At 63.1% G+C, this 922746-nt stretch carries 689 protein-coding genes, 3 tRNA genes, 5 pseudogenes and 2 riboswitches (2 of these 699 running past the window's edge); of the genes and pseudogenes, 256 read left to right on the forward strand and 441 right to left on the reverse strand.

Annotation, left to right across the window (positions count from 1 at the left end):
• From EKO19_RS17010 to EKO19_RS17030, 5 genes are all read left to right on the forward strand, one after another.
• Positions 1 to 2563: the 3' portion of a TonB-dependent receptor gene (locus EKO19_RS17010; protein WP_129777656.1), read on the forward strand. The gene continues 605 nt to the left of window position 1, outside the view; 2563 of the gene's 3168 nt are visible here — the last part of the coding sequence; the start codon falls outside the window, past its left edge; its stop codon occupies positions 2561 to 2563.
• Between the two features lie 192 nt (positions 2564 to 2755).
• A complete protein-coding gene (locus EKO19_RS17015) occupies positions 2756 to 3508 on the forward strand; it encodes a SapC family protein (RefSeq protein ID WP_129777657.1) in 753 nt (250 codons plus the stop codon).
• Complete coding sequence (locus tag EKO19_RS17020) at positions 3505 to 4527, forward strand: cupin-like domain-containing protein (RefSeq protein ID WP_129777658.1); 1023 nt, start codon at positions 3505 to 3507, stop codon at positions 4525 to 4527. Before EKO19_RS17015 ends, EKO19_RS17020 begins: the two co-directional genes overlap by 4 nt.
• A gap of 10 nt (positions 4528 to 4537) precedes the next feature.
• Complete coding sequence (locus EKO19_RS17025; protein ID WP_129777659.1) at positions 4538 to 6019, forward strand: tryptophan halogenase family protein; 1482 nt, start codon at positions 4538 to 4540, stop codon at positions 6017 to 6019.
• Between the two features lie 60 nt (positions 6020 to 6079).
• Positions 6080 to 6712, forward strand: coding sequence for a hypothetical protein (locus EKO19_RS17030; RefSeq protein ID WP_129777660.1), 633 nt, complete (start codon positions 6080 to 6082; stop codon positions 6710 to 6712).
• A 50-nt stretch (positions 6713 to 6762) separates the two neighbouring features.
• Here the strand turns inward: EKO19_RS17030 and EKO19_RS17035 are convergent, their stop codons facing one another.
• Positions 6763 to 7488 (reverse strand): 2OG-Fe(II) oxygenase, encoded by a 726-nt coding sequence (locus EKO19_RS17035; RefSeq protein WP_129777661.1) that lies wholly within the window; start codon positions 7486 to 7488, stop codon positions 6763 to 6765.
• Positions 7489 to 7642: 154 nt separating this feature from the next.
• Here EKO19_RS17035 and EKO19_RS17040 point away from each other — a divergent pair, with 154 nt between their 5' ends.
• Both EKO19_RS17040 and EKO19_RS17045 read left to right on the forward strand, forming a co-directional pair.
• A complete protein-coding gene (locus EKO19_RS17040; RefSeq protein WP_129777662.1) occupies positions 7643 to 8755 on the forward strand; it encodes a polysaccharide deacetylase family protein in 1113 nt (370 codons plus the stop codon).
• 32 nt (positions 8756 to 8787) lie between these two features.
• Positions 8788 to 9942, forward strand: a complete 1155-nt coding sequence (locus EKO19_RS17045; RefSeq protein WP_157995298.1) for a glycosyltransferase family 4 protein — start codon at positions 8788 to 8790, stop codon at positions 9940 to 9942.
• Here the strand turns inward: EKO19_RS17045 and EKO19_RS17050 are convergent.
• Together EKO19_RS17050 and EKO19_RS17055 are read right to left on the reverse strand one after the other, a co-directional pair.
• The gene (locus EKO19_RS17050; RefSeq protein WP_129777664.1) at positions 9939 to 10682 is read right to left on the reverse strand and encodes a BUD32 family EKC/KEOPS complex subunit; all 744 of its coding nucleotides are present in this window, start codon (positions 10680 to 10682) and stop codon (positions 9939 to 9941) included. The two genes, EKO19_RS17045 and EKO19_RS17050, sit on opposite strands and share 4 nt — an antisense overlap.
• Before the next feature lie 16 nt (positions 10683 to 10698).
• The gene (locus tag EKO19_RS17055) at positions 10699 to 11682 is read right to left on the reverse strand and encodes a lysylphosphatidylglycerol synthase transmembrane domain-containing protein (protein WP_129777665.1); all 984 of its coding nucleotides are present in this window, start codon (positions 11680 to 11682) and stop codon (positions 10699 to 10701) included.
• A 70-nt stretch (positions 11683 to 11752) separates the two neighbouring features.
• Between EKO19_RS17055 and EKO19_RS17060 the strand changes: the two genes are divergently transcribed.
• On the forward strand, positions 11753 to 13087 hold the full coding sequence (locus EKO19_RS17060) for a phenylacetate--CoA ligase family protein (protein WP_129777666.1): 1335 nt from the start codon (positions 11753 to 11755) through the stop codon (positions 13085 to 13087).
• Between the two features lie 7 nt (positions 13088 to 13094).
• Here the strand turns inward: EKO19_RS17060 and EKO19_RS17065 are convergent, their stop codons facing one another.
• Together EKO19_RS17065 and typA are read right to left on the reverse strand one after the other, a co-directional pair.
• A complete protein-coding gene (locus EKO19_RS17065; protein ID WP_129777667.1) occupies positions 13095 to 16655 on the reverse strand; it encodes a PAS domain S-box protein in 3561 nt (1186 codons plus the stop codon).
• 227 nt (positions 16656 to 16882) lie between these two features.
• Positions 16883 to 18721 carry a translational GTPase TypA gene (gene typA / locus EKO19_RS17070; protein WP_246038909.1) on the reverse strand — a complete coding sequence of 613 codons (1839 nt, stop codon included), beginning with the start codon at positions 18719 to 18721 and terminating at the stop codon, positions 16883 to 16885.
• A 472-nt stretch (positions 18722 to 19193) separates the two neighbouring features.
• On the opposite strand from typA, the gene EKO19_RS17080 reads away from it, so the two are divergent.
• Positions 19194 to 19829, forward strand: coding sequence for an alpha-ketoglutarate-dependent dioxygenase AlkB (locus EKO19_RS17080; protein ID WP_129777670.1), 636 nt, complete (start codon positions 19194 to 19196; stop codon positions 19827 to 19829).
• On the opposite strand, the gene EKO19_RS17085 is transcribed toward EKO19_RS17080, so the two are convergent.
• The 6 genes from EKO19_RS17085 to EKO19_RS17110 form a co-directional block, all read right to left on the reverse strand.
• Positions 19805 to 20635, reverse strand: a complete 831-nt coding sequence (locus EKO19_RS17085; protein ID WP_129777671.1) for a helix-turn-helix domain-containing protein — start codon at positions 20633 to 20635, stop codon at positions 19805 to 19807. The two genes, EKO19_RS17080 and EKO19_RS17085, sit on opposite strands and share 25 nt — an antisense overlap.
• Positions 20632 to 21441, reverse strand: a complete 810-nt coding sequence (locus EKO19_RS17090) for a DUF4198 domain-containing protein (RefSeq protein WP_157995299.1) — start codon at positions 21439 to 21441, stop codon at positions 20632 to 20634. The genes EKO19_RS17085 and EKO19_RS17090 overlap by 4 nt, the downstream gene beginning before the upstream one ends.
• A 41-nt stretch (positions 21442 to 21482) precedes the next feature.
• Positions 21483 to 22667 carry a DUF4331 family protein gene (locus EKO19_RS17095; protein ID WP_129777673.1) on the reverse strand — a complete coding sequence of 395 codons (1185 nt, stop codon included), beginning with the start codon at positions 22665 to 22667 and terminating at the stop codon, positions 21483 to 21485.
• 133 nt (positions 22668 to 22800) lie between these two features.
• Positions 22801 to 23400, reverse strand: a complete 600-nt coding sequence (locus EKO19_RS17100) for a hypothetical protein (RefSeq protein WP_129777674.1) — start codon at positions 23398 to 23400, stop codon at positions 22801 to 22803.
• A 51-nt stretch (positions 23401 to 23451) separates the two neighbouring features.
• The gene (locus EKO19_RS17105; RefSeq protein ID WP_129777675.1) at positions 23452 to 25212 is read right to left on the reverse strand and encodes a gluzincin family metallopeptidase; all 1761 of its coding nucleotides are present in this window, start codon (positions 25210 to 25212) and stop codon (positions 23452 to 23454) included.
• A gap of 180 nt (positions 25213 to 25392) precedes the next feature.
• The gene (locus EKO19_RS17110) at positions 25393 to 26382 is read right to left on the reverse strand and encodes a serine/threonine protein kinase (RefSeq protein ID WP_129777676.1); all 990 of its coding nucleotides are present in this window, start codon (positions 26380 to 26382) and stop codon (positions 25393 to 25395) included.
• Positions 26383 to 26535: 153 nt separating this feature from the next.
• Here EKO19_RS17110 and galE point away from each other — a divergent pair, with 153 nt between their 5' ends.
• The 4 genes from galE to EKO19_RS17130 all read left to right on the forward strand — a co-directional run bounded on the left by galE (position 26536) and on the right by EKO19_RS17130 (position 31135).
• On the forward strand, positions 26536 to 27531 hold the full coding sequence (gene galE, locus EKO19_RS17115) for a UDP-glucose 4-epimerase GalE (protein ID WP_129777677.1): 996 nt from the start codon (positions 26536 to 26538) through the stop codon (positions 27529 to 27531).
• A 156-nt stretch (positions 27532 to 27687) separates the two neighbouring features.
• Positions 27688 to 29142 (forward strand): sensor histidine kinase, encoded by a 1455-nt coding sequence (locus EKO19_RS17120; protein ID WP_175597092.1) that lies wholly within the window; start codon positions 27688 to 27690, stop codon positions 29140 to 29142.
• A gap of 51 nt (positions 29143 to 29193) precedes the next feature.
• Positions 29194 to 29829, forward strand: coding sequence for a hypothetical protein (locus EKO19_RS17125; protein ID WP_129777679.1), 636 nt, complete (start codon positions 29194 to 29196; stop codon positions 29827 to 29829).
• Positions 29798 to 31135 (forward strand): sigma 54-interacting transcriptional regulator, encoded by a 1338-nt coding sequence (locus tag EKO19_RS17130; protein ID WP_246038910.1) that lies wholly within the window; start codon positions 29798 to 29800, stop codon positions 31133 to 31135. Before EKO19_RS17125 ends, EKO19_RS17130 begins: the two co-directional genes overlap by 32 nt.
• Before the next feature lie 30 nt (positions 31136 to 31165).
• On the opposite strand, the gene EKO19_RS17135 is transcribed toward EKO19_RS17130, so the two are convergent.
• Positions 31166 to 32191 (reverse strand): PQQ-dependent sugar dehydrogenase, encoded by a 1026-nt coding sequence (locus EKO19_RS17135; protein WP_217705415.1) that lies wholly within the window; start codon positions 32189 to 32191, stop codon positions 31166 to 31168.
• A 170-nt stretch (positions 32192 to 32361) separates the two neighbouring features.
• Here EKO19_RS17135 and EKO19_RS17140 point away from each other — a divergent pair, with 170 nt between their 5' ends.
• From EKO19_RS17140 to EKO19_RS17150, 3 genes are all read left to right on the forward strand, one after another.
• On the forward strand, positions 32362 to 33096 hold the full coding sequence (locus EKO19_RS17140) for a YdcF family protein (protein ID WP_129777682.1): 735 nt from the start codon (positions 32362 to 32364) through the stop codon (positions 33094 to 33096).
• A 42-nt stretch (positions 33097 to 33138) separates the two neighbouring features.
• Positions 33139 to 33837 carry a GDSL-type esterase/lipase family protein gene (locus EKO19_RS17145; protein ID WP_129777683.1) on the forward strand — a complete coding sequence of 233 codons (699 nt, stop codon included), beginning with the start codon at positions 33139 to 33141 and terminating at the stop codon, positions 33835 to 33837.
• 145 nt (positions 33838 to 33982) lie between these two features.
• A complete protein-coding gene (locus EKO19_RS17150) occupies positions 33983 to 34690 on the forward strand; it encodes a GDSL-type esterase/lipase family protein (RefSeq protein WP_129777684.1) in 708 nt (235 codons plus the stop codon).
• Here the strand turns inward: EKO19_RS17150 and EKO19_RS17155 are convergent.
• The 4 genes from EKO19_RS17155 to EKO19_RS17170 all read right to left on the reverse strand — a co-directional run bounded on the left by EKO19_RS17155 (position 34678) and on the right by EKO19_RS17170 (position 39325).
• The gene (locus EKO19_RS17155) at positions 34678 to 35229 is read right to left on the reverse strand and encodes an arsenate-mycothiol transferase ArsC (RefSeq protein ID WP_157995300.1); all 552 of its coding nucleotides are present in this window, start codon (positions 35227 to 35229) and stop codon (positions 34678 to 34680) included. The genes EKO19_RS17150 and EKO19_RS17155 overlap by 13 nt on opposite strands.
• Positions 35229 to 36782, reverse strand: coding sequence for an acyl-CoA ligase (AMP-forming), exosortase A system-associated (locus EKO19_RS17160; protein WP_129777686.1), 1554 nt, complete (start codon positions 36780 to 36782; stop codon positions 35229 to 35231). Before EKO19_RS17160 ends, EKO19_RS17155 begins: the two co-directional genes overlap by 1 nt.
• A gap of 177 nt (positions 36783 to 36959) precedes the next feature.
• The gene (locus EKO19_RS17165; RefSeq protein ID WP_129777687.1) at positions 36960 to 38375 is read right to left on the reverse strand and encodes an MBOAT family O-acyltransferase; all 1416 of its coding nucleotides are present in this window, start codon (positions 38373 to 38375) and stop codon (positions 36960 to 36962) included.
• Positions 38372 to 39325 (reverse strand): SGNH/GDSL hydrolase family protein, encoded by a 954-nt coding sequence (locus EKO19_RS17170; protein ID WP_129777688.1) that lies wholly within the window; start codon positions 39323 to 39325, stop codon positions 38372 to 38374. The genes EKO19_RS17165 and EKO19_RS17170 overlap by 4 nt, the downstream gene beginning before the upstream one ends.
• Positions 39326 to 39499: 174 nt before the next feature.
• On the opposite strand from EKO19_RS17170, the gene EKO19_RS17175 reads away from it, so the two are divergent.
• Both EKO19_RS17175 and EKO19_RS17180 read left to right on the forward strand, forming a co-directional pair.
• Positions 39500 to 40705, forward strand: a complete 1206-nt coding sequence (locus EKO19_RS17175; protein ID WP_129777689.1) for a glycosyltransferase family 4 protein — start codon at positions 39500 to 39502, stop codon at positions 40703 to 40705.
• Positions 40702 to 41754: a glycosyltransferase family protein gene (locus EKO19_RS17180; RefSeq protein WP_157995301.1), complete on the forward strand. Its 1053-nt coding sequence runs from the start codon at positions 40702 to 40704 to the stop codon at positions 41752 to 41754. The genes EKO19_RS17175 and EKO19_RS17180 overlap by 4 nt, the downstream gene beginning before the upstream one ends.
• 8 nt (positions 41755 to 41762) lie before the next feature.
• Here EKO19_RS17180 and EKO19_RS17185 read toward each other — a convergent pair whose 3' ends face one another.
• From EKO19_RS17185 to EKO19_RS17200, 4 genes are all read right to left on the reverse strand, one after another.
• Entirely contained in the window at positions 41763 to 42719 is a 957-nt protein-coding gene (locus EKO19_RS17185; protein WP_129777691.1) for a hypothetical protein, read from the reverse strand.
• Positions 42694 to 44124, reverse strand: a complete 1431-nt coding sequence (locus tag EKO19_RS17190; RefSeq protein ID WP_129777692.1) for an MBOAT family O-acyltransferase — start codon at positions 44122 to 44124, stop codon at positions 42694 to 42696. The genes EKO19_RS17185 and EKO19_RS17190 overlap by 26 nt, the downstream gene beginning before the upstream one ends.
• 288 nt (positions 44125 to 44412) lie before the next feature.
• Entirely contained in the window at positions 44413 to 45378 is a 966-nt protein-coding gene (locus EKO19_RS17195; protein ID WP_129777693.1) for a UDP-glucuronic acid decarboxylase family protein, read from the reverse strand.
• Entirely contained in the window at positions 45378 to 46613 is a 1236-nt protein-coding gene (locus tag EKO19_RS17200) for a glycosyltransferase family 4 protein (RefSeq protein ID WP_129777694.1), read from the reverse strand. The genes EKO19_RS17195 and EKO19_RS17200 overlap by 1 nt, the downstream gene beginning before the upstream one ends.
• Positions 46614 to 46943: 330 nt before the next feature.
• Between EKO19_RS17200 and EKO19_RS17205 the strand changes: the two genes are divergently transcribed.
• The 4 genes from EKO19_RS17205 to EKO19_RS17220 are packed head-to-tail and all read left to right on the forward strand — an operon-like array spanning position 46944 to position 50076.
• Positions 46944 to 47825 carry a serine aminopeptidase domain-containing protein gene (locus tag EKO19_RS17205; protein ID WP_157995302.1) on the forward strand — a complete coding sequence of 294 codons (882 nt, stop codon included), beginning with the start codon at positions 46944 to 46946 and terminating at the stop codon, positions 47823 to 47825.
• A 34-nt stretch (positions 47826 to 47859) separates the two neighbouring features.
• Complete coding sequence (locus tag EKO19_RS17210; protein WP_157995303.1) at positions 47860 to 48813, forward strand: alpha/beta fold hydrolase; 954 nt, start codon at positions 47860 to 47862, stop codon at positions 48811 to 48813.
• 1 nt (position 48814) lies between these two features.
• Positions 48815 to 49270 (forward strand): VOC family protein, encoded by a 456-nt coding sequence (locus EKO19_RS17215; RefSeq protein WP_129777697.1) that lies wholly within the window; start codon positions 48815 to 48817, stop codon positions 49268 to 49270.
• An 8-nt stretch (positions 49271 to 49278) separates the two neighbouring features.
• A complete protein-coding gene (locus EKO19_RS17220) occupies positions 49279 to 50076 on the forward strand; it encodes a glycosyltransferase family 25 protein (RefSeq protein ID WP_129777698.1) in 798 nt (265 codons plus the stop codon).
• Positions 50077 to 50080: 4 nt separating this feature from the next.
• Here the strand turns inward: EKO19_RS17220 and EKO19_RS17225 are convergent, their stop codons facing one another.
• The 3 genes from EKO19_RS17225 to EKO19_RS17235 all read right to left on the reverse strand — a co-directional run bounded on the left by EKO19_RS17225 (position 50081) and on the right by EKO19_RS17235 (position 53323).
• Entirely contained in the window at positions 50081 to 51553 is a 1473-nt protein-coding gene (locus EKO19_RS17225; protein WP_129777699.1) for a lipopolysaccharide biosynthesis protein, read from the reverse strand.
• 121 nt (positions 51554 to 51674) lie between these two features.
• The gene (locus EKO19_RS17230) at positions 51675 to 52511 is read right to left on the reverse strand and encodes a heparin lyase I family protein (RefSeq protein WP_129777700.1); all 837 of its coding nucleotides are present in this window, start codon (positions 52509 to 52511) and stop codon (positions 51675 to 51677) included.
• 2 nt (positions 52512 to 52513) lie between these two features.
• Positions 52514 to 53323: a hypothetical protein gene (locus EKO19_RS17235; protein ID WP_129777701.1), complete on the reverse strand. Its 810-nt coding sequence runs from the start codon at positions 53321 to 53323 to the stop codon at positions 52514 to 52516.
• A gap of 463 nt (positions 53324 to 53786) precedes the next feature.
• Here EKO19_RS17235 and EKO19_RS17240 point away from each other — a divergent pair, with 463 nt between their 5' ends.
• Genes EKO19_RS17240 through EKO19_RS17250 form a run of 3 tightly spaced genes read left to right on the forward strand, consistent with a single transcriptional unit; the run spans position 53787 to position 56791 of the window.
• Positions 53787 to 54494 carry an SGNH/GDSL hydrolase family protein gene (locus EKO19_RS17240; protein ID WP_129777702.1) on the forward strand — a complete coding sequence of 236 codons (708 nt, stop codon included), beginning with the start codon at positions 53787 to 53789 and terminating at the stop codon, positions 54492 to 54494.
• Positions 54494 to 55573, forward strand: coding sequence for a FemAB family XrtA/PEP-CTERM system-associated protein (locus EKO19_RS17245; protein ID WP_129777703.1), 1080 nt, complete (start codon positions 54494 to 54496; stop codon positions 55571 to 55573). The genes EKO19_RS17240 and EKO19_RS17245 overlap by 1 nt, the downstream gene beginning before the upstream one ends.
• 12 nt (positions 55574 to 55585) lie before the next feature.
• On the forward strand, positions 55586 to 56791 hold the full coding sequence (locus tag EKO19_RS17250) for a DegT/DnrJ/EryC1/StrS family aminotransferase (RefSeq protein WP_129777704.1): 1206 nt from the start codon (positions 55586 to 55588) through the stop codon (positions 56789 to 56791).
• On the opposite strand, the gene EKO19_RS17255 is transcribed toward EKO19_RS17250, so the two are convergent.
• Positions 56788 to 58050 carry a glycosyltransferase family 4 protein gene (locus EKO19_RS17255; protein WP_129777705.1) on the reverse strand — a complete coding sequence of 421 codons (1263 nt, stop codon included), beginning with the start codon at positions 58048 to 58050 and terminating at the stop codon, positions 56788 to 56790. The two genes, EKO19_RS17250 and EKO19_RS17255, sit on opposite strands and share 4 nt — an antisense overlap.
• A gap of 215 nt (positions 58051 to 58265) precedes the next feature.
• On the opposite strand from EKO19_RS17255, the gene EKO19_RS17260 reads away from it, so the two are divergent.
• On the forward strand, positions 58266 to 59294 hold the full coding sequence (locus EKO19_RS17260; protein WP_129777706.1) for a polysaccharide deacetylase family protein: 1029 nt from the start codon (positions 58266 to 58268) through the stop codon (positions 59292 to 59294).
• Positions 59294 to 60484 carry a carboxylate--amine ligase gene (locus EKO19_RS17265; RefSeq protein ID WP_129777707.1) on the forward strand — a complete coding sequence of 397 codons (1191 nt, stop codon included), beginning with the start codon at positions 59294 to 59296 and terminating at the stop codon, positions 60482 to 60484. The genes EKO19_RS17260 and EKO19_RS17265 overlap by 1 nt, the downstream gene beginning before the upstream one ends.
• 3 nt (positions 60485 to 60487) lie before the next feature.
• On the opposite strand, the gene EKO19_RS17270 is transcribed toward EKO19_RS17265, so the two are convergent.
• From EKO19_RS17270 to EKO19_RS17365, 20 genes are all read right to left on the reverse strand, one after another.
• On the reverse strand, positions 60488 to 61825 hold the full coding sequence (locus tag EKO19_RS17270; RefSeq protein WP_129777708.1) for an O-antigen ligase family protein: 1338 nt from the start codon (positions 61823 to 61825) through the stop codon (positions 60488 to 60490).
• Positions 61822 to 63006, reverse strand: coding sequence for a glycosyltransferase family 4 protein (locus EKO19_RS17275; RefSeq protein WP_129777709.1), 1185 nt, complete (start codon positions 63004 to 63006; stop codon positions 61822 to 61824). The genes EKO19_RS17270 and EKO19_RS17275 overlap by 4 nt, the downstream gene beginning before the upstream one ends.
• 1 nt (position 63007) lies before the next feature.
• The gene (locus tag EKO19_RS17280; protein WP_129777710.1) at positions 63008 to 64138 is read right to left on the reverse strand and encodes a glycosyltransferase family 2 protein; all 1131 of its coding nucleotides are present in this window, start codon (positions 64136 to 64138) and stop codon (positions 63008 to 63010) included.
• A gap of 60 nt (positions 64139 to 64198) precedes the next feature.
• Positions 64199 to 65188 carry an NAD(+) synthase gene (nadE, locus tag EKO19_RS17285; protein WP_129777711.1) on the reverse strand — a complete coding sequence of 330 codons (990 nt, stop codon included), beginning with the start codon at positions 65186 to 65188 and terminating at the stop codon, positions 64199 to 64201.
• 23 nt (positions 65189 to 65211) lie between these two features.
• Positions 65212 to 66726, reverse strand: a complete 1515-nt coding sequence (locus tag EKO19_RS17290) for a class I adenylate-forming enzyme family protein (RefSeq protein WP_129777712.1) — start codon at positions 66724 to 66726, stop codon at positions 65212 to 65214.
• Positions 66727 to 66737: 11 nt separating this feature from the next.
• Positions 66738 to 66992: an acyl carrier protein gene (locus EKO19_RS17295; RefSeq protein WP_116813656.1), complete on the reverse strand. Its 255-nt coding sequence runs from the start codon at positions 66990 to 66992 to the stop codon at positions 66738 to 66740.
• A 23-nt stretch (positions 66993 to 67015) separates the two neighbouring features.
• Complete coding sequence (gene asnB, locus EKO19_RS17300; protein WP_129777713.1) at positions 67016 to 68941, reverse strand: asparagine synthase (glutamine-hydrolyzing); 1926 nt, start codon at positions 68939 to 68941, stop codon at positions 67016 to 67018.
• Between the two features lie 122 nt (positions 68942 to 69063).
• The gene (locus EKO19_RS17305; RefSeq protein ID WP_129777714.1) at positions 69064 to 70179 is read right to left on the reverse strand and encodes a GNAT family N-acetyltransferase; all 1116 of its coding nucleotides are present in this window, start codon (positions 70177 to 70179) and stop codon (positions 69064 to 69066) included.
• On the reverse strand, positions 70176 to 71261 hold the full coding sequence (locus EKO19_RS17310) for a glycosyltransferase family 2 protein (RefSeq protein WP_129777715.1): 1086 nt from the start codon (positions 71259 to 71261) through the stop codon (positions 70176 to 70178). Before EKO19_RS17310 ends, EKO19_RS17305 begins: the two co-directional genes overlap by 4 nt.
• Positions 71258 to 72505: a GNAT family N-acetyltransferase gene (locus EKO19_RS17315; RefSeq protein ID WP_157995304.1), complete on the reverse strand. Its 1248-nt coding sequence runs from the start codon at positions 72503 to 72505 to the stop codon at positions 71258 to 71260. Before EKO19_RS17315 ends, EKO19_RS17310 begins: the two co-directional genes overlap by 4 nt.
• Positions 72506 to 72622: 117 nt before the next feature.
• A complete protein-coding gene (locus EKO19_RS17320) occupies positions 72623 to 73525 on the reverse strand; it encodes an XrtA system polysaccharide deacetylase (RefSeq protein ID WP_217705416.1) in 903 nt (300 codons plus the stop codon).
• The gene (locus tag EKO19_RS17325; RefSeq protein WP_157995305.1) at positions 73522 to 74799 is read right to left on the reverse strand and encodes an outer membrane beta-barrel protein; all 1278 of its coding nucleotides are present in this window, start codon (positions 74797 to 74799) and stop codon (positions 73522 to 73524) included. The genes EKO19_RS17320 and EKO19_RS17325 overlap by 4 nt, the downstream gene beginning before the upstream one ends.
• Before the next feature lie 115 nt (positions 74800 to 74914).
• Positions 74915 to 75904 (reverse strand): XrtA-associated tyrosine autokinase, encoded by a 990-nt coding sequence (locus tag EKO19_RS17330; protein WP_129777718.1) that lies wholly within the window; start codon positions 75902 to 75904, stop codon positions 74915 to 74917.
• 15 nt (positions 75905 to 75919) lie between these two features.
• Entirely contained in the window at positions 75920 to 77533 is a 1614-nt protein-coding gene (locus EKO19_RS17335; RefSeq protein WP_129777719.1) for an XrtA system polysaccharide chain length determinant, read from the reverse strand.
• 7 nt (positions 77534 to 77540) lie between these two features.
• A complete protein-coding gene (locus EKO19_RS17340) occupies positions 77541 to 78248 on the reverse strand; it encodes an XrtA/PEP-CTERM system exopolysaccharide export protein (RefSeq protein WP_217705417.1) in 708 nt (235 codons plus the stop codon).
• A gap of 170 nt (positions 78249 to 78418) precedes the next feature.
• Positions 78419 to 81214 carry an XrtA/PEP-CTERM system TPR-repeat protein PrsT gene (prsT, locus tag EKO19_RS17345; protein ID WP_129777720.1) on the reverse strand — a complete coding sequence of 932 codons (2796 nt, stop codon included), beginning with the start codon at positions 81212 to 81214 and terminating at the stop codon, positions 78419 to 78421.
• A 12-nt stretch (positions 81215 to 81226) separates the two neighbouring features.
• Positions 81227 to 82735, reverse strand: coding sequence for an exosortase A (gene xrtA / locus EKO19_RS17350; RefSeq protein WP_175597093.1), 1509 nt, complete (start codon positions 82733 to 82735; stop codon positions 81227 to 81229).
• 60 nt (positions 82736 to 82795) lie between these two features.
• Positions 82796 to 84154 (reverse strand): PEP-CTERM-box response regulator transcription factor, encoded by a 1359-nt coding sequence (prsR, locus tag EKO19_RS17355; protein ID WP_129777722.1) that lies wholly within the window; start codon positions 84152 to 84154, stop codon positions 82796 to 82798.
• Between the two features lie 19 nt (positions 84155 to 84173).
• Positions 84174 to 86264, reverse strand: a complete 2091-nt coding sequence (prsK, locus tag EKO19_RS17360; RefSeq protein ID WP_129777723.1) for an XrtA/PEP-CTERM system histidine kinase PrsK — start codon at positions 86262 to 86264, stop codon at positions 84174 to 84176.
• A 10-nt stretch (positions 86265 to 86274) separates the two neighbouring features.
• Positions 86275 to 87672: a TIGR03013 family XrtA/PEP-CTERM system glycosyltransferase gene (locus tag EKO19_RS17365; protein WP_129777724.1), complete on the reverse strand. Its 1398-nt coding sequence runs from the start codon at positions 87670 to 87672 to the stop codon at positions 86275 to 86277.
• Positions 87673 to 87986: 314 nt separating this feature from the next.
• On the opposite strand from EKO19_RS17365, the gene EKO19_RS39885 reads away from it, so the two are divergent.
• Both EKO19_RS39885 and bfr read left to right on the forward strand, forming a co-directional pair.
• Positions 87987 to 88175: a (2Fe-2S)-binding protein gene (locus tag EKO19_RS39885; RefSeq protein ID WP_129777725.1), complete on the forward strand. Its 189-nt coding sequence runs from the start codon at positions 87987 to 87989 to the stop codon at positions 88173 to 88175.
• 142 nt (positions 88176 to 88317) lie between these two features.
• On the forward strand, positions 88318 to 88797 hold the full coding sequence (gene bfr / locus EKO19_RS17375) for a bacterioferritin (protein WP_129777726.1): 480 nt from the start codon (positions 88318 to 88320) through the stop codon (positions 88795 to 88797).
• Positions 88798 to 88873: 76 nt separating this feature from the next.
• Here bfr and EKO19_RS17380 read toward each other — a convergent pair whose 3' ends face one another.
• Complete coding sequence (locus EKO19_RS17380) at positions 88874 to 89551, reverse strand: putative Ig domain-containing protein (RefSeq protein WP_129777727.1); 678 nt, start codon at positions 89549 to 89551, stop codon at positions 88874 to 88876.
• A 591-nt stretch (positions 89552 to 90142) separates the two neighbouring features.
• Between EKO19_RS17380 and EKO19_RS17385 the strand changes: the two genes are divergently transcribed.
• Together EKO19_RS17385 and EKO19_RS17390 are read left to right on the forward strand one after the other, a co-directional pair.
• On the forward strand, positions 90143 to 91438 hold the full coding sequence (locus EKO19_RS17385) for a class I SAM-dependent methyltransferase (RefSeq protein WP_129777728.1): 1296 nt from the start codon (positions 90143 to 90145) through the stop codon (positions 91436 to 91438).
• 13 nt (positions 91439 to 91451) lie between these two features.
• A complete protein-coding gene (locus EKO19_RS17390) occupies positions 91452 to 92186 on the forward strand; it encodes a hypothetical protein (protein ID WP_129777729.1) in 735 nt (244 codons plus the stop codon).
• On the opposite strand, the gene EKO19_RS17395 is transcribed toward EKO19_RS17390, so the two are convergent.
• The 4 genes from EKO19_RS17395 to EKO19_RS17410 form a co-directional block, all read right to left on the reverse strand.
• The gene (locus EKO19_RS17395) at positions 92171 to 93133 is read right to left on the reverse strand and encodes a GDP-mannose 4,6-dehydratase (protein WP_129777730.1); all 963 of its coding nucleotides are present in this window, start codon (positions 93131 to 93133) and stop codon (positions 92171 to 92173) included. The genes EKO19_RS17390 and EKO19_RS17395 overlap by 16 nt on opposite strands.
• 10 nt (positions 93134 to 93143) lie before the next feature.
• Positions 93144 to 94241, reverse strand: coding sequence for a GDP-mannose 4,6-dehydratase (gene gmd, locus EKO19_RS17400; protein ID WP_129777731.1), 1098 nt, complete (start codon positions 94239 to 94241; stop codon positions 93144 to 93146).
• Positions 94242 to 94345: 104 nt separating this feature from the next.
• Entirely contained in the window at positions 94346 to 94711 is a 366-nt protein-coding gene (locus EKO19_RS17405) for a FecR/PupR family sigma factor regulator (RefSeq protein WP_129777732.1), read from the reverse strand.
• Between the two features lie 134 nt (positions 94712 to 94845).
• A complete protein-coding gene (locus EKO19_RS17410) occupies positions 94846 to 95466 on the reverse strand; it encodes an RNA polymerase sigma factor (RefSeq protein ID WP_129777733.1) in 621 nt (206 codons plus the stop codon).
• 319 nt (positions 95467 to 95785) lie between these two features.
• On the opposite strand from EKO19_RS17410, the gene EKO19_RS17415 reads away from it, so the two are divergent.
• On the forward strand, positions 95786 to 96307 hold the full coding sequence (locus tag EKO19_RS17415; protein ID WP_129777734.1) for an RNA polymerase sigma factor: 522 nt from the start codon (positions 95786 to 95788) through the stop codon (positions 96305 to 96307).
• Positions 96308 to 96310: 3 nt separating this feature from the next.
• On the opposite strand, the gene EKO19_RS17420 is transcribed toward EKO19_RS17415, so the two are convergent.
• Positions 96311 to 97324, reverse strand: a complete 1014-nt coding sequence (locus EKO19_RS17420; RefSeq protein WP_129777735.1) for a transposase — start codon at positions 97322 to 97324, stop codon at positions 96311 to 96313.
• 408 nt (positions 97325 to 97732) lie between these two features.
• On the opposite strand from EKO19_RS17420, the gene EKO19_RS40165 reads away from it, so the two are divergent.
• From EKO19_RS40165 to EKO19_RS17435, 3 genes are all read left to right on the forward strand, one after another.
• Positions 97733 to 98077 carry a serine hydrolase gene (locus EKO19_RS40165; protein WP_217705419.1) on the forward strand — a complete coding sequence of 115 codons (345 nt, stop codon included), beginning with the start codon at positions 97733 to 97735 and terminating at the stop codon, positions 98075 to 98077.
• Positions 98078 to 98232: 155 nt separating this feature from the next.
• Entirely contained in the window at positions 98233 to 99084 is an 852-nt protein-coding gene (locus EKO19_RS17430; protein ID WP_407676655.1) for a glycosyltransferase family 2 protein, read from the forward strand.
• A 101-nt stretch (positions 99085 to 99185) separates the two neighbouring features.
• Complete coding sequence (locus EKO19_RS17435; RefSeq protein WP_129777737.1) at positions 99186 to 100088, forward strand: glycosyltransferase; 903 nt, start codon at positions 99186 to 99188, stop codon at positions 100086 to 100088.
• A 73-nt stretch (positions 100089 to 100161) separates the two neighbouring features.
• Here the strand turns inward: EKO19_RS17435 and EKO19_RS17440 are convergent, their stop codons facing one another.
• The 48 genes from EKO19_RS17440 to EKO19_RS17670 form a co-directional block, all read right to left on the reverse strand.
• A complete protein-coding gene (locus tag EKO19_RS17440; protein ID WP_175597094.1) occupies positions 100162 to 101139 on the reverse strand; it encodes an alpha/beta hydrolase in 978 nt (325 codons plus the stop codon).
• A 37-nt stretch (positions 101140 to 101176) separates the two neighbouring features.
• The gene (locus EKO19_RS17445; protein ID WP_129777739.1) at positions 101177 to 104635 is read right to left on the reverse strand and encodes a DUF885 family protein; all 3459 of its coding nucleotides are present in this window, start codon (positions 104633 to 104635) and stop codon (positions 101177 to 101179) included.
• The gene (locus EKO19_RS17450) at positions 104635 to 106257 is read right to left on the reverse strand and encodes a gamma-glutamyltransferase (protein WP_157995307.1); all 1623 of its coding nucleotides are present in this window, start codon (positions 106255 to 106257) and stop codon (positions 104635 to 104637) included. Before EKO19_RS17450 ends, EKO19_RS17445 begins: the two co-directional genes overlap by 1 nt.
• Before the next feature lie 103 nt (positions 106258 to 106360).
• Positions 106361 to 108772 carry a TonB-dependent receptor gene (locus EKO19_RS17455; protein ID WP_129777741.1) on the reverse strand — a complete coding sequence of 804 codons (2412 nt, stop codon included), beginning with the start codon at positions 108770 to 108772 and terminating at the stop codon, positions 106361 to 106363.
• Positions 108773 to 108835: 63 nt separating this feature from the next.
• Entirely contained in the window at positions 108836 to 109903 is a 1068-nt protein-coding gene (locus tag EKO19_RS17460) for a FecR family protein (protein WP_129777742.1), read from the reverse strand.
• On the reverse strand, positions 109900 to 110409 hold the full coding sequence (locus EKO19_RS17465) for an RNA polymerase sigma factor (protein ID WP_217705421.1): 510 nt from the start codon (positions 110407 to 110409) through the stop codon (positions 109900 to 109902). The genes EKO19_RS17460 and EKO19_RS17465 overlap by 4 nt, the downstream gene beginning before the upstream one ends.
• A 289-nt stretch (positions 110410 to 110698) precedes the next feature.
• Positions 110699 to 110774 (reverse strand) — tRNA-Glu (locus tag EKO19_RS17470).
• 18 nt (positions 110775 to 110792) lie between these two features.
• Positions 110793 to 110868 (reverse strand) — tRNA-Ala (locus EKO19_RS17475).
• Between the two features lie 91 nt (positions 110869 to 110959).
• Positions 110960 to 112363 carry a glutamate--tRNA ligase gene (gltX, locus tag EKO19_RS17480; protein ID WP_129777743.1) on the reverse strand — a complete coding sequence of 468 codons (1404 nt, stop codon included), beginning with the start codon at positions 112361 to 112363 and terminating at the stop codon, positions 110960 to 110962.
• Positions 112364 to 112408: 45 nt separating this feature from the next.
• Positions 112409 to 112483 (reverse strand) — tRNA-Val (locus tag EKO19_RS17485).
• An 85-nt stretch (positions 112484 to 112568) separates the two neighbouring features.
• The gene (locus tag EKO19_RS17490; RefSeq protein ID WP_129777744.1) at positions 112569 to 113015 is read right to left on the reverse strand and encodes a response regulator; all 447 of its coding nucleotides are present in this window, start codon (positions 113013 to 113015) and stop codon (positions 112569 to 112571) included.
• On the reverse strand, positions 113012 to 115561 hold the full coding sequence (locus EKO19_RS17495; RefSeq protein ID WP_129777745.1) for a PAS domain S-box protein: 2550 nt from the start codon (positions 115559 to 115561) through the stop codon (positions 113012 to 113014). The genes EKO19_RS17490 and EKO19_RS17495 overlap by 4 nt, the downstream gene beginning before the upstream one ends.
• Positions 115562 to 115741: 180 nt before the next feature.
• On the reverse strand, positions 115742 to 117118 hold the full coding sequence (locus EKO19_RS17500) for a phosphohexomutase domain-containing protein (protein ID WP_129777746.1): 1377 nt from the start codon (positions 117116 to 117118) through the stop codon (positions 115742 to 115744).
• A 106-nt stretch (positions 117119 to 117224) separates the two neighbouring features.
• On the reverse strand, positions 117225 to 118667 hold the full coding sequence (locus EKO19_RS17505) for a mannose-1-phosphate guanylyltransferase/mannose-6-phosphate isomerase (RefSeq protein ID WP_129777747.1): 1443 nt from the start codon (positions 118665 to 118667) through the stop codon (positions 117225 to 117227).
• The gene (locus EKO19_RS17510; RefSeq protein WP_129777748.1) at positions 118661 to 119995 is read right to left on the reverse strand and encodes a UDP-glucose dehydrogenase family protein; all 1335 of its coding nucleotides are present in this window, start codon (positions 119993 to 119995) and stop codon (positions 118661 to 118663) included. The genes EKO19_RS17505 and EKO19_RS17510 overlap by 7 nt, the downstream gene beginning before the upstream one ends.
• A 377-nt stretch (positions 119996 to 120372) precedes the next feature.
• Positions 120373 to 120573, reverse strand: coding sequence for a hypothetical protein (locus EKO19_RS38615; RefSeq protein ID WP_175597095.1), 201 nt, complete (start codon positions 120571 to 120573; stop codon positions 120373 to 120375).
• Between the two features lie 154 nt (positions 120574 to 120727).
• A complete protein-coding gene (gene rfbB, locus EKO19_RS17515; RefSeq protein WP_129777749.1) occupies positions 120728 to 121807 on the reverse strand; it encodes a dTDP-glucose 4,6-dehydratase in 1080 nt (359 codons plus the stop codon).
• Positions 121804 to 122670, reverse strand: coding sequence for a dTDP-4-dehydrorhamnose reductase (rfbD, locus tag EKO19_RS17520; protein WP_129777750.1), 867 nt, complete (start codon positions 122668 to 122670; stop codon positions 121804 to 121806). The genes rfbB and rfbD overlap by 4 nt, the downstream gene beginning before the upstream one ends.
• Complete coding sequence (gene rfbC, locus EKO19_RS17525; protein WP_129777751.1) at positions 122667 to 123215, reverse strand: dTDP-4-dehydrorhamnose 3,5-epimerase; 549 nt, start codon at positions 123213 to 123215, stop codon at positions 122667 to 122669. The genes rfbD and rfbC overlap by 4 nt, the downstream gene beginning before the upstream one ends.
• Positions 123212 to 124096 (reverse strand): glucose-1-phosphate thymidylyltransferase RfbA, encoded by an 885-nt coding sequence (rfbA, locus tag EKO19_RS17530; RefSeq protein WP_129777752.1) that lies wholly within the window; start codon positions 124094 to 124096, stop codon positions 123212 to 123214. The genes rfbC and rfbA overlap by 4 nt, the downstream gene beginning before the upstream one ends.
• 9 nt (positions 124097 to 124105) lie before the next feature.
• A complete protein-coding gene (locus tag EKO19_RS17535; RefSeq protein WP_217705422.1) occupies positions 124106 to 126109 on the reverse strand; it encodes a polysaccharide biosynthesis protein in 2004 nt (667 codons plus the stop codon).
• Positions 126110 to 126371: 262 nt separating this feature from the next.
• On the reverse strand, positions 126372 to 127538 hold the full coding sequence (locus EKO19_RS17540) for a tail fiber domain-containing protein (RefSeq protein ID WP_157995308.1): 1167 nt from the start codon (positions 127536 to 127538) through the stop codon (positions 126372 to 126374).
• A 124-nt stretch (positions 127539 to 127662) separates the two neighbouring features.
• Positions 127663 to 128223, reverse strand: coding sequence for a sugar transferase (locus tag EKO19_RS17545; protein ID WP_129777754.1), 561 nt, complete (start codon positions 128221 to 128223; stop codon positions 127663 to 127665).
• Entirely contained in the window at positions 128207 to 129166 is a 960-nt protein-coding gene (locus EKO19_RS17550) for a UDP-glucose 4-epimerase family protein (RefSeq protein WP_129777755.1), read from the reverse strand. Before EKO19_RS17550 ends, EKO19_RS17545 begins: the two co-directional genes overlap by 17 nt.
• Positions 129163 to 130416 carry a glycosyltransferase family 4 protein gene (locus tag EKO19_RS17555; protein ID WP_129777756.1) on the reverse strand — a complete coding sequence of 418 codons (1254 nt, stop codon included), beginning with the start codon at positions 130414 to 130416 and terminating at the stop codon, positions 129163 to 129165. Before EKO19_RS17555 ends, EKO19_RS17550 begins: the two co-directional genes overlap by 4 nt.
• Before the next feature lie 31 nt (positions 130417 to 130447).
• Positions 130448 to 131530 carry a non-hydrolyzing UDP-N-acetylglucosamine 2-epimerase gene (gene wecB / locus EKO19_RS17560; protein ID WP_129777757.1) on the reverse strand — a complete coding sequence of 361 codons (1083 nt, stop codon included), beginning with the start codon at positions 131528 to 131530 and terminating at the stop codon, positions 130448 to 130450.
• A gap of 40 nt (positions 131531 to 131570) precedes the next feature.
• Positions 131571 to 132893 (reverse strand): class I SAM-dependent methyltransferase, encoded by a 1323-nt coding sequence (locus tag EKO19_RS17565; RefSeq protein WP_129777758.1) that lies wholly within the window; start codon positions 132891 to 132893, stop codon positions 131571 to 131573.
• Complete coding sequence (locus EKO19_RS17570; protein WP_129777759.1) at positions 132890 to 133912, reverse strand: polysaccharide biosynthesis protein; 1023 nt, start codon at positions 133910 to 133912, stop codon at positions 132890 to 132892. The genes EKO19_RS17565 and EKO19_RS17570 overlap by 4 nt, the downstream gene beginning before the upstream one ends.
• Complete coding sequence (locus EKO19_RS17575; protein ID WP_129777760.1) at positions 133912 to 134778, reverse strand: dTDP-4-dehydrorhamnose reductase family protein; 867 nt, start codon at positions 134776 to 134778, stop codon at positions 133912 to 133914. Before EKO19_RS17575 ends, EKO19_RS17570 begins: the two co-directional genes overlap by 1 nt.
• 13 nt (positions 134779 to 134791) lie before the next feature.
• The gene (locus EKO19_RS17580; RefSeq protein ID WP_129777761.1) at positions 134792 to 135574 is read right to left on the reverse strand and encodes an AglZ/HisF2 family acetamidino modification protein; all 783 of its coding nucleotides are present in this window, start codon (positions 135572 to 135574) and stop codon (positions 134792 to 134794) included.
• Positions 135575 to 135576: 2 nt separating this feature from the next.
• The gene (hisH, locus tag EKO19_RS17585; protein WP_129777762.1) at positions 135577 to 136191 is read right to left on the reverse strand and encodes an imidazole glycerol phosphate synthase subunit HisH; all 615 of its coding nucleotides are present in this window, start codon (positions 136189 to 136191) and stop codon (positions 135577 to 135579) included.
• A complete protein-coding gene (locus EKO19_RS17590) occupies positions 136188 to 137327 on the reverse strand; it encodes an N-acetyl sugar amidotransferase (protein WP_129777763.1) in 1140 nt (379 codons plus the stop codon). The genes hisH and EKO19_RS17590 overlap by 4 nt, the downstream gene beginning before the upstream one ends.
• Before the next feature lie 354 nt (positions 137328 to 137681).
• The gene (locus EKO19_RS17595; protein WP_157995309.1) at positions 137682 to 138554 is read right to left on the reverse strand and encodes a glycosyltransferase family 2 protein; all 873 of its coding nucleotides are present in this window, start codon (positions 138552 to 138554) and stop codon (positions 137682 to 137684) included.
• A gap of 16 nt (positions 138555 to 138570) precedes the next feature.
• On the reverse strand, positions 138571 to 139584 hold the full coding sequence (locus tag EKO19_RS17600) for a glycosyltransferase family 2 protein (RefSeq protein ID WP_157995310.1): 1014 nt from the start codon (positions 139582 to 139584) through the stop codon (positions 138571 to 138573).
• On the reverse strand, positions 139581 to 140855 hold the full coding sequence (locus EKO19_RS17605; protein WP_129777766.1) for a hypothetical protein: 1275 nt from the start codon (positions 140853 to 140855) through the stop codon (positions 139581 to 139583). Before EKO19_RS17605 ends, EKO19_RS17600 begins: the two co-directional genes overlap by 4 nt.
• Positions 140852 to 141664, reverse strand: coding sequence for an NAD-dependent epimerase/dehydratase family protein (locus tag EKO19_RS17610; RefSeq protein WP_129777767.1), 813 nt, complete (start codon positions 141662 to 141664; stop codon positions 140852 to 140854). Before EKO19_RS17610 ends, EKO19_RS17605 begins: the two co-directional genes overlap by 4 nt.
• A 12-nt stretch (positions 141665 to 141676) precedes the next feature.
• On the reverse strand, positions 141677 to 142903 hold the full coding sequence (locus EKO19_RS17615; protein ID WP_129777768.1) for a class I SAM-dependent methyltransferase: 1227 nt from the start codon (positions 142901 to 142903) through the stop codon (positions 141677 to 141679).
• The gene (locus EKO19_RS17620) at positions 142900 to 143460 is read right to left on the reverse strand and encodes a dTDP-4-dehydrorhamnose 3,5-epimerase family protein (protein ID WP_129777769.1); all 561 of its coding nucleotides are present in this window, start codon (positions 143458 to 143460) and stop codon (positions 142900 to 142902) included. The genes EKO19_RS17615 and EKO19_RS17620 overlap by 4 nt, the downstream gene beginning before the upstream one ends.
• The gene (gene rfbG / locus EKO19_RS17625) at positions 143457 to 144533 is read right to left on the reverse strand and encodes a CDP-glucose 4,6-dehydratase (protein ID WP_129777770.1); all 1077 of its coding nucleotides are present in this window, start codon (positions 144531 to 144533) and stop codon (positions 143457 to 143459) included. Before rfbG ends, EKO19_RS17620 begins: the two co-directional genes overlap by 4 nt.
• Positions 144530 to 145303, reverse strand: coding sequence for a glucose-1-phosphate cytidylyltransferase (gene rfbF / locus EKO19_RS17630; RefSeq protein ID WP_129777771.1), 774 nt, complete (start codon positions 145301 to 145303; stop codon positions 144530 to 144532). The genes rfbG and rfbF overlap by 4 nt, the downstream gene beginning before the upstream one ends.
• Positions 145304 to 145316: 13 nt before the next feature.
• Positions 145317 to 147047, reverse strand: a complete 1731-nt coding sequence (locus tag EKO19_RS17635; RefSeq protein ID WP_129777772.1) for a class I SAM-dependent methyltransferase — start codon at positions 147045 to 147047, stop codon at positions 145317 to 145319.
• A gap of 9 nt (positions 147048 to 147056) precedes the next feature.
• Positions 147057 to 148409 (reverse strand): flippase, encoded by a 1353-nt coding sequence (locus tag EKO19_RS17640; protein WP_246038931.1) that lies wholly within the window; start codon positions 148407 to 148409, stop codon positions 147057 to 147059.
• Between the two features lie 81 nt (positions 148410 to 148490).
• On the reverse strand, positions 148491 to 149369 hold the full coding sequence (locus tag EKO19_RS17645; protein WP_129777774.1) for a Wzz/FepE/Etk N-terminal domain-containing protein: 879 nt from the start codon (positions 149367 to 149369) through the stop codon (positions 148491 to 148493).
• 11 nt (positions 149370 to 149380) lie between these two features.
• Positions 149381 to 152329 (reverse strand): SLBB domain-containing protein, encoded by a 2949-nt coding sequence (locus EKO19_RS17650; RefSeq protein WP_129777775.1) that lies wholly within the window; start codon positions 152327 to 152329, stop codon positions 149381 to 149383.
• Between the two features lie 141 nt (positions 152330 to 152470).
• The gene (fcl, locus tag EKO19_RS17655; protein WP_157995311.1) at positions 152471 to 153403 is read right to left on the reverse strand and encodes a GDP-L-fucose synthase; all 933 of its coding nucleotides are present in this window, start codon (positions 153401 to 153403) and stop codon (positions 152471 to 152473) included.
• A 2-nt stretch (positions 153404 to 153405) separates the two neighbouring features.
• Positions 153406 to 154491: a GDP-mannose 4,6-dehydratase gene (gene gmd, locus EKO19_RS17660; RefSeq protein WP_129777777.1), complete on the reverse strand. Its 1086-nt coding sequence runs from the start codon at positions 154489 to 154491 to the stop codon at positions 153406 to 153408.
• Positions 154492 to 154518: 27 nt separating this feature from the next.
• Positions 154519 to 156165, reverse strand: a complete 1647-nt coding sequence (pgi, locus tag EKO19_RS17665; RefSeq protein WP_129777778.1) for a glucose-6-phosphate isomerase — start codon at positions 156163 to 156165, stop codon at positions 154519 to 154521.
• Positions 156166 to 156273: 108 nt separating this feature from the next.
• Positions 156274 to 157281, reverse strand: a complete 1008-nt coding sequence (locus tag EKO19_RS17670; protein ID WP_129777779.1) for an NAD-dependent epimerase — start codon at positions 157279 to 157281, stop codon at positions 156274 to 156276.
• 109 nt (positions 157282 to 157390) lie between these two features.
• Here EKO19_RS17670 and EKO19_RS17675 point away from each other — a divergent pair, with 109 nt between their 5' ends.
• On the forward strand, positions 157391 to 157804 hold the full coding sequence (locus EKO19_RS17675; protein ID WP_129777780.1) for a four helix bundle protein: 414 nt from the start codon (positions 157391 to 157393) through the stop codon (positions 157802 to 157804).
• A gap of 5 nt (positions 157805 to 157809) precedes the next feature.
• On the opposite strand, the gene tviB is transcribed toward EKO19_RS17675, so the two are convergent.
• From tviB to EKO19_RS17705, 6 genes are all read right to left on the reverse strand, one after another.
• Positions 157810 to 159093, reverse strand: a complete 1284-nt coding sequence (gene tviB, locus EKO19_RS17680) for a Vi polysaccharide biosynthesis UDP-N-acetylglucosamine C-6 dehydrogenase TviB (RefSeq protein WP_129777781.1) — start codon at positions 159091 to 159093, stop codon at positions 157810 to 157812.
• Between the two features lie 132 nt (positions 159094 to 159225).
• Entirely contained in the window at positions 159226 to 160725 is a 1500-nt protein-coding gene (nhaB, locus tag EKO19_RS17685) for a sodium/proton antiporter NhaB (RefSeq protein WP_129777782.1), read from the reverse strand.
• A gap of 13 nt (positions 160726 to 160738) precedes the next feature.
• Complete coding sequence (gene dnaQ, locus EKO19_RS17690) at positions 160739 to 161512, reverse strand: DNA polymerase III subunit epsilon (protein ID WP_129777783.1); 774 nt, start codon at positions 161510 to 161512, stop codon at positions 160739 to 160741.
• Positions 161513 to 161518: 6 nt separating this feature from the next.
• The gene (locus tag EKO19_RS17695; RefSeq protein WP_129777784.1) at positions 161519 to 162643 is read right to left on the reverse strand and encodes a DegT/DnrJ/EryC1/StrS family aminotransferase; all 1125 of its coding nucleotides are present in this window, start codon (positions 162641 to 162643) and stop codon (positions 161519 to 161521) included.
• A 79-nt stretch (positions 162644 to 162722) separates the two neighbouring features.
• Entirely contained in the window at positions 162723 to 163175 is a 453-nt protein-coding gene (rnhA, locus tag EKO19_RS17700; protein ID WP_129777785.1) for a ribonuclease HI, read from the reverse strand.
• A gap of 20 nt (positions 163176 to 163195) precedes the next feature.
• Positions 163196 to 163945, reverse strand: coding sequence for a class I SAM-dependent methyltransferase (locus tag EKO19_RS17705; protein WP_129777786.1), 750 nt, complete (start codon positions 163943 to 163945; stop codon positions 163196 to 163198).
• Positions 163946 to 164066: 121 nt separating this feature from the next.
• Here EKO19_RS17705 and gloB point away from each other — a divergent pair, with 121 nt between their 5' ends.
• From gloB to EKO19_RS17720, 3 genes are all read left to right on the forward strand, one after another.
• Positions 164067 to 164846, forward strand: a complete 780-nt coding sequence (gene gloB / locus EKO19_RS17710; protein WP_129777787.1) for a hydroxyacylglutathione hydrolase — start codon at positions 164067 to 164069, stop codon at positions 164844 to 164846.
• A gap of 238 nt (positions 164847 to 165084) precedes the next feature.
• A complete protein-coding gene (locus tag EKO19_RS17715) occupies positions 165085 to 166722 on the forward strand; it encodes a LysM peptidoglycan-binding domain-containing protein (RefSeq protein WP_175597096.1) in 1638 nt (545 codons plus the stop codon).
• 42 nt (positions 166723 to 166764) lie between these two features.
• Entirely contained in the window at positions 166765 to 167553 is a 789-nt protein-coding gene (locus tag EKO19_RS17720) for an enoyl-ACP reductase FabI (RefSeq protein WP_129777789.1), read from the forward strand.
• A 199-nt stretch (positions 167554 to 167752) separates the two neighbouring features.
• Here the strand turns inward: EKO19_RS17720 and EKO19_RS17725 are convergent, their stop codons facing one another.
• The 5 genes from EKO19_RS17725 to EKO19_RS17745 form a co-directional block, all read right to left on the reverse strand.
• Complete coding sequence (locus EKO19_RS17725; protein ID WP_129777790.1) at positions 167753 to 169648, reverse strand: SurA N-terminal domain-containing protein; 1896 nt, start codon at positions 169646 to 169648, stop codon at positions 167753 to 167755.
• A gap of 90 nt (positions 169649 to 169738) precedes the next feature.
• Positions 169739 to 170551: a DNA-formamidopyrimidine glycosylase family protein gene (locus tag EKO19_RS17730; RefSeq protein WP_217705423.1), complete on the reverse strand. Its 813-nt coding sequence runs from the start codon at positions 170549 to 170551 to the stop codon at positions 169739 to 169741.
• Positions 170552 to 170622: 71 nt separating this feature from the next.
• On the reverse strand, positions 170623 to 172296 hold the full coding sequence (locus EKO19_RS17735) for a glycoside hydrolase family 43 protein (RefSeq protein WP_129777791.1): 1674 nt from the start codon (positions 172294 to 172296) through the stop codon (positions 170623 to 170625).
• Between the two features lie 108 nt (positions 172297 to 172404).
• Positions 172405 to 172680, reverse strand: a complete 276-nt coding sequence (locus EKO19_RS17740; protein WP_129777792.1) for a DUF2277 domain-containing protein — start codon at positions 172678 to 172680, stop codon at positions 172405 to 172407.
• Positions 172681 to 172691: 11 nt separating this feature from the next.
• Complete coding sequence (locus EKO19_RS17745; RefSeq protein WP_129777793.1) at positions 172692 to 173045, reverse strand: DUF1428 domain-containing protein; 354 nt, start codon at positions 173043 to 173045, stop codon at positions 172692 to 172694.
• A gap of 185 nt (positions 173046 to 173230) precedes the next feature.
• Here EKO19_RS17745 and EKO19_RS38325 point away from each other — a divergent pair, with 185 nt between their 5' ends.
• The 6 genes from EKO19_RS38325 to EKO19_RS17770 all read left to right on the forward strand — a co-directional run bounded on the left by EKO19_RS38325 (position 173231) and on the right by EKO19_RS17770 (position 181500).
• Entirely contained in the window at positions 173231 to 174265 is a 1035-nt protein-coding gene (locus tag EKO19_RS38325) for a DUF3617 domain-containing protein (protein WP_157995312.1), read from the forward strand.
• 46 nt (positions 174266 to 174311) lie between these two features.
• Positions 174312 to 175100 carry a D-alanyl-D-alanine carboxypeptidase family protein gene (locus EKO19_RS17750; protein WP_157995313.1) on the forward strand — a complete coding sequence of 263 codons (789 nt, stop codon included), beginning with the start codon at positions 174312 to 174314 and terminating at the stop codon, positions 175098 to 175100.
• A complete protein-coding gene (locus tag EKO19_RS17755; RefSeq protein ID WP_129777795.1) occupies positions 175072 to 176472 on the forward strand; it encodes a glycosyltransferase family 39 protein in 1401 nt (466 codons plus the stop codon). Before EKO19_RS17750 ends, EKO19_RS17755 begins: the two co-directional genes overlap by 29 nt.
• Before the next feature lie 71 nt (positions 176473 to 176543).
• The gene (locus EKO19_RS17760; RefSeq protein WP_129777796.1) at positions 176544 to 177551 is read left to right on the forward strand and encodes a YihY/virulence factor BrkB family protein; all 1008 of its coding nucleotides are present in this window, start codon (positions 176544 to 176546) and stop codon (positions 177549 to 177551) included.
• Positions 177552 to 177650: 99 nt separating this feature from the next.
• Positions 177651 to 180467, forward strand: coding sequence for a CARDB domain-containing protein (locus EKO19_RS17765; protein WP_129777797.1), 2817 nt, complete (start codon positions 177651 to 177653; stop codon positions 180465 to 180467).
• A 40-nt stretch (positions 180468 to 180507) separates the two neighbouring features.
• Entirely contained in the window at positions 180508 to 181500 is a 993-nt protein-coding gene (locus tag EKO19_RS17770; protein WP_129777798.1) for an aldo/keto reductase, read from the forward strand.
• 2 nt (positions 181501 to 181502) lie between these two features.
• Here EKO19_RS17770 and gfa read toward each other — a convergent pair whose 3' ends face one another.
• Genes gfa through EKO19_RS17795 form a run of 5 tightly spaced genes read right to left on the reverse strand, consistent with a single transcriptional unit; the run spans position 181503 to position 186356 of the window.
• On the reverse strand, positions 181503 to 182078 hold the full coding sequence (gfa, locus tag EKO19_RS17775; protein ID WP_129777799.1) for an S-(hydroxymethyl)glutathione synthase: 576 nt from the start codon (positions 182076 to 182078) through the stop codon (positions 181503 to 181505).
• A 32-nt stretch (positions 182079 to 182110) separates the two neighbouring features.
• Positions 182111 to 183220: an S-(hydroxymethyl)glutathione dehydrogenase/class III alcohol dehydrogenase gene (locus tag EKO19_RS17780; protein ID WP_129777800.1), complete on the reverse strand. Its 1110-nt coding sequence runs from the start codon at positions 183218 to 183220 to the stop codon at positions 182111 to 182113.
• A gap of 19 nt (positions 183221 to 183239) precedes the next feature.
• Entirely contained in the window at positions 183240 to 184139 is a 900-nt protein-coding gene (locus EKO19_RS17785) for a substrate-binding domain-containing protein (protein WP_129777801.1), read from the reverse strand.
• Positions 184099 to 184518: a c-type cytochrome gene (locus tag EKO19_RS17790; protein ID WP_129777802.1), complete on the reverse strand. Its 420-nt coding sequence runs from the start codon at positions 184516 to 184518 to the stop codon at positions 184099 to 184101. Before EKO19_RS17790 ends, EKO19_RS17785 begins: the two co-directional genes overlap by 41 nt.
• An 11-nt stretch (positions 184519 to 184529) precedes the next feature.
• Entirely contained in the window at positions 184530 to 186356 is a 1827-nt protein-coding gene (locus EKO19_RS17795; protein ID WP_129777803.1) for a methanol/ethanol family PQQ-dependent dehydrogenase, read from the reverse strand.
• Between the two features lie 105 nt (positions 186357 to 186461).
• On the opposite strand from EKO19_RS17795, the gene EKO19_RS17800 reads away from it, so the two are divergent.
• The gene (locus EKO19_RS17800) at positions 186462 to 186854 is read left to right on the forward strand and encodes a hypothetical protein (RefSeq protein ID WP_217705424.1); all 393 of its coding nucleotides are present in this window, start codon (positions 186462 to 186464) and stop codon (positions 186852 to 186854) included.
• Between the two features lie 5 nt (positions 186855 to 186859).
• On the opposite strand, the gene EKO19_RS17805 is transcribed toward EKO19_RS17800, so the two are convergent.
• Positions 186860 to 187921: a beta-propeller fold lactonase family protein gene (locus EKO19_RS17805; RefSeq protein WP_175597097.1), complete on the reverse strand. Its 1062-nt coding sequence runs from the start codon at positions 187919 to 187921 to the stop codon at positions 186860 to 186862.
• 217 nt (positions 187922 to 188138) lie between these two features.
• On the opposite strand from EKO19_RS17805, the gene EKO19_RS17810 reads away from it, so the two are divergent.
• The 5 genes from EKO19_RS17810 (at position 188139) to EKO19_RS17830 (ending at position 198511) form a co-directional block, all read left to right on the forward strand.
• Complete coding sequence (locus EKO19_RS17810; protein ID WP_129777805.1) at positions 188139 to 190124, forward strand: sigma-54-dependent Fis family transcriptional regulator; 1986 nt, start codon at positions 188139 to 188141, stop codon at positions 190122 to 190124.
• Between the two features lie 34 nt (positions 190125 to 190158).
• On the forward strand, positions 190159 to 192651 hold the full coding sequence (locus tag EKO19_RS17815; RefSeq protein ID WP_129777806.1) for a TonB-dependent receptor: 2493 nt from the start codon (positions 190159 to 190161) through the stop codon (positions 192649 to 192651).
• A 225-nt stretch (positions 192652 to 192876) separates the two neighbouring features.
• A complete protein-coding gene (locus tag EKO19_RS17820) occupies positions 192877 to 193929 on the forward strand; it encodes an efflux RND transporter periplasmic adaptor subunit (protein ID WP_217705425.1) in 1053 nt (350 codons plus the stop codon).
• Between the two features lie 3 nt (positions 193930 to 193932).
• Positions 193933 to 197085, forward strand: coding sequence for a multidrug efflux RND transporter permease subunit (locus EKO19_RS17825; RefSeq protein WP_129777808.1), 3153 nt, complete (start codon positions 193933 to 193935; stop codon positions 197083 to 197085).
• Positions 197078 to 198511: an efflux transporter outer membrane subunit gene (locus tag EKO19_RS17830; protein WP_217705426.1), complete on the forward strand. Its 1434-nt coding sequence runs from the start codon at positions 197078 to 197080 to the stop codon at positions 198509 to 198511. The genes EKO19_RS17825 and EKO19_RS17830 overlap by 8 nt, the downstream gene beginning before the upstream one ends.
• Here EKO19_RS17830 and pqqE read toward each other — a convergent pair.
• From pqqE to pqqA, 5 genes are read right to left on the reverse strand one after another with little or no spacing between them, the layout of a single operon-like run.
• On the reverse strand, positions 198508 to 199635 hold the full coding sequence (pqqE, locus tag EKO19_RS17835) for a pyrroloquinoline quinone biosynthesis protein PqqE (protein WP_129777809.1): 1128 nt from the start codon (positions 199633 to 199635) through the stop codon (positions 198508 to 198510). The two genes, EKO19_RS17830 and pqqE, sit on opposite strands and share 4 nt — an antisense overlap.
• On the reverse strand, positions 199632 to 199904 hold the full coding sequence (gene pqqD, locus EKO19_RS17840) for a pyrroloquinoline quinone biosynthesis peptide chaperone PqqD (protein WP_129777810.1): 273 nt from the start codon (positions 199902 to 199904) through the stop codon (positions 199632 to 199634). The genes pqqE and pqqD overlap by 4 nt, the downstream gene beginning before the upstream one ends.
• Complete coding sequence (gene pqqC, locus EKO19_RS17845; protein WP_129777811.1) at positions 199901 to 200602, reverse strand: pyrroloquinoline-quinone synthase PqqC; 702 nt, start codon at positions 200600 to 200602, stop codon at positions 199901 to 199903. Before pqqC ends, pqqD begins: the two co-directional genes overlap by 4 nt.
• Positions 200599 to 201504, reverse strand: a complete 906-nt coding sequence (pqqB, locus tag EKO19_RS17850; RefSeq protein WP_129777812.1) for a pyrroloquinoline quinone biosynthesis protein PqqB — start codon at positions 201502 to 201504, stop codon at positions 200599 to 200601. The genes pqqC and pqqB overlap by 4 nt, the downstream gene beginning before the upstream one ends.
• A gap of 52 nt (positions 201505 to 201556) precedes the next feature.
• Positions 201557 to 201631 carry a pyrroloquinoline quinone precursor peptide PqqA gene (pqqA, locus tag EKO19_RS39895; RefSeq protein WP_129778511.1) on the reverse strand — a complete coding sequence of 25 codons (75 nt, stop codon included), beginning with the start codon at positions 201629 to 201631 and terminating at the stop codon, positions 201557 to 201559.
• Between the two features lie 154 nt (positions 201632 to 201785).
• On the opposite strand from pqqA, the gene EKO19_RS17860 reads away from it, so the two are divergent.
• The 7 genes and pseudogenes from EKO19_RS17860 to EKO19_RS17890 all read left to right on the forward strand — a co-directional run bounded on the left by EKO19_RS17860 (position 201786) and on the right by EKO19_RS17890 (position 208231).
• Entirely contained in the window at positions 201786 to 203132 is a 1347-nt protein-coding gene (locus EKO19_RS17860) for a sensor histidine kinase (protein ID WP_129777813.1), read from the forward strand.
• Positions 203129 to 203758, forward strand: a complete 630-nt coding sequence (locus tag EKO19_RS17865; protein WP_129777814.1) for a response regulator — start codon at positions 203129 to 203131, stop codon at positions 203756 to 203758. Before EKO19_RS17860 ends, EKO19_RS17865 begins: the two co-directional genes overlap by 4 nt.
• Positions 203759 to 203968: 210 nt before the next feature.
• A pseudogene (locus EKO19_RS39530) lies at positions 203969 to 204604 on the forward strand (TonB-dependent receptor plug domain-containing protein); the annotation flags it as partial.
• A 227-nt stretch (positions 204605 to 204831) separates the two neighbouring features.
• Positions 204832 to 205431 (forward strand): TonB-dependent receptor domain-containing protein, encoded by a 600-nt coding sequence (locus EKO19_RS39200; RefSeq protein WP_246038932.1) that lies wholly within the window; start codon positions 204832 to 204834, stop codon positions 205429 to 205431.
• A gap of 97 nt (positions 205432 to 205528) precedes the next feature.
• Positions 205529 to 206824, forward strand: a complete 1296-nt coding sequence (locus EKO19_RS17880; protein WP_129777817.1) for a DUF3300 domain-containing protein — start codon at positions 205529 to 205531, stop codon at positions 206822 to 206824.
• Positions 206821 to 207846: a DUF2950 domain-containing protein gene (locus EKO19_RS17885; protein ID WP_129777818.1), complete on the forward strand. Its 1026-nt coding sequence runs from the start codon at positions 206821 to 206823 to the stop codon at positions 207844 to 207846. Before EKO19_RS17880 ends, EKO19_RS17885 begins: the two co-directional genes overlap by 4 nt.
• 58 nt (positions 207847 to 207904) lie before the next feature.
• Positions 207905 to 208231, forward strand: a complete 327-nt coding sequence (locus tag EKO19_RS17890) for a hypothetical protein (RefSeq protein ID WP_129777819.1) — start codon at positions 207905 to 207907, stop codon at positions 208229 to 208231.
• 85 nt (positions 208232 to 208316) lie between these two features.
• On the opposite strand, the gene EKO19_RS17895 is transcribed toward EKO19_RS17890, so the two are convergent.
• Entirely contained in the window at positions 208317 to 208895 is a 579-nt protein-coding gene (locus tag EKO19_RS17895) for a peroxiredoxin (protein ID WP_129777820.1), read from the reverse strand.
• A 124-nt stretch (positions 208896 to 209019) separates the two neighbouring features.
• Entirely contained in the window at positions 209020 to 210135 is a 1116-nt protein-coding gene (locus tag EKO19_RS17900; protein ID WP_217705428.1) for an ABC transporter substrate-binding protein, read from the reverse strand.
• 76 nt (positions 210136 to 210211) lie between these two features.
• On the opposite strand from EKO19_RS17900, the gene EKO19_RS17905 reads away from it, so the two are divergent.
• From EKO19_RS17905 to acnA, 5 genes are read left to right on the forward strand one after another with little or no spacing between them, the layout of a single operon-like run.
• On the forward strand, positions 210212 to 210880 hold the full coding sequence (locus EKO19_RS17905; RefSeq protein ID WP_129777821.1) for a response regulator transcription factor: 669 nt from the start codon (positions 210212 to 210214) through the stop codon (positions 210878 to 210880).
• Complete coding sequence (locus tag EKO19_RS17910) at positions 210880 to 212295, forward strand: sensor histidine kinase (protein WP_129777822.1); 1416 nt, start codon at positions 210880 to 210882, stop codon at positions 212293 to 212295. Before EKO19_RS17905 ends, EKO19_RS17910 begins: the two co-directional genes overlap by 1 nt.
• A 56-nt stretch (positions 212296 to 212351) precedes the next feature.
• Complete coding sequence (rraA, locus tag EKO19_RS17915; protein ID WP_129777823.1) at positions 212352 to 212876, forward strand: ribonuclease E activity regulator RraA; 525 nt, start codon at positions 212352 to 212354, stop codon at positions 212874 to 212876.
• Positions 212866 to 213666 carry a hypothetical protein gene (locus tag EKO19_RS17920; protein WP_129777824.1) on the forward strand — a complete coding sequence of 267 codons (801 nt, stop codon included), beginning with the start codon at positions 212866 to 212868 and terminating at the stop codon, positions 213664 to 213666. The genes rraA and EKO19_RS17920 overlap by 11 nt, the downstream gene beginning before the upstream one ends.
• Before the next feature lie 8 nt (positions 213667 to 213674).
• A complete protein-coding gene (acnA, locus tag EKO19_RS17925) occupies positions 213675 to 216251 on the forward strand; it encodes an aconitate hydratase AcnA (protein WP_129777825.1) in 2577 nt (858 codons plus the stop codon).
• Between the two features lie 34 nt (positions 216252 to 216285).
• Here the strand turns inward: acnA and EKO19_RS17930 are convergent, their stop codons facing one another.
• A complete protein-coding gene (locus EKO19_RS17930; protein WP_129777826.1) occupies positions 216286 to 216552 on the reverse strand; it encodes a hypothetical protein in 267 nt (88 codons plus the stop codon).
• 10 nt (positions 216553 to 216562) lie between these two features.
• Positions 216563 to 217627 (reverse strand): isocitrate/isopropylmalate dehydrogenase family protein, encoded by a 1065-nt coding sequence (locus EKO19_RS17935; RefSeq protein WP_129777827.1) that lies wholly within the window; start codon positions 217625 to 217627, stop codon positions 216563 to 216565.
• A 139-nt stretch (positions 217628 to 217766) separates the two neighbouring features.
• Between EKO19_RS17935 and EKO19_RS17940 the strand changes: the two genes are divergently transcribed.
• Positions 217767 to 219035: a GDSL-type esterase/lipase family protein gene (locus tag EKO19_RS17940; RefSeq protein ID WP_157995314.1), complete on the forward strand. Its 1269-nt coding sequence runs from the start codon at positions 217767 to 217769 to the stop codon at positions 219033 to 219035.
• 69 nt (positions 219036 to 219104) lie between these two features.
• Here the strand turns inward: EKO19_RS17940 and EKO19_RS17945 are convergent, their stop codons facing one another.
• Together EKO19_RS17945 and EKO19_RS17950 are read right to left on the reverse strand one after the other, a co-directional pair.
• Entirely contained in the window at positions 219105 to 220748 is a 1644-nt protein-coding gene (locus EKO19_RS17945) for a lipase family protein (protein WP_217705429.1), read from the reverse strand.
• A gap of 8 nt (positions 220749 to 220756) precedes the next feature.
• Entirely contained in the window at positions 220757 to 222328 is a 1572-nt protein-coding gene (locus tag EKO19_RS17950; protein ID WP_129777829.1) for a serine hydrolase domain-containing protein, read from the reverse strand.
• A gap of 180 nt (positions 222329 to 222508) precedes the next feature.
• On the opposite strand from EKO19_RS17950, the gene EKO19_RS17955 reads away from it, so the two are divergent.
• The 16 genes from EKO19_RS17955 to EKO19_RS18025 all read left to right on the forward strand — a co-directional run bounded on the left by EKO19_RS17955 (position 222509) and on the right by EKO19_RS18025 (position 242892).
• A complete protein-coding gene (locus tag EKO19_RS17955; protein ID WP_129777830.1) occupies positions 222509 to 223819 on the forward strand; it encodes a CitMHS family transporter in 1311 nt (436 codons plus the stop codon).
• A gap of 28 nt (positions 223820 to 223847) precedes the next feature.
• Positions 223848 to 225302, forward strand: a complete 1455-nt coding sequence (locus tag EKO19_RS17960; protein ID WP_217705430.1) for a M20/M25/M40 family metallo-hydrolase — start codon at positions 223848 to 223850, stop codon at positions 225300 to 225302.
• A 25-nt stretch (positions 225303 to 225327) separates the two neighbouring features.
• The gene (locus EKO19_RS17965) at positions 225328 to 225930 is read left to right on the forward strand and encodes a type 1 glutamine amidotransferase domain-containing protein (RefSeq protein ID WP_129777832.1); all 603 of its coding nucleotides are present in this window, start codon (positions 225328 to 225330) and stop codon (positions 225928 to 225930) included.
• 206 nt (positions 225931 to 226136) lie between these two features.
• On the forward strand, positions 226137 to 226721 hold the full coding sequence (locus EKO19_RS17970; protein ID WP_157995315.1) for an RNA polymerase sigma factor: 585 nt from the start codon (positions 226137 to 226139) through the stop codon (positions 226719 to 226721).
• 12 nt (positions 226722 to 226733) lie between these two features.
• Positions 226734 to 227300: a hypothetical protein gene (locus EKO19_RS17975; protein WP_129777834.1), complete on the forward strand. Its 567-nt coding sequence runs from the start codon at positions 226734 to 226736 to the stop codon at positions 227298 to 227300.
• Positions 227297 to 227791, forward strand: a complete 495-nt coding sequence (locus EKO19_RS38335; RefSeq protein ID WP_175597098.1) for a hypothetical protein — start codon at positions 227297 to 227299, stop codon at positions 227789 to 227791. Before EKO19_RS17975 ends, EKO19_RS38335 begins: the two co-directional genes overlap by 4 nt.
• Positions 227792 to 227822: 31 nt before the next feature.
• Positions 227823 to 229034 carry a tetratricopeptide repeat protein gene (locus EKO19_RS17980; RefSeq protein ID WP_157995317.1) on the forward strand — a complete coding sequence of 404 codons (1212 nt, stop codon included), beginning with the start codon at positions 227823 to 227825 and terminating at the stop codon, positions 229032 to 229034.
• Positions 229035 to 229174: 140 nt separating this feature from the next.
• Complete coding sequence (locus EKO19_RS17985; protein ID WP_129777836.1) at positions 229175 to 230776, forward strand: B12-binding domain-containing radical SAM protein; 1602 nt, start codon at positions 229175 to 229177, stop codon at positions 230774 to 230776.
• A complete protein-coding gene (locus EKO19_RS17990; RefSeq protein WP_129777837.1) occupies positions 230773 to 232215 on the forward strand; it encodes a glycosyltransferase family 2 protein in 1443 nt (480 codons plus the stop codon). Before EKO19_RS17985 ends, EKO19_RS17990 begins: the two co-directional genes overlap by 4 nt.
• Positions 232212 to 233033, forward strand: coding sequence for an SAM-dependent methyltransferase (locus tag EKO19_RS17995; protein ID WP_129777838.1), 822 nt, complete (start codon positions 232212 to 232214; stop codon positions 233031 to 233033). The genes EKO19_RS17990 and EKO19_RS17995 overlap by 4 nt, the downstream gene beginning before the upstream one ends.
• Positions 233023 to 234276, forward strand: coding sequence for a right-handed parallel beta-helix repeat-containing protein (locus EKO19_RS18000; RefSeq protein WP_175597099.1), 1254 nt, complete (start codon positions 233023 to 233025; stop codon positions 234274 to 234276). Before EKO19_RS17995 ends, EKO19_RS18000 begins: the two co-directional genes overlap by 11 nt.
• On the forward strand, positions 234273 to 235688 hold the full coding sequence (locus tag EKO19_RS18005) for a nitrogen regulation protein NR(II) (protein ID WP_129777840.1): 1416 nt from the start codon (positions 234273 to 234275) through the stop codon (positions 235686 to 235688). The genes EKO19_RS18000 and EKO19_RS18005 overlap by 4 nt, the downstream gene beginning before the upstream one ends.
• Positions 235685 to 236491: a hypothetical protein gene (locus tag EKO19_RS18010; protein ID WP_129777841.1), complete on the forward strand. Its 807-nt coding sequence runs from the start codon at positions 235685 to 235687 to the stop codon at positions 236489 to 236491. Before EKO19_RS18005 ends, EKO19_RS18010 begins: the two co-directional genes overlap by 4 nt.
• A complete protein-coding gene (locus tag EKO19_RS18015; protein WP_129777842.1) occupies positions 236488 to 238587 on the forward strand; it encodes a putative bifunctional diguanylate cyclase/phosphodiesterase in 2100 nt (699 codons plus the stop codon). Before EKO19_RS18010 ends, EKO19_RS18015 begins: the two co-directional genes overlap by 4 nt.
• A gap of 166 nt (positions 238588 to 238753) precedes the next feature.
• Positions 238754 to 240586, forward strand: a complete 1833-nt coding sequence (locus EKO19_RS18020; protein ID WP_129777843.1) for a monovalent cation:proton antiporter-2 (CPA2) family protein — start codon at positions 238754 to 238756, stop codon at positions 240584 to 240586.
• 80 nt (positions 240587 to 240666) lie between these two features.
• Positions 240667 to 242892: a TonB-dependent siderophore receptor gene (locus EKO19_RS18025; RefSeq protein ID WP_129777844.1), complete on the forward strand. Its 2226-nt coding sequence runs from the start codon at positions 240667 to 240669 to the stop codon at positions 242890 to 242892.
• A gap of 74 nt (positions 242893 to 242966) precedes the next feature.
• Here EKO19_RS18025 and cls read toward each other — a convergent pair whose 3' ends face one another.
• Positions 242967 to 244334: a cardiolipin synthase gene (gene cls / locus EKO19_RS18030; protein ID WP_129777845.1), complete on the reverse strand. Its 1368-nt coding sequence runs from the start codon at positions 244332 to 244334 to the stop codon at positions 242967 to 242969.
• A gap of 182 nt (positions 244335 to 244516) precedes the next feature.
• Between cls and EKO19_RS18035 the strand changes: the two genes are divergently transcribed.
• Entirely contained in the window at positions 244517 to 247000 is a 2484-nt protein-coding gene (locus EKO19_RS18035; RefSeq protein ID WP_129777846.1) for a PQQ-dependent sugar dehydrogenase, read from the forward strand.
• Positions 247001 to 247003: 3 nt separating this feature from the next.
• Here the strand turns inward: EKO19_RS18035 and EKO19_RS18040 are convergent, their stop codons facing one another.
• Positions 247004 to 247612: a putative quinol monooxygenase gene (locus EKO19_RS18040; protein ID WP_129777847.1), complete on the reverse strand. Its 609-nt coding sequence runs from the start codon at positions 247610 to 247612 to the stop codon at positions 247004 to 247006.
• Between the two features lie 186 nt (positions 247613 to 247798).
• Positions 247799 to 250282, reverse strand: coding sequence for a DUF6351 family protein (locus EKO19_RS18045; RefSeq protein WP_129777848.1), 2484 nt, complete (start codon positions 250280 to 250282; stop codon positions 247799 to 247801).
• A gap of 147 nt (positions 250283 to 250429) precedes the next feature.
• On the opposite strand from EKO19_RS18045, the gene EKO19_RS18050 reads away from it, so the two are divergent.
• Together EKO19_RS18050 and EKO19_RS18055 are read left to right on the forward strand one after the other, a co-directional pair.
• The gene (locus tag EKO19_RS18050) at positions 250430 to 250636 is read left to right on the forward strand and encodes a hypothetical protein (protein ID WP_129777849.1); all 207 of its coding nucleotides are present in this window, start codon (positions 250430 to 250432) and stop codon (positions 250634 to 250636) included.
• Positions 250633 to 251205, forward strand: a complete 573-nt coding sequence (locus EKO19_RS18055; protein WP_129777850.1) for a hypothetical protein — start codon at positions 250633 to 250635, stop codon at positions 251203 to 251205. The genes EKO19_RS18050 and EKO19_RS18055 overlap by 4 nt, the downstream gene beginning before the upstream one ends.
• An 84-nt stretch (positions 251206 to 251289) precedes the next feature.
• Here the strand turns inward: EKO19_RS18055 and EKO19_RS18060 are convergent, their stop codons facing one another.
• Positions 251290 to 252087, reverse strand: a complete 798-nt coding sequence (locus EKO19_RS18060; protein WP_129777851.1) for a helix-turn-helix transcriptional regulator — start codon at positions 252085 to 252087, stop codon at positions 251290 to 251292.
• 345 nt (positions 252088 to 252432) lie between these two features.
• Here EKO19_RS18060 and EKO19_RS18065 point away from each other — a divergent pair, with 345 nt between their 5' ends.
• The 13 genes from EKO19_RS18065 (at position 252433) to EKO19_RS18125 (ending at position 263987) form a co-directional block, all read left to right on the forward strand.
• Complete coding sequence (locus EKO19_RS18065) at positions 252433 to 252615, forward strand: Flp family type IVb pilin (RefSeq protein WP_129777852.1); 183 nt, start codon at positions 252433 to 252435, stop codon at positions 252613 to 252615.
• A 64-nt stretch (positions 252616 to 252679) separates the two neighbouring features.
• Complete coding sequence (locus tag EKO19_RS18070) at positions 252680 to 253114, forward strand: A24 family peptidase (protein WP_129777853.1); 435 nt, start codon at positions 252680 to 252682, stop codon at positions 253112 to 253114.
• Positions 253115 to 253140: 26 nt separating this feature from the next.
• Positions 253141 to 254487, forward strand: a complete 1347-nt coding sequence (locus tag EKO19_RS18075; RefSeq protein WP_129777854.1) for a P-loop NTPase family protein — start codon at positions 253141 to 253143, stop codon at positions 254485 to 254487.
• Complete coding sequence (gene cpaB / locus EKO19_RS18080) at positions 254484 to 255275, forward strand: Flp pilus assembly protein CpaB (RefSeq protein WP_217705431.1); 792 nt, start codon at positions 254484 to 254486, stop codon at positions 255273 to 255275. Before EKO19_RS18075 ends, cpaB begins: the two co-directional genes overlap by 4 nt.
• Positions 255276 to 255359: 84 nt before the next feature.
• The gene (locus EKO19_RS18085) at positions 255360 to 256871 is read left to right on the forward strand and encodes a type II and III secretion system protein family protein (RefSeq protein ID WP_175597100.1); all 1512 of its coding nucleotides are present in this window, start codon (positions 255360 to 255362) and stop codon (positions 256869 to 256871) included.
• Between the two features lie 31 nt (positions 256872 to 256902).
• Complete coding sequence (locus tag EKO19_RS18090; protein ID WP_129777856.1) at positions 256903 to 257181, forward strand: hypothetical protein; 279 nt, start codon at positions 256903 to 256905, stop codon at positions 257179 to 257181.
• A gap of 34 nt (positions 257182 to 257215) precedes the next feature.
• Complete coding sequence (locus tag EKO19_RS18095; protein WP_157995318.1) at positions 257216 to 258490, forward strand: TadE/TadG family type IV pilus assembly protein; 1275 nt, start codon at positions 257216 to 257218, stop codon at positions 258488 to 258490.
• A gap of 14 nt (positions 258491 to 258504) precedes the next feature.
• Positions 258505 to 258969: a TadE family protein gene (locus EKO19_RS18100; protein WP_157995319.1), complete on the forward strand. Its 465-nt coding sequence runs from the start codon at positions 258505 to 258507 to the stop codon at positions 258967 to 258969.
• Entirely contained in the window at positions 258969 to 259448 is a 480-nt protein-coding gene (locus tag EKO19_RS18105) for a TadE/TadG family type IV pilus assembly protein (RefSeq protein WP_129777859.1), read from the forward strand. Before EKO19_RS18100 ends, EKO19_RS18105 begins: the two co-directional genes overlap by 1 nt.
• A 3-nt stretch (positions 259449 to 259451) precedes the next feature.
• On the forward strand, positions 259452 to 260645 hold the full coding sequence (locus EKO19_RS18110; protein ID WP_129777860.1) for an AAA family ATPase: 1194 nt from the start codon (positions 259452 to 259454) through the stop codon (positions 260643 to 260645).
• Between the two features lie 74 nt (positions 260646 to 260719).
• A complete protein-coding gene (locus EKO19_RS18115) occupies positions 260720 to 262021 on the forward strand; it encodes a CpaF family protein (RefSeq protein WP_407676656.1) in 1302 nt (433 codons plus the stop codon).
• A gap of 17 nt (positions 262022 to 262038) precedes the next feature.
• On the forward strand, positions 262039 to 263013 hold the full coding sequence (locus EKO19_RS18120) for a type II secretion system F family protein (RefSeq protein ID WP_129777862.1): 975 nt from the start codon (positions 262039 to 262041) through the stop codon (positions 263011 to 263013).
• Between the two features lie 8 nt (positions 263014 to 263021).
• Entirely contained in the window at positions 263022 to 263987 is a 966-nt protein-coding gene (locus tag EKO19_RS18125; protein WP_217705432.1) for a type II secretion system F family protein, read from the forward strand.
• A 5-nt stretch (positions 263988 to 263992) separates the two neighbouring features.
• Here the strand turns inward: EKO19_RS18125 and EKO19_RS18130 are convergent, their stop codons facing one another.
• From EKO19_RS18130 to EKO19_RS18140, 3 genes are all read right to left on the reverse strand, one after another.
• Positions 263993 to 264802, reverse strand: coding sequence for a 4'-phosphopantetheinyl transferase family protein (locus EKO19_RS18130; protein ID WP_129777863.1), 810 nt, complete (start codon positions 264800 to 264802; stop codon positions 263993 to 263995).
• On the reverse strand, positions 264799 to 265584 hold the full coding sequence (locus tag EKO19_RS18135; protein WP_217705433.1) for a metallophosphoesterase: 786 nt from the start codon (positions 265582 to 265584) through the stop codon (positions 264799 to 264801). Before EKO19_RS18135 ends, EKO19_RS18130 begins: the two co-directional genes overlap by 4 nt.
• 70 nt (positions 265585 to 265654) lie before the next feature.
• Complete coding sequence (locus tag EKO19_RS18140) at positions 265655 to 266194, reverse strand: SRPBCC family protein (protein WP_217705434.1); 540 nt, start codon at positions 266192 to 266194, stop codon at positions 265655 to 265657.
• 128 nt (positions 266195 to 266322) lie between these two features.
• On the opposite strand from EKO19_RS18140, the pseudogene EKO19_RS18145 reads away from it, so the two are divergent.
• Positions 266323 to 267392 (forward strand): annotated as a pseudogene (locus tag EKO19_RS18145) (catalase); the annotation flags it as partial.
• Between the two features lie 231 nt (positions 267393 to 267623).
• Positions 267624 to 268370, forward strand: coding sequence for a FadR/GntR family transcriptional regulator (locus tag EKO19_RS18150; protein WP_129778517.1), 747 nt, complete (start codon positions 267624 to 267626; stop codon positions 268368 to 268370).
• A gap of 45 nt (positions 268371 to 268415) precedes the next feature.
• On the opposite strand, the gene EKO19_RS18155 is transcribed toward EKO19_RS18150, so the two are convergent.
• From EKO19_RS18155 to EKO19_RS18165, 3 genes are all read right to left on the reverse strand, one after another.
• Complete coding sequence (locus EKO19_RS18155; protein WP_129777865.1) at positions 268416 to 269564, reverse strand: endo-1,4-beta-xylanase; 1149 nt, start codon at positions 269562 to 269564, stop codon at positions 268416 to 268418.
• A 33-nt stretch (positions 269565 to 269597) separates the two neighbouring features.
• On the reverse strand, positions 269598 to 270719 hold the full coding sequence (locus EKO19_RS18160; protein WP_407676657.1) for an aldose epimerase family protein: 1122 nt from the start codon (positions 270717 to 270719) through the stop codon (positions 269598 to 269600).
• 80 nt (positions 270720 to 270799) lie between these two features.
• Positions 270800 to 272608: an IlvD/Edd family dehydratase gene (locus tag EKO19_RS18165; protein ID WP_129777867.1), complete on the reverse strand. Its 1809-nt coding sequence runs from the start codon at positions 272606 to 272608 to the stop codon at positions 270800 to 270802.
• A 150-nt stretch (positions 272609 to 272758) separates the two neighbouring features.
• Here EKO19_RS18165 and EKO19_RS18170 point away from each other — a divergent pair, with 150 nt between their 5' ends.
• From EKO19_RS18170 to EKO19_RS18180, 3 genes are all read left to right on the forward strand, one after another.
• Positions 272759 to 273700, forward strand: a complete 942-nt coding sequence (locus EKO19_RS18170) for a Gfo/Idh/MocA family protein (protein ID WP_129777868.1) — start codon at positions 272759 to 272761, stop codon at positions 273698 to 273700.
• A gap of 61 nt (positions 273701 to 273761) precedes the next feature.
• Positions 273762 to 275324, forward strand: coding sequence for a sodium/sugar symporter (locus tag EKO19_RS18175; protein WP_129777869.1), 1563 nt, complete (start codon positions 273762 to 273764; stop codon positions 275322 to 275324).
• Between the two features lie 188 nt (positions 275325 to 275512).
• Positions 275513 to 276703 (forward strand): amino acid aminotransferase, encoded by a 1191-nt coding sequence (locus EKO19_RS18180; RefSeq protein WP_129777870.1) that lies wholly within the window; start codon positions 275513 to 275515, stop codon positions 276701 to 276703.
• Here EKO19_RS18180 and EKO19_RS18185 read toward each other — a convergent pair.
• Entirely contained in the window at positions 276700 to 278079 is a 1380-nt protein-coding gene (locus EKO19_RS18185; RefSeq protein WP_157995320.1) for an MFS transporter, read from the reverse strand. The genes EKO19_RS18180 and EKO19_RS18185 overlap by 4 nt on opposite strands.
• Complete coding sequence (locus tag EKO19_RS18190; RefSeq protein ID WP_129777872.1) at positions 278072 to 279202, reverse strand: pyridoxal phosphate-dependent aminotransferase; 1131 nt, start codon at positions 279200 to 279202, stop codon at positions 278072 to 278074. The genes EKO19_RS18185 and EKO19_RS18190 overlap by 8 nt, the downstream gene beginning before the upstream one ends.
• Positions 279203 to 279357: 155 nt before the next feature.
• Here EKO19_RS18190 and EKO19_RS18195 point away from each other — a divergent pair, with 155 nt between their 5' ends.
• A complete protein-coding gene (locus tag EKO19_RS18195; RefSeq protein ID WP_129777873.1) occupies positions 279358 to 279834 on the forward strand; it encodes an Lrp/AsnC family transcriptional regulator in 477 nt (158 codons plus the stop codon).
• Positions 279835 to 279886: 52 nt separating this feature from the next.
• On the opposite strand, the gene EKO19_RS18200 is transcribed toward EKO19_RS18195, so the two are convergent.
• Positions 279887 to 282100: a TonB-dependent receptor gene (locus EKO19_RS18200; protein ID WP_129777874.1), complete on the reverse strand. Its 2214-nt coding sequence runs from the start codon at positions 282098 to 282100 to the stop codon at positions 279887 to 279889.
• Between the two features lie 280 nt (positions 282101 to 282380).
• On the opposite strand from EKO19_RS18200, the gene EKO19_RS18205 reads away from it, so the two are divergent.
• Positions 282381 to 282761, forward strand: a complete 381-nt coding sequence (locus EKO19_RS18205) for a VOC family protein (RefSeq protein WP_129777875.1) — start codon at positions 282381 to 282383, stop codon at positions 282759 to 282761.
• Positions 282762 to 282764: 3 nt separating this feature from the next.
• Here EKO19_RS18205 and EKO19_RS18210 read toward each other — a convergent pair whose 3' ends face one another.
• Entirely contained in the window at positions 282765 to 283184 is a 420-nt protein-coding gene (locus tag EKO19_RS18210) for an ExbD/TolR family protein (RefSeq protein WP_129777876.1), read from the reverse strand.
• Between the two features lie 150 nt (positions 283185 to 283334).
• A complete protein-coding gene (locus EKO19_RS18215) occupies positions 283335 to 284189 on the reverse strand; it encodes a class I SAM-dependent methyltransferase (RefSeq protein WP_129777877.1) in 855 nt (284 codons plus the stop codon).
• A 70-nt stretch (positions 284190 to 284259) separates the two neighbouring features.
• Here EKO19_RS18215 and EKO19_RS18220 point away from each other — a divergent pair, with 70 nt between their 5' ends.
• Positions 284260 to 284706 (forward strand): helix-turn-helix domain-containing protein, encoded by a 447-nt coding sequence (locus EKO19_RS18220; protein ID WP_175597101.1) that lies wholly within the window; start codon positions 284260 to 284262, stop codon positions 284704 to 284706.
• 13 nt (positions 284707 to 284719) lie between these two features.
• On the opposite strand, the gene bla is transcribed toward EKO19_RS18220, so the two are convergent.
• Entirely contained in the window at positions 284720 to 285607 is an 888-nt protein-coding gene (gene bla, locus EKO19_RS18225) for a subclass B3 metallo-beta-lactamase (protein WP_129777879.1), read from the reverse strand.
• Positions 285608 to 285745: 138 nt separating this feature from the next.
• Here bla and EKO19_RS18230 point away from each other — a divergent pair, with 138 nt between their 5' ends.
• Entirely contained in the window at positions 285746 to 286924 is a 1179-nt protein-coding gene (locus EKO19_RS18230) for an acyltransferase family protein (protein ID WP_129777880.1), read from the forward strand.
• Positions 286925 to 287085: 161 nt separating this feature from the next.
• Entirely contained in the window at positions 287086 to 289173 is a 2088-nt protein-coding gene (locus EKO19_RS18235; RefSeq protein WP_129777881.1) for a TonB-dependent receptor plug domain-containing protein, read from the forward strand.
• A gap of 94 nt (positions 289174 to 289267) precedes the next feature.
• Here the strand turns inward: EKO19_RS18235 and EKO19_RS18240 are convergent, their stop codons facing one another.
• Positions 289268 to 289894 (reverse strand): glutathione S-transferase family protein, encoded by a 627-nt coding sequence (locus tag EKO19_RS18240; RefSeq protein WP_129777882.1) that lies wholly within the window; start codon positions 289892 to 289894, stop codon positions 289268 to 289270.
• A 240-nt stretch (positions 289895 to 290134) separates the two neighbouring features.
• On the opposite strand from EKO19_RS18240, the gene EKO19_RS18245 reads away from it, so the two are divergent.
• The 3 genes from EKO19_RS18245 (at position 290135) to EKO19_RS18255 (ending at position 292854) form a co-directional block, all read left to right on the forward strand.
• Positions 290135 to 291355: a helix-turn-helix domain-containing protein gene (locus tag EKO19_RS18245; RefSeq protein WP_129777883.1), complete on the forward strand. Its 1221-nt coding sequence runs from the start codon at positions 290135 to 290137 to the stop codon at positions 291353 to 291355.
• A gap of 9 nt (positions 291356 to 291364) precedes the next feature.
• Positions 291365 to 291997 (forward strand): Vgb family protein, encoded by a 633-nt coding sequence (locus tag EKO19_RS18250; RefSeq protein WP_129777884.1) that lies wholly within the window; start codon positions 291365 to 291367, stop codon positions 291995 to 291997.
• A gap of 107 nt (positions 291998 to 292104) precedes the next feature.
• Entirely contained in the window at positions 292105 to 292854 is a 750-nt protein-coding gene (locus EKO19_RS18255; protein WP_129777885.1) for a response regulator, read from the forward strand.
• A gap of 41 nt (positions 292855 to 292895) precedes the next feature.
• On the opposite strand, the gene EKO19_RS18260 is transcribed toward EKO19_RS18255, so the two are convergent.
• Positions 292896 to 293288 carry an Hpt domain-containing protein gene (locus tag EKO19_RS18260; protein ID WP_129777886.1) on the reverse strand — a complete coding sequence of 131 codons (393 nt, stop codon included), beginning with the start codon at positions 293286 to 293288 and terminating at the stop codon, positions 292896 to 292898.
• Positions 293289 to 293372: 84 nt separating this feature from the next.
• Between EKO19_RS18260 and EKO19_RS18265 the strand changes: the two genes are divergently transcribed.
• The 3 genes from EKO19_RS18265 (at position 293373) to EKO19_RS18275 (ending at position 300395) form a co-directional block, all read left to right on the forward strand.
• Complete coding sequence (locus EKO19_RS18265; RefSeq protein WP_129777887.1) at positions 293373 to 294281, forward strand: response regulator; 909 nt, start codon at positions 293373 to 293375, stop codon at positions 294279 to 294281.
• A gap of 115 nt (positions 294282 to 294396) precedes the next feature.
• Positions 294397 to 296247 carry a S8 family peptidase gene (locus EKO19_RS18270; protein WP_129777888.1) on the forward strand — a complete coding sequence of 617 codons (1851 nt, stop codon included), beginning with the start codon at positions 294397 to 294399 and terminating at the stop codon, positions 296245 to 296247.
• Positions 296248 to 296261: 14 nt separating this feature from the next.
• On the forward strand, positions 296262 to 300395 hold the full coding sequence (locus EKO19_RS18275) for a hybrid sensor histidine kinase/response regulator (protein WP_129777889.1): 4134 nt from the start codon (positions 296262 to 296264) through the stop codon (positions 300393 to 300395).
• 4 nt (positions 300396 to 300399) lie between these two features.
• On the opposite strand, the gene EKO19_RS18280 is transcribed toward EKO19_RS18275, so the two are convergent.
• Positions 300400 to 301263 carry a DMT family transporter gene (locus EKO19_RS18280; protein ID WP_129777890.1) on the reverse strand — a complete coding sequence of 288 codons (864 nt, stop codon included), beginning with the start codon at positions 301261 to 301263 and terminating at the stop codon, positions 300400 to 300402.
• A gap of 68 nt (positions 301264 to 301331) precedes the next feature.
• Here EKO19_RS18280 and EKO19_RS18285 point away from each other — a divergent pair, with 68 nt between their 5' ends.
• Together EKO19_RS18285 and EKO19_RS18290 are read left to right on the forward strand one after the other, a co-directional pair.
• Positions 301332 to 302729 (forward strand): aminotransferase-like domain-containing protein, encoded by a 1398-nt coding sequence (locus EKO19_RS18285; protein WP_129777891.1) that lies wholly within the window; start codon positions 301332 to 301334, stop codon positions 302727 to 302729.
• A gap of 81 nt (positions 302730 to 302810) precedes the next feature.
• Positions 302811 to 305273, forward strand: coding sequence for a glycoside hydrolase family 95 protein (locus EKO19_RS18290; RefSeq protein ID WP_129777892.1), 2463 nt, complete (start codon positions 302811 to 302813; stop codon positions 305271 to 305273).
• Here the strand turns inward: EKO19_RS18290 and EKO19_RS18295 are convergent.
• Genes EKO19_RS18295 through EKO19_RS18310 form a run of 4 tightly spaced genes read right to left on the reverse strand, consistent with a single transcriptional unit; the run spans position 305260 to position 308897 of the window.
• A complete protein-coding gene (locus EKO19_RS18295; RefSeq protein WP_129777893.1) occupies positions 305260 to 306024 on the reverse strand; it encodes an IclR family transcriptional regulator in 765 nt (254 codons plus the stop codon). The genes EKO19_RS18290 and EKO19_RS18295 overlap by 14 nt on opposite strands.
• A gap of 44 nt (positions 306025 to 306068) precedes the next feature.
• Positions 306069 to 307364: an L-fucose:H+ symporter permease gene (gene fucP, locus EKO19_RS18300; RefSeq protein ID WP_129777894.1), complete on the reverse strand. Its 1296-nt coding sequence runs from the start codon at positions 307362 to 307364 to the stop codon at positions 306069 to 306071.
• A 19-nt stretch (positions 307365 to 307383) separates the two neighbouring features.
• Positions 307384 to 308586, reverse strand: a complete 1203-nt coding sequence (locus EKO19_RS18305) for a UxaA family hydrolase (protein ID WP_129777895.1) — start codon at positions 308584 to 308586, stop codon at positions 307384 to 307386.
• Positions 308583 to 308897 carry a UxaA family hydrolase gene (locus EKO19_RS18310; RefSeq protein ID WP_129777896.1) on the reverse strand — a complete coding sequence of 105 codons (315 nt, stop codon included), beginning with the start codon at positions 308895 to 308897 and terminating at the stop codon, positions 308583 to 308585. Before EKO19_RS18310 ends, EKO19_RS18305 begins: the two co-directional genes overlap by 4 nt.
• 352 nt (positions 308898 to 309249) lie before the next feature.
• On the opposite strand from EKO19_RS18310, the gene ku (EKO19_RS18315) reads away from it, so the two are divergent.
• From ku (EKO19_RS18315) to EKO19_RS18325, 3 genes are all read left to right on the forward strand, one after another.
• Positions 309250 to 310032 (forward strand): non-homologous end joining protein Ku, encoded by a 783-nt coding sequence (gene ku, locus EKO19_RS18315; RefSeq protein WP_129777897.1) that lies wholly within the window; start codon positions 309250 to 309252, stop codon positions 310030 to 310032.
• On the forward strand, positions 310025 to 311029 hold the full coding sequence (gene ku, locus EKO19_RS18320; RefSeq protein WP_129777898.1) for a non-homologous end joining protein Ku: 1005 nt from the start codon (positions 310025 to 310027) through the stop codon (positions 311027 to 311029). Before ku (EKO19_RS18315) ends, ku (EKO19_RS18320) begins: the two co-directional genes overlap by 8 nt.
• 163 nt (positions 311030 to 311192) lie before the next feature.
• Complete coding sequence (locus EKO19_RS18325) at positions 311193 to 311837, forward strand: DsbA family oxidoreductase (protein WP_129777899.1); 645 nt, start codon at positions 311193 to 311195, stop codon at positions 311835 to 311837.
• Between the two features lie 7 nt (positions 311838 to 311844).
• Here the strand turns inward: EKO19_RS18325 and EKO19_RS18330 are convergent, their stop codons facing one another.
• The 3 genes from EKO19_RS18330 to EKO19_RS18340 all read right to left on the reverse strand — a co-directional run bounded on the left by EKO19_RS18330 (position 311845) and on the right by EKO19_RS18340 (position 318098).
• Positions 311845 to 312321 carry a chemotaxis protein CheW gene (locus EKO19_RS18330; protein WP_129777900.1) on the reverse strand — a complete coding sequence of 159 codons (477 nt, stop codon included), beginning with the start codon at positions 312319 to 312321 and terminating at the stop codon, positions 311845 to 311847.
• A gap of 114 nt (positions 312322 to 312435) precedes the next feature.
• Positions 312436 to 316350 (reverse strand): M48 family metallopeptidase, encoded by a 3915-nt coding sequence (locus EKO19_RS18335; RefSeq protein WP_217705437.1) that lies wholly within the window; start codon positions 316348 to 316350, stop codon positions 312436 to 312438.
• A gap of 128 nt (positions 316351 to 316478) precedes the next feature.
• A complete protein-coding gene (locus tag EKO19_RS18340; protein WP_129777901.1) occupies positions 316479 to 318098 on the reverse strand; it encodes an ATP-binding protein in 1620 nt (539 codons plus the stop codon).
• Positions 318099 to 318478: 380 nt separating this feature from the next.
• On the opposite strand from EKO19_RS18340, the gene EKO19_RS18345 reads away from it, so the two are divergent.
• From EKO19_RS18345 to EKO19_RS18355, 3 genes are all read left to right on the forward strand, one after another.
• The gene (locus EKO19_RS18345) at positions 318479 to 319546 is read left to right on the forward strand and encodes a sensor histidine kinase (protein ID WP_175597103.1); all 1068 of its coding nucleotides are present in this window, start codon (positions 318479 to 318481) and stop codon (positions 319544 to 319546) included.
• Positions 319547 to 319593: 47 nt separating this feature from the next.
• A complete protein-coding gene (locus EKO19_RS18350; RefSeq protein ID WP_175597104.1) occupies positions 319594 to 322059 on the forward strand; it encodes an ATP-binding protein in 2466 nt (821 codons plus the stop codon).
• Positions 322060 to 322317: 258 nt separating this feature from the next.
• Positions 322318 to 322683 (forward strand): response regulator, encoded by a 366-nt coding sequence (locus EKO19_RS18355; protein ID WP_129777904.1) that lies wholly within the window; start codon positions 322318 to 322320, stop codon positions 322681 to 322683.
• Between the two features lie 6 nt (positions 322684 to 322689).
• Here EKO19_RS18355 and EKO19_RS18360 read toward each other — a convergent pair whose 3' ends face one another.
• On the reverse strand, positions 322690 to 323469 hold the full coding sequence (locus tag EKO19_RS18360) for an EAL domain-containing protein (protein ID WP_129777905.1): 780 nt from the start codon (positions 323467 to 323469) through the stop codon (positions 322690 to 322692).
• Positions 323470 to 323568: 99 nt separating this feature from the next.
• Between EKO19_RS18360 and EKO19_RS18365 the strand changes: the two genes are divergently transcribed.
• Both EKO19_RS18365 and EKO19_RS18370 read left to right on the forward strand, forming a co-directional pair.
• Positions 323569 to 324441: a sensor histidine kinase gene (locus EKO19_RS18365; RefSeq protein WP_157995321.1), complete on the forward strand. Its 873-nt coding sequence runs from the start codon at positions 323569 to 323571 to the stop codon at positions 324439 to 324441.
• A gap of 6 nt (positions 324442 to 324447) precedes the next feature.
• Positions 324448 to 325710 (forward strand): mechanosensitive ion channel family protein, encoded by a 1263-nt coding sequence (locus EKO19_RS18370; RefSeq protein WP_129777907.1) that lies wholly within the window; start codon positions 324448 to 324450, stop codon positions 325708 to 325710.
• Here EKO19_RS18370 and EKO19_RS18375 read toward each other — a convergent pair.
• The 6 genes from EKO19_RS18375 to EKO19_RS18400 form a co-directional block, all read right to left on the reverse strand.
• Positions 325652 to 326458 (reverse strand): hypothetical protein, encoded by an 807-nt coding sequence (locus tag EKO19_RS18375; RefSeq protein ID WP_129777908.1) that lies wholly within the window; start codon positions 326456 to 326458, stop codon positions 325652 to 325654. The two genes, EKO19_RS18370 and EKO19_RS18375, sit on opposite strands and share 59 nt — an antisense overlap.
• A 101-nt stretch (positions 326459 to 326559) precedes the next feature.
• Complete coding sequence (locus tag EKO19_RS18380; protein ID WP_129777909.1) at positions 326560 to 328704, reverse strand: hypothetical protein; 2145 nt, start codon at positions 328702 to 328704, stop codon at positions 326560 to 326562.
• Positions 328705 to 328790: 86 nt separating this feature from the next.
• A complete protein-coding gene (locus EKO19_RS18385; protein ID WP_217705438.1) occupies positions 328791 to 329777 on the reverse strand; it encodes an Lnb N-terminal periplasmic domain-containing protein in 987 nt (328 codons plus the stop codon).
• A gap of 21 nt (positions 329778 to 329798) precedes the next feature.
• Positions 329799 to 331382 (reverse strand): leucyl aminopeptidase, encoded by a 1584-nt coding sequence (locus tag EKO19_RS18390; protein WP_129777911.1) that lies wholly within the window; start codon positions 331380 to 331382, stop codon positions 329799 to 329801.
• Between the two features lie 17 nt (positions 331383 to 331399).
• Positions 331400 to 332989 (reverse strand): AbgT family transporter, encoded by a 1590-nt coding sequence (locus EKO19_RS18395; RefSeq protein WP_129777912.1) that lies wholly within the window; start codon positions 332987 to 332989, stop codon positions 331400 to 331402.
• A gap of 12 nt (positions 332990 to 333001) precedes the next feature.
• Complete coding sequence (locus tag EKO19_RS18400) at positions 333002 to 333493, reverse strand: DUF1269 domain-containing protein (RefSeq protein ID WP_129777913.1); 492 nt, start codon at positions 333491 to 333493, stop codon at positions 333002 to 333004.
• Positions 333494 to 333604: 111 nt separating this feature from the next.
• Here EKO19_RS18400 and EKO19_RS18405 point away from each other — a divergent pair, with 111 nt between their 5' ends.
• Positions 333605 to 335290 (forward strand): MFS transporter, encoded by a 1686-nt coding sequence (locus tag EKO19_RS18405; RefSeq protein WP_129777914.1) that lies wholly within the window; start codon positions 333605 to 333607, stop codon positions 335288 to 335290.
• An 8-nt stretch (positions 335291 to 335298) separates the two neighbouring features.
• A complete protein-coding gene (locus tag EKO19_RS18410; RefSeq protein ID WP_175597105.1) occupies positions 335299 to 336855 on the forward strand; it encodes an MFS transporter in 1557 nt (518 codons plus the stop codon).
• A 1-nt stretch (position 336856) separates the two neighbouring features.
• On the opposite strand, the gene EKO19_RS18415 is transcribed toward EKO19_RS18410, so the two are convergent.
• Both EKO19_RS18415 and EKO19_RS18420 read right to left on the reverse strand, forming a co-directional pair.
• Entirely contained in the window at positions 336857 to 337993 is a 1137-nt protein-coding gene (locus tag EKO19_RS18415) for a baeRF3 domain-containing protein (RefSeq protein WP_129777916.1), read from the reverse strand.
• Positions 337994 to 338010: 17 nt separating this feature from the next.
• A complete protein-coding gene (locus tag EKO19_RS18420; RefSeq protein WP_129777917.1) occupies positions 338011 to 339474 on the reverse strand; it encodes an aspartate ammonia-lyase in 1464 nt (487 codons plus the stop codon).
• A 117-nt stretch (positions 339475 to 339591) separates the two neighbouring features.
• Here EKO19_RS18420 and EKO19_RS18425 point away from each other — a divergent pair, with 117 nt between their 5' ends.
• A complete protein-coding gene (locus EKO19_RS18425; RefSeq protein WP_129777918.1) occupies positions 339592 to 340545 on the forward strand; it encodes a YihY/virulence factor BrkB family protein in 954 nt (317 codons plus the stop codon).
• Here the strand turns inward: EKO19_RS18425 and EKO19_RS18430 are convergent.
• From EKO19_RS18430 to EKO19_RS18455, 6 genes are all read right to left on the reverse strand, one after another.
• Positions 340454 to 341440, reverse strand: coding sequence for an asparaginase (locus EKO19_RS18430; protein WP_129777919.1), 987 nt, complete (start codon positions 341438 to 341440; stop codon positions 340454 to 340456). The two genes, EKO19_RS18425 and EKO19_RS18430, sit on opposite strands and share 92 nt — an antisense overlap.
• Before the next feature lie 6 nt (positions 341441 to 341446).
• Complete coding sequence (locus EKO19_RS18435) at positions 341447 to 342904, reverse strand: DcaP family trimeric outer membrane transporter (protein WP_157995323.1); 1458 nt, start codon at positions 342902 to 342904, stop codon at positions 341447 to 341449.
• 103 nt (positions 342905 to 343007) lie between these two features.
• Complete coding sequence (locus tag EKO19_RS18440; RefSeq protein ID WP_129777921.1) at positions 343008 to 343733, reverse strand: response regulator transcription factor; 726 nt, start codon at positions 343731 to 343733, stop codon at positions 343008 to 343010.
• A 264-nt stretch (positions 343734 to 343997) separates the two neighbouring features.
• Positions 343998 to 344564 (reverse strand): hypothetical protein, encoded by a 567-nt coding sequence (locus EKO19_RS18445; protein WP_129777922.1) that lies wholly within the window; start codon positions 344562 to 344564, stop codon positions 343998 to 344000.
• A gap of 32 nt (positions 344565 to 344596) precedes the next feature.
• Complete coding sequence (locus EKO19_RS18450) at positions 344597 to 345181, reverse strand: hypothetical protein (protein WP_129777923.1); 585 nt, start codon at positions 345179 to 345181, stop codon at positions 344597 to 344599.
• A gap of 27 nt (positions 345182 to 345208) precedes the next feature.
• A complete protein-coding gene (locus EKO19_RS18455; protein WP_129777924.1) occupies positions 345209 to 345871 on the reverse strand; it encodes a class D sortase in 663 nt (220 codons plus the stop codon).
• Between the two features lie 138 nt (positions 345872 to 346009).
• Between EKO19_RS18455 and EKO19_RS18460 the strand changes: the two genes are divergently transcribed.
• Positions 346010 to 346861 carry a hypothetical protein gene (locus tag EKO19_RS18460; RefSeq protein ID WP_129777925.1) on the forward strand — a complete coding sequence of 284 codons (852 nt, stop codon included), beginning with the start codon at positions 346010 to 346012 and terminating at the stop codon, positions 346859 to 346861.
• Positions 346862 to 347065: 204 nt separating this feature from the next.
• Positions 347066 to 348031 (forward strand): MBL fold metallo-hydrolase, encoded by a 966-nt coding sequence (locus EKO19_RS18465; protein ID WP_217705439.1) that lies wholly within the window; start codon positions 347066 to 347068, stop codon positions 348029 to 348031.
• A gap of 61 nt (positions 348032 to 348092) precedes the next feature.
• On the opposite strand, the gene EKO19_RS18470 is transcribed toward EKO19_RS18465, so the two are convergent.
• Positions 348093 to 349280: a type IV pilus twitching motility protein PilT gene (locus EKO19_RS18470; RefSeq protein WP_129777927.1), complete on the reverse strand. Its 1188-nt coding sequence runs from the start codon at positions 349278 to 349280 to the stop codon at positions 348093 to 348095.
• Positions 349281 to 349294: 14 nt separating this feature from the next.
• Positions 349295 to 350479, reverse strand: coding sequence for a serine hydrolase domain-containing protein (locus tag EKO19_RS18475; RefSeq protein ID WP_129777928.1), 1185 nt, complete (start codon positions 350477 to 350479; stop codon positions 349295 to 349297).
• An 87-nt stretch (positions 350480 to 350566) separates the two neighbouring features.
• Here EKO19_RS18475 and EKO19_RS18480 point away from each other — a divergent pair, with 87 nt between their 5' ends.
• The 3 genes from EKO19_RS18480 (at position 350567) to EKO19_RS18490 (ending at position 353984) form a co-directional block, all read left to right on the forward strand.
• The gene (locus EKO19_RS18480; protein ID WP_129777929.1) at positions 350567 to 351103 is read left to right on the forward strand and encodes a TFIIB-type zinc ribbon-containing protein; all 537 of its coding nucleotides are present in this window, start codon (positions 350567 to 350569) and stop codon (positions 351101 to 351103) included.
• 126 nt (positions 351104 to 351229) lie between these two features.
• Positions 351230 to 352378, forward strand: a complete 1149-nt coding sequence (locus tag EKO19_RS18485; RefSeq protein WP_129777930.1) for an aromatic ring-hydroxylating oxygenase subunit alpha — start codon at positions 351230 to 351232, stop codon at positions 352376 to 352378.
• Positions 352362 to 353984 (forward strand): phytoene desaturase family protein, encoded by a 1623-nt coding sequence (locus EKO19_RS18490; RefSeq protein ID WP_129777931.1) that lies wholly within the window; start codon positions 352362 to 352364, stop codon positions 353982 to 353984. Before EKO19_RS18485 ends, EKO19_RS18490 begins: the two co-directional genes overlap by 17 nt.
• On the opposite strand, the gene EKO19_RS18495 is transcribed toward EKO19_RS18490, so the two are convergent.
• The 5 genes from EKO19_RS18495 to EKO19_RS18515 form a co-directional block, all read right to left on the reverse strand.
• Positions 353985 to 354272, reverse strand: coding sequence for a 4a-hydroxytetrahydrobiopterin dehydratase (locus tag EKO19_RS18495; RefSeq protein ID WP_129777932.1), 288 nt, complete (start codon positions 354270 to 354272; stop codon positions 353985 to 353987).
• A 6-nt stretch (positions 354273 to 354278) separates the two neighbouring features.
• A complete protein-coding gene (gene phhA / locus EKO19_RS18500; RefSeq protein ID WP_129777933.1) occupies positions 354279 to 355145 on the reverse strand; it encodes a phenylalanine 4-monooxygenase in 867 nt (288 codons plus the stop codon).
• 16 nt (positions 355146 to 355161) lie between these two features.
• The gene (gene sugE / locus EKO19_RS18505; protein WP_129777934.1) at positions 355162 to 355476 is read right to left on the reverse strand and encodes a quaternary ammonium compound efflux SMR transporter SugE; all 315 of its coding nucleotides are present in this window, start codon (positions 355474 to 355476) and stop codon (positions 355162 to 355164) included.
• Between the two features lie 110 nt (positions 355477 to 355586).
• Positions 355587 to 356696 carry an alanine racemase gene (alr, locus tag EKO19_RS18510; RefSeq protein WP_129777935.1) on the reverse strand — a complete coding sequence of 370 codons (1110 nt, stop codon included), beginning with the start codon at positions 356694 to 356696 and terminating at the stop codon, positions 355587 to 355589.
• Positions 356693 to 358159, reverse strand: a complete 1467-nt coding sequence (locus EKO19_RS18515; RefSeq protein ID WP_407676653.1) for a D-amino acid dehydrogenase — start codon at positions 358157 to 358159, stop codon at positions 356693 to 356695. The genes alr and EKO19_RS18515 overlap by 4 nt, the downstream gene beginning before the upstream one ends.
• A gap of 124 nt (positions 358160 to 358283) precedes the next feature.
• On the opposite strand from EKO19_RS18515, the gene EKO19_RS18520 reads away from it, so the two are divergent.
• Positions 358284 to 358745, forward strand: a complete 462-nt coding sequence (locus tag EKO19_RS18520; RefSeq protein WP_129777937.1) for a winged helix-turn-helix transcriptional regulator — start codon at positions 358284 to 358286, stop codon at positions 358743 to 358745.
• Here EKO19_RS18520 and EKO19_RS18525 read toward each other — a convergent pair.
• Both EKO19_RS18525 and EKO19_RS18530 read right to left on the reverse strand, forming a co-directional pair.
• Positions 358717 to 360090 carry a metal-dependent hydrolase family protein gene (locus EKO19_RS18525; protein WP_129778519.1) on the reverse strand — a complete coding sequence of 458 codons (1374 nt, stop codon included), beginning with the start codon at positions 360088 to 360090 and terminating at the stop codon, positions 358717 to 358719. The two genes, EKO19_RS18520 and EKO19_RS18525, sit on opposite strands and share 29 nt — an antisense overlap.
• The gene (locus EKO19_RS18530) at positions 360090 to 361061 is read right to left on the reverse strand and encodes an esterase/lipase family protein (protein ID WP_157995324.1); all 972 of its coding nucleotides are present in this window, start codon (positions 361059 to 361061) and stop codon (positions 360090 to 360092) included. Before EKO19_RS18530 ends, EKO19_RS18525 begins: the two co-directional genes overlap by 1 nt.
• Before the next feature lies 1 nt (position 361062).
• Here EKO19_RS18530 and EKO19_RS18535 point away from each other — a divergent pair, with 1 nt between their 5' ends.
• The 8 genes from EKO19_RS18535 (at position 361063) to EKO19_RS18570 (ending at position 367353) form a co-directional block, all read left to right on the forward strand.
• Complete coding sequence (locus EKO19_RS18535; protein ID WP_129777939.1) at positions 361063 to 361839, forward strand: TonB-dependent receptor; 777 nt, start codon at positions 361063 to 361065, stop codon at positions 361837 to 361839.
• A complete protein-coding gene (locus EKO19_RS18540) occupies positions 361836 to 362426 on the forward strand; it encodes a class D sortase (protein WP_129777940.1) in 591 nt (196 codons plus the stop codon). Before EKO19_RS18535 ends, EKO19_RS18540 begins: the two co-directional genes overlap by 4 nt.
• An 80-nt stretch (positions 362427 to 362506) precedes the next feature.
• Positions 362507 to 362935 (forward strand): hypothetical protein, encoded by a 429-nt coding sequence (locus EKO19_RS18545; protein ID WP_129777941.1) that lies wholly within the window; start codon positions 362507 to 362509, stop codon positions 362933 to 362935.
• Positions 362932 to 363393, forward strand: a complete 462-nt coding sequence (locus EKO19_RS18550; RefSeq protein ID WP_217705441.1) for a YidH family protein — start codon at positions 362932 to 362934, stop codon at positions 363391 to 363393. The genes EKO19_RS18545 and EKO19_RS18550 overlap by 4 nt, the downstream gene beginning before the upstream one ends.
• Positions 363394 to 363415: 22 nt before the next feature.
• Positions 363416 to 364972 (forward strand): arylsulfatase, encoded by a 1557-nt coding sequence (locus EKO19_RS18555; protein ID WP_129777942.1) that lies wholly within the window; start codon positions 363416 to 363418, stop codon positions 364970 to 364972.
• Between the two features lie 23 nt (positions 364973 to 364995).
• Complete coding sequence (locus EKO19_RS18560) at positions 364996 to 365364, forward strand: DUF1622 domain-containing protein (protein WP_129777943.1); 369 nt, start codon at positions 364996 to 364998, stop codon at positions 365362 to 365364.
• A gap of 9 nt (positions 365365 to 365373) precedes the next feature.
• Positions 365374 to 366363, forward strand: coding sequence for an HAD family hydrolase (locus EKO19_RS18565; protein WP_129777944.1), 990 nt, complete (start codon positions 365374 to 365376; stop codon positions 366361 to 366363).
• Between the two features lie 3 nt (positions 366364 to 366366).
• Positions 366367 to 367353: a formylglycine-generating enzyme family protein gene (locus tag EKO19_RS18570; RefSeq protein WP_217705442.1), complete on the forward strand. Its 987-nt coding sequence runs from the start codon at positions 366367 to 366369 to the stop codon at positions 367351 to 367353.
• Here the strand turns inward: EKO19_RS18570 and EKO19_RS18575 are convergent, their stop codons facing one another.
• The gene (locus tag EKO19_RS18575) at positions 367354 to 367752 is read right to left on the reverse strand and encodes an RT0821/Lpp0805 family surface protein (RefSeq protein WP_129777945.1); all 399 of its coding nucleotides are present in this window, start codon (positions 367750 to 367752) and stop codon (positions 367354 to 367356) included. It lies immediately after the preceding gene.
• A 311-nt stretch (positions 367753 to 368063) separates the two neighbouring features.
• Between EKO19_RS18575 and EKO19_RS18580 the strand changes: the two genes are divergently transcribed.
• The 9 genes from EKO19_RS18580 to EKO19_RS18620 all read left to right on the forward strand — a co-directional run bounded on the left by EKO19_RS18580 (position 368064) and on the right by EKO19_RS18620 (position 374741).
• Positions 368064 to 368765: a hypothetical protein gene (locus EKO19_RS18580; RefSeq protein WP_217705443.1), complete on the forward strand. Its 702-nt coding sequence runs from the start codon at positions 368064 to 368066 to the stop codon at positions 368763 to 368765.
• A gap of 118 nt (positions 368766 to 368883) precedes the next feature.
• Positions 368884 to 369774, forward strand: coding sequence for a sensor histidine kinase (locus tag EKO19_RS18585; RefSeq protein WP_129777947.1), 891 nt, complete (start codon positions 368884 to 368886; stop codon positions 369772 to 369774).
• Between the two features lies 1 nt (position 369775).
• Positions 369776 to 370438 (forward strand): response regulator transcription factor, encoded by a 663-nt coding sequence (locus tag EKO19_RS18590; RefSeq protein WP_129777948.1) that lies wholly within the window; start codon positions 369776 to 369778, stop codon positions 370436 to 370438.
• A 33-nt stretch (positions 370439 to 370471) separates the two neighbouring features.
• Positions 370472 to 370843: a response regulator transcription factor gene (locus tag EKO19_RS18595; protein ID WP_129777949.1), complete on the forward strand. Its 372-nt coding sequence runs from the start codon at positions 370472 to 370474 to the stop codon at positions 370841 to 370843.
• A gap of 63 nt (positions 370844 to 370906) precedes the next feature.
• The gene (locus tag EKO19_RS18600; protein WP_129777950.1) at positions 370907 to 371329 is read left to right on the forward strand and encodes a DUF3597 domain-containing protein; all 423 of its coding nucleotides are present in this window, start codon (positions 370907 to 370909) and stop codon (positions 371327 to 371329) included.
• A 144-nt stretch (positions 371330 to 371473) separates the two neighbouring features.
• A complete protein-coding gene (locus EKO19_RS18605) occupies positions 371474 to 371872 on the forward strand; it encodes a hypothetical protein (protein WP_129777951.1) in 399 nt (132 codons plus the stop codon).
• A 104-nt stretch (positions 371873 to 371976) separates the two neighbouring features.
• Positions 371977 to 373509, forward strand: coding sequence for a M20/M25/M40 family metallo-hydrolase (locus EKO19_RS18610; protein ID WP_129777952.1), 1533 nt, complete (start codon positions 371977 to 371979; stop codon positions 373507 to 373509).
• The gene (locus tag EKO19_RS18615) at positions 373506 to 373745 is read left to right on the forward strand and encodes a putative signal transducing protein (protein ID WP_129777953.1); all 240 of its coding nucleotides are present in this window, start codon (positions 373506 to 373508) and stop codon (positions 373743 to 373745) included. The genes EKO19_RS18610 and EKO19_RS18615 overlap by 4 nt, the downstream gene beginning before the upstream one ends.
• Positions 373746 to 373817: 72 nt before the next feature.
• The gene (locus EKO19_RS18620; RefSeq protein ID WP_129777954.1) at positions 373818 to 374741 is read left to right on the forward strand and encodes a DMT family transporter; all 924 of its coding nucleotides are present in this window, start codon (positions 373818 to 373820) and stop codon (positions 374739 to 374741) included.
• Between the two features lie 7 nt (positions 374742 to 374748).
• On the opposite strand, the gene gorA is transcribed toward EKO19_RS18620, so the two are convergent.
• Genes gorA through EKO19_RS18640 form a run of 4 tightly spaced genes read right to left on the reverse strand, consistent with a single transcriptional unit; the run spans position 374749 to position 377790 of the window.
• The gene (gene gorA, locus EKO19_RS18625; protein ID WP_129777955.1) at positions 374749 to 376092 is read right to left on the reverse strand and encodes a glutathione-disulfide reductase; all 1344 of its coding nucleotides are present in this window, start codon (positions 376090 to 376092) and stop codon (positions 374749 to 374751) included.
• A gap of 10 nt (positions 376093 to 376102) precedes the next feature.
• Positions 376103 to 376351, reverse strand: coding sequence for a YheU family protein (locus tag EKO19_RS18630; protein WP_129777956.1), 249 nt, complete (start codon positions 376349 to 376351; stop codon positions 376103 to 376105).
• 45 nt (positions 376352 to 376396) lie between these two features.
• Positions 376397 to 377524: a DUF1615 domain-containing protein gene (locus tag EKO19_RS18635; protein ID WP_281281072.1), complete on the reverse strand. Its 1128-nt coding sequence runs from the start codon at positions 377522 to 377524 to the stop codon at positions 376397 to 376399.
• A complete protein-coding gene (locus tag EKO19_RS18640) occupies positions 377521 to 377790 on the reverse strand; it encodes a GIY-YIG nuclease family protein (RefSeq protein ID WP_129777957.1) in 270 nt (89 codons plus the stop codon). The genes EKO19_RS18635 and EKO19_RS18640 overlap by 4 nt, the downstream gene beginning before the upstream one ends.
• A 77-nt stretch (positions 377791 to 377867) precedes the next feature.
• Here EKO19_RS18640 and EKO19_RS18645 point away from each other — a divergent pair, with 77 nt between their 5' ends.
• Together EKO19_RS18645 and EKO19_RS38340 are read left to right on the forward strand one after the other, a co-directional pair.
• Positions 377868 to 378506, forward strand: a complete 639-nt coding sequence (locus tag EKO19_RS18645; RefSeq protein WP_129777958.1) for a glutathione S-transferase family protein — start codon at positions 377868 to 377870, stop codon at positions 378504 to 378506.
• Positions 378507 to 378666: 160 nt separating this feature from the next.
• On the forward strand, positions 378667 to 378825 hold the full coding sequence (locus EKO19_RS38340; RefSeq protein ID WP_157995325.1) for a hypothetical protein: 159 nt from the start codon (positions 378667 to 378669) through the stop codon (positions 378823 to 378825).
• Here the strand turns inward: EKO19_RS38340 and EKO19_RS18650 are convergent.
• The 4 genes from EKO19_RS18650 to EKO19_RS39900 all read right to left on the reverse strand — a co-directional run bounded on the left by EKO19_RS18650 (position 378803) and on the right by EKO19_RS39900 (position 385011).
• Positions 378803 to 380098, reverse strand: coding sequence for an alpha/beta hydrolase family protein (locus EKO19_RS18650; RefSeq protein ID WP_217705444.1), 1296 nt, complete (start codon positions 380096 to 380098; stop codon positions 378803 to 378805). The two genes, EKO19_RS38340 and EKO19_RS18650, sit on opposite strands and share 23 nt — an antisense overlap.
• 110 nt (positions 380099 to 380208) lie before the next feature.
• Positions 380209 to 381789, reverse strand: a complete 1581-nt coding sequence (locus EKO19_RS18655) for a PepSY-associated TM helix domain-containing protein (protein ID WP_129777959.1) — start codon at positions 381787 to 381789, stop codon at positions 380209 to 380211.
• 4 nt (positions 381790 to 381793) lie between these two features.
• Positions 381794 to 383983 (reverse strand): TonB-dependent receptor, encoded by a 2190-nt coding sequence (locus EKO19_RS18660; RefSeq protein ID WP_157995326.1) that lies wholly within the window; start codon positions 383981 to 383983, stop codon positions 381794 to 381796.
• A gap of 245 nt (positions 383984 to 384228) precedes the next feature.
• Positions 384229 to 384448: riboswitch (cobalamin riboswitch) on the reverse strand.
• Between the two features lie 377 nt (positions 384449 to 384825).
• Entirely contained in the window at positions 384826 to 385011 is a 186-nt protein-coding gene (locus EKO19_RS39900; RefSeq protein WP_217705445.1) for a type 2 periplasmic-binding domain-containing protein, read from the reverse strand.
• Between the two features lie 462 nt (positions 385012 to 385473).
• On the opposite strand from EKO19_RS39900, the gene EKO19_RS18670 reads away from it, so the two are divergent.
• Positions 385474 to 386472 (forward strand): diguanylate cyclase, encoded by a 999-nt coding sequence (locus tag EKO19_RS18670; protein WP_175597106.1) that lies wholly within the window; start codon positions 385474 to 385476, stop codon positions 386470 to 386472.
• Here the strand turns inward: EKO19_RS18670 and EKO19_RS18675 are convergent.
• The 3 genes from EKO19_RS18675 to EKO19_RS18690 form a co-directional block, all read right to left on the reverse strand.
• Positions 386469 to 387077, reverse strand: coding sequence for a YfaZ family outer membrane protein (locus tag EKO19_RS18675; RefSeq protein WP_157995327.1), 609 nt, complete (start codon positions 387075 to 387077; stop codon positions 386469 to 386471). The genes EKO19_RS18670 and EKO19_RS18675 overlap by 4 nt on opposite strands.
• A 400-nt stretch (positions 387078 to 387477) precedes the next feature.
• Complete coding sequence (locus EKO19_RS18685) at positions 387478 to 388275, reverse strand: alpha/beta fold hydrolase (protein ID WP_129777963.1); 798 nt, start codon at positions 388273 to 388275, stop codon at positions 387478 to 387480.
• Positions 388276 to 388393: 118 nt separating this feature from the next.
• Positions 388394 to 389812 (reverse strand): pectate lyase family protein, encoded by a 1419-nt coding sequence (locus EKO19_RS18690; protein ID WP_129777964.1) that lies wholly within the window; start codon positions 389810 to 389812, stop codon positions 388394 to 388396.
• A gap of 249 nt (positions 389813 to 390061) precedes the next feature.
• Here EKO19_RS18690 and EKO19_RS18695 point away from each other — a divergent pair, with 249 nt between their 5' ends.
• Both EKO19_RS18695 and EKO19_RS18700 read left to right on the forward strand, forming a co-directional pair.
• Positions 390062 to 391006 carry a DUF808 domain-containing protein gene (locus tag EKO19_RS18695; protein ID WP_129777965.1) on the forward strand — a complete coding sequence of 315 codons (945 nt, stop codon included), beginning with the start codon at positions 390062 to 390064 and terminating at the stop codon, positions 391004 to 391006.
• Between the two features lie 239 nt (positions 391007 to 391245).
• Positions 391246 to 392118, forward strand: a complete 873-nt coding sequence (locus EKO19_RS18700) for a hypothetical protein (RefSeq protein WP_129777966.1) — start codon at positions 391246 to 391248, stop codon at positions 392116 to 392118.
• A gap of 15 nt (positions 392119 to 392133) precedes the next feature.
• Here EKO19_RS18700 and EKO19_RS18705 read toward each other — a convergent pair whose 3' ends face one another.
• Positions 392134 to 392805, reverse strand: a complete 672-nt coding sequence (locus EKO19_RS18705) for an HD domain-containing protein (RefSeq protein WP_129777967.1) — start codon at positions 392803 to 392805, stop codon at positions 392134 to 392136.
• Between the two features lie 98 nt (positions 392806 to 392903).
• Between EKO19_RS18705 and EKO19_RS18710 the strand changes: the two genes are divergently transcribed.
• Positions 392904 to 393329 (forward strand): hypothetical protein, encoded by a 426-nt coding sequence (locus EKO19_RS18710; RefSeq protein WP_129777968.1) that lies wholly within the window; start codon positions 392904 to 392906, stop codon positions 393327 to 393329.
• Positions 393330 to 393355: 26 nt separating this feature from the next.
• Positions 393356 to 393760: a cupin domain-containing protein gene (locus EKO19_RS18715; RefSeq protein WP_129777969.1), complete on the forward strand. Its 405-nt coding sequence runs from the start codon at positions 393356 to 393358 to the stop codon at positions 393758 to 393760.
• Positions 393761 to 393802: 42 nt separating this feature from the next.
• Here EKO19_RS18715 and EKO19_RS39535 read toward each other — a convergent pair whose 3' ends face one another.
• From EKO19_RS39535 to EKO19_RS18725, 3 genes are read right to left on the reverse strand one after another with little or no spacing between them, the layout of a single operon-like run.
• Positions 393803 to 393925, reverse strand: coding sequence for a hypothetical protein (locus tag EKO19_RS39535; protein ID WP_281281073.1), 123 nt, complete (start codon positions 393923 to 393925; stop codon positions 393803 to 393805).
• Complete coding sequence (locus tag EKO19_RS18720) at positions 393922 to 394506, reverse strand: helix-turn-helix domain-containing protein (RefSeq protein WP_129777970.1); 585 nt, start codon at positions 394504 to 394506, stop codon at positions 393922 to 393924. The genes EKO19_RS39535 and EKO19_RS18720 overlap by 4 nt, the downstream gene beginning before the upstream one ends.
• A 14-nt stretch (positions 394507 to 394520) precedes the next feature.
• A complete protein-coding gene (locus EKO19_RS18725; protein WP_129777971.1) occupies positions 394521 to 395465 on the reverse strand; it encodes an alpha/beta fold hydrolase in 945 nt (314 codons plus the stop codon).
• A gap of 260 nt (positions 395466 to 395725) precedes the next feature.
• Between EKO19_RS18725 and EKO19_RS18730 the strand changes: the two genes are divergently transcribed.
• Positions 395726 to 396481 (forward strand): SDR family oxidoreductase, encoded by a 756-nt coding sequence (locus EKO19_RS18730; RefSeq protein WP_129777972.1) that lies wholly within the window; start codon positions 395726 to 395728, stop codon positions 396479 to 396481.
• Between the two features lie 70 nt (positions 396482 to 396551).
• Here the strand turns inward: EKO19_RS18730 and EKO19_RS18735 are convergent, their stop codons facing one another.
• From EKO19_RS18735 to EKO19_RS18745, 3 genes are all read right to left on the reverse strand, one after another.
• Positions 396552 to 398225: a dipeptidyl-peptidase 3 family protein gene (locus EKO19_RS18735; RefSeq protein WP_129777973.1), complete on the reverse strand. Its 1674-nt coding sequence runs from the start codon at positions 398223 to 398225 to the stop codon at positions 396552 to 396554.
• A 142-nt stretch (positions 398226 to 398367) separates the two neighbouring features.
• Positions 398368 to 399240: an SDR family oxidoreductase gene (locus EKO19_RS18740; RefSeq protein WP_129777974.1), complete on the reverse strand. Its 873-nt coding sequence runs from the start codon at positions 399238 to 399240 to the stop codon at positions 398368 to 398370.
• An 11-nt stretch (positions 399241 to 399251) separates the two neighbouring features.
• Positions 399252 to 399917 carry an O-methyltransferase gene (locus EKO19_RS18745; RefSeq protein ID WP_129777975.1) on the reverse strand — a complete coding sequence of 222 codons (666 nt, stop codon included), beginning with the start codon at positions 399915 to 399917 and terminating at the stop codon, positions 399252 to 399254.
• Between the two features lie 91 nt (positions 399918 to 400008).
• Between EKO19_RS18745 and EKO19_RS18750 the strand changes: the two genes are divergently transcribed.
• Entirely contained in the window at positions 400009 to 400644 is a 636-nt protein-coding gene (locus EKO19_RS18750) for a TetR family transcriptional regulator (RefSeq protein WP_129777976.1), read from the forward strand.
• Here EKO19_RS18750 and EKO19_RS18755 read toward each other — a convergent pair.
• From EKO19_RS18755 to cyoA, 7 genes are read right to left on the reverse strand one after another with little or no spacing between them, the layout of a single operon-like run.
• On the reverse strand, positions 400637 to 401185 hold the full coding sequence (locus EKO19_RS18755) for a response regulator transcription factor (RefSeq protein WP_246038912.1): 549 nt from the start codon (positions 401183 to 401185) through the stop codon (positions 400637 to 400639). The genes EKO19_RS18750 and EKO19_RS18755 overlap by 8 nt on opposite strands.
• Positions 401178 to 402494 carry an ATP-binding protein gene (locus tag EKO19_RS18760; RefSeq protein WP_217705447.1) on the reverse strand — a complete coding sequence of 439 codons (1317 nt, stop codon included), beginning with the start codon at positions 402492 to 402494 and terminating at the stop codon, positions 401178 to 401180. Before EKO19_RS18760 ends, EKO19_RS18755 begins: the two co-directional genes overlap by 8 nt.
• The gene (locus EKO19_RS18765; RefSeq protein ID WP_246038913.1) at positions 402491 to 403240 is read right to left on the reverse strand and encodes an SURF1 family protein; all 750 of its coding nucleotides are present in this window, start codon (positions 403238 to 403240) and stop codon (positions 402491 to 402493) included. Before EKO19_RS18765 ends, EKO19_RS18760 begins: the two co-directional genes overlap by 4 nt.
• Positions 403237 to 403617, reverse strand: coding sequence for a cytochrome o ubiquinol oxidase subunit IV (gene cyoD / locus EKO19_RS18770; protein ID WP_129777978.1), 381 nt, complete (start codon positions 403615 to 403617; stop codon positions 403237 to 403239). The genes EKO19_RS18765 and cyoD overlap by 4 nt, the downstream gene beginning before the upstream one ends.
• Positions 403614 to 404246 carry a cytochrome o ubiquinol oxidase subunit III gene (gene cyoC, locus EKO19_RS18775; RefSeq protein WP_129777979.1) on the reverse strand — a complete coding sequence of 211 codons (633 nt, stop codon included), beginning with the start codon at positions 404244 to 404246 and terminating at the stop codon, positions 403614 to 403616. The genes cyoD and cyoC overlap by 4 nt, the downstream gene beginning before the upstream one ends.
• 4 nt (positions 404247 to 404250) lie before the next feature.
• Positions 404251 to 406260 (reverse strand): cytochrome o ubiquinol oxidase subunit I, encoded by a 2010-nt coding sequence (gene cyoB / locus EKO19_RS18780; RefSeq protein ID WP_129777980.1) that lies wholly within the window; start codon positions 406258 to 406260, stop codon positions 404251 to 404253.
• 6 nt (positions 406261 to 406266) lie between these two features.
• Positions 406267 to 407418, reverse strand: a complete 1152-nt coding sequence (gene cyoA / locus EKO19_RS18785; RefSeq protein ID WP_129777981.1) for a ubiquinol oxidase subunit II — start codon at positions 407416 to 407418, stop codon at positions 406267 to 406269.
• Between the two features lie 111 nt (positions 407419 to 407529).
• Here cyoA and EKO19_RS18790 point away from each other — a divergent pair, with 111 nt between their 5' ends.
• The 5 genes from EKO19_RS18790 to EKO19_RS18810 all read left to right on the forward strand — a co-directional run bounded on the left by EKO19_RS18790 (position 407530) and on the right by EKO19_RS18810 (position 411069).
• Positions 407530 to 408861: an MFS transporter gene (locus EKO19_RS18790; RefSeq protein ID WP_129777982.1), complete on the forward strand. Its 1332-nt coding sequence runs from the start codon at positions 407530 to 407532 to the stop codon at positions 408859 to 408861.
• A 167-nt stretch (positions 408862 to 409028) separates the two neighbouring features.
• Complete coding sequence (locus EKO19_RS18795) at positions 409029 to 409403, forward strand: hypothetical protein (protein WP_129777983.1); 375 nt, start codon at positions 409029 to 409031, stop codon at positions 409401 to 409403.
• A 33-nt stretch (positions 409404 to 409436) separates the two neighbouring features.
• Complete coding sequence (locus EKO19_RS18800) at positions 409437 to 410387, forward strand: hypothetical protein (RefSeq protein ID WP_129777984.1); 951 nt, start codon at positions 409437 to 409439, stop codon at positions 410385 to 410387.
• Between the two features lie 14 nt (positions 410388 to 410401).
• Positions 410402 to 410587 carry a hypothetical protein gene (locus EKO19_RS18805; RefSeq protein ID WP_129777985.1) on the forward strand — a complete coding sequence of 62 codons (186 nt, stop codon included), beginning with the start codon at positions 410402 to 410404 and terminating at the stop codon, positions 410585 to 410587.
• Between the two features lie 50 nt (positions 410588 to 410637).
• Positions 410638 to 411069 (forward strand): cupin domain-containing protein, encoded by a 432-nt coding sequence (locus EKO19_RS18810; protein ID WP_217705448.1) that lies wholly within the window; start codon positions 410638 to 410640, stop codon positions 411067 to 411069.
• Here EKO19_RS18810 and EKO19_RS18815 read toward each other — a convergent pair.
• Positions 411066 to 411722: a sterol desaturase family protein gene (locus tag EKO19_RS18815; protein WP_217705449.1), complete on the reverse strand. Its 657-nt coding sequence runs from the start codon at positions 411720 to 411722 to the stop codon at positions 411066 to 411068. The genes EKO19_RS18810 and EKO19_RS18815 overlap by 4 nt on opposite strands.
• Positions 411723 to 411978: 256 nt before the next feature.
• On the opposite strand from EKO19_RS18815, the gene EKO19_RS18820 reads away from it, so the two are divergent.
• Together EKO19_RS18820 and EKO19_RS18825 are read left to right on the forward strand one after the other, a co-directional pair.
• Positions 411979 to 412638, forward strand: coding sequence for an outer membrane beta-barrel protein (locus EKO19_RS18820; protein WP_129777986.1), 660 nt, complete (start codon positions 411979 to 411981; stop codon positions 412636 to 412638).
• 177 nt (positions 412639 to 412815) lie between these two features.
• On the forward strand, positions 412816 to 413166 hold the full coding sequence (locus EKO19_RS18825; RefSeq protein ID WP_246038933.1) for a response regulator: 351 nt from the start codon (positions 412816 to 412818) through the stop codon (positions 413164 to 413166).
• A 9-nt stretch (positions 413167 to 413175) separates the two neighbouring features.
• Here EKO19_RS18825 and EKO19_RS18830 read toward each other — a convergent pair whose 3' ends face one another.
• The 13 genes from EKO19_RS18830 to EKO19_RS18890 all read right to left on the reverse strand — a co-directional run bounded on the left by EKO19_RS18830 (position 413176) and on the right by EKO19_RS18890 (position 427415).
• The gene (locus tag EKO19_RS18830) at positions 413176 to 413751 is read right to left on the reverse strand and encodes a DUF4136 domain-containing protein (protein ID WP_129777988.1); all 576 of its coding nucleotides are present in this window, start codon (positions 413749 to 413751) and stop codon (positions 413176 to 413178) included.
• A 53-nt stretch (positions 413752 to 413804) separates the two neighbouring features.
• Positions 413805 to 414638 (reverse strand): hypothetical protein, encoded by an 834-nt coding sequence (locus EKO19_RS18835; RefSeq protein ID WP_175597107.1) that lies wholly within the window; start codon positions 414636 to 414638, stop codon positions 413805 to 413807.
• Entirely contained in the window at positions 414635 to 415579 is a 945-nt protein-coding gene (locus EKO19_RS18840; RefSeq protein WP_157995329.1) for a helix-turn-helix domain-containing protein, read from the reverse strand. Before EKO19_RS18840 ends, EKO19_RS18835 begins: the two co-directional genes overlap by 4 nt.
• Before the next feature lie 108 nt (positions 415580 to 415687).
• Positions 415688 to 416959, reverse strand: a complete 1272-nt coding sequence (locus tag EKO19_RS18845; RefSeq protein ID WP_129777991.1) for a sensor histidine kinase — start codon at positions 416957 to 416959, stop codon at positions 415688 to 415690.
• Between the two features lie 107 nt (positions 416960 to 417066).
• Positions 417067 to 417681, reverse strand: coding sequence for a porin family protein (locus EKO19_RS18850; RefSeq protein ID WP_129777992.1), 615 nt, complete (start codon positions 417679 to 417681; stop codon positions 417067 to 417069).
• 160 nt (positions 417682 to 417841) lie between these two features.
• The gene (locus EKO19_RS18855; RefSeq protein ID WP_217705450.1) at positions 417842 to 418672 is read right to left on the reverse strand and encodes an amidohydrolase; all 831 of its coding nucleotides are present in this window, start codon (positions 418670 to 418672) and stop codon (positions 417842 to 417844) included.
• Positions 418673 to 418682: 10 nt separating this feature from the next.
• Positions 418683 to 420047 carry a porin family protein gene (locus EKO19_RS18860; RefSeq protein WP_129777993.1) on the reverse strand — a complete coding sequence of 455 codons (1365 nt, stop codon included), beginning with the start codon at positions 420045 to 420047 and terminating at the stop codon, positions 418683 to 418685.
• Positions 420048 to 420080: 33 nt separating this feature from the next.
• A complete protein-coding gene (glsA, locus tag EKO19_RS18865) occupies positions 420081 to 421118 on the reverse strand; it encodes a glutaminase A (protein WP_129777994.1) in 1038 nt (345 codons plus the stop codon).
• Between the two features lies 1 nt (position 421119).
• Complete coding sequence (locus EKO19_RS18870; protein WP_129777995.1) at positions 421120 to 422310, reverse strand: DcaP family trimeric outer membrane transporter; 1191 nt, start codon at positions 422308 to 422310, stop codon at positions 421120 to 421122.
• 205 nt (positions 422311 to 422515) lie between these two features.
• On the reverse strand, positions 422516 to 423538 hold the full coding sequence (locus EKO19_RS18875) for an NUDIX domain-containing protein (protein WP_129777996.1): 1023 nt from the start codon (positions 423536 to 423538) through the stop codon (positions 422516 to 422518).
• Positions 423539 to 423603: 65 nt separating this feature from the next.
• Positions 423604 to 425310, reverse strand: coding sequence for an NAD+ synthase (locus tag EKO19_RS18880; RefSeq protein ID WP_129777997.1), 1707 nt, complete (start codon positions 425308 to 425310; stop codon positions 423604 to 423606).
• 5 nt (positions 425311 to 425315) lie between these two features.
• Complete coding sequence (pncB, locus tag EKO19_RS18885; protein ID WP_129777998.1) at positions 425316 to 426587, reverse strand: nicotinate phosphoribosyltransferase; 1272 nt, start codon at positions 426585 to 426587, stop codon at positions 425316 to 425318.
• A gap of 18 nt (positions 426588 to 426605) precedes the next feature.
• Positions 426606 to 427415: a cysteine hydrolase family protein gene (locus EKO19_RS18890; protein WP_129777999.1), complete on the reverse strand. Its 810-nt coding sequence runs from the start codon at positions 427413 to 427415 to the stop codon at positions 426606 to 426608.
• Between the two features lie 118 nt (positions 427416 to 427533).
• Between EKO19_RS18890 and EKO19_RS18895 the strand changes: the two genes are divergently transcribed.
• Positions 427534 to 428205 (forward strand): NUDIX hydrolase, encoded by a 672-nt coding sequence (locus tag EKO19_RS18895; protein ID WP_217705451.1) that lies wholly within the window; start codon positions 427534 to 427536, stop codon positions 428203 to 428205.
• Between the two features lie 74 nt (positions 428206 to 428279).
• The gene (locus EKO19_RS18900; protein ID WP_129778000.1) at positions 428280 to 430103 is read left to right on the forward strand and encodes a glycoside hydrolase family 15 protein; all 1824 of its coding nucleotides are present in this window, start codon (positions 428280 to 428282) and stop codon (positions 430101 to 430103) included.
• Positions 430104 to 430246: 143 nt separating this feature from the next.
• Here EKO19_RS18900 and EKO19_RS18905 read toward each other — a convergent pair whose 3' ends face one another.
• The 6 genes from EKO19_RS18905 to EKO19_RS18930 form a co-directional block, all read right to left on the reverse strand.
• Positions 430247 to 430705 carry an SRPBCC family protein gene (locus EKO19_RS18905; RefSeq protein ID WP_129778001.1) on the reverse strand — a complete coding sequence of 153 codons (459 nt, stop codon included), beginning with the start codon at positions 430703 to 430705 and terminating at the stop codon, positions 430247 to 430249.
• Positions 430706 to 430802: 97 nt separating this feature from the next.
• Positions 430803 to 431909 carry a CehA/McbA family metallohydrolase gene (locus tag EKO19_RS18910; protein WP_129778002.1) on the reverse strand — a complete coding sequence of 369 codons (1107 nt, stop codon included), beginning with the start codon at positions 431907 to 431909 and terminating at the stop codon, positions 430803 to 430805.
• Positions 431910 to 431926: 17 nt separating this feature from the next.
• A complete protein-coding gene (locus EKO19_RS18915; protein WP_129778003.1) occupies positions 431927 to 434470 on the reverse strand; it encodes a TonB-dependent receptor in 2544 nt (847 codons plus the stop codon).
• Positions 434471 to 434548: 78 nt separating this feature from the next.
• Positions 434549 to 435529 carry a FecR family protein gene (locus EKO19_RS18920; protein WP_129778004.1) on the reverse strand — a complete coding sequence of 327 codons (981 nt, stop codon included), beginning with the start codon at positions 435527 to 435529 and terminating at the stop codon, positions 434549 to 434551.
• 17 nt (positions 435530 to 435546) lie between these two features.
• A complete protein-coding gene (locus EKO19_RS18925; protein WP_129778005.1) occupies positions 435547 to 436119 on the reverse strand; it encodes an RNA polymerase sigma factor in 573 nt (190 codons plus the stop codon).
• Between the two features lie 1814 nt (positions 436120 to 437933).
• A complete protein-coding gene (locus EKO19_RS18930) occupies positions 437934 to 440759 on the reverse strand; it encodes a TonB-dependent receptor (RefSeq protein WP_175597108.1) in 2826 nt (941 codons plus the stop codon).
• A 255-nt stretch (positions 440760 to 441014) separates the two neighbouring features.
• Here EKO19_RS18930 and EKO19_RS18935 point away from each other — a divergent pair, with 255 nt between their 5' ends.
• Both EKO19_RS18935 and EKO19_RS18940 read left to right on the forward strand, forming a co-directional pair.
• On the forward strand, positions 441015 to 441515 hold the full coding sequence (locus EKO19_RS18935; RefSeq protein ID WP_129778007.1) for a sigma-70 family RNA polymerase sigma factor: 501 nt from the start codon (positions 441015 to 441017) through the stop codon (positions 441513 to 441515).
• Positions 441512 to 442483, forward strand: a complete 972-nt coding sequence (locus EKO19_RS18940; RefSeq protein ID WP_129778008.1) for a FecR family protein — start codon at positions 441512 to 441514, stop codon at positions 442481 to 442483. The genes EKO19_RS18935 and EKO19_RS18940 overlap by 4 nt, the downstream gene beginning before the upstream one ends.
• 80 nt (positions 442484 to 442563) lie before the next feature.
• Here EKO19_RS18940 and EKO19_RS39905 read toward each other — a convergent pair.
• Positions 442564 to 443104: pseudogene (locus EKO19_RS39905) on the reverse strand (rhamnogalacturonan lyase family protein); the annotation flags it as partial.
• A gap of 258 nt (positions 443105 to 443362) precedes the next feature.
• On the opposite strand from EKO19_RS39905, the gene EKO19_RS18950 reads away from it, so the two are divergent.
• Together EKO19_RS18950 and EKO19_RS18955 are read left to right on the forward strand one after the other, a co-directional pair.
• Entirely contained in the window at positions 443363 to 444289 is a 927-nt protein-coding gene (locus tag EKO19_RS18950; RefSeq protein ID WP_129778010.1) for a M14 family metallopeptidase, read from the forward strand.
• Between the two features lie 7 nt (positions 444290 to 444296).
• The gene (locus EKO19_RS18955) at positions 444297 to 445607 is read left to right on the forward strand and encodes a cytochrome P450 (protein WP_129778011.1); all 1311 of its coding nucleotides are present in this window, start codon (positions 444297 to 444299) and stop codon (positions 445605 to 445607) included.
• Here EKO19_RS18955 and EKO19_RS39910 read toward each other — a convergent pair.
• The 26 genes from EKO19_RS39910 to EKO19_RS19085 all read right to left on the reverse strand — a co-directional run bounded on the left by EKO19_RS39910 (position 445585) and on the right by EKO19_RS19085 (position 475900).
• Positions 445585 to 445830 carry a FecR/PupR family sigma factor regulator gene (locus EKO19_RS39910; protein WP_129778531.1) on the reverse strand — a complete coding sequence of 82 codons (246 nt, stop codon included), beginning with the start codon at positions 445828 to 445830 and terminating at the stop codon, positions 445585 to 445587. The two genes, EKO19_RS18955 and EKO19_RS39910, sit on opposite strands and share 23 nt — an antisense overlap.
• A 91-nt stretch (positions 445831 to 445921) precedes the next feature.
• A complete protein-coding gene (locus tag EKO19_RS18965; RefSeq protein ID WP_129778012.1) occupies positions 445922 to 447241 on the reverse strand; it encodes an AAA family ATPase in 1320 nt (439 codons plus the stop codon).
• Between the two features lie 121 nt (positions 447242 to 447362).
• Positions 447363 to 447749: an STN domain-containing protein gene (locus EKO19_RS18970; protein WP_129778013.1), complete on the reverse strand. Its 387-nt coding sequence runs from the start codon at positions 447747 to 447749 to the stop codon at positions 447363 to 447365.
• Between the two features lie 66 nt (positions 447750 to 447815).
• Positions 447816 to 448778 (reverse strand): FecR family protein, encoded by a 963-nt coding sequence (locus tag EKO19_RS18975; RefSeq protein WP_175597109.1) that lies wholly within the window; start codon positions 448776 to 448778, stop codon positions 447816 to 447818.
• Positions 448771 to 449277 carry an RNA polymerase sigma factor gene (locus EKO19_RS18980; RefSeq protein ID WP_129778015.1) on the reverse strand — a complete coding sequence of 169 codons (507 nt, stop codon included), beginning with the start codon at positions 449275 to 449277 and terminating at the stop codon, positions 448771 to 448773. Before EKO19_RS18980 ends, EKO19_RS18975 begins: the two co-directional genes overlap by 8 nt.
• Positions 449278 to 449320: 43 nt before the next feature.
• Positions 449321 to 450490: a helix-turn-helix transcriptional regulator gene (locus EKO19_RS18985; RefSeq protein WP_129778016.1), complete on the reverse strand. Its 1170-nt coding sequence runs from the start codon at positions 450488 to 450490 to the stop codon at positions 449321 to 449323.
• Positions 450491 to 450508: 18 nt separating this feature from the next.
• Positions 450509 to 451624, reverse strand: coding sequence for a metallophosphoesterase (locus EKO19_RS18990; protein ID WP_129778017.1), 1116 nt, complete (start codon positions 451622 to 451624; stop codon positions 450509 to 450511).
• Positions 451625 to 451711: 87 nt separating this feature from the next.
• Complete coding sequence (locus EKO19_RS18995; RefSeq protein WP_129778018.1) at positions 451712 to 452911, reverse strand: MFS transporter; 1200 nt, start codon at positions 452909 to 452911, stop codon at positions 451712 to 451714.
• 64 nt (positions 452912 to 452975) lie between these two features.
• A complete protein-coding gene (locus tag EKO19_RS19000) occupies positions 452976 to 453098 on the reverse strand; it encodes a hypothetical protein (protein WP_129778019.1) in 123 nt (40 codons plus the stop codon).
• A 60-nt stretch (positions 453099 to 453158) separates the two neighbouring features.
• The gene (locus EKO19_RS19005) at positions 453159 to 454985 is read right to left on the reverse strand and encodes an ABC transporter ATP-binding protein/permease (RefSeq protein WP_129778020.1); all 1827 of its coding nucleotides are present in this window, start codon (positions 454983 to 454985) and stop codon (positions 453159 to 453161) included.
• Entirely contained in the window at positions 454982 to 455620 is a 639-nt protein-coding gene (locus tag EKO19_RS19010; protein ID WP_129778021.1) for a hypothetical protein, read from the reverse strand. Before EKO19_RS19010 ends, EKO19_RS19005 begins: the two co-directional genes overlap by 4 nt.
• 64 nt (positions 455621 to 455684) lie before the next feature.
• Positions 455685 to 458432 carry a M16 family metallopeptidase gene (locus tag EKO19_RS19015; protein WP_129778022.1) on the reverse strand — a complete coding sequence of 916 codons (2748 nt, stop codon included), beginning with the start codon at positions 458430 to 458432 and terminating at the stop codon, positions 455685 to 455687.
• Positions 458433 to 458502: 70 nt separating this feature from the next.
• Positions 458503 to 459462 carry a hypothetical protein gene (locus tag EKO19_RS19020; RefSeq protein ID WP_129778023.1) on the reverse strand — a complete coding sequence of 320 codons (960 nt, stop codon included), beginning with the start codon at positions 459460 to 459462 and terminating at the stop codon, positions 458503 to 458505.
• Positions 459463 to 459656: 194 nt separating this feature from the next.
• Positions 459657 to 461279, reverse strand: a complete 1623-nt coding sequence (locus EKO19_RS19025) for a Na/Pi cotransporter family protein (protein WP_129778024.1) — start codon at positions 461277 to 461279, stop codon at positions 459657 to 459659.
• A 95-nt stretch (positions 461280 to 461374) separates the two neighbouring features.
• A complete protein-coding gene (locus EKO19_RS19030) occupies positions 461375 to 462364 on the reverse strand; it encodes a FecR family protein (protein ID WP_129778025.1) in 990 nt (329 codons plus the stop codon).
• Positions 462365 to 462423: 59 nt separating this feature from the next.
• The gene (locus EKO19_RS19035) at positions 462424 to 462936 is read right to left on the reverse strand and encodes an RNA polymerase sigma factor (RefSeq protein ID WP_157995331.1); all 513 of its coding nucleotides are present in this window, start codon (positions 462934 to 462936) and stop codon (positions 462424 to 462426) included.
• Between the two features lie 296 nt (positions 462937 to 463232).
• On the reverse strand, positions 463233 to 463997 hold the full coding sequence (locus EKO19_RS19040; RefSeq protein ID WP_129778027.1) for a TonB family protein: 765 nt from the start codon (positions 463995 to 463997) through the stop codon (positions 463233 to 463235).
• Positions 463994 to 464425 carry a TonB system transport protein ExbD gene (exbD, locus tag EKO19_RS19045; RefSeq protein ID WP_129778028.1) on the reverse strand — a complete coding sequence of 144 codons (432 nt, stop codon included), beginning with the start codon at positions 464423 to 464425 and terminating at the stop codon, positions 463994 to 463996. The genes EKO19_RS19040 and exbD overlap by 4 nt, the downstream gene beginning before the upstream one ends.
• Positions 464426 to 464429: 4 nt before the next feature.
• Positions 464430 to 465260 carry a tonB-system energizer ExbB gene (gene exbB, locus EKO19_RS19050; protein WP_246038914.1) on the reverse strand — a complete coding sequence of 277 codons (831 nt, stop codon included), beginning with the start codon at positions 465258 to 465260 and terminating at the stop codon, positions 464430 to 464432.
• 161 nt (positions 465261 to 465421) lie between these two features.
• Complete coding sequence (locus tag EKO19_RS19055) at positions 465422 to 468955, reverse strand: TonB-dependent receptor domain-containing protein (RefSeq protein WP_129778029.1); 3534 nt, start codon at positions 468953 to 468955, stop codon at positions 465422 to 465424.
• Between the two features lie 128 nt (positions 468956 to 469083).
• On the reverse strand, positions 469084 to 470004 hold the full coding sequence (locus EKO19_RS19060) for a FecR family protein (RefSeq protein WP_129778030.1): 921 nt from the start codon (positions 470002 to 470004) through the stop codon (positions 469084 to 469086).
• A gap of 39 nt (positions 470005 to 470043) precedes the next feature.
• Entirely contained in the window at positions 470044 to 470556 is a 513-nt protein-coding gene (locus EKO19_RS19065; RefSeq protein ID WP_129778031.1) for an RNA polymerase sigma factor, read from the reverse strand.
• Positions 470557 to 470615: 59 nt separating this feature from the next.
• Positions 470616 to 473942 carry a TonB-dependent receptor plug domain-containing protein gene (locus tag EKO19_RS19070; RefSeq protein ID WP_129778032.1) on the reverse strand — a complete coding sequence of 1109 codons (3327 nt, stop codon included), beginning with the start codon at positions 473940 to 473942 and terminating at the stop codon, positions 470616 to 470618.
• 104 nt (positions 473943 to 474046) lie between these two features.
• Positions 474047 to 474967 (reverse strand): FecR family protein, encoded by a 921-nt coding sequence (locus tag EKO19_RS19075; protein ID WP_129778033.1) that lies wholly within the window; start codon positions 474965 to 474967, stop codon positions 474047 to 474049.
• Complete coding sequence (locus EKO19_RS19080; RefSeq protein ID WP_129778034.1) at positions 474964 to 475479, reverse strand: RNA polymerase sigma factor; 516 nt, start codon at positions 475477 to 475479, stop codon at positions 474964 to 474966. The genes EKO19_RS19075 and EKO19_RS19080 overlap by 4 nt, the downstream gene beginning before the upstream one ends.
• Positions 475480 to 475483: 4 nt before the next feature.
• Complete coding sequence (locus EKO19_RS19085; protein ID WP_157995332.1) at positions 475484 to 475900, reverse strand: NUDIX domain-containing protein; 417 nt, start codon at positions 475898 to 475900, stop codon at positions 475484 to 475486.
• Positions 475901 to 476026: 126 nt separating this feature from the next.
• On the opposite strand from EKO19_RS19085, the gene EKO19_RS19090 reads away from it, so the two are divergent.
• On the forward strand, positions 476027 to 476527 hold the full coding sequence (locus tag EKO19_RS19090; RefSeq protein WP_157995333.1) for a nuclear transport factor 2 family protein: 501 nt from the start codon (positions 476027 to 476029) through the stop codon (positions 476525 to 476527).
• A gap of 3 nt (positions 476528 to 476530) precedes the next feature.
• Here EKO19_RS19090 and EKO19_RS19095 read toward each other — a convergent pair whose 3' ends face one another.
• The 9 genes from EKO19_RS19095 to EKO19_RS19135 all read right to left on the reverse strand — a co-directional run bounded on the left by EKO19_RS19095 (position 476531) and on the right by EKO19_RS19135 (position 485031).
• The gene (locus EKO19_RS19095) at positions 476531 to 477145 is read right to left on the reverse strand and encodes an OmpH/Skp family outer membrane protein (RefSeq protein WP_129778037.1); all 615 of its coding nucleotides are present in this window, start codon (positions 477143 to 477145) and stop codon (positions 476531 to 476533) included.
• Positions 477146 to 477242: 97 nt separating this feature from the next.
• On the reverse strand, positions 477243 to 477632 hold the full coding sequence (locus EKO19_RS19100) for a DUF1987 domain-containing protein (protein WP_157995334.1): 390 nt from the start codon (positions 477630 to 477632) through the stop codon (positions 477243 to 477245).
• A 13-nt stretch (positions 477633 to 477645) separates the two neighbouring features.
• Positions 477646 to 478206: a SiaB family protein kinase gene (locus EKO19_RS19105; protein WP_129778039.1), complete on the reverse strand. Its 561-nt coding sequence runs from the start codon at positions 478204 to 478206 to the stop codon at positions 477646 to 477648.
• Positions 478207 to 479403 (reverse strand): SpoIIE family protein phosphatase, encoded by a 1197-nt coding sequence (locus tag EKO19_RS19110; RefSeq protein WP_175597110.1) that lies wholly within the window; start codon positions 479401 to 479403, stop codon positions 478207 to 478209. It lies immediately after the preceding gene.
• Positions 479404 to 479537: 134 nt separating this feature from the next.
• A complete protein-coding gene (pstA, locus tag EKO19_RS19115; protein WP_407676658.1) occupies positions 479538 to 480386 on the reverse strand; it encodes a phosphate ABC transporter permease PstA in 849 nt (282 codons plus the stop codon).
• A 2-nt stretch (positions 480387 to 480388) separates the two neighbouring features.
• A complete protein-coding gene (gene pstC / locus EKO19_RS19120; RefSeq protein ID WP_246038915.1) occupies positions 480389 to 481324 on the reverse strand; it encodes a phosphate ABC transporter permease subunit PstC in 936 nt (311 codons plus the stop codon).
• A gap of 74 nt (positions 481325 to 481398) precedes the next feature.
• Positions 481399 to 482445, reverse strand: a complete 1047-nt coding sequence (gene pstS, locus EKO19_RS19125; RefSeq protein WP_129778042.1) for a phosphate ABC transporter substrate-binding protein PstS — start codon at positions 482443 to 482445, stop codon at positions 481399 to 481401.
• 276 nt (positions 482446 to 482721) lie between these two features.
• On the reverse strand, positions 482722 to 483336 hold the full coding sequence (locus EKO19_RS19130) for a response regulator transcription factor (protein ID WP_129778043.1): 615 nt from the start codon (positions 483334 to 483336) through the stop codon (positions 482722 to 482724).
• A 3-nt stretch (positions 483337 to 483339) separates the two neighbouring features.
• Positions 483340 to 485031 (reverse strand): ATP-binding protein, encoded by a 1692-nt coding sequence (locus EKO19_RS19135; protein WP_175597111.1) that lies wholly within the window; start codon positions 485029 to 485031, stop codon positions 483340 to 483342.
• A gap of 102 nt (positions 485032 to 485133) precedes the next feature.
• On the opposite strand from EKO19_RS19135, the gene EKO19_RS19140 reads away from it, so the two are divergent.
• Positions 485134 to 486777 (forward strand): Na+/H+ antiporter, encoded by a 1644-nt coding sequence (locus EKO19_RS19140; RefSeq protein WP_129778045.1) that lies wholly within the window; start codon positions 485134 to 485136, stop codon positions 486775 to 486777.
• On the opposite strand, the gene EKO19_RS19145 is transcribed toward EKO19_RS19140, so the two are convergent.
• The 5 genes from EKO19_RS19145 to EKO19_RS19165 form a co-directional block, all read right to left on the reverse strand.
• On the reverse strand, positions 486774 to 488189 hold the full coding sequence (locus EKO19_RS19145) for an efflux transporter outer membrane subunit (protein ID WP_157995335.1): 1416 nt from the start codon (positions 488187 to 488189) through the stop codon (positions 486774 to 486776). The two genes, EKO19_RS19140 and EKO19_RS19145, sit on opposite strands and share 4 nt — an antisense overlap.
• 17 nt (positions 488190 to 488206) lie before the next feature.
• Positions 488207 to 489736, reverse strand: a complete 1530-nt coding sequence (locus EKO19_RS19150; protein WP_129778047.1) for a DHA2 family efflux MFS transporter permease subunit — start codon at positions 489734 to 489736, stop codon at positions 488207 to 488209.
• A complete protein-coding gene (locus EKO19_RS19155) occupies positions 489733 to 490833 on the reverse strand; it encodes an HlyD family secretion protein (protein ID WP_217705454.1) in 1101 nt (366 codons plus the stop codon). Before EKO19_RS19155 ends, EKO19_RS19150 begins: the two co-directional genes overlap by 4 nt.
• Positions 490834 to 490866: 33 nt before the next feature.
• Positions 490867 to 491358, reverse strand: coding sequence for a MarR family winged helix-turn-helix transcriptional regulator (locus tag EKO19_RS19160; protein ID WP_129778048.1), 492 nt, complete (start codon positions 491356 to 491358; stop codon positions 490867 to 490869).
• A gap of 161 nt (positions 491359 to 491519) precedes the next feature.
• A complete protein-coding gene (locus EKO19_RS19165; RefSeq protein ID WP_129778049.1) occupies positions 491520 to 492632 on the reverse strand; it encodes a TIGR03118 family protein in 1113 nt (370 codons plus the stop codon).
• Between the two features lie 163 nt (positions 492633 to 492795).
• Between EKO19_RS19165 and EKO19_RS19170 the strand changes: the two genes are divergently transcribed.
• Positions 492796 to 492993 (forward strand): hypothetical protein, encoded by a 198-nt coding sequence (locus tag EKO19_RS19170; RefSeq protein ID WP_129778050.1) that lies wholly within the window; start codon positions 492796 to 492798, stop codon positions 492991 to 492993.
• A 20-nt stretch (positions 492994 to 493013) separates the two neighbouring features.
• Here the strand turns inward: EKO19_RS19170 and EKO19_RS19175 are convergent, their stop codons facing one another.
• The 3 genes from EKO19_RS19175 to EKO19_RS19185 form a co-directional block, all read right to left on the reverse strand.
• A complete protein-coding gene (locus EKO19_RS19175; protein WP_129778051.1) occupies positions 493014 to 493667 on the reverse strand; it encodes an SH3 domain-containing protein in 654 nt (217 codons plus the stop codon).
• A gap of 62 nt (positions 493668 to 493729) precedes the next feature.
• The gene (locus EKO19_RS19180) at positions 493730 to 494293 is read right to left on the reverse strand and encodes an HdeD family acid-resistance protein (protein ID WP_129778052.1); all 564 of its coding nucleotides are present in this window, start codon (positions 494291 to 494293) and stop codon (positions 493730 to 493732) included.
• 29 nt (positions 494294 to 494322) lie between these two features.
• Entirely contained in the window at positions 494323 to 495264 is a 942-nt protein-coding gene (locus EKO19_RS19185) for a DUF5996 family protein (protein ID WP_129778053.1), read from the reverse strand.
• A gap of 149 nt (positions 495265 to 495413) precedes the next feature.
• On the opposite strand from EKO19_RS19185, the gene EKO19_RS38350 reads away from it, so the two are divergent.
• The gene (locus tag EKO19_RS38350) at positions 495414 to 495554 is read left to right on the forward strand and encodes a hypothetical protein (RefSeq protein ID WP_157995336.1); all 141 of its coding nucleotides are present in this window, start codon (positions 495414 to 495416) and stop codon (positions 495552 to 495554) included.
• Between the two features lie 4 nt (positions 495555 to 495558).
• Here the strand turns inward: EKO19_RS38350 and EKO19_RS19190 are convergent, their stop codons facing one another.
• Positions 495559 to 496614 (reverse strand): 3-deoxy-7-phosphoheptulonate synthase, encoded by a 1056-nt coding sequence (locus EKO19_RS19190; RefSeq protein WP_129778054.1) that lies wholly within the window; start codon positions 496612 to 496614, stop codon positions 495559 to 495561.
• Between the two features lie 468 nt (positions 496615 to 497082).
• On the opposite strand from EKO19_RS19190, the gene EKO19_RS19195 reads away from it, so the two are divergent.
• On the forward strand, positions 497083 to 497772 hold the full coding sequence (locus EKO19_RS19195) for a response regulator transcription factor (protein WP_129778055.1): 690 nt from the start codon (positions 497083 to 497085) through the stop codon (positions 497770 to 497772).
• A complete protein-coding gene (locus EKO19_RS19200; protein ID WP_129778056.1) occupies positions 497759 to 499144 on the forward strand; it encodes a sensor histidine kinase in 1386 nt (461 codons plus the stop codon). Before EKO19_RS19195 ends, EKO19_RS19200 begins: the two co-directional genes overlap by 14 nt.
• Here EKO19_RS19200 and EKO19_RS19205 read toward each other — a convergent pair.
• The 8 genes from EKO19_RS19205 to EKO19_RS19240 form a co-directional block, all read right to left on the reverse strand.
• Positions 499127 to 499876 (reverse strand): SapC family protein, encoded by a 750-nt coding sequence (locus tag EKO19_RS19205; protein WP_129778057.1) that lies wholly within the window; start codon positions 499874 to 499876, stop codon positions 499127 to 499129. The two genes, EKO19_RS19200 and EKO19_RS19205, sit on opposite strands and share 18 nt — an antisense overlap.
• A 301-nt stretch (positions 499877 to 500177) precedes the next feature.
• On the reverse strand, positions 500178 to 512513 hold the full coding sequence (locus EKO19_RS19210) for a filamentous haemagglutinin family protein (protein ID WP_129778058.1): 12336 nt from the start codon (positions 512511 to 512513) through the stop codon (positions 500178 to 500180).
• Positions 512514 to 512577: 64 nt separating this feature from the next.
• A complete protein-coding gene (locus EKO19_RS19215; protein ID WP_129778059.1) occupies positions 512578 to 513321 on the reverse strand; it encodes a hypothetical protein in 744 nt (247 codons plus the stop codon).
• Positions 513322 to 513334: 13 nt separating this feature from the next.
• Complete coding sequence (locus EKO19_RS19220; RefSeq protein WP_157995337.1) at positions 513335 to 514948, reverse strand: putative porin; 1614 nt, start codon at positions 514946 to 514948, stop codon at positions 513335 to 513337.
• A 51-nt stretch (positions 514949 to 514999) separates the two neighbouring features.
• Positions 515000 to 515692: an energy transducer TonB gene (locus EKO19_RS19225; RefSeq protein ID WP_129778061.1), complete on the reverse strand. Its 693-nt coding sequence runs from the start codon at positions 515690 to 515692 to the stop codon at positions 515000 to 515002.
• A 24-nt stretch (positions 515693 to 515716) separates the two neighbouring features.
• Entirely contained in the window at positions 515717 to 516124 is a 408-nt protein-coding gene (locus EKO19_RS19230) for an ExbD/TolR family protein (RefSeq protein WP_129778062.1), read from the reverse strand.
• A gap of 3 nt (positions 516125 to 516127) precedes the next feature.
• Positions 516128 to 517975: a DUF2341 domain-containing protein gene (locus tag EKO19_RS19235; protein WP_129778063.1), complete on the reverse strand. Its 1848-nt coding sequence runs from the start codon at positions 517973 to 517975 to the stop codon at positions 516128 to 516130.
• 35 nt (positions 517976 to 518010) lie between these two features.
• The gene (locus EKO19_RS19240) at positions 518011 to 519648 is read right to left on the reverse strand and encodes a ShlB/FhaC/HecB family hemolysin secretion/activation protein (RefSeq protein ID WP_157995338.1); all 1638 of its coding nucleotides are present in this window, start codon (positions 519646 to 519648) and stop codon (positions 518011 to 518013) included.
• A 400-nt stretch (positions 519649 to 520048) separates the two neighbouring features.
• Here EKO19_RS19240 and EKO19_RS19245 point away from each other — a divergent pair, with 400 nt between their 5' ends.
• Positions 520049 to 522433, forward strand: coding sequence for a TonB-dependent receptor (locus EKO19_RS19245; RefSeq protein ID WP_129778065.1), 2385 nt, complete (start codon positions 520049 to 520051; stop codon positions 522431 to 522433).
• Between the two features lie 39 nt (positions 522434 to 522472).
• On the opposite strand, the gene EKO19_RS19250 is transcribed toward EKO19_RS19245, so the two are convergent.
• The 5 genes from EKO19_RS19250 to EKO19_RS38625 all read right to left on the reverse strand — a co-directional run bounded on the left by EKO19_RS19250 (position 522473) and on the right by EKO19_RS38625 (position 529700).
• Positions 522473 to 522862: a hypothetical protein gene (locus tag EKO19_RS19250; protein ID WP_129778066.1), complete on the reverse strand. Its 390-nt coding sequence runs from the start codon at positions 522860 to 522862 to the stop codon at positions 522473 to 522475.
• A 14-nt stretch (positions 522863 to 522876) separates the two neighbouring features.
• Positions 522877 to 524313 (reverse strand): DUF1501 domain-containing protein, encoded by a 1437-nt coding sequence (locus EKO19_RS19255; protein ID WP_129778535.1) that lies wholly within the window; start codon positions 524311 to 524313, stop codon positions 522877 to 522879.
• A 35-nt stretch (positions 524314 to 524348) separates the two neighbouring features.
• Positions 524349 to 526643, reverse strand: a complete 2295-nt coding sequence (locus tag EKO19_RS19260; protein ID WP_129778067.1) for a DUF1549 and DUF1553 domain-containing protein — start codon at positions 526641 to 526643, stop codon at positions 524349 to 524351.
• 12 nt (positions 526644 to 526655) lie between these two features.
• On the reverse strand, positions 526656 to 529253 hold the full coding sequence (locus tag EKO19_RS19265) for a TonB-dependent receptor (protein WP_175597112.1): 2598 nt from the start codon (positions 529251 to 529253) through the stop codon (positions 526656 to 526658).
• Between the two features lie 225 nt (positions 529254 to 529478).
• Positions 529479 to 529700: a hypothetical protein gene (locus EKO19_RS38625; RefSeq protein ID WP_175597075.1), complete on the reverse strand. Its 222-nt coding sequence runs from the start codon at positions 529698 to 529700 to the stop codon at positions 529479 to 529481.
• Between the two features lie 48 nt (positions 529701 to 529748).
• On the opposite strand from EKO19_RS38625, the gene EKO19_RS19270 reads away from it, so the two are divergent.
• The 3 genes from EKO19_RS19270 (at position 529749) to EKO19_RS19280 (ending at position 533208) form a co-directional block, all read left to right on the forward strand.
• Positions 529749 to 530822 carry a sigma-54 interaction domain-containing protein gene (locus EKO19_RS19270; protein ID WP_217705456.1) on the forward strand — a complete coding sequence of 358 codons (1074 nt, stop codon included), beginning with the start codon at positions 529749 to 529751 and terminating at the stop codon, positions 530820 to 530822.
• Positions 530807 to 531394 (forward strand): DUF4126 domain-containing protein, encoded by a 588-nt coding sequence (locus tag EKO19_RS19275; RefSeq protein ID WP_129778070.1) that lies wholly within the window; start codon positions 530807 to 530809, stop codon positions 531392 to 531394. The genes EKO19_RS19270 and EKO19_RS19275 overlap by 16 nt, the downstream gene beginning before the upstream one ends.
• Before the next feature lie 65 nt (positions 531395 to 531459).
• Entirely contained in the window at positions 531460 to 533208 is a 1749-nt protein-coding gene (locus tag EKO19_RS19280) for a DUF885 domain-containing protein (RefSeq protein WP_129778071.1), read from the forward strand.
• On the opposite strand, the gene EKO19_RS19285 is transcribed toward EKO19_RS19280, so the two are convergent.
• Together EKO19_RS19285 and EKO19_RS19290 are read right to left on the reverse strand one after the other, a co-directional pair.
• Positions 533180 to 534157 (reverse strand): DMT family transporter, encoded by a 978-nt coding sequence (locus EKO19_RS19285; RefSeq protein ID WP_129778072.1) that lies wholly within the window; start codon positions 534155 to 534157, stop codon positions 533180 to 533182. The genes EKO19_RS19280 and EKO19_RS19285 overlap by 29 nt on opposite strands.
• 54 nt (positions 534158 to 534211) lie before the next feature.
• The gene (locus EKO19_RS19290) at positions 534212 to 534958 is read right to left on the reverse strand and encodes an AraC family transcriptional regulator (RefSeq protein WP_129778073.1); all 747 of its coding nucleotides are present in this window, start codon (positions 534956 to 534958) and stop codon (positions 534212 to 534214) included.
• Positions 534959 to 535106: 148 nt separating this feature from the next.
• Here EKO19_RS19290 and EKO19_RS19295 point away from each other — a divergent pair, with 148 nt between their 5' ends.
• Positions 535107 to 535484 carry a YciI family protein gene (locus EKO19_RS19295; protein WP_129778074.1) on the forward strand — a complete coding sequence of 126 codons (378 nt, stop codon included), beginning with the start codon at positions 535107 to 535109 and terminating at the stop codon, positions 535482 to 535484.
• Here the strand turns inward: EKO19_RS19295 and EKO19_RS19300 are convergent.
• The 9 genes from EKO19_RS19300 to EKO19_RS19340 all read right to left on the reverse strand — a co-directional run bounded on the left by EKO19_RS19300 (position 535474) and on the right by EKO19_RS19340 (position 546115).
• Positions 535474 to 536829, reverse strand: coding sequence for an alpha/beta hydrolase (locus tag EKO19_RS19300; RefSeq protein WP_129778075.1), 1356 nt, complete (start codon positions 536827 to 536829; stop codon positions 535474 to 535476). The two genes, EKO19_RS19295 and EKO19_RS19300, sit on opposite strands and share 11 nt — an antisense overlap.
• Before the next feature lie 11 nt (positions 536830 to 536840).
• On the reverse strand, positions 536841 to 538472 hold the full coding sequence (locus EKO19_RS19305) for a serine hydrolase domain-containing protein (RefSeq protein ID WP_129778076.1): 1632 nt from the start codon (positions 538470 to 538472) through the stop codon (positions 536841 to 536843).
• Positions 538473 to 538479: 7 nt separating this feature from the next.
• Positions 538480 to 539523, reverse strand: a complete 1044-nt coding sequence (locus EKO19_RS19310; RefSeq protein ID WP_129778077.1) for a DUF1611 domain-containing protein — start codon at positions 539521 to 539523, stop codon at positions 538480 to 538482.
• Between the two features lie 10 nt (positions 539524 to 539533).
• Positions 539534 to 541030, reverse strand: a complete 1497-nt coding sequence (locus EKO19_RS19315; protein WP_129778078.1) for an amidohydrolase family protein — start codon at positions 541028 to 541030, stop codon at positions 539534 to 539536.
• Positions 541030 to 541923 carry a TonB-dependent siderophore receptor gene (locus tag EKO19_RS39205; protein ID WP_407676659.1) on the reverse strand — a complete coding sequence of 298 codons (894 nt, stop codon included), beginning with the start codon at positions 541921 to 541923 and terminating at the stop codon, positions 541030 to 541032. Before EKO19_RS39205 ends, EKO19_RS19315 begins: the two co-directional genes overlap by 1 nt.
• Positions 541899 to 543134 carry a TonB-dependent siderophore receptor gene (locus tag EKO19_RS19325; protein ID WP_129778080.1) on the reverse strand — a complete coding sequence of 412 codons (1236 nt, stop codon included), beginning with the start codon at positions 543132 to 543134 and terminating at the stop codon, positions 541899 to 541901. The genes EKO19_RS39205 and EKO19_RS19325 overlap by 25 nt, the downstream gene beginning before the upstream one ends.
• A gap of 119 nt (positions 543135 to 543253) precedes the next feature.
• Positions 543254 to 543946: a helix-turn-helix domain-containing protein gene (locus EKO19_RS19330; protein WP_129778081.1), complete on the reverse strand. Its 693-nt coding sequence runs from the start codon at positions 543944 to 543946 to the stop codon at positions 543254 to 543256.
• An 85-nt stretch (positions 543947 to 544031) separates the two neighbouring features.
• Positions 544032 to 544778 (reverse strand): histidine utilization repressor, encoded by a 747-nt coding sequence (gene hutC, locus EKO19_RS19335; protein ID WP_129778082.1) that lies wholly within the window; start codon positions 544776 to 544778, stop codon positions 544032 to 544034.
• The gene (locus EKO19_RS19340) at positions 544775 to 546115 is read right to left on the reverse strand and encodes a formimidoylglutamate deiminase (protein ID WP_129778083.1); all 1341 of its coding nucleotides are present in this window, start codon (positions 546113 to 546115) and stop codon (positions 544775 to 544777) included. Before EKO19_RS19340 ends, hutC begins: the two co-directional genes overlap by 4 nt.
• Positions 546116 to 546210: 95 nt before the next feature.
• Here EKO19_RS19340 and hutI point away from each other — a divergent pair, with 95 nt between their 5' ends.
• From hutI to EKO19_RS19360, 4 genes are read left to right on the forward strand one after another with little or no spacing between them, the layout of a single operon-like run.
• Positions 546211 to 547437, forward strand: a complete 1227-nt coding sequence (gene hutI, locus EKO19_RS19345) for an imidazolonepropionase (RefSeq protein WP_129778084.1) — start codon at positions 546211 to 546213, stop codon at positions 547435 to 547437.
• A complete protein-coding gene (gene hutH, locus EKO19_RS19350; RefSeq protein ID WP_129778085.1) occupies positions 547434 to 548972 on the forward strand; it encodes a histidine ammonia-lyase in 1539 nt (512 codons plus the stop codon). Before hutI ends, hutH begins: the two co-directional genes overlap by 4 nt.
• A gap of 14 nt (positions 548973 to 548986) precedes the next feature.
• On the forward strand, positions 548987 to 550651 hold the full coding sequence (hutU, locus tag EKO19_RS19355) for a urocanate hydratase (protein ID WP_129778086.1): 1665 nt from the start codon (positions 548987 to 548989) through the stop codon (positions 550649 to 550651).
• 2 nt (positions 550652 to 550653) lie between these two features.
• Positions 550654 to 551226 (forward strand): HutD/Ves family protein, encoded by a 573-nt coding sequence (locus EKO19_RS19360; protein ID WP_129778087.1) that lies wholly within the window; start codon positions 550654 to 550656, stop codon positions 551224 to 551226.
• 78 nt (positions 551227 to 551304) lie between these two features.
• Here the strand turns inward: EKO19_RS19360 and EKO19_RS19365 are convergent, their stop codons facing one another.
• Positions 551305 to 551760 (reverse strand): CopD family copper resistance protein, encoded by a 456-nt coding sequence (locus EKO19_RS19365; protein ID WP_129778088.1) that lies wholly within the window; start codon positions 551758 to 551760, stop codon positions 551305 to 551307.
• Positions 551761 to 551844: 84 nt separating this feature from the next.
• On the opposite strand from EKO19_RS19365, the gene EKO19_RS19370 reads away from it, so the two are divergent.
• On the forward strand, positions 551845 to 553008 hold the full coding sequence (locus EKO19_RS19370) for a cytochrome P450 (protein WP_217705457.1): 1164 nt from the start codon (positions 551845 to 551847) through the stop codon (positions 553006 to 553008).
• A 3-nt stretch (positions 553009 to 553011) separates the two neighbouring features.
• On the opposite strand, the gene EKO19_RS19375 is transcribed toward EKO19_RS19370, so the two are convergent.
• From EKO19_RS19375 to nadA, 3 genes are read right to left on the reverse strand one after another with little or no spacing between them, the layout of a single operon-like run.
• Complete coding sequence (locus EKO19_RS19375; RefSeq protein WP_129778089.1) at positions 553012 to 554223, reverse strand: NnrS family protein; 1212 nt, start codon at positions 554221 to 554223, stop codon at positions 553012 to 553014.
• A 42-nt stretch (positions 554224 to 554265) separates the two neighbouring features.
• Entirely contained in the window at positions 554266 to 555756 is a 1491-nt protein-coding gene (locus EKO19_RS19380; RefSeq protein ID WP_129778090.1) for an L-aspartate oxidase, read from the reverse strand.
• Positions 555753 to 556760 (reverse strand): quinolinate synthase NadA, encoded by a 1008-nt coding sequence (gene nadA / locus EKO19_RS19385; RefSeq protein WP_129778091.1) that lies wholly within the window; start codon positions 556758 to 556760, stop codon positions 555753 to 555755. The genes EKO19_RS19380 and nadA overlap by 4 nt, the downstream gene beginning before the upstream one ends.
• A gap of 115 nt (positions 556761 to 556875) precedes the next feature.
• Between nadA and EKO19_RS19390 the strand changes: the two genes are divergently transcribed.
• The 3 genes from EKO19_RS19390 to EKO19_RS39210 are packed head-to-tail and all read left to right on the forward strand — an operon-like array spanning position 556876 to position 559543.
• On the forward strand, positions 556876 to 557598 hold the full coding sequence (locus EKO19_RS19390; RefSeq protein WP_129778092.1) for a Crp/Fnr family transcriptional regulator: 723 nt from the start codon (positions 556876 to 556878) through the stop codon (positions 557596 to 557598).
• 44 nt (positions 557599 to 557642) lie between these two features.
• Positions 557643 to 558644: a ubiquinone anaerobic biosynthesis protein UbiU gene (ubiU, locus tag EKO19_RS19395; RefSeq protein WP_129778093.1), complete on the forward strand. Its 1002-nt coding sequence runs from the start codon at positions 557643 to 557645 to the stop codon at positions 558642 to 558644.
• Entirely contained in the window at positions 558641 to 559543 is a 903-nt protein-coding gene (locus EKO19_RS39210) for a U32 family peptidase (RefSeq protein ID WP_246038916.1), read from the forward strand. Before ubiU ends, EKO19_RS39210 begins: the two co-directional genes overlap by 4 nt.
• 106 nt (positions 559544 to 559649) lie before the next feature.
• Here EKO19_RS39210 and ubiT read toward each other — a convergent pair.
• Positions 559650 to 560003, reverse strand: a pseudogene (gene ubiT, locus EKO19_RS39915) (ubiquinone anaerobic biosynthesis accessory factor UbiT); the annotation flags it as partial.
• 53 nt (positions 560004 to 560056) lie between these two features.
• Here ubiT and EKO19_RS19410 point away from each other — a divergent pair.
• From EKO19_RS19410 to fabB, 3 genes are read left to right on the forward strand one after another with little or no spacing between them, the layout of a single operon-like run.
• Positions 560057 to 561574, forward strand: coding sequence for a UbiD family decarboxylase (locus EKO19_RS19410; protein WP_129778095.1), 1518 nt, complete (start codon positions 560057 to 560059; stop codon positions 561572 to 561574).
• A gap of 8 nt (positions 561575 to 561582) precedes the next feature.
• Positions 561583 to 562167 carry a bifunctional 3-hydroxydecanoyl-ACP dehydratase/trans-2-decenoyl-ACP isomerase gene (fabA, locus tag EKO19_RS19415; RefSeq protein WP_129778096.1) on the forward strand — a complete coding sequence of 195 codons (585 nt, stop codon included), beginning with the start codon at positions 561583 to 561585 and terminating at the stop codon, positions 562165 to 562167.
• On the forward strand, positions 562167 to 563378 hold the full coding sequence (fabB, locus tag EKO19_RS19420; RefSeq protein ID WP_129778538.1) for a beta-ketoacyl-ACP synthase I: 1212 nt from the start codon (positions 562167 to 562169) through the stop codon (positions 563376 to 563378). The genes fabA and fabB overlap by 1 nt, the downstream gene beginning before the upstream one ends.
• Here the strand turns inward: fabB and EKO19_RS19425 are convergent.
• The 12 genes from EKO19_RS19425 to EKO19_RS19480 form a co-directional block, all read right to left on the reverse strand.
• Positions 563363 to 564376, reverse strand: coding sequence for a TerC family protein (locus tag EKO19_RS19425; RefSeq protein ID WP_129778097.1), 1014 nt, complete (start codon positions 564374 to 564376; stop codon positions 563363 to 563365). The genes fabB and EKO19_RS19425 overlap by 16 nt on opposite strands.
• Before the next feature lie 244 nt (positions 564377 to 564620).
• A complete protein-coding gene (locus tag EKO19_RS19430; RefSeq protein WP_129778098.1) occupies positions 564621 to 565787 on the reverse strand; it encodes an NAD(P)/FAD-dependent oxidoreductase in 1167 nt (388 codons plus the stop codon).
• A 12-nt stretch (positions 565788 to 565799) separates the two neighbouring features.
• Positions 565800 to 567077, reverse strand: a complete 1278-nt coding sequence (locus EKO19_RS19435) for a dipeptidase (RefSeq protein ID WP_129778099.1) — start codon at positions 567075 to 567077, stop codon at positions 565800 to 565802.
• Between the two features lie 23 nt (positions 567078 to 567100).
• Positions 567101 to 567580, reverse strand: a complete 480-nt coding sequence (locus tag EKO19_RS19440; RefSeq protein WP_217705459.1) for a nuclear transport factor 2 family protein — start codon at positions 567578 to 567580, stop codon at positions 567101 to 567103.
• A gap of 9 nt (positions 567581 to 567589) precedes the next feature.
• Positions 567590 to 569974: a TonB-dependent receptor plug domain-containing protein gene (locus EKO19_RS19445; RefSeq protein ID WP_217705460.1), complete on the reverse strand. Its 2385-nt coding sequence runs from the start codon at positions 569972 to 569974 to the stop codon at positions 567590 to 567592.
• A gap of 455 nt (positions 569975 to 570429) precedes the next feature.
• The gene (locus EKO19_RS19450) at positions 570430 to 571980 is read right to left on the reverse strand and encodes a serine hydrolase (protein ID WP_129778101.1); all 1551 of its coding nucleotides are present in this window, start codon (positions 571978 to 571980) and stop codon (positions 570430 to 570432) included.
• Positions 571981 to 572052: 72 nt separating this feature from the next.
• Complete coding sequence (gene gltS / locus EKO19_RS19455; RefSeq protein ID WP_129778102.1) at positions 572053 to 573252, reverse strand: sodium/glutamate symporter; 1200 nt, start codon at positions 573250 to 573252, stop codon at positions 572053 to 572055.
• A complete protein-coding gene (locus EKO19_RS19460) occupies positions 573249 to 574151 on the reverse strand; it encodes a LysR family transcriptional regulator (protein WP_129778103.1) in 903 nt (300 codons plus the stop codon). The genes gltS and EKO19_RS19460 overlap by 4 nt, the downstream gene beginning before the upstream one ends.
• Positions 574148 to 575392, reverse strand: a complete 1245-nt coding sequence (locus tag EKO19_RS19465; RefSeq protein ID WP_129778540.1) for a D-amino acid dehydrogenase — start codon at positions 575390 to 575392, stop codon at positions 574148 to 574150. The genes EKO19_RS19460 and EKO19_RS19465 overlap by 4 nt, the downstream gene beginning before the upstream one ends.
• Before the next feature lie 102 nt (positions 575393 to 575494).
• Complete coding sequence (locus EKO19_RS19470; protein ID WP_129778104.1) at positions 575495 to 578350, reverse strand: TonB-dependent receptor; 2856 nt, start codon at positions 578348 to 578350, stop codon at positions 575495 to 575497.
• Positions 578351 to 578458: 108 nt separating this feature from the next.
• Positions 578459 to 579439, reverse strand: coding sequence for a FecR family protein (locus tag EKO19_RS19475; RefSeq protein WP_129778105.1), 981 nt, complete (start codon positions 579437 to 579439; stop codon positions 578459 to 578461).
• Positions 579429 to 580034, reverse strand: coding sequence for an RNA polymerase sigma factor (locus EKO19_RS19480; RefSeq protein ID WP_129778106.1), 606 nt, complete (start codon positions 580032 to 580034; stop codon positions 579429 to 579431). The genes EKO19_RS19475 and EKO19_RS19480 overlap by 11 nt, the downstream gene beginning before the upstream one ends.
• Positions 580035 to 580214: 180 nt before the next feature.
• On the opposite strand from EKO19_RS19480, the gene EKO19_RS19485 reads away from it, so the two are divergent.
• Both EKO19_RS19485 and EKO19_RS19490 read left to right on the forward strand, forming a co-directional pair.
• Positions 580215 to 581672, forward strand: a complete 1458-nt coding sequence (locus tag EKO19_RS19485) for a serine hydrolase domain-containing protein (protein ID WP_157995341.1) — start codon at positions 580215 to 580217, stop codon at positions 581670 to 581672.
• Positions 581672 to 583276, forward strand: coding sequence for an N-acyl-D-amino-acid deacylase family protein (locus tag EKO19_RS19490; protein WP_129778541.1), 1605 nt, complete (start codon positions 581672 to 581674; stop codon positions 583274 to 583276). Before EKO19_RS19485 ends, EKO19_RS19490 begins: the two co-directional genes overlap by 1 nt.
• Positions 583277 to 583570: 294 nt before the next feature.
• Here the strand turns inward: EKO19_RS19490 and EKO19_RS19495 are convergent, their stop codons facing one another.
• Positions 583571 to 584518 carry a LysR family transcriptional regulator gene (locus tag EKO19_RS19495; RefSeq protein ID WP_129778108.1) on the reverse strand — a complete coding sequence of 316 codons (948 nt, stop codon included), beginning with the start codon at positions 584516 to 584518 and terminating at the stop codon, positions 583571 to 583573.
• Between the two features lie 66 nt (positions 584519 to 584584).
• Here EKO19_RS19495 and EKO19_RS19500 point away from each other — a divergent pair, with 66 nt between their 5' ends.
• Entirely contained in the window at positions 584585 to 585886 is a 1302-nt protein-coding gene (locus EKO19_RS19500; protein ID WP_129778109.1) for an omega-aminotransferase AptA, read from the forward strand.
• Position 585887: 1 nt separating this feature from the next.
• Positions 585888 to 587402, forward strand: a complete 1515-nt coding sequence (locus EKO19_RS19505; RefSeq protein ID WP_129778110.1) for a CoA-acylating methylmalonate-semialdehyde dehydrogenase — start codon at positions 585888 to 585890, stop codon at positions 587400 to 587402.
• Positions 587403 to 587408: 6 nt separating this feature from the next.
• Here EKO19_RS19505 and EKO19_RS19510 read toward each other — a convergent pair whose 3' ends face one another.
• The 3 genes from EKO19_RS19510 to EKO19_RS19520 all read right to left on the reverse strand — a co-directional run bounded on the left by EKO19_RS19510 (position 587409) and on the right by EKO19_RS19520 (position 593554).
• Complete coding sequence (locus EKO19_RS19510; RefSeq protein WP_175597113.1) at positions 587409 to 590180, reverse strand: TonB-dependent receptor plug domain-containing protein; 2772 nt, start codon at positions 590178 to 590180, stop codon at positions 587409 to 587411.
• A 148-nt stretch (positions 590181 to 590328) separates the two neighbouring features.
• Complete coding sequence (locus EKO19_RS19515) at positions 590329 to 590697, reverse strand: hypothetical protein (RefSeq protein WP_129778112.1); 369 nt, start codon at positions 590695 to 590697, stop codon at positions 590329 to 590331.
• Between the two features lie 256 nt (positions 590698 to 590953).
• Positions 590954 to 593554: a serine/threonine-protein kinase gene (locus EKO19_RS19520; protein ID WP_129778113.1), complete on the reverse strand. Its 2601-nt coding sequence runs from the start codon at positions 593552 to 593554 to the stop codon at positions 590954 to 590956.
• A gap of 149 nt (positions 593555 to 593703) precedes the next feature.
• Here EKO19_RS19520 and EKO19_RS19525 point away from each other — a divergent pair, with 149 nt between their 5' ends.
• Both EKO19_RS19525 and EKO19_RS19530 read left to right on the forward strand, forming a co-directional pair.
• Positions 593704 to 594270 carry an ECF-type sigma factor gene (locus EKO19_RS19525; RefSeq protein WP_129778114.1) on the forward strand — a complete coding sequence of 189 codons (567 nt, stop codon included), beginning with the start codon at positions 593704 to 593706 and terminating at the stop codon, positions 594268 to 594270.
• A 90-nt stretch (positions 594271 to 594360) separates the two neighbouring features.
• Positions 594361 to 596985 carry an ATP-binding protein gene (locus EKO19_RS19530; protein ID WP_129778115.1) on the forward strand — a complete coding sequence of 875 codons (2625 nt, stop codon included), beginning with the start codon at positions 594361 to 594363 and terminating at the stop codon, positions 596983 to 596985.
• Positions 596986 to 596988: 3 nt separating this feature from the next.
• Here EKO19_RS19530 and EKO19_RS19535 read toward each other — a convergent pair whose 3' ends face one another.
• The 16 genes from EKO19_RS19535 to EKO19_RS19610 all read right to left on the reverse strand — a co-directional run bounded on the left by EKO19_RS19535 (position 596989) and on the right by EKO19_RS19610 (position 626151).
• Positions 596989 to 600210 carry an amidohydrolase family protein gene (locus tag EKO19_RS19535; RefSeq protein ID WP_129778116.1) on the reverse strand — a complete coding sequence of 1074 codons (3222 nt, stop codon included), beginning with the start codon at positions 600208 to 600210 and terminating at the stop codon, positions 596989 to 596991.
• 83 nt (positions 600211 to 600293) lie between these two features.
• Entirely contained in the window at positions 600294 to 602852 is a 2559-nt protein-coding gene (locus EKO19_RS19540; protein ID WP_175597114.1) for a TonB-dependent receptor, read from the reverse strand.
• 100 nt (positions 602853 to 602952) lie between these two features.
• Positions 602953 to 604005, reverse strand: coding sequence for a FecR family protein (locus EKO19_RS19545; RefSeq protein WP_129778118.1), 1053 nt, complete (start codon positions 604003 to 604005; stop codon positions 602953 to 602955).
• A gap of 8 nt (positions 604006 to 604013) precedes the next feature.
• Complete coding sequence (locus tag EKO19_RS19550) at positions 604014 to 604532, reverse strand: RNA polymerase sigma factor (RefSeq protein ID WP_157995342.1); 519 nt, start codon at positions 604530 to 604532, stop codon at positions 604014 to 604016.
• A gap of 107 nt (positions 604533 to 604639) precedes the next feature.
• Complete coding sequence (locus EKO19_RS19555; protein WP_129778120.1) at positions 604640 to 607903, reverse strand: S8 family serine peptidase; 3264 nt, start codon at positions 607901 to 607903, stop codon at positions 604640 to 604642.
• Between the two features lie 68 nt (positions 607904 to 607971).
• Positions 607972 to 610653: a TonB-dependent receptor gene (locus EKO19_RS19560; protein ID WP_129778121.1), complete on the reverse strand. Its 2682-nt coding sequence runs from the start codon at positions 610651 to 610653 to the stop codon at positions 607972 to 607974.
• A 46-nt stretch (positions 610654 to 610699) separates the two neighbouring features.
• Positions 610700 to 611746, reverse strand: a complete 1047-nt coding sequence (locus tag EKO19_RS19565; RefSeq protein ID WP_175597115.1) for a FecR family protein — start codon at positions 611744 to 611746, stop codon at positions 610700 to 610702.
• Positions 611727 to 612314 (reverse strand): RNA polymerase sigma factor, encoded by a 588-nt coding sequence (locus EKO19_RS19570; protein WP_129778542.1) that lies wholly within the window; start codon positions 612312 to 612314, stop codon positions 611727 to 611729. The genes EKO19_RS19565 and EKO19_RS19570 overlap by 20 nt, the downstream gene beginning before the upstream one ends.
• A 142-nt stretch (positions 612315 to 612456) precedes the next feature.
• Positions 612457 to 614769 carry a S9 family peptidase gene (locus tag EKO19_RS19575; RefSeq protein ID WP_129778123.1) on the reverse strand — a complete coding sequence of 771 codons (2313 nt, stop codon included), beginning with the start codon at positions 614767 to 614769 and terminating at the stop codon, positions 612457 to 612459.
• A 68-nt stretch (positions 614770 to 614837) separates the two neighbouring features.
• Positions 614838 to 617450 carry a TonB-dependent receptor gene (locus tag EKO19_RS19580; RefSeq protein ID WP_129778124.1) on the reverse strand — a complete coding sequence of 871 codons (2613 nt, stop codon included), beginning with the start codon at positions 617448 to 617450 and terminating at the stop codon, positions 614838 to 614840.
• Between the two features lie 87 nt (positions 617451 to 617537).
• A complete protein-coding gene (locus EKO19_RS19585; protein WP_129778125.1) occupies positions 617538 to 618611 on the reverse strand; it encodes a FecR family protein in 1074 nt (357 codons plus the stop codon).
• Complete coding sequence (locus EKO19_RS19590; RefSeq protein WP_129778126.1) at positions 618598 to 619182, reverse strand: RNA polymerase sigma factor; 585 nt, start codon at positions 619180 to 619182, stop codon at positions 618598 to 618600. Before EKO19_RS19590 ends, EKO19_RS19585 begins: the two co-directional genes overlap by 14 nt.
• Positions 619183 to 619268: 86 nt before the next feature.
• A complete protein-coding gene (locus tag EKO19_RS19595; protein ID WP_129778127.1) occupies positions 619269 to 621317 on the reverse strand; it encodes a M13 family metallopeptidase in 2049 nt (682 codons plus the stop codon).
• A gap of 235 nt (positions 621318 to 621552) precedes the next feature.
• The gene (locus EKO19_RS19600) at positions 621553 to 624579 is read right to left on the reverse strand and encodes a TonB-dependent receptor (RefSeq protein ID WP_129778128.1); all 3027 of its coding nucleotides are present in this window, start codon (positions 624577 to 624579) and stop codon (positions 621553 to 621555) included.
• A 70-nt stretch (positions 624580 to 624649) separates the two neighbouring features.
• Positions 624650 to 625636, reverse strand: coding sequence for a FecR family protein (locus tag EKO19_RS19605; protein WP_129778129.1), 987 nt, complete (start codon positions 625634 to 625636; stop codon positions 624650 to 624652).
• Entirely contained in the window at positions 625633 to 626151 is a 519-nt protein-coding gene (locus tag EKO19_RS19610) for an RNA polymerase sigma factor (RefSeq protein ID WP_129778130.1), read from the reverse strand. The genes EKO19_RS19605 and EKO19_RS19610 overlap by 4 nt, the downstream gene beginning before the upstream one ends.
• Before the next feature lie 147 nt (positions 626152 to 626298).
• Between EKO19_RS19610 and EKO19_RS19615 the strand changes: the two genes are divergently transcribed.
• Positions 626299 to 626580, forward strand: a complete 282-nt coding sequence (locus EKO19_RS19615) for a hypothetical protein (protein WP_129778131.1) — start codon at positions 626299 to 626301, stop codon at positions 626578 to 626580.
• Positions 626581 to 626589: 9 nt separating this feature from the next.
• Here EKO19_RS19615 and EKO19_RS19620 read toward each other — a convergent pair whose 3' ends face one another.
• On the reverse strand, positions 626590 to 627402 hold the full coding sequence (locus tag EKO19_RS19620; RefSeq protein WP_157995343.1) for a LuxR C-terminal-related transcriptional regulator: 813 nt from the start codon (positions 627400 to 627402) through the stop codon (positions 626590 to 626592).
• A gap of 223 nt (positions 627403 to 627625) precedes the next feature.
• On the reverse strand, positions 627626 to 628408 hold the full coding sequence (locus EKO19_RS19625) for a response regulator transcription factor (protein ID WP_175597116.1): 783 nt from the start codon (positions 628406 to 628408) through the stop codon (positions 627626 to 627628).
• Between the two features lie 207 nt (positions 628409 to 628615).
• On the opposite strand from EKO19_RS19625, the gene EKO19_RS19630 reads away from it, so the two are divergent.
• From EKO19_RS19630 to EKO19_RS19645, 4 genes are all read left to right on the forward strand, one after another.
• Positions 628616 to 629242, forward strand: coding sequence for an OmpH/Skp family outer membrane protein (locus EKO19_RS19630; protein WP_157995344.1), 627 nt, complete (start codon positions 628616 to 628618; stop codon positions 629240 to 629242).
• Positions 629243 to 629359: 117 nt separating this feature from the next.
• Positions 629360 to 639910, forward strand: a complete 10551-nt coding sequence (locus tag EKO19_RS19635) for an autotransporter-associated beta strand repeat-containing protein (RefSeq protein WP_129778135.1) — start codon at positions 629360 to 629362, stop codon at positions 639908 to 639910.
• A 38-nt stretch (positions 639911 to 639948) separates the two neighbouring features.
• On the forward strand, positions 639949 to 656913 hold the full coding sequence (locus EKO19_RS19640) for an MBG domain-containing protein (protein ID WP_129778136.1): 16965 nt from the start codon (positions 639949 to 639951) through the stop codon (positions 656911 to 656913).
• A gap of 146 nt (positions 656914 to 657059) precedes the next feature.
• On the forward strand, positions 657060 to 663731 hold the full coding sequence (locus tag EKO19_RS19645; RefSeq protein WP_129778137.1) for an InlB B-repeat-containing protein: 6672 nt from the start codon (positions 657060 to 657062) through the stop codon (positions 663729 to 663731).
• Between the two features lie 8 nt (positions 663732 to 663739).
• Here EKO19_RS19645 and EKO19_RS19650 read toward each other — a convergent pair whose 3' ends face one another.
• Together EKO19_RS19650 and EKO19_RS19655 are read right to left on the reverse strand one after the other, a co-directional pair.
• Positions 663740 to 665473, reverse strand: coding sequence for a ShlB/FhaC/HecB family hemolysin secretion/activation protein (locus EKO19_RS19650; protein ID WP_129778138.1), 1734 nt, complete (start codon positions 665471 to 665473; stop codon positions 663740 to 663742).
• A gap of 133 nt (positions 665474 to 665606) precedes the next feature.
• Complete coding sequence (locus tag EKO19_RS19655; RefSeq protein ID WP_175597117.1) at positions 665607 to 666596, reverse strand: LacI family DNA-binding transcriptional regulator; 990 nt, start codon at positions 666594 to 666596, stop codon at positions 665607 to 665609.
• A gap of 176 nt (positions 666597 to 666772) precedes the next feature.
• Here EKO19_RS19655 and EKO19_RS19660 point away from each other — a divergent pair, with 176 nt between their 5' ends.
• Positions 666773 to 667930, forward strand: a complete 1158-nt coding sequence (locus tag EKO19_RS19660) for an MFS transporter (RefSeq protein ID WP_407676660.1) — start codon at positions 666773 to 666775, stop codon at positions 667928 to 667930.
• On the opposite strand, the gene EKO19_RS19665 is transcribed toward EKO19_RS19660, so the two are convergent.
• Positions 667911 to 668795 carry a LysR family transcriptional regulator gene (locus tag EKO19_RS19665; RefSeq protein ID WP_129778141.1) on the reverse strand — a complete coding sequence of 295 codons (885 nt, stop codon included), beginning with the start codon at positions 668793 to 668795 and terminating at the stop codon, positions 667911 to 667913. The genes EKO19_RS19660 and EKO19_RS19665 overlap by 20 nt on opposite strands.
• Before the next feature lie 100 nt (positions 668796 to 668895).
• Between EKO19_RS19665 and EKO19_RS19670 the strand changes: the two genes are divergently transcribed.
• The 10 genes from EKO19_RS19670 to EKO19_RS19715 all read left to right on the forward strand — a co-directional run bounded on the left by EKO19_RS19670 (position 668896) and on the right by EKO19_RS19715 (position 681440).
• The gene (locus EKO19_RS19670) at positions 668896 to 669597 is read left to right on the forward strand and encodes a CoA transferase subunit A (protein WP_129778142.1); all 702 of its coding nucleotides are present in this window, start codon (positions 668896 to 668898) and stop codon (positions 669595 to 669597) included.
• Between the two features lie 7 nt (positions 669598 to 669604).
• Positions 669605 to 670261, forward strand: a complete 657-nt coding sequence (locus EKO19_RS19675; RefSeq protein ID WP_129778143.1) for a CoA transferase subunit B — start codon at positions 669605 to 669607, stop codon at positions 670259 to 670261.
• A 20-nt stretch (positions 670262 to 670281) separates the two neighbouring features.
• A complete protein-coding gene (locus tag EKO19_RS19680) occupies positions 670282 to 671460 on the forward strand; it encodes an acetyl-CoA C-acetyltransferase (RefSeq protein ID WP_129778144.1) in 1179 nt (392 codons plus the stop codon).
• 168 nt (positions 671461 to 671628) lie between these two features.
• Positions 671629 to 673740, forward strand: a complete 2112-nt coding sequence (locus tag EKO19_RS19685; RefSeq protein WP_175597118.1) for a TonB-dependent receptor — start codon at positions 671629 to 671631, stop codon at positions 673738 to 673740.
• A gap of 150 nt (positions 673741 to 673890) precedes the next feature.
• Positions 673891 to 674556: a GntR family transcriptional regulator gene (locus EKO19_RS19690; protein WP_129778146.1), complete on the forward strand. Its 666-nt coding sequence runs from the start codon at positions 673891 to 673893 to the stop codon at positions 674554 to 674556.
• A 69-nt stretch (positions 674557 to 674625) separates the two neighbouring features.
• Positions 674626 to 675936: an aspartate aminotransferase family protein gene (locus tag EKO19_RS19695; protein ID WP_129778147.1), complete on the forward strand. Its 1311-nt coding sequence runs from the start codon at positions 674626 to 674628 to the stop codon at positions 675934 to 675936.
• Between the two features lie 13 nt (positions 675937 to 675949).
• Positions 675950 to 677677 (forward strand): acetolactate synthase catalytic subunit, encoded by a 1728-nt coding sequence (locus tag EKO19_RS19700; protein WP_129778148.1) that lies wholly within the window; start codon positions 675950 to 675952, stop codon positions 677675 to 677677.
• Positions 677674 to 679146 (forward strand): AbgT family transporter, encoded by a 1473-nt coding sequence (locus tag EKO19_RS19705; protein ID WP_129778149.1) that lies wholly within the window; start codon positions 677674 to 677676, stop codon positions 679144 to 679146. Before EKO19_RS19700 ends, EKO19_RS19705 begins: the two co-directional genes overlap by 4 nt.
• Complete coding sequence (locus EKO19_RS19710) at positions 679143 to 679901, forward strand: SDR family NAD(P)-dependent oxidoreductase (protein ID WP_129778150.1); 759 nt, start codon at positions 679143 to 679145, stop codon at positions 679899 to 679901. Before EKO19_RS19705 ends, EKO19_RS19710 begins: the two co-directional genes overlap by 4 nt.
• A 24-nt stretch (positions 679902 to 679925) precedes the next feature.
• Entirely contained in the window at positions 679926 to 681440 is a 1515-nt protein-coding gene (locus EKO19_RS19715; protein ID WP_129778151.1) for a M81 family metallopeptidase, read from the forward strand.
• A 25-nt stretch (positions 681441 to 681465) separates the two neighbouring features.
• Here the strand turns inward: EKO19_RS19715 and EKO19_RS19720 are convergent, their stop codons facing one another.
• A complete protein-coding gene (locus EKO19_RS19720; protein ID WP_129778152.1) occupies positions 681466 to 682563 on the reverse strand; it encodes a glycoside hydrolase family 43 protein in 1098 nt (365 codons plus the stop codon).
• A gap of 57 nt (positions 682564 to 682620) precedes the next feature.
• On the opposite strand from EKO19_RS19720, the gene EKO19_RS19725 reads away from it, so the two are divergent.
• On the forward strand, positions 682621 to 685347 hold the full coding sequence (locus EKO19_RS19725; protein ID WP_217705464.1) for a TonB-dependent receptor: 2727 nt from the start codon (positions 682621 to 682623) through the stop codon (positions 685345 to 685347).
• Complete coding sequence (locus EKO19_RS19730) at positions 685347 to 686762, forward strand: sulfatase family protein (RefSeq protein WP_129778154.1); 1416 nt, start codon at positions 685347 to 685349, stop codon at positions 686760 to 686762. Before EKO19_RS19725 ends, EKO19_RS19730 begins: the two co-directional genes overlap by 1 nt.
• Positions 686763 to 686808: 46 nt before the next feature.
• On the opposite strand, the gene EKO19_RS19735 is transcribed toward EKO19_RS19730, so the two are convergent.
• Entirely contained in the window at positions 686809 to 688248 is a 1440-nt protein-coding gene (locus EKO19_RS19735; protein WP_129778155.1) for a sulfatase family protein, read from the reverse strand.
• A gap of 200 nt (positions 688249 to 688448) precedes the next feature.
• On the opposite strand from EKO19_RS19735, the gene EKO19_RS19740 reads away from it, so the two are divergent.
• Positions 688449 to 689480, forward strand: a complete 1032-nt coding sequence (locus tag EKO19_RS19740) for a glycoside hydrolase family 43 protein (protein ID WP_129778156.1) — start codon at positions 688449 to 688451, stop codon at positions 689478 to 689480.
• Here EKO19_RS19740 and bluB read toward each other — a convergent pair.
• Positions 689477 to 690145 (reverse strand): 5,6-dimethylbenzimidazole synthase, encoded by a 669-nt coding sequence (bluB, locus tag EKO19_RS19745; RefSeq protein WP_129778157.1) that lies wholly within the window; start codon positions 690143 to 690145, stop codon positions 689477 to 689479. The genes EKO19_RS19740 and bluB overlap by 4 nt on opposite strands.
• A gap of 124 nt (positions 690146 to 690269) precedes the next feature.
• On the opposite strand from bluB, the gene EKO19_RS19750 reads away from it, so the two are divergent.
• The 3 genes from EKO19_RS19750 to EKO19_RS19760 all read left to right on the forward strand — a co-directional run bounded on the left by EKO19_RS19750 (position 690270) and on the right by EKO19_RS19760 (position 693387).
• Complete coding sequence (locus EKO19_RS19750; protein ID WP_129778543.1) at positions 690270 to 691127, forward strand: LysR substrate-binding domain-containing protein; 858 nt, start codon at positions 690270 to 690272, stop codon at positions 691125 to 691127.
• 8 nt (positions 691128 to 691135) lie between these two features.
• Positions 691136 to 691327, forward strand: coding sequence for a DUF1289 domain-containing protein (locus EKO19_RS39920; protein ID WP_129778158.1), 192 nt, complete (start codon positions 691136 to 691138; stop codon positions 691325 to 691327).
• A gap of 143 nt (positions 691328 to 691470) precedes the next feature.
• The gene (locus EKO19_RS19760; protein ID WP_129778159.1) at positions 691471 to 693387 is read left to right on the forward strand and encodes a CocE/NonD family hydrolase; all 1917 of its coding nucleotides are present in this window, start codon (positions 691471 to 691473) and stop codon (positions 693385 to 693387) included.
• A gap of 3 nt (positions 693388 to 693390) precedes the next feature.
• On the opposite strand, the gene EKO19_RS19765 is transcribed toward EKO19_RS19760, so the two are convergent.
• The 13 genes from EKO19_RS19765 to EKO19_RS19825 all read right to left on the reverse strand — a co-directional run bounded on the left by EKO19_RS19765 (position 693391) and on the right by EKO19_RS19825 (position 713478).
• Entirely contained in the window at positions 693391 to 694800 is a 1410-nt protein-coding gene (locus EKO19_RS19765; protein ID WP_129778160.1) for an amino acid permease, read from the reverse strand.
• A gap of 70 nt (positions 694801 to 694870) precedes the next feature.
• Positions 694871 to 695449 (reverse strand): cob(I)yrinic acid a,c-diamide adenosyltransferase, encoded by a 579-nt coding sequence (locus tag EKO19_RS19770; RefSeq protein WP_129778161.1) that lies wholly within the window; start codon positions 695447 to 695449, stop codon positions 694871 to 694873.
• Positions 695450 to 695459: 10 nt separating this feature from the next.
• The gene (meaB, locus tag EKO19_RS19775) at positions 695460 to 696410 is read right to left on the reverse strand and encodes a methylmalonyl Co-A mutase-associated GTPase MeaB (RefSeq protein ID WP_129778162.1); all 951 of its coding nucleotides are present in this window, start codon (positions 696408 to 696410) and stop codon (positions 695460 to 695462) included.
• Positions 696407 to 696790 (reverse strand): hotdog domain-containing protein, encoded by a 384-nt coding sequence (locus tag EKO19_RS19780; protein ID WP_129778163.1) that lies wholly within the window; start codon positions 696788 to 696790, stop codon positions 696407 to 696409. Before EKO19_RS19780 ends, meaB (EKO19_RS19775) begins: the two co-directional genes overlap by 4 nt.
• 14 nt (positions 696791 to 696804) lie before the next feature.
• On the reverse strand, positions 696805 to 698328 hold the full coding sequence (locus tag EKO19_RS19785; protein WP_129778164.1) for a class I adenylate-forming enzyme family protein: 1524 nt from the start codon (positions 698326 to 698328) through the stop codon (positions 696805 to 696807).
• The gene (locus EKO19_RS19790) at positions 698325 to 698723 is read right to left on the reverse strand and encodes a cobalamin B12-binding domain-containing protein (protein WP_129778165.1); all 399 of its coding nucleotides are present in this window, start codon (positions 698721 to 698723) and stop codon (positions 698325 to 698327) included. Before EKO19_RS19790 ends, EKO19_RS19785 begins: the two co-directional genes overlap by 4 nt.
• A gap of 23 nt (positions 698724 to 698746) precedes the next feature.
• Positions 698747 to 700435, reverse strand: a complete 1689-nt coding sequence (locus EKO19_RS19795) for an acyl-CoA mutase large subunit family protein (RefSeq protein ID WP_217705466.1) — start codon at positions 700433 to 700435, stop codon at positions 698747 to 698749.
• A gap of 147 nt (positions 700436 to 700582) precedes the next feature.
• Positions 700583 to 702547, reverse strand: coding sequence for a CocE/NonD family hydrolase (locus tag EKO19_RS19800; RefSeq protein WP_129778167.1), 1965 nt, complete (start codon positions 702545 to 702547; stop codon positions 700583 to 700585).
• A 13-nt stretch (positions 702548 to 702560) separates the two neighbouring features.
• Positions 702561 to 705545 (reverse strand): TonB-dependent receptor plug domain-containing protein, encoded by a 2985-nt coding sequence (locus tag EKO19_RS19805; RefSeq protein ID WP_129778168.1) that lies wholly within the window; start codon positions 705543 to 705545, stop codon positions 702561 to 702563.
• 206 nt (positions 705546 to 705751) lie between these two features.
• Entirely contained in the window at positions 705752 to 709363 is a 3612-nt protein-coding gene (locus EKO19_RS19810; protein WP_129778169.1) for an ABC transporter permease/M1 family aminopeptidase, read from the reverse strand.
• Positions 709364 to 709374: 11 nt separating this feature from the next.
• Positions 709375 to 710268 (reverse strand): ABC transporter ATP-binding protein, encoded by an 894-nt coding sequence (locus EKO19_RS19815; RefSeq protein WP_129778170.1) that lies wholly within the window; start codon positions 710266 to 710268, stop codon positions 709375 to 709377.
• 38 nt (positions 710269 to 710306) lie between these two features.
• Complete coding sequence (locus tag EKO19_RS19820) at positions 710307 to 711815, reverse strand: M20/M25/M40 family metallo-hydrolase (RefSeq protein ID WP_129778171.1); 1509 nt, start codon at positions 711813 to 711815, stop codon at positions 710307 to 710309.
• A 109-nt stretch (positions 711816 to 711924) separates the two neighbouring features.
• Positions 711925 to 713478, reverse strand: coding sequence for a class I adenylate-forming enzyme family protein (locus EKO19_RS19825; RefSeq protein WP_129778172.1), 1554 nt, complete (start codon positions 713476 to 713478; stop codon positions 711925 to 711927).
• 183 nt (positions 713479 to 713661) lie between these two features.
• On the opposite strand from EKO19_RS19825, the gene EKO19_RS19830 reads away from it, so the two are divergent.
• Complete coding sequence (locus tag EKO19_RS19830) at positions 713662 to 715374, forward strand: thiamine pyrophosphate-binding protein (RefSeq protein WP_129778173.1); 1713 nt, start codon at positions 713662 to 713664, stop codon at positions 715372 to 715374.
• Here the strand turns inward: EKO19_RS19830 and EKO19_RS39550 are convergent, their stop codons facing one another.
• The 6 genes from EKO19_RS39550 to EKO19_RS19855 all read right to left on the reverse strand — a co-directional run bounded on the left by EKO19_RS39550 (position 715375) and on the right by EKO19_RS19855 (position 719913).
• On the reverse strand, positions 715375 to 715500 hold the full coding sequence (locus EKO19_RS39550; RefSeq protein ID WP_281281077.1) for a hypothetical protein: 126 nt from the start codon (positions 715498 to 715500) through the stop codon (positions 715375 to 715377).
• A 16-nt stretch (positions 715501 to 715516) separates the two neighbouring features.
• The gene (locus EKO19_RS19835) at positions 715517 to 716368 is read right to left on the reverse strand and encodes a 3-hydroxyacyl-CoA dehydrogenase family protein (protein WP_129778174.1); all 852 of its coding nucleotides are present in this window, start codon (positions 716366 to 716368) and stop codon (positions 715517 to 715519) included.
• A gap of 62 nt (positions 716369 to 716430) precedes the next feature.
• The gene (locus EKO19_RS19840; protein ID WP_129778175.1) at positions 716431 to 718122 is read right to left on the reverse strand and encodes a methylmalonyl-CoA mutase family protein; all 1692 of its coding nucleotides are present in this window, start codon (positions 718120 to 718122) and stop codon (positions 716431 to 716433) included.
• Positions 718123 to 718124: 2 nt separating this feature from the next.
• Positions 718125 to 719117, reverse strand: a complete 993-nt coding sequence (gene meaB, locus EKO19_RS19845) for a methylmalonyl Co-A mutase-associated GTPase MeaB (RefSeq protein WP_129778176.1) — start codon at positions 719115 to 719117, stop codon at positions 718125 to 718127.
• On the reverse strand, positions 719114 to 719524 hold the full coding sequence (locus tag EKO19_RS19850; protein WP_129778177.1) for a cobalamin B12-binding domain-containing protein: 411 nt from the start codon (positions 719522 to 719524) through the stop codon (positions 719114 to 719116). The genes meaB (EKO19_RS19845) and EKO19_RS19850 overlap by 4 nt, the downstream gene beginning before the upstream one ends.
• Positions 719521 to 719913: a hotdog domain-containing protein gene (locus EKO19_RS19855; RefSeq protein WP_129778178.1), complete on the reverse strand. Its 393-nt coding sequence runs from the start codon at positions 719911 to 719913 to the stop codon at positions 719521 to 719523. Before EKO19_RS19855 ends, EKO19_RS19850 begins: the two co-directional genes overlap by 4 nt.
• A 204-nt stretch (positions 719914 to 720117) precedes the next feature.
• Here EKO19_RS19855 and EKO19_RS19860 point away from each other — a divergent pair, with 204 nt between their 5' ends.
• A complete protein-coding gene (locus EKO19_RS19860) occupies positions 720118 to 721266 on the forward strand; it encodes a dipeptidase (protein ID WP_157995346.1) in 1149 nt (382 codons plus the stop codon).
• On the opposite strand, the gene EKO19_RS19865 is transcribed toward EKO19_RS19860, so the two are convergent.
• From EKO19_RS19865 to EKO19_RS19875, 3 genes are read right to left on the reverse strand one after another with little or no spacing between them, the layout of a single operon-like run.
• Entirely contained in the window at positions 721256 to 724555 is a 3300-nt protein-coding gene (locus EKO19_RS19865) for a S8 family serine peptidase (RefSeq protein WP_129778180.1), read from the reverse strand. The two genes, EKO19_RS19860 and EKO19_RS19865, sit on opposite strands and share 11 nt — an antisense overlap.
• 26 nt (positions 724556 to 724581) lie before the next feature.
• Positions 724582 to 727233: a S9 family peptidase gene (locus tag EKO19_RS19870; RefSeq protein WP_246038935.1), complete on the reverse strand. Its 2652-nt coding sequence runs from the start codon at positions 727231 to 727233 to the stop codon at positions 724582 to 724584.
• Between the two features lie 5 nt (positions 727234 to 727238).
• The gene (locus EKO19_RS19875; RefSeq protein ID WP_129778182.1) at positions 727239 to 729875 is read right to left on the reverse strand and encodes a TonB-dependent receptor; all 2637 of its coding nucleotides are present in this window, start codon (positions 729873 to 729875) and stop codon (positions 727239 to 727241) included.
• A 131-nt stretch (positions 729876 to 730006) separates the two neighbouring features.
• Here EKO19_RS19875 and EKO19_RS19880 point away from each other — a divergent pair, with 131 nt between their 5' ends.
• Both EKO19_RS19880 and EKO19_RS19885 read left to right on the forward strand, forming a co-directional pair.
• On the forward strand, positions 730007 to 730516 hold the full coding sequence (locus tag EKO19_RS19880) for an RNA polymerase sigma factor (RefSeq protein WP_157995347.1): 510 nt from the start codon (positions 730007 to 730009) through the stop codon (positions 730514 to 730516).
• Entirely contained in the window at positions 730513 to 731526 is a 1014-nt protein-coding gene (locus tag EKO19_RS19885; protein ID WP_129778184.1) for a FecR family protein, read from the forward strand. The genes EKO19_RS19880 and EKO19_RS19885 overlap by 4 nt, the downstream gene beginning before the upstream one ends.
• 6 nt (positions 731527 to 731532) lie before the next feature.
• Here the strand turns inward: EKO19_RS19885 and EKO19_RS19890 are convergent, their stop codons facing one another.
• The 3 genes from EKO19_RS19890 to EKO19_RS19900 form a co-directional block, all read right to left on the reverse strand.
• Positions 731533 to 735156, reverse strand: a complete 3624-nt coding sequence (locus EKO19_RS19890) for an ABC transporter permease/M1 family aminopeptidase (RefSeq protein ID WP_129778185.1) — start codon at positions 735154 to 735156, stop codon at positions 731533 to 731535.
• A 12-nt stretch (positions 735157 to 735168) separates the two neighbouring features.
• Positions 735169 to 736047, reverse strand: a complete 879-nt coding sequence (locus tag EKO19_RS19895; RefSeq protein WP_129778186.1) for an ABC transporter ATP-binding protein — start codon at positions 736045 to 736047, stop codon at positions 735169 to 735171.
• Between the two features lie 262 nt (positions 736048 to 736309).
• On the reverse strand, positions 736310 to 738229 hold the full coding sequence (locus EKO19_RS19900; protein WP_129778187.1) for a CocE/NonD family hydrolase: 1920 nt from the start codon (positions 738227 to 738229) through the stop codon (positions 736310 to 736312).
• Positions 738230 to 738484: 255 nt separating this feature from the next.
• Between EKO19_RS19900 and EKO19_RS19905 the strand changes: the two genes are divergently transcribed.
• A complete protein-coding gene (locus EKO19_RS19905; RefSeq protein WP_175597120.1) occupies positions 738485 to 740875 on the forward strand; it encodes a TonB-dependent receptor in 2391 nt (796 codons plus the stop codon).
• 76 nt (positions 740876 to 740951) lie between these two features.
• On the opposite strand, the gene EKO19_RS19910 is transcribed toward EKO19_RS19905, so the two are convergent.
• The 3 genes from EKO19_RS19910 to EKO19_RS19920 are packed head-to-tail and all read right to left on the reverse strand — an operon-like array spanning position 740952 to position 745468.
• A complete protein-coding gene (locus EKO19_RS19910) occupies positions 740952 to 742790 on the reverse strand; it encodes a tetratricopeptide repeat-containing sulfotransferase family protein (RefSeq protein ID WP_129778189.1) in 1839 nt (612 codons plus the stop codon).
• Between the two features lie 57 nt (positions 742791 to 742847).
• Complete coding sequence (locus EKO19_RS19915) at positions 742848 to 744269, reverse strand: amino acid permease (RefSeq protein WP_217705467.1); 1422 nt, start codon at positions 744267 to 744269, stop codon at positions 742848 to 742850.
• Entirely contained in the window at positions 744266 to 745468 is a 1203-nt protein-coding gene (locus EKO19_RS19920) for a DmpA family aminopeptidase (RefSeq protein WP_129778190.1), read from the reverse strand. Before EKO19_RS19920 ends, EKO19_RS19915 begins: the two co-directional genes overlap by 4 nt.
• A gap of 118 nt (positions 745469 to 745586) precedes the next feature.
• Positions 745587 to 745772, forward strand: a riboswitch (cobalamin riboswitch).
• Positions 745773 to 745884: 112 nt separating this feature from the next.
• Here EKO19_RS19920 and EKO19_RS19925 point away from each other — a divergent pair.
• Positions 745885 to 746916 carry a threonine-phosphate decarboxylase gene (locus EKO19_RS19925; RefSeq protein WP_129778191.1) on the forward strand — a complete coding sequence of 344 codons (1032 nt, stop codon included), beginning with the start codon at positions 745885 to 745887 and terminating at the stop codon, positions 746914 to 746916.
• 61 nt (positions 746917 to 746977) lie between these two features.
• Positions 746978 to 747613: a LysE family translocator gene (locus EKO19_RS19930; protein ID WP_129778192.1), complete on the forward strand. Its 636-nt coding sequence runs from the start codon at positions 746978 to 746980 to the stop codon at positions 747611 to 747613.
• Positions 747614 to 747617: 4 nt separating this feature from the next.
• Here the strand turns inward: EKO19_RS19930 and EKO19_RS19935 are convergent, their stop codons facing one another.
• The 10 genes from EKO19_RS19935 to EKO19_RS19980 all read right to left on the reverse strand — a co-directional run bounded on the left by EKO19_RS19935 (position 747618) and on the right by EKO19_RS19980 (position 761510).
• Positions 747618 to 749111, reverse strand: a complete 1494-nt coding sequence (locus EKO19_RS19935; protein ID WP_217705468.1) for an alkaline phosphatase D family protein — start codon at positions 749109 to 749111, stop codon at positions 747618 to 747620.
• A 3-nt stretch (positions 749112 to 749114) separates the two neighbouring features.
• Positions 749115 to 752369, reverse strand: coding sequence for a TonB-dependent receptor (locus tag EKO19_RS19940; protein WP_129778193.1), 3255 nt, complete (start codon positions 752367 to 752369; stop codon positions 749115 to 749117).
• Positions 752370 to 752471: 102 nt separating this feature from the next.
• A complete protein-coding gene (locus EKO19_RS19945; RefSeq protein ID WP_129778194.1) occupies positions 752472 to 753452 on the reverse strand; it encodes a FecR family protein in 981 nt (326 codons plus the stop codon).
• Positions 753421 to 754017 carry an RNA polymerase sigma factor gene (locus EKO19_RS19950; protein WP_129778195.1) on the reverse strand — a complete coding sequence of 199 codons (597 nt, stop codon included), beginning with the start codon at positions 754015 to 754017 and terminating at the stop codon, positions 753421 to 753423. The genes EKO19_RS19945 and EKO19_RS19950 overlap by 32 nt, the downstream gene beginning before the upstream one ends.
• An 88-nt stretch (positions 754018 to 754105) precedes the next feature.
• A complete protein-coding gene (locus EKO19_RS19955) occupies positions 754106 to 755785 on the reverse strand; it encodes an AMP-binding protein (protein ID WP_129778196.1) in 1680 nt (559 codons plus the stop codon).
• Between the two features lie 6 nt (positions 755786 to 755791).
• Positions 755792 to 757999, reverse strand: coding sequence for a TonB-dependent receptor (locus tag EKO19_RS19960; RefSeq protein ID WP_129778197.1), 2208 nt, complete (start codon positions 757997 to 757999; stop codon positions 755792 to 755794).
• Positions 758000 to 758212: 213 nt separating this feature from the next.
• Positions 758213 to 759310, reverse strand: coding sequence for a helix-turn-helix transcriptional regulator (locus EKO19_RS38875; RefSeq protein WP_217705469.1), 1098 nt, complete (start codon positions 759308 to 759310; stop codon positions 758213 to 758215).
• An 87-nt stretch (positions 759311 to 759397) separates the two neighbouring features.
• Complete coding sequence (locus tag EKO19_RS19970) at positions 759398 to 759913, reverse strand: VOC family protein (RefSeq protein WP_129778199.1); 516 nt, start codon at positions 759911 to 759913, stop codon at positions 759398 to 759400.
• A 9-nt stretch (positions 759914 to 759922) separates the two neighbouring features.
• Complete coding sequence (locus EKO19_RS19975) at positions 759923 to 760708, reverse strand: SDR family oxidoreductase (protein ID WP_157995348.1); 786 nt, start codon at positions 760706 to 760708, stop codon at positions 759923 to 759925.
• A gap of 16 nt (positions 760709 to 760724) precedes the next feature.
• The gene (locus EKO19_RS19980) at positions 760725 to 761510 is read right to left on the reverse strand and encodes an SDR family NAD(P)-dependent oxidoreductase (RefSeq protein WP_129778201.1); all 786 of its coding nucleotides are present in this window, start codon (positions 761508 to 761510) and stop codon (positions 760725 to 760727) included.
• Between the two features lie 219 nt (positions 761511 to 761729).
• On the opposite strand from EKO19_RS19980, the gene EKO19_RS19985 reads away from it, so the two are divergent.
• Both EKO19_RS19985 and paaK read left to right on the forward strand, forming a co-directional pair.
• Complete coding sequence (locus EKO19_RS19985; RefSeq protein WP_129778202.1) at positions 761730 to 762215, forward strand: 2,4'-dihydroxyacetophenone dioxygenase family protein; 486 nt, start codon at positions 761730 to 761732, stop codon at positions 762213 to 762215.
• An 8-nt stretch (positions 762216 to 762223) separates the two neighbouring features.
• Complete coding sequence (gene paaK / locus EKO19_RS19990; RefSeq protein ID WP_246038917.1) at positions 762224 to 763498, forward strand: phenylacetate--CoA ligase PaaK; 1275 nt, start codon at positions 762224 to 762226, stop codon at positions 763496 to 763498.
• 3 nt (positions 763499 to 763501) lie between these two features.
• On the opposite strand, the gene EKO19_RS19995 is transcribed toward paaK, so the two are convergent.
• Both EKO19_RS19995 and EKO19_RS20000 read right to left on the reverse strand, forming a co-directional pair.
• Positions 763502 to 763882 carry a hypothetical protein gene (locus tag EKO19_RS19995; RefSeq protein ID WP_129778204.1) on the reverse strand — a complete coding sequence of 127 codons (381 nt, stop codon included), beginning with the start codon at positions 763880 to 763882 and terminating at the stop codon, positions 763502 to 763504.
• 10 nt (positions 763883 to 763892) lie between these two features.
• Positions 763893 to 764300, reverse strand: a complete 408-nt coding sequence (locus EKO19_RS20000) for a DUF6491 family protein (protein ID WP_129778205.1) — start codon at positions 764298 to 764300, stop codon at positions 763893 to 763895.
• Positions 764301 to 764394: 94 nt separating this feature from the next.
• Between EKO19_RS20000 and EKO19_RS20005 the strand changes: the two genes are divergently transcribed.
• From EKO19_RS20005 to EKO19_RS20015, 3 genes are all read left to right on the forward strand, one after another.
• The gene (locus EKO19_RS20005; RefSeq protein ID WP_129778206.1) at positions 764395 to 765063 is read left to right on the forward strand and encodes a response regulator; all 669 of its coding nucleotides are present in this window, start codon (positions 764395 to 764397) and stop codon (positions 765061 to 765063) included.
• Positions 765047 to 766432, forward strand: a complete 1386-nt coding sequence (locus tag EKO19_RS20010) for a sensor histidine kinase (protein WP_175597121.1) — start codon at positions 765047 to 765049, stop codon at positions 766430 to 766432. Before EKO19_RS20005 ends, EKO19_RS20010 begins: the two co-directional genes overlap by 17 nt.
• Positions 766433 to 766497: 65 nt before the next feature.
• A complete protein-coding gene (locus tag EKO19_RS20015) occupies positions 766498 to 767316 on the forward strand; it encodes a DUF6515 family protein (RefSeq protein ID WP_129778208.1) in 819 nt (272 codons plus the stop codon).
• A gap of 17 nt (positions 767317 to 767333) precedes the next feature.
• Here the strand turns inward: EKO19_RS20015 and EKO19_RS20020 are convergent, their stop codons facing one another.
• The 6 genes from EKO19_RS20020 to EKO19_RS20045 all read right to left on the reverse strand — a co-directional run bounded on the left by EKO19_RS20020 (position 767334) and on the right by EKO19_RS20045 (position 779405).
• On the reverse strand, positions 767334 to 767741 hold the full coding sequence (locus EKO19_RS20020; RefSeq protein ID WP_129778209.1) for a hypothetical protein: 408 nt from the start codon (positions 767739 to 767741) through the stop codon (positions 767334 to 767336).
• A 72-nt stretch (positions 767742 to 767813) separates the two neighbouring features.
• On the reverse strand, positions 767814 to 770351 hold the full coding sequence (locus tag EKO19_RS20025) for a M36 family metallopeptidase (protein ID WP_129778210.1): 2538 nt from the start codon (positions 770349 to 770351) through the stop codon (positions 767814 to 767816).
• Positions 770352 to 770549: 198 nt separating this feature from the next.
• Positions 770550 to 771956 (reverse strand): efflux transporter outer membrane subunit, encoded by a 1407-nt coding sequence (locus EKO19_RS20030; RefSeq protein ID WP_129778211.1) that lies wholly within the window; start codon positions 771954 to 771956, stop codon positions 770550 to 770552.
• Positions 771953 to 775129, reverse strand: a complete 3177-nt coding sequence (locus EKO19_RS20035) for an efflux RND transporter permease subunit (protein ID WP_129778212.1) — start codon at positions 775127 to 775129, stop codon at positions 771953 to 771955. Before EKO19_RS20035 ends, EKO19_RS20030 begins: the two co-directional genes overlap by 4 nt.
• Complete coding sequence (locus EKO19_RS20040; protein ID WP_129778213.1) at positions 775126 to 778260, reverse strand: efflux RND transporter permease subunit; 3135 nt, start codon at positions 778258 to 778260, stop codon at positions 775126 to 775128. The genes EKO19_RS20035 and EKO19_RS20040 overlap by 4 nt, the downstream gene beginning before the upstream one ends.
• A complete protein-coding gene (locus EKO19_RS20045; RefSeq protein WP_129778214.1) occupies positions 778233 to 779405 on the reverse strand; it encodes an efflux RND transporter periplasmic adaptor subunit in 1173 nt (390 codons plus the stop codon). Before EKO19_RS20045 ends, EKO19_RS20040 begins: the two co-directional genes overlap by 28 nt.
• 98 nt (positions 779406 to 779503) lie before the next feature.
• Here EKO19_RS20045 and EKO19_RS20050 point away from each other — a divergent pair, with 98 nt between their 5' ends.
• Entirely contained in the window at positions 779504 to 780322 is an 819-nt protein-coding gene (locus EKO19_RS20050) for a DUF1003 domain-containing protein (RefSeq protein ID WP_217705470.1), read from the forward strand.
• Positions 780323 to 780329: 7 nt separating this feature from the next.
• Here the strand turns inward: EKO19_RS20050 and EKO19_RS20055 are convergent, their stop codons facing one another.
• The 4 genes from EKO19_RS20055 to EKO19_RS39220 all read right to left on the reverse strand — a co-directional run bounded on the left by EKO19_RS20055 (position 780330) and on the right by EKO19_RS39220 (position 787229).
• Positions 780330 to 781877, reverse strand: coding sequence for a tetratricopeptide repeat-containing sulfotransferase family protein (locus EKO19_RS20055; protein ID WP_129778215.1), 1548 nt, complete (start codon positions 781875 to 781877; stop codon positions 780330 to 780332).
• Positions 781877 to 783427 (reverse strand): tetratricopeptide repeat-containing sulfotransferase family protein, encoded by a 1551-nt coding sequence (locus EKO19_RS20060; RefSeq protein ID WP_129778216.1) that lies wholly within the window; start codon positions 783425 to 783427, stop codon positions 781877 to 781879. The genes EKO19_RS20055 and EKO19_RS20060 overlap by 1 nt, the downstream gene beginning before the upstream one ends.
• A 44-nt stretch (positions 783428 to 783471) precedes the next feature.
• Positions 783472 to 786576, reverse strand: coding sequence for a TonB-dependent receptor (locus tag EKO19_RS20065; protein ID WP_175597122.1), 3105 nt, complete (start codon positions 786574 to 786576; stop codon positions 783472 to 783474).
• A gap of 107 nt (positions 786577 to 786683) precedes the next feature.
• A complete protein-coding gene (locus tag EKO19_RS39220) occupies positions 786684 to 787229 on the reverse strand; it encodes a hypothetical protein (RefSeq protein ID WP_246038918.1) in 546 nt (181 codons plus the stop codon).
• Between EKO19_RS39220 and EKO19_RS39925 the strand changes: the two are divergent.
• Both EKO19_RS39925 and EKO19_RS39225 read left to right on the forward strand, forming a co-directional pair.
• Positions 787110 to 787445, forward strand: a pseudogene (locus EKO19_RS39925) (protein kinase); the annotation flags it as partial. The gene EKO19_RS39220 and the pseudogene EKO19_RS39925 overlap by 120 nt on opposite strands.
• Positions 787446 to 789572: 2127 nt before the next feature.
• Positions 789573 to 790067: a hypothetical protein gene (locus EKO19_RS39225; protein ID WP_246038919.1), complete on the forward strand. Its 495-nt coding sequence runs from the start codon at positions 789573 to 789575 to the stop codon at positions 790065 to 790067.
• A gap of 2 nt (positions 790068 to 790069) precedes the next feature.
• Here the strand turns inward: EKO19_RS39225 and EKO19_RS20075 are convergent, their stop codons facing one another.
• The 10 genes from EKO19_RS20075 to EKO19_RS20120 all read right to left on the reverse strand — a co-directional run bounded on the left by EKO19_RS20075 (position 790070) and on the right by EKO19_RS20120 (position 802356).
• On the reverse strand, positions 790070 to 792058 hold the full coding sequence (locus tag EKO19_RS20075) for an Ig-like domain-containing protein (protein ID WP_129778219.1): 1989 nt from the start codon (positions 792056 to 792058) through the stop codon (positions 790070 to 790072).
• Between the two features lie 143 nt (positions 792059 to 792201).
• Positions 792202 to 792729 carry a peptidase associated/transthyretin-like domain-containing protein gene (locus EKO19_RS20080; RefSeq protein WP_129778220.1) on the reverse strand — a complete coding sequence of 176 codons (528 nt, stop codon included), beginning with the start codon at positions 792727 to 792729 and terminating at the stop codon, positions 792202 to 792204.
• A 126-nt stretch (positions 792730 to 792855) separates the two neighbouring features.
• Positions 792856 to 793809 carry an AMP-binding protein gene (locus EKO19_RS20085; protein WP_157995349.1) on the reverse strand — a complete coding sequence of 318 codons (954 nt, stop codon included), beginning with the start codon at positions 793807 to 793809 and terminating at the stop codon, positions 792856 to 792858.
• Between the two features lie 106 nt (positions 793810 to 793915).
• Complete coding sequence (locus tag EKO19_RS20090) at positions 793916 to 795850, reverse strand: CocE/NonD family hydrolase (RefSeq protein WP_129778222.1); 1935 nt, start codon at positions 795848 to 795850, stop codon at positions 793916 to 793918.
• Positions 795851 to 795936: 86 nt separating this feature from the next.
• Positions 795937 to 797109: an HD domain-containing phosphohydrolase gene (locus EKO19_RS20095; RefSeq protein ID WP_157995350.1), complete on the reverse strand. Its 1173-nt coding sequence runs from the start codon at positions 797107 to 797109 to the stop codon at positions 795937 to 795939.
• Positions 797106 to 798317, reverse strand: coding sequence for an HDOD domain-containing protein (locus tag EKO19_RS20100; protein ID WP_129778224.1), 1212 nt, complete (start codon positions 798315 to 798317; stop codon positions 797106 to 797108). Before EKO19_RS20100 ends, EKO19_RS20095 begins: the two co-directional genes overlap by 4 nt.
• Positions 798314 to 799687 (reverse strand): sensor histidine kinase, encoded by a 1374-nt coding sequence (locus EKO19_RS20105; protein WP_175597123.1) that lies wholly within the window; start codon positions 799685 to 799687, stop codon positions 798314 to 798316. Before EKO19_RS20105 ends, EKO19_RS20100 begins: the two co-directional genes overlap by 4 nt.
• Before the next feature lie 281 nt (positions 799688 to 799968).
• Positions 799969 to 801165, reverse strand: coding sequence for a M24 family metallopeptidase (locus tag EKO19_RS20110; RefSeq protein ID WP_129778226.1), 1197 nt, complete (start codon positions 801163 to 801165; stop codon positions 799969 to 799971).
• A 25-nt stretch (positions 801166 to 801190) separates the two neighbouring features.
• Positions 801191 to 801361, reverse strand: a complete 171-nt coding sequence (locus tag EKO19_RS39555; protein ID WP_129778227.1) for an FAD-dependent oxidoreductase — start codon at positions 801359 to 801361, stop codon at positions 801191 to 801193.
• A gap of 59 nt (positions 801362 to 801420) precedes the next feature.
• The gene (locus EKO19_RS20120; RefSeq protein WP_129778228.1) at positions 801421 to 802356 is read right to left on the reverse strand and encodes a proline racemase family protein; all 936 of its coding nucleotides are present in this window, start codon (positions 802354 to 802356) and stop codon (positions 801421 to 801423) included.
• A 103-nt stretch (positions 802357 to 802459) separates the two neighbouring features.
• On the opposite strand from EKO19_RS20120, the gene EKO19_RS20125 reads away from it, so the two are divergent.
• Positions 802460 to 803218 carry an AraC family transcriptional regulator gene (locus EKO19_RS20125; protein ID WP_217705471.1) on the forward strand — a complete coding sequence of 253 codons (759 nt, stop codon included), beginning with the start codon at positions 802460 to 802462 and terminating at the stop codon, positions 803216 to 803218.
• Here the strand turns inward: EKO19_RS20125 and EKO19_RS20130 are convergent.
• From EKO19_RS20130 to ggt, 3 genes are all read right to left on the reverse strand, one after another.
• Entirely contained in the window at positions 803203 to 805464 is a 2262-nt protein-coding gene (locus tag EKO19_RS20130) for a S9 family peptidase (protein ID WP_129778230.1), read from the reverse strand. The genes EKO19_RS20125 and EKO19_RS20130 overlap by 16 nt on opposite strands.
• Before the next feature lie 36 nt (positions 805465 to 805500).
• A complete protein-coding gene (locus EKO19_RS20135; protein ID WP_129778231.1) occupies positions 805501 to 808188 on the reverse strand; it encodes a TonB-dependent receptor domain-containing protein in 2688 nt (895 codons plus the stop codon).
• 378 nt (positions 808189 to 808566) lie between these two features.
• Complete coding sequence (gene ggt / locus EKO19_RS20140) at positions 808567 to 810300, reverse strand: gamma-glutamyltransferase (protein ID WP_129778232.1); 1734 nt, start codon at positions 810298 to 810300, stop codon at positions 808567 to 808569.
• Positions 810301 to 810445: 145 nt separating this feature from the next.
• Here ggt and EKO19_RS20145 point away from each other — a divergent pair, with 145 nt between their 5' ends.
• Positions 810446 to 811543 (forward strand): hypothetical protein, encoded by a 1098-nt coding sequence (locus EKO19_RS20145; RefSeq protein ID WP_129778233.1) that lies wholly within the window; start codon positions 810446 to 810448, stop codon positions 811541 to 811543.
• On the opposite strand, the gene EKO19_RS20150 is transcribed toward EKO19_RS20145, so the two are convergent.
• Both EKO19_RS20150 and EKO19_RS20155 read right to left on the reverse strand, forming a co-directional pair.
• On the reverse strand, positions 811544 to 812257 hold the full coding sequence (locus EKO19_RS20150) for an anti-sigma factor (protein ID WP_129778234.1): 714 nt from the start codon (positions 812255 to 812257) through the stop codon (positions 811544 to 811546).
• Entirely contained in the window at positions 812254 to 812799 is a 546-nt protein-coding gene (locus EKO19_RS20155; protein ID WP_129778235.1) for a sigma-70 family RNA polymerase sigma factor, read from the reverse strand. The genes EKO19_RS20150 and EKO19_RS20155 overlap by 4 nt, the downstream gene beginning before the upstream one ends.
• Before the next feature lie 200 nt (positions 812800 to 812999).
• Here EKO19_RS20155 and EKO19_RS20160 point away from each other — a divergent pair, with 200 nt between their 5' ends.
• Genes EKO19_RS20160 through EKO19_RS20175 form a run of 4 tightly spaced genes read left to right on the forward strand, consistent with a single transcriptional unit; the run spans position 813000 to position 817039 of the window.
• Positions 813000 to 814454, forward strand: a complete 1455-nt coding sequence (locus EKO19_RS20160; RefSeq protein ID WP_129778236.1) for a DUF4331 domain-containing protein — start codon at positions 813000 to 813002, stop codon at positions 814452 to 814454.
• Positions 814455 to 814465: 11 nt separating this feature from the next.
• Positions 814466 to 814714: a hypothetical protein gene (locus EKO19_RS20165; protein WP_129778237.1), complete on the forward strand. Its 249-nt coding sequence runs from the start codon at positions 814466 to 814468 to the stop codon at positions 814712 to 814714.
• On the forward strand, positions 814698 to 815954 hold the full coding sequence (locus EKO19_RS20170) for a tetratricopeptide repeat protein (RefSeq protein WP_157995351.1): 1257 nt from the start codon (positions 814698 to 814700) through the stop codon (positions 815952 to 815954). Before EKO19_RS20165 ends, EKO19_RS20170 begins: the two co-directional genes overlap by 17 nt.
• A complete protein-coding gene (locus EKO19_RS20175) occupies positions 815951 to 817039 on the forward strand; it encodes a HupE/UreJ family protein (protein WP_129778239.1) in 1089 nt (362 codons plus the stop codon). Before EKO19_RS20170 ends, EKO19_RS20175 begins: the two co-directional genes overlap by 4 nt.
• A gap of 5 nt (positions 817040 to 817044) precedes the next feature.
• Here the strand turns inward: EKO19_RS20175 and EKO19_RS20180 are convergent, their stop codons facing one another.
• Positions 817045 to 817323, reverse strand: a complete 279-nt coding sequence (locus EKO19_RS20180; RefSeq protein WP_129778240.1) for a methyltransferase family protein — start codon at positions 817321 to 817323, stop codon at positions 817045 to 817047.
• Between the two features lie 245 nt (positions 817324 to 817568).
• Here EKO19_RS20180 and EKO19_RS20185 point away from each other — a divergent pair, with 245 nt between their 5' ends.
• The 5 genes from EKO19_RS20185 to EKO19_RS39230 all read left to right on the forward strand — a co-directional run bounded on the left by EKO19_RS20185 (position 817569) and on the right by EKO19_RS39230 (position 842251).
• Positions 817569 to 818639 carry a class I SAM-dependent methyltransferase gene (locus EKO19_RS20185; RefSeq protein WP_217705472.1) on the forward strand — a complete coding sequence of 357 codons (1071 nt, stop codon included), beginning with the start codon at positions 817569 to 817571 and terminating at the stop codon, positions 818637 to 818639.
• 159 nt (positions 818640 to 818798) lie between these two features.
• Positions 818799 to 820508, forward strand: a complete 1710-nt coding sequence (locus EKO19_RS20190) for a ShlB/FhaC/HecB family hemolysin secretion/activation protein (RefSeq protein WP_129778241.1) — start codon at positions 818799 to 818801, stop codon at positions 820506 to 820508.
• A 19-nt stretch (positions 820509 to 820527) separates the two neighbouring features.
• Positions 820528 to 821289, forward strand: coding sequence for a SapC family protein (locus EKO19_RS20195; protein ID WP_129778242.1), 762 nt, complete (start codon positions 820528 to 820530; stop codon positions 821287 to 821289).
• 303 nt (positions 821290 to 821592) lie between these two features.
• Positions 821593 to 837762, forward strand: a complete 16170-nt coding sequence (locus EKO19_RS20200) for an MBG domain-containing protein (RefSeq protein WP_175597124.1) — start codon at positions 821593 to 821595, stop codon at positions 837760 to 837762.
• Positions 837763 to 837781: 19 nt separating this feature from the next.
• Positions 837782 to 842251 (forward strand): beta strand repeat-containing protein, encoded by a 4470-nt coding sequence (locus tag EKO19_RS39230; protein ID WP_246038936.1) that lies wholly within the window; start codon positions 837782 to 837784, stop codon positions 842249 to 842251.
• A 3-nt stretch (positions 842252 to 842254) separates the two neighbouring features.
• On the opposite strand, the gene EKO19_RS20205 is transcribed toward EKO19_RS39230, so the two are convergent.
• The 11 genes from EKO19_RS20205 to EKO19_RS20250 all read right to left on the reverse strand — a co-directional run bounded on the left by EKO19_RS20205 (position 842255) and on the right by EKO19_RS20250 (position 861440).
• A complete protein-coding gene (locus EKO19_RS20205) occupies positions 842255 to 844507 on the reverse strand; it encodes an EAL domain-containing response regulator (RefSeq protein ID WP_175597125.1) in 2253 nt (750 codons plus the stop codon).
• Between the two features lie 209 nt (positions 844508 to 844716).
• Positions 844717 to 844893, reverse strand: coding sequence for a hypothetical protein (locus EKO19_RS38360; protein WP_157995353.1), 177 nt, complete (start codon positions 844891 to 844893; stop codon positions 844717 to 844719).
• 38 nt (positions 844894 to 844931) lie between these two features.
• Positions 844932 to 845936, reverse strand: a complete 1005-nt coding sequence (locus tag EKO19_RS20210) for a right-handed parallel beta-helix repeat-containing protein (protein ID WP_217705473.1) — start codon at positions 845934 to 845936, stop codon at positions 844932 to 844934.
• A 75-nt stretch (positions 845937 to 846011) separates the two neighbouring features.
• Positions 846012 to 847460, reverse strand: a complete 1449-nt coding sequence (locus tag EKO19_RS20215; RefSeq protein ID WP_217705474.1) for a peptide MFS transporter — start codon at positions 847458 to 847460, stop codon at positions 846012 to 846014.
• Positions 847457 to 850753, reverse strand: a complete 3297-nt coding sequence (locus tag EKO19_RS20220) for an amidohydrolase family protein (RefSeq protein WP_175597126.1) — start codon at positions 850751 to 850753, stop codon at positions 847457 to 847459. The genes EKO19_RS20215 and EKO19_RS20220 overlap by 4 nt, the downstream gene beginning before the upstream one ends.
• Before the next feature lie 98 nt (positions 850754 to 850851).
• The gene (locus tag EKO19_RS20225; protein ID WP_129778247.1) at positions 850852 to 851847 is read right to left on the reverse strand and encodes a LysR substrate-binding domain-containing protein; all 996 of its coding nucleotides are present in this window, start codon (positions 851845 to 851847) and stop codon (positions 850852 to 850854) included.
• A 176-nt stretch (positions 851848 to 852023) separates the two neighbouring features.
• A complete protein-coding gene (locus EKO19_RS20230; RefSeq protein WP_129778248.1) occupies positions 852024 to 854108 on the reverse strand; it encodes a TonB-dependent receptor in 2085 nt (694 codons plus the stop codon).
• A 118-nt stretch (positions 854109 to 854226) separates the two neighbouring features.
• Positions 854227 to 856653: a penicillin acylase family protein gene (locus EKO19_RS20235; RefSeq protein ID WP_129778249.1), complete on the reverse strand. Its 2427-nt coding sequence runs from the start codon at positions 856651 to 856653 to the stop codon at positions 854227 to 854229.
• Positions 856654 to 856692: 39 nt separating this feature from the next.
• The gene (locus EKO19_RS20240; protein WP_129778250.1) at positions 856693 to 858213 is read right to left on the reverse strand and encodes a CRTAC1 family protein; all 1521 of its coding nucleotides are present in this window, start codon (positions 858211 to 858213) and stop codon (positions 856693 to 856695) included.
• A 24-nt stretch (positions 858214 to 858237) separates the two neighbouring features.
• A complete protein-coding gene (locus tag EKO19_RS20245) occupies positions 858238 to 859428 on the reverse strand; it encodes a serine hydrolase domain-containing protein (RefSeq protein WP_217705475.1) in 1191 nt (396 codons plus the stop codon).
• A gap of 119 nt (positions 859429 to 859547) precedes the next feature.
• Positions 859548 to 861440 (reverse strand): winged helix-turn-helix domain-containing protein, encoded by a 1893-nt coding sequence (locus EKO19_RS20250; protein WP_217705476.1) that lies wholly within the window; start codon positions 861438 to 861440, stop codon positions 859548 to 859550.
• A gap of 105 nt (positions 861441 to 861545) precedes the next feature.
• Here EKO19_RS20250 and EKO19_RS20255 point away from each other — a divergent pair, with 105 nt between their 5' ends.
• Positions 861546 to 862325 carry a sterol desaturase family protein gene (locus EKO19_RS20255; RefSeq protein ID WP_129778251.1) on the forward strand — a complete coding sequence of 260 codons (780 nt, stop codon included), beginning with the start codon at positions 861546 to 861548 and terminating at the stop codon, positions 862323 to 862325.
• A gap of 232 nt (positions 862326 to 862557) precedes the next feature.
• On the opposite strand, the gene EKO19_RS20260 is transcribed toward EKO19_RS20255, so the two are convergent.
• The 10 genes from EKO19_RS20260 to EKO19_RS20305 all read right to left on the reverse strand — a co-directional run bounded on the left by EKO19_RS20260 (position 862558) and on the right by EKO19_RS20305 (position 878584).
• Positions 862558 to 863967 carry a hypothetical protein gene (locus tag EKO19_RS20260; RefSeq protein ID WP_129778252.1) on the reverse strand — a complete coding sequence of 470 codons (1410 nt, stop codon included), beginning with the start codon at positions 863965 to 863967 and terminating at the stop codon, positions 862558 to 862560.
• Between the two features lie 7 nt (positions 863968 to 863974).
• Positions 863975 to 865300, reverse strand: coding sequence for a DUF1552 domain-containing protein (locus EKO19_RS20265; protein ID WP_157995354.1), 1326 nt, complete (start codon positions 865298 to 865300; stop codon positions 863975 to 863977).
• Complete coding sequence (locus EKO19_RS20270) at positions 865293 to 867017, reverse strand: DUF1592 domain-containing protein (RefSeq protein ID WP_129778254.1); 1725 nt, start codon at positions 867015 to 867017, stop codon at positions 865293 to 865295. Before EKO19_RS20270 ends, EKO19_RS20265 begins: the two co-directional genes overlap by 8 nt.
• The gene (locus tag EKO19_RS20275; RefSeq protein ID WP_129778255.1) at positions 867014 to 868117 is read right to left on the reverse strand and encodes a hypothetical protein; all 1104 of its coding nucleotides are present in this window, start codon (positions 868115 to 868117) and stop codon (positions 867014 to 867016) included. The genes EKO19_RS20270 and EKO19_RS20275 overlap by 4 nt, the downstream gene beginning before the upstream one ends.
• A complete protein-coding gene (locus EKO19_RS20280; protein WP_129778256.1) occupies positions 868114 to 869256 on the reverse strand; it encodes an NHL repeat-containing protein in 1143 nt (380 codons plus the stop codon). Before EKO19_RS20280 ends, EKO19_RS20275 begins: the two co-directional genes overlap by 4 nt.
• Positions 869256 to 872072: a TonB-dependent receptor plug domain-containing protein gene (locus tag EKO19_RS20285; RefSeq protein ID WP_175597127.1), complete on the reverse strand. Its 2817-nt coding sequence runs from the start codon at positions 872070 to 872072 to the stop codon at positions 869256 to 869258. The genes EKO19_RS20280 and EKO19_RS20285 overlap by 1 nt, the downstream gene beginning before the upstream one ends.
• 262 nt (positions 872073 to 872334) lie before the next feature.
• Positions 872335 to 875439, reverse strand: coding sequence for a TonB-dependent receptor (locus tag EKO19_RS20290; protein WP_175597128.1), 3105 nt, complete (start codon positions 875437 to 875439; stop codon positions 872335 to 872337).
• Positions 875440 to 875590: 151 nt separating this feature from the next.
• A complete protein-coding gene (locus EKO19_RS20295; RefSeq protein ID WP_129778259.1) occupies positions 875591 to 876595 on the reverse strand; it encodes a FecR family protein in 1005 nt (334 codons plus the stop codon).
• Positions 876592 to 877164: an RNA polymerase sigma factor gene (locus EKO19_RS20300; RefSeq protein WP_157995355.1), complete on the reverse strand. Its 573-nt coding sequence runs from the start codon at positions 877162 to 877164 to the stop codon at positions 876592 to 876594. The genes EKO19_RS20295 and EKO19_RS20300 overlap by 4 nt, the downstream gene beginning before the upstream one ends.
• Positions 877165 to 877282: 118 nt before the next feature.
• The gene (locus tag EKO19_RS20305; RefSeq protein WP_129778261.1) at positions 877283 to 878584 is read right to left on the reverse strand and encodes a c-type cytochrome; all 1302 of its coding nucleotides are present in this window, start codon (positions 878582 to 878584) and stop codon (positions 877283 to 877285) included.
• A 292-nt stretch (positions 878585 to 878876) separates the two neighbouring features.
• Here EKO19_RS20305 and EKO19_RS20310 point away from each other — a divergent pair, with 292 nt between their 5' ends.
• The 6 genes from EKO19_RS20310 to EKO19_RS20335 all read left to right on the forward strand — a co-directional run bounded on the left by EKO19_RS20310 (position 878877) and on the right by EKO19_RS20335 (position 888612).
• Positions 878877 to 881351, forward strand: a complete 2475-nt coding sequence (locus EKO19_RS20310; protein ID WP_157995356.1) for a helix-turn-helix transcriptional regulator — start codon at positions 878877 to 878879, stop codon at positions 881349 to 881351.
• Positions 881352 to 881449: 98 nt separating this feature from the next.
• Entirely contained in the window at positions 881450 to 883738 is a 2289-nt protein-coding gene (locus EKO19_RS20315) for a TonB-dependent receptor (RefSeq protein ID WP_129778263.1), read from the forward strand.
• Complete coding sequence (locus EKO19_RS20320; protein ID WP_129778264.1) at positions 883735 to 884820, forward strand: DUF917 domain-containing protein; 1086 nt, start codon at positions 883735 to 883737, stop codon at positions 884818 to 884820. Before EKO19_RS20315 ends, EKO19_RS20320 begins: the two co-directional genes overlap by 4 nt.
• Positions 884817 to 886349 carry a hydantoinase/oxoprolinase N-terminal domain-containing protein gene (locus EKO19_RS20325; protein WP_129778265.1) on the forward strand — a complete coding sequence of 511 codons (1533 nt, stop codon included), beginning with the start codon at positions 884817 to 884819 and terminating at the stop codon, positions 886347 to 886349. The genes EKO19_RS20320 and EKO19_RS20325 overlap by 4 nt, the downstream gene beginning before the upstream one ends.
• A gap of 11 nt (positions 886350 to 886360) precedes the next feature.
• Entirely contained in the window at positions 886361 to 887455 is a 1095-nt protein-coding gene (locus EKO19_RS20330) for a DUF917 domain-containing protein (RefSeq protein WP_129778266.1), read from the forward strand.
• Positions 887452 to 888612 (forward strand): MFS transporter, encoded by a 1161-nt coding sequence (locus EKO19_RS20335; RefSeq protein WP_157995357.1) that lies wholly within the window; start codon positions 887452 to 887454, stop codon positions 888610 to 888612. Before EKO19_RS20330 ends, EKO19_RS20335 begins: the two co-directional genes overlap by 4 nt.
• Here EKO19_RS20335 and EKO19_RS20340 read toward each other — a convergent pair.
• The 13 genes from EKO19_RS20340 to EKO19_RS20400 all read right to left on the reverse strand — a co-directional run bounded on the left by EKO19_RS20340 (position 888609) and on the right by EKO19_RS20400 (position 912048).
• Entirely contained in the window at positions 888609 to 890222 is a 1614-nt protein-coding gene (locus EKO19_RS20340; RefSeq protein ID WP_129778268.1) for an N-acyl-D-amino-acid deacylase family protein, read from the reverse strand. The genes EKO19_RS20335 and EKO19_RS20340 overlap by 4 nt on opposite strands.
• Positions 890201 to 890533 carry a LysR family transcriptional regulator gene (locus tag EKO19_RS39560; RefSeq protein WP_129778269.1) on the reverse strand — a complete coding sequence of 111 codons (333 nt, stop codon included), beginning with the start codon at positions 890531 to 890533 and terminating at the stop codon, positions 890201 to 890203. The genes EKO19_RS20340 and EKO19_RS39560 overlap by 22 nt, the downstream gene beginning before the upstream one ends.
• The gene (locus tag EKO19_RS20350; protein ID WP_129778270.1) at positions 890530 to 891708 is read right to left on the reverse strand and encodes a serine hydrolase domain-containing protein; all 1179 of its coding nucleotides are present in this window, start codon (positions 891706 to 891708) and stop codon (positions 890530 to 890532) included. Before EKO19_RS20350 ends, EKO19_RS39560 begins: the two co-directional genes overlap by 4 nt.
• Positions 891705 to 895322 (reverse strand): DUF885 family protein, encoded by a 3618-nt coding sequence (locus tag EKO19_RS20355; protein WP_129778271.1) that lies wholly within the window; start codon positions 895320 to 895322, stop codon positions 891705 to 891707. The genes EKO19_RS20350 and EKO19_RS20355 overlap by 4 nt, the downstream gene beginning before the upstream one ends.
• Entirely contained in the window at positions 895319 to 898492 is a 3174-nt protein-coding gene (locus EKO19_RS20360; RefSeq protein ID WP_217705477.1) for a S41 family peptidase, read from the reverse strand. Before EKO19_RS20360 ends, EKO19_RS20355 begins: the two co-directional genes overlap by 4 nt.
• Before the next feature lie 97 nt (positions 898493 to 898589).
• The gene (locus tag EKO19_RS20365; RefSeq protein WP_129778273.1) at positions 898590 to 900992 is read right to left on the reverse strand and encodes a TonB-dependent receptor domain-containing protein; all 2403 of its coding nucleotides are present in this window, start codon (positions 900990 to 900992) and stop codon (positions 898590 to 898592) included.
• 66 nt (positions 900993 to 901058) lie between these two features.
• Positions 901059 to 904259 (reverse strand): amidohydrolase family protein, encoded by a 3201-nt coding sequence (locus EKO19_RS20370; protein ID WP_129778274.1) that lies wholly within the window; start codon positions 904257 to 904259, stop codon positions 901059 to 901061.
• Positions 904252 to 905226: a FecR family protein gene (locus EKO19_RS20375; protein ID WP_129778275.1), complete on the reverse strand. Its 975-nt coding sequence runs from the start codon at positions 905224 to 905226 to the stop codon at positions 904252 to 904254. The genes EKO19_RS20370 and EKO19_RS20375 overlap by 8 nt, the downstream gene beginning before the upstream one ends.
• Positions 905223 to 905777: an RNA polymerase sigma factor gene (locus tag EKO19_RS20380; protein ID WP_129778276.1), complete on the reverse strand. Its 555-nt coding sequence runs from the start codon at positions 905775 to 905777 to the stop codon at positions 905223 to 905225. Before EKO19_RS20380 ends, EKO19_RS20375 begins: the two co-directional genes overlap by 4 nt.
• 228 nt (positions 905778 to 906005) lie before the next feature.
• Complete coding sequence (locus EKO19_RS20385; protein WP_129778277.1) at positions 906006 to 907424, reverse strand: sulfatase family protein; 1419 nt, start codon at positions 907422 to 907424, stop codon at positions 906006 to 906008.
• Between the two features lie 51 nt (positions 907425 to 907475).
• Positions 907476 to 910295 carry a TonB-dependent receptor gene (locus tag EKO19_RS20390; RefSeq protein WP_175597129.1) on the reverse strand — a complete coding sequence of 940 codons (2820 nt, stop codon included), beginning with the start codon at positions 910293 to 910295 and terminating at the stop codon, positions 907476 to 907478.
• Between the two features lie 155 nt (positions 910296 to 910450).
• The gene (locus tag EKO19_RS20395) at positions 910451 to 911533 is read right to left on the reverse strand and encodes a FecR family protein (RefSeq protein ID WP_129778279.1); all 1083 of its coding nucleotides are present in this window, start codon (positions 911531 to 911533) and stop codon (positions 910451 to 910453) included.
• Positions 911533 to 912048, reverse strand: a complete 516-nt coding sequence (locus EKO19_RS20400; protein WP_129778280.1) for an RNA polymerase sigma factor — start codon at positions 912046 to 912048, stop codon at positions 911533 to 911535. The genes EKO19_RS20395 and EKO19_RS20400 overlap by 1 nt, the downstream gene beginning before the upstream one ends.
• 244 nt (positions 912049 to 912292) lie before the next feature.
• Between EKO19_RS20400 and EKO19_RS20405 the strand changes: the two genes are divergently transcribed.
• Positions 912293 to 913243, forward strand: coding sequence for an alpha/beta hydrolase (locus EKO19_RS20405; protein ID WP_217705478.1), 951 nt, complete (start codon positions 912293 to 912295; stop codon positions 913241 to 913243).
• Here EKO19_RS20405 and EKO19_RS20410 read toward each other — a convergent pair.
• Together EKO19_RS20410 and EKO19_RS38675 are read right to left on the reverse strand one after the other, a co-directional pair.
• Complete coding sequence (locus EKO19_RS20410; protein ID WP_217705479.1) at positions 913240 to 914712, reverse strand: COG4315 family predicted lipoprotein; 1473 nt, start codon at positions 914710 to 914712, stop codon at positions 913240 to 913242. The two genes, EKO19_RS20405 and EKO19_RS20410, sit on opposite strands and share 4 nt — an antisense overlap.
• Positions 914696 to 915139: a hypothetical protein gene (locus EKO19_RS38675; RefSeq protein WP_175597130.1), complete on the reverse strand. Its 444-nt coding sequence runs from the start codon at positions 915137 to 915139 to the stop codon at positions 914696 to 914698. The genes EKO19_RS20410 and EKO19_RS38675 overlap by 17 nt, the downstream gene beginning before the upstream one ends.
• Positions 915140 to 915207: 68 nt before the next feature.
• On the opposite strand from EKO19_RS38675, the gene EKO19_RS20415 reads away from it, so the two are divergent.
• Positions 915208 to 915588, forward strand: a complete 381-nt coding sequence (locus tag EKO19_RS20415; protein ID WP_129778282.1) for a hypothetical protein — start codon at positions 915208 to 915210, stop codon at positions 915586 to 915588.
• Positions 915589 to 915647: 59 nt separating this feature from the next.
• Here the strand turns inward: EKO19_RS20415 and EKO19_RS20420 are convergent, their stop codons facing one another.
• Positions 915648 to 918626 (reverse strand): TonB-dependent receptor domain-containing protein, encoded by a 2979-nt coding sequence (locus EKO19_RS20420; protein WP_175597131.1) that lies wholly within the window; start codon positions 918624 to 918626, stop codon positions 915648 to 915650.
• 184 nt (positions 918627 to 918810) lie between these two features.
• Here EKO19_RS20420 and EKO19_RS20425 point away from each other — a divergent pair, with 184 nt between their 5' ends.
• Positions 918811 to 920004 carry a GGDEF domain-containing protein gene (locus EKO19_RS20425; RefSeq protein WP_157995358.1) on the forward strand — a complete coding sequence of 398 codons (1194 nt, stop codon included), beginning with the start codon at positions 918811 to 918813 and terminating at the stop codon, positions 920002 to 920004.
• Here the strand turns inward: EKO19_RS20425 and EKO19_RS20430 are convergent.
• Both EKO19_RS20430 and EKO19_RS20435 read right to left on the reverse strand, forming a co-directional pair.
• On the reverse strand, positions 920001 to 922511 hold the full coding sequence (locus EKO19_RS20430; RefSeq protein WP_129778285.1) for a S9 family peptidase: 2511 nt from the start codon (positions 922509 to 922511) through the stop codon (positions 920001 to 920003). The genes EKO19_RS20425 and EKO19_RS20430 overlap by 4 nt on opposite strands.
• 24 nt (positions 922512 to 922535) lie before the next feature.
• Positions 922536 to 922746 carry the final stretch of a TonB-dependent receptor gene (locus tag EKO19_RS20435; protein ID WP_129778286.1) on the reverse strand. Its footprint extends 2711 nt past the window's final position, so only the last 211 of its 2922 coding nucleotides appear in the window; the start codon falls outside the window, past its right edge; its stop codon occupies positions 922536 to 922538.

Consider the following 922746-nt stretch of genomic DNA (forward strand, 5'->3'; position numbering starts at 1 on the left):
GGCGGTTGCCGACACCACCAATCGCACCGGCGATGACATCACGCCGGAAGTTTCGGGCATCTTCAGCTTCGCCAATGATGACAAGACCTGGGGCGTCGGCCTGTCCGCGAGCTATCAGAAGCGCGACAGCGGCTCCTCCAGCTCCACCATCAACGACTGGAACATCCGCAACTGGACCCCGGGCAACCAGACGACGCGCTTCTCACCCGACGTCGTCATCGTCAATGCACCGGCCGACGGGTCGTTGTATGCCATTCCCAACGATATCCGCTATCACTTCTCCGATCGCGAGCGTGAACGCACCAATGCACAGCTGACCGTGCAGTTCGCGCCGACCGACACACTCACCCTCACCGCCGATTACACCTACGCGGAGACCGATCTGACCGAGGACCGCGGCGACCAGACGTTGTGGATGAACGCGAACCGCTACAACTATCTCGAGTTCGACACCGGCCACGCGGTCGCAACGCCGCTGGTGCTGCAGGAGGACGAAGGCACCGCCAAGGACTTCGGCTTCGAACAACAGCATCGCGAACAGAAGAACGAGCTGAAGTCCATCGGCTTCAACGCCGAGTGGCACGTCACCGACAACTTCTCGCTGGCGCTGGACGTGCACGATTCCAAGGCCGAGAGCTTGCCGGACGATCCGCTCACCGGCGGCGGCGAAACGCTATTCAGCTTCGCGGCTCGGGTCCCGAGCACCTGCGACCCCGGCAACCCGAATCTTTGCACCAACCGATTCGTGCAAACATTCCGGTTCAACAACGGCCTGCCGCTCGCGGAGCGAACGCTGTACGCAGCCCCCTCCACGGGCGTTCCGGCCAGTGGCGGCGATCCGAACTACGCGTTCACGCTCAACGACCTCGGCAGCCAGTACCTGCGCATCAACTATCAGGAACAGACCAGCGACATCACGCAAGCGCGCATCGACGGCAACCTGAAGTTCGAAAACGACAGCCGCGTGCAATTCGGCGTCGAGACTCGCGCCATGGAATCGCGTCAGCGCGCTTCCAATGCGCAAATGACGCTGGGCGACTGGGGCGTGGCACGTCCCGGCGAATTGCCGGCCGATCTGTTGCAGCCTTTCAGCCTCATCGGTCAGTTCAACGACTTCTCGACCGCGGGCGTGCCGCGCTCCGGCTGGAAAGGCAATGCCAATGCGCTCGCGCAATGGGCCGTGCAGGCCCAGAACTACGGCACCTGGCGTGACGCATCCAACACCTTCCGCGTGCTCGGCTACAACCCCGCCTTCGAACAGGATCACACCGTCTCCGAAGACACGGTGGCGGCGTACGCTCAGTACGGCATGCGCTTCGATCTTTTCAACCGGCGCTCCAATCTGTTGGTGGGCGTGCGCTATGAGAAGACCGATCTGGAGGCGGTGTCCAACCAGATCGTGCCGCTCGGCCTGATCTGGCAAGACAACAACGACTTCTCCGAGCAGCAAGGCACGGGCGTCTCGTCGGTCAAGGAAAAGAACGACTACGACTATTTCCTGCCGAATCTGGACTTCGACATCGAGGTCGTCGACAACGTCAAGGCGCGCTTCTCCTACAGCAAGACCATCGCTCGCGCGCAGTACAACCAGTTGCGCGCCGCCGTGGATGTGGGCGGCTCGCAAGGCTCGTCGCTCAACGGCTTCAATCCGACCGCGACCGCGTCGAACCCGCATCTGGAGCCGCTGGAATCCGACAACATCGATCTGTCGGTGGAATGGTACTTCGCCGATGCGAGCTATCTGTCCGCCGGCTTCTTCCACAAGAAGGTGGCGAACTTCATCGGCCAGGAAGTGAGCACGGAAGGGCTGTTCGGTATCACGGATCAAACCTCCGGCCCGCGTGCGCAGGCGGCGGTTGCAGCGTTGCAAGCCGGCGGCTACAGCACGGACGACACCAATCTGTTCGTGATGATGGCCATGATGTCGCGTCCCGGCGGGTTCACCGATGCCAACGGCACGAGATGGGACGGCGGCGCCGCGGCCTTCAACGGCACCGAAGCGCAGCACCTGGCGTGGGCCACCGAGGTCGACCTGCTGTCGACCCCGGCGGATGGCGATCCGGAGTACCAGTTCGACGTGACCCGCCCGGTCAACAACAAGGACGCCAACATCTATGGTTGGGAACTGGGTGGCCAGCACTTCTTCGGCCAGACCGGCTTCGGCATCCAGGCGAACTACACCATCGTCAAAGGTGACGTGGCCTTCAACAATGCCGGCGCTCAGAACCTCAACCAGTTCGCCCTGCTCGGCCTGAGCGACTCGGCCAACCTGATCCTGATGTACGAGAACTATGGTTTCCAGGTGCGCCTGGCCTACAACTGGCGCGACGAGTTCCTGCAAAACACCAACCGTGGCAACGACCACAATCCGGAGTACGTGGAGGCGTACTACCAGATCGACTTGAGCGTCGGTTACGAGGTGAACGAGCACCTCACGCTGTCGCTCGAAGGCCTGAACCTCACCGAACAGGACATCCGGTGGCATGGCCGGTCGGTCAATCAACCCTGGTACGTGGAAGATCAGGGCGCGCGCTACGCACTGGGTGCGCGGTACAAGTTCTAACGTCGATTCGGTGGCCGGATACCTGCAGAGGTATCCGGCCACCGCTCGCTCGTGGCGGGGCTCGGCGGTGCCTTTTAGCGAAGCACGGCTTCGCTCCGCCGAGCGGGTGTGCAGGGAGGGACACCCGGGGCTTATGCGGAGCAGGATCGCGCAGCATAATGCGCGGGCCTGAAGTTGATTGCGGGGGAAGTCTTGGCCAGGCATGTGATGCTCAATAACGTCGCCCACAAGGATTTGCGGGTGATCGCCCGGCACGGCGCCGAATTCGGCGACAATCTCGGCACGGTACTGACCTTCCCCACCGAGTACGGGGACGTGCAGCGCGAGTATCCGATTTTCTTTCGCAAGGAGGCGCAGAGCGGTGAATTCCAATCCATCGCCCTGCTCGGTTTTCAGCAGGACGAGAATCTGTTCCTCGATCAAGGCGGCTGGAATGCCTCTTACATACCGGGCGTGGTCGCGCGTGGCCCGTTTCTGATCGGCTTTCAAAACCAGGACGTGGACGGCGAGTTGCGCAGGGAACCGGTGATCCACGTCGACCTCGACAGTCCGCGCATCAGCACGACCGAAGGCGAGCCGGTGTTCCTGCCGCAGGGAGGCAATACGCGCTACCTCGATCGCATCGGCGCCATCCTGCAAGGCATTCATCAGGGACTCGCCCTCAGCAAGGCGATGTTCGAGGCCTTCACCGCGCACCAGCTCATCGAGCCGGTGAACGTCGAAGTGAAGTTCAACGCCGAGGAACAATTCAATCTGCGCGGGCTGTACACCATCAGCGAAGAGAAGCTGCGCGGCCTGAGCGGGGAAGCCTTGTTTCAACTGAACAGCGCCGGCTTCCTGCAGGGCGCGTTCCTGGTGATCGCCTCGCTCAACAACATGAAGAAGCTCATCGATATGAAACATCGGCGCCGGCGCCAGCAGGCGGGGGTGGCCACGGCATCATGACCGGTATCACTCAACGCACCCGCGAGCTGCACGGCTTCACCGTCGACACCCTGCCCTTACAGGAACTGCTGGCGGGCGACGAGCCGGTCGTGTTGAAAGGCCTCGTCGCGCAATGGCCGCTGGTGCAGGCGGGCCTGCGCTCGCATCGCGAGGCGATGAGTTACCTGCGCTCCTTCTACAACGGCAAAACCGTCGGGACCTCGCGCGGCGACCCGCAGATCCAGGGCCGCCTGTTCTATAACGACGACTACACGCAGCTGAATTTCGTGAGTCAGCGCGCGCCGCTCGATCACGTGTTGATGGACATCGAGAAACATCTCGAAGACGAGCGCCCGCCCACCAACTACATCGCATCGACGACCATCGACGCGTGCCTGCCCGGCTTCCGGCGCGACAACGACGTTCCCTTCGCCGCGCACGGCTACGAGCCGCTGGCGAGCATCTGGATCGGCAACCGGACCATCGCGTCCTGTCATTACGACGCGCCCAACAATCTCGCCTGCTGCGCGGTCGGCAGCCGGCGCTTCACGATGTTTCCGCCCGAGCAGATCGCCAATCTGTATCCCGGTCCGCTCGAGCCGACGCCGGGCGGCCAGGTCGTGAGCCTGGTGGATTTCGCGAAGCCGGACTTCGAGCGTTTCCCGCGCTTCCGGCAGGCCCTGGCGGCCGGCCAGTCGGTGGTCGTCGAGCCGGGCGATGCCGTGTTCATTCCGAGCCTGTGGTGGCATCACGTCGAGGCGCTGAGCCCGTTCAACACGCTGATCAACTATTGGTGGAGCACGTCGCCGAAGTTCATTCCCTCGCCGATGAATGCGCTGTATCACGCGCTCTGGGCGCTGCGCGATCGACCCGAGCGCGAGAAGCGCGCGTGGCAGAGTGTTTTCGATTACTACGTGTTCGGCCCCTCGGAGCAGGCTGGCGAACACTTGCCCGAGCAGGCGCGCGGCGCGCTCGGGCCGATGGATGACAGCAATGCACGGCGCATCCGGGCGATGCTGCTGAACAACTTGAATCGTTGATGGAGCGACCATGACGCCGATCAAACGAGTGGTCATCGCGGGCGGCGGCACCGCCGGCTGGATCACGGCCGCCGCCCTGTCGCAGCAGCTCGGTCCGTTGCTCGACATCACGCTGGTGGAGTCCGAGGAGATCGGCACCATCGGCGTCGGGGAATCGACCGTGCCGCCGATCCGCATCTTCAATCAATTGCTCGGCATCGACGAGCAGGAATTCATGCGCAGCGTCTCGGCGACCTTCAAGCTCGGCATCTGGTTCGAGAACTGGGGTCAGATCGGCGATCGTTACATCCATCCCTTCGGCCGTCACGGCAAGCCCACCTGGCTGTGCGAGTTTCATCATTTCTGGCTGCACGGCCTGCGCTCGGGCCTGAACTCCGAGCTCGGCGAATATTGTCTGGAATGGCTGGCCGCGAAGCAGGGCCGCTTCGGCACCTCGCCGCAATCCGACATCAACTACGCCTACCACCTCGACGCGAGCGCCTACGCGCGCTTCCTCCGACGCTTCGCCGAGAACCACGGCGTCAAACGCGTCGAGGGCAAGATCAAATCCATCCAGCAGCATCCGACCACCGGCTTCGTCGAGTCGCTCACGCTGGTCTCGGAGCGCGTGGTGCCGGGCGACCTGTTCATCGACTGCACGGGCTTTCGCGGGCTGCTGATCGAACAGACGCTGCACACGGGCTTCGAGGACTGGTCGCACTGGCTGCCTTGTGACAGCGCGGCGGCCGTGCAAACGGAGATCACCGCGCCACCCAATCCCTATACCTGCGCATTCGCTCACGAAGCCGGCTGGCGCTGGATGATTCCGTTACAACATCGCATGGGCAACGGCTTCGTGTATTGCAGCCGCTACATCTCCGACGACGACGCCAAGCAAAAGCTGATGCAGGCGGTGAGCGGCGCGCCGGTACGACCGCCGTTCACGCTGAAGTTCCAGCCGGGCCGGCGTCGCAAGACCTGGAACAAGAACGTCGTCGCCATCGGACTCGCGAGCGGCTTCGTCGAGCCGCTGGAGTCCACCAGCATCCACGTGATCATCACCGCGGCGACGCGCCTGATGCAGATGTTTCCTTTCGACGGCATCCATCAGCCGCTGGTCGATCAGTTCAATCAGGAGTCGCGCCTGGAGATGGAGAGGATCCGCGACTTCATCATCCTGCACTATCACACCACCGACCGCGACGACTCACCCTTCTGGCGCTACTGCAAGCACATGGAGATCCCCGACTCGCTGGCGCATCGGGTCGCGATGTTCGAGGAAAGCGCGCACGCCTATCAGGACGCCGGCGAACTGTTCCGCGTCGACTCCTGGATCCAGGTGCTGCTGGGCCAGGGCATCGTGCCCAGGCACTACCATCCCTCCCCGCGTGGCATGCAGGAGCAGGAGCTCGTACGGGTCTTGAATGGCCTCAAGGCGAGCGTCGCCCAGGCAGTGGCCAGGCTGCCGAAGCACCAGGACTTCATCAACAGCTACTGCCGGACTACGGCATAAGGCACGGCGGACGGGCTTCGGGCAGAATAGCGGCTTCCCTACGAAGCCGAACGCTGTCCCATGCCCGCCAAGTCCAAGTCAGCCGCCAAGCGCCCCGTGCCCGCCCCCGCCAAGGTCGTCAAAATCGGCAAGCGCCTGGAGACGCTCGCTCGCGAGATCAAGGACGCCGATGACTTCGTCGAGCACGTCGCGGGCCTCGCCAAACGCTACCGGCGCGAGCATGCCCTGCGGGTCGGCGATGCCCAGGCGGAGTTGCGGCAGTCGCTGCGCACGTTCCACAAGTACGCTACCGCCCTGGCCGAGTGGCTGGATCAAGCAAACAACGGCAAGGCCACCGCGATCGAGCGCAAGGCCTTCGATGCCTTCGGTACCAGGCTCTACGGCTCCCCCGTGCTCGCCCGGCCGCCGAGCGCTCAAGCGCTGGATTGGCTGACCCGCGCGGGTGAGGCTGCCGATGCGACGGTCACCGAGATGAAGCAAGGAGGCGTCGATGACGCTCTGCGGATCGCGGCCGAAGGATTGCGCGCCACGTTCGAACACCACAAGCTCAAGCTCGCCGCCGGCACGGACAAGAAGCCCGGCGACGCCGTTCGTCTGCTGTGCGCGATCGCGCGCGAGGGTGGCGAGACGGTCGAGCCGGCGGTCGCGAAGGCGGCTCTGCGAGACACCAATCGTCCGGCCGCGGCGGCGTAATCACGCGCGCGGCCATTGATCGAACGCCGCACGCATCGATCGGACAGCGACTAAGTCGCGTCGTGAAAGATCACGCCGAGCGTGTGCCTGTGACCCGATCGCAGACGGCTCACGCCGTGCCGCATGTTGACTCGATAGATCCCCCGCGTCCCCTGCACCGGCCGCTGATGAACGGCGAACACCACGGCATCGCCCTGAGCTAGCGGCACCACCTCCGCTCGCGACTGCATTCGCGGCCGCTGCTCGGTGAGTACGAACTCACCGCCCGTGAAATCCCGTCCGGGCTGCGACAACAGCACCGCGACCTGCAGCGGAAACACGTGCTCTCCATACAGATCCTGATGCAGACAGTTGTAGTCGTCCGCCTGGTACTGAAGCAGCAACGGCGTCGGCCGCAACTGACCCGCCGCGTGACATCGCGCGATGAACTCGTCGTGCTCGTCGGGAAAGCGCACGTCACTCGATAACAAGTCGTTCCATCGGTTCGCGATGGGCGCGAGATGCGGGTACAGCGCACGCCGCAACGAGCCGACGAGAGCCGGCAAGGGGTACTTGAAATACTGATACTCGCCGCGACCGAAGCCATGACGACTCATGACGACCCGGCTCCTGAACAACTCCGACGCCGCATAGAGATCGACGAGCGCCGAGCACTGCGTCGCTGGCACCAGATTGGGAATGATTGCGTGGCCCTGCGCACCCAACTCGTCGGAGATGCGCTGCCAATCGAGTGTCTGGAGCCGGGAAACATCGTTCTCTACCGAATCGGCCATCATCGAGCCTCACCCACTTGAGCTGCGCGCAGCGTAAGCCGAAGCACGCAGCTGCAACACTCCGAGTCTTGCGGCGATGGGCGCGCGCCGCGCCCGGTGTACGCGGAACTTGCCCATTCGCGAGGCGTTTTCTACGGCCTGAATACGGGAGGCGTCCATGGGTGGGATCGGACGGTTCATGCGGACGGCGGCGCGGATCTCGCGCACCCGGTATCCCGGATTCGTGTTCGGCCTGCCACTCTCGGCCCGCGAGATTCCGGTTTTCATCTATCACGACGTCGAAACGGCCGCCTTCGCGCGCGACCTGGACTTCCTGCAGCGGAATCACTACCGAACGCTCGGACTGGATGAATACCTCGCCGCCCGTGACGGCCAGGCTCGACCCGGGCGTTCCGTGCTCCTGACATTCGACGACGCACGCAAGAGTTTCGGCGAAGTCGCACTGCCGTTGCTCCGTCAATACGAGGCCCGTGCCGTACTGTTCGCACCGTCCTATTGGATGCAGCCGCCGCAGCGATCCGAGGACGATCTGTTCATGTCCTGGAAACAACTGCGCGCCTGTGTCGAGTCGGGCCTCGTGGACGTGCAATCACACGCCCATCGTCATGCGCTCGTGGCCACGGCACCTCAGGTGGTCGACTTCGCCAATCCTGCCGCGCTGGCCCGCTTCGATATCTACGACTGGCCGATACGCTTCATCGACCGCAAGGACGAGCTCGGCAAACCCTCCTTCGGCACCCCGGTGTATCGAGCTGCGCCGCTGCTGTCGGCGCCACGACGCTATCTCGAAAATGGCGACGTGACCCGCGCGTGTCGCGAGTTCGTCGACGGCCACGGCGGCCCGCAATTCTTCGTCCAACCGGACTGGCGCGTGCAACTGCAAAGCCATTTTGACGAGCGTGCCCAACGCGCACCCGGCCGCTTCATGGACGCGACCGCTTTCGAAGCCCTGGTCGCGTCCGAGTTCGAGCAGTGTCGTGACGAATTCAAACGTCACCTCGGCTATGCGCCCCACACCATCGCCTACCCCTGGCATCTCGGATCGACACTCTCATTGCAGCTGGCTCGCCGCAGTGGCTTCCAGGCAGCCTTTGGCGTCGCGATGGACTATGGCGCCGAGCGGCAGCGGTCGCGTCTGCCGTTGCCCGCCTACGGCCGGCTGAAATGCGATTGGCTGCAGTTTTTGCCTGGAGAACAACGCGCCAGCATTCTCGGCGCAGTCCGTCGGAAAGTCGCGGGGTTCAGCGCCGTTCAACATCTCGCTCACTGAGGCCAGCGATGCTAAAGCGAACGATCGCCGTCATGGCTCGATTGGTGGACCAGAAGGATGGTCTGGGCATCTACGGACAGTACCTGCTGCGCGAATTGATGAAAGCCGATCCCGAGACCCGCTATCTCATCCTGCTGGAGACCCCGGCCTGCGAGGAACTGTTCAGTGACTTTCATAACGCGCAGGTCGTCGTGATACCCGCACGCAGCAAGCTCTATTGGGATCAGGTGAGCGTGCCGAGAGCGGCCCGCCAGTTCGGCGCCGATCTGATCTTCAACCCGAAGTTCTCCCTGCCGTTCTTCACGCGCCGGCCGTGCGTATTCGTGCAGCAAGGGTCGGACTGGTACGTCAACCCGCAGAATTATCCGTGGTGGGACAACTTATATATCCGCCTGATGCTGCCTCTGTACAGCTGGAAGGCGACGCGCACGCTGGCGATCTCGCAGACCACGCTCGACGATCTGGCCCATTGCACTCGCATCGATGTGAGCCATTCCGTCGTGAGCTATGCGGGCGTCGGCTCGAACTTCACGCCGGAACGCGATGCGCGCGCCCTCGCGGAGTTTCGCGACGAGTACCACTTGCCCGAGCGCTTCATTCTGACCGTCGCCCGCGTCCTGCACGGCGCCCAGAAGCAGATCCGGATCTATCCAGGCGGCAACAATGAAACATTGATTCGGGCCTACCGGCGCTACCGCGCTGCCGGCGGCGATCTGCCGCTGGCGGTGGTCGGCGCTCACGTGGAGGAATATCTCCGAGGCCGCGCCTTCACCGATGCAGATCTGAAGGACGTGCGATTCCTGGGCTTCGTGCCGAATCAGCGGCTGCATCTGGCCTATCAGCTGGCGGAATGTTTCGTGCTGGCGACGCTGTGCGAGAGTTTTGGCATTCCGATCGTGGAGGCGTTCGCGTGCGGCTGCCCCGCCATCGTGCCGAACACGTGCTCGGCGCCCGAGATCGCCGGTGGCGCGGCCTTCCTGATCGATCCGCGCGACGAGGCCGACATCGCACGTGCGTTCACTGAGGTCACCGGCTCGGAGCAGCTGCGCCGGCGCCTGCGCGAACAGGGAATCCAGCGAGCACGGACACTGACGTGGAAAGAGACCGCTCGGCGGACGCTCGCTGTGTTGAACGAGGTCGTCCCGCTGCGCCGGAGCCCGCGTGCAACGTCGGCCATCATGCATTAGAGGCCTGGCGCCAGATCGTCGGTTCGGAACAGCCGGCTGTGTCGCATGTATCGAGCGCTGAACGTCTTGCCGAGATAGGTGTCCCGCAGCAGCCCGTCCATGTGACGCTCGAGCATGGATCGATCGTACTCGGCGGGCGCGTCCCGGAAATAGCCTTCCATGAAACTGCGGGCGAGCTCTCGCAGCTGCGGCCTGAACGCCAGATAGATCAATTGCGGCGGATACTTCGCGCGCACGAACAGCACGAACGTCGCGATGTCTCGATAGGGACTCTGCTGGTTGTAGCGACGAAACGCGCTGTATTCGGGCGGCGTGAAATCCACGAACACCACTTTGTCGGCGCCTCGCTTCACCAGCACGTTGTCGAAATCGAAGTCGCCGTGGATCCGATGCGTGCGCCGATGAAACTCCTCCAGCGCGGCACCACACGTCCAGAACATGCCCACGAGCTCCGCCTCCGACATTCCCTCGAACGCGCGATTCCGAAGCACCGTATGCAAAGGATTCCAGCCCTCGATGAATTCATAGTCGATGCGCATCTTGCGCTCATCGGCATTCAGCACTTCCGGAACTCGCAGCCAGGAGGATTGCTGCGCGGCCGACCAGGCACGCAGCGAATTCCGCAGCGTGGCGCGGAACAGCCATTCCTCGGCGAAATGTTTGCTGAAGCAGGACGGTGCCACTTGCGATGAGCTCGCGTGAGCGTGGAGATTCTCGGTATGTAAATGATCCGGCGACACGCTTGTTCCTCCGCGCTCAAGCCGATGCACGCTTCGCCAGGGGCCGCCCGCTCATCGCCAGCACGATTGCGCCGGGCAACAGAGAGATCAAGAACATCACCAGCTGTGTCATCAGCAGCACCAGCGCCGTGGAATAGTCATAGCCGAGAGCGACGAGCAGCGCGGCCGCGCTCCCCTCGCGCAGCCCCAACCCGCCATAGGTCAGCGGCAGACGCTGGATGATCACCGCGACCGGCGTGACGGCGAGACAGACCGTCCACGACAAGGGTGCCCCCAATGCGTACGACGCGATCCACATCGTGAACACGGGCGCGGTCTGTTCGATCATCGACAGGCCGAGATTGATGGCCAGGGTGAGACGCCGGCTGGAATAGACACGGGCCGCCGCCACATATTTCGCAAAGCGTCCGTCCTCGATGGCGTGCGGTATTCTCGAAAGCCGGAGCAGCGCGCGACCGAACGGTGGATGAAAAATCAATGTCGCACCGATGAAGCCCATCACGCCGGCAATGAGCGCCGCTGCGATAGCGAAATGTCGCAAAGCCGGCTGAGGCGCCAGCCTCGCAAGCACGACACCCCCGGCGACGATGAACGCCAGCGTCGCGATCACGCCGTTCAAGCGCTCCATCACCATCGATGACAGCGTCACGTGGGGATCGATCCCTCGGCCCTTGAGTCGCAGGAACCGCACGATGTCCGGACCGATACCGCCGAGCGGCAGCGCGAAACCGACAAACGTGCTTTCGTAATAGACGGCAATGGCGCTGCGGCGCCCGAGACGATCGTCGAGCACCCGTAACAGTTGATGCCATTTCAAGGCCATCAAGACCCGGTCCAGGATGTGGACCAGCACGATGGCCGCCAGCCACAGCGGATTGGCGCCGCCGATCAATGCCCGGCTGTGTTGCCAGTCGAGTCGAGAGAGCAGATACGCAAGCAGTCCGACGCTTGCGCCTAGCTGCAAAGCCACCCGAATCCTCGGCCCGATTCGCAGCTTCATTGCATTCCTCGATGCGCGGATCGATGCTACTCCGCCGGAACAGATTCGGATACGCCTGCATTCATCACACGTGAGTCACCGTACCGAGCAACGTTTCCACAAGAATCTGTACTACACGCTGCAATCGATGCGTGGCCGACACGTTGCTCCCTTCGTGCGACGCCTGCAGACGTGGGAACGACTGGATCGTGCATCGTTCGATCACCTTACACGGATGCTGCTGCGGGACGCTTTGAGTTATGCACGCACGCAGGTTCCGCTCTACTCATCGGGTGACTGGCACACAGCACTGTCTCGCGCCGACGCCCAGGATCTCGGCAACTGGCCGGTGCTGGAACGCAAGATGTTGATTACTCATCGCGCGCAGTTGCAGGCACGCCGATTCACTCCGGGCGTGTTCGCACGACACAGCTCAGGATCGACGGGCGCGGTCGTCAGTGTTTCTTATAACCCGCACGCGGGCGGATGGAGCTGGGCACAGGAGTATCGCTCCATGCACTGGTTCGGCATTCCCACGGGCAGTCGCACCTTGCTGCTGTGGGGCGGCGGTCACCCGCTGCTCGACTGGGTGCGCAACTGCCGGGTGTTCTCGACCAGGAATCTGACCTTCGATCAACTGGAGCGCGCGAAACACTATCTGCTCGAGCAACGTCCGGTGTTGTGCATGGGCCTGCCCTCGGCGATCGCGCAGCTAGCCCGCCACGTTCGCGCGCACACCCCGCACGCGCCCGAGCGACTCGTGCCGTTCGTCAAACTGGGCGGCGAACAGGTGTATCCCTTCCAGCGCGAGGAGATCGCGCAGCACCTCGGCGCGCGCGTCTTCGAATCGTACGGCTCGACCGAGATGGGGCCGATCGCGCACGAATGTCCCGCCGGCTCGCGGCACATCATGTCGGATCACGTGTATCTGGAAATATTCAACGGCGATGAGCCAGCCGGGCCGGGCGAGCTCGGCGATCTGGTGCTCACGTCACTGTTCAATCGCGCCATGCCGCTCGTGCGCTGTCGCATCGGCGATCGCGGACGACTCTCGCCCGATCCCTGCCCTTGCGGACTGCCGCATCCAGTGCTGTCCGAGCTGGTCGGGCGAGCCGCCGATATGTTCGTGACGACGGAGGGCACGCTGGTGCACGGCTCGGAGATCGGAAGGCGCCTGCAGTTGTTTCTTTCAAAGGCGCCGCTCGGCTCCGTCGGACAGGTGCTGTTTCAACAGAAAGACCCGACGCACTGGAACGTACTCGTCGAGAGCGCCGCCGGCTTCAACGATGAATTGGCCGCGCAGTTGCGACAGATCGTCCACTCGACGTTCGGCGAGAACTGCCGCGTCGATATCGAACGCGTGGCGCTGGTGCCTCGGGAAAAATCGGGCAAGTACCGTTACTACCGGCGCGCCGAATCGACGTGAGCGGTGCCTACGCCGAGTGCACCAGTCTCAGCTGAGGATGCGTGCGCGTGATGCGGCTGAGCGACTCCACCGACTCCGGCATGGCGATATAGATGCCCTGCGCATACTCGACGCCGATGTCAGCCAGACACTTGAGCACTTCGGCGCTTTCCACGCGCTCGGCGACGGTCTTCAGGCCCATGGCCCGGCCGATCTGGGTGATGGCCTCGACCATGCTGCGATCGACGTGATCGGTGGTCACGTTTTGAATGAACGAGCCGTCGATCTTCAGGAAGTCCACCGGCAGGTTCTTCAGATACATGAACGATGACAGGCCGCTGCCGAAATCATCCAGCGAGAACAAGCAGCCGCGCGCGCGGAACTCGCGCATGAAATGCACGACGTTGGCGAGATTGGAGATCGCCGCCGTCTCCGTGATTTCGAAGCACACGGCCCCCGGACTCAGGTCGTAGGTCTGCAGCTCGTTGATCAGGAACTCCAGGAACCGATCGTCGTTCAGCGACGTGCCCGACAGGTTGATCGATAGCGTATAGCCATGACGCGGATCGCCGTCCGCGCGATAGTGCGCGAGCGCGCCGAGCGCCTGGCTCACCACCCACCGGTCGATCATCGGCATCACGTTGTAGCGCTCCGCCGCCGGAATGAACTCCGCCGGCTGCACCAGTTCACCGTGCTCACCGCGCATGCGCAGTAGCAGCTCGTAGTGACCGCGCGTGTCGCGGGTCGCACCGATCGGCACGATGGGCTGGTAGTACAGCTCGAGCCGGTTCTCTTCGCAGGCGCGCGTCAGACGCGACACCCACTGCATCTCGCGATGGCGTTCCGGCGCCGAGCCGGATTGATACATGTGAACGCGATTGCGGCCCGAGTCCTTCGCCGCATAACAGGCCACGTCGGCCGCCGCCATGACGCTGCCAATATTCTCGCTCGCGCTATTGATCTCGACGATGCCGACGCTGACGCCGACGTTCATCGCGCCGTCCTGCCATTCGAAGCGGTATTCGCGAATCGCCTGTCGCAGGTTGTCGGCAATCTTGGCCGCGCGATCGGCGGTGCAATCCTGGAGCAGCACGCCGAACTCATCGCCACCGAGGCGCGCGATCGTGTCGCTGGTCCGGATGCGAGTCTGCAACAGCCCGGTGATCTGCTTGAGCAGACGATCGCCCGCCTGGTGGCCGCAGGTGTCGTTCACGAGCTTGAATTGATCGAGGTCGAGGTACATCAACGCATGCGTCGTGCCCTCATCCGAGCGCGCCGTCAGCAGCGCTTCGTTGAGACGATTCTCGAACTCACGACGATTGATCAGACCGGTCAGCGCATCGTGGCTCGCCTGATACGCGAGCGCCCGACGCAGCCGTCGCTCCTTGCTCACGTCATGGAACACCATGACCGCGCCGATGATCTTGCCGCTTCGATCGCGAATCGGCGCCGCCGAGTCCTGAATCGCGATTTCCTGGCCGCGACGATTCACGAGCACGGTGTGATCGGCGACCGCGATGACCTGCCCTTCACGCAGGGCGCGCGTGACCGGATCTTCCAGCGGCTCGCGCGTCGCCTCGTTCAGGATGTTGAAGACTTCCCGCAGCTTCCGGCCCTTCGCCTCGGCGCCGTCCCAGCCTGTGAGGTTCTCGGCCACGGGATTCAATGTCTCGATGCAACCGTTGGCGTCGGTCGTGATGACGCCGTCGCCGATCGACTGCAGCGTCACCTGCGCCTTCTCCTTCTCCTCGAACACCGCCGTTTCGGCGCGCTTGCGTTCGCTGATGTCGGAGATCGTGCCTTCGTAGCCGATGAGCTGTCCGCTCCTGTCGCGCACGGCACGCGCGCTTTCGATGACGGCGAGGATGGTTCCATCCACCCGGCGCATCTGAAACTCGGCATTGCGAACTTCGCCATCGCGCGCAATGGTCGCAATGATGGCCAGACGTTCGGCGGGATCGTGATACATGCTGGCGGGCGGCAGCGCCATCAACTCCGTCGGCGAGGCATAACCGATCATGCGAGCCAGCGCGGGATTCACGGATAGGAAGCGGCCGTCGCTGGTCGAGCTGTACACCCCTTCCATGACGTTGTCGAACAGGCTTCGGTAGCGGGCCTCGCTGTCACGCAACGCGTTCTCGGCCAGACGTCGTTCGATCGCGATGCCCGCGAGCTGCGTCATGCGCGACATCAACTCGAAGTCCCGCCGCAGCGGGCTCTTCGGCGTGCGGAAGTACAACGCCAGCGTGCCGAGAATGCGGCCATCGGACGAATGAATCAGCGTGGACCAGCAGCTGCGCAATCCGGCGCCGAGCACCGCATCGCGCGTGTTCTCCCACAATGCATCGCGCGCGATGTCAGCGACGATGACCTGCCGCTGCAAATAGACGGCTGCCGCGCACGAGCCGTTGCGAGCAGCGATCGCGACGCCTTCCATCGCCTGTGAGTACACGGCCGGCAGTCGCGGCCCGGAGCACAGATTCAGATGTTTGCCTTCGTCATCGAGCATGCGGATCGCGCTCACGCAATCCGGCGCGACTCGCTCGACGACGTCCGTGATCGCCTGCAACGTGATACGCAGATCCACGTTCGCCGCGAGACGCTCGAACACGCGCCGCTCACCGGCTGCCAGGAGCTCGGCGCGCTTGCGCTCCGTGATATCGGTGATGCTGCCGCGAATCAGGCGCTGACCATGCGACTGCAGCCGAACCCAGCGCACTTCACAAGGAATGTCGTTGCCGAAGCTGTCGCGGAACATCCATTCGAGCACCGGCGCTTCTCCCGCCAGCGTGCGATCCAGCTGCGCCCGGTTCGCATGCGATGACAGCGCGCCGTCCGGCTGATGCGGCGGACACAGCGTATCGGGGCTGCTCTTCAGCAGTGCCTCGCGATCCATCTTGAAAAAGCGCACGGCGTTTTCGTTCACGTCGACCAGACGATTCTGATCGAGATCGACCACCACGATGATCTCCGGCGCGTGCTCGACGAGCGTGCGATAGCGCGCCTCGCTGTCACGCAATGCCGCCTCCGCCATCTTGCGATCGGTGGTATCGCGCAGACACACGACGAACACTTCGCGGCGATTCATCTTGGTCTTGCTGACGGCGATCTCGGCGGAGAACTGCGTGCCGTCGCTGCGCTGGCCCGTCGTTTCATGAGGCGCGAGATCGACCTGCGTGTCATCGAGACGCGCGGCGAGCTGTTCCAGCGCGGCGGAGATGGTCTGTTTCGCCGTCATCTGCGGCAGCAGGAAGCTCAGCGGGCGGCCGATGGCATCGGATTCCGTCTGACCGAATACGCGTTGACCGGTGGCATTGATGGAGGCGATGTGACCGGCATCGTCGACGGTCATGATCACGTCCTTGACGTGATCGAGCACGGCCTGCAACTGGCTCGCGGTGCTCTCGCGCAGCTCGCGCGTCAGCGCCGTGGCCTCATCGGACATCAGCTGCATGGAACGCACGATGCCCCGGCGCTCCTCATCGGTCTTGCTATAGGCAGCCGTGATCGCGGCAAGCAACTTGCCGAGATCCAGCTCACCGTCCGAGCGCGTCGCTTCCCTGACTTGCTGTTCGAGCAGTCGATGCATGTCGTGCTTCTGACGACGCGGTCCTGCGCCGTCATCGTCCCCGCGTTTTTAGTGTGAACCACTACCGATGCGAGGCATCGTAAGGCGTTGACGCTCAAGGAGGTGTGAAATGCCTCCAGGTTTTATGTGAAAGCACGGCAAAGCACCGAGGACCCGGCGCGGGTTATGTCTGATGGCGCAGACAGGGCGGCGCCGGCGGCAATAATGCCGGCGCCCCTCAGGTGGGATTACTCGTCGGCGTCCTCGGAGGACGACTTGTAGCCGGCGCGCTTGCGGTCGTTTTCCTTCAGCAGGCGCTTGCGGACGCGAATGTTGTTCGGCGTCACCTCGACCAGCTCGTCGTCGGCGATGAATTCCATCGCCTGCTCCAGCGAGTAGCGGATCGGCGGCACGAGGATGAGGTTCTCGTCGCGGCCCGCGGCCCGCATGTTGGTGAGCTTCTTGGCCTTGAGCGGGTTGACCACCAGATCGTTGTCGCGGCTGTGAATGCCGATGATCTGGCCTTCGTACACCTCATCGCCGTGCGAGGCCATGAGCTTGCCGCGCTCCTGCAGGCTGAACAGCGCATAGGCCAGCGCCTTGCCCTGCCCGTTCGAGATCAGCACGCCGTTCTGGCGCTGACCCACTTCCTTGTCCAGCACCGGACCGAAGTGATCGAAGATGTGATGCATCAGGCCCAGGCCCGAGGTCATGGTACGGAACTCGGTCTGGAAGCCGATCAGGCCTCGCGACGGAATCTTGTAGTCCAGACGCACGCGGCCCTTGCCGTCCGGCATCATGTTGGTGAGCTGACCGCCGCGCTCGCCGAGCGCCTGCATGACATAGCCTTGCGAACCCTCATCGAGGTCGACCGCAAGCGTTTCCCACGGCTCGCACATCACACCGTCGACTTCCTTCTGCACGACGCGTGGCCGCGAGACCGCGAGCTCATAGCCTTCGCGACGCATGTTTTCGAGCAGCACGCCCAGATGCAATTCGCCACGTCCGTAGACCTGGAATTTGTCCGGATCGCCGGTGTCTTCCACGCGCAGCGCCACGTTGTGGCGTACTTCGCGCTGCAGACGCTCGCGAATCTGACGGCTGGTGACGAACTTGCCTTCCTTGCCGCAGAACGGTGACGTATTCACCTCGAAGGTCATGCTGATGGTCGGCTCATCGACCACCAGTGCCGGCAGCGCCTCGGGCTTGGCCGGGTCGCAGATCGTATCGGAGATCTGCGGATGTTCGATGCCGGAGAACGCGACGATATCGCCCGCGCCCGCCTCGTCGACTTCGACGCGATCCAGGCCGAGGAAGCCCAGCACCTGCATGATGCGCTCGTTACGCACCTTGCCGTCCTTGTCGACGACCGCGACCGGGCTGTTCTTGCGAATCTTGCCGCGCTTGATACGACCGATGCCGATGGCGCCGACGTAGCTCGAATAGTCGAGCTGGCTGACCTGCAACTGCAGCGGGCCGTCCTCGTTCACGTCCGGCGGCGGACAGTGCTTCACGATGGCTTCGTACAGCGCGGTCATGTCGGTGCCCATCTGGTCCGGCGCATTGCCCGCGATGCCCTTCAGGGCCGAGGCGTACACGACCGGGAAGTCGAGCTGCGACTCGGACGCGCCGAGCTTGTCGAACAGATCGAACGTCTGATCCAGCACCCAGCTCGGACGCGCCTCGGGGCGGTCGATCTTGTTGATCACGACGATCGGGTGCAGGCCGTGCGAGAAGGCTTTCTGGGTCACGAAGCGGGTCTGCGGCATCGGACCGTCGACGGCGTCGACCAGCAGCAGCACCGAGTCGACCATCGACAGCACGCGCTCGACCTCGCCGCCGAAGTCGGCGTGGCCCGGGGTGTCGACGATGTTGATCCGGAAGTCGCGCCAGCGGATGGCGGTGTTCTTGGCCAGGATGGTGATGCCGCGTTCCTTCTCGAGCGCGTTCGAGTCCATGACTCGTTCGGGCACGGCCTTGCGGGCATCGAGCGTGCCCGACTGGGTCAGAAGCTTATCGACCAGGGTGGTCTTGCCATGATCGACGTGAGCGATGATGGCGATGTTACGAAGCTGAGAGGTTGACACGCGGGAATTGGGAACCGGTGGGAGGGCAAAAAGGCGCGCATTGTAGAGGCACGGCGGGGGTTCCGGATACCTCCGCCGCATGATTTACGCAAAACCTTAACACTGACCCCGGGCTACGCCCGTCCCGGAGGGGCTTTCCTACGCCCCCTACCCGTCTAACGCCCTCATTCCGTCGGCCCGTTGCATGCCCGGTCCCGGTGCATGGGCCTCGTTCAGGGCCCGGGCACAGTCATCGCAACAGACTTCCACCGCTTTGCCGCCCACCGTCACCTCGATGCCGGGCCCTTCGATCCGGCAATCGCACGCCGCACAGGTCCGCTCCGTCATGGTCTCGCCCTCGTTTGCCCACCATGAGTGCAGTGTTGGCCTGGCGCCCGGGCGGCGCTGTCACAATCTTTAGCTAAAGATTTCGACAGCCCCTGTCATGGATGAGTGTTGAGCTATCGGTGGGTTGTTCGCCGGGATTGAGCCATTGCGCCAGCAGGAAGATTTGTTTTCGACGCGCGGATCGCTGGCCATCGATCCGACTTTCGCCAGCGCGCGGCGGACTGCGCTGGATGCCACGTCGTGGGTCGAGCTCGTGCCGGGGTGGATGTCGGGCCCGGAATGTTTGTTCGACGCGCTGGCAACGGCGGTGCCCTGGAGTCAGCACTACCGCACCTTGTTCGAGCAAAGATTCCTGGAACCGCGGCTCACCGCTGAATATCGCCGCCTGGACCGCGTGCCTCACGACATGCTGATTGCCGCCGCCACTGCCTTGTCGAGCCACTACGGCGTCGAGTACGACAGCCTGTGGCTGAATCTGTACCGCAACGGCGAGGACAGCACCGGCTGGCATCGCGACCGGTTCTCGTGCCGGCGGGCCGAATGTATCGTGCCGGTGCTCACACTCGGTGCGACCCGTCGCTTCCAGCTCAAGCCGCGCGCCGGCGGCCCGTCGATCTCGTTCGCACCGAACTCGGGCGATCTGATCGTGATGGGCGGCCGCTGCCAGCAGGATTGGGTGCATGGCGTGCCCAAGCTGCCCGAAATACGCGAGCCGCGGATCAGCCTGAACTTCCAAAGCTCGATGCAGGCCGGGCGTCAGCGCAAATTGGCGGAGCGTTGAAACTGCGCCGGCGTGCGACCGTAGGCCTGTCGAAACGCCGCCGTGAAATGACTGTGACTGGAGAAGCCGAGATCCACGCCGAGCGTCGACAGATCATCGTAGCTGCCAAGCAGATCCAGCGCGCGAGCCAGCCGCAGCCGCAGCTGATATCGATACAGCGGCACACCCTCCACCTGCGCGAACGCCTGCGTCAGATACACCGGCGACACACCGACCTCCGCCGCGATCTCGGTCAGCGTCCAGCGACGCGAGAGCTCGGAAGAAAGAGTCAGCTTGGCCCGGTCGACCAGCTTTTGCCGACCGTAGGTTGCGCGGGTCGTCGGTGACGTGCGTTCGCCCAGCGCGCGACGGATCAGCGTCAACGTCAAGGTTTCCGCCTCCAGCAGCTCGATCGATTTGTTGAGCAGGGTATGGCGCAGCAGCGCCACCAGGACCTGGGCTCTGGGTTCGATCCGCCAGCGCTGTTTGCTGAACGTCACGGCCGCGCCGTCATGCAGATGCTCGGTCGGCGCCAGCTCGCGCAACAGGTCTTCGCGGACCGAGATCGACAGACAGGCGTCGCCGCCCTGTACCGGATGACTGATCCGATAGCTCTCCATTTGATTGAAGCACAGGACCTGATTGGCTTCGGCGACCGCCTCGTTGCTGCCGAGGTGCCGCATGTAGACACCTCGATAAGGAAACACCAGATAGGTCGAGCTCGGACACTCCTCCGCGCTCTTGTGACGGCACTTGCCATCGCAGAGGACGTCGCGAATCGCGACGGTCTGCGTGTCCAGCAAGTCCTGAATGGCGAGCTCCGTCATGGAAAGCCGAAAGTCAGACTGGAGAAGGTCGTGTCGAAGTCTACCTCGGCCGGCGCCGGGACGGGCTTGCTCCAGACCACGTTCAACAACCAGGTCCCGTACGGTGTCAGCGGAAAACTCGCCCGGCCCGACGCGTCCGTCCGACGCGCCTCGACCGGTGCATCGTCATGCTCCAGTTGCGTGAGCTTCACGAGCGCGCCTGCGAGCGGCTGCCCCTCGAAATACACGCGCACCGGCAAGTCCCCTGCGCTCGCTGAGTAAGGACTGCGTTCCGGCACGATCTCCAGCGTCAGTCCCAGCGGCGTCGTGACATGTGCCTGAGATCGACGATCAACCGCTCCGTGCTGCACGATGGCCTTCGAGACGCGGCGATAACTCTCCGCCGTATCCGCCGACATCTTTCCAGCGCGCTCACGATAGTCGAGCGCCGGCGTGAGCCCTTCATCGCGAGCATAATCATTGAACCGCTGTGCCGGTAACGCGCTGCGGCCGCCATTGTCCGTTTCCAGCACGACGACATACGTACCCGGCGCATCGAACTGCAGACGACCGTCGTCGTTCGCACCGCGCAGATGCAGATCGGCACGCACGTCGTGCGATGTTCCATCCGGCGCGACAGTAACGAAGCGCGAGATCCGGTTGGAGCGGATCTGCGATCGCTGTCGCTGCGCGCCGTGCCCGACCTGTAACGTGATCGGAATCGACGCGTCCGGTGGCGACCAGTACTGCAGTGGCTGGATCCAGAAGTCATGCGCGCTCGCACCGGACGTGACGAAGATCCCAGCCAGCAGGATTGCGCCCCACATGCAGCGACGCGCGTCATTCCCGCTCAATGGATGACGGCACTTCATGGTGCCGCCAGGAATGGAAATTCCGTGATCGAATGTTCGTGGTCGTCGCGGTCGACACCGTCATCGATGCCGGTCGCCTGCCCCATCGACAACACCGAGCGATAGACATCGATGGCATCGTCATTCGGCGTCCTGCCGCCGCAATACATCATCATCGCGTCCTGACCGGCCAGGGCCGCGAACTCGACCGAGAAGAATTCGCCGCAGATCGTCGATTCGCTGTTGACCCAGAGCCGGTCGTCGGCAAGCACGGTGGCGAGCGCTCGATAGCGTGCCGGCGAGGCCGTCTTCATATCGGCCAGCAGCTGATTGCCGCACTTGCCATCGAAGCCATCGTAGATCCCCAATGTTCGCTCCATCTCGGCGATGAACTCAGCGCCAGTCGCCGGCGTCGCGCCGTTGTAACGCTCTTTCAGCCGATCGCTCGTTGCTTCGTCCGAGAACGATCCCAGGAGCGCATTGCCGGTGAGCGGGCGGCCCATGCGATCTATTTGTTTGTTTGCATTCGCCGTCGTTGCCCACACCGCGAGCATCGTGCCGCCGCGATCGACGACATCCAGATCCACCGAAACCACCAGCGACGCCGGCGTCCAGCCCACGAGGAAGTTCTTCGCCGGACCACCGCCCGTGTGACGCCACGTGTCGAGAATCGACCGGGCGGTTGCTTCGCTGAACATCGGACAGCCCGCGACATCGTTCTTTGCGCTGCCCATCATCGCGTCCGCGGCCACGGCATATGCCTCTCGCGTGCCCTTCACGTTGTTGTAGAACGGATCGTCACGCAGCCCCGCGAACACGCGCAGGTGCTTGTTCCGACCCTCCAGACCCTTGGAGTCGCTCGCATCGCCGCTCGCGACGTCGGCATTACCCACCTTACAAAAGACGTTGTGAGCCGTCGCAATCCGACAGACGATGTCCGTCGTTGCATTGGTTTGTCCGAACCGTCTGCCGCTATCGATGTGGAACACGTACTCGAGCTGTTCCGAGAACGTGTGCCCCACGATCGTCATGACCAGGTTGAGCCGGCGCGCGTCGTGCGAAGTCCAGGCAAATACATCGCCGATATCGGCGCGCGGGTCGGCGATCACGCTGGGTGTGTCGAGATGATCGGCTGCAAACAAGGGACTGGCGGCCAGCATCGCGGCCCCAACCAATGCGCGATTCCTGATTTGCTGTGTCATGCGTTCCCTCCATCGCCAAAGATGGACCAGACGATAGACACGGAGCGCCGACGGGGCTGTCGAAATCTTTAGCTAAGTGATTTCGACGGGAGGGTAACGGACGCGGCTGGACCGCGTCCGTCGAGGAGCGGACTTACTTCTTCTTCGGCGCGGTGGTTTCTTCGGCCGGCAGCGACTTGATGGACTCGCCGGTCGCATCCTTCGGCGGCGCCGCCTTCTGCTGAGTCACCGGCTGGCCGACCACGAACGGAATCGAGAAGGTCCGGTTCAGGCCCGAGCCTGCGATCTGCGTGTTCACCGAGGCGGTGATATAGAACACGCCGGTGCGATCCGGCAGGACGGAGATCTTGTGACGGTACGGCTTGTCCGCTTCCACCGACGTGAACGAGGCGGTCAAGGGCCCGGCGAGCGTGATGCCGTCCATGCCGGCCAGCGTCGCTTCCATCGAATCGACGCCGGCGCTCGGAATGAACGCGATATCGAGCTCGGTCGGCACGCCGAGCGTCGGCTTGCCGCTGAACTCATAACGGATGTTCACGGCCGCGCCCGGCTTGCCGTCGCCCACCGCTCTGGCGAACGTGGCGGTCTCATCCTTCGGAGCCGCTGCCACCGGCTTGGTCGGTGCCTTGGCGGGCGCCGCCGCTTCGGGCTCGGGCTCGGAGCTGCAGGCCCCCAACAGGGCCAGCGTGGCCACCGGAATACACACCAGCAAACGCCGCGGTGAAAGCTTCATCCTGATCATGCCTCTATTATGACGCGCTTCGGTCTCAACGCACGCGGTGGCTCAGAGTTCTTGAATGGTGATGTTCATGCAGCGCGGAGTCGTCACCAACGGATTGGTCGTGTCCGGATCGATCGTCTCGTAGGCGACCACCTCGATCACGTAAGTCCCCGCGGCGAGCAGTTGTTGCGAGATCGTCTCCTGACCTGAGACCTCGCTTCTGCCACTCGCCACAATCGTGCCGCGTAGATACACCTCGATGTCGGGATCGACAGCGGCGCCGGAACCGGCAACGGCTCCCGACGCCGCGCCGGTCGCCTGAATGTTCACCAGTCCACTGCTCGCCTTGACGTACCGCAGGAAGCGGCGGTTGCCGAGCTTGTTGCCGGCGCGCGAGCCGTTGGTGCTGCAAATGCCGGAGACGATCACGCCCGGAGTGATATCCGTGTACACGCTGGTGAAGCCGATGTCGTTGCCGCTATTTGTCTCATTCGCGCCGAACTCGCCGGTGCCGTTGATATTCTCCAGCAGCAACAGGTTCCGAATATCGCCCGACGCGCTGGCATTGTTGGTGCGCAGTGCATTGGCAAACGAATAAATGCTGGTCAGCGCCGGCGTGCTCACTTCCTGGTTCGTCATGGCATTGAAAATGGGCGTGAATCCGAGCGCCACGTTGTCGCCCGATTCATTCGTGCCATCGAACACGTCCCAAAGGAACTTGCCGACCGAGCCTTCCGAGTACCATCCCGTCGCGCCGCCGGTATCTTCGCCGGTTTCCAGATTGAAACCGTGGTCCCGAGTGATGCCGGCGTAAGAATCGCGATACACCGGATCGTTCAGCGCCATCGCGCCGAACGCGTTGCCCCAGCCCTCGCCGAACGCGACACGCAGGTCGAGAAGATCGCCTGCGTTGTGCTCGCCGCCGATGGAATCGGAGCGGCTGAAACGGTCCTCGAAATAATGTCCGAATTCGTGCGCGATCACGTGCTGATCGAACTCGTCGGTATCGGCCAGGCCGCTGTCGAAGGCGCCGAGAATGTAAATGCCGTCGGGCAGCACCGCCGACGGGCTGCACTGATCGGTCGTGGAGCGAGTCTCGTCTCTGAAATAGAACGAGGTACTGATGGCGCCGTCATCGGGGCAGATGATCGGGTCGCCATTCCCATCGACCACGTTGCGGTTGGTGGGATTCCAGTACAGGTTCAGATCTGGAAACTGCTGATTCGGCGCAGCGCCGCGGATGAGTTCCTTGGTTCGATACACCGTATCGAGAATCGCGAACGGCGCCGCTGCGCGCGTGCCGGTGTAGCTGGTGGTGCCCCAACCCGATGTCGCACGCAGATTCCGGGTCACCGCAGCGGTCCCGCTGTTGAAGGTGCTGCCATCCAGCGCATAGAGCGCAGCGGAGTCGCGGTTGTCGCGAACGGCGAAGTTCCAGATCGGCGCAGCACCGGTCTTTTGCATCTGGGCGCGCGCGCGAATGAACATGTTTGTATTCGCGTTGACGGTCAGCGTGTAGTCGCCATTGGCGTCGGTCGTCGTCGACGCGAGCACCGTCGAGCCGGACATCGCTTGCACCACCACTTCGCGAGCCGGCGATTCGACCGGCGTCGTATTCAATCCCTGACCGAGCGTAGGCTGGAACGCCAGCCGGTCGAAGGTGATCCTGCCGCTGACCGTGACGGTCGCACCCGTGGGCGGAGGATTGGGATTGCCGCCGTTACCGCCGCCCACCGACCCGCCACCGCCGCCGCAGGCGGCCAGCACGGTGAACCCGGCCAGGGTGGTGAACAACCGGGCGAGACGGGAGAATTCCTGCGGCATTTGTTCGGTACTCGAGCGCCCCTTGAGGGGGCGGATATTTGCACTGCTGTGAACGATTCGGCGCCGACCTGTCAGCGCGGGGACGCTATCACAGCGTCCGAACAGCAAAAAGTCGATGCGTTCGCATTCCCGATTGACGCAACGATGCATCTGTGACGGGCAGCGACATTCAGCAGGCGTTCAGCGCAAATCGAGCGGCCCCTCGGCAATCGCGCCCAGCTGCTCGCGCAACGACAGCACCTGGTTCTCCCAATAACGCGGCTCGATGAACCAGGGGAAGGCAGCCGGAAACGCCGGATCGGACCAGCGCCGCGCGAGCCAGGCGGAATAATGAATCATGCGCAGCGTGCGCAGGCTCTCGACCAGCACCAGCTCGCGATAGTCGAAATCGGAGAACTGCGAATAGCCCTCGAGCAACTGTGACAATTGCTCGCCCATGTCAGCGCGGTTCCCGGACAGCAGCATCCACAGATCCTGGATGGCCGGCCCGGTCATGCAATCGTCCAGATCCACGAAGTGCGGACCATCGTCGGTCCACAGCACGTTGCCGCGATGACAATCGCCATGCAGCCGCAGTTCCGCCACGCCGTGCGCGCTCTGAAATGTTTCATTCACCGCATCGAGCAGATCGTTGGTCAGCGAGTCGTAGGCCGTTTCCAGATGCGAGGGGATCCAGCCGTTGTTCAGCAGGAATTCACAGGACTGTTCGCCCATGCGCTCGATGTCGATGCGCTCGCGATGACGAAAGCGCTGCCGGCGACCGACCATGTGGATGCGTCCGAGGAACCGCCCCATCCATTCGCGCTCGGTCGCCGAACCGAGCTCCGGCCAGCGGCCGCCGCGACGTTCGAACAATGCGAAGCGAAAGCCTTCGTACTCGAACAGCGTGCGTCCGTCTCGCACCAGCGGCGGCACCACCGGCACTTCGGCCGCGGCCAGCTCCAGCGCGAAGCCATGCTCTTCATGAATCGCGGCATCGGACCAGCGCCCCGGCCGATAGAACTTCGCGATCAGCGGCGCGCCCTGCTCGATGCCCACCTGATAGACACGATTCTCGTAACTGTTCAGTGCCAGAATGCGGCGGTCGGAATCGCGACCGAGCGATTCCACGGCGGCAATGATCACGTCGGGCGTCAATCGGTCGTACGGGTGCGGATCGGGTCTGGGCATGTCACACGGGGCGTGGGCTCGAGGCCGCCAATGGTGACTGGCCGGAGGGATCCGCGTCCATCGCAGAATGTCTGGTACAAGCGACGCCTACGACGCGGATGGCAGCTGCTAGAATCGGCATCAACGTTCTCATCAACGGATCGACATTCACCTATGACCATCCTCGTCACCGGCGGCGCCGGCTACATCGGCAGTCACGTGGTTCGGCAGCTCGGCGAACGTCAGGAGAAGGTGGTCGTGCTCGACAACCTCTCGACCGGATTCCGCTCGGCGGTGTTGCACGGTGAGCTGGTGGTCGGCGACACGGGCGATCGCGAGCTGGTCAGCCGCATCCTGCGCGAGCATCGCATCGAAACCGTGATGCACTTCGCAGCCAACACCATCGTGCCGGAGTCGGTGTCCAATCCGCTCAAGTACTACAGCAACAACACCTGCTCGACGCGCAACCTGCTGCAAGGCTGTCAGGAAACCGGCGTCAAACATTTCGTGTTCTCCTCGACCGCCGCGGTGTACGGCATTCCGGTCGGCGGCCTCGCCGCCGAGGACAGCCCGACTCAGCCGATCAATCCCTACGGCACCTCGAAGCTGATGAGCGAATGGATGCTGCGTGACCTCGCCGCCGCCACTGCGCTGCGCTACGTGGCCCTGCGTTACTTCAATGTCGCCGGCTGCGACCCGGGGCAGCGGATCGGTCAATCGACCCTCAAGGCCACGCTGCTCACCAAGGTGGCGGCCGAAACGGCGGTCGGCAAACGTCCGCACATTTCGATTTTCGGCACCGACTATCCGACGCCCGACGGCACCGGCGTACGTGATTACATCCACGTCGAGGACCTGGCGAGCGCGCATCTGAAGGCGCTCGACTACCTGCGCGCGAACGGCGCGTCGGTGACGCTCAATTGTGGCTACGGGCATGGATACAGCGTCCGCGAGGTGATCTCGACCATGGATCGCATCACGGGCCAGCCGCTGAAGACCGTCGAGGAACCGCGCCGGGCCGGCGACCCGCCCTCGTTGATCGCCAAGGCGCAACGCGTCCGCGACTTGCTGGGCTGGGTGCCACAGCACGACGACCTCGACGCCATCGTCCGCTCGCAGCTGGCCTGGGAGCGCCGCCTGCAACAGGAACCGGGCTTGCAGAAGAACTGACCTCGCCAGGCTCGCGATCTGAGGCGGTGGCTGAAGCCGGCATGAGACCGGCCCTGCCCCCGCCCCTGAGATCGGCCCGGCAATGACCCGGATACGTCGCCCTTTGGCTGCACTTCCCGCGCAATGCGGTACTTCCGAGCGCTAGAATCCGCCCCCATGCGTCTGCCACGCCCGAGCTCCCTGAACAGCCTGATGCTGACCGGTTTCGCACTGGTTTCCATCCCGCTGCTGCTCGGGGTGGTCATTGCCGCGACCAAGGTCCGGAAGCTGTCGGAGGAAAGCGCGACCCTGGTCCGCAGCGGCGTGCAGACCACGCATTACACCCAGCAGCTGTTCCAGCAGATCGCGCCCATCGAGCGCAGCGCCAAGCTGTATCAGGTGCTGAACGATCCGGGCCTGCTCGAGGTTTACGGCGACAGCCGCGAACGGCTGCTAGCGACGCTCAAGAGCATCGAAACGACCGCGGCCGACCAGGAGCATGCGGTGCAGCTGCGAGCCATCCGCAATTCGCTCCGGCGCATCGACGCAGCCCTGCTTTCGCCGATCCCGCCGGCGCCGGAGGTGATCCGGGACGCGGTGGAGGCCATCCAGCCCATGTGGCAGGCGGCATTCGCGTTGTCGGCGGCCACCGGCGAGCAGGTCGAGACCGGTCTGTCACGGCTGCAGCAGTCGACCTCCGACACCCAGAAATATCTGTTCTGGCAGTCGGCGGTGCTGATCCTGCTGACCGCGATGCTGGTGGGCGTGTTTACGTTCCTGCTGATGCGTCCGATCCGCCAGATCGACATCGCGATCAGCCAGCTCGGCAAGGGCACGTTCTCCAAGTCGATCGCCGTGCGCGGCCCGGTGGACCTGGTGAACCTGGGCCGGCAGCTGGAGTGGCTGCGCGTGCGTTTGCTCGAGCTGGCGCAGGAACGCAATCGATTCCTGCGACATATGTCGCATGAGTTGAAGACGCCGCTTGCCAGTATTCGCGAAGGCACGGAACTGCTGATGGATGGCGCGGTCGGTGAACTGGACAGCGCGCAGCGGGAGGTCACCACCATCCTGCGCGACAACGGCATCAAGCTGCAGCAGCTGATCGAGAACCTGCTGGAGTTCAGTGCCTGGCAGGCGCGGCACGCGGGCCTGGAGATTTCCGAGTTCCGGCTGCGGCCGCTGATCAAATCGGCGCTGGAGACGCATCAGCTGACGCTGCTCGCGCAGCGGGTGCATCTGGATCTGAAAGTACAAGACATCGAGCTGCACGCGGACCGCGCCAAGCTCAAGCTGATTCTGGATAACTTGCTGTCGAACGCGCTCAAATACAGCCCCCGGGGCGGGACCATCTTCATTCATGCCAAAGCGGACAAGGATCAACTGGTGCTCGACGTGGCCGATACCGGCCCCGGCATCTCCAAGGAAGAGCGCTCCGCGATTTTCGATGCCTTCTATTCCGGCAGCGCGCCGGTCTCCGGCCATCTCAAGGGCACCGGCATCGGCCTGTCGGTGGTCTCCGAATTCGTGCAGGCGCACGGCGGCTCGATCGAGATTCTCGACGGCCTGTTTCCCGGCGCCCATTTCCGCGTCCGGCTGCCTCTGGCACCCGCGCTCGAAGGCGAGCCGGCATAGCGGCGCATGATGAAACTCACTCCGAGCATTGGATTGCTGTCCGTGTGTGCCGTGGCGCTGCTGTTGCAGGGCTGCGAGCTCGCCGAACAGTTCCGCCGGCAGGAAACGAACAACGCGGCGTCGACCGCGCCGGCCACGCCCGCTCCCGCGAGCGGCAATACGCCCGCCTATCTGGACATCATGAATGGCCTGAGCACGCCGGATCCGGCGCGCCAGGCGGATTTGTTTTATGAAGTCGAGCGCGAATACACCCGCGCGCCGACGACGGCCAGCACCCTGAGATATGCCGTTGCCCTGGTCACGCCCGGCCATCCCGCAAGTAGTCCCTCGGAGGGCAAACGTTTGCTGGAAACGCTGCTGGCCACCCCGGAGCGGCTCACTCAGGATGAGCGGACGCTGGCCTCGGTATTGCTGCATGAAACAGATGTTAGATTGAAACTCGAGGCTGAAAATCGTCGGTTGCTTGCGACACTCGACGACCGTAGCCGGTCGCAGGCAAACTCGGACAAGCGCATTCAGGCGCAGATCGAAGAGAACGCACGTTTGCGCCGTGCCCTCGCCGAAGCCCAGCAGAAGCTGGACGCGATCAAAGAAATCGAGAGGTCTATCATTGAACGCAGTCCCACGCCCCCTGGCAATCGCGATGCCGCCCCAAGTGAAACGCAAAGCCCGCCTGCTAGTCGTTGACGACGATCCGGGGCTGCTCCGGCTGCTCACGATTCGTCTGCGCGCCGAGAACTACGAAGTCGACGCGGTTGAAAGCGCCGCCGCGGCGCTCGCCGCCCTGGCTCGGGTCCGGCCGGATCTGGTGATCACCGATCTGCGCATGGATCAAATGGACGGCATCGGCCTGCTGAAGGAAATCCAGAGCCGGGCCCCCGGGCTGCGCGTCATCATCCTCACCGCCCACGGCACGATTCCCGATGCGGTGCAGGCGACCCAGAGCGGCGCATTCGCCTTCCTCACCAAGCCGGTCGACAAACAGGAACTGCTCGATCAGGTGCAGAAGGCCCTCAAGGTCTCCGGCTTCGCCGACACCACCGAAGACTGGCGCAGCGAGCTCATCACGCGCAGCGCGGTGATGGAAGAGCGCATGGCGCAGGCTCACATGGTGGCCGGCACCGACGCGCGCGTCATGATCACGGGCGAGAGCGGCACCGGCAAGGAACTGCTCGCTCGCGCCATTCACAAGGCCAGCCCGCGTCGCAATCGTCCGTTCGTGGCGATCAATTGCAGCGCCATGGCCGAGAATCTGCTCGAGAGCGAACTGTTCGGTCACGTGAAGGGGGCCTTCACCGGCGCGATTCGCGAGCACCGCGGTTTGTTTCAAGCGGCCGACGGTGGCACGCTGCTGCTCGATGAGATCGGCGACATGCCGATGCGCCTGCAGGTGAAGCTGCTGCGCGTCCTGCAGGAAAACCAGGTGCGCCCGGTGGGCAGCACCGAAGCGACCACGGTCAACGTTCGTATCATCTCGGCGACCCACCGCGATCTGAAACAACTGATCATGGGCGGTCATTTCCGCGAGGATCTGTACTATCGCCTGAACGTCGTGCACATCGAAATGCCGTCGCTCGCGAAGCGTCGCGAAGACGTGCCGCTGCTGGTGTCGCATTTCCTCGAGAAGGTCGCGCAGGAGACCGGCGAGCAACGTCACATCTATGCGCCGGAAGCGGTCGAGTTGCTGGTCAGCGCCGATTGGCCGGGCAACGTGCGTCAGCTCGAGAACGTCGTGCGCCAGAACGTCGCGCTCGCCACGAGCCCGATCATCAGCGCGGAGCTGGTGCAGGCGGCGCTCGGCGGCGGCCCGACCCGCCTGCCCTCGTTCGATGAGGCGCGCGATGAGTTCACGCGCAACTATCTGTCACAGATCCTGCAGATCACCGGCGGCAACGTGAGTCAGGCCGCGCGCCTGGCGAAACGCAATCGCACGGACTTCTACAAACTGCTCGCGCGTCATCAGCTGACGCCGGAAGATTTCAAGCAGCGTTGATGCTCACAGGGGCTGCCTTCGGGTGGCCCCTCATTCCGCCGGCGCCACGCAGATCAGTTGCCCTTTCGGGCTGTCCGTGAGCACATATAACAATCCATCCGGCCCGGTTCTCACATCCCGAATGCGCTGATTCAGCTGCTCCAGCAGGCGCTCTTTGTGGACCACCTTGTCGCCGTCCAGTTGCAGCCGCTCGACCATCCCATACAAACCGCCGGCAAACGCCTGCCCGCGCCATTTCGGGAACCGCTCGCCCGTATAGAACGTGAGCCCGCTGGTGCCGATCGAAGGCACCCAGTAGTACACCGGCGGCTCGATCCCCACGCGCTCCTGGCCGACGCCGACCTTGTCGCCGTTATAAGCAATGCCATACGTCACGAGCGGCCAGCCGTAGTTCGCCCCGGCCTTCACGTGATTCAACTCATCGCCGCCCTTCGGGCCATGCTCCGTGATCCACAGCTCACCTGTGTCCGGATGCAGCGCCGCGCCCTGCACGTTGCGATGCCCGTATGACCAGATCTCCGGCTGCGCGCCCGGCACCAGCAGAAATGGATTGTCCGGCGCCGCGCCGCCCTCGGGCTTCAGGTGCACGATCTTGCCAAAGTGAGTTTCCAGATCCTGCGCGCGAACCGCGAAATGCTTCAGCTGCCGTTCGCCCAATGTCACGAACAATGAGCCGTCGCGTGCAAACACCAGTCGCGAGCCGAAGTGGCCCGAGCTGTCGACCGCCGGCGTCTGACGAAAAATCACATTGAGATCGGTCAGGCCCTGCGGCCCCAGCTTCGCTCGCGCCACCGAGGTGCCGTTGCCGCCGTCGCGCGGTTCCGAATAGGAAAAATAGATCCAGCGCGAGGTCTGGAAGTCCGGCGCGAGCGCCACGTCGAGCAGTCCGCCCTGCCCGGCCGCCGCCACCTTGGGCACGCCCGGTAATGGCGCTGAAATATTTCCTTTCGCATCGATGATGCGCAGGCGCCCCGGCCGCTCCGTGACCAGAAACTTCCCCTCCGGGAGAAACGCCATGCCCCACGGATGCTCGAGCCCGCCGGCGACCGTGGTCACACGCAGCTTATGTAACTCCGAGTCGAATATTCGTTCGTCGTCGGCACTGGCGACAGCGGCCGAGCATACGAACGTCAGGACGATTCCCGTCCGGCTAACGAAGCTTTTAAGCTGTGTCAGGATCGCTGGCATAGAATTCCCGTACGCCCCACCAACCAAAGAACACAATTATGGCGGCAATCATCGGTGCAATGCTGGTTCCTTCGGGACTCGCGTACCTCCTGTTCGCACTGGGCCTGGTCACCGCGTTCAAGGAACAGTGGCGCAAGCTCTCCTGGGCGCTGCTGGCCGTCTCGGGCGCCATCACCACCGTCTTCTCGACCGGCAGCGTCGCAACCTTGCTGCTGAGCCCGCTCGAATACGAGTACCCGGCGGTGCACGACACCCGCACTCATCGGGACATCAAGCACATCGTCGTGCTGACCGGCTACGCCGCCGATGATCCGGCGATGCCACTCACCGGACGGATGCACTGGGCCTCGGCCTACCGGGTGATGATGGCCTTGCAATTGCAACGGGGCGGCTGCGGTAACTGCGACGTGATCGTATCGGGCTCACCCATCACGGCCAGGATCATGGGCGAGTCTCTGGTCGCGCTCGGTCTGCCGAAGGAGCGCCTGATCCTGGAAGCCGACTCGGCCACGACCGCGGACAGCGCCGAGCATCTGGCGCCCATGCTGAAGGAGCCCTTCTTCCTGGTCACCTCCGCCGGACATCTGCGCCGCTCGCTCGCGGTCCTGCATAAGCAAGGCTTGCAACCCATCCCCGTGCCCACCGACTACCAGGGGCCGAGGGACTGGCGCAACGCCGAGGAGCGACCCTCGCCACAATCGCTCGTGACCTCGGACCTGGCCATGCACGAGTACATCGGCCTCATGTGGTATCGGTTGAAAGGCGCAATCTAGCTTCGGGATAATCGACGGCTCACGCAGCCTCTTGGGAATCCCATGTTCTGCACCGTGCCGCCCCCGCGCGTCGTATTCAGCGCGCTGCTCTGTCTGTTCTTCTCACTGGTCTGCACCGCTCAAGCGCCTATGAATGCGACTGCCTCCGTCGACAAGCACCTGGTCATCATTGGCGCCTCCTACGCCGCCGAATGGGAGAACCCGAAGCTGCCGGGCTACACCGTGACCAACAAAGGCATCGGCGGTCAGGAAAGCTCGGACCTGCGCGCCCGCTTCGAGCGCGACGTGATCGAGCTGAAGCCCGACACGGTCATGATCTGGGGTCATTACAACGACGTGGTGCGCGCCCAGCCGCAGACCATGGCCGCCGCCAGGAAAAAGGCACAGGATAACTATCGAGCGATGGTCGAGCAGGCACGCGCCGCCGGCATCGTGCCCATCCTGGTCACGGAGCTCACGATTCCGGTGCCGGACACGATCAAGGAAAAACTGCTGGGCCTGGTCGCGGGCGTGCTCGGCAAGAACGACTATCGCGCGCAGAAGAACACCGAGATCAAAGCGCTGAATGTCTGGTTGCGCGACTACGCGAAGGCGCAAAAGATTCAGCTGGTGGATCTGGAAACCGCGCTCGACTCTGGCAACGGCACGCGCAAGGTCGAATACACGCGCTCGGACAACAGCCACGTCAGTCCCGCGGGCTACGACGCCATCACCAAATACGTAGTGTCTCAACTCGGCTGAACCGCTGGCCCGCTCGCGCTTTCGCGATGCGCGAGTACATCGGGCCATGAGTACATCGGGCTGCCCCGGACGCGGCTGAAAAGGCGCACTCTATCTTCGCGATCTTCGCGATCGTCGCCCGCTCCGCCGCTTCGAGGAAGTTCCGATGTACTACGCACCGGCCAGATTTTGTCGACTCGACAATCTGTGTGGCGCGCTGATCTGTCTGCTGCTGTCACTCGCCTGCCCGGCCCGGGCGTCGGTCAACGCCAGTGCCTTCTTCCACAAGAATCTGGTCATCGTCGGCGCCTCCTATGCCGAGGAATGGCATACGCCGCTGCTGCCGGGCTACACCGTGATCAACAATGCCGTCTGCGGCCAGATCACCTCGGACATACGCGCCCACTTCGAACGCGACGTGATCGAGCTCAAGCCCGACATGGTGCTGATCTGGGGTCACAACAACGACGTGATCCGCTCCACGCCGGAGAACATGGTGCTCACCCAACAGCGAGCGGAAGAAAACTTTCGGGCGATGGTCGAGCAGGCCCGCGCCGCGGGCATCACTCCGATACTGGTCACCGAGGTCACGCTGCCCATTCCAGAGACGTTCAAGGAAAAGGTGATGGCCATCGTCGGCCCCTGGCTCGGCAAGACCGATTATCGGGTGCAGAAAAACATCGCGATCAAGGCGCTGAACGCCTGGCTGCGCGACTACGCCCATGCGCAGCACATCAAGCTGCTGGATCTGGAAAAAGCGCTGGCTTCAGGCAACGGCACGCGCAAAGCCGAATACGCGCGCAAGGATCACAGCCACATCACCCCGGCGGGTTACGAAGCGATCACCCAGTACGTCGTCGCTCAGATGACCTGAGCGCCCGTCTTGAGGCGAGTCGCGAGCTCCCTGCTCGCCTGCTCCAGCTGATCGAGCACGCGCTGCGCATGCGCATCGTCCAGCTCATAGGGATCGGCAATCTCAATGTCGCCGGGGCCGAACGCGCCCAGCCACACCAGCTTGGAATGATCCGCGCCGAGCTCGTCCAGCAAGCCCCAGTTGTGCCGGTCCATCAGCACCACGATGTCGGCCCACTGCAAATCCTCGGGCGTGATCCTGGTGGAGCGATGGCTCGACAGGTCGATGTTTCTGGCGCGGCTCATGATCACGTGACGCTCGGGCGATTGCCGGCCGGCGACCCGATGAAAGCCGGAGCTGCGCACTTCGATCTCGGGCGACAGCGCCTGCCGCAGACTGACACCCGCGAACGGCGAGCGATAAATGTTTCCGTAGCACACCACCAGGACGCGCTTGATGCCGCCTTGCCTGATACGAGCAACAGAAACATCGCGCGCGGCCGCCATCGCGCGTTTGGCGCGCACGCGACGACGCAGAGCGTTGTAGAGACGAGCGATCATCAATGGGCACCCAGCATTGCGGCCAACGCGCCCCGATCGCATTTGCCATTGGCATTGCGCGGCAGCTGCGACATCACATGGACCTCCGCGGGCACCATATACGCTGGCAGCTGCATGCGACAATGCTGACGAATCCGTTCCGTCATGTCGGCCGGCGCGGCCGGGGCCACCACCACCGCCACGACCACGCGTTGTCCCAGGTTGTCATCCGGCAGGCCCACGACCGCGGACTCCACGATCTTCGGCAGCTCCGCGATCACCTCTTCGATCTCGCTGGGGCTGATGCGATAGCCCGAGCTCTTGATCAGATTGTCGCGGCGGCCGATGAAATAGATGTAACCGTCCGTATCGGTTTTCACCAGATCGCCCGACCACACCGCGGTCTCATCGCGCATCAGTTGTGACAAACGTTTCGGCAACGGCTTGAAGCGCAGCTGGGTCAGCTGAGCATCGTTCCAATAGCCGAGTGTCACGAGCGAGCCCCGATGCACCAGCTCGCCCACTTCGCCCGGCGCGCATTCGTTGCCCTCGGCATCGAGCACCAGAATCTCCTGGCCCGGAATCGCCTTGCCGATCGAGCCCAGATGCCCCTCGAGCTGCGAGGGCTCGAGATACGTCGAGCGGAACGCCTCGGTGAGACCATACATGCAGAAGATCTGCGTATTCGGCAATCGAGCCTGCAGATTCTTGATCACGCTCACCGGCAAGGCTCCGCCGGAGTTGGTGATATAGCGCAGCGACTTCACCACCGCTTCGGGCCATTCGGTCGCGGCCAGATGCATCCACATCGTCGGCACGCCGGCGAGCGCGGTGATGCGTTCGGAAACCATGTCCTGCAGGAGTGCCGCGGGCAGCGAGAAGTTCGTGAGCACGGCGCACGCACCGACGGCGAAAGCGGTCGTGACCTGGCTCAAGCCATAGTCGAAGCTCAGCGGCAGCGCGACCAGGACGCGATCCGAAGCGGTGTTCTTGAGATAGCCGGACACGGTGAGCGCACCGGCGACCAGGTTGCGATGGGAAACGACCACGCCCTTGGGCCGACCGGTGCTGCCGGAGGTGTATAGCAAGGCGGCCGGATCGCTATCGATCGCCGGGCTCTTCACCCGCACCTCGTCGGTGATCAATCGGTCGTACCTGAGACCGGCGGAGGCCTCCTGAGCGGCGTCACACCACACCACGGTGGAGATCGACGGACAGCGCGGAATCGAGTCCTCGACCAGCACGGCGGCGGTCCGAGAGGCGATCAACGCGGTGGCGCCGGCATCGTTCAATACGTATTCGAGCTGCCGCGCCTTGAGCAAGGGATTGACCGGAACGAAGATGGCACCCAGCCGGCTGCACGCCAGCGCCGTTTCGATCACGACCGCGCGGTTCTGGAGATAGACGGCGACCCGATCGCCCCGCCCGACGCCGTGCGCGCGCAGGGCTGCGGCCAGCGAATGCGAACGGCGCTGCAAGTCGGCATAGGTGATGGTATTGCCACGGCTGCGCAGAGCTTCGTTGTTGGGGAAGCGCTCGGCGGAGACGTCGAACAGGTCGTGCAGCAGATTCATCGGATCGGCGACGGTGCCCTCTCTAGGTGGCCAGTCACACGATCCGGCCAGGTCGATTCTACTTCGCCCCACCCCCGGACCGCTCGGTATGTTTTGCCAGGTTTCCGCAGTCTTGGCCCGGCCTTCCCGCGGGATGACCGCACCCGCGCTCCTTGAGGTCGCACAGCCTTTCCGGCCTTAGAACTGGAAGTAGATGAACACCTGCTGAGTCAACGGCGGGAACACGACCACCATGGCGATGAAGTAGCCGTACAGCGCCACTCGCTGCCAGACCGGCCGGGACAGCGCCAGGAGCATCTCGTTGCGCCGGTACGCGAACCATTCGTACACCAGCAACGGCGCCGCGAAGAACAACAGCAGGGAACCCGCGTAGCTTGCAAAATCCGTCAGCGCAAATCCGTGACCCAGCGCTCCAATCAAGCCAAAGGCCTGCGACAGGGTCTCGGCCCGGAAGAAAATCCAGCCGACACACACGAAATGGAACATCGCCACCGCCTGCAGGACCGACATCGCGGGGTGACGGGCCGGTTTCTCGACACTCTCGGCGCCCGCCATCCGGTAGGCGATGAGCAGCAACCCGTGCCACGCGCCCCAGGCGATGAAGGTCCAGTTCGCCCCGTGCCACAGGCCCCCGAGCAGCATGGTCAGCAGCAGGTTGATGTGAGTACGGGTGGGCCCGCGACGGTTGCCACCCAACGGGATGTAGAGATAGTCGCGCAGCCACTGCGACAGACTGATGTGCCAGCGCTGCCAGAACTCGCTCGGACTGCGCGAGAAATACGGCATGCGGAAGTTATAGGACAGATCGATGCCGAGCCATTTCGAGACGCCCTGCGCGATCGAGGAGTAGCCCGAGAAGTCGCCGTAGATCTGGAACGCGAACGCGTACACGCCGATCAGCATTTCGGTCGCGGTGAGATCCGCGGCCGGCATGTCGAAGATTCGATTGGCGATGGGCGCGAGGTTGTCGGCGATGAACACCTTCTTCGCCAGGCCGATCAGGATGTGATACAGCCCTTCCGCGAAATCGCCCTGACTGAGCCGCCGCCGCGGATTCTGGATCTGCGGCAACAGATGGGTGGCGCGCTCGATCGGTCCGGCCACCAGCGGCGGAAAGTACGCGACGTACGTGGCGAACTCCGGCAGGTTGCGCGCCGGCTGGGCCTTGCCCCGATAGATATCGAGGGTATAGGCCATGCTCTGGAACGTGTAGAACGAGATGCCCACCGGCAGCACGATGTGCAGGACCGGCAGATGCGGCTCGAAGCCCAGGCTGGTCAGCAACGCGGCCATTTCATGGACGAAGAAGCCGAAATATTTGAAGAAGCCGAGGAACGTGAGATTCACCGCCACCGAGGTGGTGATCAGCAGCTTGCGCCTGCGGGCATCGTCCACCCGCACCAGCAGATAGCCGACGTAGTAGTCGACCACGGTCGAGAACGCGAGCAGCCCCAGATAGCGCCAGTCCCAGAAACCGTAAAAGATATAACCGGCGATCAGCAGCAGATAATTCTGACCGCGATGGGGCAAGCGCCAATACAGCGCCAGCACCCCGGCGAAGAACGCCCAGAACGTAAAACTGTTGAAGATCATGTCGCGCTCGCCAGCTCCGCGCGCAGATCGGCTGCGAGCGCTTTGCTCAGGATCTGCTGGCCGGCGCGATTGAGGTGCATCTCATCCACATAGTGCGAGCCATTCAGGCCCTCGACCTTGCGCAGATCGATCACGGTCAGTGAGTGAGTGGTCGCGAGCTCGCGCAGTTCCGGATCGATCTCGTACGCCGCCTGCACCGGCATCGCGACCACGATCACCTGCGTGCCCTTGCTCCTCAGCCGATCGACCAGCCCGGCGAACGTTCGATAGCTGTGCACCACCGGCTCGCCCGGATCGTGAGCGGCATCGCCCGGTTGCTCGCCGGCCCCCGCGCGTGCGGAGTTGCCGGCCTGAGTGAACGTCTCGTAGCCCGGCACGAGGCGCTGGAAAAAGCGATTACGCAGCGTGTCACGTAGCGCATACGTTCTCAGTACCGCCGCGGTCACGAATTCGCCGATGTCGCCACCGGTCTCGAGTCCGATGGTGCGCGGATTCGCCAGATCGCTCATCCGGCAGTACAGGCCGCCGAGCCGGGACGGATCGTTGCGCGCCTGATCGCTCAACAGGTGCCAGGCGAACCCGATCACGACGGTGTCGAACTGCACTTCGCGCCGCTCGATCACCTGATGATCCAGCAAGCACTGCCAGTCCCACAGCCCGGTCCCATCCGGCGTCACCTTGGCGACCGACACGCCCGGCAGCACGCCACCGATGACGGACGCCGAGACCCCGTTGTGAGTCAGCGAATTCCCGAGCAGCAGCAAGGAGTGGCTCTCCGGCCGACCCGCCGCCTCGATCAGCCCGGGGATCTCGGCGATGTGGGCGAGGTTGCCGGACAGGCGCGATTCCACCAGCCTCAGACCGATGTCCACTAGCGCAATCGCGGCGAGCAGGGCAAAAACCACCCGCGTTTCAGTGGCGCGCAGGAGCGCACCCAATCTGCTGATCATGAGAAAACTCTACGGTCCTCTAGTGCCGGCTAAAGAATCCGGACGCAGCCGCGCACCGCCGCGGCTCGACTCCAGGAAAGGAGCATTGGTTCACACGGCAGCCCGCCCAACCCGTTATGATTGCCGGCCATTCCGTAACAGCCGTTTTGCCGTGGCGCTCACAGACTCTACGTCATGAATTCTGCTCGACCGAGCCTTTCCGCCACAAGTGATCCGAAGTCGCAAAGCACCGACGCCGCTCGGCGCTTGCGCGTGTTGATGGTCAATTCCACGCTGCATATCGGCGGCGCCGAGCAGGTGGCGGCGAATTTGACCAAACACATGGACCGACGTCAGTTTGACGTCACCGCCTGCTTCCTCAAGGAAAACGGCATCGTCGGCAAACAGATGCTGGACGCGGGCGTCGATCTGATTCCGATCCCCGGCTATCGCGGCAAGAAAGACTATTTCACCGCACTGAAACTGCGCAGGTTGGTCAAGCAACGAGGCATTCAACTGCTCCACAGCCACGACATTCACGGCTTGATGGACGCGGCCTTCTGCCGGCTCACCGTGCCGGGCCTGCGTCACGTCCATACCTTTCATTTCGGCAACTACCCACACATCTCGCCGCGTTATGCGCGCATCGAGCGGCTGCTGTGGCGAGTGCCGGATGCCCTGATCGCGGTCGGTCACGAGCAGGCCGCGACCATTCGCAAGCTGCACGACATTCCCGCCGGGCGCATGCAGGTCATCTGGAACGGCACCGATGTGCCCTCCCCCGATCTGGCACCGGAGGTCGTCGCTCAATTGCCTCGCGACGGCACGCCCGTCATCGGCAGCATCAGCACGCTGATTCCGCAGAAGGGCCTGCCGGACCTGCTGCAGGCGGCGGCGTTGCTTCGACAACAGAACAAGCGCTTTCTGATGATCCTCGCCGGCGAAGGCAAGCTGCGCCGGGAGCTCGAAGCCCAGGCGCTGAGTCTCGGCTTGCAGGATCACGTGCGCTTCCTGGGCTGGGTCAGCGCGGCCTCGCGACGGGCGCTGCCCGCATGCGACATTTTCGTGCAGTCCTCGCACTGGGAAGCGATGTCGGTCGTGGTGCTCGAAGCGATGGCGGGCGCCAAGCCCATGGTCATCACCTCGGTCGGCGAGAACGCGCGGGTCGTCATCAACGAACAAAGCGGTCTGGTCGTGCCCGCTCGCGCCCCCCAGGCCCTGGCCGACGGCCTGGGTCGCCTGCTCGATGACGTGGAGCTGCGGCATCGACTCGGCGCGGCGGCTCAGCAACGATTTATCGAATTGTTCACAGTGCAGCAGATGGTTCACAACTACGAGCACTTGTACGCGCAGTTGATTCGAGGCGCAGACACGGTGACCACGGCGGAGAGAGCGGCGTGACCGGAAGGCTGGGCGATGAAAGAAGCACGGCCGCGGAAATCCCGCGGGAGACCGGTGAGCCGCAACAGAGGTTGCCGCGAACGCTCGCGATCAGCTGGGAACAGCATCGCCGCACGCGTGAGCTGTGCGCATGGCTCGGCCTGCCCTTGCACGAAGTGACCTTCACCGCGCCCCGGCTGAAGCGTTACGCCAAGCTCGCAAAACAAACATTGAGCCTGCTGTCACAACACCGCCCCAAGGTGCTGTACGTGCAGAATCCGTCGTTGATGCTCTCGCTGCTGGTGCTGGCCGCGCGGCCCTTCCTCGGCCGTTACAAAGTCATCATGGACGCGCACAACGAAGCTGTCGCGCCGTTCACGCATGCCTACTGGCCCGTCACCTCGCTGACCCGGCATGCGCTTCGTTCGGCGGATGTCACCATCGTCACCAACGCGGCCCTCGCCGATCAGGTACGCGATGTCGGCGGCACGCCTCACGTGCTCCCCGACCGATTGCCCACCCCGCCCTTCGCGCCCACCGAGCCGCTGAAGCTCGACGGGCCGCTGCGGGTCATGGTCGTTGCGACCTACGCCGCCGATGAGCCCATCGCGGAAATCATCGAGGCGGCGCGCATGCTCGGCGATCAATATCAGCTCAGCATCACCGGTCGCGAAACCAAGCTGCCCGCCGAGCAGCGCGCGCGACTGCCGGCCAACGTCCGGCAGACCGGCTTTCTGTCCGAAGAGGCGTACTGGGAGCTGATGCGCGACAGTCACATCGTGCTGGATCTCACGCTCAAGCCCAACTGCCTGGTGTGTGGCGCATACGAATCGCTGGCGCTGCTGCGACCGATGGTATTGACCGGCAATCCCGCGACCGTGGATCTGTTCGGCAAGGTCGCGCTGTTTCCCAATGAGCACGATGCCGCCAGCATCGCCGAATGTTTGCAACGCTCGCGTGCCCAGCTGGGCCAGCTCAACGACAGCGTGCTCACCGAGCAGCCGCGCTTCGAACAGCGCTGGCTCGAGCACGGTCGACGGCTGCGCGACAAGATCTCGAGCTGGATCTAAAACAACCGCTACTGCTGCAAGGCCAGCTGCAGCTGATCGGCCAGCGCGGCGGTGAAACGCCACCGGCCGTTCGAATTCAAGTGATATTGGTCCGGCTCGTAATCCGCGGGCGCGAGATCCTGATCGGTCAGCGGCGTCAGAATCGGCACGCCCAATTCCTTGCCCAGCTGCTGCAGCGCCGGTGTGTCTCCGGCGGTCAATGGCGGCATCAACACCACGATCAGCTTGGCGTCGGCCGCATCCGCAATCGCGCGCATCGCCTTCAGCCGGCGTTTGCCGATGGTGAGAATGTCATCCAGCGACGGCGACGGCGCGCCGAGACCGTGAGTGATCAGTTTCATCAGGTCCGGCAACGAGGGCAACAGATGCCCGAGCACGTTCTTGCGGATCTCCTTGCGCAGAGCCCACAACGCACTGGTATTCGCCACGAACAAATCGGCGGTCTTGCTCGGCGTCAGATCGAGCGCGCGCGCCACCTCGAGAGTGTCGCGGGTCCGCATCAAATAATAAGCAAACAATTCCGTGCGCACCGCCGAGGTGATGAGATGGCGAGGCTCGAAGCACACGACGAAGGCACTCGGCCGCGCCCCATCGGCCGTCAGGCGCTTCATGCCGAAATACCAGTCGTAATACGTGGTCTGCTCCATGCCGAAGCGCACGCCCCGCCAGGTCGGCTCGAGCGGCTGGTTGAGCTGCGCCACATCCACGCCGGCGATCAACAGGGAATTGCCGACGATCAGCATCTCCTTGGGCGCGTGGTTGGTGACCGCCATGGCCCGGGCGGCAGTCGCTTCGAGCCGGATTCTGCTCAGCGTGTTGCTCATCTTCGGCACGAACAGGCGCGCGCCGAACTCGGCGGTCACGCACAGCCCGAGCACGGCCACCAGCAATACTCTGGTCGCCCGGACCAGATCCGTTCGCGTGTTGCCCGTGGCGGCGTCAGAACTGGAAGTAGATAAAGGCATTGGCAGAGCTTCCTGCGAAGATCAACGTCGCCACCATCAGCGACATGGCCACCGCCGCGCGCTTCATCGCGGGCAGCCCCTCGAATACGTACTCTTCCCCGCGTCGCTCGTTCAGCAGATCGAGCAGGAACATCGGCAGCGTGAAGGCGATCAGGAAAATGAAGGCCGTGCCGTACTCCGGTATCCACACCAGAGTGCCGATGCCGGACAACATGTGAAACGCCTCACCCACCGACGGGGCGCGGAAGAACACCCAGCTGAAACACACCAGATGGAAAATGAAAATCCGGCTCAGCCAGACCGACAGGAAGCCGGCCGGGCGCTGCTGGGTGCCCTCCGTCGTCTCCACACCGAACAGGCGCCGCACGAAGCGCTCGACCGCCAGACCCGCGCCATGGATGCCGCCCCAGATCACAAAGGTCCAGTTCGCGCCGTGCCACAGGCCACCGAGCAGCATGGTGGTCATCAGGTTGCGATAGGTCTTCAACTCACCGTGCCGGTTACCGCCCAGCCCGATGTAGAGATAATCTCGCAGCCACGTGCTCAGACTGATGTGCCAGCGGCGCCAGAAGTCCTGCAGGCTGGTGGCGAGGTACGGCTGCCTGAAGTTGACCATGAAATGGAAGCCCATCAGCTGCGCCGAGCCGCGGGCAATATCGCTATAGCCGCTGAAGTCCCCGTAGATCTGCCACGCGAACGCATAGGTGCCGATCGCGAGCACCGCCAGGTTCGGCTCACCCAGCTTGCCGTTGAACGCCGCGTCCGCGAGCAGCGCGCAGTTGTCGGCGATCACGACCTTTCTGAACAGGCCCATCGCGATCAGCTGCAGGCCGCCGTAGAAACGATCGATGTCGAACACGCGCGCCGCCTGCACTTGCGGCAGCAGATGCGACGGACGCTGGATGGGTCCCGCGATCAGATGTGGGAACAGGCTGATGAACAACGCATAGTCGACCAGCGAGTCCGCCGGTTTGAGGCGGCGCTGATAAACGTCGACGATATAGGCCACTGCCTGGAACGTATAAAACGATATGCCCGGCGGCAGCAGAATCTGCAACGTCGTGTCCGACACCGGGATATTGAGCGTCGCCAGCAACGACCCAAACGAATCGATGAAGAAGTTGCAGTATTTGAAGAAGCCGAGGAAGCCGAGATTCAAACCCACCGAGACGATCAACGCGGTACGCCGTTTGATGGGATCGTCGGAGCGGTCGATGAGGTGCGCGCAACAATAGTCGACCAGCGTGGAGATCAGGATGAGCCCGAGGAAACGCCAGTCCCACCAGCCGTAGAAGACATAGCTCGCGCACAGCAACAGAACATTCTGGCCACTACGCCGCAGTCGCCAGTAGCAAAGGACGACGATCGTCAGGAATACGAAATAGACCGGCGTGTCGAAGAGCATGTGTGGCCGCCTGCTTGAGCTGCTCGCGTCGCAGGGGAGATTCAAGCACCGGGACTTGAATCGCGAGATCGAGCGGCCGCTAGGCTGCGCCTAAAGAGCGACTCCCCCAATACCCAATTCCCACAAGTCCCGGGTGCGGGTGTCGCACAACCCGGCTCGTGTTGGATATTGGACCTGCGGGCGCGACAGCGCTCGCGCCGGCACGGTCATTTATTATTATTCGTTGTGACTTTGTTGTGAGAATTCACCGGGAGGTGAATCGGGTCACAGGCCTCCCGGTGCTCGTCGTCAGATCGCCTTCTTCGCGGCGATCAGCTTGTCAAAGTATTCGACGGTCTTGACCAGGCCCTCACGCAGCGGCACTTTCGGGCTCCAGCCCAGATGCTGTTGCGCCTTCTCGATATTCGGACGACGTTGCTTCGGATCATCCTGCGGCAGCGGCCGCCGCTCGATCTTGGACTTCGAGCCGGTGATGTCGATGATGTTCTGCGCCAGTTCCAGCATGGTGAACTCGCCGGGATTGCCGACGTTGATCGGGCCGGTGACATCGTCGCCGCTCGCCATCAGCGCGATGAACGCATCGATCATGTCGTCGACATAGCAGAACGAGCGCGTCTGACTGCCATCGCCATAAATGGTGATGGGCTGATTCTGCAGTGCCTGCATCACGAAGTTCGACACCACGCGGCCGTCGTTGGGGTGCATGCGCGGGCCGTAGGTATTGAAGATGCGGATGACCTTGATGCGCAGCTTGTGCTGCCGGTGATAGTCGAAGAACAGCGTTTCGGCGCAGCGCTTGCCTTCGTCGTAGCAGGAACGCGGACCGATCGGATTCACGTTGCCCCAGTACTCCTCGACCTGCGGATGCACCGCCGGATCGCCGTACACCTCGGAGGTGGAGGCCTGGAAGATCTTGGCGCGCACGCGCTTGGCGAGGCCGAGCATGTTGATCGCGCCGTGCACGCTGGTCTTGGTGGTCTGCACCGGGTCGTGCTGGTAATGAATCGGCGAGGCCGGGCACGCGAGGTTGTAGATTTCATCGACCTCCACGTACAGCGGGAACGTCACGTCGTGACGCATCAGCTCGAAGTTCGGGTTGTCGATCAACTGCGCGATGTTGTCCTTGGCGCCGGTGAAGAAATTGTCGACGCACAACACGTCGTTGCCGGCGGCCATCAGGCGATCGCACAGGTGTGAGCCCAGGAAGCCGGCGCCGCCGGTGACCAGGATGCGCTTTCTGCTGAACTGACCCATTAAACGTTACTCGCTGTGACTGCGTGATTCGACGAGGTGGACGGCTGCGGCGCGGGCAGTCGCAGGACTTCCGCGTAGACGGCCATGGTTTTATCGATGCTCTGCTTCATGCTGAAGCTCGAGGCCATTCTTTCATAGCCGCGTTTGCCGGTGAGGCGCGCATAGTCCGGATCGCTCAGGAAACGATCGACCGCGGCAGCCAGGTCCTCGGGCTTGCCCGGGTCGACCAGCAGGCCGCTCTCGCCGTTCACCACCACTTCGGCCGGACCGCCGATGGTGGTCGACACCAGCGGCTTGGAGCGCGACATCGCCTCCAGGGTCACGATGCCGAACGGCTCGGGATGAATCGAGGTATGCGTGACCACGTCCATCAACTCCATGTAGTCGATGGCGTTGCGCTGGAAGCCGGCATGCACGATGTTGCCCGTCAGGCCCAGCTCCTTCTCGATGCGATCCAGACGATCGCCATATTCGCTGGGCCCCTTGCCGCGGTCGCCCACCAGCACGCAGCGGATGTCGGGATATTTCTTTTTCAGGATCGCGGTGGCGCGCACCAGCGTCTCCTGCCCTTTCCACTCACGAACGTTGCCGACCACGCCGATCACCGGCACGCCGTCGGGAATGCCGTGCTTCTGGCGCAGCTGCGCCGGCGTTTCCTTGATCTGATACCGGGTCAGGTCGATGCCGCAGTGGATGACCTGGATGTTCGGGTAATCGATGCCGCCATTCTCCAGCATCGCTTTGCAGATCGCATGCGACAGGCTGATGATGCGGTCCAGGCGCTTGCCAAAATACTTGGACAGCAACGAATAGCTCTGGTTGATGCCCATCTCGTGCGTGATGCACGGAATACCGACCTGCCGCGCCGCCAGCATCCAGGCGTGATTGCGCGTCATCGAGTTGTTGAGATTGACCAGATCGATGCGTTGCTCGCGCAAGTACTTCGCATGCACGCGCGCCTGGGCGTACAGACCGCGATACAGATTGCCGAGCCGCTTGATGGGGTTGAGCACGCCATTGAGCGCACCGAAGTCCACCGGTTTCAGGTTGTCGAACAGCACCACTTCGGCACCGGCGGCCCGGAACTGGTCCATCAGATAGTTCTCGCGGTGGAAGCCGACGATGGGCTCGTAGCGCGAACGGTCCAGGCCCCGGATCAGGTCGAGCAGCAGGAAATACGAGCCGCCGACCGTGCCATCGCGGTTGCTTTCGACGAACAAGATGCGCTTCGGCATTCGATTCCTTCTTGGGATCCAGGACTCACAAGTCGATTACTGTAGCCGTCCGGGCGGCGGGCGGGCTGTGATGCAAGCCCCAGACACCGGCGGCGGATTGTCAGCCCTGTCGACATCGCCTGCAGAGTCGGAATTTCGACTAGGGACCGGCCCTTTCGGCCGCTGTCTGGAGCATCGAGCGGCGGGCTAGCGTACTCAACCCGCCGCAAGGCGGCCATGGCCCCTCCGGACGATGCCCGGTCGGTGGTGACTGCGAACCAGACGACATCCCGCCCCGGGCAGTCAGGGTATCATTCGCCGTTCCAACCCGTCGCCAACTCCCTAAATCGCGTGACCGAGACACCTTTCTTTTTCGCTCGCGAGGATGCCCGGCTGTTCGGCATTCTGCATCTCCCGGCGGGCACGGCCAAGCCGCTCGCCTTCGTCATGAGCCATCCGTTCGGCGAGGAAAAACTGTGGAGCCACCGGGTCTTCGTCAGTTGCGCCCGCGCCCTGGCCGCGCACGGCCATGCGGTTCTGCGCTTCGATTACTTCGGTGCCGGTGACAGCAGCGGCCTGAGCGCCGATGCCAGCCTCGAATCGCATCGCGAGGACCTGCGGGCCGCGATTGGCGCGCTCGAGCAGCGCGCCCCTGCGATCGAGCAGATCGGACTGATCGGGCTGCGCATGGGGGCAACCTTCGCGGCCCTGCTCGCCGAATCGAACGTCTCCCCTCGCCTGGCAGGCGCGCCGCTGGTGTTGTGGGATCCGATCCTCGACGGCGATGCGTATTTCCAGGAGCTGCTGCGTTCCAATCTGAGCACGCAGCTGGCGGTCTACGGCAAGGTCGTCGACAACCGCGAAGTCCTCACCGCCCGCATTCGCGCCGGCGGCAGTGTCAATGTCGACGGCTATGAGATCGGCAAGGGCCTGCTCGACAGCTGCGGCGTGAGCACCCTGCTCACCACCGACGCCAAACGACATGCCGGTCCGGCATTGATCGTCCAGATCGCGGCGACCGAGGCGCAGAAAGAGCGCGCCGAGCTGAAGGCACTCGCCGCAAGCTATGGCCAAGGCACGCTGGCGCGAGCGGCCGAGCAACCCTTCTGGCGTGAGATCAAGCCCTTCTACCCGCGTGCGAGCCAGCTGCAGGAGCTGACGCTGCGCTGGCTGGATGAAGTCACGGGCGCCCCCGCGGTGGCGCCCCTCGAGACTGCCGCGTCCGGCGGTTGATGCGATCGCAATGAATTCGGCAGGAACCTTGAGCATGCAACAACCCGGCGACGTGAGCGCGGTCACATTCACCAGCAGCGAAGGCAATACTCTGTTCGGCACGCTGCATCTGCCCGCGCAGGTCCGTGAGGATCTGCCGGTCATCGTGCTGCTCTCCCCCGGCGTGAAAATGCGCGTCGGCCCGGGCCGCCTGTACGTGCCGCTCACGGACTCGCTGGTGGAAATGGGCTACCGCGTGTTTCGTTTCGATTTCTACGGTCTCGGCGATTCCTCGGGCGAGTTGCAGGAGACCATGCTCGCCGATGTTTATAACAACATCGAAGTGGGTCGCTATGTCGCCGACTCGCGCAGTGCCATTCAGTGGCTGCGTCAGAACACTGGGGCGAAGAAATTCATTCTCGGCGGGCTGTGCGGAGGCGCGATCACGGCGCTGCTGACCGCGGAGCGCGAGCCCGATGTCGAGGGCTTGCTGTCGCTCGGCATGACGGTCACGCTCGCCAGCAACGCGGCGACGCCTGCAAAGTATCTGACTCGCCAGCAGCTGGATTCGCGTCGGCAAGGCTACTACCGCCGGCTGCTGCAGCCGATGTCGTGGTGGCGTCTGCTCACGTTCCAGAGCGAATACGGCGTGATCTGGCGCTCGATGAAGCGGCTCATCATCAAGGAAAAGCCCATCGCGCAGGCCGCGCCGGTCGCGGCCACCGCCGAACAGCGTGGCAACGCGAATCCCCTGTTCCCCCCGGCGTTCTTCGCCTTCCTGAAACGCGGCGGCCGCGCGCTGATGCTGTTCAGCGAAAAGGATCGGCTGCAGTCGGAGTACGAAGAGAAATTCGCCGCGCCGTTCGCCGAACAATTGCAGCCCTACCTGCCTCAGCTGCAGCAACACATCGTGGCCGAGGCCAATCACGTGCTGTCCTTCACGCCATGGCAGAAAGAAATGGTCGCGGTGAGCCGTGGCTGGTTGCAGAGCCTGCACGGAGCGAAGTGAGATGAGCGACGCTCAGTCGACGGGCGGCGCGCCCGACTATCAGCTCGATCACGTCTGTCTCGCCGTGCGCAAGATCGCCCCGGCGCGCGCCGTGCTCGAGAAGATGCTGGGCTATACCGCGCGCACCGAGGTCGTCACCAATACGCGCCAGCAGGTGAACGTGCAGTTCATGCGCAAGGCCGGCTCCATCGATATCAAGCTGATCGAGCCGTCGTCGCTGACCTCGCCGCTGGTGGACTTCATCAAGGAGCGCGGCGGCGGATTGCATCATCTGGCGTTCAAGACCCAGACCGTCGCCGGTGGTGTGCAGGATCTGGAATCCAAGGGCGCTCGCGTGCTGGCCGCGCCGCAGCCCGGTGAAGCATTCGATGAAGCTGAGATCGCCTTTGCGTTCCTCGGCGCCGGCCTGAACGTCGAGCTCATCGACACCGATCGGCGCCGCAACGAAAAACCCTAAGCGACATCATGGCCGACCTACAGTCCTCGATCCTGTTCCGGGCTGCGAAGAACTATCGCGAGTACCGGCGCCTGCGTCGCTTGCGCAATCAGCCGCTGTCGGTGGCCCCGCAGACCTATCCTGCGTACGTGATCAATCTGGAGCGCAGTCCGGAGCGCCGGCTGTATATCACCAGCCACCTGCGCAGCCTGGGCATCGAGCCCACCGTGATACCGGCATTCGACGGCAAGAAGATGTCGCTCGACGAAGAGATTCGCGAAGGCCGTTACAACGACGAGGTTTCGCGCCAGAGTTTCGATCGTTCGTTATCGATGGCCGAGATCGGCTGCGGACGCAGCCACCTGTCGATCTATCAGCGCATGGTTCGCGACGGCACGCCGTACGCGCTCGTGAGCGAGGACGACGCGCAGTTCGGCGCCGACGCCCGTGAACGGATCGAGGCGGCGATCAAAGCCGCGCCGGCGGACTGGGGCGTCATTCAACTGCGCTTCGACTGCCGGCATTTCGAGCCGGCCGTCGACGGCCTGGTGCGCTTCAAGTTCGGCGAGTCCCTGCCCGTTGCCGCCACGGCTTATCTCATCAGCCAGCGCGCGGCCCGCGTGCTCGCGGAGAACACCTTGCCGATCCGCTATCCCGCCGACTCCCTGCTCGGGCGGGTCGATCAATGGGGCTTGCAGGCGCACGGCGTGTGGCCGGAGCTGGTCGGCGTGAACAACGTGTTCCCCTCGAACATTCAGGGCACCCGAAATTCGCGCTTCCGCGCCTCCAACTTCGTCAAGAACCTGTTGCTGAGAGTGTTCGGCTGACGAGTCATTTCTTCAGCTTGAGCACGGTCTTGATCATGCCGATGTTCATCGGAACATAGACCACGGCCCCGACCAGGATCAGCCACACGATCTCCAGCTTGCTGTCCGGCAGGAGCTGATCGGCGATCCAGATCGCCCCGCCCGCCGCGATGGATTTGACGGTCGCGGGCCACAGCGGACGCAACACCTCGCCCCAGCTCGCGCCCATCACCTTGGTGACCTGATACAGGCCATACAGCAGGTTCGTCACCATCACGAAGCTCATCGCCGCCGCCGCGCCCACCGTGCCCCACAGTTTGATCGCGGGCACGATCAGCACCAGGATGCTCACCACGCGGATGACGGCGATACGAAAGCCGATGTCCGGCCGGCCGATGCCGTTGAACATGTAACCGTTGACGGTGACGATCGCGTGGATCGCGCCGTAGATGCACAGAATGCGGAACGGCCCGACCGCATCTTCCCAGCCCGCGCCGTAGAACGCGCCGATCATCGTGCCGGAGGCGGCGGCCATGCCCGCCATGACCGGCATGACCAGCGATGCGATGACGTCGGTCACCTGAGCGAACGTCTTGCGCAACACCGGCAAGTCGTTCTGGATCTTGGCGTAGGCCGGAAACATGATGTTCGAGAGCACGAAGGCCACGTGCGTCGGCGGGAAGTTCGCCAGCAGGAACGCGACTGAATAGTGGCCGAGCTGCGCCACGTCGAGCATCTTGCCGATCACCGCGCCGCCCGCCTCCGAGGCGATGAACATCAGGATGGTCGAGGCCGTGATGAACTTGCCGTAGTGGAGCAACTCGATCGCGATCTTGCGATCGATGTGAAACACCGGCTTGCCGGGAATCAGCAGGTAGGACAGCGCGGTCTTGATGACGGCGGCGGCCACGAAGCTTGCGACCAGCGCCCACACCGAGCGCGTCCACCAGGCGATGGCGATGGCGACGACGAAGGACGCGAATCCGACCACGTTCTCGATGATCGCGACCTTCTTGAAGTCCAGCTCCCGGATGGTGCGCGACAGGTTGATGTTGGCCGTGCCGGAAAACAGAAAGCTCGCGCCGAGCACGGTGATCAACGCCACCAGCTCGGGCTTGCCGTAGAAGGCAGCCATGCCGTACGCAACCGGCACCATCAGCACGGCGAGCAGCAAGCCTCGCAACGCGAGCAGCGTGAAAGCGGTGTCCTTGGCGGAATCCCAATCGCCCTGGCGTTGAACCATGGCGCTGCCGAAGCCGGTCTCCGTGATCAGCTGCGCGCCACGAATGGCCATCAGGGACAGGGACATCAAGCCGAACGCCTCGGGGGCCAGCAGGCGCGCGAGGACCGCGGACTTGGCGAAGGTCAGACCATTGACACCGAAGGTCGCCAGCGCCTGCCAGAAGCCGGAGCGCAGGATCTTGCTTCTCAAGGAACCATCGGTTCGATTGAGAAAGCCGAACAGCTCACCGGCGCGGGAGGAGAGTTTGGTCAACATCCGCGCGAGGGTACATGCCCGGGAGGGCCAGCGTCACGAGCCACCGCACACTGCCGAGCGACGGAGTGTCAATGAACTCGACGGCGGGCCTTGCGCCCGCCGTCTGAGGATTACGACTTTGTTACTGGACGCTGTTCAGGACCGGCGGATTGGGCCGCACGGCATTGGCATCCGGATCGGTCTCCGACAGGCGCCAGTTGTCCCAACGCTGCGTGCCGTAGGCCGTCGTCTCCGTGACGTAGTTCGACATGATCAGCTTGTTGGGAAACACGTTGACGTTCTCGCGCAGCTGCACGTCGGTATGCTCGCCCTTGAGCACGCCGTTGACCCAGAAGCGCACCACGCCGTTCGCCTGACCGAGCGTATTCTGCTTGATGTACAGCTTCAGCTTGTCCCACTGGCCGAACCGCACCGTCGCCGGCGTGCCGATGTTCTGCGAGACGTTCGGCATGGTGCGACCGAAGCTGCCATCGGCGTTCCACTTCAGATGATCGACGAAATACTCGCCGTTACGCGGGATGACGTTGATGATGATCTGATAGCGGCGGCGACCGTCGTTCACGTCTTCCAGATTGATGATGGCGATCTTGTGCACGCCCGCACCATCGGCGAAATGAAAGCCCGTGTCGAAACGGCTGTCGAAGGTGAGCCACACGCCATCGTCGGCGACTTCGCCGCCGACGCGCCGGTTGTCACCAAACACGTATTCCTTGTAGTTGTCGGTCGAGCGGCCCGCGGTCATCACGGACTGCGTCGAATACCGGCCGTCCGTCGCCATCGAGGAGGTGACCGTCATCGAGGAATCCAGGCCACCGTTCCATTCGCCGAACGTGCCGGCTTCGAAACTGCTGGTGAAGGGCAGGCGGGCCGCGGCGCTGAGCGCCGGCTGAGTCGTCAGGCTCGCGCCGATCAGGCACAGCGCGGCCGCCAGGGAAGATGTTTTCGTGATCCGTACCATTATTACTGCACCGAAAGCGAGGACGGGGGATTCGGACGCGGGGTCGTGCCCGTGCGGAAGCCGGCCGGAGGACCGATGTAGGAATCGTCGATCACGATGTCATCGAGCATGAAATAGTTTTCGGGATCGGCGCGGACATTGCCCCAGTTCATGTAGCCGCCGATCAGGTCGACGTAGCTCCAGGTGCCGCCCGGGCCGGTGTCGTCCATATAGCGCTGCACGTACAGGCCCTGGAACTGGCCGTCCTGCGTGTCGATGTACAGCTTGATCATGCCGGTGCGGGTGTTGGCTTCCAGCTCGACGCTGATCCACTCGTTGGAGCGCTTGCCGTCGCCCTGAGTGTTGTTACCGAGGCGCAGACGCTCGGTGCCGTTCGGCCAACCCTCGCCGCCCTCGAAGCGGCACACGGTGCCGTCGCACGGCGCCCAGCTTTCCCAGTTGCCGGCCTGATAGTCGGTGGCGATCACCATCGGACGGCCGCGATTGCCGTCGCGATTCAGGATGATCAGCTTGCCGCCGGCGCCCAGCTCGTGCCACATGCGGCCCTGGTAGACCAGCACGCGAATGTTGATCTGCTCGGGGATCGTCGACAGGCCGCGAAAGTCGAACTGACCGACGGCCGCGTAGCCTTCGGAGTTCGGGCCGGTGAACTTGGCGGCACCGCGCCCGTTCCAACCGGAGGTCGGCATCCAGGTCTGGGTCGCGCCCTGGGTGATCCAGGTGAGGTCGCTGTAGTTGTTCGTGTCGAACGTTTCAGTGAACGGCAGCGAGCGAACCGTGCGAGCAGCCGAAGCCGAGGTCGCTATACTCATGCCGCCAGCAAACATGCATGCGAGCGCAAGTGCCCGCCCCCATCGTCGTGCGCCCGCGTATGCGCGGTGCGTGACTTCATTCAACTGAGCCATTAGCTGCTACTCCTAAATCACTGCCCGGACGAAGCGAGGGCTGGGCCCTCGATGCTCCTGAAACCAGGAATACTTACTTATACTCAATCAACCTACACAATCAATGCAGGCGGTGCCCTGCGCAACCGTCAACTCGATGCCGCCGTACACGAGGCGCCGGCAAGATATCCGCACCTCGGCAAACCGCAAAACTGTCGCCATTCCGCATCGAACTTCAGAACGCGAGATCACGAGGCGGCACTTTATGTAGGACACTTTCCAAGGTCACGCAGCAGCTCCCTGAATACCGTCCGAGTCCGTTGCCCACGTTGCCAGCCGGCGACAACGCAATTCGAGCGCCAGATTCCCGACGTTTCCTGATGACAAAGATATGAATACATTTTTTGCGCACCAATCCGTAGGCGCAAACATCCTTACAGGCATAGCAGATCTCGTACGTCAGCAGCGCGCGGCCGTAGATGTATTGGACTTAACTCAGGCCCGCGGCGTTCGCTCTGCGCAGCCGCTCCTCATCATCCACCAACAGATCGGCGCAAACCGAGAACCACTCGGCAAGATCGCGGCCTTCCGTCAGGTGTTAAATGCCACCGACCGGCCCGACTTCGACGTGGCGTTACTCAAGTTCTGCTATGTCGACATCGCCACGCAGGCCGATGCCGAAACTCTGTGGCAGCACTACCAGACGGCGATTGAGCAACTGTCGGCAGATCAGCCCGGCGTGCAGTTGGTACATTGCACGGTACCGCTGCGATCGTTGCCGGAAGGTCCGTATGCCTGGCTGCGACGTGCCCTGGGGCATCGGCATCCGTCCCTGATCGGCAATCGCGCCCGGGACTGGTTCAATCGACAATTGCGGGCGAGCTTCGGTGCCGGTCACAAACTGTTCGATCTGGCAGCGGTACAATCGCGCCGCGCCGACGGTCGCTCGTGCGAGGTCAACGATGAGGGCACCCGGGTGCCCTCATTGGCGCGGGAGTGGACTTATGACGGTGGTCATCTCAACGAGCGTGGCCGTACCATTGCCGCCGCCGCGTTTCTAGAATTTTTACAAACACTGCAGGACTCGAGAAAGCGCTGATGACTGTTGCCGTGGTTCCCCAAGCCGCACTCGCCGGTGCCAGCGCGCCGCTCTCCGTCGAGACCGCCAGCGCCGCGCACGCCACCGAGTGGAATGCGTTCCTGAGCCAGCAACCGCAGGGCTCCTTCTATCACCTGTTCGAGTGGAGCGGGATCAACCGCCAGGCGCTGCGCAACCCCGGCTTCAATCTCATCGCGCGCTCGGGCGGCGAGATCCGCGGCGTGCTGCCGTTGACGTTCGTCGCCAGCCCCCTGTTCGGTCGGGTGCTGTGCTCCATGCCGTTCGTCAACTACGGCGGCCCGGTGACGGTCGATGCGAGCGCGACCGACGCGCTGGTCCAGGCCGCGCGCGAGAAAGCGAACGAGCTGAAGGCCGACTACCTCGAGCTGCGCTGTGCCTCCGCCATCCAGACCGACATGGCCGTCTCGACGCGCAAGATCAGCATGCACATCGAGCTGGCGCCCGATCCGGACACGTTGTGGAACAAGTTCGCGTCCAAACATCGCACCAACATCCGGCGCGCGCAGAAGAACAATCTCGAAGTGCGCTCCGGCGGCGTCGAGCTGCTGGATGTTTTCTATTCGGTGATGGAGCAATCGTGGCGCTCGCTGGGCACGCCCTTCTACGCGCGCTCCTACTTCGAAACCATCCTGAAAGCGCTGCCCGGATACACCAGCATCTTCGTCTGTTCGCAGGGCACGACGCCGGTGGCGGTCGCCTTCAACGGCTACTTCAACGGCATGGTCGAAGGCCTGTGGGCCGGCGGCACCGAACTGTCGCGGCCGCTGCAGGCCAATTACGTGCTGTATTGGGAAATGATGCGCGATGCCTGCGTGCGCGGCTGCGCTCGCTATCACCTGGGTCGCTCGACCGCCGATTCCGGTGCCGAGGATTTCAAGAAAAAATGGAATGCGACGTCCAGCCAGCTGTATTGGTATTTCCATCGCCCGCGCGGCGGCGAGATGCCGCAGCTCAACGTCGACAATCCCAAGTACAAGCTCGCCATCCAGATGTGGCAGAAGCTGCCGCTGTGGGCGACGCGTCTGATCGGGCCGCCGCTGGCTCGATCGATTCCGTAAGGCGCCGCGCCCATGGCATTCGTCGCACCGGCGGGTACGCCGATCTCTCCAGTCACTTTCGTCGTGAGCCTGGCTCGCGGCTTGGGATCGTCCGCCGCGATTCCACTCGGTGAAGGCCTCGCGGCACATGCCGGACATCGTCGCTATTGGCTCGTGTCCACGGGTCGCGCGGCGATGGTGCTCGCGTTGCAGGCGATGCGCGATGTGAGCAAGGACCCGCAGCGAGTCGAAGTCATCGTCCCCGCTTACACGTGCTATTCGGTGCCTGCCTCAGTCATCAAGGCCGGGCTGAAGCCGCGCCTGTGCGACGTGGATCCGGCGTCGCTGAGCCTCGATCCCGAGGCGCTACGCAAGTTCGATTTGTCGCGCGTGCTGGCGATCGTCACCGCGAACTTGTATGGGATTCCCAATCATCTGCAGAGCATCGAAGCGATCGCGCGTGAGCACGGGGCTTTCATGCTGGATGACAGCGCGCAGGCGCTCGGCGCCACGCATGAGGGTCGTCCCGTCGGCGGCTTCGGCGATGTCGGCCTGTACAGCTTCGATAAGGGCAAGAACATCACGAGCCTGGAAGGCGGCGCGCTGGTCGCGAGTCATCCGGAGCTGTCAGCCGCGCTGGATCGCAGGCACGCGACGCTTGCGCCCGCCTCGGCGACGCGAACCGCCGCCACGATCGTCAAGCTCGCCGCATATGCGACACTGCTCCATCCCACGCTATACGGCGTCGTACGCAAGTTGCCCGGGCTGGGCCTGGGCCGCACCGTGTATGATGAGACGTATCCGGTCGAGCGTTACAGCGGAACGCTGGCTGGCTTTGCCGGGACCTTGCTGAAACGGCTGCCGACGTTGACTCGAGGCCGGCAGGACAACGCCCTGGCGCTACAGGCGGCATTGAGCCAAGTCCCCGGGGTGCGGTTGATCGACGTGCCAGCGAACTCACAGCCCGCCTACGCGCGCTATCCGTTCCTCATGACGGATGCGAGCCGACGAGCGGCGCTGCTGGAGAGGCTGGAGGCGGCGGGGATCGGCGCCACGGCGTCCTATCCGAGCGCGCTGAACGATGTTCCGGAAGTGGCCAGACACTTGCCGGCCATCGATCTGGAGATGCCCGGTGCCCGTCAGGTCGCGAACACCATCGTCACCCTGCCGACGCACGCCTACTCACCCGCAGACCTGCCGGCGCGCGTAGCCGCGTCGATGCGCGGCGTGGTCGATTAAGCCGCTTCGATCGCCTCTTCGGAATCGTCGTCGTCGACGACCGCGTCACGGGCATAGGTCAGCGCCGTGCTCAGGAGCTCGGCATTGAGCACGCGAATGTCGTAGCGGGATTGCGCGAACGCGCGCCCCTCCGCACCCAACGCACGCAGCTGCTCTTCGGACAAGCCCACTAACTTTCGCAGACCGGCGACCATGCCTTCCACGTCGCCCGGCTCGAAGCTGAACGGCAACATGGTCGGCGCCGTAGACTCGCCCACACCACCGGTGCGGCTCACGGCAGCCACGGCTCTGAACAGCATCGCTTCCTGTACGACGCAGGCCTGGTTCTCTTCCCAGGTGCCTGCCGGGATGCTCGGCAACAGGAATACATCCGCCTCGGTATAGCAGCGATACAACTGGTCCTGCTCGACCCGGCCGAGCATTTCGATGTGCCGGTCCAGGCCGTTGTCGGCGATGAAACTCGCGAGCTGTTTGCGCAACGGCCCGTCACCGGCGAGGCGCACCTTGATGTCGTGCCCTTCCTGGATCAGCACCTTCAACGCCTGCAGGCCGAGCATGAAGCCCTTCTCCTCGCTCAGCCGGCCGACCATGAAAATATTCAGCTTGCCGTCGCGCCGATAGGCACGCGGCTGCGGGTCGGGGAAGCCGCGCAGATCGAAACCGACCGGCGAAATCACGATCCGCTCCGCCGCCTGACCGCGACCGATGGCGTGCTTGCGGGAGCTTTCGGTGTTGGTGAACACCACATCGAAGCTGTCGAACGTCGCCTTCACCGTCGCCACTGACGGCGTCGGCACGCCGGGCACTTCGCCACCGTGGTAGTACATGGCGATGACCGCCTCGGGATAGATCGCCCGCAGGAACTGCAGGTTGGCGGCGGCTCGCAGATTGTGAACCAGCACCATGTCGGGGCTGTCGGCGGGCAGCAGCAGCGCGCGAGCCATGTTCAGGCAGCGATGCTTCAAAGACGCGGGATGCGCGAAGGCACGCAACGAGCGTTGGAGGGCCCGCCCGGGCCGGCGAACGAAGTCACGCAGGGCCTGCCCGAAGAAGCTCGGCAGCTCCCGCGCCGTCGGCGGCAAATACCGCGTCTGACGCACGAACGCGCCTTCCTGGCCGCCATTGCCCATACCGCCATCGTGCAGCCCGAAGGCATACACCGTCAGTTCGTGGCCATCCTGAAGGAAGCGCTCGAACTGGACGTAGTGATAGGCTTTGTAGGGACTGGGGAAATGCTCAGCAATCGCCAGCAGCTTCAAGACCGCATCCTTTGAGCGTTATCCAGCCCCGCTTGGCCGGTCGCTCGGTGTGTTCCGTGCGGCCAGAATGCGCTAAACACGTATGGCAGTGCAACTAAATACGCGGACAGGTTCGCGGGTTTGTGACCCACCGCAGGTACAATGCGCCGGGCGATAAATAACCGCAGAATTCCGTCAACGGCGCCGACAGCGCGTTTCCCCGAGATGCTCGATCTGTGATTGCGAAGCGACTTCTGAAGAGCGCGCTGGTCGCCGGCGCGTACCACACCGGACTGCTGAGCCTGTATCTCGGGCGCAAGCTGCGGGGCCGTGCCGTGGCGCTCACCTACCACCGCGTCCTGCCCGAACAGGAGCTGGCCCGCTCCTTCTCGACCGACGCCATCGTGGTCACTCCGGCGACCTTTCGTCGCCACATGCAGACCTTACGGAAATCTTTCAATCCGCTCACCGCCGAACAGTTCTCGGCTGCGCTCGCAAGCGGCCAATGGCCGGCGCGGGCCTGTATCGTGACGTTCGACGACGGCTGGCTGGACAACCTCGAGCACGCGCTGCCGATCCTCAAGGAATGTAACGTGCCCGCCGTGCTGTTCGTCGCGACCGATTATGTCGGCACCGAGCGTTGTTTCTGGCAGGAGACGCTGGCGCGCTATCTCGCCGCCGCGGCGAGCGTCCCGGAGCGCAGCGCCCCGCTGTTCACCGAGCTGGGGATTGCCCACGTTCTGAAGCTGCCGCCGGCCGATGCCCGCACCGCCACCCGGAGCATGATCGACTCGTTGAAGTCCCAACCGCAGGCGCAGCTCGATGCACTGCTCGCCCGCGTGCACGGTCTGTTACAACAATGGCAGGTCGAGCTGCCGCAGAATCACCCGGACCGGTTTCTATCCTGGGCGCAGGTCAAACAACTCAGCGAAAGCGGCGTGGTCACCATCGCCTCACATTGCTGCTCGCACACGCCGCTGACCAAGCTGGCAGCGGATGCCGTGCGCGAGGAATTGCAGCGCTCGCGCCGGGTCATCCAGGAGCGCATCGGCGTCGATACCCACGACATGGCTTATCCGAACGGCGATCACGATCCCGCCATCGCTGCCGCCGTGCGCGACAGCGGCTATCGCACCGGCTACACCACGATCCGTGGTCACGTGGCGCCCGCGGCCAACGCCTTTACCTTGAAAAGAATCAACATCCACGAGCGTGGCACGGCCACGCCGGGCGCGTTCCTGGCGCGCCTCGCCGGAATTTTCTAGTGGCTCGAATACTCGTTACGGACGGAGACAATCGCTCCGCGCTCGCAGCCACTCGCGCCCTGGGCGAGCTCGGGCACACCGTGTTCACGGCATCGGAGGCGCATCCATCGCTCGCCTCGGTGTCGAAACATTCGGCCGGCTTCGATGCCTACAGCAGCCCGTATCGCGCGCCGGATCAGTTCGTCAGAAACGTCGCAGCGATCGCCGAGCGCCGGCAGATCGACGTGCTGTTGCCGATGACGGAGATCACGACGATCCTGCTGACCCGTGCGCGGGATCTGCTGCCGCCGAAGGTTCGCATTCCCTTTCCGGACGCCGACATCGTCGCGACCGCCGCGGATAAGTCGAAAGTGCTGCAGCTCGCCTCCGAGATCGGCGTGCCGATTCCGAAGACACTGGTGGTCGACGCGCCCGATGAGATCGATCTGGTGTTACAGCGCGTGGAATATCCGGCCGTGTTCAAACCTGCGCGCTCCCGTGCCTGGAATGGCGAGCGCTGGATTTCGGGCGGCACCGGCTACTCGCACACCGCCGAAGATCTGCGCGCGCGGCTCACCAAACTGGATCCCGCCATTTTCCCGGTGCTGATCCAGGAGCGCATTCAAGGCCCCGGCGTCGGTGTGTTCGTCTGTTGCGGCCAGGATTCGCAAGTGCTCGCGACCTTCGCGCATCGGCGCCTGCGAGAGAAGCCGCCGTCGGGCGGTGTGAGCGTGCTGTGTGAGAGCGCGCCGGTCGATCCGGTCGCGAAGGAACATGCCATTCATCTGCTTCGAAGCATCGGCTGGCTCGGCGTCGCCATGGTGGAGTTCAAGCAGGACTCGCGCACCGGCGCTTTGAAGCTGATGGAAATCAACGGCCGCTTCTGGGGGTCGTTGCAGCTCGCGATCGATGCCGGCGTGAATTTCCCGCGCCTCGCGGTGGATATCGCATTGGAACAGGCAAAGCCCATCGACAGCTACCGCGTCGGCGTGCGCTCGCGCTGGTTCTGGGGCGATGTGGACGCGATGGTCGCGCTGTTGTTGCGCAGTCGCTCGCAGCTCAACCTGCCCGAGGTCCATCCAGGCCGCTGGCGCACGCTGCTGAGCTTTCTGAAGCTGTGGCAACCGCGCACCCGTTACGAGCTCGAGCGTGCCGGCGATCCGCGTCCCGCGCTGCTCGCCGCGCGACGCTGGTTGCTCAATCGGGACTGATCTTCAGGTCGCGGGAATCTGCTCGGCGCCCGGACGCAGGCGTCGCATCCCCGAACGTTTCTTCGCGGTGGCGGGTGCGTCGACCAATCCCGCCTCCTCCGCCATCACGCGACGCAGGGCCACGCATACGCCGACCATCACAAAGATATGCGGGTAATACGTCACCGACAGGAACCCACCGGCAATGGCGAGACCGATGACGCTGCCGTTGTAGGCGTTGAGCGCGCGAATATCGGCGGCGAATCGGGTCGGCTCCTTGAGTCGCACCTGCTCCTCTTCGAGCCGCTTGCGCAACCGTGCGTTGCTCCTGAAGTTGCCGAACACGAGCTTGAACAACATCAGCAAGCCCAGGATGCCCAGCTCACCCAGGATCAGGAAGTACATGGAATGCGCCGTCATCCAGCGCACCGGCGCATCGGGGCCGCGATACTTCGGGAAGTTGTTGGGGAAGTTGCCGGCGCCCACACCGAGCGGATTGTGTAACGCCATCTTGGTGCCGGCGCGCCACGCATGGATACGACCCTCGGCGGAGCTGTCCTCTTGAGGCGCGGAGAGCGTGCCCATGCGCTCGAAGTACACGGCCGGTGCATACAACAGCACGCCGAGCACGGCGACGATGATCGCGACGACACCCACGGCCTTGCGCGGGCTGCGCCACCACATGTAACCGAACACGCCCATCATGCCGAGCGTCGCGCCTCGCGACTGGGTACCGATGATGGTCAGCACCAGCAGGCCCAGCAGACTCCAGCTGAAGATCTTCTTGAATCTGGAGGTCTGATTGAGCGCGATGTTGAGCTGGAAGCCGAGCAGGATGCACATCGACATCGAATAGTCGTTGCCGTCGCCCAGGAACGTCGCGCCAATGACGTAGTGCCGCGTGGTCGGCGAGAGCACGACCTCGGGGTTCATGACCAGCAGGAACAGATGCGAGACGATCAGCGTCAACGCCACGCCATTCACCCGCTCGCGACTCGTACAGATGCGTACGATCATGATGTAGATGAACAGATAGCCGAGCATCTTCTGGAACACGATGAAGGAGTACCCTCCCACCGTCGCCCAGAGCATCGATGCCAGCACCGCACCCAGAAAGATGAACGGCCACTTGGCGAGCCCGTCGGCAAAGATCCGGTTCCACGGTCGCAGGCCTTTCGCGAAACACGTGATCACGAACAGCAGCAGCGGGATGGCGCTGTTCAGCGGCACGAGCGCCAGCGGCTTGAAGTAAGCGGCCGGACGGCCGTACTCGAAGAACAGGGCGAGCAGCAGCCACCAGTAGAGATACCGAGTACTCTTCTCGGCCTCCTCGGGGCTCATCTCCTTGGCTCTGGTTCTCACGAAGGTCTGCCGACGAGCGTCTGGTAGATTCGAGTCAGTTTCTCGGTGCGAACGTCGAACGAGTAGTTGCGCAGGATACCCTGGTGCGCGCGCTCCGCCATCCGCACGAAGTCCTGCGGTCGCTCCAGGAATTGCGCGATTCCGTCGGTGAGTTGCTGCAGCGTGGGCTGGATCAGCCAGCCGGATTCCTGGTGAGCAATGACTTCCGCGGTCCCGCCCACCGCCGTTGCGACGATCGGCACGCGCAGATACGCCGCCTCGAGGATCACGTTGGGCAACCCTTCGGTGAACGAGCTCTGCACGACCAGATCGATGTCAGCATACAGACGGGGCATGTCCTTCACGTAGCCGACGAATTCGACGCGCTCCTCCAGCCCCAAGTTCCTCGCCACCGAGCGCAGCTGTTCCTCGAGCGGCCCGATGCCCGCGAACTTCAGCCGCAGTTTCGGCCATCGCGGCGTCAGCGCGTGCATCGCGTTGAGCAGCATCTCCTGTCCCTTCTCCGGCGACAGGCGACCGACGTTCACCATCGTGACTTCGCCAGTTGGATCGATCGGACGACGCGGCTTGTTGACGGTCTCGCTGCCGTACGACTTGAGCACCAGGGCGTTACGCAACACCGTCGCCTGCGATTCCGGCAACCACCAGCGCGGCACCAGCGAGCGAGTCGCCTCCGACACGATGATCACGTGATCGAAGCGCCGGAACATCATCTTGTCGAGCAGACGCACGACGCGCCGACGCCAGGTATTCGCGATCCAGCCATGCGCGGTCGCGACCAGGCGCAGCTTCGGCCGGCGGCGTTTGATGATCTGAGCGATCAGACTGGAGCGAAACTCGCTGGTGTGCAACAGGTCGATCTGCCGGTCATCGATGATCTGCAGAATGGGATCGATCAGCTCGTTGCCGAGCCGGCCATGATCGGCCAGTGCCGTCACGCTGATACCGCGCTGCCTCGCCGCGTCCACCAGCGGATGCTCGCCTTCGCGCTTCGCCACCAGCACGCCGATGTGAAATTCCACGCGCGCCGGATCGAGGTGCGAGCCGGTTTCGAGAATCGTGCGGCCCGGCCCGTCGACCCAGGGCGAATCGCGTAAGTGCAGGACGCGGATCGGCGGCTGGCCGACGTTGCGAGCAGCGTCCTGGTCGCGATCGGTCTGGAACTTCGGCTGCGTGCTCATGCTATTTCGGCCGCTGCGTCGGCTGCCACACTTCGACGCGATTGCCGACCAGCCACAAGGCCAAGGCCTTGAGCGCGGCCGCGTTCACGAGAACGAAGAAGGCGCTCAGGCGCACCAGGGTGAGACGCGCGGCGAGCGCGGGCCAGACCATGCCGGCGACCGCGGCCACGTACAACACGATCTGCACGACGAACAATCCCAGATACAACGGCTGTCCGCGCAAGAGATAGGCCGCGACCAGGCACCCCACCATCGGCAGTGGCGCGAGCCAGCGCATCAGCTTGTGCGACCAGAGAATGAATGAGAACGCCGGATGGCGGAACGGATTCAACAGGCCCACGTTGCCGAACAACGCGGTGATGCCTCGCAGGAACGTTCGTACCTTGCGAGTGAATTCGGCGCGCTGACTGGACGTGGCGGTCATCGAGCCGCGAGCCAGCGGCTCGGCGAGTGCACGCTTGCCCTGACGGACGGTGTTGAGCACGGACAGAAAGTCCGGGGCCATGCCCGAGCGGAACGGCTCGCACAGCTCGCGCCGCTGACCGTAGAAACATCCGCTCGCACCGGCGATGGAATGCAGTCGTGCCTCTTCCCGGCGCAACAACAACTCCAGCTTGCCGTACAGGCCTTCGGTCTCCGAGCCCTCGATGTAATCCTCACCGGAGACGCAGCCGATCTCAGGATCGGTGAAATGCCCGACCAGATTTCGCAGCGAAGGACGATCGAGCAGGATGCCCGCGTCGGTGAACACGACGATCTCGCCGGTGGCGCGCTCCAGGCCCGCGTTCAGGCCCGAGGCTTTACCGCCGCGCCCCTCCAGCGGCACGACGGTGACGAGGCCCTGCCCCGCCGCCATCGCTCGCTCCAGGCTGTCGTCGGTGCAGCCATCGCCAATCACCAGGATCTGCATCTTGTCGCGCGGATAGTCCAGCGACAGCAGATTCTCGACCTTCGCGCCGATGCGCCGGGCTTCGTTGTGCACCGGCATGATGATGGTAACGGTCGGCTCGTGACGCACGTCGGCGACGTGCGCGCGTCGCCCGCCGAGCCGGTTGCAAGCAACCAGCACGAGGGGATAGATGGCGTACGGATACGCCACCAGCAACGCACAGATCCAGAACAACGCTTCCACGCAGATCGTCTCGCATCAGCAAACAAGCGGCGCGGCCCGTGCGCCCGATTGAAAATCAGCTCAGAGATTCAGTTCCGTGACGGGCTCGACCAGCACCGGCTTCAGGTGCATGTAGCGAGTCGCGCGACGCTTCGCCTCGATGTCGCGGAACACGTTCTGCGCCTGCTGAACCGTGACACCGATGACCGGCGCCAGCTCTTCGGCGCTATGACCATTGTTGAGCGCGTACAGCGCCAGATCCATCTGCGCGTACGGCAACGCGAAGTAGAACTCGTCCTGGCCCTGCGACAGGCTGTAAGTGTCCGTCGTCGGAATCGCGTCGCAGATCTCCTTCGGCAGCTGCATGTGACGCGCCAGCGCGTACACCTGCGACTTGTAGAGATGCGCGATCGGCTTCACGTCGGCGCTGCCGTCGCCGTTCTTCACGAAGAAGCCCTGGTCGTACTCCAGGCGGTTCGGCGTGCCGATGACGGCGTAGTTCAGGCGGTCGGCATGGAAATACTCGACCGTCTTGCGGATGCGCTGCTTGTGATTGGTCGCCGCGACGATCTGCAGATACTCCTTCAGGCCCAGGCGCTCCTGCTTCATCTCGCCGCTCGGGGTCTGCACCACCAGCTGGAAATGATTGATCTGGCCTTCCAGACCGCCGCTGATGACGATCTTGTTCTTCCAGCCTTCGCCGTACTCAGGAAACACTTTGCGGATCGCATCGTCGCGCCACTTGTAACAGCCGATGCCTTCGAGCGCCGGCGCGATGTCGAACACTTCGTACTTGATGCCCAGGTGCTCGGCGAGCTGACGGCCGCGCGAGGTGCTGAAGCCCGAGGAGTCTTTCTCAGGCAGCATCAGGCCATAGACCTTGTCCTTGCCCAGCGCCTTCACGCACAGCGCCGAGCTCACGGAGCTGTCGATGCCGCCGGACATGGCGCAGACGAAGCCGCGACGGCCCACGTCCTTGGATAGAATGGAGCGCAAGCGCGTAACGATGTGCTCGATGACGCGATCGTTGTCCATCTCCAGGACTTTCGGGTCGAGTTTGCGTGCGGCCATGAACAATCCTCTTGAACCTGTTTTTAAGCCAGTTTGAAACGTTGAACCTTGCCCGAGGCCGTGCGCGGCAGCACCGCGGCGAACTCGACGATTTTAGGCACTTTGTAGCTGGCCAGCTGCTGGCGACAATGCGCCTTGATGCCACGCAAATCCGCCGGCGCGCCTTCGCGCAGCACGATCACGGCTTTGATGGACTGGCCCAGCACTTCATCGGCGATCCCGGTGACCGCCACTTCCTGGACGCCGGGGAACGTCGCGAGCACTTCCTCGACTTCCTGCGGGCTCACTCGGAACGCGCCGACCTTGATCATCTCGACAGCGCGGCCGTCGATATACAGAAACCCTTCGCTGTCGAGGTGACCGAGATCGCCGGTGTGCAACCAGCCGTCACGCAACACCTGCGAGGTGAGCTCCGGCTCGCGCCAGTAACCCAACATGATGTTCGGGCCGCGCGCGCAGATCTCACCGATCTCACCCGTCGGCACGACCTGGCCGTCGCTGCGCACTTCGATCTCGACCCCGGGCAGCGGCATGCCAACCGAACCGAGCTTGGCTTCGAGATGTTCCGGGGCGAGATAGCTCAGACGAGCGGTCGCCTCGGTCTGGCCGTACATGATGAACACCTGAGTGTGCGGCAACTGTTGCCGCAGCTTCTCAATCTGCGCCCGCGGCATCGAGCCGCCGGCCTGCGTGAGATAACGCAGTTTGCCCAGATCGAAATCGCTCAACTGACAGCGTCCCAGCAACAATGCGAACGTCGATGGCACGCCGGGGAAGCCGGTCACGCCCTCCTCCTGCATCTTCTTCAGCGTCTGCTGAGGGAATGCAAAGTTGTCTTCCAGCAGCAGCTGCGCGCCCGAGATCAGGTTGCTGTTGAGCACCGAGCTGCCGTAGGAAAAATGAAACGGCAGACCGCACAGCACTTTGTCGTTCGGCGTGATCTGCAGATAGGCGGCGATGGCGCGAGCATTGGCCACCAGATTGCCGTTGCTCAACAACACACCCTTCGGGCGCGACGTGGTGCCCGAGGTATAGATCATCATCGCCGGCGCTTCGATCTGCCCCTCGGGCAGATTCAACTCAGACTCAACCGCGCCCTCGCCCGTCAGCGCCGCACAGAGCGCATCGCATCCGGCGGGACCCGGCTGCAGATCGAGCGTCACCACCAGCGGCACGTTCGCACCGATCGCCGCACTCAGCGTGCTCCACTCCTGATGTTGCGGATCGGCGATGACCGCGCCACAGCCGGCATGCTCGATCTGTCGCGACAACACGCTGGCGCGCTCCTGCACGTTCAACGGCACGGCAACGCAGCCAGCGGCGATGACACCGAAGTAACTCGCCACGTAGTGCGGCGAGTTACGCACCAGCAAGGCCACGCGCGCGCCCGGCTCGAGCTCGCGCAGCCTGCCCTGCATGCAACCGACCGCACGACGCAGCTGCGCATACGTCCACACCCCGCCGTGCCACGACAACGCCGGTGCGTCCGGCATCTGCCGGGCGATCCAGTCGAAGTCGTGTACCAGGGAGGCGCTCATGCGTGGCTCGATCAGGCAGCCTGGCGCTTGGCAACGAAGGCGGCGATCTTGTTCACGCCGTCCAGGTTGTCCGGCACCATCTCCTCATCCTTCACCTTCACGCCCAGCTGCTCTTCGATGAAGAAGATGATTTCCAGCATGCCGGTGGAGTCGACGATGCCGCGCTCGAGCAGCGAGTCGTCGAGGCCGAGCGCCGACTTGTCATCGGTGAACAAATAATTTTCCAGGATGAAACCGCGGATCTGTTCGCGCAGCGCATCGGTCATGAGTCATTCCTCGATTTACGAACTTAAAATTTTTGGCCCGCGACGAACTGCGCGTGCCACAACTGAGTGGACAGGATGCCGACGAAGGCCATGTTGTCGCGAGCCGCCGGGACTTTGGCCCGTTGCAGTTTCGCGACGAGGCGCGTGACCTTGTCGGGGTCGAAGTAGCCAGTACGCGCCAGGGCCTGTGGGCTCATCAATTCTGTCACATATTCGGGCGTCCGATCGCCCACGAACGCCGCGGCGTCCGGGGCACGATACGGTTGCTTGTGTCGCTGCAGGATGGCGGCCGGCAAGCGGTCGCGCATCGCCTGCTTGAGCAGGTGCTTCTCCTTCAGCACGCGCATCTTGTAACGCGGGTGCAGACGGTTCGCGAATTCGATCAGGCGATGATCGAGGAACGGGAAGCGCCCCTCCACCGAGCTCGCCATCAGCATGCGATCGCCCTGCGCGGAGAGCAGATAGCTCGGCAGCAGCGTCTTCGCTTCCAGATACTCACCCCGGTTGAACCGGTGCCAGCCGCGCACTTGCCCCGGCAACGAGTCGCGGAAGCGCTCCACCGCCGAGCCGTCGACCCGGCCGCGGAAATCATCCGACCAGAACAGCTTGCATTGCGCGGTGGTCGCCCAGCGCGGCAGATGCGAAAAGCACGGATCGGCCGGATTCTGCAGGCCGACCCCGAAGAATTCCTTGAGATACGCCGCACTCTGCGCCGAGGTCAGGTTCAAGTACGGATACAGGCGCTTGAGCAACGCCGGGCGCCAGCTGGACTCGGGCTGCTGTGCCCAGAAATGGCGCACCTTGGCCTCTTTGAAGATGTCATAGCCCCCCAGCACTTCATCGGCGCCTTCGCCCGTCAACACCACTTTCACGTTCGACCGGCGCACCAGCCCCGACAGCATCTGCATGGGCGCCGGCGCAGTGCGCAGGACGGGCATTTCGCTGTGATGGATGGTTCGCGGGAACGCGTTGGCGATATCCGCGGTCGAGCACTGGATGTGATTGTGAGAGGTTCGCAGGTAATCGACGACTGTACGTTGGTGCACGGATTCATCGAGACCGGCATCGTCGAAGCCGATGGAGAACGTGCGCAGGGTCTGCGGCACGCGCTCCTGTAATAACGCGACCAGCGTCGAGGAGTCCAGACCGCCGGACAGATAGGCACCGACCGGCACGTCCGCACGCAGGCGCAGACGCGTGGCATCGGACAGCACCTCACGCAGCTCCTGCTCCAGATCGGCCTGCGCCCCATGACGATGCGCGCCGGCTTCCGGAAAGCTCCACTCCCAATACTGACGGCGCTTCACGCTGCCGTTCTCGACGATGAGCATTTCACCCGGCGCGAGCTGATTCACGCCCTTGAACATGGTGCGCGGGGCGAGCGGCGCCCAGAACGTCATCAGCTCATCGAGTCCGTTCGGATCGAGCTCGGCCTTGACGGCGCCGCTGGCGAGAATGGACTTCACCTCGGAGGCGAACACCAGCTCGTCGCGAGTTTGTGCGTAATACAGAGGCAATATTCCAGCGCGATCGCGCGCCAGCACCAGGCGACGCTTGGGCCGATCCCAGATCGCGAACGCGAACTGACCGTTCAACTGATCGACGAACCGGTCACCGAACTCCTCGTACATGTGCACGATCACTTCGGTGTCGGAGTGGGTATAGAACTGGTGACCGCGCGCCTCGAGGTCCTGGCGCAGCTCGATGTAATTGAAGATCTCGCCGTTGTAGGTGATCCACACGGTGCGCTTGCCGTTGTGGATGGGCTGCGCGCCGCCGCCCAGATCGATGATGCTGAGACGCGCGTGGCCCAGGCCGACGCCGGGCTCGACGTGATAGCCGTCGCCATCCGGGCCCCGGTGCGCAATGGCCTTGACCATCCGCTCCAGACGGCTCTGCTCAGGCGCCCGCTGCGCGTCGAAATATAGGGTGCCTGCTATGCCACACATGCTGTTGAGTCGACTGAAAAGCTCGTCCGGCGCGAGCGGCAATTGTCCGGGATTTCGCTTTTTGCGGCGTGACCGGGGTCACGAGCACAGGCCGTGAACTGTCAGGCCCGGCGACACTCGCGCTATTCGCGTCCCGCCGCTGCCTGTCTGGCCTGGTTCCTTGCCCGCAAACGCTGCGCGAAGGCTCTCATTATGTCAGCGCCCAAGGCAACCATCCCTCGGCCGTTGTACGGATAGAATGCCAAGGTGCGATAGGCCCGCTCCTGCCGGGTCCAGATCGACAGCCACGGCTCGGCGCTGCCCAGCATCTCGAACGAGCTCAAGCGCTCCTCGAAGGCCGCATGCAGCGCGTCCCACATCAGCTGGATGCCGGGTGAATGCTCGGCCCAGCGCTCGTCATAGCCGATCTTGAGCACCCACCAGCGCCCGGCATGCACGACGCCAATCTGCATGGCGATGGGCACGCCCTCCAGTCGCAGGAAGCACACTCGCAACTGCCCCTGTCGCGCCAGCCGTTGGGCGAGCTGCAGGAAAAATCCGCTCAGCCGGGAATTGGTCAGCAGGGCGCTGCCACCCCGGCCCTTCCAGCTCGCCGCCTCGACCCTCATGGCCTCGGCCATCGTGGACTCGACGGTATCCGGCCCGGGTTTGAGAATCTGGACATTGACCGAGCCTGCCTTCTCGAGATTGCGACGCGCCCGGCGATAGTCCTGGCGCCGGCGCGACGACAGGCTCTGTAAATACTCCTCCCAGTTGGAAGTGATGGGCACGAACGGCGAGCCGGAGGCTTTGAACTCGAGCAACTGGCCCCGGCCGCGCGCGGCGCGCTTGAATGTTTTCAGCAGCGCCCCGTCGGCTTCGATCCGCTGCAGGACCAGCGGTCGGCCCAGGCCGATGACGGATCGACACAGCGCCGCCAGCGCGTCGTCGTCGCGATAGCCGAAGCCACAGGGCTCGAACAAGGTGGTCGCGCCGAGAATTTCCAGCCGCTCGACACCGCCCCCGTTCGTGACCCCCAGCGGCGCCAGCGCGACGATGTCATCGCCGCTTCGTGCCTGGACCACGCGCAACGCATCGGCGCCGTACAAACGTTCGGCGGCGACCAGCGTCCAATCGACGGATTGAGTGAATTCCTGCGCGATCTGCGGCAGCTGACGCCAGCGCGTCGCGAGCTCATCGGGGGAGTCGATCCGGCGCAGCGTCTCGACGGTGTAACTCGCCGCTGCGCCCCGGCTCATTGCTGAGAAACGCGAGCCGCCAGCTCACGCGCGCCATTCAACGTCGCGCGCATGCCCCGCAGCCCCCAGCCACTGCCAGGAATGCTGGCCAACAATCGCAGCACCGACTCCTGGATGGATTTGCGCTCGGTATCGATCGAGGCGGCACGTTTGAGATAGGCACGCGCCTGGCCGCGACGGGCCGACAACAAATCCCGCCTCGCCGCCTGTAACAACAACCCGCGCTGCACTTCATCGACCTTGTCGCCGAGCTTCGAATAGAACTCCCTATCGGCGCGCCACACCCGATCGATCATCGCGATCCGTCGGCCCAGTCGCACGCCCGGGTCGCCCCGAGTCAAACGCACGGCGTCCTCGTGACTGCGGTTGTAGGTGGTGGAGAGGTTCGTGTACACGCAGCCGCTCTGCTTCGAGAAGCGCGCGAAGAATTCCCAATCGCCGCAGGTTGCGATGATTTCGGGCAGGCGCAGCTGGCCCAGCGCCGATTTGCGAATCAACGAGGCACTCGGCAGGACGTACGGACAGACCAGCGACGAGGCATAGATATCGCCACCGCAGACCATGAATTCCTCGCTCGGCACCTGCAACTGCGGCATTCCTTTGATGGACGCGAACGAGCGCTCCCAGCGATAGGGTTCGATGCGACCCGGCACGTGATCGAGCCAGGTGCTCAGACCATCCGTGATCGGCAGGACATCCGACTCCGGCGTCGGGCCTTTGAAGATCAGGAAATTCGAGAACGTGAAGCCCACGTCGTTGAAATAGCGCAGCAGCGCGACCTGCAATTCGAGCTTGTAGGGCGCCCACAGATCGTCGCTGTCGAGCAGCGCGAGATACTCGCCTCTCGCTTGTTTGATGCCGAGATTGCGCGCGGCATTCACACCTGCGTTGGGGCGGCGCGTGTAGCGGATGCGATCGCCGTACTTCTGCACGGCGGCGGTGGTGTCGTCGGTCGAACCATCGTCGATGACGATGATCTCGGTGTTTTGATACGTCTGCGCCAATACCGTGTCGATCGCTTCGCAAACCAAAGCGGCACGGTTGTACGTCGGAATGACGACACTGACCAGCGGTGCACTCATGAGGACGGATCCGTCGTCTTCGATGTTTCAGCCGCCGCTTCCTTGTTCGCATATGGCGAGGGCCGCGGGCGATTCAACTTGCGACGCAGGCGACCCAGATTCCGCCGCACCCAGCGCCAGCCAGTGGCGCGCAGCGCGTTCGGCAGGCTGTGATAGATGCTCACCGTCACGTTGCTGCGAGACACGTTGGCGAAGCGATCCTTGAAGGCCTCCTCGCCGATGGTGAAGTCGAGCTCGACTCGCGAGCGCTGCAGGCCGTCCTCGATGATCTTGCGGGTCAGCAGCAACCCCGGTGAATGTTCGGCGTACTGCACTTCGAAGGACGGCTTGTACCAGATGATGCTGCCGAAATAATCGAAGCCGAAATGAAACGCGATCGGCTGGCCGTTGAACTCGACCACCGAGAACAGCAGCCAGCCCGCCGAATGCAGCGCTGCTGCGAGGGCCAGATAGAACGTGCGCTGGCTGCCCGCATCGAACAGGCTCGGCCGTCCGGCGGCGTGCCAGCGACGCGCATGCTGATCGAAGAACGCCGGCAGCAGCGCCTGAATCTCGCTCAGCGCCGACACGTTGCGAAAGCGCACTTCGCCGCGCGAGGAAAACCAGTTGAGCGGCCGCTTGAGGCTGTATTTCTTGAGCAGCTTCTCGGCACCGGGACGATCGGCTTCCAGCCGCAACGCCGGGCAGCGCAGTTGCGCTTCCTGGACGAAATACAGACCGCGCCCCTCGCCCGCCTTGTGCAGCTCATCGAGCGTGCTCGACTGGCTCGGCACATTGCTCAGCCAGCAACTGCGCCAGCGCGAGGCATGCGCACGCAGAAATTTACATATGCTGACGATGGCTGCCGGCTTGTCGTAAGGGAGCACGAAGTCCTGGTAGTCGGCATTGCCGGTACCGACGAACTCCAGCCGCCGGCCGTGCCAGGCGAGACGGTGGATCATCATGGCGCCGAAGCCGATGACGCGGCCTTCCCGCCGCAGCAGCAGGAAGAACAATTCGTGGGCCGAGCCGAAGGTCTGCCACCAGGCGTCGAACCATTCGTAGGTCTGGAAGATCGAATTGGTCTCGTTATGGGAGACCAGGTCGTTCCATTCCTGGGCGGTCAGCGGGATTTGCTCGCGTCGCTCGATCAGCTCGACGGCGATGGGGGCATTGCTGGAGACATCCGTCGCCAACGGCCGCACGACGGCCGGGGCATCCACGCCACCCGTCAAAGCCGCCGCGCTTACCGACAATGAAGCCATTGCGGTCCCTGCAGGAACAGAACGCATCGACATGCACCCGAGGTGGCGTTGCTGAGAGATTTTGTCGCCACACCCCGACACGATACGCCATGCCCGCGGGCGTGGCTGTTCACCACGTCACACGGACGCTGCGGCGAGTCGACCGACCTGGGCGGCCTCGAGCTGAGAACGCAGCACTTCCTTGACGGTGGTGAACCTGAATTCACCGATCAGCTTCGCCAGCCGCGCCTCACACACATCCAGGTTCGTGTAATGGCGGAATCTGGATAGCCAGCTCGCGTTGAAGCGCGGCTGCTCCGCGTCGATCTCCCACGGATGCAGGTAGAAGATGAACGGCTGCTGCTGTCGTTCGTTAATGGAACGCAGGCCCCAGCGCGTGAACCAGTACGGCAGCAAGCGGAAATAGCCGCCGCCCGCGACCGGCACGCGCCGGCCGAACAACTCGGCCGTCGACAACGGAAACTCGACGATGCTCTGACCATTCTTTGCATGCATCAGTCCGGGGCGCGTCGAGGCGCCCGGAATTCCATAACGATCGTGCGCGATCGGAAAAATACTGGAGTCGTAACGGAAGCCCAACTCACAAAGGATGTCGATGGCCCACAACGAACGTGCGGTGATCGAATAACTCGCCGCGCGATAGCCGAGCACCGGCGCGCCGATCAGATCCTCCAGCATCGCTTTGGACTCGCGCGTCTCCTGACGAAACACTTCCGGCGTCTGCCGATACACCAGTTCGTGCGTCAGACCGTGACAGGCGACCTCGTGACCTGCCGCGTGAATGCGCTTGATCAGTTCCGGGGAGCGCTTCGCGACCCAGCCGAGCACGAAGAACGTCGCGCGCACGCCGTTCCTGCCGAATAGTTCCAGCAAACGATGGGTGCTCTGCTCGGCGCGATATTCCATCGCGTCCCATTGATCGCGCCGGATGACTTCCGCCAGCGCGGAGACATGGAAGTAATCTTCCACATCCACGGTCATGGCATTCGCGGTCATCGTGGTGTCGTGCCTCTGACTCATCGGAAACCGCCACCTGCGGCGGACGCGTCCTGAGCGCCCCAGTAATAAGCGAGCGTGACGAAGGCCCGGTTTTCAGTGAACTCGTTGTTGCCGTCGCGAGTGTTGCGGTCGTAGCGCTCGAGCATGAAGCGCATGCCCAATCGGCTCCACGCACGCCAGTTCAGCGTCGCGGCGAAGCGCAGCTCATCGTTCTCCTGGTCCGCATTCACGAACTTCTCATTGTCCAGGGTCGCTCGCAGATCGAGCGTCAAGGTGCTCGCCATGCGTCGTGAGACCCCGGCCGTGAAGCTGCTGCGCTTGCTGTCGAATTGGGTGGCGGACTCGTAGCTGTCTTTGGTGTGCGAACCACCGAGCAGGAAGCTGGTACGGCCGCGCAGATAGGTCCATTCCAAAGATACCAGCTGGCTCTTGAACGGATCGGACGTGGCGGTGATTTGACCCGCGCCGCCACCGACCACGTTGCCCGTCAGCTGCGCACGCAGCGAGTCGCCCGCGTCGCCCAACTGTTGGCCGAGCGTCAGGCGCAAGGTCGACGCCGCCGTCAGTTCGCGCGTCACGAATATATTGATCAGCGCGCTGCCCTGCTTGTCGCTGCCATCGCGCTGCAGCCAGGTGTAGCCCACGTTGGCGTCGATGGTGGTGCGCGAGCCATCCAGACCCCAGCCGACGAACACGCTGTCACGATCGTAGTCGGTATTGAATGCATCGGCGAAATCGACGCTCTCGGTCACCGCATTCAACGACAGCTCGGTGCGCGGATTGGGGCGACGGCCGATCGCGAGGCCCGCGGTGGTGCGCTCGGCATCGAGCGGACTGTCCTGATAGTTCGTCGACGACCAGCGCCCGAACAACCGACCGAAGCCGGTCGAGCCGAAGCGCATCGTGAGATCGGGACCGGTCGAGAAATAATTCAGGTCTTCACGCGTCGCCGGCGTGCTCGCGGCGAACGGATCGGACTGCGCCTGACCGAAGGAATCCTGCACCACCCAGTTCAGGGTCTCGGGCACGATGCCGAACGCCAATGTGCCATTGGCCGTGCCGACCACCTCGCTGTCGTAGGTGTTGTCCATGTATTCGAAATAGGAAAGATCGACGACGGCATCGCCGCGCAGACGACGCGTGCGCTCCTGCCACAGCAGGTCGAGCCCCACCGTGCCGATGGTCTCGCTGGTCTCGTCGGTGGCGACGCGGGTGATGTTGTCGGAGTAGCCGACGCCCGCTTCGGCGGAGGCGCTGATATCGGCTCGTGCCGGCGCGCCTGCGATCAACGCCATGACACCGGCCGCAGCCGGCGCTGCAACCCAATTACGCCGCGTGTGCCCCATGTACCTTGCCCTTCCCGATCGGCCATGACCCGAGTCGCGGCCATGACGTTTCTTTGAGATCGACTCAGCCGTCGGCGACGCTACGCCGCAAGGCGCCGTCGTCGCCCTCGGCGGTGTCGCCGGAACGGTCGTTATCCTTGTGGCCATAGTACTGGTAGTAATAGCCGGGACGGACCTGCTCATCGGTTTGATTCAACACCAATCCCACCGACTTGCCTTCGCCCAGAAGTTCAATGGCATCGAGCACCGCGCTTTGCGGCGTCACGCCGGCGCGTACCACCATCACGATCTGACCCACGACCGCGGACAGCGCCATCGCCTCCTGCGTGATCAGCAGCGGCGGCGAATCGAACAGCACGATGCGGTTCGGATAGCGCACGGTGATCTGATTGGCGATCTGTTCCATGCGTGAGCTCGCGAGCAGCTCGTTGGCCGTGTCGATCGCCTTGCCGGCCGGCAGGATGCTCAGGCCCGGCACATCGGTCGGCAGGATCAGCGATTCCACATCCAGCTGCTCATCGCGCAACAGATCCATCAGACCCAGCTCGTTGTGCACGCCGAAAGTGCGGCTCAGATGCGCCTTGGCGACGTCGGCGTCGACCAGCACCACGGACAAATCCTTTTCCATCGCAAACGACAACGCCAGATTGATGCTGGTGAACGTCTTGCCGTCGCCGGGCATGGCGCTCGCGATCATGATGCGATGACCGTTCGGAATCTTCGCGACGCCCCGGCCGAGGGCATTGGCGATCAACGGACGCTTGATCTGTCGATACTCACCGGAGAGCTGACGCTCCTGACTCAGCGGCGGCAACAGCTCCGACTGACGGAGCGCTTCGCGATCGATGTGAATCACGCGCGTCGGACGCGCCGGCTCGGGCGTCGGCACGGCGGTAACGATCGGAGCGGCATGCGTCACCGTCGGCTGCGGTGCCGGTGCGGGACGCTGCGCTTGCAGCGGCACCGTATTCAACGATGCCTGCGACGCATGTGCCGGCGGCACCTGCGAGCGCGACTCCTGAATCTTCTTCAATGCTCGTTCGACCAGACTCATCGTCCACTCCGGGCGTTAGCCCAACATCTGACGCAGCAGGCGCGACGCAGGCTGCTGTACGACCACAACCACGATGAATACGACGAACAGCGCCGCCGCGGCGACGGCGTAACGCACCAGACCCTGACGCAACTGAGCCTGATACTTCTCGACCCAGCTGCGAGTCACCGAGCCGAGCACCGGCAGCCCCGTCATGTCGGCCAGCCCGCGACTGGTCGAGAACACCGGCCGCATCATGTGCATGACATAGGCGACGGCGCAGCCGGCGCCGATACCCACCACGAACACGGCGAGCAGGAACAAGGGACGATTCGGGAACGTCGGCTTGAAGCTCGCGCTCGGCGGATCGACGATGTTGAACTTCACCACGCCGGTCTGCTCGGCATCGCCGGACAGACGCGCCTTCTCCAGGCGCTCGAGCAGGCTGTTGTACTGCGTGCGCGTGACCGTGTAATCACGGGTGAGGCGAGCGTATTCAGCTTCGACTTCCGGCGCGGTATCGACCAGACGGCGCAGCTCGCTCTCGTTGCGCTGATGATCGGCCAGCTGGCTGCGCAGGGCGGCGATTTCCACGTCGGCCTGATTCAGCGTCGTTTGAATGCTCTGATACACCGGATTGCTCGAGGCATTCGCAACCGCCGCGGCGCCCGGATCACCCCGGCGCAGCGCGGCCAGCTCTTCCCGCTGACGTGCCTTCAGCGCCTCCAATGTTTCCTTGGTCGCGATGACTTCAGGATGTTTCTCGGTGTAACGAAGCAGCAGGTCATCCAGACGGGACTGGGTCTCCTGGATGCGGGTCGCGGTGTCCTGCGGACCGGTGCTCGCGCCCGTCGCCGAGCGACCGCCCGAACCGGTTTCGGTCGGCGGCACGAACGGCGTTTCACCCCGCAGCTGACGCTGCAGCTCGGCGCGACGGCTGTTGGCCACACCCAGCTGGCTCTGCAGCCGCTTCACTTCCTGGGTCTCGGTGGTCAGACGCGCGAAGTAACCGCCCTCATCGCCCGGCACCAGACCGAGGTTCTTTTTCTTGAACTCGGCCAGCTGATTTTCGGCATCGGCCAGACGACGGCCGTAGTCGGTCAGCTGCTCCTTCAAGAAGCGCTGCGCGGACGCGGTGCCGTTACGGTCCGAGCCGATGGTGTCCTCGACGAACGAGTTGAGCAGCATGTCGACCACTTTCAAAGCCGTCTGGCGATCGTGGTCGGTGAATGAAATACGAAACAATGTATTCGGGATGCGCGGATCGCGGGTCATCGGCGGCTCGAGCGCGACTTCGACGCGAGCCATGATGCTGTTGAGCATCGCTTCGCGCTCCGGACCGGTGCGCGCCGTGACATCGAGGCCGGCCTGCTGCGCGACCTTCTCGAGGTTGGCCCGACCCAGCAATGCCTGACGCACCAGGTTCAGCTGCGACTCCACGTCCATGTTGACGACCAGGCCGTCGACCGCCTTGCTCAATGCCGTGCGCGTATCGACGTTGACGCGGGCGCTGGACATGTAGCTGTCCGGGATCGTGAACACCACGAACCAGCCGAACAGACACACGCCCCATGCCACCGCCAGCGCATAGCGCCGGAAGCGCCAGGCGCCGCGCAGCTCGTTCAAAACCTGATCGATCAGTGCCTGCATGGTGTGCTCAGAAGAAGGATTGCGGTACCACGATCACGTCCCCGGGCTTGAGCTCGAGGTTCTGATTCATCGCACCTTTGTTCACGAGGTCGTCGACCTTGACACGCAGCTCAGTGTCCTTGCCATCGACTTTTCGGACAATCTTGCCGCGGTTGCCAGCCGCAAATTCCGTGAGTCCGCCGGCCGCGAGAATCGCATCGAGGACGCGCATGCCTTCGCGATAGGGCAATGACTGCGGCGTGGTCACCTGCCCGATGACTTTCACCTGGCTGAACGCGCTGACCGGGTTGGTGACGATCACGTTCACCTGCGGCGAGCGAATGTATTCAGCCAGCACCACTTCGATATCGCGCGCCAGCTGAGAAGGCGTTTTGCCGACGGCGATCATGTCCTCGACCAGCGGCGTGGAAATCTTGCCGTCCGGACGCACCGGCACGGTCTGTGTGAGCTCGGGATTGCGCCACACGAATATCTGCAAGGTATCGCCGGGGCCGATGCGGTAGTCCGGTGCGACCGAGCTGGCCGCCATCTGCGGCATCGGTTGGGTGGCCGCCGGGCGGGTGTCGGCAGGATTGACACTTTCGGCGGGTTTGCTCGGCTGAGTGGCCGGCGCGGGGCTGGCTGTGGAAGGCTTGGGAGTCTGGCTCCAAACACTCGTGGCCCAAAAAAACATCAACATGGCCACGAAGTTGAGCGCCGAAATTTGCTTCTGCATTCGATTCGTCACAAGTGAAAGGTGGCTTCAGGGGCGCCACGCCCGCGACTGCAGTACGGCTCACGTCATGCATGCATCAACAGCTGCGGTAGCCTAACAGAAAAGCTGCCAAACCCGCGGAATAGCCCTTGAAACCGTGACGTAGCGCGCGCTTGTCGATACTGCCGTGCTTACTCCTGTCCGCCCAGTTCCGTTAACAGACGCTGGGCCGCCGCGCGGTTGTCGAAGGTCGTCTGACCGGCCAGCAACTGCGTCAGCTGTTCCTTGGCCTGGGCCTTCGCTCCCGTGCGAGCCAGAGCGGCGGCGTAGTGATACTTGATGTCGGCCGATGCGTTCGCCGCAGCCGCCGCCTGCTCGAGCAACGGCAACCCCTCGGCGCTCTGGCCCGAGTCGACCAGGATCCAACCGAGCGTGTCCATGATAGCGGGGACCTTGGGGGCAAGTAGATGAGCCTGACGGGCAGTCGCGAGTGCCCGTGGGTCCCGTTGCTCGTGATACAGCCACGCAAGGTTGTTCAACGACGGCACGTGCTTCGGCTGACGTTGCACGATTTGCTCGTACTGTGCGATCGCCTGTCTGGCCTCGCCGCTCTTGATATAAGCGTCGGCGAGCAAGGTACGGAACGACAGATCATCCGGATGCGCGCGCGACCAACGCTCCAGCGGCTCGAGCGCATTCGGCAATTTACCGGCGCTGCGCACCTGGTAAATCTTGGTGGCGAGCTCCGGCGCCGGCCGGATCGCCAGGGCCGCTTCATAGGCTCGCGACGCTTCCGGATACTTCTGCAGAACGGTGTAGACCTCGCCTTCCAGGGCCAGCAGCTGCGGGTTGTTCGGGCGTGTCTGTTTCAATGCGTCGATGCGGTTCAAGGCCGCACTGCCATTGCCCTCCTGCACCTCCAGGAACGCGAGCGCTCCGATCGCCGGCAACCACTCCGGCTGCAGGCTCAGCGCTTTTTCCAGCGACTCGCGCGCCGGACCGCGTTGATTCAAGCCCAGCTGCGCGCGTCCCAGGTTCAACCACAGCAACGGGTTGCCCGCATCGCTCGCGGTGCCGTCCTTGAACATCGCCTGCGCCTGATCGAAGCGGCCGCTCTCCAGATAGAGCAAGCCCGCGGCGTTCACCACGTCGCCACGCTTCGATGAAGCCTCGACCGCCGCATTGATGAACCCATCGGCCCGCTTCGCATCGTCCTTCGCGAGCGCCATCCGCGCCAGCATCAGCGGTGGCTCGATGGCTTTCGGATTGGCTTTGTGGAGCGCTTCGAGACGGCTCGTCGCCGCAGCCTGCTTACCTTGAGCAAGCTCCACTTCGACCATCGCGAGCTGCGCGCCGGTATTGGTCGGATCGAGATCGATCAATCGCTGCAACGCTGCTCGCGCCGCATCCTGACGGCGCGCGGTCCATTCGACGCGGGCGAGCGCAAACAACAGCTCGGGTTGTTTGGGGTTCTTCGCGAGCGCGTCATTGAGCAGCGCCCGGCCCTTGTCGAGATCGCCGCTCCGCGCATAGAACCCCGCCGCGATGCCCACCGCGGCCGGCTCGCTGCCGTACTTGTTCAACAGCGTTTGAACTTGGGCGCGCGCGGCCGCAGGGCCCTCCGCGACAGAGATGGCCTGAACCAACAGCGCCTCGCGACGCGGATCGATCTTCGGATCGCTCTCTCCCCGACGCAGCAGCGCGACGGCCTTGTCCGCTGAACCCGCCTGCACGTAGGCACCCGCCAGCTGAATCTGCAGCCCGCGGCTGTTAGGCGCATCGCGCAGTGCCTTTTCCAAAGTATCGATGGTTTGTTGGTCGGCGCCGGCGGCGGCACGCGCGCCCTCGAACAAAGTGGTCAGACGGGAGTCATCGGCGTTGGTCTCGATCGCCGGCACCAGCACTCGCAACGCGCCGTCCGGATCCTGCAGACGCATGCGCACCTGCGCGAGCAATTGCCGCGCCTCGAGATTCTGAGGCGCCTGCTGCACGACCTGACTCAACTCCTGACTCGCCTGCTCCAGATTGCCTTGCGCAACCAGCGTGACGCCGAGCAGATAACGCGCTTGAGTGAATTGCGGAGCGGCGTTCACCAGCCGACGCAGACCGCTCGCGGCCGCCAGATAGTCATTGGTCGCCATGGAGATGCGAGCCGACATCAGGGCGGCCAACGGCGAGCCGGCGGCGATGCGATTCATCGCATCGAGATTGGCGCGGGCCGCGTCGATGTTACGGGCGACCAGCTGCATCTCGATCAACGTCGACAGCAGCGAGACCTGCCGGGTCGCTTCGAGCTGTTTCTCCGCCAGTGCCTTCGCTTTGAGCAGCGCCTTCTCGGCCTCCTCCGTTCTGCTCGCGCGAGCGAGGATCGCGCCCTGCGAATACCACGAGAGCGCGGACTGTGGATGTTGCTCGGTCAGTTGCGTCGCGAGCGCCAGCGCTCCCTGCGCATCGCCCTGCGCCGCCAGCGTATCGATGATGCCGACCTGCGCATCGATCAACGCCGGATCGGCCGCGGCCGACGCACGAAATGCCTGCTGAGCCTCGGCGGTCCTACCCAGCCCCTGCAACGCGAAGCCGCGATACAAGGCGGCGCGGGCCGGCTCGATCTGCTCCACCGACGCAGCCGAGACCTTTTCCAGCGCCGGCGCAAAGCGACCCAGCGCCAGGTCGATGCGGACCCGAAGCTCCAGATGCGGATCCGCGCCGCTCGGCTTGGGCAGTTTGTTGAGCTCGGCCTCGGCGTTGGTGGGATCGCCCAGCCACAACGCGACCTCGGCCAGCAACGCACGCGCCGGAAGCAGCTCGGGGTCCTTCTGCAAGGCGTTCTTGAGTTCGACCAGCGCGCGCCGATAGTCGCCCTCCGCCACGGCGGACTGCGCACGCTCGTAGCGCTGTTCGGGGCTGACGAGAAAGTCACAACCGGCCGTCGTCAGCAGCATCGCGCCGAGCACGCAGCTCACCATCAACGTGCGGATCTTCAACATCACCTCTCCCGATTAGCGCCCGTCGCTGGACGCGAGGCTCGTCGTCATCTCGCGCAACAGATCGCGCGCGGCCGCGCAGTCTTCATCCTGACAGCGCGTTCTGAAGGCGACGACCGCCGACAGCGGCGCCGACAGCAGCGATTTGACGCCATATTGAACCTGCAGGGACACGCTCTGACGATACCAGCGATCGTCGAGACGATAGGCATACCAGAGCAGCCAGCGATCGCCGCGCGAGTCGGTCGCCTCCACTGCCATCCATTCGCCCGGCCCCGCGCCTCGCTGACGCGCAGTCAGCGTCTCGCCGGTCACCGAGTTGGTGAAGGACACCAGCTCCTTGCCCTGATGCTGATCGGCGTAGAGCGCGGCAAACCCTTCGACCGCATGCGCCTGCCTCGAATAGCGCACTCGCTGCGTCACATCGTTGCCGGCAAACACCGGCTGCCAGTCATCGGCAGCGCTCTGCTCCACCGACCAGCCCTGCAGCGACGCCGGCAGCAGGCGAGGCAATTGATCCGTCGGGATCGTATTGTTGTCCGCGAGCAGCCACAGCGGCGCCACCAGCAGGCTGACCGCAGCGAGCGACGCGCCCCGCCACGACACCGGACCGCTCTTGGGAACCGACTCCGCTTCGATCGACGGCTCCGGCGCCGCCGGCCAGCGACGCACGATCAGGAAATAGATGACCATCGTGCCGGCGAACATCACCCAGCCGAAGCTGTAATGCTCCTTGGTCACGAAGTAGTGCTGCATGTTGGTCACGTGCCCGGCGACGGCGATGATGAAAATGCGCACCCAGTTGGTCAGCAGCGCGAGCAGCGCCGCCAGCGCCACCAGTTTCACGCGCGTCCACAGCGAGTCGCGATTGATCTCGCCGTACAGCACGGCGATCGCGATACCGACGATCAGAAAGTGCAGACCGCTGCAGCCGCCGGCGATCTCGAGCGATCCTTCCGGCAGCGTGAACGTATTGCCTGAGAAGAACACTGGAATGCCGACGGTTCGCAACAGCATGCGAACCGCCCAGCTCGACAAGGACTGCAGCAGCGGATTGATCGCATCCCACAACGGGATCGCGAAATACAGAAACGCGAACGGCAGCCAGTTGCGGCGCGCCGCCTGGAACCCGTAGGCCGCGATGAACGCGCCGAAGATCATCGCGGGCAACAGCGCCTGATGCGCGATGCGAATGCCGGCACGGTAGGCGATCAGCCACACGACGCTCGCCGCCAGCACGCCGACGCAGGCGAGCACGCTGGGCCGGATCTCGACCTGCGACCAATCGCTACGATTGCGCCACACCAGCCACAGGCTCATCACGACGATCAGATAACCGTGCGTATACGAGCGGCGGATCGTGTCCTCCCACTGCTCGATCAGCGAGAGCGTGGTCGGCCAGAACAGCAGGAAGCCGAGTACGAGCAGTGCCATCGCACCGACCGCACGAAGATTGCGATTTCGGGCGACGGCGCGAGGATCGAGAGCAAGCGTCGCCGGATCCGTCGACGACCAGCCGGACATGCCCATTCTAGCGGGCCATCTCAGTGGACGATGCCGTACTTGATCATTTAGTGGACCATCTCAGTGCGCGATGCCGTACTTATCCATCAAGTCATAGAGCGTCGGCCGGCTGACGCCCAGCAGCTCCGAGGTGCGCGAGATGTTGCCTTCAGTGATCGAGAGAGCCTGACGAATCGCCTGGCGCTCGGCACGCGTGCGCACTTCCTTCAGGTTGAACAGCAGCTCGCCATCGACGCTTTCTTTCAGATGCAGATCCTCGGCGGTGAGCAGCGAGCCCTCGCCCATGATCATCGCGGTCTTGACCCGGTTCTCCAGCTCACGCACGTTGCCTGGCCACGAATAGGCTTCGAGCGCCGCCGTCGCCTCCTCGGTGAAGCCACGCTTCGGACGGCCGTGCATGCCGCCGAACTTACGCAGCATCGCATGAGCGAGCACGGTCGGTGCGCCCCGACGCTCGCGCAGCGGCGGCACGTCGATCGTCACTTCACCGATCCGGAAATACAGATCCTCCCGGAAGCGCTGCTCGGTGATCAGTTGCTTCACGTTCTTGTTGGTCGCGCACACGACGCGCACGTCGACCGGAATCTCCTGCCGGCCGCCGACGCGCTCGATGACGTGGTTCTGCAGGAAGCGCAACAGCTTCGCCTGCAGCGGCAGCGGCATGTCGCCGATCTCATCGAGGAACAGCGTGCCGCCGCTCGACAGCTCCACCTTGCCGATGGTCTGTTTCACCGCGCCGGTGAACGCGCCCTTCTCGTAGCCGAACAATTCGCTTTCCAGCAGCTGCTCCGGAATGGCAGCGCAGTTGATGGCGACGAACTTGCCCTCGCGACGGCCGCTCTGCTTGTGGATCGCGCGCGCGATCAGTTCCTTGCCCGTGCCGCTCTCACCCAGGATCAGCACCGATACCGCGGCCGGGGCGACCTTCTCGATCATGCGACGGACTTTGAGCATCGCATCGTCGGTGGCGATCATGCCTTCGAACGGCTCGGTGAACTGCGCTTCCTGCAGCTGACGGTTCTGGTTCTCCAGCGCGTGGATGTGGAAGGCGCGGCTGACGATCAGTCGCAGCACGTCGGTGTCGACGGGCTTTTGATAAAAATCATAGGCACCGAGCGACACGGCGCGCACGGCGTTGTCACGATCGTTGTTGCCGGTGACCACGATGACCTTCGTGGCCGGCGCGAGGCTCAGCGTCTCGCGCAGCGTCTGCATGCCTTCGTTGACGCCTTCCGGATCGGGTGGCAGGCCGAGATCCTGCAGCACCACCGGCGGCTCGAACCGGCGCAGTTGCGCCAGCGCTTCGGCGCGGGTGCCTGCAATCAGCACCTCGTGCTCGTCGAAGCACCACTTCAGCTGCTTTTGCAGCCCGAGGTCGTCTTCGACGATCAACAGTTTGGGCTTGTCTTCGCTCACGATTCTTCTCTCCTGTGAGAGCTCAGCTGTTCACGGCGTTGCTGTTCGGCGCAGCCGCGGTCGCGTCCTGGCCCTGAGAAAGCGGAAGGCTAACCGCAAAACGGGTTCCCTGTCCGGGACTGCTCTGCACTTCCACGTCTCCCCCCAGCAAACGTATGTATTCACGCACCTGATAGGCGCCGATGCCCATGCCCTTGGCGCCCTTGGTGCTGTCGAACGGACGGAACAAACGGTTGCGGATGAAGTCCGCATCCATGCCCGCGCCGGTATCTTCCACCAGAAGCAGGGCTTCGCGCCCGTTTTGTCCGATGCTCACCGACACCGAGCCGCTCTCGCTGGTGGCGTCCTGCGCATTGCGGATGATGTGCTCGATGACCACCGACAGTCGCTCGGCGTTGGCCATGACCATCGTCGGCGGCCCCGCCTGCAGTTGCGGCTTGGGCGCCCGATAGCTGCAGCGGGACACGGCCCGCTCGGCAAGCTCACGCAGATCGGCGGCGACGTGACGGTCGGCCGAGGTCGAGCCCCGCAGCTGCTCGATCAGCTTGGTCATCCGGTCGGCCGCGTTGGCAATCGTTTCCATCGCGTCGTCGATGAATTCCGGCTTGTGCTTGTGACGCGGAGCATTGGCGACGATGAGCTTCAGCTGGGCCACCGAGTTCTTCAGATCGTGCATCATGAACGCAGTCAGCCGGTTGTAGGCTTCGAACTGACGGCTCTCGGCCAGACGGCGGTCCGCATCCTGTTGCGCGATGTGGGTGGCCACGTGGCGGCCCAGGGTCTTCAGCAAGTCGCGGTCTTCGTAGGTCAATTCGAACGGCGGTGGCGGATCGTACAACACCACGAAGCCCACCAGCCGATCCAATTGCAGCATCGGCGAGACGATGCGCAGCTGCTCCTTGTCGAGCAGCCAGGGCGGCATGGCGATGTTGCCGTAGAAGTCCGGCGCGCGGCGGAATTCCTCGGTATCGATGATCCATTGCTTGCCGGCCAGAAACTGCGGCAGGTCGTCGTCCGCCGAGAGGCTCGCCGGCAGTCCCAGCGAGTCGATACTCATCGGCCAGGCTGCATACGGCAGGAATTTCTTGCCGGTCTCATCGCGCAGGAACAGAAATCCGCCGGGACTGGTGAAGATCTGCGCCATGGAGCGCAGCGCGGTCCGTCCCACGTCTTCCTCATCGGTCGAGGACAAGGTGCGAATGAAACGCAGCCACTCGATGCGATAGTCGTACTTGTTCCGGTAGAAGTGCTTGCTGATGAAGACGCGCGCGTGCCGCCGAAGCGCCGCCGACGTGACCAGGCTCGCGAGCACCACGACGGCACCGGCGAAGAACACGATCTGGCCGACATTGCCCCACGCGCCGCCGATCTCGCGGACATACAGCCCGCCGAGCGCCATCACCGTCAGATACGAGCCGATGACCAGCACCGTCGTCGTATAGAAAACAATCTGGCGCGACACGAACACGTCCAGCGACCACTCCGGATTGCGCCGGGCGGCAACGGCGATCAAAGGCATCGCAAAGGCGTTCAGGATGCCGCGCGAGGTCCAGGCATCGATGGACACGGCATGCAGCAGCTCGGTCTGCGAATACAGGAACAGATCGTAGGCGAACAGCGTGCCTACGCCGATGATGAAGTACTTCAGCGACCGGCGTGCCACCTGCGATGAATTGCGAAAGATCTGCTCGAGCAGGATCAACGCCAGCAATGCGACCGCGAGCCCCGCGCGAGACAGCAGCAGCGTCGGATTGACCATCGCGACGCCGTAGTGTTCGAGCGCCGGCAGCACGACGGCCGCCGCCAGCAAGATCACGCACAGCCCGCGCGCCGCCATGGCGAGCCAGGCAGGCGCCGCGATGCCGGCGACCGCGACCAGCGCGAGCAGCCAGGCGCCGCCCCGAATCGCCTCAGCGAGATAGATGACGAGCACCGGTACGTGGCCGGTATAGCTCTGCACAGCGAGGATCCCGGCCCAGATGGCCGTGACCGCGCTGGCAACGATGAGGTGCCCACCCTGCTGCCGACCACGCCAGGCCGTGATCAGCAGGAGGGTCAGCACCAGAAAGCTCAGCGCCGCTATGCCATAGCTGGCAATACCGAACGCATTCATTCAGGGAATCTCAACGCGCGCCTTTTCTCCACACGATCACTTCCACCGTCTGCACCAGGATGGCCAGATAGAACAGCAGACTGTGGTTTTTGACGTAGAACAGATCGTATTGCAGTTTCTCGATCGCGTCCTGCTCGGAGGATCCATACGGATAGCAAAGTTGCGCCCACCCGGTGATGCCCGGCTTGATGGTGTGACGCTCGCGATAATACGGGATACGCTCCTCGAGTTGTCCGACGAACTCGGGACGCTCCGGGCGCGGGCCGACGAAGCTCATCTCCCCCCGCAGCACGTTCAAGATCTGCGGCAGCTCATCGATGCGCGTGAGCCGGGTAAACGCGCCGATCGGCGTGACGCGGGAGTCGTTCTTCACCGCCCACTGCGCGCCGTTCTTCTCCGCATCCTCGCGCATGCTGCGGAACTTCAAGAGCCGGAACGGCCGGCCGTACTGCCCGACACGCACCTGGCGATAGAAGATGGACGCCTTCGGGCCTTCGACGATTTTGATGGCGAGCGCCGTCAGCACCATGATCGGCGCGGCGACCACCAGCAGCGCAAAGCTCGCCAGGATGTCGAACGCCCGCTCCAGCGTGTCGTGGAGCCGGCCGCGTCCGAAGCCTTCGGAGAAAATCATCCAGCTCGGATTGAGCAGATCCAGGCGCACCTTGCCGGTCTCGCGCTCCAGGAACGACACCAGCTCCAGGATGTCCACGCCCTCCAGCCGGCACTCGAGCAGCTGATCCATCGGGAAGCGGCGCCGGCGATCGTCCATCGCCACCACGATCTCATCGACCCGATGCCTCTCGCACAAGGTGAGCAGATCGACCGTGGTCGGCAGCTTCTCGTTCTCAGGCACCTCGGAGCCCTCGTCTCCTTCGGCCGGCACATAGCCGATGACCACGAAGCCGCGACGATCCGAGCGACGGCGCAACCGGGCGATGCTGGCGCCCCGCCGCCCCGAGCCGTAAACCAGCACGCGACGCTTGAACAGGTCCTCATCGACCAGCGTGTCGAACACGATGCGCGCGATCACCGAGCCGCTGAAGGCGATCACCAGGCTGATCAGTAGCGCGCCCCGGCCGATGTGCAGGTCCGGGAACAGGTAAAAGAGAATGGTGATGAACATGGCGCCGCCGAACACGCTGGCGGCGACCCGGGCGATCAACCCGGCCAGGCGCGAGCGCTGACGGGAGTTGTACAGGCCCATCGCGGCCATGCTGATGAACAGCACCCCGGCGAAGACCAGCCCCCGGGGCAGCATGGGCCCCAGCATCTCCTCGGCCAGCGGCTGCGAGTTGAAGCGCAGGTAGGCCGCCGCATAGGGCGCAAAAAAGAAGATCACACCCTCGATGACCGCGAGAACGGCCAGGTGCAGGTGCCAATAGTGTTGAAAAATTCGAATCGCCACGCGTTATTCGAGCCTTGTTCGCTGCTGATCGGTCCTACGGTTCCGGCCGGCTATTGAGCGCGAGTTGCCTGCGGTGCACCAGCGGCCGTAAGTCTAGTCATCTCACCCTCACCAACCGCGTGAAGGCAGTCACAGGGGCTACTGTCAAATCCACGATCTCGTCCCAGCCTGACCAAAAGCCCCGGAGATAGACCGTGGGCGGCGGCCGGCGTGCTGTAAGAGGAGTCGTCAATTGACAATCATTCGCATTTATATTTACATGATGGCCAATCGGCGCGACTCATGCCAGTCGCCAGGATCGAGAGCCTGCAATCATGTACATCTGTGTGTGCCATGCCATCAGCGATCGTCAGATCCGCGAAGCCGTCGACAAAGGCGCGGCATCGTTGCTGGATGTCCAAATGCGCCTGCCGGTCGCCAGCTGCTGCGGCCGATGCGAAGATTCTGCGCGAGAAGTGATTGAGTCTCATATCGAATCTGCGAATCGTCCCGTTGCCGCCTGAGCCGACCTGCGTATTCTCGCGGTAATTCGTCGATTCGTCTCCCCTCTCCTCATGCTGCGCCGACGCGCAGTTGCCTCGTTCCGCATCGCTCCTCCACCATTCACGGCTGATTTGTCATTCATTCGAGTCGGAAGGAGCACCCATGCAGGGTAACGCAACGGTTTTGCGTCATCTCAACGTCGTTCTGAAGAACGAACTGACCGCCATCAACCAGTATTTCTTGCATGCTCGCATGTTCGAGCACTGGGGCCTGAAGAAGCTCGGCGAGTACACCTATAAAGAATCCATCGACGAGATGAAGCATGCCGACAAGCTCATCAAGCGCATCCTGTTCCTGGACGGTCTGCCGAATCTGCAGGACCTCGGCAAGCTGCTGATCGGCGAGAACGTCGAGGAAGCGCTGAGCTGCGATTTGAAGCTCGAGATGCAGGCGCATCCGGACCTGCGCGCGGCGATCGCCGATTGCGAACAGGCGTCCGACTACGTGTCGCGCGAGCTGTTCGAGGACATCCTCGAATCCGAGGAAGAGCACATCGACTGGCTGGAGACGCAGCTCGATCTGATCAAGCGCGTCGGCATTCAGAACTACTGCCAGTCGCAGATGGACACGGACCAGGATTGATCAAAAGAAACGGGCGGTCCCGAGCCCCGACATCCAGGGATCGCGACCGCCCGTTCGGTTCGCTCGAGTCGTTCGATCAGCTGATGGTCTTGCTGGCCGTGTTGGACAACTGGCTGGCGACGCCGGAAGCGTTCACCGCCACCACCGCGAAGTACCAAGTGCCGGAGCTCAGATTCTCCACCACGTAGCGGTTGATCGACGGATTGTCGATGTTCGCCGTCTGATCCAGGTTGGCCGCCGTCCGGCCATACATCACTCGAAAGCTCGCGAGATTGGCCAGCGTGCTGCCGTCGGAGTTCTGGGTCGGCGGCGTCCACGACAGCGTCGCGCTGCCATTCGCATTGGCCACGTCGCTCACCGTGATCGTGAACGGTCCGACCGCCGCACTGGCCTTGCCGTCCGAAACCGTGACGGTGATGTTGGCGTACGAGCCCACCTGCGCCGCCGTCGGCGTGCCGGAGATCCGGCCAGTCTGTGCATTGAAGGTTGCCCAGCCCGGCAGGTTGGCCACCGTGTACGTCAAGGCATCGCCGTTCGCGTCGGTCGCCGCCGGTTGGAAGCTATAAGCCTGGCCGACCACGGCGGTCGAGCCCGGCGTTCCTGTCACCGTCGGAGCAGCATTGGTGGAGCTGGTCGGCGGATTCACATTGCTGGAAGAGTCACCACCGCCCCCGCCGCCGCCGCAACCGGTCAGCAATACAGAGCTCAGGAGCAGGCAGCCGGCTAAAAATCCCGGAAAATAAGTACGTCGCATGATTCTCCACTGTGGCGGTCCGGCGCGCGCTGCTTGGCATCGGCGACGCGTTTCCGCTGTAAGTCTTTGATATCTGTTCGATATCTGGAGCTGAGACTCGCTCGGCCCAAGGGCTTGGCGAGGGCATGCGGGAGTAATAACAAGACCTGTGCCAGCCGCCGGGGGGCACTGTTGAATCAGCGAGTTACCTAGTAACTATAATTTTTCGGCAGGGGTGGAACCGGGGCCTTTCGTCGCCAAACGGGGACGGTTTTCGGTCAGGGCACTTCAAGCCGGTCTTATAAACTGCTGATTCCCAAGGAATCAATCCTTTGTAGGCAAACAGAGACAGTGTGACGTCGTGCGCGCTGAGACCAGCCCTTAGGACCGAGGCTGACGGGCGCAAGACCTCCCTGCGTGCGGCTATTCGCTCCCCGAGCCGCGGCCGATTCACGCCAAGAGTCTCGCGACCGACACGGGTCCGCCGGCTCGACAAAAGCGCGGCCATTCAATCGCTTCTTCCCTCCCCTGCGCACTGGTGCGCGAGCGCGGTTGAGCGCACGACGCATCCAGTCCAATTAGGCAGGGGCATCAGAACCAAGGAGCGGATTCATGTACCGACAGATCTCCGAGTGCCGCATTTGCAAGAACACGCAGTTGGTCGAAGTCCTCGACCTGGGCATTCAAACGCTCACCGGCGTGTTTCCAAGAACGCGGGCACAGGAGATCACCGCCGGTCCCTTGAAGCTCGTGAAGTGCACTGGCGAGGACACTGTCTGCGGATTGTTACAACTTCAGCATAGCTACGATCTGGGCGAGCTGTATGGCGACAACTATGGGTACCGCTCCGGGCTCAACTCGAGCATGGTGGCGCACCTGCATGGCAAGGTCCGACGGATTCTCGAGCGTGTGACGCTATCCGACGACGCTCTGATCATCGATATCGGCGCGAATGACAGCACGACCCTGCAGGCCTACCCCGCGCGAGGCTGCACGCTGGTCGGCGTCGACCCTACCGGTGCGAAATTCCGGAAGTTCTATCCGTCGCACATCCAGCTCATCCCGGACTTTTTCTCCGCGGCCACCGTCCGCCAGCACTTCGGCGAGCGCAAGGCGGCCGTCGTCACCTCGTTCTCCATGTTCTACGATCTGGAAGCACCGATGACGTTCATGAAAGAGATCGCCGAGGTGCTCGACGACGACGGCGTCTGGGTGCTCGAGCAGAGCTACATGCCGACGATGCTGGCGCGCAACTCGTACGACACCGTCTGCCACGAGCATCTGGAGTACTACGCGCTCAAGCAGATCCAATGGATGACCGATCGGCTCGGCCTGAAGATTATCGACGTCGAGTTCAACGACATCAACGGCGGCAGCTTCTCATTGATGGTGGCCAAGCAAGGCTCCCGGCACACCGAATCGCCACAGGTCGCCGCGATCCTCGAAGAGGAAGCGCGCACCGGGTTGAATACGCTGCAGCCCTTCCACGACTTCGCGAAGAACGTCGCCGCGAGCCGAGCCACCCTGCGCGCGTTCCTGGATGAAGCGAAGCGCTTCGGCAAGACCGTCTGCGCGCTCGGCGCATCGACCAAGGGCAACGTGCTGCTGCAGTACTGCAAGATCACCGAAACGGACATCGCCCGGGTCGGCGAAGTGAATCCGGACAAGTATGAGGCGTTCACGCCCGGCAGCCTGCTGCCCATCGTCTCCGAACAGGAGGTCCTGGCCATGCAGCCGGACTATCTGCTGGTTCTGCCGTGGCACTTCCGGGGCTTCTTCGTCGAGCATCCGCGCTACTTCGGTCACAGCCTGGTCTTCCCGCTGCCGCAACTCGAGCTGGTCCGCACCACCGCGCCGGCCGACGTATCGCAGCCGACGCGCACGACGAGCGAAGCAGCGCGGGCCTAGGCCAGGCTCGTTCGTGGTCGCCGTTTTCGTCTGCGGCAGCGACAACCGCATCGATATCCTCGAGCGCACGCTGCCGGCGCTACAGAAGTTCTGGCCGGCGTGTCCCTATCCGATCCATGTCGGCCTCAACACGTGTGCTCGCCCGCTGGCGGTCGGCCGGCCGATCCTCGCCCCGCCCTCCGATTGGCGTCGCGAGTTCGGACAGCAACTGACGCAGCTCGATCATGAGCACGTGATCGTCCTGCTGGATGACTTTCTGATTCAGGCGCCCGTGGCTCAGCAGCGCCTCGCGACGCTCGTCGAGGATGCCGTGCGGATGAATCTCGACTATCTGCGACTCATCCCGATGGGACGCTCGCTGCTCGCGCGAGCCATGGGCAGCCAGCCCGCTGAAATCGCCCGCGGCATCCAGCGAATCCGCGAACGTCATCCGTTCTATTCGGCGCTGCAGATTGCGATCTGGCGCAAACGCCACCTGCTCTCGATGCTGGAGCAGCCGCTGAGCATCTGGGAGTTCGAGCGTCAGTCGCTCGGTGAAGCACACCACTGCGCGATCACGACCGACCCGCCGATCGCCTATCGGCATCTGGTCGAGAAGGGACGCTGGCTGCCCTATGCCCGCTCGCTGCTGCGCCAGGCGGGATTTCCGCCAGAGCTCGGCGATCGCCCGGCCTGGCCGGCCACGCGCTATGGCCAATTGTTGGTCGATCAGCTGCGCTGGGTCGTGCTCGGCTATGCCACTTGCTGAGCGGCGATGTCGGCGTCGACCATCATGGTCACGAGCTGCTCGAACGACATGGACGGTTGCCATCCCAGCACGCGCCTTGCCTTGGCCGCATCTCCCAGCAGCGGTACCGATTCCGGCGCCCGTCGCACGAGCGGGTCGGTTTGAACGTACGCCCGGTAGTCGAGGCCCACGTGATCGAACGCAAGATCACAAAACTCGCGCACTGAATGACTCACGCCTGTCGCGAGCACGTAGTCGTCGGCAGTCTCCACCTGCAACATCCGCCACATGGCGCGCACGTAGTCGCCCGCGAAGCCCCAGTCGCGCGTCACGTCGAGCGTCCCGAGAGACAGCGAGCGAGTCAGCCCCGCCCGAATGCGCGCCACGCTCATCGAAATCTTGCGAGTCACAAACTCCGGTCCGCGGCGCGGGCTCTCGTGATTGAACAGGATGGCCGAGCAGCCAAACACACCGAAGTTCTCGCGATAGGTCCCGACCATCCCGTGCGCGAACAACTTGGCGACACCATAGGGATTGCGAGGTCGAAATGGCGTGAGCTCGTTCTGCGGCGAGCCGGCGACCGTACCGAACATCTCGCTGCTGGAGGCCTGGCAGAAACGTATCCTGGGATTGACGGCACGGATCGCTTCCAGCATCCGCACGACCGCGAGCCCGTTGTATTCCGCCGTCAGCGTCGGATCGGTCAGCAGCTGACTGCTCGATGCCCTGGCCGCGAAGTTGTAGATCTCCTCGGGCTCGTGCCGCTCGAGCAGTCGCCGCAGCGATGCATCGTCCAGCAGACTGCCTGGAACGATCTCGAGCTGACTGCGGATGTGCTGGATACGATCCAGGCGCTGACCCGCATCCTCACGCACCAGCCCGACGACCCGATAGCCGCGATCGAGCAGCAGCTCCGCAAGATAGGAACCATCCTGCCCGTTGATGCCGGTGATCAGTGCGCTCCGCATGCGGAGCGCATCAGGAGGCGATGCGCGATCCGAACACCGCCGGGAATCCGTGAGGCTTGAGCAACTCCTCGCACTGCGCTTCCTTCAGATCTTCCTTGACCATCTCCGCCACCAGATCGGCGAAGCTGGTCTTGGGAATCCATCCCAGCCTGGCACGCGCCCTGGCGGAGTCGCCCAGCAAGGTTTCCACTTCGGTCGGGCGGAAATAGCGAGGATCGACCGCGACCACGCAGTTGCCGGCGCGATCGTAGCCCTTCTCCTCGACGCCCTCGCCGGTCCAGCGAATCTTCATTCCCAGATTGTCCGCCGCTACATCGACAAACTCCCGAACGCTTCGCTGCTCGCCGGTGGCAACGACGAAGTCTTCAGGCGCCGCCTGCTGCAGCATCAACCACGCCGCCTCCATGTAGTCGCGCGCATGCCCCCAGTCTCTCAACGCATTCAGATTGCCGAGGTACAGACATTCCTGCAGACCGCATTTGATACGCGCGAGCGCGCGCGTGATCTTTCGCGTCACAAAGGTCTCGCCCCGGTTCGGCGACTCGTGATTGAACAACACGCCGTTGCAGGCGTACATGCCGTAAGCCTCGCGATAGTTGATCGTGATCCAGTACGCATACAGCTTGGCCGCGGCATAAGGAGAGCGTGGATAGAACGGCGTCGTCTCCTTCTGCGGAATCTCCTGAACCAGACCGAACAGCTCGGAGGTCGAGGCCTGATAGAAACGAACGCGCTTCTCCATGCCCAGAATGCGCACCGCCTCGAGGATGCGCAGCGTTCCGAGCGCATCCGAATTCGCGGTGTACTCGGGCTCTTCGAACGAGACCGCGACGTGACTTTGCGCGGCGAGGTTATAAATCTCATCGGGCCGGGTCTTCTGGATGACTCGCATCAGGCTGCTGCTGTCCGTCATGTCTCCATAGTGCAGATACAACCGCGCATTCGGTTCGTGCGCGTCCATATACAGATGATCGATGCGATGAGTATTGAACAGGGACGTCCGGCGGCGGATGCCGTGAACGACATAACCCTTCTTCAATAGAAATTCGGCGAGATACGCGCCGTCCTGACCGGTAATCCCTGTGATCAAGGCCGTCTTCTGTTTCATGAGCAGGTATCCAGTTGCGCCGTCCGTAGGGCCATGGCTGGATTCTGCCCCGATCGTCGCGAGCGCAGCCGGCCCGCTCGCAGGCTGCGTTGGCCCGCAGTGCTTTAGCGTTTCGTATCGACCATTGGAGTCTTGCAGACCTCCGCTGCGTCGTCCTCGTCCGCTTCGCGCGGCGGGACCGGTGGCAACGCGACCACATTGGTGGCATCGGCGGGAATGTCCGGTCCGGCTGGCAACTCGAGGCCGCCCACCCGGGTATCTTTCAACAATTGTTCGAGCTGCACCAGCTCGAGCACTTCGCGGATGTGCTTCGGGGAGCGTTTCAGCCAGCGCACGTAACCGAGCTTCTGTTCTTCGGTCACCTCCTCGGACCGAAGCACGACCAGCCAGTCGGCCGCCTGCTCACTGATCGACCTGGACCGACTGCTCGACTTGGACTTGGGCTTTCGTTTCTGGGGACGGTTAGGCATCCGTCATCCTCGCCAACGCGCAACGGCTCAGGTGCGACGGATTTTTATCGATCCCGCTCGCTCCTCCTCCCCAGCAAGCTAGACCGGACCATGATTGTGCATGGCCCTTGACATGGATGGGACGCGGATCTGCCTTATCCGACCTTTCTGCGCACGGGCTGCTGCGCGTCCAGATCCGGCGAGCCCAGATCCGAGCGCAATTCGGCATAAGCGCGAGCGATGTCTCTTCGCACGACACGCGGGGTCAACTTCAGTTTGGCGGCAATCTGCTTATACGTCAGATCCTCCCGGATGTGGAGTAGCAGCACCTGGCGTTGCCTCGGCGGCAACCGGTTGACCGCTTTACGGACGTGCAGGTTCACCAGGTCGTGCTCGACGGTGCTCTCCGGCTCGGCGTCCGGTTCGATCTGCAGGTCAGACAGCCAGACATCGTCGTGAGGCAGGCTGTTGCGTGCCCGCTCGCGCCATTCGTTGACGACGTTGGTCGCGATCCGGAACAGATAACTCTGGGGATATTCGACGACCGCGTCGTCGCTGTACCGAAGCAACCGGAGGAAGACCTCCTGCGCCACGTCGTCCAGGTCCGCCGACTGCATCGAGGAGCGGCTGGACAACCAGCGTTTCATCGCGCCCCGCCAGCTCTCGAACCATTGGGTCAGACGCTCGTTGCGGCTTTGTGTATCGACGACGACTTCCCTGACTTCACCCTCTGTCGTGCTCTGGTCCATCGGGCAACGTTCGGGAATGGCGCTCACGTGAGTCGTACCCCGCTGCTTGCATCGTCACTGGTTCGCCGGTCTGTCGCGCGAGGTGGTGTGAGCATGGCCTTTTCCCCCTAGGACATTCACTTAGTTATTGGCAGGGCTGCATTTACCTGGACAGGTGATCCCAATAGATACGGGGTCTGTCCATTCAACTAGTCGGGTCTGGCGGCAAAAAGTCGGTAGTAGTTCTGTCACATTTTCGCCAAGTCAGTTTCATGACGCGGCCTCGATGCACAGCTGCTGCAGTGCTTTGTTGTTGTCTGCTCAACGAAAGTGTCGTTGTGCCCGATGCGTACAACAGTGATGCAGAATGACCACCGCAGCCCCTGATACCCGGCTCCCCTTCACTCTCGATGCCACGTCGTTCCGGACCTATGACAAGCAACTGCACCGTTTTCTGGCGCGCCGTTTGACGCAGCGCCAGGACGCGGAGGATCTGGCCCAGGAGGTTTATTTACGCTTGCTGCGGATCGACGCCGCCAAGAGCGTCCAGAAACCGGTCGCGTATGTTTTTGGAATTGCGTCCCATGTGGTCGCGGACTTCAAGAGAGGCGCGCGGCCGGGGTACGAGCGCCTCGAGGACCGCGAGGACGATTCGGACGAGCGCGCCAGCTCACCGGACGATCTGGCCGACCGGTTGAATCTGCAACAGCAGCTCGAGCGCGCCTTCGCACGCCTGCCTCGCACGCACGCGATGGTCCTGATCGCGCACAAGCACTGCGGCCTGTCGTATGAAGAGGTGGCCGCCGAGCTCGGGCTGAGCGTTCACACCGTCGAGAAGTACCTCACCCAGGCCAAGGCCGTCATCCGGACCATGACCTGGGAACGTTGAGGATCAATACATCGCGTCCTGATCGGTGCCGCTGGCGTGTGCCGCGGACTGTCCCATTTCCAGGAAGTCCTCGCTCGAGACGGGGTGGCCGCCCAGCCCGATCGGCATCATGTGCGACAGCGCGTCCAGCTTGAACAGATCCGGCTGCCGCTTCCGATACGAAGTGATGGTCTTGGACAGCGTCGAAGACACCCGGCCGAGATAGCGAGAGATCTCCGCCAGCGTCGCGATACCCCGCACCGTCGTGTGCCAGGCGATCACCGCGCGAGCGAGCGCCAGTCTGCGCAAACGCGACTTCGACAATACGTCCTCCCGCGTCACATCCAGCATCCGGCAGACATCGTGGATGATTTGATCCGGCGTCATGCGCGTCGATCGCTTCGGCCGATGACCCGCCGCCTCGGCCAGCTCCGGGCCGCCGAGAATGCCCGGCGTCTTGGGCATGCCCCGCTCCACCAGTTTCACCGACTCCGGCGTCGGCGCCTCGGCCATCAACCGCTGATAGGCCGCCAGCTGCTCGTCACGCTTGCCCAGCAGTCGTCGAGCGGTGCCGCAATGGAGCCAGGGCACCTCACGCGCATTCGTGTATGCATGATGACTGGAGTACGCGAACTCCTCCGGCCGATCCGCCAGCCCCTTCAGCACCGGTACAAAATGGATGTAGTGGAGCAATGCCGTGAGATAGGTTTTCGGATCGATGATCACCGAGTCATAACGAACCTGAAACAGATGCCCCCGCTCACCGAGCTTGCGTTGAATGCCGCGCGCATAGCGGCTCTTCACCCATTGCATGAAATGACCCAGCGAGATCTCATCGATCTGCACGGCCAGATATATGGCTTCGGTGGTCCAGCAGTAAGCGTGCAGCCGCGCGCCGGTACTACGCAGCGCCGCCTGCAACACCGATTCGAACAGTTCATAGTCCTCCGGCTGAGAGAAGATCGGACGCTGCCTGGTGCCGCGTTGGACGACATGATAAGTGCCGCCAGGAATGTGGATCCGTCGGCGATATGACATTGTTTACTCTCCGTTCAGAAGCAAAGACTCTTCCTAAGCACTTGCGACTGCTTTCTCACGCGCAGCGGAGGCGGAGCTTCCATCGCTGCTGTTGCCATTGATATGACATCGAGTGAAAGCCACCAGCGGCGCGCGATGTCTCGAAGTCTCACAGCAAGGTTATTTGCTTTTTCCTGAAACGCTGCGTGAGCGCTCGATGCTGAGCCTCGACGAACGAAGCGATGCGCCGTCGTAGCAGCGTGAACCAGCGAGCGGCACGCGAGCAAACAAGCGAACGTCTGCGCATATCGATGTCGGCCGGCGACACGACGCGAGCGCAATCAGCATCGCCAGTAACCCGGCCCACATTACGAACCGTTCACGATGCGCGGCGTCTGACACGGACTGTCAGAACTTCGGCTCCAACAAGTGCTGCACGTGCTCGTGCGCCGACACCAGCAACGTGGCATCGGCATGCGCGCGCAACGGATCGGAGGTATGGCAGGTGACAGAGACGATCTTGTCTTGCCGATCGCGAAACTGACGGCAGCGCCGATTGAGCGCGGCGTGTTGTCCGTGTTCGGAGAACGCATGGGCTGGCGCATCACGCAGGAGCCGATCGGCGGACGGATCGTGTGGCACTCCGGCGAGACCGTCGGCTTTCGCAACGTGATCATCCGCTATCCGCAGCGGCGACTCACCCTCGTGCTCTTGAGCAATCGCAACGACCCGGAGCCGTATCAGACGGCCGGGCCATCGCGAATCTGCTGTTGAGGTAACGCCGAAGCTCAACGCCGCGTCTTGCGCGGGGGATTTTCACGGGCGCGACTTTGCCAAAGGAATGTCGTCGAGCTTCTCGACGGCCAGTGCTTGCTCGCCCACACGAATGTCTCCTGTGCTGGAAGGTTGTGACAGGAGGATGACGGCGGATTTCACGGAGCTGTCATGCAAGCCACTTAGCTTGCACGCCTGTGCTGCCCGTTACTCTCATTGTCATCGCCAAGAACGAAGCGCCCGTGATCGGACGGTGCCTGGACAGCGTACCGTTCGCCGCCGACAAAGTAGTCGTTGATTCCGGCAGCATGGATGGCACGGCGGACATTGCCGCCGCGCATGGCGCGCGCGTCGTGCATCAGCAATGGCTGGGCTTCGGTCCACAACGGAATTTCGCAACCGGCGTCGCGAAACACGACTGGATCCTCGTGCTCGACGCCGACGAGCAGCTCTCGCCTGCGCTCGCCGCCGAGCTCGAGCGGCGTCTGCCCTCGATCATGGAATCGTCACTGGCCGGCGCTCATTTCCGACGGGCGACCCGTTTCATGGGCAAGGCCATGCGCTGGTACCGGCCGATGAGCGGCGAGCGGATCGCACGGCTCTATCATCGCGAACGCGCCCGCTGGAGCGACAAGAGAGTGCACGAGTCGCTGCAGTTCAAAGGCGCTGTCACGTCGTTCCGCGAACGATTGTTACATGATCACAATCCGACCCTGGTTCACCGTCACATCAAGATGCTCCGCTACACGGAACTGCGCGCGCAGGACTGGCACGAGCGGGGCCGCAAGGTGCGCATGTGGCTGTGTCCGCTGGTCTTCATCACTACATTTCTGAAAGATTACTGGTTGCGCCTCGCCTTCCTGGATGGCTGGCGCGGCTACATCGTGGCGCAGACCGCGGCGTCATATGCCGTTTACAAACGGCTGCGTTATTACGAACTGGATGTCGACCCCAGCTCCGCCGCGCTCGCCTCTGAATTGCTCAGAAAGCACGGCCTCGAGCCGTAGCACGGAACTGTAACTCAGCGTCCATCCAGCCTTCGCACAAACGTCCGTCGGACGTCACTTCGCTTCGGCACCTTGAACTCACGATGCGAGGGAGTCCGACCGTGCGAATTGCAGTCATTCTGAGCACCTACAACGCGCCGCATAGATTGGCTCCGACACTCACCGGCTACGCCGCCCAGCGTGGCGCCGAGTTTGAGATCATCGTCGCCGACGACGGCTCGACCGATGCCACTCGCGAAGTCATCGAACAGGCCGCGCACACCTACGGCATCGTGATCCGTCGCGTGTGGCAACCCGATGCCGGTTTCCGTAAGTGTCGCATTCTGAATCAGGCCGCGATCGCGACCGATGCGGACTATGTGATTTTCTCGGACGGCGACTGCGTGCCACGCGCCGACTTCGTCGCAACTCACGCGGCACACGCACGGCCGGGCCGCTTTCTCTCCGGCGGCTATTTCAAGCTGACCGATGAGACCAGCAAGCGGCTCACCCCGGAAGTCATCTTCAGCGGTCACGCCACCGATCCTGAGTGGCTGCTCGCGAACGGCACGCCGCGCTCCGCCAGACTCGGCAAACTGCGCGCACGTGGCTGGCACGCCAAGCTCATGAATGCCATGACACCGACGCGCCCGAGCTGGAACGGTCACAACTCATCGTGCTGGCGCAACGATCTGCTCGAGGTCAACGGACACGATGAGCGCATGGCTTACTGGGCGCAGGATCGTGAGTTCGGCGAACGCCTGGCCAACGCCGGCGTCACGGGCCTGCAGATCCGCTACTCGGCGATCTGCGTACACATCAATCACGACCGGCCCTACAAGACCGAACGCAGCCGCGAGCTCAACAAGCAGATCCGTGCCGAAACCAAAGCACGCCGTGCCACCTGGACCGAGCACGGCATTCTGAAAACGACGCAGCGACCCGATAGCTTCGCGACCCGCCTGGAGAGCGACGTGATCGTGGCCACGTTTGGGGGATCGCTCTACCGCCGAAGCGCGGCTTGAGCAAAGAGCCTGTGGCTCCATGGCCCAGAAGGCTTGGATGCTGAGCAAAGACGCATGCTTGCTGTCGGCTCGTTCACAGCGTCAGCGCGAAACGCAGGCCGCGGCTGATCGTTGCGGGAAGGACGCTCAAATGGGTTTCGCGCTCGAAGACGATGACCTCGACCTCGCGACCGGCGGGGGCTTTGGCACTCTTGAGTCGGTCGCCCAGCGCGCGGACCTGGGTGACCATGCCGAAGGCGGTCAGCATCGCCTGCATCTGTTCGCGTGTCACGCCTGGGTACGTCTTCACATGGTCGGCCAGCTTCTCCTCATATTCCCCGGCGGTGAGCAGCACGCGAGGCGCGACTTTGCCGGCCGCCAGTAACTTCACGAGATTGGCTTCGTGCTTCAGGATCGCGCCTTCGTTCCAGTTGATCGACGGGCTGTTGACCAGATAGGTCTGGTAGGCCTCTGGATGATTGAACAGAACATGCAGCGCGAACAGCCCGCCGAAGGAATGCCCCCATAAAATGGTGTTGCGGCGGTCGATCGGGTAGGCGGCCTCGATCACTGGTCGCAACTCCTCGGTCAGAAAGCGGTGAAAGCCCTCGGCCTCCCCGTAAGTGGCGCCCTTCGTCAATGGCGAGGCCTCCAGGGCAGCACGAGTGGCGGCATCGGGCCCGGTCGGAGTCAAGTCGGCGCAGCGCGTGCGCGACGCCGTCTGCCAATCCTTGCCGTAACCGATGCCGACAACATAGGCGGGCTGAACTTCCAGGCCGATCCCCTGCATCATCACTGCATCGGCGGCGGTTTGGAAATTGAAATCGCCATCGGTGAGATAGATGACTGGATAGCTTTTGGCGGGCGCCCCCAACACCACCGGCTTGGCCACATAGATGCGATAGGTCCGGCCAGTGATCCTGGAGGTCATATCCCACTGTTCGGCGCTCGCGCGTACCACAGGGGAACGACTCGGCGCCTCAGCGCGCGCCGTCGCTGCGTTGAAGCCAGCCGTACTCAACGCAGCCGTCAGCCCCACACCTGACATCAAAAACTCTCGTCGTGCAACCATTCCGCGTTCCTTCCTGCTGCTCATTGCAAACTTCATCTCAAATATCACCAGGTGCCGCGGGCCGGCACGGCTGCATCGGCAGCGAGCCACACTCTGGCGCCGGCGCTTGAGCGCTCTCGCCGGGCACCACGGGCAGACTCAACATCGAGCGATGGCGACTGGAGTGATAGACCTTGTTAATCGATGGTCCGCCCGAGGGCACACTGCCCATGACGGGGGAGGGAATTGGATTGGGTGCGAGAATCGACAGCTGGAGTCGATGGCCCTTGCGCACCACGTGGCCAATGGCGCCCAATGACAATTTGATCTCGTAGATCTTCCCGGGAACCAGCTTTTCGTGCCGTCGGAATGAGTGAGCGATGTAGTCCGGCGTGGTGCGGCTCGGATCGATCCTGCGCAGCGACGCTCGCAGGTACGCCCGTTGTAGAAACAAGGTGTCGCCACGGGCATCGATGTCCTTCAAAGTGAACAGGAAGTCCGTGTCCCGCTGATCCGAACTGAAGTAGAACGTCAGGATGGGGGTTCCCAACAGCGCCAGATCTTCGCTCATGACCTCCGTCTCATAGTTGAGCGAGCCAATCGGCAGCGGAGCCAGCGCAAAGTGTTCGTTACTCCCAACCAGCTCCGTGCCCATGGGATACACGTAGCTACGAATGCCTTGCTCGTCGCTCGACGGCGGCGGCTCTCGGGTCAGCTCACCACTGCCCGTCAAATAGAGCGCCTGCCGCTGCAGTCCAGGAACCGGCCAGCTCGGGTAGCTCGTGCTCCAACCCGAGGATCCGCTGCCGCCGTGCTCCCAATTGATGAGCACGGGCGGTTCGTTTTCGACGCCGTTCTTCTCTCCTTTCACCCAACGGTCGAACCAACGGATCAGGCGCGGTGTCGACGATGCATCTCCATGGCCCCCGTTCTGTACGACGAGCCGCTTGTTCTCGCCGCTCAATCGCTCGAACAGCCGCAGAGCGCCATCGGGCATGTCCCATGGGTCCTGCCAGGTCTGTTGTATCAGCGTGGGGACTCGAACTTGATGCACGGTATTTTCGAGGGCTCGGCTCTCCCACCACCGATCTTGCAAAGGGTGCGCGAGAACATCTCGATAGAAGCTGGTCTCGGCGGGGCGTGTGGCGCGGATCGCGGTGCATTCCGTATCGCCTCCCTGGATGCGAGCCTCCGCGCCGGCCCGCGCCACCTTCGGTTGCAGGTCGAAGGTCCAGCTCGCCGCCTCGCCCAGATGAATCATTCCACCGGCCGTCGCGCCCTCTTCTCGATACAAACTGCCGGCGATGGCGGTCGGTGCGATGGCTTTCAAGTGCGGAGGCCGTCGAGCCGCCACTGCAAGCTGACTCATGCCTGCGTTGGAACCGCCAAACATTCCGATATTTCCATTGCTCCACGGTTGTGCCGCGGCCCACTCCACTACCTCCGCGCCGTCCGGCGCTGCCTGAGGATCGAGGAAACTGTAGCCGTCCCCCTCCGAGCATCCCGTGCCTCGCGCGTTGACGCCGAGGACGGCATACCCCGCTTCGAGAAACTCTTTGGCGCGATTGAATGGCAGACCGCCGGCGTTGTATTCGCTGTAGGTGAGCAGCGTTGGATAACGCCTTTCTTTGCCGGGTCGCCAGAGGACGTGCGCGAGCCGGGTGCCATCCTTCAATGAGATGTACCCATATTCACGGTACGCATCCGCTTCCGAGAACGTTTGTTCCGCGATCCACTGGTCGACGCGCCGTTCGAGCAAGTCGAGCGGCATCTGGCCGCGACCGAGAATCGTGTCGTGGAAGCCGCGAATGTCGAACTTGCTACCGAGCCGCTCCTCGGCCCGCCTGCGCAGTTCCAGAATCTTGATCATGCCGATCTTGTAGCCAGTCGCCTGCCCCGGCGCGATGATGTACCGCTGCACCTCGGCTCGGATCTGTCGTTCGGCGGCCGGCGAATTCTCGCTGAAATATTTCACCGACTGCGCCTCGGTCCAGCCCTTCGAATGCAGCCCGGTGTCGATCACCAGTCGGATCGCGCGCCAGATCTCGGCACTCAGCCGACCGAAGTCGGAATAAGGATCGCGGTATGCGCCCATCTCCTTCGCGAGCTGCTCCGTGTACAGTCCCCAGCCTTCCTGATAGGCATTGATGGATAGATATTTGCGAAATTTCGGAATGTCCGTCAGCTCGCTGGCGATCGCGAAGTTCAGGTGATGACCGGGCAGCGCTTCGTGATACGCGATCACCTCCAGCTGGGGGATGGGCATTGCATGCATGTCCGAGAGATGCGCGTAGTACACGCCCGGCCGTGAGCCGTCCGCTGCCCCTATGAAATATTCCTGAGGCGCGCCCGGGATCTCGCGATACGCCTCGACGCGCTTCACGATCACATCGGCCTTGGGCAGGATGCCGAAGTACCTGGGCAACTGCTGCTTCATGAAGGCGATGTGCGCCGTGGCGGCGTCGATATACGCTTGCCGTCCGACATCCGTGTTTGGATAGTAGAAGCGCGGATCGTCACGCACGAATTTGAAGAATTCCTGCAGCGTGCCCGCGAAGCCGACCTGTTGCTTGATCCGCTCCATCTCGCCTTTGATGCGTGCGACTTCGTCGAGACCGAGCTGATGCACCTGGGCCGGCGTCAGCCTGGTCGTGGTCGAGCTGGCGAGCATCGCCTCATAGAAGGCCTGGCCGTTCGGATGCTTGCCGACGCCGGTCGCGATCGTATCGGCTTTGGTCAGTTCGGACTCGAACCAGGCGATCACTCGATCGTAGGCCGGCTGCCACTGCGCCAGCAGCGCCTTGCGCGCGCTGAGCTTGTAGGCTGCGGCTCTGGCGGAATCGATCTTGCCGGTCCTGACCAACCCGTCCACCTTGGCCTGAATGTCGGTCCACACGGCGCTGTCGCCTTCGCCACCGAACGGTGCGCCCGTGATCAGCGCGCGGGCCTGCAGGATCATCGCCTCATAGGAAAAGCGTGGCACTCGCGATCCAGCCGCCGCATTTTTCCTGGCGATGTCGAGAAGCTGGAGCTGTGCACGCGCGACACCACCGATGCGCGCGATATAGGCATCCATGTCCGCCGGCTCGTCGACGCGATGAACCTGCATCAGGAACTGCGGAATCCGAGTGTGCGGTCCGAGCAGTTGGTTGAAGACGTAGACGTTGCGCTTGAACCGGGCGAGCGACGCGGCATCCTGGTACTGGTAAACCCAGAGATCGTACGAAAGCTGCGCATCCGGCGGCAGCTTCGCCCGATCGAATTTCGCCCGCAGCTCTTCGACCGACTTGCGCTGCCATTCCAAGGCCCGATCCGCCGCCGCTTCGGACAGGTCGTCGATCTTGTCATAGTCCTTCTTCTCGCCCGCATAGGCGCGAGCCATCGGACTCAGATCGAGCTGTTCCTCATACTTCGCATCGAACCACGCGTTGATGCGTGCGGTCTCCTCTTGCGCCGCCGACGCGCTGGCAAATGCCAGCAGCGACGCGCCAATGAACCACGCCTTGGAAATATCCATCAGTAGCCGACCACCCGTCCGCCCATCGCCAGTTCGCGGATCGCGCCTCCCTGCAGCTCGCCGCTCTTCGAGTCGATTTGCACGCCGATCCAATAACCGCGCATCTGATCGTTCTCGACCAATGGCTGTCCGAGCCGGCCCACCTCGGCGATGAACTCAGGCTTGAATTCGTTCTTGCCAACGGTGAGCACCGCGCCACCGTCCGCGTCGAAGCTGAAGCCACCGAGGCTCGGCTCGTCGATCGCCCGTTGTGGTGTCATGCCGAAATCCAGAACGTTGATGAGCGCCGTCACCGTGCGTGAATGCAAGCCGGCACCGATGGCACTGAACCCCATGAACGGTTTGCCCTTCGCGACCACGAGGCCCGGGCTGGTCTGGTCCGGCAGTCGCTCGCCCGGAGTGAGTTTCGCGATCTCGGCGCGCTGAAACGACGCGGAGTCCGGGATGGAAACGCCCGCCACGTTGATGCCCGTCGCTCCCCAGCTCACGGCATTGATCGAGTGGCAGATCGCCGCGATGTTGCCCCACTGATCGATCGAGACGATGGCGTCCGAATGCGCGGGTACCGACGGAATCGCCGGCACCCTCGGCATCCGTCCAGAGCGCATGACGTCCCACAGCTTCACCGCGGATTCCTTTTTTGCTCGTGCTGCCAACGACCGATCCAAGCCGAGCGATTCGAAGATCTTCGGATCCATGGACACAAAGTCGAACAGCTCCGCGGGCTTGAGGATCTGTGCGAGCGTGAACGTCGCCTGGGGTGATTGCGCGTACCGGCCCAGCTTTGCGACATTCGATACATCCGCCAGATTCATCGCCTCGACCAGACCGACGCCGCCGGTGGCGGGCGCGCCGGGCACGTAGATGTCGTAACCGTGGTAGCTCGCATGCATCGGCTCGGTCCACATGACCTGGTAGCTCGCCAGATCGTCGAGCGTCATGCGACCGCCGTCGCGTTGCAGGGCCGCGATGAATTGCTTCGCCCATTCACCGCGGTACATATAGTCCGCACCATGCAGGGAGACCTGGCGCAACGTTTTTGCGAGCGCCGGTTGTTTGAATGTTTCTCCCGGTTGATAGGCCGTGCCATCGGCCTTGGTGAAGACTGCTCTGGTCTCGGGCAGACGACTCAGCACATCTTTGCGAAACGCATATTGCGCGGCGAGCCCGGGATTCCATTCGACTCCCTGCTCCGCGCAGCGAATGGCCGGCTCGAACACCTTTGCGAAAGGCAGCTTGCCGAACCGCCTCTGAGCGGCGTCCACGCCCGCCATGAAGCCCGGCACCAATGCGGTCCGTCCACTCGGTGGATAGCTGCCATTGCGCAGATCCTTGAGCAGTTCGGTCAGATCGACGCCAGGCATCGCCATGGCATCGGTCTCCGCCTTGACCGTGTTATATGCTGCGTTGAGGTTATAGATCTTCCCCGTGGCAGCGTCGAAATACATCATCGTCATGATGCCGGCATAGCTCACCCACGAGCCCGCGGCCATGCAGACCTGCGTAAGCGCAGTCGCCACGGCCGCGTCCGCAGCGCTGCCGCCAGCCTTCAATATCTCGATGCCTCCCTCGATGGCGGCCGAACCGGTGGTGGCCGTGATCATGCCGTGGTGAGCAGGCACCGGATTCGCCGTATCCGCAGCCTGCACTATTGACGAGGCAACACTCATTCCGAGCAAAAGCAGTGAGCACCTGCGCATCGATAACCCCTACGGAACGAAAGACTCAGCGGAAGCGGTAGCTCATGTTCAGGCCGACCGTGCGCGGGCGCGGTCTCGCGGTCGGCAGAGCCAGGCCATTGACCACGCCGGCGACGGACATGGCTGCGTTCTCGTCAGTGAGATTGTCGCCAAACAGGTAGATCCCCCACGATTGCCCTTCCGCGCCGAGCCGTGTACCGAGCAGCGTCACGTCATCCGACGGTGCGAGATTGTTGATGAGATCGACCTGGTCGGAGGTGTATTGGGCCTGCCCGAACACGAACGCATCGAGCGTGGCTGTCAGTGGCCAGCGATAAGTTGCCGACGCGGCCAGCGTGTTTTCCGGGACTCTGGTAACACGGTCGCCCTTGCGAACATTTACGCCCGCGTCCGCTTCGGTGTATTCCGCCTCCACGTGGCTGGCCGAGAGCTGCAGATTCAAGCCTTCGATCGGTTGCGCCGAGAGACTGAGCTCCGCGCCGATGGTCCGGGCCGCCGCGCCATTCTGCAGGGCACTCAACTGCGTCACCGGTTCGACGACGACGTTGAGCATCAGGTTCCGCCAGTCGTTGTAATAGACCGCAGCCTCGACGGACGCGCGACCAGCAGCGAACGTACCTTTGGCGCCGAGCTCATAGCTCCACACGATCTCCTCTTCGATGCCCACCGGTATGTCCATCCCGATCAGCGCCGCGGATATGAGCGATACCGTGGGCTGAACCTGACCGGCGCGAAAGCCCTTGGCAACGTTGGTGTACAGCAGCCAATCGTCGCTCACATGCCATGCCAGGTTCAGACGCGGATTGAGGGTGTCGATGGAGCTCTCGACGCGTCCGGTGAAACTCGGATCGATGGTCTGAATGAGCGCGAGCGTCGCCGGATCGATCGGATCCGCGCGCAGGCGATCGTCCTTGAAGTAGCGCAGTCCCAAGGTGAGGTCGAGCTTGCGATCGAGCAGCGGCCAGGTGCCTTCGCCGAAGACCGCATAGGACTCGCTCTGCGCATACTCCCCGAAATTCAGGCCGAGGACCTGGGCAGTGACCGGGCGTTCGATCTTTCGGTAGAAGAGTCCGCCGGTCCAGCGAAACCCGCCATCGTTGGATGAAGTCAGTCGCAACTCCTCCGAGCGCACCTCTTGCGTCTGATCGCTGAGCACGGGCAGGCCCAGCAACGTGCCGGCGTTGAACAGACTGAAATCCATGTACGAGGTGGCACTCACCAGATCGGCGAAACCCAGGTCGTAGCGCACCGTCAGGCTGTACAGGTCGTACGCCATGTCGTTGCTGACCGGCGTGAGATCCGTCGTCTGATTTTCGTAGGCGCCGTTGGAACCGGCCGCTTCCGAGTCGGTGCGCCAGAACGACAGGATCACATCCAGCCTGTCATTCGGCGCCAGCCGCAGCTTGCCGCGATAGGTGTCGATGCTGCGCTCGTTCTCATCCGCAACGCCCGTCGCAATGTTGTCGGTCCAGCCGCCGATATCTTCTTGTGAAGCCACCAGGCGCAGCGCCGCTTTGCCTGCCACGATCGGCAGATTGAGCATGCCTTTGGCCGCCCAGCTGTCCTCGCCGTGCTCGGTCGATGCGATCGTGAGATCGACGTCGCTCTGCAGATTGCTCAAGTTGGGCTCGGCCGTGAGCACGCGAATCGTGCCACCGAGGGAACCGTCGCCGTACAGCGTGCCCTGCGGGCCTCGCAGCACCTCGACCCGCTCCAGATCGAACGTGCGTACATCCGGCACCACGGGCTGGGAGATGAAACTGAATGGCAGCTCGTCGAGGTAGTAGCCGATCGGCGCGTCGCCGAACGTCGAATTGATGCCGCGGATCTGGATGCTCTGTGTTCCGGCCTGCGTATCGACGATGCTGACGCCGGGCGCCGCCTGCAAAAAATCGGCGAGCTGCACCGAGCCTTGCTCGCGCATTCTGTCGCTGGTGAAAGCGGTGATCGACTGCGGCACATCGAGGATGCGCTCGGCGCGCTTGGTCGCGGTGACGATGATCTCCTCGACGGCAAAGTGCTTCTCGGATTCCGAGGCAGCCGCACCCGCCTCATTTGTCGATCTACCGCCAGGCGCGCCGGACTGGGTCACCCACGTCGCCGATGTCCGCACAGCGGCGCTGACGATCAGCAAACCGGACTCACCGGTACGCACCCTCAACCCGGACCCGCCCAACAATCGATCCAGCGCGTCGCGAGTCGTGAATTCCCCCTTCACGGCGACGCTGCGCTTTCCCTTGACGGCCTCGTCCTCGAACACCACCTGCTGCAACGATGCCCGCGCGAAGGCTCGCAGAGCCGAGTCCAATTCCTGGGCGGGAATGTCGAACGCTTGCAGCTGCTCTCGTGCAACAGCCTGCGACGGATGAGTAGTGATCGATACGGCGAGCGTCGCGCAACTCAGCAAGATCGAGCGGCAACATTCTTTGAGCATCATCGTCGGTTCTCCCCGGTCCTGCCGTTGCTCGGCAGTGTTATCGGGTAGAACGCACCAGGGTCGCTAGCGGACAGTGGCGCTCGAATCTATTTTTGTAGCGACCGCGTGCAGCACCCGTCGGTCCGGGCGACGCTCGACCTGGACCGGAAAGAACGTCGTCACACCCTCGATGAAGGCATCGATATCGCCGGCGGCGAACACTCCGCTGATGCTGAAGGCAGCGACCTGAGCATCACCCAGTTCCAGCTGCTCCTTGGAATAGCGGTTCATCCGTTCCACCGCCGAGAGCAACGGCTCGTTGACGAAATTGAGCTGTCCGGCCTCCCAGGACAGCGACCGGGGCGCATCCGTCGGTAGAATTTTTGCCGTCGATCCGGCAGCTGCAACCAGCTCTCGGCCTGGTACGAGCGTGCGCTCTGGAGCCGCGAGACTCTCATCGAAGCGTAGCGGCCGCGGCTCGGCCACAGCGTCGACGTGCTCCAGCACCTCGATGCGACCTTCATATAGAACGACGCGGACCTCTTCGCGCAGACGTTCGACGCTGAAGCTGGTGCCGACCGCGACGACCACCTTGCCTTCCGCCTCCACACTGAATGGACGCAACGGATTCTTGGCGACGTCGAACTTTGCCCGCCCGGAGAGCAGCTCCAGCTTGCGACGCTCGTCAGTGAAACGCACCTCGACGCGAGTCGCCGCGTCCAGTGACAACTTCGATCCGTCATCGAGCACCGCGACGCGCCGCTCGCCGATGCCGGTCTCGTAAACCTGAACCCTATCGCCCATCCAATAGACCGCACCGCAGATTGCCAGCACCAGCGCTGCCGCCAGACCCGCCGGCCAACGCCACCCATCGGAGAATCGCTTCGCCCAGCGGCGGCTGTTCGCCTGTCGGAAGCTCTCCAGCGCCTGGCCACGAGCGCGAATCAATTCCGGTTGATCGTCGAGCCCCTCCAGCCCTTGCCAGACCGCGACCGCATCTGCAAAGGCTTCGCGGTGGCCGGCATGCGACAACCATGCGTCGAAGTCCCGCTGTTCCGCGGACGTGAGTCGCCCCTCCGCCATGCGCATGCACCAGGCTACGGCCTCTTCGTCCCTGCCCTCCGGGAGCTCCTGGTCAAAGCCGTTGCTCATCGGAAGTCCCTCACCTGAGCCATCAACATCGCCATCGCCTTCATCACATGTTTCTTGACCGCGCTCTTGGAGATGCCGAAGCTGCGAGCAATCGTATCCAGCTCCAGATTCTCGATACGATAAAGAATGAAAATGGAACGAGTGCGTTCCGGGAGCGCGTCCAGCCCGGTGATGAAAGCCCCGAGCGCATCGCGAGCGGCAACGACACGCGACGGATCCAGCCGTTCCGCATCCTGCTCATCGAGCAGCACTGCGTCCCGCAGATACTCCATCCGAACCTTGCTCCGGCGCGCACCGTCCCGAAGCAGGTTCATGGCGACCTGAAAAATGTAGCTATCCGGGGATTGGCTCGGCCGCCCGCCATCCGTCAGCAGCCGGGCGAACACCTCCTGAGTCAGATCCTCCGCCTCAGCGTGGTTGCGCACCCGGCGCAAAAAGAACGACATCAGCGCCGGGCGCCAGCGGCGGTTGAGGTGGTTCGAGTCACTTGCTGCCTGCTGAGACACGATTGCGACGCCGTCGGAAACCCGCCCATTTTGAACGAACGCTCGTTGAGCAGTGTAAGACGCACCAGCGCAGCGCGCGGACAGCACTCGTGAGCGAATGTTTCTAATTCATTGGAGCCAACGACCGCTGACCCTCGAAGAGGGCAGCGGCGCTGTCGAGCGGGAGAAAACGAGGAGTTTCGACGACGCGGGACGCGTGGCCAATCGCGTTCCGAGGGGCTCAGAGCCCCTGATTTCTCGCTACCATTCAGGTGGTTGGAGGCAACCACCACCGACGCCGTTGCAAAGTTGGCGTCCCCACGGGGATTCGAACCCCGGTTACTACCGTGAAAGGGTAATGTCCTAGGCCTCTAGACGATGGGGACACATCGAACGTCGGGACTTGGTGGAGCTAGCCGGGATCGAACCGGCGACCTCTTGCATGCCATGCAAGCGCTCTCCCAGCTGAGCTATAGCCCCACGCGAGAGGCGCGCAATGTAGGGAAGCGGCGCCGGACTGTCAAGGAGCGTTCGCCAAATAATTGTATTTGGCCGGATTTCGTGCAGAACCTCAGCCCTGCCCGCGCGCGTAGGCCAACGCCCGCTCCAGCCGCGCGATCGTGACGTCGCGTCCGAGCACCTCGAGCGTGACATCGATCGGCGGCGACACGGTGCCGCCCGAGACCGCCACACGAATCGGCTGAGCGATCTTGCCCATGCCCAGGCTCAGCTCGGTTGCGGTCTGATTGACCACGTCGTGCAGCGCCGGTGCGACCCACTCGGTCAGCGCCGACAGCTTGCTCAGCACCGCGGTGAGCGGCCCGACGGCTTCGGCGGTGAGATTCTTCTTCGCCGCCTTCTCGTCATAGCCAGTCACGTCCTGGAAGAAGAACAGGCTGTTCTGCGCCATCTCCTTCAGCGTCTTGGCCCGCTCCTGCTGCGACTTCGCGACGGCGGCGAGCTTGCGATCGTCGGTGACGATCACGCCGAGCGCCGCGAGCTGCGGCTTCAGGTACTTCGCCACGTGCTCGGGCGTCGAGCGCATGATGTGTTGCTGGTTCAACCATAGCAGCTTGTCGGGATTGAACGCGGAGGCGGACTTGTTCACATCCTTGATATCGAACAGCTGCGTCATTTCTTCCATCGAGAAGACTTCCTGATCGCCATGCGACCAGCCCAGACGCACCAGATAGTTGAGCAGCGCCTCCGGCAGGAAGCCCTCCTCGCGATACTGCAGGACACTGACGGCGCCATGACGCTTCGAGAGCTTCGCGCCGTCCTGACCGAGAATCATCGGCACGTGCCCATACACCGGGATCTCGGCACCCAGCGCCTTGAGCATGTTGATCTGGCGCGGCGTGTTGTTGAGATGATCGTCGCCGCGAATCACGTGCGTGCACTTCATGTCGCTGTCGTCGACCACGACGCAGAAGTTGTAAGTCGGCGTGCCATCGGAGCGCGCGATGATCAGATCGTCGAGCTCCATGTTGTCGAACACCACGTTGCCGTGAATCACATCTTCGACCACGACGCTGCCTTCGATGGGATTCTTGAAGCGCACCACCGGCGACACGCCGGGCCGCGGCTCGGTGCGATTCCGGCAGGTGCCGTCGTAGCGCGGCTTCTGTTTGGCCGCGAGTTGACGGTTGCGCATCTCTTCCAGCTCTTCCTTCGAGCAGTAGCAGTGATACGCATGGCCGGCTTTCAGGAACTCGCCGATGACCTCGCGATAGCGATCCATGCGGCGGGTCTGATAGAACGGGCCTTCATCGGCGCTCAATCCCAGCCACTCCATGCCATCCAGGATGACCTGCGTCGCCTCGTCGGTGGAACGCTCGCGGTCGGTGTCCTCGATACGAAGGATGAACGTGCCGTTGTGACGGCGCGCATACAGCCAGGAGAACAGCGCGGTACGCACGCCGCCGATGTGCAGCAGGCCGGTGGGGCTGGGAGCGAAACGAGTGCGGATTGCCATGGCGCCTTGTCCATGGCGCCGGGATTCCACCCGAATCGTAAGGAGTGGTGGGCGGTACAGGGATTGAACCTGTGACCCCTGCCGTGTGAAAGCAGTGCTCTACCGCTGAGCTAACCGCCCGATGCCGGCCCCACGAACCGTCTGAGGTTTGAAGGGGCGCGTAGTTTAGGGATGACGATGGGCGCGGTCAATCGAGTCACGTGCATCATGTCACATGGACTGGCGGCGGCCGGTTCAGCATCACCCAGTACAGGCCCAGGCTGCTGACCGCCTCGACGAACGCCCCGAATTCGACCGGCTTGCGGACATAGCTGTTGGCGCCCAGGTTGTAGCTGGCGATCACGTCGGCGTCCTGGCTGGAGGATGTGAGCACGACCACCGGCAGATTGCGGGTCCGCTCATCGGCACGCAGCCGTTTCAGTACGCCCAGCCCGTCGAGCTTGGGCAGCTTCAGATCGAGCAGGATCACCGTGGGTGCATTCATCACGTCCCGGCTCGCGTACTGGCCGGTGGCGAACAGGTATTCGATGGCTTCCACGCCGTCGCGGACCACCACGATCTCGTGCGCCAGGTTGTTCTTGCGCAGGCTGAGCAGCGTCAGCTCCTCGTCGTCCGGGTTGTCCTCGACCAGCAGGATGTAGCGCTCGGTCATTGCGGCCCCTTGGCAATGCTGAAGTAAATCGTCGCCCCTTTATCGACGGCGGCATCGGCCCAGATGCGCCCGCCATGCCGTTGCACGATGCGCTGGACCGTGGCGAGGCCCACCCCCGTGCCGGGAAACTCCCCGGCCGCATGTAAACGCTGGAACACACCGAACAGGTTCGCCGCGTATCGCGGATCGAACCCGACGCCATTGTCCTGCACGAAGAACGTCCTCTGGTTTTCGTCTACGTCCGAATTCGTCACTGCGCCGAAGCGTATCTGGGTCACCGGCCGGCCGGCAGTGAACTTCCAGGCATTGTCCAGCAGATTCTCCAGCGCACTCTCCAGCAGCCCGGGATCCCCGTCCACGATCAGCTGCGGCTCGATGACGATCGCGGCGGCCCGCTCCGGATTCGCTTCGCGCAGCCGTGCCACGGTGGCACGCGCGTACTCGGACAGATCCACCTGCCGCCGCCTGAATTCCACCCGCGTGACCCGGCCCAGCTCCAGCAAGTCATCGATCAAGTTCGACATTCTTTGCGTACCGGCCAGTACGCGATCGATGTAGCGCCGACCGTCCGCATCGATCGTCTCGTAATGCCGGTCGCGCAGCAAGCCGGTAAACCCCGCTATGGCGCGTAACGGTCCCCGGAGGTCATGCGACACCGAATAGCTGAAAGCTTCCAGTTCTTTATTGGACTCCTGTAGCTCCGTGGTCCGTTTTCTCACTCGTTCCTCGAGCTCGGTGTACAAACGTGCGTTTTCCAGGCCGACCGCCGCCAGATCGGCGAGCTGGATGAGCACGCGCTCGTCATTGGCGGCGAAATCACCGCCCTGCTTATCGGCCACGCACAGCACGCCGATGTGGCGCCCGGAGGCCGCGGCCAACGACACGGTGATACCGCCGCACGCCTGCCATTCCGTACCCCACGCCGCGCCCTGCTTCATCGTGGACCGCTCGATGCGCACGACTTGTGGCGCCTGTGCCCCGCCCCGGTGGCCATCATCGTCGAGCAGCAGCGAGCCCGGCGCCACCAACGCATATTTTTGGGAATGCGAGGTCTTGCAGTTCTCGACCGTGCGCCCATCGGCACTCTTCAGGACACCGACCGAGACATGCGCGCCAACCAGGTTGCGGGCGATGTCTGTAATCACCTGCAACAGCTCATCCACCGTGAGCACCGAATTCACTTTGCGGGCCGCCGCTGCAAGCGACGATAGTTGCGTGAGATGCCGCTGCCGCTCGAGGTCGGCCTCGTTGCGCTCGGTCACGTCCTGCATCGTGCCGATGATGTGAGTGGTGCGTCCGGTCTCATCTCGAATCGCGCGACGCTCGGCGTGCACGTGGCGCACCGACCCATCGGGATGTCGTACGCGGAACTGCATTGCGCCGCCGGCATCGCCGCGATTCGCTTCACCGTAGGCGGCAATGAGCGTCGGCCGGTCTTCTTCGAGCACGACCGCGAGGAACGCCTGCAGACTGATCGAGCGCTCCGAGGGAATGCCCAGGATCGCGCTGGTCTCGCCATAGATATTGAGCCGGTCGCTCGACAAATCGCGCTCCCAATATCCCAACCGGGCAATGCTCTGCGCCAGCTCCACGCGAGTGAGGCTCTCCCGCAACTGCGTCTGCGCATTCGAATGCGCGATCGCCAGCGCCACCAGACTCACCGCCGCCTGCACGAGCACCAGCTCGCGATCGGTCGGTGCGTACGGATGCGGGTAGTAAACAGCTATGACAGCGATCAAGCGTCCGCGCGCCCCGAACACTGGCGTGAACCAGCAAGCTCGCAAGCCATGCTCAGTGCCGAGCGCGAGCAGCTCGGCCCATTCCGGATCGCTCGACATATCGGCGCACGTTGCCGTTTGCCCGCTGCGTAACGCGCTGGCGCATGCACCGTGCGGCATGCCGAGCAATGTATCCTGGACCACGGAGAGGAAACGCGATGGCAGACTCGGACTCAACGCGGCGCGCACGCGCTCACCCATCGCATCGAGCACGGTCACCGCGCATTTAGCATCGGCGTCGAAGGCTTCCATGATGGTGCAGATCCGGCGCAGGACGTCCGAGAGCGGCGCGCCGCTGACGATCAACTGCAGAACTTCACGCTGCGACTCACGCAGTCGCTCGGCGCGCTTGCGATTGGTGATGTCGCGCGCGACCGAATAAGTCGCGCCCGCGCCGTCGGCGCCCGCGATCCACGAGGACGTCCAGCTCAGCTCGACCGTCGAGCCATCCTTGCGAACATAACGATTCTCGAATTCGACGACTTGCGCGCCCCGAAGTATCGACTCGTGCGCAAGCAAGGTCGCCTGCAGATCGTCTGGATGCACCAGATCGAGAAACTTGCGCCCGTGCAGCTCCCCGGGCCGATAGCCGAGGATGCGGGCGGATGAGGCGCTCAGACGCAGGAAACGCGTCTGAGCGTCAGTCACGCACATCAAATCTTGAGAGAGATCGAAGACCCGCTGCAGATCGAGCAGCGCGTCTCCCGCCTCGACCGAGGCCGTGCCGGCGTCCGTTACCGATGCATCGCGCGAACCATGCTCTGCCACCGCCGATACTCCCTGGCGCGTCCATTGACGTTGTCGATGCGGTCACGCTCCTGTGACCGGAACGAGCCTACAGCTGCCGTGCGCGCCTGCAGATTGCTCGAAGTCGCACGTCCCTCACCGAATCCAGAGGCGGTGCGACTTCGCGGATTATCGGTGATGGCGCCCGATGTGGGCGCGCGATTAGTGCGCTTCCTCGCCGCCGATCATCTGCAGCAGCTCTGCAGTGCGCGACTTCATCAGCGCCTCGTTGCCGCGGCTCTCCACGTTCAAGCGAATCAAGGGCTCGGTATTGGAGGAGCGCAAGTTGAAGCGCCAGTCGTCGAATTCGATGGAAAGACCGTCGGTGAAATCGATGGCCTTGGACCCCGGCTGATAATGCTGCTGCACGCGGGCGATGGTGGCCTTGGCGTCGGCCACTTTGCGATTGATCTCGCCGCTGGCGGGAAACGCCGCGATACGCTCACCGACCAGCTGCGACAGGGATTTGCCCGTTTCGCACAGAATCTGGGCCACCAGCAGCCAGGGAATCTGGCCGGTGTCGCAATAACCGAAGCGACGGAAGTAATGATGCGCGCTCATCTCGCCGCCATAGATGGCATCCGCCTGGCGCATCACGTCCTTCATGAACGCATGGCCCGACTTGGACATCACGGCCTTGCCACCGAGCGAGGCCACCATGTCGGTGGTCGCCCAGGTCAGCCGCGGATCGTGCACGATGCGCGCGCCCTGCTCCTGCTTCAGGAACACCGAAGCCAGCAGGCCGACGATGTAATAGCCCTCGATGAAGTTGCCGTTCTCATCGAACAGGAAGCAACGGTCGTAGTCGCCGTCCCAGGCCACGCCGCAATCGGCCTTGTGTCGTTTGATGGCTTCGATGGTGGCGATGCGGTTCTGCTCCAGCATCGGATTCGGCACGCCGTTCGGGAAGCTGCCGTCGGGCTGATGATTGATCTTGATGAACTCGAACGGCAGGTGCGGCTCGAGCTGATCGACGATCAGACCGGCACCGCCGTTGCCGGCGTTGACCACGATCTTCAGCGGCTTGAGCCTGGAGCGGTCCAGGTACGACAGCAGGTGATCGATATATTTCTTGCTGACGTCCAGCGTGTGATGCGTGCCGGGCTTCGACGGCGTCGCGTACTGGTTCGACTCGGCGATGCGCTGGATATCTTTCAACCCGGTGTCGCCGCTGATCGGCCGAGACTGCTCGCGCACGAACTTCATGCCGTTGTAGTCGGGCGGGTTGTGGCTCGCGGTCACCATGATGCCGCCGTCCATGCCTTCGCTGAAGGTCGCGAAATACACGACCTCCGTGCCGCACAGGCCGATGTCATAGACATCCACGCCCGAGTCGAGCAGACCTTTGGTCAGCGCCGCGCACAGCTCTTCGCTGGACTTGCGGATGTCGCGCCCCACGATCACCCGCTTGGGCTTCAGGAACTCCGCATACGCCCGCCCGATGCGATAAGCCACCTCGGGATTGAGCTCGTTCGGAATCCGGCCACGATAGTCATAGGCCTTGAAGCCGACGATGGCGGAAGACGAAGGGTTGGACATGCGCACTCGTTCCTCGAATCAACCAAACAAACCGTTGTTATGGAGCTTGGGCACGGATGCCCTGATGCAGCGGGCACATGGACGTGCAGGAGCTGCCCGGCAGAGACTACTTCTCGCCTTCCCGTCCGTAGCGATCCTCGAAGCGCACGATGTCGTCCTCGCCCAGATAGCCGCCCGACTGCACCTCGATGATGTGCAGCGGAATCTTGCCCGGGTTCTCGATACGGTGTTTGACGCCCAGCGGGATATAGGTCGATTGATTTTCCTCCAGCAGGAAAATCTCCTCGCCGCGTGTGATCCTCGCCGTGCCCGATACCACGATCCAGTGCTCGGCGCGGTGATGATGCAGCTGCAGTGACAGCGTCGCACCCGGCTTGACCATCAGACGCTTCACCTGGAAGCGCTGGCCGTTATCGATGCTGTCGTAGCTGCCCCACGGCCGAAACACTTCACGATGCAGCGAAGTTTCGTAGCGGCCCTGTTTCTTCAACTGATTGACCAGTTCCTTCACGTCCTGAACGCGATTCTTCGGTGCCACCAGCACCGCGTCCTTGGTCTCGACCACGACGTGATCCTGCAGACCGACGGCCGCGACCAGACGGCTGGTCGAATGCAGATAGTTGCCATGCGAATCGGCGGTGAGCACATCGCCGAGCGCGACGTTGCCGTCGCCATCGGCCGGAATGGCTTCATGCAGCGCCGACCAGGAGCCGACGTCGCTCCAACCCGCATCGAGCGGCACGACCACGCCGTGCTTGGTCTTCTCCATCACCGCGTAGTCGAACGAATCGCTCGGACAGGCGCTGAACTCCTTGGTGGGAAGACGCGTGAAATCCAGATCGCGTTTCGCGGCGGTGACCGCCTGCGCGCACGCTTCATAGATCTTCGGGGCCAGCTCGCGCAGCTCGCCGAGCACGGTCGAGGCACGGAACAGGAACATGCCGCTGTTCCAGAAATATTCCTTCGACTCGACGTAGGCCTTGGCCGTGGCGAGGTCCGGCTTCTCCACGAAGCGATCGATGGCGTAGGCCGGGCCGGCGCCGCTCACTCGCTTGATATAGCCATAGCCGGTTTCCGGCTTGTTCGGCACCACGCCGAACGTGACGAGCTTGCCTTCAGAGGCAGCCTTGCGACCGATTTCCAGCGCCGCACGGAAAGCGGCCACGTCGCGGATCACGTGATCGGCGGGCAGGATCAGCAGCAACGGATCGTTGTCGTTGCCCGCGCCTTTGGTCTGCGGCAGATCGGCCACGGCCGCCATCGCGGCGACTGCCACCGCCGGCGCGGTGTTACGACCCACCGGCTCGAGCACGATGGCTCGCGACTTGATGCCCGCTTCGAGAATCTGCTCGGCCACCAGGAAGCGATGGTTCTCGTTGCACACCACGACCGGTGCGCCGAGCCCCTCGACTCCAGTGACTCGCGCCAGCGTCTCCTGCAGCATGGTCCCCTTGCCGACCAGGGGCAGCAGTTGCTTCGGATACAGCTCGCGCGACAACGGCCACAGGCGCGTGCCCGAGCCGCCGGAAAGAATCACAGGAATCAACATACGCTGTCACCCCGCCCGATGGCGTAGTACTTCAATCCAAACCGTTTCACAAAGGCCGGGTCATACAGGTTGCGGCCGTCGAAAATCACTTTCTTGCCGAGCTGCGCGGCGATCAGGTCGAAATCGGGGCTGCGGAACTCCTGCCATTCGGTGGCGATCGCCAGCGCATCGGCGCCTTGCAAGGCCTCGTTGGCGGTTTTCACCAGCTGCAGGTCGGGGCGGTCGCCGTAAATGCGATGGACTTCTTCGTGCGCCACCGGGTCGTAGGCCCGCACCTTGGCGCCGGCGCCCCACAACGATTCCAACAGCGCGCGGCTGGGCGCCTCACGCATGTCGTCCGTATTAGGTTTGAACGCCAGGCCCCACAAGGCAATCGTCTTTCCGGTCAGGTCACCGTCGAACACCGCGCGCATCTTCTCGAACAGCACCGCCTTCTGGCGCTTGTTCACCGCTTCGACGGCATTCAGCAGCTCCGCATTGAACTTATGATCGGCGGCGCTGCGCGAGAGAGCCTGAACGTCCTTCGGAAAACAGGAGCCACCATAGCCCATGCCGGGATAGATGAAGTGATAACCAATGCGCGGATCCGAACCGATGCCCTGTCGCACCCGTTCGATATCCGCGCCCATGCGCTCGGCGAGATTCGCGAGCTCGTTCATGAAGCTGATCTTGGTCGCAAGCATGGCGTTGGCAGCGTACTTCGTCAGCTCCGAGGAACGCACGTCCATCACGATCATGCGCTCGCGGTTGCGAGTGAAGGGATCGTAGAGCGCCTTGAGCAGCTCGGCGGTGCGCGGGTTGTCGGTGCCCACCACGATGCGATCGGGCTTCATGAAGTCGTTGATCGCCGCGCCTTCTTTCAGGAATTCGGGGTTGGAGACCACATCGTATTCGGCCTGCGCGCCGCGGGCCTGCAGCGTCGTGGCAATCTTGGCCTTTACCTTGTCCGCCGTGCCCACAGGCACCGTGGACTTGGTAACCACCACCCGATACTCGCTGATGTTCTTGCCGATCGTTTCGGCGACCGCCAGCACGTACTTCAGATCGGCCGAGCCGTCCTCATCGGGCGGCGTGCCGACCGCGATGAACTGAAACAGGCCATGCTTCACGCCCTCGACGGCGTCCATGGTGAATTTCAGTCGGCCGGCTTCGAGGTTCTTTCTCAACAGCTCGTCCAGACCGGGCTCGTAAATCGGCGACTCGCCGCGCTTGAGCATCTCCACCTTGCGCTCGTCGACATCGACGCACAGCACGTTGTTACCAACCTCGGCCAGGCAGGCGCCGGTCACCAGGCCCACATAGCCGGAGCCGAAAATAGTCAAACGCATGAGGGGGATAACTCGCTGGACTTAAAAGGAAAAATGATCCGCGAGCTTAACGGACCCGGACAGTGCGGTAAAGGCGTCGGCCGGCGGGGACGCGCGAGTTCATCTGCCGTAACCTGAAAAATTTTCAGCTGCTTGCGAGGGAGAAAGCGAGGCGTTGTCGCTTTATCTATTAGGAACAGCAGCTTTGCCACGGACGGCAATAGCTGTCCAAAGGAAGCGCGGGTCGTGCACGGAGGCACGCAGCGGTCGGATACCGACAGGATGTCGGCAGCCGGCTCGCGACTGCTACGGACCCAGTGGACTCGCAACTCTTCCTGAAAGTCGCCATCGCGCTGCTCCCACGGCTCGAGAACGACAGCTCACAGGGAAAGTGGTTGTCAAAAGAACAGGATGAAGAACGCGTGCGCCCGCGGTCCTGGCCAGGGAGGCTGGATCGCATGGCAGGCACTCTCGACTCGGTCGCCGCGAGTCGCCGCCCACAGCGGCTCGCGGCACCATTCGACCCGACTGAACACGCCCGGACCTTCGGTGAGAAGGCCGGGGAGCACGTCCTGTGCTCCCCGGGTTAGCTCAGGCATGCAGTTCCTGAGGATCGTCCAGCGGGTGGGAGGCACCGGACTGCGGGCGTTCCCTCGCCCTGGTTCGCATCATGCGACGCTCAGGGTGGCCAGAATGGCCTCAATAACGGGCGTTTCGCCCGGAAATTCGTTGTTTGTGGACGTCGAAAACGTGCTAACGGCGGTAGGCGCCGCTCAGTACGTCTCGCCACCAGGACTCGTGGGTCAGATACCAGTCGACAGTTCTTTCGATGCCGGTCTCGAACGTTTCCCGCGGCTTGAAACCGAGCTCCCGCTCGATCCTGGTGGCGTCGATGGCGTAGCGCCAGTCGTGCCCGGGACGATCGGTGACAAACGTGATCAGGCTGTCGATGCGTCGGCCGGATGCCGCCGGGCAGTTGGGGAAGCGGCCCGCAAGGGTCGGATCCGCCGCGAAACGTCGCTCCAGCAGAGCGCACAAATGCCGAACGATATCGAGGTTGCGCCACTCATTGCGGCCACCAACGTTGTAGGTCTCTCCGAGCGTGCCACGTTCCAGAATGGCTTCGATCGCGCGACAGTGGTCCTCCACATACAACCAGTCGCGCACGTTCTCCCCTCGCCCATATACCGGCAATGGCTTGCCCTCCAGCGCGCTGACGAGCATCAGCGGGATGAGCTTTTCCGGGAAATGAAACGGTCCGTAGTTGTTCGAACAGTTGCTGGTCGTGACCGGCAGACCGTAGGTGTGATGATAGGCCCGCACCAGATGATCGGAGGCCGCCTTGCTCGCCGAGTAGGGTGAGTTCGGCGAATAAGGCGTCACTTCGGTGAACGCGGCGGCGTCCGTGCTCAGCGAGCCGTAGACCTCATCGGTGGAAACGTGATGAAAGCGCACGTCGCTACGCCATTTCCCATCGCGACACCAGGCTGCCCGCGCGGCTTTCAACAGCTCGTGCGTCCCCATCACGTTGGTTCGAATGAATTCGTCCGGCCCCGTGATCGAGCGGTCGACATGAGATTCCGCGGCAAAGTGCACGACGCAGTCGATCTGCTCCTGCTCGAATAACCGGGTCAGCAGCGCAGCGTCGGTGATGTCTCCCTGCACGAAACGAAATGCAGGATGGCCGGCGACCTCCGCCAGATTGGCGCGATTGCCTGCATACGTCAGCGCGTCGAGCACGACCAGTCGCCCATCGCGCTGGCCGCGCAGCCAGTGATGAACGAAGTTCGCGCCGATAAAACCCGCGCCGCCGGTCACCAGCAGATGTTTCACGCCCGCAGTTCTCTCAATACTTGCCGAAGATTGGTACGCCAGTGCACCGGCGTCAGACCGAGTGCGGCCGTGGTCGCCGTCACGTCGAGCACACTGTAGCTGGGTCGCCGGGCTGGCGTCGGATAGTCCTTGGTCTGGATGGGCTGGAGGTCCACGGGTTTCGTCACCAGGCCAAGCTGAGTCGCCTCTTCGTAGATGGCGACCGCGAAGTCATACCAGCTGGCAACGCCCGCGTCGGTGAAGTGCGCGATGCCCGGCAGTTTGCCAGTGGTCGCGGCGCGCCACACACATTCACTCAGTGAGCGCGCGCTCGTCGGCGTGCCGATTTGATCTGCTACCACTCGGATCACGGACCGCTCGTTGAACAATCGCAACATCGTCAATACAAAGTTGCGGCCGCTGCTCGCATAGACCCAAGCCGTGCGCACGATCGTCCAGTCGAGCCCCGCATGGCCTGCGATCTTCTGCTCGCCGGCCAATTTGCTCGCGCCGTAGACACCGAGCGGATGAGTTGCATCGTCGGGGCGATAGGGTCGCCCCGACGTGCCGTCGAACACGAAATCGGTGGAGATGTGGATGAAACGAATGCCCTGCGCCGTGCACAGGCCGGCAAGACCGCCGACAGCCTCTGCATTGATGGCGTAAGCCCGCTGTGGCTCAGACTCCGCGAGATCCACCGCCGTGTGAGCCGAGGCATTGATCACGACTTGGGGTCGGTGCGAACGCATCGCCTGCTCGACCGCATCTCGCCGCGTGATATCCAACTGCGTGCGATCGAGAGTCACCGCATCGACACTGGCGGGAATGTTTCTGAGTAGCGCGCGGCCGAGCTGACCCGCCGCGCCGACGATCAGAGTTTTCATGGCAGGGTTTCGAGCCGACTCCAAGGGGCGCCGTTGCGATCCTTCTCGGAAACGACGGGCTCGACGCCCGCCGGTATCGGCCATTCGACCCCGATCGCCGGATCGTTCCAAAGCAAGGTGCATTCGCTGGAGGGATCGTAGTAGTCAGTGCACTTGTAGAGGAAGTCCACGCGCTCGCTGAGCACCAGGAAGCCATGCGCGAACCCGGGCGGCACCCACATCATGCGCTGGTTTTCGGCGCTCAGGCACTCACCGACCCATTGTCCGAACGTCGGCGAGGATTTGCGCACGTCGACGGCAACGTCGAAAACTGCGCCTTCGGTGACGCGCACCAGTTTGCCCTGGGTATGACGCAACTGATAATGCAGGCCGCGCAGCACCCATCGGCTGGAACGACTGTGATTGTCCTGCACAAAGTGCGCGTCGATGCCACCCTCGGCGAACTTCCGCGCGGCCCAGGTTTCCACGAAGAAGCCGCGCGTATCGCCAAATACCTTCGGTTCGATCAGCACGACCTCCGACAGGCGGGTCGGTTTGAAAATCATTCGATGACTCGTTCTTCCAGCATGCGCAGCAGGTACTTGCCGTACTGCGTATTCTTGAGCGGGCGCGCCAGCTCACGCACCTGAGTGGCGGTGATGAAGCCCCGCCGGTAGGCAATCTCTTCGGGACAGGCGACTTTCAATGCCTGCCGCGTCTCGATCGCTTCGATGAAGGTCGCGGCGGCAATCAGCGATTCGTGCGTGCCCGTATCGAGCCAGGCATAGCCGCGCCCCATGACCTCGACCTGCAATTCGCCCCGGCGCAAATATTCCTTATTGAGATCGGTGATCTCCAGTTCGCCACGCGCCGACGGCGCCAGCTGTTGGGCGAATCGATAGGCGCGCTCATCGTAAAAATACAAGCCGGTGACCGCGTAATTGGAACGGGGTTTGGCGGGCTTCTCTTCGATGCCGAGCGCACGGCCCGCCGCATCGAACTCGACCACGCCGTAGCGTTCGGGATCCTGCACGTGATACGCGAACACGCTTGCGCCGGCGGTCTTGGCCGCCGCCGAGCGCAGCAGCTCGGTCATGCCATGGCCGTAGAAAATGTTATCGCCGAGGACCAGTGCGAACGCTTGATCGCCATAGCGCTGACCGGCGATCAGGACGGCTTCCGCGATGCCGCCGGGCCGAGGCTGTTCGGCGTAGTCGAACTTCATGCCCCACTGCTCGCCGGTACCGAGCAGCTGACGAAAGCGCTGCAGGTCCTGCGGCGTGGAAATGATCAGATGCTCCCGGATCCCCGCCAGCATCAATACGCTGAGCGGATAGTAGATCATCGGCTTGTCGTAGACCGGTAGCAGCTGCTTGCTGGTGACGAGCGTCAGCGGGTACAGCCGCGTTCCGGAGCCGCCGGCAAGAATGATTCCTCGGTAAGCCACGGGCTACCTCTAGTGCGAGCCGGGCGCGGATGGCGGGCTCAACCTGGCACGACGCGTCTGCAATGCCGTGACGTTGGTCAGCTCGGTCTGCGCAACCTCGGTCTTGCGATTCCACACCAAGTCCTGGATGCCTTCGGTCGGCCGATATTCGGCAACCGTCTGCATCAGCAGCTGGCGCGCGCGATCGCAGTCGAAGCGGCTCAACGCCAGCGACATGTCATCCAGGATCTGTTGCACCTGATGCCAGGGCAACGAATGCTCCATGGCACGCATGATCATCGAATGCTCGGTGCCGGTGACGTTGGTACCGATCAGCAGCTCTTCGAATAATTTCTCCGCCGGACGCAGTCCGGTATAGACGATCTCGATATCGCCGTCCGGATTCTCGTCATCGCGGACCGTCAGACCCATCAGGCTGATCATGCGCTTGGCGAGATCGGCAATGCGCACCGGCTTGCCCATGTCGAGCACGAAGACGTCGCCGCCCTTGCCCATCGAGCCGGCCTGCAACACCAGCTGCGCGGCTTCGGGAATGGTCATGAAGTAACGAATGACGTCCTTGTGCGTGACCGTCACCGGGCCGCCCTTGCGGATCTGTTCGCGGAACAACGGCACCACCGAGCCGGACGACTCGAGCACATTGCCGAAGCGAACCATGCAGAAACGGGTATGCACGCTCCGTGCCTGCAGCCCTTGCAATACGATCTCGGCGAAGCGCTTGGTCGCGCCCATGACATTCGTGGGGTTCACCGCCTTGTCGGTGGAGATCAGAACGAAGGTCTCGACGCGGCACTCGAGCGCGGCCTCCGCGGCGTTCCAGGTGCTGAAGACATTGTTGTAGATGCCTTCGACCACGTTCTGTTCGACGATCGGGACGTGTTTGTAAGCGGCCGCGTGGTAGATGGTCTGCACGCCGTAGATCTGCAGAATCTCCCGCATGCGATGTTTGTGATGCGCATCGCCGAGCAGGCCGACGACATTGCTGTGCAGACCTTCGCTCGCGCTCAATACCCTCAGCTCGCGCTCGATGTTGTACAGGGCGAGCTCGGACATTTCGAACAGCACCAGTTGCGCCGGCTGCAGACGGAGGATCTGGCGACACAGTTCGGAGCCGATCGAGCCGCCGGCACCCGTCACCATGACGATCTTGCCCCGGATACAGGCATCCAGCAGACGCAAGTTCGGCGGGACCGGATCGCGTCCCAGCAGATCGCCTGCATCGACGTCCCGCACATCGTCGACACGCGCATGACCGGCGAGAATCGCCCCATAGTCCGGCACCGTTTGCACCAGCAATGCCAGGGGCTCGATGGCCTTCAAAATCTCCTGGCGACGCCGGCGCGACTGCGACGGCAATGCGAGCAGCACGGCCGCGACGCCTTCATCGCGCACCAACCCCGGCAAGGCCTGCAGCGAGAACACCTCGAGACCATTGATGATGCTGCCCTGGAGCGTGGTGTTGTCGTCGATGAATGCGACCGGGCAATAACGACCGCTGCGCCGCAAGCCGGTGGACAGCTGGACGCCAGCCGCTCCGGCGCCGTAAATCACCACCCGCAGCGTGTCGTTCGACCAGCGGTAGTTCAGCAAGGCACGCACGCCAAAGCGGCTGCCGCCGACGTAGATGAGCGCGAACGCCCAATAGATCGGCAGTGCCGTGACGGGAATGAATCGCTGGGGCCACAGCGCGGCCAGCACCGACAGCAGCACCACGGAGACCGTCACACCGACGAAGACCGCCAGCACCGCCTTGGAGCCGATGTAACGGATCACTGCCCGATACAGCCCCATGCGAATGAAGATCGGCAAGCTGGTGAGCAACGCCGCCAGATAGATCCATTCGGTTCCGACCACGGACTGCAGGCTGCCCAGGCGCAGCGAGATCGCCGACCACAGCACGAACGGAATACCCACCGTATCCGCAATCAGCATCAGCAGTCGTTTCTGCGAGCGAGGCAAGCGGCCAAGCTTACCCGCAAAGTCTTCGATCCAATTCTGCACAGAATCGGTCACAACCTTCGGCTCCTTGATGGGCGATTCCTGTTACGGCGCGGCCGTCCGCGATTGCCACAATACAGCGTTTGTTATTCGCATCACGACGGCTTTCAGAAACTGCGAAGTTCCTGAGTTGAAAACGATTTTGGCAAAAATACGAGTGTAATGCACTGACGCTGGATAGCGACAGCCGGCGACTCACGGCCGGCTGTCGGTGGCGACGAGCCCGGCACTGCCGCTTGCCTGGTCCGCGGGGCACGGCAGTGTCAGGCACTGATAATTAATGCTCGCTTAATCGAGCAGCGCCGCCGGCGGCATCCAGCCGGCGCTCGATGTCCGCGAGCCTCGACTCCAATTCCTGAACGGCGTTGATCAACATGTACTGCAGCGCCTGGGGCGACATGACCCGCACGTCCTTGATCTCCTCGCCTGCCCGGATCGACACCATCTGCGGAGCGACCCGCTCCACTTCTTGAGCGATCAGTCCCACCTGCGGGCGCTCGCTGGAGAGTCCTTCCAGGCCGTTGTAGTGGAAACTCACGGGATGCAGCTGGCGCACGACCTCCAGCCCCGCCTTGAACGCGGTGATATCCTTTTTCAGGCGTTCATCGGAATAAACGTCCCACACGCCGGTCTGGTTCACGGCATTGCCATTTACCACCAGGGTCGCCGCCGGATTCGTGGCATTGATACCCACGTTACCGTAGAGCAGCGTTTCGACGATGGCCGGGCTGCCCAGCACGGCCTGGTAATCCTTGGACGTCTTGGCGCGATAGCCGATACCGATCACACCGTCGTGCTGGGCCGGCGAGCTGGGCCCGGATTGATAGCCGACCCAGGTGTTATAGCTGCCGGTGACGTTCTGATTGGCGAGGTTTTCGGTGTAACCGGACTCGCCGCCCACCCCGGTGTTGCCCATGCCGGTTTCGACCCCTGGAATGGCATCCACGCCCACCCCGGTGTTCCAGCTGCCCGTGGTGTTGGAAAAATTGGCGTCGCGGCCGATCGCAACGTTGTTGTTGCCGGTGGTGTTGGAGTAGAGCGACTGTAGTCCGACGGCGGTATTCCATTGCCCGGACTGATTCAGGTACATCGAGCTGTGGCCGATCGCGGTGTTGTCGGCACCGGCGCCGTTGGTAGCGAGGGCGACGTAGCCGATCGCCGTGTTGTGATAACCGTTGAGGTTCCCATACAGGGCATTGGTGCCGATGGCGGTGTTCTCCCAACCGGTCTGATTCAAGGACAACGTGTTCGCGCCCAAAGCGGTGTTCGCCGACGCCCAGTAGGACGGTCCGCCCGAGGGAGACATGAAATCATTGCCGGCATTCACGCCGACGAATATGTTCTGGCCGTCGGAGAGCGGATCGGCGAAGGTGCTCAGCAAGCTTTCTTGCGCCGAAACCATCGGCGGCGTCGCAAGCAGGAAAATCAGCGCCCACTTCTTCATTACGAACTCCTCCTCGAAATGTCTTCTGCCCGAACACGCCATGTCGGTCTATAGGGCCTGTGGCCGACGGCGATTGTATGCGAGGGGGTCCGTGTAATTCCTAGCTTTGTGTCACTTTCGGGTCTCAATGTGAGACGCCGTCGCTCCGTATAACCCGCAACAGGGTCAGGCAAAGAATATAAACATCGAACTTGAGCGAGCGCCGCCGCAGATATTCCTCGTCGAAGCGGACCTTGACCGGAATCGGCAGGTCGTCCCGACCGTTGACTTGAGCCCACCCGGTGAGACCCGGCACCAGCTTGTGCACACCGCAGCGGGTACGCAGCTCGATCAAGTCATGCTGGTTGAACAGCGCCGGCCGAGGCCCGACGAAGGACATGTCGCCGCGGAGAATATTCCAGAGCTGCGGCAGCTCATCGAGGCTGGTGCGGCGAATGAACGAGCCGATCGGCGTCAGAAATTGCTCCGGGTCGGTCAACAGATGAGTCGCCACGGCCGGCGTGCCGATGCGCATGCTGCGAAACTTAGGCATGCGGAAGATTTGATTGTCCCGACCGATGCGCTGCGACCAGTACAACACCGGTCCCTTGGACGTGAGCTTGACCATCAGCGCCACCAGCAGCGTGGGCACGAGCAGCACCACGCCGGCAACCACCGCCAGAAGAAGATCAGCCAGACGCTTCACGCAGAAATCCCGTCGCCGCAATGGATAGAGCATCGTCGACCGCGACTGGCGGCACCCAGTCGAGCACTTCCTTATTCTTGGCGATGCTGACCTGTAGAGATCCGCATAAACGCTGCGCCACCCCCGCGCGTCCGAGCAGCGTGGCGGCCCCGATGAGCAGCTTCGCGGGCACTGGCACGAGCCGCGCCGGGCTGCCTAGGGCATTGCCGAGACGCCGCAACAGCTCGGTGGTCGAGAGGTCCGCGCCATCCGAGGCGAGGAATGCCTGATTCGCCGCGCCGGGATGATCGATACAAACCCGGATCAAATCCAACAGATTGTCCAACGCGACCAGACTGCGACGATTGTGGATGGCGCCGAGCGGCAGGGGCACCCCCGCTTTGAGCCATTTCATCATGGCGGCAAAGTTCGCCTTGACGCCGGGACCATAGACCAGCGGCGGACGGATGATGGTGACCTCCATGCCGGTCGCGGTCGCGATCTGTCGCAACGCCTGCTCCGCTTCGAGCTTCGTGGCGCCGTATGGATCCTTCGGCGCCGGGACATCGTCGGCATGGAACGGTCGATCCAGCGGCGTTTGCTCGCCATGGACTTTGATGGAGCTGATGAAAACGAAGCGTCGGACGCCGGCCGCCGCCGCCTGCTCCGCCAGTCGGGTGGTGCCGAGCACGTTGGCTTTGCGAAATTCGAGCAGCGGATCCCGGGCCGTCTCGTTCATCACATGGACACGGGCGGCCGTATGCACGACAGCGCGCGCGCCTCGCAGCGCCTTCGACCAGTCGGTCTCGGCGCTCAAATCACCGACGGGAATGAGATTGGCGTCGCCGGATCCGCCGGCAGTGGCGTTGCGAACAGCGCCACTGACGCTCACACCGGGCTCCCTTGCGAGTCGGCGCAGCAGCGCCGAGCCGACGAACCCGTTCGCGCCGGTGATCAGGATCACGACTGCACCTGCTTTCGTGCCACCGACCTCGCCTCGGTCGACGGCACGGATTCGGTATCGCGGCCCGCCAGTCCCGCAATGATTTGATTGACCGCGGTCCGCGGCGAAAACATGAGCTCGCTCAATTCGCGTCCCCGCCGGCTCATCGCCGGGCCCCGTTCCTGGTCATCGACCATCGACTCGGCAATCGCGCTCAGCTCGCCGGCGAGCTCGCCGACGTACACGCGGCCGACCGCCTCGCGTTCGATGAGATCGACGATGTCGGTACCGGCACTCACCCGCGCGAGCACCGGCAAGCCGCATTGCACGTAAGTGAGAAACTTTCCCGGGACGTTGTGAGTCTTGTGCCGTGGGTCCAGCGCCAGCAATCCAATGTGAGCCTGCGCCAGCAACCCGGGCATCTCCCGCGAATCGATCTCGCTATGGAACAGGATGTTGTCCAGCTTGCGTGCCTGGGCCAGGGCGCTCAAGCGTTCCGCATCGGTGCCGCGCCCGACGAACAGGAACCCGATGTCCTTGCGACGCTGCAGCTGTTCGGCCACGTCGATGAAGATATCCAGGCCCTGCGCCACGCCCATGTTGCCGATGTACAGCAGGATCTTGCGGCCGGCGAGCGCGGTACGCTGGACATCGATACTGCAGCCGATGTCCGGCGCCGGGGCGAGCCAGTTCTGCAGGACTTCGAGCCGCCTGCGCGGCGGCTGTGCCCAGTACCGCAGATACGCCAGATTCGACGGCGACTGCACGCCGATCACGTCGGCCATCCGATACTGATAACGAGCGACGCACTTGAAGAAGTAATACGCCGGCCCCTTGCGCAACAGCTGCAGATCGAGCGCCCACTCCGGAAAGATGTCGCGCAGGATCAGATACGAGCGGCATTTCGAGGCCGCCTTCAAGGCATGAATCAGCGGTCCGAAAAAGATGGTCGGCGAATACCAGACCACGCCGTCCCAGCGGGTCCGGTGCCAGGGGCTGCGGCGCAGGCTTTTGAGCATCGCGAACGGCAACCAGGCTTCGCCGAGCGCGCGCCGGAAATAGCCGGTCCCACGAGTGCGCGGCGCCGCCAGCCGGATCACCTCGATTCCGTCCAGGGATTCCCGCGCCCAGGCCGTCGGCAATGCTTCCGACGGTACCAGGACGATGGGCTCGTGCCCCTGCGACTTCAGCTCCTGGGCCAGGTCTCGCAACTGCACCGCCGCTGACGAACGCAGCGGCGGGTAGTCCGTGGAGATCAATGCGATGCGCACTATCGACTCGAGTGCGGCCGGCGCGCCGCGCTTAAAAGAAGTTGGTGATCTGACTACGGATCGCGTTAACGACGACTGAAGACGGCGAGAAATTTTCCTCCAGCTCATAGCGCGCCATCCAGGGCTGACTGACGGCGGTGATCACCGACTCGACGATGTTGTCGACCTCCATGCCGGACACGATGGTCGCGCCGCTCTCCACGGTCTCGATGCGCTCGGTCGCCATGCGCAGGCTGACGTTCGGTACCTTATAGAACAGCCCTTCCTCGGCTGCGGTGCCCGAGTCGGACAGCACGCAATAGGCTTCTTTCAACAAATGATTGAAGTCATAAAAGCCCAGCGGCGCCATGATACGTACCTGTTCGGACACCTGGATGGCGCTCAGCTTGCTCTTGGTGCGCGGATGCATCGGGTAGATCACGGGACGCTTGAAGTGCGCGGCGAGCCGGTCCATGGCCTGGAAGATGCGGCCGAGATACTCCGGATTGTCGACGTTCTCGCTACGATGCGCGGTCACCAGGATGTAGCCCTTGGACTCGAGCCCGAGGGTCTTGAGGATGTTGCTGGCCTCGATCTGCGGCGCGAACGCGCGCATGGCTTCGAACGTGGTGTTGCCCGTGACGATGATCTTCGAGGGATGAATGTTCTCCCGGATCAGGTTCTCGCGGTGATACTGGTTGTACGGCAACAGCACGTTGCTGATGTGATCGATCAGAATGCGGTTACGCTGCTCCGGCATGCGACGGTCGTAGGCGCGCAACCCCGCCTCCATGTGGAAGATCTTGATGCCGCGATGCGCGGCGGGCAGCACCGACAGGCCGCTGTACGTGTCGCCCAGAATCAACAGCGCATCGGGCTTGACAGCCGCCATCAGATCGTCCGACTTGCGGATGACATCGGCCACTTCCTTGCCATAGCTCGTGGTGTCGATGCCCATCTCGTAGTCGGGCTTGCGCAGTTGCAGGTCCTTGAAAAAGAACTCGCGCAGCTCGGGCGTGAAGTTCTGCCCGGTGTGCACCATGATGTGCTCGAAATTCAGCGCGTCGAGTTTCTTCAACGTCGCCCACATCTTGATCATCTCGGGCCGGGTCCCGAAAATCGACATCACCTTCATCGTTGACTCCGCAAGTTGAATTGGCTGCCCGCGGCGTCCATCAGGCCGGCCGCGCGGAATGGATGCTGACGCGCGGCAACGGCAGAATCATGCTGCCGCCGGCGTTCAGATAATCGGCGTTGCGCCGACGAATCTCTTCGAAGAAGCTCCACGCGAACACCAGCAGATGATCGGGAGCATCGGGCTGCTCGAGCACCTTGCTCGAGTGGATCTGGAAGTGCGAGCCCGGCGTGTAGAAGCCCGTCTTGGCGGGCGCGTCGTCGATCATGTAATCCAGCTGTTGGTGATTGATGCCGCAGTACTGAATCATCGTGTTCGCGCGTCCCGAGGCGCCGTAGCCGGCGATCCGGTGTCCCTCGCTCCGCAACCGGTCGAGCAGCGCGCACAGCTCGTCCTTGTGAGCGGCCACGCTCCTGGAAAACAAACGGAATGTTTCGTATCGATCGAATCCCTGGGCCAGCTCGCGCCGCTTGAGCTCGCGCACCGCCTCGCTCTCCTGCCGGGCATGTTTACTGCCCTTCTTGCAGACATAGAAGCGCATCGAGCCGGCGTGGATGGGCACCGGCTTCACATCGAATACGGTCATGTCGTAACGATCGAAGTGCGCCAGCGCCGACAGCAGCGAATAGTAATAGAGATGCTCGTGGTAGACCATGTCGTACTGCATCTCGTCGATCACCTTGCCAAGGTAATGAACCTCGAACACGAACACGCCGTCGTCCTTGAGCACCTGGCTGATGGCCCGGGTGATGCCTTGAATGTCCGGAATGTGCGCGTAGACATTGTTGGCCATCACCATGTCGAGCTTGCCGTGCTCGGCAACGATCCGTTGCGCGACCGCTTCGCCGAAGAAATCGTTGACGATGCGCACGCGAGCGTCGTCGATCGTGGACACGACGTTGGTGGCGGGATCGACGCCGATCACCGTGCGGATGCCCTGATCCGCCAACGGTCGCAGCAGCACGCCGTCGTTGCAGCCGAACTCCAGCACGCTGGCGTTCGGCGCGTCCAGAAAGCGAGCGGTCACTTCCGCGGCGTACTGCTTGAAGTGGTCGCGCAGCGTGCCGATCGAGGAAGAGAAATAGAAATAGTCGTGGAACAGCACCTCGGCGGGCACCTTATCGACCACCTGGACCGCGAAGCATTCCTCGCAGAAGAACAGACGCAGCGGAAAGAAACGTTCGTCGGCGAAGCGCTCGGGCTTGAGAAAGCCGCCCGCCAGCGCAACGTCGCCGAAATCCATGATCAGGTGCATCTTCCGGCTGTCGCAGAACGCGCAGACCGGAACCGTATCCCGACGCAGGCGCGCGGCCTCCGCCAGCGACGACTCGGAGCGATGCGACGTCGCCATGCCCCCGCTCATGCATTCCTCCAGCCACGCAACTCGCGCTGGATGTAATCCAGCTTGAGCAGCAGCTCCTTCACCTGCGCGACGTTCAAGCGCTCGGTGTTGTGCGAAGTGTAGTCGTCGGCCATTGTGATCTGCTCGGTGCCATCGGTGAAATACATGGCGTAGTTCAAATCGCGGCTGTCGGCGGGAATGCGGAAATACCGGTCCATGTTCTGCACTCTGGCCATCTCTTCGCGCGACACCAGGGATTCATAGAGTTTTTCGCCGTGGCGCGTGCCCACGATGCGCACCGGCACGTCGCGCTGGAAAATCTCCTTCAGCGCCTGCACCAGGTCGGCGATCGTGGAGGCCGGTGCCTTCTGCACGAAAATATCGCCTTGCTTGCCGTGCTCGAAGGCATGCAGCACCAAGTCGACGGACTCATCGAGCGACATCAGGAACCGGGTCATGGTCGGATCGGTCACGGTCAGCGGCTTGCCTTCCTTCAGCTGCTGCACGAACAGCGGGATGACCGAGCCGCGGGACGCCATCACGTTGCCGTAACGGGTCGCGCACAACAGCGTCTCCTCATCGGTCAAGGTGCGCGCCTTCGCCACCATCACCTTCTCCATCAACGCCTTGGTCTGACCCATGGCGTTGATGGGGTAGACCGCCTTGTCGGTGCTCAACACCACCACCTTCTGGACGTTGTTGGCGACCGCCGCGGCCATGACGTTCTCCGCGCCGAGAATATTGGTGCGCACGGCCTCCAGCGGATAGAACTCGCACGAGGGCACCTGTTTGAGCGCCGCGGCGTGAAACACGCAGTGAACGCCCTTGAGCGCCTGATGAATGCTGTCGTAATTGCGAACATCGCCGATATAGAACTTGAGCTTGGCGTTGTTCAGCTCGGTGCGCATCTCCTCCTGCTTCTTCTCGTCGCGGCTGAAGATACGAATCTCGCTCACGTCGGTCGCCAGGAACCGCTTCAGCACTTGCTGGCCGAAGGAGCCCGTGCCGCCGGTGATCGCGACAATCTTGTTCTTGAACATCACTGCCTCGCTAGGCCGAATCTGTATTCATACATTTCATGTACCAGCGCCGGCCACTGCGCGGGCTGATATCCCGTGGCCGCCGCGAAGCGCGCCGCATTCAGCGAGCGATCCATGACCACCCGCTCGTCGGGCAGCAGTTCGATCTGCTTGCCGTACTCACGCGCCACGAGCGCGAGCAAATCGAACTTCGAGATGGGGTGACTCGCCACGTGATAGATACCGGAGAGCTCCGGTCTGGGTAACACCACATCGCGCACGATCCGCCCCAGCACGACGGTGGGGAACCCGGAGAAAATGGCGCGGCTATAACATCGGCACTGGTCTTTCTGTCTCAGGAACCATTCCAGCAGCCCGGCCTCGCCCTGCAGCTCCGGACCGATGATGGAGGTCCTGAGCGTGATCGCATGGGACTCGTGCACTTCGCCGAGCACCTTGGCCGTGCCGTACAAATCAGCGGCATCGGGCAGATCGGTCTCGACGTAGCCGCCCCGCCGACCGGAGAACACACCATCCGAGCTGATCTGCACCAGTCGAGCTCCGCTCGCCTTGCACAGATGCGACAGCAGCTGCGGCAACAATCCATAGATTTCGATGGAGCGCAGCGGATCCGCGGGCGCGGGACGCCCAGGCGCGACGCAATTGATGACGACGCCCGGCTGCGCTCGATCGAACAGCTCGCGCAGCCGTGACCGATCCAGAAGATCGTCGACGACGACCAGTCGCGCGGCCAGCGCGGGCGTGAAGAAGTCCCGCGTGCGCGCGTCGCGGATGGACCCATACACAGCGGTCGAGGACGCTTCGCTCAGCACGCGAAACATCGCGTTGCCGAGCAGCCCAGAGGCACCGAGTATCAGCACACTCACGTTGCGTGCCCTCTCAAGCCCCGGGCAGATGGTTGCGGATGAGCTGATCGCGCTGGGCGGCACTGGGGTAATTGATGAGCACCGCCCGATAGGCGCCTTTGAACACGAACAGACTGCCCGCGGCCGCACCGATCACACCGAATTTGCCGATCAACTGCGCGATGTCCTCGAGCGAGCCGGCGCCGCCGAGCACGCTGAGCGGCACATCGACCGCCTCGCGCACCTGACTCACCATGGTCAGGTCGTAGCCCTTCATGCGGCCGTCGTTGTCGATCGAATTGATCACGATCTCGCCGACGCCGAGGCGCTGCAGCTCGCTGGCGAACTCCGGCGCGGTCTTGCCGGTGTTCACGGTGCCATTGTGAGTCCACACCTCGTAGCGCGAGCTGAGTCGTTTCTTTTTCAGATCGAGCACGGCCACGACACTTTGACTGCCGATCTCCTCGGCCATCGCCACGACCAGGTTGGGATTCTCGACCAGCGCGGCGCTCACCGCGACTTTTTCCACGCCCAGCCCGATGATGGTCTTGGCATGCTCGGCCGACTTCACGCCGCCGCCATAACACAGCGGCATGCGGCATTCGACCGCCAGTTGCTGAATCATCTTGTAGTCCGGGCCGTTGCCCTGCACCGTCGCATCGATGTCCAGCACGACCAACTCGTCGACTTCCTTTTCATTGAAGATCTTCACCGCGTTGATCGGGTCGCCGACGTATTTCGGATCGCCGAAGCCGACGGTCTTCACCAGGCCTTTGTTGCTGACCAACAGACAGGCAATGATTCGTGGGCGCAGCACCGTTACAGCTCCGCGAAATTCTGCAGCAGCCGGACCCCGAAGCGATGGCTCTTCTCGGGATGGAATTGCACCCCATAGATGCTTCCGGCTTGTACGGCACAGGCGAAGTTGCCGGGGTAGTCGCTGGTGGCGAGCACGTTCTGCGGCTGCGCGCACTGGAAATAATAAGAATGCAGAAAGTAGAAGCGCGCGTCGGTCTGCAAGCCGGCGAACAGGCTCGACTCGCGCTCGGGGCGCACGTCGTTCCAGCCCATGTGCGGCAATCGCACCGGCTGCCCGGAGGTCGTGGTGTCGATCTTTTTCACGACGCCATCGATCCAGGACAACCCGGACAGGCGGCCTTCGTCGCTCGATTTGCCCAGGATCTGCATGCCCACGCACACGCCGAGCAGGGGCACCTGGTTCGACAGCACCACTTCATCGAGCGCCTCGCGCATGCCCGAGGCATTCAACAGCTCCATGGCGTGATCGAACGCCCCCACGCCCGGCAATATCAGTTTCGTGGCCTCGCGTACCTGCGCGGCCGTACGCACGACCGCGACTGGCACGTGCAGCCGCTTGTAGACATTGGCGAACGCCAGGATGTTGCCCAGACCGTAGTCAATGATTCCGATCATCGGAAGATTCTGTTCTCGATACCGAGCAGGTTCGACAGGCGGGCTCCCAGCGTAATCAGAAAGTAATTGTTCTTATAGTCGCTGTAGCGCTTGTTCGGGCCCTTCAGGATGGCCTCGAATTCCTCCACCGTCCAGCCGAGCTTGGTGGCGACGTATTCGAATTCCTGCGCCATGGTCTGCTCGTCGAGCTCCGGACGCGAGATGCGTTCGAGCGCCTGCTCGCGCGTCAGCTGGCCGGTCAGCACTTCGCTCGACAGATACGCCCGGCGCTTGTCATAGCCGAATTTCTTGACCGTCCAGAACGATTCGAAAAAGCGCGTGAACCGCGACTCGTAATGCTTTTGCGGATAGGGCTGCCAACCGAAGCGCTCCTGCAGCTCGCGGATCGCATCCTGTTTGATGTACGGCACGGAGTCGAGCAGCTTGATGACCCGGATACCCTTGATCCAGCGGTAATAGGTCTTGTACTTGAGAATGTCGCAGGTCGGAAAGGTCTTCAGCGGCCGCGTGCCGAAACGGCGATGGATGTCGCGCACGTGACGCATGTCGGTGGAGAAGTAGGTCCACTCCAGCGATTCGCGGACACACTCGGTGGAGTTGTTGCCGCCGGTGATGACGTATTTGAAATCGTTCTTGGCGGCGAAGTTATAAATCGCCGAGAACAGCGCCAGGTCCTGCGGCGTGTCGACGAACGGCACCTGGGACTTGAAGAAGGCACGCTGCAGATCCTTCATCTCCTCCCAGTTGACCACCTCGGTGACCAGATCCAGGTTGAGTCCCTCGATGATCTTCTGGATGTTGCTGACGCCCAGGTCCGAGTTCCAGCCGGCGTCGCAATGGAACAGCAGCGGCCGCAGGCCGAATTTCTCCTTCGCCACATAGGTGACGTAGGAGCTGTCCAGACCGCCGCTGATACCGATCAGGCAGTCGTGATCGCGGCCCCGCCCGTCGCGCTTGATCTTCTCGATCAGCGGCATGATCTCGCGAATGCCCTGCTCGCCCGGGTGCCAGTTGGGTTTGATGTTCTGGTGAAAATTGCGACAAAAATCGCACCAGCCTCGCTCATCGAAGGTGATGGTGGAGTCGCTGGTGTCCATGATGCAGTTGGAGCAGATCTGATAGGAACGTTTGCTCATGATGACCATTGTTGACTGAAGACACTGCGCCTGGTGCTGACCGGGCAAAGTGCCGCCCGCATCGAAGAAGGTCGTGGACGCAGGCAATGGCGCCCCCGCCCCGCCGCACCTGGGGGCGAGAACGACCGATACTCGCAACTAAACGCGCTAAAGGAACTTAGGGCCGGCACCGCGTCCGTCCGTGGCAGGCGCTCGAGGCTGACGCCGTGATATGCAGATTCCCGTCCAGCTCTCGTCACCTGTCGCTCGTTCCCGCCGCTCACAAGCCCTGCCGCCCGGTCCGGCACCCTGCCAGACATATGGGTAAGTATATAGCCGGCAGTCTTGCTACACCACGCAGGACCCTAAACGGCCTCAAGTTTTTCTTCCCGTTCGGCCCAGCAGACCGTCGCGAAGCGCGGCGGCATAGGCCGTCAGATAGGCGCCGCGGCCAGGAACCAGCAACAGCAGCAGTAACCGGTTCATCCACACCGACAGGATCTCGCGCCAAGCGAACAATGCCGGCACATGCGGACGGCGCAACAGCAGAAAACAGTTGCGCAGCTGGTAATAACAACGGATCGGCACATGAACGAACACGGTCAGCCTGCCCAGTTGCACCGGCCGTAGCCCGACCGAGTGCCGCATCACCGCGCCCGGTACGACCTCGATGGGAATGTCCTTGCCCCGGCAGCGCAGACACCATTCGGTGTCGACATAGTCGATGAACAGATCCTCATCGAGCAGCCCCGCCCGATCGAAAACTGCCAGGGTGGCCGCGGTACCCGACGCGATGACGATGTCCACCGGCTGGGGGGCGCTCGCGTCCCCGAGATACGCCGGGGTCGGCAAGCCGTGCCTGCTCAGACGAATCGACGGCAGCTCGCGGCCGCTGGCAGCATCGAAATAAACGGGCGCGGCGATCCGGGCCCCGCCCCTGGCCAGCGGCGCGACCAGCCGCTGCAGAAAATCCGCCTCGAGCGTCGAGTCCTGATCGAAGAAAACGACCACGTCCGTACCCAACGCGCGAGCGCGGGCGACGCCTACGTTCTGGGCATGGGCGATCCCGGTGTTCTCGCCCAGCGCCGCGATCGTGCAACCGGCCAGTGCCGCTCGCTCCGCCAGACGGCTCGGCACGGAGTTGTCGACCAGAATGACGTGGGCACCCGCCGCGGCCAGCTGCTGGCAGGTGCGCTCCAGCGCCGCCAGATCGGGGTTGTAACAAACGACGATCGCGGAGATCTTCAAAGCGGTCTCGAGCGCCCTAGCCGGCGCGCGTCTGCAGCTGATAATAGATATCCCAGAGCCAGGGAATCTGAGTACGCAGCGGCGTTTTGTTTGCTAACTCGAGCAGCCGCACCCGCGGCGACTGACTGAGCCGACCGGCCATGCCCGGCGCCTCCCGCGCGAGCGACGCCTCGATCCGTGCCAGCACGCTGGGCTCGATTCGGCGACGATTACGGCAGGCATCGATCAGCGCGTACAGATACGCGTTCTGGTGTCGATTCAGCACGAACCCCGCCTGCAGTTGCTCCGCCACCGCCCGCGACTCCGGATCGCGCTGCGTGAAGCCACGCAGGAACTCCAGGAATTGGTTGAGTCCGAGCAACATGGACGGCCAGGCCGACGGTAGCGATGCGGACTCGCTCTTGGGATGGATGCGGACCGAAAACGCCTCCCTGTCATCGGAGGCTTTGTAGCCGCGACCGGCCAGCGAGAGCCACAACGCATCGTCCGCGTAGAACAGTCGCTCGAAGCCCGGAATGCCGCCGAGCTCGTCGTAATCGCTCGAGCGCATCACATGACCGGTACCGAACACTTCGCGCTCCAGACGAAAGCGCGCGGCCAGATACTGCGCGGCCGTTTCCCGGTGCGGTACCGGCTTGCAGCTGCGAATGGTCGCGCCTTCGGCATTGATCAAACGCGATCCGGTCTGGAACAGGGTCGCCTGCGGATGCGCTTCGATCAAGGCATCGATGGTCGCGAGAAAATGCGCATCGAACAGATCGTCGTGGCCGATCAAGGTCATGTATTCGAGCTTGGGCTGTGTTTTGATTCGAGCCCAACTCGCCACGATCGACAGCGACTCGCTCGAGCTCACCAGCCGGATGCGTTGGTCGCGCAGCGAGCGCAGATAGTCGACCGTGCCATCGGTACTCTGATTGTCGAGAATGGTGAGCTCGAAGTGCGGATAGGACTGCGCGAGGATGCTCTCGACGCACTCCTGCACATACGGCCAGCCGTTGCGCACCGGCAGGAAGATGCTGTACCCCCTCACGATCGCGCTCCCGCTGCCGCCATCTCTCGCCTACCCTCGATCATGAATAAATTCGCCAGGACTACCGACAAGATCAGGATACCCATGGAAGAAAACAGATTCGGATTGGACAAACACATCAGCAGATAGAAGGCGTAGCCGACCACGATGTTCTTCTGCTCGAAGTCGCGGTTCATCACGAACGCGTACACGATCGGGAACGCCAGCAGCAGACACATGAGCAGCGCGCCGAAGATGCCGAAATTGCGGATCAGCTCCAGATAGGTCAGCTCGCTGGTGAAGAACGAGGTGCCCTTGGCGGTCCAATAGCGATAGGCGCCGAGACCTTCGCCGAACAACAGTCCCATGGTGTCGCCGAAGAAATCGCTGTAGTCGTTCAGCAACGCGAGCTTCACGCTGTTGGAGAACTCGCGCGGGTCGAGCAGCACCTCGATCTGGGTGGAAAATACCACGATCAGCCCGAATACGACCGCGACCGTCAGCACCGCGTTGATGGTTTTGTTCTTGGAATAGAGGAAGTACAGCGCAATCGGCAGCATGACCGACACAGCAAGGTTGTTACGCGTGCCGGCCAGCATCATCGCCCCCGCGTTGAGCAGCGTCAGCAGCGTGTATTTCAAACGCGCGCCGCCAGTGGCGACCCTGGCGGAATAGAAGTAATGCGCGATGGCGAATGCCAGCATCGGCGAAGTGACGAAGTAGACCTGCAGCATCACCAGGCCGTCGCCGTAGTCGCGCCGATCGACCAGCACGGTGCCGGAAACCTCGCCGAACAGATACAGCGCGCCATAGAAATCCGGCTGGAACGTCACGGTGAGATAGACCACGATGATCACCACCGACAGCAGCGACAGCACCCGCGACAGCGCCGACATCAGATCGATCCGGTTAATGAACAGCAGCGCGCTCAATGTAATGAGCAAATATCCCTTGAACAGCTGAAAGCCTTCGAAGGGCGTGCCGCCATCGATGAACCAGTAGCGCGCGATGGATAGCAGCGGCACTGCTACGAATATCAGCACGTAGATCAACAAGCCGATGTGCACCGAGCAGCGCTCCCGGCTCGCCGCGCACAGCACGATGGAGATGAACCAGGCCAGGACGAACAGCTGCACTTTGGCGCCGAGCAGTTTGTCAGCAGGATCGAACACGCACGACAGCAGGAACAGCACCAGCACCGGCATCAGGATCTTTTGCGACACCGAATATCGGCGCCCGCCCGAGCGAACGCTCGCGGTCTCCGGAATGCCGCTGACAGTCGCCTGCGTCAAGGCTCACCCCAGAACGCCATCGGCTCGTAGTCGGGGTAGGGATAGAAACCGAGATTCAGCTCGATGTTCCAGCCGTGCTCCGCGATCCAGCCTTCCACCAGCGAGCGCACGGACACCGGTCGGCCCGAGCAGATGTTCGTGACGCCGCGATCGTTGTCGCCGAGCGCAATCTCGACCAATTGGCGCGCGACTTCGCTCACCGGCAAATAATCCCGCAACTGTTCGCCGCCCGACATGTTGAATACGGTCGCGCCCTCGCCCACCGCGCGTTGTAACTGCGACCAGAGCGATTTCTCTCCCTGCCCCTCGCCATAAAAATAGAACAAGCGCGCCCAGGTGAGATTGAACGGCTGCGTCCGCTGCAAACTCTGCAGCTGCTTGCGCAGACAATCCTTCGCCAGCCCGTAGGGATTGTCGGGATGCGTGTCGCGCGAGGCGGCCAGCGGACCGGACTGCATGCCATATTCGAAGCAGGTCCCGGTCACCACCATCGCCAGCAGTCCCTGGCGCACCAGTGAGCTAAGAAACGCATAGTGCGAGGGCAGCTCGATCTCAAAGTGATGCAGCGAGCGATAATTCGGCAACCCGCCCCACGCCAGATGCAGCAGCACGTCTGGTTTGCCTAGCAACTCGTAGCTGTTGGCGGGGGGCCGAGTCAGATCCAGTTCGACCCAACGCAGCTTCGGCAGCACTTGCTGCCTCGCGTGTGCGGTCCGGGTCGTCGCAACCACGTCGACGTCGCGCCGGGCCAACTCGTTCAACACGTGTCGACCGACAAACCCTCCAGCGCCCGTCACTGCGATCCTCATCGGGCCCGCCTGTCAGGAGATTTCCAGCTTGGGAACGGCGGTAACGAACTGCGCGCCCCACTGCCGCGCGCCCGCCAGTTGCTGCGTCACCTCGGTGCGCAGATTCCACGGCAGAATCACGATGTAATCCGGCTTGTCGCGAACAATTACCGAATCATCCATGATCGGGATTCGGCTGCCCGGCATGAACTTGCCTTGTTTGGCATCGTTCCGGTCGACCACGTAGCGGATGAGATCGCCGCGGCAGCCGGCGAAGTTCAGCAGCGTGTTGCCCTTGGCCGCGGCTCCATAGGCGATGACTGATTTGCCGCCACGCTTCGCGGCGATCAGAAATTCCATCAAATCGTCCTTGACGCGCTCCGCCCGCTGCTGAAAGCCACGATAGTAAGCGGCCGTTCGCAGCCCAGCATCGATCTCGGCGCGCTCCAGTTCCCGCACGCGCTCGTGCACTGGATGTTTGCCGGTGTCGGCTCGCTGCGTGTAGACGCGCAGACTGCCACCATGCGTGGGCAGCTCTTCGACATCGAATACCTGCAAGCCGTTGCTCGCGCACATCTGCTGAACCGTGGTCAGCGACAGGTAAGAGAAATGCTCGTGGTAGATCGTATCGAACTGGTTGCCGTCGATGAGTCGTTGCAGATGCGGGAACTCGAACGTCACCGCGCCCTGCGGTTTGAGCGCGGCGGCGAACCCAGCCAGGAAGTCATTGATATCGGGCACGTGCGCCAGGACATTGTTGGCAGCCATCAGGTCCGCGGCGCGCCCCTGCTCCGCCAGTTGCCGGCCGAAATCACGTCCGAAAAAGACTTCGAGGGTTTCGATGCCTTTGCGCCTCGACGCCGCCGCGGTGCTGGCGGTCGGCTCCACACCCAAACAAGGAATGCCCCGGGCCTGCACATACTGCAGCAGATAGCCGTCGTTCGAGGCCACTTCGATGACACGACTGGCCGCATGCAGGTCGAACCGCCGCACCATCGCATCCACGTAGCGCTCGGCATGCTGCAGCCAGCTGGTGGAGAAGCCGCTGAAGTACGCGTACTCGCTGTCGAACAGCTCGCTGGCCTGCGTGAAGTCCCGAGTCTGCACCAACCAGCAGCGCTCGCAGACCATGACCTTGAGCGGATACCAGCGCTCCGGCGCGGACAGTTTCTCCTTGGTCAGATAGGCATTCGAGGGCGGAGAGCTGCCCAGATCGATCAGCTGCAGTTGCAGGGGTGAACGGCAATGGCGGCAATTCATACCTCGATTCCCTTGAACTCGTCTCGCAGAGCAGGATGTCCGCGATCTCGATCAGAAACATCCGTCACGGGCAGCGGCCAGCGAATAGCCAGTCGAGGATCGAAGGCATTGAGCGCACCTTCGCTGTCCGCCACATACGGCGCACTGTGCACATAGATCAGCTCGCAATCGGCGCTGAGCGTCTGGTATCCATGAGCGAATCCGCGTGGGATCAGCAACGCGAGATTGTTCTGTTCCGAAAGCTCCACCGCATGCCAACGAAGGAATGTCGGCGAACGGGTGCGCAGGTCCACGGCGACATCCAGAACCCGGCCCCTTACACAGCTGACCAGCTTGGTCTCAGCGTACGGTGGCCTCTGAAAATGCATCCCACGGACCGCGCCACTCTTTACCGTCAGAGTGTGATTGATCTGAGCCGCCGTCCCCTGCCAACCGGCCGCGGCCAGCTCCTCGGGATCGAACAGACGCGTCAGAAAGCCACGCTCGTCGGTGCGACGCAGGCGCTCGACGACCTTCAAGCCATCGATGGGAGTGTCGCTGACCTTGAAGCGATTCATGCCGCTGCAGCCTCGTAGGCATCGATATCCCGCGCGCACAACTCCGCCGCATCCGCACCGTCGATCTGTTCGCGATACCAGGTCATAGAGCGTCGCACCGCTTCATCGAGCGACCAGCGAGGTTGCACGCCGAGCACCTGGCGGGCCTTGGCGATTTCGAGCGCCAGCCACTGCGTCTCGTGTGGGCCCCTGGCGTCTCGTTCGAATTCGAAATCGCCGGTGCCGAACGCGGCGCGCGCCTGCTCCACGACCGTTTGCACGGTCGCGCATTCGTGCGTGTGCGGTCCGAAATTATAGGCATCGGCCAGCTGCGGCTTGCTCCACAGGCGCTCGGCGAGCTGCAAATAACCCGCGAGCGGCTCTAGTACGTGCTGCCACGGACGGACCGCGCTCGGATTGCGGATGCGGAGCGTTCGTTTGCTGCTCCAGGCACGTACGGCATCCGGTAACAGCCTGTCCTCTGACCAGTCGCCGCCACCGATAACGTTGCCGGCACGCGCGGACGCCACTGCCACGCCCTGCTCCTTCAGATACGAATCGCGATAGCTCGCGACCACGATTTCAGCGGCGGCTTTGCTGGCGCTGTAAGGATCATGTCCGCCGAGAGGATCTGTTTCTCGATACGGGAACGCCAGCTCGAGGTTGCGATACACCTTGTCGGTCGTGATCGCGACGACGACGCGCGTGGACGACGATCCGCGCAACGCTTCCAGCACGTTGGCCGTACCCTGCACGTTGGTGGCAAAGGTACCGAGCGGATCGCGATAACTGGCCCGCACGAGCGGCTGCGCGGCCAGATGAAACACCACGTCGGCGTCGGCGCCACGAATCAGCCTCGCCAGCGACTCAGCGTCGCGGATGTCGCTGATGTGGCTGTCGCCGAGCTCGCTCAACGCGAGTAGAGAAAACAAATTGGGCGTCGTGGACGGCGCGAGACCGATACCGGTCACGCGCGCTCCGAGACGCGTCAACCAATAGGCCAGCCATGCGCCTTTGAAACCGGTGTGCCCGGTCAGCAGCACCCGCTTGCCGCGCCAGAAACTCACCTCGGGCCGGTTTACGCCACTGCTCATGACCAGACCTTCCAGGGTGCCTTACCGGACTGCCACAGCTCCTCCAGCAGATTCTTTTCGCGCAAGGTGTCCATCGGCTGCCAGAAACCACGGTGCTCGAACGCGGCCAGCTGCCCCGAGGAGGCCAACTGCATCAGCGGCGCGGCCTCCCACGTGGTTTGATCGTCCTCGATCAGATCCAGGCAGCGCGGTGAGAGCACGAAGAAGCCGCCGTTGATCAGGCCACCGTCGCCACGCGGCTTCTCCGCAAACCCTCGCACATCCGTGCCTTGCATCTCCAAGGCGCCATAACGTCCCGGCGGACTCACCGCCGTGACCGTGGCGAGCTTGCCGTGGCGCTCGTGAAATTCGATCGAGTCGCGGATGTTCACGTTGCCGACACCGTCGCCATAAGTGAAGCAGAACGCAGGCTCGTCCTTGACGAACTCCGCCACCCGCTTGAGCCGCCCGCCGGTCATGGTGTTGTCGCCGGTATCCACCAGCGTCACCTTCCACGGCTCGGCTTTGCGCTGATGCACCTGCATCGCGTTGCTGACCATGTCGAATGTCACATCCGACATGTGCAGGAAATAATTCGCGAAGTACTCCTTGATGATGTAGCCCTTGTAGCCGCAGCAGATCACGAAGTCGTTCACTCCGTGCGCCGAATACAGCTTCATGATGTGCCACAGGATCGGCTTGCCGCCGATCTCGATCATGGGTTTGGGCCGCAGATGCGTCTCTTCCGAGATCCGCGTGCCCATGCCGCCGGCAAGAATCACTGCTTTCATAGTTCCGGCACCGTCAAGCGAAACGAGCGATCCGATTGCGCACCGAGGCGCGCAGACGCAGCGCATGTTTGCGCGCCGTTCTGAAGGAGTTCAGGCTCGATCTGTTCCATAGAAACCAGCGCAGGAAGATTTCATGGCGTTTCGCCGGCTGCCCGAACACGGCCGCCTGCAGCCGCGATTCGAGCCCGACGAATGCTTCGAAATCCCGTTTGTCCAGCTCGACGCCGAGGGCGCAGCCGATCTTCTTGATGAGCTCCGCCCCGCTGCTGCCGGTCAGCGCCGCCGGCGGCGTGCGCATGGCCTGCAGACGATGCAGGAAACCGTAGATGGCGCGGATGACGACGGCGTTCAGACGCACGCGCTCCGCCCAGGACCATTCCCGATCGACCACGGTGCAACCGCCGTCCCGCGGATAGACATTGGACCAGGTGCAATCGACGTACTCACCATCCAGATAGCGAACCCCTTCGTGCGTCGTGCTTTGTTCCTGCAGCATGCGCAGCCAGTCCCGGCACGGCTCGAAGATTTCCTGGAGCGAACGCCGGGCTGACCGGCAGCGCAGGTCCAGTGTGGTCTGTAGCGAATAACTGTCGATCCAGTCGGAGTGCGTTTCCCGCCAGCGCATGGGTCCGCTCTCGGCCGTGGCGCTGCCCCTCAGCGAGCGCTTGTGAACGCGCAGCGGGTGGCTCGGAGTCTCCGCGGCGATCGTGGTTCTCGTCCGGAATTGCGCTTGTCGCGGCGGCGAGAAGAGCACGCCCTGCTGGCCGAACGCGACACCCGCGAGCCCCTGTTTGCCGGCCACCACCAGAAAGGAATTCGCGAAGAACGGCAAGGCGCCATTGCGCGCCAGCTCCAGCGACACCAGCGATTCTTCCCAGCTGGGCCGCAGGTCGCCCGCGTAGTCGCGCGAATGCATTTGTGAAATCAGCTCGCCGCCGCGACCGGAGGCGACGAACTCCTCGGCCAGCACGCAGTCGGGCAGCTTGTAGTCCGGATAGGGATAGTAGAACTGCATCGCCGGGAAATACCGGCCGATGCGCCGCTGCAGCTCCTCGCGGCCGAAGGTGCGGACCTTGTTCGGCAAGCGGTGATACCCCTCGAGACCCTCGAACAGCGTGCCGAGGTGGTCCTCCCGAGCCGAATTGAAATATTTCAAGCCGAACTGATTTTCGATCGCCACGATCAGGATGCCATTCGGCGCGAGCATGTCGGCGAAGTACCGCAGCGCCGCGTCGTATGGATCGTCGCCGGCGACGAACGAGGCGGAATATTCCAGCACGCCTATGCAGAACACCACGTCGAACTTGCTGGTGAACTGGATCTCCTGGAACGGCGCGCAAACCACCGCGACGCTGTTCAGATCGCGGGTACGCTGGCGCGCCAGCCGGGCCCGATTGAGACTGCCTTCGACCGACACGACCTGGTCGAACGTCTCGCCCAGAAAACGGGTGATGGCGCCGCAGCCGCAGCCCACTTCGAGCACTTTCAGCTGGCGATCGAACTGGAAGCCGCTCAACAGCTGCACGCGTTTGCTGGTGAGGTGATATTCGCTCGGCCAGTCCTTGATGTGACTCTCGAGCTCGACCGAACCGGCGCTCAGATCGCGCGCCTGCGAGAACACGCTCGCGAGATAACGCTCCGACTCCGCGCCATCCGAATAACCGAAATTGCGATGATCCTTCAGGACCCAGACCGAAGAGTCATCCTGGACCAGCTCGTTGCTGACTATGTTCTGCGGATTCATGCTGACGACCTAGTTGTTCCGTGGGCGGATCGAGCCGGCCAGACAGGCGCGAGCCAGCCACCACAGCGCGATGGTACTCAAGGTGACGCGCACCACCCAGGCGATGGCGGCACCATCGATGCCCTGCCTGTCGATCAACCACCACAGATAGGGCACATACGCCAGCAACTCGGCGACGTGCAGCTTGGCGGTCAGATCCGGCCTGCCGTACGCCTGCACCAGCGCCTGCGAAAGATGACCGAAGCTGTTGATGAAAATCCCGACAGCGAGCAGCTGCGCGACCCGAGAGCCGTGCGCGGCAAAGTCCGGGTTGATCCACCATGCCAGCCCCGGCTCGGCCAGCAGATACACCACCAGCGCCGCCGGCGCCATGATGGCCGCGATGATGAGTAGGTATCTATTGTACAGGGATCGCACCATCCCGGGATCGCTCTGGAACAGCTGACTGAAGGAAGGAAACAACACGCCGACCAGCACGCCGGGAACGATCAACAGATTGATCACCACATCGTAGGGCGTCGAAAAATAGGCGACCGCCTGCGCCGAGACCAGCACGGCGATCAACAGTCTGCCCAGATACAGCAGCAGCGGCGCGGCCACGTTGCTGACGGTCATCCAGCCGCCGAAGGCCAGCAGTTGCCTGAGCATCGCGCCACCTACCGGGCGGAAGTTGCGTCGCAGTTGCGGGTGGTGATGCAAACAAATCAGCAGATAGACGACGAAGGAGATCACGCGTGCCGCGAGCAGCGTCGTGACCAGCGCCGGCAACTGCGTCGAAAACGGCAGCACCGCCAGCGGGCCCAGATAGCTGGCCAGGCCGAGCGGCACCCGCACGACGTTGACCAGGCCGAATTGCTGATACGCCTCGAGAATGCCTCGCAGCGCCGTGGTCAGGATCACGAAGGGAATGGAGACGGCGAGGATATAAAACGCGGTCAGGGTTTCCGCCTGCAGCTGCGGCGGCACTTGCAAGCGGTGGTGAACCAGCCAGGGCGACAGCAGCGCGACCACCACCGCGCCGAACAGACCGAGCGCCGTCATGATTCCCATGGCGGTGCCCACCAGCGGCGGTATCTCCTGCTCCTGCCGGCGGCCGAGCTTGTCGGCGATGAGCTGCGTGACCGCGCGCCCCAGACCGAAATCGAACAGGCTGAAATAACCGACCACGATCCAGGCGAGCGACAGAATGCCGAAACGATCCACGCCGGCCTGCGCGATGAGCGGCGGGATCGCCACCACGGCAGCGAGCATGGGCAGCGCCGTGCCCAGGAAATTCCACAGTACGTTCTTGCTCAGGCGTCGGTGACTGAACGCCTCCTTCCTCGGCTCTGCCTGCGACGATCGTTCAGCCGCTACCGTCATAGTCAACCAGCAATCCTTGATTAGGCCGTGCGCCGGCAACGGGTCGTGGCGAGCGTCTTCGGAGCGACGCTCGCCGGCGGCCTAGGCGCGTTTGAAGACGAGCGCTGCGCTGGCGCCCAATAACAGGCCGAGACACGCACCGATGGCGATGATCATCGCCTTCTTCGGGCGCACGATGTCTTCCTTGCGATCCGGCTCCAGCGCGCGATCGACGACGCGCAGCGCATATTCTTCGGTCACGTTGGCGAACATGCGCCGATTGATCTGCGCTTCCATCAACCGGCCGATCGATTGCCTGGCCTCGACCATGTTGGTGCCCGCCAGCTCGTTCTGCAGATAAGTCACCGATGAGTTGGTCGTGGCGATGGCACGCGCACGCATCTCCGCATTGAGACGGGACACCAGCTCGTTGGCCCAGGCCGCCGCGGTGGCACGATCCCGCCAGTCGATGTTCATGGTGATCAGCCCGCTCTTCTTGTCCTGCGACAGCCGGCGCACTTTCTTATCGAAGTATTTGCAGGCCTGCGCCAGCGTGGGGTACTTCTCCGGATCGCCCTTCCATTGTTGTTTGTCCTTGTCCCAGCGTTTTTCGAACAGCTGCGGCATCAGGTTGTTGTCGCGGATGAAGGCCTCGGTGAACTCGCGCGAGCGCAACACTGCGAGCGATTCTTCGGCGGCGGCATTGCCCGAGCCCAGATTCAAGCCAGCCAGCGAAGCCAAGCCGCCGAACTGACCCAGCGCCGAGCCCAGCATGCCCATACCGTTCTTCTCGATATCGACCGCGACCATCACGGTCGTGGCGCGATAGACCGGCGTGATGATAAACGCCGCGGCGGCCGAGACGAGGGTGAACAACACCACACATGCGGCGATCCACCAGCGGCGCGCCCACAGTATCGCGGCCAGCGTGGCCAGATCCACGAAGCTGGCGGGCTCCTGAGTGTGAACTTGCGTATTCAAGAACCCTCGCCTCAGAACGAGTTGACCGCAGCCGCCGCGATGGACAGGTTATAGATGATGGTGGTCACGGCGATCCAGAACGGCAACGGGCGCATTCTCTCGGTATCCAGCGGCGCGACGATGGTGTCGCCCGTCTTGATATCGACGCCGCCGCCGTTGAACCAGGCACTGCCCGAGCGCGTCACGACACTGCCGTCTGCTCTCACCACGTAGATGCGCTCGTCGTCGGCTCGCGGCGTCAGGCCGCCACTCATCGCGATGTATTCATCGCGAGACAGATCCTTGCGGTACAGATGCGAGGTGGCGCTCTGCACCTCGCCGATCACCGTCACTTCCTGCGTCACGCGCGGCACCAGCAGCTGGTCGCCATCTTTCAGGACGATGTCCTGTTCGGAGCCCTGCCGGGCCGCGCTGGCGCGATCCAGATCGATGACCAGGCGCCCCACCGGTTTGGCATCGCGCAGATTGGCCAGCAAAGACTGCCCCACGGCCAGCGCCTGCGTCGCGTCCTTGCCGGTTTCCTGTGCCGACATCAACGAGGCCTGCGCCAGATCGGATTCCATTCGGGTCGCGAGACTGGCGAGCTGCTTACGCTCGCGTTCCTTCAATTCCTCGCGGGTGAAGATCGCGCCTTCGGGGAATGCCAGATCGGTCAGGCCGCCGGCACGCTCCATCACCGAGCGCAGCGTCTCGCCCCGATAGATCGGATACCGGCCGGGGAAGCGTACCTCGCCGCGAATCTCCACTTCTTCCTGCGCCGCCCACAATGGCACTTCCTTGATCACGAGGTAGTCGAAGGGCCGCAGCGCCAGGTCGGCCGCCGGGTCGCCATCGAGCGCGCGACGCAGATCGATCGAGATCAGCTCGGCTTGCCGGGCTCCCGAGCCCGCCACCTCGTACCGCGTAAGTTCGGCCTGGCCGCCGTAGGCAGCTTCATCGAGGCTGCCGCCGGCGCGCAACAGGTCGCTGACCCGCATGCCCGGCTCGAGCGGATACTTGCCAGGAATCTTGATCTTGCCGGCGACGCTCACTTCGGCGGTGGGCTCGTCGATCCGCGATTGCAGGCGCAGCTCGCGCATCAGCGGCTCGATGATGCGGTCGCGGCCGGACTCCTGATCGAATACGAAGATCTGATCGCGCGGTGCCAGCTCGAAGTTCGCCGCGGACTGCGGATTCTGCAAGGCGCTGGAAAGGTCGGCGGAAAACACGCGGACGCGCCGGTCCGCAATCTCGCGACGAACCAGGATGTAGCGCTGATCGGCTCCCTGCTGCAGCTCATCCAACGACGGAATCACATCCGTGAGGCGCATGCCGGGACGGAACTGATATTCGCCAGGCCGGTGCACGTGACCGCTGATCGTCACCGAATGCTCCAGCACCGGCCGGATCGTCGGCACCCGCAACGTGTCGCCGCTGCGCAGCTGCGTGCCCCGTCCGCTCGCCGCATTCAGATTCACGTCGATCGTGATGCGCTGGCGCTCTTCATTGACACGCTCGAGCGTCGCGATGCTCGCATCCGCCTCGGGCAGCAGACCGCCACCGAGCTGCATCAGCTGCTGCGCCGTGGTCTCCTGCTTCAACTCGTAAATCGCCGGCCGCCGCACTTCTCCCGCCAGTCCCACGCTCGCCCCGACCGGCGGAATGAAAATGACGTCGCCAGGCAACAAGCGCACATCGTTGCTGGTGTCGCCGTGCAGGAGCAGATCGTAGAGGTCCAGTCTGGAGACCATGCGCCCGGCGCGCTTCAGTTCGATGTTACGCAACGAGCCGATCTTCTTGACTCCTCCACTCACGAACAATGCGTTGGTGATCGTGGACAGACCGCTGACCGTGTACGAGCCCGGAGTCTCGGCGTCGCCCAGCACGAAGACGCGGATCGAGCGCAACTCGCCGATGCTGACGCTGGCCTGGGTGCCGATCATCTGGTTCTGCACCCGAGCCTCGAGGTCCTCGCGCACCTCCTCGAAGCGCCGGCCACTGACCGCGACCGGACCGATCTCGGGAAAATTGACTCGTCCGTCGCGTCCGACCGACAGCGAATAACGTCCTTTGGTGTTGCCGATCAGCTGGACCTGAATGGTATCGCCGGGCCCGACCACGTACTCCGCCGGCACCGGCACGTCGGTGGCCGGCGCGAACGTCGACGGCGAGCCCGCGAACAGGTCATATCCGAACGGCTTCAGCGCCTGGGTGCCCGTCGGCTTCAGCGGCAGCCGGGTCACGGTGACGATGTAGTCGGTCAGGCGCAGCTCGGCGGACAGGCGCTGAGTCGCCTCCTCCATGGTCAGCCCCGCCAGCGGAATCGGCCCGAGCTCGGCAATGTTCAGAATGCCCCATTTGTCGAGTTTGTAAGGATTACGGCGCAGGACTCGTTCACGGAACTCTTCGAGCCGGGCAGTCTCATCTGCGGAGCGCTCGAGCAATTTGGGCTCCGCGGCGTTGTCCCCAGAACGCCGCTCCGCGCTGGGGGGCGCAGCCGGCAGGGTGACGCCACGCCCCGGGATGGCCGGCTGCGTCGCCGCCTGCTCCCGTTCGCGCCGCTCACGTTCCTCGATCTCGGGCGCGCGCCGCTGGTATTGACGAATCTCCAGCGTCAGCAGCACAGTGTCATTGGCTTTCAGTCGGGCTGGTTTCGGGACGCCGGTGGCGGTGAGCCGCCCGTCCTCATCCCCATCCTCGTTCTCGCCGGTCCGGGGACGTACCGTCTGGGGGAAGTTCAGCCGCCGGTCCGAACGCACGCCGCCGGTGCTGCCGGTGCCCAGGGAACCGGTGCCGCCGCCGTTGTTCAGAGATTCCAGAATCGCCTGCTGCTGCTCCGGCGACAGGTTGCGAAACATTTCGATCTGATCCGGGCTCGGATTCTGAGCCGCGGCGACCGACAGGAGGGTCTGCTCAAGAAAACAGCATATAGCAGCGGTAACCAGCCACAGCTTCCGGCCGGACAATCTGAATCTGAACATCAATGCCGCGCTTAATTGAGTTGTGGTCCCTGCGTGAGGGCCGCAAGTTTACACAAGAATATCCGCGTGGATGCGACTAATTGGCGGCCGCGCCGGTCCCCTTGTCTGAGCCCGCGACCGATGCGACTCCCGCGAGTGAGGTTAGCGCGCGTTCGCGGTGAACCAGCTATAGGTGGCTGCGATCCCCGCCCGCAGCTCGATTCTCGCCTGCCATCCCAGGCTGCTTAGCCGCGTCACATCCAGCAGCTTGCGAGGCGTGCCGTCCGGCTTGGACGTATCGAAACGCAGCTCGCCCTGGAAGCCGACGATCTCCCCGATCAGCGCCGCCAGCTCGCCAATGGAAATGTCCTGACCGGTGCCGACGTTGACCGGCTCGTAGCCCTGGTAGTTGTTCAGCAAATACCAGCAAGCGTCGGCCAGGTCGTCGACATGCAGGAATTCCCGGCGCGGCGTGCCGGTGCCCCATACCACGACCTCCCGATCGCCGCGTGCCTTGGCCTCGTGAAACTTTCTGAGCAACGCCGGCAACACGTGCGATGTTTGCAAATCGAAATTGTCGCCCGGGCCATACAGATTGGTCGGCATCAACGCCACGGCGTCGAAGCCGTACTGGCGCCGATAGGCCTGACACAGCTTGATGCCGGCGATCTTGGCGACCGCATACCACTCGTTGGTCGGCTCCAGCGGCCCGGTGAGCAGACAGCTCTCCGGCATGGGCTGCGGCGCGAACTTGGGATAGATGCAGCTGGAGCCGAGGAACAGCAGTTTGCGGGCACCGTGCCGATAGCTGCCGTCGATGACGTTGGTCTGGATCTGCAGGTTGTCGCGCAGGAAGTCGACCGGGTAGCTGTCGTTCGCCAGAATGCCACCGACCTTGGCGGCCGCCAGTACTACGATCTCGGGTCGCGTTTCGGCAAAGAAACGCTCGACCGCCGCCTGATCGCGCAGATCGAGCTCGGCGCTGGTACGCAGGATCAGGTTGGCGCAACCCGCGGCCTGCAGCCGACGCACGATCGCACTCCCCGCCAGTCCGCGATGCCCGGCGACAAAAATACGCGCATTCTGTGCAGACATGGTCATTCGTGGCGTCGATAGGTGCGAAAGCCTTCGCGCGCCACCAACGCGTCGCGCTGGGCGCTCTGCAGATCCGCCTCGACCATTTCCTTCACCAGCGTGTCGAAGCTGGTCTCGGCACGCCAGCCGAGCTTCGCTCGAGCCTTGGTCGGATCGCCCAGCAACGTGTCGACTTCGGTGGGCCTGAAATAGCGGCTGTCGACTTTGACGATGGCGCGGCCGGAAGTGGCATCGATGCCTTGCTCTTCGATACCCTCGCCCCGCCACTCGATCCGCATGCCGAGCTCAGTGCCCGCGAGCTCGACGAACTCCCGCACCGAGTGCTGTTCGCCGGTGGCGATGACGAAATCCTCCGCCTGCGCCTGTTGCAACATCAGCCACTGCGCCTTGACGTAGTCGCGCGCGTGGCCCCAATCCCGCAACGAATCCAGATTGCCGAGATAGATCGTGTCCTGCAGCCCTTCCTTGATTCGAGCCAGACCGCGGGTGATCTTGCGAGTCACGAACGTCTCGCCACGAATCGGCGACTCGTGGTTGAACAGGATGCCGTTGCAGGCGTAGATGCCGTACGCCTCGCGATAATTGACGGTGATCCAATATCCATAGACCTTCGCAGCACCATAGGGCGAGCGAGGATAGAACGGGGTCGTCTCGCGCTGAGGCACTTCCTGAACCTTGCCGAACATCTCCGACGTCGAGGCCTGATAGAAACGGGTCTTCTGCTCCAGTCCCAGGATCCGAATGGCCTCGAGAATGCGCAGGGTGCCGACCGCATCGGAGTTGGCGGTGTACTCCGGCGTCTCGAACGAAACGTGCACGTGACTCTGCGCGGCGAGGTTGTAGATCTCGTCCGGCTGCACCTGCTGAATGATACGGATCAGATTGGTGGCGTCGGTCAGATCGCCGTAGTGCAGGAACAGCTTGACGCCGCGCTCGTGCGGGTCCTGATACAGATGATCGATGCGATCGGTATTGAACGACGAGGCCCGCCGCTTGATGCCGTGGACTTCATAGCCCCGCTCGAGCAGGAACTCGGCGAGATAGGCGCCATCCTGGCCTGTTATTCCGGTAATCAGCGCTTTTTTCACCGCATCCTCGCATCAGACGACGCTCCGCTAGCCGCGCCAGCGGGCCACATGCTCCAACAGATTCTTCAACGACGCCTCCGCCCCCACCGCCGCGTCCGCCGGCTTCTCCAGCGCTGGGGCGAGCGATTCCGCCAGCTTCTTGCCCAGCTCCACGCCCCATTGGTCGAACGCGTTGATGCCCCAGATCACGCTCTGCGTGAACACCTTGTGTTCATACAAAGAGATCAGCCGGCCCAGCGTCTTCGGCCCGAGGCGCGGGAACAGAATCACCGTGCTCGGCCGGTTGCCCGGATGCAGCTTGTGCGGAATCAGCCGCGCGATCTCGCTGTCGCTGGTGCCCTTCGCCGCCAGATCCTGGCGCACCTGCGCCTCGGTCTGACCGAACGCGAACGCCTGAGCCTGCGCGAAACAATTCGCCAGCGCCAGATTCTGCTGTTGCTGGAACGGGCTCGATGCGTTCACCGGCGCGAGCAAATCCAGCGCCACTCGCGCCGTGCCCTGATGCAACAGCTGAAAGAACGAATGCTGTGCATTCGAGCCCGGCTCGCCCCACAACACCGCGCCGCTGTCGTACGACAACGCCGTGCCTTCCAGCGTCACGCTCTTGCCGTTGGATTCCATTTCCAACTGCTGCAGATACGCGGGGAAGCGATGCAGCCGCTGGTCATAAGGCAGCACCGCGAGCGAATCCAGGCCGAGGAAATTCCGGTTCCAGACGCCGAGCAATCCCATCAGCACCGGCAGATTGTTCTCGAACGGCGCGTTACGGAAGTGCTCATCCATCTCGTGGCCGCCGTCCAGCATCAGCTCGAACTGGTCCATGCCCAGCGCCAGCGCCACCGACAGCCCCACCGCCGACCACACCGAATAGCGACCGCCCACCCAGTCCCACATCGTAAAGCGGTTTTGTGGCGGAATTAAGAAAGCATCCATCGCCTTCGCGTTGGTCGACACGGCGGCAAAGTGCCGCGCCGGCGCGCCCTCGCCCAGGCGATCGACGATCCACTGGCGCGCCAGTTTCGCGTTGGTGAGCGTTTCCAGCGTCGAGAAGGTCTTCGAGCACACGACGAACAGCGTGCGCGCGGCATCGACTTTCTCCAGCACATCGCCGAGCTGCACGCCGTCGATGTTCGAAACACAGTGCAGACGCAGATTGCGATTGCGATATCTCGCCAGCGCCTCGGTCGCCATCACGATGCCCAGATCGGAGCCGCCGATGCCGATATTGACGATGTCGGTGAAGGTCTTGCCGGTGTGACCATGAATGCGGCCGCCATGAATGCCTTCGACGAACGCCCGCATCTTCTGCAGGCTGGCGCGCACTTCAGGCATCACATCCTGTCCGTCGACGAGGACGGGCCGGTCGGAGCGATTGCGCAGCGCCGTGTGCAGCACCGCACGGTTCTCAGTGGTGTTGATTTTTTCGCCACTGAACATGGCGTCGATGCGGGCGCGCAAGCCACGCGCGTTCGCGAGTGAGAGCAGCAGACGCAACGTCTCGGCGTCGACACGCTGCCTGGAGAAATCGAACAGCAGGTTGAGCTCGGAGGTCCGCGAGAACGTCACCGCGCGCTGCGGGTCGTTCGCGAACAGCTCCCGCAGATGCCGACCCCGCATGCTCGCAGCGTGAGATTCGAGCGCCTGCCACTCAGGCGTCGTGTTCGCTAGCGTCATGGGAAAGTCCTCCTGCAGGTAACTCGGCACGGGAATGGTGCCGGAGGCTACCTCACTGACGGCGCAGGGTGAAGCTTTTATGACGGGGCGTGGGCGCCGCCCACGGGCCTACTTGCCGTAGTAGCCCACGTACCACTCGATGAAGCGACGCACGCCCTCTTCCACCGGGGTCGCCGGCCTGTAGCCCACGTCCTGCACCAGATCGTCCACATCGGCCGAGGTGTCGGGCACGTCACCCGCCTGCAGCGGCAACAGGTTCTTGATGGCCTTCTTGCCGAGGTTGGTCTCGATGCACTCGATGTACTTCATCAGCTCCACCGGCGAGTTGTTGCCGATGTTGTAGAGCCGGTACGGTGCCTTGCTGGTGGCCGGATCCGGCGCATCGCTGTTCCAATCGGGATTCGGCTTGGCCGGACGATCCATGGCCCGCACCACGCCCTGCGCGATGTCGTCGACGTACGTGAAATCGCGGCGATGGTTGCCGTAGTTGAAGACGTCGATGGGCTTGCCGGCCAGGATGTTCTTGGTGAAAAGAAACAACGCCATGTCCGGACGGCCCCACGGGCCGTATACCGTAAAGAAGCGCAGGCCCGTGACGGGCAGGTTGTAGAGATGCGCGTAGGTGTGCGCCATCAGCTCGTTCGCCTTCTTGGTCGCGGCGTAGAACGACAAGGGATGATCGACGTTCTGATGCACCGAGAACGGCATCTTCGTATTCGCGCCGTACACCGAGCTGGTCGATGCATACACCAGATGCTCGACGCCGTTGTGCCGGCAGCCTTCCAGGATGTTCGCGAAGCCGACCACGTTGCTGTCGATGTAGGCCAGCGGGTTCTGAATCGAATAACGCACGCCGGCCTGCGCGGCCAGGTGAATCACGCGCTGAAACTTCTCCTGCTTGAACAGCGTGGCCATGCCCTCGCGATCGGCCACGTCCATTTTCACGAACCGGAAGTTGGGAAACTTCTGCAGGATCGCCAGCCGCGCCTGCTTCAACGTCACATCGTAGTAGTCGTTGAGATTGTCCAGACCGACGACCTCGTCGCCGCGCGCGAGCAGGATCTGGGCCGTGGTGAAACCGATGAATCCGGCGGCGCCGGTCAGAAGCAATTTCATATGCGGTTGGCGGTTAGCGGTTGGCGGTTGGCAAAAGACAGCGAATAACTCGGCGAACGGCCAATTTTTCAATCAACCGGGCCACGGCGACACACGTACCCTGGCACCTATGGACAAAATCATCAGCCACAAGGATCTGGTCGTATGGCAAAAATCGATCGCGTTGGCGTGCAAAGTGTACGCCTCGACCAGCGCCCTTCCCAGGGAAGAACGCTATGGCTTGCAAAGTCAGCTCAGGCGCGCTGCGGTCTCCATATCGAGCAACGTTGCCGAAGGATCCGCACGACGAAGTCGCGCAGAATTCATTCAGTTCCTGCATATCGCACGAGGCTCACTTGCGGAGCTCGAGAGCACCTATACGATTGCAGCCCGGCTGGCCCTGATCAGCGACGCGGCGGCGACCCTGGAACAAATTGCCGAGGTGGCCCGCCTGCTCAACGGTTTGATACGGAGCCTGGTTTCGTCGAGTCAGACGGCGCACGCCAAAGCCTGCGCCCACCAACCACAAACCGCCAACCGCTAACCGCCTCAGAGCCGGCCGTCGACCTCGTCGGCATCGAACACATACTTGATGTCGTACAACACATGCGGCTTCTTCGCGAACGAGCGGATCTCATCGATCCCCATCTCGCGGAACTGCTTGTGTGCGACCGCCATCACGATCGCGTCGTACTTGCCCGCGGCCGGCTTGCGGATCGGCTTGATGCCGTACTCGTGCTCGCACTCCTCGGCGTCGATCCACGGATCGAACACATCGACCTTGGCGCCGAACTTCTTCAGCTCGCCCACCACGTCGGCGACCTTTGAATTACGCAGGTCGGGGCAGTTCTCCTTGAACGTCAGCCCCATCATCAGAATGCGCGAGCCATTCACGTGGATGCGCTTCTTGATCATGAGCTGCGCGATGCGCTCGGCGACGTAGATCGCCATGTTGTCGTTGATGCGACGGCCGGCCAGGATCATTTCGGGGTGATAACCGATCTCCTGCGCCTTGTGCGTCAGGTAGTACGGATCCACGCCGATGCAATGACCGCCGACCAGGCCCGGGCGGAACGGCAGGAAGTTCCATTTGGTTCCGGCGGCTTCCAGCACTTCCTCGGTATCGATGCCGAGGCGGTTGAAGATCAGCGCCAGCTCGTTGATCAGCGCGATGTTCACGTCGCGCTGCGTGTTCTCGATGACCTTGGCGGCTTCGGCGACGCGAATGCTGGAAGCCTTGTGCGTGCCCGCCTTGACGATGCTGCCGTAGAGCGCGTCGACGAAGCTGGCCACCTCGGGCGTCGAGCCGGAGGTGATTTTCTTGATGGTGGTCAGACGATGCGTCTTGTCGCCCGGGTTGATGCGCTCGGGGCTGTAGCCGGCGAAGAAATCCTTGTTGAAAGTCAGGCCGGACAGACGCTCCAGGATGGGCACCGCCACTTCCTCGGTGCAGCCGGGGTACACGGTGGATTCGAACACCACGATGTCGCCCTTCTTCAGCACCTGGCCGATCAGCTCGCTGGCCTTCTCGATGGGCGTCAGGTCCGGACGCTTGTAGCTGTCGATCGGCGTCGGCACCGTGACGATGTAAACCTGGCACGGTTTCAGATCTTTCAAATTCGTGGTGTACGTGAGGCGCTTGGCCGATTTGAGCTCCGCAGGCTCCACTTCCAGGGTGCTGTCCTTGCCCTTCTTCAACTCGGCGACGCGCGCCGCCTTGATGTCGAAGCCAACCGTGTTGAAGGACTTGCCGAACTCCACCGCCAGCGGCAGCCCGACATAGCCGAGACCGATCACGCCGAGCTTGCAATCGCGCAGACTGAATTGAGACATAACTGTCCGGGGTGTAACCGAAGGGGTTGATCGCAAAGGGCGCAAGAATGCCACAGAACCGGAGTCAAAATAGAGACATAGGTCTAAAGGACGCTGATCGCACCGGCGCCCGGAACACTGTCGGATTGCTTGTCAAAGCAAGGTCAGCACGGCCCAGAGACCGCTCAGGGTCAAGGTGAAGGTGTAGGGCAACGCCATCCAGACCATCCTTCCATAGGACAGCCGGATCAGCGGTGCCACCGCCGAGGTCAGCAGGAACAGCAGCGCCGCCTGGCCATTGGGCGTGGCGATGCTCGGAATATTGGTCCCCGTATTGATGGCCACCGCCAGCCGGCCGAACTCCGGCGCGGTGATCGTGCCCTCCAGAAAGGCGGCCTTCACTTCCGTGATGTAGATCGTGGCCACGAACACATTGTCGCTGACCGCGGACAACAGGCCGCTGGCCAGGTAGAAGATCGCCGCCCTCGTCTCCCCCGGCTGCTGTAGCGCCCAGCCGATCACCGGCTCGAACAAATGCTGATCGTGGATTTGCGCCACGATGACGAAGAACACGACGATCAGCGCGGTGAACGGCAAGGCCGCCTCGAACGCCTTGCCCAAGCGCTGTTCCTCGGTCACGCCGGTGAACGCCGTTGCCAGAACGATCACCAGCAGGCCGATCAGCCCGACCGCCGCGAGGTGGAGCGCCAGTGCGAACACCAGAATCAATGCCGTGATGGCCTGCACCACGATGATGGCCATATCGCGCTGCGTGCGATGCGCCTGCTGTTGCTGATCGTAGGCTTCGAGCACGTGACGAACTGCATCCGGCAGGCGCGTGCCGTAGCCGAACCATTTCATGTGCTCGATCAGCACACAGGTGACGATGCCGACCACGAACACCGGCAGCGCGACCGGCGCGACCTGCGAGAAGAACTCCACGAAATTCCAACCGGCCTGCTCGGCGACCAGCACGTTCTGCGGCTGCCCCACCGGCGTCATCACGCCACCGAGGACGGTGCCCGCCCCCGCGTGCATCAACAGCCCTCGCAGCACCGCGCGAAACGCATCCAGATCCGATCGATGCAACTCACCGACGTGCTCATCGGCGGAGCTGTCGTGCGGATCGTGATGAGACTTGCCGGAGGCGACCTTGTGATAAACCTCGTAGAAGCCCATCGCGACCGTGATGACGACCGCGAGCACGGTGAGCGCATCGAGAAATGCCGCGAGTACCGCCGGCACCAGGCAGAACAAGAAGGCCAGCCACAGATTCGAGCGCACCCTCAGCAGCAGCTTGGTGAAACAGAACACCAGCATCTCTTTCAGGAAGTAGATGCCGGCCACCATGAAGATCAGCAGCAGGATGATGGGGAACGCGGTGAGCGTGTGCTGATACACCGAGTCGGAGTGCGTCAGCCCGAGCAGCACCGCTTCCAGCGCCAGCAGACCGCCGGGCTGCAACGGATAGCACTTCAGCGCCATCGCCAGCGTAAAAATGAACTGCAGCAGGATGAGCCACGCGGCGACCGTCGCGCCGTGCGCGCCACCCAACCACACCACCAGCGGGTTGAGCAGCAAGAAAGCGACGATGGTCAGCTTGTACCAGCGCGGCGCATGTCCCAGGAACAGATTGCGAAACGCGTGCAGCATGAGCCGTCGCGGATCAGGCCATGGCCGCCGCGGGTTGCGCCGCTGCGGGCACCGGCGCCGGTGGGATTTCAGGCAACGCCAATTGTTTGAACAGCGTCTTGCCGCCGCTGCTCTTGTCGATTGTCGTCAGCATGCGCTCGTGCGCGACCAATTCCTCCTCGGTCGCCCGCAGGACACGCAGCACGCCTCGAGGCCGCATGACCACAGCGACCGGCTCGAATCCGACATCCTTGCTGGCTGCAGTTTCCTCGCCGAGGATCAGCGCGGTCTGGCCACCGGTCATCGCCAGATAGACTTCGAGCAGGATCTGCGCGTCGAGCAACGCGCCGTGCAGCTCGCGATGCGAGTTGTCGATTTCGTAGCGTTTACACAGGGCGTCCAGGCTGTTGCGCTGACCCGGATGCATCTGGCGCGCGAGCGGCAACGTGTCGATGACGTTGCAGAGCTTGCGGGTCTGTCGCGGCGGCCCCGGCAGACGCTTGAACTCGGCGTCGAGGAAGGCCAGGTCGAACGCCGCGTTGTGAATGATCAGCTCGGCGCCGCTGATGAACTCGATCAGCTCATCGACCACGTCGGCGAAGCGCGGCTGCTGCGCCAGGAATTCGTTGGTCAGGCCGTGCACCTGGATGGCGCCGCGATCCACTTCGCGATCCGGCCGCAGATAGCGATGGAAGGTGCGACCGGTCTTGCGCCGGTTCATCATTTCGACGCAGCCGATTTCGATGATGCGGTGGCCCTGCTCGGGCTCGAGGCCGGTGGTTTCCGTATCGAGGATGATTTGACGCATCAGCCGTTAGCCCAACACCGATTCCTTGAGCGCGTTCACGACTTCCACCTGCTGTGCTTCGGTCAGATACGGGTGCATGGGCAAACTGATCACTCGGTTGCCGACGGCTTCGGCAACCGGGAACGTGCCTACGCCCTGGCCGAGGCTCGCGAACACGGGCTGCAAATGTAACGGCACGGGGTAATGAACGGCAGTGGGAACACTACGCGCCTTCATGCCCTGCTCCACCTTGGCCCGATCCGCCACTTCAACCGTGTACTGCGCATAGACGCTCGTGCAGTCGGGCGCGATGTACGGGGTGACGACCTTGCGCGCAGGATCGCTCTGCTTCGCGAACGCTTCGTCGATCAGCTCGGAGTAACGCGCGCCGATCCTGATCCGGGCGTCGACTTCGTCCGGGAAGATTTCCATTTTCGCCAGCAACACCGCCGCCTGCAGCGTGTCGAGGCGGCCGTTGATGCCGAGACGCGGATGGTGATAACGACGATCCTGGCCGTGCACGCGAATCTCGCGCATCAACTTGGCCAGATTGTCGTCGTCGGTGAACAGTGCGCCGCCATCGCCATACGCGCCCAGCGGCTTGGAAGGAAAGAACGACGTCGAGCCCACCTCGGAGACCGCGCACGAGCGCTTGCCTTTGTAGCTCGCACCGAAACTCTGCGCCGCGTCCTCGATGACCGGAATGCGATGCTTGCGCGCGATCGCGTTGATCGAGTCCATATCGGCGCACTGGCCGTACAGCGACACCGGCATGATGGCCTTGGTCTGCGGCGTGATCGCTTGCTCGATCAGCTTCGGATCGATGTTGTAAGTGCGCGCGTCGATATCGACGTACACCGGCTTCGCGCCGGCCAGCGCGATCATTTCGCCCGTCGCGATGAACGTGAACGGCGAGGTGATGACTTCATCGCCCGGCCCGATGCCGTACGCCATCAACGCGATCAGCAGCGTGTCCGTGCCGCTCGAGGCACCGATGCAATGTTTCGCGCCGACGTATTCGGCAAGCTTGTTCTCGAGCTCGACCGTCTCCGAGCCGAGGATGTACTGGCCGTGCTCCAGCACCGTGCGGATGCGCGCATTGACCGAGTCCTGCACGCGGCGGTACTGGGTTTTGAGATCGATGAAGTCCATGGAGAAACCCGGCGGTTGGTCGCAAACTGGCGCGCATGATAGCGCATGGCGCGACGTTGCTGATCTGCAATGATGCGGGTCAGCCGACCGGCTGGCGCGCCAGCATTTCGTCGATGGCTTGGTTCGCCAGCCGATCCGCGCGCTCGTTGCCCGGCACGCCGGCGTGACCTTTCACCCAATGCCATTCGATCTTGTGCCGCGCGATCTCGCGTTCCAGCGCCTGCCACAGATCGACGTTCTTTACCGGCTTCTTGTCGGCGGTTCGCCAGTCGCGCAACTTCCACTGCGCCATCCATTCGAGGATGCCTTTGCGCACGTACTGCGAATCGGTGTACAGCGCCACCTCGCAGCCGCGCTTCAACGCCGCGAGCGCCTGGATCGCCGCGGTCAGCTCCATGCGATTGTTGGTGGTGAGCGGTTCGCTGCCCTTGAGCTCTTTCTCATGGCCGCCCGAGCGCAGGATCGCGCCCCATCCGCCCGGCCCGGGATTGCCGCGGCAGGCACCGTCGGTATAGATCTCGACTGCGGCCATTTATTGACAGCGGCGGTGAATCACATGCGATTCGCGTTGCGCGGCGTGCTCGGCTCGATGAGACCGCCGACCACTTTGGGACGCAACCGCCAGCGCGGACGAATCGGCGTCAGCGTGTACACGCGTTTGCGTGCCTTGATCAGATAGCCGCCGGCGAACATCGGCCAGAGATAATTGCCGCTGCGCTCGAAAAATCGTTGCGACGACGGCGAGCTCGCACTGAACGGCAAGCTGAACAGATAACGTCGCGAGTCGACGATCTCGAACCCGAGCAGCTTGAGCCAGTCGCGCAACCGGCCTTCACCGATCATCCGCTCCATGCCGGGCGGAAATCCATTCTTCGCGAACCAGTGGCGCAGTCCCCAGCTGGAGAACGGCCGGAAACCGAACACGATCAAATGCCCTTCGCCAGACAGAATGCGTCCCACCTCGCGCACGATCTCGTGCGGTTCAGGTTCGTATTCCAGGGTGTGCGGTAACAAAACGGCATCGACCGAATCCGACTGAATCGCGAGCGAGTCGGTGCGCGAGCGAATCGCGGTCGCGGCCCCTGGCGCACGAGCGCCGTGCCAGGCCAGCACTGTTTTGCGTTGAGTACGCGCTTCGGCCATCAAACCATCGTCGTCGCCCCACTGGCCGATCTGCAGCAGCTGCCAACCGAACACCTGGGCGAGCGCCTCGCCCGCCAGCTTGCGCTCGAGCGCATAGACCCGCTGACCGAGCGGCGAGCGCAGCCAGGCTTGCAGGTCGAGGGCGGAGGGTTCGGTCATAACGCGAGAATAACGGATCCGCGGCAGCCTGGGTTCGGTACATGGATTAACTCTTGCCGCTCAGCGACATGGCATGTTTAATACCCCCTGGTACGGTTCTTTCTGGGGTCGGTCCACAACGATGCTGCAAGTGACCCCGGTTCGGGCATTTACTGACAATTACATCTGGCTGATTCATTCGCCACGCGATCCCTCGCACGTCGTTGCCGTCGATCCGGGCGATGCCCAACCTGTCGAACGCGCCCTCGCCTCCCGGAATCTCACGCTCGCCGGACTGCTGATCACCCACCATCACGGCGATCACGTCGGCGGCGTCGCTGAACTGCTGCAAAACCGCGCTGGAATTCCGATCTACGGACCGGCCAGCGAAGTCATTCCCGGCAATCCCCAGCGGCTGCGTGAAGGCGATCGCGCCCTTTTTCCTGAGCTCGCGCTGGCGTTCGACGTGCTAGACGTCCCCGGGCACACGGCCGGTCACATCGCCTACGTCGGTCATGGCGCCGTGTTCTGCGGCGACACCCTGTTCAGCGCCGGCTGTGGTCGATTGTTCGAGGGCACCGCGGAACAAATGCACGATTCGTTGTCCAAGCTTGCGGCCCTGCCTGCCGAAACGTTGGTGTACTGCGCCCACGAGTACACGCTAAGTAACTTGAAGTTCGGCCTGGCGGTGCAGCCGGATAACGAAGCCGCGGCGAGCTATATGGCTCAGTGCCGCGAATTGCGGGCTCGGGATGAGGCGACGATTCCATCGGACATCAGGCGGGAGAGGAATGTGAACCCGTTCCTGCGCTGTAACGATCAGACTGTGAAACAGGCCGCTGAAGCCTATGCCGGTCGCGGGTTACCTAGTGAGCCAGAAGTATTCGCTGTCATCCGGCAGTGGAAGGACAGTTTTCGCTAGTGTCCGCCGAGGTGACGGCATGCAAGGACACGGCACGTATTACGTTCGATATTCAAGCAAGGTGCACGGGCACCGGAGAGTGATGGGAGTCGCCCGCCGGCTCGGCTGACGCCGAGTATCAAGGGCCGACCATTTTTGTTTTGGCGCCTGCCTCCTTACGAATCATAAGGGGCGAGGCAGGTGGAGGGATCAGATGTATCAGTGGCGACCAGCGTCCGCGCTGCCAGCGTTCTTAGCAATGACCTTCGCGGTCCTGACGGCTGGCTGCAGCCACCTGGCCTCGAACGCCGAGGGCGACGAAGACGACGAAGATTCGGTCGAATTCGTGGAACTGGATCCCACCATCACCAAGCTCGATGAAGCCGCGATCGGCGTGTCCGGTCCGGAGCAGATCGAGGAAGCCATCGAAGCCCTCGACCAGACCGGTCCGCGCCTGGTGCGAGAGCTGGGCCAGGACGGCGCCCCGGTTCCCGAAGGCGGCGACCTGTTCGAACGCATCCGCAAGGGCTACACCCTGAGCGACGTCGATCATCCGTCCGTCGACGTGGAGCTGCGCTGGTTCGTCAATCATCCCGATTACCTGGATCGCACCTTCAAGCGCGGCGAGCGCTATCTGCACTACATCGTCGGTGAGCTCGAAGCCCGCAACATGCCGCTCGAGCTGGCGCTGCTGCCGGTGGTCGAGAGCGCCTTCAATCCCGTCGCCTTCTCCCGCGCCCGCGCCTCCGGCTTGTGGCAATTCATCGCCGAGACCGGCCGCCGTTATGGTCTGAAGCAGAACTGGTACTACGACGGTCGCCGCGACGTGGTCGCGTCCACCAATGCCGCGCTGGACTATCTGCAATTCCTGCACGACGAATTCGATGGCGACTGGCTGCTCGCCGTCGCCGCGTACAACTGCGGCGAGGCCCGCGTCGCTCGCGAGCTGGAAAAGAATCAGAACGCCGGCCTGCCCACCGACTATTTCAGTCTGAAGCTGCCGCGCGAGACCAAAGCTTATGTACCGAAGCTGCTCGCCATGCGCCGCATCGTCGGCGACCCGACCGCCCAGGGCCTGGCGTTCTCGCCGATTCCGAACTCGCCCTACTTCGTGAAGGTCGATGTCGGCGGCCAGCTCGATCTGCACGTCGCCGCCGAGCTCGCCGACCTGTCCAAGGAAGAGATCCTGGCGCTGAACCCGGCCTTCAATCACTGGATCACCGATCCGGACGGTCCGCACCAGATCCTGGTCCCGATCGATCGTCACGAGCGTTTCAAGACCGGCATCGCCGCCCTGCCCCCGATGGAGCGCGTGCGCGTGGTGTATCACCGCGTGCGTCGTGGCGACACGCTGGGCGGCATCGCCGACAAGTACGGCCTGTCGGTCGCGGCGATCAAGAGCGCGAACAAGATTCGCGGCACCATGATTCATCCGGGTCAGGAGCTGCTGATCGCAGCCGCGCCGACGGGCGTGAAACTGCCCAGCGCCGCGCAGCTCGCCTCGTATGAAGAGCCAACGCCTGCACGCAGCCGGGCGGCCGCCGACAAGCACGTCGTGCGCTCTGGTGACACGCTGTGGAGCATCGCCAAGACCTATGGCGTTCCCATGGAGCGGCTGGCGAACACCAACAACCTGGACAGCGACGACACGCTGAGCGTCGGCCAGAAGCTCTCGATCCCCGGCACCGCCAGGCTCGCCGCCACCGACAGCAGCAACGTGGCTCGTTCGACCACGTACGTAGTTCGCCGCGGCGATTCGCTGTCGACCATCGCCACCAAGTTCCGCGTGCGCCTGACCGACCTGCTGGGCTGGAACAACCTGACCAAGCGCAGCGTGATCAAACCCGGCCAGCGCCTGGTGATGTACATCGAAGACCGGCGCCGCGCGGGAATCTAGTATCCGTTAAACTACGCTCCAGTTTTTTCACTGGAGCGGTTCATGGCATTCCTCGCAGGCAAACGCGCCCTCATCATCGGACTGGCGACCGAGCGGTCCATCGCCTACGGCATCGCTCAGGCCATGAAGCGTGAAGGCGCGGAACTGGCGTTCAGCTATCAGGAACGCTTCAAGGATCGCGTCGAAGGCATGGGCAAGGAGTTCGGCGCGGCGTCCGTGTTCGAAATGGATGTGGCCAGCGACGAGAGCATCGCCGCCGGTTTCGAAGCTCTCAAGAAGAGCTGGGACAAGCTCGACATCATCGTCCATGCCGTGGCCTTCGCGCCGTCCGATGCGATTCGCGGCGGCTTCGTCGAATCGACGACGCGTGAGAACTTCCGCATCGCGCACGACATCTCCAGCTACAGCCTGACCGCCGTCATCAAAGCGGCCGAGCCGATGCTCGAAGGCCGCGCCGGCTCCATCCTCACCCTCACCTACCTCGGCGCCGTGCGTTCGCTGCCGAGCTACAACGTGATGGGCCTCGCGAAGGCGAGCCTGGAAGCGGGTGTGCGTTTCCTCGCCGCCGACCTCGGCCCGAAGAACATTCGCGTCAACGGCATTTCCGCCGGTCCGATCAAGACGCTCGCGGCCGCCGGCATCGGTGGCTTCCGCAAGATGCTGAGCCACGTCGCGTCGATCGCGCCGCTGCGCCGGAATGTCACGACCGAAGACGTGGGCAACACTGCAGCGTTCCTCGCCTCAGATCTCGCGGCCGGCATCACCGGCGAGATCATCTATGTCGACGCCGGCTTCAGCACCGTCGGCATGTCCTTCCCGGAAGGCGATTGATATCTCTCAAATGAAAAACGCCGCGGCTTCTGACGAAGACCGCGGCGTTTTTTTGCCTCGACATCGCCGGCGACTGCCCCTGCCGCAACGACGACCAGTTTGATTGCCGACCTTTCCTCTCCAAGCCGACGACCGGCTTGATTGCCGACCTTTCCTCTCCGAGCCGGCGATCAGCGTCTAAAAATTCAACGCGGCTGCGTTATTCGAAGACCTTGTCGTTGCGCACGATGTCCGCGTTGCGCTGAGCTTCGTCGACGTACGCCGTCAACTCTTCATTGCCCGCTCGCACTTCGGCCTGACGGCGACGCGCCGTACGTTCCTGCGCCGGCTCCTTGTCCGCCTCGCCGCTACGAACCTGCGAGACCGCCACCACCGCGTAGTTGCCATCGTCCGTGGTGACGCCAGTGACATACGGCTTGGCTTCGGAAAACTCCGACTTCGACGCCTGGAACACCGAGCGCAGCACCGCGGGCGGCGCAATCGAATCATCGCGGGTGACGAAGCGCTTGCCGACCGGCTTCAATCCCAGCGCGCTCAACGACTCCCAGCTCTCGCCCTTCTGCAGACGAGCCACCGCATCCGCACCCTTCGCAGCCGCGGCTTCGCGCGCCGCCTGCGAACGCAGACGCGCTTCGATCTGACCGCGAACTTCCGCCAGCGGACGCGGCTCAGCTTCCTTGTGAGCAGTGACGCGCAACACCACCGCCTTGTCCTCGCCAACCGCAACCAGCGGGCTGTTCTGCCGGCGATCCAGCACGTCTTCGCTGAACGCCGCGTCGATCACGCCCTTGTCGGCGCCGAACTCACCGCCGCCTTCGCGAGTGAAACCTTTGATGTCATGGAGCTGCAGGTTCATCGACTTCGCCACCGTATCGAGTTCGGTCAGCGCCGCGAACGCCGCGTCGGCCATCTTCTGCGAATCGTCGTAGAAGGCCGTCTGTGCCTTGTCCTTGCGGAACTCCGCTTCGACCTCGGCGCGCGCCTCATCGAAGGTCTGCTGACGACCGGCTTCGACATTCTCCAACTGCAGCACGTGGTAGCCGAACTGGGTCTTCACCGGGCCGCGGATCTCACCGGGCTTCATGCTGAACAGCGCATCTTCGAACGGACCGACGAACATGCCCTTCTGCGCCCAGCCCAGATCGCCGCCCTGCGCGGCCGAGCCCGGATCCTTGGAGTTCTGCTTCGCGAGCTGCGCGAAGTCGGCACCGCCCTTGGCCTTGTCGGTCAGCTCCTGCGCCTTCTTTTGAGCAGCGGCATCGTCGAGGCCGTCGGTCGCGGTGATGAGGATGTGACGCCCCTTGCGACGCTCAGGCGAGGTGAAGCGGTCCTTCACCTGCTCGAAATGCTCCTTCAACGCCTGCTCGCTGACATCGACCTTGGATTCCGCCTGCTCGCGCGTCAGCTCGATGTACTGCAGATCCACCGTCTCGGGCAGCAGGAAGTCCTTGCTGTTCTGCTCGTAGAACTTCTGGATCTGCTCATCGGTCACGGTCACCGACGGCAGGAAGTCGTTCGCTGCGATCAGCACGTAATCGACTTCGCGCTGCTGTTTCTCCAACGCGTAGCGCCGGTCGAGCTCGTAAGGCACGGCGAACGCCGAGTCCACCACACCCTTCTGCAACTGTTCCAGCAACAGATCGCCCTGCAGCTGCGACTCGAAGCGCGCCTCGGTCAGGCCGTTCTGCCGGAGCAGGCCGTTGTAACGGTCCGCGTTGAACTTGCCCTCGACCTGGAACTCGGGAATTTCCATCACGCGCCGGGCCAGTGCCTCGTCGCTGACCTTGTAGCCGAAGTCGTTGGCCCGCTGCGTGAGCAGCGTCTGCTGGATGTACTGATCGAGGATGGCCTTCTGCTGAGCCTTGGCCATCTCCGGCGGCAGTTCGTTACGCAGCATCTGCTGCAACTGGGACTGCCGGCGCTGCCAGGCCTGACGCACGGTTTCCACCGGAATGCGCTCGCCGTCCACCTTGGCCGCGAACGCGGCGTTGGTCGACTGGAAGTCGATCCCCCAGAACACGAACACGACGCCAATGGCACCGAGGAACAGTCCGGCGACCCAGCCGGTGATCTTGTCGCGGATGGTTTGTAGCATGTGACGGGCGGGTTTGGTCCCTAAGCGATTGATTCCGAACGACTTGCCGGGCGCGCCATACGGCCGGGGGCCGCGATAGTAACACGTACTTTATTTAGCGGCGGAGCGGCGGGCCGATGAATACCGGATCTGACAGCGATCGCAAAAGAAAGTGCGCCGGTGGGTGGTGCCCAGGTGGGCGCGATGCAGTTTGATCTCACAGCGCGGACACACGCCTTTGTTGTGGACCAGCCAGTGCTGCCTCAGCACGAACGCCCGCTTCCATTCCAGGAACTGGAAGCTGTAGATCCGCGCCTCCTCCACCATCTTGCGCAGCCTGGCGGGCGGTAGCGCGCCGACCTTGGAGCACGGATGCACGTGGATCCGAAACAGCACCTCGTTCTTGATGATGTTGCCGACGCCGGCGAACACGTTCTGATCCAGCAGTGCATCGCAGACCAGCGTCTGCGGCATGGCGCGCAACTTCTTGCGGGCAGCGGCGGCATCCCATGAAGCCGACATGACATCGCCGCCCCAGTCGTACGTGTCGTCGAGATTGCCTTCGATGTATCGAACCGCGCAGTTGTAGAAGTTCAGCTCCTGCCCGCGCGCGAAGCGCAAGCCGAGACGAATCGGCTTAGCCGGCTTGCGTTCGTTGATGCAGTAACGACCGAACATCAAGAGATGAATCCGGATCGTGAAGGCGGGAAACTCGATCAGGAAATGTTTGCCCCAGGTGCGCAACGACACGATGCGCTGACCGGCGAGGCGCGACTTGTCGATCTTCGAGTTGCCTTCGGCGGCAAGCACGCGCTTGCCTTTGAATATCTGCGCCTGCTCACGCAGGATGACCAGCGACGGACCTTCAGGCATGACTTTCCAATCCGGCGTGACGGGCGACGTCGCCCGCCTCTCACGCGTCATGGAAATAATCAATCCAGCACGCCAAGGTTCCTCATGTATCGTTGCGGACTGCCGCAGCGGCGCGTGCTTGCTCAGTGCTCCAGCCGCGCGTGTGGTCCAAGCGTCGCGCCGACGAATCCTCCTGCGACCTCGGTGCTCAGAATGGAGCCGTCATCGTTCTTCAGCAGCGGCTGCCAGCCGCGGGCATCGTAGTAGAACGAATACTCACGGCCTTCGCCGGTGATCTTCAGCTTGATGTCACCCGTCGATTTCAGCGTCGCGGCCGCCAGCTGCTGTGTCGTCGCGCCATTCTGCTTTTCCAGAAAAACCTGCACGGCATCGCCGTCTCGGCGCGCGCCCAGGAAGTACCAATGCTGGCCGTTTTGAAAGGCCGCGATGCCGGCCGCCACGCCCGGCTCCTTCGGCAAGCGCAGCGACGTGCCGGCTTCGAAGGCGAGATGTTGCTGCCGTCGGCCCAGGTAAGCGGGGTTGGCTTTGCCATCGAGACGCTCATCGGTGGGTGCGACGTTCAAACGACCGGGTTCACTCGCGAGATCGAACCACTGTCGCTTCGGCGCGCGCACTTGCAGCCAGGCCGGATTCAACTCGCGGCGGTCGAACTCATCGCGCCAGGTGAAATTGCCGGTCAGCGGCGCGACGTCGCGATTGGCATTGGGAAGCTTCGGCGCAGTCGCGATATGAGGAATGGGCCTGCCCTGTTCCAGAATCACCGGCCAATCGTTCTTCCAGGTCACGGGCAGCAGATAGGTCTCGCGACCGGTGTGATAATTCACGCCGTCATACGGCCGCGAGCCCAGCAACGTCGCCCACCACGTGCCATCGGGCGCTTCCACCAGGTCCGCATGACCGGCGTTGATGACGGGATTCGCGCGCTCCTTCGGTAAATCCCGCTGCGTCAGAATCGGATTGTTCTCATACGGAGCATACGGTCCCCACACCGCTCTGGAGCGCAGGATCACTTCGGAATGATTCACGCTCGTGCCGCCTTCGGCACACATGAGGTAATACCACTCGCCCCGTTTGAACAGATGCGGCCCTTCGATCCAGACCGGTTGCTTGGAAATATCCACTCCGCCATTCAACAACACACGGCGTGGACCGATCAGCTTCATCCGCTGCAGATCGAATTCCTGCATCCAGATCGCACGATGACCGTCATATTTCGGCGGCTCGGGTGGCACGCCATTGTTGAGCACGTACGCCTTGCCGTCTGCATCCACGAACAATGACGGATCGATACCGTCGATCTCGGCAAGCCAGACTGGATCCGACCACGGCCCCGCGGGGTTCTTCGCGGTGCTGATGAAGTTGCCGCCGCTGTCCACCAGCGTGTTCAGCACATAGAACACGCCGTCGTGATGATGAATCGCCGGCGCGAACACGCCTCGCGAAATCCCCAAGCCGTCGAAGCGCAATTGCGACGGCCGCTCGAGCACGTGACCCAACAGCCGCCAGTGCACCAGATCGCTGCTTTCGAACACGGGAATGCCGGGGAAATAGCCGAACGTCGAGTTCACCAGATAAAACTTCCCGCCGACGCGAGTGACGCTCGGGTCGGGATAGAAGCCGGCGAGGATGGGATTGCGATAGCTGCCGGCCGGCAGCGGCGATTCGAACACCGCATCCTTGCCCGTGTATTCGAACCAATCGAACGAAACCGTCGGCGCGCTGCCCTGTCGTTCCAGACGCGGTGCGGCCTGTGCAACGGAGAAGAATGCGGCGAGAAGGACCAGGACCCAGGCCATGCCGCGAGCGCCTCCCCCTCGACAGAAATCAGAACCGCTTTTGTATGAGTTAAGTATTCAACGGGCGTGCGCGCCTTGTCAAACCTGGGTCACGCGCAGGTTCGCTTTTCAGTCCTTCGCACCGAACCTGATGGCATTGCGCGCGCGGGCCCGCTCCGCCTCAATCTCGCGATTCTTCGGCTCGGCATGGGTGGTCATCGACTGGATCAAGGTGCGCGCGGCGGCGGCAACCTCCGCCACCGCGCGCTCGAAGGCCGCTTCATTGGCCTTCGATGGAATGGTGAACCCGCTGAGCTTGCGAACGAATTGCAGGGATGCGTCGTGAATCTCGCTGTCCGTGGCTGGCGGCTCGAAATTGAACAGGGTTTTGATGTTCCGACACATGCCGCACTCCGTCACAAACTGAACAACATCTCGAAACCGCCGAAAATCATGCGCCTTGCATCGATCGGCATTTCCTCGAACATGGCCTTCATGCGCGGATCTTCCATCACTTTCGCATTGACCGCATCGCGCTGCTGACGCGATTCATAGGTGATCCAGGAAAAGATCACGGTCTCCTCGGGCTTCACCTGCACGGCGCGCGGGAACGACGTGAGCTCGCCATAAGGAACATCGTCGGCGACGCATTCGACGTAACTCAAGGCGCCATGGCTCTTCCAGACCTCGCCACAGATCCGGGCCTTCTCTTTATAAACCTGCACCTGGTCCTTCGGCACGGGCACTACGAAACCGTCTACATAGGCCATCGGGGCTCTCCTGTCGGTGAATCTCACCTCGAGGACGTGCCGGCCAGGCAGGTTCCGACACTCGCTTTGACATTTTGTTGCGCCACGCCTTTGTCAGCCAAAAGTCAACTGCCTTGACGGGACATGGACCACGACGAAACGGCATGCGAGCCTGCGCGCATCCTACTACCCGTGCAGGAACCCCCATGAAGAAAGCGTGCGCGTTAGTGCTGCTCACCTGTGCCGGCACCTCGCTGGCCCTGGCCCAGGGCATCGAAGGCGAGAAGTGGAAGGTCACCAACCAGATGCAGATGGGCGGCATGTCCATGCCCGGCCAGACCTCCGAAATCTGCAAACAGCCCGGCGACGATTCGGCGCCGGTCCGCACCGACGACTCGTGTCAGATCTACGACAACAAGCGCGTCGGCAACGTGCAGAGCTTCAAAATGCGTTGTACCGGCGAGAATGCCGCCGAGGGCTCGGCGCAGCTCACCTACATGGGCCCCGATCACTACAAGGGCAAGATGGAAATCACCAGCGGCGGCGAGACCATGGTGATGAACTACGAAGGCCAGAAGGTCGGCAAGTGCGACGGCAGCGAAGTCAACTTCATGGCCAAGAAAATCCAGGCCGACGCCGAGCGCCAGCAGAAGCTCGCCGAGCAACAGATGAAACAGCGCTGCCACGAAATGGCCGCCGAAGCGAACGATCCTTTCTTCCTCGCTCAGTGCAAGGATCCCGCGGACAAGCGCACCTACTGCGACGCCGTGCGCAAGCCCGAGAACTTCCGTCGTCTCTCCCAGCAGGAACGCCGCGCCGCTCGCTTCAACCCGAATGATGCACGAGCCAAGCCGCTCACCGAGTCGGCACGAGCCTGCGGCTTCTCGCTCGAGCAGGAACGCGATTCGATGTGCAAGCTCGCCGAGCAGAAGAACGATCTGAACTACATCGCGACCGAATGTCCGACCCTGGCCGCGGGCCTCGCGGCTCAGCAGTGTGCCGGCCGTCGCTATACCGCGATCAACGAGCGTTATCGCAGCTTCTGTTCCGAGTACGCCAGCAACCAGGACGAGCAGCGGCGCCAGTCGCGTGCTGGCGGCGAATCTGCGCAAATGGATCCAACGGAGCAGCAGGCGCAGGAACAGCCGCAGGATCCGGAACAGCCTGCGACCACCGGCGAGAAGGCCAAGGGTCTGTTCAACAAGGGCAAGAAGGCGCTGGGTGGCCTGTTCTCGAACTGACAATCGTCACATCGCGCGCCGATCATGGAGGCAAGCCGTTGTCTCCGTGGCCGGCGCGTTGACATTGACGCTCACCTCGCCCCTGTACGCAGAGACGCCGGATCCCTACCCCTCGGCGGCACGCAGCTATCTGCTCGTACTCGATCAGCAACCGCTGTGGCAACGAGCGCCGAGCCAGCGACTGCAGCCCGCCTCGCTCGCGAAGTTGCTCACCGCACTCGTCGTTCTCGATTCGGATTGGAATGCGGAACGATGGATCGCTGTCAGCAAGTACGCCGCCAGCGTCCCGCCTTCCCGGCTCGGTCTGAAGGAAGGCGAGCAGATCACGGCGGGGGCGGCGCTGGCCGCCATGCTGATTCGTTCCGCCAACGACGCGTGCCGTACTCTCGTCGAGAGCGTCACGTCCGATCTCACCGTGTTTCGTTCGCGCATGAAAGCGCGTGCCGCCCGGCTCGGCATGAGCGATTCGAACTTCGTGGATCCGTGCGGCTTCGACGCGCCCGGCCAGTTCACCACGGCCAATGATTTACTGAAGCTCGCTCGCGCCGCGCGGGCGCAGCCGCTCGTGGCCCATCTCACCGCGCTGCCCGAAGCACAGCTGACGACTCGTGCCGGACGCACCCTCAAGTTTCTGAGCACCAACGCGCTGCTCGGGCGCCTGCAAGGCACCGAAGGCCTGAAGACCGGCAATACCTCGCAGGCCGGACAATGTTTGATCGCCTACGTGCGCCGTCAGAATCACGACGTCTGGCTGGTCATGCTGGGCGGCACGGAGCGATGGTGGCTGGCGCACGGAATGATCGAAGATGCGTTCGGCTCCCTCCTTGCGAACTGACACGAACATTCCCTGGCTCGCGCTGCTGCCGGCCCTGGCCGTGGTGGTGCTGTGGTGGCCGTCGCTCTGCGCGAGCTTTCAGTTCGACGATTGGAACGTCATCGTCAACGAGCCGCGCGTGCACTCGCTGGCCGCGTGGTGGCAATCGATGCCGGGCATCCGCCCGCTGCTGAAACTCAGCTACGCCTCGAATCTCACGCTCGGTTCGGATCCGATCGGCTTCCGCATCGTGAACGTCCTGATTCACGCGTTGAGTGCGACGCTGGTGGGGTCGCTGCTTCGAACCCGCGGACTGCGTGCCGGCCTGTCTGAATCGAGCGCATCGCAGGCCGCTCTACTGGCCGCACTGCTGTTCGCCTTGCATCCTGTGCAGACCGAGGCCGTCACATACATCTCCGGACGCTCCAGTTCACTCGCAGCGTGTTTGTGTTTGCTCAGTGTGTATTGCTGGGTTCGTAGCGAGGACAGCAAGCGAGGTTCGGCCTGGCTCGCGAGCTGCTGCGCATGTTTCGCACTGGCGGTCGCGACCAAGGAAACGGCACTGGTCCTGCCGCTCGCGCTGCTGCTCTACTCCGCCGATCGCCCGTGGTCGCAAACGCTGAAGCGCGTGACCCCCTTGCTCGTGCTCATGGCGGTCATGCTGGTGGCCGCGTTGAGCCTGCCGACCTATCGACGCCTGCTCGCCGTGAGCCTCGACACCCGCACGATCGGCGAGAACCTGCTGACACAGTCACGCGCCCTCCTCTATCTGGCCGGCCAGCTGATCCGCATTACGAATGGCAATGCCGATCCACAACTCCCCGTCATCAGCTCCCCGGCGGATTGGCTCAGCGCGCTTCTGTGCGTCGCTTGGGCAATCATCGGCGTCGGAGCATTGCTCAACGTTCGCACGCGGCCCGTGGGAGCGTTCGCGGCGTTGTGGTTTCTGCTGTGGCTGGCACCGACGAACTCGCTCTTGCCGCGCCTCGATGTGGCCAACGATCGTCAGCTATATCTGGCGATGATCGGACCGGCCTGGTGGCTGGCCGTACAGCTCACGTCGTGGCCCCGAGCTGTGCTGCGTCCGATGCTCATCGCTGTCGTGCTGGTCGCGCTGAGCTGGGCCACGTATCAGCGCAATCAGATCTACCAGACCGAAATCGCCTTCTGGGAAGACACCGCCGCTCGCAATCCCGACAACGCCCGCGCCGCGAACAACCTTGGCATGGCCTATGCGATCGAGTGTCGCTTTCAGGATGCCGAAACCGAGTTCGAGCGAGCCGTCGCATTGAGCGCCGATGATTATTACTCACGCATCAATCTGATCCTGCTGCGCAAGGGGCTGCTGCCCGGTGTCGATCGCAAACGCTGCCGGCACGCCACCTACAACTGACGTCGTCGGGAACATCCCGCCTCGTGCTTGCGTCATTGCTCTGTCCACGAGCATGCGAGCAAGGGTTGGAAATGCCTCCGTCCGTCGATCCCAACGAGATCGCCAGTTCCGAAGCGAATCGGGGACGACTGGCACAGCGACCGGTGGAAATCGCCTGGCGCGGCTGGTGGGATGTGATCTGGCGGGTGCAAGCTCAGCTGGACGCCGACAATGTGTCCATCGTTGCTGGCGGGCTCGCGCTGTTCGCGCTCCTGGCGGTCTTTCCGAGTCTCGCGGCCGCCGTCGCCATTTACGGCATCGTGGCTTCGCCCGAGGCCATCGCTGCTCAGATCCAATCGTTCAGCGGCATGCTGCCCACCGCGACCCTGGAAATTCTGCAGAACCAGCTGCAGAACCTGGTCACTCAGCGCAATGAGACACTCAGCATCGGCGTCGTGATCGGCATCCTGGTTGCGATGTGGAGCGCGCGCAAAGGCATGGTCGCGCTCATCACTGCCGTGAATGTGGCGTACAACGAGCACGACCGCCGCTCGTTCCTGCAGCGACTGCTGCTGTCTTTCACATTCACGGTTTGTGGCGTGCTCGGGTTCGTGGTGATGGTGCTGATCGGCGTCGCCGTCCCCATCGTGCTCGCATTCATTCCTTTGGGCACAGCGACGCAGTGGGTGTTGCTCGGTGTGCGCTGGCTGCTGCTGTGGATCGTCGCGGCGTTTGCCCTGTCGGTGCTATATCGTTTCGCGCCTCATCGCACGCGTCCGCGTTGGGAATGGGTCAATGCCGGTTCCATCATCGCCGCGACGTTGTGGCTGCTCGGCGGTGCCGTGTTCGCGATCTACGTTCGCAACTTCGATTCGTTCGGCCAGGCGTATGGCGCGATCGGCGGCGTGGTCGTGATGTTGATGTGGTTTTATGTGTCCGCGTACGTCGTGATCCTCGGCGCGGAGATCAACTCCGAGCTCGAGCGACAGACGGTGCACGACACGACCGTCGGTCCGGTCAAACCCATCGGCGAGCGCGGCGCGTTCTCGGCCGACACGGTCGGCCCGCGCGGCTGGGAATGGAAGCGCACCAGGCATTGAGCGATCAATAACGATATGTAATGTGCCCGGCCGGCCGGCTGGCGGCCAACCTGCTATGCTCCCGCCCGACTCGAACAACGACGACTGAAGGGAAAGCGGGTGAGTTCCGATTCGCGATTGAGCCGGGCGCTGTGGGGCGCCTCGCTCGCCATGCTGGCCACCCACAGCCAGGCCGGCATCAATACCTGGACCACCAACGGTCCTCCGGGCGGCATTTTTCACGACGTTCGGGCCAGCTCGAGCGACGCCAACGTCTTCTACGCAACCTACGGCAGCAGCGTGCATCGCTCGACCGACGGCGGTGTCCACTGGACCACCCTTCGGGATTTCGCCAGCCAGGCCAACACCCTCGCGGTCGATCCCACCGACGGCAATCGGCTGTACGTCGCCGTCATCGACGACGGCCTGTTTCGCTCCGACGATGGCGGCCAGAGTTTCGTGCAAGTGGCGTTGCCGGGCTCCGGCATGTGGGGCGTTGGCACCAACGGCGCGACCACCTACTACGCCATGCAGAATCAGGTCTATCGCAGCGTGGATCGTGGCCAGTCCTGGTCGCAGGCGACGACCACTGCCCTCGCCTACACGCCGAGCAAATTCGTCGTCGATCCGCAGAACGGCGACGTGCTCTACTCTTTCAGTGAGCCCAAGGCCGCTCGCAGTATCGATGGCGGCGTCACGTGGTCGGAGGCCGAAATAAATCCGGGCTCCACCACCACCAAAATTTATGACATCGCGCGGCTGTCGGCGACCCAGCTCATCGTCGCGGCCAACGATGGTCTGTATGTTTCCAACGATCGCGGCGACACCTGGAATCGCACCGCCAGCGGCTCCTTCCTCGCCGTCGCCGTCGATCCGTCGACGCCGGGCCGAGCCGTTGCCACGAGCCGCACCACCGCGCCGCTGCTACTGACGACGGACCATGGCGCGACCTGGACGACCTTCGGCAACCTGCCCGTTCTCAGATTCGAAGGCGCGAGCTTCGCCGCCAACACGCCCTCCCGCATCGTCATTCTCGGACAGCAGGGCGCGCTATATACAAACGACAATGCGTTGAACTGGACCGAAGCGGCGCTCTCACCCGCCGCGTCTCATCCGACGCAATTCGCCACCACGCCCGCCGCGAGCTCCAAGGTCTACACCTATACCGCGAATACCGGCGGCGGACTGTTTGCAACCAGCGGCGACACCGGTTGGCAGCGGCTGAATCTGGCGGCGGCGCAAGCGTTGAATCCGAGCGCCGAATTTGGCGAGGCCAGCCTCGCGGTCAAGCCGGGCGCGCCGGACTCGATCTTTTTCGGCGTGTTCAATCGCGGCGTGTTCCGTTCGACGGATGGCGGACAATCGTGGACCGCGCCCAACACGGACCTCGCAGGCTTTGCCGCCAAAGTATTCGCGTTCGATCCGCAGGATGCGAACACGATGTACGTCAGCGTTTCCCCAGCCTCCTCGGCACCCGCTGCGGGAATCTATCGCAGCACCGATGGCGGTGTGACGTGGTCGCCTCACAGCACCGATCTTCCCCCGGATCTGCTCAGCACGGATCTGCAGATCGATCCCGCCGATCCCACACGGATGTTCCTGGGCGTTTCACAAGGGAACGAGCCCGGCAGTCCGGGCGGCCTGTATCGCTCGACCGATCGCGGCCTCACCTGGGCTCAGTCATTCAATGGCCGGGACGTGAACAGCGTCGCGATCGATCCCTCCGACTCGGCACGCATGTACGTTGCGACGGAGAATGGTCTGCGGGTCAGCAACGACGGCGGCAGTTCCTTTTTCTCGAATACGGCGTTCAGCGCCATCACCAATAAATCGGCGAACAACGTCGTCATCGATCCGGTGGTGCCGACGACGCTCTACGTCGCGAGCCTCGATCCCTACTCGCCCGGCATGAAAGAGTCGTCCTGGATTCTTCGCTCGGTGGACGCGGGCGATACCTGGGAAGTCCTCCGTAGCGCTGCGGACGCCGGCGGCCCGTGGTATGTCGACCGACTCGCGCTCGATCCCAATCATCCGACGTTGCTCTATGCCGGCACCAGCCTGCGTGGCGCGGCCACGCTGGAAATCGCTCCGGACCTGCATGTCGAGATCAGCGATCACAGCGGTTCGCGGCCCAGAGGCGCGGAATCAACCTTCAACGTGCGCGCCGTCAACAACGGCCCCTATAGCGCAACGGTCGTGAAACTCTCGACCACCTTACCGGCCGGATTGACGAATGTGAGCATCACCGCCGATCGCGGCACATGCTCGATGACGACGTGCACGGTGCCCGTGCTCGGAGTCGGTGAGGCCGTGAACGCAGTTGTGAGATACACGACGCCCACAGCTGCTCTCTTCCTTCCCGTGACCGCGACCGTGACGGCACACGAGAACGACTACGTCGCGGGCGACAACTCGGCTCGAGCATCAGCGGTCGCCGGTGACGCAGGCGATCTCGGCATCACCATCGCCCCCTCCACCAGCAGTGTCACGCAAGGAAGTAACGTCACTTACACCGTGACGGTGACGAACCATGGCGCGACGAGCTCGGCCGAAGGCACGCTCGATTTTCGTCTGGGCTCGGGCTTCACATTGAGCACGCTACCCGGTGGCTGTAGCGCGGCCACGGGCGGTGCGACTTGCACTCTGGAGACACTTGCGACAGGCGCATCGCGAGTGTTCACATTCACCGCGGTGGCGACCAACGCCGGCTCGGTCGAAGCTACGGCGAATGTGATATTCGGCCCGACCACCGCCGACACCAACCCTGCGGACAATGTCGCGACCAGTTCGGTCACCGCGACGAGCGCCCCCTCGGGCGGCGGTAACCCGAGCAGTGGCGGCCATAGCGGCGGTGGCGGTGGTGGCGCGATGAATCTCGCGGCGCTGCTCGGTGGATTGCTTCTGCTCTTCTTCCGCCGGCGCTCGATGCGCGCGTAATTTGCTAGTCTCCGGTTACTTCTTGTTCCGGGAGTAACTCATGACTCAGCACACCCGCCCCTTCGGCCGCACTGGCTGGAACATTGCCGACATCGGCTTCGGCGCGTGGGCCATCGGTGGCTCGTGGGGCGACGTCGATGAAGCTCAGGCGCGCGACGCACTTCGAGCGGCACTGGAAGCCGGAACGAATTTCATCGACACCGCCGACGTCTACGGCGACGGTCGCTCCGAGCGCATCATTCGCGATGTATTGAAAGGCTGGCAGGGTCCGCGTCCCATCGTCGCGACCAAGGCCGGCCGTCGTCTGTCACCGCACGTCGCCGACGGCTACCACCGCAAGAATCTCGAAGCCTTCATCGATCGCAGCCTGCAGAACCTCGGCGTCGAGACGCTCGACCTCGTGCAGCTGCATTGTCCGCCCACCGAGGTGTACTACCGCCCCGAGGTCTTCGAAGCACTCGATGCGCTGGTGATCGTCGGCAAGCTTCGCTACTACGGTGTGTCGGTGGAGAAAGTCGAGGAGGCGCTCAAGGCCATCGAGTATCCGGGCGTTACCTCGGTGCAGATCATCTACAACCTGTTCCGCCAGCGTCCCGCTGAATTGTTCTTTCGCGAAGCCGCGGCTCGCAACGTGGCCGTCATCGCGCGAGTGCCGCTGGCCAGCGGCCTGCTCACCGGCAAGTTGACGCGCGACTCGCAGTTCGCGCCCGACGATCATCGCAATTTCAATCGTCACGGCGAGGCCTTCGACGTGGGCGAGACGTTCGCAGGCGTGCCGTACGAAGTCGCACTCGAGGCTGTCGAGAAGATTCGTCCGCTGGTGCCGCAGGGCGTGTCGATGGCGGCATTCGCTCTGCGCTGGATTCTGATGAACGACGCCATCTCGGTCGTCATTCCCGGCGCCAGATCGCCGGCGCAGGCGCTGGCGAACGCGGCCGCAACCGAAGTTGCGTCATTGTCCCCAGAAACAATGCAGGCGCTGCGCTCGATGTACGAGCAGAGCATCGCCCGCCACGTTCACCATCGCTGGTGACGTTACGCCGCCAGCACGCCTTTCGCTTTCGCGGTGTGAGTCGCGATCAGATCCATCAACGTCGGCGACAGGCAGTCGTACGGAGTCAGGCCCAGCTCGTTCAGACGCGAGCGCACCGCGCTCATGCCGTCCGGCTTGTAACCCGACTCGATGATGGAGGACACGAACGCCGCGAATTCCGGCGCCGCCCAGCCCTGATCGCTGGACAGCTCGGTGTGTACGAAGTCGAAGCCATAGAACGGATGGTTCTTGTTTTCGATGCGACCGTACATGTGCACGCCGCAGCCGGTGCAGGCATGACGTTGAATCGCCGCCGACGTGTCGACGACCTTCAGCTTCTGTTCGTTGGCCGTGACTTTGAGCTTGTCGCGGGGAATGACCGCGACCATGGAGAAGGTCGCGCCTTCCGGCTTCCAGCACTTGGTGCAGCCGCAGACGTGATTGAAGGCAACGTCGCCCGCCAGCTGCACCGTCACCTGATTGTCCTTGCACTTGCAAACCAGCGTGCCCCCCGCGAAGCCCGATTTGCCGGCTTTAACGCCGCCATCCACGGACGGATGAATTTTCAAAGCGCTCATGTGGATACCCTCAGTCGTTGTTGATCGAATCCTCAGAAGATCGCGACGCTACGAATCGACTCGCCCTTGTGCATCAGATCGAACGCCTCGTTGATGCGCTCGATCGGCATCTGGTGCGTGATCAGCTCGTCGATCTTGATCTTGCCCTCCATGTACCAGTCGACGATCTTCGGCACGTCGGTGCGGCCCCGCGCGCCACCGAACGCCGTGCCTTTCCACACACGGCCCGTCACCAGCTGGAACGGACGCGTGCGGATCTCCTGCCCGGCCCCCGCCACGCCGATGATCACCGACACGCCCCAGCCGCGATGACAGCACTCCAGCGCCTGACGCATCAGATCGACATTGCCGACGCACTCGAAGCTGTAATCGGCGCCGCCATCGGTGACATTCACCAGATGTGCCACCAGGTCGCCGCCGACCTCTTTCGGATTCACAAAATGCGTCATGCCGAACTCCTCGGCGAGCTTCACGCGGCCGGGATTGATGTCGACGCCGACGATCTTGTTGGCGCCGGCGAGCCGGGCGCCTTGAATCACATTCAAGCCGATGCCGCCCAGGCCGAACACGACCACGTTGGCGCCCACCTCGACTTTGGCGGTGTTGATCACGGCACCGATGCCGGTCGTGACACCGCAGCCGATGTAACAAACCTTGTCGAACGGCGCGTCCTCGCGGATCTTCGCCAGCGCGATCTCGGGCAGCACCGTGAAGTTCGCGAACGTGGAGCAACCCATGTAGTGATGGATCATCTCCTTACCGACCGAGAAACGGCTGGTGCCGTCGGGCATCACCCCTTTGCCCTGCGTGGCGCGAATCGCCGTGCACAGATTGGTCTTGCGCGACAGACACGATTTGCACTGACGGCATTCGGGCGTGTACAGCGGAATGACGTGATCGCCCTTCTTCAGCGTCGTCACGCCCGGCCCGACATCGACCACGACGCCGGCGCCCTCGTGACCGAAAATCACCGGGAACAACCCTTCAGGATCCGCGCCCGAGCGCGTGAACTCGTCGGTGTGACAGATGCCGGTGGCCTTGATCTCCACCAGCACCTCGCCGGCACGGGGCCCGTCGAGATCCACGGTGGTGACTTCGAGCGGCTTGCCTGCGGCATACGCGATTGCGGCTTTGACTTTCATACTCACTCCACGGATGGATTCACTTGACCTTGCCGCTGGCATCCAGCAGTGGCACGCGATAGCTCGCCAGGATCTCGTCGATCCTGGCCTGGTGCGTGTCGATCCAGTTGTCGAGCACGCCCTGCCATTGTTTTTCGCCAAAGCGCACGCCCATGGCGATTTCGTAATCGAAACGGATCTGCGGGTCCGGTAGAAAAGGCACGGCGCGCCACTCGGCCTGTTGCGACGACGCCGTGTGTCGCTGTACCAGATACGCAGCCATCGGCCCCCACAGGATGGCGACGTCGATTTTTCCGTCGCCCAGGTCCCGTTCGATGATGTTTGCGGGATTCTCGTGCACATCGCCGCTCTGCGGCGCGTAGGCGACCGCTTGCTCGATCAACCCATGACGTAGCAGCCAGTCCGAGCCGGGCGAGCGACTGAAGACGCCGAAACGCAACGCCTTCAGCTTCTCCGGCGGCAGCTTCAACAGATCGTCCGCCGTCTGCACGCTGCCCTGTTTCGCCAGATCGGGGAACAGCAGCGCATACGTCGAGCGCATGTAGGGCCGCGTCGTGGCGGTGAGCTCGTAACCCTTCGGCACGCCGATGATCACATCGCATTTGAATTGTTGAGTGGCCTCGTCGCGCTGACGCAGCGTGTTGCGAACGAAGCCCATGCGCTGGGGAAAGAAAGTGTATTCGACACGACGGCCCAGATCGCTCGCCAACGCTTCGGCGATCTTGTTCTCATAGCCCTCGCCGCGCTGATTGGACAACGGCAGGTTGTCCGGATCGGCGCAGACCCGCAGCACGGAGTCGGGCTGACCGGTCGCCGCCGCACCCGTTGCGACGAGCGACAGCAGGAGACAGACCAGCCCGGTCGTGCCCGTGAGCCTGCTATTCCATCGGATACAGGTGACCAGGCTGGATCTTGCCATCGGAGCGACCTTTCAAGTACGCGTACAGGCCTTCCCAGTTCTTGTTGACCATGGCGCTGCCGCTAAAGGGCGGCATGCCTTTCTCGGGTCGGCCGTTCATGATGGTGGTGTGGAAGTCTTCCTTGCTGAGCTTCTTCAACGACTCCACCAGCGCCGGCCCGACCAGTCCTTCCTGTTGAGCGCCGTGGCAGCGCTCGCAAGCGAGCGCGCGCCACGTCTTCCAGCCGTCCAGTGTTTTCGCATCGACTTTGTTGCCATCTTTCACCTGGTAGGGAGCACCCGCCGCGGGTGCGTCGTTGGCACTCGTGCACACCGCGGCGATGCTCAAAGCCAGGAACCCGATCGACCACGTCGCGACCCTCACTTTCGATGAGCTCATTTTCAATGAGCTCACTTCAACGCGGTCGTGGCCGAGCCCGTGTTGTCCGGCAGGCCGAAGACGAACAACGAGCCGCCGAGCGTCGTGTATTTCGCCAGGTCCTTGTAACCGCCCACCGCGCCGAGGCCTTCGGTGGATTCGGTCAGACCCGCGGCCATGCCGATGCCGGCCCAACCGCCGATGCCGGAGTACACGCCGACGTACTGTTTGCCGCCATACTCATACGTGAACACGTTGCCGATGATTCCGGAGGGCGTCTTGAACTTCCACAGCTCCTTGCCGTCCTTCGGCGAGACCGCTTTGATATAACCCTCCAGCGTGCCGTAGAACACCACGTCGCCGGCGGTCGTGAGCGCGCCCGACCACACCGAGAAACGCTCCGGCTTCGACCACATGATCTTGCCCTGCGCCGGATCCCACGCGATGAAGTTGCCCATGCCGCCGTGACTGCCCGGCGTCGGATACATGGTCAGCGTCGCGCCGACGAATGGCTGCCCCGCCGTGTACTCGACCTGGAAGGGCTCGTAGGTCATGCACACGTGATTGGTCGGCACCATGACCATACCGCTCTTGCGATCGTAGCTGGCGGGCTGCTGGTCCTTGGTACCGAGCGCGGCCGGGCAAATGTCTTTCACATTCACGTCCGGTCCGGTGGTGCCCGGCGAATATTTCTTATCGACGATGGGGCGGCCGGTCTTCATGTCGACCTTGGTGGCCCAGTTCACCGTCGGATCATATTTTTCGGCCACCAGCAGCTCGCCGGTATCGCGGTTCAAGGTATAGCCGAAGCCGTTGCGATCGAAGTGCACCACCGCCGGCACTTTCTGGCCCTTGATGTTCACATCGATCAGCAGCATCTCGTTGACGCCGTCGTAGTCCCATTCGTCGTGCGGCGTCATCTGATACACCCACTTGGCCATGCCGGTGTTCAGATCGCGGGCGAAGATGGTCATGGACCATTTGTTGTCGCCCGGCCGCTGCGAGGGGTTCCAGGTGCCTGGATTGCCGCTGCCGTAATAGACCAGATTCAATTTCGGGTCATAGGCATACCAGCCCCAGGTGGTGCCGCCGCCGAGCTTCCATTGATCGCCCTTCCAGGTCTTGATCGAGGAGTCGGCGCCGACCGGTGCCATCTTGCCGTTGGTCCAGGTCATGGTCTTGGCCGGATCGAGCAGGATCTCTTTATCCGGGCCGGTGCTCCACGCGGTCCATTTCTTCTTGCCGGTGGCGAGATCGTAGGCGATCAGGCGGCCGCGCACGCCGAACTCACCGCCGGAGATGCCGGTGATCACCGTGTCCTTGAACACGTGCGGCGCGTTGGTGTTGGTCTCGCCGATCTTCGGATCGCCGTTCTTCGCGCTCCACAGCACCTTGCCGGTGTTCGCGTCGAGCGCCACCAGCGTCGTGTCGGCCTGTTGCAGCAGAATCTTGCCGTCGCCGTAAGCGAGACCGCGGTTCACGGTGTCACAGCACATCACTGGGACAACCGACGTGTCCTGCTTGGGCTCATACTTCCATTTGTAGGATTGGTCCTTCAGATTCACTGCGAACACGTTGTTCGGAAATGGCGTGTGGATGTACATGGTGTCGCCGATGACCAGAGGCGATCCCTCGTGGCCACGCAACACGCCGGTGGACATCGTCCATGCCACTTGCATGCGACCAACGTTACTGGCGTTGATCTGTTTCAATTCGCTGTAGCGATGATTGGCGTAGTCGCCGGCCTGGGCGGCCCAGTTCGACGACTTACTCATGGCCTGTTCCACATCCGCGGCCGAAGCCAATGTGACGGTGGACGAGGCAGCCACCAGCAGGATCAAGCGTTGCTGACGTTTCATGTTCAATCCCCCGAGACTGACCGAAATTTTTTGTTGGCGGCCGTTGGCGCGTCGCATGCACAATCATGCTTCACACCAACTTCATTCCACCTCCGCGAGGCGACCATGACGATGCAACGCCTGTGCCAGCAAACCACTCTCGGGCTGATGTCGTGCGCTTTAGTGATATTCAGCCTGCCGGCCAGCGGCGACGAGGACGCGCCGGTGTACAACTACCCCACGCAGGCGCGCGTCGAATATGTGAACGAATGCATCGCCAGGCACGAGGACAGCCTGGCGAACATGTATCAATGTTCCTGCGCCATCGATCGCATCGCCAACGTTCTGAACTACGACGAGTTCGTCAATGCGATCACCTTCGCGCGCTACTCCGGCTTGCCCGGCGAAGGGGGCGGCATCTTCCGGGATTCGGATCAGGCCCGCGCCACGGCCAAACGTTTCCGCGAGCTGGAAACCCAGGCCCAGCGCGAATGCGGGCTGCTCAAATCCAAATCCTGAACGGATCAGGGCGGCGCCGGTCCGAGCACGATGCCCCAAGGCGATTTGCCGACGGGAATTCGTTTTACTTCCGTGAGCGCTCTCGTATCCACGACGCTCACGTCGTTCGATGGCCCATTTGCGGTATACAAATGATGTCCGTCGGCGGCGAGCGCCATCCCCCAGGGCCGCTTACCGACCGGAATCTCCTTGATCAGCTTCGGCGCCGCTTTCATATCCACGACCGCCACCGTTCCGCCGCGCCCGGTACTCAAATACAAGCGGTTGCGTGGTGAATCCAGGATGACGGCCATTGGCCGTGCGTCTTCGCGCAGCTGTAACAGGCGTTGCACTGGAGCGTCACCCGTGACAGACATCCGGTACAGCGATGCATCCATCTCGCCAGAAACATAGGCGGTGCTGCCATCGGGCGTGAATGCCATGTCGCGCGGCCGCTTGCCGACTGGAACTGTTTTCGTTCCCTTGAGTGTCGTCGTATCGATGACAGAAACCGAGTTGTCCGACTCGTTGGTGACCAGCACCCGGCGTCCATTCGGTGTCAGCGCCACACCCTCGGGCTCCAGTCCCACCTCGATGCGCTCGATGACCTTGCCGGCGTCCGCATCGACGACCGAGAGCGTCCCGGTGTCCTCGTTGGCGACGTACAGACGTTTGCCATCGTTGCTCATAGCGAACTGTTCGGGATCGGACCCGGCCGCCAGCACTTTGATGACCTTGCGCGCCGAGGTGTCGACGACGGCAATGCCGTCGGCCTGCAGATCGCGCTCGAGCCTGGCGCACTCCTCGTCGGGCACGGTGGGCGGACATTTCGGCAAGCCGCTCACCGCGACGAACAATCGCGAACCGTCGCGAGATAATTTCAAGCCGCGCGGCCGCTTACCCACATCGATCGTTGCGATAGTGGTCGCGCTTTGCGTATCCAGTACCGATACCGATGCACCGTCTTCGTTGGAAACATAGGCGCGGGCGCTGGCAGCCTGAGTGGAGGCTGCGGCAACTTCGAATATGTATCCGCAGACACCGCACGCGATCATCACCAGCAGTGGCCGCCAAGCGACAGGTGGCATGCGATGTCCTCGTTGAGTCATTAACACCGGTTTAGCATGCCGTATGCCAGCGGGTTCCATCTTGGTTAAACTTCGTCTCGCTGGCTGCGACGACACTGCATTGGATGCGGTGAGATAAATCAATCCGCGGGCTGAGTGTGTCAGGGGCGATACAGACCGTGACACTGTCACGGGACAGTTGACACACTGCCGCATCAGGATGAACCAAGGAGAATTCATGGACGCAACTGCAGTGCATGCGGGGAACGTGCTCGACTTCGTGCGCGAGCCTCAGGCGGGACAGAGGGCGCTGGCGGTCGGGCCACCTCTTACCTTGCATCCGGCCATCGCCGGTTCGTGGCGCCGCTGCGCCATCGACTACTCCATCGATCCGGGACGCCGCACCTATGCGCCGAGCGTCATCGACTCGGCCGTCCTCGCCGAGCGCCTGGTTCAACATGCCGATTTGTTACAGATCGCTTCTGCCGAAATCGACTGGCTGTACGAGCACATCGCCGGCTCCGGCTATGCGCTGGTGCTCACCGACGCGAGCGGCATCGTGCTCTATGAGAAGACCGACTCCACGCTCGTCGATGTGTTCCGTTCCGCAGGCCTGATGGTGGGCGCGGATTGGAGCGAGCGCGAAGAAGGCACCAACGGCATCGGCACCTGCATCGCCGAGAATCGCCCGGTGATCGTGTATCGCGAAGAACACTTTCGCGCGTGTCACATCGGTCTGTCGTGCTCGGGCGCGCCGATTCGCGATCCCTCCGGCCGACTGCTCGCCGTTCTCGATGCATCCACATTGAACGCACGCGACACGCGCGCGAGCCTGGCGCACACCATGGCGCTGGTGAGCCTGTCGGCGCAGCTGATCGAGAAATGTCTGTTCCTGCAACAGTTCCAGACCGAGAACGTGTTCCGCTTCCACGCGCGTCCGGAGTTCGTGAATCTTCAGCACAGCGGCGTGATCGCGGTCTCGCATGCCGGCAAAGTGGTCGCGGTCGATGAAACGGCGCTGTGGCTGCTGCGCGCGAGGAGTCGCGACACGCTGGTGGGTCGCGGCATCGATGAAATCTTCGAGGTGAATGCGTCGGAGCTGATCGAACCGGCCTTCCGCACCCAGCTGTCGTTACGCCCGGTGCGCGACCTGCTGTTCGGCCGCCACTTCTTTCTCAGTCTGGATCAGGATGCGGGCACGACGACTCGCTCGCTGGCCGGCCCAGCGCCGTCGCGGGAGATTCTGCAGCTGTCGTCCACCATCACCCGCAAGCCCGTGCTCTCGCTCGAAGATCTGGCCGGTGACGATCCGCAGATGGCACGCAATATAAGGAGTGCCCGGCGCATCGCGAACTCACGCGTGCCGGTCATGATTCAAGGGCCGACCGGCGCCGGCAAAGAGATGTTTGCACGCGCTTTGCATGCTGCGAGTGATCGAGCCGCGCGCGCCTTCGTGGCCCTGAACTGCGCCGCCATTCCCGAGACGCTCATCGAGAGCGAATTGTTCGGGTACGCGGCCGGCGCATTCACCGGGGCCCGCAAGGGAGGCATGAAGGGCAAGATCCTGCAGTCCTCCGGAGGCACGCTGTTCCTCGACGAGATCGGCGACATGCAGCTGAGCTTGCAGACCCGCCTGTTGCGCGTTCTGGAGGAACAAGAGGTCATGCCGTTGGGAACGGAGACGCCGATCAAAGTCGACCTGCGCGTGATGTGCGCTTCGCATCAGAACCTGCGGGCCATGATCGCGCGCGGCGCCTTTCGCGAGGATCTCTACTATCGGCTCAACGGCATCACCATCGAGCTCCCACCCCTCGCGCAGCGTACCGATAAGGAACGATTGATCCGCGAGTTCTTCGCCACCGAAAGCGGTGATGGCCGGCCGGTCGCGATCGAGCTGGATGCGTTCCAGCGGCTGCTCGATTACAGCTGGCCCGGCAACGTGCGCGAGCTGCGTAACGTGATCCGGACCATTCTCGCGATCTGTGACAGCGACGTGATCCGCATGGTCGACCTGCCCAGCGAGGTACGGCTGTGTCAGAGCCGCTGCGACGACGCGAGCGAGGTTGCACCGTCCATCGAACGCGAGGAACTCGTTCAATGCATCCGTGACTGCGACGGCAACATGTCGCGGGCGGCCGAAAAGCTCGGTGTGAGCAGAAACACGCTGTACCGCCGCTGCAAGCGTCTGGATGTTCCATTACAGCACTCGCGCGGAATCATCTAAACCAACAATACCAGGGACGGCAAGGAGTCCGGGGATGCGTATCGCCACGATCAGCACGGCCGCGCTGTCTGCGCTCACGCTATTGAGCACGGCGCGTGCGGACGAGATCATCGATACAGTAACGGTCATCGGCGTCACCCCGCTGATCGGCTCGCAAATTGACCGCAGCCGGATCGCAGCGCCCGTTCAAACCGCGACCTCTCGCCAGATCGAGCGCTCGCACGCGCTGGATGTCACCGCCTATCTGAACCGGCAGATCGGCAGTGTCTACGTCAACGATATCCAGAACAACGCGCTGCAGCCGGATATCAACTATCGCGGTTACACCGCCTCGCCGTTGCTCGGCACGCCGCAGGGACTCTCTGTTTATCTCGACGGCATGCGACTCAACCAGCCGTTCGGCGATGTGGTGAGCTGGGACCTGCTGCCCAAGGAGGCGCTGTCGTCGATGACCCTGATTCCCGGATCCAATCCGGTGTTCGGCTCCAACACGCTGGGCGGCGCGCTGTCGCTGCAGACCAAGGACGGCTTCAGCTATCCGGGCTATGGCGTCGAGGTCAATTACGGCTCGTATGATCGCCGCCGGATCGCGGCGACCGCCGCATCTCACGGCGACAGCGGCCTGCATTGGTTCGTCACCGGCAACGACCTCCGCGACGACGGCTGGCGCGACGATTCGCCGACCAAAGCACGCCAATTCTTCGGCAAGCTCGGCTGGCGCAACGAAACCACCGATGTTTCGCTGAGCGGCTCGTATGCGGATACCGACCTGACCGGCAATGGCCTGCAGGACCAGCAGTTGCTGAATCAGGACTACGAGAGCGTCTACACCAAACCCGACCAGACCAAGAACGAGTCGTACCTGTTCAATCTGGTGCTGACTCACAAAGTCAGCGACACGATCGCGCTGTCCGCCAACGCGCACTACCGACACATCGAAACCCGCACCTTCAACGGCGACATCAACGACGACTCGCTGGGCGAATCGTTGTATCAACCGAACGCCGACGAGCGGGAGGCGCTCGAGGAAGCGGGCTACACCGGCTTCCCGACCAGCGGCGAGACCCAGGCAAACACGCCCTTCCCGTTCTGGCGCTGTATCGCCAACGCGCTCACCAACGAGGAGCCGAACGAGACGTGCAATGGCCTCGCCAACCGGACTCGCACCCGGCAGCATGACGCCGGCGTGTCGCTGCAAGCGGCCTTCACGGCCTCCCTCGGATCTCACAGCAATCAGTTCATCCTCGGCATGTCCGGGTTGAAGAGCAACGCGACGTTCGAACAATCTTCGCAGTTCGGCTATCTGCTGCCTGACCGGAGCATTCAACCCGTGGACGGCCCCGGCGCCTTTGCCGATGGCACCCAGGATTCCGAGAATACCTTCGACTCCCGCGTCGATCTCGATGGCGACACGACCGCCTACGGCGTGTACTTCACCGATACATTCGAGCTGTCGCGCCTGATGCAACTCACGCTGTCGGGCCGCTACGACCGCACCACCGTCGACAATGTCGATGGCATCACCGACGCCGGCGAGCCCGGCTCGCTCACCGCCAGACATCACTTCAGCCGCTTCAATCCGGCGCTCGGAGTGACGTTCAATCCCAGTGAAGTGCTGTCGGGTTACATCGGCTATAGCGAAGGCAGTCGCGCCCCCTCCTCGATCGAGCTGGGCTGCGCCGATCCTGAGAATCCCTGCCGCTTGCCCAACGCGATGGCGGGCGACCCGCCGCTCGATCAAGTCGTCACCCGTACCGTCGAAGCCGGCGCGCGCGGTCTGCTGGCCAAGCGGCTCGCCTGGAACATCGGTGTGTTCCGCGCCGACAACCGCGACGACATTCTCTTCGTCGCCGACGACACCTCCGGCTTTGGCTACTTCAAGAACTTCGGCAAAACCCGCCGCCAGGGCGTCGAGCTCGGCGTCAACAGCCAGCTCGGGCCGGTGTATGTGGGCGCCAACTACACTTATCTGGATGCGACCTATCGCAGCCCCGAGGAACTGCTCGGTGAGGGCAACAGCAGTAACGAAGAAGGTCCCGGCTTCGAAGGCACCATCGAGGTCGAACCCGGCGATCGCATTCCCCTGGTCCCACGACACATCTTCAAAGCATTCGCCGCCTGGGATGTGACGGAGCAGATCTCACTCAGTCTCGATGCCATCAACATCGGCAGCTCCTATGCGCGTGGCAACGAGAACAACCGGCACCAGGCCGAGGCGCCCTATTATCTCGGGTCCGGAGAGATTGGTGGCTATACGGTTTTCAACCTGGGCGTGGAATATCGCCCCCTGCAGGCGCTGACGCTGTTTGCACAGATCAACAATGCGTTGGACCGGGAGTACTACACGGGCGCGCAACTCGGCTCGACCGGATTCAACGCGAACGGAGAATTTGTAGCTCGACCCTTCGCAGGCCCGGTCGTCGATGGCGAACGACCGCTATTGGGCTCGACGTTCCTTGCGCCCGGCGCGCCGCGCATGTTCTGGCTGGGCGCGCGATTCGCGTTCGCTGGCGCTGCGAAACGCTGAACGACAGCGACCCTGCACTTGTTACTTACCATCTTCCATATTGTGTTTCTTTGTTGCTGGCGCTATACGAACCCGGTCACAAACAATCTCGCGGCAGGGAGGCCATGGCGTTGAGTAACAAATCTCATGCTGCAGCTGGCCAGAGGCGGCGGCGCCCTTTGCTTGGTGTTGCTGTGTTCTTGCACTAGCAAGGCGCCCCCCGCGCCGCCACCGCCCGAAGTGCGGGTGGTCACCGCGAAAGCGCAATCCATCGAAAACATCACCGAAGTTCCTGGCCGCGTGCAGGCCGTTCGCACCGCGCAGGTGCGCGCCCGCGTGGACGGCATCGTCGAGCGCCGGCTTTATGAGGAAGGCACCGACGTCAAAGCGAATCAGACGTTGTTCGTAATCGACCCTCGTGAGTATCGATCCAACGTGAGCGCCGTCGGCGCCACGCTGACGCGCGCTCAGGCCACCGCGGCTAATGCTCGACAGGATGTCGAGCGTTACAAAGGCCTGGTCAAGGAACAAGCGATCAGTCAGCAGGAATTCGACGCGGCGATGGCACGCTTGCGCACCGCTGAAGCGGACGTGGCGCAAACGCAAGCACAACTCGAAAGCGCGAAGCTCAACCTGAGCTACACGACCGTGAGCGCGCCGATCGCCGGTCGCGCCGGACGCGCTCAGGTCACCGAAGGCGCTCTGGTCAGCGCCTCCTCGGCGACCCTGCTCACCACCATCGAACAGCTCGAACCGATCTATGTGAATTTCTCGCAGTCGAGCGCTTATCTGCTGGCCATAAGACGTGAAATCTCAGCCGGCACGCTCAAGGTGCCCGAGTTGGGCAAAGTCGCGGTCACGCTGAAGCTCGAGGACGGCAGCACTTATCCGCATGCCGGTCATCTGAACTTTCTGGATCTGTCCATCGATCAGGCGACCGGCACCGCGGCGGTCCGCGCAGAGTTTCCGAATCCGGAGCAGATATTGCTGCCAGGGCAGTTCGTGCGCGCACGCATCGAGGCCGGCATCCGGCCGCATGGATTTGCGATTCCTCAGCGTGCCATTCAACTGAGCTCGTCGGGAGCCGCGGTATTGACCATCGCCGAGGGCGACACGATCGCGCCCCGGCCCGTGAAGCTCGGCGATCAGCGCGGCGATCAATGGATCGTGCTGGACGGGCTCCACGATGGAGATCGTGTGGTCGTGGATGGCATTCAGAAAGTTCAGCCCGGCGCGCACGTTCGCGTGATCGACGCGGACGAGCCCGCTGCAAGCGCCGCCAAACCCGCGGAGCGCTGAGGCGTGTCGCCGCGCTTCTTCATCGATCGCCCGATTTTCTCCTGGGTGATCGCGCTCGGCATTCTGCTCGCCGGCACGCTGGCCTTGCGGTCACTGCCGATCGAGCAGTATCCCGCCATCGCCCCACCCTCCTTGACCATCGCGGTCACCTATCCCGGCGCGGATGCCGCGACGCTCGAAACCAACGTCACGCAGGTCATCGAGCAGGAATTGAACGGCGTCGAAGGCTTTTTATATATGGCCTCGACCAGCCGCTCGAACGGCACCGCGTCGATCACCGTGACCTTCGACTCGGGCACGGACATCGATGTCGCGCAAATGGACGTGCAGAACAAACTGCGTGCCATCGAGCAGCGGCTGCCCGAAGAGGTGCGCCGTCAAGGCATCCTGGTGAACGAGGCGTCGTCGAGCTTTTTGATGATCGTGGCGCTGCAGTCGAAAACGGGGGCGACGCCTTCGCTCGAGCTCGGCAACTTCGCGGCCACCCGCGTGATCGACGAGCTGCGCCGCGTGCCCGGCGTCGGCGACATTCGTTCGTTCTCTTCCGAGTACGCGATGCGCGTGTGGCTCGATCCGGACCGCCTCACGACCTACAGCCTGTCGGCCGCCGAAGTGCTGGCGGCGGTCCAGGAACAGAACACGCAGTCCCCCGGTGGCCAGCTCGGCGACCGGCCGCTCGCCAACCGGACCGAGCTGAACGCCCCCATCCTCACCCAGAACCGGTTCACGACGCCCGAGCAATTTGCATCGATCATCCTGCGCGCCAACCCCGACGGCTCGACCGTGCGAGTGGGCGATGTGGGTCGAGTCGAGCTGGGAGCGCAAAGCTATCTTTCCGACATGGAGCTGAACGGCAAGCCGGCCGCAGGCATGGGCATCCAGCTTTCGACCGGCGCCAATGCGCTCGCGACCGCGACCGGCGTCAAGGAGCGCCTGACACAACTCCAGCACTCCTTTCCGGAGGACATCACCTGGGCCGTGCCATACGACACCACCCCCTTCATCAGCATCTCGATCGATGAGGTGGTGAAGACGCTCGTCGAAGCCATGGTGCTGGTGTTCCTGGTGATGTTTCTGTTTCTACAGAACTGGCGCGCCACCCTGATTCCCACCATCGTCGTGCCGATCGCGCTGGCCGGCGCCTGTCTGGGATTGTGGGTGCTCGGCTTCTCCATCAACGTGCTGACCTTGTTCGGCATGGTGCTCGCCATCGGCATTCTGGTCGACGATGCCATCGTGGTGATCGAGAACGTCGAGCGCATCATGACGGAGGAAGGTCTGCCGCCGCATGAGGCGACCGTGAAGGCGATGACGCAGATCACCTCCGCAATCATCGGCATCACGCTGGTGCTGGTCGCGGTGTTCGTGCCGATGGCGTTTTTTCCGGGCTCGACGGGCGGTATCTACCGGCAATTCTCACTGACGCTCACCTTGTCGATTGCGTTCTCCGCGTTGCTCGCGCTCACGCTGACCCCTGCACTGTGTGCGACCCTGCTCAAGTCCGAGCCCCTGCATTGCCGTGCGGATGCCGAGCGATCCACCAGCCGGCTGGGCCGCTGGTCCGCGCGCTTCTTCGGCGGCTTCAACGACTGGTTCGGTCGGGTGACGCATCGCTATCAGGCGCTGGTCGGCGGCATCCTCGCCAGATCGCTGCGCTTCCTCGCCATCTTCGTATTGCTGGTGGGCATCGCGCTGCTGCTGTTCTCACGCCTGCCCGGCAGCTTTCTGCCGGCCGAAGATCAGGGCGCGATCATCACCGTCGTGCAAGCACCGCCGGGCGCCACGATCGATCGCACCGACGAGGCCATCGACCAGGTCCGAGGTTTCTATCGCGCCCAACCACAAACCCGAAGCATCATCTTCATCCGAGGCTTCAGTTTCTTCGGCCAGGGTCAGTCGAACGCCATGGCCTTTGTTTCGCTCACCCCCTGGGATGAGCGTCCCGGCGAACAGAACAACGCGCTAACCCTCGTCGGCAAGGCCAACGCCCTGCTCTCGCAAGTGAAACAGGCGCTGATATTTACGCTCAACCCGCCATCGATTCCGTCGCTCGGCGTCGCCGCGGGCTTCACGTTCAAGCTGCAGGATCGCGCCGGTCTCGGACAGCAGGCGCTGGTCAACGCGCGCAATCAAATCCTGATGGCCGCGAGTCGAAGCCCGGTGCTCACGGCGGTTCGACCGGAGGGTCAGGCGGACTCGCCGCAGCTGCGCGTGCTCATCGATCGGGTCAAGGCCCGAGCCTTGGGACTGTCGATCGCCGACGTGAACGCGACACTCGCCATCGCCTTTGGCAGTGCGTACGCCAACGACTTCAGTCGCGAGGGGCGCATCCTGCGCGTGCTGTTACAAGCCGACGCTCCGTATCGAATGACACCCGCGGACGTGCTCGCGCTCAGAGTAAGGAACACGCAAGGAGAGATGGTGCCATTCGGGGCGTTCACGACCACCGAGTGGACTGCCGGTCCGCCACAAACGGATCGCTACAACGGCTATCCGGCGATGACCCTCTCAGGCTCGCCCGCCCCCGGTCGCTCCAGCGGCGAGGCGATGAACGAAATGGCACGACTCGCGGGGCAGCTGCCGGAAGGGTTCGATTTCGAATGGACCGGCATTTCTTTCGAGGAGCAACAGGCCGGCGGCCAGGTGGGCGCCTTGCTGGGCCTGTCGCTGATCGTCGTGTTCCTGTTGCTCGCCGCCTTGTATGAAAGCTGGACGGTGCCGCTCGCGGTGTTGCTGGTCGTGCCGCTCGGCGTGCTGGGCGCGGTGCTGTTTACGATGCTCCGGGGGTTGCCCGCGGATGTCTATTTCAACGTCGGGTTGATCGCGATCATCGGCCTCGCCGCCAAGAACGCCATTCTGATCGTGGAGTTCGCGCTGGAAGAAGAAGCGGCAGGTAAATCCACCTTCGATGCCACCATGAACGCGGTGAAACTGCGCCTGCGCCCCATCATCATGACCTCGCTCGCGTTCATCCTGGGCATGGTGCCTCTGGTACTGTCGGCCGGCGCGGGCGCGGCCAGTCGTATCGCGGTGGGCACGGGCGTCATGGGCGGCATGATCGCCGCAACCGTGCTGGGCATCTTCTTCATCCCGGTGCTTTACCTGTCCGTGCGACGCTGGTTGACGCGCGGAAAGTTGAAGACAGCCCATGAGTAGGCTCTCCAACGCACTGCGCGCCCTCAGCATCGGAATGTTTCTTTCCGCGTGCTCGTTCGCACCTCGCGACGAGCGCCCTGCGCTACCGACTGCGCAGCGATATGCGGAAGGCTACGTCGACGGTCCCGCAGCCGGCACACGAGCCGTCGAATTCGGATGGCGAGATTTCTTTGCCGACCCACGGCTGGAAGTCTTGATCGCGACGGCGCTGAAAAACAATCGCGACCTGACGATCGCGGTCGCGCAGATCGAAGAAGCGCGCGGCCTGTATCGCGTCCAACGATCCGATCTGCTACCGAAGATCAACGTCAACGCAGAAGTCACGCGCAACGGCGTCGGTCCGGAGAGCGCCGGGCTCACGGGGGCGACACCGCTGGGCACCAGCGAGACGTTCACCCAGTACTTCGTGGGCGCGGGTGTCGCCGCCTTCGAGCTGGATTTCTGGGGTCGCGTTCGCAATCTATCTCGGGCCGCGCGCGCCGAGTATCTCGCGACCGTCGAGGCGGCCCGGGCGTTTCAACTTTCGCTGATTCGGGACGTCGCCTCCGCATATTTCGCAGCGCTCGAAGCCCGCGAGCGCCTGGAATTGGCGGAAGCCACCGTCGACAGTCGTCGCGAAGGCCTGCGTATCGCAAAGAAGCGCCTGGATGCCGGTGTCACGTCCGCTCTGGATTTCCGCCAGGCTGAAACGCTGCTGACGCAGGCAGAAACCGAGCTTGCATCATTACGCTTCACCAAGGCACAGAACGAGAACCTGCTCGCGACCCTCGTCGGCAGCGCCATCGCCGAACCGCTGCCCGAGCCATTGCCGCTCGCGGACCAGGACCGAATGGAAACATTGGCCGCGGGGATGCCATCGGATTTGTTGGTAAACCGACCCGACATTCTGGCCGCTGAGCATCGGCTGCGTGGCGCTCGCGCGAACATCGGCGCGGCGCGCGCGGCATTCTTTCCTTCGATCACCCTGACCGGCAGCTACGGCTTCGCGTCGACGGAGCTGGACTCGCTGGTCGGCAACGATCGACGCACCTGGTCCTACGGGCCGTCGATCTCGCTGCCGATCTTCGACTTTGGCGCCCGCCGCGCCAACCTGACCGTCGCCGAGGCGCGCCAGAACATCGCGATCGCCGACTACGAGCGCACCATTCAAACCAGCTTTCAGGAAGTCTCGGACGCGCTCGCCGGTCGCAAGTTTCTTGCCGAGCAAGTGAGTGCCCAGGAGCGGGGAACGAAGGCACAACGACAACTCGCGGAGCTCGCGCATCGCCGTTATAACGAAGGCGTCGTCAGCTACCTCGAGGTGCTGGATGCGGAGCGCAATCTGTTCTCAGCGGAGCAGGCACTGCTGCAGGTCCGTCGCGCCGAGGTGTCCAATCTCGTGTCTCTGTATATCGCGCTGGGTGGCGGACAGATCGAGACGCGCTAGGCGAGACGACTGGAATTCTCGCGACGCCTGAAGATCAACGGCGCCTCGGGCACCTGCGGCTGCTGCGCCCGGTCGAGCGCCGCCAGGACCACCTGATGATGCGGACTCTTGGAGCACACCGGATCCGCCACCGCCGGGTCATGGGCCAGCAAATACGCCTGACACCGACACCCGCCCAGATCCTTCTCCCGCTCCTCACAACTCGCGCACGGCTCTTTCATCCAGCCAAAGCCGCGAAACTTGTTGAACGCCTCGGACTGAAACCAGATCTCCCGCATGCCCTTCGTGCGAACATTCGGAAAGCTCAACCCCGGCAGCATCCTCGCCGTGTGACACGGCAGCGCCGTCCCGTCCGGCGCGATGGTCGCAAGCGTCGTGCCCCAGCCATTCACACATCGCTTCGGGCGCTGCTCGTAGTAATCCGGCACCACGAACAGAATCCGCATCTTGCCTTTCATCCGCTCGCGCCACTCGAGCATCGTCCGCTCGGCTCTCTGCAACTGCTCTCGCGACGGCAGCAGGTGCTCCCGATTCAGATGGGCCCACGAGTAATACTGCGTGTTCGCCAGCTCCAGATAGTCCGCGCCCATTTGCACCGCCATGTCGATGATGGTGTCGAGATGATCGATGTTGAGCCGATGGATCACGCAGTTGACCACCATCGGATAGCCGTGCGACTTGATCCACTCCGCGCAGCGCTTCTTCAGCTCGAACGTTCTGGTGTGCGACAGGAAATCATTCATCTCCCGGGTCGAGTCCTGAAACGACAGCTGGATGTGATCCAGCCCCACCCGTTTCAACTCACTCAAGCGCTCGCGCGACAAACCGACGCCCGATGTAATCAGATTCGTGTAGTACCCCAACCGATGCGCCTCGGCCGCGATCTGCTCGACGTCATCCCGCACCAACGGCTCGCCACCCGACAATCCCAATTGCACCGACCCGAGCGCCCGCGCCTCGCGCAGCACTCGCAGCCATTCCCCGGTCGTCAACTCATCCTCGACCTTGGCGAAGTCGATCGGGTTGTAACAGAACACACATTGCAACGGACATCGATACGTCAGCTCGAGCAGCAGCCACAAGGGCGGCCCGACAGACGGCGATGTTGTCACTGCCGCTTTCATGACACCGCCGCACTGAGCCAGCCTTGCGCTCTGGCCAGCTGCAGGAATTGTTCGATGTCGCCTTGCAGCCCCTTGCGATTGAACGCCGACTCCAGGTCCGCCACGATCTCATCGACACTGCGCTCGCCATCGCACCGACGCAGAATCTCCGCGGCACTGGTGTTCAACTTCACCATGCCCTCCGGATACAGCAGCACATATGCCTTCTGCACTTCCTCCCACTGCAGCCGGAAGCCAGGGCGCATGCTCGGCCGGTCGGCCTGGGTCATGACTGAACTCCGTAATGCTGTGCCATGGCGTCGTTCATCGCCCACAGGATGTCGAGCTTGAACTTCAGCACCTGCAACGCCCGCTGCTGTTGCTCGCGAGTCTTGAAACAGGCGAGCGTCACGGCCAGCCCGTGATTCACGTCGCGTTGGGCGAGCGAAACGCGGCTGCGAAAGTACTGCAGTCCGTCCTGCTCGATCCACGGATAGTGCTCCGGCCACGACGACAACCGTTGGCGATGAATGGCGGGCGCAAACAACTCCGTCAGCGATGAGCACACCGCTTCCTGCCACGGCGCCTGTCGGGCGAAATTCACATAGGCGTCGACCGCGAAACGCACGCCGGGAATCAACCACTGCAATTCCTCCACCTCGGCGCGTTCCAAACCGACCGCTTCGGCCAATCGCAGCCAGGCCTCGATGCCGCCGGGATCGTCGCCATGGCCGTCGTGATCCAGGATGCGTTCGACCCAGCGCCGTCGCACCTCCCGATCCGGGCAGTTCGCCAGAATCGCCGCGTCCTTGCGCGGGATGCTGATCTGATAATAGAAGCGATTCGCCACCCAGCCCTGGATCTGTTGGCGGCTCGCCTTGCCGGTATTCAGCATCACGTTGAACGGATGATGGATGTGATACGCCTGCCCCTGCTCCCGCAAGTGCAGCTCGAACTCCGCCTCATTCCAGGGAACGTCGCCGCTCACAGCACGATCTCCATACCGTCGTACGCAACCTCGATGCGGCGTTCGCTCAACAGCGCGCGCTCGGGCGAGTCCTCGACCAGGATCGGGTTGGTATTGTTGATGTGAATCAGCACGCGCCGCGTGGTCGCCGGCAGCCGGTCGAGCCAGGTGATCATGCCGCCGGTCTGCGATAGATGCCCCATGTCGGCCGCGCGCTTGTGAGATACGCCGAGCCGCACGAGCTCGTCATCGGTCCAGAACGTGCCATCGACCAGCACGCACTGAGCACTGCTCATCAACTCGAACAACCACGAATCGATGTTGGCGACGCCGGGCGCGTAGCACAGCCGCGCCTCGGTTCTCACATCCTCGACGATCAGTCCGATGACATCGCCCAGCGCCGGGGCACGCGTGGAATACGGCGGCGGCCGGCCGGGCAACGCGATCGCCTGCCAGCGCAGATCGTCGCTGCCTTCGACCGTGAACCACTCGCCCGTCACGATGCGCTGCCGGTCGATGCCACAGTACCGCTGCAGGACCTGCAGAATGGGGTTCGAGATCGTGAGATCGGCGAAGGCATTGTCCGTACACCACAGCGGCCACGGCCGCGTCGCCTCGCGTAGCATCAACAGGCCGGTGGTGTGATCGATCTGCGAGTCGGTCAGGACGATATTGCGGATACCGGTGTCGCGATAAGCCCGGCCCGGCTGCAGTTGAGGATTGGCCTGCAGTTGCGCCAGGATGTCGGGCGACGCGTTGACCAGCGTCCAGGCGGTTTCATCCGCGCCGCGGATCGCGATGGACGACTGGGTGCGCGGGCGGGCGTCAAGCTCCTCCCGTCGCACGCCGCCGCAGTTGGGGCAGTTGCAATTCCACTGAGGAAAGCCACCGCCAGCGGCAGCGCCTAGAATTCGTATGTGCATGGGCAAGGCGAGGCTCCGGGACACTCCCGGCAGCCCCGCCCTCTTTCAACGATCAACGGTGCTCGGCATACATGGTGATTTCCATGCCCAGACGCAGATCGATGGCCACAGGGGTTTCCCAAGTCATGGTGGACTCCTTGTAGGGACCAACCGCGGTCCCGACACCACCATGACGCCATCCCACCGCCCCGGCTACTCGACAATCATGATTCGCGACTCATGATTTTCATGAGCGCGGCCTGCCTCATACTTCGCGCCCCGCCGCCGGCAAGGAAGGACCGTTGAAACTTCGCACCCACGTCAACCTGATCGTCGCCAGCCTGAGCGCGGCCTTCGTGATCCTGGCGGCGTGGCTGCAATTCGACGGCACCCGGCGTGCAGTGCGCGAGGAGATCGCCGGGGCCAACGTCGTGGCCACCCAGCTGCTGAGCCGGATTCTGATCGGTTACGACCAGCGCGACGATGAGCAGCTGCTGACCTTCCTGCAGCACCTCGGCCGGGTGCGCGCCCACGAGATCACGGTGCGCGATGCAAACCGGCAGATCATCTATGAATCCCCGCCTTCGCCCTACAAGGCCGGCCGCGAAGCACCCGCCTGGTATGCATCCTTCATTCTGCCCACGACCCCGGTGCACATCTTTCCGCTCGCGAACGGCTCGGAGGTGCGGATCGAAGCGAATGCCTCGCGCGCCATTCTCGATGGCTGGGACGATTTCAAACATCTGATGATGGTCGGTGGCATTGCGTTCGCGATACTCAACGCCGCGGTGTTCTGGCTGGTCGGTCGCGCGGTGGCGCCCTGGCCCATCATCGTCGAGGGGCTCACTCGCATCGAGCAAGGCGATCTGCGCCACCGCCTGCCGAAACTGAAAGGTTACGAAGCCAACATGATCGGCTCGACCTTCAACCGCATGGCAGTGTCGCTCGAAGAGAAATTGCTCAGCGATCGCAAAGCCGTCGAAGCCGAACAGCGTCTGCAGCAGCGCCGTGAGCTCGACCAGCTCATCGAGCAGCGACTGGATGAGGAACGACGCGTCATCGCGCGCGAGCTGCACGATGAGTTCGCGCAATCGGTGACCGCGATTCGCAGCTTCGCGGTCGTGATCGCGAACCAACACCCGGTCGACTCGCAGACGGCCGAAGTGGCTCGGCTCATTTCAAGCGAAGCGGCCCAGCTTTACGACGCCATGCACGGGTTGATTCCCCGCCTCGCGCCCCTGACGCTCGATACCCTGGGACTGGCGGAAACACTGGAGGGCTTCATCAAGCAATGGCAAGGCCGTCATCCCGCGATCCGCTTCTCGCTGCATCACGAGTTGCCCACCGAGCTCGGGACCAGCGCCACCATCGCGGTGTATCGTGTCGTTCAGGAAGCGGTGATCAATGCCGTGCGCCATGCGCGTCCCACGCAGGTCGAGGTCAGTGTCGTGCATTCCGACTCGCACATTCGAGTACGCGTCACCGACAACGGCATCGGCCTGCCCGAGGACTGGTCGCGGCCGGGACATTTCGGACTGCGCGGCTTGCAGGAGCGCATGGCGATGTTGGGGGGCACACTTACTTTGAAGAACCGCGAGCCGGGCGGCGTGGCGCTGACGGCCGAGATTCCGCTGGGAGAGCACGCATGATCAGAGTGCTGCTCGTCGACGATCACACGGTGGTGCGCACCGGCTTTCGGCTGCTGCTGGAAACCGTGAGCGACGTGCGCGTAATTGCCGAAGCCGACAGCGGTGAAACGGCCTGCGTGCGTTTCGATGAAGATAAACCCGACGTGGTTGTGCTCGATCTTTCCATGCCCGGCATGGGCGGCCTGGAAACCCTGCGCCGCCTGCGAGCTCGCGACAAGGAGGTGAAAACCCTGGCCCTGTCCGCGCACGACGACGCCATCCATGCCCGGCGTGCACTGAAACAAGGCGCCTTGGGCTTCCTTTCCAAACGCACCGCCCCGGAAACATTGCTCGAAGCGGTGCGGATGGTCGCGGCCGGTCAACGTTACATCGATCCCAAGCTCGCCCAGGAGATCGCCCTGGCCGAGGTCGGCGGCGCGACGCTGGTCGATGCCCTGTCTGAACGGGAGTTCGAAGTGTTCCTGCGCCTGGCCAACGGCGCCGCCGTGCCGAAAATCGCCGCCGAGCTGAACCTGTCCACTTCCACGGTCGGCACCCATCTCTATAACATCAAACAAAAGCTGCACGCCGGCAATCAGGCCGAGCTGACCCTGATCGCGCTGCGCGCCGGGCTGATCGAGCGCTGAGGCCCGTCAAAAGTGTCGATTGCATCGGCCCCTTCGTCATAGCAGCAGGGAGACCAATGAGAGAGACGGCCGATGCGACAACTGCGCGATACGATCTCGACCGTGCTGTGCGGGGCCCTGCTGGCGGCCACCGCCCAGACCAGCCTCGCCGCCGACACCATCGATCTGGCAGCGGCACCGCTGAACCATGCCTTGATGAATTTCGCCACGATGTGCGGAATTACCATCACCGTCCCGGCCGATCTGGCTCGCAATCGCCTGTCCGAACCTCTGAAGGGCGAACGTTGTGGCGAAGTCGCGCTCCAGCGTCTGCTGCAAGGGTCGGGTCTTTCCTATAAGAAGGCACCGGACGGCGGCATCGCCATCGTCGCCATCGCGCCGTCCTTGCGGACCGCCGCCGCAGTGACGCCCGCACCGCGCCGACTCGCAGCTGCCGCAGCTCCCGCCCCGGCTCCGCAGACCAAAGCCGACGACGCACCCATCCTGGAAGAGGTGACCGTCACTGCCGGCAAGCGCGGTGAGGAACGGTTGCAGGATGTGCCCGTCAGCATCACGGCGCTCACTCAGGAAACGATCGTGCAGGCCGGCATGGACAACTTCCTCGACTACGCTCGCAGCGTGCCGGGCGTGGGCTTCAAAATCACTTCTCCTGCCGGCGGACGTGACGACCTGCGCGGTGGACGTCGCGTGAACATTCGAGGTATCGAATCCGGCTTCGACAGCGTACCGACGACGGCCTTCTATCTCGATGAAGCGCCAGTGCCCGTGATGGATCCGAAGCTGTTCGACGTCGAGCGCATCGAAGTCCTGCGCGGCCCGCAGGGCACGTTGTATGGCGCGAACTCGATGGGCGGCACGGTGCGCGTGGTGCTGAACAAGCCGCGCCTGGATGATTATTTCTACGACGCCGAGGTCACCGCCTCCGCCACCGCACACGGCGATGAAGGCTATCGCGTCAACTCGATGGTCAATGCGCCGCTGATCGAAGACAAAGGTCGCTCGGACTCACCCGCGCGCCGTCGGATTTCGACGCGGACGAGCTCACCAGCTATGAGGTCGGCTGGAAAGCGGAACTGGCCGATCGTCGCGTGCGCCTCAACACCTCGGCGTACTTCATCGATTGGAAGGACGTGCAGAAGACGGTGCAGATGTTCAATTGCGGCTTCAGCTTCATCGGCAACATCGGCGCGGCGGAAAGCAAAGGCGCCGAGATCGAGCTCGCCGCGACGCCGATCAACGGCCTCGACATCGGCGCGAGCGCCGGCTACACCGATGCGCAATACACCAAGAGCAGCGTCGAAGCCGGCGTGATGGCGGGCGATCCCTTTCCCATCGTGCCGCAATGGACGGCATCGGCCTCCGTGCAATACCGCTTCCCCATCATCGGGGGGCGTTCGGCGCACGTGCGTGCCGATGCTCAGTATGTCGACAAATCCATTTCGGATTTCTTCTCGCACGACGGCCTGCCGGTCGTGCAGCCTTCCTACGAGCTGGTCAACATGCGCTTCGGCATGGATTTGACCGAGCGACTCGCGGTGACGGTCTCGGTCGACAACGTATTCGACGAGCGGCCCGTGCTCGACACCGTCGATTACGGCCCGCCGTATGGATTCATCACCTCGACATCGCGCCCGCGCACGTTCGGCCTGACGTTTCGTTACAGCGGACGCTGATCGGGCGCGGGAAGAATGCGGACCTGCGTGAGGAGGCGCTGCGAGCCGCCCGCGCCGCGTACTGATCGATCCGACGCCGCCGCGCATGATGCGCGGAATGAACCGGTCGCTTCGTCTTTGCTCGTCGCTGCTAGCGAGCTTGCTGGCTCTGGTCCAGCCGGCGGCCCACTCTCAACAAACCCCACCGCAGCCGACGACGCCCTCCGCCGAAGATCAAGCAAAGGCCCAGCCCTTCAAGCCTGAAGAACTGGAGCAGATCGTCGCGCCCATCGCGCTCTATCCGGACGCGCTGCTGGCGCAGGTGCTCATGGCATCGACCTATCCGCTCGAGATCGTGCTCGCGGCGCGCTGGTCGGCGGACCATCCCGACGTCAAGGGCGACGCCGTTGCAAAGGCGGTGGAGAACGAGACCTGGGATGCGAGCGTCAAATCCATGGTCGCGTTTCCAGACGTGCTCAAGATGATGAACGAGAAGCTCGACTGGACCCAGAAGCTCGGCGACGCCGTGCTCGCGCAACGCAAGGACGTGATGGACGCCGTCCAGCGATTGCGGGTCAAGGCGAAAGACGCCGGCAATCTGAAGAGCGGCAAGGAACAAACGGTCAAGACCGAAGCCGCGCCGGCGGGCTCGACCGCGCCTCAGGTCATCATCATCGAGTCGCCCAGTCCCGAAGTCGTCTACGTTCCGACCTACAACCCGACCGTGGTCTACGGGGCCTGGCCGTACCCTGCTTATCCACCCTATTACTACTACCCGCCCGGCTATGCGGCCGGCGCGGCGTTCTTCACTTTCAGCGCGGGCGTGATCGTCGGCGGCGCGCTGTGGGGTGGCTTCAATTGGGGCCACAGCGACATCGACATCAACGTCAATCGTTACAACAATTTCAACCGCACCAACATCAACAACGTCAACCGCACGAATGTCAGCAATCGCTGGGAGCACAACTCGGCGCATCGTCAGGGCGTGGGCTATCGAGACTCCGCGACTCAACAACGATATGGCCGTGGCAGCAGCCCGCAAGCGCTGCAGGCCCGCGAGAACTATCGCGGCCGCGATCTCAACAACGGCCAACTCGGCACAGGCGGTCAACAGAACCGCGATCTGGGCGCCAATGAGTCGCGGGATCTTGGCGGTCGCACGAACGAAAATCGCAACCTCGGTGGCGGCGGTGAAAACCGCGATCTCGGCAATCGCGGCAATGAATATCGAGACCTCGGGGGTGGCGCCGAGAACCGGGATCTGGGCAGTGCGTCTCGCGACTTCGATCGCGGTGGCGGCGGATCGTCGGACGCGTTTCGCGGTGTCGACAGTGGAGCGAGCACGCGAGCCCACAGCAGTCGTGGCGCGGCGAGTCGCGGTGGCATGTCACGCGGTGGCGGACGGCGCAGATGAAACAGCAAATCTCATCCACCTTGCGAATATTCATGCTCCTGCTGATGATGGCAGCGGCTGCGTGCAATCGCGGCACTCAGAGGGATTTCGCATCGATCGATGACGCCGTGGGTGCACTGGTCGCAGCGGCCCGCTCGGACGACACGAGGGCACTGGTGAAAGTGCTCGGCGCCGAAGCCGAGCCCGCCATCTCATCCGGCGATCCCATCCAAGACCGAAATGCCCGCGAGCGATTCGTACGTGCCTACGAAACCGAACATACATTGAGTCGTGGCGCCGCCGGTGAAGCCACGCTGCTGGTCGGCACCGATCAATGGCCATTTCCGTTTCCGCTGGTTCAAAGCAATGGGCGCTGGCACTTCGACAGCGACGCCGGCACCGACGAAATCGTCAATCGCCGCGTCGGCGCCAACGAACTGGCCACCATCCAGTCCTGCCTCGCCTTCGTCGATGCCCAGCGCGAGTACTACATGCGCAACCCGCAAGGAGCTGCGCTGCTGCAGTTTTCACAGAGGCTGGTGAGCTCAAAGGGACAGAAGGACGGCCTGTATTGGCCAACGACCGGCAATGAGCCGCCGAGCCCGCTCGGCGAAGGCTTCGCCCGCGCGCAAGGCGAAGGCTATTTCCAGAATGGTCCGTCGAAGAATGAGCCGCTGCGCGGTTACATCTATCGGCTGCTGACGGCACAAGGCCCCAATGCGCGAGGCGGCGCGTATAGCTATTTGGTCGATGGCAAGATGATCGGGGGCTTCGCGCTGATCACCATTCCCGCCGAGTACGGGCGCAGCGGTGTAATGACCTTCATCGTGAATCACGACGGCGTCGTTTACTCAAAGGATCTCGGTCCCGATACGCCCACCGCCGCGCGGGCCATCCAGACGTTCGATCCAGATTCGAGCTGGCAGCCCGAAGTCGCAACCGGACAGCCAATGGCCGCGCAGATCGCCCCCGCCGTGGTTCAGTTTCTCGGTGAAGCCGGCTTCGACCACGAACGAGACATCCTGATGGGAATCCTGCGCTGACGCCGGTCGAGTGATACGCCAGTCACATCCCCTGCGCCGGCGCTGACGAGCCGAGTCGGTGCCAGCAGTCAGCCCTGCTCCGGCGCCGTTACAGAGCGGTTATATCGTTGCCCGTTATGGCGACATTCGGATTCATTCCTTCTGCGTCGGCTGGGCATACCCTACGCTGTTCCTCACTGTGAACGGCAACGACTCCATCATGTCCACCGAACGGCCCAACAACGTGATCGCTCTGGCGCCCTATCGTTTCGCGCACCAGGCCAGCCAGCGCCGCTCGCGTCCCTACGTGACGTGGTATCCCAACGTGGGCTTCGTCGCCCCGACGCCGAACACACTCGCGCCGATCCGTCAGCTGCGCACCGCTCGCGGTCCGGAGTCGATGTGATTTGTGGTCGACTCCAGCGCGCCGCCTCCGCTCCTGGATAGCGGACGAACGGCCGTGCGGACGGCCGTCCGGGCCGGAAGAGCGCTCAGCCGCCCTTCAGTTTCTGCACGATTTCCAGCGACTTGTTGACGTTCTCCACCGGGTTGAGGCCGCCGACCGTGGCCGCGACCTTGCCGTCCGGGGTCACGATGAACGTGGTGCGCTCGGCGAAGCCATGGTCGATATCCTGGCCCCGCGTGTCCTTCTTGCCGGTGCCAGCTTCACGCACCTGCAGTTCATAGGACTTCGCAATCTTCCCGTCCACGTCCGAGGCCGTCGGGAACTTGCCCGCGCAATATTCGGGGTCCTTGGAGAAGTCGTTGAGCCGCTCGATGCTGTCGAGCGAAACGCCGATGATGCTGGCGCCGGCGGCGGCGAACTTATCCTTGTTGACGGCGAACGTACGAGCTTGCACGTTGCAGCCGCCGGTGTACGCGGACGGATAGAAATAGACCACGACCGGGCCCTTCTTCAGCGCATCCTTGAGCGAATATGTAAACGGTTTGCCTGCCAGCGACGCCTGCGCCGTGAACTCGGGCGCCGGCGCCCCCTCCTGTAACGCGGCCAGTGCCGGCAGCGCGGTCAATCCCAACAGACCGGTCAAGAGCAAACCCTGCGTTTTCATGAGGACTCCAGCAGCAGTGGACGGAACGCATGCATCGTAGCCCTCCGGCGGCCGGGCGTCATCCGACACGGTGCGGGCCGGTCGATATCTTCCAAAAACCCGCCCGGCCGCGCATGACTGCAGTTCAGTCCTGGTTCACAGCGTTGCGCCAGTCTTTCAAAAAGCGCAGGCGTTTGATTTGATCGAGATTGGCCAGCAGTTCCGGCCCGACCCGGATCGCGCGCATGTTGGGCGCGTCGATGTGAGTTCCGGGCGGCGCGTCGACATCGCTGCGCACCGGCGTCATGTGCTTTTGAGCGAGGAACGCCTGGCCGCGCCTGGACAGGAGATAATCCAGAAACAGCTTGGCCGCGTCCGGATGACGCGCATCGGCGGGAATCAAGGCGATGCGGGACGCCACCAACGTGTAGTCGCTCGGCAGGATGACCCCGATGGCAGGATCGCGCGCCGCACGCTCCAGCGCATACGGTCCGATGGTGTTGTAGGCGAGCAGATGTTCGCCCGACGCCACGCGCTCGAGCATCGCGCCCGTCGACGAATAGAATTGCACCTTGGCTCGCCCCATGGCATGCACCAGACGCCAGTTGTCGCGAGTGACGCGAAGATCCTGCGTCATATAGAGGAACCCGGCGCCGGAGCGCTCGGGATCCATCATCGCAACCTTGCCGACGTAGCTGGGATTGTCGGTCAGCAAGCGCTCCAGGTCGGCGCGGGTGTGCGGAACCTCGGCCGCCGGCACCAGCCGTTTGTTATAAACCAGCACCACCGGCTCGGCCGTGGTGCCGTACGCCTCGTTCTTCCAGATCGCCCAGGCGGGCAGATTCGGCTTTTCCGGCGACGCGTACGCTTGCGCATACCCGTCGTTCACCAGTTTGATCTGCAGATCCATCGCCGAGCTCCACAGCAGATCCGCGCTCGCTTCCTTGGCCGCGACCTCGGCGATGAAACGGTTGTACAGCTCGGTCGAATTGATATCGAAGTACTCGACGCGGATCCGCGGATAGAGCGAACGAAAGTCCTGCAGCAGTTGGGCGACTTCGCGCGCGTCGGTGGTCGAATAGATGCTGAGCCTGCCATCCTCGTTCGCATCCGCGATTCGATTCGCGTACGAACGCGGATAGCTCGGCGGCACGGCGGCGATCGCCGACAGCGCCGTGGCAAGCAAGAGCACCGCGGCGGCCACTGTTTTCGCCAGACGCATCATCGCTTCGGTCGCTGTAAATGCTGTGGGCAATAGCATGCAGCCTATCCCCCTTGGCTCGCTACGTTAGGCATTGATACTGTCGCCAACCTGTCATGCAATTCGAGGCGTTCGCTTGGCCCGCATCCTGCTCGTCGAGGACGATCCTGCGCTACGCCGTGGCCTCGTGGCAACGCTGCGTGCCGCCGGCTATGCCGTGGACACCGCGGGCGATGGCACTTCCGGCCTCGAGATCGCCCGCAAGGAGCCGTACGCGCTCATCATTCTGGATGTCGGCCTGCCCGGCATTTCCGGTTTCGAGGTGCTCAGACGGCTGCGCAAAGGGGGCACGAAAACGCCCATTCTGATCCTCACCGCACGCGATACGGTGCAGGACCGGGTCACCGGACTGGACCTGGGCGCGGACGACTATCTGCTCAAGCCGTTCGAGCCGAACGAGCTGGAAGCGCGCATTCGCGCCCTGCTCCGCCGCTCGCAAGGCGATCCCTCGCCGGTCGTGACCATCGGCAACCTGGTCATCGATCATTCACTCGGCACGGCCACGGTCAACGGCCGCTTGCTCGAGCTGCGGCGACGCGAATGGGCCGTATTGGAGCGGCTCGCGGCACGTCCTGGCAAGCTGGTTGCCAAGGAACGATTGAGCGGCGAGGTCTTCGGCTTCGACGATGCGGTCGCGCCCAACGCCATCGAAGTCTACGTCGCGCGTCTGCGTAAGAAGCTCGAGCCCGACGGTCCGCAAATCCGCACGCTGCGCGGTCTGGGCTACATGCTCGATCCGTCCTGATGGTGGCCGTCAGCGGCATCGCCGCGCCCTCATCGCTCACCGGCCGCCTGTTTCGCGGGCTGGTGGCGCCAATGATCGGGCTCGCCCTGGTGCTCGGCGCGGGCGGCGCCTGGGCGATTCATAGCATCGTCGAGGCGGTGAACGATCGCTTGCTCGGTGCCTCGGCACGCGCCGTCGCCGAAACCCTCGAAGTCCAGGACGGCGCGATCACATTGGATCTGCCGCCGTGGGCGCTCGGCATGCTCGAAAACGCCTCTCGCGACAACATCTATTACAACGTGTTCGAAGGCGAGCGGCTGCTGACTGGCTATCCGCATCTGCCGCCGCCCCACGCCGGCGAGTTCGACCGGCGCAACACCACGTTCCGCTACGGCGAATACCGGGGTCAGCGCGTACGCATTGCCGCTGAAGCTCGCCGTTTGCCGCGCATCGACACCCTCGTCGTCGTTCAGGTCGCAGAAACATTGGAAGCGCGGCGCGCCTTATCGAGGACCATGCTGATTCAGCTGGTGATGCTCGAAGTCGCGTTGATCGCCCTCGCCTCGCTGTTGATTCCCATCGGTGTGCGCTGGGGAATGGAGCCGCTCACGCACCTTCGCCGCGGCATCGATGCGCGCACCGCTTCCGACTTCACGCCACTGCCCCTGGCCGAAGTTCCACGTGAGCTGCGCGATCTGGTGACGGCCTTCAATTCGCTGCTGTCACGACTGGACAGCGCGGTCGAAGGCATGCGTCGATTCACGGCCGACGCCTCGCATCAGATGCGCACGCCACTGTCGATTCTGCGCACTCACATCGGCGTGCTGAAGACGCAGATCGAAGCAGGCGCGCGAGCCGAATCGATTGCGGATATCGAAGCAGCCACCGACCGGCTGCAGCGCCTGCTCATCCAACTGCTGACACTGGCACGTGCGGACGGCGCCGAGCCGTCCGGACTGGCACTCACCGAGATCGATGTCGGCGCCATCGCTCGCAGCGTCGCCGAAGAGCACGCACCGCAGGCGTTGCGCGCGGGGGGCGAAATGCATTTGGCGGTCGAAGGCCGCGGCCCCTGGATCACGCGTGCCGACCCGGTTCTGCTCACCGAGTTGCTCAGCAACCTGGTCGACAACGCCGTGCGCTACAACGGCCATGGCGGCAACGTCATCGTGCGCGTCGTCGGTGAGAATGAGCATGTGGTCGTCGAAGTCGAGGACGACGGTCCCGGCATCCCGGTCGAGGAACGCGATCAGGTATTCACGCGGTTTTACCGCCTGAGTCGCGACCAGAACCGCCCCGGCAGCGGCCTCGGATTATCCATCGTGCAGGTGCTGGCGCAGATTATGGACGCACGCATCGAGCTGCTGAGCGGTCAGAGCGAGCGCGGCCTGCGGGTGCGCGTCATCTTCCGGCGACCTGTCGGCCAGCCCGAATAGCACGACAGCTTGCTGACAGCATCGACGCCTACCGTGCGCGCAGCAAGAGGTGTTGAATGAGCCCCCTGACTGCAGATCTGGTCGACGCGCACGCCGACAGCCTGAGCGTCTGTAACGCGCAGTTTCACTCCTACGGCGGTCGTGCCCGATTCCATGGCCCGGTGCGCACGATCAAATGTTTCGAGGACAACCTCCTCATCAAACAAATCCTGGCCGTGCCGGGCAACGGCGCCGTGCTCGTGATCGACGGCGGCGCGTCGCTGCGCTGCTGCCTGCTGGGTGACTTCATGGCCGAGCTCGGCCACAAAAATGGCTGGGCGGGTCTCATCGTCTGGGGCGCGGTGCGCGATACCGTCGCCCTCGGCAAGCTCGACATCGGTCTGAAGGCCCTCGGCTCGAATCCCCGGCGCCCGACCAAGACCGGCGCCGGTCTCATCGATGCACCGGTCGAATTCGGCGACGTCACTTTCCGCCCGGGCGATTGGGTCTACAGCGACGAGGACGGCATCGTGATCAGCGATCACAGCCTGGTCCCCGTCGAGCGCACCGCTGCCACCGAGGTGTCCCGACATGCCTTCTGATTCGCTCCCGAGCCTTCGCAATTCCCTGCTGGCGATCGTGCTCGGAGTGCTCTCCATCGTCGCAGTCACAACCAGCCCGCGCGCCGCGGCGGAAGAGCCCGCCGGCGGGCCGCTCAGCTTGCTCATCACCTATCGCACCGCTCCCGTCGATCGTCCCGCCTTTCGCACCTACCTGCAAAAGGAAGGTCGCGCGCAGCTTGCGAAGCTGCAACGAGACGGCGCGATCAAGAGCTATCAGATTCTTTTCAATCCGTTCGCGCACGGCGGCACCTGGGATGCGATGACGGTCGTGAGTTTCGCGCGTTACACCGACACGCAGCGCTGGATGACGCTGGAGCAAACATCGCCCGGCGGACTGACCGCCGCCGGCACGCGCCTGGTGCAGACCATCGACACCTACTCCGCCGACCTCACCTGGCAGGGCGACGCGGAGAACGCCAGTCACGCCGACGCCATCTATTACGTGATTCCGTATGAGTTCGGCTCCGCCAGCGAGTATGAGAAATTCGTCGACGGCTACGTCCTGCCGCAGGTCAAGGGCTGGATGCAGGAAGGTGTCCTCGGCAGCTATCGCATCTTCATGAATCGCTATCCGGTCGGCCGCCCGTGGGACGCGCTGTTCATCTACGAATACCGCGACCTGGAAGCCTTCGGCAAACGCGCCGAGACGGTGACGAAAGTGCGCAGGACGCTGGAGAACGATTCGGTGTGGAAGCAGCTTCACGCCATCAAGCAGACCCTGCGTAGCGAGACCGAGAACACCATCGCCGTGTCGCTGGCTCAGCCCTGAGCGATTCCATGCCGGCCACTCTCCCATCCCTCGGCGGCGAGTCATATCGCATCGCCGATCTGCGTGCGTTCGCGGGCGCGGAGCTCGAACGGCTGCCGTGGGTGCTGCGTCTATTGCTCGAGAATGTACTCCGCCACGGCTCGACGGACTCCGCGGCCGCCATTCTGAAATGGCTCGATGCGGGCACGAGCAGCGCCGAGATTGCGTTCTATCCCGGCCGATTGCTCATGCACGACACGACGTGCGTTCCCGCCCTGGTCGATATCGCCGCGCTACGCTCGGCCGTCGCGGAGGCCGGGCACGATCCGTCGATGTTGAATCCGGTGCTGCCGGTGGATGTTTCGGTCGATCACTCCATCGCGGTCGACTACTACGCGACGCCCGATGCGCTCCAACGCAACATGCAGCGGGAGATCGAACGCAACGCCGAGCGCTATCGCCTGCTCAAGTGGGCGACACTGGCCCTGCGCGGCGTGAATGTTCATCCGCCAGGCACCGGCATCATGCATACGGTGAACCTCGAACGGCTCGCGACAGTTGTGACCAGCGAGTTGCGCGACGGCGAGCGATGGGCCGTACCGGATACGCTGATAGGTACTGACAGTCATACGCCGATGATCAACGGCATCGGCGTGCTGGCCTGGGGCGTCGGCGGGCTCGAAGCCGAGAGCGTGATGTTCGGCATGCCGGTCATGCTTCGCATCCCTGATGTCATCGGCGTGCGTCTCACCGGTGCACTGCCCGAGGGGACGCTCGCGACCGATCTTGCGTTGCTCGTGACTGAGCGGCTGCGGCGGATGAAGCTGGCCGGCAAGTTCGTCGAGTTCTTCGGGCCCGGCGTGTCGACGCTGTCGGGCGGCGAACGTGCGGTGATTGCGAACATGGCGCCGGAGTATGGGGCGTCGACCGGCTTCTTCCCCGTCGATCACCGGACGATCGAATATCTGCTCGCCACCGGCCGCTCCGACACGCACACGCAGTTGGTCGAGAGCTACGCGCGTCAGCAACGATTTTGGTTCGATCCGGAGTGTTCGCCTCGATATACATGCACCCTGGAGATCGATCTGAGCGAGGTGCAAGTGTCGCTCGCCGGTCCGCGTCGCCCGCAGGATCGAATCTCTCCGCACGATACGCGCGGGATTCTGTCGCAGCTCGTTACTGAGCCGGGCAACCATGCGCAGCCACCTGCGGGCGCAGTGGCCATTGCCGCGATCACGAGTTGCACCAACACTTCCGATGCTCGCTTGGCTGTCGCTGCCGGATTGCTTGCGAAGAAAGCACGCGCGCTCGGCCTGCGTCCGCCGGCCTGGGTCAAAACGTCCTTCGCGCCCGGTTCGCCGACCGCCGCACGGTATCTGAGCCGGGCTGGCCTGCTCGACGCTCTTGAAGCGCTCGGGTTCGGCATCGTCGGCTACGGTTGCACCACGTGCATCGGCAACTCCGGGCCGCTGAACGAGACGATGCTCGATGCCGTGTCGCGCGGCGTATTGCCCGTCGCCGTGTTGTCCGGCAACCGCAATTTTCCCGGCCGCGTCCATCCGCAGATCGATGCCAGCTTTCTCGCCTCTCCGCCGCTGGTCGTCGCTTATGCATTGGCAGGCGACATCGATCGCGACATTCTCGAAGACGAAATCGGAACAGGCAGCGACGGTCGCGCCGTTTATCTGCGCGATCTGTGGCCCACCGGCGCCGAGATCGACACCGCCTGCGCGGCGGCACTCGACCCGCGCGATGTGAGCGAGTCTTACGAGCGCGCCGAACAGAACGAGCTGTGGCAGGCGCTCGATGCGCCGTCGACACCGCTGTTTCCTTGGGACGAAAAGTCCACCTACATTCGTCGCCCGCCCTTCGCCGCTGCCACGAAGACCTCGGCGCTGGGCCGATACGTCGCCCATCCATTGCTGGTGTTGGGCGACGACATCACGACCGATCACATCTCTCCCGCCGGTCAGATCCCCGCGGCGGGCGACGCAGCCGCACACCTCGTCGCTCGCGGTGAAAACCCGAACGACTTGAACGTATTTGCCTCCAGACGCGGCAATTGGGAAGTCATGCTGCGAGGTCTGTACACCAATCGCTCGGTGCGCAACCTCCTCGATGTTTCCTTGCCCGCCGGCACGACTCGACACGCCGGCAGCCGGCAGATCCTCCCGCTGTGGCAAGCAGCCGAGCGATACAAAGCGCAGGGCTCGTCGGTGATCGTCGTTGCCGGCGAGCGGTATGGCACGGGGTCGTCGCGGGATTGGGCGGCGAAAGGATTGTGGTTACTCGGCGTGCGCGCGGTGCTGGCCCTGAGCTTCGAGCGCATTCATCGCTCGAACCTCATCGGGATGGGCATCCTGCCGCTGCACCTGCCCGCGCAGCTCCCACCGGCCGCGCTGACGCTTGCGGCCTCCGACACGCTCGAGATCAATGCAGCGCCCCATCAGGTCGTGCCTGGCGGGGTCATCGTCGTATCGATCCGTCGCGCTGCCGGCGGCGTCGAAACGTTCGCGACCCACGCCGCCGTGGAGACGGCGCTCGAAGTCGAATTGCTGAAGTCGGGCGGAATCCTGCCGTATATCCTGGCGCGAGCGACCCAGTAGCACCTGTCAACCCTCAGTGGAGGGGTTGACAGGCCTAAGCGACTGCCGGCGAACCGTGTTCGTCGTCGATGCTGCGCGTCTGGCCGGTCTCGACATTCGTCCGAGTCGCATCGACCGTCGAGTACGTCCACAGGATCCGCATCGGGACCGCCGCACCCGGATCGAAATCCGTGATGCCATTGATGAAACTCGTCGAGCCAACCCGCCGGGTGACCAGCGGAGTCGTTCGCACGCCGCCGCCCCGTGCCTTCGGCTCGATCCGCGCGGGCCGCAGCACCGCAGGCTTCAGTTCCTGGGTCATGATCGCTGCCTCACAACTCATCGATGGCGGCACACACGGCCGCCGTATAAGAGGTGGTATCCAGGTCGCCGCCGATATCGCGGGTCCGTGTCTTGGGATTGTCGATGACCCGATCGATGGCGGCCGCGATCCGCGCGCCGGCCTGGATCAGATCCTCGCGCCCGTCACGACGACCGCGCCAGTCGAGCAGCATGCCGGCGGAAAGAATCAGCGACGTCGGATTCGCGACGTTGCGGCCGGCGATGTCCGGCGCCGAACCGTGCTGTGCCTGAGCGACACAAATATCGTCGCCGGCATTGATCGATCCGCCCAATCCCAGGCTGCCCGACAGTTCAGCCGCCTCATCCGAGAGAATGTCGCCGAACATGTTGGTAGTGACAATGACATCGAAACGTTCCGGCGAGCGGATCAACAGCGCCGCGGTGGCATCGACGATCAACTCTTCCAGTTGAACGTCCGGATACTGCTGCGCGACCTTGCGCACTTCGCGCAGAAACAACCCGTCGGACAGCTTCAGCACGTTCGCCTTATGCACCGCCGTCACCTTGCGACGACGACCTCGCGCGATCTCGAATGCCGCGCGCGCCACGCGCTGCGAAGCGCGAGCCGTGATCTTTCGAACGGCCAGTGCCATGTTTTCGTCCGGCATGAACTCGCCGCTGCCCGCATGCATGTTGCGATCGGCATAGAAGCCTTCGGTGTTCTCTCGCACGATGATCAGATCCATTGCCTTCGGCAGCACGCTGACCCCGGGACGTGAACGACTCGGCCGGAGGTTCGCGTAGAGATCGAACACCACGCGCAGCTCGGCCGATTGATTGATGCCGCCTTGCTGCCGGCTCGGATAGTCGTAGTGCGACACCGGCCCGAGAATGACGCCGTCCACCTCGGGGATTCGTTTCATGACCGCCGACGGCAGCGTCGTTTGCTGCGACTTCAGCGTCGCCAGGCCGATGTCCCGCACGTCCAGATCCAGGCGCAACGAAAATTTCCGGTCGACCGCGGCGAGCACGTCGATGGTCGCCCGGGTGATTTCAGGACCGATGCCGTCGCCGGGAAGGATGAGAATCTTCATGGGATCCGATAAGAGTGAGGCGCGTTTACTCTGCGACGGCAAGCTGTCACCGAGCTGTCGCCCGCGCGCGCCGAAGTTCGCTGGCCGACACGCCCGGGAGTCGTTACATTCGCGCTCACGAGCAGCAAGCGAGCCGCCGATGACGACAAGAAACATTTCATACGCCGGCCTTTCCGTGCTCGTGCTCGGTCTCGCCGGCTGCGCGACCCTGCCGGAATCCCGCTCGCAGAACGATGGGCGATTCTTTTCGGCCTGGGCCGCGCCGCAGGGTCGGCTCGCGGAGCAGGCTCCCGCGCTCGATGACGCCGCCGTGCGAGTCGTCGTTCGGCCGACCATCGGCGGCTCGGCCGTACGCATCAAGATCGAGAACACCGTGGCGGCCACGCCGGTCTCGTTCGCCGCTGCGTACCTCGGTGTGCTCGATCGAGGTGCAACCGTGATGAGTGGCACCAACCGAGCGTTGACGTTCGACGGGCAGTCGACGCTGACGCTCGCGCCCGGCGCCGGCTCGTACAGCGATCCGATCGATTTTCCCGTGCGCGCATTCGAACGTCTGGCAATCAGCCTCGCGGTACAGTCGGCCGAGGAAATCAGCACTCACGCACTTGGCCTCGCGACGACCTACTACGCGCCGGGACACAGCGCCGAGGCGGAATCCGGTGCCGCCTTCGTACCGTTGCCGACGCTGGCGCAAGGCGTCGTTTCGTTTCCTGTGTACTGGGTTGCGGCACTCGATGTGCAATCGACAGCCACTCGCGGCACGATCGTGACCCTCGGCGATTCCATCACCGACGGCCGCTGCAGCACGACCGACAGCACGGGCAAAGTCATCCCGGATTTGTATCAGCGCTGGCCGGACGTGCTCGCCGCGCGCCTGGCACCGTTGCCGCCCGCCTATCCCAAAGCCGTTGCGAACGCCGGGATCGCCGGCAATCGCATTTTGCAGGACGGACCGACCGGGCCGTCGGCGCTGTCTCGTCTGGATCGTGACGTGCTCGACCGCGCCGGCGTCACGCATGTCATTCTGTTCGAAGGGACCAACGACATTCATCGAGGCGCAACGTCCACTGAGCTGATCGCCGGCACGCAGGAGATCATCGATCGCGTGCACGCTCGCGGCGTCAAGATCATCGGTGCCACTCTCCTTCCTCGCGGCAAACCGGCGGAGGCTCCGGGTGAAGGCTTCGACGCGCCCCAGGAACGCCATCGCCTCGACTACAACGAGTGGGTTCGCAAGCAAGCGAATTTCGATGGTGTCATCGACTTCGACGCAGTAATGGCCGGCGGCGGCGTTTCTCCGACCGGTGCACAGATCATGAAGCGCTTGTACAGCTGCGACTTCGTGCACCCGAATGCGGCGGGACTGCGCGCGCTCGGAGACGCTATCGACCTGCGTTTGTTCGAGTGAGCGCCGCGCTGAACGAACGGCACGGCGCTCAGATCCGCAGCAGCCAGCGGCGCGGGCCGGCGGCTCGACTCACTTGACGACCGTGGGCCGAGTCGACGCTTCCCATACATCCGACGCCGTCGCCACCAGCTCTTTCATGTTCGTCCAGGGCCGCGCGCCACCGACACTGCTCTTGCCCTGAATCAGGGCCTCCGCGAAACCAACCATGCGCTCGCGCACTCTGCGCTGTTCGGATTCTGGCCACACTTCATATGGATGCGGCCCGCGGACCACGACCAGCTCTTTGAGGCCATTCACGCGCCGGTAGCTGTCCATCGTTCCCTGCAGAGACGCCGCGTAATCCCACAAGCCGCGCGCGAAGAACGCGGCCGGCCACTTGTGAATGCCCGCCAGGATCGCCGAGCTGGGAAAGAAAACCACGTTCTGCTCGACGGCGCTGCCGGCAATGAACAACGGACGATCGGTGCCCAGGCCGCGCGCCTCATCTTCCGCACTCGGTCGATCCATGACGTAGCCCGGTCCGCTGGTGAATTCGGCCATCAGCATCGCGCCTTTGATGCTGGTGTCGCCGACCGGCGGCTTGCAGCTGATGGCCGGCAGGTCATAGCTGCAATCCTTGTCGAAGTTCAGGGTCATGGCCCAGCCGGTCGCCATCGTGCCGCGAGAATTACCGAACATCACCACCGGCAGGCCAGCATCGGTGCGCGCGCTGCGAACCAACTCGGCAGCGGCCCGACCTTTGCTGGCCTTCCCCGCGGGCGCCATCGCGCGCATGCCTTCGCCGGTGCGCAAGCTCGCGATCATGGCGAGCAAATCTCTGCCCTGCTGTAGCGTGTTGGTGTCGCTGAAGCCGCTCGAGATACCGACGCCACGGCGATCGTGCAGCAGGACGTCGAATCCCGCCCGATGGAATTGCGTGGCGATCTGCCGCCACAGCTGCTGCCCCGTGCTACCGCTGCGCTCGGTGGGAAAACTGTTGATGTGAGTTTTGCCGGTTTCGTCCATCCGATACAAACGATCGTCCGGATGGGTGATCGCCGTGATGCGCCCGCCGCCCCCCGGCGTCATCACCAGCAGCGCGCGACGCTTGCCACCCTTGCCGTCATCGATACCGTCGCCGCGGATGTACCAACCACGCAGCTTGACCTCCTCGGTCAACCGCTGGTGGATCTGCTCGTGCGGGTCCGCCGGGGCGGTGAACTCCACGATATAGGTGCGATCGTCCAGCGCCGCGATGGCTTCGTGATACGGAGCCGCCGCAAAGAATGCCGGCCGGCGGATCGTCTTCAGATCGATCTCGCCCCGTGCGGTCACCTTGCCGAGCAAGTGCACGTGCTTCGGATCGGTGATGTGATATTCCTTGTTCGGCGGACGACGCGCAGTGACCTGCTTGGACACCCGCTCGTAACAGACCTTGTCCTGTTTGCACGCGACCCAGCGCTGACGCAGCTTCTCGTCGCTGAACTCAGCGACGTAGAAATCGCCCTGGTACCCCGGCGGCGGGTAGGCGGCGACCGTGGAGAACGGAATGCAGGTTTTCTCGCCCGCCGCGGTGGGGAGCAGATAGCCGAGCATCACGCGATCCCGGTCATAGCCGACGCGAGCTTCGCAATCCGGTGGCGGCGTGCTCCCCGGCTCGGAGGCGACCGTCGCTTGCAACGGCACACTCAACAGCGCGGCGACCGGCCAGGCCAGATGAAAATATTCCGGCATCGTTTTGCTCAGGTCCAGGTCGCAACCAGCGGCGGCAGGCGTGACTCGGCCGAATTGAGATTCACGCTGCGATCGATCGTCACGCTGTTCGCGTTGAACGTGCACAGCAATGTGTCTCGGAACGCGGTCTCCACGAACTGCCACGTCATCTCCAATCGATTGGGCGCGAGCCAGCGGGCACCAGCCACCACCGCCTGATTCTTGGGCCGATATTCATGATGCAGCCGATGGCCGGTCATGCTGGTGTGCTGTTCGAAATATTCCGCGAGGCCCGCCGTGATCTCATGCACGCCCTCGTCATCGCTCATGCGATAGGTGCATGCGCCTTCGATGAAGTCGAAGCAGACCCACTGCACCGACTGATCGTTGGTCTGCACCGTGAGCTTCTTGCCGTTGAGCTTGGCCGCGAGCGGCGAATCTGTCCTCGTCAATGGCGACAGTAGATGCAGCTGCGCGGTGCGTTGCGCCAGCTGTCTGGCCACGGGACTGGCAGGCAACCGGGCAGCGCCCAGCGCCGCCGGAAAATGTTTCCAGAGCAGCGACTTGAGTTTCTGACTGCCCTTGATCGCGGCAAACACCGCCAGCGACGTGTCGTGCTTGGGAAACACCACGGTCATCTGCGTGAACAGGCCCAGCGCGTAGTACGCACTATCGGGTCCCATCCACCATTGGTAGCCGTACGCGCCGCTCGCATCGCCATCCGCTTGTCGGGTGGTTGCGGCCCGCACCCACTTTTCCGACAGCACACGGTTGCCGTTCCACTCGCCGAGTTGCGAATGCAGCGCGCCGAGCTTCACCGATGCGGACGTGTTCCAGCTGAGGCCGTTGCCGCCGGGACTGATGCCGCCAGGACTCGTGTCCCACTGCCAGCGCGTGATACCCATGGGCTCGAAGAAGCGCGGCCGCAAGTACTCCGCCATCGACATCCCGGTCGTCTTGGTGACGATGGCGGACAGCATGTAGCTCGCCGCGCTGGTGTATTGGAAATGCGTGCCGGGCACATGCTCGACCGGAATCTTGAAGAACTCGGCGACCCAACTGGTCGGGATCGGACGCCACAGCGAGCCCGAGGTCTCCCGGGCGTGTCCGCAACGCATGGTCAGCAGGTCGCTTACCGTCATCGCGCGCAGGTTCGCGCTGGCATTCGCCGGCACGAATTCGGGGAAGAGCGAGACCACCTTGTCCTGCAGGTCGAATCGCCCTTCGTCGACGGCCAGCCCGGCCGCGACGGCGGTGACGCTCTTGGTCAGCGAATGCGTGATGTGCACGCGATCGGCGCGGTACGGCCACCACCATCCTTCGGCGATGACGTGCCGACTGCGCATCAACATGAAGCTGTGGAGCTCCAGGCCGGCGGCCGCCACTTCGTCCATGAACGCGAGAATCGCCGCCGAGGAAACGCCCTGCTCTTCGGGCGTGCTGCGAACCAGGCCGTCCCGGTAGGTGCCGTCGGCATGAACCGGGGCAACGCCCTGCGGCAGATCGCTCGACGCGCTCACCCTGGCGATGGCGCCGTCGACGAGCCAGTACGCGCTGCCGCCCAGGACCAGAGTGCCGAAGCGGCGACGGGACAATTGCATGGAGGACTACCGCCTGGTGGATTCGCAGTGATATCGCGATGTTGAAAGTACAAGCTTTCACGAGCCTGTCGCGCGCCGACGCAACGGCGCTTCGTTGACAGCCTGATGACAGCCGCCGCCCCTAGCATGCTCGCGCCTGGGGGCTAATGCCAAAGACGGCGCAACAGAGAACGTTAAGAGATGCTGGCAATTTTGGCATTCACGATGATCGCCACGTTCATGACCCTGATCATGACCAAGCGACTGTCGGCGCTGGTGGCGCTGATCCTGGTACCGACCCTGTTCGCGCTCGGCATGGGCTTCACCGCCGGCCTGGGCGAGATGATGATCGCCGGGGTGCGCGAGCTGGCACCGACCGGCGTGATGCTGATCTTCGGCATCCTCTACTTCGGGCTGATGATCGACGCGGGCCTGTTCGATCCGCTCATCAAGCTGATCGTGCGACTCGTGCACGGCGATGCCCTGCGCATCACCATCGGCACCGTGGTGCTCGCCCTGCTGGTCTCGCTCGATGGCGACGGCACGACGACCTACATGATCACCACCGCCGCGCTGCTGCCGTTGTATCGGCACATGAAGATGGACGTACGCATCATGGCCTGCCTGATCATCCTCTCGGGCGCGGTGATGAATCTGTTGCCCTGGGGCGGACCGACCGCGCGTGCGGCCACGGCCCTCAATCTGGATCCTCGCGACGTGTTCGTCGGCCTGATCCCGGCGATGGCGGTGACCGCCGGCTGGGTCCTGGTGGTTGCCTGGATATTCGGCCTGCGCGAACGCAAGCGGCTGGCCGCGCTCCATCAGGCTGCAGGCACTGACACGAGCGGCGAAGCGGTGGTCGCTCAGGATGCGGGCGATGTGAACGCAAGGCGTCCGCGCCTGATGTGGCTCAATCTGCTGCTGACCGCCGTGCTGATGACTTGCCTGCTGCTGGGCATGTTGCCGCTCGCCATTCTGTTCATGCTCGGCTTCGCAGTGGCGCTGATGATCAACTATCCGTCACTCCAGCAGCAGCGCGAACGCATCAACGCGCATGCGGGCAACGCGCTGGCGGTCGCGGGATTGGTCTTCGCCGCGGGCATCTTCACCGGCATTCTGTCGGGAACGGAGATGATCGATGCGATGGCGGACACCATCATCGCCTGCATCCCGCCCGCGCTCGGCCCCTACATGGCGCCGATCACGGCGTTGTTGAGCATGCCCTTCACGTTTCTGATTTCGAACGACGCGTTCTACTTCGGCATGCTGCCCATCCTGGCCAGGACCGGCGCCGAGTACGGCATCAGTGCCATGGACATGGCGCAGGCCTCGCTGGTCGGCCAGCAGATTCATTTGCTCAGCCCGCTGGTCCCCTCGACGTACCTGCTCGCCACCATGGCGGGCGTCGAGTTCGGCGAGCATCAGCGCTTCACCATGAAGTGGGCGCTGGGCAGTTGTGCCATATTCCTGCCCGCCTGCCTGTTGCTGGGCATTTTCCCTCTGGCCGTCTGACTGTCTCGCCCCTGACATGATCAAGCCATTGCAACGTCGGCCCCCGCGCCTCCTGCCCTTACTGAGCGCCGCCCTGCTGGCGGGCACCTCGCTCCAGGCACAGCCGTCGCAGTCGGCGGACTGCGAATCGTGCTTCCGAGACTTGTATGAGGAACTGGTCGAGACCAACACCACGTTGTCCAGCGGCGATTGCACGCTCGCCTCCGAGCGCATGTCTTCTCGGCTTCAGGCCGCGGGCTACCCGGGCGCCGACGTGCGCGTCGTCGTGCCGGAGAAATTTCCCAAGCAAGGCAATCTGGTCGCTCGCTTGAGCGGCACCGATGCCTCGCTGCCAGCGGTGCTACTGCTCGCTCACATCGACACCGTCGAGGCCAAGCGCTCCGACTGGGCTCGTGATCCATTCGTGCTGGTCGAAGAGAACGGTTATCTCTACGCGCGAGGCGCCATCGACGACAAGGCGATGGCGGCGGCATTCGTCGATGCACTCATTCGCCTGCGCAAGGAGGGCTTCCGTCCCCGGCGCACGGTGAAGCTGGCGCTGACCTGCGGCGAGGAGACCGATAGTTTCTTCAACGGCGTGCAGTATCTGCTGGCGACCGAGCCCGAGACCCTGCAGGCCGGCTGGGTGGTGAACGAAGGCGGCAAAGGCCAGCTCGACGAACGGGGCCAGCCGGTGTCGTTCGGCATTCAGACCGGCGAGAAGGTCTACCAGGACTTCAAGCTCGTCACGACCTCTCCCGGCGGTCACAGCGCGCGCCCCACCGAGGACAATGCGATCGATCGGCTCGCAGCCGCGCTGGTGCGCGTCGGCTCCTACAAATTCCCGGTGAATCTCACGCCGGTCAGCCAGGAGTTTTTCCGGCGCGCGGCCTTTCTGTATCCGGGCCGGACCGGCGCCGACATGGCCGCGATCGGCGCCGGTACAGCGGATGAGGCGACGTATGAGCGCATCGGCAAGGTCGATCGGTTGTGGAATGCTTTGCTGCGCACCACGTGCATCTCGACCCGGATCGACGGCGGCCACGCGAAGAACGCGCAACCTCAGCATGTCGAAGCCAACATCAATTGCCGCATCCTGCCGGGCGAGCCGGTCGAGTCGATTCGAGCCAGGCTCGAAGCGCTGATTGCCGATCCGAAAGTGTCGCTCAGCCTGTCCGATGCGCCGGGCCCGCAATCCGCCGCGCCGCCGCTGACCCCGCAAATCCTGCGGCCCGTGGAGGAAATCGTCGCCGAGATGTGGCCCGGGGTGCCGGTGATTCCGACCCTCAGCACCGGCGCGACCGACGGCCGCTTCTTGAACGCGGCGGGCATTGCGACGTATGGGATCTCCGGCGTGTTCGTGGATCCCGACGGCAACGGCGTGCACGGCCTCGACGAGCGCGTGCGGGTGAAGTCGTTGATGGATGCTCGCGTGTTCCTGTATCGCCTGGTCAAGGCGTATGCAGCAGGCCGCGCGGGAACTCCATCCCCGCTGCCTCATTGACGTTATTCGTCAAAGGAGATGTGTCATGCCCGATATTAGCAAAGCGAAGGTCCTCATTCTCGCCACAAACGGCTTCGAGCAGGATGAGCTGATGGTGCCGCAACGTAAGTTGAAAGAAGCCGGCGCGCACGTCGATGTGGTATCGCCCGAGAAGGGCAAGATCCGTGGCTGGAAGCTGAAAGATTGGGGCGAGAGCGTCGCGGTGGACAAATCGCTCGACGACGCCAACGCCGACGACTACGACGCAATCGTCCTACCCGGCGGCCAGATCAATCCGGATCTGTTGCGGGTGAATCCGCAGGCATTGCAATTGATCCGCTCGTTTCTGGAGGCCGGCAAGATCGTCGCCGCGATCTGTCACGCGCCATGGCTGCTGGTGGAATTGAATGCCGTGCGCGGTCGGCAAGTAACGTCGTATCACTCGATCAAGACCGATGTGATCAATGCCGGCGGCAACTGGGTGGATCGGGCGGTGGTCACCGATCAGGGCATCATCACCAGTCGCAACCCGGGCGACCTGGATGCCTTCTCGGCCAAGATCATCGAGGAGATCGAGGAAGGCAGTCACGCCGGCCGGCGTCAGAGCGGGAAAGCGGCGAAGAACGAACCCCGCCCCGGCGTGCATTGAATCAGTAAAGTGATGTCGTCGGGGCGCGCCCTCGCCCCGACGACATCGTCCCACGGCTCGCCCTCGAACTCGGTTCGCTGACCTCACCCAGAATCGCTGGAGGCATCGCCCTCACGCTATGACACGAATCTCACGACAGAACCGTTCCTGGGGAATGCCGACGGAACCATTCGACAGCCCGTCTCGTGTCAGGCTAAATGGAGATCATGGTCCTGCCGAAGCGCGCCCGTCCGACGCATGCCAACGCGGCAGCCGAGTTCGACCATCTGCTGCGGGAGCACGTCCCCGCCCTGTATCGCTCCGCCTATCGCTGGACGGGCACGGTGGACCGCGCCGAGGATCTGGTCCAGGAGCTGCTGGTTCGTTTGTATCCCAGGCTCGACGAGCTGCGCGGCCTGGATCGCATCCGGCCGTGGGCACTGCGGGTGATGTATCGGATGTTCGTCGACCAGGTGCGCCGCGAGCGCAGCTCGCCGGTTCAGTTTGGCACCGAGCCTCCCGACGACATCGATGAAGAAGAAGCCCAGGACCTGATCGACCCCGCCGCCGGTCCCGCCGAACTGCTCGAACGCGAGCTCACCCAGGAACGGATACTGGCGGCCTGGGACCGATTGGGTGAAGAACACCGCGTGGTATTGTCGATGCACGACATCGAGGATTACAGCCTGCCGGAACTGGCGCAGATCATGGGCGTGCCGGTGGGGACTCTGAAATCCCGGCTGCATCGCGCGCGGGCGAAACTGAAGGGCTTGCTGGCGACGGAACGAATGCCAACGCTGGATCGTGTATGAAACGTGTACAAAATGCCCGCTCCTGCAAGCTGGGCCGGTCTCGTGAGTAAAGACGACGACATTCTGCGCCGGGCGCTGCAGCGCCTCCCCGCGCCGGAGCCGCGTCCGGAATTCATCGAGCGCGCCTTCGCCACTGCCACTCGCGAGGCCGCGCCACCGCGCAGCCGGCTCGCTCATTTGATCGGTCGTTGGGAAACCTGGATCGGCGTGAGCGTCGGTGCCGCCGTCGCGGTGCTGATCATGCTGGTCGTGTTGCCGATGATGAAGCGCGAGCCCGGCATCACGCTGGCGTTGAACGAGATGCGGGACATCGATGTGTTGATCGATTCGGAACGCGCGCTCGACGGCGCCATCATTCGCATCGTCGCCACCGGCAGCGTCGTGCTCGACGGCTTCGATGACGAGCGCGAGATCGACTGGCAGACGCATCTGGAACGAGGCAGCAACATGCTGTCGCTCCCGGTCGTGGCTCGATCGACCGGCGCCGGGCAGCTGGTCGCGGTCATCGAGCATGAAGGCCGCACGCGACGCGTGACGGTCAACCTCACGGTACGCGCCCCCGAGGCATCCAGGACATGATGCCCATCACACGGCTGCGCTTGCCAGGTTCGCGCCAGACGACGATCATTCAGCCACGAGTGAAGCACGTAACGATCCTGGCCCTGTGCTTGCTGACGCACGGCGCACTGGCGCAACAGCAATCCGATTCCAAATCTGCGCCCGGGCAGGGACAGGGCGATCTCGACGTGACCATGCAGATCATCGTGGATCCTGATGCCAAGCTGCCTGACGAAGTCGTCCGCCGAATCCCGCTGCCAGAGCGCAAGTCCGCAGAGTCTGCCGCGGCGGCCAACGCCGACAAGAAGGCAGCCAAGGCAGCCGCAACCGAAAGCAAGCAGGCCGCTCGCGAAGCTAAGGAGCTGGCTAAGGAGGCTAGCCAGGCCGCCAAGGAAGAAGCTGCCGAACAACGCGAAGCCGCCCGGCGTGCTCGCGCCGAAGAGCGCGAACGCAAGAAAGAGGATCGACCTCCACGCGGCAATCCCAACGCTCCAGGTCAACAGCCTCGCTGACTCGCTGCGCCTCGCGCCGGCCGTCCTGACATTGCTCTTTGTTTGTTCCGGGGCCGCGTACGCCTACAGCGATGAGGCCGGCCGCCTGTTTCGAGCGGGCAGCAGCGCATTCCAGGCCGGTGACTACACGCAGGCCCTCGCCGCTTTCGAGTCCGCGCTGGCGCAAGGAATGTCCGGCCCCGCCCTGCACTTCAACATTGGCGTCGCCGCCTATCGCGCGGGCAACTACGCACGAGCCGAAGCGGCATTCAAAGAAGTTGCGAACACGCCAGCCATGGCGGCACTGGCTTATTACAACCTCGGCCTCGTCGAGCTGAAGCGCAACGATCCAGGCGCGGCAACTCGCTGGTTCGCACGCGTCGAGGCCGCGACCCAGGATCCGAAGCTGCGGCAACTCGCCGCCGCCCGGCTCGGTGGATTCGAAGCACCACAGCCCTCTCACACCTGGTTCGGGTACGCCGGCTTCGGCATCGGTCACGACGACAACGTCGCGCTCGTCTCCAACTCCGACGTGCTCGGCATCAGCGACCGCGCCGACAACTTCGCCGAAGCGCAATTCGCTCTCAGCATGCCCTTCGGCGAGGGCTGGAGAATCGATGGCGGCGTGAATGCCGTCGACTATCAGGAGCTGGACAGTTTCGACCAGCTCGGCCTGCAGCTGGGCGGCCGTTATCGCTGGCACAGCGGCGAGTGGCTCAACGATGCCGGCACACAGGTCGCGCACACCATGCTCGACGGCTCGAGCTTCGAAAGCCGACGCGCCCTGTTCATACAAACCAGCCGGGAGCTGCGTTCCGATCTGACGATGCGCGGCCGCTATCGATTCAACGACATCGACGGCCACGATGAATTCCGGGGCCTGAGCGGCCGACGCCACGAGCTCAGCGCCTCGCTCGACTGGCTGCAGGCCGCCTGGGATTTTCGTTTTGGTTATCTGCTCGAGATCGGCGACTACGACGACGCGGCCCTGTCCGCCACCCGTCACGAGGTGAGCTTCGATGCCGAGAGCGAATTCGCCACGGACTGGAGCATTCTGTTCGAAGCCTCACGACGCCTCAGCAGCTACGACGACAACACCAGCGGGAATGAACAGCGCACCGAGCTGGCACTGGCGTTAACCCGCACGCTGACTGCTCGCTGGCAAGTGTTCTTGCGCTACGCCTATTCGAACAACGACGCCGACACCGCTGAATTCGACTACACCGGCAACCGCTTGAGTGCCGGTGTCGAAGCGACGCTGTAAACATAGGTTAGCTGCGCGACGCGATGCGTCGTCCGCGTTCATCCCGCACCCAATCAAAATAGCACCTACGCCGGAACGCGCGGTGGGGCTGGCGCGTTCCCAACTCGCACAATTTACAAGTCAGAAGTTCGGGTGCGAACTTGCCCAAATTTCTATTAGTGGGTCCCTACGATCCACACTGTGGGGAATATACCTTCCTGGCGCCACCGTTAGGTGTCTGGCGACTGGCGGGAGTTCTGGCCGAGCAAGGTGTCGAAGTCAAAGTCTTCGATCCGAACTGCTGCGTCGGCCCGCCCGAGCGCGCGCTCGAGAAAGAAATATTGCGCGATACGTGGGATGTGATCGGCCTGTCCACGACCGGCATGACGTTGAAGTTCGATCTGGAGCTCGCGCACCTCGCCCGCCGTCTCGCGCCGCACGCGTTGATGGTCGCCGGCGGCATGGAAGCGACGTTTCGGCCCGACCTCATGTTCGAGCTCGGCCCGTTCGATCGGGTGGTTCTCGGCGAAGGCGAACGTCCGCTCGTTGAGCTGGCAACACGCATCCGCTCGCAGCAGCCACTGGTAGGTATCGTGGGCACGGTGGAACGTCGTGCCGATGGCACGCTGCTGCGCATGCCGCAGGCCGCGATGAATCACGATCAGTTGCGTGCCGCGATCTACTCGACCCCGTACGAGCACATGCCTTATGAAGCGTATTGGGATCGGCTCGAAGCCGCCTATCGCGTCGGCGGCCTGCCGACCAAGGCGGCACGCGAAGCCGCGCTGGCCGAAATCCGTTCGGTACGACTGATCACGCTGAACTACTGCCCCATGGGCTGCACGTTCTGCTCCTCGACCAACTTCCTGCACGAGGCCCAGGGCAGCGTAGCTCCGCTCGCGCGGCTGGATGCGGACGAATGTCTGGCCATGATGAAACGCATCGTCGCGACCCATCCGCGCGTACGGACCATCATCTTTCAGGACGACATCTTCGTCTTCACCAAGGACCGCCGCGTCCTGCCGCTATGCGAAGGCATCATCGCCGCCAAGCAAGCGGGCGAGCTGCCGCAAGAGCTGCAGTTCATCAGCACCAACCGGATCGACGCGATGACGCCGGAACGGCTCAGTGCCATGCGTCGCGCCGGCTTCCGCGTGCTCGGCTTCGGTATCGAGAACTTCTCGCCCAATGTGTTGAACGAATTCAACAAGGGGCAGATTCATCGCCACATCGAGCCGATGCTGAGCGCGACCCTGGAGCTCGGCATCACGCCGTTTCTGGATCTGATTCTCAGCTCGCCGCGGGCCTCGCTCGATGACGTCGCCGAGACGTTGCGCGAAGCCTATCGATGGTTGCGACAAGGATGTGAGATTGGCATGTATCCCTACGTCATCCCGTTCTCGGGTGCCGCGTTCGCGCGCGATCCCGAGCTGATTCCCCACACCCAGTATGCCCATCGACACGTCGACGGCACCAGTATCGAATGGGACCAGCCGGCGAAGATCCTGCCCATCGATGCCACCGTCAGGGAAGTCATTCTGGAGATCGAGCGCCGGTTCGAAGCCAAGCTGATGGAGCTGCAAGCGCGCGCCACGCATCTGCCGTCGCGGGTCCGCTCGCTGATCTGGATTCTGGTCGGTGTCCCGGTACTGGCCGAGCACGGCATCGTCGTCGCTCCCGAGCAGGAGGTGCGTGACGAGCTCGAATCCCGCTTGCCTCAGGCCCGGAGGGCGACGGCGAGACGCGCCGTCGCGATGGCGTGAAGTTCAATACACCCTGGAGCCTGCTCGCCCCGCTCGGGGTATGCGCACTGCTCGCAGGGTGGATCGCACTGTCGGCTGCGAATCTGCAGACGGCGAGTTTCTCGCTGCTGGTCTACGGACTCGCGAATCTGATCGTTTATACCGACGCGCTGGACTTCATTCTGCGCCTGCACGTACGTCGTCGTCACATCGCCACGGCGCCGACCGAAGAGAATCGTCACCTCTCGATCGATCTGTCCGCCGCCTTCCCCACCGGCTCGCGACAGCTGGTACCGACGCGCCCGTACGCAATCATCGCCTCCATTCATAACCTGGAGCCGTTGCTGGATGAGTTCATGGATGCGTTCGCGGCCTATCGCGACAAGGTCTGGTTGATCAGCGATGCCTCGACGGACGCGACCGTGCTGCGGCTGCGGCACGCCGGCTGGCGCTGTTTCGACGAAGGCGTGAATCGAAAAAAGCCCGGCGCGATCCAGCGCCTGCTCGAAAAGTTGCCGCCGCATATCGAAACCGTGATGGTGGTCGATCCGGACATTCGCATCCGTGGCAAGAACGGCGGCAGCCGCATCGACTTCGAACGCTTCATTCGCGACTTTCAGCAGTCTGGCGCCGCGGCCGTCTGTCCGCGCGTGATGATCGAGCCCGATGGCTTCCTCGCCCGCTTCCAGGCGTTCGAATATGCACTGGCGTTTCGGATCGGACGCGAAAGCCTGGCGGACTACAGCATCACCTCCGGTGTGTCCTGCTACCGGCGTGACGCATTGGTACGGGCGCTGTCGGAGCACTCGCAATCGGTCTACGCCGAGGATCTGCAGAACGCGCTGATCCTGCTCAGCCACGGCGAACGCATCTATTACGACGGCCGGCTCGTCGTCAGCACCGAAGGCCCGGGTAACGTGCGGCGCTGGTTCTCACAGCGCGTCGGCTGGTACTACGGGTTGCTCAAGGTGTACATCGAACGCTTCAGTGAGGTCTGGCGCATCGCCCGACGCACGCCGTTTGCCCTGTATCACTTCGTGGTCTACCTGGGCGGGCTGTCGCTGATCGTGCATCCGCTGAAGATCATCAGCGCGATCCTGCTGGTGCTGAGCTTCATCAGCGGTTTCGACAATCTGTTCCTGGCGAATATCTTCCCGCGCAACGCGCTGATCAATCCCAGTTATTTCATGGCGGCGATCGGCAGCTATCTGGCGCTCGGCGTGTTCGCGCTGTTTACCGTCGTGCCGAAACAGGAGCGCGCCTACATCGCGCCCATCGTGCCGCTGTATCTGTTCTACGCCATCACTCACATCGCTCCGATGACCGTCGGCTACGTCAACTGGATCGCAGTGAAACTCTGGGGTCGTCGCGTCTACCGCGATCACTACGAGCCACTGCCGAGCGCCAGCACGACGCTGCCGTTGGAGGAGAAAACCAGTCTCATGCGGAAGGCTTCATGAACGCACGCGGCGCACCGGCTCCCGAACAGTACCTGCCCCATCACTATTGGGAAGACCGCGCCCGGCGATTCGCGGCGGAGGGCTCGGGGCTCGCAGCGGTCTGCTCCTACGGCATGCCGGAGTTCTACAACCGGATGATTCATTGGAGTCAGTACCTGGCGCTACGGCCGTGGCTCGACATCCGGCCTGGCACGCGCGTGCTGGATGTGGGCTGCGGTGTCGGACGCTGGAGCACGCTGCTCGCACGACGACTCGGCATCGTCACGGGCGCGGATCTGAGCCCGACGATGATTGCGGAAGCCCGACGTCGCGCCGAGTTGCAGAGCGTGTCGAGCCGCACTCGATTCATCGTTCAGGATCTGGCGCGGCTCGATGCCGACGGACCGTTCGATTTGATTCTCGGCGTCACGGTACTCCAGCACATTCTGGATCCGCAGTCGCTGCGCTCGGCGGTAAAGCGAATGGCGGATCATCTCGCGCCCGGTGGACGCATGGTGCTGCTGGAGGCCGCGCCTGCAAACACCGCAGAACATTGCGACACGACCGTGTTTCGTGCCCGGCACCGACGCGTCTATCTCGATCTGTTTGCAGAGCAAGGACTGGAGCTGCGCGCGCTCAGCGGCGTCGATCCGGCGCCGTTCAAAACCTGGCTGCTGCCCCATCTGCGAGGACTGCCGCGTCCGCTGGGCATGTCGGCCCTGGCGGCGGTGACGCTCGCATCCACGCCGATCGATGTCCTGTTCGGCCGAATCGCCGTGGAACGCTCATGGCATGCGGTGTTTGTCTTGCAGCGTAACGGAGACGTCCATGCCGCTTAGCCGCCGCTCCACCGTTTCCATTGTCGTATTCGTGCTGCTCGCCGCCTTCGTCGGGCTCGGTTACTGGTACCAGTCCCACAAGGTCAAGCCGGGGCAGGTCGCCAACAACACCTCGATCGACGTGACCACCGGCAACGATCGCGGGCCCGGCTCATTGCGCGAAGCCATCTTCAAAGCGACCGCCGCCACCAACGAGGTGACCATCTCGCTGCAGGTCCCGAAGATCACGCTCGCCACCGCCCTGCCGCCCTTCGTCAACGCCCAGGGCATCCGAATGATCGCGGGTGAGAACGGGACCGAGATCGACGCGAGCGCCCTGCCCGATGGCCCCGTGCTCGACGTCTCCGGAGCGAATGTCGACATCGAAGGCGTACGCATTCTCAACTGCAAGGCGACCGGCATCGTGCTGCGAGCCGAGCGTTTCAAGTTGCAGACGACATCGATCGAGGGCTGCGACGTCGGCATCGATGTCGCGGAGAACGCCGACCAGCTCATGCTCGAGCGCAACCACTTTGCCAAGAACCGCATCGGCGTGCGCTTCGCGGCATCGAACAAGAACGCGATGGTCGTGAAGAACCAGTTCTCCGAGCACCGCGACGCCGGCATCTGGGCGGTTCGCAGCGAGCCCGACAACCGCGGCGGCTCGATCAGCATCCGGGACAATCGCTTCGACAAGGAGCGCATCGGCATTCTCGCCGCCAATGTCTCGGTCATCATGGAGCGCAACGAGTTGCTCGACTCGCGCGAAGCCGCGATGCAGTTGATGGGCACTGGCGCCGTCGCCCGAGGCAATCGCATCAGCCGCGGGCCGGCGATGGGCATCGTCGCCGAGAACGCGCAAGCCGCGGTGATCGAAGACAACGAATTCGACGGCCTCGAAGCCTATGGCGTCATGCTCAAGAGTTCGGCCGACACCGTCATCCGTGGCAATCGCATTCACAACAGCGGTTACGGTCTTGCGTTCGTGCTGGGCAATCAACGCAGTCCCAGCAGCGCCATCGACAACACCATCATCGAGCCGAAGTTCAACGGCATCGATGTGATCGGCGACTCGCCCATCCTGCGCGGCAATCAGGTCATGCGGCCACGCGCGCTGGCATTGAAGGTCGTCGACTATCAGCCCGAAGGCGGCGGTGAGCGCGTGCGCTCCGCGCCGTTCCTCGAAGGCAACAACTTCAGCCTGGGCGCCGCGACAGTCGCGGCGGGCGATGCCAAGCCGTCGCGCGACACCGTGCAGAGATGAACATCGGCGACACACAGATCATTCCCGCGCCGACGTGGACCGATCCACGCATCCATCTATTGGATGACACGTGGTTGCTGACCATCTTCGCCATCCTGCTCGGCACCGTCGTGCCCTGGCTGGTGAGCTCGCTGAACATCAACTTTGTTGCCGCCTGTCTCGGATTGCTCGCGCTCGGCGCCATCCACATTGCATTCACGGTCGTCGGCAAACCTGCGCGCGTCGGCGAGCGCCACCTGGTGCTCACGCTGCTGCATATCGCCGGCATCGTGGTCGTCGGTTTCATCTGGTTGAATGCCGGCGGCTTGCAGAACCCGGCCTTCCTGATGGTGTTTGCGTTGCCGGTCGTCGGCGCCATCTTTCTATCGCGCTGGCAGCCCTACTTGATGGCGATACTCGCCATCCTCGTCGCCGGCGTCGTGGCACTCGCGCAGGCGCCGGAGCTGCGTTGGTATGTGCCGGGCCTCAACGCCATTGGCTCATCGCTCGCCACCCTGCTCGGCCAGCAAGGATCGGCGTCGACCTTTCCCGGCTTCTACGCGCCGTCCGCTTACTACGCCGTGATGTTGCAAGTGTTTGCGATCCTGGTGCTCGCGTGTGCCGTCGCCGCGGAATATCTCGGCACCATTTTCGAACGCCTGCATTCGCACGTGGATGTCGCGCGCGCCGAAGCCGAGCGCGGCCACGAATTCTGGACCACGCTGATCGAAGCGATGCCGTTCCCCGCCCTGCTGGTGGACAGCGACACTTTGCAAGTGGTCTGCGCCAGCGCGCGGGCCGAGCGCTTCCATGATCGAGAGTCGACCGCCGGTCGCACGCTCTTCGAGGTGATTCGCTTCTCCTATCCAGAGATGGTGCAGGAAGCGATCGCAGGCGCCGGCGGCGTGGTGCCGCTCAGCATGATCAAAGTCGCCGACCGCCTGCGCGCCACCGAAGTTCAAGTGCGACATCTGACACAGACGGGCCGGCGATTCGCACTCGTGGTGATCCACGACAAGACCGAAGAATTCACGGCGCACGCGGCGCTCGATGTCAGCGGCCAGGCCATGCTGGTCATCGACTCGCAAGGTCGGTTGCTGTCATTCAACAAGCCGGCGCAGGCGTTGTTCGCGGCGCTCGCGACCGATGCCGATGCCTCGAAGATTCTGTCCTTGGGGGGCATGCCGCCGCGCTGGTGGGAACCGGGGCTCACCGGTCGGCGCAAGATGCACATCGAGATCGGTCCGCGCGTCTATCAAGTCACCTGTTCGGCTTCGCCGCTGCCTGGCGAGGACGAACGCCTGTACATCGTCGCGTTCCTGCCCATGGGACGCGCAGCTCTGGGCGATCGCGGCGATGTCACCGCGGCCGCGCAACTCGCCGACGCTCCAAAGAGTGCCATTTCCAATTCAACGTTGGTGACACCCCCATGAGATCTGGATCCGCCGCGCTGTGTTTGTCATCTCTCGCGCTCGCCGCGTCGGCCAGCGCCGCCGAAATCGATGCGCGCCCGTTCGATAAACTGACCTTGAGCGGCAGCTATTCGACGTTCAAGGACACCGACGACGAAGGCGGTGGCGCCTCCGCCGGCTATCTGCATTACTTCACGCCGGACGTCCTCGCCGGCCTGGGCATCGACCATACCTACGTCGAGGATGCGAAGCTGACCTACGGCTCGGTGCGAGCGGCCTGGGGTCGCGGCGATCCGGCCTCGCGATTCACAGTGGTCGGCGAGTACTACAACGGCGAGGGTGACGACAACGGGCGCAAATTCGACTACGGCGTCGGCGTGCTGGCCATCAGCCAGGCACTCACCAGCAAATTCTCGCTTCAGCTCGAGACCCGCCAGATCGACATCGACACCACCCACGGCAATCTGCCCAAGCTCGGTGTGACTTACGTGTGGTCGCCGCGCGTCGTGACGAACGTTGCCTACGCCAAATCGGTGAGCGGCAATCTGGGCACCGAGCTCACCAGCGCGCGCCTGGACTATTTCGGCAAGCACATCAATTTCCTGATCGGCGGCTCGACGGGTACCGCCAACCCCGCGGTCCTGGTCTTGCAGCCCGGCGTCGTGCTGCCCGCGAGCCAATCGAAGGAAGGCTTCGTCGGCATCGGCAAGACCTTCAAGCGCGGCGACGTGACGTTGCTCGGCGACTACCTCGACGTCTCGGGCAGCGAGAAATACACCGTGACCTTGAGCTTCACGGCCTATCTGGGCGCGCGGGGCCAATGAAACTCTCCTTCCTGAAACGCGGCTCGCAATGGCCCCTCACCTTGCTGGTGCTGGCGGTCATCGTGCTGGCCGGTGGCAGGTTGATTTCACTGAGCGTCAACGAGCGCGCTCAGCAGACGCGTGCCACGGCAGGCACCCTCGTAACGACATATAGCCGCGCGATTGAACGGCAGCTGCAAACGCTCGCCACTCGTGAGCGCGGCGCGGAGCTGGACCAGTTGCTGTCGAAACTGCAACTGAATCGCATCGTCGCTCCGGACTATGACTTCGAGCTCTCGAAGATCGACGCAGCGGGAGGCGCGCCACAGATCTTCGTGAGCAGCCGGATCGGTCGGCTCGACGATCCCATCGTCAGCCGCATTCGCTTGCCGGAAGGCTTTGCGCAGGAGTTGCCGAGCGGCTATGTGCAACTCGCTCTGCGTCCCAAGGCAGGTTGGTATCCAGCACGCGAGCTGGCGGCGGCCATCGCGCTGCTCGCCGTCGTCGCCTGGTTGCTGGCGTTCGCGACTCACGACCTCGTGCACAGCCTGCATCGGGCGCGCGACGCGCTGGGACTGTCGCGCCGCCAGTTGCAAACCACCCAACGCAAGCTTGCGCTCGAGATCGAACAGCGCGAGAACCTGCAGAAGAGCTTCGAGCATTCCCGGTATCACGACGCGTTCACCGGTTTACCGAACCGCCGCTACTTCATGGATCAGCTGGATCGCGCGCTGCGTGAAGTCCGGACGCGTCGCCGGCAACGCCTCGCGGTCATGCTCATCAACATCGATCGTTTCAAGCTGATCAACGATTCGCTCGGCCACACCGCCGGGGACGAAGTCGTCGTGCAGGCCGCCCGGCGCTTTCAAAAGGCGACGGCGCAGTTTGAATGTGTGCTCGCGCGCTGGAGCGGCGATCAGTTCGCGATGCTGGTCTACGACGTTCCCTCGATGGATGCCGCGCTCGACATCGCAGGCCTGCTGCAGAAAACACTGCAAGCTCCTTTCGAGCTGCGCAAACATCAGCTCAACGTTGCCGCTCGCGTGGGTGTCACCTGCATCGATTCGGGTCTGCAGCGTGCGGAAGAAGCGGTGCGTGAAGCTGACATTGCCCTGTCGATGGCGAGACGACACGACACGGCAACGGCCGTCGCGTATCAGCCCGCCATGGGCAGCAGCGCCGCGAGCCTGGTCAGCCTCGAGGCGGATCTGCACGTCGCACTCCAGCGCCGCGAGCTGCACTTGATGTATCAGCCCATCATCGATCTGCGCAATAACTGCGTGGCCGGCGCCGAGTCGTTGCTACGCTGGCGGCATCCGATCGAAGGTCTGCTGACGCCGGACAAGTTTCTGAGCCTGGCCGAGGAAGTCGGCCTGATCGTGCCCATCACCCGCTGGACCATCCAGCAGGTGTGCTCGCTCGCGGCGGAGTGGCGGCACCGCCTGCCGCGCGATCGCGACTTCTATTTGACGGTCAACGTGTCGGCCGCCGCACTTCGCGATCCCGAGTTCACTTCCTACGTCGCGCGCGTGCTCAAGGAAACGGGTGTGCCGCCGGAGTACCTGAAGCTGGAGCTGACCGAAGGCGGACTGATCAGCAACCCGGGCGCGGCCCGCGACATTCTCGACGGGCTGAACGATCTCGGCATCGAAATGATGCTCGATGACTTCGGCACCGGCTACTCGTCGCTGAGCTATCTGCAACTGTTCCCCTTCAGCTATGTGAAGATCGACCGGCCGTTCGTCGACCGCGCCGGCTCGGCGCACGCCAACAGTGCAATCGCCGCCGCGCTGGTGCAGATGACCAGCAGCCTCGGCCTGAAATCGGTCGCCGAGATCGTCGAGACCGGTGATGCCGCCCATGACTTGCGGCGGATGGGATGCGACTACGCGCAGGGATATTTCTATTGCGAGCCGCTCGAGGCGGAAGAAGCGTTCCAGGTCATGAAGAACGCCGACCGCTCGCTGCCCACGGCAAAGGCCGCGGCCAGCGCCGACGAGTCCGATGACAACTCACCGACGATCTCCGAAGCGGTCGTGCTCTCGGATGAAACGTTGATGCTGCCCGCCGACGAAGTGGCCGAACAGCTTCGGGAAAAGGCTGCGCAAGACCACTAGAGCCGGCGCGCGGTCTAGAACCGCCGTGCGATTTTCATCGTCTCCAGCCCCGCTGAATTAGGTACCTGGGACCGGAATCGAACCGGTACGGAATAGCCAGGAACCGGCGCTGGATTGGGCCACGGCAGGCAGCCTATCATCGGCCCTTTCCCGCTCCGAGTCCTCAATGGCCCCCGAACACGATTCCAACATGCTGGTCAGCGCCGTCGCCTTGCTGGGCGCCGCCGTCATCGCCGTGCCCCTCTTCAAGCGGCTCGGCCTCGGCTCGGTGCTGGGCTATCTCGCGGCCGGCCTGTTGATCGGTCCCTTCGGCCTGGGTCTGTTCTCCGATCCGCACGCCATCCTGCAATTCGCCGAGCTCGGCGTGGTGATGTTCCTGTTCATCATCGGCCTGGAGATGCGTCCGTCGCATCTGTGGCACCTGCGACGACAGATTTTCGGCCTGGGAACGCTGCAGATCGCGGCCTGCACACTCGGCCTCACCGGCGTCGGCATGGCTTTCGGATTCTCGCCGGTGGTGGCTTTCATCGGCGGCGCCGGCTTCGTGCTCACCTCCACCGCCATCGTCATGCAGCTGCTCGCCGAGCGCGGCGACATCGCTCTGCCTCATGGGCAGAAGATGGTCTCGGTGCTGCTGTTCGAGGATCTGTTGATCGTGCCGTTGCTGGCGCTCGTCAGCTTCCTGTCGCCGACGGTCGCGACCGAAACGAGCACGCCGCATTGGATTTCCATATTGATGGGCGTCGCATCGCTCGCAGGCTTGATCGCCGCCGGCGTATGGTTGCTCAATCCTCTCTTCAGCATTCTGGCGCTGGCTCGCACGCGTGAAGTCATGTCGGCCGCGGCGCTGCTCGTGGTGCTGGGCTCGGCGCTGTTGATGGAAATGGGCGGGCTGTCGATGGCGATGGGCGCGTTCCTCGCCGGCGTGCTGTTGTCCGAGTCGACGTTCCGTCATCAGCTCGAAGCGGATGTCGAGCCCTTCCGCGGCTTGTTGCTGGGCCTGTTCTTCCTGGCCGTCGGCATGAGCCTCGATCTCAAAGTGGTCTCCGAGAACTGGGCACTGATCGCCGCCGCCGTGCCGGCCATGATGGCGATGAAAGCGCTGTGTATCTATCTCGTGGCGCGAGCGACGCGCAGCTCACATCACGAAGCGCTGGATCGCGCCGTGCTGATGGCCCAAGGTGGCGAATTCGCGTTCGTCCTGTACGGTGCCGCCGCCGCGACCGGCCTCATCGATGAAACCGTCAACGCCAACATGACCGCGATCGTCGTGCTCTCGATGGTGTTGACGCCGCTGGTCGTGATCGTGATCCGACGCTTCATCAAACCCGCCAGCCAGTCCATGGATGGCATTCCCATCGCGGAGGGGCTCGAAGGCAGCGTGCTCATGATCGGCTTCGGACGTTTCGGCCAGGTCGTCAGTCAGGCGTTGCTCGCCCGCGGGGTCGATGTGAGCATCATCGATGCCGATGTCGAAATGATCCGTGCCGCTCAACAGTTCGGCTTCACCGTGTACTACGGCGATGGCACGCGACTGGACGTCTTGCGAGCATCGGGCGCCGGCAAGGCACGCCAGATCGCCGTCTGCGTCGAGAGTCGAGCGACCGCCGATCGTATCGTCGAGCTGGTGCGCTCCGAGTTTCCGCAAGCGCAGCTGCTGGTGCGTGCCTACGATCGTGAGCATGCGCGGTTGCTGGTCGGCGCGGGGGTCGACTATCAGATCAGAGAAACATTCGAGTCGGCGCTGCAAGCCGGTGGCGCCGCGCTACGCCTGCTCGAGGTGAGCGAATCGGAGATCGCCGACATTCTCACCGGCATCCGCGAGCGCGACGCGGAGCGCTTCGCCCTCGAAATCGCCGGCGGCGGCTATGAAGCCGGCATCGGCATGCTGTTACGGAACACGCCACAGGCGCCCTCGCGCCCGACGCCGTTCAGCAAGCCGCGCACGGCAGGCAAGGCACTCAACGAATTGCCCGCCGAGGGCATGACAGCTCGGTGACAGTATTCAGGATCATCGTCCCCGCCTAGCGTCGCCTTTCTCGTTTGCAGAACGCTAGCCAAAAAAACTGGGGAGAATTGATGACCATTGCACGAGCACGTTTGAGCCGGGCCGCCGGCGTCGTGGCCGCCTTCGCGACAGTTTCGGTCCCGGCACTGGCCCAGAACAGCGATACCACTTCCAATAGCAACGCCTCGACCAGCCCCATGCTGGAAGAGATCGTCGTCACCGCGGATCGACGCAATAGCTTCAGCGCCGATTTGGTGCAGGCGGGTAGCTTCCGTGGTGCGCGCCAACTCGACACACCGCTGACCATCAGCGTCATTCCATTGGAGATGATCCAGGCGCAACAAGCCCAGGGCTTGCTCGACGCCTTGCGTAATACTGCGGGCGTGACCAGCTCGCAGACTTCGCCGACGGTTTACAGCAACCTCGCGATCCGCGGCATCAACGTCGAGAATCGCGGCAACTTCCGCCTGAACGGCAGTTTGCCCATCATCAACCTGATCGACCTGCCGCTCGAGGACAAGGATCGCGTCGAAGCGCTCAAGGGCGCCTCCGCGTTGTATTACGGCTTCACCACGCCCGCCGGCATCATCAACATGACGATGAAGCGTCCGACTCAGGATCCGTACGTCGCCCTGAACGTCGCCGGCAATGAATATGGCGCGCTCACCGGTCACATCGACGTAGGCGGCACGCAGGGAATCGTCGGGGCGCGCGTCAACGCCGTTTATGGCACGGTCGATTCCGGCATCGACAACACTCGCGGGCACCGCGCGCTGCTGGCCGCCGCGATCGACGTCAAGCCGACCGATTCGCTGACGTTGAGCCTGGACTCCGAGTACATCTACAAGACCGTCAACGAGCCCGGCGTGTACCGCTTCACCACGCCGCCGAGGCCGACGATCGCCGACATGTACCCGCAGGTGGCACTGCCGCCGCTGATCGACCCCACCACCAACTTCGGGCCGGATTGGGCGAAGAACGAAGCCGAGGAGTACAACGTACTCGGCACGATCAATTGGCGCATCTCCGATGCGTGGGCATTGACCGTGAGCGGCGGCACCTCGCGACTGGTGCGCGACCGGCGCTTCAACACCCTGAATCCAGTCAACCTCACGACTGGCGAGGGCACGCTGGCCATCAGTCTGCAGCCGGATCTCACCTTCAAGAACGTGAACACTCGCGCCGAGCTGGCGGGCACATTCAACACCTGGTTCCTGACGCACGAAGTGCTGATCGGCGCGTCGCAGAACGTGCGCGACGCCAAGAACTCCACGTCCACGGCGGCCACCTGCCCGGGCGCGACGCCGACAGCGCCGCGCGTCACGTGCACGCAGAACTTCTTCGACCCGCGTGACATTCCCGAGACGGCGATGCCGTTGCGCAATGGCGATGAAACTCGGATCGAGGACCTCGGCTATTACTTTTTCGACCGCATCAAGGTGACCGAGTGGCTGCAGTTGCTGGGCGGCGTGCGCATGTCCGATTACACCGAATCGAGCCGCACCACTCACACGACGACGTTCGATGCGACGCCGACCTCGATCTCGTACGGTGCGGTGGTCAAGCCGCTGTCGTGGATCAGCGTCTACGGCACCTACATCGAAGGCCTGGAGTCCACGCCGGGCGCTCCGTCGACCGCGTTGAATCAGGGCGTTCAGTTGCCTGCGACGGAGAGTGAGCAGCGCGAAGCCGGTATCAAGATCGAGCCGACGCGCGGTCTGCTGTTCCAGGCGGCGTACTTCGAAATCGAGCGTGCTTCGACGTATGTGAACGGCGCAAACCTGTATGTTCAGGACGGCCGTGCCAGCTACGAAGGTTACGAGCTGAGCCTGAGCGGGGAGGTCACGCCCGAGCTGTCTTTGTACGCCAGCGCGCTGTTCCTCGATGCCGAGCAGGAGTCCGGTGCACCCACCGTGATCACGACCAACCCGGTGACGGGTGTCGTCACCGTCTCCCCGACCGCGGTGGGCAAGCTCATCGAGAACTCCGCGCGCGACACGTGGTCGATCGCGGGTGAGTATCGGCTCGACGCTCTGCTTCCGGGCTTCAGCGTCACCGCGGGTGCGTATCACACCGGTCGACGTGCAGTGAACGCCTTGAACCAGGCGTTCGCACCTGGCTACACGCTGTACGACGCGGGCTTCGCGTACGACACCGAGATCAACGGCGCGGAGATGACCTTCCAGGTCAACGCGCAGAACCTGACGAACGAGCGCTATTTCTCCTCGACCGGTGGGTTCCTGCTCGCGCAGGGCGGTCCGCGAATGATCAAGTTCCTGATCTCGACCAAGTTCTGACCAGCACGGTCAGTCCCCCGGTGGGCGGCCCGAGCCGTGTTGCACGGCTCGGTGTCCGCCCGCCCCCTTTGCCCTCAGATCCAGTAACCGAACAGCTTCACGCCGAACTCTTTCATCCGCTGCCACAGCGATCGTTTCTGCCATCGCTCCAGCGTCACCGGCCGGGAGCCGCGCTCGTCGCGTTTGAAAACCTCGTCCATGCGCTGCCCGAAGTCACGATCGATGACGATGGCATTGACCTCGTCGTTGTGCAGGAAGCTGCGCATGTCGAGATTGGCGGAGCCGACGATGGACACGGTGCCGTCGATGACGACCGTCTTGGCGTGCAGCAACGCGTCCTTCAGCTCATAGATCTTCACGCCCGCCTGCAGCAGCGGCGTGAAGGTCGACTGGGTCGCGTTGAGGACGAGGCGCGAGTCGGTGAAGGCCGGCACGATGAGCCGCACATCGACACCCCGATGCGACGCCTCCTCCAGCGCCTCCAGCAATTCCGGATTGGGCGCGAAATACGCGTGCGTGATCCAGAGGCGCCTGGTCGAATGCGTGAATGCCGCGAGATAGGTTCCGTACAACGAGCGATCGTCCGACTCGCTGTCGTTACCGACGATCGTGATCAACGTGTCGCCCGCCGGCCGCGCCGGCGGCAAATATTCATCGCCGTCCTTCGCTTGTAACGGCTCGCCCGCCTCGGCCCACGACTGCAGGAACAACGTCTGCAACTGCTTCACCACGGGGCCTTGAATGCGCATGTGCGTGTCGCGCCAGCCGTCTTCGATCCCGCGTTTCGGCCCCGGACGACTCGATGACGGACTGGAATATGTGCTGTCGATGTTGATGCCGCCGGCGAAACCGACCTTGCCGTCGACCACGATGATCTTGCGATGATCGCGATTGTTGATGCTCCAGATGCGCGGGTTCTTCACCGGATTCATCGGCCGGAACTCACGCACTTCGACGCCCCGCTTGCGCAACTGCTCGAAGAAATCGGTCGGCGTGTCCATGCTGCCGATGCTGTCGTAGAGCACTCGGACTTCCACGCCTTCGCTGCGCTTCTGCGCCAGCAGATCGCCGAAGCGCCGGCCGATCTCGTCGGCGCCGAAGATGAACGTTTCGAGATGGATGTGATGCCTGGCCGCTTTCAGCTCCGCTTCGATCGCGGCGTAGGTCTGCGGACCATCGATGAGCGCATCGACACGATTGCCGCTGGTCAACGGCATGGATGAGCTCTGTCGTACCGCGGTCACCAGCTCGCGAACCGCCGCGTCGCTCTTATATTCCTCCAGCGCCGATCTCAACAACGGATCGCTCTCGTCCTCGGACAGCACGCGCTGCCTGGCGACGATGGGCGGCATCTGTTCAGATTTTTCGACGTGAGGATTCGGCGCGCACGCCGAGCTCAGCACCAACAAAGTCACCAGCGATGCTTTGAACGCAGCTCGCATCGACGCCGTGCCCCGCTCTCACGCACGTTCCGACAACACGCCCCAGAAACGAAATTCCCTACAGCAAAGTTCCTTGACGGCGGTGGCTTGTACGCATTGTTGCCTCATGCCCTGCTTGCCTAGTTTTCGCCTCCAGGCAAGGACGTGGCAGCGCTCGGACGCCATCGTCAGTGGAGGACATCATGGGGATTCGACGAACGCTCGCAGCCGTTGCTGGTCTGTTGCTGGCGGCAGTCACTCACGCAGCGACGCTACCTGCCGGCTTCTCTGAAACACGCATCGCCAGCGGCATCACTGGTCCAACCGCCATGGCTGTCGCCCCGGACGGACGGATCTTCGTCGCTCAACAGACCGGCGCTTTGCGAGTCATCCGTGACGGCGTACTCCTCAGTCAGCCATTCGTCACGTTGAGCACGAACACGCTGGGCGAGCGCGGCTTGCTCGGTGTGGCACTCGATCCCAACTTCGCCACCACTCCCTATGTTTATCTGTACTACACGAGCCCGACCGCGCCACCGCGCGTCAACCGTGTCGTCCGCTTCACCGCCAGTGCCAGCAACCCGGATGTAGCCGCCGCGGGCAGCGAACTGCAACTGATCGAGCTCTCGCCGCTCAGCACGGCCTACATTCACAACGGCGGCGCGCTGGCATTCGGCACCGATGGCAAGTTGTACATCGCCACCGGCGACAACTCCGATTCAGCCAACGCTCAGAGCCTCAACGTCACGCATGGCAAGCTGCTGCGAATCAATCCGGACGGCTCGATTCCGGAGGACAATCCGTTCCTCGGCCAGACGACAGGGGTGAATCAAGCCATCTGGGCGCGCGGCCTGCGCAACCCTTACACCTTCGCCATCGACCGCACGACGGGCCGCATTCACGTGAACGACGTCGGTCAGGATGCGTGGGAGGAAGTAAATCATGTCGTTGCGGGTGCGAACTTCGGCTGGCCGCAAACCGAAGGATTCACTCCGGGCGGTGCCGCCGGCGTGCGTTATCCGGCCTACGTCTACGCCAATGCCGGCACGAATTGCGCGATCGTCGGCGCGGCGTTCTACCGCCCCACCGTTTCGCAATTTCCCACCGCCTATGCCGGCCGTTATTTCTTTGGCGACTACTGCAGCGGATTCATCCGCACGCTCAGTCCGCCGGCCTACAGCGCCGCGACCGGATTCGCGACCGGCATCGCCGGACTGGTCGACATCGAAACCGGCCCCGACGGCTCGCTCTACTACCTGGGCCGCGGCAACGGCGGCGAGTTGTATCGAGTGCAGTACACGGCCAATTCAGCGCCATCGATTTCCGAACAGCCGGTGAGTGTGTCGGTGTCGGCGGGACAGCCCGCGACGTTCACTGTTTCCGCATCCGGCGTGCAGCCGTTGGCCTATCAGTGGCTTCGCAATGGCGCGCCCATCTCGGGCGCGACTCAATCCTCGTACACGATCCCATCGACGACGGCTGCCGACAACGGCGCGCTGCTTTCCGTGACAGTCACGAATCCCTACGGTTCGATCACCAGCAACGCGGCGACACTGACTGTGCTGTCGAATGGCGTCCCCAACGCAACCATCGTCTCGCCCGTGTCGGGCACGATGTATCGCGGCGGCCAGACCGTCACGTTCTCGGGCTCGGCCACCGATCCAGAAGATGGCACTCTGCCCGCCTCCGCGTTCACCTGGCGCGTGGATTTCCACCACGACGATCACACTCACCCGCACCTGCCGGAAACCAGCGGCATCACCAACGGATCGTTCACGATTGCCGATCGCGGAGAAACCTCGGCGAACGTTTTCTACCGCCTGATCCTGACCGTGCGCGATGCGCAAGGCCTGACCAACACGACGTTCGTGGACATCCAGCCGCGCACGTCGGTGGTCACGCTCACCAGCAACATTCCCAATGCCCAACTGACGCTCGACGGCGTGCCCGTGACAGCACCGCACACCTTCACCGGCGTGGAAGGCATCGTTCGCACCATCGGTGCGGTCAGCCCGCAGGTCTCGGGCGGTGTGACTTACCAGTTCGGCTCGTGGTCCGACGGCGGCGCCCAATCTCACGACCTGGTGACGCCGACTGACGATACGACGTACACGGCGACGCTTCAGAGCGGCGGCCAGTCCGCGTTGTTCCAGGACGACTTCGAGTCGGCCCGCGGTTGGGTGCGCACACCTGGTGCGAACACCGCGACCAGTGGTCTGTGGCAACGGGGCGATCCGCAACCGACCACTCAGAACGGCGTCACCCTGCAGCCGGATAATTGCGCCGGCGGCGTGGCCTGCATGATCACCGGCCTGACCGCGAGTGTGAATGCTGGCGTCAACGATATCGATAACGGTCTAACGTCGATGCAATCGCCATCGATCACGCTGCCGTCGGGACGGACGGTGACGCTGACCTTCAGATATTTCCTCGCGCACATCGATACCGCGACCAGCGCCGACTATTTCCGAGTGCGCGCGGTTGGATCCGACGGTGTGCCGGTGACGCTGTTCCAGAAGGCGGCGACATCGAGCAACGTCGGTGCGGTGTGGCGCTCGCAGTCGGTGAATCTGTCGCGATTCGCCGGCCAGACGATCACGTTGCGATTCGAGGCCGCGGACAGTACGAGCAACGGCGGAACAGTCATCGAAGCGGGCTTCGACGACGTGGCGGTGCGCGCGAACTGAACGTCAGACGCCGAGCTTCTCGGCCTGAACGTTCACCATGTGCAGCTCGGGCACCGAGCCCAGCATCGACATGGAATGCTTCGCCAGCTCGCGCGGCACGTGGCCCATGAGATGGATGAATCGCGCGCCGTTGTCGGGGAAAACGTCGAAGATGCCGTACTCGCCCTCTTCGGTGCGGATGGCGAACCATGCGGTCGTGTTGGGCTCTTCCATCACCATGGGCCGGGCCTCCCGCAGGAACTGCTCCACCTCGATCTCGTGACCGGCCTTGGCCTTGAACGTGAGCAACAGACCTTTGGTGTCCGCCGGCGTTGGATTCACCGGCAGCTTGTCCGCCAGTACTTCGATCCTCTGCATCCGCGGCTCACTGTCGAACAAGTCGCTACTGCGCTGCAAGGCCATGGCGACCGGCCCCTGCAGATGCTCATCGCGACCCGCGTCATCCATAAAGGTATCGAAGATGCCGTACTCGCCCTTCCCGAAACGCACCGCGAACCAGGTGCGCGTGCCGATCTCCTCTTCCACGAGCGGCAACGCCGACTTCAAAAACTGCTCGACTTCGCGTTCCTTGCCGGCGCGAGCCTCCAATCGAACCAGGAGTCCGGTGGCCATGGGGCACCTCCAGCGCAGCTTACCGACCCAGCCTGCCGGAAATCTCGCTCAGCCGCGCAGCCACCGCTACACGCACTTTCATCCATGCCCCAAGAAGGACACGGCAATGCCGGCCCTGTCCTCTGCCGGCACCACGCCCGGATCGTCAGCGCCCTCCTGCACGAAGGGCGCCGCCCTCACTATTTATCAGTCCCACTTCTTCCAGGGCCGCCCCTGATCCGGCCGGCTGTAATCGCAGACGCCGTCGGGGAAGATCAGTTTCAACTTCTGGACTTGCTCCGAAGTCGGTGCCCACGGCGCATACACGCCCTGCTTGACTGCCTTGTCCACTGGCTTCAATGCGCACTTATAGATGCCGCCCTCGATGGGCGCTCCCGCGACGATGCGTGACGTGGAGTAGATCGGGAAGCGCTGCGTGCACGCGCCTGCGGGTTTGTCGTCGAGAATGCCATCCCAGGCGTCGTCGCCCGCGTAGATCAGTTTCCCCGTGACATCGAAGCAGCTATCGACCGCACGCGCGGGCCGGTTGCGACGAATGCCTTTGTTCGGATTCTTCTGAATGTTTCGCAGCCACTCTTCCATCACCGCGATGGCATCCAGCGACTGGCTGGCCTTCGGCACGCCGGGCATGGTGTCGGTGAACCAGATCACCATCATGTCGCTGTTGCCCATCCTCTCGAGCACCCGCTGACGAACGGCAAAGCTCTGATGCACGTTGTGCATGTCGAGCTCGCGCTCCATGTACTGACGGTGATCGATCGTCGGCCGATCGAGCTGTCCATGGAACACCATTCCTGACGTGTAAGCTGCACGAATCGCGCGCATATCGCCGCTGGTACGGGGTGCCGGCTTCGCCGGATCGGTGCTGACGTTCATATTGCGCCGACTCCACGGATCGAAGTAGCCGGGCACGGTCAGCGCTTTGTTGATCTCGGTGGCCGAGGTGCCGAAGAACGGAAAGCCTTCCTGCACCATCTCACTCGGCTGCTTCCAGCCGCCGATGTTCCAATTCAGATCCAGGAACTCCTCGAACGTGATCTTGCTCTCCTGCAGCGAGCGCAAGCCGTACTGCACGCCGATGTTGTCCCACGTCGGCCGCGCCGCGCCCGTCTCATCGACGCCATAGATGTTTCTCAGATCATCCCAATGCGTCCAGCGGATGGCAGCGATGTCGGATTGCGGCTCGAAGTTCTGCTGATTCGGCGCCTGTCCGTACCAAGGATTCATCGCCAGGGGCGACAGTCCACGCCACGCCGGCACGCACTCGGTAGTGCCCAACGCCGTGCTGTAGCCGAGTGCGACCTTCAGTTGCGCCAGCGGGTCGTTCACTTTGTCGAACCCCTCCTCGGCATTCATGCCCACCAGCCAGCTGCGATTCCTGGTGACGCGCCACTTCGGATTGGCGCGATCGGTCGCGTCCATGTAGTACTCGAGCAGCTCGCAATCGCCGACATGGATGGTCTGCGTCACCATGTCGGGATACGACTGCACCGGCAGCAGCGCATCGAGCAGGCCGGGCAGATTCTGACCGAGGATGTATTGTTGAATGGCGCCGCCCGAGCCCCCCAGACCGACGGTGTAGCCCGGCACGGCGTAGCGCTCGATGAAGCGCTCCTTGGTCATCATCATGGTCTCGCCGGCCAGTTGCAGGTTGTAATTGGTGCCGGTGTTGTTGCCGCTCGAATGCGCGATGGCATAGCCGAGCCGCAGAATATCGGGATTCAGCGAGCCACTGTGTACCGTGCCCTGCGAATGACCGATGGCCACGCCACCCTGAAACCAGTACAACAACCGCCCGTTCCAGCGACTCAGGTCCGGCTTGCCCGGCTTTTCGCCGGCCGGCGCCAGCATCGCGAAGCTGTAGAGAAACCGATTGATCGATCCGACCTCACGACGCACGATGAAGTCGACGACGCGACCATCCGGCAATGTCACTTGCGCCAGATCCGCCGGACGACTGCCATCCGCCGGCATGGCGGCCCACGCGTTGCCGATCGTGCGATAGAGATAAGTCACCACCGTCTGGACCGAACAATCGCGACTGTATCCAATCACATTGCCGGTGCCGTCGAAAACGCGCGTGCCCGGCGGCAGCGCGCTCTCGATGATGGGCTGCTGACCGACACCACTCTGCGTGGTCGTGCAAACAAACGGATACTGTTGTGGACCGGAGAACATCGGGCCTGTGATGGGATAGTTGGTCAGCTTGAGGGCATCGCGTTCCCAGCGTCCCTGGATCAAGGCTTCCAGCCGGTTCTCCCCGGGAGCGAGGCCGGTGATCACGCCTTGCACACTGTCCCTGCCGACAGGTTTGAGATCCGCCGGCAGGCGGCGGCCGTTCAGATACAACTCAACTTTGTTCTGCAGACCGGGCGGCACGCGCACCTCGATCCGGGCATCCCCGCCTGAAACATAGCGCGCGGGACTGGACAGCACCCGCAGCTCCACCGACTTGCCCCTGCCGCCCCAATCGTGCTCATCCCGGTCGTGAGCCTGACCGAGCGCCGAGACGAGCAACGCCCCCAACGCCCATACCAATCGACGATGATCCGTCGTCATGAAGTGATCCCCCGTCTGATGTTTGCCTCGAGCCGCGGCCGAGGTTTTGTAGATTTCGCGCACCGTCTTCTGAGCCCGGTGCGCGCGATCCAGGAATACTCCCGAGTCCACGCGATTGCAATCTCGACTGCCGCGATCGGTAACGACAGATATTTTCTTTCCAGCGCTCGGCCGCCCGGAACTTAGGTTCGGCCTCCAACGTGTATCTGGCTAGCCGGAACTGGAACCCGACACGGACTCACACAGGAAGAGGTGTCCATGGCTGCTCAATGGGGATACGGCATCGGGCGTTGCATACAAATGTTTCTTGCAACGCTGCTCATGACGCCACTCGCCGGAATCGCCGGGCCACGGGTGTTGGAAGAAACGGCGCGCATCGCCAGCCCCGACTCCAGCTACGCCTGGCCCATTGCGGTTGCTACCGATGGCGAGTGGCTGCTGGCCACGGCCAGGCCGGCATCATGATGTACAAGACTCAGGCCGACTGCGACAACGTCGTCCTGAGCGCCAATCCACAAACCACGCTCGCATCCCATCGATTCGGCAGCCCGCGCGATTCGCTGACGAACTGGGACCGGACCGGCACGTGGAACATCCTCCCCGACACAACCTATGCACAAAGCGATATGACCTCGGGCGCGCGATCCATCACCGGCATCGCGACTGGCGACCAGGTCATCCACTCACGCATGCGTCGCACCGCCACCGCAGGCTCGAACAACTGGTTCGGACTCGCCGCCCGCTATCAGGATGACGGCAACTATTATTACGTGACTCTTCGCAACGACAACACTGTCTCACTCAAGAAGCTGCTCGATGGCACCATCATCGAGCTGGACAGCGCGCCACTCAGCGTCGCGACGAACAGCTGGTATCGCCTGCGCTTCGAAGCCATCGGCACACGGCTGCTCGTATATATAAACGACATCCTGCGACTCGAAGCTGTCGACACCTCGCATGCGACCGGTCGCTATGGCGCCATCATGTACAAGACGACGACTCAGTACGACGATATCGTCGCGGTGGAGCCCTGAGCGTTCTGTTCCTGTTGCGACTGTTCTGGCAATGGATCGGCCGCAAGCTGGTGCGGCGACCGACCGCCGCCTAGTCGCTGCTCCTCACCCGATCGCCTCGACATCGACGACCTTCGCCCCACTCGACAACGACGCGCGATAGGCGCTGGGCGAGATGCCGGTGCGCTTACGAAACAACCGGGCAAAATAGGACGGGTCGTTGAATCCCGCCATGGCGGCGACATCGCTCACGGACACTTGCGAGATACCCAGCAACCGTTTGGACTGCATCAGGCGCCACTCGGCGAGATAGTCCCGAAACGTAACGCCATGCGCGGCCCGGAAGGCACGACTGAACTCGAACGGTGACAGCCCACACTCCTTGGCCACGTCCTGTTCGCTGATCGGCTGGGCGTAGTTCTTCTCGATATACCCCAGGACGGTGTCGAGCTTGCCCCGGGAATTGCGCCTGGCGTGATAGCGCGCCTCATCCGGAATGGCCTCGGCCCCCGTCGCATTGGCTCGCGTCTGCTGAGTGCGCCGCGCCTCCAGAACAGGCGAGAGGCGTTCCACACAACGCAGCACATCCCGCGGCGTCAGCGGTTTTAACAGAACGTCGAAGATCCGGGCCCGCAGCGCCCACAGCACCACGTCCGCCGACTGTTGGGACATCAACATGATGATGGGCACGGACGGAAATCGCGCCTTGGTGTCGGCCATGAACTTCAGACAGCTCATGTCCGGATGCTCGACATCGAAACAAATCACATCCGCATCGCCGCCCAGCGACAACGCCGTCCAGAGATGGTGTTGATCCGTGGGCCGTACCTGGCAATGCCGGGAAAACTGCGCTGACGATGTCGCGACGCGCGCGCCGCAACACATGTCGACCCATAACAACATGACCTGATCCGCCCTCCCGAACAGCCCGCCGGCAATGACGATCCCGAGACTACGCGCCGAGCATCATTCCTTTAGTGATCTTGATCACTTTCTTTTCAGCGCCTGCGGCTGGCCACATTTATTCCGCATCGAGACTCGGTTCGTCACTGTGGCGACCACGTAGCCGCTGTTATTTCCAGCATTCGAACCCGTGGTATCAGCAAAAACGTCCTGGCCAATCGCAAGAACATGCGCGCTTCGCGCAACGCACTTACCGGAGAGTCCCAATCACCGCGGCAGCGGGGAAGAAAGGGGTCAGCACCCGGCCCAATGTTTCGGGTGGTAATAACGTTCAGGAGTCGAGCAATGATCAATCTGAAGCAGGCTGTGATGGAGTTCATTCGGGAGGAGGAAGGTCTGACGGTGGTCGAGTATGCGATTGCCGGCGGTCTGGTCGGGTTGGGCGTGGTTGTCGCATTCACCAACCTCGGCGACCAGGTGGAACGAATCATCGGTCTGATCGTCACTCGTCTGACCACGATCGTCTGATCTCTTCCAAAGGAGAGCACCGCGGACGGGTGCTCTCCTGCCCTCAGCCAGACGGTATCCTCGAATGCTCGCGACCCAAAGCCAACTCAGCGCTGCTTCGATCCTGTTCGTCGTCTGTGTCGCCATCATCGACTGGCGTACCCATCGCATTCCCAACCTGCTGTGCGCAGTCGCGGCAATCATCGGATTCGGCTCCCAAGTGTGGATGCATGGTGAAGCCGGGCTGCTGGCCGCGCTAGGCGGCAGCGCAGTCGGGTTCGCCATATTTCTACCTTTCTATGTACTGAAGGCCTTCGGTGCAGGCGACGTCAAGGCGATGGCAACCGTCGGGGCGTTCCTTGGAGCACAGACGACGCTGCTCGCCGTCGGCATGACGCTGATGGCCGGGGCAGTACTGGGCCTGGCAGTGCTGTTACTCGACAGCGCCTCGCGCAAGCGCTTCCCCTACGGGATTGCCATTGCGTGCGGCACGACTGCTGCGTTGATCGTGACTGGTTGAGCTGCCATCAGGACAACAAGAAAGTCATGTACAACAAGACTCCGCCGACAGACGAGCCGAGCCCCGACGCAGCTCGTGTCGCGCCCCGCCCGCAGACGCTTGCCGCGACCGGACTGCCATCGGCATTTCTCGGCGACCTCGTGGAGAAACATCTCTTCGAAGGCGGTGTGCTATCGATGCGCGAGCTGGTGAGTCGCACTGCATTGTCGGGTCGACTGCTGGAAGAACTGCTGGGCTTCCTGCGCCAGGAAGGGCGCGTCGAAGTCCGGGCTCAACATGGCGACAGCCCTGGATTGGGTTACGCATTGACTGAACGCGGTCGTGGTTCGGCCATGGCTTCCCTGATGGCAAGCGGTTACGTCGGTCCGACCCCAGTGCCGCTGGATTATTACAACCAGGTCGTTCTCACCCAGTCCGTTCGGGGACGCAGCGTCACCCGAGACCGCATGTTCGCGGCGTTCGAAGACACAGTGCTCGATCCGGAGTTGCTGGACCGGCTCGGACCGGCCATGAATTCGGGCAAGGCGATTTTCGTCTACGGGGCGCCGGGCACCGGCAAGACTTTCATTACTCAGCGGCTGGCGCGCCTGTTCGAGGACACCTGTCTCATTCCGTACGCCATCTCGATCGGCGAAACGGTGGTGCGGGTATTCGATCCCAGCGTGCATCGCCAGTCTCAAGACAACTCGCCGGTCGTGATGCTCACACGAGGCCACGATCCGCGTTACGTGCTTTGCCAGCGACCGCTGGTGATTACCGGCGGCGAGCTGACGGCGGACATGCTCGAAGTGCAGTTCGATCCAGCAACTCGCCAGTACCGTGCGCCACTGCAAGTGAAGGCGAACGGAGGCATGTTGATTCTCGATGACCTCGGTCGCCAGCGCATACCGCCCACCACGGTGCTGAACCGCTGGATCCTTCCCATGGAGGAAGGTGTCGATTATCTCAGCATGAATACCGGCCAGCACTTCCGCACGCCATTCGATGTGATCCTGGTGTTCTCGACCAACCTGCAGCCGCGAGACCTGGTCGACGACGCATTCCTGCGCCGCATTGGTTACAAGATTGGCTTCCAGGCGTTGAATCCCCGGCAATATCACATGATCTGGCAACGCACCTGCGAGGCACGGAGCGTGCGCTACGACGCCCCTCTGTGTCAGTTCGTCATCGACGCGCTGTACAAGCCGACGGCCACTCCCCTGCTTCCCTGCCATCCACGCGACCTGATCGGCATGGCGCTCGATCGCGCCATCTATCTCGATGATTGGTTCGGTCTGACCGCCGAAGCGCTGCAGTGGGCGTGGGACAACTATTTCGTAACCACGCCCGCGTCTTCGAGTGACGCCGCGGCAGACCTGCGGAGATCGCAATGATGAAGCGTCGAGGCATATTGATGGTGATGCTGTCGCTGGTGTTCGGAGCCGCGGCGGCATGGTCAGCAAAGAATTGGGTGGAACAGCGCACCCGCGCCAACAACGTCGCCGACGCGGGCTCCTCCGTCGTCGTCGCGGCGATGGAAGTGCCGTACGGCACGGTAATGGAAGGCCGCCATGTGAAAGTCATCACCGTGCCCACCGGTACGTCGTTGGGCAATCACTTCAGCAGCGTCAAGGAAGTCGAAGGCCTGGTCGCCTCGCAAAAGGTGCTCAACGGCGAAGTTCTGTTGAAAGAACGTTTCACCAAGAGCGGCGCCGGCAGCACGCTCGCAGCGCTCATCAAGCCGGACATGCGGGCGGTCACTGTACGCGTCGATGATGTCGTTGGCGTTGCCGGCTTCCTGTTACCGGGCAATCGCGTCGATGTGGTCGCCGCGCGCAGGGTCAACGAGCGCGCCACGACCGAAACCATCTTGATGAACATCAACGTGCTGGCAGTCGATCAGACTTCGACTCAGGACAAGAACGAGCCAGTCGTGGTACGCGCCGTCACGCTCGAAATGACGCCACAGGAGGCCGAGGTCCTGGTGCGCGCTCGTGAGGAAGGTCGCATCCAGCTCACATTGCGTAACCCGACGGACGATCTACGGCCACAGCTCGCCGCAACTCCGGAGGCTCCGCCGGCACCCGCGGCCAAGCCGACACGTCGTGCGCCTGCGCCGAAGGCTCCGGGCGTAACGATCATCCGCGGCACGCTGGTCGACAGCGGCCAGAGCAGCACTTGAACGAGCCCCTATTTGAACCTGCCACTTACCCAACCCTCAGGACGGACGTTTCTTCATATGCGTCAATCAAGCCCGCGATCGACCGTGTGTGCACTGCTGATCGGATTGACCGCCGCCATGGCGACGATCGAAGCACCTGCACAGGAGGGCGGCGATCAAGTCATCCGCGCCACCCGCAGCACCACGTTTTCCGTGCCCATCTACAAGAGCCGTATCGTCGACCTGCCCGGGCCCGTCAAACGCGTTTCCATCGGCAACCCCGACATCGCCGACGTGCTCTTGCTGGGTGATGACGGGCTATACGTGCTGGGCAAGGACCTCGGCGCCACCAACGTGATGTTGTGGGATCGCGAGGACCGGCTGGTGGCCGCGCTCAACATTACGGTCACGCACGATCTGGACAACTTGAAGAAACAGATCGCCACGGTGCTGCCCGGAGAAACCGTCGAGCTGTGGAGCGCACAAAGAAACATCGTGATGTCGGGTCAGGTCTCGAGCACCGCGAAGATGGATGCGGCCCTGCAGGTCGCGCGGGGCTATCTGGAGCAGATGGCCACTGCCAAGGACAAGATCATGTTCAAGCAGGAGACCGGCGGCGGGCAGGCGGCCGATCGAAAGTCCGGCGAGGTGATCAATCTCATGACCGTCGGCGGAGCGCACCAGGTCATGCTGCAAGTGAGGATCGCGGAAGTGAACCGCGAAGCCATCCGCAACCTCAATGCGCAATTCAATGCGCTCCAGAACACCGGCAAATGGGTCACGGGCGGCGTCAACGGTGGCGCGACCTTCCCTGACGCGCTGTTCCAGCCCGGCAACGTCCGCGTCCCGGTGTTCGGTGACGGCACCAACGCCAGCGGCAATCCCATCGGCCCGGTGTTTGACGAGTTCGCGCCCACCACGCCGACCATCAACAGCACGGGCCTGTTCGCGAGCTTTCTGAGCAATGACTTCCTCGCCAATGTGGTGCTGGATGCTTATCAGACCCGCGGGCTGGCGAAGATTCTTGCCGAGCCGACGCTGACCACACTATCGGGACAGGACGCGCAATTCCTGTCCGGTGGCAGCTTCCCGATTCCGGTATCGCAGGACAATGGCTCGATCGGCATCGAGTTCAAGGACTTCGGCGTGAAGCTGTCCTTCCAACCGCTGATTCTCGATCGCAACCGGATCAACCTCAAACTCAACGTCAGCGTCAGCGAGCTGGCCAATAGCAACTCTGTGTCGCTGCGGCCGATCGGCACGACGGCCGTGTTCACCATCCCTTCGCTGACCGAACGGCGCGCGGCATCGACCGTGGAGTTGAGCGACGGTCAGACCATCGGCATCGCCGGCCTGATGAACGAGAACATGCGCTCGGCGATCAACAAATTCCCGGGTCTCGGCGACATTCCCATTCTCGGCTACCTGTTCCGTAGCCAGAGCTATCAGAAAGGCGAATCGGAGCTGGTGATCCTCGTGACCCCCAGACTCGCCAAACCGATCAAGCCGGCGGACATCAAGTTGCCGACCGACGCGGTGACCGATCCCAGCAGCGCGCAATTCTTCCTCGGCGGCAAGATCGAAGGCAGCAAGCCGGCGTCGCCGCCGAGCAAGTGACCGTCACATCGTCAACTCGCAGGACTCGCCCATGAACATTTCCAAACCGTCCGCCGTCGTCATTGCCACCGTCGCGATCGGAGGCTGCGCCGAGACGCCGCTGGCCGATGCCGACTACGGCAACTCTTTCAGACAACTGGTGCAGGCCCAAACGCTCGATGCGGTAGCAGCCAGCAATCCTCCGGAGTTCGCACCCGAGATGACCGACGCCGCCCGGCTCGAGAACGCGCTCGACATCTATCGCAAGGATGTCGCGAAGGGCAACACGGAAGTGAAGCGGCCGATCGTGTTCGAGGTCGGCACCAACTAATACCGCCCGCACGAACGTCGCGATGAGGTCAGCCATGCAGCCATTCCAGTCACGCAGTGCTCAACGAGGCGCGGTCGCGATCCTGGTCGCGATCGCAATGGGCGCGTTGCTCGTCACGGCGGGACTGGCTCTCGACATGGGTCACACCTTCCTCAACAAGACCCGGCTGCAAAACGCGGTGGACGCAGCCGCGCTCGCCGCCGCCAAGACACTCGATGACACTGGCAGCATCACACTCGCGACCGACGAAGCCGTCGACGCATTTAGAAATAATGCGGCAGCAACGGGCAACCGTGAAGTGTCGACCGCCTACGGCAACGGCGCCGGCAGCCTCCGGGTTACCGTCGATTACTCCGCAACGTTGCCGCCGTTCGCCACCGGCGCGCCCTCTGGGCCTTACGTCCGAGTGCGTGCGACAGGCTTTGTGATGCCGGCGTGGCTGGTACGCGTCGGCGGCATCTTTCAGAAAACGGTTGCAGCCGCCGCCGTAGCCGGCCCACGCACTCTCAATGTCGGCAGCACCGTGTGTAACGTCGCCCCCATGATGGTCTGTGGCGATCCCGCTGTGCCCAACATGTGGGGCTACACGCTCGATGCGCCCGTGGTGCTCAAGAAATCCACGCCTGGCGGCCAATCTCCCGTCGGCCCCGGCAACTTTCAGTTGATTCAACTCGGCGGCTCCGGCGCCGCTGTGGTTCGCGACAACATGGCCGGCAGCTACGACGCATGCATCACCGGTGGCAGCACCATTCAAACTCAGACTGGCAACGAAGCCGGCCCGGTCGCACAAGGACTCAACACACGCTTCGGTCAATACAACGGCCCGATGCACGGCACGGAGGACACCTACCCCCCCGATGTCATCGTTCGTGCCCAGAACCCGGCATTGAACGCCGTGCAGTCCGGCAACACCTACAACGTTTACCAGAACGGCGTCCAGATCACCGCCCAGAACATCGCGGAAAGGCTCTATGACTATCAGGAATATTTGACCGACCTGATGGATCCCGCCCGCTATGACAACCGTCCCATGAATGACGGCGGCACGGGCGCATTCGAGCGTCGTGTGCTGGCAGTGCCCGTCGGTAACTGCACCGGCACGACCAACGGCCAGGGAGCGGTCCCGCTACTCGGCTTCGCCTGTTTCTTTCTGCTGCAGCCGGCGGAGCAGCAGGGTAACGATTCGTTTGTATACGGCCAGTTCATCAACGACTGCTCCGTGAACGGCACTCCCGGGCCGAGCCCCGTAGCCGGTAACGGACCGCACATCATTCAGCTGTACGACGACCCCAACAGCACCGATTCATGAAGGCGGGAGCTCACATGCACAGCCGGCGCGCGAGTGCGCTCAATCAGTGGGGAGTCGCAACGATCGAGTTCGCGATCTGCGCCCCCGTTCTATTCTTCCTGATGCTTGCCACGGCGGAAGTCGGTCGCGCGATATTTCAATACAACACACTCGTCAAAGCAGTCCGGGATGGAGCGCGCTACGCAGCGAACAATGCCGCGGTCGGCACCACCCGGGTCGTGAATCTCACCGCAGCGCGAATCAACGAGACACGCAACCTGGTCGTTACCGGCAACATCGCCGGGACCGGCACCGCGTTGTTGCCTGGGCTGACGGTAAACAATGTGACAGTTGCCAACGCCGGCAATGGCTTCATATCAGTCGCCGCCAGCTACACCTATACCCCGATGCTGGGCGCGACCTTGCCGATGTTTCCATCGGGTACACCGATCAATCTTTCCAGAACACTGCCAGCCACTGTCCTCATGAGGGCCCTGTGATGCGTCGTGTTCAACAGGGCGTCACGTGCGTCGAGTTCGCCATCGTCGCTGCGGTACTGTTCATGGTGATGTTCGGAGTCATCGAGTTCAGCCGGGCATTGTTCGTGGCCAATGCGCTCGTTGAAAGCACCAGGCGCGGCGCCAGAGTCGCCGCTGTCTGTCCGGTTGGCGATCCAGCGCCGGCACAGGTCGCGATTCTGGCCAATGGCGGCGGCACGAGCCTCATCGCACCGAATCTCACGACCGCCAACGTCGCGGTGTCCTATCTCAACCAGGCAGGCGCGCCGATCGCGAATCCGGGCGCCAATTACACGCAGATTCAGTACGTGCAGGTGCGCATCGTCAACTACACGATGCAGCTGCTGATTCCGTTCGTGTTACCCCGTTTCGCGATGCCTGCATTCACCGCGACGCTGCCGAGAGAAAGTCTCGGCTATTCGCCCACCCAACAGGCATTCGTTCCCTGCCAGGCGGTGTAAAGCATGACTCATACGCTCGACATTCTGCTCGTGTCCCGGCGCAAGGACGTTCTCGATTACCTCGAGCAAATGCTGCTGGCCGCGGGATTCACTCCGGCCCGACGACTGAATTCCAATGGGCACGTGGATCCGCTGCATGACGTGGACGCCCTTCCCGATCTGATCGTCCTGCACTTGAGCCACCTGTGGCGAGAAGAACTCGAAGCGATCGCGGCACGTTCGCCCGACCGCCGACCCGCTTTGATCGTGGTCGGCCCGGCCAACGACATGAATGTGATGCGACTGGCTATGCAGGCTGGCGCGCGAGATCTCATTCCAGATCCGCTCAACGAGAACGACCTGCTCCGAGCCATTGAGAAGGCACACGAAGAACGCCGCCGGCCGACGCCGGTCGCGGGGGGCCGGATCTCGGTATTCATGAATGCCAAAGGCGGCTGTGGCGCAACCCTGCTTGCCTGCAACGTCGCACATGTGCTCGCGGCAAAATCGAAACGGCGCACCGCGCTGCTCGACCTCGATCTGCAGTTCGGCGCAGCGCCGCTGTATCTCGATCTCTATCCGAAGCACGGCATCGCGCAGGCACTGGAGAATCTGACGCATCTGGATGAGGTCGCGCTCGATGGCTACTTTGCGAAGCATGCATCCGGCGTAAGCGTACTGAGTCACGGCGCGGACGAGCCGCTCGCGCCCGGCACTATTTCGGCGGCCGGCGTCAGCCGGTTGCTCGAGGTAACGCTACGTAGTCACGAACACGTCGTGGTCGACATGCCTCGCTGCGTCGACGCGGCCACGACAGCAGTGATGCAACGGGCGAGTCAGATCGTTATCGTCCTTCAGCAATCCGTGACCGCGGTTCGCGATGCCACCCGATTGATGCAGTGGCTGAGATCCGACGTCGGCGCTGTCAAGGATCAGTTGTGTGTCGTCATCAACCGTTATGAGAAAGGCGCCGAGATTGGGATAGCCGACATCCAGAGGACTCTGGCCTGCGGCGACCCTGCATTGGTGCCCAACGATTTCAAGACGGTGTCCGAATGCATCAATAGCGGCACTCCCCTGCTCGACTACGCAGGCAATGCCCCGATCACGCGCGCGGTGATGACTTTGGAGACTCGCTTGGGCGGGAGCTCCGCCCAGGTACGCTCCGGCGTTATCGCGCGCACCTTTTCCAGCTTGATGCCCGGGAGAACCCGATGAGCGTGGAATTCAATTCGGCGGCGGCAAAGCGTCCGGTCACCGCGGGTGAGAGTTGCGAGGCTGGCGACGATCGCATGCAACCGCTGTCGCCGGCAGAACGCGAGTGGAAGGAAATCACTTATCAGCGCTTGCTCAAAGTGCTCGACCTGTCGCTGCTCGGCGGTGTCGAGGACAAGGATGCCCGGCGACAGATTCGCGATGTCTGCGAGAACCTGATCGCCGAAGCGCGCGCGCCGCTCAGCATCGCCTCTCGTCAACGTATCATCCGCCGCATCGAGGATGAAGTTCTCGGATTGGGACCGCTAGAACCCCTGCTGGCCGACAAGTCCGTATCCGACATTCTCGTGAACGGCGCTCGCCAGGTCTATGTCGAGCGGCGCGGCAAGCTCGAGCTGACCAATATTACGTTCACGAACGACGCACACCTGCTGAATATCATCGATCGCATCGTGTCGGCGGTGGGGCGTCGCATCGATGAGTCTTCGCCCATGGTGGACGCACGCCTGAAGGACGGATCGCGCGTCAATGCCATCATCCCGCCGTTGGCCATCGATGGACCGACGTTGTCGATCCGGCGCTTCGCCGTCGAGCTGCTCACCATCGACGATCTGATCCGGCTCGGCAGCCTCACGCCTGCGCTGGCCCGGGTCATGAACGCCATCGTCAAGGCCCGCTTGAACGTAGTGGTCTCAGGAGGCACTGGCGCCGGCAAGACCACACTGCTGAACCTGATGTCGGGATTCATTCCCGACACCGATCGCATCGTTACGATCGAAGACTCCGCCGAACTCCAGCTGCAACAGCCCCACGTCGTGCGGCTGGAGACCCGACCGCCCAACATCGAGGGCCGCGGTGCCGTCACCCAGCGAGACCTGGTGAGAAACAGCCTGCGCATGCGACCTGACCGGGTCGTGCTGGGCGAAGTGCGTGGTGGCGAGGCGCTGGATATGTTGCAGGCGATGAACACCGGCCACGATGGCTCGCTCACGACCATTCACGCCAACACGCCCCGCGATGCTCTGGGCCGCATCGAGAACATGGTGTCGATGACCGGCATCAGCTTTCCGACCAAGGCGCTGCGCTCACAGATCTCCTCGGCTATCGACATCGTCATTCAAGTCGAGCGCATGGAGGACGGCCGGCGGCGCGTGGTCAGTCTGCAGGAAATCAACGGCATGGAAGGCGACATCATTACTTCGACCGAGCTGTTTGCTTTCGAGCGTCGTGGCATCGACGCCCAAGGCAATGTGCTCGGTGAGCTGAAGCCGACCGGTATCGTTCCCGCCTTTCTGCGCGAGGTACATGCCCGCGGCATCGAATTGCCCATCGAGGTATTCCGGACCGACGGAATGGCCACACCGCTCAACCGCAAGTAGTGCCCGGAGATACAACCATGTCGAACGGCATCTGGCTATTCGCGCTGCTGGTGTTCTTTACCGTCGTGTTGCTGTTGCAAGGAACCATCGTTCCAGTCTTCAGCGAATCTCGCAAGATGAGTAAGCGCATCCAGGCGCGCTTGCAGCGGCTCGCCGATGCGTCGGGAGGACCGGAGCTCACCTCGCTGCTTCGGGAGAAGTATCTCCGCGATCTGTCCTCATTCGAGCGCGCGCTGGAATCCCTTCCCGCCATGGAGCGTTTCGCTCGCATTCTCGAACAGGCGGGCCGGGATACTCCCGCCTATCGTGTCGTGTTGCTGGCACTGTGTCTGTCCATCGCCGGCATGCTGGTGGGCTGGATGATGTCGCGATGGTGGCCAGTAGCGCTCGCGGGCGGCGCCATCGGGTTGATGGCTCCATTCATCGTCATCCTACGTCAGCGCGCGCAGCGACTGGCGCGTTTCGAAGAACAGATGCCCGACGCAATCGACATGATTCAGCGTGCGCTCAAAGCAGGCCATCCCTTCGGCCATTGCCTGAAACTGATTGCCGAGGACATGGATGAACCCATCTCCCGCGAGTTCGAGCTGACGTTCGCCGATCTCAGTTATGGCAACGATCCGCGTCGCGCACTGCTCGGTCTGCTGCAGCGGGTGCCGAGCGTTTCGGTCACCGCGCTGATCACGGCAGTGATCGTGCAACGTGAGGCCGGCGGCAATCTTGCCGAAAACCTGGCGAAGATCAGCAACGTCATTCGCGGCCGCTTCCGCTTTCAAAGACGCGTAAAGACCCTGTCCGCCGAAGGCCGATTATCTGGCTGGATCCTGTCTCTGACTCCGCTGGTCCTGTTCGGAATCCTCTGGATGATACATCCGGAGTATCTGGGTCATCTGACCCAGCACCCCGCGGGGCCGAAGCTGATTACTTGCTCCGTCGTGATGGGCGCGATCGGCATTCTCTGGATCCGCCGTCTGGTCCGCATAGAAGTCTAGGAGCTGCTGTGGACTCAATACTGATTGCCCTCCAGGATTTTCTTGGTGACAGCGGCGGTGCCGCGATCCTGTTCATGGCGCTGGCCGCCGCAGCCGCCTTTGCATTGAGCATGGGCTTGTCGGCGTTCGTGATGGGCTTGATCGACCCCGTCCGCCGACGGCTCGGACAGCTAGGCTTGGGAACCAACGAGCGCCCCTCGGCGACAGCAACAATGGCCCAAAGCCTGAGCAACTTCGCGGCGCTCGTCACGCCTCGCTCCAATCGGGAGCGGCAACGCGTCGAACGCTTGCTCATGCATGCTGGCTATCGTTCGCCGAGCGCGCGCACTTTGTACTATGGAGTGAAAGCGCTGGCGGTCATGATTCTCCCCCTGGGCGTCCTGCTGGCCTCGCCTTTGTTTCCAAAGCTCACCACGAATCAGCTGATGTTGTTCGCCGCTGGCGCTGGCTATCTCGGCTGGATCGCCTGTTCCATGTGGCTCGATCGACAAGTTGCGACCCGTCAACGAGCCCTGCGCGCCGGGTTTCCGGACGCTCTGGATCTGCTGGTCGTATGCGTCGAATCGGGATTGGGACTGGCCCCCGCCCTGCAGCGAGTCGCCGACGAACTGGCCGTCAGTCATCCGGCACTGGGCGATGAGCTGGCGCTGGTGAATGCCGAGATGCGGGCTGGCGTCGAACGCGGCGTGGCATTGAAAAATCTGTCCGAGCGCACCGGCTTGGAAGACATTCGCGGCATGACGGCGCTGCTGGTGCAGACAATGCGATTCGGCACGAGCATTGCCGATGCTCTGCGAGTTTATTCGGAAGAGTTTCGAGACAAGCGCACCCAGGCAGCCGAGGAGATAGCTGCGAAGATCGGAACCAAAATGATCTTTCCTCTGGTGCTGTTTCTATTCCCCTCCTTCTTCCTGGTGATCATCGGACCGGCCGTCATTGGCCTGATCGAGGTGTTCGGCCAGATCGCCCACTAGCGTCATCACGTCGTCACGACTTCCGACGTTTTCAACAACTCCGCCTCCACCACTTCCTCCCCCACCAACGGCACCACCCTCCTCAACCTCAACGACGGCACCCCACCTCCGCGGCGCTCCGCGCACACCGCCATCAAATACTCCTGCGTCGGCCGGTACTGCCAGAAACTCCAGCGCTTCGCGTCATCGCCCAACGCCGGCTCGATCGCGATATTCACCGCCCGCTCGTGCGGGTAGTGGAAGCTGAACTGTCCGAGCGGAATCGACAGACCCATGCCGCGCGCCTTGATGTAAGACTCCTTGAAGGTCCAGTACTCGAAAAAGCGGTCCTGCTGTCGCTCTGGCGGCACGGTCGCGAGCTCATCGACTTCGGGTTTGGCGAAGAAGCGATCGGCGATGTCGAGGGAGACTTCGCGGGTTCGCAAGTTCTCCACGTCCACGCCCAGCTCGCGGCGGTGAGTGACGCCGAGCGCGATCAGTCCTTTGGTGTGCGAGATGTTGAAGCACAGGCCGCATTCATCGCGACTGAGGTTTGAGATCTCGGGCCGGCCGTAGTGATTGTTCGAGAAACGCCAGTCGGTGGGACGAACGTGCACATAGCGAGAGAGCACGGTTCGCACCATGGCGCGAGTCACCAGATAGCGTCGCTGGTCGTCGGCGAAATAGAAACGAAATTCCTTGCCGCGCTCCTCTTCGGTCAGCAGCGAGCGGTACGCCTCGTGCAACCGCGAGTCGGCGATGTCGTTGTAATAAGCCAGCCACACATCGATGTGGTTCTCACTGGCGACCGGGTTTTCTGAGCGTGATGGCGTCATAGCTCGTCGATGCAGAGAAGCTGGCGCGCGGTGATGCGCTCTTCGCCAGGATAGCCAAAGGCATTGTTGATGTACGTTACACCGTCGATGCCGATGCGGCGATTGATATGGCTGTGGCCATATACATGAATGCTCGATCCGAGTTGCCGCAGCTGTTGTTCGATCCGGGTGCTGCCGAGCACGGGATCGAGCAGTCGGTGCCGGCTCGAGACGTGCGCCGGGATCAGATCGATGCGTGGCAGGAAATGGGAGAACGTAATGACCCGGGTCGCGCCGTGCACCGACACTTGTTGATTCTGATCCATGAAGTGCTTTGCCACCTCCTGCGGCCCGAAACCCGCCGGCCATCGACAGGCATGGAAATCCATCCACATGTTGTACAAATCGGTGCTGGGTTCGCCGAACGAATAGTCGTACCAGCTCAACAAGGGTGCGAACAGCACATCGCCGTGTCGATGCAGTTGCATGGACGCGCCGCTACGCTCGACCGTTGCAGCCACGTCGGCGAGCTTCTGTAACGAGGTTCGCTCCGGCGACTCGCCCAACACCCAAACATCGTGGTTACCCGGTACGAACAGCACTTTGGTGAAGCGGGTCGCGAGCTCATTCAGGCAACTCGCCAGCAGCGAGAGCTTGTGAGTGACGTCGCCGGCCAGGATCAGAATGTCGTTGCGATAGTCCGCGCGCGACAGATTGCGCACCCATTGGAAATTCACGTCGTAGTCGACGTGGATATCCGACAGGGCGAAGACTCTGGTGGCCATCGACACAGCATGGGCCATGCCCCCTGCTGTGTCGACACCCGCGAGCGTCGTCAGGCGGCGATGCGGGCGGAGCTTCAGAGAATCCGCTTCATTCGCAAAATTTCGCCAGATTGGCCAGCGACGATGCGAGGCCGGCGGCGTGATCCTCGGGGCGGATGCCTCTGGGCACGTTCTCGCACCGGACCTCAACTCGCGTGCCCTCCGGCACCGGCATGAACGTCCATGTGATCTTCATCTCACCGGCGAACGCCGCGTCGTCGGAATCGAATGTGACGATTTGCGCGACCCGCCGGCCCGGCACCAGCTCGACGAACCGCCCCTGAACGGAATCGGAACTCTCCGTGGTCTTGGCCGCCACGGATGGTTGCTCATAAGTGAGCACCATTTTGTATGTGCCGCCGACGCGTGGCTCGAATTGCTCGATGCGACCGGTCATGCCCACCGGGGGCAGCCACACGATCAGCGCCTGTGGATCCATGTGAGCGCGATAGATCTTCTCCGGCGTCGCATGAATGATCCGGCTCGCGGAGTCGACGCGGTTGTAACTCTCGAATTCGTGCAGATAACACGCGGGCGAGCTGTACTCGCGCGGCTCGTCTTCGTCATCCGACGATCGCTGGTCGTTCACGCAGTCCCCTCGCTTTCGCCCAGCATATCGCATCGGTCGCGTCGCCGGCCATTGCGGCGAGGGACAGGAACGGCGCGCCGCCGGCAGCGATTCCCTTCGAACGTCCTCGCTCATCGCAGGAGCCCGCCATGGCCGACCAGCATCGCACGCTGACCACTCGTCAGGGTCATCCAGTCACCGACAATCAGAGCCTGCGCTCCGTCGGCGAGCGCGGTCCCGCGACGCTCGAGAATTATCAGTTCATCGAGAAGATCACGCACTTCGATCGCGAGGGATTCCCGAACGCGTCGTGCACGCGCGCGGTACCGGTGCTCATGGTTATTTCGAAGCGTACGGAAAAATTGGCAAGGAGCCCGCGTCCAGGTACACCCGTGCGAAAGTGCTGACACAGACCGGCATCAAGACGCCGGTGTTCGTCCGCTTCTCCACCGTGATCGGCGGCAAGGAATCTCCCGAGACGGCCCGCGATCCGCGCGGCTTCGCCATCAAATTCAAAACCCTCGCCGGCAACTGGGATCTGGTCGGCAACAATCTGAAAGTCTTTTTCATCCGCGATGCCATCAAGTTTCCGGACATGATCCATGCGTTCAAGCCCGACCCGGTTTCCAACCGCCAGGAGCCGTGGCGCTTCTACGATTTCGTGTCGTTACATCCGGAAGCCCTGCACATGGTCACGTGGGTGAAGAGTCCGTGGGGCATTCCCGCCGACTATCGCCACATGCAGGGCTCCAGCGTGAATACATACAAACTCATCGACGCGAACGGCAAGGCGGTGCTCTGCAAGTTCTCGTTCGAACCGAAGCTCGGCGTGGTGAATCTCACCAGCCAGCAGGCCGCCGAGATCCAGGCGAGAGACGTCGGCCATGCAACCCACGATCTCTACGACGCCATCGAGCGCAAGGACTATCCGGAATGGGAGATGCGCGTGCAGATCATGGCGGACGGCGAGCATCCCGAGCTCGACTTCGATCCGCTCGACGACACCAAGCGCTGGCCGGAAGACACATTCCCGTTGTTGCCGGTCGGGCGGATGGTGCTCGATCGCAATCCCTCGAACGTGTTCGCCGAGACCGAGCAGTCGGCGTTCGGCACCGGGGTGCTGGTCGACGGCATCGATTTCTCTGACGACAAGATGTTACAGGGCCGCACCCTCTCCTATTCGGACACGCAGCGCTATCGCGTCGGCCTCAACTACCTGACACGGATGGCGCGTCCGAAGACGATGCTTCGGCAGCAAACGTCGCTGCCCGGCCGGCCAGGAAGACGGGCGGCTCGGGACGCGACCTGCGGCATCGATGAGCAGCTGATCGAAATACGCAGAGTATTGCAGCTGCGCGCGCCGCGATCCGTGGTCGCACTGTGGCAGACGGCGTCGCTGAATGGTACTGTTCATTTATATGATGAATAGGACATTCAAGTCATCACCGTGATCGATACCACTCCCGCGGAGCTGCGGCTCAACCTCGGCCGAAACCTCACCCATGGCCTGCTCGATGCGCTGGGCCGTGCGATCGTCACCGGCAAATACGACGATGGTCCGTTTCCCACCGAAGCGGAGCTCGCGAAACAGCACGGCGTGAGCCGCTCGGTGACGCGCGAAGCGGTGAAGATGCTGACCGCGAAGGGGCTGGTGAGCGCCCGTCCCCGTCAAGGCACCATCGTGCAGCCACGCTCGTCCTGGAATCTGTTCGATACCGACGTACTGCGCTGGCTGTTGAACAGAAAATTCTCGGTGGAGCTACTCAGACAATTCAACCAGCTGCGCGCCGCCATCGAGCCCGAAGCGGCCGCGCTGGCCGCCGTGCTCGCTGATGAAAACGAGCTCGCGGCCATCAACGCCGGCCTGGAACGCATGAAAGCAGCCGAGACCGGCGGCGATCAGATTCTAGAAGCCGACATCGCGTTTCACGTCGCGGTACTGAAGGGCTCGAAGAATCCGTTCTTCGCGCAGTTCCAGGACGTCGTCGCCACCGCCTTACGCAGCTCGATTCAATTCACCAACCGCATCAAGGGACATTCGGCGAGCATTCCGGATCACGCCGCCGTGGCCCAGGCCATCCTGAAACGTCAGCCCGACAAGGCGCGCGCGGCGATGAAGAAACTGGTCAGCGACGTGCTCGATCTGATCGATACGGTCGAACCGGAATCCAGGAACGGCAAAGCGAAGCGCAAATAGAACGTCAGGCGAAGCCGTCCCTGGCCTCGTCCGACGGGGGATTCTTTATCGAGTGCCCGCGGCTTCGCGCGGCGAGCTGGTGAGACGCTTGATCAGCTCCGTTTCAGCCGCACGATACGGCGTGCCATCGGCACGGAACACGTCGTGGAACCAGATGGTCGGCTCTTCCAGCGTGTATGGCTTCTTCCACGAGTCCCAGGGCATGCGCGTCTGGGTCTTGCCGTCGACCAGGCCCCAGTTGACCATCGCGACGTTGTAGCGCTTGCCGAGCGGCAGTGAGTTGTCGAACGTCGAGCCGTTACCGCGCGCCATATATTCCGTGCACAGCAGTGGGCGGCCATAAGCCTGCAACTGCTTCACGCGACGCTCGAACGTTTCGGGCCAGCTGTAATCGTGGAAGGAAATCACATCGGACTGAGTGATCTGGATCTTCTCGATCGGATTCAGCTTGTCCAGCGACGACCAGTCGTCGTGATGCCACACACCGCTGGTCAGCGGCTGCGTCGGTTGCTGCGAGCGGGCCCAATCGAACACCTGGCCCAGCAGCATCTCGACATACTTCTGCTTGTCGACGTGCTTCTTGTAATTGCCGCCGCCGTCGTTGTCCGGCTCGTTCCAAACGTCCCACGCGAGAATGCGCGGGTCCTTCGCGAACGCGCCGACGACACCCTGCACGTATTCCCGCAGCTTCGGATAACCAGAGGCATCTTCCAGTCGCGCACGACCCGGCGCCTGCACCCAGCCCGGGTTGTGCACGCCCGGAATCGGCGGACGCTGCGGGCCGAGCTTCGGCTCCGGATCCCAGCAGCTGTCGAACAGCACGAAGATGGGCTTGATGTTGTGCCTGGCCGCGATCGCGAGGAACGCATCGATGCGCTGCTTGAAACCCTTCGCATCCTGCTCCCACAGCAGGTTGTGCAAATAGACGCGCATCGTGTTCATGCCGATGGACTGCGCCCAACCCAATTCCTTGTCGATGGTCGCGGCATCGAAGGTGTCGGCCTGCCACATTTCCAGCTGGTTGATGGCATTGGCCGGAATGTAGTTGGCGCCGACCAGCCAGGGCTGGCGGTTGTACCACTCATGCGCCTGCTGCTCCGTCCATCGCTCGGCCGCGGAGGCCGGCGACGACAGTGTCAGCAACGCCGCCAGTTGCAACAAGGCAACGAGCGCGGTCAAGCGGGGTTTATTCATGCAGTTCTCCTGTGAATGGCGGTGGCAGGCGCTTCAGTGCGCGCGCGCTCCGTTTACAAACAAACGATAGACGATGACGTTCCGATACGTCGTGCCCGGATCGAGTCGTGCCGTGCCCAGCTTGGGCTGATTCGGCAGATCCGGCGGCAACTGCGGCTCGAGCACCAGCGCATCGCCCTGGCGATAGGCGCGACCGGACTTGCCGATGACCGTGCCGTCCAGGAAATTGCCCGAATAGAACTGCAGCGCCGGCTGATTCGACAGCAACTCGAAGCCACGCCCGGTGGTCGGCTCCTCGACCCGCGCCAGCAAGCGCGGCTCCTTGGCCACGTCGCGAGCGATCATGAAGTTGTGATCGTAGCCTTTGCCGAAAACGATCTGTTGTTCGCGAGCTTCACGCACGCGCGCGCCGATCGGCTGCGGCGAACGGAAGTCGAATACCGTGTCCGCGACCGGTCGCAACTCGCCGGTCGGAATGAGCTTGTCGTTCACCGGCGTGTAGTGCTCGGCCGGAATGGTGAGCACGTGGCCCATCGCGCCCACCGCGGCGCCCTCGCCTGCCAGATTCCAGTAAGCGTGATTGGTGATGTTCGCAATGGTCGGCTCATCGGTCGTCGCGGTGTACTCCATGCGCAGCTCGTTGGCTTCGTTCAACGAGTAGGTCGCAAACACCGTCAGCGTTCCCGGATACCCCTGATCGCCATCCTTGCTGATATAGCGCATGCGGACCGACGCCGTGTCGCCGCGCTTCACCTCGACGACTTCCCAGAGCACTTTGTCGAAGCCGCGCTCGCCACCATGCAGCGAGTTGCCATGATCGTTGCGCGGCGTCTGATAAACCTTGCCATCCAACGTGAACTTGCCATCCGCCAAGCGGTTGGCAAAGCGACCCACGGTGCCGCCGAAGTATTCCGGCTTGGTGAGATAGCCATCGAGCGAGGCGTACCCCAATGTCACATCGGCCAGCGTGCCATTGCGATCCGGCATCACCAGCGACTGCAACGCCGCGCCGTAATTGATGACCGCCGCTCGCACGCCCTTGGCATTGCGCAAGGTGATCGCTTCGACCGCGCGACCATCGGCGAGCTTGCCGAACGAGGACCGCGCGTAGTCGGCGGCTTGGGTAACTGCAGGTGTCAGTGACATGGCGCACATCAGGCTTAGCGGTGCGACGCCGGCAAGCGTCGCACTCATCGAACGTTTCGACATCGAACTGCCCCTATCGACGGTGGTGACTAGTGACTGTCGCGCAGGTTGTCCACGGTCTGCGCCAGGCGCTGATACTTCACGGCCATCTCGAGCACCGCGCCGGTCTCGAACTGCCCGGTCAGCGCCCGATGGATTTCCTGCCACGGCGTCTGTGAATTCGGATACGTCGGCCCCGCCGCCTCGACTTCCTTGCGACGTGCCGCGAGCTCTTGATCCTCGATCAACACGCGCACTTCACGACGCCGCAGATCGATGCGCACGCGATCGCCGGTACGCAGCAGCGACAGGCCGCCACCGACCGCCGCTTCGGGCGACGCATTGAGAATCGATGGTGAACCCGACGTGCCGGACTGGCGACCGTCACCGATACAAGGCAGCGCATCCACGCCAGCACGAATCAGCGCGGCGGGCGGGCGCATGTTCACGACTTCCGCGCCGCCCGGATAACCGATCGGGCCCGTGCCGCGAATCACGAGGATCGAACGGTCATCGATGCCGAGCGCGGGATCGTCGATGCGCGCGTGATAATCCTCAGGGCCATCGAATACGACGACCTTGCCTTCGAACGCCTCCGGATCGTTCGGATCCGACAGATAGCGAGCGCGGAAGTCCGGTGAGATCACGCTGGTCTTCATGATCGCCGAGTCGAACAGATTGCCCTTGAGCACGGTCAGGCCGGCCGTGGGCTTCAGCGGTTTCGCGAAGGGGCGAATGACGTCCTCATCGAGGATTTTGGCATTGCCACAGTTCTCGCCGATGGTCTTGCCGTTCACCGTCAGTGCGCCGCCGGCGATCAGGCCCTGCCGCATCAGCTCTCCCACCACCGCAGGCACGCCGCCCGCGCGATAGAAATCTTCACCGAGATATTCACCGGCCGGCTGCAGATTCACGAGCAGCGGCACGTCGCGGCCGTGCTTCTCCCAATCTTCCAGCGTCAGCTCCACACCGATGTGACGCGCGATGGCGTTGAGATGAATCGGCGCGTTGGTCGAACCGCCGAGTGCCGAGTTCACGCGGATCGCATTCAGAAACGCGTCGCGCGTGAGAATGTCCGAAGGCTTGCGGTCCTGATTCACCAGGTCGACGATGGTCAGGCCGGTGCGATACGCACATTCCTGTCGATCGCGATAAGGCGCGGGAATCGCCGCCGATCCCGGCAGCGACATGCCGAGCGCTTCGGTCAGCGAGTTCATGGTCGTCGCCGTGCCCATGGTGTTGCAGAAGCCGGTGGACGGCGCCGACGACGCCACCAGGCGCACGAAGCCCTGGTAGTCGATCTCACCCGCCGCCAGCATGCTGCGCGCCTTCCACACGATGGTGCCCGAACCGACCCGCTTGCCTTCGTGGAACCCATTGAGCATCGGGCCCACCGACAAGGCGATGGCCGGCAGATTCACGGTCGCGGCCGCCATCAGGCAGGCCGGCGTCGTCTTGTCGCAGCCGATGGTCAGCACCACGCCGTCGAGCGGATAGCCGAACAGCGTCTCGACCAGGCTCAAATAAGCGAGATTGCGATCCAGGCCCGCGGTCGGCCGCTTGCCCGTTTCCTGGATCGGATGCAGCGGAAATTCCAGCGGAATGCCGCCGGCCTCGCGGATGCCTGCCTTGATGCGCTCGGCCAGCACCAGGTGCTGCCGATTGCAGGGCGTCAGGTCGCTGCCGGTCTGCGCGATGCCGATGATGGGCCGGTCGCTCTGCAGCTCCTCGATGGACAGGCCATAGTTCAGGTATTTCTCTATATAGAGCGCCGTCATGTCCGGATTGGACGGATTGTCGAACCAGGACCGGGAGCGCAATTTGCGACGGCCGTGAGGTTCCCGAGCAGCATCGATCATTCAAATCCCCTGGGCTGGCGGGCGACCCCGCTGTTGCTATTGGCGGTGTCGCAGTCTATAAAGCCTATATATCATATAAATCAGTTTTGCCGCGACGAAGATAGCCGCAAGCGCCCGCAAATGCCAGCGCCCTGTCTTGCCGTCGGCCCGATGAGGACTCGAACGGTGGGATCAGCGATACGACTGGCGCTCGTGGGGGTAGGTAAAATCGCGCGCGACCAGCATTTGCCGGCGCTCGCGCGCAGCAACGCTTTCGAGCTGGTGGCCGCGGTCAATCGCGACGGCCCCCTCACCCACGTGTCCACATTCACTGACATCGGCTCGATGCTGGCCTCTGGCATTCAGATCGATGCCGTCTCGCTATGTACTCCACCGGCTTGTCGTCACGAGCTGGCGCGCGAGGCAATCGACTCCGGACTTCACGTCATGCTGGAGAAACCGCCGGCGGCAACCGTCGCCGAGGTTAACGATCTGGAGCAACGCGCTCAGCAACGCGGGCGGACGCTTTTTACGACCTGGCATTCGCGCGAGGCGGCGGGCGTCGCGCCGGCGCGTGAGTGGCTCAGTCAACGCTCCATCGAGAGCGTGCGAGTCACGTGGAAGGAAGACATTCGGGTCTGGCATCCAGGGCAGCACTGGATTCTGCAGGCCGGTGGCATGGGCGTGTTCGATCCGGGCATCAACGCACTGTCCATCCTGACGCGCATCCTGCCAGGCAAACTGACGGTGCGCTCGGCGACGCTGGAATTTCCCAGCAATTGGCAGTCGCCCATCGCAGCCGAGCTCGCGATGTCTCATGGATCCGCGCGCGTCGATGCCTCCTTCGACTTCCTCTACGCCGGCACACCCTGCTGGGACATCGAAGTCGTCACCGCTCAGGAAACGCTACGGCTCTCCGAAGGCGGCAGCCGTCTGTACATCAATGAGACGCCGTGCCTCGCCGCCGCCGACCAGGAATACTCGCGACTCTACCAGCGCTTCGCGGAGCTGATCGCGACCGGCAGCAGCGACGTCGACTCATCACCATTGCAACTCGTCGCGGACGCCTTCAAGCTCGGCCACCGCCAGCAAAGCGCCGCTTTCCATTTCTGAAGCGCCCTCGCTGAGCGGCCCTCTGCGACGAAGAGCGACCACGGACATAGAACAAACCAACATGCAGCTAGCCACGCTCGATCTGATCATCATTGTCATTTATGCCATCGGTCTGTTCGGCCTCGCCCAGTGGGTGTCCCGCGAGCGGGGCGGCCAGGAGAAAGACTCCGCCGAATACTTCCTGGCGTCCAAGACCCTGCCCTGGTGGGCCATCGGCGCCTCGCTGATCGCCGCGAACATCTCGGCCGAACAGATCGTCGGCATGTCCGGCTCGGGCTACGCCATTGGCCTCGCCATCGCCTCTTATGAATGGATGGCGGCGCTGACCCTGCTGATCGTCGGCAAATGGTTCCTGCCGATCTTCCTGGAAAACAAGATCTACACCATGCCGCAGTTCCTGGAGCAGCGGTATGGCACACGCATCCGCACGTTGATGGCGGTGTTCTGGCTCGGTCTGTATGTCTTCGTGAATCTCACGTCCATCATCTGGCTCGGCTCGATCGCCGTGGCCAAGGTCGCCGGCGTCGATCAAACCTGGGCGCTGGTCGGGCTGGGTGTGTTCGCGCTCGTATATCAGCTGCGCGGTGGCTTGCGCGCTGTGGCCATGACCGACATCGTGCAAGTGACCTTGCTCGTGCTCGGCGGGCTGCTCGTTTCCTATCTGACGTTGAATGAGATCAGCGGTGGCAACGGCGTCGTGGCGGGCTTCGGCACGTTGCTGGAACGCGCACCCGGCCATTTCCACATGATCCTCGACGCCGCGCATCCTTATTACAAGGACCTGCCCGGCCTGTCGGTGCTGATCGGCGGCATGTGGATCGCGAACCTCAGCTACTGGGGCTTCAATCAATACATCATCCAGCGCGCGCTGGCGGCGAAGAGCCTGCCGGAAGCGCAGAAGGGTGTGATCTTCGCGGCCTTCCTGAAGCTGCTCATGCCGGTGATCATCGTGCTGCCCGGCATCGCCGCCGTGATTCTCGCACCGACGCTGGCCAAGCCGGATGAAGCGTATCCGACGATGATGCGCCTGTTGCCGACCGGTATCGCCGGCCTGGTGTTCGCAGCGCTGATCGCGGCGATCATTGCGTCCACCGCCTCCAAGATCAATTCGATCGCCACCATCTTCACGCTGGACATCTATAACAAGATGGGTCAGCCCAAGCCGGAGAAGCAGTTGGTGCTGGTCGGTCGCATCACCGCGGTGGTGGCGATCCTGCTCGCGATCCTGACCGCGCGTCCGCTGCTCGGCAGCTTCGATCAGGCGTTCCAATACATTCAGGAGTACACCGGCTTCTTTACGCCGGGCATCGTCGTGATCTTCATGCTCGGTCTGTTCTGGAAGCGCGCCACCGAAGCTGGCGCCCTCGCCGCCACCGTCGGCTCGTTCGCACTGTCCATCGCGATCAAGGCGCTGTGGCCCGGCCTGCCCTTCATGGACCGCATGATGGTCGTCTTCCTGCTGGCACTGGCACTCGCCGTGGTGTTCTCGCTGTGGCAGCCGGCGACCGCGGCGGCGAATCGGGTCAACACCACCGACGTGAGCTACAAGACCTCGGCAAGCTTCAATGTATGCTCGCTCGGTGTGGTCGCGATTCTGGTCGCGCTCTACACGGTGTGGTGGTAACCCAGGAACGTACGGGAATGACGGTATGCCCGGCGGTCGATGACAGACCCGGGGCGCGCTCGTACACTGCGCGCCAGCCGCGGGAATTCATGCTGGGAGACAAGCGGCGCTGAGCGGCTTTAAGATAGGCGGGTCAAATTTACCCGGCGCGACCGAGGGTCGCCGCCCGCCTATCACGGAGTTGCCCCTTGTTCGAGAACCTGCAAGCGCTGCCCGAGGACCCCATCCTCGGCTTGATGGCGGCCTTTCGCGCCGATACGGCCGCCACGAAGATCGATCTGGGTGTCGGTGTCTATAAAGACGAGCATGGCAAAACGCCGGTGCTGCGCGCAGTCCGCGCCGCCGAGCAGGCCGTGCTCGCCGACCAGCAAACCAAGAGCTACACCGGCCCGGCCGGTAACGAGCAGTTCAATGCGCTCATGACCGAGCTGGTTCTGGGCAGCAAACACCCGGCACTGACCAGCGGCCGTCTGCGTGCCCTGCAGGCCCCCGGCGGCTGCGGCGCCTTGCGTCTGGGCGCCGAGCTGCTGATGGTCGGCAGCCACCGTCCGACCGTGCACGTCAGCGATCCGACCTGGGCCAATCACGTGCCGTTGCTGAGCAACGCCGGCTTGAAACTGGAGCGCTACCCCTACTTCGAGCCTCGCACCGGCACGGTCAAGTTCGATGCGATGCTGGAGCGTTTGAGCACGCTGCCCGCGGGCGATGTCGTGCTGTTGCATGGCTGCTGTCACAACCCGACGGGCGCGGATCTGTCGATGGATCAGTGGCGCAAGATCGCCGACGTGCTGTTGCAGCGTCGTCTCGTGCCGTACGTCGATATCGCGTATCAGGGCCTGGGCGAAGGCATCGTTGCCGATGCCGAAGGCGCACGTTTGGTTGCGGCCACGGTGCCCGAAGCGCTCATCGCCGTGTCGTGCTCGAAGAACTTTGGTTTGTATCGTGAACGCGTCGGCGCGCTCATGGTGCTCACCGAGTCGAGTGCGCAGACGAACGCGGCCGCAAGCCACCTTCGCAAGATCGCGCGGGGCATCTGGTCGATGCCGCCGGATCACGGCGCGGCGATCGTTGCTCGCATCCTGAGCGATGAGAAACTGAGCGAAGACTGGCGTGATGAGGTCAACGCGATGCGCGAGCGGATGCTCACTCTGCGTCGCGCCCTCGCGGCGGCGCTCGCAAAGACGTGTAGTGCCGAGATGGCCTCCGTGATCGAGAAACAGCGTGGCATGTTCTCGACCATTCCCGTGACACCCGAGGCGGCCGATGCGCTGCGCACGCAGCACCACATCTACATGACGCGCGATGGTCGCATGAACATCGCCGGCGTCAGCCTGGAATCGGTGGACTACATCGCCAAGGCGATCGGCGCCGTCGTCTAAACGACTCGAGCGTCGCGCTCCTCGCGAAGGGGAGCACGACGCTCGGCGAGAATGGTTTGAATCCGCGCGAACTCTGCAACACTCAGCGGATAACGTCGGATGATCAGCACACCGACGAACACGCACAGCGCCGGCAGTACCGCAATCGTATAGCGAACGCCCAGCGCGACACCTTCGTCCGCCGATTCCACGCCGGTAAATCCAATCGTCGACAGCAGCACGCCGACCAGGAAGCTGCCGAACGCCATGCCGGTCTGCTGCACGAAGACCCAGGCGCCATAGATCGTGCCTTCGCGGCGGGCACCGCTGATCATCTCGTCGTACTCGACCGTATCCGGCACCATCGCATTGGGCAGCAGTTGCTCGCCTGCATTGAAGAAACCGAACACGATCATCAGCGGATACAACCACCACCACTGCCCCGCCGGCAACACCAGCAGCGCGAGCCAACACAGCCCGAGCCCCACGTAGGCGGCGATGCATGCCTCACGCTTGCCGAAGCGCGCGCCCAATTTCGCCCACACTGGCGTCATGAACACGCTCGTCACTGCGCCCAGCGGGTACAGCACGCCCATCACCGCCGGACTCTGCTTCGCGACGACCGTGACGAAGTAAATCAACATGCCGGCGAAGGCCGCGTCGGCGATGTTCGCGATCAGATACGCGATGCTCAACTGCGCGAGCGGCCGGTTCTGGCGCAACGTTTGTAACTGATCCCGCAACGTCATGGCCTGCGGCTCGAACGCTACGCAAGGGGCATTCGCGGTGGTCACGAAGGCGACCAGACCGGAGAGAACGATCAGCCCACCGAATGCGATGCCGACATAGCGGTATCCGGCCAACTGATCGGGAGCGGCGGCGATCAGCAACGGTGCAATGGAGATCGCTGCCAGCACCGCGATACGTGCCGCCATTTCTTTGTAGCCCACCAGTGAGAGGCGGCCGCGATAGTCGCTGACCATTTCCGGCGCCATCGCCGAGTACGGCACGTGATACAGACTCACGCCCGTATTCACGAAAAGAAACATCACACAGAACAACATCGCCGCAGCCGTGGGGCTATCCAACCGCGGCATGCAGAACATCGCGATGAATGCCGCCCCCCACAGCAACGAGCCGAACAGCAGGTAAGGCCGGCGTCGTCCCCAGCGCGAGCGAGTGCGATCCGAGATTGCGCCGACCAGCGGATCGGTGACTACGTTCCAGATTCTGGGAATGAGCAGCACCGCGCCGGCGAGCGCAGCCGGCACGTGATGCGCTTCAGTGAGAAAGAACAGCAGATACACACTGATGATCGCCATGTGACTGGCGATGGCCGACTGGCCGAAGGCCCAGCCGAGCCTGGCGGTCCACGTGAGCTGTGGTGTCTCAGACATTGTGAAGCTCGCGATATTGCAGAAGCCCCAGGCGCAGCCGCTCCATTCCGTCGGCCACGTCCCGGGCATCACGGCCGAAACCGATGCGCAGATGCCCCGGGCTGCCGAAGTAGCTGCCGGGCGCGACCGCGATGTCGTGATGCAGCCAGAGCCAATCCGTCACAGCGACATCGTCGACGTTGAAGACCAGGCGCGGAAAATACATGCATCCGAACTCGGGCACATCTCCGGTCAGCAGGCCCGCGCGCGCCAGCTCTCCGGCCTGCTTCATCACGACCGGTTGCGAGGCCGACAGGATCCCACGCCAGTGCGACTCGAATGGACGCATGTCCTCGAGCACGACGGCGGCGACGGTGTGCGCCACTTTCGACAACCCAAACTCGAATCGCTCATACACCGCATTGATCCGCGCCCGCGCCTCTTCGCCCGCGATGATCCAGCCGCACTTGAGCGAGAACAACCCATAGACCTTGGTCAAGCTGTTGACGCTGATGAAGGCCGGCGAGAGTCTCGCGGCCGTACCGAGGCTCACGAAATCGCCGTACACCTCATCGACGACAATCTTCACGCCCGCGCGCTCCGCGACACTCGCCAGCCTGAGCAACTGCGCATCGCTCAGATGGGCGCCAGTCGGATTGTTCAAGTTCGTCAGCACGACCAGTCGCGTGTTGGGACGGATCAACGCCGCGAGTTGCTCCGGATCGATCGCGTACTCCGGCGCGCGACGCTCGATGAAGCTCACCTGCGCGCCGTGATTCAGTGCCAGCGCCGGCAGAAAATCGAAGTACGGCCGCTCGACGATCACGTGGCTGCCCGGCTCCACGTAGGCATTGAAGATGATCGCGAGCCCGCTGCTCGCGCCTGTCGTGCACGTGATCGAGTCGCGGGGCACGTCGTAACGAGCCGCCAGCGAATCCAGTACGAAGGGATTGCCGTTGCCGAAGGTGCTGCGATAACGCGACGTGAGCGGGCCAGCGAAGCAGCGATTGATCCGTTCGCGCAGCAGCTCGGTCGGCTCGGCGATCGAGCTGTCGAACAGCAGGTTCGCCTGCGCATGGGATTGCGACTCCTCGACGATGCGGCGGCACCATCTGGAGTAGTCGTGAGAGTTCAGCGTGTCCATGAAACCTGGGGACCAATTGCGCCAGTAAGGCGCATCATTGACATTTGCCGCGCAGATCCCGGATCCGGCGCGAAAAGCTTGCAAATACTCGCGAAAGAGCGTCTATTTTTCACACGGCAGTTCCGCCGCGCCGGCACCGCAGCCAGGTGAGCTCGATGGTCGAGTTGGATTCGTTCGATGTGCGCATTCTCGAAGCCCTGCAGAAGCAGGGCGACCTGACCATGGCCGAGCTGGCCGAGCGCGTTTTTCTGTCGCACTCCCAGTGCTCCCGGCGGGTCAAACATCTGCGCGACACGGGGTTGATTCAGCGCTTCGCCGCCATTCTCGATCCGCGGGCGCTCGGGCTGGGCTTGAAGGTGTACATCACCGTCACGCTCAAACAGCACTCGCAGGTCGCCTCCGAATTCCACACGCTGGTCACCAACGCGCCGGAGATTCTCGAGTGCTGCATGGTGACCGGCGATGGCGACTTCCTGCTCAAGGCGTATGTGCGTGACCTGCAACACTTGCGGGATTTGCTCGGTCAGCTGTCGGGGGTCGAGATCGTCGGCACGCTCAAGTCGGTCATCGTGATCGACGACGTGAAGAACACTTCCGCCCTGCCCGTCTACGCGACCACGCGCCCGGCCTGAGATGCGGCGGATCATCCGGGCCTGCGCTCAGATGATCCGCACGCAGGCCCGATCAGAACTTCATCGCAAGCGACATGCCGATCGCGCGAGGCTGCATCACACCGACACCATACGCACTCAACCCGGTGGTCGAATTGCGCGGGGTGGCGCTCAAGTAGCCCTTCTCGTCGGTCAGGTTCTTGACGTACAGCGTCAGGTCCCAGGCGCCCGAGCTGACACCGGCACGCAGATCGAACGTCGTGTAGCTCGGCATCACGAAGCGAGGCGTCGTGGCGACGTTGTTGAACGGCGCGAGACGATCGCCCAAGTAAGTGACACCGCCGCTGACGAAGCCGTCGAGGCTGTTGGTGACCGGGAATTCCTGCGTCAGGAACAGCGTGCCGGTCCACTCCGCCGAGTACGGCAGACGGTCGCCGCTCAAGCCGTACGTGCCTTCCGGCGCGTTCTCGGTGAGCACGGCATCGGTGTACGCACCGTTACCATTCAAGGTCAGACCCTCGAGGATGGACCAGACGAAGCTCAACTCCACGCCCTGGCTCTTCGCCTGACCGCCGTTCGCGATGAACGACTCGCCGGTGCTCTGATCGACCTGGCGCAGCTGAATGTCGCTCCAGTCGATGTAGAACGCCGCGATGTCCATGGTAAGGGCGCGCGAGAAGAAGTCGCCCTTCAAGCCCAGCTCATAGCTGACCAGCTCGTCGGAACCGAACGTCGGCGGAATCGCCGTCGTCGAGATGCCGAGCTGCTGATTCTGACCGCCGGCGCGATAGCCCGAGGCAATGCGCACGTACGACATCAAGTGATCGCTGATGCGATAGCGCGGATTGAACGAGTACGTGAACACGCTCTCGTCGGAACCGCCGCCATCGTGGGTCTCGCCGCCGTTGAGCGGGCCGGTGATGTGCTCGCTGTAGTTCTCTTCGTTCTCGCTGTAGCGACCGCCGATCTGCACGTCGAAGCGATCGGTGAACTTATAAGAAAGATTCGCGAACACCGCCTTTTCCTTGAACGTGCTCGGCGTGGTGCCGTCGTACAAGGGCGCGAGGCCGAGGTTGTCGCCGCTCTGCGGGTCGACCATGCGCAGGCGCTGATAGCCCTCGCTGTCTTCCTTGGTGTAGAAGGCGCCGACCAGCCAGCCGAACGCGCGACCGTCTTCCGGCGAGGCGAGCCGGAATTCCTGCGAGAACTTCTCGGTCTGCAGCTTGTTGTCGATCACCACGCCCAGGCCGGGGCGACCGGCGAAGATACCGGTGAACTGACCGAACGTGCCGGTCACGTCCTGCGGGCCGTCGTGATTGATCTTGCCGTACGAGGTGATCGAGTCGAGGGCCGCCCAATTCAGATCGGCGGTGACGGTGGTGTCGAAGAAGCGGATGTCGCCTTCGAAACCGTCGGTCTGCGGCAGACGCTCATGCGTGTACTCGCGTGCCAGCGGCGTGTAGTTGAACGTCACATCTTCGTTCGGAGTCGCGCCAGCGCGCGCGTCCTGGAACAACGCCGACGCCTGCACTTTGACCTTGTCCGTCACATTCCACAGCGCGGCCACGCGGCCGCCGCGAACGCGAGCTTCGTTGACGTCCTTGGCGCCCGACAACGTATCGTCGATGTAACCCGCGTCTTCACGCTGGAACGCACTCAGCTTCACGCCGAGCTTGTCGGAGATGATGGGAAGATTCGTGCCGACGCGTACGCCGTAGCCGTTGCCGCCATGAGCGACGGTGGAACCGTCGACCTGCACTCGCGAGCTATATTCGTTGGTGTCGGGCTCGGCCATCACATATTTGACCAGGCCGCCCATGCTGCTCGCGCCGTACAGCGTGCCCTGTGGACCGCGCAGCACTTCGATGTGCTGAAGATCGGAGGGATCCAGATCCGGCACCATGAAGTCGCCGCCGCCGCGCGAGCTGGACGAACCGAACGGCGAGTCGCCGATGCTGATACCGACCGTCGGGTTGCCGCCCGTGCCGGTGGAGATACCGCGAAGAATGAGCTGAGTGCGACCCGCGCCGCGGGCGTTCATGCTCAAGCCCGGGACTTGCGCGAAGTAGTCGCGCAACTCGACCGAGCCCTGCTCGGACATCTTGCCGGCGTCGAGCACGGAGATCGCGACCGGCACGTCCTGCAGACGCTCGGAACGCTTCTGCGCAGTGACGATCACTTCCTCCAGATCGTTGACGGCGGGTTCGGACTGCGACTGCGCCAGGACTGGCGACATCGCGAGGCTGCACAGAACGCCGCTGGCCCAGAGAATCGATTGATCACGCATACGATTGGCATTCCCCGACGGCTTGACGCGTGCCTGCGCGCACAGCCTTATTTAAGAAGTGAACCCGGCGCCGACCGAAATGGGGGCGCCCCCGCGCGAGGCCATGGCCTCGATTCGCGTAAAAACTCTATAGCGGGCCCGCCGTTCTTAGTGTGCTTTCTTGGCCGGGAAATCGGACGGTCGCGTGGATTTTTAACGCGAACCCCGGGTTCGGCGAAAATTATGGACAGCTCTGCGGGAAATCCCAATGATTGCGCCCGGATCAACCTCGAGGACCGCCATGCTTCATCACCTGTCCTTCGCCGTTCGAGATCTCGAGCGTGCGGCTTCCTTCTACGACGCCGTGTTATCGCCCTTGGGGTTCGTGCGGGTGTGGAGCGACAGCACTGCGGTGGGTTACGGCTCGCCGGGCGGCGGCGACAAACTGGCGCTGAAGCTGGTAACCGAAGGGATCGCGATTCCCGGAGCGGGTTTTCATCTGGCGTTGGCCGCCAGCCGTCGCGATCAAGTCGATGAATTTCACGCCGCCGCGCTTCGGCATGGCGGACGTGACAATGGGCCGCCGGGGCTGCGTCCCCATTACGGCCCGCAATACTACGCCGCGTTCGTGATCGACCCCGACGGCTATCGCATCGAGGCCGTGATCAATGCGGCGGAGTGAGCCTCACTCGTTGAGATATTGCTCCTGGCCCTCGAAGCCGATGCGCTTCATGCCGTTGCGCTGAGCGCTGCCGAGCACGTGAGCCACCTGATCGTACTTCGCTCGCTTGTCGGGCCGGACGTGCAGCTCGGGCTGGTTCGGTTTGGCCGCCTCGGCGCGGAACAGGTGCTCCAGTTGCGCCAGGCTCTCGATGACGGTGCCGTTCCAGACCATCGTGCCGTCGGACTCGATGGCCAGCTTGATGACTTCGGGCTGGGTTCTGCCGCCGTCGGAGATGGGCATGTCCAGTCTGATGTTGTGGTTCATCACCGGCAACGTGATGATGAACATGATCAATAGCACCAGCATGACGTCGATCAGCGGCGTCGTGTTCATCTCGACCATCGGCTCGTTGGTACCACCTGCGGAAATGCTCATCGCCATGACGTAACTCCTTCTGTGAGAGCTATCGACTGAAGCTGAAGCGGATTCGAGTGATGGATTGGAAAAGTAACGTAGCGCGCCGGCGCGCAAAGCCAGTACAAGCCACCTGAACTTTCCCTGCCGCCGTCGGTCGACAGGAGTTCGCTATTGCTATTGTTTGTTGATCGCCGTCACCAGCCAGGTCGCCATCGAGAAGCGCGCCTCGCCATTCTTTATATACGGCCGGAATGCCGCGTGCACGACTTCAATGACGCGAGCTCGCAGCGCCTCGTCGTTCATTTCTTTCAAGGCAAGCCCCACCGGGCCGAGTTTTGTCACATAGGCCAGCAACTCCGGCTGGGCCGCGGCGCCTTCCACATCCAGTCGTTCCAGGTTGATATCGCTCCAGCCACTGGCTTCCAATATTCGACGGACGCGATCGCCGTCCGCGAATGCGAACTGACCGGGTGCGTTGGGATCGGGCGCCGGCAGGGTTGGTAACAACGGTTCCGCCGCGCGCTTGGCCGTCGTCATGAACGGATTCTCCGCGGGACTTCGCCACGCGACGAAGGCGAGCTTGCCGCCAACGCGCACTGCGCGACGGATGTTAGTAAACGCGGCAACCGGATCGTCGAAGAACATCACGCCGAACCGGGAGATCACCGCGTCGAAACGGTTGGCATCGAATGAATGCGTCTGCGCATCCGCCTGTATGAACGTCGCCGTGCCCACTCCATCGGCAGCGGTCCCCGCCTTCGCGGCCGCGAGCAGCGGCTCAGAAATATCGGCACCGACACAGCGCCCGCTCGTCCCCAATCGTTGGGCCATCGCCCGGGTCGTCGCGCCGGCCCCGCAGCCGACATCGAGCACCTGCCCGCCCTGCCCGGGGAAGCCTGCATCGATCAGTGGGGCCTCGAACGGCGCGAGCATCCGATCGAGCACCTGTTGCATTTCCACCCAGGTGCGTCCGGACGCCTCATTCCACAGCGCCACCTGATCCTGATTGACCGCGCGTGCCTCGCTCATGCTGACTCCCGCCTCGAGTGCCCCTACGATGCAGCCCACTGTACAAACTCAAGTCGACTTGAGGTCAAGTGTGAAACTCCTGGACATCGCGCAAGTTGCACGACGCGCCGGCGTGCCCGCCTCGACACTCCGGTATTACGAGCAGGAAGGGCTGATTGCCTCCGTGGGGCGGCGCGGACTGCGGCGTCTGTTCGAAGCCAAAGTGCTGGAGCAATTGGCCATCATCGCGCTGGGCCGCTGGGCCGGCTTCTCCCTGCAGGAGATTGCCCAGACCTTCTCGCCGAACGGCGGCATCCAGATCGACCGTTCACGCCTGACGGCCAAGGCCGAAGAGCTCGATCAGGTCATTCGTCGGCTGACCGCGATGCGCGACGGGCTGCGCCACGCCGCGGCCTGCAAGGCGCGAAATCACATGGAGTGCCCGCGCTTTCTGCATCTGGTGAAACTGGCGAGTTCGGGCCGACTCGAATTCGAGCCGGAGAACAGGACGCGTCGAGTGCCCTCGCGCCGTCGATGACCTCGAGAATGCGCTACTTCTTGTCCTTTTCGCTGGCGAGCCGCTGCTCGAGCCTCTGCTTCGCCCCTTCGGCGTATCTCTGGCAGGCGGTTGAATCGATCAGCCTGGCCCGATCCCCCTTGCCGTTCTCATCGATCACGTCCCACATGCCCGACAGCTCCGGATGCGCCGTGATCAGCACATCGCAAGGCGCAGCGCTGATAGCTGCGATGCTCGACTTCAAATCGCTCGACGCCGTGGGATAGCGCGGATCGCCGCCGTATTTGAAGGCTTTGTCCGAGACTGCGTTCAAGCTGTCGCTGTACACCAGGTTCAAGCAGCGACCCGCTTCGCACGACTGCCACCGCCACGACGTGCCACCCGGCGCGTGGCCCGGCGTGTGCATCAGGCTCAACTTCAGCGGCCCCACCTCGACCGACTGCCCGCGCCCGATCGAAACGACATTGGCAACGGCCGGAAAAGGCAACAGATGTCCGACCTGCGGGTCATCGGCTCCGACCCGTCCACTGCGCAGGACCGTCGCGGCCTTGTCGCTTGCCACCACTCTTGCGCCGGTCAGCTGCTGCAACTCGGCGATGCCGCCGGCATGATCGTAATGAGTATGCGAATTCAAGATGATCTTCACATCGGTCATCTTGAAACCCAGTTGCTCGACGTGCTTTGCGATCAGCGGCGCCGACTGAGGCAACGCCCCGTCGATCAACACGTGCCCCTGCGGTGAGGTGATCAGTACCGAACTCAGGCCGCGCGGACCGACGTAGTAAGTGTTGCCGTAGATCTGAAACGGCGCCTGCTCCTTGTTCCAGGCTTCGCAATAGGAGCACTCGATCGCCGCGGCCTGCACCTGGCCAGCGACCGACAACGAAGCAGCGACGATACCGAGCGTCAGGATGCGTGACATGGTAATTTCTCCTTGCTCCACGAGCTTAGCGAGCTGCCGCGCGCAGATCGTGATCAATTGTGGCAGCAACCCCGAGTGTTAGCAGATCGCGACAACTGCGCATGCGAGCACCGCGCTGTTAAGGTTCGCGTTCAGCTGATGAAAGCCCACCAAGCTCAATACGTCCCGGGACTGGACCTGCTGCGGTTCTTCGCCGCCTGCATCGTCATGGTGTTCCACCTGGCATTCTGGTCGTGGGCCTTCCCCACCGGGCAAGTCGCGATCGCCTCCCACGGCGTGGCCAATTTCAAGGACTGGACCACGCTCGCGCCGTTCGGCTGGGCCGGCGTGCAGATCTTTTTCGTGATTTCCGGTTTCGTCATCGTCGTGTCGGCGGAGCGCAGCTCGGCCTATAAATTCTTCGTGAGCCGCTTCACGCGCCTGGTGCCCGCCGTGTGGATCTGCGCCACCATCGCGCTGCTCGCCTGGCTGCTGGTCGACGTGGGCACCCGGCCGCTGTCATTGCTCGCGATGTACGTCCGCAGCGTCGGCTTCTTCCCCAAAGGCGCCTGGATCGACAGCGTCTACTGGACGCTCGGGGTCGAGATCTGTTTCTACGCACTGATGTTCGTGCTGCTCATGAGCCACCGGCAGCGCTGGATCAAACCCATCATGTGCAGTATCGGACTGATCAGCACGCTGTTCTGGATCGGCTATACCGCGGCCGCCCAGGACCGGAACAGCGCGCTGTTCCAGATCTTCAGCCAGGTGCAATGGTCGAGGTTCGCACAGCTGCTGCTGATCCAGCACGGCGTGTTCTTTGCGTTCGGCGTGCTGCTGTGGTCGCACTTCCTGAAGCAGTCCTCCCGCGGCCAGCTCGCCTGGCTCGCGCTGTTCGCCGTCGGCGGCTGTTTACAGATCGCCGGCGAGAGCGTCCTGAAACTGGAAAAGACCGGCCTGTCCTTCTCGCCGCTCACGCCGTGCGTGATCTGGTTGAGCGCGATGCTGTTCTTCTGGATCGCGGTCGCCAACAACGCCCGCGCGCAGCAACTGCCGGCCTGGTGCCTGCAGCTCCTGCGGCGCCTGGGCTTGATGACCTACCCGCTCTATCTGCTCCACAACGTGACCGGCGGCGCCTTGCTGGGGGCCTTCATCGAAGCGGGCATTCCCTCCTCCGTCGCACTGGCCATCACCATCGCGGCCGTGCTGACGCTCAGCTGGTGGATCTCCAAGGTCCCGGAACCTGCGCTTCAGAAGGCGACGCGTGCTGTGTTCGATGCAGCCCGGGCACGTTGGCAGTCCACGAGCCGCAGCGCAGGCGTTCGCGACGCCAGTTAAAAGTCGCGCAAATCGCCCCGCGCAGACATTCTTCCACCGCTCCGCCCCGCGCCGCTTGATCGTTGCAAGCGGCCCGCCGTTTGCCGCGCGAATCACATGAACCTGTCCGCGGCCGTTACCTAAAATTACTTTTAACTACTACAAGGTGGCGGAAAGCATGCATGCGGGATACTCAATCGGTCGTGTACGGACTCGTCGCGTGCATTCCGTTTTCAGCGGCGCTCGCCGCTGAGCCCGCCCCGACCTCGGATCCCGAAGAGCCTCCCATCGGTGGCGCGTCGATCGTGGCCTTACCGGTGAATGCAGGCTCCGGCGTCATTCGCTACGAAGCAACGTTCTTCACTGAGTTCCAGCCGACCACGGCGCTGGACATGGTGAAGCGTCTGCCGGGCTTCGCGTTCGAGCCGGGCGACACGACCGTGCGTGGTTTCGCGGGCGCGCTGGGCAACGTGCTGATCGACGGTCAGCGCCCGACCTCGAAGGCAGTGTTGCTCGAAGATGTGCTTCGACGTATTCCGGTATCCGGCGTCGCCGCCATCGAAGTGATCCGAGGAGGCGCGCCGGGCATCAACATGCAAGGTCAATCGGTAGTCGCGAACGTGGTCCGCTCCAGTGGCGACATGAGCACGCACGCGGCTGAAATCACGGGCTTGTTCGCGGGCGATCACGACCCGGGCGTCGGCTTGCGACTGGAGTCGGCCAGCAACATCGATCGGCTCTCGCTCAACGGCACGCTGAATCTTCGTGACGAGCAGAAGTACGGCGACTCGGGCACCGGCGAGCTGATCCGTCGCAATGCCGCTCGCGACGTCATTCTCGCGAGCGACTTCGAGACCGACTGGCGTCAACGTCAGTTGCAGGCCAGCGGCTCGGCCGAATATCAGGGCCAGGCCGGGCTGCTGCGGATCAACGTGGGCGGCACCAGTCAGGACAACGAGCAGTTCGACATTCTCACGCCGCGCACCGGTGTGCCGCAGACGTTCGATTCGCGCGTCGTCACCAACATCAACCTCGATCAAGGCGAAGCCGGCGTCGACTACGAACATTCGCTCAGTGACGCGCTCACCGGCCGCATGCTGTTGCTGCAGACATTGGAAAAGAAGGTCATCACGGCCGACTCGATCGATGCAGTCAATCTGCAACGCTCCGAGGACGAGGCATTCCGTGGTGAATCCATCCTGCGCAGCTCGGCGACCTATCGCGCCTCTCCCGCCGTGACCATCGAGAGCGGTCTGGAGGGCGCGTATAACTTTCTGGAGGTCGACGCGAGCCTCACGCGCAATGGCACGGCGGTGGAACTGCCCGCCGACAACGTGAAGATCGAAGAGCGTCGTGGCGAGGCGTACGTCGATGTGCGCTGGAAGGTCACGCCGCGGCTCGCGAGCGACATCGGCATGCGCTACGAAAGATCGACGATCAGCCAGTCCGGCGATCATCAGGCCAGGCGCACGTTGAGCTACCCGAAGCCGCGCATGACGGTCCGCTTCGATCTGAACCCGGACATTCAATTGCGTGGCCGTATCGAACGCACCGTCAGCCAGCTCGAATTCCGCGACTTCGCCTCCCAGGCATCGCTCGACGCCGGCACCATCAACGGCGGCAATGCCGAGCTGCGCCCCGAGAACGCGTGGGAGTTCGAAGGCGGCATCGAGAATCGCTTCTGGGGCAGCGGCGCCATCGTGCTGAGTTATATGTACTCGCGAGTCAGCAACGTGGTCGATCTGGTGCCGGTCGGCCAGTTCGATGCGCCCGGCAATCTCGGCAGCGGCACGCGCGAGAAGATCGCGTTCGGATTGTCACTGCCGCTGGAGCGGATCGGTCTGTCCGGCACGCTGCTGCGTTTCAACGGCGACTGGAACTGGTCCAAGGTCGACGATCCGGTCACTCATGAATCCCGACGCATCACCAAGCACGCGCCGGTCGGCGGCGACGTGCTGATCACCAAGGAGTTCCCGTCGTTCGGCTCGACGCTGTCGCTCGAGAACTCCTATAGCAAGCGCGAAACTCATTTCAGGACCGGCGAGGTCCGCACCGATCATTGGGATCATTTCCTGCGACTGTATTGGGACTGGACGCCGAAGGCCGACACCGTGGTCCGCCTGATGTTCAACAACTTCACCGGACGCCCGAAGAGCCGGTGGCGCACGGTGTATGACGGCACGCGCGCCAGCGGCGAGATTCTTTATCACGAGGATCGTCACATCGACGCGCTCCGCTTCGTACAGCTGCAAGTCCGCAGAACGTTCTGATCGATCTTCGACTGGAAGCCGCGCGCCAGTTCCTGAGCGACGGCGCCACCGTCGCCATCACCGGCCGCTCGGTGGACGGCGGTGTCAGCGCCCTCTAGGCCGCCGCGAGGCTCGCCATTGCGTCCTTGATGCGCATCGCCGCTTTGGGACGCTCGTACATCCGCTTCATATAGGCGAGCAGCGTCGGACTCTCATCGAGCAGGCCGATTTCGTTGCCCCAATCGAGCGTGTACGCGGTCACGAAATCGCCGACGCTGACGCGATCGCCGACCAGATATTCGCGGCCCTGCATGTGCTTCTCCAGCACTCGCGCCATGGTCCGAAAATCCTCTTTGGCGAGCTCGATGTCCGAGGCCTGGCGCTTCTCTTGCGGATACAGGAAGGAGTTCTTCGCGATTCGCCACAATGGCTGCTCGAGCTCGGTGACGACGAACAGCATCCAGCGATTGAGCTGCGAGCGCAGCTTCAGGTCGGTCGGCAACAAGCCCTTCTGCGGATATTTCTCGGCCAGGTAGACCGCGATGGCGACCGACTCGGTCAACACGAAATCGCCGTCGACCAGCGCCGGCACCTTGCCGGCCGGATTGATCGCCAGATATTCCGGCGTCTGACCGGCGCCTTCGTTGAGTTTGACGACCACGGACTCGAACGGGATGCCCAGCTCCTGCAATGTCCAGCGGGCACGAATCGAACGGGTCGGGGCGAGCTCGTACAGTTTCATGGCGTCTCTCCTGGAAAGTTATCTCAAGGACGAACCAGAACGCGCCAGACCGACAGGGCATCGACGCATCGATTGCAGAGCCTGCCCCCATGAGCAGATTCAGCCGCGATGTCAGCCATTGCTGTCGCGTACCGGTCGCATGTGTCGCCAAGAGCCGTTGCTCCATTGGTATCCTTCACTGCTGAACGGGGCAAGCACCCGGACGCCAGCGGTGGGAGTGACAACTTTGACGGCAGTCCGATGGATTCGATGATCACCGCCGCCGCGCGGGCGCTCGCGGCGGGCGATCCACTCGGTGCATTGAAACGCGTGGCCCTGCGCGACGATGCGCCTGCCCTGGCCCTGCGAGGCATTGCCATGGCACAGCTCGGCGATTTTGTGAAAGCCAAGGCGCTGATCCGCAGCGCGTCGCGGTCGTTCGGCCCGAAAGAGACGATGGCCCGGGCCCGATGCGCCGTCGCCGAAGCCGAGATCGCGCTCGCCTCGCGCGACCTGCACTGGCCCCAGAAGGCACTCGATGCCGCCCGCGTGACGCTCGAAGAACACGGCGATGCGACCAACGCCGCCCTCGCCCGCTATCTGGAAATCCGCCGCCTGCTGTTGATCGGGCGCGTCGATGCGGCCGAAGACCTGCTCGCTCATCTGAACTTCGGGTCCATGCCGCCTGCGTTGCGGGCAGCTCACGAGCTCATCGTTGCCGGCATCGCGATGAGACGCGTCGATTCCACAACAGCCCGCGCCGCGCTGACTCGCGCCGGCCGCGCCGCTCGAGAAGCGCGGATACCGGCGCTCTACTCGGAGGTCGAGAACGCCTCACGAGTATTGAACACGCCGGCAGCCCGATTGATCGCACGCGGCGAAGTGCGACCGCTGCTGCTCGATGAAGTCGAAACTGTGCTGGCATCCAACGCGCTCGTGGTCGACGCGTGCCGGCACGTCGTTCGCAGCGGGAAGTCGACGACCTCGCTCGCGACACGCCCGGTGCTGTTCATGTTGGTACGAGCGCTGGCGGAAGCGTGGCCTGAAGATGTGCCGAGAGGCACGCTCATCACGCGAGCGTTCCGAGCCAAGGTCGCCGATGAGTCGCATCGAGCGCGGTTGCGCGTCGAGATGGGGCGACTTCGCTCCAAGCTGCGAACCGTCGCGAATGTGAGCGCGACGGAACGTGGCTTCTCGCTGGAGCCCAAGCCCGCACGCGACGTCGTCGTGCTCGCACGGCCCGTCGAAGAGGAATATGCGTCGGTGCTGGCCCTGCTCGCGGACGGTGAGTCGTGGTCCAGCTCGGCACTGGCGCTCGGGCTCGGCACGAGTCAACGCACCGTTCAACGCGCGCTCGACTCGCTGGCCGAGGGTGGCAAGGTGCAGTCGTTCGGCCGAGGCCGCGCCCGCCGCTGGATGACGCCGCCGGTCCCAGGATTCGCGACGACCTTGTTACTCCCTGCTCCGCTGCCGGGCGACTAGGATGGCCCCATGAAACGCACCAAAGCCAACATCGTTCGTGAATATGGTCCCTTCCCGGGTGTCGACGGCGTGCATGGAGTCACCTATGACGGCGCGCAGGTCTGGTTTGCCTCCGGCGACAAATTGAACGCACTGGATCCGGCGAGCGGCAAGACCGTGCGCTCGCTCGACGTTGCGGCCCACGCCGGTACCGCGTTCGACGGCCAACATCTGTTTCAGATCGCCGAAAATCGCATTCAGAAAATCGATGTAAAGACCGGTCAGGTGCTCGCGACCATCCCTGCACCGGGCAACGGCGGCGACTCGGGACTCACCTGGGCCGAGGGCACGCTGTGGGTCGGTCATTATCGGGAACGGAAGATCTATCAAGTCGATCCCGAGAATGGCGCCGTCCTGCGCACCATCGAGTCGAATCGCTTTGTCACCGGCGTCACCTGGCTGGAAGGCGAGCTGTGGCATGCGACCTGGGAGGGCGACCAGAGCGAACTGCGTCATCTCGATCCGGCCACCGGGGAGGTGCTGGAAAGCGTCGAGATGCCGGCGGGCGTCGGCGTCTCCGGTCTGGAATCCAATGGCAAGGATCAGTTCTTCTGTGGCGGCGGCAACAGCGGCAAGGTCCGCGCGGTGCGCCGGCCGGCTTAACTGAATTCGGAGTCAGCGCCAAACTGACGCAGACAAAACGTTGCCCTCGACCGTGGCCGAGCAGAATCCAGCTCACCAAGCTGGAAAGCTGCCAAAGAAACAGAGCCATGGTGATGCTCGAACTGCTTCGTGTACAGGCGCAGACCCAAGCCCAACTGCTCACCAACTGCGTGATCGCGCTGGCGCGCGATCCGCTCTCGCCCGATCAACTCAACGCCTGCGCCTCGGCGGCGCGCTCCTTCGAGGCGACAGCGCACATGGTCGGGCTCGAAGCCGGCGCCGAACTGGCGCGCTCGATGGAAGAGTGCCTGGCCGCGGTCCGGCGCGGCGACATCGAGCTTCAACAGCAGCTCATCGGCATGATGCTACAGGCCGTCGACCTGCTCGACTCGATGGCCAAGCTGCCGCGAACCACACCGATCGCGCCCCTGCCACACTTGACGGCAGTCGCCGAGCGGACCGAGACCCAGCCCAGCAAGCACAAGCCGGTCATTCTGGTCGTCGATGACAGCATGGAGGTCCGCGAGCTCGAGCGGAAGCTACTCCGCTTTCGCGGCTACGACGTCGTGACCGCGGCCGACGGCCTCGAAGCCTGGTACGCGGTCCTGAGCGGAAACATCGATCTCGTTCTGACGGACATCGACATGCCGCTGTTGGACGGCATCCAGCTGACCCGCCGGATCCGCAAGGATCCTCGCTTCAAGAAGCTGCCGGTGCTGATCGCCTGCGATAAAGACAACGTCCAGCAACGCTGGCGCGGCTTCGATGCCGGCGCCACCTATTACGTCATCAAGGGCACCTTTCATGACACGCTCGTGGAAGCCGTGGCCACTCGGATCGGACCGACGGAATTTTGACGCTCGGCGCGGGCCGCAACCTGCGTCAAATTGACCCAGACTCAGAGATCGAGTGTGGCGCCCGCCGCGAGCAATCGTTCCGCCGCCGCCTCGCGAAACTTCGCGAGCTCCCCTTCGAGCTCGCGCACGACGCTATCGACCTGAACGATGGAACCATGTAAATCTTTCTGGAGTTGAGCAGCGATCGTCGAGATGCGGTTCGCGCCGAGCATCGCGGCGCTACCTTTCAACGTGTGCATCGTCTCGACCCTCGCGGAGACATCCTGACTGGCCAGCTCACGAATGAAAGTGGCAGCATTGCCGAGGAATTTGCAATAGATCGCGGCAACCGCGGCTGGCGCGGCGAGGCTTTGGAGCAGATCCTCGAACACGGCGGAGTCGAGAACATCGGTCGAGAGAGCGCTACCTGGCCGGGCGTCTGCAGAATGTGACATGTGCTAAGTGGTGACAGTCTCGGGTCAGTATAGGGTACATTGCACACGGTCCACCTGTGGGGCCGGTACGTTACGAGTCCACGGATGAAATCGCAGCCTGGCATGCGTACTAACGAAGAAGCGGCGAACAGCCGCGTCCTGGTCATCGACAACGATTCCTCGATGGTGCTGTGGGTCCGCTCGGTACTGCAGACCGAAGGCTACGACGTTCGCACGGCTTTGAGCGGCGAGGAAGCGCTCGCGGTCCTGCGAGCTACACCTGATGTGCTGGTCGCAATCAGTGATATCCACATGCCGGGCATGGACGGCATCAGCCTGCTCAAGAGCCTCGGCTCGCTCAACGGTGCCGCCTCCGTGCCCCGCTTCATCTTTCTCACCGCGTACCCCGAAGTGGACTTCGCCGTTCAGGCGCTGCGTCTCGGCGCGGTGGACTTCCTGGTCAAACCCGTTCGCCCGCAGGAACTGCTGAACGCGGTACGAAGCGCGGTCGAGCGCATGGACCAGAACCGCGAGGCCATGAAGTTGACCGATCAGGCCGCGATGCTGGCACAACAAGCCGAAGCGCTCGCCGCGGCACTCAGCGTGTGGAAACATCCGCAGACCGAGTCCGCCGCGCAATCGGCTGAAGCAAACCGATGCAATCTCACCACCGTCGGTCTAGACCGCCTGCGTCGTCCTCGCCAGGCGCTGGAGCCCCTCGGTGAATTGGATGATGTCGCGTGGGATCTACTGCTCGAGCTACTGCGCGCGGACAAAACCGCGCAACGAATTTCCGTCTCCGCACTGAGCATCTCCGTACCGCATATCTCTCCGACGACAGCACTTCGTCGCATCCGAGAGCTGGTCAAGGCCGGACATATTCTGCGCAATCCCGATCCCATGGACGCGCGTCGCGACTTCGTCATGCTCGCGTCCGAGTGTCGCGCTGCACTCGAACATTATTTGGAACAAGTCGCAAAAGAGCTCGCCGCGGCGGTTGCCCCGCGTACGTAGCGACTGCGACGTATGCGTCAGATTGATGTAAGTCTCGCTTGTTGTAGTGACCTGTGTTCGGTAGAAACATCGCCGGCGCGAAAAACTCACGACCGACATAGAAACGGAGGACGCGATGGGGAAGATCGATCGGCGCAAGCGCTGGCTCTTGGGAGCTGGTGCGCTCGGTGTAGCGCTCACATTGTTTGTATTGGCACCGCGTGAAGAAACATCGGTAACGCCGGCTCCCGCCGCTCCTCGGACACCCGAGCCCGCGCCACAAACCGCGCCGCCGGTGCGCGTAGCGACCGCTCCCAAGGAACAGCAGGCGCCAGTGGGTGTTCGCCAGCGCTACATCGTGCAGGCATCGACCGCTGAGCTGGCTCGCGGCGCGGTGACGCGCGCCGGTGGCGTCATCACCGGAGATCTCACGATCATCCGCGCGGTGGGCGCCGAACTCGACGAGCGCGAGCTCGCCGCATTGTGGAGCGAGCCTGTCGCCGGTTTGCGCGTGTATGACGACGCAGCCGTCTCCTCGAGCGCGACGCCTGCCCTGCCCGAAACCTATTATCCAACTCAGGTCGGCGCGAGCCCGCTGCACACGGGAGGAATCACGGGACGAGGCGTCACGGTCGCCGTGCTCGACACGGGCGTGTGGCAAGAGAAAGGTCCGCTGCAACAGTCTTCGTCGGGGCGCAATCCGCGCGTGCTCGCGCAGTACGACGTGATTCTCGCGCGCCAGAACCCCAGCGCTTATCCGCTGCTGTCGCTGAACAAGTACAGTCGCGACATCGACGATCTCAACGGCCACGGCACCCACATCTCCTCCATCATCGCGAGCAGCGGCATCGCCTCGACGGGTCAGTATCAAGGCGTCGCCCCCGGCGTGAATCTGGTCTCGGTGCGCGTCCTCGACAGCAACGGCATGGGCCGGTACTTCGACGTCATCGCCGGCATCCAGTGGGCCGTGAACCAGCGGCTCGCGTATGGCATTCGCGTGATCAACCTGTCGTTGAGCGCGCCGGTGCAATCTCATTATTGGGACGATCCGCTCAATCAGGCCGTGATGGCCGCGTGGGGCTCCGGCATCGTCGTGGTCGTGGCCGCGGGCAATGCGGGCCCGGCACCGATGACCATCGGCGTGCCCGCCAACAATCCGTATGTGATTTCCGTCGGCGCGGTCACCGACGCCTATCACCCGTACGAGCCCGACAAATACAAGCTCGCGACCTTCTCTTCCGCGGGGCCAACGTACGAAGGCTTCGTGAAACCCGAGGTCGTGGCCATGGGCGGTCACATCCGCGCGTACGCACCGAACGACGGCGTCCTCGCGCAGCAGTTCCCGCAGTGGCTGGATCTTCGTTACCCGGATATGACCATGTCGGGTACGTCGCAGGCCGCGGCGGTCACCAGTGGCGTGGTCGCGCTGATGCTCGAAGCGAATCCGCTGCTGTCACCTAACAACGTGAAATGCCGCCTCATGGACGGAGCGCGCCCGGCGGTCCGCTCCGATGGCCACCTCGCCTACTCCGTGTTCCAGCAAGGCGCGGGCCTCGTGAACGCGCAGGATGCGCTCTACAGCACGGCGTCCAACTGCGCCAACCAAGGACTGAATGTCGCGGCGGATCTCGCCGGCATTCAGCACTACGGTGGCCGCGCGAATCAGGATGCCAACGGCAACTTCTACATCATGGAAGTCGAGGAGCCGATGGGGCTGCTGACCACGCTGTTGAGCCCGCTTGGCAGCTTGCCGCTGCTCGGCCAGCTGCTGGTCGGCCTCGCTCAGACACTGGATGGCCTGTTGTGGGATGGCAGCCCGCCGACCGACGACGGCGTGACCTGGAGCGGCGGTTACACCTGGAGCAATGGCTTCACCTGGAGCAACGGTTACACCTGGAGCAACGGCTACACGTGGAGTAACGGCTATACCTGGAGCAACACCTCCGCGCCGAGCAGCTCCGGCATCGAGCCGGCGCCCCAGGAATAATCAGCAGAAGCCCCGTGCGTCTGAAGTGGCTTGCTTTGCTCGCCTGCGCGGTATCGACCGCGCAGGCAGCAACACCCGTGCCCGAAGTGCGTCCGATGTACTTCGAGCATCTCACCATGCGCGACGGCCTGTCGCAAAGCACGGTGATGAGCATCCTGCAGGACTCGCAGGGCTTTCTCTGGCTGGCCACCGAGAGCGGCCTGGATCGTTACGACGGTTACTCGATTCGCGAGTATCGGCGCGAGCGTGGTAACAAGAACGGTCTCGCGAGCGACTACGTATGGAAGGTCGCCGAAGACGCGCGCGGTGATCTGTGGCTCGCGACCATCGGCGGCGGTGTCGCGCGCTGGGACCGGCGCAACGATCACTTCCAGCAGTTCCGACACGATCCCGCCGATCCCTACTCGCTGGCGAGCGATGCAATTCGCACACTGCACATCGATGCGAAGGGTCAGGTGTGGGCCGCGACCGAGCGGCACGGTCTCGACGTCCTCGACCCGCAGACGGGTCGTGCGCGCCACTTCCACCATATAGAAGGCAATCCGCGCTCGCTTTCGGCCGACGCGGTGTTCGCGCTCTACTCGGATCGCGCGGGCCAGCTTTGGGTCGGCACTGACAAAGGCCTGGGCCGTTACGAGCCGAGCAGCGATGACTTCAACAACGACATCGCCGAGGCCGGCGCACTCGATGGCGCGCGGGTGCGTGCGATTCTCGAAGACCACGCGGGCGCGATGTGGATCGGAACGTTCGACAACGGCTTGTATCGCCTCGACCCTCGAACCAGGAAAGTCACCTCGTTCCGCCACGACGCAGCCAACCCGCGCTCCCTGAGCAATGATCGTGTGCGCGCGGTCATGGAAGACGATGCGCGCCGGCTGTGGATTGCGACCTCCGACGGTCTCAACCTGTTCAACCGCGCTTCCGAGAGCTTCGTACGCTACAGCAGCGAGGCGAACAATCCTCACAGCCTGCGCGATGACGACGTGATGTCGTTGTATCAGGACCGCAGTGGCGTGATCTGGGTCGGCACGCGCGCGGGCGGCGCCAGTCACTGGAGTCCGCAGAGCTGGGCCCTCGGCCACTACCGCAGCAATCTGTTCGACAACACCGCCGTGAATACCTTCGCCGATGACGGCGAGGACACCATCTGGGTTGGAACGCGCGACGGACTGGTCGAGATCAACACCCGCGATCGCAGTGAGCGTCACTTCACGCGCGACTCCGACGGCCCGTTGCGACTCACCGACAACAGCGTGATGGCGCTGCTCTACGACCGTGACGGCGCGCTGTGGATCGGCACGATGAGCGGCGGCCTCGCGCGGCTGGATCCGCAGCGAGGTACGCTTCGCTCCTATCGTAACGACGCCAACGATCCGACCTCATTGCCCGCGGACGGCGTCATGAGCCTCTATGAAGACCGCGGCGGCGATGTCTGGATCGGAACGTTCGGCGGCGGCCTCGCGCGCGTCGATCGCGCGACGAGCAAGCTCATTCGCTATCCTCACAGCATCGATGAGAACGCGCTCAGCAGCCCGCGTGCCAGCGCCATCGCCGAAGACCGGCTGGGCAATCTGTGGATCGGCACCATCGGCGGCGGTCTGAACTTGCTGGAGCGTGGCACCGGCCGCTTCCACGCGTTCCGCCGCAACGACCGCGACCCCAGCAGCCTGAGCGACGACACAATCTATGCCTTGCACGTGGATCCCAACGGCAACGTGTGGGTCGGCACCGCGGGCGGCGGCCTCGATCGGGTCGTGGGCAGCTCCGAGCAACCCGACGCGATTCATTTCCAGAGCGACGCGCGACTTGGAGGCATGCCGAGCCAGGTCGTGTACGGCATCGAGTCCGACCAGCAGGGCGGCCTGTGGCTCAGCACGAACAACGGGCTCGTGCGCCTGGATCCGAACACCGGTGAGAGCCGTCTGCTCCGCGAACCCCACGGTTTGCAGGCCGACGAATTCAACTTCAACGCGCACCACCGCGGTCGCGACGGCACGCTGTACTTCGGCGGCAACGGCGGCTTCAACGCATTCCAGCCCGACATCTCATCTCCAAGCGCGCCGCCACCGCGCCTCGCACTCACGTCAGTCACGGTTCTCAATGAACAGCTGCCGTTTGCGAAGCTGCCGGCCTCGGACCGGCCGCTCACGCTGGAGCACGATGACCGGCTGGTGACGTTCGATTTCGCGGCATTGGATTTCATTTCTCCCACCAACAATCGTTACCTGTATCGACTCGAAGGCTTCGATCCGGATTGGGTGCAAGCCGGTGGGATGCATCGGGCGACTTACACCAACCTCGACGCGGGCGAGTACGTGTTCCGGGTGCGCGCGACCAATGCCAACGGCGTCTGGAGTCGAGAGGATCTGACGATTCCGGTGCATGTCGCCGCCGCGCCGTGGAATACGCTGACCGCGCGCATGATGTATGTAGCGACGGTGCTGCTGATCCTGGGCCTGCTCTGGCGCCTGCAACGGAAAAAGCGCCAACGTGAGCTCGACCACAACCGCGAGCTGGAGCAGATGGTGCGCGTCCGGACGCACGAGCTGGAAGAGCGCAATCATCAGCTCCAGGAGATGAGTCGCGCGAAGAGCGACTTCGTTGCGCGCATGAATCACGAGCTGCGCACACCGATGAATGGCGTGCTCGGCATGAGCGAGTTGCTGCTCGACACGCATCTCGACCCGGTCCAGCGACGCTTTGGCGAAGGCATTCACCGCTCCGCCGATTCCCTGCTCGCGATCGTCGACGATGTACTCGACTTCTCGAAGCTCGAAGCCGGACGGCTGCAGCTCGCACCGGTCGAATGCGATCTCGTCGAGCTGGTGGAGCAAACGGCGGAAATGCTCGCGGCCCGCGCGTCGGGAAAGAACATCGAACTGCTCTGCGACTCCCCTGCTCGCCCCGTGCCGCGAGTGCGCGCGGACGTCGTACGGCTTCGCCAGGTGCTGGTCAACCTCGGCGGCAACGCCGTGAAGTTCACCGAGCATGGCGAAGTGATCTTGCGCGTGACCCCGCCGGAGATCGAAGGAAGTCAGCTGCGCGTGAAGCTCGAAGTCAGCGACACCGGCATCGGCATCGAGCCCGTGAATCAGTCGCGCATCTTCGAAGAGTTCGTGCAGGAGGATGCCTCGACCACGCGGCGCTACGGTGGCACGGGCCTCGGCCTCGCCATCGCACGACAGCTCGTGGAACTGATGGGTGGACAGCTCTCGGTGACGAGCTCACCGGGCGTTGGCTCGACATTCAGTGTCGAGCTCACACTGCAACTCGCGGACCCCAACGCTCAACAGCGTCCTCAGCCCACGGATCTACTCGGCCTGCGCATCCTGGTCGCGGACGACAACGCGGTGGTTTGTCGCCTCATCATGCATGCACTCGACCAGTGGGGCGCGCATCCGGTGGACGTGGGCAGCATGCCCGAAGTGTTACGCGAACTGCGCGCCACGCCCTACAACGCCGTGATCATCGATCATTCCCTGCTCGATTGCGCGGTCGCAAGCGAGCTGCAGTCGGTCGTCTCGGAGCGCGCGGTTCGACCTCGCGTCATTCGTCTCGCCAGCTTCGTCAATCTCGCGCACTCCGAGGGCGCGGACCTGCAGTGCTTCGATGCCGAGATCACCAAGCCCGTGCGCCTTTCACAGCTACATCGAACTCTCACGGGTGACACGACGCCTGATACTTCTTCGACTGCACCACAGCCGGTGCCTCCGCTGGTGTTGGCGGATGGTGCGCGCGTGCTCGTCGTCGAGGATCAATCTCTCAATAGAGATGTCGCGGAAGGCATGCTCAAGGCGCTGGGCCTGGAGGTCGATACCGCGCACGATGGCAGTCACGCACTCGACATGCTCGCGCGCACGCGCTACGACGTGGTGCTGATGGATTGCCGCATGCCCGTCATGGACGGCTACGCGGCAACCAGGGAGTTACGTCGACGCGAGGGCGACGGCCCGCACATTCCGGTGATCGCACTCACTGCGGATACCACCAGCGCCGCTCGCGAAGCCTGCCTGGTCGCCGGCATGGATGACTATCTCGGCAAGCCATTCAGCCGTGCAACGTTACGCGCAGCGCTGGCGCGCTGGATTCCCGCCCGAGACACGCCGACACCGACCGAAGTTGCATCCATCACGCAATTGCCGAGCTGATCCGTCACGCCGCGCGACGTGCGCCGACCACGCAGCCAAGCACGCCGATAGCTGTAGCAACCAACGACCACGCCACCCGCTCCTGTAACAGCGCAGCTGACAACCCCATTCCAATCAGCGGCTGTAACAACTGAAGCTGTCCGACCCGCGACGAGCCGCCGACGGCCAGCGCGCGATACCAGAAGAAGAATCCGATCAGCATCGAAAACACCGCGATGTATGCGAGCCCGAGCCATGCGCTGGAATCGACGCTCGGCCATCCCGCCGGCCACGTGAAGGCAGCAACCGCGAGCATTGCCGGCGCGGCGATGACGAGCGCCCAGCAGATCACTTGCCAGCCACCGAGCCGTCGCGAGAGCACCGCACCTTCCGCATAACCGAGTCCGCAAACGACGATTGCCACCAGCATCAAACTGTCCGCCGTGAAGACGCCTTCGCCGCCACCGTTCATCAACGCGTAGGTCGCGAGCAACCCCGAACCCGCGAGGGCGAACAGCCAGAACGCAGGATGCGGCCGCTCGCCTCCACGCACCATGGCCCAGGTCGCCGTGGACAGAGGCAGGAGTCCGGTGAACAGCAAGCCGCGCGCCGAACTGATCTCGGTCATCGCGATCCCGCTCAGCAGTGGGTAGCCGACCACAACCGACGCCGCGACGACGAGCAGCGACGGCAATTCACTTCGACGCGGCCGGTTGTCCGCGAACAAGACCAGCGCGGCGATGGCGCCGAGCGTCGCGAGCAGTGCCCGTGCGGCAGTCAGAAACACCGGCTCGAACCCCGTGACCGCCGCGCGCGTCGCCGGCAGCGAGCCGCTGAAGATCACCACGCCAATCAGCCCCAATGTCAGCCCATGATCGCGATTTTTCATGGACCGGATCTTGGCCAGATCGCCGGACAATGGCCAAGGACAGTCCAGTACGATATAAGTGAACTGTCATGGTAGAAGCAGCCGAACAGTTGGAGCCCACCCTCGTCGGGCAAGTGATGCGCCTGATCCAGACGCGCATCGATCGACGCCAATACACGCCCGGCGCCCGCATCCCTTCGGTGCGCGCCATGGCGGATTCCATGGGAGTTTCGAAGTCCACCGTGGTCGAGGCTTACGGCCGCCTGGTGGCCGAAGGCATCGTGCAACCCCGGCTCGGCTCAGGCTTCTATGTGGCCGCGCCGCTCGCGCCACTGAATCTGGCCGAGCTGAGCACGGACACCGATCCGACCGTCGATCCGCTGTGGGTCATGCGCCAGTCGCTGCGTCCGGGCGAAGAAAGCCTGCGGCCCGGATGCGGCTGGTTGCCCGACAGCTGGATGCCACACGAGATGATGCGCAAGGCGCTGCGCTCCGCTGCTCGCGACGGCTCCGGCGCCACGCTCTTCGAATATGGCCCGGCACTCGGGGCCGACTCGCTGCGGGGACTGATCACCCGGCGCCTGCTGGATCAAGGCGTCGACGCCGTGCCCGATCAGGTGATGATCACCGACTCGTGCACGCATGCCATCGACCTGGTGTGTCGATTTCTGTTGGAACCTGGCGATACCGTACTGGTCGACGATCCCTGTTACTTCAACTTCAAGGCGCTGCTGCGGGCTCACCGCGCGAATGTCATTGGCGTGCCAGTCACGCCGGGCGGCCCCGATCTGTCCGTGTTTGCTTCCTTGTTGGAAGCGCATCGACCGCGCATCTACATCACCAACTCCGGCCTGCAGAATCCGACCGGTGCGAGCTTGACCGCACCCCTCGCGCATCGCTTGTTGAAACTCTCCGAACCCCACGGGCTCGTGATCGTCGAAGACGACATCTTCGGTGACTTCGAGGAGCAACCCTCACCGCGGCTCGCGGCCTTCGACGGCCTGGATCGCGTGGTACGCGTCAGCAGTTTTTCGAAAACGCTGTCCGCCTCCGTGCGCCTCGGCTATATCGCTTGCCGCTCCGACTGGATACGCGGGCTTGCGGATCTGCGCATGGTCACCGGCATGGCCTCGAGTCCGCTCAACGCCGAGCTGGTGGAGTCGATGCTGATCGACGGCTCGTATCGACGTCACGTCGAACGCATCCGCACCCGCCTCGCGCAACAACGACAGCTCGTGACCGCCAGACTCGCCAGGCTCGGCATCGTGCCCTGGACCGAACCCGGTGGCGGAATGTTTCTTTGGTGCGCGCTTCCCGGCGGCGCCGATGCGGCCGACGTTGCCCGTCGCGCGCTGGCGCAGAACGTGATCCTGGCGCCGGGCAACGCCTTCAGTGTCAGTGGGGCCGCCACCGGCTTCGTGAGATTCAACGTCACCCAAATGGAAGGCGACAAGGTCTATGCCGCGCTCCGGCGCGCCCTGGCCTGAATTTCATTTGTAAAATAATTTGCGCATCTGAACCGCCTGTGATCTGCTAGGCGCGGCCCGCTCCGATAGGGACGTTTGCGCATGAGACTCAGCCGACGCACGGTACTCCAGGCGGCAGCAGCAACGACGCTGCTGAATTCGCGACTCGCCCGCTCGGCAGGCACGCCTGCTCAATCATCCAACGTCCTCTGGTACAACCGCACCGCGCAGCAATGGGTGGAAGCTTTGCCCATCGGCAACGGACGCATCGGCGCGATGATCTTCGGCGGCACCGGCCAGGAACGATTGCAACTGAATGAGGACACGCTCTGGGGCGGCGGCCCCTACGATCCGGCGAATCCCGAAGCGCGCGAGGCGTTGCCCGAAGTTCGCAAGCTCGTCTTCGCCGGCGAGTACGCGAAGGCCACCGAGCTCGTGGATGCCAAAGTCATGGCCAGGCCCGAACGCCAGATGTCGTATCAGAGCGTCGGCGACCTGCGGCTCACCTTTCCCGGCATCGACGCGGCCACCGACTATCGACGCGACCTCGATCTCGATGGCGCGCTCGCCACCACTCGCTTCACGAGCAATGGCGTGCAGCATGTCCGCGAGGTGTTCGCGAGCGCACCGGACAACGTGCTCGTATTACGCCTCAGCGCCGACCGGCCCCGCAACGTCGATGTCGATGTGACTTTTCGATGGCCCGTGCCCTCGCGCCCCGCCGATCCGCCCGGCGACAAATTGAAAGAACGCAGGATACAAACTGAAGGCCCGGGATCCGTCAGCTTCGACGACAGTGTGCCCGCCCCCGCTGGCCTCGTGTTACGCGCGCTCCCCGATGGCGACCTGATCATGCAAGGACGCAACTCCGCGCAATTGGGAGTCGCGGGTGCGTTGACCTACGAAGCACGCGCGCGTCTGATTGTTAGCGGTGGCAAGAAACAATCGAGCGCATCGAGCCTCAGCATTCGAGGCGCCGACAGCGTGATCCTGCTCATCGCGATGGCCACCAGTTATCGCGACTACCGGCATGTCGATGGCGATCCCGCCGCGCTCAACGTGGCATCGCTCGATCGTGCCGCCGCCCGCTCCTTCGATGAGCTGCTCAGCCGGCATCAGACCGATCATCGACGCCTGTTCCGTCGCGTCCAGCTCGACCTCGGCCAGACCGCCGCCGCCGATCGCCCCACGGACGAGCGAGTGCGAACGTCGATGACCGGTGACGATCCGGCACTCGCCGCGCTCTACTATCAGTATGGCCGTTACCTGTTGATCGCGAGCTCGCGACCGGGCTCGCAGCCCGCGAATCTGCAGGGCATCTGGAACGACATGTCGAACCCGCCCTGGGGCAGCAAGTACACCATCAACATCAACACCGAGATGAACTACTGGCCGGCCGAGGCCACCGATCTCGGCGAATGCGTCGAGCCGCTGATTGCGATGTTGCAGGACCTGTCGATCACCGGTGCAAAGATGGCGAAGACCATGTACGGCGCGCGCGGCTGGGTCACTCATCACAACACCGACCTGTGGCGCGCGACCGGTCCCATCGACGGCGCGAAGTACGGCATGTGGCCGATGGGCGGCGCGTGGCTGTGCCTGCATCTGTGGGATCGCTACGACTACGGCCGCGATGTCCGCTATCTCGAATCGGTGTATCCGATACTGAAAGCCGCATCCGAGTTCTTCCTCGATACCCTGGTCGAACATCCCAACGGCAAGTGGCTGGTGACCAATCCTTCCATGTCGCCGGAGAACGATCATCGGCCCGGGCTGTCCATCGCCGCCGGCCCGACCATGGACAATCAGATCCTCCGGGATCTGTTTACGAATACCGCGAAGGCCGCGGGGATTCTCGATCGTGACCGGGAATTCATCGCAGCGCTCGAAGCCACCCGCAAACGCCTGCCGCCCGAACGGATCGGCTCACAGGGCCAGCTGCAGGAATGGCTGGAGGATTGGGATGCGCAGGTGCCCGACATTCATCACCGTCACGTGTCACATCTGTATGGATTGCAGCCGTCCGGTCAGATCAGCGTCGACTACACGCCGAAGCTCGCTCAGGCCGTGCGCAAATCGCTGGAGATTCGCGGCGACAACGCCACCGGCTGGGGCATCGGCTGGCGACTGAATCTCTGGGCACGGCTGCGCGATGGCGAGCACGCGTATCAGGTGCTCAAGCTGTTACTCGGACCGCAGCGCACGTATCCAAATCTGTTCGACGCGCATCCTCCCTTCCAGATCGACGGCAACTTCGGCGGCACCAGCGGCATGACCGAGATGCTGTTACAAAGTCTCAAGTCACCGAAGGGCGAAGATGAAGTCTGGCTGCTGCCCGCTCTGCCCAAGGCGTGGCCTCAGGGTTCCGTCACGGGTTTGCGAGCACGTGGCGGATTGCGCGTGGATCTGAACTGGCGCGGCGGCCTGTTACAGCACTGCAACTTGAGCGCAGTTCGCGCTGGCCACTGGATACTTCGAAACGGCAGCTCGATGCTACCGATATCGATGAAAGCCGGCCGCAGCCAGGCGATCAAGCTGAGCGACGGAACCCTCAGTTCGAGCTGATCTTCTTCGAGATCTCGCCAGCGGCGTGCCGGATCGCGGCGATGGTGTCTTTCACCGAAAGCGCCTTGGGCGTTTCGATGTAGGGGCACGTCAGCGCGGCAGCCGCGCCGGCGGCGGCCATCACTGGCGCCGACAGATCGACGATGTGACGAGTCACGTCGCTATCGGCCTTCACATACTTTTGGCTGCGAGCGAGCGCGGCGCGCTCCTCGAAGCTCTTCCAGAGCTTCGGTGACACGGTTGGCGCGAGTCGCGTGCGCCAGTCCGCCCGGACCTCCTCGGGCTGGAAGGCATACAACACCAGACCCGACGTTGAATCGATCAGCGGCCGACGATAGCCGACCCGCACGGAGAAGCCTTGATTGCCCGGCGCTTCGATACGCGCCACCACGACCATCTGCTCGTCGCTCACCACGGCGAGATGACAGGACTGCCCGATCACGCGGCTGAGCTTTCTCATCTCGGGCAGCGCGTCCTCGAGCAGACTCTTGGTCGGCGCACGCGCGACGCCGAGCGCGAACAATTTGTTGGTCAGCTCGAAGCCGTCGCCGGATTCGGATTGAGTGACGTAGCCGCGATGGACCAGCGCATCCACCATTCGAAACAGCTCGCTCACCGAGCGACCGAGCTCCGTCGCGATCTGCGACATGGTGAGCGGCGTGCCGCGGGCAGCCAGCAGCTCGAGCACGTCCAGCCCCTTTTCCAGAGCGGGCGCGCTGTATTTGCGTTCTTCGTCTTCGCGGGCAGCCATGCGAGGGATTATAGACAGCCGCCGCCGGATGCGTCAGCGGGGAATCAATGAACTGCCGCCGGGATCGGCTGCATCGCACTGCCCGGCTGACGCCCGGCCGACCACGCGAACCCGCCGATCACCATGAAACAGACGGTCGGCACCAGAATGGCGTAGTTGATGGCACTCACGTCGGACACCACACCCATCGCCGCCGTGAGCACGGCCCCACCAATGATCGCCATCACCAGGAACGCTGACGCCGTTCTGGTGAGCGGCCCGAGATCGCGCAGCGAGTTCGCGAAAATCGTTGGAAACATGATGGACATGAACAGGCTGGTCGCCGCCAGCGCGTACAGGCCCAACTGACCGCCGGCGAATACGGCCACCAGCGTCAGACAAATGTTGATGGCCGCAAAAGTCGCCATGAGTCGCGTCGGACTGAACCGGCTCATCAACGCGGTGCCGACGAAACGCCCGATCATGAAGCACAGCAGCGACGCGGTGAGATAACCCGCTGCCGTTTTCTCGCCCATGCCCGGCACCTCGGCCTGCGCATAGCGAATCATGAAACTCCACACGCCCACCTGCGCCCCGACGTAGAAGAACTGAGCAACCACACCAAAGATGAAATGCCCTCGCAGCGCCAACGCGGCGATCGACTGGCGCATCGAGAGTCGCTCGGGATCGTCGGGCTGCGGCGCTTGCGCCTGAGGGGGAAACTTCGTGATCGCAACCAGCGCCGCCCACGAGAGCACGACCGCGGCCACGATGAGATAAGGCATCTGCACCGACTGCGCTTCGCCCGCCTGAAACGCAGCCAACTGCGCCTGACTCATCGCCGCCAGCTCGGCTTGGGTCGGCTCGACGCCCGAAAGTATGAACTCGCGCCCGATCAGCACGCCGGCGATGGCCCCGAGGGGATTGAAGGCTTGCGCCAGATTCAATCGTTGCTCGGCCCGCGCCGGATCGCCCAGCACCGTGATCAGAGGATTGGCCGAGGTCTCCAGGAACGACAGCCCCGCCGCGATCACGAACAGCGCCGTGAGAAACCAGCCGTACTGGAGCAGCTCGGCGGCGGGATAGAACAGCAGTGCGCCGATGCCGAAGGTCATCAATCCCAACAGCACGGTGACTTTGTAGCCGTAGCGCTGAATCACCCACCCCGCCGGCAGCGCCAGAAAGAAATACCCCAGATAGAACGCCGACTGCACCAGGCTCGACTGAAAGTCGCTCAGGAAGAACGCCTTGCGCAGATGAGGCATCAGCACGTCGTTCAGATTGTTCGCCACGCCCCACAGAAAGAACAGAGTGACGATGAGGACCAGGGGCGCGAGCGCGGTGCCTGTCTTGTTGTTCATCCATCCCCCCCCAAAACGATCAGGCGCCGCGCGGGAAACAGCCCGGGCCGCTGGGCTCGAACGACTTGTACGTGAGAATGAATTCACGATGGCCCAGGTCCTCGGACCTGGTGAGCTGCCCGCCCGCGACGGCCTCGACCAGCGCGACGATCTCATCGGCCACTTCACCCAGATCGCTCTCGCCTTCCAGAATGCGGCCCGCGTTCACATCCATGTCTTCGCTCATGCGTCGATAGGTTTCGGGGTTGCCGGTGACTTTGATGACCGGCGCAATCGCCGAGCCGACCACCGAACCCCGCCCCGTCGTGAACAACGTGAGGTGCGCACCGCAGGCCATGAGCTCGACGATCTCGGCATTGTCCGAGATGTTCGGAAAGCCAAACTTCGGCGCGCCATCGGGCACCACGTCGAGCAGATACAACCCCGGCACTTCGGGAATCTCCGCAGGCTTGATCACGCCCACGATAGAAGATGAGCCCGACTTCACATACGCGCCTGCCGATTTCTCTTCCTGCGAGCTGAGCCCGCCCTCGGCATTGCCCGGCGCGAAGCTGCCGAAGCCCATGGCGCGGTAGTAGGTTTCGGCCTTGGCGATCGAGGCGACGATGGCCTCGCCCACTTCAGGCGTGCTGGCGCGCACCGCCATCGGCCCTTCGCAGCCAATCATCTCGCCGGTTTCCTCGAAGATGCAGGTCGCACCGGCCGCAACCAGCCGATCGAATGCGCGGCCAACCGCAGGATTCGCGGTAATGCCGCTGGTCCCATCGGAGCCTCCGCAGATGGTGCCGACCACCAGCTCGCTCAGTTGCATCGGCACCCGGACCGCCGTGTCCGCAATGTTTTGTTTCATCGCTTTGGCGGTGATGACCCCCAGATCCGTTGCACGACGCGTGCCGCCCGCCTTCTGAATCACGATGGTCTCGACGGGTCGGGCGCTCGCCGCCACGTGCGCAGCCAGGGCTTCGCGGTTGAACGACTCACAGCCCAGCGACACCAGCAGCACCGCGCCGACGTTGGGATGGGTCGTCAGCGCTTTCATCATGCGCAATGCATATTCGTTCGGGTAGCAGCCGGGAAATCCAATCAAGTGCACGTCGGGATCGTCACAATGATCGACGATGCGCCGGGCGACGTGGTGCGCGCACTCGACCAGGTAGGCAACCGCGACGACGTTGCGAATGCCTTTTCGTCCGTCCCGCCGCAGATAGCCCTGAAAGCTCATGTCGCATCCACCCGCGCAGCGCGGGTATGCGCGCCGATGTAATCGCTCTTCATGTTGTGCAAATGAATCCAGCCCCCGGCCTGCACAGCAGCGGTCATCGAGCCGATCGGCGCACCGTATTTGATGACTTTCTCGCCCGCCGCCAGGGCACGGCGCGCCAGCTTGTGCCCGAGCTCCGTGTCCTGGAGCACATGGAGCGCTTCATCCGGGCTGATGTCGAATCGCTCACCGGCACGCACCGCCCGACAACACACGAGCACGTTGTCAGTCGGATGCAAGAGAAGGACGGGCGCGGCCTGAAGACGCTTCATTTGGACTACAGTCTCACATATGATTTTGATTTTATCTATAGAACCAGCGCCCGCCTGTGTCGGAAGTTGCCCGAACCTGGAACAGGCGGCGCGCTGCTTCGTTTCCCTACAGCGAATGCCGACTGGATGAGGAATTTCATGGCCAGAGCCAAAATACCCGCCGCGGGCCCCGCCCCACCCTGGTGGCTGATGGAGGGAGACGAGGAATGTCCCGGCTGCGGTCAGCTCTATATTTACGAGATGGAGTTTCGCTGCCCGGAGTGTGAAATGACGACCTGCGTCCATTGCAGACGACGCCACTCCGACGGCCGCTGGGTCTGTGTCTCCTGCACCGAGCCCCCGGGAGATACCGATGGCGGCTAGAGCGATCTGGAAAGGCGAGCTCAAGCTCGGCAAGCACAACGTGGGCGTGAAGTTCTTCTCCGCCATCGAAGATCGCAGCGTGCGTTTCCATCTGCTTCACGAGAAGGACCAGGCCCCCGTCGAGCAACACATCGTGCGCAAGGACACCGGCAAGGACGTGCCGAGGGAGGACATGCGCAAGGCGTTTGCAGTCGGCGCAAATACCGCGGTGATCCTGCAACCCGAGGAACTCGAGGAACTGGTGCCACCGGAATCCCGCGACATCGAGTTGCTTCGCTTCGTGCCGGCCGATGCGATTGGCGACCAATGGTACGAGCGCGCCTACTATCTGGGCCCCGATGGTCACACCGAGGATTACTTCGCCTTTGGTGCAGCGCTGTCCCGGAAGGAAGTCATCGGCATCGCGCGCTGGGTGATGCGCAAGAAACGCTACCTCGGCGCGATCAGCGTCGTCGATGGCTATCTGGTCATGACCACGATGCGTCGTGCGGAACAGGTGTTGAGCTTCTCCGGCGTCGAGCCCGCGAAGTCGGCAACGCCGCAAGCCAACGAGCTGAAGCTCGCCGAACAGCTGGTCAAGTCCATCGAGGCGGACTTCGATCCGCAGCAGTGGCAGAACGAATATCGCGAGCGGCTGCTCGAGCTCATCGAGGCCAAGGCGCGCGGCGAGAAGATCAAGCCGGTGCCCGTGAAGAAGAAGCGCCCGGAAGGCAGCCTCGCCGACAGCCTGAAGGCCAGTATCGCCGCCGCGAAGGAGAAGAAAGTTGCCTAGTCGCAAGCGTCAACGCGAACCCGAAGCGCGCGCCGACGAGGAAAGCGCCGGCGCCCGCGTGCGCTCCCTGTGGTCGGGCACGATAACGTTCGGCCTGGTCAGCATTCCGGTCGATCTGCTGACTGCCGTCCGTCCGCGCCAGACCGCGATGAAATTGGTGGATACCGAAGGACATGCGCTCGGCCGCCAGTATCACTGCTCGAAGGAAGGCAAGAAGCTCGACTACGACGATCTGGTGCGCGGCTATGAAACTGACGACGGCAAGATGGTGGTGATCACGGACCAGGAGTTCGAGTCGGTGGCACCGGAAATGTCCGCTGACATCGAGCTGCGCAGCTTCGTGCCCCTGGAGCAAGTCCCGGCGCTGTACTTTCAGAAGCCCTACTTCCTCGCTCCCGCCGGCAAGTCCGCCAAGGCCTACGTGCTGCTCGCGGCGACCATGGAGCGCACCGGTCGGGTCGCGATCGGCAGCTTCGTCATGCGCGGTCATGAATATCTGGTCGCCATCGTTCCCGACAACGGCGTGCTGCGGCTCGACACGCTGCGCTACGCCGATGAGATTCGTACCCCGGCGTCGATCGGCCTGCCGAAGCACTCCAAGCCCGCGGCCGCCAAGGTGACGCAATTCGCCAGGCAGATCGAGGCGCTCACTCACGAGCAGATCGACATCGCCGAGCTGCAGGATCAGGAAGCGAGGCAGCTGCAGTCGCTGGTGGAGTCCAAACAGAAAGCGCACGACGATGTGATTCATCCGAAGGGCGCCGAAGCCGCCGAAGAGACCGAGGCCGGCGGCGGTGCGAAGGTCATCGATCTGATGGAAGTGCTCCGCAAGAGCTTGTCCAGGAGCGCCGTCGTGCGGACGGCCGAAGCCAGCGAGCCCATCGATCTGGCGGAACGTCGCGCCCAGCGCGATGCTCGCTCGAGCGCCACGAAAAAGAAGTCCGCCCCGGCCAAGGCCAAGCGCAAGACGCCACGCAAGCGAGCCAAACGCAGCTAGCTCGCTCGACTCCGGTCGCCGGTCGCGCCGGAGCAAGACGGCCGCGACGGCGCCCACTAGAACTGACTGCTACGACGCCGGCTGAGCGAAGCCTTGTGCCCGCCCTTTTTGCCCCCATCCGTGGCTGGATTGGTACCCTATCGGTTTACCCCGGGACACTGCCATGAATGCCCCTCTCAAGATCGATTTCGTCTCCGATGTCTCCTGCCCCTGGTGTGTGATCGGGCTGAAGTCGCTCGAACAGGCGCTCGCGCAGCTCGGTCCCGACGTGAGCGCGAACATTCATTTCCAGCCATTCGAGCTGAATCCGCAGATGGCGCCCGAGGGTGAGGACATCATCGAGCACATCGGCAAGAAATATGGCTCGACGCCCGAGCAGATGGAGGCCAGTCGCGAAGGCATTCGCGCGCGAGGTGCGGAGCTGGGCTTCACGTTCAACATGGAGAAGCGCGGCCGCATCTACAACACGTTCGATGCGCATCGGCTGTTGCACTGGGCGGAGCTGGAAGGTCGTCAGCTCGAATTGAAACGTGCCCTGTTCGAAGCGTATTTCACGGACGGGCGCAATCCGAGCGACCATGAGGTGCTGATCGACGTCGCCTCACGAGTCGGGCTCGATGCGCAACAGGCGCGGGAAATTCTGGCGTCGGATCGTTATGCCGCCGACGTGCGTCAGCGCGAACAGCTGTTCGGTCAGCTCGGCATTCGCGCCGTGCCGTCGGTCATCGTCAACGACAAATATCTGATTCAGGGCGGGCAGCCCGTCGCGGTGTTCGAGCAGGCGCTGAGAAAGATCGCCAGCGAGTAACGTCGGCTCAGGCTTCGAGCGCCACGCTCTCGTCGGGGGCCAGCATGCCGTCGATGTCGAGCAACAGAATCATGCGCTCGCCGAGCGTAGCGAGTGCGGGCACGCAGTTGCGGTCGGTGACGGTGATACCGGAGGGCGTATCCTGGATGTCCTTCTCGCTCAAATGACTCACATCGGACACGGCATCGACGACCAGACCGAAGTCGCGGCGTCCGTTCTTGCCGATGACCGTCAGCACGACGATGACCGTGGTCGCAGTGCCAGCCACGGCGGGCAAGCCGAGGCGCGTACGCAGGTCGATCACGGGGACGATGACGCCTCGCAAGTTCAGCACGCCCAGAATGTGCGTCGGCGTTTCCGGCACGGCCGTCACCGGGGTCCAGCCGCGAATTTCGCGAACCCGCAGGATGTCCACGCCGAACACCTGCTGATCGAGATGGAACGTAAGAATCTGGGCCGGCGCGGGGCTGAATACAGAGCTCATGATCGATTGTTCCGCCATTGTCCCCGCAATTCTGACAAGGAGCTAAATCGTCACGCCCGGCAGCGACTTGAGCAGGCGGTCGCCGATTCAGGCGCCGCCTGATGTCCGGCCACGTCAATACGCCAGCCGCGGCGGAGTTCGAACCACGCCCGGCTCGTTCTGTGCGTCGCTCCGCGCCGGGACACGCGGATCGACCAGGTCGAAGTACGGCCGCTCGAAGACAAACAACAGCCGCGTCGCGCTCATGCGCCATTCTTTGGGCGCGCGCTTGCCCATCAATACCAGAGCAGCGGCGTAGGCTCGGGTTCGCAGCCGGTAATCGACGCCGTCGAGCAGCCGATCCGCCTCCTGGACACTGCCCCCTCGGCGGATCGCGGAAATGAAATCCAGCGTTTGCTGAGCCCCCTCGGGTGAGCTGTCACGGAAGGCAGCGATGTACGCGTCGGGGTTGCGACGCTCTCTCATCGCGAGCGCCAGTGAGACCAGTACCGTGTCGTCATCCAGCGCTTCGGTGGCCGGCAATGCCAGCGCGGTTTCGATCACTTCCGGATCCGCACCGTCGGAGGCTGCCGCCAGTCGCAGGACGCGTCGGTCGGGCACCTGGGCCTGCTTCAATTCCCGGACCGCCAGATTCGGCGCGCCACGACTCAAATGATAGTAAGCCTTCTCGTTGCCAGGCTGCAGCTGCCGCCCGAGCTCCACCGCGTCCAGAAACTGCAGGGTCGAGGAGCGCTGTTTGAGACCGGCCACCGGCACGTTGCCGTCGTAGCTCAGCATGCGACGGACCCGTAACGAATCGATCGCGACATGCTCGCTCATCGAGGGTGACATCTTGCTCAGCGCCGTGGCGAAGATGTCGGCGGCCTGCTGCCACCGACGCTCGTCCATGTGGGTATAAGCGACGGCGGCCGCCAGCCACCCATGGTCCGGCGCCTTTGCAAACAGATCCGCGAAGGCCTGGTTACGTTGCTGCTCGGTCCCCAGGCAGCGCGCGGCCAGATACTGCAGATCGATGTTCGACGGCTGCCCTTGCGCCATCGAGCGATGACGCTCGCAGATGGCGGCATGTTTGTCCTCACCCGAGTAGTCCTGCTCGGCTCGCATCGTCAGCACGTCACCCGGCTGCAGGGCCAGTCGAGCGCGCAATGTTTCATCGAAACCCGGCATGCGTGACGCCGCCGCCAGCCATTCCACGGTGTGCCGAGCGTCGCTCGAATCCCACACAGCGTGCATGGCGACCACGTTCTGGATCTGCCTCTCGTCTTTCATCACCTGCAGCAGCGCCGATGGACTGTCGTGACCGAAGGCTCCCATCACCGTGCGCGTGCCGCCGTCGCCATGGCGACTGGTGCTGATCGACTCCGGCGGCTCTTCGAAGATGAAGTTCGCATTCGACGTGGTCCAGCGCACCGGCCCGACGACGCGCTCCTGCGGCGCGCGGACCGAGCCGTACGTCGCGGTCCACTCCACCAGCAAGCTGGCGCCGCCGATGTTGTAAACGCTCTGATGCGAGCCGTAGGGAATCTCCACTTGGAACTGTTCGATCAGCTGGCCGCCCTCAGCCGTGGTCTTGATCGCGTACTGTTCCCGATCGCTCACCGTCAGCTTGGCGTGCGAGAACGGCGTCAGACGGGTCGAAGTGCCGCCGACATCGACGGTCACCGTCCGGCCCAGGCCGTTATAAATATTCACGATGGTCGAGCCCACCGTGGTACCGACGCTGAGCACGGCGGCGATGATGCCGCAGGCCACCGTCAGGCGGGCCAGCGTGGGCAACAGTCCATCGGCGACATGGAAACGATCCCACAGATCCAGTTTCTTCTGCCGCGGCCGCTCGTTGTGCCCGGGCACGAACACCGGATACTGCGACGGAATGAAACTCGGCTCGGGCGCCGCGCCCGGCTGCAATCTGGTTCGAACGAAGCGCGCCACCTGACTCTCGACCAGCAACAACTGTTCGAGCGCCGCTTGCCGAAGCGCGGACAGCGCCGACATGGCGCTTGCCACCCAACTGTCGATGGCCTGGATCCAGTCGCCCAGATTGTTCTCATCCGCCAGCGGCAGCTTGAATTCACCCAGCGCCACCTGCCAGTTGTCGACTTTCAACCGGCGCAACACCGTGCGATCGAGACGGATCTTCTGGCCTTCGTCGTCGTAGATGTGACGAAGCGCGTTGTGAACATCGGCGCAGGCATTGATCAGACGCTGACGCTCCTTGCCGGAGACGCGTCCGTCGGCGGTGACGACGGCGAGCACGTTACGCATCGCGCCGTATGCGTCGTCGAGGTTCGCCTCGTTGTGCTCGGCGTAGTGAAGTACCGCCAGCAATCCCCTCAGATACTCCTCCCAGCCATTGCCGAGCTGCTTCGCCGCCGACAGATGCACGCTCCGGCAGCGCTTGTCATGCGCCAGCACCGCCGTGCGCACTTTCTCCAGCTCTTCCTGGGTTTCATCGACGGCCTGCTGCAGATCGGCGCGCCGCAGTTCCTTGCCGCGATGGCGAATGATGCCGCCGGGTGCCGCGAGGAAACCGTCCTTCAACGCTCGCAGCGCCGAGTGCTCTTCTTCCAGCGAACGCAGCTGCTCCAGCTGATTCGCCAGCGAGTCTGGATAGATCGAATCGAGCTCGGCGATGATGTGCTCGTCACGCAACGTCACGCCATACAGCTCAGCGGTGTTCTGGGAGTGGTTGGTCAACGAGCGCCCGAGATACGCGCCTCGATAAGAGCGATCGTAATAGGCGCGGTTGAACTTCTCATCGAGCCTGGCCAGCGACGCTTCCACCGGCACGGGCTGCGCGTCCGTCGCGGAACGGAACACGTGCGCCGTCATGCGCTCCTTCATCGCGGGCACGTCGTCGAACAATTCCCAGGCGCTGCGCTCGTCGATGACCGCGGCGATATAAGTTCGCTTGGCGTTCTGCTCGCGCTCGGAATTCTCCGGGTGCGTGCTCCACATGCGCGGCGGCTGACCAAGCGAGGTCTTGAACACCCGGTGCTGTTCACGATTGGCTGCCGGCAGCGGATCGACCTCGCCATAAGCGGGGTTGTCGAGGATGTCCCGCAGCTTGCCGGTGACATGTTTCTGCACGGCGAACAGATCGGTCACCCGGCGCTTGTCGCGCAGCTCGGAATCGGCGAACGCGACCGCCCTGCTCCACGCATCGTCCGCGGCACCGAGCTTGTGGAGCGCGTGAATCAAGGCATCGCTGCCGGTAAGCGACACGGCCACCAGGTCCGCCTGCAATTCCATTTCGCGTGACAGCGCCCGCTGCGCGAGCAGGACGATGCGAAACACCGTTTCCATCATGGAGCGGATCGACCAGATGATGAGCGACAGCAGCCAGCCCACCCAGGCGATGCGCAGGTCGAACCGGGACAGGGCGCGCAGGAAACTGTCCAGGGCATCGCGCTTGGAAATGATGTGTGCGGCGATCTGCTGAGCAACGTAGACCCACCGCCCCACCGCCATGCTGCGCTGGGCGAAATGACCGAACTCGTGCGCCAGCACCGCCTTGAGCTCACCGAGCGTGAGGGTGTTGACCAGCGCCAGGCCGATCTCCAGATTCTTGCGCGAAGGAAACAGCAGATTCAGCACGGTCAGGTCATAAAAGACCGCCGCGTTGACCCGCGGCGAAAGAAACACCCGATGCGCTCGCGGTGCGCCCGCCTCGTCCGCGAGCCGGTTGATGAATGCAAACAGGCGCGGCTGTTGCTCGGCCGTCACCTCGATGTCGTCGATTTCGTGCCGGTGCTGAACGAAGAACAGCGCCTTCCACATGAAGATCGCCAGGAACGCCGAACAGGCGCCCGCCACGATGCCCATGAAGACATCGCCGCCATGGGTCATGCCGACGATCAGGCGCCACGCGGTCCAGGTGAACCAGGCGGTCAGGCCCAGATACAAGGCCACGAACAGCGCCAGCCCCGCCATGGCGAGCCAGGCGTGTAGACGATAGGTCTGGGTACTGCGAGTGAGGCCCGGAGGCACCGAGCCGGGACCTGCCGGGTAGACGTGTTCCACTGTCATGACGCCGCTCTTGGTTCTTCCCGCGAAGTTATATTTCGTCGTCCGTCGCGGATTGAATCAGAGCGGCGCCGCATTGGGAATGATTGGCTTCACAAAGGTCGACCGGACCGGCGGCCAACGGCGCGTGTTTACGGCAGAATGAGCCGGAAGATCGCCCCGCCGCCGGCGCTGCGCTCCGCCCACAGCTGTCCGCCATGAGAAGCGATGATCTTGTGCGAGATCGACAGGCCCAGCCCCAGGCCGGTCGGCTTGGTGCTGACGAAGGGATCGAAGATTCTCTCGAGCATGGCATCGTCGAGCCCCGGCCCCGAATCGCGCACCGTCAGCTCCACGCCATGCCGAGGACGCGCCGACGTGGTGATCCACAGGCGGCGCTGGTCCGGCGCGATTCCCTCCATGGCATCGCATGCGTTGACGATCAGATTCAGGATCACCTGTTGAATCTGCACCCGATCGGCCAGGACGCGCGGCAATTCATCGCCCAGGCTCTGAATGGCGATGACCTGCCGGCGATGCAGATCGCCGCGGGACAACGCCAGCGTCTCCAGCACCAGGTCGTTCAACTGCTCGAGCTTGCGATCCGTCTGGCTGAAACGAAGCATGGATTGCATGCGCCGGATGACCTGCGCGGCCCGGCGATTGTCCGCGATGATGTCCGCGACGATCGGCTTGACGCTGGCCATGTCGGCCCGGCCGCTCTGGAGCAAGGCCGCGGCGGCCTCGGCATTGGCCAGCATCGACGCCAGCGGCTGCCGGATCTCATGAGCCACGGCGCCCGAGATCTCACCCAACGTCGCCACTCGCGACAGATGCGCCAGCTGTTGATCCCGTCGCACGGCCTCGGCGACGGTGGCTTTTCTTTCCTGCAGAACCGCCGCCAGCATCAGCAACGGAATACACATCACATTTAGAAACAACACCGTGGTGAGCGCGTTGCGCACCGGCGAGTGGACGACGAACGGCCCCACCTCGTGCACCACTCCCCAGGTGGCGCACGCGCCGACCAGCAATACCGAAGCGCACACCCCGACGATCTCATAACGAACCGTCGCCCAGATCAGCAAGGGCAACGGTGCATACAACAGCGCCGGCGCGCGCTCGTCATGGATCCCAGGCCAGACGAATACGTACACGCTGACCAGCGCCAGGCAGACACCGATGCAGGAGGTTTCCAGCAGCATGCCCCGCGTCGGGATTCGCCAGCCACGGCCGGGCGCCTCGGCGAAGTGAACGATGAGCGGTACTACCGTGATGGCGGCGAACGCATTGGTGCTGGTACGCGCGATGACGGTCAACCAGAAGTCGTCGGTCAGTCCCAGCGACACGAACGCCATTGCCATGGCAACGCTGGTGATCAGCGGCGCGGCGATGCCGCCGATCAGCACCAGATTGGTCATCGCGCTCAATTGACCGAGCCGGCGTGGCTCGGCTTCGAGCCGTAACAAGGCTGCGGCGCTGATCAGAGCCTCGGCGCAGTTGACGACATATTGAATGCCGATCTGCGAGAACGGCGTGTCTTCGACCTGCGCGAGTACATGGCAAGGAAATATCGCCACCAGGTAGAGCCACCATCGGTTCACCGGTGCCAGCAGCAACGCGGCAAACAGAATGGCATTCGGTGCCCACAGCGCCGACACCGGCGCCGACGGAAAAGCCAGCGCTTCGCCGAGCGCGGCGGACAAGAGGTATGCGAGCGCAGTGACCGCGGGCCATAGAGCGGATCGGGCCCACGTCCCTTGACTGATCATCGGCGCGTCGCGCCGGACAGAATCATCGGTCCGATCGTGCAAAGTCGCGATCCTCGCTGCGACATTTCAGCAAAAAATGTTTGTTTGTCGCCGACGGCCTCAGATCCAACAGCGAAGATATCTGATTCGTCGACCGATGGTCGATGACGGCTTTGCAAGCCGGCTCGCACAGCTGCCAACACAATTAGCCCTAGGGCCAAGATGCAGCGCCGGGCGGACACGATTTAATCGAGCCTCCCATGCTGAGCAATTCGGCTGAGCAAATTCACCTGCAGGAGGTGCGGATGAGCATGCAAGCGCCACTGGCTCGGACTCCCCTTTCCCTGATCCGCTGCGACAGCAGCTGCGATTCGCCCACGGACGAAGAGGCAGGTCATCTCATGGCCGACATTCCATTGTCTCCCGACGCGAGCGTGATCGAGCACGCCTTCGAGAACAGTCACGACTGCATCGCGGTGGTCGATATGCAGGGCATGATCGTGTACATGAATCTGCCCGGCTCGTATCTGATGGGCCTCGACGGCCGTCCGCCCCGGCAGCGCGTGTCGTGGTCGGAGCTGTGGTCGCCCGAAAACCACGACCTGGCCGAATACAGCATCGATGAGGCCCGCTCCGGCCATCAATGCCGCTTCATGGCCTCCCGGCCGACCGCCAGTGGCCTGCCGCGCTGGTGGGACATCGCCGCCAACCCGATCTTCGACGCGCGCGGCGTGCCTTCACAAATGTTTTGTGTCTGTCGCGACGTGACCGAGCTGAAACAGGCCGAGCGCTCGCTGCAACAGCAGATCGCCTGCAAGGAATTGTTGATGGTCGAAGCCAGTCATCGGGTCAAGAATCATCTGGCGGGCATCGCCGGCGCGCTGGCCCTGCAGGCCCGCTATAGCGGCAATGAGACGGTACGCGCCTCGTTGCAACAGGCACAGTCGAGAATTCAAGCGGTGGCGTGCATTCATCGCCGGCTGCAGCACGGCCGGGGCAACGAACGAATCGAGCTGGGTCCGTCGATGGCCGAGATTGCCCGCGAGGCCATTGCAGCCTTGGGCGTGGAAGATCATATTGCCGTGACCATTTCCTGTCCGCAGGGATTGACCATGGCGACGGATCGCGGCGTGGCGCTGTTGCTCATGACCACCGAGTTGATCACCAACTCCCTGAAGCATGCCTACCCGAATGGCGACAAAGGTTCGGTGCGCATCACGGTCAGCGGCTCACAGCGCCAGCTGGTGTTGCAGGTCGATGACGATGGCCGCGGGCTGCCCGGCGATTTCGATCCTCGCGGCGGCAGCGGTCTGGGGATGAGGATAGTGCAAGGCCTGATCGCGCAACTGAGTGGCGAACTGCAGATCGAAGCACGCTCGCCAGGGGCGCATTTTCGCGTGCGCCTGCCCAAGGACGCGCCACGGGAGCTGGCCCGGCACCTGCCCACCGATCTGACGCCAGTGAGTTGATCGAGCGCTTTGATCTGTTGGCGGCCGTCGTCCGAGGGGAGACTACGTTGACCAGGATTGCGACGTGGACTGCGAGTCACGCAGGCTCCGCTGCCTTGCGCGGCGATTCCGCCGCGATCCTGGCACCGCTGTGCGGACTGCTTTACTACCTGGCGGCGAGTCTGGAACTGGCGCTGCGTGGCCCGGACGGCGTCCCGGTGTTGTCCCCACAACATGGCGTGCTGGTCGCACTGTTGATGGTGACTCCGTACGAACGCTGGTGGGCGCTCGCCGCTGCCGTCGTTCCCGCTCACCTCCTCGCCGGCTGGAACAGCGGCCCGCCCGTCTGGCTGCTCACCTGGCAAGCGCTGTTCAATCTCGGCCTGGCCAGTTCCATCAGCACCGCGTTGCGGCTGTTGCTCGGACAACGCCATCCCTTCGACGGCCTGCGGGACTTTTCTCAGTATGCGCTCACGGGCGCGATCGCCGGCCCCGCGTTGCTGAGCGTTTTCGCGCCGGACGTGACGCTCGCCTGGCTCTCCGGCAATCGCGATCTGGCCCTCGCCTGCTGGCAGACCGGCGCCGTCGCCAGCGCGCTCGCCATCCTCACCTGGACGTCGTGGATCTATCTGGCGCTGCTGCCTCGACCCGGCGGGCTGCAACGGCGGACGCCGCAACAATATCTCGAGGCACTGATGATCGCCGCCGCGCTGGTGGCTTGTTTCCAGCTCGCCTTCGTCAGCGACACCGAGCATCATGCCGCGTTGTATCTGTTTTTCATTCCCTTGCTGTGGCAATCGGTGCGCTTCGGCGTCGATGCCGCCGCCATGGCGGTCACGCTCATCGCCACCCTGGCGAGCGCGGCGGAGCGCATTCCTCACAGCGTGCGCATCCGCGACGCCCCGCAGGTGGCCGTCATCGATCTGCAGATATTCCTGATCGTGATGACGCTCATCGCAGTCGTGATCGCCATCGTCGTCGACGAACGCAGGCGCGTGGCGCAGGCCGCTTCCGAGAGCGACGCCCGTTACCGCGCCATCGTGGACAGTCAAACGGATTTCGTGTGTCGCAGCCTGCCCGATACCACGCTGACTTTCGCAAACGCAGCCATCTGTCGTTACTTCGGCATGCCCCGGGAGAAGGTGCTCGGGGTGCAATGGCTCCAGTTCGTTCCCAGCGACACCCGCGATGAGTTGCGCCAGGCGCTCGGCCGCGCCACGCCGGCCAATCCAACCTTCATGCTGAAACATCCGGTGACCCTGCCCGACGGACGCACCGGCTGGCACGAATGGACCAACACCGCCATCTTCGATTCGGAACAGCGACTGATCGAGTTTCAGGGCACGGGGCGTGACATCACCGCGCTCGCCCGCGCCGAACTGGCCTTGCGTCAGAACGACGAGCGGCTCTCCTTCATCGCGCGCGCCGCGTGCGACATGATCTACGAATGGGACATCGCGCGCGGCGAGATGTGGTCCAGCTCCGGCGGCGAACGCAGCGAGTGTGCGCCAAGCGTCCGACAGGTGAGTGTGGAGAGCTGGGGCAATTACATCCATCCGGTCGATCGAGACCGCGTCGCTCGCGACGTGAGCCAGGCGTTGCGCGGCTCGGCGACGACCTGGGAGTCCGAATATCTATACATCGGGCGCGGCGGGCCGCCGCGCTGGGTGCGTCACCGTGCCTACATCGTTCGCGATCGCAATGGCATCGCGGTACGAATGATCGGCGCGATCACCGATCGCAGCGATCGCAAGAATCTGGAAGAAGCCCACCGCACCCTCGAGCGCTTCGCCCGGCTCGCCATGGTGGGCCAGATCACCGCGTCGATCGCGCATGAAATCAACCAGCCGCTGGGTGCGATCCGTTACAACGCCGAAGCCGGCCTGCTGTTTCTGAATCGCGATAGCTACGATAAGGACGAGTTCCAGGAAATCTTCGACGACATCCGCCGCGACAATCGCCGCGCCAGTGATCTGGTGACCCGGCTGCGCGAGCTGCTTCACGATCACGAGCTGCGACTCGACCCCATCGACATCAACGACGTGATCCGGGACGTGGTCAAACTGATACGCGTGGAATCCAGGCAGCGGCACGTGCAGTTGGAAACTCAATGCAGCGATCTGCCCACCATGCTCGGCGACTACGGCCGCCTGCAGCAGGTGTTGCTGAACCTGATCCTGAACGGCATGGACGCCATGGCCACGCAGCCCGAGGCGTGCCGGCGCATCGCCATCCGCTCCATCCGCGTCGGCGCCACGCGCATTCAGGTGGAAGTTGCCGACCGGGGCTGCGGCATCGACCCCGTGACCCTGCCGAAGATATTCGATTCTTTTTTCACCAACAAAGCCCAGGGCATGGGGCTGGGCCTGGCCATCGCCCGCTCCATCGTCGAGGCACACGGCGGACGGATCTGGGCCGAAAACAACCCGGATGGGGTCGGCGCCACGCTGATCTTCCAGATCGACAGTCTCGGCTCGAAAGTAATACTGTCGGCGCGCGACAACACGGACCGGCACGGCGCGCGGCTGAACTGAACAGACCTCACAAAATTCACAGCGTATTTACGATATTTTCCACGCGCCAGGCGCTAGGTTATTGCGGCAAGTCGCGATAACGCGTACACCCCGTTTTGGAACACTGCGGTACTTCGGACGTTGCCCCGCGAATGTGCCGCGGGGGACGAAGCACGACCTGGCTCAATGAATCAGAACTACAGCCCTCGATAGGTGTACCTGGATGAATTGGCCGATGACTAGGCTCGGGCGCGACAGCGACGGATTCCGGACGCGCAGATGAGTGTGGTTCTCCTGATCGACGACGATCGGCGAATTCGCAACAGCCTCGGCCGGCTGCTCCGCGTGCTGTCGTATGACGTCGTCGAAGCCTCAGATTGGGAAACCGCGCTGGAGCTCACCGCCGGCCACCGGCCCGACGTGGTGCTCACCGACCTGCACATGCCCGAGCACAGCGGCGTCGACATCGCGCGACTGCTGCGGGGTCATCCCGAGTTCGGCGACACCCCCATCATCGCGCTGACCGCCACCCCGCCGCGCGACGACGAGACCATTTCGCTGTTCCATACGATTCTGGAAAAACCCTGCGCGGCCGAAGATCTCGAGCGCGCACTGAGCGCAGCGTTACAACGAGGCAAGCACTGACACGCGTCACAGCGCGTGATCCTGTGCTTGAAACTGCATCAACGCGCGCGCCGTCAGCGACGCGGAAAACAGAAACCCCTGCCCCATCTGCACGCCGGCCTGCCTCAGCACCTCGGCCTGATAGCGCGACTCCACGCCTTCGGCGATCACCTGCAGCTGCGAATGAACCAGCAACGAACGCAATCCCGGCAGCCACGCCGGTTCCGGTGCGCGCTCCATCAGTTGCGCGATGAGCTTGCGATCGATCTTGATCACCTCGAAGCGACCGCGCGACAGCACTGCCAGATTCGCACCGGTGAGAAACACATCGTCCAGCGCCAGCCGCACCCCCTGCTCGGCCATCATGTTGAGCGCATTCAATCCCAGTTGATCGGGCACGCCACGCTCGGTGATCTCGAGCAACACCTGGCCGACATGCGCTCGTAAGCCGGAGCGCACGGCTGCGTACTCCAACCCACCACGGCCGAGAATTTCGGGCGGCACGTTGATGCTGATATAAACATCGGCGTGTCCGGCCAGCCACTCGCCGAGCTCTTTGGCGATCGTTTCGATCACCCAATAGGTGAGCCGTCCCGACAGCGGTGTGTTCTCGATCTGCGCGACGAATTTGCTCGCCGGCAACACGGTATCATCGCGCCGCCAGCGCACCAGCGCCTCCGCGCCGACACCACGCCGCGTCACCAGCGAAACGATGGGTTGGTATTCGACGAACAGCTCGCCACGATCCATGGCGCCACGCACATCCTCGGTCGTTATCGTGTCCGCATTCACTACACGTTCCGTCATTGTGCGATCCGCGCGTCGAATGTAAGCCTCGAAGCGCAACCCGCGCCATGAGCACTAGGGCCAATGCGAACGGCCTGCTTTACCTGTTACGAAAGCTGGATGTTCTCTGAAGCGGACAGGTATTTCGCCATTCTGCTGGCCGTGCAGATCGCCGTCCTCATCGTGCTCGGCGTGCAGAGCTGGATGCGTCATCGTACGGCGCGCGCCAGAGCGCGACGGGACTATATGGAAATCGCTCACGTCGCGCGTCTCGCGCTGGCATCGGAGATCACCGCATCCGTCGCGCACAAAGTCACGCAGCCACTCAGCTCCATCCTCGCCGACATCGAGACCGCGCAGCTGATATTGAGCCGCAAGGAACCGGACCTCGCCGCGGTCCGCGACATCCTGGCCGATGTTCGCAAGGAAGATCTGCGCGCCAACCGCTTCGTCGAGAGCATGCGCTTGCCTCTGCGCAAGCACGAGCTGCACCTGGAGCGCGTCGACGTGAATGCCCTGACCGCCGAAGTTCTGTCGATCGTGCTGCCGGATGCCATGCGTCGCAAAGTCGCCGTGCAAAGCACCCTCGAGCCTGGCCTGCCTCGCATTCCCGCCGATCGCCTGCATCTGCAACAGGTGCTCTTGAATCTGGTCGACAACGCGCTCGATGCGATGGACGACTCGCCGGCCAGGTCGCGTCATCTGCTGGTCAGCACCGAGGCGCAGGACGATGACAACGTCAGGATCACCGTGCTCGACAATGGTCCCGGCATCGATCCGACCCACATGGAGCGGCTGTTCGATTCGTTCTTCACCACCAAGAGCGATCGCCTGGGCCTGGGTCTGTCGATGGCGCGTGCCATCGTGCACATGCATGGCGGAGATCTGTGGGCGGAGAACCGTCCCTCCGGCGGCGCGGCTTTCATCTTCACCATTCCGATCTCGCAGAAGACCGAACCGGCGCTGCCGCGGCCGCGCGCGGTTACGACTTGAGCGCTCATGTTCGAGGACCTGGCAGCCAGCGTGCGGGATCGTCCCATCGCCTGGCTGGCACTGCAGATCCTGCTGCTGATTCTCGCGGTTCTGGTCTCGTATCTGATCACACGCACCCTGCTGACTCGCCTTCTCGGTCGCGCGGCGCGCGTGACCGGGCCGCGCTTCGACGATGCCATTCTGGGCCCTGGCGTGATTCCCAGACTGGCGCAGGTCGTGCCTGCCCTGGTCGTCTATTACGGCTCCACGCTGCTGCCTTCCGTTCCTGGCGCGGTCCTCCCGGCGCTGCGTCGTGGGGTAAGCATCTATCTGGTCGTGGCCATCACCACCGCGATCATGAGTCTGTTCACGGCCATCGGCGCCGCTTACGAGCGCTACGATCCACAGCGCGCCCGCCTCCATCCGATCAAGAGTTATCTGCAGCTCGGTAAAATCATCGTCGGCATGATCGCGACCATCTTCATCGCGGCGGCACTGTTCGATCGCGACCCGTTGTTGATTCTGTCCGGACTCGGCGCGATGACGGCGGTGCTCATGCTGATTTTCAAGGACACCATTCAATCGTTCGTCGCCGGCCTGCAGATCTCCGCCAACGACATGCTGCGCGTGGGCGACTGGATCGAGATGCCGCAAGTGAAAGCCGACGGTCACGCCATCGACCTGTCGCTGCACACGGTGAAGGTGCAGAACATGGACAACTCCATCACGTCCATTCCCACCTGGCGCCTGTTCAGCGAGAGCTTTCGCAACTGGCGCGGCATGTTCGACTCCGGCGCCCGGCTCATTCAGCGCGCGCTGGTGCTGGATCAAACCTCGATTCATTTCCTCGGCGCCGGGGAATGGGAAGGACTGCAGCGCTTCGCGCTCATCGAGAAGCATCTGGCGCACAAGCGCGCGGAGTTCGTGATGGCCGCGGATCTGGATCCAGTCAACGTGCGCCGCTCGACCAATGCGGGAATGTTTCGAGTGTATGTGCGGGCGTATCTGCGAGCGCACCCGCACGTCCGGCAGGACATGCCCATCCAGGTACGGCAACTGCAGCCCGTCCCGAGCGGATTACCGCTCGAGGTCTACTGCTACACCGCGACGGATTGGCAACGCTACGAAAGCGTGCAGGCCGAGATCTTCGAGCATCTGCTGTCGATCCTTCCGGAGTTCGGCCTGCGGGTGTTTCAACAACCGAGCATGGAACCCAAAGCGCGACCGCGGTCTAGTGAGTGGCATCGCCCACGTTCGAGCGACGACGCTTCTGCGCATACTCCTCGATGACATCGGAGCTCGCGGACTCCGCCCACTCCATGCCCTCATCGACTTTTCGTCCCGCCGCCTCGGCCACGTCGGCGGCGCCTTCTTTGGCTGCGTCGACCGCCTCTTTCGCGTCATCGGCATCGAAGCCTTCGCGCAGATTTCGCTCCATGGCGCGCTGAAATTCCTCAGCGATCGCCGCACCGAACTCGCCTAACGCCTTGCGCTCGCGGATCCCCCAGAACACCAGCGCGCCGCCCGCGCAACCGGCCAGCACGCGACCGGTGATGCCCCAGCCGCTGGCGCCTCGCGCCGATCTGAAGGCGCGTCCTTCATCGATGGCGTATTCGCCGTTGCCACGATGCTCGCTCAGATGATCGGTCACGAGGAACACGCCGGGCTGACGGCGCACTTCATCGAGCAGACGCTGATGCTCGTGCGGCTGCAGGTGACCGCGAAGAATGACATGTCCGTGATCCACCGCTACGTGGACGGATTCCGGATGCAGCACCGCCTGCCGGATGACTCCGCACACGGACCGGCTCACTTTCCTGTCAGGCTGCGGGCGAAACATCGCTTTCGGGCGTGAGGCGAAGTAGCGCTCGGAGGCGTCCCTGCGCAGATCGCGAGTGCTCCAATCGATGCGTCGAGCCGCGCGCCTGGCTCGATCCTGCAACAGGACGCGACGTGAGCGTCCGTTCACCGGATCCAGAAAATATACGGCCGCGGCGGTGACCGCGGCGCCGATGATCGATCGTGCCAGAGAGTTCATGCAGGTCTCCTCGAGCTTGCAAAAAAAGCCGCGCCCGCAGTACGCGAGCCAACCGAAAAGATGCTACTCGGCCAGATTGGGGACGAAAGATGGACCTTGGGCTAACGCCGCGTGAGCCCGAGCCCCAGCGCTTGCGATCTGGATTCGTGCGCGCCGGCGCGCTCGATGAGTGCCGCCGGCTCGATGCCGTCCTCGAACGGCGAGTAGTTCCACGAAGCGCAGATCATCGCGGCGACCCGTCCGGCCCAGCCCGTGTGCGGCCCGGCGTTCGCGGCGCCTCGCATATAAACGTACTCGCAGAACTCCAGCAGCTTGGACCGATTCACCGCCGCCACACGAACGGCGACATGCTGATGCACGATCCATCGGCTCAGCTCCGACGCACTCAATATCGATCCTGCCAGCGGACATCGAACGCGAATCGCGGAACCATACAATGACTCTATTTGTGACAACGCGCGAATCAGCAACATCCCCGCGGGCAGCGTCGCCCACGCCGCGTTGCCCGCTCCTCCGAAGAGCCGATTCAATACGGCACGCAAATGCTCCGGCTTGCCGATGCGGTCCGCATGCTCGCGATGAACGAAGCGCACTTGCTCACAGAAGCCAGGCAATCCGGCGAGCGCACCGGCTCGGAAAGCCACCGCGCCACTCACCGCGAGCAGGCCGACTGAGGACAACACCTGGAACTGCATGCGGTCACTGATGATTAGCCGGAAGCCCGGCTCCTCATCGAGCTCTTCCGCCCGCCCGTCGAGCATCGAGGCTTCGCAATCCAAAGCGGCGATCGCAGCGATCAAGGACACGTAACATTCGATCGCGCGTTGCTCGTAGCGCGCATCTTGAACCGCCAGCTCCAGCGCCATCTCGAGCATGCTTTGCGCGCGTACCGCCGCCCATCCGCCGCCGGCGGCCTGCGTCGACAGGATCTCGAAGTTCTCGACCAAGTCGCTGCGCGCGTCTTTCGGGCGACGCGGTCGCTGCAACCGATACATCAATAATGCAGCCCACGGCTTGAGCGCCTGCCATTCGTGATGCACCGGACTGAGCCGGTTGCTGCGATTCTTCAGCTCCCCCTTCAGCAACGAGCGCAGCTGATGAGCGGCGAGATCCGCATCGACACAGGCCAGGGCCAGGGTGTGCAACAGCCACGCGGGGGATTCCAGATGAGGACACTCGTGCTTGTGAGGTGGCGCGACCACTTGTGCCACCTTCAAACGAAACGCGGCGGGCTCGTGCGCCTCGCCCGCCGCAGCCGAGCTCGAGCGCCGGTCATAGAGCCAGCCCGTGACCGCCGATACCCATACGGCTTTGTTCCAGAGCATGTTGCAGAAAGCACGTCGCACGTCGAAAGCACCCGCCGGACTGTCGCAGGCGTAAGTGATGACGGAGAAGAATTCGTTCGCGTCGTGACGGTGCTGCTTCAGGCTGGCGAAGAGTTTTTCCAGCGAGGGCCTGCCGACCGCCGGCATCGTCGACGTGAGCAGCATGCGAACGCGCTGGACCGCGCGTGGCGCCAGGATCACCAGGTAGTGAGCGGCGGCTCTGGTGCCGCCACGATTCAGATCCACCGGCTGCGTGCAGCCCGTGAACAGGAAGGCTCCGGCCAGCTCACAATGCAAATAGTAAGCCCCCAGCTCCGGGTGGCGCGCGATCAGACACGGCACATCGGTCCGCCCCGCTGCGCGCTCTATCACGATCCGTGGATCGGCCAGCGCGCCCGCATCCTGCCGGAACCAGAGTTGCGGCAACACCTGCAGCGTCGCGGTCTCGCAGCCCGTGTTCTTGATCTCGATCTGGATCAGGATCTCTTCGGGCCCCGACTTGGCGTATTCGACCATCACGTCGAAGCACGCCGTCTCACGATGCGTCACCGGCCGCTGGCGCTCGCGATATCTATAATGAGCGCGCAGATAGGAATGTGTCGGCAGGTTGTCGGCCTGCGTGCAGCGTCTGGAGGGCTGCATCGGCACGGCAATCGGCCGTTCCTGCAGGGTACTGTCATCGCCGCTGCGAATGGCGATCGCGAAACACAGTCGCATCTGTTCGTCGCAGATGCCCACCGGGCCATCGTCACTGCACTCGTAGGCCCACGAACGCAGCTGACCTGGCGCGCTCGCCGGTTCTTCGTTGTCGGAGCGTGCCCGAGCGCCGGGACGCGCGCTGTCACGCAAATAGGGGCCCCACTTCCGCCATGGCACGCCTCGTTCGTTGGCCTCGCGCAGACGGCCATGTTCTGCGGTCATCGGTGCTCTCCCCGTCAGCTCCTGCGTTGGCGACGACTTTGGCCGCGATGCGCGAGAACCGGCAATTTACCCTTGGTCCAACATCTTCAACTTCGTTTGCCGAGCTGTGCACGGATGCGCTCCGAGAAGTCCTCGGTGGAGTCCGCGGCCTGGGCAGCTTCGTTGATGTGAGCCCGGCGGCGCAGTTCCTCGAAAGGCAAGGAGCTGTCGAGCAACTGGCGGTGATAAAGATAGCTGTCGAACAGGCCGTTCAGATAATGACGAATGTCGAAGCGTGATCCCGGGCTGATGGTGCTGGCGTAGCGCACGATATTGAGCGTGCAGTTGTTGCTCAACAGATGATAGAACTCGGGCCGGTCCGCCAGCTCGTTGATGCGCTCCATATAGATCAGGAACAGGCGGCGTGCATTCTCGGGTGTGGTGCTGATTCGATACAGATATACATCCTCGGCACGATAGTTGGTGCGCACCCCGACGAGGTCCCGCTCCTCGCCCACCACATAGATCAGCTCGAATTGCTTGAACAGCGAGCCGACCGGCGCGAAGCCCTCGTGAGCCTCGGGCCGCGCCTCGATGGAAATGCTCAAGGGTTCGGCGTCATCGAACGTAAAGCTCAGGAAAGTGTGACCGACCGGTCCCGGCATCCAGTAGGAGATATAGAAATCCACGCCGGTCAGATGCGACAGGTAGACCGTACGTTCCAGATAGCGCGGCGTGAAGTCGTCGGTGCTGCGGTACTCGAAGTCGCGGACTCCGACCAGGCGCACCTGATCGCCCGACACCACCGCCCGGGGCAGGACGGCGACTTCGGGCCGCCAGTCGCGATCCTGCTTCGGCTTGATGGTGCTCCAGCCGATCACCAGGACGACGTACATGGCCGCGAAGGTCAGCCATACCCGCCGTGAGCGCGTGAGCCACAACGCCCAGATGCCAAAGGCCGCGAACGCGATCGCCGCTGCGAGCCGTAACCCCACCCACTGCGTCGGCCAGAACCAGAGGGCGAGCGCCGCCCATAGGACCAGCAGCGCCTGGATCAGGTGGCCGGTCGCATGCGCGAGCCATCGCAGAGCCAATCGCGTCCGAGGCAGCACCGACTATCTCTGAACAGGCGTCGTATGCTCCGCTCGCTTCAGAAGGAATGCCGAGAGCAACGGCACTGGCCGGCCCGTGGCCCCCTTGCGCTCGCCGCCGACCGACGCGGTCCCGGCGATGTCCAGATGTGCCCATCGATAGCCCTTCGCGAACCGGGACAGGAAACAGGCGGCGGTGACTGCGCCGGCCGGTCGACCGCCGAGGTTGCTCATATCCGCGAAGTTGCTCTTCAACTGATCCTGATACTCATCCCACAGCGGCATGCGCCACGCCCGGTCGCCAGTGTCGGTGCCGCACGAATACAACTCATCCGCGAGCGCATCGTCATTGGCGAACAGACCGCTGGTCTGCGAACCGAGCGCGATCACGCAGGCACCGGTGAGCGTCGCGATGTCGATGACGCAACTGGGCTGGAATCGTTCGGCGTAAGTCATCACGTCGCAAAGCACCAGCCGGCCCTCCGCGTCCGTGTTCAAGATCTCGATGGTCTGGCCGGACATCGAGGTGACAACGTCGCCCGGCCGGCTCGCGTTGCCGCCTGGCATGTTCTCGACCGCGCCCACGATGCCGATCACGTTGAGCGGCAGCGCCAGACGCGCCACCATCTTCAACGCGCCGAACACGCTGGCCGCGCCGCACATGTCGTACTTCATCATGTCCAGATCGTCACCCGGCTTGAGCGAGACGCCGCCGGTGTCGAACGTCACGCCCTTGCCGATCAGCACGATGGGCTTCTGGTCCGCTTCGCTGCCGAAGTACTTCATCACGATGACCCGGCACGGCTGATCGGAGGCGCGGCCGACGGACAGCGCGGACTCCATGCCGAGCTTCGCCATGTCCTCGCGCTCGAGCACCTCGACCGGGAAACCGAACTCCTTGCCCAAGGCGCGAGCGGCATCCGCCAGATAGCCTGGATTGCAAACGTTGCCGGGCAGATTTCCCAGATCCTTGGTGAGCGCCATGCCTTCGGCGATGGCACGCCCGCTGCGCACCGCATATTCGAGCTCAGGCGTCACATCCTCATCGACCGACAGCGACAACTGCGGCGTCGCCGTGTTGTTCTTCGAGCTTTGCCTCGAGGCGAAGTGCGGAGCTGCGAACTTGTAATAGCCGTCGGCGAGAACGCGGCTCGCCTGCTGGACGCACCACGCATCGGAACGATCCATGTCGGCGACATCGGGCAATGGCAGATCGATACTGCGCGTCGTGCTCGATGCGAGCGCCTGCGCCGCTGTGCCCAACGCCTTGAGATAGGCCTTGCCGTCGAACTCCTGGCGAGGACCGAGGCTGACCAGCAACACCCGTCGCGTCGAGTCTCCGGAGGCGTAGTACAGCAGCAGCGTCTCACCGACTTTCGGCGGCAACTCCGCTTGTCTGGCGAGCTCCTGCAAGCGTCCGTTCAACGCCTCATCGAACGACTGCGCCGCGCGTGGCAACGAGCCGTCCGCATAAACGCCGAGCACCAGCAGCTCTGCCTTGCCCGTCTGCGACGCTGGTCGCAAGGTGATCTGTAGGGGCTCGCGCCGACCCACCAGCTCGGCTGGGTTGGCGTGCGATGAACCGTTCGACTTCAGACTCGCGGACATGTCAGCACCTCCGACGTTCACAGGCCCCACGGAATCCCGAGCAAGTGCCAGGCCGCGAGCAACAGGATCCACAACACGAAGACGATGACCACATACGGCAGCATCAGCGCGATGACCGTGCCGACGCCGGCCTTGGAATCGTACTTCTGTGCGAACGTCACGATCAGCGCGAAGTAGGCATTGAGCGGTGTCACTGCATTGAACGGCCCATCGCCGACGCGATACGCCGCGAGCACCGCCTCGGGATCGACGTTGAGCCGCATCAGCAGCGGCACGAACACCGGCGCGAAGATGGCCCACTTGGGAATCGCCCCGGTCATGATCAGATCCAGCACGGCGACCACCACCACGAATCCGATCAGCAGCGTCAGCGGCCCGAGACCGGCCTTCTCCAGCCAGTCGCCGAGATTCACGGCAGCGAGCGTCGCCATGTTGCTGTAGTTGAAGAACGCCAGGAACTGACTGATGACGAACAGCAGAAACAGCAGACTCGCCAGACTGCGGATCGCCTTCTCCATCGCATTGACGACGTCGACCGTGCTCTTCATCGTGCCCGCGCCCTTGCCATACGCCCAGCCCGCGGCAAGGAACAGGATCATGATGAACACGATCAAGCCATTCATGAACGGCGAGTCGCCGATGAGATCGCCAGTGTCCGGGTTGCGCAGCGGCGCGCCGTTCGGCAGGCTCAGCGCCATGAACACCGCCAGCACCAGAAAAATGGCGATGCCGGAGTAGCGCAGTCCGCGTGTTTCCTCTGGCGTCATCTCGCTGCGCTCGACAACTGCTTCAGTGCTGGTGTACGCACCGAGCCGCGGCTCGACGATCTTCTCCGTGATCAACGCCACCGCGACCGTCAACAGCAGCACCGACGCGGCCGAGAACCAGAAGTTCGCGGTGAGATCGATGGACAGGTTGGGATCGAGCAGATGAATGGCATCGTTGGTAATGCCGGTGAGAATGCCGTCCAGGGGTTTGATCAGAATGTTGGCCGTGAAAACGGCGGCGACGCCCGCGAATGACGCGGCCAGGCCAGCGAGGGGATGCCTGCCGAGACTAAGGAACGCCGCCGCCGCAAGCGGAATCAGCACCAGATAGCCAGCGTCCGCGGCGATGCTGGAGAGGATGCCGATGAACACCAGGATGTAGGTCATCGCCGCCGGCGGCGCGACGTTCACCAGTTTGTGGATCAACGCCTTGATCAGGCCGGACTCCTCGGCCACGCCGACGCCGAGCATCGCGACGATGATCACGCCGACGGCGTTGAAGTTCATGAAGTTCTGCACCACGCCTTCGTACATGAAACGAAAGCCGTCCGCGCTCAGCAGACTCTGCGCCGTGGTGGTGAGCTCTTCGATCTCGCCGGTGTCGGAATTGATGGACTGATACGTGGCGCTGGCGCCCATCACGTAGAAGAGGTGGGAGAGCAGGATCACCAGCGCGATCAGCATGACGAAGATGACGACCGGGTGCGGCACCTTGTTGCCGACCCGCTCGATCACGTCCAGGAACCGCTCGAACCCCGATTTGCCCGGCGGACGATGATTCCGCTCGTCGTGCAGGCCGCTGAGGTCGTGGGGACTCAACGTGTGAGAGCGCTTCGCCATGTCGCGCCCCGATCACGCGGCTTCGAGCGCATCGCGCAGCGTCTGTTCGGTGTCCTTGTCGAGCGAGGTCTGATACACCTTGCCCTTACCGGCGAATTCCTTCAGCCCGGCCACCACTTTGTCCACCGTCGCACGACGCACCAGCACGAACAGCGCCGAGGAGCCCGGTTTGAACGAGGCAGCGATGTCTTTCATCATCTGATCGTTGAGCCCGATGTCGGTGAACTTGCCGGTCACCGCGCCGGCGGTGGCGCCGATCGCCGCGCCCAGCAGGGGATTCAAGAAGATCAGGCCGATCAGCATGCCCCAGAAGCCGCCGCCGATCGCGCCCGCCGAGGTGAGACTGGTGGCCTGATCGAGCTTCGTCTTGCCGGACTCGGTCTTGGTGACCACCACCGAGTCCTCCAGATCGATCAGATACTCCTTCTGCATCTTCATCAGCGACGTGCGCATCTCGAACGCCGTGGTCGGGTCGTCGAACACAACAGCTATCAGCTTGCTCATCGCGCATCTCCTTCGTTGGGGCGCGAGCGAGCATCGAAGCGCGGCACGCAACAGTCTATTGGGCCAAGGCCCAACGCAGCGCGGGCGCGCTTGGCGGTATCAAGCTTTTGCATGCACGCGTCATCCGGCACCGACGACAGCGACGCTTCCATTCAGGACGGGACGCACTCCGTCTCATGGACGCCGATGCTCGTGATCGTGCTCGCGCAGATCATGATGATCTTCAACATCTCGACCCTGCAGGTGTCGATGGAGGCGATCGCCCGCAGCCTCGGCACAGCAGCCACGACGCTCGGCACCGCGATCGTTACTTATGCACTCGTGGTCGCCGCACTGATACTGCCGGGCGCACGCGTTGCACAGTTGATCGGATCGCGTCGCGTGTTCCGTGCGTCGGTGGGCCTGTTCGGCATCGGCATGATCGTCATGGCGGCGAGCTTCGATGTCACATTGATGATCGTCGCTCAGGTCATCGCCGGCATGGCCGCCGCCATGCTGGTACCGACGCTCGTCGTGCTGGTCGCGGACAACTATCGAGGTCAGCAGCAAGCGAAAGCGCTCGGCTGGCTCGGCGGTGCGCCGGCGATGGGCATCGTGCTCGCGTTCCTGCTCGCCGGAACGCTGACCGGCTGGGTGGGCTGGCGCGCCATGTTCGGAGTGCTCGCCGCGCTCGCGATCGCACTCTTGCAGTTCAGTAACAAACTGAGCGCCGAGCGCAAGCCATCGCACGTCGATATCGATTGGATCGGCGCCGCGCTGGCCGGCACCGCCGTGGTACTCATCAGCCTCGGCACCAGCAATCTGTCCTCGTGGGGCACCTTGCTGGCTCGCCCCGATGCCCCTTTCTCGGTGCTGGATCTGTCGCCTGCTCCGCTGATGGTTCTGATCGGCGTGTTTCTATTGCAGGCGTTCATTTCCTGGTCGCGACGACGACGCGAGCGGGGCCAGGACTCGCTGGTCGCCCTCGAAGTCGTCGCCGGCACGTCCGAGCGTGCCGCGATGTTCTCGATCTTCATCGTCAGCGCGCTCGCCTCCGCCATCACATTTCTGATCCCGCTCTACATCCAGGTCGTCCAGGGCCGAGGCAGCTTCGAGACCGCGCTGAGCGTGATTCCGTTCTCGGTGGCGAGTTTCATCGCGGCCGTGATGGTGGTGCGCTTGAAAGGCCTCCTGAGTCCCGCGCACATCGGCCGCTATTCCTTTCTACTGGTGACACTCGGCCTGGCGCTGCTCGGCGCGACGATCCGCAATGACTGGAGCCATTCCATGGTGATCTTCGGCATGGCGGTCGCGGGATTCGGTGAAGGCGCCCTGGTCACACTCCTGTTCAATGTATTGGTGACGGCCTCGCCGAGAGAGCTGGCGGCCGATGTGGGCTCGGTGCGCGGCATCACCAACAATCTCGCGACGGCGGTGGGCACCGCGCTCGCCGCCACACTGCTGATCAGCCTGCTCGAACGTAGCGTTCATTATGAGCTGGTCCACACGGCGGAGCTGCCCGATGAAGTCACCGCTCAAGTGGATCTGGACAGCATTTCGTTCATCAGCAATGCCCGGCTGGAGCGCGTGCTGGCAAATACCGACGCGACCCCCGGGCAGGTTGCCGAAGCCGTTCGCATCAACACGGAAGCGCGCCTGCTGGCGTTGAAAGCAACGTTCTTCACGTTGGCGGGATGCGCGCTGCTGGCGTTCTTCCCTGCTGGCGCGTTGCCCGGCTATGTTCGCGATCCGGCCGGGCGCGGCGCCGCCAGCGCCAAGGACGAGCCGCACCACCCCACCGCCTCGTCACCCGCGTGATCGGCAAAGTGCGATTCAACTGGCTGCCGCTGGCCATCGTGGCGAGCGCCCAGGTATTGCTGGTCTTCAATATCGCGACGCTGAAAATATCCATCGAAGGCATCATCGATGCGTTCGAGACCGGCTCGGGCATGGTGAAGACCGCGATCGTGATGTACTCGCTGATGGTCGCGGCCAGCATTCTGGCCAGTACCCGCCTCGTCCTCATCTTCGGCGCACGACGCATCTTTCGCAGCTCGCTCGCGCTCTTCGGGATCGCGATGGCGCTGATGGCGTGGACGCCTCATGCAAGCGTGCTGGTCGTCGCTCAAATGACCGCGGGAGGCGCGGCCGCGGTGCTGATGCCCGCGTCGGTGCGACTCATCGCCGGCCACTACCCCGAAGAGCAGCGAGCCCTCGCGCTCGGGCGCCTGAGCGCAACCCGCAGTCTGAGCCTGGCGCCCGCCTTTCTCATCGCCGGCGCAATCGCGACCTGGAACAACTGGCGCATCACCTTCGTGCTGCTGCTCTTCATGGCCGGCACCGTGTACTTCTGCAGTCTGTACCTGCGTAACGACCCAGGCCTGATCTCCGCCACGAAGCTCACCGGCAATGAAATGCTCGGGCTGGTGGCGGTCGCACTGGCCGTGCTGCTCATCGGCTTGAGCGTCGACAACGTCACCAATTGGGGCATGGTCAGAGCGCGACCGGGCGCCCCGTTCAGCTTGTTGACTCTGTCGCCCGCTTTGCTGGGCATGCTCTCGGGCGTGGTACTCATCAAACTTGTGCTGGTGTGGATGGTCCGGCGCCACGTCGGCGGCTGTCTGCGCGTGATGCGATTGTTGAATACGCCGATGCAACGATCCATGCTGCTGTCGATCTTTACCATCGCCGCCGTCAGCTCCGGCGTCACCTTTCTCATTCCGCTGTACATAGAGATCGTGCAAGGACGCAGCAGCCTGGCCACGGCCTATGCGCTCGTGCCCTTCACGACGGCCAGCTTCGTCGGCGCCCTCTTCGTCAGCCGCTACAGCACCGCCTCAGCCATGCGTAACGTGACTCGGCATGCGTTTCTCGCGGTCGGCACGGGACTGGTGCTGCTGGGAGCGATCGTGCGCAACGACTGGAGCGACGCGTCGGTCGTGCTCAGCCTCGCTGCCATCGGTCTGGGCGAAGGGGCGCTGGCGACCTTGCTGTTCAGAGCCCTGGCCGCGGTCGTCCCGATCGACGTTTCCGAAGATGTGGAACCGTTCTGTTCGGCAACCAGTCACTTCGCGGCGGCCGTGGGCGCCGCGATTGCAGGCGCGCTGGTGATCGGCATCCTGAGTCTCAATGTCAATCGACATCTGGCGAACGACCCGGCGATCGGGACGGAGCTGCGCGCGCACCTGGATCTGAGCCGCGTCGCCTTCATCAGCAACGATCAGTTGCAGCAGGTGCTGGAACAGCTGCCGCTCACGCCGGAGCACATCGCGAATGCCGTGCGGATCAATACCGACGCGCGGCTGTTCGCGCTCAAGCTGTCGTTCTTCGGGCTCGCCGCGCTGACGTTCATCGGCTTCCTGCCGGTCGCGCGCTCCCGCTGACTCAGAAGCGGCAGGTCGCGGCGACGCCGGTGTCGGTCGGCATTCGCTGCCTCGGGACGATGACGACCTGCCCCTTCATTCGCAGCACCAGGCCGGCGAGATCGCTCAGAACATCGCCGACCTCGGGATCGTTCAGCACGCCCCGCTCGATCCTGCCGGTGTGAGGATCGACGCGTCCCGGAATCTGCCGATCGGCCTCGACCAACAGATTCTCCACTCGGCCCGCGACCGCGGCGCCCGCCACCTCGGCCAGATCGTCGTAGCCGAGATCGTGTGCCTTCGCGATCTCGAATTCCCGCACCAGCAGCGCCAGGCGCTCCAGATACAGCGGCTCCATCTGCTCCCAGGCAAGCTTGCGCAGTTCATCCAGGCCGATGGCCCCGGGATCGACGTCCACGCCCATGCTCAACAGATGGGGATTGCGGCTCAGATTGCGAAACGGCGTGTGATATTCCTTCAATGCCACCAGCATCAGCGGCAGCCCGGTCGGCTTGGAGTGATGCTCCATCACGCCTCGATCGACCGCGCGGAAAAACCGGTCGCGATCCCGATCCACCTCTTCCTTCTTCTGGCCGACGCCGTGATAGATCGGCGTCTGCCCGGCCGCCGAGCGCACCGATCGATGCTGGTCGGTCAGCTCGGTGCCGAGCGCTTCGGTGAGCGTCGACGGCGTGTCGATGAGCTCGACCGGATCGAGCGCATCGCGGTTGCCCTCGTACAGCTGCGCCCGGTCGCGGCTCAGGCACAGGAGCTGATAACGGTCGGCCGACTGCGAGACACGCAGCAGCGGCTTGAGATAGAACGTATCGGCGACGATCAGATTCTCCTGCACCGGCCGCTGCAGCTCGAACACTTCGAACATGTCGGGCGCGGCCAGCATGGCGAGGCCGTCGGTGCGATGATTCCAGAACTCGCCGTCGTGGCTCAGCGGCTGGAACTTCTCCAGCAGCGAGCGCACTTCGCGCTTCTCATATTTCTGTCGCAGCGAGCCTTCCATCTCCCGCAGCAGGTTGCGATAGCGGATCGGGTCCTGCAGGCTGTCCGGGTGATGCCGATGGGTGTATTGATAGAGCGAGATGCAGGGCGGTCCATGTTTGTCCAGTAACGACAGCAGTTGATGGGTGGAGAATTGCCGCATGGCGCCCCCTCTAACTGTCAGTGCCTGAGTTGCTCGCCCGTAAGGCGTTCGGCGGTGAGCAACGACGAGACCTCCTCGCGCGACAGCAAACCGGATGCGACGACGACGTCGACGATGTCGCCGCCGTCCGCCAACGCCTGTTTCGCCAATCTCGCGGCGGGCTCGTAGCCGATGTGAGGAATCAGCGCGGTGATCACGCCGACGAATGAGCGCGAGCTCTGCTCGAGCCGGCCCACGTTCGCCTGCACGCCGATCACGCAATGCTCGCGCAGCGTCGTGACCGCCGCGGTCAGATATTTCAGGTTCTCGAACAACACGTGCGCCATGACCGGCACGAACGCATTGAGCTGCAACTGCCCCGCCTCCGCCGCCATGGTCAATGTCACATCGCCGCCGGCAACCACGAACGCCACCTGGTTGACCGCCTCGGGAATCACCGGATTCACCTTGCCCGGCATGATGCTCGAGCCCGCCTGCCGCGGCGGCAAGGTGATCTCACCGAAGCCGGCCTGCGGACCGGAGCTCAGCAGGCGCAGGTCGTTGCAGATCTTCGAGAGCTTCATGGCGCACTTCTTCAAGGCGCCGGACAGCTCCATGAAACAGCCGACATCGGTGGTCGCTTCGATCAGATCGGGCGAGGTTCGCAGTCCATAGCCGGTGAGCTCGGCGAGGTGCTGGCGCGCCGCGTCCCCGAATCGCGCATGCGCGGCGATGCCCGTGCCGATCGCAGTCGCGCCGAGATTGATCTCGCACAACTGATTCATCACGTGCTCGAAGCCGAGACATTCCTCGGCGAGCGCGATCGCGAACGCCTGAAACTCCTGACCCAAGGTCATGGGCGCTGCATCCTGCAGCTGCGTCCGGCCGATCTTCACGATGCCCGCAAACTCCGTGCCCTTGGCATGGAACGCCGTTGCCAGCGACACCATCTCGATCTGCAGCCGCTCCAGCGCCAGATGCAGACCGATCTTCAAGGCGGTCGGATACGTGTCATTGGTGCTCTGAGAGCAGTTCACATCGTCGTTCGGGTCGATGCGTCGGTAATCGCCTTTGTCGTAACCGCCCAGCTCGAGCGCCCGATTCGCGATCACTTCGTTGAAATTCATGTTGGTCGAGGTGCCCGCGCCGCCCTGCATGATGTCGACGACGAATTGATCGCGCAGCGAGCCATCTCGAATCTCTGTACAGGCCCGCTCGATCAGCTCCGCTTTCCATTGCTCCAGCGCCCCGACCTGGGCGTTCGCCCGCGCCGCCGCCTGCTTCACGCACGCGTAGCCATAGATGAGATCGGAGTACACGGAGATCGCCCGACCGCTGATGGCGAAGTTCTCGAGCGCCCGCGAGACATTCACGCCCCAATAAGCGTCGACGGGAACGTCCTTGTCACCCAGGCTGTCCGTCTCCGCGCGTACGCGGCCATCGCCCCGTGGCTGCGTACAGATACTCCTGCGAAATGCCTCATCCGCTTGAGGATCGCTCATGGTTCGCCCTCGGTGGTCCGTTGCCTTTGGCGAGGACCCTATCTCACCTCGCAATGAGCCTGCGTAGGACCAAGGTCCAACTGTCCGTCTCGGGGGCCGCGCCCAGAGTCGCAGGCAGTGAGCCGCTTCACGTTCCTCCATTCCACCTTGCTACGCGCAGCTGCCAGCGAGTACGTACGCGACTACGCGCACTACTTCGCCGGCGCCATGGTCTATTACGCACTGCTGTCGCTGGTGCCTCTGCTCGTGCTGCTGATGGCCGCGCTGGGATGGCTCTTGCGCCTGTCGCCCTTCGCAGCGGATCTGGAGCATCAAGTGCTGGGCACCGTGGCTGTCACGTTCGGTCCTGACTTGAGCACCGCGGTCGAGCAAGTCTCCAACCACTTGCAGCGGGGCTCGGTCCTGGCGACGCTGATCGGCGTGGTCGGCTTGCTGCTCACCTCGTCGAAACTGTTCGGCCATCTTCGCATGACCTTCCGTGCAATCTGGAAACAGGCCCCGCCACTCGCATCCGGATCGCTGCTGGGCGCGCTGCGGATGAAAGCCGCCGAGTATGTCATTGCCTTTGGCATCATGTTCGGCGGCGGCGCACTGCTATTGGCCCTGCTCGCGCTCATCGGCGCGTTGCAATGGATCGCAGCGCTGCCGGGTGAGCTCACGACGTTTGGCGACACTCTCAGCTGGTTGCTGCCGCTGCTCGGCTCCCTGGTGATTGCACCGCTGACCTTCGCGCTGCTGCTCCGGGTATTGCCACCGGTCCGGGTGAGCTGGCGCGATGTCCGGGTGGCGGCGATCCTGTCGGGTCTCACCTGGATCGTCGGCGCCGAAGTCCTGTCGGTGTACGCCGTGCATGCCGCGACGAAATGGAGTGCCTACGGCGCCATCGGCGGCATTCTGATGGTCATGCTATGGATGCACGCCATGAGCAAGATGCTGTTCTTCGGCGCCGAGCTCAGCAAAGTCACGCATCGCGCCCGGACTAGTATTGATAGAACGCATCCTGCACGGCCTTGCGATCCAGCTCGTGAGCCAGGCACAGCTGCAACAGTATCCGGCTCTTCTGGGGACTGAGCTGATCGGCGACCACGAAGCCCAGGTCGTCATCGTCGAGCTCGACCCCTCGCTCGACATCGCCGCTGCCGACGCGAGTGGCGCGGACCACGATGACTCCCGATCTCACCGCCTCTGCCAGCGAATTCACCACGGGCCCTGGCACGTTGCCGTTGCCGACGCCGGCGATGACGATGCCTCGCGCGCCGAGCGCCACACTCGAACGCACCAGATCGGCATGCATGCCGGCGTGAGAGAACAAGACATCCACTCGGGGCAGGCGACGCTCGCCATTCGCTGAAAAGCCCGACTGGGTCGTGTGCCGTCGCATCGGCCGACGGAAGTAACGAATGCGCCCCAAGCGCGCCGTCCCAAGCAAGCCGGGTCCAGGCGAGATGAACGTCTGCACATCCGTAGTGCTCGACTTCGTCACATCGCGCGCACTGTGCAAATCATCGTTGATCGCCAGCATCACGCCACGATCGCATGCATCCCGGTCCGCGGCGACGGAAACGGCGTTATATAAATTGAGCGGTCCATCCGCACTCAATGAAGTCGCCGGACGCATCGAGCCCGTGAGCACGACGGGCCGTGCCGATGTCACGGTGAGATGCAGGAAGTAGCCGGTCTCTTCAGCGGTGTCCGTGCCGTGCGTGACGACCACGCCATCCGCCGCGTCGCCCTCGAACAATTCGTTGATGCGATTCGCGAGCCCTCGCCACAGCAGCTCATTCATGTCCTGACTGCTGATCTGCGCGAACTGCTCGCCCGTCACTTCGGCCAGCATTCCCAGTCCCGGCACACTGTCGATCAAGTGCTCGATCATGACCGAGCCGGGACGATATGCCGACGAGGTATCCGTCGCGCCCTGTCCGGCAATGGTGCCGCCCGTCGCCAGAATGTGCACTCTTGCCATGCCTGTTTACTCCGTCGGGTGCAGCTTCACGAAGTTGTACCTTGCCGTGAGTCGAAAACGGGGCGCATCTTCACTGGCGCCACTCTTGTTCTCCACCCATCCGTAAACGAACTCGGCGCCCACATCCAGACTGCCGATCGGATTCCAGATCAGGTTCAGGCCGGAATAGCTACTCTTGTGATAGGTGCCGGGCGCTTGGAAAGCGGTGTTATCGACCTTCACGTGACCGAACGTCGCACTCGATCGCATCCTCGGGCTCCAGTAATGCTGATAGCTGCCATACGCGGCCAGGAGCGGCAGCGCTTTCAGAGACAGATCGGTCGGCGATTCGGGGGCTGCGTCCAGACCCGCGCCCGCGGTGTCGCCCACATACCGGGCGATTCCATGTCCGTAAGCAACGCCCAGCACGATGGAATCGCGGCCGAAGACCTCGATTCCTCCCGTGGCATTCACGCCCCATCCAAGCGTCGATTTGCGCGCGCCATCCGGCAACTGCACGCCCAGGTCGCGAAACACACTCGCCAACTGCAGATGGCCGAGCTCCCATTCGTTTCTGAATTTGAGCGTGACGTCCGGCGCGGCAGTGAGCGTCGTGACCGGCGTATCGGCGATCGAGAAAGCGATGGACGAGTCCGGATCCTCCAGAGAGATCGAAGCGCTCGCGCCGCCACCCAGGCCGAAGCTGTATCTGGCCTGCGCCAGACGCACGCTGACCGCCGCGTTCACTCCCTGGTTGTCGAGCTCGTCCCCGAACGCATCGGGATCCATGAAGTTGGTGAATGTCTGGCCGACGAGCACGTTGTTCAGCTGCGCATAGAAATGACGCAGCCGTGGCGCGGTCGTACCGTTGGGCCCGAAGAAATCATACTGAACGAAGGTTCGCGCCGAGCCGCTCTCGCCCACCGGAATACGAAAGTCCGCCATGAAGCGGCTGCCACGAATGCTGCCATTGAAATTCGACGCATCGGATCCGGAGGGAATCGGGATCGATGCCGGTATGAACCCATCGCCCATGGTCGGCAGTCTCGGGTCATAGATCAGATCCGATCTTGCCGACCCGTTGACTCGCAGCAAGGTGTGAGTGCCTGGCAGAAGAAAGAATCCCGGATACGTGGGATCCGTTGGTGCGTTGTAGAGGCGCGGCGCGTCTTCCTCGTCCTGTGCGAAAGTCTGGTGATGTTGAGTCGCCTCACCGATCGCTGCTTCCTGTTGCTGCGACGTGAGCTTTTCCGGAGCGGGTGGTTGAGTACTCACGATGGAGCCGGTCTGCGCCAGCTTCTCCGGATGGATCGCATCCAGCTCGGCCTGAAGCTTCGCCATCTGAGCCTTCAGCTCATCCATTCTGGCGTTGAGCTGGCGTATCGCTTCGGCTTGAGTGGTTGCTGTTTCCTGGGCGGATGTCGGACCCGCGCCGCAGCTCAGCGCCAGCAAGAGCAGACCGATCGTCTTCGGTGTCTTTCGCATGGCAAGTCCAGTCGTGAGGTGCGCGATCGTCTCCATCGGGACGACGTTACACCCACGTACCGAACTCGCTATTGGACCAAGGGCGCCATGGCCCCGATCTCACTTACCAGTGCGCCACTCCGCTGCCGATCGAGTGGCTGCCGCCGGTGGGCCCCATCGGCCCGCTGTATTTCACATCGTGCGCCGGCAACTCGCTGGTGCATTCCGGCCGATTCAGCACCACCCCCGAGGCCGCGATCAATTTCACCAGCTGCGCCAGCGAGCGCGCGCGCATCTTGTGCATCACCCGCGCCCGATGCACCTTGATGGTTTTCAGCACGGTGCCGAGGTCGCCGGCGATTTGTTTGTTCATGCGACCCTCGACGACGTGCGCGAGCACTTCACGCTCGCGCGGTGTCAGCGTCGCGATCCGCTCCTGCACGATTTGTTTCAATCCAGTCGCGCGACGCTGCTCTTCATCCATGCGAATCGCTTCCTCGACGGCGCCGAGCAGCTCTTCGTTCTCGACCGGCTTGGTGAGAAAGTTCACCGCGCCGGCGCGCATGGCAATCACGCTCTCGGCGATGCTGCCGTGACCGCTCAGGAAAATGATCGGACGATGACAATCCGAATCGGCCAGCGTCGACTGCACATCGAGGCCGCTGCGATCGGGCATGGCCAGATCCAGCAACAGACAGCCCGGCACGGTGGGATCGTGATGCGCGAGAAACTCGCTGGCGGACCCGAACGAGCGCGTGACATATCGGGCCGCGCACAACAGACGGGCCAGAGCCCGTCGCACATCGGCATCGTCATCGACGATGAACACGGTAGGTGGTGTCCTGCTCACGAAAGCTCCCGCTATGCACCCGATGATACATTTCGATGTATTTCGCGCGCTCCAAAACGTGGCCACATCCAGGGAGCGCGGTCCTGCAACCTGCCTGTCACGTCGTCGCTGCGACCGACCTGTGCAGTCAAGGACTTCCGCGCTGATCATGCGGCAGCAGCTTACGCGAGTAGATCGGGGTTTGCCGAATCGAAGTTCATTTTCGATGTGTCCATTTGTATATATCGGCAAACTTCCGGTCACTCGCGCATCCACTGTGCAGCATCACTCGGCCTTGGAGAGTTGAATCGCGGTGGCTTCGGTGTAGGTGACACGCACTTCGTCACCTGCTTTCAGCTTCTGCAGGAACTGAGCGGCCTTTGGATCCTCCACCGCGACTGTCCGGACAATGCCGTCCGGGCGTTTGAAGGTCACGGTGTCGAATGACTGGTCAACGGACTGGATGACGACGTCGGTCGACACCGAAGCCGTGACCGTCGCGGCCGGCGCTTCGCCCGGTTGCGACCGGGTCTTGGAGATCGAGGTGCGTGGCTCGCTGGAAGCCGACGCCGATCCTTTCGGCACCACTTCCGCCAGCAGCGCTTCGGTATAGGTCGCCTGGACCGTATCGCCCGCTTCGATCTGGTCGAAGTTGCGCACTTCAGGCCCTGCGACGATCAATGTATCCACCCCATCGGAGGTGCGCAGCACCAGCGAGCGGGTGTCGTGGTCGACGGACTGCACCGTCGCGGTCGCTTTAGTGACATTTTCCTTCGAGACCTTCTTCGGCTCGGCCGTCCAGCCGATCAGGGGCAGGCAGGCCAGGGAAACAACCACAATTTTCCGGATCATGATTCGACTCCTCGATAGAGTTTGTTGACGACCTACTTGCGTCGGAGCGCACGCAGACCGAGCACCGTACGCAAACTCAGCGCGGCGCAGGCCAGCAACACACCGAGGGTCGCGAAGAGGGGTGCGGGTCCAGCGGTGGCGGGCATCGCCGGCCCACTGTTCGCCGCCACGCGCTCTTCGGCCACCAGCGGCACGACCACCAATTGTTGTCCGCTATCGGCCGGCTCCAGGGCCATCACGGGACGGCTCACTTCGACGTAAGCCTTGAGCTCCTGATCCGGTGCAAGATCGGAAACCCGGGTCGGCGTGCCGTTGATCAGCACGCGAAAATCGCGGGGCGGTGTGACGGATTGCGTCGGACCGAACGAGCCGTCGGGCAACTTGAACCGCACCCGCAGGGTGTTTCCTCGCACTTCCACCAGCCGCGCGTTGAAGACTGCGTAATCCTGACCGCCTCGGGATATCACATCCAGACAGGCATCCGGCGCCCGTGGAAACCGGGCCAGCACATCGTCACTGAACTGCACCGAGGCGCACCCTGCCGGGTTCTGCGCCAGTGCTGCGGCGCTGGCGAGCGCCAGAATCGCGCCAGCAGTCACGCGAGAACGAATACCCATGATCTTCTCCCAATTGTTTCAGACGGTTTAAATGGCCGCGGTTTTCTCCCGAAGCGGCAGCGTTACGGGCGCGACGGCCTCGTGAGTCGAGTCGAGCAGACCGCGCACCACGAAGCGTCGCGGCGCGGGTCCCACGAAATGAAAGGGGTAACAGGTCACCAGGGTGATGGCGGCTTGGTCGGTGTTGCGCAGGAGCGCGGCGTCGGTGCGCTCGACGACGGCGATCGAGGTCACGTGATAGACGTAATGGAAGTCGGCGGTGCGCACCTCGATCGCCGCGCCGACCTGGATGTTCTGCAGCGGTCGGAACGTGCCATCGCGATGCGCCGCCACGCCCAGATTGCCGCCCTCGCCCGGGCCGGCCATGCCGGGGATGAGCCCGGCGCCACGATTGAGATTGACCTCGCTCGTGTCCGAATACAGCGGCGTGCGTAAACCCAGCGATGGGATCTCCAGCAAGCCCCGCAGATCCGTGGGAGTGAACGCAGTGATGGGCTGTGCAGCCGGCGTGACATTCGGTGTTGTTGTCGACGCGCCGGAGGTGAGCACGGTCGCCTGGGCCAGGTCGGCGTTGCCATTGATCGCCGCATCCGTTCGGGCCGCCACATAGAAGGCGATGCACACACATGCCAGGGCCCAGCACGCACGCTCTATCACCCTGGTCACGCCACTCGCGCTCGCTCGAGCCATGTTCGAAGCTCTGATTGCTTCTGGGGCGAACAGCGTCGGCTCAGACTGAACGAGCGACAATTAGCCCTAGGTCCAACCATTGCGACAGCCAGGGCCACGGGCCTAGACTGACCAAAAATCGCATGAGGTCGGCAGCCCATGACGGCGAAAGTGAAAGCGACGGATGTCTTGAAACTGCTGTCAGCCGCAGCCGTGATGCTCGCCGGCACGGCCCAGGCCGACGCGCCGGTCACGGCGGTTTATAAAGTCAAAGAGCTGTCCTTTCATTACCAGCTCCCCCGGCAGTTCCAGGCGTGTCACGAGCTGCAGCAGCGCGTCGCCCGCATCCTGGTCGCGATCGGCGCCCGGGACGACATCAAGGTCGATGTCCGCAACTGCGATGCATACGTCATCGGCGACGACGACATGATGGACCCGCTGCCCGGCCGCGCCGGCTCCGACCCCTTCGAGCGCGCCGATCCGTTCGAGCGCAACGATCCCTTCAACCGCTCCTCCTCCACCTTCGGCAACTCCGCCAGCCAGCGTCGGCAATCGGCGCACATTCGGATTCAGCTGCAGATGCCGGTGGAGATGACGCCGGCGGTGATGAAGGAAATTGAAAAGGACAAATCCCGTCGGGAGCTGGTCTCGCGCGTGACGCGCAATCCCGGCGCGGCGATGAACGATCCGATCGTGTTCGAAGCGCAACGCCAGCAAGTGACATTGTCGTCGCGCACCGTCAAGCTGCAACCCGAGGACTGCGACCTGCTCGAGCAGATGAACACCCAGCTGTTCCGCAAGCTCGATGTGAAAGTCACCCGCCGGACCGCCAGCTGCGGTCGCGGCGAGTCGAGCCACATCCCGCCGCAGATGGACGTCGAAGCACTGTTGCCGACCGGCCGGCTGCTGCCCATGCCCGATCCGGAAAAGCTGAAAAAAGGCAGCGCCACTGCGCCCGAAGGCTCGCCACCGGCGGAGCCGCCCGCCGCGGCCGCCCCACAACAACAATAAACGTCGGCTACCTCTTCAGGACGATCCCGCCCACCACCGGGTTTGCGTCACGCGCCGGATACTTGCCACTTTGGCGCGACCGCCAGTTGTTCATCATGGATTCAGTGCAGGACTGGAGGTCCCGTGCCAGCCGAAGGTGGAAGCACTGTATGAACGATTTGTGACGATGCTAGGATGCGGCCCCCATCACTGCAGCGACTCCACATGAAAACAAACTCACTTGCGCTCGCCCTGTCCGTGTGTCTGACGCTCGCGGCATGCTCGCCGAAGTCCGAGTCTCCCAAGGAGCCTGCTCAGGAAGCCGCCGCCCCCGCACAGACTGCGCAAGCACCCGCCGGCAGCTTCACCATCGGCACACTTTCCGCCGTCGCCTTGCGTGATGGCGCACTCGAGTTTCCGAACGACAACAAAATATTCGGCGTTGGCAAGACGCCCGACGACGTCGCCGCCGTGTTGACGGCCGCCGGTGTGCCCACCGACAAACTGAGCGTGTCGATTCAACCGCTGCTGGTGAAGAGCGCGGATCGCGTGTTGTTGTTCGATACCGGCGCGGGCTCCAACTTCGGTCCGGCTGGCGGTCAGCTCACGAAGTCTCTGGCGGATGCCGGTGTCGAACCCGCCGCCGTCACCGACATCTTCATCTCACATCCGCATGGCGATCACATCGGCGGTCTGTTGAACGCCGAAGGTGCACTGACCTTTGCCAACGCGACGATTCACATGGGCGCCGCCGATTGGGATTTCCTGAAAGGACTGAGCGCCGAGAAGGCCGCCGCCATCGGTGCCACCAACCATGCCGCGCTCGTCACGACGCTCACGCCGAAGATCGACGCCTTCGCGCCGGGCGCGGATCTGGTCCCGGGCGTGGTCAAAGCGGTCGATCTGCACGGTCACACGCCGGGTCACTCCGGTTATCTGATCGGCTCCGGCACCGAGACGCTGCTGTACATCGGCGACTCCCTGCACAACTACGTCATCTCGGTGCAGAAGCCGGAATGGACCGTCGCCTTCGATAACGATGCCGCCGCTGGAGAAAAGAATCGCGTCGACGTGCTCGCGAAGAGCGCCGGGAGCGGCCAGCGCATCTACGCCGTGCACTTCCCCTACCCTGGCCTGGGTAAGTTCGAACGCCGCGACGACGACTTCGTCTGGGTCGCCGAGACGCTATAACTACGATGAGATCCTGGCGGCGTGCGGCGATATCTGCACGCCGCCCTTTTGTTTCTAACGCTCAGCGAATCTTCTCATCGATCTTGCGCGCCAGCTCGGTGAGGTCGGCGCTCTCGTCGATGGAAATGTCGATGGGCGCTTCCGTTGGCTTCGGCTTGGGCTTCGCGGCCGGCAGCGGCGGTGGTGGGGCCACGGAGGCGCTCGCCTCGACCCGCGACGGCATGACCCAATCTCTTTTCTGTTCCATCCAGCGACGGTAGCGATCGAAGCTCCACATGCCATCCTCGCCGCCGGATTGAATGACCGTCGCGAGCTGGCTGAAGGCTCCGCCGCGAATGGTTCCTTTGGCGTTCGAGCTGGCCATCAACACTTCGCACAGCGGCACTCGCAGCTGATAGTCCTGCAGGTATTCCAGACGCTGACACACCACCGCGACCAGACAGTCGGCGATCTGCGCACGAATGCTGCCCTGAATTTCAGCGGCGAACGACATGCACATCCGGTTCAGTGCCTCGGCGCAGGTCGATGAATGCATGGTGGCGAGCACCAAGTGACCGGTCTCGGCCGCATTCAAGGTGAGTCTCATCGCCTCGGCCGTGCGCATCTCGCCGATGACCAGCACGTCGGGATTCTCCCGGAGCGCGTCGACGATGGCCTGCACGTCGGGATTCTCCCGGAGCGCGTCGACGATGGCCTGCTCATAACTCGGCGAATGCGTCGGCACTTCGCGCTGGCGGATGAACGAACGCTGGTTGGTGTACAGATATTCGATGGGACTTTCGATGGCGATGATGTTCTTCGCGCGCGATGCATTGACCTCTTCGATCAGTGCCGCGAGCGTCGTCGACTTGCCGCATCCGGTCGGTCCGGAAACGATCACCAGCCCGGTCTGCGCCTCAGTGAGCCTGGCCAGATCCGGATGCAGATTGCAGCCCTGCAACGTGTTCGTCGACGACGTGAGCAAGCGCACGGCCAACGCCACGCCCCGAATGGTTTGAAACAGATTCAGACGGCAGCGAGTGCCCGCAACGTTGATCGACAGATCCGCCGAGCCGCGCGCGCGAAACTGTTCCCACTGCTCGTTGTTGAGCAGTTCCCTGCTCATCTCGGCCACGCGCGCCGCCGGCAGCGCTTCACTGATCGCGGACAACTCTCCCCTGACCCGCACCACTACCGGCGTTCCCGCCTGTACGTGCACGTCGCTCGCCCCGAGCGCTCGTGCCTTCATCACCCATTCGGCGAGGATCATCTGGCGTCACTCCATCAATGCTGTTCCAGCTCGGCCAAGCCGCTGCCGCCCGGGCTGGCCGGATTGAGAAGGGCCAGGATACGCCGAACCAGCGGCTTGTAACTGGCACGACCGCCGTAGCTGTTGCCCAACAGGATCACGCCGGTTTTGCCGGTGCCGTCGAATTCATAAGAGCTCACGAAACCGTCGGGAAAGTAGCCACCGTGGCCGACCGCGACCAGTTTCGCGTCCGGATCGCGGACCACCGCGTAGCCGACGCCATCACCATATTGCAGATTCGCGTTGGTGGGCACCAGGAGCTGATACGACGCCTGCAATGCCTTGTCGCTGAGCACGCGCTCGTGCCCGCCCGACATCTGAAAGCGCATCAGCTTCGCAAGATCGCCTACGTCCGTGAACAGTCCCGCCGCGGGTTGTAACCAATCCTTTTCGGGTTTGAGCCACGGCATCTGGCCAGGCGCGTCGGGCTTCTTCAGCGAGTAGCCCAGCGCCAGTTGCAACCGCAGCTCCGGCGGACAGGTGAAATCCGAACGCCGCATGCCCAACGGTTCGAGGATCTCGGTGCGCACATACTCTGCGAACGGCCGCTTCGCCGCCCGGCTCAGCGCCAGCCCGAGGATGGAGTAACCCGCGTTCGAATAGCGACGCGCGGTACCCGGCTCAGCGACGTACTTGAACGCAGGAATGATCAGCGCGATGCCGTCCTCCCAAGTGGTCGCGGCAGCAAGCGCTGCCTCCTTCCCCGCCGGCGGTCCGCCGACTCCGCCCTGTACACCCGCCGTCATCGTAGCGAGCTGGATCAACGTGACCGGTGGCGCCCACGGATACGGGTTCTGCATCTGAAGCATTTCAGGAACGTACTTCTCCGCCGGATCGGAGAGATGCACCATGCCGCGCTCCACCAGTTGTAACAGCGCGATGCCCGTCACCATCTTGGTGGTCGAGGCGATCGGATAGATGGACTCGCGCGTCGCCGGCCGCTTCGCCGCCTCGTCGATGAAGCCGATGCCATGAGTCCACACCAGCTCGCCCTGCTCGACGATCCCGACCGACAGCCCGCCTCGCCCGTCCTTGGCCCACTCCTGCTCCAACAGCTCGCGCACTTCGTTGAAGCTGCGTGTCGAGGGCGTGGAACCGTGCGCCACGGCCAACGCAAACAATAGAATGATCGCTGCGATCCAGGCAGGTCGGCGGTGCATGGGAAAACCGAGAGCATTGGGGGGGAAGGTCGATTGTAGCGCCGTCAGGCCGTATCATTCGCGCCGTTCCTCGCGCGGAGAAGCTGAATGAAGTGTCCTGTGTGCAAAACGCCCGAGCTGCGGCCTACGATGATCGAGGATCTGTTGCCCTCGATGGGCTGCGGCAACTGCAAGGGGTCGCTGGTCTCGTTGCTCTACTACCGCCACTGGGCCGAGCATCACAAACCCTCGTCGGATGCGAACGAACCCGCAACCGTCTCGGAACTGCCCGCGGATACAACCAACGCCCTGCGCTGCCCGAAGTGCGAACGGATCATGACCAAGTATCGGCTGACCGGCACCGTCGCCAACCGCCTCGATGTATGCTCGCTCTGCGATGAAGCCTGGCTCGACGGCGGCGAGTGGCAGTTGCTCGAACAGCTGCATCTCAGCGACAAGCTGCCCGCCGTCTTCAGCGACACCTGGCAGCGGAAGATTCGCAGCGAGAACAGCGAACGCACCCGGCAGGAGATTCTGCGCCGGGACCTGGGCGCGGCGGACGCCACCAAGGTCGAAACGATTCGCGACTGGCTCAAGGACCATCCGGCCAAGAGCACCATTCTCACTTATTTATATCGCGACTGACGGGGCCGGCCCGAGCAACACCCATCGAGCTACCGATTCAGGTTGCTCGAACCGGTTCCGAGGCTGGACTTCCGTCGCGTCTCCGGCAATGCTGGCGGTCTATTCATCCGGTGCGAGGATAGCCCCATGTCCGCCGCTCCCCGACCCGTCTCATCGCAGTCCACCGAGGATTCCTCGGTGGGATTGCCCGCCTGGATCTACCGGGATCCCGACTTCTTCGAGCTGGAGAAGCGCACGATCTTTCGCACCAGTTGGCAGTTGGTCTGTCACGGCAGCGACATGCCGGACCCGGGCGACTATCACAGCTTCGACATGCTCGGTGAATCCATCGTGTCGGTTCGTGGCCGCGACGGTGAGATCCGCAGCTTCCATAACGTCTGCCGGCACCGGGCGTCGCGACTGGTCGACGGGCCGAAGGGGCACTGTGCAGGACGCATCACCTGTCCCTATCACGCCTGGACCTACTCGCTCGACGGCCGGCTGATCGGCGTCCCGCATCGGGAGACGTTTCGGGATCTGAAGCCCGAGCTGCATGGCCTGGTGCCGCTGGAACAGGAAATCTTCATGGGCTTCGTATTCGTGCGCCTGGAGTCCGGCCTGCCCAGCGTACGCGAGATGCTGGCGCCCTATGCGCATGAGCTCGCCGCGTATCGCCTCGAAGAGCTCGTACCTCAAGGACGCGTCACTCTGCGTCCGCGCACCGTGAACTGGAAAAACGTCGCCGACAACTATTCCGATGGCATGCACATCGATGTGGCGCATCCGGGGTTGTCGAGACTGTTCGGCAACAGCTATGGCATCGAAGCACAGCCCTGGGTCGATAAGATGTGGGGCGTGCTGCAAGACAAGCCGAGCAGCAACTGGTCCGAGCGGCGCTATCAGCAACTGCTGCCCGAGGTCGAGCATCTGCCGCCCGAACGCCAACGGCTATGGACTTACTTCAAGCTCTGGCCGAATGTCGCCTTCGACATCTATCCCGACCAGATCGATTTCATGCAGTTCATTCCGGTCTCACCGACCGAGACCATGATCCGCGAGATCGCCTACGTGCATCCCGACAATCGACGCGAGATGCGCGCCGCGCGCTATCTGAACTGGCGCATCAACCGGCAAGTGAACAAAGAGGATACGACCCTGATCGCGCGCGTGCAGGCCGGCATGGAGTCGAGCAGCTACACCGTCGGGCCGCTGAGCGAAGGCGAAGTGTGTCTGCGCAGCTTCACGCGTCGCATGCACGAAATGATTCCGGAGAGCCGCAGTGCCCGAAAAGTCTGATGTCCTGATCGTCGGCGGAGGTCACAACGGACTGGTCTGCGCCGCGTATCTAGCTGCAGCCGGACTGAAAGTCACGGTGCTCGAGCGTCGTCACGTAGTCGGCGGCGCGGCGGTGACCGAAGAGTTTCATCCGGGCTTCCGCAACTCCGTGGCGTCGTACACGGTGTCGCTGCTCAATCCCAAAGTCATTCGCGACCTGGCTCTGCACTCGCACGGGTTGCGCGTCGTCGAACGCGAGGTTGCCAACTTCCTGCCGACCGAAGACGGACGTTACTTGATGACGGGCGGCGAGCGCACCAAGCGCGAGGTCGCGAAGTTCTCGCAGAAGGATGCCGAGCGGCTCGACGCCTACGGCGACCGGCTCGACATCATTGCCGATCTGCTACGCGATCTGGTTCTGCAAACGCCGCCCAATGTCGTCGATGGCGGCTGGCGCGCAGCGCTGCCGCAGTTGGTGCATGCCGCCGCCCTGGGCAAACGTTTCAGCAAGCTCGACATGAACATGCGGCAGGAACTGCTCAGCCTGTTCGTCACTTCGGCCGGCGACTATCTCGACGGCTGGTTCGAAAGCGCGCCGATCAAAGCCGTGTATGGCTTCGACGGTGTCGTCGGCAACTACGCGAGCCCCTACTCGCCCGGCTCGGCGTACGTGTTGTTACATCACGTGTTCGGCGAAGTGAATGGCAAGAAAGGCGCCTGGGGTCATGCCATTGGCGGCATGGGCGCGATCACGCAGGCCATGGCGAAATCGGCGGCGAGTCGTGGCGTGGATATCCGCGTCAATGCCGGCGTGCGCGAAATCATCGTCGAACACGGCAAGGCCGTCGGCGCCGTCACCGAATCGGGAGAAACATTCCGCGCGGCCGCGGTCGTGTCGAACTTGAATCCCAAGCTGCTGTACACGAGCCTGATCGATGCAGCCGCGCTGCCGACCGAGTTCCGACGGCGCATCAGCCAATGGCGCTGCGGCTCGGGCACGTTCCGCATGAACGTCGCGCTGTCCGAACTTCCCGACTTCACGTGCCTGCCGGGCAAGGAGCGCGCGCCTCATCACACCGCGGGCATCATCATCGCGCCCACGCTCGGTTATATGGAGCGTGCCTACTTCGACGCCCGCACGCAGGGCTGGTCGAAACAACCGATCGTCGAGATCCTGATCCCCTCGACGCTGGATGACAGCCTCGCCCCCGCCGGCCAGCACGTCGCGAGCATGTTCTGCCAGCACGTCGCGCCGACCTTGCCGAACGGGGAATCGTGGGACACGCATCGGGAAAAGGTCGCGGACCTGATGATCGAGACGGTCAACGCGCATGCGCCGAACTTCAAGGCGGCCGTGCTCGGCCGGCAGATCAACAGCCCGCTCGACCTGGAACGCACGTTCGGGTTGATCGGCGGCGACATCTTCCACGGCGCCCTGAGCCTCGATCAGATGTTCTCGGCCCGGCCGATGCTCGGCCATGGCAACTATCGCGGGCCGTTGCCCGGCTTATATATGTGTGGATCGGGGACTCATCCCGGCGGCGGCGTCACGGGCGCGCCCGGACACAACGCGGCTCATGAAATCATCGGCGACTTCCGCCGCAAGGTGGTGCGGCGGGCGAGCTGATCAGACCAGCGCGTCGATCACCTTCGCGAGAGTCACGTCGCGCTCGCTCACGTCGCCGGCGTCGTGGGTCGTGAGCCAGATGTCGAGCTTGTTATAAACATTGGTCCACTCGGGATGATGGTCGGCCTTCTCCGCCTCGAGCGCCACGCGCATCATCAGCCCGATCGCCGCTGAAAAATCCTTCAGGATGATGCGCCGATAGAATGCCCGGCGATGGGCGTCATAGATCCAATGGGGTAACGCAGCCAGCGCGTCGGTGCGCTGCTCGACCGTGAGAGATGCCACCATGACGTTCTACCTGCCAGCTGACCTGGCGCGAGCATGCGCCTGCGTGCCGTGCGTGTAAACAAGGTCGCCCGGCAGAACGACATCCGTTTGCAACTCCGGCTCATTCCGCAGCCGCGCGTACAGCGGCGCGAAATCCGTCTCGACCGTCTGCCGCAACAAGTCCTCGAAGCTGTCGATCACGAAGTACGTCTGCTGATAGTCGTCGATGCGATAGTGAGTCCGCATCACGCGTTCCAGATCGAAGCCGAGGCGATTGGGCGACGGATCGTCGAGTGCAAAAATCGATTCGCCGTACGAGGAAACGATGCCCGCGCCATACAGCTTGAGCGCATCGCCCTGACGGATCAGGCCGAACTCGACGGTGTACCAATACAAGCGCGCCAGTGAATCGAGCGAGCCGAAACCATGCGCGCGCAATCCGCCCTTGCCATACGCTTGCATATAGTCGGCGAACACCGGATTGGCGAGCAACGGCACGTGACCGAACACATCGTGGAAGATGTCCGGCTCCTGCAGATAGTCGCGCTGCTCGGGGGTGCGAATGAAACGTCCGGCGACGAAGCGTCGATTGGCGAGATGCTCAAAGAACACGCTCTCCGGCACCAGCCCGGGCACGGCGACCACCTGCCAGCCGGTGGCTTTCATCAATCGTTCGGAAAGCTCGTCGAAATGCGGGATGCCGGGCCGCGTCATCCGCAGCACCTGCAAGCCCTCCATGAACTCGGGCACCACGCGCTCAGGCAGCATGCCGGCCTGCCGTTCGAACAGGTGATCCCACATGGCATGCTCCGCGGGACTGTAACGATCCCAATCCTGCGGGATCGTCCAGTCCTCAGCCGTGCCCTCGGGCCGCTGAAGTAATGCGTCTGCCATAGTGGGAGGTATTAACTCACGAGGTCAATTTGAGACCCAGGATGCCCGTCACAATGAGGGCGACACAGGTCAGGCGCGCTATTGTCATCGCCTCGCCAAACAGCACAATGCCCAGAAGTACGGTGCCGACTGCACCAATTCCGGTCCAGAGGGCATAAGCCGTCCCGACCGGCAGCGAGCGCATCGCCCAGCCCAGCAGCGAGATGCTGATCGCCATTGCCACCACCGTGCCAACGCTCGGCCACAGGCGGGAAAAGCCGTGGGTGTATTTCAGGCCGATGGCCCAGCCGATCTCGAACAGACCGGCGATCACGAGAACAACCCATGCCATGACATCCTCCGGGGTGCGCCAGCAGTGGCGCCGTTAGAGGGGTCGTCCCCGGAAGAGTCAACAGCGCGGGAGGGTCGTCCCTCCCGGCATGGCGATTAGACCCTCGCCGCTCAGCGAGTTCCAGTCATTCGCAGCAGCTCGCCGCTGCCCTGTCCGGCGCTTTCGTGCACGAGCGGCGCACGCTTCACCGAACACAGCAATTCGTAAGGACTGCGACTCGCGCCCCTGGCGACGGCCGTCACGGCAACTCGCGGCCCCCACAACTCGACCGAGCTGCCGACACCGGCATTCGGCAACTGGGTCAGATCGACAGTCAACATGTCCATCGAGACTCGACCGATCAGCGTCGTCGCCTGCCCATCGACCGCCGTCGGCGTCCCCGTCGCGGCGGTCTGCGGATAGCCATCGGCGTAACCGGCGCACACCAGTCCAACGCGGGTTCGTTGAGAAGCAACGAACGTCGCACCATAGCCCAGCGACTCGCCCGCCTCGAGCGTGCGAACATTGAACACGCGGCTTGCAAACGTCATGACCGGCCGCAGCTCGGGCACATCGACGCCATGCGTCGTCGCGCCGTACAACATCAATCCCGGCCGCGCCCAATCCCGGCGCGCCGACGGCCACGCCAGCAAGCCGGCCGAATTGCACAGGCTTCGATCGCCTCTGAGCATCGCCGTCGCAGCGTCGAACGCTTCGATCTGCTGAGCCGTCATCGGCTCGCCCGGCTCATCGGCACGCGCGAAGTGCGTCATCAACGTGATCGAGCTCACCTTGCCCGTGCTCATCAAGCGTTGATAGGCAGGCGCCGCATCGGTGCGACGAAAGCCCGCCCGGCTCATGCCCGTGTCGATCTTCAACCAGACGTTGAAGCGCGCCCCGGTCTTGCTCTCCTCGATCAGGCGGATCTGCTCCTGCTGATGCACGACCACCCAAAGATCCAGCTCATTGGCGATCTTCAGCTCGGACGCGTTGAAGCAGCCTTCCAGCACCAGGATGGGGTTGCGAACCCCGCCCTCGCGCAGCACACAGGCCTCATCGAGAAACGCGACGGCAAATCCATCCGCGACCGACGCGAGCGAATGCGCCGACGCCAGCGCGCCGTGGCCATAAGCGTTGGCCTTGAGGACCGCGAGCGCACGACCGCCGTGCACGCCGCGTGCGTGGAGATAGTTGTTTCGAAGCGCCGCTAGATCGATTCGAACGCTGGTCGGACGCGTCACGCCGTCTCCTCACCCGTGACCAGCCGCGGCCGGGGTGAGCTCACCTTCTGATAGCGCGAAACATCCAGACCATCGGTGCGAATCGCCGGCCGATAGCCGGTCACGAGGTCCGCGATGAGCTGTCCCGAGCCGCACGCCATCGTCCAGCCCAGCGTGCCGTGACCGGTGTTGATGAACAGATTGCGATATTCGCTCGCACCGACGATGGGCGTGCTGTCCGGAGTCATCGGCCGCAGGCCGGTCCAGAACTCGCCCTTCTTCAAATCGCCCGCGCCACCGTACAGATCGTTGACCACCAGCTCGAGCGTCTGACGACGCTGCGGCAACAGCTGCAGATCGAAGCCCGACAGCTCGGCCATGCCACCGACCCGAATGCGATCGTCGAAGCGAGTCACGGCGACCTTGTAGGTCTCATCGAGCACCGTCGACACCGGCGCCGAGGACTCATTCACGATGGGCAGCGTCAGCGAGTAACCCTTTACCGGATAGACCGGCAGATCGATATCGAGCGGCAACGCCAGATCGCGCGAGTAACTGCCGCACGCCAGAACATAAGCATCCGCGGTGATGCGCTCCTCGCCGAGACGCACACCCGTGATACGACCGTTGCTCGAATCGATCGCCGTCACATGCGCACCGAGACGGAACGTGACACCGAGCTTCCCGGCGGCCTCCGCCAGACGCTTGGTGAACAGATTGCAGTCGCCCGTCTCGTCATTCGGCAACCGCAAACCGCCCGTGAGTTTGCCCTTCACGTGCGCGAGCGCGGGCTCAGCGGACGCGAGCTGATGCGCTTCGAGCAGCTCATAGGGAACATTGCAACGTTCGAGCACGCGAATGTCCTGGCGCGCGGCTTCGAACTGCTTGCGGGTACGGAACAACTGCAGCGTGCCGCCGGTGCGCTGCTCATATTGAATGCCGGTTTCGGCACGCAGCGTCCGCAGGCAATCGCGGCTGTATTCGGCGAGGCGGAGCATGCGCTCCTTATTGATGTCGTAACGCTCCGGCGAGCAGTTGACCAGCATCTGCGCCATCCACTTCAGCTGATGCAGACTGCCGTCGAGGCTGATGGACAGCGGCGCGTGCTTCTGGAACATCCACTTCAGCGCCTTCAGCGGAATGCCGGGCGCCGCCCACGGGGTCGAGTAGCCGGGCGAGACCTGGCCGGCGTTCGCGAAGCTGGTCTCCGCCGACACCGCCGTCTGCCGATCGATCACCGTGACCTGGGCGCCCCGACGCGCGAGATACCACGCACTGGCCACGCCGATGACGCCACCACCCAGAACCACTACGCGCATGAACTCTCCAAGCCATCCGTCGAACGCGTCAGCAATTCTAGGGACAGCGCCGCAGTGACTTCCTTCGAAGTGCCGCGTTTGGCAGGGCTTTCCGCTGCTCCGGGGAGACATAACCAGCCAACGCCAGCGAAAAACACTGACGGTTCGCCAGTAGTGCCAGCTCATAACATAACGCGCCAGCACCAGCGAAAATCACTAGCCTCGACCGCTAATGCCAGCCCAGAACACTGGCATCGGGCAAAACCTGAACGTAATCTATGGGTCCTCTGCCCCCGTCCTCGCCCCCGACATGCAACAGTTCGACCGCATCGACCGCAAGATCCTGGACATCCTCCAGCGCGATGGACGCATCTCCATCACCGACCTCGCCCAACAAGTCGGCCTGTCGGCGACGCCGTGCGCCGACCGGGTCCGCCGGCTGGAACGCACCGGCGTGATCACCGGCTACCACGCGCGTCTGTCTCCCAAGGACGTCGGCCGGAATCTGCTGGTGTTCCTGGAGATCAAGCTGGCGGTGAAGTCGGACGAGGTGTTCGAGAAGATCAAGAACGAGCTGCACAACATTCCCGACGTCATGGAATGTCATCTGGTGTCCGGCGACTTCGACTATCTGATCAAGGCGCGCATCCCCGACATGCACAACTACCGCACCTTGCTCGGAGACATCCTGCAGCGACTGCCCTCATCCGCGCAGTCCCGCAGCTATGTGGTCATGGAGGAGATCAAGGAGACGTTCTACTTGCAGGCATGAGCGAGTTCTTGGCGATCGCGCCGTTCTTGATGATGACGACCAGGTTCTTCGCCGGGTCGTCGATCAAGTGAATGTTCTCCAGCGGATTGCCGTCCACCAGCAGCAGATCCGCGAGCGCGCCCTCTTCCACGACCCCGAGCTTGCCTGGATACGGATTGCGCTTGCCGGACATCGCCAGCAACTGTGCGTTGGTGCTGGTCGCCATGATCAGCACTTCAGCGGGCGTGTACCAACGGGTCATCACGGTCAACATCGCATTCTGTCGCTGCGTGAGCTGCGGCGAAAACAGAATGTCCGTGCCCCACGCGGTCTTGATCTTGTATTTCTTCGCAAGCGCATAGGCCCGGTCGGTGCCCTCGGCCACTTCCTTCTTCTTGGCAGCTTCCTGCGAGCCTTCCGGAAACTGACTGGGACCCTCGTTGAGAAACGGTTGCAGACTCCACCACACGGACTTCTCGGCCATCAGCTTCGCGGTCGCTTCATCGGCCAGGTGACCATGGTCGATACACTTCACACCGGCGTCGAGCGCCGTACGAATCGCGCGCGGCGTATACGCGTGAACGGCCACATACGTGCCCCAGTTTTCCGCCGCCTCGACCGCGGCTCGCAACTCGGGCAACGTGAAAGTCGACACGTCGAGCGGACTGTGCGGTGACGCCACGCCGCCGCCAGCGGTCAACTTGATCTGCGAGGCGCCCTGCATCAGCTGCTCGCGCACCCGAATCCTCACTTCATCCGGCGTGTCCGCGATGGCGCTGGCCCCAATCTGCTCCATCCGACTCGGCGGCCCGCCGATGGTGCGCGGGATTTCATACATCTGCCGGAAATCGCCGTGACCGCTCGTCACCGAGATCATCGCTCCCGATGGATAGATGCGCGGTCCGATTGCGACGCCTTCGTCGATGGCCTGCTTCAACGAGAACGCCGGCCCGCCCATGTCTCGTACCGTCGTGAAGCCTCGCAGCAACGTCGCCTTCGCCTGAGCCGCCGCGAGCAGATTCAAATAACCGACATCGCTCATCAGCCCCACCAATGGCGTGGTCGCAAGAAACATGCTGTGCCAGTGTGCATCGATGAGGCCGGGCATGAGCACGCGACCGCCGCCGTCGATGCGCGTCACGTTGCCTTCGGCTTCGACGTTCCCGATGGGCGCGCTCGAAATGCTCTTGATCACCGGCCCCACGATCAGCACGTTCGTCGGCCCCGACACTCGCGACGACTTGCCATCGAACACACGAACGTTTTCCAGCAGGAGGCTGGTGGGCGGTTCGGACGCGGCGAGGCTTGCCGATGTGAACGTCAGCAACACCAGGAGACTGCACAGGCAGTGACGGACGAGCGTCATCATGGGGCAACCTCGGTGCGTGCGAGCAATGTGGAGCGCAGCGCTTCATCGAGCACGTCGGCGACACTGCGACTTCGGAGAATCTCCGAGTGGGAAACATCGAAGCCATACACCCGGTAGGCCTGTTCCTGTGCCGTCCGCTCCAGCTGACTGGCGACGCTGGTCACCGCGTCGCCCGACAATCCGAACGACGACCAGCTCTTTCGATAGGAGAACAACAGATAGTGACGGGTCGCCGCGGGCAACTGCCGGGCGAACAACGAGCTCAGATACGGACTGCCGACGGCAATGTCGCGCCACGAATCGATCACCACGGGCGACAGGCGAACGCCGAGGCCGGCACTGGGCACCCCACCCCAGGGACTGGACATCGTGATCAGCACTGGAATGTCGACGCCCGCATGCGCGGACTGATTTAACACCACGTCGCGCGCGATCAAGCCGCCGATGCTGTGCGCGACGATGACCAGCGACTCCACGTCATAGCGGCTGTGAACTTCACCGATCGCCACGGCCAGGTCGCGACCGCTCTGACTCAAGCTCGCACCCGACGCATAGAAGAACACGCACGGTTGAAAACGACTGCGATCCAGATGCGCGATCAGGAACTTGAAGTCGAGAGGTGAACCGTTGATGCCGTGGATGAAGAGCACCGCCGTGCGCCTGGCGACCGGTGCGTCCAGGAAAAAAATGCCACCGCGCTCGGCACGCTCGAACTCGTCCGGCGACCACACGCCCTGTTTGATCGAAGCGGGCGAGAATCGAACTTCCTCCAGCCCTTTGACGTTGTCGCTGTCACGAGGCGCGAGCGAACAGCTTGCCGTGAACATCATCACCATCGCACTGATGAGCACTGCGATATAGCCACGCATGACTGCTACATCAGGGCAATCCTCCCACAGCAACCATTCGTAGCGGGGGCACAGCGCTGCGCCCGCGATGCCGATTTTTCGATGGACACGGCCACGCACGATGAACACCCTGGACATCGCGATGGCGGCCGTCTTGAGACAAGCTCACTTTCACTTCGGTGGCATCGCTCTCGCTCTCCTTGCGTTCACGGCGACCGGACACGCCGACGGCTGGCGCACCACCGGCTGGCTCTACGCACAGGGCGCCAACATGGATGGCTACACGGTGATCAACGGCAACCGCACCGACGTGAATGTGAGTGCCAGCGAATTGTTCGATCATCTCGACATGGCCGGCATGATGGCCGTGCGCAGCGAGACGGACCGCTTTGCACTCACGCTCAACGCAGTGTTCACCGGGCTCGGTGCAGACGGCGCCGCTGGCAATGGCAACTTCTACGACCTCGATGTAACTCAGGATATGGTGGAGCTCGCCTGGTCGTGGCGCCTGAACGAGCGCCACGAACTGTTCGTCGGCGGGCGCTATCAGTCGTTGTCCGTCGATCTGTCCATCAAGCGACCCGACGGCACCAGCGGCGCGACGGACCAGACCAAGAGCCTGTTCGATCCAGTGATCGGCGCGCGAGGCGCCTGGCCAATCGGTCAGGCCTGGACGCTGATCGCGCGCGCCGACATCGGCGGCTTCGGTGTCGGCTCCGATTTCACCTGGAGCACCATGGCCGTGCTCGACTGGAGTCTGTCCCGGAATTTCGGCCTGGTGTTCGGCTATCGCGCCCTGGATACCGATTACAGCCAGGGCTCGGGCGATGAGCGTTTCGAGTTCGACATGCGAGTCGCCGGTCCCCTGCTCGGCCTGCGTTACAACTTCAGCCCATGAATACACGACGCTGCGGATTCGTGATCTGGCTGCTCGCGGCCCCGCTGCTGGATGGCCCCAGCGCAACAGCCGGCGAGGATTCCGTCGCCGATCAAGTCGTCGACATGTCGACGTGGTCGCCGACTCGCATCGCCGCCTATCGCAACCATGCCATGCCGGAGCAGACACCGCTGGCGGTGCTGAAAATTCCGAGCATCGATCTGGTCGTTCCGGTGTTCGAGGGCACCAGCGAATCCATCCTCGATCATGGCGCGGGCCGCATCGAAGGCACGTCGCACTTCGGCACGCTGGGAAACACCGGCATCGCCGCGCATCGCGACGGATTCTTCCGTGCACTTCGCCACGTCAAAGTCGGCGCCGTCCTGCAAGTGGAACTGCCGCAGACCACGCTCACCTACAGAGTCGTGAGCACGCGCGTCATCGATCCTTCGCAGACGAGCGTGCTCGGCCCGGGCGATGAGCCGTCGATCACCTTGGTGACGTGCTATCCCTTTTATTTCGTCGGCTCAGCACCGCAACGATTCATCGTGCGCGCCACGCGAGTCGCGACGGATGAGGAAAGCCGGCTGGCCCGGGCACGGCGTTGACCACCATCTGCGTATGGTCTGCCCGCGGATCGGGGTTTCATATGATCGTTCCGAACAGCATGCGCGCTCGGTCCCCAACGATGCTCGATCTTCTACAGGATACTTTCACCCGCTTCTGGCACGACCTGCTCGCGCGGCCGAGCGGTCCGTTCGCGTTTCGTTTCCTGCTGCAGCCGACGATGGCGGCGATCGCGGCGATCCGCGCGGGCATCGTCGATGGGCGCACCGGTCGCTCGCCCTATTTCCTCGCACTGTGGACCGAGCCCGCCGAGCGTCGCGCGCGGCTCCATGAAGGGCTGTCGGCCACCGGCAGAATCTTTCTGCTCGGACTGGCAATGGACACCCTCTATCAGCTGGTCGAATTGAAAGCGTTTTATCCGCTCGAGGCACTGCTCGTCTCAGTGATGCTCGCCATCGTGCCGTACTTCATTATCCGTGGCCCGGCCGCGAGAGTCGCGCGCTGGTGGCAGTCCAGGCACAGAGCCGATCGCGAAGCCGCGCACCGATGAAGGCCACGACCACATTGCCCCCGCCATCGGAAGACGTTGCCGTCGAGCTGTCGTCGCGCCGGACGGGCATGTCGTTCCAGCGCACGCGCATGAGCGCGGACCGGACCTTGATGTCCATCATCCGCACCTCGCTGTCGCTGATCAGCTTCGGCTTCACCATCTTCCAGTTCTTCCAGAAGCTCGCCGACAGCAACGTCGTGAGCACCGCGCACTCGACCCGTACGTTCGGTACCACTCTGGTGTGGATCGGCATCGGCATGCTGGCGCTGGGCATCGCATTTCACGCGCAGTTCATGCTCGGCCTGCGGCACGAGCGCCGGCAGATGAAAGAGGAAGGATTGATTCACGGCGAAAGTCACTTCCCGGTGTCGCTCACGCTGCTCACGGCCATTGCGTTGCTGATCCTGGGCATCGCCGCGATCCTGAGCATGATGTTTCGCATCGGGCCTTTTAGTTGATCGAGCAGATCGAGGAGTTCCCATGGCACGTCGACCCAAGCAATCGGACAAGCCCAACATCCTGGTCATCTGGGGCGATGACATCGGCATCGCCAATCTCAGCTGTTACACGCACGGATTGATGGGCTATCAGACGCCGAACATCGATCGCATCGCCCGCGAAGGCATGATGTTCACCGACTCGTACGGCGAACAGTCGTGCACGGCGGGCCGCTCATCGTTCATCACCGGGCAAAGCGTGTACCGCACCGGGTTGTCCAAGGTCGGCATTCCCGCCTCGCCGGTCGGCATGCCCGACAGCATCGTGACCATCGCGGCGCTGCTGAAGAATCAGGGCTACGCCACCGGTCAATTCGGCAAGAACCATCTGGGCGATCTGAACCGGCATCTGCCGACCGTGCACGGCTTCGATGAATTCTTCGGCAATCTGTATCACTTGAATGCCGAGGAAGAGCCGGAGATGGCCAACTATCCCAACGCCAAGGACTTCCCCAACTTCCGCAAGCAATTCGGTCCGCGCGGCGTGATTCGATCGTTCGCCACCGACCGGGACGATGCGACCGAGGAACCTCGCTGGGGCCGCGTCGGCAAACAGAAGATCGAAGACACCGGGCCGCTGACCAGGCAGCGCATGGAGACCTGCGACGACGATTTCGTCGCCGCCGCCAGGGATTTCATCACGCGCCAGACCAAGGCGGGCACACCGTTCTTCACCTGGGTCAACACCACCCACATGCATCTGTTCACTCACACCAAGAAGGAAAGCCTGGGTCAGGCCGGCCGCTGGCAATCGCCCTATCACGACACCATGATCGATCACGACCGCCACGTCGGCCAGCTGCTCGATCTGCTGGATGAGCTCGGCATCGCCGAGAACACGTTCGTGATGTACTCCACCGACAACGGGCCGCACATGAACTCCTGGCCGGACGGCGCGATGACGCCGTTCCGCAGCGAGAAGAACACCAACTGGGAAGGCGCGTTCCGCGTGCCGCTGCTGGTGCGCTGGCCGGGCAGGATCAAGGCCGGCTCCATCTCCAATGAAATCGTCCAGCATCACGACTGGCTGCCGACGTTTCTCGCGATGGCGGGTGACGGCGACATCGTCGACAAGCTCAAGCGCGGCGGCTACCAGGCCATCGGCCGCGAATACAAGAATCACATCGACGGCATGAACCTGCTGCCCTACCTCACCGGCGAGCAGCCGAAGAGTCCGCGCAACTTCTTTTTCTATTTCAGCGACGACGGCGACGTGCTCGGTCTGCGCTACGACAATTGGAAGATCGTGTTCATGGAGCAGCGCTGTCACGGCACGTTGCAGGTGTGGGCGGAGCCGTTCACCCGGCTGCGGCTGCCAAAGTTCTTCAACCTGCGCACTGACCCGTTCGAGCGCGCGGATATCACGTCCAATACCTATTACGACTGGGTCATGCACAACGCGTACTTCGTTTACGCGGCACAGACCGCGGCCGGGATGTTTGCCGCGACCTTCAAGGACTTTCCACCGGCACAGCGGCCCGGCTCCTTCACCATCGACGAGGCATTGTCGAAGATGCATGAAGTGCCCAGCGGCGATTAGCCTGGGCCGGAGCGTGCGCACCCGTGAAGACCTGGCTGATAGAGGCAACGCACGTCGCGGTCAGCGTCATCGATGCAATCGCGGTGCTGATCGTTCTGTTCGGCACCGTGATCGCGTTCGTCTCCATGCTGCGCCTGATGAGCTTGCCGGCGCCCGGCCACGAACGCCGGCTGATCTGGATCGGCTACGCGCGCTGGCTGGTGGCCGGGCTCACCTTTCAGCTCGCGGCCGACATCATCGAATCCACCGTCGTGGAGAGCTGGGATGCGGTCGGCCGGCTGGCCGCGATCGCGGCGATCCGCACGTTCCTGAACTATTTCCTGGAACGCGACATCGCCGAAGTCCGCGAACGAGATACCGCTCGCGCCGAAGCTGCGTCGATACAACCTTGAGGTCGCCCCGTGAGCACGCCCTCTTCTCGCACATTGCTGGCGGCCGCGCCGCTGCTGGCCGCAGCCACACTGGCCTCGGCCGATCCACTGCCCTCGTGGGAGGATGGGTTCAGCAAGAAATCCATCGTCGAATTCGTCGAGCGCATCAGCCGCGAGGACAGCGCCGACTACATCGCGCCTCGGGAACGCATCGCAGTTTTCGACAACGACGGCACCCTATGGGCCGAGCAGCCAATTTATTTTCAGCTCGCATTCGCGCTCGACCGCGTGAAAATACTGGCGCCCGTGCATCCTGAGTGGCGCACCACTGCGCCATTCAAGGACGCGCTGAGCGGCAATACCCAGGCGTTGCTCGCCTCGGACCAGAAAGGCTTGCTGCAAGTCATCGCCGCCTCGCACAGCGGGATCACCACCGAGGACTTCAACACTATCGTCGGCTCGTGGCTCGCGACGGCAAAGCATCCGAGATTCGAGCGGCCCTACACCGAGCTTGCGTATCAGCCGATGCTGGAGCTGCTCGACTATCTGCGCAGCCAGAGCTTCAAGACATTCATCGTTTCCGGCGGTGGCGTGGAGTTCATGCGGGTGTTCGCCGAACAGGTGTACGGCATTCCGCCCGAACAAGTCATCGGCTCCTCCACCGCCACCAGGTTCGTCGCCGTCGGCACGAATGGCAAGCCGGCGTTGATCAAGGAGCCGCAGGTCGACTTCATCAACGACGGGCCGGGCAAGCCGTCGGGCATCAATCGGTTTCTCGGTCGTCGTCCCATCTTCGCCGTCGGCAACTCGGATGGCGATCTGCAGATGTTGCAGTGGACGGCGGGCGGCGCGGGGCCGCGCTTCGTCGCTCTGCTTCATCACACCGACACCGATCGCGAGTACGCCTACGACCGCTACTCGCAGGTCGGCAAGCTCGACAAGGCACTCGATGAAGCGGAACGGCAACACTGGCTCATCATCGACATGAAACACGACTGGCGAAGCATCTTCGGAGACTGACGCATGACCGTGGTGACTGCGTTGCGAGGCATGGTGTTCGTTCGGGGCGGCACGTTCCTGATGGGGTCGGACCGTCACTACCCCGAAGAGGCGCCCGCGCATCACGTCACCGTCGATGGCTTCTGGATCGATGTCACGCCCGTGACCAACCGGCAGTTTCGCGAGTTCGTCGACGCCACCGGCTATGTCACGCAAGCGGAGCTGCCGCCCGATCCAAAAATGTATCCCGGCGCGCTGCCTCACATGCTGAAGCCCGGCTCGCTGGTATTCACGCCGCCGAAACATCGCGTCGATCTACGCAACTGGCAAGCGTGGTGGCGATTCAAGTTCGGCGCTCACTGGCGCAGTCCATATGGACGCGCCGCGTCCAATCGTCACTTGAGCGATCATCCCGTCGTGCATGTCACTCATCAGGATGCACTCGCCTACGCACGTTGGCGCGGCAAGGAATTGCCGACCGAAGCGGAATGGGAGTTCGCCGCCCGCGGCGGACTGGCGGGTGCGGAGTTCGCGTGGGGCGACGAGTTCACGCCACGCAATCATCACCTCGCCAACACCTGGCAAGGTGAGTTTCCTTATCAGAATCTCGCCACCGACGGCTATCCACGCACCTCTCCCGTGAAGGCCTTTGCTCCCAATCCGTACGGCATCTACGACATGATAGGGAATGTATGGGAATGGACCGACGATTGGTTTGCCGCGAGCCACCCGCCCGATGCAACCAAGCCGTGCTGTATTCCGCAAAATCCTCGCGGCGGACTGGAGCGTGGCAGTTACGATCCCTGCCAGCCGCACATCATGATCCCTCGCAAAGTCCTGAAGGGCGGCTCATTCCTCTGCGCGCCGAACTATTGTCGACGCTATCGCCCGGCCGCGCGTCATGCGCAGCCCATCGACTCATCGACCTGTCACATCGGCTTCCGCTGCGTCGTCAGAAAGCTCTCGACTCACAGCGTCGCCAACGAACCGGCGGCCCGGGAGATCGCGTGATCAACGCCGGGCAGCATCGTCGCTGAACTTCATGCCCGAGGCGATGAACCACTCCCCTTTGGGATCCTTGCAGAACGGGAACGCGAACTGACTCTGCAAGCCACGCACTTGAGTCCGCAGCTGTAAACGCCGGCACTGCAGCCCTTCGGAGGAAGTCATGTCGCCCTGCGCCTGCACGCGCCCGGTGAATCCCGTCGCAGCATTCTCCCAGTCGCGCACGGCGCGCACATCGCTGCTCTTGAGCACTGCCACGACAGCGTCGTAGAGCAGCTTCTTGTCGGCGTCGTTCATATGCAGTAGCGGACTGTTGCCGAGGATATCAGTGGGTAACGCCGAGACCGCGCCAGGCAACGAAGCGGCGATGACCGTCGCAAGAAGCATGCGTGCGAGATATCTCATATCGGAGAAACTCTGTTACACGCGTGGGACTGAAGCCAGTGCGAGCATCGGGCCCGGCCATGCGCCCTTCGCACTTATTGCTGCCGCGCTTCGAAACGCGATGATGGCATTGTCTCGTCCCCCTGGAGGCCGTGGCGCTGACTCCCCGTGCTATAGCGCATCTCCTGGCCTCAACGCCGCCGGCTCGTGCTTCGCCCGAAGTGCCCCGGCGGCGCGATTTTTTGGAAGGAACGAAAATGCAGGCCGGATCCGCTCCCTTGTGGTTACTCTGTATCGCCAGCTCCGCCACGTTCGCGCAATCCGACGAAGAAATGAATGCAGCGAATAATCCGCTGCAACCGGCGCTGGGCCTGAATCTTCAGAACATCTACGTCGACAGTTACTACGGCCTCGACGACGCCGACAGCAACAGCGCGCTGGTCCGTGGCATTCTGCCCCACAAACTCTTCGGCGTGCCGCAACTCCTGCGCGCCACCTTGCCGATCGTCACGACCACGGATCTGCCCCCGTTGGGACAAAAGACCGACGTCGGCGATCTGAATCTCTTCGACATCCTGCTGACCCGGCGCGGCCAGGTCGAGCTGGGCCTGGGACCGCAACTCACCGCGCCCACCGCCGGTCGCGATGAGACCGGCACCGGCAAGTGGCAGGCGGGCCTCGCCGCGCTGGCGGTGAGTCCGAAACATTGGGGACTGATCGGTGGCCTGGTGACCTGGCAACACTCGTTCGCCGGCGACAGCGACCGGCGCACCCAAAACAATCTGCAGGCGCAGCCGTTCCTGATCGTCAACCTTCCCAAGGGCTGGTATCTGCGCAGTACCGCGACCTGGACCTGGGATTTGCACGAGGGCAGCCATTACATTCCCATCGGCGCGGGCGCCGGCAAGGTCTGGAAGGCCACCGCCGCCACCTGGAATTTCTTCGTCGAGCCGCAGTGGACCGTCGCGCATCAGGGCGATGCCATGCCGAAGTTTCAGATCTACGCCGGATTGAATCTGCAGTTTCCTCTGTAGCGAGCGGGCCACAGCGAGCCGGATCCCCTCCGAGTAGGCCCTTGGTCCAACTGGCCGGCGAGGATGGGCCATGCAATTTTAATTCGACCAACCCTGGCCCCCCGGACGCTAGCCGCTCATGACGGGTGACTTTCTCAGCTACGCCTATCTGATTGGAATCGTCCTGCTCGCGCAGCTGGCGTTGGTCGCGATCATCCTCACCTACGATCGGCACGGGAATCCGCAGCGCCATGGCGACAATCTGGGCGCCGAGGTGACGCACAACGCCCGCCTCGCGCTCGCGGGCGAGCTGACGGCGTCCATTGCGCACGAAATCGCCCAGCCGCTCAGCGCCATTCTCAACAACGTCGAAACGGCCGAGCTGATTCTCAAGCAATCCTCGGGACGCGCGGACGCCGAATCGCTCAGTCCGATTCTCGCCGACATCAAGCGCGACGACTTGCGAGCGAACGAAGTGGTCAATCGCCTGCGGGCGCTGCTGCGCAAACGCGAGCTGAAACTGGAACCCATGGACATCAACGCCCTGGTGAGCAGCGCGGTGATGTTGGTTCGAGCCGACGCCGGCCGGCGACTGGTGCAACTACGCACCGAGCTGGAGCCCGACCTGCCGCCAGTGGCCGCCGATCCGGTTCATATGCAACAAGTGGTTTTGAATCTGCTGGTCAACGGCATGGATGCCATGACCAGGACGCCGCCGCCCGCGCGCTGCCTGTATGTGCGCACCCGACTGCGCGCCGGCTCGGCGGTGGAAATCACCGTTCGCGACAACGGTCACGGGATCGATCCGGCCCACGCCGGACGTTTGTTCGAATCGTTCTTCACCACCAAGGACGGCGGCATGGGACTCGGGCTATCCATTGCCCGTTCGATCGTGCAAGCCCACGGCGGCACGATCTGGGCCGAGCGCGCCCGCGGCGGCGGCTCGGTTTTCTCGTTTCGATTGCCGCTACCACAACGCCAACATATCTCCCGAGTTGGTATCCCCCAGTTGACGAGCCCTGGAGGTTGATATGGAGCTGTACGAGCCACCCGCCTGTGAGCATCGGATATATATCGTCGACGACGATGACAGTTTCCGCGGCAGTCTGACTCGACTGCTCAGCACCGCCGGAATGTCTCCCGTGCCCTGCCGAAGTGTCGGCGACTATTTATTGGTCGATCATCCCGATTGTCCCAGCTGTATCGTGCTCGACATGTTGATGCCGGGCCCCAGCGGGCTGGAGTTGCTCGCCTCGCTGGCCCATCAAAGAAACGCGCCGCCGGTGATCTTCGTCACCGCGTTCAACGACATTCCCGCCACCGTGCAGGCCATGAAGGCCGGCGCCATGGATTCGCTCACCAAGCCGCTGGATATGGAACGGCTGCTGCAATCGCTGCGCGACGCCATCTCGCGCGATGCCCGCAGACGCACCGAGCGTCGCGAGCTGGAGCAACTGCAATCCAGATACTCGGAGCTGACGGATTGCGAGCGGGACATATATATAGGAGTGGTTCACGGCAAATTGAACAAGCAGATGGCGTTGAAGCTCGGCATCTGCGAACGTTCGATCAAGTCGCATCGCTCCAACGTCATGCGCAAGATGCGGGTCTCCTCGGTCGCCGGGCTGGTCAAGACCGCCAAACAACTGGAAATGCTGAGCGGGATTTCCGACGCCAGAACGCTGCGCCAGTAGTGCCCACATGCGCAACGCAATCGGGTCAGCCGAATGCCAGCGTGCCGCGCCAACGTCATCATCGTCGAGGACGACATGGGGTTGAACCGTGCCGTCGCTCGACTGTTGAACATTGCCGGCTTCCGCTCACGCAGCTTCGACTCGGCCGAGGGCTTGCTCGAAAGCGACTCGGCCCCGGGGGCGGATTGTTTCGTGTTCGATATCCATCTGCCCGGCATCACCGGCGTCGAGTTGCACGACCGGCTGGACGCGGCCGGCATTCATCGGCCGGTGATTTTCATCACCGCTCACGACGATCAGCACACGCGCCATGCGGCGCGAGCCGGCGCCTCTTATCTCACCAAGCCCTTCACCGGCCAGGCGCTGATTCAAGCCATCGATGCGGCGTTGATACCGCCTCCGTGAGCTCGAATGGAACCTCGCGGCGCTTCGATCGCTTCGGTCAGAGTCACCGGGCGGGAGCAGACCATGAGCATTTTTTCACGCATCAAAGACGCCATTTTCGGAGCCAGTGCCAAAGCGGCGCCGGCCCCTTCGCCCTCACCGGCGCCGAAGCCGACAGCAACGGCCGCACCCAGGCCAACGCCATCACCCGCTCCTGCAAGCCCTGCGCCGGCCGCAGGCCCCGTAGGCCCTGTCGATGTCGAAGCTGTGCTGCAGCAAATGGCGGCGAATCAGAAGCAGCCCTTGAACTGGCGCACCTCCATCGTCGATCTGATGAAACTGGTCGGGCTCGACTCCAGTCTGGAGAATCGTAAGGCACTGGCGAGTGAGCTGGGCTACCAGGGCGACAGCAACGATTCGGCAGCCATGAATATCTGGTTGCACAAACAAGTCATGAATCAATTGGCGGCGCATGGCGGCAAGGTGCCGACCGAGCTCAAGGACTGAGCGCCGCGCCCGAACAAAATATTTCTTCAGCCGGTCGCCCGCGCTGGAACTCGAACGCAGGTCGTTTCGTTCGGGCCTGGCGAACGGATAATTACATCTCTGCCGGGGCAGCATGCGCACAGTGAAGTGGCGATCGGGGTTCGTGTGTCTGCTGGTTGGCGCGGCGCTGGCCTACTACTCCGCCAGACTCCCCGCGGCACCGCTTGTGCTGCCGGCACCGATCGCTGGGTCGGGCTGATCGCGCGCTATCGCGACGACGGCAACTATCACTATGTCACGCTTCGTAACAGTGGCTCGCTGGATATCAAGAAGCTGGTCAATGGCACCATCCAGAACCTGGTCACCGTGCCCTTCCCGGTCCAGCCCGATGTTTCCTATCGTGTCCGGCTGGAAGCGATCGGCACCCGGGTGCGTGCGTATGTAAACGGCACATTGCGGGCCGAGGCGACCGACGCGTCGCTCACGCCCGTTGCATCCCGAGCCGGCGTCGCGACCTACAAGGCGGCGCTGGATTTAGATAATTTCCTCATCTCGCAGCCCTGATCCGCTGCGCTTTCAGCGACGGCCCGTGCTAAATGGCATTGGCCGTCGTCGGTATTCAGGGCAGAATCCTCAGCCAGGTCCCGCTACCCGCAAGGAAGGAATCCATGGCTGAGTCTCCCCACGGTTTGGATCGTCGCGACTTTCTGGCCGCCGCTCTCGCAAGTGCCGGCGCCATGGCAATTGGCACGCCCGCGTGGGCTTCGACCACCGCCGCTCGCTACCCCGCGGTTCGCAAAGCCGCCGAGGCGCAACGCGAGGCCGCGATCAAGCGCATCCAGGACTGGATCGCGCATCCGTCCATCGCCGCCGAAAACCTCAACATGAAGGAAGGCGCCGAATACATGGCGACGCTGGCCCGCGATGCCGGCTTCGATTCGGCCACCATCGTTCCGACCGACGGCCATCCGGGCGTGTTCGCGACCATGGACAACGGCGCGAAACGCACGCTGGCTCTGTATTTCATGTACGACGTGAAACAGTTCGATCCAGCCGAGTGGTCGTCGCCGCCGCTCGAAGGCCGCATCGTCGACAAGCCCGGCTTCGGTCGTGCCATCGTCGGTCGCGGCGCCGTGAATCAGAAAGGTCCGGAAGCCACCGTGCTCGCCGCGCTTCATGCCATGCGCGCCGCCAAGGTGAAACTGCCGGTCAATCTGGTGCTGGTCGCCGAGGGCGAGGAAGAGATCGGCTCGCCGCATTTCCATCAGGTCGTGCAGAGCCCCAATGTCTTTGCCGCTCTCAAGAAAGCCGAGGGCATTTTCATTCCGGCCAGCTGGCAGGACATGAATGGCAGTGTCGCGGTCAATCTCGGCTCCAAGGGCGTGGTCGAGCTGGAGCTGATCGCGAGCGGCGAGAAATGGGGTCGCGGGCCGAAGGGCGACATTCATTCGAGCATGAAAGCCATGGTCGATTCGCCGCCGTGGCGTCTGGTCCAGGCGCTGAACACGCTCGTGACACCGGACGGCAACACCGCGGCCATCGAAGGCTGGTTCGAGAACGTCCGCCCGCTCACGCCGCGCGAGAAGGAGCTGATCGCGGAGATCGCCCGCAATGGTGACGAGGCCACGCAGAAGAAGCTGTTGGGCGTGAGCCGCTGGATCGACGATCTGCCCTATCCGCAGGCACTCGAACGGCTGGCCTCGCAACCCACGGTCAACATCGAAGGTCTGGTCTCCGGCTACACCGGTCCCGGCGGCAAGACCGTTCTGCCGGGACGCGCGGTCGCCAAGCTCGATCTGCGGCTCGTCCCGAATCAAACGCGCAAAGAGGCCGTGGAGAAACTGCGCGCGCATCTGGATAAGAAGGGCTTCAACGACGTCGAGCTCAAAGTCACCGGCGGCTACGACCCCACCGAAACCGCCGAAGACAGCCGCATCATTCGCGCCGAGCTGGCGACGTACCAGCGTGCCGGTGTGAAAGCGACGCTCAATCCCCGACTCGCCGGCTCCTGGCCCGGCGCCGTCTTCACCGCGCCTCCCGTGTCGCTGCCGGCCGGTCACTTCGGCCTCGGCCACGGCTCCGGCGCGCACGCGCCCGATGAATACTACGTCGTGGAATCGACCAATCCCAAAGTCGCCGGCATCGTCGATGCGGTCATGGGTTACGTCGACATGTTCCATCAGATCGCCACAGTGAAATGATTCGAATCTTCCGCTGCAGCGATTACATCGAAGCTCATCTGGTCGAAGGACTGCTCAGAGAGCGAGGGATCGATACATTCCTGCAGGGTGCGATGTTGCAAGGTGGCCTGGGCGAGCTGCCCGCCCTCGGCCATCTCGCGATCATGATCGACGAAGCCGACCGCAGCGCTGCCCAGCTCATCATCGACGCCTACGAGCGCGGCGAGCTGAAAATCGACGAATCCCAGGACGAGTGAGGCGTCATCGGGTAAGCTGACGGGCCTTGGACTGCGCCCCTTGCGGTCCAACACCCGACACCAACGCTTTCCTTGCACGCCTCCGCCTCTTTACATCGCCCCATCCTGGGCATCGCGCTGAAGCTCGTTTCCGTCGTCCTGTTCGCCGGAATGACCCTGTGCGTGAAGCTGCTCGGGCCGGCCGTGCCCGTCGGTCAGACCATCTTCGTACGCGGCGTGGTGTCCATTGCGTTGCTGGCCGCGCTGGCCTGGTACACGAACCAGCTGCATCTGCTGAAGACATCGAACCTGCGATCACATGCCCTGCGCTCGTTGTCCGGCAGCGTGAGCATGTATTGCCTGTTCAGCGCGGTGACCATGATTCCGCTCGCGGACGTGACGGCGATCTCGTTCACTTCTCCCATGTTCATCACGCTGCTCGCCATGGTGTTCCTGGGCGAAAAGATTCATCGCTTCCGCTGGACCGCGCTGGCACTGGGATTCATCGGCGTGCTGATCATGCTCGGCCCGCATCTCACATTCGCGGACGGCGCATCGCTCGGCGTGCTGGTCGCGCTCAGCGCGGCCATGTTCTCGGCCGTTGCGATGATCTTCCTGCGCATGATGAGCGGCGGCGAGCACGCGATCACGATCACGTTCTATTTCTCGCTGACTTTCATGGTGTTGTCCGCGCTGACCGCATTCAGCGGCTGGGTGGTGCCGACGCCGATGCAGTGGCTGCAGATCATTCTGGCCGGGCTGTTCGGCGTCACCGGCCAGATCGTGATGACCTATTCGTATCGGTATGCGCCCGCGTCCACGATCGCGCCGCTCGACTACAGCAACATGATCATGTCCGTGATCCTGGGCTATGTGTTCTTCGCCGAAATCCCCTCCGCCTCGGTGTGGATCGGCGCGCCGCTGGTGGTCGCGGGCGGCCTGATCATCCTGTGGCGCGAGTATCAGCTGAAGAAACGCCCCAGCCCGCCGGCGCCGGAGTCGACACCAGAAGCCTAGGGCCTGGTTACTTCATCAGCACCAGCTCTTCGGCCATCGTCGGATGGACCGCGACGACTTCGTCGAGCTGTGACTTGCGCAGCCCCGCCTTCACGGCCACCGCGAGAACCTGCAGAATTTCAGGCGCGTCGGGGCCGATCATGTGCGCACCGACAACCTTCTCGGTCGCCTCATCCACGACGATCTTGTAGAGCGCGCGCTCGTTGCGTCCCGCGAGCACGTTCTTCATCGGCCGGAAGTCCGCGGTGTAGACCTTGACGGCGCCGAGCTGATTGCGCGCCTCGCCTTCGGTCAAGCCCACACCCGCGAGCGGCGGATGGCTGAACACCGCCGAAGGAATGCAGTTGTAATCGACCTTGGTTGGCTTCTTGCCGAACACGGTATCCGCGAATGCCTGCCCTTCGCGAATCGCCACCGGCGTCAACTGAACGCGATTGGTCACATCGCCGACGGCATAGATGGACGGGCACGTCGAACGACTCTCGTCATCCACACGCACTGCCCCGTCCTCGTCGACCTCGACACCCGCGCTCTCCAGCCCCAGGCCACGCGTGTTCGGCACGCGCCCCGTAGCAAACATCACCGCATCGAACTCGACCGGCCCGCCCGGCATGTGCACGGTGAGCGCGCCGCTCGACTCCTTGACGATCTTTTCGATGGGCGAGTTGAACAGGAACTGGATGCCCTTGGTCATGGAGATCTGTAACAGCCGGTCGCGAATCTGCGCGTCGTAGCCGCGCAGGATGGCATCCGAGCGATTGACCAGCGTGACTTTCACACCGAACTCGTTGAACACGCCCGCGAACTCGTTCGCGATATAGCCGCCGCCCGCGATCATCAATCGCTTGGGCAGCGTCTGCAGATGAAACGCTTCATTGGAAGTGATGCCATGCTCACACCCCGGCTGGTTCGGCACATGCGGGCGAGCGCCGGTCGCGATGAGGATTACGTCGGCGGTGTATTCGCGCTCGCCGACGCGCACGCTGTTCGGCCCCGTGACGACTGCACGTTCCGGCAACACGTTCACTTTGTGATTGTCGAGCGTCTGCGTATACAGGCCGCTGAGCCTAGTAACCTCGGCGAGCACGTTGTCACGCAGCGTCGGCCAATCGAACTTCGGCTCCTGCACGTGCCAGCCGAAGCGGCGCGCATCCTCCAGGTCTTCGGCGAAGTGAGCGCCGTACACCAGCAGTTTCTTCGGCACGCAGCCGCGAACCACACAAGTGCCGCCGATCCGATATTCCTCGGCGACAGCAACTTTGGCCCCGTGAGCCGCGGACACACGCGCCGCGCGCACGCCGCCGGAGCCGGCACCGATGACGAAAAGATTGAAATCGCGTTGAGTGGCCATGGATGAAAATCTACTGGAGCTTTCGTGTCACCACGATGTCGACCGACTGGGATTGCGGGTCGAACATGATCTGCGCCTCGCCGCGCTCGAGCTGATGCAGGACGTGCGTCAGCTTCTCCTCGAGCGTGAACTCGCGCTCGCCGTACTCCGTGCCCTCGCGCAACACGAACGATTCGATGACGCCACGAAGCGCGTCGGCCGACAGCTCGGTGTGCGGCACCACCACCGGGGTCGGATCTTCGTCGTCAGGGGCTGGCATCGAGGGATCGAACGGCATGCCCGACGATAGCACAGCTCGAGCGCCCTAGCGGCCCCGCGCCAGGCAGCGCTCATACCGATCGTCGACGCGCTTGGCGAACCATTCGGTGGTGAGTTTGCGTGTGATCTTGGGGCTTTCCAGTCGGATGTTGGGCAACACGGCGCGGGGCACCTGAGTCTTCAGGCGTCGGTCCGCCAGGGCGAACACGCGCTTGAAAAGCTTACTGTCCTCGAACCCCTGCTCGCCGCCCAGCTCCAGATCGTGCCGGATGGCACGATTGTCCAGATCCAGATCGCCCGCCAGGCTGCGCACCGCCAGCTCGGTGTTGCTGGGATCGCTGGTGCCATGGATCAACAGATCGCCATCCAGCGCCAGTCTGGTCTTGGACAATTTGCTCACGGCATTTTGAAACGCGGCGTTGCGGCTGGCGTAGTGGCCGGCGTTGTAATCGGCGAAACGAAACAGCGGATCGCTGTAGTTCACCGGATAGTCGAGCAGATGCGCGATGCCGAAGTACATGCCGCCGCGTCGAGTGAACACTTCGTCGCGAACGCTGCCCGGCATCGGATACGGATAGCGCTTCTCGCGCGCGTGCGCTTCGGCGAACTCGATGCTCACTTGCATCGGGCCGGCGGTGTGCACCGGATTCAAGCTGCCGAACAAACGTTCGCCGAGCGGCACCATGCCGATGAAGTCGCCGAAGATGTCGCTCAGCTCCTGCTCGGTCTGCACGTTTTCGAGCCGCTCGCGATAGGTCTTGCCCGTCGGCGACTCCACACCGAGCGCCGCGTCGACCAGGAACTTTGGAATCTTGTAACGCGCCGCTCTCGAGTCGATCTCACGACGCGCGATGTCCGGCAACCCAGCCACGCTCGGACTGGCCTGGAACGTCGACTCCTGCTCGGTCACCGCGATCACGGAACAGATGTTCTCGGGCGTCGGCCGGATCGACAGCGCCTCGAACGCGGCGAAGATATCGACCGCCCACACTTCGCGGTTCTTCACCGTCGCAGCGATGCGCTTGACGATCTGCGCCCGCGCCACGTCCGGATCGACGGCCGGCTCGCGCACCACGGGCGTCGAACAACTGGAAATGAAGGCGATGCCAAGCAGCGTCGCCACCCTGCGGATCAGAAACGGACGTTCAGCGCCAAAGCGCGGGCGGGCCATCATGTGGGCGGGTTGTCAGCTCGCAGCTTCGCCCAGGCCAGCCGCGCCGGGCGGTCCAGCTTCTTCAACGCCGCTTCCGCCTTCATCGCCTCGGACTTGGTGGCAAAGGCCTCCGAGCCCAGCACGCAAACCGGCGGATTCGACCGGGTGAACTTCGCCCCCTTGCCGCGACTATGGACTTCGAAGCGGGCGGCGACGTCGGTCGCGATCCCCGCATAGGTCCGGCCATCCCGGCACGCCAGCAAATAAACCCACCAGCAGTCAGTCATATGCCGAGATTATCGCCGGGTGCCTGCATTCGGGCAAAGGGTGACTGGCGAGTCGATGGATGGGGCATCATAGCGTCATGACATACACCCTCTATTACTCTCCCGGCGCCGCCAGCCTGGCGGTTCATTGGATGCTGATAGAGCTCGGCATTGCGTTCGAAGCGAAGCTGGTGAGCATCGACGACGGCGCGCAGAAGTCGGCGGAGTATCTGCGGTTGAATCCCACCGGTCGCATTCCGACCCTGGTGATCGATGGCAAACCGCACGGTGAATCGACCGCCCTGCTGATGCTGCTCGCCGAGCGCCATTCGGAAAAGGGATTTGCCCCGGCGCCAGGATCGGCCGAGCGCGCCGACTATGTCGAGATGATGATCTTCCTCGCCAACACCATCCTGCCCGCCATGCGCGATTGGTTCTACGCCGACAGCGATGGCGATCCGGCGGGGGCTGACGCGGTGAAGGCGCTGGCGCGACGGCGAATCGAGGCCGCGTGGGATCGTCTGGATGCGCGCATGGCCGATGGCCGTACGCATCTATTGGGCAAGGAGCCCGGCGCAGCCGACTTCCTGGCCACCATGCTCATGCGCTGGTCGCGAAACATGCCGCGCCCCGCGACGGGCTGGAAGCACCTCGCGCCGTACATTCATCGCATGCGCGCCCGCCCTGCATTCCTCGATCTATACGCACGCGAGGGGCTGACGGAATGGCAGAACTAGCGCGCCCTGTCCGCCATCTCGCTAAGGCAATGTCGTAGAGCAGATCGCGCACCCCGCCGCAGGGGTGGTTGGTCCATCCGGCGATATTTGCTGCACGCACGCCGCTCGTATCCTCGTTGGCAGTTCTCGAATCGCCACCGAACTCGCCGAGGAATACGCAATGCAGACTCCGATTGCCATCTCCGTCGCCGCCACCGTGCAGAAGTCCCCCGATTGGGTGAAGTACACCGCGAAAGCCACCTTCCTGGCCCTGTTCATCAAGGGCACGGTGTGGGCCGGCGCGTCGTGGCTGGCGCTCAGGGGGTTTGGCGCTCTGTAATCCGGCCTTCGATGAAGTCCTTCATCCTCTGGAAATAGTCCTCGGGCTGACGCGTCGACACCCGCTCGCCGTCGGCCCCCGTCTCGAACTCATACATGCCGTGATCCGCGCCGGGAAAAACCACCGTCGCAATCGGGCGACCGGCGCTTCTCAACGCATCGAGCCGACGTAGCGTCTGCCTCGGTGGCGCATCCCGATCCTGACCGCCGAATATCCACAGCTGCGGCACCTCGAGATTGGCCAGCACCGGCATCGGGTCGTACTGGGCCGGCACGCCTTCGAGTAAGCGTGGGCCTTGCCGGCGTATCGTTTCCTCCGACTGCGACAACAGATACCAGGCGATATTGCCCCGGACCGACTTGAACCAGGGCTCGTTGCCGTACTTGCGCTTCACGGCGTCGAGCTGCTCATAGCCCTCGGTGAAGTTGGTCTCGACGATCCTCGCGACCGCATCGGCAATCTGCATCGCCTCGGCTTTGATCTCCGGGCCGAAGCCGGCGCGCTCCATGTCGAAATCGATGGCCTCGCGATCCTCATCCAGCGGCGACACCGCCAGACCGAAGCTCACGATGACGAAGTCCACCGGTTCGATGCGTGCCGCGAGCGGTGCCACCCAGCCACCCTGGCTGCCGCCCTGATAGCCGATGCGTCCCGCACGATCACCCGCCAGACGCTTCGCCTCACGCGTGGCATGAATGGCATCGGTGGCCAGCAGCAAATAGTTCTGCGAGTAGCGACCGGCCGAAGCCCCGGTGCCTCGCTTGTCATAGGCGAACACGCCGATGCCGACACTCGCGAACTGACGCTGCAGCGAATAATCCTCGAGCGCCGACGAATGCTCGGCGCCATGAATCAACACGACGATGGGCACCCGCCCCTGCCCTGGCGGCAACGTCAATCGCCCGGCCAGCTCGACGCCGCTGCCCTGAAAGCGCGTGTCGATCTGAATCAACGCCTCGCGCCGGCCGTTCAGGTCGTCGAAGCGAACTTCGCCGCGCTCGCAATTGGAGAATGTGACTCGATGTCCATCGGCTCGATCGGTCCAGCCGAGCGTGCTGGTCCAGCGGCCCTTGCCCTTCGACGTCAGCGCGCCCGTGGTGCCATCGAGCTTGCGCCAACGCAGCCGGCCGGATTCGCTCGCTGCGATGTCGAGTCTGGTTCCGTCCGTCAGGACATAACTACCGACTTCGCAAGGAATGGGACTGGCGGCCGGCGCCTGGGTGGCGCCGACCATGGCCAACAGAATCATCGACGTCGAAACCATCCAACGCATTGGCAACCTGCCTGGATTCGCAGCGGATGCGTCCATCGACGCACCAGCTGGTTGCAAGGTTGCAGCGACCGGCTGAAGAAATATCTAATCCAACCTGGACTGGGCCGCGCTCAAGCAATAGCAACGGCTGAAGCCGTCCGTCGCCGAGGCTCATAACGCAGCCTGCGCCAGCCGATCACGACGCCGATGACCGACAACAGCAATCCGCCCAGCGAGAACACGATCACGCAGATGTCCCACAGCGGACGGTGTTGCCACAACCACCAGATATCGAAGGAGTGCAGTCCGTTGTACAGCCAGCGGTAGACGCGATTGGTTCGCGTGCTGCGGTCGAGAATCTGCCCCGTGATCGGATCCAGATGAAACCAGGTGTGTTGCTCGTCATCGAAACGCACGCGAATGATGGGCAGCGGGCGCTCGCCCCGTTCCGGGTGGCGCGAGTAGTAATAGTTGTCGTACTCGGTCAGCACCGTCGCTTCAACCAGCGACGCCTCGGGAATCAAGCCAGGTGCGCGCGCCAGCATGGTCTCGGCATCGGGCAACGTCGTCGCCATGACACTGCCGGCAACCATGCGAGTCGAGCCATCCCGATCAACGACTCGATAGAAAGGCTGTCCGGCGTAATGGACCAGATCCGCTTCAACCGCGAGCGCCCCGAACCCGTGCGCCGGCACCGCGAAATCGCCGATCGTGAGCGGCTTGCCCGTATAGAGGAGTTGCTGATCCACCTCCGCCCGACGCGGCGGATTCAGATTCAAAGGATTCATGGACAACAATCCACTGAGCACCCACGTCAGAGTCAGCACACCAAAGACGATGCCGGTGAAGTAATGCCAGCGCATGAGCCCCTTGTAGGGCACCTGCGGCTTGCCGGGTCTGGCGCGGCGGTTCCACCGCAACCAGCCAATCCACAAACCGGTGATCGCCAGTACGACACCGACGCCCGAGAGAATGTCGACCATCCACTCCCAGAACTCCGGGTACTTGCGAACGAATGTCGGATACAGCCAGTGCGTAACGGCGGCGAAATAGTTCAGCACGCGCTCCGTACTGTGAGTGTCCCGCACGACTTCACCCGTGGTCGACGAAACATAGAGCACCGTCCCGTCACGATCATTCACAGCGTACTTGAATAGCGGCCGATGATCGTTCAGCGCGGCTGACACCGTCCATTGATCCGTTTGCAGCGTGCCGTCAAAGGCGATGCTACTGTCTTCGAGCGGCGCCGCAGGCGAGGCAGCGCTTCTCTGCACGAACCCTGCCACGGCCTCTTCCGCGGCCTTGGTGCTCACGTCCCGAAGCACCTCGCCGTTGTCCGCAAATACAACTCGCGGTTGCGCTCCATTATCAGCATGAATCACATACGCGGGTCGTTCGGCGATCATCGCCAGACGAATCGAGCGCGGCGTAGCTTGCTGCTCGGGATCTGTGACGGCGACTCGCTCGAGCGCATTCGGCGTCGCCTTGCGCGTGAAGTCCTTCCACTGCAGTTTCGCCATTGCGTCCGCCGGCGTGAGCGTGGCGGCTGAGAAATTCAGCAGCCGCGCCCCCGCCAGCCGCTCCGGCTTCGAGAGCAGCGGGAACTCCACGTACATCATGAAGATCCCGCTCACGAACCACAGCGCGAAGAACAGGCACAGCACGATGCCCGCCCAGCGGTGGAATAGAAACAGCTGCCGCTTGAAGCTCATGGCGTCAGAACGAGTACTTCAGCCCGAGCTCGAAGCTGCGCGGATCGGCCAGCCTCACCATCAAACCACTGCCCGACGCCCACTCGGCGTACTCTTCGTCGCTCAGATTGCGCCCGCGCAGAACGATTTGAGCATCGTTCCAACGGTAAGCCACGCTGGCATCGAAAGTCGTGTAGGCATCGAGCTGGATACCGTTGTTGTTGTTCGCCTGCCGTTCGCCGACATGGCGCGCGCCCGCGCTGAGCTCCCAATCGCCCAGCGGCTTCACGATGAACAGCCCGGCAACGAACTTCGGGACGTTCGGCGGGGTGTTGCCCCCGCGAGAGATCACACCTGAGCCGAGGTTCTCGAAGAAATCCTCATACTCGGCCTTCCAAGTCCAGGCCGCGTGTGTATCGACGCGGAACTCTCCGGGCAACGTGAACGCCACGGCAAACTCGGCGCCCTGCGATACCTGCTGGCCGATCTGAGAATTGATACGCGCGCCATCGACGATGTTGGTCGTCAACACGTCCTGTTTCTCGATATCGAACAGCGCGAGCGTCAGGTCCGTGCCCTGAATGGACGCCTTGGCGCCGACCTCGTACTGAACGCCCTTCTGCAGGCTGAAGTCGTCCTGACTCACCGTGAGGCTCACCAGCTGCGATACCGGCTGAGCGGCACGACTGTAGCTCGCGTACAGATTCAACGCGTCGCTCGCCTCGAAGATCACACCGAGCCGGCCTGTGATCGGATCGTACGATCTCGTGTAGGGATCGGCGCCGACGTAGGAGACGCGTTCCACATCGATCTGCTCGTACCGCAAGCCGCCCACCACCTTCAAGTGGTTGACTGGCTCGTAGATGTTCTCCACGTAGACCGCCGCGTTCTGCGTCGTCACCTTCACGGTGCGCTGGTATCTCACATCGGGGCCGTAGCCTCGATCGAAGCCCACCAGCGGCACGTTGGCCGGCGTCGGCGAGGCCGCATACGTCTGGCCGCTGTTACGAATCTGTTCGTTATCGTCGTAGAGCGCGCCGATCAGGAATGTGTTCGGCCGCCCCGCGAGCGCGCCGCTCCAGCGCAGGTCGACGCGATTGCCGAGCTGCAAATCGTTGCGATAGATCAGGAAGAAGCTGCTGCGCTCGACCAGCTGAGTTGCCGGATTCCAGACCGTGCTTTCGGTGTTCCGCCAATCCATGTGCTGAGTGGCCACGTAAGTCTCGTTACGCAGCGTCCAGCGATCGGACAGATTCGAATCGACGATGAACCGGGTGAACGAGTTGTCGGCCTTCGACCAGTTGTCGATGTTGTCGTAGCTGAGACGACGCGTGCGAGCGTCGATGCGAGCATTCACCAGCCGATCGGTCGCACTGTTGGCACGCCGTACCGACTGCGTGCCGTTCTGATCGATCACCGCATCGTAGACCAGCGGCGTGCCGTAATAACTGCTGACGCTGTCTTTCAGGAACGTGCTCTGCAGGGTGAGCGTCGTGTCGTCGGTGGCGTCATATCGCAAGGCGCCGGCGACTGCGGTGTAGTCGTATCCGCTGTCATCGACATAACCATCGGATTGCGACTGGGAAACATCGAAACGGTAGTGGAGCTTGTCCACGCCCGCCGGCCCGCCCACTCCAAACCCGGTTCGATAGGTATTCCACGAGCCGGCGCTGGCAATGATCTCGGCTTTGGTCGTGTCGTCGGGCAGCTTGGACACATAGTTGATCGCGCCACCGACCGCGCCTTCGCCGTACAGCAGCGACGCGGGACCTTTGAGCACCTCGATGCGCTCGAACAGGAAGCTGTCCAGCGGCCGCGACGATTGCGAGGCCGTGTTCTGGCGAATGCCATCGCGCATGACGGTGATGTCATTGCCCGCGAAACCGCGCGTGGCGTAGTTGGGAATCGAGCCGACCGACGTGCCGCCGGTCATGCCGACCGCGCTTTCGATCGCTTCCATCGCGGTTCGCGCGCCGCGCAGTTGAATCAACTCGTGCGAGATCACCGAGACGCTGGCCGGCAAGTCGAATGCATCGATGCCGAGCCGCGAGCCGGTGAGCACCGGTTCATCGAGCACCACCGTGCTGCGCTCACGCCGCCCCTCGACGATGATCGCTTCGGTCTCGTCCGTCTTGCGCTCCGCCGCGCCCGCCTGCAACGCCACGGCCAGCATTCCCAAGCCACTCGCCCATCGGGCGACCCCATGTCTGCTCACATTGCCTCGCTTGCTGATTTTCTCAACCGTGCGCATCGTGCGCACCGGCCGCCAGTTATTTACGGTTACGAGGCCGCCTGCCCGCGTTAAAAAACGCGAGCACGCCACGGCATTCGCTCCCGCGAGCGAAGTCGGGTCATCGATGGAAACAATGGAACAACGGAAGGCGCGATCGCCGGCGAACGCAGCGACGCGAACATCCGCCAGCCCCTTCCCACGAGAGCCCGACAGCCTGTGCGCGCCTCAACGACGCGCGATCCTCGGCAGGTCTTCGGGCTCATGGGCTTCGGCGAATGCCGACCTACTTGGCGCTGCTTCCCAGGCAAAAGCCCAGTGCTGTGTGCGCCGTTCGTTCCCAATTACCGCTGCGGGGCAGCCCCGGAATGCACGCGTTACAGCGTGGTCACCAGGTTCCCTTTTCAGCCTGCTCTACGTGGAGCAGGCACCGTGGACGGGGCGCAAGATATTGCGGTTTGCGAGGAGCGTCAACACCGGGTCATCGGCTTATTGCTGCCATAACTGTCCAGGCACGCCGTTAATCGTTGTTCTTCCGGCTGTTAACAGCCCTGTTAATGTCTTCAAACATTGTGTTGCCCTGACGGGCGGGCTGTCCGTTTTGGCGCTCGATCCACGTCGACCCAATAAGGGCGACGTTGGCGTCTCGCCGCGTCGGGGTACGACTGGAACTCGAGGGTGTAACCATGACGAACTTGTCGGCGCGAGTGGCTTTGGTTCTTGGCAGCGGCGGCCGATGAGGCGCTGGCACTGGCCATCGAGCTGTGGTCGCAGGATCTGACGGAGCGCCGTCGCTACCTCGAACGCCTGCTGGAAACATTCGGTCGTCACAGGCTCAGTTGTTCCACCAACCAGTCCCGAAACATCCGCCTCGCCCGGGATCGCGACGCTGCGCCGAGCAACCAATACGTCCCGCAGGGAGCGGCCTTGTCGAATGGCTTGATCAGCCTGCCCGCCTTCAAGTCATCAGCCGCCAGCAGATCGTCGCCCAACGCGATGCCATGCCCATTCACAGCAGCCTGCAGGACACATGACCTCGAAACACTTCCGGCAAGTCAAATCCCGGGCGAAATAACCGTCCCATAACCGCCCTGCGACTGACCGCATGACTGCGTCTGAGTACATTGGTTCACGGGGCTTTCCCCTGCGATGACCGTGAACTTCGATGCAATACTCATGGCCTCAGTGGCGCGCCAGTGTAGTGGCGATTATTCGATTCGATTTCAGTGAAGTGCTGCCGGACGTGAAGGACGGCGATATCGACTGGGAGTCGTGGCGCTCCTTCTTCGATGAAGGCCGCTCGCCGCAAGCCGCGGTCGATTGCGCTTTCTTGCGAGACCTGAGGAGATCCGGTTCCGCTTGACCTGGGTCTGTAGTTTCTCCCTGTCAGCGTATACAGACACTGCAGTTCATGGCTTTGACATCCGCCGCGGATGATAATCGCGCTTCGATCTCGAGAAGACGAAGCCGCACGAATGAAGCCGACCGACTCCACGCCGCTGCTCAGCTCCGCCTCGCGCCCGACGATCATGATCGTCGACGACGATGAAGCCATTCAGGAACTCGTCAACATCTACACGCTGGAGCAAGGATTTCAGACACGTTCCTGCGCAAGCGCCGAGGCCGCGCTCGAGGAAATGCGCCGATCGTTCTGTCCCATCGTAATTACCGATGTACAGATGCCCGGCATGGGCGGCCTGTCGCTGTGTCGAAGATTGCGGCACGGCAAATGGCCTGGCTACGTCTACATCATCGTCATGACCGGCCACGATCAGCAGGACGGCGTCATCGAGGCGCTCGACGCCGGCGCCGACGACTATCTGCACAAGGGCTCGCCGCCGGCTGAATTGCACGCACGCCTGCGAGTGGCGGAAAGGATCGTCACGCTCGAACAGCGCTTGCGACGCACGCTGGAAAGCAAGGCGCGGGAGGCTGCGTCCGATGCTCTGACCAGTCTCCCCAATCGCCGCACCTTCGATCGCCGGCTCAACGCCGAATTCAAACGCGCGCGCCGCTTCGCCGAGCCGATTTCAGTGCTGCTGATCGATGCGGATCACTTCAAACAAGTGAACGACCAATACGGGCACCAGGTCGGCGACGAAGTCCTGCGCGGTCTCGCGACCACGCTGCGAGAGAATCTACCCCGTGAGTACGATGTGATCGCGCGGATCGGTGGCGAGGAGTTCGCAACCATCCTTCCTCACACCAGCCGCGAAGACGCGGCGCTCGTCGCCGAGCGTTTGCGTGCCGCTGTCGATCGCTCCGCCATTCCAACGGCCGCGGGACTGCTCAACATCACCGTCAGCGTTGGCGTCGGCAGCCTGCTGAATCGCGTCAGCACGGAGCCTCAAACGACGCTGGACGTGCTCGACGAAGCCGATCGCGCTTTGTATGAGAGCAAGCGGCTCGGACGCAATCGTGTTACGTCGATTCCGGGCGCGGAGCCGCGCACGCTGCTCGAGCTGTCGAACTAGAAACGATAGCCGAGCCCGACGAAGAGCTCGTCCTGCAACGTCTTGGTGCCCCCGCCTTCGGTCAGGTCGAGCTCGAACCAGCGCATGCCCGCGAATGCTTTCATTTGCTTGGAGATCGGCAACTCCAGCTGCGCGCTGAAGTCGGTGACGTTGTCCGCGGACCCAAACGTCAGGATATCCGGTGCATAGTAAGCGTAGCCCGTGACGGCGAGATCGAGGTCCTTGTCGAGGACGAAGCGCAACTCCGCGCCCAGGCTCACCGCCATGATGTCGTTGTTCTCCTCGTTCAACAGCGCCGCGTAGACCTGCGGACCGATCAGCACGCTGAGCCGCCCGAAGTCGAAATCCACTGGAAACACCAGCCCCGCGCTCAACACGATGTCCCGATCCTCGCTCAGGAAGAATGCGCCGGAGAATCGACTGTTGTTGACGCCGACTTTGTTGCCGTTACCGATATACTTCAGCTGCAGCGTGTCATTGCTGAGCTGCACGTCGATCTCACGAGCGTTGGTGGAAGGGATATCGCCTGGCTTCTCGCTGGTCTGCGCCGCCGCCGTGCCGGCCACGCCCATCAGCAGGACGATCGCCAGATTGTTGTTGCGCATCTTCTTCCCCATCTCATGACCTGCTGAATGCATAGCCAATGAGTATGAAATAGAAAGGTTCCCAATCTGCCCCCTGGCGCAGTTGCATCCGGAAGTTATAAGTACAGAGGACGCTCCATGTCATACCGCAAACGTAAGTTGATTGCCGATCGGCTGAAGCACTTTCACCGCGCCGGATCGCCCCTTGGGCGGGGCCATCTCAAACGCTACTCGCAAAGCATCGGCGCCGAGGCCACCGGCTCCCAGGCCATCGGCGCCCTCGCCGTCGGCCCGATGCTGGTGGGCGCATTGGCCATAGGTGCTTTGGCCATCGGCGCCCTGGCGATCGGACGGCTCACGATCGGCCGCGCTCGACTTCGTCGCGTCGTGATCGATGAGCTCGTCGTGCGGAAGCTGCGGATCACCGAGCAGATGCAGTTGCCGGAGCGAGGAACGAAGTCATCAGCCGCAGCACCTCATCGCGCCGCTCCCGATGAGGCACGTGACCGCAGTCCGGCAAAAGAATCATTGCCGACGGACCGCTGACCCGGCCCGCAATCCGCCGGGGAAATTCCTCCGAGCCGTACTCGTCCCGGTCGCCGTGAATGGCCAGGACCGGGCAGGCAACGCGAGGGAACCAGGGATCGAGGCTCCAGTTCGCGAACTCGGGAGCCAGCCAGACTTTGATCCAGGCATCGAGAACCCATTGGGTCCGGTCGCCATGCCACTTCGCCAGCTTCTGCCGCTGGGCCGGGTCTTCGAACGACGCTTGCGCGGTCCGAATCCCCTCCAAGGTACGCGCCTCGACGAAACATTGAGCGGACTCGGTGATGACGGCTTCACACTGCGTCCTCACAGACGCCGCCATTCTGATCGCCATCGCCCCGCCCACACTGTGACCGAACAACGCGAATCGCTCCAATCCCAGAGCATCGCGCACGGCGGGAAAGAATCGCTCGGCTTCTTCGTCGATGAACTGGCAAGACGGTGGATCCGTTCGCTGCGTCGATTGGCCGAAACCGAGCCGATCATAGGCAATCACCGGCCGGTTCGATGCCTCGGCCAGCAGCGCCGGAAAATCCCGCCACAACTCGACCGATCCCAGCGAGTCGTGCAGCAGGACCAACGGCACGCCAGCGGCACGCGGGCCGCGCCACTGACGAACGAAAATGTTGCCGCCCGGTACGGGCACGAACGAATCGGTGGTCGCGAGGGTCATTGCCTGGCCTTGCACAGAATCCGCCGGGCTTTATAGGCGAAGTCCGCGGCCTCGTCCAAAAAAAAAGCCGCCTGCATCCCTTCAGGGACGCAGACGGCGAATATCAGAACGAAAAGCTTTAACGGTTGGCGAGCGTCGGCGACGCCGGCGTCCGGGGCGAGCGGCCTTCGACTTCAGCCGCCAGGCCGTGCAACCACACCTCGAGATTGGTGTAACCGCTCGCGGTCACCGTGTTCGGATCCGCCGGCAACGTCAGCGCGCGATGATTCTCCGCCAGCGTCGGATACCCGCCGCCATTGCGCTCACAACGTGCCGTGCCATTCGGCGCGACGCAATTGATGATTCGATTGGTGGAGTTACGCACGCCTTCGATGATGCGGCTATCGACGGCATCGCGATCCGCCGGTCGAGCACCCGCGAACTTCAACACGTAGTTCTTCACCACGTTGTTCGACGTCGGCATCGTGGTCAAACCGGCCGGCCAGGCCACCGGCGACGTGGATTTGAAGTTCGCGAGCGTGAGCGATCCATAGATGGTGCCGGCGGCCGACCAGTCGTCGTTCGCGGTCGATTCCGCCGCCAGATTGTCGGCAAGGAATACTTTCGCGCCAGAGCGTAACGTGCTCGCGTCGGCACGCAAACCGATCGGCGGCTGGCTGCCCGCGGTATCCGGACCGCGCAGATACACGTTACCCACGACGGAATTCTGAGTCACCGCGCCGTGACTCTGCAGATCGGTGGCCGTGTTGCCCCAATTGTAGATCACGTTGTTGACGATGGCGGTCCGAGTGGACGCAGTCATCGGCAGACGCGACTGCATGCTCGCCAACAGATTGCCCGCAAGCGTCACATTGCCATTCACCGGCCCGAGCAGCACGCCGAAGCCATGATTGCCTTCCGGATGAATGGACTGATGCAGCGGCTCGGCGAAGATGTTGTTGATCAGGCTGATGTTGTTCCAGTTCTGCCAGGCGCTCGCCACCTCGTCGATCGACCAGGTGAAGGTGCAATGATCGATCACGATGTTACTGATGGTCGTACCGGCCGGCCCTTCGATCTTCAGGCCATCGCGATTGATGGCCGGCTCACCGCCGGCATCGTCGCCGGGACGCACGCGAATGTGCTGAATGAGCACATTGGACGTCGTGATCTGCACACCCGCGCCTCGCAGCGTGATGCCGGGCGACGGCGCGGTCTGACCCGCAATCGTGATGTTTGGATTGCGCAGATGGAGGTCGCCCGTCAACGGAATCGTGCCGGACACTTCGAACACGCACACGCGCGGGCCACTCTGGTCCACGCACGCCTTGAGCGAGCCCGCGCCGTCGGCGTTGAGGTTGGTGACCCGAACCACGGTGCCCCCGCGACCGGCCGGCGTGTTGATACCGGAGGTCTTCGCACCAGGGATCACAGAGACAGCGCCTGCGTTGAACGAAGCAACACCAGAAGCGATGGTGGCTGCGGCAAGCAGCCAGAAGCGCACAGCGCGGGCCGCGGCAGGATGACGGTTCGAAACGTTCTGCGACTGTTCGGTCATCAAGTGGGGTCCTCGTCCTGTGTCTGGGCTGTCCCCGAGCCAGGGACTTTCATGGCAGCTACGTTACAAGTCCCCCTGATCCGATCCCATCGGAGAAGCCCTGAACGAGGGTGCAGATGGCCTGTCGATATGTAGTTCCTTCACCTGCCTGTAAGACTGCGTAGGTGAATGTGGACAGTCGCCGGAGACCGGCTACAATCGCCGCGCGCCGATATCACCAACATCTAACAATGGAAGCGGCGATTACCGATGGCTTCAGGACTGGCGGCTCTACTCGATGACGTTGCGGCAATCGCCAAGCTGGCGGCCGCGTCCCTGGATGACGTGACGGCGGCGGCGGGCAAGGCCGGGTCGAAAGCGATCGGAGTCGTCGTCGACGACGCGGCGGTCACGCCGGGCTACGCCATGGGCTTCACGCCCGAACGCGAGCTGCCCATCGTCTGGAAAATCGCGCTCGGCTCGCTGCGAAACAAATTCCTGTTCCTGCTGCCGGGTGCACTGTTGTTGAGCGCGTTCGCACCGTGGGCGGTGACGCCGATTCTGATGCTGGGCGGCGCCTACCTGTGTTTCGAGGCGGCCGAGAAAATCATCGAGGCGCTCACTCATGCCACCGACGGTGAGGAAGACCAACCTCAGGTCGAGCAGCTCGCGCAAAGCTCGGCGGAGATCGAAGCGCAGAAGGTGGCAGGGGCGATTCGCACCGACCTGATCCTGTCGGGTGAAATCATGGCGATCGCGCTCGCCACCGTCGCCGACCGTCCGTTCGCCATCCAGGCCGGCGCCCTCGTCCTCGTGAGCCTCGCGCTGACGGCGGGCGTGTATGGCGTCGTGGGCTTGATCGTGAAGATGGACGACGTCGGCGTGCATCTGGCCAAGCGCGGGTCGGCACTCACCCGCAGTTTCGGACGCGGGCTCGTGAAAGCAATGCCCCATGTGATGCAAACCCTCAGCGTCGTCGGCACGGCCGCGATGCTGTGGGTGGGCGGCGGCATCATCGTGCACGGCCTCGAACATTTCCACATCGACACCGTGCCTCATGTCATCGAGACGCTGTCGGAGAAGGCACATCAGGCACCCGTGCTGGGCGCGGTCGCTGCGTGGCTGACGTTTGCAGCGGGCTCCGCCGTCGTCGGGTTCATCATTGGCGGCGTCATCGTCGCGGTTCTGCACCTGATCCCGGGCCGCAAGCACTGAATCCGTCGGCTCATCCACGGATTCTTCTGGCCGTTGCACGCTCAGGGCAGCTCGCGCAGTGTGCCTTGCCAGTCCTTCTGAACCTCGCCCCGAGAGACAAAGATCACGTCGGGCATCCCTCTGCTCGATTTGACCGGCTTGTAGCACAATTCGCCGCGAGTGCGTCAATCCCGTCCAAGACTCGTAGCGCCCGCCGCGCCAGCATCGACGTTTGCGATCAATGGAGTAGGATCGAGCCCATGAGCAAGCCCATCAATATCCTGCTGCAAACGACGATAGAACCCACCGAGAACGATTGGCACATCGGCCGGTTCTCGATGTTGCGCGACTATCTGGCGTCGCTCACGTCACCCGAAGGCGAGCCGCTGTTCAATGTCACGGCGAGAGATCGCGATCCCGTGGGCGCGCCGGACTCCGTGCTCTGCGCGCTGGATCGCTCCGACTTCGATGAACTGTGGCTGTTCGCGGTCGATGTTGGCAACGGGCTCGACCCAGAAGATCAGGCAGCCATCCTGCGATTCCGAGCTCGGGGTGGCGGACTCATGATCACCCGCGATCATATGGATTTGGGCTGCTCGATCTGCGATCTCGGCGCGATCGGCGCCGCGCACGTTTTCCACACCCATAACGCAGGGCCAACGATTCCGCCGCCGGATGACACGGAGACTCCGCAGATTCAATGGCCGAACTTTCACTCGGGTGCGAATGGTGGGACTCAGCGGGTGGAGGCGATGATGCCGGTGCATCCGGTGATGCGTGACGCGGCATCGGAAACCGGGACGGTAATGTTTCTTCCAGCCCACCCTCATGAAGGCGCGGTGATCGCGCCGGCGTCGGCACCGCAGGCCCGGGTGATCGCTACGGGGCAGAGCCGGGCCACTGGCAAGCGATTCAATATCGCGGTGGCTTTTGAACGGACCGAGACGGATGGGCCGGCGATCGCGGAATCGACGTTTCATCATTTCGCGGATTACAACTGGGACCCGAGGCGCGGGAGCCCGGATTTTGTGAGCGAGACGCCGGTGTATGAGTTGCCGGATTCGCCAGCGATGACGTCGGTACATCGGTATGTGCGGAATGTGGCGCTGTGGTTGGGTGGGCGGCTTGCCTGAGGCCGCCCGCGCCTCTCACTCCCCAAACGGCGAATTCATCAGCAAATCGACTGCCGACGGTCTCTTGTACCCCGCCACGAACCGCTCCCCGAAATCCCGCGAAAAATTGTCGTAGGTCGTCTCCGCCCGCGTCTCAACAATCCGGCACACCGCCCTCGTAAAGCACTGCTTCATCCCCAACCGAGGATAAGCATCGACGACCGCGGCAATCAGCGAGGGCGCGAGCATCTCATATCCAAAGCCGCCCCAATCCAACCCGATGCCCGCCGTGCACAACGCCACCTCTGATTCCTTATAAAGAGCAATCGAGGGCGTCGAATTGAGCGCCACGCCGTCCCAAATCAATTGCGCCTGCCGCTCCTGCATTCCCAGCGTCCGTGCAAACTCACGCGCCGCATTGGCGCCCTCCACTTCGAATCGCAGCGGGCCGCTGAATTCCGCCACTAATCCAATGTCGTGCAACAACGTGGTAACGGCAAGAACCTCTGCATCGTGGGGCGCATTCCTCAGCTGAGCGACGGCCGCGGAGAACAGCCACGATCGCATCGAGTGATTGAAGAGATACGGCTCACAGTGCTCACGCGCAAACTCGATGGCGCGACTGACGATAGGTGTATCGGGCACGACCACGCCCGCGAGCAAACGAGTCGCCACCCTCGGATATAAGGTGCGATCCAGTATGTCCATCTCGATCTCCCGGCTGTGCCGATGGAATGATCCTGCTCGCTCATCGGCAGTAATGCTTGAAGAAGCGTGCCCCGCTTGGAACAGAGCGGACACCGCCATTGCATTCAACTGAAGAGCAGATTCATCAAGCGACGCGTCATCCCTTCATTGAACACTCCCCCAAGCGCACGCACCCGCGCGTGCAGGAAGTCACCATGGATCTCGACCAGGAAATTGCTTACGTACCGAACTGCCTCACTCGATGGTACGCCGCGAATACCTCGATTCGTCACTTGTGGGCCGTCGAGGAGCGCGACTCGCTCATGGTCGTGTTCATCACCCTCGAACCCACCTCCGACGGCGACGACGCCCTGCCCGTCTGGTTCGCGAAAGGACACGAGTGGGCCAGCGAGTTGGCCGATCTCACCCGTCGCGAAGTGCAATTGAGGCTGCTCGGCCCGAGCGACATGGAACGGCCGCCCGGCGCAGCCGCCACCGCGACCATTGCCGAGCTGAGCTGGCGCGATCCCTGGATCCGCGCATGATCTGTTCCCCAACCGAGGACTCTGCCATGTCTGTTGCAAAGAAAATCGTCCCCGTCATCGCCCTCGCCTGCTCGCTCGCCTCCAGTGCCTTCGCGGGCGAAGATGCGATCGTCACCGATCTCATGACCCGGCCCATGCCCGACGCTCCTGGCAAGGAATTGTTGATGATCAACGTCGTGTACCCGCCCGGAGCCGTCGATCCCGTGCATCGGCACGATGCGCATGCGATGGTCTACGTGGTGGAAGGCTCCATCATCATGGGCGTCAAAGGCGGCAAGGAAGTCACCTTGAATCCTGGCGACACGTTCTACGAAGGGCCGAACGATCTGCACACGGTCGGCCGCAATGCCAGCAACACCAAGCCGGCCCGGTTCGTCGTGTTTCTGGTGAAGAGACAGAACGCGCCCGTGCTCACGATTGCCACTGAGTAGTCGTCATCGCCGGCGACCACAGCGGTCGCCGGCGAATCTTTCTCACACCAACGTAAATCCGCCGTCGATGTTGAGCACCTGACCGGCCGCGAACGCGCGGGCGGCGGCGACGCCGAGGCCGCCGCCGCCCGTCACAACGACGACCAGATCCTTCACGTTCGTCATTGCACTTCTTCCGGCGCGCTGAGGCGGGCGCGACGCCAGGCGCGTGGGCTCTCGCCCACGATCCTGCGAAACAACCGCGTCAGGTGGGATTGATCGGCGAGACCGCAATCCAGCGCGATCTCGCTGAGCGAAGCTTCGGTCGAGAGCATGAGTCCTTGCGCACGCTCGACTCGCCGCCGGATCACATACTCGTGAGGCGGCTCGCCGAAGCTGTTACGAAAGGCGCGACCGAAGTGCGAGGCGTTCAGGCGCACCAGGCCGGCGAGATCTTCGTTCTTGATCGAACGATCCAGATTCGCCTCCACGTAGCTCGCCACCTTGCGTACCTGCCACGGCGACAGACCGCCGCGCGCAGGCTCTTTCGCTGCGGTCTCCGTGCCGCCGATCTCCTGCAGGAGTTCTGCGGCCCGTCGCAGGCTGTCTTCGGCGCAGACGCGCTCGTCGTCGAGCGCGCTCCGCAGAGCCGTGCACAGCTCCGTCATGACCGAACGAAACTGCCGCACGCAGACGCCCTGCTTGCCCACGACGTCCTGGGGCGGCATATGGGTTGCAAATGTGAGCTGGGGTGTAAACGTGTCCATGATCGCGCTCCGTTTCAGCCGCGCAGGAACGCGAGCAGATCCGCGTTCACCTGATCCTGATGCGTGGCCGTGACGCCGTGAGGGGCGCCCGGGTAGTAGATTTCCTGGGCATTCTTGATCAGCTTTGCGGACTTTCTCGCCGAATCGTGCACCGGCACGATCTGATCATCCTCGCCGTGCAAGACCAGCGCCGGCACGTCGATCTTCTTCAAGTCCTCGCTGAAGTCGGTCTCTGAGAACGCCTTGATACAGTCGTAAGCGTTCTTCAGGCCCGCCTGCATGCTCCACAGCCAGAATTGATCGAGCGTACCCTGAGACACCCTGGCGCCCGGGCGATTGGCGCCGTAGAACTGCAAAGCGAGGTCCTTGTAGAACTGCGAGCGATCGTTGAACACGGCCTTGCGCAGGCCATCGAACACTTCCAGCGGCAGACCTTCGGGATTCGCAGGCGTCTTCAGCATGATCGGCGGCACCGCCGCGATCAGCACGACCTTGGACACTCGCTTCGTGCCATGGCGACCGATGTAGCGCACCACCTCGCCACCGCCGGTCGAGTGACCGACCATGGTGATGTTCTTCAGATCGAGCGTTTCGATGACGGCCGCCAGGTCATCGGCGTAACCGTTCATATCGTTGTTCGACGACGCCTGCTCCGAGCGGCCGTGACCGCGACGGTCATGAGCGATGACGCGGAATCCCTGCTGTACGAGGAACTGCATCTGACCATCCCACGCGTCGGCGTTCAGCGGCCAGCCGTGTGAGAAGGTGACGACAGGGCCGCGGCCCCAGTCCTTGTAATAGATCTGCGTGCCGTCTTTGCTGGTAATGAGGTTCACTTTTCGGGCTCCTGTGCTCGGGGCGGTAGGGTGTTGAGTCGAGGCCACGGCGGCGGCGGACAATCCGGCGGTCGCGGTGGCCATGACGCTGGCAATGAGGACTTCACGTCGACTTGCGGTCATCGGGCTTCTCCGTGGGTGTGTTCGATCTCGGAGTCGAACTGTCCCACCGCGGCGGCGCAGGCACGAGTTCAGTTGTGTTAAACGCCGCTAAGCGGCGCGGCGCCGGTCGCGTCCAAGTCTCCGCAGACCCCATCAAGAAGCCTCCGCGTCCGTTGCGGACCATGTCGTTCGATCACTGCCCACCCTCGCAACGAAGAAGACGGGTCGTCAGCTCGTCGAGGGTGGGCATTTCCTTTGCACGGCAACGACAGGAGCAACATATGAAAATCGTCGTCATCGGCGGCACCGGCCTGATTGGTTCCAAGCTGGTGAGCACGCTGCGCGCCAAGGGCCACGAAGTGCTCGCGGCTTCGCCCGATTCGGGCGTCAACACGATCACGGGTGAAGGCTTGCCCGCCGCGCTGGCCGGGGCGCAAGTGGTCGTCGACGTGGCGAACTCACCGTCCTTCGAAGACGCCGCCGTGCTGAAGTTTTTCGAGACGGCTGGAAAGAACCTGCTCGCGGCGGAAGAGCGCGCCGGTGTGAAGCATCATCTCGCATTGTCGATCGTCGGCACCGACCGGTTGCCGGACAGTGGCTACCTGCGCGCCAAGGTCGCCCAGGAAAAGCTGATCAAGAGCTCGCCGGTGCCCTACACCATCCTGCGCTCCACGCAATTCTTCGAGTTCATCGGTCGCATCGCGCAGGAAAGCTCGGACGGCAAGAGCGTGCGCGTGTCGGACGCGATGTTTCAGCCCATCGTCTCCGATGACGTCGTTGCGACGCTGGCCGAGCTCGCCCTCGGCGCGCCGGTCAACGGCATCGTCGAAGTCGGCGGGCCGGAGCGATTCCGTATCGGCGAGCTGGTCCAGCGCGTGCTGACCGCCAGGGGCGATGCGCGCCAGGTGATCAGGGATGCCCACACGCCCTACTTCGGCGCCGAGCTCGACGATCAATCGCTGGTCCCGGGACCGGGCGCGCGCAGCGGAGCGAAGCGCTTCGATACCTGGCTGAAGGAATCGCACGCGGCCAAGTGAGCCCATCCAGAAGACAACGGGAGCTCGCGTCTGCAAGCTCCCTCGCATGGCTCGATCCGGCCGTAGTCGATCAGGGCGTCAGCGATCTCGCCGTGACGAACTGAGGTGCGATATCGACCGGGACCTGCCCCAGCTGATCGAGCACGCGTTGCACTTCGGGCCGGATCACGGACATCTTGTCCAGCAGCCGTTTGACGCCTGCGTAGTCGCCGTGCGCCTGCAGAGTCATGATCTGGCCGGTCAGCGACGTGACGGCCTTCTTGGTTTTGGGCACGTCGAGCGAGAACCGGCCTTGCGCGTCGATGCGAATGGCCCCCGCGTCGAGCAGGTTGTTCACCTGGAGCGCCATGCCCTTGGCATGCGCGGCGTTCAAGCCAAAGCGCAGCGTACGGAAGGTCGAAGCCAGGAACGTGACATACATGTTTCGTTCCCGCTTCTTGTCGAGGAAGCCCTTGTCCATCAGATGCTGAAGCGCCCACAGACCGGAGACATCGGCCTTCGCCTCTTCCAGCGGACCATTCAGTTCCTTCAGTTCCTGGCGAACCGTCGTCTGCCGGCCGCCGACGTCGATGGTTTGCGGTCCGAGGCCGTGCATCAGCTCGTGCATCAGAATGTGAGTGAAGAACGCATCGAACGACAGCAGCGATCGATCCTGCGGCACCAGTGCGATATCCGCGATCGGCGTCAGGACCTTGTCGAACTTGGCCTGCTGGAAGTTCTTCAGCAACACGCGCTTGGAGCCCTTCTCCGCGACCACGCGCTCATCATTCGGCAGGTTGTACGCGGCGGTCTGCACACCATGATTGGCGTCGCCCGCCGAGAACACGACGTTGACGACCCGGATCGGTGAGTAGCCGCCAAGCTTAGGCTTGCGGAATTTCTTGTCGATGGGCAGATGGTCTTCGAGGTCCTGCAGCTGCGAGCTGAAGCGCTTGAGCTTGTCCGTCTCCGCGGCGTCGGTCAGCGTGATGAAGGCTTCGAACGCGGCCTTGAAATTGAACCACTCGTCTTCGTAGACCTCGTAAGGTCCGATGGTCGGCTCGATGGAAGCATCCAGCTCCATCCAGGCCACGTCGCTCGCGTAGTAGTCGTTGGAAACGAAAGCCTCGGCACGTTTCTGCAGAAATGCCTGTAACGTCGGCTGTTGAGTGAGCGCCGCTGCCTCTCGCAGCAGACGCGCCATTTCCATCAGCTCGCCCTGATACTCGAGCGAGTACGGCACGGAGAGAAATTTGCCGTCCGCGCCCCGCCGGATGGTGGTGAAGAATCCGGTGGCCTCGGTCTTGTCCGCCTGCGGCAGACCTTGCATCCAGCTGTCGACCTGTTCGCGGGTCGCATCGGCCGGATAGAAATTGCCACCGGGCGGCTTGGCGGCCACACCCGGCAGGAATGCGCGATCCTCATCCAGCTCCGACCAGGGTCCTTTATTGAGCAGGAAATAATCGACCCGCGCGCGGCCGAGCGCGCTTCGATCCGACAGCAACTGCAACAGCAACGCGTTGTTACCCGCGAAACGCTGCCGCATGAACAAGGCATCGACATAACGGGACGCCTCGACCAGCTTGGCCAGCGCCGCCCTTTCCTGCGCCGGCAGGCTCGCCACGTCGACTTTCACCTCGACCGGCGCGAACCGCGCGGCCATCGATGCCAGCTGCTCCGGATTGGGAAGCGCTTCAGCCATCGACGCTACAGACCACAAATTGCATACAGCAAGTGCCGCACTGGCGAGCAGGATTTTACGCATGGGGCGCACTCTGCCCGCCGGCGATCACCGGCGCAAGGTCCGTGAATGCCACCGTCACGTCCCGTGCAATCCAACGCGATGCCATGCCATCGCGCCGTCACGCAGTTACATCGTCCCGTGCTGTCACGTTGTCATTCGCCTCTCAACTTGGGTAATAGCCCGGCTGATCGATGTCCGCGAGCAAGCCCGGACCGGTCGGCGTCCAGCCAAGCAGCGTCCGAGTGCGCTCGCTCGAGGCGCACATGTCCGCGCCTGCGAAGTTGGCGAATCCGCCGAAGTGCTCTCGCGGTCGCGATTCGACCGGCAGCCCCAGTCGCCGCCCGATCACCTCGGCGATCTGTTTGAACGGGATGCCCTCGTCCGCAACCGCATGGTATGCAGACTCGGTCACGCCCTGCTCCAGCGCCAGCCGATAGACGCGCGCGGCGTCGAGCCGATACACGCCGGCCCAGCGATTCGATCCTTCATCGATATAAGCGGACACGCCGTGGGCCCGCGCGATGCCGATCAGCATTGGAATGAACCCGTGATCGCCGAGGCCATGCACGGAGGGCGCGAGCCGGACTGATGCGACTCGCACGCCGCGCTCCGCCACCGCTCTCGCGGCCGCCTCGGACTTTCTAGGAAACGCCGGATCGGGCACATCCGCTTCAGTTGCAAGCCGCCCCTGAGCGAGATGGGCCAGCCCGGAAGTCACGAGCAACGGACGCTTCGATCCCTCGAGCACGCTACCAAGCACCTCGATCGTACGCCGGTCCTGCTCCGCGTTCTCGGCAAACCTGGAGAAATCATGATTGAACGCAGTATGGACCACGGCGTCCGCGGCCGACGCAGCTTTGCGCAAGACGTCGTGATCGTCGAGGGAGCCACGAACCGCCTGTGCACCGAGCGCGGTGAGCTCGGCCCCTTTGTCATCGGAACGAACCAGCCCCGCCACGCGATGGCCCGCGCTCAACAGATCGCGAACCACGGCGGAGCCGACCCAGCCGCTCGCACCTGTGATGAATACATACATTGCTGAATCTCCTATCGGATCCGCATCGACAGCTCGACGTCATCGCTGAACGGCACGGACAGGTAACCATTGGCGCGCGAGCGCACGCGTTCGAGATAGTCCGGCGAGAAGTTGGCGTTGTCGGCGACGATGAGCGCGCCGGGGCGCAGTCGACCTTCCACCAGACTCAGAATATCGGGATAAAGTGCCTTGGCGCCATCCAGCAACAGCAAATCGACAGTATCGGGCAAGTCGGCACGTAACGTCTGCAGAGCATCGCCCTCGCGGATCTCGACCAGATCGAGCACGCCGCCGGCTTGCAGGTTCTGGCGGGCTCGCGCCACTTTGGATGACTCGAACTCGGTGGTGATGAGGCGGCCGCCGCCGTTGTCACGAAGCGCCGCAGCCAGATGCAGCGTCGAGATTCCAAACGACGTTCCAAACTCGATGATGTTCCGTGCCTGCGAGCTGCGAGCCAGCATGTAGAGCAACGCACCGGTCTCTTTGGAGACCGGCAGCGGGAAGTCTTTCAGGCGGGAATAGAGATCCAGATATTCAGTCTTGCTGCGCATGAGCCGGTTACGTTCCTCCGGCGCCATGGCAGTGAACGCAGGATGCGTGTGCGGCCGGGCGGCGTCGGCTTCGAGGAACAAACGATCGAGCAGCGGCGCAATGGGCGCCTGAGTCAGAGCAGTCATGGTGATTTCCTTTCGGGAGTTGAACGCTGCATCGCGCCCGACCTAGAATGCGACGAATTCGTCAGGTTTACCAATCGCATTCCCGGCAGCCATGGCCACCCGTCGAAAAAACCAGATTTCCTCGCGCAAAAAGCCCCAGCAGGCCCGCTCGAACGAGTTGGTCGCGGCAATTCTGCAAGCGGCTATTCAGGTTTTGGAAAAGCAAGGTGCCCACCGTTTCACTACGGCACGCGTGGCCGAGAAAGCCGGGGTCAGCGTCGGGTCGGTGTATCAATACTTCCCGAACAAGGCGTCGATTCTGTTTCGATTGCAGAGCGACGAATGGCGTCAGACCACGCAGCTGCTGGCATCCATTCTTCTGGATGCTCGACACCCCCCGCTCGAGCGCCTGCGCACGCTGGTGCACGTTTTCATCCGTTCCGAATGCGACGAAGCGAAAGTGCGTATCGCGCTCCACGACGCCGCCCCACTCTATCGCGACGCGCCCGAAGCACGCGAAGCCCGGGCGTCGGGAGAACGCGCGATGGAAACGTTCATGAAGGAAGCGCTGCCCGACGCGCCGGCTGCGACCCGAGACATGGCGGGCAACTTGATCAAGACCACCCTCAGCGAAGTCGGCAAAGGCTTTTCGGAAAGCCCGCGAACCGCCGCCGAGATCAAGACCTACTCCGCCGCAATGGCGGATATGTTCTGCGCCTACCTCGAGAGCCTCACCAGGACTACTTGACCTGCCGCTTCAGCAGTTTGCGCGCCAGCGTGCGCCGGTGAATGCCGAGCCGCCGGGCTGCTTCGGAAATGTTGAAATCCGCATCGGCAAGCGTCTGTTGAATGCGCTCCCACTCGAGCGTCTTGATGGTCGAGGGTCGCGTGCCGAGCTCCACATCCGTGTCGCCCTCGGTCTTGCCGAAAGCCTTTTCGATGTCATCGGTGTTGGACGGCTTGGCCAGGTAATGCCGCGCGCCGAGCTTGATCGCCTCCACGGCGGTCGCGATGCTGGCGAAGCCGGTAAGGACGACGATGTTCATGTCCTCATCATGCGCATGCAGCGTCTGCACGCACGCGAGGCCGGAGGCCCCATTCAACTTCAGGTCGACGACCGCAAACTCGGGCGACTCCGTCTTCAGCAGCTCGACCATCTCGTCGTGACTCGACGCCGTCAACACGCGGTATTCCCGACGCTCGAACGAACGTTTCAACGTACGTGCCAGCGTCTCGTCGTCCTCGACGATCAACAGCAGTTTTTCCGCGCTGGTCTCGATCTCAGCCAAGATCTTTCTCTCGGTATGCCAAAGCCGCCAGCGGCAACTCGACCGTCACGGTGGCGCCGCCCGGCTCGCGATTGTGCGCGGCTACACTGCCGCCCAGTTTACGAATGACGTTGACCACCAGGAACAGGCCCAGCCCGGCGCCGCGCCGATCCTTGGTCGAGTGATAGGGCTTGCCGAAGTTCTCCAGCATCTCGGGCGTGAATCCAGGCCCCAGATCGAGCACTTCGATTCGCAGCATGTCACCGCGACGCTCGGCGTTCAATCGGATCCAGCCCGGCGACACCTCGAACGCATTGTCGAGCAGATTGGTGACCACCTGCTTGATCGCCGGATCGGACACGATCTTCACGTCCTCGCCGAGCGCGCCGCTGCCCGCATGATACTGAAGCGTCCCGTGGGGCCGGCCGTCCGACCAGTCCCTGGCGATCTCATCGAGAAATCGATGTAGCGACGTCACCACCGGCGCTTCGCCGCGAGCCTCGCCCGCCGACATCAGAATGCCGCTCAGAATGCTCTTGCACCGGCGGATCGCAGCCTGCATCTCGAGCAGCTCCTGGAGCATCTCGGGGTGTTGAGAGATCTCCGGCATGCGCCGCCAGTCGCCCAGAATCACGGACACCGAGGCCAGCGGCGTACCCAATTCGTGAGCCGCACCCGACGCCAGCAGGCCGAGCCTCACGATGTGATCTTCCTCCGCCGCCCGACGCTTCAGCTCGACCAGGTACGTATCGCGCTCCTGCAGATTCCGCGACATGCGACTGATGAAGACGACCAGCAGCACCGCGCCCAGCACGAAGCAAACAAACATGCCGAGGATGTGCAGCCTCAACAGGCTCGTGGGTGGTTGCACGGCCAGCGGTTGATTGATACCGATCAACGCGACGAACGCGACACAGGTCACCACGACGATGAGCCACGCCCCCCGGCCCGGCAACAGCACCGCCGCCAGTGCAATCTGTAACAGATAGAGCGCCGTGAACGGATTGGTGGCGCCGCCGCTGAAATACAGCTGCACCGTGAGCGCGGCGACATCCAGCAACAACGCGGAGAACAACGCCTGGCTGCTGATCTGCAAACGCTGACGCAGCCACACGTGACTGAGCGCATTGAGTGCCAGCAACGCGCCCAGCACCATCGCCATCGGGGCCAGCGGCAAGGGAATGCGCAACCCGAAGTGGACGACCGCGATGGTGACCACCTGCCCCAGCACCGCGATCCAGCGCAGCTGGATCAGCAACGCCAGATTCTTCCGGTTCGCGGTATCGATATGAGACGGAGCCTGCGGCTCGGTCAGCGCAATTGAGTTCACGTTGTCTGCGGCCTACGCAAGCGCCACTCGTGGCGGAGCACCAGGCCCGTGCCGGCAATCAACATCAACGCCAGCCCGAACCAGGTGAGCGCATACTGCAGGTGATTGTTGGAAAATGCGATCACGGTGAGGCCGCCGATGGGCGCATCGGGGATCGCCGGCTCCAGCGCCTCGGCATCGATGAAGTACGGTGCCACGTCGCCAATCCCCCGTTTGGCCGCGATGGCCGCCACGTCCCGTGAAAACCAGCGGTCGGTCGCCGGCTCATTGGCGCGCAGGTACCCGCCACCCTGTTCGGTCAAACGCAGCAGCCCGATCACGCGGGTCTCGCCTTCAATCTGACCTGGCGCCCGGGTCGCGGGATCCTTCTGGGGCGGCGGCACGAAGCCGCGATTGATCAGGACGGTGTAGCCCGCGTCGGTGACGAACGGCGTCAACACCCAAAACCCACCGCCCCGCTCGGTAACCGCCTGGACCCGCGTTTCTCGATCGTTCAAGTAACGGCCTGTGACGGCCACGCGCAGATATTCGCTGTTGGTCCGATTGACGTTGGGCCACTGCCCGCGCCCGGGAGCCGCGACGGGGTCCGCATGGACCCGCTGCTCGACGCGCTCGATCAGGTCGCGTTTCCAGGCCAGCCGATGCACCTGCCATACGCCGAGGCTGACCAGCACCGCGATGCCGGCCAGCGCCGCGATCGATACCGCCGCCAGCTTCAGCGGCGACAAAGGCGCACGAGAGCTCAACGCGGCTGGCTGACCTCGTGTTTGGGCATCATGTTGGTGTCCATGTGATACATCACCCATAGCGAACCGGCGAGCGTGATGACGACGAGGATCAGCGTAAAGACCAGCGAGGTCAGCGTCCAGCCGTCCTCGCTCTTGGGCGTCATGTGGAGGAAATAGACCATGTGCACGACCATCTGCACGGCCGCGAGCACCACGATCGTGAGCGCGATCGTCTGCTTGCTCCAGGACACCTCGCCCATCAGCAGGTAGAACGGAATCGCGGTGAGAATGACCGAGAGAATGAACCCGGTCAGATACTCCTTCAGCGTGCCGTGCGGCTCTTCGCCGTGGACCAGGCCGGCCTCGTGATCGGATGCGTGGTCGTGAGCGCTCATCGCAGCATGCCCATCAGATAGACGAAGGTGAAGACGCCGATCCAGATCACGTCCAGGAAGTGCCAGAACAGGCTCAGACACGCCAGCCGGCGCGCGTTCGCCTTGGTCAGGCCGTGCCTGCCGATCTGGAACATCAGCGTGACCAGCCACACGATGCCGAACGTCACGTGCAAGCCGTGCGTGCCGACCAGCGTGAAGAACGCCGACAGGAAGGCACTGCGCTGAGGCGTCGCGCCCTCATGAATCATGTGCGCGAACTCATAGAGCTCGATGCTCAGGAACGCCAGGCCGAACAACCCGGTGATGAGCAGCCACACCTGCGTCGCCGCCACTTTCTTCCGGTACGAGGACAGCATGGCGAAGCCATACGTCATCGAGGACAACAGCAGCATCGTCGTGTTGAGCGCGACCAGCGACAAATCGAACAGATCCTTCGGCCCCGGCCCCGCCGCGTAGTTGCCACCGAGCACACCGTAGGTGGCGAACAGCACGGCGAAGATGAGGCAGTCGCTCATCAGATAGATCCAGAAGCCCAGCAGCGTGCTGCCGCCGGCCTCGTGATCGTGCTCGTCGAGTTGCAGGAACAGCGTGCGATCGGCCGCTTGTTCGCTAGTCAGTGCGTGTCCCATTCGATTAACTCCGCACCGTGGCCAGCAACCGGGTGCGCTCTTCCTCGGCGCGGACGACTTCGTCCAGGGTCAAGTGGAAATCCCGCTGGTAGTTGAACGTGTGATAGATGGTGAAGCCCACGATGCCGATGAAGCTCGCGATCGCCAGCCACCACATGTACCAGACCATCGCGAAGCCGAACGCCGTGCTCAACACCGCGAGAACAAACCCCGCACCGGTATTGGCCGGCATCAGAATCGCCCGAAAGCCACCCAACGGCCGCTGGTAGCCGCGCTGTTTCATGTCCCACCAGGCGTCGCCATCGTGAATGATGGGCGTGAACGCGAAGTTATAAGCCGGCGGCGGCGACGACGTAGACCACTCGAGCGTGCGGCCATCCCACGGATCGCCAGTCGTATCGGCCAGCTCCTTGCGTTTGCGGAAGCTCACGTAGAACTGGATCAGCATTGCGCCGATGCCGATGGCGATCAGCCCCGCGCCCACCGCGGCGATCTGGAACCAGATCTGCAGCGACGGATCTTCGAAGTAACGCAGACGACGGGTCACGCCCATCAGGCCGAGCACGTACAACGGCGTGAACGCCACCCAGAAGCCGATCACCCAGAACCAGAACGACACCAGGCCCCAGAACCGGTCGAGCTTGAAACCGAACGCCTTCGGGAACCAGTAGTTGATGCCGGCGAACAGGCCGAACAGCACGCCACCGATGATCACGTTGTGGAAGTGCGCGATCAGGAACAGGCTGTTGTGGAGCACGAAGTCGGCCGGCGGCACCGCCAGCAGCACGCCCGTCATGCCGCCGATCACGAACGTGAGCATGAACGCGACGGTCCACAGCATCGGCAGCTCGAACCGAATCCGTCCCCGGTACATCGTAAACAGCCAATTGAATATCTTCGCCCCCGTCGGAATCGAGATGATCATGGTCGTGATGCCGAAGAACGAGTTGACGCTCGCCCCCGAGCCCATCGTGAAGAAGTGATGCAGCCATACGATGTACGAAAGAATGGTGATCACGACGGTCGCGTACACCATCGAGCTGTAGCCGAACAGCTTCTTGCCGCAGAACGTCGAGGTGACTTCGGAATACACGCCGAACAGCGGCAGGATCAGGATGTACACCTCGGGGTGACCCCAGATCCAGATGAGGTTCACATACATCATCGGATTGCCGCCGAAGTCGTTGGTGAAGAAGTTGGTCCCCACGTAACGATCCAGCGACAGCAGCACCAGCACCGCCGTCAGCACCGGGAACGCGGCCACGATCAGCACGTTCGTGCACAGCGAGGTCCAGGTGAACACCGGCATCTTCATCAAGGTCATGCCGGGCGCCCGCATCTTGATGATGGTGGCCAACAGGTTCACGCCCGATAACAACGTTCCCACGCCGGCTATTTGCAGCGCCCATATGTAGTAATCGACGCCTACATCCGGACTGTATTGGATGCCCGAAAGCGGCGGATACGCGAGCCAGCCGGTGCGCGCGAACTCACCGACGAACAGCGAGAACATGACCAGGATCGCGCCGGCCGTGGTCATCCAGAAGCTGAAGTTGTTGAGAAATGGGAATGCGACGTCGCGCGCGCCGATCTGCAGCGGCACGATGTAGTTCATCAATCCCGTGACCAGGGGCATGGCCACGAAGAAGATCATGATCACGCCGTGCGCCGTGAAAATCTGATCGTAGTGATGCGCGTTGAGATAGCCCTCCGAGCCTCCGAACGCCATTGCCTGCTGCAATCTCATCATCACGGCGTCGGCGAAACCACGCAGCAGCATGACGATGCCGAGGATCATGTACATGATGCCGATGCGCTTGTGGTCGATCGTGGTGATCCACTCGCGCCACAGATAGCCCCACAGCTGATAGCGAGTGACGGCGGCAAACATCGCGATGCCGCCGATAGCCACGGCAGCGAACGTCGCGACCACGATGGGCTCGTGCAACGGCAAGGCCGCGAGGCTCAAGCGGCCAAAGATCGGATCCAGAACTGGCGAATCTGCGTGCTGCATCGTCAATTACCGCGAGCTCAGCGAATCGATGTCCGCGAGCAATGAACCTGACCGGCCGGGCGTGGGTCGTGGCAAGCCCGCCCCTCGCAGCGGCGAGCGATCGACCTGCGGGAGCAAGTCATCTTCAAACGCTCGCACGAGCGGCGCCGCGCAGATGCCGATGACGTGTGAGTTGTCGGAACCGAACACGGCCCGAGGCGAATCGCTGGAGCGACGGGCCACATTGTAAATACCCGCCTTGCCCAAGCCGCCCCGCTCATCGATGGCCATCATGTCATGCATGCACATCTTGCCGCGCTCGACGCACATGCCGACGATCGAGTCATAGAGCTGGTTGTCGACCGTGGCGAAATAACGCACCGGCTCACGCTCCGACGGCTTCGCCAATTGCAGATAGGAATCGCGCGTCAGCGATTGCTGGGCGGCGCGTGCCGTCGCGATCCAGCGTTGAAATTCGGTATCGCTCATGCCGCGCAGCTTGAATTTCATGCCCGAGAAGCCGGCGCCGCTGTAATTGGCGGAAATTCCTTCCGACTCGCCCGCTTCGTTCAAGACACCGTGCAAGCGGGTCTCCATACCGGGCATTGCGTAGATCATGCCGGCCAGGTGCGGGGCATAGAACGCGTTCATCACCGACGAGGCGGTAATACGCAACGCCAGCGGCTGATTCACCGGCACCGCCATTTCATTGACGGTGGCCACGCCGTATTGGGGATAGATGAAGAGCCACTTCCAGTCGAGTGCCACGACTTCCACTTGCAACGCGCGCGTGTCCGCGGGAAGTTCCTTGTCCGCCGACAGCCGATCGATGGGTCGATACGGATCGAGCAGATGCGTGCCGAGCCAGGTGAGCGCGCCCAGACAGATGATGATGAGCAGCGGCGCCGACCAGATGATCAGCTCCAGGCGCATCGAGTGATGCCAATCGGGCTCGTAACGGGCTTCGCGGTTGTTGTGCCGATAGCGCCAGGCAAAAATGACCGTGAGCGCCATCACAGGAATGATGATGAGCAGCATCAGCCACGTGGACATGACCAGCAAATCGCGCTGCTGAGCGGCCACGTCGCCGGCCGGGTTCAGCACGACCATGTCACAAGCGGACAACCCCAACAGGATCGCCAGCAGGGGCAGCAGTTTGACAATTCTCAAGGGCTTCATCGGGCGAGCAGGATAGGCTGTCCGGTTGCGCGGCGACATTGGGCGTTTTGCCCAATGGTCCAGCACTTCGCGCGGCGCTATAAAGGGGGCCATGTTCCGCAGGAGTGATCTATGACCGCCGCGCAATCCCATGCGCCCACCTCATCGCTGGAACGCGATGCCCGGCGGACGAATGAAGCGCATGCGGGCGAGGTCCGGCCCGGCGACATCGCTATCGGTGTCATCATTGGTCGCACGTCGGAGTTCTTCGACTTCTTCGTTTATGCCATCGCCTCGGTGGTGGTGTTTCCGAAGCTGATCTTTCCCTACGTGGATGCATTGACGGGTACTTTGTACTCGTTCGCGATCTTCTCGCTGGCCTTCGTCGCTCGACCGTTCGGCACAGTAATTTTTACCGCCATCGACCGCGTCGCCGGGCGTGGCATGAAACTCACGATCGCGCTGTTCCTGCTCGGCACCTCGACGGTGGCCATCGCCTTCATTCCCAGCTACCAGGACATCGGCATCGCCTCGGCCTATTTTCTAGGCATCCTGCGCATTGGTCAGGGTCTGGCGCTCGGCGGCTCGTGGGACGGCCTGGCCTCGTTGCTCGCATTGAATGCGCCTCAGAAACGTCGCGGTTACTACGCGATGATTCCGCAACTGGGCGCACCGCTCGGCCTGATGGTGGCGAGCACGCTGTTCGCTTACATCATCGCGAACCTGTCGGCCGAGGATTTCCTGAGCTGGGGCTGGCGCTATCCCTTCTTCGTCGCATTCGCCATCAACGTCGTGGCGCTGTTCGCGCGCCTTCGTATCGTCGTCACGCCGGAATATACAAAGGCGTTCGAGACTCAGGAGCTGCAGCCGCAGCCCGTCATGGATACCTGGCGTCAGGGCGGCTGGAACATCGTCGTCGGCGCGTTCGCGCCGCTCGCCAGCTTCGCGTTGTTTCACATGGTGACCGTGTTCCCGCTGTCGTGGGTGTTCCTGTTCACGCAAGAGGGTCCGGCGCGCTTTCTGATGATCGAAGCGGTCGGCGCCGCGTTCGGTGTCGCGGCCATCGTCGCCTCCGGCTGGCTGGCCGATCGCATCGGACGTCGTACCCTCCTCGCCGCCACCGCCGCGGCCATCGCAGCGTTCAGTGGCTTCGCTCCTCAATTGCTCGCCGCCGGCGAGATCGGCGAAGTGGTGTTCATGATCTCCGGCTTCCTGCTGCTCGGCCTCTCCTTCGGCCAGGCCTCGGGCGCGGTGGCTTCGAACTTCCAGATGAACTATCGCTACACCAGCTCCGCGATCACGTCCGATCTCGCCTGGCTGTTCGGCGCCGGCTTCGCACCGTGGGTCGCGTTGGTGCTGTCGAGTCGCTTCGGCCTCGGCTTCGCGGGCGCGTATCTGTTGTCGGGCGCGATCGGCACCCTCGTGGCGTTGTTTGTTAACCGGCAGATGGTGCAGGACCGGTAACTCGCAGTTCATCCAATCCCTGATTCAATATCTCGAAGCACGATGATCCGTTGACAGCTTCGCGAGACTCTTGCGATTCTCTGGTGCGTGCAGGAACTGCCAAGGATGCGGCAAACCCCTCGGTTGCTTCGTCAAGGCAGCGTCAACCACTTTTGGGGAATCAACGGATGAAACCAATCGCACCCTTGCTTCGTCGAATCGCACTGCTGGCCGGAATCACCGCCACGGCCGCGTTGCCACTCAATGCTCACAGTACCGAGTACGAAGTGGTGAAAAGTGTCACACGACTGTATTCCTACCTGTTGACCAACTACGAAGGCCACATTGTCTTTCAAGTTGATAGTCCGCCTGCCGGGTGCGTAGCTTTCTGGTTCGATCAGGGCACGACCCCCGCCGCCAATGCTGCCGCCAAGAACTCTTATGCCCTGCTGCTATCGGCGTATCACACTCAAGCGTTAGTGCGCATCGTCGCAGTGGATACGCAACTGTGGAGCGGCTCCAGCCAACCTCACTGCAAGGTCACGACCGTCGCTTTGGATTGAAGCAGACTCAACGGCAGCAATGGAGGCATGCCTGTGAACGCATCTTTCGCTGGATCGCGTCTTCTCCTGATCGGCCTGTTGGCAAACTCGGCGTGGCAGACGGCGGCCGCCGAGCCTCGAAACTTTCTAATGGCGCTGTGGCGTAGCAACGACCAGGCCGCCAACATCGAGGAGGAACACACCGATCTGGCGTGGTTCTGGCCGTCGCTGCCGCAGCCGTCGCGCAAGGCGATTCTGCAGATCGATGGTTACTATCAGGATCCCACTGCCCTGACGCAGCTGTTGACCAATGCCAACTATGACTGGTCGAAGATCGCGGCAGTGTGGATCGATGAGCCGTATTTGAACGCCGTTGGGGCGGCACAGAATCCCTGCGGTGTCACTTCAGTTCATTACGGCGCGATGACCGCTACGCAGCTGCAGGTCGCGGCCGCCGCGCAAACGGTTCGCAACCTTTCGGCCACCACCCGTGTCTGGGTGAATTTCAGCGAGAACGAAATCAAGTGGATGCGGGATCACGGCTGCGATCTCAACAAGTCCTACCTCGATGTCGTCTCCATCGACGCTTACCAGGGGCCCTTCTTCGATGAAGTCGAACCCCTTTATTACTACCTCAAGACACACGCGCCGACGAACTATCAACAACGGGCGCTGGTGCCATTGGTGGGCAGCAAGCAGGCTCCCAACGCCCTCGCCCCGGCGAGCGTGGCCGGTTGGTTACCGGCGTACTTCGAATATGCCGCCTACGAAAATCAAACCTGCAATCTGCCGCTGGGCCCGACGGGCGCCACCGGCTTGTTCGACGGGTGTCCGGTATGGCTGATCGCCGGCTGGCCCGGCGTGCACTACACAGTCGACACCTATGTCGGCTTCTTCGATGACACATCCGAGCCCATCCGGGATGCCTGGCGCGCGCAACGCCAGATCATCAGAGCCGACCACTCGGGCGCGATCTCCAGCACGATCGACGCGATCCTGGAATGACAGCCCACTAGCGAATGAACGTGGCGGTGCATGGCCGGGAGCTGGGCATCACCCACTTCATCGACGATCGCATCGACGTGTTGCAGGCCATGCGGAGCGTCGTGCCGAACCTGTACCTGTTCGGTCCACAGTTCGGTCCGCAACCGCCCGGCATGCGACACGTCCACGGCTGGGCGGAGGTCGCCCGGGAGTTCGCTTAGTCGTATAGTCCTCCAGCCAGGCGCGAATGCCGCCTGCGCTGGAGACTTCGATGGATCACGCCAACAAACCTCCGCGCTCCGCCGCCATCGTGCCACCCGGCCAGGGCCGTGTTTATCCGATGGGGAAGATGCGCGCCGTGTTCAAGGCGGATCTGGGCGAGACGGATACGAGATATTCGATCTCGGAGTGGTGGCTGGAGCCGAACACGACGGGACCTGGGGCGCACTCGCATCCCGAAGATCATGTTTACTATGTGATCGAGGGCCAGCTGAGCGTGTTCTTCGACGGCGCCTGGTCGCAGGCCGCGCGTGGTTCCTACATTCTCATTCCCGGCGGCACGGCCCATGATTTCCAGAATCGTGGCACCCAGCCCGTCGGGTTCATGAGCATCAATGTCCCCGGCGGATTCGAAAAACAGATGCCGGGCATCGTCGAGTGGTTCGCCGCGAATCCGCCCGGCGAGGCGATTCCCAAAAGTTAATCCGACGACGCGTTCGCGGGCGCCGCCGTGCCTGCGCCGGACGCGCGCGCCTTGATCTGATCGAAGTCAGACAGATACTTCGGTCGCACCGTGCCGCACAGAAAATCCCAGATCGTCGTGTAGCCGCCGAAGTTCCATTTGAAATACTTGTGGTGCTGATCGTGAAAGGTCGCGGTGAACAAAGGGACGAAACCGCCGTTGATGACGGACTCGAGCGGGCCCACCGACAGGGTCGTGAGCAGGTTCGGCGAGGTCGATTCGTGATGGATCTTGTGGACCCAGGTGTACACCGGCTCGTTGTGCATCCAACGATGCAGCCAATAGAAGTAGGTGTCGAACGCGAAGAAATAGAACGCGTACTCCAGCGCGACCACCCACCACTGCACCGGGCCGGTCTTGAACGAAATGAAGCCCTGCCTGGTCAAAAACGCGGTCAACGTGGTCAGGATGAAAGCCGTCACGCTGACATTGAGCACGGCAAAGAAGAATTCGTTGCGCAGCGTGCGCCATTTGAAGCCATTGGGCTGGATCTTCCGTGCCCGCAGATAGCCCTGAAACAGGGTTGCCATGAACACGACGATCAGGAACATCGCCAGAAAGCGCCCGATCGGGTCGTCCACTACCAAGCTTCGCAGCGTCGCCAGCGTCTCCATGGCCGGAATCTTAATCGACAGTAGTGTTGATTAGCGATCCACGACGCCGGGGATCTGCGACACGCGTCTCGCACACGACTTCTGCCGTGCGCATCTGGCGCGCTTGTTTCGTCGCGTTGTCGGCGTAACACCGAGAGCGTGGCGCGTGGCGCAGACGCTCCATCAGCGGGAAGTGACCTCGCCCCGGCCCGCGCTACGGATGGCGAGCATCGACAACTGATCGTCATATAGGCCGGAAGTCATCAGGAGGCCTGTCATGCGCGCTTTGATCGTCTCGGGGATTTTTGCTGCTGCCAGCCTGCCGTGGTCCGCGTACGCCCAGGAGACCCGCCCGCCGGGACAGGAATTCGGATTCGATGTGGTCTATCAGCTGAGCCAGAAGGTCAAGTTCGACGGCGGCTCGACCGTCGACTTGAACGACGACCTCGGCGCCACGCTGTGGTGGGGCTGGCGCTTCAACGAACATCTGGATCTGCAGGCCGCCATCGACTGGTCCAACGTGAGCTACGACGCCAACTTCCAGTCGGGCACGTTTCCCGGCGTCTCGGCCAAGGTCAGCGGCGACATCGAAACGTTCGTGCCGAAAGTGGTGTTGAACTACAACATCCTCAAAGGTCCGTTGACGCCCTTCCTCAATGTCGGCATGGGCTGGGCGTTCGTCGACACCAATATTCCCAACAGCCGGGTCCAGGTCGGCTGCTGGTGGGATCCCTGGTGGGGTTACATCTGCACGCCGTACCAGAGCACCAAGTCGTTCGACGAGTTCACCTACCAGGTAGGCGCCGGCGTGCGCTGGGACATCAACAAGAGCTACGCGCTACGGCTGGTCTACGAGAAACATTGGCTCGATTACTCCAAGGCGAGCAGCACGCCGGACTTCGACCAGTTCCGGCTGGGCATGGCCTTCATGTTCTGATCGATACCGACAAATCGGCCATATTGATCCGCGTCACATGGCCAGCGCTTCAGGCGCCCTCGCGATGTGGAAAACTGAACGGCGTCCCAGTCCCACGGGCAAGCCTGAACGTAGAGTTCGCGTCGGTCCTTCGTCGTGAACAGCAATAGCAACGTGCCAGGTGGGACTTTGAGTCGTGTGATACTCGTCGTGGACGACGATCGCAGTACGCGTGCCAGCGCGCTGCGTCTCTTGACAGCTCGCGGCTATTCGGCGTTTGCGGCGACCAGCGAGACCGATGCGGTCCGGCAGGCCGCGCAGCTCACGCCGGATGTGATATTGATGGACTTGCATCTGCATCAGGGCAGCGGGCTCGACGCAGCTCGTCACATCAAGGCGCAACCCGCGCTCGAGCACATTCCCATCGTCGCACTGACCGCAACGCCACCGACGTGGGACGAGAAGATGCAATTGTTCGCGGCCGTGCTGACCAAGCCCTGCCCCACGGCTCAGATCCTCGACGCCATCGAAACCGTGTTGCGTCCCTGAGCGAGCGCCTCAGGATTTGGGCGGCGCGCCCGCGGGCTGCTTCGGGAACTTCTCGAAGATCTGGCTGACGACTTCGTTGACGGCCGGCTGCGGATTGTCGCGCGCCTTGTCGTGGATACGACCGACCGCGATGCCTTCCCACAACAGCTTCTTGGAAGCAACGTCGACGACATCCACGTTGAGCGTGCCTTCGGTGTAGTTGTCCACCGTGGTGGAGACACCGGCGCCCCAGCCATACATTCCATATCGATAGCCGTAGTAACCCCCGCCATAGGGCGTTTCAGTGACCTGCACCTTGTCCTTGGTCTGTACGTGGGTGTTGACCAGCAGTTGCGGATTCTTGCTCTTCTCGAAGCCGCGCAACTGCATCTCGTGATCGATCGCGTTCTTGATATAGGTTGTCGCGAACGAATCGTACGGCGACTTGCGACCGGTCACTTCGTCGAAATAGCCATAGGTTTGAAATCTGGAGAAGTCCGCCGTTGGATCGACATTGGAGCGGATGGTCGGCTTGCTGGCACAGGCGGCGAGCAGCGCCACCATGAGGGACAGCGTGCCTGTTGCGATTGACTTTACCGCGTTCATGGATGGCCTCGTTGTGAATCCCGGATCATCGGATCGGGTCGGCCGGCGAGCTATCAATTAATCGCATTCGCCGCCAGCGCCCGCCTCGCCTGCTCCTGGTAATGCAGCACCGAAGCGTGCACGTTGTCGTCCTCGATATGGAAAGGCGTCTGCGCTATGTACTGAAGGACGCGCGGCACGCCGAACTCCGCAATGAGCGGACGCATCAGCATCGACCCGCCCAGTTGCTGTACGTCTCGATAGACTGCATCGCCCTGACGCCAGCCGCGCGCACGCAACTCCTCCAGGTTGTCCGGCCAGAACATGTCGACCCGATTGGTATTGAACATGGGCTGTGCAGGACGGCGCGACGACCACGCGCCCGAGACCAGCATCTCGCAGCCCAGCCGCTTCTGAATGTCCAGCGACGCGCACTCCTGATGTGGCCACGTGAGTCCCTTGCGATGAGCGGCCTCCTGCAGATGAGTCATCCACAATGCATCGTCGATGACTTCGATCACCGGCAGCAAGGCCCGCATGTCGTCATTCTTGTAATAGGGCCAGTACGCTCTCGCCCACGATTGCACGCCGTGGCCCACCCAGCCGAGCAACTGTCGACGAAACGTCAAGGTGTGGCGTGACGGATCGTAGGCAGCCGCGTCGCGCGGATAGGAAGCGTCTTCGGGTACGGCGAACTCGAGGGTGATCTTGGTGCACGCGTCTTCGAGGATCGGTCCGAGCGCATTGTTGATGGCCACCTCTCGCATCACGACGACCTGGAGGAAACGCCGCTCCGCCGAGGGCGCCCGCGGGCGGATCATGAACCTCTCAGTGCTGGTCTCAGAGACCTCTCTGCCGACACTCACTCCCATTGCCGCAAGCAGCAGCGTCACGATCAGCGCCTTCACAGCCCCTCCGCCACGGCGATCGGCGGCGCGCTCGCCACGCAATCGCAACCGGTTCTATCGATGCGACCGCTGGCCCGGCCCAGCGTGATCGACGGCAGCTCACCGAATAGATCGTAATAATCCTTGGAGAACTGACTCAGGTGCCAGAAACCCCACTTCATCGCGAGCTGGGTGATCTTGCCGATCGAGTGCGGCGAGAAGTACAACTCACCCCGCACGCGTGACAGTCGTGCGCAGCGGATGTATGCGATGGGCGAGACGCCGTAGATCTCCCGGAACCCATACTCCAGCGCTCTCGGGCTCGCGTAGCTCGCTTGACACACGCTCGCGAGCGTCAAGGCACAATCCAGATGCTCGTCGATGTATTGCCGTGCCCTCACGGCAGCCTGGCACCGGGCCGTCGACGCGGGCGACGTCAAATCATCGCCTGGCTCCTCGCGCAGCCAGGTGTCGCACACGTCCAGCAGTGTGTTGGCTGCAACATTTGTATCGATCGCTCGGTGAGCACAGGCCTCGAATGTTCCCAGTCTCGCGGTCGACGCCTGCAGCAGCCTGGCACCAGTGCAGCGCGTGCCGACACTCCGGTCCGGTATCGACACAAAGAACGATTGATACTCGCGCTCGGTGCAGACGACCAGCTGCGCCGGACCGTGCGCGATGATCGCCTGCCCTGGCTCGACACCGGTCGTGCCCAATCGCGCGCGGCCATGCATCGGGACGAGAAAAATCATTTGACCGCGTGGCACATCGAGCCATTCGACTTTGTGACGATCCGCTCCCAGGTAACCGACCGTCAACTGCTCCATTCGCGCGACAGCGCCACGCGCGCAGGCCATGCCTCGTTCCAGTTGCACGTAGCGAATGTTTATAAAGGGTGCGAGCTGCTCGCAGGTCTCATCCAGGCCGTGGGCGTGAATCAGCGTCGATGCAGTGGTAGCCATGGCGCCTCGGTGCGTTACTTCGATCCGTGTTGTAAAGCACATAGGTAGCGCGGACGCCGACCGCGCGAGAACCGGTTCGAGTGAGCGCGTAGGTACCCTTACTACGGATCAGTCGGCCGCCTGGCGGACCAGCAGCGTCGGGGACGAGAAGAGCGGTGTCGATGCATCCACCGGTTCCGGGATTTCGAAGCACACCGTCGCTCCCGGGCCATGCAGATTGTTCTCGGCAAAGATGCGTCCGCCATGCGCCTTCACGATGGCGCGGGCGATCGACAGCCCGAGCCCGAGACCGTTGGCCTTGCCGCTATGAAACGATTCGAAAATGGTTTCGAGGTGTTCCGGTGCAATCCCACAGCCGCTGTCGCGCACCGACACGCGCACACGGCCGTCCACGTGATCGCTGAGCACGTCGACACGCCTGGCTCCGGTCACGTCCACCTCAGTGGCATCCAGCGCATTGCCGATCAGATTGATGATCACCTGCTGAAGATGCACCGGGTCCGCGCTGATCGAGGGAATGTCGCCTGGCAAGAGGCTCAGTTTGATCCCTCTGCGCCGGGCCTGCATCCACAGCAGGTCCACCGCTTCGGCGAGCACTGCGTTCAAATTCACCGGCTCGCGAACCATCTCCCGGTTCTGCAGCAGCGCGCGGGTACGACGCACCACCTGGCTGGCCCGGAGGTCGTCGTTGCGAATGTCCTCCAGAATGGTTCGAATCGTTGCGAGCGGCGGTCGTTTCTTCTGCAGCAAGAACAATCCGGTCTCGGCATTGTTGAGAATCGCGCCCAGCGGCTGCGTCACTTCGTGAGTGATGCCCGCGGTGACCTCCCCTATGGTGGCCAGCCGGGCTGCTCGCGCCAGGGCTCTGGCAGCGTCTCGAGCCGCCCATGCATCGGTCATGTCGCTCAACGCGACCACCATCTTGCGAGGTTCGCCGGAAGGCTCCCGGACCAGAACGCCTCTGACTCGGACCGGGACGCGCGCGCTGTCCGGCCCCTGCAGCGTGAATTCGTTCTCCCAGACGTCACCGTTCCCCGCGAGGAAACGTTGCAGCTCGCGCCGAACCCGCTCGCGGTCCTGCTCATCCACACATCGTTGTAACAGCCGCCAGGCATCTGTGGGCCTGGGCGGGGTGCCGAAGTAGCGCTGGCCGTTGGCACTGCAACGGACCCGGCCGCTGCGGACGTTCCAACACAGGATCACATCATTACAGGCGCGTAATGTCAGTTTGTGCCGTTCCGTCCGCGCACGCAGTCGCGCCTGTGCACGCGTCAAAGCCAACCGGCTTCGGCGCAACCGATGAGCGAACACCGACGAGCTGCACGCGAGGATCAGCAAACATCCCGAGCACAGCGCCCATCCCTGGAAATCGATGGCCATAGGTTCACATCCGGAAGACTCGAACCGCCCCCTATGCCGCCCGCGACATCCCCCGCGCGAATGATTTACTCTGAAACAGCAAATATTTCAAGCAATAACCAATGTTTCTAAAAGCGCCATGCAGCCGAAAGCCACAACGTATAAGGATCCTTCAGATTTTCCAGATCCATGTACTCGTACTCCAGCAGGAAGTTGAGGTGATCGATCACCGTGACACCCGCCCCGACGCCATACGTCCATGCCTCGCCGCTGTTTTTCGAGCGCACGATCGGCTCGCTGGTCCCGGCGTTGTTGAAATTGGCGTTCAACTTCACGTCGTTCCAGTAATAGCCGGCCTTCGCGGACAGCTCGAAAATGGTGATGGGCAACGTTCCGATGACGTAAGCGCCGAAGCCGGACAGCTCCAGAGAATAGTTGCCATCCGATCCCGCCGCGTTGAAATTGCCGCGCGGATTGCCGAGGTCGATATAGTCGGCCTCGAGCGAAAGAAACTTGTTGAAGCGCCAGCCGAAGAACGCCTTCCACGCCGAGTCGTCGGTATCGATGTTGCCGACCACATCGGTGACCTCCGGTATGTTCTCGATCTCGACGTTGAACTGACCGTAGCCGGCGCCGACGTACGGACCGGAAGGGTTCTCATCCGCCGAGGCCCGCCCGGCGAAGGACGCCGCCACGAGCACTGCGCAGACGTATGGCAATGAACGCAAAATCGACGTGCGCATGGAGGTGCTCCTGATTTTTCTGCCGAGCGAAAGATGTTGCGTCCCGCCCTTCGCGTACGAGTCAGTAACGCGGGCACTGGCCACACACAAGTTCGAAAGTGCCGCGAATTCCCGTTGCACGTATCAAGTTTCCTGTCATGCCCTCCAGGACAGCCGCGCGTCATTTCACGTTGGCCTTCTCCCAGGCACGCACCCGGCGGCGCGCCTCATCGAACAGACGCTCGTAGTTCCCCTTGCGCAGTTTCTCGCTGGCTTCCGGCGTGAGCTGAGCGAACAGCGGCTGATAGACGTCATAGATCTGCAGATAGCTCGCCTGATCCGTCGAAGCGACTTCGTCGGTCCCGAGCAGGAAGCGATCCGGAAAGCGGTTGATGGTCTGCGCGACCCGACGGGTGGTCTCGGGCGTCGCGACGATGTACTTCGCCGTTTCCATCCAGGAGATATCGATCGACACGTGCGCACTGGCAGGATCGCTCAGCGCGCGCTCCAGCAGTTCCAGCTGATTCTCGATCGGCCTGACGAACTCCTTGTGAATCGTGAACTCGCCGGTCCCCGTGAACACGCCGGGGAACGTTCTCAGTACCCGCTTGATGTGATCCACCCCGTACATGTCGGCGGGATTGAAGCCGGTGATCATCGGATCGAAGCGCGCCCGATCATGCTCGGGCAGCGACAGATACGCCATCGCGATATGGGCGACGGTGAACGAATAATAGTAGAGCGGCGAATCTGTCTGCAGGTAATACGTCGGTGCGAAGTTACCGGTGTTCCGGTACGACCAGGTCTGTTGCAGCGGGATGCCGGACAGGGCGACCCGCCCGACCCGATCGCCCATGATCCGCAGCAAGTCGCGGATGTCGGTGCCCTCCTGAACATAGTTGGTCAAATGAAAGTGCGCGTCGTTGACCTGATACGCCGGCTGCGCCGATTCAGCGACGTGGCTCGCGCCCGCCGTCCATGCAATCGCGGCAACAACGGCAAATGGGCGCATATATTCCCTCTCAGAACAGCATTGACGCCGCTACGGAGTAAGTCGTGCCGGTTTGACCGCCGACATAGAAGCCGAACGTGCTGCTCACGGCGGATTTCTTGACGTCGATGATCTGCGCGTTCACACGCAACTTGCGCGTGTGCGCCGGGTAATAGTTCGCGCCAATGAGGTATTCGCGCGATTCGCCAAAGCCGGCATCGGTGTCGCCGAATACCCACGACGTCGCGCCATAGAGCTCCAGCTTCTGTTTGATCGGAAAGAACGCGCCCTGCACATAGAAGCCGTCATCGACGATCTTCCTGACCGGCACCGGGCCGTCGGCGACGAAGTGATCGAGCTGGCGCCGGTAATACTCTGCTTGCAGGAAGATGCCCCGGTACTTGATGCCCGCATCGATCGAGAGCGATTCCCAGTCGGCCTCCCGCACCGTGACGCCAGGCGCGAGCGATCCGGTTTCGAACAGCAGCAGGCTGTCCGCCAGCCTGACCTGAAAGTTCTCGGGCTTGGTGCTGTCGATTTCCTGACGATTCTCGCGGCTGCGGACATGCGAGAAGCCGAAGCGCGTCGCCAGGGTCTGGTGATATTCCCAGTCGCCGTACGAGCCCAGGGGACCGAACTCGTGCGTGGTCGGCATCCACCACATGCCGTAGCCGGTGCCGATGTCACGACTGAGCTGGCTGGCGGTGATGCCGAGCTGGCTCAGATTGTTGGAGAGCGCGACGTGGTACCACAGCCCTGGCAGCACCTCGCCGTTGGCCCACAGCGTGCCGGTGAAGCTGCCGCGAAAGAATTCGTCGGCCATGACACGATCGTTCGCGAGCCACAGCGGATGCGAGCCCATCACTGAACGCGAGCCGCCCGGCGTGTTGATGCCGCCGTACAAATTGAACCATTTGTTGAATTGATAGCCCAGGAAGCCGTACAGCGTGGTCTGGTCCGTCGACATCACGGTCCAGACCGTGATCTGGTAACGAAACTTCGGCGTATAGAACCAGCCCTTCAAATGGATCATCGCGCGATGGAACTGGATGTCCCGTCGCGTATCGATGTCGTGCTCATTGCCCAGGTGATCGACGAAGCTCTGATCGGCCGGCCGTTGATCGATGTAGCGCACCAACGCATACGCGCTCAGCGCGACCTGGCCGATGTCCTTGTTGTCGAACAGCACGATGCCTTGACCGGCCGTATCGAGCGCGCCCCAGATGGGTTTCTCGTCGGCCAGTCTCGGGTCGCCCTCGAAGAGCCGGGGTGTCGACGCGACCTCGGCATCCGACGCGGGCACGTCGGTCTCCTCGGCGATCGCGGTGCCAGCCAGGAGCAGCAAGGACCACATGGACAAGTGCAGTATGCGAAACCATGGCGACGATGCGCTCATGCTTCCCCTCGCTGTTTCCCGGCCGGCGTGATGTCACTGCTCGTTGGCAACCGTCGGTGCATATGGATTGCCGTGGAGCGTGTTCGACACGTCAGTGATCGCCCGCTGGGCTCGCACGCTATTACCCGCTTCGTCCAGCGGCGGCGAGACGACTGCGATACCGAACTTGCCCGGCGACACGGCGATGAGGCCGCCACCGACTCCGCTCTTCGCCGGCAGACCTGTGTGGAACAGCCATTTGCCCGAGTCGTCATAGAGTCCCGCGGTCGCCATCACGGCCAGCACTTCGGGCACATTCGACGACTTCATCACCTGCTTGCCGGTCACAGGATTCTTGCCTGCGTTGGCCAGCGTCGCCGCCATCGTCGCCAGATCCTTGGCGTTGACGCTGATCGCGCACTGCTCGGTGTAGATGTCGACTGCCTGCGCCGGGTTGTCCTTGATGAAGCCGTAGGCATACATCAACGAACCGATCGCCTGATTGCGCTGATTGGTCGCCGCTTCCGAATCGAACACTTCCTTGTTGACGCTGAGCGGACGGCCCGCGAACGCCGAATGAAAATCCAGGATGCTGTTCCAGACCTCATCCCGGGTGCTGCCCTTGACCATGCTGGTCGCGGTGATCGCGCCCGGGTTCACCAGCGGATTGATCTCCGGCCCACCCAACTCCTTCTCGGCGAACTCGACGGCGACGATGGAGTTGAAGCGCATGCCGGTGGCATCCACACCGATGCGCTTGGCGATCGCATCCGGGCCCTGCTCTTCCATGACCTTCGCCATGGTGAACACCTTCGAGATCGACTGGATCGACACCTCCGACTTCACATCGCCGGCGGTATAGATCTTGCCGCCGGTGGTGACCAGCGCGATGCCATAGATCTTCGGATCGACGCGCGCCAGCGCCGGGATGTAATCGGCATTCTTGCCGTCCTTGGAGTCCTTGTACTTCGTGTACACGGCGTTCAGCGCCTGCTGGACCTGATCCGCCGATTGAATCTGCGCCAGCGCCGGCGACATCGCCAACACGCTCAGCAGCGACGCAAGCCCGAGGAAACCGCAGCGCGAGCTCATCTCAACCTCCTCCAAAAGTGCGACTGAAGCTGTATTTGAATGAGAACTGCACGCGCAGATCGTCCGAAGTGAAGCCGTCGCGGAAGTTTTCCCGGCGCCCGTACTGGACCTCGGGCCCCCACATGAAATTCTTCACCGGCGTGAACAGCAGGTTCACGAGTGCGTAGTCGCCATGTTTGAACGCGTCGTCGGCCTGGCCGTCGGAGTTGTCGATGTCGACCATCGAGTAGCCCAGCGAGGTCGACATGTGATCGTTCCAGTTGATGTCGATGAAGGCGACGATGCCCAGCACCGGCAACACCTCCCCGACGATGGGCCGGCTCGGATTGCTGAAGTTGTTACGAATGCCTACGTCCGCAGGCGCGTCGTTCATATAGTTCTGGATGCCCTCGCCATACACGGCCTGCAGACGCAGGGTACTGTTGCCGAGCTTGATGTTGGAGCTCAGGTTCACGCCCCAGCCGATGTCGTCGCCCGACAGATTGAATTGATCCGCCAGCCGGTCCTCCCACTCGAGGTAACGCACGATGCCGGCGATCTCGACATAGCCCCACTCGCGGCCGAGTCGGAACTCGCCGGACAGATCGGGATAGGGAAAATGCGGCGAGATGTTTTGCAGCTCGATGCGATCGGCGTAGTTGCCCTGGTCGGCCGACGCGCCCGGTCGTTCCAGCGCGAACGTGAGCCGCGTATCGCCTTGAATCGGCATCCAGCGCACCTGGACGTTGCGGAAGAACACCATGCCGTTGGGTCCCCAGTACTCGATCGAGTTGGGGAACACGTCGATGTCCATGAACGGGCTCCACGTCTGGCCGGCGCCGAAGTGACCCAGTTCGCCGTAGGCGTGACGCAAACGGAACGTCGTCTGACCGGCGTCGACACCGGTACCGAACAATTCGAACTCGAACGTGGTCTTCAGATCGCCGAGCCCGGTCGGGGTGCTGGTCTTGACGCCGAAGCGGCTCTGCCGCACGCCCGCGAACCAGTTTTCGTCCGAGCCGAATTGATCCTTGAAGGCCGGCAGCTTGGTCGGCCGCACCACATCGAACCAGTCGGGATCGTTCTGCTTGCTCTGATATCCCATATCGAGCATGGCGAAGCCGTAGACGTCCATGGTCGAGCCGCTGTCGTCCTGTGACATCGCTGCGGCCGAGCACAACAGACTCGAGATTCCGAGCAGCAACGTTCGCATTATCCCGTCTCCCGCCAGCCCATAGCGCGTGCCAAGCACGCACAAGCTAGTCGGGTCTGCGAGATACCGACACTGTCTCGAGGTGAACGCCGAGCTGCCCTAAATCACAAGCTCAACGCATATCTGCGAGCCCCGAAGTGGCAAAGCCCAAATTCGATGCGCAAAGCGCGCGCTACGAACAGCGCGTAGCACGGAAGCCGCTCGGTCAGGGCTCGGGGTAGAGCCCGACGAAGTGATCCAGGATGCACGCGTGGTCTTCGAACAGTTGCGATTCCAGCGATGGCAACTGCGCGATCGGAATCCACTTCGCGAGCTTCGCATCGTCGGCGCCTTGCACATCGGGAAACTCCGCATCGCCAAGATCGAAATGAAACGCGTTGGTGATGATCCGGCCACGCGGCGAGCGCGCGGGATGATCGAAGACGGCGGAAGATTTCAGCGCCGCTCGCAATTGCCCAGGATGCGGCTTGTAGCCGGTCTCCTCCGCCAACTCGCGCACCGCCGCGGGGTAGAAACGTTCCCAGGGCTCGACGAATCCACCGGGCAACGCCCACAAGCCATGACCGATGGTGCCGCCGCGCTTGATCAACAGGACATGCTGTCGAGTGGTCACCACCGCATCCGAGGTCAGAGAGAACGGCGCGGTGTACTTCTCACGATACGCAACGACCGCCCGATGCTCCGCCTGGCACTGACGATAAGCAGGCAGCTGTGCCCACGCCTGGAGATAATCGCGCACGCCCGGCTCGACGTAGTTGCCGATCACGGTCAGCGCCGCCGAGATGTTCGGCGTCTCGAAGTACACGCGACGCAGGTCGCTGGCGCTGATGTCGACCTGCGGCTCGACTTCATGCACCGTCCAGCCCGGAAAAGCGTCGAGATAACTCGACGTGTGATCTTTCTTGAAGCCCACCAAAGTAACCTGAGCGCCGCGACCGGCAACGCGCTCCAGACCCTTGCGCACGGCGTCGCCCCAACGTTGATCGTCGAAGTAATCACGGACCGGCAGGAACTCGACGCGTTGCCGCTGCTCCGGCGTCAGCACCGCCTCGAACTGCTGCTTGCGCTCCTCCCACGTGAAGGGATTGTGAGCATCCCGCGCCCGGAACGCCGAGCCGATGACGATGAGCACTTGAGGCGCGATGGCCAGCGCCTGCTGCAGCAACGTGCCATGCCCACGTTGCAGGATTTGAAACCGGCCAATGATGACGGCGATGTTCGAGGTCATATTACTTCTAGAGACAGGTTTTTTGTTTCCCCCTGCGGGGGAAACGGTCGGTTCAAGTTGCCAGATCAGTATTTCGCGGCGATGGGCATCTGGCGCCCACTGCCGAAGGCCCGCGACCGCACGCGCAGAATGGGCGGTGCCTGCCGACGTTTGTACTCGTTACGCGCGATCATCTTCTTCACTCGTTCGATGAGCGCCTTGCCCGCGTCCGTCTTCGACGTCTCCCGCACGAACTTCATCGCCTCCTCGCCTTCCTTCTGCGACAGACGCGAGCCTTCGATGAGCGTCTTCAGGATCGGGTCCAGCACCTCGTACGGCGGCAGACTATCCGTATCCTTCTGACCCGGCGCCAGCTCGGCGGACGGCGGTTTGTCGATGATAGCCGTTGGAATGATCTCGCGGCCCGCCACTTCATTGTAATAGCGCGACAGCCCGAACACCTCGGTCTTGTATAGGTCGCCGATGACGCCGAGACCGCCATTGGTGTCGCCGTACAGCGTGCAGTAGCCCACCGAGATCTCGCTCTTGTTACCCGTGGTCAGCAGCAGGTGACCGAAGCGATTCGAAAACTCCATCAGGATGGTGCCACGAATGCGGGCCTGCAGATTCTCCTTGGACAGTCCCACCAGAGGTTCGCCGAACACCGTGCCGAATTGACCCGCATATTGCCCGACCAGATCGCCGATGGAGTGCGTGTACAGCTCAATCCCCAGGTTCTGGCACAAACGCTGCGAGTCCGTGACGCTGCCGGTGCTCGAGTAATGCGAGGGCATCGTGATCGCGACGACATTCTTCGCGCCCAGCGCTTCCACGGCGATTGCCAACGTCAGCGCGGAATCGATGCCGCCGGAGCAGCCGACCACTGCCGTCGAGAATCCGCAGCGACGAGCATAGTCACGCAAGCCCAACACCAACTGCTCGCGATAGAACTCGTTGGTCGAGAGACCTTTGACATTGATCGCACCGAGTTCCTTGCCCTCGCGATCCAGAAACTTCGCGCGCGAATGCACTTGCAGGACCATGAGGTCGGGCTGAAAGCGGGCGCCCTCCATCACGACGCCGCGCGCGGGATCGACGGCGAACGATGCGCCGTCGTAAATCACCTGGTCGTGGCCGCCAATCTGGTTGACATAGACCAGCGGCAGACCGTGACGCGCGCTCGCCTTGGAAAAGATGTCATGGCGCATTTCGCGCCGGCCGATGCTGGACGGGCTGGCGTTGATCGAAACAACCAGATCGGGCGCCGCGTCGGCCAGTCGTTTGAACGGATTGACGACGTAGTCGCGCTCTTCGTCGTTCCAACCGTCCTCGCAGATCATGAAGCCGACGCGCACGTCTTCGATGTCCAGGATCTTCGCCACATCCGGGCCCGGCTCGAAATGCCGGCGCTCATCGAAGATGTTGTAGGTGGGCAGCAACTGCTTGTGATACTGAAGCAGCACCTCGCCGTTCTTCACCACCAGCAACGAATTGAACAGCGGCTTGCCGATGCCCGTATTGGGCGTGGGCGCGCCGACGACCCAGTGCAGATCCGGCAGTTCTTTGCTGGTGGCGATCAGCGCTGCGACGCCCTTCGCCAGGCGGCGTTGAAAGTCGGGATCTTCGAGCAGGTCGGCCGGGTAGTAAGCCGTGAGCGACAGCTCGGGGAATGCAACCAACTGCGCGCCGGCCGCGTGCGCGCGCCGCGCGGCTGCAACGATCAGAGCCAGATTGCCGTCGATGTCGCCAATGGTGGGATTGATTTGAGCAAGCGCGATGGTCAGCGTGGGCATGATGTTCAGGCAGCCTGTTTGAAAACCTGGCGCAGATACGCCAGGAAGGTTTCATCGGTGCACAAGGTCTTGCCCGGCGTGTCGGACAGCTTCGCGACCGGCTGACCGTTGCACTCGGTGAGCTTCATGACGATGTTCAAGGCAGGAACACCCATGTCATTGGAGAGATCCGTGCCGATGCCGAAACCACACTGCACGCGGTCGGAGAAGTGCTCATAGAGCCGCAGCGCCTTCGGGATGTTGAGGCTGTCGGAGAAGACCAGGCGCTTGGTGTGCGCATCCACTTTCAAGCGTTGATAGTGAGCCAGCGCCTTTTCGCCCCAGATGACCGGATCGCCCGAGTCGTGACGCAAACCGTCGAACAGCTTGGCGAAGTACAGATCGAAATCGGAAATGAACGCATCCATGCCGACCACGTCGGTGAGCGCCACGCCCAGATCGCCCCGATATTCCTGTACCCAGGCCTCCAGCGCTTCCTTCTGGAAATTCTTCAACTGCACGCCCACGGCCTGGAAGGTTTGCAGATATTCATGAGCCATGGTGCCGATAGCGGCGATACCGTACTTCCTGGCCAGGTGAACATTCGAGGTGCCCTTGAAGTACTGCGGCACTTCGCGAGCCAGCGTCGCCACCATCTCCTCGTGCCAGTCGCGCGAGAAGCGGCGCCGCGTGCCGAAATCGAAAAACTCGAACGGGTGTCGGATCGTGTGCAACGCGCCGCCCTCCATGGGAGCGCTCGTGCCATTCGCGAACTTCAACACATTCGGCGCCGGCACCTCGGCAACCATGCTCTGAGTCCGAAAGTCACGCAGCATCAGAATCTTGTCCGCCAGCCGCCGGCGCCCCTCCGCCAGCACTTCGGGCGTGGTGAAGCGGCGGAAGTACAGCTCATTCACGATCGACAGCACGAAGATCTCGAAGCCCATCACATGAATCTGCGGTCCGCGCGCCACGACCTCGAGCGTGTCGCCCTCGGTGCTGACCGAGATGTAGCGCCGCTGAAAGTGGAAGATGCGCAGGAAGTCGATGAAGTCGCTCTTGAAGTACGATTTGGTCGCGAGGTAAGCCAGCTCTTCTTCGCTATAAGTGAGCGTACACAGATGATCGAGCTGCGCCTCGACGTCCGACTTCAAGGTCGCGAACGGATACTGAGGTGAGTTGCGACACACGAAGCTGTAGACCGCCTGATTCGCCGGAAACCGATGCAACATCGGCGACAGCATGGTCAGCTTGTATAAGTCGGTGTCGAGCAGCGAGCGAATGATGGGTGTGAACATGGGACGACTCGCCAGAGCTTAATTCGTGGAGATTTCAGTCAACGCCTGAGTACTGGTCATCGCCCGGGCGCCGCGTGCCACGGCGCCGTCGATGAAGCCCCGTGCCTCGGCTTCAAACCCTGCGACGGGGCTCATGCAATCCGATAGCAATATCACACGTCGGATTTCCTCATCGCTGAACGCTTCGAACAGGTGTTCGAGCGTCGCCGCCACACAGTGGCTGGCCGCCTCGCCCGCCACCAGCAGCAACCCCGACCCGGGTCGGCACTGCTCGATCAGCTCGCGATTGGTCTGAGTGCGCGGATCGTCCGCCGACGGCACTTCTGCACGCACGGCGCTGTATTGCTCCGTCAGCGGATTCTGGCCCTTCAGCACTTTGAACGCTCCGCGTTGAACCTGCGACTCCCATTCACCCACCGCCTCGAGCACCGCGCTCGGGATATTGTGTCCCCAGGCGCCGATCACACAGTGCACCGGCCAGACCATCAATTTATACCGTCCCTGCGCTTCCAGGGCTTGTAGATAAGTCAGGACCCGCGAACGCAACGAGGGCTCGATGGGGCTGTACTCGCCGGCCGCGAGCTGGGCATGGGTGATCTGAGTAAACGCGGCCACCGGCCCGCCATCGCCTCGACGCCAGAACGTCGGCCGTTCGATGGCCACGCTCGGGTGCGAATCCAGGGTCACGATGACTTCGCCCAGCTGGCGCCGGGTGGCGCGAATGAAGCCAGCCAGACGCTCCATATCCCCGGCCGCCCCCGGCACGAACAATGATCCCCGCGGATCGCAGAAGTCGTTTTGGGGATCGATGATCAACAGCGTGTGCATGTGTCCTGCTCCAACCGATGCCGCATCCTAATCCTGTTAGTGCGTTTATGCACTAACTATTTACGAGTACCGGGGCCCCTTCACCAAGGACAGCCGCGGCCTGTGCTATGTTAAAGCCTTGAACGCACTAACTGCGCAGCCCATCGTCACCGTGGACATCGTGCTCCTGACACTGCAGGAGAATGAACTGTGCGCGGCTCTGTTACAGCGAGCCCGCCCGCCCAACGAGGGAGAATGGACGCTGCCCGGTGGCTTCGTACACATCGATACCGATGAAGACGCGCTGGCCGCGGCCACGCGGATTCTGCGAACCAAAGCCGGCATCGACAGTCCTTATCTGGAGCAGTTGCAGACTTTTGCCAGCCGGCATCGCGACAGTCGCGGCTGGTCGGTCTCGATTGCCTATTACGCCCTGGTGCCCGCCGCCGCGGCCAGCGACGCACTCAAATGGCGGCCCGTCGATTCGATCCGCTCGCTGCCCTTCGATCATCGCGACATCCTGCGCGCGGCGGTGGAGCGGGTGCGATCCAAGACGGCCTACTCTTCCCTGCCCGTGCACTTGATGCCGCCGACCTTCACGCTGAGCGAATTGCAGAAAGTTTACGAAGCGCTGCTGAAAACCGATCTGGACAAGCGCGGCTTTCGTCGTCGCATCGAAGAACTGGACGTCGTCGAACCGGCACCGGCCCAGCCCACCACGCGCGGGGCACATCGTCCGGCGCAGTTGTATCGCCTGAAGCGCAAAGCTTCGAATACGGTCGCGATGGCCGAGCGCAATTTGTCGCGATAAGCGCAACGTTCCGGCAGCAACAATCGGTGCGCTCCATGAGTTGACCTTGGAGTAACCGTTGCTGACTGAGAACGATGCCGGGCCGAATTGAAGATTATGCATTGATTGGCGATCTCGAGACCGCCGCACTCATCGGCCGCGACGGCTCCATCGACTGGCTGTGCTGGCCCCGCTTCGACTCGGATGCCTGCTTCGCGGCGCTGCTCGGCACGCCCGAGCACGGCCGCTGGCGCCTCGGCGCCGTCGACGCGAACGTCAAAGTCAGCAGACGTTATCGCGACAACACCCTCATTCTCGAAACCAGACTGGAAAGCGAGACCGGCGCCGCCACCATCATCGACTTCATGCCGCCGCGAGGCAAAGCCTCGGACATCATCCGCCTCGTGAACGGCGAGCGCGGCAAGATCGATCTGTGCACCGAGCTGGTGATCCGATTCGGCTACGGCGCCGTCGTGCCCTGGGTGACCCATTCGGAGCGCGACACGTGGCAGGCCATCGCGGGCCCGGACATGCTCCTGCTACACGCCGATGTCGACATGAAAGGCGAGAACCTGAAAAGCGTGGGCCGCTTCACCATCAAACAGGGCGAGCGGGTCTCGTTCGTGCTCACTCATTGTCAATCGCATCTGGCGCCGCCCAACAAGCCGGACGTCGATTGCGCGCTCGCGGATACCGAACATTTCTGGCGCGAGTGGGTCGCGAAAGGTCAACAGGCCCAGCCCTGGCCCGACGCCGCGACCCGCTCGCTCATCACGCTGCGAGCGTTGATCTATGGCCCGACTGGGGGCATCGTGGCCGCGCCGACCGCGTCACTTCCCGAACAGGTCGCGGGCGTGCGCAACTGGGACTATCGATATTGCTGGCTGCGCGACGCCACGCTGACTCTGCTCGCCTTCATGAATGCCGGTCACTTCGACGAAGCGGTGGCGTGGCGCGAATGGCTGTTGCGAGCGATCGCCGGCAGCCCGAATCAATTGCAGATCATGTATGGCATCGCCGGTGAGCGCCGGCTCACCGAATGGGAAGTGCCGTGGCTGCCGGGTTACGAAAACTCAGCGCCGGTGCGCATCGGCAATGCAGCTCACTCCCAGCTGCAACTCGACGTCTTCGGCGAAATCATGGACGTGCTTCATCAGGCACGTAAAGGCGGCATCGCCACGCTGGAAACCGGCTGGAATCTGCAGTGCGAGCTGCTGGCGTATCTGGCAACGATCTGGGAACAGCCGGACTATGGCATCTGGGAAGTGCGCGGGCCGCCGCTGCATTTCACTCATTCCAAGATCATGGCCTGGGTCGCGTTCGATCGCGCCATCAAGGACGCGCGCGATTACCAGCTCGACGCGCCCATCGACGAATGGCGCGCGCTTCGTGACCGTATCCATCGCCAGGTTTGTGAGCGAGGCTTCGACTCGCGACGCAATTGTTTCGTGCAATCGTATGGCTCGAAGCACCTCGATGCCAGCCTGCTGCTGATCTCGCAGCTCGGCTTCCTGCCCGCCGACGATCCGCGCGTGCAAGGAACCGTGCGAGCCATCGAAGAGCGCTTGTTACGCGACGGCTTCGTGCAACGCTACGACACCGAAGCCACCGACGACGGCCTGCCGCCCGGCGAAGGCGTGTTTCTTCCCTGCAGCTTCTGGCTCGCCGATGCGTATGCCATGTGTGGACGGCTGGATGAGGCGCAGGCGCTGTTCGAACGTTTGCTGGCGCTGAGCAATGACCTGGGTCTGCTGGCTGAAGAGTACGACCCGGTCACGAAGCGGCTGGTGGGCAATTTTCCGCAAGCCTTCTCCCATCTGTCGCTGGTCGCGACGGCCTGCAATCTGGCACACGCCAAGAAGCCGGCTGAACAGCGCTCCGAGGCGAGGATGTCCGGACGCCAGAGGATTCGGGCATAACGTCGTAACCTGAGGGCCTGGCCGCCAGCGATCTGCGAACGCCCTACAGCACCGAGCCCTTCGCCTGGGACGCCGACAAACACGCCATCGTGTTCATCGGCCTGGTGCCGGGCGAGCGCGGCCGACACGCCTTGAAATATTGATCAGTGCCAGTTGCTGATCTTGACGTCGTTGGGCGACGGCTGGCCCTGACCCGTCTCGACCAGCGACTTCAGGCTCTGCAGGAACACGCCCCATTTGGTACTGCAGTGGTACATGAATTCGGCGGGCTCACGCCAGCCTTCGTGCTTGAACAGCACGACCGCGTAATCTTCTTCCTGCTTCAGCTCGAAACGAATGTTCGTGCCGACCCATTCCGGCGGTCCCTTCACTACTTCCCAGACCACGCGCGCGTCCGGACGCAACTCGCGAATCTTCATGTCGAAGACGCCGAACTCGCGGCCGGTCTGGTCGGTGAAACGGAACTTGATCATGCCCCCGGCCTCGTCATCGCCCGTGGTCTCGGTGGTCCACCACGCCGCGACGCCCTCCGGCGTCGCCAGCGCCCGATAGACCTCGCCCAGCGACGCCTTCATACCCACGCGATGCAGAATGTCGAACATGATTGCTCCTCGAAAGCTGTTTTGGATCGGACGAGGCACAGTCTGGTCGAGAAGCTCCCGCCGGCGGGAGTGACAAGTGAGTCGCGATTGGCGGGGATCACTCCGCCAGTTTCAGACGACCATCTCGGAACACCGGCTGCGTCCAGGCGCGGCGGCCGTTCGAGTCGATGATCTGAGCGCGCACGTATCGTTCGTCGCCTTTGAAACGATACGCGGGATTGAGCCCGGTCACCTCGGCAAGCAGGCGGCCGCCCCCGCCGATGAATCGCGTCACGACCCGTGTGTTCGGCTTCGAAGTGGCCGGGCTCCATTCCGGCGTCTGCACCAGGCGCATCGAAATGCCATGCTCGTCGGCCTCATAGCTCTGCAAAGTCACACCGGTGGAGGCATAGAAGCGGCCCTGTCGCAGCGCCGTCATGACTGCGGTCTGAGTAAGCTGCGCCGCCTGCAGAACCACCCAAGCCTGCCCCGGCGTGGGGCTGAGCCGGTCATCGAAGCGGTAATACTCGTGCGTATCGTCCGACGCCACGGCCCACACGACCTTGCCGGCGCTGAGCAGGCTATCCCACAGCGCCTCGGTTGAAGCCGCGACATCGCCAGTGTCGTCGATGCCGCCGAGGTTGTTGGACGTCGGAAACGCGTTCCACACTTCCATCAGGAAAGGCGATTCCAACGCCAATAGATCGTTCAGCTGCACCGACCATTGCAGATTGGGATGATTGATTTGCGGGATGCCGCCGGCTGCCTGGATCTGCGCAATGTTTCTCGCATACATGTCGACTGGCGCGATACCGCGAGCGCCAGCCGGATAGCCGACCGGCATGATGGCGCGTCCGATGCCGATGCCATTGATGTGAAAGTGACGTTTGCCAGTGGGGCGCGATTCATCGATCAACGCCTGCGTGATCTCCTGTCCCTGGATCACCAGGAAATCGCTGCGCCCCGCGTACTTCCTGTTCAGAGACGTGACGTCGGTCAGGAACTCATGGTCAGTGATCACCAGACACTGATAGCCGTGTGCCTTGTACCACTCGACCACGAACTCCGGCGACGCGTTGGCATCGGACTTGGGCGGCGCACTGGTGTGCGTGTGAGTATTGCAGCGATACCAGTTCATCGACTCGGCGACTGCTTCGGCGAGTGCATTGGCGGACAGCGCGCTCATGACGAGCAGCGCCGCCGTCTGCGGAACGATCGACGTCATGCCTGCTCTCCCGCGCCTCAGTAGCTGAAGCTCACGTCGATGCCGAGGATCCTTCGATAGTCCGGCGGCAGGAAATGCGTCACGACCTGGCCGACGACGATGCCGCTGGTGTGGAACTGGTCCGTCAGATTCTTGCCGTACAACTTGATATTCACGTGATCGTTCTGCGTCCGCATGCCGATGGACGCGCCGAGCAGACCATACGACGGTTCGATGCCGTACGGGCTGCCGAGCGGATTCCACTGAATGCTGTCGCGCCAGCCGTAGTCCAGCGTCGCGAAGCCGTTCCACGCGATGCCGGGTACCGTGAATCGATACTTGGTGAAGGCGTTGGCGTTCCATCGCGGCGAGTTCGGCAGGCGCTCACCCGACAGGTCCTGCACGCTCCCGACGCACTCACCAGCACCCTGCGGCTGCCCCGGATAGCACTGCGCGTTGGTAAAGCGATCGTATGTCGCATCGATGTAGGCCGCGTTGGCGCCGACCTCCAGCGACTCACCCACCAGGGCGGCGAACTCAGCCTCGAACCCCTGCGTCTTCAGCTTGCCCGCATTCAACAGCACCAGCCGGGCGTTTGGATTGCTCGGCTCGATCAGCCCGCCCTGGGTCTGAAAGTCTTCGAACGTCGACAGGAACGCATTGAGATTCAACGTCACACGGCGCTCGAAGAACTGCGACTTCATGCCCGCTTCGTAGCTGATGGACGTTTCCGGACGGACCGGCTGCGAATCGCCAATCGCGGCGATGTTCACATTGAAGCCCGGCCCCTTGAAGCCGGTCGCGACCGAAAGATAGAACATCCGGTCTTCATCGGCTCGCCACTGCGCGCCCGCGCGCCAGGAAACCTTGCTCGCACTCGCCTCATCCTGCGTCATGCCGAGCGGATGACGAAATCGCACCATCCCTGGGGCAACAGGCAGACCGACCACCTTCATGTCCACCTCGTCGTGGGTGTAACGCAGGCCGGCGGTGAACGACAGATGATCGGTCACTTCCGCCGTCGCCTCCGCAAACGCCGCGTAGTTCAGCATCTCGACATTGCTGAGCTGGTTGCTCGCCTGCCGGGTCGTCGTTCCGACCACCAGAGTGCCCGGATCGCGTATCCCGATCTGCGTTTCGTTGTTGAGCAGGTAGAGCCCGGCCACGTAATCGATGGGCCCGTCGGTCGGCGATGCGATACGAATCTCGGCCGAATACTGATCCTGATCCGTGTAGCCGAACTGATCGCCGTCGTTACGCGGCGTCAGCCAGGTATAGGTGCCCGCGTGGAAGTCCTGGTTGTAGGCGCGATACGCAACCAACGATGTGAGATCGTATGCACCGATCGCATGGTCCCACTGCAGCGCCGCTCCACGAGACTTCTGACGATTCTCGCCCAGGCTGCGCGAGTTGATCCTGTCGTTCTCAAGGCCGACGATGCTGCCCAGATCATCTATCACGTACTGCGGTGTCTGCGGCGTGAACGCGCGAATGATGTTCGCGCCGCCGCCGTTCTTCTGCTCGACATAGTCCGTGGACAGCTTGAGTCTATCGGTGTCGGTGGCCGCGAGCACCAGCTTGCCGCGAAAGCCGGTCTGTTCGTCGTCTTCCCACTCCGAGTTGTCGTAAATGTTCTTGACGTAGCCGTCCCTGGAACCGTGGTAGGCCGAAATTCGTCCCGTGAGACGGTCCTCGAGCAGCGCGCCGGACATCGAGCCATGCACGTCGATGGTATTGTAATCGCTGTAACCAAGCGCCGCTTCCGAAACGAACTCCTCGGTCGGATCCTTGGTCGTGATGCTGATGACGCCCGCGGAGGCATTCTTTCCGAACAACGTGCCTTGCGGACCGCGCAACACCTCCACCCGCTCGGTGTCGCTCAGATCGGGAAACGCGCCAGCCTTGGCGCGCTCGTACACGACGCCGTCGATGACGATCGCCACCGAATCCTGCACGCCCGAACCTTGTGTTTGCGTGCTGATGCCGCGCAGAGCGATGGCGGGGCCGGAGCCGAAGCGGCTCGGGTTGGTTACAAACGTCAAGCCCGGCGCCACGGCGTCGAGCTCAGTGACGCTCACCATGTTCAACTGGGAAAGCGTGTCCGCCGATGCGGCCGCGATGGATGCAGGAACATCCTGCAAACGTTCTTCGCGCTTGCGCGCCGTCACTGTCACCACCTCGACCTGACCCACCGCGGTCTCAGGCGATACCACTGCCGCACGCGTCGGACGGCTCGTGGGGCTTGTTTTCTCTGGCCCGGCCTGCGCGACTCTGCGCAATACTACCGTTCTGTCGTTGACACGGTCAGCGCGCAGATCGGTCCGCGCGAGCAACCGATTGAGCGCGTCGCTCACACTCAACGTATCGTTGAGTGCCGGCGCGCGAACATCGTTCGCGATCGGCGCTTCGTACATGATCTGCGTTCCCGACTGCTCGCTCAGCGCATCCAGTGCGTCGGCAAGCTGCCCCGATGCAATCTGGAAATGATGCGGCGTCTTGGCATCCGGCGTCGCGCTCAACGCGCTCGCGCTGGCCAGCGCCAGACAAAGAGTATTCCTGATCGCTGTGACGATTTCTGACATCGGTAATTCCCTGGTGCTGTGGCCATCCCACAACGGTTACCCGATGAAATGCCGCACGCTCCAGACGCCCTACCTTTGTCACAAAGGTTTCATACGCCGCGCAAGCACGATGCTGAGATCGTCCTGATGTGAGACGTGAAGATTCAACAGCACCGTCAGTGCGTCAGCCACCGACTCGCTATCGCCGATGGCAAACGCACCGTTGATGGGCGTGCCGTGCAAGGAGGAATCGTCGATGCGAATCTTCCTGGCGGAGTAACGATTCACTTCAGCGAGTACCTCCGCGAGCGGAGTGCCACGAAAGCGCAAGCGCCCCGTGCTCCAGCTCGACACCACATCGGTATCGACGTTGCGCCTCGCAACCGCAGTCTCGCCCGTGACGAAGTTCAACTGCTCGCCGGGCACGAGCAACGTTCGCTGTTGCAGCTCGGGACGATTCACCGCGACGCTGCCTTCGAGCAGAGTCACGGTGATCCTCGCATCGTCATCGCGCACCTGGAAACGGGTACCCAAGGCGACGACTTCCCCGTCCGCGGTTGCCACCGTGAACGGTCGCGTTTTGTCGTGCGCAACTTTGAACAGCGCTTCACCCCGACGCAATGTGACATGCCGGGCACGGTCGCTGAAACGAATCTCGACCTCGGTCGCAACGTTCAACGCGAGCACCGAGCCATCGGTGAGATCGAAGGTCTTACGCTCCCCGGCCTGGGTCGCATAGATGACCGTCGGCTCTTTGCGCTCAGCGGTATAGAGCAGCACACCACCGCTGACGGCGCCGACGACCGAAGCCGCGATGAACACGCGACGTGCCATCGACCGCGGCCGATGCGCGGTGTCAGTAAAAACCTGTTGGGTAAGACGCTCCATGTCCTCGCGGTGCGCGAGGGAGCCAAGGGATTGCCACATCGCTTCGGTCCGGGCGAAGGCGGCGGCATGTTCGGGAACGGCGTGCCAGCGCTCGAACTCCATGCGCTCTTCGGGGTGGCAGTCCGCGGCCTTCAAACGGACGTACCAGCGCTCGGCGTCGGCAAGGATCTGTGGAGGCGTGTTCCCGTGCATTTCAGATGTATCAATGCTCACGAACCGGAGTCACCTACCTCGGCCCGGCAAATGGCGAGCGCTTTGGTGATGTGCTTTTCGACCATTTTGACACTGATACCGCAGCGGGCGGCAATTTCCGGGTAGGCCATATCGTGAAACCGGCTGAGCACGAATACCTGGCGGCATTTGTTGGGCAGCCGTTGAATGACGGCCATGAGGCGATCGAGCTGCTGCCGATCGCCCAGTTGTTGTTCCTGCGACGGACTGTCCGCCGCGACGATGAGCTCTTCATCCACTGGCTGATGCTCGTTCCAGTGGCGCGCCCGCGCCCGCCTCGATCGCATGCCCATCAGATTGGCGGCGATCCGGAACAGCAGCGCCTTGAGCGACTCCAGATTCTGGTTCTCTCGATAGCGCAACAGCCTGACGTAGGCATCCTGCGCCAGATCGCGGGCTTCACTGTCGCAGCCGATCCGTCGTCGCAAGTACTGAACGAGCGGCGTGTAATGCTCCCGGAACGCCGCCTCGAACAATGGCTGCGCCTCGTGATCGAGCGGGCTCTCGATCGCGATATCCGGCTCAGAGATGACAGCGGAGCGACGACTCATGGCCCATAGCGTTCTGCGGAAATGATGACAGGTGCAACCGCACCGAGCGGCACAAGGACTCCCTCACCTTCAATGATCTTCCGCAACGCTGTTTTGAACCCTGCGCTGGAAATAAATAGTCAGTGTCATCGAACAGCAATAACTATCGTGTACAGCGCCGAACACAGCGTCTGACAAATGTCCGTCGCATTCGTGAGCCGGCAGGCTACCGTCACTCTTCATTCATCCAGGTGCTGCACTCTGTGCGTTCATATGTGAGTTCGCCGTGGATGGCATCCGAATGAGAGTTTCGACCTCGCATTGGGCCTGTCTGGCACTGCTGACGATGTCGGCGGGCGTCCCGGCCCAGGACTACAAGAACGACATCGGTTATGACGATCTCGTGAATCGCCTCGGCACCTCGGTTCCGACGGGTGCCGGTGTAACGGTGGTGCAGGTCGAGGCGCCGGCGCGCGTCGATAGCAGCAATCTGCCGATCTGGAGTCCCGTGACCGGATCGACCAGCAGTCAATTCTCCGGTGTGACTTTCAATTTCATCACCAGCCCCAGCGGTCGCTCATCGAGCACCTCCGGGCATGGGGTCAATGTCGGCCAGCTGTTCTATGGCAACGATGCGCCCGCTTCCGGGATCGGCACCGTGCGGCTCGGCAACGCCATCGATTGGTTGGCGACGGATTTCCTCGGTCTCGGCACACCGGCGCTGCCATCGATTACGGATGCGCGCGTCATCAACCATAGTTGGGTGGGTACGTTGAACGATCCCGTGGGTGACGCCGAGGCCCTGCGTCGCCTGGATTGGCTGGTTCAGCGAGACAACATCATCAACGTGGCGGCCGTGAACAACGGCAGCAGTAATCGCGCACTCCCGGGCAGCGCATTCAACTCCATCGCGGTCGGTGTGACGAGCGGCAATCACCCTCGTGGATCTTACGATCTGAGCGCGGTCGACCCGGTGTATGCCGCCGGACGGACGCGCCCGGACGTCGTGGCCCCGATGAATACCGCATCGGCCGCCGCCCCCGTCGTATCTTCATTGGCAGCTCTGCTGATCGAGACCGGACACACGGGCGCCGAAACGCTGTCGCACAGCTCGACGAGCAATCGTGCCGGCGCCACGATCTATAACGCCGAGCGCGCCGCAACCATCAAAGCCGCGCTCATGGCCGGCGCGGATCGTGAAACTCACAACACCAGCACCCCATCGCAGATCACCGACTATCGAGCGAATGGCACCGCCAACGGCCTCGACGCCCGTTACGGCGCCGGCCAGATCAACGCTTCGAACAGTCATCAGATCATCGCCGCTGGCGAGCATGAAGCGGGCTCGGTGTTGTGTGGCAGCTCACTACCGATCTGCGCAGGCTTCGATTACGTCGAAAACTTCGGCGGCAGTTATGGCTCGGCCACCGAGCTCAACTACAGCTTCACGGCCACTGCCGATCACAATCAGCTGAGCGCCTCGCTGGTATGGAATCTGGACGTGGACGCGGTCGGCAGCGCCGGCGGCGCGACCTTGCACAACCTCGGGCTGTCGCTCTACGACGCGACCACCGGCCAGCAGGTCGGCAGCTCGGTCAGTCTGATCGATAACACCCAGACCCTTTGGTATTCGCTGGTGAGCGGCCGGCGGTATCGACTCACCGTTTCCTCGCTGCAGTCCGCAGCGTTCGATGGCAGTTACGCGCTCGCATGGAATCTCTCCAAAGCAACGACACCTGTGCCGCTGCCGCCCGCAATCGTCCTGCTGCTGGGTGGATTGGCCGCGCTGGTCGGCGCTGCGTCGGCGCCGGGTAGCCCTGGCGCGCTGAGTGGACTCAAAAGGCCTTGGCCACTCGCAAGTAGCCCACCCGCTGCAACAGATCCCCCTGCGACAGATCGAAGCCCGCCGAGAGGCCGACCGAGGCGAACGCCGGCGTCTTGTCGAACACATTCACGACCCCAAACGCAACAGTGAGATCGCGGAGCCACGGGCTGTCCGTCGTTCTTGCCAGCTCGAGCGTCAGCTCGACGTCCACGATGCTCTGTGATGGGATCGTGCGCCCGGTCGGTTCCATGAACGCGTCCGCATAGGACGGCGTGTAGCGGAAGGTCGTGGATGCCCCGACGATCCCGCGCTGCCACGCCAGCGAACCGACGACGCGCCACCTGGGAATCGTTCCATAGGGACTCGCGATGCCGACGCGATCCGTGCCTTTGATATCCTGCACGTCCGCAGTCACATACTCATCGACCCAGGTGGCCATCAGTTTCCCCGAGATCTCTCCGAATGCACCGGCGTCGACATGCTTCGACACCAGCAAATCCATCCCTCGAGTTGCCAGGCGCCCGCTGTTCAGACGAGAGAAGTCGAGCAGCCGCAGCGGCCCGGGTTGACCCGCCGCGATATCCACAGACGTGGGCGCGTCGCGCACCACGCGCTCGCTGAAATATTCCTGGTGGTCGAGCAGCCGGGGCAGAGATGGCACGATCACCTGGTCGCGTAGCGCAATGTTCCAGTATTTCGCGCTCGCCTCGTAAGCTCCCGATTCAGGCTTCCAGGTCATCGCCACCGACCAGGATTCGACTCGCATCGGATCGAGATCGGGATTGCCACCGACGACCACACTGATGTTACGAATCTCGCCACGCCTGCTGGTATCCACCACGGTCGCTTCGCTACGCATCCGCGGCCGCATCATTTCCAACAACGTCGGCGCGCGATCGCTCTTGCCATAGGCCGCGACCACGGTGAGCGAACCGATCGGCTGCCATCTCAACCCGTACTGAAAGCCAGTCATCTCGCCGAGGTCACCGAGGTACTCGAGACGGCCGCCGGCGTTCAGACTCAGCGTGTCGTGCAGCGGCACACTCAACTCGACGAAACCGGCGGAGGTGCGACGCTGTAACGTTTGTTGTGCGATCTCGGCGAAGGACGAGCGAATGTGCTCGCCGTCCAGCCCGAACAACGTGCGCACTTTCCCCACCTTGCCGGCCAGGGTCGCTCGAACCAAGGTCGAGCTCGACGAGCTTCGCGCCAGGGTGGGCACATCGACGAGCCACTCGAGCAACTCGCGGCTGCCCGGACTGTCCGGATTGAATATGTTCAGACTGAGAGCAGGATCCGCCGTCGCCACCGCCGCAGCCACCCTGTCTTGTGGAATGCTGGTGAACGAAGTGACGGCCACCTCATCGCGTGTGTTGATGAGTGACAGCTGCCAGTTCCAGGACATATCCACGCTGCGCACACTCAAGACCGAACGCAACAGGTTGCTATCGGTGATCGTCCGCTGTGGCGGCATGCCCGCAATCATCAAATCAGCCACCAGCGGCATGCCGAAAGGATTGTATGGGTTGCTGGCAGGCACGAGAATGCCGGACAGAATCGGCGGGTTGCGCTGCTGTATGACTTCACGGCCGGTATAAAGAAAGTCAGCCGAGGCCAGGACCGCATCGCCCAGAGGCAGTTCCACCGCGCCGAAGGCGCTGCCACGTTCAGTCGCCGGCACCACGGAATAATACCGACTCAGACTCTCCAGGTTGACGCGTCCATCGGTCGCGGCGAAGTCCGCCGGCGTCAGCCCGACACCGTCACCGGCAGGAATGGCGGCGCGGGACGAGCGCAAGCCAGGCAGCCGCTCGCCGCTCGTTGAATGTATGTTTCCGGGGCTGCTGGTCGGCGCCCGATAGTCGACGCCGCCGAAGCGTCGATAGTCCTGGTCGCGCCACAAGTCGCGCTTCTCGCCCAACAGAAAATCGCGCTGCTGATACTCCAGGGCAAACGTGCCTTTGATCCTCCGGCCGGCACTGCCGGCGACCGAGAAGTAGCGCTCGCCCGCGCCGCCGCTGGCCGCCGAATATTTGAAAGCGACCCGCGTCTGCTCACGATCGCGGTCCAGAACGATGTTGACCACTCCGCCGACCGCTCCGGGAAGATGGGCCGGCGGCGGATCGGCGGTGATCTCCATCAGCTTCACCGCCGCCACTGGAATGGAGCTCAGATCGAATCCGCTCGCGCCATCGCCCGAAGATGCGGCCACTGGCAGACCATCGATCAGAATCATGGTGGTGCCTGGACCGAGACCACGCAGCTCCACGTATTGAGCACCGCTGGCGCGGCGACCATCCATGTTGTAGGGCTGCACGGGCAGATACCTGAAGAACCCCGCCAGCGAAGACTCAGCCTGTTTCTCGAAGTCCTCGCGCGTGAGAGTCAGCGTCTGGCCCGTGAAGCCGAGCGTGCTGCCGGACACACCGCTGACGATCACTTCCTCGAGCGGCGCCGGGCCGGATGCGGACGATCGCGACGCCCGAGCCGATGACCCTTGGGCCACTGGAGTGCCGCGACTGTTGACTGCTCTGCGCACCAGAATGGCACGTTCATTGATATACAAATATTCGTTACCCGTCCCCTTCAGCAGAGTCGTCAACGCCGCCGCGACCGAATAGCGCCCCCGCAGCGGCTCGACCATGGCGGGCTCGGCGCCCTGCCAGAAGACCTGCAAACCGGTCTGCACACTGAATTGATCCAGCGCTTCCGCCAGCGGCGCTCGTTCGATCTGGAATGTCAGCTCATCTCGCGGCGCTGGAACGTGCTCCGCTCTCGCCGTGGCCAGAGCCATCCCGAGCGAGAGAGACAACAACAAACTGTAGTTTTGCTTCATGGATCTCGCGCACAGCACCCGGCTGCATCGAGGTTGACCGCTCCACCGGTAGCGGTGATCCCTGCCACTCGCACTCGTCGCTGCAAACATTCGCAACTTCGATCCGGTGTAAACCCGGAAGAAAGAAATGTGAATAAAAAGTCGGTCTCACAACGTCTATACAGCAGCGAAGGGCAAACGAGTCATCACAGGGTAGAGCGACGTGCCAGACACGGTCATCTCGATAGCAGCGGTTGCAGCGGGCAGAGGCGGGCAATGAAATCAAACATACCGGGCGGCGTCGATCAGAACCTCATTCGTTGGCTGGTGGCGTGGCTGCGCCGGCGCGAATGGCAGATGCCCGAGGCGGAGGCGCGGGATGTAGTCGGTAGCGTGCTGGTGAAATATGTAGAGGAGCCTCCCGAGGAGATGCGCAGCTTGAAAGCTTTTTTCTGCTGGAAGATTCGCAACGAGGTGAAAGACCGCTATCGCCTGCGTCGGGAGCGGGAACGCCTCGAGGCGTTGTCGATGGACGCCGGGTTCTCGCAGCACGCGACCGAGATCGACTACGAGAACCAGTACGCTCTGGCGCGAATCATCGACAAGCTCCCCGCACGGGAGCGCTACGTGTTCCTGCAAAGTTGCGTTCATGAAGTGGCGCTGACGGAAATCGCCAAGGACATGAATGTGAGTTTCACGACGGTCTGGCGGCTGCGCAAGCAAGCCCTCACACGCTGCCACGCCCTAGCCGGGCGCACTCATGGAGATCCGAAATGATCGCACCCAAGTTTTCACGAGCCGAACTGCGCCGCCGCTTGAAGACGGCGGACCTCGCGATCCAGTCGCAGGAGGGAAGCCTGTCGGCCAGCGACCGGCAGGCCTGCCGGCAGTGGCGCTCGCAGCCCGGGAACGAGCAAACATTCCGGGAAATGGCCGCATTGCTGCGGGCGGCGAAGAAGTTGTCCCACCCTCCCCTCGGGATGCCCGAGCCGCGCCGGTCACTGCACGATTCGATCGCACTCAAAGCGGCCGCCGTGGCCGGAGTCGGCATCATCTGCGGACTGCTGGCGTTTCCGCCGACGGTCGAGAGCCAGCAGCAACTCGTCAATCAAACGACCCAATGGCACCCCGACAATCTCAAGGACGGCAGCGGTGTCTTTCTGGGCCCGGGCACCGCCATGGACTTCCAGGTGAACGATGACGAGCGCAAGGTGGCGTTCAAACGCGGTCAGGCCTTGTTCAAGGTCAAGAAGGACACCCGGCGGCCCTTCGTCGTGCGCACCGGCGACATCAGTGTCGTGGCGGTCGGCACGGAGTTCGCGGTCAAGCTGCTCGATGGCCCGCCTGAGGTCACGGTGACGGAAGGCACCGTGCGCGTCGAGCCCGCCCGGGGTCGGGGTAGGCCCATCTATGTCCATAAAGGCGAGCAGCTGACGATCGCCGAGGGCGCGCCGCTGGCGGTTCGCCGGATCAAGCTCGACGACCAGATCCAGTGGAGCCAGGGGATCTGGAACGCCAACGGCAAGACGGTCACGCAAGTCGTGGCCGAGCTCAATCGCCGCAACCTGTTGCAAATCGACATCGATGAGACGGCACTGCCCGCCGACACCGTGATCAACGCCACGGTGAAGCTCGACGATCCGATGACGTTCGCACAGGCGCTGGCGCTCGAGCACAATCTGGTCATCGATCGTCAGCGACCCAATGTTCTGCTGGTCACCACAGCGAAAACCAGCGCGCGGTGAATTTGAGTTCGCGTCGCGGTTCACGCGACGCGAGCCAAGTCATCCCCTATTTCCGCGGCCGTGGAAAGTACAACCGCGGCGCCGTCGGCGGTCTTCATCGCCACTTCCGCTTTGCCGTCGCCGTCGAAGTCGTACACCATGAACTGCGTGTAGTGCGCGCCGGCGCGAATGTTTCGTCCCAGCGAGATCCGCCACAGCTGCGTGCCGTCGAGATCGCCAGCGCTCGCGTCGTTCGCGCGATACGTGTACGCCTCGCCCGCTGGTGTCACAACATCTGCCGGCTTTTGCAACGGAATCGGAAGATACGAACCGTCCCACACGTCGGCGGAGTCCACGTTGTGACGGCCTCGTCTCAAAGCAGAGATCAACGCCGCGAGCGGATACTGACGGCCCATCGAACACACACCGCACGGAATAAATAGAATCCGCCGTTCCCGCGGAATCCAGACAGTTCGTGGTGTCGGTCAATGGCTTCCGATTCAGCTTGCTACCGTTGCGATAGAGGTTGAAGCCGGTGTCGTACGATTCGTTTCCCAGCAATCGCCAGCCGAGAAACACGCCTGAGTCGGTTTTCACCGCGACCAGTCCGCGATCTAAGAACTCCGCCTGCCTGGCAGGCATGCGCGGGGTGAGATTCCCCTTCGCGCCTGCATGAACAATCGGCAACAGGACTCCGATACAGCCCGCGGCAATCCCCCGCCGCCATCCTTTCAGCGGGTCCATCGAGCACTCCTTTATATATGAGTGGCCTTTGCCACTCGGATGACGCCCCCTAATCGAATTTGCTCGAATTTTTTCCCGGTTGATTCTTTTTGCAATCAAGTGCGACCCTGGACTGAGTTAAAGTAACCGCCTTTGGACTTTCAGAGGTTCTTTCGCATGACTTCAGCAACGGCGCACTACCCCATCGGCACCCCAGGCACTCCTTGGGGGGCGACCGAGCGTGCGCAGTGGCTGGCGCGTCAGGTTCGTCATCGCAGCTACCAGGACGATGTCGTGAAGCAACTCGACCGCCTGGCCGCGCGCTTCGATGTCGAGGAGTATGGCCGGCTGGATTACGCGCCCGACCGGTACCGTTTGTTTGCGGTCCGCAATCGAGGCTGGCGCGACGATCTTCCGGTCGCACTCGTGACTGGCGGCGTGCACGGCTACGAAACGAGCGGCGTGCATGGCGCACTACAGTTTCTCGATCAGCGTGCCGCCGACTATGCGGGGCGCATCAACTTGCTCGTCGCCCCCTGCGTGAGTCCCTGGGCTTACGAGCGCATTCATCGCTGGAATGCGAATGCCATCGACCCGAACCGGTCGTTCCGCGAAGACGGTCCTGCCGAAGAGTCGTCGGCCCTGCTGCGCCTGGTGGGTCCGCTGCGTGGACGTTTTCTGCTGCACGTCGATCTGCACGAAACCACCGACACCGACGAAACTGAATTTCGCCCGGCCCTCGCCGCGCGCGACGGCAAAACTTCCGAGCCGGGCCTGATTCCCGACGGTTTTTATCTGGTGGACGACACCGAAAATCCGCAGCCGGCGTTTCAGCAAGCCATCATCGATGCCGTGAGCAAAGTGACTCATATTGCTCCGGCGGACGACAAAGGGCAGATTATCGAATCGGACGTGGTGTCGCCCGGCGTCATCCGGTACGCCATGCGATCGCTCGGTCTGTGCGCCGGTATCACCGGCGCGCGCTTCACGACGACCACCGAAGTCTATCCAGACAGCCCGCGCGCCACGCCTGAACAATGCAATGACGCTCAGGTCGCGGCGGTTTGCACGGCAATCGAGTTTGCATTGGCCAATCCCAACTGAGCTTCCCATGAGTGACAACCTCGCCTCCCGCTCCGGGCCGATCGTCAACTACACGCTGGATGTATTTCCGGAGCCACCGCCGACGCTCGAAGCCGCCAGGGCGCATGCGTATTCGCAGCCACTGGCCGAGATCGACGTCGCCAATCCCAAATTGTTTCATGCCGATCTGGTCGGTCCGTACTTCGAGCGGCTGCGGCGCGAGGATCCGGTGCATTACGTCGAGAGCCCGACGTTCGGCGGCTATTGGTCGATCACCCGCTATCACGACATCATGGCGGTCGACATGAATCATCAGCAGTTCTCGTCCGACGCCGCGCAAGGCGGCATCACCATCAACACCACGACCAACGCGCTGCCGATGTTCATCGCCATGGATCCGCCCAGGCACGACGTGCAACGAAACGCGGTCCAGCCGATCGTGGCGCCCGACAACCTGCGCAATCTCGAACCGCTGATTCGCAGCCGCGCCGCCGCCATCCTGGACGAGCTGCCGATCGGCGTCGAATTCGACTGGGCCGATAAGGTGTCCATGGAGCTGACCGCGATGACGCTGGCGACGCTGATGGATTTTCCTCAACCAGAACGGCGCCGGCTGACCCGCTGGTCCGACGTCGCCACCGCCGTGCCGGGCGGCGGCGTGATCGACACACCCGATCAATGGGTCAAGGAAATGGGCGAGTGCTTCGAGACCTTTCAGAAGCTGTGGCACGAGCGCGCCGCCAGCCCCGCGGGCAAAGATCTGATTTCGATGCTCGCGCACGGCGAAGGCACGCGAAACATGTCGCCCTATGAGTACCAGGGCAACATCGTGCTGCTGATCGTCGGCGGCAACGACACGACCCGCAACAGCATCACCGGCAGCGTGCTCGCACTGAATCAGAATCCCGATCAGTATCAGAAATTACGCGAGCACCCCGAGCTGGTGCCTGCCATGGTCTCGGAAACCATTCGCTGGCAGACCCCGCTCGCTCACATGCGGCGCACGGCCGTACAGGACGTGCAGCTCAACGGCAAACGGATTCGCACCGGCGACAAGGTCGTCATGTGGTATCTCTCCGGCAATCGCGACGAAAGCATCATCGAGCGCCCCGACGACTACATCATCGGTCGCCCGAAAGCTCGCCAGCATCTTTCCTTCGGCAGCGGCATTCATCGCTGCGTCGGCAGCCGGCTCGCCGAGATGCAATTGCGGGTGATCTGGGAAGAAATCCTGAAACGTTTCCCGCTCATCGAAGTCGTCGGCGCGCCCGAACGTGTGTATTCCACGTTCGTGCGCGGCTATCGTTCGCTGCCGGTCAGGATTCCGCGCCGACACTGACCCCGTCTCCAGATGCAGCCGATCGAAAGCAGTGAACTGCGGCTGCGGGCGGAGCAGCGAGAGGCCATAGATGACGCGCTCGCTCGAATGCCGCTTGATGCTCATCGCTCAGCTGACACCACGCGCTTGCCGCTTCGACATCCGCAGCGCTCGCCTGGCCGGAGGTGAGAGGTGAGACGCACGACCCATTCGGTGGCAGCCCGGTCGAGACCTGAATGTTCATGGTCACTGAACGCTTCCGCCACTTGCTCTGGATTGACTGCTCGCGGCATCCTCTTCAGAACGAATGGATGCCGCGAGATCCGCAAGCCCAGCTAGGTGTGGAACCCCAGCAACTTGCCGCCGATGGCGGTTCGGCTTCCCAGCGCATCCCCCACCACCGCAGCGGCATCCGCCATCGGCACCCTTCCATCTTTGCCGCAAGCCAGACTGAACTGCGCAAACCGCCGCACCAGCTCCTTCATGAAAGAGGCGCTGGCACCTTGGGTAGCCGCAACCGTGGCGGCGATGGTGCCCTCTTCAAAGGTGAGCGCCTTGCCATAGAGCGCCAACAGCCGCGCCCGGCAGTCCGCGTCCGGCAGCGGCACCTCGATGGCCTCGTCGATGCGACCGGGCCGGGAGGCCAGCGCCTCCTCGATGGCGCCGGGTCGATTGGTCGTCAGGATGAACAGAATCTCCGCCTCTTCACCCAGCCCGTCCATCTCATTGAGGAGCCGGTTCAACGTTGCTTCGGTCGAACAGGCGCCGCCCATTCCCTCGCGCGATCGACCGATGAGATCGACGTCTTCGAGCACGAACACACTGGGCTGCAGCGCTCGCGCCATGGTCATATACATGCCGAGATTCGCCACTTGTTCGGCGGTCACCAGGATCGTGGTGTGCTCGGGCAACTGCGATGTGAGATAACGAATCAGATGGGTCTTGCCGGTTCCCGGCGGGCCGTAGAGCAGGATGCCCTTGCGCGTGGATTGCCCAAGCTCGCGAAGCCCCTGACGATGATAGATATGTTCGAGCACATGACGCTCGACGCGCTGAAGTGTGGCGTCCTCGAGAATCACCTTGTCCCGTGACACTGGCGGCACGCGATGCACGAGCATGTCGGAGCGCATGCCGCTGTAGTCGGAGGCGGATTCGAACGACAGCGTCTTGCCGCGATAGAGCTGCGATGTCTTCGCAGCGTTGGTCAGCGTCTCGAACAGGCTCGTCGTAAAGCTCACCGATTGGGGCAAAGTGATCACCTCGACGATCGAGTAACGCGCTCTGGGCTCGACCAGCCGCGACAGGATGACTCCCACCGGCTCGCCGTCCACTTCGAACAGCCACAAGCCATTGCTGATCGCAGAGAAAGGCTGATCGGTACCGATGTCGACGTCGAAGCGCTGCACCGGCGCGATCTGCAAAGCCTGATCGCCCATGATCAGCATGGCCGAGGCGTGCAGTGACTGCATCGGATGAGACTGATGCAGGCCAAATAAAACCGGCTCGTATCGATCCGCTTCAGCAATCAGCGCGGATTGCAGATCTGGTAGCACATGCGATGCGAATTGCCGCCGTGAGGTCACGATGGAGCTCAGTCTCTGCGCGCCGAAGTGATCCTCGAGCGCTTGCCTCGCGTAGTTGTAATGACGTTCCACTCTGTCTGACTCCTGCTCGCGTTGTTGACGGTGAGTCAACGAGCGACGCAGGTGGACGCCACACTAGGGCGCCCGTCGGTTGCGGTATTCGCGCGGCTGGCTCGTTTGCACCCAGAAGCCCTCATCCGCATCGATCCGCTCCTTCGACGCGCACTGGTCCGAGCGTACGCGTGCCCTGCTCCGACTCCTTCTGCAACGTCACCGTGTTGTGATTGGCGAAACGAAACCCGATGCCCGTTCCTTGCAACATCTGGCGCAACGCCTCTTGTGCCGAATACGTCCCCGATACGGCGCGCGACGTCACCTTGAGCTCGCCCGTGGAGGGATAGAGCAACTGCACGCCTGTCACATCGGTGAAATCTACGAGCGCGGCGAGCAGTGGTTTCGATGGAATGTTGAATCGAAACGTGCGTTCGACCTGCGCCGCGCTCTGCTGTGCGTGAGCTGGAATGCTCAACACGGTAACCAGCCCACAAACGACGCCCAGTCTGCGAAGACCTGCGAACATGCATTGCTCCCCAAGTGATACTCAAGGGAACAACGGATCAGCCTGGGCAGCTCCTCAGGTCGAAGATCAGCGATACAGCACGGTCACGACGCCGGGCACGCGAGTGGCACGGAGGTTCAGGCCACTGCGCAGGGAGTCGAGCACGGCTTGCCAGTCTCCTGCCTGGAACACGCCGGAGACGGTCAATGAGCCCAACGAATCCTCCGGAATCACGATCCGTCCCGCTCCCATTCGACTGAGCTCATGGGCCACGGTCGCGAGTGAAGCCTGATCGAACACGACCAGCCCTCGTCGCCAGGCCAACGATGTTTCCACGGACACGTTTTCCGGCCCACGCATCGCCTCGCCATCGAGCACGAGCTGTTGACCTGCGATCAAATATGTCGTGCCAGGATCCCTGGACGCCACCGCCACCCTGCCGCGCTCGACGGTGACCTCGACCGCTGCTCCTCGCCGTTCGACCGCAAACGCAGTGCCGACCACTCGAACATCGACATCGCCCGCGCGGACGTGAAACGGACGCGACGAATCGTGCTGGACGTCGAACCAAGCGCGTCCGCGAACCAGTTGTACACGCCGGGCGGCGCCGGAGAAATCGACATCGATGGCCGTATCGCCATCGAGAAACGCACTGGAGCCATCGGCGAGCGGCACCGTCGCCTGTTGTCCCGGTGCCGTCGAGCTGTCGGCGAAGGCACGGTCGACCAGACCCGGTGATTGAAACCAGAACACCAGCGCAAATGCTGCGATCGACGCCGCGAGCGCGAGTGTCACCTGTAAGCCGCTTGTTCGACGCGCGCCTCGTCGATACCGCCCATCCGCAGCCAACGTCGACGCCGGGCCTCGAAGATCTCGCCACAACTGCTCTGCTCTGTCGTATGCATGCGCGTGCGAGGGATCGAGCCCAAGCCAGGCATCGAACTGCCTGCGATCCGTGTCCGTGGCCGATGCGTCTTTCAATCGCAGGTGCCACCGCTGCGCTTCGCGCGTAATCGCGTCATTCTTCGATTGCAAGCTCGCGTCAGTCATTGAGACTGCCCCGGCAAGCATCGAGAGCCCGCATCATTTCCTTCTCGACGGTGCTCACCGATACGCCCAGTTGCCGCGCAATCTCGGCATAGGACAGCTCGTCGATACGATTGAGCAGGAAGATCCGTTGCGTGCGTTCAGGAAGCCCTCGCAGCGTTTCGACCAACGTGTCGAACTGCTGAGCCGCCACTGCGGACGACTGCGGCTCCAATGCTTCGGGGGCGAGCATCGCATCGTCAGGTGCGGCTTCGATCGCGCCCCTCGAATAGGCGGCGCGGACCTGACGGCTGCGAAGATGATCGATGGCGAGGTTCTGCGCCGTGCGGAACACCAAGCTGCGGTCCTGGTCGGCCATGGGCCGATGCCACAGCCGCAGCAGCGTTTCATGAGCGAGGTCCTCGGCGGCGTCCCGGCAGCGCACGATCCTCCGGATCAAGCCAACGACCCGATCCCGCTCGGCGAGAAAGATCTGCAGCAGCGCTGGCGGGGAGGTGGACATCGTTCTATTGAACGACCCGCCTCCGCCGAGACCGCAATCCGGACTACGCCAGCCGCGGCGGCCCTTCGACCAGCATGCTCACCAGCTGGGTCCGGGTGCGGATGTCGAGCTTGCGGTAGATGTGCCCCAGGTGGTCCTTGATCGTGCACACCTCACGATGCAGCTGTTCGGCGATCTGCCGGTTCGACAGCCCCTGCCGGACCAGCAGCGTCACTTCCCGCTCGGTGGGCGTGAGCTGAGCCAGAATGCTCAGTTGGGATTCGGACAGATGCGCCGTCGTGTGAGTGCGGGTCCGCACCCCGGTAAAGCGAATCAGGAACGTCGGGCGATGAACCGAGAAGCTGCGCACCTGATGCATGCTCACCACCGCGCGCAAGTCCTCGTCGTGTGGATGCTGAACCTTCTCGATGCAGCTGCCACTGTCACGTCGCTGCAACCAGGCGACCCGGAACTGTTCGCAATGCCTCCGCAACTCGGCGGGTACACGAAAGTCCGCGCGCGGATCGTGATGACGCAGGTTGGGAACGTTCCACGCCAGCGCCTGCGCATACCCGGCATCGTTGACGTACACGGGCTGCAAATCCCAATTCAGCAGAATCAACCCAATCGGCAGACCGCGTACGAAGTCGCCCATCGCGTCCTGCACGGCCTGCTGCTGATACTGATCGATCATCCGGAACAGCACCGCTTCGATCAACGGATGCAGCAGGGTCAGCCAATGACATTCCTGATCGGTGAAGTTGCCCTGCTCGTACGTCCGGTACAGCACCAGCGTGGCGCGTGTGAGGCCCTTCTCCCAGAAGGCGAGCGTCACGCCATGCTCCCAGCCCTCGGGACGCATGAAGCGCTGATAGAACTCGGTCGAGCGGATACGCTCGGCGGGCGCGATGTCACTGAGCCGATGCAGGATGGTGCCCGGGTTCTCACACAAGTACTGCGGCGTGAGGTGCGAGCGGCGACGATTCTCCCAATAGTCGGCCGAGCGCTCCAGCTGCGGGGCCTCGAACACCCGGGTCGCAAGGCTGCTGGTCGAGAAGTCGACGTAGTCGTACCAGAGAAACGTCGTGCTGTGAGGAACGTTCTCTTGTAGCAGGGCCACCAGCGCTTCCCAGAACAGCGACAGATCGGTCGCGCCAGCGATGCGCGACAGATGTGAGATGCTGCCGGTGAGAGCGACGGGCTCGGCTTGAAGCGCGCGTTTTCTAGCGGCCAATGATCCGTCCTCGACGGCTCAAGGGCTCGCCGCCGGGCTCGCCGGCGCCGCGTCCTGCGCAGCCGCCGCGGCAGCTGCCTGCTTGGCCTGGGCCGCCTTCTCCGCCTGGCGGGCCGCTTCAATTTCCTTTTGTTTCCTGATGGCAGCCTGAGTCTTCGGATGCGCCGGCACGGCGACGAACGAGCTGGCCTTCAGCACCTTCTCGCCCGACCACCGATAGGCACACAGCCGTCCGCCATACACCGCGGAATAATCCACGCAGGCCAGATTGGCCCGCATCGGTTTCATCTTGGCATCGAGCGGCAAGCTTTGATGTCCCGTGAACAGCGGCGGCGCATCGCTCGGATAGCCCCACAGCAGGCGCTTCTCCTGATCGGTCATCTCCCGGCGAGGCAGTTTCGAATTGCGTCGAAACGCGCCGTGCCACACCGTCGTGCCAGCGAGCTTGTCCGCTGACGCGTACCAGCGCACGCGTGTGGTCTTCTCCTTGCCGTCCTTCTCGTACGTGAGCCACGGGCCGAACAGCAATCGATCCAGATAGGCGCTCGGTTTGGTCTTGTGATCGGACAGCTCCATGTACAGCGACTTGTCGCCCAGATTTCTCTCGCGCCAGTACTCGACCGCATTGTGATTCCACGCCGCGTGCACCACGCGCAGCCCCGGCGCTTCGAATACCAGGGGCAACTTGCGCAGCCAGCTAATCCAATGCGAGATGAGCCCCTCTTCGACGCTCAGCTGCCGATGGGTCTCGCGCAATTGTTTCTTGCGTACCTTGTTGTGCTCGCGGATCGGCTTGCCGTCGCCGCGATTCATGTAGTAATAAATGAAATCCCGCTCGTGATTGCCGAGGATGCAGTGAGCGGCGCCGGCGTCCACCATGGCCGCGACGGTCTCCAGGGTCTCCCGGATCGCCGGACCCCGGTCGACCAGATCGCCGACGAACACCGCCTTGCGCTGCTTGTGACGCCACACGCCGGCCCGCTTGGAATACCCCATCTGCTTCAGCAGCGCAGTCAGTTCCAAGTGGCAGCCATGCACGTCGCCGATGATGTCGTAGCCCGCCTTGGTCAGCGGTGGTCTGGTCTTGCGACGGGCCGGTTTGGCCTTGGCGCGCCTCGATCGGGTTGATGCCATGTGAAATTACGAATGCGACCTGGGTCGTAGCAGCACAAGAACGAGCAACTGCCACACCCCCCGCAACGCAGTTGTAACATTCACCCGCTAGGCGCCCGCGCCCGCCCGATGCCGGGCCGGGTCGACCAGGGGCATGAACACCAGCGACACGGCAGCCAGGATCGCGGCCGTCGCGAACGTGGCATGCGGCCCGACCCGATCCCATATCAATCCGGCAATCACGCTCGCGAACAGCAACAGCACCCCGCGCATCATGTTGAACACGCCGAAAGCCGTGCCCCGCAGGTTGTCGGGCGCCGTGTCGGCCACCATGGCGATGAAGATTCCTTCGGTGAGCCCCATGTGCAGGCCCCACAGCGCCACGCCCGCCAGTGCAACCGCCGGCGTGCTGGCGTTCGCCAGTATCAGATTGGCCACGATGAGCACCGTGCAGCCCACCATGAGCAGCTTGGTACGTGACATGCGGTCGGCGAGGATGCCCGCGGGATAGGCCGACAGCATGTAAGCGATGTTCATCACCACCAGCACCATCGGCGTCCACGCCATCGGCAGGCCGGAGTTGGCACCCAGCAGAATCAGGAACGCTTCGGAGAAACGCGCCAGCGTGAAGAACGCCGCCACGCTCGCCAGCACCCAGAACGCTTTGGGCAAGTCGCGCGGGCGAAGATCGACGATGCGCCGCTGGGACGGTTGCAGATTCGGCGGCTCCTTCACCGCGAACCAGAGAATGGCCACCGCGATGAACGCCGGAATGACCGCGATCCAGAACAACGCACGCACGTTGTTTGCTAACACCATCAACAATCCGATGGCGAGCAGCGGTCCGACGAATGCGCCAACGGTATCCAGCGATTGCCGCAATCCATAGGCCGCACCCCGCTGCTCCGGCGTGGTGTAGTCAGCCACCAGCGCGTCGCGAGGCGCACCTCGAATGCCCTTGCCGACACGATCGATGAATCGCGCCATGAAGACGGTGGCCGTCGAGCCCGCCAGAGGAAACAGCGGCTTGGTGATGGCGGCCATGCCATAGCCCAGCAGCGCCAGCGATTTGCGCTTGCCCCAGCGATCCGACAGCGCGCCGGAGAAAACTTTGACGATGCTGGCGGTCGCCTCGGCGACACCTTCGATCAATCCCAGCCAGATCGTGCTCGCGCCCAGCGTACCGACGACGAAGATGGGCAGCAGTGCGTGGATCAGCTCCGAAGAGATGTCCATGAACAGACTGACGAACCCTAACGCCCAGACTCCGGCTGGCAACGCCGCTCGCCGGACTACGCTCTCGCTCATGGAAAACAGTCTCGCTATTAAAAGCAACTAACGAGCGAGAGCGTGGACACCCGCAAGGTGGATGTCAGAAGGTGCCGCGCAAGCTCAGTGTGAAGCTGCGAGGTGCGCCGTAGTAGTTGTCCTCCTCCGGCTCGCCCACTGTCTGATAGTACACCCGGCCGGTCAGGTTATTTAGGTTCAGCGCCATTTGCCAGCGATCGTCCAGCCGATAAGCCACTCGTGCGGACGGGAACGAGCGGCCCGTCCATCAGCCGCAACTGGTCACCGAGGAGGCTCCAGGTTCCGCCGGAGCAACAGATTCCGGCTGGGCGGTGGCGCGCGAGGCGCCCAGTGGCTGCACCAACGTCGGCTCGATGCTTCGTGAGTCGATGATCTCCCAGCCGCCGCCGACCAGCAGGCGCAATGCCCGGTCGTGGAATCGCAGAATGGTTTCGCGATGGCCGACGCTGATGAAGGTCGCGCCGGTTTCGATCAGCGCCTTGTACAGGCGCGCCTCGGTCGGAATGTCCACCGCGCTGGTGGACTCATCGAGGAACACATACTTCGGCCGTGAGATCAGAATGCGGGCGAACGAAACGCGCTGTTGCTCGCCGAGCGACAGCACCTTGCTCCAGTCGCGATCGGCATCCAGGCCGCCGGCCTTCTCGATGAGATTGGGCAGACACACCTTCTCCAGCACCGCCTGCATCTCTTCGTCGGTCATGTCCGAGCGACCGTGCGGATACAACAACTGCGCACGCAGATTGCCCAGCATCATGTAGGGCTTCTGCGGCACGAACATCGTGTCGTCTTCGGATGGCATGGTCATGGTGCCGGTACCGCGCACCCACAGACCCGCCATGGAACGCAACATCGAGCTCTTACCGACGCCCGTCTGACCGACGATGATCATGCTCTCGCCCGGTCGCAACGTCAGCGATACATCCTGCGCCAGCTGCTGCTCGCCTCCCGGCGTCTGGAAACAAACGTGCTCGAGCTCGATGAAGTCGCCGCGCTTGATGGTGATCTGCTCGCTATGGCGCGCGACCTGAGCATCCATGGCGTCGAAGCGCTCGACGATCTGTGCCAGACGGACCACTCGGGGCGCGATGCCGGCAAAGAGCGGAATATAGCTGTCCAGCGACATCAGCGCGGAGCGCAAGCCATCGGCGGCGGTCATCGCCAGCGCGATCGTGCCGTACTGGATCTCGCCGCCGAAATACAGCGGGTAGATCAGCACCAGCGGCGCGACCGTCCAGACCTCGCCCAGGAACTTGGTGATGAACCCGGTCTTGAGGTTGTAGTAATAGATGTTCATCTTGTTACGGATGACCCGGTCGAGACGCCCGGAAACCTGGTTCTCTTCCATGTTCTCGCCGCGAAAGAACGCGATGGTCTCGGCGTTGTCGCGCACGCGGAGCAGGCCGAAGCGGAAGTCCGCCGCCGCCGCCACTGCATCGAAGTTCTTGCGGATCAGCGGCCAGTAGATCACCGTCTGCACGATCATCGAGATCGACGAATACACCACGACGAACGTGGTCATGCTGGAGTTCACCTGCGACAGCAGCACCACGTTGGTGGTCAGGCCGAGAATGGTGCCGAGCACTTTGAGGGGCAGGTTGAGCACGACATCGATGAACGGCAGCACATTGTCCTGGATGCGCTCGTCGGGGTTGTCGACGTCATCGCGCATGGCGATGTCGTAGTACGTCTTGTGCGACAGATAACGCTTGACCACCCATTGGGTCATCCAGCGATACCACTGCATCTGCATCAGCGTGTTGAGCAGATCGATGATCAGCCCGTACAGCCAGCGCCCGATCCCGAGCAGGAACAGCAGCCAGAAAATCCGGTGCCACTCCTCGGGATTCTTCGACACCAGCGCGTTGGCCTGTTCGGCGCCGACCTGCGCGGCCCAGAAGCTGTAATAGGCCCAGGCCGGCCCGATCAGGATGCCAAAGATCATCAGCACCCAGGATTTCCAGTGCTTCGGATCGCTCCAGTAAGGCTTGGCCAGCCGCCAGATGCGCCGGAACAGCCGGCCGTCGAGCCGGTAGTCGCGCGGATCGACTTGAATGGTACGAGCGTCGGTCATCGATTACCCAGCATCCCGGCGTTCACTTTGAAATCAGGCTTGTCCTTGGCTGCCAGCAGCTCGGACTCGCTCCACAGCGCCAGGCCTTCCTGCTCGGCGCCCTGTGCCACCAGCGACACACTTACGAGAACCATGCTGGCGGAAGCAAATCGTCGCAACAGGCGTGCACGCACGGCCGCCTCGTTGTCGGTCTTCTCTTCGACGAGCAGTGCGCGCGATCGGCAATCAGCCAATTGTTTGTAAAGGGCGCTGGCGCCATCGACGTCCGGCTGCGTCGCCGGGGCTGCATCGAACGCCTGGGCTTTTTCATACAGCGGCCGGCATTCCGCGACCGAAGTTTCCAGACCCGCTATCGCAGGTTCGCGATCCAGCTTTGCCAGCATGGCCTTCAGACCGCCACGCAGGGCCGATGCATCGGCCTGCGCAGCCGCCGGACGCATGTTCACGTCGTTGCGCAGATAGCGGTATTGACGAGGCACATTCTGCAGGATCTGGTACGGGTCGCCCGCGGCGGCGGCGTACTTGTCCTTGATGTCCTGTTCGAAAGTGGGGTTCGGCGTGTCGTCACAGCCGCTCAGGCCCGTCAATAGCAGGCCGACGCCGCACACCAGACTCAGGTGCTTGCGCTCCATCATCGTGATCTCCTGTTCGATTCGATTCGCGCTCAGTGAACGAGCGGCGCAGCAGAGCGCCGCAACGTCAGTACAGCGCCTCGCCGTCCGAGGAGATGACGTGTCGAGACCCGAATTCGAGGTCCCGCAGCTGTGGCTCGATCTTCTGCAGATCTCCGGTGACGATCCACACCATGCGTTCGGGAGTCAGCATCGAGGCCAGAGTGGCATTCACCCGCTCGACGTTCAGCGCCGCGAGACGCTCCGGATACGCGCTCCAGTATTCCGGCGTGCGTTCCTTGCGAATCAGATACTCGATGGCGTTCTGCAAACCGCCGAGGCTGCCGATGCCGGTGCCGAAACGCAGCATCTCGGTACGTGCCACGCGCGCGAACTCTTCCTGACTCACCGGTCGTGCGCCAACGATGTCGCGCAGCTCGCGTTGAATCTCCATCACGCTCAGCGCAGTCTTGTCGATCTGCACCGGCGCACTCACATGGAACGGCCGCGGTCCCAGCATCGCGCTGAAGGAGGAGCGCACACCGTAAGTCCAGTTCTTGTCCTCGCGCAGATTGATATTCAGACGCGAGCCGAACTCACCGCCCAGCACCATGTGGGCAATCTTCACCGGCAAGGAAACGTCGTCTTCCATGAACGGCAGCACCGTCGCGGCCCGGATGATGGCTTGCGGCGTATCCGGCTTGTCGATGAGATACAGCGACGATGCGAGCGGCGCAGCGGCTGCCGGCACGGGCGGCGATGCACGCCACTCCGACGAGCGCCACTGCCCCAGACAACGTTCCAGCTTGGGCTTGATCTCCGACATCGTCGTGTCACCGACGACCAGCAGCACCGCGCCTTCCGTCCGGAACCAGCGCGAGTAGCAACGCTGCACCGAATCGCGATCGAGTCGAGATACATGCGATGCCACTCCGAAACCCGACATCGGCCGGCGATACGGATGGCCGCGCTCGAACAGCAGTCCTGGCTGTACGCGAGAGCCCGCCGATTCAGGCGTGGCCGCTTCCTGCGCGATCACCTCCAGGATTCGCTCCCGTTCCCGGACCAGGTGACTCTCGGCGAAGTGCGGACGCAGAATCAGATCGCCCAGCAACTCCAGCGCAGGGTCCAGCTGCCCCTTCAAGGTCGACATCCCGATCCCGGAGGCTTCGAAGTTGGTGTTGACCGAAATCTGTGCACCGATGCGACGACGTGCCTCGGAGAACTCGAAGGCATCGCGCAAGCCCGAGCCCTGCGTCATGAGTGCGGCCGTCAACCGCATCGAGCCCAGCGCATCGGCCGGATCGTCGACCAAGCCGTCCTTCAACATCACACCGATATTGACCAGCGGCAATTCATGGCGCTCCGCCAGCACGATCCGGATGCCGTTCGACAGCGTCTCGTGCTGAAGCTCGGGAAGCGTGACGCGGGCACGCGTGCCGATCGCGGGAATGCTGGAGCGATCGATTTCCTTGCCGGTCGCGCGCAACGTCGGGAACGGCACGACCTGCAGGACATACAAACCATCGGACAGCCAGCGTTGCGCCGCGTCTCGAATCGATTCGCAGGTCGCCTCGCGCACCCACTGCAGACCGAGCCGATACAGATCCGGCCGCTGTACGCGCACTTCATTGCTCGCCAGCATGGCGGCGATATTTGAAACACTGTCCAGCCCGCGGATGAAGTTCGACAGCTCTTGCGTGCGCACGCGCTCCAGTTCATCGGCTGTCGGCCCTTCGATCAGGAAACGTTCCAGCTCCTCGCGGATCGCCTGCTCCACGGCTTCCAGCGCCACGCCGCCCTTCACGGTGGCGGTGATGGAAAACTGTCCCGCGATCGTGCTGGCCGACACGCCAGCTTTGATACCGGAGACGAGCCCCAGCTCATGAACCAGACGTCGGTGCAACCGCGAGGACGTGCCGCTGCTCAGGACCTGCGCCGCCAGATCCAGCAACGTCACATCGAGCTCACCGGTCTGCGGCGTGTTCCAGACCATATACACGCGCGCCTGCGAAACGCGATCTTCGAGTGTCTCCCGCTTCACGCCCGTCATCTTGGCGATCCAAGCTCGGGATCTCAGCAGCGGCGGTCCCGGCGGGATGGCGCCGAAATATTCGTTGGCCTTGTGCCTGGCCGTCTCGGCATCGATGTCACCCGCCAGCACCAGCACCGCGTTCGACGGGCCGTAGTAAGTCTTGAACCACGCCTTCACGTCATCCAGCGTTGCCGACTGGATGTCTTCCATCGAGCCGATGGTGGTGTGTGCGTACGGATGGCCGAGAGGATACGTGCCGCGCACGATGCAATCGTGCACCAGGCCGTACGGCCCACCCTCGGTCTGACGCTTTTCGTTCTGAACCACGCCACGCTGAACATCCAGCGTCTGCTGACTGATGGTTTCGTAGAAATGTCCCATGCGATCCGATTCGGCGAACAGCGCGTAGTCGAGCGCTTCGGTCGGCACGGTCTGGTAATAGTTGGTGCGGTCGCGATTGGTGGTGCCGTTGAGATGGGTGGCACCGGCGCCGAGCATGTTGCTCAGGTACAAGCCGGGAAAATGCTTGCTGCCGCCGAACATCAAATGTTCGAATAGATGCGCGAAACCGGTCTTGCCGGCGGGCTCTTCCTTGGCGCCGACGCGATACCACACCGCAACGGTCACCGTCGGGGCGCGACGATTCTCGTGCACGATGACGGTGAGGCCGTTGTCGAGCTGAAACTTCTCGTAGGGAATGATCACGTCGTCGGCGACCACACCGGCGGCTCCGGCGGGCGCCGTGCCTGCTTCATTCGATTCGGGAGCCAGCTCGGGCGACAGGGAATTGCGTGGGGTCACTGACTTTCTCTCTTCCGAAACGTCAACCGTAAGCGCTGCGCCGCCGGTGCGCTTCCCCCCAAAGCAGGAATCAGCCCGGGTTGTCCGGACGCATGCCGCGCGGCCGCTGCGGGCGATTCATGCCCTGACGCTGCAAGCTGGTCTGCCAGGTCTGGATCTCGCTGATCTGCCGGTGTTGTTCGGAGCTGAGGATGGACGTGGCCCGGGCCAGCACGCGGCGATTGAATTGCTCGCGCCACTCCAGGTTGGTCTCGCGTGCCTTGGGATCGTCCCAATTCCACTTCGGCTGCGGGAAAGCCGCCTTTTCCTCGGTCATCGCGGCGATCATCTGCTCTTCCTGCTGATCGCTCAGCGCCAGTCCGAACGCATCGAGTTGCTCGGACAGCTGCTGGACCTGCATGCGCTCGCCCAACGTGGCCTGATAGTCGCTCAGCTTCTGCGCGGTGTTCGCACCGAGCACCGACGCGACCTGTGCCTGCGTCTGCGTCTGCGCGTCGCGCTGGACCGACTCCATCGCCTCGCGATCCATGCGGCCCTGACCCGAGCTGCGCGCCTGCCGGATTGCTTCGAACTCACGCTCCTGCTGGTCGGCCAGCGCGTTGAGCAGCGCTTCGGCCTCGGAGTCCTTCAGGCCGAGTTGTTTGATCAGATCGGCGTAGGCCCGCTTGTTCCCTACTTTGTTCATCAACCGCATCATTTCGCGGCCCTGAGTCGTGGCGTAGGGATTCATGCGCTCGCGACGCATGCCCCGGGCCTCGGGCGCCTCGGTTGGAAATTCCTGCGCCCCGGACTCGGTGACTCGCGCCCCGGGCAGCACGGTTGCGAGCGCGTTGGGGCCAGCAGTTTCGGTCGAGGTGTCTTCGATGGGCTCGTGCGCCGGAACGACCGGCACTGCCGTCCGGGCCGTCTCCAGCGCCGCTTCCGCGAGCGCGACCCTCTGGCGCTCGCCTTCGAGCTGGCGCCACAGATAAACGGACGTTCCCGCCAGGGCAATGGACGTCGCCGTCAATGCGACCGTGAGGGTTTTCATTGGAGCGTAACGAGCGGCTGTGCCAAAGACCGCAATTGTAGCGGGTAAAGAAGGAGCGCGCCGCACACCCACGGCGCGCTCCAGGATTGTCGATGAACACCGATGAACACCGACAACTCTCGCAGGAACGGTCAGGTCGCTCGACTCGTTTGGAATGCAGAACGAGCAGGACTCGCGCGATCCGCAATGTCGCGCTAGGAAACAGCCGCCCGATACTTCACCGCCAGATCCGCGGTGGCGACCAATCGACTGTTCGCCCAGCACAGATCGCGCACGGCATCCAGATACAACCCGGCAGCCGACACGCCCTCGCCTCGCCCCGAACAAATGGCGTCGAAGTGCCGGCGCGCGACCTGACGTTCGATCTGTCTGAAATTCTCACTGTCCTTGAGCAACTGCCGGGCGGCCTTCACGTCCGTGTACATGAACACGACGATGGACAGCTGCAAATGCTCCCGCAACGAATCGTAGAGCTGCTCGATCACCGACAGCTCGTCTTCCGACAGGCTCACCTGGCGCTTGATACGTTTGCTGGCCCGCTTCATCAGCAGTTGACCGAGCACGTCGCCGATGTGCTCCAGATTCACAGCAAAGGTGAGGATGGTCTGCGCTCGCAGGCGTTCGCGTTGTGACAAAGGCTGGCCGCCGACGCCGGCGAGATAGCGCTGGATGCTCTCGTGCAGCGAGTCCAGCGTGTCGTCCAGGGCTCGCACATCGGTGATTCGATCGCGGTCGTTGCTGGCAAAGATACCGCGCGAACGATCCAGCATCTCCACGACGATATCGGCCATGCGCAGCGCCTCGCGCTCCGCCTTGGTCAACGCCACGGTCGCAGGCTCCGCATCGCGACCGTGCAAATATCTCGGCAACGTCGGATCGTCGGCACGCACCCGCTCCGGAAACATCCTCGTGAGCTGACGCGCGATGACGGGCACCACCGGCAGGAACAGCAGCGCCACGGCCAGATTGAAGATCGTATGGAAGTTGAATACGACCCGCTGCGTGCTGCCGCCGAGCGAGTCGATCCATAGATCGGAGAACATCAGTGCCGGCCAGGCCAGCGCGCAACCGATGAGCCGCGTCAGGATATTTGCGGACGCGAGTCGCAAGGCGTCGATCTGAGCGGACCGGCTGTACAGCAGCGGATTGAGCGCCGTGCCCAGGTTCGCACCGAGCACCATCGCGAGCGCCGCCTGACTCGACAGCTCATCCACCTGCGCCAGCGACACGATCAGCAGAATGGCTGCGATGCTCGAATGAGACAGCCAGGCAAACGCAGCACTCGCCAGCAACGCGGCCGCCGGCTCGCTGCTCATGGAATGCATGACCAGCTGAAACGTGGGCGACTGCGACATCGGCGCCAGCGCCGCCGACAATCCATGGACCGAGAACAAGCCGATGCCGAGCGCGATGAGCACGCGCCCGAGATCACGGGTCGAGGCAAGCTTCCCTTGGCGGAAGATCACGAAGCCGGCCAGCGCGAACAGCGGTGCGATCTCGATGGACAGGAAAGAGAACGATTGCGCGATGAACGTCGTGCCGACATTGGCACCGAGCGCCGCCGCGATGCCGACACCGAGCGGGATCAGGCCCTGCGAGGTCCACGACGCCAGCGCCAGGATGGCGGTCGTGCTGCTTTGAAGAACCGTCGTGGCTGCCGCGCCCACCGCGAAACTGCGCAGCGCCCGATCGTTGCCACGATTCATGAGGCGACGGATCTGCGCACCCCAGGACCGATCGACACTGCGCTGGAGCATTTGCAGGCTCCAGAGCAGCAGACAGACGTGGCCGACCAATGTCAGCAGCGCATGGATCATCCAACCAGTTTAGAGATACACGCCGCTGACTGTATCCATCGAAAGCAGGAATCAGAACCGGCGCCGCAAGCAGCCGCAAAGCGCCCGGCGGGCGCTCAGCGAATGACGGTGACGAACCCGTAGCGATGCAGCTCGATGGGCTGCGAATCGGTCAGCGCCGCCAGCCAGTCGTCGATGTGAGCCAGATCGATCACCGCGTTCACGCGACGCGAACCGACGGCGTCGTTGGTGACGACGAACATGCCCGGGTGATACCGGTCGAGCTCGCTGATGACTTGCGACAACGGCTGGTCTTCGATGATGAGCCGGCCGCGACGCCAGGCCAGTTGCGAGTGCGAGTCGATGGCTTGCGCTTCGCGCAGCACCGCGCCGTTGAAGCGCACCTGCTGATTGGGCGTCAGCACGACGAAATCGACGCCCGCGCGAACTTCGACACGGCCGCGCTCGACCGTGACGAGCAATTGATCGCCGTCCTTGCGCACCGAGAACGCAGTGCCGAGCACGCGCACCTCGCCCTCGCCCGCTCTGACGATGAAAGGCAGGTCGGGATTGTGAGCAACGTCGAAGAAGGCTTCGCCACGCGCCAGCACGACGCGACGCTCGAGCGCGCTGTACTGTACGTCGATGGCCGTGTCGGTGTTGAGCGTGACGGTCGAGTTGTCCGCCAGCTTGATCTGCTCCTGCCGGCCGGTCGCGGTGACGTAGTCGTGACGCCAGTCGTGCAGCGATTGGTAAGCGACACCCGCGCCCAGCAGCAGCGATGCCGCCAGGGCGAAATAGCGAAACATGCTGGAGCGGCGCGACGGCGCTTCGACCGCCTTCTTGGCAACGGGAGCAGCGGGCGGGGCTTCTTCCTGAGGCTCGACCAGCACGCCTTCGAGCGACGCCCAGAGCTGGCGCGCATTACGCAATGCTGCCCGATGCTCGGGGCTTTGATTCGACCAGCGTTCGAACTGTGCTCTTTCGGCAGCATTCGCCTCACCGGAAGTGAGACGTACCAGCCAGCGAATCGCCTCTTCTTCCAGGGGCGAAACCGCGGGCTCCGGTAGATCGTCGAACTCGTCGTCCTTGTGATTGGAGGGCATGCTCCTGAAACGAGCGACACGCTCCCCCACCGCAATGAAAGTGGAGCGATATTAGCGCGTTAGTGGGTCTGTTGCAGCAACCGGGTCCGGCAGTGCAAGAGCGCCCGTACCATGTATTTTTCCACCAGACTGACCGACACGCCGAGCCTGGTGGCGATCTCGGCGTGAGTCATTCCCTCGACACGGCTCAAGAACAGCACTTCCCGGCATTTCGGCGGCAGCTCGGTCAAAGCCGACTCGATGACGCGCATCTGGTCACCATTGATCACGCTTTGCGCCGGATCGCTCTCCACCCCTTCGAACAACATCGCCAGCCCCGACAGGATCTCGGCGCGCCGACCCTCCACCCGGAAGTGATCGGTGGCGGCATTGGTCGCCATACGCAACAGGTAACGCCGTGCCTCTTCTTCGTTCGGCAACTCCGCGGCCACCCGCTGCACGCGGAAATACATGTCCTGTGCCAGATCGGCCGCGGTCTGCGGACAGCCGACACGGCTGGCCAGAATCCGCTCGATCTGGGCGCGTAGTCCGATGAATACATCCATCAGCTCGCCATGGCTCAACGCCGTCATCACTGATGCTCCCACCAATCTCGACAAGCCAGTTTGCACGCGGAACATTACAACTGTGTGAGCGCTGCAACAGCGGTGCCGCTACAACGTCGAATCACAGCAGATCCCTACTTTGGTCGGGATCGACGCTTCCTTCGGGGATTTTTTGGCGGATGTTGTGCGGGTCCCCCTGCGGCTGAACGTTTTATGACCGTGACCGAACCACCAAGGTGGTGCGTGGAGCCAGGTCCGTTGGCCGGTGCTGGTGCAAATGGAACGTCGCCGATTCCGCTCGGCGACGTCAAGAGCAACAGCGATCAGTTGTGCGCCACTTTGCGCAGGAAGAACTCTACGGGAACGACCAGTTCGAGCCGCTCGCCCTCGACTTCAGCGGGCGGCGGCGGCAACGGTGACGAACGTTCGATCAACGCCGACACTTCCTGATCGAGCAGCGCGTAACCACGGCTGCGTTCGATCGCGAACTCCAGGACCTTGCCGACGCGGTCCATGGCGAATCTCACATAAATCACATCCTCCTGACGGCGCCGCTGCGCCTGGCCCGGATAACGTTTGTTACGTTCCAGGTGCGCGAGCAAGGTGCTCTCCCAGGTGCGTTCGGCATTCTGGGCCACCGCATCGGTCGCGCCTTCGGTCGGCGCGGCCGGATTGTCCTTGGTCGGGGAGGTGAAGGTCGGTAACGACGCGGTCATCTCGGCGGGATCCGCCTCGCTGACTTCCTCCTCGTCCTTGGGTTCTTCCTTGGCGACGGCGAATTCCGGTGGCACCTCGGTCTTTACTTCCGGCGGCTGCTCGAACTTCGGTTCTTCACGCAACGGTTCGGGCTTGGGCTGCGGCCGCGCTTCGACCTGTGGCGGCCCGGGCGGAATCTCGGTCGGCGGGATCGGCGGTGCCGCCGGCTCGGGCGCGAGCTCGACCACCATCGCAGCCTGATCGGGCTGCGCCTGGGCGAAGTTGAGCTCGAGCATGAAGCCCGCCACGATCGCCACGTGACCGGCGCCGACCAGCAGCACGCTGCCGCTCCAGCGGTTGAAATCCTTGCGTCGATCGAATTCCAGCATCATGGCGCGGTTCCCGCCTGACCTTGCATGCCCACCAGCGCGACCTTGGTGAAGCCCGCCTCGCGCAAGCCGTTCATGACGTTCATCAGCTCACCATAAGGCACGGTGCGGTCGGCCCGCAGAAAGATGCGGCGCTCGGCGCTGCCACCGGTGATCGCTTTCAGTTCCAGACCGAGCGACGGCCGCGCGATCGGCTTCTCGTTCACGCTGAGCGACAGGTCCGCCTGCACGCTCAGATACACCGGCTCATCCTGCTTCGGCTGCGGCTGCGCCGTCGACACCGGCAGATCCAACGGCACATCGACGGTGGCCAGCGGCGCGGCCACCATGAAGATGATCAACAGCACCAGCATCACGTCGATGAAGGGCGTGACGTTGATCTCGTGATTGACCGACAGCTCGCCATTGCCCTTCGTCAGTTTGAAGGCCATGGCGTTATCTCACCGCGGCCACATGACGCCTCGGCTCGCCTTCCTGGGCGTTCGCGCGGCGATCCACTTCACGGCTGACGGCACAGCTTATATAAGTTGCCGCGTCGACCAGCAGCGCGCGATACGCCGTGATCGTCTTGGCGAAAACGTTGAAGAACAACACCGCCGGAATCGCCGCGACCAGGCCGATCGCCGTGGCCAGCAACGCTTCGGCGATACCGGGCGCGACCACCACCAGGCTGGTCGTCTTCGCCTCGGAAATGCCGATGAAGCTGTTCATGATGCCCCACACCGTGCCGAACAGACCGACGAACGGCGCGATCGAACCGATGGTGGCGAGAATGCCGGTGCCATTACTGACCTTGGCGCCCGCCGCCGCTTCGATACGCTCGAGTCGAGCCGCGACGCGCTCGGTCACGCTCGAAGTCGCGAGCTGCGGGCCGCTCACCAGCGCCAGCTCCTTGTGAGCGGCGGTCACCATCACGCCCACGATCGGATCGCGGGTCTCGCCATCGGCCGGCAGGTTCGGCGAACCGTTCAGATCCACCAGCGACTGCCGCAGGGTCTTGCGCAGCTTGCGCAGCTCGAGGGTCTTGGCGACCCAGATGGTCCAGGTGACGAACGAGGCGATCAGCAGGATCAGGATGACGGATTTGACGATGCCGTCGGCCTGTCGATACATCGACCAGGGGGACAGGCCATGCGGCAAGGCGTTGAACGAAACGCTGGCCTCGGCGGCCATGGCAGCTTGACTGAATGCAAGCGCAAGAACCGTTGCCAGTACGCCGGCCGCCACAGGCCGCGCGACGGCGCGCATCTGTCGATGGAATCTCAACTCTGACCCCTCCGCAAAAACTGCTGAACCCCTGTCATGCAAAACGACTGAGGGGGCGGGAGTCCGCATCTTTGTGCGTTGGTTCACCGCCCCCTCACGCGCAATTCGATCCTCCTCGCAGCGGGTAACCCTCAGCTACCCGCCGAAAGGATGAAACGTGCTTAGCGTGGAGCGCCGAACGCCCAGCGCAATCCCACCGAGAACGCGTGGCTGTTCAGGTCACCCTTGAAACTGCCGAGCTGCGGTAGGCCGGCGCCGACGAGGCGATTCGACTCGGGAATGTTGTAAGGCGGGTCGTTCGAAAGCTCGCGGGGATAGTAGTCCGTCAGGTTCGCGGCCTTCACATCCAGCTGGTCGCGAATGTATTTGTAGCTCGCATCGATGGTCGCCCGATCGGTGACGCGCCAGCTCATGCCAAGCTGCAGCTGATAGGTGAAGCCCCAGTTCGCCCCGCCGCCTACCGCATGCTCGCCGGGCGCGACCGGCGCCCAGTTCGGCAGTGCACTGCCATAGGTGGTCTGATACCAGTTGCGATAGACCTCGTCGGTATAGCCATCTAAACGCCCCCTGAAACCCACCTCGGCACGCGTGGCGCCGATGCCGAGCCCCACATACGGCCGGAAGCGATTGCTCGCGGCACCGAAGTCGCGAATCGCATTGGCCATGAAGCTCCAGTACGAGCCTTCGCCCTGCGGTTCATAACAATTGGTGAAGCGATCCTGCGGCGTGCCGATGAATTCCGGCGCATGGCTCAGGCTGCACAGACCGTAGGGCACGGTCTGATTGCCACCGATCCTGCCGAAGCCATGTTGACGAAAGCCGACCTCGCCTTCGGTGCGCCAGTGATCGTTCAAGCGATAGCCCAGGCGCGCGGCGAATGCCTCCGCCTGCGTCGTCTCGAACTTCCATTTCACCGGCTGCCCCGACACGCCCGCGCCGGTCGATTCCGCCTTCCAGTCCTCGGGCTGCTGTTGACCGAAATCGAGCGCGCCGTACCAGTCCCCCGGATCGCCGAATGGTGCCAGCCCCGTGGTCGGGCTCGGCGTGTAACCGCTGCGATCACCGCCGTCGCGCCAGGTCACTTTCAATAGCGCCGTGCGGGGATTGCCGATGTGATTCACGACGCTGCTGACGGTCGAGTAGTACTCGGTATCCGCGACGTTCTCGATCAGCAGCGACACCTTGACGTTGTCGCTCACGTTGTAGCTGGCACCCACGTCCCAGATCATCGTGGCGTCCTCCTCGTACGCGAAGGGTTCTTCAAAGACCAGCTCGTAGGTGACTGGATCGTATTCCGTGTGCGTGCCCTGCTCGAATATGCGCCCCGTATAGATCGCACCGACGTTCACCGACAGCGATGGCAGCCAGGGCACATCCCAATTCATGAACAGCTTGCCCAGCTTTTCCGGAGAGCGAGTGTCGAGGATCACATCGCTGGGCTTGTTCACGGTGCGATTGTCCGTATAGCTCAACGCCACATCGAGCTGCCCGAACAGGCGACCGGTCGCTTCGAGCTCATAGCCGGTGCTCTCGACACTGATGCCGCCACTGTAATAACAAGACGAAGTGGGCAAAGGGCCGCACTGCCCGCGCGTTCCCGGAATCGCCTGCGCGACATGATCCTGCTGGAGCCGATAATTCGACGCCGTCAGCAACCAGTCGGCGACACCGTACTTCACGCCGTATTCCAGGTTCTTGTAAGTCGTGGCGGGCAGTCGTTCGTTGCCGGGCGCGTAAACCTCTCGCGGCGGGTCCGAGCCTTCGCTGTAGCTGCCGTACATCGTCACATCCCGTAACGGCTTGAAGGCCGCGGCGTAGCTCGGCCGCCATTCGGGCGCGCGATCGCCGAGGCCGTCATTGATCTCGTCGTTCTGGATCTGGAACGGCTCGCCGTCGGCGCGCCGGCGCACCACTCGGGCACCGGAGGTCTGGTAGCCCTGCCGACGCGCGGACAGCGTCACTGAGGCGCGGTCGTGCCACGAAATCGTATCGGAGACCGCCAGGCCCCACTGCGAGGTCGTGTTTCGATAGTCGTCGTCGAAGGAGAAGGTGCCGCCGAAGTAGTACGCCGGCTTGGGCAAATAACGGACGTTCATGAAATCCGCCAGCGAATACACCGCCGGCCAGTTGGGATCGTACCGGTCCAGCTCGGCGTCGGCGCCGCTCGCCTGGTTGAAGTCGCCGGCGACATAAACGTTGTGGGTCAGAGCCCAGGTATCGAACTTGCCGGTGACCCGGAAGTCGGTGCTCAGATTGTCCCCGGTGTAGAAATTCTCGCGCGCCAGGATGGTCGTCGGAACCGGCCGGCACACGCCTTGATAACAAACTCGAAAGGCCTCGTCGGTGTTCGACATGATATTCACCGTGCCGTTGACCGCCGTGTCCAGGCTGCGCTTGTCCTGATTCGAATAGTTCAGGCCGATGTCGAAATTCCAGTTGTCCAGCAGCCGCACGTAGAAGTGGCTGAACAACTCCGTGGTCTTGGTATCGAGGAAGGCCCACTCGGGGGTGTAGTTGAACCCGAACGGCGTGTGCAGATTGGCGCCCTCGAAGCTGCGATACGAGCCCTGATAGAGGCCGTCCTCGTCGATCTTCAGATACCGCGCGCCCAGCTCCAGACGGGCGCGATCGCCGAACGGAATATCGAAGATGCCGTAGAGCGAGGTGCGCTTGAGATGATCGTTGCCCCACGGATACTGCTGATCCTCGTGGGACACGCTGGTGAGAAACGCCACCGGCGTACCCAGCACGCTCGGCGTCGACCAATCGACCTGTGCTTGATACCGCTGGTCCGTGCCGGCCGTGAGATTCACATCCAAGGAAGGCGCGCCACCCGGACGCTTGCGCACCAGATTGATGGTACCGCCCGGCGAATTGACGCCGGCAAACACGCCGTTCGCACCACGCACCAGCTCGACGCGCTCGTAACCGTTGAGATCGAGCAGACCGTTGTTGATGATATCGAGATAACGTGGCGCGCCGCCGTCGATCTGAACTGTCGATACAGCGAAGCCGCGCGAGTAGATCGCGCCGCCGACACCGGAGGCTTCGCCCCCCGAGCTGGGCAGACGCTCGATCATGGACAGGCCCGGCATGCGTCGTATCGCTTCGTCGAAGTCCTGGATGTCCTGCGCTTCGAGCTGCGCCTGGGTCAGCACGGACACCGAACGCGGAATATCTTCGATCGGGGTGGGCGCCCCCGTACCTACTCCCGCCACGACGGCTCGCAGTCCCCGCTCCTCTTGATTCTGTCCACCGCGAATGCCGCCCAACTGCGCAACACCTTCGCCGCGCACGGGCTTCACTTGATCCGCGCCCTCGACGCGAACCGGCCCCAACTCGCGCGTTTGAGCGTTGGGTGCGCGGACCACCGAGGCAGTCGTCGGCGAGCTGAAGCGCGCGACCAGGCCGGTGCCCGTCAACAAACTCGTCAACGCATCCGAGCCGGAATATTCACCGGAGAGCCCGCCGCTCTGCATGCCTTTGACCAGCTCGCTCGAGTACACCAGCTGAATGCCGGAGATCTCGGAGAAGCGCGCGAGGGTCTCGCTGAGCGACCCGGCCTTGAGATCGAAACGAAAGCGTTGCGCCCTCGCCGTCTCCTGCGCCTGTACCTGTTGAGCTACCGCGCATACCGACAATGTCGTTGCAATCGCAAGCGCGAGCTTCGACAAACCCGTTCTGACCGCCTTCATCCAGCCTCCGGAATACGACGCCGCGGAACCGTCCTGCGGCTTGCGTGCGATGAATCAGTCATCGCGTGCCACAAGGACAGTCGAGGCAGTGCTATTCCAACTTCGAATCGATGAAAGAGAGATTGCGGTCAGCTCGCACCGTGCACGATAACCACGCCGGGCAGCCTGAGCAAACGCACGCCGGCGGCATTGGCCAGCGAGTCGAGACCGCCCTCGATGTCGGCGATCGCGACGCTGCCGCTCACGGTTCGATTGCCGGCCGTGTCGTCCAGCACCAGAATCTTGCCGGTTCGATAGCGCCCCAGTTCGCGCACCACGCTCAGCAGCGGCACTTCCTTGAACATGACGCGCCCCTCGCGCCAGGCCGCTTCGAAAGTCACATCGAAATCGTAGGCGGTGTCCGGATCGTCGCCGTCAAACCGGGCCGCACGGCCCGCGCCGAGCGTGGTCAAATCGTTTCCTGCGCTGACTTCGACCAATCCTTCGCTGACGGCGACCTTCAGTTCGTCGTCGCTGACATCCACCGAGAACGCCGTGCCGATGTCGCGAATCACCGCATCGCGCGCTTCGACGACGAATGGCGCTTCGTTCTCGGCGACGACGATGTGAACCCGCCCTCTCGCAACCCGCAGCGTGCGGCGCCCGTCGTGCTGCTCGAAATCGACGGCCGCGCCGCTGTCCAGCCAGAGCCGACTGCCGTCGGCGAGCGGTACTTCGTGCACTTCGCCGACCGGCGAAACGAGATCGTGAGGGTTGAATGCGCCGATGAATACGGCAATCACCAGACACGCCGCGGCCGCCAGACCCGCCGTGATCGCGATGGGTCGACGACGGGGCAACGATTGAATCAACGGCGCTTCGAGCGGCGCGATGCCCGACCACAGTCGACGCGCCTCATCGAACTCACGCCGATTCGCGGCATCCGCCGCCAGCCAGGCTTTCAGCGCACGCAAGTCCTCGGCGCTGGCCCGCTTCGAAGCGAGCACGGCGACCCAGTCGCTGGCGCTCCTGGGCTCCGCAGAGGTTTTGCCGCTCGGGGGATTACTCATGTCACAGTCATGACAGCCAACCCAACCGGATTCCAACCGTCAGCGCGGATTTTTTTCGCCCCGGCTCGCGCACAGCAGATGGTCGATCGCCTTGCGCAGGTGTTTGTCCACCGCCTGGCTGGAGATCCCGAGGCGCACGGCGATCTGCGTGTTGCTCAGCCCCTCGAAGCGGCTCCACGCCAGGACCTGCCGCGTGCGCTCCGGCAGTTCTTCCATCGCCGACCAGACCTGAGTCAATTCTTCTTCCGCCAGCGCATGACGCTCGGGCGTGGCCGAATCGAAGCTGCCCCACAGCAGCTCCATGGCCTCTTCATTCAGCTCGGCGTGGCGGCGCGCCTGCTCTTTGTGATTGGTGATGAGATTGGCGGCGATCCGGAACAGGAACGCCCGGGGATTGACCACCTGCGCCCAACTCACCCGCTCCAGCCGGACATAAATCTCCTGCCCGAGGTCCTCGGCGGTGGCGCGACAGCCGACACGGGCCGCGATGAATCTGATCAGACCAGATTCATTCTCGCGGAATGCCTCGCTCGCGTTTCGGCCTTCTGACATCACACCGCTCCCGGCTCGCTCCCACAGGAACGAGCCAGGACGGCCGGGTCCGCAAGCGCTCAGCGGGCGCCGGCATCGAAGTTCCAGCGCAAGGCCAGGGTGAGCGATCGATCCTTCAAGTCGGCTTCGAAGCGCTTCAGACCATACTCGATCGGTCCTGTGTCGCCCGCGGAGTCGCTGGCCATCGACCAGCTCGCGTCCGGCACATAGAAGTAGCGATAGCTCAAATCGGCGCTCAAACGATCGGCCAGGCGCAAGGACACACCGGCGATGGCTTGCAGCGCGGGTCGCACGATGTGCGTATCCGTTCCTGCAGTTACTTCATTGCCAGCGGCATCGTGCACCGGCAAGCGTCCGCCCATCTCCACCTGCGCCACCGCGACGCCGACGCCGGCACCGAGGAACGGCATGAAGCGTCGGTCGTTCCAGGGTTGATACAAGCCGTTCGCCATGAAGCTGAAAGTGTCGAACCGGCCGCCTTGCGGCTTGCAAGCAGGAAACGCCGGCGCATCCCAGGCATTCGCGCAAATCGTGACCTCGTTCGTACCGGCTGTATGGATGCCATCGATGTCGATGGCGCGATAGCCGCCCTCCACTTCGATGCGCCAGCGATCCTGCACGTGACGACCGACGCGCCAGAACGTGGCGAAGTTCTCGCCCAGCTGCCAATCCCACTTCGCCGGCTTCGGTGAGCGGGCCTCGATCCTCGAGCCGTCGCGATAACCGAAGTCCAGCGCCGTGTACCAGCGGCTCGGATCGCCGAACGGGAAATGCCCGTTCATCGACGCGCGGCCGCCGCCACGACGCATCGTCGGATCCAGCCACTTGAACTGCAAAGAAACATTACGCGGATTGCCGTACAAACCGATCCTCGGGTCCGCAATGATCAGATAGGACTCATCCGTGATGTTCTCCGCCAGCAGCGCGAACTCCAGCGACGGCGAATATGCATATCGCACGCCCAGATCGAACAGATGATAACCCTTGGTCACGAAGTCGTACTGCTGCCAGCCCTGTTGCACGCCGTTGTTGTCGAGGACCGGCAGGTATCCGGCGAGATAGACGTCGCTGCGATACGAGTAGGCGGCGGTGAGCCGCACTGCCGGCCACGCCGGCGGCGTCCAGGCGATGGCCAGCTTGCCGGTCTCTTCGGGCGATTGGGAAAACACCGGCTCGTCGGTCGACGTGCTCGTGCTCTCGCCGAAGGTGTAGCTCAGCGAAACATTCAGCTGATCGAACAGCAGTCCGGACAGCTCGAACTCGTAGCCGCTGGATTCCACGTCGGAACCGCTCTCGTAATAACACTGCCCCATGCCGGTCGGACCGCAGGTCGTCACTCCCGGCATCCACTTGCCGACATTGGTATTGTCCGCGGTGTAGTAATTGGCGCTGGCCATCCATTGCGGCGTGGTATAGCGAACCATCAATTCCTTGTTCTGATACGTGGCCGGCCCCAGGCGCTCGCCGTTCAGGCCGTAGTAGAAAGATTGATCCGTGGTCCCTTCGGCATAGCTGGGCGCGATGCTCCAGCCGCGCCACGGCTTGAACACCATGGCATACGTCGGAGTTGCATCCGGCCTGGTCTGATACTTCTCGGCGCGGGTCGGGGACACATAGTCGCCGCCGTCGGGGAAGTAATTCACCCAGCGCGAGCCATGGATGAAGCGATACGAATCCGAGTTCATATAGCCCAGCGCCACGCGCAGGTCGATCTTGTCGCGCCAGCTGATCAGATCCTCGATCGAGCCCTGCACCCGACGCTCGGAAGTGCGGTCCAGGACTCGAGCCGATTTCACCAGCGTGAAATCGTCGACGAACAGCGCGTCCAGCGACGGCACCGGCGTGCCACCGTAGCTGTTCGCCCAGCCGGAGCTGAGGTGCGAGGAGTCGGAGTCGTAGTAGCCGGCCTGCGCGAACAGGTTGTGGGTCAGGCCCCAGGTCTGGAATTTACCGGCGACGCGGATGTCGCCGCTCAACAGCTCGATCTCATCGTCGTAGGCCATGGGATCGCTGTAGACCGTCGGGTTGCCGGTGGTCTGGCCGTTACTCAGCCAGGTGTTGTTGGCGATGGCGTCGATGACTGACACGGACTTGTCCACCACGGTGCGACTGACGCCCACGTTGAGCGTCCAGTCCGCCGAGAAATCGGTCTTGATGCGCGAGAACACTTCGGTCTCTTCGTAGTCCGAGTAGCCCCACTTCGGCCCGAAGTTGGTGCTGCGAGGAACCTCGAGCAACGGACCATCCGCATATCGATACACGCCGAGGTAGGGGCTGTCGGTCTTCGAGTTGCTGTAGCTCATGCCAAACTCGGCCCGCGAGCTGGCCGACAAGGGAACGTCGAAAATGCCGTAAGCCGTGCCGTTCTCGCGCTGGAACTTGTCGTAGAAGGCTTTGCTGGTCTGCAGATCGAGCACGCCGCGGAACGCGATGTTCGAATCGGCGATGTTCGCCACTGTGACGTCGTACATGCCCTGCCAACGATTCCAGCTGCCTGCGGTCAGCGTGAGCGAGTCCGACGATTCCGCCGTGGGCCGCTTGCGAATCAGATTGAGCGTGCCGCCGAGGGAGTTGTTGCCCACATAGGCCGCGTTCACGCCGCGTACCAGCTCGACACGTTCGTAGGCGGCCATGTTGATGGTATTGCCCATCTCCGGCCCGGACGAGCCTGAAGCCTTGAGAAAATCATTGATGTTCTGCGGCGTGCCGCCATCCACCTGAAAGCTCTGGATCTGTTGACCGCGTGCATAAATGCCGCCGGAGACCGCGACACCGGGCAAGCGATTCAGCGCCTCGCCCAGATCGTTCACGCCCTGATCTTCCATCTGCTCGCGGGTCAGCACCGACACGGCGCGCGCGTTGTCTTCGATGGGAATGGGACGGCCCGAGCCGACCGTGGAAACATTGGGCCGGTAGCCGACGGTTTCATCTTCCTGATGACCTCGCACGCCGCCCAGCGTCGAGATGCCTTCGCCAATGCGCGGCGGTCCCTCCTGCGTCTGCGCTCCTTCGACGCGCACCGGCCCGAGCGTTCTCTGACTGCCCGCCGCTTGAATGACGGCCGTGCGCGCATCCGTGAAGCGGGCCACGAGCCCTGTATCGACGAGCATCTCCAGCAACGCCTGACGAGGTTCAAACGTACCGACCAGCGCCCGCGACTGCTTGTTGTCGGCGAGCCGAGCTTCGTAAACCAATTGGAAGCCGGTGGTTTCGCCAAATTTGCTCAAGGCCCGCGCCAGCGGTTGAGCGGGAATGTCGAACGACAACTGAGCTCGCGATGTTTGCTCGGTGCGGTTCTGTTGCGCCTGAACGTTGCACGTGGCGAGCGTAATCGCCACCGCGGTGGCGAGTGCCGCCGATCGCGGCGAAAATCGATACCTGGACATGGAACTCCCCGTCTGCTCGTGTCGCTGCCGGATGCACGCTGCATCCCTCTGCAGGTATTACGAGCGGACGGAGCGCGAACCTAACCCGCGCCCGCGGATTTCTCTCAACGAGACAGCACGGTGAGCCACGGTGTCCAATTGGAAACATGCAGGCCCTGGCTCAACGCCAGCGCCTGCAATGCCTGATCGGTGCGCCGGAGGTCGAACTGACCGCTGACATGCACCTCGCCACGATCTCGCAGGAGGATGACACCGCGATGATAGCGGTCGAGCTGATCGATGAGCTCGGCCAGCGGCCGGTCGTTGACGATGAGTCTGCCATGGCGCCAGCTGTCGGTGGTCTCGTCCTCACCGGTTTGTGCCGACAGCTGCCCTTCCTCCGACCAGCTGCCCTGCATGCCGGCCGCGAGCGTGACTTCCGATGCGCCTTTGGCGATGCGCACGTGGCCCTCTTCGACAGCGACGCTGACCCCGCTTCGTTCGAGCGCCACTGAATACGCCGTGCCGACTGCGGTCGCCGATCCACCGAGCGCTTCGACGCGGAAGGGCTTGCTGCTGTCCGGTGCGACCGCGAAGAATGCGCGCCCTTTCAACAACGACACGTCGCGCCGCTGGTCCGTGAAAGAGATGTCGATGGCGGCGCCCGTGTCGAGCCACACCGTCGAGCCGTCGGGCAATGCGACCTCGTTCACCTGCCCGAGCGGTGAATGATAGTCGGCGTGACCGACGACCCACAGATGTCCGAGGATGGGAACGAGCAGAATGCCTGCGAGCGCTGCCGCCGCCAGCAGCGGCGCCTTGTATCGACGCGATGCGGGCTTCGTCTGGAACTTGTGCTCGACATTGCGCGCGTCGTGCCAGACCGCCTTCGCTCGTTTGAAAGCACTTCGATGCGTCGGGCTCTCGGCGAGCCAGGCGCGGACGCCGGCCGTGTCTTCGGCGGTGGCATGCCCGGACGCAAGCTTGAGTACCCACTCCCGGGCCACCGAGTCCACCGACGGGTTGGCTTGCTCCAGCCCGCTCATTCGAGCTGCGTCCGCAAGGAGGCCAGTCGTGCGAAAGCTTTCCGGAGATGTTTCTCCACCGCCGTCACCGAGATGCCCAATCGTTCGGCGATCTCTTTTTGACTATGGCCTTCGAAACGATTCATGCGGAACACTTCCCGGCTGCGCTCCGGCAACCGGTCAACGGCCTGTTCCAGTTGCGCCAACTCCTGCGCGGCCATCAGCAGATGTTCGGGCGACGCCTCATCCCGCTCATCGCTCAGCAGCTCGCCGATCTCGGCGTCCAGCTCCAGCCGCCGCTGCTGCACGCGATAGTGATCGGTGGCGAGATTGGCCGCGATCTGGAACAGCAAGGCGCGTGGATTCTGGTGGAGCGCCGGTCGATTGACCCGTTGCAGGCGCAGCCAGATTTCCTGTGCGATGTCCTTCGCGGTGGCTTCACAGCGCAGGCGGCGCGCGAGAAATCGCACCAGTCCCGGCCGGTGACTGCACCACGCCTCGACGAGCGCCATCTGATCTTCGCTGTGAGCCATGCGTTCAAGTCGCTTTCAGGAGGCGGGTCGACGCGCCCTCCGTGGCATCGAGCGCCACGAGATTCAGCACGTCCTCGCCTCTCAGGTTCAGCTCGTGCAACTGTTCGACCGGCCACCAGGCGGCGGCCTGCGTGTGCTCGTCGGCCACCGACTTCGGCGTGCCATCGCCGACCAGTTCGCCGCGAAACACGAAGCGCGTCCACGGTTTGGTCCCACGCCAGCGCTGCTCGATCGCGAGCAGATTGGTGGGCTCGATGTGCAGCCCCGCCTCTTCGCGGCATTCACGCCGCGCCGCTGCCAGCAATTGCTCACCGGGCTCGACACGGCCGGCCGGCAGATACCACGGCTCGCCTGGGAGATTTTCCTGCACCAACAGTACTTTCCCGCGCACCAGGACCACGGTCGCGACCACGAGAGTCATCAGTACACGTCGATACGTTCTTGCATGGCTCATCAAACGAGTGGGAGCCATCCCCGCCACAATGACGTATCATGCCCCTCGCTTCAGACTGAACACCGACAACCGCTGCCATGGGGAGAGCCGTCGATGCGCATGATGAGCCTGCTGGCCGTGCTGACCATTGCGACCCAGGGAATGTTTGCTCCGGCGCGCGCCGGGACGCAGGCCGCCCCCACTGAAGCTTCGCTACGCGCCGCCGATCAGGAACAGCGCCGGCAGGTGTTCGAAGGCAAAACCGACGAGTTGGCCCGTATGCTTCATCCCAATCTTCTGGTCAACGGCCCGTCGCGTCGCGTGCTGACCCGGGACCTGCTGCTGGAATCGGTGCGCACCGGCGCGATTGCCAAGGAGAAGTTCGAGCGCGTTGCCGAAGCCGTCCATATCACAGGCAATGTCGGCGTGCTGGTCGGTCACGAAATGGTGGTCGCGGCGCCGGGCAGCAGCGACTTCAAGATGTTCGGCGACACGCCGTTCCGACGGCGCTACACCGATATCTTTTTGTTCCAGGACGGCAAATGGTGGCTGCTGGCGCGCCAGGCGGGCATCGTCGCCGGATCGGATCAACCGTCCGGCGACGCGAAGCATTGACGACTAACGGCCGGTCGACGCCACCGGCGTCATCGGCAGAATCTCGCGCTGGATCGGAATGGTCTTGATCCTGGCGTCCAGCGCCTTGACCACGGCCGCGGTCAGATCGCCATTCATGTTGCCGCCGAGCGCGACGCCACGATCAATCAGCAACCCGCATTTGCGCTGCTTGTACACTTCGGCCAGCACCGGCTGCGCCTCGGTGGAGATCCGGTCGATGGCCTTCTGCCGGGTCGCTTCGATCTCACGGGTACGATGCTCGGCCTTTTTCTGCAGCTCGCTCCAACGGCGCGCCAGCGCTTGCTGTTGCTCGGTGAACTTTGCCGCCGGCAGCGAAGCCTTCTCGCCTTCGAGCTTGCGTGCCTCTTCTTCCAACGGCTTGCGCTGGGCCTCGAACTCCGCCTGCGATTGTTCGGTCAGCCTGGCGATCTGTTCGGAGGCGGACTTGCCCACTTCGGCGTTGGCGAAAATCGCCTGACGGCTCAGCAAACAAACGCCGGGGATTTCGGGACCACCCAGGCCTTGAGTCTGGGAGGGGGCGGCGTCTTCGGCGGCCACGGCATTACCGATGCCACCGAGTGCCAACAGCAGCGCGGCGGCGACAGGAGCGGATCGCATTTTGTATGAGGTCATTGGAGGATGGATGGCAATACGCCAGGACAGTGCCATCGGGCACGATGGGAGCCAACCATCCTAAGGTCGGGTTATTGCTGTTCTATGACAGCGGCGTGTTGACAATCTCATAGCTCAGCGAGCCCTTGTCGCTCAACAGATCCACGCCCAGCTCGGCCATCGCATCGTCGTCGACCTCGACCAGCCAGCGCACATCGATGCTCGCGCCGTCGCGCGCCGCCGAATCCAGCAATGTCAGCAACTGCTGCAAACTGCGAGTACTCGAGCTGTTGACGTACGCGAACTGCAGCGTCACTGTGGTCTTTCCGGACTGCGAGTCATTCATATATTGGCGGAGCGCCGACAGGATCGGCCCATAGAATTCCGCGGCATTCTCCGGATAAGACTCGCCTTGCAGGACGAACGCGCGGCTGGCGTAATCGAAGTCCACCAGCGGAGTGAACTGGGTGGCGGGAAGAGTCAGACGCTCCATTTGCTCTCTCCTGCTACTGAACCACGGTATGAATGGTGAGCTGCAGCCGGCCATCGTGAGACGGAACCGGGACCAGCTCGAAATCGATGGGCTCGACCGCGTTGCGCGCGATGGTGAGCAGACCCAGGCCAGCGCCGCCAGTGGGACTGGCGTCCGAGGTGTACTGCAGATTCGTCAAGCGCAGACGGAACTCGAAACGGATTTGTTCCGGCGTCAGATCCCGCAAAGTCTGCAGGCGCTGCGCGATCGGTGGTGCGTTGTCGGCCGAGATCAAACTCTGCGAACGCAAATGATAGCGTTGCTCTCGCTGCCACACGGCGACCGCGCCGCAGCGAACGATCTTCACATCGCGGGCCCCTTCGGGCTCGCCATGATGAATGATGTTGTAGGCCAGCTCGACGAAACTGGAAAATATCTTTCTGGCGCGCTGGCCATCCACGTTCAGCGACGCCAGCCGGGCGCGCAACGTTTCGCCGGTGGCGCCGACGATGCCGGCACTCACCGCGCCGGAGTAACTGAAGATTTCCCGTTCGGACGATTCCGGCATCGTCCGATGTGCAACATTGGAGCTCATCTAAACCTCAAACATCACTAGCGTCGCATCGTCACGGCGTGACTGAGATCCCTGCCACTGCCGGTAACGTGACAACGTTTCTTCGAAGTTATCCTGCAGCCCCGCTCCGGAAGCCGCACCCAAGGACTGCGCGAACCTCGCTTTGCCGTAAGCGATGGCGCGCGTTTCACCGATCTGATCGAACAATCCGTCCGTGGCGAGCGCGATGCGCATGCCCTTCTCCAGCGGCGTCTCGCTGATCGGCCATTCCGTATCGTCGGGCGTGTCCGCGTAACCCACGCCTGGACGACCTGCGGGCAAACATACCCACGAGTCGTGACCCGCATACGACACGAACACCGGCAATCGCGCACCGGCGAATTGCAGGCGTCCCTTGCGCCGATCGATCAACACGAGCGACGCGTCCATGCCATCGTCGGAACATTCGTTGGCAGCGCCGTCGGACTGCGGACGTTGCCGTTGTCCCAGTGCGGCGCGAGCGCGTCGATTGATGTTTGCCAGCAATGCGCTCGGATCCCAGCAGTCCACTTCCGCGATCGATGCTTCGAGATTCGCGGACATGATCATGGTCATCAGCGCGCCGGGAACGCCGTGGCCGGTGCAATCGAGCACGGCGACGAACACCCGATCCCGATCGCCGCGACAGAAATAATAGTCGCCACCGACCATGTCCCGAGGTTCCCAGAAGACCTGGTGCTGCGGCAGATGTTCGGCGAGATTCTCATTCGAGGTATGCAGGAACGCGCGCTGAATGCGACTGGCATAACGCACTCCTTCCAGAACCTGGCGGCTGCGCTCCACCTGCATGTCGGCGAGCACTTGCATGATCGTCGGCCCACTGCAGGTCCCCGAATACTTGCCCTTGGAGGTGACGATCACGCCGTCCTGCAAGGCCTTGCGTGAATCGCTGGCCGCGACCGCGCCCACGGTGGCGATCGAGTCGTCCTCGTCGACCAGCAGCGGCTTCTTGTCCATGAACAGCGAGCAGCTCTTGTTGCCGAACAGCTCGTGCTGGAAAGGCCGCGAAAAGCGCTCCAACAGGACGTGACGCGTGATCAACCCGACCGGCCGATCCTCGTTGACGATGGGCAAGATGTCGTGGCTCGGGTGGCCGGAAAAGTAATCCAGAGCCTCCACGCAGGTGTGGCGTGGAGTCAGCGCAGGGCCGGTAGTGGCGAGCTGTCCGATACGGAACATTGAACAAACAACGGTCTGAACAGATGACCGCGGCATTTTCCTCAAGACCCCGGGTGGCGAGGTAGGACGCAAGTCCAACTTTGGCCGGGGGTCACGAGACTGTCACATTGGCGGTCCGGAGTGCAGACCGGTAGTTACAATGTGTGACGATCGCCAGAGCGCCCCGACAGCACGCGCGCGATGATGCTCAGCGCCAGCACGAATGTCGTGATCAACAGTGCGCCGGTCCACGCCAGCGACTGCCAGTCCTGGTAAGGACTCATGGCGAACTGGAAGATCACCACCGGCAGATTCGCCATGGGCTTGTTGAGATCCGTGCTCCAGAACTGATTGTTCAACGCCGTGAACAGCAACGGCGCCGTCTCGCCACTGATACGCGCGATACCGAGCAAGGCACCGGTCACGAGTCCGCGCTTGGCCGCCGGATAGACGATCGATGTAATCGTGCGCCACGGATGTGCGCCGAGCGCCGCCGAGCCGTGACGAATCGAGTCCGGCACGATCACCAGCATGTCTTCCGTGGTACGCACCACGACGGGAATCAAGATCATGGCCAGCGCCACGGCTCCCGCGATCGCGGAGAAATGTCCCATCGTCGTGACCAGCAGCGTGTAGACGAACAAGCCGACGATGATGGACGGCGCACTCAGCAGCACATCGTTGATGAATCGGATCAGCATGCTCAAGCGACTGCCGCGTCCGTACTCGGCAAGATAGGTTCCCGCGAGCACGCCGATGGGCGTGCCGATGATGAAACCGATGAGCGTCATCGCCAGACTGCCGAACAGCGCGTTGAGCAGGCCGCCGGCATTGCCCGGCGCCGGCGTCATCTGAGTGAAGACATCGAGAGACAATCCGCCCAGGCCGCGAGAGATCAACGTCCACAGAATCAGCGCGAGGACGGCGAGACCGATGAGCGTCGCGAGCGCACTGGCGCTCATCGCGATCCACGCCGTGAACTTGCGTTTGCGTAGTCCGCGCATCGTCATTGCATGCGCCCCGTGCGTAGTTCCAGTCGCAGCAACAGCAGTCGGGCGGCGGCGATCACCACGAACGTAATAACAAACAACAGCAGACCGAGCGAAATCAGCGACGAGGTGTACAGGTCCCCCACCGCTTCGGTGAATTCATTGGCGATGGCAGCGGAGATGGTCGTGCCCGGCGCGAGCAGCGAGCTGCTGATTCGATGCGCGTTGCCGATCACGAACGTGACAGCCATGGTTTCGCCGAGCGCCCGGCCCAAGCCCAGCATGACCCCACCGACGATGCCGACCCGGGACGCAGGCACGACGACATCCCAAACGACTTCCCATTGGGTCGCGCCGACGCCGTATGCCGCTTCTTTCAACGCAATCGGCGTCATGCGAAACACTTCTCTCATCACCGAGGTGATGAACGGCAACACCATGATCGCGAGCACCAATCCCGCGGTGAGCACGCCGATGCCGTACGGCGGACCGCTGAACAACATCCTGATGCCAGGAATGGGCGCCGCGACGTCGATCAACCAGGGCTGCACGTGTCGTTGTAACAGCGGCGCCAGAACGAACAAACCCCAGATGCCGTAGACGATGCTGGGCACGGCCGCGAGCAGCTCGATACCGGTCGATATCGGCCCACGCAACCATCGGGGACAGGTCTCGGTCAGGAAGATCGCGATTCCAAAAGCCAGGGGAATCGCAATCAGCATCGCAATCGTCGCGGTGACGACCGTACCGTATAAAGGAGCGAGGGCGCCGAATTTCTCGGTGACCGGATTCCAGATTTCCGTGGTCAGAAACTGCAGCTTGAACGCGCTCAGCGCCGGCCAACTTCCGTGCACGAGCGTAGCGATGATGCCGGAGAGCAGCACCAGCACCGTCACCGCCGAACCGAGCGTCAAGCCGCGAAAGGCGCGCTCGATGCGAGCCTCCCGCGACATGAGCGCCCGAGTCGAATGCCGCGACCTGGCCGTCGGCGGCATCATCGACTCAGTAGCGGTGTGCTCGATCGATGTCACTTACCGGCCCACACCGCGGCACCGCCCGACTTGATCGACGACTTCCAGGTCTGCTCGACCTGCTCGATCAGGCTCTTCGGCAGCGGCACATAGTCCAGATCCTGCGCCATCGTGCCGCCGTTGGCATACGCCCAGGCAAAGAACTTGAGCGCCTCGCCCGCCGGCTGCTTTTCCTGCACGTCGCGATACATGAGGATGAAGCTCGCCCCCGTGATCGGCCAACTGCCCGCGCCCGGCTGATCCGTGAGAATCAAATAGTAGCTATCCGACTTCGCCCAGTCGGCGCTCGCGGCTGCGGCCTGGAACGCATTCGCATCCGGCGCGACGATCTTGCCGTCGCGATTCTTCATCCGCACGTGCGTCAGCTTGTTCTGCTTCGCATAGGCATATTCGACGTAGCCGATGGCACCACCGGTCTGCGCCGTCATGTTGGCGACGCCTTCATTGCCCTTCGCGCCGATGCCCGCCGGCCACTGCACCGACGTATTCGCGCCGATGTTCTGCCTGAACTTCGGGCTGGCCTTGGACAGAAAATCCGTGAACAGGAAGTTCGTGCCCGAGCCATCCGAACGATAGATCGGCGCAATCGCCAGATCCGGCAGCGCGACCTTGGGATTGAGCTGCTTGATGCGGCTGTCGTTCCACGTGGTGATCTCGCCCATGTAGATGGCGGCGATGGTCGCACCATCCAGCGTCAGCGCACCGGGGCTCACGCCCTTGATGTTCACCACCGGCACCACGCCGCCGATGATCATCGGGAACTGCACCAGGCCCGCGCTCTTCAGCTCATCCGGCTTCAAGGGCATGTCGGACGCGCCGAACGTCACCGTCTTCGCCTTGATCTGTTTGATGCCGCCGCCCGAGCCGATCGATTGATAGTTGAGTCCCACGCCGGTTTGTTTCTTATAGGCATCGGCCCATTTGGCGTAGATCGGGTACGGAAACGTGGCGCCGGCGCCGGAAATATCCGCGGCCTGAGTCACGGCCGTGGACGCGAGCGCGGCGAGCACGAGCGCTCCGCGTTTCAGAATCGACATCGTCATATGCATCTCCACCCACCAGGAATGGGCGGCGATTTAACGAGCCGGATATTTCAGTTCTGTTGCCGGCCCGGAGCGCGCACTTTGGGCGTACGGCCGCGCCCGTACGCTGTTATTTTGGCGTGGCGACCGACGTCATGAACTTGCCCTCGCAACATAGGGCAAGCCCGTACGTTCGCAGCCATCGCGACAGTCATGAATCCGATGAGAAAAAATTAATGCGATGACCGCGGCCAGCAGCGCGACCGAAGCCAAATTCTCGATTTCCGCGCAAGCACGCTAGCCCTTACCGGCGCGAGCCTGCGTACCGATTCGCACCACATCCGCCAGCGAACGACACTGCAGCTTCTCCATCATCCTTGCTTTATACACTTCCACCGTCCGTGGACTGATCGACAGACGTTCGGCGATGTCCCGGTGCTGCAACCCGTCCGCCAGCAGATCGAGTACCGCACGCTCGCGTGGCGTGAGCCGCTCCAGTCGCTGCGTCAGCTCGACTCGGGTTTCCACCGCTTGATAGCGTTCCTCATCGATGCGGATCGCGTTGAGCAGCACGTCCATCAGCACATCGTCATCGACGGGTTTTTCCAGGAAATCCACCGCGCCATTCTTCAGCGCCGTCCGCGTCGTATTCACATCGCCATGCGCCGTGAGCACGACCACCGGCAAGCTCACGCCTCGCTCCTGAAGCTGTGTCTGCAACTCCAGGCCGCTCATGCCGGACATCTTGAGGTCCGTCAGCAGACAGCCTCGCCAACTTTTCTGATACACGGCGAGGAATGCCTCGGCGGAGGCAAATACCGACGCGCGCAAGCCTTTCAACGAGATCAGCAGGCTGAGCGCGTCGCGCACCGAGGCATCATCATCGACAACGAACACAGTGGCGTCGGACATTGATCAGCTCTGCACCAGATCCGCGGGCAATTCGATTGGAAGCCGAATAGTAAACGCGGCCCCACCCAAAGCGGAACTGAGGGAGAATGACAATTCCCCTCCCCGGCTGCGAATCAGCGAGCGACTGATCGCCAGCCCCAATCCCATGCCGTCGGGCTTGCTGGTGACGAACGGCTCGAACAGCTGCTCGCCGATCGCGACCGGAATGCCGCGCCCCGAATCCTCGACCTTGAAGACGATGGCGCTGTCGACGACCTCGAGCGACAGCGCAATGGCGCGTTCGGCCGGCGGCCGGCTCAGCACTGAGTCCAGCGCGTTGGACAGCAAGTTGTGGAGCACGATCTCGAGCTGCGTGCGATCGCATTGAATCTGCGGAACGGCCGCGGCGTGCTCCAGCTCGAACGCCACGTCGTGACGTCGCAAACGCTCCTGGAAGGCGTTAGCGACACTCTCCGACAATGCGACCAGATCGACCGATTCCGGTTTCGAGACCCCGCCCTGATAGAAGTCTCGCAACTTGCGCAGCACTTCGGAGGCTCGTATCGCTTCACGCGCGGCTTTGCCGAGCGTGCCTTGCAGCCGATCGTCATTGCTGACGGACTGCGTCGCCAGGATCTCCGAGGCTCGCAAATAGGAAACGAGCGCGGTGATCGGCTGATTCAGTTCATGAGCCAGTGCGGACGCCAACTCGCCCGCGACCGCAAAGCGCATCGCCCGGGCCAGCGCCGCATCTCGCTCGCGGATCTGCTCGTCGGCGAAACGTCGCTCGGCCGCGTCACGCACGACCTGCTGGAACATCTTCGCACGCTCTGCCACGACCGCGCCGAGCATCAATCCGGTCAGGCTCAAGGTGAGCAACAGGAACTGGATATCGACATAGCGAGTGGTCGGTATGCGGACTTCCGCCGCAATCACCAGGCCAAACTGCACGACCAGCACCGCCAGCAGCGCGCCCGGCCAGCTCCAGCGCAAGGCGATCCAGATGATGGGCACGAACAGCAGATAAAAGAACCTGAGTTGCTGCGCGACCGGCAACATGAAAATCACCCAGACCGCCGCGACCAGGATGATGAGCTGCAGCGCTACTTCCCCGGGGCGCGACTTCACGGCATCGACCGCTTCACGCCAGCGATGCGCCTGCACCAGCAGCGGCGTGAGACACAGCACGCCGTTCAGATCCCGGATCCAATAGCGCGCGATGGCGGCGAGGGCATCGGACTCGGCGAGCCAGCCGGTGAGAAGGAACATTCCCACATAGACCAGCGCAATGACCAGCGTGGCCGCGCTCGACACCACCACGAACTTGACGACGCGTCGCGAACTGCTCCAGCCGCGCGCCAGAGCCAGTCGTTGCAGCAACGTTGCAAGCGCTCCATGGGAGAGGCCGACCCACAGCGCCGACACCAGCCCCAGCAACACGCCTACCGGCGCGCCGCGAACCCACAGCTCACTCAGGAAAGTGGCCAGCGCCACGACAGGGAACCAGCGCGGCCCCCACAGCAATAGAAAGGCCAGTGCCAGTCCGGCCTGCGGACTCCAGGGCGTGAGCCCGAGACCGAACTGCGGCCTCACATAGCTGACCCAAGCCAGCAGCCCATGGATCGCCACGTAGAGGAGAGCCACCAGCCAACCGCGACCGCGCAGGCTCGGACGCGAGCGCGAGTCGCTGATCCTCTGGCTGACGCTGGATTCCAATATTTGCACCACGCGCGCGGCGAGCGAAGAAATGCGCCCTCGCGATTCTAGCCCAGACCCATGCACAATAGCCGATTGGGTCTGAGCTGGAGCCACCGCCTAGTGGAAAGCATTACCGTCACATTGTTCCTGCTGCTGGCAGTGGTCATGAGCGGCTGGCTGCAACGCGGCCTGCCCTGGTCGGTGCCGCTGCCGATCGTGCAGATTGCACTCGGAGCGTTGATTGCACTGATCGCGAAGGCACCGGTGGAGCTCGACCCCGACGTCTTCTTCCTGTTGTTCCTGCCACCGCTGCTGTTCCTCGACGGCTGGCGCATTCCCAAGGAAGGCCTGTTCCGCGACAAGGACACCATTCTGGAGCTGGCCGTGGGTCTGGTGATCTTCACGGTGGTCGGCCTGGGATTTCTGATCAATTGGATGATTCCCGCCATGCCGTTGCCGGTGGCGTTCGCGCTGGCTGCGGTCGTCTCGCCGACCGATCCGGTCGCGGTCTCGGCACTCTCCTCCCGCGCCCCGATTCCCAAACGACTGCTGCACATTCTGGAAGGCGAATCGTTGCTCAACGACGCGTCGGGCCTGGTCTGCATGCGCTTCGCGGTCGCGGCGACGATGACAGGATTGTTTTCGCCGCTCGCCGCCGTCGGCACGTTCCTGTGGCTGGCGCTCGGCGGTATCGTCATCGGCGTGGTCTTCACCTGGACCATCACGACCCTCAAGGACTGGATGGCCCGCCGGATCGGCGAGGACACCGGCTCACAGATTCTGATCAGCCTGCTCATTCCCTTCGGCGCTTACTTGCTGGCGGAGCATCTGCACTGCTCGGGCATTCTCGCCGCCGTCGCCGCGGGCATCATGATGAGCTATGCGGAATTGACCGGCCGTGCGCTCGCCACCACTCGCATGCGTCGCACCGGTGTGTGGGACACGATTCAATTCGCCGTCAACGGCGTCATCTTCGTTCTGCTCGGCGAGCAGATGCCGAAGCTGATCGAGGGTGCCGCCCGGGTCGTGCAGGACGCGGGACACCACGATCCGCTGTGGCTCATCGTGTACGTCGTCGCGATCAACGCGGCGCTCGCCGCGCTTCGCTTCATCTGGGTCTGGGTATCGTTGCGCCTGACGCTGTTTCGCGCATCCAGATCGACAGGAGCCCAAGCCAAGCGTCCGAGCTGGCGATTGGTGGCGGTCACCTCGCTCGCGGGTGTGCGGGGCGCGATCACGCTCGCCGGTGTGCTGACGTTGCCATTGCTGATGCCCGATGGCTCGCCGTTCCCGGCACGCGATCTGGCAATCTTCCTCGCCGCCGGTGTGATCCTCAGCTCGCTGGTCGCCGCCACCATCGGCCTGCCGTTCCTGCTCGGCGGCCTGCATATTCCGCCCGAACCTGCGCACGACGAACAAGAGGACGCGGCGAAAGTCGCCGCCGCCGAAGCTGCGATCAAAGCGATCGAGCATGCTCAACACGAGTTGAGCCGGAATCGCGATGACGTCGATCTCTATGCCGACACGGGCGCGAAGATCATGGATGTGTACCGGGCACGCATCACCAGCCAACCTCACAGCGCCGAGGAAGTCGAGAAGATGCGGCTGATCGGCGAGATCGAACGTCAGCTACGACTCGCGGGCTTGCGAGCCGAGCGCGACGAGCTGTTCCGACTCGTGCGCGCGAGGCAGCTGCCCGAAGAAACGGTGCGAAAACTGGTGCGTGAAATCGATCTGCTCGAAGCGCGGCTGACGTCGATCTAGCCGCCGCTCAAATTCGAACCGCCCACTGCCAGCAGCAGCTGCGCGGTATTCACGAAGCGCTTGGATTGCGCATCCAGCAGTCCAAGCCGCGCCTGCAGGCGCTGCCGCTCAGCGTCGAGCACCGTCAGCACGCCAACGTTGCCCGCGCTGTAACTTCTCCGAGCGAGATCGACACTGGAACCGGCCGTCTCCACCGCTTCGGTTTGCGCCACCAACAGTTCTTCGTCATGGCGGGCCGCCTGCAACAGGTTCGCCACCTGCCCGAACGATTCCAGCACGGTCTGCCGATAGTTCGCCGCGCTCACCTGCACAGCCTGCAACGCCGCCCGACGCTCGGCTCGCAGCGTGCCGCCGTCGAACAACGGCGCTGTGATGCCACTGATCACACCCCACGCGAGGCTCGAAGCATCGAACAAACGTCCCGTGCTCGTGGACTGCATGCCCACGTTCCCCGACAGCGTGATCTGCGGATACAAGTTTGCGGTAGCCACGCCGACCGCAGCCGTAGCTGCATGCAGCTGTGCCTCGGCCGACAGAATATCCGGTCGACGTCGCACCAGCTCGGACGGCAAACTCACCGGCAACTGATCCGGCAGTCGCAGATCGCCCGCCGCCGCGAACTTCGTTTGCGAATCGGCCCAGTCAGCCGGCGCCTTGCCCATCAACACCGCGAGCGCATGTCGCGCCGTATCCAATTGCTGGCGCAACGGCGGCAGCAGCGTTGCATCCTGCGCCAGCTGAGATCGCGCACTCAGTTCGTCCACCTTGGTCACGATGCCGGCCTGCTGCGCACGAGTCACCAGATCGAGATTGGTGCGATCCTCCGCCAACAGTTCCTCGAGCGCCTGGATCTGCGCCTGCGTGAACACGATGGTGAAATATTGAACGGCCACATTGCCGGTCAGCGACAGCCACGCGGCGTCGAGCTCGCGCTGGTAGTACTCGGTCAGTGCCTGCTGCTGCTCGATGGAGCGAGCGACACCACCGGTGTAATCGAGCGTGTACCGGACATCGGCGCCGATGGAGTAGTAAGTGAACGTCGGCAGATGGAAATCACCGAGCGCTTGCGCGCCCATCTGCTGGCGACCCGTGCCACCGGTCAAATTCACTTTCGGCAAGCGTGCGCCGCTGCGTGCCGCCAGCATCTCTTCCGCCTGAGCCAGCGACGAGCGGGCCGCGGCGAGCGTGAAATTGCCCTCCTTCGCCTGCTGCATGAGTCGATTCAGCTCATCGCTCTGAAACACCGTCCACCAGTCGTTGGGCGGCGTCTCGCCATAGACGATGCGCTGAGTTGGATCGGCGAGCGCCGTATAGCGACTGGTCGCCGGCGCGTCCGGGCGCTTGAAGTCCGGCCCGACGGCGCACGCCGACAGCGCGAACATCACGCCGGCCGTCACGAAACTACGAAACATTCGACTCGTCATCCTCTTTAATCCGCATGCACGACGGCCGGTCCCGTGGTGTGAACCTTGCGCAAGAGCAAGACCAGCGGCGTCACGGCCAGAGTCATGAGCAACAGCAGCTTGAAATCATTGATGTAGGCGATGAGCGTCGCCTGATGCGTCACCACGCCATCGATGGCCCGCAGCCCGTGCAGCGTCGAGGCATCGAACACTGGATGGCTGCGCGTCGCCAGATCGTACGGCGTGACGTGCTCGACCAGGCGCGCATGCATGAACTGCACGTTGCGTGTCAGCAGCGCGGTGACCACCGCCACCCCGATACTGCTGCCGATGTTTCGGAGCAGATTGAAGATCGCAGTCGCTTCATTGCGCTGACTCGGCAACAGCGTTCCGAACGCAATGGTCGTCAGCGGCACCCAGGTGAAGCCCAGGCCGAAGCCTTGAATCACGCCGCTCCAGATCACCAGACTGTCGTCCATCTGCGGCGAGAAGCCCGTCATCATCCACAGCGACAGCGCCGTGGTCAGCAGACCGAACGTGAGCAGGACGCGCCCATCGATCTTGCCGATGATCCGTCCGACGATGAACATGGCCACGAACGAGCCTATGCCTCGCGGCGCCGTGACCAGACCGATGGTCACGACCGGATAGTCGAACAGGCCTTCCAGCAGCGGCGGCAGCAATGCCAGGGTCGCCAGCAGCACCACGCCGACCAGGAAAATAAAGATCGAGCCCAGCGCGAAATTCCGATCCTTGAACAGCCCGGGACTCATGAACGGCTGGCGCGCCGTCAGGATGTGCACGACGAACAGATAGAACGCGACCACGGCAATCGCGCCCTCGACCACGATCTCGGTCGAGCTGAACCAGTCGAGCAACTGGCCTCGATCCAGCATCAATTGCAGACTGCCGATGGCGAGGCTCAACATCGCGAAGCCGAAGAAGTCGAACGGCGTGCGTCGTAGCGGCGTTTCGTGCAGAAACCTCGAGGCGATCAGGAACGCCAGCACGCCGAAAGGAATGTTGATCAGAAACACCCAGCGCCAGCTGTGCGTCTCCGTCAACCAGCCGCCGAGCGCCGGGCCGAGAATCGGGCCGAGCGTCACGCCCATCGCCCACATCGCCGTGGCCTTGCCGTGCTGGTCCCTCGGATACAGATCGAGCAGGATGGCCAGCGACAATGGCACGAGGCCCGCCCCCGCGACGCCTTGAATGGCGCGATAGATCACCAGTTCCGTCAGGCTATGCGCCAGCCCGCACATCGCCGAGGACAAAGTGAACAGCGCGACCGACGCGACGAACACTTTCTTGCGCCCGACCGGTCCGGTCAGCCAGCCCGACAGCGGCGTCATGATCGCGACACCCACGATATAGGACGTGAGCACCCAGCCCATCTGTTCCTGCGTCGCCGACAGCGTGCCTTGAATTCGAGGCAACGCGACGTTGGCGATGGTGGTGTCCAGCGACTGCATGACCGAGCCGAGCATCACCGACAAGGTGATCCAGCCGCGATGACGCAGCTCCTCGGGGGATGCAGTTGGCAGCGAATCGCTCATCGATCGGTCGCAGCCACCGTTTCAGTGACCGGCTCGGCGACGGTTTCGGAACGCAAGCCGAACAGGGTGCGCTGGCGACGAGTGTCCACTTCGACGTTGGCGCTCAAGCCGGCACGCAGCGGAATATCCGCGGCGGTCTTCAGCTCCAGCCGCACCGGCAGGCGCTGCACGACTTTCACCCAATTGCCCGACGCGTTCTCGGCGGGCAGCAACGAGAACTCAGCGCCAGTGCCCGGGCTCACGCTGACCACGGTGGCGGCCAGCTTGTGGCCGGGATACGCATCGATCATCACTTCGGCCAGCTGCCCTTCCACCATGTGCGTCAGCTGCACTTCCTTGAAGTTGGCTTCGATCCAGACATTCCGCGCCGATACCAGCGCGAACGCCGGCGTCGCGGCGTTGAGATAGTCGCCGACCTGCAATTGCTCGACCTTGGTGACGATGCCATCCGCCGGCGCGTTGACCGTCGTATAGGAAAGATTCAACTTCGCGCGATCCAACGCGGCCTGTGCCTGTTGCACGCTGGGATGTTTGTCGACTTCGATGTTTGGATCGCCGCCGAGGCGCGCCAGCACCGCGGTGATCTGTTCGCGTGCGGATTCCAGATCCTGACGAGCCGCATCGCGCGACACCTGCGCCTTCTCGACCTGCGCCTGCGAGGAGATGCCCGGCTCGAGCAGGCCCTGCTGCCGCGCCAGCTCTTTGGTTTGATAGTCGAGAGTCGATTGCGCGGAGCTGCGGTCTGCCAATCGTTGCCGGTACGTGGCTTTCAACGATTCCACATCCAGTTTCGCCGAATCGAGCCGCGCCTGCGCCTCATCCACCGCGATCAGGAACGGACGTTCGTCGAGACGGAACAACAGATCACCCTTGTTGACCCGCTGATTGTCCCGAATCGCCAGCTCGCTCACGCGCCCGGCCACGTTGGCGCTGATCGAGATCTGCGCGGCACGCACGTAGGCGTCGTCGGTCTCCTCGTAGCGGCCACCGGTTACATATATATAACCCGCCACGGCCAGCGCCAGCACCGGCCCGGCGATCATCAACGGGCGGCGCCACTTGCTCACCGGCGGTTCATTCGAAACGGAGTCGGACACGGAATCGCTCATGGGTTGCGGGTCATTCATGAATCACTGAGCCTTCTTGCGGATCGGCAGCGCCGTCGCGGGCCTGGCGGCCGCGGCCAGCGGCTCGACCTTGGTGCTGACCAGGTTCTGGTAAACGTGCTCGAGCAGGCCCATCAATTGATTGCGCTGCTCGGCATTCAGGCCAGCCAGCGCTTCGGCGCGCATCTGCGCGGACAGCTTGTCGATCTGTTCCAGAATTGGGGTCGCGCCGGAAGTCACATACAGCGTGCGGGCACGGCGATCGTTCGGATCGGGCCGCCGCTCCACCCAGCCATCGGCCTCCATGCGATCGAGGATGCGCACCAGGGTCATGGGCTCGATCTCGCAGATCTCGGCGAGCCGCTTCTGACTGATGCCCTGGTTGCGAGCCAGATTGAACAGCGCCTTGCATTGAGCCAGCGTCAGCGACAGCTCTTGCGCCAGCATCTCGAAGCGCTTGGTGTACAGGCGCTCGAGGTTCTTCAGGATGAACCCGAAGTTCCGAATGCGATCCACGGCAACTCCGCGATGGGGATAGGGGTGGGTCGCCCGCTATCGGGCGATTTCGTACCGCACTATATGGTCATCGCTGAGATAGTATCAAGTGATATTATATTTATTGTGAGGCATTTCTCACGCCGGGGGATCAGCGAGCCTGATCCCCCTCGAACCCCGCATCATTTGCTGACCGCGCTGATCACCCCATACGCGCCGTCGCTCTCGTCGTTCGGGCCGGCCGCCCAGAACAAGGCGTTGGTCTGCTGTCCGGAAATCCCGTTGCCGAACTGCAGGCCCCACAGCCCGTCCACATGCAGGGGCTGACGATCGGCGCCCTTCAGGCTGCCCAGGAATTTGCCCGAGCGCGGACCGAACGCATTGATGGTGCCATCGCCGAGATTGCCGATCAGCAATGCCCCACCGAAGCCGCCGAAGCTCGCCGGCGCCAGCGCGATTCCCCAAGGGGCATTGAGCGGGCCGCGCGTGGCGATCCGGCGAATCAGAGTGCCTTGCGGGTCGAACACGTTGACGATGCCCAGCCCGGCCCCCTGCTGTTCCTCATCGCCGCCGGCCTCTTCCTGCTTCGCATAAGTGACGTAAATGTCGCCGCCGATCGCCTGAATGCCGAACGGCGCGTACAGCTTGGGGAGTTTCGGATCGGCAAAGCCGCCGGACACGTCGATTGCCTTGAATGTGCCGTCGAAGACGTCGATGCGCGCCTGGCTGAAGTTGGCTGCATATAAAAGATGGGTAGTGCCGTTGCCGCTGAGCGCGAGGCCGGTGTAGTGCGCCTTGCGAGCCGAGTTATCGACCGCGGTGAGCGCGTTCGTGGCATTCACATTGGGCGCCCAGCCAGCAATCGTTCCCTGCTCGGTGGCGAACAGAAAACGAGCCGGTCCATTCGTGGTGCCATTGGTGACGACGAAGTCCATGCCGCCCGAAAAAACGATGCCGGTGGGATTGCCGGCGCCGCCGCCGGGCCCGGGAACGGTCACGACCAGGGATTGTGGCTGGCCATTGCCGTCGTACAGCACCGACTTGCCCGCATCCGCGGCGTTCACCCAAACGAAGCCATTCGGGTTGAAGGCGACACCCCAGGCATTGATGAGGTTGGGATCGGTGAAATTCGCCGGAATGCCCCCATTGGAGACCAGAACCTGCGATTCATAGACCGCCTGCCCGCGGCCATTGCCGTCGTTGTTGTAGTCGTCATGCCCGAGCGCGGGCAGAGTCGGCAGAGTCAGCGCGATCCATGCGAAACTTGACCACGGAAAGAGTTTTACAGTACTCATGAGTTTGATCCCCCACGGCGCAAGAGTGGTTCGATCGCGCACGCCGACGTGAGCGTGTGCCCGGAAGTAAGTACCGGGTGATCGAGCCACGGTTCATCTTCGCGTGGAGCCTGGTCGAGCGATCATGCGTTGTGCGATGACACTTGTTACAACCAGAGGCACCATGACCAAGAAGACCGCAGCGAAAAAGACCCCATCCTCGAAAGCCGCGTCCCACAAGGGCAAGGCCGCCAAAGCCAAGGCGAGCTGGGCGGACACCATGAAGCAGGCTTTGGAAAAACGACAGTCCTCGGGCGGCTACCCGCAGCAACCCAAGCCGCGCGATTCCACCGTGCAGCCAGTGCGGAAGAACGCCTACTGAGACCCGTTTTGTTGTCGGCTCTAATAGATCTTCAGGCCGCCGAATCGCTTGCGAAGCCGGCGCGCCAGCATCTGATAGCCACCGGCAAAACTCACGCCTGCCACTAACACGATGGCGATCAGCCAGCCCACCCTGCCGCCGTCCGGCGCGATGCCAGCAAACGCGGCCGCCTGGATGGCGGCCTCCGGCGCGGGACACTCGACAGCCTTTGGACACTGAGCTGGCGGAGGAACAGAGACCGGTGCGGCAACACGCGCCTGCAGCTGACTGACCTGTCCCTGCAGCGCCGCCTTCTCTTTCTTCAGCTGCGCGATTTCGTCCGCCGATACTTTGTCTACTCGCGGCGCTGGATTCGTCTGCTGACCTTGTAACTCGCGAAGTCGCACGATCGCCGGCGCATCGCTCACCAGATAATTCGCGCCCACCCACCCTTCGCGACCGTCTTCCAGTCGGACCCGAACCTGATTGCCGGAACGTTCCAACGCTTCAACGGTATCGCCGGTTTGAATGGTCGCGACGCGTTCGCTGCCTTGGGTCGCTTCGGCATAAACATTCAACACCAGCTTGTCGGAAACGAAACGTTGCTCCTGAGCGTTGCCGGCCGCCGGCACCCATGCCGCAACGCTCGCCGTTGTCGCAAGGATCAGACAGTGAAACGCCGCTGATTTTTTCATAGCGGCGATGGTTTCAGAGTTGCCTGGCGCGGGCAACCGCCGAAAACTGAACGGCGCGGAACCTAGCGGAGCGTGCGCAGCTTGAACGCCGCGATGATCTGCAAGACACCGTAGACCAACGCGCCCGCCGCGATCCACCAGGCGGCGATGACCAGCCCGGTCAGCGGGCTCGCGAAGAACAGCACGCCCAGCAGAATGCTCAGCAGGCCGCTGAGCGCGATCAACCATTCACCCTTGATCTCCTCGCGCACGCGGATCGCGAAAACGATGCGATAGATCCCGGCGACGATCAGCCACGCGGCCAGAAACAACAACAGGCCACCTGCCGCCGCCACTGGATTGGTGATCGCGACGACACCGAACGCAATCGACATCAACGCATAGAAGATTGCCCAACCTTTGGACACCGCGATGTTGTCCCTGAACACGGCGAACACACTCACGATGCCTTCAGCCAGGGCCAGCACACCGATCGCCCACACCATCGCCGCGGCTGCGGACAATGGCCGCGCCGCCGCGAACAGGCCGAACAGCACGCCGAGGATTCCATATAACAACAGCACCCACCAGCTGCGGCCGACCATGGATAGAAAGCCTGGCAATGTTTCTCGTTCCAACGTGCTCATGCTCATCTCCTCATGACAGAGGTCAGAGATCAGACAGATCGGCCGCGAGGCACCCCCGGCACTCCGATCGCACACTCCAGCGCAGCCCGGTCCCACTTGCCAGTGACGGCCGCCGCTTCATACGTGGACTGAAGAAAGCTCAGCAGCGCAGCCGCCGGATCCCCGGCCCTGCGCACCTGTTCGTACGGCAACAGAAACTCACCCAAGGTCTCGCTGAAAGCAGCGCCCTGCGGTTGCACTCGATAGTCCTTGAAGCCCGGCGGCGGTGGATAGGCATAGGAATAGAACGCCGCATCGGCGCCCGCACCGCCCGGCCAGAAACCGGCACTGCTGACTTCGTGAGAATAGGCTTCTTGCATCACATCCTGACGCAAGCCCGGCGCCTTGCCGGTGAACAGCGGCGCGGTCCGCCCCGAGAAGCGCGTCACCGCCAGATCGAAGCTGCCCCAGAAAAAATGCACCGGACTGCTCTTGCCCAGAAAGCTGGTGCGAAATCGTTTGAGGACCTGATCGCACTGACGCAGCACCTGACTGAAACGCTGCACGTACTGCCGGTCGTACGAGGCGTGGGTGCGATCCTCAGAGAACGGAATCGCATCGGGTATCTCGCTGGGCTGATCGTCGATCTCGACTTCGATCCCGAGCGAGCGAAGCGCGGCGAACAGCGTGGAGCGGAAATCCGCGACCGACATCGGCTGCAAGCGGATCCGGCGATTCTGTGCATCGCTCACTTCGATATCCAGATGGTGTTGCAACAGGTCGAAGCGCAACTCGAACGTGCGATCGCCATCGGGAATCGGCGAGGTCGTGAGACCACTCGGCGTCACATACAGCGCCACCTGCCAACCGTGATTGAGCCACGGCGAGCGCGCCAACCGGATCTTGCCGACGATCTGCGTCCATAGATGCAGCGTCGTACAGGTGTCACTCCATGCCGCGTAGTGCAGCTCCGGCCAAGGGTCCAGACTCATGTGCAGTTCGCCTCGCGACAGGAAGGGAGCGGGCATCTTCCGGCCGCGAATGAGTCAACAGCAAGTGGGCTTCGCCCCTCATGGCGCGCGATGACGGGCAAGCCCGTCTACCCTTCGACGGAGCATGAAAAACCTACAGAGCGTCGTCCTTGCGTCTGCCGCCCGACGCGCCGGAGCTGCTCAACGATTCCCGAGTGGAGGCTCTGCAGGCGCACGAGCCCGCCCACTTCCATTCACGGGGCGCGCACGACTACGTCGAATTCGTCGTCGAGATTCAGCCCGCTCGCTAGGCGATCACGAAGCCCGACGCGCACGCACGGCGCTCGCGAGCTGTTCGAGCACGCGTACCGACGACTGCCAGTCGATGCACCCATCCGTGATGCTCTGACCGTACTCCGGCGTCTTGCCCGCGACCAGATCCTGCCGGCCCGCCTTCAAATGACTCTCCACCATCACGCCGCTGACGCGGCGTTCGCCGGCTTCGATACGCCGGGCGATGTCGGCGATGACGACCGGCTGGTTCTCCGGCTTCTTCGAGCTGTTGCCATGGCTCACGTCGATCATCACGCGCACCGGCAGTTTGGCGGAGTCGAGTTGCTTGGAGACGGCATCGATGCTGGCCGCATCGTAGTTCGGTTCCTTGCCGCCGCGCAGGATCACGTGACAGTCGCCGTTACCGCTGGTGGTCGCGATCGCACTGTGACCTTGCTTGGTCACGGCCAGGAAATGATGCGGGAACGACGCCGCCTGCACGGCGTCGATGGCGATCTTCACATTGCCGTCGGTGCCGTTCTTGAAACCCACCGGACACGACAGGCCCGAAGTCATTTCACGATGCACCTGACTCTCGGTGGTGCGGGCACCGATGGCGCCCCAGGCCACCAGGTCGCCGATGTATTGCGGCGTGATGATGTCCAGGAATTCGCAGCCCGCCGGCAGGCCGAGATCGTTGATGTCACAAAGCAGCTGACGCGCGATGCGCAGGCCGCGATTGATGTTGAAGCTGCCATCCAGATCGGGATCGTTGATGAGTCCCTTCCAGCCCACCGTGGTACGCGGTTTCTCAAAATAGACACGCATCACGATTTCCAGCTCGCCCTGGAAACGCTCGCGCTGCTCCCGCAGCAAATGCGCATATTCCATCGCCGCCTTCGGGTCGTGGATGGAGCATGGCCCGATCACCACGCCCAGGCGGTCGCTGCGCCCGTGCACGATGTCCTGCATCGATTTGCGGCCCTGCTCGACAGTCGCGGCGGCGGTATCGCTGCAGGGATACTCGCTCATCACTTGATGAGGGGTGACCAGTTCGCGGATCTCACGAATGCGCAGGTCATCGGTACGGGCGTTCACAGTGGGGCTCCAGTGGACCAGGGCGGGCGGTCAAAAAAAAACCGCCAGTTTGCTGGCGGTTTTTTGGGTGACTCGGTTGGGGTTTCGTCAAATCGAGGTCAGTCCATCCGCCAGCGGCATCGGATAGCTAAAGTAGAACCAATAGCGGGCGAAGGACAATGTCATGAGGTATTAGATAGCACAGGAATATTGAGCTCGGCAACTGCAACGATGGCCCGGGTGTCGAGGCACCTTACAGGGCCTCGCCCAGCGCCTTCTGCATGCAATAAAGCGCGTCTGTACTCCGAGGCGCAGTTCACAAAAAAGAACAACGGCCCGCGAGGCGCCCAAAGTAGAAAGCACGCCGAGCAGGAAACAAGGTCTTTATTGAATTGGCGCTGCGCTTGACGTCCGGTGCCACCGCTCTAATATCGTCGCCATGTTGGCGACCATGAAATACAGGCACTTATCGGCGCCGGCGGCGGCAGCATGACGGCCCGCGTCATGCTGGTGGAGGACGACTCGGTACTCGCCGGCGCCCTGACCAGCGTATTACAGGATGCCGGCATGGACGTGCTGGTGTTCGCGCAGGGCGAGCCGGCCAGCGAGCGGTTGCAGAGGGAGAACTACGACCTGCTGCTGCTGGACATCGGCCTGCCGGACATCGACGGCTTCGAATTGTTGAGTCGGCTGCGCACCCACAACACCAGCATGCCGGTGCTGATGCTGACCGCCCGGGACGCGATCTCCGACCGGGTGCACGGCTTCGATCTCGGCGCCGACGATTATGTGGTGAAGCCCTTCGCGGTCGACGAGCTGATGGCTCGCGTGCGCTCGCTGCTGCGTCGTCACCCCGCCCGCTCCGGCAAGCTCACGCATGGCTCGATCACCATGGACGTCGCCGCCAAGCGCGCCTTCAATGGCGAGCAGCCACTGGACCTGTCGGTGCGCGAATGGTCGGTGCTCGAGCACCTGATGAAGCACACCGATCGGGTCCTCAGCAAGCAGGAGCTGACCGAAGCGATTCGCGGCACCGACGCGAACATCTCGCCCAACGCCGTGGAGGTCTACATCTCCCGCTTGCGGGGCAAGCTCGAAGAGGCCGACGTGCGCATCCGGACGATTCACGGCTTCGGCTACATGCTCGAAAGCGTGCAGCCCGGAAATGCGCGGCAATAGCATCCGGCTGCGCCTGCTCTACTGGCTGGTCGGTCCGCTCGCGGTGATCGGCCTGGTCGGTGGCTTCGCCACTTACTGGCTGGCCTGGATTCCCGCGCGCAATGCCTACGATCTGGCGCTCGCCAACGCCGCCTGGGAACTGGCCACGCGCCTGCAGACCGCGAACAACGGCCTGCTCACTGAATTGCCGCTGCAGATCGAGCAAGGCCTGCGCGCCGATCGCTTCGATCAAATCTTTTTTTGCGTGCACGATCGTAACGGCATTCTGCTGAACGGCGATCGCGGCCTGCCCTCCGCGCCAGTCCCGCACGACCTCGACAAGCCGGTGTATTACGACGGCGATTACGGCGGCCTGCCGGTGCGATTGGTGTCGTTGCCCACGTTGTCGGCCGGCGAGCTGGTCGTGATCACCGTGGCGGAGACCACGCTCAAGCGCGAGCGCGGTCAACGCACCATCATCGTCACACTCGTGACGTGGGGATTGGCGTTGACCTGCGCCATCGTCGTCATCGGTTGGCTGGCGACCGGCCGCGCACTGTCGCGACTCGACTCGCTTCAGAGCGACATCGCCAAACGCTCGCTGCGGGATCTGGCACCTATCGACGAGTCGGTGGTGCCGGTTGAAGTGAGGCCGCTCGCCGCCGCCATCAACGCGCTGCTGGAACGAATTGCCGATGCCGCCCGTGCCCAGCAAAGCTTCCTCACCGACGTCGCGCATCAGTTGCGCACGCCACTGGCGGGACTGATCACACAATTGTCGGTCGCCGAACGGCAATCGGACTCAGCCGACGTTCGCAATTCGATCGCGGTCATGCAAGGCACCGCGACGCGCACGGTGCGTCTGGCGAATCAGTTGCTGGCGCTCGCGCGCGCCGAGCCCAGCGGCTTTCACGCCGAACGACTGCGGCCGCTGCAACTGCCCGACATCATTCAACGCTGCATCAACGATTGGGTACGCCTGGCCGACCAGAAATCCATCGAGCTGCATTTCGATCTGAATCCGGCGCCGGTGATGGGCGATGAATTCCTGTTACGCGAGCTATTGGACAATCTGCTGACGAACGCCGTGATCTACACACCCGCGGGCGGGCACGTGGTCATCGGCTGTCATGCCAGTGAGGGCGGCTCGCTGGTCTTCGTCGAAGACAGCGGCTCGGGCATCCCGGCGGCCGAGCGCAACAAAGTCTTCAATCGTTTCTATCGCATGCCCGGCACCACCGCCGACGGCAGCGGCCTGGGATTGACGATCGCGCGCGAGATCGCGCGCGATCATCTGGCCGAAATCGAGATCGCCACCCCGGCGAACGGCAAGGGAACCCGAGTCGAGGTCCGCTTTCCGCCGCCGGCAAAGGCGTCATCGACCTCGCGCTAAATCGCTGAGCATCGACCAGTTCTGCAACGATTGCAGATGGAAGTGCAGCAGCGGCAACCAGCCGCGCTTGTGCAACTCCAACACCTGAGCATCGTCCAGCGCGCGCAAGCGCTCCGGATTCAACAACCGGAAGCCTTGCAAGGTGAACGTCTGGCCGTTGCTCAACTCGGCGCGCGCCATCTTCCCTTCCAGCATGTCGTTCTGGTCCAGCCACTCGCCGAAGCGGTGCGTGTCCTGATAATGCATCTGAAACGTTTCGTTGAACTTGAACGAACGTTGCAGCGACTCGCTGGGCTTGCCCTCCACGAAGAACGGCGCGGTCGAGCTCGGCTCGAAGATGTCCGCGCCCTCATCGACACACAATACCAACTGCCGCGAGTCCGGCACCTCGGAGAAGATGAAGGGATAACGTCGCACGTAAGCGGGAATGTAATAGCCCTCGCGCCACTTGCCCTCCGCGTCCACGAACAGATTCTCTTTGTCACGCAGACCGACGACCGCGAACGGTACCGCCGGTGCGTCCTTCGAGAACACCACCGGATAGTGACGTGCGGCATGCACGATCTCCGAGGCCGTCAGTGCAATCGCGTTGGTCTCGCGCGAGAAACCGAAGTCGATCCGCTCCCGCAGGCCGGCCGTCGCATGACGGCTCGGCTCCACGGGCACGGGATTCTTATAGAACAGCGGCAGCGTCGGGGCCGGTGCCGGTACGTTTTGCAGGGATTGATTCATGACTCTTCCACTAGGGCCTGTTAACACTCATTGGATGGGCTGCGTTGCGCCTCCAATCGCCTGCAGCAAGGCGCAAAGCGCAGCCCATATGTCGATATGGGCAAGCTTTGTAACGCAGCGGCAGACGATTCGAGGCGCAACCCATTTAATGAATAAATACATTTGATGGGACGAGCTATTGCGGTTCAGGCCGTCGTTGCTCCTCCCTTATGTACTGCAGAGTACACGGCGGTCGTCGCGCCTAGCCCTGAACCGCAATAGCTCGTCGCAGCCCATCCAATGAGTGTTAACAGGCCCTCGGTTACTTCTGCTCCGACTTCTCGTCGGTCCGGCAGTCCTGACGGTCCTCGGCGCATTCCTCGCCGTAGCCCAGCACCTTCACTTCGATGATGGACGGCGACTTGATGGCCGCGTTGTCCTGCACCTTCTTCAACGAGTCGAGCAGAGCGCCGGTGACCTTGGTCGCCTTGGCCGCCGCGTCGTCGATGTTGAGTGAGGTCGGCGGTGCCGCCGGCGGCACCGGCAGACCGGTGCTCACACCCTGCACGTCGATGTTGTCGGTGCCCAGGATCTGCACGGCGAACACGTTGAAGTTGCCGCTGACACGCAAGCCGGCGTCGCCGGCATCGACGATGCCGTTCGGCGCGATCAGGTCAACGTCCGCCACCGGCACGCCCGGCTGCGTCGCCAGGGTGCCGATGCCCGCGCCGGTGGGCAGACCCGCCGGCACGCGATCCATGTGCAGCCAGTTGCCCAGGCTGTAGTCATAGAACTGCGGCGTGATCGAGGTCTTCGCGCCCTTGCCCGCGGCGATATCGCCATACGACGACCAGATCATGATGTTGCCGCCCTTGGTCGTGAGAATGCGCGAGTTGTTCACGGTCACGCTGGACTTGGAGAAGATGTTGATGTCGCCACCGTCCTGAGTGATCACACCGGCACGCAACGCGTTGCCGCGATCGATCGACGAAGTCGGTTGACCCGTTTCGCCCGGCGTCGCGGACACGTTGGCGAGCTTGAAGCCACCGCCCGGAATCACGTACTCGACCTTGCCGCCGCCGTTGGAAATGACCCGGCTCGCGAACGTTTCGAAGTCACCCGCCCAGCGCGACTCGCCCTCGCTCAATGCTTCGCCGTCACGCTTCTGCGCGCCGGGGAACAAAGTGGCGATGGCGTCGTAGCCACGGAACGTGGTGTTGTGACGATCGCTGTCCGGATCGTTGACCTCGCGACCGGTGGTACGCAGCTCCATGAAGAAGGTATTGCGATACAACGGTGTCTTGTAGTCGGTGCTCAACGTGTTCCAGTAAGTCCAGGCCTGATCCAGATACGCGAGCTGCTCCTCTTGCGTCTGCAACGCCTCGAGGCCTTGCAGGCGACGCACGTAGTTCACCAGGCCCTCGCGACGCTCGGGCTGATAGAACTCAGGCTTCGCACCACGCGCCTTGGCTTCCGCCGGCGTCATGCGAGGCACCAGGCCGTCGTACGCGGTCGTCTGCGACGGCGGCAACGCCAACCAGTAGTTCCAGGCCTGATCGAGATAAGCGCTCTGATCCGCGGCCGTCGCCAACGGCGGCAGCCCTTGCATGCCACGAACGTAGTTGACGAAGCCCGCCGCCAGCTCGGGCGATGCAAACATCGAGTCGCTGCCATTGCCGCGCGCATAGATGCGATCGAACAGATAGATCGGCAGCTCGCGGCCGCCGCCCGCGTCATCCAGCAGATATTCCGCCATCTCGGCGACCAGCTCCGGATTCAGATAAGCATCTTCGAATGCCTCGTAGTTCGGGGTTTGGTTGAAACCGGTGCTGATGGCGATATCCGCGGCGGCCTGATCCGGATGCCACGGCGCGCCCGGAATGAGATCGTACGGATTCAGATCGGTGTAGGCGATGCGACTGCTCGTCACACCCTTCGCGTTGCTCGGCATCCAGAAGTCCTTGCCCGTCTCGATCTCCAGACGGCCCGGACCGGCCACGTTCACATAACCACTGCCGGAGAAATACAGACCCTCGCCGGCACGGATCAGCGACAGATCCTGCTCGCTGTTGTGTTGGATGGCGTAGTACGGGAAGTAAACGTGACGACCCGCCTGCACCCACAGCTGCTTCGGCAAATTGATTTGACGGGTGGTGACCACGTCGCCCTCGGCCGCATAGATGCGCGCCGGCACGGTGTCGCCGGCATGCAGGTCCGGCAGATGCAACTCATCCCAGCCCTGACTGCCGAGGTTGAAGCCGGTCTCGGTCAGGCCCGCCTGAGTGAACACGCCCGGATCGATGATGGAGCCGTAGGTCTGGCGGATGTTGGTGGCATCCGGCAGCGCGTCCATGCGGCTCTGGCTCATGAAGATGTCTTCATAGCTCGGGAAATAGTTCTGCGCGTCCCGGTTGAGCTCGGCGAACGGATCGTCGATCCGCGAGCCCTGCCCGAACAGCACGTTCTGTTTGGCCAGCAACGACAGGTTGCCCTTCGGCGCCGGCGCGAGATACATACCGCCCTTCACCACCACATCGCCCGCCGCGGCCACGGCGCTCAAGGTCGCGGGCCACAGCGTCGACACCTCGCCGCCGATGGAAACACCGGGGCTGCCCGCCCGGATGAAGTAGTGCTGGGGCTGCATGTAACTGCCACGCCATTGCAACAGCCCCAGATTGCCGTGATTGTTCCAGATGTTCACGTCGCCACCGGCGGAGAACAGATCCACCGACGCATCCGGCGTATAGCTCATGAACGCCACGCCATACAGTTCACGCAGTCGATCGTCACCCACGTACTGCTGGATGTTGTCCGGACCGAAATTGCCGCCACCGCCGTTCTTGTTGTTCTGCGCCTGCTCGATGTTCATCGGGTCGAGCACGGCGTCGATGTTCAGATCGCCGCCGCTTTGCAGATGGAAGTCCGCCGACGAAGTGAGCAGCGTGGTGTAGAGATCGTAGCCACGGATCGTCAGCGGCTCGAAGCCAACCTGGCGAACCGCCTTCACCTGACGTGACGAGTTGAACGAGCCGCCCGCGGTCAATCGAGCCGTACCCTCGGCGACATAGAAGATGCCGCTGCCGATGTTGCCGCCGGCACGCACGGACAGATCGCCGCCGCCACTGGTGTGCAACACTCGCTCGATGCCGTTGTAGCCACCGCTCACGCGTCCCGTATTCGGCAGGTTGACGGTGAGATTGTTGACGTCGCCGCCGGCGCTGATGTCGACGTTGCCGCCGCCGAGCGCACCGATGCCCGCCTGATACTTGTCGAATCTCACGAACCAGGTGGTCTGCTCGTAATCGCGGCCCAGGCTCTGGTTGCCGAGCTGACGGAAGTCGCCCGTCGCCTGGTCGAGCGTGCCATAGCGCCACAGCCATGCATTCGGCAACTGATCGCTGCTCGCACCGATGATGTTTCCTTGTGCGCGCATCAACAGATCGCCGCCGCCTTCGAGGTAATAGCCGCTCATCGGTCCCCACCAATCGCCCGGTGCGAACAACGGCAAGCGCGTCGGCGCATGGAAATCGGCGATCGGCGCGGCGGATTGGCCCGCCGTATAGATCACCGACGGCGCGTACTGCAGAACGATGTCACGACCGCTCGCGAGATTGATCCCGGCGGTGCCGGTGCGAACCATGTAACCGGTCGAGTTGTCCCACTGCACGGCACGGCTCTGACCGTACTGCGTGATCTGCGGCGCTTCGCCGTTCAGGAACTGATCGGCGCCGTTGGACTCCGAGTACAGCTCGGGCAAGGCCACCTTGCCGTAGTTGTTGGTTTCGACGTAGTCGCCGGTCACCGGATCCTTCTGGATCGGCTGATTGGTGGTCGGATCGATATACAGGCCGGTGGCCGCGTCGCGAGTCAGTTCCACATATCGGCCCGGCGGCGCGTCGTCGTTGATGCGAACCAGCTGACCGTTGCCATCCTTCAGATACAACCGATGCTCGATGGTGCCCGCGAGCGGGCCGGTCGTGATGTGGATCTTGTAGTACTCGATCGTGTCCGGCGTACCGCCGACGATGATCGAGCCCTTGCCGTCCGCCAGCAGGCCCACCGGCAACACAGCCAGCGAATCCGGGCTGGTGATGTTGGCACCGGCCGTGAGATTGAGGGTCCACGAGTTGCCGCCGAGCAGAGCGGCGTCGGAGGTCGAGCCATCGAAGCCATCGCTCAAGTTGCCGTTGATCAGCAGATCGCCCGCCGCGCGCAACGTCAGCACACCCGCGGATTGATCGGTACCGAAACGCAGATCGTGCAGATCCCAATCCTGGACCAGCTCCATGTCGCTGTCGCTGCGCAGCTCGATGCCCGGCGCGACAGTCACGCCGCTGCCGAGACGCGCTTGAATCGCCGCCGCGTTGGTCATGAAGCTGATGGCGTCGGCGGAGACCGTATCGATCACAGCCTGATCGATGGTGTGCACGTTGTCGTAAACACGGAAGGCTTCCGCGATCACCGAGCGTGCGCCGAGGATCGTGCCGGCGACCGGATCGATCGCCACGTCACCGCCGAGTTGCGGAGCGCGCAGACGAACGACGCGACCGCCCTCGCCCGTGCCCGTCACATCGATCTGCGAGCCGGCGGTAATGTTGATGCGGCCACCGTTTTCGCCGGTGGTTTCGAGGAACACCGTACCACCCGAGCTTTCACCCGCGTTCGCCCGCGCGATCAACCGGCCCGTCGAAGACACGGTGACATTGCGGGCCGCGGACAGCTGAATGCGTCCGCCGTTGTCGCCCACCGTCGAGATCGTGCCATCGACATTGATGCTGCCACGGTTTGCGACCGCCGCGAATTCCTGCACCGACACCGTGCTGGAAACATTGATGTCGCCTTCGTTCACTTCGAAACGACGGCTCTGGCGGAAGCCGCCGAGGTCGAGCTGCGCATTCAGACCGGTGAAGTCCGCGATGGTCCGGCTGAGCGAGGTGAACGACCCTGAGCGATAGCCGGCATTCGCCGTGCCGAGCACATTGCCGGCCAACAGCACTTCGCCTTCTGCGGCCGAAGTATGCAACGTACCCGCATCACCGCCCGCCGAGGTGCCGGAGATGTCGATGGTCGCGCCGCTTCTCATATCGATGTTGCCGTGATCGGAGGTGAGATTCACCGTGCCGCCGGCGACGCCGACTTCCACGTCGAAGATCTGGCTGGTGTTGCTCGTGACATCGATCGACGAGCCTTGCGCCAGCGTCACATTGCCGGAGCGCGCACGCAGATTGATGGTGCCGCCGGTCAAGCCCATGCGTCCCTGGTTCACCACGCTGGAACCGGTGACCCCGAGCGTCGCGCCCAGCGTCTGGAACGCAGGCAGGTTGGTGTTGCCGTTGTTGTTGATGGTGACTTCGCCCTGCGCGTCGAAGAACAGACGCGCGCCGCTGTCCGCGGTCACGTCGGCGGCCTGAATGTTCAAGCCGGCCGGAACGTACAACGTGTTGTCATCGCGACCGATGACCCGCTCGCGCGCCTGGATGTCGACGCTGCCGACCCCGGACAGCCACTTGTCTTCACCGGCCAGATAAATGTTGTCGCCTTCGAGCAGCAGACGCGTGGTGCCGGCGGTCGCTGTCGCTGTGCCGCCGTTGGTGTTGGTCAGCGTGAGCGACTTGCCCGCGATGGTGACCGTGCCGTGGTCGGCGTTCACCGCATTGATCTGACGGCTGTCGAGACTCAACGCACCATCGGCACGCAGCGTCGCTGAACCGTAGAAGTCGATGCTGCTGTAACTCTTGAGCAGGATGTCCTCGGCTGCCGCCAGCGCACCCAGCGAGCCACCGGCGAACACCAGTCCGTTGGTACCGGACGGCACTTCGCCCACGCTCACGCGAGACGCCGACGCACTGATCTGTCGCGTCGACACGCTGGCGCCCGACGACAGACGAGTATCGTTGGTCGCATCGAGCGCGAGCGAACGGCTGCTCGTCAGACGCGCGCCTTCTTCGATGAGCAGACTGCCACGATGCGTAATGGGATCGAGGCCTCCAGCAGCTCGCTGTGCATTGATCGCAGCGAGCGCCACCGGATCGGCGATCAACTGAGCCAGTGCATCCACCGAATTGATGTTGCGGAGGATGTCGACCTGTTCGCTCGACGACAGACGCAGCACGGCGCCTTGATCGAGATCGCCATGGACGAGGACGTCATCGCCCGCCCACGCGGTACCCCGGTCATCGGTGTAGCTCGCGATCGACGGCCGCACGCGCAAGTCGCCCGAGCTGCCGCTGATCGTGCCACGCGTTTCGACGGCGCTGCCCGCCTTGACGGTGATGTCGCCGCCGGAAGCAAACAACAGCTCCGGACCCGACAGCACCGAGCCGGCGTTGTCGATGACGATATCGGTCGCGCCGACATCGATCTCGACGTTCACCGCGCCCTGCTGACGCACGCCGCCCAGCAACAGACTCTCGGCGCCGAAGCCGTTCAACCGATCGCTGTCGAGCACCAGATAGTCCTGATACAACGACAGGTCGGTGCCCGCGCCCGCGACCAGAATCTTCTCGCCCTTGATGTCGGCGAAACCGCCGCGACCGCCTTCCGCCGCCGCTGAACGCAACGTTGCATCCAACGTGATGGAGCCACTGGCGTCGAGCACCACGCTGCCGCCGTCCAACGGAATGCGCGGCACTTCACCGACCGGACGGTTGGTACGCAACGCCTTCTTCAGGAACGCATCGGAGAGGTAGAACGTGTTGGCGCGCGTCTCGACGTATTGCGAACGTTCGCGCAACGTCGCACCCGGCATGACCAGGAAGCCATCGGTACGCTGCGCGGTGTAGCGCGGCGAACCATCGGCGCCCGGCATGAATCGATAGCCCGCCTGAATGGACGAACCATCGAGCAACGCACGGCTCTGCCCCGGCACCATGTTGCCGTGATCGCCGTAGTGATGATTCGAAGTGACGCGGAACGCACCCGGCAACAACGCATAACGTGCCGGCAACAGCGTGTAGTAACCCGCCGGCAGACCGCTGCCGCCGGACAACCAGATCCGTTCGCCGATCGCCGCGCCGCTGGTGTTGCCCAGACCGACCGGGGCGATCTCGGCGTCGTAACCCGGAATGACAGCAAACACATTGCTGGCGTCGTTGACCCACTCGTAGTCTTCGTTGCGATAACCGGTGGTCCAGTCCTTGGTGCCGCCGATACCCGGCGTGAACTCGGATGCAAACAGATCGCCGCCGCCCTTCACATCGAGCACGGCGCCTTCCCGCATGTCCAATGTTTCGGCTGTGAGATTCACGGACTTGCTCGGCAGCGCCGTCAGTTCCTGACCCGTGATCGGATCGATCCAGGTGTCGCCGCTCGCGGTGACGCCGTAAGGAATGACTTTGCCGTCGCCCGAGACGGACGTGAGACTGCCCGGCAGCAACGTGATGGTGTTCGCGCCTTCGCTGCCGTCCTCGACCCCGACCAGATTGATCGTGCCCAGCGGCGAGCGAATCGTGCCGCCTTGAACTATGCGCGGCGCGGTGAGCGTCAGCTCGGCACCCGCTTCATACGGGCTGGCGTTGATCGGCGTGCCCGCATCCTGCGGCAGGATCTCGATGGTGTCGTCGGACTTGATGTCGAATCTGCGTCCGGTCGCTGCGTACAGCTGGTCCGCCTTGAAGATCAGCTTACCGGCGGATTGGATGATTCCTTGCGGCGGCTGACCGGCCGCAGGAGGAGGACCACCGACCAGGCGGATGTCACCGCCGCTGCTCAGCAGCGTGTCCGAATAACCATAGAACTGCGCCGACTCGATCTGCAGCAGCTTGTCGGCGGCAATGCGAAGATGCGTGTCCTCGTTGACCGGATTCACGCCGATCTCGGAGAGCGCCACATCGTACATCGCCTGATCGACCGGCAGGCCTGATGCCTCGCCCGACAGGATCACGACATCGGCATTGATGTTCACGCTCGCGCCGTCCTGACCCATGATGCGCGGCGCGCTGAGTTTGATGCGATCGAAGATCGCGCTGCCGTCGGCGCGACGGCCGCCGAGCGTGGCATTGCCGGCGAACACGATGCCTGGCGAAGCGTCGATCTCCAGACCCGAGAACCCGCCCGCCACGATGTTGGACGGCGACAGACGCGTCACCGGCGAAGGCCGGCCATCCGGAATCGGCAGGAATTGGTATCCGCCCAATTGCTCGAGCAGCGCGCGCAGTGCCGGCTCGACCTTCGGCGCCAGCGGTCCTCCACCACCGCTGCCGGTGTCGGGGAGATTGTCGCCGACCAACAGCACCGGCGCGGCGCCGAGCACGGCGGCGTCATACGCCTTCAGCAAGGCGACCAGTTCTTCACGGCTGCCGACGGTGAAGCCCGGTGGGAACTGGAAGTCATAGACCTGGCCGAAAATATTCCAATCGACCTGGCTCAGATCGGTGCCGAAGAAACTGCTGAGCGGATTGCCGTTGACGTCGTTGATATAACCGTACTCGAAGTACCAGCCGAACGCGTCGTAAACGGTCTCCGGCGTCGGCGCCCAAGGCGGATCCCGGGTGAGCTCGTAACCGCCGGCCCATGACAACGAGAAGTTGCCGCCGCGCGCGCCGGCACCACCGGCATGCCCGAGGAACGTTGCGTCGTTCACGTCGAGCGACTGACCCGACACTGAGATGCTGCCGCCGTCGGACGCGACAGTGCGTGGCTGACGCACGACCGAGCCCGATGCCGATTGCGCCAGATCGAACATCGCGCTGGTGCCCGATACATCGATCACGGCGCCGCGCTCGATCTTGAGCGTCGGCGCACTCAGGTTGATGGTGCCGCCATTGAGCACTTCACCATCCACCAGCTCGCGGCCGCTGGAATCCATGCCGCGACTCAGAATGCGCACCGCGCCCGGCGCGAGCAGTCTCGCCGTCTCGTGAACGAGCACGCTGCCCTTGTCGACGCCACCGGACAGAGAGATCGTACCCGCCGGTGCCAACAGCGTGCCGTACACATCGACGAGGCCGGCACCCAACACCAGGCTGCCACCGGCTTCGGTGCTGAGCAAACTGCCTTCCCCGATACCGAGGGCGACGCCGCCCAGCGAGATCGCCATGCCATTGCGCAATCCAGCCGCTCGCTGTTCTGGTGGCAGATAGCGCGGGGTGGCGAGGTCGTAAATATCGGTGCCTGACGGCGCGTAGTACGCCGACAGCACGCCGTTGTGAAGCGTGCTCGGATCGAGCTGCAACGACGCGCTGGTGGCATTGACGTGCACGCCTTCCTGCAGAGTCACCGTGCCGTTCGAGGATTGGAGAGAAATCGCCGAGAAGCCGCTGTTCTGGAAGAACTCGGGACGGAACAGCATCGCCTCGGTCTCATCTTCCTCGACGGCCGGCAGCTCGGTGCCGATGTGGATGTTTCTTGCCACCCCCATCGAGAACTTGCCGTTGCCGCCGAGACCGTAAGCCCGCGCGCTGTCCAGACCCGACAGATCGAACTCGGGCACGTCGCCCACATTGACATTGATATCGCCGCCCTTGCCGGCCTTGAGAGTGCCATTGCGATCCACCCAGGCACCGCCGGTCGCATCGAGCAGCATCGTGGACGGCAGCGTCAAAGTCACATCGTCGGGATCCGTCTCGTCGCCGTACGCCGCGAGCGAAATATTGCCGCCATCGATACGCGGCACGCTGCTCAGCGCGACCGGATCGTTGAGCTCGTAATCGCTGTACCACGAGCCACGCGTGTCGATCGCCGAGCTCTCGCCGAAGCGCAACGACATGCCCGTCAGGCTGACATCGCCGCCTTCAGTGCGCACACTGCCGAGGAACTCGATGCGCTGCCCGGCAGTGATCTCGAGCGAAGCGCCATTGGCGAGATTCAACTGCGCGCCCTGCTCGACTCGTACCGCGGCGCCGTCCAACGGCACGAACGAATTGTTCACCAGGGTATCGGGATCGATACGTCCGTCCTGATCGAACGAGTACGAGCCCATGGTCGAGCGCCGGAAGAAATCCGCCGACGTGAGCGTGGTGTTGTCGAGCAACCGCCCCTTGCTGGCCGGCGCGTCGGTCTCGGGATCGAACTCGTCGCCGAACAGATCGCCGTACACGTCGCTGAGCATGTCGCGCATGCCGAAGCCGTCCGCCAGCGCCTGCTCCGCCGCCGTGATCAGAATGTTGTTGCTGACGTATTCCTTTTCGCTCTCGCCGGCGTTGTTCAATTCGAACACGCCCGCGTTCGGACGATTGGTGCGCTGGTAGCGACCGATGGTGGTGCCGCCGAGCAACGTTCCCTGCAACACCGTGTCCGGCGCCAGGATCTTGATGCTGCCGGCATTGCCGCCTTGCTCGTAACTGGTTTCGTAACGACCCTCCACCGAGGACATCAGCGGGATGTAATAAGTCCGTTGCGTGTTCCACTTGGTGTCGTACTTGGTCCAGGTATTGGCCAGACCCATGTACAACTCATCGGGATCCGCTTCGCGAATGTCGATGATGCTGCCGTCCAGACGCCGCAGCAGCGAGGTATAGACGAACCCGTCCTGATACGTGATCTTGCCGCCGGAGACGTCGATCACCGAGCCGGCCTTCATGATGAAGTCGTCGCCGATGTCCATGGTCAGCGAGCCGCCGTTGATCAGGAACTGCGCCAGCGTGCCCTGGCTCAAGTTGTCGAAGCTGCGCCAGTCGGCCACATTGGTGCCGAAGCGACGGTCGACCGAGATCTCCTGCCGATACAGCGCGCCATCCCGCTGCAGCGGCGAGTCCGCCAATTGCGCGGCGTACAGCTTACCGGTGACCTGGTGATAGCCCATGCCCAAGGTCGTTTCCCAACCGGACAGATCGATGGTCGCGCCCCGATCCATCAGAAAGCGCGTGCCGTCTTCGTTGTCCGGGTTTGCACCGGCGCCGCGATTGGAGAACACGTGCCCGGCGGCATCCAGCAGCACATTCATCGAGCCGCTGGGCAGATAGATGACGGCGTCCTGCTGCAGGTGGACGGAACGCGCGTTGATGGTGAGCGAACCGACCGACTGCGGACCTTCGCTGACTGGAATCGTGTCGGTGGCGTCGAGATCGGGCGTGATCTGGGTCAGGCTGCCACGGCCGAACACCACGTTGCCATTGCCTGGCACCAACGGACCGTTCTCGCTGTTGTTTGGATATTCCTGGTAGTCATACATCACCGGCGTGAAGCTGATGGCGCCACGGAACGCAGCCGTGGACGTCATCTCGATCGACCCCATCTGCTCCAGATTCCAGCCGCGGAAGTCGACGTGGCCACCACGCAGAGAGGTGATGATGCCTTCGTTGCGAGCGTGGAAGCCCACGTCAGCGACGCGACGCGCCTGTTGTTCGTTGATGTAGGCCGCGATGCGGTTGAACACTGCGCCGCCCTGTTCGGGCGTCATGACATCGCCCACCGCGAACGTGCCCAGGTCGGTACCCGCGGTCATGTTGTTGATGAAATCGACCCACTCGGCGGTGACGACGCCGCCGCCACGCCATGGCGTGCCGTTATAAGGAATATTGGCCCGCATGAAGGACATGGGGTTGTAAGCGCCTGCGTAGGCGGACACCACGCCGCCGCTGCCGCTGCTGACCAGATAGATATTGTCGCCGGCGCCCAGGATCACCTGACCTTCGTCCTGCACGCGAATGCGGCCGCGATTGTTGACGTTCGGGCCGAATAACATCACTTTGCCGCGGCTCGAGGTCTGAATGCTGCCGGTGCTGCCGATGGTCACTGCGTAACGCAACGGATCGTTGGGATCGTGCGCCGGCGGCGGCGGATCGTCGGCGTACAGCAGGCCCTGGTTCCACTGCGGGTCGATGTTGTACTTCCAGGTGTTGCTGAAGGTCGGATCGAAGCGATCGTTGTAGTTATCCGCCTGGGACATCAAACCGTGCGAGCTCAGGAACTGCGCGTCGCGAACTTCCAGCGACGAAGCAATGACCTGTTGCGCCTCGATCTTGCCGTCGATCGCCAGGCCCTCGCGCGCCACCAGCACCAGATGACCGTCCGCCTTGATGTCGCCCTTCAACTGCGTGGCCTGGCCTTCGAGCAGCGAGCGGTTGAGCGCGATCCAGTCCTTCTTCTCCTGCTGGAACTTGAGCACTTCGCCGGCCTGCGTGCTCATGTCGCTCCAGTTCAGGATGGCCTTGTCCTTGCTCTGTACGAGGGTCGTGGTATTGCCCTCGACCAGCACGTCGGAGACACCCCGGCCGGTCACGAGCTGACGGGTGTTGACGGTCGCGCCCTCGCCCATCAGCACGCCGTTGTCGTTGAGAATGAACACGCGACCGATGGCGCGGATCTCGCCGTCGATCCGGCTCGGGCTGTCCGAATGCACGCGGTTGACCGCGATCCAGTCGGCGCGCTGCTGCTGGAATTCCAGGATCTCGTTGGCCTGCAGCTCGAAGCGCTCCCAGTCGAGCAAAGCCTTCTGCTCGGTCTGTTCGATGGTCATCAGCGGCCGGCCGTCGGTGGCCGTGCCCACCACGGGACGGTTCGCGCCAGTCCACTTCGACATCGTGCCGTTGGGCAGGCGGACCATGCCGTTCTGCATGGCCACCATCGAACCGAACGGCGCGGTCTGCGCGAACGCGTGACTGCCGGTCAGTGCTGCCGCCACGGCGATGGCGATCGCCGAGGTACGTTTCGCCGACAGACGCAACGGCTTGCGTGCAGCCGACTTACGGAAACGGGAATGAGCGGGCTTGCGATCCATGGTGTTCACTACTGTGCTGCGGCTCGAACTTCAGGCGTTGACGTTGTTATCCAGGGGACGGCGCTCAGCCGGGCGGAGTGCGCCCGGTGCTGTCCGGCCCATTGCTGTTGGACTTATTGGCGGCGTCCTTGCGCAAGCTGTTCTGCATCTGTTTTTCCAGGCTCGGCGGCAGCGTGTCCTCGTGCATGCGCTGGCTGCGCAGCCGGTCCTCGAACTCCTGCATCAGGTTCTGCAGCTTCACTTGCTGGAGCTGCAGTACCGGCTCGCGCTTGGTGAAGCTGTTGAAGTCCTTGTCGCGATACATCGTGATCAGCTCCTGCGAGACCTTGTACATCTCCTGATTCCGGTCACGGCACAGACCGACCAGCTCCTGCTTCAGCGCCGAGTTCTTCTCGGCGTTGTCGAGCATGGACTTCATGTTCTGCACGGCCTGCGAGCTGCGCGCGCTATCGGCGCGCAGTCGTTCCAACTCTTCGCGCGTGTCTTTCAACTGTTGGGTCGTTTGATTGAGCCGGCTGGTCTTCGCCACCAGCTCGGCCTCATTGGAGTGGTTGTCGCCCTTCACTTGCACGGCTTGCTGACGCATGCGGTCGAACTCCACACGCTGCCCGTCCAGTTGCGCCTGCAGGCGCGCCAGCTCGCTGCGCAACGAATTGCGCTCCTGCTCGCTCTGGCGCAGTTGCATCTGGGTCCGGCGCAGCACGTCGTTGTCGGCGTTCTGCGCGTGGGCCAGAGAAACACTGGCCAGGACGCCGCAGATCGCCAGCGCCAGGAAATGTTTATTGGAGATCACTTTGCTGGTGGTCATGCTGATTGCTCCGTCAGAAGCGCGCGTTCACATCGAGCAGCACCACGTCGGTGCTGAACGGCGGCCGGTCGATGGAGTCGGCGCTGTCCCATTCCAGGGTCAGCCAGGTATTGCGTGTCAGGCCGTAGCTGGCCTCGACCGCGTAACCCTTCAGGTCCGTGCCGCCATACACGCCGAAGTCCGAATCGGTGAAGGCCGCGAGCACGGCATCCGTCTCGAGCTTTCGATACGTCGCGGCGAAGCTCCAGTCATGACGATCGGCGATGCGAACGTCGCCGACCTGGATGCGAGCCTGCCAGCCGGTGTCGCCGGCCGGCACGCCTGGCTCGCCGCGCAAGCGATCGATCTCGGCGGTGTCGAGCGCACGATTGCGCACGTAGTCGCCAGTGAAGCGCACGGCCTTGCCGTCGCCGAAGCGATACGCCACATCCGCGGTGATGTTCATCAGCTCGAACTTGGACGCGAGACCCGCAAGCGTGGTCAAGCCATCGGTGCGCATGTTGAACACTGAGTTGCCCGGTCCCAGAATCGGCGGCCGGGTGAAGTCGTTGAGACGCGAGCCGTCCGGCGGATTGAGCTTGCTCTGCACGTTGTCGAAGTCGTAGTACGCACCGGCCAGCGTGAATTCGAGATTGCCGAACGTGAGTTTGCTGCCGAGCTGGCCGGCGTACAGCCAGCTGTCGGATTCCACATCCAGCTCACGCAGCGGGAACGCACCGCCATTCAAGAACACGGTCGCCGGACCGAACGGCTGACGGAACTGCGCGGCCACGCCTTCCATGCGCAGATCGGTGTCCCACACCAGGTCGGTGGAGAAGAACGGATTCGCCATGCGACCGCCGATCAATGTCAGCTGCTTGAACGGCTGCGCTTCGATATAAGCCAGATCGATCCAGCCGGCGTCCTTGGTAAAATAGTCGCCGAAAGTCTTGTTCGTGGAGATGGGCCCGTTGTCCTGACCGGAAGCCAGGCCGATGCCGACCTTCACGCCGTCCGTCACTTTGGCGGTGAGCTCCATGCGGGCGCGATAGCGCACCCGATTGCGATCTTCGGTGGCGTTCACGAACGGGAAGCCGTCGGCGGTGGTCACGCCACCTGCATTGTTGATGGCCTGCACGTCCGGCACGAACGGAAAGTTGCCGCTGTCGAAGAAATCGCCGTGATAGCGCAGACGGAAATCGCCGCTCCACGAAATGCGATCGAGCCATTCGGGCAGCGCGTCCGGCGTGCCCCAGCGTTCGTTCTTCGCCTGCGTGGTGATTTCCTTGCGCAACTCCTCGCGCATTTCGTTCTTCACGCTTTCCGGAACGTACGGCACGCGCACCTGATTGCTCGGCGGCGGCGTCTGACGCTGGCGAGCCAGCGAGGCTTCGCGTTCGGCCGCATCGAGCAGCTGTTGAGCGCGCTCGAGCGTGATGACGCCTTCGCGCACCAGCTCTTGAATCAAGGCGATGGTGACCGACGATGTCTGTGCAGCGGACGCCGCTGCCGTCGACTCCGCCGCTTGCACCTGCTCCGACGGCGTCTGCGTCTGCGCATGCACCTGGTGGCTCGCCGCCGCGCCGAGGAGGATCAGCGCACAAGCATGCGCCAGCTTTTGATTCGCCACCGGATTCTGATTGCCCATGATAGGTCGCCCTTCGTACCGTTCGTTATCCATATAAAAGAGTTGCGCGAGCTAATCCTGAGTCGCGCGGATATTGATGCCCGTCACCATGAGCGGCTTGACGTTCGCCGGCCGGCCGCGGGACAGCGGCGGCAAGCGGCTGAGCACGTCGCGGATGGCCGCGTCGAGCTCCTTGTTGCCCGTGGAGCTCTGCAACTCGGCCCGCTCAAACTTGCCGTTCGGATCGATTACAAACAACACTTCGAGATAGCCCGCCGCCGTGCTGGTGCGAGGATCGGCACGCAGCGCGCGCCGCACGTGAGTTGCCACGAACGCATCCCAGCTGCCGCCGCCACCGCCACGACCGAACAAACCGCCGCCCTTGCCCGCCGCCAGATGAAAACTGTCGGCGCCGATGTCGGCGGCACGGTTCAAGCCCGCCGCCAGATCGGTGCTCGGCTCGGGCGATGAGGTCTCGCTCACTTCCTGCACGTCCTGCTGAACCTCGGCCTCCTGTTTCGGCTCGATGATCTTTTCCGGCTCCGGCAGTTTTTCTTGCTGCGGCGGTGGCGGTGGCGGTGGCGGCGGCAGCATCGTGATCTGTTGAGTCACGTACTGCTTCGGCACCGGCGGCTCGCCCCGGTTGAGCACGAAGAAACCGATGACGAACGCGATGCCCGCCAGCACCAGCAACAGGCCCACTGGAATGCGCCGGCGCGGTGGCGGCGGAAGCGGAAAATTGGGAGAGATCCCCGGAGTAGTCATGAATGCGACGCTCATTGCCAATGACTACTGCGCCGGCGCCTGCCGCTCGCTCACCAGACCGAGCTGGGTGATCTGCAGCTTGGCGCAGATATCCAGCACTTCCATGATGCGTCCGTACTGCGCCGTGCGATCGCCCTTGATCACCACCGGGAACTCCGGCGTCACGGCCTGATACGAACGCAGCTGCGACTCCAGCTCCGTCATGGTCACCGGGAACGTGTCGAGGAACACGCGCCCGTCGTTGGTGATGGAAATGGCCTTGGTGGTCGGCTTCGCGAGGCTCTGCGCCGCGCTCGCCTTGGGCACGCTGATCTTGATTCCCTGCACCGAAGCGGTAGTCATGATGATGAAGATGACCAACAGCACGTAGGCCAGATCCAGCATCGGCGTGATGTTGATGTCGTCATAGGGCTTGTTGGTGTGAACTTTCATGACTTATCGTCGGTACAGCTCGGTCATCTTGCTGACGAACTCGTTGGCAAACACGGCCATCTCGGCAGTGATGTTGCTGATGCGCGTGGTCAGATAGTTGTATGCAAACAAGGCGGGAATGGCGACCGCGAGGCCGGCGACCGTGGCCATCAACGCCGCCGCGACACCCGGAGCGATTGCGTTGACGTTCACGTCGCCGGCCGCCGCGATGGATGCGAACGTGATCATCACGCCCACGACCGTGCCCAGCAGCCCGAGGAACGGACCGCCCGAGATGGCGATGGTGAGAAACACCATTTGTTTGTTGAGCAGTTGCTGTTCGCGGATCTGCGCCGAATCCAGCGAGGCACGCAGCGCCTCTGCGGTCTGCGAGTCGATCGAGAACGGCGAGAGTGTGGTCGCCATCGCGATGCGCTGTTCGATTTCAGCCGCGCCGGTGCCGTAGATGCGGAAGATCGAAGAGTCGGCGAGCTTGGCCGCGGCCGGCGTCGTCGGGATGGGCTGCACGCCGAGGTTGCCCGACTGCTTCTGCCGCGCGAGCGCCAGATACAGTTCCTGGAATTCTCGCAGGAAGCCCTGGTTGGCTTTGTCCACGCGACTCACATAGTCGAGGCGGCTCCAGATCACGATCACGCTGATGACCAGCATCACGCCGAGCAGCGCGATCACCACCCAGCCGTCGACGGTCACGGCGCTGAGCAGAATCGTGAAGTAACCGCCGCTGAACCAGTCGCCGCGAATCTCGGCCTTCGGCGCGAAGCTGATGAAGGAAGCATCCCTGCCCTGCGTCGCCGCCGCGAAGGCCAGCGACTGCGGCGTGCGGGGCGCGTTGGACATCGTCAACTCGTCCAGCGAGCCGATGAAACCGGCGTTCGAGCTGGCCGCGACCGAATGCAGGCCGGCGACCGCCAGGGCCTGCGAATCGGCGCCGATGGTCGACTCACCGCCCAGCTCCGGCAGCTTCGCCACCAGCACTGCGGCTTCGATGCCGTTTACATACAAACGAATCGAGTCGGAAGCGACCACGGCCAGGTGCAACCAGGACTGCGATTGCACGGGACTGGGTGCAATCGTCTCCTGCGCATTCCCGGCCGCGTCCACCACCCGAACGAACGGACGGTTCTGATCGAGGCCGATCAGCAAGCGCGCCGGGGAAGTTTCGCCGGCGGCGCTCAACTTGGTGAACACGACGGAGCGGGCTTGCGGACGCTCGGCCTCCGGCTTGATCCATGCGGACCAGGTGAGCGGCGCGCCTGCAGGCAGGCTCAGCGATGCCGACGGAGCGATCCGCACGTGCATGTTGCCGTTGAACTGTGCGCCTTGACGGATCAGCGCTTCGAACGAAGGCATCGCGGTCGAGCTGACGGCGTTGTTGCCGTTCGCAGTCTGATCGCGCGGCGGACCTGCGGTCTCGTTGAAGTGATACACCAGCGCCGTCTCGCCATCGTAAGTGGCGGGCGCGTTGCTGACGCCGGTGGCCTGTTCGTTGCCGTAGTACAGCCAGATGTGTTGCGGCTTGCCGGGTTCGACCGTCGGCACGTCCACCCAGATGTAGGCGAGGCTCGCGACGCCGTCGAATGTTTCGATGTGATAGTTCAGCGGCGTCTGATCGTCGGCCGCGACGAAGCGCAAGTCGGTGCCATCGCTGCGTGCATCGAGGAACGCGAAGTTGCCCTCGTGCAGACGCACCAGCAGGGGCACGCGCGTCAGCGACTCGCCCGGTGGCACGGTGAGCCGACCCGGATCGAGCGTGATCTGCGTGCGGAAGTTCCAGTCCTCGTTCCACCATGCCCAGCAGGCATGCGGCAGGCCCAACAGGCCGAGGAACAGGAGCACGATCGACTTCTTCATCTAATATTTCTCAGGCTTGGGAATAGTCGTGGGGATCAGAACTCGGCCCAGATGCGGAACTGCGCGCGGTACTGGTCGTTGATGTCCAGATCCAGCTCTTCTTCGTCCTTGAGCGGCTTGGCCAGCAACAACATCGCGTTGTAGTTGTCGAACATGCGCAGCCGCGTGCCGAGTCCATAGCTCGCGATCTCGATGCGATCGGTCTGCACACCGTTCACGTCGGCGAGCGGGTTTTCGATATAGACCTTGCCCCAGTCGCCGAACGCGAACACACGCCATTCATTGAAGGACGAGCCGAAGCGACCCGACAGCGACGGTGTTTCCAATTGCAGCGACGCACGCATGCCCGAATCGCCGAGCACCTGCGATTCGGCATAACCGCGGACGCTGTCGAATCCGCCGACGCTGAAGCCTTCGTTGCTGATCAGCGGCTCATCGGCGAGCTGCGCCGAGAACGACAGGATTCCCAGGAAATCCTTCGGCAGCTTCTGTGTACGAGTCACGTCCGCGCGCAGATACATGAAGTTCGCGCGCGCTTCGTCACGCTTGCGGGCAAACTCATCGTTGCTGGAAGCCAGACCGCGCGTGCCCCAGGTCAGGCCGGTGTGGAAGTCGGTCGAGCCCATCCCGTCCAGCGCCGACATCGAGTACTCGAGCGTCAGCGGGATGTAGTCGATGGGCGTGGCCGCCTTGTCGGCGCCGAGAATCAAATCTTCTTTGAAGTTCTTGTAGTCCAGACCCGCAAGGACCGAATGCGTGAACGAGTCGCCCGCTCCCGGCAGCGGCAGCACCGCACGCACGCCTACGATGTCGCCTTTACCCAGCACATCGATGCCGCTCACGGCCGCGACGTCGCTGTCCGAATGCATGCCGTACACCACCAGGCTCGCCTTCGTGCCGGGCAATGGCGCGAGATACGAGGCCGAGACGAGGAAAGATTCCTTCAGCTCCTCAGGCGTCGCTTGCACTTGCAAGCTCAGGCTGTGATCCCGCTGCCACAGATTCGCGTAGCTCACCGACGCGACGGCGCGCAAACGGCTGGTCTGGGTGCTGTAACGATCGTTGACCTCGAAGCTGCCATGCATGGGCGCGTGGTCTTCGACTTCCAGATCGACGTCGACGGTGCCGGGCGTGGAGCCGGCTCGCAGCGTCGGCGTAATCGTGCGATCGCGTGCGTTGTTGATCGTCGCGATGTCTTTCGCGACCAGGTCATAGCGCGGCACCTTGCCTTCGGCCAGCGACGGCACGCGGTCGCGAATCAGATCGGGCGAATAATATTTGGAGCCGGTGACTCGCAGTCTGCCGACGCTCAACTCCACGACGTTGAAACGTACGACGCCGGTACGCACGTCCTGCTCGGGAATTTCGACCGCGACGGTCTCGTAACCCAGCTTGCGATACTTCTGTTCGAGCGCGGTGCGCGCCTGCTGGATCTCCACTACCGAGCGCTGCGGCCCGAGAAACGGCTGCACCGCTGTTTCGATATCGGCCGCGCTGAGCACGGTGTTGCCGTCGATCCGATACTCGAGGACATCGACGCGACGCTCTTCAGGCGCCGACGCCGTTTCAGCCGATGCATCAGCCTCTTGCGCCGACACTTGAGCCGCCGCGCCCAGTTGCAGAGCGCCGATGAAGAGAGCCGCGCCCAAGGCGCGGTCGGAAACCAGTAGCACGTCGAAGCCCCTCCCAAATCCCGCGATTGGCTGGCGTACCCGGTTTATTAATAAGAGTGGCGCCCGCCGACGGCCTGCGGGCGTCTTGCACCCGTCAGTCCTGACAAATACCTTACAGATACCGTCAGGGCGCGATTCTTTCAGCTCATTGTTACTGGATTCTTACAAATTCCTGACGACTAGTCAGATTCGGAAAAGGGGCCGGGCCGCGCCGGGAGCGAGCTGGGTTATAGCCGAGTCACATTCCCGCGCATGCTGCTCTGATCGCAGCCCGGTATGAGCAGTGACTCAAACGTTACCGTCGCCTGACTGAATAGATACCGGCGACCTCCTACGATGTTTACATCGACAGCAGCCACAGACGCGCTGCTGCGCTGGCCATCATCGAAGGAATAGAACAATGCGCAGACTATCGTTACTCGCCCTGATCGTTGCGGGAGGCGCGAGCACCGCACACGCGGACGCGAATCCCGACACGAATGTCTCCGCCGATTCGCAGATCGAGAGCGTCACCGTGACCGCACGCCGTCGCGAAGAAGCCGTTCAAGATGTGCCGCTGGCGGTCTCCGTGCTGAACGCCGATAAGATCGAATCCACCGGCACCATCAACGTCGGACGGCTCTCGCAGCTGCAGCCTTCGGTGCAGTTCTATTCCAGCAACCCGCGCAATTCCAGCGTGAACATTCGCGGCCTCGGCACGCCGTTCGGTTTGACCAACGACGGCATCGAGCCGGGCGTCGGCATCTACATCGATCAGGTCTATTACAACCGCAACGCCACCGCGACTTTCGACTTCCTCGACGTCGAACAAGTCGAAATCCTGCGCGGCCCGCAAGGCACGCTGTACGGTAAGAACACGACCGCCGGTGCTGTAAACATCACCACGCGCAAGCCGACCTTTACTCCCGAAGCCCGCATCGAGCTGACTCGCGGCAACTACGATTACACACAGAGCAAGGCGTCGGTGTCCGGTCCGCTGATCGGCGACAAGCTCGCGGGTCGACTGAGCACGTCGTACACCTCGCGCGAGGGCACGATCTATAACGTCACTACCGGTCAACACATCAACGAGCTGGACAACCTGGGCGTGAAAGGCCAGTTGCTGTGGCAGGCGAGCAATGGCTTCAAGGTGACCTTCTCGGCCGACTACACCGAGCAGGATCCGCTCGGCTATGGCCAGGTGTGGGCGAAGACCGGCTCGACGCAGCGGGCGCCCGCTCGTCAGTACGCCGCGCTCGCCGCCGCGTCCAACAACTATCAGCCGCCCAGCTTCAATCCGTTCGATCGGCTCACCGACCTGGACTCCGAGCTCAGCGCCACTCAGCAGTTTGGCGGCGCGTCGGTGCTGGCCGAATGGAAGATCGGTCCGGGCCTGCTCACCTCCGTGACCGCGTACCGCAAGTGGGATTGGGGCCCGTCGAACGATCGCGATTTCGTCGGCTTGCCGATCACCACCATTTCCGAGAACCCGTCCAAGCAACGCCAATACTCGCAGGAGCTGCGCTATTCGGTGGCCGGCGAAAAGATCGACTACGTCGCCGGTGTGTACGGCTTCTATCAAACGGTCGATACCAACGGCGTGCAGGAGCAAGGCCCGCTCGCGAGCCGCTGGCTGCTGAGCGGTGCGAACGCCAACAATCCTGACATTCTGAACGGCCTGCGCTCGGAGAACGACATCGGCCTGAAGAACACCAGCGTCGCGGCCTTCGGCCAGCTCACCTGGCACATCACCGACGATCTGCGTCTGCAGCCGGGCCTGCGCGTCAACTACGACAAGAAGGAAGGCAAATACATCGCGACGGTGACGAACGGGACCAACACCGCGCTCACCGCCGCGCAGCTCGGCGTGCTCGCGCCGCAGAGCTACCGGCCCGTGTTCGACGACACCAACGTGTCGGGCGACTTCACCGTGTCCTATGACGTGAGCGACGATGTGCTCGCGTATGTGACTTACGCGCGCTCGTTCAAGTCGGGTGGCATCAACCTGTCTGGCTTGCCGCTGGATGCGAACAATCAACCGATCACGGCGGTGGAAACCGTCGAGCCGGAAAGCACCAATCATTACGAGGCCGGTCTCAAGACGCAGCTGTTCTCGCGCAGCGTGACGCTGAATCTGTCCGCGTTCTGGACCGACATCAGCGATTATCAGGCGACGGTCACCAACAGCCAGGCCAACGTGATTCGCGGCTATCTCGCGAACGCCGACAAGGTTCGCGTGCGTGGCGTGGAGCTGGAGTTGAATACGCGCCCCATCGACAGCTTGCTGCTGTACGCAAACGGCTCGTACACGGATCATGAGTATGTGAAGTTCCCGGACGCGCCGTGCCCGCCGGAACTGTCGGGCGGCCAGGCGGCCTCCGCTGCGAATCCACCGAGTGCGCCCGGCACGCCGAATGGATTCAGCCCGGCTTCGTGCGATATCTCGGGTCAGTGGCTGCCGGGCATTTCGAAGGTCGCGCTGTCGTATGGATTGGAATATGAGCTGCCCATCTCCGCGCTCGGCGAGGATGGCGGCGTGTACTTCGCCTACGACGGCAGCTATCGCTCGAGGTTCTCGTCGAATCCGTCGCGCTCCATCTACACCGACATCGGCGGCTATGGGCAGTCGAACTTCCGCGCCGGCGCCCGCTTCGGCACTGGCTGGAACGTGTATGGCTGGGTGCGTAACGCGTTCGCCAAGGACTACCCCGAGTTCTATTCCACGCAGTCGGGCAGCACCGGCCTGGTCGTCGCGCAGCTGGGTGATCCGCGCACCTACGGTTTGACGGTCAACAAGCAGTTCTGATCGAGAGGCGCACGGCAATCCCGCCGTGCGCCTTTTTTCTCAGGGCTTGTAGATCTGATGACAAGCCTTGCAGTTCCTGGCCGTGTCGCGGGCCGCGGTAATCGCAGCCTCCTGGTTCTTGCTGTCCAACGCGGCGAGCACGCGCGCGATCGTCACCTGTCCTTCAGCGGCAATCTTCACCGCATCTTCGACATTGCCCTTGGCGACGAAATAGTCGTGCACGTACTGCAGCCCGCCTCGTAACACTTCGGCACTGGAGCGCGCCGAATCGAAGTTACCGACCACCAGCACGGGCTCCAGATCCTTGAGCGCGTGCTCCATGTCCTGCATCAGATACCAATCGATGTCGCTGGTATCGATCTCGGCCAGCGCCATCCGACCGGGCATGAGCGCGCACAGCGCCATGCCCGCAATTGCAGCGAGTCGCATCCGATCGGCCCGCCCTATGCCAATAGATCCTTGACCACCGAGCCGTACACCACCGTCGGGCGTTCGGCGCGGCCGTTGTGCAGGAAGATGGTTCTGAGATGGTCGAGGCCCAGCAGTTGCAGAACCGTTGCATGCAGATCGTAGGTATCGACCTTGACGTCACTCACGGCTTTCAAACCGATCTCGTCGGTCGCGCCCACGGTCGTGCCCGCCTTCACACCCGCTCCAGCGATCCACTGCGTGTAACCCCACGGATTGTGATCGCGGCCATCGCCGGACTCACCCCACGAGGTGCGGCCGAACTCCGACGCCCACACCACGACCGTCGACTCCAACAGCCCGCGCGATTTGAGATCGGCGAGCAGGCCTGCCACCGGCTTGTCCACCATCCGCGCCATCGCACTGTGATTCTTTTCGATCTCGTTGTGCGCATCCCAATCCTTCACGCCACCGGACTCGCCCGAGACCACTTGGATGAACCGCACGCCCCGCTCCACGAGCCGGCGGGCGCGCAGCAGATTGGTGCCGTACGCAGCCGAAGCGGCATCGTTCAAACCATAGAGTTCCCTGGTCGCTGCCGATTCGCTCTTGAGATTGACGGAGTCGGCGGCCGCCTTCTGCATGCGAAACGCCAGCTCATTGGCTTCGATACGCGCACGCAGCTCGGTGTCGTGCGGGTAGCGATCCGCACGATGCTCATTCAGGCGCTTGAGCAGATCCAGACTGTTGCGCTGCTGCTCGATGCTGGTCAGCTTGGGACGATCCAGGAACAGGATGGGAGAATCGCCCTGTTGAAACGGCGTGCCTTGATACACCGCCGGCAGGAAGCCGGAGGCGAAGTTCACCGCCGATCCTCCTTCCAGACCGCGCCCGCCGTTCGACAACACGACGTAGCCCGGCAGGTCCGGGTTCTGCGTTCCCAGCGCATACTGCACCCACGCACCCAGCGACGGGCGCCCCGGATTCAGCTCGCCGGTATTGAGCTTGAGAATGGAGATGTTGTGAGTGGCGCCGATCGTGACACTGGATTTGATGAAAGCCAGATCGTCGGCTTGCCGCGCCAGATTCGGTAACAGATCCGAAAACCAGGCACCGCTCTCGCCATGTTGTCTCCAGCTGCGCTTGGTCGCGATCAGCTTGCCGACACCACCGGTGGTACTGGTGCGAATGCCGGAAAGAAACGACTGCGGCACCGGCTGACCGGCCAGCTTGACCAGCTCCGGTTTGTAGTCGAACAGATCGACGGTGCTCGGCGCACCGGCCATGTGCAGCCAGATCACCGACTTTGCCTTGGCCGCAAAATGCGGTGCCTTCGGCGCCAGCGGATTCAGCGCCGGCGCTCCCTCCACCGCGTCGGCGAACGCTCGAGGCCCCAGCATTCCGCCGAGCGCGACGGCACCCAGTCCCTGGGAGGCGTGCGCGAGGAACTCCCTGCGCGACTTGCTCTTGATACTCATACTCGACAGTTCTCCGCTTGCAAAGGGTTTCAATAGCGATAGACAAATTCGTTGGCGGCGACCAGCGAGTGCGTCAGGTCGACGAACGCCGCGAGTCGGACCGGATCGCTCGATGCTGTCGGCGCACGCTTCAGCCCGACGGGCAAGGCCACGGCGAACTGACCGGTCGGCAGCTGGGCACGAATGGCCGCTTCCTGCTGATTCAGAAACTGCGCGAGCACCTGGCTCTCGAACTTGTCCGGCGACCGCGCATACAGAATCCGATACAACCGCTCGAACTGCTCCGCCTGCTTCGAGCCCGCCTCGCTCAGCACTCGGCCCGCCAGTGCTCGCGACCAGTCGAACACCGCGTCGCTGTTGATGAGCACCAGCGATTGCAGCGGGGTCGTCGTCGTCTCGCGCTTGCTGTGGACGACATCGGCCGACGCCATATCGAACGTATTGAGCAACGGGTACGGCTGGCTGCGCTTGGTGAAGATATAAACGCTGCGCCGGTTGTAATCCGCTTCGTCCACCGAGGCACGCCAGTCATAGCGTCCCTGTCGGTTGTCGGTCACCGCGGTGGTGGGAATGGGCGGGAAAACGCTCGGGCCGCCGCGCGTCTCGTTGAGTTTTCCGGAAGCAACCAACAGCGAATCGCGGATCTGCTCCGCATCCAGGCGGATGCGCGGAAACGCACCGAGCAGCTTGTTGTCTGGATCGGCGGCCTGCAGATCCTCTCGATAGGCGGACGACTGCCGATACACGCTGGACAGCAGGATCTGCCGATGCAGCTTCTTGGTGCTCCAGCCCTCGGCGACGAATCGATTCGCCAGGTATTCGAGCAGCTCAGGATGCGTCGGCTCCTCACCGGCGCGTCCGAAGTCGCTGACCGTATTCACGATGCCCCGACCGAAGTACTGCGCCCAGATGCGATTGACATACACGCGCACGGTCAGCGGACTGCTGGAGGCATCGGCAATGAACCCTGCGAGCGCCGTACGACGGCCCGACGAGGTCTGGGTCGGTGCAATCGTCAATTCTTTCTTGCTGACATTGAGGATCGCGGGAATGCCCGGTTGCACCTCATCACGCGGCTGATCGAGCGAGCCCGTGAATAACAGATGAGTCGCGGGTGCCTCGGGATGACCGAGTTCGGTGATCGCCGAGATCGTGTTCGACGTGCCGCGCTTCGGCCGCAGATGATCGAACTTCTTCAATTGATCGTTGAGTGCTTTGTAACGCGCCAGGCGCTCCTTGTCGGCCGGATCCTGGGAATCCTCCAGGTAGTCGGCCAGATTGCCTTCGCTGCGATAAATGTTGTTGCGGTTGTTGACCCAGCGATCCTCGGGCGTCCACTGCTCCTGCGGCTTGCTCAGCGAAGCACGTGTGTTATCGAGGAAGCGCGAGATGTAATGCGCCTCGGCCTTCGCACGCACCTCATCGAGCACAGCCTTACGCTGTGCGCGAATGTCCTTGGTCTGTTCCTGCCAGAGCGCCTGCTGCTTGTCGTACTCCAGCTCGTACGTGCCCTTCGTCGCCGGGATGTCGTCGCGCGCACTGGTGTTCGCGAAGAACGCCTGCAGCTGGAAATATTCCTTCTGCGAAATCCGGTCGACCTTGTGATTGTGGCACCGGGCGCAGCCCACGGTCTGCGCAAGGAACACCGTGCCGACGGTATCGGTCATGTCGGTGGTGTTGTCGTACTTCTTGAGATACAGATCGCGGGAATTGCTGTCGTCCGGGTAGTAACGCAGGAAGCCGGTGGCGATCAGCGCCTGCTGGTCTTCGGGCCACAACTCGTCGCCGGCAATCTGCTCGCGAATGAACCGGTCATAGGGTTTGTCGTCGTTGAAGGCGGCAATCACATAGTCGCGATACCGCCAGGCATTGGGCCGATCTTCGTCGTTGGTGTAGCCGACGCTGTCGGCGTAGCGCGCGAGATCGAGCCAGCGACGTCCCTGGCGCTCGCCGTAGCGTGGTGAGGCGAGCAATCCATCCACCAACTTCTCATACGCCCGCGAGGAGCGGTCGTTGACGAACGCATCCACCTCCTCGGGCGTCGGGATCACGCCCCAGACATCGAGCGTGGCGCGACGAATGAACGCTGCGCGATCGGCGTCCCCGGACGGTTGCAGCTGCTTCTCCTCGAGTTTTGCCAGCACGAACGCATCGATCGGCGTGCGTACCCAGTCTCGATGTTTCACATTGGGAACGACCTCCGAGGCGAGCGGCTGATACGCCCACCACGCACGCGCCTGCGGTTGATCCGCCGCAAATACGACCGTGACCGCCGCGATACTCAGCGACAGCGCGCCACGCACGAGATTCTTCAACAGGGACATGTCATGAGCTCCTTACAACTTGCCGCTGACCACGATGGCCGCCCAACGCGGATCCGCCGGCGTGACCAGGTTCCAGGTTCGTTTGAAGGGCGTGTCGTCGTCGAACACGTTCTTCACCAACAGGCTGATTTCGAATTCATTGTTCTGCAGCGTCGTGGTGGCGATGCCCAGCGACAGATCCGTGATGCTGTGGCCCGGAATCCAGCTGTACTCGGACAGCGCCACGTCGGACTTGTACTTGCTGAGGTAAGCCGTGTTGAAGCTGAAACGGAATTCGCTGCGATCGAAGATGGGATGGCGGTAGTCCGCGCCCACGTTGAATGTGTACTTGGACGCGCCCGGCAACGTCAGGCCCGACGCATCCCGGTATGGAAGCGCCAGATTGCCGCGCTCCTCCGGCTGACCTGCATTGGGAAAGTCGCGGTAGTAGGCATCGTTGTAGGCGCCGGCGAAGCGGATCGACAGATGTTCGATGCCATCGTAGGAGCCGTCGATCTCCAGGCCCTTGGCTCTCACCTTGTTGGCATTGCCGGTGGCCGACATGTAGTAGAGATTGCCGTCGGCGTTCAGACTGGTGGTGTACTCATCGAAGATCTGCACCGCCTGCTGATAGTCCTCGATGTCCGTGACGAACACGTCGGCGTTGAGCGTCAAGGTACGATCGAACAGCGCCGCCTTGACCCCGAGCTCATATGAGCTGTTCTTCTCGGCCTTCGCGGGTGCCGAGACACCGAATCTCGCCTGCGAGATACCGGCCTTCTCGCCGTACTGCCAGGAAACATAGGTGTTCACGTCGTCGTTGATCCGATAGCTCGGGCTCACGACGAACGAGGGTTGCGTGTCCTTCCATGCGGGCGGGCTGAAGTCGTTCCACACGCGGCCGATGCGAGCGGCGCGGATCGATTTGGCCGCGGCCACCTGACGCAGCTGAGCATCGCTGAGTCCTGTGTAGGTCACGACGCCGAAGTATTTCAGCGCAACCGCATTCGCCACGGCGATCTGAGCCGGGTCGGTGGTATTCAGCGCGCCGGTCGATGTCGATGCGAATCCGCCCAGTGGCACGCCATTGACCGCCACCGGATTGAGCTCCGATGCATAGCCCTGCGAATAGATATAGGACGTGCTGTGCGAGGTCTTGCGATCCTCGCGAGTGAAACGCAGCCCGGTGGTCAACGTCAGCGCCGGCGTGAAATGCCAGTTGGCCTGGCCGAACAGCGCCTGGCTGGTGTTATCCAGATCCTGCTTGGGATTGCCGACGATGCCCAGGTGATCGATGGAGTTCTGCATCAGGTAGCGGCCGGCCGCATCCCGATCCAGTGTCGTGTACTGGCTGTTGTTCGCGTACCAGGCGCCGGCGTCCGCGCCGTAAATGGTGAGCGACCCCTGATCTCTCATGCGCGTGTTGATGTAGTACACGCCAGTCTGGTAGTCGACGAAGTCGCCGATCTGCGAGCTCAGACGCAGCTCCTGGCTCACCTGCCGGTAGTCGTGCAGATTGCCGCTGCCGATCTGAATGGCGAACGGCGTGCCCTCGTCGTTGTAACGCGCGTTGAAGTGATAGTCGTTGTAGGCGTTGACGGAAGTGATCGTGTAGCCGTCGCGCTGCCAGTTCAGCTCCAAGGACGCGCCCTTGCTGCCGGTGACCTGCGGGCCCTGGCCGTCGTTGAAGTGATACCTGTTGCTCAGATAGTCGCGCTCGTAATCGAAGTCCTGAAACTGGTCGAACCAGCGCCGTGCCAGACGAGTCGAGGCGTCGGAGCTGCGCGGGTTGGGACTGCCGTCCGCGTAGAACGTCGGCGTCGGTGTGTGCAGCTCCGAACCATTGGAGTTGTCCGTGGTGCGCGGCTGGGAGTTCACGCTCAGTCGCGCCGAGAAGTCGGCGGTCGGCTGCCACAGCAACTGTGCCCGGCCGGACACGCGATCGGTGTTGACGTAGGTGTCATCGGGGCTGCGGTATTTGTTGTCGTAGGCGCCCGCCCCTCTCTGCACGGACAAGGAGCCGCGCCAGGCCAGCACGTCGTCGATGAGCGGGCCGCCGCCGGACGCTCTGCCGATGAATGTCTCGTTGTCGCCGTAGCCCAGCGAATAGCTGGCCTCCGGAGTAAAGGAAGGCCGCTTGGTGATGACGTTGATCACGCCGAGCGTCGCGTTCTTGCCCATCAATGTGCCCTGCGGACCGCGCGTCACTTCCAGCGACGCGACATCGGTGTATTCGACGCTCGCGGCCAGCGGGTTGTAGGCGTAGTTGACGCCGTCGACAATGATGCCGACGCTCGGATCCTGCGCGTGCGTGTTGCTCATCATGCCGATACCGCGAATGGACGCGGCTCGATGCTGAGGGTTGTCTCGTTGCACGAACACGTTGGCAACGCGACTGGCGAACGAGCTCAGATCGACTGCTTCCAGCCGTTGCAGCTGTTCGCCGTTGACGACCGAGACCGACAGCGGCACATCCTGCAACTTCTCCTCGCGGTTACGTGCTGTGACCACGACTGTCGCGAGCGTTCCCCCTTCCACGCTGCGCGCGTCAGTGGCCGCGACGCGGATCGCCTCGCCCTCCGACGTTTCCGCTTCGCTCTCAACATCCTGTCCATACGAAACACCGCTCATCCACAGCGCGCATGGCAGCAGCGCGCTCGCCGCTACGGTGGATATCCCTGGTCGGTGACTGACAACTCTCGAAGCTCTGTTGAACATGACTCTCGTAATCCGCGTGAACCTACAGGCGGCTGAAGAGAGCAACCGTTATGCCAGCGAAGTCGGCGAGTCAGCCGGGCGCCGCGTGCAAGCGCTCAAACCTCGTAGTTAACAGTCTCTGCTGCTCACATGAAAAAATCACATATGGTCATAGCGACCTGAGCCCCACCCTTCAATGGCATTCAGCTGTTGCACCTGAGTCAGCGCCACGCCGGCGCCTGCCTCGTTCGGATCATCGGCAACGTTTGTTTTCAGTAACGAACAAATCACCGCGCGTAACCCGGTGCTCCGATAGAAGCAGCCCGCTGCTGCCGATCGCACACCCCCATGAGTAAATGCATACATCGACTTTTTCTTCACCCGAGCTCGCTGCGATACTGCGCGCACTGGCAAAGCGGACGCGTTCAAGTGACAACGAGAAATGACACGGCATTGGAAATCGACAAGGCCGTCATCTTCAACGATCCCAAATCCCAACAGGTGCTCGCTCAGATCAATCGGGTCGCGCTCGCCGACGCGCCGATCCTGATCGTCGGCGAAACCGGCACTGGCAAGGAATTGCTGGCGCGCCACGTGCACGCACGCAGTGAACGCGAGGGGCCGTTCATCGCGGTGAACTGTGGCGCGGTGACTCAGTCGCTGGCGGAATCCGAGTTGTTCGGTCACCAGGCCGGCTCGTTCACCGGGGCAACAGACTCGCGCGCGGGATGGTTCGAAGCTGCCAACGGCGGCACCTTGTTTCTGGATGAGATCGGCGATCTGCCGCACGCGCTACAGGTGAAACTGCTGCGGGTTCTGCAGGAACGTGAAGTCGTTCGGGTCGGTTCTCGCAAGCCGATTGCCATCGACGTGCGGCTGGTCGCGGCCACCAACGTCGATCTGCCCGAAGCCATCGCCGCCGGACGGTTTCGCGCCGACCTGTTCTATCGTCTGAACGTGATCACGGTGAACCTGCCGCCGTTGCGCGATCGTCCCGGCGACGTGCTGCCGCTCGCCCGGCATTTTGTTTCCGTGTACAGCCGGCGATTGAATGCGCCGCCACCGCTGCTCGCTGCTGAAGCGGCACGCACGCTGCAGCACCATTCCTGGCCGGGAAACGTTCGCGAGCTCGAGAACGTGGTGCACGCCGCAGTGCTGCTGGCGTCGGACGGCGAGATTCAGTCCCAAGATCTGAGATTCGCGAACCTGCCGGGCGCGTTCGGCGGAGCCGCGAACGCAGCTCCGCTCGATCTCATCTCGTATCAGCTGCAACGCTTGTTCTACGAGCCACCGCCGGATCTGCATCGACGAATCGAGGAACTCACTGTGCGCCGGGCCTTCGTCTTCTGCGGCCACAACCAGGTACACACCGCGAAGCTGCTCGGCATGTCGCGCAACGTGCTACGCAAGCTGCTGAAGCGTTTCGGGCTGATCGATATTCAGGCTAGACTGCGGGAACAGAATCTGCCGTCCGATCCTTACTCACCGTGGACCTCTCGCTGAGCACGTTTTTCAGCATCGCGCTGGGCATCGGCCTGGCCGCGGCGACTGGCTTTCGCGTGTTCGTGCCGTTGCTGGTGGCCGGCCTGGCCGCCCGCGCCGGCTATATCCCGCTGATCGACTCGTTCGCGTGGCTGCAAAGCACGCCCGCCCTGTTGGCCCTGGGGACCGCGGCCGTTCTGGAAACCGCCGCGTTTTATATTCCCGGCGTCGATCATCTGCTCGATGTGCTTGCGGGGCCGTTAGCGGTTGTCGCCGGCGTGGTGGCCAGCGCATCGGTCATGGTCGATCTGCCGCCGGAAGCACGCTGGCCCATCGCGCTCATTGCGGGCGGAGGCATCGCCGGCCTCACCAAAGCCGGAGCCGCCCTGTTCCGGGTCAAGAGCACCGCACTCACCGGCGGGTTGGGCAACCCAGTCGTGAGTACCGCCGAGACCGCCAGCGCCGCGACCATCTCGGTGCTCGCGATCCTCGCCCCCATCCTCTGCCTCGTGGCCGCGCTCGCTCTGATCATCTATCTCTTCCGCCGCTCCCGCCGCGCCCAAAGGTCGCTGAACAGACCCGCCGGAGATTAGTGGCGCCTCGCGCAACCTGTTTGCGAGAATGCGCGTCGTAATGCCAATTGCGACGGGGGACGCCAGTGAAGACGTTGAGCACGACGGTAGCGGCAATGGTTGCGTTGTGGGCGGGAGTTGGGAACACGGCGGAGCAATCGGCGCCACCGAATCAGAACACCGCGGCTCGGGTTGTCACGCTCGCGGACAACTATGTGGCTGAGTATGTGAAGACCTTCCCTGAGTCGGCCGTGTTCAGCGGCATGACGCTCGAACATCACGATGGCTTGAGCGACAACTCGCCGGCCGGGCTGAAACGTTGGCAGGCGCTGGAAGATGGCTGGTCGAAGGAGCTGGCCGGGATCGATGCCGCCCAACTGTTTGGCACACCCGAATGGGTGGTGCTGGGTTTCTTGCGTGAAGCGGTGGAATCGTCGCGTCAGTTGCGGGTGTGCAAGTACGAGCTGTGGCCGGTGAATCAGATGTCCGGCTGGCCGTTCCTGACCACTCAGCTCGCCGCCATCCAGCCGGTGGGCTCCGAACAGGCGCGTCGTGAGGCACTGGCTCGCTGGGGCAAGTTGCCGCGCTATTTGAACAATGAGCTGGATAACCTGCGCGAAGGCCTGCGCGCTGGTTACACCACACCCAAAGCGAACGTGCGGCTGTTCATCGAGCAGCTGGATGCCATCCTCGCGAAGCCCGTCGAGGAATGGCCCATGTACAGTCCGGCGTCGCGCGACGAATCGCCGGAGTTCAAGAAGGCCTGGGCCGCCTTGCTGAGCGGTCAGATCAAGCCGGTGGTGGAACGTTACAATCAGTTCCTGAAGAACGAATACCTGGGCAAGGCGCGCGAATCCATCGCCATCAAGGCGCATCCGAACGGCGAGCAATGCTATCAGGCGTCCTTCCGCAGCTACACGACGCTGGATCGCCCCGCCAGGGAAACCTTCGAGCTGGGCCGGCGCGAAGTGGAACGCAATCTGGCCACGGCGCTGGCCATCGGCAAGAAGGACTTCCAGGCCAACGATCTGCCGACGTTGCTGGAGCGTTTGAAACAAGACCCCGCGAACCACTTCACCAGCCGCGATGAGTTGCTGAAGTACGCGCAGGCTGCGGTGGGCCGCGCGAAAGACCACATGTCGAAGTGGTTCTCTCGCGTGCCCAAGGCGGAAGTCATCGTCGAGCCGTATCCGGACTTTCTGGAACAAACCGCCAGCGACAGCTACTGGCCCGCGGCCGAGGATGGCAGCCGGCCGGCCATGTATCGCATCACGCTGTTCCCCTATCAGCAAACGACGCGCGCCAACGCCGAGATCACGGCGTTTCATGAAGCGTACCCGGGCCATCATCTGCAGCTCGCGCTCGCGACCGAGCGCCCCGCCGCTCATCCAATCACGCGTCTGGTCGGCAACTCGGGATTCTCGGAGGGCTGGGCGCGTTACGCCGAGGCGCTGGCGGAAGAAATGGGCCTGTACAGCTCCAACTACGCCCTCGCGAATCGACGCTTATGGCCGGCGCGCGGCATGGTCGTAGACCCCGGCATTCATCTGCTCGGCTGGACGCGCGAGCAAACCGTCAAGTTCGTCGCCGAGAGCGGCCGCTTCGACGACAACACGGCGAAGGCATTAGTGGATCGAGTAGCCATGTGGCCCGGTCAGCTCACCGCCTACGACACCGGCGCCTTGGAATTCTTCGCACTTCGCAAACAGGCTCAGGAAAAATTGGGCTCGCGCTTCGACATTCGCGAGTTCCATACCGTGCTGCTGGAGAATGGCTCAGTGACGTTGCCGATGCTGCGTGAACAAGTCACGCATTGGCTGAAGAGCAAGAACTGATCGTTGCTGCCGTCGGCCGCGCACGTGACCTGGCATGCGCGGCCAGACAGGAAACGACGCTGAGAACCACCAGCGTGAACGCGACGCACTCCAGCGCGGTGGGCCAGCGCCGTTCCCACAGGAAGCCATAGATCAGCGCAAACAGCGTCTCGAACAGAATCATCTGCCCGACCAGCGTCAGCGGCAGCAGCTTGCTCATGCGATTCCACAACGAGTTGCCCAACATCGAGGCGAGAATGGCCACGCCCGCCGACACACCCGCGAGCCTGGTCCACGCGAGCGCCGAATGAGAATCGCTGGAAAGAACCATCGCGACAGGAATCAGCAATAGCGCTTGAGCTCCCGTCACCGCGCCGGTGAGCAGATTCCACTCATGCGCGGATACGTGATCGAGTCGCGCCAGCCAACGACTGTTGCCAACGGCGTAGCACGTCCACGATACCAGCGCGCCAACGCCACACAGCAGTCCTATCACTTGTTTCGTAACGGCCCCCGAGGCTGGCCCGGCAAGTGCCTGCCATCCGATGCAGACTGCGCCCAGCGCGCTGAGCGTCAGTGATGGAATCAGACGGCGCAGCGGCACCGCGCCTTGGTCGCGACTGCCGATGATGGTGACCGCAACCGGCAGGAAGCCGATGATCAGAGACGTCATCGCGATCCCGCCCAGGCGCACCGAGCTCGACAACAGAATGTAGTAAAGCGTGTTGCCGGCGAGCGCCAGCCAACCCAACGCAAGCCACTCGTGTCGTCCCAGCTTCGGTACCAGTCTGTGCCAGATCGGCGCGAGCAGGCACGCCGAGAACAATCCGTAGAACAGATAGCGGCCGATGGTCAGCTGTAATGCGCCGAACTCGCGGACCAGCTCCGGCGCCAGGAAAACCAGTCCCCAGAGCGCCCCCGCGCCGATACCATACGCGACGCCTGCAATTGTCCGCCTGTCGTTGCCCATGCTCGCAAGATAGGTCCAGGCCGGGCGCCCGGTCTTGACCGGGACTCTTGGGGTTTAGTCCCGGACTCTCGTCTGCCGGCGATAGGCCGCTGGCGTCAGCCCGGTCGCCTTGCGCATGGCGCGGGTCAAGGCGCTTTGATCCGCGTAGCCGGCACGATAAGCCAGCTCGGCGATCGACAGCTCGGTATGGATCAACAGGCGACAGACCTGCTCCAGACGCAGGTCCGTGAGCCAGGCGCGAGGCGACTTGCCGAGCGATTCCTGAAAAATGGCATGCAGCCGGCTGGCGCTGACCCCCACCCGCTGCGCCATGATTTCGACCGTCCAGTGCTTGGAGAGATCGCTCTCCATGGCAGTGAGCAACGCAGCCAGCCGTGAAGGTATTTGCGGCTCGTCGCCGAGCAGCGCATCCACCAGCAAGGGAACCCAGAGCTTCAGCTTGTGAGGAAGCACGCGTCCTTTGGTGAGCGACGTTCCCATGTAGTCGACGAGGTTGGCCGCTTCCGGCGTCATCGACATGTACGGACGTGAGGCCAGACGATCCGCGGTTCGTGCATCGAGATCGCGAGGCTGCAGATCCAGAATGAGCGCACGGTTCGCAACGTCGCTCACCTGATCGTGCCGGGAACCCGCTTCGACATAGGCGGCAACCGTTCGATCCAACACGGCTCCGCGCCCGGCGATGTCCATCGACAGCTCGCCCGCCAACGGCAACACGAGCTGAGAGTAGTCGTGAGTATCGAGCGTGCTCTGCGTTCCGTACGAACGCATGGCGATGGAATAGGTGGCGGCGAGCAGCATCGGTCAGAGTAAATCAACTTCTGCTTGTGAGTCGGATCCGGCGCACAGCTGATCGAACCCAAGAAAGTGCCGGAAATTGCGATTGTGCAACTGGTCTGGCTACAGTCGCAACCACTTGCAGAGTGCAACCAGTCAACCCGGAGGGGCCATGAAATTCATCGGTGTCTGCTACTACGATCTCGAAGGCTTCGCGAAGCTGCAGCCCGGCGACTTCCAGAAAATCGGCGAGCTGTGCGCGCCTCATGACGCCCGGCTCAAAGCCTCCGGCAAGGTATCGCTGATTGGTTCGCTGGCCCTGCCAAACGAATTCAGGACGGTGCGCGCCGGCAAGAGCGGAGTAACGGAGCAAGCCGGACCTTATGAACAGACCAAGGAACCGTGGGGCGCGTTCTTCATCGTCGAAGCGCAGAACATGGACGAAGCGGTCCGGATCGCCCGCCTCCACCCCGGCACGCACCTGGGCGAGATCTTCGGCGGCGGTATCGAGGTTCGTCCCATCGAATCGCTCGAACAGCTCAGCGCTTAGTCCCGATCACCGCGATCAAACCATCGGATAAGGTGCCTCGCCAGATCACATAGTCATGCCCGCCCATGAACTCGCGATACGTCACCTCGTAGCCTTTACCTTCGAGCACGGATCGCAGAATTCGATTGGGCAGGAGCATGTCCGCGGACTCCCACGCGCCCACATCCATGTAGAAACGAATCGGCTGGCGCGGCAGCGAGGCGACCTTCTTGATCATCCAGCCGGCGTTCTCGGACAGGAACACCATCTTGTCCACTGACTGGCAGCACTCTGGACTCCACCAGTACGAACCCGACTGCGAAACGACGTTGCCGAACACAGTGGGATTGCTCAGCGCGGTGTAGGTCGCCGCCAGCCCGCCATAGCTGGAACCGGCGACGACATTTCTATTCGGGTCGGCGCTCACGTGGTAGCGCTTCCGGATCAGTGGCAGCAGTTCGTCGCGCAGGAAGCTCTGATACTTGTCGTTGGGCGGCAGTTCCCGGCTGCGCGCGTCGCCATCCGGATCGTTGGTCACACGAGAGTCGATCAGCACCGCGACCATAGGCGGTATCGCCTCGTCGGCGAGCATGTTGTCGAGGATTGTCGGCGTCGGCACGTCGCTCGTATAGGAGAGACGGTCGAACATCAGCAACAGACCATACGCCGCGCCCTGCTTCCGATAGCCCGGCGGCGTGTAGACGGACACTTTGCGCTGATTCGAGAGAATCCTGCTGTCGACGTCGAAGGTCTCGACGTTGCCTCGCGCGATTCCCTCTCTGAATGTGACGAAGGGTTCCACCGGTGCGTCCGGCCCTTCGGCATAAGAGAAGAGCTTGCGCACGCCGTCGCGCTCCTGCGCGTAAGTCCAACGGGCGCGAGGATCGACCACGGCTTCATAAACGAGTCCGTTGCCTGCGGTGAGCCGATGAATGGTGTCGGTGCGTGGCGTAGCGCCTTCCGGCCAGGCCAGGTAGTAAGTAAATCGGGCCTTGCGTGAGATTCGATACGTGCGATACCAGACATCGGTTCTGGCCAGTCGCTGCAATGGATCGCCGACCTGTTCCCACGGAGTCAGCTCGCCGGGAATCACGCGCACGTTGGCCGCGCCCTGATCCGGCAGCCCGCGCCATAGAAATGTCATCAGCACATCGGGCGAGTCGGCGCCCTCGGCGTGTTCGATCAGCGGCGCACGTGATTCGTCGACAGAGCGCCAGAAGTTGCCGGCCGCGGCTCGATCTCCAGCAGCAACGGCGGCCACCAATTGCTGGAGCCGCGGGCTCGACGGCGGCGCATCGATGCCTGCTGGCACCTGCGAGGTCCAGACGAGCAGGCCCAGCGCCAGCACCCGAATCAAAACACTCATGCGGTCCCCTGTCAGGGCAAGTCCACCCGATAGAGCGGCACGCCCGTGACTTGCAGACGCAGCGCCACTCCGTCATCGAGCGTATCAAATCGATAGCGCTCAGGGCTGTGTGACGGCGACTCGGGTCGAAACACTCCGGGACTGACGGCCACCAGCTCGGACGCAAACGACAGGCTGGTCGCCGGCGTCACCATCAGACGCCCCCGACGCACGAACACCCGCACGTCCGGTCCTTCATCGCTATGATTCTGGTACCGCCCCACGTAGGCCCGATACTCAGCCGGCATCGTGACATTCTCGCGGACGGCGGCGCCCTCCTTCGTGTACCAGTCCGCGCCGTGAGACATCTCCGAATCGCCTGGGAACAGGTAGGCACCCGTTTCGCTGCCACCATAAATGTCTCGCCCCATCCTCCGCAGCTCCACTTGCTTGCCGTCCGATGGGCGCATGAGCAATCGACCGTCGTTCCCCTTCGAGAATACGACGCGCGCACCGTCTTCACGTCGATACGTTCCCTCATACCGCGACGTATCGATCGAGTCCTGGGGCGGCGGATTGAACTTTCGATAGGTCGCGGGCTGCCCGTTACCGCCGAGCGCTTTCGACGCAATGCTGATGACTCGTCCCACCAGCTCCGAATCGAGCCGCGCGTTGCTCAAGAACGTGAGCCCGAAGCCTTCGTCGATGTGCGCTTCGAAGTAGCTGTTGAAGCCGTAGATCGAGCCGCCGTGTCCGACGACCGTCTGCCCCGCCGTTCGCGACACGTTGACGCCGTACGCGTAGTCCTCCAATGCCGGCGTGATGAATGCCTCGAAAGCACGCGGCGACAGAATTCTTCGCTTCGGCCCGGCGCCCCGGTTCAATATGAATCTCACATACGCGCCGAAATCCTCGGTGTCACTCGCGATCCCGCCGTCGGCGGCCGTGTAAGGAAACCAGTTGGCCTCGACATAGCTGCCATCGTATGGCCAGCGCTCATAGCTGACCGCGAGCGACTGCCTGACGGTGTCGTCCATCTGCGGCTCGGTCGCGCGCATCCCGAGCGGTTCCAGAACGCGACGTTTGAGAATCGAAGCAAACGAAGCGCCATCGATGCGCTCGGCGACGTAACCGAGAACCTGATAGCCCGTATTTGAATACTCGAAATGCTCGCCGGGCGCGTAAGTCGGCTGGAAGTCGTGCAAGGCATAGAGCACGTAGCGCATCGAAGACAGATGCGGCAGGTAATTCGGCAGCCCGGAGGTGTGGTTGAGCATCGAATGCCCGGTGATGGCCGGATAGCTCGAGCTCACTCGAAACTGCGGCAGATACTCGTTCACCGGCGCGGCCGCGTCGAATTTCTTCTCGTCGGCCATTTGCAGCAGCACGACGGCGGTGAACGATTTGGAGATCGAGCCGATCGCAAACTTCGTATCGGCGGTCACGGGCCTGGCGGCTTTCACGTCCGCGTACCCATGCACCACGACGCCGAGCAATCGCTCTCGATCGCTGACGCCGATCGCTATCCCCGGGCCGTCACCCGACGCAGCGACCAGTTTCTGAATCTCTTCGAGCGCCGGTTTGATGCGCTCATCGGTGGCGGCACTCGCAAGGGGCAACCACGCGGTGATCAGCGCCGCAGCCATCCGTCTCGTAGCGGACATATGTTTCCTATGCCAGACAGGCGTCGACCAGTCGATCCAGCTCGTGACCGGGCCGCATGGGATCGGCCACCGGCAGATTCAAACTCACGCCGACCTCTCTCAGCAACTGCCGGGCCTCGGGCTCAGTCAGTCGCGACGTATTCAACGATACGCCGGCGCAACGGACTTTCGGATTCGTCAGCCGCGCCAGCCGCTCGGTCAGATCGATGGCCTCACGCAGATCCGGCGTCCGATAGTTCTCGAGCCCGACGATGCGCTCGCGTCCTGCTTCATGACACAGCACGAGCACGTCCGGCTGCGAGCCATGCAGCAGCCCCAACGACACTCCGGCATAGGAAGGATGAAACACCGAGCCCTGCCCCTCGATCACATCCCAATGGTCTTCGGCAGCATCCGGGCTCAACATCTCAGCCGCGCCGGCGACGAAATCGCTCACGACCGCATCGATCGGAATGCCCGCGCCGGAAATAAGAATGCCGGTCTGGCCCGTGGCGCGAAAGTCCGCATCGAGGCTCCGTGCCTGGAATTGTCGCTGCAACGACAGCGCGGTGTACTTCTTGCCGAGCGCGCAGTCGGTGCCGACCGTCAGCAACCGCTTGCCGGTGCGCTTGCGTCCAGTCGCGACCGGAATTCCCACTGGCGGCACGCGAATGTCGATCAACGCCCTGCCAAGACGATCCGCGGTCTTCTTCAAGATCGGCGAGCTGCTCAGCCTCGAATGCGCGCCGCTCACGATATCCAAGCCCGCTTCGAGAGCACGCACCAGATAATCGATCCAGCGCTCGTCGATCGCACCGCCGATGCTCGCCACTCCGATCACGAGGGATCGCGCGCCGGCTCGATAGGCGCTCGCGGGATCGAGATGAGGCAATCCGATGCTCACCTTGGTCGACTCGCAGCGATACTCGCCGATACACAGATCGTGGGCCCAGTCGCGCAGACCGAGCGCCGTCTTCATGAATGTGGTTTCCTGCGCGTGGCCCAGAAACAGCAGATAAGGCTGCGGCACCTGGATGACGCGCGCCGTGTGGAGCGCTGGAACGGCTGCCATTGTCTATCCCCTACTCACCATAGTGGCCATGCACGGGCTGGCCAGGAAATACGTTCTCTACCAACTTGCCGCGATCGACCACCAGCACGCCGTTGATCATGACGTACTGAAATCCTGCCGAGGACTGCATGGCGTCCAGGTAGGTCGCTCGTTCTCGCACCGTTGCTGGATCGAAGAACACGACGTCGGCATCGGCGCCGGCCTGCAGTCGTCCCTTGTGCTTCATGGCCGGCACAAACGCTTCCAAACGCTGCGCCGGCTTGAGGCTCATCTTCGCAATGGCATCGCTCAACGACAGCACGCCGGTGTCGCGCACGAAATGGCCCAGCACTCGCGCGAACGATCCCACTGTTCGTGGATGACTGAGCTTGCCCGCTTCCAGGTTGCCCGCGTCGCTGACCACGATCATCGCGGGATCTCGTAGCAGCGCGACGATGGTTGCCTCGGTGTTCATATGCATGAGCACGCCGTCCTCGCCCGTGCCCGAACGCAAGGCGTCGAATTCCGCGCGAGTGAGCCGTTTGCCAGTCGAGGTGGATTGCAGATCCTCCGGACCGACGCCCCAGCGCCGTTCCCACCCCGGATCGAAGATCACGCTACGGATGCTGTCGCTGGATGCGCCCCACGGATAGGTCTCGGTGCTCACATCCAGGCCGCGATCCCGCGCGCCGCGAATCAACTTCAGCAGCTCCGGCGACGCGGACATGCCCATGCTGTTCAGATGCATGATGTGCACGCAGCCGCCGGTGATCGCCACGTTGGCGACATTCTCCTGAATCGATTCCAGCGTGCTGCCCGGCTCGATCAGACTGCCGTAGCGAATGTGCGTGAACACGCAGGTTCGCCTCGTTGCCGCGAGCCGGGTCACATCCAGCAGCTCCCAATGATCGATGCCCGGCGCGTATTGCGGACCGCTGCCGATACCGATGGCACCGGCCTTCATTCCTCGTTCGAGCTCGGCGATCAGGCGGTCGCGCTGATCCGCCGGCAGCGCCTTATCGATGTCCTTGCGAAAGGAAATCATCGGGTCGGACTGCAGCAGTCGGAGTGCCTGCTCGTCACCGCCGTTCAGAAGATAAAACCGCGCCTCGTTGTGACTGACGCTCGCGCCGTAGTTGATCAGTTCCTTGCCGGCCTTCTGCTCATACCAAGCCTGAACGGGAAACACTCCGCCCTCCAGCTCCAGACGCGTGGTCACCCCGTCCTTGGCCTGATACTTCGCGGTCTGCAGCGTCGTCGAATGTGAGTGCAGGTCGATGAACCCGGGCGCCGCAACCAGGCCGCGAGCATCGATGGTCCGGCGCCCCTGCAATCGATCGGTCGACACGGCGGCAATCTTGCCGCCGGTGATCCCGATGTTCCTGATCTCATCCAGGCCGGTTTCCGGATCGATGGCACGCGCGCCGATGTAGACAACGTCGTACTGCGCACCGGCCGCCGTCGCGATCATGCCCAGCGACATGAGCACGACGGCGCAGGAGCGGCGGCTGAGGAGCGAGCGCACCATCAGAACTCGTAGCGGGCGGAGACCGACACGTTGGCCGGCTCGCCGATCACGTTGCCGTAGTACACCGTCTCGTAGGTATTGATGTAGTACTTCTCGTCGAACAGATTGTGCACGTTCAACTGAAAGCGCCAGTTCCGAAGCGCATATGAAGCCGTTGCATCGACGATGGTGTACGCGGGCAGATCCTTGATCGAATCGTCATAGGTTGTGTTGACTGCAGCGACGTAGCGCGCACCGACGCCCACGCTGAAACCCTCCAGCACCTCGTAAGTGGTGAAGATGCTCGCGGTGTGCTTGGGCAAATAGGTGATGGTCGCGCCCACCATCTCCGGCGCTTCCGGATTCCTGGTGACCTCGGCATCCAGATAGGCATAGCCGGCATGCACTTCCCATCGATCCGCGACGCGACCGATGGCCTCCAGCTCGGCGCCACGATGCCGCACCTCGCCCACCGCCTTGTAAGCGTCGCCGAGCGGTGTCGTTTGATCGAATTCCGGTTTGTTGCTTTGAGTGATCTCGAACAACGCCGCCGTGAACAGCGAGCGGCCGCCCGGCGGCGCGAATTTCACGCCGACTTCCTTTTGCTCGCCGATCAGCGGCTTCAACGGGGTGCCATTGACGTCGCGTCGTCGCTGCGGCATGAACGATTCGCTATAGGAAACGTAGCCATTGAGACCCGGCAGGAACTCGTACGTGAGGCCACCGCGATAGCTCACCTCGCCGTTGTAGTCGAACGAGGCGGGACCCAGATCGCTCGACTCCCGCTCGTAATCGGTGCCCGAATAGGACGCCCCCGCGAGCACCGTGAGCGAATCGAGGACTTTCACCACGGCCTGCGCCGAATAGGTGAGCAGCGAATCCTCGGTCTTCAGCGTGTATGTCTCATCCGACACCGGCGCGGCATTGACGATGTTTTCGATGGCGCGGGAGCCCTCGAAGATGTTGGCGGAGCCGATGTAGTAGAAGCGTCCGAGCGAGTCATAGATGCTGTTGTTGTAGACGGCGCCCACCGAGATGAAGCTGTCGGCGAGCCCCAGGTCATCGAGCTTGTAGACCGATGAGATGCCGGCCGAGAAGATTCTTCATCGGTGTGCACGCCTTCCTCGACGTACAGGTCGATGGTGCCGTCCGCTTGCAGGCCGCCGGAGAAGATCGCGGCGCCGGACTGATCGTTGGTGGTGTAGTTGCCTTTGACGCTGACGCTCCACAGATCGGTCACTTTCCAGTCGAGCCCCGCATTCACGTAGCTGCGATCGCCCTTGATCGCATAGCGCGAGTCGCCCGAACCGATGAAGAGCGAGCGCGGCACGCTGGGCTGCGTGCCGTCCTCGAATTGCGGAATTCCATCGAACGACGTCCGGGTATTGCTCTCGAAGCCGCCCCGGACATACGCGCTCAGCGCGTCGGTGATCGCAAAATCCAGCCCGCCATAGAGCACTGTGCGCTCGTGCTTCATGATGTCGATGAAGCTGTCGCCTTGCTCATAGGCGCCGACGCCAATGGCACTGATCCGGCCGTCCGAGTCGACGGCGCCACCGGCCTGCCCTTCGATCCGATACAAATTCCACATGCCGATATCGACGGCCAGATATTCGGGCGTCTGCGGCGTGGCCTTCTTGGTGACGATATTGACGATGCCGCCCGGACTCGAAGCGCCATAGACCACCGACGATGGGCCCTTCACGATCTCCAATCGATCGACCACGGCGTAGTCATACTCGCTCGCCGAGGTGCCGCTGCCGAGCGGCAAGCCATCCACCGCCTCGCCATTGGTGAAGCCGCGCAGTTTGATGTCAGTGCGGTACCCCTCGCCGTTACCGGAGAAAATCGCCCCCGGCGTGTACTGCGCCACTTCACCCAGCGTTTTGATGTCGGCGGCTCTGAGGAAGTCGTTGCTGATGAGACTGATGGACTGCGGCACCTCTTCGATGGGCAGCGGCAGATTGGTCGTGCCGCTGGTGTCCTCGTTGAGGAAGCGATAACCGGTGACCACGATTTCCTCGAGCGCCGGACCGCTCCTGGTGTCCTGGGCGGAAGCCTGCGCGCACATTGCGAAGGCACCAATACTCGTCAGCACTGCCCCATGCAGGGTTCGATCGATCATGGTTGTGACTCCCAAAGCTCGTTTTATTGGGTGCAGGCTCCGTTGCACATGGAGAATTTATTCCATTTATGGAATTTTATACGCGCATCTGGAATTGGTTGTCAAATGGGAGAAATGACTCAGGAGGGGCGGCGGCGGCGCTGTTTGGCCGCGGCAACGGTCCGCTTCGGCCTGGCGGGCTCGCTGGGTGGGCGGGCCCGGGCGGCCGCCACATCGTGCGCTTTCCGCATTTCTTCCTGCGGAGTGACGTTGATGGAAAGCGCGCGACACACGCCGGGCCCATGCGCGAGATAGGCGTGGCCCATGCGGCTGTCGAAATAAATGGACTCACCGGCCTTGAGCACGACCGGCGCATAAAGCTCGGTGTGCAGCTCGACAGCGCCTTCGAGCACGAACAGGAACTCCTCGCCGACGTGGTGCATGAACTCGCCGAACTCTGCCAGCGTGCGCGCACGGTATTCGCACAGGATCGGCGTCACCTGTTTTTTCAGCAGATCGGTGGAGAGATACCGCAACGTGTGATTCCGCATCTCGATCAGCTCGCCGTCGCCGAGACGATTCAAGCTGCGCCGGCCCTGCTGCTCAGCCATCGCTGGCGCAGGCGCCTCGGCCGAGGACACCAGCTGCGCCACGTCCACCGACAACCCCTGGCTCAGCCGAGCCAGCAGATCGTAGGTCGGCGATACCCGATCGTTTTCGATCCGGGACAACGTGGACGGCGGAATGCCGGTGCGCTTGCTCACGTCCGCAAGCGTCCAGCCATTGGTCTTGCGAAGCTGCTTCAGCGAGGCACCCGGCTTGGCGATCGGCATACGGTTCCCGGCGTTGGGGCGGAGACCGGCATGGTAGCCCGCCCATTGCGCAGGCTGCAAACTCGTTGCGTAAACGGAAACCGCGCTATTGGGCCGATCGCCCGACCCGCTCGGGCGAGAAGGTCGCGACCAGTTCGTGCTGATCGCCGGGGTAGATCAAACGCACGAAGGTGATAGCCGTCGATTGCGCGGATCGCGTCGTGCGTTCGATGGTGAGAACCGCCGCCCCGCGCTCGATGCCGAGCAGCTTCGCGCTGCGCGCTTCCGCCCCGGTGGCGCGAATTCGGTGCTCAGCCAACGTCCAGGGAACCCGCTGCAGCAGCCAGGCACCTGGCGCCGTTTCCTCAAAGGTTTCCTTGGCCGCCTCCGGCACCGCTTCGAGGTTGATCAGGCGCTGTTCGAAACAAAACGGCCGCTCGCCCGCGAGGTGCCGACACTCGATCTCCAGCACCGACACGGCGCGCTCGAACCCGAGCAGCTCGCGTTCCTCGGCGCTCGCCCTGCGACGGACCTTGTGCAAAACCTCGAAGCTGTAAGGCATGCCGAGCGCGGCCACCTCGGTCTTGATGTCGGGAATCGTGAGGACCGCCGATTGCGAATGCGGCCGGCTGACGAAGCTGCCGCTCTTGCGCCGCCGCTCGATCATGCGGGCATGAGCGAGCTGCGTGAGTACCTTGCTCACCGTCATGCGCGAACAGTTGTACTGCTTCATCAGCTCGTGCTCGACCGGGATCTTGTGCCCGGGCTGCCACGCGCCGGTCAGGATCAGCTGTTGAATGTCGTTGAGAATGCGCTGATGCAACGACTGGGGCTGAGGGCTTGAGTCACTCAACTACACAAATCCTTCATGACGGTTCGAAATCGGGCTCGGATCGGGTCTCGGGCCAGGTGCCTTCCGGCCTCGACGACCTTTCTGCCCGCGATCCACACGCAATCGACCAGGTTGCCGGCACTCGCGAATATCCACGCATCCAGCAGCGCATCGCGGTCACGCGAGTACAGCGCCGGATGCTGTGAGTCGAGACTCACAAAGTCAGCCGCGGCGCCCTGCTCGATACGGCCCGCACCACCGAGCGCTTGCGCTCCGCCCGCAAGGGTGAGTTCCATGATAGCGCGTCCGGTGGACTGTTGACCTCGCTTTGCCACGTTCCGCGCGCGCTGAGTCAGGCGCTGCGAATACTCGAGCAGCGACAACTCCGCAGCCACGCCGATATGGACATTCGAATCGGTCCCAACGCCCAGCCGGCCGCCATGACTCAGCAACTCGGGCAGAGGAAACACGCCGTCGCCGAGATTCGCCTCGGTTACCGGGCACAGGCCGACGACAGCCTTCGCCTCCGCGATGCCAGCGATTTCCTGCGCATCGACATGCGTGGCATGCACCAGACACCAGCGCTCATCGACCGGCGCGTTGTCGAGCAGCCACGCGACCGGTCGCTGCCCCGACCACGCGACGCATTCAGCAACTTCCTTGGTCTGCTCCGCGATGTGAATGTGAATCGGCGCCGAGCGCGCCATGTCGGCGACAGCGAGCAACTCATCTTTCGTGACCGCACGCAAGCTATGCGGGGCGACACCTACTGTCGACGCGGGCAGCTGGCGGCACCGCTCCAGCAACCGTTGATAGGAATCGAGCGAGTTGATGAATCGTCGCTGCGCCTTCCCGGGCGCCGCTCCACCGAACGACGAGTGCGCATAGAAAACCGGCAACAAACATAGTTCCATCCCGGTCGTTTCAGCCGCCGCCGCGATCCGGCCCGCCATCTCGCCAACGTCCGCGTAGTGGGCACCGTCCGCATCGTGATGCAGGTAATGAAACTCCCCCACCCGCCCGAATCCGGTCTCGAGCATTTCCACATAAGCCTGCGCGGCGATCGCTTCGAGCTGATCGGGAGTCATGCGCAGCGCGAAGCGATACATCACCTCGCGCCAGCTCCAGAAACTATCCGCCGCATCGCCAGCGATCTCCGCAAGACCGGCCATGCCGCGCTGAAACGCGTGACTATGCAAATTCCCCAAGGCCGGCACGATGACCGCATGGCGCTCGTCGCCCGGCTCGGCCGGAACCTGCGTTTGCAAGGTCGCGACGCGGCCGGCCCGCAATTGCAGCCGTACGGAATTGCGCCAGCCATCGGCCGTGAGCACCCGATCGGCGAACAGGGTTTGCATGAGTTCTCCGAAGCCGCAGTTGCATCCCGATTCATTATGCCTATACATTAACGTTTATGGCTATACATTAGCCGCCCGCCCGAGCCGAGCCGACCGTGAGCCTCGATCCCCCGCCCACCCCCCGCCTCTGGCTCGATGCACGACTCGCGACCCTGTCGCGAAGCGCGGCGGGCCTGGGCATCGTGGAGCGGGGCGCGGTGGCGGTGAGCGACGACCGCATCGTTTATGCCGGCCCCGAAGCTGACCTTCCCTCCGCACTGAAAGCCGGTGCCGACATTCACGACTGCGAGGGTCGATGGATTACTCCCGGCTTGATCGATTGCCACACCCATCTGGTGTACGCGGGAAATCGCGCCAGGGATTTCGAGCTGCGCCTGCAAGGCGTGAGTTATGAACAGATCGCGCGGGCCGGCGGCGGAATCGTTTCCAGCGTGCGCGCCACTCGCGAGGCCAGTCACGAGCAATTGATACAACAGTCTCTGCCGCGTCTGGATGCGTTGCTGGCCGAAGGCGTTACCACGATCGAGATCAAATCGGGCTACGGCCTCGATCTCGACAGCGAACGGAAGATGCTACAGACCGCTCGCCGTCTGACCCAGGAACGCAACGTCACCGTCTCGACCACTTTTCTAGGCGCTCACGCGTTGCCGCCGGAGTCGACGCGCGGCAAGGACGACTACATCGACAACACCGTCCTGCCCATGCTGCGAATATTGACCAATGAAGGCCTGGTCGATGCGGTCGACGCGTTCTGCGAGTCGATCGCGTTCTCGCCCGAGCAGGTTCAGCGGGTGTTCAAAGCAGCTGCTGAACTGGGTCTGCCCGTGAAGCTGCATGCCGATCAGCTGTCCAATCTGCGGGGAGCCGCACTGGCCGCCGATCATCATGCATTGTCGGCGGATCACCTGGAACATACCGACGAGCACAGCATCGCGGCGATGGCCGCTTCCGGCACGGTCGCCGTGATGTTACCCGGCGCCTTTTATTTCCTACGCGATCAACATCGGCCACCCGTGGCGCGGCTCAGACAACACGGCGTAGCGATGGCGGTGGCTACGGATTGCAATCCCGGCACCTCCCCTCTGACATCGCTATTGCTGGCGATGAACATGGCGGCCACGCAATTCGGCATGACTGTCGAGGAATGCATCGCCGGGGTGACACGCGAGGCCGCTCGCGCGTTGGGCATGGCCGCGAGCAAAGGCTCGCTGGAGCCCGGCAAGCATGCGGACCTGGCCATCTGGAATGTCGAGAGCCTGTCCGAGCTCGTGTATCGCATGGGATTCAACCCGTTATTCGCCCGTATCTGGAGAGGTCGATGACCGCCCTTGTTTTGAACCCCGGCTCGGTGACCTTGGCTGACTGGCGCGCCATCTATCGCGGCGCCAGCCTGAAGCTGGACGATGCCTGTCGACCGGCCGTGGCACGCAGCGCTCAGGTGATCGCAAAGATCGTCGCCGACGGTCATCCCGTCTACGGCATCAATACCGGCTTCGGCAAGCTCGCCAGCGTTCGCATCGAAGCCGCCGATCTGGTTCAGCTGCAAAAGAACATCGTGCTGTCACACTCGGCCGGCGTCGGTGAGCCGCTGCCAGCAAACATCACGCGCTTGATGATGGCGTTGAAGCTGGTCAGTCTCGGCCAGGGCGCCTCGGGCGTCCGCAATGAAACAGTCGACTTTCTCGAAGCCATGCTCGCGCACGACATCATTCCGGTGGTGCCGTCACAAGGTTCGGTCGGTGCCTCTGGAGATCTCGCGCCGCTCGCGCACATGACCGCGGCGATGCTCGGCGTCGGCGACGTATTCACGAAGAAAGGCCGGCTCCCCGCCGTTGAAGGCCTGGCGCTGGCGGGACTCAAACCGTTCACCCTCGGTCCGAAGGAAGGACTCGCACTGCTGAACGGCACGCAGTTCTCGACGGCTGTGACACTCGCCGCGCTGTTCGAAGCGGACGTCATATTCCAGACCGCCTTGGTCGTCGGCGCACTGACCACCGATGCCGCGCTGGGCTCCGACACGCCGTTCGACCATCGCATCCATCTGCTTCGCAAGCATCGCGGCCAGATCGAAGCCGCCGATGCATTACGCGACCTGATGGCAGGAAGCGCATTGCGGGCCTCGCATCTGGTCAATGACGAACGAGTGCAGGACCCCTACTGCCTGCGCTGCCAGCCACAAGTGATGGGCGCTTGTTTGGATCTACTGAGACAGGCCGCCACATTTCTGGACACGGAAGCCAACGGCGTTTCCGATAATCCGCTGGTGTTCGCTGACACGGGCGAAGCGCTGTCGGGCGGCAATTTCCACGCGGAGCCGGTGGCCTTCGCTGCCGACATGATCGCGATCGCACTGTGCGAGATCGGTTCGATTGCCGAGCGGCGCATCGCCATGCTGATCGATCCCGCGCTGTCGGGGCTGCCGGCGTTCCTCACCCCCAAGCCGGGGCTGAACTCCGGGTTCATGATTCCGCAGGTGACGGCCGCGGCCCTCGTGTCGGAGAACAAACAAAAAGCGTTCCCGGCAAGTGTCGATTCGATTCCGACGTCGGCCAATCAAGAGGATCACGTCTCGATGGCGGCGCACGGCGCCCGTCGCCTGTTGCCCATGATCGACAACGTCGCGGCAGTGATCGCCATCGAGCTGCTCGCGGCCGGACAAGCTTGCGACTTTCATGCGCCGCTGGCATCGAGCCCGGCGCTCGAAGCCGTGCGCGCCACCCTGCGCAATCGCGTACCGAAGCTCGAGGACGATCGCTACATGCAGCCTGATATGGAGACCGCCATCGCGCTGGTGCGCAGCTCCTCCATCGCGACTGCCGCCGGCCTGCAACTTCCCAGCCTCTGCGAATACAACTAATCCAGGAATCCGCCATGTCACGAGTCGACACATCGCGCGTGATACGCGCTCCCCGCGGCAACACCCTCTCCGCCCGCAGCTGGCTGACCGAAGCGCCGCTGCGGATGCTGATGAACAATCTCGATCCCGACGTCGCCGAACGCCCCAGCGAACTGGTGGTGTACGGCGGCATCGGTCGCGCGGCCCGCGATTGGGAAAGCTTCGATCGCATCGTCGCGACGCTGCAGCGGCTCGGAGCGGATGAAACCTTGCTGATTCAGTCGGGCAAGCCGGTCGGTGTGTTTCGTACCCACCCGGACGCGCCGCGCGTGCTGCTGGCCAACTCGAACCTGGTGCCGCACTGGGCCACCTGGGAGCATTTCAACGAGCTGGACCGTCGCGGCCTGATGATGTTCGGTCAGATGACCGCCGGCTCCTGGATCTACATCGGCTCGCAAGGCATCGTGCAGGGAACGTATGAAACGTTCGTCGAGATGGGCCGTCGTCATTACGGCGGCAGCCTGAGCGGCAAATGGATTCTCACCGCCGGTCTCGGTGGCATGGGCGGCGCGCAGCCGCTCGCCGCGACCATGGCCGGCGCCAGCTGTCTCGCCATCGAGTGTCGTCAGTCCAGCATCGATTTCCGATTGCGTACCGGCTATGTCGATGTCTGCGCGAAGGACCTGGATGAAGCGCTGCTGCTGATCGACGAGGCGACGCGTTCGGGCAAAGCTCGATCCGTGGCCCTGCGCGGCAATGCTTGTGAGATTCTGCCGGAGCTGGTGCGTCGAGGCGTGCGGCCGCATGCCGTCACCGATCAAACATCGGCGCACGATCCGATCAACGGTTACCTGCCGGGCGGCTGGACCGTCGAGCGTTGGGAGGCCGAACGCGCCTCCAATCCAAACGGCGTGGCCGACGCCGCGAAGCGATCGATGGCGGTCCATGTGAAGGCCATGCTCGAATTCCATCGGCTCGGCATTCCAACCTTCGACTACGGCAACAACATCCGTCAGGTCGCGCTCGATCAGGGCGTGACGGACGCCTTCGCTTTCCCCGGCTTCGTGCCTGCTTACATCCGGCCGCTGTTCTGCCGCGGTGTCGGCCCGTTCCGCTGGGCCGCGCTCTCTGGCGATCCGGACGATATTTATAAGACGGACGCCAAGGTCAAAGAGCTGCTGCCGAACGACAAACATCTGCACAACTGGCTCGACATGGCGCGGGCCCGCATCAAATTCCAGGGTCTGCCGGCCCGCATCTGCTGGGTCGGTCTCGGCGAGCGGCATCGTCTCGGCCTCGCCTTCAACGAGATGGTGGCGTCCGGCGAACTGAGCGCTCCGGTCGTCATCGGTCGCGACCATCTCGACTCCGGCTCGGTCGCCTCACCCAATCGCGAAACCGAATCGATGCGCGACGGTTCCGATGCGGTGTCGGATTGGCCGCTGCTGAACGCCCTGCTCAACACCGCTTCGGGCGCGACGTGGGTTTCACTCCATCACGGCGGCGGTGTCGGCATGGGCTTCTCACAGCACGCTGGTATGGTCATCGTCTGCGACGGAACGAAAGAAGCAGCCGCGCGCATCGGTCGAGTGTTGTGGAACGATCCTGCCAGCGGCGTCATGCGACATGCCGACGCGGGATACGAGTCCGCCGTCGAGCACGCTCGCAAGATGGGCCTGGATCTGCCGAGCCTCGGCTGATCGTGCGTATCCTCCGCGCCAGCGACTATCGGCGCATGCCTTGGAAGAACGGCGGCGGCGAGACCCGGGAAGTCCTGGTCTCACCGGCCGGTGCGCCCTTGAACGAGATCGACTGGCGCATCAGCCTCGCGACCATTGCCGCCGACGGGCCGTTCTCGACCTTTGCAGGCATCGAGCGAACGTTGAGCGTCATTCGAGGCGCGGGCATTCGGCTCACCGTAGGCAACGAAGCCCCCAAGCTGCTGCTCGACGACTCCGATCCCTGCACCTTCGCTGGCGAGTCTGCGACGAGTGCCACGCTCATCGCCGGCACCATCGTCGATCTCAACGTGATGACTCGACGCGACACCTATCGTCACGAGGTGAGACGCATCTCGTGCAACGGACCGCTGCGGCTGGAAACAAGCGCGAGCGCTACCATCGTCTTCTGCCAGCGCGGCGAGGTGCTCGTCGCATCCGGCCACCTGCAACCCGAAGACTGCGCGGTGTTCGACGACGACACCGTATCCATCGATCTCGGCTCAACCCAGCCCGCCGAGCTCATCGTGATCGAGCTGCGCTCACATCGAGCCTGAGGAGGCTCTGGTCAATCGACTTTGCCGATTAAAATGCTTCGCCGATCGAAGCCGATGAACTCGAGCAATGGCAATGGATCAGATGTTCCCTGACACCGGGTTCCAGTGAAACATGCCCTTCGCCAGCAGCACGATGGCGATCATGTGCCAGAACACACTCAGGTGGATGAATCGCGAGCGGCGCGCCGTCATCCGCCCTTGCAGGCTCCATGTGATCGCGCGAATGAAATGCCCGAGCACACTGAGCGCCAGCAGGATCTTCAGCGACAGCATCAATGCGAAGCTGCTCTCGAAAGGATGAGCCAGCGCGGTCCGATAGCTCCACGCCATCCCTGCTCCTGCGCCATACAGCACGAGCAAAACCCACGGCATCAGCCGGCGTGCCCGCTTCATGACGGCCACCTCGACCTCGCGCATCGCTGCTCGATCGACGTGTTTGCGCACGCCTTCGAGCATCAATATCTCGAAGAACACGGCACCGACAAAAATCAGCGCGCCGAACAGATGCAACGTCAGCAGCACCGGATGACTCATGAACGCGATGATGCGGTCGGCGCTGCCAGTAGCGCATTGATCTAAGTCAGAACAGCACGCCGCCGGATGCGGTGTACTCGCAGCATGAGCCGCATGCCCGACCATGTGTTTCTGGAAGATTGGGACCCCAAGGACCCGAGCGTCCTGCAGGATCAGATCAGCGCTTATGACAACATGAGGCGACGGTGTCCGGTCGCGCACAGCGAAGCCATGCACTGGTCGCTGTTCCGCCACGCCGACGTGGTACGCGCCCTGCGCGATCCTCGAACCTACAGCAACGAGGTCTCCACACACCTCTCGGTGCCGAACGGGATCGATCCACCGCTGCATTCGGATTACCGAGACATCGTCGATCCCTACTTCAGTCAGCAACGCATCGACACGTTCGAGCCGGCGTGTCGCGAGATCGCGGAAGGCCTGATCGGTAAACTGCCGATCGATCGAGCCGTGGAAGTCATGAGCGAGCTGGCGCAACCTTTCGCCCTGCAAGCTCAGTCGGCCTTTCTCGACTGGCCCGCGCATCTCCACGAGCCGCTGCGGCAATGGACGATTAGAAATCGCGAGGCCACGCTGGCTCAGGATGCTGTCGCAACAGCGGCGGTGGCACAGGAATTCGACGGTTACATCCGCGACCTGCTCGAAACGCGCAGGCAAGCAACCGAGCCTGCGGACGATGTCACATCACGGCTGCTTCGCGAGCGAATTCGTGGACGCCTGCTCACGGATGAAGAGATCGTCAGCATCCTGCGCAACTGGACGGTCGGTGAACTGACCACCATCGCGGCCTGCGTGGGCATTCTGGTGCAGTACCTGGCGGAGCATCCCAATGTCCAACAGCAACTTCGCCAGATGCCGACGGCGCTGCCAACGGCCATCGACGAGATCTTGCGTATCCATCCACCGCTGCTCACCAGTCGCCGCAAGACCACGCGCTCCGTCACCATCGGTGGCAAATTCTTGGCGGCTGGGTCGCGTGTCACATTGATGTGGGCTTCCGCCAATCGCGACGAGCGAGCCTTCGACGCACCGGATGAGTTTCAACTGGATCGCAATCCCGACGAGAATCTTCTGTACGGTCTGGGCATCCACGTGTGCCCGGGCGCGCCGCTGGCGCGTCTCGAATTGCGCGTCATCATGGAAGAACTGCTGGCCTACACCGAATGGTTCAGCCCGCAGACCCACCAGCCGCCGGTCCGAGCCATGTATCCGGCGAGCGGGTATTTCGAAACCTGGGTGGCGTTGGGCTGAACCTCAGCCCGGTTTGCCGTCCACGCGCGGTCGAATCAGGATCGGCGCGTAGACGATCAAATACAAAGCAAAGGCCACGCACCACAACGCACCGGCCAACGTCACCGCATATCGATAAGCATCGCCCGCAACCAGCGCGAACACTCGGACCAGCGCACCCGCCGTGAGCGCGAGGTATGCGATGGCAATCGCGCGACCGACCACCAACGGTCGACCGGTGTGACCCAGCGATGCACGAGTCGTGACGGCAAGAATCATGGTGGCAAACGCGCCCATCGTGAAGGCATGCAGCCACAGAGCCGCCCACGACACGTCACCCAGCAGCCAGAGAGCTTTGAGTGCAAAGCCAATCGGCAACCATGCATAGCCGATGTGCAATGCCCAGACGATGGGCTCGCGTAGTGTCTTGTGCCCGTACCAGCCAGAGAGCCGCCACGCATGCGCGATGGCTGCAGCGGCCGCGAGCACCCCACTCGCCAACGAACCACGCGCGACAAGATCGACGGCGGCGACGGCAATCGTCAATCCAATGACGGCTCGATCCAGCAGCGGCCGGGCCACGAGCTCGACGGTTTCACCTCGACGCCGCAAAGCATTGGCGGTGAACGACGGCACAATCCGTCCGCCAATGACCGTGACCAGTACCAGGATGATGTTGATCGCCAGGTGCAAAGCGTCCTGCGCGAGCACCTGATCGCCAAACCTCAGCGCACTGACGAAGGCAGCATCGAGCAGCCACAGCACGCCGAGCACGAACAGCATCGGAGTGTTTCGATTGCGCGCTCGAAGCAGCGGCGGCGCCAGCATCAGCATGACCGCCGGCAGAAAGCTCAGCTCCACGACGGCGATGAGCCAGACCGGCAATCGATCGCCTGCGAAGAACACCAGACGGCCCGCGACCCAAAGCAGCGTGAGCAGGATCAGCGGTCTTCCGCCGAACCCACGCGCGCCCGTCCAGCTCGGCACGGCAGTGAGCAAGAAACCAGCAATCGCCGCGGCGGCGAATCCATAGATCATTTCGTGGCCGTGCCAGAACTGGGGCGCGACGCCCGACGGCATCGTCGCCCCATGCGTGTAGATCCACAGCCAGGCGGGCACGGAAATGAGCGCATACACGCCGGCGAGCAGGAAGAACGGCCTGAAGCCGTACTCGAACAGCGCGAAGCGACGGGATTGGCAGGCCGAGGGTCGGCCCGAAAGAGTGGCGGCGTCCATTGGTTGCCAGTATGAGCGTCAGCTGCGCTGGCGCTCCTTGATCTAGATCAAGTGAACCACTCGATGCACGGGCTCTTCTTCAGCATCGCTTCTGTAGTGAGCCCCGCGATTGACACGTTGGCCGGCCGCCGCACGCATCATGTGTTCAGCGAGCCCCAGGCGCTGTCGTGTCAGCAAGGCGAGTGCCGACGTGCGCTCACGCAATCGAGCAATGCAGGTCAGCCCTTCCGACAGCCCCCGCGCATCACGCACGAGCCCCATCGATCGCCACATGCATTCGCGCAGCACCCGCTCGGTTTCCTCATCGACCCATTGATCGCTCACCACGGCGGACGCGATCAACTCGCTCGCAGGATGCCGATACTCACGATTCAATGCCTGACCGAGGCGGCGGCCGAGCACCACTGCTTCGAGCAATGAATTACTCGCGAGACGATTGGCGCCGTGAAAACCCGTGCAAGCCGCCTCACCCACGGCCCACAGGCCCGGCAGGCTCGATCGCCCATCGAGATCCACCGCGATGCCGCCCATGTGATAGTGCTCTGCCGGCGTAATAGGCACGGGCTCCTGCGCCAGCTCGAAGCCATAGGACAGACACGCCTGATACGCGGCCGGGAATCGCGAGCAAACATCGCGCACGCCCGTCGCATCCAGCCACACATTTCTGCCGACGCATTCGAGGGTATAGATCGTGCGGGCAACGATATCGCGCGGTGCGAGGTCGCCGAGTCGATGATATTCGCGCATGACGCTCACGCCGCGTTCATCCACGATCTTCGCCCCTGCTCCACGCAACGCCTCGGTCAACAGCGGCTGCGGCCGGGCATCGACCTTGAGTGCCGTTGGATGAAACTGCACGAACGGCAACGCCGTGGCTCGTGCGCCCGCGTCGATCGCCATTGCCAGCCCGTCACCGCACGCACCGATCGGATTCGTGCTTCGGCTATACAGTCCACCGATACCGCCAGTGGCGATCACGATAGCATGTGCGCGAATGGCGAGCGGCTGGCCGCCCTCTGTTATCGCGAGCACGCCGTTGACCGCGCCGTTGATCAGAAGACGAACCGCCTGCGTGTTCGGCAACATCTCGATATGAGAGGACTCCGCCACGTGCAGCCGCAGAGTCGCCATGATCGCGGCACCGGTTTGATCGCCGTTTGCATGCAGCACTCTCGCCCGACTATGCGCAGCTTCCCGATGTAACGACCAGGTACCGAGTTCCCGAGTAAACGGCACACCGAGCGCATGCAGAAAGGCGATCGTCCCCGGTCCCTCTTCGCAGACGAATCGCGTGACCCGGACCGCGTTCTCCTTGCAACCCGCGGCCATCGTGTCTTTCACATGCAGCGCCGGCGAATCATCCAAGCCCACGGCCGCGGCGATTCCACCCCGGGCGAGATCGCTTGCCGCGCCAGACTTGAGGGGATCGTCAGCGGTGAGAATGCACACTCGCCGGCCACGCGCGCTCAAAGCGGTCACGAGGCCGGCGGCGCCCGCGCCAATGACGACTACATCGGTATCGATCGTATTCATGAGGGCCGTCCACTCAGGCTCAGCATTCGTTGAACGGCTCGACGCGCGCCATCGGCAACATCGGCGGGCACCTCGACCGCGGGCGACAACGACTCCAGACACGCACGAATGTTCGCGAGATTGACTCGCTGCATGTGGGGACAGAGATTGCACGGGCGCAGGAACTGGGTGCCCGGGAACTCGCTCGATATGTTGTCGCTCATCGAGCACTCCGTGATCAGGACAGCGCGCTCCGGCCGTCGCCGGTCGAGCGCGGCGATCATTCCCGCGGTCGAGCCGACGAAATCCGCCGCCTCCTGGACGTCGACCGGACACTCAGGATGCGCCAGCACGAAGGCATCCGTGGTCTGCCGGTACTCACGAATCTGCTCGCCCGTAAAGCGTTCGTGCACTTCGCAGCGCCCGAGCCAGGGAATGATTCGAACGGACGTGTTGGCCGCCACGTAGGCAGCTAGGTACTCATCCGGAACGAAGATGACTTCCGGCGAGCCCAAACTCTGCACCACTTGAATGGCATTCGCCGAAGTACAGCAGGCATCGCATTCGGCTTTGACGGCCGCGCTGGTGTTCACGTAACAGACGGCCGGCACGCCTGGATAACGGGCGCGCAACGCACGCACGTCGGCGGCCTGAATCGATTCGGCGAGCGAACAGCCCGCATTCGGGTCCGGCAACAGCACCAGGCGGTCGGGCGCGAGCAGCTTGACGGTCTCCGCCATGAAATGGACGCCGCACATGACGAAGACTTCCGCATCGGACTCGGCGGCAATGCGCGCGAGCGCGAGCGAATCGCCTTGAACGTCGGCTACGCCATGAAAAATCTCGGGGCGCTGGTAGTTATGGGCCAGCACCATTGCACCATGCTGGCGCTTCAGCGCCTGAATCGCCGCGACCTGGTCGTAAACCGCATCCCACTCTTCTCTAGGCATCGCTCGCCGGACCCGCGGATAGCGACGCGTGTGTTCGGCGGAATCGTAGTGGACATGAGAAAAGTCGACGGCCATCGCGCAATCCTGAACCGGGAGGCACGCAGCCTAGCGATGACGGAACGAGCGCCACTTGATCCAGATCAAGTGGCACCGCAGTTGGCCCGGGTATAACGGCAACGACGTTTGATCCATGTCAATAGACCGCGAGAACGGCATGCGCGACGACGATACCTGCGACGGCTCCACCGCCGGCCCGATCCGATGCAGCAGCTGCGACCTGAACGAGGTCTGCCGCCTGTACGGCCTCATCGCCCTCGAGGGGCGCAACCGCAAACCGATGGGCACGCTGCGAACCATCCGCCCCGGTGCTCATTTATATAGAGCCGGCGCACCGGCAGGCCACCTCTACGCGGTCCGTCAGGGATTGCTGAAAGTGGTGAATGTCACCGCCGAGGGTGACGAGCAGCTCCGCTCGGTGGCCGTCCCCGGCGAAGTGCTCGGGCTCGAAGCTTTCTCCTCCGGCACATATGCCACCGACGCGGTCGCGCTCCAGCCGGTGGTCTGTTGCGAGCTTCCTCTGCCACTGCTGGAAGAACAAGGCATGCGAGTTCGCGAGCTCGCGGCGGCACTGATCCGATTGCTGAGCCGGGCAACCGCGCCCACCCTGAATCATGCCCGCGGCAGCATCCGAACGCGCATCATCGACTTCCTGCTCGATCTGTCGGCTCGCCTGAAACAGCGGGGCTACGACGGACGCGAGTTCACGCTCGGCTTGAGTCGCCAGGAAATCGCCAATCTGCTCGATGCCAGAATCGAGACCGTCAGTCGCATGATGCAGCGGTTGCATCGCGAGCGTGCCATTCAAATCAAAGGCAACAGCGTCACGATACTGCAGCTCAGTCACGCCGATTGACGCATATCAAGTCGTGACAGGGCGCGGACGCGTACCGTTCCGCCATGACTCTCGAATTGGTGTGCCCGGCGGGGACCTTGCCTGCATTACGCGCCGCTGTCGATCATGGCGCCGACGCTGTCTACATCGGCTTTCGCGGTGAGACCAACGCCCGGAATTTTCCCGGCCTCAACTTCGCTTACGACGACGCGCGCTCCGGTCTCAACTACGCGCACGCCCGGGGCGCCCGCGTATTCGTGGCGATCAACGTCTATCCGGGCCCGGGCAACTGGCAGGCCGGCGTCGATGCAATCAAACAAGCGGCCGATATCGGCGTCGATGCACTGATCCTCGCCGATCCCGGGCTCATGTCCTACGCAGCTGAACACCATCCCGAGCTGCGTCTGCATCTGAGCGTCCAGGGATCGGCGACCAATTGGCGGGCCATCGAGTTCTACCGGCGTGAGTTCGGCATTCAACGCGCCGTCCTGCCACGCGTGCTCTCCTGCACTCAGGTGCAGCGGCTGATCGCTCGCACCTCGGTCGAGATCGAAGTGTTCGGGTTCGGCAGCCTGTGCGTCATGGTCGAGGGCCGCTGTGCCCTCTCCTCCTATGTGACGGGACACTCGCCCAACATGCAGGGCGTTTGCTCGCCGGCGCATGCGGTGCGCTGGGAAGAAACGCCCGATGGCCGTCAATCGCGCTTGAACGGTGTGTTGATCGATCGCTACGCGCCGGGTGAAGCCGCCGGCTATCCGACCCTCTGCAAAGGACGCTTCCACGTCAACGACTCGGTCTTTCATGCGCTGGAGGAACCGACCAGCCTGAATGCCCTCGACGTGCTGCCGCGACTGGTCGCGAGCGGCGTACGCGCGATCAAAGTGGAAGGACGCCAGCGCTCCCCTGCATACGTCGCGCATGTGACGGGCCTGCTTCGTCGCGCACTGGATAGTTGTCTGTCCACCGGCGAGGACTGGACAGCTCCTCGCAATATCACCGCGGCACTCGATCATCTCGCCGAGGGACGCACCCATACGCTGGGTGCGTATCACCGACCATGGCAATGATGAAACTCGCCGTCGGTCCGGTTCTTTACCTGTGGGAGCGCACGGACGCGCTCTCGTTCTACGAGTCGCTGTGCGAGGCGCCGGTCGACATCGTCTATCTCGGCGAAGTCGTGTGCAGCAAGCGTCGAGTGCTCGAACGTGACGATTGGCCCGACGTGGCACGCATGCTCACGCAGGCCGGCAAGGAAGTCGTGATCTCCACGCTGGCGCTCCTCGAAGCCGAATCCGAGCTGGCCACGCTCGCCCGTCAGATCGACGGCGCGCCCCGGCTGTTCGAAGCAAACGACTACGCCGCCGTCGAATACGGCGCCGGTCGGCCCTTCGTCGCCGGCCCGCATCTCAACGTCTACAACACCTCGACACTCAACCTGCTCGCTCGACAAGGTGCACGACGCTGGGTTGCTCCGGTCGAGTTGCCGCTCGATACCGTTGCGAAGCTGGCCGCCACGCGCCCGCCCGGACTGGAAATCGAGATGTTCGCGTACGGCCGTCTGCCGCTGGCATTCTCGGCGCGGTGCTTCACGGCGCGCTCTCACAATCTCGCCAAGGACGACTGCGGCTTCATCTGCGGTTCGTATCCTGACGGGCTCACGCTCTACTCGCGCGAGGAACAGCCGTTCCTGACGTTGAACGGCATCCAGACGCAATCGGCTTCGGTGCAGAACCTGCACCCTCATGTCTCGTCATTGCGCGCCGCCGGCGTCGATGTGCTCAGGCTGTCCCCTCACTCTCTGGGCTTCATCGACGTGGTGCGCGCATTCGACGAGGCGGTCAACACTATGGGCGCGACCGAGTTTCCCGAGCCCTATCTTCCCGGTGGTTATTGCGATGGCTACCTGGGCGGCGCAGCTGGCATAGCCCGGGCAGCACACGAGCGCGGTTCGCGAGCGCCTCCGTGAACCTGGCGACCGGCGCCGGCAGCACGGCGCGCAAGTGTCCCGGCACATCGTATTCCCAACCATCCAGCAGATTCTTCAGATGCAGCCCCGTTTCCGTTTCGCCCTCCACCGCCAGGCGGCGCTGAAAGAAAAGTGCATCGGGATCTTCTCGGCGCGCAGCCAGCGACGCGAAGTCCCGCAATGCGCCTCGAAAAGTCACATCGGCGTCGAGATCCGAGCGGCGCAGTCCAGCGGCTGTGATTTCGAACGTGAGCGCGAGCGGCACGTCCTGAACGTGCAGACAGAACCGCTTTCCCGCCAGCTCCGTCAGGCGCGGCTCAATGGACTGCCCCCGCATCAACCGGTTCACGAAGAACGCAATGGCTCGAGAATGAACCGGTGCAGGCGCGAGCCGGAGCAGAGGACGGAGCACGGTGGTGGGATCGAGCACGGACATCTCCAGCAAATGGAATCCGCGCATTCATGCCACGGCCACGGCTGCATCAGTTTGATCATAGTCAAATCGAGACAAGGATGAGTTACGCGAGCCTGCGCGACTTTGTGCGCGCATTGGAGCGCAAGGGCGAACTGAAGCGCGTCCCTTTCGCAGTGGATCCGAATCTCGAGATGACCGCGCTCTGCCAGCGCAGCCTGCAGTCTGGCGGCCCGGCACTGTGGTTCGAGCGCCCCCGCGGATCGAGCATGCCTGTGCTCGGTAATTTGTTTGGTACACAGGCGCGAGTCGCCGCCGCGCTTGACTATTCCGACGTCAAGGAATTAAGAGACCTGGGCACATTGCTGAGCGCGCTCAAGGATCCGCAGTGGCCCGATCGTCCGAGTGCGCTGCTCGAACGACTGCCGAGCTTTCTACCCTTGCTCAAGGCGACACCGCGCGTCATCTGGAACCCGCCGTGTCATCAGCACGTGTTGAGCGGCGATGAAATCGATCTCTCCCGCTTGCCCATCTGGACCTGTTGGCCCGAGGACGCCGGCCGGCTCATCACCTGGGGGCTCGTGGTTACGCGCGGCACTCGCAAGCCGCGTCAGAACGTTGCCATCTATCGTCAGCAAGTGATCGGGCGCAATCGGGTCATCATGCGCTGGCTCCCCCACCGGGGCGGCGCGCTCGACTTTCAGGATTGGCAGAAAGCTCATCCGGGCAAGCCTTTTCCCGTGGTCGTCGCCATCGGCGCCGATCCGGCACTGCTCATCGCCGCCACGGCCCCCATCCCCGACAGCGTTTCCGAGTTTCAGTTCGCCGGGCTGCTGCGCCGTCAGCGCAGCGAGATCTATCGGACCCGCGTCGGTCTCGACGCGCCCGCCACCGCCGAAATCGTTTTTGAGGGTCACATCCTGTCGGGCGACGAAGCGCTCGAAGGACCGTTTGGCGATCACACCGGCTATTACAACTCGCAGGCGAAGTTTCCCGTGTTCACGATCGAACGCGTCTGCATGCGAGAGCAGGCGTTCTATCACGGCGGCTACATGGGCCGCTCACCTTGGGACGAGCCGTCAGTGCTGGCGATGGCTCTGAATGAAATGTTCGTTCCCATGCTGCAGCGAAGCCATCCGGAGATCGCCGATTTCTATTTTCCGCCGGAGGCCTGTTCGTACCGGGTCGCGGTGGTCAGCATTCGCAAGGCCTATCCGGGGCATGCGCGCCAGGTGATGCAGGCCGTGTGGTCCTACCTGCGACAGTTCCTGTATATCAAATTCATCATCGTCACCGACGACGACGTGAACATCCGCGACTGGCAGGAGGTGATCTGGGCCATCGCCACGCGCGTCGATCCGGCGCGCGACACGCATCTGGTGCGACGGACGCCCATCGATTACCTGGATTTCGCCAGCCCGGTCGCGGGACTCGGGTCCAAGCTCGGCATCGACGCCACCCATAAATGGCCGGCCGAAACCAAACGCCGCTGGGGAAGGCCGATCGAAATGAGTCGCGACGTGCTGGAGCGCACCGATGCGATGTGGACCCTGCTGCATGCAAATTCAGCGACTTCAATTGACTCACATCAAGGTGACCTCACGCATCGTGCGCTCTAATCGGGCCCATGCACACCACGATCGCCGCCGTCGCCAGCACGGCACCGCCCCTTCGTCAATCGTCGTTCTCGAAACAGGAACTGATCGCCTGCGGTGAAGGCGAACTGTTCGGGCCGAATACGCCGCGCCTGCCGGTCGGCCCGATGCGCATGGTCGATCGCATCACCTGGATTGCCTCGCACGGCGGCGCTTACGACCGCGGCGAAGTGCGCGCCGAGCTGGATATCGATCCCGGCCTCTGGTTCTTCGACTGTCACTTTCGCGGCGATCCCGTCATGCCGGGTTGTCTCGGGCTCGATGCGATGTGGCAATTGATCGGCTTCTATCTCGCATGGAGTCAGCACAAAGGCCTCGGGCGCGCGCTGGGCGTCGACGAGGTTCGTTTCTTCGGCCAGGTATTACCGAGCGTCAAGCGAGTCACGTATCAAATAGACATCCGGCGCGTCATCGTTCGCAAGCTCATCATGATCACCGGTGACGGTACCTTGTTTGCGGACGGCGAGCGGATCTACGCCGCACGCGGACTGCGCGTCGGCCTGTTCGACGGCCCCGCCCGCATGGGCGGCATGACTCTCACGTCCGGAATCGAATGATGCGGCGGGTCGTGGTGACAGGCATGGGCATCGTCTCGTGCCTCGGGAATGATCTGCAGACCGTCAGCGAATCGTTGCGCATCGGCCGGTCCGGCATCCGCGCGATGCCTCAGTACGCCGAGTTCGGCTTGCGCAGCCAGATCGCCGGCGTGCCCCAGATCAACACTCAGGATCATGTCGATCGGCGGGATTTGCGTTTCATGGGCGACGCGGCGGCATTCGCCGCGATTTCCTTATCGCACGCCATCCGCGACAGCGGCCTGACTGAAACTCAAGTGAGCCATCCCCGCACCGGCTTGATCGCCGGCAGCGGCGGCGGCTCACCTGCCAACGTCGTCGAGTCGGCGGATACGTTGCGATCTCGCGGCGTACGCAAGGTCGGCGCAACGCGAGTGCCCCGAACGATGTGCAGCACCGTTGCCGCCTGTCTCGCCACGACGTTTCATATCAAAGGCGTGAGTTACTCCGTGACTTCCGCTTGCGCGACCAGCGCGCATTGCATAGGCGCCGCCGCAGAACAGATTCGATGGGGCCACCAGGATGTGATGTTCTGCGGCGGCGGGGAGGAAGAGCACTGGTCGTTGACCGCGCTCTTCGACGCCATGGGTGCGCTCTCCGCCGGACGAAACGATCGGCCGGAGACCGCCTCACGTGCCTACGACGCACAACGCGATGGTTTCGTCATCGCAAGCGGCGGCGGCATGATCGTGCTCGAATCGCTCGAGCATGCGAGTGCCCGAGGCGCGCCCATCATTGCCGAGCTCGTCGGTTTCGGCGTGACCGCCGACGGCGCCGACATGGTGCAACCCTCCGGTGAAGGCGCAGTCCGTTGTATGCACCAGGCGCTCGCGACCGTGAATGGTCCGATCGACTATCTCAACGCGCACGGCACCTCGACACCGCTCGGCGATGCGATCGAGCTCAGAGCGATCAGCGAAGTGTTCGGCGCGCAGATACCGCCGATCTCTTCGACCAAATCGCTCTCCGGTCATTCGCTCGGCGCCGCCGGCGTGCACGAAGCGATCTACAGTCTCCTCATGCTCCGCGACGGCTTCATGGCCGGCTCGGTAAACATCGAAGACATCGATCCGGCGTGCGCGCCCTATCCGATCCTGCGCGCCACTCGCGAGCAGCGCATCGAGACGGTCATGTCCAACAGCTTCGGCTTCGGCGGCACCAACGGAACCCTGGTGTTTCAGCGCTTCTCCTGAGGCTCCGGTTTCCTGGCGGCAAACGGATAGGCGGTGCCCTTTTTGTCGCCCGCCGGGATCCATTGGGACAGCAGCATCGAGGTCGCGAGAATGGCGGCGGTGACGCCGAGCGAAACGCCGACAGGAATCTTATAGATGTCGATCAACAGCATCTTGGTGCCGATGAACAGCAGCACGACCGCCAGTCCGTAAGTCAGCAGATGGAAGCGCTCGTGCATGCCGGCGAGCAGGAAATACAGTGCACGCAGACCGAGAATCGCGAAGACATTCGAGGTCAGCACGATGAACGGATCGGTCGTGATCGCGAAGATGGCCGGGATCGAATCGACCGCGAACACCACATCGACGATGCCGATCAATACCACCACCAGTGCAAGCGGTGTGGCCAGCCGCTGACCATCGATGCGGGTGAACAACCGTTCGCCGTCATAGCCGGGCGCGACGCGCATGCGCCGACGCAACCATTTCAGCGCGGGATTGGATTCCAGATCGGGCTCCTGCCCGGACGCCCACCACATCTTGATGCCGGTGAACACCAGGAACGCGCCGAATATATAGAGCACCCAGTGAAAGCGCGCGATCAGCCAGGCACCGACCAGGATCATGGCCGCGCGCAGCACGATGGCGCCGAGGATGCCGAACATCAACACGCGCTTCTGATACTCCCCCGGTACCGCGAAGTACGTGAAGACCATCAGGAACACGAAGACGTTGTCGACGGCGAGCGCTTTCTCGACCAGATATCCGGTCGTGAATTCCAGCACCTTGGTGTTTGCCAACGCTCTGGTGGCTTCGTCGGGACTCTGGCCCAGATACCACCACAGCCAGCCGGCGAACGCCGCGCTCACACCGACCCAGATCAGCGACCACACGGCCGCCTCGCGCATCGAGACCTTGTGCGCGCCCTGTTTATTGAGGGCAATGAAATCGACGACCAGCGCCAGCACCACGAATGCGGCGAACAGACACCACATCAGCGGAGTACCGATAGAGCTCATGACAGCCTCTCGCGAATAGAGCGGTCGACGCGAGACCGGCAGGAATAGGGGGAGGACCACGGCCGCTTCGGTCTTGCCACCCACGCTATGCGTGGTCTGCGGTGCCGGGAAACCTCATCACCCGCGTCGGGCGACGAGACTCCGTACTGACGACACGGCAGGAGCTGACGCTCCGGCTACTCCCCTCGAGAGGCGGCGCAATTAGACCACAAGCCCGGCGCCGTGGAGAACCCCTTTCGCGAAATTATGCGAACCGCGTCGGCCGGAACGGCGCCAACAGGTCCGGCGCGATGCCGTCCAGGATCTCCTGGGTGGCGAACTGCGCGACGGCTGGCGCAAGCGTAATACCACTGTGGGTCACGGCGAGATACAGGTTCCCGACCTTTGGCGCGTAGCCAAGGACTGGAAAACCGTCCTCGGGCAACACTCGCAGGCCATGGCTCACTCGCTCGATCCTTGCGTCCTTCAACGTAGGAAAGTACCGAGCCGCGTTCGCCAGAATGCGCTGGCCCTGCTGCTCCGGAGTGCCTCCGTCGCTCGATCCTTCATGACCGCTGCTACTCACGATGCGACCATCGAGACTTTGTTTGACCGTGCTGGTGGGCGCGAACACCACTGAGTCCAGCAGCTTCGGTTGCGGCGCCGTGTGAATCAGCACACCGATCGAGGGCGTCAACGGCAACTTCACACCGAGCGAGTTGGCGAGCCATTGGCTGCCGAGACCGGCGGCCACGACGACGGTATCCGCTTCGATATTGCCTTCGTTCGTCTTCACACCGCGGACTCGATCGCCCGCGACATCGATGCCGGTGACTTCAACCGGAAACTTTAGCGTCGCACCGAGCGACTTGGCTCGATCGAGCAGCACGCGAACCGCACCGACCGGATCAACGACGCCCTCCTCTTCATAGACGACCGCGCCGTCCACCCGACCCAGCGACGCCTTCGGCAGCAACCCTCGCAACTCGTCTTCATCGACGCGCCGACCAGGATAGCCCCACTCCTGACAGATCCGCAGCGTCGAAAGCAACTTCTCCGTGGCGGCGTTCTGGTCACGCCAATAGATGGAACCGCCCCACTGCAACGGCAAAGCGCCGCCCAACTCCGCTTGCCAGCGTCGCCATCCGGCCATGCCTCGCGCGTTGAGGTCGAAATACGGCCGCGACGACGATTTCGTCGATGCGTTGAGATAAGCGAACGAGTCGCCCGTGGTGCCGCTCGCCGGCGCGGTCTTTTCGAGGATCGTGACCTTCGCGCCCCGTCGTACCAACTGATACGAAATGGCCGCGCCGAGAATGCCGGCGCCGATCACCACCACGCGATCGCCTGATCGCGCGGCACGAGCGGAGGAACCGTAGGCCGCGGCAACCGCCGTTGCGCCCAGGAGCTGAAGAACCTTACGTCGATGCATGGCCGATTCCAATCAAGACCTGGCGAGCGACTGAACCTTTTCCCACACGCGCAGGAAATTGCCGCCCCACAGCTTGGCGATCTGCTCTTGAGAGTAGCCCCGTCGCAGCAGCTCGGCCGTGACGTTCAACGATTCGCCCTCGTTGTTCCAACCAGTGACGCCGCCGCCATGATTGAAGTCCGACGAAATGCCGACATGGTCGATACCGATCTTCTTCACGACATAGTCGATCTGATTCACGTACTCCTCGAGCGAGGCGCGGTACTCCGCAGAGCCCGTGACATCGTGGAACTCCTCGCTGTACTTCGCGAATGTTTCTCGAGACAGCACTTTCACGCCCTTCTCGGTGAGTGGCTGCACGCCCGCGATGTTTGCTTCCTGAGGCACGCCATATTTCGCGCGGATCGCGTTGAGCTTGGTTTGCGCTTCCGGCGGCAACGGACGCACCCACGAGCTGTAAGCATTGACCGCGACCACGCCACCATTCTTCTTGATCGCCAGCAACTGCTCATCGCTCAAGTTGCGCGGGTGATCGATGATGGCACGCGCATTCGAATGCGACGCGACGACAGGCGCCTTCGTCAGGCTCAACACTTGCGCCAGCGCGTTGCCCGACAGTTGCGACACGTCGATCACGACGCCCAGCTCGTTGAGACGTGCGACCGCCTTCTTGCCCAGCTCCGACAGGCCCTTGTGCTCATCGAGCTTGTCACCGAGCAGCAGATGCGGACGCGAAGAGTCGGCCAGATCGTTGTTGCCGTTGTGAGTGAAGCCGAACAAGCGCACGCCCTTGGCCTGCCAGGCATCGATCTGCGACAGATCGTTCCCGATCAGGCTGCCGTTGAGAATGCTCAGCACGATGGCGAACTTGCCCGCCTTCTCGATGCGCCGGACGTCCGCCGGCGTGTAGGCGATCTCGGCGCGGTCCGGATATTTCTTGGCGATCGACGTGAGGATCTCGTATTTCTGCTCGGCCTTGGCGCGTGCCTGCTGCACGCCTTCCGCGGTTCGCGGGCCTTGCGGAACGAAGATCGCGATGGCAGCGCCCTTCAGAATGCCCTGCTCCACTTTGGGCAGGTCGAATTGCGACTCGCCGTTGTTGGCCGCGTCGAGCGCGCCGACGCCGTACTCGAATGGAATGTCCAGGTGATTGTCGAACGTGACGATCTGCTTGTGGATGGCAGCGGCCTTCTGCAGGTTGTCCGCTGAGGGCGCGGCGAAAGAAGTCGTCGCAACGAGCAGCGCCACGGCGAGCCCGACGCGTGACTTACGAAACAGTGAATTGTGCATGGTCGTGAGTCTCCGAGTCGCGATTACGGCAGGCGGGTCAGCTGGCGAGCAACCAATTGCCAACCCTGCGGTCCCTTGGTCCAGACATCCAAGCCGGCGAGCCTGGCCACGCGAGGCTCGCTCCCCTGCTCGGCCACGTGGAACGCAAACCCTCCCGTCACGAAGGCGGTATTGCCATAGACACGAACCGCGATGTCGGTGAGATCGACATCGGTGAAGTCACGGTTCGGCACGATGGTGCGATCGATCTGCTCCTGTTTCGTCAGCACGGCGCCATCGGTGTGTCCATAGGACAGATCGGCGTGATACGCGCGCTCCAGACCGGCACGATCTTTCTTGATCACCGCCTGCTTCCACTGCTCGACCGCCTGCAGCACTTCGCGACGCTGTTCAGCCGATCCGGTTTCCTTCACGGGCGTGCTGTGTTCAGCCGCGTGGACCAGCGCCACTGGCGACAACAAGGTCAGCGCCACGAGCATGGGCTTGAGGGAGAATTTGTTCATGGGCCTCACTCAGAATGAGAAGTTGAAACGCGCGTAATAGATCGCGCCGGCGCCGCCTTCGGGCGACAGGTTCGAGTACAACGAGACCACCGGGTTACGCAGTGCCGGCAGCACCTTGTCCGGATGGCTGTCGAACAGGTTGTTCACGCCGAGCGTCGCGTTGAACGCGTCGTTGAAGCGATAGTCCGCGCTCAAGTTGACGACGTACTGTTCTGCGTAGCTCTGATCGAGCGCCGGGTTGCTGGTGTGGAACGTCTTGTATGTTCCGTAGCGAAGGCCGGCCAGGTGCGCGCTGAAGTTATCGAACGAATAGTCCGCCGCCAGCCGCACGAACGAGGTCGGATTGGCCTGCTCGATGATGCCCGCGCTCTCACGACCGATCAGCACCAGGTTGCTGCCGGCCAGGACGCTCGGTGTCGGCTTGCGCGCAGTGATCTCCGTATCGTTCCTGTTGTAGCCCAAGCTGAAGTTGAGATCGTGCCCGCCGCCGAACGTGAAGCCATAGCGGCCCGTGACATCCAGACCGCGCGTGCGCGTGTCCGCCGCGTTGGTGAAGTACTGCAAGCCTGAGAACGTCGAGAAGCCAGCGGCATTCAGCGCCGCCGTCACCAGCGGACCGGACAGCACTTCCGACAGCACGATGCGATCATCGATGTCGATCTGATACACGTCAGCCGTCAGCGAAGCATGGCTGGCCGGCGTCCAGACGAAGCCGGTCGAAAAGTTGACCGACTCTTCCGGCGTCAGGCTCGTCGCCCCCAAGGCACGTGCGAGCGCGCTGTCCACTCGGGCGAGACGGTTGGTGGCCAACACGCCATTGGTGATGTTTGGAATCGTGCGCGAGTACGCCGACTGACCCAGCGACGGCGCGCGATAACCTGTGCTCGCACTACCACGCCAGGCAAGGCTCGGCAGCACTTCATAACGCAACGCCAGTCGGCCGTTGGTCGTCGAGCCGAAGTCGGAGTAATGCTCGCTGCGACCGGACAGCGTGACTCTGAGCTTTTCGGTGAGCTCGTTCTCGAGCTCCACGTACGCGCCTTCAACGTCACGACTCAATCGCCCGGCATCATCCGGCGAAAAGCCGCCAAAGCCCTGCGATGCCGGCGTCGCGACCCGGCCCGCGTTCGGACCGTCGATGATGCGCACGCCGCCGTTGGCCCACGACCCGTAGTCGCCCTCGAACACCTCATAGCTTTCGTGGCGATAAGTCACGCCGGCCGCGAGCTGCAACGGTGCCGACAGCACCGGCACGTCGAACGAATGGGTCCAGTCCAGATTCACGCTGCTCTGGACGTTGAGCAGATCGCCGGTATCGAAGCGCGTGCCGCTGGCGGTGCCGAGGCTCGAGTTGTTCGTGTTCCACACGACCGACTCGACTCGATTGCGACCGTACGTCGCGCTCAGATCGAATGCGCCGAGCGAATCCGACCCGAACCTCGCGCCAAGCGTGGCGGAGGCATCCTGAGACTTGATATCCAGGAACGGTTGAAACCCGTCCGGAAACAGCGCGCGAACCGTTTGATCGGAATTCGGCTGACGCAAATTGCCGAAGCCGTGATCCTCGCGCCAACCGTACGAGCCGAAGCCGTACACCGTGGCCCAACCGATCGTGCTCTCGGCGTTGACGAAAACGTTGTAGCGCTTGGAGGCGCCGCTGCCGTAGAACCAGTCGCGATTGTCGTAGGTCGACTCGCGCGGATCGTTGGCGAAATACATCTGGCGCGTATCGATCGTCGACAGCCGCGTGGCGTCGATATCCCACGCGTCGAACGACACCGTGACGAAGCCATCGCCCGGCAGCGTCGAGCCGAGGCTGCCACCGACCGAATAGGTATCGCCATCGCCCTTGGCGTTCTTCGAGAACTGCGCCGACAGGTCGGAGCCCTCCGTGCTCTCCTTGAGCACGATGTTGACCACGCCCGCCACCGCATCCGAGCCGTACTGGGCGGACGCGCCGTCGAGCAGCACTTCAACGCGCTCGATCGCATTCAAGGGAATGCTGTTCAAGTCGACCGTCTGCGCGCCTTTGGTCACGCCGGTGGACGCATTGAGTTGCGCCGACGCGTGACGCCGCTTGCCATTGACCAATACCAATGTTTGGTCGGCCGCCAAGCCTCTCAGCGCGACGCCTTTCACGAAGCTCGCCGCGTTGCTCGAAGCCGCGGACGTCGGGAAACTGAAAGACGGCACAGTAGACTGCAGCGCTTCGCTGAGCGTTCGCGCGCCACTCTCGGCGAGATCGGCACCACTCACGACCTGAACTGGCGCGGCGCTGTTGAGCACCGTCGCCTCGCCACTGCGCGAGCCGATGACGACGACCGTGTCCACTTCCGATGGCTGCACGTTGGACGCGCCAGCATCGCTGTCTTGCGCGCATGCTTCGGTAGCCATGAGTGCTGCGCCATTGAGCGCCAGCAGCGTGGAGATGACCAACCTCAGTGAGGCCTTACCCGAATTCCGAGAATCATGCTGAGACATTTTTCCGACAACCCTTCGATACGAAGAACCGCGAGCAAAAGCAGCCCGTCGAGCACGACTCTTGGATAGAGTCGCGACCGCGTTGATCGATCCTTCGATGGGTAGGCGCTACGCTTGACGATGTTCCGATGCTGGAACTCGCGAGCGCCCGGCGTTTGCCGTGGCGTGAAATCAAACTGCGCAGCGATCCTAGCGTCGGCGAATCACTGTCGCCACGCTGCGCCGTTTTGAGATCGGGAAGTTGAAGAATGTGACCCGGCTGTGACCCGTCGACAACCGGTTATCGACTGCATTCCGCTGCGCTTGCGCAAAGCGGATCGACGCGACCTCTTCTGGGGCTATCGCATCAGACGCTGTGTCGGGACGCGCTACTTCAGTCGTTTGAACACCGAGCCGGTGCTGAAGTCGAACCCCACGACCTGCCCGGCCGGGTCGAGCCGGAAGCTCACAAAGAAATTTCGCGAGGCCATTTCGTAGGGCCAGCGCGGCCTGGCCTCGAACTGATCCTGATGCCAATGGCTCAGCTCGTACTGCATGCGGCCGGCATCGATGACCAGCTTGCCGTTCTCGACATGAACTCGCGACTCGCCGAAGGCACCGTTGTCGGCGAACGTGCCGGTGTATCGATCGAGCGGCAGCGAAGGCCTGGTGCCCTTGAGGCGAGCGGCTTCCAACTCAGCGCGACGCTTCTTGCCGGCCTCCGCATCAGCGAGGGCCATGCGGCGAAAGCTGTCGCTCCATCGACTCGACACACCGCGACCGAGCGCGGCATCGACCATCGTCTGGAATGCGGCCATCGTCAGCATCGACTGGTCGGCGTTCGTGAGTACGACGATGCCGATGTTGTCATCGGGCAGGAACCCCATGAAGGTGCGGAAGCCGTCGATGCCGCCGGAATGCGCGACAACGTCGTGACCGCGATACGTGTGTGTCATCCATCCCATCGCGTACGCCGGATGACGAAACGCGTCGTCGCCCTCGCCCGCCGCTTCCGACCAGGCGCGATTGGCAAAGCGTCCACGCTCGGGCGTCTGCGGCGTGCGGGTTTCTTTCAAGGCGGCAAACGGCAACAGGGCTTTGCCGTTCACGGCGCCATCGTTGAGCTGAAACTGCAGCCACAACGCCAGATCGTGAGCGGTCGAATTCACGCCGCCGGCTGGCAGCGCGTTGTAGTCCTCGTAGATCCAATCGATGGCCTGCTTCCGTCCCTGCACAGTGATATGCGGAGACGCAGCGTTGCTGTCTGCACGCGCCACCGTGTGGTCGGCGTTCGTGCGGGTCATGCCGATGGGCTTCCAGAGCGTTTCAGCGGCAAAGGCTTCCCACGGCGCGGCCGTGACCGTTGCGACCACTTCGCCAATCGCCGTGTACGAATCCGTCGTGTACAGATATTCGCTGCGCAACGGATGGCGCTGTTCGAGAAAACGAATGCGACGAACATGATCCGTCCGATTCGCACTGACGCGGCGGAACGTATATTCCGAACTGCCGAATCCGCTACGCATGCTGAGCAGGTCTCGCAGCGTGACTTCCGGTGTGTCGCGTTCACGAGGCATCGCGAACCACGGCAGGTGCCGGATCACCGGATCGTCCCAGTTCATGCGACCGTCGGCGACCAGCTTCGCGACCGTGGTAGCCGCAAAGCTCTTGGACAGCGAAGCGATCCCGAACAGCGTGCGCTCATCGACCGGCTGCTTGCTGCGCAGATCGCGGACACCGAAACCTTTCTCGTGAACGATGCCCTCGCGCGTGACGAGCGCGATCGCCATGCCAGGCTGATCCCATTCCTTCAGCATCGCCGCCATGCGGGCATCGATCTGCGCGATCGGCAGCGCCGGGTCGCTGGCGGAGGCGGGAACGGCGACGAATGCCGCCACGACCAGGACGAATCGAACCAGGAATCGCGCAGATGCTTGCATGAGGCCCTTTTAGACGCGGGCCTCGACAGCGGTCAAGGTGCCCCGGCCGCTTTAAGTGCTTTCACCGAAAATTCACGCCAGCAGGTTCAGGAACAGGGTGATGATCAGTGCGTTGGTGAAGTCCATGAAGAAGGCGCCCACCAGCGGCGCAACCAGAAACGCGCGCGGCGCCGGACCATACCGTTCCACCAGCGAACGCATCACTGCCATGGCGTTGGCGGTGGTGCCGAGCATGAAACCGGCGAAGCCCCCGGAGATCACGGCCGCTTCGTAATCGCGGCCCATCCATTGATAGAGCGGCCACACGAACGCCAGCATGACCAGCAACAATTGCGCGAAGACGATGACCAGCAACGGCCCCGCCAGGCTCGACAGCTTGAGCAGATCGAGCGTCATCATCGCCATCACCAGAAACAGCGACAGCGTCACGGCACCGGCGATATCGATATATCGATGCGGCAACCTGAGCCACCCCGTCACATCATCGAGATTGCGCAGCGCCGATGCGGCCAGCATCGCGCCGATATACGCCGGCATGGTCAATCCCGTGCGCTGGATCGCGGCGCTGATCCATGAGCCCAGCCACATCGCGATCAAGAATATCGCAATGGTTTTCAGCACCATCAGGACGCGAGCGCCCTCATCCCGTGGCTCTGGATGTTCTGCCGCGCTCATGGACGGAGATGAGGAACGCGCGACTGTCGGAGTCTTCAACCCATGCCGCTCGATGAGCGCAGTCGCCAGCGGCGCGCCCACCAGGCTGCCCAGGATGATTCCCGCCATCGCCGTGGTGATCGCAACCGTTCCCGCGCCGGCCACGCCCGCCTCTTCAAACAACGGTGCGAACGCCAGCCCGGTCGCCGGACCGCCCGTCAACGTGACCGAGCCGGTGATGACGCCGAACAACGGATTCAAACCGAACGCGCTGGCAATCCCGATGCCCAGCAGGTTCTGCAGGACTGCAAACACCGAGCACAACGCCAGCAACACCAGGACCTGTAAACCGCCCGCACGCAGCAAACGAACGCTGGCCGCGAATCCCAGGCTGGTGAAGAACGCAATCATGAGCGGCTGCTGAGGCGAGGTATCGAACTCGACCGCCGGCAGTTCCAAGAGGCGCGCGATCAGCATGCCCACCGCGGCAATCAATCCACCAATCACGGGCGCAGGCATGTTTACCCGCTCGAGCGGCGTGACGATGCGACGGATCGCATAGCCGGCGAGCAGCAGCAGGCTCGCCACGGCGGCGGTCTCGATCAAGCCGAGCTTCATGCGCCGCCGCCGGCGGAGGATGCGGGCAGATGTTTGCGCAGCTCGGCGATGAATCGCTGGCACACGCGAGACGGCGGTTGTTCTTCCAGCCAGATGCAGTACACCCCGAAAGAAATGCGGGGCGAAAGCCGTCGATACTCCAGCCCCGAGGAGATCGGTGCGCGCGCGGTGAACTCGTCGACGACGCTGATACCTGCGCCCTGCGCGACCAATGCGGCCGCGACATAGAAGGTTCGCACCGACGCGATCTCATTGACTTCCACCTGCTGGCGTTCGAGCTCCGCCGACAGCAACGCGCCGATCGGACCGCTGCCGGTGAGGCTGATGTAGTCGCAGCCAGCGAGCTTGCGCAGATCGACCCGTGAGTTGCTGCCGGCAAACGCGCCGTCCCGATGCAACAGCACCAGCTCACCCGAACCGACCTGGACGGATTTCAGACGCGGATGATTCGGGGCGACGAAGCCGACCGCCAGATCGCTCTCCCGCTCGTACAGACAGCGCAGGATGTCCGAGTGATCCAGCGTCTGGACGTCGAAAGTCACCTTGGGGTTCGCGGCTCTGAAACTCGCCACCGCCGCCGGCGTCACGCCCAGGCCGAGCGAAGGCAGCACCGCGAGACGCAACCGCCCTTCGCCGCCGGCGCGAAGATTCTTGATGGAAGCCTTCAGCGAACCGACGCGCTTATAAACTTCGTCGACCTCGCGGAACAGCAGATGCGCCTCCGGCGTGGGCACCAGCCGGCCCTTCTGCCGCCGGAACAAGGGGAAACCTACCTGCCGCTCCGCATGTCGCAGCGTCTTGCTCACCGACGCCTGCGAGACGTGCAGCTCCCGGGCGGCAACCGTGACCGAACCACTCGCGTACACCGCGTGAAAGATTTCGATCTGCCGCAGGTTCATGCTTGGCGGAAGGGGCTCATGTCCAATGCGGGCGGCCGCTGGGCGATGCAATCGGCGACCAGGCGCGCGCTGCCACAGGCGAGCGTGAACCCCAGGGCGCCCTGACCGGTGTTGAGCCAAAGATTCGAATAAGGTGTACTGCCGAGCACAGGCTTCCCACTGGGGGTCGCGGGTCGTTGCCCGGACCAACCTTGCGCCCGATTGTAATCGCCGCCGCGGGGAAACGCTTCACGAGCCTGCCTGCGAAGCAGATCGAGGCGGCGCGGATCGGCATTCGGACTGCCGGTGATATCGATCATGCCGGCGACACGCAGCCGGTCCCCGAGCTTTGCGTAGACGACCTTGTTATCGGAATCGGTGACACTCACGCTGGGTGCGTCGTGACCGGAGTCGATGGGGACGGTCAAGCTGTAGCCCTTCAGTGGATACAGCAGCAACTTTACAGCCAACGGGTCGAGCAGCCTCACACTCGACATGCCGGCCGCGACCACGAACGCGTCGGCCTCGACATCGCCGCGCTGTGTACGAGCCGCCGCGATACGTCCGTTCGAGACCTGCAGCTGCTGAATCTGCGAGCCGTAGACGAATTCCGCCCCGTACTTGTCGCGAGCCAATCGCGCCAGCTCGACGGTGAACTGGTGGCAATCGCCAACGTCTTCGCTGGGGGTGTAGATGCCGCCGGCAAGCTCGGAGCGCAGCGGCTCGACCGCCGGCTCCAGCGCCGTGCAGGCCATCGGACCGAGCGCCTGCTGCTCGCTGCCCAACGCCGCCTGGAATTCCATCTGCCGCTGAGCCTGCTCGAAAGCGCCTCGATCCCGGAACAGCACCAGCTTGCCGTTGCGCTTGTAGTCGAACTCGACGGACTCCTCGCGCACCAGGTCATGGAGCAAGGAGCGGCTATACAGGCTGAGCGTCAGCAAATGAGTGGTGGTCTGGGAAGCCACTTCCTTGCGACAGGCTCGCAGGAACGCGAACAGCCAACGCCATTGCAGGCAATCCAGGCGCGGCGCGAAGCGAAGCGCCGAATCCCGCATCAGAAGCAAGCCCGGCAGGCTGGGCAGGATCGACGGCTGCGCGAGCGGAGCCACATAGCTGTAGCTGAGCTGTCCGCCATTGGCAAAGCTGGCCTCCAGCCCGACGCCTTCACGCCGGTCGAGCAGCGTGACCCGATGGCCGTCGCGTGCCAGATAGTACGCCGTGGTGACGCCTATCACCCCTCCGCCGAGCACGCAGACATGCATCACTGAGTCACTTCTATTTCCCTGCCTCTAGTGTAGTGGGCGGTAACTACCGCCCACTACTGAAAAGAGCACCGAGTGACTTAACCCGCGGTTATGCCCGCCTCAGAACTTGGCGAGCAGCCGCAGATAATAATAGCCGCCGTTGTAGCCGAACGGGCTCGCCGAGGGATATCGGAACGGACCTTGTGGGTTGTTGATCGCGGTGTATTCATCGGGATACTGGTCGAAGGCATTGTTGGCGCCCACTGTCACCGTGTACTTGTCGCCGAAACGCCGGGCCACACTCACGTCCGCCAGCCATTCCTCCGAGAAGGTCTGATCGAAGATCGGATTGGCGCTGCCGGTGAAGTACTCGCCGTAGTACAGCGCCCGGGCGAAGAACGTCCAGTCGCCGACCTCGTACGTGCCGGAGAAATTGAACGTGCGCCGCGGCTGGCCCTTCGAGTAGGAAATCAGGCTGTCACGATTGAACAACGGAATCGACGTGATCGCCGCCAGCTCCGGCGGCGTCGCCGCGATCCGGGTCACTTCGCGATTGTTGAAGTTCATGGCCGCGGTCAACGTCAGCTGACTCGCATCGAAGTCGATGGTGTAGCGCCCGGTCACATCGAGCCCTTCCACTTTCGCGTCGATGGCGTTGGTCGGGAAGCTGGCACCGCTGATGTTCGGATAACCGTTGGCCGCGAAGAAGGCGCGTGCCCGCACGTCGTTGAAGGTGCTCGACGACACGATCTGATCGCTCACCTCGATCTGATACACGTCGACCGACAGGTTGAAGCGCGGGCCGCCATCGAGCACCACACCGAAGCTCACGCTCTCCGACTCTTCGGGCTCGAGATCCTTCGCGCCCATCAATCGCGCCACCGGATCGGAGGGCGGGAAGCGACGCGTGACGTAGGAAACGCCCTGGATGAAGCTGGAGCTGGTGCTGAGGTAATAAATATCGGCGAGCGATGGCGCGCGGAATCCCGTGCTGACGCCACCTCGGAAAGCCAGCCACTTGGTCGCTTCGAAGCGCAGCGCGAGCTTGCCGTTCAAGGTGTCGCCGAAGTCGCTGAACTTCTCATAACGTCCGGCGGCCGACACGGTCAGGCGTTCCCAGAACCTGGTTTCGACATCGGCGTACAGCGCATAGCTGGTGCGATCGACATCGACTTCGTCCGTCGGGCGCAGTGAGCCGAAGCCCTGCGAGCCGGCCGCCGTGACTGCACCGGCGTTCGGGCCGTCGAGCACCGGCACGCCGCCGTGGATGTAACCCGAAGGACTGCCCTGCTCCGTCGCAAAGTCATCCCAGCGGAACTCGGCGCCGAGCGCCGTATCGAGCGGTGCCTGCCAGCCGATTTCAAAGCTGCGCGTGAGATCGAAGTTGGTCACCGCCTGCTGCATGCTGTACTTGCCGGCGAAGAACCGGGTCGGACTGTCGACGCCGAGCGATGGATTCAAGGTGTGCGACGGATAGGGCCGCACGTTGTTCATGCCCCAGCCCTGACTCACATCGAAATCCCACGCACCCAGCGTGCCCTTGACACCGGCGGTGAGCGAACCGTCGGTGACGATGCCGACCATCAAAGGCTGGAAGCCATCGGGAAAGATGGCGCGCACATTGTTGTTGTCGAGCGGCGCGCGAAACACGAACGGCGTTTCGACTTCGCGACGCATGTAACCGCCGAATGCATAGCCCGTGAGCTCGCCCATGGGCAGCTCGCTGTTCACGAACAGGCCCATGTCCTCGCTTTCCGGATCGCCGACGCGATACGTGTTGTAGCGATCGATCTGGAACTCGCGCGGATCGAACGCATCGCCCGGCTGCAACACGGGCGTCGCATCGCTGGCGCTGGTGGTCGGAAAGACGATCGGATTGCCGTTACGCGTGCCGAAATACATCTGCCGCTTGTCGTAGCCCTGACGATTGGTCTTGTCTCGCTTGCGATAGTAGAGCGAGCTGTGCACGAATCCGCCGTCGCCGATCTCGAAGCCATTGTCGAGCGACACCTCGGCGACTTCGCCGTCGCCTTTATAGGTCTGCCCCACCGACGTCTCGACCTGCGTGCCCAGATCTTTTCGCAGAATGACGTTCACCACGCCGGCGATCGCATCCGAGCCATATTGAGCGGCGGCGCCATCGCGCAGCACTTCGATATGACCGATGGCACTGGTCGGCAGCGAATTGAAGTCCGCCGTCGCGATGCTGCCGTTGATGCCGAGATGCTTGCGCTTGCCATTGACCAGCACCAGCACCTGCGATGAGTTGAGCCCGCGGATCTGCACGCGGCGCATGAACGAGCCGCTATTGGCCGTGCTGGTCGGCGGGAAATACGCTGAAGGCACCAACACCGACAGCATCGAGGGCGTGTCGTTATAGCCACCACTGCGCAAGTTCTCCCGGGACAGCACGTCGACCGGCACGGGCGATTCGAGCTCGGTGCGATTGCTGAAACGCGTGCCCGTGACGATGACGGTCTGCACGCCTTCGGGAACTTCGGCGGTATTGGCCGTTGTCGACGCCGGCGATGACTGGCCGCCACCCGAACCATACCCAGAACTCTCGGTGACGTACGCAACGTTCATCGCCGTGTAGTTCGGAATCGACGGCGGTGTGCGAATGGCGGCCTCCGTCTTCAGCGCTTCGATGCCGATGACATTTTCGCCGGTGAGGCGATAACGCAGCTGCGTGCCTTCGAGCAATTGATCGAGCGCCTGCTCGACCGACATCTTGCCGTGCACGCCGCGGGTGTTCTTGCTGTCGGTGAGCTCGCCGGGCATCAGCACTTGCACGCCCGCCTGATTCGACAGCTGGATCAGCGCCGTCGACACTTTCTGAGGTGCGATCCCGAATGAAACAACCCGAGCCAGTCCCTGATCCTGTGCGTAACAGGCCACGCTGCAGGTCAACGCCGCGGTGGTAACCAGTGGACGGCTCAGCACGCGGCACAAATGACGAACGACGGACGACGACATGACCGATCTCCCCGATATTATTTGATGAGAGGACACGGCCGCGTTGCCGTGTATGTCATCAAGACAAACGAGCGGCACAAACCGGAAATGTTTCCTCCAGATTTTTGTTCATTGCCGCGTCTTGAGCGACAGCCCACCCAGCAGACGCGGCTCGAGCTGCACCGGGAACACTTGCGGAAGCGAATCGATCCACGCCTCCGTCGCCTGCGTGAATACCGTGCCCGAGAAAAGAATCTCGCCCGCGGCTGCATCGTCGATGACGATGGGCTGTTGCGAATACCGATTTACGTCGGCAATCACCGCGGCCAACGGTTCGTTGTGATATTCGAGCCGCCCTTGTTGCCAGGCCAGCGTGCTCGCTGCGGTGGCCGGCGTGATCGACGGCACCGAATCTCCCGAAACTTCCCACGCGATACGATTGCCCGCGGCGACCTTCGCGCTGCCGCTCGGCGTGGAGACTTCGACAATGCCCTTGGTGACACTCACCACGACCCGATCGTCGGCGTGGCGCACATTGAATGCCGTGCCGAGCGCGCGCACGTGCATGGTGCCGACTTGCACGACGAACGGTCGCTGCGGATTGTGAGCCACCGAGAAATACGCTTCGCCCGAGGCACCTTCCATGACCAGCAGTCGCATGTCTTCGCTGTAGCGCGAGGTCACCGTGGACCTGGCGGCCAGATCGACGGTGGAGCCGTCCGGCAGCGATGTCTGGCGCACTTCGGCCATGGGCTGATCCGGCGTGACCCGATGGGCACTCACCAGCCAGCCAATCGTGGCTGTGACGACCAACAAACTCGCCGCCAGCGCTGGCCACCAGCGCCGGCGACCCGGTTGGGTTCGTTCGTCGGGCATCGATTCGCGGCCCGCGAGCAGCGCGGCGACGCTGGCCGACTCGTCATCGCCGATCAATCGTCCAGACTCGTGCCAGAACGATTGCATCTCCTCGAAAGCGAGCCGATGGCGCTCGTCGGCCTGATACCAGAGCAGCCATTGCGCCACATCCTCCTGCGTAGCCCGCTCATCGCGCAGCTTCACGACCCAGAGCCACGCGGCTTCCAGCTCCGCCACGTCCACTCTATTCGTCATTGACTTTCGGTTCCTTCAGCTGAGCCTTGGCTTGCGCCGGCGTGCTTCCCCGCACGCGCAGCTTGCAATACAGCCCGGCCCGCACCAGGTAATTACGCACCATGCGCTCGTTGACGCCGAGCTCGATGGCAATTTGTTCCTGACTCCATTCCTTGAAGCGGTACAGGATGAAGGCGCGCCGGCAATTCGGCGGCAGCTCGAACAGCGCCCGGCGCAGCAGCCACAGCTGTTGTCGGCCCAACACGTGGCGATCGGGACTGAGCCAATCCACCGGCGGCGCCGGATCGTCCAGCCGATCGAGCGCGCCCCGCACCCGTCGTTGCCGGGCTCGATTGATGGCGATATTGGCGGCGGTCTTGAACAGATAGGCGCGCAGGAAACCGATCGCGTCGGGTCGGTCGAGCTGCAACAGCTGCACGTAGGCTTCCTGCGCGACTTCCTTCGCCTCCTGCGAATCGCGCACGCGAGTCATGAGGAACGCATGCAGCGCGCGATGGTGCAGCTGAATCAGGTGTTGCACCGTTTGAATGCGCGCATCGTCGTCGCCGCCGGACGGCGTTTCCACGGTCGATGTCAGCTGATACTCCAGCGCCATGCAGAGTTAGACACTCGACGCAGAGTAATCCGGCAATTCGAATTGCGGAATCGGCACCGAGTTGAGAGGGTATGCATTCGGGTTATGCGTCACCGAATAAATTTCCCACCCGCTCTGGCGGTTCACCGGGCAACAATGGAATGATCGCGACGTTGCTCGCGGCATAACGAGGGGATCCAAGTGAAGCGTCTATTAGTCTCGATCGTCTGCACGATCGCCGTCAGTCACGCCTTCGCCTCCGCGCGAGAAAAAAGCGTCGTGGATACCGCCGCGGTCGATGAAATATTCGCGCCGTTCAATGGCGACCGCCCTGGCTGCTCGGTCGGTGTATTCCGCAACGGCGAGACGGCGCTGCTCCGGAATTACGGCCTGGCTGACCTCGCGACCAAAGCGCCGCTGACCGCGGACACCGTGTTCTACATGGCTTCGGTCAGCAAGCAGTTCACCTCGCTCGCGGCGGCCAAGCTGATCGAAGACGGCAAGCTCGGGCTCGACGACGACATCCGCAAATGGCTGCCGGAGCTGCCGCGCTATCCGACGCCCGTCACCGTGCGTCGCTTGATGAATCACACCAGCGGCGCGCGCGAAGTGCTCGGCCTGTTCTCGCTGGCCGGCACGCAGAGCTATGAAACCCTGATGCCGCCGGAAGTGTTGCGCATGATGGTTCGCCAGAAGTCGCTGAACTTCACGCCGGGCGCGCAATATACGTACAGCAACGGCGGTTATTTCCTGTTGGCCCAGGTGGTCGAGCGCGCCGCCGGCGAGCGCTTCGATGTGTTCGCGCGCAAACGCATTCTCGAGCCGCTGGGCATGAAGAGCAGTTATTTCCGTTACGGCTCCAATCCGGGCGGCGCCAATCTCGCGCACGGCTATGTTCGAGACGGCGCCGGCTACTCGGTCCGCGATACCTATCCCGGCTTCAGCGGCTCGGGTGGATTGATGAGCAGCGTGAACGACATGGCGAAGTACGACCACGACTTCCATGTCGGTCACAAGATCTGGACTGAGAAGACGCGCGAGATCATGTTGGCGCCGGGCGTGCTCTCCGACGGCAAGCTCATCGATGCCGGCAACGGTCTCAGCTACGCCAGCGGTCTGCGCGTCGGCACCTTGCGCGGACAGCCGGTCGTCGAGCACAGCGGCGGTCACGCGGCGTTCACCAGCAACTATGTGACTTTCCCCAAGCTCAAGGCGAGCGTGGTTTCCATCTGCAACATCGCGGACAACCCGAGCGCCTACAACCTGCGTGTCGTCGAGGCGCTGTATCCGAAGGCGTTCACCGGTCCGAAGCCCAAGGCCGAGGAGCGAGTGAAACCGACGGACAATCGGCAACCGATTCCCGCGGACACGCTGACCGCGCTGGGCGTCGGCACGGCGCTGTATCGTTCGGAAGAGATCGACGCCGACTATCGCTTCATGCGCGACGGCGACAGCCTCGCGGTCGATGTGTTCTCGGATTTCGTCAGCGGCGGCCGGCCCGAAGGTTTCTCCGGAATCAAGCTCGACTCACCGGACGTGCTGCGCGGTGACTTTGGCAAGCTGCGACTGGAGCGCGGCGCCGACAACACCGTCACTGGCTTCGTGCTCGAAACCGGCCGGCTCGAAGGCGGCCTGAAGTTCACGCGAGTGGCACCGTGATGAGGTCCGCAATCCTGCGTGCCTGCTGTTTGGCAGCTGTCATTGGCGCGAGCGCCGGAACGCCCGCACTCGCCAAGGAACGCAGCGACGTCATCATCGCCAATGGCACAGTCCACGACGGCAGTGACGCCGCGTCCCGGCTCGGCGACGTGGTGATTCGTGGCGATCGAATCCTCTATGTCGGCAGCAACGCACGGGAGAAATACTCCGCCGACAAGATCGTCGATGCCACCGGCAAGATCGTCGCACCGGGCTTCATCGATCCGCATACGCATCCGGATGAGTTCATTCGTTCGAACGATCCGGCGCAGCGCTTGACGCCCGCCTGGCTGTTTCAAGGCGCGACCACCTTGATGATCGGCGTCGACGGCTACGGCACGCCCGATATCGACGCGGAAGACGCGCGGATCAAGAAGGACGGCGTCGGCGTCAACTTGGGCTCGTACGTGGGCTTCGGCCGCGTCCGTCAGAGCGTGCTGAAGCAAGACGCACGCGTCCCCACCGCTCAAGAGTTGCAGCAGATGAAGTCCATGGTCGCCGACGGCATGTGCCAAGGCGCCTTCGGTCTGTCGACCGGCTTGTTCTACGCGCCGCAGAGCTTTGCGAAGACCGAAGAAGTGATCGAAGTGGCTCGTGAAGCTGCCACGCGCGGCGGTATCTACGACACTCATCAACGGGATGAGTCGTCGTATTCCATTGGCCTGCTCGGATCCACGCGCGAGGTCTTGCGCATCGGTCGTGAGGCTGGGATGCCGGTGCACTTCGGACACATCAAGGCACTCGGTGTCGACGTGCACGGCGAAGCAGACGATGTGATCAAGCTCATCGAAGAGGCGCGCGCCGCCGGGCAAGTCGTCACCGCGGATCAATATCCCTGGCTCGCCTCGGGCACGGGATTGAGCGCGTCGCTGCTGCCTCGCTGGGCCGTCGATGGCGGGCGCCCCGCTCTGCTGAAGCGTCTGGACGATAAAGAAACCTTGCAGAAGATCCGCACGGAAATGCGCGAGAACCTGCGCCGTCGTGGCGGACCCGACTCTCTGGTGCTGACCGTGGCCGGCTCACCCTGGCATGGCAAGAAGCTCGGTGAAGTGGCGCGCGAGCGCGGTGAGGACCCCATCGACGCCGCGTTGTTCGTCATCCGCGATGGCCGCGACTCGGCGGTCTCGTTCAACATGGACAACGCCGACGTGATTCGTTTCATGCGCCAGCCCTGGGTCGTCACCAGCTCGGACGGCTCGTCCGGTCATCCGCGCCAGTTCGCCACGTTTCCGCAGAAATATCGCGAGTACGTGCAGAAAGGCGTGATCACGCTGGGCGAGTTCATTCGCAGCTCGACGGGACGCACCGCCGATATCTTGAGCCTGAAAGCTCGCGGCTATCTGCGCGAAGGCTACTTCGCCGATGTCGTCGTGTTCGATCCGAAGCAGTACGCGCCGAAGGCGGACTACTTGCATCCACGCGAGCTGTCCGTAGGCGTGACTCAGTTGCTGGTGAACGGCCAACTGGCCATCGATGGTGGCAAGCTCACCGGCGTTGCCGCCGGCAAGTTGTTGCGTCATGAGCCCAAAGGCAGTTGCCCGCAGAAAGTCTCGTCGCTCAATTAACCGGCCAGGGCCGCTAGCGCCTGCTTCGCGGCCCGGCGTCCTTCGGTGGCGGCCGATGCCCTTGATATCGCGGCGCGCCTCGAAGCCGTAGGCCGCGGGTACGTCGAGCTTGTCCAGATATTTCCAATTCGCAACCGCGACGTTAGCCACGAGGATGGGCGCATGATGGAACTGCGCGAATGCATCCGTGTAACGGCTCGGAAGATCGCGAACGACTCGTCGCGTGATCCACGAACCCGTGCCCATGACGACTGCTTTGGCTCGAACCCGCTGCAGCCGCCCCGAGCGAGGAGCTCAAGCCGACGGCTTTTGATGCGCGGTCGCCAGACACTCCGCAAATGCCCGCACCACGCGCGACGGCGCGGGTGAGCGACGGACCACGCTGGCGAAACGACAGACGTAACGAAACCGCTGGGGATGCACGGCGCGCAGCTGCCCGGCTTTGACGAAGCTATCGGCGTAATGGTCGGGCAGGAAGCCCAGATACGCACCCGACAGCACCAACGTCGCGATCGCCTCCTGATCGAAGCCGGTCGCGGCCCGCTCCAGCCGCGCCTTGTGACTCGCCACCATGTTGGGCGAGTGATAGCCCAGACCGGCGAACGGCAGTTTGCGGAGCTTGGCCCAGCTCAAGCCATCGTTGTCGGTACTGAACAGCGGATGTCGCACGCCGCAGTACATCAGCACGGTCTCGCCGAACAGATCGGTGTACGAAAGCGCCTTGGAGCTGCGGTGAGTGGGAATCACGCCCACGTGATAGGTGCCGTCGAGCAAGCCGCGCTCGATGCCGTTGATCGAGTCGACGTGCACGCTCAAACGCACTTCGGGTGCCAGGGTGGTGAATCGCTCGACCGCCACGTGGATGCGCGCTTCCGGGTTGCTCACGGTCTTGTCGAACAACGCGATCTCGAGCTGACCGCCCATGCGGCGATGGATATCGTCGATGCCGCCACGAAACGCCTCTACCGAGCCGAGCAGCTTCAGGATCTCGCGATAGACCCGGTCGCCCTCCGCGGTGAGCCCGAACCCACCGCGCCCCCGGCGGCACAGCCGCAAGCCCAGGCGGGTCTCCAGATCCTTGACGTGACGGCTGACCGTCGAGGTGCCGATGTTCAGCTCCAGCTCCGCCGCCGCCATGCCGCCGCACTCGGCTACCGCCTTGAAAACCCGAAGCAAACGCAGGTCCAGGTCGCTGACCTGGCCGAGGATGGCGCGTTCCCGAGGCTGCCGGCTTACTTTCATCGATGCGCAACTAAAGAGCGATGTTTGCTCATTTGCAAGAGTACAACTTTTCCCGATGATCCGCCCATGACACTCGACGCCTACTGGATGCCGTTCACCGGCAATCGCGCTTTCAAGCAGGACCCTCGGATCATCGTCCAGGCCGAGGGCGCTCATTTCATCGATGATCGCGGCCGCCAGATTCTCGACGGCCTGTCGGGCCTGTGGTGTACCGGGCTGGGCCATTGCCGCCGGGAAATCACTGAAGCGGTGTCACGGCAGATTGCCCGCCTCGACTATTCGCCGGCCTTTCAATTCGGCCATCCGCTGGCGTTCGAGCTGGCCGAGAAGATCCAGTCTTTCATGCCCCCCGGGCTGAATCGCGTGTTCTTCACCTGCTCCGGCTCCGAAGCCGCGGACACCTCGCTGAAGATCGCGCGAGCGTATTGGCGCGCGAAGGGACAGGCCAGCAAGACCCGCCTCATCGGCCGCGAGAAGGGCTATCACGGCGTGAACTTCGGCGGCATCTCGGTGGGCGGCATCGGCGCCAATCGCAAAGTGTTTGGCCCGGCGGTCGAGGCCGATCATCTGCCGCACACCTTGTTATCTGCGAACGCGTACTCGCGAGGCATGCCGGCCAACGGCGCCGAGCTGGCCGATCGTCTGCTCGATCTGATCGCGCTTCACGACGCGTCCAATATCGCGGCCGTGATCGTCGAGCCGTTCTCCGGATCGGCCGGCGTCGTCGTGCCACCGCGCGGCTATCTGCAGCGGCTTCGTGAGATCTGCACCGCCAACAACATCCTGCTGATCTTCGACGAAGTCATCACGGCTTTCGGTCGCTGTGGCGCGAAGACCGGTGCCGAAGCGTTCGGCGTCGTTCCGGACATGATCAACATCGCCAAGCAAGTGACCAACGGCGCGCAACCGCTGGGCGCGGTCATCGCGAACGACGACATTCACAACGCCATCATGGACGCGGGCGGCCCCGACTACGCGATCGAGTTCGCGCACGGCTACACCTACTCCGCTCACCCCGTGGCCTGCGCCGCCGGCATCGCGGCACTCGACGTGCTTCGACAGGAACAAATGATCGAGCGCGTGCATGAGCTGGCGCCCTACTTCGAACAGGCCGTGCACAGCTTGAAGGGTTCGCGTCACATCACCGACATCCGCAACTTCGGACTCGCGGCCGGCATCACGCTGGCCTCGCGGCCCGGCGAACCGGCGCGTCGCCCGATGGAAGCGGCGCTTGCCTGCTGGCAAAAAGGCGTCTATGTAAGATTCGGTGGCGACACCCTGCAGATCGCCCCTCCCTTCATCATCGAGAGGCCGCAGATCGATCGCCTGATCGACACGGTGCGACAGTCTTTGTCAGAGGTCGAATAAAATGAGCGTGCTTCAACATTGGATCGGTGGACGTGAAGTTGCAAGCAGCGGGACGCGAACGCAGCCCGTGTTCAATCCCGCCACCGGGCAACGCATTCGCGACGTGGCGCTGGGAAGTGTTCAGGACGTGCAGACCGCGGTCGACGCCGCGCTGAAAGCGCAGCAAACGTGGGCCGACACGCCGCCGATTCGTCGCGCCCGTCACCTGCTGAGCTTCCTGCAACTGCTGAATCAGCAGCGAGACGCCATTGCCGCGGCGATCACCGAAGAGCACGGCAAAGTGTTGTCGGATGCGCGCGGCGAAGTCATGCGCGGCATCGAGATCGTCGAGTTCGCCTGCGGAATCGCGCCCATGCTGAAGGGCGATTTCACCGATCAGGTCGCGACCGGCCTCGACAACTGGACCATCCGCCAGCCGCTCGGCGTCGTGGCCGGCATCACGCCCTTCAACTTCCCGTGCATGGTGCCGTGCTGGATGTTTCCTATCGCCCTCGCCTGTGGCAACAGCTTCATTCTGAAGCCCAGCGAGCGCGATCCGTCCGCCTCATTGCTGATGGCGCAGTTGCTGAAGCAGGCCGGCCTTCCCGACGGCGTCTTCAACATCGTCCAGGGCGATGCCACGGTGGTCAATGCGATCCTGCAGCACCCCGACATCAAGGCCGTGAGTTTCGTCGGCTCGACGCCGGTCGCGAAGCACATCTATACGGAAGGCTCTCGCCACGGCAAGCGCACACAGGCGTTGGGCGGCGCCAAGAATCACATGGTCGTGATGCCGGATGCGGATCTCGATCAAGCGGTCGACGCGTTGATCGGTTCGGCTTACGGCTCTGCCGGCGAGCGTTGCATGGCCATCTCCGTTGCCGTGCTCGTGGGCGATGTCGCCGACAAGATCGTGCCGCGCCTCGCCGAGCGCGCGCGCACGCTCAAGATTGCCGACGGCACCGTCGAAGACGCCGAGATGGGGCCGATCATTACCCGCGACTCGGTGAAGCGGATCAGCGGCTATATCGAAGAAGGCCGCAGCGGCGGCGCCTCACTCGTGGTGGACGGCCGCGTCGATCCGACTTCCGGTAAGCCGTTTGCGGTGAAGGGCCGTGAAGACGGCTTCTGGCTGGGCGGCACGCTGTTCGATCACGTCAAGCCGGACATGAAGATCTATCGCGAGGAAATCTTCGGCCCGGTGCTCGCCTGCGTGCGCGTGAAGGACTTCGCCGAAGCGGTGCGCTTGATCAACGCTCACGAGTTCGCCAACGGCGTGTCGTGCTACACGCGCGATGGACACGTCGCGCGTGAGTTCGCGCGACGCATCGAAGTGGGCATGGTCGGGATCAACGTTCCGATTCCCGTGCCGATGGCCTGGCACGGGTTCGGCGGCTGGAAGAGCAGCCTGTTCGGCGACACGCACGTCTACGGCCAGGAAGGCATTCGCTTCTACACGCGGCAGAAATCGATCATGCAACGCTGGCCGGAGAGCACGGCGAAGGGATCGGAATTCGTGATCCCTTCGTCGATCTAGCACTTCTTAGAACATCACCCGCGCGCCGACGTAGTACTTGCGCCCGATCACGTCGTAGATCGCGCCGTTGGTGGCGGCGTTCGAGATGAAGCTGAGCGGAATGACCGGCGGGTCTTTGTCCAGCACGTTATCGATGCCGGCGAAGATCCGCACCTGGCCATTGCCGAAGTTCGACAAGTCGTAGTGCGCGGACAGATCCACGTAGGTCACCGCACCGATGTCGTTCTCGCCGCTCGACAGATCTTCCGGCCCATAAGTGGCGTCGTAAACGCCCGAGCCGATGTAGCGCGCCTGTGCAAAGCCGCCCCAGTTCTCCAGGTCATAACCGACACTGAGCGTGGCTTTGAAATCGGGGGTGCCGAAGCCGGAACCGGTACCGACCTCGCCGGCGGTATCGAGCGGCAGGCCGCCCGAGGGCGCGATCTCTTTATGGATGAGGTAGCTGGAGATCAAGCCGATACTGAGATCGCCGTTGCCGAGCGGCTGCGTGTAGCGCAGCTCGGCATCGATGCCCTTCAAATCGAAAGCGCCGAGATTGAGGTTCTTGCCGGCCACGACCTCGATGTCGCCGCTGCCATCGGGGTTGAACGTGATCAGGTCGCACAGGCTGGTGTCGCCATCGAAGCATCGCTGCACGACACTCTGCGGCGAGAGGACACCGATCGTGTCCGTCAAGTCGATGTGATACCAGTCCAGCGAAGCTCGGAAGCCGCCGGTGGAATACACGACGCCGAACGTCGTCGTCTTGGCGGTCTCCTCCTTCAGATCCGGGTTGCCCATGGTCGGCGTCTCGACGCGATCCGTGGGCGGGACTTGTGGATTGATGAATGGATTGGAGACGTTGCCGAACAGCAGCACGGTCTTGACGAACGTTTCGCCGATACTGGGCGCGCGGATGTCCTGAGAGATCGAGCCACGCAAGCGCAGTGACTCGATGGGCGAGTAGACCAGACCCGCCTTCCACGTCGTCACACTACCGACGGTGCTGTAGTCGGTCACGCGAGCCGCCGCGTTCAGATCCAGCGACTGCTGGTCGGACTTCAACAGCGGCACCGCGAATTCCACGAACCCTTCCTTCGCCGTGAACTCACCGTTCAACGGTTGCGCGTTGACGATCAGGAACTCTTCATTGGCGTTCGGCGCGTTGACGACGCGATCGAGCCGCTCTTTACGCCATTCGACGCCGAACGTGCCGAGCACCGGGCCGGCCCAGGCATCGAACAGCTCGCCGCCCACATCGGCCATGAATACGGTCTGCTTGATCTCGGTGTCGGAGGTACCGCGACCGGTGATGTAGTCGAGCGACGCGGCGCTCGGCGAGCCCTTGCCGAACAGATTGATGGGCGAGCAACCCGGTGCGCCATTCGCGCCGTTCAGATTGGCGCGGCAGACGATGTTGCCGCTGATGGGATCGCGCACGGCATCGGCCGCGAGCAGCAGATTGCCGACCAGCAGATTCTGCGGCTGGACATTCGAGAACTTGGTGCGACCGTACTGGCCCGACGCATTCCATTTGAACGAGTTGCCGAAGTCGCCCTTGAGCCCGGCCACGAAGCGCATGTTGTCGTTCTTGGACTCCGAGGTGATCGGCGCGAATTCCTCGAACGTGCGAAACAACAAGAACGACTGGTTGAGCGCCGCGACATTGGCGGGCAGGTAAGGATTGTCGGGCGTGATCTCGACATCGCCGAACGAAAACGCGTCGACCAGCTTACCGGTGGATTTCGACTGCGCGAAGCTCGCTTCGATGAAGGCCTCGGTCCTGTCGCCGATGTCGTGCTGAAGCGTCGCAAGGACGTTGAAACGTTCCGTGGGAATGAAGATGGCGCTGCGATCGCCCAGTCTCGAGCCACTGCCGCCGACCATGAAATCGCCCATGACTTCGCCGAGCTGCCGTGTCCGCGCCGTGCCGTCGGCGAAGAATTCGAGATTGTCCACAGCGGTGCCGGTCAAAGGCAGCGTCACGCCGTTGGGCGAAGCGATGAAGAGCGCCGCATTGTCACGGATCAGGTGCTGCGGAATGCCATCGGAAAGGCTGGTGTTAGCCGGGTTGTCGAACAGCGCCGGGCTGCGACGCTGCCAGGCTCGATCCTTTCCCTCGGGGATGCCCTCGTTCTTGTTGTAGTCCGCGGCGATCAGGAAATGACCGGCGCCACCGTTGAGCGAAGTCCCCCAGGCGGCGGCGAGCCGGGTGTCCTGGGCGTCGCCGTGCTCGGACTGCCCGTACTGAGCGTTGAACTTCATCCCTTCGAGCGATTCGTCGTAGATCAGATTGACGACGCCGGAGATGGCGTCCGAGCCCCAGGCCGCCGAAGCACCGCCGGTCACCACTTCGACCCGACCGATCGCCAGTGACGGCACGGCGTTCAAGTCGACGTTGCCGAACTCATCGAACGGCGTACCGCGCCGGCCATTCAACAGCACCAGGTTGCGATTGGTGCCGAGGCCGCGAAGGTCGACCGCGTTGATGCCGTTCTGACGGCTGTTCAAGCCGGTGGAGGCCGGTGTGATGGTGCCGGTGAACGCCGGCATTTCATTGATCACGTTGGCGATATTGGTGGCGCCGCGCTGCTCGACTTGGACCACATCCAGAACCGAAACCGGGGTAGGCGCCTGGAACCCGCTGTGCTCGATACGCGAGCCGGTGACCGTCAGCTCCTCGAGCGTGTCGCCCGGGTCCGAGGTGCTGGCTTCCTGCGCGAAAGCATATTGACCACCCAAAAAACACGCGATGCCGACAGCCGCGCGAACCAGAGAGCGCTTCGAATCGTAAGCCATGACCATCCCCGAACTCTTGTTTCGAGCTAGATTAGGACATGGAAATCCCAATAGTCAAAATTTTCTCCATTTGGAGAAAACCCGACCTGAATCCGGGACGGAACAAGAACGCGGCGCGGAGCCTGGGCTCGCGCACCGCGCTACATCGCTAGAACGTCGCGCCAATGCCCCGCAGACTTTCGACGGCATTCCCCGGGGGAGTGTATTCATTGCAGAGACCGGATCCCGCAATCCCGAACGGTTTGTCCATTGCAATCAGCGACAGCAGCAGCGCATACAGGTTCTTGCCCAGCTCGGTATTCAGCGGCAGCGTGTAGTGCCAGTAAGTGTTCTGGTGGCAAGGGGTGGTGTTACTCGGTGGCGCCGGATTGACGCGAATGAACAGGACATTACCGGTCGTCGTGCCCATCGTCATTTCAGCGATGGTTACGTTCGGCGCATCCCGGTCGGCATGCGCCGGAAGCACGCCACCGAAAAGGCACAAGCACATCGTGGCAATGGAAAAGTAACGACGCATGTCTCGAGTCCTCTGGTTGCAATTGTTCTTGATGACCGCAACGACCTGTGACAGTCCCAGAGGAGCGCGACGCCATTCCCTGGATCTGCTACACACACCGCCAGCGAATCGTTCAGCGGAGTGCGATGATGATCATGCTGCTTACGCAACAGGACACTGTCAACGATCACTTCGCGACCAAGGGAAGAAATCAGGACTTCCCTGAACGCGTCAACTCAGTAATTGAGCGAGCAATGTTTCGGTCTCAACGTTAGTGCTAGCGCCGCTGGGCGGCGATCTCGGTGGCCAGCGCCTTGGTTGATACCGAGCGCGGATGATCGGGCCCCAACTGCTTGACCAGAATTTCGTACGCAGTGTCGATCTCACGCTGCGCCTCGGCCAGGTTGCCGCGTTGCACGAGCACCCTGGCCAATTGACGGCGCGCATTACCTACGCGCCAGTGCTCCGGACCCAGCGCTTTGATCAGCGCATCCACACCGCTGCGTAACGAGCGCTCCGCCTCTTCCTCACGTCCGAGACGACTCAGTGTCAGCGCCCAGCTGTTGCTGGTGCTGATGGTGTCCGCATTGTCGGGACCCAGGTTGGCGCGCCGATTCTGTACGGCTTGACGGTAAAACGCTTCCGCCTCCTGCCAGCGGTTCATCGAAATGTAGAGCGCGCCGAGATTGTTATAAGTCGTGCCGAGCTCAACAGCCATCGGCCCGAGCGTGCGGCGCTGGATCTCCGCAGCCTGCAGATAGACGGTCGCCGCTTCGTCGTACTTCTGCGGAATATCTGAAATCGCGTTGGCAAGATTGTTCAGAGCGACACTGACCTGTGGATGCTCGTTACCGTAGAGCTGACGGGTCTGGTCCACCAACGAACGCAGCAACGGCTCGGCCGCAGCCGGCTCGCCTTTGATGACAAACGCATCGGCCACAGCGCTCTGTGCTTCGAGGGTCATCTCGGCGATCGGTCCGTTGGTCCGCAATTGCTCGCGATATGCCTGTTGTAACGTCTCGAGGCCCTGGTCCACATGCCCTTGGGCCAAGGCAACTCTGCCGGACAACAACAATGCGTAGCCTCGGGTCGCCTGGGCCTCAGCCGAGGTTCCGGACGTTGCCAACACTTGACGAACCAACTCCGCGGCCTCGTCGAACTCACTGCGACGTCGCAGGATGTTCGCCAGTTCGACCTTGGTTTGATTGAGCGCATCGGGATCGCGCCCGGTCGACACCAATGTCGTCATCGCCTCGCGAGCCAACTCGCTGGCACGAGTAAGATCGCCCTCCTCACGCTTGACCAAGGCCAGATCCAGCAGCGCCTTGGCGTAGGAGCCCGGCTCGGTTTGAGCATCGCTTCGACGCAGCGCTATCGCTTGTTCGATCAGCTTGGTCGCATCGGGATACGCACCGATGCCGCGATAGGCATTGCCGGCGGATTCCAACAGCGCCGCTCGAACATCCTGCCGCTGCTGATCCAGCTGCAATTGCAATCGTCGCGCGCCGGCATCCAACAGCTGGCGCGCGGAGATATCTTTGGTGCCGCTGATGATGGGATTGGCGAGCTCAAACAATCCCGCGGTGAAATTGGTGACCTTACGTGCCACCGCAGCTTCATTGTTCGCACGGTCGCGCTCTCGTTGTGCCTGTTGAGCGAGCTGCCTCATCGTGAGCCCGAACAGAATCGCGACCACGAACGCCGTACTCAGTCCCGCGACGGCCCACCGATGCTGTGACACGAACTTGCGCGCTCGATACAGCGCCGAGCCCTCCCTCGCACGAACCGGCTCGTCGTTCAAATAGCGAACCAGATCTTCACGAAGCGCGGCCGCCGTCGCGTAACGCTGCTTCGGATCGGGTCGCAACGCCATTTCCAGCACGGCGTCGAGATCGCCGCGCAACGCCTTGGCCCGCGCACCGGTCGCAAACTGCGACGCGCGCGGTATGCGCCCCTCCAGCGCAGTCTTGATGCGATCGGTACGGCTCGACGCCTTGGGCAACGGATGCTCGCCGGCCAGCAATACATACAACAGCATGCCGAGCTGATAAACGTCGGTAGCCGTGCTGGGCAACTCGCCGAGGATCTGTTCCGGCGCCGCATACTCCGGCGTCATCACGACTTCATCGATCTGGGTGAGCGAGCCGTCCATCTCCCCCTGTTGCTCGCCCAGCAGTTTGGCGATGCCGAAGTCCAGCAACTTCACCGAACCGTCGCGTGCCACGAGCACGTTCGAAGGCTTCAGGTCGCGGTGAATCACCAACTGACTGTGCGCATAGGCAACCGCCGAAACGGCGTCGAGAAACAATCGCACCCGCTCGCGAATCGACAGCTCGCCGAGCTCGCAGTGGTCGTCGATGCGTTCGCCATCGACATATTCGAGCACCAGAAACTGCCGGTTGTCCTGGGTCGTGCCGGCGTCGAGCAGACGCGCGATGTTCGGATGAGCCAGCTTGCCAAGCAGCCGGCCCTCACGCGTAAATCGATCCGCGAGCCGCGATTGAACGATGCTGCTGTCGAGAAACTTCAGTGCGACTTTGCCGTCGAACCGGCCGTCGCTGCGCGCGGCCAGCCACACTTCTCCCATACCGCCACGACCGATCATTCGCTCGATGGTGTAGGCGCCGACCACCTGACCGGTCAGCGACACATTCGCCGCCGCCACCAGTTGCGCCGCCGGGGTTACGTTGAGGAATCCTTCGGCGTTCAACACATCCTGCTCGGCGAGCAACTCACGCACGGCCCGGGCGATTTCGGGCTCGCGCAGGTCGAGATCGGCGAGCCAACGCTCGCGCGCCTCGCCTTCCAGATCCAGCACTTCATCCAGATAGGCTGTCACCCGGCGCCAGGTCGCGGGATCGAGCAAGTGGGCGGTCATTCGTGCGGCCCCGCTTCGAGTTCGTTCGGCCAATCCTAACCGTAATCGTAAAGCGGCGGCGCAACCCGACAGGGCAATATCTTCGGCCGGCGGGCGCCGTGTTATAAAATCGGCTCGCCGGTGGGGATGGCCGGCTCGGAGGTCGCGCCTTGAGCCCGCAGCAAGCAACACCAGAATCGCTCGACGCCGCTGCCCGTCAGGAGCTGTTCGTCAGCCTCTACGGCGATCTGCGCCGGATCGCCCAACGTGAATTACGCCGCAATGGCGGTGGCGCCCTGACACTCGGGGCGACCACGTTGTTGCATGAAGCCTACTTGAACATCAGCGACCGGCATCGCGCGCTGTTTCCCGATCGAGCGCATTTCCTGGCCTACGCCTCGCGGGCGATGCGGGGCCTGATCATCGATTACGCCCGCAGCCGCCAGGCCCTGAAGCGCGGCGGCGGATTCGAAATCACCTCGCTGCCCACCGACATTCCCGAACAGGCGGCCGATGTCGAAGAGCTGCAACGCCTGAGCGACGCCATCGAACAGCTCGCCGTCGCCGAGCCGCGCCTGGCCCAGGTGGTGGACCTGAAATATTTCAGCGGTTTCTCCTTTACCGACATCGCCGCGATGTGGGGCATGTCCGAGCGCACCATCCAGCGCGATTGGGAAAAAGCCCGGCTGTTCCTGCATCGCGCGCTGGCCCACCTGCCCGACCCCCTCCCGTCCTGAGCTTTTTTGAGGTCGATGTCGGCTTTGCCCGGCCGATTTCGATGACCCTGAGGCCAGAACCCTTTTCGCTGGCTTGGGGACATAGCAGTCATGAGCGCGACCAACGTGCAGGCAGCCCGGATGCGCGAAACCGGAGGCTTCGTCACCGGGCCTTTGCTCGAACGCGAACGTCACCTGCAGGAGCTGGCGCAATGGCTGGCGGCGGCCAGGAACGGCGGTCGGATCGCGCTGGTCGGCGGTGAAGCGGGCCTGGGCAAAACGTCGCTGATGCAGGAATTTGCCCGGCAACAGCGCAAGACGCGAGTGCTGTGGGGCGCCTGCGATTCGCTGTTCACGCCTCGCCCGCTGGCGCCATTGCATGACATCGCGAGGCAAGCTCGTGGCGGCCTGCTAACGACGGTCACAAGCGCCACGAATCGCGAGGTCATCTTCAACGCCGCGCTGGACGAGCTCGAACACGCCGAGACGCTGGTGGTATTTGAAGATGTGCATTGGGCCGATGAGGCCACGCTGGATCTGCTCAAATTCCTCGGTCGTCGTATTCATCGAACCAAGGCGCTGCTCGCCATCACCTATCGCGACGACGAGGTGCACGCCAGGCATCCACTGTGCTCAGTTCTGGGCGACCTGCCTCGCGCCGACACTCATCGCATGCTTCTGTCGCCGCTCTCGGAGAGCGCGGTCGCGGACCTGGCCAGACGAGCCGGTCGCGGCACGGAGGATCTGCATCGAATCACCGGCGGCAATCCGCTGTTCGTTACTGAAGTGCTGGCCGAGCCTTCAGCTTCGGTGCCTGCCACCGTCCGCGACGCTGTGCTTGCACGCGCTTCGCAGTTGTCCGCAAAGGCGCGCGCCATCGCGGAAGTGGTCAGCGTGATTCCGGCGAGAACCGAAGCGTGGCTGGTCAAACAAGCCGTCGCCGTGGACGATGCCAGCGTGGAGGAATGTTTGGGGATCGGCATGATTCGCGATGCCGACGGTGCCCTCTCCTTCAGGCACGAACTGACCCGTCGCGCCTTCCAGGACTCGCTCTCCAAACTGCGCCAGCTCAGTCTGCACGCCAAGGTGTTTGGAGTACTGGCGCAACGCTCCGGCGTTTCGGCAGCTCGCATCACCCATCATGCGAACGGCGCGGAAAACGCCGAGGCCGTGTTGCGTTTCGCGCCGCTGGCAGCCACCCAAGCGGCGTCGGTGAGAGCCCATCGCGAAGCCGCCGCGCACTATCGTACGGCGCTTCGTTATGAGGAGAAATTGAATCCCGAGCAACGAGCGCGTCTGCTCGAAGCGCTGTCGTACGAGTGCTATCTCACCAATCAGATCGATGAGGCCCTGGCCACGCGTCGCGAAGCCGCCGCGATCTGGCGAACCCTCGGCAACACACTGAAACAAGGCGATTCGCAGCGCTGGCTGTCGCGACTGAGTTGGTTCGCTGGCGTCGGCGCCGAGGCCATGAACCACGCCGTCGAAGCCATCGACACCTTGGAACGATTGCCCGCCGGCCCCGAGCTCGCCATGGCGTACAGCAATCGCGCGCAGCTCGAAATGCTCGCGCAGGAAAGCTCATCGGCAATCGCGTGGGCCGATCGCACGCTCGCCCTCGCCGAGCCCTGGGGCAACTGGGAAATCGTCAGTCACTCGTTGAACAACCGAGGTTCGGCCAAACTCAATGCCGGCGATGTCACTGGCTACGAGGATCTGGAACGCAGTTTACGGATCGCGTTGGAAGGCAATCTGCAGGAACACGTGGCGCGCGCATACACGAATCTGACTTCATCGTCCGTCGCCTCTCGCAACTACGAACTGGCGCAGCGTTACGCGGCCGAAGGAATCGCGTATTGCGAAGAGCACGATCTGGATTCCTGGGTTCTGTACATGACCGCATGGCGCGCGCGCCTGAAGTTCGAACTGTGCGACTGGGACGGCGCCGGCGAGGATGCACAGAAGGTGTTGCAGAACTGCTCGACCACCGTCGCGGCACAAGCCCCTGCACTGATCGTGCTGGGTCAGCTACGAACTCGTCGCGGCGATCCGCAAGCAGCCTCAGCGTTGAATGATGCTCGCACGCTCGTCCAGCTCACAAAGGAACTGCAACGAATCGTGCCGCTGACCGTCGCATCAGCCGAAGCCGCCTGGCTTGCGGGCGATCCGGCGGCAGCAGTCGCAGAGTTGCTGCCCGTGTATGAGCGCGCGCTGAAGACTCAGGACCATTGGATCAAGAGCGAGTTGGCAGCGTGGTTGCAAAGGCTCGGCGCGTGGGTCGTTGCTCCTGAGAAGACCATGGGTCCGTATGCGTTGGAGCTCATCGGCAAATGGCAAGAAGCCGCGCGCGCCTGGGAAGAACTGGGCTGCCGACACGATCAGGCCGAGGTGTTGGCGCGTTATGGCGGTGAGCCCGAGAAGCGGCGCGCGCTCGAAATGTTCGAGGAACTGGGCTCGACTCTGTTCGCTCAAGCGCTGCGCCGGCAGATGCGACTGGATGGTGTCCGCCGTATTCCCCGCGGCTCGCGCCGTTCAACGCGCGACAACTCCATGGGACTCACTCAACGTGAAGCGCAGATCTTCGATCTGATGTCACAAGGGCTGCGCAACTCCGAGATCGCCACCAGACTGTTCGTGTCGACGCGGACGGTGGATCATCACGTCTCGGCCATTCTCACCAAGCTCGGTGTGCCATCGCGCGCGGCGGCGCTCGCGATGGCACACAGGAGTCGTTGATCTCTAATGCCACCACAGCGGCGGCGCGGGCCGCCGGGTTGGCCATTGCTCTTCCAAGGTGTCGCCCTGGTAAAGCACGCCGTTCTTCATCACGTACCGAATCGATTCGGTGTGACGAATGTCGTCGAGCGGATTCTGGTCCAGAATCAGCAGGTCGGCGAGCTTGCCGGGCTCGATGCTGCCGATATCCTGCGAGTATCCCAGCGCTTCGGCGCCACACATCGTCGCGGCTCGCAAAGCTTCGTGAGCCGTGAGGCCGCCGTCGGCGTAGGCCCAAAGATTCCAGTGATAGCCGAGGCCGGCGAAGTTGCCGTGACTGCCGATGCAGACACGGCCGCCCGCGCGATGAATCGCCACCGCCGACTGCGCCAGTTGTGACGTGAACCGCTCATCGGGCGGTATCCATTGCGAACGTCGTTTGCGAGTCAAACCCTCGGCGGGATAGAAGCGGCGCAGCTTCGCATCGTCGTAGAGCGACGGGTTCTGATACCCCGGGCTCCAGCCCGAAGGCCCGCCATACGTTTCCAGGATGGCCGGCGTGTAGACGATGCCGGTCCGGCTGAAGAGTTGAATCACGTCGTCATGCACCGTGTAGGGCAACACGTGCTCGTTGCCTTGCATGCCATCGATCGCGTGCGTGATATCGAGGACGAGATCGCCGCCGCCTTCGGTGGTGAGCATCATGTTCAGCTGCCTGGCCGCTTCGATGATCCATTGGCGTTGCTGACGATTGCCGATCAGATAGGACTTGATGGTGCGAATGCCATAGTAATCCCGATAGCGACGGACGATTCTCAGGGCGTCGTCGAGCGACTGGATGTCGTTGGTTGGGAACGCCCCCGGACCGGTCGCGAAAGAACGATAGCCGAGCACTTCACCGGCCTCGATCAGATCTTCATACGCCAGCGGATCGACGGACACCGTCTGCGGATCGCGCCCCGTGGTGACGCCATATGCCAGGTAGTTCTGGAAAGGCCACGCCTGCATTTCGAATACACCGCGACGAAGCGCGAGCATGTGAGGATGCAGATCGACGAACCCCGGGATCAGCGTCTTCCCTGCCACATCCACACGCGCGACCTTCTCTGGAAGCTGCAACGTGCCGCGCGGGCCGATGGCGGAGATCCGGTTGTCGACGACCAGCACATCCGCGTCTTCGAGCACTTCGTCCGCCTTCATCGTAATGACTCGGGCACCGCTCAATACGACGGCGCCACGTGGAGTCGCTCTCGGCTTCTCGATTCGCAGTGCCAATGCATCTGGTTCCGCAGTCGTGACATTCGTCGCAGCACGAAACACCGTGGCGCCGAGCGTCCAGAGCGCTGTCGTCCCCGCTTTGTTCCAGGCGATGTCGTCGCTGCCGGCCTGATCCAACCGTCGCATGGGGATCTGCGCTGCCGCCACATCGACCACGAGCGGAGCAATGCCCGTCCACGTCATGGGCAACACATACACTCGGCCGCGAACGTGCGCGAGAAGCTGCTCACCGTCCGGACTCAGCAGCACCATCGGCTGCATTTCCATCGATCCTCCGCCGGAGCCCATCACAGGGACCTTCAACTCCACGACGGACCGACGATCGCTGCCATCGAGACGCATCGAGACCAGCCCCAGCCCCGACGACAGATAGACCCGATCGGCCTCGGGCCCGAAATGAGGTCGCATCAAACCAGGCGCCGAGGTGACGACGTGCGTGTCACCGCCGTCCGAAGGCAGCCACGCAAGATCCATGGCCGCCGAAGCGCCAGGCGATACGCCACTTTCACTGGCCTCCTCCACATGCTCATCGACACCGGCGAGCGACATGTCCGCCGCGCCCCGCGAGAAATCGCCTTTCGACATGCGCAACGCCAGCACACGCGCGCCATCGGGCGACCACACGGGATCGCGATAATAGGCAGTGTCCTTGGTGAGACGAATGGCGCGACCCGAGCCCGAAGAACGAATCTTCCACAGCGCGCCGCCCTCGGTGCTGGTCCACGTTGCATAGACGATCCAGCGACCATCGGCCGACCAGGCCGGCTGATAGCCGCCTGCAGGACCGCTCGTCAACGGCTTCGGCGCGCCGTCGGGCAATGACTTCACATAGAGCTGGCCGAACGCGGTGAACGCGAGCGACTTCCCATCCGGCGACAGCGTCGGTCGCTGCACGATGCGGGCGACGACGGGTCCCTCCGGCACTCGACTCTGGGTTTGTAACGTCGGCCCGATGTCACGCGACACCGACACGCTCATCGGAATGACGCGTGCCTCGCCGCTCGTCACGTCCACACTATGAATCTTGCCGTCGTACGCAGTAATGAGTCGCTTGCCATCGGGCGTGAACGCATAGCCAGGTAGCAGATCGCGATCCGGCTTCGAGGACTCTTGATCGTCACGTTGCACGCCCGCGATGAGCAGGCGCTCCTCGCCGGTGTGCAGGTCTCGAACCATCAAATTCGTGGACGCACGATTGCGCGTTCCATAGACCAGGTAGCGATTATCCGGAGACAGTACTGGCCGCAGGCCGCTGCCTGCCGCAGCCGTGACGTCCACCTCCTCTCCGGTTCTGCGGTCTCGCCGCCGCACCTGCCAGTACGGCATCGCCCTGGGCAGGCCCGCCTCATACGAGAAGTTCGCCAGGAAGCCGCGCGCAAAGGAGTAATACAGGTAACGGCCATCGCCCGATGCAACGGCGCCCATGGCGTTGTTCCAGGAATCCATCGACATACCCGGCGTGGGCTGGCTGCGAACGAGGGTCACGCCCTGACCGCCATCGCGATGATAGAGCCACAGCTCAAAGGAGCTCTGATAGGTGAACGGCTTGTGCCGCGAGACCAGGATCTCCTTGCCGTTCGCCGCGAACGAGGGCGAAACGAAATGAGTCAGGGTCTCGGACGTCAACTTGCGCGCGTTCGTGCCATCGACATTCATCAACCAGACGTTCTCGGCGCCGCTGGCATCGCTGACGAAAACGATCTCCCGGCCATCCGGGGAGAAGCGAGGCTGCATGTCGTAGGGCAGGCCGTGCGTGAGCGCGGTCGCCTGCCCGCCCTCTATGGGCAAGGTATAGAGATCGCCGAGCAGATCGAAGACGATGGACCGCCCGTCGGGCGAGACATCGAGCGACATCCACGTGCCTTCCGTGGTCGTGAACGATATTTCACGCGCTTCGGCGTGCGCCGGAGCAAGAGCAACCCACAGGCAAAACGCCCCCCAAATCGCCGCTGGAGCTGAGCGAATCATGCTTGAACCTCGCGTGAGAAGACCGCGAGACCGGGCCCGACCCGGCCTCGCCGCTAATTAAGACGATTGAGCCGACACCATCCTCACCAATGCCTGGAAATGCCGAAGCGCACGAAGCGCCCCACTGGCGAGTAATTGGTGGAATCGTAGGGATGGAAAATGGAGCTGCTGGTGTAGATCGAGTCGGGCTGGGCGTCGAACACGTTTTGCATCGACAGCATCAGTTCGATGTTCCGGAACAGCGAGGGGCCGTCCGGCACCTGATAGCGCGCCGTGAGATCCAGCGTCGTCATCGACGAAACCTCGCGGCTCGGCGTGATCTGCACGTCCTGCACTCCACCGACATAGTTGACGAAGGAACTGAGCGTCAGCGCGTCCAGCCCCCACACCACGCCGACGTTGCCGCGCAGATGCGGTGGATTGAACACCGAACCGGACAGATCGACATACGGCTGCAGGCTGCTGAGCTTCTGCTTGCTGTCCATGTAGCTCGCGTAGCCCGTGAACGTCAGCGAGCCTCTGGTTTGCAAGTCCCACGAATACGCCACCGTCGCATCGACGCCGCGAATGTTTTGTTCGGCGACATTGGCCGTGCGGTTGTCGATGATGGCGACCACGTCCGCTGGATCGTAGGGCCGACCGAGCTGATTGAAGAACGTGCCACCGCTCGCCACCGCGGCGGCAATGGCGGCAGCTTTGTCCCCATCCGAGGGCGAGAGATTCACCAGATCTCGATAGATCGGATCGCTCAGCGAGCGCGCGGAATACGTGATGGGCGCGAGAATGCGATCGGTGTAGTCGATGTTGAAGTAACTCAACTCCACCTGCAGATTGCTGATGGCGCGCGGATGCAAGTCCAGCGTCGCCGACCAGGTCTTCGCGCGCTCGGGTTTCAATTCACGACCGCCGACCAGCATGTACAGCGCGCTGGCATTGGCCGGGTAGCCAGTGCCACCGTAAATCGAGGCGGGACGCACGACGATGTTGGCCTGGACGTAAGTCTGATAGATGCTCGGCGCACGAAACGAGCGGCCCCACGATGCCTTGAGATCGAAATCCGGCGTGGGTGAATAGATCAGGCCGAGTTTGGGCGTCGTAACGTCGCCGATGTCCGGGTAGTCTTCATAGCGAACCGCGGCGCTCGCACTGAGCGTCTGGAACAACGGCAGATTCAACTCGGCGAACGCGAAGTAAGTCTCCTGCTCCTTTGCCTTGGCGAAGGTGTTGGTCTGCCGCATCGCCTGCTCGCGATAACCGCCACCCACCGCCGCCCGCACCATGCCCGCCGGCAGCGCGAACAGCGGGCCATCGGCGTTGATCTCGACCGACGCTGTCTTGTTGTTGAAGCCAATCGTCGCCGCAGAAATGATGGCGTTGTTGAGATAGGCTTCCTGATAGAAGTCGGCGTAGTCGTGACCAACCATGGTCGACAGCGACGTTCGCCAATCACCGCCCAGCTCCAGCTTCAGCGAGGGCGCGAGCACGAAAGACTCGGCCTGCGAATCCTGATTGCCGCCGTTCAATAGATAACTGCCACGCAGATCGTTCGCGTAGGTGTAGTAGCTCGTGCGCTCGGCATAGAAGCCGTCGAACTCGAACGACAGGTTCGATGCCAGCTGCTGGTGACCGCTGACCAGCACGCTCTGGTTCTCGAGCTCCGGCATCAGGCCCAGACCGGGCGCCCGGTACTTCGCATAACTGCGCTGACTGGCCTCGATGGCGTTGGTGTTCTGATACTCGGCCGCGACCAGGATGCCGCCGCCAGCCCACGTCGTGCCGGACGTGAGTCCGTACTGTTGTTGCTCGTTGCCGCCCTCAGTCGAGACGCCGAAGCGAGCGCTCGCATCCAGGCCGTCGTAGTCCCGCTTCAGGATGATATTGGCGACACCCACGACCGCGTCGGCACCGTACAGCGCGGAGCTGCCATCGGCGACGATCTCGATGCGCTCGACGGCGCCGAAGGGAATCGAAGAAATATCGACGGAGTTGCTGCTGGAGGCATAAGCGAGGCGATGGCCATTCAACAGCGTCAAGGTCGCTTGATTGCCGACACCGCGCAGGTTCAGCGTCGATGCGCCGGTGAGATTGCCCGAACCGGCCGCCGTCGAACCCAAGCCAAAGCCCGTGCCGGGATTCTGGCCGCCGCTGAAATTCTGCGGAATCGTGCGTAACACTTCGCGCAAGGAATTCTGGCCGGCATCCAGCATTTGTTCCTGCGTGCGCTTGACGACAGGCGAAGAGCTCTCGGCGCCGCGAATGTGGCTGCCGGTGACGACGATCTCCTGAAGCTCGATCGGTGCGCTGTCGCCGCGCGGTGAATCCGTTGCAGGAGCGGACGGCGGCACGATGGTGACGGTCTTCTCGTCCAGATACATGTACGTGAGCCCGGTGCCGCTGAGAATCTTCTGCAGAGCTTCGTCAGCGGTGACATCGCCTGACACGCCTTCGCTCAAACGCTGACCGACGATCTCGGTGCGATAGACCACCTGCAGATCGCAGACTCTGGCGAGCGCCTGGAGCGCGGGCTCCAGCGGTTGCGCCGGAATATGAGTCTGCTTGCGAATCGCCGCGCGCACTTCCTGCGCGACCGAAAGACTCACCAGGGAAACACAGATCGCTGTAGCAACCGCCGTCACGCGCATGAAAACTCCCCAGCCTTGTATCAGGCTTGCAAGTGCCGTCGAGCGAGATGCTGACGACTTCATGCACGGGTAGAGCAGGCGTGAACGAAAAGTGGTCACTTCAGTGGGAGAAAATCTCGATGCCGGAGGCCGATTCTTCGACGCGCAGATCCAGTTGCGCGCGCAGGAACCGCACCAGCGAGGCAGGATCGGTCGATGAGAACGTGCCGCTCACCAGAAAGCTGTCGAGCCGGGTATCGCGAACCAGCAGACGTCGTTCGTTATAGCGATTGAACTGTTCCGCCACGACCGTCAGCGGTGTCCCGCTGAAAACCAGACGCCGCTCGCGCCATGCCGTGGCATCTTCGACATTTACGGGTAACGCGCGCGGACGAGCGCTTTCGCGGACGATGGTTTGCTCACCGGCGGAAACAAACGTTCCGGACGTAGGCTCCAGCACCGGAGTAAGCGTCGTGGAAACATCCTGCGTCGGATCGGCGATCACGGCAACGCGACCTTCGAGCACCGTGACGACGGTGCCACGACGACTCCGGTCGACGTCGAACTGCGTACCAACGGCACGAATGCGCGTATCGCCGCTGTACACGACGAAAGGCCGGGCGGCGTCCTTCTCGACTTTGAACAGCGCCTGTCCTTCGAGCAGGATCACATCCCGCCGCGCTTCGGCGTAGCGCACGCGCACGCGCGAACGGGCGTTGATCTCGACAATCGAGCCATCGGGCAACGAGATCGCGCGCTGCTCTCCCACGCCGGTTTCGTAGGTCATGCCGCGGGTGGCCTGCAACCACACGAATGCCCCGATCACAAAGACCAGCAGCGCCGCGGCCGCCGCGATGAGCCACGGCCTGCCCTGCTTCACTGGCCGGACACGATCGATCCTTCGCTCCAACGGCACGACATTGCCGCCGGCCCGGGCGAGCTCGATCAACGCATCGGCGCTCGTGGCCTGAGCCGCATCGACTTTCGATGCGTCCTGCCACAGCGGAAACATCTCCAGATAGGCGCGCACGTGCTCCGGTGACTTGCGCAGCCAGGCATCGAACGCACGTCGCGCATTCCGATCGTCGTCGCCACAACTGAATTCGACGAACCACTGCGCGGCCTCATCGATGATCTGCGCATTGCGTCCCGCCACTGGGTCCTGCTTGCTCATGGGTTTCCTTACTCCTGCGCCGGCATGCGCTGTCGGCAATGGGACAGCGCCTGGGCCAGATATTTCTTGGCCATGCCGCGCGACATCCCGAGGTGCGAGGCGATCTCCTCGAGCGAGAAGCCGTCGCGACGATGCAGCACCAGCACCGAGCGCGCCTTGGGAGAGAGTTGCCTCATCGCCTGCTCCAGCTGAGCGACACGTTGCTGGGTCTCGAGCTGCATCGCCGGGTCTTCGACGGCGGACTGCATCTCGAACAGCGCGTCCAGCATTTCGGTGGGCTCCGGATTGGCGGCTTGGCGCAGGGCATGCTGATGCAAGACATGGCTCGCGATGGTGATCAGGTAGGCCTGGGGATTGCGGATGGTTTCGTGCTGCTCGACGCGCAACAGGCGCAGGAACACCTCCTGAACCAGATCGGGAAGATCGGCGGCCGCGTTACGCAGCCGCGAGGCGAGATAGCGACGCAGGTTCTGGCCGTGCTGCTTTTCGACGGCAGTGACGAAAACCTGCTTATCGGACGTGGACAAGGGCACTCAACTTGGCTGTGGCTCGTCCCAGTAGAGCGTGGACCGGAACAAAATGGCCACCTGATTTTTTGCCGGGTTGAGTGCCCCTGAAAAGTGCGGGGATCGCCTCAGGGCGACGCGGTCACCTCGACCGCAATGGTCCCCACGGCCGCGGGCCCTTGGATCTTCTGGGACGCATCCGGATTGTAGTCGGCCAGCGGTGGGCTGCCAGGATAGCGAGCGGCGGCGCGAATCTGATCGCTGCCGATGAGGATCGCTCCATAGGCTTCGCGCCCCTCCGGCAAAGCCTGCGCCAGCCAGACGTTCGCGGACGCCGTCCAGTGCGCGCCTATTGCACGCTCAACCGGCGCGTCGGTGACTGCGATGGTCCCGTACCGGGGGTTGAAGATCACGTCGCTGTACTTGTATTCGGCCCCACCCGAGGCAATGCGTGCGCCGTCAATGATCGCCTTCCACCGCCCTGCCCTGGGCAGGTTCACGACCACCGCTTCATTGCCCGCCTGATTGAGGCTGCTTCGCGCCGGCGCGCAGGTATCCCCGGTGCAATCGAAGAGATACAGATCCACGTCGGCCGCCGGCCCCGCATCGACATCCACACGCAATTGGGTCGAGCCGGCGGGAACGTCGATCTCATGGACCTGCTGTTCGCGATCGCGAATCGTCGCCGTCTTTCGGCTGACGCCGCCCATCGGGCCCGTCAGCAAGCCGCCCGTGAAACTGGCGCCGCGATTGACCATATTCAACTCACGCGTGATCGACTTGCCGGGCAGCAGCGGCCCCAGATTCACGCTCATCCTGTCCGCGCCGGCATTCAACAGCGACGCAGTGATCGTCGTCGGCGTGGGTGGTGCCGGCTGCGCCAAGCCCGGCGAGAACTTTCTCATGTCGCTGGTTTCACTGAGCAACACTTCCCACACGCCCGACGCCGGCCGGTCGACGATGTAGTCGGACGCTTGTACGAAAGCGAACCGGTTGTCGGGCGTGAACACCAGCTTCATGACCCCTTCCGGCACCTTGAAATCGAGCTTCAGCGTGGCGGCGCCGGCGGGCACATGCACAAAGAAACTATGCTTGCCCGGACGCGGCAGATCGGTTTTGTGCGTCAGTGTGTATGCGTTGGACGCATCCAGCGACGAGGCGGCCACCACCGTGTTCATCACTCGATACGCATGACCCGGAATCGATTCGTGATCCAGCGACAGCAGCGCGCTGTGCGTGCCCTCCGCCTTGGTCGAGATCTGTACCGGGAATGCGACCGGCTGGTTGAGTGGCAGAACCACTTCCGCCGCACTCTTGTATGTTTCAACATCGCCTTGCCAGGACACGCGGAACGTCATCGGGCGTGCGGGACCACCGGTGCGCTTGAAGGTGATGATTCGCTCAGCAGCATCGCCGGGCTTCCATCCTTCCCGCTCGAAGATACCGACGCCCTGATCCGGGGTTTCGAGCCATCCGCTCAGCGCGGTCTTCACCGGCGCGGAGCTGACAATGTTGACTGGCAGCGCCGATGTATCGAGTGTCTGCAGCAGGTCCCATGCCGCCTTGGCTTGCAGCAGCCCATTGCCCTGCTGATGCGTTTCGATGTCGCTCATGTACCGGCTGCTCATCGTGAGCGCATGACGCAATCGTGGCGCGTCGTATTTCACGCCACGCTGTTTGGCGGCACTGATCAGCAACGCCGCTGTGCCAGTCGCCACCGGCGTCGCACACGAGGTACCGCTGCAGAACATGTAACCCGGCGGCAACTGAAACAGGCCCTGGACGTTTCGCATCGGGTCATCCTTGAAGATGCCACTGAGCGAGATGATGGACGTCGGAGCGACCACGTCCGGCAGGATGGCGCCGTTGCCCGCGGGACCATAAGAGCCGACCCAATGCAGATTGTCCTTGTTGCGGGTCACGATGCCATTGCTGTTGAGATAGTTCGCCTGGCTCTGGTACGCACCGATCGCGAGCGCCGCGCCCGAGACCCCGTAGTCCGTCGCGCGATTCAATCCAGGCATATTGTCGCCGGGCACTAGAAACAACTTGTTGTACTTGTCGATCAGGCGCGCGATCACGAGGGTCGGCGTGAACCGGCCATCCTTCAGCCGATAGGACTGGTCGATGAACAACGATTGCTCGAACAGCACCACGTCGACGCGGCGATCCTTGAACGCGGCGATCAATCCTTCGACCACGCCGCCCGTGCTGAAACCGTAATCGATGGAGATCAGCTGTGCGTTGGGCGCGATCCCCGAGACGCGGCCGTCTGGAACCGCTTTACCATTCGCGGTCGCGGCGCCGGCAACGGCGCTGCTGTGACCACCGAACGCGCACAGAATGGCAACGAACTTATTGCGCTTGTCGACCTGGACGGTGAAACCCACGGTCTCGCGGATGGCCGTATTCGGGTCGTCCTTGCCGAACACGCCCACGTCGCGGGCAATCGCGAACTCGCGCATGGCTTTTTCATCGTTGAAGTCGCCGTCCTGATCGGTGTCGACCCAGACAGTGCCGGTCTTCTCCTCCCACAGGACGCCGAACAAACGACTGCTGCCCTCGGGATCGCCGTCGCGATTCACATCGAAGCGCGTCGGCCGGGGATAGAACTCGCCCTCATCGAACATGCCGACCCGGAACGTGCCGTCTTTCGGCGCACTGAACCGCTTGCCGTTGAACTCGAAGCTGCGACCGCGCACCGACACCTGCGTCTTCATCGCCACCCAGGGGCGAATGTTGGAGGTGTCGTCCTGCTCCAGCGGATCGCTCGCGGTCAGATAGTCGAGCACTTTCGGCACCGGCTTGCCATCGAGGCTCAGCGCCTGCTGAAACTCCGGCCGCAGCAGATCGACGAATCCCTCGACATGACCGATGACCACGCCTCGGCCGTCGAACGTGGGCGACTCAGCCAGCAACCGGGTGATGTCGAGGTCGTCGTACGCCGAGTACGGCTTCGAGATCGGATAGTCGCTGACCTTCGGCAGCCATTGCACCTCGGTCGCAGGCGGACTCGATGGATCGTCGGCAGTGGGCAGTTGAATGTCGGCGCGGAGATCGCTGTTGGATTGAATATCGGCGGCTTGAACCTGCGGAAACGCAACCAGCGCCTCGACCGCGTCCGGCGCGATTGCCACTCGCAGATAGTCGACCGAATCTTCTCGATAGCGCACCTCGCCGCCGAGCCGGCGCGCCTCTTCTGCCACCCGCGCGTTCATTCCTTTCGCGGAGGCGATGATCAACGAGATCTTGCGCTTGTCGTTGGCGCGCGCATCGGCCAATTCGCCGCGACTGTCCTTGAACAGGAACGAGCGCTTTGGCTCGGCGTTGGCCGCCAGACACACCATCGACAAACTCAAGACGCAAGCGAACCCCGCAAGCACTGGTCTCATGTCAGCTCCGAAGCAGAGGATGGAAAAGCAAGGGGCGCGGCATCACGCCGCGCCCCGATCGAATCGGGCTACTGCAGCAGCCCTTTGGTGAATCTCAGGATCACGAACCGGCCGAGCGGACTGGCATTGGTGCTGTCGAAGTTCAACCCGTCCACGGTATTCGCATACGGCGGATCTTTGTCGAACAGATTCTGCACCGTCAGGCTCAGGCGAGTCCGGTCGAGCCAATCGTTGCGGTGATTGTTCGTGTCGCCATAACTCAACGTCAGGTCGACCGTGGTCCAGCTCGCGATGCCGACCGGGTGCATCGGATCGCTCAATGTATCGGTGTAGTTGTCGATGTAGTTGAGCGCCGTGAACACGGTGAAGTCCGCCTGACTCCATGCCACCGTGCCGCGCGCCTTGAACTCGACCGGCCGATAGATCTGATCGACTCCTTCGACGGGTGCGGCCTGCGGCGACAAGGCGGTTTTGTAATCCATCAGCAACGAGCCGTTGAAGCCGAAGCTCCACCGACCGAACGAGGTGTCCAGGCTGTACTTCGCGCTCAGATCCATGCCGCGCACGTCCACGATCGAGAGATTGCGCGTGCCCGTGTCGAAGAACACCTGTACGTCCGAGGCGACCACCGGCAATTGATTGCCGTTGATGTCGAACACGCCCGAATAGAACAGCAGAGAGTCATCCGTCATGGCGCGGTCGATCAGACTCTGGATGTACGCCGGATCGGGTGAGCGGTCGATCAAGTTCTCGTAAGCAGGATTGCCCGCGGCCAGATCCGGCGAAACGAATTGAATCCGATCTTTATAGCTCACTTCGAAGTACGACAGCTCCGCGCTCAATCCCGGCAGCGAGCGCGGCTCGAACGTCAAACCCAGCGTGACGCTGTCCGCCGTCTCCTCGGTCAAGCCGTCGAGACTGTTGGCTCCGTAAATCGCCGCCGCATAGACCGTCCCGGGCGCCAGGCGAGGATCCGGCGTGCCGGTGTAGAGCGGATCGCGCATGCCGAGGATCGCCAGCTGCGGACGATTGCCTATGCTATAGAGCGGCGGTGCGCGAAAGGACTCGGAGTACGAAGCGCGAACGCCCAAACCCTCAACCGGCTCCCAAAACAAACCATAGCGCGGATTGAACGTCGTGCCGAAATCGCTGTACTCCTCGTAGCGCCCGGCGACACTCAGCTGCAATTGCCGAACGAACGGCACCTCGTTGTCCACGCCGACGAACGGCACCATGACTTCGCCGTACGCTGCCTTCACACGACGCGTGATGTCGGGATCGAACCGCCCGTTCGGCGGACTGGCATCGCGATAGCCCTCTTCGCGGTAGGAAGCCCCGAGCGCGACGCTGACCTTGCCGCCGTAAATATCGAACAGCTTGCCGCTCACCCGCCCTTCGAGCGTGAGAATGTCGTTCTCGAACAGAAACAGGTTGAAGTTCTGTCCGGTGTTGAGCACGCGGTTCTGGCTCTCCTCCAGCGAGTTGGCGCCATAGTCGGCATACACGCCGACGTTCCAATCGTCCGTGAGGTCGCTGTTGAGCTGCGCCGTGACGAAGTAGTTGTCGATGCTGAAGACGCGATGCTGGACGCGGTTGTACATGGACGTGGTGGACGTGTGATCCCGTTGCGTATACAGCGCATCGATGGTGAACGACGTACGCTCGCCCAGGTCCTGGGCAATCGACGCGTAGCCGCTCCACAATTCTTCGTCGGGGAGAATGTCGCCGCCGGCCAGCGTGCCGTAGTCGCTCTGGCCGATGAACGGACGGTCCGCCATCGCCAGCTTGCCGGTATCGGTGTAGCCGAGGTTGAGCACGGCGCTGCCCGACCCCCAGCCGAAGCCGCCGACGATGTTTCCTTGATAGTCCTGCTTGCCGCCCGAGGTGACCGAGCCCGCGCTACCGCTCACTTCGAGCCCGGTGAAGTCCCGGCGAGTGACGAAGTTGATCACGCCGCCGATGGCATCCGAGCCGTAAATGGCCGAAGCGCCGTCGGTCTGCACGTCGATGCGATCGATGATGGCCAGCGGCAGCGTCGACACGTCGACGAACTGCCCGGTCTCGGTGGCGGGAATGCGCCGGCCGTTCAACAACGTGAGCGTCGAGCCGGCACCGAGACCGCGCAGATCGACGCCCGAGCTGCCGCTGTTGTTGGTGACCGACTTGAACGGATTGATGGCGCGTCCACTGTAGAGCGAAGAGTTGCCGGCAAAGTTCTGTGGGATGGTCTGCAGGAAATCCTGCGCGGTTCGCGAGCCGGAGTATTCGATGTCCGAGCGATCGTATTGAATGATCGGCACGGTCGGATTGGACACGCCGCGAATGTTGGTGCCGGTCACGACGATCTCATCGATCTGACCGCGCAAGGAACTCGTCGTATCTTCGTGCTCCGGGCCGCTCGAGCTACGCGGCGTAATCAGAATCGCACCTGACTCGGGGTCACGGCGCACGGTCAGCGGCGTGCCCTCGAGCAATTTGATCACCGCTTCATTGGCGGACAGCTCGCCGCTCACGCCTTTGGTCTTCAGACCCTTGACCTGCTCGTCCTGATACACCAGATCGACGTTGGCCTGCTTCGCCAATGTTTCCAGCGCACCGAGCAAACTGCCGGCTGGAATATCCAATCGCTGCGCATCCGCCAGCGCGGCGCCGGCCAGCGACGCCGACACCAGTAATGCAGCGATCGTTGATTTCAACTTCGAGGTCTTCAGCACTTCACGACTCCCCAGTGGCTCTATGTGTGTGGCCATCGGGGTACCGTGACGACCCGGACAACAAAATCCCTGAGTGTCGCGACTATTGCGGATGACGACTGCTCACCAGCACGATGCGATCGTCGGCACGCTCGGCGCGCACCGGAAAGCCCTGTTCCAGCAACCGCACGAAGGCATCGAACTGGGTCGAGCGGAACTTGCCGCTCAAGCGGATGGTCGCAACCGCCGGATCGTCGATGACGAGCTTGCGATCGGTGTAGCGATTGAACTCCGCGACGGCATCGGCCAGCGCCACGTCGCGAAAGATCAAGTAGCCGGTGCGCCAGCTCAAGTCGCTTTCGATCTCGGGAACCGGTTTGTCCTGCACGAGCACGCCGTCGTCGGTGGCGCGCGCGACGCTGCCGGCGGCCAGCGTCAACAGCTTTTCGTCGACGCCTCCCTTCACCGGCTGACGCTCATTCGCGTCCTCGATGCGCACGCGGCCTTCGGTGATTGCGACCTGCACGTCGTTGCCGTTACGACGGACCGAGAAAGCCGTACCCACCGCGATGACTCGCTTGCCGCCGGCGGTGACGACGAAGGGTCGACTCGGGTCTTTCGCGACTTCGAAGAATGCCTCGCCCCGCTGCAGCTCCACGCCTCGCTCGGTCTCGGTGACAGCGATGCGGATCTGACTGTCCGTATTGAGCGTCACCTTCGAGCCATCGCTCATTGGCACCGACGCGACGCCTCCCACCGGCGTGCTGTGATCGGGGCGAACGGCGCTGACGTACCAGACGATGGCACCCACGACGGCCAGCAGCACGCTCGCCGCCACTCGCATCAACAGTCGTCCTTGGCCGCGCGCTGGAGATCGCGGCCGCTGCTCGATCATCCCGCCCTTGTCGAAGAATCGAGTGAGCTGCCACTGCTCCGGCGCGGGTACTTCACCCGGCGGCACGCCGTTGCTCAATGCCTTGAGCCGCTTCGCCTGTTTCCAGGCAGCTTCCAGACGCACGAACGCCACCAGATGCGCGGTGGATCGATTCAACCACGCCTGCAGCTCCGCCTGGTTGCCATCGCTCCAGTCGGCACCGTCGCGTCGAGCCAGCCACTGGCTGGCCAGCTCTTCAATCTGCCTGCTGTCCATGCGCGGAGTCCTCTTCGATATCGATAGCCTCATTGCCATCCGTTTGTTTGTTACGTGTCTTCCGGCTGAACAGCGCATCGGCCAGCAGTCGCGTGCCCTTCATCACGTGACTCTCGACCGTCTTCTCGCTGATGCTCAAGCGGCTCGCCACTTCCTTCTGCGACAGCTCATCCACCCGCCGCAGCCACACCACTTCGCGACACTTCGGCGGCAGGATGCTGAAGGCACGCGCCAGTTGCATGAGCTCCTGGCGGGCGTTCAAGCGTTGCTCGGGGGAAGCCTCCGCAATCGGGACGTTTAATGTGTCCAGATCCCCGACTGCCTCCATGGAAACGATCCGGCCCCGGCGCAGCCGGTCGGCCATCAAGTGTCGAGCCGTCGTGAACAGGAAGGACTTCGCGGCATAGGGCAACGCCTTCTGCGCGGCCTCGTACACCCGAATGTAGGTCTCCTGGCGCAGGTCGTGGATCTCGTCGCGATTCGGCCAGGTCCGGCTGAGATAACGCACGAGGGCGGCCTCGTGCACCAGAATCTCGCGGGCGAACCAGTCATTGAGCGCTTCGTTCACGCCCGCAAGATACCTGTAACCCATCCTGGAAATACAGGCAGTTGGCGTCGGATGGACGAATCCATGGATTTTGGTCGCGTCACTCAGGGATCGGCGCGGCTCGTTCGTCTAGATACGATTGACCCGTCAAAAGCCGGCACTGTCAGTGCGCACGCCCCGCCCCAATCCGCGCGTCGTACCACTCGAATACCCGGCGCCACTTGTCTCGAATGTTCTCCGGGTTGAACAGCAGATGGCCTTCGCCCCAATAGCGGACGAACACCGCCGGCTTGTTCAAGCGGTACAGCGCCGTGAACAGTTCCTCCGACTGGGCGATGTTCGTGATCGGGTCGAGATCACCGTGCACTATCATCACCGGCGTTTCGATACGCGCCACGCCCAGTAACGGACTGTTGCGAAGGTAACGCTCCGGGGCGGTCCATGGCAGCTCACCGACGCCCGCCTGTCCGAGTTCCAACCAGGCGGCGCCGTTCAAAGCGGGGCCTTCGGCTTCGGCACTCACCGTCTCGGCAGCGTTGAACTTGCCATAAGCGCTGAAGAGATCGTAAATCCCGGCTTGCGCCACGGCGGCCTTGAAGCGATTCGTCTGTGTGAGGATGGTCACCGTGGCGAAGCCGCCATTGCTCTGGCCTTGAACGGCGATGTTGTCGCCATCGATATAGCCTGTGGCCACTGCCGCGTCGACCGCGCTCATCAACAGTGCCGCCAGGCCCTCCGCCGGCTCTCTTCGTCCTTCGGTGCCACTGAGCGGCATCCCCGGATACAGCACGGCGTAACCGTGCGAGGCGAGCATGTAGCCGTTCAGATCGTTGCGATCTGCGATGCTCGGCCCGACGGTGAAGTTCGTTTGATTGTTCCGGCTGGGATAAACATCGCAGACCATGGGCACCGGACGCCGCTTGTCCGCTGACGGCGGCAACAGCAGCCACGAAGCCAGCGCCGCGCCGTTGGGGCCACGATGTTCCAATCGAATCAGCGGGCCTCGATCGATCTCGGCCAGAGGTCGGTTCACGGTGGCCAATGTCACTGGCGGCTGCGACGGCCTCATCAGGGTGAGTGTTCCCACGCCGGATGTCTCCTGCGCGAGAGTCAACTGCGCGCGTGTGTCCAACGCTGCGATCACGTTGCCTGTGGACGCGGCAGTCGCAGCGGCCAGCACCGCCGTTCTCGTGGCCGGCGCAATCTCACTTCCTGAGGGAGGCGGCACCTCCTTGGCGACACGATCCCCCACCAGATACCAGCGCTCCTCATTCGATGAAGCCGACGTTCCGAGCGCCGCAATCTCCTCGCCTCTCCACGCCCACTTGGGCCCGAGCGGAAAGGCGTTCGTGTGCATGGACAACTTCAAGTCACGAGTCGCAACCTGCCGTGTGACACCGGTCTTGCCATCGAAGCTCCAGATCCCAGCTTCCCGCCAGCTCGCGTTGGCAGATCGTGCGACGAAGCCAATCCGCCGTCCGCTCGCCGACCATGCCACGCCGGTCGGAGCGACATCGCCGCATGCATCGCAGAGGGAACGTGCCTGAGCCGAGCGCACGTCGTAGAGCATCAGCTGCTTGTTGGAACCGCGGGCGAACGTGTGTTCATCGATGGGAATGGCCGCGTCGAGCGACGCCGGTTGGATTCGAACTGCAGCGACGGCGGTACGATCGGGCGAGAGAAACCAGGAAACGAAATTTCCCTCGGCCAGCGTCCGCATGTGCCCGGTCAGCACGTCCACCAGGACCAGCTGACCTTTGTTTCTCGGCTGATCGTGGATCGACTTGTAACTCCCGCTGCCGAGCACGCTGACGGTTGCATCCAGGCCCGTGTGCGACGTCTGCCACGAACGCTGCAGCTCGCCCGGTGGAAGCGCGCGCCCGGAACAGGACGCCGATTGCCGTCCGTCCGGACTCAGCGCATAGACAGCTTCGCGCGGTGACACCCACACCGGCCGCTGCGGGGCATGCGTGAAATGGCAGTCGGGTGTGCCTCGAAACTCTCGACGCTGTCCCGACGCGACTTCCAATGCGCCATAGGTCAACCGGTCCGCCGAAGACCGGGCATACAGGATGAAGGCGCCATCCGGCGAGATGCCTCGAAGCGAATAGCCATCCGATCCCGTCGCTTCGAACAGCGGTCGCGGTTGCCCGCCGTTCTCCACGTCGTAGAGGAACAGCTTCGACTGTTCCTCGCCGTGTGAATTGACTCGACCGCGGCCGGCGGGGTCGCTTCGCGGCGGCAGATATTCATAAACGACATACCGGCCGAGCGGATCGAACTGCGCGCTTCGAATCGCTTCGATGCCCAGCAGATCGTCAATGGTGAAGGCGCGCCCGCCTTCCGCGTGCGCGAGCATCGCGGCCAGGCCAATCCACAAACCAAACGCACGCAGCAGCGCCGGAGCGATGCGAGACTGCGCGCGCTTCGTCCTCACGCCGGCGGGTCGAAGCAAGCTCACCAGAATGGATTTCATGACGACGTCCGGGTTGATTCAGACCACGCGGCATCGTTGCCGCGCGAGCCCGAGGTTCGAATCGACGGTTACTTGAAACGCTTGGTCAGCTCGACCGCGATGAAGCGATTGCGAGGCGACGCGTTGGCGGGATCGAACCCATAGATGCCGAAGCCCACATTGCTCAGGGTCTTGGGCGGGTTCTTGTCGAGCAGATTGAAGGCCGACAGGCGCAGTCCCAGGGTATCCATGTCGTACGCGAGGTTCAGATCGATCGTGGTCCACGAGCTGATGTGCGCCGAACCCGCCGTGTCGTCGATGCGATAGTCGTCCTGATAGTTCAAGTACAGATTGGCGGTCACCGCGGCGACGCGATATCCCACCCGCCCCCGCAATTTCAGATCGATCGGGTTGTAGAGCGAGTTCATTTTGTTGACCAGCGGCGTGTTGGACGCGGCGCGCTGGTCGTACGTCAGCAAGTAAGTGGCATCGAGCCCGAGCGACAAGTAGCCCGCGCCGGCATCGGCGCCATAGTTCACCACGAAATCCAGGCCGCTGACGTAGGTCTCGCTCAAGTTACGCAGCACGCCGGCCACGTTGATGATCTGCGCCTGGTACGGATCGGCCAACTGATTCAACGAGTACAGGCTGGCCAGCAGATCGGCGATCTGACCCTGCGAGGGATTGAAGATCACCGTGCCCGATGGAAACAGACTGGGATTGTTGAACGCCTGATTCGGCGCGTCGTACGCGTTGTTGGTCACCGGCACCGGCGTGGTCGCGAGTCGGTTGGAAAACTCGATGTCGAACCAGTTGACCGAGAACGACACGTCGTGACGGCCCCAGCGATCGTTGAAATCCAGCCCCGCGGTCCAGGCCTTGGAGGTCTCCGCTTCGAGATCCTTGCCAGTGCCGAACACAGTCAATGCAACGACATCCGCGATGGACGGATCGCCCGGCGTGAGATTGAATATGCCGTTCGTGTAGGAAGTCCGCGCCGACAAGGCGCCGAGGTCCACCGCGCCCACGCGGCCCAACGGCGGCGGATTGAATGAGGTGCTGTAAGAGCCGCGCAGTTTCAGCGATTCCACCGGTTGCCACAGCACACCGACTTTCTCGTTGGTGGTCGAGCCAAAGTCGTCGTAGTCATCGCGGCGGCCCGAGACATTCAGTTCCAGGCGTTGCACGCCCGGCAGCGCGTTGGCGGGACCGATCACCGGCACCAATGCTTCGCCATAGAACGCGTTGGCTCGACGATCGGCATCCCGATCCGTCACACCGCTGATGACGTTGGTGTTGCTGAAGCCTTCTTCGCGATAGTGACCGCCCAACGCCAGCATCAACTGGCCGCCCGGCAAGGTGAGCACGGGGCCCGAGGCTCTGAGATCCGTGGTCCAGATATCGGATTCGATCTTGCGCTTGCGTGGCCCCGTCGTGCCGGTCGTGTCCGTCTCGCCATTCACGTAGCTGTAGGCGCCGGACAGATCCACGTACCACGAACCGCCCACGCGCCAGGACAGATCGATCGAGCTGTTCAAGTTCTCCGAGGTCGGCTCGGAGTGAAATCGATTCGCCGCCGGGTTGTAGAAGTTCTGGACGGCTTTGCGTTCGGAATAGACGATGCTGCTCGATAGTTTCAGATCGTCGGTCAGCTGCTGGGCGCCCGACGCGAGCACGCTGTTACGTCGCTGTGCCGGCATCAGGTCGTTCGGCAGAGGCGCGCCACGCGAGAAATCGCGATCCGCCGCGCTCAATGCGCCCTGATCGAAATACTCATACACGAGCAATGCGTTGCCGCTGTCCCAGCTCGTACCCGCCGTGATGCTGGCGCGATATTCGTCCTGATCGCCCTCGGTCACGGTGCCATAGCGCAGGCTGGCTTCGATGCCGTCGTATTTATCACGCAGGATGAAGTTCACGACGCCGGAAACGGCATCACCGCCATAGATTGACGAGGCGCCATCGGAGAGCACTTCCACTCGCTCGATTGCCGAGGCCGGAATCATCGAGATATCGACGAAGTCACCGATGCCTGACGATGGTGCGATTCGCTGACCGTTGAGCAACACCAGTGTGCTGCCCGAGCCCAGGCCACGCAGATTCACGCCTGTGCCGGCAGTGCCGGAGGTCGCGCCATTGAAGCTTGCGTTGTCGTCGCCGGGCGCGCCCCATGAGAGTGTTTCCGTGGAGCCGCCACCGAAATTCTGCGGCAAGCGATTGACGAATTCCTGAGCGGTCGACGCGCCCGAGGCGATGATGTCTTCGCGGCCATAGATTCGCACCGGCGAGCTTTCGGCCGCCGCGCCACGAATGTTCGATCCGGTGACGACGATCTCATCGAGAACGACCGGCCGGTCGCCGAGCGCGGCGGTCGGCTCCTTTGGCGTCGTTTGTTCGCGCACCGGGGCGATCAACATGGCGCCGGTCTCATCGATGCTCAACTTGAGCGGCGTGCCTTCGAGCAGCCTGGTCACCGCGTCCTGCAGGGACAGATTGCCGTGGATGCCCCGGGTGCTGAAACCTTTCAGCTGCTCCGGGTTGTACATGAGCTCGGCACCGGATTGCTTGGCGAGCGCTTCGAGCGCTGTAACCAACTCACCCGCGGGAATGTCGAGACGCCCCGGCTCGGCGGCGTGCGCGCTCAACACGGTGGAACAGGCAAGGAACAGCGCGATGGATCGTGGCAGTACGGACTTCAACATTTCATCCTCCCCAGGGCGGCTCTGATAGGTCGGCCGCTATCTACCGGGACGAATGAATTCGACAAAGCCACCGGTGCGCGTCGTCGATCAATGCGCTTCGGGCTCGATCGACAACACGTCGTCGCGTCGCTCGATACGAACCGGATAGCCCTGTTCCAGCAACCGTGCGAAGCCATCGACATTGGTGGCTCGGAAGTTGCCACCGATGCGCAAGGTTGCCAGCGAAGGATCGCCGATCACGAGTTGTCGTGTGTTGTAACGATTGAATTCGGTGACGGCCTCGGCCAGCGCACGATCTCTAAAGACCAGATAGCCGGAGCGCCAGCTCAGATATTCCTCAGCCTCCGGCAGGGGCTTCTGTTGTACCAGGACGCCGGCGGGGCTCGCCGTCGCGACGTTGCCAGCGGCGAGCTGTGTCGGTGGCGCCGAAGCCGCGCGATTGTCTTCGACACGCACGCGCCCTTCCGTGACGACCACATGAACATCGTCGCCCTCACGTCGCACTGAGAATTTAGTGCCGACCGCAATGACCCGCTTGTTGCCGGCGCTGACGACGAACGGCCGGGTCGCGTCCTTCGCGACTTCGAAGAACGCTTCGCCGCGCTCGATATCCACGTGGCGTTCGGTATCGGAGAGGACGATTCGAATGCGGCTGTCGGTATTGAGCGTGACGTTCGAGCCGTCCGCTATCGGCACGCGCGCGACGCCGCCGACCGGCGTGTGATACGACGGGCCGGCGGGCCAAAGAAACCAGCCAATCGTCAGCACGCTCAGCAGCGCGCATGCCGCCATCGCCTGCCAACGCGGCGCTCGGCTTCGCCTCGCCGCTGGAGCAGATTGACCCGAGCCGCTCGCATCGGCTGTCGGCCGCACCGGCGACGCATCGCTCGCCGCCGCTGCCGTCGACGCGGCATCGAAAAACGGCGTCAACTGCCACTCTCCGGTCCCCGGCACCGTCCCACTCGGCAAGCCCGCCCCCAACGCCTTCAGTCGCCCCGCCTCCTGCCAGGCTGCATTGACTCGAATGAACGCCACACGATTCCGCGTCGACGCCTGCAACCATTCGTTGAACGACGACTCATCGGCGTCGGTCCAGCCTTCGCCGACGCGCCTCGCGAGCCAAACCGCCGCGGTTTTTTCACTATCGTTATTGCTGTCCATGCTCGTACTCACGCTGCTTCGACTCGTCCTCCGGTGGCTTGGTCGGGGCGCTCCGGCCCTGCATGCCGCCAAACAGAAAGTTCGCGAGCAGTTCCATGCCGCGTGCCAGATGTTTCTCGATGGTGCCGTGATTGACGCCCATGCGGTCGGCCGTGTCGCGCGTCGAGAGCTCTTCGACCCGGCGCAGCCAGACGACCTCGCGGCACTTCGGCGGCAAAGAGTCGAATGCATGCGCCATCCGCTGCAACTCCTGGCGGGCGCCGGTGCGGCGTTCGGGAGAGGCTTCATCGACGAGCAGGTTCAAGGCGTCGATATCGCCGGTGGCCTCGATGGAGACGATGCGTCCCCGGCGCACCCGATCCGTCATGAGATTGCGGGCGGTCGTGAACAGGAAGGCTTTGGGTGCCGCCGGCCGCGCTCTCAGGGCCGACTCATAAACGCGCACATAGATGTCCTGGCGGAGGTCGTGGACCTCATCCGGCTTGGGCCAGGAGCGCGCCAGGTAGCGCACCAATGACTCCTCGTGCACGAGAATCTCGCGCGCGAACCAAGTGTCCAGGGAGTCATCCATACCCCGGTGACATTACAACCAATGCTCACCGGGGGCAGGACTTTATTTTCGCGGGGAGACTGGGGGGACGGGGCGCCCCGCTCGTCTCACCAGATCTTCACGCGCTGGTCGGGCGGCAGGTACAGCTTGTCCGTGGGCTTGATGTCGAACGCCTGGTACCACTCATCCATGTTACGCACCGCTCCGTTCACGCGGAACTTCGAGGGGCTGTGTGGATCCGACAACACCTGCACACGCAGCGCCTCGTCGCGGTACTTGGCACGCCAGATCTGCGCCCACGACAGGAAGAAGCGTTGCTCGCCCGTGAGCCCGTCGATGACCGGTGCCGGCTTGCCGTGCAACGACAGCTTGTACGCATGCAAGGACATGCTGAGCCCGCCCAGATCGCCGATGTTCTCGCCGATGGTGATCGCACCGTTGACGTTCAATCCCGGCAGCGCTTCGAACGACGAATACTGCGCGATCAGCTTCTTGGTCTGTTCGGTAAACGCGGCGGCGTCCGCCTCGGTCCACCAGTCCTCGAGACTGCCGTCGGCGGCGAACTTGCGGCCCTGGTCGTCGAAGCCGTGGCCGATCTCGTGTCCGATCACCGCACCGATGCCACCGTAATTCACCGCGTCGTCCGCGTTCGGATCGAAGAACGGCGGCTGCAGGATGGCGGCCGGGAAGACGATCTCGTTGTTCAGCGGATTGTAGTAAGCGTTCACCCGCTGCGGCGTCATGTACCACTCATTGCGATCGACAGGCTGATCGAGCCGCGCGATGTCCCGCCGCCAATCCCACAGCTGCGCACGCTTGATGTTGCCGATCACGTCGCCGCGACGGACCTCGAGACCTGAGTAGTCCTTCCATTCATCGGGATAACCGATCTTGGTCACGAACGTGCCGAGCTTCTCGAGCGCACGCTTGCGGGTGTCGTCGCCGAGCCAGCTCGACTGCTCCAATCGCTCTTTCAACGACGCGCGCAGGTTCGCGACCAGCGCCTGCATCTTCGCTTTCGACTCGGGCGGAAAGTGTTTCTCGACGTACATGCGCCCGACCAGCTCACCGACGCCTTTGTTCGCCTCGGCGATCGCGCGCTTCCAACGATCGCGCTGTACCGGCTGGCCTCTGACGACCTTGCCGTTGAACGCGAACTGCGCGTCGTCGAATCGCTTGGGCAGATAGGCGGCCTGATTGTTCAGCGTGTGAAACGTGAGGTAGGCCTGCAACGTATCCAGCGAAGCGCGATTGACGAGTTGAGCCGCGTCGCGAATGGCGGTCGTGGGGCCCAACACGAAGTTCTCACGCGTCGGGATTTCCTTCGCTTGCAAATAAGCCTGCCAATCGAAGCCCGGCGCATAGGCCAGCAGCTGCGCCTTGGTGTAAGGATTGTAGGTGGCGTCCGCGTCGCGCAGCCGCTCGATGGGCCAGTAAACCTGAGCGAGCGATGTTTCGAATGCGAGGATCGCCTTGGCCTTGGCCGCCGCATCGCTCACGCCGCCGAGCGTCAGCATCTGTTCGATATAGGCGAGATACTGCCCGCGCACTTCCTTCAGCTTGGCATCGTCCTTCAAATAATAGTCGCGATTGGGCAAGCCCAGACCCGACTGGCCGATCTCCAGCGAATACTTGTCGGGACGCTTCGCATCGGGTGTGGCGAAGATCTTGAACACCGACGGCATGCCCGTGGTGCCGAACAAAGTGGCGATGTCCTTCTTGTCCTTCGCGGCCTGGATGCGCGACAGATCCGCCGCGATGGGCTCGAGCCCCGCCTTCTCGATGCCGGCCTCATCCATGAAGCTCGCGTAATAGTCCCCCACCTGCTGAGACGCCGAACCTTGCGCGCCGGGCGCGGCGACGGCGGCCTCGATCAACGAGCGCAACTGAACTTCGATGTCGTCGGCGATTTTCACGAACGGGCCGTAGGACGTGCGGTCCTCCGGAATCTGGAAGCTCGACAGCCATTTGCCGCCGGCATGGGCGAAGAAATCGTCGCCGGCCGGCACGGCCGGATCGGCCGCCGAGCGGTCCAGACCGAACGCACCGATGGCGGGCTTGGGCGCGGACTGGTTGGGACCCTCGCTGACACCACAGGCGGCAACGAGAACGGCGGCGGGCAGCAGTGCCAGCCAGTGCTTGCTGATCTGAACCATCGAGGCTATGGATCCTTTCGAGGAGGAAGGGCGGGTTTGAGCAAGGCGGCGTCCCTGCCGCCCGTGCTACAGGCCGGGCCGTCGCAGCGGCCCGGCCTTTGTCGGTCGCGGAGGGGGAAACCAACGCGATGACGACGACTGGTAAGACGATCCACGCCCCAAAACCCCTACCCAGCGCGCGAATCGACTTCGCTCTATAGAGCGGCTGGCGCGCGAAAATGGTTACCCGCGAGGCTCAAAAATTCTTCTTGACGCTGAGCCAGTAACGCGCCAGACGCGCGTCGCCAAAGGTGCTGTAGTAGCCGACGGTGAACAGATTGGCGTCGAACGGCGGTTCCTGGTCGAACAGATTCTTCACGCCCAGCGTGATCTGGGTGCCGTCGAGCAGCGACGATCGAGCGGCGAAGCGATAGGCGGCGAACACATCGTGATACATCTGGCTCGACACGCGCCCGCCCCGTCCCTGCCGCTGATTGACCGCAGCAGTGGTGCCAGCCGTGTATGAATCGAAGTAACGAGCGGTCCACCCGGCGGACCAGTTGCCCAGGCTCCAGTTGACGCCGCCATTGGCCTTCAACTTGGGTGGATTCGAGCTGGTGACGCCGACATAGTCGAGCATCGCGCCCTGCGGCGTGAACTGCTGCAGAAAGTGGGTCTGCCGCGTGGCCAGGATGAAAGGCGCGAAGCGGCCGAACGCGCTGTCGAACTCATAGTCGATCTGCAAGTCGTACGCTTCCACTTCGGCCTTCGCGACGTTGAGCAACGTCGCATCGATGGCGGTGATCGGCCCGGCCCAGCCCGCCGGATCGTCGGGCAGATTCGGGCCACGCGTCACCCGCTCCGGAAAGAAGTTGAGAATCGTGTCGGTCGACGGCGCGGAGATGTTGTTGGTCTTGCGAATCTTGGTGTAGTCGAGCGACAGGCGCAGGCCGGGCACGAAGGCCGGCGTGAAAATCGCACCCAATGACCAGCTCTCGGAATCTTCCGGCTTCAGGTCGGGATTGCCGCCCGACGTATAAATAAGTGTGCCCGCGACGGTATTCCCCCGCAGCGGATCGACACCGCCGGAACTCACGATCGGCGCCGAGGGAACCACCTGCCCCACGCCTGGTGGCAAGAACCCCGTGCCGTAGCTCATGCGCAGCGTGAGATCGTGAAGTGGCTGATACAACAGCGCGATCGTGGGATCGGTCGATGCCACGTCGTTGGTATGGCGCACGATCGGTGCGGTAGGCATGCCGTCGGCGCCCAACGCGACTCGCGCCGTCGAACCGCGAATCGTGTAATCGTCACGGCGCACCGCCAGCTGCAACTCCAGCGCTTCGATGCCGGTCATTCGATTGCGCGACGAGACCCAAGGCAGACGCAACTCGGCATACGCACTACGCACCGACTGCGAGCGGCTTGGATACAAAAATGCAGTGAACGTACCGCCCACTCCGGCAGCATTGAGACCGTTTCCCAGCAGTTCCTCTCGATACTCGCCGAGTACCGTCAGCTGCATGTTGCCGCCGGGCAGCTCCCACAACGGCCCCGCGAAACGCAGACTGGTGTCACGCAAAGTCACATCGTAATGCCCCGTGCCCGGCGGCCCGTCGTACAAGTACGAGGCGACGTTGATGCCGGCATCGCGAAACACGTCGATGGTGCCGGCATTCACTGCCGCCGCGAGCGTCGTGGGCAGCCCGGCAAAGACATTCAGAAAGTCGAGCTCGGAGCGGGCCCAGGTGTAATCGAGCCCGGCCACCCAGTTGCGCGGCAGTTTATAAATCAAGCCGCCGGACAGACCGCGCGTCTCGGTTTCGGATCTCAAGGTGAGCAACTTCGACGTGAGCGGCACCTGCACCAGGATGTCTTGTTGAAACGGATTCGCAGGCGCGGCCGCCGGCAGCCTGAAACTGGTCAGCGTCTGGCCGACCGTGGCATCCATCAGGAATGTCGCGACACTCTGCGAAGCACTCGCCTGAGCGAACAAGCTCAGGTGGTCGGTCACTTCCTGCCGCACCGTCAACGACAGCGATTTGAGCTGCGGGTCCTGTCCCATGCGAGTCTCGTTGCCGCCGATCGTATGCACGGTGTCAGGCGGCGCGATGTTATAGCTACCGGCCTGTGCGGCGAGCGCCGCGCCACCGTCGGAAGCAACTCCTGCATAGCCGACGGGAACATGGGTGATCGACGAGTTGAGCGGGGTGCCGTTGTCGAGCACCAGACTGGAGCCATTGGCGCTGCGAATGTTCGTGGTCGAACCGAGCACCGGCACACCGCTCGCGTCCAGCGCGCCGTAGTTATTGTTTGTGTTGGCGAGAATGGCCGCGCGGCCGCGTTCCCAATAACGATACTCGCCGTAGCGCGGCTGCTCGCCTTCCATGTAGCTGCCCGCGATCAGCACGTTGGTCTTGCCATTCATCAAGTTGAAGCCAGCGGCGGCATCCACTCGTTGATTGGGTGCGTCGGCGGAAAAGCTGTCTTCGTACTTCACGCCGATCTCGGCGCCTTGGTAATCACGACGCATGATCACGTTGATGACACCGCCGGTCGCGCTGCCGCCGTAGATGCCGGACGCCGTCGTGGGCAGCACTTCGATACGCTCGATGGCCGCGAGCGGAATGCCGTTGAGATCGGATTGCGCCGAGTCGCCAAAGTTGGGAAAGCCCGGCTGACGGCGGCCATCGACCAGAATCAGCGTCTGCGAAGCGCCCAGGCCACGCAGGTTGATCTGCGAATTGTTGGCGAAGGAGCCCAGCGCCGACTGACTGAGGGTCGCGGCCTGCGAGTTCATGGTCAGGCGCGATTTGAGAAAGTCCTCGACGCTGCCCGCGCCCGAATGCTCGATCTGACTCTGATCGAAAATCGTATAGGGCTGCGGATCGTCGCGGCTGCGCCGGATGTCCATGTTCAGCACGCGCGAGCCGGTGACGAGCACTTCGGGAATGCCTCTCACGTCCGCGCCGGTGCGCTCTGCAAACACCATCACGGTGCGCTCGTCGATGAAGCGCAGCTTCAATCCGGTGCCCGTCAGCAGGCGCTCGAACGCTGCCTGCGTGGTGAATTCGCCCTTGATCGCCGGAGCGTTGAGTCCCTCGACCAGCGGCGGATCGAACAGAACATTGATGCTCGCCTGGCTGCCTACGCTACGAAGCGAGACGGCGAGCGATTGTGACGGCAGATCGAATTGTGTCGTCGCCTGAGCTTCCGCGGCGGACGCATTCAAACAAATGACTTGCGCCGCGAGCGCGGCGCCCCACCAGAATCGTTGTTGCATCTTGATTTCGCCAGTGATCCTACGCGCCCCATACGCGAGGTTCTTGGCTTTTTAGACGCGACGATTCCACTCAATCCTCATCAGAAACTTTCGCGGCCGCTGCGATCACGATACGACGCGACTCATTGATCACGTGCAACCGGTACACCTCACCGACCGCGCGCGCGAAGCTTGCCGAATCTCCGGCACGGAAGATGCCGCTGATCGGGATGCCCGCGACCCTCTCATCGTCGATGACCAGCTCGATCGCACTGTATCGATTCATCTCCGCCACCGCATCGCCGAGCCGGGTCTTGTCCAGAATCACTTCGCCCCGTCGCCACGCGGTCACCGCTTCGATCGGCGGCTGATCGAGCCGCGGCGTTTCCGCCTTCGCGACTCTGAGGCGTTGACCTGGCATCAACACCGTCTTCTCCCTGGGGCCGGCGGTCTCAACGGCCGGCGTCACCGCGACCTTGCCTTCGATCAAGGTCACCGTCACCTGTTGCTCCTGGCGCCGAACGACAAAGGAGGTGCCCAGTGCGACCACCTGCTGATCGCCCGCCGTCACGATGAAGGGCCGCTCCGGATTCCTGGCGACATCGAACAGCGCCTCGCCGCTGTCCAGCCGGACGCGGCGCTCGGTGACACTCTCATCCACGCGCAGTCGCGTACTCGTGTTCAACAGGATTCTGGAACCATCCTCCAGGGTCAGCAGTCGCTGCTCGCCCACGCTGGTCGTGACCGCCGGGCTCCACAGGTAGGCGAACACGCCAGCGATCAACATCACCATCGCAGCTGCCGCAGCCACGCCTGACCAGACGAATCGGCGTCGCGGTCGCGCGTCGAAACGATCCACTCGCCGTGGCGAAGCGGCCGCAAAGACACTGCCACCAATGTCCCAAGCCTCGGTGGCCAACTCGAAAGCACGCGCATTGACGGGATCGGCCGCCAGCCAGCGCCGCAAGCCCGCCTGCAACTCTTGTGACTGACTCGCGCCGTGCAGCCTCGCCACCCACGCCGCAGCCTCCGCTCGCACGGCAGCCGGCATTGGCGCTTGCGATGATTCCGTGTTCATAACCGTTCCATTGCATCCATGATCGAAAGCACCGCTCTGGCGATGTGTTTTTCCACCGCGCTCACACTGATCTCGAAGTGCGCGGCGATGTAAGCGCAGCTGTAACCCTCGACCCGGTGCATGTAGAAGATCTCGCGCGTTCTCGGGCCCAGCTCATCCAACACCGTCGATACCTTTGCCAGGCGCTGCGCGGCCGCCAGCTCCTGCTCCGGCGAAGGGCGCAGATCGACCAGCACCAGATTGTCGATCGACTCGTCCGCGTACAGCTCGCGGTGCTCCTTGCGATGCAGGTCGATCGACAGATTGAGCACGGTGCGACTGAGGAAAGCGCTGCGCTTCTGCACCTCCTCGTTCTGGCAATACACGTGCAGCCGGAGGAACGCCTCTTGAATCAGATCGTCGGCATCGTCACGGTTGCGCCCCTGCCGCCGCAGGAGACTGCGCAGCTGACGGATGCATTGCTTGAAGCCTTCCATGCCGCCAAGATGCATGGAAATCGCCGGTTTTACCAGCACTTACGAGTTGCTGAGGATTTGCGCCCGCGGCCCGTCTAACCCATCCGGCCTAAGTCCTTGGGCCTGGGCCGAAGGGCCCTACAAACAAATGCGACGAGGTTGGCGCCTACAATAAAGAAACATTCAGTCTACAAAACGGATCATTTCATGACTGCCCGGCACGCGCGCTCACGAACCTTTGTTTCTTCATCGATCCTGCTGTCGCTGACGCTGTGCCCGCTCAACACCGGTGAGACGGTCGGCGTATGCATGGCGACCGCGACGGGCGAAGCGCCCATTGGCGCGGTCTTCACACCGACCAATGCTTATCTCACCACGAACGATGTATACATCCGACGCTGTCCGATCCGTGCGGATGGCACGCTGGACCCGTGTATCGACACGACGGATCCGCATTTCAATTCGACGTACGGCATCACTCTGCAGTGACGCGCCATCCTAGCGGCTCGGAATCTCCACGCTGGCGTGGCGCGAGCCCGCATCGCTCATCCAGCCGCGCAGCAGCTCGGCCCGATTCGAGCTCCACTGCTGTGCCGGCGCGCCGCCGACACGCTGGCGCAGGTGAGCGACCAGCCGGTTGCGCGTCGGCATCTGCATCATTCGCAACAGGCCGGAGACATAGTTCTTCACCGTACCCACGCTCAATTGCAGCCGGATCGCGATTTCCTTGTTGGAGGCGCCGCCCGCGAGTAGATCGAGAATTGCCTGCTGACGCCCGGTGAGCTCGCCCGGCGAACGCTTCGCGGTCGATTCCGGCTCGCCGGCGGCCGCGCGCCCGTTCAGCAGCGTTGCGAATTGCGGCGGCAGATAGACGCCACCCGCTATCATCAACTCGATGGCGATCGCGACGATCGATAGGGGTGTCCGGCGTGGAATCACCCCGGCCGCGCCTCGCTCGAGCGCATCACACAGCAATCGCGGAGAGTTGCCCACCGACAGCAGGCCCAGCGGCACTTCGGGAAAGCGCTGGCGCAGACAGTCGATGTTCTCACACGGCCCGCCGTTGACACTGCCACTGAGGCGCACGTCGATCAGGATCAGGCCCATCCTGGCATCAGTCACCGTGAGCGCCGCTTCGACGCTTTCGATCGTCACGAACTCGAAACGCGAGCCGACGTTTTCCCGCAGCCCGACCGTCAAACCGACCTTGATCAGTTCGTCGTCCTCGACCAGCAGAATCCGTTCCGATCCTGTCGATTCCGTTGGCGGATCCCGAGCGACCGTCGAGGAGTTGTCCGTACCATCCATCATTGCCTCGCGTCTGGAACGAATCAGTTTGCCCGGCGCAGTTAAGTACATTACGGCAACAACGTGCGTCCGAATTTTCCGCATCGCCCAAACGCTAATTCCCGCGGAGCGCACTGCAGTACGTAGCAAACATACAAATGTTACTTCTGGCACGTGACGAATGACGCAGGGCTGACGGGCTGCGGCAGACCGGTCATCAATGAATGAGCCTGAGATCTGCGCGAATCTAATGACTCTCGCGCGATATTTTGGGGTCACGCCGCTGCAAGGCTTGCAATCTTCCGCGCGTGGTCGCGTGTGCAAGCTTTAGCAATCCAGAAACATAATTCTTCACCGTCCCCACGCGCAGGCCCAGGCGCACGGCGATGTCCTTGTTGGACGCGCCCATCAACAATTGTTCCAACACCGCGCGTTGCCGGACAGTGAGCTCCGTATCCGCAAGCGCTGCCAAGGGAGTTCCGCTCGAATACGGGCTACCGGCGGCACCGCCCAGCGTGGCAATCAGGCTCGGAGGCAGGTACAGACCGCCATGACGCATCAGGTCGATAGCGGCCAGCAACAGCTTGGGCGACGTGCGTTTGCTGATGAATCCGGCGGCGCCCGCGGCGATGGCTTGCAGTACTGCGCTATCCGATTCGTCGGCTGAGAAGATACCGACCGGCACGTCCGGCGCTTCGCGTTTCAACGATTCCAGCGCATCCTGGCAAGCCTCGGGGCCGCCACCCGCCGCCGCCAGCTGCGCATCCAATAACACCAGTTCGACCCGCCGATCGAGCATGCCGAGCGCCTCCCGCAACGAGCGCGCGAACGACAGCTCATACGTGGCCATCCTCGCGCTGGTGCTCACCGCCCAGCGCAAGCCGGCGACGATGGTTTCGTGATCTTCGATCACCAGGACCTGGCCGTACTCGCCAGGGCCCGTCGAATCCTCCTCTGGGTCGCTCAGTTCACGCATGTTGGCGCAGAAGAAACCATGCCGCGCGATCGAGTCATAGATCTCTCTTGGCACTTCTCTTTCGATGGCCTCATGCCCGAAGGCACGGGATCTACCTAGGTTGCGGTGAGTTTCCTGGGCATCGCACCGCATGACCAAAGTCATGCGCGATGACACGCCGCCGTCATGCCCGCAGGCCCAAAGACATCTGTTCCGAGGTTGCCTTGCGCCCTAGGGTGCCAAACGAATGTTTGCTATCGCCGAATGCGCAAAGGAGCCGTGATGTATAAGTCCCTGTGTCATTTCCCGTACGTGCTCACCCTCAGTCTGGTCTCGACCGCGGTGCTGGCAGCCGATCCCGCTCCAGCAATCTCCGCCACCGCCACGCCCGAAGGACTCGGCGGCCCGGCCATTCCAGGGGCCTGCCTGCTGTCGCGCGAAGCGGTACTCACCAACGCGAAAGTCGGCCAGGCGGCCACCGCCCGCTTGCAGGAGCTCACCAATCAAGCTCAGGAACAAGTCAACGCCGAGCGCCAGCCCATCGACAAGGAGATCGAAGCGCTGAAAGTGCAAGCGAAGAAACTGAGCGCCGACGAGGCCCGCAACCGCGAGCAGTCGCTGGCCGCGAAGCTCGAACCGATTCGCGTGCGCGCCGATCAGCTGTCCCGTGAGATCGAAGCCACGCGCGTCAAGGTCGTGGAACGCATCAGCATGGAAGCGCAACCCATCATCGCCACTGTCTACAAGGAAAAAGGCTGCGGTCTGCTGATCGATCGCAATATCGTGCTCGGGGGCAATTTCTCCAACGATCTCACCGCGGCCATCGTCAGCAAGCTGGATCAGAAGATCACCACCATCAGTTTCGATCGCGAAGTGCTGCCGGCGAAGACCGCCAGCGCCACGCCCTGACCAAGGTCATCGTGCAACTGCGAATGTGCCCCATGTCACTCTCCATCCGGCATCTGTTGCTGTCTATCAAAACAGCTTTAGCTGCCGTCGAGGACGGAGGATGGAGGTCGAGGAGCGATGAAGAGTCAGATCATCCGGCGCGTGGTATGCCAGCGGTTGCAGCGTCAATGGGCCATCGTTCCCTGGCTGGGCATGTTGATCGTCATGCCCGGCCAGGCCCAGCAAGTCACGCCCACGGGCGACAACGGTCGCCTGACACCCCCGTCCGATTGCACAGTCTCGCCCGACCCGCTGCCGCTCACGTGCGGCACGATCGTCAATTTTCCGCCGCAAACCGCGACCACGCTGTCGACCACCGACTACATTCTGGTCGGCGCGGGCGCGGGTGACGGAACGACGGCAGGGACTGGCACGCTCACATTGAATGGTGTGACCAACGGCTCGCTCGGCGGGCTTCTGGTCGGACTCGCAGCGGGCTCGGACGGCACTGTCACGCTCACCAATGCATCGACCCTCAATGGTGGAGCGCAGGCTCATATCGGTGGTCGGGGACAGGCGTTGCTGGACATCCAGGGTGGCTCCGTCTTCAGCGCCAACACGGTGACCATCGGGCGCGGCAACGGCTCGGTCGGTCGGGTACACGTCTCGGGCACCGGATCTCAGCTCAACATACTCAATACCGGAACGATCGATCCAGGCACGTTGTATGTAGGACGCGATGGCAGCGGACAGCTCATCGTGGAGAACGGCGCGACGGCCAGCGTTCCGAACTACATTTACGCCGGCCGCTCGGCAGGCAGCACCGGCGAGATCATCGTTCGTGGCGCGAACTCCACGCTCACCGCCGGACAAACCGTTTACATAGGCTATGAAGGCACGGGCTCGCTGCTCGTGCAGAACGGCGCGGCCACGACGGCCACCACGCTCGTGCTCGGCTCACGAGCGGGAGGCTCGGGTTCGCTCACTGTCGACGGTGTAAATGGCGGCACCGCGTCTCGACTCACGTTGAGTGGCGTCCTGCGTATCGGCGATGCCGGCGACGGCACAGGGCATATCACCAACGGCGGCAGCGTGCAGGCGGACAAGACCTGGGTGGGCTCCGGCACCACAGGATCGGGCACGTTGACCATCGACGGCACCGGCAGCTCGTTATCATCCACGACGAATCTCTATGTCGGCTCCGTCAACCAAGGCGCACTCACCGTCCGGAACGGCGGCACGTTGACGACCCCCGGCACGAGCTACATCGGCTTCGACCGGGGCAGCACAGGAACCCTGACCGTGACCGGCAGCGGCACGACCTGGACCGGTCGGCTGCTCGACGTCGGCGAATCCGGGACGGGCACGTTGAACGTTCTCAACGGCGGGCAAGTAACGCTCGGCGGCATACGGCCGCGGCTCATCGTCGGAGCACTTGCTGGCGGCACCGGCGCGATCACCGTGTCCGGGACCGGCTCGACGTTGACTGCGCCGCTCGGCACCGACACCGTCGCTGGCGACTTCATCGTCGGAGAATTGGGAAACGGCTCACTGACCGTCGACAGTGGCGGCACCGTCAACGCCTACTGGCTTGGCGTCGGCCGAGGCGCCTCGGGCACGCTCGTGCTCCGAGGCACCGGCACTACGGTCAACACGACCTATAACGCCAACGGCTCGCTGGTCGTCGGGAACCAGGCTCGCGGCACGATTTCCGTCGAGGACGGCGCCGTGCTGAATGTCGCCGGCTTCGCGCATCTCGGCGGAGCGGCACGCTTCACCGCGCCCAACTCGGGTGGCCAGACCATCGTCACCGTCACCGGGACCGGCTCGACGTTCAATGCCGCCACACTGTATGTCGGCGAGTACAACCGAGCCGAGTTGAACGTCCTCAACGGCGGCAAAGTCGTCGTCTCGGGCCCGACCAGCCTGGGCGTCACATATACCAGCTCCGGCAGCAGCACCGGCGACGGCACCGTCACCGTTTCCGGCGCTGGATCGCAGCTGACCACCAGCAATATTCTGGTGGGCAACAGCTATGCAGGTTCCCTGTCGATCACCAACGGCGGTGTCGTCACCGCCACCACCGGGAGCGTCGTGATCGGCTACGGCACCACAGCCACCGGTAATGCGCTCATCGACGGTACGGGATCGCGCCTGACGGTAGGGACCTTCCTCAATGTCGGCTCAGCCGGCAGCGGCAATCTCGCGGTCAGAAACGGCGGCACTCTTCAGACTGGCACGAGCTCGAGCGTGGTGGGGCTCAGCTCCGGCAGCTCCGGCACCCTCTCCCTCTCCGGCTCCGGAAGCACCTGGACCGCGACCGGCTTGATCGAGGTCGGTCGCAGCGGCACCGGCCTGCTGTCGATTTCCGATGGCGCAGTCGTAACTGCCAACGCGAGCGGCACAGCGTTACTCAGCGCCAGCACATCGACGTCCACCGCACGCGTGCTCATTTCGAATGGCGGCCGCTTGACGCTCGCAAGCAGCCTACGCGTCGGCGATTCCGGCACTGCATCGTTCGACGTTGTCGACGGCGGAACCGTGCAGGCGGGAAGCGCCAGCTATATCGGCTACCTCGCCTCCGGCAGCGGAACGCTCACTCTGCGTGGCACCGGCTCGGCGGCCGCATTCAACGCCGCGAGCGGCGTCGGCCTGACGCTCGGCGCATCGGGCACCGGCACAATGAACGTTCTCGCCGGAGCCACCGTGACCGTGCCGACGAGCTCCCTCTGGGTCGGCAGCGGAACGACCGGCAACGGTGCTCTGATGATCAGCGACCCGGGCTCCTCGGTCACAGTGAGCGGCGCGAGCAGCCTGGTCAATATCGGCTCCAGCGCCACAGGCGTGGTGACCGTTGCGAATGGCGGCACACTCGCCGCGCAGCTCCAGATCTCCACGGGTGCTGGCACCGGCAACGGCACATTGAACATCGGTGGCGCCGCGGGCAGTCCCGCGACCGCGCCCGGCATCGTCAATACACCGTTGATATCGATGGCCGCCGGAACGTCCATCATCAACTTCAACCACACCAGCGGCGCCTACACCTTCGCGCCCGCGATCTCGAAGAGCACCGGCACCGGCACGATCAATCAAAGCGGCCCGGGCACGACCATTCTGACCGGTGCGAGCAGCGCGTTCGGTGCCGGCACCGTCAATGTCACCAATGGCCGGTTGGTAGTAAACAATGTCCTCGGCTCGACCACCTCGACCGTGAATGTTTCGAACGGCGCCGCACTCGGCGGCGCCGGCACGCTCGCCGGCACAGTGAACGTGGCCGGTGGCGCGCGCATCAGCCCGGGCGCCGGCACCGGCAGCGCCGGCACGCTGACGGTGCGCAATCTGGTGCTCGCCGACACTTCGATTTTGAACTTCGATCTCGCCAATCCCGCCACCATCGGCGGCGGCGTCAACGACCTGCTGACGGTGACCGGCAATCTGACCCTGGACGGCCGGCTGAATGTCTATTCCGCGGGCGCCTTCGGTGCCGGCACCTATCGCCTGATCAACTACAGCGGCACGCTCACGAACAACACGCTCGATCTCGGCTCGCAGCCCGCCGGCACGACGAGCACGATACAAACATCGGTCGCGAACCAGGTGAACCTGGTCACGACCCAAGGCAACGCCCTCGCCTACTGGAAGACCGGCGGCACGCAGGTCTGGCAAGGCGCCACCGGCAATCTCAACTGGAGCGATCAGACCGGCACGCCGACGCTGGCGTGGACCGACAACGCATTCGCGGTGTTTCAATCGGCTGGCAGCGCGCTCACGGTGGATACGACCGGCGGTCCGATCAATGTAACCGGCCTGCAGTTCGCCACCGACGGCTATTCGTTGACCGGCGGCGCGCTGACACTCGTCGCAGGAATGAACACCGTGCGTGTCGGCGACGGCACGGCCGGCGGAGCCTCCTATCGTGCAACGTTATATACGCCGCTCACCGGTACGGGCGGCATCAACAAAACGGATTTGGGAACATTGGTGCTCGCCGGCGCGAATACATACACCGGCGGTACAACTGTCTCCAGCGGTACATTGCAGCTCGGCGATACCACCGTGGAGGGCACTGTTGTCGGAGACATCGCGAACAACGCGACGTTGGCATTCGGCGGCGCTGGAACGTCGACGTATGCAAACGTGATCTCCGGCAACGGTGCTGTCGTTCAACGCGGCACCGGCACGACCATCCTGACCGGCACCAACACCTACGTCGGCGGCACGACCATCGAGAGCGGCCGACTGCAACTCGGCAACAGCTCGACGGCCGGTTCCATCATCGGCAATGTGAGCAACGCGGGCACGCTGGCGTTCTCGCAGGCCACCGCGATGACCTTCGGAGGCGCCATCTCCGGCGCCGGCAATGTGATTCAGGACGGCACCGGTGTCACGACCCTGACCGGCTCGAGCACATACACAGGAAACACCCGCGTTGCCGCCGGTACCCTGCAGATCGGCGACGGCACGGCCAACGGCTCCATCTCGGGCGGGGTCACCGTCGATTCCGGCGCGACACTTGCGTTCAATCGCTCCGACAATGTTTCCTACGCCGGCGTGATCACCGGCGCCGGCCGGGTCACCAAGGTCGGCACCGGCGAGCTCACATTCAGCGGCGCGAATACCTACACCGGCGGCACGCAGGTCAACAATGGACGGCTGCTTCTCAATGGCGATCAAAGCGGCGCGACCGGCGCAATCACCGTCGCATCGGCAGCGATTCTGGGCGGCACCGGCACGACCGCCGCAGCGGTGAATGTGAGCGATGGCGGCATCATTGCAGCCGGCCTCACGGGCGTCGCCGGCACGCTGACGACCGGCGCGCTGACGCTCGCACCGAACGCCGTGCTCAATTATCACTTCGGCGAGGGCCATGTCACCGGCAGCGGCGTCGCGGGCGGCACATTCAACGATCTGGTGCACGTAAACGGCAATCTCACGCTCGACGGCACGATCAACGTCACTCGCAATGGAACATTCGGTCTCGGCGTGTATCGGGTGTTCGAATACACCGGCTCGTTGACCAACAACGGCCTGGTCGTCGGCACCGCGCCGACCAGCACGTACTACGTGCAGACCTCGACCCCCGGGCAAGTCAACCTGGTCAACATCGGCACTCGCACGACTCAATTGTGGGACGCAACGGATGCTCGTCACAACGGCATCGTCAACGGCGGCACCGGCGTGTGGCAGGCCTGGGCGGGCAACGACAACTGGTCGGACGGCGCGGGCGGGCTCAATGCGGGATACATATCGGCGGTGGCCGGCGCCGCCACCACCATCATCACCGCATTCGACGGTCCCGCGGGCACAGTGACGATCGATACCAGTCAAGGCGCGGTAACGACGAACAACCTCGATTTCCGCTCCGACGGTTACGTCATCGGCGGCGGCCCACTCACCGTGGTCGAGCGCACCGTCAGCGGCACAAGCTCCGCCGGCGCCGTCAACGTCGCGACCGGTGCAACCGCGACCATTCAGTCCGACTTGATCGGCACCGGCGGCTTGACCAAGACCGGCAACGGCACGCTCATTCTCTCCGGCACCGGCTCCTACGCCATGGCCACCGCCGTCAACACGGGCGAACTGGTCGTCAACGGCAATCTCAGCGGCCTGGCCGCCACGACCAGCATCGCCACCACCGGAACGCTCTCGGGCACCGGCTCGATCAACGCCACTTCGTTGGGCGGCACTCTCGCGCCGGGCCGCGACGGCGCTGTCGGCACGTTCACGACCGGCAATCTCTCCATGCTCAGCACCGCGAAGCTGTCCATGGATCTCGGCGCAGCGGGAACGCCCGGCGGCGCGCTCAACGATCTGCTCGTGGTGAACGGCAATCTCACTCTCGATGGCACGTTGAACGTGAACGTGCCGACCGGCGGTACGTTCGGCGTCGGCGTCTATCGCCTGATCAACTACACCGGCACGCTCACCAACAATGTGATCAACCTGGGCACGATGCCCACGGGCGCGACCGGCTTCATACAAACCTCCGTCGCCAACCAGGTGAACCTGGTGAACAGCGGCAATCTGCCGGTGACGTTCTGGGACGGCCCCGGCGCCATCAACGACGGCACGATCGGCGGCGGCGGCGGCACGTGGTCGCCCACCAACGACAACTGGACCACCGCCGACGGTACGTTGAACTCGGGCTGGCAAGCGAACGGTTTCGCTGTGTTCCAAGGCGCGCCGGGCATCGTCAACCTCAGCAGCGCGCAGACGGTCGGCGGCTTGCAGTTCGCGGTCGACGGTTATCAGATCACCGGCGGGACGACACTCACGCTGGCGTCCTCCGGCTCCAGAATCATCCGCGTGGGAGACGGCACGGATGCCGGCGCCAACTACGTCGCGACCCTGCGCATGGGCTGGGGCGGATCCAACAGCTGGACCAAGACCGACCTCGGCACGTTGATCATCGCCACCGACATCTCGACCTCACCCACCACCATCGCCGAAGGCACGTTGCAGATCGGCGATGGCGGCACGACCGGTTCCATCGGCGGCGCGATCACCAACAACTCACGCCTGGCCTACAACCGCTCCAATTCGCTGGTCCAGTCGTCGGTCATCTCCGGCTCCGGCAGCGTGGAGCAGAACGGGACCGGCTCGCTGACGCTCGCAAGAGCCAATACCTACACCGGCGACACGATCATCAACCATGGCTCGGTGCAGACCTCCATCGCCAATGCGCTGCCGAGCGGCACCGATGTGATCATGGCCTCCGGCACGACGCTCAATCTGGGCAACTATGCGCAAACCATCGGCTCGTTGTCCGGTGCCGGCAACGTCACCTTGGGCAGCGCCACGCTCACCACGGGCGGCAACAACACCGACTCGACGTTCTCAGGCGTGATCTCCGGCACTGGCGATGTCACGGTCGCCGGCACCGGTACGTTCACGCTGACCGGGACCAACACCTACAGCGGCACCACGAATATTTCGAGCGGCACACTGCAGTTGGGCGACGGCGGCACGACTGGCTCGCTGGCCGGCAACGTCACCAACTCCGGTGGCACCATTGCCATCGCTCGCACCGGCGACGTCGCGCTCAGCACAATCGTCGGCGGCACGATCAGTGGCGCAGGCGGTCTCACTTATCGAGGCGACGGCACGCTGGTCGTCGACACACAGCAAACATATACAGGCCCCACGAACATCGAGACCGGCACGTTGCAAGCGGGCCTCGCGAATGCGCTGTCGCCGAACACCGCCGTGACGGTCGGTCCACACGGCACCTTCGATCTCAACGATTTCGCACAGATCATCGGCTCGCTCTCCGGCTCCGGCACCGTCGATCTCGGCAACGCGGTGCTCACCACCGGCGGTGACAACACCGATACGACCTACGCCGGCACGATCGCGGGCACGGGCGGTCTGGTCTTCAACGGCACCGGCACGCTCACGCTGACGGGCACGAATACCTACACCGGCGGCACCACGATCCAGCAGGGGTCGTTGCAGCTCGGCGATGGCGGCGAGACCGGTTCGATCGTCGGTCCCATCCAGCTGGTCGCTGCGGATTCAGCGCTCGCCATCAATCGTTCCAACCCCGTCGTGATCGAGGGCCTGATCACCGGCAACGGCAGCGTCGGCGTAGTCGGCACCGGCACGCTGGTGCTGACGGCCGAGAACACCTATACCGGCGGCACCAACATCGCGAGCGGCGCCACGCTGCAACTCGGCAACGGTACGACCACCGGCTCCATCGTCGGCCCCGTGGCCAACGAAGGCACGGTCGCGGTCGATCGCAGTGACAATGTGAATCTGAGCGATGTCATCGCCGGCTCGATGACCGGCACGGGCGGGCTGACACAGCAAGGCAGCGGCACGCTCACCATCGATACACAACAAACCTATACCGGCCCGACGACCATCTCGAGCGGTACCTTGCAAGCCGGCGTCGCCAATGCGCTCTCCCCGCAAACCTCGGTGGTCGTCGCCGGTGGCGCGACGTTCGACTTGAACGATCTGCCGCAAACCATCGGCTCGCTCTCCGGCGCAGGCTCCGTCGATCTCGGCACGGCGACGCTCACTACCGGCGGCAACAATGAGAGTTCGAGTTTCTCCGGCAGCCTGAGTGGCAGCGGCGATCTGGTGAAAGTCGGCACCGGCGAATTGATCCTGAGCGGTTCGAGTCCCAATTTCACCGGCGAGGCGCGCTCCGAAGGCGGCGGCAACATCACGGTGGGTTCGAGCGACGCGCTCGGCACCGGCACCCTCGTGGTCAGCGCGCCGGGTGCGTCCATCGGTCTGAGCGAAGGAACGAACGCTTCCAACAATGTCCGTGTCGAAGCGGACACCGGCGTCAGCGTCGATCAGGGCACGGCCACGCAGGCCGGCGTCATCTCCGGCAGCGGCGGCATCGAGAAGACCGGCGGCGGCACGCTCATCCTCGCCGGCGACAACACCTACAGCGGCGGCACCACGGTCACCGGCGGCACCTTGCAGATCGGCAACGGCATGTCCGGCTCGATCGCCGGCGACATCGTGAACAACGGCATCGTCGCCATCGATCGCGACACCGATCTGAATCTGAGCGATGTGGTCGGTGGCACGATCTCAGGTCCCGGCGGTTTCGTGAAACTGGGCAACAACACGCTCACCGTCGACACACCGCAGACTTACACGGGCACGACCGACATCGGTTCCGGAACATTGCAAGCGGGTATCGAGAACGCGCTCTCGCCCTCCTCTGCCGTCAACGTAGGTGCGAGCGCGATCTTCGATCTGAACGATTTCAATCAAACCATCGGCGGTCTGAGCGGCGCCGGCAATGTGAGTCTCGGTAGCGCCACGCTCACCACCGGCGGCACCGGTCACAGCACGTTGAGCGGAATCATCTCGGGCACCGGCTCGCTGGTGCAAACCGGAACCGGCACGCTCGTGCTGACCGGCGACAACACCTACACCGGCAGCACGACCGTGCAGGCCGACAGCACGCTGCAACTCGGCGACGGTGGCACCACCGGGTCCATCGCGGGCAATCTCACCGCCGACGGCACGGTCGTCTTCAATCGCGTCAACGATGTGACTTTCGCCGGCTTGATCGGCGGCAGCGGCACGCTGCGCCAGAGCGGCACGGGTATGCTGAGCTTGAGTGGCGACAGCAGCGGCTTCACTGGAGAGACCTGGATCGAACACGGCGTGCTCGCGGTGAATGGCAGCCTGGGCGGCACGGTGCGCACACTGACGAGCGGGCGCCTGCAAGGCACGGGCACCGTGGGCAATCTCATCGTCGAAGACGGCGGCACCGCGGCGCCGGGCAATTCCATTGGCACGTTGCATGTCAGCGGCGATGTCACATTCCAGGCCGGTTCGGTGTACGAACTGGAAGTGAACACCGCCGGCCAATCCGATCAGATCACGGCGCAAGGACGCGCCCTGGTCGAAGGCGGCACGCTGCGCGTGTTGGCTGCGGCCGGCGACTATACGCCTTACACCCGCTACACCATCATCACTGCGAACGGCGGCGTCTCCGGCGACGGCTTCGATCTGCTCGACGCCAACTTCGCCTTCCTCACGCCCGTACTCGAATACGGCGCCAATGACGTGACGATGATCCTGAACCGTAACGGCGTCGAGTTCGGCGACATCTCCGGCACGCCCAACCAATTCAACACCGCAACCGCTGTGGAAAGCCTCGGCGCCGGCAACGCGCTCTATGACGGCGTCGTCGAACTGGAAGAGTCCGTCGCGCGTAACGCCTTCGACCAACTCTCCGGCGCGCTGCACGCCTCATTACGAACGGTGGCGCTCGAAGACAGCCGCATCGTTCGCAATCTTGCGAACGAACGCACGCGAGCTGCGTTGGGTGGACCGGTCACCGACAGCGGCGCCGCTCTCGCCTATCAGGACGACAGCGAAGGCGGCATCTGGGCGCACGCCGTCGCGGTGGGCTCGTGGGGATCGTTCGAGGATGGTGACGACAACGCGTCCAAAGTCGACCGCGATCTCTCCGGCATCCTGTTCGGCCTGGATCGTCGCTTCGGCTCGGCACAGCTCGGCGTGCTGGCGGGCTTCACCACCTCCGACATGGACGATCAACTGCGTTCGAGTGCCCGCAACGAGAGCTACCACTTCGGCATCTACGGCGGCACCCAGCTGGATGCCATCGGTCTGCGCGGCGGTGTGACCTACTCCAATGCCAAGATCGAATCCCATCGCAATGTGAGTTTCGGCGATTTCGCCGATCGCCTGAACGCCGACTATGACGGCAATGTGCTCCAGGCATTCGCCGAAGCCGACTATCGCGCACAACTGGGACGATTCTCGCTCGAACCATTCATCGGCTTCACCTACGCGAAAGCGGACATGGACGGCTTCACCGAACATGGCGGCCCCGCGGCGCTGACCGTTCGCGGCTCGGACTTCGATATCACCTACTCTTCCGCCGGCGCCCGCGGCTCAACTCAATTGTGGTCGAACGAGCAGGCGAAGCGCGCCATCACGGCCAGCGCCTCGGTCGCGTGGCGACACGTCTTCAGCGACGACCCGCCGGAGATCACAAACTCATTCGGCGCAACGACTCCGTTCAAGGTCGGCGGCGTGCCGATGGCGAAGGACTCCGCAGCGGTCGACGTCGGACTCGATGCAAGCTTCGGCACCGACGCCTCCGCCGGCATCTTCTATTCAGGTCAGCTCGGCAGCGACGTCTCGGACCACGGGGTCTCGGCACGCTTCAGCTGGAGGTTCTGATCGGATAACCCGGTTTACTCACAGCGGACGAGATTCATATGCGTGCGGCCATTCGAGACGACGCGGCTTCCCGGAGAAAGAAACATTCGACGGGCGTCGCTCGGCTGCATGCTGCCAGCGCCCTCTCGTTGGCCATCAAACTGGCATTGGGTACCGCCGCGTGGGCCGAGCTGCCCACCGGCGCCAACGTCATCAGCGGAGCCGCGAGCTTTCAGGAGCAGGCGAATCAGCTGACGATCACGCAGAGCACCGCGAAGCTCAACACGCAGTGGGAAACATTCAACATCGGCGCCGGCCAGCGCGTGCAGTTCGTGCAGCCCGGCACCGACAGCGTCGCGCTCAACCGGGTCGTCGGTAACAGCGCATCGAGCATCTTCGGGGCGCTGGACGCGAACGGCAAAGTCTTCCTAGTCAATCCGAACGGGATCGTGTTCGGTCAGAGCGCGCAGGTGAACGTCGGCGGACTCGTCGCCTCGACGCTCGACATTCGCGACAGCGATTTTGAAGCAGCCAACTATCGGTTCGAACTGAACAACGGCGCGCGCAACGGCGTCGCGAACTCCGGCGACATCACTGCCGGCAGCGTCGTGCTGATCGGCCCCTCGATCAGCAACACAGGAAACATTGCCACGCCCGGCGGCAACACCACGCTGGCCGCCGGCGAAAGTGTCACGGTCAGCCTGCTCTCCAATGGGCTCGTGACTGCACAGGTGAACCGCGGCGTCATCAATGGCCGCATCGACCACTCAGGCTCCATCGCCGCGGATGGCGGCGAGATCTCGCTGCAAGCGGGCACGGCCGATGCGATTCTCGACACCATCATCAACACCGAAGGCGTGTTGCAAGCCCGCACCGTCGAGACTCGCAACGGTCGCGTGTTGCTGAGCTCAGGCGCGGGCGGCACCACTTACGTCGGCGGCACGATCGATACCTCCGGCACCGCGAGCGGCGACACTGCCGGCAACGTCACCGCACTTGGTAAGAATGTCGCGGTCGTGACCAACACGACAATCAACGCGTCCGGTCCCGCAGGCGGTGGCACCGTGCTCATCGGCGGCAACTGGCAAGGCCGCGGTCCGGAATACAACGCTGATGCCGTCGTCATGGATTCCACCGCGACCATCGATGCGAGCGCCACCGAGCAAGGCAACGGTGGCACGGTCGTGTTGTGGTCGGATGAGTACACCAACTTCAAGGGCAACATCGCCGTGCGAGCTGGGGATCTCGCCGGCGATGGAGGTCGCGTGGAAACTTCGAGCGCGGTCAACCTGCAAGTCAACGGCCTGGTCGATGCCCGGTCCCCGCTCGGCATCAACGGCGAATGGTTGCTCGATCCCGCCGACATCAACATCACCACCAGCACCAGTGGTGGCAGCTTCTCCGGCGGCGATCCAACCGTCTTCACTGCCACGGGCGGCAGCGCCAACGTGCTCAACACCGACATCAACGCGGCGCTGAACCTCGGCACGAACGTGACGATCACCACGACGAGCCCGGGTGGCAATCCCGGTTCCATCAGCGTCTTGAGCCCGATCACGAAGTCGAGCGGCGCCCGCTCCACACTGCGGTTGAATGCACACGCCTACATCGGCGTCTCCGCCGCCATCACATCGAGTTCCGCGTCGAGCCCCCTCGATGTCGTACTGAACGCACGTCAGACCGACGGAGCGACGGGCAACATCGACGTAGCGGCCGCAATCACTACGCGAGGCGGCAACATCACCATCGGCGGTGGCAGCGCGACTGGCGATGGTTACGCCGTCGGCAGCGGCCGTGGCATCAACATCATGGCTGCCTCTGTGCTCGACGCCGGCGGCGGCGACATCACTTTGCGCGGCAGAGCCAACACGGGCAACGGCATCGAGTTCTCGAGCGGTGCGGAATTGAGAACCAGCGGCACCGGCAACATCACGCTCGACGGTGTCGCGGCCGCGGGCGGCACGCACGGCGTGTTCATGACGGCCAATAACAAACTCACGACGGACGCCGGCAACATCACCGTCACCGGCAACTCCGCCAGCAGCACTGCCGGCAGCGCCGCCGGCATCGGCTGGACTTACGGCACATTCACGACCGGCACCGGCAGCATCAACTTCACCGGCACCGCGACCGCTGCAGGTGTGGGCCTGGTTCGCGAAAGCTCCCCGACCAATGCCACGACGTTCGTTTCCACCGGCGGAGGAAACATTTCTCTCACCGGCCGGGCGACCGCGGGGACCGGCTATCAAGGGATTCAGTTCGTCGATGTCGGCGCGGTGAGTATCACGACCAATGGTGCCGGCAGTGTCACTCTCACCGGTCAAGGCGGCTCGGCGTCGTACCTCGGGCAGCAGTCGGCAATCTCGACGTACAACGGCACCGTGTACGCCCCCGTCACGCTGAGCAGCGGCACCGGCGGCACCCTCGTGACCGGCACCGGCAGCACCAATGCCAGAAGCCTCACTATCAACAACACCAGCAATTTCAATTCGACCGGCGATGTGACCATCAACGGCAACTACGACATGAGCACGCTGCCCAATGTCAACGCGGGCGGCAATGTCGTCGTGGCGACGACCGCCGGCGTGATCTATGGCACGGCATCGAGCGTTACAGCGAATGGCAACGTCACCATGACGTCGGGGCCGACCAATGGGCTCTACACGCCGGCCATCACCAAGGACGGCGCCGGCACCATCACTCTCACCGGCGGCACGATCCTGTACATCAACGGTGCGATCACCAAAACCGGTGTCGCCGACGCGACCTTGCTGGCGCGGGCCGGCACCAACATCGATTTCTCGGGCGGTGGCAGCATCGTCACCGGCCCGACCGCGGGCCAGCTGGATGTCACGATCAACAGCCGCTATCAGGACTACGTGGCCGGCTATGTCCGCCTCGGCAACATCAGCACTAACGGCGGCGACGTGATCGTCGTCGGCGGCTCCAGTGGCAACGGCTATGCCATCAACTCCAACGGGCACAGCGTCTTCTTCTCGGCCAACAACAACCTCATCGACGCCGGTGGCGGCAACATTCTCATCAAAGGGGCCGCGACCGCCAGTTACGCAGGCATCAACACCGTTTACAGCAATGTCGAGGTGCGCACCTCCGGCACTGGAAACATCACCCTCGACGGCACCACCAACGCCGGCACCAGCTACGGAGTTCTCCTGACCAATACTCCGAAGCTCACGGCCGCTGCGGGTAACATCACAATTACCGGCGCGACCACGGCTGCGACCGACGGCTACGCCGTGAGCCTCTCCGGCGCAACGATCACGACCACGACTGGCGGCATCTCGATCACCGGCACCGCGGCTGGCGTCGCCGGAGGTATCACTGCAGCGACCACGACCATCACTTCCACCAGCGGCGACATCGCAATCACCGGTCGCGCCGCGAGCACGGGTTATCAAGGCATCGTCACGACTGGCACCGGTGCGGTCAACGTAACCACAGGCGGCGCCGGCAGAGTCACGCTGACTGGCGAAGGCGGCGCGGTCGCCGGCACGCCAGGCATCAAGGCGCCGATCGTCTTCAAGAGCTCCGGTGGAACGGTCACGCCAGTGACGATCACCAGCGGTACCGGCGGTATCGGCGTCACTGCGACCGGCGTCGGCACGCCCGACTACGCCTTGTACGCCGACAACACTTCCGCTTACGTGTCCACCGGAACAGTGGATATCACTGGGGATCGCGCACTCAACAACGTCGGCAACGTCACTGCCGGCGGCGCGGTGACGATCAAGAACACGCTCTCCGGCGTGGTCCAGTTCAACTCCATCACCGAAACCGGCTCGGCCGACATCAGCGTGACCGGCATCGCCGATGTCATCAGCATGAGCGGGTCGATCACGCGCAGCGGCGCGGGGCCCTCGAATGTGCTGTTACGTTCCAACACGAACGTGAACATGGCGAACCCGATCACGGCGGCCGCCGGGACCGGCGCATTGAATGTCACAGTAACGGCCCGTGCCACGGACGGCACCGGAAACGTCAACGTCGGCTCCATGACGACGCGCGGCGGCGATATCTCATTGGGTGGCGGCAGCACTGCAGGCGGTGTGGCCAATCGAGTCAACATCAACAACGCAGCCGTCGTCGATGCCGGCGGAGGAAACATTTCCGTGCGAGGCAACGGCCTCGGCAACTCCTATGCGGTTCTGATCTATCCGAACGCCGAGCTGAAGACCAGCGGCGCGGGCAACATCGATGTCTCGGGCATCATCGCCAGCGGCTCGGGCACCGGTGTGTATCTGGACACGGGCTCCAAACTCACGTCGGATGCCGGCAACATCACCGTCACCGGTACCTCGCCCGGCTGGATCGGCGTCGTTCTCACCAACGGCACCTACACCAGCGGCAGTGGCAATATCACTATCACCGGCACCGGCGGCGGCACGAGCAACGGTCTGCAACGTAGCAGCAGCACGCTGGCCACGACGATCACCTCGACCAGCGGCAACATCAGTCTCACGGGCCGCTCACCCGCCGCTGCCGTCGCCGGCGTGTTGGTCGCGGGCACCGGCGCGCTGACCGCGACCACCGGCGGCACCGGCAGTGTCACGATGATCGGTGAAGGCTCGGGCACCAACGCGTCGCTCTATCAAGGGGCCATCGCATTCACCGACGGTACGAACAACGCGCCCGTCACACTGACGAGCGGCACCGGCGGCACCATCGTCACCGCGACCACGCTGGGCGCGAACGCCAAGAGCATCCTCTCCAACTACACCAGCAGTTTCATTTCGACGGGCGATGTCACGGTGACCGGCGATCGGGACATCTCCGGACTTCCCGCCGTGACCGCGGGCGGCAACATCACAGTAACCTCGACGCTCGGCTCGATCATCACGGCAGCCATCACCAAGAATGGCGCCGGCACCGCCACCGTAACCGCCGCCACGAATCTGTTCGTTCAGGGCGTGATCACCAAGGCCGCCGCGGGCGACGCGACGATGTTGCTGCGAGCCGGTGGCAACATCGATTTCGCGAGCGGCGGCAGCGTCATCACCGGTCCTACCGCTGGCAAACTGGATCTCACGCTCAACAGCCGATACACGGACGGTGCCACGGGATTCATTCGCCCCGGCTCGATCTCCACGAACGGCGGCAACGTTTTGCTCGTCGGCGGTGCCGGCGGCACTGGCAACGCCGTCGCCGCAGCTGGCGGCAATGCCATCGTGGCCGCGGGCACCATACTCATCGATGCGGGCGGTGGCAACATTCTCGTGCGCGCCACCGGTGGTGGTAGTAGCGGCAATGCCATCAACTTCAATTTCGCCGGCTCTGAACTGCGCACCTCCGGGACCGGCAATATCGACCTGCTGGCCACCAACAACGCCAGCAGCAGCACCGCCATCAAGTTCGCGGCCAACACGAAACTCACCGCAGCCGCGGGCAACATCACCGTCAACGCGACGTACACCAACGCGACCGATGGCAACGCGTTCTATCTACTCGACAGCACCATTTCGACCACGACGGGCAATATCTCGATCAACGCCACAGCCACTGGCGTGGCCGGCGGCTTCTATCGAGCCGCCACGACCAGCGCAACCAATATCACTTCCGTCAGCGGCGACATTTCGCTCACCGGCCGCGCCGGCACGACGGGCTACGCCGGCATCGCGACCGAGAGCACGGGCCTGTTCAAGGTGTCCACCGGCGGCACCGGAAAAACCACGTTGATTGGCGAAGGCGGCGCGGTCGCGCCCTCCGCCCTCGCCATCAAGGCTCCGATCATTTTCAAGTCGCAAGCTGGAGTGATCACGCCCGTACAGATCGCTGCCGGCAGCGGCGGCATCAGCGTCACCGCGACCGGTGTCGGCACACCCGACTACGCCCTCTACGCCGACAACACATCGACCTACATTGCGACCGGACGCGTCGACATCACCGGCGATCGCGCACTGACCAACGTCGGCAATGTCACTTCGCAAGGGGGCACACGGATCCAGAACACGCTTTCGGGCGCGGTGAATTTCAATTCCATCACCGAGACCGGCTCGGGCGACATCGAAGTGTTCGCCATCGGCGATGCCCTCAGCACGACCACTGGCAATGCCATCTCCCGCACCGGCGCGGGCCCATCGAATCTGCTGATCCGTTCGAACGCGAACGTGAATGTGTCAGTCCCGATCAGCGCGGCGGCCGCGACCGCCCCGCTCACGGTCACGATGAAGAGCCGCTACGCCGATGGCACGGGTTACGTCAACGTAGGCAATATCACATCCCGCGGCGGAGATGTCCGGCTGGGCGGCGGCAGTGCCGCTGACGGCTACGCGAGCGAGGTCTATCTCATCGCCAGCCGCACCATCGATGCCGGCGGCGGCAATGTCTGGCTGAACGGCAACGGCGGTTCCTCCGTGCCATCGATCTATATCGATGCCAGCTCGGAAGTGAAAACCAGCGGCGCCGGCAACATCGATCTGTTCGGGACCGGGTTGGGAAGCCAGGTCGCCATCAATTTCGAAGAAGGCGCCAAGCTGACTTCGGATGCCGGCAACATCAATGTCACGGGCACCTCTGTCAACTCGGCGAGCATCCGTTTCCGCGGCGGCACATTCACCAGCGGCAGCGGCAACATCACTTTCACTGGAACATCCACCGGCACCGGCGCCCCGGTCACTCGAACCTCGGTCGCGACCGTCACCACGTTCACCTCCACGAGCGGCAACATCTCGCTCATCGGTCGCTCGCCAGCCGCAGCCAGCTTCGGCTTGTTCTTCGGCGGCGCCGGTGCGGTGAATATGACGACCGGCGGCGCAGGCGCCATCACGTTGACTGGCGAAGGCGCGGGCAGCAGTGGACTTGCCTATCAGGCGGCCATTGGATTCTACGATGGCTCGGTCTACACCCCCGTCACACTGACGAGCGGCACCGGCGGCACGACTGTCACTGGCACCACGCAAGCGGCGGGTGGCAGGAGCCTCTATGCCAACGCCACTGGCGGGTTCAACTCCGCCGGCGATGTCACGGTGACCGGCAATCGCGACATGTACGTCGTCCCCAACCTCTCGGCCAGCGGCAACATCCTGGTCGATACCGTCGCCGGTCACGTCGAAACCGGCACCATCACCAAGAACGGCGCGGGCACGGTCGCCGTCACCTCCGATTCCGGCAACTTGACCGTCGGCACCGTCACCAAGACCGGCGGCGGCGATGCCACGGCGACCTTCAAAGCCATCACCGACGTGATCGTCAACAGCAGCTCGAGCTTCGTGACCGGTCCAACGGGCGGCCGTTTGAACGTCCTCATCAACAGCCGCTTCACCGATGGTTCGGTCGGCAACATCTATCTCGGCCCCAGCACCACGAATGGCGGCAACATCACACTCGTGGGCGGCTCGAGCGGCAACGATTACGCGATCGGCTCGACGCACGGCATCCTGTTCTACGGCGGCGCACTGATCGACGCCGGCGGTGGAAACATTGTTGCGAAGGGCAGCTCGTCCGGCTCGCTCGGCAACGGGATCAGCATCGCGGCCAACGCGGAAGTTCGCACCTCCGGCACGGGCAACATCACGCTCGATGGTATCTCCGGCACCGTCGCGGGCGGCGCCAGTGGTTACGCCGTCAACCTGAACTCCGGCAGCAAGATCACCGCCGCCGCAGGAAATATCCTGGTGACGGGCAGCACCACCAACACGGCGAGCACCAACTTCAGCGGCATTCGTCTCTACGACGGCACCATCTCCTCCACGACCGGCAACATCACGTTGACCGCCGTATCGACCGGCGCGGCACGCGGCTTTCTCAGAGACATCACTTCGGGCGCAACGAACATTACTTCCACGGGCGGCAACGTCAGCATCAGCGGTACTTCGGCGGCGACGTTGGGATATCAAGGCGTGCAGCTCCTGGGCACCGGCGCGTTCAATGTGACGACCACCGGCGCGGGCAGTGTGTCTTTGTACGGTCAAGGCGGCGCGGTCGCGCAGAGCTCGACTCAGGCGGCGATCTCTTTCTGGGACGGCACGAACTTCCCTGTCGTCACCTTGAGCAGCGGTACTGGCGGCACGACGGTTAGAGGTCAGACGACCTCGGCCTCGGCAGTCAGCATCTATAGCAGCAACACCGTCGGCCTCTTCAGCTCGACCGGCGATGTCACCGTGACCGGCGACCGTCAGATCATGACGCCCACCATCACGGCCAACGGCAACATCCGAATCGAAAACGAAACCGTCAACCCGCTGTCGCTGGGCGCGATCAACAAGATCGGCGCCGGCACCGTCAACGCCACGACGTCGGGCAGCATCACCATGTACGGCACGGTGACCAAGAGCGGCGCCGGCGCTGCCACGCTGACCTACCGGGCCGATGGCAGTATCAACATGTACACCAGCAGCAGTGTCGTGACGAACGCGGGTGCCGGCGAGATCGACGTGCTGCTCAACTCACGTTACCTTGGCAGTGCGACCAGCGGCACCATCGTCATCGGCAACACCAACACCAACGGCGGTGATGTCACATTGGTCGGCGATGTCGGCGGCGCTGGCGCGGCAGGTCAGATTTCGGTGCAGGGCTCGTCGCTCGTCAACGCCGGCGGCGGCAATATTCTGATGCGGGGCGCTCTGAATGGCGGCAGCTTGGTCAACGCCATCGTTCTGGGCACCTCCGTGGAGTTACGCACGTCGGGCACGGGCAACATCGATCTGGATGGCACCGTCACCGCCAACAGCAGCGACGCCATCTATCTCTACACCGGCAATAAACTGACCGCCGAAGCCGGCAACATCACAGTGAAGGGGCGCAAGGTCAGCGCCCCCGCGGCGGCGGCGATTCGCATGGGTGGCGCCACTGTCACGACGACCACCGGCAACATCACGTTCGACGGCCAGGGCGACAGCACCAACGTCGGCTTCTCACGCAACGACAGCGTTGCCACGAACATTACGTCGACGAGCGGCAATATCAGCATCATCGGCCGCGCCACCACGGCAGGGACCAGCTTTCAAGGCATCCTCCTGCAAGGCACCGGCACCACGACGATCAGCACCGGCGGCACCGGCAAGGTCTCGTTGATCGGCCAAGGCGGCGCGGTCTCGAACGGCGGTGTCAAAGCGACGATCGCGTTCGGTGTTCCGGGCACACCGTCACCGGTGGCGATCACCGGCGGCAGCGGCGGCATCTCGATCACGACGACCGCCGTCGGTACACCCGACTACAGTTTGTACACCGCCGACTCCAGCGTGACGAGCTACACCGCGACCGGGCCGGTGGAAATCATCGGCGAATATGCGTTGGATGGAGTCGGCAACGTCACGTCCCGGGGCGGCACGACGATCAAGACCACCATCGCCGGCCTGATCAATTTCAGATCCATCACCGAGACCGGCTCTGGAAACATTCTGGTCGACGGTCAAGGCAACATCACCAGCGCCGGCAGCATCACTCGGAGCGGTACCGGCCCCTCGAATGTAGTGTTGCGCTCCACCGGCACCGTGAACACCACCGGTGCAATCAGCGCCGCCGTCGGCACAGGGGCGCTCGATGTCACAATGACCTCGCGTACGACGGATGCCGCGCTCGGCTATGTGAGATCCGGCAACATCACGACGCGCGGAGGAAACATCACCATCGGCGGCGGCAGCGCGACCGGCGATGGTTATGCGGCGGGCGGCACCGTCGATGGCTATCAGACGCCGACCAGCGGCACGCTCGATGCCGGCGGCGGCAACATCACGATCCAGGGTCGTTCCAGCACCCAGTATGGCGTGACGCTGCTCGACAGCTCGCAGCTCATCACCGCCGGCACGGGCACCATCACGCTCGTCGGCCAATCCAGCAACAACCCCGGCGTGCGCTTCGCCCCCACCACTCGCGTGCAGACAGCGGACGGCAACATCTCCGTCACGGGTACGGCGCTCGGCACATACGGCGGCATCAACATCGAGGCGCAGTTCAATGCCGTCGCCACTGGTGCCGGCAATATCTCTTTTGTCGGCACGGCTGCCGGCGCCAACGGTAACGGCATCCTTCGCTTGAACACGACCGCCGCGACCACGATCAGCTCCGGCACCGGCAACATCTCGCTCACTGGCCGGTCTCCGAATACAACCACCGGCTTCATGGGCATCCTCACGCTCGGCACCGGTGCCTTCAACATCACCACCGGTGGCGCGGGTGCCGTCACGCTTTTTGGCGAAGGCGGCGGAACGGCTTATCAAGGCTCGCAGGCCGCCATCGCTTTCACGGCCGACGCAGTTGGCAGCACGCCGGTGAGCATCACCGCCGGCACGGGCGGCATCAAGGTGGACGCCAGAGCCACGGGTGCAAGCACGATATTCGGCTACTACGGCAACAACGTGACGATGAACACGACGGGTCTGGCCGACATTCAATCGACCATTTCCATGCAAAGCGGCGGCTCGATCACCGCCGGCGGCGGTATCAAGATGAATACCGTCTCTGGTTCGCTGGTCGCGCCGACGCTCACGGCAACGGGCGGCGACATCTACGTCGGCTCGCCCACGTCGACGACCCGACTGGTCAACGTCACTCAGAGCGGAACGGGTCGCACCGACCTGTTCTCCGGCGGCAGTCTGCAGATTCAAAATCCGGTCAGCTCCACAGCCGGCGGGGCTATCACGCTCACCGCCACCGCCTTCAGCATCACCGGCACCGTCGGCGGCAACGGCGCACTGACGATGCGAACCTATAACGTCAACGGCACACTCGGCGTCGGCGACAGCGCGACTGGCACGACACTACTCGCCTCCACCCTGTTCTCCGGCGGCTCGCGACGCATCCTCGATGGCTTCAGCTCCATCACCATCGGTCGTGACGACGGCACGGCGGCGCTCAGCGTCGGCACCGCGACCTATACCGATCCGGTGAACTTCATCGCGACCGGCACGGGCGGCACGATCAATATCATTGGCACGGCGACCAGTACGGGCAACGACATCCTCGCGCGCGCGACCGGCGACGTGACTTTCTCCTCGACCGGTGTGCTGAGTGGCGGGAACGTTTACGTCGCCAGCGACACCGGCAACTTCATCAACAACCGTGGCGCGAGTGCCATCGCGGCCACCGGTCGCTGGATCGTTTATTCGAACACGCCGGCCGCGAACACTTACGGCAACCTTGTAAGCGGCCAGAAGGCCGTGTGGAACGGCAGCTACTCGACCCGTGCGCCAGCGACGATTCCCGCCGGCAATCGTTACGTGTTCCGCTTCGCGCCGAGCGCGTTCGGCACCTCGCCGGTGACGCTCACGAAGATCTACGGCGAGACTGTGGCGTCGGCGTCAGCGGATGTCACGCCGTACACGAATACTTTCGGCGGCATGTGGGTGGCCGATACTGCCGCCGATGTCGGCGTCGGCTCGGTGAGCCTGGTGTCGCCGGGCCTCGGCGCGCTGGCAAACGTCGGTACCTATGCATTGGACACCGACGCCATCGGCTACACGAGCTCCGGCTACAGCGCCAATCTTCCGGCCGGCTCGACATTGCAAGTCGATCCACGCGCCATCACGGTGACCGCGCAGGCCGATTCGAAAGTGTACGACGGGACGACCACCTCGTCCGCCGTGCCGTTGCTTACCAGCGGCAACCTGGTCAACGGACAAACGGCCACCTGGGTACAAACATTCGACAATCGTAACGCCGGCACGAACAAGACACTGACCGCGTCCGGCAGCGTCGCGGATGGCAACGGTGGCAACAACTACGCCGTGACGTTCGTGCCGAGCGCGGCCGGTGTGATCACGCAACGTGCCATCACGATCGTCACCACGAGCGGACAAGGGAAGATCTACGGCACCGACGATCCGGCCTCGGCGGCGAGCGCCTATTCGATCAGCACGGGAAACCTGGTGAGCGGCGACACGCTTGGCGGCAGCATCGGACGGCTGGCCGGAGAGAGTGTCGGCTCGTATGCGTTCACTCAAGGCTCAGTGGGCGTGGCCGATGGCAACTCCGGCAACAACTACGCCGTGACGTTCGACGGCTCGAGCCACCCGTTCGCCATCACGCAGGCCTCGCTCACCGTCAGCCTGCCGAATCAGACCAAGGTGTATGGCGCCGACGATCCCTCGCTCGCCAGCATCACACCGACCATGAGCGGCGCGGTCAACCGCGCTGTGACGGATCTCAACGGCAACGTCACAAACATCGACGACCGCGCGGCGACCTCTGTTTCCTTGACGAGCCTCACTCGCGAGATCGGCGAAAGCGTCGGCACGCGAGCGGTCACGGGCGTGACGTTCAGTGCATTGTCGGGGTCAGCGGCCAGCAACTACACCGGACCGACTCTCTCCGGCTCGCCGGTGCTGACGATCACGCAAGCGCCGCTCAATGTGAGCATCCCGAATCAAACCAAGGTGTACGGCCAGGACGACCCGTCGCTTGCCGGCATCATCCTGAACATCACCCCGGTCAATCGCACCGTCTCGACGTGGAATGGCAGTGTGGTCGTCGATGATACGGCCAACCTCAGCACCACGCTGTCCACATTGTCGCGAGCGGTCGGCGAGGACGTCGGCACCTACGCTATCAACGCTACGCTCGCGTCGCTCGGCGGAAGCTCCGCCGGCAACTACGCCGTCACGCTCACAGGTTCACCGCAACTCACAATCACGCAGGCGCCGCTCACCGCCACGCTGTCGAGCATCAGCAAGGTCTACGGCGATGCAGATCCATTGCCGTCGGCCGTCTCTGTAACGTTGGGCGGCGTCGTGCAACGATCTGTTGTTACCTGGAACGGCGCGGTCGCCATCGACGACAGCTCGCGAGTGGGCGCTTCGCTGACGGCGTATGCTCGTGCGCCAGGCGAAAACGCTGGCACATACTCGGTCACGGGTGCGACGATGAGCGCATTGACCGGCGCGAGCGCGGGCAACTATTCCACACCCGCCCTCGCCGGCTCCCCGACCTTCGTCATCTCACAGCGCGCGATCACGATCTCCGCGCAAACCGATACGAAAGTCTACGACGGCACACCGACATCGAGCGTCACACCGACCCTCACGGCAGGCACGCTCGCGACCGGCGACGCGTTGACCGGCTTGGCGCAAAGCTTCGACAGCAAGAACGCCGGCAATCGCACACTGGCGGTGACACCAGGATATGTGCTCGCCGACGGCAATGGCGGCAACAACTACACCGTGACGTTGCTGACGGCCGCCGGCGTCATCACGCCGAAGGACCTCACTGTCACAGCGACAGCGAACGACAAGGTCTACGATGGCACGACGCTGGCGACCGGCAATCTCAGCGCGCTCACCGGCATCATCACCAACGACGATGTCACATTCGGCGGAACCGCGTCCTTTGCGTTCGCCGACAAGGACGTCGGCACCAACAAGCCGGTGACGGTCAGTGGCATCACGTTGTCGGGTGTCGATGCCGGCAACTATCGAGTCAATTCGACGGCCGCCACCACGGCCTCGATCACCCAGGCGTCGTTGATCATCACCGCAACGAATGCATCCAAGGTGTATGGCGATGCCGATCCGGCGCTGACCTACACCTACACCGGCCTGCAAGGAACCGACACCGCCGCGGTGTTCACCGGCGCACTCGGCCGTGCCGCGGGTGAGAACGTGGGAACGTATGCCATCACGCAAAACACACTCTCCGCCGGCGGCAACTACGCGGTGACATTCAACAGTGCCAACCTGCTCATCACGCCGGCGCAGTTGACGGTCACGGCGAACCCATACTCGAAAGTCTATGGCGATGTCGACCCGACGTTCGGCTATGTGGTCAGCGGCTTCAAGAATGGCGACACTGCATCGGTCATCAGCGGCGCTCTGGCACGCACGACGGGAGAAAACGTCGGCACCTACGCCATCAATCAAGGGTCGCTGTCCGCGGGGAGCAACTACACGCTCGCATACACGCCGAACAATCTCACGATCACAGCGCGCGCAATCACCATTTCCGCGCAGACGCAGAACCGAGTCTACGACGGCACGCCGAACTCGAGCCTGACGCCCACCATCACCTCCGGCGCGCTCGCAGGCAGCGACACGCTGACCGGGCTGACACAAAGCTACGACAGCAGGAACGCCGGCAATCGCACGCTGACCGTGAACTCCGGATATGTGCTCAGCGATGGCAACGGCGGCAATAACTACGCCGTGACATTGCTGACCGCGCCTGGCGTGATCTCGCCGAAGGACCTCACCGTGACGGTGAGTGCTACAGACAAGGTTTACGATGGCACGACGCTCGCCAACGGCAGCATCGGCGCACTGAGCGGCATCATCAGCGGCGACAATGTCACGACCGGCGGATCAGCCTCCTTCGCGTTCGCCGACAAGAACGTCGGCAACAACAAGCCTGTCACGGTCACCGGAATTCTGCTCACGGGCACGGACGCGGCCAATTATCGGATCGACCCGACCGCCACCACCTCGGCGTCGATCACGCCCGCGGCCTTGGTCATCACCGCGGCGAATGTATCCAAGGTCTATGGCGATGCCGATCCAACGCTGACGTACACCTACACCGGCCTGCAAGGCACGGATAACGCCAGTGTATTCTCGGGCGCACTCGGTCGGGCCGCCGGCGAAGATGCGGGAACGTATGCCATCACGCTCAATACGCTCTCCGCCGGCGGCAACTACACGCTGAGCATCAACAGCGCGAATCTGCTCATCACGCCCGCGCAGCTGACGGTCACCGCAAATCCGTACTCGAAGATCTATGGCGACGCCGATCCAACGTTCGGCTACGTGATCAGCGGCTTCAGGAATGGCGACACGGCCTCGGTGGTCAGCGGCGCACTGGCGCGCACGACGGGAGAAAACGTCGGCACCTACGCCATCAATCAAGGAACTTTGTCTGCCGGCAGCAACTACACGCTGGCCTACACGCCGAACAATCTCTCGATCACGCCTCGCAACCTGGTCGTCACAGCCACGGATGCGAGCAAGGTGTACGGCGACGCCGATCCGCAGTTCGCCTTCACTCATGGCACGCTCTACAACGGCGACACTGTCGCGATCTTCAGCGGCAATCTGACCCGTACAACCGGTGAGAACGCGGGCAACTATTCGATCACGCAAGGAACATTGTCGGCGGGTTCGAACTACACAGTGCAATACACCGGCGGCCAGTTCAGCATCACGCCGCGAATGCTGACGATCGTTGCCGACGCGCGAGGCAAGGCGATCGGCGATCCCGATCCGGCGCTGACCTTCGCACATGGCACCCTGGTCAACGGCGACACCGAAAGCATCTTCACCGGCGGCCTGACGCGCGCGCCTGGCGAAAGCCTCGGCACTTACGCGATCCTGCGGGGCACGCTGTCCGCCGGACCGAACTACACCATCGACTACACCGGCAATCAGTTCGACATTCTGGCCGGCTTGCTCGTGATCAACGCCTACGCCCAGACGAAAGTGTATGGCGACACCGATCCGGCACTGACCTACAGCGTCAGTGGCCTGCGCAATGGCGACACAGTCTCAGTGCTCAGCGGCTCGCTGACGCGCGATGCCGGAGAGAACGCCGGAAGCTACGACATCAATCAAGGCACACTCAGCGCCGGCAGCAACTATGGCATTCGTTACTACGCCAGCAGCCTGACGATCACGCCCAGGAATCTGGTCGTCACCGCGGATGCCGCCACGAAAGTCTACGGCTCGACGGATCCAACGCTGACCTACACCTATGGAACGCTGGTCAACGGCGACACCGCCAGCGTGTTCACCGGCAGCCTCGGTCGCGCGGCTGGCGAGAACGCAGGCACTTATGCGATCGGTCAGGACACGCTGTCGGCCGGCGGCAATTACAACGTGCAATTCACCGGCAACGATTTGACGATCACGCCGGCCGCGCTCACAGTGAGCGCCGACGCGCAAAGCAAGATCTACGGCGAACTGGATCCGACGCTGACCTATTCCTACCAGGGTCTGGTCAATGGCGATACCGACGGCGTGTTCAGCGGCAACTTGCAACGCCTCGCCGGCGAAACCGTCGCGGGCGGCCCGTATGCGATCGACCAGGGAACGTTGTCCGCCGGACCCAACTACACCATCAGCTACACCGGCAACGCGCTGAGCATCGTCCCGCGCACGCTGACGGTCGGCATCATCGACAACATCGTCAAGGTCTATGACGGCACCACCGCCCTGCCCGAGGGTTTGAATGCGCTTCAGTGGAGCGGACGGCTCGGCAGTGACGACATCGACGTAACGGCGACACTGGCCTTTGACAGTCGCAATGCGGGCCGACGGACCATCGACGTTTCGAATCTCACGATCAACGGCGCCGACGCCTCGAACTACGTACTCTCGACTCCGACGCTGACCGGCAGCGGCTCGATTCTCCAGCGCGCCATCACGGTCGCGGCGCAGACCGATACACGAACCTATGACGGCAGCACGAACTCCGGTGCGACACCGAGCATCGTAGTGGGCTCGCTCGCGGCCGGCGACACGGCCAACTGGGTACAAGCGTTCGACAACCGCAACGCCGGCACCGGCAAGGCACTGACACCGAGTGGTGAAGTCGCCGATGGCAATGGCGGCAACAATTATCTGGTCAGCTTTGTCTCGAGCCACGACGGTACGATTCAAGCGCGCCCCATCACGGTAAGTGCGCAAATGGATATGAGAGATTACGACGGCACCACGCGCTCGTCGCTATTGCCAATCATTACCGAAGGTGAGCTGGCCGTTGGCGACACTGCGAACTTCAGCCAGCATTTCGATTCATCGCAGCCCGGCACGAATCGAATCATTCTCGCCGACGGTACCGTCGTGGACGGCAACAACGGCGGCAATTACCTCATCACGTTCCTGTCGAACGCCAACGGCATCATCGTGGCGCCGGAACAGCTTCCCAACGGCAATCTGCCCTCGGTGATCGATGGCATCCGCGACAGCACGCTGGTGAGCCTGCAGCAGCGGGCGGTCGAACGCTCCGCTGTAGCGTCCAGCCCCCAGCAAACAACCAGCATGCCCAGCTGTCACAGCCCGCGGGCAACGATCGACGTGATTCGCCTGCCCGCCGAACGAGTGGAAGCGCGCACGTCAGTGTCTGCTGGCGGTTGTCGCGTGCAGTGATCGCGCCGACCTGGCGCGATCTCATGCCTTTTCGCACGGTCCTCGCATCGCTGATGACAATGGTCACATATCGTGTTTCACCTGCAGTATTGCGCGCACGCGGGGTAACGTCATGAAACCTTAATTCGTGAGTGGCGGAAACAACGATGGATCGCAAGACTCACCTCGCATACATCCGCCGTACGAATGTGACATTCGCCACGTGGTTGCGCTTCCTGTTCGGCGCGCTGTTACTGACGATGTTCGCCGCCCGGCTGCAGGCCGCGAGCATCCAGGTCACATCGACCGCCGATTCGGGTGCCGGCACGCTCCGCCAGGCGCTCACCAATGCGGCGGATGGCGACACCATCTACTTCGCCGCCGGCCTCAACGGCCAGACCATCGTGCTCGCCTCGGACATCAACCTGTCCGGCAAGAGCGTGACCGTCGACGCCATGGCATTGGCCACCGGCGTCACCATCGACGCGGTCAATGCCTACACCCTCACTTTCACCGGCGCCGACCGCACGCTGCGTTTTCGCGGCGTGAATTTCTACCGCTGGCGCATGGTCGGCAATCCTCAGACCCTGATCGTCCTCGACTACTGCAACTTCACCGGCACCGCCCGGAATCTGCTGTACGGCTGGGGCGGCGTCCTGTACTCGGCAGGCAATGTCACGATCCGCAACTCCTCGTTCTACGACAATCACATGACCCAAACGCAGGGCGGCGTGCTCGGCTTCGGCGAGGAAGGCACCGTCAACATCACCAACACCACCTTCTACAACAACAGCTCGACCTTGAGCTTTGGCGGCGCCATCTACATCCAGTCGCCGAAGAAGCTGGTGTATATCAGCCATTCCGCGTTCATCAACAACTCCATGACGGGAAGCTCCACCAGCGCCGGCGGCGCGTTTCGCATGGATGGCTCGAAGGCGTTCATCCGCAACACCATCTTCTGGGGCAACAGCGACGAACCTGCCGGCATCGGCACGGACAATTTCTCGGTGAACTCCGGCAGCGTGGTGTCCCAGGGCTACAACATCATCGCGTCCGGTACCGGCATCACGCTGGCCCCCACCGATATCACTGGCAATCCAGCGCTGGGGGCGCTGGCCCTGAACTCCGCGCGGACCTACACCTCGGTCCCAGGCGACAATGGATCTGCCGATCTCACGCGCATTCCCGCCGGGACCAATGGCTGCAGTACCACGCCCGATATCGATCAACGCGGCCTGGCGCGAGGCCAGGGAACGGGCGGCTCCTGCACGATCGGTCCGATCGAGCTGAATCTGTCCGGCAGCGCTGCCTCCAGCGTGCCGCGAAACCGCACTCTCTCGGTCCTGTCGGATACCTCGTCCGGCACCGTCGTCTCATCGCCCGCCGGCATCAATTGCGGCAGCACCTGCTCCGTCTCCACCACCGAGCAGACGGCCACTACCTTGACGGCCACTCCGAATGCCAGCATCTACACAGTACGCTGGACCGGCTGCGACTACATTCCGAGCACCAATGTTTGCGTCGTGACACCGACTTTCGGCGACTCGGATATCACGGCCCGCTTCAGCGGCACCGCGCTCGATTACAACAACCTCACCTTCGATGAGGGCGCGGCCAACGACGGCAGCGTCACCGGCAGCGCCGTCATCACGCTGTTTGGCGATACGTTCACCGGCAACAACGGCGACAACCTGGTCGCATTGAGCAAGGTTACGTTCACCAACGTTCCCGCCGGACTGACGCCGGTTGTGACTCGTAACAGCGCCACGCAGGCCACGTTGACTTTCACCGGCAACGCGACGGCGCGTACCGCCGCGGCGTCAGTGCCGAATGTCGGCGTGGCGTTCCAGAACTCGGCGTTCACTGGCAATGTCGCCGCCAACGTGGCGAATTCGACCCGCTCGGATATCTCGATACGGTTCAGCGATCCCAACCTGTCGTATTCGCCGCTGCTCGTGTCCGAGTCCTCGTCCAACGACGGCTCCGTGCTCGAGACCATCAACGTCACTTTGTTCGGCGACACGTTCGTGTCCAACCTCGCCGGCCTCTACACGCCCGCCAACGTTCCTGCCGGACTGACCATGGTGGTGGAGCGCAACTCGGCCACGCAGGCGACCATCTATTTCACCGGCAACGCCGCCGCGCACGCCGATGCCAACACCGTCAGCAACGTTCGCGTGACCTTTGCCAATGGCGCATTCACCGGGGGCAGCGCGGCCGGCATCACCCAGTCGACCTCGCCGAATCTCACGATCCGGTTTTCGACGTCGACGCCGACAGCGCTGCGCAGTCTCGCCTATTCGCAGACCGCCTTCTCCGAAGCCCCAGCCAACAACGGCACCATCGTGGACACCGCGACGCTGGCGCTCTACGGCGATCAGTTCACAGGCGTCACGGGCGAGGATCTGGTGGACACCGGCAAGGTGCTGGTGACGAACGTCCCTGCGGGCCTGACGGTTCGAGTGCGGCGTGCCGGCATCACCACGGCGACGCTGTCCTTTGCCGGCGCCGCGACCAATCACACCGCGGCCAATTCGATCGCCAATCTCGGCATCATCTTCCTCGACAAGGCCTTCGTCGGCGACGACGCGAGCCTGGTCAGCAACACGGTGCGCAGCGACCTGGCGATCAACTTCCTCAACCCGCCGTTCTTCGTGGTGAGCACGAGCATCAGCGGCGACGGCTCGATTTCCCCGAGCAGCGCCAACGTCGTACCCGGCAACACCCAGGCCTTCACCGTCACGCCCAATACCGGTTCCAGCATCGGTACCGTGACCGGCTGCGCCGGCTCGCTGGTCGGCAATACCTATACCACCGGCCCGATCAATGCCGCGTGCACGGTCAATGCGACTTTCACGACGAACAATTACACCGTAACCGCCACCGCCGGCACCGGCGGCACAATCAGTCCCGGCAGCACGACGTTGCCTTACGGTAACGCCACTAGCTTCACCGTGACACCCAACATTGGATACTCGATCAACACGGTGACGGGTTGCAACGGCAGCCTGGTCGGCAACACCTACACCACCGACATCATCGTAGCTGACTGCGCTGTAAACGCTACGTTCTCGATCAATACATTCACGGTGACAGCCAATGCCGGCACGGGCGGCACGATAAGCCCCTCCAGTAACGTCGTGAACTACGGCGACGTGACCAGCTTCACCGTGACGCCGTCGACCGGATATAGCATCGGCACCGTCACTGGTTGCGGCGGCTCGCTCGCTGGCAATACCTACACCACCGGTACGATCACAGGGGCATGCGCAGTCAGCGCCAGCTTCACGCTCAATAGTTATACGGTAACGGCGAGCGCCGGCACGGGCGGCACGATCACACCGCCGAGCACGCCGGTGAATCACGGCTCGACGACGAGCTTCACTGTTACTCCGTCGACGGGCTATAGCATCGGCACCGTCACCGGTTGCGGCGGCTCGCTCGCCGGCAGCACCTACACCACCGGCACGATTACCGGCGCATGCTCGGTCAGCGCGACCTTCACATTGAATAGTTATACCGTGACCTCGAGCGCTGGCACGGGCGGCACGATTACACCGCCGAGCACGCCAGTGAATCACGGCTCGACGACGAGCTTCACGGTCACGCCAACAACGGGCTACAGCATTGGCACCGTCACCGGTTGCGGCGGCTCGCTTGCCGGCAACACCTACACCACCGGCGCGATCACCGGCGCGTGCGCAGTGAGCGCAACGTTCACGTTGAATAGTTATACGGTGACAGCAAGCGCCGGCACGGGGGGCACGATCACACCGCCGAGCACGCCGGTGAATCATGGCTCGACGACGAGCTTCACCGTTACACCCACGACGGGCTATAGCATCGGCACCGTCACTGGTTGCGGTGGCTCGCTCGCCGGCAACACCTACACCACCGGCACCATTACCGGGGCGTGCGCAGTGAGCGCAACGTTCACGCTGAACAGTTATACGGTGACAGCAAGCGCCGGCACGGGCGGCACGATCACACCGCCGAGCACGCCGGTGAATCACGGCTCGACGACGAGCTTCACGGTCACGCCAGACACCGGCTACAGCATCGGCACTGTTACCGGTTGCGGTGGCTCGCTCGCCGGCAACACCTACACCACCGGCACCATTACCGGGGCGTGCGCAGTGAGCGCAACGTTCACGCTGAACAGTTATACGGTGACAGCAAGCGCCGGCACGGGCGGCACGATCACACCGCCGAGCACGCCTGTGAATCACGGCTCGACGACGAGCTTCACCGTCACGCCGTCGACCGGATACAGCATCGGCACGGTCACCGGCTGCGGTGGCTCGCTCGCCGGCAACACCTACACCACCGGCACGATCACCGGCACTTGCACGGTGAATGCAACGTTCACACTGAATAGCTACACCGTCTCGGCGAGCGCCGGCACCGGCGGCAGTATCACTCCAGCCAACTCGTCGGTGAGCCATGGTTCGACGACCAACTTCACCGTCACACCCTCAACGGGCTATAGCATCGGCACCGTCAGCGGCTGCGGTGGCTCGCTTGCCGGCAACACCTACACCACCGGCACGATCACCGGCACTTGCTCGGTGAACGCAACGTTCACACTCAATAGTTACACAGTGTCGGCAGCGGCAGGCACGGGTGGCACCATCACTCCACCCAGCAGCTCGGTGAGTTACGGCTCGACGATCAACTTCACCGTCACGCCAGACACCGGCTACAGCATTGCCAGTGTCACCGGCTGCGGTGGCTCGCTCGCCGGCAACACGTTCACCACTGACACGATCACCGGCGCCTGTAGCATCAGCGCCGCGTTCGTACTCAACAGTTATGCGGTGACTGCGACACCCGGCCCCGGCGGCTCGATCAGTCCCGCCAGCGTTCCAGTGAACTTCGGCACGACAGCGACGTTCACGGTCACACCCGACACCGGCTATAGCATCGACAGCGTCACCGGCTGCGGCGGCTCGCTGAGCGGCAACAGCTTCACGACGGACACGATCACCGGCGCGTGCGCCATCAGCGCCACGTTCTCTCTCAACAGCTATGCGATCACGGCGAGCGCTGGCACGGGCGGCACCATCACACCGTCCAGCACGCCTGTGAATTACGGCAGCACCACCAGCTTCACCGTCACACCCGACACTGGTTATGACATCGATACGGTAACGGGTTGCGGCGGTTCGTTGAGTGGCAACACGTTCACCACCGACACCATCACCGGCGCCTGCGCAGTCAACGCCACCTTCGTGCTGAAAACCTATCCGTTGAACAGCGTGGTCGCGGGCGGCAACGGTACGGTGACGCCGACGAACATCACGGCGACTCACGGGGACAACATCGCGTTCACGCTCACGCCCGACACCGGCTACAGCATCGGCATGATCAGCGGCTGCGACGGCACGCTCATCGGCAACACGTATACGACGGATCCTGTCACGGGTCCGTGTACGGTCGCAGTGAGTTACACACTCGACACTCACCCGATCACCGCGACCGCCGAGGAACATGGCTCGATCAGCCCGACCAACGTGACGGCAGGCTACGGCTCGGAACATACATTCATCATCACGCCCGAATCGGGCTATTACATCAGCACGGTCACCGGCTGCGGCGGCACGCTCGATGGCGACGAATACACCACTGCGCCGATCACCGGAGCTTGCGCCATCACGGCGAGCTTCACACAAATCCTGCACATGGTCAGCGCCACCGCCGGCGTGGGCGGCACGATCAGCCCGAGCGAAACACCAGTGCCTGAAGGCGCGACCACGGTATTCACCGTCACGCCCAATGCGGGCTATGGCATCGAAAGCGTCACGGGCTGCGACGGCGGGTTCGACGGCGATGTCTATCGGACCGGACCGATCATGGATCAGTGCGCAGTCACCGCTACCTTCACGCAAAACACGTATGACGTGCAGGCCAGCAGCGTGGGCAGTGGCACAGTCTCGCCGACGCAATCGACCATCATCCATGGCGACAACGCGACGTTCCGACTGTCGCCCATGCAGGGCTACGGAATCGGTGAAATCACAGCCACGGGCTGCTCCGGCACGCTCAACGAGGACGACACGTACGTAACCGCGCCGATCACCTCGCCTTGCCAGATCACCGTGAGCTTCATCCCCACCGCCGATGTCGTAGTCACCAGTCGCGGCGGCGGCGGTTCATTCGAATGGTTGACGATGGGAGTGCTGCTCATGTTCGTACTGATCCGCCGACGTTCCCGCTTCGGCCCGCCGCTGGCGCTGGTCGTATGTTTGCTCGCCACGCAGGCCCAGGCGCAGGACCGGGACTGGAGCGTCGTCTACTTCGGCGGCCAGCTCGGACGCGCTTCGACCGACATCGATTCCGAGCAGGTCGCGGCCAGAATGGCCGAGCAAGGCATTCCCGGCACGCCGACCGTCGATGGCGCCGACCGCAAGGCCTGGCGACTGTTCGGCGGCTATCGGTTCAACGACTGGCTGGCCGTCGAAGCCGGCTATGTGAACCTCGACAAGATCACCACCAAGCTCACCGGCATCGGCGCGGTGCAGTTCAGCGACATTCGCGACGTGCTGCCCATCTCCGGCGACGGCGGCGAAGTGAAGATGTTATTGAGCTACTCGTTCGCATCGCGCTTCCGCGTGCATGCGCAGGCGGGTGCCTGGCGATGGAGCAGCAAGTACAAAGTGACCACGGTCGATGGCGGCTCCACCAACCACAAGATCGACGGGGTCGACATGACCTACGGCGCGGGCATCGAGGCCGCCATCAACCGCAAATGGCGCGCCCGGCTCACCTGGGACAATTACAAGACGGACGATGAAGATGCGTCGGTGTACATGATCGGGTTGATCCGCGAGCTGCGCTGACCGCCAGGTCAGAACTGATAGCCCGCGGACACCCACACCTGATAGGAACGATCCGGGCCCGCTTGGACTTTCTCGCTGCCACGGAACGCGATGGCAGCGCTCAGCGACCAGCCGTATCGATGATTCCAGTCGACGCCGACACCGGCGCCTTCGAGGGTGCGCTCGTTCTCTTCCACGTTCCACGGCTCGGCATTGATACGCACATGACCGCGATCGTAAAAGGCCGAGACCTGCGTCAAACCATCGAAAGGTCCGTCGAACAGCCGACGCAGCTCAACCGTGCCCAGATAGCCACGATCGCCCGCCGCTTCTCCGACGGGATAGGCACGCACGGCGTACGGCCCGCCGAGATACAGCTTCTCGGAAGAGTCGAGGTTTTCGGTGGCGACCTGTCCATTGAGACGCACGACCAGATTCCAGCGCGGCGCGAGCTGTTGATTTCGCGACAGCCACCACGCGAGCTTTTGGAACGACCCCTGCGTGCGTGCAGTGGCTGCATCGAACTGCAGCGATACCGCGTCCTTGATGTCATTCTTGCCGCCCGTATACGCCAGCGACATCCGGTTGCCGGCCGACGATCCGAACCACGCGTCGCTCAATGCAGCGTCGAATCGCGCGGTGTAGGTGGAAATGTCCCGCTCCCTGGCCAGATCGGTAACCGCCGTCTCGTCCTTGACCGACTTCTGCCCGTAGGTCGCACCGAAGGAAATATTGCCGCGGGCATCGCGTACCAGGATGTGATTGAAGCCGATCTCGCCGCCCACCGTGTCGCCTTCGGCTCCGAGCGGTCGGAATGTTTCCTGCAGCTCGTAGTCCATCCAGTAGCCGGAAATGAATGCCCGGGTGCCGATGTTGTTGACCGGCAGGTCATAGCCGAGCGCGGCATATTTGCTGCCGGAGGAGTACGCGGTCTGCAGATTCAGCTTGTCGCCCCAGCCGATCGGATTGGCGAGCGTCAGGGCGACCACCGCGCGCTCGCTGCCCACATACCGACCGCCCGAGTCGCTCACATTGAACTCGCCAGTGAGACGCCGCCCTGGCGCCACCGTCACCAGCAGATCCGCGCTGCCAATCTCCTGGCCCGGTTGCAGCTCACCACGCACCGCCACGCCTGGCATATCCGCCAGTCTCAGCATCCCTTCCTCGAGCTGGCGGTCGCGAACGAATTCACCGGTACAGGAATCGGCATGCGGACACGACGAGCGCGCAACGATGGCGCGAATGCGATCTTCCGACAACGACGAAGAGTTGATGATCCGCACCTCGCCATATCGGCCTTCCAGAACTTCGATCCGCACCAGGCCGTCGCTCACGTCCTGTGGCGGCAGATAGGCGCGCGCCACCATATAACCGTGGCGTCGATAGTATTGAGTGATGACCGCGGCCACCTCTTCGAGCTGCGACAATCGCAACGTGCCGGTGCGGTCGTGAATCAGCGCAAGCAACTCATCAGCCTGGAACACTGTATTGCCGCGCATGGCATAGCCACGCACCGCCACCAGCGTTGAATCTTCCGAAGAGCTCGCATTCAGCTCCTTGGCCGTGGAAATCGGTGGCACGGGCGACTCGGGAGTACGCTGCCGTCGCAAAGGCGGCACGCGCTCGAGTTCCTGCAAGATCTGCCCACTGTCCGGTCTCGGCGGCGGGGGCGGCGGCTGCTGCGCCTGGACGACCAGGGGCGAGCCACCGTAACCGAGCAACAGCGACGCAAAAATGATGGGTTTACGATGATGGCGGTACATCGACGATCAGTGCCGCATGAGTGCTACGCACCTCCCGGAGCAGATGCGATCACCTTAAGTGCAGCGATGACTGATCGATACGTGCCCAAGGACACAGGACCAAGGACATCAGCAATGACCGAGAGGTCACCGGCTATCCAGCGCGCGTGCTCGCCCGCTCCACCAGGGTCGGTGCGATGAACGACTGTGCGCTCGGTGCCCAGTCCCGCTCCAGCAGCGCGACCGCATTGCTCACCATTTCGTCGATGCGTTGATCGAACGTGGTCAATTGATAGGCGGACCAGCCGGTGGCCGCGATGTTGTCGTAGCCGGCGATCATCACGTCCTGGGGTATCTTCAAACCGAGCTCGACGCGCAGCGCATCCATGGCGCCGAGCGCAACCAGATCGTTGACACAGAACAGAGCATCCGGCGGCGCATCCGTAGCAAACATTTTTCGAGCCGCTGCATAACCGCCTTCGTAGAAGTAGTCAGCCTGCTCCCATGCGCAGTCGGTGATGCCGACGGCCGCCAGCCCGCGGCGGAATCCCGCTTCACGCTGTTGTTGCGACGGGCTGTCGCGAGGACCAGCGATATATCCAAACCGCTTACCGCCGCGCCTCCACAGCAACTGCGCGATACAATCGCCCGCCATTTCATTGTCGGATGAAACGGTCGCGCTCCATTCGCTGATGTGGTCGGAGTTCAGGGTGATCACGGGAATGCGCATCCGATCGATGAGTGCCGTGACATCGGGAGAGGTGATTTCCAACGGACTCACCACCGCGTCGACACGATAACTCGCGAGCTCGCCGACGACCTCGTCCAGCGACCGATCGAAATTCGTTTGCACCAGCATCACTTGCTTGCCCAATGCCTGCAGCTTGCCGGCGAACGCCTGCAGCGCCTTGGAGTGATAGGGATTGGCCAGACTGCCCACCACCACCGCGACGATGTTCGAGCGGTTCTTGAGCATGATGCGAGGGATCAGGTTCGGCCGATAGTTCAACGTCTCGGCCGCGGCCAGCACCTTGGCCTTGGTCTCCGGCGAGATGCTCGCCCCGGGCGTGAATGTGCGCGACACGGCCGACTGCGAAACGCCCGCGAGACGCGCGACGTCGATCGATGATGGCGGCTTTGCCATGGCTCCCGATCCCCCTCTCTTATTAATAGCGCGGCCGCAGGGTACGCCCGATTGCATAGCTATGCAAATCATGTTGCAATGCTATGCAAGCCTCCCCTCAGCGCCCCGGATTTCCATTGCAAGTTACTGATCAGCCACGCGTTCCTTCCGTCGGACTGCTGTTCCTGGCGCTTGCCATGGGCGGCTTTGCCATTGGCACGACCGAATTCGCCTCGATGAGCCTGCTGCCCTACTTCTCCGTCGGGCTCGGCATCGATGCTCCCACCGCAGGCCACGTCATCAGCGCCTACGCTTTGGGCGTCGTGATCGGTGCCCCCGTGATCGCGGTACTCGCCGCGAAAGTAGCCCGACGCACCCTGTTGATCGCGCTCATGAGCGTCTTCGCCATTGCCAACGTGATGAGCGCGCTCGCTCCTTCCTATGAATGGATGCTGTTGTTTCGATTCCTGAGCGGTCTGCCGCACGGCGCGTACTTCGGTATCGCCGCACTCGTGGCCGCCTCGGCGGTGCCTCCCAATCAACGGGCGCAAGCAGTAGCACGCACCATGCTCGGACTCACCGTCGCGACCATCATCGGCGTGCCAATGGCGAATTGGATCGGTCTGCTGATGGGCTGGCGCTGGGGTTTCGGCGTGGTCGGCATTCTCGCGTTACTGACCGTGATGATGGTTCGAAAGTATGTTCCTCATGACGAACCGCCCAAGGGCGCGAGCCCGCTGCGAGAGCTCGGTGCATTGAAACGTCGACAGGTGTGGTTGACGCTGGGCATCGGCGCCATCGGCTTCGGCGGTCTGTTCGCCGTGTACACATACGTCGCCTCGACGCTCATCGAAGTGACTCACGTGTCGAATCGATTCGTGCCGCTGGTCCTGTGCATGTTTGGACTCGGCATGACGGCCGGTACGTTGGTTGCGGGCTGGCTCGCCGATCGCGCCGTGATGCCAACCGTTGGCGGCATTCTGTTGTGGAGCGCGGTGTCTCTCGCGTTGTTTCCGTTTGCAGCCGGCAACCTCTTCGCACTCTCTATCGTCATATTCATGATCGGCTGCGGCGGCGGACTCGGCACCGTCCTGCAGACCCGTTTGATGGAAGTCTCGGGCGATGCCCAAACCCTCGCGGCAGCCCTGAATCACAGCGCTTTCAACGCAGCCAATGCATTGGGACCGTTCCTCGGCGGCCTCGCCATCGCTGCGGGTTGGGGCTGGACTTCCACCGGCTGGGTGGGATGCGGTCTCGCGCTCGCGGGCCTGGTGGTATGGGGAACGTCGCTTGCAGTCGGTGAAGACGACGATGTTTCCGCCGACGCGTGCGTTGCTACTTGCGCGCGCGAATAGCAACCACCTGACGGATCGCCTCCGCCGCGCTGGATAGCTGTTGATCGTTACGCGTCATCAGCCCCACCGCTTTACGAATGATAGGCCGCGTCAGTTGCACGCTTCGCGCGCCGAGCGCGGTCATTTGCCGTTCGCACAGATTCGGCACGACGCTGACCCCCAACCCTGAGGCTACGAACTGCCCGACCGTCACGAGCTGGTGACATTCGACGCCGACTCGCAGCTCCATCTCGCTGGCGGCCAGCGATGTTTCCAACAGCTGCCTGACGGTCGACGGCCGTTGCAGCGTGATGAAATTGTTGGTCAACAATTGCGCCCACGACACGGAGCGCAACTCCGCGAGCGGCGAGCGACCCGGCACGATCGCGACGAAACGATCCATGAACAGCGGGTGGAAGCTCAACTGACTGGCGGTCTCGGGCTCGAACCCGAATCCCAGCTCGACCCGTCCGTTGGCCACCATGCGCACCACGTCCTCGTGAATCACGTCGTGCACCGTCACTTCGATGTTCGGAAAATTGCCGCGAAATTCAGCGAGGATCTGCGGCAACACATTGCCCGCGAACGAAGGCATGGCCGCGATCGTCACGTGCCCCCGTCGCAGCGTGAAGTGCTGACGAGAGCGCTCGCGCACGTTCTCCCAATCCGCCAGCAGTTGAATGGCTTGAGGCAACAGCGCCGCCCCTTCCGGCGTCAATTTGACCTGCCGGGTCGTGCGCGACAGCAACCGCCCGCCGAGGGAATCCTCGAGGCTGCGGATCGCCAGACTCAGCGCCGGCTGCGACATGTGCAGCCGTTCGCAGGCCCGGGCAAAGCTCAGGGTCTGCGCGACGGCCACGAAAGCTTCCAGTTGGCGAGGGGTCATGGACTCATTTACCGGGCAAAAGAATCGGCAGGAATTTCCAACTTAACAACTGAATCGTCGCATGCCAAGCTGTCCCCATCCGAACCCACGGAGACAGGCAGTGGCAGGCTTCGATAAACGAGTCGACAGTTACCAGGCGGCACTCGCCGGCCTCACCGACAACATGACAGTCATCGCCGGCGGCTTCGGCCTGTGCGGCATCCCCGAGAACCTCATTGCCCAGATCCGGCGCATGGGGGTGAAGGGGCTGACGGTGGTTTCCAACAACTGCGGCGTCGACGACTTCGGTCTCGGCATCCTGCTCAAGGATCGCCAGATCAAGAAAATGATCGCCTCGTACGTCGGCGAAAACGCCGAGTTCGAACGGCAGCTGCTCTCCGGCGAACTGGAGGTCGAGCTCACTCCGCAAGGCACGCTGGCCGAGAAAATCCGCGCTGGCGGCGCCGGCATCCCGGCCTTCTTCACCGCGACCGGCTACGGCACGCCCGTAGGCGAGAACAAGGAAGTGCGCGAGTTCAAAGGCCGCAAGTACATCATGGAAGAGTCGATCAACGCCGACTTCGCCATCGTGAAGGGCTGGAAGGCCGACTGGTACGGCAACGTCGTCTACCGCCACACTGCGCAGAATTTCAATCCCGCCGCCGCAACCGCCGGCCGCATCACCGTGGTGGAAGTCGAAGAGATCGTCGCGCCCGGTCAGCTGGAACCCAGCCAGATTCATACGCCGGGCATCTATGTCGACCGCCTGATCCAGGGCACTTTCGAAAAACGCATCGAGAAGCGCACCACGCGCGCCGCTTGAGGTCATCATGGCACTGACTAGAGAACAGATGGCGGAACGCGTCGCTCGTGAATTGCGCGACGGTTTCTATGTGAACCTGGGCATCGGCATTCCGACCCTGGTCGCGAACTACGTGCCCAAGGGCATGGAAGTGATGTTGCAGTCGGAGAACGGCCTGCTCGGCATGGGCCCGTTCCCCACCGACGGCGAAGTCGACGCCGACATGATCAACGCCGGCAAGCAGACCGTGACCGCACGCGTCGGCGCGTCGATTTTCTCCAGCGTCGAATCGTTCGCGATGATTCGCGGCGGCCACGTCGACCTCACCGTGCTCGGTGCCTTCGAAGTGGACGTGCAAGGAAACATCGCGTCGTGGATGGTGCCGGGCAAGCTCATCAAAGGCATGGGCGGCGCGATGGATCTGGTGGCCGGCGCCGAGAACATCATCGTCACCATGACGCACGCCTCGAAGGACGGCGAGTCCAAGCTACTCGACAAGTGCAGCCTGCCGCTGACCGGCAGCGGTTGTATCAAGCGGGTGCTCACCGACCTCGCCTACCTCGAAATCGCCGACGGTGCGTTTCATCTCAAGGAGCGCGCGCCAGGCGTGAGCGTCGAGGAGATCAAGGCGAAGACCGCCGGTCGCCTGATCGTTCCGGACTCGGTGCCGGAAATAAAGTTCTAACGTCGTAGCGAGAGTCCGTCATGCCTGAAGTCGTCATCGTCGCCGCCACCCGCACCGCCATTGGCGCCTTCCAGGGCTCGCTCGCGAAAGTGCCCGCCGCCGAGCTCGGCTCGATCGTGATTCGATCGCTGCTGGCCAAGACCGGACTCGCCGCCGATGCGGTCGATGAAGTGGTGATGGGTCACGTGCTCACGGCGGGCGCCGGGCAGAACACCACACGCCAGGCCGCGATCAACAGCGGCGTGCCGGTCACGACGCCGGCGATGACGATCAACAAAGTTTGTGGCTCGGGCCTGAAGGCAACGCATCTGGCCGCGCAGTCCATTCTGCTCGGCGACGCCGACGTGGTCGTAGCCGGCGGCATGGAGAGCATGAGTCTGGCGCCCTATGTTCTGCCTGGAGCACGCACCGGCTTGCGCATGGGCCACAGCCAGATCATCGACACCATGATCGTCGATGGTCTGTGGGATGCGTTCAATCAATATCACATGGGCATCACGGCCGAGAATCTGGCCAAGCGCCATGGCATCTCGCGTGAACAACAAGACGAATACGCGGTGTTGTCACAGACGCGCGCGAGCGAGGCGATTGCCGCCGGTCGATTCGTCGATGAAATCACGCCGGTGACGGTGCAGTTGGGTAAAGGCAAGACCGCCGAGTTCGCTGTTGATGAACAACCGCGCGCCGGCACCGATCTCGCCTCGCTCGCCAAACTGCACCCTGCTTTCGACAAGGAAGGCACGGTGACCGCGGGCAATGCGTCCACGTTGAACGATGGCGCCGCCGCCGTCGTCATGATGTCCGCCGAGCGCGCGGCGAAGCTCGGTCTGCCGGTGCTCGCGAAAGTTGTTTCTTATGCCAGCGCCGGCGTCGATCCCGCCTACATGGGCGAAGGCCCGATCTCCGCCACTCAACGCTGCCTGAAGAAGGCAGGATGGACCCTCGGCTCCGTGGATCTGATCGAAGCAAATGAGGCGTTCGCCGCGCAATCGCTGACCGTGGCGAAGAAGCTCGAGCTCGACATCGCGAAGGTCAACGTCAACGGCGGCGCCATCGCGCTCGGCCATCCCATCGGCGCTTCGGGATGCCGCGTGCTGGTGACCTTGATCCACGAAATGGCTCGTCGCGACGTGAAGCGCGGCCTTGCCACGCTGTGCATCGGCGGCGGTCAAGGCGTCGCGCTCGCCATCGAGCGCTGATCGCTCCAACTCCATTAAGTCGCTGATTCAAGAGGGAGCTTTGCTCCCTCTTCGCGTTTCTGGCCCGACCCGTTCACAGCTTCCCCCAGCAATTGGGGTTGCATCCTTTCGTTGGCGCATGATATTTGTTACATCAAATTTCATCTGGTGTAGCGAATGGGGTGGGCAATGAAATTCAGAACAACAGCCTTGGCCTGCACGGTGGCGGCCGTGGAGCTATTGGCGAGCAAGGCGGGTCATGCACAGACGCAGGACTCACCCGCTGCCGAGAACATCGGCGAGATCGTGGTCACCGCGCAAAAGTCCGGCAGTGAAACGCTGCAGGACGTGCCGATCTCGATCAGCGTGTTGAGCGGCGACAAGCTCGATACCGCCGGCGTGTCGAGCGTGAACGACGCGATCGGGCGCCTGCCCGGCGTCGCGGTGTATGAAACATTCCAAGGCAATGGCTCGAAATTCTCGATCCGTGGCGTTTCCGCCAGCCCGTCCATCTTTTCCGGCAGCGGCACCACTGCGTACTACATGGACGAAGTGCCCTTCGCGCTGGTCAAGACGCCGCTGACGCCGGATGCGAATGCCTATGATCTGGATCGCGTCGAAGTGCTCAAAGGTCCGCAGGGCACGCTGTATGGTGCCAGCGCTCTCGCCGGCGTCGTGCGAGTGCTGACGAAGGATGCGAACGTCGACGCCTTCGAAGCAAAAGCTCAGGGCGGCGTCTCTTCCACCGAACACGGCGGCGACAATTACAAGGGCGACATCGCGGTCAACGTGCCGCTCATCACCGGCAAGCTCGCGATCAGAGCGGTGGCGAGTTATGAGGACTTGAGCGGCTGGGTCGATCGCCCCGCCGTTCCCGAGAAGGACTACAACGGCTCGCGAACTGAATCCTATCGCGTGAAAGTGGCGGCGAAGCCAACGGATCGGTTCACGGCCAATCTGTCTGCGTGGATCTCGCGCTCGAACCTGGACGGTTTGAACTCATCGTACGCGGACATGACCCTGCCGACCGTGCGCGATGAAAGCACGCTCACCGAGTATCAGATCTACGGCCTCAATCTGGCCTACAGCTTCGATAGCTTCAGCATCGAGGCGCCGACCAGTTACATCGACTACAAGAACGATGGCGATTTCGAAGTCACTCGTGTCGAGAGCCAGCGCACGCTGCTCGACGCACAGACTTTCACTCAGGAATTGCGCGCGTATTCGACTACCGACGGTTTGTGGAGCTGGTCGGTGGGCGCGTCGTATCGAAATGCCGAGGATTCACGGCTCGTGGTCATTCCGGTCACCTACTCCCACGACGCCATCGACGCCAACAAGTCCGAATCCGTGGCGGTGTATGGCGAGGTCGGCCGCAAGTTCGCCGACGAACGTTTCGAGCTGCGCGGTGGCCTGCGATATTTCCACGACGACGTGTCGCTCGAGGAAAAAGATCGCCTCACCGGCATCACCGGCGCGCCCATCAACTCCTCGAGCACCTTCGAGAAAACCACACCGCGTGTCGTGCTGTCGTGGTTTCCGAGCTCGCGACACACGCTTTACGCGTCTTACTCACAAGGCTTCCGCAGCGGCTTCGAACAAAGCGGCGACGCCATCGCTGCCGCGCCCGGACTCAGCGCCGTCAAGCCCGATCTGCTGACGAACTACGAGATCGGCGCCAAGGGCTCGGCGGGCATGATGAGCTACGAAGTCGCGACCTACTATCAATCCTGGCAGGACCCGCAGGTTCGTCAGTTCGTAAACATCGGGACCGGTGCGATTCCCGTCTACATCGCGACACCGAGCAACGGCACGGACGCCAACGGCCTCGGCGTCGATGCAACGCTGAACTTCAGGATCACCCGCGGCCTCACCATTGGCGGCTCGGCGAGCTGGAACGACCTCTCCTTCTCCGAGAACGTCTACGCTCGCACTCTCAAGATCTACAACAAGGGCGATCGGCTCGATGAAAGTCCCGAGCTGACCGGCTCGTTGTATGCCGACTATGGATTCGACTTCGGGTCCACCGGCTACGCCGGCCATTTCTCGACCGATGTGAATTACGTCAGCAAGCTGATGACCAAGAACGAGGGCACCGGCGCGGTGTTCGAAGGCGACAACATCACCACGGCGTCGATGAGCTTCACGGTGACCGCGCCCTACAACTGGTCCGCCAGGTTCTTCGTCGACAACCTGACCGATGAGGACGGCGTGGTCCGCCCGACCACTTCGGTTCGGCAGTATCTGGTGTCGCGCATGCGGCCGCGGACCGTCGGCCTGCTGTTTTCCTACAAGTATTAGCTCAGATCCCTGGAGCCAGACGGGGCGGCGCGTAGGCGTCGCGCCCCTTTTCGTGCCGGCGAAAGTGCGCCATGATGCGTGAGATGCGATATTTGATGCAACGACCGCTCGTTGCGATCAGAATCTCAAGGACTGAATGGAAGGCTTGGCATGAGCGCACTTGCTCCTATCGATCGTGACAAATCCCTCGGCGCGCACGTCTATGACCGGCTGAAGCGCGCCCTGATGAGCGGCGCGTTTCAGCCCGGCCAGAAGCTGACGGTGCGCTCCGTCGCCGAAGATCTGCAGGTGAGCGTGACGCCGGCGCGTGAAGGCCTGAACCGGCTCATCGATCAAGGCGCGCTCGAAATGCCGAGCGCCAAGACCATCCTCGTGCCCGTGCTGACCGTCGCGGCGCTCAAAGAAGTCGCGACCATCCGGCGCTCATTGGAAGGCACGGCAGCCGAGCTGGCCACAGCAAATTTCGGCCCGAGCGACATCGCGAACCTGTTGAGCCTGCAGGCCGAGCTCGAGAGCGCGATGAACAGCGGCGACTATCGCCGGGTTCTGGATCGCAACGAGTCGTTTCATTTCGGTGTCTATGAAAAGTGCGGCATGCCCCGCCTGGTCGGACTGATCGAGGCGCAATGGCTGCGCGTGGGCCCGTCGCTCAACATGTTATATCCCGAGTTCGCGGTCAGCCGGCGCGGCGTCTCCAATCACATGCGAGTGCTGGAGGGTCTGCAGAAGCGCGACGCTCAGGCGGTGCGGGCCGCGTTCGAGCACGACATCGACGATGGCTACGCGACTTTGAGTGCCGCGCTCGGCAAAACCTGAAAATTTTTGTTGCATCAAATAACATCCATCATATTATGATTCCCGTCGCGATGAGCGAGCGGGGATCCCATGCATCGAGTCGAGCTTCGATCGGCACAATTGTTTGAGCGCGGCCAGCGCGTCTTTCCTGGCGGAGTGACCCGGACCACCGTGGTCCGTCATCCGCGGCCCATCTATGTCGAGCGCGGCGAAGGCCCCTGGCTCATCGACGTCGACGGCAATCGCTTGCTCGACCTGAATGCCAACTTCACGACGCTGATCCACGGTCACGCGTTCAAGCCGATCTCGGACGCGGTCGCCGCTCAACTCGAACGCGGGACCTGCTTCGCCAATCCAACGGAACATGAGCTCGCGCTCGCGGAACTGATCTGCGGCCGGATTCCCGCGGCTGAGCGCATTCGCTTCGTCAACACGGGAACCGAAGCAGTCATGTTCGCGCTCAAGGCGGCACGCGCATTCACTGGACGCTCGCAGATCGCAAAGCTCGAAGGCACCTATCACGGCGGTTACGACTGGGCCGAGATCAGCGAGCACACCGATCCGAGCACCTCACGAGCGCAGCCACCGATTGCTTCGAGCAACTATCGGGGCGCGCCACAAAGCGTCGCGGCGGAAACCATTGTTCTCGCGCTGAACGATGTCGAACGAACCTCGACCGCGCTCGCCGGCACGGAAGGAAAACTCGCCGCCATCCTGATCGATGTGATGCCGAGCCGCTGCGGCCTGATTCCGATCGAACCGGAATATCTGGCGCTGCTGTCGGACTATTGCCGTCGCACCGGCACGCTGCTGATCAGCGATGAAGTGCTGAATCTTCGGCAGGACTTCGAAGGCGCCTCGGCGCGGTTCGGCATCAAGCCTGACCTGATGACGATGGGCAAGATCATAGGCGGCGGCCTGCCGATCGGTGCCATCGCCGGACGACGCGACGTCATGGAGATATTCGCTGAGCGCGACAGTCACGGCTGGCTGCTGCCGCAGGGAGGCACGTTCTCGGCCAATCCGTTATCGATGGTCGCGGGGCTGGCATCCATGCAGGCGCTCGATCGCGCCGCCTTCGCCAAGCTCGAAGCACTGGGCGATGCGGTTCGCGACGCATTGAACGCCGTGATCGCCAGGCGCAACGTCGACATGTCGGTCTACGGACGAGCGTCGCTGTTTCGAATTCAACCCTCGCGCCACATCCCGCGAACCTATCGCGAAGCCTTCGCGACCGAAGGACCGAACTCACCCATGCCGCGCCTGTGCGAAGCCCTCCTTCGCCACGGCGTGAATCTTCCACGACACGGCACTGGTGTCCTCAGCACGCCAATGGCAGACGCCGAAGTCAGTCATCTGAGCGATGCATTCACCGCCGCGCTTGCGGACATCGGACTTTGACGGAATCGCACACATGACCGAAGCCACTCTGCTCGACACCGCCACTCCAACAGCCGCGCAACGCATCGCGCGACGCCTGAAACATCATGGCGTGGAAGTTATCTTTGGCCAGAGCCTGCCCTCTGCGCTCATTCTTGCTTGCGAGGATCTCGGCATTCGCCAATTCGTGTATCGCACGGAAAATGCCGGCGGCGCGATGGCCGATGGCTTCGCACGGGTTTCCGGCAAGATCGGCATCGTAACTGCGCAGAACGGCCCCGCCGCGACGTTGCTCGTGCCGCCGCTTGCCGAAGCGATGAAAGCCAGCGTGCCGGTCCTGGCGCTGGTCCAGGACGTCAATCGCGATCAGGTCGATCGAAATGCGTTTCAAGAGCTCGATCACATCACGCTGTTTGCGTCCTGCACGAAATACGCGCGACGCGTCGCCGATCCGGCGCGTGTCGAGGAATACATCGACGCCGCGATCATCGCCGCAACGTCGGGTAGAGCCGGCCCGGCCGTTCTGATGTTGCCCGCCGACATGCTCATTTCCAACGCGCCCAAAGCACCTTTCCCACGAGCCGCGACTCTGGGCCGTTGGCCGCTGGAACGTCCCGCGCCGGATCCGGAAGCTATTGCGACCGCCGCCGCGATGATTGCCCACGCACGTCACCCCATCGTCATCGCAGGCGGCGGCGTTCACGCGGCCCGTGCTTATGCCGCGCTCGAAGACCTGCAAGACTACGGGTTGCCCGTCGCCTACACGATGATGGGCAAAGGCGCCGTCAGCGATCGACATCCGATGACCATCGGCCTCATCGGCAACGCGATGGGACGCCATTCGCTCGGTCGTCACATGCGACCGCTCGTTCAGGAGGCGGATGTCGTTCTTCTGGTCGGCACGCGCACGAACCAGAACGGCACCGATAACTGGACGCTGCTGCCACCGAGCGCTCAGATCATTCAGATCGACATCGACCCGATGGAAATCGGCCGTACCTACGAGGCCAAGGTCCGCATCTCGGCCGACGCCCGCGCATCGCTCGAAGCGCTGGCCGCGCGATTGCGCGATCTCTGGCCTGACCATCGACGCAGCACTCAACAATCATTGGCGCAACGTATCGCCGCGGCCCGTCAGGATCGCGCCACCGAAATCGCGCCGCTGATCGCCAATCAGGGTCGCCTTCGACCCGAGCAGGTCATGGCGTATTGTCAGGAACTGCTGGACGACGATGCCGTGGTCGCCGCCGACGCGAGTTATTCCTCGATCTGGATCACCGCCTTTCTCGAGGCGCGTCGTGCCGGTCAACGATTCATCGCGCCGCGCGGGCTTGCGGGCCTGGGATGGGGACTGCCACTCGCCATGGGCGCGAAGCTCGCCTCGCCTGGCTCGCGGGTCGTATGTGTCGTCGGCGATGGCGGCTTCGGTCATTGCTGGTCCGAGCTCGAAACGCTCAAACGCATGGGCTGCGCGGTCACCCTCCTGGTCCTGAACAATTCGCTGCTGGGCTTCCAGATGCATGCGGAACTCGTCAAGTTCGGCCGCTTCACCTCGGCAATTCATTTCGGCGCCGTCGATCATGCAGCCATCGCGCGGGCGTGTGGATTGCCTGCGCATCGGGTCGAAACGGTGCAGGCGCTGCGCGATGCGCTGTCCACTTCCTTCGCCGACGATGAAACGACGCACGTGATCGACGTCATCTGCGATCCCGAAGCGGTGCCGCCGCTCACCATGTTCGACGGCAAATTCGCACAGTCATGAACGCCGTGCCTCAGGTTCAACCGTGGTGGGAACGGGTCGCGGCACGCGTTCCCGATCCAGTCACGATATTTGTGTGCCTGAGTGTCATCACCGTGGCGATGAGCGTATGGGGCGCATCGCGAGGCTGGGGAGTCCACCACCCGACGACGGGTGAGTGGGTTCCAGCTCGAAATCTGCTGGCGCCGGAGATCATTCGCCACCTGTTGAGTGACATGCCGAAGATCTTCACGGGCTACGGTCCGCTGGGCGTCGCGCTGCTGACGTTCACGGCGGCTGGCTTTGCGGAGAAGGCCGGATTCTTCGGTGCGTTGGTCGAAGGACTGGCGAGACGAATTCCGGCTGCCCTGCTCACACCGGCGATTTCGTTGCTGGCCATCCTCACGCACGTCGGCGGCGACGTGGGCTTGCTCGTGCTGATGCCGCTCGCCGGCATCATATATATGTCGTCCGGACGTCACCCGGTCGCTGGCATCGCTGCGGTATATGCCAGCCTCTCGGGCGGCTACAGCGCGAATTTCATCATCACACCGACCGATGCAGTGCTGCTCGGCATCGCGAACGAAGCGGCACGCGCGGTGGATCCGTCGTCGTCGCTGAACATCGGCGCGAATCTGTTCATCAACATGACGTTCGCCGTGGTGGTGATTGCGATCGTCACTTTCATCACCGACCGCATCATCGAGCCCAGACTGCGCCAGCTGCATCCACACTCGCCGTCAACCGAACCTCGCGCTCGCCCCGATCGACGCGCGGTCCTTGCGGCCTCCTTGACCATGATTGCCGTGGCGCTCGGATTCGTGGCCCTGGCCTTGCCAGGCGGACCGCTGCGTGGTGAGGACGGAGATCTCGAGCCGTTCTACCACGCGCTGGTCGCGATGATCTTCGTGATGTTCGTGCTGTCCGGCATCGTGTTCGGCGTCATGACCGGCAAGTTCAAGAGCGACAAGGACGTGGTTCGAACCCTGCAGGACTCGGCCAGGGAACTGGGCTTCATGATCGTGCTGCTGTTCTTCGTCTCGTACTTTCTCGAATTGTTGAGCAGCTCGAACCTGACGACCATTCTGTCCGTCAAAGGGGCCGATGCCCTGCGTGCCTTCGCGCTCCCTCCGCCGTTGCTGGGCATCTCGTTGATCCTGGTCGCCTCTGGATTGGATCTGCTCGCACCGGCCGCCACCGCGAAATGGGCGATGATCGCGCCGGCGGTCGTGCCGATGTATATGCTGCTCGGACTGGAACCGGCGGCTGCAACGGCCGCGTACCGGATCGGCGACTCGGCCGTCAATATCATCAATCCCTGCAGCATCTATATGGCGTTCACGCTGGTCGTCATCCGGCGGTTCCTGCCCGAGTTCTCCTTGAGCTCGCTGCTGACCCAGATGTTTCCTTATGCCCTCAGCATTCTGCTCGCCGGCATGATGCTGATCACGACCTTTGTGCTGTTCAACATTCCCATGGGATTTGGATCATGAGTCAGGTCGCAATCGTGAGCGGTGGATCGACCGGCATCGGGCTCGCTACTGTCCGCGCGCTGCGCGCTGCCGGATTCAAGGTCGGCTTTTTCAGCTCCTCCGCGCCAAAGGTCGAAGCGGCTGTTGCCGCGATTGCCAGCGAGCCCGGGCCCGACAGCCACGGCGCCGTCGTCGATGTCACCGACGACGCCGCGGTCTCAGCATTCCACACCGACGTGGAAACAAAACTCGGCGCGGTCGGCGCGTTGGTGTGTAACGCCGGCATCTCGCCGAAGCGAGACGGCAAGCGCATCCCACTTCATGAAACCACACGCGAGCAATGGGAAAGCACGCTCTCGGTGAATCTCGACGGGGCGTTCAACTGTGCTCGCGCCTGCCTGCCATCGATGATGTCTCAGCGTTACGGACGAATCGTCCTGGTTGGCTCGATCGCAGCCCGCGCGACGCCGAAGCTCGCAGGCGCTCCTTACGTTGCATCGAAGTCCGCCCTGTCGGGACTGATGCGCTCGGTCATCAGTGAGTACAGCGCCTACGGCATCACTTGCAACATCGTCGCGCCCGGCAACGTCGTGACCGACATGGTCGCCGCCTTGAGCACCGACCAGCTGGCGCAACTTGCCGCACGCGTTCCTGTCGGGCGCCTCGGCAAGCCCGAGGACATCGCCCTCGTCATCGAGATGCTCTGCCGTCCGACCGCCGGCTTTGTGAACGGCGCGGTCATCGATGTGAACGGCGGCGAATTCGTCGCCGTCTGACCTGCCCTGTCGAGGAATACTTCAGTGAATGTTTCCAAGCGCCGGCTGCTGATTGGCCGCATGTATCACGAGTCGAACTTCCTGCCGAGCTTCAGAACCGATGGCTCCTGGTTCAACGAACACCGCGACGCGGCCGTGCTTCAAGAAGCCAGCGGCTCCAGCAGCACTCTCGGCGGCATTTATAAGAAAGCCAAGGCGCTGGGCTATGAAATGATCGGCGCCGTCGACATCGCTGCGCCGCCGAGCGCGCTCGTGGACGACGATTACTACGCCGCGATTCGCGCCGCATTCGTCGAGCGCGCCAAACGCCGCAACTTCGACGCGATCGCACTCGATCTGCACGGCGCCATGGGAACCGGCGCGATTCCCGATGCGGACGGCGATCTGCTCGCAGCGCTGCGCGAGGCCGTCGGCCCCGACATTCCCATCGGCGTCGGATTGGATCTGCACGCGCACATGACGCCAAAAATGCTGTCGTCGGCGCAGATCGTCATCGCCTGCAAGGAGAACCCGCACTCCGATACCGTTGAGTGCGGCGAACGGGTCGTCGAGCTGCTGGATGAGTTGCTGTCGGGCCAGCTGCATCCGGTCAGCACGCTGGCCCGAGTCCCGATGATTCTGATGGGGAATGCGGAGACGAATGCCGGTCCGTTGCAGGAGCTTCACGCGCTGGCCCGCGCGCTGGCCGCAAAGTATCCGCAGGTCCGCGATGTTTCTTTGTACAACGTCATGCGTCTCATGGACGATGTCGACATGGGCCAGAGCGTCGTGGTGTTGAGCGATGGCCCGCTGCCTGCCGCCGCGCAGATCGCTGAGAAGATTGCCGGTGAGTTCTGGCGACGACGCGAGGAATTTCGAGACGACCTGCTCACCATCGATCAGGCGCTCGAGCTCGCCGCCCATCCGACCAAAGCATTGCCCGTCACGCTCGGCGACATGGGCGATCGAGTCACGGCTGGCGCTCCTGGCGATGGGGTCTACATTCTGCAGGCCGCGCTGAAGCGACCGGGACTGCGCGGCGCCATTCCGATCACCGATGCGACGGCGGTCGCGAAAGCCAAAGCGGCCGGCATCGGCGTACCGATCACGCTCGAGGTTGGCGGAACGATGACGTCGATGTTCGAACCGATGACGATTCGCGCCAGGGTCCGCAATCTTTCCAATGGCGTGTTCACCATGGCGGGACCGTTTCATGGCGGCGAACGCTCGGATATGGGCGAGACCGCCGTGCTCGATCTGGAGAACGGCCTGGTGCTGCTCGTCACCAGCCGGCCGGCCTACTCGCTCGACCCACAGGCCTTCGAAAGCCAGGGCATTGCAATCGGCGCGCAGGACTTCGTGGTCGTGAAGAGCGGCCATCATTTCAAATTGAATTTTGCCGGCCTGGTCGAGCCCTTGCTGGTCGCCACTCCCGGCATTGGCTATCCGTTCCCCGGATATCACCCCGGCACACGCGGCCGTTTCTATCCGGAGCACGATGTCGGCGAGCCCGCCATCAAAGCGCTCTCATTCACGCACCAAGGCAAGCGAACGATTTGAGCGCCGCTCATGTCGGGGGCGCGTCTCATCGGCCGGTAGGACAGCGCCATGGCTCGGCCGCGCTCATGTCGGGCTCCACGATCGGCTCGCCACCCGCCGTCCATTTGAGTTCGCTGATATGCATCGCGCGGCAACGATCCCTCTGCCCGTTGGGCAACACGTTCCACGCGTGATAGGCCATGACGGTGCGGCCCTGGAAACTCAGGATCGACTGATGACCGGGGCCGAACCAACCCGAGGGCTGCGCGGGTGTCGCCAACAGCGGTCGCGTGCTCGCATCCTTGCACGGGCCGAGTGGCCCATCGCAGCGTGCGTAGCCGACGGCATATTCCGGTTTGTCGTAGGCGTTGGCTGAATAAAACAAATAGTAGGCGCCCTCATGCACGAGCATCGTGGGCGCCTCGATCACGCGACCTTCCCACGGCTGATCGTTGCTCAGACCCAGCCGCGCTGTTTCACCGATCAATGCGAGACCCGCCGCATCCAGCTCGCGAGCGAAGATCCAGGTTGGCAGATTGCAGCAGTTACCGTCGTTCTTGAAATAGAGATAGATCCGCCGGCCGTCGCGAAACGGACTCACATCGATCACGCCTTCCTCGAACTCATCGCAGATCAGCGGTGTGTCATCGGGAACGAACTCCCGATCGGGATGTTTGCTGACTGCGGTGCCGACACACAAGCGACCGATGCCGTCCGGCCGCACCAGCGTCGAGGAGCGCGCGCTGAAGTACAGTACATAATGGGAATCGAAGCGCATGACTTCGGGAGCCCATACATCGGGCTTGTTTTGATTCACCCAGGCCGGCAAATGCGCGAGGGCCTCGGCCGGCGGCAACCAGTGCTGAAGGTCGTCGGATGAGGAGACCTGCACGCGCCTGCCGCCCGAATTCGTGGCGTACGCATAAATGCGCCCCTCGGCCTCCAGCAGGAACGGATCGGGAAAATTGGCACGCAGCACGGGGTTGCGGATCGGCAACGGCGCCGACGCTGACAGCGTCTGACACGCGGTCAACAGCCACAGACCGAGGCCAATCGCGCCCCCCAACAGGCCCAGCCGGCCCGCTTCCGTCTTATAAGTATGATAAATCCGTTCAAAGCGGTTCTCTTTTATCATACTAATCATTATATTCGCGTCAGCAGCTGCAGGGGCTGCGATCAGGAAAGAGTTTCAGGGGGCACAGTGAAGCGGCATATTGCTTTTTGTACGGCGTCGGCCTTTGGCCTGCTCGGCGCGGCGGCGCAGGCGCAGACCACCGATCAGAGGACCGAAGTCGAAGAGATCATCGTCACCGGCATCCGCGGCAGCCTCGAAGCCGCCGCCGATATCAAGCGCCAATCCGTTCAGGTCGTCGACTCGATCGTGGCCGAGGACATCGGCAAGTTCCCGGATCCCACCACCGCCGCCGCGCTCCAGCGCGTGCCGGGCGTGCAGGTGTCGATCGGCAACAACAACGAAATCGTCGGCGTGCTGATTCGCGGCTTGAGCGACATCCAGACCACGCTCGACGGGCGCGAGCTGTTCTCCACCAACACCCGCAACTTCCAGTTCCAGGACCTGCCCGCCGACGCCCTGGCCCGCGTCGACGTGATCAAGTCCGCCACCGCCGATCTGATCGAAGGCGGCATCGCCGGCGTCACCGATCTGCGGCTCCACAAGCCGTTCGATTTCAACGAGCCCACCGTCGTCGTCGGCGCGCGCGCCAACTATTCGACCAATGTCGAAGAAGTGAATCCGCAACTGAGCGTGTTGCTCACGGATCGCTGGAACACGGGGATCGGCGAGCTCGGCGCATTGCTCAACGTATCGTGGAGCGACACCGACTACAGCCGTCCGGTCACCTACGCACCGATTCGCCGCTCCACCGCCTTTCGCTTCAATCAGCCCGGCTTCATGGTCCAGAACGTGGCCGGCGGCGTGAATCACTATGGAGACTACCAGCGCCCGCAAGCCAACGCGGCGTTCCAGCTGCAGGCGACCGATGAGCTGCAGTTCTACGCGGACGCGGTGTTCACTGGCTACCGGTCCGAGAATCAGTCGGCGTTCGTCGAAACGCAGTTCTTCAATCCCAACACTGGCATGACTCTGGGCGGCTCGAGCGGCGACTGCTTCCTCGCGCGCGTCTCGCCGAGCGGTCTCAATCCGAACGCGGTGGAGCTCGCCAGCCACAACTTCACCGTACAGAACCTGTGCAACGTCCCGACGGCGTCGTTCACCAACGCCACCGCGTTCGCCAGCGCGCAATCGCGCGATGAGGAGACCAACAACTATCTCGGTGCGCTGGGCGCCCGCTATCAGGGCGAGCGTCTGGATCTGAAGGGCGAAGTGTCGTTCCAGGACTCGACGTTCGAGCAGGAGATCTTCATCGTCGACATCGGCAAGCGCATCCCCGTCACCAACGTGAATTCGGATTTCAACCAGGGCGGTCTGTACGATGCGCCGGGCAATCCGCTGGGGTCGGCGGACGGCATGTACTTGCGCAACGGCCTGAACCAGAACTTCAACAAAGCCAACGGTGACCAGATCGCGATAGCACTCGACGGCGCCTACCGCCTCGATTCCTTCATCACGAAGCTGCAGGCCGGCGTGCGCTACGCGGACCGCGGTGCCGAGTACGATCAAGCACAGGTCAATCGTGCGGCACCCGGCGGCGATCTGGCAACCCTGGTCAGCGCCACCGGTCTGGGCGATGAGTTCTATGCCTCCATGCCGGGCATTCCGCGCATCAACGGCGGCAGCTCCGTGCTGATCCCGAACCCGGACTATCTGCGCTCCGCCGCCGGCCGCGACCGGCTCCGTCAGATCTACGGCTTCGGCGCTGGCGATCCGGCCTATGCGCCGGAACGTCACTTCGAAGCGACCGAGAAAACTTACGCTGCCTACCTGCAGGCGAGCTACGAGTTCAACGTCGGCGGCACAGTCATCGACGGCGTGGTCGGCGTGCGCCCCACCCGCACGGAACGCACGATCAGCGGCGCAGGCATCGTAAGCAACGTGCTCACGCCGGTGACGGCGGATACGACGGATAGCGAAGTGTTGCCGAACTTCAACGCACGCTGGGTGCTCAGCGAGGACTGGCAGGCCCGCTTCAACTACGCGAAGACCATGCGACGCCCGGGCTTCGATAGCCTCAACCCCGGCATCAGCTACATCGTCGCGACCAACCCGAACGTCATCAACTCGGGTAACGCAGGCAATCCGGACCTGAAGCCGCAGATCTCGGACAGCTTCGACGTGACGCTCGAGTACTACTTCAAGTCGGGCTTCCTGGCGGGTGGCGTGTACTACCGCGACATCAAGGACCGCGTCATCAACGGCACGACCGCGGAAGTGATCGACGGCATCACCTACAACATCTCCCGTCCCCGTAATGTCTCAGCGGCGGAACTGTCGGGCGTCGAGGTCAGCGGCCAGATGTTCTTCGACTTCCTGCCCGGCGCGTGGGCCGGCTTCGGCGTGTTCGGCAACTACACGTGGGCCGACACGGAAGTGACCGGCGACAGCTCGGCCACCAACTCGCTCAAGGGCTTCCCGCTGCAAGGGGTGTCCGAACACAACTTCAACGCCGGCCTGTTGTACGAGCGCTCCGGCCTGTCCGCACGCATGGTGTACACGTATCGCTCGAAGTATTACGACGAAGACCTCACCGGCGGCAACGCGCTGCGCCCCATCGAAGCGGATCGCGCCGACGATCTGAGCTACAACCCGGTGTGGCTCGGCTACGTGCGCGCCGCGGGCCGTCTCGATATGAGCGTCGGCTACGACATCACCGACACGGTCCGCGTGGACGTCGGTGGCACGAACATTCTGGGTTCGAAATATCGCAGCTACATGGGCGAGTCGTTCTTCAACCGCGACTACCGGTATGATGATTCGATCTACACAGTCGGCATGAGAGTGCGCTTCTAATGACAAAAGATGTTCTTTCACTCGCGCGGCTTGCATTGGCGATGGCCGCGCTGTTTGTCGGCAGTTTCGCCGGCGCGCAGGACCGGCCGAACGTGGTGATATTCATCGCCGACGATCTGGGTTGGCACGACATGGGCACTTACGGCAACCCCGACGTGCGCACGCCCAACATCGACAAGCTGGCCACCGAGGGCACGAAGTTCAATCGAGCTTTCGCGGCATCACCTACGTGCGCGCCCTCACGCGCGGCACTGTTCACCGGCCTCTACCCGATGCGTAATGGCGCGCACGCCAATCACAGCATCATCGAGCCGAACGTTCGGACCTGGCCGCAGTATCTGTCCGAGCTCGGCTACCGGACGGTGATCGCCGGCAAGACGCACATCGGTCCGCGCGAGCAGTACCCGTTCGAATATCTGGCGAACTCCAACGTCAGCCCGCCGGGCAAGCCGGAGGTGCTGTACACCGACCTCGGCGTGCCGGCCATCGAAAATCTGCTCAAGACCCACGACAAGAAGAAGCCGCTGGCGCTGGTGGTCGCAGCCCATTCGCCACACGTGTATTGGCTCGAAAATCAGGGCTACGATCCCGCGAGCTTCACGGTGCCGCCGTATCTGGTCGACACGCCGATCACGCGCAACGCGATGGCTCGCTACTACACCGATGTCTCGCAGGCAGACAAGGAAGTCGGACAGGTGCGCGCCGCGCTCGATCGCTACGGCTTCGGCAAGAACACGCTCTTCATGTTTACCTCCGATCAGGGCCCGCAATTTCCGTTCGGCAAGTGGTCGCTGTACGAAGCCGGCATGCGCGTGCCGCTCATCGCCGCATGGCCCGGCAAGATCGCACGGCATGCAACCAACGACGCCATCGTCTCTCTGGTCGACGTGCTGCCGACCGTCATCGAAGTGGCCGGCGGCACCGCACCGAGAGATATCGACGGCCGCAGCTTCGTCGACGTGCTCGAGGGTCGCTCCACCCACCATCTGGACGCGGCGTTCGCAGCCCATACGGGCGATGGCAAGATGAATCGTGCGCCGATGCGAGCCATTCGCACGGAACGTTACAAGTACATCGTCAACCTGGCGCCGGAGATTCCCTACGGCAATCACATCAGCGACGCAAACGGCAAGGACGGCCGCGACTACTGGGACAACTGGGTCGAGGTTGCCAAGACGGATCCGGCAGCCGCACGCATCGTTCAGCGCTTCCGCCAGCATCCCGCCGAGGAGTTGTACGACCTCGCGCACGATCCCTTCGAGCTCACCAATCTCGCGGGCGATGTGAACTACGCTCACACGCAGGTGGAGCTGCGCGGCAAGCTCGACACCTGGCGCGTACAGCAGGGAGAACGTCTGGATTTCGTGCCGATGCCGGAAGACGCCCGGCACGGTGAGTTGAAGTATCGAGAGTAAGATCGAAAACGGCGCGGAGTGGAACGCCCCACTCCGCGCCGGTCGCTCATTGAGGCAAGGTCTTGCGCCAGCGAACGACCTTCCCGGTGAGCGAAGCGGCAACGTCAGGATTCTCCTTTGCGACGTTGCGTGACTCCGACACATCAGTCGCGAGGTTATAAAGCTCGGCGCCGGTCCCATCTCCACGCGCCAGCAACTTCCAATCGCCGGAGCGAACCGCGAACGGCGGACTCACATCGCGATCGAGAAACGGACGCGGCGATTTACCCGGCACACCGAAGCCGCCATACGCGTAGAAAATGTCAGGCCGGGATTGGATCGGCGCCCCGGTCCACGCGGCGGCCAGACTGACACCGTCGAGTGTCGCTGGAGCTTTCGCACCAGCCAGCTGCGCCAGCGTCGGATACAGGTCGACGCCATTCGCGAGCGTCGTGTCATCCCGCTTGCCAGCCTCGATACGACCCGGCCAATAAACGATCAACGGCTCGCGCAGGCCGCCTTCATAGAGACTGCCCTTTCGCCCACGAAACTGCAGCGCATCGCCTGGCGGTGTCGCGTCCTTCTCGTAATACTGCGCGGAGCCACTCGGGCCGTTGTCACCCGTGAGCACGATGAGCGTGTCGTTCAACTTCCCGGACGTACGCAATGTATCGATGAGCCGGCCGAGCTGCGCGTCCATCGCCACGAGCACAGCAAAGAAACGTTCTTCATCCGCATCGTCACCCTTACCACGCACCGGCGGCATCTGCACTTCATCGGGATGCCACGGATCATGCACGTCGTCGAGCCAGAGCTGGACGAACCAGGGACGATCGCCGGTACGCTGGATGAAATCGAGCGCCTTCGAGACATATCGCTCGGTCAGCGTGGACTTCGGCGCCCACTCGATGGGCCCGTGCCCGAGCGCGGCGCTCTGCGATGCGAGCCTGGCGGTGTCCTCTTTCATCAGCACACGCGGGCCGAGGCCTTCAAACTGCGTATAGCTCTCATCGAAGCCGTACTCGGTGATCAGCGGCGCTTCGCCGATGTCGCGCCCGCCGCCGAGATGCCACTTGCCGATGTGAGCCGTCGCGTAGCCCGCGTCGCGCAGCGTTCGCGGCAGGGTCGGCAGCGCTGGATCGAGCCAGTTCGCCTGCCCCATCTGCTCGTTGTGCTTGCGATTGCTGATGAAGCTGAGAATTCGGTTCCTGGCGGGAAAGGTGCCGGTCATCAAGCCCGCGCGAGATGCCGAACAGATCGGCGCCGCGACCGAGAACTGAGTCATGAGCAATCCCTGCTGAGCCAGACGATCGATGTTCGGCGTCGGTACTTTGCGGTTGCCCGTGACGGAGAAATCCGCATAGCCCAGATCGTCGACCAGGATGAACAGGATGTGCTTCGGTCGCTGTGCCTCGGCGTGTGACTCGGGCTTGGTCGCGCAACTCGCGAGCGCGAGGCCGCAACACACCAGCAATCCGCGAATCAATCTCGGGTACGGTCCAGCCATCTTTCGTCTCACCCCTGTCGATGCTTGCACGCAGTCCGTCAATTATAGGATAAATAGGCCCAAGGAAGCTCTGGTCAATCGACTTCCCTGGCCTCGGCAGGTCTACAACTGATTGAAATGCTTCGCCGAGCGAAGCCGATAAAGTCGAGTAGTGGCAATTGATCAGATGTTTCCTAATGCAATCACGGGGTTTTCAACGGATGGTTCGCTGTAGTTGGTACAAGACGCGCTGGCTGATCGGCGCGGGAACGCTCGCGATGTTCGCAGCTCGGGTTGCGTCCGCCGCGGACGCATCGACGTACACCAATCCCCTGCTGCCCGGCGGCCCCGATCCCTGGATCACCCAGGTGGATGGGGTTTATTACTACATGCACACGCTGGGCAATCGGATCGCTCTGTGGCGCACGGACAATATCGCCCACCTTGCGCAGGCAACGCCGCTCGTGGTCTGGACCGCGCCGACCACCGGCCCGAACGCACACTCCATCTGGGCGCCCGAGCTGCATCGCCTGGATGGCAAATGGTTTCTCTATTACTCAGCGACCGCGAGCGGCTTCACCGATGACAAACATCGCGCGGTGTTCGTGCTGGAGAACGATGCGGCCGATCCGATGAACACCCACTGGATCGATCGTGGTCGCGTCAACACGGCGCGCCCTGGCATCGACGGCACGGTGTTCACTCACGCGGGCAAACGTTACTTCGTCTATTCGCCATACACGGAAACGGACACGTCGCTGGCGATCGCGGCAATGAAAAATCCCTGGACACTGACCGGCCCTGAAAATGTGATCGCCCGCCCCAATCAGCCGTGGGAACAACAAGGCGGTCGCAAGATCGTCGAGGGTCCGGAATTCCTGCCCGGCCCCAACGGAGATTTGTTTCTGACCTATTCGGCGAGCGCCTGCTGGTCGGATGGCTATTCGCTGGGACTGTTGCATGCGGCACCGGGCGCCGATCCGCTCGATCCCGCCGCGTGGAGCAAATCTCCGCGGCCCGTGCTGAAGAGTGCCAACGGCGTGTATGCGACCGGGCACAACGGGTTTTTCATGTCGCCCGATGGCAAGGAACATTGGATCATCTATCACGCCAATTCCGCGCCCGATATGAAGTGCACGCAGCAGCGCGCTCCGCACATTCAGCGCTTCGACTGGACCGACCAGGGCTGGCCCGACTTCGGCGAACCCGTGGCCGAAGGCGTGCCACTGCCGGTGCCGTCGGGCACGCGCTAACGCGTCTCGGCGGTTTCGTTCCAGCGATTGTCGAACACGAACTCCTGAAGCTGCCGGCCGACCGTCCACCCCTCCAATTCGAGCATGGGAGCCGGGTAGAACGCATCGACGTGCCCGAGGCATAGAATCGCCACGGGCTTCGCGCCGGCGGGCATGTCGAGCAACCGCGCCAGCGCTTCGGGTTCGAACAAAGAAACCCAGCCCATGCCCAAGCCTTCGGCGCGGGCGGCGAGCCACAAGTTCTGAATGGCACAGGCCACCGAGGCCAGATCCATTTCCGGCAACGTGCGGCGTCCGAAGATGTGCCGCTCGCGACCATCGGCCAGCGCGGCGACCAGCACCTCGCCACACTCGAGCACGCCCTGCACTTTCAAGCGCATGAACTCATCGCTACGCTCGCCGAGCGCGGCCGCTGTTGCTACCCGTTCCCGTTCCACCAGCTCGTGAATTCTCACGCGCAGGGCGCGATCGCTGATTCGAATCAAGCGCCACGGCTGCATCAGCCCCACGCTCGGCGCCCGGTGCGCCGCGCGCAACAGCCGCCACAACGTCTGCTCGTCGATGGGCTCGCCGTTGAAGTGGCGCATGTCGCGACGTTCGGCGATGGCGCGATACACCGCGTCGCGCTCGGCATCGCTGAAACGATTTTTGGCTGAGTTGCTCACGAAATCATTCTACCTGCGCAGCAGGACGCCTCGCTCGCGCGATCCCCAGATTTCATTCTAGTGAGGCCCGAATCCCCACGAAAACTAATAGCTCTAATACACGCAATAAAGTAGCCTAATGTCCATGACCACCCAGCTCGACATCGATCTGCTGAGAAATTTCGCAGCCATCGCTGAAGCCGGCGTCATGAGCCGGGCCGCGGACCGGGTGGGACGAACCCAGGCGGCATTGAGCCAGCAGGTGAAACGGCTCGAGATCGCCGTTCAGCAGACGCTGATGATCCGAACGGGTCGGGGCATCACGCTGACCTTGCAGGGTGAGCGCCTGCTCCAGCACGCACAGAAGATTCTCCGCACCCACGATGAGGCGGTCGCGGAGCTGATGGGCGTGAGCCTGTCGGGCAACGTGCGGTTCGGCTGTCCCGACGATTACGCGAGAGTGTTTCTTCCGCCGCTGCTACAGAGCTTTTCCCAGCAGCACCCGCAGGTGTTCGTCGAAGTGATTTGCGCCCCGACGCCACGGTTGCTGGAGCAGCTCGACGATCAGGCTTTGGATATCGCGATCGTGTCCATGCCCGACAGTCCACAGCGCGATCAGTTCTTGCGTCGCGAGCCGTTCGTCTGGGTGTGCGCCAAAGGCAGCACTGCCTATACGCTCGATCCGATACAACTGGCGCTGTCGGATGTCGATACCCTCGATCACCAGGCCGCAACGTCGCGCCTCGACAAGATCGGGCGCAGCTATCGCGTCGCTTACGCGAGCGGCAGCATGACGGGGCTGACGGCCGTGGTCCGCTCCGGCCAGGCGATCACGGTGCTGACTCAAACCGCCGTGCCGCCGGATCTTCAGGTGATTCCCCTCTCCACCGGCCTGCCCAAACTTCCTTCGGTGGGCATCACGGTCAAGACCGGCCGCAGCAAGTCATCGAGGCTGCTCAAGAGCTTCGAAACTCACATCCGCTCGGTCCTGCCGACGCTCTAGGGCCTAGAATGTCCCAGCCCGTCCCGCTTTCGCCGTGCGTCGGCATCTGCACGCTCGATCGCAGCAACAACACGTGCATCGGTTGCGGCCGCCTGCTCTCTGAAATCGCCGCCTGGTCGCGCATGACCGACGAAGAGCGAACCACCGTGTGTCGGCTCGCCGCCGCGCGCCTCGATCGGCAACGCCGAACAAACAAATAGTCCACGCCCCCAACCTTCCCCGGCCGGGTGATAACGGCACCTGATACTCGGCATAAGATCTCTTAAATCCGGCCGCGCAACGAGCTGCTATAGAGTTTCGTCGCAGAACATTCAAATACTGCGACTTTCCGGAGGTTGGATCGATGCGAGCTCCCCACAAGGCCACGCTCCTGGCGCTGGCCATCGCCGCGTGCTTGCCGGCGTCGGCACAGAACACGCACTACAAGGATTGGGCCGAGATCGAGGCCGATCTGGTCGACAAGAAAATGCTTCACCGGCCGGTGCCGATGCGAGACGGCGTGCAGTTGGACGCCAGCATCTACCTGCCCAAAGGCAAGGGACCGTTCCCAGTGGTGCTGTACCGCTCACCCTACCTGCCGGACATGTTCTTCACGCCCGGCGTAATGCCCTTGAACGATCTGAATGCCGTGCTGCTCGAGAACGGCTATGCCCTCGTCCACTCGAATGAGCGCGGACGTTATTGGTCCGGTGGCGAGTATGAGTACCTGGCGAACGCCGGCGAAGACGGTTACGACACCATCGATTGGATCTCGAAGCAGCCCTGGTCCAACGGCAAGGTCGGCACCTACGGCTGCTCCTCCACCGCCGAGAACCAGCTCAAGCTCAACACCGCCGCTCATCCGGCGCACGCCGCTGCCATCGCATTGGGGCCAGGCGCCGGCATTGGCAAGATCGGTCCCTACAGCGAACAGGGCAACACCTTCCGTGGCGGAGCGCTGCAATTGCTGTTCGCATCCTGGTACCGCGGACTCATTTTCTACGGCAAGTACGGCGACCCGCGTCCCCAATATCCCGCCGATCTGACCGTTGAACAACGCGAACGCCTCGGCGAGACCTTCCGTCTTCATCCGAATCGCGGCGACTTCAGCACGTCACCGGGCTTCGACTACGACAAGTACTTCCGCTCTCTTCCCGTTCGCGACCTCAACAAGGCCGCCAACGGGCCGGTCACGGATTGGGACCGGTTCTCCGCTCGCACGCCCAGCGATCCCGCCTGGAAAGACATCGCGCTCTCCAACGAAGGCGACAAGTTCGGCGTACCCATGCTCTGGGGCTTCACCTGGTACGACATCGGTGTCGCCCCCAACGTCGCGCTCTACAACTACGCTCGCGACAACACATCGACAGACCGCGCGCGTGGTGCTCAACAGATGTTCATCGGGCCCACGTCACATTGCATGATGGGTGCCGAGAAGAAACAGACGCTCGTCGGTGAACGCAATGTCGGCGACGCCCGCTACGACTACACCGCCCGCTACCTGGAGTGGTTCGACTACTGGCTCAAGGGCATTCGCAACAACGCGCTCCAGCGCCCCAAGGTGGACTACTACCAGATGGGCGCGAACAAATGGGTCAGCAGCGACACCTTTCCGCTGAAGGGCACGAAGTACGTCGATATGTATCTGACCAGCGAAGGCCGCGCCAACACGCTGTACGGCGACGGCACGCTGAGCTTCGATCGCCCCAAGAAAGCAGCCGCGGATACGTTTGTCTACGATCCCTTGCGACCGGTGCAGACCTATGGCGGTGGCGCCTGCTGCATGGGAACGGTCAAAGCCACGGGCTCGTTCGATCAATCGACGCTCGAAATGCGCAACGACATCCTGGTCTACAACAGCCCCGTGCTGGACAAGGACCTGACCGTCGCCGGCTTCATCGAGATCGATCTCTACGTCTCCTCCGACGCCAAGGACACCGACTTCACGCTGAAGCTCATCGACGTGGATGCCGACGGCGTGGCGTACAACCTGGACGACAACATCCTGCGAGCCCGATATCGCAACGGCTACGACAAGCAGGTGTTCATGAAGAACGGCGAAGTCTACAAGCTGAGCTTCGCGCCCATGATCACCGCCAACACGTTCAAGAAAGGCCATCGCGTGCGACTGGAAGTGTCCTCCAGCAACTTCCCGCGCTACGACCGCAACCTCAACACGGGCGGCAACAACTTCGATGAGTCGAAGGCAGCGGTGGCACGCAACAGCGTCCACCACTCCGATAAGTACCTGTCGCGGATCCGGCTGCCGGTCTCGCCCTGACCGTCACTGCTTGCCGAGCGGACTGCGACGGTAGCCGTAGAGGAAATAAACTACGGCGCCGATCGCAGTCCAGATCGCGAACCGGCCCTGAGCCAGCTTCGGCAGACTCGAGAACAGATACAGGCACCCGGCCACGGCCAACGGCCCGACCAGCCACAGCGTCGGACAGCGAAACGGCCGATGACGATCGGGCTGCGCACGACGCAGCACCATCACCGAGATGCTCACGACGACGAACGCGAACAACGTGCCGGTGTTGGACAGCTCAGCAATTTCGTCGACGGAGAACAGCCCCGACACCACTGCGACGAACACGCCGGTCACAATCGTAATGATGTGCGGCGTGCGAAAACGAGGATGCACCGTGCTCAGTCTCTCCGGCAGCAAGCCGTCGCGGGACATCACGAACAGGATGCGCGTCTGCGCGAAGACCATCATCAGGACCACAGTGGGCAATGCGACGATGGCCGCCAGCGCCACGAGATTGCCCACGGTTGGGAAGCCTAATGAGCGCAGGATCGACGCCAGCGGCTCAGTGTTGCCAGCCAGCTCCAGGTAAGACGTGGTGCCCACCGCGCCCGCGGCCACCAGCACATACACCGTCGTGCAGATCACCAACGAGCCGATCAATCCAATCGGCACGTTTCGATTCGGATCGCGCGTCTCCTCCGCGGCCGTCGACACGGCATCGAAGCCAATGTAGGCAAAGAAGATCAGCGCCGCTGCGGCCATCACGCCCTTGGCGACACCGCCCTCCTCGGTCGTGCCGAATCCATAAGGCATGAAGGGCTGGAAGTTGGCCCAGTCGATCCGGGGCACGGCGATGAAGATGAACGCGCCGAGCGCCAGCATCTTCACGAACACGAGCGCGGTCGTGAAGTAGACGCTCTCACGCGTGCCGACGATGAGCAGTCCGGTCACTGTCAGCGTGGCAGTCACGGCGATGAGATTCACGCCGCCGCCTTCGACGGCAAACACTCCGGCCTTCAGAGCCAGCGGTATCTCGATGCCCATGCTTTGGAGCAATCCGGTCATGTAGCCGGACCAGCCCACCGCCACGGCCGCGCCCGCGACCGCATACTCCAATATGAGATTCCAGCCGACCAGCCAGGCGACCAACTCTCCGATCACTACATAGGAATAGGTATAAGCGCTGCCCGCGACCGGCACCATCGCCGCCAGCTCGGCATAAGCCAGCGCGGCGAACGCGCACACAGTCGCCGCAATCACGAAGGACAACAACAGACCCGGCCCGGCTCGCTCCGCGCCCACCGCGGTGAGAACGAAGATGCCCGTGCCGATGACCGCACCGACGCCGAGCAACATCAGTTGTATGGGACCGAGCGTCCGCTCCAGACCTTTGCGCTCAGCGCTCTCGATACAGGCTTCAACAGGCTTGATTCGCCGATTCATAGGATCCCCGAGTCATAGTGGTCCCCCGGCTACAGATGCCGCTGCTGAAATCGGTGGCTGGGGCGGGTTGTTATCGTTTGCGGTCGTGCCGCCACAGCACTTCCGAGCCATGCTCGTGACGAGCCAGCACGCGCGCGATCACGAACAGCAGGTCCGAAAGTCGATTCAGATAGCGCGCCGCTTCGGAATTGACGTTTTCCGGTGGCGACGGCGCTGATGTCTCCAGCGTGATCAACGTCCACACGCGGCGCTCCGCTCGACGCGCAATCGTGCGTGCCACGTGACACGCCGCCGCCATCGGCCCACCGCCGGGCAATATGAAATCCTTCAGCGGCGGCAATGGCTGGTTGAACGCATCCAGCTCCTGCTCGAGTCGTTCAACTTGCGGCGCGGTGATGGCGCGACTGCCTGGAATGCACAGCTCGCCGCCCAGATCGAACAGTTCGTGCTGAACCTCGGTGAGACAGGAACTCACTGCCGCCGGCAGCGCCGGATAGGCGAGCAACACACCGATCGAGCTGTTGAGCTCATCGACGGCGCCATACGCTTCGACGCGCTCGTGATCCTTCGCCACGCGCTGCCCGTCACCGAGGCCGGTCGTGCCATCGTCGCCGGTACGCGTATAGATCTTGCTCAGACGATTTCCCATATGTGCGCCTTCAGCCCTTGGCTTCGGGCCCGAGCAACTCGTCCACTGCACCGTAGGGATCGAGCCGCTTGCTCACGACCTGGGACACCACGTCCTCGATCTGTTTCGGATCCATGCGACGCTCCAGCTCTCGTAGCACGCGCTCGCGCATCAGTGCCTGGATCTCGGTTCGCATCGCGTCCGCGTTGCGTCTCTGGGCCTCGCCGCTCTGATTCGCCCATTCCCGATGTTTCCGGACCGCGCCCATCAGATCTTCGATGCCGGTGCCCAGATTCGAGGACGTCTTGATCACCGGCGTGCGCCAGTCATTGCGCGGCGTGCCCAGATTCAACATCTGCATCAGGTCTTTCACGGCTTCATCCGCACCGGGACGATCCGCCTTGTTGACGACCAGCAGGTCGGCGATTTCGATGATGCCGGCCTTGATCGCCTGGATGTCGTCACCGGCGCCGGGAATGGTCAGCAAGCAGACGGTATCGACGACGCGCACGACGTCGATCTCCTGCTGACCGACACCCACTGTCTCCACCAGGATGACGTCGAATCCCATCGCATCGAGCACGCTGACCACGCGACGGGTGGCACGCGACAATCCGCCCGACTGACCGCGATTGGACATGCTTCGAATGAAGACGCCCTTGTCGAGATACTGCTCGCGCATCCGAATCCGATCACCGAGGATCGCGCCGCCGGTGTAAGGGCTCGATGGATCGACGGCGACGACAGCAACCCGCGGCACCGTCTTTCGATAGGCCGCCGTGAGCGATGACACCAGCGTGCTCTTACCCGCGCCCGGCGGCCCGGTGAAGCCGACCTTGAGCGCCCGCCCCGTCTGTGGATACGTGGCGCGAATGACTTCGGTCGCGCCCGGCTCGTCGTTCTCGACGATGGACAACAGCCTCGCGATCGCTGCGGTATGCCCCGCACGCGCGGCCGTCAGCAATTCGGAGACCGTCTTCATTTCTTGACCGCGCGCTGCTTCGGTACCGGAACCACGGCCACACAATTCGCCTTGACCACGAGCAGCGGCTCGGCGAGCACATCAGCGGCCGAATCTTCCGGGTTCACCAGTTGCACGATCTTGTGAGCCGTGCACTCGAGCTTGCGCGAGGAATTGCCGGTAGACACGAGCTTCGCCCGGATTTCGAGAAAGTCGCCGCTGCGCACGGGCGCGAGAAACTCGGCATTCATCGTGCGCATCAGGCCTTCGTCGCCGTCGTTGTGAATCAACACTTCGGTGACGGCATCGCTCATCAGCTGCAGGATTCTGGCGCCGTCGACCAGGCCGCCGGCGTAGTGGCCATCGGCCGTGGACAGGCGCAAACGAATCAGACTTTGCATCGAAACCTCTGGAGTTAGTAGCTGCCGGTGGCGAGCAGTCGCTCGCGAACCACGCGACGCGCGATCTTGCCGATCCCGGTTCTGGGCAGATCGGCCACGATATGAATGGCCTTCGGACGCTTGTAGCCGGCCAGGTTTTCCTGGCAGAACACTTTCAAATCCGCCTCGGACACCGCGGCTGCCGACGACAGAATCACGAACGCGTGCACGGCCTCGCCCCATTGCTCGTCCGGCACGCCGACTACCGCGGCGTCGCTGACCCGAGGATGGGCCATCAGCGCGGCCTCTATCTCGTTCGGAATCACGGTCATGCCGCCGGACTTGATGATCTCTTTGACGCGTCCCTTCAAACGCAGGAAGCCGTCGTCATCGAAGCTGCCGACGTCGCCGGTCCGCATCCACTGATCCACCATCACTTTCGAGGTCGTCTCAGGGTCTTGCCAGTAGCCGGCAAACATCGTCGGACTGCGGGCCACGATCTCGCCGCTCTCCGTGCAATACAGTTGAGCACCGAACATCGGCCGCCCCACTGTCTCGGTCTTGGTCCGATGATCCGCCGCGGTCAGCACCGTCAGGCACAGATGCTCGATCATTCCGTAGAACTGCACGAAGCGAACGGTGGGCATGCGCTCCATCAACGACTTGATCAGGGGCTCAGGCATGCGCTCGGAGGCATATGAGATCATGCTCAGTGAGGACGGAATTTCAGCAGGCGCCGCTTTGAGCAAGCGACGTAACGTCGTCGGCACTGCATCGAAGTGCGTGACCTTGGCATCGCGAATCGTCTCCCACACCGCGGGCTCGTCGAAATGCGGCAGCACGATGTGCGTGGCTCGCACCAGCGTGAGCGGCAACAGATGTTCCAGGCAGGAAGAGAACAACGGCAGGAAATGCAGCGTTCGCTCGCCATCGCCCAGGCCGAGTTCCAGGCACATCGTCGAGGCGGTGGCCGTCAAACTGCCGTGAGTATGCACGGCGCCCTTGGAGCGCCCCGTCGATCCGGACGTGAACAGGATGACAGCCGGATCGCTCGCTACGACCGGCGTGCATTGTTTCAGCCGCTCGGCGCTCGCAATGGCATCCACATAGGACTTGAAGCCGCTGCCCTCGGGCGCCTCATCCAGACACAACACATGCTCGATGCCGACATCGCGAAGCACGGCCCGTGACTGAGCGGCAATCGCCGCCTGCGCCGGACCGACGATGAGCACCTTTGGACGGATCTGCGACAACGCAACGTTCGCATCCTTCCAACCCCACCAGAAATCCAGCGGCGCGCAGATCGCACCGAGCATCGGCACGCCGTAAAACACTTCGACGAACTCGGGCCGGTTGTGGGTCCACAACGCGACCCGGTCGCCCTTCTTCACCCCGATCGCAGTCAGGGCGCCGGCGAGACGACGGGCGCGGTCATGCACCACGCCGTAGCTCCAGCTCTGCCGATTGAAGACGACAGCCTCGCGCTTGGGATCGGACAGCGCGGCGCGCGCCAGAATCGCGTCCAGACGCGGCACGCTGCCGTGCTCGACTCTGCTCATTGGGCCGCGTGCCACTTGCGAACGAAATCGATGATGGTGGTGGTCGGCGTACCGGGGCCGAACACCTCGGCGACGCCCGACTCCTTCACTTTCGGAATGTCCGGCGGCGGCAGAATTCCGCCCATCACCACCAGCACTTCCTTGGCTGCCTGCTCGCGCAGCGCCTTGCAGATCTCCTCGGCGAAGTGCAGATGCGCGCCCGACAGAATGCTCAGGCCGAGCACGTCGGCATCTTCTTCCACCACCGTCCGCACGATCATTTCCGTGGTCTGGAAAATGCCCGTGTAGATGACTTCCATGCCCGCGTCGCGAAAGGCACGCGCGATGATCTTCGCTCCCCGATCGTGACCGTCGAGTCCCGGCTTGGCCACGACCACACGCAAAGGCTTACTCATGATGTTTCCGATCTCTGTCTTGATTAGTAAACGAGCGGTGCGCGGTATTCGCCGAACACTCCACGCAGCACATCGCAGATCTCGCCGACGGTGGCCTGCGCCTTGATCGCGCGCACGACGGCCGGCATCGTGTTGATATTGCCGCGCGCGGCAGCTTCGATTTCTTTCAGTGCACTGGCGTGTTCGGCCTGAACACGCGAACGACGGATCCCTTGAGTGCGGCTGATCTGACGCTCGCCCAGGCCCGGATCGAGCGTGAACGCTTCGAACGGCAACTCGCCGGCGGGCTCGACATGAATATTCATGCCGACGATGTACTCAGTGTGCCTCTCCAGCGCGCGCTGATAATCGGCCGAGGCATCGGCGATCTGCCGTTGAATGAAGCCGTCTTCGATCGACTGCACCATGCCGCCGCGATCCAGCACCTGCTTGATCAGGGCCTCGGCCTCTTCTTCGAGCCGCGTCGTCAACGACTCCACGTAGTAGGAGCCGCCGAGCGGATCGACCACATCGGCAACGCGGTTCTCCAGCATCAGGATCTGCTGGGTGCGCACGGCGATCTTGATCGCCCCTTCGGAGGGAATCTGAAACGCCTCGTCCTTGGAGTTGGTGTGCAGCGACTGCGTGCCGCCGAGAATCGCGGCGAGCGCCTGCACCGCTGTACGAGCGATATTGTTGTCCGGCTGCTGAGCGGTGAGACTGACACCGGCCGTCTGACTGTGAGCGCGCATCGTCCACGAGCGCGGATCTTTCGCACCGACCCAGTCGCGCATCATGCGGCCCCACAGGCGACGCGCCGCGCGCAGCTTGCAGATCTCTTCGAAGAAGTCGTTGTGGATGTCCCAGAAGAACGAGACGCGGGGTGCCACGAAGTCGGCCGACAAGCCGCGCTTGACGGCTTCGGTCACGTAGCAGTGCGCGCCGGCGAGCGTGAACGCCAACTCCTGCACGGCATTCGAGCCAGCTTCGCGGATGTGATAACCCGACACGCTGATCGGGTTGTAACGCGGCATTGTCTTCGCCGCGTATTCCATCGTATCCACCACCAGACGCACAGCAGGCGCGGGCGGATAGATGTATTCGTTCTGTGCCGTGTACTCTTTCAGGATGTCGTTCTGACAGGTGCCGGTGATCTTGTTGTCCGGCACGTTCTGCTCTTTGCAAACCACTTCATACATGCCGATCAGCACGAAGGCGGACGCGTTGATCGTGTACGACGTCGACACCTCATCCAGCGGGATGTCCTTCATCAGCAAACGAACGTCGTCCACCGTATCCACCGCCACACCGATCTTGCCGATTTCCGGAACGGCGATGCGATGGTCGGAGTCGTAACCGAGCAGCGTCGGCAGATCGAAATCGGTCGACAGGCCGGTCTCGCCATGAGCGAGCAGATATTTGTAGCGGCCGTTGGTGTCCTCGGCGGTACCGAAGCCGGCCACCTGACGAATGGTCCAGGGCCGGGCGCGATACATGGTCGGGTGCACGCCGCGCGTGTAGGGATACTCACCGGGAAAACCGATCTGACTCGGCACGTCGATGTGCTCGACATCTTCGGCGGAGTACAGCTCCTTGATGGGCAGGCCGGACAGCGTGGTGAATTGCTCCTGACGCGTCGGCATCTTTTTCAGGCTGCCCGCAAGCGTGCTGTTCTTCCAGGTTTCCTGATCGGGCGACGCCGGCGCCGCCGCTGCTTTGCTTGCCTTATCCACTCGCACTCCCCGATGAACGGATTCGAAATGAGTTCTTGCCGAGAGCTAGTTTGCCGCCGGCCTTTTGATTGCGATAACTAATAGCTCTAATACGGGAGATAAGGCGGGATAATGGCGCGCCGTCCTCGCGACGGCGCGCCGGAGGCGCTATTTGACGACCGGCAACAGCACTGCGCTGGGCTGCGCTTGCGAGCGCAGCACGCTGATCTGTGCCTTCCGATAATCGCCGGGTTTGGCGTTGAAGATATTGGGCACGTAGGTTTGCGGATTCCGGTCGTAGGCCGGGAACAGCGTCGACTGGATCTGCACCATGATCCGGTGTCCCGGCTGGAACACGTGGTTCACGTTCGGCAGCTCGAAGCGATACTGCTGCGGCTTGTTGGGCGGAATCGCGCTCGGGTGCTCGAAGCTGGTGCGATAGCGGCCGCGCAGAATGTCCATGGCGATGGGCAACTGATAGCCCCGCATCTTTGGATTGTTGGGATAGTCGGCGGGATACACGTCGATGAGCTTCACGACGAAGTCACCGTCACTGCCGGTGGTCATGGCACGCAGATCCACGATGGGAATGCCCTGCACGCCGACCGGCTCGGTGAGCACCGGCGTTTCATAAGTGAGCACGTCGGGACGACCGTCCACGAAGCGCTGATCGGTGAACAGCGCATCGCCCCACCCGCTCCAGGAGCCGCCGGCCATGTTGGAGAACGGATCCAGGATGGGCCGCGGGATGAACGGCACGGGCTTGGCCGGATCGCTGGTGTAAGTATCGGCCTGCTGCCCCGAGGCGGTGGGCGCCTCGAAAGACAGGGTCGAGCCCTCTCTTATATATAGGGCTTTCATGCCGGTGGCACAGCCACGCTCGCAGGCGGTCGGCCAATCGTTGAAATGCTCCCAGCGGTTCTCACCGGTGTTGTAGACCGTCACGCGCGGCAGCTTGTGATCCGGCCCGTCACGCAGGTAATGCTCGAAGAACGGCAGCACCATGTCGCGGTTGTATTGTTTGGACGTGTCGCCTTCCCATTTCAACGGACCCATCTCATAACCGGTGCCATTGACCTGGCTATGTTTCCACGGCCCCATGACCAGCCAGTTGTTGTCGATCTTCCCGGCCGCCTTCTGCGCCCGCCACGCCTGATTCGCGCCGTAGATATCGTCCGAGTCCCACAGGCCCTGCTCCCACAGCGTCGGCACCTTCGACGGGCGAGCTGCCAGCAACTTGTCGAGCGCCTGGCCCTGCCAGAAGGCATCGTAGGCAGGATGCGCCATCGCACGCGCCACCCACGGCAACTGATCGAAACCGTAGGTCCTCACATAGTCGCCGGCGGAGCCCGCACGCAGAAACGTGTCGTAGTCATCGTGCGTATTCCGAGACGCGTCGCCGCCCAGCCCTGAATAGATGCCCGCCTCGCGACTCGAAGTTTGCATATAGATGTAGGGCAGCATCATCTGGCGGAAGGCGCCGTTGTGAAACCAGTCGTCGCCCATCCAGCCGTCCATGACCGGACTCTCCGGCACCGCCGCCTTGAGCGCGGGATGGGGATCCATCAGCGCGATCGCGGTGGTGAAGCCTTCATAGGACGACCCGATCATGCCGACCCGGCCGTTGGACTCCGACAGGTTCTTCACCAGCCACTCGATGGTGTCCCACGTGTCGGTGGTATGGTCGACCTTTGCGGAATTCAGTGGCCCGCGCACGGGCCACATCATCACGTAGTCTCCTTCGGAACCATACTTGCCGCGCACGTCCTGAAACACGCGGATGTAGCCGGCCTTTGCGAACTCCTCGTCGCTCAGCGCCAACGTATTCACCAGCAAGCGGCTCTTCGAACGCTCGATACGCGCAGCCGCGTTGTACGGCGTGCGGGTCAACAGGATCGGAGCATTCCTGGCCCCCTTCGGCACCATGATGATGGTGTGCAGCTTCACACCGTCACGCATCGGAATCATCTCGACCCGTTTCGTATAGTCGCGCTCGACCGCCGGTGCCTTGAACTCCTTGGGGAAGTCGCTCACCGAGGTCAGGTCGCTCGCTGAGTCCGTCGCATTCGCCGCCGACAGGACGCAGGTTCCAACCACCGCCAGAACACTCATCACACCGAACTTGAATCTCATTCGTGCTATCCCCTTAGAAGCTGGCGCGCAAACCCGCGTAATAGAAACGGCCGATCGGATCGTAGTAAGGGCTGCCGCCCGTGAAACGACCGGTGCGCGATCCGGGCGGTGGCTCGGTGTTGAAGACATTGTCGACCCCGAGCGAGAACTGATAACGATGGCCTGCGAAACCGAAGTCATATGCCGCGTGCACGTCGCTGATCGTCTCGTGACCCACCGTGTACGGGTCCTGGGTTTCGATCGGATTCGCCACCTCGACACGGGTGAATCGCACGCCGCCGATGTAGCGCAGCTGATAACCCAAGGTGAGATGGTTGACGTTGTAGCCCAGCTGTACGCCGCCACGAATCTCCGGATTGCGCGGCCCGCCCACCAGCTCGTTCGACAGCACCGCGTCGGCCAGCGGCTTTTCCTCATAGCTATCGACGTAGTTGGCGATGAGTCGCGCACTCAAGGCGCCCGGTCCAAGCATCAAGCGATAGTCGATCTGGAAGTCGACGCCCGAGGTCGACAGCCTGGCCAGATTTCGTGTCGTGAGCACGACTGTCTGAATCGCGCCATAACCCAGGCTGCTCGGATCCGGGTAGCGGGTGATCAGCGCGCAATATTGATTGTCGATGTTGTCGAAGTTGTCGTAACAGCCGCTGACCACACTGGTGGGATCGGGCGATGTGATCACCCCGTCGATCTCGATATCGTAGAAGTCCAACGACAGGGTCATCTCCGGAATGAACCTCGGCGTATAGACGAATCCATACGTCAGCGATGTTCCTTCCTCTTCCTTGAGCTTCGGATTGCCGCCAGCGATGCCGCCGTACGAGAAGCCGATGAAGCCGGGATTGAGCGCATAGGTGTTCGGATCGAGCCCGAACCGCGCCAGATCCGCCGTACAGTTGGCGAGACGACGGTCTGGTGCGGGCCCCTGATGCACATAGGCGGCCAGACACGGATCGTCGGGCACAGCGACCGTCCCCGATTGCGGCGTGAACAGCTCGCCGATGTTGGGCGCGCGCACCGACTCGGCGTACATGCCACGAAAACGAATATCTCGAACCGGCGCCCATTCGGCACCGACCCGCCAGGAGTTCGCACCGCCGGTCACACTGTAGTCCGACGTACGAAAGCCACCCTCGATCGCGAGCAGCTCGGCGAACGGCTTGTCCTTCAACAAGGGCACGCGGGATTCGATGTATGCCTCGGACACATCGTATTTGCCGATCACAGCGGGCGTCGCGCCGGTGTAGGTCTGTCCCGTGACCTGCGCGCTGTCCGGCAGCGTCTCGCTCTTCTCCTGCCGATACTCGAGTCCGGCGGCAAAGCTGACTGGACCCGCGGGCAACTCGAACACGGTGCCGTTCAAGGACGCGGCACCAACCATTTGTTCGACACTGCGCTCGGTCAACAGGTCGATCAGGAAATAGTTGTACGCGTCGCGGCTGATGCCGCCGGCACCGAACAGATCGGCGGGCCGGCAAGCGACGACATCCGGATCCTTGGGACCTCCCGCCAATGCCGCGTTGAGCGTGGCTCGGCACACGGGGCTACCTGGCGCCACACCTGTCACGCCCGCCACATCCGTGACCGGATCGGTTGCCAGTTGCCACCGGCGCGGATCGCGATTGTTGTGCTCGCGGTACTCCTCCGAAGTGCGGCCGTACTGACCGTAGACTTCGAACCGCCAGTCGCGAAAGCCGGTCTCGCCTTCGACACCGGCCACGAACCGATTCAGGTTTCGATGGATATCCGCGTAACGCTGCGGAAAGTCGCCGTTCGAGCGCGACATGGTGACCAGGCCGAAATTATCGGTGAACAACTGATCGAGCATCGCGCTCTGCGGCAGGAACGGATTGTCCGGGTAGACCAGGAACAGATCGCCGGTTTCCGGGTACGTGATGGCATCGAGCATCGGCGTCGACAGCACGGTCGTATCGGTCAGATAGGACTTCGCCTCGAAAAAGAAAGTGGTCTTCTCGGTCAGCTGATAGTTGAGGCTGGCGAACATCGACTTGCGTTCCATCGGCGTCGAGATGGCCAGGTATTTGCTCATGTCGATACCGTCGCCGCCGATCACATTCAGGAAGTCGCCCGCGCCGACGCCATTCGCGAAGGGGCGAATGGTGCCGTGGTCGAACACCAGATTGCCGCCATCGAGCAGGCCGAAAACGCTGCTCAGATCGCTGACGACGTTGGTCAGTCGACCGTTCGTGGCGAGCACCTCCGCCGGGATGCCGTCGTTCGGTCCGGTGTCGGCCGGATTGCCCACGAATGCGTAGCGCTTGCGCATCCATTCGCGTTGATTCGACGTGATGCCCCCGAGGGAGTTGTATGAGGCGCTCAGCACCGCGTTACCGCGTCCGTCGGCGAAGTTCGAGCCGACCGTCAACGCCATATATTTATTCTCGCCACCGCCCTCATCCGTGTCGCCGTAGCGCGTGTCGATCTGCACGCCTTCGAAGTTCTTTTTCATGATGAAGTTGACGACACCGGCGATGGCGTCCGCGCCATACGCCGTCGATGCGCCACCCGTGCTGATCTCGACGCGCTCGATCAACGCGGTTGGAATCGAGCCCACGTCGACTGCGGTCGAACCGGCCGTCGAACCGACGTGACGTCGACCGTCGACCACCACCAGTGTGCGATCCACGCCGAGATCGCGCAGATTCAAGCGTTCGGTGCCGGCGGTTGCCAGCGGCTTCGCGGAGTCGGCGCCCGACACTTCGGTGACGCGGCCGCTGTTGATACCGAACACCGGCAACTCCCGGATGTAATCCGAGATCATGGTGGCGCCGGAAGTATCGATATCGTCGGAGTTGACCGAAGTCACTGGAATGGGCGCGCTGGCATCGGGTCGAAGCAACTTCGAGCCGGTGACAACCACCTCTTCCAGCTCGACATCCGCGGTGCGCTGCGAGCGTTGTTGGGCAAGTGCTGAACCAGGTGCCACGGCCGCGCTGCCGAGTACCGAGAAAATCACTAGGTTTGAGAATCGCACGATCATGTCGTCCCTCCCCTGTCGTTACATTTTTAATTACGCGATGGGGACAGCTGTTGGTTTGTTACGCCGTCCCGGAATTGGAATGCAGTTTCCCCGCCCGGCGCCAAAGCGCACCGGGCCCCTGCAATGGAACATTTCAAATAATGGGCACGCCGCCCAGGGAGCGGAACCAAATTCTGGTAATGAGCTCCATAAGACAGCCTTAACGGTCAGCCACCGGACTCCGTGACTCGCACGATGTTGTCGTTCGAGTTACGGTCGATGAAGTTGATATAGGGATCGATGGCCGCGTACACCGGCTTGCGATCGGTAACGATCTTTATTTCCTGCTGGCCGGTGCGCACCGACAATCGTTGCATGGCCAGCACATTGGCCGCACCGAAGTCCGAATCGCCGGGCCGGGCGCTGAAGACGCCGATATCGATCGACTCATCCAGGGGCGCAGCGGTGTCGTTGCCTTTGCCGTCCGAGTAGAACTTCGCAGCGTCGACCAGCAACGTCGTTTCGTACTGTCCGTTGGTAAGCTTGCGCACGTTCGCCTGCTTGGTCGCGAGGTCGTAGAGCGTGATGCGGTAGAACTGATCGAGGATCAGCTCGCGTTCCGCCGGCGTGCGAGCCAGTGCCAGCAAGCCGTCGACCAGGTCGCTCGACCTCGCATAGGGCGCGGTCTTGAAGTGATAGCGGTCGATCAAGCCGCGCAACACGGTATTCACGCGCTCCTCACCCAGACGATCCTGGATCAGGTACATCACGATCGAGCCCTTGTTGTAATGGATGTAGCCCTGCTTGTTCACGCGAGCGAGCGGCTTTTCCTCGGCAGCTTCCTGCCGGCGTCCCTGCAGGTAGTAATCGAGCTCGTACTTCAGGAACTGGCGGATCTGATCCGGCCCGTAGCGATGTTTCATCACCATCAGCGCCGAGTACTGCGACAGGGTCTCGGTGATGACTTCGGCACCCTGCACATCCGCGGGCATCACCTGATGGAACCAATACTGGTGCGCCAGTTCGTGGGCGGTGACGTAGCCCAGGAAGTCGAGCTTCTTCGGATCGCGGAAATCCATGGTGAAGCCGGCCTTCTCCGAATAGCCCACCGTGCCGGGCGCCGAGTTCGCGCCGCCACCGTAATCGGGCCGTTCGATGATCCGGGCATAGGAATATTGATACGGCCCGTAATTGGTGCGGTAGTAGTCGAGCGCATCCTTCATCACGCCGAGCATGCGATCGATGTTCATCGGATGCTTCGGGAAGTAGTAGACGCTGGTCTTCACTCCGCCGGCGTCGGCGGTCTTCACGTCATAGCGCGCCGATTGGATGGTGATGAAGTTGAGCGTCGGGATGGGCGACACGAACCGAGCCGTGCGACGGCCGTTGGCGACGGTGTTCGACACCTCCGCCCCCGTCACGACCAGCGTCTGATCCTCATCCGTCGTCACCGTGATGTCCGTGTTCACCCGGTCGACGCCCACATAGCTCTTGGCCAACGCCGCCGTATCCTCCAGCTCCGGTGTCGGCAGCTCTGGCGCCAGGCCGTGCTTGCGACGCACGTTGTTCCCTTTCAGGAAGGACGAACGGTCCATGCCCAGCATCGGCGCGAACCCGAGATTGGTGAGATAAGCGCCGTTGCGCGCCGGCTGCGCATCGATCTCGTACGCTTGACGATCGCTCGGCAAGGACGCCAGGCTAGGCTTTCCCATCATGGTCTGAAAGGTCAGCGTGCCGCTCGCGCCTGGCTGTAACGGCTGGTCGAACCGGTAGATACGATGCTGGTTGACCTTGTCATCGCTGATCAATTTCGCGCCGGGCACCGAGACCTCTCGCAGCGGAATCATCGGGATCGTCATGCGGACATGCAGTGTCTCGATGGGTACTGCGGTCGCATTCACGAAGCGGTAGGTACCGTCGAACTGCACAAAGTGTTGCGCGGGCTGCAAATCGACCTCCAGCTTGATGTCGGTCAGCGTCGGCTGCGGCAGGTCGATGTACTTGGAGTACTCCTTCTCATAACGGGCAGTGCGGGTTTCCTCTTCGTCATCGCTGCCGAAATGATTCAGGACGTTCATGTTGTAGTAGATGAAGCCGCCCATGACGATCGTGACCAGCAGCGCGCTCGCCAGAACCGCCAGCGGCTCGCCATGCAATCGCGCCGGCAAGGTGCGCCACTGGGCCTTCAGCGTCACCGCCGTTCCACGACGCCACATCAGATGGCCGATCACGACCAGGATGACCGCAACCACCGTCCAGAAGATGCGCAGCCACCAGGACGCCGCGCCGTGATAGTTCGCCCCATTCATATCCGACAGCGGCATGGCCACTTCCGCGTAGTTGAGCAGCGGATGATTCAGGCCCAGGCCGGCAAAGACCGTCCCGGCGATCAGATACAGCAGCATGAGTCCCCAACCGACGAACTTGTTGGGGCTGATGGCCTGGATCACGATCGCCAGCACCGAAATCTGCAGCACATAAAGTGCGCTGGGACCGACGAACCACGCCAGCCACTGACCGAACTCGACGTCCGTGAGGCCGCGCGCGAACTGGAACAGGATCGATTCCAGCAACACGACCGCCACACACAGCACCAGCAGCGCACCCAGCACACCGGCGAGCTTGGAGATGAGGAAGATCCAGTTGGGCAGCGGGGTCGCATCGACGATCTCGTTGAAGCGACGCTCGCGTTCGCGCCAGACGACTTCACCGGCGAAGTAGATCGCCATCAGCAGCGTGATCAGCGTCGACGTGGCGCGAACCGTGTCGACGATTGCGAAGGTGCGCGGCCACATCGGAATGTCGTAGGCACGCCCGGCCAGATTCAACGTCGAGAACAGATTGATCGAGGTAACGAACGCCAGCACCCAGAAGGCCGGGCTTTTGAAGATCAGCTTCATCTCGAACACGGCACGCGTGTACAGCTGATGCCAGCCTGCAATTGCGGGCGTTGTGGCCGGCAGCCGAGCGACGACGACCGGTTTGACCGCGGTCAGCTTCTGCTCGCGAGCCGCCTGCCGCCTGGCGCTGCTCTTCGACACGCCACGATCGGCGAAACTGAAGCGCCACACCGCGACGGAGACGATAGCTGCGGAGATGCCCAGCCACACCAAGCGATGGCCGAGCAACAGCGAGGTGAGTTCCAGCGGCAGCGTGTTTGCCTGCGCCGGGCTCAGATAACGGATGCCCAATCCATAGGCGACCGTGCCAAACGGCTCGAAATAAGCGGCGAGCGACAGGTCCGGCCATTTCTTCAACATCGCGGTCAACGCGAAGTAGACGAACATGAACAGGATCACGGTCAGGTAGCTGTACGTCACCGACCGCGTCCAGCAGGCCACGGCGAAGAAAATCGCCGAGGTGATCAGCAGATTGGGCAGCGCCAGCACCAAATAACTGAACAGATAATCCTGCAGCCGGTTCGGCCCGAGGAAATCGGGATTGACCCAGGGCATGAATGTGCCGATCCAGATCGCCAGCGGCACGGCCAGGAACGCGACGGCGGCGCCCAGGAAAGCACCGCTGAAACGACCGAACATGTAAGGCAGCTTGCCGACCTTGGTCGAGCGGATGATGCCGCCGAAACCCGACTCGTCATCGCGCACCACCACGTTGCCGACGAACGCCGTCGTCACGAACATGAAGAACAGCGACATGATCAGCTGTATCTGCGCGATGGCGGTCGGCGCATTGGTGTGAATGTTTCCTCCGCTGCCGAGGCGGATCGACTCGGCGGTCGTCGCTCCGAAGGTCAGCAGAAAGAACATGATGGTGGCGACCCAGAACACCGGGTTGCCTATCTGATAGCGCAGCTCGAAGCGCGCGATTGTGTAGAACATCGTGCTGCCCCTTACGCGGCCTTACGCACGGCGCCGCGGCGGGCTCGCGTCAGGGTCGAGAGATAGACGTCTTCCAGGTCGCCCTCGACCAGCGAGAAACCGTTACCGGGATCGCGCTCCGAAAGCACGTGGACCACGGTTCGCCCGGCGAACAGACGGGTCGAGATCACTTCATACTTCGACTGCACTTCTTCGAGCGCGTCGTGCGGGATGGTCTTCGCCCAGACAGTGCCGCGGCTGCGCGCGATCAGTTCGCCCGGCGCTCCTTCCAACTGGAGGCGTCCCGCGGCCAGCACGGCCATGCGCGGGCATAGATCGGCGACGTCCTCGACGATGTGAGTCGAGAGGATGACCACCACGTTCTCGCCGATCTTCACCAGCAGGTTATAGAAACGATTGCGCTCCTCGGGATCGAGACCGGCGGTCGGCTCATCCACGATGATCAGTTGAGGATTGCCGATCAGCGCCTGCGCGATACCGAAGCGTTGCCGCATGCCACCCGAGAAACCGGCGATTGCCTTGGTGCGCACCGCCCACAGATTGGTTTGCACCAGCAATGTCTCCACCGTGGCGCGCCGATCGGCTGCCGACACGATGCCTTTCAGCGACGCCATGTGATCGAGCATGTCGTACGCCGAGACTCGCGGATACACACCGAAGTCCTGCGGCAGATAGCCCAGCGTTGCACGCAAACGATCGGGCTGCGCGAGCACGTCGATGTCGCCAAACTTGATCTCACCCGCCGTCGGCGTCTGCAACGTCGCGATGGTCCGCATCAGCGAGGACTTCCCCGCGCCGTTGGGCCCGAGCAATCCGAACATGCCCTTGCCGATGGCAAGCGTCACCCCGTCCAGCGCCCGTGTCCCGTTGGGATACACGTGCTCCACACCTTTCAAATGCAACAAGATCGTCTCTCCCCTGTCTATTTATTCGAGTTCGACCGCTAAGCGATGGATGCCAGCGTGTACAGAAATTCCGCGTACCCCATCGTCGCCTCGCGCAGGCCCGCAATCCGAGGATTGTTACTTTCGATGAGATAGAACTCGTCCGGCGCGTGCGCTTTGCCGCCAAACCCGAGTCCGAATTGATTGAAGGGCTTGCGCAGAGGCTCGCCGGTATAGATGTACCCGGGATAGGAGCCTGCGATGCGCGGCGTGATGGTGTGCTCTATCCCCCGGCGCCGGAGAAATTCCTGTTCGGCGAGTACCAGGCCGCTCCTTTCAGAAGTCTCGGTGGGATCGTAGTTGCCGATGACCTTGATCTCGATGTCATCGAAGCCGCGCTTCGACAGGTGCGCGCGCAGTTTCGCCAGACAGTCCGCGGCCTTCATGTCGGGCACGATCCGGAAATCCAGCTTGGCCGTGGCACGCGTGGGCAGAATGGTCTTGCCTCCCGGGCCAGTGTAACCCGCGACCAACCCTTCGATGTTCACGGTCGGCTCGGAGGTCATGCGCTCCATGGCCTCGGCCAGCGGCAGGTCGTCGATCCATTTCTTGACGCCGAGCGATGCCTTTACTTCCGCGTCGGTGCTGGTGCCGTTGAGCTTGGCGAGCATCACACGCTGCCGATCGGTGAGCGGACGATAGTGCTCGAACCAGCCATCGATGGCTGGCGTGTTGCCGCCATCCTTCACCAACGTCGACAGCGCTTCGACCAGTCGCCACACGGGACTATCCACGGCGGCCTTCATGCCCGAGTGGATGTCGTTCACGGAGCCTCGATCCCAGCGCTCACCGCTTGCGATCAGCTCCAACTCGATCATGCCCTTGGCACCGAGGCTGATCGCCAATTCGCCCTTCAGGCCTTGCAGGCCCGTCGGCATGAAGACCGCGTCGGTTCGCTGCAATTCGGCGAGCACCTCCGCATCCTTCAGAGCATTTTTCAGGTTGGGCGAGCCGATCTCCTCTTCACCCTCGGCGAGCAACACCAGATTCACCGGCAATGGCACACCGGCGGAGCGGAATGCATGAATGGCGGCGAGAAAAGTTCCTTCAGGCCCCTTGTGATTGCACGCGCCCCGCCCGCGCAGCGCACGGCCCATGGGATGATCGAACATCACGGGCTCGAGCGGCGGCGACGACCAGCCGGGCTCATCGTATTGCTTCACGTCGTACATGAAGTAGAGCCCGATCGTTCGCTTCGCGCCCGCATCGAGCACGCCGAACACCGCGGGATTGCCGCCCGTGGCAACTTTGCGCACACGAGTGAAGCCTGCGTCGGCTGCGAGCTTCGCCATGTAGTCGGCGCCCTGCTCGACGTTGAGCTTTTCGGCAGCGACGGTCGGCAAGCGCATCCAGTCCTTGATGCGAGTCAGCGAATGTTCGAAGTCGGCGTCCACCGCACGACGGATCGCTTTCAGCTTGTTGGCAGGCGGCGCCGAGGCCAAGGCCGCAGCGGACGAGAGCGTCGCGGCGGAGGCGATGGCGCCTTTGATCAATGTGCGTCGATCCATTATTTCTTCCAGAGCCAACGCGCCTGAACCGATACTAGCCAGCCGGTCCGTTGCCGGTCACTAATAGATCTAATGTGGAGGATTAGCCGCGCTTATCGCGCTGGACGCCTCATTTCGGCAGCGACGCCATCACCCGCTCGCGCACCAGCCGACGCGCGATCTTGCCAATACCGGTGCGCGGCAGATCCGCGACGATATGAAACTCTTTCGGTCGCTTGTAGCCCGTCAGCCGCTCCTGGCAGAACTGCTTGAGGTCGGCTTCGAGCAGCGCCGTGCCTGGGGCGAGCGTGACGACGGCATGAACGGCCTCGCCCCAGCGCTCGTCGGGAACGCCGATGACCGCAGCTTCCTTGACAGCGGGATGTCCGAGCAGAATTCCCTCGACCTCGTTCGGGATCACCGTGAGGCCGCCCGTCTTGATCATCTCTTTGACGCGTCCGTCGAGTACCAGGAAGCCGTCCTGGTCGAAGCGGCCGAGATCGCCGGTTCGCATGCCCTTGCTGGTGAGGATCTGGTGGGTCGCCGCTCCATCCTGCCAATAGCCGGCGAATACCGTGAGGCTGCGAGCGACGATCTCACCCGACTCGCCGGGCCCGACCGGCTCGCCATCCGAATTCAACAGGACGATCTGCGCGCCCAGCATCGGCCGGCCGACCGTACCGATCTTCCGAAGCTGATCGGCGGGACTGCAGACGGTGAGACACAGCTGCTCCATCATTCCGTAGAACTGCACGAAGCCCACGTTGGGCATGCGTTCGATCAGTGCGGTGATCAGTGGCTCGGGCATCCGCTCCGACGCATAGGTGATCGAGCGCAGCGACGTGGGAATTCTCGCTGGCGCGGCGTCGAGAATGCGACGAAGGGTCGTCGGGACCGCGTCGAAATGGGTGATCTGATACGCCTCGATCGCCTCCCACACGGCGGCCGCATCGAAGTGCGGCATGATCACATGCGTGGCCCGCCGCAAAGTCAACGGCAGCAGATGCTCCATGCACGATGAGAACAACGGCAGGAAGTGCAGCGTGCGCTCGCCATCGTGCAGATCGAATTCGAGCGCCGCGGTCGAGGCGGCCGCGAGCAGACTGCCATGGGTATGCACGGCACCCTTGGAACGGCCGGTCGATCCTGAGGTAAAGAACACCACCGCCGGATCGCTTGGAACCACCGGCGTCAGACTGCGCAGCTTCGATGCCGACGCGACCAGCTCCGCATAGGAATGGAACATCTTCTCCGGCGGACACTCCTCCAGACAAAAGACCCGTTCGATGCCGGCGGCCTGCAAGGCTTCGCCCTGCCCGGCGACGGCTGCGGCTTGCGACGGGCCGACGATCAGAACCTTGGGGCGAATCTGTTCGAGCGCCGCGTACGCGTCCTTCCAGGTCCACCAATGATCCAGCGGCGAGGCCATCGCCCCGAGCATCGGCACACCGAAGATGATCTCGACGAACTCGGCGCGATTGCCGATCCAGAGCGCGACCCGGTCGCCCTTGACGATTCCCAATCCGGCCAGCGCGCCGGCCAGCCGCCGGGCCCGGTCGTGAACCTCCGCATAGCTCCACGCTTTGCCCTGAAAAATCACTGCCGTGCGGCCCGGTTCGGAGACCGCCGCCCGGGCAAGGATCGCATCCAATCGAGGCTCGCTGCCGTATTCGTGCGTGCTCATCTGTTATGGCGAGAGTTGTCTGATGTGCCCGGATCTTAGCCAGCCGCGCCCGCCGGCATCTCTAATAGCGCTAATACACGGCATAAGCGCCCATTAATCCCGCCCGACATAAGAGGGATTTATCCGCTCCATTATTTCTATTCGCTGTCGGCGGACCGGCCGCGCGCCTAGAATTTTCGGCCTATGACATCCAAACATGGTCCGTCCACGGTCGCCGCGGCGATCGCCCATTTCATCGCGGCACAAGGCGTCAGCCGCGTTTACACCTTGCCCGGCTCGCATGTGAAACCCATCTGCAGCGAACTGGCGCGCCTCGACATCCGTATCGTCTCGACGCGCCACGAATGTTCGGCGGTCCACATGGCGCATGCCGAAGCGGATCTCACTGGACGCATCGGTGTCGCCATCGTGACGACCGGCCCCGGCCTCACCAATGCAGTCACCGGCATCGCGAGCGCCTATCTGTCGCGCACGCCACTGCTGGTCATGTCAGCGCGAGTCCCTGATCCGCAAGCTGGCATGGGCGCGCTCGAAGAAGTGCCGCAGGCGGCGCTGGTTCGTCCCGTGTGTCGTCACGTTCGTGAGATTTCCGATGCGCGCCACGTGCTGTCCGGCCTGCATCAGGCCGCGACTTTGGCTTTGGGCAGTGACGGGCCGCCAGGCCCGGTGTATGTCGACTTCACGCCCAACCTGCTCAAGGAGTCCATCCCGCAGTGGTATCTGGATCCGCACTGGTTCAATCCCGTCGTGCGTCCTGCTCGCGTACCGCATGACGAAAGCATCGAGCGTGCGGTGGCATTGATTCGTAACAGCCGTCGGCCGCTCGCAATCGGCGGACGTGGCGTGCAGGGCGCTGGCGCGGCGTTGGAGAAATTCCTGCAGATGTCCGGCTGCCTGTATCTCGACACTCGCGAAAGTCGCGGCACGCTGTCACCAGACAATCCCTGCTCCATCCCTGCGCTGCGCGGTCGTGCGATTGCCGAGGCGGATCTGGTCATCACCCTCGGCCGGCGACTGGATTTCGAGCTCGCTTACGGTTCAGGCGCGGTGTTCTCTGAATCTGCGCGCTTCCTTCGTATCGGTCGTAGTGCGGAGGAGCTGTCGGAGAATCGCTGCGGCGACGTTGAGGTCTACGCCGATGTCGATGCGACGTTGGAAGCGCTCGTGAATGCCGGCGCCAAACCGGCGGATGCGGATGTCGCCTGGAGAGACGAGCTCACTCGTGCAAACACCGCGAAAACTCGCTCGAAAGCGCCGAGTAAACCTGCGGGCGCCGACGGCCGTATGCATCCGCTCACGCTCATCGATGCCATCAACCGCGTGACCGACGACGAGACCATCAGTATCGTGGACGGCGGCGATATCCTGTCATTCGCTCGTATCGGCCTGCGCGCGAATACCTATCTCGATCTCGGACCGTTTGGATGTCTCGGCTCCGGCGCACCGTATGCCGTGGCCGCAGTCCTGACGTTTCCCTCTCGCAGAGTCGTTGCGCTCATCGGCGACGGGTCATTCGGATTTGGCGCGATGGAAATCGAAACGGCCGTGCGCACCGGCGCGCGCGCGCTGTTCGTGGTGGCGAATAACGATGCCTGGAACATCGAACGCCAGGATCAGCTGATCAAGTATCCGGAGCAGGAGCTCGGCACGACATTGTCGCCGTCCCGCTATGACCTGCTCGCTCGATCGTTAGGCGCCTATGGCGAACGCGTGGAGCGTGCCGAAGATCTCGCGGCCGCCTTCGAACGCGGCCTGGCCAACCTACCGGCGGTGATCGATGTCGCGGTGACACGCGATGCCGTGTCGCCGGACACGAAGAGCGGCCTGGCCAATGTGCCGCCGCTCCACGCGACTCAATCGTGGGAAGATGCCGAGCGCCGCATGCTGGCGCGCTGACTACCGCAGCCCCAGCACCTGATGAATAAATGCCTGCGCGCCGCAGGCGGTGGAGAACTCACCGCCGTACGCCGCAAGAGCGAGCGCAATCAACAATGTCGCAAACAGACAGTCTCGCTGACTCACGCTGCTCCTCGATTGCTCAGTAGCGATAGAACCCGCGGCCGGTCTTGCGGCCGAGCCAGCCGGCCGCAACGTGGTTACGGAGAATGGTCGCCGGACGATACTTATCGTCGCCCAGATCCCGATGTAACACTTCGGCGATGGCCAGACACGTATCGAGACCAATCAGGTCGGCCAGCTGCAGCGGTCCCATCGGATGATTCAGGCCAAGACGCGCGCCGGCATCGATATCCTCGGCCGTGCCCACGCCTTCCTGCAGAACGAAGCACGCTTCGTTGATCAGCGGAATCAGAATGCGGTTGACCAGGAAGCCCGGCGCGTCGTTGCTGGTCACGACCGTCTTGCCCATGGCCTTGGCGAGCGCGACGGTCGACTCGTAAACGGCGTTGTCGGTCGCGAGGCCGCGAATGATCTCGACCAGTTGCATGACCGGCACCGGGTTCATGAAGTGCATGCCCACCACGCGCTCCGGCCGCTTGGTCTGCGCGGCGATGGTGGTGATCGAAATGGACGAGGTATTGGTCGCCAGGATCGACGCCTTCTCACAGGCCGCGTCCAGCTTGGCGAATAGCTGCTTCTTCAGCTCGACATTCTCGGTCGCCGCCTCGATGACCACGTCGCAGTCCGCCAGGCCCGCAAGCTCGCCCACCGGCGTAATGCGCCCCAAAATCTCCGCGGACTTCGCCGCCTCGAGCTTGCCCTTCTCGACCAGCTTGGCGAGCCCCCTCTCGATCTTCTGCTTGCCGGCGGTCGCCGCGGCCAACGAGATGTCGGCCAGCGCCACCGAATAACCGCTCTGTGCCGCGACCTGCGCGATACCGCCGCCCATCTGACCGCTGCCGAGGACGCCGACTGACTTGATCTGACTCATGCTCTACTCCCGCGAAAAGCGCTTCAATACTAAATCTTACAGCACTGAGCAATTTGCCACGGTTACACGATCATCGGCTCCTCGTACGCCCCCCAGACCTCGCGCAGAGCGCCGCAGATCTCGCCCAGCGTCGCCCTCGCCTTGGCCAGCTCGATGGTCTTGGGCAACAGGTTCACATCGGACGAGCGCGCCTGCTCCTTGAGCTCTTTCAGCAGCCGCTGGACCAACGCGGTGTCGCGCTTGGCACGCACGGCATTCAATCGGTCGATCTGCAGTTGCGTGCATTGCTCGTCGTACGGATGAATCTCGGCGTCGAGCGCGCGGGCATTTTCATCGACATAGCGATTCACGCCCACGGAAATCTTCTCGCCGCTATCAATCTTCTTGAAGATGGCATAGGCCGAGTCCGCCAGCTTCTGCTGGAACCAGCCCTCCTCCACCAGCTTGACCGCGCCGCCCAGCTGGTCCACTTCATCGAGCACTTTCCAGATCTCCTGCTCCATGTCCCAGGTCAGGCGCTCGACGAAGTACGAGCCGCCGAGCGGATCGACCACCGACGTCACATTGATCTCGTCGCGGATGATCTGCTGAGTGCGGATCGCAAGCTTCATCGCCTCTTCGGTGGGAATCGCAAAGGCTTCGTCGAGGCCGTTGGTGTGCATGCTCTGGCAACCACCGAGCACCGCGCCGAGCGCCTGGATGGCCGTGCGCATCAAGTTGTTGTGATACTCGACCTTGGTCAGGCTCATGGCCGCGGTCTGCACGTGCACGCGCAGGCGCATGGACTCCGGCTTTTTCGCTTTGAAACGCTCCGACATCACTTTCGCATAGACCCGTCGCGCCGCTCTGAACTTGCAGATCTGCTCGAAGAAGTCCTGGTGGCTGATGAAAAAGAACGACAGCCGGGGCGCGAAGTCGTCGATATCCATGCCGGCCGCGATGACTTCCTCGCAATACGCGATGGTGAACGCCATGATGAACGCGATTTCCTGGATGGCATTGCCGCCGACATCGGACAGGTGATAGCCGCTCAAGCTGATCGGATTGATCTTCGGCGTCACCCTGGTGCTGTAGACGATCATGTCTCGCAGCAGCCTCACCGCCTGTCGCACCGGATAGATCCATTCCTTCTGCGCCACGTACTCCTTCAACGGGTCGGCCTGCAAGGTGCCCGCGAGCCTGGTCAGATCGCAGCCACGCTGCTCGGCCACGCTGATGAACATCGCGTAGATCACCCACGCCGACGGATTGATGGTGAGCGAGACGGAGATTTTCTCCAGGTCGATGCCGTCGAACAGCCGCTCGATGTCTTCGATGGTGTCGATGGCCACCCCGACGCGCCCGACTTCGCCGAACGCCATCGGATCGTCCGAATCGAAGCCCAGCAGCGTCGGCAAGTCGAAGTCGGTGGACAGGCCGGTCTGGCCGGTCTCGATCATGTATTTGTAGCGACGGTTGGTGGCCTCGGGATTGCCGAAGCCCGCCACCTGACGAATGGTCCACGGGCGACCGCGATACATCGTCGGATAGACACCCCGAACGAACGGATACGCGCCGGGAAAGCCCAGCTCGTCGGCCGGAATATCGGCAACGTCGGCCGCGGTGTAGACCCGCTTCAGAGGAATGCCGCACTCGGTTTGATAGTCGGTTCGTTCCTCCGCCCGACCCTTGAGCGCGGCGGCGAGCTCGTTCTGCTCCCACTGCGTCTGTTGCTTGCGAAGGTCGGCGATCGCCGCGTCCGAGAAAAGCTTCATCTCTATCTCTCTTGATTCCAGCCCAGCAACACGTTGGCGGCGGTGCGGGGATCGGATTCCCGCCTCACCACGGCTTGCAAGTGCTGCTCGAGATCGTTGGCGCCCGCATCGAACTGCTGCTGAAACAGATGCCGGGCCATGTTGAAGATGCGCGTCCTGCAGTTGTTACGCTCGCGAGCCGCGAACTCGCCGCTGTCCTGCAGATGTTTCCAGTGATTGCGCAGCGTCGTCTGCAGGCTTTCCATGTGTTCGCCGGAGACCGAGCTCACCGCGAGGACGGGAGAACTCCACGTCGAATGCGACGTGCCGCTGCCCAATGCGAGCATGCCTTTGATCGCTGCGACGGTCGCCGCGGCTTCGGGTTTATCGGCCTTGCTCACCACGTGGATGTCGGCGATTTCCAGAATGCCGGCCTTGATGGCCTGGATGTCATCCCCCAACCCGGGAGCCGACAGCACGACGACCGTGTGGGCGGCGGTCACGATCTCCACTTCATCCTGACCGACGCCGACAGTCTCGATGATGATGGGCGAATAACCGGCGGCGTCGAGCACATCGACCGCTTGCAGCGTCGAAGGCGCAAGGCCGCCAAGATGGCCGCGCGTCGCCATGCTTCGAACGAACGCCTGGTTTGCTTCGGCCGCATCGTTCATGCGCACTCGATCGCCGAGGATGGCGCCGCCTGAAAATGGACTGCTGGGATCGACCGCCACCACGCCCACCTTGTGACCTTCCAAGGTCAGCGCTTTGATCAAGGACGCCACGAGCGTCGACTTGCCGGCGCCCGGCACCCCCGTGATGCCGATGATGTGTGCCTTGCCCGTATGTTTGTAGATCTCAGCGAGCGCTGCCGATGCTTCGGCGTAGTTGCCTTCCGCTCGCGAGATCATGCGAGCGATGGCCAGCCTGGAGCCGGCCAGCACCTCCGGCACCAGCTCGAGCGAAGCAACGTACGTCGGACGCTTCGCTTGGTCGAAGCGGGCAACGCTAATCATATGCGCCCACGAGCTTCGACCAGTTCCGTGATGGTCGTGACGATCAGATCGGCGCGTGCCTCCTGAGGAATGATCACATCCACGCCGCATTCCCGCAGCGGCTCATAGTCCTGCTCGGGAATCACACCGCCCGCGACGACGAAGATGTGCTCGGCCTTGTGATCCCGCAGGCATTTGCAGAGCTCGCGGAACAACGGCACGTGCGATCCGGACAACAGACTGACGCCGATGACGTCCACGTCCTCCTGGATCGCTGCGTTGACCACCTGCGTCGGCGTTTTGTAGAGGCCGGTGTAAATGACTTCCATGCCCGCGTCACGGAGGATGCGGGATACGACCTTGGCGCCGCGGTCATGGCCATCGAGTCCCAGCTTGGCGACCAGGACGCGGATCTTGTTGGTGCTCATTTGACGTTTCGTTGTTTGTCGAGGGGAACGACGGCGACATCCGTCATCCTGGCGACCAGCAAGGGCTCGGCCAGCACATTGGCCGCCGAATCGTTCGGATCGACCAGCTCGATGAGCTTGTGCGCCGTGCACTCGATGGTTCGCGACGATTTGCCCACGGCGACGATCTTCGCGCGAATCTCCAGAAAGTCGCCGCTGCGGACCGGCGCGAGGAATTCGGCGTTCATCACGCGCGACAGGCCTTCGTCACCGTCGTGTCGGATGAGAAGCTCGGTAACGGCATCGCCGAACAATTGCACGACGCGCGCCCCATCCACCAAGCCGCCCGCGTAGTGACCATCCGCCGTGGACATGCGCACGCGGATGACCCCTTCCAATGATCCGGACATTCGTACTCCCCTGGCAGTCGAGCAAAGATCTTAGCCGTGCCCCGGATCGCTCATCGCTAATAGCTCTAATACGCGAGATAAGGCGGCGTAATAGCGGCGGCATAACGCGCTCTTATGAGCGCCATTACCGCAATTTTCTTCCGCTGCCGGCGCCGCTTACCTACGATGCCCGCTGAGAAAACCAACAGTCGCAGGGGACGGATCATGACTATCAGCAGACGCGGATTCATGCAGGCGGGCGGTGCGCTGGCGTCCGGCGCGGCGCTGGGCTGGGCGCTGCCGGCCCTGGGCAAGGCTCAGGACGTTCCGGTCCTGATGAAAGAAGCCGAAGATCTATACGCGCGCTCCATCATCGTCGACATGCTGTGCGACGAGTTCCGCGACCAGGAAGGCTTGAAGTTCATCAAGGACAGCGCCGTCACTTGCATGAGCACCACGCTCGGCGTTCGCAAGCCGGAGCGGGACAATGCCAAGGGCTCCTACATGCTCAACGCGTTCCCGCTGGAAGCCGCCGTCGAGGATTGCGCCGCCTGGAACCGGTTCATCAAGGAGAACAGCTCCGTCCTGGCACCGGCCCGCTCCGTTGGTGACATCCGTCGCGCCAAGCAGGAAGGCAAGCGCTCGGTGATGCTCAACTTCCAGAACTGCCCGATCGAGGGCCGGCTGGAAAACCTGGAGATGTTCCAGGCGCTCGGCGTCCGCACCATGCAGCTCACGTACAACGAGCGCAACGACATCGGCGACGGCTCGACCGAACGCACCGACGCGGGCATCAGCACCTTCGGCTTGTCGGTGATCGAACGCATGAACGAGCTGGGCCTCATGGTGGACAGCTCGCACTCGGGCCACCAGACCAGCTTCGACGCCATCGAGTTCAGCAAGAAGCCCTCGATCTTCTCCCACACCAATTGCGCGTCGCTCAATCAGCATCCTCGTAACAAGACCGACGAACATATTCGCAAGCTCGCTGCTAAAGGTGGCGTGATGGGCCTGACGACGGTCAATGTCATGGTCAAGCGCGATCTGCCGGTGACCATGAGCGACTTCATCGATCACATCGACCACATCGTGAAGCTGGTGGGCATCGATCACGTCGGCCTGGGCAGCGACACCCTGGTGCGCGGCTGGCCCACCGACCCGAAAGACAAGGAAGCCTTCCTGCAAGCCTACGGCGAGCCCTACTTCAAGGACACCTATCGCTTCCGGTATCCGCTGGGGACGGAAGGCTTGAACGACGAGCACAAATGGAAATATCTGACCGCCGGGCTGATCAAGCGCGGTTACAAAGAGGAGGCCATCGTGAAGATCCTGGGCGGCAACTGGCTCAGGGTGTTCGGTGAGGTCATCGGCTGACGACCTCATCTCGTACGGGCACCCACATCAACAGCGCCACGGCATCAGAGCCATTTGCCGCGGCCACGGCTCGCGCCTGCGGAAATCTCACGCCCTGCACGCCAACCCGAAACATCGCAGCCAGCTCGAAGCCTGCAGGCGCTGGCTGCCTCGGCCACAGATTCAGATCCACGGACCAGGCATCGCCAGGTCGACGCTGAATCATGCCATCGGTCGTCGCTAGCGAACCATACGAAGGATGGGCCATTGCCTCGGTGAGTCGAACGCTCGCCGCTCCCCTGCCTCGCGCAACACTCACCACTTTCCATCGACCCGCCGATGGGTTCGCCACCACGATCTGTCTGTCACGAGCGTAGCTGTCGTGATTTTTGGCGGGCAGGCACGTAGCGCCGCTGCAATCGTAGAGATGAATGTCGACCGTCGCGGCATCCCGATTCGTTACCTCAGTCCCGACCATCAGCCAGGACGCGCCGGCGATCACCTCGATCTCACGCTCCACCCGCTCGCCGGCGCGCAGCTGCAGATTGGTTTCTCTCCGTGCCGCAAGCGGCGCGGACATCAGGCCGCCGACGAAAGATGCATAACGATTGCTGAGCGTCGCCTGCCCGTTTTGCTGCTTTAGATCGACGGAGTAGATCGAAGCAGTGGTCGTCACTGCGGCCGCCGGCAGCACCTCGTTGGCCGGCACCGACCAGTCGTGCTCGGTCGCATCGGCGGAATCGACCAGAGTCACCTGCCAGACACCGGGCATGGGGCGGAACACCGACAGTCCACCGGACGCCGACAGCGTCTCGATGGTGCCGTACTCGACCATCTGGTAGTTGTCGGGCGCGTGCAGAAACACGCTGATCTTCGGGCGTTTCGAACCCGCGCTGAACCGGAACAGCTCGACCCCCTCAGGCACGTCGAAGAAGAGATTGTGGCGACCCGGCCGATCCAGCGAGACCTCTTCGCTGACCTCGAAGCGATTCTCGGCCGTGAACGCGTGCGGCACGACGATGGTCACAGGCACCGTTGCAATCTCGACACCTGCGCGCTCCAGCCGAAGCAGATCGCTGTAGACCCGCGGCTCATTCACCGCGATCTGAATCTGCAGAGTCACCGCCTGGCCGAGTGGCAACTCCACGGATGCACGAGTCTCGAATGCATGCTGACCGGCTCCTTCCCAGGACAGCGCGTACTGAACGGGCGTGCGCGGTCCGGTCTTCCGCTTCAACGTGATCTCACGCGTGCCTCGCATGCCCGGCTTCCAGCCGTCGCGCTCGAACAAGCCACTGCCGACGTTCGGCACAGGCAACCGATCGCTCACCGCCGTTCGAACCGGCGCGGAGACTTCGATGATTTCGACAGTCTCGCGAGCCGCCGCCTGCAGATGGCGCCAGGCTGCATCGACCTGAACCAGCCCGCGCCCTTGTTTATAAGTATCGATGTCCGGCAGGCGGCGCGCGGACTCGCGCATGGCCCGGTGTACACGATTGCCATCGACCGCCAGTCGCTCACGCTTGGCGGCGCCAACCAGCAGCGCCGCTGCTCCCGCCGCTACAGGCGTTGCACATGAAGTGCCGCCGCAAATGTCATAGCCGGGCGGCAGCTGGTAGACGCCACTGCGTCGCGCGCGATCGCGATCCCATCTGAATCCTACGGCAAGCGACATCGGCGTCGCCGGCGCAATCAGGTCCGGCTTCAACGCGCCCGTTCCGGCGGGCCCCTCGGAGCCGACCCAATGCAGGCTGTCCGCATTGCGGCTGTGAATGCCGAGATTGACGTAGCTGTTCTCGGCGCTCTGATACGCGCCAACGGCAATCACAGACTCCGCCAGCGCCGTGTCCATGACGTTGCCCATGCCGATCACGTTGTCCGCCGTGACGAACGCAGGCTTCGAATGTCGTGCCTGCAGCCTCTCGATGATCGTTGCCGGCACGGAACGGCCGTCCCGCGCCAGATGATAGACGCCCGAAAGATACAAATTGCCCTCGATCAGCACCACATCGACCTGAGGATGCGTGAAGGCCGTGATGAGCCCGCGAACGAACGTCGCGATGGAATCGTTGCCGTGCGCGGAGATCGCCAGCAACTGCGCCCCCGGCGCAACGCCATCGATGCGGCCGGCCGGCGCCCGGTTCGCAGCCGCGGCACCGGCCACCGCGCTCGCATGGTTGCCGACCCCGAAGTTGAACGACAGCCGATCGCCTTCCCTCTGCAGCGCGTACGCAACCGTATCCCGCACCGGCGTTTTCGGATCGTCGCGGCCGACGATGCCGAATTGGTGCGTGCGACGATATTCGCCCACCGCAAGCTCATCCGAAAAATCGCCGTCGAGATCGGTATCGAGCCAGGCTTGCTGGCTGCGCTCGGACCACAACACAGGATAGGAGATCAACACTCCCGCGGCCGTCTCCTGTTCGGTGGCCGGCACTGCATTCTGCGACCAGACCTTGTGGCCGATCTCATAAATGCGCTGTACGCCGCCGTCAGTGGACAGCACCGCCAGACGCGCCATGCGAAACGCGCCGTCGAAGGGCACCGAATACGTCTGACCTCGATGCGTGATCTGCCGAGAACGCGACGTGAGCGACGCCGAGAAGCGCGAAGTCCAGAATTCACCCATGCCCTCGGACTTCGCATCTAGCGTCGGTAGCGTCGCGGGCAGATTGATCACATCCAGAAACTTCGGAATCCGCTCGCCGCTGGCGGACCACGCGGTCTGCAACTCGGGCAGCAGGAAATCCGGGAACCATTCCACGTGCGCAATCACGACACCGCGAGCGTCGTTGCCACCGAGACGTTTACGAAAAGCGACGCCGTCCATGTCTTTCAGAATGTCGTACGGATGTTCGAGGTTCGGCGCTCCGAGCTGCGGCGGCCAATCCGCACGCACGTCCCGCACAGGCGTCGCGGGTTTGTCGACCACGGCCTCAGCCGGCGCTTTCGGTGGCGACCACGGCGGCGACTCCCAACCGAACAGCGCCTCGCCATAGCGCCCCCGAAAATTGTCCAGCTCGGCCGCGGCGATCGACGAATGATCCAGAAACTTCCGAATGCGCACTGTCGGCAGCACGGCCGTGAGGTAGTCGACGTCCTTGCGAACATAGTCGACGCGACCGCCCTCCTTGCGGACGCGATCGATCACTTCCCCGGTCTTGCCCTGCGCAGCAGCGATGGCAATGACCACATAGGGCTCGCCATTCGCTTCATACAGCGCCAGCTTGCTGGATTCGACCGCGTCGAGGCTCCATGCGCGCGAGGTCAGCAGCGCCAACCACGGCGCCAGCCATAGCAGATTCTTCATCGTGTGCCCTCGAGGCCGAACGGGAGTTATTTGTTCTGTGTCGTCAGGTTCGCGTCGAGCCACGCGATGATCTCATCGACCACGTTGCGCACGTTCGCCGGCGACTGGCGCAGCCCGTGATCTTCGCCCCAGTACCGCAGCAGCTTGGCCCGCTTGCCTTGATGGTACAGCGCGTAGAAGAACTCTTCCGCCTGCGTCATCGGACCGCGAATGTCCTGCTCACCGTGAATCATCAGCAGCGGCGTCTGCACTCGATCGACAAAATACAGCGGCGAGTTCCTCAAGTAGTGCCACAAGTCTTCCCACGGCGGCACGCCCATGCTGACCTGGCCGTGCTCCAGCAGCCCCCAGTTGGCCGACTTCTGATGCTCGATGCCGCCATAGCCACGCGCAGTGGGATCGAACTGTCCGTACAAGCTCACCAGCTCCGTGATGCCGGCCATCGCAATCGCCGCCTTGAAACGATTCGTGTAAGTCACCAGCGAATACGTGCTGTAGCCACCGTAACTCTGGCCCATCACGGCGAGCCGGTCGGGATCGGCGATGCCCAGCTCGATCAGCTTGTCGACGGCGGGCATCGCGCCCTTCGGCAGGTCGATGTAATCGTCGTTTTTCCCGCCATCGGGCGCGAGCGGCATGCTCGGCATCATCACGACGTAGCCCTTCGCGGCGTACAGCCGCATGTTGTACATGCCGGCGTAATAGGCATTGAAGAAGTCGCTGTCGAAGCCGCGCACGGTCGCGCCGGCATACACCCACATCAGCATCGGATACTTGCGACCCGGCACATAGTCCGGCGGCAGAATCACGCCGGCCTTCAACGACTGGCCTTCGATGCCGCGATACTCGATGAGTCGGGTCTCGCCCATCGCCACCTCGGCCATGTGCTCATTGATGGACAGCAACTTCCTGGCGTCCGCGCCAGCCGCGTTCGTCGCCCACAGGAACGTGCCCGTCGGTGCCCGATCTTTGAACAGCAGTCGCGTGCGTGCCGCGTCGTACGATTCGAATCGGGCGGTCGAGCTCGGCAGCTCGATGGACGTCACCGTTGCAGCGTTGTCCTGAATCTGTGCCCGCACCCAGGGCCGCACTCCGTCCTTGCCTTTGCCCGCGATCAACAGCTCGAATGTCGCGCTTCGTTGCGGGCCGGCCCACATGACTTCGGCCCCTTCCGGCAGCGGTGCCGACGCAAGTCGCGTTGCCTCGCCGCTGGTTGCATCGAGCGTCCACAGCGCATTGCCGGCGACTCCCACCAACCGGCCGTTCGATGCGACCCGATGCAAGCTTGCCGGCACGTGCTCCATCTTCGAGCTGAGATTGACAGGTTCGGCATCGTCCCGGAGCAGCCACCAGTCGGCGCGAGGGACGCTGCGCGAACGAGCCTGACGGATCCACCACTCCAGCGGCGACAGCTCCTCATCGGCACGCACCGCCTTCGCAATCAGCCCGCCGGTATCGGTCCAGATCACACTCGACGTGTCCGGGATGTCGGCGCCCGACGCCGCTGCCGCCACCGACAGCGTTTCGGGGCTCACGCGCGTGATGGAAAGATCGCGAGCGGACGCGACGAACATTGTCAGTGACAGCGTCGATATCCTGGGACGCGCACGAACCGCCACCGTGCTGCCATCGTTCGACCAGGACAACAGGTCCAGCAGATATTTGCCGGTGGCGGGCAACGGTGCCCAGCGCACCGACGAGCCGGCGACGAGATCGACGAACCCGAGCTGCTTGTCCACCGCCCAGGACCCGAACGGATAAGAGAACTTCTCGCCGCCGCCCGGCGCAGTCGCACGAATGGTCGCCAGCAGCGCCGCCGATTTCGCATCCGGCGCGACCACCATCTGCAGGTCGCCGTCCAGTGGAAACACGGGCACCGACGCGATCTCCTCCGATCGGGCATTACGAGCGTTGATCCGCAGCAGCGAGACGTTCAATGGCGCGGCAGACTCCGTGCCCGCGCTCTCAACCGGCGATACGGTTGGCTCGTCACCTCGCTCGAGCGACTTCAATGTCGCGGACGCATGCTTCAAGCTGCGCGAGTACGCATCGAGCAACCCGGAAACATTTCCTTGTGGAAGTGCCACTGCGAGCAGCGAGCTGTCGTCGACCCACACAAACGGCGCGTTCTCCTCGTCGCTGCAGCGACCGGCGTTGTGAGCCTGGTTGAACTGATTGCGCAGATCGACGCGATACAGCGCCGAGCCTCCCATGGTCTGCGTCATCATCGCCCGTGAGCTCAGCCGCTTGATTGCCCCGCTCGACTTCTCCCACACGTGCAGGCGGATATTGTCGCCACCGCGCGGCTCCTTGCCCGCGGGTTTGGTCGAGAGCATGGCAAGCCGTTGCCCGTCAGGTGACCAGGTGGCGCACCAGAATCCACTCGCCTCGCGCGCGCCTTGCGTGAGATTGCGTCGCTCGCCGGTCTTGGTGGAAATCAACCAGACATCGGCGCGCGTCACATCCGCTTCATAGTAGGTCCGGCCATACATCTCGCCCGGCGTCACCGGGCGGATGATCACCGCCGCGATCCACTCGCCGTCCGGTGAGACGGCGGTGTGATTGACGACGCTGAGCTTGAACAGATCGTCGAGCGTGATCGGGTGCTGCGCGAACGCGCTGCCCGCCACGCACAGCGATACCAACAGTCCCCACAACTTGGCCAGGCAGGTGCGCATCACGATCACCACCGCTTGGACACGCCGAAGGTCACCATCCGCCCGAGCGGACTGGCGTTGGCGCCGTCGTAGTGCGAGTTGCGGCCGGATGCGGCGACGTACGGGGGCTGTTCGTCGAGCAGATTGATCACGCTGAGCGACAGAAACAGATTCTTGTTCGCCTCCGCCGCGTTGCCGAGCTCATAGCGAAAGTTCGCGTCGACCGTCACATAAGAGCGGATCGGCGCATCGATCGCACCCGACGTATCCACATAGGAGTCGGCGTAGTTCACCGCCAGCGCCGCATCGTACTTGCCGCGCGACCACCAGGCAGTGGTGCGAATCCGCCAGTCGAGCGGATTGCCGGTGGTGTCCACCAGATCCAGCGCCGGCAGGCCGGGCGCGAACGAGCTCATGATTTCCTGCAGGTGGCTGGCGTTGAAGCCGAAGCGAAACTGGTTGTCGCGCCACTCGAAACCATAGTCGAGCGTCAGGTCGAAGCCGCTGATGTCGACCTTGCCGGCGTTGATCCAGCGACTCTCGTAGGTGTAGCGCGTACTGTTCTCCGGGTTGGGACCGAAGAAGCCGCCGGCATAGCTGGGCCCCGAGACGTCGTAGTAGCTCACCGGTCCGTTCACCAGCTGTGCCAGGGCGGCCTGCAGGGCTGCCGCCGACGCATATTCGGTGACGAATGCCTGCAATGTCGGATCCAGCAGCGCGCCGCTGTCGAAAGGCGGCGCGATGATGCGATCGGTGTACTTGATGTCGAAGTACGTCAGCCCGATCTCCAGCCCCGCCACCGATTCGGGACGAAACGTGAGCCCCACCGTCCAGTTCTTGGACTCCTCCGGGACCAGCGGCGATGAGCCGAACAGCTGGATCACGGGCACGTAGCCCACGCCATCGGGCGCCGTGAACGAGTAGATGAACATCAGCGGATCGATGCCTTCGTTGCTGTCGGCGAGCTCGCGCCCCGCCGAGGGCGCGCGAAAGGAAGTGCTGTAGCTGCTGCGCAGCTCGAGCGAATCGATGGGCGACCACGAAATGCCGATCTTGGGATTGGTGGTGTCGCCGAAATCCGAGTAGTCGTCGTAGCGCGCCGCCAGCGACATCTCCAGTCTGCGAATGCCCGTCATCGCATTGTCGTGCCCGACCAGTGGCACGTGCAGTTCCGCGAACATGGATTCGACGGTGCGGTCCGCCGCCTCGACGTAGTTCTGCGATGGAACCTTGCGAAAGTAGTCTTCCGAACGCTTGGAGGCACCGAGCGCGAGCCCGACGCTGCCGCCCGGCAATTTGAACAGCGGGCCCGTGACCTTGATGCCCGAGCTCCACTGGTCCTGCCGCTGATCCTGCACGTACGACTGCGCCGCATTCGGCGCGCCGGTGGCCACGTTCCTGGCGTCGAACCGCAGGTCGATGTCTTCCCGGCTCACCACGCCATCGAGAGAAACTTCCCAGTCGCGACCGAGCTCGTAGGTCAGACCCAGCGCCGCATTGATGCGATCGATGGTGTTGGGCTGCGCGGCGGTCAGCGTGCCGCCGCTGAATGTGAGATGGCCGAAGCGCTCCGAATGCGAGAACTGCACGTCGGCCTGGGCGGATAACTTCTCGGCGAGCCGCTGCCGGCCCGAGAACACGAACGCGATTTGTTTGTTCTCGGGAAAGATCGAGGTGGGATTGCGCACGGTGGACGTGACAGCGCGATCCGCGGCCAACAGCTCGCTCTGGTTCTTGTAGTCGATCACGAACAGCGCATTGCCGCTGCCCCAATTCGAGCCCACCGTGTGAGTGAGCTGCCATTCGTCGAGACCGTCTTCGGTGGTGAAGCCGTACCGAGCCTGGCTCTCCGCCCCCTCGAAATCCTGCTTGAGGATGAAATTCACCACGCCGCCGACCGCGTCGGCACCGTAGATCGCCGACGCACCGTCGCTCAGGATCTCGATGCGCTCGATGGCGCTCAGCGGGATCAATGAAATGTCGGTGAACGTGCCGGAGCTCGATGCCGCGATCCGGCGGCCGTTGATCAGCGTGAGTGTTGCAACCGAGCCGAGACCGCGAAGATTCACGCCCGTGCCCTTGGTGCTGTTGACCCCGGCCAGCGAGCCCGCGCTCAATTCGCCGTCGGCCGTCGCGCCTTCGGAGCCGCTGCGCACGTTCTGTGGCAAGGACTGCAGCAGCTGTTCGGTGGTGCTGTAGCCGCTGCGCCGGATCGTCTCCTTGTCGATCACGATCACCGGCGAGCCGGCCGGCGCCACGCCTTTGATGTTGGTGCCGGTGACGACCACTTCGTCCACGTACAGCGACTGCGCCGGGTCGCGCAGCGCCCCTTCCCTCGATGTTTCTTTCGGCTTCACCACCACCGTCGCCTTGCCGTCGAAGCTGACGCTCAGGCGCGTGCCTTCGGTCAGCTTGGTGATGGCATCGACGGTGGTGAACTGCCCTTTGAGCGCAGGCGCGGCGATACCCGCCACATCTGCACTAACATAGACGATCTGTAAATTGTCACGCTCCGCAATGGCGCGCAGCGACGCTTCCAACGATTGAGCGGGCAAGTCGAATTCGAGACGGCTGGTCTGGCCCCAGGCCAGCGAGGTGGCGAGCACGCACGCGGCGAGCTGTGCACGGACGGCCAGGCAAACGGAACGGCGCGGTTGACCCATGATGTTGACCCTTCAAGCGCATTGTTATGATCGGACGCTCCCCTGTGAAGTACTTACGGCGCGCTCGCGAGAACCCGACAGCCGGCGAAGATATTTTCCGTGGGCCTGAAATTCGTGGCAGTCTTGGTCTCATGTCCGAATCGCCCGTCGCCCGGCTCTTCAAGTCGCAGGGGAAACGCGTCCGCAGTTTCCTGCGACGGCGGCTGCGCAACGACGACGATGCGCAGGACGCGACCCAGAATGTGTTCCTGGGCCTGGTCAAACGCGAACAGGCGGGGGCATTGGAAGAAGACGCACGCGCCTATATGGTGAAAGCGGCCTACAACGCCGCCACCGATGTCCAGCGCTCGCGTGCCACTCACCACGCCGACGATCACTGCACGCTCGACGAAAACACGCCGGCGGGCAGCAAGGCCGAAGCCAGCGAAATTCTTTATTGGCGCGAAGGCTTGCGCCGGGTCGTCGACGCGCTGAATGAGCTGCCCGATCTGACTCAACAGGTCTTCGCGCTCTATTATGTCGAAGGGCTGCCGCACGCGGGCATCGCTCGCCGGCTGCACATCTCGATCCGCAGCGTCGAGCGGCACATGGCGAAAGCACTCGCCCATAGTCAGGAACGACTCAAGGACTACCTGCGATGAACACCCCCTCGATATGGACTCACCTGCGGCACGTGTTGGGCGGCTATCCCAACACCGCGGCCGAATGGGCGGTGCGCGTTCAATGTCCCGACGTGACGCGCCAGGAATTGCTGGTGCTGGATCAATGGCTCAAGGCCGATCCGCGCAACGCGCAGGCGTATGCCGAGATCAACAAGATCAGCTATCTCGGGCTGCAGCTGCGGGAACATCGCGCCGAGCTGCCCCGCCTGGAAGGTTATCGACGACTGCGCGCAACCGAGCGAGAGAGCGGAAGATTGGTTCCGGCGCGCCTGTCCCGACTGACTCCGTCACTGGCCGGCGGCTGTGCCCTGCTGTTGCTCACCGTCATGGTTGGCTGGTTCTGGTACGCGAGCAATCGCTATTCCGTGGGCCACGGCGAGCAGCAGCGAGTCACGCTCTCCGACGGCTCGAGCGTCATCGTCAACACCGACTCGGAAGTGAAGGTGCTCTACAGCGATAGCTCGCGGGTAGTGGCCTTACCGCGCGGCGAGGCTTTTTTCGAAGTTGCCAAGAATCCCGAGCGGCCATTCATCGTTCGCACCGACGATCTCGAAGTTCGCGCCATCGGCACCCGGTTCAGCGTCCGCCGCACCGAGGGCGGCACGCAGGTCGTAGTTACGGAAGGCCGCGTACGAGTCTCGCGCATCGACACTGTGCGTACGCCACCGGTCGATCTGATCGCGAACATGCAGCTGAACGTGGCGCCGGAAGTGCCGATTCCCGCACCTATCGCGATCGATGCCGCCGCCGCCACCAGTTGGACCGGCGGCATGGTTCAATTCGACGATGAGCCGCTGCTCGATGTGCTCCGGGAAGTGAATCGCTACACTCTCAAGCCGTTCGTCATCGCCGACCCGGCGTTGCAATCGGTCCATCTGTCCGGCCGCTTCCGGATCGGCGACATGGAATCGGTCACCTTCGCATTGACCAACCGTTTCGACATCGCAGTGACGGAGGAACAGAAAGAGATACGAGTGCACCGGCGATAGCCGACTCTACGACTCGGCTCCGAGCGGCACCAGGTTGTCGTCCGAGTTCCGGTCGACATACTTGTTATAGGGATCGAACCCGACGAACTTCGGCTCCTGATCCACCACCACCGTCACCGTATGCTTGCCGCCGCTCACATGCTGGCGCTGCATGAACAGCACACTGCTGTCCTTGAACCCCGGCTTGCCCGGCTCAGCCGTGAACACGCCGATGTCGAACTCCCCTTCCAGCGGCGCTTCCGTTTCCTCGCCCTTCGCATCCGCGTACAGCTTGCGAGCATTCAAATCGATGGCGACGCTCCACTTCCCATCGGCCTGCCGGGTCGCGCGACTGCCAGTGACCTTGAGGTCGTACAGCGTGATGTTCTCGAACAGATCCGTGATGAGATCCTGCAGTTCAGGCTTCGCTTCCGCCCGCAACCGTGCGATCAAGTCGCGCGAAGTGGGATACGGCGCCGGCTTGAACGCATAATCCCGGATCAACGCCCGCAACGCCCGGTTCACGGCGTCTTCGCCCATCAGATCCTTGAGCAGATACATCACCATGCCGCCCTTCTGATAACGGATGTGCGCCTGATTCTCGACCCGCTCCAGCGGCACTTCGCCAATGAGATCGCTGGCACGGCCCCGCAGGTAGCTATCCAGCGATCCCTTGAGGAACTTGCGGATCTCTTCAGCTCCATACATCCGCTCCATCACCATGAGCGCCGCATACTGCGCCAGCGTCTCAGACAGCACAGTCTGACCCTGCATATCCGCGCCGATCACCTGATGCGCCCACCACTGGTGCCCGGCTTCGTGGGCTGTGACATAGGTGATGAAATCGATCCGGTCGCGATGCGTGGCGTCGAAGATGAAGCCCGCCGCTTCCGAGTACGGAATGGTGCCCGGGAACGCCTGTGCGAAGTTGGAGTACGCCGGAAACTCCACGATCCGGAATTGATTGAACTGATACGGGCTGAAGTTGGTCGAGTAGTAGTCCATCGACGCCTTCATCGCCGTGATCATGCGGTCGACGTTATATGGGTGCGTGGGATGGTAGTAGACCGCCAGATTCACGTCGTTCCACTTGTCCTCCTTCACCGCGTAACGCGCCGACTGAATCGAGAAGAAGTTCTGAATCGGCGCCTCGGTGCGGAAGTGCGAGACGCGCCGGTCGCCTTCAATCCTCGTGTCGAGCTGATGACCCGGCGCCACGACGACGTGATCCGCGGTGCTGGTCACCGTCACGTCGGCGTTGATCCAGTCACTGTCGTGCCTGAAGTAATGGTGGGCGCGACCGCTTTCGTCTTCGAGCGCGGGCGGGCGAATTTCATCGGGCAGGCCGAACTTGCGACGCTGCGTCCGGTCCGCCAGCAACACGAAACGATTCGGTCCGAGGATGGGCGCGATCTGCCAGTTGTCGATGAACACCCCGTTCTCGACCACGCGCATTTCGTTGTTGGTGTTCTTGAAGCCGCGCTGCTCGCGCACGGTTTCGAAACGCACCTCGGCGCGCTGACCGGGCGCCAGTGGCTGATCGAACGTAAAGATTCGGTAGTGCAGATCCGGGAACTCGCGCGTCATCTTCGCGCCCGGCACTTCGAGCGAACGCATCTGCACCTCGGCCGTCACGATCGGCCCGAGGAACGATTTCAACTCGAGCTGACGCGGCCACGACACGTGCACCTCATTCAGCGGTCCATTCGTCCGGTTCTCGACGACATAGGTACCACGCGTCACCACTCGCGGCTCGGTGGGATAGATGTCGACGTTCAAGTTCACATCGACGATACGGGGCTGAGTGACCTTCTCGAACGGCAGCACCGTCTTCTCGTACTCCGCCGCCCAGCGCGTGCTGTCGATGAACGTCCGGTACTCGTTGAGAACGTTGGTGTTGTAGTAGATGTAGCCGCCGACCGCGACCATGACCGCTGCACCACCCGCCGCCATCAATCCAGCGGGCCCCTTCAATCGCGACGGCAGACGCTGCATGCGGCCTTTCAGTGGCGACGAAGCACCTCGACGCCACAAACCGTACGCGAGCACAGCGAGGATGGCCGAGAACGCCGCCCAGTACAGACGGAACCACGCCGCATGCTTTGCGAACTCGCCCTGCCCGTTCATATCGGACAGCGGCACCGGCGAGGAGCTGGCGAAGTGATACAGGTTGTGCTCGAAGCCCAGCTTGGACAGCGACATCTGCGCCACCAGCACCAGTAACGTGATCAGCAGACCGCCGAACTTGTGTGGCACCAGCATCTGGACGAACACCGCCAGCACGGCGTACATCACCATGTTGAGCAGCCACGGCAGCACATACCAGACCACGTAGTGGCCGAGCTCGAAATCGAAATAGCCCTTGACCGCCTGCACGCACAATGCCGCGCCCACGCTGATCAGCGCCATGCTGAACAGCACGATGGCAATCGCGATGATCTTCGGCAGCACGAACGCCCAGTCGGCCGAGGGCGTGGCGTCCACGATTTCGTTGACGCGACGTTCGCGATCCCGCCACACCAGCTCGCCCGCGTAGTACGCGGCGATGATCAAGGGAATCAGCGTGAACTGATCGATCAGCGTCTTGATCATGATGCGCGTGACCGGCAACGTGATGCTCACGTTGTCTTCGCCCGCGTACCACAGGCCGACCACCGTGTTCATGAAGCCGATGCCGAGCAACACGATGTACGCGGGGCTGCGTAGCACGCTGAGCACGTCGAACTTCGTCAACGCGACCAGCGGCCCCCAACCGAGAGCCTGCGTGTCCATCGACGGCGGCGGTAACGGGCCTGCGGTAGGCGCCTGCTTATCGGCTTTTTCTTCAGTTGGACGCTTCGCTGCCTTGGTTGCGGAGTTCGACTGGTTCTTGAACGTCCGCCACGTCACCGCGAGCAACGCGAACCCAATCGCCCCCCACAGGAGGCGATTCTGCAGAAAGCGCCCGACGATAGGCGTCAGCAACGAATTGCGCTCGCTCGCCGTCCAATGCTGAGTCACGCTCCTGAAGCCCGACATGCCGAACGGATCGAGCAGCGCCGCGATATCCGCGAATTCCTTGCGCGCAAAGTACGTGGTGGTGAGCAGATACGCCATCAACACCACCAGCGCCACGATGTACGTGGCGATCATCGAGCGCGTCACCGTCGCCAGGCTGAAGAAGCTGGCGGACAGCACGAACAGAGTCGGCACACACAGCACGAGGTACGCATATAGATAGGCGCCGGGACGGAACGGCCCGACGGTGCCCGGATCGAGCCAGGGCATCGCCGACGCGATCAGCACGCCCAGCGGCACGCTCAGAAACACCAGGCACGTGGTCAGGAACCCGCCAGTGAACCGGCCGAACAGATAGTCGAATCTCGTCAGCCGCGTGGCATGCACGATGGGCCCGAAGCCGCTTTCATCGTCGCGCAGGATCACGTTGGAAACGAACGTGGTGACGATGAAGATGGCGAAGATCACCATGATCATGCACATGGTGGCGATGGCGAACGGCGAGTTGCGAGCCACATAGCCGCCCCAGCCGATGCGCAGGTCGTCGGAAGTCACCAGCGTGAAGGTCAACGCCAGAAAGATGAAGCTGGTGATCCAGAAAATGGGCGAGCGGATCTGATATCGCAGCTCGAAACGCGCGACTTGAGTCAGCATGCTTGCATCTCCTCAGGCCGCGCGACGCAGCGACGACAGCGTCGAGAAATACACGTCCTCGAGACTGCCTTCCGCGGTATCGAATCCCGGCCCCGGTTGCCTGTCGGCCAGCACGTGGATCACGGTACGGCCGCTCGACAGTCGGGTCGCGATGACCTCGTGCGCCTTTCGATGCGCTTCGAGCTCACGCTTGTCGATGACCTTTTGCCAGATGCGACCGCGCAGTTCGCCGATGAGATCCAGCGGTGCGCCGACCCGCACGATCTTGCCGCCGACCAGCATGGCCGTGCGCGGACACAGGTTCGCAACGTCCTGCACGATGTGCGTCGAGAGGATGACGACGGTGCTCTCGGCGATCTCCGCCAACAGATTCAGGAATCGATTGCTTTCCTCCGGATCCAGACCCGCGGTGGGCTCATCGACGATGACCAGTCGCGGCTGACCGATCAGCGCCTGCGCGATACCGAAGCGCTGACGCATGCCGCCGGAGAATCCAGCCAGCGCCTTGTGTCGCACCGGCCAGAGATTGACCTGATTCAACAGCGCTTCGACCACCGTGCGCCGCTCGCCACTGGCTGCATAACCCTTGAGCACGGCGATGTGATCGAGCATTTCATAGGCGGACACTCGCGGATACACACCGAAATCCTGCGGCAGGTAACCGAGCGTCCGGCGCAACGCTTCGGGATCGGCGAGCACATCGATGGCGCCGAAACGAATGCTGCCGGAGGTCGGCGTCTGCAAGGTGGCGATGGAACGCATCAACGACGACTTGCCGGCGCCATTCGGCCCCAGCAGCCCGAACATGCCGGGCGGCACCTGCAGCGATACCGAGTCCAGAGCGCGCGTCCCGTTGGGGTACACGTGAGAGAGATTGTCGATTTGGAGCACGGCAGTCCTCGCTGTACAGCGCGGCCTCCCTGGGCCGCAATCGTTATTTGCAGGCACCGCGCGGCATCAAGACGCGGGGCGTCCCCATTCATTCTCGGGTCGAAAGCGGCCAAGGCCGTTTCGACACGCCCGGCAAAAGATGTGACTTTCGCCGGGCCGTCTTTTATCGCCTCTGAATCTTAGCCAAGGGCGTCGGTGCGACGCCCCTAATATCTCTAATGCGCGCCATAAGGAGGTGTTATCACCTCCTGCGCGCCATGCGTTACTTCACCACCGGCAACAGAATCGCGGTCGGCTGCGCCTTGGAGCGCAGGATGGTGACCTCCGCCTTCTTGTAGTCCGTCGGCCTGGCTTTGAAGATATTCGCCACGAACGTCTGCGGATTCCGGTCGTACAGCGGGAACAGCGTCGACTGGATCTGCACCATGATGCGATGGCCCGGCTGGAACACGTGGTTCACGTTGGGCAGCTCGAAGCGATACTGCTGCGGCTTGTTGGCCGGAATCGCGGTCGGATGTTCGAAGCTCTCGCGATAGCGGCCTCGGAAGATGTCGGTCGCGATCGGCAGCTGATAACCGCTGGCGCCGGGGTTGCTGTAATCCTTGGACGGATACACGTCGATGAGCTTCACGACGAAGTCGCCATCGGTGCCCGTGGTCGACGCACGAATGTCGGCGATGGGAATGCCTTGCACTCGTACCGCCTCGGTCAGCACTTCGGTTTCATACACCAACACGTCGGGCCGGCCGGCCACGAAGCGCTGATCCGTCGACAGCCATTTGCTCCAGGGCTCGTAGGCGCTACCCAACCCTCCGGTGGCGCCGAACTCACCGAACGGATCGACCACCGGCCGTGGCAGGAACGGCACCGGCGTGGCCGGATCGCTGGTGTAGGTGTCCCCCCCGCTGGCTTGCGCCGCTTGCTCAAATGACAGACTGAAATCCGGCGTCAGATACAGCGGCTGCAATTTCGTGCCGCAGCCCCGATCGCAAGCCGTCGGCCAGGTCGTGAATTTGTCCCAACGCTTCTCGCCCGTGTTGTACACCGTGACGCGCGGCAGGTTGGCTGGCGGTCCATTGCGAAGATGCTCGTTCAAGAACGGCAACAGCATCTCATTGGTCCATTGATACGACGTGTCCGTGGGCCACTTCATCGGGCCGATGGACGTGCCGCCACCCCACGGCTGAATGTGATTCCACGGGCCCAGCACCAGCCAGTTGTTGGCTTCGTGACCGGCGGCTTGCAACGCCCGCCAGACATGATTCGAGCCCCACATGTCTTCCTGGTCCCACAGGCCCTGCGTCCACAAGGTCGGCACTTTCGACGGACGCTGGACGATGAGCTTGTCGACGGCCATTCCCTGCCAGAACGCGTCGTACGCAGGATGTTCGAGCAACCGTTGCACGAACGGCAACTTGTCCAACCCGTTGCTGGCGGCGTAGCCGGCCACCGAGCCGGCACGAAGGAACTCTTCGTACTTGTCGTAGATCTCGCTCGGCGCGATCACCCCCTCGCCACGCTGCCCGGTCTGCATGTGGACGTAGCCCAGCATCATCTGGCGGAAGGCGCCGTAGTGGAACCAGTCATCGCCCATCCACGCGTCCAGCAGCGGCCCCACCGGTACGGCCGCCTTGAGCGCCGGGTGTGGATCGAGCAACGCCATCGCCGCGGTAAACCCGTCGTATGAGTTTCCGATGATGGCCACACGGCCGTTGGACTCCGACACGTTCTTTACCAGCCAATCGACGGTGTCCCAGGTATCGGTGACGTGATCCGTGCTGGTGGGATTGAGGGGCCCACGCACCGGCATCGTGACGACGTAGTTGCCTTCGGAACCATACTTGCCGCGAATGTCCTGATAAACGCGGATGAAACCCTGCCGCAGGAACTGGTCGGCTTGCATGCTCGATTCGTAGCGCGCGGCGTTGTAAGGCGTGCGCCCCATCAGCATGGGCGCATCCTTCGCGCCCTTGGGAATGAAAATCAACGTATGCAACTTCACCCCATCGCGCATCGGAATCATCTCCACGCGCTTGATGAAGTTCTGCTCGAAGACCTTGGCGGTGAATTCCTGGGGAACATCGTTGAAGGGCGGCGGCGATTGCCGGTCCGTATCCGCCTGCGCGGTCGCGGTGACGATCGACAGGGACAGCGCCAGCAAGCCGAAAGTTCGAAGTCTCACGATGGTTCGCTCTCTTGACGGAGGTAACGCCCGATTCTAGGCACCGGCCTCCGGCCGGCGATATCAAATCATTTTGATGGCGGCCATAAGCGCCACTGACAGACCTAACGCGGGCTTATGACGAGCATTAGAACGATTTGCTACCGCTGCGCGCCGGTCTGTTTCAAATTAAGAGAAGAATCTTTCCGGGCCTTACAACTGCACCAACATGGGGACACTATGAAGATTCATGCAACATCACAGATCACAGGAGCTGTGCTGATAGCACTGTACGGACTGCCGCAGCCGGCCAGCGCGCAACAGCAGTCCGATGCGAAGCTGGATTCGCTCACCGAAGTCATCGTAACCGCGAGCCGCCGCCAGCAGACAACGGAAGAAGTCCCCTACAGCATCTCGGTCGTGAATCCGGTGCAGCTGTCGAACGCGGGCGTCACGGATCTCGCCTCGCTGGCCCGCCAGGTGCCTGGCGTCAGCATGTCGGATCGTGGCGCGCGCTCCAGCTCCACTTCATTTCCAATCATCCGCGGCTTGAATGCGAGCCCGGGTGCCGGTGGATTCCGCACGTTCGAGCAGGCTCCGGTGGGAACATACATCGGCAACTCGCCCATCGATGGCTATTTCCAGCTCAACGACATCGAGCGCGTGGAAGTGTTGCGTGGTCCACAAGGCACGCTGTACGGCGCGGGTGCGCTGGGCGGCGCGCTGCGAATCATCCCGGCTTCGCCCAAGCTCGGTGAGTTCTCGGGCAACGCCGAAGCCCGCATCGGCATGATCGATAACGCCAGCGATCCCAGCTACGCGACGACGGCGACCGTCAATCTTCCCATGGGCGATACGTTCGCGTTCCGCGCTTCGGCGAACTACGAAGATCTGCCGGGCTTCATCGATGCCTACGGCCTGATGAAACTCGACGGCAACGGTGCGCCGATCCTGGCGAATCCCGCCGATCCGGTGGACAGCCCCGCCGTGTACACGTCCAAGAAAGATTGGAACGAACAGAAAACATTCACCGGCCGCGCCAGCCTGCTGTGGCAGCCGACTGACACGTTCAACGCGCAGATCGCGTACATGTACTCCGATCTGGAAGGCATGTCTGGCCGCACCACCACCTCCTACTTCCCCGGCGGCCCCTTCGCTGGCGATCCGCGCATCATTTTCCCGGCGGGCGGCGACTATCGCCGGTTTGCCGGCGCCGAAGAGCCTTACGATCGCAAAACCGATCTCGCGAGCCTGGATCTGAGCTACGACGCCGGCTTCGCGACGCTGTCCTCGACGACTTCGTACTTCACTACCGAAGGCCAGACTCAGAGCGAAACCAGTTACTCGCTGTATCGGCTGCCGCAGTACATCGGCTACTACACCGGCACGACGCTGAGCCCGCGCTTCATCCTGCCGCAGGTCTATGGCGACCGTGCACACACCTTCTCTCAGGAAGTTCGCTTGGTGTCGAACAGTCACCCCGATAATAAATTCGATTACGTGGTGGGCTTGTTCTATCAGAAACAAACCCGCAACGGCACCTGGATCGTCACCAATCCCGGCTCGGTCGATCGCGCGCTCGCGCAAGGCTGTACCGGCGGTTATTACTTCGGCGCGGAGTTCCCCGACTGTATTCCGCTCACCGCCCCCGGCGGCGTCATCATCGATCAGACCGACAAACAGAAGTTCGAAGACAAGTCGGTGTTCGGCGAGTTGACCTGGCACTTCACCGAACGCGGCCAGCTCACTGCCGGCTTCCGGCACTTCAAGCAGGACTTCGACGACAGTCAGTACCTGGAGCTGTACGCCTACGGCCTCTCGGTACCGGCGGAAACACGCACGTCGTCGGCTTCGAAGACCACCTGGAAGATCAACCCTTCCTATGAGTACGCCGACAATCATCGCGTATATGCGGTCTGGTCACAGGGCTTCCGCCGCGGTGGCTCGAACGCGCTGCCCCTGGTCGGTCCGTTCGCCGACAATCCGGAGCTCGTCACCTATCGTCCCGACACGGCGGACAACTACGAGATCGGCCTGAAAGGTCATTTCGCGAATGGCCTCGCGTACACGCTGGCGGCATTCGACATCATTTGGGAGAACCCGCAGATCGGCGGCACCACACCGACCACGAACTTCGCGGTCTGGAACGCCAAGGAAGCGGAGTCGCAAGGCGTCGAGCTCGATATCAGCACCCCGCTGTGGGTCGACGGCCTGAGCGTCATGGTGAGCGGTGCTTACGCCGACGCCACGTTCTCGAAGGATTATCGAATCGCCTCTACATTCGGCGACATCGTCGGCATGGAAGGTCAGCAGCTGCCCGGCAGCCCCAAAGTGAGCGCGGCCGCCACGCTCAACTATGAGTTCGAGTTGAGCAACGGCTACCGGATGGCGATGTCATTGAACGACACGTATCGCTCGAAGGTGCTGCTGTCAAACTTCGGCATCCTGGGCAACGCCCCGCTCGCCTCGGCGCCGATGAACATCATGAATGCGTCGGTGGCGCTCAACAACGACAAGTGGCTGGTCGGCCTGTACGCCACCAACCTGACCAATAAGCGCGCGTTGCTGTCGCCGGGCAATCTGGATCCCGTCACCAGCAACCTGGCCACGCAGAGCCTGATCAATCAGCCGCGTGAGGTTTATGTTCGGCTCCGCTATAACTTCTGAATGAACCGCCGGCGCTACGCGCCCGGCGTTTAGCATCCCGCCCAGCATCGGCCCCGGCATTTGCCGGGGCCGATCGTTAGATGACCCGCTCTCTCCGCAGCGCTTGAATCAGCGGCTCGAGATGTTTCTCATAGCGCCGCCATCGTCCTGACGACGAACCGTAAATAGGCCGCCGAACCTGCGCCGCGCTCGCGGTCAGCGAGACACTCGATCGCTTGTGTACCTCGACGGCTGCGTCGTTCCATTCCAGCCCGCAATAGGCCGCGACGCTTGCACCTACACGGGACGGTTCCTTCACGAGATCTTCGTATGTGACCTCGTATAGCGCTTCGCCGAGGCTGGCGCGCCAGTGGTCCATCAGACGCTCGTAGGCGGCGTAGTATTTCGCCAGATCGTCGAAGGCGTAGCTGAAGGGATAGGCTTCGCCGAACAGGATTCGATACATCGCGAAACAGCTGTCGACGGGATCGCGATTGACCAGGATGAGCCTGGCGCCCGGCAAGGCGCGGTGGATGGCGCCGAGGTACAGATAGTTCATCGGCAGCTTTTCGATGACCCGCACCGCCGTCGCCTCGCCGTTGGCTCGCTCCTCGTGTCCTCTCGCAGCGCCCGCGGGATTAGTGGCCGTTGTCTCGACGTGAGCTCGTTCCTCGTATCCTCTCGCAACGCCAGCCGGATTAGCGGCGTTTGTCTCGACGTGAGCTCGCTCCTCGTATCCTCTCGCAACGCCAGCTGGATTAGCGGCGTTTGTCTCGACGTGAGCTCGTTCCTCGTATCCTCGCGCAACGCCAGCTGAACTAACGGCCGTCGCTTCGCCGCCGGCTCGCTCCTCGTATCCTCTCGCAACGTCGGCTGGATTGGCGGCCGCCGCGCCGGCGAATACGTCGCCTCGGTCCCGCGGGGCCGCCGCTAACAAAGCCTGGCTGAAGTTTTCAGTCTCGCCGTTGGAACGGACACCAGCCAGACCGAGCAGCATATGTTCGAGCAGCGTCGTGCCCGAGCGAGGTAGGCCCACGATAAAGATGTGGTGGCTGCCGCGCGGACTGCCACGAATAAGCCCCTTGGGACGCGCCACCGCGCCGTCGGGAACGGCCAGGTTGGAACGTCGCGCTACGTCGTTACGAATGAACTCCTTCGGAAACACCGTCGCGATCCGTTCCAGCTTTCGCTGATCCATCGCGACGTCGTACGCGAGATTGCGTCTGCGAATCGCGGATGCCTCCGCGAGATGCGGGAACGCCTCATCATACCGCTGCAGATCGTCCAGCTCTTTCGCCAGCGCGTAGCCAAGAAACATGCGCGCACGATCGTCAGTCCCGTTGCGCGACAGCTCCCGCTGTAACTCGTCCACGTGATTCGCATCGGCGGTCTGCACGCGCAGCTCGGAGCGCAACAGATAGGTTGCATAGCGCGTCCGATCGCCAGCAGGAATTCGCCGGCCATGCTCATCGGGTCGCGCCGCGCCCGGGCCTCGCGCGAAGTCCGCTTGGCCGTACGCATCGGGCGCCGCTTCCTGGTCCAGCGCGATGGTCCGATCGCACGCTTCCTCTGCCTCGCGTAACCGACCCAAGCTGCGTTCACTGGACGCGAGGTTATGCCAGAACCTCGGATCATTCGGCGCCAACTCAACGATACGCCGATACAACGTATTCGCCCGCTCATGCTGCCCGAGCAGCGCCGATACATGCGCCAGCGCGTCGTACGCGTCCGCAGATCCCTGCGGATACTCCAACGCCTGCTGAATCACCAACTCCGCATCGTGACGCCGACCCAGCCGCACCAGTATCGTCGCAAGCATCCCATGCGTCGGCGTGCACAGACGCAACCCAGCGACGACACTCCGCGCCAGCGGTAGAGCTTCAGCTAGCCGGCCCGCAGCCATCAATCTATAAGCCTGGACCTCAACGTCGCTCATGACCTCGCCACCAGGCAGAACACCATCGACATGCCTATGAGCAGCACGCTGATGCCGCTACACACGAGAACGCCCGAGCGATCCCTCTCCCGCAGGTAAACCGCCCCTGGCCTTCGAACGAAAGAAATACGCCACGACAACCACCGCCGCCGCCAGCAAACTCGCATACAACTGCGTCGCCAGACTCCCGGTGAACAACATCGCCACCATCACAGCCACGATCGCGCCGATCGCCGCATAACTGAGCCAAGGGAACAACCACACCCGGTTCGTGAGCCGCTCCGGCTGCTCCCGCTCCATCCGACGCCTGAGCCTGATCTGCGCCATGCACACCAGCGAATAGACCATCAGCATGATCGCCCCGGACGCATTCACCAGAAACGCGAACAACACCTCCGGCGCAATCACCGACGTCATCACCGTGGCATAGCCAAACACGCTGCCGATCAGAATAGCCCGCGCCGGCACCTGGCGCTTGTTGAGCGCCACCAGCGACTGAGGCGCATCCCCTCGCGCCGCCAGCACGAACAACGTACGCGAAGTGACGTACAAACCCGAGTTGAGACACGACAGCACCGCCGTGAGCACGATCAAATTCATGATCGTCGCCGCCCCGGGAATATGAGTCTTCGTCAGCGCCGCCGCGAACGGCGACGAGCCCGGCACGACCTCGGTCCAGGGCACGATCGACACGACCAGCAACACGGACAGCACATAAAACAGCAGGATTCGAATGATGATCGTGCCCGTCAGTCGCGACATGGTGCGCGACGACTCGCTGGACTCCGCAGCTGCAATGGTCACGATCTCGGCACCGCACAGAGAAAAGATAACCGTCGTCACACCGGCCAGAATGGACACGGCCCCGAACGGCGCAAAACCATCATGCGCCGTGAGATTGGCGAACGTCGGGCCGTCGGGCGACGTGAGGCCGCACGCATAGGCGCCGGCGATGAGAATGAAGACGACGATGGCCGCGACTTTGATCGAGGAGAACCAGAACTCGAACTCGCCATAAGAGCGCGAGGACATGAGGTTCACCGCCGTGAGCGCCAGCATCAACGCCAGCCCGATCTGCCAGACCGGCAAGTCGATCCACTCGTGCAGCAACGCCGCGCCGGCGATCGCTTCGATCGCGACCACCACCACCCAGAAATACCAATACAGCCAGCCGCTGACGAAGCCCGCCCAGTCGCCGAGCCCCAACCGAATGTATTCGATGAACGAACCGAGCCCCGGCGACCCCGACGCCATTTCGCTCAACATACGCATGATGACCAGCACCACCAGACCGGCGAGCGCATAGCTCGCGACGACGGCCGGCCCGATTGTCGCAATCGCCGAGCTGCTGCCGACGAACAGGCCCGCGCCGATGATGCCGCCGATGGAAATCATCGCGACATGGCGCGAGCGCAGGCTCTTCGCCAACTCGGGCGCCTCGGGCCCGGCGCCCTCTGCCGTATTTCGATTCAGGATCACTGCGGCCTGGCTCCATTTCTGGAAACGATGGCGCGAACTTCATCGTGCGGCAATCCATACACCCGGTGACCATCCCGACCGGTCATGGTCCTGGCAGCCACCATGGCATTGAGAATGGCTTCCTCGGTGGCCTGAACCACGCCCTCGAACAGCGGATTCAACAGCGGGTTCGGATAGGTCTCGACCGAGATCTTCTCCATCTGCATGCTATTCAGTTGCGGATTCGCCGTCGAAAACGCCATGAAAATATCGCCGGAGCTTTCGCGGCTGATATCGCCGAGGCGGCCCATCGCGTGGCCCGGGCGCTTGGCCAAGCGCTTGAGTTGATGCGGTAACAACGGCGCATCGGTGGCGACCACGACGATCATCGAGCCATCGCCCGGTTTGTCGTCGGGCTTGGCCTTGCACGCGGGAACTTTGTCGTTGGGCGCAGGAGTTGCCGTGCACGGGGCGTAATTCTTGTTCAATTCCTGACCGACCGCCGCGCCGGCAATGCGCAGATCGGTCTGGACACCGAAGTTGCATTGGACCAGCACGCCGACCGTGTACTGCCCGATGGGCGTCGTGACGATGCGCGACGAAGTACCGATGCCGCCTTTGAAGCCGAAGCAGATCATGCCGGTACCACCGCCGACCGCGCCTTCGGGCACCGGCCCCGGCTTGGCGATCTTCAACGCCTCCAGCGCGTGCTCGCTCTTCACATGGAAGCCGTCGGTATCGTTGAGGAAGCCGTCGTAGGTCTCCGCCACCATCGGCGTGAACCACGAGCCCGGCCATTTGTGATCGACGATCCAGCCAACCACCGCGTCGCGCACCACACCGACGCTATGAGTGTTGGTGATCATGATCGGGCCATCCAGATAACCGCGCTCTTCCAGCCAGACGGTGCCGGTCATCTCGCCGGCGGCGTTGCTGGTATTCCAGGCGGCATACACCGGCGCGGTCGAATCCTTGCCGCGAGGAATGATCGCTGTGACGCCGGTACGCACCGGTCCCTTGCCACGTTGAAGCGCACCGTCGCCTTTGATCAGCGTCACGTGCCCCACTTCCACACCCTGCACGTCGGTGATCGCGTTGAGTGCACCGGGCTTGCCCTGCAACGGTATTCCTATGTCCCGAGCGCGCGGACTCTCCGCGATCGCGATGCTTGAAACGGCGAACAAACAAACGGACGTCAGAGTCAGCGCGCGTCGAATCATCTTGTTCTCCCCTGTCGTTGGACGATGGATTGTGCTCGGTCCCCGCCGCCCTGCCCATAAATTCTTGTAATACCCGGCATACGGATTCGTTGCTTGACCTCAGGCGCGGTTCGCCCGCATCCTTTACCTCGCGTCGAGTTCCCACTGCGGTGGGATTAAAACGGGAACCGGGATAGACCCGGGCTGCCCCCGCAACTGTAAACGGTGTTGGCCGCGCTAAAAACCACTGAGCCCTCGAGGCTTGGGAAGGTAGCGACGGCAGTAAGCCGAAAGCCAGGAGACCTGCTCGCCGCCGTCGTCCATTCATCGGCCGGGGTGCGCCGAGTGAACGGGAGTTCCCGAGTGACGACCGGTAGGGGTCGCGCTCGCCTGCGAGACGATCCCCTGTGTCTTCGCCTTGCATGGGAACTCGTCACATGAGCGCTGCCATTACAGATCCTTTCACTCATCACGGTGCGCACTTAGGACTGGCGCGCAGCCTATGGCCGGACGCGCCCAAACCGTGGATCGACTTGTCGACCGCCATCAATCCCAGCCCCTATCCGGCGCCTCATCCCAGCGTGCAAGCTCGCGCGCGGTTGCCTGATCCACAAGAGCTCCAGAATCTGGAAGCCGCCGCGGCGCGTGCCTTTGGCGTCGACGATCCCGATCGCATCCTGGCCACGGCCGGCTCCGAAACCGTCGTGAGATTCCTGCCCCACGTTCTGCCGGCCGTGACTGCGGCCTGCATCGTCTGGCCCACCTATTCTTCGCACACCGATATCTGGCAAAGCCTCGGCGTGCCGGTCGGCCGTGTCTCCGGCATCGAACGAGCGTCATTGGCCGAAGGCACTGTCGTCACGCTGGTCAATCCCAACAGCCCGGACGGCACGATGACGCCGCGTGAGCAGTTGCTCGCGGCTCACGACAGGATCGCCGACCTTGATGGCTTTCTGGTGATCGACGAAGCCTTCGCCGACGCGGATGCTTCCTGCAGCGTCGCTTCGTTGGCCGGTACCGAACGTTATCCGCGCATGATCGTGCTTCGGTCGTTCGGCAAGTTCTACGGACTGGCCGGCGTCCGTCTGGGCTTCATGATCGGCGCACCGGCGCTGGTCAAACGGATTCGAACGGCGCTGGGCGACTGGCCGGTGGCCGCCGACGCCATCACCGCCGGGCTCGCGGCATACAACGATCCGTTGTGGGCCGAACGCACTCGCATTCGTTTGCGAAGCGCGACTCGTAAGCTCGATGCGCTATTGATTCGCAGTGGTTTCGACATCGTCGGCGGCACCCCGCTGTTTCGACTGGCACACAGCGATCTCGCCCAGGCACGCTTCAATCAATTGCTCCGCGCGGGCATTCTGGTCCGCCCTTTCACTCACGATACGAAACTCCTGCGCTTCGGCCTGCCACATGGAGACGCAGCTTGGCGACGCCTGCGCGAGACGTTGAGAGCGCGACCGTGAGAAATTGGAGCGCCCTGCCTACGCTATGGATCTCCGCCCAGGGTCGAGGCAACTTGCACTCATGAGCTGGAACACCTGGTGGCTGTACTTCGTCACCGTCTTTCTGCTGTCGGGCGCGCCCGGCCCCAACATGCTCCACATCTTGTCGCGGAGTGTGTCGCTTGGCGTGAACCGCGCCATTCCCGCGATGCTCGGCTGCCTGGCGGCGCTGGTCGTGATGCTGGTGGGCTCGGCCCTGGGGCTCGGCGCCGTGCTGCTGGCATCGCCGAAGGTCTTCGAAGTCCTGCAATACGTCGGCGCCGCCTATCTCATCTGGCTCGGAATCAAAGCATGGCGCGAGGAGACTCCCGATGCAGACAACGGCACGGCGATGGCGTCATCCGTCGTGTTGACCAATCGACAGATCTTCCAGACCGCCTTCGTCATCTCCATCAGCAATCCCAAACTGCTGCTGTTTGCGGCCGCGTTCCTGCCGCAGTTCGTGAACCCGACCAGCCCGAAGATTCCCCAATTCGCGGTCCTGGTGGCAACCTTCTCGCTGTGCGAACTGTTCTGGTACGCGGTGTATGGTCTGGGCGGCAACCGCCTGCGCCACTACCTGTTACGACCCGCGTTGCGACGGATGTTCGATCGACTGACCGGCGTGATGTTCGTCGGCTTCGGGATCATGCTGCTGCGGTTTCGTCCTCAGTCGTGAGCCGCTAGCACCGCTCCGGTCCCGGCCGATCCGGCATCACCGCGAATCGAGCGAGCCTGCTCAACGTCCCGCCGGGCGAGCTCACGCGATCCATCACATTCAGATCCGCTCTCAGCTCAGCAGGCGTGATGTCGAATGTGAAATAACCGCGCTGCGCATTATTGAGCGCGATGTTGGGATTGTCGGCGAGCAACGTTTCCGAGCCCGGCAACACGGGCATGCCATCGCCCCCCGAGCTGATCGACGTGCCCAGGAATTCGCTCGCCATCGCCTCACCGTCGGGCCGGTGGCGATCTGCCGGCACCCGGCCGACGAAATACTGATGCGAATCGCCCGAAGCCACGACGACGTTGGTCAGTTGCCGTTCGCCGATCGCACGGACCAGGCGCTCACGGGACTCGGGGAAGCCGCCCCAATGATCCTTATAAGTAGAGACCAGCCGGCCGGAGTCGGCTGCGCGACGAAGTAAAGGCATGAGCAGGACCTGCTGAGCGATCAGGTTCCAGCGCGCATCATTGCTCAATCCGCGATAGAGCCAGCCTTCCTGCGCATACCCCAGCATGGTCTCGCCTGAAACACGATAGCTTCGAGTATCGAGTACATGCATCCGGAACAAACGACCGTAGTCGAGCCGGCGAAACATTCGCAAACCGCCCGGGCTCGGAAACTGTTCGCGGCGCACCGGCATGTGCTCGTACCACGCCTGCATCGCCGCCAGCTTGCGCAACTCGAACAACTCGGGCGGCGTGTCGTCCTGGGCGTGCTCACCGCCCCAGTTATTGTCCACTTCGTGATCGTCGAAGGAAGAAATGAATGCGACGGCCTGATGCGCAGCCTGTAAGTCGGGGTCGGTTTTGTACTGTGCGTATCGTCGCCGATAGTCATCGAGGCTGTAGAGCTCGTCGCCCAGATGGCGCCGGCCCGCCATCGGGTCAGCAGTGATGCCAGATCCTTCATAGATGTAATCACCGTAGTGAAACACCGCGGCCAACTCCGGCTCCTGGCTCAGGTAGCGCCACGCGCCGTACCACCCGCTCTCATAGTGCTGACAGCCAGCGACCGCCAAACGCACCCGTTGCGACAATTGGCCAGCTGCGGGCGCCGTTCGTACTCGACCGACCGGACTCGCCTCTCCGCCGCCGATATAGAATCGATACCAGTAGGGACGATCCGGCTGCAATCCCGCAACGTCCACGTGCGCCGCATGTGCCAGCTCGGGATGAGCAAGCACCTCGCCCGCGCGAGCAATACGACGAAACCGCTCGTCCTCCGCCACCTCCCAATGCAACGAGACGCTGCGCGCCGGCATGCCGCCGTGAGGCTGCAAAGGTTGCGGCGCCAATCTAGTCCAGATCACGAAGCCATCGGGCGTTGGATCGCCCGATGCAACGCCGAGCGTGAATGGATATTCCGCGAGCGCAGGTTTGCTCCACACCCGGGCTGCCGACCCAGACAGCAGCAGCCCACCCATCCCTCGCAACAGAGATCGACGATCCACGGATCAAAACACCGCGCGGAAACCGAGCGTGCTGGTGCGACCGAACTTCTGATAGTACGTGTTGAGCGTGGGAACACTCTCTTGCGCCGGCACCGTCCGACTGTACGGCGAATCGAGCAGATTGCGCACCGAGAAGAACACCTGCCACTGCCGGCTCAATTGATAGCTGCCAGAGAGATTCGCCTCGACGCGATCGTCCACCACGACGCCGGTGGAGTCATACGGCTTGTCATCTGCCCACACCGTATTGAGATTCAGACCGAATCCGCCGCGCGAATACGACAAGGCCGCGGTCACCATGTGCTTGGCCATGCCGAGCATGGTTTCCTCGGCTTCGCTGAAAGTGTATGAGCTGCGCAGACTCAGGCCACGAAACGGATCGGGCAGGAAGTCGAACGACTGCTGATACTCGATCTCGGCGCCACGCACGGTGATGGTCTCGTCCGACACAGAACGCGTGGTGCGGAAGGTGTAGTCGTCGTAGATGCCACCGGCGTAGCCATATTCCGCCGCCGTCAGGTCCACGGTCTGGAACAGGCCTTGAATCTCGTTCTGAAACAGATTGACCGCAAACAAGCCGGTGGGCTCGAAGTAATGCACGGCGCGGATCGACACGTTGTCCGAAAGCTCCGGCTCGAGTCCCGGATTGGGCACGCTGACGATGCGCTCTGCCTCGTCCACCGTCTGCACACCGGCGAGCACGTTGACCTGCGGACGACGAATGGTCTTGCTGTAGCCCAGCTGCAGCTCGGTCTGATCGTCGAAAGCGTATTTCAGCGACGCGCTCGGAAAGAAGTAGTCGTACTTGCCAGTGCGATCCACCTTGGGCCGCGATTCATATTGATACTTCAGTCCATCGATGGTCGTCGCGCGGCCCGTGGCAGCCGAAGCGGCATAGCCCGCAGCCACGACCTCCGAGTAAGTCAGCGGATCGGTCTGTCTCGCGCGCGTTTCGGTCTGTTCCCATCGCCAGCCCGCACGCAAACTCACGCGCTCGCTGAAGTCGACCGTGCCCATCAGATAGGCCGCGTTCTGATCTTCCTCGAAGTGCCGGACGTTCGCGATATACGCTGTGTAGTAATTGGCAGCGGTCAGCGTGCGAGTGAAGTACTCCGGATGACTGAGCAGCAGTTGCCCGATTTGATAGTTGCTCGGCATGAACAGGCTCGAGGCGCCGCTGGTCGTGCTCAGATGAAAATCGTTGTCGTCGAACGACAGCTGCACCGGGCTGCCGTAGTTCTGCCAGAACTGCCCCACCGACAGCGGACCGACATAGGTGTACTGATGCGCTTCGCGCTCGTTGCCGAAGTCATACGTGTTGCGCGCCAGCTTGAATCCGGTCTTGAACGTGACGGCCGTGGGCGCAAGCCACGCCTTGAACGTGAGATTCATTGCCGCGGAGTTCAACTCGCTCTCGGCGTAGCGACCATCTTCCGCCTGAATCACCGGCCGGCTGTAACTCGACGGGTTGCTCCAATCGTTGCCGCTGAGCTGCGTGATGTTCCAGTTCGGCTCGCCGAGGCCGGAACGCTCGGCCGAGAATGCACCGGATGCTTGCAGCGAGCCCACGGAAAACACCGAGCCGTGCCAGTCGAGCGGATCGTAGCGGCTGGTCGAGCTGGAATGAGCAAGGCGTCCGTCGAGCGTGACTCGATCGCCGGTCCACTCGAAGCTGGGAATGGCGCTCACGATACGTCCCCGCTTCGCCACCGCCAGCGCCTCCGAGTTCGCGCGGGCGCTCGAATGTCGCGTCGTGAAATCCGTGAGCACATCGCCCGTCACCGACATCGAGCGATCACCCGTGGTGAACAGCCAGGAGCGCTGGCCCGACCACAGATCCGATTCGTTGTACATGGTCAGCAGCGACAGGATCAGTCGATCCGTCGCCTTGAAATCCACCGTCAGCGAAGTCGCGAAGCGCTCCACGGTCTGATTGATCTGTTGGGCGCGCATCGCAGTCAGCGCAGTCGCGTTGCCGTTGGCTGCAGTCGGCGTGAAATCCCATCCCAGGGTCATGCGCTCCTGCTGGATGTAGGTTTCCGAGTTGCTGAGGCTGAGCAGCACGCCGAGGCGGTTGTCGAAAAACACATCCGAGTATTCGAGCTGCGCCCCCGGCAGGAATCGATCCTGATCGCCGTCGCCCGGCCCGCCGTCATGATCATCCCAAAGGTCGGACTGGGTGCTCGCGCTGATCTGCCCCGCGATGCGCCGGCCGTTGCGGTCGAAGGCGCGCTTGGTGCGCAAATTGATGGTGCCCGCCGGCGCATTCGCATCGACGTCCGCGCTCACCGTCTTGGAAATTTCGATGGCATCGATGCTGCTCAAGGACACCTGCTCGAAGCTGAACGTGCGAGAGGCGCTCGATCCGAGATTGGCATCCGCCGATGCCAGCTCCACGCCGTTGATCGTGACCGACGTGTACTCCGGCGGCAAACCTCGCAAGCGCACGGTGCGCACCGTGCCGTCGACGCCATCGGTATCCACGCCTGGCATGTACTTGATGAACTCGCCGACATTGCCCTCGGCAATGTCGCCAAACGCTTCCGAGGACAGGCTGTTCTTGATATCCATCGATTCGCGCTGGCTCATGATGGCCCGCGCATCGCCGTCGAGCATGCCGGCGCTCACGGTGATCTCTTCGAGAATGTCCTCGGTGCTGCCCAGGCGTAGCAGATCGAAATCCAGTTGCGCCGACTCGCCCGCCTGCAAAGTGACCGTGGCGTTTCTATCGCTGCGCCCGGTGAAGCTCACCGACACTTCGAACGTGCCGGCCGGCAAGCCGACGAATCGATATTCGCCGCGTTCGCCCGTGGTCGTAGTCTGCCGCATGCCCGAATCGGACGTCGCACGCACGATGGCATTGCGCAGATATTCGCCAGTCGCCACATCGAGAACGCGGCCTTCGATGACGCCTGTTCTGATTTCTCCCGCACCACCGGTGCGCGCAGCCGCGGAGGCATTGATCAGGGTGAAAATGCCGCCCTCTTCGGAATCGATCGTGAGCTGAGTGCCTTCCAGCAACTGCGTCAGCGCGGCGCGCACTTCCATTTCGCCAACGACCGCAGGCGTCTGAATGCCTCGCAGCTGACCCGCGGGCGCGACGATCTGCACACCCGCCTGGCGAGCGAATTCCGGTATCGCCATTACCGCCGATTGCGCTGGCACGTTGAATGATTTCGGCTCGGCATGAGCACGCGCGCCGGCCACGAGCAAAACGGCCGCCACGCAACGCGCCAGCAGGGACTTCGAAGGAAACATCTCGAGCTACGCTCCACGACCGCGTGTAGCGCAGTCTTCTGACGCGTAAGAGCCGCCGGCGCGGCTCAACCCCTATGTGTCACCAAACTTTAATATGGCGAGTCAGCGCGACAGCACGATCGCATCCGGCTGTACCGAAAGGTTGGCGCCGAAGATGCGGGCGACGGAGCGGCTGAACCCCACCGGGTCGTTGGCGGAGAACAGGCCGGTGATGGACTCGTTCGCCAGAGCGGGATCGGTGATCTGAATGTGAACATCGCTGTAGCGCGCGAACGCCTGAGAAGCGAAGGCGAGCGTCTCGCCATGCAGCGCAATCTTGCCCTCCCGCCAAGCGAGCTGGCGTGACAGAACCTCCGGCGCGACGGCAGCGGCTTCGGCACTCGTCAGCACAGAGTCGTCACGAACGGTCATCGCCAGATGAGTATTGGCGGTCAGGCTGGTCGCGCGGCCCGGTTTCAACAGCTCGATGTTTCCAGAGCGCACCAGCACGTCGACCGGGCCGCCTTCCAGACGGCGCACCATGAACGCCGACGCCGACGCGCCGAGCTGCTGGCCGCCGACCTCGACGACAAACGGTCGTCGCGCATCGGCGGTCACTTCGAAATACGTCTCCCCCTCCAACACCCGCACCAGCCGGCGCTCCGATCCAAACTCCACCTCGACACTGGTGGCCGTGTTCAACAACATCGTCGAACCATCGCCGAGGGGGATCAGACGCATCTCGCCTCGCGCGGTCGCATAGGCCTGCGAGCTGCTCAGCGACAGTCCGACGCCAACGGTCACCGCCAGACTCGCAGCCAGGCCACCGCCCCACGCAAGCATTGTTCTGCGCGACAGCCGGGGGGCGGCAGCGGGTGTTTCAGTGAAGTCGTCGGGGTTGTAGTGCGGCCCGAGCGCACGCGCCGATTCGCTATACATCGAGACAGCTCGTGCACGAAACAACGCGCCCGGCCGACGAGAATCGCCCTCCAGCCAGTCCTTCAAGGCCGCGGTTTCCTGCGGGGTCAGCGGCCCGTTATCGATTTTCGCGGCCCACTCCGAGGCCGCGATATCAACGCTTTGACTTGTTTCCCGTGATTTCATCTCGGGCTGCGCCTTGCGATTGATCGTCGGAGCCTGGGGACACGGTCACATCACGAGTGAAGCGCTCTGCCAGCAGCCGCAGTCCCCGTGCGATGTGTTTCTCGACCGTGCTCTCCGAAATTTTCATCTGTCGCGCGATATCCCGGTGCGACAGCCCACGGACGCGGCGAAGAATGAATGCCTCGCGCGTCTTCTCCGGCATCACCGCGATCGTTTCGGCCAGATAGCGCAGCTCGTCGCGAGCAATCGCGCCCTGCTCGAGCGACGGCGCGGCGCCAGCCGTGTCCCATTGATCCAGATCTTCCACCGCCTGGATATCGACGATGCGCGCCCGCCGGATGTGACGAACGACCAGCGAGTGCGCGATCTGGAACAGATAACCGCGAGGATGACGGATGGCTTGATAAGCCGGCTGCGAGGCCAGGATGGTATAGGCCTCCTGGACGATGTCGTCGACATTGATACCGGAGCGCTGCTTCCGGCCGAGCCAGGCGCGCAGCGCCGGCTCATGCGGCAGGATGTTACGGAGGAACCAGCGGGTTCGCTCGGGATCGCTCACGGTCATCGGAACATGTCATCACGGTCCGCCGGGATTCGCCGGCAGCCAGCTGTCTAAGTGACATTCGTTACAGCTTGATGACAGCAACCGCCCGTCAGCGCGGGAAATCCTCTTCCCAGAATTCGCCCGCGGCACGTTCGCTGCCAGCGCGCAGCTCTACTTCTGCCGCACGCAACTCCCCACGGCGAATTTTTCCGGAGATGGTTTTAGGAAGCGCGGCGAACTGCAATCGACGAATGCGTTTGTAAGGAGACACGCGGGCGCGCACATGCTCCAGAATCGATCGTGCGGTCTGCGCATCGGGCGTGCCCGTCGCGCCGAGCACGATGAAGGCCTTGGGCACCGAGAGTCGCGTCGGATCCGGGCTCGGCACGACCGCCGCTTCCGCGACTGCCGCGTGTTCGATGAGCACGCTTTCCAGCTCGAACGGACTGATTCGATAGTCGGACGATTTGAAAACATCGTCCATGCGCCCCACGTACGTGAGATATCCGTCCGAATCGCGGCTCGCGACGTCGCCGGTGTGATAGAAGCCGTCGCGCATGACGGCGTCGGTCCGCTCCGGATCGTCGAGATACTGTTGCATCAGTCCCAACGGACGTTGCGACAGGTCGATACAGATCTCGCCTTCGTCGCCGATGCGCCTTTCGGCATCGATGAGCTCGATGCGATAGCCCGGCAGCGGCCGTCCCATGGAGCCGGGCTTGAGCGGCAATCCCGGGGAGTTGCCGACCTGCGCGGTCGTCTCGGTCTGGCCATAGCCATCCCGAATCGTGACACCCCACGCCTGCTCGACCGCCGCGATCACTTCCGGATTCAACGGCTCACCGGCGCTCATTGCCTCGCGCAGCACCGGCCTCCAACGCTTCAAGTCCTGCTGAATGAGCATGCGCCACACGGTCGGTGGCGCGCAAAACACTGTAACTGCACAGCGCTCGATGACATTCAACAGCGCGACTGGATCGAAACGATCGTACTGATACGCAAGCACCGTGCTTTGCGCATTCCAGGGCGCGAAGAAACACGACCAGGCGTGCTTCGCCCACCCCGGCGAGCTCAGGTTCAAATGCACGTCGCCCGGCTTCAATCCGAGCCAGTACATGGTCGAGAGATGACCGACCGGGTAGCTCGTATGGGTGTGCGCGACGAGCTTGGGCTTGGCCGTCGTCCCCGATGTGAAGTACAACAGCAGCAGATCGTCGGCACGGCTCTGCGCGGCGTCGATCTGTGTGGGCTGCGCGAACGTCGCTTCGTAGTTGAGCCAGCCCTTCACGGCCGGCCCGACGACGATCTGTACGGCCGCCGCGCGAAGCTTCGTAAACCGTTCCGCGAGATGAGAGTGCGTGATCACTGCCTTGACGCGACCACGCTCCATGCGATCCTCGAGATCGGTGCCCTCCAGCAGCGTCGTCGCCGGAATCATCACGGCACCCAGCTTGATCGCCGCCAGCATCGTCTCCCATAAGGGCACGACGTTGCCGAGCATGACGAGCACACGATCGCCCTGCCCCACGCCCTGCGACGCCAGGAAGTTGGCGACTTGATTACAGCGTAGGCGGAGCGACTCGTACGAGTACGCATCGTCGCGTCCCGAATCGTCCACGACTCGTAGCGCCGCCCGCGCGTTGCCGACGGCGATACGATCGAAGTAGTCCGCCACCCAGTTGAAGTTGGCGAATGCCGGACGCCGGAACGCACGACATGCGGCCGCCAGATCTTCTCTGGCGGCCAGCAATGCATCGCGGGTGGCAATGAACTCTCGCGCTGCTGACATAGGCGCTCAGAACTTGATGCGAGTCTGCACGCCGTACCAGCGCGGTTCGCCGTACGTCGTGTAGGTTCCTCCGAGCGGCGCGCCGGAAACGTCGAAGGCAAACGTCTCGCGCTCCTCGTCGAGCAGATTGTTCGCGAACACGGCAACCGACAGCCGATCGTCCATCAACGAGAGCGTGACGCGCGCGTTGACCAGCCAGCTGGCCGGGATCTTGGTCACCGGCGCGTTGGTCAGCTGAGCGTAGAAATCGTCGCCGTAGCTCGCGGTCACATTCACGTTCAAGCCGCCGAACTGGAAGTGCGTGTCCTTGCTGGCGGAAAGGTTGGCAGTGTAGCGCGGCGACTGCGGAGCTTCACGGCTGACCCGTCGATTGCCGATGGGCACATCGTCCACTTTCGTGCGCAGGTACGCACCGCCGACAGAGAACAAGTAGCCGTCTCCGGCGCTGAGCGACAGCTCCGCGTCCGCGCCGTACATCGAGGCCGTGGTATTGAACAGCGTGAAGTTGAAGCCGCGCTGGTCGAAGGCCTGATAGTCGTCGTAGTCGTAGTAGAACACCGCGCCGTTGAGTCGCGCACGATTGTTCAGGAACTGGAACTTCTCGCCGATCTCGTAGGCGAGCAAGCTCTCGCCCTTGAAGCGGAACATGGACAGCGGCGCCTGGCCGACGAAGCCGGCGTTGTAGTTGAACGCTTTGTAGCCCAGGCTCACGCTGGAATACAGCAACAGATCGTCGGTCGCCGACCAATTGAGCTGCACGCGACCCGACGTTCCCGTTTCGGCATGCTCGTCGCTCGTGGTGCCGTTGGCCGCCAACGTTCCAGGCTGGATGAACAGCGGGCACAGCGCGCCTTCGCACACTTCAGTGTAGTTGTACTTCTTTTCGTCGCGCGTCACGCGCACGCCGGTCGTCAGGCGCACCGAGTCGGAGATGTCATATTCGCTTTGTGCGAACGCCGACGCCGACCGCGTGTCCACGCTGTAATTCGCTCGCGGATACGACGCGAAGGCCGGCAGATTGAAGCCCTGGAAGTAATCGCCGTCGATATACAAATAGTAAACACCCGCCGTCCAGCGAAAAGCGCCGTCGGCATCGATCAGGCGCAACTCCTGAGTCAGGTGGGTCGCTGCCGCATTCTGCTGGAAGATGCCGATGGGATACGGCGAGAAGTCGTTGTCCGAATCGTAAGTGCTGTCGAGCTTCTGATAGCTCGTGATCGACGCCAGCGTGAGCGTGTCGAACTGATACTGAACCTTCGCGCCCGCGGACCAGGTGCGTCGCTCCAACTGGCCGGGATAGTCGAGCGCGCCGGTGTACGGATCGCCGTCGGCGTCGACATAACCGAAGCCCGTCGGTGAGCCGGGCGGCAACCGAATGCCCAAGCCGTCCGCGTCCGGAGCTGCGCCGGTGATCATACTCGCACCGGTATAGATGGGACGGATCTCGTAGTAGTCGGCAAACAGCGAGATATCGAGCTGATCGGACGGCTCGATCTTGACCTGCACGCGACCGGCGACGGTATCGTCGTTGGCGTAATCGGGGCCGATCGCATTCTTGAAGTAACCGTCATTCCGGTTGTAGAGCACGGCGGCTCGCGCCGAGACCGTGTCGCTCAACGGTCCGCCCACGGCGCCTTCGAATCCGAGTTGATCGAAGCTGCCGACCGTCAGTTCAGCAAAGCCGTCGAGCGACTGCGTCGGCTGACGGGTGATCACATGTAACAAACCGCCAGTGGCGTTGCGGCCGAACAGCGTGCCCTGCGGTCCTTTCAGGACTTCGACGCGCTCCACGTCGTACAGCCGCTGCACGCTGGTGGCGTTGGAGGGCTGATACACCTCGTCGATGTAGTAAGCATTGGCGGGTTCGATGTGGCCGGCGAAATCGTTCTGCGACACGCCGCGAATCGAGATCAGGCCGGCGATCGGCGAGCCACCCGGATCGGCGAATTGCAGGCCCGGCGTGAGCAGGGCCAGATCGGTCGAATCCCGCACGCCGCGCTGGACCAGATCGTCCGAGCTGAACGCGCTCAGGCTGATGCCCACGTCCTGAAGATTGGCGCTGCTGCGAGTGGCGGTAACGACGATTTCAGTGAGGCCGCCGAGCTGTTCCGACGTTTCGCTCGACTGTGAGTACGCAGGCATGACCGCCGCGCACGCAAGAATGGAATGAAGGCCGCAGGCGACACGCACAGCGGCAGACGTGCGATTGGACATGATCCCCCCGTTTTGAGCGCCACTCGGATGTGGCGTCTGTTCGGGGAGGACTGTGACAGAAGGGTCAAACGGCCCACATGACGTGAACCACTCATATCAACGACCGATCGGACCTCCTGTCACGACGGTCGTGGCTCCTTGGAAAAAAGCGTGGTGTTTTTCCAGGAGCCCGCCACCTGCGGCGGCGAGGCACATCCATGTACCCGAGGGTTGCTATTGCAGGCGTAGTAACTTCGACACCAGCTGCGTACGGCTCGAAACATCCGCCTTGGCGTAGATGGAACGCAGATGATTCTCGACCGTCCGCAGGGCAATGCGCAGCTCGGTCGCGATGCCGGCGTTGCATAGACCGGCGGCGACCAGCCGGGCAATTTCACCTTCTCGTTCGGTCAAAGCGAACAGCCGCGTCGATGCATTCAGCAAGCGCGCCGTCAGCGGCTCGCTGGTGATCAACAAATATCGCTCACGCCCGCCGGGACTGCGCAACCGGGACACTGAAATCTCCAGCGGCCGGATGCCACCGGTCGTGAACACGTTGCGTCCATCGCCACCGTGGCCCGAGACCTCGCCGGAAATCAGCAATCGACGCACCTCGCCGAGCAGCGCCGCGGTCCCGTTCGCAGGACTCACATCGAGATCCGCCAGACCGCGAGCGTTGGCATTCTCGATGGCGAGATCGTGGTCGAGGATCACGTACCCCACGCCACCGCTCATGCTCAAGGAATTCAGCACATCGTGCGACAGACGCTCGGCATCCTGATAGGCCAGCAGCCGCATGGCCGAGGTGATCGCCGGCGCCAGTCGTTCAAAGGTGCGGACCTCATGCGACTGGAACGGCCGGTCATCGACACAGCGATGAAAGCCGATGCACATGAGCTGCGGGCCGGACGCGATCGGACACGGCACGATCAACGCCATGACGTGCCCGATGTTGTACCGATACAGAAAGGCATCGCGATACGCATGGTCGTGCAGATCCACCGCGCTCGCCGACAGCCCCGACACCAGTTCAATCGGTGCCTGCGGGTGATGCAGCCAGCGCAGGCCCGAACGCACCACCGGGTCGAGGCGGAAATAGTGATCCAGGTAGACCTCGGCTGCCTCCGGCGTGTCGCCGGCGTACGAATAGCTCGCCGCGTAGCAATCCGCCCGGGGCGCGCTGGCAAACCGGAAATAGACACCGCTGGTCGCAGCGATGCGGGCCGCGACCGGGCGCAACAGCTGCGCGTCTACAGTGCTGTGATCGGTGCAGGCAAGAATCTTCGCAACGGCTGACTCGATCGAGTCGTCAGCCACTTCCACGCCGTGCATGGAGCCCCCCATTGGCGCCGAGCCAGGAAAGGGGACGGATACAATCTGCCCCCGTCCCGCAAACCTACACCAGGCGGCCCGGGCGACTCAACCGAGGCGTCGAATCGGGTCGGCACCGTCCCAACGCTGGCCCGACTCCCGGATCATCGCGAACAGCTCGATGACCGGCGCGGTCATCTCGATCACCTCGATCATGCCCTGCAAATCCCGACGCGCATCGACATAGGCGGCCTGGGCGCCGATCGAGACCCGGGCATCCAGCACCTTGTCATAACCGCGCGCCACATAATCGTCCACGGTACGCTGATAGTCCGCCGGCGCCACGCCGACGGCATAGTGATGAAAGCCCCAGCCCCGCTCGCGCTGTACTTCTTTATAGACGCTGGGCAGATCGTCCCGCTGCTGAATCAACTCGTACATCATGCCGCCCGACATGCCCAGACACAGCGACAGCTTCGCCTGCGACGGCACGCCGCGATACTCGAGCCGCTCGAACGGAAAGTTGTCGAAGTAGAACCAGGGACCGATGCCGAGCGCCTGCGCAAAGCGCGGCATCGCCGCTTCGATGTTCTCGACGAAGTAGGCCATCTGAATGACTTGCATGATGTTATCTCAATGAGCCAGCACGTAGCCGCCGTCGCAGGCAATGGCTTGCCCGGTGATGTAACGCGCCTCCTCCGAGGCTAGAAACAGCACCAGGTTCGCCACATCCTCGGGCTCCTGCAACGAGCCCATCGGGATCTGCGCCACAAACGCCGCTGTGAACTGCTCGACCGACGCGCCGGCTTGACGCGCCATGCGCTCGAACAATGCTTCGAGCATCGGCGTACGCGCCTGGCCCGGATGCACGGAGTTGCAGCGAATGCGGTAACCGGAGGTCGCACAATGCAGCGCCACCGACTGAGTGAGGTGCTGCACGGACGCCTTGGCCGCGCCATAGGCAGTCAGAAACGGCGTGGGCACCAGCGACGCGATGGAAGAAACATTCACGATCGAGCCGCCGCCCGATTCCGACATCAGTGCAATCGCGTGCTTGCACGCGAGGAACACGCCGGCGCTGTTGACGGTGAAGATCTTGTTCCAGTCGGTCAGCGGCGCGCCCTGCGGATCCTTGGGCGCGCTGGGATCGCCTTCGATGCCCGCGTTGTTGACCAGGATGTGCAAGGCTCCATGCGCCTTGCGGATCGACTGCAAGATATCGATCCAGCCCTGTTCGGAGGCGACATCCTGCACGATCGCGTCCGCATTCAGACGCCCCGCGGCCTCCTGCAACACAGCCGCGTTGAGATCCGACATCACCACGATCGCGCCCTCTTCCTTCAAGCGCTTTGCTGCCGCGAATCCGATGCCTTGCGCGGCTCCTGTGACCAGTGCCACCCGACCTTCGACTCGTTTCATAGATCGCTCCAAACCTTTATTCGAAATGCGCGGACGGCGGACCCGCGAGCTGCGCGCCATCGACGATCAAGGAAGAACCGTCGATCATGATCGCATCGTCGGAGGCCGCGAACGCAATGGTGCGAGCGATATCGTCCGCCGTCGCCACACGCCCCATCGGCACCTGACGCGCCATGCGCGCCAGCAACTCCGAACGACTGCCCATTGCCGCCGCGACTGGATCGAGCATCTCGGTGTCGACATAGGTGGGATGCACGGAGACGCAACGGATCGGATAGCCGCGTTGCGCGCAGTGTAGTGCTACCGACTTCGTGAGAATCGTGACGCCGCCCTTGGAGGCACAGTAGCCCGCGATATCGGCAATGCCGACCAATCCACCCACCGAGGAAACATTGACGATGGCGCCACTGCCCCTGGTGCTCTTGATCGTGCGCACGCCATGCTTGCAACCGAGCATGGTGCCCGTCAGGTTGACGGCCAGCATCGCATTCCAGTCTTCGAGCGTGACATCCTCGATGGAGCCGCCGCGACCGATGCCGGCGATGTTACAAAGGATGTCGAGCCGTCCGAACCGGTCGACCGTCCGGCGCATCGCCTGTTCCCATTGCGATTCGTTCGCAACGTCGAGCGTCAACGCCAGCGCGTTCGCTCCGATCCGCGCCGCCGTCCGCTCGGCGCCGTCAGCGGAAATGTCGGCCGCCACGACGCGGGCGCCCTCCGATGCGAATAGCAACGCCGTGGCGCGCCCGATGCCGGACGCGGCACCGGTGATGAATGCCGTTTTACCTTCGAGCCTGCCCATGATCCCCCGCTCGCAATCTGCCCGGCGAGGCTGAAGTCGGGCGCAGGCGGCGGCAATAGCGTATTCCACTCAGCCCCTCGGGGCTGCACCTCCCGCGGGATTTCCCCGGCCGCGCTCCTTGGAGTCACGCGGCCTAAGGGGTATGAGTGGTTCTCGTCATGTCCTGGCCCACGACGGCCCTCCTACCATCCGCCTCACAACAGTTGACGGGGGATTGGCATGTCGAGCGTATCCATCAAGCGCAGCGAGAACAGCACGGTCAAGGCGACCGCGACTCACAAGTCGGCGTTCTTCGATCCGTCCGGCCTGCCCTGGGCCGACTGGGTCATGCCCGGCACCTGGTTCAAACTGCTCAACGTCAACCCCTACACCGGCGGCTTCTCGATGTTGCTCAAGGTGTCGCCGGACAACGCCGCAGCGGTGCACGGCCATCTGGGCGCGGTCGAAGGCATCCTGCTCGAAGGCGGCTTCAGCTACGGCGAGGATCGCGGTCGGGCCGGACACTATGTCTACGAAGGCGCCGGCATTCGCCACGAGCCGACCACTCATCCGGACGGCATGATCATGTTCGCCGTCGTGCACGGCCCGTTGGCCGGCTATCACGACGATGGCGCCGTCGCCGCCGTCGTCGATGCGCGCTTGATGTACGACCTCGCGGTCGCCGCCGGCGCAGCGGATCACATCGAACGGCCGTCGCACTGGTGATCCGCGACGTGTCGTTGGAACCCATCGAACGCGCCAGCCAGGACGAACTGCGCGCCCTGCAACTGCACCGACTGCAATGGTCGGTGCGGCATGCTTACGAGAACGTACCGCACTATCGACGGATGTTCGCCGAGCGCGGCGTGCATCCGGACGAGTTGCGGACACTCGACGACCTGGCGAAGTTTCCGTTCACGACCAAAGCCGATCTGCGCGCCAACTATCCGTTCGGCATGTTCGCCGTGCCTCGCGAACGCATCAGCCGGATTCATGCGTCGAGTGGCACGACCGGCCAACCCACCGTCGTCGGCTACACCGCCAACGACCTCGACACCTGGGCCAATCTGGTCGCGCGCTCGATTCGTGCAGCGGGCGGCCGACCCGGCGACATCGTGCACGTGGCGTATGGCTATGGATTGTTCACAGGCGGTCTCGGCGCTCACTACGGTGCCGAGCGTCTCGGTTGCACCGTGATTCCGATGTCCGGCGGGCAAACTCAGAAACAAGTGCAGCTCATACGCGACTTCCGGCCCGACATCATCATGGTCACGCCCTCGTACATGCTGGCGATCGCCGATGAGTTCACCAGGCAAGGCCTCGATCCGCGCGAATCTTCGCTCAGCCTCGGCATCTTCGGCGCGGAGCCCTGGACGGAAGCCATGCGTGCCGAGATCGAAACGACCATGGACATCGACGCCGTCGATATCTACGGCCTGTCCGAAGTCATGGGCCCGGGCGTCGCCAACGAATGTATCGAGACCAAAGACGGCCCGGTCATCTGGGAAGATCATTTCTATCCGGAAATCATCGATCCGGAGACCGGCGCGGTGCTGCCGGACGGTGAGCTGGGGGAGCTCGTATTCACCTCGCTCAGCAAGGAGGCGCTGCCCATCATTCGCTACCGGACGCGCGACATCACTCGATTGCTGCCACCGACCGCACGCTCCATGCGACGCATGGCGAAGATCATCGGCCGTTCCGACGACATGATGATCGTGCGCGGAGTCAACGTGTTCCCAACCCAGATCGAGGAGCTGATTCTGCGTCTGCCCGAGCTCACGCCTCACTATCTGCTCGAGCTGACTCGCGAGGGACGGCTCGACAATCTGACGATCCACGTCGAAGCCGAGACCTGCCCCACCGCCACCGCCGCTGCGAACACGCTCGGAGAAGCGGTGAAAGCGCACATCGGCATCAGCGCCGATGTGCGAATTGCGCCGAGAGGCTCCATCGAGCGATCGGTCGGCAAGGCGCAACGCATTCGCGACAATCGACAGCGCGGCTGACGCTCAGGTCTTGGGCGAGAAATCCTTGAACGTGCAGATCTGGCCGTTCACGCCGATGCCGGTGAAGCGGTCCATGTCATGGAAGCTCTCGGTCACCAGCGAGAAATCCTTCATGTCTTTCAGCGGTGCGCAGTCCTGCGTGAACTTCATGTTGAACTTGTGACCGGCCTCGTCCGTGACTTCGAGCTCGCGATCGTTGATGTAACGAAAGCTGGCTATCCGGTTCAGATCGATGGCCTGCGTCAATGCATCTTCGGCCGGCGGCGGAATCGGTCGCCACTTTGCGAAGTCGCGATCGCTGGCGGTGCCAAAGCCGACGATGGCAATGGCGCAAAAGGCGACGCCGGTGGCGGCCACGATCAGGCGGTTGAGCGGGATGTTCATGGCTGTCTCCTCACCCCTGTGCCGCGGCGGAGTCGTCAGCATCCGGGCTGCGCTTGGCCGGCGGGCCCTCGCTGACCGAGAAGCTGCCGAAGTAACAGCGGCCCCAACCGGGCAGGATCACAGAGCTGAAGCGATCCAGCGTGTCCATGGGCTGCGCGTCGAAAACGATGGAGTAGGCAAAATCCAGACCGACGCACGGTCCCACCAGCGACGCGTAAAACCATTGCCGATGCGCATCCTCGACCCACAAGCCCTTGTCGCCATCGGCCTGCCAGTCGCGGATGCCCCCAAAATTCACGAATGGGATGGAAGCCCGGGCTGGGGTGGGCTGCTGGTTGGCGGCCAGCACGCCGCTCACGGGCGCAAACGCCGCGGCCGTCAGCAAGCCGGCCGCCGCGGCCTTGACGATCTTGTTCATGACATTTTCCTCATCGAGCGTGACCGGATCGGATCACGGCTGCAGAATGCGAGCCGAGGCTGACGCGAATCTGACGTTCGGGGGCCAGGGGCCTATGCGTGTGCTGATCGTCGAAGACGATCCGTTGATTGCCGACGCCGTCCGCCAGGCGTTGCTCAAGTCGGGTTTTGCCGCGGATATCGTCACCAGCGCGGAGGCCGCCGCATCGGCATTGCAAGCTGAATCCTTCGACCTGGCCGTCGTCGATATCGGTCTGCCGCGCGAGGATGGATTGCACCTGGTCCGTCGATTGCGCGCGGGCGGCAAGTCCACGCCCATACTCATGCTCACAGCGCGTGACGGTTTGTCCGATCGCGTCAACGCGCTGGATCTCGGCGCAGACGACTACATGACCAAACCGTTCGAGGTCGCCGAGCTGGTCGCACGTTGTCGAGCGTTGATCCGGCGGGCGAACTCCGCAGCCAACAACCAGCTTTCGTTCGGCGGCTTGCAATTGGACATGACACATCACGCGCTCAGCATCGGCAGCAGGCCTGTGGAGCTGACACAGCGTGAATGGTCCATTCTGGAATGTCTGGTGCTCAACGCCGGACGCATCGTATCGAAGGACAGACTGATGAGCTCGGTCACCGACTGGACCGAGGAGCTCACCCCCAACGCCATCGAAGTTTATGTCTCGCGCCTGCGCGGCAAGCTGGGCGACGCGGCCCGGATTCGCGCCGTGCGCGGCATGGGATATCGCATCGATGAGAAAAACAAATGAACGCGGCCCCTCGATCCGCCGGCGGCTGTTCACGCTACTGCTCGTTCCCGCGGCGCTGGTGCTCGCAGCGGGCACGCTCACCGACTATCTCGCTTCACGCTCACCGCTGAGAGATGCCTACGATCAGGCGCTGATCGATGCAGCGATCGCCATTGCCGCCTATGTCGAGCCGGATGCTCGAGGCAATGCAACGCTGACGCTGTCCCCTCATGCCATCGCGCTGCTTCGGTCGGATTCATCCGATTCAATTTATTTCCAGGTGAGTGGCGCCAACGGTCGATATGTCGCGGGCGACGCCGGTCTGCCGCAACTTCATCAAACCGTGAGCAATCCGGCGCGCGGCGACGCCCACTATGGCGGCGAACGCATTCGCATGGTCGCGTATCGGGCGATGACGACGGCCGGCCCGATCATCGTCACCGTGGCAGAGACCATGCACAAACGCGACAACACGTTGAACCGCATTCTCTCCAGTGCGCTGCTGGTGGACGCCGCGCAGCTCAGCCTGGTGTTACTGCTGATCTGGCTCGGCGTGCGACTGGCGATGGTCCCGCTGCATCAAGTTGAAAAGCAGATCGGCAGCCGTTCACCGCGCGACCTCGCAGCGTTACCGACGGCGGAGGTGCCGGTCGAAATACTCAGCCTCGTGAAGACGATCAACCGGCTGTTCAACGTCCTGCGCGATACCGGCTCGGCGCAACGGCGCTTTCTCGAAAGCGCTGCTCATCAACTGCGCACGCCATTGACTGGCGTGCAGGCACAACTGGAATTGCTGGCGGCCGAAGCGACCGAGCCCAACCAGGAGCGGCTGGAGCGCGTGCTCGATGCGACCCGACGCCTCGCTCACACCACACATCAACTGCTGACGCTGGCCCGCTCGGACGAAGCAGCAAACCTCAACTGGGATTTCACCTCCCTCGACCTGGCACAACTGGTGGAATCGATCGTCACGCAACGCCTGGCCACGGCGGATCTCGCCGGCATCGACCTGGGCGCGCAGATCGAACCCGCGCGCGTTCGTGGAGTTGCGTGGTTGCTCGAAGAAGCATTGGGCAATCTGGTGAACAACGCCATCGCGCATACGCCGGGCGGCGGGAGCGTCACCGTCCAGTGCGGCAGCGAGCACGGCGCCGCGTTCCTGGAAGTCATCGATACAGGCGTCGGCATCCCACCCGCCGAACGTCAGCACGTGCAGGAACGTTTCTTCCGAGCCAGCAACGCGCGTGGCAACGGCACGGGCCTCGGCCTCGCCATCGTGAATGAAGTTGCGCAGTTGCATGGCGCCGGTCTCTCCATCGACGCAGGCCCCAATGAGCGCGGTACCGCGATCCGGCTGACATTTCCACCCGAAGCTGGAACGTCAGTTTGATGTAAGGCTGCGGGCCTACTGTGAAGCTCCAAGGAAGAAAACCGAGCTTCCTGTAGGAGTCGAAAATGAACGCTTCATTAACAAATGTTCAGCGCCGCCTCACCGCCGCGATTGCGGTCGCCTGCACACTTGTAGCCGCTGCCTCGCCGGTGCTGGCGCAAGAGCCGGAGCATCTGCGCATGCATGGCTTGGCGCACGAAGACCGCATGCATGAAGACCGTGGCATGCCCGAACGTGGCTTCGATACGCAGCGCGAAGGAGCCCTGCCGGAACGTGGCTTCGATACGCCGCGTGAAGAAGCCCTGCCTCAACGTGGCTTCGATACGCTGCGTAACCCGCTGCCGCAATCGCCGGCACAGCGCTATGCGCCCGCTCGCTTCACGCCGCCTCATGGCGCCGTTGTTACGCACCTGCCGCCACAGACGATCGTCGTTCAACACGGGGGCGTGTCGTACAACGTTTACAACGGCGTGTGGTATCGCCCCTATGGCCCGCGTTTCACCGTAGTCGCAGCGCCCATCGGCGCGTTCGTTCCGATGCTGCCTTCGTTCTACACGACGGTGTGGTTCGGCGGCCTGCCCTACTACTTCGCCGACGATGTCTATTACTCGTGGCGCCCGGAGCAATCGGCCTATGAGATCGTCCAGCCGCCGCCGGGCGCACCGCAGCCGGTGGTCAACGGCGATCGGGTCTATGCCTATCCGCTCGAAGACCAGAGCCCGACGCAGCAGGCCCGCGATCGCTACGACTGCCACGTATGGGCGAGCGACGAAATCGGCCTCGCTTCGTCACAGACCACGAACTCCATGACAACCGCGCAATCGGCGGACTACGACCGCGCGCTGACCGCCTGTCTCACCGGCCGGGGTTACAGCGTGAAGTGAGTGGCCACCGACGTCCGCTACGGTTTCGAATCCCGCGCTTGCAACGTGACGCGATACTCGTGCGCTGCTATCTCTCGCGTCGAGATTCTCTCGGGTTGAACTTGCACGACATCGAGTTGCAAGCCGCCGACCGCGGCGGGCTTACCCGCCGTCAGCTCGTGCTGAACGGCTTCGGCGCCGCCGCTCCGGGTCGCGAGTTGTACTTTGACCTCGCCCGCCCAGACGCATGTCACATCGGTAGGACAGCGCGAATCCTCAACGACGCGTACGAATTCCACGTCGAGCTTGCGCGGCCCGAACAGCGCCCGTTCCCCGGGCGCCAATTGAATTTCCTGATCGAACGCCGCTTCGCGCGGCGCAGGAGCGCCCGCCGAATGGCAGGCCGCCAGCGCCACCGTCAACAACAGAAAGTAATGACGTCTCATATCGTGAGAATAACAGCGCGGGCCCGAATAGGCCCGCGCCGCCTGAGAGTTTCCGGCGCTAGAAACAACCCCTCATTGCTGCGTAATCCGCACGTCGTCGATGCCTGCTTCAACCAGGCTCGCCGTGCCCGCATCGGCCGCTTCGATCAACAGCCGCACGGTCTGGCCGGCAAAGGCATTCAGACTGGCCGACGCCGTCGACCACGCGCCATCGAGATTGGATGCCGCGCCCAGGCGCTGGAACACCACACTGGTGGTGGTACCAATCACACTCACCCGCAGAAAGTCCGCGTTGGTCGCATTACTGCCATGGGCGAGATACTGACTGAAGGTCAAGGTCAGCGTGCCCGTCGCTGGCAACGTGATTGCTGGCGAACGAATGGAGGTGACGCCGCCGTCGACATCATTCTCACCCGCGCTCGCACCGGCCAGGCGCGCAGTGACCAGACCGTTCGTGCCGCTGGTGGTAGTGCCGAGTTGCTTGGTGCCGCTGGATGTCGTCGCCTCCGGATCGCCCCGCTCCCAGGCACCGGACACCGCAGTGTCGGTCCCGTTCGGATTGGTCTGCCAACCCAGGCTGGTCTCGAAGGTATCTTCGAACACCACCGTCCCACCGCCCCCCTGACAGGAAGCCGGCACATCGAAACCATTCGTCGGTGTCGTGCTGGCCGAACCGCCACTCACCGCGTTCGAGCCGAGACCGAACGCCGCAAAGGCCTGCCACACCCGACAAACATCTTCACCCCCATGATTGTCCATCGCGGCCTGGATGATGCCATCGCGGACCTGAGTGAAAGTCGGATTGCAGGCGGTGTTCTTCAAGCCTTCGTTCACATACAACATCATGCGCTGGTTGCCGGCGCTGCCGGTGGCGTTGTAGAGATTCGCATTGAAGCCCCATTGATCGACGAGCTTCCAGTACACCTCCCACGCCGCCTGCGCCCACACCGAACCGACGCCGTGTGGAACCGCCATGCCGTTGATGCTCGCATACGTCCACGTGTTGACGGCTGGATCCGTGCTGTAACGCTGAGTGCGGATGCCCGCGCCGCTGTTCGCCTGACCCAACGCGTAGGTGCCCATGCCACGAGGAGTTGCGCCGGTGTCGCTGGCTCTCGCGGTGTATGCGAGGGCCCACCAATCCGACAGTCCTTCGCCCGGCTGCTGACGATTCGTGAGGCAATTGACGTTGGACGGTCCGCCGATGAGACGGTTGGATATGCCGTGGCCGTACTCGTGCACCACGATGCCCGCATCCAGATCGCCGTCACGATCCGGGTTCGGACTGGTCCAGATATACATCTGCATGCGCGGCCGCGAACCGTCGGCGGGCGTGGCGAAGTTGGCGTTGTTGGTGCCACCGCCGTCCTGCGCTTCGGCTCTGACCGAGTCGTTGCCCGCGCCGCCGCGGCCGTAGTTGTTCACTTGGAAATTGCCGGCTGCCTCGTCGAACCCATACTGATACTGAACGTCGTGAATGATGTTGTTCCAGTAGAACAGGTTGGTCACGGCGCTCGGACGATAGGTGCTCGGCGCAGCCGAGAGATTGATCGCAAAGTCGAAGTTCAGCGCCGAACCGCCGCTCGGACTCGACCCGGAATCCGGCGAGTTGTTGTTGTCCGTATCGGTGTACGCCTCGACGTTGTTGCCCTGAGTCGTCGTAAACTCCGCGCCGGCAGCGCCATTCGTGTCGTGCCACCCGAACGGAGACGCGAGCGTGTTTGCAGGATTCACCACGAGCGTGCGGCCATCGGCAGGCGGCAGCGGACTGGTATGCGTCGGGCTCTCCACCGGCTGCGGATAAACACGATATTGATCCGCGACCGTGCCGTCGAAGCGCGTCCAGACCTGACCGTTCTCCGCGTCGACCGTGAAATCCCACGTGTGCTGCTCATCGAGCGTGTCGATCTGGAAGTTCCAGACCAGACGCGCTTCGCCTCGCCGGATCGGCAACAACATCAGCCGTCCCTTGGTGGCCTTGGTCGGCACGGCGATGCCCGAAAACTTCGCAGCCGCACTGACTGCCGCCGGCAATGGCATGCTCGGTTTCAGAGCACGCACCGACTGCGCCAGTCCCGGCAAAAATGAATTGTTCACACTGACGATGCGACCGTCCCGATTCACGTTGACCTGCAGTTGCGCGTTGTACACCGGGATGCCGGCATGACGCTGCTGCAGATAAATGTGCGTGGCCCCGGTCACGCGCGAGTAAACGACGTCCGAAACCACATTCCCTTGCAGGTCGGACGCCTCGAGCCCCAACGCAGCGACATTGCTGCGAACAAACGCCACCGCCAGATCCATGGGCCGGCCCTTCGAGGGGCCCGTGAGATAACCGCGCTGACTGGAAAGCGAGCTCACCGCTCCCGTTGTTTCATCGGATTCGACGGTGAGCTCTTCGACATTGGCCACCAGTCCCTGAATCGACTGAGGCTGAACGGCCGCGGCGGATCGGGAAGCGGCGAAGCCGCGGTTGAGATCGAGCCGGGCATCGAAATGACGCTCGGCATCCTGAGTGGGTGATATTTCTTGCGCGCCCGCCAGCGTGCTCCAGCACACGCCGCAGGCCAACGATAGCGACGCGACTGCGAATCCTCGGCATCGGTTCATGATGCAACTCCTTCCGTGAGCAACTGAGGAATGTGGGTCGGGTGCGATTCAGTGGCAGGCGCCACTTCGTGTCAACGCGAAAGTGACCACTGCGCCTAGCAATCTTTGCTACGAGCGTTGTTTGCTGCCGTCAAGGACGTTCGGTTCAGCTGGGTGTCAGAGGTGGTTTGGTCACAATGCGCGCGTCGATGAGCGATTTCACTGCCAATGACCGCCGATCGCCTGAATCAGAGAGACAGCTGCCGACTGCCGATCGACGACAGCCTGTATCTCCGCCTGTCGGGACGAGAGCGCCGCCGTCTGCGCGACGATCACATCCGCGTAGCCGATCTGACCGGCGAAGTACTGGTTGTATGCAATTTTCTCCGCGCTCTTTGCCGCCACCGCAGCTGCATCCCTCTCGGTAGTTACGATTTCCAAGACACGCAAGGCGGCGAGCTGATCTTCGGTTTGCTGAAATGCTGTCAGCACCGTCTGCCGGTACTCGGCAACCGTCTGCTCATACGCGGCACGCGCCTGATCCACTCTGGCCGAGCGCGCCCCGAAATCGAGCAACGTCAACGCTCCGGTCAGCCCAAGCGACCAGATGCTGCTGGCGGATTCGAACAGATCGCTCATGTTTCGGGAGTTGTAGCCGGCGTCGCCGCTCAGCTGGAACGTCGGAAAATAGGCACTCCGCTCGATGCCGATTGCGGAGTTCGCCGCAGCGACGCGACGCTCTGCGGCCGCGATGTCGGGCCGCCGCTCCAACAGCGATGCCGGCAACACCCCAGGAATCTCCGGCACATTGCGACTCCACTCGCCACTCGGCAAACTGAAGTTCGATGGATTGACGCCTACCAACACCGCAATCGCATGTTCGAGCAACGCGCGTTGGCGACCGAGATCGGCAACGTTCGCCCGTGCATTTCGCAGTGCCGTCTCCGCCTGCAATACGTCTGATCGAGCGGCCACGCCCGCGTTGTAACGATTGGTGGTGATGGTCAGCGCGCGCTCATACGCCGCAATCGTTGCAGTGAGCACTTCCTCCTGCGCTTGCAGTCCGCGCACCTGAATGTAGTTGAGCGCCAGCTCGCCTTGCGCGGACAACGTGGCATTGGCAAGGTCAGCTTCGCTCGCCTGAGCCAACGCGCCAGCTTGACGCACGCTGTCGCCGATACGCCCCCACAGATCGGGCTCCCATGTCGTGCCGATAGTGACCGAGTAACGTGAGTTACCGCCGGTGCTCACCGAGCCCGTGCTGCCGACCGTTGGATTTCCAGTACCGAATGAACCGACCTTGGTGCCCGACGCTGTCAGATCGATCACGGGCAACAGCGACGCACGCAATTCGCGAACCGACGCACGCGCCTGATCGTAGGCCGCTTTCGAGGCCGCGAGATTCTGATTGGACAGCACCACCTGCCGTTGCAAGTCCGAGAGCACGGGATCACCAAACAATTGCCACCACTCCCCGCGCGCCACCGCATCCGACGGCGTCGCCTCGCGCCAGCCCGGCGCTTCCTTAAATGACGGGGGAATCTCGGCAGTGGGCTGCCGATAAGTGGGCGCGACGCTGCAAGCGACGCAGCTCACTCCACAGATGATGAGTACGGCGATCCTCATGTCGGTGCCGCTCCAAACGCTGAATCGATCGTGCGGGAACCCGGCCGACGGAATCGATCGAGTGCCAGATACACCACCGGGGTCGTCAGCAACGTCAGCAACTGACTCGCAATCAAGCCACCGACGATGACGATACCGAGCGGACGACGCAGCTCCGCGCCGTCGCCGAAGCCGATCGCCAAGGGCACCGCGCCGAAGCCGGCCGCCAGGGTCGTCATGAGAATCGGACGAAAGCGCAGCAGTGAGGCTTCGCGGATCGCCGCAATGGGAGACAAGCCTCGGGAGCGCTCCGCCTCCAGCGCGAAATCGATGATCATGATGGCGTTCTTTTTCACGATGCCGATCAGCAGGATCAACCCGATCAGCGCGATCAGATCCAGATTGAGCTGGCCGATCAGCAACGCCAGCATCGCGCCCACGCCCGCCGACGGCAACGTGGACAACACCGTCAGCGGATGGATGGCGCTCTCGTACAACATGCCGAGCACGATATAAATCACGACCAGCGATGCCACGATGAGTAGCGGTATGGTCGCGGTCGATTGAGCGAACACGCGCGCGGTGCCGGCAAACGCACCGGTGACCGTCGAGGGCAAGCCCGCGCCCTGCTTCACTTCCAGGATGCGTTGCGTCGCCTGGCCCAGTGACACGTTATTGGCGAGATTGAAAGAGACCGTCGCGGACGGCTGCCCGTCCTGATGATTCACTTGGGCCGCGGTCGAGTCGGTGCTCCAGCGCGCAATCGTCGACAGCGGCACGATGTTCGATGGCGCGAGACTCACGGCCGCACCCGTCGACACATCTCGACCCGTGCCGGTGGTGGACACGGGCGCCGAGCCGGCGCCCGTCGTCGTGGTCGAGGCCGGCGTCGCCGGCACATAGACATGATCGAGCATCGTGGGCGAGCCATTGAACTCCGGCGCCACGCCCATGACCACGTGATATTGATTCAGTCCCGAATAGATCGTCGCGACCTGCCGCTGTCCAAACGCGTCATAGAGCGCCGCGTCCACGGCCTGCGTCGGAATTCCCAGCTGCGCGGCCCGATCGCGATCGATCTGAACCAGCACCTCCGCCCCGCCCTGTTGTCGATCGATGTCGACGTCGACCAGTTGCGGTTCCTGCTTCAACAGTCGGACCAGCGTATCGCCCGCTCTCTGCAACGTGTCGACGTCGTCAGCCTTCAGGGTGAATTGATAGGTGCTGCTGGCGCCGCGTCCGCCGATTTGCATGTCCTGCACTGGATTCAAGAACACCGCCAGTCCGCTCACGCCGGCGAGCTTCGGTCGCAGGCGTCCGATGATCTCGCGACTCGACGCACGTCGATCGCGCGGTTTCAGAATGACGAACATGAAACCGCCGCCCGCTCTCGAGCCACCGGTAAACGCCACGACGGTAGCCACATCGGGATCGCCCCGGATGATGCCCGCCACCTGGGTGATCTTCCGCTGCATCTCCTGGAACGAGATGCTTTGGTCGGCCCGCAGACCGCCTTGCAGTGACCCCGTGTCCTGCTCGGGAAAGAATCCCTTTGGCACCGCCGCCATCAAGAACAGATTGAGCACCACCACACCGGCCAATATCACCAGCACCGTGGGACGATTGTTCAAGGCCCAGTCGAGCCCGTGCGCATAACGCAGTTGCAGGCGATCGAACGCGCCAGCGGCGAGCGCGCTGAATCGATTGGGCTTGCCTCGCCCACGTAACAGCAGCGAGACCAGCATCGGCGTCGTGGTGAGCGAGATCACCAGACTGATCAGCACCGCAACCGACAGCGTCACCGCGAACTCACGAAACAACCGGCCGATGATGCCGCCCATGAACAGCAACGGAATGAACACCGCCACCAGGCTGATGGAAATCGACACGACAGTGAAACCGACTTCCCTCGCCCCGAGCAGCGCCGCCTGCCGCGCCGGCATGCCCTTCTCCACGTGTCGGGAAATGTTCTCCAGCACCACGATGGCGTCGTCCACCACGAATCCGGTGGCGATAGTCAGCGCCATCAACGACAGGTTGTTGAGCGAGAATCCCAGCGCATACATGACACCGAGCGTCCCGAGCAACGACACCACCACGGCGACAGCCGGCACCAGAGTTGCGCGCAACGACTGCAGGAACACACTGGTCACCACTACGACCAGCAGCGTCGCGATGATCAGCGTTACCTCCACTTCATGTAACGACGCACGGATCGTGGTGGTCCGGTCGGAAGCGACCTGCAGCTTGATGTCCTTCGGCAGCACGACTTCGAGTGCCGGCAGCTGTGCCTTCACCGCATCGACCGTCGCGACGATGTTCGCGCCGGGCTGGCGGCTGATGATGACCGTGACGGCGCGCTCACCGTTGAACAATCCCATGGTTCGTATGTCTTCGGGTCCGTCATAGACCGTGGCGACATCGCTCAACCGAACCGCCGCCTCGCCGCGCCAGGCGATCAGCAGATCGCGGTAGTCGGACGCATGCAGGCCCGGCTCGCTGCCCTCGATCTGCCACGCAAGCTCATCGTTCTCGATCACGCCACGCGGCCGGTGAGCGCTGGCCGACGACAGCGCGCTACGCACATCCTCCAGCGCAATTCCAAAGCGAGCCAACGCCAGCGGATTCAGATCGATGCGTACCGCCGGCAACGCGGCGCCGCCCAGCTCTACATCGCCGACGCCATCGACCTGCAACAGTCGTTGTTGAATTACATTCGACACCGCGTCGTAGATGGACGCCGGCGAGCGGGTCTGCGAGGTCAGCGCCAGAATCATGATGGGCGCATCGGCCGGGTTCGCCTTTCGATACGTCGGATTGGTCCGCAACGTCGCGGGCAGATCCGCGCGCGCCGCATTGATCGCAGCCTGAACGTCACGAGCCGCGCCGTCGATATCCCGACTCAGATCGAACTGCAACGTCACGCGCGTCGAGCCGATGCCAGACTGCGACGTCATCTCAGTCACGCCGGCAATCACGCCCAGGCGCTTTTCCAGCGGCGACGCGACGCTCGACGCCATGGTCGAAGGACTGGCGCCTGGCAAGCCGGCCGTCACGCTCACCGTGGGAAAATCCACTTGCGGCAAGGGCGCGATGGGCAACACGAAGAACGCGGCCATTCCGGTCAACGCGACGCCGAGAGTCAGCAGCGTCGTGCCGACCGGCCGCCTCACGAATGGGCCCGACAGGTTCACGGCGGCGACTCCAACGCGGGGGAGGCACCGCGGCTGCGTCGTTGAACCAATCGCTCAAAGGCCAGAAACACCACCGGCGTCGTGAACAGCGTCAACGCCTGACTGACGATCAGGCCGCCGGCGATGGCGATACCCAGCGGTCGACGCAGCTCCGAGCCCATGCCGAAACCGAAGATCAGCGGCAAGGCGGCAAACAGCGCGGCGAACGTCGTCATCATGATGGGCCGAAAACGCAGTAACGCGGCTTGCCGGATCGCGGCACGCGCCTCCTTGCCTTCCACGCGCTGCGCCTCGATGGCGAAGTCGATCATCATGATCGCATTCTTCTTCACGATGCCGATCAGCAACACGATACCGATGATGCCGATCACGCCGAGGTCGCTGCCGGTCACCAGCAGCGCCAGCAACGCGCCGACCGCCGCCGACGGCAGCGTGGACAGAATCGTCAACGGATGAATGAAGCTTTCATACAGCACGCCGAGCACGATGTAGACGACCACGATGGCCGCCAGAATCAGATAGAACTCGTTGGCCAGCGACGCGCGAAATGCACTGGCCGCACCGGTGAATTGCGTGGTGATCGACGCAGGCACGCCGATTTCCCGTTCCGCCCGCGTGATCGCATCCACCGCGGCGCCGAGCGACACCCCTGGCGCAAGATCGAATCCGATGGTCGCGGCCGGAAACTGCGCGACCCGCGAGATCGACACCGGCGCACTCTTCAACCGAAACGTCGCCAGCGCACTCAACGGTGTGACAGTGCCTGAACCGGTCGGCACATAGATCTGCGACAGTGCCTTCGGATCGGCCAACATGCCCGGCGAGCTTTCCAGGATGACGCGATACTGGTTCGACGGCGTGAAGATGGTGGAGATGATGCGTTGACCAAACGCGTTGTACAGCGCGCTATCCACCGTCGCGGCGCTGACGCCGAGCCGTGCCGCGACGTCGCGATTGATGTCCACCTCCACCGCTCTGCCGTCTTCGAGCACGTCGGAGGTCACATTGCGAATCTGATCCACGTCGTGTAGCGCCGTGAGCAGGCGATTCGCCCACTGGGAGATGTCAGTCGCGCTCGCCGCCTGCAGGGCAAAGCGATATTCATTGGCGCCGCTTTGAGTGTCGATGGTCAGATCCTGCACCGGCTGCAAGTACAGCGTGACTCCGAACGTCTCGCGCGCCTTCCGCTGCAACCGTTCCATCAAATCCTGCTGCGAGCCGCGCTCATCGGCATCCCTCAGGTCGATCAGCATGCGTCCCTGATGAAGCGCCAGGTTCTGGCCATCGACGCCGACGTTCGAGCTCAGGCTGGCCACGTCCGGATCGTCGAGCACCAGCGCGGCCACCTGCGACTGGAGCTGCGCCATGCGCGGGAAGGAAATATCCTGGCCGGCGACCACCACGGCACGCAGTTGCCCCGTGTCCTGTTGCGGAAACAGACCTTTGGGGATGAGCACGAACAGCAGTGCCGTCATCACCAGCGTGGCCAGAAATACCAGCAGCGTCTGCGGCTGACGATCCAGCACCCAGTCGAGCCGGCGTGCATAGCTCTGCGCCAGCCGCTCAAACCAGTGCAGACTGCGCTCGATGAGCGGCAAGCGACGCTGCTCCCGCTCCGGTTTCAACCAACGCGACGCGAGCATCGGCACGAGCGTCAGTGCCACGATCGCGGAGATGAAGATCGTCACCGCCAACGTGATCGCAAACTCGCGAAACAATCGCCCCACCACGTCGCCCATGAACAGCAGCGGGATCAGCACGGCCACCAGGCTGACCGTCAGCGAAATGATGGTGAAGCCGATCTCACGCGCGCCCCGCAGGGCGGCGGCGAAGGGCGACGTGCCCGCTTCGATGTGACGATTGATGTTCTCCAGCACCACGATCGCATCGTCGACCACGAACCCCGAGGCGATGGTCAGCGCCATCAACGTCAGATTGTTGATACTGAACTCGAGCAGATACATGGCCGCGAAGCTGCCGACCAGCGACAGCGGCACGGCAATGCTGGCAATGACGGTAGCCTGCAGGCTGCCAAGGAAAAGGAATATCACGATCGTGACCAGCACCACGGCGAGCAGCAGTTCGAACTGCACGTCGGCCAGCGAGGCACGAATCCCGACCGTGCGGTCGCTGAGCATGGTCATCTTCACATCGGCCGGCAGTTGCAACTCGAGTGCCGGCAAGGCGGTACGGATCGCAGCGACCGTGCCGATGACATTTGCACCGGGTTGGCGCTGCACGTCGACGATAATGGCGGGCGTGCGATTCATCCACGCGCCGATCCGGGTGTTCTCGGACGAGTCGACGATGGTCGCAACATCGCCGAGCCGCACCGGAGCGCCGTTGCTATACGCGACGATCAGATCCCGATATTCCTGCGCCGTGGCCAGTTGATCGTTGGCGTCGATGGTCCACGCACGCGTCGGCCCGTCGAAACTGCCCTTCGCGCCGTTGACGTTGGCGCCCGCGATCGCCGTTCGCAACGCATCGAGCGACAGCCCACGCCCGGCCAGCGCCGGCACGTTTGCTTGAATGCGCACCGCGGGCCGCTGACCGCCGGACAGATTCACCAGGCCGACGCCGGATATCTGCGACAGCTTGTTGGCGACGCGCTGATCGACCAGATTCTGCACTTCGGCGAGCGGCCTCGACGTCGACGTGACCCCGAAACTCACGATCGGTGCATCGGCAGGATTGACCTTGGCGTAGATCGGCGGCGCCGGCAGATCCGACGGCAGCAACGTGCTGGCCGCGTTGATGGCCGCCTGCACTTCCTGCTCGGCCACATCCAATGCCAGCTCCAGTGAGAACTGCAGCGTGATCACCGACGCGCCCGCCGAGGACGCCGAGGTCATGCGATCGAGGCCGGCCATCTGACCGAACTGACGTTCGAGCGGACCGGTCACGGTGACCGCCATCACGTCGGGACTCGCGCCTGGATAGAGCGTGCGCACTTGAATGGTCGGATAGTCGACCTCGGGCAGCGCCGACAGCGGCAGCACGCGAAACGCCACCAGACCGGCGAGCAGAATCGCGAGCATCGACAGCGTGGTCGCCACCGGCCGTAGAATGAACAGACGGGACGGCCCGCCTTCATGGGGCTCTATGGTTTCTTCGCGCTCGCCGGCCATTTGGCACCAGCCATCATGACGCGCGCGCCGTCGTTCAGTCCGTCCGCGCCTTCGGTGATCACGGTTTCGCCGACTTTCAGTCCGCTGCTCACGACGATCTGTTGCTCGTGGATCACCCCGGTTCGCACCGCTCGCGATTTCACCGTCCGGTCGGTTTGCAACACGAACACGAAGTCGCCCTGCGCGCCATGTCTCACACTCGACACCGGAACGGTCACGGAATGTGACAAAGTCTTAACCCATAAAGAAACATTCACGAATTGATTCGGAAACAAGGTCTCAGCGCCGTTGTCAAAGCGCGCCTTGGCGCGCACCGTACCGCTGCTCGCGTCGATCTGATTGTCGAACGTCAGAAATTCGCCTTCCGCCAGCACGCGCTCGCCGGCCTGATCGGTGGCTGTGACGTGCAACTTCCGGCCCTCGCGCAATTGCGCCTGCACGTCGGGCAGCTGCGCCTGAGGCACGCTGAAAGTCACATCGATGGGTTGGACCTGGGTGATGACGACGATGCCCGTGGCGTCGCCCGGCGTCACATAGTTGCCGATATCCGCCTGCCGCAGCCCCGCCTTGCCGGCGACCGGTGCGGTGATGGAGGTGTAATCGAGATTCAAAGTCGCGACGCCGATGGCCGCATGATCGGCCGCCACCGTGCCTTCGAGTTGTTTCACCGTGGCGGCCTGGGTATCCAGCTGCTGACGAGCAATGGAATCCTGCGACCACAGCGTGCGGTAGCGCTCCAGATCGGCCCGGGCCTGGTCCAGCAGCGATTCGTCGCGGACCAGATTCGCACGTGCCTGCGACAACGCCAGCTGATAGGGACGAGGATCGATCTTGGCCAGCAACTGTCCCTGCTTCACCTGCTGCCCTTCGGCGAAGTGCAGGCTGAACAATGTGCCGGCGAGCTGAGAACGAACGGTCGCGGCGACGATGGGCTGCACGGAACCGATGGCACTCAAAGTCACGGGCACATCCATCGCAGTCGCCTGTGCCGTCCCCACGGCAGCGGCGGGCCGACCGCGACCCGGGCTTCGTTCCGTGCCTCGGGTGAAGTGCCACGCTGCCCATCCCACCACCGCCAGCAGCAGTAGCGCGATGACGCTATTACGCAGTTGCACTGACGCGGGACGCGCGTTTTTCAGTGACATCGACTGCTTATACTTCGCGTGCCGCCCACCCGCAATGCGCATTGAGAGTGGCGCCCCGACCCTTCCCGTACCCAAACCCAGACCCAGGAACCCGTCCCATGCAAGTGTGGCAATGGTTGTTGACCGGCTTGGTGGCCGGATGGATCGCGCGCTTCGCAATTCGTGGCACCCGGCTCGGGCTGCCGGTCGACCTGGCACTCGGCGCCGCGGGCGGACTGCTCAGCGGCTCGATGTTTCATCTCGGCGGCATCACCGATTCCGACTCAGGGATCGCGCACATCGTAACTGCGCTGGTCGGAGCGATCGGGGCCCTGGTGTCGATCCATCTGGTCGTGCGGGCCACGTTGAATTCGGCCCGCGTGGTCGGAGCGGCGTTCGCGACACCGAACGCCGGCCCGACCGTCACCGGCGACAGCGTGGAACAGCGCATCTGGCGCAAATTCCTGCAACACAAACCGGTGGCGCAAGATCCCAACAAACTCGATACGCCCACGCTGGGCGAGCGCGCCGCGGATCGCATCGCTGAGTTCGGCGGCAGCTGGACCTTCCTGATGCTGTTCGGCGCGTTCCTGGTCGCCTGGATGATCTTCAACGTGATCGGCCAGCCGCACTTCGATCCTTATCCGTTCATTCTGCTGAACCTGCTGCTGTCGTGCATAGCCGCGGTGCAGGCGCCGATCATCATGATGAGCCAGAACCGTCAGGCCGATAAGGACCGGCTGCACGCACGGCTCGACTACGAAGTGAACTTGAAGGCCGAGCTGGAGATTCTCGCCTTGCACGAGAAGCTCGATCTGCTCCGCGAACAGTCCTGGAAGGAACTGGTGGAGATGCAACAGCGGCAGCTGGAGCTGCTGACCCAGCTCCGCGAGGCACGACGCCCGCTCGGCGGCGAATCAGCATCAGATAACCCGTGACGCAGTGTCATCTGTTGAGACAGAGCAACGGTGCCAGCCACTGTTGGTAGGGAGCCCACTTGGGCGCATCGCGAATCACCACACCACTGCGCACTTGAACCGCGCTGGCGGTGACGACCCCGCGACGGCGTGAATCAAACTCCAACATCGCCGGATCGAACGACAGGCCGCAGAATTCCGCCACCCGCCGCAGCTGCGTTTCCGGTTCTGTCAGGAGCCGCGCATATTCCACATCGAGGATTCGCCCGGCAAACCGCGCGTGCCAGTGCTTCATCAACTCAGCATACCAGCCGTAATAGTCCGCGAGCTCACCCAGGTCATAGCTGTAGGGATTCGCGTCGGAAAACAGCTCCCGCAGATTGGAGAAACAGGTCGCCACCGGATCGCGAACCATGTGCAGAATCTTCGCCCGCGGTAGAGCGCTCGCGATGAAACCGATGTTCAGAAAGTTCGAAGGCAGTTTGTCGGTGAAGTATCGCGAGCCGCCCAAGCGCCATTGAACGCCGTCGAGATAGCGCTGGCCCGCGACGCTCAGATCGACGCCATGCGCGCGCTCCACCAGCGTCGCATCGATCACGCCCTTGCAGTGGTGCCCCGTCGCGTAACGCATCCCGCTGGTGAAGTCATATAACTCGCCGAGCGCCGCAACCTCCGGATGTCCGGCGAGCATCTGCTCCAGCAAGGTCGTACCGGATCGATGCATGCCGACGATGAAGATCGGCGTTGGACCGGTATCGGCGCCGGTCGCCTCGCCCGGTTCGAACGTCGACAGGACGTCGAACAGCTGTTTCATCCTGCGGCCGTCATAGTTCAATCGCGATCGTTTCGCGCGACACGCCTGCATCAATGCGTGCCACGCCTCGTCGTATCGCTGCAAATCATCGAGCTCCTTGTGGAGCGCGAAGGACAGCAACGCGATGTCGTCCGCTGTGCGCCCCGGACGCGTCAACTCCCGCCTGATCGCGTCGATGTGATTGCGCTCGGCCGTCTGCCGCCGCAGCCCCGAGCGCAGCCAGTATCCCTGCGCGATCTCAGGCGCGCGGCGAATGGCGCGCTCCACATCTTGCCCGGCTTCATCGAAGCGTCCGAGATAGGTGAGAATCTGCGTACGCGCGAGCAGCGTCGTCGGATAGTCAGGGTCGGCCCGCCGCGCCTCATCGAGATAATCGATGGCGCGCTCCGGAAGATTCAGATAGCTCAGCTGCGCCCCGGCGGCGATCAGCAAAGGAATGGACATCCTCGCCGGCGGCCCAGCCCGTTCGATGCACGCCAACAGCTCCGGCCCTCGGTTGAACGTGCGCAGGCGCGGCAGCAGCTCGGTCAGAATCTTTTCATCCGTCGTCCCGGTTCGTGCCGCGGCGAGCGCGAACTCTTCGGCGCGACGATAGTTCCCGCGCAGCGAATACATATAAGACAGCTGCACGAGCGTGTAAGGCTCGTTTGGCACCTGCGCCAGAACCTTTTCGTAGGTGGCAATGGCACCGTCCCAATCCTGCTTGGTAGCCAGCGCCTCGGCACTGGCCAGCATCGGTCGCACACTCGCGGGAATTGCCATCAGCCCTGCAGTCTCGCAAGCATCGGTTGCAACTGCCGCTCATAACGTTTCCATGCGCCGATGCCGCGCTCATGAATGCGCTCACGAACCTGACTGCTGCTGGCCGTCGAGACGGGGGCGCTGTTGCGTGTGATCTCGTGCAGAGCGCCTTCCCTGTCGAGACCGAGAAAGTCGAGCACCGCCGCCGCCATCTGCTCCGGAGCGCGCACCAGATCCTCGTAAGAGACGATCCGCACCGAGTCCGGCGCCCTGCTTTTCCAATACCGCAACCAGGTTCGGACCCGCAGACCATGATCCGCCAGATCGCTCAACGTATAGCTGTAAGGATACGCATCCGCCTGAAACAGCTCCTTCAGATTGGAGAAGCAGGCGTCCGGCGGATCGCGCTGTAGACACAGCACGCGCGCCGCGGGTAACGCTTGCAGGATGAGCGGCAGGTTGAACAGATTCTGGGGATTCTTGTCGATCACGTAGCGGCCATTCGTGGCCAGGCGGCGCACGCGCTGCTCGTAGAGATGACCGACCTTTTTGAAATCCAGCTCTCTTATCAACTGCAAGCGATCGCCATGAAGCGGCGATCGGAAGAAGTGCCCGGACGCTTCGCTCACCGCCGCCGGGAAATCGTTGCGCTCGCCCAGCGACTGCACCGCTGAGTGATTGCTGAGGATACGATCGAGCAGCGTCGTCCCGGTGCGCGGCATGCCCACGATGAAGATGGGAACGAGCCCGGCGGCCACGGCCGGCTCCGGCAGCGACACTGGCATTCGTATCAATGCCTCCAGCCGCGACGCCTCGAGCAGCGAATCGAACGCCACCCGGCGACTCATGATTTCAGCTCCGCTCGTCAACGCCGACCACGCCTCTTCCCGCCGATCCGCCGCATCGTATTCTCGAAACAGCGCGTAGAAAAGATGGGCCTGCTCGATGCCGTTGGCTTGAACCCGGCTCAACGCATCGAGGATACGGACCACGCGAGCCAACGGCGGCCGCGCCTTGGAATGAGTAGCCAGCGCCCAATGGGCATCGGCAAAGTCCGGCGACAGGGCGAGACACGCTTCATAGTCTCTATCGGCCGCCTGCATGTCGCCCAGATAACGGTATACATTCGCGCGCGTGAAGATCAGCAAGGGATGGGCATGCACCTGTTTGGCCATCGCCTCGAGAAAACGTAGTGCGCCTCGATAGTCACCCGCCAGCCACAGCTGCTGCGCAAGAACCGCGGACTGGGAAACGACATTCGGGTCCGACCAATCCACCGCATTGATCAGCGAGACCACCGCCGGCTCTTCGGCAAAGTCCAACAGGCGGGCGGTCACATAACCGATATGTCGGGTGCTGCCATGCTCGCGGACCGCTTCCGCCGCTCGCAACGCATGTTCTTTCGACGTGAGATAGCGATCGGCGAGCTGCTCGAAGCGCGACAGGCGCAGCCGGGCCGGAACGTGGCGAGGCTCGAGGATCAGAATCGATTCATACAACGCGCGTGCCTCGTCCCACAGGCCGCGCAGCTCATATTGTTGGGCACGCGCCCAGAATTCGCGAGGAGACACGGCCGCCGACGGGCGGCCGTGTGAAGGAAATCCGTTCCCCTCGTTCAAAAGTTATAAACCAGCGAGAACTGGAATTCGCGTGGTGGCTGCAGCGACCGAGGCACGAGATACGTGCTCGCCGGCGTGCCCGTGGCGGCATCCTCCGCCCGATCTTCCACCGCGGTCTCCTCCTGCTGGTTGAAGACGTTGAACACATCCATCTTGGCGATCAATCCTTCGGCCCAACGCGGCGAGTACGCGAAGCTCAGGTCGACCTGATACGTCCAGGGCAGACGACCCGCCGTCCCTCGCGGCTTCGGCTCCGACGGACCATCGCGACCGCCCGCTACCGTCGTGCCACAGCGGAAGAACGACGAACCGTACGGGTGAATGCCGCCGTGATACGGATACAGCACGCCCAGACAGTTCTTCGGCCGGCCGGACTGCACGGCCAGATTGGTACCCACCGAGACTTCGTCGGTCAGCGCATAGCTGCCGAACACCTTGAAGGCATGACGGCGGTCGTTCGGCAGATACCCGTACGAGTCCACGGCCAGCTCCTTGTAATCGAAGTCCTGGGTGACGTTGGTGTCGTCCTGACCGATATCGGATTTGACGCCGCCTTCGGTATTGCCCTTGCTGTAGGCCAGCGTATAGGACGCCTGCACGAAGGTCCGATCCCAATTGCCGTCCCAGAACAACTCCAGCGCCTTGTAGGTACGACGCGCCTTCGGCGACAACAGATCGCCGTCGATGGTGGTCTCGGTCAGCGTGCCGTTGCCATAGAAGTCCGTGAGAAACACGGCATCCTCGCCGGGATTGAACATGCGGCAATAAGGGAAGCCGTTGTTCGGCAGCACGAACTGGTCCGGATCGAGCCCGGCGGCCACGCCCGCCTCCAGGATCGGGTTGTAGTCGCAGTTGTCGTCGATGGCGGCCTTCAGCTCGCGATAGATGGCACGCGCACCGATGTTCTGATGATTGGTGATGCGCATCTGCGCGCCGAGGATGTACTCGTCCTGATACATCGGATCCAGATTCTTCGAAGCGATCGTCTTGGCGTTCTTGCCTTCGCCGAACTCACCGTTGATGTAGCGGAACGTGCCGAGCGAGGTCAGCCCGGTGGGCGCACCCGTGGCCGGATCGACTCCGCTGAATGTGTAGTCCTCGCGAGTGAACAACGAAGCGCTCGCGCCGCGAATCGCGACACTTGCCGTCAGTGGCAACGCATAGCGGCCGGCGTTGCCGTACAGCTTCATCGACGAGTCGCCCTTCACGTCCCAGGAGAAGCCGAGTCGCGGACCGAACTGGTTGTTGATCTCGACGTAGGTCTCGCCCTGCCCGTTCAGGTTCTCGAAACTGTCCCAGCGCAGACCCGCCGAGAACAGGAATCGATCGGTGATGTTCCAATTGTCCTCGACATAGAACGCGCGCTGCTTGACCTCCACGGTGGCGCCCTGATTCACGATCTGCTCGCGCACCACGTCGGCGCCCGCCGAGTTGGTCGAGTAACGCCACTGCCGGCCGCCTTCGATCGATTCGCCCGCGACCGACTCGAAGTCATCCAGGTCGTAGCCGAAGCGCACCAGGTGAGCGCCGAGCTGCCATTCGGCATCGACGCGGAACTGATCGCGCTCATCGCCCGCATCCTGGCGTTCGATGCTGCCCGCACTCGCGAAGGTCGACGTTACCGTGCAGCTGCTCGCATACGTACCGGTGAGCGCACGTCGCGCCGCTGGACGAGCGTCGACGATGACGGGACAGCCGGTCGCAGGCGTGTTGAGATCGCCGCTGTAGGCCACGCGTCGCCCATCGGCCGTCGTCAGGTGCAGACCTCGCGAGTACTCGCCGTGACCATACAAAGCCGACACCGTCAGATTGTCGGTGATGTAACTGGTGTACTTGCCCACGACATTCAAGCCACCGCTTTCTTCATACTGCGTGCCGATCAGGCCGAGCCGGTTGGCGCTGCCGAGCGTGTTCAGATACACCTTGCTGGTGGTCTCGTCCTCGTCGGAGAAGCCGGTCAGCTCGAACGAGTTGGCGTCGTTGATGTGCCAGTCGAGCTTCACCAGCCAGGTCGGCGTTTCGGTGTTCTGACTGACATTGGCCGGCTGCGTGACGTTGCCCCAGCGGTCCTGATCGTGCTCGGAGTAGCCGATCAACGCATAGGCGAACAGTTTGTTCTGTATCAGCGCGCCGCTCGCCCAGACATTGGCCGTCCACTCCCCGGTCTCCTCCTCGGAGTTGATGGAACGTACCGTGCCGAAGCTGCTGGGCTCGAGCGGGTTGGAGTACATGTAGTTCTTGGTCTTGCTGCGCAGGGCCGCCGGCGACCAATAGACACTGGACCCCGACTCGAACTCGTTGGTGCCGCGCTTGGTCGTCTGGCTGACGACGCCGCCCAGCGAACGGCCGAACTCCGCGCCATAGCCGCCGGTTTTCACCTGCTGCTCGGCGATCGCTTCGAACGGAATCCGGGAGAAATTCAGACCGCGGAACGAGTTCGTCACATTGAAGCCGTTCACGTAGTACTGGTTCTCCGCGACCGAGGAGCCGCCGAACGACGGCAGCTTACCCTCCGAGAATGCGAAGTCGCCGCGTACCGCGCCAGGCGCCAGCAGCGCCGCCGACGTGAGATCCCGCAGGACCGGGATCTTCGACAGCTGATCGGCGGACAGAACTGTCACCGATTCCACGGAAGAAACATCGATCGGGTTGACGCGCACGGCGGTGACGACGATGTTTTCCATCTGCGCCGAGCCGGCGTTCGTCGTCGCTACAAAGCTCACTGGCGTACCCGTGCCGGCGCTGACCAGCACGCCGTCCCGGATCACCGTCGTGCCATCCTGATGGCGCAATGTGACTTTGTATCTGCCCGGCGAGAGCGCGGGCACTCGATACGAACCATCGGCACCCACGGGAATTTCCCGCCGGAACCCGGTCCCTTCGCCTTCGACGATGACGGTGTCTCCCGAGGTCGCCTGGCCAAACACGCTGCCGCCCGTGCTTTGGGCGAACGCCGCTGGCGTGGTGGCAATCAGGGTGGTGGCAAGCGCGCCGGCCAGCCGACTGGCACTGCGGCGCCCCGCTTGAGAAGGATCGGCTGCTGTCCCACTGACCGAAAGCGCGTGCTTCACGGCCAAGGCAAGTGAATTTCTTATCAACATCGACTGCTCCTCCGTAAGAGATGTTGGTTTTTTGCGCCCCATCCGCATCCGCGCTGACGCGATTGGAATCTCCGCTACCGGTGTCTCCCCCTTAACTTTTGCCTCATCTACTGGCCGGTGCCGGACGGAAGCCGTTGCACGGACGCATCAAAGCGTGTTTCGAGCATACAACTGCAATTTATCGAATGAAAGCCAGATTGCTTGATGTCGCATGAAGTGATAAATCGGAAAAAAACACGCACGAAACCAGCGCATTGCTGTATCCATTCCGGGGCGTAACAAATCGGTTCGTTGTATACACGTGGCGCTTTCACCACGTTCAGTTTGATTTGATCGCGACCGTCGCTCGGGCGATTAGCAGATATGGCTCGCAACCAATGAATCAAAATCAAGGAGATAAAGGTCGAATCCAATCTGTGTCCGGACCGAATATCAGACGGATGAGCGCTGAACCGAAACCCACAACACTCGGCACCGCCTGGACGACATGGGAGCACCAGATCGTCGACGGCCGCTTTACTTTGCGGCGTCATCTGGGCGGCTCGGACCACGCTGCAGTCTTTCTCACCGAGCACAAGGCCAAGAATCTCGCCGAGGCCGCGATCAAATTCGTGCGCGCGGATGCGTCGCAGGCGAAGACTCTGCTGGTGCATTGGCAAGCGGCCATGGCGCTGTCCCATCCTCATCTGGTGCAACTTTTCGAGGTGGGTCGATGGCAGTTCGCAGGGCAGGACTATCTGTTTGTCGTGATGGAATATGGCGACCAGACGCTCGCCGAGATCCTTCGTCGGCGGGCGCTGAGCGCGGAAGAAACATTGGAGTTATTGCCGCCCGTTCTGGACGCGCTGACGTTTCTGCATCGGCGGCAACTGATTCATGGCCGGCTGCGGCCGTCGAATCTCCTGGCCGTCGGGGATCAGCTCAAACTAGCCAGCGATACGATTCGCCGCGACGACCCTGGCGGCTCGACCGCCGGCGATGTTTGGAGCCTCGGCGCGACGCTGGTCGAGGCGCTTTCCCGGCGGGTGTTAATCGCGGGCGATCACTCATTTAATATGGCGTGGTTGCCGAGTGGTTTGCCGGCGTCGCTGGTGGAGACCGTGAGTCGCTGCTTGGCCCCGTCGGTCGCGGACCGCCCGTCGGTCATCGAGCTCAGAGCTGAATATAAACTTCCCTCGCCTTCCTCAGAGGCGACGGCTGCGCCAAAGCCATCGCCCGGCACTTCGCATGCTGCTGCCACTCAAGCGGCACCGCCGAGTGCTTCGCGGCCCAGCTCTCCACCACCGTCGGTGCCCAACTCTTCGCAAGCTAACGGCCTGGCTCAGCCGACGTCGATTGCTTCGCGAGCACACGCCTCGGCTCAGCCGACAGCATCACGAACAGACGTTCCGCCTCAACCGGCACCGATTGCCTCGCGACCAAGCACTCCACCTCAGCCGGTGCCCAACGCTTCACACGCAAGCGCCACGGCTCAGTCGACGTCGATTGCTTCGCGAGTAAACGCTGCAGCTCAATCGACACCGAGTGCCTCACCAGCAGGCGCTTCATCTCAATCGGCTCCCATTGCTTCGCGACCAAGCTCTCCACCTCAGCCGGTGCCCAACGCTTCACACGCAAGCGCCTCGGCTCAGTCGACGTCGATTACTTCGCAAGTTAACGCTGCAACTCAGCCGACACCGAGTGCCTCACCAGCAGGCGTTTCGTCTCAACCGGCACCCATTGCCTCGCGACCAAGCACTCCACCTCAGCCGGTGCCTAACGTTTCACACGCAAGTACTGCGGCTCAAGCAACGTCGATTGATTCGCGAGTAACCGCTCCCACTCACTCCACACCGACCGCCTCATCAGCAAGTATTTCGTCTCAATCGACGCCCGTTTCTTCGCCACCAGGCACTCCACCTCAGTCGGTGCCCAACGTTTCACACGCAAGTACTGCGGCTCAAGCAACGTCGATTGATTCGCGAGTAACCGCTCCCACTCACTCCACACCGACCGCCTCACCAGCAAGTATTTCGTCTCAATCGACGCCCGTTTCTTCGCCACCAAGCCCCCCATCTCAGCCGGTGCCTAACGCTTCGCACGCGAGTACCGCGGCTCAAGCGACGTCGATTGCTTCGCAAGTAGGCGCTTCAACTCAGCCGACACCGACTGCCTCACCAACAGGCGTATCGTCTCAATCGGCGCCCGACGCCTCGCGCACGGGTGCTTCGGCTCAGTCGACACCCAGCACTTCGCAATCGGTCGCTCCGCCTCAATCGACACCCAGCACTTCGCAATCGGTCGCTCCGCCTCAATCGACTCCCGGCATCTCGCAATCGATCGCTCCGCCTCAATCGACTCCCAACGCCGCGAAAACGGCCGTTCGGCCTCAGCCGGCAACCGAAGCCGTACGCGAGACCGCTCGGAGTCAGCCGACATCCACTAGTACGCAGGTAAACACCGCCACTCAGCCGGAGATCGACGTCCTGCGACCAAGCGCTCCGCTGCGATCGATAACGGGCGCCACACAATCAGGTACTCCGCCTGAGCCAGTACTCAAGACCGTACGCGAAGTCGCTCCTGTTCAATCGGCACTTGGTATCCCTAAAGGGAGCGCCCCGCCTCAAACGACACCGAGCACTTCACACGCAAGCGCACCGCTCCAGCCAGTACCGAGCACTTCGCGAGTAAACGCGCCGTCGCAGCCAATATCAGGGGTGTCGCGGGAAATTACTCCGCCTCAGCCGTCGCCGAGTACTTCGCGAGCAAGCGCTTCACCTCAGCCAACCCCGAGCAGTTCGCAAGCGAGCGCTCCGTCTCCGCCGGACCCGAGCACTCCGCAAGTAAGCGCGCCGTCTCAGCCAATGCCAGGAGCATTGCGAGAGATCACTCCGCAGCACCAACCGCAGAGCACCTCGCGACCACGCGCATCGTCACCGCCAGCACCGAGTGCTTCGCAACCAATCACGCCGGTGGCGACTCCAGAAGAGGCGCGAACTAGCGCGCCGAAGTGGCGTTTGTTCGTATCGGGCATAGCCGCTGCCCTGTTGTTATTGCTCGCGATCTGGGGTGGATCTCGGTTCGCGAATGAATCTGAACCGCCCTCGCAAACAACCGCCATCCAAAACCCCACGCCCCCAGCACAATCAGCAACCCAGCCGATAGCCAAGCCTGAACCGACGCCCTCTCAACCGGCGGAGCCGGCAAAACAATCCGCCCAGCCACCAGCAGCGAACGTACTGAGCGAAGTCCTCCCCACCGTTCCAGCAAAAATCCAAAACAAAATCCAAGGCCGCGTCTACGTCACGGTGCGCGTGCTCGTGGATCCCAACGGCAATGTCGTCGGCGTCCTGATGGACAACCCCGGCCCGAGCAAATATTTCGCCCGCCTCTCCGACCAGGCCGCGAGGCAATGGCAATTCGTTCCGGCAGACACGGAAGACTCCCGCGTGTGGCTACTGCGTTTCCAATACACCCGCGACGGCGTCGCGGTCCGCACGATCGAGCAGTGACGTCAGCGAGCCACGACCTCCGCCGGAGACGACTTGAGCTGCAGGGGCGATTCGAAATCGGCGAGATAGAGCAATCGATCCGGCGCCAGTCCATTCACCAGAGCGATGCGCGCCCGGGCAGGCGCAGAGCCGCCCGGCGGACCTTCGGCCAATACAGCGACGCCTCGGTCGAAACCACTCACCTCACTGAGACGAGCCGCCTGCGCCGGCGTACCAACAGACTGCGTCGTGCCGAACGCACCACGCGTCGTAACAACGAGCACAGGATAAGGAATGAGACCGGAGAACTGTGCCTGCTGTACGAGCACGATGTTTCCCGTCGAGTCGTACCAAGCCGTACCGCCAGCCGCGACCATCGCGTCAGACCCGCCGACGAGATCCCGCTCGAATATCTGACCGCTCCTCGCATATAACAACGCACCGTCGTCAGGCCGCAGCCCAACGACCTCCGCCGAAGTCGCCACTTCACGCGGATTGGGCGTCGCCGACACCTCCGCAACGTAAGCTCGCGTCGCCAGCGCCGCCGTGCGAACGGTGTAACCCACACGCTGCCCGACAGCTCCGCCAATCGTGCCCCCCGTCAATGAAACCGTGCTCGCGCTGATCGTTTCGCCGAACGCCAGCGTGTGGCTCACCTGCAATTCCGTCTGCAACTGGCGCGCATCGATAAAGAACAGCCCCTGCCGTCCGGCACGATTCGCCTGAATCAAAATCGACGATTGATTCGCGGCGATCGAGTAATCGAGCACGTCATCCGACGTCGCCGGATCGCTGAGCGCCGAAACCGCAACCGTAGTACTGGGACCAGCCGGGGTCACCGTGTAGAGCGACTTGGTACCGCCGCCCGCAACGGGAGAGGCAAGAAAAAACAAACGCGAGTCGTTCGAGAAGCGCAGCCGGCTGGCGAACACGGCGTTCGTCGGGCTCACCCGGGCCAGCGCGCCCGGCGTCGCGGCGTTGAAAACATACACACCGTCGACGCTTCCCACCCGTGCAACCAACGCAATCCACTGCCCATCAGGGCTGACAATGAACTGATCCGTGTTGCTCGCATCGAGCGGCAACGTCGCCCCCGCCGGCAACGGCACCGCGCCTCTCTGAACCGGCGCCGTGGTGCGCACGAACCCAAGATCGACTCGAGCGGCATTGGTTTGATCTTCCCGTCGATAAGCGACGGTCGTGCCGTTCCGGGACGCGGCGAAGCCACGCAGCCGCATGGTTCCTTCGGTCGCGGCCGTCAGCACGGTGGGAGCGGAAATGAAATCGCTGAGATAGATTTCAGAAGAACCATTCGCCGCCGGATCGCCCGCGAATACGACGCGAAACGGCTCGACGCCGACGAACACCGCGGCGATGCCGATGGCCGAGGCGGCGCTCGAATCGGTCACGCGATATTTGAAACGAGTCACGCCCTTGAAGCCCGCCGGCAGCGCGCCGATGCTGATCGAGGCATTCGCATTGACGGTCGCAGTCCCGGCGAGCGGCCCCTCTTCAATCGTCACGGTGAGCGGATCGGCATCCGCATCGGTGTCGTTCGCTAAAACGGTAACATTCGCCAGTGCCGCGCCGTCCGCGCGCAAGGCGTCGTTCGTTGCCACGGGAGCGCGATTCGGATGCACGTTGATGTTGACGACGCCGGCAACCGTGTTGCCACCCGCATCGCTCACCTGAACCCGAAAACTGTCGTCGCCGAGAAAACTCTGCGAAGGCCGATAAACAAAGGCACCGGCGGGATTGAAGCTGACGAGGGTGCCGCTGCCGGGATTCGCGACGACGGAGAAGGTGAGCGCCTCGCCAGTGGGATCGGTCGCGGCCACCTGGCCCTGCAGATCCGTGTTCTGTTTCGTGGAGAATGCCAGTGGCCCGAACGCGGGAGGTGCATTCGAAGCGCGGCCGCCGCCCCCACCTCCGCCGCCACACCCCGTCAGACTCAGTACGACGACCCCAATCAACGCGTGGTTCACCAACGTCTGCTTCGAGGCGTTCTTCATGACCCCCCCTACACATTCTCAGGTGCTGGGTCACAAAATACTGCAAGAAAGTCGCAAGCTCAGCCAGCGAAACACCTACGATTTCAGCTCGCAGGTCGGAGCGGCGACCGGAAGCGGTCGCCGCCCCATACAAACAAAGGAAATCAATTCACCCGTACCATGGAGAGACGCTCGGCCGGCGTGAGCTCGGACTCGAGCACGACCACGAAGCCGTTGTTGTTCTTGATCAGCTCGGCCTGGCCGCCGGTCAGCTTGCGATCGATCTTCTCCGGCGCGATGTTCCACATGGCGCCCGTTGCCGGATCCACCGCCAGCATGCCGATCAGGCCGCCGAACAGCAGATTGCCCCAGTACCAGCCGGACATCTTCGGAGTCAGCTCGACCTCGGTGACCTTGTAGCCCGGCAATTCCAGCCGCAGCGTATAGCTCTGGCCCGAGAAGTAGCTCTTTTTGGGGTCGAGCGAAATCGTGCACGGGGTCTTTTCCACCGCCACGACATCCGCGATGCCGCCGCCGCTCTTGCGCACCGACGCCGTCGCGCCGGGCGGCTGGGTAGCGATGGAGATCTCACGATTGCCGCCGTTGACGATGGAGGCGCAGCCGCCTGCAAACAGGCTCGCTCCCAGAATACCGAACGCCACCGCGCTCCGAACCAATCCGTTTCGACTCATACGTCCTCCGCCGAGTGTTATTTCTTCTAGCCGTTTAGCAACGGGCGGAGGACGCTAGCCGCGCGCGCCTGACTACGTCAACGATTTCCTCACAAATTCATGACGTAGTCGTCATCCAGCGGCAGCTCAACTCACATTCCTGACAGGATCGCGCAGGTAGACGAAGCGGCCGGCATCGATGGCGCCGAGATCGACGGAGCGCACTTCGGCGTCTCGATGCGGCAGGCCGGCGTGTCGCGCCTCTTGAAACAACTCAGGGGACACCACGCCGCCGACCGCGATGAACTTCACGGATTCCGGCGCTCGCCAGCCGTCGCGAATGGCAGCAACTAGCGCATGAAGCAATTCCGGCGTGAGCACCATGCTGTCGGGCGACGCCGCGTCGATGGCCTGTAGCAGCAACGGCAATTTCAAGCTGGTGTGATTGACGCCCATCGTGTGACGCGGGCGAGCGATCACTTTGGCACCCATCGTCAGCGACACATGCACGCCGACGATGTTTTCCAGCAGGTCCGCCAGCGGCAGCAGACACAAGTGCGTCTGAACGCCGAGTCCCGCGATATCGGCGACCAGAGAATCCGTCACGGCTTGAACGGCATTGTGTTTCAAAGACACCCCCTGGGGCCGATCCGAGGGATAGATTACTTTGCTGATGCCCTTGGGCCATGAGCTGGTCGCGGCCGGCGGGTCGTCACGGCGTAGCAGCGCCAGCCCCGTTCGATGCGAAGTCGCAACGTAGCTGAATGCCGGGTGGTCCTGAGTGAATCGTTCGGCCGAATCCGTGAGGACCCACTCGATGCCGGCGTCCTCGAGCACCTGCGCCACTCGCTCGTGGCCAAGAGAGGGGAGCAAAGGAACATTCACGGCCTCGCTGGCGAGCAGCGCCAGATCGCTGAGAATCCAACGCGCACTGTTCTCGGCGAGCAGTGCGCAGCGACGCACTTTCAAGGATTGGAACCAGCGCCGCTCTGCTGCAACCGAGCGCTGCACATCAGCGTAGCTGAGTCGAAGCGACCCATCGTCGATCGCGGGCAACACGCCGCTGATCGCACTGAGCATGTCGAGAACCGTGCTCGACATGCTCATTTCACCTGCGCTTGCGTCATCTTCGCGCCTACCTGGTGCCTGGCTACCAGGTAAGACGCGGGTTGCGAGGCCGACCAATCGGCCCCGGGATGACAGATGCTTAATTTTGCGCCACGGCTCCCGTGCCGGCTGGCACCAATGGCAGCCACACCGCGCTGGCCGAAGCACCGCCCCGCTCCAGGGTCACGGTTGCTTTTTGATAGTCCTCGCGCTTCGCCAGGAAGATGTTGGTGACATATTTCTGCGGGTTCCGATCGTAGAGCGGGAACAGCGACGACTGCACCTGCACCATGATCCGGTGCCCGGGCTGGAACACGTGGTTCACGACCGGCAGCCGGAAGCGATAGCGCTGGGTTTTCCCGGCCGGGATGGCGCTCGGCCTGGCGAAGCTGTCGCGATAACGGCCGCGGAAGATATCCAGACTGAGCGCCAGTTGATAGCCGCCCATCTTCGGATCGCGCGCCACTTCGTCGGGATACACATCGATCAGCTTGACCACGAAATCGCCATCGGTGCCGGTGGTCTTGGCAAACAATTCCGCGATCGGCGCGCCGGACAGACGCACTGGCTCGGTGAGCACGGGCGTTTGATAGGTCATCACATCGGGACGGCCGTCTGCGTGACGCTGATCGCTCAACAGCCAGTCGCCCCAGCGACCGTCGTCGAAGTTCACCGGCCGCGGCAAATGCGGCACCGGCTTGGCCGGATCGGAAACATAGCTGTCTGCACCCGCGGCGTCCTTGTCGAAGCCCAGGCCGCCATTCGCTTTCAGATAAATGGGCTTGAGCGGTGACGGACAGCCTTGCTCACAAGCGAGCGGCCAGTTGGCGAATCGCTCCCAGCGATCCTCGCCGGTGTTGTAAAGAGTCGCGGCGGGCAGTTTCACGGCCGGGCCGTCTTTCAAATATTGGTTGAACAGTGGCAATACCATTTGCTCGCGGAACTGTGCGGCTGTATCGCCTTCCCACAGCATCGGCCCGAGCGACCGGCCCTCGCGATTGATCTGGCTGTGACGCCACGGCCCCATCACGAGAAAGTTGTTTCCTGTCTTTCCTTTGGCCTGCAGCGCTTGCCACGCCGTGATCGCGCCGTACATGTCTTCCTGATCCCACAACCCTTGTTCCCAAAGCGTCGGGATGTTCGAGGGGTTGGCGGCGAGCAACTTATCGAGCGCCTGGCCTTGCCAGTATTCGTCGTACGCAGGATGCGCGACCATCCGCTGCCACGCCGGCAACTGATCGAAGCCGGACTGCTTCGCCCACTCATCGGCGCCGCCAATGCGCCGAAACTCTTCATAGTGATCGTAGATGCCCGTGCCCGGCTTCTTGCCCGCAGACTTGTAGCCGGTCTGCGTGCCGATCCAGCCGATGTTGGCGAGACGGAACGCGCCGTAATGAAACCAGTCGTCGCCCATCCAACCGTCGATCATCGGGCTTTCCGGCACCGCCACTTTCAGCGCCGGATGCGGATCGAGCAGCGCCATGACCACGGTGAAGCCTTCATACGACGAGCCGATCATGCCGACGCGGCCATTTGATTCGGGCAGGTTGGCCTTGTCGACCAGCCAAGCGATGGTGTCGTGCGCGTCGGTGACGTGATCGACCTTGGTGTCGTTGAGTGGTCCGATCACCGGCCGGGTCAAGACATAGTCGCCTTCGGAGCCGTACTTGCCCCGCACGTCCTGGTAGACACGGATATAACCTGCCTCGACGAACTGCTCGTCGGCCAGTGGCAGCGTCGAGAGAATATTGGGACTGATCATCCGATTGGCCCGCTCGGCCGCGTTGTACGGCGTGCGGGTGAGGATGATCGGCGCGTTGCTGGCGCCCTTGGGAATCACGATCACCGTGAACAGCCTGGTCCCGTCTCGCATCGGAATCATCTCTTCACGCTTCACATAGTTGCGCGCCTCGATCGGCGGCTTGAACTCAGCGGGAATATCCCCCGCCGGCGGCGCGGGCTGTTCCGACGCCATTCCGGTTCCTGTGCCCGCCACTAGAGCGGCGGCGACGATCCACTCGAATTTGAGCTTCATCCGCGCTGAGTCCTTTGAATTCACGGCCAACCCCGTGCAGGAATTCTAGACGACTTTCGGCGGATGACAGCGGGGTGACAGTCATTTCATCCCGCCACGGAGCCTGCCCCTGCTTGCGGTGCCGGCACCAGAACTTTGATTTTCTCGGCCAGCATGCCGGAGCCGAAATTACGCAGCCGTTCGAGGAACGTCGGCGTGATCTCGAAGCCACGAGGGACCAGCAACGTTCCCATCTGGGTTCTCAAGTCTTCCATGAGGGTCATGCCAGGCTGCACCAGCCGCAGCGGCAGCTCATGAATCTCGCGACTGCCGGAAGCGGCGCCGAGGAATGCGGCGAACCTTTCGATCAATGACTCGCCGTAGCGCGCAGCCCTGCTGCGTACGGCCTGCATGGCGACATCGCAGCCATGCCCCTGGGCGACCAGGCTGTCATGGTCGAGCACCAGGGCCAGGATCCGGGCGCCCAGGCCGATCGTGCCCTCGCCGAGCACTCGTAGTTCAGCATCCGAGGCATTCAGTGCAGCCAGAATCTGCAGGACGGGCTCGAGACGCGGAATGTGCCCGAGCAGTTTGCTGGCAACGTGCGGAACTGCGTCCGCCAGGGCTTGCTCCTCGGACGTGAGCCGTTCGCCATAGTACAGTTTCTCGACCAGCTCCACGGGCAAGGACAGATAGCCGAGCTGCGACAGCATCGATGCCGCATCGAGCTGCCAGAAATCCGGGCAGCCGAGCTCAGCGGCAAAACTCATCGCCTGTCGCCGCACGCGGCTCGCCCGGCCGAACGCCACCGGATTGGTGATGGCCAGCACGTCGATCAGCGCTCGAATGCAGCCGATCAATGTTTCCTGGAGTATCGAGCGTTCGGCATGCATCAATCGATGCTGCATCACCGCCGCATCGATGGCGGCTTTCAGCTGATCGGGCGGGCACGGCTTGGTGAGAAAGCGAAAGATCTGTCCCTCATTCACCGCCAGCACCGCCGCGTCGCGCCCGGGATCGCCCGTCAGCAGGATGCGGCTCACGTCCGGCTGCGCTCTCATCACCCGCTTCAGGAACGTGGCGCCATCCATCGCGGGCATGCGCATGTCCGACACGACGACCGCCACCCCCGGCAATTCCTTGAGTTTGCGCAGCCCCTCCTCGCCGCTGGCGGCAGTGTGCACCTCATAGGCCTTGCGCAATGAAAGTGCCAGGCTCTCCACTACCCGAGCCTCGTCGTCAACGCACAGAACGATCGGCCGTCGCTGTTGGTCGGTCACGTCACCAGGCCTCCGGTTTGATCGGTCGACACGCGCCGTTGTGCTTCGGACCAGTCGAATGGCGCACTCAGCATTTGCAGATATCGATCGTCCAATGCCGCGCACGCGTGATGCGGAATGCCCACGATGAGCGGATCCTCGGCCATGACCAGACGCTCCGCGGTGACCAACGCCGCGAGCACGTCGAACTGCCTCGCGCCTGACCTCTCGGGCTCGTATTGAAATGCAATCGCTTCGACGACGGCGTAAGGCAGGCCCCACAGTCCGAGCAGATATGCGCCGACTTCCGCATTCGATGCGCCGATGACCCTGCGCTCGGCCTCGTGCAGTGGAATGTCTCGAGCCCTTGCCTCAGCGCTCGCCCGCGCCAGATCCTCCGGCCGCTCCTGCAAGAGCACCCGATAGCCAATGTTATAAAACAGCCCCGCCAGCAAGGCGTCGTCGAACATTGCGGTTCCGTGCGAGAGCGCGCTGACCGCCGCCGCGACTCGATGAGCGCGCGCTTGCAGCCGTTCCGGCTCGAGGCCGGCCACGATGACTCCAGGCTGCCACAAGGAAAAAACCTCGACGGACAGCACCGCGGTACGGATGGCGTTGAAGCCGAGGTAGCTGATCGCCTGGTCGATACGCGTGATCCGGCGTGTCACGCGAAAGAACGCGGAATTGACCATCTGCAGTACCTTTGCGGCGATGGCCGGGTCCTCGTGGACAATGTCGGTCACTTCTCGCACACATACATCGGGTTTCAGCAACGCGGCATGCAGCTTGGCAAAGATCCGCGGGATCGCCGGCAAGCGCGCGAGGTGTCCCACGCTTGCCCGCATTCGGGAATCGGTCAGCAGCTCGTGCATCTGCAGGCACCGCTCCATGGCGCTTTCGATCTGGTTCTCCTCGCAGGGTTTACCAAGATACTGATGCGCGAGCGTCAACAGGCGTTTCGACTGCTCGTTCTCGGCGTGGCCGGACAACACGATGCGGATCGTCTCCGGCCAGCGATCGCGCACGATCGAAAGCAACTGCGCACCGTCCATCCCGGGCATCCGCATGTCGGACACGAGCACATCCACTGGCCGCAGTTCCATCTCCGCGATGGCTCGCGACGCACTTTCCACGAATATCATTTCCCAACGAGAGCGCAGCCCGCGCAATCTGCCGCGCAATCCATCGAGCAACGCGGGCTCGTCGTCGACAAAGAGCACTCGTTTCATGCGGCGACCTTGCCTTCGCGGCCGCGCACGGGAAGCAGGACCGCGAAGCGGGTGCCGATATCCAATGTGCTGCTCACCTCGATTCGCCCGCCGTGCTTATCCACCACGATGGAACGGGCGATCGCCAACCCCTGTCCGGTGCCGCGTCCGACCTCCTTGGTGGTGTAGAACGGGTCGAAAATCTTGTCCAGATTTTCGGGGGCGATACCGCAGCCATTGTCCGCGATGGCGATCTCGACCCGCTCGCCGAGCGCTCGCGTCGTGATCGTAATCCGGCCCGTGCAGGCATCCTTGTCGGAGTCCTGGATGGCGTGCGCCGCATTGACGATCAAATTGAGGAACACCTGGTTCAGCTCGCCCAGGTTACAAACGACCGCCGGCAGTTCGCCGAGCTGAAGATCGATATGAGCGGCATACTTGTACTCGCTGCGTGCCACGGTGAGGGTAGTGGCGATCGCGTGATTCAGATCCGCGGCGACGTGTTCTTCGCCATGTGGATATGCGAATTCGCGCATCGCGCGGACGATCGACGCGACCCGCTCGGTCCCCTCGAGCGAGCGGACAAAGGCTTTCGGCACCTCCTCGGAAAGGAAATCCAAGTCGCAGGCGGTTTCGAGCGCCGTCAGACGGTCCCGGGCATCTGCGCTCGAAGCGCTGCGCGGATCGTGTGCCGCCGCTCGATATTCCTGCAGCAAGCTCGCCAGGTCGGCAAAGGCCGACTGCAGGAAATGGACACTGTCAGCCACGTACTGGATGGGGGTGTTGATCTCGTGGGCGAGACCGGCGGCGAAACGGCCGATCGACTCGAGCTTCTGCGCGAGCCGAAGCTCCACTTCGACCCGCTCGCGTTCGCTCATTTCCATCTGCAGCCGCCGTTGCAGAGCGCGTTCCATATCGTCACGTTCGCGGCGCGCGGAGATGTCCGCACCGAGCGTGACGTAGTGAGTGATCTCGCCTGCTTCGTTGCGGAGTGGCGTGGTCGTGAAACCCGCCCAGAAGGTCGACCCGTCATCGCGGGCGAACTGGGTTTCGAGCGCCGCCGGGCGCCCCTCGTCCAACGTGCGCCGGAGCTGGTCTCGAGTGGCGGGATCGAGGATGCGATCCGCTATCACCGTCACGCTGCGACCGATCAGGTCCTCGGGATGTCGGTAGCCATGCGCCAATGCCAGGGCCCAATTCACATAGACGATGGGTCGCCTCGACTGTCGCGCGTCGACGATCATGAAGTGCGTGGTGGACGCATTCAGGGCGGCATTGCGCAGCTCCAAGGCGGCGCTGACCTGATTCGTCGCCGCGACTTGTGTTTCGAGCTGCGCCTGCAGCTGCTGCAATCGTCGCTGCGCAAGCAACAAGTCTTCGCTGATTGACATGGACCGGCCTGTAGTGTCGACAGGTCCGACTGCGCCTGCCATTCCTCGACGGTATCGGCAGACGCCACTCCGGAACTGAATACGGAATGTCAACTAATCTCCGCGCCGACTTGCGGCGCAACAGCCTGGGCCGGCCGCGGATCAGCTTACGCCCGTTTCCAAGTCAACACGCAGGCTCTCCCTGATTTGTCGTTCCCTCCCGCCAGCGCGCCCTCAGAGGGTCGTTATCAGGGTTATCTCTTCAGCGCGCCGGCGATTCGGACCGCGCGGACCCGGGCGGTTCATCGGCCGAACGGCGCGTCGATCGAGGCCTGCGGCTGCGTGAACCATTTCGGTCCCTGCTCGCTCATGTAGAAATGATCTTCGAGCCGGACGCCGAACTTGCCCGGGATCACGATCATCGGCTCATTGGAAAAGCACATGCCCGGCGCGAGCGGTGTGCGATCTCCACGCACCAGATACGCCGGTTCGTGAATGCTGAGCCCGATGCCATGGCCGGTACGATGCGGCAGGCCGGGCAATTTGTAATCCGGGCCCAGCCCCGCGCGCGTGAGAAACCCGCGCGCGGCGGCATCGACCGCCTGGCATTCGGCCCCCAGCTGTGCGGCGGCAAACGCCGTCGCCTGCGCCTCATGTTCGAGATCCCAGATCCGGCGCTGCTCTTCGGTCGCTTTGCCGAAGATATAAGTGCGCGTGATATCCGAGTTATAGCCATGCACGGCCGTGCCGGTATCGATCAGGACGATATCGTTCTCGCGCAGCTGCTGTTCGCCCGGCAAACCGTGCGGATACGAAGTCGCTTCGGCGAAGTGCACGATACAGAAAGTGTTACCGGCGGTGCCCAACTTGCGATGCGCATCTTCGATGAAACGACGCACGTCCGCAGTCGAGATGCCCGGCGCCAGAACGCGCGCCGCGCGGCGGTGGACTTCGAGCGTCAGGTTCTTTGCGTACTGCATGAGTGCGAGCTCGGCCGCCGACTTGTACATGCGGCAACCGTTCACGACCGACGAGCCATCCTGCTTTTTCAGCGTCGGCGCGGCGGCGCCGAGGCGCACGACCATCTCGTAAGGAAGCGCCGGATCGATCGCGACAACATTCGCTTGCACGTCACGCAAGGTGCTGGCGACCAACGCGAAGGGATTTTCATCCTCTTCCCACAAACGCACGTCCGCCTCGATCTCCAGCACCGCTTCCAGCGAACCGCTCTCGAACGTGGGACAGATCATGACCGGCTTGCCGTTGACCGGCAGGATCATCGCCACCAACCGTTCGCTGGCGCCCCAGGGAACGCCCGCGAAATATCGCAAGCTCGCGCCTGCATTGATGATCGCCGCATCGGCACCGGCATCACGCGTGAGACGCCGCGCGCGTTCGAGCCGCTGCAGTCGTTCGTCGCGGCTGATCGGCGGAGGAGCGGCAAAGTCCACTTTGAGAGCAGCCAGCTCAGCCGCGATTGTCGATCCACCAATGCTCATATGCGCTCCCCAACAACATCCAGGTTCAGCCGAAGCGATCCGGCGAGTATGCGCGCGCATCGATGAACGGCGCGCGTTCCATGACGTGGTCGGCAACCAGGCGTCCCGTGGCCGGCGCCAGCGTCATGCCGAGCGTATTATGCCCTGCCGCGATCATTACGTTACCCAGCCGTCGCGGCCGACCGATGATCGGCAGACTGTCCCGATCGTGGACTGACGTGCTTGCTCAGCGGTGCAGCGTCGCGCGAATTGAGCTCACGGGGCAGGAATGCCGTTACGGAACGGATCTTCGGGCTTTCTCACCAGGGTTCCTTCCGCACAGATGTAGGCGCGGCCACGAATGGCCGGCACGACGCGTCCTTCCGCATCCAACCGATAGCTGGCCTGGAAACGACCGCCGATCACGCTTTCCTGAGTCCATACCTCGCCCGGCTTCAATTGACCGTGGGCGGCGAGACACGCGAGCTTGGCACTCGTTCCCGTGCCACAGGGCGAGCGGTCGTATTCATCCCCCGGGCATAGAACAAAGTTCCGACTGTCCGAGCCGGTGTCGGCGGCGGAACAAAACAGTTCGATGTGGTCGATCTCGGCACCGTTCGCGCCCGTGATGCCCCGCTCGCGCAAGGCCCGGCGGATCTGACGGGTCACCTGAGTCAGCTGAGGAATGCACTCCGGGCGGATCGGCGTGTGAGTCCAGTCCACGAGGAAGAACCAGTTGCCGCCCCACCCCACGTCGCCGCGCAACGGCGGATAGCCGTCGATGGCGACGGTGACATCGGCGAGATGCACGAAGCTCGGCACGTTCTCCAACGTCGCTTCATTGGCACCATTCATCTGCAACGTCACCACGCCGACCGGCGTTTCGAGTTTGATCTGCGGAGCGCGAGCGCGACCGAGATAGGCCAGCGTCACAGCGACGCCAATCGAGCCGTGACCGCACATTCCAAGGAAGCCGGCGTTGTTGAAGAAGATGACGCCCGCCTCGCATTCCGGATCGGTCGGCGGACACAACAGGGCGCCCACCAGCGCCGCCGAACCCCGCGGCTCCAGAATCAAGGCACGCCGGACGTCGTCGAAGTCCCGCGCAAACACGGCGAGCTGCTGCTTCAATGTGCCGCCGCCCAGGTCGGGCCCGCCCGAGATCACGACCCGAGTGGGTTCGCCTTCGGTGTGCGAATCAATGTAGCGCATGGGGCGTCCTCAGAGTCCGGGGCGAAAAAAAGCAGCCGGCAGACCGCGACAAGCGTGCCGGCATTTGGTAAATGTCACGCTGTCCTTTCGGCATGACATTTACGTGAACGCTCCATTGCCAGTCGCCTCGTTCCTGAGCAGCCTGCGCGATCCGTTCACAGCCGGCACGTTGTTCGATCATCTGCCCGACATTGTCTATTTCATCAAGGATCGAGCCGGGCGCTATCTGGAAGCCAACGAAACACTCGTGCATCGCTGTGGCGTGACGCAGAAGGCCGACGTCATCGGCCGCACGCCATCGCAGCTGTTCGGCGCGGATTTCGGCGAGCACTACGAAGAACAGGACCGCACGGTGCTGGAGCACGGCCGTTCGCTGGTGAACCTGCTCGAAATGCACATGTACAAGAACCGGCACGTCGGCTGGTGCCTCACCACCAAGCTGCCGCTCTACGACAAGTGCAACGCCATCATCGGCCTGGTCGGCGTCTCGCAGGACCTGAAGATGCCGGACGTGAGCTCCGAAGATTTTCAGCACATTGCCGCCGCGATTGCCGTGGCCCAGGACAATCTCTCGGCCACCACCACAGTGGCGAACATGGCGGAAGCGGCGAAGATGTCTGAGTATCAACTCGACCGCCGCATGAAACGGGTGTTCGGCATTTCCACCGGCGAATGGTTGCTCAAGACCCGGCTCAGCGTCGCGCGCCACCGGCTGGTCGAAACCGACCTGCCCATCGCCGCCATCGCGCTCGAAGTCGGCTATGCCGATCAAAGCTCGTTCGCGCGGCAGTTCCGGCAGACCATCGGCCTGCCGCCGCTGCAATTCCGCAAGCTCGCAAGCCGGCGTCACGGCGAAAGCTGACTGCTCGAAGCGCCGGCAGCCGTGCCCGGCTTCGCCAGTTCACGCAGGAAGAACTCGAACCGCCGGCGATTGTAGTGAGGCAACGGCGCCAGCCAGTGACTGCCATTCGGCACGATCAACAGCTCGAAGGGTTTGTTGGCCACTATCAGCGCATCGACCAGCCGCAGCGTCGCCGCGAGCGGCACGTTCTCATCGAGCTCTCCATGGGCCAGCAACAACTTGCCCGCGAGCTTCGGCGCCCAGGTCACATTCGAATTGTCCATGTAATGTTGGCCGAGCGGATACCCCATCCATTGCTCGTTCCAGATGGCTTTATCGAGCCGGTTGTCGTGGTTGCCGGAAGCGGACACACCCACCTTGTAGAAATCCGGCCGCTCGGTCATCGCGCGCACCACATCGTACCCACCGGCCGAAAAGCCATAGATGCCCACAGCCGACGCATCCATATAAGAGCGCTTGGCCGCCAGCGACTGGATCGCCGCGATGTGATCATCGAGACCCACGGCATGCAGGTTCTTGTAGGCCGGATCGAGGAACGCCCGCCCTCGCCCCGACGTGCCTCGGCCGTCGACCACGACGACCACGAATCCCAACTCCGCCATCGAGAAAGCCGCGTCCACTCGCAAGGCATCCTTGAACGATTTGGGCGCCGTGATGGCGTGCGGTCCCGAATAGATGTATTCGACGACCGGATAGCGCTTGCCCGGGTCGAAGCTCGAAGGCTTGTAGGTCGCGCCATACAGCGGCGTCCTGCCATCCGCCGCGAGCGTCGTGAACGGTTCGGGAAGTCGCAGGCCCCGTTGCGTCAGCTCGCTGATGTCCGCGCGTTGCAGTTCCATCACCACCGCACCGTCACGCGTACTGCGCAGAACACTGCGGGTCGGCTGCTCGATGGTCGAGATGTTATCGACAAAGAAGCGACCATCCGGTGAAACGTACGTATCGTGATCCGCCGCCTCCGGCGTCAGCAGCGTCATCTTGCGACCGTCGTTCTCGATGCGATAGAGATGGCGCAGGTAAGGATCACGTCCCTGCTCCCGCCCGCGGCCAACGACGAACACCGCCTTGCCTGACGCATCGTTGCCTGCGATGTCCACCGCCGTCCACTTACCGGAGGTGAGCGCGGTCTTTGCGCCTCGCGGACTCACTCGCAATACTTGTTTCCAACCCGCCCGATCATCCGACAGCCAGAACGCGGCGTTCGCCTCGAGCGAATAAGTCCAGCGATGCCCATAGAAATCGACAAAGAGATCGGACTCGTCGGCGTACAACTGCGTCGACCGCCCAGTGGCTGCATCGGTCGAGTACAGGCGCACCGCCTGGTAGCCACGATCAGCAATTCTCTGCAGGACGGCACCGCTATCGCGGGTCCAATGGAATTCCGGTGCACCCCACCAGTAGAGCATCTCTTTCACTGGCGACTCGACCCGGGTCACCGCGCCCGTTGCGGCGGTAACGATGACGGTGTGTGCCGTCGCCAGATGCTCATCACCGGTGAACGGGTAGATATAGTCGAATACGCGCGGCGGCCCTCCATCGGGAGGCGTCGACTGAACCGCGCTCAGATGCCGCGCTCCCGCCAGATTCATCTGATAAGTGGCGAAGCGCTGAGAATCCGGCGACCACTCGACATACACATCGAGCACTGGCGTGGAGGTTCCTTGCGCGGCCATATCCTTCAGACTGGGAATGGGCAGCGCATACGGCGTTTGCGCAGAACCGTCAGTGGTGAGCTGGCGCACCTGGCCACTCGCGGTCTGTTGCAAATAAAGGTTGTAATCGCGAACCAGCACGCGCCAGCGCTTGTCCGGCGACAGAGCGACGTTCGAGACGCCTTTGCTGAGCTCGTGAGTCGTCGTCGAATACGTCCAGCGTTCGCCTCGTAGCTCGAACGAGAACGCCTTTGTATCGAAATCGAAGCTGGCATCGTCGAACTCGCCCGGGCTCGCCTGCCCCGTCGCCGCCTCGAACGCGGCCGCGAGTCGCGCCCGGTCGAACAGCGGCTCGATCGACTTCTTCGCCGGATCCACTCGCAGATACTCGACGCCACCGACGCGATCCGCCGCGAACCAGAACTGCGAGGAGCGTGCACGCCACTGCGGCGTCAGTTGTTCACCCCGGACCAGCTTTTCCAGCTGGTCCGGGGTCACGGACAGTGCGCGCGAGAGCAACGTTTCCAACGATGAATCGGCCAGCACCGGTGCCGACATGACACCGCACAGGAACACCCCGAGGAGTCTTTTCATCACGATCCGTTCGCCCTCGACGAAACCAGCCAGCGATCAGAACTTCTTGTTGAGCTCGACGAACGCCACCCGCCCACGCACGTCGATCCGGCGCGGATCGTAGGGCGAGGTTCGCCCGTCCACCAGGTCGATGAACGGGAAGTCTTCATCGAACAGATTGCGCACGCCTGCCGTCACCGCAACCCCCTCGAGCAGCGTCGAATCGCCTCGATATCGATAGCTTCCCGACAGATCCACGGTGGTGTAACCATCCACCTCTTCCTTGACCGCGGAGCCAATGCCGGCGGGAGGATTGTTGATCGAGTAGGCCTGAATCGTATTGGTATAGCTCGAGCTGTTGTGCACGGACAGATTGCCCGTCCAGTTGCCTTCCGGACTTGCCCAACCGGCACGCACCGTCGCGCGCAGTCGATCCACGCCTTCGTAGGTGCCGCGCAATTCCTCGACCGGCCCACCGTCGTAAACCTGCTCCTCGAACGTATCCGTGTACACACCCGAGGCGCCCAGCGTGAAGAAATGCCCGCCGCCGGTCCGCCATCCGTACGTCAGATTCATGTTCCATGCATGCGAAGTCTGACCGGCGATGTTGATGTTGCGCAGGAGGACATTGGTGAGATTGCCGCTCGCGTCGCGTAGCACGGCGTTGCCGAACAGCTCCGGATGGCTCACGACGAAAGACGCATCCTGGCTGAAATAGTTGTAGACCCCGGAGATACGATCGGTGAATTCAGTGTTGTTGTAAGTGAGCGATGCCTTGAGGCCCGCGCCCGTCGCATCGAGCCACTCCCAATCGGCGCCGACGGTCCAGATCTCGGCCTTCTCGGGTCCGAGGTCGGGAGAAGGAGCATAGGAGACGTGCACGGGCACCTGCGCCGCGCCGCCCGGCGCGAGCGGATCGAACACCTGAGTGTCGTAGTCATAGGATGCGCCGGCGAGATCGTGCACGACCGGAGCCCGGAACGCCTTGTTCCAGCTGGTGCGCAATCGCAGGTTCGAGATTGGCCGCCAGGACAGGCCGACCATCGGGCTGGTGTCCGAGAACTCTTCCATCTTGTCCCGGGTGCCGTCGTGATTGAAATCGCCCTCGGCGTTGTACCGATCCCAGCGCGCGGCCAGCGTCAACTCGAGGGACTGACCGGAGCCACCCGCGGCGCTCATGAGCGGAATTGCAAACTCCGCGCCCAGCGACTCAGCCGTACGATCGCCCTCGGGTTGATTGGCGCCAAAGCCGGCCCACTCGAGCGTGTCCTTGCGACGCTCGGCTGCGAACGAGGCCTTGACGGCGCCCGACGGCAACTCGAACAGCTCACCGTCGGCCTGCAACGCGAACGCAGTGAGCGTCGACTCGATCTTGTTATGCCGCTGGCCCATCCAGAAGCTGACGATGCGGTTCAGCGTCGCTTGATTCTGGGCGGTGCCGTTACCGAACAGGTTCAGTGCGGTCTGGGGATTGGAGTCCGCCAGCGCCGCGATGACCGCGGGATCGGCGGTGGAGACCCACGAATACGTATGGAGCGACTCCTCGTTCGCGCGAGTCCCATACACCTGCAACCGCCAATCGCGCGGCAGGGTGATGGTCGCACCGAACGTTCCCTGCAGGAGCTCCTGATCCGCCTCGCGATAAGTCGAAGGAATGCGGCCGGCATCGCGTTCGGTGTCGAACAGATAGGTCACGCTCACCGGCGTGCCGTAGGGATTGAAGGCGTTCGAGGCTGGCACCGAGGCCGAGTACACGGCGAGTGGAATTTCGTAGTTGTCCGTGTCGTTCTTCGAGTAGAACGCATCGAGGAACAGCGTGACGTTCGCGCCCACATCCTGCTCGACGTTGATGTAAGCCGACGTCGACTTCAATTCCGGCGACGCGTATTCCGCGATCGATGACGTGGGAACCCGGTTCGCGGTCGAAACGTCACCGGGCACGAAACCGGTGCCGTCGTTACCCGCCGGCAAAGTACCGAGGCCAGTGATCACGCCCGTGGCCGCAAAGGTCGTCGAGCGCAGGTCATAACCACCGCGGTTCCGGAAGTCCTGCGTGGTGAAGCCCAGCTCTTTGTTGGTCACCGGATCGGAGTGGCGATAGCTCGCAACGCCGGTGAAGCGCCCGGTCTCCCAGCCGAAACTCAAATCCTGCGACAGGCTGGAAGCGTCGCCGCCGTTGCTGCTGTTCTCGTAGCCCACCTGAGTGTTGGCTTCGAACTGCGTGCGCTTCTTGAGAATGATGTTGACCACGCCGCCGACCGCATCGGCACCGTAGATGGCCGCGGCCGCGGTGGGCAACACTTCGACCCGCTCGATCGCGCTGACCGGAATCGTGCTCACGTTCACCGAATCGCCATACATGATCGAAGAGCTGGCGGTGCGGCGGCCGTTGATCAGCACCAGCGTCGACTTCGCGCCGAAGCCGCCCAGATCCACCTGCGAATGCCCCACCGACCCGGCAGGCACCTGACTGTTGTTATCCATCGCACCCATCGAACCGCGACCGAATGCCTGCGGGATGGAGCGGAAAATGTCATCGGCAGTCGACAACCCCTGCAGCTTGATGTCCTCGCTGGTGAGCGTCAGGACCTGGCCACCGGGATTTTCGTGACCACGGATTTGCGAACCCGTGACAGTGACCTCTTCGATCTCCGAGGCATCGACCTTATCGGTGGATTGAGCAACGGCGCCCGTGGCAACCATCAACTCGGCGAGTGCAAGCAGCGGCAGTGTAATTTTATTCATGTCTATCCTGGCCAGTGAGATAGCGGCGACCGTGTCGGTCGGACGGGGCGAGACTTTCACAGCCGAACGGAGCAACGCCAGCACATCGAGGATTTTTGCAATTTGAGCAGTCGCTACTCAGCCAATTTGCACAGGCCGGCGACGGACGACCGAAGTCGTGCGCAAAAGTGCGTGCGGGTTGCAGCGACAACGCACTGCTGTGCGAAGCGCCGCTGACGAGATTGGTGCGCGAAGCCCGGGCGACGCACGTTCGCGGTGCGCGCCGGGCCTGAAATTACCGCGTTAAATCAGACAATTTGTATCGGCAGCAAACAAAGTCAACGTGTTGCTCTCTTTCTGTTTGGAAACATCGTCACTGACAACGATGGACGCCAGCGCTCAATACCCGACCGCCCTGCCCCGCTCATTGCGTCCATCGCTCGCACCCAGCCGCTGTCCGGTCGCCAGATCGATCTGAATGCACTCGCCGTCGCCGCCGAGACCGAAGCCGATGCTGTGACCGCGAGCTTCGAGCAGTTTGATGGTGTCGGGCGAGAAGCGGTTGCGCTCCATCTGGATCCGATCGGGGATCCATTGATTGTGGAAGCGAGGCGCGTTGACCGCTTGCTGGATGTCGAGGCCGAAGTCGGCGACGCCAACCAGAATGTTCGTGACCGTGGTGATGATGGTCGGGCCACCCGGCGAGCCGAGCACCAGCCAGAGCTTGCCGTCCTTCAGCACGATGGTCGGCGTCATCGCCGACAGCGGACGCTTGTTCGGCCCGACCAGATTGGCGTCGCTTTGAATCAAGCCGAACATGTTGGGCACGCCGGCCTTGGAGGAGAAGTCGTCCATCTCGTTGTTGAGCAGGAAGCCCAGCGAGCCGATGGTCACCTTCGAGCCGTAGCTGCCGTTGAGCGTCGTGGTCACAGCGACCGCGTTACCGTCTTTATCGACCACCGAATAGTGGGTGGTCTGGGTGGACTCCGGTGCCGTGGCCTTCACCGGATTCTTCTTCGCATACGCGGCCAACGCCTTCGACACCTGCGGTCGCTCGAGCCGCGCTGAGGCGCTGGCCCGCTGCGGATCGATGGACGCACGCCAATCGACGGCGTACTTCTTGTCGGTCAACTCGAGGACCGGCAGATTGCTGAACTCCGGATCGCCCAGAAACTGCGCACGATCGTAGAACGCGCGGCGATAGCTCTCCGTGATCAGGTGAATCGCTTCCGCCGAGCCGAAGCCCGCCTTCTTGATGTCGAAGCCTTCGAGGATGTTGAGCGTCTCGACCAGTGCGATGCCGCCGGACGACGGCGGCGGTGCGCTGATGATTTCGAGGCCGCGATACGTGCCACGCACCGGCGTGCGATCGACGACATCGTAGTTCTTCAGATCCTGCACCGTGATCAGGCCGCCGCCCGCCTGCATGAACTCGGCGATCTCACGCGCCATCTTGCCGGTGTAGAACTCATCGGGATCGGCAACGATGCGTTCCAGCGTGCGTGCCAGCTCCGGCTGTTTCAGTACATCGCCCTGATGCCAGCCTTTGCCGTCGTTCTGGAAGATGCGTCGGGAGTCGGGAAAATTCGGCATGTTCTTGTCGTTGGTGAGCGCGCGCGCCTCCGCCCAGTCGAGCTCGAAGCCTTCCGTCGCCAGCCGGATCGCCGGCGCGACCACTTGCGCGAGCGTCAACTTGCCGAACTTTTTCTGCGCGTGAACCATGCCTTTGACGGAGCCGGGAACACCGACGGCCTTGTAGCCGACACGGCTCAGCATCGGCACCACATTGCCGTCCTGGTCCTGATACATCGTCGACGTGGCTTTGCCCGGCGCCTTTTCGCGGAAGTCGAGGAAGTGGGTTGCGCCCGAGCTCATGCGCACGAGCATGAACCCGCCACCGCCCAGGTTGCCCGCGGCCGGATGCACGACGGCGAGCGCAAATCCGGTCGCAACCGCCGCGTCGATCGCATTACCGCCGGCCTTCATCATGTCGACGCCAGCCTGCGAGGCCAGCTCGTGCACGCTCGCGACCATGCCATTGTCGGCACGCTCGGGCTGCATGCCGCTCGCCAGGCACAACGGCGCGACGATCAGGGTAAAAAAGAACACCAAACATCGAGCTTGCAGCTTCATGCGACCGGCCTGTATGTCCGAAGGAACCCGCGCATTGTAGTCCCTCACACGCCACGATTGTCATCGTTCCGACATGATTGCGTCACACGTGCCACGCCCTCGCGAGCGCAGACTGCCGCCTCCCCTCACATCGAATGGAGTCTCGATGCACATGATCCCAAGAACGTCCGCTCTCGCTTCCGCCGTGTGTTCATTGCTTGCCGGCGCGGCACAGGCCGGGCCGTACAACGCCCTGGTCTTCCACCACGCGCCGGTGCACTACCAGGACACGGATTCCAGCGACTATCCGTCGGACTACATCACCGCGTTCGACTACGACTCAGACCGGATTTCGACCAACAACTGGGACAACCGCGCCGGCGGCCTGTGGCCCGCGACGGTCTACTACTCAGTGGTGGAAAGTTGCAGTCACTACTTTGTTACCTATGCGTTCTTTCACCCGCGCGACTGGTCGGACACCATTTTCGATCAGGAGCACGAGAACGATCTGGAAGGTGCGCTGCTGGCCATCCGCAAGGACGGCACCAGCTTCGGCAAGCTCGAAGGCATGATCACGGTATTCCATACCAACTTCTTTTCGTTCACGCCGGCCGGCAGCGCGCTGACCGACGGCAACGAGAGCATCGATGGCACGGTGTCCTTCGAAGCGCACGACGGCGTGAACCGGCCGAAGACCGTGCAGGAAGCGAAGGGACATGGCTTGAAGGCGTGGCCGTATGCGTCCGACTTCAATGGCGGCGCGAATCAGGATGGCATCATCTACTACCCGACCCAGGGCGCGGCCGACTATCCCACCTCGGGCAACGATCGCTTCGTTCCTTATCGGCTGGTCGATATCCACGCCGCCAATGGCATGTGGGCTGCGGCGATCGACGATGCCAATGTACCGGGCGGCAGCGCGCAGACGTTCAATTCCTGGGGAACGTTCAAAGGCGATACCAGCGGCGGCTGCGGATCGGGATTGAAATCCTGTAGCAGCAACTCGGCCAACACGCCCTGGGGCTGGGACGACGGCGACGATGGCGGGAGTTATCGCGGCGAGTTCGCGCTCGACCCCGCGCACCTCGTCGAGCATTACTTCAACGGCACCGGCACCTTCAGTCAGCAGTACGTGAGCAACCCGTACCTGCAAGGCCTGCGTGCAGCCGGGTTCAACAGTGCTCACCTGCCCTCGGGATTTCCGTCGCAGCTGAATCTGGATGCGATGTACTCGAAGCTGACGGCGACGTGCCCTGCTCAGTGATCAAATGGAGAGAATCGCAGCCTGATAGACCACTGGACCGGTCGCCGCGCCCGTGGGCGAGCCGCCGACCGGTTCCAGAGTGACGGCGAGTCCTTGTGCGCCCGCGAGCAGCGGGCGCAACTCGGCGGGCAATTCCGTATCGACCGATCCCGTGCCGGTCGGCAACACGCCAAGTGAGCGAGGAGCCGCGCCGCCCGCCGGCAGAATCCACAGTTCATATGAATTCGTTGGCGCGGGCGCCGTCGCATTGATCGATTTGATTGCGAGCCGCCCCTGTCGCGCATCGACGCTCACGACCCACAGCGGCTGCGACTGCGGTCCATTCACGACGGCGATATACTGCTGAGTCAGCGGCGTTACTTCCGTTGGCGTGCGCGCGAGCAGCACCGCGAGCACGACGGCCGCAGCGGTCGCGGCCAGGCTCAAACCGCGCCACAACCCGAGCCGTTCGAACCAAGGCACGCGAGCGATCTCACGCTCCGCCTTCGCGCCCGTACGTTCGAGCACCTGTTTCCAAACCTGCGGACGGGGCTGGACACTGCTCGTGGCTTGCGCGAGCGGACTGAGCTGTCGTTCCCAATGCCACACGGCTGAACGGACTTGATACGAATCCCGCATCCAGCTCTCGAAGCGGCGACGCGCACGGCCGGTCAACGTGCCGAGCACGTATTCCGACGCGAGCCGCTGCACGAGTTGTGGGTTGCTGTATCTCATTGCTCGAGACACTTCTGCAGGCTGAGCAGACCGCGGCGGATCCAGCTTTTCACTGTCCCGAGCGGCGTCTGCAACTTCTCGGTGAGCTCCGCGTGCGTGAGTCCTTCGAAAAACGCCAACGTCACAGTGCGCCGCTGCGTGTCGGTCAACGTGTCGAGGCACCGGCGCACGCGCGCAGCCATGTCGTCGCTCATCGCCATCATGGAGGGATCCGGTCCGTCGGCTGCCAGCGTGTTCGACATATCTTCGTCCAACGCCTCGGTCGGCCGCTGCGCCCGCAATTTATCGAGCGCCAGATAGCGCTGCACCGAATACAGCCAGGTGAGCACGCCGCCACGTTCGGCCTGATATTCCGACGCGCGATGCCAGACCTTCACGAACAGGTCCTGCAAGACATCCTCCGCCAGTTCGCGCCGCTTGAGCATATGGACCCCGGCACCCAACAGCTTCGGGGCAGTCAATTCATACAGACGAGCGAAGGCCTGGCGATCGCCATGCGCCGTCGCCTGCAGGAGCCGAGCGAGTTCTTGTTGCTCCGCCATCGACTAAAGCCTTTCCACCTCTGAATCACTGGCCGCCGGCCCGGTCCGCCGTCCAGAACTTACCCTTCCTGTACGTGGCGGCAGGCCAATTGGACGCAGTCGTCCATAAAAAATCTACCCGCTGCATCCGCCGCCCGGCCTCGCCCCGTACTTGCCTCCGCAGATCACATCTTATGTTCAGCTCGCCAGGAGGATACCTCATGAGCAGTCCAGTGCGCCGGTCCGTGCTTGCCGCCCTCGCGGTGGGGACTGCGCTGATCGCCAGCTTGCCGGCCCAGGCTTCCAGCCACCGGGAAGCGCCCTTCATCACCACCATGCCGCGCGTGGACGGCACCGACTTTTATATGTTCCGCAGCTACGAGGCCGGCCGCGACGGTTTCGTCACGCTGATCGCCAACTACCTGCCCCTGCAAGATCCGTATGGCGGACCGAACTACTTCGATCTGGAATCCGATGCCATCTACGAGATCCATGTCGACAACGACGGCGACGCCCGCGAGGACCTGACATTCCGCTTCAATTTCGCCGATGTCGTCGCAGATCTCAAGGTGCAGGCCGGCGATCGCATGGTGTCCGTGCCGCTCAAGAACATCGGCGGCATCGGGCCGGGCCAGGACGGCACGGGCGCGCTCAACGTGCGCCAGACCTATACGATCGATTTCATTCGCGGCAGTCGACGCACCGGCAACTCGCGCTCCATCACGTCGAACTCCGGTGAAACGCGGTTCCGCAAGCCGGCCGACTACATCGGCACGAAATCCGTCGCCGACTACGAAACCTACGCCCGCGATCACATCTACGACATCGTGATTCCAGGATGCGGCAACGGTCGCGCCTTCGTCGGTCAACGCAAAGAGGGATTCGCGGTGAATCTCGGCCCGGTATTCGATCTGGTGAATCTGAATCCCCTCGGCCCGCCGAATGCTGTTCCCAATCCCATCGGCAATCAGAACATCACCACGCTCGCCCTCGAAGTGCCGATTTCGTGCCTGGCTCGCAGCAACGAACCAGTCATCGGCGCGTGGACGACCGCAAGCATGCGACAGGCGCGCATCCTCAATCCGAATCCGATCTTCGACAACAATCGCCGACCGCAGATCTCCGGCGGCGCGTGGACGCAGGTGTCACGCCTGGGCGCGCCGCTCGTCAACGAAGTTGTCATCGGCCTCAAGGATAAGGATCGGTTCAATGCCAGCCAGCCGCGCGACGATGCGCAGTTCGCCACCTATGTCACCAATCCAACATTGCCTGAGCTGCTCGAAATCCTGTTCAACGGCGTAGCCGTGGCGCCGAACATGTTCCCACGCACCGATCTGGTCGCCGCGTTTCTCACGGGCGTGCAGGGATTGAATCAGCCGGCGAACGTTCGGCCCGCGGAGATGATGCGCTTGAATACCAGCATCGCCGCGAAACCCGCTCCCAATCAGAACACGCTGGGCGTGCTTGGCGGCGATACCTCCGGCTTCCCGAATGGTCGTCGACCTGGCGATGACGTCGTCGACATCGAGCTGCGCGTTGCCATGGGCGCGCTGATCCCCGATGCGAGCGTCGCGCCAAACAACACAGCGCCGCTGACCGATGGTACGGCGGTGAGCGCCGCCGATTTCGATGAGCGCTTCCCCTATCTGCGCTCGCCGAACCCCGGCGCGATGTAAGGAGCAGGACCATGAACTCCAATCTCGGATATCTGGTGCTGGCGGCGCTGCTCGTCGCTGGCTGCGGCGGTGGCGGGTACGAAGGAAGCGGTGGCAACGGCAATTCTCAACCTCCGCCTGGCGCGACTGGTACGGCATTCACACCGTTCATCAAGGCGCAGTTGACGCAGACATCGAACACGGCAGAGCCGACGGACGTGAACGACAAACAGTTCGAGTTCGATGAGGACGAGACTTCGTTCGATGACGTACTCCAATAACAACAGCGCCATACCAGGGCGGCCTCTCCTCGCCGCCTTGGTTCTTCTGTGCTCCGCGCTGGCGTCGGCGCAGGCTGCGCCTTACCTGCCGCGATCCGATGCGGTCGTGCTTGCGACTGTTCCAGCGGGTGTGCGCACGGCGGCACTGCGTCCGAAAGATCTGCAAAGTGCAACGACCCAAGCGGCCGCTGATGTCGAGTCGGCTCGCATCACCGGCGATCCTCGCTATCTCGGTTACGCCCAGTCTGCGCTTGGACCGTGGTGGGCGGCGAAGGATGCGCCGCTCCCGGTGGTACTGATCCGGGCTCAGATTCATCAACACAATCATTTATTCGAGATGGCGCTCGTTGATCTCGATCGTGCGCTTGCACTCGATCCTCGGAATGCGCAGGCACGGCTGACTCGGGCAGCGATTTATCAGGTGCAGGGCAACTACTCGGCGGCGGCAACGGACTGTCGCGGTCTTGCGCTGCTGGTTGAACCGCTGGTCACCATCGATTGCATGAGTCGCGTCAGCAGCCTTCGTGGTGAGGCGAGCGAGGCGTACCGGAAACTGGTGTTGTTACGGAATCGTGCCGATGGCATGGAACCTCGTCAGCGCAAGGAAATCGAGCTGACGCTCGCCGATATCTCGAAGCGGCTCGGAAATGACGAAGCGGCTCGTCAGCACTATGGGATCGCGCTCTCGGCCACGCCGCCGGATGCGTACACGTTGCTCACCTTTGCTGATTTTCTGCTGGAGCGGCGTGCGTATAGCGAGGTGACCGCGCTCTTCGGACGCTACCCCGAATATGCGGACTTGCTGCTTCGAGCTACGCTCGCGGCGCGCGCCATGCGTGTGCCGAACGCCGGCGCGCTGGCCCAGCAGCTTCGCGAACAATATGCCGCTCATCAGCGTCGCGGTGACTTTGTTCCGACGCGTGACTACGCGAGATTTCTGCTGGATATCGAAGGCAAGGCGGCGGCCGCGCTCGATGCCGCGCTCGTCAACTGGCGCAGCCAGCGCGAGCCCGCCGACGCAATCATCGTGGTTCGAGCGGCGATTGCCGCCGGCCGGACGGCGGCGGCGGCGCCGGTGGCAACGTTTATTCGTGAGAATGGGTTGGAAGATGTGCGCTTAGCCGCGTTGCTTGCACAGCTACACGTCCCGCCGCACGTACCATCCGAGCATTCTGCCCAGCCCGGTCTCGTGCACACCGCCGGCCATCGCGAACAAGTATCGCCGGAGCCGGCGGCATGAGAATCTTCGCCCTCGCCCTTCTGCTGCTGCTCGCGCCACAAGCTCTCGCTCACAAACCCAGCGACAGCTACCTCCAGCTCACTCCGACCGCACACGGCTTCGCCGGCGAGTGGCGCATCGCTCTGCGCGACCTCGAACCGGCGATCGGCCTGGATCGCGATGGCGATCGCAAGATCACGTGGGGTGAACTGCGCTCACGGCACGCGGAGATCGCCAGCTATGCTATCTCACGCCTGGCCATCATCTCGCGCGACTCCCCCTGCGACGTCCATACAGGGCCGCAGCTCGTCGATGACCTGAGCGATGGCGCTTACACCGTGCTGCCACTCGTCGTAACGTGTGAACGCAACGTGGCACCGTGGAGCATCGATTACTCACTGTTATTTGATATCGATGCAACTCATCGCGGCCTGATCGCACTCCACGGCGCGGGGGCACCGCAGACGTTCGTACTGTCGCCGCAGAACACTCACGCAACGTTGTCCGTCGACGGGCCGAGCCCGGGCCGGCAATTCATCACCATGGCACGCGAAGGCATCTGGCACATCTGGATCGGCCTCGACCACCTCCTGTTCCTGCTGGCGCTGCTGCTTCCCGCCGGCCTGCGCTCACGGGATGAATCCACCGGCTGGGCGCCCATGCTCAAGGATGTCGTGACTCTAGTCACCGCCTTCACCGTCGCACACAGCATCACTCTGTCGCTCGCGGCACTGAAGATCGTCTCTCTGCCGCCACGACTCATCGAGACGACCATCGCCCTGTCCATCGTCGTCGCAGGCTTGCGGCTGCGCTACGCAATCACACGGCCCGCGACCTGGATCGCCTTCAGCTTCGGACTCATCCACGGCTTCGGCTTCGCCAACGTACTCGCCGACATGCAATTGCCGTCCGGCTCGCTGGCGCTGTCGCTCTTCGCATTCAACATCGGCGTCGAGCTGGGCCAGTGCGCCATCGTCCTGCTCACCCTGCCCATGATCCGGTACGCACGACGCCACGTTTTCTATGAGCGCACCTTCATGCCCGCCGCCGCGCTGCTCATCGCCACGATCGGACTGGCGTGGTCGGTCGAGCGTGTCGTGGGTTAGCCGGCCTACCAGAGGAAGGGCAACAACCGATGCGGCACCCTGTGCGCATAGTCGCTGTAGCCGGCCAGATTCTTGAGCAGAAATCGTTCTTCCTCCAACAACCGCCACGCCAGCACGGCCACGTTGGTAATTATCGTTAGCAGCCCCCACCACGAGCCGAGCGCCAAAGGAATGCCCGCCAGCATCACTACAGCGGCGCTGTACATCGGATGACGGACGATCGCATAGGGCCCCGTCGAAATGACCGTCTGCCCTTCCGCCACTTGAATCGCGGTCAGCGTCATCCAATGCCTCACTGAGCGGGCTCAATTCGAAGTCGCGGTCGTACGCAAATTCCCGCTCGGCATCGTCATGATGTCATCGGAGGACACTCCACGAACTGGGCGGCCCCGACCGAGGAAGCCGCGCTGGCCGAGCTTACAAAATACTGTCCGGACGCTGTCATCCTCGCCATTGCGCCAGATCGTGGCCGCGGTCGCAAAGATTCGTGGATAATCCCGGCCGGTTGCTTACAAGCTTGGGGATCACAGTGGCGGGACGACCGGGTCGGGACGACAAACCTCTTTACGAAGCGCTCATCGATGCCCAGAAGCTGGCGTTCGCGCCGTTGTCATTTCATGCCACGCTCGCCTTGAGAGATCTCGGCGTGCTGGCGGCGCTGGCGGAGTACAGGTCCGAAGGGCTCACCGCCGAACGCATCGCCGAGCTCACGCGCCTGCCGCTCTATGGCGTCAAAGTGCTGCTCGAAGCCGGCGTGGTCGCCGACCTGATCGCGATCGAAGGCGAGGTCTTCCATCTGCGCCAGCTCGGGCTGCTGGTCCTGCGCGACCGGATGACCCGGGTCAACATGGATTTCACGGCCGATGTCTGCTATCGAGGGATGGCGCATCTGCGCGAGACCATCACGACCGGCAAGCCGGCCGGGCTGAGCGAGCTGGGGCCGTGGAAGACGATTTACGAAGGTCTCACCCAACTGCCGCCGCAGGTTCAGCAGAGCTGGTTCGCCTTCGATCATTACTATTCGGATCATATGTTTCCAAACGCCCTGCCGCGGGTGTTTGCGGAACGGCCGCGGCGGCTGCTCGATGTCGGCGCCAATACGGGAAAGTTCGCGCTCGGCTGTCTGGAGCACGATCCGCAGGTTCACGTCAGCCTGCTCGATCATCCCGGCCAGCTCGAACTGGCCCGGCAAGCGATCGAGGCGAAGGGTCATGGCGCGCGTGCCAGCTATCACCCCATCGACTTCCTCGATCCCTCGCGCGAATTCCCGGCCGATCAGGACGCGATCTGGATGAGCCAGTTCCTGGATTGTTTCGGCGAGGACGAGATCGTCTCGATTCTCCAGCGTGCGCGGCGCGCCCTGTCACCGCAGGGGCGTCTCTACATCGTCGAAACGTACTGGGACCAGCAGGAGCACGCCGCCGCCCGCTTCGTGCTCACCATGACTTCGCTGTATTTCGCTTGTCTCGCCAACGGCAACAGCAAGATGTATCTGGCCGAGGACATGCGTGCCTGCGTACAACGCGCCGGGTTCAGTATCGAGCATGAGTTGGAACGCTTCTCGGCCAGTCACACGATGTTCGTGTGCCGGCCGAGCTGAGACGAGGTGGCGAAGTGACTCATTATTCAGTGACGGAAGCGACAGTGACTCGAGTCACGGGCATGTGACTCCAGACATCATCCCGCCTCGCAATGCCAGGCCCGCGCGTGACCGGCGGCACTATCGAAATGCCATCGACCTCCGCATCATCTGGCGACGATGCGGCGACACATTCTCACCTACGGAACGGCTCTGCTGGCCACGCTCGGCTCCGATTGCCTGGCGCAGACGCCACCACCGCGACCGGACAGTGGACAGATACTGCGGGAGCTCGAACAAGCGCCCACGCTGCGCAAGCCTCGAACACCAGCGCCAGCCACGCCTGATGTCGCGGTACGCGACACCGATTTGACGCCCGAATCGGCCGCAGCTTCGCAGACGCGCGTCGAGGTCAGGGGTTACCAGGTCAGCGGCAACACCGTGTTCTCCGATGAACAGTTGCTGGCCCTGGTCGCGCAGCAGACCGGCAGCAAGACGCTGGCCGAGATCGAGCAGATCGCCGCAGTGATCACTCGCTACTATCGCGATCACGGCTACATGGTGGCCCGTGCATATCTTCCCTATCAGGAAATCCGCGGCGGCATCGTTCGACTCGACATCCTCGAAGGCCGCTACGGCGAGCTGCGTGTAAAGAATGGATCGAAGATCGCCGATCGCCGACTGCACGCCACCGTGGAGCGAGCTGCCTGCGGTCGTAGCTGCACCGGCGAACTGATTCGGGAGCGGCCGCTGGAGCGCGGCATGCTGCGGCTCTCGGATCTGCCCGGCATCCAGGTGCGTGGCGAGTTGCAGCCCGGGCGCGAAGTGGGAACCTCCGACGTCGTTGTAAACGTCGAGCCCACACGTGGCTTCCGAGGTTCGGTCGATGCGACCAATTACGGCGGCCGCTATGTCGGCCGCGAACGAGCCACGCTCGCGGCCGCCTATGCCAACCCACTGGGCATCGGCGATCAGGTCAATTTCCAAGGCGCGTACTCGCAAGGCAGCACCTACGCCGGCCTCGGTTATGACTTGCCTGTCAACTACCGCGGCACTCGCTTGTTCGTCTCCGCTTACCGCATGGATTATGAGTTGCAGGAAGCGTTCGAAGCGCTGGGCGCCGAGGGCGACACGGTCGGTGGCGAAATCGGCCTGACGCATTCGTTGTTCCGCGACTCGCGACGCAGTCTCGGCGCGCGCGTGACCTATGCGTACAAGTCCGTCAAGGACGACGTCGCCGTGGTGGAAACGTCCAACGAGCGCAGAGCCAGCACTTACGCTGCCACACTGGACGGCGCACTCAATGATGATTGGCTGGGCCGCGTGGCGACCAATCGCGTGTCGCTCGGCTACACCGCGGGTGAACTGGATATTCGCGATCCGCTCTCGGCCGCGATCGATGCGGTCACGGTGCGCACCGATGGTCATTTCGACAAGATGGTCTACTGGCTGTCGCGCACTCAGTACATCACCGATCGCTGGAGCGTGTATCTGCGAGTGACAGGACAGATCGCCGCTCAGAATCTGGACTCGTCGGAAAAGTTTTATCTGGGCGGCCCGAGCGCGGTGCGCGCCTATCCGGTCGGTGAAGCGGCCGGCGATCGCGGCTATCTCGCCTCCGCCGAAGTGCGACGGACCTTTTTCGGACCGTTCGGCGGCATCAGCGAAGTCAGCGCCTTCTACGACCGCGGTCACATTCGTGTCGACGCGCAACCCTGGCAAGGAGCCGCGATCGAACGGACGCTGGACGGCGCCGGCGTCGGATTTGACTGGAGTCAGCAACGAGGCTGGTCGCTCGCCGCGGCCGTCGCGTTCCGCGGTTCCGAGAGAGCCACCAGCGGACTGGATCGCGATTATCAGTTGTGGTTGTCCGGTGGCTACCGGTTCTGAGTTGTCCAAGGAGCTGTTCATGACCTCGCAAACATCCGAGTCCGACACCCCGCTGTTCTATCGGGATCCGCAGCTGATCTCGTCCCGCGATCATGCGCACTGGCGTATCAGGGACGGCGGTGTCGAATTTGCGCAGCAGACCATCGCCGTCCCCATCGTCATCGGCGAGTTCATCGCGGCGGCCCGCTGCTTTCCCATCCTGTTCAGCGCCGCGGGCGACACCATCAACCCAATCGCGCTGCTCGGGCTGGATGCCAACAATCTGTTCGTCAAGAACGGTCGATGGATCGAGGGTGTCTATATACCCGCGTACGTCCGGCGCTATCCGTTCGGCTTCATCGAGCATCGCGACGGCGTCGCGCTCGGCATCGACGCCGCCTCCGAACGCATCGTGCGCGACGGAGATGAGGGCCAGCCACTGTTCGAGAGCGGCGAGCCGACGGATGTGACCCGGCAGGCCCTGCAGTTCTGCGACGCCTATCGCGCCGAGGCCGACGTGACACAGGCCTTCTGCCAGGCACTGCAAACGCAGAATCTGCTCATCGACCGCCGCGCCGATGCCACGCTTCCCAACGGACGCAAGTTCGCCGTCGACGGCTTCCGCATCGTGGATGTAAACAAGTTCCGTGCGCTCGATGCGGCCAGCGTCGTCGAGTGGCATCACAAGGGTTGGCTGGCACTCGTGCATCATCACCTGGCCTCGCTCGACCGGTTCGAGGACCTGCTGGCACGGCGTGGCGCGCGCGATCGCGAATCACTGTCGGATCAAGCTGTCGCTTAGTAAGTGAACGAGGCGCGCCGGCCGTGACTCAGGTCACGGCCGCTGACGCCCCGATGTCGCATGTCACACCCGTTCGGCATCTGTCCGGGACGGGATGCTCGTTCTAGCGTTGCTGACGCCATGCCCGGACACACAAGACACCCAACCCATCGCCTCAATCCACCCGCACGCCTTGCAAGGCTGAGCGTACTCGCGCTGGCAATAAAACTTGCATGCGGTAGCGCCCTCGCCGCGGAACTGCCCACTGCGGGCACGGTCACGGCCGGCAGCGGCAACATCTCTCAATCAGGCAATTCGCTGACGGTGTTACAGAACACTGCCAAGCTCGGCATCGAATGGGAAACCTTCAATGTCGGCGCCGAAGGCCGCGTGACTTTCGTTCAGCCCGATGCGAACAGCATCGCATTGAACCGCGTGCTGGGCTCGGACCCGTCGCGAATTCTCGGCGCGCTGGACGCCAACGGCAAAGTGTTCCTGCTCAATCCGCACGGTGTGATTTTCGGTAAGAACGCGCAGGTCAATACCGGCGGCCTGCTCGCCTCCACGCTCGATCTGAGCGATGCAGACTTCATCGCTGGGAATTACACGCTGCGTAACAACGGCCGTGCGGCGTCCATTCTCAACGAAGGCTCGCTCACGGCGGGCAGCGTCGTGCTGGTGGCACCGTCGATCACCAACACCGGCAATATCACTACGCCGGACGGCAACACCACGCTCGCCGCCGGCAACACGGTCACCGTCAGCGTGTTCGCCAATGGTTTGATGACCGCGAACGTCGACGAAGCCGTGCTGAACGCCAGCATCGTCAATCACGGCCGCATCGCCGCCGACGGCGGTTCGATCTCACTACAAGCGGGCACCGCCGACTCGGTGCTCGACTCGCTCCTCAACACCGACGGCGTGCTACAGGCTCGTGGCATCGAAGAGCGCGATGGCAAGATCTTCCTGGGTGCTGGCGCCGGCGGTACGGCCTACATCGGCGGCACCGTTGATACTTCGAACACTGGCGCGGCCGGTTCGGGCGGCGACATCACCGCACTCGGCAAGAAGGTCGCATTGGTAAAGGATGCACTGCTGGATGCTTCCGGCACCAATGGCGGCGGCACCGTGTTGATCGGCGGCAATTGGCAAGGCGCCGGCCCCGAGTACAACGCCGACGCAGTCGTGATGGATCAGACCGCGCGCATCGATGCCAGCGCCACACAACACGGCGACGGCGGCACAGTCGTGCTGTGGTCGGATGAATATACAAACTTCGCCGGCTCCATCGCCTCGCGCGGTGGCGCGCTCGCGGGCAACGGCGGCCGCGTTGAAACCTCCAGCAAGAACAACTTGCAGGCGGTGGGCCTGGTCGATGCGTCCGCGCCGCTCGGTAGCGCCGGCGAATGGCTGCTCGATCCAACCAACGTCAATGTGAGCACTTCGGCGACCAGCAGCGGCACGTTCGACGGCGGCAACCCGAACATCTTCACGCCAACCGGCACCACCGCGAACATTCTCAACACGCAGATCAATACGTCGCTGAATGCCGGCACCAGCGTCACGATCACGACCGCGAGTGCCGGCGCCAGCCTCGGCGACATCAACATCAACGCGCCGATCACCAAGAGCGCCGGCGGCGACGCGACGCTCACGCTGCTCGCCAACCGGCATATTTTCCTCAACTCCGGTAATGCAATTTCGTCGACGGTCGGCAAGCTCAACGTGGTCATGCGCGCGCGTGCCGCTGACGCGGCGACCACCGGCACCGCGCTGGGCGGCATCTGGCTCGACGGCAACGTCCTCACGAACGGTGGCGATTTCACGGCCGGCGGCGGCAATGCCGCGGGCAGCTATGCCTACAACAACGGCGCGCAAGCGTTTCGCTTGTTCGCCAACAGGATTCTGGATGCCCGCTCGTCCACCGGCGGCGGCAACATCAATGTCTGGGGCAAGTCCGTCGGCGGCGTTACTGCGGTCGATATTCAAACCAGTGCGAAGATCTACACCAACGGCACTGGCACCATTACGTTGCGAGGCGAAATACCGAGCGGCGGGACGGGCTTTGGTCTGTGGCTCGTCGACGGCACATCAGTCACGGCGGAGCAAGGCGCGATCGATATTTACGGCGAGGCGCGCGGCGCATTCGCGGGCCTGAATATGTCCCCGTCGACGGTATCGACCACAACCGGTGCCATCACGATGACCGGCGTGAGCGACATCAATACCGGCTTCTATCGCACCACCGCCGCCGGCACCGCGGCCATCACGTCGACCAGCGGCAACATCACGATCAACGGCCGCGCCGGCTCGGCGGCCATCATTCCGACTCATATCAGCACCGGCACCTTCAATGTCACGACCGGTGGCAAGATCACATTCAACAGCGACGGCGGCAATTCCGGCGCGGGTCTGGAGCTGAATTCCCCGGGCAGCGTCTCCGCCGGCACCGGCATCGAAATCAACCATACCGGCACGACGTTGTCGAGTTACTCGCTCAACAACACCGGCGGCGTGACGTTCGCCACCACGAGCGGCGACGTCGTCATCAACGCACAGCGCGCGATCAACAACCCGTACGCCATCAGCACCGGCAACGGCGCGGTGACGATTACAAACACCGCGTCCACCGGCGGTCAGGTCAACATGCTGGCCGGCATCAGTTCGGGTGGCGGCAACATCAACCTGAGCCTCATCGGTCCGACGCAGATTTCGGGCGTCGTGAACGCCGGCGCCGGCAACATTTCGATGACCTCGACCAGCGCGACCGGCGGCGCCCTGTCGCTGATGTCCGGCTCGAAGCTGCAGACCACGGGCACCGGCACCATCTCCGCCACGGGCATCAACAGCAGCAACAACTCCGTCGGGCTGTTCCTCAACACCGGCGCGGAAGTCACCAGCGCCGCGGGCGCAATCACGCTGATCGGCACCAACAACAACGCCGCTGCGGCCGGTGGTGCCATCGGCACATACATGACCGGCGTGACCGTCACCAGCGGCACCGGCAATATCTATATCAAAGGCGAGAACCTTGGCACGGACGTGGCGTTCTATCGCCCCGCTTCATCGACCACGCCGACGAATATCACGTCGACCGGCGGCAACATCACGATCGAGGGTGCGGGCAACGGCCCGAATGTCGCGCAAGGTCTGCTGTTCGACACCACCGCCACCACTGCGGTCAACATCACCACCGGCGGTGCGGGCAAGGTCAGTGTGCTCGGACGCGGCGGCACTGGCCGTTGGACCGCGGATCGCAGCTATGCGGCAATCGAATTCGGACAGAACATTACCACCGCGACCGTGGTCAACCTGACGGCCGGCACCGGCGGCATCGCCATCACCGGCACTGCCTCGAGCGCGAGCACGCAATACATCATCGACACCTACGGCACCGGTTCGACGATGACCTCGGCCGGGCCCATCGTCATCAGCGGCGACGGTGCGTTCGGCTTCGGCGGCACCATTACGACGACCAGCACTCTCGCCGCCACAGGCAACCGCGCGTACGCCTCGCGGCTGGCAGGCGTCACCGCTTCGGGGAATGTAAACATTGTCACTCTCAGTGACTTCACGCTCGGCTCGTTGACCAAGCCCGCGGCGGCGTCGACAGCCTCGCTGTTGAACATCTCTTCCGATACAAACATCACGACCGGCGCCATCACCGCGCTGGCCGGTGCCGCTCCGCTCAATGTCGTTCTGAACAGTCGCGCCCACGACGCAGCATCCGGCACCATCACGCTGAACGGCTCGGTCACGACACTGGGCGGCGATGTCACCGCGTATGGCGGCTCGACGGCCGGCGGTTACGCCATCGGCCCCACGACCGGCATCAGCGTTGCAACGACCATCGAAGCGGGTGGCGGCAACATTTCCTTGTTCGGTTCGACCGCGGGTTCAGGCGCGGGCGTCAGCGTCGCAGCCAACGCCATCGTCCGCACCAGCGGTGCCGGCAAAGTGACGTTGACGGGCACGAACAGCGCCTCCGGGTACGGCGTCGGCTTCGGCGCCGCCGTGACCATCACCTCCGGCACCGGCGGCCTGCTGCTCACGGGCAGCAGCAACGCCACTCACGGCATCGCCATCCTGAGCGGTACCTATTCCAGCGCCGGCGACATCGCATTCATCGGCAGCTCGGTCACCGGCAATGGCATCGGGCGAGATTCCGGCGGCGCGGTGACCACGGCCATCACCGCGACCGGCAATGTGAGTTTCACCGGCTCGACCACCGCCTCCGCCGGCGTCTCCGCCGGCATCTGGTTCAACGGCTCGAACCAGTTGAACGTCACCGGCGCGGGCGTCTCGCTCACTTCCACCGGCGGATTGAATTCCACGCGTCTCGGCCAGTCGGGCAACTCGTCGGCCATGAACATCAATGCCGGAGCCAACGGCATCACCATCAACGCCACGAGCAACGGTGCCGCCGGCACCAACGCCTTCGACACCTGGGGCAACACGGCGACGATGGTCTCGGCCGGCCCGATCAACATCACCACCAATCGCGGCTTCTATTTCCGCGGTTCGATCACGCAAACCGACGGCGGCGCCAGCGCGATCACGGCAGGAGGCACTGTCGTCCTCGGCACCACCGCGCAAAATGCAGGTGCGCTCACGGTAACCGCCAACGGCGGCAGCATTACCAACGTAGATGGCCCCATGAGCGCGGCCGGCGCCCTGACGCTGAATGCCATCGGCGGCACTATTGGTGTGCTGGCGTTGAGCGCCGGCGGCGACCTCACCGGCACGTCGACGAGCAGCATCACGACGAATGCCATCACGCAGACCGGCAACGGCATCATCAATCTCAATGCCGCCACGGATCTCACAACGGGCGCGATCACGACGGCCGGCAGCGGCGATATCACGTTGCGATCCGTCAACGCGATCACCACCGCCGCGGTCACGAAGCAAGCTACCGCGGCGGGACCTTCCACGCTTCGCGTGAGTTCCGACGGCAATGTCATTGTCGGCAGCGCCATCAGCGCGGCGTCGGGTGCCGGTGCGTTGAATGTCGTACTGAACAGCCGCGCGAGCGACGCCCCGGCTGGCGTCATCAACGTGAACGCCGCCATCACGACTCGCGGAGGCAACATCACCGGCTATGGCGGGTCGACCGTCGGTGGCGATGCCATCGCGTCGAGCTCTTACGCAGTTTCGATTGCCGCCGTAACGCTCGATGCCGGCGGTGGCAATATCGACTTCAACGCGCGCACTACCGTCAACGCGAACGCGATGAATTCCTCCGACGGCGCGCAGCTGCTGACCAGCGGCAGCGGCGCCGTCCGCTTGCAGGGAACCGCTGCCGCCGCAGGCCGCGGCATAAGCATCGGCACCGCGACGATAACGGCGGGCACGGGCGGTATCTCCATCACCGGTTCATCCAACGGCAACGCCGCCGTCGCGTTTATCTCGGGCACGCACAGTATCACCACGACGGGCGACCTCACCGTCACCGGAACGTCGGTATCGAACAACGGCCTGTGGCGTAACGCGACGGGCACCAGCACCTTCTCCGGTGCCAATGTCACATTCACCGGCAACTCGACCGGCGCCACCACCAGCCAGCAGGGCCTGATGTTCGATGGCGCCGGCGCCGTGGCGATCACCGCTGGCAGTGCCGGCAAGGTTACGCTGCTTGGCTCGGGCGGCGCGGTCAATAGCCTCTCGAGCAAGGCCGCCATTGCTTTTGGCGAGAGCGGCATACTGACACCCGTGGCGATCACGGCCGGCACCGGCGGCGTGCAGATCACCGGCACCGCCGCGGACGTAGCCACGCACTCTCTCGACACGTGGGGCAGCACCAATTCGATCACTTCCGCTGGACCGATCAACATCAGCGGTAACAAAGCCGTCTACTTCCGAGGTGCGATCACACAGAGCGCCGGCGGCCCGAGCACCATTGCGTCGAGCGGCGGCAACATCCTGATCACGAGCGTCGCGCAGAACGGTGGCGCGCTCACGCTGGATGCACCCGCCGGCTTTGTGAATCTGACGGGTGTGATGTCCGCGGCGGGCGATCTTACGGTCCGTGCCGGCAGCGGCACCATTACCGCAGGCAACGTCAGCTCGGGCGGCTCGCTGACCGCGACGTCGTCGAGTTCCATCTCGGTCGGCACCGTCAATCTCACAGGCGACACCGCAAGCTCGATCACAGCAGCCACGACACTCGCGACTGGCGCTATTACGCTCGGCGGCAGCGGCGATCTGTCGCTGCGCTCAGCCAGCGCGCTGACCCCTGCTGCCGTAACCAAGACTGTTGCAGGAACCGGCGCATCGACATTGCGCATCACCTCGGACGATGCGGTCACTGTGTCTTCAGCGATTCAAGCCGCGGCTGGCGCGGGCCCGCTCAATGTCATTCTCAATAGCCGCGCGCAGAATGCAGCGAGCGGTTTGATCTTCGTCAACGCAGCGATCACCACGCGCGGCGGAGACATCATCGGCTACGGCGGCTCGACCGTGGGTGGCGATGCCATAGGAGCCTCGACCAACTATGGCGTCGAGATCGGCGTGGTCACGCTCAATGCTGGTGGCGGCACGATCGACTTCACCGGACGCGGCCTGGCCAGCGGCAACGGCATAAACACCACCGACGGCGCCCAGTTGCTCACGAGCGGTAGCGGCGCCGTTCGTTTGCGCGGTTCGACAGCGGGTACCGCTCGCGGCGTCAGCATCGGCACCATCACGGTGACGGCCGGGACCGGAGGCATTTCGATCACCGGCACGGCATCGAGCGCGACCGGCGTCGCGTTCGTCGCGGGCGCGCATTCGCTCAACACCACCGGCGACCTCGCCATTACCGGCACTTCGACGACGAGCAACGGCATCTATCGCACCTCGACCGCCGCGGACACCTTCGCCGGCGCGAATGTCACATTGACTGGCAACTCGAGCGGCGGCGCGACGAGCTCGCAAGGTATCTTGATCGTGGGCACCGGCGCGGTGGCAATCACCGCTGGCAGTACGGGCCAGGTCACACTCGCCGGCACCGGCGGTTCCACCAACACCTTCTCCAGCAAATCCGCCATCGCGTTCGGCTCGAGCACCGAATCGACCGCGGTCGCCATCACTGCAGGCACGGGCGGTGTGGCGATCACCGGCACTGCGGCGACGGCAGCGACGCTCTCGCTGGATACATTCGCAACCACCAACTCGATCACCTCGGGCGGCGTGATCTCGATCAACGGCAACAAGGCCATCAACTTCCGCGGCCCGATCACTCAGTCTGCTGGCGGTGCCAGCAACGTCACCGCCACCACCGGCGATGTCACGTTGACCAGCTTCGCTCAGAACAGCGGACCGCTGACAGTTCAGGCGACCGCGGGCAATGTCACTTCCACAGGCGCGCTCTCCACCAATGGTGGCGCTCTCGTCGTGCGAGCCGGCGCGGGAAATGTCTCTACGGGCGCACTCACCGCCGGCAGCCCGCTCACCGTCACGGCAACGGGCAGTCTCAACACAGGAGACATGACCAAGGCCGGCACGGGCGATGTGACCGTGACCGCCGGTACGACGGCGACCATCGGCAATGTTTCCATTGCCGGCAGCGGCGTGAGCAACTTCACTGCCGGCACGACGCTGACCACGGGAACATTCAACGACGGCGACACCGGCGCGACCACGCTTACCGCCGGCACTACGCTCACGACCGGTGCGATTACGATGTCCGGCGCCGGCGATCTCACACTGTTCTCCGACAGTACGCTCACGCCGGCGGCGATCACGAAGACAGCTACCGGAACGTCTACGCTCACCCTCCGCGGCAACGGCGACATCATCGACCAGAACCCGATCACCGCCAACGTCGGCGCCGGCCCCTTGAACCTGGTCGTCAACAGTCGGGCCGGCGGTGCCGCGGCCGGTAGAATCCAGTTCTCCTTGAACGCCGACGTGACCACGCGAGGCGGCGACATCACCTTCTATGGCGGCCCGACCGCGGGCGGTGCAGCCATCAGCACCACCGTCGGACAGACCGGCATATTCATCGGCGGCCGTACCTTCGACGCAGGCGGCGGCAATATCACGATGACGGGTGCCGGCGGCGGCACCAATACCAGCGGCGCCCTGCTCACTCGTCAGGCAACGCTGACCACCAGTGGCGCGGGCGGCATCACACTCAACGGCAATGCGGGCACGAACGGGCAATGGGGCGTGGACATCGAAACATCCACGCTGACGAGCGGCACCGGCGGGACGACGCTGTCAGGCCTCTCCACTGTCGGTGCCGCGACCTATGTACTCAACAGCACGCTGACGAGCACCGGCGATATCACGGTGACGGGCACGGCGAGTGCGCTCGGCGGCATCGGCGTGCAGTTTCTCACCACGACCGGAAACACACTCGGCATGACTGCCGGCGGCAACCTGACGATCACCGGCAGCCAGACTCACACGGTGTCGGGCGCGAACAATGCGATCTCGATGACGGGCCCGGGCGCAATCAATCTCGGCTCTACCGCGGCCGGTTCAGTAACCATCAGCGGCACCAACACCGCGAGCGACTCCACGTCCGTGCCCATCGTGTTCGGCACCTCCTCCGTCTTCACGCCAGTAAACATCACCGGCGGCACAGGCGGCGTCACCATCACCGGCACAACGGCCAGCACCACGGCGAATGCGATCACTGCTTACGGTACCGCCGGCTCCATCGTCGCGAGCGGCCCCGTGCGACTCACCGGCAATCGGAGCATCAGCTATCTCTCGCCGATCACGGGCAATACCACCGCGGGCACGATCACTGTGAATCCCAGCGTGGGCAATGTGACGCTCGGTGCGATGACCGCTGACGGCGATATCTTCGTGAACACGCCGGGTACGTTCACATCATCTGCAAACATCACCGCACGCGGCACGGCCAACATCACGCTGCGAACCAACGGCATGACTGGCTTCACGGGTCTCGCGAGTGGCCCCAACCTGTTACGGCTCGAGCCGTACGACATCGCAAGCTCCATCGCAGTCGGCACCGGCGCAACCGGCGTACTGCAGTTCGCATCGACCATGTTCAGCGGCGCCTCGCGCCGCTTCGCCGACGGTTTCAGCCAGGTCGTCATCGGCCGCGAGGATGGCGCAAGTGCCATCAGCCTCGGCTCGCTGACATTCACCGATCCGGTCTCGCTGATTGCCCCGGCCGGCGGATCGCTGAGCGCGAACAGCACCGTGTACAACACCGGCGGCGGCCTGACCGTGCGTGTCAGCGGCAGCATCCAGTTCGGTTACAGCCAGACCATCTCGACCTCCGGCGGCACCAACAACGACATCGTGCTGTCGTCGAACACGTTCTTCGATCAGTCGGGCACCGCGAATCCGCTCATGCCCACCGACGGCCGCTGGATCATCTATCTGCCCGAGCCCGGCTCCGCGGATTCCGGCTCGACGCCGCTGATCAGCGGCAACACCGCGGTCTGGGGCAAGACCTACGCCACGCTGGCGCCGACCTCGGTACCGGCCGGCAATCGTTACGTCTTCGCGCTCGCGCCTGGTCTGAATATAAACACCACCAACGTGAGCAAGACCTACGGCAACGATGGCAGTGCCATCGTCGCGGCGGCCATCACCGCCACGTTCACTCCGCAAGTTACGGCGATGAACGGCTGGGGCACCTTGTACAACGCGATCACGCCCGCCGAGGCGTTGGGCGACGTAAGTCAGTTCGCGCTCACGTCTCCCGGCTCGGCGGTGACCGCCAACGTCGGCACCTACGCGATCACGTACGGCAACAAACCGACCACGCTGGCCTCGGGCTTCACGCCGTACTACTACCAGTTCGGCCAGCTCACCGTCGCTGCACGGCCCATTACGATTCAAGCGAACGCGGGTCTGACCAAGGTGTATGGCACGGACGATCCCGCCGGACTCGGCACTCAGTTCACCGTCATCGGCGGACTGGTCAATGGCAACACGATCACCGGCAGCATGAGCCGCGCGGATGGCCAGGACGCAGGCAGCTATGCCTTCGGCATCGGCTCGCTGACCGCGAATGACGGTAACAGCGGCCTCAACTACACGATCACGGTCGACGGCGCGACCAATCCGTTCGTCATCACGCCCGCGCCGCTGACTGCGACGATCGCCAATCAAACCAAGGTCTACGGTGCGAACGATCCGACGCTCGGCGGCATCGCCGCCACCGTCGGCGGACTCATCGTCAATCGCACAGTCAGCGACGTTAATGGCAATCTCACAGTCATCGACGACGCCGGTCTGGTCACGGCAACCGTTGCTTCGCTGACCCGCGCCGCTGGCGAAGACGTTGGAACGCGCAACATCACTGCGGCGACTTTCAACCTCAGTGGCTCCGCGGGCGGCAACTATACTGCGCCGACATACAACGGATCGGCGACGCTGACCATCACCCCCGCGCCGCTCACCGCCACAATTGCCAATCAGAGCAAGGTCTATGGCAACGCCGATCCCGCGTTGAGCAGCATCACGCCGACCCTCAACGGCGCGGTCAATCGCGCGGTCACGACGTGGAATGGCACCGTCAACGTCAACGATACCGATCTGGCGGTGACACTCAGCTCACTCACGCGCGCTACCGGTGAAGACGTAGGCACACGCGCCATCACGGCAGCCACTTTCAATCCGCTCACCGGCACGAGCGCGAGCAACTATCAGGCGCCGACACTGACGGGAACGCCGATATTGACCATCACGCCGCGCGCGCTCACGGCGAGTATCGCGAATCAAACCAAGGTGTACGGCCAGAACGATCCGCTGTTGTCCGGCATCGCGCCGGTGCTCGCGAACGTGGTCAATGGCACGTTCTCGACCTGGAATGGCAACGTCACGGTCAACGACGTTGGCCTGGTAGCAGCGACCGTCACGGGCCTCACTCGGGCGGCAAACGAGGACGTCGGCACGTACAACATCACCGCCGCGACGTTCGGCTCACTTACTGGAAGCCGCGCGGGCAACTATTCCGCCCCGACGTTGACGGGCACGCCCACGCTGACCATCACCCGGGCGCCGCTGACCGCCAGCATCGCCAATCAGACCAAGACGTACGGCAACGATGATCCGTTGCTGAGCGGCATCGCGGTCACGCTCAATGCGGTGAACCGCACCGTCACGAGCTGGTACGGCTCGACTGCGATCAACGATACGGGCAACGTTACTGCCACCGTCACGGGACTCACTCGCGCCGCAGGTGAGAACGTCGGCAGCTACAACATCACCGGCGCGACGCTCTCGACGCCCACGGGCAGCCGCGCGTCCAATTACAGCAACAGTGCGACATTCACGGGCACGCCCACGCTGACCATCTCGCAGCGCGCGCTCACGGCGACGCTGGCAAACCAGAGCAAGGTCTACGGCAACGATGATCCTCTGCTGAGCGGCATCGTGCCGACGCTCAACGTGGTCAACCGCAGCGTCACGACATGGAACGGCGCCGTGACCGTGAACGACACAGCCAACGTCGCCACGACACTCACCGACCTCGATCGCGCGGCGGGCGAGAATGTCGGCAGCTACAACATCACCGGCGCGACCTTCACCGCGCTTACCGGCAGCTCCGCCGGCAACTATCTCGCGCCAACGCTCAGCGGCACGCCGACACTGACCATCACCGCCCGCACCCTGCTCGCGACGGTCTCAAACCAAACCAAGGTGTACGGTGCCGACGACCCGGCCCTGGCCGGCATCGTGCCTTCGCTCAACATCGTGAATCGCAGCGTCGTCACGTGGGACGGCACAATCAACGTCAACGACACCGGCAACGTCTCCACCACCCTCGCCTCGCTCACTCGCCAGGCCGGCGAGGACGTCGGCACTCGTAACATCACCGCGGCGACGTTCACTGCGTTGACCGGCAGTCGAGCCGGCAACTACACCGCGCCGACGCTCAACGGCACACCGACGCTGACGATCAGCGCCGCGCCGCTGTCGGCCACCGTCGCCAATCAAACGAAGGTGTATGGCAATGCCGATCCAGCGCTGGCCGGCATCACGCCCACGCTGAATGGCCTGATCAACCGCAGTGTCACGACATGGAACGGCGCCGTTGCTGTCGACGACTCGAGCGTTGCAGTGACCCTCAGTTCGCTCACTCGCGCGGTCGGCGAAGATGTGGGCGTTCGTAACATCACCGCGGCGACGTTCAATGCGCTCACAGGCAGTGGCGCCAGTAACTATCAAGCTCCCACGCTGTCCGGCACACCGACTTTGACCATCACAACGCGACCGCTCACGGCCACCATCGCGGATCAGACCAAGGTCTATGGGCAAAACGATCCGCTGTTGTCCGGCATTGCGCCGGTGCTCGCGAACGTGGTCAACGGCACATTCTCGACCTGGAACGGCAACGTCACGCTGAACGATACTGCGAACGTCAATGTCACGCTTGCTGGCCTGACTCGCGCGGCGAATGAAGATGTCGGCACATACAACATCACCGCCGCCACATTCAACGCGCTAACCGGCAGCCGCGCGAGCAACTACTCCGGCCCGACACTGACGGGCACGCCCACGCTGACCATCACCCGCGCGCCGCTGACCGCCAGCATCGCCAATCAGACCAAGACGTACGGCAACGATGATCCGTTGCTGAGCGGCATCGCGGTCACGCTCAATGCGGTGAACCGCACCGTCACGAGCTGGTACGGCTCGACTGCGATCAACGATACGGGCAACGTTACTGCCACCGCCACGGGACTCACTCGCGCCGCAGGCGAGAACGTCGGCAGCTACAACATCACCGGCGCAACGCTCTCGACACCCACGGGCAGCCGCGCGTCGAACTACAGCAACACCGCGACGTTCACCGGCACGCCGACGCTGACCATCTCGCAGCGTGCGCTCACGGCGACAGTCGCGAATCAAACGAAGGTCTACGGCAACGATGATCCTCTGCTGAGCGGCATCGCGCCGACGCTCAACGTGGTGAATCGCTCGGTGACGACGTGGAATGGCGCGGTGACCGTCAACGATTCGGCGAACGTCTCGACCACGCTCAGCGATCTCAATCGCGCCGCTGGCGAGAATGTTGGCAGCTACAACATCACCGGCGCGACCTTCACCGCGCTCACCGGCAGCGCCGCCGGCAACTATCTCGCGCCAACGCTCAGCGGCACGCCGACGCTGACCATCACCGCCCGCGCGCTGCTCGCAACGCTTGCCAACCAGACCAAAGTCTATGGCGCCGATGATCCAACCCTGGCCAGCATCGTACCGAGCTTGAACATCGTGAATCGCGGCGTCGTCACGTGGGACGGCACAATCGCCGTCAACGACACTGGCAACGTCTCTACCACCCTCGCCTCGCTCACTCGCCAGGCCGGCGAGGACGTCGGCACTCGTAACATCACCGCTGCGACGTTCACTGCGTTGACCGGCAGTCGAGCCGGCAACTACGCCACGCCGACGCTCAACGGCACACCGACGCTGACCATCACCGCCGCGCCGCTGACCGCAAGCATTGCCAACCAAGCGAAGGTGTACGGCAACGCCGATCCGGCCTTGGCCGGCATCACGCCCACGCTGAATGGCCTGGTCAACCGTACGGTGGTCAGCTGGAACGGCAACGTTGCCGTCAACGACAGCGCCAACGTCATAGTGACCCTCGCAAGCCTCACACGCACCGTCGGTGAAGATGTCGGCACTCGCAATATCACCGCGGCGACATTCAATGCGCTCACAGGGACAGCCGCCGGCAACTACAGCGCGCCAACGCTGTCCGGCACCCCGACCTTGACCATCACAGCGCGGCCACTCACCGCCACCCTCGCGGATCAGACCAAGGTCTACGGGCAGAACGATCCGTCACTGTCCGGCATCACGCCGGTGCTCGCGAACGTGGTCAACGGCACATTCTCGACCTGGAATGGCAACGTCACAGTCAACGACACCGCGAACGTGAGTGTCACACTTGCCGGCCTCACACGCGCCGCGAATGAAGATGTCGGCACGTACAACATCACCGCCGCCACATTCAATGCGCTGACCGGCAGCCGCGCGAGCAACTACTCCGGTCCCACATTGACGGGCACGCCCACGCTGACCATCACCCGGGCGCCGCTGATCGGCAGCATCGCGAATCAGACCAAGACCTACGGCAATGATGACCCGCTACTGTCCAGCATCGTAGTGACACTCGATGCCGTGAATCGCACCGTCACCAGCTGGTACGGCTCGACCACCATCAACGATACCGGCAATGTCACTGCCACCGTCACCGGGCTCACGCGTATCGCGGGCGAGAACGTCGGCAGCTACAACATCACCGGCGCAACGCTCTCGACGCCCACGGGCAGCCGCGCGTCCAACTACAGCAGCTCGGCGACGTTCACCGGCACGCCGACGCTGACCATCTCGCAGCGCGCGCTCACGGCGACAGTCGCGAATCAAACGAAGGTCTACGGCAATGACGACCCGCTGCTCAGTGGCATCGTGCCGACGCTCAACGCGGTGAATCGCAGCGTCACGACGTGGAACGGCGCGGTGACCGTGAACGACACCGCCAGCGTCGCCACGACGCTGAGCGATCTGAATCGCGCGGCGGGCGAAAACGTCGGCACGTACAACATCACCGCGGCAACATTCAACGCGCTCACCGGCAGCTCGGCCGGCAACTACCTGGCGCCGACATTGAGCGGCACGCCAACGCTCACCATCACCGCTCGCGCGCTGCTCGCAACGCTCGCCAACCAGACCAAACTCTATGGCGCCGACGATCCGGCCCTGGCCGGCATCGTACCGAGCTTGAACATCGTGAATCGCGGCGTCGTCACGTGGGACGGCACAATCACCGTCAACGACACTGGCAACGTCTCCACCACCCTCGCCTCGCTCACCCGCCAGGCCGGCGAGGACGTCGGCACTCGCAACGTAACGGCCGCCACGTTCACCGCGTTGACCGGCACCCGAGCCGCCAATTACAGCGCGCCGACGCTGAGCGGCACACCGACGCTAACCATCACCGCCGCGCCGCTGACGGCCACGCTGACCAATCAAACGAAGGTCTACGGCAACGCCGATCCGACTTTGGCCAGTATCACGCCCACACTGAACGGCCTGATCAACCGCACGGTGGTCAGCTGGAACGGCAACGTCGCCGTCAACGACTCCGCCAATGTCGCAGTGACCCTCGCAAGCCTCACGCGCGCCGTCGGTGAAGATGTCGGCACTCGAAACATCACGAGCGCGACCTTCAACGCCTTGACCGGCACCCGAGCCGGCAACTACAGCGCGCCGACGCTGTCCGGCACGCCCTCGCTAACCATCACGCCGCGCCCGCTCACTGCAACGCTGGCGAATCAGACCAAGGTCTATGGCGCGGACGATCCGACGCTGGCCTCCATCGTCCCCATACTCAACGTCGTGAACGCCACGTTCGCAACCTGGAACGGCGCAGTCACCGTCAACGATACTGGCGCGGTCGCGACGACTCTGGCCAATCTCGATCGCGTCGCGGGCGAGGATGTCGGCACGCGCAACGTCACGGCCGCGACGTTCAACCCACTGACCGGCAGCAAGGCAGCGAACTACAGCGCGCCGACACTCTCCGGCACGCCGACGTTGACGATCACGCCTGCGCCACTCTCCGGTTCCATCGCCAATCAGACCAAGATCTATGGTGACGACGATCCCTTGTTGAGCGGCATCCTGGTCACGCTCGCGCCAGTGAATCGAACCGTGACGACCTGGGATGCGCCGGTCGCCATCAACGATACTGGTAACGTGACTGCGTCTGTCACGGGAATCACCCGCACTGCCGGCGAGAACGTCGGCACCCACTCGATCACGGCAGCGACGCTGTCGACACCGAGCGGCAGCCAGGCGCACAACTACAGCAACGTCGCGACGTTCACCGGCACGCCGACGCTGACCATCACGCAGCGCGCGCTCACCGCCACACTCGCCAATCAGACCAAGGTCTACGGCGACGACGATCCTTTGTTGAGCGGCATCGTGCCGACGCTCAACGCGGTGAACCGGAGCGTCGTGACCTGGAACGGCGCTGTCGCCGTCGACGACCGTGCGAGAGTCGCGACGACGCTGAGCGATCTGAATCGCGCGAGTGGCGAAACCGTCGGCACCTACAACGTTACGGGCGCCACCTTCACCGCGCTGACCGGAAGTTCCGCAGCCAATTATCTCGCGCCCACATTGAGCGGCATACCGACGCTGCGGATCACAGCGCGCGCTGCTTGCGACGCTCGCCAACCAAACCAAGGTGTACGGCAACGACGACCCGGCGCTCGCCGGAATCGTCCCCGCACTCAACGTGGTCAATCGCAGTGTCTCGACGTGGGATGGCGCAGTCGCGGTGAACGACACCGGCGCAGTGACAACCACCGTCGCGTCGCTCACGCGCCAGGCGGGCGAAGATGTCGGCACGCGAAATATCACAGCGGCAACTTTCACGGCGCTGACCGGAAGCCGCTCGACCAACTACGCGCAGCCCACGCTCAGCGGCACACCGACGTTGACCATCACCGCCGCGCCGCTGACGGCGACGCTGGCGAATCAGAACAAGACCTATGGCGATGACGATCCGGCGCTCGCCGGAATGACGGTGACGCTGGCGGCAGTCAATCGCGCGGTGACGACATGGAACGGTCTCACGACCATCGACGACAGGACCCGAGTCCAGACGTCGGTTACCGCATTGAGCCGCGACACCGGTGAGAATGTCGGAACGCGCAACGTTCTCAGCGCCACTTTCGCGGCACTGACTGGCGACCACGCAGGAAACTATCAAGCACCGACCCTGGCTGGCACACCAGTTCTGACCATCACACCACGCGCATCCACCGCCGTGCTGCCGGACCAAACCAAGGTCTATGGCAACGACGACCCGGCGCTCGCGGCAATCACGCCGACACTGAACTACGTCAATCGTTCGGTCGGCACCTGGAACGGCGCGGTAACGGTGAACGACGCCGCAGCTGTCGCCGTCACCGTTGCGAACATCGATCGTGTGGCCGGCGAAGACGTCGGCACGCGCACGATCACCAATGTCACATTCAATGCGCTCACAGGCAGCGCCGCCGGCAACTACCTCGCGCCGACCCTCAGCGGCGCGCCGACGCTCATCATCACTCCGGCGCCGCTCACCGCCACGCTGGCCGATCAAACCAAGGTCTATGGCAATACCGATCCGGATCTGTCGAGCATCCCGGTGACGTTGCAGCCGGTGAATCGAAGCGTGACGACCTGGGACACGGTGGTCGCCATCGACGATCGCGCGCGTGTCAGTGCCACGGTCGGTGGACTGACCCGCGAGGTCGGCGAAAACGTCGGCACCTATCGAATCACCGCAGCGGTATTGAATGCGCCGACCGGCCCCGCCGCGGGGAACTACGGCGGCAGCGCCGCGGTCAGCAACGTCGCGCTGCTGACCATCACGCCGCGACCCATCACGATTTCCGCCCGGAGCGATACCAAAGTCTACGATGGCAACGTGAGCTCGACTGTCGTACCGCTGCTGACGGCGGGCACCCTGGCGTTCGACGATACCTTGACCGGTCTGGTGCAGACCTTCGATTCCAGAAACGCCGGCAGTCGCACGCTGAACGTCACGGGCTACGTGCTCAGCGACCACAACAACGGCAGCAACTACGCCGTCACCCTGCTGGGCGCCTCGGGCACGATCACGCCCAAAGCGCTGACCGCCTCGATCGTCGTCAACCACAAGGTCTATGACGGACTGCTCGCTGCCACCGGTACCGTCGGTCCACTGGTCGGTGTGATCGGCGCCGACAGCGTCAGCCTGTCGGCGCCGACGCTGCTGTTCTCCGACAAGAACGTCGGCATCGGCAAGACCGTCACCGCCAGCAATCTCACATTGAGCGGTGCGCAGGCCGGCAACTATACGTTCGTGACGCCGACCGGCCTCACCGCCAACATCACGCCGCGCACCGTGTCGATCGTGAGCGCCGTGGCACATGACAAAGTTTACGATGCCACCGTCGCAGCCACTGTCTCCGGCGGCACGCTGAACAATGCGGTGAGCGGAGACGACCTGTCGCTGGTGCTCGGCAGTGCCGTGTTCAACAACAAGAATGCCGGCACCCACAAACCCGTAACGGTGACAGGTTCCACACTGCAGGGCGTCGATGCTCGCAACTACACGCTGGTCGAGCCAGTCGGACTGACTGCGACGATCACACCCGCGCAGCTCGCCATCGTCGGCACCACCGCCAACGGTCGCGTGTACGACGCCACGACTTCGGTTGCCCTCAACACGTCAGGCTCGCAGCTCTCCGGCGTGTTACTGAGCGACGCGGTCTCACTGGTGAGCACCAGCGCAACCGGCAGGCTCGCTGACAAGAACGTGGGCACCGCGAAGGCGGTCACCGTGAGCGGCTTCACCATCGGCGGCGCGGACGCTGCCAACTACACGCTGCTGCAGCCGACCGGCCTGACGGTCGATATCACACCGCGCGACCTGCCGGTGCTCGGCGTCGTTGCGCTGGATAAAGTATTTGACACGACTCGCAACGCGACGCTCGACAATACGCACGCGGTTCTGTCGGGCATTCTCGACAGCGATCACGTGCAACTGTCGACTGCCGGTGCGGTCGGGTTGTTCGCCACACCCGATGTAGGCAACGGCAAGCCCGTGACGGCCAGCGGCTACACCATCTCCGGTGCCGATGCAGGCAACTACAATCTGATACAGCCGCAAGGGCTGGCGGCATACATCAGTCCGTTCGTGCTCGGCACCAACGGCACGTCGGTGAGCGGCACCACCGCCGCCGATAAAATCTATGACGGCACACGCACCGCCACGCTCAACACCAGCGGCTCGACGCTCGCCGGGCTGCTGCCTGGTGCCGAAAACGTGCAATTGGTGGCGACCGCCGCGGTAGGCTTGTTCGACGACAAGAATGTCGGTACCAACAAGACCGTGACCATCACCGGCTTCACGCTGAGCGGCTCCGATGCTCACAACTACATTCTGAGTCCCACCGAGACGACCACGGCCAGCATCACGCCCCGAGCCATCGACGTGCGTGGCGTGGTCGCCAACGACAAGGTCTATGACGCGACGACCTCAGCCTCGCTCACGACCGGCGGCGCCTTCCTCGACGCGGTGATCGGCAATGACAACGTCGTGCTCGGTGGTAGCGCGATCGGCGCGTTCGCCGACAAGAACGTCGGCAACGGCAAGGCGGTCACGGTGACCGGCTTCACGCTCAGCGGCTCCGACGCCGGCAACTACACGCTGAATCAGCCCACCGGGCTCGCGGCCAGCATCACTCGAGCGCAACTGACGATGGTCGGTGTCACCGCACAGGACAAAGTGTATGACGCGACCACGACTGCCACGCTGTCCGGTGGCACATTGACCGGCGTGCTCCTCAGCGACAACGTGACAGCAGGCCCCGGCGCCGGCAACTTCGCGGATAAAAACGTCGGTACCGGCAAAGCAGTCACTACGACCGGCTTCGAGCTCGGCGGCGTGGATGCCCGGAACTACGAGCTCATTCAACCCACCGGTCTCACTGCCAACATCACTCCCGCATCGATCACGGTGGCCGGCGTGATCGCCGACGACAAGGTCTACGATGCAGGCGTGACGGCGACCCTGTCGGGCACAGCGACGATGTCCGGTGTGCTCGGCACCGACGTGGTCGCACTGAGCGGCACGCCGAGCGCTCTGTTTGCGGACAAGAACGTCGGCAACGATATCGCCGTGACAGTGTTCGGTTACTCGCTCGCCGGTGCGGATGCCAGCAACTATGTTTTGACTCAACCCACCGGACTGGCCGCGGACATCACACCCGCCACACTCACGTTGGCTGGCTTGACGGCGGCGAACAAGGTGTACGACACGACCACAGCCGCAACGCTCTCCGGCGGCTCACTGAGCGGCGTGCTCGGCAGCGACTCGGTGCAATTCACTGCCGGCACCGGCGAGTTCATCGACAAGAACGTCGGCGTCGACAAAGTCGTCACGCTCAGCGGTTATGCCTTGACGGGAACGGACGCCGGCAATTACGTGCTCGAAGCGCCGGCCGACCTCGAGGCGAGCATCACGCCCGCGACGTTGACGCTCTCCGGCGTAGCCGCACAGAACAAAGTGTACGACGCCACCAACGCCGCGACGATCAGCCAAGGCGTGTTATCGGGGGTCCTGGGCAATGACGACATCACGCTGGGCACCGGCACCGGCTCGTTCGCCGACGCGAACGTCGGCATCGGCAAGACCGTGACGGTCAGCGGCTTTGGACTCTCAGGCGCCGACGCCGGCAACTATATTCTGGTCGGGCTGACCACGCTGACCGCCGATATCACACCGGCACCGCTGGTGGTCACCGCGACGCCGGACAACCGCGAGTACGACGGGACGATGCTCAGCGCGGCCACGCCCACGATCGTCGGTCTGCAAGGCGACGACAACGCCGCCGCGGGTCAGGTATTCGACACGCGCCACGCGGGCGCGAGCACCCTTACACCGATCCTCCTGGTACTCGACGATGGCAACGGCGGTAACAACTATTCCGTGAGCTATGTAACCGCGTCTGGAACAATCACGCCTCGGGCGATCACGGTCGCGGCACAGGCGGACGTCAAGGGCTACGACGGCACGACCGCATCGAACGCGACGCCCATCATTACCAGCGGCTCGCTCGTGAGCGGTGATAGCGCGACCTGGTGGCAGGCCTTCGAGAACGCCGAAGCCGGCAGCGACAAGTCGCTGCGGGCGGGCGGGACCATCGTCGATGGCAACGACGGAGGCAACTATCTCATCACATTCGTCGATTATCCCAACGGCGCCATTCTTACTCCGCCGCAGACCCAGTTCGAGAACGCCGGCCTGACGAGCCGCATTGCCGTGATCCGCGATTCCACGTTCATCTCGGTGCGGGCGATCGGCACAGACGCGATGTCACGTTCGAGTGTCGAGCCGGAGTCCTCAGACACACCATGCGCGGGCAGCGACGATAGCGGGATCCGCATGCCCGAGCGGCCCGTCGAATTTCTCAAGAAGGACGATCAGCGGCGAGACCGCTCCTGCAGTTTCTTCTGAGGGTCAGCCGGCGCGAACGCTGCCGGCCCCCTCTCCCATCCATTGCGCCAGGGTCTCCAGCGGCACCGGCCGGCTGATCAAATATCCCTGAGCCTCCTCGCACTGCATGTCGCGCAGCGCCGTGAGTTGCTCGCGCGTCTCGACTCCCTCCGCGACCGCCGTCATCCGGAACGCCTTTGCGAGTCCGATCACGGTGCCAACGAGAGTGCGGCCGAGTGGATCGCGCGGCAGGCGCAATACGAAACTGCGGTCGATCTTGAGCGTGTCGATCGGCAGCTCCGCGAGACGGCTCAGCGACGAATAGCCAGTGCCGAAGTCGTCGATCGCCACGCGCACGCCCGCCTCACGCAGCGCATGCAGTTTTCTGATCTCTGCATTGGAGTCCCCCACCAGCATGCCTTCGGTGATCTCCACATCGAGGATGGTTCGCGATCCGGTCTCGGCCCGCATCAGCCGCAGGAAACGTTCGCTGAAATCGGTGCGTCGGAACTGCAACGGCGAGACATTCACGGCCACGCGAAAGTCCGCCAGCGCCGGCCGCACACGCTCCGCGTCTCTGGCCGCCTGCGCCACGATCCATTCGCCGACCTCTTCGATCAGCCCACTGCTTTCCAGAATCGGCAGGAATACCGCCGGCGGCACCAATCCCGTCTCGGGATCGCGCCAACGAATCAGCGCTTCGGCGCCGGCCACACGTCGATCGTGAATGGCGATCTTGGGTTGGTAGTGCAGCTCGAACTGGCCGAGGCTCAGCGCGTTGCGCAGCTTGTGTTCCAACGCGAGCCGCGCCACCACCGCGGCGTGATGAGCCGCACTGTAGAGCCGATGACGCGTGCCCGAAGCCTTGGCTTCGCGTAACGCCAGCTCCGCGTTCTCGATCAGCGAATTCGCATCGGCGCCATCGTTGGGATACACCGCCAGTCCGGATCTCGCCAAGACCGGAATCCTCCGGCCGTCGATCTGGAAGGGCTGCGCGAACAACGCATCCAGATGGGCCGCGAGCAGGCTCGATGGTGAGTCATCCGCGGCCATGTCGAGAACGATTGCAAATGTTCCACCGCCCAACTGCGCCAGCAACTCGGTGTCGCCGACCCGGCTACGCAATCGATCGGCGACGTGCTCCAGCAACAAGTCGCCCGCGTGGCGCCCGAACGAGTAGTTGATGACACTGAACTGCTCCAGGTCGAACACGCCGACCCCGAGCGCCCGATCCGTGCTCAACGAGCTCAAGCGCAGCGCCAGACGCTCGCTGAGCAGCGCTCGTTTGGCAAGACCGGTGCGCGCGTCGAAGTGCGACAGCATCTGATGCTGAAGATGCTGGAGCGCGAACGACAGGTTTGCGGCGATCTCCTGCAGTGTTCGCAATTCCTCATCGCTCACGATCCAGGCCTGCGCCGACGTCAACAGCAGCACGCCGACGACGGTCTTGTCCACGATCAACGGCAAGGAAACGGTCGACTGAAAGCCTGCGGCCTTCATCAGAGTGCTGATCCGCGCCGTCGCCGCTGGATCGACCAGCGCATTACAGACGTAAGGCTGACCCGTGTTGAGGACGCGGCCGATCGGCCCGCTGCCTTGGGTCGCAGCGCTCGACAACGCCGCCCGCAACTGCTCCGTCAACTGCGTATCGCGGCCAGCGCACGCGATGGCTTCCAACGTACCTTTGGTGGCGTTTCTCAGCATCGCGACCGCCGAGCTGTAGTCGCCGATGGCCACGGTCAGCCGGCACGCCTCTTCGAACAGCTCAGTGCGGTCTTCCACTCGCACGATGAGCGTGTTGATCCCGCTCAACAGGCGCAGCGTTCGTGTCGTTCGGACCAGTTGCTCCTGCTGCCGACGGCTCTCGATCAGCGTGGCAGCCAGATCCAGCGCACGCTCGATCGCCGGCACCAGTCGTTTCAGATTCTGTTTGAGGATGTAGTCGGCCGCGCCTCGATGCAGGGCCGCGATCGCGCGCTCCTCACCCAAGGTGCCCGAAACGAAAATGAAAGGAACGTCCTCGGCCAATTCACGCGCGATGCGCAGCGCTGCATAACCGTCGAATCCCGGCAGACTGAAGTCGGAAAGAATGACGTCCGGCTGAAACTCGCGCAGGCCGTCGTACATTCCCGACTCGGTGTAGACACGCCTGAAGATCCCCTCGAGCCCGCCGTGGCGCAGATGTGCGATGACGATCTCCGCGTCCTCTTCCACATCCTCGATCAGCAACACCCGTAACGTGCGTCCCGACGGCGCATCGGCAGAAGAGATCGCCACATTCCGGCTCATGCGTCCAAGAAAACATGGCGCCGTACCAAGAAACAGATCTCTTTTGGCACACGCAGCTCCGGCACTAATGCGCGCCGGAGATGACTCACGACAGTGTCTTTGGATGCCGGTAAATCACCGGCGATACGTGCGGCGGCTGGCTCCGAATCTGCGCCGGAGGCAGCCGCCGATGACGCTCTATTACATGGGTTTGTACGTCAGCACCGTGAACGTGTTCGGATGCTGTTCGGCTCCATCTTGATGTAGTCCCAACCCGTGTTGGTGCTCGGAAGCACGGCCGACCGATCCAGCGTGTAGAGCAAACCACCATCGGCGTGCGCCGCGGCCATCCCCAAGGCGAGCACGGAACCGAGCAACAGCGATCTGGATTTCATCGAGGCGTTCTCCGAACAATGGATGTTCTGTTCATCTTCTAGATTCTTGGCGCGCGCAGACAGCCGGCGACATCGCTCAACCCGACCGGCGCAGGCTTGCCGGCCCGATCGAGCACGTCGGGATTGGCAGTGACGGTGCGGGCGACCGCCGGCGACAGGCGAAAATCACCCGTGAGCTGCGGATCGACCTCCGCGATGCCCGTGCCGAGCTTGACGACGCCTGCATCCGCGGATGACGTTGCGCCCTTCTCATTGGCGAACAGCACGCTGTGACTCACCCAGGCCTGCGCGTTGTTTTTGGTGCTCACACCCCTGGGCTTGTTGCCCGTGATGATTGAATTGGTGACCAGCGCGCTCGCGTCCTCTTTGAGATACACGCCGTCGAGCTCATTGGCCTGCAACACCGAGTTATAAACCCGGATCGATGCGTGAGCCGCGCCACCCACACCGACACCGTGGTTGCCGCGAATGACGGAGTTGCACAGGCGCAGCTGCGCCGTTTCACGGACCCAGATGCCCACGTGTCCGTCGACGATTCTCAGATCCGTCGCGGTCACGTTGCTGGTACCGCGCGCGCTCAAGCCCATCTTCTCGAAGTGATCCAGCGCGACGCCACTCACAGCCGCGGTCGAGTTCATGATGAACACGCCGTGACCGTCGTAGATGTCGTCCTCATCGCTCGCCACGTGCAAGTTGCGAAACGAAAGATTACGCAGCGTCACATCGCTGCCCTTGATCAGCATCGCGGTGGACGCCGGGCCATTCTTGCCGTCGATCACGGCGCCCAGCTCCCCGGCCAGATGAAGTGTTTTGCCATCGACCACGACATACGCGCGGATGACGTAGTCCTCGAACTTCACATCGCGAGGCTTCTCGACGGCATAAGTGCCGGCGCGGATCAGCACGGTATCGCCATCGGCGGCGCGATCGACGGCGGCCTGAATCGCTTGATTGCCCTTGAACGCGCAGTCCTTCGCCGTCGCGCCCGCCGGACACACGACCCACGTTTTCGGCGCGGCGGCGGACGCTGGCAACGCCGCCACGATTCCTGCGAGCAAAACGGTCCCTAGCAGCGCAAAACTGCGCCGCGCACGCACTGTCATCATGATGATTGGCCCTTAGGTAGCTTCGATGGGTCGCTGCGCGAACTGTCGCGACAGCACTCCGGACATCAACGTAATCAGCACGGCACCGCTGCCGACGACAGCACCGTGCAGCAACCAGAACTCAGCGGGCGACAGCGCTTCGTAGAAGCGTCCGAGCCAGCCGCTGAAGATGCCGCCGAGGAAAATGGCGAGGTAATAAGCACCGACCATCGTGCTGTTCACGGCTGGCGGCGCGGCGCGCGAGACGAGCGCCAGCGTAATCGGCCACACGTAGAGATAGCCGATGGCGCACATGAAGTGAAACACCGTCGGCCACAGCACGGAGACCGTCGCTCCGCCGGAGAGCCACTCGCTCACGCCCAACAACACGCACGCCAGGGCAAAAGCGACACAACCGATGGCGATCTTCGCGAGGTCGCGCGGCTCCGCGCCCCGCGCAGCCTGACGTTTCCACAGCCAGATCACCAAAGGGGCGAGCGCCAGCACTGCCAACGTATCCAGCGACTGAAACCAGGTCACCGGAATCGACAGATCGAACACGCCGCGGTCGACCCGGTCCCGCAACCAGATCGGATACGTGTTCCAGACCTGGGTCTGTCCTGCCCAATACAACGACGTGATCGCGATGACGCCGGCGAGGGAGACGACGATGCGACCGTCGCCTGGCTGCAGCTTCGGACGGCTCGTCGTGGCGTCGAATGTCTTGTCCGCGGGAATATAGCCACGACCGCTCAGATAAATCACGATGCCGACCAGCATGCCGATGCCCGCGGCCCCGAAACCGTAGTGCCAGCCATACAGCTCGCCCAACGTCCCACACACCAGCGGCGCGACAAACGCGCCGGCGTTGATGGCGAGGCAGTACATGGAGAAGGCCGAATCCCGGCGCTTGTCATTCTTCGGATACAGATCGCCGACCTGAGCAGCCAGATTGCCTTTGAGCAAGCCCGAGCCAAGAATCAGTGCAGCCAGCGCGAACAGGAACGCCGCCTCGAATGCCATCATGAAATGACCGGCGGCCATGAGGATGGCGCCGATCACCACCGCACGGGTGCGACCGATGAATCGATCCCCGAGCATTCCGCCCAGCACCGGAAAGAAATAGACCAGGCCCACATACAAGCCGAAGATCTGCGACGCCAGCGCCTGCAACGACAGCGGCCCGAAGATCGATTCGACCACCGCACGAAACTCAGTGAATGCCGCGACGTGCTCGATCTGCCCCGGCTGCAACAGATAGCCGACCATGTACAGCATGAGCAGCGCCTGCATGCCGTAGAACGAGAAGCGCTCCCAGCCCTCCGCGAACACGATGTACGCCAGGCCACGCGGATGACCCAGAAACGTGCGCTGGTCAGGAGCAGCCTTCGTCGAAATCGCGGCCGCGCTCGAGTCGCTGCCGTTGCGAGCCCGGCCGCTGGCGGCCATCGCTCCAGACACCGCCTGGTCGTTACCGCTCATTGCGCGCTCCACGATTCGTTCCAGTCGATACCGTGGTAGTCCTCGCGCTCCCAGTAGAAGCGCGACCGCGGCCGCTCGTAGTTGCCAATCTCGTTCATGCTGAGGGAATCGTAGAGTCGGCCGTTGAGCATCGTGTAGCGCACCGTGTTGGTGTTGTGGATGTCATCGAGAGGATTGGCATCGAGCACGATCAGGTCGGCGAGCTTGCCGGGCTCCAGCGAGCCGATCTGCGCGTCGAGCGCGAGCGTCCTGGCGCCGTTGAGCGTCGCGGTCCGCAGGATTCGATGGTTGCTCATCCCGCCTTGCGCGAGCAGCCACATCTCCCAATGCAACGACAATCCCGGCACCTGGCCGTGCGACCCGGCATTGATGACCACGCCCGCGTCATCGAGCTTTTTCACAGAGCGGGAGACCGCGCGAAAGCCTACGTCCCACAGCTCATCCGCGACGTTCACGCCCGTCATGTTTCTGACGTGGGCCGGCGCAGCGCCCGGCGCGAGCACCGGGCTATAGCTGCTCGACACTTCCTGGACGAAGGCCCGGACCTTTGGATCTTCCCAGGCTCGCTGGGTCTGATAGAGATAGTTCTCGCCGAACAGCTCACCGAAGATCACCAGCAACGTCGGCGTGTTCGACGTCGTGCCGTGTTTCATCAACTGCACGAGGTCGTCGTAGTAGTTCGCCACCGGGAAGTTGTGTTCGAGGCCGGTGTGACCGTCGAACAACGCGGTCACCATCGTGTAGAACTGCCCCTCGCCCTCCACGTCCACCATCACGCCCGCCTCGCGCCCCGCCTTCACCAGCATTTGCCGCTGAAAGCGCGCCGGCTGGCGATAGCTCTTCACGAACGTGCCGCCCTGGGCCAGCTTGCGTGTCATCAACGCCTGCGCATCGGCATAACTTTCGATGGGCACATAGCTCGAATCGGACATCTGCGGCCGGCCGTAAGTCGCCAGACCCGCCGCGATCCAGCGCGGACTCACCGTCAGTCCTGCCTGGTTGGTTTCATTGCTCTCGTAGGCCACCAGATCGGTGTTGTAGGAATATGGATCGAAGTTGGTGGTCACGCCGAAGGACAGCTGCGCATATCGCGTCGGCTGTTTCTGCGGCATGACGCCGGTTCCGTTACAACACTCGGTGTGCCCGTGCATGTCGACCAGCCCCGGCAGGATGGTCTTGCCCGAAGCATCGATGACTGTTGCGTTCGCGGGCACGCTGACTGAATCGGCCGGGCCAACCGCCTCGATCTTGTTGCGCTCGACGACCACCGTGCCGCGCTCGATGACTTCATCGCCGCGCATCGTGATGATGCGCGCATTAGTGAACGCGACCACGCCCTGCGGAACGTCACCCGGCGCGGTCACATCGACCTTCGCATAAGGTTGGGCCGCAACGAAACTCGTCGATACTTTGGATGGATCGGCTGGAGCACGGGTCGACAGCCTGGCCACATCGGCTCGATAAAGATCGGGCCCCAACGTCCAATGCAACGACGAAGAATCGTTCGCCCAGGTCAGCGATGCGCCGCTGCTTGAAGTCAATTTGAAGACCGGTGCAGCCTGACTCTGCGCCGACACTGTCAACGGGCTGCCGGTCTCTCGATAGCGCGTGACGTAATACTGCTGACGATCGCGGAACGCGATCCAACGCTGGTCCGGGCTCAAGCGCAGGTCGAGCGTATCCACATCGGGCGTGCGTACGTGCTCGCGCTCGTCGAATCCTTGAACATTCACGCTCATCAGCTTGCGAACGCCCTGCGCCGCAATGACCACATAATAGAGACGAGAGCCGTCGGCGGAAAATCTTGGCGTCTCGTCGGCGTCAGTCACAAAGCGCGCCTTGCCGCCAGCGGTAGGCACGACGTAAAGCCCGGGCTTGGCACGGAAGCCGCCCAATGTCTTGTCGCCGGCATTGATTCGATACACCAGCGACTGCCCATCGGGCGAGAACGACGGCTCGCGAATCACACCAGTCGAGCTGCTGACGGTGCGCGCGTTGCCTCCCCGTGCTGGAAGGATCTTGAGAGTGCTGCCGCGATCGTCATCCCATTCGACATACGCGAGCTGCTTGCCATCGGCCGACCACGCGGGTTCGAACTCAAATGCGGTGGCAGACGTGAGTCGAGTCGACTTGCCGTCCGGCAGCGGCTTGCGCCACAGATGCCCGAGGGCCGTGAACACCACGCTCTTGTTGTCGGGAGCCGGCGCAATCTGGCGAACTGCACGCGCCGTGACTTGGGCCGGCGCGAGATCGTGCGAGAAACGGATCGCGTCGGTGATGCGATGCCTGGCAGTGGCCTGGAAAGGAATCTCCACCGCTTCGGCACTGCGCGTATCGACGCGATAGAGCTTGCCCTTGCCCCAGATCGCGATGTGTCGATTGTCCAGGAACCAGCTGAAGCGCGGGTAATACGCGCTCTGCTGTCCATAGGAGGCTTGCATGTCGCGGTCGAGTCGATCGTAGACCGGCCGTTGTACGGCACTGTCCACGTCATAAACAAACAACACCGTTTTCTCTTTGACGCGTCGGACGAACGCCAGCTGTCTGCCATCGGGAGAAATCTCCGGCGTGGTCGCGCTACCGAAGCCGCTGACCAGCGACTCGGTCTGGCCTGTGGCGAGATCACGACGGCGCACGGCATAGTTGATGTGATTCGCGTCGACGAAAACAAACGTCGATGCATTGGTACGCTCGGTGTAATAGAGATATCGGCCATCCGGCGAGAAACGTGGCTCCTGCACATCCAGGCCGTTTCTCACCGACTGCACCACCGAGCGTCCTTCGCCGCCCGCGAGATCGACCTGCACGATCTCCGGTGAGTTGCGTTTCGGAAACGCCGCATCGAGCTTGACCGCGACGATCGACTCATCCTGCGGTCCCCAAGCCGGCGCACTCAGCATGTTCACGGACTCATGCGTGACCTGGTGCGGCTGGGAACCATCGATGTTGGAGATCCAGACATTGTCGACGCCGCTCGCGTCGCTGATATAGACGAGGCGGCGGCCGTCGGCGCTGAACGCCGGCATACGTTGCATGGCCGGTCCGCTGTGAACCACAGTCGCGGTGCCGCCCGTTGCGGGCAGCGTGTAGATGTCACCGAGCAGATCGAAGGCGAGCGTCCGGCCGTCGGGACTCACGTCCACGCTCATCCAGGTGCCTTCGGTCAGCGTCAGCTGCGCTTCGCTGTAAGGCTGGCCGGTGTCATTGACGTCCCAGCTGCCGGCTGCCAAGGCCGTGCCGCACAGAATGAGCGCGGACGCTCCGACGAACCGAAGCAACGCTGGTGACCCCATTCGCTCCCCCTCACGCGATATCGACGACAGGAGCATAGCCAGCGAGCTTCGACTCAGGGTGCAAATACCGAAGCCGGTGGTGAGACCGGTGCACCCCGCTACGCTCGAGGCGGCTTGAGCTCAGGATGCTCGGCGAGGATGCGCGCGGTCAGCCATTCGCGGAAACGCTTGATCAACCGCGATTCCCAGCGATCCGCCTTGGCGATGAAGTGCCAGACGCCAAGCGCCGGCGGCATGAAACTTGGCTGGCCCTTGCCGATCTCGACCAGCCGGCCGGCGGCCAGGTCCTCGGCGCCGACCAGGCAATTGGTCAGCGCGATGCCTCGACCGTGACGCGCGGCATCCAATGTTAAATGGCCCTGCCACAGGCGCGGACCTGCCAGATCGACCGCGGCACGCACGTCGTGAGCCGCCAGCCAATTGCGCCAGCGGTCGAAGTTATCTTCGTGCAGCAGCTGGTGACTGAGCAGATCGGCGGGCTGATGAACCTTGGGCGAGCGCGCCAGATACTCGCGGCTGGCGACCGCCACGATCGGCGCATGTGCCATTTCGACGCTGCGAAAGCCTTCGGGAATCTCCGACGGCATCCCGTATTTCGCCACCAGCCGGATGTCGAGATCGGTGTTGTAGGAGACGAAGTCGGGGCTGCGGTCCGAGGGCCGCACTTCGATATCGAGCCCGGGATTGGCCTGTTCGAACTCGCCCAGGCGCGGCGACAACCAATGCAGCGCGAACGCGGGCATGCAGCGAATCCGCAGCCGATGGGCGTCGCCGCCGTTGATCAGGTCAAGGGTTGCGCCAGCAATGCTGTCGATGGCCGCCGAGATCTGCCGGTGATAACGCTGGCCCGCCTCGGTCAGCACCGCCCCACCCGGCGTGCGCTCGACCAGCTTGGTGCCGATCCAGTCTTCGATGGTTTTGAGGTGCCGGCTGATGACGCCATGGTCGCGGCACAGGGATTCGGCCGCGCGCCGGATGCCCCCAAACCGGGCGACGGCATCGAAAGCCCGCAAGGCTTCGAATGGCGGCAGAGCCCGGCGCGAGTGAATCGGCCCTGCGGGAACGTTCGACTGGGATTTCGGGTCGGCAAGCATCGCGGAGCCTCCGGTCGCGGTCCGAACCACGTCCTTCGGCCCGCGCTCAGTCTGAGAGTTGTGATAGCTATGGTGCCACGCTGAGCGCCGACCGCAACCTAAACTGCGTTGGCCCATCGACGGCGCGGCGACGGCAGTTGGCCGCCGCCGCGCCAGCTATCATCCGGTGGCTGATCCTAAAACTCGTAATTCACCCGCACGCCAACCACGCGCGGCCGCGTGCGGTTCGCGTTGTTCCAGTTGTAGTACGGATCAATCCACTTGTTCTCATTGGTCAAATTGGTGCCGAACAGCTCCACCGTGGCCGCATTCCAGGTCACGCCGACGCTGGCATCGAGCAGGCCGATGGCATCCGAGGTCTGCGGGATGTACTGCGGCAGGAATGACGTGCGATCGATGTAGGTCACCGCGTCACGATAGTTGTAGTCGACGCGAATGAACGACGGCAACGCCGCCACATCGAAGCCGACCCGACCGCCCACTGCGTAGCTCAGCTCCGGCACGTAGTCGACCGGATCGCCGGCGATGCTGGTGGAGTTGAGCGCATCGACTTCCTTGATCTCGCTGTCGGTGTAGGCCGCGTTGGCATAGAACGTGAGCGCCGAGGCGGGCTGCAACGTCACACCCGCTTCCACACCCTTGACCTCGACCTTGCCGATGTTCGAGGTGTTGGACTGCAGATTGTTGAGCGCCGGAACGAACTGCAGGCCTCGACGCAACATGTCCTTGTAATCGCTGTAGAACAACGCAACCTCGAAGCCCAGGCGGCGATCCAGCACCGAGCCCTTGGTGCCCAGCTCGTAACTGATCAACGACTCCGGCTTGTAGTCGGGCAACGTCGTGCCGCGATTGAAGCCACCGCTGCGGAAGCCCTTGCCCACGCTGCCGTACATGTTCACGTTCTCGGACAGCTTGAAGCTGGCGTACACGCGCGGATCGGTGGAATGGAAGCTCTTGCTCTCGAGATAGATGCCATCCGAGCCGGTCTGATCGTCGACGAAATAGCGCACGCCGGCGCCGAGTTTGAAGCGCTCGGTGATGCGATAAGCCGCATCGGCGAACACCGACGTCGATTTGTATGTGTCGTCCTGACGGAAGAAGCTGCGCGTCACCAGGCCCGCGGCCGAGCGCGACAGGCCGTCGCGATAGAAATAACGCTTGGCATCGCGGTAGAACGCACCGAGCGTCCATTCGAGCGCGGCATCGCCCGTCGACGTGAGCCGCACTTCCTGCGCGAACTGCATGGCCGACACGTGACGCTCGTTGGAGCTTTCAAAGCCGGCCGAGGTGGTCTGCGGGCCGGAGATCGTGGTGTACGGATATTGATTGTCGTGATCGATATACGTGGTTGCGCTCAGCAGCTGGAAGCCGCCGAAGTCGTACGTCATGGTGAGATCGTACAGATCGTAATCGTATTTCTTCGGCACCAGCGCCCAGGCGCGATCCACGCCGACGGTGACGGTGTGATCGGCGTTCTCGTAGCCCTGGCCGAGCTTGATCTCGTTACGATGCGCGATGATCTTGGCGTTGATCGCGAATTCGTCGGTCACTTGCCACAGGGCGCGCACGCGCGCGTTGATGACGTCCTGACCATTGCCATCCTTGATGCCCGCCTGTGGCTGATCCTGCCAGCCACCGCCCTGCTCGGCGACCGCGGCGATACGGATCGCGAACTTGTCGGCGACCAAAGGAAGATTGATCGCACCATTGATGGTCTCGCGCTCATCGCCGCCCGACACCGACGAGATCGACCCGCCAAGCGTGCCTTCATAACGATCCAGCACCGGCGCCTTGGTGATGTAACGAATCGCACCGGCCACCGAGCCCTGTCCGTACAGCGTGCCCTGCGGGCCTTTCAGCACTTCGACGCGCTCCATGTCGTGATAACGCGTGTCGAGTTGATCGAAACCGGTCAGCGAAATCGGCGCCTCGTCCAGATACACGCCGACCAGCGCGCCGGTGCCGTACTGGTTGCTCAGTCCACGCATGAAGATGGTGTAGCTGCCCGGGCCATCCTCGCGCATGGTCAGGCCGGGCACCGCGAATGCCAGGTCCTGGATGTTGGTGAAACCGCGATCCTGCAGCATCTGGCCGTCCAGCACGGCGATGGCGATCGGCACTTCGATGATCCGTTCCTCGCGCTTCTGCGCGGTGACCACCACTTCTTCCAGTCCATTGTCCGCGTTCTGGCCGAAGCCGGTCAGCGGCTGCAAAACCGCAACCATCGATGAGATCAGTAGTGTCGTCGACTTGGTGCGCATGGCACTCGCTCCCCGTGTTTTGTAATTGCGATACTCAGAATAGAAACAGCACGCGGAGCCTGGGTGCGAATGCGACCGTCGTCGGTGTGCCTCACACACCATGCTCGCGCGTGGCGCATCAAGGCTTCAATGTGACCCGCTGTAGTGCGACTGCGTTGACCTTCGCGGCGCCGAACGCGATTGGGAACGGCTCATTCCGGCCCCACGCCTCCGCCAGGTCCGCGTAATGCGGGCTGCCGATCTGCGATTCGTTACCAGGCGTGTTCAGGCCGACCGAACGGTCCCAGTCCTGCACGTCGAAGACGAACATCACCGACGCGCCCAGCCCTTGATCGGCACCGCTCTCGCGCGCCGACCCGGTCAACTGAATGGTTTGCGAATCGCCGCCGCGAGGCACCGGTGGAATGTGGACCAGCGACGCATTCTCCGGCGTGACCAGCGGGTGCGTGAAACGAGCCTGATGGATGCTGCCCCAGGTCCACCTGGACGGATCGTTACCCGCGAGCCTGGTCAAGTTGGCGAGGGCTTGATCGAGCGCGGTCAGCAAAATGCGGTCACGCTCTTGCTTCGGGTTGGCGCCGAAATCCGCATCGGGCTGTTCCAGCCACTGGATCAGTCGCCGGATGTCGTAGCGGTTGTAGCCTCGCACCGTGTCCGGCAGCTTTTTCGCGTAAGTCAGCGGATTCAACTTCAACAGCCAGTATTCGTAGATCGCCGCCGCGACCGAGTCGGCGTCGACATTGTAGTCCCACTGCAGCAGGCGCTGGATGGCGTCGCGTAACTTGGGATCGTCGCTCGTGACGTTTTTGAGCAACGGCAGCAGACGACGCGCCGGCAACGACGCCACGTCCCCTTGCAGCCGCGACAGGTCCTGCAAGCTGAACTTGCGGTCCTGACTCAACACTTCGACGATGCGGTCGTAACGATACGGCGTGAGGTACTCGAACGTGAAGTCGGGTACCGGCTGATTCGGGAAGATGCTCGGGAACACGTTGTTGTTGGCCGAACCGTAGAAGCCGCGTTCGCCGTTGAGCGAGCGTGGCAGCTTGCTGGTGGGCACATAGCCGGCCCACTCGTACTTGCCCTCGTGACCGGGCACCGGGAACAGGCCGTCCCAGTTCGGACGCACCGGCGTCAGACCCGTCGAGACGTAACCGTAATTGCCCTTGGTATCCGCGTACACCAGGCTGTGATGGCCGTACCAGGCGTTCGCCACTTTCGCGGTGAACTCTTTCCAGTTCCGGGTCTGCATCAGACCCAGCGAACCGAGATAGCCATGACCGCCGGTTTCATAGCCGGTCCAACGCATCGCGTAGGCGCGTTGACGAGCCGCGTCTTCGTACACCAGCGGCCCGTGGATCGTGGTCTTCACTTCGAAACGTTCGCTCGGCGCGCCCTTCACGGCGATCTGCTCGACATCGACCTTCATGGTGCGCCACTCGCCCTTGTAACGATAGCGATTGACGTCGGTCGGATCGGTCTGCTCGACGTATAGATCCTGCTGGTCGCCATTCAGAATCGTGAAGCCCCAGGCGACGTGCTCGTTGTGACCGATGGTCACGCCCGGCAGACCGGGCTCGGTGGCACCGATGACATTCCAACCGGGCGCCACCAGATGCACCCAATAACGTAACGCCGGGTTCTGCACTTCACGATGCGGATCGTTGGCCAGCAGCGGCATGCCGGTCGTGGTCTTGCGACCGCCCACCACCCAATTGTTGCTGCCGATGCCGCTCTCCGGTCCGCGCACCGGCAGGTACGCCTGCGAAATTTTCGGCGTCGGCGCCGTGGGCTTGAACTTGAAGTCGAAATCGCTGGCGTCGCGCGTGATGTTCAACAGGTTGGGATTGATATCGTTGAGGTCGAGGCCTTCCGGCACTCGCAACGGCGTCGGCGGATCGGTGATCATGACTTCGGCGGTCTTGGCGAGGCCCATGCTCTTCACCGCGAGCGCTCGCGCCACTTCGCTGGAAGCATTGCGAGTGATCGCCCACACCGGCATGCGGCTCAGCAAAGTCTGCGGTGTCCAGGCCGGCTCCGGCTTGAAGCCGGACAATTCGAACTCCACGGGAAGCTTGTTCTGTGCGAGGGCGAGGCGGATCGCGGTATTCACGCCGTCCGCGAACGCCTTGAAGATCACCGGCCCCTCAGGATGATATTTACGGAACTCGGCATCCCAGTCGCCGCGATACTTCATCACTCGCGCGAAGCGATCGCGCTCGACATAGTCGGACCCGAGCACTTCGGCGAGCTTGCCTTCGGCGTTACGACGCCACAGCTCGATGTTCCACATCCGATCCTGTGCGGCGACGAAGCCCTGCGCGAAAAACAAGTCGTGCGTGTTCTTGGCATAGATGTGCGGAATGCCCCATTTGTCACGCACCACGTCCACCGGCTGCTTCAGACCGGTAACGGTGAGCTGCCCTTCGTGCTGCGGTTGAGCGGCCCTGGCGCGCTCGGCGAAGTCCGCCGCCGTGGCTGCCGGCACGCACGCGAGTGTCGCCAGCAACGTGGCAATGCTCATGCGTAGCTTTGTTCTATTCATGATGTCCCCGTCGATAGAGAATAAAGAAATTTCGCGCGCTTACGGCGCTTCCTTCACCACCAGCCATCGGCCGGCCCACTTCGCCGGCTTTACGTTCTCGACGCGCTGCTGCTTGCGCCCGGCCTCGGTGAGATACGTCACTGCCACCGTCACCGGCGCGTTGCCCGGCAATCCGAAATGCACGGGCATCGCACTCTGCGAGTCGTAGCCTTCGGTCGGTGACACCAGCCGTGAGGCCAACAACGCGCCCTTCGCGTCATACAGGCGCACTTCCGATCCGGCACGCGTCAGATGGCCCTCGCGATCGAGCACCTGCACCAGGAGGGAATATCGCTGCGGCTTCGCCGGCAGATCATTGCGAAGAATCAGATGATGGCCCGCCGGGTTGTAGGCTTCGGTGAACGACAGGTCCAGATCGCCGTCGTTGTCGTAGTCAGCCCAAAGCGCGGCGTGATCGCCCGCATGCAAGGCGCTGCCCGGCGCCAACATCTCGACGAAGCGGCCACCTGTGTTACGCAACAGGTGATCGACCGAGCGATATTTCCCGTTCTCGCGTTCGTAGCCGGCGATGACCAGATCCAGCAGACCGTCGTTGTCGTAGTCGCCCCAGTTCACGCCGACGGCCATCTTGTCGCCCGTGATGCCGACTTCCTGCGCCACGTCGCGGAACTTGCCGCCGTCGTTGCGATAAAGAATGTTGGCGCCATACACCGTCACGTACAGATCGAAGTCACCGTCGTTGTCGTAATCGCCGACCGCGCAGTTGACTCCGCCCTCTTCCAGCGAGCGATTCGGCTGCTGAATGTTCAACTCACCGGCGATATCGGTGAACACGCCGCCGTCGTTGCGGTAGAAGCCGTCCTTGTCGCCCTGCTGATTGGCCACGAACACATCCAGGTCGCCGTCCTGGTCGAAATCGAACCAGCACGCGCCGACGCTGCGGCGGGGATCGTTGATCTTCGCCTCGCCGCTCACGTCGACGAAGGTGCCCCCATCGTTGCGTAACAAACGATTGGACGAGGCGCGCTGCGTGACGAACAGATCGAGATCGCCGTCGTTGTCATAGTCGATCCAATTCGCCTGACGCGCGTTGGGCCCGGGCGCCGCCACGCCCGCCGCCTTCGCGACTTCGGTGAAGCGTCCGTTGTCGTTACGGAACAGCAGGCCGCCGACGATCGTCTCGCCGAGACGCCCGACCGTGCCGCCGCGCCCGGAAGTCGCCGCGTACAAATCCACATCGCCATCGTTGTCGTAATCGCCCCACGCGAGACCGCGCATTTCCGCGCCTTGCGTGGGGAAGCCGACGTCCGGGCCCACGTTGGTAAACACGCCCTTGTCGTTTCGATACAAACGCAGCTCGCCGGTGCCGAAAGAGACCGCCAGATCGACATCGCCGTCGCCGTCGAAATCCGCCCAGGCGGATGCCAACGCGCCCTGCTTCGCAAACAGCTCCGGCTGCACCGGCGTAAACGCAGGCCCTGGCGCCGGACTGGAGGCGGCGCTGGCCTGCGCCGCGACGACGATGGACAACACACCCCAGCGACGAAATAGCTCGTTCATGGCAGGCTCCGTGGTGCCTTCGGATCAGCGATACAGATCCGAGACCGCGTTGAAGAAATCGTTGTCGAGAATGACTTCGGCGAAGCGCGGCTTGGATCGCGCGCTGAGCGTGACGATCACGAGCTGCAAGGCCGGATTGATATAGATGTACTGACCGAAAATGCCGCGCGCACTGAAGGCACCGTCGGCGAACGTGCCGTCGCGTCCCGGCACCGGCCACCACATGTAGCCATAGTCGACGCGCTGGCCGCCGATCGTTCTCGAGGTGCCGGCTTCTCTCATCCAGCCCGGCGGCAGGATGCTTTCGGTACCGACGATGCCGCCTTCGAGGAAGAACTGACCGAAGCGCGCGTAGTCACGCAATGTCGCGTTGATGCCGCTGCCGGCAGCTTCGAGACCGCCCGGAGCTTCCAGCCACCAATGCGCGGAATGTTCCATGCCGATGACCGACCAGATCTTTTTCGACAGATAGTCCGATACCCAGCCGCCGGTCACAGCATTCAACAACACGCCGATGACGTGAGCGTCGCCCGTGCCATAGACAAAGCGGGTCCCGGACGGAGCGATGCGCGGCCGACTGGCCAGATAACGCAGCACGATGCCGGGCTTCTGCTCGATCTGCAGCTCCAGCATGCGCCGCCGCTCGGACGCCGCCAGCGTATGCGTCTCGTCCCAGCACAATCCTGTGGTCATCTGTAACAGATGACGCACCGTGACGCCGTCATAAGCGGTGCCCTTCAACTGCGGCAGGTAGTGCGTCAGCTGATCTTCGACACTCTTGATCAACCCGTCGCGAATCGCCGCGCCGACCAGCGTCGTGCCCACAGACTTGGCCACCGACATGGAAATCCAGGGCGTGGTGGCATCGTTACCGAGCTCGTACTGCTCGAGCGCGACTCTGCCGTTCTGAAGAATCAGCAGGCCGGCGACACGATTGCGCGATACGTAGTCGACCAGATCGTATGAGCCGGCCGCGGTCGCAATCGTGACATCGTCGATCTGATCGGCGGCCCGATGCAGCGGTCGCACATGTTTGCCTCGTGGAATCTCCCGCTGCGCGAAGATCCAGCCCCGATTGCGAAACAGATCGAGCTGCGTCCCCGGCATCACCTTGCCGGCGTAGAAGTTGCGCGTCAGGCGGGCGGCATCGCTTTCTTCCTCGTCCACCCCTTCGGCGCGCAGCGTCTGCGCCGCCCCTGCCTGCATCTCGTGCATGACTCGACCCCATCCGACTGTTTCGTGATGGGATCGTTATACGGAGCGAGAAAAAAGCCGCGGTTGCAAAAGTTGCGGCTCCCGGTGTCCCGCCGACAACGCGGCGGCCGGTCCGCCGATCATCTCTTATAAGACGCCACCGCCACATCATCCAAACCCACGCGGTTCAACAGGACCGGATAGTGAGGGTGCTGTCGCAGGGGTTTCAGGCGGGGATCGGTGCGTAGAAACATCAGACAGTTGGAGCGCTTGGCCACGGCATCATCGAGCAACGTGATCGCGCGCTCCTCATCGCCGATGCTGAGATAGGCGGCGGCCGACTCATACGGACAGACATAGGTGCCCGCGCTCGCCGCCCTCTCGAGCAGCGGCATCACCTTCTCTTTTTGTCCCGCATATCCGTAGGCCTGTGCCAGCATGATCAGCGCAACCGGCGAGCCATCCAACTCGGCGCCCCGCTCCGCAAGTTGCACGGATCGTCGATAGTCACCCGCGACGTAGGCACCCACGCCTGCGCCAGAAAACACGGGCCCGACATCCGGGTGTTGTTCCATCTTCTTATCGACCCACGCTCGCGCGGCCTCGCTCTCACCCACCATGAACAGCGCCCAGTTACCCCAGTCCGCCATTTCGACGTTGAGCGGATCGAGGCGATTGGCGTCGGCCAGCGCGCGCTTGACCTTCTCCGCCTCGCCGAGCCCCGAGTAGTACAACGCAAATCCCAACTCCGTCTGTGCCAGCGTCGGATCGCGACGCTTCGCCTTGCTCAAGGCGATCCAGGCATCCTTCCAGCGCCACGCCATCACATAAGTCAGCCCCAGGGAAGACCAGGCTTCGGCCGAATCGGGTCGCAGCTGCTGCGCCTCGGACAGTGAGTCGACCACCTTCTGGAGCATGTTGATCGGCGGTTCGAAATAAGCAAACAACTGCCGATAGGCATCGCTGCGAGCGATAAAAGCATCGAAGAATTTGGGATCCAGGGCGATGGCCTGATCGAACAGCTCGATCGCGCGCGGCAGGGAGTCATGGCTGAGCAGATCCAACTGATAACGCCCTGCTACATAGGCCTCGTACGCTTGCAGATTGGTGGTGGGAAACTCATCCAGCGCGCGTTGTTCTCCCGCGAGGATCGCCACCTTCAAAGACTCCGACACCGCGCCGGCAATGGCGGACTGCATGGCGAACAGATTCGTGTCGTCAGTGCGTCCTTCATAGTCCTTGTCCCAGACGACGAGGCCCTTACGCAGGTCTTCGAGCTCCACGGTGATGCGCAGCTCGTTGCCCGCGGAGATGCTGACGACGCCATCGAGCACATATTGAACGTCGGGCAGCTGACGTCGGATGTGATCGCGCGATTTGTTGTCCCGGAACGTAAACGCGGACGGCGCCGGCACCACCCTCAGGCCCGAGATCTTCCTCAAGTTACGAATCGCTTCACGAGTGACCTGATCCGCGAACGGCCGCCAGGTATCGGGCGCATCCCCCGAAACATCGAAGGGCACGACCACGACATAGGGCAATTCGGGTGCCGGTTGCGCATGCCACGATGCGAACGTGCGCCACCCAATCAAAGCCACGAGCAGCACCAGGCCAGCGGCAATCACCACTGGCACGCGCCAGGTCGGTGCAGCGGAGACAGCAACAGCATCGGTCACAGGCGGCGGCGCCGCCGACGGGTCGCCTTCCGGAATGACGGTGACCGGAGCGATGAACTGATAGCCCCGGCCGCGGATGGTGAGGATGGTCCGTTGCAGCTCGCCGCTGTCGCCGAGGATCTTCCGGGCGGTCTTGACGTGATTGCTCAACGTCGCGTCCGACACCTCGCGCCCGTCCCAGACTTCCCGAAACAGCTCTTCCCGGGACAGCACCCGGTCGCGATGCCGGATCAGATACACCAACAGATCGAAGACCTTGGGTTCCACGGGGACAGCCGCGTCCCCGTGACTGATCCGGTACCGGGTGGTATCGATGCTGTAGTCGGCAATCTGGTATTTCAGAGGCAGTCCCTGCAACCGTTATCGAATCATTACCCAAAAATTATCCAAACACCAAGCAGCCTTACGTCACGGCGGCCAAGGTGACACCCGATCGAACCACAACCACCTCGGGAGCGCTCCATGCCTACGCCGCTACAGATCCTGCTGGACCCCATCTCATTGACCGTACTGGGGCTATATGCCGCCCTGATCCTGTTGGAAGCGCTGTTCCCCGCCCGGGCACTGCCTCAGGTCAAGGGCTGGAGGACCCGGGCCCTGATGGTGTTCTTCATTTATTTCTTCGCCTCGTCCTATCTGCCCCTGCTGTGGGGCGAGACGCTGTCCCGTTACCAGCTGTTCGACCTGACGGCGATCCCTCCTCTGGTCGGCGCCGCCATCGGGGTGCTGGCTTATGAGTTCCTGGTCTACGTCTGGCACCGGACCATGCACCGGGTGCACTGGCTCTGGCGGTCCTTTCACCAGATGCATCACAGCGCCGAGCGGCTGGACAGTTATGGGGCGTTCTATTTCAGCCCGCTGGACATCGTCGGCTTTACCTTATTGAGCAGCATCAGCCTGACCGTGGTGGGGCTCAGCGCGCAGGCCGTCACGTATTTCCTTTACGCCACGATGTTCCTGGCCGTCGTCCAGCACATCAACGTCCGCACGCCGCAATGGCTGGGTTACATCGTACAGCGGCCCGAGAGCCACAGCATTCATCATGCGCGTGGCGTGCACCAATACAACTATTCCGACCTGCCGCTGTTCGACATCCTGTTCGGCACGTTCCGCAACCCGAAGGAATTCGCCACCGAAGCCGGCTTCTACGACGGCGCGTCCGCGAAGCTGCCACAGATGCTGGTGTTCAAGGACATCGCGGGGAGTGACTTCGATCCGGCGCTGGATCTGGGCAAGCGCTGACTCGAGCCGATCGGGCTAGCGCCTGCTTCCCCATCGCAGCGTCGGGTGGAATCGGCCCGCCTGACTCTGCAGGAACTCCCAAGAAGGGATGGGCTCGGCCGGCTCCAGCGGCCTGAGTCTGTTGAGCCGGGGCGGCGGCGTCACCGGCTCACTCCTGGCGGGTTGCTGAGCGTCCGTTGATTCCAGGACCGTCGCTGAACTCGAATCCATCTGCCGCACTCCCCCGTCACAATCACGGAATCGCAATCGACCACCACAAGCCCGCGCCGCCATCCATGGGCGTGCCCACATTGACGACGTAGTTCGGATCGTCCGAGACCACGATGTCGTAGCTGTCGTGGCCGTTCATATCGCCGGGCTTCAGATCGCCGGCATAGGTCCACAGCGCATAGCCTTGATACACCCACTGTTTCTTACCGTCGGCACGCGTGGCGACATCCCAGAATCCGGACGGCTGCGCGTCGTCGGCGGCGAGGAAGGGCTGCCAGTTCTTCTGACATTCTTCATCGCAGCGAGCGTTCGTTCCAAGATCGCGACCGACCGCGGGTCGTGCCGGCTGCCCGCGACGCAAGCTGTGACCGCCGCCTGACTGCAAGATATAACCATCGCGGCGATATAAAGTGAGACCTTCCGCCGTCGCAAGCACCCGCCCCTGCCCAGCCGTTGTTTGAATGCTGACGGCTGGCGGCATGTAGTAGCGCGCGACCGCCGCCACCTCCAACTGTTGATCGACGCTCAACCCGTTCGCGTAGCCCGGCGCAAGATCGCCAGTGAATGTATATAGCGGTCGGCCATGGAACGCCCATTGATGCGTGCCGTCGCTGCGCTCGACGATGGTGAAGTCGCCGAGAGCTTCCGCCAGCTGCGACGCTGTGAGCACTTCCCACTGCCTGCATGCATCGGTCGTGCAACTTTCAATCTGTTCGGCGCGACTCGCATCCGCCGCGTAGACGGTGTGATTGCGACGATCCACCAACACGAACGCTGCCGCATCCGGCAGTTCCTTCACGGCCAGGCCCGCGGGCAATTTCAGATCGGCGATGGGATACGCCAGCGCCGGCTTCCAACCCTCGGGCATGGGATCCGCTTGGGTCTTGCCCCCTTTGAGATCGCCGCGATAACCGCCGCCCACCATGACTCCGGCGCCGTTGCGCCTGAGTGCGCCGAGGTTGGCGGGACTCTCCCCGCCCAGGCTGCCCGGATCGACGTCCTTTATATAGGTGTACAGCGCCTTGCCTTTCAGTGCCCATTGTTTCTGACCATCGGCAAGGTCGATCAACGACCACTCGCCCGAAGCCGCGGCGCCAGGGGCCGCTTTGAAGGCGACAAATGTTTTGGCGCACTCGTCCACGCACGTCGCCTTGCCCGCAGGATCTTTGTCCCACGTGTAGAGCGTCATGCCGCGCGTGTCGGTATAGGCGATCTGATCGCGCGCAATCGCGGATGCCGTGCTCTTTCCCAAATCGTAGCCTTGTGCTTTGCCGAGTGGCTGCATGGTCACGCCTAACGGCGTGAGCACCGATATCGCTCGAGCCTGCGATGCGTCGGCGCCCGATGACGTTTTGGAAAGCAACGAGAACCCGGTGGCCGCGCCGGCAATCGCGATCCCGGCACCGATGCATGCGATCGTTACTGTCTTCATGCGAGCCTCACGCGATGATGTCAGTCAACGGTTTGGAGGTTTCGTTCGACAGACGCCCCCAGGAATTGAGCGGCACTCCCATGACCTGCTGCACCGTCAAACCCACGCGCGTGCTCGGATCGCCGGTCGCAACCACGTGCAAACCTGTCTTGAGCCGGCCATTGCCGCTGCCCACCGTGAGAATCGGCAGATCATCCATGGTGTGAGTGCGTGCATAACCGTGATCGGTCTGCCACAACACCAGCGTGCGATCCAGCACCGACCCCGGCCCTTCCTTGTAACTGTCCAGCGTGGTGAGGAAGGACGCGAACGTCTTGGTCGCGAACTCGATGAACCAGGTCACGTCCTTCTGATAGCCGAGCTGCGGATCGATGGGCTCCTCGTGCGTGAGACTGTGCCAGTCGCGCACGCCGCCGGGCGTCCGCAAGCCCTGCGTGCCGAAGTTCATGTTGAATACGCGCGTTTGACCGCACGCGATCGCATGCGCCAGCAGCCCGGCAAACAATTGGTTGTTTCGTTCCACCGCCGCGACGTTGCGCCCGGGCTCGGCCTGCTCGATTTTCTCCGGAATGCTGCAAGCGGCCATCGGCGCGGGCTTTTGCAATTCCATGTCGAGTTGCTGCTCGACCTGGCGCAGCGAGGTGAAATATTCATCGAGCCGCGCGCGATCCGACGCGCCGACCCGCTGCATCACGGCCTTGCGCTCCTCGCTGACCGCAGAGAGCACGCTTCGACGCGCCATCACCTGAGGATCGGGCGTGAACTCGGCGCTGTTCGGGTCCCTGAACTCGGGCCCGAACAGACGCGTGTACAGCGCCGCCGGCGAGGGCTCGGACGGATTGATTGCACCGCCTTTGCGACGGCTCAAGCTTTGCCGACCGCCGCTCAACGCGATTTCGATGGACTTGAAACGGGTGCGGTTGCCGATCACGTCGGCAATGGTGGTATCCAGGCTCGGATCGGAATTCACGCCCAACGGCAACGAGCCCATGGTGGCGATCTGCACGCCGCTGACGTGAGTTTCGAGCGGCCGGCCATCCAGGAAATATTTGGTGCCGCTGATGACGTTGATACGATCCCGGAACGGATCGAGCACTTTCATCTCGGCATTGTTCTGGTAGTTGGCGCCCAGCGTCGCCGGCTTCCAGCGGCCCGGATTGAAGCCGAGATTCTGGAACCACGAGCCGAACACCACCGGCAGCTCACCGCCGGTCGCGGCGAGCGCCGTGCCGTTGGTATTCAGGAAACAATCCAGAAACGGCAGCGCGACCGAGACAGCGGTGCCGCCGAGCATGCCTCGCAGCACGGTGCGGCGATTCAACCCTTTACTCATGATGACGCTCCAGCTCGGCTGTGATGATTTCTTCCGTCGGGGGCAATCGATTGGCGGGCGCCGCCTTGGGCGGACCGACCCGATACAAGGCATCGCTCAGCGCAATCTCCTGCATCAGCGCCGGCAGACGATGACCGCTCTTTTCGAAGTCCGCTCTGAGCTCCCTGAGCCACTTGCGCTCTTCCTTCATCGGCGTGCGCCCGAGGGCTCGCGCGGACAGACGATCCACCACACACGTGACGGCGGCGGGATTGTCATAGATGGCTTGTCCCAGACCGCCGGCATCCCGATACGAGATGCCGTCGATCTCGCCGGTCGGGTCGATGGGCGAGCCATTCTCGGTGGTACGAAACTCGCCCGCGCCGTCGAAATTCTCCAGCGCGAAGCCGATCGGATCGATGATCTTGTGACAACCGGAGCATGACGGCACGGTCGCATGCGCGGCGAGGCGTTCCCGGGCGGTCGACGCACCGTGCGCCGTGTTGTTTTCAAACTCGGTGAAACTCACATCCGCTGGCGGCGGCGGGACCGTCTGGCAGAGCGCGATCTCTCGCACCGCCTTGCCACGCAACGTCGGCGAGCCACGACCGGCCGGTGAATGCAACGCCGTGAAGGCCACCTGCGTCAGAATGCCGCCCCGCGGATCGTCGGCCGCGAATTCATATGGCTGCCACTCGTCGGGCGACCCGTTCGGCCCTTCCTTGAAGATGGGCACCTGATAGATGGCCCCCAGCTCCGGCGTCAGGAAGGTCTTGCGAGTGGTGAAGATCTCGCGATAGTCCGCGTTGCGAGTCAGCACCACATCGAGCACCGTCTTCATCGTTTGCTCGCGCGCATCCGCCGCCGCTTGCGCACTGAACTTCGGGAACAGCGCGGCATCCTTGGCCAGCACCTCGAACTCATCGAAGCGCAGTTGATCGACGAAGAACGCGCGCACGCCTTGCTCCAGTCGGGGCGACGTCATCATGCGCTTGACCTGGCGCTCCAGGCCGCGCCGGGTCTGCAACTCACCCGCGGCAGCCGCCGACAACAGCATCGAATCCGGTGCCGAATTCCATAGAAAGAAACTCAGCTGAGCGGCGACTGAGTAGTCGTCGAGCCGGAAACCGCCCTTGTGTTCCGGATCCGGCTCGACGATTTGTTCGACGAACAGGAACGACGGCGAGGACAGCATGCTGGCCAGGCTCAATCCCAGGCCCTGATAGAAATCGCCCGTGATGCGCGTCGCCTCGGACGCCGCGGTCAGGTAGGCCGACAATTGCTCCTCGGTCAGTGGCCGGCGATATAACAACCGGCCCACCTTGCTCAGAAACTCTCGCGCGCACTTCTCATCCGCGGCGACAGGCGACGCCGGCTTGCACGGCACCAGCATGTCACGATGATTGGCATCGACGGCTTGAGCGGCAACCGCGCGTCCCATCGCGTCGTACTGCTCCATGCCGGCGGCCGTGATGCTGACCTGACTCGCGCCGACGGCGAGCAAGCCATCCACACGCATATCGGGTTCGAAACGTCCGCCAAGATCGATATCGCCACCAAACACGTCCTGAACGATGTTTCGATACTGTTCCGCCGTCAGGCGCCGCGTAACCGATGGCCCCGCGCTGAACTTGTGATCGTCCGAGCCTGGCAGGAGCGTGACCGCAGTGACCGCTGCAACAGCAACCACGACGGCGGCGCCTATCAACCGGGACTTTTTCATCTTCGCTTCACTCATCGGCGCGTCACCTGCGGCGTCGGCGCCCCGGCGTCCTTCACGAACGCCGGCACGGCCTCGATGTAGTACGTCGCCGAGATCGATTCGTTCTGACCGGTGACAGGATCGGGATCGGCATCGGCGTACCGCTTCAACAAGTGGTAGAAGCCGGGAACGTCACCCGTCACCTGCTGTTCGCCGCCAAAGCCGACGCCCGCGATGCCCCAATAAATCGGACGCCACGGCGTGTAGCCGCCCATGAAACCGCGCGCGGAGCGATCGGCTTTCAACTCCAGACGCAGATGCACGTCTTTCAAGTTGAATTCGGGCGACACCAGCGGGTTCTGTAACAGCCGCAGCTTGCCGTGCTCGGTGATGGTGACGACGCCGTCGCGCAACTCACCTTTGAATTGGTTTCGCGATCTCGGGTCCGGATCGACGCGATACGCCATGTCGAACCGAGGTGAGCCATCGCTGTTGGAACGCAGATATTCGTAAGCGCGATCGATGCCGACGGTGACCGGACCGTCCTTCTTCAGATCCGCGCCTTCGAGGGTGATCAACCAGGCGGGCTGCGAATCCTTCAGCTGCCCCCAGGCCCACGCCCAATAGGTCGGGCGACTGGCCAGCGAGCCGCGAAAGGCCCGCGTGCAACCGAGTGCGCGATACAGATTGTGATCGACGCCGCGCTCCTTGGTTTCGGGGTCTTGAAAGCTGCCGGGCTGATCGGCCCCTTTGCCATCGAGGTCGAAGCCGAACCCCTCCTTGCCGTCCAGGCCCGGCAAGCTGAGGTCGACGACCGAGGCCGGGTGGGTGTAGGGATTGACCGGTTTGCCGTCGATCCGGCCGCGATTCATGATGAGCTGGTCGAGATCGCGGACCTCGTCGCCATTCATGATCTTGCGGCGCCACTCAGCCACTTGCTGAGGTGTCGCGCCGAGCTTCGCGGCATAGCGCAGATACACTTCCTCGACCGCCGGATGCACGCCCTGCGAACAATCGTGATCGTTGCTGTACGTCGCTTGAGAGAACCAGCTGATCGCGAAGTGACGCGTCTCCGCCGCCGCATTCGCAAGCGGCAGGCACGCCAACGTCAAGGACGCCAACACGATTCGCTTCATTTCGGCAGGCTCCCCGCGGTGATCACCCACTTCTGAATCCGCTTGCCGGCGGCCTCGGCGGTGAACACGTTGCCCTTCGAATCGAAGGCTGCTTGATGCATGCGATTGAGCTGGCCGGCGTAGTTGCCGAAGTCACCGAACGTTCCAATCGCCGCACCGGTCGCGCGCCGCACGAAGCGAACCTGAAAATTGCCCAGATCGGCCAGTGCCAGCACACTTTGCTCGCGATCGGGCGAGAAACTGATGTGACCCACCGTGCCCGGCGGACGAGTTTCCTTGCCGTAGATATATTCGGCGACGAAGCTGCCGTCGCGCTTGAACACCTGCATGCGGTCGTTGTCGCGATCGCAGACATACACCAGCCCGTCGCGCGACACCTTCACGCAATGAACGTTTCTGAATTGCGATGAGGGCGACGCGGATGGCTCGTACGGCCCGACGTTGTCGTCGGTCGGTGGCTTGCCATACGCGCCCCACATGCGCTTGAAGGCGCCGGTGTCGGCATCGAACACGATGATGCGATGATTGCCGTAACCGTCGGCCACGAATATTTCATTGCTGGACGGATCGATGGCGATATCGGCCACCCCCGCCAGCTGGGAGCTGTCCAGACTGCCTTTCGACGCACCGGCATGCCCGATCTGCATCAGGAATTTGCCGTCGTGAGTGAACTTCAACAGCATGCCGTCGGGCGGCTCGCCCTTGGGACCCGGTCGGGTCGAGCTGCCGCCCACCCAGACGTTGCCTTTGTGATCGACCAGGATGCCGTGCTCGGTGCTCGGCCACTCATAGCCCTTGCCCGGCCCACCCCAGGCCTGCACCAGGTTGCCTTGCGGATCGAATTCCATGACCGGTGGCGCCGGCACACAGCAGCGCCCCGTCGGCGGATCGAGCGCGGCCGCCTTTTCCCAAGGAAACAATGTGCCCGGACGCTGCACCACCCACACATGGTCGTTCGCATCCACGAACATTCCGCCCATCTCGCCAAACGTCCATTTGTTCGGCAGCGGCAGCTTCGGCCACGAAGTATCGACGGTGTAACGTGGCATCTGCTCCGCTGGAGCATCCGCCGCCACGGGCGCAGCGGATCCCAGCAATGCAAACGCCGCGGTCAAGAACAAATTCGCGGCGGTACGCATCACATCTTCATCCTCACACCGACTCGATAGACCCGACCCAGAATGTCGTACAGCGACGCATTGATCGGCGCTTGAGCGTAGGCCAGCCCGGCCGGTCCTTGCGGCACCATCGCCGGATCCTTGTTGGTGAGATTGGTCACGCTGAAGAACGTTTCGACGTCGGTGGCGGCCCAGTTCATCTTGTAAGACACCGATGCATCCACGTAGAACGCGCCGGGCAACGAGTTGTCGTTGATGGTGGGATTGTCCGCGGTGGACACAGGACAGCCAGTGCTGCACTCGATGTATGTATTCGAGTACGTGCCGGCGCTGAAGCCGCGGCCCGTCAACGACGCGGCGATTCGATCCCCGCTATACGCGAGCGTTGCGCGATACACCCAGTCCGGCGGGCCGCTGGTGCCGAGACCGTTCAAGCCGGAGTTGCTGCCCACCGAGTCCGCCGGCGGATTGACGCCGTTGTCCTGGTAGTTCTCCAGATAATTGGTCGCGAGCACACTGAAGCGCATCGAGCCGCTCAGGCTGCTGAACAGCTGGTCGATGCCGAACACGTAGCTCATCTCATAGTCGATGCCCCGTGCCTTGAGCCCGACCAGATTGAACGGCGACAGCCGGATCTGGGTGATCTGATTGACGCCGCCCGCGCCGACGCCGCGCGTGATGGCATTACAGAACTCCTGCATGCCGGCGAAGCAGTTGTCGACGATGTTCTGCGCCGCCACGTTGCCGATCGCATCGGTGATCTTCACGTCGTAGTAATCGACCGAAGCGGTGAAGCCTTCGAGAAATCTCGGTTGCATCACCACGCCGAAGCCGAGCGTATCCGCCTTCTCCGGCTGCAGCAGCGGGTTGCCAACCGCCAGGCCCTGATAGGGTGCGTTCTGGTTACCGTTGAAGGGATCGGTCACGCTGTTGGTATTCGCCGTGCCCGCTGCAAACAACTCGTTCAAATTCGGAGCACGGATGTCACGAGAACGCGTCACGCGGAAGCGCAGATCGTCGATCGGCTGCCAGGTCGCGCCCGCCTTCCACGTCGTCACCAGGCCCGAGGTGCTGTAGTCGGTGCGACGCACGGCCGCGTTCAAATCGAGCGAACGCGCGAACGGCAGATCCTTGGCGAGCGGCACCACCGTTTCCAGAAAGGCTTCGGCCACGTGATAGCTGCCGAAGGTCGGCAGATAGTTGCCGGCAAACCAGCCGTTGATCATCGAGGTGGCGTCCGATTCGCCGCGGACCTTCTCTTCGCGCCGCTCGACACCCATCGCGATCGACACCGGCCCCGCCCAGGAATCGAACGGCTCACCGCGCAAGGTGGCGGCAACGACTTCCTGTGTGAACCGTTGATCGCGATGAGGCGAGCCGATCAGCCACGCAATCGCCTCGGGCGTGTTCACGTTGATGCCCATCGGGTTGTAAGGAAGGCAACCGTTGTCCGGAGCAGTGAGCGTGCTGCGACAGATCGGTTGACCGTTCGCGGGATTCACGACGGTGTCCAACGCAGCCGCATAACGTGCTTTGGCCGTGATGTTGTGACCCGTCTCGGAGCTCTCCGTGGTGCCGAGCTGGTAGTACGCATCCCAGTTCCACTCGCTGCCGAACAAATCGAAGCTGCCCTCGAAGCCCGCCATGTAGCGGGTCACCTCACGCTCACCGGTGAAGCTGATGATGGGGATATCGCCATTCATCGTACCGAGCGTGAACTGAGTGATGCCGGCGTTCGCCATATCGGTTGCGACCGATGCGGGGATGAACGGGTTGCCGGCGCGGATCACCAGGTTCGCAAGATTGAACTGCCGCAGTTGCCACGACAGCGTTTCCGATTCGTTGCGCGAGGCCTGCGCGAACACGCCGAAGTTGTCCGTGATGGAGAAGCTGACGCGCGCGAACAGGCCGGTGCGATCGACTTCCTGATCGAGCGTGTTGTATTGATTGAATTGATTCGAGGCCCACTCGCCGCCCTGCATCCAGGGATCGCGCACCGAGGAGCCATATTGGAACTGACGCGGCGTGCCGCCTTCACCGAAGGTTCTGCCCCGAAGCGCGGTGTTGGTGATGATGCCGCCGAGCGTCGCGGTGGTCAGACTCGCGTTGCTCACGACGAGACGCTCCGGCAGTCCGCTGGTCGGTGTGTACGCCGGATTGTTCATGATGTACCGGCCGTCGTTGTTCCAGCTGCGAGGCACACCGTAGATGCCATCGCGATGGGTGTATTCGCCATTGAGCAGCAAATGACCCCGGCCATCCGCGAACGGCAGTCCGCCGGTCAGCGTCACTTTCCAATTGTCGTCATCGCCATAGTCGGTGCGGCCGCCGGACACCTCGCTCTTCAGGCCGGTGAAATCCTTGTCGAGGATGAAGTTGACGACACCGGTCATGGCGTCGGAGCCGTAGGCCGCGGAGGCACCGCCAGTCACCACCTCGACGCGCTCGACCAATGACTGCGGCAGATCGTTGATGTCGACGATGCCCGTGATGGCGGAAGGCACCGAACGTTTGCCATCGAGCAGCACCAGCGTACGCACCGTACCCAATGCGCGCAGATTCAGCGCATTGATGCCCGCCTGACCGTTACTGAAGGAAAGATTGGAGGTCTGCGGAGTCGCGCTGCCGACCATCGACGGCAGGTCGTTGACGAAGTCCGCCAGGTTCTCCGGCGCGGCTTGATTGATCTGCTCCACGCCGAGCACCGTCAGCGGTGTGGGCGCCTCGAAATTCTCGCGAGAGATCCGGCTGCCGGTCACCACGACCTCTTGCAATCCGGATTCTGCCGCCGCCGGAACGTCCTGCGCCTGCGCGACCAATGGCAGGACCGAACCCACACACAACGCCAGCCAGCTGCTCTCCCCCGCCTTAATCCAACGACACCCCGACCTTGTTACCGTGCGAACCGACATGAATTCCCCCTGCAACGCCCGACGCCCACGAGCGTCCGGTCGAGTCAGGGCTCGACCGGGCGTTGCGGGTCTGAACAGGCGCTGTGATTGCTTCGTTCACTGTAATTTCGTGCTTGCCCGTCGGCGCAGGCCGCGGGCTGCACTTACTACGTTCGAGCGCACGAAAATGGAAACAGCGACGGTCGGATCACCAGCGCAGGCGGATACCGGCCCGATAGGCGCGGCCGACGGTGTCGTAAAGCAGCGGATTGACACCGGGATCGACAAAGCTCACGCCGGCGATGCTGCCGACCGGCGGCGGATCGCGATCGGCCAGATTGTCGACTTTGAAGAACAGCTCGCAGTTGCGCAGGCCGCCGGTGTCGTGCAGCCGGTAGGTGAGCGACAGGTCCAGGTACACAGCGCCCGCGACGCGGTTGTTATCTATGGTGCGATTCACGACGCTCGGCGCCGGACAGGCCGAGGTACATTCGACGTATGCGTTTTCCAGCTTGCCGCTGCTCACGCCGTGGCCGATCAGACTGATGCCGTAATCATAAGTGTCGTAGCTCGCCATGCCGAGCCAACGCCACTGCGCCGCCGAACCACTGTTGTCGCCCGCAAGCTCGGTGACCGTGATGCCATCGTCGATGCGACGTTCGATGACATGTGTCGCAAGTGCCCGCAGGGTGAGATTGCCGCCCCATACCGGCCGACGATAACTGGCTTCGATATCGACGCCCTCCGCGGTCTCCGATAACAGATTGACCGGCTGCACCGTGACCTGCGTGATCACGCCATTCGCGTCACGCACGATGGCCGAGCACAGCGCCGTGTTACCGGCAAAGCAGCGATCGACGATCGCCTGCTGCTGAATGGTGGCGATGGCCTTGTCGACGTCGATGCGATAGTAATCGACCGACATGCTCAGGCCCGGCGCCAGGCCCGGCTGATACACGACGCCCACGCCCAGCGTGTCCGCCTGCTCCGGATCCAGGTTCAGATTGCCGATCATGGGCCGCAGGATCAGCGCGGTGGCATTGGCTCGAAACGGATCGCTGACCTGTTGAGTATTCACCTGGCCGGCCAGGAACAGATCGTTCAAGTTCGGCGCCCGAATATCCCGGGAACGCGTGCCGCGAAAGGTCAGATTGCGCACCGGCGAATACGTGGCGCCGAGTTTCCAGGTCACGACCTGCCCCGAGGCGCTGTAATCGGTCCAGCGCACGGCCCCGTTCAGATCCAGCACCTGCGCCCCGGGCCGCTCGCTCAGGATCGGCACGACGCTTTCCAGAAAGCCCTCGATCACATCGAAGGAACCGCGCGTCGCCTTGAAATTGCCGACGAAGTAGCCGCTCGCCTGCGCGATGGGATCGGCATGCGAGATCACCGACTCCTGCCGGTACTCGACGCCACCCGCCATCGACACCGGCCCTGCCCACGTCGAAAAAGGCTCGCCTTGCACGCTCGCCGCGATCACATCCTGCTGCAGGCGTTGGTCGAGTCGCGCGGTGCCGAGCACATAGTTCACGGCCGCTGGCGAGTTCACGCCGTAGCCGAGCACGTTGTAGGGAACACAACCGTTGCCGGGATCGGTCAGCGTCGAGCGGCAGACAATCTGGCCATTGGCATCACGCACCGAATCGATCGCCTCACGGTAGTTGGCGACGATGGTCGAGGTGACATCGTTGACGATATTGCTCGTGCCCCGCTGCGCATACGCATCCCAGCGCCAGCTCGGGCCGAGCCTGGGAAGTTTGCCGTTGATGCCGGCGACAACACGTTTCACATCCCGTTGCGAGTAACCATGGATGGCGCCGAGATCCTGATTGGTCGAACCCACCGTGAGGGTATCGAGCTCGAGACGCTGCATGTCGGCGCGCACGCTGTCGGGCAGGAAGGCGTTGTCGCGTTGAATGGTGATGTTGTTGAGGTAGTAGTTCCAGCAACACTGATTGTCGGTCTCGGAGTGCGCGTATGAGGCGATCCCGAAGATCTGCACATCGTCGGTCAGCTGCCAGCTGGCACGCGAGAAAAATGTTTGACGCTTCACGGCCGCTTCGAGATCGGGCGTGCGCGATCGATCGGAGATTTGCCAGTCGCCCCCCGACATGACGGGCGGCGAGTCGATGGCGCCGTACCGAAACTGGCGCACAGCTCCGCCTTGCGTGAACTCGGTGCCTCGCAGCGGGCCGCTCGTCACCAACGCGCCCGGCGTGGCCTGACTGATCGCGGATTCCGGACGCAACAGCAGCTCCGGCTGGCCGTTGCCCGATGCGTAATCCGGATTGTTGAGGACTTTCCAGCCCCGGTACCACGAGCGGGCGATACCTCGCACGCCATCCGCGTCACTGAAACCGCTGCTGAACAGAAAGTGGCCGCGCGTGCCCGCGAACGGCATGCCGGCGGTGAGCGATACCTGATATTTACCGCCATCGCCGTGCTCGGTCATGCCGACCATGGCATCCGTTTTCAGACCCGTGAAGTCCTTGTTGAGAATGAAGTTGACGACACCGGTCATCGCGTCCGAGCCGTAAGCGGCCGACGCGCCGCCAGTGACGACATCGACGCGCTCGATCAACCCGTCCGGCAACTGATTGATGTCGACGACGCCGGTCAATGCCGTGGGCGTGAGCCGCGCGCCATCCATCAATACGAGCGTGCGATTGGCGCCCATGCTGCGCAAGTCCAGCGTGTTCGTACCCGCTTGTCCGCCGCTCACGCCGGAGTTGCCGGAGCGCGGCGTCGCGCTGCCTGCGAGCGCGGGCACGAAATTGACCGCATCGGCGACGTTGCTCGCGGCCAATACTTTCAGCGTTTCATTGCTGACCACCGTCGTCGGCGTCGGGGCTTCATAGCCATCGCGGATCACGCGCGTCGCGGTGACGACGATCTCATCGAGCACGTCATCCTCATCCGCCCGCTCGAGGTGTTCGACTCCTTTGGAACCGGCGGCAAGCGCGGTGTCGGCGGCGTGCTCGGACAACTTGGGATGAATCGAGATGATGTCCCGGCTCAGCACCGTGTAGCGCAGATTGGTGCCTTTGAGCATGGTCTCGAGCGCATCGACGATACGATGGCGACCACGCACCTCGGCCGCAACGCTCTGCGCCACTTCCTCGCCCGAGGAGATCACCTGCAGGTGTGCTTGATCCGAAAACTCGATGAGGGCTGTCGCGAGCGACTGGGCGGGAATCTGGAAGACGGCCTCGCGCGAGCCGACATCTTCGATGGCGCCGCGGCTGGGGTCAGCATGAGACGCGAAGACAATGACCAACAGACTCATCAGCACGACGCAACGCTGCAGCCGCATGACGCAGCCCGCGGGCCCGTCCGCGCTGAATCGCACCATCATCCGCCCCCCGACTCACCATCGCATCCGTCCACTCGGCGTGGCCCGGAACTCTTCTAGTAGTGCGGATATATACTTTCGAACGGCGCCGGAGGGAAGCAGCGATTGGCGCTCAGCCGCGAGGAACCAGCTCGATGGCGTCGCCCCGCTCCCGAACCCGCAGCGGAAAGATGCTCTCGAGCGCCTTGAGCGTGTCGTCGATGCGCGAGCTGAATACCGTGCCGGTGAAAGGCATGGCGCTCAATTGCGCATCGCTGATGATGATGCGCTTGTTGTGATACCGGCTCAGGTCCTGAGCGACGCTGCCCAGCGGCTCATGCATGTACTTGAGCACGCCGCTGCGCCACGACGCCACGTCGTTGGCGTTGATCGCCGCGATGGTGACGGAGCGCGACTCGCTACTGTAAATGGCCTGTTGACCGGCCAGCAGCGGGGTTCGCACGCTCTTCGGTATCAGGTCGGCACCGTCAGCGGACTCACTACCGCTGTTCAGTTGTACGCGCCCTTCGCTGACCGAGATCACGACCCGCTCGCTGTTGCGCCTGACGTTGAATGCCGTCCCGACAGCGGTCACTCTCATGTCGCCCGCATCCACCAGGAACGGACGGCTCGGATCCTTGGCCACCAGAAAGTAAGCCTCGCCGGCATCGACACTGATGAAACGCTGGCTGGCGGTGTAGCGGGTGGTGATGCGTGAGTCCGCGCCCAGTTCCACTCGCGAGCCGTCGGGCAGCACGCTGCTGCCGGTGCCGGCGATCGGCGTCGCATAACTCTGCAGCAGCTCATCGTGATCGTTACGCAAGAGCGCGAACGAGCCGATCCCGACCGCGATCAACACCGTCGCCGCGAGACCGAGCCACACGGGACGATGCATTCGCCATCCCACCACGCCGACCTGCCGTTGCGCCAGCGGCGCTTCGGGCGCGGCCGGATTGGCCGCGTGCCACACCAATTGCGCCGACTGAAATTCTTCCAGGTTGCGCGGATCCTCTTCGCACCATTGCAGCCACGCGACGGCCAGCGCTTCGTCGCCCGGCGCATCGTGCAAGCGGACCAGCCAGTCGGCGGCCGCCGCCATCCGGTCCAGGTCTGCAGTGGTGGGGATCGAACCTGTCATCGCTTCAGGCGCTCCAGCGCCTCCTCTTTGCTTGCGCCTCGCAGGCGCAGCTGGCAATACATCAGCGAACGCGTCAGGTGGTGCCGGACCATGCGCTCGGTCACTTTGAGCTCGACCGCAATCTCCGCCACGCTCAGGCCCTGCACCCGATGCAGGTAAAATGCGCGCTGCGCCGACGGCGTCAACTCGTCCAGACACCGGTTTACAAAACCCAGCTCCTCGGCCGCCAGGGTGCGACGCTCGGGATCGTCCCGGACCGTCAGCTCATCGAACAGCTCGGCCTCGACCGCGGCAGCCGATCGATACCGGACATTGCGCTGACGCAGCCGGTCCACCGCCAGGTTCGAAGCGATCCGAAACAAGTACGCCCGCAGCAGGCTGGCCGCCCCGGGCCGATCCAGCTGCAACAGCCGCACGTACGATTCCTGCGCCACTTCCTTCGCGTCCTGCACCGACTTCAATTGCAGCGTCAACAGACTGACCAGCGCCTGGTTGTGCTCACGAAACAAGCGCTTGACGAGCTCCGCCCGCGCGGCGCTGTCGGCGTCGTCGCTCGGGGGCTCAGTCACGAACGGTGGCTCTGGGACGTAGTCCGATGGCATCGTAACCTTCTGGCGCGCTGGCCATGCCTATATACGTTCGAGGCTGGCCAGACGGAAACCGGGCCGGCACTTTACTCCGCCCCGCTCAGCGCTGCCTGGCCACTTGCGCTTCGGTGACCGCGCCGCCGACATTGCCCCAGGCATTGCGCAGGTAGCTCGCGATGGCCGCCACTTCGTCATCGGCGAGCTTGTCGCCGAAGTGACCGGGCATGTCCTTCCAACGCTTCGGGCCAGGCAACTTCGCCAGGTGCGGGCCGTAAAGAATGACGTTGATGAGCGACGCCGGATTGCTCGCCTGCACCACCGGATTGCCGACCAGCTTCGCGCCGGCATCGAAAGCCTGAGCGCCGAGACCGTTGGGCTGATGACAGGTGCCGCAGTGAACGCTGTAAAGGGCCTCACCGGCGCTCAGCACCGCTTCGCTCGCGGGTTTGCCGATGGCGCCTTCGTCGGCCGGCAGACTCTTCAAGTACCTGGCCATGGCAAGCGTGTCCGCATCGGTGAGGTGCCGCGTGCTGTTCAAGATGACTTCGTTCATCGGGCCGTGCGTCTCGCTGAAGGAATTGCGCCCGGTCTTGAGATAGGTCGCGACCTCCTCCACTGGCCATGGGCCCAGACCGTTCTTGGCACTGGTGAGATTCGGCGCCGACCACGGACGGCTCTCGCCGGTCACGACCTTGTCGGTGTATTCGCCGCCGGTATAGGCCTTGCTGGTCTGTTCCGCGCCCAGAAAGTTTCGAGGCGAATGACACGCGGAGCAATGACCCAGGCTTTCGACCAGATAGGCGCCGCGATTCCATTCGGGCGATTGCGCGCTATCGGGCTGGAAGCGCCCTGCGTCGAAGAACATCGTCTTCCAGAGACCGAGCGCCCAGCGTTGATTGAACGGGAACCCCATTTCGTTCTGCGGTGGCTGCTCGCTCACCGGCGGGACGATCTTCAGGAACGCGTACAGCGCGGCCACATCTTCATCGCTCAACTTCGTGTATGCCGTGTATGGAAACGCGGGATAGAGATGCGCGCCGTCGGGGCGCACGCCTTCGCGAACCGCGCGAACGAATTGCTCCTCGGTCCATTTGCCGATGCCCGCGTCGGGATCGGAGGTGATGTTGGTCGAATAGAGCTTGCCAAACGGCGTCTCGAAGCCGAGACCGCCGGCGAAAGGCTGTCCTCCAGGGGCAGTGTGGCAACTGACGCAATTTCCGGCACGGGCAAGATAGCGGCCGCGTTCGATGAGCGAATTGCCTTGATCGCCGGTGGCGGGTACGGAGCTGTCAGCCTTGGTGGAGCTCGCGAGCGACAGCCCGGCCAGAGCCGTCAGACCGAGCGCTCCCAGTACAGCGGCGACACGAGCGTGTCGACCGCCGTCGATTGTCGACGTCGTCATTAGTTATCGAATCCCCCACCATGGCACGCGGCCCAGCCGTATATACGTTTCAGCGTGGGGGGATGGAAACGGGCCGATTTGGAGATTCCTGGCAGCGGCGTGCACAATCGCCCTGTTGCCCGAACCAGAGCGTTTCGCTCCGATCCGCAGACCGATGACAGCGCCACCGCCTGCCCGCGACTTTCCACCGTGGTTACTGCGCTCGCGGATCTCACCACCGCGCCAGCAACGCCGGTTGGTCGCTCGTACGCGACTGATGCAGCTCCTCGACAAGGCACAGCCTGGGCATATCGTGCTCGCATGCGCCCCGCCCGGATTCGGCAAGAGCGTGACGCTTGCCGAGTGGTCCGACAGAGTCAAAAAGAATGGCGGCCACGCAGCGTGGCTGACGCTGGATGCCACCGATGAGCCCGCCACGCTGGTGGAGTATCTGAGGTTCGCTTTCCATGGCTCGGGTCTGCCGATGACCTCCGCAGAGGAAGCCTTCCCAAGCGCGCCCATGCTTCGGCTGCAACTGCTTCTGGCAATGGTGGAGGCAGCCGACGTTCCTTTGTTACTCGTGCTGGATGATGTGGAGCGCGCAACGCCGGCGATGACTCGAGTCCTGGAGGCGTTGTGCCGATTCCAACCACAAAACCTGATTCTCGCCCTGGCCACGCGTGAAGCCAGCGTCCTGGATCTCTCCAGCTACGCCGAGCGCGGCCTGCTCACCACGCTCGACACTGACGCGCTACGGTTCGACCGGGAGGAAGTGCAATCACTCTGGGGCGCATCGGCGACGCGTGCGCAAGTCTCCACGGTGGAGCAGCGAAGCGGAGGATGGCCGGCGCTGCTGCAACTGATGTTACAGCACGGCCTCACGTCGCACTTCGATACGGGTGCAACGGCATCAGGCAGTGCGTCCGCCGCGGCATCTTTTTTCGAGAAGCGCCTGCTGCTGCGGCTCGATACAAATGTTCGCGGTGCCTTGCTGCGACTATCTTTACTTGCTTCATTTACGCCGAGCCTGGCCGCGGCACTGCTCGATACCAGTGCCGCCGACGCCGAGACGACGCTGGCCAGATTGTCGATGCTCGGGGTGATCTCCACGACCCGGGTCGATGGCGGCCCGGAGACGGCCATCTACCCTCTGCTACGCGATTACCTCGCCGAACGTTTCCAGACACAAGAGCCGCAAGCCGCGGCGGACACTCATCGCAAGGCCGTCCAGCTGTTCCTTCGGCAGAAAGATTTTGTCGCCGCGACCCGTCACGCGGCGGCGTTGGGCGATGATGAATTCCTCGCCGATGTCGTGGAAACCGTGGACCCGCTGTTGCTCGGTCTTCGCGAAGGCTTTCCCCGGTTGCGCCAGATCATGCGCTTCATCCCGGATGCCATCGCGACCAGCCGGCCGCGCATCGGCTACGCATGCGTCGCGAACAGCATCAAGGCCGGGCGACTGAAGGAAGCCGAGCGTGTCTTCATGGCACTCGAAGCGCTCGCCAGCAAGCGCGCACGCTCGCCGACGGTGCAATTCGAGCGTGCCATCGCTCTGTCGCTGCTGGCGATCTACAAAGGCACGACCATCACCGAGCGGGACATCGGTGCACTGGATGTTTTCCTCGCGAAGACGCCGTCACTGGCGCCGATCGTGCGCAGTCTCATAGAAACATTGCGCAGCTTTGTCTATCAACAGCGCGGGCGCTTTCCAGAAGCGGAAACGGCGACCCGAGTGTCGATGGCGTGCGCCGAGGAAGCGGGCTCCGCCTATGTCGCCTACTTCAGCTATTGCGATCTCGGCATGTTCGCCGGCCTGCAGGGCCGCACCCAGGAAGGACTCGCGCACTTCGACGAGGGCGATCGTGCCTGCGCATCGGTCGTGCGTAGCGACGAGCGACTCGGCTCGATCCGCGATGCCTTTCGCCTGGAACTCCAGCACGAGACAGCGCCTGCGAACGCGAGCCCGGCGGCGCGTCTGAAAAACATATGTATCCGGCTGCCCAGCCTGGAGGGTTGGCCGGATGTTTACTCGGCCGCCTTCCGGACGTTCTCGGAGCAATTGTTCCTGAGCGAGGACCTCGCCGGCGGGCTCGCGATTCTCACCGTCGGGCTCGACTATCTGCGGGAACAGGGAATCTCCGGCGCGCCCACGGTGCTGCTGGCACAACGCGCCATGCTGCTGGCGCTGGCGGATCGAGTCGATGAAGCGCGTGAGGAATTGCGCCACACGCAGTCGTCCGAGTTGCCGGCGTCACAGTTCTTCGATCGCCCCTGGCGAGAAATAGAAGCGCTGCTCGAAGCAGAAGCCGCCATCGCATTGGCGACTTCCAGCAAACCGAAACATCTCACCCGCGCCATCGCCCATGCGCAGCGCGCTGGCAACGTGCGTTCCGAAATACGGTTGCGCAGATGGCAGCTCGCCATCGATGGCAAAGTCGACCCAGCCGGCCAGGCGCGGCTTTCGAAGCTGGAACATGCCAGCGGCTTCCGCCGCACGGAGGTCCTGCTCGCTGGCAAATTGCAGAAACACGGCGGCCACTCCGCCGGGCCGAAACGTGCCAACGTCACCGTGCTCGCCTCGCCGGTACGCAGCCCCTACTACCTCACGCCACGCGAGTTCGACGTGATTGCCTGCCTGGAACGCGGCCTCGGCGACAAAGCGATTGCCAAGGAACTGGGCATTACGGCACATGGGGTGCGTTACCACCTGAAGCGCATCTACGCGAAGTTGCACGTGAGCGATCGCGTGGAGGCCCGCAAGAAGGCCGGCAAGCTCGGTCTGATGTGACCCCTACTAACCGGACGCCGCCCCCTACTAACGTCGCCCCTTTCGCGCCCGGCCACGCACGGCAGAATCGGTCCGGGCGCAGGCTACTGGGTTTCGACATGGCTCGATCAAACGTTCGAATCGGCTGGCTCACCGCGATGTACGGCGCGAGCGCGCTGACCGCTCCCGCATTCGCTCAGCAAACGGACGATACGGTCCTGGAGCAAATCGTCGTCACCGCGCAGAAGCGCGAGCAGAACCTGCAGGATGTCGGCATCTCCGTGGCGGCTCTCGATTCGGAGGCCTTGTACAACCGGGGCGTCACCGCGAGCACCTCGCTGGGCGCGATCACCCCCGGATTGGTAGTCACCGACTACGGCAACCCGGTAATCACCGTGTTCACCCTGCGAGGGGTGAGTCAGTTCGACTTCGCCGATCATCAGGAAGCGCCGGTCGCCGCGTTCGTCGACGGCTCCTATGTGCCCTACCTCAGTGCGGTCGGCATGAACTTCTTCGACCTGGAACGCGTGGAAGTGGCGCGAGGTCCGCAAGGCACGCTGTTCGGTCGCAACGCCACCGGCGGTGTCATCAGCCTGGTCAGCGCGAAGCCCACGGAGAACCCCGAAGGATATGCCGACGTGCGCGTTGGCAACTTCGGCGCGCTGCGTGCCGAAGGCGCCATCGGCGGACCGCTCAGCGACAGCGTGCGTGGCCGCCTCTCGGTTCTCAAAGATCAGCACGACGGCTATTTCAAGAACGCGCTCGGCCCCGACAAGGGCGACGCCGACAACGTCAGCTGGCGCGCTCAACTCGCCGCGGACCTCGGCGAACGAGGATCCTTGGGCCTGATCGTTCGCGGCTCACGCGATCGATCCTCCACCAGCCCCTATGAAGCTCGCGCTGCTTACCCCGATCCGACGACGGGAGCCATTCGTAGCGGCGATGCCCAGGCGCACCGGGACTTCTGCGCAAGCTATTTCGGCGCGGACATTCCGAACGGCGCCGTGGATTGCCTGAGCGGCGACATCGCCACCGGCGATCCGTACCGCATCCGGCACAATCGCGGCGGCGCCTTCGAACGGGACTACTACGGCGCGACCGCCACCGTGAACTGGGACTTCGGCGCGGTTCAGCTCGCCTCGATCAGCTCTTACGGCACACTCGAAAAGAAATACGACAACGAGGATTCGGACGGCACTTCACTCGACACTCTCTACTTCGGACAGAGCGTCGATGCCGATGATTACTCGCAAGAGCTGCGCCTGTCGGGCGAAGGCGAGCGGCTCAACTGGGTTGCGGGCGCCTACTATCTGCACATCGACGGCGACTATGGCGCATCGACTGGCTATTTTCTGTTCGATCCCACCCTGCAAGCCGAGTCGGTCAACCAATACCGGCTCACCACTCGCTCCTGGGCTGTGTTCGCGCAAACCGAGATCAAGCTCAGCTCCCGCCTGACGCTCACCGCCGGCGGTCGCTGGACCGACGATGACAAACGATTCGCGCTCGCCACCGACTGCAGCGGCGCAGGCTGCGACGCGCTCGGCCTCACCGATCCGTCGCTGGTTCAAGGCACCGGCTTCGACGCGTCGGTGCCCGGTGCGGATACCACACGTTCATCAGGCAACTGGGACGCCAAGCTGCAGCTGGGCTTCCAGGCGAACGACAATCTGTTGCTCTACGCCGGCGTCACTCGCGGCACCAAAGCCGGCGGTTACAACGGCGGCGCGAGTGCCTTCTACTCGGTGGATCAAGTCATTTTCGACGATGAAGAGCTCACCAGCTACGAAGCCGGCGTGAAGAGCCTGTTCGCCGACGGTCGCGTGCGACTGAACGGCAGCGTCTGGTACTACGATTACGCCAACGTCCAGGTCTTCAGTCAGCTCGGCCCCGCCACCGTCACCTTCAATCGCGACGGCGAAGCGCATGGCGCGGAGTTGGAGCTCGCCGCGCGCGTGGCGCGGGGTTTCGATGTGGGCATGGGCATTTCGATTCTGAGCACCCAGCTCGATCCGATCGATGTGCAGAACATTCTTACCGGGGAGATCTCACAACGCGGCCAGGAGATGGTCAACGCGCCCGGCGCGACCGTCAATGTCACAGCTCGCAAGGAATGGCCAGTGGGTCCGGGCCGACTCTCGCTGCAAGCCGACGCGACCTGGTCGGACGATCGTAAGCTCAACTTGATCGACAACCCCGCCACCCGACAGTCCGCCTACACCCTGGCGAACCTGCGGCTCGGCTACGCAGCACCCGACGATCGTTGGGAAGTGGCGCTGTACGGTCAGAACGTGACCAACGAGGAGTACCGCACCGTCGCAACTCCATTCGTGAATTTCACCGGAGCGGTTCTGGAGCTCTACGGCCCGCCGCGCACCTATGGCGCTTCTCTCAGGGTCCGCTTTTGACGTCCGTCATTCACATCGATCCGCCCAATGCGCGGGATCTCGGCATGGGCGCGGCGGTACTGAGTGCCGGTGGCGGCTCGTTCCCGTATCTCGAACTGCTCGCGTTGCTCGAACAACTCTCGCAAGCGCCTCCCGTGAAACTCGTGGCTGCCGATTGCGTGTCGGACACTGCGCGGATTGCGCTCGTGGCCATGATGGGAGCGCCACTGCCGATGTTCGAGCGGTTCGCCGATCCCCAGCACTTCGCGCGCCCGGTCCGCGTGCTGGCGAGACATCTCAAAAGCGAATTCGACTATGTGATGGGTTATGAGATCGGCAGCATGAATGCCTTGATTCCGGTGATGGTCGCGGCCGAACTGGGCTTGCCACTGATCGACGCCGACACGCTCGGCCGCTCGTTTCCAGAGATCCAGATGTCGGCGCTGTCCATCGAAGGCGTCGACATGACGCCGCTGGCAGTGAGCGACATTCGCGCCAACGACATCGTGCTGGACCACGCCGCCAATGGCGCGTGGGTGGAGAGATTGCTGCGTCCCCTGGCGACAGCCTGCGGCTCCATCCTTGCGATGGCGGGCTCGCACACTGGAGCGCAAATCAAGACATGCGCGCACCATGGCACTTACTCACGCGCCATGCGCATCGGCAAGGCGATTCGCGAAGCACAGACGGCTCACCAGGATCCCGTGGACGCGCTGCTCAGGCACGAACGCGGACACATCGTGTTACGCGGCAAGATCGTCGACATCGAGCGACGCGCCGATGATGGCTTCGTGCGAGGCCGGGCGCTCATCCGGCCTGAGGGTGGCGGCGATCCCGGCGTCGTGCACTTTCAAAACGAATATTCACTGGTCGAGCACAACGGCCGGCACGTCGCGATGGTCCCCGACCTGATCGCCCTGCTCGGCTCGGAGCGAGGCGAGCCTCTGGGCACCGAAGCGCTGCGCTACGGCCAATACGTGAGCGTCCTGCGACTGCCGCCGATGCCACGACATCTCACCCCCAAGGCGCTCGCGGTGCTCGGCCCCCGCAGCTTCGGATATGACTTCGACTATATGACCCAGGACATGGAGACGCGCTCATGAGGCGCATCGGAATCGATGTCGGCGGCACCAATACCGACGCAGTGTTGATCGATGGCTCGCGAGTGATCGCATCGCTCAAGACGCCGACGACGGAAGATGTGACGAGCGGCGTGACGCGCGCCCTGAAACTGTTGATCGAGCGTGCGGGCGAAGCCGCCCTGGCCACACGCATCGTGATCATCGGCACGACGCACTTCGTCAATGCGGTGGTCGAGCGCAAGCGCCTGCGACGCGTCGGCGTGTTGCGGCTTTGTCTGCCGGCGTCCGCGTCGGTCGCCCCTTTCATCGATTGGCCGGAAGATCTGCGCGACATCGTCAAAGGCAGCGTCCATCTGTTGCCCGGTGGTTATGAGATCGACGGCCGCGAGATCGCGCCCCTGGATGAGCAGGCGACGCGCGAAGCTGCGGTCCGTCTGCGCGATGCCGGGCTCACCGACGTCGCGATCTCGTGTGTGTTCTCGCCTTTGATATCCGAGCAGGAACAGCGCGCGGCGCAGATCGTGCGATCCGTGATGCCGGAGGCGCGTATCACGCAGTCCAAGGATCTCGGGCGCATCGGGCTGCTCGAGCGCGAGAACGTCACAATCCTGAATGCGTCGCTCGGCGAGCTTGCCCGAAAGACGACGCAAGCTTTCCGCTCAGCCATTGCGGCGAGCGGACTGACCGCTCAGCTGTATCTCACACAGAACGATGGGACCGTGATGTCGGCGGAGATTGCCGAGCAATTTCCCGTGCTGTGCTTCGGCTCCGGCCCCACGAACAGCATGCGGGGCGCCGCCTTCCTGAGCGGGCTGACAGATGCTGCGGTCGTCGACGTGGGCGGAACGACCAGCGACATCGGAATGTTGAAGAACGGTTTTCCGCGCGAAGCAAACACGGTGGTGCAAGTGGGTGGCGTGCGCACCCTCTTCCGCATGCCGGATGTCATTTCAGTGCCCTTGGGCGGAGGGACCCGCGTGCGCACCGATCCCCGGCAACTTGGCCCCGACAGTCTGGGCTTCGGGCTGCTGGAGCATGGTCGTGTATTCGGCGGATCCGAGCTGTGCACCACCGACATAGCAGTCGCAACCGGCCTCATCGACCTTGGCGATGCAACTCTGGTGCGTGACATCGGCAGGGACACCATCGACTGGACTCTGAACGAAGCCCGCAGGCGGCTGGAAGATGGCATCGATCGGATCAAGACCCAGGCGGGAGACATTCCGTTGATCGCAGTCGGCGGCGGCTCTTTTCTGGTACCGCGCCAGCTGCAGGGGATTTCCGAGATCATTTTCGTTCCCCATCACGATGTGGCGAATGCCATCGGCGCCGCCATCGCTCAGATCAGCGGCGAGGTCGATCAGATCTTCCGCGACATGTCGCGCGCCGATGCGATCTCCAGCGCCACCGAGCTGGCCCGCATTCGCGCGGTGCAAGCCGGCGCCTCGCCCGGATCGCTCGAAGTGGTCGAAATGGAAGAAATGCCGCTCAGCTACATGCCCGGCGATTGTCGGCGCGTGCGCTTGCGGGTTGCCGGCGACCTTGCCTGAAAGGAGCAACGATGCCGAGCGGATCTGTGAATGCAGCGGACGTGGCGGAGCTCGCCGACGGCTGCGCGCTGTTGGGCTCGGGTGGCGGCGGCGATACGCACGCCCTTGGTCTGGTGCTGCGGTCCTCGCTCATCGAACGCGGCCCGGTGAGAGTCATCGACGCGAGCGAACTGTCTGAGCACGCTCTGGTCGTCAATGTCGGCTTTGTCGGCGCGCCCATCATCGCGGTGGAAAAGCTGTTCGCCGAGCGCGAGGTGCTGAGCGCGCTCGATGCGATGAGCCGCCGGCTCGGCCGGAAAATCGATGCGGTCATGGCAGCTGAAATCGGCGGCGGCAACGGCCTCACTGCCTTCATCGCCGGCTCGCTCCTGGGCGTACCCGTGGTCGACGCGGACGGCATGGGTCGAGCGTTTCCACAGAGCGATCAGATCTCGTATTCGATCTACGGACGCTCCGCCTCGCCGACCATGGTGGCCACCGATCAAGGCGACGTGGTTTGCGTGGAAAGCGACAGCAATCGCCGGATCGAGCAGCTGGTCCGGGCCGTGTCGGCGGCGGCCGGCCACAAGTGCTTCGCTGTCGACTACGTCATGGAAGGCAAGGACGTCCGCAACTGCGCCGTACTCGGCACTACGACGCTCGCACGACGGATTGGCGCCGCGCTACGCATGGCGCGCGCACAGCACGAAAGCCCCGTGCAAGTCCTCGAAGAGGCGTTGTCGAGTCATCCGGGACTGGTCGCGCGGATGCTGTTCGAAGGCAAGATCATCGGCTGCACGCACGAGACCCGAGGTGGCTTCAGTTTCGGTACAGTGCGAGCCACGACTGTGCCGGCGGGCTCGGAGCTCTCGATCGATTTCCAGAACGAATTTCTGATCGCGCGCCGCGACGGCGAAATCATTGCAACGACGCCGGATATCATCTCGCTCATGGATGCGGACACATTGCGAAACATAGGCTCCGAGGGCGTGCGGTACGGACAGCGGATCAAGGTGATCGCGATTCGAGCCCCTGAACTGCTGCGCACTCCAGCCGCGCTTGCGGTCGTAGGACCGCGAGCATTCGGCATTGGCGTCGACTACCGTCCGATCGGATCCTCGTCTTGAACGGCGAACGGTTCCCCGCGCTCGCGCACTTGTGGCAGGAACGACGACTGCTCGCCTCCGCGTTTGCGGGAGCCAACGGCGTGGGATTTCTGCCGCTGCTGGTGCTGCCGTGGACGCTGGGAGAATTGATATCGAGCGGCCGCTATAGCGCAACGATGGCGGGCTGGATTGCCACGGCGGAAATCTGCGCTCTGGCAACGACGTCGCTGCTGTTCGCAAAGGCCGCGACGCGCACCGGCCGTCGCTGGCTGGCTGCGGGCGGCACCATCCTGGCACTGCTCGCCAACGTCTGCTCCATGCTGGTCCCCGGCGGCACTGCCTTCGTCGTCACTCGTTTGCTATCGGGCGCCGGCCTGGGATGTGCTGTCGCGGTGGGCAACGCAACTGCATCGAGTTCTCTCAACCCCTCGCGCACCTTTGCCGGAATGTGGTTCGCGATGGCCCTGTGGCAATTGATCGTCTACAACGTGACGCCCTGGGTGATTCAAAGCGGCGGTCTCGCCGCGGCCTACGGATTGCTCGCGGCTGTGTGCGCGCTGTTTCTGCCGTTGATCATTCTCACGCCAGATCCGCGCCGCAATCCGATCGAGACAGCCGACGGCACGCAGCCCGCCCGAGCTCCGCTTCGCTGGTTGCCCGCTACGCTCATGATCATCGCGTTCGTCACTTTCTGGTTGAGAGATGCGCTGGTTTACTCGCTGTCCCAGGTGGTGGCCGCCACGCGCGGCGTGAGCGCACAGCAACTCGGCCAACTGCTCGGACTCGCATCCCTGTTTGGATTCGTCGGGCCGGCACTTGCGGCGCGCTTCGCGGAGCGCGGTGCCCGAACTCCGGCGCTCGCCGCGGGGCTGATCGCCGTTCTCCTGGTCTCACTTGCGATCACAGCGGGCTCGTCCGCGAGGACATTGATGGCCGGACTCTTCTTGATGCCACTGGCGGGTCTGTTCACCACGCCGCTGCTTTCAGGGCTCGCTGCACAGGTCGACGAGACCGGCCGCCTGCCAGCCCTCTGTGCAGGCGTCGGGTTCTTCAGTCAGGCATTCGGCTCGGCGATCGGCGCATCGCTGCTCGAATCCGGAGGACTCGAAGCATTGACCGTGGCCGTGCTCATCGCCGGCGCGGCCACCCTGCTCTCCGCAACCAGCTGCCGGGCTTAGAAACTTGGTGAGTCAGGAGCGGGAGCGCGCTTCAAGACTTTGCCATGCAAGCCCACCGGCCGGCCGTTCTCGAAGGCCACGTCGCCGTTGACCACGATCACGTCGAGACCGGTGGGACGCAGCGTCGTCTGCGTCCAGGTGGCATGACTGCGAAGCCGATCCGGCGACAGCACGACGATATCGGCCTTGCGGCCCGGCGCCAGCACACCGCGATCGATGCCGAGAATCCCGGCGCTCAGGCCCGACATTTTATGAATGGCGCGCTCCAGACTCATCTTGGGCGGCGCACCGACGTGCTGTTCCAGCACCTTGATGAATGAGTCGGCCGAGCGCGGGTGATGCATCGACGGCCCGCCATCGGTGCTGATGCCGACCTGGTCGGCGCGAATGAAAACACTCTGCACCGCCTCGGACATCAGAAAGTGTGCCTGCGGGGGGCCACCGTAGCCGAGCTCGTCGATGATGACTTTTTCATAGGGCTTGCCGAGAGTCGCGGCGATCTGCGATAGCCGCTGATCGGCATATTTGCCGCCGACGATGAGAATGGCTTCGGGCCCGTTGCGCTCCTCCACACGCTTGCGCAGATGAGCTTCGAGCTCGGGACGCCGATGCTTCACTGCCTCTGCGTAGTCCTGCTCGCTGCGAGCCCATTCTGGATATAGAAAGCGCAGATCGCTGGCACTCGCCATGTAGGCGTACACATCGGCCGTCACGGTCTTGCCGGCTGCTCGCGCCCGGGCCAGTTGCTCCAGCACCGCATTCGCCTCATCCGCCCGACGTCCCGCGACGATCTTCAAATGCGAAACATGCACGTGCGCGTCGATCTGTAACAACTCCTCGACCGCTGCATCGATCTTGTCGAAATCCTCCGAGCGCATGTGGCTCATGACCACGCCACCGCGCCGGCCCACCAGGTCGCCCAGCTCCTTCTGCTCGGCGGCCATCGAGTAGCGTCCCGGCGCATATTCCAATCCGAAGCTCAGGCCGAACGCGCCGGCGTCGAGATCCGAACTCAGAATCTCTTTCATCGTCGCCATCTGCCCGGTGGCAGGCACGGGCGCGTTGCCGACGCCGGCGATGGTGCGCAAACTGGCATGACCCGACAGCGTCGCAACGTTGACTTCGCTGCCGCGAGCGTCGAGCAACCGCATCCACTGCGCCAATGTCACAGGCTCTTTGGTTGCCGCGGCCGGATTGGCGATCGCCGCCCGCCACGCCGCCAGCGACGGTTCCGGATAACCCTCGGCACGCGCGGTATCGCCATCCTGGCCGAGCACCACCGTCGTGATCCCCTGCGCCAGGAAGTTGATGAACGATTCCTTCGTCGGATCGCCGTGCGAATGCAGATCGATGAATCCCGGCGTGACGACCTTACCGCGTGCGTCGATCGTCTTGCGTGCCTTCACCGCCGGATCGACGGCACCGACATGGACGATGTTGTCGCCAGACACGAGCACGTCCGCCTGGAACCGGTCGCGTCCCGTGCCATCGATCACGGTGCCGTTGCGAATCCAGAGGTCATAGGTTGTGTCGCCCGCGGCTTCGGCTCGCGCCAATAACGCCGTGACAACCGCAACCGCGGTGAAGCTCATCCTGAAACGTGTTCGCATGATTGGTTCCTGTCGACGGGTTCCGTCTCGATTGAGCTCAGCCGTGCGGCATGCACCTGCGCGCAAGCCAATGCGATCTGGTGGATTGCCGGAGTGATGGCGCGGGCGTAGATACGGGCGATGCTGGTGAGCTGCACGCTGCGTGCGCCTCGAACGAACAGCGTCACGCCCATGAATCCTTCGAGCTCCTTGACGACGCGACTGACGGCGCCGGGCGTCACGGACAACTCCTTCGCCGCCGCGACGAAGCTCTCATGCCGCGCGGCCGCCTCGAACACGCGCACCCAAAGCAAGGGGGGCAACCGTTTCAATCGAACACCCTCATGGCCTCGCGGCGCACGATGCTGATCGCGCTCGGCGCACCCTCGGGCCGCGCCTCGTTGTTGGTGTTGAGAGCACCGACGATGCCCCGCCCCGTGACCGGATCGCAGTAGATGAAGGACAGGAATCCGCCCTGGTTGCCGGTGTGACCGATCACGCGATGGCCGCCCTGGTCGGCAAGAAAAAAAGCCAGCCCGATGTTCTCGCCCGTCTCGCGCACGCCGGCCGGATACTGTGGCTGCCACATTTCTTCCAGCGTCGAGCGCTTCAGCACCGCATCGTAACGGCGCTTGCGCTCGGCATCGCCGCCGGTGGCGCCCGTCAGAAAGGCGACATACGCGACGGCATCGGCGAACGGCGCGTTCCAGCCGCCATTGGGAATGGTGATGCCCGGATCGAACTCGCCGCCGAGATCGTCGGTGATGAACTTGCCTTCGGGCTCTTTGCGAACCACGAATCGGCTCGAACGCTGCGAGGTCAGATGCACCGGCGTCTGGCCGAAGTAACTGCGCGTCATTCCCAGCGGCGTGAAGATGTTCTTCTGCACGTAGTATCGCCAGGGATCGCCGCTGAGCTGCTCCAGCATTCGCGACAGATAGATCCAGGTCGGATTCGAATATAGAAACCTGCTGCCGGGCGCGAACTCCAGCTGCTGATACGGCATCATCGCCACCAGTTGCTGCCAGTCGGTGGGCTCGAACGGCTGCCAGCGCGAGCCATCGCCGTACGGCCAAGTCGAATGCTGAAAGCCCGAGGAATGATTCAGCAACATCCGCAGCGTGATCGCATCCATCGAGCCGAACGGATTGTGGACCCGGCGCAGCTCAGGGACGTAGCGTGTGATCGGCTCGTCCAGAGACAGCATGCCGCGATCTCGGAGCTGCATCACCGTGATGGCATTCAACGTCTTGGTGATCGAGGCCCAGTGGTAAATGGTGTCCGCGTCGACACGCCGGCCCCGGGCTGGGTCGGCGAAGCCATAGTAATGACTGGCGACGATCTTGCCCTGCTCCACCAGCGCCACACTGCCGCCCACGACTCGATCGTTTGCCAACGTCGTGTCGAAGGATTTGACCAGGCGGGTCCATGGCTCAGGCAGCGGTGCCGCCACAGCCGCGGCGTTGACGACGAGCAATGCGAACCCGATGACGTACTTTCGCATCATGACACTCCGCCCTGCGCCGCACGAGCCAGGTACTCATCGACCTGCTCCTCCAATACATCCAACGGCAGCGATCCGCCTTCCAGCACCGCTTCGTGAAAGGCGCTCAGATCGAACTTCGCGCCCAGCGCGGCTTCCGCCTTGCACCGTAACTCATGAATCTTCAGCTGGCCGATCTTGTAACTGGTCGCCTGCCCCGGATGCGCGAGGTAGCGATTGACCTCGCGCGTCACATCCAGATCCGACAACAGCGTATTTTCTTTGAAATAAGCGATGGCCTGCGCGCGCGACCAACGCCTGGCGTGCAAGCCTGTGTCCACCACCAGACGCGCCGCCCGCCACGCGTCCTGTGACAGACGGCCCAGCTCCGAGTATGGATCGCGATACAGACCGAGCTCCTTGCACAAGCCCTCCGCATAGAGCGCCCAGCCCTCCGAATACACGCCGAACCCGCCGAAGCGACGCAGCTTGGGCAGGCCCTGCGCCTGCATCGCGTAGTTGAACTGGAAATGATGTCCGGGCGCGCCCTCGTGGCAGGCGATGCCTTCGAGCTGAGGCTTCAACGTCTGCGACAGATCCGACAGGTTGACGTACACGACTCCCGGTCGCGCTCCATCGGGCGATCCCGGGTTGTAGAACGCCACACCCGCGGTCGCTTGCCGCCAGGCTTCGATGGCTCGAACTTCCAGCCCTGACTTCGGCATGCGAGCAAACATCGAAGGCGCCTTGGACATGACTTCCGCGACCACGGCGCGCGCATCCGTCAGATATTGTTCCCGCCCTGCATCCGTATTCGGATAGTGAAACTCGGCGCCGGCATTGATGTGCGCGAAGAACTCGGTCAGCGTGCCCTGGAAGCCCACTTTGACCTGGATCGCTTGCATCTCCCGCTGAATGCGCGCCATCTCCTCCAGACCGATCTGGTGAATCTCGTCGGCGGTGAGATCGGTCGTCGTGTATCGACGTAACAGGCTCGAGTAATACGCGCCACCGTCGGGCAAGCGCCAGACGCCGTCGTCGCTGGTCGCCAGTTTCGAAGTGGCCTCGAGCGTCGCGATCACTTTGTCGTAGCCGCGCCGTAACGGTCCCGTCAGCGCGGCCTGCGCTTCCGCCAACAGGCGTCGTTTGGTCGCATCGTCGGCATCGAGCTTGCCGACCTTGGCTTTGAAATCGGCCCACAGCGCCGTGTCTTCCCCCACACCGAACGGCGCACCCGATGTCACTTTGCGTGCATCGGCAATGATGGGAGCGAACACGAAGCTCGGCTCGACGACACCCTTGGCCACGCGCTGGTTCAATTCGTGCGCCAACTCGCCCATGACGCGTTCCGTGTCACGCAGCCGAGAGATATAAGCCTCCGCGTCGGCCACGCTGTCCACCGTATGCGTGTTGATGAAGAACGCCGGCACCATGCCGGTGGGTGCCCCCATCGTCGTGAACGAAAACGCATGATCGCGCCAGCGCGCCCGCTCCTCCTCTTCGGCGATGGAGCGCTCGAACAATCGATACGACAGACGCCCCTGGCCCGTGAGCTTGCGCGGATCGAAGGAACGACGCATCTCCGCCAGTTGCGCTCGCGACAACGCCAGCTCGCGATCCCGACCGGCCGAGGTGTAATCGTCGAGTTTGCCGTAGTCACGCTTGATACCCATGCGGGTCATTTGTTCGGGCGACAGCGCCAGCTGCGCATCGAACGCGGCGTCGAGGAATGCCACCAGACGAGCGTCCTCAGTCGCGGCATCCACGGTCGGATCGGCTCGAGTTACTGAGCGATTCGGCGATTCCGCGCCCGGCTCAGCACGAGTTACTGGCTGCGCCGGCAATTCCTCAATCGGGAGCATCAGCTGGCTGGGATATCGCGCATCGTGATGCAGATGAATATGCGCCGTGCGCGCATCTCGCGCCGTCTCGTACGCGACGCTGCCGCCCGAGTTGTAATTCTTCTGGGTATGGATCGAATTCGGCGACCGCACCACCAGCCGCAAACGACTGCCGACCGCGACCTCACGCGCGAAGTATGAGAACTGATCGAAGTCGTACTGCTGGACCTTGCCCGGCGGCACCGGCGTCGCCTGCCGCAATGACTGCCGATATCGGGCGCGCAGCGTCGCCCCCGTGAGCTGAATGCTCTTGCCGTCGCCTTGAATCTCGTAAAGATTCGCTTCCAGATCCGTATCCGGTACATCCATCGACAGATACAACCGCAAGCGTGGTTGCCCGGCGATCTTCGTAGCTTCAGTGAACGGCGCGGTGTGATACACCACGCCCGCGCCGCCGAGGTTCATCGCATCGGCCTGACTGAGATAGCCAGACAGCGATTGCTCGACCGGCGCAACCAGTCCAGGGCGCGTATCCAAGGGATCGTAGACCCAACGGTCCGGCTTGCTCGCCCGGCGAGGCATTTGCTCGCTCAAGCTGCCCGCGCCGAATACATCGTTTGCTCGCCCGTCGACCGAGCTCAGATGCAAGGTTCGCGTGGCGTTGGACACCGCATCCAGAGAGTCCGCGTAGCGCCACTCATCGTTGCCGTTGCCCGGCAAGTAATACGCCACGCGTGCTTTGAGGAATTCGGGCTTCGGCCCGCCCTTGAGCGTCCAGTCGTACCATTGCTGATGCACTCGATCCAGGTCGAGCATCGAGCCCGGTCCGAAACTCAGCCCGCCCAGCTCGCGTCTCGGGGCACGGGTACCGGCGTGATCCCAAGGGCCAATGATCAAATAGTGGCGCTCGCGAGCCCCCGCTTGAGCCGCCGCGAGATGGTTACGGTAATAGGCCAATGCCCCGAGTTGATCGCCGTCGTAATACCCGGTGATGGTGAGTACCGGCAGATCGATGCTCGCGTATTCCTGTCGACTCGGCGTGAGCGAGTCCCAGAACTCATCGACCTCCGGATGCTGCAGCCATCGCTGGAATGTTTTCGAGGGCGTGCCGAGCAGCTGTTGCAACGATGCAAACGGCAGATGCTGCCGATAGATCTGGCGGGCGACGCCTTCGAACACCGTATCGCTCGCGAACAGATTACCATTGAGCGTGCGGCCCGCCGTGAAGATCAGCCAGCGAGCGGGATACGTGCTCATCCGATTCTGCAGATAAGGAAAGTCGACGCCCGGATGCGCCGCGGCTGCAGGCACGATGGTCGCGAGATGAGGTGGACGCGTTTTCGCTGTGGCCCACTGCGAGAAGCCGCTGTATGAGCCACCCCACATCGCCACCTTGCCATTGCTCCACGGCTGCGCGGCCAGCCATTCCACCGTGTCGTATCCATCGTTGGCGTCGTGCAAGAACGGCTCGAACTCACCGTCCGAATTGCCGCGGCCACGCACGTCGACGAGCGCGAATACATAGTCACGCCGTGCGAAGTACATCGCGCGGTCATGAAACATATCGGCGATGTAAGGCGTCGCTATAAAAATCACGGGCAGCGGACCGGCGCCGCGAGGACGATAGATCGTCGCGGCCAACGCACGACCATCGCGCATCGGTACCCTGCGATCCCACAGTACTTCGACGTCACTTGCGTCGATCACTCGCGCGACTTGCGCAGGTGCGCTGGCGCCGCACACGTTTCCAAACAGACACAGCAGCATCGCAAGCGGCAGCAACGCGCGAAGATTCATGGCGACACCTCCGCGCTCGGCACCGTGCCCCGCAAAGTCTTGCCTCGCACGGGATAGGCAGGACGCGTCGCCTTCGGCACCGGATGCTTCGCGAGTTCCTCCATGACGACGGCGATGGCCCGCTCCAACTGGGGATCTCGTCCCGCGATCACGTCCGCCGGGGTCTGCTCCACATCGATGTCCGGCGCGACTCCCTCGTTCTCGATGATCCAGCCCTCCTCGGGCGTCCAGATAGCGACGTTCGGCGCGGTGACCGTGCCGCCATCCAGCAACGGTGGATAACCGAAGGTTCCGACCAGACCGCCCCAGGTGCGCCGGCCGATGATGGGCCCCACTTCGAACTTGCGGAACATCCACGGCAGCAGGTCGCCGCCCGAACCCGCGCTCTCGTCGATGAGCAGCGCCTTCGGTCCGGCGATCGAGGCGAACGGCGTGCGCATATCCTCGCCGTAACGCATGGCCCAGTTGGCGATGAACGGTCGCCGCAGCAACTCGATGAAATAGTCGGCGACCAGGCCGCCGGCATTGAAGCGCTCATCGACGATGATGGCGTCGCGATTCAGCTGCGGATAGAAGTAACGCTTGAAGTATTGATAGCCGGGCGCGGCCGTGTTGGGAACGTAGACATAGGCGACGCGACCGCCGGTGGCGTGTTCGACCTTCTGCAAATTCCCTTCCACCCAATCGCGATTGCGCAGCGCCGCCTCGCTGGCAATGGGTGTCACCTGCACATTGCGCACCCCCGTGCCGTCGGCGTTCGGCCCCAACTCGATGTCGACGATCTTCTCAGCCGTGTTCTCGAACCAGCGATAGATGTTGTCGGTCGCACGCAGCGGCCGGCCATTGACGGCGAGCAGATAGTCGCCCGCCCTGGCATTCACGCCAGGCGCGGTGAGCGGCGAACGCAGCTGGGGATTCCAGTTCCGCCCGCCGAACACTTTCTTCAAACGATACCGGCCCTGGGCGATCTCATAGTCGGCCCCGAGCAGCCCGCCGGGAATCGTGGCGATCTGTGCGCGCGTGTCGCCACCGTTCACGCCGTGATGACCGACCGTGAGCTCGCTGCACATCCACTGAATGATCCGGCTCAGGTCATCGCGTGTCGTCACATGCGGCAGGAACGCCGCGTACTTCTCACGCTGCTTCGCCCAGTCCACGCCATGCATGTTGGGGGCGTAGAAGAAGTCCCGGTTGATCCGCCAGGCTTCATCGAACATCTGTCGCCACTCGAGCATCGGCTCGACACGCACTTCCACCGCGTCCGCCGCAATACGACCTTCGGCCGGCTCCACCTTGCGCGTGGTGGGGACGATGAACCAGTTGCCGCCGTTCTGATACAGCAGCTTCTGGCCATCGTGAGAAACGATATAGCGCTGTACCTCCGGCAGCACCACTTCGTTCTTACGAGTGTTGATGTCGTAGCGATTGAGCGCGTTCTTGCCGTCTGTCGCTTTCAGATAGAACAGCTGCCCCGCCAGACCCGTTTGCAGACTGGAGAGCTCCGCCACGGCCAACGGCAGATCGAGGATGCGGCGCTCGATGCCGTCGAAGTCGATGCGGAACGGTCGTTCCTCGGCGGCACTGGCCGGTCGCGGCGGCTCCTCATCGCTTTGCTTCGCGAGCGGCGAGAGCTCGTCGTTGCGCAGGACGGCGACATACACGCCGAACGTCGCGCGCATGTCGGTGCTGGACAGCGCGAACCAGTCCTTGACCGGGCCGGCGTCCGTCGAGGCGAGAAAGTACAGATATTTGCCGCTGCGATCGAAGACCGGATCGCGCACTTCGCTCAACCCATCGCTCACTGCAAACGCTTTGTCCTGGGCGACCGAGTAGACGGATACCTTCGTGAGCAACGCGCTGTCATGCATCGCGTAGGCGAGCCATTGCGAATCCGGCGACCATTGGTATCCCAGGTCCAGCGTCGGGCCGAAGAGAGATTGTGCGGCAATCTTTTTAGACACGCCGCTGGCTACGTCCACCCAATACAGACTTTGCGAGTTGTCCTGGTAGGCAATCCGCCGCGAATCGGGTGACCACACCGGCTGGTTGTAGAAGCCTGCGCCCGCGACTGCGATGATCCGCGCCGGACCTTTGCCGTCCTGACTGCCGATGTGCAGCCGATACTCCCCGGAGCTGTCGGAGAACCAGGCGATGGAACGACCGTCCGGCGACCACGCGGGCGAACGATCGTGTGCGCCGGGGCTGGCGGTGAGATTGCGTGCATCGCCTTTCTCAGCCGGCACGGTGACGATCTCGCCCCGCAGATTGAATGCAGCGCGCGCACCGCTCGGCGACAGCGCCGCTTCACGAATCCATTTCGTTCCTTTGACGTAACGAGGCCGCGTGTCGCGCAAGTCGGAGGCCACGTCGACTCGCAACTGCTGGCTCGTCCCCGACGTCAGATCCAACAGATGCAGCGCGCCCGCCTGCTCATAGACGATGCGGCCCGCGGCACCCGCGGCGTTGAGCACCGGAAAGTCCGTGTGTCGTGTGAGTTGGCGAATCTGCCCATCGCGCGCGCCAAAGGCAAACAGATTGAACTCGCCGTTGCGATCGGAACGAAAGTAGATCGTGTCGCCGAGCCAGATCGGATCGGCATCGTTGGCGCGCGAACCCGGTTGAGGAACGCGCTGGATCGCGTGATCGCGTGTGTCGTAGAGCCACAGCGTGGACACCGCGCCGCCCCGGTACTGTTTCCACTGCAGATGACGCGGACTGATGGGACTGTAAGCGAGACGCAGGCCATCGGGAGAGTAAGTGGCGCGTGCCGCGTTTGGGATCGGCAACGCTTGCTCCGCTCCGCCTTGCACCGGCACCGTGAAGAGCTGCGTGTTACGAGACGTGAAGACAGCTCGCGGCGACGTGAAGAGCACCGCCTTGCCATCCGTTGTAAAAGACTGGACCAGATCCGCGTCCGGATGCCAGGTCAGTCGGGTCGGCGCGCCGCCGCTGACGGGCACCGTATAAACATCGATGTTGCCGTCGTACTGTGCGCTGAACGCGAGGGTCTGACCGTCCGGCGAGAACACCGGATTGCTTTCCACGCCATCGTCCGCAGTCAGCCGGCGCACATTGCTCAGCGCAGGCGCGCCTTGCAGATCGGCAATATACAAATCGCCCGCGTAGATGAATGCGATCTGCGTGGCGCTGATGGCGGGCTGCGTCAGCAAGCGCGCATCCGTCGCCCCGTTTGCATGGGCAGGCGCGCACACGCCTGCCCATGCGGTGAGGATCAGCCTCACCGCGAGCCCATGGTCGCGAGACATATCAGAAGTGCGTGCGGAGATTGAGCCCGACGGTACGTGGCCGCGGCCGCGTGGCCGCCGGCAACTGCCCCGTCATCGCCTGATTGCTATCGGTGATGTTGTCCACGAACAGGAACAATCCCCAGGCGTCCTTCTCGACCCCGATGCGACCGTTCACAAGAGTCACGTCTTCGCCGCGACCGATCGCGTTGGCACCGACGCTGTCGCGTGGCGAGTTGTATTGCACGCCGAGATAGGTGAAGCCCCGCAAGCCCGCGAGCAAGCCATCGGAGCTCAATGCACGACCGTAGCTGACTGAGCCGTTGAGCGTGTATTTGGGCACGCCGGAAATGCGCTGGCCCTTGCGGATGACGATGCCGGTCAGATCGGCGACATCTTCATCGTAGGTCGCATCGTTGTAGTTGCCGTTCAAGCGCAGGTTCAGACCGCTGAGCGGCTGGAAATCCAGACTCAGATCCAGACCCTGGGAGCTGGCGCTGCCGACGTTCAGGATGCCGACGAACGGCGGGCTCACCGACACACTCACGGGGGTCTGCAGATCTTGCCACTCGTTGCGATACACAGCGGCTTCGGCCACCAGTCGTCCGCCCGCCAACGAGGCTTTGACACCGACCTCATACGACCAGAGCGTTTCGGCATCGATGCCCAGCGGCAGATCGGGATCGAACAGGCGCGGCGTGGCCAGTTGCGTCTGGCCGCTGCGGAACCCCTTGGCCACGTTCGCGTACCACAGCCAGCCCGGCGCCGGCTTGAATGCCAGGTTGAAGCGCGGGCTCACCGAATCGAAGTTGGCGATCGTTCGCCCCGTCACCGTCGTCCCCAGGGTCTCCACGGTCTCGCGCTCGTCTTCGAAATATCGCAAGCCGGCGGTGGCCTCGAGCATGCCGTCGAGGAACGCATACGTGCCTTCGCCAAACACGGCCCACGACTTCGAAGTCTGCGCCGTGAGGCTCGGACCGAAGAACGGGAAGCCCGACGGCAGCCCGATGAACGCATCGGTGGACAGGTCCTGATAAATGCCGCCTACGGTCCAGCGCATCGCGCCGTCGCCACGCGACGCGAGGCGAACCTCCTGCGTGAAATTGTCGGCCGGCGAGTTGAACGCCACCGGCGCGGGCAGCCCGAGATTGGCGAAGAAGTTCTGGTGATAATCGATGTACGAGGTGGCGCTCAGGATATCGACGCCGGGTGCCTGATAATCGATCACCGCGCTGAACAGGTCATATTCGACTTCGATGCGGGGATCGTTGGTCGAGGTGGTCTTGCGGTTCCTGAGCGAATTCGAGCTTTGCCCGATCTCCTGCCGGCTGAACCAGCCCGACAGGGTGATGTCGAGCGCATCGGTGGGCGCGAAGCGCAGCTTGCCGCGATAGCTCTGCATGTTGCGATCGTTGATGTCCTTCTGACGCGGCGAATCGACCCAGCCGCCCCAGTCCTCATAGCTCGCGACGCCACGGAACGCGAGCTTGCCCTCCACCAACGGCACATTGACCGCGCCGTGCAGCTGATAGTTGTCGCCACCGTCTGCCGTGGTCGAGCCGACCACGTTGGTGCGCACTTCGAAATCGTTCAGATCGGCATTGCGCGTCAGGATGCGGATGGTGCCGCCCATCGAGCCTGCGCCATACAACGTTCCCTGCGGTCCGCGCAGCGCTTCCACTCGTTCCAGATCGAACGCCCGCACGTTCGGCAGATCGGCCAGATTGACCAGACCGAAAGGCAGCTCATCCAGGTAGTAACCCACCGTCGCGTCGCCATTGACCGAGCCGATGCCCCGGATGGCGATCGACTGATTGCCGTCGCCGGCGTCGACGACGGTCACGCCGGGAGCTTCCTGCAGGAAATCGGCCAGTTCGTTTGCACCGGTCTGCTCGATCCGTTCGCCAGTGAACGCGGTCACCGCCAACGGCACATCGAGCAACTTCTGTGTGCGACGCTGCGCAGTGACGACAACCTCGTCCAGATAATTTACGACGGGCTCCGTACCCGCCGACTCAACCGGCGCCGAGTACGATTGCATCGGTGCAGCGGCCAATTGGGTCGTTGCCGACATCTGTGTGATGCGCGCGGCGGTCTCGGTGCTGGTCGTGCGAGCTTCGCGTTTGCGTACGATGGAGAACGTGTCGCCGTTTCTGACGAACGTGTATCCGGTGCCCGTCAACAGTCTGTTGAGCGCCTCTTCCGGCGAATACGTTCCTTCGAGCGGCGCCGCGAGCAGCACCGACTCGGCAGTCTCGGGCGAAAAGATCTGAATCCTGGATTGCCGCGCGAATTCCAACAGTGCACCCGCCAGCGGCTGCTTGGCGATGACGTAGCGCTGCCTCGGCGGCTCCTGCGCGAACGCCGCTCCCATCAGCAGCGTGCATAACATTCCGGTTCCGACAATCCGCACTCGCATGGACATGACGTTCTCCCCGTAGCTTTTTTTCTAGCGCATCGGAAGACGCCTGAGCGCGAAGCATCCCGACATTTATTTATCGCGCCCCATCATGCTCTGGTCCCACGCGATGTCCGGGCTCGCGGTTCGTTCCCACAGGAACGGCATGCGTGCCCGTTTGCGGTTGCCGGTCTCATTCATTTCGACCGCGTCGTAGAGACGTCCATTGGCCATCGTGAAGCGGACCCCGGCGGTGGCGCGAATATCCTGCAAGGGATTGGCTTCGAGCACCACCAGATCGGCAAGCTTGCCAGGTTCCAGGCTGCCCAGCTGCGCTTCGAGCCCCAACGTTCTGGCGCCATTCAACGTGGCGGCACGCAACGCCTGATGGGCGCTCATGCCGCCTTTTTGCAGCGACCACAACTCCCAATGCGTGCCGATGCCAAAGATCTGACCATGCGCGCCGACATTGACGGTAACACCGCGGTCAGCAAGCTTTCGATGCGCACGCGCGACCGCCAGGAACTCCGATTCGTAAACTTCATCAGTGGCCCGCGGCGTCCACATCGCACGCAAGTAAGTGGGCTTGTAACCGCCGTGGAACATGTCGAGCGCATCCGGCACATAACGTTTGATGCGCGCATCGTCCCAGATGCGTTCCTTGTCGTACCAATAGTCTTCACCCCACATCTTGCCGGCGGCGACCAGCAACGTCGGCGTTTGCGACGCGCCTGAATGCAAGGCCAGCTGGATCACGTCTTCATAGACCTCATCGACCGGCAGGCCATGTTCGATGGTGGTATGCCCATCCAGCATCATGGACAGCACGTTGTAGAAATTCAGCCCCGCCTCAGGTGCAACCATCATGCCCTGCTCGCGTGCCGCCGCGATCAGCCACTGTCGCTGGTTGCGGCGTGGCTGCATATAACTTTTGACGATGACCGCGCCCATCGATGCCCGTTGCGCCACGTGACGACGCGCGTCGTCGAGGCTTTCGATAGCTGCGTAAGGCGCACCTCCGCTGAGACCGAGAATCGGCGAACCTGTGGAATACACTCGCGGCCCGACCGCCACGCCAGCCCTCACCTGCTCGGCACGTGCCAGCGTCGCTGCAGTTTCCGCCGAGGGATCCATGATCGTCGTCACGCCGAAAGCGAGCATGGCGTAGTACGGCGGATACTGCTGTGGCGCCAGCTCACCGAATGTATGGTGGATGTGAGCATGCATGTCGAACATGCCAGGAATGATGGTCGTGCCGGCGGCATCGACCACGTACGCATCGGAGGGCACAGCGACAGCGCCGCGCACACCGACGGCCTCGATGCGATTGCCAGACACAACCACCACGCCGTCCTCGATCACCTCGTCGCCTTTCATGGTCACGAGGCGTGCGCCGACGAAGGCCACTTTGCCCGTCGGTTTGTCCGCGGCCGTTTCCAGACCGAGCATTCGGCCGTGATCGCGAGGCTGCCACGAACCGGCGGTCGTCTCTCGAACGGGAAACACTTCGGTCACGAGAGCGCTGAAATACTCGGCGCCGGAGACCCAATGCACGGCGCTGCTGTCCGGGCTCCAGTGCAATTCGCGCCCCAGCCCCGTGGCCAGTCGACGCGTGGGTACTTCACCTCGCCCCAGTGCAACGAATGACGCTGCACCGCTGGCGCTGTAAGGTGCCAGGTACACCACGCCCAGCTCTTCGACGGCGATCCAGCGCCCGTCCGGGCTCAGCGCGAGGCGGTCGGCGGCCTCCGTCCTGACATGCATGCGCTCGTCCAGACCATCGAGACGCACACTGAACAGCGCCACACCGCTCTGCTCCGGACGGCTGAAGTAAATCCGCGTGCCATCCGGCGAAAAACTCGGGCGACTGCCCCGGGCCACGACGAATGTTTCTTTCCCCTCGTCGAGCCCTAGCCGGTAGATTCCGACGCGCGTCCCTTGCCCGCCGACATAGGTCTCGGCCGATGCAAGCTGAAACACCACCTGTCGCCCATCGGCGGAGAACGCGGGCGCACGCACCAACGCACGCGAATGGAACAGCTCGCGAGTGTGCCCCGACTTCAAATTCATCACGCGCAGCGAGCTGCCGGTGACGTCGTTCCAGGCGACGAACAGTAACGATTTGCCATCGGCCGAGAATGCCGGCTCCACTTCCAGATCCGTGCTCTGCGTGAGACGACGAGGAGCCGCCGTGCCCTCGCTGCGCCACAATCGCCCCAAGGCGCCGAACACCAGCGTGCCTGAGCTCGAGCGGGCCGGATGGCGGATCACGCGCACCGTGAATCGATCGTCCGTCACCGCAGGAGAAAACTGCAGACGACGCTCGATGCGATGAACCGCTTCGGCACGAAACGGAATCGGTTGCGCGGTGCCCGCGACTGTATCGACCCGCAGGATCTTGCCGTGCGACCACAGCGCGACGTGACGATTGTCGGGAAACCAGGCGAACGCCGGATACCAGCCGTGGCCGGTGGGATTGAGCTGGTTGTCCTGGCTGAGATCGCCATAGACCGGTCGCTGCGTGCCGGTGTCCAGATCCGCCACGAACAACACCGATCGCTCGCGCACCCGACGCACGAATGCCAATTGCCGGCCGTCGCGGGCGATCTGCGGAGCGAGCGCGCCACCATACCCTCTCACGACGTCTGTTTTCTCGCCGCCATCGAGCGTCAACCGTCGCACCACGATGCCGTTCTCACCGGGATTGCGAAACACCACCGTCGGCCCGGTGACATCCTGCGAGTAATAGAGGAAGCGACCATCGGGCGAGAACCGCGGCTCGGTCGCATCCTTGGTCTCTTTCACCAGCCGCACGCCGCTGCCGCCTCGCGGATCGAACATCCACAATTCGCCCAGCATATAGGCGGTCTGTGTGGAAACATTCTTGCGCGCGACGATGCGCCGTCCGTCCGGATGCCAGGTGGGCTCGGTCATCAGATCGCGCGTCTCGCGGGTGAGCTGAGTCGCCTCGCTGCCGTCGCGTCGCATGGTCCAGACGTTGTCGCAGCCATCGGCGTCGCTGATGAAAACCAGCTTTTGACCGTCGGGCGAGAAGCGCGGTTGTTTCTCGATGGCCGGACCACCGCGCAGCAAGCGCGCGGTACCGCCCGTCGCTGGCATGACGTAGATGTCGCCCAGCAGATCGAATGCCAGCTCCGAGCCGTCGGGACTCACGTCGACGCTCATCCAGGTACCTTCGTCGACCGAGATGGTCACGTCGTCATGCGGCTCGGCCTGCACACTCCCGAACACACTCAACGCCGCCAGCGCCAGCCATCGACAGCAATTACTCATCGCGCGCCACCAGCTCGATACGTCCACCCCGACCGACCTTGGCTTCCACCGGCAGAATGAGCTCCAGGCTGCGGGCCAGCTTCGGCAGGTCGCCGGCTTCGAACACGGCCGTCAGTTTCAGGCCGTTCAATTGCTCGTCCACGATCACCAGTCGACCCTCGGAATAGCGATTGGCGTCGGCCACCACTCTTTCCAAGGTCTCGTTCCGGTACTCGAGCAATCCGACCCGCCACGCCCCGACGTGGCTCATGGAGCCGACGGCCCGACGTTTGATCTCGCCGTGGTCCTCGTAAACGGCCTCCTGCCCCGGGATCAGTCGCAGGGGAATCTCCGGCTGTTGTTCGCGCATCACTTCGACGCTGCCTTCGAGCACCGACACCGTGACGCCGCCGGGCCCTTCGTGCACGTTGAACGAAGTGCCGAGCACGCGAATCAAGCCGCTGCGTGCCTGCACGGTGAACGGACGCGCCGGGTTGCGAGTCACCGTAAAGAGAGCCTCGCCGTCCCGTAGCACCACGTCACGACTGGCGGCGACGAAACGCACTTCCAGGCGCGTTCGCGGACTAAGATCGACCTGCGTGCCATCTTCCAGCCGCACGCGGCGCACTTCTCCGGTATTGGTCGCATAGACGGTCGCGCCCCAGCGCCCGGACTGTTGCAAGCCGATCCACGCAACGCCCAGCACCGCCACGAGCAACACCGCCGCCAGACTCCAGGCGATCGGCATGCGAGTCACGGGTGCGGCCGTTACCACCGCCGCCGTCGAATACTGCTCCGCCAGCGAATCCAGCGAGGTCCACAGATCCTGCTGATAACGCAACGCCTGCCGGTTGAGCTCGGAGCGTTGCAGCCATGCGTCGAGTCGCCGCTGGTCCCGGCTCGACAGCGGGCCGGCGGCCCGGCGTACCACCCAGCGACGCGCCTGCCGGTAGGCCCACGCCGCTCTCAGGTTCCTCACCACACTCATAAAGACTCCATGAAGCCGCGTCCTTCGGCCGAATTGCGAAACGAGCGCTGCAAATGCCGCTCGATCCGCGCCATGCCGCGCATGATGTGTTTTTCGATGGCGCGGTCGGTCAGCCCAGTCTCTTGGGAGATCTCGGCGTAACTCATATGCTGGAACTTGTGCATGATCACGATGCGCCGGCACTTCGGCGGCAGCGCCCGCACGGCGTCGTCGAGAATGCGCACGGTCTCGCGCGCCAGGGCAATCCGCTCGGGGTCCATCTGATCCACGCTGGTGGCGCGGATATCGGCCGTATTGGCGGCCGTATAGAAGTGACGCACGCGGTCGCTGCGCCACTTGTCGTTGATCAGATTGAGGGCGATCGAGTGCAGGAAGGCGCGCGGATGCTCGATACCCGCCACGTCCTCCCGGCGCGACAGCCGGACGAACACTTCCTGCGCCAGGTCGTCGGCCTCTTCCCGGTCGCGCACCAGCCGGGCAATGTACTTGCGCAGCGCCTGCGAGTACTTGCTGTACAGGCTGGCCAGGACAGCGGCCTTGTCATCGCCCATTCGCCCCCCCTCGAGATCAGCGGGGACGGGATCTCGCTCCGCCGTGACAGCGGCAGGATACCGGTTGAACGCAAGCGAAGTGGGCAGTCGAAGCTTCTTCACGCCCCTGTAGACGGCCCAGCCCGCGCCGCTACGACATTAATTTTGACGGGGGGCGGCAGCAGCTTGCCAGTCTGCCAGGCCAGCATGGTCCGACTCGCGAAGAGCGGCGGCGGGCGCTACTCGCCGTCAGTGCGGTGAGCGCTGGGAATACGGCGAAGTCTGGCCTGCGAGCCACGGGTCGGCGGTATCGCGACGGAACTCGAACAGTTGCTTGCGAAGCTCCGTAAGTACGGCCGCCGCGCGAGGCTCGCCGGCGAGATTGACCAGCTCGTCGGCATCGTTCTTCAAATCGTAGAGCTCCTCGGCCGGCCGCTTGAGATAGGCGGCCTGAGTGCGGCGACCCAGCCGAATGTCCGGGCGCGCACTGATTGCCTTCCAGCTGGGCGAACCTTCGACGTCGCCGGCGATGGGATAGTCGAGCGGATGCGCGAGATTGACGATGTAATTGTGCGTTCTCGTGCGCACGCTCCGCATCGGGTAGTACTGGTTGATCTCGTGAAAGTCGTGCGATGCGAAGATGCGATCCCAGCCACTCGCCCCGCTCTTGCCCAGCAGCGGTAACAACGACCGTCCAGGCAACGCACGTTCCGGCGCCGGCGCGCGCGACCAATCGAGAATGGTGGGCACGATGTCGATGAAGCTGACCATCGCATCGTTGACGGCCTGACCGGCCGCCCCGGGCGCGTGCACGATCAACGGCAGATGCAATCCTGGATCGTAGAGATTGGTCTTGGCACCCGGAAACGGACGGCCGTTATCGCTCAGATAAATGATCAGCGTGTCATCGGCGTGGCCAGCGTCTCGCAGGCCATCCAACAGCAGCCCCACGCCGGTATCCAACCGGCTCACCGATTGATAGTACTCGGCGAGGTCTCGGCGGACTTCAGGCACGTCCGGCAGATGCGAAGGCAGCGGCACGCGCGCGGGATCGTAATGCACCGGCTCGACCCGCGGCCACGCGCGATCGTTTCCATAGTTCACCGGAGCACGATGCGGATCGCTGTACGCCACCGTAACGAAGAAAGGCCGGTCCACGCCACGAATGAAGCGCAACGCCTCGTCGGCCATGAACGCGACATCGCGAATGCCGGAACGCTCCGGCGCCAGCTCCGCGTCATAGACGAACGCACTGTCCGGTCGAACGTGCTTCTTGCCGACCAGTGCGGTCGCGTAGCCCGCGCGTTTCATCATCAATGGCAATGTATCGACGCCGTCGAGCAACGACTGGTTGTGCACGTCGTGCGCCAATCCATACATTCCATTGCTGTGCGAATACAAGCCGGTGTAGATCACCGACCGGCTCGGACTGCACGAGCTGACCGCTGCGAATGCCTGCGTGAAGCGCGTGCCACGACGCGCCAACGCATCGATGCGCGGAGTCGCGATGCCCGTGCCGTAACAACCCGCGTCGAGCCCCTGATCGTCAGCGATCAGCAACAAGACGTTGCGTTTTTCAGCGGACGCGGCCCGAACACGCCGCGTCGACAGCAATGTCGAGCCCAGAACTGCGCCCGCAGCCGAGGCAAGCAAAGTACGTCGTTTCATCCGCACGTCCCCCGATAGGGCAATGGCACTCAGTTAAGGGACTTTGCCGCCCTAGAATCGATAAGCCGCCGTCGCCTGATAGGAACGACCGAAGATCGAGCGGCCGATCACCGCCGCGTCGGTCGTGCCGACGATGCGCGCGTTGCCTTCGGTGAGGCCCAGCTCATTCGTGACGTTCATGCCGGTCACCTGCAGATCCACGGCGCCCATCTTCAGGCCGACCCCGAGATCCAGTGTCTCGTATTCGGGCAGCTTCTGCAGATTCTGGATATCCGAGTACCGGGCATCGACATGCGTGTAGGCCGCGAACAGCGTCAGATCGCCGATGGCCAGCGGGATGCTGTAGCTCGGCGACAGGCGCGCCTGGAAGCTCGGCTGACGAGCCACCTCGTTGCCATTCTGCACGCCACTGGGCGCGCCGTTGTGGATGCCGGTGTATTCGGCGTTGAAGTAGGTGAAATTGAAGCCGATGGACAGGCCGTCGAGCGGTTGCCACGCGCCGTCCAGCTCGGCGCCATAGGCCTCGGAGCCGGCGACTGCCACCAGATTGCTGATCGCGCCGGTGACCGAGTCGACGATCTGTTGGGTGTAGGTCTGACCCAGGAATTCGTTGTAGAACAGCGTGAGATTCACATCCAGGGTATCGAACGCGGTCTTCAAGCCGAGCTCGTACTGGTCGACCTCCTGCACCACGCGCGAGCCTACGCGCACTTCATCGAACGTCGGAAAACGATAGCCCGAGTTGACGCGCACGAACGTGCTCAGCTCCGGCGCGAGCCGGTAGTTGGCGCCGAACGTGAACGACGTCTTGGCGTCGTCGTACGTGAAGTACTGGCTGGTGCCGTTCTGCACCGACACCGAGTTGTTATAGAACGTGAGCAGATTGCCATCGAGGTTGCGATTGGTCGCGAGCCCGACCGTGCCGTCGGTCTTGTAGTCCTCGTGGCGCACGCCGCCATCGACGCGCAGCCGATCGGTGATCTGCCATTCGTCGGCCAGGAAGAACGCCAGGTTGCGGCCGTCGAAGTCGTCCACGAAATGATTGGTCGCATAACCGGTGAAGCCGTCCTTGGTGATGAGCACGCCGTTGTTCAAGGCAACGTCGATGCGACGCGCGTGCTTCTCGAAGGCCAGCAACGCGTTGTTGCCCTGGTACCAGAGGTCCTGGATGGAGTGATAGGCGAAGTAGTTGCCCGCCGTCAGGGTGTGTGCGCCGAACGTGCGGCTGACGCGAAAATCGTTGCTGACCGTTTCGATGTCTTTGTCGACATACCAGAAACCGGCGACGATCACCGGCGTGTTCATGTCGGTGATGGCGGCGCCGCTGGTGGTATAGCGCGCCGATCCTGCGGTGGCGGCACCACCCGCGGCGGCGACAACCGGAGCAGTGCCATTCACGGCGGCGATGCGACCGTTGATATAAGAACCCAGCGTCAACGGCACCGCGCTGGTGAAGATCGCGCGAGTATCGGCGGTGCCATCGAGATAGCCCAGACGATCGGTGATCTCCCACTCGCCCACATTGAAATCGAAACTCACCCCGAACTGCTTCAGGTCGACGGTGCGTCCATCGCTGAAGTCGGTCGACAGCGTGCTGGGCGTGGCACCGGGACCGATCTCGAATTGCAGCCGGGTGGTATCCGGTCCGGCCAGCGTGTCCTTGCGCTGATCGAAGAACGGATACACGTCCAGATCGCGGCCATTGTTGGTCGACAGCAGCGGCGCGCCCGAGAAAAAGATATTGGAATCCTTCACGGCCCGGCCGGAGAACGTGATCTCGCCGCTGTCCCAGCGACGCGTCAGTGTGGCGCTGAGCTGCCCGCCCTTGTCGGCCGTGAAATCCGGATCGCGAACGCCATCGCTTTCCCGATAGAAGCCGCCGACCGTGCCATACCAGCCTTCGGCGAGCTTGCCGCCGAGGAAGCCGTCGAAACGATACAGCCCTTCGGCCCCCAGTGTGATGCGGCCGCTGCCCTCGGGCACATCGCCGCCCTTCTTCTGGATGAAGTTGAGCGTGATGCCGGGCTGGCCGCTGGAGAACAGCGGGCTCGGCCCACCACGCAACACCTCGACGCGCTCCACCGTATCGTCGACACGAAACAGGCTGTAGCCCTCGATGAAGCTCAACGTCATCGGCGGCAGCAACGTCGTGCCATCCAGCTCGACGGATGAGAACTGGCCACCGCCATTCATTGGAAAGCCGCGAACGTTGACTCGCAAGCCCGCCACGCCGCCGCTGGATTCCACGTAAGTGCCCGGAACATTCTTCAGCACGTCCGCGGTGCTGAGCGGAGCGATCTGGTGCAGGCTGTCCGCGGTGATGGAGTTGATCGAAAAGCCCGCATCGAGTCGATGCAAACCGCTGGCTCGCGCCGTACCGGTGACCACGACTTCCTCGAGTGCCCCTGGAGTCGCATTGGTCGGCGTCTGCGATCCAGTCGCTGTGGATTCCACCTGTGCGAGTCGCAAACGTTCGCGCACCGGCTGCTGAGGAAGGGCGACGGAAGCGCCAGTCTGAGTGACCGCTGGTGCGACTGGCGCCGCGTGGGGAGCGGCCGGTGTGCTCACCGGAAAGATCGTGACCGTGCTGTTATCGAGCAGGCGGTAGGTGAGCCCGGTTCCTCGCAGCATCTGGCTCAACGCTTCCTCGATGGTCACTTTGCCGGACACGCCGGCGGTCCGCACGTCGAGCACGTCGTCGGACGCGAAGATCACTTGCACATCGCACTCGTGCGCGAAGCTCTGCAAAGCGGGGCCCAGGCCCTGCGCCGGAATACTGACATCCCTGCGCACCGAACCGGCGGCTTCCTGAGCCACCGACAAACCGGCGATCGACAGGCACAAGGCCGTCGTGGCGAGCACATTACGCATCCAGAATCCCCCGTTCGCACTGAACCAAGTGAGCACCGTCGTCATGGGCGGCGCATTCTTGATGAGTAAGAGTGAACGCGGAATCGAAAAGGAAACCATCGTAGAGAAATATTTGCAGCCGGCACGCGCGCGTCGACGCGGAAGTAACATTCCGGTCACGGAGTGTCGGAGCGTGGCCGCCGCGAGAGATGGATCTGGCCGTCGGCGGTCGTTGCCGTCACATCGAAGCGCTGCTGCAGGAACTGCACCAGATAGTCGACACCGCTCGATGCGAACACGCCGCTGATACGAATCTCATCGAGAGCGGCGTCATCAAGGATCAGCCGTTGACGGCTGTAACGGTTGAACTCCGCCGCCACTTCGGACAGCGGCGCGGCATCGAACATGAGTTTCTTCTGGGTCCAGGCAACGGTTGCCTCGACGTTGGTCGGCTGCGGTGGGAGGATCGCGGTTGGCGTGACGACGATCTGTTCGCCGGCGGATAACAACGCCGGCGTGGACACTCGCGCGGTGTCTCCGGATACGGCGACCCGGCCTTCCAGCACAGTGACCACCGTTCCGGCGCTCTTGCGATAGACGTCGAATTGCGTACCCACCGCGCGCACGCGGGTCTTGCCGCTGACGACGACGAACGGCCGCGCCGGATTCTTCGCCACTTCGAACAATGCCTGGCCGTCGATCAGTTCGACGGTGCGCACCTGCTCGCTGAACGACACGCGCAGCCGCGATTGCGAATTGAGCTGCACCACCGAGCCGTCGGCCAGCGTGATGCTCCGCTGTTCACCCGTCTCCGTTACATAGGTCAAACCCCGGTCGACACGCGTCCACACCGCGAAGCCGATGATCGCGCTCAATAACGACACGCACGCGGCAACGGCAAACCGGCGCCCCACGCGACGCGCCGGAATCTGCGGCGGTGGAACAGATACATTGGGTACAGCATTCGGCACGACAACGGGCGTGCGTGCTTCCGCTTGGCGCAACGGAATGACATTGCCTTCGCTGGCGATCTGCCGGGCCAGCGCTTCCAGCTCCGCCGCGTCGAGCTTCAGCAGCTCGGCATCTTCCCAAAGCGCTGCCACCTGCAAGTAAGCGCGCACGTGAATCGGTGAAGTACGCAGCCATTCATTGAAGCTCGCCAGCTGGTCCGGCTCGACGTCGCCCACGCTGAAATCGACGAACCAGGCGGCGGCCTCTTCGGCGACTTGTTTGTTGAATCCGGAATCGCGCGCGCCCATCACTCTCCCTCCGCCAGCCGTTGCTGGCAGAACGCGAGTGCCTTCACCAGATATTTCTTGGCCATCACGCGTGACACGCCGAGCCGTGCGCCGATCTGTTCCAGCGTCGCGCCTTCGCAGCGATACATCAGCAGTGTCATATAGGCGCGAGGCGACTCCTCGTGCAGGGCCGCGCCCAGCTTCTCGAAGCGGTCTTCCAGCTCCGCCTCCTCGGCGGGATCGCCGGCCAGGAACGAATCCAGATCCGCGACCATGTCGGCCGGCAAAGTGCTGGTCGGCCGGTTCGAAGAACGCAACGTATGTTGATGCAGGACATGCAACGCCACGGTGTAGAGATACGCCTGCGGATTGCGGATGGACTCATGGTCCTTAATCCGCAGCAGCCGCAGAAACACCTCCTGCACCAGGTCCGGCACATCGGCCGCGGCATTGCGCAGTCGGTTGGACAGGAACCGGCGCAGCTGGCGGCCATGCGACTGCTCCATTCCCGAAACGAAGGCTGGTGTACTGGTCACTCGATGAATCCACTCAGGGCCCACCCGCAACCGTTGCGCATGGACACCCTATTGGCATTAGAGCGTGCGACCGGGTCAAAAGGAAACCGCCGGCAAAAAAAGATTGCCGTTGACGACGCGCCGGCGGCCGATGCAACGTAATCGCATGTCGAAACCCGCCTGCCTCGCCGCCGGTCTCAGCGTTTTTCTGCTCTCCAGTCCGTGGCTTGCAGCGCTCGCCGCGCCCCCGCCCGGGACCGTCCCGATGCCGGCTTTCGAGCTGCCGCCGTCCAACTACATGAGCGCCGAGGCGCGGGCCGTGCTCCAGCAATCGCTGGACCATCCCGATCCGGCATTCGGCTCGGACGTTGCCGCCGCCCGCGCCTTCTATGGACGTTTCAACGACGACCGTCTCGCCGAGATGCGGCGTCGATATGCCGTCGAGGTCCGACGCGAACCGCTTGGCGGCGTGACCGTGGACCGGGTGATTCCCGCTTCCGGAATCGCGCCGTCGAACCGGCGCCGCGTCCTGATCAACGTACACGGCGGAGCGTTCATGTGGGGCTCGGGCAGTGGCGCGCTGGTCGAGGCCATTCCCATCGCCGCCGTCGGCGGTATCGAAGTGGTCACAGTGGATTATCGACTGGCGCCGGAGCATCGCTTTCCGGCGGCGTCGGAAGATGTCGCGGCGGTCTATCGCGCCCTGCTGAAAACTCACCCTGCCGCGAACATTGGCGTCTATGGCTGTTCGGCCGGCGGCATCATCACTGCGCAAGCCATGGCGTGGTTCGATGCCAACCGGTTGCCGATGCCCGGCGCGATCGGCACCTTTTGTGGGACGGGCTCACCGTATGGCGGCGATAGCGCGGTTCTTTCAGCGGCCTTCAGCGGACGGGCTCCAACCGCGCCCACAGATACGCTGCCGACCCTATACATGAGCGGCGTCGAAGCCACCAACGTGCTCGGTTATCCGCTCACCTCGCCAGCGTTGCTCGCGAAGTTTCCACCCACCTTGCATCTAGCCGGCAGCCGCGACTTCGCCGCCAGTGCGCTGACGCTGTCTCATCGCAAGTTGCTGGCCCGAGGCGTCGACAGTCAGCTGGTGCTGTTCGACGGCCTCGGCCACGCGTTCTTCATGCGCCCCGACCTGCCGGAATCGCAAGAAGCCTACGCCATCATCTGGCGCTTCTTCGATGCGCGGCTCGCCCGACGCTAGCGACCCATGACGTCCTTCAGCGATATTCCCATCACGTTGTCGCGAAAATCGTCGCGCAGCCAGAACGCTTTGAAGCCGTTGCGGGCCCCATTGAATTCACCATAGTTGTCGCCGTTGGCATCGCCCGGCTTCTCATCCTCGCCGTAGGTGTACACCGGCCGATCGCGATAAGCCCACACCGAAATCGCACCGCTCTCACCTTGCCGGGCGCGGGTGCCCGTGGCCGGATCGATATCGATCACCGACCACAGTGCGCTGTCCGCGGTCGCGCCAGGCCGCGCTTTCACATACGGGAACGTTTCCTGACACACCTTCGCATCGAAGTTCCCGCAGATGGCGAGACGATACTGTTGCGGCGACTCCGGGTGATCGCACGATTGCTGATCGAGCGCGTCGTCATTGCAGTGATACAGATAAATGGTCTTGCCGTTGGCATCCGCCAGCACCTGACCGATGCGCGAATCCTGAATCGTGAATTCGGACGGCGGCAGATGGGCACGCTGAGTAAATACATTGTGCCAACCGGGATTGTCGCTGCCGGTCATGCTGCGCGTTCGTTTCTCCAGGCGATAGGTGTAGAGCGGCTTGCCACGGAACGCCCATTGCCGGATACCGGGGGCGCGATCGACGATGCTCCATTCGCCGTGACGCTTCGCGAGCTGAGGCGCGGTCACCGGCGCCCAATCTCTCAGGCACTCCGCCGTGCAATTGGATTGGTTCGGACCGTCGGCATCGGAGCTGTAAACCGAATATCCCTTGCTCGTGATCAACAGATGACCGGTGCGAATCGGCGCGACTTCCAGTTCCGGTGGCACATCGGAGGGCGGCCCGATGGGAAAGCGCGCAGCACCTTGCTCACCCACGATCATGGATTTGGTGCCGCCGAGCACATCGCCCGGCTTGCGATCGCGATCCGATGTGTACAGCGGCAGGCCTTCGTAGGCCCACTGCGACTCGCCGTTCTTGCGCTTGATGACGGTCCACTTGCCGACCGGCCTGGCATCGGCGGGCGCCAGTTTCGGCTTCCACAACTGGTCGCAGCCACGCCGCTTGTCCAGATCCGGCAACAGAAAGCCCGGTGGATACGGGCTCATCAGGCCCGATGTTTCGTTGTAAATCGTATCGCCGCAGGTGGAGACGCCGCTGTTGCGCCGATCGCCGAGATTGCCATTTCGCAATTGCTGCTGCGGCCAGATGTAAAGAGTCATGCCCTTCTCGTCCGCGAACACCGGCCCTTCCAGTTCCGTCGGCATGATCTGGATGCCCGGCGGGAGTTGCAGCGAGACCGACGCTTCACGCTGCTGGTCGGTTCGCGAATTCCAGAACGGCTCCGCCGGCAGCGCCGCCCGGCTCAGCTCGGCGCTGGCCAGCAAGACCATTCCAAAAGTCAGCGCGCCGGCGCGCAATCCTGGCAGTGAACAGCGCTCTGGCGCATGAACGCCGCGCTCCGATTTATATGAATTGAGCACGTGAACCTTCGTTGGATCCCCCGACCCGGTCACGATAGCTCAAGGCGTTGAAACTGCAACTCACTCCAGCCGCGCTGCCGCCGGCATCCAAAAGAGCCTCATCTGGCGAATGATTCATGCATCCGACGCCAGCGCCGATACTGCTCGGCCCTGGCGGCATCCGCATCTTCCCTGCCCAGCAGCCAGAAATCGAGCCAGTCCAGATTCTCATGGCTGCGAGCCGATTGCTCGGAATGTGGAAGATGTGAGTCTCCTGTGAGGTCGAGGTCTCGCCTCGATAGAACGTGATCTGCGTCGGCTTGCCGGCGGTGCGAAGAGCATCGAACAATTCGATCTGCGACTGATGCAGACCAGCGAGCTGCTGCAGGATGGGCCCGGCGGCCTGCGCGGCCCGGAACGTTGGCGGCGCGGCGAAGGAAACATTCAATAGCGCCAACCTTATTAAAGGTTATAGCCAGAACTGTTAACAATGAGTTCCCTATTCAAGGTTTCTCGATGCGCAAGTCCGACCTGCATCAGTCCTTGCAGTCGATGATTCGACGCGGAACAAACGCTGAACTGCGTCCGTGCATATACGCTCGGCGTCGCTCGCATAAGACACGCGGCACGCGCAAGCACGCTACCGTGTGGCGTGTCGCTCATCTCCTGCTCGGTCAGCCCGTGGTTACCGTAACGGCCCTGGTCGAACGCATGAACGTCACATTTCCAGCCGTCAACGCAGCCATTGCGACACTCGTCGACCTGGACATCGTGCGCCCCCAGGGACAGCAGCGACGCAACCGCGCGTTTCACGCGCACGAGGTCATGAATCTCCTCTACACCGGAATCGATGCCGTGTTGGAGGACGTCGCAACGCTGCGCAACTATCGGAGCTGACGTGATAGCCGGACTGACTGAGCTCTCGGCATTCAGCCGAGAGCTCAGCGCTGCACAGATCAGCGGCCGCCGAACGACACCTTCACGCCGCCATAGTAGAAGCGCCCGACCGGGCTGACCGGGTAGATGGTGGTGTAGTCGGGGCGTTCGTCCGTCAGGTTGTTCACACCTGCGTAGATGCGATAGCCGCCGGCGAAATCGTACGAGGCCGAGAGGTCGTGCGTTGCACGCGCGTCGTAGTAGATGTTCGAGCGCGAGGCCTGATCGGGATTGCCGGCCAGGGTCTGCAGCGAATAACGCGTGGTCTTGCTGAAGTAGTTGTAACCGTAGTTCACGGTCAGGCCGTGATACTCCCAGGTCGTGTCGAACACGGTCGTCCACTTCGGCGCGTAGGTGCCGCTGCTCAGATCGGCGGTGGTGCGCTGGTCGATCTGTTCGGCCCCCAGGGTCGGGATGGTGGTCAGGCGGTCGAGCCGGCTGCCGACCAGCGAGAACGCGAACGTGCCGATATCCGCATCCATGCCGAGCCGCACCGGATCGAGCCGATAGTCGATGTTGAAATCGATGCCGCGAGTCCGGAACGACGCGACGTTCTCCGGCTGCACCACGAACGTGCTGATGGCGCCGGAGCCGGCGGTACGGGTCAGCGAGTCGCAGAAGACATTGTCGATGCTGGGCTGGTCGACGCAATTGTCGGCGACATCCTGAGCGTCGGCGGTGTTGATGGCTTGTTTGATGTTGATGTCGTAGTAGTCGATCGACACCGCCAGGCCGTCAACGAACCGCGGCCGGAACACCGCGCCGAAGGTGTAGGTGCGCGCGGTCTCCTCGCTCAAGCTCGCATTGCCGGTGGACATGCCGGGGATGGTCGCGGAGTTCGGATCTGTGAACGCCCCCGGATTTGCCACGCCCAGCGCGGACAGGATGGCCTGGCAGTTCGCGACACGATAGCTGCTGCCGTTGGCCAGATTGGCCGTATCGCAAGGATCCAGGATGGACTCGAACGTCTGACTCTGGGGACTGAACAGCTCGGCGATATTGGGAGCACGCACCGATTCGGCGATGGTGCCGCGGAAGCTCACATCCCGCACCGGCACCCACAACAGGCCGGTATTCCAGGTGGTCGTGCTGCCCACCGTCGAGTAGTCGGACACCCGCACCGCACCGGAAACCTGCAGCCGCTCGACGAACGGTTTGTCGGCGAGCACCGGAATACGAACTTCGGCGAACGCCTCCTTCACGTCGAAGTCGCCATCGGTCGGCAGGATGACGTTGCCGAACGTCTGCCCCAACTGATCCGCCAGCGGCGGATTGGAACGGCTGCCCTCGCGGCGCCATTCCACGCCCATCACGGCGTCGATGTCACCCGCGGGCAAGGAGATGCCCGGTACCGGGCCGGACACGAAGGCGTTGAAAACATTCTGGGTCAATCGCGACGTGGTCTTGTTGTTGAGCATGACCCAGGCCAGCGCGGCCGGATCGGCCACGCCTTCGCCGAAGATGTTCAACGGCCGGCAACCGCTGTTGGCGCCGGGAGTGAAAGACAACGGCCCGGAGAAGTCGAAACCCTGCGCCGGCTGATACGGCAAGGCGCTCGGATCCAGATTGGAACGACACGTCGCCTGCCCGGTGAGCGGATCGGTCACCACGTCGATCGCCGCGAAGAACCGGTCGTTGTAGCGGTTGTTCAAGGCAAGCGAATCGATGTCGGACTGGCCGTAGGTATACGACACTTCGTAGTGATAGCGACTCCAGACATCGCCGTTCACGCCGGTCACGAAGCGCATCGTGTCGCGCGTGACTTCTTCGCCGCGCACCCCGAGGTCGAAATTGTCGCGACTCACCAGCACGCCGTCGGGTGCCGTCGGGTCCTCGAAGCTATCTGCCATCGCGCCCGGAACGACTCGCGCCGCCACGGCAGCCGGCAGATACGGGTTATCCGCATGCTCGAACAGGTAGAAGTCGAAGGTCGGCTGGCCATACGCGGTGGCTTTACCGTGCACGAACTTCGCTTCGCCGAAGAAATTCACCGCATCGCTGACCTGGAAGTGACCGAAGACGCTCGCCACCGTCGTCTTGGCCTCCGGCAGCAGATCGCCGATGTAGTCCGAGAGCGGCGTGCCGCTGCCGCCCTGCGAATAGTACGGTGAGACGAATCGGGGAATCTCATAGTCGCTGCCATCCGGCAGGGTATCGGGCGTGAAGTCGATATCGGTGTCGATGGCACCGGCGCGGGCGCTGTCGAAAAAGCGGATGTCGTTGAGCGGCACTTCGTCCGGGATGCTCGGATCGTCGCCCGGATCGTCCGGATTGCGCCTCATGGTCGTATAGTTGGCGCCGCGCAGGTAACTGCGATCGCTGGCCCGCAAGCGACCACGATCCGTGTGCTGGATGGAGCCGGAGATGTTGCCCCGGCCATCGGCGAAGTTCAGGCCGCCCGTCAAGGTCGCGAGCACGTCGTTCGCGCCGCCGGCCTCGCTGCCACCGTACTGCACGCGCCCGACCAGGCCTTCGAAGTTCTTCTTCATCACGAAGTTCACCACGCCGGACACGGCGTCGGCACCGTACACCGCCGATACGCCGCCAGTGACGATGTCCACCCGCTCGATCAAGTCCATCGGGATGGTGTTGATGTCGACCGCGGCGGTTTCCGGCAACTGCGCCACGTGGCGCCGTCCGTCCACCAGCACCAGGGTGCGCGCCTCGCCGAGATTGCGCAGGTTCAGCAGGTTCAGGCCGGTGCTGCCGATGTAGCCCTGCGAACCGGTGTTGGTCAGATCGTCCTCGGAAGACAGCAACGCCGGCAGGTTCCGCAGGTAGTCGGTGAGATTGGTGGTGCCCGCGCGCTCGATGCTTGCGGCCGAAATGGCCACGGTTGGGGTCGGCGCGTCGAACTCGTTCTGCTTGATGCGCGAACCCGTGACGATGACCTCGGTTACCTCGCCCTCATCCTGGGCATGCACGGGGGCCAGCCCGAACAGGCCTGCACACACCGATACAACTGCAACTCCGCGCTCCAGCCCGGTTCGATTTTTCATGTAGTGCTCCGATACGACGCGACAACCTCGGCATTGTAGCCGCTGATGTGCCCTCACTGCCGCATGGCCATTGGTTGCAGCTGCCATTTCCGTGACGCAGATTCCGAACAGGTCACATCCGCCATGGCAGGAACGGCTTAGTCTTGGCGGCATGGTCAAGGGGGCACCACTGAATCTCGCGGCAATGCCGGGTTCGCCGCAGGCGGCGGAGCTGGTGCGTGCTCAACAGGAGCTGCGGTTCAGCCCCGCAATGGAGGCGGAGTATGTCCGCACCCATCTGCTCGGCAGCCGGCTTCTCATTCGTGTGACGTGCGTCCTCGCCGCTGTGCTGTCGATTGCCCGGGCCGTCGAGCAAACGGCGGCCGGCTTCCCGGTAGGCGGCCCCGCCGCCGCACTTGCCGTCGTTACCATTGCTTCGGTGCTACTGGCGTCCCTGGCGTGGAGCTCGGCTTTCGAGCGCCACTTTCTACCCGTGGCCCGTGTAATCGTTCCAATCAGGAACGTGGTCGTGGCCGGTTGCATCACCGCCGCCGCCGCCGAGGGTCAGCGTGAAATGCTGATGATCCTGCCGGTGCTGTTGTTCGGCCCCTTCTTCTTTTTGGGGTTGAGCTACCGGACGGCGCTGTTCACGGGCGTACTGACAGCGGTTTCCTTTGTCGTTCACGCCACGCTCGCCGGGCTCGCGCTGCCCGTAGCCCTGCGCGCCATCACCTTCCTGCTCATCGCCCTGGCGGGCTGTGCCCTCGCCGCCCGGCATCTGGAACGACTGTCACGCACCACCTTTCTGGAAACCCGCCTGATTTCGCAGCTGGCTCAACACGACACGCTGACCGGTACCAAGAACCGCCGCGTTTTCGACGAGCACCTGGCGCGCCTCTGGCCGCAGGCTGTCACGGAAGGGCGCACGATCGCCATCGTGTTGATCGACGTCGACCATTTCAAAGCCTACAACGATTGTTACGGACACCAGGCAGGCGACGTGACCCTGCGGCGGATCGCCGAATGTCTGCAGTCGCTCGTGCGGGGTCCGCTCGATGTGTTGTCCCGTTATGGCGGTGAAGAGTTCGTCGCCATGCTCTACGACGTCGACACCGATCAGGCCGTGGCCCTCGCCGATCGCGTGCGCCGCGGCGTCCACGAACTGGGGATGGAGCATCGCGGCTCTCGCACGTCCGCGACCATCACCATCAGCGTCGGCGTCGCCGTCATCGAACCGTCCGCCGCAAGAACCCCTCGCGGCGCCCTGCAACTCGCCGACCAAGCGCTCTACGCAGCGAAGGTCGGCGGCAGGAATCGCGTTCGAGTGATGAACGAGACCGACTACGGAATGCTCGTGACCGGCGTGTTCGACAAGCAACCCGGCGCGGCCAGGGCTTAGTCCTTCGCGAAGCCGTCGAACCAGTCGAAGACCCGCTGCCACATGTCGCGGATGTTGGCCGGGCTCTCGAGCACATGCCCCTCGCCCCAGTAGCGAACGAAGCGGGCGCGCTTTCCTTGCCGATAGAGCGACATGAAAAACTCCTCGCCCTGTTGCAGCGCGACGTAGTCCATGTCGCCCTGGACGATCATCAGCGGCGTCTCGACCCGATCCACGAAAAACACCGGGCTGTTGCGAATGTATCGGCCGAGGTCCTGCCAGGGCGGGCTGCCCATGCGGATCTGCGCCGACTCGGTCAATGCCGCCTGAAACAAATGCTCGTGGGGATACTCGGTGTAGCGCATGCGAGCGTCGAACTGCCCGTACAGACTGATGAGGTTGGACAATCCCGCGAACGAGACCGCGGCGGTGAACCGTTTGGTCTGCGTCACCAGTCCGTAGGTGGAGAAGCCGCCGAAGCTCTGGCCAGCAAGAAACAAACGCTTCGGATCGGCGATGCCCAGCTCGACGACCTTGTCGACGGCCGGCAACACGCCGTTCGGCAGCGCCAGCATCGGATCGTCCGTCATCCCTTCCGGCTTCAGCGGCATGCTCGGCAGCAGGACGACGTAGCCATGCGCCGCCGGAATCTGCATGTTCAGCGAGCTCGCATAGGCGATGCTCTGATGGAACGGTGGTTCGGGCCGCGCCACCGAGCCCGCGTAGACCCAGGTCAACAGGGGATATTTCTTTCCCGGCTGGTAACCGGGCGGCAGAATCATCCACGCTTTGAGCGGCTGACCGTCGAGGGCCGTGTACTCGATGGATTTGAATTCGCCTTCGTCGATACCGCGCAGGAAGGTATTGGTTGCGATGAGCGCATCGGCAGCTCGTTCCCCGGCGGGTTTGCGCCACGCAAACGTGCCCTGCCTGTCGTTCGAGGAATAGATGGCGCTGCCGGTCCTCGGCTCGAAAGACACCAGCGCCGCCGAGGGTGCGGGCTTTTGCAGCGACGACACCGCTCGCGATTTCAGATCGAGCAGATGGAACTCATGGGTCGCATCGGCGCGAACGTCCAGCACGACCTTGCCATACGTCCGCCCCGGCCGCGGTACCTCGTCGTTGCCAAAGATGCTGGATGACGGCCAGGCCAATTGCACGATCGCGGGCTCGAAGGTGTCCGTGAGATTCTCCACTGCGCTTCGATCCAGCCGGATGCGCCACAACTCACCGTCCGCCAGACCGACGAACGTTTTTCTGCCGTCCTCGGGCCACACTTCCGCCGGCGGTGTCTTCATCGTCGCCGTCAGCATCCGACCGCGACCGTCCCTGCCAATCAGCCACCAGTCGCGCCGGTCGGTCACCGCAGGCTTCTTCTGATCCTGGCGCATCACGCCTTTCGCGATGAGCTCGCCCTGCGCCGTCCATTCCAGCTGCGGCAGCAAACGAATGACCGGATTCAGATCCAGCTTGCCCAACTCAACCCGGGTCACGGCGCCGGTCCGCGCGTTCACACGGAATAATGCTGGAGCATCTTCACGCGACGCTTCGAAGCTGAGGAATGCGAGCTCGACGCCGTCCGGCGACCAACGCAACGACTCGACGATCACATCCGTCGGCAAGGCTCTACTCAGTGCAACCGGACTGCCACTCAACGTCCGCAGCTCCACCGTGTGACTTCCACTCGCACCGAACGGCAGCGGTTCATCGGCCTTTGGCGTGAACATGCTCACCTGGCGACCATAAGCAACGTACTGGCGTGACGGTGCGAGCCGCCAGCCGCGCGTCGGCCCCGACGTGACCACCCGACTCGAGCCATCCGTCACATCGATCAACAACAGCTCGCCGTTCGGCCGCTTGCTCAGGTCGGGCGTCACGCCGCTGTCCAGCACGCTGCTGGTAGCTTCCACCCCCTTCTCGGTCTTGGGCCACGCAGCTCGCGCGATCTGAGTCGACTGTAGTTCCGCTCGCATTCCCAGCGGCTGCTCACCCTCCGCCAGCACCGGGCACAACACATGACGCTCGTCGACCCAGATCAGCGGCCGCTCACGAATGTCCTGCAGATCGACGCCGCGCGACGTCAGTTGCTTGAACTCGCCGGTGTCACGCTGCCACACCCACAACGTGACGTTGTCACCGGTCTTGGTCGACATCATCGTCAGCCGCTTGCCATCCGGCGACCATTGAGGCGCCCACCAGCCCGCGCCATCCTGATCGCCGCGCGTCACCGGGACGGGCGCGGCACCCGGCGCGGGCTGCAACCAGACATCGGCGCCGTTGCTGCCCCACAGATATTCCCATTTGTGATTGGTCCACGACTTCTTGGCACGCACCCGGGTGAATGCCAACGCGCCGCCGTCAGGCGCGAAGTCATAAGGTCCGCCGTAGTACCGGCCGATATCCTCCAACTCGAACAGATCGTCGACTTGCATCGGGCGAAGCGTGCCGTCGGCCGCCGCGATCGACGCGGAACAAACCCCAATGCAAGCAGCTACGAGCGCCAGCGCCCGTGGGAACGAAGCAGCCATGGAAAACTCTCTCCAGCGGTTGAATCAGAACGACTTGCGGACGCTCAGGTGATAGGTGGCCTGGCGTGGCGAGCTCAGCGTGGCGTCGAAGCCGAAGTTGCCCGAATAGGTGACCGGGGCGTAGAAGTACGGCGGTTCGCGATCGAACACGTTGATCACGCCGGCCGAGATGCGCACCTGCTCCGGCAATCGATACGACAGGTGCACGTCGAACTCCTTGATCGCATCGATCTTG

It is taken from the genome of Peristeroidobacter soli (assembly GCF_004138485.1).
Taxonomy (GTDB): domain Bacteria; phylum Pseudomonadota; class Gammaproteobacteria; order Steroidobacterales; family Steroidobacteraceae; genus Steroidobacter; species Steroidobacter soli.

Coding starts and splice junctions, on each gene's coding strand:
- EKO19_RS17020 (WP_129777658.1), top strand. CDS start 3,505: ATGACCGGTATCACTCAACGCACCCGCGAGCTGCACGGCTTCACCGTC.
- EKO19_RS17025 (WP_129777659.1), top strand. CDS start 4,538: ATGACGCCGATCAAACGAGTGGTCATCGCGGGCGGCGGCACCGCCGGC.
- EKO19_RS17030 (WP_129777660.1), top strand. CDS start 6,080: ATGCCCGCCAAGTCCAAGTCAGCCGCCAAGCGCCCCGTGCCCGCCCCC.
- EKO19_RS17035 (WP_129777661.1), bottom strand. CDS start 7,488: ATGATGGCCGATTCGGTAGAGAACGATGTTTCCCGGCTCCAGACACTC.
- EKO19_RS17040 (WP_129777662.1), top strand. CDS start 7,643: ATGGGTGGGATCGGACGGTTCATGCGGACGGCGGCGCGGATCTCGCGC.
- EKO19_RS17045 (WP_157995298.1), top strand. CDS start 8,788: ATGGCTCGATTGGTGGACCAGAAGGATGGTCTGGGCATCTACGGACAG.
- EKO19_RS17055 (WP_129777665.1), bottom strand. CDS start 11,682: ATGAAGCTGCGAATCGGGCCGAGGATTCGGGTGGCTTTGCAGCTAGGC.
- EKO19_RS17065 (WP_129777667.1), bottom strand. CDS start 16,655: ATGCATCGACTGCTCGAACAGCAAGTCAGGGAAGCGACGCGCTCGGAC.
- EKO19_RS17085 (WP_129777671.1), bottom strand. CDS start 20,635: ATGACGGAGCTCGCCATTCAGGACTTGCTGGACACGCAGACCGTCGCG.
- EKO19_RS17090 (WP_157995299.1), bottom strand. CDS start 21,441: ATGTGGGGCGCAATCCTGCTGGCTGGGATCTTCGTCACGTCCGGTGCG.
- EKO19_RS17095 (WP_129777673.1), bottom strand. CDS start 22,667: ATGACACAGCAAATCAGGAATCGCGCATTGGTTGGGGCCGCGATGCTG.
- EKO19_RS17100 (WP_129777674.1), bottom strand. CDS start 23,400: ATGAAGCTTTCACCGCGGCGTTTGCTGGTGTGTATTCCGGTGGCCACG.
- EKO19_RS17105 (WP_129777675.1), bottom strand. CDS start 25,212: ATGCCGCAGGAATTCTCCCGTCTCGCCCGGTTGTTCACCACCCTGGCC.
- EKO19_RS17110 (WP_129777676.1), bottom strand. CDS start 26,382: ATGCCCAGACCCGATCCGCACCCGTACGACCGATTGACGCCCGACGTG.
- galE (WP_129777677.1), top strand. CDS start 26,536: ATGACCATCCTCGTCACCGGCGGCGCCGGCTACATCGGCAGTCACGTG.
- EKO19_RS17120 (WP_175597092.1), top strand. CDS start 27,688: ATGCGTCTGCCACGCCCGAGCTCCCTGAACAGCCTGATGCTGACCGGT.
- EKO19_RS17140 (WP_129777682.1), top strand. CDS start 32,362: ATGGCGGCAATCATCGGTGCAATGCTGGTTCCTTCGGGACTCGCGTAC.
- EKO19_RS17145 (WP_129777683.1), top strand. CDS start 33,139: ATGTTCTGCACCGTGCCGCCCCCGCGCGTCGTATTCAGCGCGCTGCTC.
- EKO19_RS17150 (WP_129777684.1), top strand. CDS start 33,983: ATGTACTACGCACCGGCCAGATTTTGTCGACTCGACAATCTGTGTGGC.
- EKO19_RS17155 (WP_157995300.1), bottom strand. CDS start 35,229: ATGATCGCTCGTCTCTACAACGCTCTGCGTCGTCGCGTGCGCGCCAAA.
- EKO19_RS17160 (WP_129777686.1), bottom strand. CDS start 36,782: ATGAATCTGCTGCACGACCTGTTCGACGTCTCCGCCGAGCGCTTCCCC.
- EKO19_RS17165 (WP_129777687.1), bottom strand. CDS start 38,375: ATGATCTTCAACAGTTTTACGTTCTGGGCGTTCTTCGCCGGGGTGCTG.
- EKO19_RS17170 (WP_129777688.1), bottom strand. CDS start 39,325: ATGATCAGCAGATTGGGTGCGCTCCTGCGCGCCACTGAAACGCGGGTG.
- EKO19_RS17175 (WP_129777689.1), top strand. CDS start 39,500: ATGAATTCTGCTCGACCGAGCCTTTCCGCCACAAGTGATCCGAAGTCG.
- EKO19_RS17185 (WP_129777691.1), bottom strand. CDS start 42,719: ATGCCTTTATCTACTTCCAGTTCTGACGCCGCCACGGGCAACACGCGA.
- EKO19_RS17190 (WP_129777692.1), bottom strand. CDS start 44,124: ATGCTCTTCGACACGCCGGTCTATTTCGTATTCCTGACGATCGTCGTC.
- EKO19_RS17195 (WP_129777693.1), bottom strand. CDS start 45,378: ATGGGTCAGTTCAGCAGAAAGCGCATCCTGGTCACCGGCGGCGCCGGC.
- EKO19_RS17200 (WP_129777694.1), bottom strand. CDS start 46,613: ATGCCGAAGCGCATCTTGTTCGTCGAAAGCAACCGCGATGGCACGGTC.
- EKO19_RS17210 (WP_157995303.1), top strand. CDS start 47,860: ATGCAACAACCCGGCGACGTGAGCGCGGTCACATTCACCAGCAGCGAA.
- EKO19_RS17215 (WP_129777697.1), top strand. CDS start 48,815: ATGAGCGACGCTCAGTCGACGGGCGGCGCGCCCGACTATCAGCTCGAT.
- EKO19_RS17220 (WP_129777698.1), top strand. CDS start 49,279: ATGGCCGACCTACAGTCCTCGATCCTGTTCCGGGCTGCGAAGAACTAT.
- EKO19_RS17225 (WP_129777699.1), bottom strand. CDS start 51,553: ATGTTGACCAAACTCTCCTCCCGCGCCGGTGAGCTGTTCGGCTTTCTC.
- EKO19_RS17230 (WP_129777700.1), bottom strand. CDS start 52,511: ATGGTACGGATCACGAAAACATCTTCCCTGGCGGCCGCGCTGTGCCTG.
- EKO19_RS17235 (WP_129777701.1), bottom strand. CDS start 53,323: ATGAGTATAGCGACCTCGGCTTCGGCTGCTCGCACGGTTCGCTCGCTG.
- EKO19_RS17240 (WP_129777702.1), top strand. CDS start 53,787: ATGAATACATTTTTTGCGCACCAATCCGTAGGCGCAAACATCCTTACA.
- EKO19_RS17245 (WP_129777703.1), top strand. CDS start 54,494: ATGACTGTTGCCGTGGTTCCCCAAGCCGCACTCGCCGGTGCCAGCGCG.
- EKO19_RS17250 (WP_129777704.1), top strand. CDS start 55,586: ATGGCATTCGTCGCACCGGCGGGTACGCCGATCTCTCCAGTCACTTTC.
- EKO19_RS17275 (WP_129777709.1), bottom strand. CDS start 63,006: ATGAGCACGCAGCCGAAGTTCCAGACCGATCGCGACCAGGACGCTGCT.
- nadE (WP_129777711.1), bottom strand. CDS start 65,188: ATGGCCGCACGCAAACTCGACCCGAAAGTCCTGGAGATGGACAACGAT.
- EKO19_RS17290 (WP_129777712.1), bottom strand. CDS start 66,726: ATGAGCGCCTCCCTGGTACACGACTTCGACTGGATCGCCCGGCAGATG.
- EKO19_RS17295 (WP_116813656.1), bottom strand. CDS start 66,992: ATGACCGATGCGCTGCGCGAACAGATCCGCGGTTTCATCCTGGAAAAT.
- asnB (WP_129777713.1), bottom strand. CDS start 68,941: ATGTGTGGCATAGCAGGCACCCTATATTTCGACGCGCAGCGGGCGCCT.
- EKO19_RS17305 (WP_129777714.1), bottom strand. CDS start 70,179: ATGAGCCGGGGCGCAGCGGCGAGTTACACCGTCGAGACGCTGCGCCGG.
- EKO19_RS17310 (WP_129777715.1), bottom strand. CDS start 71,261: ATGAGTGCACCGCTGGTCAGTGTCGTCATTCCGACGTACAACCGTGCC.
- EKO19_RS17315 (WP_157995304.1), bottom strand. CDS start 72,505: ATGGCTTCATTGTCGGTAAGCGCGGCGGCTTTGACGGGTGGCGTGGAT.
- EKO19_RS17320 (WP_217705416.1), bottom strand. CDS start 73,525: ATGAGTCAGAGGCACGACACCACGATGACCGCGAATGCCATGACCGTG.
- EKO19_RS17325 (WP_157995305.1), bottom strand. CDS start 74,799: ATGGCGTTGATCGCAGGCGCGCCGGCACGAGCCGATATCAGCGCCTCC.
- EKO19_RS17330 (WP_129777718.1), bottom strand. CDS start 75,904: ATGAGTCTGGTCGAACGAGCATTGAAGAAGATTCAGGAGTCGCGCTCG.
- EKO19_RS17335 (WP_129777719.1), bottom strand. CDS start 77,533: ATGCAGGCACTGATCGATCAGGTTTTGAACGAGCTGCGCGGCGCCTGG.
- EKO19_RS17340 (WP_217705417.1), bottom strand. CDS start 78,248: ATGCAGAAGCAAATTTCGGCGCTCAACTTCGTGGCCATGTTGATGTTT.
- prsT (WP_129777720.1), bottom strand. CDS start 81,214: ATGTTGAAGATCCGCACGTTGATGGTGAGCTGCGTGCTCGGCGCGATG.
- xrtA (WP_175597093.1), bottom strand. CDS start 82,735: ATGTCCGGCTGGTCGTCGACGGATCCGGCGACGCTTGCTCTCGATCCT.
- prsK (WP_129777723.1), bottom strand. CDS start 86,264: ATGAATGCGTTCGGTATTGCCAGCTATGGCATAGCGGCGCTGAGCTTT.
- EKO19_RS39885 (WP_129777725.1), top strand. CDS start 87,987: ATGTACATCTGTGTGTGCCATGCCATCAGCGATCGTCAGATCCGCGAA.
- bfr (WP_129777726.1), top strand. CDS start 88,318: ATGCAGGGTAACGCAACGGTTTTGCGTCATCTCAACGTCGTTCTGAAG.
- EKO19_RS17380 (WP_129777727.1), bottom strand. CDS start 89,551: ATGCGACGTACTTATTTTCCGGGATTTTTAGCCGGCTGCCTGCTCCTG.
- EKO19_RS17385 (WP_129777728.1), top strand. CDS start 90,143: ATGTACCGACAGATCTCCGAGTGCCGCATTTGCAAGAACACGCAGTTG.
- EKO19_RS17395 (WP_129777730.1), bottom strand. CDS start 93,133: ATGCGGAGCGCACTGATCACCGGCATCAACGGGCAGGATGGTTCCTAT.
- gmd (WP_129777731.1), bottom strand. CDS start 94,241: ATGAAACAGAAGACGGCCTTGATCACAGGGATTACCGGTCAGGACGGC.
- EKO19_RS17405 (WP_129777732.1), bottom strand. CDS start 94,711: ATGCCTAACCGTCCCCAGAAACGAAAGCCCAAGTCCAAGTCGAGCAGT.
- EKO19_RS17415 (WP_129777734.1), top strand. CDS start 95,786: ATGACCACCGCAGCCCCTGATACCCGGCTCCCCTTCACTCTCGATGCC.
- EKO19_RS17420 (WP_129777735.1), bottom strand. CDS start 97,324: ATGTCATATCGCCGACGGATCCACATTCCTGGCGGCACTTATCATGTC.
- EKO19_RS17440 (WP_175597094.1), bottom strand. CDS start 101,139: ATGGTTGCACGACGAGAGTTTTTGATGTCAGGTGTGGGGCTGACGGCT.
- EKO19_RS17445 (WP_129777739.1), bottom strand. CDS start 104,635: ATGGATATTTCCAAGGCGTGGTTCATTGGCGCGTCGCTGCTGGCATTT.
- EKO19_RS17455 (WP_129777741.1), bottom strand. CDS start 108,772: ATGATGCTCAAAGAATGTTGCCGCTCGATCTTGCTGAGTTGCGCGACG.
- EKO19_RS17460 (WP_129777742.1), bottom strand. CDS start 109,903: ATGAGCAACGGCTTTGACCAGGAGCTCCCGGAGGGCAGGGACGAAGAG.
- gltX (WP_129777743.1), bottom strand. CDS start 112,363: ATGGCAATCCGCACTCGTTTCGCTCCCAGCCCCACCGGCCTGCTGCAC.
- EKO19_RS17490 (WP_129777744.1), bottom strand. CDS start 113,015: ATGACCGAGCGCTACATCCTGCTGGTCGAGGACAACCCGGACGACGAG.
- EKO19_RS17500 (WP_129777746.1), bottom strand. CDS start 117,118: ATGTCCAACCCTTCGTCTTCCGCCATCGTCGGCTTCAAGGCCTATGAC.
- EKO19_RS17505 (WP_129777747.1), bottom strand. CDS start 118,667: ATGTTGATTCCTGTGATTCTTTCCGGCGGCTCGGGCACGCGCCTGTGG.
- EKO19_RS17510 (WP_129777748.1), bottom strand. CDS start 119,995: ATGCGTTTGACTATTTTCGGCTCCGGCTATGTGGGCCTGGTGACCGGC.
- EKO19_RS38615 (WP_175597095.1), bottom strand. CDS start 120,573: ATGCCTGAGCTAACCCGGGGAGCACAGGACGTGCTCCCCGGCCTTCTC.
- rfbD (WP_129777750.1), bottom strand. CDS start 122,670: ATGAAAACTCTGATCGTCGGCGCGGCGGGTCAGCTCGGCCGCGCGCTA.
- rfbC (WP_129777751.1), bottom strand. CDS start 123,215: ATGATTTTCAAACCGACCCGCCTGTCGGAGGTCGTGCTGATCGAACCG.
- EKO19_RS17540 (WP_157995308.1), bottom strand. CDS start 127,538: ATGAAGAAGTGGGCGCTGATTTTCCTGCTTGCGACGCCGCCGATGGTT.
- wecB (WP_129777757.1), bottom strand. CDS start 131,530: ATGAAGGTGATGTCGATTTTCGGGACCCGGCCCGAGATGATCAAGATG.
- EKO19_RS17565 (WP_129777758.1), bottom strand. CDS start 132,893: ATGAGCGGGGGCATGGCGACGTCGCATCGCTCCGAGTCGTCGCTGGCG.
- EKO19_RS17570 (WP_129777759.1), bottom strand. CDS start 133,912: ATGTTCAAGAACAAGATTGTCGCGATCACCGGCGGCACGGGCTCCTTC.
- hisH (WP_129777762.1), bottom strand. CDS start 136,191: ATGATCGGAATCATTGACTACGGTCTGGGCAACATCCTGGCGTTCGCC.
- EKO19_RS17590 (WP_129777763.1), bottom strand. CDS start 137,327: ATGAGCAAACGTTCCTATCAGATCTGCTCCAACTGCATCATGGACACC.
- EKO19_RS17610 (WP_129777767.1), bottom strand. CDS start 141,664: ATGAGGATCGCAGTGACGGGCGCTGGAGGGTTTGTCGGTCGACACGTG.
- EKO19_RS17615 (WP_129777768.1), bottom strand. CDS start 142,903: ATGAATTGCCGCCATTGCCGTTCACCCCTGCAACTGCAGCTGATCGAT.
- EKO19_RS17620 (WP_129777769.1), bottom strand. CDS start 143,460: ATGAATCGCTTCAAGGTCAGCGACACTCCCATCGATGGCTTGAAGGTC.
- rfbG (WP_129777770.1), bottom strand. CDS start 144,533: ATGAGCAGTGGCGTAAACCGGCCCGAGGTGAGTTTCTGGCGCGGCAAG.
- rfbF (WP_129777771.1), bottom strand. CDS start 145,303: ATGAAAGCAGTGATTCTTGCCGGCGGCATGGGCACGCGGATCTCGGAA.
- EKO19_RS17635 (WP_129777772.1), bottom strand. CDS start 147,047: ATGAATCCGCAGAACATAGTCAGCAACGAGCTGGTCCAGGATGACTCT.
- EKO19_RS17640 (WP_246038931.1), bottom strand. CDS start 148,409: ATGACGGTAGCGGCTGAACGATCGTCGCAGGCAGAGCCGAGGAAGGAG.
- EKO19_RS17650 (WP_129777775.1), bottom strand. CDS start 152,329: ATGTTCAGATTCAGATTGTCCGGCCGGAAGCTGTGGCTGGTTACCGCT.
- fcl (WP_157995311.1), bottom strand. CDS start 153,403: ATGTCTGCACAGAATGCGCGTATTTTTGTCGCCGGGCATCGCGGACTG.
- pgi (WP_129777778.1), bottom strand. CDS start 156,165: ATGACGCTAGCGAACACGACGCCTGAGTGGCAGGCGCTCGAATCTCAC.
- EKO19_RS17670 (WP_129777779.1), bottom strand. CDS start 157,281: ATGAAATTGCTTCTGACCGGCGCCGCCGGATTCATCGGTTTCACCACG.
- EKO19_RS17675 (WP_129777780.1), top strand. CDS start 157,391: ATGGACAAAATCATCAGCCACAAGGATCTGGTCGTATGGCAAAAATCG.
- tviB (WP_129777781.1), bottom strand. CDS start 159,093: ATGTCTCAATTCAGTCTGCGCGATTGCAAGCTCGGCGTGATCGGTCTC.
- nhaB (WP_129777782.1), bottom strand. CDS start 160,725: ATGCTGCACGCGTTTCGCAATCTGTTCCTGGGACATGCGCCGCGCTGG.
- dnaQ (WP_129777783.1), bottom strand. CDS start 161,512: ATGCGTCAAATCATCCTCGATACGGAAACCACCGGCCTCGAGCCCGAG.
- EKO19_RS17695 (WP_129777784.1), bottom strand. CDS start 162,643: ATGGACTTCATCGATCTCAAAACCCAGTACCGCCGCGTGCAGGACTCG.
- rnhA (WP_129777785.1), bottom strand. CDS start 163,175: ATGGCCGCAGTCGAGATCTATACCGACGGTGCCTGCCGCGGCAATCCC.
- EKO19_RS17705 (WP_129777786.1), bottom strand. CDS start 163,945: ATGACCGAACCCTCCGCCCTCGACCTGCAAGCCTGGCTGCGCTCGCCG.
- gloB (WP_129777787.1), top strand. CDS start 164,067: ATGCTGCAAGTGACCCCGGTTCGGGCATTTACTGACAATTACATCTGG.
- EKO19_RS17715 (WP_175597096.1), top strand. CDS start 165,085: ATGACCTTCGCGGTCCTGACGGCTGGCTGCAGCCACCTGGCCTCGAAC.
- EKO19_RS17720 (WP_129777789.1), top strand. CDS start 166,765: ATGGCATTCCTCGCAGGCAAACGCGCCCTCATCATCGGACTGGCGACC.
- EKO19_RS17725 (WP_129777790.1), bottom strand. CDS start 169,648: ATGCTACAAACCATCCGCGACAAGATCACCGGCTGGGTCGCCGGACTG.
- EKO19_RS17730 (WP_217705423.1), bottom strand. CDS start 170,551: ATGACGCGTGAGAGGCGGGCGACGTCGCCCGTCACGCCGGATTGGAAA.
- EKO19_RS17735 (WP_129777791.1), bottom strand. CDS start 172,296: ATGGCCTGGGTCCTGGTCCTTCTCGCCGCATTCTTCTCCGTTGCACAG.
- EKO19_RS17740 (WP_129777792.1), bottom strand. CDS start 172,680: ATGTGTCGGAACATCAAAACCCTGTTCAATTTCGAGCCGCCAGCCACG.
- EKO19_RS17745 (WP_129777793.1), bottom strand. CDS start 173,045: ATGGCCTATGTAGACGGTTTCGTAGTGCCCGTGCCGAAGGACCAGGTG.
- EKO19_RS38325 (WP_157995312.1), top strand. CDS start 173,231: ATGAAGAAAGCGTGCGCGTTAGTGCTGCTCACCTGTGCCGGCACCTCG.
- EKO19_RS17755 (WP_129777795.1), top strand. CDS start 175,072: ATGCGTTCGGCTCCCTCCTTGCGAACTGACACGAACATTCCCTGGCTC.
- EKO19_RS17760 (WP_129777796.1), top strand. CDS start 176,544: ATGCCTCCGTCCGTCGATCCCAACGAGATCGCCAGTTCCGAAGCGAAT.
- EKO19_RS17770 (WP_129777798.1), top strand. CDS start 180,508: ATGACTCAGCACACCCGCCCCTTCGGCCGCACTGGCTGGAACATTGCC.
- gfa (WP_129777799.1), bottom strand. CDS start 182,078: ATGAGCGCTTTGAAAATTCATCCGTCCGTGGATGGCGGCGTTAAAGCC.
- EKO19_RS17780 (WP_129777800.1), bottom strand. CDS start 183,220: ATGAAAGTCAAAGCCGCAATCGCGTATGCCGCAGGCAAGCCGCTCGAA.
- EKO19_RS17785 (WP_129777801.1), bottom strand. CDS start 184,139: ATGGCAAGATCCAGCCTGGTCACCTGTATCCGATGGAATAGCAGGCTC.
- EKO19_RS17790 (WP_129777802.1), bottom strand. CDS start 184,518: ATGAGCTCATCGAAAGTGAGGGTCGCGACGTGGTCGATCGGGTTCCTG.
- EKO19_RS17795 (WP_129777803.1), bottom strand. CDS start 186,356: ATGAAACGTCAGCAACGCTTGATCCTGCTGGTGGCTGCCTCGTCCACC.
- EKO19_RS17800 (WP_217705424.1), top strand. CDS start 186,462: ATGACGATGCAACGCCTGTGCCAGCAAACCACTCTCGGGCTGATGTCG.
- EKO19_RS17805 (WP_175597097.1), bottom strand. CDS start 187,921: ATGCCACCTGTCGCTTGGCGGCCACTGCTGGTGATGATCGCGTGCGGT.
- EKO19_RS17810 (WP_129777805.1), top strand. CDS start 188,139: ATGGACGCAACTGCAGTGCATGCGGGGAACGTGCTCGACTTCGTGCGC.
- EKO19_RS17815 (WP_129777806.1), top strand. CDS start 190,159: ATGCGTATCGCCACGATCAGCACGGCCGCGCTGTCTGCGCTCACGCTA.
- EKO19_RS17830 (WP_217705426.1), top strand. CDS start 197,078: ATGAGTAGGCTCTCCAACGCACTGCGCGCCCTCAGCATCGGAATGTTT.
- pqqE (WP_129777809.1), bottom strand. CDS start 199,635: ATGAAAGCGGCAGTGACAACATCGCCGTCTGTCGGGCCGCCCTTGTGG.
- pqqD (WP_129777810.1), bottom strand. CDS start 199,904: ATGACCCAGGCCGACCGGCCGAGCATGCGCCCTGGCTTCCGGCTGCAG.
- pqqB (WP_129777812.1), bottom strand. CDS start 201,504: ATGCACATACGAATTCTAGGCGCTGCCGCTGGCGGTGGCTTTCCTCAG.
- EKO19_RS17865 (WP_129777814.1), top strand. CDS start 203,129: ATGATCAGAGTGCTGCTCGTCGACGATCACACGGTGGTGCGCACCGGC.
- EKO19_RS17880 (WP_129777817.1), top strand. CDS start 205,529: ATGAACCGGTCGCTTCGTCTTTGCTCGTCGCTGCTAGCGAGCTTGCTG.
- EKO19_RS17885 (WP_129777818.1), top strand. CDS start 206,821: ATGAAACAGCAAATCTCATCCACCTTGCGAATATTCATGCTCCTGCTG.
- EKO19_RS17895 (WP_129777820.1), bottom strand. CDS start 208,895: ATGAAAACGCAGGGTTTGCTCTTGACCGGTCTGTTGGGATTGACCGCG.
- EKO19_RS17900 (WP_217705428.1), bottom strand. CDS start 210,135: ATGCTATTGCCCACAGCATTTACAGCGACCGAAGCGATGATGCGTCTG.
- EKO19_RS17910 (WP_129777822.1), top strand. CDS start 210,880: ATGGTGGCCGTCAGCGGCATCGCCGCGCCCTCATCGCTCACCGGCCGC.
- rraA (WP_129777823.1), top strand. CDS start 212,352: ATGAGCCCCCTGACTGCAGATCTGGTCGACGCGCACGCCGACAGCCTG.
- EKO19_RS17920 (WP_129777824.1), top strand. CDS start 212,866: ATGCCTTCTGATTCGCTCCCGAGCCTTCGCAATTCCCTGCTGGCGATC.
- acnA (WP_129777825.1), top strand. CDS start 213,675: ATGCCGGCCACTCTCCCATCCCTCGGCGGCGAGTCATATCGCATCGCC.
- EKO19_RS17930 (WP_129777826.1), bottom strand. CDS start 216,552: ATGACCCAGGAACTGAAGCCTGCGGTGCTGCGGCCCGCGCGGATCGAG.
- EKO19_RS17935 (WP_129777827.1), bottom strand. CDS start 217,627: ATGAAGATTCTCATCCTTCCCGGCGACGGCATCGGTCCTGAAATCACC.
- EKO19_RS17940 (WP_157995314.1), top strand. CDS start 217,767: ATGACGACAAGAAACATTTCATACGCCGGCCTTTCCGTGCTCGTGCTC.
- EKO19_RS17945 (WP_217705429.1), bottom strand. CDS start 220,748: ATGCCGGAATATTTTCATCTGGCCTGGCCGGTCGCCGCGCTGTTGAGT.
- EKO19_RS17950 (WP_129777829.1), bottom strand. CDS start 222,328: ATGCAATTGTCCCGTCGCCGCTTCGGCACTCTGGTCCTGGGCGGCAGC.
- EKO19_RS17955 (WP_129777830.1), top strand. CDS start 222,509: ATGCTGGCAATTTTGGCATTCACGATGATCGCCACGTTCATGACCCTG.
- EKO19_RS17965 (WP_129777832.1), top strand. CDS start 225,328: ATGCCCGATATTAGCAAAGCGAAGGTCCTCATTCTCGCCACAAACGGC.
- EKO19_RS17970 (WP_157995315.1), top strand. CDS start 226,137: ATGGTCCTGCCGAAGCGCGCCCGTCCGACGCATGCCAACGCGGCAGCC.
- EKO19_RS17975 (WP_129777834.1), top strand. CDS start 226,734: ATGCCCGCTCCTGCAAGCTGGGCCGGTCTCGTGAGTAAAGACGACGAC.
- EKO19_RS38335 (WP_175597098.1), top strand. CDS start 227,297: ATGATGCCCATCACACGGCTGCGCTTGCCAGGTTCGCGCCAGACGACG.
- EKO19_RS17995 (WP_129777838.1), top strand. CDS start 232,212: ATGAACGCACGCGGCGCACCGGCTCCCGAACAGTACCTGCCCCATCAC.
- EKO19_RS18000 (WP_175597099.1), top strand. CDS start 233,023: ATGCCGCTTAGCCGCCGCTCCACCGTTTCCATTGTCGTATTCGTGCTG.
- EKO19_RS18005 (WP_129777840.1), top strand. CDS start 234,273: ATGAACATCGGCGACACACAGATCATTCCCGCGCCGACGTGGACCGAT.
- EKO19_RS18010 (WP_129777841.1), top strand. CDS start 235,685: ATGAGATCTGGATCCGCCGCGCTGTGTTTGTCATCTCTCGCGCTCGCC.
- EKO19_RS18015 (WP_129777842.1), top strand. CDS start 236,488: ATGAAACTCTCCTTCCTGAAACGCGGCTCGCAATGGCCCCTCACCTTG.
- EKO19_RS18020 (WP_129777843.1), top strand. CDS start 238,754: ATGGCCCCCGAACACGATTCCAACATGCTGGTCAGCGCCGTCGCCTTG.
- EKO19_RS18025 (WP_129777844.1), top strand. CDS start 240,667: ATGACCATTGCACGAGCACGTTTGAGCCGGGCCGCCGGCGTCGTGGCC.
- cls (WP_129777845.1), bottom strand. CDS start 244,334: ATGCGAGCTGCGTTCAAAGCATCGCTGGTGACTTTGTTGGTGCTGAGC.
- EKO19_RS18035 (WP_129777846.1), top strand. CDS start 244,517: ATGGGGATTCGACGAACGCTCGCAGCCGTTGCTGGTCTGTTGCTGGCG.
- EKO19_RS18040 (WP_129777847.1), bottom strand. CDS start 247,612: ATGGCCACCGGACTCCTGGTTCGATTGGAGGCTCGCGCCGGCAAGGAA.
- EKO19_RS18050 (WP_129777849.1), top strand. CDS start 250,430: ATGGCTGCTCAATGGGGATACGGCATCGGGCGTTGCATACAAATGTTT.
- EKO19_RS18055 (WP_129777850.1), top strand. CDS start 250,633: ATGATGTACAAGACTCAGGCCGACTGCGACAACGTCGTCCTGAGCGCC.
- EKO19_RS18060 (WP_129777851.1), bottom strand. CDS start 252,087: ATGTTGTTATGGGTCGACATGTGTTGCGGCGCGCGCGTCGCGACATCG.
- EKO19_RS18065 (WP_129777852.1), top strand. CDS start 252,433: ATGATCAATCTGAAGCAGGCTGTGATGGAGTTCATTCGGGAGGAGGAA.
- EKO19_RS18070 (WP_129777853.1), top strand. CDS start 252,680: ATGCTCGCGACCCAAAGCCAACTCAGCGCTGCTTCGATCCTGTTCGTC.
- EKO19_RS18075 (WP_129777854.1), top strand. CDS start 253,141: ATGTACAACAAGACTCCGCCGACAGACGAGCCGAGCCCCGACGCAGCT.
- cpaB (WP_217705431.1), top strand. CDS start 254,484: ATGATGAAGCGTCGAGGCATATTGATGGTGATGCTGTCGCTGGTGTTC.
- EKO19_RS18090 (WP_129777856.1), top strand. CDS start 256,903: ATGAACATTTCCAAACCGTCCGCCGTCGTCATTGCCACCGTCGCGATC.
- EKO19_RS18095 (WP_157995318.1), top strand. CDS start 257,216: ATGCAGCCATTCCAGTCACGCAGTGCTCAACGAGGCGCGGTCGCGATC.
- EKO19_RS18100 (WP_157995319.1), top strand. CDS start 258,505: ATGCACAGCCGGCGCGCGAGTGCGCTCAATCAGTGGGGAGTCGCAACG.
- EKO19_RS18105 (WP_129777859.1), top strand. CDS start 258,969: ATGCGTCGTGTTCAACAGGGCGTCACGTGCGTCGAGTTCGCCATCGTC.
- EKO19_RS18110 (WP_129777860.1), top strand. CDS start 259,452: ATGACTCATACGCTCGACATTCTGCTCGTGTCCCGGCGCAAGGACGTT.
- EKO19_RS18115 (WP_407676656.1), top strand. CDS start 260,720: ATGCAACCGCTGTCGCCGGCAGAACGCGAGTGGAAGGAAATCACTTAT.
- EKO19_RS18120 (WP_129777862.1), top strand. CDS start 262,039: ATGTCGAACGGCATCTGGCTATTCGCGCTGCTGGTGTTCTTTACCGTC.
- EKO19_RS18130 (WP_129777863.1), bottom strand. CDS start 264,802: ATGACGCCATCACGCTCAGAAAACCCGGTCGCCAGTGAGAACCACATC.
- EKO19_RS18135 (WP_217705433.1), bottom strand. CDS start 265,584: ATGGCCCATGCTGTGTCGATGGCCACCAGAGTCTTCGCCCTGTCGGAT.
- EKO19_RS18155 (WP_129777865.1), bottom strand. CDS start 269,564: ATGAATAAACCCCGCTTGACCGCGCTCGTTGCCTTGTTGCAACTGGCG.
- EKO19_RS18160 (WP_407676657.1), bottom strand. CDS start 270,719: ATGTGCGCCATGTCACTGACACCTGCAGTTACCCAAGCCGCCGACTAC.
- EKO19_RS18165 (WP_129777867.1), bottom strand. CDS start 272,608: ATGATCGATGCTGCTCGGGAACCTCACGGCCGTCGCAAATTGCGCTCC.
- EKO19_RS18170 (WP_129777868.1), top strand. CDS start 272,759: ATGAGGACTCGAACGGTGGGATCAGCGATACGACTGGCGCTCGTGGGG.
- EKO19_RS18175 (WP_129777869.1), top strand. CDS start 273,762: ATGCAGCTAGCCACGCTCGATCTGATCATCATTGTCATTTATGCCATC.
- EKO19_RS18185 (WP_157995320.1), bottom strand. CDS start 278,079: ATGTCTGAGACACCACAGCTCACGTGGACCGCCAGGCTCGGCTGGGCC.
- EKO19_RS18190 (WP_129777872.1), bottom strand. CDS start 279,202: ATGGACACGCTGAACTCTCACGACTACTCCAGATGGTGCCGCCGCATC.
- EKO19_RS18195 (WP_129777873.1), top strand. CDS start 279,358: ATGGTCGAGTTGGATTCGTTCGATGTGCGCATTCTCGAAGCCCTGCAG.
- EKO19_RS18200 (WP_129777874.1), bottom strand. CDS start 282,100: ATGCGTGATCAATCGATTCTCTGGGCCAGCGGCGTTCTGTGCAGCCTC.
- EKO19_RS18205 (WP_129777875.1), top strand. CDS start 282,381: ATGCTTCATCACCTGTCCTTCGCCGTTCGAGATCTCGAGCGTGCGGCT.
- EKO19_RS18210 (WP_129777876.1), bottom strand. CDS start 283,184: ATGGCGATGAGCATTTCCGCAGGTGGTACCAACGAGCCGATGGTCGAG.
- EKO19_RS18215 (WP_129777877.1), bottom strand. CDS start 284,189: ATGAGCGAGGCACGCGCGGTCAATCAGGATCAGGTGGCGCTGTGGAAT.
- bla (WP_129777879.1), bottom strand. CDS start 285,607: ATGTCACGCATCCTGACGCTCGGTATCGTCGCTGCTTCGTTGTCGGTC.
- EKO19_RS18230 (WP_129777880.1), top strand. CDS start 285,746: ATGAAAGCCCACCAAGCTCAATACGTCCCGGGACTGGACCTGCTGCGG.
- EKO19_RS18235 (WP_129777881.1), top strand. CDS start 287,086: ATGCGGGATACTCAATCGGTCGTGTACGGACTCGTCGCGTGCATTCCG.
- EKO19_RS18240 (WP_129777882.1), bottom strand. CDS start 289,894: ATGAAACTGTACGAGCTCGCCCCGACCCGTTCGATTCGTGCCCGCTGG.
- EKO19_RS18245 (WP_129777883.1), top strand. CDS start 290,135: ATGGATTCGATGATCACCGCCGCCGCGCGGGCGCTCGCGGCGGGCGAT.
- EKO19_RS18250 (WP_129777884.1), top strand. CDS start 291,365: ATGAAACGCACCAAAGCCAACATCGTTCGTGAATATGGTCCCTTCCCG.
- EKO19_RS18255 (WP_129777885.1), top strand. CDS start 292,105: ATGGTGATGCTCGAACTGCTTCGTGTACAGGCGCAGACCCAAGCCCAA.
- EKO19_RS18260 (WP_129777886.1), bottom strand. CDS start 293,288: ATGTCACATTCTGCAGACGCCCGGCCAGGTAGCGCTCTCTCGACCGAT.
- EKO19_RS18265 (WP_129777887.1), top strand. CDS start 293,373: ATGAAATCGCAGCCTGGCATGCGTACTAACGAAGAAGCGGCGAACAGC.
- EKO19_RS18270 (WP_129777888.1), top strand. CDS start 294,397: ATGGGGAAGATCGATCGGCGCAAGCGCTGGCTCTTGGGAGCTGGTGCG.
- EKO19_RS18280 (WP_129777890.1), bottom strand. CDS start 301,263: ATGAAAAATCGCGATCATGGGCTGACATTGGGGCTGATTGGCGTGGTG.
- EKO19_RS18285 (WP_129777891.1), top strand. CDS start 301,332: ATGGTAGAAGCAGCCGAACAGTTGGAGCCCACCCTCGTCGGGCAAGTG.
- EKO19_RS18290 (WP_129777892.1), top strand. CDS start 302,811: ATGAGACTCAGCCGACGCACGGTACTCCAGGCGGCAGCAGCAACGACG.
- EKO19_RS18295 (WP_129777893.1), bottom strand. CDS start 306,024: ATGGCTGCCCGCGAAGACGAAGAACGCAAATACAGCGCGCCCGCTCTG.
- fucP (WP_129777894.1), bottom strand. CDS start 307,364: ATGAACAACAAGACAGGCACCGCGCTCGCGCCCCTGGTCCTCATCGTC.
- EKO19_RS18305 (WP_129777895.1), bottom strand. CDS start 308,586: ATGAGCTTTCAGGGCTATCTGCGGCGGGACGGACGAAAAGGCATTCGC.
- EKO19_RS18310 (WP_129777896.1), bottom strand. CDS start 308,897: ATGAAGCGTCTTCAGGCCGCGCCCGTCCTTCTCTTGCATCCGACTGAC.
- ku (WP_129777897.1), top strand. CDS start 309,250: ATGGCGGCTAGAGCGATCTGGAAAGGCGAGCTCAAGCTCGGCAAGCAC.
- EKO19_RS18325 (WP_129777899.1), top strand. CDS start 311,193: ATGAATGCCCCTCTCAAGATCGATTTCGTCTCCGATGTCTCCTGCCCC.
- EKO19_RS18330 (WP_129777900.1), bottom strand. CDS start 312,321: ATGAGCTCTGTATTCAGCCCCGCGCCGGCCCAGATTCTTACGTTCCAT.
- EKO19_RS18335 (WP_217705437.1), bottom strand. CDS start 316,350: ATGACAGTGGAACACGTCTACCCGGCAGGTCCCGGCTCGGTGCCTCCG.
- EKO19_RS18340 (WP_129777901.1), bottom strand. CDS start 318,098: ATGATCAGTCAAGGGACGTGGGCCCGATCCGCTCTATGGCCCGCGGTC.
- EKO19_RS18345 (WP_175597103.1), top strand. CDS start 318,479: ATGGCCGACATTCCATTGTCTCCCGACGCGAGCGTGATCGAGCACGCC.
- EKO19_RS18355 (WP_129777904.1), top strand. CDS start 322,318: ATGAGTGTGGTTCTCCTGATCGACGACGATCGGCGAATTCGCAACAGC.
- EKO19_RS18360 (WP_129777905.1), bottom strand. CDS start 323,469: ATGACGGAACGTGTAGTGAATGCGGACACGATAACGACCGAGGATGTG.
- EKO19_RS18365 (WP_157995321.1), top strand. CDS start 323,569: ATGTTCTCTGAAGCGGACAGGTATTTCGCCATTCTGCTGGCCGTGCAG.
- EKO19_RS18370 (WP_129777907.1), top strand. CDS start 324,448: ATGTTCGAGGACCTGGCAGCCAGCGTGCGGGATCGTCCCATCGCCTGG.
- EKO19_RS18375 (WP_129777908.1), bottom strand. CDS start 326,458: ATGAACTCTCTGGCACGATCGATCATCGGCGCCGCGGTCACCGCCGCG.
- EKO19_RS18380 (WP_129777909.1), bottom strand. CDS start 328,704: ATGACCGCAGAACATGGCCGTCTGCGCGAGGCCAACGAACGAGGCGTG.
- EKO19_RS18390 (WP_129777911.1), bottom strand. CDS start 331,382: ATGTCCGCGAGTCTGAAGTCGAACGGTTCATCGCACGCCAACCCAGCC.
- EKO19_RS18395 (WP_129777912.1), bottom strand. CDS start 332,989: ATGGCGAAGCGCTCTCACACGTTGAGTCCCCACGACCTCAGCGGCCTG.
- EKO19_RS18400 (WP_129777913.1), bottom strand. CDS start 333,493: ATGAGCAAGCTGATAGCTGTTGTGTTCGACGACCCGACCACGGCGTTC.
- EKO19_RS18405 (WP_129777914.1), top strand. CDS start 333,605: ATGCACGCGTCATCCGGCACCGACGACAGCGACGCTTCCATTCAGGAC.
- EKO19_RS18415 (WP_129777916.1), bottom strand. CDS start 337,993: ATGCGGCAATTCTCCACCCATCAACTGCTGTCGTTACTGGACAAACAT.
- EKO19_RS18420 (WP_129777917.1), bottom strand. CDS start 339,474: ATGAGCGATCCTCAAGCGGATGAGGCATTTCGCAGGAGTATCTGTACG.
- EKO19_RS18430 (WP_129777919.1), bottom strand. CDS start 341,440: ATGGCAAGAGTGCACATTCTGGCGACGGGCGGCACCATTGCCGGACAG.
- EKO19_RS18435 (WP_157995323.1), bottom strand. CDS start 342,904: ATGCGAAAGACACCGAAGACGATCGGTCTGCTCTTGCTGGCGCTGAGC.
- EKO19_RS18445 (WP_129777922.1), bottom strand. CDS start 344,564: ATGATCCGGAAAATTGTGGTTGTTTCCCTGGCCTGCCTGCCCCTGATC.
- EKO19_RS18450 (WP_129777923.1), bottom strand. CDS start 345,181: ATGGGTATTCGTTCTCGCGTGACTGCTGGCGCGATTCTGGCGCTCGCC.
- EKO19_RS18455 (WP_129777924.1), bottom strand. CDS start 345,871: ATGGCTCGAGCGAGCGCGAGTGGCGTGACCAGGGTGATAGAGCGTGCG.
- EKO19_RS18460 (WP_129777925.1), top strand. CDS start 346,010: ATGACGGCGAAAGTGAAAGCGACGGATGTCTTGAAACTGCTGTCAGCC.
- EKO19_RS18465 (WP_217705439.1), top strand. CDS start 347,066: ATGAAAACAAACTCACTTGCGCTCGCCCTGTCCGTGTGTCTGACGCTC.
- EKO19_RS18470 (WP_129777927.1), bottom strand. CDS start 349,280: ATGATCCTCGCCGAATGGGTGATGAAGGCACGAGCGCTCGGGGCGAGC.
- EKO19_RS18475 (WP_129777928.1), bottom strand. CDS start 350,479: ATGCACCGCCGACCTGCCTGGATCGCAGCGATCATTCTATTGTTTGCG.
- EKO19_RS18480 (WP_129777929.1), top strand. CDS start 350,567: ATGAAGTGTCCTGTGTGCAAAACGCCCGAGCTGCGGCCTACGATGATC.
- EKO19_RS18485 (WP_129777930.1), top strand. CDS start 351,230: ATGTCCGCCGCTCCCCGACCCGTCTCATCGCAGTCCACCGAGGATTCC.
- EKO19_RS18495 (WP_129777932.1), bottom strand. CDS start 354,272: ATGGTGGCATCTCTCACGGTCGAGCAGCGCACCGACGCGCTGGCTGCG.
- phhA (WP_129777933.1), bottom strand. CDS start 355,145: ATGGCAGACGCATTACTTCAGCGGCCCGAGGGCACGGCTGAGGACTGG.
- sugE (WP_129777934.1), bottom strand. CDS start 355,476: ATGGCATGGGTTGTTCTCGTGATCGCCGGTCTGTTCGAGATCGGCTGG.
- EKO19_RS18515 (WP_407676653.1), bottom strand. CDS start 358,159: ATGAGCTGGCACTACTGGCGAACCGTCAGTGTTTTTCGCTGGCGTTGG.
- EKO19_RS18520 (WP_129777937.1), top strand. CDS start 358,284: ATGCAACAGTTCGACCGCATCGACCGCAAGATCCTGGACATCCTCCAG.
- EKO19_RS18525 (WP_129778519.1), bottom strand. CDS start 360,090: ATGACGCTCGTCCGTCACTGCCTGTGCAGTCTCCTGGTGTTGCTGACG.
- EKO19_RS18535 (WP_129777939.1), top strand. CDS start 361,063: ATGAACACCCTGGACATCGCGATGGCGGCCGTCTTGAGACAAGCTCAC.
- EKO19_RS18540 (WP_129777940.1), top strand. CDS start 361,836: ATGAATACACGACGCTGCGGATTCGTGATCTGGCTGCTCGCGGCCCCG.
- EKO19_RS18545 (WP_129777941.1), top strand. CDS start 362,507: ATGCTCGATCTTCTACAGGATACTTTCACCCGCTTCTGGCACGACCTG.
- EKO19_RS18550 (WP_217705441.1), top strand. CDS start 362,932: ATGAAGGCCACGACCACATTGCCCCCGCCATCGGAAGACGTTGCCGTC.
- EKO19_RS18555 (WP_129777942.1), top strand. CDS start 363,416: ATGGCACGTCGACCCAAGCAATCGGACAAGCCCAACATCCTGGTCATC.
- EKO19_RS18570 (WP_217705442.1), top strand. CDS start 366,367: ATGACCGTGGTGACTGCGTTGCGAGGCATGGTGTTCGTTCGGGGCGGC.
- EKO19_RS18575 (WP_129777945.1), bottom strand. CDS start 367,752: ATGAGATATCTCGCACGCATGCTTCTTGCGACGGTCATCGCCGCTTCG.
- EKO19_RS18580 (WP_217705443.1), top strand. CDS start 368,064: ATGAATGCAGCGAATAATCCGCTGCAACCGGCGCTGGGCCTGAATCTT.
- EKO19_RS18585 (WP_129777947.1), top strand. CDS start 368,884: ATGACGGGTGACTTTCTCAGCTACGCCTATCTGATTGGAATCGTCCTG.
- EKO19_RS18590 (WP_129777948.1), top strand. CDS start 369,776: ATGGAGCTGTACGAGCCACCCGCCTGTGAGCATCGGATATATATCGTC.
- EKO19_RS18595 (WP_129777949.1), top strand. CDS start 370,472: ATGCCAGCGTGCCGCGCCAACGTCATCATCGTCGAGGACGACATGGGG.
- EKO19_RS18600 (WP_129777950.1), top strand. CDS start 370,907: ATGAGCATTTTTTCACGCATCAAAGACGCCATTTTCGGAGCCAGTGCC.
- EKO19_RS18610 (WP_129777952.1), top strand. CDS start 371,977: ATGGCTGAGTCTCCCCACGGTTTGGATCGTCGCGACTTTCTGGCCGCC.
- EKO19_RS18615 (WP_129777953.1), top strand. CDS start 373,506: ATGATTCGAATCTTCCGCTGCAGCGATTACATCGAAGCTCATCTGGTC.
- gorA (WP_129777955.1), bottom strand. CDS start 376,092: ATGGCCACTCAACGCGATTTCAATCTTTTCGTCATCGGTGCCGGCTCC.
- EKO19_RS18630 (WP_129777956.1), bottom strand. CDS start 376,351: ATGCCAGCCCCTGACGACGAAGATCCGACCCCGGTGGTGGTGCCGCAC.
- EKO19_RS18635 (WP_281281072.1), bottom strand. CDS start 377,524: ATGATGGCCCGCCCGCGCTTTGGCGCTGAACGTCCGTTTCTGATCCGC.
- EKO19_RS18640 (WP_129777957.1), bottom strand. CDS start 377,790: ATGACTGACTGCTGGTGGGTTTATTTGCTGGCGTGCCGGGATGGCCGG.
- EKO19_RS18645 (WP_129777958.1), top strand. CDS start 377,868: ATGACATACACCCTCTATTACTCTCCCGGCGCCGCCAGCCTGGCGGTT.
- EKO19_RS38340 (WP_157995325.1), top strand. CDS start 378,667: ATGCAGACTCCGATTGCCATCTCCGTCGCCGCCACCGTGCAGAAGTCC.
- EKO19_RS18650 (WP_217705444.1), bottom strand. CDS start 380,098: ATGCGTTGGATGGTTTCGACGTCGATGATTCTGTTGGCCATGGTCGGC.
- EKO19_RS18655 (WP_129777959.1), bottom strand. CDS start 381,789: ATGAGCTTCAAGCGGCAGCTGTTTCTATTCCACCGCTGGGCGGGCATC.
- EKO19_RS18670 (WP_175597106.1), top strand. CDS start 385,474: ATGAAGCCGACCGACTCCACGCCGCTGCTCAGCTCCGCCTCGCGCCCG.
- EKO19_RS18675 (WP_157995327.1), bottom strand. CDS start 387,077: ATGCGCAACAACAATCTGGCGATCGTCCTGCTGATGGGCGTGGCCGGC.
- EKO19_RS18685 (WP_129777963.1), bottom strand. CDS start 388,275: ATGACCCTCGCGACCACCGATTCGTTCGTGCCCGTACCGGGCGGCAAC.
- EKO19_RS18690 (WP_129777964.1), bottom strand. CDS start 389,812: ATGACCGAACAGTCGCAGAACGTTTCGAACCGTCATCCTGCCGCGGCC.
- EKO19_RS18695 (WP_129777965.1), top strand. CDS start 390,062: ATGGCTTCAGGACTGGCGGCTCTACTCGATGACGTTGCGGCAATCGCC.
- EKO19_RS18700 (WP_129777966.1), top strand. CDS start 391,246: ATGAGCAAGCCCATCAATATCCTGCTGCAAACGACGATAGAACCCACC.
- EKO19_RS18705 (WP_129777967.1), bottom strand. CDS start 392,805: ATGGACATACTGGATCGCACCTTATATCCGAGGGTGGCGACTCGTTTG.
- EKO19_RS18715 (WP_129777969.1), top strand. CDS start 393,356: ATGTCTGTTGCAAAGAAAATCGTCCCCGTCATCGCCCTCGCCTGCTCG.
- EKO19_RS39535 (WP_281281073.1), bottom strand. CDS start 393,925: ATGACGAACGTGAAGGATCTGGTCGTCGTTGTGACGGGCGGCGGCGGC.
- EKO19_RS18720 (WP_129777970.1), bottom strand. CDS start 394,506: ATGGACACGTTTACACCCCAGCTCACATTTGCAACCCATATGCCGCCC.
- EKO19_RS18725 (WP_129777971.1), bottom strand. CDS start 395,465: ATGACCGCAAGTCGACGTGAAGTCCTCATTGCCAGCGTCATGGCCACC.
- EKO19_RS18730 (WP_129777972.1), top strand. CDS start 395,726: ATGAAAATCGTCGTCATCGGCGGCACCGGCCTGATTGGTTCCAAGCTG.
- EKO19_RS18735 (WP_129777973.1), bottom strand. CDS start 398,225: ATGCGTAAAATCCTGCTCGCCAGTGCGGCACTTGCTGTATGCAATTTG.
- EKO19_RS18740 (WP_129777974.1), bottom strand. CDS start 399,240: ATGTATGTATTCATCACAGGTGCGAGCGGCTGGGTCGGCTCCGCCGTG.
- EKO19_RS18745 (WP_129777975.1), bottom strand. CDS start 399,917: ATGACTGCTCTGACTCAGGCGCCCATTGCGCCGCTGCTCGATCGTTTG.
- EKO19_RS18750 (WP_129777976.1), top strand. CDS start 400,009: ATGGCCACCCGTCGAAAAAACCAGATTTCCTCGCGCAAAAAGCCCCAG.
- cyoD (WP_129777978.1), bottom strand. CDS start 403,617: ATGAGCGCTCACGACCACGCATCCGATCACGAGGCCGGCCTGGTCCAC.
- cyoC (WP_129777979.1), bottom strand. CDS start 404,246: ATGGGACACGCACTGACTAGCGAACAAGCGGCCGATCGCACGCTGTTC.
- cyoB (WP_129777980.1), bottom strand. CDS start 406,260: ATGCAGCACGCAGATTCGCCAGTTCTGGATCCGATCTTTGGCCGCTTG.
- cyoA (WP_129777981.1), bottom strand. CDS start 407,418: ATGAAGCCCTTGAGAATTGTCAAACTGCTGCCCCTGCTGGCGATCCTG.
- EKO19_RS18790 (WP_129777982.1), top strand. CDS start 407,530: ATGACCGCCGCGCAATCCCATGCGCCCACCTCATCGCTGGAACGCGAT.
- EKO19_RS18795 (WP_129777983.1), top strand. CDS start 409,029: ATGAAACCAATCGCACCCTTGCTTCGTCGAATCGCACTGCTGGCCGGA.
- EKO19_RS18805 (WP_129777985.1), top strand. CDS start 410,402: ATGAACGTGGCGGTGCATGGCCGGGAGCTGGGCATCACCCACTTCATC.
- EKO19_RS18810 (WP_217705448.1), top strand. CDS start 410,638: ATGGATCACGCCAACAAACCTCCGCGCTCCGCCGCCATCGTGCCACCC.
- EKO19_RS18815 (WP_217705449.1), bottom strand. CDS start 411,722: ATGGAGACGCTGGCGACGCTGCGAAGCTTGGTAGTGGACGACCCGATC.
- EKO19_RS18820 (WP_129777986.1), top strand. CDS start 411,979: ATGCGCGCTTTGATCGTCTCGGGGATTTTTGCTGCTGCCAGCCTGCCG.
- EKO19_RS18830 (WP_129777988.1), bottom strand. CDS start 413,751: ATGAACGCGGTAAAGTCAATCGCAACAGGCACGCTGTCCCTCATGGTG.
- EKO19_RS18840 (WP_157995329.1), bottom strand. CDS start 415,579: ATGGCTACCACTGCATCGACGCTGATTCACGCCCACGGCCTGGATGAG.
- EKO19_RS18845 (WP_129777991.1), bottom strand. CDS start 416,959: ATGGCCATCGATTTCCAGGGATGGGCGCTGTGCTCGGGATGTTTGCTG.
- EKO19_RS18850 (WP_129777992.1), bottom strand. CDS start 417,681: ATGCGCACGTCGATTTTGCGTTCATTGCCATACGTCTGCGCAGTGCTC.
- EKO19_RS18855 (WP_217705450.1), bottom strand. CDS start 418,672: ATGCGCCCATTTGCCGTTGTTGCCGCGATTGCATGGACGGCGGGCGCG.
- EKO19_RS18860 (WP_129777993.1), bottom strand. CDS start 420,047: ATGAGCGCATCGTCGCCATGGTTTCGCATACTGCACTTGTCCATGTGG.
- glsA (WP_129777994.1), bottom strand. CDS start 421,118: ATGAGCTCGCGCTGCGGTTTCCTCGGGCTTGCGTCGCTGCTGAGCGTG.
- EKO19_RS18870 (WP_129777995.1), bottom strand. CDS start 422,310: ATGCGAACGTTGCTGCTCGGAATCTCGAGTCTGTTGTGCTCGGCCGCA.
- EKO19_RS18875 (WP_129777996.1), bottom strand. CDS start 423,538: ATGACCTCGAACATCGCCGTCATCATTGGCCGGTTTCAAATCCTGCAA.
- EKO19_RS18880 (WP_129777997.1), bottom strand. CDS start 425,310: ATGCCCACGCTGACCATCGCGCTTGCTCAAATCAATCCCACCATTGGC.
- pncB (WP_129777998.1), bottom strand. CDS start 426,587: ATGTTCACACCCATCATTCGCTCGCTGCTCGACACCGACTTATACAAG.
- EKO19_RS18890 (WP_129777999.1), bottom strand. CDS start 427,415: ATGCACACGCTGTTGATCATCGATCCCCAAAACGACTTCTGCGATCCG.
- EKO19_RS18900 (WP_129778000.1), top strand. CDS start 428,280: ATGCCGGGCCGAATTGAAGATTATGCATTGATTGGCGATCTCGAGACC.
- EKO19_RS18905 (WP_129778001.1), bottom strand. CDS start 430,705: ATGTTCGACATTCTGCATCGCGTGGGTATGAAGGCGTCGCTGGGCGAG.
- EKO19_RS18910 (WP_129778002.1), bottom strand. CDS start 431,909: ATGACGTCGATCGTTCCGCAGACGGCGGCGCTGCTCGTCATGAGCGCG.
- EKO19_RS18915 (WP_129778003.1), bottom strand. CDS start 434,470: ATGTCAGAAATCGTCACAGCGATCAGGAATACTCTTTGTCTGGCGCTG.
- EKO19_RS18920 (WP_129778004.1), bottom strand. CDS start 435,529: ATGCACGGGAACACGCCTCCACAGATCCTTGCCGACGCCGAGCGCTGG.
- EKO19_RS18925 (WP_129778005.1), bottom strand. CDS start 436,119: ATGAGTCGTCGCTCCGCTGTCATCTCTGAGCCGGATATCGCGATCGAG.
- EKO19_RS18930 (WP_175597108.1), bottom strand. CDS start 440,759: ATGAAGCAAAACTACAGTTTGTTGTTGTCTCTCTCGCTCGGGATGGCT.
- EKO19_RS18935 (WP_129778007.1), top strand. CDS start 441,015: ATGAAATCAAACATACCGGGCGGCGTCGATCAGAACCTCATTCGTTGG.
- EKO19_RS18940 (WP_129778008.1), top strand. CDS start 441,512: ATGATCGCACCCAAGTTTTCACGAGCCGAACTGCGCCGCCGCTTGAAG.
- EKO19_RS18950 (WP_129778010.1), top strand. CDS start 443,363: ATGACTTCAGCAACGGCGCACTACCCCATCGGCACCCCAGGCACTCCT.
- EKO19_RS18955 (WP_129778011.1), top strand. CDS start 444,297: ATGAGTGACAACCTCGCCTCCCGCTCCGGGCCGATCGTCAACTACACG.
- EKO19_RS39910 (WP_129778531.1), bottom strand. CDS start 445,830: ATGAACATTCAGGTCTCGACCGGGCTGCCACCGAATGGGTCGTGCGTC.
- EKO19_RS18970 (WP_129778013.1), bottom strand. CDS start 447,749: ATGTTCGCAGGTCTTCGCAGACTGGGCGTCGTTTGTGGGCTGGTTACC.
- EKO19_RS18975 (WP_175597109.1), bottom strand. CDS start 448,778: ATGACTGACGCGAGCTTGCAATCGAAGAATGACGCGATTACGCGCGAA.
- EKO19_RS18980 (WP_129778015.1), bottom strand. CDS start 449,277: ATGTCCACCTCCCCGCCAGCGCTGCTGCAGATCTTTCTCGCCGAGCGG.
- EKO19_RS18990 (WP_129778017.1), bottom strand. CDS start 451,624: ATGGCATCAACCCGATCGAGGCGCGCCAAGGCCAAACCGGCCCGTCGC.
- EKO19_RS18995 (WP_129778018.1), bottom strand. CDS start 452,911: ATGAGCGAGAGCGTAGTCCGGCGAGCGGCGTTGCCAGCCGGAGTCTGG.
- EKO19_RS19000 (WP_129778019.1), bottom strand. CDS start 453,098: ATGGCGCTGAACCTAAATAACCTGACCGGCCGGGTGTACTATCAGACA.
- EKO19_RS19005 (WP_129778020.1), bottom strand. CDS start 454,985: ATGACCGACGCTCGTACCATTCAAGTCGATCCGCGCGACTACCGGCTC.
- EKO19_RS19010 (WP_129778021.1), bottom strand. CDS start 455,620: ATGATGGAGCGCAAGCACCTGAGTCTGGTGTGCGGCGTCGGCCTGCTA.
- EKO19_RS19020 (WP_129778023.1), bottom strand. CDS start 459,462: ATGAAAACCCTCACGGTCGCATTGACGGCGACGTCCATTGCCCTGGCG.
- EKO19_RS19025 (WP_129778024.1), bottom strand. CDS start 461,279: ATGATCCATGCGCTGCTGACATTGGTCGGCCACGTCTGTCTGCTGCTC.
- EKO19_RS19030 (WP_129778025.1), bottom strand. CDS start 462,364: ATGCCCTCCAATCACAAGGACGACGAGTTCGACGATCTACCGGAGCCC.
- EKO19_RS19035 (WP_157995331.1), bottom strand. CDS start 462,936: ATGACGGCGTTGAGCCATGGCGAGCTGATGGATGTATTCATCGGACTA.
- EKO19_RS19040 (WP_129778027.1), bottom strand. CDS start 463,997: ATGATGCTGGAATTCGATCGACGCAAGGATTTCAACCGCTGGAGCGGC.
- exbD (WP_129778028.1), bottom strand. CDS start 464,425: ATGGCCTTCAAACTGACGAAGGGCAATGGCGAGCTGTCGGTCAATCAC.
- EKO19_RS19055 (WP_129778029.1), bottom strand. CDS start 468,955: ATGAAGGCGGTCAGAACGGGTTTGTCGAAGCTCGCGCTTGCGATTGCA.
- EKO19_RS19060 (WP_129778030.1), bottom strand. CDS start 470,004: ATGAGTAATCCCCCGAGCGGCAAAACCTCTGCGGAGCCCAGGAGCGCC.
- EKO19_RS19065 (WP_129778031.1), bottom strand. CDS start 470,556: ATGTCAGAAGGCCGAAACGCGAGCGAGGCATTCCGCGAGAATGAATCT.
- EKO19_RS19070 (WP_129778032.1), bottom strand. CDS start 473,942: ATGTCCAGGTATCGATTTTCGCCGCGATCGGCGGCACTCGCCACCGCG.
- EKO19_RS19075 (WP_129778033.1), bottom strand. CDS start 474,967: ATGAGCGGGCTGGAGCAAGCCAACCCGTCGGTGGACTCGGTGGCCCGG.
- EKO19_RS19080 (WP_129778034.1), bottom strand. CDS start 475,479: ATGGCTCACAGCGAAGATCAGATGGCGCTCGTCGAGGCGTGGTGCAGT.
- EKO19_RS19085 (WP_157995332.1), bottom strand. CDS start 475,900: ATGACTCTCGTGGTCGCGACCGTGGTCCTGGTGCGCGGGAAAGTACTG.
- EKO19_RS19090 (WP_157995333.1), top strand. CDS start 476,027: ATGCGCATGATGAGCCTGCTGGCCGTGCTGACCATTGCGACCCAGGGA.
- EKO19_RS19095 (WP_129778037.1), bottom strand. CDS start 477,145: ATGCGATCCGCTCCTGTCGCCGCCGCGCTGCTGTTGGCACTCGGTGGC.
- EKO19_RS19100 (WP_157995334.1), bottom strand. CDS start 477,632: ATGGAGCGTCTGACTCTTCCCGCCACCCAGTTCACTCCGCTGGTGGAC.
- EKO19_RS19105 (WP_129778039.1), bottom strand. CDS start 478,206: ATGAGCTCCAATGTTGCACATCGGACGATGCCGGAATCGTCCGAACGG.
- EKO19_RS19110 (WP_175597110.1), bottom strand. CDS start 479,403: ATGTTCCGTATCGGACAGCTCGCCACTACCGGCCCTGCGCTGACTCCA.
- pstA (WP_407676658.1), bottom strand. CDS start 480,386: ATGCGCGGACTACGCAAACGCAAGTTCACGGCGTGGATCGCGATGAGC.
- pstC (WP_246038915.1), bottom strand. CDS start 481,324: ATGTCGCGGGAGGCTCGCATCGAGCGCGCCTTTCGCGGCTTGACGCTC.
- pstS (WP_129778042.1), bottom strand. CDS start 482,445: ATGACGATGTCGATTCTGAAACGCGGAGCGCTCGTGCTCGCCGCGCTC.
- EKO19_RS19130 (WP_129778043.1), bottom strand. CDS start 483,336: ATGTCCGACGCCACTGTGTTCGTTGTCGATGATGATGCCTCGGTGCGC.
- EKO19_RS19145 (WP_157995335.1), bottom strand. CDS start 488,189: ATGTTTCGTAGTTTCGTGACGGCCGGCGTGATGTTCGCGCTGTCGGCG.
- EKO19_RS19150 (WP_129778047.1), bottom strand. CDS start 489,736: ATGAGCGATTCGCTGCCAACTGCATCCCCCGAGGAGCTGCGTCATCGC.
- EKO19_RS19165 (WP_129778049.1), bottom strand. CDS start 492,632: ATGAGTACTGTAAAACTCTTTCCGTGGTCAAGTTTCGCATGGATCGCG.
- EKO19_RS19170 (WP_129778050.1), top strand. CDS start 492,796: ATGACCAAGAAGACCGCAGCGAAAAAGACCCCATCCTCGAAAGCCGCG.
- EKO19_RS19175 (WP_129778051.1), bottom strand. CDS start 493,667: ATGAAAAAATCAGCGGCGTTTCACTGTCTGATCCTTGCGACAACGGCG.
- EKO19_RS19180 (WP_129778052.1), bottom strand. CDS start 494,293: ATGAGCACGTTGGAACGAGAAACATTGCCAGGCTTTCTATCCATGGTC.
- EKO19_RS19185 (WP_129778053.1), bottom strand. CDS start 495,264: ATGAGTCTGGACCCTTGGCCGGAGCTGCACTACGCGGCATGGAGTGAC.
- EKO19_RS19195 (WP_129778055.1), top strand. CDS start 497,083: ATGACGGCCCGCGTCATGCTGGTGGAGGACGACTCGGTACTCGCCGGC.
- EKO19_RS19200 (WP_129778056.1), top strand. CDS start 497,759: ATGCGCGGCAATAGCATCCGGCTGCGCCTGCTCTACTGGCTGGTCGGT.
- EKO19_RS19205 (WP_129778057.1), bottom strand. CDS start 499,876: ATGAATCAATCCCTGCAAAACGTACCGGCACCGGCCCCGACGCTGCCG.
- EKO19_RS19210 (WP_129778058.1), bottom strand. CDS start 512,513: ATGGATCGCAAGCCCGCTCATTCCCGTTTCCGTAAGTCGGCTGCACGC.
- EKO19_RS19215 (WP_129778059.1), bottom strand. CDS start 513,321: ATGACCACCAGCAAAGTGATCTCCAATAAACATTTCCTGGCGCTGGCG.
- EKO19_RS19220 (WP_157995337.1), bottom strand. CDS start 514,948: ATGGGCAATCAGAATCCGGTGGCGAATCAAAAGCTGGCGCATGCTTGT.
- EKO19_RS19225 (WP_129778061.1), bottom strand. CDS start 515,692: ATGACTACTCCGGGGATCTCTCCCAATTTTCCGCTTCCGCCGCCACCG.
- EKO19_RS19230 (WP_129778062.1), bottom strand. CDS start 516,124: ATGAAAGTTCACACCAACAAGCCCTATGACGACATCAACATCACGCCG.
- EKO19_RS19235 (WP_129778063.1), bottom strand. CDS start 517,975: ATGAAGAAGTCGATCGTGCTCCTGTTCCTCGGCCTGTTGGGCCTGCCG.
- EKO19_RS19245 (WP_129778065.1), top strand. CDS start 520,049: ATGCGCAGACTATCGTTACTCGCCCTGATCGTTGCGGGAGGCGCGAGC.
- EKO19_RS19250 (WP_129778066.1), bottom strand. CDS start 522,862: ATGCGACTCGCTGCAATTGCGGGCATGGCGCTGTGCGCGCTCATGCCC.
- EKO19_RS19260 (WP_129778067.1), bottom strand. CDS start 526,643: ATGTCCCTGTTGAAGAATCTCGTGCGTGGCGCGCTGTCGCTGAGTATC.
- EKO19_RS19265 (WP_175597112.1), bottom strand. CDS start 529,253: ATGAGCGGTGTTTCGTATGGACAGGATGTTGAGAGCGAAGCGGAAACG.
- EKO19_RS19285 (WP_129778072.1), bottom strand. CDS start 534,157: ATGGGCAACGACAGGCGGACAATTGCAGGCGTCGCGTATGGTATCGGC.
- EKO19_RS19290 (WP_129778073.1), bottom strand. CDS start 534,958: ATGCTGCTCGCCGCCACCTATTCCATCGCCATGCGTTCGTACGGAACG.
- EKO19_RS19295 (WP_129778074.1), top strand. CDS start 535,107: ATGAAATTCATCGGTGTCTGCTACTACGATCTCGAAGGCTTCGCGAAG.
- EKO19_RS19300 (WP_129778075.1), bottom strand. CDS start 536,829: ATGAGTGTTTTGATTCGGGTGCTGGCGCTGGGCCTGCTCGTCTGGACC.
- EKO19_RS19305 (WP_129778076.1), bottom strand. CDS start 538,472: ATGTCCGCTACGAGACGGATGGCTGCGGCGCTGATCACCGCGTGGTTG.
- EKO19_RS19310 (WP_129778077.1), bottom strand. CDS start 539,523: ATGGCAGCCGTTCCAGCGCTCCACACGGCGCGCGTCATCCAGGTGCCG.
- EKO19_RS19315 (WP_129778078.1), bottom strand. CDS start 541,030: ATGGTGCGCTCGCTCCTCAGCCGCCGCTCCTGCGCCGTCGTGCTCATG.
- EKO19_RS19325 (WP_129778080.1), bottom strand. CDS start 543,134: ATGATCGATCGAACCCTGCATGGGGCAGTGCTGACGAGTATTGGTGCC.
- EKO19_RS19330 (WP_129778081.1), bottom strand. CDS start 543,946: ATGCCGATCGCCAAGCCGGGTGCCTCGCTGAAGCAGCTTCGCAAGACC.
- EKO19_RS19340 (WP_129778083.1), bottom strand. CDS start 546,115: ATGCAAACCCTGTTCGCCGATCGGGTGCTCACGGCCGATGGCTGGCGC.
- hutH (WP_129778085.1), top strand. CDS start 547,434: ATGACCGCCCTTGTTTTGAACCCCGGCTCGGTGACCTTGGCTGACTGG.
- hutU (WP_129778086.1), top strand. CDS start 548,987: ATGTCACGAGTCGACACATCGCGCGTGATACGCGCTCCCCGCGGCAAC.
- EKO19_RS19365 (WP_129778088.1), bottom strand. CDS start 551,760: ATGAGTCATCCGGTGCTGCTGACGTTGCATCTGTTCGGCGCGCTGATT.
- EKO19_RS19370 (WP_217705457.1), top strand. CDS start 551,845: ATGAGCCGCATGCCCGACCATGTGTTTCTGGAAGATTGGGACCCCAAG.
- EKO19_RS19375 (WP_129778089.1), bottom strand. CDS start 554,223: ATGGACGCCGCCACTCTTTCGGGCCGACCCTCGGCCTGCCAATCCCGT.
- EKO19_RS19380 (WP_129778090.1), bottom strand. CDS start 555,756: ATGAATACGATCGATACCGATGTAGTCGTCATTGGCGCGGGCGCCGCC.
- nadA (WP_129778091.1), bottom strand. CDS start 556,760: ATGGCCGTCGACTTTTCTCATGTCCACTACGATTCCGCCGAACACACG.
- EKO19_RS19390 (WP_129778092.1), top strand. CDS start 556,876: ATGTCAATAGACCGCGAGAACGGCATGCGCGACGACGATACCTGCGAC.
- ubiU (WP_129778093.1), top strand. CDS start 557,643: ATGACTCTCGAATTGGTGTGCCCGGCGGGGACCTTGCCTGCATTACGC.
- EKO19_RS39210 (WP_246038916.1), top strand. CDS start 558,641: ATGATGAAACTCGCCGTCGGTCCGGTTCTTTACCTGTGGGAGCGCACG.
- EKO19_RS19410 (WP_129778095.1), top strand. CDS start 560,057: ATGAGTTACGCGAGCCTGCGCGACTTTGTGCGCGCATTGGAGCGCAAG.
- fabA (WP_129778096.1), top strand. CDS start 561,583: ATGCACACCACGATCGCCGCCGTCGCCAGCACGGCACCGCCCCTTCGT.
- fabB (WP_129778538.1), top strand. CDS start 562,167: ATGCGGCGGGTCGTGGTGACAGGCATGGGCATCGTCTCGTGCCTCGGG.
- EKO19_RS19425 (WP_129778097.1), bottom strand. CDS start 564,376: ATGAGCTCTATCGGTACTCCGCTGATGTGGTGTCTGTTCGCCGCATTC.
- EKO19_RS19430 (WP_129778098.1), bottom strand. CDS start 565,787: ATGCATCGACGTAAGGTTCTTCAGCTCCTGGGCGCAACGGCGGTTGCC.
- EKO19_RS19435 (WP_129778099.1), bottom strand. CDS start 567,077: ATGCACAATTCACTGTTTCGTAAGTCACGCGTCGGGCTCGCCGTGGCG.
- EKO19_RS19440 (WP_217705459.1), bottom strand. CDS start 567,580: ATGAACAAATTCTCCCTCAAGCCCATGCTCGTGGCGCTGACCTTGTTG.
- EKO19_RS19445 (WP_217705460.1), bottom strand. CDS start 569,974: ATGGCTACCGAAGCATGCGCGCAAGACAGCGATGCTGGCGCGTCCAAC.
- EKO19_RS19450 (WP_129778101.1), bottom strand. CDS start 571,980: ATGCAAGCATCTGCGCGATTCCTGGTTCGATTCGTCCTGGTCGTGGCG.
- gltS (WP_129778102.1), bottom strand. CDS start 573,252: ATGAAGCTCGGCTTGATCGAGACCGCCGCCGTGGCGAGCCTGCTGCTG.
- EKO19_RS19460 (WP_129778103.1), bottom strand. CDS start 574,151: ATGAACCTGCGGCAGATCGAAATCTTTCACGCGGTGTACGCGAGTGGT.
- EKO19_RS19465 (WP_129778540.1), bottom strand. CDS start 575,392: ATGCATGTCTGCGTGCTCGGCGGAGGGGTGATAGGCGTCACCACGGCG.
- EKO19_RS19470 (WP_129778104.1), bottom strand. CDS start 578,350: ATGTCGTCGTCCGTCGTTCGTCATTTGTGCCGCGTGCTGAGCCGTCCA.
- EKO19_RS19475 (WP_129778105.1), bottom strand. CDS start 579,439: ATGACGAATAGAGTGGACGTGGCGGAGCTGGAAGCCGCGTGGCTCTGG.
- EKO19_RS19480 (WP_129778106.1), bottom strand. CDS start 580,034: ATGGCGCTGGAGTATCAGCTGACATCGACCGTGGAAACGCCGTCCGGC.
- EKO19_RS19490 (WP_129778541.1), top strand. CDS start 581,672: ATGAGGTCCGCAATCCTGCGTGCCTGCTGTTTGGCAGCTGTCATTGGC.
- EKO19_RS19495 (WP_129778108.1), bottom strand. CDS start 584,518: ATGAAAGTAAGCCGGCAGCCTCGGGAACGCGCCATCCTCGGCCAGGTC.
- EKO19_RS19500 (WP_129778109.1), top strand. CDS start 584,585: ATGACACTCGACGCCTACTGGATGCCGTTCACCGGCAATCGCGCTTTC.
- EKO19_RS19505 (WP_129778110.1), top strand. CDS start 585,888: ATGAGCGTGCTTCAACATTGGATCGGTGGACGTGAAGTTGCAAGCAGC.
- EKO19_RS19510 (WP_175597113.1), bottom strand. CDS start 590,180: ATGGCTTACGATTCGAAGCGCTCTCTGGTTCGCGCGGCTGTCGGCATC.
- EKO19_RS19515 (WP_129778112.1), bottom strand. CDS start 590,697: ATGCGTCGTTACTTTTCCATTGCCACGATGTGCTTGTGCCTTTTCGGT.
- EKO19_RS19520 (WP_129778113.1), bottom strand. CDS start 593,554: ATGACCGCCCACTTGCTCGATCCCGCGACCTGGCGCCGGGTGACAGCC.
- EKO19_RS19530 (WP_129778115.1), top strand. CDS start 594,361: ATGAGCGCGACCAACGTGCAGGCAGCCCGGATGCGCGAAACCGGAGGC.
- EKO19_RS19535 (WP_129778116.1), bottom strand. CDS start 600,210: ATGATTCGCTCAGCTCCAGCGGCGATTTGGGGGGCGTTTTGCCTGTGG.
- EKO19_RS19540 (WP_175597114.1), bottom strand. CDS start 602,852: ATGCGCGTGACGGCGGTTGCTACAGCGATCTGTGTTTCCCTGGTGAGT.
- EKO19_RS19545 (WP_129778118.1), bottom strand. CDS start 604,005: ATGAGCAAGCAGGACCCAGTGGCGGGACGCAATGCGCAGATCATCGAT.
- EKO19_RS19555 (WP_129778120.1), bottom strand. CDS start 607,903: ATGAGACCAGTGCTTGCGGGGTTCGCTTGCGTCTTGAGTTTGTCGATG.
- EKO19_RS19560 (WP_129778121.1), bottom strand. CDS start 610,653: ATGGCCACACACATAGAGCCACTGGGGAGTCGTGAAGTGCTGAAGACC.
- EKO19_RS19565 (WP_175597115.1), bottom strand. CDS start 611,746: ATGGACAGCAGGCAGATTGAAGAGCTGGCCAGCCAGTGGCTGGCTCGA.
- EKO19_RS19575 (WP_129778123.1), bottom strand. CDS start 614,769: ATGAAATCCATTCTGGTGAGCTTGCTTCGACCCGCCGGCGTGAGGACG.
- EKO19_RS19580 (WP_129778124.1), bottom strand. CDS start 617,450: ATGTTGAAGTCCGTACTGCCACGATCCATCGCGCTGTTCCTTGCCTGT.
- EKO19_RS19585 (WP_129778125.1), bottom strand. CDS start 618,611: ATGGACAGCAATAACGATAGTGAAAAAACCGCGGCGGTTTGGCTCGCG.
- EKO19_RS19590 (WP_129778126.1), bottom strand. CDS start 619,182: ATGGATGACTCCCTGGACACTTGGTTCGCGCGCGAGATTCTCGTGCAC.
- EKO19_RS19595 (WP_129778127.1), bottom strand. CDS start 621,317: ATGGTTCAGATCAGCAAGCACTGGCTGGCACTGCTGCCCGCCGCCGTT.
- EKO19_RS19600 (WP_129778128.1), bottom strand. CDS start 624,579: ATGCAACAACGATTCTGGTGGGGCGCCGCGCTCGCGGCGCAAGTCATT.
- EKO19_RS19605 (WP_129778129.1), bottom strand. CDS start 625,636: ATGAACACGGAATCATCGCAAGCGCCAATGCCGGCTGCCGTGCGAGCG.
- EKO19_RS19615 (WP_129778131.1), top strand. CDS start 626,299: ATGACTGCCCGGCACGCGCGCTCACGAACCTTTGTTTCTTCATCGATC.
- EKO19_RS19620 (WP_157995343.1), bottom strand. CDS start 627,402: ATGATGGATGGTACGGACAACTCCTCGACGGTCGCTCGGGATCCGCCA.
- EKO19_RS19630 (WP_157995344.1), top strand. CDS start 628,616: ATGTATAAGTCCCTGTGTCATTTCCCGTACGTGCTCACCCTCAGTCTG.
- EKO19_RS19635 (WP_129778135.1), top strand. CDS start 629,360: ATGAAGAGTCAGATCATCCGGCGCGTGGTATGCCAGCGGTTGCAGCGT.
- EKO19_RS19640 (WP_129778136.1), top strand. CDS start 639,949: ATGCGTGCGGCCATTCGAGACGACGCGGCTTCCCGGAGAAAGAAACAT.
- EKO19_RS19645 (WP_129778137.1), top strand. CDS start 657,060: ATGGATCGCAAGACTCACCTCGCATACATCCGCCGTACGAATGTGACA.
- EKO19_RS19650 (WP_129778138.1), bottom strand. CDS start 665,473: ATGTACCGCCATCATCGTAAACCCATCATTTTTGCGTCGCTGTTGCTC.
- EKO19_RS19655 (WP_175597117.1), bottom strand. CDS start 666,596: ATGGCAAAGCCGCCATCATCGATCGACGTCGCGCGTCTCGCGGGCGTT.
- EKO19_RS19660 (WP_407676660.1), top strand. CDS start 666,773: ATGGGCGGCTTTGCCATTGGCACGACCGAATTCGCCTCGATGAGCCTG.
- EKO19_RS19665 (WP_129778141.1), bottom strand. CDS start 668,795: ATGACCCCTCGCCAACTGGAAGCTTTCGTGGCCGTCGCGCAGACCCTG.
- EKO19_RS19675 (WP_129778143.1), top strand. CDS start 669,605: ATGGCACTGACTAGAGAACAGATGGCGGAACGCGTCGCTCGTGAATTG.
- EKO19_RS19680 (WP_129778144.1), top strand. CDS start 670,282: ATGCCTGAAGTCGTCATCGTCGCCGCCACCCGCACCGCCATTGGCGCC.
- EKO19_RS19685 (WP_175597118.1), top strand. CDS start 671,629: ATGAAATTCAGAACAACAGCCTTGGCCTGCACGGTGGCGGCCGTGGAG.
- EKO19_RS19690 (WP_129778146.1), top strand. CDS start 673,891: ATGAGCGCACTTGCTCCTATCGATCGTGACAAATCCCTCGGCGCGCAC.
- EKO19_RS19695 (WP_129778147.1), top strand. CDS start 674,626: ATGCATCGAGTCGAGCTTCGATCGGCACAATTGTTTGAGCGCGGCCAG.
- EKO19_RS19700 (WP_129778148.1), top strand. CDS start 675,950: ATGACCGAAGCCACTCTGCTCGACACCGCCACTCCAACAGCCGCGCAA.
- EKO19_RS19705 (WP_129778149.1), top strand. CDS start 677,674: ATGAACGCCGTGCCTCAGGTTCAACCGTGGTGGGAACGGGTCGCGGCA.
- EKO19_RS19710 (WP_129778150.1), top strand. CDS start 679,143: ATGAGTCAGGTCGCAATCGTGAGCGGTGGATCGACCGGCATCGGGCTC.
- EKO19_RS19720 (WP_129778152.1), bottom strand. CDS start 682,563: ATGATTAGTATGATAAAAGAGAACCGCTTTGAACGGATTTATCATACT.
- EKO19_RS19730 (WP_129778154.1), top strand. CDS start 685,347: ATGACAAAAGATGTTCTTTCACTCGCGCGGCTTGCATTGGCGATGGCC.
- EKO19_RS19735 (WP_129778155.1), bottom strand. CDS start 688,248: ATGGCTGGACCGTACCCGAGATTGATTCGCGGATTGCTGGTGTGTTGC.
- EKO19_RS19740 (WP_129778156.1), top strand. CDS start 688,449: ATGGTTCGCTGTAGTTGGTACAAGACGCGCTGGCTGATCGGCGCGGGA.
- EKO19_RS19750 (WP_129778543.1), top strand. CDS start 690,270: ATGACCACCCAGCTCGACATCGATCTGCTGAGAAATTTCGCAGCCATC.
- EKO19_RS39920 (WP_129778158.1), top strand. CDS start 691,136: ATGTCCCAGCCCGTCCCGCTTTCGCCGTGCGTCGGCATCTGCACGCTC.
- EKO19_RS19760 (WP_129778159.1), top strand. CDS start 691,471: ATGCGAGCTCCCCACAAGGCCACGCTCCTGGCGCTGGCCATCGCCGCG.
- EKO19_RS19765 (WP_129778160.1), bottom strand. CDS start 694,800: ATGAATCGGCGAATCAAGCCTGTTGAAGCCTGTATCGAGAGCGCTGAG.
- EKO19_RS19770 (WP_129778161.1), bottom strand. CDS start 695,449: ATGGGAAATCGTCTGAGCAAGATCTATACGCGTACCGGCGACGATGGC.
- meaB (WP_129778162.1), bottom strand. CDS start 696,410: ATGAAGACGGTCTCCGAATTGCTGACGGCCGCGCGTGCGGGGCATACC.
- EKO19_RS19780 (WP_129778163.1), bottom strand. CDS start 696,790: ATGCAAAGTCTGATTCGTTTGCGCCTGTCCACGGCCGATGGCCACTAC.
- EKO19_RS19785 (WP_129778164.1), bottom strand. CDS start 698,328: ATGAGCAGAGTCGAGCACGGCAGCGTGCCGCGTCTGGACGCGATTCTG.
- EKO19_RS19790 (WP_129778165.1), bottom strand. CDS start 698,723: ATGAGTAAGCCTTTGCGTGTGGTCGTGGCCAAGCCGGGACTCGACGGT.
- EKO19_RS19800 (WP_129778167.1), bottom strand. CDS start 702,547: ATGAGATTCAAGTTCGGTGTGATGAGTGTTCTGGCGGTGGTTGGAACC.
- EKO19_RS19805 (WP_129778168.1), bottom strand. CDS start 705,545: ATGATCGTGCGATTCTCAAACCTAGTGATTTTCTCGGTACTCGGCAGC.
- EKO19_RS19810 (WP_129778169.1), bottom strand. CDS start 709,363: ATGTTCTACACAATCGCGCGCTTCGAGCTGCGCTATCAGATAGGCAAC.
- EKO19_RS19820 (WP_129778171.1), bottom strand. CDS start 711,815: ATGGATCGACGCACATTGATCAAAGGCGCCATCGCCTCCGCCGCGACG.
- EKO19_RS19825 (WP_129778172.1), bottom strand. CDS start 713,478: ATGAGCACGCACGAATACGGCAGCGAGCCTCGATTGGATGCGATCCTT.
- EKO19_RS19830 (WP_129778173.1), top strand. CDS start 713,662: ATGACATCCAAACATGGTCCGTCCACGGTCGCCGCGGCGATCGCCCAT.
- EKO19_RS19835 (WP_129778174.1), bottom strand. CDS start 716,368: ATGAGTCAGATCAAGTCAGTCGGCGTCCTCGGCAGCGGTCAGATGGGC.
- EKO19_RS19840 (WP_129778175.1), bottom strand. CDS start 718,122: ATGAAGCTTTTCTCGGACGCGGCGATCGCCGACCTTCGCAAGCAACAG.
- meaB (WP_129778176.1), bottom strand. CDS start 719,117: ATGATTAGCGTTGCCCGCTTCGACCAAGCGAAGCGTCCGACGTACGTT.
- EKO19_RS19850 (WP_129778177.1), bottom strand. CDS start 719,524: ATGAGCACCAACAAGATCCGCGTCCTGGTCGCCAAGCTGGGACTCGAT.
- EKO19_RS19855 (WP_129778178.1), bottom strand. CDS start 719,913: ATGTCCGGATCATTGGAAGGGGTCATCCGCGTGCGCATGTCCACGGCG.
- EKO19_RS19860 (WP_157995346.1), top strand. CDS start 720,118: ATGACTATCAGCAGACGCGGATTCATGCAGGCGGGCGGTGCGCTGGCG.
- EKO19_RS19865 (WP_129778180.1), bottom strand. CDS start 724,555: ATGAAGAATCTGCTATGGCTGGCGCCGTGGTTGGCGCTGCTGACCTCG.
- EKO19_RS19870 (WP_246038935.1), bottom strand. CDS start 727,233: ATGCGCACCTGCCTGGCCAAGTTGTGGGGACTGTTGGTATCGCTGTGC.
- EKO19_RS19875 (WP_129778182.1), bottom strand. CDS start 729,875: ATGGGTCAACCGCGCCGTTCCGTTTGCCTGGCCGTCCGTGCACAGCTC.
- EKO19_RS19880 (WP_157995347.1), top strand. CDS start 730,007: ATGTCCGAATCGCCCGTCGCCCGGCTCTTCAAGTCGCAGGGGAAACGC.
- EKO19_RS19885 (WP_129778184.1), top strand. CDS start 730,513: ATGAACACCCCCTCGATATGGACTCACCTGCGGCACGTGTTGGGCGGC.
- EKO19_RS19890 (WP_129778185.1), bottom strand. CDS start 735,156: ATGCTGACTCAAGTCGCGCGTTTCGAGCTGCGATATCAGATCCGCTCG.
- EKO19_RS19910 (WP_129778189.1), bottom strand. CDS start 742,790: ATGAGCGACGTTGAGGTCCAGGCTTATAGATTGATGGCTGCGGGCCGG.
- EKO19_RS19920 (WP_129778190.1), bottom strand. CDS start 745,468: ATGATTCGACGCGCGCTGACTCTGACGTCCGTTTGTTTGTTCGCCGTT.
- EKO19_RS19925 (WP_129778191.1), top strand. CDS start 745,885: ATGAGCGCTGCCATTACAGATCCTTTCACTCATCACGGTGCGCACTTA.
- EKO19_RS19930 (WP_129778192.1), top strand. CDS start 746,978: ATGAGCTGGAACACCTGGTGGCTGTACTTCGTCACCGTCTTTCTGCTG.
- EKO19_RS19940 (WP_129778193.1), bottom strand. CDS start 752,369: ATGTTTCCTTCGAAGTCCCTGCTGGCGCGTTGCGTGGCGGCCGTTTTG.
- EKO19_RS19945 (WP_129778194.1), bottom strand. CDS start 753,452: ATGAAATCACGGGAAACAAGTCAAAGCGTTGATATCGCGGCCTCGGAG.
- EKO19_RS19950 (WP_129778195.1), bottom strand. CDS start 754,017: ATGACCGTGAGCGATCCCGAGCGAACCCGCTGGTTCCTCCGTAACATC.
- EKO19_RS19955 (WP_129778196.1), bottom strand. CDS start 755,785: ATGTCAGCAGCGCGAGAGTTCATTGCCACCCGCGATGCATTGCTGGCC.
- EKO19_RS19960 (WP_129778197.1), bottom strand. CDS start 757,999: ATGTCCAATCGCACGTCTGCCGCTGTGCGTGTCGCCTGCGGCCTTCAT.
- EKO19_RS38875 (WP_217705469.1), bottom strand. CDS start 759,310: ATGCACGGCGTGGAAGTGGCTGACGACTCGATCGAGTCAGCCGTTGCG.
- EKO19_RS19970 (WP_129778199.1), bottom strand. CDS start 759,913: ATGCAAGTCATTCAGATGGCCTACTTCGTCGAGAACATCGAAGCGGCG.
- EKO19_RS19975 (WP_157995348.1), bottom strand. CDS start 760,708: ATGAAACGAGTCGAAGGTCGGGTGGCACTGGTCACAGGAGCCGCGCAA.
- EKO19_RS19980 (WP_129778201.1), bottom strand. CDS start 761,510: ATGGGCAGGCTCGAAGGTAAAACGGCATTCATCACCGGTGCCGCGTCC.
- EKO19_RS19985 (WP_129778202.1), top strand. CDS start 761,730: ATGTCGAGCGTATCCATCAAGCGCAGCGAGAACAGCACGGTCAAGGCG.
- EKO19_RS19995 (WP_129778204.1), bottom strand. CDS start 763,882: ATGAACATCCCGCTCAACCGCCTGATCGTGGCCGCCACCGGCGTCGCC.
- EKO19_RS20000 (WP_129778205.1), bottom strand. CDS start 764,300: ATGAACAAGATCGTCAAGGCCGCGGCGGCCGGCTTGCTGACGGCCGCG.
- EKO19_RS20005 (WP_129778206.1), top strand. CDS start 764,395: ATGCGTGTGCTGATCGTCGAAGACGATCCGTTGATTGCCGACGCCGTC.
- EKO19_RS20010 (WP_175597121.1), top strand. CDS start 765,047: ATGAGAAAAACAAATGAACGCGGCCCCTCGATCCGCCGGCGGCTGTTC.
- EKO19_RS20015 (WP_129778208.1), top strand. CDS start 766,498: ATGAACGCTTCATTAACAAATGTTCAGCGCCGCCTCACCGCCGCGATT.
- EKO19_RS20020 (WP_129778209.1), bottom strand. CDS start 767,741: ATGAGACGTCATTACTTTCTGTTGTTGACGGTGGCGCTGGCGGCCTGC.
- EKO19_RS20025 (WP_129778210.1), bottom strand. CDS start 770,351: ATGAACCGATGCCGAGGATTCGCAGTCGCGTCGCTATCGTTGGCCTGC.
- EKO19_RS20030 (WP_129778211.1), bottom strand. CDS start 771,956: ATGAGGATCGCCGTACTCATCATCTGTGGAGTGAGCTGCGTCGCTTGC.
- EKO19_RS20040 (WP_129778213.1), bottom strand. CDS start 778,260: ATGGCCGGCGAGCGCGAAGAAACCATAGAGCCCCATGAAGGCGGGCCG.
- EKO19_RS20045 (WP_129778214.1), bottom strand. CDS start 779,405: ATGTCACTGAAAAACGCGCGTCCCGCGTCAGTGCAACTGCGTAATAGC.
- EKO19_RS20050 (WP_217705470.1), top strand. CDS start 779,504: ATGCAAGTGTGGCAATGGTTGTTGACCGGCTTGGTGGCCGGATGGATC.
- EKO19_RS20055 (WP_129778215.1), bottom strand. CDS start 781,877: ATGGCAATTCCCGCGAGTGTGCGACCGATGCTGGCCAGTGCCGAGGCG.
- EKO19_RS20065 (WP_175597122.1), bottom strand. CDS start 786,576: ATGTTGATAAGAAATTCACTTGCCTTGGCCGTGAAGCACGCGCTTTCG.
- EKO19_RS39220 (WP_246038918.1), bottom strand. CDS start 787,229: ATGCACCAGCAGAGTCTTCGCCTGCGACGCATCCGCGCGCACGAATTT.
- EKO19_RS20075 (WP_129778219.1), bottom strand. CDS start 792,058: ATGAAGAACGCCTCGAAGCAGACGTTGGTGAACCACGCGTTGATTGGG.
- EKO19_RS20080 (WP_129778220.1), bottom strand. CDS start 792,729: ATGAGTCGAAACGGATTGGTTCGGAGCGCGGTGGCGTTCGGTATTCTG.
- EKO19_RS20085 (WP_157995349.1), bottom strand. CDS start 793,809: ATGTCGAGCACGGTTCTCGACATGCTCAGTGCGATCAGCGGCGTGTTG.
- EKO19_RS20090 (WP_129778222.1), bottom strand. CDS start 795,850: ATGAAGCTCAAATTCGAGTGGATCGTCGCCGCCGCTCTAGTGGCGGGC.
- EKO19_RS20100 (WP_129778224.1), bottom strand. CDS start 798,317: ATGAAACGAGTGCTCTTTGTCGACGACGAGCCCGCGTTGCTCGATGGA.
- EKO19_RS20105 (WP_175597123.1), bottom strand. CDS start 799,687: ATGTCAATCAGCGAAGACTTGTTGCTTGCGCAGCGACGATTGCAGCAG.
- EKO19_RS20110 (WP_129778226.1), bottom strand. CDS start 801,165: ATGAGCATTGGTGGATCGACAATCGCGGCTGAGCTGGCTGCTCTCAAA.
- EKO19_RS20120 (WP_129778228.1), bottom strand. CDS start 802,356: ATGCGCTACATTGATTCGCACACCGAAGGCGAACCCACTCGGGTCGTG.
- EKO19_RS20130 (WP_129778230.1), bottom strand. CDS start 805,464: ATGAAAAGACTCCTCGGGGTGTTCCTGTGCGGTGTCATGTCGGCACCG.
- EKO19_RS20135 (WP_129778231.1), bottom strand. CDS start 808,188: ATGAATAAAATTACACTGCCGCTGCTTGCACTCGCCGAGTTGATGGTT.
- ggt (WP_129778232.1), bottom strand. CDS start 810,300: ATGAAGCTGCAAGCTCGATGTTTGGTGTTCTTTTTTACCCTGATCGTC.
- EKO19_RS20145 (WP_129778233.1), top strand. CDS start 810,446: ATGCACATGATCCCAAGAACGTCCGCTCTCGCTTCCGCCGTGTGTTCA.
- EKO19_RS20150 (WP_129778234.1), bottom strand. CDS start 812,257: ATGAGATACAGCAACCCACAACTCGTGCAGCGGCTCGCGTCGGAATAC.
- EKO19_RS20155 (WP_129778235.1), bottom strand. CDS start 812,799: ATGGCGGAGCAACAAGAACTCGCTCGGCTCCTGCAGGCGACGGCGCAT.
- EKO19_RS20160 (WP_129778236.1), top strand. CDS start 813,000: ATGAGCAGTCCAGTGCGCCGGTCCGTGCTTGCCGCCCTCGCGGTGGGG.
- EKO19_RS20165 (WP_129778237.1), top strand. CDS start 814,466: ATGAACTCCAATCTCGGATATCTGGTGCTGGCGGCGCTGCTCGTCGCT.
- EKO19_RS20170 (WP_157995351.1), top strand. CDS start 814,698: ATGACGTACTCCAATAACAACAGCGCCATACCAGGGCGGCCTCTCCTC.
- EKO19_RS20175 (WP_129778239.1), top strand. CDS start 815,951: ATGAGAATCTTCGCCCTCGCCCTTCTGCTGCTGCTCGCGCCACAAGCT.
- EKO19_RS20180 (WP_129778240.1), bottom strand. CDS start 817,323: ATGACGCTGACCGCGATTCAAGTGGCGGAAGGGCAGACGGTCATTTCG.
- EKO19_RS20190 (WP_129778241.1), top strand. CDS start 818,799: ATGCGGCGACACATTCTCACCTACGGAACGGCTCTGCTGGCCACGCTC.
- EKO19_RS20195 (WP_129778242.1), top strand. CDS start 820,528: ATGACCTCGCAAACATCCGAGTCCGACACCCCGCTGTTCTATCGGGAT.
- EKO19_RS39230 (WP_246038936.1), top strand. CDS start 837,782: ATGACGGTGACGCTGGCGGCAGTCAATCGCGCGGTGACGACATGGAAC.
- EKO19_RS38360 (WP_157995353.1), bottom strand. CDS start 844,893: ATGAAATCCAGATCGCTGTTGCTCGGTTCCGTGCTCGCCTTGGGGATG.
- EKO19_RS20215 (WP_217705474.1), bottom strand. CDS start 847,460: ATGAGCGGTAACGACCAGGCGGTGTCTGGAGCGATGGCCGCCAGCGGC.
- EKO19_RS20220 (WP_175597126.1), bottom strand. CDS start 850,753: ATGGGGTCACCAGCGTTGCTTCGGTTCGTCGGAGCGTCCGCGCTCATT.
- EKO19_RS20225 (WP_129778247.1), bottom strand. CDS start 851,847: ATGCTTGCCGACCCGAAATCCCAGTCGAACGTTCCCGCAGGGCCGATT.
- EKO19_RS20230 (WP_129778248.1), bottom strand. CDS start 854,108: ATGCGCACCAAGTCGACGACACTACTGATCTCATCGATGGTTGCGGTT.
- EKO19_RS20235 (WP_129778249.1), bottom strand. CDS start 856,653: ATGAATAGAACAAAGCTACGCATGAGCATTGCCACGTTGCTGGCGACA.
- EKO19_RS20240 (WP_129778250.1), bottom strand. CDS start 858,213: ATGAACGAGCTATTTCGTCGCTGGGGTGTGTTGTCCATCGTCGTCGCG.
- EKO19_RS20245 (WP_217705475.1), bottom strand. CDS start 859,428: ATGCACGAGATGCAGGCAGGGGCGGCGCAGACGCTGCGCGCCGAAGGG.
- EKO19_RS20255 (WP_129778251.1), top strand. CDS start 861,546: ATGCCTACGCCGCTACAGATCCTGCTGGACCCCATCTCATTGACCGTA.
- EKO19_RS20260 (WP_129778252.1), bottom strand. CDS start 863,967: ATGAAGACAGTAACGATCGCATGCATCGGTGCCGGGATCGCGATTGCC.
- EKO19_RS20265 (WP_157995354.1), bottom strand. CDS start 865,300: ATGAGTAAAGGGTTGAATCGCCGCACCGTGCTGCGAGGCATGCTCGGC.
- EKO19_RS20270 (WP_129778254.1), bottom strand. CDS start 867,017: ATGAGTGAAGCGAAGATGAAAAAGTCCCGGTTGATAGGCGCCGCCGTC.
- EKO19_RS20275 (WP_129778255.1), bottom strand. CDS start 868,117: ATGAAGCGAATCGTGTTGGCGTCCTTGACGTTGGCGTGCCTGCCGCTT.
- EKO19_RS20280 (WP_129778256.1), bottom strand. CDS start 869,256: ATGCGTACCGCCGCGAATTTGTTCTTGACCGCGGCGTTTGCATTGCTG.
- EKO19_RS20290 (WP_175597128.1), bottom strand. CDS start 875,439: ATGCGGCTGCAGCGTTGCGTCGTGCTGATGAGTCTGTTGGTCATTGTC.
- EKO19_RS20295 (WP_129778259.1), bottom strand. CDS start 876,595: ATGACAGGTTCGATCCCCACCACTGCAGACCTGGACCGGATGGCGGCG.
- EKO19_RS20305 (WP_129778261.1), bottom strand. CDS start 878,584: ATGACGACGTCGACAATCGACGGCGGTCGACACGCTCGTGTCGCCGCT.
- EKO19_RS20315 (WP_129778263.1), top strand. CDS start 881,450: ATGGCTCGATCAAACGTTCGAATCGGCTGGCTCACCGCGATGTACGGC.
- EKO19_RS20325 (WP_129778265.1), top strand. CDS start 884,817: ATGAGGCGCATCGGAATCGATGTCGGCGGCACCAATACCGACGCAGTG.
- EKO19_RS20330 (WP_129778266.1), top strand. CDS start 886,361: ATGCCGAGCGGATCTGTGAATGCAGCGGACGTGGCGGAGCTCGCCGAC.
- EKO19_RS20340 (WP_129778268.1), bottom strand. CDS start 890,222: ATGCGAACACGTTTCAGGATGAGCTTCACCGCGGTTGCGGTTGTCACG.
- EKO19_RS20350 (WP_129778270.1), bottom strand. CDS start 891,708: ATGATGCGAAAGTACGTCATCGGGTTCGCATTGCTCGTCGTCAACGCC.
- EKO19_RS20355 (WP_129778271.1), bottom strand. CDS start 895,322: ATGAATCTTCGCGCGTTGCTGCCGCTTGCGATGCTGCTGTGTCTGTTT.
- EKO19_RS20365 (WP_129778273.1), bottom strand. CDS start 900,992: ATGTCCATGCGAGTGCGGATTGTCGGAACCGGAATGTTATGCACGCTG.
- EKO19_RS20370 (WP_129778274.1), bottom strand. CDS start 904,259: ATGAGTAATTGCTGTCGATGGCTGGCGCTGGCGGCGTTGAGTGTGTTC.
- EKO19_RS20375 (WP_129778275.1), bottom strand. CDS start 905,226: ATGAGTGTGGTGAGGAACCTGAGAGCGGCGTGGGCCTACCGGCAGGCG.
- EKO19_RS20380 (WP_129778276.1), bottom strand. CDS start 905,777: ATGGGCGATGACAAGGCCGCTGTCCTGGCCAGCCTGTACAGCAAGTAC.
- EKO19_RS20385 (WP_129778277.1), bottom strand. CDS start 907,424: ATGAAACGACGTACTTTGCTTGCCTCGGCTGCGGGCGCAGTTCTGGGC.
- EKO19_RS20390 (WP_175597129.1), bottom strand. CDS start 910,295: ATGCGTAATGTGCTCGCCACGACGGCCTTGTGCCTGTCGATCGCCGGT.
- EKO19_RS20395 (WP_129778279.1), bottom strand. CDS start 911,533: ATGGGCGCGCGCGATTCCGGATTCAACAAACAAGTCGCCGAAGAGGCC.
- EKO19_RS20405 (WP_217705478.1), top strand. CDS start 912,293: ATGCCGGCTTTCGAGCTGCCGCCGTCCAACTACATGAGCGCCGAGGCG.
- EKO19_RS20415 (WP_129778282.1), top strand. CDS start 915,208: ATGCGCAAGTCCGACCTGCATCAGTCCTTGCAGTCGATGATTCGACGC.
- EKO19_RS20420 (WP_175597131.1), bottom strand. CDS start 918,626: ATGAAAAATCGAACCGGGCTGGAGCGCGGAGTTGCAGTTGTATCGGTG.
- EKO19_RS20425 (WP_157995358.1), top strand. CDS start 918,811: ATGCCGGGTTCGCCGCAGGCGGCGGAGCTGGTGCGTGCTCAACAGGAG.
- EKO19_RS20430 (WP_129778285.1), bottom strand. CDS start 922,511: ATGGCTGCTTCGTTCCCACGGGCGCTGGCGCTCGTAGCTGCTTGCATT.